Source organism: Comamonas sp. Y33R10-2, assembly GCF_019355935.1.
Classification (GTDB): Bacteria; Pseudomonadota; Gammaproteobacteria; order Burkholderiales; family Burkholderiaceae_C; genus Comamonas.
In genome coordinates this window covers 2,070,820-2,988,994 of record NZ_CP079925.1, presented here as the reverse complement: position 1 = coordinate 2,988,994, position 918,175 = coordinate 2,070,820, and the positions used below count along the sequence as shown (strand labels likewise).

Sequence of the window (918,175 nt, the reverse complement as noted above, 5' to 3'; positions counted from 1 at the left end):
GCACCCGCAAAGCCTTGGCTGACCGTCAGGCTAGACAGGCGCAAAGCCGCATCGCCCAGTGAATTAATCTTGGCCGACACGGGGTTGGCTGCCGCCAAATCTCCGCCCGTATGCACCAGCGACTCAATATCATGCGCAGCCGATGCCACCGGTTTAAACAACACAGTCTGGCCGGCCAGGCCTTCGACTTTGAGATCGAACTCCAAGCCATCAATACTCTGGCCTTGAAGCTGGGCCAAATTATCGAACGGCGTGACTTTTCCATCCGACATGCGAACCACCTGCCCCTTGGGTGCATCGGCTGCAAAAATGATTTTGTAATCAGACGCCTTCAGCTGACTGGAGTCCGTCACCGTCACGGTTGGCGTATCCGGCTGAATCCACTGGGCGCCAGTGGTGGAGCCGAACGTCTGCATCGGCACCTTGAACAAGTCACGACCGGCCTGACCGGACAAGGTTAAGCCCAGTTTGTTTTGCGTATTGAGCTGATCGCCAATGGCAATGGCCATGCGGCCCAGCAGGTTGCGACCCTCGGCCAGATCGCTGTTTTGAAACTGCAGCAAACCCGCAATTTCACCACCGCCAGCCATGGATGCAGACAACTCAATGGGCTTGCCGCCTTGCTGTTGAAAGTACAGACTCATCTTGCCGCTGCCGGGGTATTCGGTTGACTCCTGCAAGCTGAGCTTGCCGGCATCCACACCCAAAACCAGCGCTTGGCTACCCCCCACAAACAGGCTCACAGAGCCGTCGTCTGCAGCAACCTGTGAGGTCTGCACGTATTTATTGATGTCGCGCACCACCTGATCGCGCTGGTCGAGCAAGTCGTTGGGTGAATGCCCCGTGGCCAGAGCGCGACTGATCTGACCGTTCAGTGCGGCGACCTGCTCAGACAGGCTGTTGACCACCTTCACGTCATTCATCATCTGCTGGCGCGTGCTGTAGTCCATCTCGTCGAGCTGAGCCGAGGCCGAGCGAAAACGCGCAGCCAACTCGCTCATGCGGGTGAGCACGACCTGACGCGCCGATGAGTCGGTGGGAGCGCTGCTCACATCCGCAAACGCATTCATCATGTCGCTCACAGCAGCGCCCAAGCCGTTGCTGCCGCCCGAGAAAACTTCTTGCAACTGGTTAAGCGACTGCGAGCGCGCAGTATCCGCAGCACCCGCAGCCTTGGCGGCGGTGGCTTGGCGGTTCAGTAACTCGCTAAAGTTGCGCGTCACGGTGGCGATATCAGCACCATTGCCGATATAGCCATTGCCCATGTTTTGCCCCCCCGATGACTGAAATGCCACCGTCTGGCGCGAATAACCCGCCGTGTTGACGTTGGCAATGTTGTGCCCTGTGGTCTGCAGGGCAAGCTGGTTGGCCATCAGGGCGCGTGCGCCCACGTTCAAAAGACTCATGACTGGTTCTCGTTGTTCTTGTTGATCTGAGCAGCGCGATGAGCGCTGATGCCGCTTGCACTGCTTGCTCCACCTGTACTCCGACTGGCAAGCTGGCCTGCGCTGTTGGCATTGCTATTGCCTGCCGCAACCTGGAGCTGCTGCACGCTTTGAATCGCACGGCTGAGCTTTTGCGCATAGGCCGGGTCCGTGGCATAGCCTGCTTTTTGCAACTCACTGGCATAGTCCTGCGCAGAGCCTGTCTTGGCCATGGCTTTTTCGTAGCGCGGGTTGCTGCCAATCAGGCGCGCATAGTCACGAAATGACTCTTCAAACGAGTCATAGGCGCGGAATTTGGCGGTGATCTTTTTGGGCGCACCGTTGATGTATTCGGTGGTGGTCACTTCCGCCACCTTGCCCTTCCAGCTACCTCCGGCTTTGATGCCAAACAGGTTAAAAGAGTTGCTGCCGTCCTTGTTGCGGATTTCGCTCTTGCCCCAACCGGTTTCATGCCCGGCCTGACCCACCATGTAGTGAGCAGGAATACCGCTTTCACTGGCAATGCGCTGCGCGGCGCTGGTGTGCGCCGCCACAAAGTTGTCGCGCCCCTTGGGGGCTGGGGCGTAGGCATTGACGGATTGAGCCGCCTGCGCGGGACTGCCACTCCATGCGCCATGACTGCCCACATTGCGCCATGCACTGCGGCTCATGCTCAGGGTGGAAGGCACGGCAATTTCTGCATCATCTGCGGCCTCAACACCCATGGTGCGCGCCAGTTGTTTGTTGATGGCATCCGTCAGGCCGCCGGGCTGGCCGGCCATGGCGACAGACAGCTGCTGATCGAGCAAATCGGTGCTTAAGTTGCCCTGCGCGCTATCGAGCAGGCCGGACTTCATGGTCGCCTCGCGCATGCTCTTAATCATCTCGCGCATAAACAGCGATTCGAGCTGTTTGGCCGTCTCTCGAATGGCCTGCGGGCTGTTCTCGCCTGCTGCAGTTTTAAGAGCGCTGAGTGACTTGGTATCAACGGCCAGCGCGTTGTTTGTCACCAATGTTGAAGATTGCGATAAAGACATGCTCATATCACCTCCAGCTCTGCATCCATAGCGCCTGCCGCCTTGATGGCCTGCAAAATCGCCAGCAAATCCTGGGGCGTCGCGCCCAGAGAATTCAGCGCCCGCACCACGTCCGTCAGCTGGGGCGAGTTGGGCATGTTGATGACCTTGCCAGCCTCTTGTTTGACCTGAATATCAGATTTCTGCGCCACCACGGTTTGGCCTTGAGAGAACGGTGCTGGCTGGCTGATGACCGGCGTAGTGCTGATGGTGATGGACAGATTGCCGTGCGCAATCGCGCAAGGCCCCAAGGTCACCGCCTGATTGAGCACGATGGAACCCGTGCGCGCATTGATGACCACCTTGGCCGCGGGCTTGGAGGTCTCAATCGGCATCTCTTGAATCTCGGCAATCATGCGCACGCGCGAGCCGGGGTCTGCCGGGGCATTGACCTGCACAGTGCGTCCATCCAACGCCATCGCTGTGCCAGCGCCCATGCGCTGGTTGATGGCGCGAACCACTTTGTCGGCCGTCTGAAAATCAGTTTGATTGAGCCCCAGCGTGATGCTGTTGCCTTCATTGATGGGGCTGGGCACTGCGCGCTCGACCTGCGCACCTCTTGGCACGCGCCCTGCGCTCAGGTGATTGACCTGAACCTTGGAGCCACCTGCTGCCGCCCCTGCACCGGCAATCACCACATTGCCTTGGGCCAGTGCGTAAATTTCGCCATCTGCACCTCGCAGCGGTGTGGCAACCAGGGTGCCACCCTTGAGCGACTTGGCGTTGCCCATGGACGAGACATTGATGTCAATCGACTGCCCCGGCTGTGCAAACGCGGGCAGCTCGCCGGTGATGATGACCGCAGCAACGTTCTTGAGCTGCAACTGCGCCGCGTTACCTGTGGCGGGCAGCGAGATGCCCATTTGTTCGAGATAGTTCGCCAGCGCCTGCTTGGTATAGGGCATTTGCGTGGTCTGATCGCCCGTGCCATCCAGCCCTACGACAAGGCCATAGCCCGTTAACTGGTTGCTGCGCACCCCTTGAATGGCCGCAACTTCCTTGATGCGTGTGGCATTTGCAGGCAGCGTGAGCCCGCAGGCGCCAAAGGCTGCGACCACCATCAAGGTGGCACGTGCCGAGCGCAGTGACAGAAGCGTGGACAGTACTTTCATACCGTCCATTCTCGGAAGAATCAGAACGGCATAACGTTCAAAAAGAACCGTGACAACCAGCCAATTGACTGGGCTTCACCCGCTTGACCCAGGCTGCGCGATTCAACGCGCAAATTAGCCACCTGCGTGGACGCGATGGTGCTGCCCGGGCGCAGTGAACGCGGATCCACGGTGCCCGTAAAGCGAAGCACATCGACGTTGTGATTGACGCCGATTTGCTTTTCACCCGCAATCACCAAATGGCCGTTGGGCAGCACATCGACCACCGTGGTCGCAATCGAGCCCGTAAAGAAGTTGCTGCTCGTCGTTGCGCCAGAGCCTTTGAAGTCGTTCTTATTTTCGACCCCCATGCTCAAGCTATCCGTCAGCGCCTTGCCAAGACTGCCCTTGATCAAAGGAAAGTTGCTGATGCCTGCATTCATGTCGTTAGATCGGCCCACTTTGGAGTCTGAGCTTTGACCGGCGGAAACTCGCTCGACGATATTTACCGTGACCGAGTCGCCCACCATGCGCGCGCGCTGGTCTTCAAACATGGGGCGGTAGCGACCAGAATTGAACAAGCTGCCCGTGGCAGGAGCCTGCTGCGCCGTAGGTCGAGGCTGCAAAACAGGGGGCGCGGTGGAGGGCATATCCACGGGCGGTGGCGGATTGAGCGACACGCAGCCTGTCACCAGCAGCGCTGCGGCAAGCGTACAGACTGAGGAGCTGTGGGAAACAATGGCTTTGAACATGGCTGCATTCCTTTGCAGGCATTGCTGTAAGCGAGCTGCCTGCGACGCGCCGCAAGGCACGCTATCTAAAACAGAGCTTGTAGTCTTTGTTTTTCTTTGATTTCAACAATATTTAATATTGAAACCATTGAATTACCGAGACTTATAGCTCGTCATTTCATAGTAAAAAATCAGAGCTGCGCCAGCTTGGCCAGCATCTGGTCAGAAGTCTGAATGGCCTTGGAATTCATCTCGTAGGCACGCTGTGTCTGGATCATGGTCACCAGCTCCTGCACCACGTTCACATTCGATGCTTCCAGATAGCCCTGCTGAATCGTGCCCAAACCGTTGGTGCCGGGCGTGCCCTGCTGGGGCTGGCCCGAGGCAGCGGTTTCCACATACAGGTTCTGGCCACGCGGCTCCAAACCGGCAGCGTTAATGAACTGACTCATCGCAATATTGCCCACTTGCTGGGGCGCGGCCTGACCCGCCATCGTGGCGCTGACCACACCATCATGGCTGATGGAAATCTTGGTTGCGCCTTGCGGAATCGTGATGCCATTGGCCACTGGCAAGCCGCTAGAGGTCACCAGTTGACCCTGTGCATCGACCTGAAACGAGCCGTCGCGGGTATAGGCAATGGTGCCGTCGGGCATATTCACTTCAAAGAAGCCATTGCCGTTAATGGCCACATCCAGAGCATTGCTGGACTGCTGCAAGCTGCCTTGCAAGAAGTTGCGCGAGGTAGCCACGGTGCGCACACCCAAACCCAGATGCAAGCCCGTGGGCAGCTGGTTTTGCTCCGTCGTTTGCGAGCCGACTTGGCGCAGGTTTTGATAAATCAAATCCTCAAAAACCGCGTTAGCGCGCTTGTAGCCCGTGGTCGAGACGTTGGCCAAGTTGTGCGAGATCACGTCCAGCTGGGTTTGCTGGGCTTCCATGCCGGTCTTGGCAATGAACAGCGAATTAATCATTTTTTCGTTCCTTTCAGTGAACCCGAACTCAGCGGGCAACTCACACACCACAAGCCAGTGACACCGAGCAAGAGCCGCCTCGCGGCGAAGGTGTCGTCCCCTTGGGGAAGGCGCGCAGCGACTCAGGGGTTATCCGTTTCAGCCGTTCAGGCTGAGAAGTTGGCTTGCTGATTTGTCGTTGGTTTCAGCGGTTTGCAGCAACTTCATCTGCTGCTCGAACTGACGCGAGGCGGCGATCATGCCGACCATGGTTTCGACGGTGTTCACGTTCGATCCCTCAATCGAGCCCGACAGCAAACGCGCCGTTGCATCGCTGGGCAAAGCATCGCCCTGCGCTGCGCGAAAAAAGCCATCATCACCGCGCACCAGAGGCTCATCCACAGGCGGCGTAACCAGCTTGAGGCGCGCTACCGCCACCGGCATTTGGCTGCCACTTTTGGCCGTCAGCGTGCCGTCTGAACCCAGCGAAATCGAGGACTCTGGCGGAATATCAATCGGAGCACCACCATCGGACAACACAGCCTGACCATTGCTGTTGACCAACTGGCCCTGCGGCGAGACTTCAAAGATGCCGTTGCGGGTATAGGCTTCTTGGCCATCCATACCCTGCACCGCAAACCAAGCGCGGCCCATGGCCATGGCATCCATGGCGCGACCGGTGCGCTGGGCGGGGCCGGGCGTGTCTTGGTAACCCGACGTAGCCTCCAGCGCAAACACCCGCGTGCTTGCGCCACTGCCTTGCACCGGAACCGAGCGAAAGGTGGACATCTCGGCACGGAAACCATTGGTGCTGGCATTGGCCAAGTTGTGCGCGAGCACGGCTTGACGCTGCGCTGCCGCATTGGCCCCCGTCATCGAGGTGTAAATGATTTTGTCCATGCTGATTTCTCCCCCTGAGTCGCTTCGCGCCTTCCCCCTCTCTCGCTTCGCGGGAGGGGAACGACATCCTCGCTGCGGGGCGGCCCTTGCTTGATGTCTCTCGCTTGGACCACGCCCCTATTTCAGTGCAGTTGATTCGTTAAAGTTAAGCGCCTTAATCAGCGCAGATTGACTAAGGTCGAGAACACCTGATCCTGCGTCTTGATGGTCTGTGCGTTGGCCTGATAAGAGCGCTGAGCCGTCATCATGTTGACCAGCTCTGCAGTCAAATCGACGTTGGACTCTTCCAGAGAACCAGCCTGCAAAGAGCCAAAGGTCCCGGTCTGAGCAGAGCCATTGAGTGCAGGGCCGGAATCGGCGGTCTGCACCCATTTGTTATTACCAATCGAGCCAAGACCCTGTGTATTGGTAAAGGCGGCCAGAGCAATCTGTCCTTCGGTTCGCGTGACACCGTTGGAGTAAGCAGCAACGATAGAGCCATCGCGCCCCACATTGATGCCCGTCAGCGCGCCGGAGGTGTAGCCATCTTGCTTAAGACTGCTGACTGCAAACTTGGTGCCGAACTGGGTCAGGCCACCGAAGTCAAATGCCACATTAAACGGCGGCAAGCCATTAGGATTGGCTGTGCCGCCGTTAACGCTCAGATTCAGCGAAGTGCCGGCTCCAGGCGTGACACCCGTGAGTTTTCCGCTGGCATCGAACGTCGCCTGACCGATGGAGACTGCAGCCGTATCCAGCGAGTTGAAGATGTTCCAAGTATTACCCGTAGCATCTTTTTCAAAGTACAGATTCACGGGGATGGCAGTTCCCTGTGTGTCATATACATTGAGCGAAGTGCCGTAAGTGGCACGCGGCGTGGCTGCAATAGGCGGCGTCGCAGTCGCATCGCCTGCAGCCAGCGCCGCGCGTGAATCCAGATTCAGCTCCAAGCCCACGGTCAATGTCTGCTTGGCAGGAATAGGCTGACCCGTTGGAAAACTCAGTGACACGGGAGTGGCACCTGACTGAATTTTTCCGGTCTGTGGATCGACCATATAACCCATGACATTGTCGTTATCGACAGTCTTGAGGTTGCCCTCTTTGTCGAGGCCAAAGTTGCCCGCGCGGGTGTATGCCGTGCTGCCATCCGCCTGCTTGACCACAAAAAAGCCGTTGCCGTTGATGCCAATATCAAGGCTGTTGCCAGTGGAGGTCAGAGAGCCCTGACGGAACTGCTGGGACACCGCCGCCACATTCACGCCAATGCCGCTGCTCTGGCCGCTGGCCGAACCGATGGCGCTGGCCACCATTTCGGCAAAATCCGCACGCGAGGATTTAAAACCTGTGGTGTTGGAGTTGGCAATATTGTGGCCAATCACATCCAGGTTTTTGCTGGCTGCGTTCAGACCTGAGAGGCCTTGTTGGAAACCCATGGTTATTCTCCTGCGGGGCGGTTAATCAGTAAAAGATGGGGACGTCGACTTAGTAGACGGCCTTGACGCCCGTGTAGGCGATGGCTTTGCCGTTATCGAGCTCAAGCATCAAGCTGCCGCTGCCCGCGCTGGCTGCAATCACGGCATGTGGCGCCAGCGCTGTAGACGCCACGGCGGCAGCGCCATTGGCGGCCTGCACCGAATAGCGCAGCTGAGATTTGTCGCCGCTGTATTTAGCGGCACCATCCCAAGTGAAATAGTTGCGACCTGCAGTGCCAGAGGCGAGGTCGATGGTGTCCACCAGCTCGCCAGTGGCGGTGGTGATCTGAACCTTGACATTGGCGGCAGGGCCTTCCAGATCAAAGGCAGCGGTTTGCTTGCCATCCACAGCCGTACCCAAGGTATTGCCCTCGGTCAGCACGGTGCGGCCGATCATGGAGGTGCCCTGCAGCATCTGCATGGAGGTGAACTGGCCAGACATGGACTGCATGGTCTGGTTCAGTTGCTGAATCCCTGTCACCGTGTTGATCTGCGCCATTTGCGAGGTCATCTGAGCGTTGTCCATGGGATTCATGGGATCTTGGTTGTTGAGTTGCGCAACCAAGAGCTTGAGAAAGCGGTCCTGCGACTCATTGGCGTCCGTGACCGAGCTTTTGACGCTGCTCGCGGCGGATGCGGTGCTGCTGCCATCGACACTGTTTGTTCCGTAGATCATGGGTGCGTTCCTAGGCTTACTGGCCCATTTGCAAAGTCTTGAGCAGCAGCGACTTGGCCGTGTTCATGACTTCTACGTTGTTCTGATAAGAGCGCGAGGCCGAGATCATGTTGACCATCTCGTCTACAGCGCTCACGTTGGAATGGGTGACATAGCCTTCGCCATCCGCTAACGGGTGACTAGGGTCATGAATGCGGCGGCCTGGCGTGCTGTCTTCGCTAATCGCGTTGACCTTGACGCCCGCACTCGCATCGCCGCCCATGGGCACAGTCTGAAACACGACTTGGCGTGCTTTGTAGACGCTGCCATCAGGGCCGGCCACTGCATCGACGTTGGCCAGATTCGAGGCGACCACGTTCAGGCGCTGCGACTGGGCGCTGACGGCGCTGCCCGAGATATTGAAGATGGAAAACATCGACATGGTGAAGCTCCTGGTCTTACTGGCCTTGAATGGCGCTGAGCATGGTTTTTGACTGGCCATTGATGAAGCGCAGGGTCGCTTCGTAACGCACAGAGTTGTCCACAAAACTGGCACGCTCGCGGTCCAGATCTACGGTGTTGTTGTCTAAGCTGGACTGAGAGTTGACCGAGTAGCCCAGCTGTGCCTTGAGCGCGTCATCCGACGTCTTTGCCTGCAAAGGAATATGCCCAGCCGCCGCCTTAGTGGCCATAGTGGTCGTACTGGCCTGCATCGCAGCCTTGCCTGTGCCAGTGGCGGCCATCAAGGCTTCCCGGAAATTGAAGTCGCGCGCCACATAGCCGGGGGTGTCGGCATTGGCGATGTTGCTGGCAATGGCACGCTGGCGCTCAGCGCGCAGCAGCAGCGCCTCGCTCTGGAAGTCCAGTCGTTCCGTCATTTTGTTCAGCATTGCGGCCTCGCTTTCAGAAATTCAATGCACCAGTGCCCACAGACTGCGGCATGCGTGGATTATGAAAATCACCCAGCAAAACTAAAGCGCGAAGAAAGCGGTATTGCGCTTCTACTTCAGCCCATTGCCGAAGCGCTGCTGCACCTATATTTGCAGCCAAGGTCTGCTGCTCTTATTTCTGCAGGCCTCACTCAAGGATTGATAGATGCTTGCTCGCCCCGCTTACCGCTCTACGCTGCGCCTCATGCAGGGCATGGCTGCGGCATGGGCGATCTTCTGTTTCAGCGCTTTGCTGCTGGCCAAAGCCGCTCAAGCGGATGATGGCTCTGCGCAGCTCAGCCAAATCGGGCAGCGATTTATTGACTCGGCTCTTCACCAGCCTGCTGCTGATGCACCGCCAACTAGCAACGGCATGCCCTTGCGCATGGAAGTACAGATGGGTCAACTCGACTCACGCCTGCGCTTGGCAGCTTGTGCACGGGTAGAGCCTTATCTGCCTGCTGGCAGCCGCCTTTGGGGTCGAACCCGGCTGGGCCTGCGCTGCGTGCAAGGCAGCGTGCCGTGGAACGTGTTTTTGCCCATCACCGTGCGCGCCTACGGGCCGGCTTGGGTGGCACAGGGCCACATTCCCGCAGGCAAGATCCTAAGCGCCGAAGACGCAGCCCTTTCCGAAGTGGATTGGGCTGAAGACAGCGCCCCTGTTTTTGCCAATGCGCAGGACTTTATTGGCATGGTGAGCGCTCGCCAACTGGCGTCTGGTCAGGCCTTGCGCCAGAACATGGTGCGCCCACCCTCGCTCTTTAGCGCCGGCTCACCCGTGCAAGTCATGGTCAACGGCGGCGCATTCAGCGTTTCGTCCTCAGGCAAGGCCATGTCTGCCGGCGGCGAGGGGCAGCAAGTTCGGGTTCGCATGGATAATGGCCGTCTTGTGACAGGAACGGTCAATGCCAGTGGCGTGGTTTATGTTCAGTAAATCAAGAGCAACGACTCACTTTTCTGAATCCATGTCAAAAATTCCTCAAGTTTCACGCGCCCTTGCCGAAAGCAAGGCTACAGCGCCCTACGCCGATACAGGGCGATTGGAGAACCAGCATGAAGATAGGTAACAAGCCGGATCTGCCGCAAGCCCCCGCGGCGACCAAGCAGGCTGCGAAATCTGCAACGACAATTGCTGCCGAAGAATCGACCAAGGGTCTTCCTGATCGAGCCGCCGGTGTTCCTGTGTCTTTCTCTTCCTCGGCTCGCGCCTTGGATAGCCAAAGCCGTACCAATACCGACTTTGATGCCGACCGCGTCAAGGCGATGCGTGAAGCCATTGCCAATGGCAGCTTTCGCGTCAACGCCGAAGCCATCGCAGACAAGCTGCTGGATAACGCAGAAGAATTTTTGGTTCACGCTCGCCACTGAGTGTGTTTGAGCGTTTGAACAGAGGCTGACACTATGACTTTGCAGGAAATGCTCGACTCGCTGGATGCGGTGATTCAGACCGTCTCGGCATCACTGCAATCATCTGATGCCGCTGTGCTGGAGCAGTCCAGCACCCGCCTGCGCGATGCCATGGTGGCATTCTCTCAACTCGTTAAACGTTTCTCCAGCGATGACTGGACGCCCGCCTTGCGCGAGCGTGCTCAAAAGCTCGATAGCAACATCTCTTTGGTGCGCGACCAACTCGCACGCCTTAGCGTGCTGAACCAGCGCCGCGCACAGGCGCTGATTCCTACTGCAGAGGACAGCACGTACGCAACCAGCCTACGGGGCGCCTCTCAATCAGGCCGGGCACGCATTTATCGCGCAACTAGCTGATCAATTTTGATGATCATAAAAAAAAGGCGGACCTTCGAGTCCGCCTTTTTTGTTTTACTGCTCACCCTCGCTGATCTTCACAGGCCGCCAAGACCAGCGCCCGTAAGCTTGAACGGCTCCAGGCGGCAGCGGATCTGCCCCCTCAAACACTTCAATGATTCGAGCGTTGGGCAGCTCTTCTTTATGAATCCAAGGGCTGTACTGCAAGTTACGGTCCACAAACACGCGGGGGCGCTCTGGCATCGCTAAAGAGATACGACCCGCCAGAGCCTGCGGGCCAATGATGATGTCCACCGGGCCACCCAAGGCCTTATGCGCGGCAGGAGCGATGCCCTCCACAATTTTGGCCATCGGTATATGGTTTTGATGACTGCTTTTGTAGCCTGATATGCCCATGGGTGAGCCCAGCCAAAACTGCAGCAATATCAAAGCTTGCAAAGCCGCAAACGTCACCCAAGCCGCTCGTATGTCTGCGGCACTGCCCCAGCGCTGAGGTGATCTGCGCAGCTCCATCACCGCGGGCACACACAAAAACATAAAAGCCGTGCCCCACTGCAGTTGCAAAGCAGAGCCCATTAACAAGCCTAGCGCCAGGATAAACAGCAGCGGAGCGATGCCCCAAAGCAGCCAAAACTCACGCAGCATCTTGTCTTCGGGCGTTCGCACTTGCACACGCTCTGCATTTGCTTCGGACTTGTCGCCACTGCGGCGCCCCCACCAAAGCGCCACAGCAAGCACAATCCATGCGGGCAGCCCGCGGTTGAAGAACCAATCCAGCGCAAACAAGCCAGATTTCTTCATGCGAGCCAGGCTATCGAGCTGCAGACCCAAAGAGGTCTGATCCGCATAGCGCATAGGCATCCAGTCATGCATTGCTAGCCAGTACAGATGAGGCGCTATTGTCAGCAAACCCGCCACCGTCGCCAGCAAGACTCCCTTGAGATGCACGGGGTTGCGCCACGCACCGATGCGCAGCCACCACAAGCCAATCACCCCCAGCGCCAGCACATACTGATATTTACTCAGCATCCCCAGCCCCGAAACCACGCCCAGTAGCGCCCAAACGGCAAGCGACGGCTTCAGCGTCAAATGCCAAGTCAAAGCGACTGCGATGGAGATCCACAACATCATCACCACGTTGTGGTTGTAGTAGTACAGGCGCCCGCAATAAAAAGTGATGCACAGACTCGCCAGCAGAGCAACCGTCGCATACCGTTTGCCGCGCATGCTGCACAGCAAACGCCAAAAAACAAGCAACCCTGCGAGCGTAACGATGCAGCCCAGCACATAGGTCAACTCAATCGAGGAGCCGGCCATCGCTGCAGCTGCCGCAACAATCCAAGTGGGCAAGGGTGGGTGCTTGTAGTAGCCCCACTCCAGCGAACGAATCCAGACCAATTGTTCAACGTTATCCATGGGAGCAGCCAGCGATGTCACCCAATGGATGCCAAGCCAGATCACGCCAAAGATCAATAAGAATACGGCCAGAGTACGGCCAGACAGAACGAGTGGTTCGTGTTGCGCAGCGGGCATCAGACAGTCATAAAAGAGGAAATTGCACAAGCAAAATTGCAGTTAACCTGAGCGGCCCATTGAGTATAGCGACGGGTGTTTTCTGCAACACAAAACGTTACAAGCAGAATAGGCCAGCGAAGAATAGCGAGAATCAGAACATGACCGACTTCCATGCCGAATACGCACCCGCAGCCCCGCCCGCCCAGTTGCCGCGTCAGCCGTTGCGGCTGAGCTGCGTGGTGCCGGCTTATAACGAGCAAGCCAATATCGAGAGCTTTTTGCTCGCTTTGGCCAATTCGGTGCAAGCACTGACACCGGATTTTGAAATCGTCGTGGTCAACGACGGCAGCCACGACAGCACGCACGAGATGGTCATGCGCTTGGCACAAAAGCTGCCACTGCGTTATCTGGCTCTATCACGCAACTTTGGCAAGGAAGCAGCTTTGTCTGCCGGCATTGATCACACACGGGGCAATGCGGTTTTGTTGATTGATGCCGATTTTCAGCACCCGCTTGAGATGCTCAGCGAGATGCACGCGCTGTGGCAGTCTGGCTACGAGATGGTTTATGGCGTGATTGCCGACCGCGGTGCAGAAAGCGGTGCCAAGCGCATGGGCACCAACCTGTTCTACAGCGTGATGAACTCGGGCAGCGCGGTCAAGCTGCCGCCCAATGCAGGCGACTTCCGCTGGATGGATCGCAAGGTAGTCGATGCCCTCAAAGCTTTGCCTGAAAACAATCGTTTCATGAAGGGCCTGTACGCCTGGGTCGGCTTCAAAAGCGTGGCCCTACCCTTTGTCCCCAAAAACCGCGCCGCGGGTAGCTCCAGCTTTAACCTGCGCCGCTTGGGCTCACTGGCCTTGCTGGGGCTCACCTCATTTACGACCATGCCCCTGCGTATCTGGAGCATGGTCGGTGCAGGTATTTCGCTACTAGCGCTGACTTATGGACTGTGGATTGCAGTGAAAACGCTGTTCTTCGGCAACCCTTTAGATGGCTGGCCCACGCTGGCTGCCAGCATCATGCTTTTCTCAGGCGTGCAGCTGCTGTCCATCGGCATTCTGGGCGAATACATTGGGCGAATCTATGAAGAAGTGAAACGCCGCCCCATTTATCTAGTCGCACACGACGAAGACCGCAGCCCGTTGCGCGATAAGTCGTAATGAATGTTTTGCTCCAGAGGCTGCGCAGTCTGCCGCAGCTGATTCAGTTTGTATTGGTCGGTGGCGCAGCGGCTGCCACCCATTTGGCCGTGGTCGGCTTGCTGGTTACGTTCGCAGGATTAGCGCCGCTACACGCCAATGTATTTGCCTTTTTAGTGGCCTTCATCGTCAGCTACAACGGCCACGCCCTGCTCACATTTTCAAGAGCGCAAGTACACGGCTGGGCGGTGATTGGCAAGTACTTCGCCGTGGCCTGCCTGTCTTTTATCACCAATGAGCTGCTCTACTACCTTGCCCTGCACTGGCTGCATTGGCATTACTTCTGGAGTTTGGCTGGCGTGCTGGTCATCGTCGCTATGGGCACTTTTGTGATGAGTAAATTTTGGGCCTTCCGGGCACGCAGCAGTACATGAGCTACACCGCTTCCACCTCTCGCTCCATCATGCTGTGCGCTGATGATTACGCCCTGCACCCGCTGGTCGATGACGCCGTGCAGCAACTGGCCCGCGCAGGCCGCCTGTCTGCCACCAGTTGCATGAGCACCTCGCCGCACTGGCTGCAAGCTGCGCCTGCACTCAAACCACTGCGCCCCTTGCTCAGCGTGGGTCTACACTTCAACCTGACCGAAGGCCATGGCGGCCAGCACGCGGCGCAGGCGCTGGGGCAGGTCATCCGTCAGGCCTATAGCCATCAAATCTCGGCAGCGCAAATGCGCACAGCCTGGCGCGAACAGCTAGACGCCTTTGAGCAAGCCATGGGCACGCCGCCAGACTTTATCGATGGCCACCAGCATGTGCACCAGTTGCCCGGCCTGCGCACTGCAATGCTTAAAGAAATGCAGTCCCGCTACAGCGCGCATGAAAGGCCTTGGGTACGCTCCACAGCGCCCGCAGCCGGTCTGTGGCGCAGCCCCAAAGCCGCCATCATTGCGCTGCTGGGCGGCTGGGCGGCGACCCGGCAGTTGCGCAAGGCAGCCATCCCCATGAACAAGGGCTTTGGCGGCGTTTACGGTTTTGACGCCCCTGACGCCGCGACCTACGGCGCGCAAATGGCCGGCTGGTTACCGCATATGGCCAATGGCGGCTTGCTGATGTGCCACCCGGCCAGTGGAATCGTCAAAGGCGATGCGATTGCCCAGCAACGCCCTGTGGAGTTTGAATACCTGATGTCTGACGCCTTTGGCGCGTTGCTTGAGCGCAATCACTGCCGCATTCACCAAGGCCCCGTGAAGAACTTTTAAGATGGCTCGCGCATTTTTGCCACGACTCTCTCAAACACCCGCCAGAAGGCCGCGTCCTGGGTGGTCGCAAAGTTAATGCGCATGCAGGCACTCGATCCTCTGCTGGCGTGGAACATAGCACCCGGCGCAATCATGTAGCCCTCATCTAGCAGCAACTGGGTCAGCGCCTCGGTATCCACACCCGTATCTACCCAGCCAAACATGCCTGCAGGCTCGGCCACAAAGCGGCAGCCTGCTGCTTGCGCCAACGCCACGCTGCGGGTGCGGGCCTTGGCCAGATGCTGGCGCAGCCGCTCAGCATGGCGGCGCAACTGGCCTTGCTCCATGCACAGGGCCAGCGCCTGCTCCATGGGGGTCGGGGTTGAAAGGGTTGAGAGGAGCTTGGTGTCCAGCAGCCTTTCCACCAATTCAGGCGGTGCAGCCATATAGCCCAAGCGCCAGTTGGGTACCAGCACTTTGGCAAAGCCGCTGATGTAGATGCTGCGCTGCAGGCGGTCCAGCACCGTCACGCGCGGGGCGTGGTCGGGGGCGATGTGGCAGTAGCTATCGTCTTCCACCACATAAAAACCGTTGCGCTGGGACATCTGCAGCACCTCGTGCGCGCTGGCTGCGCTCAGGCTGTAACCCGTGGGGTTGTGCAGCACGCTGACGCTGACATAAAGCTTAGGGGCCATGGTTTCGCAGTAGCGCTGCATCACCGCCATGTCTGGGCCCTCCGGCCCACGCGGCACGGGTAGCACGCGCATGCCCATGGCAGCCAGCCGCGCATATTCCACTGCCCAGCCGGGTTCCTCCACCATCACCGGGTCGCCCGGCTGCAGCAGGGCGCGGCTGACGATATCTAGCGCCTGCGTTGCGCCCATGGTGGTGATGATCTGGCTGGGCGCCGCTGCAATGCCTATGCGCTGCATGCGCAGTGACAGGGCTTCACGCAAGCGGCTGTCGCCCATGGGCTCGCCATAGCGCACCAGCGATTCACGCAGCGCCGGCCCACTGGTGACTTTGCGCATGGCGGCCACGAGAAAGCTCGCATCCAGCCACTCGGCAGGAAGCACGCCTGCGCCGGGTTGGGGCTTGCCAGCCACACTCTCCACAAACATGCCGCGAATCAGCATGGAGGCATTGATGCGGGATCCGGGTGGCAGTCCTAGCGGCGTCTCGCTCGCTACATTTTTAATAGCGTCACGTGCTTTAACTTCTTGGACCTGAAGCGGATTTTGCACAAAATCTCGCACAAAAAAGCCGCGCTGCGGTCTGGCCTCAACCAAGCCCTGCGCCTGCAGCAAGTCATAAGCGGCCACCACCGTATAAGCACTCACCCCTTGCTGACGCGCACATTCACGCACCGAAGGCAGGCGCGCGCCGGCGGGCAACAAACGCATACGGATTCGCTCAGCCAGACGATCTGCCAGTTGCTCGGTCAAAGTCAAAGCGGCTTGGCGCGAAAGTGAAATAGACATAGCCGTGAGTTAACAGTGAATTGGCAGTGAAAGTAGCGAAATAAGGCAGCGAGCTGTATTGAACCCAAGACCAATACAGAAGAAATAATTGTAAGACTGTCTGTATTGGCACTGTAATGGTCTGACGCGTATATTGAAGCCATCAAACTCGCTTGGCCGCCCTCTACACAGGGACTTGGCAACGCTTTGCTAGCGCTTTGGTCGTGGCCAGCAGCCCCACATGCTGCAAACCATCCCATCGCAAGCTCGTCGCAGTTAGAAGCAATTGCCCGCCAACCCGCACAGGCAAGCTGGCCGCGACAAAATAAACCTTTATGCTGGAGCTCTGTCCCTGCGCTAGTTAACGCTTAGCGAACGCTAGCCAGTGCTGCTGCAGCACAGCATGAGACCCCATTCAGCCAGCCCATTTGCGGGCAGGCATCGTAGAGATCGAGATTTGTTTATGACGACAACATGGACACTGGCAGCACGCACTGCCAAGATGAATTCCTCCGCTATCCGCGAGATCCTGAAGCTGACTGACCGCCCCGGCATCATCAGCATGGCTGGCGGTCTGCCCTCACCCAAGGCCTTCCCGCTGGACGTTTTCACGCAGGCCTGCCAGACCGTGATGCAGCGTGACGGCGCGGCCGCCCTGCAGTACTCCACAACCGAAGGCTTTGCCCCGCTGCGTCAGGCGATTGCTGACTTCCTGCCTTGGAATGTGGACCCCGAGCAAATTCTGATCACCACCGGCAGCCAGCAGGCGCTGGACTTGATCGGCAAGGTCTTCCTCGACAAGGGCAGCCGCGTGCTGGTGGAAAAGCCCACCTATCTCGGTGCACTGCAGGCATTCGCCCCCACAGAGCCAGTGGCCGAAGGCGTGGACAGCGATGACGAAGGCATGGTGATTGCCGACTTTGCCGCCAAGGTAGGCTCCGGCGCTGACAAGGCTCGCATGGCCTATGTGCTGCCCAACTTCCAAAACCCCACCGGCCGCACCATGAGCGATGCACGCCGTCAGGCACTGGTGGAAAAGGCCAAGGAGTTGAACATTCCTCTGGTCGAAGACAACCCCTACGGCGACCTCTGGTACGAGCAGGAACCCCCTTTGCCGCTGGCTGCACGCAACCCCGAAGGCGTGATCTACATGGGCTCGTTCTCCAAGGTGCTGGCCCCCGGCCTGCGCATTGGTTTCATCGTGGCGCCCAAGTCCGTGTACGGCAAGCTGACTCAGGCCAAGCAAGCCGCTGACCTACACACCCCCAGCTTTAACCAGCGCGTGGTGGCCGAGGTGATCAAGGACGGTTTCCTCGACCGCCATGTGCCCACCATCCGCGCCATGTACAAGGTGCAGCGCGACGTGATGCTGATGGCGCTAGAGCGCGAAATGGCAGGCTTGGGCGTGACATGGACTCGCCCCGTCGGCGGCATGTTCCTGTGGCTGACGCTGCCCGCAGGCATGGACGCACAAGCCCTGCTGGCCAAGGCCGTGGAGCGCAATATGGCCTTTGTGCCCGGCGCTCCTTTCTACGCAGGCGATGCGCAGACCAATACTCTGCGCCTGTCTTATGTGACGGTCTCTACAGAGCAGATCAACCAGGGCGTAGCCGCCTTGGCTGACGCCATTAAAGCTTACGCATAAGCCCTGAGGCGCTCCGCGCCTTCCAAACCGGCACTTCACGAACCTCCGTGCAGCGCCGGTTTTTCTTTTTGCCGACAATCCCTGCCCATGTCTGCCCCAGCTCCTACCCTTGCTCACGCCAGCCCTATCGCCCGTCCTTACATGACCGTGGACGTGTTCACGCAAACCGCCCTGCTCGGCAACCCCGTGGCGGTCGTGTTGCAGGCCGATGGTTTGAGCGACGCGCAGATGCAGGCTTTTGCACGCTGGACCAATCTTTCGGAAACCACCTTTGTGATGCAGCCCAGCGCTGAGGGCAAAGCTGCGGGGGCGGACTACCTGCTGCGCATCTTCACCCCAGCGGGTGAGCTTGCCTTTGCCGGCCACCCTACGCTGGGCAGCTGCCACGCATGGCTGGCTCAGGGCGGCCAGCCACGCAAGGCAGATCAAGTGCTGCAAGAATGCAAAAAAGGGCTTGTGCCCATTACCGCAAGCCCACAAGGCGCTCTGTTTTTTGAAGCGCCATCGCTAGACTCGCAAGAAGTCTCAGAAGCAGAACTGGCCCCCATACTCAAGGCGCTAGGTCTTGAGCGCGATCAGTTGCTGATGGCGCGCAGCCTTAATAACGGCTCTCCTTGGCTGGGTCTGCTGCTGGACCATACGGATACCGTTTTGGGCGTGGAGCCAGACTTTGCCGCCCTGCAAGAGCTGGGTGCCAAAGCCGGGCTGGTCGCGCTGTATGAGGCTGAAGACGATGCACCGTTGATCGGCCGATCCAGCCGCGAAGCGCGCGCTTTTGCCAAGCAGGCGGCTGAGGCTGGGCAGGAAAAAACCTCCAGCGAGCAGCCCCGCATGGAAGTGCGTGCGCTGATTGGCGAAACAACCAGCGAAGACCCCGTCACCGGCAGCTTGAATGCCGCTCTAGCTCAGTGGCTAACGGGCGAGGGCTTGCTGCAAGCGCCTTACATCGCCGCCCAAGGCGTGTGTGTGGGGCGTGATGGCCAAGTCCATGTGCAGACCAGCGCTGACGGCAAGCTCAAAGTCGGCGGTCATACCGTGACCGTCACCAGCGGAACAGTCCTGCTTTAAACCACCGGCGTCATCACGCAAATCTGGTCAGCCATCACCTCAGCCTCTTGCGCGTTGTGTGTGACCAAGATGGCGGTCTGGCCTGCGGCACGCAGAATGTCGCGCACCTCCAGCGTCAGGCGCTCGCGGGTGGCGGCATCCAAGTTGGAAAACGGCTCATCGAGCAGCAGCAAGGCAGGCGATGGGGCCAAGGCCCGCGCCAGTGCAATGCGCTGCTGCTGACCGCCGGACAACTCGTGCGGGAACTTGGCTCCCGCATCACCCAAGCCCACCACAGCGAGCAATTCATTGACTCGCTGATCGCGCTCGGCTTTGCTGCTGCGGCGCAGGCCAAATCCCACGTTCTGCGCGGCGCTGAGGTGTGGGAACAGGCCGTATTCTTGAAACATCATGCCCACATGGCGCTGCTCGGGCGGCAGATGGGTTCTGGGGCCAGACAACAGCCGCTCGCCCAGATGAATGCTGCCCGCACGAACGGGCTCAAACCCAGCAATGGCGCGCAGCACCGAGGTCTTGCCGCAGCCCGAAGGCCCGAGCAAGCTGGCGATGTGGCCGGCAGGCAGCTGCAGATCAAAGCCCTGCAGCACGGTGTGCAGACCCTTGGGCGTTTCATAGCCCAGATGCAGCTGTGCAATGTGGAGTGAGGCGGTCATTCTTTTAATTCAATTTTTACTTCGATTTCAATAGCTGTACGTCCAATAAATATAAGGACTTAAAGCTTGTTTGACGCCTATTCATTGCCTAGCCGCCGAAAGCTGAGTGCGCGCCAGCAGCACGACGGGGATCAGCCCTGCCAACACAATGAAAAGCGCAGCAATCGCGCCTTCTTCATAGGTGCCGCGTGCCGCCTCGGCATACAGCCAAGTCGCCAGCGTATCGAAGTCAGCCGGGCGCAGCAGCAGCGTAGCGGGCAGCTCTTTCATAGCATCCACAAACACCAGCATGGCGCTGGTCGCCATGGCAGGGCGCAGCAGCGGCAGATGCACGCGGCGCAGTGTGGCAAGGCGCCCCTCTCCCAGCAGGCGCGAGGCCTGCTCCAGCGTAGGGGGTATGCGGGCCAGCCCAGCCTCAATGCCGCCTACCGGCATGACCAAAAAGCGAATCACGCAGGCCGCTACCAGCACCACGCCCAAGCCCATCAGCGGCAGGCCTTTGGCACCAAACAGGCTGGCAAGTCCCGCGTCCAAAGCCAGAGCAGGGGTTAGCAAACCAATGGCGAGCACCGTGCCCGGCACGGCATAGCCCAATGCCGCTACCTGCGCCGGCCAGCGCGATGGCGCGCGGGTGCTGATGCCTGCACGGGTGGACCATGCCACTACCAGTCCAGCGGCCACGGCAATCACCGTCACGCCCAGCGCCAGCCCCAAGGTATTCAGCAAGCTGGACACCAGACCCGCAGAAATGCCTGTGCCCTGCGCAAAGCGCTTGACGCTCTCCCAAGCCAGATAGGCGGCTGGGGCCACAAAGCCAATCACGACAGGCACGCTGCACGCCAGCGTGGCCAACCATGCGCTGTGGCCGGGCAGGCGATGCGGCTCAATGCCGCGCATGCGCTGGGCTGAGCCAAAACGCTGGCGGCTGCGGCCTCGCCTTTCTAACCAAACCAGCGCCACCACGGCCAGCAGCATGGAGCAGGCGATTTGCGCAGCGCCCGCCAGATCAGAGCGCGTGACCCAAGTGGTGTAAATCGATACGGTGAGCGTGTGTACGCCCAAAAATTCAGAGACGCCAATGTCGTTGAGCGTCTCCAGCAGCGCCAAACTCAAGCCTACGACTAATGCGGGCCGCGCCATGGGCAAAGCGACGCGCCAAAAAGCGCCCCAGCGCGTTTCGCCCAGCGAGCGCGCGGCTTCCATCAAATGCGCAGGCTGGGTCATAAACATGGCCCGCGCCGTCATGTACACATAAGGGTAGAGCGTGAAGCCCAGCACAAAAATCGCGCCACCCATGGAGCGCAAATCGGGCAGCCGCCACTGGCGCGGGCTGTCATAGCCCAGCACCCAGCGCAAAGCGCCTTGCACCGGGCCAATGGGGTGCAGCAAATCCAGATAAGAAAACGCGACGATATAGGCCGGCATGGCCAGCGGCAGCAGCAGCGACCAATGCAACCAGCGCCTGCCCGGAAATTCATAGGCCGTCACCAACCAAGCGCAACCCGTGCCCACCACCAGCACCAGCAAGCCCACGCCCGTCAGCAGCAAGGCGGTGTTGATAGCGGCATCTGGCAACACATAGCGCAACAAATTTTGCCAATGCGCCAAGTCTGCGCCCAGCGCCAGCCACGCCAGCGAAGCGATAGGCGCAAGCACCCCCAGCGCAATCAACCCGCTTGCGCCCTGCCACACCAGCCCGACGGGCCGCAGCCCTGAACGAAGAAAAGAAAACATCAAAGCAAAAAGATCACGCCAAGACCAACGACCCAAAAACAGACATGCCCCAACAAAGGGGCTAAAGCAGAAGCGCAATGCTAAAACAAGCATGCCCAAAACAAGAGACAGCAAGCAAGGGCCGCCCCGCAGCGATGCTGTCGTTCCCCTCCCCTAACGCGAAGCGCGTAGAGAGAGGGGGAAGGCGCAAGGCGCCTCAGGGGGTGTTACTTATTTATCAAACCCAACCTTGTCGACCAGCAAGCTAGCGGCCTTGCGGTGCTTGGCAATGTCGGCCAGCGGCAGCGGATCGACCTTGACCTCGCCAATGCTCTTAGCCACGACGGGGTCCAGCGCCACACCCTTGCGCACAGGGTGCTCGTAGTTGGCTTGTGCGTACAGATTCTGTGCAGGCTCAGACACCAAGAACTCCAGCAGCTTCACGGCATTGGCACGGTTAGGCGCGTGCTTGGCTACCGATGCACCGCTAATGTTGATGTGCGTGCCGCTCTTGGGGTCGTTGAAGGTCGGCTTGATGACCTTGATGGAGTCGCCCCACTTGCGCGCGTCCGTGCCTTCCTTGGCTGCCTTCATGTGGCCCACGTAATAGCTGTTGGCCAGACCCACGTCGCAGATGCCGCCCAGAATGTCGCGCGCTACATCACGGTCGCCGCCTGTGGCCTTGCGTGCCAAGTTGGCCTTCACGCCTTTGAGCCATTGCTCGGTCTTGGCTTCGCCGTCATGGGCGATCATGGCCGCAATCAAGGCGGTGTTGTAAGGGTGCTGACCGGCGCGGCTGCAGACCTTGCCCTTGAACTGGGGCTTGGCCAAGTCTTCGTATCGAAAGCTCGCTAGCTTCATGTCCTTTTCAGCGTACAGCACGCGGGCGCGCATCGACAGCGCAAACCACTGGTTATCCGCCGCGCGCAGCTGAGCTGGGATAGCGCTTTCCAGCACCGAGGACTTCACCGGCTGAGTTACGCCGCCATCGACCAAATCCAGCAAATTGCCAATGTCCACAGTCATCAGCACATCGGCAGGAGAGCGCTCGCCTTCCGCCTTGACGCGCTCTAGCAAACCGTCTTTCACAAACACCGTCTTCACACCCACCTTGGTCTGGGCCGTAAAAGCCGCCAGCAGTGGCTGAATCAGCGCAGGCTCGCGTGTGGTGTAGAGCGTGATGTCCTCAGCATGAGCGGACAGCGCAGGGGCGCACAGGCTGGCAACGGCGGCCAGTGTAAACAGGGGGCGTCGAAACATGGAAGGCTCCAGAAGATAAGGGCAGCAGACACACCACCAAGCGCTTGGGCAGTCAGCCATCTTCGCCCGCATTAAAAGGCTTAAGCAGCAAAACCGAATGCAAAGTATGTGGTGATGTTTTTGAGAATCACTCGCATCAATCTTAACTGAGCGGGTGCTTCTGCTCAGCTGACCTCATCCCGAGAAGCTGTGCGGACATAGATGCTCCCTGCTGTCGCCCAAGTGCCAGCAGGTCGCAGGCATGACAGCGCCGCCGCTTGGCAAGTCTCAACATTGCGCCTATGGGAACCCTCCACCTTGTGCGCCACGGCCAGGCCTCGTTTGGCGCGGATGATTACGACCAGCTCAGCGAGCGCGGCAATGCACAAGCCCTGCGTTTGGGCGAATACTGGCGCGAGCGAGGTGTGACGTTTGATGCCGTCTATGCCGGCACGCTCAAGCGCCACCAGCAGACGCTGGCCGCCATTGTGCAAGGACTAGGAGGCGCAACCCCTGAGCCCCAAAACCGGCCCGGCCTCAATGAATACGACAGTGCTGCGCTGCTGCGCGCCATTCACCCCGCGCCGCTACCCAAACCCGATACGCCCGAGCTGTATCGCCACCACTTTCGCCTGCTGTGCGATGCATTGGCCCAGTGGATGGGCGGCACCATCAGCCCGCAAGGCATGCCTGACTGGAATGGTTTTGCAGATGGCGTGCATCAGGTGCTCGAAGAAATACGCCAGCAGCACAGTGGCCAGAACGTGCTGCTGGTGAGCAGCGGCGGCCCCATCTCGGCCGCTGTAGGTCTGGTGCTGGGCACAGCGCCCGAGGTGACGATTGCCCTGAATATGAGGCTGCGCAATATTGCGGTGACTCAGTTCAGCATCAGCCACAAGCGACTGATGCTGCAGACCTTCAACACCCTCAATCACCTTGACACAGCGGAGCATCGCGGCTCGATTACGAGCGCTTGAACTGAGCCTCAAACAAGTTTGAGCCAGCTCAACCATTCCATTGCGGCATAACTGACAGAACAACTTGTCTCTAGTGGTTAGTGACTTTCAGCCGCACACTCTGTGCACTAAAGTTTCAGACAGAAGGACAAGCATGAAACGCCGCAGTTTTACCCAATCCATCATCAGCGCTGCAGCCGGGGCTGCATTGCTGACCGGATTTGCCAGCACCGCACAGGCCCAAGGCCTGTCTAACCGCCCCATTCGCATCGTCGTGCCTTTTGGCGCAGGCGGCGTGGCCGATGTGACGGCCCGCGTGGTTGCACAGCAACTGTCTACCCAGCTGGGCCAGCCCGTGGTGATTGACAACAAGCCCAGTGCAGGCGGCATTCTGGCAGCAGATGCCGTGGCCAAATCAGCGCCAGACGGCCACACCCTGTTTCTCATGTCCAACGGCAGCGCTGTGACCGTGAACCTGTTTAACAGCCTGCCATTCGACATGGTCAAAGATCTGACACCCATCTCCACGCTGGGCTATTTTGACATTGGCGTGGTGACGGACGCCAAGTCACCCTTCAAGAACTTGGCTGAGTTGGTGAGCTATGCCAAAGCCAACCCCGGCAAGTTGAACCTGGGCAGCATCAATGTAGGCAGCACCCAGCACTTGGCAGCCGAGTTGTTCAAGACCACCGCAGGGATTGATGCCCAAATCGTGCCCTTCAACGGCACCCCTGCCGTGGTAACCGCCTTGCGCGGCAAGCAGATCGATGCAGCGGTGGAAATTCTCACGCCCATCATGGGCCAGATCAATTCCAAAGCCGTGAATCTGCTGGCCGTGACGGGCGAAAAGCGCTCGCCCTTGCTGCCGGCCGTGCCTACGGCCCAAGAATCTGGCGTGAAAGGCTTTGTGGCATCGTCTTGGAATGCACTGGCTGCACCTTCCAAAACACCGGCTGCTGTGATTGCCCGCCTGAACAAAGAAATCAACGCAGCTGTGAACAACCCTGAGGTTGCCAAGAAGCTGCGCGAGCTGAATGTGCAAGCGCAGGCCAGCACATCCGAGCAAACCACCAAGCTCCTGCAGTCGGAAATCAAGCGCTGGGGCGATGTGATTGTTGCCGCCAAAATCCCCAAACAATAACTATGCTTTCAGGAGCAGCTAGTTCCTGAAAATATTCGTTTTGAATACAAAACAGCCTGCAAATGCAGGCTGTTTGCGTACATGACGCTCATTTCTTTAAATCGGCTGCGGCTTGTTTTCCACCGTGCTCAAGGGCAGATCGTGAATCTCCCCCAGCAGCTTGGCCAGCCCTTGAGCCGCTGACTGCACCATCACCGCGCCGCGCTCTGCTGTGGCTGCGGCAGAGTTGCCTGCCGCACCTGCGGGGTTGTAATCCTCCATCGCCCAGCCTAATTTTGCGCTGCGGCCATTGCCGATGAAGTGATATTTGCCAGCGCGCACTTCAGAGGTGGAGGCAAAGTTCTGCGCCCTCTGCATATGCACAGTCTCAGGGGCCAAGTGCAGCATCATCGATGTCTCCACCTCGCCGCCGTGCACGCCAAAGCGGTGCTCGTGCGCGCAAAACTGCTGATTGGCGGCATCGTCCACCAAGCCAAACCAGCTGGCGCTGTAGACCAGCAAGCCATGTTTGATACGCAGCTCCCGCGCCACCACATCCATCACGCTGACTTGACCGCCGTGGCCGTTGAGCAGCAGCAGCTTTTTGACCCCGGCACGTGCCACGCAGGCACCCAGCTCCGACCACAGCGCAATCAGCGTGGCAGGCTGCAAGGTCAAAGTACCAGCGTAATTGCTGTGCTCGACCGAGAAGCCAATGTTTTGCGGCGGCAAAAACAGCACCGGCAAGTCTGCGGGCAGCAGTGGCAGGGCATTGTCAATCACGCCGTCAATCAAGCGGGCATCTACCGACAGCGGCAAATGCGGGCCATGCTGCTCCACCGCGCCCACGGGCAGCACTGCGACAGTCTCAGCGACCAACCCATTGGTCTGCGCTTGGGCAAAGTCATAGGCAGAGGCTTGCGCCCAAAAGTGTGAGGGCCAGCGCCTTCTTTCAGCAGTTGTAGTGCCGAACTCAACTAACGAGATATCGTTCATACCCGCATGGTAGTAGACGATGCACGCACTTACCAAAAAAACCTCGACTCGCCAATTAACGACACGGCACTGGTGATAACTACCCTCTTTACGAGCGGCTCACACAACCCAGAAAACCGAAGGTTTGCGCTTGAGATGAGGCCAAGAAACGACGCATCAAGGGTTGTTTTAGCCGCTCAAATAAAACTACTCCAAAGGTATCGACTTCAGGACAGTCTTTCCGGCTTGCTGCTGTATCTCTACCACGGATACTGAACATGCGCGACCATTTGCAAAAGAGATCACTTCATAATCTTTACCCGCTTGAGGAGTAAATTTCACCAAATTACTGGAGCAACTACCTTCTTTATATATAAACGAACTTCCAGGAGCGTGGTTCGCCATACCTATATAAGAGCTTCTAACCTGAACCGATTTACCAGCAGGAATTAAGAATTCTCGATAAAACGCTTTCGATAGAATTCCATTTTTATCTTTTATATTTTTACTATTTTCTGTTTCTGCAATCCCAATACTCTCACTTTTAACCCCACCCACCAAAGACCCGAATGCATCACCCAAACCACCGCCAACATTAACTTCGACAGTTTTATTGTCTGCATCTGATTCTTTCTGAAGAATCATAATAGTTGGCTTGCCATTTTGGCCATAGAGTCGAATTCTTGCCGAATCATCTGGATGATTTTTTTGATATGAAGCAGGTACTTGGGTATTTGCACACCCTGCAGCAACGACAACCAAAGGCAGAAATACAGATAGCAATTTATACATATTCAAATTTATTTCAGTCATTGAGATAAAAAATCGTACCATTTCAAACTTATCGCCACACTTTAATTTGAAGGCTGTCGCCATACAGACACAGTTACGAGGTCTTTGTCCTTCAAACACTCTTACAAACTGTCTGCAAAATTCCCTCATGTCTGACACCAAAAGTACTGAGACGGCAGTTTCTGCCTCCACACTACTCACCTCTCCAGCCAAGCCAAAAACCCGTGACCTAACCCAAGGGCCCATCGCCAGCACTTTGCTGATCTTTGCCCTGCCCATACTCGCGGGCAATGTGCTGCAGTCGCTCAATGGCTCGGTCAATGCCGTCTGGGTGGGCGGCCATCTTGGCGAAGCAGCGCTGACGGCCACCGCCAATGCCAACAATGTGATGTTTGCGCTGATTGGTGCGGTGTTTGGCATCAGCATGGCGACCAATATCCTGATCGCTCAGTCCATTGGGGCGCACAACATGGCTCAAGCCAAGCGTGTGCTTGGAAGTAGTGCTACGTTTTTTGGAGTTATCTCGATTCTGATTGCCCTGCTAGGCTGGCCGCTGTCGCGCCATTTGATGCAGCTCATGAGCACGCCCGAGGCCGCGCTGCCGCTGGCCGAGGCTTATTTGCAGGTCATCTTTTTGGCGATTCCCCTGCTGTTCATGTTCAGCTTTGTGACGGCGGCCTTGCGCGGCGCGGGAGATACCAAAACACCGTTTTGGTTTTTGCTGCTCGTCGTGGTGCTGGATATGGCGCTCAACCCTTTACTCATTTTTGGCTGGGGGCCGGTGCCGCGCATGGGCATTCAGGGCTCAGCCATGGCGACGCTGGTTGCCAATGGAGTGAGCTTTATCGCCTTGCTGGGCTGGCTGCGCCTGCACCGCCACCCGCTGTGGATTGGCCGCCGCCAGCTAGGCCTGTTCAAACCTGACTTGGCGATTGTGCGCAGCCTCATTGTCAAAGGCCTGCCCATGGGCGTGCAGTTGGTGATGATCTCGCTGGCCATGATTGCCATGATTTCTATGGTCAACGAGCAAGGTGTGCAGACCGCTTCGGCCTATAGTGCCGCGCTGCAGCTGTGGACCTATGTGCAAATGCCAGCCATGGCCATTGGCGCTGCCTGCTCATCCATGGCGGCGCAAAACGTGGGCGCAAAGCTGTGGAGCCGGGTCGATGACACGGCGCGCGCTGGCATGCTCATCAACATTGTGATGACCGGTGGGTTGATCGCCCTGATCTTGCTGCTTGACCAGTACGTGCTGAGCTGGTTTTTGCCCAAGGGCAGCGCATCGCTAGAAGTAGCGCGCCACCTCAACCACATTGCCATTGGCTCCTTTTTGTTCTTTGGCGTGACCTTTGTGCTGTCTGGTGTGGTGCGCGCTACGGGCGCTGTGCTCATGCCCATGCTGATTTTGGGTATCGCCATGTGGGGCATTCGCGTGCCTGCCGCCCGCTTTTTGCAGCCCGTGCTGGGTGTGGATGCACTGTGGTGGAGCTTTCCCATCAGTTCGGCGGCATCAGTCGTCATGATTTTGGCTTACTACCGCTGGGGCAACTGGCGCAAATCTCAGATGCTGCCATCAGCGGCTCCCGCTGCTCCTGCTCGTGCTTCTTTAGCGACCACTCCTGCAGCGACCCAGCCAGAAGATGCGGCCTCTGTCGACTGCGACAAGCTGCTGGAGCAATCACCCAGTTGCAGCCGTATTGCCATTCCTGCAGAGGTGGCGGGCATGCCCCCGGGTCCTGTGGCCAATCAAGTCAAAGGCGTGGACTCTTGAGCGTTTGATTCCCCGCCCCTCCCGGCAGCGCATACTGGCTGACAGGAAAACAGGAACCAAATCGCGCTTTCCAGCCCTAATACCGCTCATGTCGTCTCTCTCAAGCCTTCGCCGCCCTCGCCTTCGCACGCTTTCGCTGTGGTTTTTTGCATTGATTTTGATAGCTACCAGTGCATTACCTCTAAGCACTAGAGCGCAAATTCACCTCAATTTATCCAGCAACAAAGCCAGCGCATCAGCTGCCGTGGTGCAAACACCGCGTGTGCGCGCCGAGCTAGTGGCACAGGTGCCCAACGGCATTGCCGCTGGGCAAACCTTTTGGCTGGGTTTAAAGCTGGCGCACGAGCCCGACTGGCACACCTACTGGAAGAACGCCGGCGACTCTGGCCTGCCCACCGAGCTGAACTGGCAGTTGCCCGCAGGCCTGAGCGCAGGTGCAATTGACTGGCCCACGCCCCACGCCCTGCGCGTAGGCCCGCTGGTCAATTACGGCTATGAAAACACGGTGCTGCTGCCCATCCCCGTCAAGGTTGGAAGTGATTTCAAAGCGCCTGAGTCCGGTATGGTCGATGTGCGCCTGTCTGCAAACTGGCTGATCTGCCGCGTGGAGTGCATTCCCGAAAGCGGCGAGTTTGCGCTGCAAATTCCCGTGGGCGGCACCACCGCAGCCAACAGCGAAGACTTCTTTAAGGCGCAGGCCCAGCAACCTGTAGCGCTGGGTGATCACAGCAAGGCCAGCATTCAGCCTGATACACAGACGCAGACACAGGCCGGCGACAACAAGGTGCTGGATGACCGCATCACTCTGCGCGTCACCGGCCTGCCCGCCAGCACTCAAGGCAAAGCGCTGGAGTTCTACCCCGAAAACGCCGAAACATTCAGGCACGCCGCCGAGTCTGGCAAAGACTGGCAGCAGCGCTGGGATGGCAATGTGTGGGTGGCAGAGGGCATCCATTTATCCGACATGCGCGGTGACACGCCTAAGCAACTGAGCATCGTCGTGGCACTCAGCGGCAAGGATCGCACCGAAGCTTTGAACAAGGCCGAGCCCATTGCTTGGCGCAGCACGCTCAACGTTGAAGGGCAATGGACGCCAGCCACGCTGGCCAGCGTCTCCCCCGCTTTGGCCGCAGCACTTGAGGCGAACAAAAATGCGGCAGTAGCACCTGCAACGCCAGCCCCTATCAGCAGCGCCAGCAACACCGGAATTTGGGCCGCACTGCTGGGCGGCTTGATTGGCGGGCTGATTCTGAACCTCATGCCCTGCGTGTTCCCGGTGCTGGCCATCAAGATACTGGGCTTTGCCGGCCACGGTCAAAACTGCCGGGCACAAAAAATAGGCGGCTTGGCCTATACCGCTGGCGTAGTGCTGTCGTTTATCGCGCTGGGCGCGCTGCTGCTGGGTCTGCGCGCTGCGGGCCAGCAACTGGGCTGGGGCTTTCAGCTACAGTCGCCCATCGTCGTGTCGCTGCTGGCTGCGCTTTTCACTGTGCTGGCGCTCAATCTGGCCGGGCTGTTTGAGTTCGGCAGCATGCTGCCCAGCCGCCTTGCCAGCGCACAGGCGCGCAGCCCCGTGGTGGACTCTTTTCTCTCTGGCGTGCTGGCCGTAGCTATTGCATCACCTTGCACTGCTCCGTTCATGGGCGCCTCTTTGGGTTTTGCCATTGACATGCCTGCTGCGCAAGCGCTGACGGTGTTCGCTGCCCTCGGCGTTGGCATGGCGCTGCCCTATTTACTGGCCAGTTTTGTGCCTGCCATGGTTGGCTGGCTGCCCCGCCCCGGCGCGTGGATGGAAACCTTCCGCCGCGCTATGGCCTTCCCCATGTTTGCCACCGTGGTCTGGCTGGTCTGGGTACTGGGCCACCAAAGCGGCATGGATGCAGCCGCTGCCCTGCTAACCCTGCTGCTGGTGCTAGCCGCGCTAATCTGGGCACTGGGCTTGAATGGCAAAAGCCGTCTGGCACTCAGCGCCATCGCCCTGCTACTGATCGCTGGCGTGGGCTATTACGCCGCCCCACTCATCACTGCGCCGCAGCCCGAGCCTGCACACGCACAGAGCGGCGTAGGCGAGCTGTGGCAGCCTTGGTCAGCTGACAAAGTTCAGTCTCTGCAAGCCGCCAACCAGCCAGTGTTTGTGGACTTCACCGCCGCATGGTGCGTGACCTGCCAAGTCAACAAGCGCACCACGCTTAGCAATGCCGACGTGCTAGCTGCTTTTGCACAGCGCAAAGTTGCCTTGCTGCGCGCCGACTGGACGCGGCAAGACCCCGCCATTACTGAGGCTCTGCATGCGCTGGGGCGCAGTGGCGTGCCGGTCTATGTGCTGTATGTACCGGGCAAAGCCCCGCTAGTGCTCAGCGAGCTACTTTCTAAAAGTGAAATGCTTGAGGCCCTGAAAACCCTGTGACTAGGCCCTATGGTACTGAGCAGCTAAACGGCCTAGACTGAAGCTGCACACAAACTGGGTGCAGCCGCAGCTTCACGTTTTTGCCGGCCTTGTAAAGGCTTAATCACTGCGGCCCACCTGAACTCCACAGGAGGTGAGCCATGCATGACAGTCCACTTCGTTCGTCGCCTCATAAGCGCCAATGCCTGCTGCGCGCTCTGGCACTGGCTAGTCTGGCCATTGCAGGCATCACTTTGTCGCTTGCTTGGGACTTTTTAGCCAGCATAGACAGCATGCCCAAGATGCTCTGGCTGCAACAAATGCTTGCGCAAGTACCTGCTGCCAGTTGGCTGTTGATGTTTGTTTGGGGCTTCGCCATTCCGCTGGTCTTACTACTTAGCCTGCAGCAGACGCCTATTCGCAAGCTGCGCACCACCGCACTCATGCTGGCGCTGATGTGGGTTGCCATCACTTGGTATGTGCACATGCCCGCCAGCAGTCAGTGCGACGCGCTGTACAGCTCATGGGGCTGGGCCTGCTCGGTTTTGCAGTGGGGCTTTAGCATGAGTTTGCTTTTGGCCATTGCCGCCTATGCATTTTTGATGCTGGGCCTGATCATCAGTGCGCTAGGCCAGCTGGCTGAGGGCATGGAAAGCGACCCAAACCACGCTGCCTGAAGCCCCGGTAATCAAAAAAGCCTGCGGTGATTAGCGCAGGCTTTTTTTGCGTCAACACTCTATTCAGATTCAGCCTTTAATTTAGCTCTTAATTCGGCCAAACAGTCGCTTGTAACGCGGTGGCAAATCCTGCATGCGCATCATGATGGGCAGGTCTGCCGTGTTGAAGTCGCTGTCCCAGGCCGGGGCGCCCAGTACCTTCGCGCCAGCACGCAGATAACCTTGTATGAGGGCGGGAGCCTCCACCTTTAAAGCCTCTGGTGAAATACTGCTAATGCGCGCCAGCTCTTCAGGCAGGGCCACGCGGGGGCGCACTTGTAATTCAGGCTCGGCCAAATGGCTCTGGCGCAGTTGCTGCCAAATGCGCGCCGGGCCTTCGCCATGAGCCAGGCCGGGGTACTGCATGGGAATGCTGGCGCAGCCCACCATGGCTTCAAGCTGATTGCGCTGCATGAACTCAGCCAACGCGCCCCACAGCGCCAATATCACGCCGCCTTGCCTGTGCTCTGCATGCACGCAGCTGCGGCCCAGTTCTACCATCTGAGCACGCCAGGTGTTGATAGGAGTTAGATCGAATTCCTGATCGCTGTACAGACCACCGGCACGGCGAGCCTGCGCGGGAGTCAGCAGCCGGTAGGTGCCAATCACCTTGTTCTGCACTTCGTCGCAGACCATCAGGTGCTCGCAGAAGTCGTCAAAGGCGTCTATATCGTGGCCGGGTACGGGCGTCTGCAGCACAGCGCCCATTTCTTCGGCGAAGACCTGGTAGCGCAGGCGCTGGGCCTGACGCACTTCATCCAGGTGCCTAGCCCAGCGCACCTGCAGCCGCAAAACGGGCGCTGCAGCTTGTGCAGGGTTGTGGAGGCAAGCAAGCGGCGATCTCGATCTCAAAGCCGATACCGATACCGATACCGATTCTGGGGATGCTGTGATCGCCTCAAGTATCTCGGGGTGCCTCATGCCTGCTTTCCTCTCAGTGTTGGACGCAGTTGGCGGCCTGCCTGTGCCACACGGTATGTCTGCGTGCTTTGATTGTGAAAAATGCAGATGAAAGCAGCATGGCAGTTCGGTGACGTTTGCGTGACATCAAAAGAAAATGCTTGAACACTTAGAGGCGCAGACAACGGTGCGGGAATGTCTCCCAGCCCAAAGCCGGAGTGGGCGACAATGAGCGCATGAGCTTCGCCCCCCTCACCAATGACACCTTCCTGCGCGCATGCCGTCGCCAGGCTACTGACTACACGCCCCTGTGGCTGATGCGCCAGGCGGGCCGTTACCTGCCCGAGTACAAGGCCACCCGCGCCAAGGCTGGCAGCTTCATGGGCTTGGCCACCAATGTGGACTACGCCACCGAAGTGACGCTACAGCCGCTGGAGCGCTTCCCGCTTGACGCCGCCATTCTGTTCAGCGACATCCTCACGGTGCCAGACGCCATGGGCCTGGGCCTGACCTTTGCCGAAGGCGAAGGCCCCCGCTTTGCCAAAGTGGTGCGTGACGAGGCCGCAGTGGCCGCGCTGGCCGTGCCTGATATGGACAAGCTGCGCTATGTGTTCGATGCCGTAACCAGCATCCGCAAGGCGCTCAATGGCCGCGTGCCGCTGATCGGTTTCTCAGGCAGCCCTTGGACACTGGCTTGCTACATGACCGAAGGCAAGGGCAGCGACGACTACCGCACCGTCAAGTCCATGATGTACACGCGCCCCGACCTGATGCACCGCATTCTGGAAATCAACGCCGACAGCGTGGCCCAGTACCTGAATGCCCAGATCGACGCTGGCGCGCAGGCCGTGATGATTTTTGACAGCTGGGGCGGCGTGCTGGCCGATGGCGCTTTCCAAGAATTCAGCCTGAGCTACACCAAGCGCGTGCTGGCCCAGCTAAAGCGCACCGGCGTGGACGGTACTGATGTCCCTCGTCTGGTCTTCACCAAGGGCGGGGGCATTTGGCTCGATGAAATGAAGGACTTGGACTGCGAAGTTCTGGGTCTGGACTGGACCGCCAACTTGGGCAAGGCCCGCGCCATCGTGGGCGGCCAAGTCGGCGGCCCCGGCAAGGCGGTGCAAGGCAATATCGACCCCAATGTGCTGTTTGCAGCCCCCGAGCAAGTCGCAGCACAGGCCCGCGCTGTGCTCAACAGCTTTGGCAAGCCCCATACCGACAAAACCACGACCGGCCCTACCCATATCTTCAACTTGGGTCACGGCATCAGCCAGTTCACGCCACCTGAGCATGTGGCCGCGCTGGTTGAAGCAGTGCATAGCCACTCCCGCTTGCTGCGTACTCAGGGCTAAAAACAAAGTGCAGCAAGTGCCAATGCAAATCGCAAAATGGCACTTCCTGCACGCTTTTTAAGCACTTACTGCCCGTTTTTCAAGACAATCGCCTTAGTCATTCAAAAGGTTATTGCCTGACAATCGCTGGCTTCAAATGCAATACATCAGCTACAAATATTTGATTTAAAAGAATTAAATTCAAGAACCCGTGAAATGAAGCGCCAACGACATTTGGCGCTTTTTTATTTTTTACAACCACCCCCATCCGATAGTAAAAAGTTATCCACATACAGGGTAGAAAAAGCAATGCGCGCACGTGCAAGCTCTTGGATTAGTGCTATTTATTAAGGAGTTACAGAATTTGAGCTAGTGTTTACACGCATTTGGCTTAAGGGCTCATCTCAGTTGACAGCGACTCGAAGTCTGATTTATGCACAGATCAGGCAAAGCAGACTTCTTGCAAAAAATTTATATCCAGAGCCCTCTGAAAGCATTAAAAACAAATACAAGTAGTTGTTTTTAATAGATTTTTAATTTTCTCAAAACAAGTGATGATTGACTAAAACCTGACTTGCGATTGACACATAGTCGCTTTGGCGTATTTTTCCTCACAAAGTTATCCACAGGCCGCAAAGCCTTTGCAGGCCTCAAAATCTGCTATAGCTCTGAGAACATCGATCAGATCTGTGACCTTCTTCATCATTTCCGTCCATGCCCCACATCGTTCACGTTGCCGTTCAGACTCCTGCCCACAGCTCCGTTGGCGACCTGCTCAGTTACAGCAGCGATGAGGAACTGACACCCGGCACGCTGGTGCGCGTGCCGCTGGGTAAGCGAGAAATGCTGGGCGTGGTCTGGGATCAGCCCGCAAATGCCGAGCCCATGCCTGAAGGCATAGAGCTGCGCAGCGTTGCAGGCGTACTCGAAGGCATTGCTCCGCTGAGCCCTGAATGGCGGCGACTGGTGGCCTTTGCCGCCCATTACTACCAGCGCAGCCTGGGTGAGATTGCCGTATCGGCCCTGCCTCCCCATCTGCGCGACATGACGCCTGAGCAGCTGGCGCGGCGGCTGGCGCCACCCAAGGCGGCAAAACCCAAGAGCAAAAAGGCACAGACGGCAGCAGAGAAACAGGCCATAGAGACGCAAGAGGCCGTCGCCGAAGTTGGTACTGCACAAATCGTCATATCGCCTGCTATTCCTTTGGTAGCACTCAGTGCAGAGCAAGCCTTGGTCTTTGCGCAATTTGAGCAAAATCCCGGCCCATTCTTGCTCTACGGCAGCACCGGCAGCGGCAAGACCGAGGTCTATCTGCGCGCTGTGCAGGCAGTGATGGATGCCAACCCCGAAGCGCAGGCACTGGTGATGGTGCCCGAGATCAACCTGACCCCCCAGCTGGAGGAGCGTTTTGTGGCCCGCTTTACGCCGCAATACGGCCAAGAGGCGGTGGTCAGCATGCACAGCGGCATGACCAACCCGCAGCGCCTCAAAAGCTGGCTAGCCGCCCACACCGGCCGTGCACGCATTGTGCTGGGCACGCGCATGGCGATCTTTGCCAGCGTGCCGCAACTGGCACTGATCGTGGTGGATGAAGAGCATGACGCCAGCTACAAGCAGCAAGAAGGTGCTCGCTACTCCGCCCGCGACTTGGCGCTGTGGCGCGGGCGAGCCACCCACTCGAAAGTCATTTTGGGCAGCGCCACGCCATCGCTTGAAAGCTGGCACGCCAGCACACCCGCCGATCACGGTGGCTCTGGGCGCTACCTGCGGCTGAACATGCCCAGCCGCATTGGCTCGGCCAGCCTGCCCAAGGTGCGCTTGGTGGATATGACCCAGCAGCCGCGCAAGGCCGTGTTTTCGCCGCCGCTGCTGGACGCGATTACCGAGCGCGTCAAGCGCGGCGAGCAAAGCCTGATTTTGCTCAACCGCCGTGGCTTTGCGCCCGTACTGTTTTGCGCTGATTGCAGCTGGAAGAGCGACTGCCCGCATTGCAGCGCCCACCAGGTCTTTCACAAGGCCGACCGCACGCTGCGCTGCCACCACTGCGGCTTTACCCAGCGCGTGCCCTTTGCCTGCCCCACCTGCGGCAACCCGGACATCATGCCGCTGGGCAAGGGCACAGAACAACTACAAGAAGAGCTAGAACGCCTGCTGCGCAATGTGCAGCGCCCTGACGGCAACCCCACCCGTGTGGGCCGCATTGATGCAGACACCACCAAGGCCAAGGGCAGTCTGGAAGAGCAACTCGCCGAGGTACATGCCGGCGATGTGGATGTGCTGGTGGGCACGCAAATGGTGGCCAAGGGCCATGACTTTAGGCGCATCACGCTAGTCGCCGCCGTGCAGCCCGACAGCGCCCTTTACTCCAGTGACTACCGCGCGCCAGAGCGGCTGTTTTGCTTGCTCATGCAAGCCGCAGGCCGCGCCGGGCGCGATGCGCAATATGTGAAGGCGCAAGACAGCCAGCCGGAGATGTGGATTCAAAGCCACGACGCACAAAACGCCGTTTACGCTGCGCTGCGCAAACATGACTACCCGGCTTTTGCCCAGCAGCAACTCAAAGAGCGGCTAGACGCCGGAATGCCGCCCTTTGCCTTTCAAGCCATAGTCCGCGCTGATGCCCGCACGCAGAAAGCCGCGCAGGCCTTTTTGCTGGCCGCCACGCAGGTCGCACGCGATGCCAAGCTGCCCTATCTGGACGAGGTTTTCATCTACCCCCCCATCCCCATGGCGGTGCAGCGCGTGGCCAATGTAGAGCGCGCCCAGATGTTGCTAGAAGCCACCAACCGCAGCGCCTTGCTACGATTTTTGAATGCATGGCAGCAGTATCTGCACTGGCTGCGCGGCCTGCCAGAGCACAGGCCGCTAGTGCGCTGGCTGGTGGATGTGGACCCGCTCAGCATCTAGGCACTTTTCAAGGCATTTCGGCCTTGACCCAGCGACTGATATACGCAGGCAGCTATCAAATTCAAAGTAAGCACTGACGCCTCACGAAATCCATCAGGATTTGCGCGAATGGGCAGCGCGGCATGACTATTGCATGGTGTAGGGCTCGGCTCCACAAGAGGCCGATTCTTCAATCACGGAGCACTACTTCATGCAGAAAAACGTTTTCCGCCAGACGCTGCTGGCCGCCTCTATTGCTGTTCTCGGCGTTCTGTCCGCCCCTGGGGCAGCGCTAGCGCAAGACGCCTCGCCCGCCACAGCGCAAGCGGCTAAAGCCCAGAGCGCCAAACCCAATGTGGTGGTTCTGGCCACCGGCGGCACGATTGCCGGTGCAGGCGCCTCCAGCGTCAACAGCGCCACCTACGCCGCCGCCAAGGTGCCTGTGGACAAGTTGCTGGCCGGCCTGCCCGAGTTAGCGCAGCTAGCCAATGTACGCGGCGAGCAGGTGTTCCAGATCGCCTCTGAAAGCTTTACCAATGACAACCTGCTGACACTGGCCAAGCGCGTCTCGCAACTCTCCAAGCAAGCCGATGTAGACGGCATCGTCATCACCCACGGCACAGACACGCTGGTCGAGACCGCCTACTTCCTGAGCCTGACCGTCCACACCGACAAGCCCATCGCCGTGGTCGGCTCCATGCGCCCCGGCACCGCCTTATCGGCGGATGGCGCGCTGAACCTGCTCAATGCCGTCAGCGTGGCTGGCTCCAAAGATGCCAAGGGCAAAGGCGTCTTCGTCACCATGAATGACGAAATCAACACCGCCCGCGATGTGAACAAAGACATCAACATCCAGACCGGCGCCTTCAAGAGCCAGTGGGGCCCGCTGGGCATGGTGGTCGAGGGCAAAAACTACTGGTTCCGCGCCCCCGTCAAGCGCCACACCAATAACTCCGAGTTCAACATCGACAGCATCGACAAACTGCCCCAGGTCGACATCGTCTACGCCTACGGTTCAGTGCAGCCCACCGCTGTGAATGCACTGGTGGATGCGGGCGCCAAGGCGATTGTTCACGCTGGCACCGGCAATGGCTCGGTGGCTGACCGCATGGTCAAACCCCTGCAAGATGCACGCGCCAAGGGCACGCTGATCGTGCGCTCCTCACGCGTGCCTTACGGCTTTGTGCTGCGCAATGCCGAGCAGCCCGATGACAAGTACGACTGGGTGGTCGCCCACGATATGCGCCCCGAAAAGGCTCGCTTGCTGACGATGCTAGCACTGACCAAGGGTGCCAGTACGGCAGAGCTGCAGCGCATGTTCTGGGAGTATTGAGGATCACCCCCTGAGGCGCTAACGCGCCTTCCCCCTCTCTCGCTTCGCGGGAGGGGGACGACAGCATCGCTACGGGGCGGCCCTTGCTTGCTGTCCCTTTGTGGGTGTGTGCTTGGTTTTAGATTAGTTATCAAAACAGCGGCTTGTGCAGGTGGTGCTTGCACAAGCCGCTGTTTTTTTGCTATGTCATCAACGCCACGGCGGCGGAGAAGGTTAGGAAGGCAAGGCTAGTTGATACGAGGATGATTCTGGCAATGCGCCCGCTATGCGCGCCGTAGCGCTCGGTTAGCAGCGATACGTTGCTGGCCGATGGCAGTGCGGCCAGCAGCACGAGCACAACCAGTGTTTCGTGGCTCAGCGACAAGCCCATGCTTATCGCGCTCATACCCACCGCCCAGACTAGCATTGGGTGAATGATGAGTTTGGCCAGTGCAACCGGCACATGGTCGTGTGCAGCCACGCGTTCGTGGCTATTCATTTGAGAGCGGGCCAGCACCGCGCCAATGGTGAACAGGGCGACAGGCGATGCGGCACCCGCCAACATATCCACGGTTTTATCGATGGGGCCGGGCAGAACCCAACCCATGGCCGATGCCAGCCCACCCAGCAAGATGGACCAGGGCATGGGATTGGCAGCCATCCCTTTGAACGAATTGCGCACAGCAGTCCAGACACCTTGCCCTCCCGCCAGATCAAGCCGCGACAGCGCGATGCAGGCGGATGTGGTGATGACCATGTCGATCGCCATGCTCAGAATCACCGGCCCTGCGCTTTGCGCACCCAGCAAAGCCGCCAGCATGGGCACACCCATAAAGCCTGTGTTGGGGAAGGCAGCAACCAAAGCACCAAAAGCAGCATCGTTCCAGCCCATGCGCCTGCGCGTCAGCAGCACCGTGGTGCCCACCATGATGGCAGCGCATAGCAAGTAAACCAAGATGACGTTAAGGTCTAGCAGTTGCTCAACGGGCGTCTGCGCACCAAAGCGGTACAGCATGCAAGGCAGCGCAAAGAACAGAACAAAGGTGTTCAACCCGGCAATTGCCGCCTGCGGCAAGACGCCGCGCCATGTGGCGACGAAGCCGCAGGCTACCAGAGCGAAAAAAGGGAAGGTGATAAGGAGAACGGACAGCACGCGTAAATTGTGACAGCTGTAATTTTTGCCAAGAAGAATTGTCAGCACCGACCATCCCCCACAACAAAGCCTGCACAAGGCAGGCTTTGTTGTGGGGGATGGCAAGCGCCAGCGTCAGAGCTTGAGTTCTTTTTCCACTTCCGCCACCTTACGGCGGGCCAGCGCCAAGTTGGAGCGACTCTTGTCAAGCACAAGGTAGAAGAACACGCCGTCGTTAGCCGGTACAGGGCGAATGATGTGGTACTGCTTGCCTAGCGTAATCAGGATGTCATCAATCTGATCATCCAAGCTCAACATACGCATGGTTTTGAGCTTGGCACGCACCACTTCGGTGTTACCAGCGGCGGCCAGTTCCATATCCACGCCACTGCCAGCGCTGCCCATCAGCATGCCGCTGCTACTGTCCACCAGCGCACCACAAATGGCGCCGTCTGCGGTCATCAAAGCATTCAGAGAATCTTGAATAGAGGCCATAAATCCACCTTATAAAAAGCAAGACAAAGAACCCACGCAAAAACTGCGCACACCTTCAAACACAGAACTCCGGCGCACCTGCTATCAGGCCATAAACCCGGTTGAAACCTCGCCCGCCGCCCAAAGTGCGCGGCCTAGCAAGGCGTTCTGATCGACAACCAGACAAAGAACGGCGGGGAATGAGCCGTTCACTGCCTGAAAAACCACCGTACCCGACTCCGTCTCGAAGGTCAGGCGCCTGCAATCCTTTTGGCCAATTTCATTGGCCACGGCCTTTGCCATAGCCATAAGCGAGCCAGCCATTGCCGACAGTCGCTCCGTGGGCAAATCGCTGCTGATGCGCAGCGCCGTAATCTCAAACCCATCCGGGGTGCAAAGCAGCGCAATGTGTACGCCCGCCACCGGGGCGACTACGCGTTTCAAAATTTCTTGACCAGCCTCAATGACTTGGGCAGGAATGACAAAAGGAGTATGGGTCTTCATAGGGCTTGACTTTGCAGAGACAACAACGATGCCAGCACGCCGAGGGCATCCAACATCTGCTGACGATCACGGGGGTCAGCCTCGACAACGGGCACAACGTCATGCCCTTTGGCCATCAAGGCCGCACTAAAAGCTTCCAGCTGCGCACCCGTCGCGCTGCGGCAGCTCAAGAGAATCATCAAAGGCGCGGTATCCATCTGGGCCACACCGGTCAACATTTCAGAGGCGTAGTCGACGGAATCCGCATCGTTGACATCCACCATCAGCAGTGCGCCTAAGGATGCTGAAAGGACCCAGCGGCGCACAAAGTCAAAACGATCTTGGCCAGGGCTGCCGACCAGCTGCAAGCGCTCGCCAGAGCCCAGATCAATCTCACCAAACTCAGCGCCTACGGTGGTGAATTCTTTGGCGTGAGCCGCTTTATCCAGATTAGGCACATCGCTGCCTGCCATGAGCTTGCCGCAAAGGCTTTGCAAGGCCGTGGTTTTGCCAATGCCCATAGGGCCCAAAAGGCTCACCCGCATCAAGCCCTGACCGGGCTGGGGCATAAAAGCTGTCATGAACGTCCTCCGCGCGTAATCCAGCCCGTCAACTTGCTCACCCATTGGCGTGTAGCCGACGTCGCTGGCTGCGTTTTTGTTAATTTGGGCGCTGCAGCTGCCACTTGAGGGCTGCCGATGCTGCAGCGCAATACCGTCTGCACCTGAGGCAGGGACAACAGCGCCAATAATTGCGACAAGTCCATACCCGAATGATCACTCATGGACTTGGCATCAATGGGCCCGCGCGACAGCAGCGCCAGCACCCGCATATTCGCCGCCGTGTTAGCACTACCGTGCAGTGCCACCCACGAGCGCAATTGAAAGCGATGCACGCAGTCAAAGCCCTGCTGCTTCAACTCGTCTAAAGCACGCGACAGCGTCAATATCACGCTGGGCTTATGGCGCGCTCTCCAGTCCATTAAAAAGACCGCTGATCTATCGAGTATGTCGATCAGGTCGGACAGCGTGAAGTCCACATCCAAATGCGCCGCCCAGCCTTGCGAAGAACGGCCCAGCGGTTGCCTAGACGCATCTCCCCCCACGTACACAACACAAGGAGCCGTAATCTCGTCCTGGGCGACCAAAGGCTTAGAGCCATCAAGTACCAGCACTTCAGCTGACTGCTTGGGAACGAGGCGCCAGCCAGACAGTGACTTGCGTGAAGCCACTGCAAACAAAGAATCAAACCGCTGCTGAACTTCAACCGTCCAAAGCTCTGCAGCCAAGCTCACTTCACCAATGGTTCTCGCCATGCAGAGGACCCTAACTGTTAGAGAAAAACAAATAGACCATATCAAACATAGCAAGGTCGTTTGAGCTTCAACCTACTCAGATAAACGTCACGCAATTTCTCAGGCTACAAAATAAACACCTTATTACAACTAATTATTAAAGCTAAAAGGGAGTACCCGTGTAGGCGAAACACTCACTGTTCCCCTCTTTTTTATCAGTTGTGAGGACTGCGATCAGGTCTATTCGCAGTGAAGCGGTATGCTCCCAGTCCTTGTTTTTGATGATGGGTTTGTCAGCATCATGTCCGTTGGTCTCAATCTCGCTCAGCTTCAGGCCGTGCATTACACCGAAGGGCCTTGCCTTGTTCTGGCCGGCGCCGGCTCGGGCAAAACACGTGTAATTACGCACAAAATCGGCCGCTTGATCGAGACCGGCTTGGCGCCCCGCCGCATTGCCGCCATCACCTTCACCAACAAAGCCGCCGCTGAAATGCGCGAGCGCGCTGCGGGGCTGATTGGCAGGCAGGCCAAAGAGGTGCTGATCTGCACCTTTCACTCCTTAGGTGTGCGCATGGTGCGCGAAGATGGCCATATCCTCGGCCTTAAACCCAAATTCAGTATTCTGGACACCGATGATGTGACCGGCATCCTGAAAGACTGCGCCGGTGCAGGCACTGATGTGGCCACAGCCCGCCAATGGCAGTGGACCATCAGCAGCTGGAAGAACAACGGCTGGGACAGCCGCAAGGCGCTGGCCATGGCGCAAGACGATAACGAGCGCAGCACCGCTCTCATCATGCAGCGCTATGAAGAGCGCTTGACGGCCTACCAAAGTGTGGACTTTGACGACCTGATCGGCATGCCCATGCGCCTGCTAAAAAATCACATCGAAGTGCGCGAGAAATGGCAGCGCCTGCTGGGCCATGTGCTGGTCGATGAATACCAGGACACCAATGCCACGCAATATGATTTGCTCAAGATGCTGGTGGGCGAACGCGGGCACTTCACTGCTGTGGGTGACGATGACCAGTCCATCTACGGCTGGCGCGGAGCCACGCTGGACAATTTGAAGAAGCTGCCGGTTGATTTTCCGCAACTCAAAATCATCAAGTTGGAGCAAAACTACCGCTCCACCAGCGCCATTTTGCGGGCGGCCAACAATGTGATTGGCCCCAACCCCAAGCTGTTTCCCAAGACGCTGTTCTCCGAGCTGGGTGAAGGCGAGCCGGTGCGCATTGTTGATTGCGACACCGAAGAACACGAAGCCGAGCGCGCCGTGGCCCGCATTCAAAGCCTGCGCGCCAGCATGAATCCGCAGCCTGCGTGGAAGGATTTCGCTATCCTCTACCGCGCCAATCACCAAGCCAAACCGTTTGAAAAAGCTCTGCGCAAGGTCAGTATTCCGTACAAGGTCTCGGGCGGCACCAGCTTCTTTGATCGCGCAGAAATCAAGGACCTGTGCGCCTGGTTTCGCTTGTGGATTAACAACGATGATGACCCGGCGTTTTTGCGCTCCATCGGCACACCTAAGCGGGGCATTGGTCACACCACCTTGGGCAAGCTGGGCGAATTCTCAGGCGCACACAAGCTCAGCATGTTTGGCGCATTGTTCAATGCCATGCTGGAAGACGCCCTGCCCAAAAAAGCTTTTGAGAGCCTGCTGGAGTTTGGCCGCTACATCAACGACTTGGAATACCGCGCCCGCCATACGCTGGGAGTCGATGCTTCTCGCGCCTTCTTGCTGGACTGGCTCAAAGAAATTGGCTACGAGCAGTATCTGTATGACAGTGAAGACAGCGAGTCCGTAGCCGCTGCACGCTGGAGCAATGTGCTGGAGTTTTGCGACTGGATGGCCCAGCGCGCAGGCGGCAAGATTGAAGATGCAGCAGGCACGACCACAGAGACGGAGGTCAAGAGCCTGCTCGAAGTTTCACAGAACATTGCCTTACTCTCCACCATCAGCGAGCGCGAGAAAGAGCAAGACATGGTCGTGCTCTCCACCTTGCACGCCTCCAAAGGTCTGGAGTGGCCGCATGTCATGCAAGTGGGCGTGACCGAAGGCATGCTGCCCTTCAAGCTCGACGACGACAACGGCAAACAGCTCAAAGTCAGCGATGAAACCACAGCCCGCCTGCAGGAAGAGCGCCGCCTGATGTATGTGGGCATCACCCGCGCCCAGCGCTCACTGGCCGTGAGCTGGACCAAGCGCCGCAAAAAAGGCCGCGAAATGGTGGCTTGTATGCCCAGCCGCTTCATTAAAGAAATGGGGCTGGACGCTGCCACCGCCAAAGAAGACCCGCGTGAAAAGCTACGCAAGCTGCGCGAAGAATTTGCCGCACGCAAAGCCCCGCCAGCGCCGGGTGCGGCGAACTAAGACCGACCATGAATCTGAAAACTCTTCTTTTCATAGCAGCCAGTGCTTGTGCTACATGCACTTGGGCACAGATTGACCTTAAATCTGCCACCATTTGCCCACAAGACTGGCAGATGAGCGACAAGCAATTGCAAGGTGAATGGTTAGCATCCATCGCAGGCAGCAACGACACGATTCGTATCGTTTTAGGCCCGCACCCTGAGTGGAGAGGTAATGTCAAAGGCAGCATCAGCCGCCCTGCCAGCACCCACCCCATGGTGGGCGATGTGAATCAAAACTCCGTCACACTGGAAGAAAGCGCTGATGGCTCTCGCATCACCGGCACTTGGCTAGGTGAAGTACAAACTGGCAGCTGCGGCACAGAAATTCACGGTGATTACCTGGCAGGCGAAGATGCACCACCTCAGACCTTCATCCTGCGCAAGGCTAAGCCTTGAGCAGCGATCTGTTAGGGTCTGCTGAGAATTGATCGAAGATCGCGTTGCGGCGGCAAGGGGTTGAATGCAAGGCGCACACCTGCAGCAAGGCTCGTGCCTTGCAAAGGTGAGCAACGCCGCAGACACCCCTTGCCGCCGCAACCCAAAGGGAAGGAGGCAGGCCGGCCGCCACTTTTCGTTGCACTCCTTGTGCGGTATAACACCCGCACTGCGTCACACCCCCTGGATTGGCAGCCGGCCTGCCCCCTTCGCGACTCCGAGCAAATCTCAACAGACCCTAGCCCTTGGCAATCCACCTGTAAATCCTTTGACACTATGAGCCAACGCATACTCACACCGCACCCACTAACCCTGAGCGTTAGCCTTGCGCTGATGAGCGCCTTTATGCCAGCCGCGGCCAGCAGTGCAGAAACCAGCGGCCCACAAAGCTGGCAGCAATGCGCCGCCACCACAAGTAACACCGACCGACTGGCCTGCTTTGATGCTTGGGCACAGCAAAAAAATCCGGTAGCAGCGCCACCGGCCACCGGCTGGAGTGCCCCGCTGGTGGAGTCATCGCCTGCATCACAACCCGCATTGGCCAGCAATACAGATAACGCCACTGCTACCAGCCAAGCCAGCGCCGACGCAGGCCAAGGCTTGACCCCAACCAACGGCGGCTGCCGCGACCCGCGTTACAGCGAAATGTCACGCTACTTCGAGCTGGAGCCCGGCTCTGACTGCGGCACCTTCAACTTCCGTGGTTACCGACCCATGTCGGTGTCTGTGGTCATGGGGGACGAAATCAATCGTGAACCCAGCTCACCGAGCCGAGGCTCAGCGCCCAGCCAGCCCTATCAGCACCATGAGATGCGGTTGCAACTATCCGCGCGCACCAAGATTGCCTCTGGCCTGCTGACCGGCCCCACCTCCTCGGGCAAAGACTCGCTGTGGTTTGGCTACTCTCAGCAGTCGTACTGGCAGTTGTTTAACAGCGAAATTTCGCGCCCCTTTCGCACCACAGATCATGAGCCGGAAGTCTTCTACGTCTACCCCACAGACGCCAAGCTGCCCTTTGGCTGGCGCTGGCGCTACTCTGGTATCGGATTGGTGCACCAATCCAACGGCCAGAGCAATCCACTCTCGCGCAGCTGGAACCGTTGGTATCTAATGACCGGCGCCGAGCTTGGCAACCGCTGGCAAGTCAACGCCAAGGTCTGGCAGCGCATGAAAGAAAGCGCACTAGAAGACGACAACCCCAATATTCAAGACTACATCGGCCGCGGTGAAGTCAAACTGGGCTGGAACGTCAACGCGCAAAACACTTTGAGCCTGAGCGCACGCGGCTCCATAGGCCAAGGCAAAGGGTCAGGGCGCGTCGAATGGCTGCGCACGCTGGGTGAAGGCTGGAACGGCGGCAAGAGCAATCTGCGCTTGCATGTTCAGCTGTTCAGCGGCTACGGCGACAGCCTGATCGACTACAACAAAAAGCGTACGGTCTTGAGCGTGGGCCTGAGCCTGCTGGACTTTTAAGAGTCGCTCAACATCTCAGCCAGCAGCAAACGCTGCTGGCTGCGAAACCACGCATCAAGCCAGAAACCCCGAGGCTTTGGCCTGCGCCGCCAAAAGCTCGGTAAACCGCGCATAGCCTTGGGCGTTGGCATGCACCTGATCGGCGCGCAGCGCTTTATCGCTCAAGACATCGCTCCATGCATCCGCTAGCAGCGCCACCTTGTAGTCTTGTGCCAGCGTTTTATAAATGGGGTGATCTTTCATACGCCCGGTTAGCGCTGCACTCATGCTTAGCTCTGGCACGGCAACTAGCAGCACCGGAATAGCCTTGCTTTTGCACAGCTGCAGCATGCGACTGATTTCGTCCTGCGTGCCTTGCGCGCTATTGCGTTGAAGCCAGTCATTACCACCGGCGCACAAAATCACCAAAGCAGGCTGATGCTCGTCGAGCAAACCAGGCAGGCGCGAGCCAATTTGGCTGCTGGTCTCGCCTGAAATGCCTGCATTGACCACCTTCCAGCCAGTACGTTCAGCCAGCACACGGGGGTAGGCTGTATCAGCACTAGCGCCCACGCCTTGGGTCAGAGAGTCCCCCAGCGCCAACACAGTTGAGCCCGCGGGAATGGCAGCAGCCTTGGCCGATTTTTTGCCGCAAGCTGCCAATAAAGCGCTGCCGCCAGTCAACACCGCAGCCGTGCGCAGCATTTGAAGCGCGTCGCGCCTGCTTGGATCAAATATCAGCTTCATTAAATCTCTCAAAATATGCAGATGAAAAATGGCGCCAGTCCCGCCTTCAAGGTCATCGCCCGACTGTAAACGGCCACATGCCAAGTAGCTGCACAAATGCAGGCCAAAAGTCTCTCAGATCACGCCTTGCGACTATCTTTTCTTGTTCAAACTAGCGTCACCATTGAGCGCAATCTTCGATCAACGCTCAACAGCCGCTAAGCGCGATTTTCTAAAAACCCTTCTTTTGGCCGATTTCGTAGAGAATCCCTGCACGCAGTCTTGCGCGCCACAGACTTGAGGACATGATTCATGGACTTACTGCATCTGAAGTATCAGCTCAGATCCGGGCACTACTATCTCTACGACATGCGTGATGCGCCCAACGTCATCACGGGTGAACGCCCTTACCGCCTCAAAACAGAGATGGTGGCTATTGCTTTTGACCGCATCACAGGGCTCGTGCACAAGCATGGCCAGCCCACCCGCATCAACTCTTGGGCCATGGGCACGCAGCGCCGTCTGCGCATCGCCGGCGACTGGGATGAGGCAGACCGATTGGTCGTGGTGTCTGGCCCGCTGCCCGAAGACGAAATCAACAAATGCCTGCGCGTGAAAGGCTACTGCCGCTGGCTACTCAACCGCCTTGCGAACATGCCGCATGGCAAGTTTTCGGCCTACCAAAACGCAAAGCGGCGCAACTGGCAAAGACATGAAGCCAGCCAGCAACGCCAAGCGGCTTGATTGAGCACCAAATAGTCAGAAAGTCCTTATCGCATAAAGACGTTCAGCTATCAAATCAGGACTTCAATCTCCCCCTGCGTCGTTCTCTTCATCCGCAGCTTCATTTTCTTCTGGCATTTTCACAATCGTTACCGGCAAGCGGCTGTGACGCGCCACTTCGCGTGAAACCGAGCCAATCAAAATGCTCCTCAACCCACCGCTGCCCGTTGCGCCAATGATGATTTGATCGCACTCGGTGCTTTCAGCAATATCAATCAATGTGTTCGCTTCTTCACCCAGACTGATTTCCACTTCATACGAAGCACCTGCGGCTTTGAGCAATTCCTGAGCAGACGCTACCAAGTCCATACCAGCCTCAATGCTGGCATTGGCAATCAAGTCTGAATCTGTCGTTGCCAGCTCCAAAAGCGTGGCCTCTTTTTGCACATGAGCTATGACAAAGTGAGCATTCAGCCCACTGTGTAAAAGCTTGATGCCGTAGCGAACGGCCTCAATCGAGACATCAGACCCATCCACTGCAATCATGATCTTGAGCATGGTTTTCTCCTGTTCGACGTGAGCTTCAGTGTAGGCGCAGGTCACAAAGCCGGGTTGTAAATCTGGGGCAAGCAGCGGCTATTGCAGCAGGGCTCTCGGGCATCTGGGAAAATAGCCGACTATGTTGCAGTTTGACCTTCTCAAAAACGACCCGAGCAGCCATGCGCGCCGCGGCACCCTCACTCTGAACCACGGCAAGGTACAGACCCCCATCTTCATGCCCGTGGGCACGTATGGCACCGTCAAAGGTGTGATGCCCCGCAGCCTGGAGGAAATGGGCGCTCAGATCATTCTGGGCAACACCTTCCATCTGTGGATGCGCCCCGGCCAAGACATCATGAAGAGCTTTGGCGGCCTGCACGGCTTTGAGAAGTGGAACAAGCCTATCTTGACCGACTCGGGCGGCTTTCAGGTCTGGTCGCTGGGATCCATGCGCAAGATCACGGAAGAAGGTGTGCACTTTCAAAGCCCCGTCAACGGCGACAAGCTGTTCATGTCGCCCGAAGTGAGCATGCAGATTCAGACGACGTTGAACTCAGACATCGTCATGCAGCTCGACGAATGCACGCCGTATGAAACCAACGGCAAGAAGACGACTGAAGCCGAAGCGCGCAAATCCATGGAGATGAGCCGCCGCTGGGCCAAGCGCTCACAAGAAGAATTTGAGCGCTTGGAAAATCCCAACGCCCTGTTCGGCATCGTGCAAGGCGGCATGTTCTTGAACCTGCGCGAAGAGTCGCTGCAAGGCTTGCTGGAACTCGACTTCCCCGGCTACGCCGTCGGTGGCGTCTCTGTGGGTGAGCCCAAGGACGAGATGCTGGAGATCATGGCGCATACGCCGCACCTGCTACCTGCGAACAAGCCCCGCTACCTGATGGGTGTGGGCACGCCAGAAGATCTGGTGCAAGGCGTGGCCGATGGCGTGGACATGTTTGACTGCGTGATGCCCACCCGCAACGCACGCAACGGCACCATCTTCACGCGTTATGGCGACCTGAAACTGCGCAATGCCCGCCATAAGACCGACCACCAGCCCATCGACACCACCTGCACCTGCCACGCTTGCGCCGGCACCAGCGGCGTGAGCTGGGACGATGGCGGTCGCGAAGGCTTTAGCCGCGCCTATCTGCACCACCTTGACCGCTGCGGTGAGATGCTTGGCCCTATGCTGACCACCATCCACAACCTGCATTACTACCTGAACCTGATGCAAGAAGTGCGTAACGCGCTGGATGCGGGCACGTTTGCCCAGTTCCGCGTCCAGTTCAAGTCAGACCGCGCACGCGGGGTTTAAGAGCTGCTCTAAGCCCATCAAACCGGCTGCAACAAGCCACAAAAAAGCCAGAGCAAGTCTCTGGCTTTTTTCATATCAAACGCTTGATATGGGTTTGCTGTCAGCGCCTTCTTGAGGTTCAACGGCGGCTGGCTTATCCAAACCCGTAAACAGCTTGCTCGCTGATGTGCCGCAGCTATGGCAAAAACGGGCAAAAGCATTTTTGCGAGTCTGGCAATTGCCGCAGTGGTCAAACAAGCCAATACCGCAGTGGGGGCAGAAGTCAATTTCGGTATTCTTCAAGTCCACGGGGCGCTCACAGCCTGGGCATACGCTCTTGGCCAGTCTTTCCAGCGCCACGTCATAGCTCAGCTCTTCACGCCGCTGCACCTCAGGCAAGGCCTCTTGCAGCTTTTGCTTTTCCAAATAGCGGTTCAGCGCCACGATGGCAGAGCGGCCCAGCAGCACCGTGACCAAAATGCCCACTATGTAGCGCACATAGCCGCCGTAGTCGGGCAGATAAGGCACCAATTCGACGAAGAAGGCAAACAGCGCAAAGAAGATAAAGCCCCAGACAAACGGCCACCATGTGCTCTTGCGTTTTTTGGCAAACAACCAGCCCGCAATCACCAGCAATGGCAAGGTGATGGCCAGACGCAGCAAGAAGACACGCAGCTCACTGGCGCGAGCGGCAGTTTGATACTCGGGGTAAGCCTGATCGCGCAGATTGCTCATTTCAGACTCTGCGCTTGAGAGCGACTGCGAAGCATCTAAGCTCTTCATCGTCTCCTGCTCAAGCGCCTGCCTAGCCTTGCCCTCGCTTTGCTTGAGGTCATCCAACACCTTGCTGCGGGCAATCAGCTCGGCATCTTGCTCGGGGCGCTCTGTGGCGCGACGCGTCGCAATCCAGTTGTCAAACGTATCGCGTGCAGATTGATAGCGCGAGCGCTCTGCATCGTATTTGAGCTGAGCCTTGTCCTGCGCTCTGGATGCTGCATTTGACAGTTTCTGCGCCTTGTCGATCTCGCCCTGCACCCGCTGGGCATCGGCTGCTGGAATAAAAGACTCCACCTCCAGCGAATGGTTGGGTTGGGGCAGATTACCAACCACCAAACCACCCAAACCAATCAGAAAAAAGGCAAAGGCCAGCGCCACCAGCCACAGGCCGCGGCGAAACCATTTTTCAGGCAAGCGCAGAGATTTACTCACGAGTGTTTACTCCTAAAGTAATAGCTATCAGTCAAATAACTATGCTGACCAGCAAACTTTTTTATTCAATTTACTGCACCGTGCGTACGGCTTGCGCCATCTGCGTGCGCAGCAGCCATTGGGTGACCGAGTCAACAGTCACTGTCTCAATGCGGCTGGCGTAGCGCTTGTCATTGGGGTGATCGTCAAAAGCAATATTGGCGGCGGTCATGCGTCCACCCAAGCGCGAGAAAGCGCGAACAATCAGTGCGCCGGGCTCGTAACCCTTGGCCTGCAGCCAAGCCTGCGCCTGTGCGCGGTTTTGAATAGCAGCGGGGTCCATCGCAGCGGCCAGCGTCTCTGTCGCCCACTGGTTGGACTGCTGATACTTGCTGCCCCATGCATAGCTCACCATGCTGTAAGGCTCGCTTTGCAAACGCAGCACCGAAGGCGCTGTCAAAAATTGCAGCAGCGCTTGCTGCACCGCAGGCGTGGGCACCTGAATGGCTGCCTCATAGCGCCACAAATCGTCTAGAAAGAATTCACCCAGCCCTTGCCGGTACACATGGCCGCCGGCCGTGCCACATTCGTTGAGCTTGTGGGCCACACGCCATGGGCCTGTGGGCGTTTTATAGGCCCAGCCATAGTGCGAATATTTGAGGTCGTACTTACTCAGATCCTGCCCCTCGCGTGCCAGCAGAACAACCTGTGTGCCATTTTTTTGAAACTCGGCATCCAGCACCTTGTATGTGCGCGCTGCCAGGTTCAGCCCCTTGGCCATCACTTCAGGCGTCAGCGGCTTGTTTTCACAACTGCGCCCCGCTTGTGCCGACCCCGCCCAAGCGATGAGCGCCGCGCCCAGTGCCAATATCAGCGGGTTGGGGATATGCGAGCTGGTGCTCTGCACGGGGGGCATTGCGTGCACAACATTGGTGGTTTCGCTGGTGTTTTTGTCTGGCATACGCGTCTCCGATTGAATGATTTTTTACAGGCGCTCGTTATGCATCAGCGACTTGCCAATTTCATTCGGGATAAAGGCCAGCACCTTGCCAGCTGTGGACAAGATCACGCCTGCGGCCGTAGCGCTGGTCTGCACCACAGCCCCCACGCCCACCGACGCAGCACCAGCTGCTTTGCCAGAAACTTTGACGACTGCGGATGCACCATCAGCCACGTTTTTGAGCACATAGGTCACACCTTCGGCGCTGCTCTCCACAGCCTCAACCACCAAAGAGGCGCCAACCGCTGAAAGTATGAGGGGGATAGCCACAATGTCCTCCGATCCTGCGCCAGATGCAGCGGCCACAACGGACGCTACAGGCAGCGTCGACAGCACCAACGATGCCTCACTCTGCGCGTGAGCCACGCCGCCGCCCAGCAGTGCAAAGGCAGCGCCCAAAGCACACAGGTTGCGGCGAAGAGGACGAATAAAGGTCATGGCGTTGATCACAGAAAGCTCCCGGTATTTATTGAAATTTGCCACTGCTTTTGCGCGGCGACGAACGAATCATCAGCGCTGGCAAGCTATAGACGCGCTGTTTTGTCAAAATCAGCGTGATGCAAGTCTGGCGGTATCGAAAATCGATACCGACTCTAGACTCAGGGTCATTTAAGCAGAACCTGTATCTTGCCTTGTTCACATCCAATTGCAGCGCCCTAAATTTTCAAAATTCATCAAGGCAACTCATGCGGACTTACACCCAGACTTTCGCCACGCACAAACCTTTGCACCGCCAGCCTTGGCTGCTGGCCACGCTTTGCAGTGCAGCCCTTGCCCTCTCAAGCTTGGCGCAGGCCGAGGGGCGCAGCAGTGCGCAGGCCTTCTCGCAAATGCCTAGCGGCCCTTTGGCAGACTCTTGGTACTTCGCCACCTTGCCCAAAAAAAAACCCACAGAGTTCACCGTGATGGATCTGGCTGGCGAGCGTGTGCTGCGCGTAAGCGCGCAAGATGCCTACGGCAATATGGTCCTGCCTTTGCACATCGCGCCGAGTGCCAATCTGCAGCTGCAGTGGCGCTGGCGGGTCGATCAACTGGTTAATAAAGCCGACATCAAAACCAGAGCCGGTGACGACAGCCCCATCAAGCTATGCGTGTCGTTTGACTTTGATAAATCGCAGCTGAGTTTTGGCGAACGCACCAAGCTGAGGCTAGGCAAAATCAGCACCGGCGAAGACATTCCGGCCGAGACGCTTTGCTATGTCTGGGACAACAAGCTGCCCACAGGCACCGCGCTGCACAACGCTTTTACCCACCGTATGCGCTACATCGTTTTGCAAAGCGGCAGTGCCAGCAAAGGCCAGTGGGTCAAAGAGCAGCGCAATGTGGCGGCAGACTACCAGCAGGCCTTTGGCGATGAATCTCAGGCCATGCCTATGGTGATTGGCCTGACCATTTCAGCAGATTCAGACAGCACCCATGGCGAGGGTCTCGCGTACATGGGTGATATCCACTTATCTCCCTGATTGAGAGCCGCTAACGCAACCCTTGATACGTCGTTGCTTTGCCTTGTCGTACGCATGTACTGCCTGCGGCTTCGCGCCTTGTCTCAAACGCAAACCTTCGGTTTGCTGGGTTTCGTTAACCGCTCTAAAGTACTGATCAGCCTCGCTGGAGCAAATCGGCCACGCGCTGCTGCAGCAGGCCGGGGGTCACCTCGCCAGCAGGTAAAGGCTCGCCCACTTCCAGCCCTACGCGGTTGAAAAGTCCACGGCGCATGGGTTTGACCATAGCCACGTTCTTGCCGCCGCGCAGCTCAACACGGCTGAAGTAAGAGCCCCAGAGATTGGTCAGCGCCATGGGGACGATGGGCACATCCAGACCCTCCGCCTTGGCGTGATCGAGAATCTTCATGATGCCGCCCTTAAAGGGCTGCAGCTCACCATTGAAGGTGATGCCACCTTCGGGGAAGATGGCCAGCAAATCACCCTCTCGCAGCACCTCGGCAGCGCGGGCAAAAGCGGCTTCATAGGTAGCGGGATCGTCTTTGTGCGATGCAATCGGAATGGCCTTGGCCAGCTTGAACAGCCAGCCCAACACGGGCGTTTGGAAGATGCGGTGATCCATCACAAAGTGAATGGGGCGCGGGCTGGCTGCCATGAGCAAAATGGCATCAACAAAGCTCACATGGTTGCAGACCAGCAGGGCAGCGCCTTCGCGCGGAATGTTCTGCTCACCACGCACCTTGAAGCGATAAACAAAGTGCGTGATGACCCAGGCCACAAAGCGCAGCAGATATTCAGGCACAAGCAAGAAGACATAGAGCGCCACGATGGCGTTGGCAATGCCTGTGAACAAGAACACCTGCGGAATGGTGGCACCAGCCGCCAGCAACCCACCTGCCAGCACGGCAGAGGCGATCATGAACAGCGCGTTCAAGATGTTGTTGGCCGCAATGATTCGCGCACGGTGCGTGGGCTGGCTGCGCATCTGAATCAGCGCATACATGGGCACGCTGTAAATGCCCGCAGACAGCGCCAGCATGCCCAGATCAAACATCACGCGCCAATTTTTGTGCTGGGCAAAAAAGGCACTCACACCCATTAGCTCGGATGGCGGAAGTGCGCGGGTGGCAAAGTACAAATCAATGGCAAACACGCTCATGCCAATCGCGCCCAACGGCACCAAGCCGATCTCCACTTGGCGGCGGCTAAAAACCTCGCACAGCAGCGAGCCAATGCCAATACCTACCGAGAAGATCACCAGCAGCAGCGATGCCACATGCTCATCGCCATGCAGCACTTCTTTGGCAAAACTGGGAAACTGCGACAGAAAGACTGCGCCGAAGAACCACATCCAACTAATACCCAGCAGCGAGCGAAACACCACCACGTTGCCATGCGCGAGCTTGAGGTTGCGCCATGTCTCGGTAAAGGGATTCCAGTTGATGACAAGGTGGGGGTCTGTGGCGGGTGCATGGGGAATGAACTGCGCACAAATGCGGCCCACCACAGCCAAGGCGATGCAGGCAATCGCCACTTGCATATGGCCCACTTCAGGCACGGCGATCAACAAACCGCCAGCGACTTGGCCCAGCAAAATGGCGACGAAAGTGCCCATCTCCACCATGCCATTGCCGCCCGTCAGCTCACGGTCGTTCAGCACCTGCGGCAGGTAGGCAAACTTGACGGGGCCGAACAGCGTGGAATGCAGTCCCATCAAGAACACGCACAAAAGCAATAGCGGCACATTAGCCTGCACAAAGCCCCAAGCGGCGATGAGCATGATGGCGATCTCTAGGTTTTTGACGAGCCTGAACATGCGCGTCTTGTCCCACTTGTCGGTAAGCTGACCCGAGGTGGCCGAGAACAGCAAATACGGCAACGTAAACAGCGCCCCAATCACCAGCCCCGCCATAGAAGGCGGCAGCCATGAGACGCTGAGCTGGTAGGTCACCATGACGGTGAAGGCGAACTTGAACAGATTGTCATTGCCCGCACCGGCAAACTGCGTCCAGAAAAACGGCGCAAAGCGGCGCTGGCCCAGCAAGGCAAACTGATTGGGGTGGGCCTGTGGATCTGTGTGCTGATCTGTTTGCTGATCCGAGGCTGCGGCCTGCTCACTTTTCGACGTCGAATTCATAAGTCTCTCTCCATGCTCTCTCTTTTGCGCTTCAGGCATTGTGCCTATTTACTCAAATTTCTTTGTAGGTTTTATGCCGTAAGCGCTTGATGAACAAGCACTAGCAGCTATGAAAATCATTGCTTTAGCGAGCAGCGCCACTGCGTCAAAGCACTCAGCACCGGCCAAGCCGCCACTGCAGCAACCCAATGCTTGAGGCTGTGGCCTGACACCGCGTAACCCGTCCACTCAAACACAACGCTATCCGACATCTCTAGCAGCTTGGCCACGGCATACAGGCCAATGACCCAGCCCAGCGCCACCGGCAGCGCATTGCGGCGCGGCGCCATCAAGGCCAGCGCAAAAATAATGAGCATGCCGCCCGCCTGCGCCAGCACCCATGGCAAGAGATTGCCAGTCTGCGCCCAGACCAGCGCGCTGATGGGAGCGGCCAGCAGCATCAGCGCCGCGGCTACGCGGGCGCTGCTGTCGTCCATCCGGGTCTGCACCGCCAAACCTAGCAGGCCGGCAAAGGCCACGCTCATGCCAAGTCGGTCCCAGAGCAGCGATGCATTCTGCGGTGCCCAGTGATAAAAGGCCGAGCCAGCGCCTGAGCACAGCAGCCCCGCAAAAAACAAAGCGCACAGGGCGCGGGCGGTGCCGCTCAGGCTGTGCGCACCAGCACGCCACAGCGCTGCAAAACCGGCCAATCCGGCCACTACAAAGCCCAGATTACTCAGCACATCGCCCGCACAATGCAGGCCCATCCAGCTGCGTTGATCGGCAAAGGCGTGATAGTGATCGGGTTGAACCATGCTGGGCAAAAGCAAGGCCAGTGCGAACAAAAGCGCCATGCTGCCAAACAGTGCAAGGCGCAGCTCGGGTCGGCCTGCGGTATCAGAGGCATGGACACTGAGTACGGTGGAGTCAGAGAAGTCAGTGAGGGGTTGGGACATGTCGCGGCGCCTGTTGGGGATGGATTGCCGCGAAGTATGAAAAGCGCCTACCGCTGATGGGATCAATCTTCTACACTTGATCTACATCGCTGCACTGCCAGTACTACCTATCGATACCACGAGCACACTATGAGCACGACTGCCGACCTCGTTACCGCCATCAAAAAAGAGCTGAAAGCGGCTCAGATGACTTATGCCGACTTGGCCCAAGCCATCAACATGGCGGAATCCAGCGTCAAGCGCATGCTGGCCAAAGGCGATATGCCGCTGTCGCGCATCGATGAAATCTGCCGCGCCCTGCATCTGGACTTTGCCGACCTGGCTCGCAACGTGGCCGACAGCCGCCCGCTGCTGCAGCAAATCACTCGCGAGCAAGAAGTCGCCGTGGTGGCCGACCGCAAGCTGCTGCTCACCGCTATTTGCGTACTCAGCCAATGGACGCTAGAGCAAATCACCGCCACCTACCGCATCAGCGAGCCCGAAGGCATTGGCTATCTGGCGCAGCTGGACCGCATCGGCATCATCGAGTTGCGCCCCGGTAACCGCTACAAGCTGCGATTGGCCAAAACCTTTCGCTGGCAGACCAATGGCCCAGTGATGGATTTCTTTCGCGAGAACGCCGTACTGGACTACTTTGGCGGCACGTTTGCCGGCGAGGACGAGACCATGCTGCTGGTGCATGGCTCCATCAACGCAGGCAACGCGCCCGCTTTTGTGGAGCGCATTCAACGCATTGGTCAGGACTTTTCCCAGCAACATCTGCAAGACCAGCGCTTGGGGCCGAACAAGGTAGACGGCTACACCTTGGTGCTAGGCATGCGCAAGTGGGAGCTGCCGGTTTTCGCCGCGCTACGCCGCTGACCGAGCACGCAAAAACTACTGAATTTATAGCTACAAATGCAGGAATCCATTGGACTGCTGGCCAATTTTGCCTAAAACTCAATCCCAACTTCACGTAATCGATACACAAGATTGCAAGGCTTCACACAGCAGCAACCGGCGCTTGACGCTGGCCCTCCATCATTGAGCCCAAGGGATGCCTCTACCGGCAGCCCAACCACTCATGAAGGAGGCCAAGCATGCTGCCAATCCGCTCCACTGTTCAAACCATCATCGGCGCTGGTGCACTCGCCCTGCTTGGCTTTGCAGGCACTGCCCAAGCGCAAAGCATTCACTGGGCAGGTGCCAGCCAAGGCGCTTATGTCAACGTGCAGTTCAACGCCCCTCCGCCTGCACGCTATGAAGCCATGCCCGCACCCCGCCGTGGCCATGTTTGGGCACCCGGTTACTGGGAGCCACGCGGCCAGCGCCATGTATGGCGCGCAGGTCACTGGGAAAAAGCCCGCCCCGGCCATGTGTACCGCCAGCCCGCTTGGAGTCACAACGGCAACCGCCGGAATTACCAAGACAGCCGCTGGGATAGAGATGGCGACGGCGTGCCCAACCGCCATGACCGCAGCCCCAACAACCCGCAGCGCCGTTAATTTTTTGATCTTCCCTTACGCTGAGGCCGATATTTGAGTCATCTGGCACCAGCGAATTTCAGGCCTGTGCCCTATGGAGCGCAGGCCTTTTTTCATTAACCCTACGACTCTTATACGAAATAAGCATATAAAAGCAAATCATTAAGGGGCATACACAATATGAGCATTCCTTCGTTCCTCAGGACATCGCTCATCATGCGTCTGCTGCCCTTCTCCTTTATTGGTTCCCGCGCTTTGACGACGGCAGCAGTCGCTGCTCTCATCCCCATGGCCGCTCATGCGGCAGACCACAGCGCAGCCCACTACCCTCAGCAGCCCATCACCATGGTCATGGGCTTTAACGCAGGCTCAGGGGTCGACATGGTGGGGCGCTTGGTGCAAGAGCCTTTGGGCAAACGCTTGGGTCAGCCCATCGTCATTGACTACAAGGCAGGCGCTGCAGGCAATATCGGCAGCGAGTTCGTCGCCCGCGCCAAGCCCGATGGCTACACCGTCTACTTCGGCACCGCAGCCACCCACGGCAGCAATGCAGCGCTCTACAAAAAACTGCCTTTTGATGTGGAAGCCGATTTTGTCCCCGTCGCACCGCTGATCGATGTGGCCAATGTGCTGACCATCAATCCCAACGTCATCAACGTCAAAAATCTCAAAGAGTTTGTGGACGAGGTCAAGGCCAACCCGGGCAAGTACAACTTTGCCTCCACCGGCAACGGCGCTGGTACGCACATGGCTTTTGCTGAGTTCAACTCCCGTTTGGGCCTGAACATGGTGCATGTGCCCTACAAGGGCGGCCCCGAAGCCATTGGCTCTGTGGTGCGCGGCGAAACCTGCTGCATCATGAATCAGGTGCAAAGCGTGCTGCCCCACTACAAGGCCGACAAGGTGCGCCTGCTGGGCGTGACGACCGCCAAGCCTGTGGAAGCCGTCAAAGAAGTACCCACCATTGCCTCTAGCGGCCTGCCCGGCACCAAGGGTTTTGACAGCTCGATTTGGTTTGGCATCTTCGCGCCTAAGGGCACAGACCCCGTCATCGTGAAAAAGCTCAACAGCGCCCTCAAGGAAGTCCTTGAGTTGCCCGAGGTGCGCGAGCGCTTTGTCTCGCAAGGCAACACCTTGCGTATCGAGACACCTGAGCAGTTCAAAAAGACGGTGCATGACGACCGCATCAAGTGGGCCAAGGTCGTTAAAGACGCCAAAATCACTATCGATTAATCTCCTCCTAAGCGGCTTTGCCGCTTCCCCCTCTCACTTCGGGAGGGGGACGACACCCTCGGTGTGGGGCGCCCCTTCCTCGGTGTCTCATTGTTGGATCGCACCAGTCGGAAGCATCAAGCACTACGCTTCGGTGTTAAGTTATGTGAGTTTGTTGATGCGTCTGCCGCCATAAGCGTGCAGGCGCTTTTTAGGTTTTGCTATGTCACTTTCTCCTTCTACAGCGCCCTGCGCTTTGGGGCTTGCAGCGCTGGAAGAACGCCTGCGCGATGATCTGCTCACGCTGGGCTGGCCTGCCAAGGCCTGGATTTCTCCTTCCACCCGCAATGACCGCCCCGTGCATGACGTGATCGTCATTGGCGCCGGGCAAGCTGGCCTTGCGCTGAGCATGGCTCTGCAGCAAGTCGGCATCAAGACGGTGCTGCTGGATAAATCCCCGCAGGATTTTGAAGGCCCGTGGGCCACCACGGCACGCATGGAGACGCTGCGCTCGCCCAAGGAACTGACCGGCCCCGCCATGGGCATTGCTGCGCTGTCCTTTCGTGCGTGGTTCATCGCCCAGTTCGGTATGAATGCATGGACGGAACTAGACAAGATTCCTCGCCTGCAGTGGATGGACTACCTGCGCTGGTACCGGCGCGTGACGAATGCCGATGTACGCAACGGCCATGAAGTCATCGCCGTGCGCCCGCAGGCTGACGGGGTGGTGGAAGTCGATGTCAAAGCCAACAACGTCATCGCCACTTGGCAGACCCGCCGCTTGGTGCTGGCCACCGGCCGCGACGGTTTGGGCGGTGCCACCATCCCCGCCTTTATGCAGGGTGTGGATAAAAAACGATGGGCGCATTCATCCGATGAGATGGACTACGCCACACTGGCAGGCAAACATGTGGGCGTGGTGGGCGCGGGTGCATCGGCTATGGACAGTGCTGCGACTGCCTTAGAGAGCGGCGCAGCCAGCGTGGACATGCTGATTCGCCGCCCGCAGCTGCCGCAAATCAACAAGTCCAAAGGCTCAGGCGTGCCCGGCCTGACCCACGGCCAGTACCTGCTGCCCGACGAATGGAAGTGGCGCATTCGCCACTACATCAACGCCCAGCAAGTGCCGCCGCCCCACGGCAGCACGCTGCGCGTATCGCGCCACAGCAATGCCTTTTTCAACCTGGGCTGCGCCGTGCAGGCAGTGAGCCAAGTGGGCAGCAAGCTGCACGTGCATACGAGCAGCGGTGTGTTTGCGCTGGACTTTCTCATCATCTCCACCGGCTTTGCCATTGACTGGCGCTTGCGCCCAGAGTTTGCCGACATCGCGCCACATGTGAAGCTGTGGAATAGCCGCTTTACGCCCGAGGCGGGTGATGAAGATGCAGAGCTGTCCGCATCGCCGGATCTGGGCGCGCTGTTTGAGTTTCAGGGCGACTTGCCAGGCCTCGATCACATTCACTGCTTTTGCTACCCCGCAGCGCTCTCGCACGGCACAGTGTCGGGCGATATTCCCGCCATCAGCGACGGCGCGCGCAAGCTGGCGCAGGGTCTGGCCTCCATTTTTTACCGCGAAGATATTGAGCAGCACTTTGCCAAGCTGCAAGCCTATGCCGAGCCCGAACTAGACGGCACGGAATGGACAGCCGCCGACAGCGCCGCGCGCATTCGCCAACTTCAACAATAAAAGACCGCACCATGACCGATACGATTGACCGTCTGGCTGGATTGAGCAGCGACAGCCCCACCTTCACCACCCGCCACGAACGCGAAAAAGTGGCTCTGGCCACGCAGGCCTGCGAAGACCTGTTGCTGGGTAACACGCTGGACAGCTCACTGACCCAAGCCGAGCGCTTGGTGCTGGCCGCTGAGCAAGCCCGCGTCAGCGGCGTGAGCTTGCTGCAAGCCGACTATCGCGCCCGCGCCGAGGCCTTGAGCAGCGCCATCACGCCTGAGTTGCGCACCATCCTCGACCAAGCGGGCGCTCAAACCGGCAACGCCCGCATGGACGCCATGCTGCACTTTGTGCGCACACTGGCGCTAAACCCTGCCCAAAGCGATCAAGCGGCGCTGCTGGCCATTCCAGCCGCAGGCTTGTCGCTCAACGACACCGTTCTGCTGGCCCAGCTAATTGGCTTTGTGGCCTATCAGGCCCGCCTGCTGGTCGGCGTCAAAGCCATGAGCGATATGGGTGGCGTGGCCGATACCCCAGCAGCCGAACCCGTGGCCGCAGCGCCCTTTGTACACCCTGCCAATCTGCCCGCTCCCGGCGAGCCGCTGCGCCGCAATGGCTACACCAGCGAGACGCTGGGCTGGCAATCTTGGCTAGAGGTGCTGAACCCAGAAACGGCTACCGCCGAGCAGCAACATGTGCTGGAAGTCAGCCACCCCAAGGCCAAGACCATGGACTTTTACTTGGTGCTGGCCCGCCAGCCCCAGGTGCTGCTGGAGCGCTCTCAGGCCTTCAACGCCATCATGTACGCACCGGGCGGCCTCTCGCGCCCAGAGCGTGAAGTGGCTGCGACTGCCGTGTCTCGCTCCAACGGCTGCGTGTACTGCGCATCGGTTCACGCCCAGCGCTTTGAGCAACTGGCCAAGCGCAACGATGTGATGGCCCAGATGTTTGATGACCCCGATACCGCAGGCACCAATGCCCGTGAACGTGCCATCATTCAATCATCGCTCGCTTTGACCCGCACCCCCGGCAGCTTTGGCGTGCAAAACCTGCAGCCGCTGCGCGATGCGGGCCTGAGTGATCTAGAGATTTTGGACATGCTGCATTCGGCTGCGCTGTTTGGCTGGGCCAACCGCTTGATGCTGAACATTGGCGTGGAGCTTTACGTCTCCCCCTGAGCGGCTTTGCCGCTTTGTTAGGCCACGCCCGTTTGAAGGTGTGGCCTTTATTTTTAATAGCGTTCAGTCTCGGTATCTCAATGATTTCAGGCTCAGTAGTGCTTGAGACCATTAAAAACCGTGGCATGCAGCTATCAAGTTTCATCTATCTACCCGTAAACACCGTCAGCACACCGGCCAGTTGATGCACATGGGCATCCATCAGCTGAGCCTCTGCCACCAAGCCTATTAAGGGCACGGGGCCTAGGGCATGGCGCAGCAGTTTCAGCTCCGCGTCATCATCGCCAAACAGCTCGCTACCCCGGCCTTTGCTACTCATGTAAATCGCGCCGCGTATGTGCAGCTGGTCGGTGAGTTCCGCAAAGTTTTGTGGTTCCAAATCCGCAAAATCAGGTTGCAGCGCATCTTTTAACGCGGCGCCCATTTGCAGCAGTTCGTGGCGGGCTGCGTGGCCTTGTCGCTGGCAAAAAATCACGGTGTTATCCACCTCCACCGCTGCCGACAGGGCAATGCCTTGGCGCACCGGGTCAAGCCCTACGATGTGCAGCACCTGCGCCTCATCAGTCAGCGCGCCGCGCTCCAGACCCCGGCCCAGCGGGGCAATGGCAGCTTGCGTTTTGCGCAGCTCAGACAATGCGGCCTGCCAGCCGCCGCCAGCGCTGGGGCTGGCCTCCACGTCCAGCAATTGCAGCAAACGCGGCAGGGCCGGCTCGCCGTCTAGCTCCAGCACCACAGGGCCTTTGGCTTGGGTAATTTCGATGCCCGCACCCAGCGGTGCACAGCCCTGTGCCACGCGCGAGAAACAGCCCACCTCGCGATCAAAAGCTACGCCCGAAAAGCCTGCATGAAAGACGCCCACAGCTGCGTCTGCGCGCAGGCGCTGCAAGTCTTCAGCGCGGCAGGCAAACTGCACGCCGTCATCACCACTCAAGGCGCCAAACAAGTTGCCCGAGGTGGTGCGCTCAGACAACTCCAGCAGCAGCTCCGCCAAATCAGTCTGGTCGATACTGGAATGCACCAGCGCCGAATGCGCCTCAAACCCTGCTTCGGCCCCCAGCGTCGTCAGCGGCGCAACACCTGAGTACACGCGGTAATGCGCAGCAGGTACATCGAGCAGCATGACGGCAAGTGATGAGTCCTCGGTGTATTCATGCTCCATGGCCAGCACCGCATGACCGGAACTTCCGGCCCAATCCGTCACCTGCGGCAGCTCGCGCGCCAACAGCGCCAGCAAATGCTGGGCGTGCGGCGCAAGGCTCTGCGACACATAGACCAGCCCTAGGCGATGCGGCTGCTTTTGCTGAGGCGACAAACGCAGCAACTGGCTGCGTAACTGCTGCACAACCTGCTCAGCAGCACTGCGCCAGTTCGGGTCACTGGCATGAGCGACGGGAAACAATGTCATCACCCCTCCTAGCCTTGCTGGCGTAGATGCAAGCACGCCAATGGCGTTGACCCAGCATGACGCGAAACTACTCAAGTTTTACGCACTGATGCAGATGTTTTAGATGCCGGTTTTTTAGCGGCTACGCTTTTAGGCGCGTCTGCCTTGCTGGGTTTTTTTGCGGCAGTCGTTACTGTCTTTTTTGCCGCCGCTGTTTTACGCGGTGCAGCTTTGGGTGCCGGTTTTTTCAATTCATCCGCTGAAGGTTTAGCCGCTTTACCGACTGCAACGCCAGCACCCAATTGGCTGGCCTGCTGCATCACCTTTTCCATGGCGGATTTGACAGTCTCGCCTGCTTGCTGGGCGGCAGCCATAGCCTGCGGCGCCACAGGCTCGGCCATCGCCTTGGCGGCGATCTGCTGGAACTGTTGGGTCAACGCCCCCCACCATTGCATGGCTTGGCCCAGCGCAGCCTGAGAAGCTTGTTCAGTCTGGCCGCTGGCAGGCTGATCAGCGCTGTGCACTTTGTTTTCGGCCTGCGGTTCTGGCTCAGGCTCAGGCTCAGGCTCAGGCTCCACCTTGGCGGCGGGTTGAGGGGCTGGTTCTTGCACAGGTTCTGACTCTGCCTTCGCAGCCGCGCCCCACATGGGCCAGCCGCCGTGGCTAGCAGCACTTGCCGCTTTGTGCGTTTCAGCAACTGCGGCGGCACCGGGAAATGGGAAAGACTTGGCCAGCTCACTCATGCTGACGTTCATGTCTTTGAGAGTCGAGAGCGTCATGCGCTGCACTTCCAGCGCCTGAATCGTGGCGTTGAGCGCGCGGCCGTTTTGCTCTAGCCAAAACTGCACGGCTTTGAGCTCGGCAATGCGCTTATCGATCTCTTCCACGCTCACCGTGGGCGCCACCCACTTTGGCACGCTGCCCATGGGGTTAGTCGCAGTGCCCGCGCTTTGCGCTAGCCCCTGCAGAAAGTCAAAACCAGGAATGAACTTGCCAAAACCAAATGCCGATGCATCGCCGCTCATAGTGCTCTCCACTGCAGGATAGGGACCAGTCTCCGTATTCACGAACGCTGAATACTGAACTAGCTTACTGCACTTGCACTGTTTGCTGCAAACAAAGGAGCAGCCTCACGCCCATGCTTCAAGCCTTAGTGCTGATGACCACCATGGCCTTGATGCGAGTGCCCATCAGCCTTTCCCGCACTGGCAGGAGCCGACATTTGCACCGGGACTTGCAAGTTCAGGCGAGACTCAACCCCCTTAGCATCTTTAAAAATCAGCGTGATGGGAACTTGCGTATCTTTGAGCAGCGGCGCCTTCAACTGCTGCAGCATTAGGTGATAACCGCCCGGTTTCAAATCCACGGCCACGCCCTTGGGCAAATCCAACGCCTCAATAGCGCGCATGCGCATCACATCGCCATCCATCTTCATCTCGTGCACCTCAGCGACTGCAGCGGCAGAGCTTTCAATCCCCACCAACTTCAGCGGTTCAGCCGCCGTCAAGCGCATGAACGCACCCGAGGCCTGCTGCCCCTGCACGCTAGCCCTCGCCCATGCGTTTTCAGCCTTGACATGTGCGCTATCGGCATGCGCCAAAGCCGCGCCAGAAATCATCAACGAGCCCACTAGGGAGCTCAGGCTCAGCAGGGTAAAACGACGCATATTCATGAAACTCTCTCCATTCGCATTCAAGATCAAATCAGGCTAAAGCCATTGTAGAAGGCGAGTCGCTATCGAGTTGGTGACGCAATAAAGCGCCCCTTAGCGCTACGATGAGAGCGCAATCACAACCCTCATAAGGCGAAAAAATGCTGACTCTCTGCGGCTTCTCTGGCAGTAACTATTACAACAAGGTCAAGCTGGCCTTGATGGAAAAGCAAATTCCTTTCGCCGAAGAACTTGTCTGGCTGGGTAAAACAAACCCCGCCGAATCACCGCTAGGCAAGGTTCCTTATCTGCGCACCCAGCATGGCGCTATCAGCGAATCTGACGCCATGATGGAATATGTGGAAACGCTTTCATCCACCGTGCCCTTGCTGCCCGCAGACCCCTTCGCCGCAGCCAAGGTGCGCGAGCTGTGCGTGTACCTGAACCTGCATCTGGAGCTGGTTGCCCGCAACCTCTACCCACAGGCTTTCTTCGGCGGCAAGATCAGTGATGCAGCACGTGACAAAACGCTGGAACAGTTGAGCAAAAACATTGCCGCTTTTGCAAAACTAGCCCACTTTGACGCGCCGTTTATAGCAGGCGACACATTCACCTTGGCCGACTGCAGCGCGATCGTTCACCTTCCGCTCATCAGCAACGCCAGCAAGATCATGGGCGGCACCGATCTGCTGGGCGAGCTGCCCGTACGCGACTATCTGACCCGCATGGCCGAGCGCCCCACAGTGCAGAAAGTCAACGCGGATCGCAAGGCGAATATGGTGGAGTTGATGGCGCGCATGCAAGCCAAAGCAGCGACCTGAGTGCTCGAAATCAAGCGCGTACAGCTATTAAGGGGGTAAAGAAACTATCTGGTTTCTTTACCCTTTTACGCGTGCCTGCACGCATATCAGGCACGCAACGCAAACACAATCAAACCTCTACTCACCGCCCTCCAAAAACCCCAACAACCCACTGCTGCGCTGCGTAGGGCTGCCCATCGCCGATCCGAGCAAACCCGGCACCTCCGACCATAAAGAAAACGCCTTGCGTGCCCGCGTGATGCCGGTGTACACCAGCTCGCGGCTGAGCACGCTGCCGCCTTGTTTGGACAGCACCAGCGCCGTGTGCTCAAACTCCGAGCCTTGACTCTTATGCACCGTCAGCGCAAAAGCGGTTTCAACATGCGCCAAGCGTGCTGTGCTGACGTGGTGCAAGGTGTCGCCTTGCAAAAAGTACACGCGCAGCCGAGCCGGTTCGGCGAAGCTGGGCAGGGCCATGCCGATGTCGCCGTTGAATACGCCCAGTTGCGCATCGTTTCGCGTAACCATCACAGGGCGGCCCATGTACCACTCGCCATCTTTGCGAATGGCGCCGCTTTGGTGCAGCGCAGCCTCTACGGCACGGTTCAAGCCAGCCACGCCCCATTCGCCTTCGCGCACGGCGCACAGCAGGCGGTAGCGGTCAAAGGCGGTAAGCACTGCTTTGACCCAATCCTTGTGCGCGCCCTCATCTGCAAAGCGCTGACCTCGGCCTTGCGCCAATTCTTGGGCATACAGTGCATAGCTTGCGGCGTTGCCACGGCCTTGCACGGCGCTGCGCACCACGGCGTCGACTGTTCCACCTTCACGCGCCCAAAGTTCAGCGTTCAGGCCAGACGCGGTATGCACATGCAGCAGCGCCGCTGCTTCTGGTGCATCGCCCGCATTCACCGCCAACGCCAAACGGCCGATGGGGCCGCTAAAGCGCCGACTCTCACGCAGCATGACGGTGCTTTGCGCCAGCGGCAAGGCACGGCCCTGCGCCATGAAGTGGGCAGGCAATGCCTGCCCTGTCACGCGCTCTATATACGCCGAAGTCTCGCTCGTGTATTGGCCTTGCTGCGCATCGCGGCACAGGTCGCCCAGCACGGCACCGGCTTCGACAGAGGCAAGCTGGTCTTTATCGCCCAGCAAAATCAATCGCGCTGTGGACGGCAATGCCTGCAGCAGCGCGGACATCATCTCCAGGTGGATCATGGATGCCTCATCGACGATGAGCACGTCCACATCCAGCGGGTTACCCGCATGGTGGGCAAAGCGCCGGGTATCGGGCCGCGCGCCCAGCAGCGAGTGCAGCGTGCGCGCCGCGCCCATGCGCTTGACCAGCGCTTGCAAATCCAAGTCGCTGCCCACCGCTGGCGTTAACTCCAGCAGCGAGGTATCGATAGATTGCTTGAGCCGCGCCGCCGCCTTGCCTGTGGGCGCGGCCAGCGCCACGCGCAGCTGCGCTGCATCAGGCGCGGTAGCAAACAGCAGCGCCAGCAAACGCGCAGCGGTATAGGTTTTACCGGTCCCCGGCCCACCAGTGATGACGGACAGGCGGCCTCGCAGCGCCAGCGCACAGGCCAGTTTTTGCCAGTCCAGCGCTGCTGCTGGCGAGGTAAACAAGCGCGCCAACCAGTCGCGCACTTTAGGCTCATCAAGCGCTGCAGAATCAGCTGCGGTGCGCTGTGCAATGTGCGCGGCAACGTTTCGTTCATAGTCCCAATAGCGGCGCAAGTAGAGCAAAGGCGCAGGGCCGTCGAGCAGCACCAGCGGCTGCCCTTGATCTACAAACTCCGCTCCATGCGCAACCACCCTCACCACTGGGCTGCGGCGCAAAGCCTGCAGCCAATCGCTCAATTGGCGCGGCAACTGCTCCCACAGTGATAGCTGCAAATTGTTGGCTTCTTTGGGCCACGCAAGGATTTCATTCGGGCTCTTCGCCAGCACAGTTAATGGCAAGCAGCTGTGGCCGCGCCCTTCCATCTGGGCCAGCACAGCGGTCGCAACCAACAGCGCTGGCTCGGCATCTGTATCTTGCTCGGCCACAAAGGCGGCCAAAGCGCTGTCCAGTCGGCGCAGCAGGCCTGCATCGGCCAAGCGCTCCAACGCGGCGAGCAAATTGGGGCTGCTGAGGGTGGTGACATCTTCAGTCGTCGCCGAAGCTTGTGCCGTGGCAAACAAGTCCAGCGTTTGCAGATCGGCTTTGCGGCGGCCCTTCATGGCAGCACCTCCTCAGTGTGTAACGCCTCTTCGCTGAGCAAAGCATTCAAGCCATCGAGAAGGGCCAGCGGCGGCGCCAGCACATGCATGCCCGCGGCTTCGCCATCCAGCCCGCGCATGAAAAAGTAGAGCGCCCCACCCAGATGCTGGGCGGGCTCATAGCCATCACCCAGTCGGCTTTGCAGCAAGCGGTGCAGCGCCAGCAGGTACAGCGCAGCTTGCACGTCGTAGCGGTGCTCCAGCATGGCGACTTCTAGCGCTTGCGGTGTGTAGGCCGCAGCGTCATTGCCCAGATAGTTGGTTTTGTAATCCAGCACCCAGTAGCGCCCGCCGTGGCTAAAGACCAAATCGGCAAAGCCCATCAACATGCCGTGCAGCTCACGCTCAGGTATGGTGGGACGCGGCTGGCCGGGCAAGATGTGCTGGCGGCACAGGGCGTCAATGCGCTGGGCGGACAGGCGCTGCGCGGGCAGCCAAAACTCCATCTCGGGCAGCAGCGCATCGCCTTGGCCTTCACTCTTTCCCATCTGCGCCAGTGATACGCCCATGGGCGCCAGCGGCTGGTGCACCGCAGCGCGCAGCCACTGCAAGGTATCTGCGGCTTGATCTTTGCGACCGGCACGTTCACAGCGGCGCTGCAAGCGGGCAGCTAGCGGCTCGCTCACCTCGGGGTCATCCACAGCTTGCAGCGCAAAGCCTTCAGCTGCCAACCACTCCATTTGGTCGTGCAGAAAATTGCCCACCACGGGGCCGCGCATAAAGCGGTGCCACACCGCGGCATCGCTGCGGGTGCCTGCCGCGCTGATGGTTAAAGGCATGGCGGTCATGACATCGTGAATCGCGCTCAAATCCAGACTGCCATCGCCCACGTTAGCAACCTGAAAAGCGCGCTCATCGGCAGCCGGGTTTTGCGCAGCCACGGCCAACACCGGCAAGCTGGGCGCAGCCATGGCGCGGGTTAGCGACGAGAAGCTGCCAATGCCCCAACGGCGGTCAAACTGCGCGTTGTACACGGGAGCGGCCACCAAAGCGGGCAGCTCTTGCGCCGGCACATAGCGCGTGGGCACGGGCAGGTCGGCCGGCAAATCGACCACGGCAATCGACGTGCCACTTTCGCTCAATTGCTGCACACTGGCACGCCAGCCTGCTACAGAGTGCGAAGCATCTCCTGCAAGCAGATAGCCCGCTGCGCCCTGTTCGTTCACACAATTTTTGCTGCTGCCGCGCTTCATGGGGGCGAGCCCCATCCACAGCGCATGGCGCGCTCGGGTCAGCGCCACGTACAGCAAGCGCAGATCTTCGCGCAGGCGCTCTTTATCGGCCTGCGCCAGCTGCGTTTTGCCGTACTCCAGTACCAGTTCACGCGCTGGCTCGCCATCCAGCAGCACGGGCAGCGACAGGTACGCCGCCTTGCCATCCACCGGCCGGAAGCTGCCGCCAAATGGCAGGCAGACCATGGGATATTCCAGCCCCTTGCTCTTGTGCACGGTGACGACTTTGACCAGATCGGCATCCGACTCCAAACGCACGATCTGTGCATCGCCTGTCGCACCCGGCGTCTCGATTTGCGTGGCCAGCCAGCGGATCAAAGCCTGCTCGCCTTCGAGCTGAGCGCTGGCGCTTTGCAGCAGCTCGGCCAGGTGCAGGTAGTTGGTCAAGCGCCGCTCGCCGCCCATGTCTTGCAGCCAGCGCGCGGGCAGCTCAAAGCGGTACAAGGTCTGGCGCAGCATGGCCAGCACACCCAGCCGCAACCAAATGCTGTGCAGCTCTTTCAATTGCTCACTGCGCACGTCAAAAGCCTCATCATCGCTGGCCAGCCAAGCCAGCTCATCAAACGACAAACCCATCATCTGCGTGGCAACACCGGCGCGGGCTGCCAGACCATCCAGCGGCGTGGCCACGGCGCGCAGCCACAGCAATAGGTCTTGTGCCTCAGAGCTAGAAAATACCGAATCTTGGTCAGACAAATAAACCGACGCCACATTGCGCTTGGCAAGCGCACGGCGCACCGCCGCAGCTTCTTTGCCGGTGCGTACCAGCACGGCAATATCGGCAGGGCGCATGCGCTGCAGCGGCGTACCTTCTTGGGCAAAACCTGTGCGCTCATCCATCAGCCACTGCACGATTTGGCTGGCGCAAAACTCTGCGCCCCGGCGGCGAATGTAGTCGTTGCTCAGCGGCTCTTTAGGTTCTTGTTCTTGCGCGCCTTCATCCCATGTAATGGTCAACGCGGCCATGGGCTGGCTGCCTTGCACCAGCTGCTCACGACGACCATTGGCTTTGACGGCATCAAACGGCAGCGGGTTCTCATCGCCTGCGCGAAAGCGAAAAGCGCCTTCCCCATCCCGTGCTTCGGCATGCACAAACCACTGATTCACAGCATCAACCAGCGCCTGTGTGGAGCGGAAGTTGGTATCCAGCACATAGTGCCGCCCCTCGGTAGCTTGGCGCGCTTGCAGGTAGCTGTAAATGTCCGCGCCGCGAAAGCCGTAGATGGATTGCTTGGGGTCGCCAATCAGCAGCAGTGCGCTGTCCGCACTATTGGCCTGCGTGTCATAAATCTGGTCAAACAAGCGGTATTGCAGCGGCGATGTGTCTTGAAACTCATCAATCAGCGCCACCGGGTACTGGGCCAAGATGGTGGCGCGCAGGGCGGGGCCGTTGTCGCCTGCCAGTGCCGCATCCAGCCGCTGCAGCATGTCCGCAAAACCAAAGGTGCCAGCTTGGCGCTTAATCCACAACAGGCGCTGCTGCACATGCACAGCGGCGTGCAATCGCAGTGCCGTGCTGGGCGATGGCAGCGCATCCAGTGCCAGCAACAATTGCTCTAGCTCAGCAAATTCAGTGGGCAGCAGCAAGTCCATGGTCGAGCCCTTGAAGGCTTCAGCCATGCCTTCCGGGCACAGGCGTTTGCGGGCGGAATCGGTCAACGCCAACGCGGTATTAAGAGGGTCTTGCGCCCACGCACCAATGCTGGCAAACCACGCCGTGTAGTAGCGCGCTTGCAGCTTGCGTTTGTCCCACAGTGCACCGCGCCCATCTAGCTCAGCCTCAACCCAGTGCAGCAGGCGCTCGGCTTTGCTTACCCAACCTGCCGCTAAATCTTGCAGCGTTTGCGAGCGCTGGGCTTGCGTCTGCGCAATGCAGTCGGCCAGCGTGCCCACGCCCGCCCCAGCAGCAACGTTTTCGCGCAGCAGTGCCTGCATGTCTTTAACCAGCGCATGCACATCGGGCCAGACGTTCAGCGCAGCCTCTAACACCTCGCCCGACAGCGGGTAGCACTGCTGGCGCCAATAGTCTTGCGCAGCCTCGGTTTGGCGCTGGCTTTCGTCAGCTTCAAGCACTTCATTAAACAGATTCCCGCTGTCAAACGCATGTTCACGCAACATGCGCTGGCACCACGCGTCGATGGTGTGAATGGCGGCATCGTCCATGCACTGCGCAGCCATGTCGAGGCGCCATGCAGCAGTGTCGCGCTCTTTGCCTTCAGGGTAGGCATCGCGCAAGTCACGCAAAAAGCTGTCGTGCGCCGCCGGTTCAGCCTCGCCGCGAAAGCACTGCACCGCTTCAATCAAGCGGGCGCGAATGCGGTCAGACAACTCACGCGTGGCAGCACGGGTGAAAGTCATCACCAAAATATCGGACGGCATCAGTGGCTTGTTAAAACCGTCTGCATTACCGTGGCCCAGCACCAGCCGCAGGTAGATCGCGGCAATCGTCCATGTCTTGCCAGTCCCCGCACTGGCTTCAATCAGGCGCGAGCCCCAGAGCGGAAAATGAAGTGGCTGCAGTACATGGCCGCTGGCCGCTGGCTGCATCTCGACGGACACGACGGACGCGCTCATGCCTGCTCTCCTTCTTGTTCAGTCGTATCAGCGGGCAGCAATGCCTCCATCTGTACGTGGTTCTTCAACCATTCATGCAGCGGGCCATAAGTGGATTTGGCCAGCCCATGAAAACGCAAATCTGCCGTCAACTCTTGCCAGCCCGGGTAGCAGCGCGCCCAGCTGGGGTCTTGGCATTCGCCGGTCATCATGTAACCACCTTCATAGGCTTGTGTGGCTGCCAGCAATTCGTCCTTGCCCGCCTCCATAGCGCTTTTTAAGGGCAGCGGCAGCGGCTCGTTCTGGCCTTGCAGCCACAAGTTCATCAATGCCAACAAACGATTGCGCGCCTCATCCACTTCCAGCGGCTGCGCCCAGACGATGACATCGCGAGCAACAACACACATCAAGGTGTCATGGCCAGAGGCTGATAGCGCCAGGCTACGCACATACACGGGCAGCAGCTTGGCGGCCTGCAGTTCGCCTTTTTTGTTTAACAGCGTGCGCGGCTCCAGCGCCAGCCAGCAGCGGGCGTACATTTCACTATCGGCACTGGCCACGTCTGCTTGGCGCTCTTGCAGGCCATCCATCCAGTCATCGAGCACCAGAACGCCTTGCTCCAGCCTCAAACGTTCTCGCGGCGCGGCCTTTGGCCACTGCTGCATTTTTTGCTGCCAAGCCAGCAGCGATGGCGTGGTTTGGGCTTGCAAGGCATCCGCCTCACGCTGACCCAGCCCCGCCAACGGCAGCACGCCAGCTCGGCCCAAGCGCTGCACTTGCCGGCGTACTTGCGCAGTGACATCAAGCGCCGTACTTTGGCTCAGCTGCGTGCGCACACCCTGCTGCAGTTGCGCAATCAAACTGTAAGCCGTCAGACCATCGACACTGAACAGCTCATCGTCTTCCACCACCTCGTCCTCTTGCTCAAAGCGCACCAGCAAGCGATTGCGCAAAAAGCTGCGGGCAGGGTTGCGCAAAAAATCCGTGAGCCGCGCCAGTGTCAGCGGCACTTCGGGGTCGGGCTCGAACGCAGCCACAGCAGGCACGGCCCGCGCCGCGCTGTGCGCATGGGCGCCATGCCATTCGCGGGCGAAGGTGGAGAGGCCCGAAGCTTGCTCAAAATAGCGCCGACTAAAAGGCTGCAGCGGGTGCTGCTGGGTGCGCTGTGCGAGCAAATCACCACCGCCTTCACCCTGCCAACCCTGCGCCAGATAGTCGCGCAGCTGCGAGACCAGCACCGAAGGCGGCTGCTCGCTGTTGTCACGCACATGGCGACCTGCCCAGCTGATGTAGAGCCGACGGCGGGCGGACAGCAGCGCATCAAGCATCAGCTGACGATCATCATCACGGCGGGCGCGATCGCCGGGGCGCTGCTGGCCGGGTTGCGCCATCAGGTCAAAGTCCACTCGCATGGCGCGGCGCGGGTAGTCACCGTCGTTCATGCCCAGCAGGCAAACCACTTCGAACGGAATGGCGCGCATGGGCATCAGCGTGCAAAACGTCACCCCGCCAGCGCGAAAACGCTGGTTGAGTGCGGGCTCTGACAATGCCTGTAACCACGCTTCTTGCGCTACTTCCAGCGGAATGGCTGCATCAAACTCGGCTTGCTCGCAGGCCGTTTGCCAGCTGACCAAGGCCGTATCCAGCGCGGCCACCAGCGCTTCATCCTCATCGGTCTGCGCGACAAAGAAATCATCGAGCAGCGCACGAAAGCGCTGCGCCCACACATCCGGCGCTGCGGCATCGCCTGCCACTTGCCACCACTGCAGCATGCGCGCCAGCAAGCTTGCTAACGAACCCGCTAATTCAGCGCTCAGGCCGCCCACTTCGTCATACGGTTCCATACCTGCAAAGGTCTGCACGCCGGCTTCACCATCCATACCAAGCGCTGGGCCGCTGGCGTAACCCAACAGCATGCGACGCAGGCCAAACCAAGCGCTGTTGGGGTCACCGCAAGCCGCCAGACCCAGCTGTGCGCGCTGCGCGTGATTAAGCCCCCAGCGAATGCCCGCACCCGCCATCCAGTGCGTGAGCTGAGGCAGGTCGTCAGCCGCCAAGCCCACGCGGGCAGCCACGGCGGGCACGTCCAGCAAGTCGCACAGCTCACTCAAGCGGCAGCGCTGCTGGGGCAGCTTCAGCAGCCATTGCAGCGCTGTCACCAGCGGGCTGCTGGCGCGTGCGCCCACGTCGGCAATGTCAAACGGAATATGGCGCGCATCGTGGCGACCGTACTGGCCAAACACGGCGCGAATAGCGGGTGCGGCCTCTTCAATCGAGGGCAGCATGACCACCACATCGCGCGGTACCAGCGCGGACTGCCCCGGCGCGGCGGGCTGGGCCAGCCAGTGCAGCAATTGGTCGTGCAGCACTTCCAGCTCGCGCACCAGACCGTGGGTCTGGTGAAAGACGATGGACTGGTCGGCCTGTGCAATGTGCAGCGGCGGGTGCTCGGCTATCGGCACCAGATCGCGGATGCGCTGCTGGACCTGTACCAGCAGCGGTGCATCGGCCAGATCATTCGCATCGGCCTCGTCATACACATCCACGCGCGACCAGTTCCATTGCGCGGCGGTGTCGCTGGTGGTGTCAAAGGCATCCAGCTGGCGCACATAGTCGCGGCTTTGGCGACCCCATGCGGCCAGCAGCGGGTGGGCGTGGGCGTGCATGGCTTCGAGCGAAATTTGCGCCAAGTCTTGCCCACCCTTATTGGCATGGCGGCGGCGCTGCTGGCGCAGCAGCTCGCGTCCGTCAATCGCATCGGCCCAGTGAAAACGGCAGGGGTTGGGCACGGCAATCAGCACCTGACTGTGCTGGGCAATGCCGCTCAAAAATTGCATCAGCGACAGCGGCATCTGGCTCATGCCAAACACCACCACCCGGCGCGCCAGCGGCGTGACCGGCGGCTGGCCGCTTTGCAGTGCCTCCAAAATCCGCGCCAGCAAAGCCGGGCGGGTGGCGGCGCGCTCGCCCTCATCGAGCTCGGCCAGCACCTTGCGCCACAGCAGGGGCTGCCACATCTGGCCTTCTGGCACAAGTACATCGGGGCGGCCGGGGGTGCGCAGCACGTTGTCGCCCTGCTCCCAGGCGGCCAGCCAGTCGGCGCGGTAAATCTGGTACTGGTCAAACAGGTCGGCCAGTTTTTCGGCCAGTTGCAGCAGGCGCTGCGGCTCGCCGGGGCGCAGAAAATTGGCGATTGGAGCGAACTCAAGCTCTTCCAAACACAGTGGCAGCAGGCGCATCAGCCGCCAGATCATGGGCGTTTTGTCCAGCGGCGATTCGCGGGGTACTTCGTGCTTACCCAAAATCTGCCGATAACTACGCCACATAAAGCGTGCGGGCAACTCCACCTGCGCAGCAGCGCACACGCCCTGCTCTTGGGCCATGCGCATCTTGAACCACTCGGCCATGCCGTTGCTTTGCACCAGCACGATTTCAGGCTCCAGCGCCTGCAGCGGGTGGGCGGCCAGCCAGGCCAGCACGGTATCGGCCAATGCCTCAGTTTGGTTGCCATGCAGGGCGATCAAACCCGGTTTCCAGTGATTTGCCGATTGCTGCTGTGCTGCCACGCCAACTCCTGTAAAAAGAGCTAGCTTAACGGCTCACAGCTAAGCGCAGCGCATCCCTAGACAGCCAAAAATTCAAAACAGAAATAAGAAAAGCCCTAGATCATTGCTGATCTAGGGCTTTGTATTTGGTGGCCCGGGACGGAATCGAACCGCCGACACACTCCGCAATGCCGTAGCCCTTTGATTTAGCTTACGTTTTAAGAAATTCAATCTGCTTGAGTGTACCACTGCGATGTACCTTCTAGGACTCCTTACACAACGCAGCGGGAGTCAAATTTAATCTGTAAATTTATGACCCTCCACCTCCTATCCAAGTCTTGCTTGGAGCCCCCGTACCCGGGGCGTTAGTTGCACAGAATCCCGAGGTGGCAGGATATCGGCTCCGCCTATGCCAGCCCTTCTAAGCCCGCATATCGCACGACTCAGGAAGGCTCTGGAATGGCCCGGGTTCGCTCTCAGGTTGTAAGGCTAAAGGCTTTCTCGGCTAGCGTCCGGGTTCGTCGCGCTAGGAAGGCTCCAAGCTGGATGGAACACCGCCCAGCAATGGAATAAAGGAAGACCCAGGAAGGCCACTCAGAGGGTCTGCAGCGCGTTTTTTTTGGGAAATATATAGCAATACCAAGTGATGAGCGGAAAGAGCGCAGAACGGCGCTGAGGCGATCCAGTGCAACGCCCTCACAGATTCATAGGAAGCAATCCAAAGCGGCAAGGAGCGCACGCAGGGAGGCTTACCCCTTTTAGTTCACACTTCACTCCTACGTACACACAAGCTTCCTAGTGATACCCCACACACTCCCGGCAAAAATCCCGGTCAAGACTCCACACTTATGCTTAGGGAGTTACTACGAGGCATCCTAGGATGCACCCAGAACTATGCTTAAGTAATAGCTTAGGGATACGCTTTGGCAGATGCTTAGGTTAGTTCTTAGGTACATAGCTTAGGGTTCTCTTAGGTATGTACTTAGGGAACTCTTCTATAGTCTTCTATAGGTATATATCTAGTAACTCTCCTAGAATATGTATATAGGTACTTTTCTAGTAATACTCCTAGGAACACTCCTAGAATACTCTTCACGCATAGCAAAGACAGCAGGTTATAAGACTTACAACTTTTAGTTATATAGAGCGTCGTGCGAAACCATCATCAGCAGATGACTCCTAGCTTTCGACTCGTTCATAAATCAAAAAGATTAGATCTGCCAGTGCCGAATTGACTCCTCCTTGCACCCCCAGACTCAATGCTTGGCGATAAGCATCTATCATGCTCAGCGTCTGTAGTGCTTGAAATAAAGCATCAGCTAATGGCTTCTTGGAAGGTTGCTTGTCATAAAAGATAACACCATTCGCCAATGCAGCGCCAGCAAGAAGCCATGTATTAGGCATATCTTTAAAATCAGCAACCCTTTGCCCCCCTACAACCGCAATCACTAACTTCTCTGCTGTAGCTTTCGGATTCCCCCCGAAAATAGGCTCACCCTCTATTACCTTCAGCACACATTGCGTTGCCATACTCATTCTGCTGGCAAGCCGAAAGTTCGATAAGAACCCCATAGTCTCCTCCTTTTATTAATTATCGAGTATAGATATTAATATCGTCTATAACAAACACCTATCCTCTTTCTAGGATGTCATCAATAGCAGGAAACTTATGCAACTCTTTTGCCATACGCTCTAATGGCATCGTTCCGTAATCTCTAGCCACTGAGTTACCACCTGCATGGCCTGTAATTGCATCATGCACATCCTCAGCAATTTCAGCCTCTCGGCATAACGTCTTAAAGGTATGGCGGAACCCATGCGAAGGGCTGGCGCTGCTCTTCAACGCAACTACCTTTCGCAAGTACTCGGCCCATCGTTTGCCAAAGTTAGCCCCATAGAAGCCCGCAGCATCTCGCTCAAGTAGTGGGAAGAGTTGTCCATTCTTGGACATGCTGAGCGCGTACTCAAGAAAGCCACGCTTAACTAAATCGGGATGGATGGGTATCACCCGCCGACTTCCTGCTGTCTTAACACTCCTGCCTGCATCGTCCTCTGGTGATGAAAGAATGTTCAAACAAGGCAGCTCGCCATGCATCAATACATCTTTCGCCGCAAGCTGCGCCAGCTCCTCACGCCGCGCTCCGGTGTAGTACATCAGCAGGGGCATCCAAGACCAAGCTCCGCCAAAATTCGCACGCGGAGGCTCCCATCCGCTTGTGAAGATTGGGCTGCTAAAAATCCGCCTCAGTTCTTCTTGTGAATAGTGTTTTACCTGCGAGGTGCTAGATCGACTTTCAGCCCTCTTTGCCGCTGCACGCCCCGTGCCGCCAGCGATTACAGGGTTCTCTGTAATCCTTCCCGCAAGGACTCCATGGCTCAGCACCGCCGACAATGCACGCAACTTATTGCGCACAGTAGCAGCAGAAATCCGGGGCAAGTCTTTGCTGTCGGCCAACTCAATTTGCCGCAATGCAGACAGCCCTCGGATACCATTTCCCTTAACGGGAAGCTGCACCAGCAATGCTCTGTACTCTTTGATCTTAGCCCTATCAATCTGCTCCAGAGTCAGATCACCGCACAACTCAATGAACTGCTTAGAAGCAGCCTTGAATGTTGTCAACGTCTTGCGAACACCTGGCGTGTCACCATCATTGAGAAGCTTCTCTTCACTGTACGTTGTGAACAAGTCGAGTAAACGCGGCTTCTGCTCCAAGGGCTTACGGCTCTGCTCTATGGACAAAGGTTCATGTTCTAAAACCTGAGTCTGAGCCAGCCAGTCTCCTTCATATCGACGCTCAGCGAAGTCAGACAGACGAATCCAATGCTCACGAAAGGCTGTCCTCAAACGCTCTTTGACTTCCGGCGTCCCTAGTCCCCGAATGTGATGCTCTTTGAGTGCTTCGCTAACGCTTGAGTCGGCTATGCGATCTAGGTCGACTTCGTCTAAATAGCCGTCATCTAGGGCTGTTTGAATGGTTACACGTTCGAGATGGGCTTCACTATGCTCACCCACTCCCCATCCTACCGTCTGACTGGGTACAAGCATGGTATCAAACGCCCCACTCGCTTCCAGCCTTGCTTGCTCACCCCTAAACCACCGTGCTGCTAATTGTTGTATATCCCGGGCGTTAAGCACCTCTGCACCCTGCACTTGGGCACGCGCCAAAGCAAACGCTCTTTCTGAGTTGCCCCACTCCTCAGCAAATCTCTCCTTTGCCTCGCTTGGATCACGGGTGTTCAAGGTCTTCTTGTACTCCCGCCCCAACACAACCACTAGCTCTTTTGGAACTTTGCGACGTAGTTGATAGATACCACTTGAGGTCTTGACGGGCTGCGCCATGAAGGATCGCCTTCGGGGAAGTGAACGACCTTCGATTCTATGAAGCATAGATGCCATGGTGTACCTGTCTGGTGTACCAAATCAGGCATACAACATGCAGATAGGAATGAAAGAAGCCCCTGATTCATTTAAGAATCAAGGGCTTAGTCATCTTGGTGGCCCGGGACGGAATCGAACCGCCGACACAAGGATTTTCAATCCTCTGCTCTACCGACTGAGCTACCAGGCCTTTTTGATTTCAGCAGATGAACTCTGCTAAGCCTGCAATTATAGGCATATTTTCAGCCTCAAATTTACTTATCCAGACTCTGACTCGTCAGACAGTTCAGTGGATTGAACACCAGAGAGGACAAAACAGAAAACCCCTAGATTATTTCTAATCTAGGGGTTTAAATTTGGTGGCCCGGGACGGAATCGAACCGCCGACACAAGGATTTTCAATCCTCTGCTCTACCGACTGAGCTACCAGGCCTTTTCAGAAATCGCGAGTACCGAAGCTGCAATTATATGCACAGTTTTCGACCTCAAAATGAAATTGGCGAATTTTCTGAAAATTATCCGCGGCGGTTACGCCCTAGGTCTACGCCCAGCTGTCTCAGCTTGCGATAAAGGTGGGTGCGCTCAAGACCCGTCTTCTCGGCCACTCGAGTCATAGAGCCGCCCTCGCGCGCCAAGTGAAATTCAAAGTACGCTTTTTCAAAACCATCACGTGCTTCGCGCAGCGGGCGGTCTAGATCAAAGCCTTGGTGAGAGTTCGGCAAATTATCTTCGGCGGCCTTGGCAGTAATGCTGACTGCTGCCGAAGCAGCCACCCCGTTGCTGGCTGCAGACGCAGCCTCTGCATTTTGGTTTGCCGTGCTGCGCGCCAAGCCCTGCTCCACTGCTTTGAGCAGCTTTTGCATGGTGATGGGCTTTTCGAGGAAGGAGAGTGCGCCGATGCGCGTTGCTTCAACGGCTGTTTCGATGGTGGCGTGGCCACTCATCATGATGACGGGCATCGTGAGCTGGCCTGCGCCCGCCCACTCTTTCAACAAGGTGACGCCGTCCGTGTCGGGCATCCAGATATCAAGCAAAACCAGATCGTAGTTATTGCTTGCTCTAGCAATGCGTGCCTGCGTGGCGTTTTCTGCCACGTCCACACTATGACCTTCGTCGTTGAGGATTTCCGACAACAAATCCCGGATCCCCAGTTCGTCGTCGACCACCAGTATGTTTGCCATGTGTCTAAAGCCTATTGCTGTGCATTGTTAGGAGGGGCAATCAAGCTGCCGCCTCCATACGATCGTTGGGTACAAATGATAGCGACACTCGCGCGCCTTGCACTACCCCGTCTTCTTCACGGTTACCCAGGTCTACTCTTGCGCCGTGCTCATCTGCAATTTTCTTGACGACGGCCAAGCCAAGACCCGTTCCCCGAGCTTTGGTAGTGACATAGGGCTCAAATGCTTTTTTCAAAATATTAGGAGCAAAACCTGTGCCACTGTCGCTGATGCTCAAGCGCACGCGTTGAGCGCTCTCGTTCCAGCGCGTCTCAATTGTGACTGAGCCGGGAGTCTGCCCTGTTTCTTGGGCTCTCTGTGCCGTCGCGTCTTGTGCATTTTGCAAAAGATTGTGGATGACTTGGCGCAATTGCTGGCTGTCGCCTTGAATTAATGGGCAAGTCTCGTCCAAAAAGACGTCTACGCGCACGGCGGCATTCTCTTCGCCATAAAGCTGCAAGACATCTGTCACCAACGCATTCAAATCGAGGGCTTGAAGATTGGCGGCGGGCAAACGTGCATAGTCGCGAAATTCATCGACGAGGCGCTTCATGGCAGCGACCTGATCGACGATGGTTTTGACCGACTTGGTCAGCAAGGCCTGCTCTGTGGGCTGGAGCTTGTCTGTGAGCTTCATGGCCATGCGCTCTGCAGACAGCTGAATAGGAGTCAACGGGTTCTTGATTTCATGGGCCACACGGCGAGCCACTTCACCCCAAGCCTGCGCACGCTGGGCGGAGACAATCTCAGAAATATCGTCAAACACCAGCAGGCGCTGGTTTTCAGGCAGCTCTGCTCCGCGCATGACCAGACTGGTGCTGTTTTGCTCTACATCACCATGACCGCTACCGCCATCAAGCTCATAGACCTGCTGCCAGCGATCGCGGCCTTGCTCTCCAGAAGCATCACCCAAAAAGATATCAAACTGCACCTGCACCACGCGGGCAAAGTCTTGCAGCCCAGAGACGTCGCCTAAGCGCTTGCCCTGAAACACAGCCATAGGTGCGCGCAAAATTCGCGTGGCGCCGGGGTTGCTCAGCACGATGTGCCAGTTTTTATCGAGCACGATGACGCCCGACGTGAGGTTGTCCAAAATGGTCTGCAGATTGCTTCGTGCGGCTTCAAGCTGAAAAAGATTACGATTGGCATCAGAGCGCGCATCCGACAGTTGCTGCGTCATGGCGGCAAAAGAGCGCGTCAGGCCGCCAATCTCATCGTGAGTTTGAAGCGCGGGTTTAGGGCGCAAATCACCACGCGCCACATCGCGCATACCTTGGGCCAGTAGCAGCAAAGGCTTGGCCAACTGATTACCCAGCACCACGGCCAGCACCACGGCCCCAAATACGGCAAGGAACAGCGCCAGCGTGAGTGTGCCGATATACATGCGCTGCAAACCCACGCGAGCAAGCGCTCGCTCTTGATACTCACGATTCGCCGCTTGAACGGCCAAAGCATTCACAACCAATGCCTCAGGCAAGGGTATCAAAGCCTGCAAATAGCGCGTTTCATCCAGAAGATTGACTGTGGAGCGGGGCACCAAGACCAGCGTACGGACTTGAGCGCTGATTTGCGCTTTATCTGCTGGCACATCTGCAGCATCGTCCAAGCCTTCAATGCTAGCAACTGCACGCTGGCCGCTTTGCTCACGCAGGCTGCGCAATTGCTGTGGACTTGGGCGCTCGGGTGCCAAGCTAAATTGCGACTGCCCAGCACTGGCAATGGCTTTGCCTGATGCATTCCAGAGCACCACATCTGTCGCACCAATTTGGTCACGAATGCGCTCCAGCATTAAGGCTGCGCCGGCATCTGAGGTTTGGGAAAGCTGCATACCCGCGGTGCGGGTGTTATTAGCCATGTCATTGGCTACCGTATCCAATGTGGAACTGGCAAGACTCACGCCCGCAGACAACGCACCTTCAACTTTGACGTCAAACCAGCTCTCGATGGAGCGGGAGACGAACTGATACGACACCACATAAATCAGCAAGCCCGGCAGCAAACCCACCAGCATGAAAATACCCGCCAACTTAAGCAGCAGCCTGCTGCCAAAGCGCCCACGCTTAAGCCGCAGTACCAGTCGCAGGCCACCCCAAAGTAGCACCAGCACCAGCAACCCGGCCACCACCACATTGGCAGCAAACAACCAGTTGTAATTGCGCTCGTAAGCCAAGCGATTGTTGGTTGCCATGGTCAGCAAGAACAGCAGCAAGATGCCGACAACGGCCATCAAAACCCCGCCCAGCACCACAGCCCAGCGTGTTGTGCGTGACCAGCGCCCCATCGATGCGGCGCTGCTGCCTTCGACGTCCAAATGCTGAAACTCAACCATCAGGGCGCAGCCTCCAATATCTGCGTGCGCGAGAGCTGCAAGTTCCAGCCTGATCGGCCTAAGGCACCAATCTGCAAAGGCCTTGGCAAAGAAGAAATATCAACACGAAAGCGCAGTTGCACCGAAGCGCCCGAGCTAGCACTCAGTTGTGCAGGCTCCAAAATCTTCCACCGGTAAATGCGCTGAATGGCAGCCACAGCGTCTTCTAATTGTTCATAGGTCTGGCCCAGCGCCAATCCCGAACCCGAACTGGTAAATGAGGTGCTTGAAATATGCAAGCGCCAGCGGCGCGTGAGCGGCTGATGCGTGATGCGGAAATACCTTGTGGCCGCGCCCAGTTGCTCATCAGACCAATACCAGCGCTCACGCTGCACCACGGCATCAGCGACAAAATACATGGGTATGCCTTGGCGCAGGGCATCTTCGACTTGGCCGGGTAACTCAAACTGCAAGTTGGCAGAGACAAAGACGCCTTCATCCGTGCGGAAAACCTGCATCGAGCTGATATCTGGGGGCGCCGTATCGGCATGCGCCTGATTTAGGTTAGCGCATAGCAGCATCGCTGCTATGGCGACTCCAAAAAAGGCACGCACCATACGCCATACGGCTCCCGCCGCAGCGTTAGCGCGATTTTTCCAGCAGTGCGTAAAAGAAGCCGTCGTGGTCACCCAAGGGATTGTCAGACACAGGGGCAACTTTTGCCGCACTACCAGGTAATAAATGTCCCGCAGCAGGCAAGCTGGTCACGGTAGTGTTGCGCGTAAGAAACGCTTGCACCTGTACATCGCCTTCGGACTTGAATACCGAGCAAGTGCAATAGACCATACGGCCGCCTGGCTGCAGCAGCGGCCACAGCGTATCAAGCAACTTGGACTGAATGGTGGCGAGCTGGGCCACATCGCTTTCGCGGCGCAACCAGCGCACATCGGGCTGGCGGCGAACAATGCCCGAGGCCGTGCAGGGAGCATCCAGCAAAATGGCATCAAAAGGCAGGCCACCGCATTGCGACTCAAACCAGTCTTGAGGTTTGGAGGCATCGGCCACCACCACCTTTGCCTGCAGACCCAAACGGGCCAGTGTTTCGCCAATGCGGCGGGCGCGCTCGGGGTCAATTTCCAGCGCTGTCACTTCAATGCTGCCGGGAGCGGCGTGCTCCAGCAAATGCGCAGTCTTGCCACCGGGGGCTGCACAAGCATCCAGCACGCGAAGGGGGCGGCCTTGGGGCAGCGCCATTCCGTTCAACAGCAAAGGCGCGGCAGCCTGAGCGGCACCGTCTTGAACCGAGGCCCAGCCTTCCTCAAAGTGCGGCAGCTCTTGCACAGGCGCAGCATGCTCCAGCTGAAGGCCGGCATCAGCCACTAGCTGCGCTTTCAAATTCATAGCTGCTAGTGCAGACTGATATTGGACTGGCGTGCATTTTTGCTTGTTAACGCGCAGCGTCATGGGCGGCTGATCGTTATTGGCCGCAAGAATCGCCTGCCAATCTTGAGGGTGGTCTTTCTTAAGGCGAGCAATCCACCAAGCAGGGTGGTTCCAGACTGCAACCGGATCGCCATCAGTCGCGGCGACCAGTTCATCGCGCTCGCGCAAAAAACGACGCAGACAGCCGTTAATAAAGCCCGACTGCGCACGCGCGCTGCCATTTTTGGCAGCTTCCACCGCTTGGTTCACCAGCGTGAATGGAGGATAAGGCGCATGGTCTTCATCCCATGCCAAAGCCAAAGCCGTGCTGAGCAAAGCACTGACCTTGGGAGCCGGAGCACGCGACACCAGTTGTTTTTGCAGTGCCTGAGCACGGCCCAGATTGCGCAGCACCTGAAACAGCAACGCCTGCACACCCGGACGCAAACGCGGCGGCACCTGTGCCAGCACGGTCTTGCTGGACTGGCCACCCAAAATGCCGTGCAAGGCCTTGGCCACGGCATCCAGCTGTTGCCATAGGGCAGGCGCATTGGGTGTGGCAGCGCCTTGGCTGGCGTTCTTGGGTTTGGACGGCGTGGAAGTCATGAAATGCAGACCTGAGAAATAGGAAATCAATGAAAAACGCTCCCGTCTGCACATGGCAGAGCGGGAGCGCGGTGCATCAGCAGTGATCCAAAGCCGTTGCCAGCTTCAGATCAGGGCTTTGCTTACTCAGCCGATGCGTTGCCCGCAGGAGCAACTTCAGCGTCGTCGGCCAGAACACCGGCCAGCTCAGCTTCTTCAGCCTCGGCGATGGAGCGGCGCTCGGCGTCGTCCATTTCGTCCTTGGCCTTGCGAGCTTGGTGATATGCCAAACCGGTACCGGCAGGAATCAAACGACCCACAATCACGTTTTCCTTCAGACCACGCAGTTCGTCGCGCTTGCCCATGATGGCAGCTTCGGTCAGAACACGGGTGGTTTCCTGGAAGGAAGCCGCAGAGATGAACGAGTCGGTCGACAGCGACGCCTTGGTAATACCCAGCAGCACGTTGGAGTACGTAGCGGGGATCTTGCCATCACGTTGCATAGCTTCGTTGGTGTTGAGCACCTCGGAACGCTCGACCTGTTCACCCTGGATGTAGGTGGTATCGCCAGAGTTCTCGATGATCACGCGACGCAGCATCTGGCGAACGATCACCTCGATGTGCTTGTCGTTAATCTTCACACCCTGCAAGCGGTACACGTCCTGCACTTCGTCAACGATGTAACGAGCCAGCTCTTCGATACCCAGCAAACGCAGGATGTCTTGTGGGTCGGCTGGGCCGTCCACAATCGATTCGCCCTTGTTCACCACCTGGCCTTCGTGGACCAGAATGTTGCGCTCCTTAGGCACCAGCTCTTCAGAGACCTTGCCTTCCAGATCAGTGATCTGCAGGCGGATCTTGCCCTTGGTTTCCTTACCGAACGACACGGTACCGGTCATTTCGGCCAGAGTGCCCTTGTCCTTAGGTGTACGCGCTTCGAACAGCTCGGCCACACGTGGCAGACCACCGGTAATGTCTCGGGTCTTCTGACCTTCAACAGGGATACGCGCCAGCACTTCGCCTGGGCCCACTTCTTGGCCGTCACGCACTTGAATCAGCGCGCCCACCTGGAAGCCAATCGTTACCGAGTGATCGGTACCGGGGATCTTGACTTCTTGGTTGTTGGCATCAATCAGCTTGACCTGAGGACGAATCACCTTGGCGGAGCCGCGGCGCTTAGGATCGATCACCACCAGAGTGGACAGACCAGTCACTTCGTCGACCTGCTTGGCAACCGTCAGACCTTCTTCCACATTTTCGAAATTCACGCGACCGGCGTATTCCGTAATGATGGGTCGAGTCAGAGGATCCCAGTTAGCCAAGATCTTGCCGGCCTTGATGACTTCATCAGGCTTGATCGTCAAGATGGCACCGTAAGGCACTTTGTGACGCTCACGCTCACGGCCGTTTTCGCTGATCACGATTTCGCCGGAACGGGAAATCACTACCAGCTCGCCCTTGGTGTTGGACACATAGCGCATCGTGCTGTTAAAGCCGATGGAACCATTGGACTTGGCTTCCACGCTCGACGCGATAGCTGCACGCGAAGCTGCACCACCAATGTGGAACGTACGCATGGTCAGCTGTGTACCAGGCTCACCGATGGACTGAGCGGCGATCACACCCACGGCTTCGCCGAGGTTGATCATGCCGCCACGACCCAAGTCGCGACCATAGCAAGTTGCGCACAGACCAAAGCGGGTTTCGCAGGTCAGTGCAGTACGGACCTTGATTTCGTCCACGCCGTAGACTTCCAGCTCTTCGAGCAGGTCTTCGTCCAGCAAGGTACCAGCAGGCAGCAGCACAGAGCGGTTCTCTGGGTGCAGCACGTCTTCAGCGGTCGAACGACCCAGCACGCGGTCGCGCAGGGATTCGATCACTTCACCGCCTTCGACGATGGCGCGCATCATGTAGCCGTTGGAGGTGCCGCAGTCTTGTTCGTTCACGACCAAGTCTTGCGTCACATCCACCAGACGACGAGTCAGGTAACCCGAGTTCGCTGTCTTCAACGCCGTATCCGCCAGACCCTTACGAGCACCGTGGGTGGAGATGAAGTACTGCAACACATTGAGGCCTTCGCGGAAGTTCGCGGTAATAGGCGTCTCAATAATCGAGCCATCAGGCTTGGCCATCAGACCACGCATACCGGCCAGCTGACGAATCTGAGCTGCGGAGCCTCGGGCGCCGGAGTCAGCCATCATGTAAATGGCGTTGAAGGACTCTTGGTCCACCACGTTGCCGTGACGGTCAGTGGTCTTTTCAACCTTCAGCTGGTCCATCATCACCTTGGACACGTCGTCGCCGGCCTTGCCCCAGATGTCCACAACCTTGTTGTAGCGCTCACCGGAGGTCACCAGACCCGATACGTACTGCTGCTCGATTTCCTTCACTTCGCTTTCAGCGCGTGCCAGGATGTCGGCCTTTTGTGGAGGCACCAGCATGTCATCGATGGAGATCGAGATACCAGCGTGTGTGGACAGACGGAAACCGTTTTGCAGCAGCTTGTCCGCAAACACCACCGTTGCCTTCAGACCGCACTTGCGGAAGGAGGCATTGATCAGCTTGGAGATTTCCTTCTTCTTCAGCGCCTTGTTCATGTTGCTGAAAGCCAGGCCCTTAGGCAGGATTTCAGACATCAAACCACGACCCACAGTGGTTTCCACGAGCGAGGTCACGGGCTCAAATTCGCCAGTTTCCTTGTTCTTGTTCCACTCAGTCAGGCGCACGCTGATCTTGGCGTGCAGTTCGGTCTCACCGGCATCCAGAGCGCGTTGCAGCTCCATCAGGTCGGCAAACACCATGCCTTCGCCCTTGCCGTTGATCTTTTCACGCGTGGCGTGATACAGACCCAGCACCACGTCCTGAGAAGGAACGATGGAGGGTTCACCCGAAGCGGGGAACAGCACGTTGTTGGAGGCCAGCATCAACACGCGAGCTTCCATCTGTGCTTCCACAGACAAAGGCACGTGAACAGCCATCTGGTCACCGTCAAAGTCGGCATTGAACGCAGCGCAAACCAGCGGGTGCAGCTGAATCGCCTTGCCTTCGATCAGGATAGGTTCGAACGCCTGGATACCCAAACGGTGCAGCGTAGGCGCACGGTTGAGCATGATCGGGTGTTCTTTGATGACCTCTTCCAAGATGTCCCACACGACTGGCGTGCCGGCTTCCACTTCCTTCTTGGCAGCCTTGATGGTCGTGGCGATGCCACGCTGCTCGAGCTGCGCAAAGATGAAAGGCTTGAACAGCTCCAGAGCCATCAGCTTAGGCAGACCACACTGGTGCAGCTTGAGGTAAGGACCCACGGTAATCACGGAACGACCGGAGTAGTCGACGCGCTTACCCAGCAAGTTCTGACGGAAACGACCGCTCTTACCCTTGATCATGTCGGCCAAGGACTTGAGAGCACGCTTGTTAGCGCCTGTCATTGCCTTACCGCGACGACCGTTATCCAGCAGCGAGTCAACCGCTTCTTGCAGCATGCGCTTTTCATTGCGAGCAATGATTTCAGGAGCCTTCAGCTCCAGCAGGCGGCGCAGACGCGAGTTACGGTTAATAACGCGGCGGTACAGATCGTTCAGGTCGGAAGTGGCGAAACGGCCACCGTCCAGAGGCACCAGAGGACGCAGATCGGGAGGCAGCACGGGCAGCACTTCCATCACCATCCAGCCGGGCTTGATACCAGACTTCTTGAATGCTTCGAGCAGCTTCAAACGCTTGGCATTCTTCTTGACCTTAACTTCAGAGCCGGTCAAGTCGTTGCGCAGGCGTTCGGTTTCGATGTCGATATCGATGCCTTCGAGCAGGTCCTTGATACCTTCAGCGCCCATCTTGGCGGTGAATTCGTCGTAGCCGTACTCGATTTGCTTAGCGTCGTAGTCGTCCTCGGTCATGATGCTGAACTTCTTCAGCGGAGTCATGCCGGGGTCAGTCACCACGTAGGCTTCAAAGTACAAAACGCGTTCGATGTCACGCAGCGTCATGTCCAGCACCAGGCCCAAGCGCGAAGGCAAGGACTTCAGGAACCAGATGTGGGCGCAAGGAGCGGCCAGGTCGATGTGACCCATACGCTCACGGCGAACCTTAGTCTGCGTCACTTCAACGCCGCACTTCTCGCAGATTACACCGCGGTGCTTGAGGCGCTTGTACTTACCGCACAGGCATTCGTAGTCCTTGATTGGGCCAAAAATCTTGGCGCAAAACAGACCATCACGCTCAGGCTTGAAGGTACGGTAGTTAATTGTTTCAGGCTTCTTTACTTCACCAAAAGACCACGAACGGATCTTTTCGGGCGAAGCCAAGCCAATCTTGATGGCATCAAAATGCTCATCAGGCGTAAATTGCTTGAACAGGTCGAGTAGCGATTTCATGTAACTCTTTCCCTTTTCGTCAAAAATCATTGCAGCCACCGCTGGATTTGCCTTGGTTTGAGGAAAGAACCAAGCGCAAATCCTTTTTTTCAAGCGGTTGCAGCTCTCTGTTTAGTAGGCGTTAAGAACGCTCGAGCTCGATATCCAAGCCCAGAGAGCGGATTTCCTTGACCAACACGTTGAACGACTCGGGCATGCCCGCTTCGATCGAGTGCTCGCCCTTGACGATGGACTCGTACACCTTGGTACGACCCACCACGTCATCGGACTTCACAGTCAACATTTCCTGCAGCACGTAAGCGGCGCCATAAGCTTCCAGCGCCCACACTTCCATTTCACCGAAACGCTGACCACCGAACTGAGCTTTACCGCCCAGAGGTTGCTGCGTAACCAGCGAGTAAGGACCTGTGGAGCGGGCGTGCATCTTGTCGTCGACCAAGTGGTGCAGCTTCAGGTAATGCATGTAGCCGATGGTGGTCGGACGCTCAAAGCGCTCGCCAGTACGGCCGTCATACAGGTAGGCCTGTGTACGAGGCTCGGTCAGGCCCTTGGCCTTTGCGATGTCGTCAGGGTAGGCCAGTTGCAGCATGTCCTTGATTTCGGCTTCAGAAGCACCATCAAACACAGGAGTTGCGAAAGGCACGCCAGTGGTCAATTCCTTGGCCATGGACATGACTTCGCTGTCGTCGAGGTTCGACAGCTCTTCCTTGCGACCGCTGCGGTTGTAGATCTCTTCCAAGAAGGCGCGCACTTCAGCAGCACGGGCTTCCTTTTGCAGCATGTCACCGATGCGCTGGCCCAGACCCTTACCGGCCCAGCCCAGGTGAACTTCCAGCACCTGACCGATATTCATACGCGAAGGCACGCCCAGCGGGTTCAGCACGATGTCAGCGGTGGAGCCATCAGCCAGGAAAGGCATGTCTTCCACAGGAGTGATCTTGGAGACCACACCCTTGTTACCGTGACGACCGGCCATCTTGTCACCAGGCTGCAGACGACGCTTAACAGCCAGGTAAACCTTGACCATCTTCAGCACGCCAGCTGGCAACTCATCGCCTTGCGTGAGCTTCTTGCGCTTTTCTTCGAACGCCAGATCAAACATGTGGCGTTGCTGTTCGATGGAGTTCTTGATGGACTCCAGCTGAGCGGCCACATCGTCTTCAGCAGGACGAATATCGAACCAGTGGAACTTCTCCACTCCGTCCAGATACGCCTTGTCGATCTTGGCACCCTTGGACAGTTTCTGAGGACCACCGTTGGCAACACGGCCAGTCAGCAGCTTCTCGATACGGTCAAAAGCGTCAGCTTCCACAATACGCAACTGGTCGTTCAGGTCCAGACGGAAGCGCTTGAGCTCATCATCAATAATTTGCTGAGCACGCTTGTCGCGCTGGATGCCTTCACGCGTGAACACTTGCACGTCGATCACGGTGCCCGAAGAGCCCTGGCTCACACGCAGCGATGTGTCCTTCACGTCGGAAGCCTTCTCGCCGAAGATGGCGCGCAGCAGCTTCTCTTCAGGAGTCAGCGTAGTTTCACCCTTAGGTGTGACCTTGCCCACCAGCACATCGCCGGGTTGCACTTCTGCACCCACGTAGATGATGCCCGACTCGTCCATGCGGTTCAGTTGCTGCTCGGACAGGTTGGGAATGTCGCGTGTGATTTCTTCGGCACCCAGCTTGGTGTCGCGAGCCATCACAACGAGTTCTTCGATGTGGATCGAGGTGTAGCGATCGTCAGCCACGATGCGCTCGTTGATCATCACCGAGTCTTCGTAGTTGTAGCCATTCCAAGGCATAAACGCGATCAGCATGTTCTGGCCGATAGCGATTTCACCCAGATCGGTCGATGCGCCGTCAGCCAGCACATCACCCTTGGCCAGCAGGTCACCGCGGCTAACGATGGGGCGCTGATGGATGTTGGTGTTCTGGTTGGAACGCTGATACTTGATCAGGTTGTAAATGTCCACGCCAACTTCGCCAGCAACGGCTTCGTCGTCGTTCACACGAATCACGATACGGGTCGCGTCAACATAGTCAACGATACCGCCACGCTTAGCCGTCACCACAGTGCCGGAGTCAACCGCAGCAACGCGCTCGATACCAGTACCGACCATGGGCTTTTCAGGACGCAGCACAGGCACAGCCTGACGCGACATATTGGCACCCATCAAGGCACGGTTCGCATCATCGTGTTCCAGGAATGGAATCAGCGAAGCAGCAACCGACACGATCTGCGCAGGCGACACGTCCATGTACTGAACGCGCTCGGCCAACAGCAGTGTGGAGTCACCCTTTTCACGGGCCGACACCAAGTCACCCACCAGATTGCCTTCGGCATCCAGCTCGGCGTTAGCCTGAGCGATTACGTACTTGCCTTCTTCGATGGCCGACAGGTAGTCAATTTCCATCGTGACCTTGCCATCCACCACTCGGCGGTACGGGGTTTCAATGAAACCGTACTCGTTCAAGCGGGCGTACAGAGCCAGCGAGTTGATCAGGCCAATGTTTGGACCTTCAGGCGTTTCGATAGGGCAAACGCGACCGTAGTGGGTCACGTGCACGTCACGCACTTCAAAGCCTGCACGTTCGCGAGTCAGACCGCCTGGGCCCAGAGCGGAAACACGACGCTTGTGCGTGATTTCTGCCAGAGGGTTGGTCTGGTCCATGAACTGCGACAGCTGCGACGCACCGAAGAATTCCTTCAGAGCAGCCGAGATGGGCTTGGAGTTGATCAGGTCGTGAGGCATCAGGGGCTCTTGCTCAGCCTGACCCAGACGTTCCTTCACAGCCTTTTCGATACGTGCCAGACCGGTACGGTACTGGTTTTCGGCCAATTCGCCCACGCAACGCACGCGGCGGTTGCCCAGGTGGTCGATGTCATCGACTTCGCCGCGGCCATTGCGCAGGTCCACCAAAATCTTGACCACAGCCAAGATGTCTTCGTTGGACAGCACCATGGGACCGGTCGCGCCTTCGCGGCCGATCTTGGCATTGAACTTCATGCGGCCCACGCGCGACAGATCGTACGTATCCGGGTTGTAGAACAGGCGCTGGAACAGGGCCTGAACTGCATCTTCGGTTGGCGGCTCGCCGGGGCGCATCATGCGATAGATGGCAACGCGGGCAGCAAACTCGTCCACGGTTTCATCAGTACGCAGAGTCTGCGAGATGTAAGAGCCTTGGTCCAGTTCGTTGGTGTAGATGCATTGAACATCTTGCACACCAGCGCTGCGCAGCTTCTTGAGTAGTGCTTCCGTCAGTTCTTCGTTGGCCTTGGCGACGATTTCGCCGGTGTCTGGATCAACAATGTTCTTGGCCAGCACGCGGCCCAACAGGAAGTCTTCAGGCACGCTGACGAACTTGGTGCCAGATTGCTCCAGTTCGCGAGTGTGACGCGCAGTGATGCGCTTGTCCTTAGCGACGACAACCTTGCCAGCCTTGTCGGTGATGTCGAAACGAGCGACTTCGCCCTTCAGACGATCAGCCACAAATTCCATCTGCGCACCGCTGTCCATCAGGCGGAAATTGTCGTTCACGAAGAACGTCGCCAAGATGGTTTCAGGCGTCAGGCCAATAGCCTTGAGCAAAATGGAGACAGGCATCTTGCGACGACGGTCAACGCGGAAGTACAGCAGGTCCTTGGGATCGAACTCGAAGTCCAGCCAAGAGCCGCGGTAAGGGATGATACGTGCCGAGAACAGCAGCTTGCCCGAGCTATGGGTCTTGCCCTTGTCATGTTCAAAGAACACGCCAGGCGAGCGGTGCAGCTGAGACACGATCACGCGCTCGGTACCGTTGATGATGAAGGAGCCTTTTTCGGTCATCAGGGGCACTTCGCCCATGTAGACTTCTTGCTCTTTCACTTCCTTGACCACCTTGGACTGTGATGTCGAAGACTCACGGTCATAAATGATCAACTGGACCTTAGCGCGCACAGCGGAAGCAAAGGTCAGACCACGGGTCTGACATTCACGAACGTCGAAAGCGGGTTTGGCGAGGTTGTACTCGACAAACTTCATCTCCACAAAACCATTGTGAGAGACGATAGGGAAAGCAGAATTGAAGGCCGCTTGCAGGCCATCAATAGTGCGTTTTTTGGGGGCTACATCTGCCTGCAAGAATGCTGTATAGGCATCTTTTTGCATCTGCAGCAGATAAGGCACTTCGAGCACGCTATCGCGGCTGCCGAAACTCTTGCGGATTCGCTTGCGTTCGGTATAAGAATAGGCCATGAGATCTCCGGGCAAAGACATGAGTCCTGGGTCTGCGACGACTGCCCCACAAGGGACTACCTTGCGGGCTTGGCGGTTGGCCACTACCAACCATGGCTGACGGTGATGCGTTGCACACCACCCGAACCAAGGCATCTTCTGCTGTCGGATTGTCAGAAGACACTAAAAAGCAGACTCCCGAAGAAACCTGCTTTCTGGTGTGTTCTTTCAGCGCGTTTCACAAGCGCCAAAGGCTGGAGACCCTTTTAAGAGTCTCCAGCCCTTGATTTTACTGAATTACTTCAGTTCAGCCTTAGCACCGGCTTCGATCAGCTTCTTCACAGCAGCTTCAGCGTCAGCCTTGGCAACTGCTTCCTTGACAGCCTTAGGAGCGCCGTCAACCAGATCCTTAGCTTCCTTCAGACCCAGGCCAGTGATTTCACGCACAGCCTTAATCACGGAAACCTTGTTCGCGCCAGCTTCCAGCAGCATGACGTTGAACTCAGTCTTTTCTTCAGCAGCAGCAGCACCGCCGCCAGCAGCAGCAGGAGCAGCCATAGCAGCAGCGGACACGCCAAACTTCTCTTCAATTGCCTTGACCAGGTCGTTCAGTTCCAGAACAGTCATGCTGTCCAGGGCGGTCAAGAATGCGTCTTTATCGAATGCCATTTTGATTTCCTAAAATTTGTTGGTTTTGCCGAGCGCTTAGGCTTCGGCTGTTTCGGCTGCCACTTCGGCAGAGCCTTCGCTCTTCTTTGCCGCCAGAGCGCCCAGCACAACGGCTGTACGCGACATGGGGGACATAAGCAAGCCGCACACTTGTGCCAGCAACACTTCCTTGGAAGGAATGTTAGCCAGTTGCTTCACACCGTTCACGTCCAGGGCTTTGCCACCGAAAACGCCTGCGCGAATCACCAACTTATCGTTGGTCTTCGCGAAGTCAGCAACCACCTTAGCGGCAGCCACTGCGTCTTCAGAGAAGCCATAGATCAGAGGACCAGTCATCTGGTCAGCCACCACGTCAAACGCGCTACCGGCGACAGCACGGCGGGCCAAGGTGTTTTTCAACACGCTCAGGCTCACACCCTTGCTGCGAGCATCAGCACGCAGTTTGGTCATGTCGGCGACCGTGATGCCACGGTATTCCGCGATCACAAGCGTTTGAGCTTTAGCGGCGAGGCTGGTCACTTCGTTGATGACCGCTTCTTTCTCACTGCGATTAAGACTCAAGGTCTACTCCTTAAATGCACACTCGGGACAGGTCCCTCATGCGCGCTCTTGTTGCAGCGACCAACTGTTTAGGAAAAACTCCATCTGCAGCGGGATCGCCATCTGCGTTGGCCTTCGCGATTAAGTGATCTCATCACACCAACGGTCTTGGATGGCCTGCAGAAGCAACAACTCCTGCAGCCCACCACACCAGATGAGCCAGGCTCATCTGACGATTTCTAGCAATTACGCCGAGATGGACTGTGTATCGACGCGAACGCCCACACCCATAGTCGACGACACCGCCACCTTGCGCAGGTACTGACCCTTGCTGGTAGCAGGCTTAGCCTTGTTCAGGGCGTCAATCAGAGCAGCCAGGTTACCCTGCAGCTTATCGGAGTCGAACGAGCGACGGCCGATAGTGCCGTGAATGATACCGGCCTTGTCCACGCGGAACTGCACTTGACCAGCCTTGGCGTTCTTCACAGCCGTAGCGACGTCAGGAGTCACAGTGCCAACCTTGGGGTTAGGCATCAGACCACGTGGGCCCAGGATTTGACCCAACTGACCCACAACGCGCATAGCGTCAGGAGCAGCGATCACCACGTCGAAGGGCATGTCACCGGCCTTGACCATAGCGGCCAGGTCGTCCATACCGACCACGTCAGCGCCGGCAGCCTTAGCTTCTTCAGCCTTAGCACCTTGTGCGAACACAGCCACGCGAGCAGTCTTACCAGTACCGTGAGGCAGCACAACAGCGCCGCGCACCACTTGGTCCGACTTCTTAGCATCTACGCCCAGTTGCACGGCCACATCGATGGATTCATCGAACTTGGCAGTTGCAGCTTCCTTCACCAGCGCCACAGCGTCAGCGAAAGCGTACAGCTTGTTGGAGTCAACCTTGCCCTGGAGAGCTTTTTGCTTCTTAGTCAACTTGGACATTTACACGCCCTCCACAATCACGCCCATGGAACGGGCAGAGCCAGCCAGCGTACGCACAGCAGCGTCGACGTCAGCGGCGTTCATGTCCTTCAGCTTGGTGTTAGCAATTTCTTCCAGCTGAGCACGTGTGATCTTGCCGACCTTGTTCTTCAGAGGGTTCGAAGAACCCTTGTCCAGCTTGATAGCCTTCTTGATCAGAACAGTTGCGGGAGGGGTCTTGATGATGAACGTGAAGCTCTTATCAGCAAAAGCCGTGATCACCACAGGCAAAGGCAGACCTGGCTCGACACCTTGGGTCTGGGCGTTAAACGCCTTGCAGAATTCCATGATGTTGAGGCCACGCTGACCCAGCGCAGGACCGATGGGAGGGGAAGGGTTGGCCTTACCAGCTGGCACTTGCAGCTTGATGAAGCCGACGATTTTTTTCGCCATGTTAAGCTCCTTACGGGTATAGCGCTACGTGCAAACTATGCAAGCAGCTCCCCGAGGTGTTTGACTCTATAAAAAAGCTTCGCATTGAGTCAAAAAATGCGAAGCCCTCGATTGTATTGCGAATCTCAGGTTTTCTCAACTTGAGAGAATTCCAATTCCACAGGAGTTGCTCGGCCAAAGATCGTGACCGATACACGCAAACGATTCTTGTCGTAGTTGACTTCTTCAACAGAGCCGTTGAAGTCCGCAAACGGACCCTCATTGACACGAATCAACTCACCCACCATGAACTCGACCTTGTGACGCGGCTTCTCGGTACCTTCCTGCATCTGATCGACGATCTTACGGATCTCGGCTTCAGAAATAGGTGCAGGGCGATTTTTTGCACCGCCCACGAAGCCAGTCACCTTGCTGGTGTGCTTGACCAAGTGCCAAGTATCATCTTCCATGACCATCTCAACAAAGACATAGCCAGGGAACAAACGGCGATCTGTAGTGCGGCGCACGCCATTGCGTATCTCCACCACTTCTTCAGAAGGCACCAAAATGCGGCCAAACTTGGACTGCATGCCCGAGCGCGCAATGCGCTCGGTAATATTACGTTCGACAGCCTTCTCCATACCTGAATAGGCATGGACGATATACCAGCGAAGATCGGGATTGGCGGATGCCGCTGCCCCACCGTTCACATCTGTTTCGACAGTATCAGCCATTACTTCCTCCAGCCCAAAATCAGGTCGTACAAGACCCACTCAAGCGTCTTATCGGTGAACCACAAGAACAAAGCCATGACCACAACAAAGGCAAAGACATACAACGTCATTTGCGTCGTCTCTTTGCGGGTTGGCCAGACGACCTTCTTCACTTCACGCCAAGCATCACGGGCAAAACCAATGAAGCGCTTACCTGGCTCAGAGATCAGAAAAACGAATGCAGATAACACCAAGCCAACGATCAAAGCAGACCATTGCACCAGTGCACCTTGCTTGCTCAGCAGATAAAAGCCAGCAATAGAAGCAACAACTAAAGCCGCAACTGCGGCAATTTTTGCTTTGTCAGCCATAGAGCTGACTGTTTCAACCTGAGTAGTGGACATAATTCGTTTCAAATGCACAAAATTTGCGCAATTTTAAGACACAAAAGCCCGCCAAAGGCGGGCTCTTGCTGATTCCACCATTAAGAGGTGGCAGGGGCAGTAGGAATCGAACCTACAACCTTCGGTTTTGGAGACCGACGCTCTGCCAATTGAGCTATACCCCTACAAATCTATTAGGCAATAATCTTGGCAACCACACCGGCGCCGACAGTACGACCACCTTCGCGGATAGCGAAGCGCAGACCTTCTTCCATAGCGATGGGGTTGATCAGCTTCACAGTGATCGACACGTTATCGCCAGGCATAACCATTTCCTTGCCTTCTGGCAGTTCGATGGAGCCGGTCACGTCAGTTGTACGGAAGTAGAACTGAGGGCGGTAGTTGTTGAAGAAAGGAGTGTGGCGACCGCCTTCGTCCTTGGACAACACATACACTTCGGAAGTGAACTGTGTGTGTGGCTTGATCGAGCCTGGCTTAGCCAGAACTTGACCGCGCTGGACGTCTTCACGCTTAGTGCCGCGCAGCAGCAGGCCAACGTTGTCGCCAGCTTGACCTTGGTCCAGCAGCTTGCGGAACATTTCCACGCCGGTGCAAATGGTCTTGACGGTATCAGTGATACCGACGATTTCGATTTCTTCGCCGACCTTGATGATACCGCGCTCGATACGGCCAGTCACCACAGTGCCGCGACCGGAGATCGAGAACACGTCTTCCACAGGCATCGTGAACGCGCCGTCGATAGCACGTTCAGGAGTGGGGATGTATGTATCCAGAGCTTCAGCCAGACGCAGGATAGCGGGTTCACCAATTTCAGATTGGTCGCCTTCCAGAGCCAGCTTGGCGGAACCACGGATGATAGGAGTGTCATCACCGGGGAAGTCGTACTTGGACAGCAGCTCGCGCACTTCCATTTCGACCAGTTCCAGCAGTTCTTCGTCGTCCACCATGTCGGCCTTGTTCAGGAACACGATGATGTAAGGAACGCCAACTTGACGCGACAGCAGGATGTGCTCGCGAGTCTGGGGCATAGGGCCGTCAGCAGCGGAGCAAACCAGCACAGCGCCGTCCATCTGAGCAGCACCAGTGATCATGTTCTTCACATAGTCAGCGTGGCCTGGGCAGTCAACGTGAGCGTAGTGGCGGTTAGCCGTTTCGTACTCAACGTGAGCGGTATTGATAGTAATACCACGTGCCTTTTCTTCAGGAGCAGCATCGATCTGGTCGTAGGCCTTGGCTTCGCCGCCAAACTTCTTCGACAGAACGGTAGCGATAGCAGCCGTCAGAGTTGTCTTGCCGTGGTCAACGTGACCAATGGTGCCAACGTTAACGTGGGGCTTATTGCGCTCGAATTTTTCTTTTGCCATTTTTTCCGACTCCGAAAAAACTAATTGACTACAAGATGATTTCGGCGCTACCCAGTTAAGTGATCGCACCAGAAAATGGTGCCCATGGCGGGAATCGGACCCGCGACCTCTCCCTTACCAAGGGAGTGCTCTGCCACTGAGCCACATGGGCAATGAAGCTGCAAGGCAACTTCAAAGAATTTTTGCTCACATACTGGAGCGGGAGACGGGAATCGAACCCGCGTCATTAGCTTGGAAGGCTAGGGTTCTACCATTGAACTACTCCCGCACAGATTTACTGCTGCGCGTGATTGCTTCTCAGCAATCTTTTTCTTCTTCACCAAAATGGTGGAGGGGACAGGATTCGAACCTGTGTACGCGTTAGCGGGCAGATTTACAGTCTGCTGCCTTTAACCACTCGGCCACCCCTCCGAAGAGATTTGAATTGTAGCACCGTTTTTGGCTTAAAAAGAAATCTGATATTTCTTTTTGCTTTGCCAATCTCGGCATTGGTGCGGCTGGCGGGGATCGAACCCACGACCCTTGGCTTCGGAGGCCAATACTCTATCCACTGAGCTACAGCCGCGAACCCGTTAGATCGCTTGCACAACCAACAACAATTCAACAGGCGCAATTATGCACGGGTTTACGTACCGAAATTACAAATCCAACCGAAAACCTAATCCAGATAAATAGACATCCACCGACACCGAGCCCACCTGAAGCAATGAGAAACTGCCTTCTGTAAGCGTCCAGCCATGGATGAGCCCCACAAAAAGAGAGTGCAAACCTAATGCGGCCTCTTCTGCTGACACTTGCAGCTGAACCGATTGCTCTGCCGCTGCGGCTCGCAAATCTCGTGCAAATTTATCGCGAGCCTCAAATGAACTCTCAACATGCTGCAAGCGCACGCCAGCCAGCTCGCCGACATACTCCATCTTAAAGAGCGCCGTCTCAAAAACCTTACGCCTGCGCTCCCCTTGATCCAGGCTCTCGAACACATACCGAATAGATTGACGAACACTCTCTAAAGGTGGCAATTCAGCATAGCGATCGTCACAAATTTCATCGAAAGGCAAACATACGCGCCCCAGCATGGAGACAAAGACATCCATCTTGTCTTTGAAATGCCAGTACACCGCGCCTCTTGTGGCACCGGCACGTAAAGCAATATCTCCAAGCGATGTTTTAGATACGCCTTTTTCAAAAAACACTTCTTCCGCAGCATCAAGCAGCTTGGTACGCGTCTCATCTGCTTCAGCTTTGGTTCTTCGCGCCATAACTCACCTTTAAATCAAACGTTTCCATGCAGCGCACAATGAAATCAGCTCTTTTAAACATGTGCTCATGTAGATCTTTCAATTATACATTTACGGATGTATGTATAATTTCTTCAACACTGATATATAAATTTCCTTCAAGGGAAACCCTTAGATGAGCACTCCGTTCTGGACGGTGCTCTATTCTCGTTTTCACCATGCCAACCGGAAGGACGTTCATGCACCCGATGTATGAAGAACACAAGGCTCTGAACAGTCAGCCCAAATTTTCAACCTCCTGCACCCGCTCCATGGCTATCAGCCTGAGCTTGCTTGCGGCCTTGGGCCTTACTGCCTGCGGTGACAAAAAAGAAGAGGCACAAAAATCACAAGCGGCAGCGCAGCAGCAACTCCCCGAAGTCGGTGTGATCACCGTTTCGTTGCAAAACGTGCCCTTGGTTTCCGATCTTCCCGGTCGCCTCGAAGCCTCTCGCATTGCACAGGTTCGCGCCCGCGCAGCAGGCATTGTCCAAAAGCGTCTCTTCCAAGAAGGCTCTGACGTCAAAGCCGGTCAAGCTCTCTACCAAATTGACAACGCCCCCTACAAAGCCAACTTGCAAAGCGCACAAGCCACGCTGGCTCAAGCTGAAGCCAGCTTGGCGCAAGCCTCTGCGACAGCCCGCCGCTACAAACCGCTGGTAGAAGCCAACGCGATTAGCAAGCAGGAATATGACACTGCCATCGCTAACGAGAAGGCCGCGCAAGCTCAAGTGGCTGCCGGCAAAGCCGCAGTGACCAATGCCAATGTCAGCCTAGGCTATGCCAGCGTAACAGCACCTATTTCCGGCCGCATCGGCCGCGCACTTGTCACGGAAGGCGCCTTGGTTGGTCAAGGTGAGGCCACTCCGCTGGCGACTATTCAGCAAGTCAATCCGCTGTACGTCAATCTGACACAGTCATCCTCTGAAATCATGCGCATGCGTGAAGCATTGACTTCTGGCAAGTTAGCAAAAATAGGTGATAACGCCGCTCGCGTCCACGTCTATTTGGACGATGGCAAAGAGTACGCACACACCGGCAAGCTGCTGTTTACCGATCTCTCAGTAGACCCCACAACTGGCCAAGTTAGCGTGCGCGCAGAACTGCCTAACCCCGATGGCATGCTGCTGCCCGGCACCTATGTGCGTGTGCGCTTGGAGCAAGCTCAGATGGAAAACGCTGTGCTGATTCCTCAGCAAGCCGTGACACGCAATGAGAAGGGCAACTTTGTCATGATCGTTGCCGAGGACGGCTCTGTCGCCCCCCGCCCAGTGCAAATCAGCCAATCGAGCGGAAGTAACTGGGTTGTGACCTCCGGCTTGAAGACCGGCGAGAAGGTGATGGTCGATGGCTTGATCAAAGTTGGCATGGGCGCCAAGAAGGTAAAGCCCGTGGAATTTAACGCCACCCCAGCCGCGCCAACTCAGCCAGCCCCGGCTGCTGCACCCGAAGCACCAGCGCAAGACAAGCCCGCAGCCGCTGAAGGCGCAGGCGATGCGCCAGCAGCTAAGTAACAGGCATACGATCCATGTCTAAGTTCTTTATCCATAGACCGATTTTTGCCTGGGTAATCTCGATTTTCGTGATTCTCGCAGGCGTTATCGCCATCACAAAACTGCCCGTATCGCAGTTCCCGACGGTTGCGCCGCCCACCATCACGGTGACGGCAACTTACCCTGGTGCAACAGCGCAGACCATGACGGACTCGGTGCTTCAACTCATTGAACGTGAGATGAATGGCGCCACCGGCATGTTGTACATGAGCACCAGCGCCTCGGCCACTGGCCAAGGCACGCTGACCGTAACTTTCGAGCCCGGCACGAATCAGGATTTGGCACAAGTAGACGTGCAAAACCGCTTGGCCCGCGTTCAGTCTCGCCTGCCGCAGATTGTTCAGGCTCTGGGTGTGCGCGTTGAAAAGTCGATGAGCAACTTCCTGATGATTCTGGCCTTCCAGTCAGAAAACGGGGAAACACCCAACGATGATGTCGCCGATTACGTAAACCGCAACGTCCTGCCTGAAATTCAGCGTCTGGATGGCGTAGGTACAGCCCAGCTGTTTGCATCTGGGCGCGCTATGCGTATCTGGGTAGATCCTGCCAAGCTGCAGGGCTACAACATGTCGATCGCGCAAATCAACGCATCCATCGCCTCACAAAATCTGCAGATTTCTGGCGGCTCTCTGGGCAACACGCCCAGCCTGCCCGGCACGGGCATGAACGCGACCATCGTGGTTCCCGGTCAGCTGTCAACGCCTGAAGAGTTTGCCGAAGTGGTGCTGCGCTCGAATGCTGATGGCTCAACTGTTCGCATCAAGGACATTGGTCGCGTTGAACTGGGCACAGAAAGCTACGGCTTTCAGTCTCGCCTGAACGGCAAACCCGCCGTGGCCATGGCCGTACAGCTGACTGCCACTGCCAACGCCATGGCTACGGCTAAGTTGGTGTACGCGAAGATGGGTGATCTGGCTCCCTTCCTGCCGCCCGGCGTGAAGTGGTCATCGCCTTACGACACCTCCAAGTTCGTGAAAATCTCCATCGAAAAGGTGGTCTCTACGCTGCTTGAAGCCATCGTACTGGTCTTCATCGTGATGCTGATCTTCTTGCAGAACATCCGCTACACGCTGATTCCCACCATCGTGGTGCCAATCGCCTTGCTAGGAACCTTTGCGGTCATGCTGGTGGCCGGTCTGTCCATCAACATTCTGGCCATGTTCGCCATGGTGCTGGTGATTGGTATCGTGGTGGACGATGCGATTGTGGTGGTGGAAAACGTCGAGCGCATCATGGCCGAAGAGGGTCTGCCCCCCAAGGAAGCCACGCTTAAAGCCATGGGTCAGATTCAAGGCGCCGTGGTCGGTATTACCGTGATTTTGGTGACCGTTTTCCTGCCTCTGGCGCTGTTTGGCGGTGCGACAGGTGCGATCTACCGCCAGTTCTCGCTGGTGATGGCGATCTCCATCTTCTTCTCAGGCTTCTTTGCTCTGACGCTGACGCCCGCCCTGTGCGCTACCATGCTCAAGCCCATTCCTAAGGGCCATGCGCATGACAAGAAGACCGGCTTGCTTGGTCCCTTCTTCAACTGGTTCAACCGCAAGTTTGAAGCCGGAACCAACCGCTACTCCCGCGCTGTCGCAACTGTGGTCAAGCGCTCAACACAGTCCCTACTCGTCTACGTGCTGGTGATTGCAGGTGCGGCCTTTATCTTCTTGAAGCTGCCCACCTCCTTCTTGCCCGTGGAAGATCAGGGTTATGTGATTTCGCTGACCCAGCTGCCTCCGGGTGCCACGCTGGAGCGCACCAGCAAGACCATGGGCGAGCTGGAAAAGTTTGCACTCAGCCAGCCCGAAGTTGCTGACATCGTGAGCATTATTGGCTTCAGCTTTGCTGGTCAGGGCCAGAACGTGGGCTTGTCATTCACTACGCTCAAGGACTGGTCTGAGCGCAAAGCCAAGGGCTCAGATGCGACCTCTTATGCGGGCCGCACCATGGGCGCGATGTCGACACTGCGTGATGGATTTATCTTCACGCTGGTGCCGCCATCCATTCCTGAGCTGGGCAACAGTGACGGCTTTACCTTCCGCCTGCAAGACCGCTCTGCCAAGGGCCACGCCGCACTGCTTGCAGCACGCAATGAGCTGATCCAAAAAGCCAATGCCAGCCCCATCTTGGCGGGCGTACGCTTTGACGGTGTGGAAGACGCACCTCAGTGGAAGATCGACATCAACCGCGATGCCGTTTATGCCCAGAAGGTGAATATGGCGGACATCGCGACCACGCTGTCAGCAGCGCTGGGCTCGACCAACTCCACCGACTTCCCCAACAAGGGTTATATGCAGCGCGTCACGATTCAGGCAGATGCGTCACGCCGCATGCAGCCCGAAGATGTGCTCAGACTGACTGTCCCCAACTCCGAAGGCAAGCTGGTGGAATTGTCCACGCTCGCCACAAGCAAGTGGGTCAGCGGTCCTATGCAGATGACTCGCTACAACGGCTACGCCTCTATGAGCATTACCGGTCAAGCCAAGCCCGGCTACACCAGCGGGGATGCCATGAAGGAGATGGAAAAGCTGGCGGCCGAGTTGCCTCAAGGCTTTGGCTACGAGTGGACAGGCCAGTCTCTGGACGAAAAGAAGGCTGGCTCCTCCGCCATGCTGCTGTACGCGTTCTCGCTGCTGGCTGTGTTCCTGTGCTTGGCTGCTTTGTATGAAAGCTGGAGCATTCCTCTGTCCGTGATGCTGGTCGTGCCTTTGGGCGTGTTCGGTGCCGTGGCCGGTGTGCTGATGCGCGGTATGCCTAACGACATCTACTTCCAAGTGGCGCTGATTACCGTGATCGGTTTGTCAGCCAAGAACGCCATTTTGATTGTGGAGTTCGCCAAGGATTTGCATGCACAGGGCAAGAGTGTTCTGGACTCGGCACTGGAAGCCGCTCACCTGCGTTTCCGCCCCATTTTGATGACCTCTTTGGCCTTCATTTTGGGTGTCGTGCCGCTGTACATCGCTTCTGGCGCCAGCGCTGCCAGCCAAAAGGCGATTGGTACCGGTGTGTTCTGGGGCATGGTGATTGGTACGCCGTTGTCGGTGTTCCTGGTTCCCGTGTTCTTTGTCGTCGTGTTCAAGCTGTTCGGCAAAAAATCCAAACAAGACGACCCAAGTGCCCCCATTGCCCCCACCCCGACGGCACAGGGAGGCTCGCATCATGAATAAGACCTTGCTACCTGTAGCATTGGCCAGCGCACTGCTGGCCAGCGGCTGCTCTTTCATCCCTCAACTGGAGCGTCAGCCACAGCCCGTGGCTGAGCAATACTCCACGACCGCTGCGCAGACGGCAGGCGCTGTGGCTGCAGCGGACATTCCGTGGCAGCAGTTCTTTACGGACCCTCGCTTGCAGCAAGTGATCCAGCTCGCGCTGGACAACAACCGCGACCTGCGCGTGGCGATGCTCAACATCGAAAAGGCACGGGCCCAGTACCAAATTCAGCGTGCTGGCCAGTTCCCTGAAATCGGTGCTGCCGCCAGCGCCAGCCGCCAGCCGAATGCAGCAACCGGCCAGTACGGCAACTCGTACATGGCGGGCTTGTCTATGCCTAGCTGGGAGATCGACTTCTGGGGCCGCATCAGCAGCCTCAAGCAGCAAGCTTTAGCCCAATACTTGGCGACAGAAGAAGGCCGCAAGGCCGCGCAAATCAGCCTGATTGCGAATGTCGCCAACACTTGGCTCAACTTGCATGCGGATGAAGAACTGCTGGCCATTTCACGCCGCACGCTGAGCACGCGCGAAGAGTCCATCAAGCTCACCAAGCTGCGTCTGGATGCAGGGGTGACTTCTGAGCTGGACTTCCGCCAAGCGCAGTCGCTGACCGAAAGCGCCCGCTCCACACTGGCCCAACAAACAGGCCAGCGTGAACGCGATGTCAATACACTCACCTTGCTTGTGGGCCAAACTTTGCCTGCTGAGTTGCTCAGCAGCATGCAAGGCCAAAAGTTGCGTGAGTTGCCTGCGCTGGCCGATGTGCCTGCAGGCCTGCCTTCTGAGCTGCTGCTGCGCCGCCCTGATATTCGTCAGGCCGAGCAAAGCATGATTGCCGCCAATGCCAGCATTGGTGCAGCGCGCGCAATGTTCTTCCCGAACATCTCGCTGACTGCATCGGCGGGTTTTGTGAACTCTAAAGTCTCTGATCTATTCAGCTCAGACTCTGCGGCCTTCACCATCGCGCCTTCTCTGTATCTGCCTATCTTCAACGCTGGCCGCACCCGCGCCAATTTGAAGGTTGCGCAGGCCAACGAGAAAATTGCCGTGGCGCAGTACGAAGGAGCCATCCAATCGGCCTTCCGCGAAGTGTCTGACACGCTGGTAAACCGCCGCGCCTTTAAGGAGCAGCTCGACGCACAGTCGCGCCAGCTGGAGGCCGAGCAAATCCGCTACAAGCTGTCTGACCTGCGCTACACCAACGGCGTGGCCAGCTATCTGGACTTGCTGGATGCGCAGCGCTCGCTGTTTGCACTGGAGCAATCCGTGGTGCAAGTGCGCCTTTCGCAGCTGCAAACCCAAGTTAACCTCTACAAGGTTTTGGGCGGTGGATGGACTGAGGCTGCGGCGAACGCCACGGCTTCAGCCCCAGCAACAAGTGCTCCATAAACTCCAAATTGGCAGCAAGCTACAAAGGCGTCTTCGGACGCCTTTTTTCATGCCCCATCAAAAATTGCGCAAGCTTGATCCAACGCAACTCCTTTATCCAGCGCGCGTCAACCCGTATCGTCGTGCACTGGCATTCTTAACCCTCACTTCTATAATGATTTGATAACTCCTATCACACGATCTCAGAGGACTTCATGAGCGAGCAACACCACGAAGAAGCCCATACCGGCCCCATCAAAAAACCTAAGCAGCTGTTGCTGGCTGTCCTCTTCGCATTTGTGGTCCCCATTCTGGTCATCATCGGTTTGGTCAAATTCGTGACCTCCTCCGAGACGACGGGTCCCGGCGCTGGCAACCCAGAGATGGCCAAAGCGGTGCGCTTGCAAAAAGTCGGCACGATTGAGATCCGCGACGCCAACCGCCCTTTGCGCGGTGGTGAAGAGGTCTACAAATCCCAGTGCGCGGCTTGCCACGCAACAGGTGCTGCTGGCGCTCCCAAGTTCCAAGACGCGGCAGCTTGGGGCCCTCGCCTCAAGCTGGGTCTGGAAACGCTGGTGCATTCATCGCTGGCTGGCAAGGGGGCTATGGCACCCCAAGGCGGCGGCGAATTCAATGACACCGAAATCGCCCGGGGCGTGGTCTACATGGCCAATGCCGCAGGCGGCAGCTTCCCTGAACCCAAGCCCCCTGCCACTGCCGCTGATGCAGCGGGCGCAGCCAGTGCCGATGCTGCTCCAGCTGCGGCAACTCCAGCAGCTACCACTGTGCCGGCTCCTGTAGCTGCGGCCACACCCGCCAACCCCTCAGTTCCTGCAGCAGCTGAAGCAGCTGCTGCACCTGCCGCCGCATCCAATGTGGGCAAAGGCATTTACGACACGACTTGCGTGGTCTGCCACAGCAGCGGCGTTGCTGGCGCACCCAAGTTTGGCGACAAAGCGGCTTGGGCTCCATTCATTGCCCAAGGCATGGACCAGATCGTCGCCAAAGCCACCAAAGGCGTTGGTGCCATGCCGCCCAAGGGTGGATCGACTGCCTCTGACGCGGACTTTAAAGCCGCCATCCAATACATGGTGGACGCCGCTAAATAAGCAAAGCAGCGCAAAAACTCATGCTTCAAACCTAAAACCGGCCTTGAGTCGGTTTTATTGTTTTCGCCCTCTAGTCCTTTATTTAATTGGACTAATAGCTATCAATTTTGCATAGCCTCAGGGCTCAACGCATAGCCAAACTGGACAGGCAGCAAAGCGCTCTGCATCTCTTGCACCTCGGGCAGATCACCTCGCTCCAGAGCGTTGGCTGCATCCAGCATGTCGAGGCTGTGCACCATGCCCAAGCCTTGCGGCAGGGCCAAGAACAGTCTTCCCAGCTCATCCATCACTACCTGCTGCACCAGCGATAGCTGCAACTCTTGGCCCGTGTGGCTATGCAGATGCACGCCTTGCTCTGTGCAGCGCACGCGCCAAATCCACGGGGCCGATTCCAGCTCCACATATACGCGCTGGGGACCGTTTTGAAAGTACCAGCGGCCATCGGGCTGCGCCAAGTAATTACGGGCAATGAAATCCGCTAGTTTTTCATGGCGCAGTTCGCTGCCCTTGGCTCCGGGCTTGCCGCTGGTAAAGGCGCCACAAGCCTGAGCCGGATCGTCGCGCAACCACCATTGCCCCCGCGCATCCAGCCCCAACCAGCCACTGCAGGCGGGCACATTGGGCCACTTGGCCATGGCCTGCTTCACGATGTCATCCATTGGCTATCTCTCCTTATTTTTCTGATGAAATTCAGGCAAGTATTGCGCCAGCCACTGCGTTACCGCCTGCGGCATGGCCTGCACATGGGCCGGCCATGTTCCACTTGAAAAGCCAGCATGTCCGCCATGTGCGGGCTGCCAAAGCTGTACTGATGCGCTCACATCACTTTGCGCAGGCAGGCTGTTCGCGGGCACAAACGGGTCGTTTAGCGCATTGAGCAGCAGCAGCGGCACAGCCACCTGTTTGAGCAAAGGCTTGGCCGATGCCTGAGTCCAGTAATCATCGGCGTTTTTAAAGCCGTGCACAGGCCCGGTAAACACATCATCAAATGCCTGCAAGGTGCGTGCGCTCTGCAGCGCTGCTTTGTCAAACAAGCCCGGCGACTGCTGCCATTTGGCCAGCGCCTTGGGCACCAGCGTACGCAGAAACATGGGCGTGTAAATCCAGCGGTTAAGTCCACGCCCCAAGTTCAGCCCGCCAGACACCAAATCAAGCGGCGCAGACACCACGGCAGCGCCTTTGATGACCTGCAACGCGGCCTGCTGCTGCACACCGGCCCAGCGCGCCAGTGCATTGCCGCCCAGCGATATACCCATGGCCAGCAAGTCGCCGCCAGCGCCTTGTTGTACTCGCTTCAAAATCCAATCCACCTCGTCCACATCGCCTGAGTGATAAGCACGCAGCAGGCGATTAGGCTCGCCACTGCAACCCCGAAAATGAGGGACAGCCAAGCGCCAGCCGCGCTGCGCACACACCAGCGCCGTGGCTTTGGCGTAATGACTATTCGATGAGCCTTCCAGCCCATGAAACAGCACCAGCGTGGGCGCATTGCCAGCTAACGGGTGGCTGGAAAAATCGACATCAATAAAGTCACCATCCGGCGTATCCCAGCGCTCACGCAGCCAAGGCAAGGGCTCAATACCTTTGGTTTTATAACGGGCGTAAAGCGCTGACCAGATGGTTTGCACATGACCACCGGGCTGCCACCAAGGGGCGCGAAATTGCTCAAAACTCATAGGGGGCAAAGCATAGGCATGGGTTATGGTTGCAATGCTAGCGCCATGCGATGACGGACAAACACACAAGCCCTGTACGCACGTACGCAAGTCAAACGCCTATGCTATGGTTTCAGCATCTATTTAGCGACTGGAAACACCCATGAAACGCTGGCTTGTAATGATTGCGACTGCTGCCTCCATGCTCTCCCTCACGGGTTGCGGCTACAACGACTTTCAGCGTCTGGACGAAAAGTCCAAGGCCGCATGGGGCGAGGTGCTGAACCAATACCAGCGCCGCTCTGACCTGATTCCTAACATCGTTGCCACCGTCAAGGGCGAAGCCAATTTTGAACAAGACACCTTGACCAAAGTGATTGAGGCGCGCTCCAAAGCCACGTCCATTCAGGCCACTCCTGAGCTGATTAACAACCCCGAAGCCTTCAACAAATTCCAGCAAGCACAGGGCGAACTTTCAGGTGCACTGTCCCGCCTGATGGTGGTGGCTGAGAAATATCCAGACCTCAAGGCCAATCAAGCATTCCGCGATTTGCGCCTGACGCTGGAGGGCACAGAAAATCGCATCACCGTGGCCCGTAACGAGTACATCGGTACCGTGCAGGCCTACAACGTGCTGGCGCGCAGCTTCCCCACCAATCTCACAGCCAAGGTCTTTAGCTACAACGTGAAGCCCACCTTCACCGTGCAAAACGAGGCCCAGATTTCGCAGCCCCCCGCTGTGGATTTCTCCAAGCCTGCGGCTCCGGCCGCCGCTAAATAAGCCTCACCCGCTTTGAAGGATTACATGCAAAACAAGGCTCTACCCCTTATCAATCAAGCGCTTGCAGCTCTTGTTTTTGCATGGCTCACGCTTTTTTCTGCTCTGCCCGCACTGGCTCAAACAACGTCCGGCGCAGCAGGAACGCAGCTCAAACCCGTGCCTGAACTCTCAGGCCGGGTTATTGACCAAACCAGCACCCTTAGCGGCAGCGATGTACAGGCGCTGAACGAAAAACTCAAAACACTGGAAGACGAAACAGGTGCGCAAGTCGTCATCCTCATGGTCGGCAGCACCGCGCCCGAAGACATTGCCGCCTATTCCTGGCGCGTGGCCAGCAGCTGGAAGCTGGGGCGCAAAGACATTGGCGACGGCAGCCTCATCGTCGTGGCAAAAGACGACAGACGCATGCGCATCGAGGTAGCGCGCAAGCTGGAAGGGGCGATTCCCGACATTCAGGCGGGTCGCATCATTGATGGCGCCATGAAGCCACGCTTTCGCGTCGATGACTATGCGGGCGGACTCTCTGCGGCCATCGATCAGATGAGTCTGTTGATTCGTGGAGAGCAGCTGCCAGCCCCGGCAAAGCAGCAAAGCCAGAGCAGCTCCTCGTCGCTGAACCTGGACTTTCTACTGCCCCTGCTGTTATTGGGCTTCCCCATCGGTATTGCCATCGCCCGCTCTATCTTTGGCCGGGGACTAGGCTCACTGGTTATGGGTGGCATCACTGGTGCAGCAGCCTATTTCATTACCACCAGTATGCTGGCTGCAGGTGTTGCTGCATTCATAGCGCTGATATTTACGCTGTTGTCCAACCTCTCAAGAGGTGGCGGGGGCCCTTACATCAGTTCTGGCGGCGGAGGCAGCTGGGGTGGTGGCAGTAGTGGGGGTGGGGGTGGTTTCAGTTCCGGGGGCGGCTTCAGCTCCGGTGGTGGTGGGAGCTTTGGCGGCGGCGGCGCCTCGGGAGATTGGTGAGATGAGCAGTATTTTTCATCGCTTGGCACGCTTGGTACGTCACCGCTGGGCCGAGCAGCATCTACGCAAGCACCTGCCCGCAGCCACGCTGCGTGAGCTTGAGCAGTTGGTGGCTAAGAGCGAGCTAAGCCACAGCGGGCAAGTGCGCATCTGCATAGAAGCAGGCATGCCCTGGAGCTATATCTGGCGCGATGCCACGCCACGCCAGCGGGCGCTGTCGCAGTTTGCCAAGCTCCATGTTTGGGATACCGAACACAACAACGGCGCACTTATCTATGTGCTACTGGCCGATCACGCCATCGAAATCGTGGCCGACCGTGCGCTGGATCGAACCATGAACGCCGAGCAGTGGCAGACGCTGATCAGCGATATGCAATCAGCCTTTAAGGGTGGGCATTTCAGCGTAGGGCTGGTCTCGGCGCTGGAGCGCGTCAGTCGCCATTTGCAAACCCACTTTCCGCGTCAGTCCAAACACAATGCAGAATCTCGTAACCTGCCCGATACGCCGGTGGTGGAGCGACACCTTCCGCACCGCCGCAGCTAATCAAAATTCATAGCTGCTGGTGATGATGAATCATTGGCCAGAGGCCAAAAAGTCTTGAAGTGATTTTCAGCCCAGTACATGGCGCCCATAAGGTGAACACAGCCACAGCACCGCAGCCACATTGATCAGCACCATGAGCCAAAACTCTTGCTGAAAGCTGGTCTTGCTACTTTTGTGGCGCAGCCACTGCTGGGCGAGCACAGCGCCCGGCCACCCGCCCACTAGCGCCATCAGCTGCAGCGTTTTTTCTGGCGTGCGCCACTGCCCCTTTTGGGCCGCCCATTTGTCTTGCCAATAAGCCATGAAGGTCAGCACGCTTAGGCCCGCATATGCCAGCCAGATAAGACGCGGCACGCCCCAAAGGATGGCTGCGGCCACCATCACAATCAGCCATGTCAGCAGTGCCCCATAACCAAAGCCGCTGAATGTCTGCTTGCCCTGAGGCTGCCGCGCTTCTCTACCACCGACTCTTTGCGCTGATTGGCTGCTGCCATTACGGGCATTACTGCCGTTATTCCAGCTGTTGCTAGGCGGCGCAGCTTGAGATCTGGGCCCGGCATAAGAGGCAGAGCGCCAATTTACCTTCAGCGCCCTCTTCTTGCCCTTATCCATACCTACGGCAAACTCCACGCGCAGTCCGGGCTTGGGGCGCTGCTCTGCACTAGGGCGCGGCTCAAAGGCGCTGATATGCACAAACAGGCGCTCGCCGCCGCCGTCGGCATCAATCCAGCCAAAGCCTCTTTCGTCATTCCACTGACTCAACGCGCCGCTATAACGCGTGGCTGAACTCTGCTGAATATCTCGCTGGTCTCGCATTTTTATCTTGTCTCTTTCTTTGTTGTTTTAGTGTGCGAGATACCGCAGCATCACCACAAATTTGTCTTGTCCTGCACAAAAGCAAAGATACAACACTGTGGCTGTGTTAATTTTGGAGCAGACATCTCTTTCAAGAAAGCACCCAAACATGAAGAAATCTCTGTTCTCACTGGCCATCATCGGCTCGGCTCTCGCCCTTAGCGCCTGCTCTACCATCAGCCCCAAAGGCGCAGAAGCCCCTGTCGAATACGACTATGCGCTGAGCTGCAAGATCAAGGTCGATGACCCCAAAAAGTGTGAAGCCCAGATTCGCGCACTGTGCGAAGACCCCAGCAAGGCCGTGGTGCGCAAGTCACGCCACGTGGACCCGGTAGACAAATCCGTGATCTACGGCTACCAAGTCGCCTGCAGTGGCTAAAAAAGGCTGACGCCTTGAAATTCGAGTCTTTTGGGCCTCTAGTCTAGATACTGCAAGGACTCAATGCTCTTGCTTTAAGAGCAAATCCCATAAAAAAAGCCACCGCATGCGGTGGCTTTTTTTATGTCGATACTCATGCCCTAAGGCAGAGCTATCAACGCTTCTGGCGGAACTTGCGCAGAGCGGCCACTTGGGCAGCCAGCACGGTCAGCTCGGACTGGGCCTTGGCCAAATCCAGCTCGCTCTTGGCGTTCTTCAGAGCTTCTTCTGCAGAGGCCTTGGCCGCGTTGGCCTTTTCCTCGTCCAGATCCTTGCCGCGAATCGCGGTGTCGGACAGCACAGTCACGCAGTTGGGTTGCACTTCCAAAATGCCACCGGCCACGAAGACAAATTCTTCGCTGCCATCAGGCATTTCGATGCGCACCGAACCCGGCTTGATGCGGGTGATCAGCGGTGTGTGGCGGGGAAAAATGCCCAATTCGCCCGATTCACCGGGCAAAGCGACAAAACGCGCTTCACCGGAGAAGATGGACTCTTCGGCACTGACCACATCAACGTGGATGGTGTTCATCTTTGCTCCTTGGAAAAGGTTAAAAACTGGTCCTAAAACTGACACACCCCAAGCAAGTGACGCCTAGCAAGGGCCGCCCCGCAGCGAGGGCGTCGTCCCCCTCCCGAAGAGAGAGGGGGGAAGCGGCGTTAGCCGCTCAGGGGGTGAAAGCTAGTTAGGCTGCCAGCTTCTTGGCCTTCTCAAAGGCTTCGTCGATGGTACCAACCATGTAGAAAGCCTGTTCGGGCAGGTGATCGGCTTCGCCAGCCACAATCATCTTGAAACCACGGATGGTTTCAGCCAGCGACACGTACTTACCGGGGGCGCCAGTAAACACTTCAGCCACGTGGAAAGGCTGCGACAGGAAACGCTGAATCTTACGAGCGCGGGACACGACCAGCTTGTCTTCAGGAGCCAGCTCGTCCATACCCAGAATCGCAATAATGTCGCGCAGTTCCTTGTAGCGCTGCAGCGTACCTTGCACTTGGCGAGCCACCTTGTAGTGCTCTTCACCAACCACTTGGGGGTCCAGCTGACGGCTTGTGGAATCCAGAGGATCCACCGCAGGGTAGATACCCAGCGAAGCGATGTCACGGGACAACACAACAGTGGAGTCCAAGTGAGCAAAAGTCGTAGCAGGCGAAGGATCGGTCAAGTCATCCGCTGGCACGTAAACGGCCTGGATGGAAGTGATCGAGCCCACCTTGGTGGAGGTAATACGCTCTTGCAGCTTACCCATTTCTTCAGCCAGAGTAGGCTGGTAGCCCACGGCGGAAGGCATACGGCCCAGCAAAGCGGACACTTCGGTACCGGCCAATGTGTAGCGGTAGATGTTGTCCACGAAGAACAGCACGTCCTTACCTTCGTCACGGAAGGCTTCGGCCATGGTCAAACCTGTCAACGCAACGCGCAAACGGTTGCCTGGTGGCTCGTTCATCTGGCCGTAAACCATGGCCACTTTGGACTCGTTCAGGTTCTCTTGGTTCACGACGCCGGCGTCCGACATTTCGTGATAGAAGTCATTACCTTCACGGGTACGCTCGCCCACACCAGCAAACACCGACAGACCGCCGTGGCCCTTTGCGATGTTGTTGATGAGTTCCATCATGTTCACGGTCTTGCCCACACCCGCGCCACCGAACAGACCGACCTTACCGCCCTTGGCGAAAGGAGAGATCAAGTCGATCACCTTGATGCCGGTTTCCAGCAGTTCTTGCGATGGCGACAGTTCGTCGTACGCAGGAGCCTTGCGGTGGATAGGGGCAGTCAGGGTCTGGTCCACATCGCCACGTTCGTCGATGGGGTTACCCAGCACGTCCATGATGCGGCCCAGAGTCGCCTTGCCCACGGGCACGGTGATAGCCTTGCCAGTGTTGGTGACCATCAGGCCACGCTTCAGGCCGTCGGAAGAACCCAGGGCAATGGTACGAACCACGCCGTCGCCCAGCTGTTGCTGAACTTCCAGGGTCAGGGCTGTACCTTCCAGCTTCAAGGCGTCATACACCTTGGGCACCTGGCCGTGGGCAAATTCCACGTCCACCACGGCGCCGATACATTGAACAATCTTGCCTTGTACTTGAGCCATTTTTTGCTCCAATCTGTTTGTTCGTTAAAGCCGTTTACACAGCGGCTGCGCCTGCCACGATTTCCGACAACTCGGTCGTAATCGCTGCTTGACGCGTCTTGTTGTAGATCAGCTTCAACTCGCCAATGACACTACCTGCGTTGTCGGTTGCGGCCTTCATGGCCACCATGCGCGCCGATTGCTCGGACGCCATGTTTTCCGCAACAGCCTGGTACACGAGGGACTCTACGTAACGAACCAGCAGTTCGTCGATGACGGTTTGAGCGTCAGGTTCGTAGATGTATTCCCACGATGGACCGGTCTTATCGGCTTGCATATTGTCGGACGACAGGGGGAGCAGTTGCTCCACCACCGACTCTTGCTTCATGGTGTTGATGAACTTGGTGTACGAGAGGTACACCGCGCTCAACTTGCCTTCAGCGTATTGGTCCAGCAACACCTTGACAGGCCCGATGAGCTTGTCGAGGTGAGGCGTGTCGCCCAGGCCAGTAGCGTGGGAGACCACCTTGGCGCCGACGCGGGTCAGGAAACCCATCCCCTTGCCGCCAATGGCCACTGCCTCTGTCGCAATGCCCGCATCTTGCATTTCGCGCAACTTGTTGGTGACGATACGCAACACGTTTGTGTTCATACCGCCGCACAAACCCTTGTCGGTCGTCACTACGATGACGCCGACTTTCTTGGCATCGTTCACTTGCATGAACGGATGCACATATTCAGGGTTGGCTTCGCCAAGATGGGCTGCAATGTTGCGGATTTTTTCGCTGTATGGACGTGCTGCCAGCATCCGTTCCTGCGCCTTGCGCATTTTGGATGCAGCAACCATTTCCATGGCTTTGGTGATCTTCTTGGTGTTTTCCACCGATTTGATCTTGCCGCGTATTTCCTTACCTGCTGCCATGATGACTCCTCGCCAGTATTAAGCGAAGGACTTCTTGAATGCAGTGATTGCTGCAGTCAGTTCAGCTTCGTCCTTGCCTTCCTTGTCGAAAGCACGCTTTTCGTTCAGACGGTCGAGCAAGGCGCTGTAGCTAGTCTTCAGCAGCTGATGCATACCAGCTTCAAAAGGCAGAACTTGCTTGACTTCGATGTCGTCCATGAAGCCCTTGTTCACTGCGAACAGCGAAGAGGCCATCAAAGCGGTAGACAGGGGCGAGTACTGAGCTTGCTTGAGCAGTTCAGTCACACGAGCGCCACGGTCCAGCTGTTGACGAGTTGCTGTGTCCAGATCGGAAGCGAACTGCGCGAAAGCAGCCAGTTCACGGTACTGTGCCAAGTCGGTACGGATACCGCCGGACAGGCCCTTAACAACCTTAGTCTGAGCAGCACCACCAACGCGGGACACGGAGATACCGGCGTTAATAGCGGGGCGCACACCTGCGTTGAACAGGCTGGTTTCCAAGAAGATCTGGCCGTCAGTAATCGAAATCACGTTCGTAGGAACGAAAGCGGACACGTCGCCAGCTTGTGTTTCGATGATAGGCAGAGCTGTCAGGGAACCGGTCTTGCCCTTGACTTCACCCTTGGTGAAGGCTTCGACGTAGTCGGCGTTGACGCGAGCGGCACGCTCCAGCAGACGGCTGTGGAGATAGAACACATCGCCGGGGAACGCTTCACGGCCTGGTGGGCGGCGCAGCAGCAGCGATACCTGACGGTAAGCCACAGCTTGCTTGGACAGATCGTCATAAACGATCAGTGCATCTTCACCACGGTCACGGAAGTATTCGCCCATCGTGCAGCCAGAGTAGGCAGACACGTACTGCATTGCTGCAGATTCAGAAGCGGTTGCAGCCACGACGATGGTGTAATCCATCGCGCCAGCTTGTTCCAGAGCGCGTACGACGTTCTTGACAGAAGAAGCCTTCTGACCAATCGCCACGTACACGCAGGTAACGCCTTGACCCTTTTGGTTGATGATCGCGTCGATAGCCACGGCAGTCTTGCCGGTCTGACGGTCACCAATGATCAGCTCGCGCTGACCACGGCCCACGGGAACCATGGAGTCGATGGACTTGATACCGGTTTGCAGAGGCTGATCCACGGATTGACGTGCGATCACGCCAGGAGCAACCTTTTCGATCACGTCCGTCATCTTGGCGTTGATAGGACCCTTGCCGTCGATAGGCTGGCCCAGTGCGTTCACCACGCGACCGATCAGTTCAGGACCGACTGGAACTTCCAGAATACGGCCGGTGCACTTAACGGTGTTGCCTTCAGCGATGTGCTCGTAAGCACCCAGAATCACGGCGCCGACAGAGTCGCGTTCCAGATTCAGAGCCAGGCCATAAGTAGGCTGACCATCGGGAGCCACTGGGAATTCCAGCATTTCACCAGCCATCACGTCCGACAGGCCGTGCACGCGCACGATACCGTCAGTAACCGACACCACGGTGCCTTGGTTACGAACGTCAGTGCTAGCAGCCAGACCTTCGATGCGGCTCTTGATCAGTTCAGAAATTTCTGCGGGATTGAGTTGCATGACTCTTTCCTTCTTTCTTGTGTGTTAGCCGAGACCTCAAGCGCATTACGCGGTGAGGGCCGCTTTCATTTGTTCCAGACGGGCCTTGACGGAGGTGTCCAGCACCTCGTCGCCCACCACGACGCGAACGCCACCGATCAGCGATTCTTCCAGCTTCACGGTGAGATTCAGCTTGCGGCCGAAGCGCTTATTCAGCGTGGCGCCAAGCTCGGCCAGCGCTGCATCCTCAATGGGGAAAGCGCTGTACACCACGGCATCCGAGGAGCCGCTTTTGCTGTTCACGAGGCTACGGAACTGAGCTGCCACTTCAGGCAGCACGTCCAGACGGCCGTTATCGAGGACAACACGCAAAAAATTGCGTGCAGTCTCAGGCAATGCAGTTTTGGCCACGCCCGAGATGAGATCAAACACTTGCGTGCCGCTCACATTCGGGTTACCGGCCAATTGGCGCAATTGCGGATTAGCGGCAATCGCCGCCAATTCCTCCACCCAAGCGACAGTGCTGTTCAAATCCGCGCCTTGATCGGCGCAGGTTTTGAACAATGCTTCAGCATAAGGGCGGGCAATGGTGGCGAGTTCTGCCATTTTTGCTTGTTCCTTACAGCTCTGTCTTGAGGCGGTTCAGCAGATCAGCATGGACACCGGCATTGACTTCCTTTTGCAGGATCTGCTCGGCACCCTTCACAGCCAGCACAGCCACTTGCTCACGCAGGGCTTCACGGGCGGCGACGGTTTGCTGTTCGGCTTCGGCGCGAGCAGCAGCAACAATCTTGTTGCCTTCTGCAGTCGCACGGGCCTTGGCTTCGTCGATGATGGCTTGGCCACGGCTTTCAGCGTCCGCAAGACGCGACGCCGTTTCATTGCGCGTTTGGGCCAGTTCCTGCTCGACACGCTTGTTAACAGCGGTCAATTCAGTCTTGGCTTTGTCGGCAGCAGCGAGGCCATCGGCGATTTTCTGGGCTCGCTCATCCAAAGCTTTCGCAATCGGTGGCCACACGAATTTCATCGTGAAGATCACCAAGATCAGGAAAACAATGCACTGAACGAACAGGGTCGCGTTAATACTCACGGCAACACCTTTCTATTGAGTGTTGAACGGCGAGCGATTAAGCGACGAAGGGGTTGGCGAAAGCGAACAGCAGAGCGATAGCCACGCCGATCAGGAACGCAGCATCGATCAGACCGGCCAAGATGAACATCTTGGTTTGCAGTTCGTTGATCAGCTCAGGCTGGCGAGCCGAAGATTCCAGGAACTTACCGCCCATGATAGCGATACCGATGGAAGCACCAATGGCGCCCAGACCGACGATAAAAGCACAAGCCAGAGCGACCAAGCCGTTAATGTTTTCCATGATGTTTCCTTAAATAATGGGTAAAGGTTGAAGTGAAAAAGGTAACCCAGAGGGTTTAGTGAGACTCATGTGCTTGGCCGAGATAAATCAGCGTCAGCATCATGAAGATGAAAGCCTGCAAGGTGATCACCAGGATGTGGAAAATCGCCCAGAGGGAGCCCGCAATGATGTGACCAACTGGCAGCAACACTCCGGACAGCGACATGGCGGCAGCACCACCCATGAGCGCAATCAGCATGAACACGAGTTCACCCGCGTACATATTGCCAAACAGTCGCATACCGTGCGAAACCGTCTTGGCCAAATATTCAATCATCTGCATGGAGAAATTCACCACGCCCATGATCACCGCAAAAATGGGGTTCTTAGGCATGCCGAACGGTGCAGAAACCAGTTCGTGAGCCCAGCCGCCAGCGCCCTTGATCTTCACCGAGTACCAGAAGCAAAGCAGCAGCACAGCCAAAGCCAAGCCCAATGTGGTGGACAAGTCAGCAGTAGGCACTACACGCAGGTAAGCATGGGAGTCACCTTGCGACACTTGCCACAACACGGGCAGCAAGTCCACGGGCAGCATGTCCATGGCGTTCATCAAGAAAATCCAGACAAAAACCGTCAGAGCCAAAGGCGCGATGAATTTGCGCGACTCAGCATTCTTGATATTTGCCTTGGCTTGTGTATCAACCATTTCCACCAGCATTTCAACCGCCGCTTGGAAGCGACCGGGAACGCCAGCCGTGGCCTTGCGAGCGCCAAGCCACAAGACAAACAGGCCAATAGCACCGCAAAGAGCAGCGACTACGATGGAGTCGTAGTTGATGACAGAGAAGTCAACAATTGCTGTCTGCTTGATGTTCTGCAGGTGTTGCAAGTGGTGAACGATGTATTCACTTGCAGTTGGGGCGTGCGCATCAGCGGCCATCGTCAACTCTCTTCTTAGGCTTTAATTTTTCGGACACTGGATCGCACCAAAAATGCAATCCAATACGTTTTCATTACCACTACCAAGCCGACTAGCAATGCTAGCCAGCTGAGGTTTGGAACCAGTTTCGGTGCAGCTACCAGCATCGCAATGCAGAGCACCAGCTTCACCAGCTCCCAACCAAAAATTCTTGCCATCGCAGCGCCGGAGCTGTCCGACTGCTGCTTAGCCAAAGCTCTTGCAAACATCGCTGTCGGCAGCAAGATCGACAAAGCTCCGTAGCCGGCCGACCAACCTACCGCTGCGCGCCCTGTCAGCAACCAGGCCAACAAAGTCACAACAACCGCCGCTATCGCTTGGCCCTGAACAATGCGCCAAACAGAAACCTGTGGAAAGCGCGAGCGCCAAACCGAAGCTTCTTGGGCCGTCAAAGGCTTGAAATCGTCAACTTCGTCCTCATCATCGAAATCAGTGGGCTTGTTCGTCATGTTTTCTTTCACACCGCCGACCAACCAAGACTCAGACAGAAGACTTTTTACACAGCCAATGATTATAAGTAAAAACCCCGCTACCGCGTAAGGGTTGATACCGTCATGTGCACAAGGTCTTTTTCAAAATAGATGGTTTGTCGTTATCAAACAACATCTTGCAACACGACTTGTGTCGCGGCGCGAGTGTGCCTGAGTCGTAATACCTGATTGACCTGAATTGTCGGCTGCTAGCTGGGGACTTTACGTTTCTATGACATTCAGCGCCCCAGCCATTGCATGCCGCTATTAGGCCCACTTACGCCAAGCTGTTAGGGCTGGCGCACAATCTTTCGTATTAATTGGCCGTGTTGAACGGCTTTTCTCATCCCAGCCCAAGGATTGCTCATGAGCGACACCCCAAACACCTCTGCCGCCAACGAGAACGGCCATCAAGAAGACCCGCGCAAGGATTCGCTGATTGAGTACCCAAGCCTGTTCCCCATCAAGGTCATGGGCGTGAAAAACGAGCATCTGGTGCATGAAATTACCGAGATCGCCAAGCAGTTCGACCCCGACTTTGATGCCTCCACCATCGAGCTGCGTCCCAGCTCTGGCGGCAACTATCTGGGTGTCACCGTCACCATCACGGCCACCAGCCGCGAGCAGCTGGACAACACCTACCTCGCACTGACCAAGCACCCGCTGGTGAAATTCGTTCTGTGAGCGAAAGCCAAACCGTTTCTGCATTGCTGCCGCCCGAGCCCATGGACCTGCGCCTTCTGGGCCGCACCGGTTATGAGGCCTGCGTTATGGCCATGCAGGAGTTCACGCGGACTCGCAATGCGGATACGCGCGATGAGCTATGGATTTGTGAGCACTCACCTCAATTTACACAAGGACTTGCAGGCAAAGCTGAGCATGTTTTGCTTGCCGGTGATATCCCCGTTGTCGCCACCAATCGCGGTGGGCAGGTAACGTATCACGGCCCCGGACAAGTGGTCGCCTACCCGCTGCTGGATTTGCAGCGCATGGGCTACTTCGTCAAAGAATATGTGTACCGGCTTGAAGACGCCGTGATCCGCACGCTGGATCACTTTGGCGTGACCGGTCACCGCGTTGCCGGAGCGCCGGGCATTTATGTGCGCCTTGCAGACCCACGCAGCCACGCCATGCTGGAGCAACGCCCGCAGCACCGCGAGCCGGGCAGTCCGGCGCCTGAGCCGCATTTCGACGGCTTGGGCAAAATTGCGGCTTTAGGCATCAAAGTCAGCCGCCACAGCACGTATCACGGTCTCGCACTGAACGTGAACATGGACTTAGAGCCCTACGAACGCATCAACCCTTGCGGATATGCGGGTCTGAAGACCGTAGACCTTTCTACAATCGGCGTACAGACAACTTGGGACGAGGCCGCATCCGTACTGGGCCGCCAGCTAAAGGCGCGTCTTACTCCCTGAAGGCAAGATCATGAGCACCAATGAAGTCGTGCGCGAAGCGCAATCTCAAGCGGATTACAACCCGCTGGCCAAGCAAAAAGCAGCCGCCAAGCTCTCGCGCATCCCCGTGAAGGTTGAGCACGCTGAAGTGCTCAAAAAGCCCGAGTGGATTCGCGTCAAGGCAGGCAGCCCCACCACGCGCTTTTACGAAATCAAGGACATTCTGCGCAAGAACAACTTGCACACCGTCTGCGAAGAAGCCAGCTGCCCCAATATCGGCGAATGCTTTGGCAAGGGCACGGCCACCTTCATGATCATGGGTGACAAGTGCACGCGCCGCTGCCCTTTTTGCGATGTGGGCCATGGACGCCCCGACCCGCTGGATGTGGACGAGCCGCTGAACTTGGCCAAAACCATTGCCCAGCTTCGCCTGAAATACGTCGTTATCACCAGCGTAGATCGCGATGACCTACGCGACGGTGGCTCTGGCCATTTTGTGGAATGCATCAAGAACATTCGTGAGTTGTCGCCCGAGACTCAGATCGAAATTCTGGTGCCCGACTTCCGCGGCCGCGCTGACCGTGCTCTAGAGATCCTCAAATCGGCCCCGCCCGATGTGATGAACCACAACCTTGAAACCGCGCCGCGCCTGTACAAGGAAGCGCGCCCCGGCTCCGACTATCAGTTCTCGCTGAACCTGCTCAAGAAGTTCAAGGAACTGCACCCAAATGTGCCGACCAAGAGCGGCATCATGGTCGGCTTGGGCGAGACGGATGAGGAAATCCTGCAAGTGATGCGCGATATGCGTGCGCACAACATCGATATGCTGACCATTGGCCAGTACCTCGCCCCCACCAGCAGCCACCTGCCCGTGCGCCGCTATGTACACCCCGACACTTTCAAGATGTTTGAAGAAGAAGCCTACAAAATGGGCTTCACCCACGCCGCCGTGGGCGCCATGGTGCGATCGAGCTATCACGCCGATCAGCAGGCGCATGCCGCTGGCGTGTAAACGCGAAACGCCCCACAAAAGCAGCTTCGGCTGCTTTTTTCATGCTCGCGACAGACTGCATATTCAACGAACAGGCAAAAATAAAGCTCCTAAAAAAGGAGCTTAGAGTCAGCTTAGATGCCAGATATCAGAGCCAATTAATTCTTAAAACAATGAATTGATTGGACCATTAGCTACGTTTTTCGCAGCATTTCATCAGATTTCATCGAAAAAAATGCCTGGCTAACCGGCAAACCGCTGGCTGGCAAAAACGACTGTGGGCTGAACAAGCCCGACAAGTCGCCCCACGATGAAACTGAGCTATGTAGCGCGCGAGCCCCACCAGAGTTCTGCGCTACAAGCTGGAATGAATATTAACATCAAATGAGAATCAATCTCAAGTAATTTGCAAAAAAGCGCAGATTTCTTTGCGCCCTAGACAGGGCTCGCTATTAGTGGCATTGCAGCACCATCCTGGCTCGCTCAAAGCGGCGCTCGCGCAGATCGTCACGTCGTATCCACAAGTAAAACTGGCCGTCATCACCCCAGTTGAGGCCACCTTTTTCATCGCTGCCGATTTGCAGCAGCAGCAACCAGTCCGTGGCCGTATCCCGCACGCTCTGCAAGGCAGGGTCGCTGTAAGTCTGTGCATTACCGCAGTAATGGCCTGCGGCCACCAGCGCACATTGCGTCTGCATATCACTTTGCACAGGCGTGGGCCAGCCCCCTACACGGTGGCAGCCGGCGTCCTCGCCATCCGTGCTGGCTCCGTTTTCAGCCTCGTCCAGCCACCAGTCGACAAAGGCGTCATTCTGCGCATCCGACAGGTCTAGGTTCAAAGACTCCCACTGCGCAGACTCCATGGGCAAGGGGGTGCAACAGGCGTGCAGCTCGCAAGCCAGTGCGGGCGTCTGCCATTGCTCAGGCAGACCTTGCAATATCGGGGGCAGGTCACGCCGCTCCAGCATTGCTGCATCCTCATGGAACAGCACCGCCACTGCACAGGCATCGGCCGGGTCGTAGCCCCAGGGCTGCTCCACCAGATCAAAAAAGACACTGAGCACCCCCTCTTGCGGGAAGTCCTCATCCACCGGGCCTGCCGCACGCAGCTGTGCGAAATTGATCTGCGCCAAGAAGTTCAGAGGAAATGGATTTTCCAGTCGCTCAATATGCTGTAAAGCTTCTTCTCGAATGGCCTGCGCCTGCTCTGGCTTGGCCCAGCGCCACCGGCTATCAGGCGCCGCACTGTCTTCTTTGTGTGACTTCACACGCTGGTGATGATCTGGGTAGCGCACCCGCTGTGGCCATGCCAGCGCAGCCGGCAAATCTGGGCGACCGCCCAGCTTGGTGAGGCCCAGTGCAATGCTCGCCTCGTCATCGACCTGATGTGTCTGCAGCCATACTGCGGGACGTGCCTGTGCTGCCAGTTGCTGCGCTATCTCGGCGTCCTCTAAGACTTCATCAATGGCCTGCGCGATTTCTTGCTTTTGGGAGTAGTTCACTACGGTGTGTCCTTAGCTGCCTTGAGAAGCCCACAGCATAAAGTGCTGCCGTGGCTTGCGCATGCTCTGCCAAGTAACACCGCCGTAACCATCGAGCCCGGCCCCATAAGCACAGGCCCAAGTCTTCACGCAGCAAGATATCTGCGGTCACCCATACCGTCTGGGGAATTCCCACCGATGCGACAACTCGCCCCGCGAAGACCTCAATGCTCCAGCATCGATGCCGGAGACTCGCTGTCCATCACATCCTGCGCCCAAGGGGCCAACTTGCAGGCATCAGCCCGCAGCACTTCTTGCTTGACCGCCAGAATCTGCGCGGGGTGCATGGAAAAGCTGCGCAGACCCAAGCCCAGCAGCAGCCGGGTCATGCTCAGGTCACCAGCCATTTCACCGCATACACACACCTCTTTGCCTGCAACGTTGGCAGCCGCGATCACCTCGGCCACCAGCCGTAGCACGGCAGGGTGCATGGGGTCGTAGAGATGGGCGACGGCTTCATCAGCACGGTCAATTGCCAGCGTGTACTGGATCAAGTCATTGGTCCCGATGGACAGGAAGTCGAAATACTTTAAGAAGCTGCGCACCATCAGCGCAGCAGCCGGTATCTCAATCATGGCGCCCAGCTTGACTTGCCCCCATTGGACACCCCGCGCATCTAGCTCGCTTTGGGCTTGGCGCAACTGGGCCAAGGTTTGCTCAATCTCGCTTTTATGCGCCAACATGGGAAAGAGCAACTTCACCGGGCCATGTACTGCAGCGCGCAAAATGGCACGCAACTGGGTGCGGAACATGACTGGGTCGGCAAGGCTCCAGCGAATGGCGCGCAGCCCCAACGCGGGGTTCAAGTAATAGTCCTTGGGCTGGGCCTTATCCAGCGGCTTGTCGGCCCCCACATCCAGCGTGCGAATGGTGATGGGCATGCCTTGCATGCTGCTAATTACCTCGCAATAGGCGCGATATTGCTCGTCTTCGCCGGGCAGGTTGCCGCTGCGACCCATGAACAGAAATTCGGTACGAAACAGCCCCACGCCCACCGCCCCAGCACGCACAGCCGCCGCACCATCGCTGGGCTGCTCAATATTGGCCAGCAGCTCTACACGCTGCCCATCCATAGTGAGTGCTGGCGTGTAGCGTAGTCTTGCCAAGCGCTCACGCTCGAGCTCATTTTGACGCTGGCGAAAGCTGTACTCCTCCAAAATGATGGGCGTGGGGTCCACGATGACCACACCCTCATTGCCATCGATGATGACCCAGTCGTCTTGGCGAATCAGCTGACTGGCCGCACGCGCACCGACCACAGCAGGAATATCCATGCTGCGCGCCACAATCGCGGTGTGGCTGGTCTTACCGCCCACAGCGGTAATGAAGCCTACAAACACCTTCCTCTTGAACTGCAGCATGTCTGCTGGCGACAGGTCTTGCGCCACCAGCACCAGCGGGGTTTCCACTGCGGCATCCAGCGGCAACTGCTGCCCACTTTGCGGGGCAATCAGCTGCGGTATGGGGCTTGCCGCGCCCTTCATGTGACGCAGAATTCGCTCGACTACCTGCTCCAGATCGGCCTTGCGCTCGCGCAGATACTCGTCGTCCATTTCATCGAACTGGCGCGAGATGATTTCAAGCTGCGTGGTCAGCGCCCATTCGGCGTTGTAGAGGCGGTCCGTGATCCAGTGGCGAATGGCCTCGGCCAGCGCATGGTCCTGCAGCAGCATTAAATGCACTTCCAGCAGCGCATCTAACTCGCCCGGAGCATCTTTCGGTATTTCTTCCTGCAAGCGGCGCAGTTCATCAATCACCGCATCGCGTGCTACGCGGGCACGCAGGATTTCCGCCTCCACCTGATCGGGACGAATGAAGTAGTGCACCACGTCCATACGACTGGAGGCCACAACGACCGCGCGCCCAATGGCAATACCTCGGGAAACAGCCAAACCGTGGATGGAAAATGTCATAGCGAATGCCCTTTCGCGAATTTTGCGATTGCTTTTGCTGACTTTTTGCTCTTATTTCTGCAGCGTATAGCGGCCGATTTTGTTGCAATACAGCACGAAAACAGCCTAAATATCAAGCGTACACGTCACCGTCCGCTATCAAAATATCTTAACGCCGAGCCGCCAGCACTGCTCGCGTCAGCGTTTACTGACCTTCGCCAAATTTGTCGTTAATCAAGGCAATCAGCGCATCCATCGCCTCTTGCTCTTGCTCGCCGTCGGTTTCCATCTCTACCTCGGAGCCAATGCCGGCAGCCAACATCATCACGCCCATGATGCTTTTGGCATTGATGCGGCGCTCCCCCTTGGTCAGCCAAACCTCGCAGGGGTAGCTGCCTGCGAGCTTGGTGAGCTTGGCCGATGCGCGGGCATGCAGGCCTAATTTATTGCTGATGGTTATTTTGGTCTTGATCATTTGAAGTTCGTGCGCTTTGATTTTGTCTTGAACTACTGGCGACTTGCATCACCCCTTGACTACCGCCCACCATGGCGCGGGCAACCAAAGCGTCCAGTGGTTCATGCCGATAGCTGATGGAGCGCAAAAGCATGGGCAAGTTCACCCCCGCCACCAGCCTTGCCTGCAACAGTCCCGTCAGGCGCTGGGCAACGTTGCAGGGCGTGGCCCCAAACAAGTCGGTTAGCACCAGTGTGGGCGCCTCCAGCCCGCCGTGGGCTACCAGCATGGCCAGAGCGCGCTCCAGCGTGGCTTCGGGCGCCTCTGTCGCCGGCACATCCAGAGCCAGCAAGTCGTGCGCGCTATCGGCAAACACATGCAAAGCGCATTCGCGCAATGCCGCAGCCAGTGGGGCGTGGGTGAGCAAGAGGATGCGCGCAGTCATGTAATTACAGTTCTTAAGAGTAAATTATGGCGCGTTGGCATCGCAATCCAAGCTAATGAGGCCGCTGAAGCACAAAGTCATGATTGGAGTACACCTTTATTGCAACAGCAAGCCTGAAAAAAACATTTCAGCCGCCACAGGCTGGGCCTTATCGCCATAAATCACAGCGTGGTAAACGCGTGCACTGGCGCCTTCAAGTCGCGCAAACCATACGCTATGGGCTACGATTTTCTGGTCCTTGGGACTAACGCCCTCAAACGTTACGCGTACAGACTGCGGAAGATTCAACGCACCTTTAGGCACCCAAAGCCCATCATCCTTAGCATTGAGCTTTTTGGCTGTACCGGTTTCATTGCCTGCACCCTCGTTAGACCTAAGCTGTGCAAGCACCACCTTCTGCCAATTCGCTAATGTCTGCGCCGCGGCAGCTGGCTCAGCAACCGAAAAATTCGAAACGGCATAGGTCGCGCCTTGTGCCTCGCAACCCAAAACGGACATCTGTACCTGACCCATGCCCAAATCCACCGGGCGACTGGCCGCCTGTGGATCACAAGGCAGCATCACCTGTAGCGGAGCATCTTTCAATTGCACCGTGCGCCAGTTCAGCGCAGGACTACAGGCAGGCAGCAGCAGCCCACACATGGCAAGCGCTGCAGCAACGTTGAGTCCTGTTTTCTTCATGGCTCATTATCAGCAGCCGTTACGTGCTGACTTATCACGCATGGATAGGGAAGACCCGTGGATTCAGGCCCAAACCTGAACTTTTGCGGCACTTAAAGCTCCAATAACCAGATCAGCAAGCTGCTGATGTTTTGTGCACAATCAATCACTATGGCAAGCAAACATTGGATCGCAGGCGTTGTGGTCGCCACCGTTATTGGCGTCGGTGCTTTGATTTATTCAAACACTGGGCAAACAACAGCCCCTCAATCAACCTTTGTGTTGCTAGACGGCAGTCAAAAAACCACAAATGACTTTAAAGGCAAGGTAACGCTGGTTAACTTCTGGGCGACCAGCTGCACGAGTTGCGTCGCTGAGATGCCAGAACTCATCAGCACCCACCAAAAGTACCAAGCCAAGGGTTTTGACACAATGGCCGTCGCCATGAGCTACGACCCGCCCAGCTATGTGGTGAACTTTGCTCAATCGCGCAAGCTACCCTTTAGCGTCGCTTTGGATAACACCGGTAGCGTGGCAAAGGCTTGGGGCGATGTGAAGCTGACCCCGTCGACCTTCATCGTCAACAAGCGCGGCGAGATTGTGAAGAGCTATATCGGTGCACCGAATTTTGTGGAGCTGCACAAGCTGATTGAAAAGCTACTGGCCGAGCCTGCCAGCGTCTGAGTCTCGACTTCCAAAAACATAGCTACTTGTGCTTATACCTTTTTGATCTCAGAGTGAAATTGCTCTGAAATCTCATCTATATACAAACACAAGAAGCTCACAAAAAAACCGGCAATGCCGGTTTTTTTGACTGTTCAATATAAGGACAGCAATTACTTGTTGCGGAAGCTGTCGTGGCAGCTTTTGCAGCTATTCGCTGCCGGGCCAAAGGCAGTCTTGAGGTTATCCAGATTACCGGTTTTGGCTGCGGCGTTGAGCTTGGCGACTTCGGCCTCCATCTTGCCGCTCAAATCGTGAAATTTGGCCTGCTCTTTCCACACTTCAGGCTTAGCCTTGCCGCCTTCAGTACCCGCAGCAAAGCCCGCCCACGGTAGCTTGGACATAAAGGCCACCACTTCAGCACTTTCCTGCGCACTCTTGGCATCAAAAGGGGCTCTGCCATTGGCCATGGCACCCAATCGGCTGAAGTGTGTGCCTAATACGCTCAACGCGCTTTGGCGGTACTTGATGGCGTCTTCGGATTTGGCAAATTGCGCCGAGGCAGGTAAGGCCGCGCTGGCAAGCACCACCGCCAGAACCAGGGTAGAGAAAGCTTTCATCGGGGTTTCCTTTCTTGGATCAACAACATGCCGCAGAAGGCGGCCTGAGCAGTATGGCAGACGAGGATAGAAATGCACCTTGCGTCATAGGTTGGGTTTGCAGCCCGCCAATGCACAATGCTTGTAACCGCCCGCTAGGAGTAATGCCATGACACAAGCCGCGACACCTGCCCCAGCCACCCGCTTTAAAGTTCGCATCTGGGACCTGCCTACCCGACTTTTTCACTGGCTTCTCGCTGTATGCATTGTGGCGCTCGTGGTCACCGCCAAGCTAGGCGGTAATGCGATGAACTGGCATTTGATCTTGGGGCAGGTCGTGCTGGCCTTGCTGATCTTTCGACTTCTCTGGGGCTTGGTCGGCGGATACTGGTCGCGCTTTGGCAGTTTTATTCCATCGCCAGTGGCATTGAAACGCTATGTGCGCGGCGAATCCACTACCCAAGACCGAGCCGGACACAACCCGCTTGGAGCACTTTCCGTCATTGCCATGCTCATGGTTTTGATAGCACAGATCGCAAGCGGACTAATGAGTGATGATGAAATTGCCTTCAGTGGGCCTTTAACCCGCTTTGTCTCTGGCGAGCTTATCTCTCAAGCCACCAACTACCACGCCCACTGGGGGCAATATCTGATTTATGGCTTGATCGCCCTGCACTTGCTGGCCGTCATTGGCTACAGTTTCAAGGGACACAAATTAGTGCCCGCCATGGTGACAGGAGACAAGCTGTTAAATGAGCCCGCCACGCCTGCACACGACAGTGCTGGTACCAGACTGCTGGCTGCCGTGTTGGCAGTCATCGCCAGCGGCGCATCTTGGTGGATTTATCAATTGGGGCATAGCGCGGCTTTCTGAGGGCTTACACAACCACTCCCACTTAAGCCATGCTGCGCGCTTACCGCTACACTGATTCTTCCTTCATTACTGCTAAGTGGCCGTGGACAAGACTGTCGTGGACTTGCTGATTCCCACAAAGGAAGACATGCACCTCGTGCGTGAAATCTTCCAAGAATATGCGGACAGCCTGAGCATTGATCTGCAAACTCAAGAGTTTGAAGCCGAACTCGCCGGGCTTCCCGGCGTATATGCCCAGCCTCGTGGACAGATTTTGCTAACCCAGGTGGACGGAGTTATTACTGGCTGCTGCGCCTTACGCCCCTTCGACAATTGGGATGATTGTGACTACCCCAACGCAGCTGAAATGAAGCGTTTGTATGTGCGCAAAGCTTTTCGCGGCCTTGGACTGGGTCGCCAGCTCGTAGAGGCCGCGCTCGATACCGCCCGCCAAGCCGGCTACGACCATGTGCTGCTCGACACACTGGATGATATGGAAGCGGCCCGATCTCTTTATGAAGACTTGGGTTTTGAATCTATCCCGCCCTACTACCACAGCCCGTTTTCAGGGACTCATTACCTCAAAGCATCTTTGCTGTAACCGTTCTCGCAAACAGACGCTTGAACAAAAAAGGCATCCGAATTTGCATTCGGATGCCTTGTATAGGCTCAGCCCTTGTGAAGACTGTGCTTAAGCCGCTGGGCCAGCCTGGTTAGGCTGCAGATACTGCAAGCCTTGCAGCTCCATCCTCGCCCCTTTCGTTCCATTGACGGCATAGGAAAGTGCATGGGTCAAGCTATCGGCAAAGCTACCTTTGTAGAGTTTAGAGCCTTGATGCGAGAGATTAGAGTTGGCGTCGACATAGATGTGCTCCCCCATGCCGCTCCAAAGACGACAAAAACCATAGTCCTCAGAAAGATAGCGGCGCGTTACCGGGTCCACCATCACATCAAAGAAACGGTAGTGCAGGCCCTTGTCCTCAACACCAACGCTGTCTGGCATGTACTGCAACTCAGGGTAGTGCTTGATCATTCGTTCAAACACATTGCGTTTGATGACCATAAAGCCTGTTGGCGCTTCCTCTAGCTTCAAAAAGCCATCAGGCAACACATCCATGTTGATACAACCATCGTCATTCGCACTGGTGTTGACCGTGTAATGCGCATGTCGCACCAAAATTTCTTCGGCACTCAGCCCCTCAGTGGCAGCACCCATCTCAGCCGGCCAACGATCGCGTTTGAGCGGATACACACCAGCAGCTACGTCGTAGTTACTCAAAAGCAAGCGCAATGCAGCCTGCGCAGAAAAACCAATATCAGAGTCAATCCAGAAAAGGTGTGTCCAATTCGGATTAGCCAGAAAATCGGCCACGCAGTTGTTTCGAGCTCGGGTGATTAGACTCTCACCACGATGCAGATAAACATCCAGCGGCATTCCACACTCTCGCGCGGCGCTGGAAATGTTCATCAAGGAAATCACATAGTTATGGAAATACTTGCCGTCGTGACTGGGTGTCACCACGACGGGATGCATATCCTTAAGGGCTGAGATATCCAGCATAGGCGCTTATCAGGCCTTGGCTTGAGCCAGCATCGTGCCAGCGTCGCTGACTTCAAACTTGCCGGGGCCTTCCACATTCAGCGTGGCGACCTTGCCATCCTTGACCAGCATGGAGAAGCGGTTAGCACGCAAACCCAGGCCCTTGCCGTTGAGGTCCAGAGTCAGGCCTGTCGCCTTGGCAAAAGCAGCATCGCCGTCGGCGATCATGCGTACCTTGTCACCAGCCTTCTGATCACGTCCCCAAGCGCCCATGACAAAAGCGTCATTGACAGACAAACACCAGATTTCATCAACGCCTGCAGCCTTGAACTCTTGTGCTTGGGCGATATAGCCAGGCAGGTGCTTTTCGGAGCATGTGGGCGTAAAAGCGCCGGGCACAGCGAATAGAGCAATCGTTTTCCCGGCCAGTGCTTCAGGCAGCTTTACGGGATTGGGGCCAAGGCTGCAACCATTGCCTTCGACTTCCACGTATTCCATCAAGGTCACTGCGGGCAGGGCATCACCAACTTTAATCATGACTATCTCCTTAGTTGCAAAGCATGGCCGCACATACAGCGGCCCAAATAAAAAAACGACCCACTATTGTGGGTCGTTTTTAAGGGCTATGCAGCCGGGAAAGCCAGTTAAAGCTTAAACCAGACCAGCCTTTTGAACCAAACGGGTAGCAACCCAGTTCTTGGTCTTGGAGAGAGGACGGCTCTCGGTGATTTCAACCACGTCACCCGTCTTGTACTCACCTTGCTCGTCATGAGCGTGGTACTTGCTCGACTTGATCATGATCTTGTCGTAGATAGGGTGCTTGACGCGGCGTTCAACCAGAACGGTCACAGTCTTAGTGCGCTTGTCGCTAACGACCTTGCCAATCAAGGTGCGCTTGAGGGATGTTTTAGCTTCCGTCATGTCGGCTCCTTACTTGGCGGCTTGCTTTTCAGCAAGAATGGTCTTGGCACGAGCGATATCGCGGCGAGTAGCCTTGATAGTCGACGTATTGCCCAGTTGTTGCGTGGCTTTTTGCATGCGCAAACCGAAATGAGCCTTTTGCAAGGACTTCACTTCAGCTTCCAGACCAGCCACGTCTTTTTGGCGGAGTTCAGCAGATTTAGTCATGTTGATCTCCTTAAGCACCAATGTGACGGGACACGAAGGTCGTGCGCAGTGGCAGCTTTGCAGCAGCCAAGCGGAACGCTTCACGGGCCAGCTCTTCAGGCACGCCTACGATTTCGTAGATCACCTTACCGGGCTGAATTTCGGCCACGTAATACTCGGGGTTGCCCTTACCGTTACCCATACGCACTTCTGCGGGCTTGGTAGAGATTGGCTTGTCCGGGAACACGCGGATCCAGATACGACCACCACGCTTAACGTGACGGGAAATCGCACGACGTGCGGCTTCGATCTGGCGGGCCGTCAGGCGGCCACGGTCAGTAGACTTCAGGCCGAAGTCACCGAAAGCAACGGCGTTACCGCGCGTTGCAATACCGGTGTTGCGACCCTTTTGCTCCTTGCGATATTTGCGGCGAGCAGGTTGCAGCATCTTTATTCTCCTTTACCGTCCGCTGCAGCTGCAGCGGGCGCGTCAGTCTTACGAACGCGCTTAACGGAATCAGCACCAGCGCCTGCAGGCTTGTCGCTACCGTCAGCGGGAGCGGCATTGGTGCCAGCGGGGCGACGGCCACCACGGCCTGCGCCATCACGGCTATCACGGCGACCATCGCGGCGAGGGCCACGTGGACGACGCTCGTCGTCAGGACGAGGAGTCTCAACGGCGGGCAGGTCGTTACGGCCCAAGGTATCACCCTTGTAGACCCAGACCTTCACACCGATGATGCCGTATGTCGTCTTGGCTTCAGAGAAACCATAGTCGATGTCAGCACGCAGTGTATGCAATGGCACGCGGCCTTCACGGTACCACTCGGTACGAGCAATTTCGATACCGTTCAGACGACCGGAAGACATGATCTTGATGCCTTGAGCACCCAGACGCATGGCGTTCTGCATAGCACGCTTCATGGCGCGGCGGAACATGATGCGCTTTTCCAACTGCTGGCAGATGGAATCAGCGATCAGCTTCGCATCGATTTCAGGCTTGCGCACTTCTTCGATGTTCACAGCAACTGGCACGCCCAGACGAGCAGTGAGTTCCTTCTTCAAGGCCTCAATGTCTTCGCCCTTCTTACCGATCACAACACCAGGACGAGCCGAGAAGATCGTGATACGGGCGCTCTTTGCAGGACGCTCGATCACAACGCGTGCAACAGCAGCGTTCTTCAGCTTAGCCTTCAGGTACTCACGCACCTTGATGTCTTCAGCCAGCATGCCCGCGAAGTCACGGTTGCTTGCGTACCAACGGCTTGCCCAGTTACGGCTGACCGCCAGACGGAAGCCGGTAGGATGGATTTTCTGTCCCATATTCTTCCTTAAGGCCTCAGTTACCGACTGTCACGTAGATGTGGCAGGTAGGCTTGCTGATGCGGTTGCCGCGGCCCTTGGCGCGAGCGGTAAAACGCTTGAGCGTGGTGCCTTGCTCGACGTAGATGGTCGTAACCTTCAGATCGTCGATGTCAGCGCCGTCATTGTGCTCAGCGTTAGCGATAGCGGATTCCAGAACCTTCTTCAGGATCACAGCAGCTTTTTTCTGTGTGAACTGGAGAATGTTCAAGGCTTGATCCACCTTCTTGCCGCGGATTAGATCCGCGACCAGGCGACCCTTGTCAACAGACAGGCGGACGCCACGGAGAACAGCACGTGTTTCAGACATGTTCTATTCCTTATTTCTTGGCTTTTTTGTCCGCTGGGTGACCCTTGAAGGTACGAGTCAGCGCGAATTCACCCAGCTTGTGGCCGACCATTTGGTCTGTCACATAGACTGGCACGTGTTGCTTGCCGTTGTGCACAGCAATGGTCAGGCCGATGAAATCGGGCAGAACCATCGAGCGACGCGACCAAGTCTTCACTGGCTTCTTATCCTTGGTAGCAACGGCCTTTTCGACCTTAGCCATCAAGTGATGGTCAACAAATGGGCCCTTTTTGAGAGAACGTGTCATTTGCTACCCCTTACTTTTTACGACGCGAGACAATCATTGTCTGTGTGCGCTTGTTGTTACGGGTACGGTAGCCCTTCGTCAAGTTGCCCCATGGGTCAACTGGGTGACGGCCTTCACCGGTCTTACCTTCACCACCACCGTGCGGGTGATCGACAGGATTCATGACCGTACCGCGGACGGTAGGACGAATACCCATCCAACGCTTCACACCGGCCTTGCCCAAACGGCGCAGGCTGTGTTCTTCGTTGGCGACTTCACCGATAGTGGCGCGGCACTCAATGTGCACCTTGCGAACTTCACCCGAACGCATACGCACTTGAGCGTAGATGCCTTCGCGAGCCAGCAGAGTGGCAGAGGTACCAGCCGAGCGAGCGATCTGAGCACCGGCACCGATTTTCAATTCGATGCAGTGGATAGTCGAGCCCACGGGGATGTTACGGATTGGCAGTGTGTTACCAACGCGGATAGGCGCGTCGGAGCCGCTGACAATCGTAGCGCCCACTTCCAGGTTGCGAGGAGCAATGACGTAGCGACGCTCGCCGTCTGCGTAGCACACCAAAGCGATGTGAGCAGTACGGTTTGGATCGTATTCAATGCGCTCGACCTTGGCGGGGATACCGTCCTTAGTGCGCTTGAAGTCAACCACGCGGTAGTGGTGCTTGTGACCACCGCCCTTATGGCGAACTGTAATGTGACCGTTGTTATTACGACCAGCCTTCTGGAACTGAGGCTCCAGCAGAGGGGCAAAGCCCTCACCCTTGTGCAGGTGGTCGCGAGAAATCTTGACCGCGCCGCGTTGGCCGGGGGTTGTAGGTTTGAGCTTAATAACAGCCATGATTACGCAGCCTCCCCAGACAGGTTCAGCTCTTGACCGGGCTTCAACATCACGTAAGCCTTGCGAACATTGTCGCGACGGCCAACGGTCTTGCCAAAACGCTTGGTCTTGCCCTTGGTGTTCACCACGGAGACGCCAGCCACTTCAACCTTGAACATCAATTCCACAGCGGCCTTGATTTCAAACTTGGTAGCGCTCTGCAGCACCTTGAACGTCACAGCATTGGACTGTTCAGCAACCATGGTGGCCTTTTCGGACACGATGGGAGCGACCAGCACTTGCATCAGACGGCCTTCGTCAAACTTGGTAGTGTTCATGCGAACATCTCCTTGAGTTTGTCGATCGCACCCTTGGTGATGAGCACTTTCTTGTAGTGCACCAGCGACACGGGGTCAGCATAGCGCGGCTCAACCACGAACACGTTCTTCAGATTGCGGGATGCCAGGTACAGGTTTTCGTCGATTTCTTCGGCGATCACCATTACCGACGTAGACAGGTTCATAGCTTTGAACTTGTCGGCCAGAACCTTGGTCTTGGGGGTATCCAGCGTCAGCGAATCCACAACTGCCAGACGACCTTCGCGGGCCAGCTGAGACAGGATGGAAGTCATACCAGCGCGGTACATCTTCTTGTTGATCTTCTGCGCGAAGTTTTCTTCAGGCAGATTTGGGAAGATGCGACCACCGCCACGCCACAGAGGCGAGGAGGTCATACCGGCACGTGCGCGGCCAGTACCCTTTTGTTTAAAAGGCTTGGCTGTGGAGTGACGAACTTGTTCACGATCCTTCTGGGCGCGAGTACCTTGACGTGCGTTGGCACGGTAGGCAGTCACCAGCTGGTGGACCAGATCTTCGTTGAATTCACGACCGAACACAGTTTCGGGAGCATCGAACTTCGATGCAGCCTGGCCTTGTTCATTCAGGAGTTCGAGCTGCATTAGTTCGCTCCTTTGGAAGCTTTAGCCTTGATCGCTGGACGCACGGAGACAAAGCCACCCTTAGCGCCGGGAATTGCACCCTTGATCAACAGCAGTTGACGTGCTTCGTCGATACGAACCACATCGAGGTTTTGAGTAGTGATGGTTTCATCACCCATGTGACCAGTCATCTTCTTACCGGGGAACACGCGACCTGGGTCTTGTGCCATACCGATCGAACCAGGCACATTGTGCGAACGGCTGTTACCGTGCGATGCGCGCTGCGACGAGAAGTTGTGACGCTTGATCGTGCCAGCGAAACCCTTACCGATGGAAGTGCCTTGCACGTCCACCTTCTGGCCAACGCTGAACAGTTCGGCCACAGGCAGAACGGCACCAGCGGCGTACTTGCCAGCGGTTTCATCAGTAACACGGAATTCGCGGGTCAGTTCACCGGCTTCAACGCCCGCCTTAGCGAGGTGGCCAGCAGCTGGCTTGGTCACGCGAGAAGCCTTGCGTGCACCGAACGTAACCTGCAGGGCCACGTAGCCATCGTTCTCTTGGGTTTTGATCTGGGTAACGCGGTTGTTAGAAACGTCCACTACTGTGACAGGCACTGAGTCCCCATCATCAGTAAACAGACGCATCATGCCAACCTTGCGACCCAGCAACCCCAGGGAGTTGCTCAGACTCATTTGTTTGCTCCAAAACTTTTGCCGCTGAAACTGCAATTGGCTCAGCGTTGCACGTCTACCTAGAAGGCTTAGCACACAAAAGAAGGTTAATAAAACTTCGCATCAAAGGCGAAGCCCCAAATTTTAACGCGAACTGCTTTTGCAAGCAAGTTCGCGTTAAAGAAAGACCTTAAAAGCCTCTTTCGAGGCTTTCAAAACTCTTATTGCAGCTTGATTTCGACGTCTACACCTGCGGGCAGGTCCAGCTTCATCAAAGCGTCAACAGTCTTGTCCGTAGGATCAACGATATCCATCAGACGCTGGTGCGTACGGATTTCGAACTGATCACGGCTGGTCTTGTTGACGTGAGGCGAACGCAGAATGTCGAAACGCTTCATGCGTGTTGGCAGGGGCACGGGACCCTTGACAATCGCACCAGTGCGCTTGGCAGTGTCAACGATTTCGGCAGCGGACTGGTCGATCAACTTGTAATCGAAAGCCTTCAGGCGGATGCGGATTTTTTGCTTGGACATTGATAATTCCTAGTTTGCTAAGAATTAAGCAATGATCTTGGCAACCACACCGGCGCCAACAGTACGACCACCTTCGCGGATAGCGAAGCGCAGACCTTCTTCCATAGCGATGGGGTTGATCAGCTTCACAGTGATCGACACGTTATCGCCAGGCATAACCATTTCCTTGCCTTCTGGCAGTTCGATGGAGCCGGTCACGTCAGTTGTACGGAAGTAGAACTGAGGGCGGTAGTTGTTGAAGAAAGGAGTGTGGCGACCGCCTTCGTCCTTGGACAACACATACACTTCGGAAGTGAACTGTGTGTGTGGCTTGATCGAGCCTGGCTTAGCCAGAACTTGACCGCGCTGGACGTCTTCACGCTTAGTGCCGCGCAGCAGCAGGCCAACGTTGTCGCCAGCTTGACCTTGGTCCAGCAGCTTGCGGAACATTTCCACGCCGGTGCAAATGGTCTTGACGGTATCAGTGATACCGACGATTTCGATTTCTTCGCCGACCTTGATGATACCGCGCTCGATACGGCCAGTCACCACAGTGCCGCGACCGGAGATCGAGAACACGTCTTCCACAGGCATCGTGAACGCGCCGTCGATAGCACGTTCAGGAGTGGGGATGTATGTGTCCAGAGCTTCAGCCAGACGCAGGATAGCGGGTTCACCAATTTCAGATTGGTCGCCTTCCAGAGCCAGCTTGGCGGAGCCACGGATGATAGGAGTGTCATCACCGGGGAAGTCGTACTTGGACAGCAGCTCGCGCACTTCCATTTCGACCAGTTCCAGCAGTTCTTCGTCGTCCACCATGTCGGCCTTGTTCAGGAACACGATGATGTAAGGAACGCCAACTTGACGCGACAGCAGGATGTGCTCGCGAGTCTGGGGCATAGGGCCGTCAGCAGCGGAGCAAACCAGCACAGCGCCGTCCATCTGAGCAGCACCAGTGATCATGTTCTTCACATAGTCAGCGTGGCCTGGGCAGTCAACGTGAGCGTAGTGGCGGTTAGCCGTTTCGTACTCAACGTGAGCGGTATTGATGGTAATACCACGTGCCTTTTCTTCAGGAGCAGCATCGATCTGGTCGTAGGCCTTGGCTTCGCCGCCAAACTTCTTCGACAGAACGGTAGCGATAGCAGCCGTCAGAGTGGTCTTGCCGTGGTCAACGTGACCGATGGTGCCAACGTTAACGTGGGGCTTTGTGCGTTCGAATTTTTCTTTTGCCATGATTTCTCCAAAGAGCAAAAACCTGTGTGATGTTTAAGGTCTGCACCCCATTGCTGATTCGCTCTGCACAGGAGACAGAGCGGCATGAGATCGCAGACCGGCAAAATCGCGACAACCCACAAGGAGTTGTCGCGATCAGAACCCGAGATTATGACGGATTCGTCAAACCTGCGTCAATTACTTGGCGCGGGCAGAAACAATGGCTTCAGCCACATTGCGAGGAGCTTCAGCGTAGTGCTTGAACTCCATGGTGTAGCTGGCACGACCTTGAGTCATGGAACGCAGCGACGTGGCGTAGCCGAACATTTCCGACAAAGGCACTTCGGCCTTGATGGCCTTGCCGCCACCAACCATGTCGTCCATGCCCTGCACCAGACCACGACGGGAAGACAAGTCACCCATCACAGTACCGGCGTAGTCTTCTGGTGTTTCCACTTCCACAGCCATCATTGGCTCGAGGATGACGGGAGATGCCTTGCGAGCAGCTTCCTTGAAACCGAAGATAGCGGCCATCTTGAACGCCATTTCGTTCGAGTCCACATCGTGGTACGAACCGAAAGTCAGAGTGACCTTCACGTCCACAACGGGGTAGCCAGCCAGCACGCCGGAAGTCAGGGCTTCGATCACACCCTTCTCAACCGCAGGGATGTATTCGCGAGGAACCACACCGCCCTTGATAGCGTCCACAAACTCAAAGCCCTTACCGGGTTCTTGAGGTTCAACAGTGAACACCACGTGGCCGTACTGACCCTTACCGCCGGACTGACGAACGAACTTGCCGTCGATGTCCACAACCTTTTGGCGAATTGTTTCGCGGTAGGCCACTTGGGGCTTGCCCACGTTGGCTTCCACGTTGAATTCGCGCTTCATGCGGTCAACGATAATTTCCAGGTGCAGCTCGCCCATACCGGCGATGATGGTCTGACCCGATTCTTCGTCAGTACGCACGCGGAACGATGGATCTTCAGCAGCCAAACGCGACAGGGCGATACCCATCTTTTCCTGGTCAGTCTTGGTCTTAGGTTCCACAGCCTGTGCAATCACAGGCTCGGGGAAGACCATGCGTTCCAGAATGATGGGAGCGTCCAGAGCACACAGTGTTTCACCGGTGGTCACGTCCTTCAAACCCACGCAAGCAGCGATGTCGCCGGCGCGAATTTCTTCCACTTCAACGCGGTCGTTCGCCATCATTTGCACGATACGGCCGATACGCTCTTTCTTACCCTTGACAGAGTTCAGAACGGTTTCGCCCTTGGACAAAACGCCGGAGTACACGCGCACGAAGGTCAGCTGACCCACGAACGGATCGGTCATCAGCTTGAAAGCCAGAGCCGAGAACTTCTCAGCATCGTCAGCCTTACGCGACAGCTTCTTTTCTTCGTCATCGGGGTCAAGACCGGTAACGTCGTCGATATCCACAGGTGCTGGCAGATAGTCGATCACGGCGTCCAGCATGCGCTGAACACCCTTGTTCTTGAACGCAGTACCGCACAGCATTGGCTGGATTTCAACAGCCAGCGTACGGGCGCGGATACCGGCCTTGATTTCTTCTTCAGTCAAAGTACCTTCTTCCAGGTACTTGTTCATCAGTTCTTCATTGGCTTCAGCAGCAGCTTCGACCAGGTTTTCACGCCACTTGTTAGCGGTTTCAACCAAGTCAGCAGGAATGTCTGCGTAGTCAAACTTCATGCCCTGGGAAGCTTCGTCCCAGATGATGGCCTTCATTTTGACCAAGTCAACCACGCCTTCGAACTTGTCTTCAGCGCCGATTGGGATCACCACGGGCACAGGGTTCGCGTTCAGGCGAGCCTTCATGCCGTCATAGACCTTGAAGAAGTTGGCGCCAGTACGGTCCATCTTGTTCACGAAGGCCAGACGAGGCACTTTGTACTTGTTAGCTTGACGCCACACAGTTTCGGACTGGGGCTGCACGCCACCCACAGCGCAGTAAACCATGCAAGCACCGTCGAGCACGCGCATGGAACGCTCAACTTCAATAGTGAAGTCAACGTGGCCGGGGGTGTCAATGATGTTGAAGCGGTGTTCTGGGTACGACAGATCCATACCCTTCCAGAAGCAGGTCACTGCAGCGGAAGTAATGGTGATGCCACGCTCTTGCTCTTGCTCCATCCAGTCGGTGGTAGCAGCGCCGTCGTGCACTTCGCCCAGCTTGTGGGTCACGCCTGTGTAAAACAGGATACGTTCTGTCGTGGTGGTCTTGCCAGCGTCAATGTGGGCCGAGATACCGATGTTACGGTAGCGCTCAATGGGGGTCTTGCGAGCCATGATGGATCCTTGCTTGATCTTGTGAGAGTGCCGCCTTGCCCGGCCTTGTACGCTGGGAGCAGCAGTTCTATATGGGGACGCTCAAAATCGACACAAGGCCGCAGCAATTTTTTTGCATGCGGCCCTGTATCTCGAGCGAGATTCCGTTTAGAAGCGGAAGTGGCTGAAAGCCTTGTTGGCTTCGGCCATGCGGTGAACTTCATCACGCTTCTTCATGGCGCCGCCACGGCCTTCGGTTGCTTCGAGCAACTCGTTAGCCAGACGCTGAGCCATGGACTTCTCGCCACGCTTGCGGGAAGCTTCCTTGATCCAGCGCATGGCCAAAGCCAGACGACGGACGGGACGAACTTCAACAGGCACTTGGTAGTTAGCACCACCAACGCGGCGGGACTTCACTTCGACCATAGGCTTGACGTTGTTGATAGCAACCACGAAGGCTTCCAGAGGATCCTTACCGGGGTGCTTCTTCTCGATCAGTTCCAGAGCGCCATAAATGATGCGCTCAGCAACTGCCTTCTTGCCGCCTTCCATGATCACGTTCATGAATTTGGACAGCTCTACGTTGCCGAACTTTGGATCCGGCAGAATTTCACGTTTGGGGACTTCGCGACGACGTGGCATTTTTTACCTCTATCTTTGCTTCAGTTGGCATCTTTTCAGATACCGCGAGAGCTATTCAAAACTCTCACTTACTCGACCCACACAAAAATTGTGCTTGGGGCCACTACGTTTGATCGCGCCAGTCAGGCGAATCAAACACCATATGTCTTCAAGAAACCAGGACTAATTACTTAGCCTTAGGCTTCTTCGCGCCGTACTTGGAGCGAGACTGCTTACGATCCTTGACGCCTTGCAGGTCAAGCGAACCGCGCACGATGTGGTAACGCACACCTGGCAAGTCCTTTACACGACCACCACGCACCAGAACAACGCTGTGCTCTTGCAGGTTGTGGCCTTCACCGCCGATGTACGAAATAACTTCGAAACCGTTGGTCAAACGAACCTTAGCCACCTTACGCAAAGCCGAGTTAGGCTTCTTTGGCGTGGTGGTGTACACGCGAGTGCACACGCCACGGCGTTGGGGGCAGTTTTCCATAGCAGGGCTCTTGGATTTAACAACTTCTACCGTGCGGCCCTGGCGCACGAGTTGGTTAATGGTTGGCATTAATAAACGTCCCTAAACGTGAATTTGCTTCGTGAAAAGCGAAAACGTGAATCCCTTCGGAAATTCCGAAAAGCCCTAGAATGTAGCAGTTTGAAAATCATTGCGCAACCGATGGGCGCCAATAGCCCCGCTAAGCCGACACTTATTTCAACCGCGTACGTCAAACACCTGCCACCGGCGACAAGGCAGTGAAGGACTGCCTGCGCCAGCGAGCAGACTTACTTGATCCAGAGGCGAATGGTGTCCCACAGGCGGCCAAAGAAGCCGGCCTGCTCAACCGCCTCCAAGGCGACCAAGGGCACTTCAGCCACAACATCAGCACCCGACTTGACCTTGAGCACGCCCATGACCTGGCCCTTGGCAATGGGGGCGATCAGCGGATCTTGGCGCACGACTTCAGTCGTCAGCTTGCCGCCAGTGCCCGAGGGCACGGTCACCACCACGGCGCCATCGGCCTTGCCGATCTTGACTACGTTCGCTGCGCCCTTCCACAGCGCGGGGGTTGCCACAGGCTGATCTGCATCAAACAGCTTGACTGCATCAAAGGCGGTGTAGCCCCAGTTCAGCAGCTTCTGGCTTTCGTTGGCACGGGCCTTTTCGCTGCTCGTGCCCAGCACGATGGAAAGCAGGCGGCGCTGGCCTACATTAGGCAGGTCACGCTTGGCTGTGGCCACTAAGCAGTAGCCTGCGGCATTGGTGTGACCGGTCTTGAGGCCATCCACCGTAGGATCGCGGAACAGCAAAGCATTGCGGTTGCTGCCGTTGGAAGCTGGCGTGCCGGGATAGCTGTATTGCTTGGTGGAGTAGTAGTGCATGTACTCGGGGAAGTCATGCAGCAGGCGTTGAGCCAAGATGGCCAGATCACTCGCTGTCGTCAAATGCCCCGGCTCGGTCAAGCCTTCGGGGTTTTTGTATGTGGTGTTCTTCATGCCCAAGACCTTGGCCTGATCATTCATCATCTTGACGAAGTTCTCAGCCGTGCCGCCAACGGCCTCGGCCAGCGCCATCGTCGCGTCGTTGCCGGACTGCACAATCATGCCGCTGAGCAGGTCGTTCACAGGCACCTGCATCTTGGGGTCGATGAACATGCGCGAGCCGGGCATCTTCCACGCGCGCTCGCTCACTGGCATACGCTGCTCTAGCGCGATCTTTTTGGCGCGCAGGGCCTCAAACACCACATACGCAGACATCAGCTTGGTCAGCGATGCTTGCTCAATCAGGGCATCCACATCCTTGGCACCCAGTACCTGACCCGCGGTGACGTCCACCAGCAGGTAATTGCGGGCTGCAATTTCGGGTGGAACGGGGGCGACCACCTGAGCCATGGCAAAAACAGGGGCGATTGCCGCAGCAACAGCCAGAACACGCAGCGTGGAATAAATAGGCTTCATTAAGAGAGTTCTCGCTAAATCAAAGACAGGGCAAAGACAAGCGCGGTGATTTACCGCCAAAAACGGCCCAAGCCAAGGATATACCTTGGCTTGGTGCTATGAAATATGGACAAACCAAGACCAAGGTGTCAGGGCTCATAAAGGGGCTTGCTTACTGCGACTTTAGGTGGCGCACCACCAAATTTTTCAGCAAAGGCAATTCTCCGTGAAAGAAATGTCCCACCTGTGGAATCACCGTAACAGGCAGTATCTGCGGGCGAGCCCAGTCCATCACGGAAGCGAGGGTCACCGTATCGTCCGCCTCCCCATGAATGACTAGCGTGCTGTCATGCGCAGCAAGCGGCACGGGCGCTACATCAAAACGACTGGCTGCCGTGCCCACCAGCACGGCCTTGGCCACGCGGCCTTCATCCCACAGCGCAGCCAACGCATGGCTGGTAACAAAAGCGCCAAAAGAAAAGCCAGCCAGTGCAATCGCCCCCTCGGGGGCCACTTGGCGCACCACGCCAAGCAAGTCCTGCAGCTCGCCCTTGCCGGCATCGTATTCACCGGCACTGGCACCTACGCCGCGAAAGTTAAAACGCACCGCCGTGTAGCCGCACTGCACAAAGGCACGGGCCAGCGTCTGCACGACCTTGTTATCCATGGTGCCGGCAAATAGCGGGTGGGGGTGGGCGATGATGGCCACGCCCTTGGGGCTTTGCCCCTCAGCCAACTGCGGTGCATCGCGCAGGGCTTCAATTACGCCGGCTGCGCCGGTCAAGCTTAGTCGTTCAGTCTGAGAATTCACTATTCGCTGTCCTAAATTTTTGCCCCTGAGTGGCCTTGCCGCGTCTCCCACGAGGGACGGAGGCTTCGCTGCGGGGCTACTTCGCTTGGCACCTCTGTACTGGAGACACGCCAGCCTTTAAACCTCGCCTGCGAAAGAGGTACCCCGCATGTTTGAGGTGCGCTGGAGGTCAGCGCCCGACGTTGTCGGCCAGCACCAGGCGCTCAACCACTTTGCCGTTTTTAAGGTGAGATTCGACGATCTCGTCGATATCGCTGTCGTCCACAAAGGTGTACCAGACGGCTTCTGGGTAAACCACCGCTACCGGGCCACCCGCGCAGCGGTCAAGGCAGCCGGCCTTGTTCACGCGCACCTGTCCTTTGCCAGCCAGCCCCTCTTCTTTGACGCGGCGCTTGCAATGGTCAAAACCTGCCTTGGCGCCATGCAAGGCGCAGCAGTCTTCGCCGTTAAGGCGCTCGTTTAGGCAGAAAAAAATATGGCGCTGGTAGTAGCCATCGACCTTGTCTTGGTTCTGGGTGTCACTCATAGTGCGATCATTCTAGGCAGGCTGCTGACGCTTGGAAACGCGAACGATGACATAAGCCAGCGTCACGTAAGGCCAGAGCCAGCCCAGCCATTGACCAAGTCCATAAAAGCGAATGAAGCGTCCTTGCTCCCAAGCTTGTAGCGTCTGAGCGAAGTACACATTGGTAGGTGCTTGATTCAGTATGCTCAGATGCAGCACCAGCACCAGCAGCAACAGCACGGCACAGATACGGCGCGAGGCGGGCAAGGCAATCACCGCCAAGCCCAAAGCACCCCAAATGCCAAGGCGCACTGGCAAATCCACCCACTCCCAAGCATGGGTAGGCCCCCAGCTCAAAGCGGCAGACAAAGCCGTCACGCTGACCCCTGCAGCCAACAGCATGATTGCCGCGACGGCCCGCCGCCCCATGTGGCTCACAGCGCAATAGGCCAGCAAACACGGAATCCACAGGCCTAGCGTGACGCAAAACAGCTCCGTCACCATAGACAGCGGTGTCAGCGCAAAGTTACTGAGCGGCAACCAATCCTCAAACGGCGTGTTCAGCAACCAATCCTGCAAGGTCTCGTCCAAGCGCTCCAGCACCTGACCCAAGCCGAAGGGGACGGCCGCAGGAAACAGCAGCGCAAACGGCCACAGCGCCAGTAACACCAGCACGCCCGCCCCGCCCTCGCCCAGCCACTGAGTGCGAAAAGCGCTCCAACGCGATAGCACACCCAGCTTTTCCAGCAGCGCCGCCAGTAATGCCCCCATCAGCGTGCCGCCAGCGTTGAGCGCCCAATCCAAATTAGACGGCACGCGGCGTGGCAGGTAGATTTGCAAAAACTCCATGCTCAGCGACAGCAGTGTGCCCGCCAGAAAAGCCAGCGGCACCGCCAGCCGTGGCTGGCCCGAGCGCATCAGCGCCAGCGCCAGAAAAAAGCCCAGCGGCGCATAACCCACGATATTGGTGTTGACGTCAAACCACGTCCAGTAAGGCGGCGGAATTTGGGCGAACAAAAAGACGCGAGGATCAATCCCCTGCGCGCGCCAGCCATCAAAGGGGAACAGGCTGGCAAACACGATGAGCACGGCATACACCAGCGCCAGCGGCCAAGCCGAGGTCTGGCGCATGGAGATCACCGGCATCCCGCCAACCTGACTCACCGCAGATTCAGACACAAAAGCTCCCTGTTCCCATCAAGCCTAGAAAGGCTTGACCACAACCAAAATAACGGCAGCAATCAACAGCAGCACCGGCACTTCGTTGTAATAACGAAACCAGCGATGGCTTTTGCGGCAGGTGTTGTCAGCTAGCTTGCGCAGCAGCACGGCACAGCTGTGGTGGTAGCCGATGACCAGCAGCACCACGGCCAGTTTGGCATGCAGCCAGCCACCCCTGAAGCCCCAGCCCAGCCAAAGCCACACACCCAGCCCCAGCGCAGGCAGCGCCAAAAGAGTCGTAAAGCGCAGCAGCTTGCGCGCCATCAACACCAAGCGCTCGCGCTCAGCCACCGAGCCAGGGCTCACCATGGCTAAGTTGACAAAAATGCGCGGCAAATAGAACAGGCCAGCAAACCAGCTGGCCACGAAAACAATATGAAAAGCTTTAACCCATAGCATGAGACCCAGTGTAAGGGCACGCTGGCGCGCATCGCCAGCTGCATGGGGGCTCATTGGCGCTCATTTGCACTCTTTACCTTGCAATCGAGCCGCCGCCATGGATTAGTTGGCTATTAGTTGCGGGCTTGCCAGCCAAACCATGGCGAATGGGGCACAATTTTCCTCATGCATTTGTCCAGCCCCACTCCTTTCCCCCAGAGCCGTCCCCGCCGCCTGCGCCGCGATGCTTTCACCCGCAATCTGGTTCGCGAGAACGTGCTGACGTCCCACGACTTCATCTACCCCGTGTTTGTGCACGAAGGCAGCAATCTCCGTGAAGCCGTGCCCTCCATGCCCGGCGTGGATAGGCTGAGTCTGGACCTGCTGCTGCCCGTGGCCGAAGAGTGCGTGAAGCTGGAAATTCCTTACCTGGCTCTGTTCCCTGCCATTGACGCCTCGCTCAAAACTCCCGACGGCAAAGAAGCGCTGAACCCCGACGGCCTCATCCCACGCGTGGTGCGCGCCCTGAAAAAAGAATTCCCTCAGCTGGGCGTGATGACCGATGTGGCGCTGGACCCGTATACCAGCCACGGCCAAGACGGCATCTTGGATGAGAGCGGTTACATCATCAACGACGACACCGTGGAAATGCTGGTCGGCCAAGCCTTGGCCCATGCAGAAGCCGGCGTGGACATGCTCGCCCCTAGCGACATGATGGACGGGCGCATTGGCGCCATTCGCGAAGCGCTGGAGCTGCAAGGCCATATTCACACCCGAATCATGGCCTACAGCGCCAAGTACGCCAGCGCCTTCTACGGACCCTTCCGCGATGCCGTGGGCACGCGCGGCGCACTGGGTAAAGCCGACAAAAATGTCTACCAGATGGACCCCGCCAACACCGACGAAGCCCTGCGCGAAGTGGCGCTAGACATCGCCGAAGGCGCGGACATGGTCATGGTCAAACCCGGCATGCCGTACCTGGATGTGGTGCGCCGCGTCAAAGACGAATTCAAGGTGCCCACCTTCGCCTACCAAGTCTCGGGCGAGTACGCCATGATCAAAGCCGCAGCTGCCAATGGCTGGCTGGATCACGACCAAGTCATGATGGAAGCCCTGCTGGCGTTCAAGCGCGCCGGTGCTGATGGCATCCTGACCTACTTCGCCATTGACGCCGCCAAAAAGCTGCGAGGCTTGTAAGTTGAAGATGATGAATTTGATAGCTACAGGTGCTTAACTGACTTGCACCTGAGTCTGATTCAGGCATGATTTCCCGGCTCGGCAGCGACTTCCGAGCCGTTTTTGTATTCGCCTCGATATGCACGCACATGTCTGCACACATGCTTGCCTGCATCTCCACACAGTTATCAGCTACCCAAGGTGTCGTTGCCCATGCGCGTTCTGCACATCACCCCGCTTTCAGCCCAGCCTGTGGAAGACCTGCCCTCACAGCCGCCTACCACCGGCTTTTATTGGGTTTCCTGCACGCGCGCTGAGTTTGAGGCGCAACTGCCAGCCATCCAGTCACTGCTAATCCATGTGGGCGGCGCACCGCTGGTGGACTTGCATGTCTCCGACTTGCTCAACCCCGCCTTGCCCTCGAACTACGACTACACGTCGCGCTACGACATTTTGGTGTTTCGCAGGCTGGCCAACGCCCACCTGCCTCCACTGACCGGCAGCCACATTGCAACCACGCCCGCCGCCCCCGCCTCGTTAGCAGCGCCTTTGCCTGCCGCTGCATCGCCCACGACTTCAGCACCAGCCTCTCATCAGCCGGCACACAGCCAGCGCGATGCCCCGGTGCTGCAGCGCGTGGAAACCCAGCCCGTAGGCTTTGCGCTGTTTGACCAAATCCTGCTGTCCATCCACCCCGAAGACAACTGCTTTGTGCAAGACAACTTCTGGCAGCGCCTGATCTCCGGCCCCGTCAAGGTAGAAGGTCGCCAATCCAGCGGCAAGCTGCCGGTAGAGCCTGCCGACCTGATGCTGCGCATGGTCAACGGCATGGTCGACGGTTACTTGGATCTGCGCCGCACGCTGACGCGGCAGATTGATCACTGGCAGATCGCCCTGCTCAAGCCCCACAAGCGTTTTAGTAACTGGGCTAGCGTGCTGGATGTGCGACTGGCTTTGCACCAGCTCGACGAAATCTGCGAAGACCAGCGCGCCGCCATGCAGGACTGGACAGAGGCGCTGGAAGGCTGGCCGTCCGAGCACACCCCCGCCCGCCAGCATGAGCGCGAACTGCTGCGCGTGCGCTCACGTGACGTGCTGGAGCACATAGAGCGCGTGACCCACCACATTCACCGCATGGAGCAAAGCGCCGAGACCGCAGTGCAAATGCACTTCTCCGCCCAAAGCAACCGCGCCAACGACATCATGCGCACGCTGACTACGGTCACCGCCATCTTTTTACCGCTGAACCTGATTGCCGGCATCTTTGGCATGAACTTCGAGTTCATCCCCTTTGTGCACAACCAAAAAGGCTTTCTCTGGGCGCTATTGGCTATGGCCCTGATTACCGTGCTGCTGGTGGCCTACTTCTGGCGCAGGCGGTATCTAGAGAGCGAAGAGAAGGAGTGAGAGCCCCCTGAGCCGCTTTGCGGCTTCCCCTCTCTCTTCGGGAGGGGGATGACATCCTCGCTGCGCGGCGGCGCTTGCTTAATGTCTCTGGCCTAGGGTGCGCCCTGTAGCCGCGTTCCGCAACGCGTTTTGTTGGACCTGCGGAAGGTAGTCAAAGACTTATAACGGCCAGAAGCTGTTTTAAAGCAACCCCGTAAGCGGATGCTCAATCCGCCTAGTTTTGAAGTACTTATTAAATCTGCCCCCAAGGGAAATACAACGATGCCGATGGTTTGATTGCTCGGAACTTCTCACGAACTTTGTTAAGTTCCAGCTCCAAAGAGGCAGTGTTAAGTCGTCCACACGTAGAGTCATTAATTGCCGAGATGACTGTCTTGTGTCCATAGCTCGACACTTCAGCCGCCTGGCGATGACCAAAGTGAGCAAAATCGCTGGCGACATATATGAGCTGCGAGCTTGTGCCGGGTACAACCCGAACACCGTCCTCCTCCTGCATGTACTCAATGCTGTTTATATGACGCAGTAGATCAACTCGCAGAGAGTCAAATCGATTTCTCCTCGAAATAATAAGACCTGAATAAAGGCCAGTGACCAGGCCAGAAGCCAAGCCAGTACCGAGTCCAATCAAAATATTTTCGTAAAGAGGCGGCATCAGAAGACAGTTGATCCATAGAAAATCTTGCTTCAAAGACGTTCTTGAATTGTTTGAAGATGCTTCCATGCTATCCGCAGAATAGACCTCATAGGGTCGGCCTCCGCCATTCAAGTCACAGCAACGTTGACCATTGACGCTAATAGATCAGCTGCACCCACCGCAGCGGTTTAAGTCCATAAAAAAGCTGCTTGCGCTTACCTATCAAGCGCAAGCAGCTATGGTTTTTATGTCAGGCCAGATGTTCGCCGAAGAAGGCCAGAGTGCGCTCAATGGCCTTGGCCGCTGCGCCAGCGTTGTATGAGCCGCGCTGGCCGCAGTTGAAGCCGTGGTCGGCCTCATAGACATAGACCTGCGCCTTGGGCTGAGCCAGCTTGAAGGCTTCTACCGACTCCAGTGAGATGTAGTGGTCTTGGCTACCAAAGTGAGCTAGCACCGGGCACAGGGCTTGGCGGCTGGCTTCTTGCTCACCTGTCATGCCGCCGCCGTAGTAGCAAACGGCGGCAGACACGCTGGGCAACGTGCAGGCTGCGCGCCAAGTCATCAAGCCGCCCCAGCAGTAACCCACCACACCCACTTTGCCGCCGGGCACTAGCGTTGCAGCATGGGCCACGGCTGCCTCCACATCGCGCAGGGCCCCGGGTGAAGGTAAAGCTTCTACGGCAGCCTTGAGTGCCATGCCTGCCTTCATGTCCTCTTCAGCATAGCCAAGCTCTACGTTGTGTTTGACGCGGTTAAACATGGCGGGGGCCACGGCAACATAGCCTTGGGAGGCATAGCGATCAGCGACGGAGCGGATATGCGAGTTCACGCCAAAAATTTCTTGCAACACCACCACAGCACCGCGCGGCTTGCCTTCAGGCAGGGCCACGTAGGCGGGGGTTTTGGCGCCATCAACGGCGGTCAAGTCAACAAAGCTACCCATAAATGCTCCTAAATTTGTGGCACTCAACGTATGCCCGAAAAGCATTGGCAAAGGATTTCATTATGTTTGGCTAATGAATGCTGTAATGCCTGAGTTAACCCGCGAACCGCGCATTTTCATTCGCTGGCGAACGCGCAACCCATCAACATACTGCAAGCCATTGTCCACGCGTTTCTCACTCAAAGCACCGAAAACTGCATACTTGTAAGCAAGCAGCTGCCTTAGACCCTGCCGCTATGCACTGACGAATCGACCACGCCACGGGAACCCCATCTGCCATGGATTTGAAGCCGCTTATCACCTTGCTTGCCATCGTCAACCCGCTGGCCATCATTCCGTTTTTCATTCACTACACGGCGGGCTTCAATGCCGAGCAACGCTGGCAAACCATTCGCACCGCCGCCTTTGCCGCGTTTTGTGTGATTGCCGTGTGCGCCCTACTGGGTCTGGAAATTTTGCAGTTCTTCAATATCTCGCTGCAAAGCTTTCAGGTCGGCGGCGGCTTGCTGCTGCTGCTCAGCGCCATGAATATGCTGAACTCGCGCCCGGCAGAAGATCGGCCAAACAACGCCACGTTAGAGGCAGGAGTCGAGAAAGCCGCCGAGGGCAACAGCATTGCCGTGGTGCCCCTGACTATTCCGCTGCTGACAGGCCCCGCCGCCATGTCTACTGTGGTGATTTACGCCGACCAAGCCCGCACCATTTGGCAGCATGTAGCGCTGGTGGGCTATGGCGTGGTGGTGGCCGCCGCCATCATGCTGTGCTTTTCGCTAGCCAGCCCCATTGCCCGCGTGCTGGGCAAGACCGGCATCAACGTAATGACCCGGTTGATGGGGTTGATTTTGGCCGCGCTGGCGATTGAAGTGATGGCGGGGGGACTGGTCAAAATCTTCCCAATCCTTGCCTCTCCTGCGATATATCCGTAGCCTGCGTCGCTTTGCGCCGCTGGCTTAGAGAGAGTCCGTTTTACAGCCTAGCTTCTGCCGTTTTGTCAGAGGTGCCGCAAGCACCGCCGCAGCCGGTAATGGGCTCTTGCGGCAACGCCTCGGGCATCAGCACCGCACCGGTCAGCGGGTCAAAACCGGCGCTGCGCATGTGCAGGGCCAAAGATGCATCCATGTTTTGCGCATGGTGGCTAAACCAAGGGCCTAGCTCGCTGGCCATATGGCGAATCGTGCTCAGGTCGCCCTGCTCAGCCTTGACGGCACCCTCACGCATGACAGCCAGCACCACTTTGTGCTGCTGACTGTGGCAGTTACCCGGCGCAAATCCGGTGGCCTGCATCCAGCGGTCTTCTTGGTCAAAGTGGTGCTGGGTGTGGGCAATCAACACATCCCACAGTGCGCGCAGCTGCTCGTCGCCAGCCGCTTCAACCTGCGCCAGCAAGGCGACGAACTCTTCATGCACCTCGTCCATCACAGGGAAATCGACGATGAGGGAGGCATTCCATTCGAGGCTGGCCATGGCAGTTCCTTGGGGTGGGGTTGAAGACTTAGCAGCTTAAAAAGAAGGCGGCCCATCCTCTTTGACCCACATCAGCAAAGCCAGCTCCAAGCAATGTTTAAAACTTGCCCAAAATCAACAAAGCCCTGCATCGCAGGGCTTTGGATGTGCATGAGTGCTAACTTTAGCGGCCGTACCTCTGCAACCAATTGCTCAGCTGCGTGGCCACATCGTTGACGCTGGCAGACATGGCCCGTGCGCCGCCTGCAGCATCAGCCGTGGTCGCCGGAGCCTGCGCACTAAAGAGCTGCTGGCCCAGCAGCACATTGCCGCCACGGCTGTCTTGCGCAATCAGGCTGGCGCGCAGCCGCACCACCGCTTGGCTGCTTTGAGCGCTCTCGAAAACTTGATTGAACTCCACCACTTCCAGTCGCAGCATGCCCAGCGGGCGCTGATCGCTGGCATTGGGGCTGACGTTGTCTTTGTCCGTCAGCACCGGGCGCTCTAGTGCCAGACGGGTGCGCAGGCGCTGCTCAAGCATCTGAGCGGGCGGCAGGCTCCAGCGGGCACCTTGGTAAGCGCGCTGCTCTTGCTGGTTGGCATAAGCCAAGCGGTAAAGCATGGCTGTGGAGTTATCTGCACCTGCAGGTGTTTGCACTTCTGCCAGCACCAAGGGCGGCGGGGCCACGCTGGGGGCCGCCGCATTGGCCTGCGGCGCAGCCGTATCCGTCATTCCTAGGTCATAGCGCACAGGCTGAATGGGCGGTGTGGGCAGTGCCGAGCAAGCGGCCAGCACCAGCGCCGCAGCAGACAGGGTAGCAGCACGCAGCAAAGCAAACGAAAAATGGAGAGGTTTTGCCATATAGCTTCCTGTGACGCTTTCTTCAGGTGTTCGTCAAATCAATGCGCTGACGCAGGGGCCGCAAAGCCCGCTTCGCCCGGACCGGGCTGGCCCACGCCAGCGCCATACAGCACGGACTGTGGGTTGTCGCCAATGCGGCTTGCCATATTGCTCAGGCTACGCGATGCGCGCGAGAAATCATCGGCGGCGCGGTTGACGCGCGGCAAGGTGTTGCGCCCCATCGCGTCAGCCGCCTGAGACAGTGCCTGCGTGCCATCCGCAATCTGCTTGAGCGGGCCATCAGGCGCATTAATTCTGCGCACCGTGTCTTGCAAACCATTGGCCACGCCCGTGGCGGCGTCCCCCGCTTTGCTCAGCGACTGCAAGGTCTTTTGCGCATCTGTTGTCACCTGCGGCAAGCCTGCAGCCGCCTTATTCATGGTGCCCGCCAACTCGTTGACGCTACCAGCAGCGGAAGCAATGTTTTGCAGCGCAGCAGTCATGCTCTTTTGATTTTCTTCGCCCAGCATGGAGTTCAGGCGGCGCGAGATTTCATCGACCCGCTCCAGCAATACCGGGCCTTGATCGGCCAGCATGTTCAGAGGCGAAGACTTCATGCGCAAGCGCGGCAGGCCGCTGGGGCCGGGTTTGATCTCCTGCGGTGATTTGGCGTCATCGTCGAGCTGAATATGAGCCATGCCCGTCACACCTTGGTAGCCCAGCTGTGCATAAGTGGCGGGGGTCACCGGCGTGTTCTCGCCCACCGCTACGCGAATGAGCACATTACCGGGAATCTGCGGGTCAAAATCAATACGCACCACCTTGCCCACAGGCACGCCCTTGTAACGCACCGTGGCTTGAGGCTGCAGGCCGCTGACGCCATCTTTAGTAGACATTTCATAGAGCTGGTACTCGCGGTTATCTCGGGTGAGCCAGACAGCCAGCCCTGCCAGCAGGGCGGTTACCACCAGCACAAAAATGCCGGCAGCCATGGCATGGGACTTGTTTTCCATCAGCGTTCCTCTGCGGCAGGGCCGCCTTGCACCGGGGCCATGGCGCGGCGGCCACGCTCTCCCTGGAAGAAGTGTTCAATAAACGGGTGCGAGACCTGTGCCACATCGCGCGGCGCGCCGGTGAACAGCACTTTTTTCTCAGCCAGCACGGCCACGCGTGTTGACAGCGCAAACAAAGTATCCAGATCGTGGGTGACCATGATGACGGTCAGGCCCAACTCCGCATGAATGTCGCGCAGCAGTTCGCAAAAATCATCCGAGCCCTGCGGGTCCAAACCGGCTGTGGGCTCATCGAGCAGCAGCAGCGGCGGGTCCATCATCAGCGAGCGGGCCAGCGCCACGCGCTTAATCATGCCGCCGGAAAGGTCTGCAGGCATACGCGTGGCGTGCTCGGGCTTAAGGCCCACCATCTGCAACTTGACCATGGCCGCGTCGCGCACCACGGCATCAGACAGCGTGCCCTGCTCACGCAGCGCAAAAGCAATGTTGTCCAGCACGTTGAAGGCGGAATACAGCGCTCCCGCCTGAAACAGCATGCCCACTTCGCTGGCCGCCAACTCACCGCTGATAACTTCACGCGAGGGGCGCCCGCTCACGGTGACCGTGCCACGCGAAGGCGAGAGCAAACCCAGAATTTGGCGCAGCAACACTGTTTTACCCGTACCCGAGCCTCCCACCAGCGTGAGGATTTCGCCCGGATAAACATCGAAATTCAAGTCCTGATGCACGGCAAAGCGCGACTCGCCCTCACCAAACTCAGTCCACAAGTCAATGGCCTGCACCAGCGGCGGCACATCCTGCGGAGGCTCATAGCCGCCGATGGCACCTTCAATCCGACGGTTTTGCATCAGCTCAGTCATTTACGAGCCTCTCGATCTAAGAGACTGGCACGACATAACCCAGAGACGCGAAGCAAGGGCCGCCCCGCAGCGAGGGTGTCGTCCCCCTTGGGGGAAGCGGCGAAGCGGCACAGGGGGTAGTTCATCCTAAAAGCCTACATTTCGGAAAAGGATGGCAAAAATCGCATCCACGATGATGACCATGGTGATGGACGACACCACCGATGCCGTTGTGCCGCGCCCCAAGCTCTGGGTATTGGGCTCCACCTGCAAACCCCAGTGGCAGCCAATCAGTGCAATCAGCACACCAAAGACCATAGACTTGGCCATGGCCAGGCCCAAATTACCGACCTGCACAGCAGCAGGTAGGCTTTGCAAGAAATAGGAAGGCGTAATGTTGAGCGCCAGGTCAGCAGCCGCCATGCCACCTGCCAGCGCGGCCAACGTGGTCCACAGTGCCACCAACGGCATAGAGATTGCCAGCGCCAGCGCACGGGGCAGCACCAGCCTGTAGCCCTGAGAGATGCCCATGACCTGCATGGCATCCAGCTCCTCATTCACGCGCATCACACCTATCTGCGCTGTGATTGCCGAGCCACTGCGCCCCGCCACCAAGATCGCGGCCAACAAAGGGCCCAACTCACGAACCAAAGAGATGCCCAAAATATTGACGATGAACGACTCGGCACCAAACTGGCGCAGTTGCAGCGCCATCAAATAAGCCAGCACCACGCCAATCAAAAAACCGACTAGCGCCGTGATGGGCAAGGCCGTAGTCCCCGTCGCATAAAGATGCCCAGAAATATCGCGCCAAGGGCCGCGCGCCGGGTTGCGCACCAAGCGCATGCAGTCCAGCAGCAACTGACCAATCAAACGAATCAAGCTGGCGAAGTGATTACACGCTCCAATCACCAACTGACCGAGCTTATTAATCTCACACATCAGGCCCGAAGGCTCTGGCTTAGGCTCTGGGAAGTCGCTGAACTTAGCGATGCGCTCCAGCATTGAGCGCTGGGTCTTGGTGATCTCTAGCTTCTCAGGCCAAGTCTTGCCCCATTGCTGCCACAGCAGTTGCGCGCCGATGTGGTCCAGCGCAGTCAAGGCTTGCAAGTCCCAAGCCACGCCCTTGGGCACCGCCTTGATTTGCGGCGCCAGTTGACGCCAGATATGCCGGTCGCCCAGCTGCGCAGCACTCCAGCGGCCCACAGGCACAGCCCATTGCTGACCATCGCGGCTTTGCAGTGAGCATTGAGGTAATTGATCTGTGCTGGACAAAGAGAGGCTTCCTAAGGCAAGGGGACTGGCTGACTTGAGGGACTGTTTATCCGAGAAGGGCAGCATAACGCGCCAGCCGGCATCCATACACAAAGCATGCCAAGCACAGCATGTAAGCCGCAGCCGCAAGCGCCATGATAACGCTGCAATTTTTAGCAAAAACCTATGAAAGTCATCACCGGTATTGCGTGAGCAGCTTCCAAAAGATGAGTATTCACGCGCTTTCCCTATCGACACCGACGACGCCATCGCCGTTAATGAATCAGCTTTTTCTCCTATGAATCCTGAAGGTTTGGCCTGAGCGCAAACCTGTACTCGGCCTCAATCTGGCCTTTGATCTGCCCCATGAGTGACACCCAGTTCGACTACATCGTTATCGGCGGCGGCACAGCCGGCTCGCTGCTGTGCAACCGCCTTACCCGCAACAGAAATCATCGCGTTTTGCTGATAGAAGCCGGCGGCAAAGATGATTACCACTGGATTCACATCCCCGTGGGCTATCTCTACTGCATAGGCAACCCGCGCACCGATTGGCTTTATCAAACCGAGCCCAGCGAAGGCTTGAACGGGCGTAGCCTGCGCTATCCGCGTGGCAAGACTTTAGGCGGCAGCTCCAGCATCAACGGCATGATTTATATGCGCGGCCAAGCCCGAGACTATGAGCAGTGGGCGCAGATGACAGGCGATGACACTTGGCGCTGGGATCAGGTACTGCCCGCCTTTCGCCAGCATGAAGATCACTGGCGGCTGGATGCGCAAAAGGACGCTGGAAAAAACGTCACTAACGGCGTCACCAACAACATTGCGAACAACGTGCATGCCAGCGATGCCTTCCAACAATGGCATGGCAGCAAAAGCACAGGCGGCAGCGGCGAGTGGCGGGTGGAAAAGCAGCGCCTGCGCTGGGACATCCTCGACGCCTTCTCGCAGGCTGCGCAGCAGGCAGGCATTCCCGCCACAGAGGACTTCAACCGGGGCTGCAATGAAGGCGTGGGCTATTTTGAAGTGAATCAAAAAGCCGGTCTACGCTGGAACACGGCCAAGGCGTTTTTGCGCCCCACCTGCTATGGCCGCCCCAACTTTGAGATGTGGACCAGGGCCCAAGTGCGCCGCCTGATTTTGGAGGACCTGCCCGATGGCAGCCAGCGCTGTACGGGCGCCGAGGTCTGGGCAGGCGATGAAATGGTGACCGTACAGGCCACACGCGAGGTACTGCTGTGCGCCGGTGCCGTGAACTCACCGCATATCCTGCAGCTCTCAGGCATAGGCCCCGGTGACTTGCTGCAGCAGCGCGGCGTGGCCGTGCGGCGCGACCTGCCCGGTGTGGGCGCCAATTTGCAAGACCATTTGCAGATTCGATCCGTCTACAAAGTGCAAAACGCCAAAACGCTCAACACCATGGCTCACAGCTTATGGGGCAAGGCCGCCATTGGCCTTGAATACGCGCTCAAGCGCAGTGGGCCCATGAGCATGGCACCGTCCCAGCTGGGAGCGTTTACGCGCAGCAACCCGACTCTGGCCCACCCTAATCTTGAGTATCACGTGCAGCCTCTGTCACTCGAGGCTTTTGGTGAGCCGCTGCACGACTTTTCTGCCTTCACCGCCAGCGTCTGCAACCTCAACCCCACCAGCCGGGGCACGGTGCAACTGCAAAGCGCAGACTTTCGCCAAGCGCCGAAGATTGCGCCCAATTACCTGTCCACGCCCGAAGACCGCCAAGTCGCAGCCGACAGCCTGCGCGTGACGCGGCGCATCGTCAGCCAACCGGCGCTAGAGCGATTCAAGCCCGAGGAATGGAAGCCCGGCGCGCAGCATCAAAGCGATGAGGACTTGGCCCGACTGGCTGGCGACATTGCCACAACCATCTTCCACCCCGTAGGCACCACCAAAATGGGGCGAGATGACGACCCTATGGCAGTGCTGGACAGCCGCTTCAAAGTGCGCGGCGTGCAAGGCCTGCGCGTGATTGATGCCGGCGCCATGCCCAGCATTACCAGTGGCAACACCAACAGCCCCACCTTGATGATGGCCGAGAAAGCTGCCACCTGGATTCGGGAAACAGCGAGTTTGTAGGACGATTTTTACAAATCCAAGGGAATCTCCCAATGCACCTTGAGAGTGCAACCCTTACATTCCCTTCACTCTCGCTGCACGAAAAGGCAGCAAGGAGGGCCGAGGAGACAACTCGACACAAGAACACAAACCATATAAAAGCATCAAAGATGCATTGAAAAGCGCCCTTCACCGGGCGCTTTTTTTATGTCTTTTTATGAGCGCGATGTTGCGGTGCGACAATGCCAGCCGCCGTCTTCCAGAGGCCTCAGCCCTCTCGCTCGACACCCGCAGCACCCTGCGATGTCTAACGCGAACCTCTGCGTCGCTCACGGCATGCACCAATTGCAGGCAAGACCCCATGGAATGGATTCTGATTTCCCTCGCCTCGGCTCTGGCCGGGTTTGTTGATGCCATCGTGGGCGGAGGGGGGCTGATTTTGGTGCCGGCCATGTTTGCCGCCTTCCCCACCACCACGCCAGCGACCTTGTTTGGCACTAACAAAAGCGCGGCAGTCTGGGGCACGGCCATTTCTGCCTGGCAGTACAGCAAGCGCGTTCACATCACTTGGGCCACGCTGCTGCCGGCCATTGGCGCCACGCTGATTGGTGCGTTTCTCGGTGCTTGGGCTGTTACCGAGATTTCGCCCGACTTTCTGCGCAAGCTGCTGCCCATTATTTTGCTGGGCGTGCTTTGCTACACCTTGGCTAAAAAAGAGCTGGGACGTGACCATGAGCCACGACTAGCGGGCCGCGCCGAGATGCTGACGGCCAGCGCCATCGGCCTGCTTATTGGTTTTTACGATGGCTTTTTTGGCCCCGGCACAGGCAGCTTCTTTGTGTTTTTGTTCGTACGCCTGCTGGGCTACGACTTTCTCAATGCCTCGGCCAATGCCAAGCTGCTGAACTTGGCATCCAACGCAGCGGCGCTGGTGCTGTTCTCGCTCAAAGGCCATGTGTGGTGGCACTTTGCTGTGCCGCTTGCTGTAGCCAATGTGCTGGGCAGCATGCTGGGCACGTGGATGGCCCTGCGCCACGGCACGGGCTTTGTGCGCATGATTTTTATCGGCGTGGTCAGCCTGCTGATTTTGAAGACAGGTTATGACGCTTTTCTGCGTTAAGTCCTTATTCCATAAGGACTAGCCGCTATCAATTTCAAGGTGTTATCTCATCATCAGCCAGCACCGAGATATCTTCCACCCGGCGAGGTGTGCCAATGGGCGCACCTGCCTTGCCAAGGCGCATGGCGGCCATATCAGCCTCGCTGGGGTAGTTGCCAACCAGCCAGTAGTCCAGAATGCGGCGCGCAATAGGGGCGGCGGCGGCGGCGCCAAAGCCGGCGTTTTCCACAATCACAGCCACCGCCACCTTGGGGTTCTCAGCCGGGCCGTAGGCGATGTAGAGCGAATGATCGCGCTGGTACTCAGTCAGGCGGGCAGCGTTGTACTTTTCTTTCTGGCCCACAGACACGGCCTGCGCTGTACCCGTCTTGCCACCTGATAAATAGCTGGCACTGCCAAACACGCCGCGGCCCGTACCGCCGGTGACCACGCCCACCATGCCGCGCTTGACGGCATCCACATTGGCCTGTTTGTAGCCAAGGCTGACGGGGTCTGGCTGAACAATGGCGGAACGCGCGCCCGAGACCGGATCAATCAGCTCTTTGCCCACATGCGGCGTATAGCTGGTGCCGTTATTGACCAGCGTGGCCAAAGCATGCGAAAGCTGCAGGATGGTGAAGTTGTTATAGCCCTGGCCAATGCCCAGAGAAATCGTCTCACCACCAAACCACTGCTGCTGGGCGGCGCGCTTGTAAGTCTTGCGCTTCCACTCCTTGCTGGGCAGCACGCCGCGCACTTCGCCGGGCAGGTCAACGCCGGTAATCTGGCCAAAGCCCAGCGGCTTCATGAAGTCGTGAATCGCATCAACCCCCATCTCATTGGCCAGCGTATAAAAGTACACATTGCTGGAGTGCTGAATGGCACGTACCAGATCGACCGGACCCAGCGCATGGCCTGAGCGGAAGGTGTGACCGCCATACGACCACGAGCCACCGTCTTGAATCACCGTCGCTGCCGTGCGCTTGCCTGTCTCAATGCCCGCCAGCGCCATAAATGGCTTGTAGGTCGACCCCACTGGGTAGGTGCCGCGCATAGATCGGTTTAGCAAAGGGCGGTCTAACGACTCGTTCAGGAACTTCCAGCTTTCCTGATCGATACCATCGACAAACAAATTGGGGTCGTAAGTAGGCTTGCTGACCATGGCCAGCAGCTCACCATTGCGCGGGTCAATGGCAATGGCCACGCCGCGGCGGCTGCCGTAGAGGTCTTCCACCATCTTTTGCAGCTTGATGTCGATAGACAGCTGCAGGCTGTGGCCCGGCGTGGCGGGGCGGCTGCCCAAGCGACGCACGGCATGGCCACCGGCCGAGGTTTCCATTTCCTCCCAGCCCGTCTGGCCGTGCAGCTGCCGCTCATAACTTTTTTCAGCGCCCAGCTTGCCAATGACTTCGGTGCCGCGGTAGTTGGCCGCATCTTCAGAGTCTTCGATGTCTTCTTTTTCACGCAGATTGATACGGCCGATGTAGCCTGTCAGGTGAGCACCCACTTCTTTCAATGGATAACTGCGAAAAAGGCGAGCCTTGATATCCACACCCGCAAAGCGATAGCGCTGGGCCGTGAACTTGGCCACTTCCTCATCCGTCAGGCGCAAGCGAATCGGGACAGACTCAAAGCTCTTAGAGTCATCGAGCAAACGCTTGAACTTGCGCCGATCACGCGCACTGATGTCGATAATTTCGGCTAACTCGTCGATGGTGTCTTCCAAGCCATCCACCTTGGAGCGTGTGATCTCCAGCGTGTAAGCCGAGTAATTGGTGGCCAGCACCACACCGTTGCGGTCCAGAATCTGGCCGCGATTGGGCACGATGGGCACTACCGCCGTGCGATTGCTTTCAGCGCGTTCGGCAAACTCTTCATGGCGCACCACCTGCAGCACCAGCAATCGCCAGACCAGCAAGCTAAACGCCAAAAACACCACAATGCCCATGACGACTGCGCGCATGCGAAAGCGCTGCAAATCCGCTTCGGTGTTGCGAATTTCCATTACGCGCAGACTCCCGTGCTCAATGAGCGAGCACTAGACAAGGGGCTACAAGTCGGAGCTGCCCCGCAGCGAGGCAGTCGTTGCCCCCCGCGATGCGAGAGGAGTAAAAGCGCGAAACGACTCAAAGGGGCTTTCATCTACAAGGGCCGATTTTCATCACTATCGGGCGCACGGCGCTGCGGAGCCAGCAAAAGCACGCTCACCAAGGGCCACAGCAAGGCCTCAAACATCGGCGCAAGCAAAAACTCCAGCCCCGGGAAAATGCCGCCCGTCGCCACACGCAGCAGCACCTGCAGGCCATGCACCAACATGAATAGCGGCAGCAAATGCAGAGCTTGCACAGGGGCAGAGAACCACAGCAGGCGGCGACTCATCCAACCGGCGACATACACCAGCAGCGTATAAGCCAGCGCGTGCTGACCCAGCAAAGCGCCGCGGTCCACATCCATGATGAGACCCAGTGCAAAAGCAATGCCCAGACCTATGCGCTGGGGCTGGTTCAGACTCCAAAAGGCCAGCAGCACCATCAGCAAATCAGGCAACCAAACAATGCGCCCCAGCGGCAGCATATTGATAGCCAGCCCAATCAGCATGGAAAGGGCAATAAACAGAGGATTGACCGGCAGCAGCAGCTGCTGGCCACGCGGCATGATCATGCGGGGTCCTTTGCGGGATTTGCAGGATTGGCAGAATTTGCGGGCTTGTCAGGCGTCTCGGCTTTTTCAGCTTTCTCGGCCTTGGCCTCAGCGGCCTTCTTTTCAGCAGCCGCTTTATCTGCAGCTGCTTTCTCATTTTTGCCGCGTGCCTTGGCGGCACGGTCTGCCTTTTCGGCATCCACTTGCACCTGCATATTCGCGGCTTCGGGGTGCTCGGTGCGGCCCTTGGGTTTGAGCACCATCACATGGCGCACACCTTGCACGCGGCCCACAGGTTCGCAGTAAATGCGGCTAAAGGCCGAATCAGCGCGGCGCTCCACCGTCATAACTTTGGCCACCGGCAGGCCAGCGGGGTACAGACCATCAATTCCGCTGGTAGTGAGCAAATCGCCCACCTGCACATCGGCATTGCTGGGCATAAAGCGCAGCTCCATCCCGCCAGAGCGCGTCGTTGAAGCATCGCCATAGGCCACGCTACGCGCACCGGTGCGGGGGTTGAAAACGGGAATCGCCTGATCGCGGTCAATCAGCAGCGCCACTTCAGCGCGGGTCGGGTAGACACGGGTGACTTGGCCAATCACGCCTTGCTCATCCAGCACGGGCGAGCCCAAAGCGATGTTGTCCACTTGTCCCTTATCAATCACCACGCGGCGGGTGTAAGGATCGGGGCTGTCGTAAACCACCTCAGCCACCTGCCCCGGTGTGAGGTTGCGCCCCTTCAGCTCCAGCAGGGCGCGCAGGTGTTCGTTTTCCTGCATCAGCTCATCGGCCAGCTCTGCGCGCTGAGCCATGATGACCAACTCCTTGCGGGCCGCATCTTCACTGGCCACAGCCTGCTGCTGCACCTCCAGATAACGGCTGGCGTTTTGGTAGGCCAGCACAGGCTGGGCCACGACCCACTGCACGGGGGCCAGCACCGCCGACACCACCGAGCGCACGGGCTTGGTGATCTTAAAGCGCGCATCTGCCACCATCAAAAACAGCGCCAAGGCGCTGTAGAGGGCAAGCTGAGAAGTGCGCGAGGCCTGTTGCTTGAACAGTGAGGGAGCGCGGTGATCTAGCGTATCCAAGCTCATGCGCGCCTCTTAGCCATTTGGGCAGTTTTGCCAATAGCCGTGCATACACGGCCTCCTAGATCAGGAGGAATGCAAAAAGAGAGCGCGGTATGCAGGCGTATCACGGACTCAAGCCCTGTTTATAGGTTGGTGGGTGCAGTACGCCCACTATGCCGCGTACTGCAAAACACCACATTGCGCAGCGATTAATCGCTAGTAAAGATGCTGCCTTGGCGATCCATGGTCTCCAGCGCCATGCCACAACCACGCACCACACAGGTCAACGGCTCTTCAGCCACCAGCACAGGCAGGCCGGTTTCTTCGGCCAGCAGGCGATCCAGATCACGCAGCAGCGCACCGCCGCCGGTCAGCATCATGCCGCGCTCAGCAATATCAGCACCCAGCTCAGGAGGCGTTTGCTCCAGCGCGTTCTTCACGGCGGAGACGATCTGGTTCAGAGGATCGGTCAGCGCTTCCAGCACTTCGTTCGAAGAGATGGTGAAGCTGCGTGGCACGCCTTCAGACAGGTTACGACCCTTGACTTCGATTTCCTTGACTTCAGAGCCGGGGAAGGCCGAGCCAATTTTCTTCTTGATCATTTCAGCCGTAGGCTCGCCAATCAGCATGCCGTAGTTGCGGCGGATGTAGCTGATGATTGACTCATCAAACTTATCGCCACCCACGCGCACAGATCCCTTGTAGACCATGCCGCCCAGCGAGATCACGCCCACTTCGGTCGTGCCGCCGCCAATGTCCACCACCATGGAGCCAGAGGCTTCAGACACAGGCAAGCCTGCGCCGATACCGGCTGCCATGGGCTCTTCAATCAGGTACACCGCAGTCGCGCCAGCAGCTTCGGCCGCGTCTTTGATAGCGCGGCGCTCCACTTGGGTCGAGCCGCAAGGCACGCAAATGATGATGCGCGGGCTAGGCGTCAAAATGGAGCGGGGGTGCACCATCTTGATAAACTGCTTGATCATCTGTTCGGTGATCACAAAGTCCGCAATCACGCCGTCCTTCATGGGGCGGATGGCTTCGATGTTGCCGGGAACCTTGCCCAGCATGGCTTTGGCTTCACGGCCAACGGCCTGAATCACCTTCTTGCCGTGGGGGCCGCCTTCATGGCGAATCGCCACAACGGAGGGTTCGTCAAGGACAATGCCCTTATCACGGGCGAAAATGAGAGTATTTGCAGTGCCAAGGTCAATGGCAAGGTCGGTGGAGAAGTACCGACGGAAAGCTCCGAACATTCAAGGTCCTCTCAGGCACGGCAAGCGCATCGGCGAGCCGTCGCCGGGTATAGGTAAGGGTGTCTGGGTAAGAAGGCTTTTTTGCACAATGACCAACTCAATGAGGGTATTGCGGCAAAGCCGAGATAATACCGTATCCCCTGTGAATAACTTCTACTGTTCTGGTCAGAAACACTGCTTTACACGTGGCTGGCCTCTTAAAAGATTTCTATGGCATTGAACGAACAAGATATTGCGCGTATCGCCAACTTGGCTCGACTCGAGTTATCTCAAGGCGAAAGTGAGCGCATGCTCGCGCAACTAAACAACTTTTTCGGCATCGTCGAAAAAATGCAGGCTGTGGATACCTCAGGCGTCAGCCCTTTGTCACATCCCGTTGGCGCGATTCAAGACATTGCCTTGCGCTTGCGTGACGATGCGGTCAGCGAGACCAATAACCGCGACGCCAACATGCACAACGCTCCCGCTTCTGAAAAAGGCTACTTCCTGGTGCCCCGGGTCATCGAGTAAACGCGCAAAGCAAAGAACAATGAGCCAAACCGAACTCCACCAATTGAGCGTGGCCGAGCTGGCCGCGCAACTGCGCACCAAGCAGGTCTCCTCCGTCGAAGCCGCCCAGCACTTTCTGGCCCGCGCCAAGCAGCACCAGAACCTGGGCGCTTTTGTCTCCATCAACGAAGACGCCACCTTGGCCCAAGCCAAAGCCGCTGACGCCCTGATTGCCCAAGGCAAGGGCGGCCGTCTGGCTGGCGTGCCTATTGCGCACAAAGACATCTTCGTCACCAAAGACTTCCCCACCACCGCCGCCAGCAAGATGCTGGAGGGCTACCAGTCGCCGTTTGACGCCACCGTGGTGCGCAAACTGGCCGACGCAGGTGTTGTGACGCTGGGCAAGCTCAACTGTGACGAGTTCGCCATGGGCGGCGCCAACGAAAACTCCGCCGTGGCCCCCGTCGGCTTTGACTCGGCCCAGCCCGTGCGCAACCCGTGGGATATGAATCGCGTACCCGGTGGCTCGTCCGGCGGCTCCGCTGCGGCAGTCGCAGCCCGTCTGGCCCCGGCCGTGACAGGTACCGACACCGGCGGCTCCATTCGCCAGCCCGCATCGTTTTGCGGCATTACCGGCATCAAGCCCACCTACGGCCGCGCCAGCCGCTACGGCATGATCGCCTTTGCCTCGTCGCTCGACCAAGCCGGCCCCATGGGCCGCAGCGCCGAAGACTGCGCCTTGCTGCTGTCTGAAATGTGCGGCCCCGATCTGGACCGTGACTCCACCAGCCTGGACTACCCTGCCGAAGACTTCGCTGCCCGCCTGAACGACAGCATCGAAGGCCTGCGCATTGGCGTGCCCACCGAGTTCTTTGGTGAAGGCCTGTCTGCCGACGTGCGTACCGCCGTCGATGCCGCGCTCAAGGAATACGAAAAGCTGGGCGCCAAATTAGTGCCCGTGGCCCTGCCGCGTACCGAGCTGTCCGTGCCCGTGTACTACATCCTCGCGCCCGCAGAAGCCTCGTCCAACCTCTCGCGTTTTGATGGCGTGAAGTTCGGTCACCGTGCTGCCCAGTACGAAGACCTCAACGACATGTACAAAAAGACCCGCGCCGAAGGCTTTGGCGACGAGGTCAAGCGCCGCATCATGATGGGCGCCTATGTCTTGAGCGAAGGCTACTACGACGCTTACTACCTGCAGGCGCAAAAGATCCGCCGCATGATTGCCGACGACTTCCAGGCCGCCTTCAAGGACTGCGACGTCATCGCCGGTGCTGCCGCGCCCACCACGGCTTGGGCCATTGGTGCCAAGGCCGACCCGGTGAGCAACTATCTGGCCGACATCTTCACCCTGCCCGCATCGCTGGCTGGCCTGCCCGGCCTGTCCTTGCCTGCCGGCTTTGGTGACGGCGGCATGCCAGTGGGTCTGCAGCTGATCGGCAACTACTTCTCAGAAGCCAAGCTGCTCAACGCCGCCCACCGCTTCCAGCAAGCCACCGACTTCCACCTGCGCAACCCCGCCGGTATTTAAATCAATGAACCGCCCCCTGAGTCGCTTCGCGCCTTCCCCCTCTCTTTTTGGGAGGGGGACGACCGCCTCGCTGCGGGGCGGCCCTTGCTCGCTGTCCTTGAGTTAGGCCGCGCCAGTTTCAGGCGCCCTGCCTTGGATACAGCCCACTTTTTGAAGCAAGAACATGACTGTGAAACTCATCAATGGCTACGAAGTCGTCATCGGCTTCGAAACCCACACCCAGCTGGCCACGAACAGCAAAATCTTCAGCCGCTCCAGCACCGCTTTTGGCGCTGAGCCCAACACGCAATCCAGCCCCGTCGATCTGGCTCTGCCCGGCACCCTGCCGGTCATGAACAAAAAGGCGGTGGAATGCGCTATCAAATTGGGACTGTCGCTCGGCTCCACCATTGCGCCGCGCAGCATTTTTGCCCGTAAAAATTACTTCTACCCTGACCTGCCCAAGGGCTACCAGATCTCGCAGTTCGAGATTCCGGTCGTTCAAGGCGGTGAAGTCAGCTTCTATCTGGAAGAAGGCAAGCAAAACGTCTTGAAAACCGTGCGCTTGGTTCGCGCCCACTTGGAAGAAGACGCCGGCAAGTCCGTGCACGATGAGTTCATCGGCCAGTCCGGCATCGATTTGAACCGCGCCGGCACGCCGCTGCTGGAAATCGTGACCGAGCCCGACATCCGCAGCACCGCTGAAGCCGTGGCCTACGCCAAAGAACTGCACAAGATCGTCACCTGGATCGGCATTTGCGACGGCAATATGCAAGAAGGCTCGTTCCGCTGCGATGCCAACGTGTCCGTGCGCAAGCCCGGCCAGCCACTGGGCACCCGCCGCGAGATCAAGAACCTGAACTCGTTCAGGAACATGCAGATCGCAATTGATTACGAAATCCTCTGGCAGATCGAGCAAATTGAAGATGGCCACAAGATTCAGCAGGCCACCGTGCTGTTCAACCCCGACACGGGCGAGACCCGCGCCATGCGCACCAAGGAAGACGCGGCCGACTACCGCTACTTCCCCGACCCCGACCTGCCCCCGCTGGTCGTGGCGGACAGCTGGGTGCAAGAAGTCAAGGCCACCATGCCCGAGCTGCCCCGCGCCATGGCCGCCCGCTTTGTGGAGAGCTACGGCCTGCCCGAGTACGACGCCGCCATCCTGACCCAAAGCCAGGCCGTTGCCGCCTACTTTGAAGAAGCTGCCAAGCTCTGCGGCCAGCCCAAGCTGGCTTCCAACTGGGTGATGGGCGAAATCTCCCGCCGCCTGAACATGGAAGAAATCGGCATGGAAGCCGTCAAGGTCTCCGCCGCACAGCTGGGTACCTTGATCGCCCGCATCCACAGCAACGTCATCAGCAACAACTCGGCCAAGCAAGTGTTTGAAGCACTGTGGTCGGGTGACGGCAGCGACGTGGACGCCATCATCGAAGCCAAGGACCTCAAGCAATCCAACGACACCGGTGCGCTCGAAGCCATTGTTGACGAAGTCATCGCCGCCAACCCCGGCAACGTCGAGCAATACCGCGCAGGCAAAGACAAGGCCTTCAACGCCTTGGTCGGTCAGGTCATGAAAGCCTCCAAGGGCAAGGCCAACCCCGCCCAAGTCAACGAAGTGCTGAAGGCCAAGCTGGCCTAAAGCCGGCTCATTCTGTTACAGGCACGTCCTTCAAGACATGCCTGTGTCCCCAGATAATGGCAACAAGGTCTAAGGGCCGCAGGTAGCACCTACCTGCGGCCTTGTTTCTTTCCGGTCATCCCCCGTCGTCGGCTCCCATGCCCTGCGCAGCCAGCTCAGAAAAATTTCAGTGATCTTCTCGAACGCCTCCCTCATCGAATCCGAAAAAGAGCGCAACCTCTGCACCAAGTTCTTTGCTGGCTACTTTTTCAACGAATTCACGGCCGGCTATGCCAAGCGCATCGTCCACTTCAACCGCTACATCCAGGAAGTCACCGGGCGCGAAGACTTGGCGCTGCAAAGCCCCAACGTCTCGTTCGACACCCACGCCTACCTGTGCCACGAGCGCCTGCGCAGCAAGCTCTCCGATGTGCTGATCTCTGACCCTGCGCGGCAGACCTTTTTGTTCATCGAAACCAAATACCTCACCAACTGGACTTACGCCGCCGATGTGGCCAAGGGTCTTGAGCGACTGGACAAGGTGTTTGACGCCGAGAAAAAACCCCACCTTGCCAACGCCAAGCAGCATTACTTTTTGCTGACCTCGCGCCGCAAGGAAGAAGTGGCCGAGCGGCCTGTGCGCAGCTACCCGCCCGTGCATTTGCCTATTTATGTGCCTACGCCGGTGGCTGCTGCTGATGCTTCTGAGGTGGAAGCTGAGGCTGGGAAGAACTCATTTACCAGCTTGCTGTATTGGGAAGATTTGGCGCAGATGTGTGATCGCTCTGAGGTGCGGCAGTACATGGAGGCGAGGCTGAAGCTTTGCGTTAGCAGTTCGCGGAATCAGCATAAGGCGGGGTATTTTTTGCCGGGGGCGTGAATTTCAAAAAATGCCGGCCCCTTCAAAATAAAAGTGTGCAAGTAATTGCACACTTTTAGGTTTATCTAATAAAAAGCCTTTGTCAAAAGCTTTTTATTGAGAATCAAACATGCGAAATATTTTTATAGCGACTCTTCTTTCCAGCATTGCATTTATTGCAAACTCACAAACCAAAATCAATAATATTGACATCCTCGGAAAATGGGATTGCACTGCGAACGTAGGAGGGATTATGGTTCAAACGGATACCATTACCTACTATAGAAACAACCGTTTCTCAAGCTCTGGCACATTTATGACCGCCATCAATTTTACGAATTTTAAGCCAGAGGCATCTGCTTACTCCACCACAGGAAATGGAACTTGGTCAATCAAAGATGGTTATTTTTTAGGTGTAGTTGAAGAATTTTCCGCAAGCAATACAAACACAAAAATCAAAATGATAAGTTTATTGATGAGATTTTGAAATCCGTCAAAAAGGGGGATACCACATCTGTAAAAACAAAGTTTATTGATAATGAAATTTGGGTATCCGAGGAAGAAAATGAGAAAATAATAACTACCTGCATCAAAGTAAAGTCAAGCTAAATTACATTACAAACCAATCTAAAAAACATTTCGAAGTTGCCAGCGACAGAGGCCGGGTCTCGCCCCGGCTGGCGACCTTCTTTTCTTGCTCGTGCAAGCAAAGAAGGCAAAAGAACACGCCCCCGACTGTCCGCGTCCCTACGCTACGTTTCACTACGCTACGGGCAAACCTGCGTCACGCGATTCAGTCTGCGGTGCCGCCCAACTCGCTGCGCGGCTTTGCCGCTTCGCTCAGACAAACGGCGGCAAGTCAGATGACGAAGCAACGCTGTCCTGCGGCAGCGCTGCCCGCAGCCTGAACCGCGTGCCGCAGGCGCAGACACAAGGGGTGGGCAACAGGGAACGGACGGCCTGCCTGATTTGTGACGAAATCGGCTTCTAGTCAAGGTGCGTCAAGGACTAACCGCTATCAGTTTGATAAAGAAGCTATCCCGCATTCGGTTCCCCCGCCCTTTTGCCCGCGCCTGCGACGGCGGCCGCTTGTTTGAGCGAAGTGCTGCAAGCACGCAGTGAGTTGGGCCGCACCGCAACAAGAGGTTGTCGGCGCAGATTTGCCCGCAGGCGAAGCCGGAGGGACGCGGGCAGCAGGGTCAGGCTCTTTGGCTACTTTCTGGCCTCAGAAAGTAGCTTGCCCGCCGGGGCGAAACCCGGCTCCTGTCAGTCAACCAGGCATAAGGCCATGAATATCAGCAAAATCAACCTCTAGTTATTGTGTTAATTAGACATACAGCTATCAAATTAGCGGCATATCGTCGCCAGCGACAGAGGCCGGGTCTCGCCCCGGCTGGCGAGTTACCTTTCTTGCTCGCACAAGAAACGTAACCCAAAGAATGCGCCCCTGCTGTCTGCGTCCCTACGCTACGTTTCACTGCGCTACGGGCAAACCTGCGTCACGCAATTCAGTCTGCGGTGCCGCCCAACTCGCTGCGCGCTTGCAGCGCTTCGCTCAGACAAACGGCGGCAAGTCAGATGACGAAGCAACGCTGTCCTACGGCAGCGTTACCCGCAGCCTGAACCGCGTGCCGCAGGCGCTGACAAAAGGGGGTTGGGAGCAGATACGGACAACCGGCCTGCTTTGTGACGAAATTGGCTTCTAGTCCTTATTGCACTTTGGGTAGCTGCTCTCTATTTTGCTAAAAAATCTATCCCGTATTCAGTATCTCGCCCCTTGTGCCCACGCCTGCGACGGCAAGTTCTTGGGGCTGGAAGTTGCACTGCAGAGTGCAACTGCATCGTCATCTGACTTGCGGCCGTTTGTCTGAACGAAGTGCTGCAAGCACGCAGTGAGTTGGGCCGCACAGCCCCAAGAGCTTGACGGCGCAGGTTGCCCCGTAGCGCAGCGAAGGGGTCGTGGGCAGTAGGGGTGCGGCTCTTTGCCTACTTTCTGGCAGCAGAAAGTAGGTTGCCCGCCGGGGCGAAACCCGGCTCCTGTCCGCAAATCAGGCATGAGGCCAAATCAGCCTCTAGTGCTTATGCATCTTGCACTAGTAGCTATCAAAATTAACTTCATTGCGTCGCCAGCGACAGAGGCCGGGTCTCGCCCCGGCTGGCGAGTTACCTTTCTTGCTCGCACAAGAAACGTAACCCAAAGAATGCGCCCCTGCTGTCTGCGTCCCTACGCTACGTTTCACTGCGCTACGGGCAAACCTGCGTCACGCAATTCAGTCTGCGGTGCCGCCCAACTCGCTGCGCGCTTGCAGCGCTTCGCTCAAACAAACGGCGGCAAGTCAGAGCACGAAGCAACGCTGTCCTGCGGCAGCGTTGCCCGCAGCCCGAACCGCGTGCCGCAGGCGCAGACACAAGGGGTGGGCGCGGATACGGGCGGCCTGCCTGATTTGTGACGGAATTGTCTTCTAGTCCTTATTGCACCGTGGGTAGCAGCTATCAAAACGATAAAGAAGCTATCTGGCTGCCCGCATTCGGTATCGCCCCTTGTGCCCACGCCTGCGACGGCAAGTTCTTGGGGCTGGCAGTTGCACCGCAGAGTGCAACTGCATCGTCATCTGACTTGCGGCCGTTTGTTTGAACGCAGTGCCGTAGGCACGCAGTGAGTTGGGCCGCACAGCCCCAAGAGCTTGACGGCGCAGGTTGCCCCGTAGCGCAGCGAAGGGGTCGTGGGCAGTAGGGGTGCAGCTCTTTGCCTACTTTCTGGCAGCAGAAAGTAGGTTGCCCGCCGGGGCAAAACCCGGCTCCTGCTCGTCAATCAAGCATGAGGCAGAAATATCAGCTCAATCAGCTTCTAGCCAAGGTATTGATTGGATATGCAGCTATCACATTCACGGACAGCTTTTTACATAAAGCCAAGGTAAAGCGCACACCAAAGTCACATAAATCTGCGCACAATTTGGCGCAAGCCCCACACCTTTCGCCCCATGCTCACCAAGCTCCTCAAACCCCTGCTCTGGCTGCTGGCCCTATGCCTAGCAATCTATGTCTGCATCTGCAGCTATATGTTTGCGCACCAGCGCCAGCTCATTTTCAATGGCAACGAAACGCGGTTGCCGGCCAACAGCACCAACTTTTCTTTGCAGCGCGCCGATGTGCTGCTGCGCGGCTGGCAGCTTCATCCGGCAGACGGCAAGGCGCAGGGCAGCGTGATTTACTTTGGCGGCAATGCAGAAAACATTGCCCGCAGGCAAGAGCAGCTGGCACATAGCCTGCCGCACAGCGATATTTACATGCTGGCCTACCGGGGCTACGGAGCCAGCGAGGGCGAGCCCACGCAGGACTTGCTGGAAAGAGATGCCACCGCCTTGTTCGATGAGGTCAAGCGCCTGCACCCGCAGCAGCCTATTACTGTGATTGGTCGCAGCTTGGGCACAGGGGTCGCTTCTGCTGTGGCCGATCTGCGCCAGCCTGACAAGCTGGTGCTGGTCACGCCGTTTGACAGTATTTTGAATACGGTGCGCGGCATGTACGCTTGGTTGCCGGTGGAGTTTTTGCTGCGCGACCCGTTTGACTCTGCCGAGCATCTGCGCAACTACCACGGCCCGATCTTGGTGCTGCGCGCCGGACTCGATCAAGTGGTGCTGCCCGAGCGTACCGATGCCTTGCTGCAAAGCCTCAATGGCAAGGCCGTGCAGGTGCAGGCGTTTGCGCAGGCCAATCATTCAAGCATCTTCCGCGCTGCGGGCTTCTGGTCGGCCATAGAGAAGTTTGTGGACAAACATAAAAAAGAGGCCTGAAAGGCCTCTGGTTCTTATTCAGCAAGCGCTGCCAGCTATCAATTTCAAACAGCCGTTAAATCCTTGACGCTAGCGCTGGGCCCGTTTTTCTTGACGGATTCAATGCCTGCATCACGCGAGGCGGCCGAGGCGTAGGGCTGGCTGGAGCCAATGACCTGATGGTTGGCGGCCTTGAGGTTGAAGTGCTCCTTGCCATTGCTGGCGGTCTTTTTCTCGTAGCGCTCGTCCTGCGGGCTATTGGTCTGTACCGAGGCGATGCCGTTTTGCGCCGCTGTGCGGGTTGTGTACAGCTCGCTGGTGAGAATGATCTCGCCATTGCCCGCTTTCAGTACAAAGCGAAACTGTCCATCACTGCTCTTGCTCAACTCAAAAACACCGGCCATGGGTCTCTCCTTCAGTTGCAAAAAGCGGCATGCACGTCGCGGGGATGTCTTCACACTATAAGTCGATCAATCCAGACAGCCAGTTGCCTATTTGGCGCAGCCAGCCACTGCCGGCCTCGACCCCTGTGCCTTTGACAAAGTCGTACTGCACCGCGCCTTTGTTGTCGATGAGCAGCAGGGGCAGAGCCGGGCCGCCGCGCAGGTAAAAGCCGCTGCGGATGCCTTCGGCCTGCAGGTCTTGCCCAGCCGCCGCCAGTTGCGTGATGCGGGCGAGGGGCTGGCTCCAGATGGCAGCCAAACTGGCGGTATCCACAATCTCCAGTATCTGCCCCTCATCACCGCCAATGGTTTGCGGCGTGTACAAAATCAGCGCGGCGCTGGCGTTGCTGGCCAGCAGCCGTGCGTTGACGCGCGGCAGCATGGGGGCGGCGACGCTGGCCGAGATCAGCCCCGGCATGGCTACATCGCTGGTGCGCAGGGCAAAGCCATTGCCTATGGGCTGGTAGCCATTGAGCATATCGATACCCGTCCAGCGGTACAGGGGGATTTGCGGCTGGTACTGCATCTGGCCCAGCCCGCCTTTGAGCCGGTAGCTGACGAGATAGCTCAGCGATGCACCGGGCGCGGCCTTCTCCCCTGCTGCCGGGGCCAGCCCAAAGCTTTGCCAGCTGCTGGTGTAGTGGACTGACTCCTGCGCAAATTTTGGCAGCGCCTGCGACTGGGGCATGAGCTGGGCAGCTTGCTGGTTGTAGTAATAGCTTTGCCCATCTTGCCCCTGCAAGCGCAGGGCGCCGGGCCATTGCCGCCCCTGTGGAGCCATGCTGCGCAGGCCTGTGGGCAGCAGGGCTTTGATGGAGTCGGTTTGCTCGAAGAACTGAGCCGGCTGCGCATCGAGACAAGCAAAGCGCTGGCTTTGCAGCACGGCGCAGAGGTGGCCGCTGGCGTAGTGCATGAACTCCACAACCGGGCCCGGCTCTTGGGCATCCACAGCAAAGTCTTGCGGGTTACCCAAGCGCGCACCGTTTTCCAGAGAGTCGATCACCGTCTGCAGCACCCGGCCCTGCTGTGTATCGCGCTGGAAGACGCGCACCAGCGCGGGCTGGCCGCTCATATCGCTCATGGTGCTGGCCACCAAGGTCTGGGTTTGCGCTGGCGACTGATTGCTGACGGCACCTAGCCAGCCGCTCAGCGTGGGCCACAGCAACCAGAGCAGCGCACCACATGCAACAAGGACGCGTGCCCAATTGGAGCGGGCAATACGAATAATCAAGCTCATGTCATTGATACAGTGTTTTTAGCCTCTAGTCCAATACCATCAAGCACTAGATGCTCCCATATTCAGAGCATTAATCTCTGCGCGGGCTGAAGTCATGCAGCAGCCGCCCGTCATTGCTGATGAGCAGCGAGGGTGTCATATCGTCAGAGCGCAGATAAAAGCCCGAAGGCAGAGCATCGGCCGAGAGGTAGCTGCCGCTGCGGGTGATCTGGGGCAACTGGTCCAGCGTGCGGCTCCAGACCGGCTTGCCGCTGGCCTGATCCAGCAACTGCAGCACGCGGCCTTGGTCGGTCACCGGGGTAGTGTTGAAGACGATGAGCACGCGCTGGGCGTTATGCGCCAGCACGCTGCCGCGAAAGCGTTTTTGCACTGGGGGCACCAGTTCCAGCTGAGAGATGCCCGATTGCCGCAGCGGCTCAAGCTCTGTCACCCAGCCGTCGGCCACGGGCACATAGGTCCCACTTGCGGCGATCTTTACCAGCTCTTCCTGATCTGATTGCAGGCGCAGCGAGGGCAGGCTTTGGTACTGGCCGGGTTTGACTTGTTGTGCATAGCGGATCAGCAACCCCGGCGCGCTGGCTGCGTTGACCATTTCGTTCAATCCATCCAGCTCGGCAAATGCATAGTGCTGGCGCATGTCTGTGTAGCTGTTGAAGGGGCGCTGTGCAAAGTCTTTGTGCTGCACGGCCTGAGGAACGATTTCGCCGGTCAGCCAGAAGACGAAATAGTTCTCGCCCGAGTTGCTGGTGACGAGCAGGCCGTCCGGCTTATCGCTATTGGCCCATTCGAGTTTTGACACGCCCACACCCAGCTGCGCGGCATGGCGGTTGACGAGTTCGTTGTCCAAACTCACGAACTGGGAGCTGCCGGGGTCCAGCCGCAGGAGCTTTTGCCCGTTCATTATGAGGAAGATGCTGCCATCAGAGAAATGCGCAAACTGCGGCGACTGCGAGAGCGTGGTGCGCTGAAAACTGAACTGCTGCGGCTCACCCAGCTTGTCGCCGCTATCCAGACTGTTGATGAGCAGCTGGTAGTGGTCTATGCGATCGGCGTTGTTCTCCAGCACACGCACAACATTGAACTGACCGCCAGCCGTTTCATAGACGGTTGAGGCTTTGAGCTGAGCGGATTGCACCGGCTTGGGAATCGAGCTGCCAATCAGTCCCCAGATCATGGGGGCCAGCACAATCAGCGCCAGCACGGCGATCAGGCCCGGCCACATGTATTTGAGCTTTTGCAAGCTGCCGAACTGGGCTTCATCCAGACTGTGGATGACGCGCATTTCCTTGGGCGCGTTGTTGTCGCTGAGTACAAATTCCGTTGCGCAGGCGCTGCATGCGTAGAGGTTGGGCGTGCCTTGCACTTTGCTGCAACGGCCAGAGCCACACTGGGGGCAGACAAGGGTTTTGATCTGTACGGCCATGGCGTGCGTCTGTCTTTTTGCGGATTTAGCGAGTGCGGGGCGGCGAGGCAAAGTCCTTCACCAGACCGCCGTTGTTATCCATCAGGTGACCGGGCTCCATGCTAGTAGATTGCATTAAAAAGCCCGATGGAATGCCCTGCGCCTTCAAATACCGCTCGCCCCGGTTCTGGGCCAGCTGCGGTATCTGGGCCATGGTGCGGCTCCAGACAATCTGGCCGCTGTGACGGTCCAGTAGCTGCAGCACGCGGCCTTGCGCCTCATCGGGGGTCGGGCTGTAGCTCAGCAGCAGCCGTGTTGCATTATGGGCGAGCACATCAGCGTTAAAACGCGGCGTGGCAGGCTCCAGCACTTGCAGCTTGGTCAGCCCTTCGCTGATCACATAGCTACGTACGGCATAGCCGCTACCCACCTCACGCATGTAGCTCGAGCCGCGGCGAAAGCTCTCGCTGCCCACCGGCGCCATCTCAAAGTAGGGGCTGTACTGCGGCTGGCCACTCTGCGACTTTCTCCAGGTCTTGACCAGCAGGAAATTCCTGTTGAGACTGTTGCCCTCCATCAGCGGCACAAACTGATAATCCTCAGTCAGCTCAGTGTAGGAGGCAATTTTCTGCGCACTCTCACGGGCTTGTTCTTCCGTCTGAATCTGACCAATCAGCCAGTACACCAAGTATTTTTTCCCGTCATTGGCCAGCACTTCAAAGCAGTCCGGGCGGTATTTGTAGGCAAACGTGATTTTGGCAATGCCGCTGCCCAGCTCACGGGGGAACTGAGCGGAGAGCTGGGGCGTGATGTCCACAAACTGCTGAGCACCGGGGTCCAGCCGCAGCATGATTTTTTCCTTGAGCTGCAAGTACAGGTTGCCGTCTGAGAGATTGCGAAAATCCTCGCCATGGAGCATCCACGGCAGACGGTAGACCTGAGGCTCTGACAGGTGGGCACCGCTTTGCATGTCACTGACCACCACGGTGTATTCGTCCTGACTTTGCTCATTGCGACGCTGAAAAATCTCGATGCGACTGATCTTGCCGCCCGCTTCATGCAGTGCCGATTCCTGCGCGCGGCCCCAGTTCACACGAGACTCCACAGAAGGACTGCCGCTGCGACCAAGACTAATCCAGAGCGGCACCGCAAAAGCAGCCGCCGCAGCCAGCACCAGCGCACCCGACACCCACCAGCCCCAGTGGCCTGCGGATGGCAGAGAAAAGTGAACAGCATCAGGGGCAGCCGCTGCAGCCTGACTGACCGAAAACTCTGTGCCACAGCTCTCGCAGCGGCGGGTCTGAGCCGAAGCTCTGTTCAGGTGCTTGCCGCTCGTGCCGCATTGGGGGCAAAAGTACAGGTTCTTGCGCAGTGTCATCGTGGTATGGGCTCAATCCTCAGCCTCGGGCGCAAGCGCTTCGGCCATGTTTTCGGTATAGCCCAGCATCAGTGTGCGCCGCTCTGGCAGCAGAGCCGCCAGCGCCTGCCAGCCGGGGTGGCTGAGCACTTCATCATTGCCCTTGCCATAGAGTTCGCGCAGCGCATCTACCCAACACTGAGCCTGCTCTGCACTGGGCGGCGTGGCGCGCACAAAGCCCATCCAGCTCGCGCCCATGGCAAAGAAGCGGTAGCCCCACTCAGCACTCAGGTGGCGAATGATGGCGTGGTTCTGAAACGTGTCCCAGTCGGCACTGAAGTAGCCATTGGGTTGGGCCGCGATCTTGAGATCATCTGCCGCCACCGGAACACGCTGCACATACACAATCTCATCGAGCAGCGCTTCTGGCGCCTGATTCGCACGCAGCATCGCCTGCACATCGCTGCCAGAGGTAGCAAGGCTGCCGCAGACCTGCTGCCAGCTGTGCATCAGCTCGGGATTGATCAATTGCTGCACCCGGTATTGCAAAGACGCGCGCTCATGCTCGGCTTCACGGGCGTCTTCTTCTTCTTCATCATCCTCGCCCGCATCGTCATCGGACTCTTCCAAGTACAAGCGGTCATCCTGACCCGCATGGCCGCAGGTGTAGCTGCACTGGCTGATGTCATCCAGCGTGCTCAGATAACGGTGGGCGGGATCAGCAGCGCTCAGCGCATCCAGATGTGCAATCAGCTCATCCATGCCAGTCAGCTCTTGCAGCCACTGATAGGCGCAGCTGAAATTGCCACGGCGAAACGGCACATCAGTGCTCTCAAACAAACCTTGCTTCATCGACGTACTACCTGCCTGTAAAAAATCGCACACAGCCCCAGCTCAGCTCGCGCAGCACCCCGGCAGCGGCCACGCCTTCGCGGTAGGGCAGATCGGACGGCACCACCATCACACGGCGCAGTGGCACGGTGAACTCTCTCGCGGGGGTTGGTAATTGCATTGTGGATGGTGGTCTTACAACAAGCCCAGCGTAACAGCGAGCGAGTGGCGTTTTCCATCAGCAAAGCGAAGCTGCTTGTAGGTGGACACCTACTATTTGGCGATCTTTTACAAAGTTTCTCTTTGTATCAAACATGTCTGACTTTCTACAAAACCGGACAAGACTAAGCTCCCCCCATAAAAGATCAAAGCGGCTGCGCCCCGCACTAAGGAGTTCCCATGGGTTACCCATCCCGCCGACGCTCGGCAGAAGGTTTTGCTGTCCTTGGCAATACTGGCCTGCCATCTATTGGCTTGGGTAACGCTGCGCCTGTCCAGCGCAATCCCGTCTTTGAAGCGCTGGATGCACTGCCCCAGCTGATCTGGGTGAGCGACCCGCGCGGAAATGCGCTGTTTCACAATCAGGCTTGGGCCCGCTATACCGTTGCAGCCGATGCCAGCGATGCCGATGCCAGCTGGCTGCAATGCCTGCATCCGGACGATGAATTCCACGCCAGCCAACTTTGGCAGCAGGCGTTGGGCACGGGTGCCAGCTTTCAGGGCGAATACCGCCTGCGTCACCACAGTGGCACCTGGCGCTGGGCATTGCTAGCGGCCCAATGCCATCAGGATGCTCGCAACGGAACGACGCACTGGCATATCTGCGGCATGGACATTCATGACCGTGTCATGGCGCAGCAAGATCTCTACCGCAGCTTGGGTATGCAAAAAGACATGCTCAACGTCAGCGTCGACTGCATCAAAATTCTCAATCTGGATGGCACGCTGGCCCACATGAACCGATCGGGCTGCGAAGCCCTCGGCGTGGGGCCGGAAACCGGCTTTGGCCAGCGCTGGCTGCGCCTGCTGCCAGACACCATTCGGGCCAAAGGTCAGCGCGCGCTCAACTCCGCCCTCAAGGGTCGCACTGCCCGCTTTAACGGCATGAGCGTCATCCCCGGTCAAGTCCCGCAGCACTGGGACAACATCCTGACGCCAGTGACCGATGCTCAGGGCAATATCTCCAGTATTTTGTGCGTTTCCCGCGACATCACCGCCCAGCGCAATGCCGAGCTGCGCCTGCGCCGAGCCAGTGAGCACGATGAACTGACCGGCCTGCCCAATCGCCGCAGCTTCAACCAGCACCTCAAACATGCGCTGTCTGCGGCAGAGTCCGCACGGCGCCTCATGGGCCTGCTACTGCTGGATCTCGACCACTTCAAGCACATCAATGACACCCTAGGTCACCCCGCCGGCGACCATTTGCTGCGCGTTCTCTCGCGCCGCCTGCAAACCGCCCTGCCCGCCAATGCCATGGTGGCGCGTCTGGGGGGCGATGAATTCGCCGTCATTGTGCAAAACATCGAAAGCGCCGAAGAACTCACCGAACTGGGCGCCCTGGTGCGTGCGCAAATTGAGGCACCCATCACCTATGTGGGCAAGCACATCAACGGCGGCATGAGCATTGGCTGCGCGCTCTACCCCGCAAACGCGGCCGATGCGCAAGCACTGATGCGATGCGCGGACACGGCACTCAACGACCTCAAGGCCGGCGGACGCGGCGGTGTGCGCATGTTTAATGCTGCGATGCTCAAGGCTGCCGAAACCGCAGCCACGCAGCTCGAATGTGCGCGGCAGATTCTGCGCAGGGACGCTATCACCCCCTACTTTCAGCCCAAAGTCTCCATGACCGATGGGCGTGTGGTCAGCTTTGAAGCCCTGCTGCGCTGGCAGGACAGCGATGGTCAATTGCACGCGCCCGCCACTGTTTGGGCCGCCTTTAACGACTATGAACTGGCATCCCGCATGGGTGAGGTCATGCGCACCAAGGTGCTTTGCCACCTGCGCAAATGGCGCCACATGGGTCTGCCCGTGGTGCCGGTCTCTCTCAATGCCGCACCGGTGGAATTCATGCGCGACGACTATGCCGAGCGCCTGCTGGACCACCTGGAACACATGAACCTGCCCACTAATTTGGTGGAGGTCGAAATCACCGAGCACATGCTGGGCGAACGCGGCTCTGAGTATGTAATTCGTGCGCTCAAGCTGCTCAAGAGCGAAGGCGTGCGCATTGCGCTGGACGACTTTGGTACCGGCCAATCCTCGCTGGCGCACCTGCGCGACTATCCGGTGGACTGCGTGAAGATCGACCGAGATTTTGTGCAGCGCATCGAGCAAGACCCCACCATTCGCGCAATTGTTCAGGCCGTCGGCCATTTGGGCCCCAGCCTGAAGCTGGATTTGGTCGCTGAAGGGGTAGAAACCGAAGCCCAGCGCCAGATTCTGCAAGATTGCGGCTACCAGATCGGGCAGGGCTACCTGTTCGGCCAGGCCTGGAACCCGCAAGAAGTTCAGGAGCACCTGAGCGCCTTGTAAAAGAAGGCGGTTCGTGCGCGGCGGGAAAATCGCGCCCGTATCATGCGCGCATGGCTGAACTGACCTATACCTTGACCGAAAAGCAATTCTGTGACGCCCAGCGTCTGCACTTCTCGTTCAAGCCGCGCTGGCTCAATTGGATTTTTACGCTGTGCGGCATTCTGGGTCTGCCCCTGCTCGGCGTAGGCCTGTACGCCCATAACTACATTCTGGCCACTGCCGGTTTCGTTTACAGCTGCCTGCTGCTGCTGCACATCAAGCCCATCGCCGAACTGGCGCTGCACGGGTCTCAATATCTGCTACGCCCCCGGCTGCTGCGCGTCTTTCGCAACTCTCCGTCGCTGCACCAGCAAAGCCATGTGGAGATGCGCGATGGCCTGATGCATCTGCAGTCCGAAAACGGCAGCGGAGTGCTACCCTGGAAACACATTATTCGCTGGGCCGAAGACAAAGACAGCGTGCTGCTGTATCTGCAGCCACAGCTGTTCATCATTGTCCCCAAGGAGATTGATCCGCAGTCGGCATTCATCATGCCTTTGCGTGAGCAGCTGCAGGCCCATGTAGGCCCGGCCAGAAAATAAAGATACTTTCAAGCCTGAAGTCTTTATCAATCAAGCGTTTTCAGCTATCAAAAAAGGAGACTTTGGTCTCCTTTTTTGTTGTCGCTCAGAACAGCACACGGCAGCGAATCGTGCCTGCAATCTGCGCCAGCTTTTCCAGCGCCAGCGCGGACGATTCGGCATCAATGTCGATCACCACATATCCCACCTTTTCATCGGTGCGCAGGTACTGACCGGCGATATTGATACCGTTGTCGGCAAACACCTGATTGATGGCCGAGAGAATGCCGGGGCGGTTCTCGTGCACATGCAGAATGCGGTTGTGGCCGGGGTGCTCGGGCAGCGCCACTTCGGGGAAGTTGACGGCCGAGGTGGTTGTGCCGTTGTCGCTGTACTTGACCAGCTTTTCCGCCACTTCCAGACCGATATTGGCCTGCGCCTCCATGGTGGAGCCGCCAATGTGAGGCGTGAGGATCACGTTGTCCATGCCGCGCAGCGCAGACAAAAATTCGTCCTTGTTGCTCTTGGGCTCGACCGGGAAGACGTCAATCGCCGCGCCTAACAGCTTGCCGGACTTCAGCGCTTCAGCCAGCGCATCAATATCCACTACCGTGCCGCGCGATGCGTTGATGAGGATGCTGCCGGGCTTCATGGCAGCAATCTGCGCTGCGCCCATCATGCCGTTGGTGGAGGCCAGCTCGGGCACATGCAGGGTGACGATGTCGGACTTGGAGAGCAAGTCACTCAGTCCGATCGACTGCTGTGCATTGCCCAGTGGCAGCTTGGTCACCACGTCGTGGAAGATGACCTTCATGCCCAGACCTTCGGCCAGCACGGAAAGTTGGGTACCGATGGAGCCGTAGCCCACAATGCCCAGCGTCTTGCCGCGAATTTCGAAGGAGTTATCGGCGCTCTTCTTCCAGCCACCGCGGTGGGCCACTGCATTTTTCTCGGGAATACCGCGCAGCAGCAAGATGGCCTCAGCCAGCACCAACTCAGCAACCGAGCGAGTATTGGAGTACGGAGCGTTAAAGACCACCACACCGCGCTCTCGCGCCGCACCCAGATCGACTTGGTTGGTGCCAATGCAAAAGCAACCTACTGCGACCAGCTTTTGCGCCGCGGCAAACACATCGGCCGTGAGCTGGGTACGTGAACGAATACCGACGAAGTGCGCATCGGCAATCTTGCGCTTGAGCTCATCGCCCTCTAACGCGCCAGTCAGTGCTTCGACATTGGTGTAACCCGCGTCGTGCAGCACTTTGAGCGCAGAGGGGTGGATACCTTCGAGCAGCAAAAATTTGATTTTTGATTTATCCAGCGATGTCTTGCCCATAGTGTGGCCTCCAGTCCTTCAAACCCCTATTACAGCGGTTTCAGAATTTCGTTACAGCCGCTAGGTGCATCGTCTTGCAGTAGTTGACTCTTGCCAGCCCTTTTTACACTGCTGTCTGCGGCACCATAGCTGGCTGCATTCCCAAGGCAGTAACAAATCACTACCTTTAGATTCACTTCGTAGAATTCCAAACATTCAACGCTTCCAATTTCATAGTTGCAAGCGCTTATGCCACAAGCTTTTGAAAAGGATTTATTGCTCATGCTGTCACTCTTGCGCCGTGCTGAGGACTTGTTGATACAAGTTCTGCGCCTTGTGCTTCTGGCTTTTTCTATCTTCCTCATCATCGGCATGGGGCGCTGGATTTGGGATCACTACCAGTCCAAAAAGCCCGATGTTGCCGTGGCCACGCCCACAGCGCTGAACTGGCAGCAAGCGCCCTACGACCTCAAATACATGGAGGAAGAAACCAGCCGCGACCTCAATGGCATGAGTCATTCCACCCCCATGGAAAAGCGCTTGGCAGACCCGGCACTGCGCCCTGAGTTTTTGAAGGCAGATGGCCTGCTGCGCGGCTATATCTACAAAGATGTTGCGGCTCGCAAACGCATCGAAAAAGATAACAGCGGCCAGGGACTGGAGCCGATTCACCCTTTGCTCAAGGGCGATTCCCTGCCTTCTGCGGATGAGGTAAATCGCCAGATCAAGATGCGCGAAGCGCGTGAGAATTCTTGCTGCGACAAAGAAGCCGCTGACGCAGCAGCTGCAGAGGTTGACGCCGCATGGACAGCCCGCCGTATCACCTTCAACAGCGAAGACCGCATTGCCCGGGCCGCCACGCAAGCCGCTGCCGAAGCCGCAGCTTCTGCTGCAGCTGATGCAGCGGCACAAGCAAGTGGCGACGAGATGCTGACGGATGCCGTCAACCTTGCCTCTGAAATCAACGACCGCGCACAAGCCGCTGAGATGGAGCATGGCGAAGGCGCTTATGCCGCCTACCTCAAGGGCCTGCCTGCGGCACTGCAAGCCGTGCTAGGCAACGAGAAGCTGGCAAGCAAACTGCAGCAACAATCGGCATCGCAAATTGTCACCACGTTGATGACCAACTACACGCTGTCGTTTGACCGCACGGCCATGAAGATTCGCGGCGATAACCCCGATGCTGAGAAGTGGGAATTTCTGGGCATTGACACCGCATTTGCCACCATGCTGATCTCCTGCTTGGTCATGGTGATGATGGCGCTGGTGATGATCCGCATCGAGCGCCACATGCGCAGCTCCATTGCGGGAGCTGATCACAAGCGCTGATCAAACCAACCCGGCAAGTAAGAACTTGCGCTATCGTTTCAGGCTTACTCGTCAAAAGAGTGAGCCTGTTTCTTTTTACGGACTTATATGAGCATCACACGTACCAGCACCGTTCCCGTTCATCCCCAGTTTCTGGAGCGCATGTCGCCGCGCGCCTTTGTGCCCGAAGCTCTGAGCACCGCTCAAGTGGAGCAACTGGTAGAAGCCGCGCATTGGGCCCCTTCGGCCAGCAACAAGCAGCCTTGGCACTTTGCCTACGCCCTGCGCGGTGATGCGAGCTGGGAGGCTTTCTCTCGCATTCCAAATGAAGCCAACCGCCGCTGGTGTCTGAATGCGGGCGCGCTGATTGTTCTGCTGTCGGACAAGCAAGCCTCGGGCAAGCACAGCTTTGATGCAGGCTGCGCCTGGGGCTATCTGGCGCTGCAAGCCCATGCGATGGGTCTGGCTACGCACGCCATGGGTGGTTTTTCTGCCGATGAAGCCGGTAGCGTGCTGGGTCTGCCCGAGCATCTGAGCGCCGAATGCGTGATTGCCGTGGGCCGCCGCGGCGACGCATCTACTCTGCCCGACGACCTGCGCGAGCGCGAAGTACCCTCGCTGCGCAAGCCTCTGGCCCAAGTACTGAGCGCGGGAGCCGTGCCCGCATCCATCACTGCCTGACGCCGACGCCTCAGCCTCAAATAAAAGCTCCACAGTTCACCCTATGGAGCTTTTTTTGCAAAATTGCCGTATTACCCAATACAACATTGGGCAGATAGCTATAAATTTTGATAGCTCACTGCACAAAACCTATGTCCGTTATTCAAACACTGTGGCAACGTCTGGGCCCTGCGGCGTCCCGCACATCGTTGAAGGATTTGATTCGCTCCTGCCTAGGCGCGGGTCTGGGGCTGGCTCTGGCCGGAATGCTGGTCGGCATGGTCGATCACTTCCTGCCCCATGCCCTCTTTCTTTTCGCGCCGCTGGGTGCGACTGCGGTGCTGGTGTTTGCCATGCCCAGCAGCCCACTGGCACAGCCATGGAACTGCGTGGTCGGCAACACCGTGCCTGCACTCTATTCTTTGCTGCTGCTCTGGGCATTTCCCACACTCTCGCTGACTTCAATGGCAGCGCTGGCCGTGGCGGGTGCCATTGCCATCATGCTGGCCCTGCGTGCTCTGCACCCGCCGGGCGGCGCTGTAGCCTTGCTCACGGTGCTTTCTGCCGAGCAATTGCTGCCGCTGGGCTGGCATCTGCTGGTGCCCATGGCCGCGCTTTCGGCGGTGCTGGTCGCGGTGGGCGTGCTCTACCACCGAGCTTGCGGCCGCCCTTACCTGCACCAGCCGCCCCAGGTCGCCAAGGCCCGGCGCCCTGCCACGCAACTGGCGCTGAGCGAGCAGGATCTGGAGCAACTGCTGCAGCGATTTGACCAGAGTAACAACCTCTCGCCCGAAGATTTGGGCGTGATGCTGGCAGCGGCCGAAGAAGACGCCATCAAGCGCCGCATGAGTGCCGTGAGCTGTGGCGAGGTCATGTCTGCCAAGCTGCTCACGGTGAGCCCGCAAACCCCGCTGGAAGAAATTGCCGAGCTGTTTCACCGCCACCTCGTCAAGTGCCTGCCCGTGGTCGATACCCAGGGCGAGCTGATTGGCCGCGTTCTGCGTGCCGACCTGTTTGACTGGCTGTGGCAAGGCCACCGTGCGCGGCAGCAGCAAAACCTGTGGCAACGCCTGCGTGCCAAGCCATCGAAAGAGCAATCCGTAGCGCAGGATTTGATGCGCGGCCCCGAGATGAGCGTGCAAGAAGCCACGCCCATGGGTGATTTGCTGCAAGAGCTGGCATCGCACACCGTGCAGTTTATTGCGGTGCAGCGGGGCAAGACGCTGGTGGGCGTCATCACCCGCTCTGACGTCATTCGCACCCTGCTCTCGGTGAATCATTAGCCCTCTGCGCAGAGTTCCTCTTGCCCTGCACGACGTGCTGGCTAAACTGTGGAGAGTAGAGCTTTGATTGCCGACAAAGGAGTTGCTGCCATGGATGCTGTGTTCACCCCCAACCTCGACAAGCTGCGCAATATCGTGCAAAGCTTTGGAGCCCATTCCTTTACGGCAACGCAAGTCGCCACCGACTATGAAGGCAGAGCGGCCAGCAGCGAATCCGCCAAGACGTTTGAAGAACAGCTGGCGCGCCATGCCGCCGTGCTGGGCATTCAACCAGTGCCGGGCAAGCATGCCGCCTGGCTTGCGACTTAAAGCCTGTAAAGCCTTAAAAGGGCTTTCTGCATACCCACCTCTGGTGGGTATTTTTATTTCTGGCCCGCCATTGCTGGATCAACTGGGCTAAAGTGCCCCGCCATGTCACTGATTCCTCTTTCTCTGTGGTTGCCGCTGTCTTTATGCGTCTGCGTGCTGCTGGTACTCGCCGCCATAGGCTGGCTGTGGCGCTGCGCCTTGCGCGTACCAGCAAGCAGCCGTGACGGTCGCAATGTTCGCACCATGGCATCTATAGCCACGGCCGGCTTGCTGGTTTGGCTGGGCTACAGCCTATTCACCAGTTACAGGGCGTTATGGCAGGCTGATGCATTGATGCTGATGGCACAAGCTTCGCTCTTGGTGCAAGCGCCATTGATCGTCGGGGGTATATCGTGGATTGCAGCTTTGCTGCTGGGCCGTGTCATGGCAATGCACAAGCTTGGCAGCGAGGACTGAGGCAGCTATAGCAGCCCAAATGTCCCATAACGCACTAGACCGCGCTAATCAGCTACCAAGCTAAGCAGCATCAATCGATCAATGAGGCCGTGCAGCCGCTGCAGGCTTGGGCTCACCCCATAGCTTGCGCAACTGCAGCAGCTCAACATCAAAGCGTTGGTTGATGCGCTGCTTTTCTTCATCTTGCTGCTTGATAAAGCGCTGCTGTTCAAGCTGAGTTTCGCTGTTGTCTTCCAACTGGCGGCGTAAATTGGCAGGAGCCTTCTTGGGATCGTTCTGATAGAACTCCAACTCGGTGTTGAGCTTGCGGCGGCGCTCTTTAAGCTCAATTTGGCGCTGCTGGGCCACGCCAATCACATCGTCAACTTGCGCCAAAGCCTCGGCTCTGGCGGCATCGTGCACGTTTTGGTTGGGGTAACGGGCCAAAATAGCCCGCTCACGCATGCGATCCTCGCGCACACGCAACTGCTCTGCGCGTTCTGCGCGGCGCTTGGCTTCTTCTGCATTGCGCTCCGGCTCCGTCAGATTCGGCCCCAGCCGGCGCATTTCAACGCCGGTGTTGCTAAGCACGCGTTGTTCGCGGTCAACGCAGGATGCAATGGGGCGGTCAGCGGTAATACGCCGACCATTCGCGTCTGTGCAAGCGTAAATGCCTCCGCCAGTATTGGCCGGAGCCTGAGCGTACGCAGGCATAGCGCTTCCCCAGAGGGTCGCTACAACATACAAACTCAGTTTTGCATGTAACGCCTGCTTCATTTGCTTATTTATTCCTTGTCGTTGACACCGTAACGCTGACGATAAGCCAGCACGCGTTCGTGATGCTCACCACCAGCGCCGCTGCCTTGTTGCTCAAGATAAAGCAACAAATCGGCCAACTTGGCAATCGCACAAACCTGCATACCCAATTGGTTGCGCACATATTGCACAGCACTGTGGGCCACGTCCTGGCCATTCTCGGTCGCCATTTCCTGACGATCCAGAGCAATCGCCACGGCATGGGGCTCAGCGCCAGCGGCCTTGATGATAGCAATGGACTCTCGCGCAGCGGTGCCAGCGGACATCACATCATCAATGATGAGCACACGGCCTTTGAGAGGCGCGCCCACCAAAGTACCGCCTTCACCGTGATCCTTAGCTTCCTTGCGGTTATAGGCGAAAGGCACATTTTTGCCCTGACGCGCCAGCTCCACAGCCACCGTGGCGGCCAGAGGAATGCCCTTGTACGCAGGGCCAAAGACCATATCAAACTCCATGCCGCTGGCCAAAATGGCTTTTGCATAGAATTCAGACAAGCGGGCCATCTTGGCTCCATCGTCAAACAGGCCAGCATTGAAGAAGTACGGGCTCAAACGCCCGGCCTTGGTCTTGAACTCACCAAAACGCAGCACGCCCGAATCAACGGCAAACTGCACAAAGTCCTGCGCCAGACGGTCTGCACCGTCCATTGGCTGCTTATCTACCACCATGGATTCATCCTTGTTCAAATTAACCAGCCTCAACCTCAACGGTATCCGCTCCGCAACCACCAAAGGCGTACAAGCCTGGATAGAAGCCACTGCGCCGGATTGTATTTGCGTCCAAGAAATCAAGGCCCAAGCCCCAGATATGGCTGGGCGTTTTGAGGAATTGGCGGGCATGAAAGGCTACTTTCATTTTGCCGAGAAAAAAGGCTACTCCGGTGTGGGCGTTTACACACGCCATGAGCCTAGCGATGTCATCGTTGGCTTTGATGCCGAAGAGTTTGATGCCGAAGGTCGCTATGTAGAAACTCGCTTTGACACGCCTAGCCGCAAGCTCTCCATCATCAGCTCTTACTTTCCAAGCGGCAGCTCGGGCGAGTTACGTCAAGAAGCAAAATTCCGTTTTTTGGCCAAGATGCATACCAACCTCATGACACTCAAGGCCGAGCGCGAGTTCATTTTGTGCGGCGATATCAATATCGCCCACCAACAAGCCGATCTGAAAAACTGGCGTGGCAACCAGAAAAACAGCGGCTTTACGCCCGAAGAACGGGCGTGGATGACAAGTTTGTTACACAAGAGTGACAATATGGGCGGAATAGTTGACGTTTATCGTCACCTACAACCCGATACCACGGACGCTTGCTACACATGGTGGAGCAACCGCGGTCAAGCCTATGCCAACAACGTGGGATGGCGTCTGGACTACCACTTGGCCACACCCGCCACCGCCGCGCTAGCGCGTACCGAGTCCATCTACAAAGGTGAGAAATTCTCGGACCATGCGCCCATCACCATTGGCTACGACTTCAAGCTGTGAACTGACACAAGGCGTCGGCATTGATGCGGTGGCGTGCGCCTTGTGTGATTGGCTACCATCCTTGGTGTGAATGTGGTGCTGTGAAACACAGGGTATGCCAATGTCTATTTTTCGATACTTCCTCGCTTCCACGCTGGTGTGTGCCGCCGCCATGCTTCCCACTGCTCAGGCTCGTGATGCTTCCAACTACAGCACGCAGGAGTTGATCGAGGCCCTGACCCAGCGCTTTGCAAAGGTGCTGCGCGCAGGCCCTACACGCGACGCATCGGGCAACGATGCCGCCATTGTGCTGCTGGAGGGCAAGGCGTTGAACCTGAGCACAAAGCTGCAGTCTGTTCCCGGCATGCGTGTGCTCAGCAAAGAGCAACTGGTGGCAGAGCAACGCGCTAACTTCATCATCGTCTCACAACTGGGTATGCAGGGGCCGGACATCCTCATCGATTACGAGACACCCAATAACGCCTCTTTCGGTACGCTGCGAGTCAAAGAGCAAGACGGCAAGCTGGTCTTTAAGGCAGAAGACAGCTACCGCTCAAGCAGTGGCGCGCGGGCCACTTATGCACGCCTGTATGGCGGCCTGCCCTGCCGCGATGGGTCTGAGATGGCATACCGCTTTGACTACAACGGCTCATCAAGCCGCGGAAAATGCCCTGTGCCCATTTTTTCGCGCAGTGATTCGCCGATGGATTGGTAATTAAAAACAATAGCAGTAGGTGCTTAATGAATAAAGGCGCCGGGCTTGTTTCTTAAGATTTTTCAGCCCCGCCGCCGCACGCTGGCAAATACGCTGTTGGTGCGTTATCGATGCATCAACAAAAAGCAGCCACAAAAAAAAGCGCCTGTGACACAAATCACAGGCGCTTTGGCTTGGAATGCCGTGTTTAGCTCTTCAAAGCCACCAGCACTTCATCAAGCATCTTCTTGGCATCGCCAAACAGCATGCGGTTGTTTTCTTTGTAGAACAGCGGATTGTCCACGCCGGCGTAGCCCGAGGCCATGGAGCGCTTCATCACGATGGACTGCTTGGCCTTCCACACTTCCAGCACTGGCATGCCGGCGATAGGGCTGGTGGGGTCGTCCTGCGCAGCGGGGTTCACGATGTCGTTGGCGCCGATGACGATGGCGACATCGGTCTCTGGGAAGTCATCGTTGATCTCATCCATTTCCATCACGATGTCATAAGGCACCTTGGCTTCGGCCAGCAACACGTTCATGTGGCCGGGCATACGACCCGCCACGGGGTGAATGGCAAAACGCACATTCACGCCTTGGCCGCGCAGGGTCTTGGTGATTTCATTCACCGTGTGCTGGGCCTGAGCCACCGCCATGCCGTAGCCGGGGATGATGACGACGCTCTTGGCATCGCGCAGCATCTCAGCTGTTTCGCCGGCGCTGATGGGGGTTACTTCACCTTGTGGCTCAGCCGCAGCAGCGTCACCCTTTTTGGCAGGTGCGCCGGAGCCAAAGCCACCAGCAATCACGCTGATGAAGTTGCGGTTCATGGCCTGACACATGATGTAACTCAGGATGGCACCCGAAGAGCCCACCAGTGCGCCAGTCACGATCAGCAAGTCATTACCCAGCATGAAGCCGGTGGCCGCTGCCGCCCAGCCCGAATAGCTGTTGAGCATGGACACCACCACGGGCATATCTGCACCGCCAATGGCCATCACCATGTGCACGCCAAACAGAAGAGCGATGGCGGTCATCACGATCAGGGGCAACATGCCGTCGGCAATGGTTTCAGCGCGCACAAACTCGCGGCCAAACCAGATCACCACCAGCAGCGCCAGCAGATTCATCCAGTGGCGAGCGGGCAGCAGCAGGGGTTTGCCGCCAATCTTGCCGTTGAGCTTGCCAAAGGCAATCAGCGAGCCAGAGAAGGTGACCGCACCAATCAAAATGCCGACGTAAATTTCCACTTCATGAATGGCCTTTTCTGCGCCGCTCAGAACAATGGATGTGTCGACATAGCTGGCAAAACCAACAAGACAAGCGGCCAGACCCACCAAGCTGTGCATCAGCGCGACCAGCTCGGGCATCTGGGTCATCTTGACGACCTTGGCTGCGTACAGACCAATGCCGCCGCCGACAACCAGCGCGCCCACAATCCACGCCATACCATTAGGACCAACGCGTGGGCCAAAGATGGTGGCCAGCACTGCAAGGCCCATGCCGATCATGCCGAACAGATTGCCACGGCGTGAGGTTTCAGGGTTGGACAAGCCACCCAGACTGAGAATGAACAAAATAGCGGCGCCCAAATAGGCTACCGTTGCGAGACTTTGGGACATGGTGTTTCTCTCTCGTTCTTCTTATTTTTGGAACATGGCCAGCATGCGGCGCGTCACGGCAAAGCCGCCAAACATATTGATAGCAGTGAGCACAACTGCAGCAAAGGCCAGCCAGCGAATCAGCTCATCGGGGCGACCTGTGCCCACAGTATCGGGCGGCGCAATCTGCACCAGCGCACCAATGGCGATGATGCTGGAGATGGCGTTGGTCACGCTCATCAACGGCGTGTGCAGCGCAGGCGTCACGTTCCACACCACCATGTAGCCGATGAAGCAAGCCAGCACGAAGACGGTGAAGTGGCCGAGGAAGGCTGCTGGCGCGTAAGCACCAATAAACCAGAAAATCACCGCAGCCGCTGCAAAAATAATGGCCAGGTTTTTGGCCGGCAGCGGGCCGGTTGCGCCATGGCCGTGGCCGCTTTTTTTCTGCACTACAGGCGCTTCAGCAGGCTTGGCGGCGGGCTTGGGTGCTTGCGCCAGCGGGGGCGCAGGCCAGGTGATTTCACCGCTCTTCACCACGGTCAGGCCGCGAATGGCGTCGTCTTCCATGTTGACCACGGCAACACCGTCCTTGGCCTTGCACAGCTCTTCCGTCAGGCGCAGCAGGTTGTTGGCGTACAGGGTGGACGACTGCTTGGCCAAGCGCGATGCGAGGTCGGTATAGCCAATGATGGTCACGCCATGGCGCACCACGGCCTCGTTGGGCACGGTCAGCTCGCAGTTGCCGCCTTGCTCGGCGGCCATGTCCACGATCACGCTGCCGGGCTTCATGCTCTGCACCATCTCAGCCGTAATCAGCTTGGGCGCGGGCTTGCCTGGGATCAGGGCCGTGGTGATGATGATGTCTACATCTTTGGCCTGCTGCGCATACATGGCGCGCTGCGCGGCCTGAAAGCCTTCGCTCATGACCTTGGCGTAACCGCCGCCGCCAGCGCCGTCTTCTTCGTAATCGACCTTGACGAATTCCCCGCCCAGCGATGTGACCTGATCGGCCACCTCAGCGCGCGTATCGTTGGCGCGCACGATGGCGCCCAGATTCGCTGCCGTGCCAATCGCCGATAAACCAGCCACGCCAGCACCAGCGATGAACACCTTAGCCGGAGGCACCTTGCCTGCAGCCGTAATCTGGCCGTTGAAGTAGCGGCCAAAAGCGTTGGCGGCTTCAATCACGGCGCGGTAGCCCGAAACGCCAGCCATTGACGTCAGCGCGTCCATCTTCTGCGCGCGGCTTAGCGTGCGGGGCAGCGAATCAATCGCCAGCACCGTGACTTTTTTGGCAGCCAGTTGCTGCATCAAATCGGGATTTTGGGCTGGCCAGATGAAGTCGATCAAGATCTGACCTTCGCGCATCAGCGCGACTTCTTCTGTAGTAGGTGGGCGCACTTTGAAGACGATGTCTGCAGCCGCCCAGACGGCAGCAGCATTGGGCAACACCTCCGCGCCAGCTGCACGGTAAGCATCATCGCTGCAGTTAGCTGCATCGCCTGCGCCGGATTCAATCGATACGCTAAAACCCAGTTTGATGAGTTTTTCAACCACTTCGGGCACGGTGGCCACGCGCTTTTCTAGCGGGAAGTTTTCCCGTGGGATGCCGATGCGCTGGGCGCTGGTCGGCTGGGTAGGGGGAGTAGACATCGAAGTCTCCTGGAGTTTAGAAACGGGTTCTATCCAGGCCGCCCGTCCCCCGCCCTCATCCTGCTAAAGAATGAATGCATTTCACGGGCGTTGGCGCGGCCTGAACGATCTTGAAACTGTGTCGGGCCGCTTCTCATGAGGCGAATCCCACTGCCTTGCAGCACAAATACGTTGTAGCAGCCCGCACCAAAATGGGGCACTGCCGTCTATGCTAGCTCAAATGAGGGATGACTCAGGAATCTACGCGGACATTTTTGGTGCTGCGGCCTTGCCATGTCATGCTTGCGGGGTTCGCTCATTGCGAGACTACGCAATCGACTCAAAATTACAAGCCCCATGCTGCAATACCACACCGTACCCGTCACCGCCTTCCAGCAAAACTGCTCCATTGTCTGGTGCGATCAGACCATGGACGCCGCCGTTATTGACCCCGGTGGCGACATCGAGCAAATCGAGTGGGAGATTGACCGCCTAGGCGTGAGCCTCAAGGCGCTGTGGATAACCCACGCCCACATCGACCATGCTGGCGGCACCAGCGAGCTGGCCGCAAAGTACGATTTGCCCATCATCGGCCCGCATGAGGGCGACCAATTCTGGATTGATGGTCTGCCCCAGCAAGGCGCGATGTTTGGCTTTCCACATTCAGACCCCTTTGTGCCCACACGCTGGCTGCATGACGGCGATACCGTCACCATCGGCAATGAAACGCTAAACGTGCGCCACTGCCCCGGTCACACGCCCGGTCATGTCGTCTTTCACTCAGCGCAAATAGACCGCGCCTTTGTGGGCGATGTGATTTTTGCCGGCAGCATTGGACGCACGGATTTTCCGCAGGGCAATCACCAGCAGCTGATCGACTCCATCGTGCAGCGCCTGTGGCCCATGGGCGACCAGACGGTCTTCATCCCAGGCCATGGCCCCGAAAGCAGCTTTGGCCGCGAGCGCAAGATGAACCCCTACGTCAGCGGCACCTGAGAAAACTTAAAACCCCCTGAAAGCCAGCAGCTGCACAGAATTTGACACTTGCCCTCTTGCAGACGTAAAGCGGCGGGCGCAGCATGTGCCGGTCACTAGCCTGGTGACTTCGTTCCAACTCTGGGAGTTCTCACATGCACACTACGTTGAAAGTCTGGCTGGCCTCGGCCTTGGTCTGCGGCTCATTTGCAAGCTTTGCTCAAACACCTGCTGCTGCAGCTGCGCCGGCCGCTGCACCTGCCGCAGCGGTCATGCAGAACTTTGTGTGTAAAGACGGCACCAGTGTCAGCGCGGCCAGCGCCAAAGGCACTTGTGCAGGTCATAAAGGCATAGACAAAGATGCCACTGCCAAGGCAAGCGCAGGCACTGCACCAGCAGCTCCTGCAGCGAAGGCTGCGCCAGCGCCAGCAGCTGGGGCCCCTGCAGCCGCTTCCAAGCCCGCCCCGGCGACAACCGCAGCGGTTGGCGGCGGCCCCGGCCAAGTTTGGGTGAATGAAGGCACCAAGGTGTACCACTGCCAAGGCGATCGTTTCTACGGTAAGACCAAGGCCGGCAAGTACATGAGCGAAGCCGATGCCAAGGCTGGAGGCGCTCACGCAGCGAACAAAAAAACCTGCTCCTGAACGACAGGTTCAGATTTTTACCCCGAAAGCGCCTGCAAAAGCAGGCGCTTTTTTATGATCAGTTAAAACACTCTCCTGCGCTTATGTATCGAGCGTTGATTGCTATCTATTGCATAGAAGGGACGATGAATGAATTGGGTGGCCGGAATTGGCATGGTGCTGTTGGCACTGCTCTTGATGTGGGCGTTTTCAGCACTGTTTATCAGCTTGGCTGCCGGGCTCATCTTCTGCGCGATTGCCTGGCAACCAGTGCGCTACTGGCGGCGCAAGCAGCTTTTGCACAAGCTGGAGCAAAACCCGGCACTGGACTGGCAGCAGGCGACCCAGCAACACCCTGCGATATACCACCTGCTGGCCCTGATAGTCATCTGGACGGGCTGCGCAGTGGGCATGCTCGTCTTTATGCTCCTGCCCCGTGGTCTGTACTCGCCCGACATGCTGACGCTGGCTTCAGGCATTGCAAGTGCGATTGCGCTAGGCGCCTTGATCAAGACTGCAGGCAATGTGCTGAGCACTCGCAAGCCAGCGCAGCAGGCCGCAGAAACACGCGAGACATGGGGGCTGGCAGCCAACTTTGCGGGCATGATTTCCATGCCTTTGATGATGTTTGCGTCACCCAACGCGGCAGGCTGGATAGTTTTGCGCGAAGAGCTGCTTGGCTATGACAGCACGAGACTTCATATTGCGCTGAAGGTCAATGATGCAGAACACCGCCAAGCCGTGCTGACGCTGGTGCAGCCCCTGCTGGAGCAGGGCAGCCGGGTCTTCAGTCACCGCTCCAGCTCACGCAGCGGCGGCAGCTACACCCTGCGTGCGGCCTTGCCGGCACGATACCGCTTTGAGGACGCAGTGCTGGAGCTGCGACTAGGTGGACTGATGAATGAATCGCAGCTGCAGCGCCATCTGCTGGCACTGAAGGCGGTTGTCGACAGCGAGCATATTGACGCACTGCAACTGGCCTATGTTCAGTGCCAGCCTTCAATGCAGGGACTGGCCCGGCAACGCTTTTTGGGTCAGGGCTCGCAGATGATGCAGGCCGTGCAGCATTGCGTACACAGCCGCCAGATTGCACTCAGCGCTGCGCTGCCTTTACTCAAGGGTAATCTGCAGCAGGTCGAATTTGGCAGGGATGTGTTTCACCCTTGGCTAAGCTGGCCACGCTGGCAGGCAGTAGATTTACCTGAGGATGAAGACGCACTGCTTAAGCTCGATACCCTGCGCTAAGTCTCGTCAGACTGGCTGCGCATCCACCCATTGGCCCGGTTCAAGCCCTTCAATCGAATAAGGCCCCACCGCCATGCGAACGAGTCGCAAAGTAGGGTGCCCAATGGCTGCCGTCATGCGGCGCACTTGGCGGTTTTTGCCTTCGCGAATGATGAGTTCGATCCAGCAATCTGGAATATTCTGACGCACGCGAATCGGTGGATTGCGCGGCCACATTTGCGGCTGCGGCTCAATCAGGCGGGCCTTGGCTGGCAGGGTTTTGCCATCGTTCAACTCCACCCCATCACGCAGGCGCTGCAGCGCGGCTTCGTCGGGCGTGCCCTCGACCTGCACCCAGTAGGTCTTATCCATCTTGTGGCGCGGATCGGCAATGCGGGCTTGCAACTGGCCATCATTGGTCAGCAGCAGCAAACCTTCACTGTCGGCATCCAGCCGCCCCGCCACGTACACGCCGGGCACATCTATCCAATCTTTGAGTCCCTGCCATTTTCCCTCAGGCGTGAACTGGCTGAGCACCCCATAAGGCTTGTGAAAGCACAGCAGACGAGGCACCTCAGGTCGTGGCGCAGGCTGGCGCACCACAGTGCTGCGGCGCACAGTCGTTGGGCGAGTCGTTTGGCGATTCGTGCTGGGGCGATTAGATGAAAACGGGCGAGACATATAGGCCGCAAGCTTAGCGCCAGAGGCAAGAGCCTGCGATTCAAGCCAAAAATCCTTGTAGTCCTTATTGGATATGGACTAGCAGCTATTCATTTTGAAACCCTCAACCGTGGCACGCGATCGCCGTAGCAGCTGCGGCGATCTTCTTCAAAAACGATAGCAACAAGTCAAGATGGATGAAAGACGTGAGCCTTTATCCATCAAAAAACGCTATCAGGCCTTCATAGAACCCGTCTGTAAATAGCGCTGATGCCATGCATAGGCCTCGCCCAGCAAATGCGGCGTGTGCTTGCCGGGTGCATCGCGCAGGCTGCGCTCCAGATAGTCGGTCATCGCCTCTTTGTAATCCGGGTGCACGCACTTTTCGATGATGAGGCGCGCACGCTGCACAGGGGCCAGACCGCGCAGGTCTGCCAGACCTTGCTCGGTCACGATGATCTGCACATCGTGCTCGGTGTGATCGACGTGGGACACCATGGGCACGATGCAGCTGATCTTGCCGCCCTTGGCGGTAGAAGGCGTCATGAAAATGGACAGGTAAGCATTGCGCGCAAAGTCGCCGCTACCGCCAATGCCGTTCATGATGGATGAACCCATGACATGCGTGCTGTTGACGTTGCCGTACATGTCTGCCTCAATCAACGCGTTCATGGAGATCAAACCCATGCGGCGAATCAGCTCTGGGTGGTTTGAGATCTCTTGCGGGCGCAGCATGATGCGCTGGCGGTAGAACTCGATATTGGCCAAGAAGCGCTCCATGGCCTCGGGGCTGAGCGCCAAAGAGGTGGTGGATGCCGTATCGAGCTTGCCTGACTCCAGCATGTCCAGCATGCCGTCTTGCAGCACTTCCGTATAAGCGTTTAAGTGGTCGAACGGGCCATCATTGAGCCCCGCCAGCACGGCGTTGGCGATGTTGCCCACGCCAGACTGCAGCGGCAGGAGCTCGGGCGGCAGGCGACCTACTTTGACCTCTTGCTGCAGAAATTCGATGATGTTTTGTGCAATGCGCTGCGAGTCCACATCGGCCGGCGTGAACGCAGGCAACTTGTCGCGCTGGGCTGTGGGCACCACGGCAATCACTTTGCTCAAGTCGCAATGCAGATACGGCTCGCCGATGCGGTCAAACGGGTGCTCCATAGGAATGGGCTTGCGCTTGGGCGGCAAGGCCGCGCCGTAGTAGATGTCATGCATGCCTTCCAGCTCGGCGGGCTGGGCGCTGTTGACTTCCAAAATGATCTTGTCGGCCTGCTCCAGCCAAGTCTTGTTATTGCCCACCGAGGTAGATGGAATCAAGCGCCCATCGGGCAAGATACCAGCGACTTCAATCACCGCCACATCCAAGTGACCCAAGAAGCCAAACCACACATGCTGCGCCACGTGGGACAGGTGAATGTCTACGTACTGCATGCGCCCTTCATTGATCTCTTTGCGCACCGTCGGGTCGGACTGGTAAGGCAAGCGGCGCTCAATACCGTGCACCTTGGCCAGAGCGCCATCTAGCTCAGGCGAGGTGGATGCTCCCGTCCACAGGCTGATGCGAAAGTTGCCGCCATTGGCGTTTTGCGCCTCGATGCGGCGCGCTAGCGCTTGGGGAACGGACTTGGGAGCGCCAGCGGGCGTGAAGCCGCTCATGCCCAGCGTCATGCCGGATTCAATCAAGCTGGCCGCTTCATCGGCCGTCATGATGCGTTCACGCAACGCAGGGCAAAGCACTCGGTCCGCAGGAGAGGCTTGGGTGAATGTGGTGTGCATGGAAGTATGTCTCGTACCTTCGAGCGTTGCTGAAGGTTTTTTGTTTCTACAAGGTTTCACTTTGATCGACGCAGACTGGATTGAACTACGTCACACCGAGATATACCAGCCGTAGTTGACTAGCGCAAACCCTGATGCGCTATTGAAAAAACACGGGATGTGATCTTTCAAAATTCAAAAATATGAGCACTACATCTAGGCAGGTAAAGAGCTACATCGTCAATGTGCGAAAAACAAAATTCACTTATACAAAGACTCATGCATCAGGCCATTTTGTAAAAAATGTCGTCCATTGCTCGCCAGCAGATATAGGCTGACACCGCCGTATACGCTCAGACGCCAAAATCCATCTCATGACCTTTGAAATTTCGGGCTGGAAACACAAGCTGCAACGCTTGACTCAAGCGCTGCAGCCGCTGATCGATTCCGTACAGCTCTGGCTGCAAGCCGATGGTCTGCGCATGAGTGCTGCCATGTCGTTTTACGGAATGCTCAGTCTGGCGCCGTTGCTACTGGCCGTGGTGGGCCTGCTGGGCTGGTGGATGGACCGCAGCTATGTAGAAAGCACGTTGATCAGTCAGGTGCAGAGCATCGTGGGCGAGCGCGCGGCTCAGGTCATCCAAGGCGCGCTCTCCAGTGCCCAGAATTCCAGTCAAGGCTCACTGGCCTCCATCCTCGGGCTGGTGATGATGCTCTCAGGCGCCACCGGCGTATTTGTGGAACTGCAAGCCTCGCTGGACAAGCTCTGGTCCATGGGCGAGGAACCCCGCCCGCAAGATAACAAGCCATGGTGGGGCATGGCCATCTCGCGCCTGTGGGGGCTGAGCTATGTAGTTGGGCTGGGCTTTTTGCTGCTGGTGTCCATGGTGCTGTCCACAGCCATTCAGATGATTACCACCTGGGCCAACGATGCCCTGCAACTTGTGCCACTGGGCCCGTTGATGGGAGTCATCAACGAGAGCCTTTCCTTTGGCATTGCCGTGTTGCTGTTCTGGGGGCTGATGCGTATGGGCACGGGCATCAAGCCTGTCACCAAGTATCTGCTACTGGGCTCGTTCATGGGCGCGGCCCTCTTCACCGTCACCAAGCAGGCGCTGGCCTGGTATCTCTCCACCGCCGCCGTGGTTTCAGCCTATGGCGCGGCGGGCTCCTTGGTCGTGGTGCTGATGTGGTTTTACGTCACCTCCGCCATCTTGCTTTTCTCCGCCGCCACGGCAAAGGCCTGCAGCAAGGCCAACGTCAAAATCCGTGTGCCATTCGCCCCGCGCCCTAAGTCTGGACAGGCTCAGCTTATGGATCTGAGCAAGCTACCGATTAACGCGGGAGAAAATATCTAAATTGGCCTCCAGTGCTTAAGTTGATTGGATATATTGCTATCAATTTATATAAGTCACTCGATACCAATAGCGCCCACAAATAAGGCCTGCACGAGGCAGAATGCCGTTCACTTAAGGAATTTCTGAGCGTTTTGCAGCACTAAAGTGCTTAATTTTTGAGCATAAACTCACTAAAAATCCCTGTTTTGATTCCATTGGATGGTTCAAAACAGGGATTTTTTGCTTAAGTGAACGGCAGTACCTCAATGGGGCGCTTTTTACTTCTTTTTTTGCCGCTGGCTTTGCGGTGGATTACCGGACTAGGGCGTGTCATCAAATGAATACCACGCTACGTTATATGTAGCGTGACTCGTAGATATGCCTTAACCGATAGCCAGTGGAACCACATCAAAGACCTCCTTCCTGGGAGGTCAGGTCATGTAGGTGTCACTGCCAAGAACAACCGTTTGTTTGTTAATGCCGTGCTGTACCGGTATCGCGCAGGCATTGCATGGCGCGATCTTCCCGAGCGTTTTGGTAATTTCCGGGTGGTGCATCTGCGCCACATGCGCTGGAGTCGATCGGGCATTTGGCAAAAAGTGTTTGATAGCCTGAGTGCGCAGGCCGATAACGAGTACGCCATGATTGATTCAACCATCGTGCGAGCGCACCAGCACAGCGCAGGCGCAAAAGGGGGCATCAAATTAATGCCATTGGTCGCAGCCGAGGTGGTTTAAGCACCAAGATTCATGCTGTCGTCGATGCATTGGGCAACCCTACAAAGTTCTATCTCACAGGAGGGCAGGCATCGGATATGGAAGGCGCTGATGCACTGCTGCCAAACGTTGACGCCGCCGCAGTCATTGCCGACAAGGGCTACGACGCTCAAGAGCGGGTCGTGGAGCCGCTCTTGAGGCAAGGCAAACAAGTCGTTATTCCAAGCCGAAAAAACTGCAAGGAAAAACGCAATTACGACTGGCTCCCATACAAAGCCAGGCACCTAGTTGAGAACTTCTTTGCTCGGCTAAAGCAGTACCGCTGCATCGCAACCCGCTACGACAAGACGGCGTGTGCGTTTTTAGGTGCCATTCACTTGGCTGCTGCAGTCGTTTGGCTCAATTGATGACGGGCCCTAGTAATGGAATCAGCGTCTTACCATCGAATTTCAAGTAATCCAAAATTTGAGCTTCCAGACCACATACGTTCGCCCTTCGCCTTTCGCCTTTCGCCTTTCGCCTTTCGCCTTTCGCCTTTCGGAGCATGCGTGTTAATGATGGCTTACCAGTGCTCCGATTCAGATGTCGGCCTCAAAGCGTGCGGATAGGCAATCTTGGTGAAATGCTTGATGGGATATTTAGGCAATTCCTACAAGGTAGACTTGCAAATCTCCCTGTTACCTATCAACAGACACTCGGCCCGTAGTGGCCATGAAAATTCAACACCGAGAATATACGAATGAAAGTCCATTTCATTGCCCAACCCCAGGAGCAACTCGGAACTTTGCTCAATGTAGCGCTCAATTCGGCGGAGCGGCCAGCTCGCGTTGTGCTGGTTTCCGCATTTGCATCCCTTCAAGCCGTGCTACGGCTGAAGGCGAAACTAATAGAACTGCACGAAGCAGGTACGACGGTTCGGGTAGTGGTTGGTGTGGACATGGGTGGCACAAGCAAGGAAGTGCTCAAAGAGTTAGCGACTTGGCCGGTCGAGGTGTTCATTTTCAAAAACAGAAAGGGCGGCGTCACTTTTCATCCGAAACTCTATGTCGTGGAGTTCGCGAAGACTGCTGAAGTTTTCTTAGGTTCAAACAACCTTACTGACGGCGGGCTCTACGGCAACTACGAGGGCGCCGTCCAAGTGACGTATGCGTTGCCCGGCGACGCGGCTGAGCTTGCCCGTGCCAAAACTGAACTCGGCAAGTTTATTGACCCTGCAGCACCGGTCGGACGCAAGCTTGATGCCGCGTATTTGGCTCTCCTGAAGATGCGCAAGGACATCCCTGACGAGATGGAAGCCCGACTACGCAGGAAGGTTGCACGCGGCAACACACTGATAGAAGGCCCCGCGGTTGACGTATTCGGCTTCGAAGACACGCCAAGACCGCCAGCGCTCCCCCTCGCGGTGAAAAATGTCGTCATCGCCGCGATTCAGCATCAGATGGCTGAGCAAGATAAGAAGAAGGCCGCAGTGCGAGCTTCCGCAAAGAAGGCAGCCAAAGCGGCTGCAGCTGCCAAGAAGCCTGCACCCGCTGCGGTGCCAGAAGACGACATTCGAGATTTCGTTCCTTTAGCGCAAATCACACCAGTCGCGTTCTACCTTGAGCTCACAACGACCAATGGCGCTGCTGGAAATATTCCCGGGGAGCAGCGCATTCCCCTTGAAGCCCTTCATGCTGCGCATGACTTCTGGGGATGGCCGGACGAGTACACAGAAAGCGTGAATCCTCGAAAAGGCCCCAACGCGGATGGCAAGCGGCGTGTGTATTTGGAGCGGAAGCCCCGCTGGCGAGTCTATGTTGTCGGCGACCCAACCAAGGACATCATCATCGGAGTGCGCATGTATTACGTCGCAGCCAACTCTGATTTTCGCTTCCACTCCGGCAACCTCGCAAAGTGGGCAACAGCTGGCGACTTGGTGAAAATTACCGCTGTCGAGGGCAAGGACTACTTGTACGAATGCGCTTTGGCCGTAAAGGGCTCGCCACAGCATCAGGCGTGGCAGGCACTGTGCAGCCCCACCAGTGGAAAGTCTCCTCGAATGTTTGGTTACTCTTGACGCATTTCACTTCCTGAAGCGCAAGATGACGTTCTCCGTGATGGCGTTCTTGATGTGAACCAAGTTCTCGGTGGTGACAGCGATGTCGATTCGTTCAACGGAAGTAAATCCACGGGCCTTGCCAATGACTTCCACCAAGTCTGTGGAGGGAATGCGAATGTCTTTGCCATCAATGGTCATCTTGCTATCCCCTATGACGACCATCACTTCAGCCCCCTTCTTACAGACACGATAGAGCTGCCGGAACACCTCGTTCATGTCTTTCAGGAACCGATGCGTCAACGCGGGCATATTCTGTTTGCGAAAACCCGAGTCCGGCGAGCTTTCAAGTGCCTTGTGAATTGACCTCACGAACTTCAGGCATTCGACGGGTAGCCCTTCGTCACGCGAAAATTCGGCCTCAAGTTCGCGCTTATTTGTCGCGGTGACCTCTCGGCTGCCAATAAGTGCTTGTTCTATAGGGCGCCTGTCACTGCCAGCCAAGCCAAACAAGGTAAGCAGCGACAGCCTGTCCGTGTCGATGTAAGGCAAGGCCATCGCATACGGTGGGCTTGTCAGAACTAGGTCAATTGACTCATCGGCGATGCCTAACGCATCGTATGTAGATGCGGCTCGATTGTCGCCATTGACAACCGTTGAGCCGAAGAATGGGTTCGGCGCGTAGCCCCGAATCTTCCAGAACTTTTCGATGCGTTCGAACTGAAGCTTGAGCTGCTCTTTGAACAGACTGAAGACTTCTGCATCGGTCAGGAACTCTTTCCGGTAGCGGATACGAAGGTCTGTAGGCTCTTGCTGTGAAACGTCTCGAATGATGCTGCTGAGCACGACTTCCAAGAAGTCGCGCGCCGGTCCGTTACTGCCAGCACGAATTACGCGCAGGAGCCAGTTCAACTTGCGCGCAACGGGCTCCGCGAACCACCGGCCAATTTCTTCAAGGCTGTCTTGCTTGAATTGGTCGAGCGCTGCGGGGAGCTCTTGAGGAGCTGAGTCAATCGTCGCCACCACTGATGCCACCACTTCCGTCAGCACGTCGGGGTCAACATCCAGCACGGCAGTCTTCGCCCGAGCAATTTGCGCAGCAAGTGGGTGCAGGTCGCATCCAAACGTCGTGTAGCCGTTCAGGTAGCCTTCAAGCAAGGTAGTGCCACTGCCACAGAAGGGGTCCAAGATGCAGGCACCGTGAGGCAGCTCCAGTTGATTAATAAGCCCCTTCGCTAGCTGCGGGTAGAACTTCCCCTTATAAGGGTGAATGCCGTGGGTGACGTATTTCGGGTCTTTGCGCGCGCTGGGATTGGCCGCCATTCCATTCTCAAGAATGGCCTGCCACGTAGGCTCTCTGTATCCGCCCGGATACCCAATCTGATGGGTGAAAACAAGTGAACGACAGCGTATCAAGTCATGAACGCTCGCATTCTTCTGCACAGAATGTCCGTCTGACGCTGCTGACCCTAGCTTAATTTCACCAGTTTCCCGTTTGCGAAGCTCTTGCTCGTATGACCAGGGCTTATAAGGCGGACCCTCAAGAGTAATCAGCACCCTTCGCTCAGCTTTGCGAAGCACCAACAGGCTCTCGGTTGCCGCACGTCGACCGGCTGGGGTAAATGAGCGCTTTGTCTTGTGAACAGGGCGCTCAATGACCTGCGCTGTGTCGAATCCATGCTCGGCCGCCTTTTCTGCCAGTAGATCAGCCGTGGCGTAGTTCTCGCCCTTGTAGACCGAGTCGCCAATCACAAGCACTGCGAATCTCCCAGGCTTGAGCACACGTCCCATTCCGTCAAGAACTCGACGCATGTCGGTGAAGTAGCTTTCGAAACCACTAGCCTCGCGCTGATGCTTCAGATGCGAGCCGATTTCTACCTTTCCGAGTGCAATAGGGTCATGTCCGAGCCAGAGCAGGCGAAATCGATGGTAAAGATGGTAATCAGTCGCGTTGCCGTAAGGTGGAGAACTGACTATCAGGTCAACTGAATTGTCTTGAATATCGTCAGGCGAGAGACTTCGGACGTCGCCAGTTAAAAACCGTGACACTCCATATCGCGTGGCTGCTGCGTTGCGAGCCACTGACTTCATCACCGATTCGAACTCCCTCACGTAGCGCTTGGTAGTTTCTCCAACAGGAACATGGCGAGGAACACTCTTATAGCGCGTCTCAGAATCTTGGAACGAGGCGGAGAGTACTGTCCGCGACAAGGCCAAGGTGGCTATCTTGCGAGCGGTGTCGTCATTGAGCTTGCTAATTCGAAACTTAATATGGGCAAGTTCTCCGAAGGCAGAATCTGCGAACCACTTCTCCCGATTTGCAATCTTGGGTGCAAATCCCCCATACATGACGACAAGTTCAGCCACGTCTTTCGGCAATGACTCCAGTAACGCCCTCAGCGCACCGTGAAGTAGGTGCAGCTCCGATGTTGCTTCTGCCGATACTCGGGCTGTCTTGACCTGTCCAATAAGTGCTGCAACTGGGTTTGCATCAACGCTAACCGCGCGACGGCCAAGACGAATTGCCTCAAGGGCAGTGGTACCGCTACCCCCGAATGGGTCAAAGACCAGCTCGCCCTTCGAGCTCAATAGCGAGATGATCGTTCCCGGGAGTTGAGGAATGAATTTGGCGGGATAGGGATGTAAGTCATGTCCAAGAAATCGGGTGTCATCATCTGTAAATCCCCAATCCTGAGATTTCAGGCGAGCAATTGCCACATCTACTTGCTCTAGATGAAGTGGATGCTCACAGTAAGCAGCTCCCTGTGGTGTGTCGGCAGTGGTGGCGAAGGCAAATAACTGTGATTGAGTTTGCGGCTTGTATATAGACATTTAGACTCCTTCTGGGATTTTATCAAAAACCCAGAAGTTTTCTGAAAAAAATCGGCCTATCGACCTGTCATAAAGCGCAAAAACATCCTCTAAACCGCCTTAAAAGCTCAAAAAATAGCCTGTAACTGGATGGCAATTCCTCCAAAAAACAGCGCCTAATGAGTAATGTCGTTCACTTAAGCCAGTGAACGGCATTTTTGTTTGTTCAAGAGGCACACTCACGGTGTCTTCATTGGTACCTGCTTTTTCGTGATCTCCAAGTCTTCTCCTCATCCCAACTTCACAACTCTGTCCGAGCACATTGATCCTCAATGGATCAGTGCAGTCCTTGCTAGCACCGGCAAAGCCAGTGTGCGTAAACGCAAACTTCCCGCAGAGCAAGTGGTGTGGCTGGTGATTGCATTGGCCCTGTACCGCCACCAATCAATAGCTCAGGTCGTCGCCGACCTAGACTTGGTACTCCCCGATGAAGTCAATCCCTACATCGCCAACAGCGCACTGACCCAAGCTCGACAAAAGCTCGGAGGTGAGCCTTTAGAGCAGTTGTTTGGCATGTGCGCCAGTTGCTGGGACGATCGCCATCAACAAGGCCACAGCTGGCGAGGCTTGGCTTGCTACGCTATCGATGGCAGCACACTGCGCACACCTGACACCCAGAACAACCGAGCGCACTTTGGCTGTCAGGAGTACAGCAGCGGTGTGCTCAGCAGCTATCCGCAGTTGCGCTTGCTGACGCTGACATCGTTGTCCACGCATCTGCTGCGAGCGGCTGTCTTTGGGGAATACAACAAAAATGAAATGCGCTAAGCCAAAAAGCTCATTGACGCCATCCCCGCACATTCTCTGACGGTGCTCGATAAAGGCTTTGTCAGCGCCAAGTTGCTGCTTGGCATCCAGAGTCAGGCGCAGCGTCACTGGCTGACCGCAGCCAAAAGCAACACTCAATGGACTCGGCTGGACGAACACCCCAGCGACTACCTCGTGCAAATGCGCGTCTCACCTCAAGCGCGCAAGGCCAGCCCAGAGCTGCCCGAGTCTTGGCAAGCCCGGGCCATCGAGACGGTTTCCAAACAAGGCAAGCGCCGCATCTTGCTGACTTCCTTAATGGACAAGAAGGCTTGGCCTGCCAAAGAAATTGCCCAGCAATACGACAGGCGCTGGCATGTCGAGTCAGTTACAGAGAGATCAAACAGGAGATGCTGGGCAGCGAAAGAACACTGCGCAGCGGCCACCCACAAACCATAGAGCAAGAGGTCTGGGGCTTTGCTGGCCTACAACCTCGTGCGGCTGGAGATGGCGCAGGTGGCCAAAGAAAACCAGGTGCAACCGACAGAGCTGAGCTTTGTAGTGGCCTTGAACTATCTGCAGTATGAGTGGAGAACGCTGGCTAGCAGCAGTCCGGGGACGCTGCCCAAGCATTTGCAGAGATTGCGCCAAAGGCTGGGTGACTTGCTGCTGCCGCAACAAAGACGGGAGCGATCATGCCCCCGTATTGTGAAATCAGTACCTGCTCGGTATCCGGTCAAGAAGGTGAGAAAACCTTAAGTGAACGGCATTAATGCAGATGCAGGCCTTTTACAGTGGATAGCTTGGAAAAAGCAGTATTTACTTTTCCACAAACGCACGCTCAACGACGAAGTCGCCGGGCGTCGTGGTGTTACCTTCTTTGAAGCCGCGGTGCTCCAACAGCTCTTTGAGTTCGGCCAGCATGGCGGGGCTGCCGCAGAGCATAACGCGATCGGTCTCCGGGTTCAAATCTGGCAGGCCCAGGTTTTGCGGGAAGGTGCCGTCGTTGATCTGCGTAGAGATACGACCCTGATTGCGGAAAGGCTCACGCGTCACAGTTGGGTAGTAGTGCAGCTTGCCTTTAACGATCTCGCCCAAGAACTCATGCTCCGGCAGTTCTTTTTCCAGCAGTTCCTGGTAGGCCAGCTCTTCCACTTGGCGCACGCCATGCACCACGACCACGTTGTCAAAACGCTCGTAAGTTTCAGGGTCACGCGCCACAGACAGCCAAGGCGCCAGACCGGTGCCGGTACCAATCAGGTACAGGTTCTTGCCGGGCAGCAGATAGTCGATGAGCAGCGTGCCTGTAGGCTTCTTGCCCACAATGATGGTGTCACCCACCTTGATGTCCTGCAGCTTCGAAGTCAAAGGGCCTTCAGGGACCTTGATCGACAAGAACTCCAGATGCTCTTCGTAGTTAGGGCTGGCGATGGAGTACGCGCGCAGCAAATTCTTGCCATCCACCTTCAGGCCAATCATGGTGAAGTGGCCGTTGGAGAAGCGCAGCGATGTGTCGCGTGTCGTGGTGAAGGAGAAAAGACGGTCGGTCCAGTGGTGGACGGACAGCACGCGTTCTTCAAGAAAAGCACTCATGATTCGTCTGAAATAAAAAAACTCTAAGCAGTAAAACCTGCGCGGCAAATGCTGGGCGGTGGCGGGGCACTGCAGCGGTGAGCTGCAAGCGCGTTGGCTGCCGGTTGCCTAGCGGGACAAGATGCGTATTGTCCGGCAATTGATTCAAAACAGGTGCGTTGCAAGCCAATGTCTTGAGATTGAATAGTGATATGCAAAATGACGATGCCTGCCGCCTTGCCGCGCAAGGGCTGGATCGCCACTCATTTCACGCTATACAAAGAGCATCAATACGGCCTGAAGCTATGCTTTTTGAGGCGTTTTTTGAAGCGCTTCCTGCAGCTCCTGCGCCAAGGTCTGCATCAGTTCAGCCGCAGGCAAGGCCCGCGCCAGCGGTGCACCTTGGCCTGCCCAGTGGGCGGCATAGTCGCTGCACCCTTGGGCGCTAGCGGCTTGATGCAAAGCCTTGCCCGCGTCATAGACCATGGGGTAGGACGGCAAGGACAGGCTGTAATCACGCCCCAGTTGATGCAATCGATTAAACATGCCGCGCGCGGGTCGCCCTGAGACAGCCGCTGTAATTGCCGTGTGGTGCGCATCCGGGCTTTGCAGCTGCGAGCGATAAGCGGGGCTGGCGGCTGATTCAGGGCAAAGGATAAAAGCCGTGCCCATTTGCACCGCACAAGCCCCCAGCGCCAGCGCCGCCGCAATGCCTGAGCCGTTCATAACGCCGCCCGCCGCAATCACCGGCAGGCTGCATTCACGCGCCAGAATTTGTGTCAATGCAAAAGTGCCCATCAAGCGGTCTTGCTCAGGCACAAAGCTGCCGCGATGGCCGCCGGCCTCCATGCCTTGGGCCACGATGACATCCACACCCGCTTGCTCAATCTGGCGGCCTTCATCGAGGCTGGTAGCGCAGGCCAAGGTGACGATGCCTGCTGCGCGCAGTGCGTCAATAAAAGTCTGCTCGGGCAAGCCAAAGTGAAAACTGACCACGGCAGGTTTTTGTGCCAGCAGCATGGCTTGCAGCGGTGCATTACCTACGGCTGATTCGTAAATGCGGCGCAAGCTTGCTGGCTGCGGCGCACCCCAGCGGGCAAATTCTGGCGCCAGATAGTCAAGCCATGCGGCTTCGCTCTGTGGATTAGCAGCAGCGGTTTGGTAGCAAAACAAATTGACGTTGAAGGGCCTGCCGGTCAGCGCCTGTGTCTGCGCAATATGCTGCTGCGCCTGTGCCGCGCCATAAGCGCCAATCCCCACAGAACCCAAACCTCCCGCATTGCTAACGGCAGCCGCCAGCTCAGGGGTCGATGTCCCCGCCATAGGGGCTTGAATAATGGGATGCAGCAGAGCAAGGCGGCTCATCCATGAAGCATTATTTTTCATTACATTGCTCATCAAAATTTAGTCCGATTAACTACTTGCACTGCGGCCTGCATTACTGCCTGGATTGCTGCGTACAAAACGAATGCAAACCACCAAGGCCGACCCCAGCGCTAGCGCCGTAAAGCCCAAAACAAACAAACTGCGATAGCTGCCAGTCTGTGCATAGATAAACGCCATCAGATAACCAGCGCTGGCCTGCAACAGCGCAAAAGCGGCCGTGGCATAGCCCCACATTTTTTTATGCTGTGCAGGACCAATCAGTTGCATTAGATAGCCCGAAATAATCGCCGCCATACCTGGCGAAAGCGCACCCACAACAAAGCCTGAAATGGCATGACCCGCAAAACCTCCCCAGACGAGTGGCAGGCCAATGGCAACAGCCTTGATAGCGTAAGCGCCCGTGGTCGCCCCCCTCCAACCCCAGCGAGCAGCACAGTAGGCGGCACATAAAGGGCCCAATGTGGCACCTAAACCGAAAAATGCCCACTGCATCGAGGCGTAGCTCGCACCCAGAAGCAATTCGCGATCCAGATAATCTACCCAGAAAACCGTGTGCGGCACAAAGCCGAAGGCGTCGCAGGTATAGGCAAAAAAGAGAAGAATGACCGCCGCACTCCAAAGGGGTCGATGTGGCTCAGCAGGTGCTGCAGAGTTATTTGCTTTAGCTGTATGAGGAACAATTTGGCGCGCAGCGCGCCAGCCAAACCACAGGGCCAACGCGCACAGCCCTGTAAGCGCCCACCACACTGCACTCAGGCTGGCGTGGGCAAACATGGGCACCAGCGTGGCGGCGAGCAAAGCACCCGCGCCAATACCGCAAAACATGAGCGGCCCCAGTGCTGCACGTCGCTGCGGTGCTGTAGCTGACATCGCAACAGACGGCCCCAACACCATGAGCGCAGCCCCTGCAATGCCAGCCATCACCCGCCAAACAAAAAACAACTCCATGGGCTGGGGCAGGCTGCAGGCCGCAAAGCTGAGCATGACCACAACCCAGCACATAACCAGCATGCGCACAGAGCCCAAACGTTCTGCCAGCGGCGCCGCGGCCAGTGCACCGATGAGGTAGCCCAGCAGATTGGCAGCGCCCAAATAGGCAACCTGCTCTCCGTTAAACCAGCCAGCATGCACCATCTGCGGCATCAACGCCGTATAGGCAAAGCGGGCCAGCCCCACACCGCTTAGCGTGGCCATAAAGCCAGTGAGTAAAAGGGGAATCTCTTGTCGCTGAATCACTCGCTCAATCCGGTTATCAATAGAAAGCCTAAACGCAGCCGAACAATCAGCTCTTATAGGAAATAGTAAAAACGCTTTTATTGCTGCATCAGTGCGCGGCGGTACTGCAAGGCTTCAGCCACATGCGTGTGACTGATAGCGTCTGAGTTTGCCAAATCAGCAATAGTGCGCGCCACTTTCAAAGCACGATGCGTGCCGCGTGCAGACCAGCCGAGTTTTTCAGCCGCCTTGTGGGCAAACGCCAAGGCTTGCGGCTCCAGCTGCAAATGCGCATCTAGCTGCGCGCCGTGCAATTGGTGATTGGGCGTGCCTTGGCGTTGCATGGCCTTGTCACGCGCAGCGCTCACGCGTTGCTGAACGGCAGCGCTGCTCTCGGCTTCAGGCGCAGCCAGCAGCTCCTGCGGCGGCAAAGCGGCCACTTCTACATGCAAGTCAATGCGATCAAGCAGCGGCCCACTGATACGCGCCTGATAGCGCGAGACTTGATCAGGCGTGCAACGGCAAGTCCTGACCCTTGAGCCCCAATAGCCGCAGGGGCAAGGGTTCATCGCGGCAATGAGTTGAAAGCGTGCAGGAAACTCTGCCCGCTGCGCTGCCCGCACCACGGTGATGTGACCAGTCTCCAGTGGCTCGCGCAAAGCCTCAAGCGCGCTGCGGGCGAACTCCGGCAGCTCATCTAAAAACAGCGCCCCGCAATGGGCGTAAGAGATTTCACCCGGCTTGGGTGGTGAGCCACCACCGACGAGCGCAACTGAACTAGCAGTGTGATGGGGCGAGGCAAAGGGGCGCTGGCGCCATAGCTCTGGCGCAAAGCGACCGCTAAGGCTGGCAATGGCTGCGGCCTCTAGCGCTTCTTCATCAGTCATGCTCGGAAGCAAGGCGGAAAAGCGCTGAGCCAACATCGATTTTCCAGAGCCCGGTGGCCCGATCATCAGCACCCCATGGGAACCTGCTGCTGCAATTTCAAGAGCACGCTTGGCCTGCATCTGGCCGCGTACTTCACGCAGGTCTAGCACTGACGTCTTCACTACAACAGGCCTTGGCATGACCTGTTGCCAGCCTTGGGATGTGTCATCCGCATCAAGCGGCAGTGCATCGCAAGCCATGAATTGCTTGGCCACATCGAGCAAGTGCTGTGCACTAAAAACTTCGATGGAAGGAACAAAAGCAGCTTCTTGCGCACTTTCAAGCGGCAGCACTAGGCGCACGTTTTGCTGCAGGCGTTGCAATGCCAGCGCCGTGGCCAGCGCACCGCGTACCGGGCGCAGAGCGCCCGTTAAGGACAGCTCACCGGCGAACTCGTAGTCGGCCAATTTGCTCGCTTCAATTTGCCCGCTGGCTGCCAGAATGCCCAGCGCAATCGGCAGATCAAAGCGGCCTGAATCTTTGGGTAAATCTGCGGGGGCGAGGTTGACGGTGATTCTTTTGTTGTTGGGAAATTCCAGCCCCGCATTGACGATGGCGGCGCGCACGCGCTCGCGTGCTTCTTTGACTTCGATATCCGCCAAACCCACGAGCGTGAAAGAAGGCAAACCATTGGCCAGATGGACTTCCACGGTAACGCTGGGGGCAGCCAACCCCAGCAAAGCACGACTTTGAACCAGCGCTAGACCCATAAGCCCCCCACTGCGCCACCTGACGCAGCCTTGAGAGTATGCGTGCAGCCCCAGCAAGGCAATAGGCAATCAATAACGCAGCGCCTATGTCCCGCCCTCTTCCAAAGCGTCGTTGCTCATGGTGAGGTACATCAAAACGAGCAGCATCATGATGCAAAAACGAAATGCGCTCTGAATGCCATTCCACTGCGTGGACATCCACATGCCAAACCACTCACCACCGACGGACATGAAGACCACTTGCCACGTCAAAAAGCCCAAGCTCAAGCCACCGATGGCCCACGCTTTGGCGGCCCTGAATTCTGCAGGCACGGCGCTGCGCGCTTTGAGCAGCTTGAAGCCGCCTATCCAGCACAGCACTGCCGTCGCTATCTCCAGTGCAATGATCAAGACGTAGCCCGCGTGATGCACCCACTCTTGCTCAATGGAGCGGTACATGATCCCGTTGCCTGGGAAGGTCGTGTCCATGAGAAAAACATGGCGCACAAAGGCAAAATTCGTGGCGTAGTCGGTGACGTTGCCAAAGGCGACCAGCGTGGCGAAAAAAGCCATGGCCAGCACCATGCAGACCTTGGATAAGCGAATGATCATTCAAAACTCCGAGCAAAAAAAGGTGGCGGCGCGCACGCGCTCTCTGGCTTCTTTGACTTCGATATCAGCCAAACCCACCCATGTGAAAGATGGCAACCGATTCACCCAATGGACTCCAACCGTAACATTTGGTGCTTGCAAACCCAGCAAGGCACGACTTTGAACCAGAGCCAGCCGCATAAGCACCTCGTTAGTAGAGCGTGAGGCATCAGTAGCGCCAAGCTACGACAAGACTGCCAGAGTTTGTGGCTCTGTCCTGCAAAGCAGGCTCTTTTAAAATTGCACCAAAAAAGTGCGCAAAAGCAGGCTTACGTTAGGAAACATTGGTGCGTGAAATTTGAGCATCCCTAGTTTGGTGCATGAGATTTGCAAGTCTTTTGCAAGCATTAGCCACTTGAAATTAATAGCTAAAAGTGCTTGTCTGTATTGCATAAACGTCACAAATCAAGCAGCTCTTAAACCTGTATTTGAGACTTGGCACGCTCCATGCTTTGAAGGATTGTCTAAAAAAATTTCAAACCGGAGGAAACCTAAATGTCCAGTCTCATTGCTCGCCGTTTCAAGACTTTCGCCAAGACTGCCACCCTGGCTTGCGCCGTGATCGCTCCTATGTGGGCACACGCTCAGCTCACCGCCAACGTATCGTTGACCAGTAACTACAAGTTCCGTGGTCAAGATCAGGATACCGGTCGCAACCAGGCTTTCAAGCCTGCGCTGCAAGGTGGTTTTGACTACGCATTTGGCGACAGCGGCTTTTACGTGGGCAACTGGAACTCCTCCGTGAACTGGCTGCCCGGCAACTCGCTGGAAACTGACTTCTACGGCGGCTACAAATTCAAGGCTGCGGATGTGGATTGGGATGTGGGTGTGCTGACCTATATCTACTCTGGCGCCACACAGGCCAACACCACAGAACTCTATGGTTCCGGTACTTACGGCCCCTTCACAGCCAAGTATTCGCACACCGTGTCTAAGGATTACTTCAGCTGGGCGGGCGCCAAGGGTGGTTCGGGTCTGAAAGGCACCAACACCGGTTATCTGCAGTTCGCCTATAGCCAAGAAGTGATGCCTAAGGTGACACTGAAGGCTTCCGTGGGTTACACGCATTTTTCCAGCGACATCAAGGACATGGGCGTGCCTAACTACATGGATTACAGCGTGGGCGGTGCCTATGACATGGGTGACGGTTTCACTGCAGCAGCAGCTGTCGTTGGCGCTAACAAGAAAAACGCCTTTGGCGATGTGAACAAGGCGCGTCTGATCTTGACGCTCTCTAAAGCTTTTTAATTTTTTCAGGAGTCCATCATGAAAATGGTGACAGCCATCATCAAGCCCTTCAAGCTCGACGAAGTTCGTGAAGCCCTTTCTCAAATCGGTGTGCAAGGCATCACCGTGACCGAAGTCAAAGGCTTTGGTCGCCAGAAAGGCCACACCGAGCTGTATCGCGGCGCCGAATATGTGGTCGATTTTCTGCCCAAGCTGAAGATTGAAGCCGCGATTGCAGACGACCTGGTGGACTCCGCAATCGAAGCCATTGAAGGTGCAGCACGCACCGGCAAAATCGGCGACGGCAAGATTTTTGTTCAAGCGCTGGAGCAGTCGATCCGTATCCGCACAGGAGAAACCGGCGACTCGGCACTGTAAGTGCCTCAGCCCCTCTGGAACCCGCTTTAGAAAGATTGCCATGACCAACAAACTATTAAGTGCAGGCCTTGGATTAGGACTGCTAGCTGCCAGTGCGGCAGGTTTTGCACAGGAAGGTGCTGCAGTGGCAGCCGCTGTTGCCCCGGTAGCACAAGCGGCTGCCGAAGTTGTGCCGACATTGAGCGCCGGTGATACGGCCTGGATGCTGACATCCACCATGCTGGTGATTTTGATGATCATCCCCGGCCTCGCCCTGTTCTACGGCGGCCTGGTGCGCAGCAAGAACATGCTGTCCGTGCTGGCGCAAGTCTTCGTCATCTTCTCGCTGATCACCGTGCTGTGGGCTGTTTACGGCTACTCGCTGGCCTTTGGCGGCGAAGGCAAGTTCTTCGGCAACTTCGACAAGATCTTCCTCAAGGGGATCACACCGGACACGCTGTCGCACATGCTGGCGACGATCCCTGAGTATGTGTTTGTGGCCTTCCAGTCCACCTTCGCTGCCATCACCGTGGCGCTGATCGTGGGTGCTTTTGCCGAGCGCATCAAGTTCGCTGCCGTGATCATCTTCTCCGTGCTGTGGTTCACCTTCAGCTACATCCCCATGGCACACATGGTGTGGGGCGGTGGTCTGCTGGCTGCTGATGGCGCACTGGACTTCGCTGGCGGCACTGTGGTTCACATCAACGCCGCTGTAGCTGGCCTGGTGGGTGCCTACATGCTGGGCAAGCGTCTGGGCTTTGGTAAAGAAGCCCTGCCTCCTCACAGCCTGACACTGACCATGGTCGGCGCATCGCTGCTGTGGGTGGGTTGGTTCGGCTTCAACGCTGGCTCTGCTGGCGCCGCCAACGGCACTGCGGGTCTGGCCTTCATCAACACCATTTTGGCAACTGGCGCTGCTGCTCTGGCCTGGATTACTGCTGAAGCGCTGCACCGCGGCAAGGCTTCCATGCTGGGCGCTGCATCCGGTGCAGTTGCCGGTCTGGTGACTATCACTCCCGCCGCTGGTTTTGTCGGCCCCATGGGCTCCATCGTGATGGGTTTGATTGCTGGCCCTCTGTGCCTGTGGGGTGTCTCTGGCCTCAAGCGCATGCTCAAGGTTGACGACGTTTGCGACGTCTTCGGTGTCCACGGCGTGGGCGGTATTCTGGGCGCCATCCTGACCGGCGTGTTCTGCGCCACAGGTCTGGGCGGTATGCAGCCAGAAGGCTTCAACATGGGCCACCAAGTGTGGGTGCAACTCGTGAGCGTGCTGGTGACCATTGCTTGGTCGGGCGTTGTCTCTTACATCGCTTTCAAGATTGCAGATTTGACAGTGGGCCTGCGCGTCTCTGAAGAGTCTGAGCGACAAGGTCTGGACATCACCTCCCACGGAGAAGTTGCCTATACCCGTTAAGCAGCAGTCACTTCGTTAGTTCAGTTTCATTACGTTGCCCCGCAGTGCAAGCTGCGGGGCTTTTTTTATTCACGCTTTTATTCACGCTCACTGTGCAAAAAAATCAAAACTGATGCCTGTCCGGCTGACAGGTCTGCCAGCTACCATGCAAGTCATGGACTCAGCCAATCGCCCCATCAAAGACATTAGCGAGCGCATTCGCGCCGCTGCCGGTGACAAGACGCCACTGCGCATTTGCGGCGGCGGCAGCAAAGACTTCTATGGCCTACGTCTTCAGGGTGAGCCCTTATCCACACTTGCTCTCAAAGGAATCGTCAGCTATGAACCCAGCGAGCTGGTGATAACAGCGCTTGCAGGCACGCCGCTGCTTGAGCTGCAGGCGCTGCTGGCCAGTCAAGGCCAGTGCCTGGCCTTTGAGCCACCGCACTTTGGCGCAGCCAGCACCGTGGGCGGCATGGTGGCAGCAGGTCTGTCCGGCCCCTCACGCGCCAATGTGGGTGCCGTGCGAGACTTTGTGCTGGGCCTAGAGATGATCAACGGCCAAGGCGAGCTTTTGCGCTACGGCGGACAAGTCATGAAAAACGTGGCGGGCTATGACGTCTCGCGCCTCATGGCTGGCAGCTGGGGCACGCTGGGGGTCATCACCGAGGTCAGCCTCAAGGTGCTGCCCGTGGCACCCGCTGAGGCCACCCTGCGCTTTGACAGTTGCAGCCAGCATCAGGCGCTGGACTGGCTCAACCACTGGGGCGGCCAGCCTTTGCCGCTGAACGCCAGCAACTGGCTGGAAGAAGACGGCAAAGGCACGCTGTACCTGCGCCTGCGCGGTGCGCGTGCTGCAGTGCAAGCTGCCGCGTTGAGACTGGGCGGCGAACGGCTGGATAGCGATACGAATCTTGATGCTCTGGCCGCAGACTGGAGCGCCAGCCGCGACCTGCGCCTACCTTGGTTTGAGCAGCGCGCGCCCGACCACTGCCTGTGGCGCTTGTTCATTCCCGCCGCCACCGCACCGCTGCCATTGCCACCCGAGGCCAGAGGCCCATTCATCGACTGGCATGGCGCGCAGCGCTGGGTGCAAGCCCCGCGCTCGTCGGCAGCCGCCTTGCAGAAACTGGCCCATGAAGCCGGCGGATCCGCTTCTCTTTTCAGAGCTGAAAGTCCATATCAGATAAGCGCTACAAGCGATTTTGATATTTATGCACAAAGCAGCGCAGCAGGCCGTACATCGGCCTTGCTGCATGCCCGGCTCAAACAAGCGTTTGACCCGGCGGGCATTCTCAACGTGGGCCGACTGTCGGCGAAATGGTAAGAACAGGTGTCAATCCATGCAAACCAATCTCGCCCCTGAATACCGCGCCACTCCTGAAGGGCTGGAAGCCGAAGCCATTTTGCGTAAATGCGTGCACTGCGGCTTTTGCACCGCCACCTGTCCCACGTACCAAACACTGGGTGACGAGTTGGATGGCCCGCGTGGCCGCATCTACCTCATCAAGCAAGTGCTAGAAGGGCACACGCCCACGCGATCCACCCAACAGCACTTGGACCGCTGCCTGACCTGCCGCAACTGCGAGTCCACCTGCCCCAGCGGCGTGCAGTACGGCCACTTGGTTGATATTGGCCGCAAGATTGTGGATGAGCAGGTGCCGCGCCCCACGGGCGAAAAACTGCAGCGCTGGTTGCTCAAAGAAGGCATGACATCGCCGCTGTTCGCACCTGCGCTCAAAGCTGGCCGGGCTTTAAAAGGCCTGCTACCTGCATCACTGGCCGACAAGATTCCTGCGGCGCAGGATGCCGGTGTGTGGCCCACGCGCGAACATGCCCGCAAGGTATTGTTGCTGGCGGGCTGTGTACAGCCCGCGATGATGCCGCGCATCAACTACGCCACAGCCCGCGTGCTGGATGCGGCAGGCGTGCAGACCGTGATTGCAGGCAACGCCGGCTGCTGCGGCGCGGTGAAGTTTCACTTGAACGACCAAGAAGGCGGCAAGGCGCAGATGCGCGCCAATATCGATGCATGGTGGCCGCTGGTTGAAAGTGGCTCGGTCGAGGCGATTGTGATGAACGCATCAGGCTGCGGTGCCACCGTCAAGGAATACGGCCACCTGCTCAGTCACGACGCCCAGTACGCCGACAAGGCTGCGCGCATCAGTGCACTAACCCGCGACCTCAGCGAGCTGCTGCCGCAAATGTTGCCCGAGCTGGTAGACAAGTTAAAAGGCCAGATCAGCACACCCAAGGCTGCCGTGGCTTACCACCCGCCCTGCACGCTGCAACACGGCCAAAAACTGCGCGGCGGAGTGGAAGGCGCTTTGCGCGAGCTGGGTTTTGACGTGCGCATAGCGCGCACCGAGTCACACCTGTGCTGCGGCTCAGCCGGTACCTATTCGGTGTTGCAACCCGAAATCTCGCAGCAGCTGCGCGAGCGCAAAATTGCCGCCCTAGATGAGCCTTTTGCGCCCGCCAAGCCTGCCGCCATTTTGTCTGCCAACATGGGCTGCATCATGCACCTGCAAAACGGCACCGAGGTACCGGTGATGCACTGGGTGGAGCTGCTTGACCAGTCTTTGAGCGCTGCTTGAAGGCGGTTTGACACCCCCGTTTGGCACTGCAGTTTGCAATGCTGGCATGATTAGTGGTTTTTCTCCTTTAAGCCCACGGGCTTTGCCATGACTGAAATCGTGTCTGAACCACAAGCCCCACAGGCAACCCCCCAAAATTCTCAGCAGGACCAGCAAGCTGGTTCGCGCTCGCGCCGCGGTGGCCAAAGCCGTCAGCCTCAACAGGCTGGCCAGCAAGCCCCACGCCCGCTCAACCCTTTGCTAGAGCAATTAGCCCAGTGGCACCCAGCCCTGTTTGGCGAGCAGCTCGTGCCCTTCAAGCGCGGCATTTTTGAAGACCTTCAAGCCGCTCACCCCGAGCTGGAAAAAGAAGCGCTCAAGACCGCCCTGCAGCAGCACACCCGCTCCGGGCGCTATTTGGCAGCCATGGCTAGCGGCCAGCAGCGCCATGACCTAGACGGCCAACCTGTGGAAGCGACTTTGCCCGAGCATGTGCACCACGCGCTGATCGAAGTCTTTCGCCGCCGCCAACAGCGCACGCCTGAAGACCTGACACCGAAGCTGCGCAACCGCATCGTCATCGCCTATGAAGCCTCTGGCCTCACCCGCGAAGAATATGCCGAGCGCGTGCAAAGCCGTGACGAAAAGACCAATGCTCTGGTTGCCGAGGCACTGGCGGAAGCCGATGCCCGCGCCGCCAAGGATGAAGCGCTGCTGCGCTCCTTCGAGCTCAGCGGTCAGTCGTCGGAGCAGGAATTTGCCGAGATGTACGGCATGAACCCCCGCTACGTCGCTCAGCAGCTCGAACGCGCCCGCCGCCGCCAGCCCGCCGCGTAAACAGCCTTCGGCTCATCGCAAAAGCGACCTTGCCCTGTTATGGGCCAGGTCGCTTTATTTTTGGCGAGCCCGGCCCAGCGCCGCAAGCAAGGCTGCAGCCATGATGAGTGCGCCGCCAGCTAACGTGCGCATGGATAGTGCTTCATGGGCAATGAGCACCGCAGAAACGCTGGCAAAGACCACCTCGCTCAACATCACGATGGAGGTAATGCTCGAAGGCAGATGCGCCGCGCCAAACTGCAGCGCCCAGTTACCCAGCACCAGCAATACCGCCATGCCTAGCGCCACCATCAGCCAATTGGCGTCAAAGGCCGGAAAGTTCGGCACTCCCCCCATGCAACTGGTCACAAGTGCCACCGCCAAGCCCATACTCATGCAACCCGCAAACATGGCCAGCATGCGAGCCTGCGTTGGAATGCTTTGAAAGCGGCGCAGCAGCACATTGGTCAGCGCAAACATAAAGCCGCCAAACACGGCCAGCGCATCAGCCAAGGACAGACCGGCAAACAAGCCGGTCAATGATGCATCAGCCGGCAACAGCACCAGTATCACGCCGCCAAATGCCAGCAACAGGCGCAGCAAGGCCGTAGATGTGGGGCGCTCGCCCAGCAGCTTCCAAGCCAGTAGCACCGCCCACGCAGGCATGAGATAAAACAGCAAGATGACGCGCACCACGTCGCCCACGGTAACGGCCCAGTTGAAGGCCACGTTGTTCATGCCAGAGCTGGCGGCCAGCAAGATCAGCACAGGGTATTGCCAAGCCATCTTGAGCGCTTGAGGGCGCAGCGCAACAAGGCCTATCAACACCAGCGCATACATAAAGGCAGTAGCCCACAGCGGGTGCAGACCCGCGTCGTGCATTAGCCGAAACGGCCACCATGACAGCCCCCAAATGAAAGCATTGATCAGCAAGGCAAAGATGGGAAGTGGACTATGCATAAAAAATGCTTCTAGTGCTTATCAATCAAGCACTAGAAGCTATCAATTTTGAACTTAGGCAGCCACAGTGCTGCGAATTTCAGTGGTGATCGTTGCGGGCAATTCCCAGCAATTTTTCCACTTCGGCAGGGTGCTTTTTGCAGTTACTCCAGTGCCAATAACCGATCAGCATCATGGTGCCCGCCACAATCAGGCCAAACACCGTAATGGCGCCAAAAGCCGACATGCCCATCTTGGTCGACAAGCTGTAAAGCCCACCCATGGCCAAAATAGCCAGTTGCTCATTGAAGTTTTGCACCGCAATCGAGCGACCCGAACCCATGAGGTTGTGTCCGCGGTGCTGCAGCAGTGCGTTCATGGGCACCACCAAAAAGCCGCCCAGTCCACCCAGCAAGATTAGGAAAGGCACCGCTACCCAGAGGTGGTCGATAAAGATCATGCCCACCACGAGTACGCCCATGAGCACCCCCATGGGGATCACGCGTGTGGCGTTATCTAAGCGCATGCGCATCGATGCGAGCACCGCACCCACGGCCGTACCAATAGCCACCACACCCACCAGCGCTGAGGCTTGGGTGGTGCTGTAACCCAAGGCCACACCGCCCCACGCCAACACGATGTAACGCAAATTGCCTGAAGCACCCCAGAACAGCGTGGTTGTGGAAAGCGAAATCTGGCCCAGCTTATCGCTCCACAGACGCTTGTTGCAGCGCCAGAAGTCTGGCAACAGGCTTAGCAAGTTGCCAAACAGGCTTTTGCTCGGGTCTTCACGCAGCGGGCGCAGCGCTGTGCCTGTCAGCGGAATATGCAGATTGAACCAAGCGGCAATCACATAAAACACGATCAGCACCGCAATTGCCGCTTCGGCAGGGGTGTCCACACCGGTGTCGAAATACGGGAAATCCAGCGCCAGCAGATGTTGAGAGATGAAAGGCCCAACCAACTGGCCGCCCACAAGCACGCCCAAGATGATGGAGGTGATAGTCAGCCCCTCAATCCAGCCATTGGCCTTGACCAACTGGGACGAGGGCAGCAGCTCCGTCAAGATGCCGTACTTGGCCGGCGAATAAGCCGCCGCACCCAACCCGATTACCGCATAAGCAATCAAAGGGTGATGGCCAAAGAGCATCATCAAACAGCCAACAACCTTGATGCCGTTGCTGATGAGCATGACCCGGCCCTTGGGCATGGCGTCGGCGAATGCGCCCACAAAAGGTGCCAGAACCACATAGAACAGAGCGAACATAGGCACCAAGGCAGCACGCTGCCATTCAGGGGCACCATTGGCGCGCAACAGCTCAACAGCGGTCACAAACAAGGCGTTGTCTGCCAGCGAGCTGAAAAACTGCGCTGACATGATGGTGTAGAAACCGCGCTTCATGAATTAGCTGTAAATGGCATCGGCTGAGCCGACGTCAATTAAATAAGACCCAGTGGCAAGTGACTGGCGGTTATATCACGCAGGCTTAGGCTAGCAGTGCCAGAATCCCAAAGATCTGATTGAGAAAAGCCATGCCCCGTCCCATTATTGCCACCATTCACCCTGAAGCCGTTCGCCACAATCTGGCAAAAGTGCAGCAAGCCGTACCCGATGCCAAGTTGTGGGCCGTGATCAAAGCCAACGCTTATGGTCACGGTATTGAAAACGTATTTGAGGGCCTGAGAGCGACAGACGGCTTTGCCATGCTGGACCTTGATGAAGCCCAGCGCGTGCGCAATCTGGGCTGGCGAGGCCCTATTTTGCTACTTGAAGGCGTCTTCGAGCTGCGTGATCTGGAAATTTGCTCGCGCCTTGGTCTGTGGCACGCAGTTCACTGCGACGAGCAAATCGACTGGCTGGCCGCGCACAAAACGCAAATTGGCCACCGCGTATTCCTCAAAATGAACAGCGGTATGAACCGGCTGGGCTTTACGCCCGAGCGTTTTCGTGCGGCCTATGCCCGCCTCAATGCGCTCACACAGGTTGAAGAAATTTCCTTCATGACCCACTTCAGTGATGCGGATGTAGCGCATGGCATAGACCACCAGCTCAAAACGTTCCATGAAGTCACGCTGGACCTGCCTGGCGAGCGCAGCATCAGCAACAGCGCCGCAACCTTGCTGCACGGCGCTGAAAGCGATGTGCGCTGCGACTGGGTGCGCCCCGGCATCGTTCTGTACGGCAGCTCGCCCGACTTCCCTGCCCACGATGCAGCGCACTGGGGGCTGGAGCCCACCATGACGCTGTCCTCAAAAATCATAGCTACGCAAGATCTGGCTGTGGGCGACACCGTGGGCTACGGCTCAAACTTTGAATGCAAAGAGCCGCTGCGCTTGGGCGTCGTGGCCTGCGGTTATGCAGATGGCTACCCGCGCGTGTGCCCCACAGGAACGCCCGTGCTGGTCGAGGGTGTGCGCACCCGCACGCTGGGCCGCGTCAGCATGGACATGATGGCCGTAGACCTGACGCCCATCCCCCAAGCCAAGGTTGGCAGTGAAGTCACGCTATGGGGCCGAGCCCGCAATGGCGCAGTGCTGCCCATTGATGAGGTGGCTGCCGCCGCAGGCACGCTGAGCTATGAGCTGATGTGCGCTGTAGCCCCCCGCGTGCCCAAGGTGGTGGAAGGCGCGGGCAAATAAGCCCTTAGGCGTGCTTAGATATGCGCTTCAAGCTGCATTCAGAACCACTCTTAGATCGGCCGTTAACGAGAGTTGCGGCCCTTTAGAGCGGCTAACACAACTCAGCAAATCGAAGATTTGCGATTGAGACGAGGCGCGAAGCCGCAGGCAGTACAAGCGTACGACAAGGCGAAGCAACGACGTATCAAGGGTTGTGTTAGCGGCTCTTAGCCTAGCGCCACCACGCGCAGCACCTCGTAGCCATAAGCATCCAGCTTTTTGGTGCCCATGCCGCTCACCCCTTGTAGCGCCTGCAGCGACTGGGGGTTGAGCTCGGCAATGGCTGCCAGCGTGGCATCGTGGAAGATCACATAAGCGGGCAGATTGTGCGACTTGGCAACCTCGGCGCGCCATGCTTTGAGGTTGATGAAGCGCACTTGCGCATCCGGCCCCAAATTGATGGCTGCGGCATTTGCGGCGGACTTCTTGCTCGGCTTTTTACTGCGCGATGCGGCAACGGCTTCGCGCAGCTGTACCTGCACTTCGCCCTTGAGTACGGCACGCGAGCCGGGGGCCAGGCACAGCGTGTCAAACACATGGCCGCTGTTCTCGCTCACCACCTTGTGCAGACCCAACGCACCTGTGGCGAGCAGCTGACGCATCACGGCGCGCAACTGGGGTTCTGTGTAGTCTTTGCCAATACCAAAGGTAGAGATTTTCTCGTGGCCAAGCTGCGCCACTTTGTCCGTTTCTTTGCCACGCAGCACATCCATGATGTGGCCTGCGCCATACGTCAGGTTGCTGGCCTCATGCACGCGAAAGATGGTGGACAGCAGCTTGCGCGCCGCGTCCGTGCCATCCCAAAGGGCTGGCGGCTCCAAGCAGTTGTCGCAGTTGCCGCAGTGGGTGCGGCCCACGGACTGCAGCGGCTTGCCATCCAGATTAGGTTCTTGCCCATAGTCCTCGCCAAAATAGGCCAGCAGGCGTATACGGCGGCAGTCAGTGGCCTCGGCCAGGCCCAGCAGCGCATCGAGCTTGCCGCGCATGACTTGCTTGAACTGCTCTTCAGCGGGGCTCTCGTCAATCATGCGGCGCTGGTTGACGACGTCGGAGAGGCCATAGGCCATCCATGCATCTGCTGGCAAGCCGTCGCGGCCTGCGCGGCCGGTTTCTTGGTAGTAGCCTTCGATGTTCTTGGGCATGTCCACATGGGCCACAAAGCGCACATCGGGCTTGTTGATGCCCATGCCAAAGGCGATGGTGGCACACATCACCACGCCTTCTTCCCGCAAAAAGCGATCTTGATTGTTTTGCCGCGTTTCTTGCGGCAGACCTGCGTGATAGGGCAGCGCGTTGATGCCACTTTGTGCCAGCGTCTGCGCCAGCTCTTCTACGCGCTTGCGCGACTGGCAATAGACCACGCCTGCCTCGCCCTCGTGCTCGCGCTCGATAAAGCGCAGCAGTTGGTTGGTAACGTCTTTTTTCTCGGCAATCTTGTAGCGAATATTGGGGCGGTCAAAGCTGCTGATGAAGTGCTGCGCCTCTTCCAGCTGCAAGCGCTCAATGATGTCGGCACGCGTTAACGCATCCGCCGTGGCTGTCAGCGCAATGCGCGGCACGCTGGCAAAGCGCTGGTGCAGTACCGTCAGAGCCCGATATTCGGGGCGGAAGTCGTGGCCCCACTGGCTTACGCAATGCGCCTCATCAATCGCAAAAAGCGACAGCTTGCCCTGCGCCAGCAGGTCGTCCAGCAAGCCCAAAAAGCGCGGCGTATTCAAACGCTCGGGCGCTACGTAAAGCAAAGTGATGTCGCCGCTTTGCAGGCGCAGTTCAACCTCTTGCGTTTCGTCGTAGCTGAGGGTTGAGTTCAAAAAGGCGGCGCTGATGCCTGCCTCGTGCAGCGCACCGACTTGATCGTGCATTAGCGCAATCAGCGGCGACACCACAATCGTCACCCCATGGCCCAACTCTTGGCGCGCAATGGCGGGAACCTGATAGCACAGCGACTTGCCGCCGCCCGTGGGCATGAGCACCAGTGCATCGCCGCCGTTGATGACATGCGAGACGATGGCCTGCTGCGGGCCACGGAATTGCTCGTAGCCAAAAACGGCTTGCAGAATGGAATGTGCGGAAGACACCGATTACTCTTGAATTTATAGCTATAAGTGCTTGTAGAACATGGACTATCAGCCCATTTACTTCATAAAACAAGCAGCAAAAATATGCGCTTTTGCGCCCCGCTATTGTGCGCCCCGCGCCTGTGAGCCGCACAAACCGGGTTATGAGCTATCCAGTGAAGGCAGGAGGAACCCGCTGCGAAGCAGTTTCGGCACGCGTCTACCGCGCACAATCAAGGGATCTCTCCGTGTGGATCATGAGCTGCCGAAAAAAGGCACAGCACGGGGGCGCAAAAGGTTGCTGATGTCTCAAGAACAATTTCTCAATGAACTGATTTCCACTCTGGGCGCTGATGTGGTGCTGCGCGGCGCCGATGCGCCCGAGCGCTACCACACGGATTGGAGCGGCACGCCGCCCCAATTGCCACTGGCCTTGATTCGCCCCCGCACGACCGAGGAAGTCAGCGCGGCACTACGCCTGTGTTCAGCCCACAAAGTGGGCGTGGTGCCGCTAGGCGGCATGACCGGGCTGGCTGGCGCTGCCACGCCCACACAGGGCGCGGTGGCGCTGTCGCTTGACCGCATGAACAGCATTGAAGACATCAACACCCAGACGGGGCTGATGCAGGTGCAGGCTGGGGTGACACTGCAGGCCGTGCAAGAAGCGGCTGTGGCGCAAGGCATGGTGTTTGGCGTGGATTTGGGTGCGCGCGGCAGCTGCCAAATTGGCGGCAATGTATCGACCAACGCCGGCGGCAACGGTGTGCTGCAGCACGGCATGATGCGCGAGCAGGTGCTGGGGCTGGAGGTGGTGCTGGCCGATGGCTCGGTGCTGCCCATGCTGCGCCCCATGATCAAGAACAACACGGGCTACGACCTCAAGCAGCTCTTCATCGGCGCTGAAGGCACGCTTGGCGTGATCACCCGCGTGCTGCTGCGTCTGCGCCCCACTCCAAAAGCCACGGCAACTACCTTGGTCGCCATGCCTGATTTTGATTCGGCTTTGGCCGTTCTCAAACGCATGCAAGCGCACTTTGGCAACAACGTCGCCGCGTATGAGCTGATGTGGGACAGCTTTGTGCAGGCATCGCTCTCTTGGCTCAAGCTGTCGGCCCCGTTTGCCGAACGCCACCCCATGCTGGCGCTGATCAATGTGGATGGCAAAAACGAAGCGCAGCTGCAGACTGAAATTGAGCAAGTGCTGGAAGAAGCCATGGAGGCGGGCGAGGTGCTGGACGCCATCGTCGCCCAGTCTGTGGCGCAGGCCCAGCAGCTGTGGAAGCTGCGCGAAGCCCCGGCCGAGCTCAACAACAATATGCACCCGGCCATCAACTTTGATGTGAGCCTGCCGCAGGCCGACATTGGCCGTTTTGCGGATGCCTGCGAAGCCGCTTTCACCGCGCGCTGGCCGCAAAAGCATTCGCTGTACTTCGGCCATGTGGGTGACGGCAATCTGCATGTCTCTGTCGATGGCGCCACCGTGAACGGCGAATGCGATGCCGTAGAAGCCGAGCTGTACTGCCTGGTGGGCGAGTTCAAGGGCAGTGTCTCTGCCGAGCATGGCATTGGCCTGCACAAAAAACCGTACCTGAACAACAGCCGCAGCCCTGCCGAAATGGCCGCCATGCGCGCCATCAAACTGGCGCTGGACCCGCTGGGATTGATGAACCCGGGCAAGGTGTTTGAGCTGTGATGAGTGAATCCATGCCACCTTTCATCTTTCATCAAGGTCATGCGCCGCTGCTAATTTCCATGCCGCATACCGGCACCCATGTGCCGGGCGACATAGCCGCCAAGCTCACGCCAGAGGGGCGCGAAGTGCATGACACAGACTGGCATATGCCAGCGCTCTATGACTTTGCCAAGGCGCTGGGTGCCTCCATCCTCATCGCCACGCATTCGCGCTATGTGATCGACCTGAACCGCCCGCCAGATGGTGCCAGTCTCTATCCGGGTCAGAGCGTGACGGGGCTATGCCCTGTTGATGGTTTTGATAGCAAGCCTCTGTATGTGAGCAAGGACTTCGAGCCTGATGAGGCAGAAATCGCTCGCCGCCGCGCGCTGTACTGGCAGCCCTACCACGCGCAGCTACGCGCTGAGCTGGACCGTATCAAGCACCAGCATGGCGTGGCCATGCTATGGGATGCGCACAGCATCCGCTCGGTACTGCCGCGTTTTTTTGAAGGCAAGTTGCCTGATATGAACTTGGGCACGGCTGACGGCAAGAGCTGCGATCCTGCTCTGGCCCAGCAACTGCAGGACATTGCGCAGCAAGCACCCAGCCACACCAGCGTTCTCAACGGACGCTTCAAAGGTGGCTACATCACGCGCAACTACGGCCAGCCTGAGCAGTGCTTTCACGCGGTGCAGCTGGAGATGACGCAGTCGAGCTATATGCAAGAGCAGATGCCGTTTGACTACCTGCCAGAGACTGCGGCGCGCATTCAGCCCACCATGCAGCACCTGCTGCAGGCCGTGTTGGCGTTTGCACAGAGCCAGCGCTGCCCTACTAGCTGATCAGCGATGATGGCGCCATGAGCCTGCCGCAGTTCGAGCCCGAAGCCCAGCCGCCCGAAATCATTGACGAGGGCGCTGTGCTGCTGCGCGGCTTTGCAGCGGCGTCAGAGCTGCGCTGGATTGAGGCGGTTCAAGCCTTGCAGGCGCAGGCATCGTTCAGGGTCATGCAGGTTCCCGGTGGCAAGTCCATGTCGGTAGCGATCACCAATGCAGGTGACTGGGGCTGGGTGTCTGATCTGCAGGGCTACCGTTACAGCGCCGTCGATCCTCTGACTGGCAAAGCCTGGCCTGCCATCCCTGCCTTTTTGCATGAACAGGCGGTGGCAGCTGCCGCTGCGGCCGGTTGTTCGGACTTTGCGCCGGATGCTTGCCTGATCAACCGCTACCAGAGCGGTGCCCGAATGGGCCTGCACCGCGATCAGGATGAGGCCGACTTTTCTGCGCCCATCGTTTCCGTCTCACTCGGTTTGCCCTGCACCTTTCTCTGGGGCGGGTTGGCGCGTCAGAACCCCATCAAGCGTTTTGTGCTGACCCATGGCGATGTGGTGGTCTGGGGCGGGCCTTCGCGGCTGGTGTTTCATGGCGTCAGCCCGCTCAAGGATGGCTTGCATCACCTGCTGGGCAGCGAGCGCTGGAACCTGACGTTTCGCATGGCCAAGCGCAGGCTCTGAGCTTCGCTACCCGGCAAGCCTGCCATCTGCATGGGCGCGGACACGCGGGCAATGCCCGGCTGGCCTGCAGACCCCGCCAGCTTTCCTACAATGGCGGTCTATGAGCCAGCTGCACACCACCCCCGCCTACACCCGAGCCCAGGACCTGCCTGCCACGCTTGCCAAGCGCCTTGTCATTCTGGACGGTGCCATGGGCACCATGATTCAGCGTTTCAAGCTGGGCGAGGCCCAGTACCGCGGCCAAGGCTATGCCGGTGCCGATGGTGCGGGCGACCGCTTCACGGACTTCGCCTACGACGTCAAGGGCAACAATGAGCTGTTGTCGATCACTCGCCCCGATGTGATCAGCGACATCCATGAAAAATATTTGGCCGCTGGTGCCGATCTGATCGAGACCAACACCTTTGGTGCGACCACGATTGCGCAGGATGACTATCACATGGCCGATCTGGCCTATGAGATGAACCTGAAAAGCGCCCAGCTGGCCCGCGCGGCTTGCGACAAGTACAGCACGCCCGATCACAAGCGCTATGTGGCCGGCGCTCTGGGCCCCACGCCCAAGACTGCCTCCATCAGCCCCGATGTGAACGACCCTGCGGCGCGAAACGTCACGTTTGAATCGCTGCGCAAAGCCTATCTGGAGCAGACGCTGGCGCTGATCGAAGGCGGCTCGGATGTGATTTTGGTCGAGACGATTTTCGACACCTTGAACGCCAAGGCCGCTTTGTTTGCGGTCGATGAAGCGTTTGAGCAAACCGGCGAGCGCCTGCCCATCATGATCAGCGGCACGGTGACCGATGCTTCGGGCCGTATCCTGAGCGGCCAGACCGTGACCGCCTTCTGGCACAGCGTGCGCCATGCCAATCCGCTGTCCATTGGCCTGAACTGCGCGCTGGGTGCCACGCTGATGCGCCCCTATGTGCAAGAGCTAGCCAAGGCTGCGCCTGATACCTTCATCAGCTGCTACCCCAATGCTGGCCTGCCCAACCCCATGAGCGATACCGGCTTTGACGAAACGCCCGAGATCACCAGCCGCTTGGTGCATGAGTTCGCGGCAGAAGGCTTGGTCAACATCGTGGGCGGCTGCTGCGGCACCACGCCTGACCATATTGGCGCCATTGCCAAGGCCATGGAATCGACTCCAACGCGTCGCCTGTTCTACCCTGCTGAAGCCTGATTTCAGACATCAAACAAGGCTTTCTCGCTTTGTTTGCATAAACGAGCAGCTCATTTTTCAGTAGCAATCATCAGTCGTGTGAACCGCTTGGGCACAATGGCAAGCATCCATCGCGAACGGCTCGGCTTTTGATTGCCTTCATGACTGCGCCCCTCCTACCTCTTGCGGCTAACACCGCTCCAGCCATAACAGCCCCCACAGCGGTCACTCCTGTAGCGGGGCCGACAGCCATCGCCTCTGGGTTTGCTGCAGCGGTACAAGCCGCACCCGCCGCCAATGCAGCTAGCCCCGCTAATTCCGCCAGTACTTCAGGACCTGTCGCAGCCACACCCAGCGTCACCACAGCCCAGTGGTCACCGCAGGCGCTGCAAAATCTGCGATTGCAGGCGTTTGAGCAGCTCATTGCTCAACTGGCCTTGCAAGTGCAAGCCAGGCCCAGCGCAAATCCTGCCAACTGGCCGGCACACGGTTTGCCTGCGGCCACCATGCAATGGCTGCAGCAACTCCTGAGCAACTTGCAGGTTCAAGTTCCGGGCGCTTTACCCACCCTGCAACCTTTGCAATTGCTGGCCGCACAGCCGGGCTCGCCCGCCCTGATGCAAGCATTGGTGAATGCGGCCAATGGCGCATCCACCGGCTCGGGCCTTTCCTCGGCCATGCAAACAGCCGCAGCGCTGTCATCGACTACGGCAGCGGCTTTGCAAACGAGCAACGCTACAGGGCAAATGGCTACGCCCGGTATAGCCGATGAGCGCGCCAGTGCGGGCAAACTGCCAGTACTGCAAAACTGGTGGGTTCAACAAGGCAGCCTTCTCACGCCGCAAGGCGAGCGCGGTTTTTCGATCACGCTACAAGTGCCAAGCCATTGGGCACAGACCATGGGGGCAGCCGTGATCGGCAGCGCCAGCGCTGCACAAAGCACACCGCAAAGTGGCTTTGCCCCCACGTCAACAGGCCTGCGCATGCCGTGGCCTGAAGGCAGCATGCCCCCACCGTCGGGGCCCTTAGCCTTGGTGCTACAGGCACAGGGCGCCCCTGCCAGCCAGCGCACCAGTGCTTTGCTTTGGCTAGATTTGCAAACAGCCCCCCATGCACCCGCCAGCAGCGCCGCACTGCCTGTGACATCGCCGGCACCGGCGCTTGCACAAGAGATGCAGCAAGTGCTGCAAAACAAGGCCGACCCATGGCTGCTCATGTCCGCTGCTCAAGCGGCCAATGCGTTTGCTCTGACGCGTCCACCGCTAGGCGAGCACCGCTCTCATCTATGCACCACCGAGGGCTGCCAATACCAAGGGCGCGCGCCTTGCGCACAGCCGTTTTGCACGGAGATGAATCGCATCTGGGCTAGCACGCGCATGGAGCCGATCTGACTTAAACCGGCAAAGCATGGTGCGCAGGACATTGAATGGCCCGCCCCCAGCCCGGCTGTGGTGAGTTCCACCCCATTGGAGCGCGATATTCGATGGGTCTTGGCGAGTTCTAAAAGCTTGCCCCACCGCTGCCCCCAGTTCGCGCCTTCAACACGCACTTCCCATGTAGTAAGTCTTTCAGCCCAAATGACCGAAAACTCTAACAATGGCTACTGGAAAACCCTTTCCCTAGGTAGTCATGGCAAACCGTCGTTTTGAAAGTAGGAATGATCTGACTCAATATTGAGCAATATCGCCGAGTAAAAAAGGTTTCCGTCAATACACAAGCGTTTGATTCACGCGCATAGAAACAATTTGAATCATCTCTTTCTATGACTTTCCAAAAATAAAATAAAAGTCAATACGTAAAAGCGTATGCATTTTTAGAATTCCGTTTTAGCAATGGAAATGTAAATGCAGCGTTTAAATGCAACAGGCATCGCCATCTTGGGCGCCGCTGTTTTGGTATTGAGTGGTTGCGAAGGTGAACCTTTAGAAAAAGCATCCACAGGTTCGAACAGCAATGGCCCTAGTTTGGTCGCAGCGCCCACGCCCCCAGCGCCTGCATTGGAGGATCCGACAACGCCACCCGATCCGGTAGAAGAAAAAGAACTCGCCCTTCCCGGCAACAGTGCTGGCCCGGATCTACCCGTCACTGGCAGCCCCTCAACCGGTAGCCCTTCGACTACACCCCCTTCCACCGGTAGCCCTTCGACGACCCTGCCCTCCACCGGCAGCCCTTCCACTACCCTCCCCTCCACCGGTAGCCCCTCCATTACCCTTCCCTCTACCGGCAGCCCCGGCTTAGGTAATGTTGTGCTGCCCCCGCCAACTCTGGGCTCCGGCAACGGTAATTCGGGCAGCAAGCCCACCTATCCAGAGTTGACCGACGCCAAATATTCAGCGCCGAATGCCTTGGGCTTTTACGACAAAGATAAGACGGGCCAAGTGCGCGCGGTGCGCAACGATCTGGGCGGCAGCTTGCCCGGCATGGTGCAGTTCGCCCAAAGCCACACGATGGATCCGTCTGGCAATTCCGCCAAGAACATGCCAACGCTCACCACAGAGCGCGAAGCATTGCTGCTGATTACGCCCGATCCTACGCTGCCAGATGTGGAAGCGATGACGGTGTCGGTCTCGGTTAACGGCGTGAGCATGGGAAATCTACCCATGCGCCACCCCAACGAGATTTTCCGCTCCGACTACAACAACAATGACGGTCGCCCCGACTATGTGTACTCGCGCCGCGCATGGTCTGCCGTGCTGCCGTGGAACTGGGTTAAGCCGGGCATGGAGTTGCGCGTAAGCGATTCCAAAAGTCGCTCTGGCACGTTGGCTGCCAAAGCCATTGAGTTCGCAGCTCCTGGTGAATTGGTGGTGCACAGCATTCAATTAGGCATGCTGACCGATCCGCCCAAAAATGACAATGACCACTGGCTGCTGAGCCAGCCGGCCAAAGGTGCAACGGATTACTTCCAAACCATTCCCGCCGCGAAGCTGACTGTGGCCTCATACGAGCCCGTCAAGCTGCCCAAGGTCATGGTGTCCAACGGCACCATTTATGACACCAGCAGCGCAACCGAGGGCAATGTGTATGGCGGTGACATGCGCGGGGACACCGCCAAGTCCACTTTCAGCATCGGCATCAACATGGCCAACTGGGGCGTGACCAGCTCGGACATGCAGTCCCAGCATCAACCTCAGGTCACCCAAAGTGCGGTGGCTCACCACGCAGCGGGCATGTACACCAATGGCCGCCAAAGCCATGGCTTGAGCGGCGGCGGTGCCATCTTGACGCTCTACGCCACCAAGGGCAACGAGTTCAGCCATGAGATCGGCCACCATTACGGACTGGGTCACTTCCCCGGTCAGAGCGGTGACAACTACTTCTGGGCCGGTCACCACCATGACAGTGGTTGGGGCTTCATCGGCTACCGCAAGCGCATGCGAGCCAATCTGCACTGGAGCCGAGTCAAGACAGGGGGCATGGGAGGCATGCCCGTGTTTGAGGACACCTACAGCTTTGGCACCGATGCCATGGCGGGCGGTCACTACTCCAGCTCGCTGTCCAACTACACCCACTACACCGGCTACAGCACGAAAAACAAGATTCAGCCCAGTCTGGACAAGCCGGTGCCTAGCGCTACCTCCCCTTCGGGTTACCTGAAGTGGAATGCCACAACACAAGTGATGGAGCCGTTCACGCCCACGATCCCCAACCAAAACTTGGTTTGGTACAACAGCCCTAACGGCAAGTTCTTGGCTCCGCGCTTGCATGGTGTGCCCGTCATCACTTTGCTGGGGGGCTACGACCCGCAAACGAACAAGGCCATCTTGTACCCGGCCGCACGTAGCAACTGGGGCAACGTCTTTACGCTACCCACTACGGCGGCCAACACCACTGAGCCGCGCCAATGCTGGTTGGATGTGAGCTTTGCCAACCAGCCCGTGCAACGCATTGCAGTGGCGGGCAAGCGAATGGGCGGCACACGCCCAAACAAGCTGCACGTGAATTTGGCGCAAAGCGAGAACCCCACACAGGCCACACTCAGCTGCCAAACCGCCGCAGCAGCGCCCGAGGTGCTGTATACGCTGGATATCCCCCAGAACCTGCCCCCTATGGCACCAGCCGTGGTGGTAGGCAAGGAGGCTGGCTACAGCGCCATTCGCAAGGTAGAGTTGCCTGAGCTGCAAACCGCTTTGTTGTCACTGGCCAGCAAAAGCGTGCTGACACTCAGCCCCAACCAGCAACTGCTGCTCGATAGTCACTCAGACCATGCCGCAGATCTGAGCTCAGCAGCGCGCACACAGTTGAGCCGCTACACCACGCAGCAAAGCAGCGTACAGCGCTTGAACAACTGGATCGGCACCTACGCCACCCAGCTAGAGCAGAACACTGAAGGTGCGCAAGCAGCTTTGCTGACTTTGATTCAGAAGGTGGGGATGGAAACCAAGCCTCTGATTCCGGCCGCTCAGTCTTTGAAGATGTCTAACGGCAATTGCTTGCAAAAGACCGAAACGGGTATCCGTGTAGCAGCCAAAAGCCTATGTACTGGCGCTATCAACGAGCAATGGATTCTGGACAGCCGCGGCAGTATCCGTAGCCGTGCGGACTTGAGCCAGTGCCTGACGGATCAAGGTGGCTCCAACGACATCAAGCTCTCCAGCTGCAACATCCGCAGTGACGCCCAAGTCTGGGACACCAGCGACAACAAGAGCATCAAGCGCGGTGGTCGTTGCATGGACTTGCACAGTGGTTACCTGACCAACAATGTGGGGCGTTTGATCACTTATAACTGCACCAATGGTGCCAATCAGCAATGGTCTGGCCTGGTTCAGGGCAGCAGCATGGTGATGACACTGCTGGACAGCAGCAAGGTACGTTATCTGGAGCCTTTGCTGAAGTTGCAAACCAGCACCGGCGTACAGACCCAAACCCACTAAGGCACGAAGGCCACGCATCATTGCGTGGCTGCCGTAACCGCAAAGCCGCAGCACCTCAGGGTGGCTGCGGCTTTTTTGTGTGTGGGTGACTTTGCTAGCCGTCACCAAGGCCTGTTGAGGTTGACTCGCACTCGCGAAGAATGCGGCCCTAGAAACATCAGATTTGATAGCTATTAATGCTTATGGATAGGTGGCCTGAAGTCGGAATTGCATTAACCGTGACGAAAATCTCTCAAAAAAACCGCTCACCACACCTGCGACTGGCATAGAACCTGCTTGCTCCCTTAGCAAAACAAACACACAGGGAGAAAATGCATGGAATTGGTGCCATTAACTGCCATAGACAAGGCAGATACCGCGTGGGTGATGATGTCAGCAGCGCTGGTGCTACTGATGAGCTTGCCGGGGGTTGCGCTGTTTTATGCAGGAATGGTGCGGCGCAAGAATGTGGTGAACACGCTGGCCGCCGTCTTTGCCGTGGCTTGCATTGTCACGCTGACCTGGTTTGGCATCGGCTACTCATTGGCCTTTACGGCCGACTCTCCTTGGCTGGGTAATCTCAGCCGCGCTTGGTTTGCCTCTTTGCATATTGACGTTAAACGCAATGTGCTCTCCGTCAGTCACCTCGCCCCACACTTGCCTGAGGCCGCTTATGCCTTGTTTCAAGCGGCGTTCGCCATCATCACCACATCAGTGATTGTGGGTGCCGTGGTGGAGCGCATGAGCTTTGCGGCCCTGCTGCTATTTGCTGCGCTGTGGAGCGTGCTGGTCTATGCACCCATTGCTCACTGGGTATGGGAAAGCGGTGGCTGGTTGAACCAATTGGGTGCACTGGACTTTGCAGGTGGCGCTGTGGTGCATGTGAATGCCGGCGTGGCAGCGCTGGTCTGCGCTTTTATGCTGGGGCGCAGGCGCGGCTATGGCCAAGAGGCATTTGAGCCCAATAGCTTGGGCTGGACAGCCATGGGCACAGCCCTGTTGCTGTTTGGTTGGTTTGGCTTCAATGCAGGCTCGGCCTTGTCGGCAGATGGGCGTGCGGCACTGGCTTTTGTCGTTACGTTAGTGGCAGCCGCTGCAGGCGGGCTGTCATGGTTGTTAGTCGAGTGGTTGATGCGCGGTGCGCCCACCTTGCTGGGCATGCTCTCCGGCATGGTGGGGGGTTTGGTAGCAATTACTCCGGCAGCCGGGTTTGTGCAGGTGGGCAGTGCGGGGTGGATTGGTTTGATTGCCGGCGCTGTCTGCTTTTGGGGTGCAACCTGGCTTAAGCGCCGTTTGGGTGCCGATGACTCACTGGACGTATTTGGCGTTCATGGCGTAGGCGGCATCGTGGGTTCGATCTTGACGGCTATTTTTGCGGACCCTCTGATTGCAGGCACTGGAGCCACCGTTCTCAATCAACTGATTGCCGTGCTGGCTATTGCGGCTTACAGCGCTGCAGGCACAGCCTTGATCTTGCTACTGATTGGTGTGTTGATGCCGCTGCGGGTGGAAAAAGCGCAGGAAATGGAAGGACTGGACATCAGCTTGCACATGGAGCGTCAGCACTAAGAACTGCTCTAAATTGGACCGAGGTTTAACCGAGGGAGGTTGTATGGAGGAAAGCGAAAGATTAGCCATTGCCGCGCACCTACATGTGGTGATGCGCCGAAAAATGGGCCGGGTCACGGATACCGAGTGGATGGCAGGCAATCAGGCTTACGCCATGGCGATGGTGGCTTTGGCGCTGGCTCATGCAAATGAGAAGGCTGACGAAGAAATGGCACGCTTGGCGCATCGGCTTGAGCAAAGCTGGACAGGAGAAAACCCAGGCTCAAAAACGCTCTCAACAGAAGCTGTCACATCGACAAGTGAAAGCTTTGTCACCAGCCGTGCAGCGGAGATGCTGCGCACTTCTGCACGGTATATCGGCGGCCTGCGCTAAGAGCGGCGAACACAACCCAGCAAACCGACGGTTTGCGTTAGCGGCTCTAAGGCGCTGCAAAAGCACAAAGCTGGCCCATGGCCAGCTTTGTGCAGGTTTACAGACCCAGTATTTTGGCCACGTAATCCGCATCCTTGTCGCCACGGCCAGACAGGTTGACGAGGATATGCTGATCCTTGCCCAGCTTGGGCGCTTCACGCATGGCCCAAGCCACTGCGTGGGCGCTTTCCAGCGCAGGAATAATGCCTTCCACGCGCGACAGTGTCATGAAGGCGTTGAGGCACTCCTTGTCGTCCGCAGATTGGTAATCCACGCGGCCAATGTCTTTTAAATAGCTGTGCTGTGGGCCCACGCCGGGGTAGTCCAAACCCGAGGCAATGCTGTGCACCGCTGCCGGTTCGCCCTCTGCGTTTTCCAGCACATAGCACTGCATGCCGTGAATGGCGCCGGGCTTGCCCATGGTGAGGGTGGCCGCGTGGCGACCTGGCTTGTCAACGCCTTCACCAGCAGGCTCTACGCCCACCAGATGCACGGACTCATCGTTCAAAAATGCCGTGAAGATACCCATGGCATTGCTGCCGCCGCCCACACAGGCTGCAACATGGTCGGGCAGCTTGCCGTGCTTGTGCTGAAACTGCTCACGCGCCTCACGGCCCACAATGGATTGGAAGTCGCGCACCATCATGGGGAAGGGATGGGGGCCCACAACGGAGCCAATGGCATAGATGGTGTTGACAGGGTCTTGCAGATACACCTCAAAGGCGCTGTCCACCGCCTCTTTGAGCGTTGCCGCACCGCGGGTGACAGGCACTAGCGTGCAGCCCAGAATGCGCATCTTGGTGACATTAGGGTGCTCTTTTTCAATGTCTACCTGCCCCATGTGAATTTCGCAGGGAATGCCCACCAGCGCACAGGCCGTCGCCAGCGCCACACCGTGTTGACCGGCGCCAGTTTCAGCGATGACTTTTTTCTTGCCCATAAACTTGGCCAGCAGTGCCTCGCCCAAGCAATGGTTGATCTTGTGCGCGCCGGTGTGGTTCAGGTCTTCACGCTTGAGATGGATCTGCGCGCCGCCCAACTGATCCGACAAACGCTTGGCGTGAAAGATCGGGCTGGGGCGACCCACATAGTCGGCAAACAGCGAGGCCAGCTCATCTTGAAAATCTTGGCGTTTGACGATCTCTTCGTAGGCGACAGATATTTCATCCATGCATTTTTTCAGCTCGGGCGGAACCAGCTGGCCGCCATAGGGGCCGAAGAAACCATTGGCATCAGGCATGACCTGTGGGTTAAGTGTCATGACGCATGTCTCCTTTTATGTTTTGCAGCAAAGCTGACTTCATATCACAGAGCGGTTGGCAAGCATTTGCAGGAAAGCCCAGATGAAATATGAAGAAAAAATGGATGTAGTCCTTTATTGAAAAGGACTTACAGCTATTGTTTTGATATTACTAGCAAGGACGTCATGAGCTGAAACACAATATCGGCATGAAAGCCAGCTCCGCCCGCGACATTGTTTTTGTCCACGCCATGGAAACCGCAGCACCTCATGAGGCGCTGCCCACGCCTGAGCGCTGCACTGCCATCACGCAAGAGTGCCTGCACGCTCAGGGCGCGGCCAAAGGGGGTGCTCGCACCGCCTTTGAAAATTTTTTACAAGAGCGTGCCAAACGCATCCTTTCAGCGGCGCAACTGCCCGCGGATATTCGCGCCTTGGCGCTGCAAAGTGCAGGTGTTTCGCGCTGGATGATGCTGGCTGTTTTACTGGGCGGCTTTGCGCTGGGTTTTGCGGGGCATGCTATTACCGACCCGCACCGCGTGGACCTACTCTCACCCTCGTTGATTGGCATTGTTGTGTGGAATGTACTGGTCTATGCGCTGCTGCTGGTGAGCTGGCTGCGAAGACTTATTAAGCGCAAAAACATCGTGATTTCAGCGCTGGAGCCGGCACAGGAAAAAAGCAATCCAGCACCGCAAGTTGCGACAGACCCCAGCGGCTGGATGCAAAAGCTACAGGCCAAAAAATGGAATGTTTCGCGCGGCACGGGGCTGCGAAAAATGGCGCTGAATTTTGAGCGCAACTGGTGGCAAATCAACCAGCGACCTCGCCGTGCGCAGTGGGCTGTAGCCATCCACCTTGGCGCTGCCATGCTGGCGCTGGGTGCGCTGGCATCGTTATGGGTCACGGGGCTGACCAAGGCCTATCAGGTGGGTTGGGAAAGCACGTTTCTGTCTCCCTCTGCGGTTCAGACTTGTTTGAATATTTTGTTTGCCCCCGTGCAAAATATTCTGGGTATGGCGCCTTGGTCCTTGGGTGAAATCACAGCGCTGCAAGGCTGGTCAGCCAGCAATGCGGCGATTGATACCGCTGATGTGGGTCAGCGCTGGGTGCAGCTCTACAGCATGCTCTTAGCCGTGGTGGTGATTGCTCCGCGTCTGGTCTTGGCTTTGTGGCAAGGCATCAAAGTTTGGTGGTTCAACCAGCATCTGGCGCTGCCACTGCAGCAAGCCTATTTTCAAAAATTGCATCGTGACTGGGCAGGTCGATCGACTGCTTTGCAGGTGCAGCCCTATAGCCTCGATATCGCGCCTGAGCGAGAGGCTGCTTTGCGCAGCCATGTCGCGCAAAACTATGGCGCAGGAGCGCTGCTCACATTGCTGCCCACGCTGACGTATGGTTCCCCTTTGCCCGATATGTTGTCTCGTGATGCACAGCCCATTTTGTTGCTCAACTTAGCCGCTACGCCTGAGGCAGAAATTCATGGCGCGCTGCTCGCGCAGGTTCTCCATCTGTGGGGCACGCAGGCGGATGTCTGGCTTTTGGCAGCGGACTTCCATGCGCGCAACACAGGAGCGCCGGCGCGCATACAAGAGCGTGAGCAGTTGTGGAAGGGCTTTGTGCGCAGCGCAGGTCTGAATGCCACCATCGTGCCCGCAGCAGGAGTTTGATGATGAATGACAACAACGATCAGCTGCTTAGCGACAACAGCATTCAGTGGTGCCTGCTTTCGCACACCAATATTGGCAAGACCACGCTGACGCGAACCCTGATGGCCGACGATGTGGGAGAGATTGCCGATGCTGCCCATGTGACCAGTCAATCCAAGCGCTATTTGCTACAACAAACGCAGCAAAGTGATGAGCTGTGGCTTTGGGATACGCCAGGTTTTGGTGACTCTGTCAGGTTGTACGAGCGCCTGCGCCAACAGGGCAATCCGCTGGGCTGGTTTCTCAGCAATGTCTGGGACCGTTGGCGCGACAAGCCCTTCTATCTCAGCCAGCGCGCGCTGCTGGCGGCGCGCGATCATGCAGATGTCATGCTGTACCTCGTCAACGCGGCAGAAGACCCGGCAGATGCGGGCTACTGGAGCGCAGAGATGAACATCTTGGCTTGGCTCAACAAGCCCGTCATCGTGCTGCTCAACCAAGTAGGAAGTGACACCACACAAGCGCAAACACAGCAGGATTTACAGCGCTGGAAGCAGGCCACGCAAAGCTTTCAAAGCGTGGTGCGCGATGTGCTGGTACTAGATGCCTTTACGCGCAGCTGGTGGCATGAACGCAAGATGATGCAAAGCATTGCACCGCTGCTACCGCAAGCGAAGCAGCCAGCGTATCAGCGCTTGTTAGACCAGCGAATGCAGCAGCAGAAGCAGCGCGAGCTAGCTAGCCTTGAAGTCATGACTGCGCAACTGCTGACAGTCGCAGGGTTGCATGAAAAGCTAGAGCCAGAGCAAGGCAAGATGCTGGCCCGCGCTTGGCACAGCCTTAGTCAAATCACCAAGCTCTCTAGCAAGCTGGGCAAGCCAGTGGCAGATGACGATGGGCTCAGCCCATCCGCCAAGGCTGCTGTGCAGCGCTTGATGCAGGCGCTGCGCCAAGCAGATGTACAGGCTACGCAGCGACTGCTGGAGATTCATCAGCTCGATGGCCAAGCCGCAAGCCAGATACAAGAGCAGTTAAGCCAGCAGTTGCAGATCAACACCCCCGTGGATGCGCAAGCAGCCAGTCTGTGGGGCGCACTCACCGCTGGCGCGGCAACAGGGTTAGGCGCTGATCTAATGGCTGGTGGCTTTACGTTAGGCGCGGGTGCTTTGCTAGGCGCACTGGTGGGCGCGATGACTTTTGGTGGCGCGGCTTGGGGTGCGAACAAAATCTTTGATCAAGAAAAGCAAAGCTTTCAGCTATCGATCGACTACTTAAGCGCCATGGTCAGTCAGGTAATGCTCAAGTACTTGCTGATCTCGCACTTCGGGCGTGGCCGTGGTCGCTATACCAGCCCAGCAGCACCGCAGCAGTGGAGCGATTTGACGCAGGCTGTAGTGCAGTCACAGGCTCCGCAATGGATAGCGATCTGGGCGCTGGCGCGTGATGAATCAGTGACTCAATCCACGACTGAGGTGCAGCGTGCCACGCATGAACTTATGCAGCAAAGCCTGCAGCAGATCATGAGCCAGCTTTACCCATGTTGAGCGATTAAGCGTCACTCAGAGGCGAGGAAAGCGCACCGTAAAACGAGCGCCACCCCTATCGGATGTGTCTGCGCTGACACGGCCACCTTGCGAAGTAACTAATGCTTTGACGATGGAAAGGCCTAGCCCTGAGCCTTCTTTGCGACGCGTTCCCGGCACCTGCGCAAAACGCTGAAAGGGGTGAGATTGAAGGTCTGCATCAAGGCCAGGCCCCGCATCGCTAACGCTGAGAGTGACCCAGCGCAGGCCTTGGGGATCGGGTTCAGACTGCACCTGAATGCCCAGCCAGTGACCATTGCCGGCATGACGCAATACATTGCTAATGAGGTTGCTAATGATCTGCCTTAACCTGTCCGCATCAGCGCCTATATCTGTACTTCCATTGCCTTCCTGCATGGGCAAGTCCAGCGACAAAGCCATGTCATTTTTTTGTAGTTGAGGGCGCAACTCTTCAACCACTTCACCAACCAATGTCGCCAAGTCAATGCGTTCTTTACGCAGTGAGAGCTGCCCTGCATCAGCCATGGAAAGAGTATGAAGGTCTCCCACCAATCTGCCTAGGTGCTCGACCTGAGCCAGCAGCATCTTCATTTCAGACTGACTAGTGTCGATCACACCATCGCAAATAGCGTGCAGCCTTGCTTGTAAGACAGTCAACGGAGTGCGAAGCTCGTGAGAGATAGACGCGGCTGTGGCCAAGCGCTCCGCCTCGAACGACTCCAAAGAACTCACCATGCCATTGAAGGCGTCGATCATCTCGGCCATCTCACCATGGGCATTGCCTTTGACTGCGCGGTAGCTCAGCTCGCCACGCTCCACATGGGTGGCGACTTCGACCATAGAGGCGATTGGACTGGTAATGCGGCGCGAAATCCAAAATCCCATGGCCATGCCAAAGGGCAGGCTCACAGCGAGACCAATGACCAAAGACCACTTTTCGCCAAACAGGCGATCGCCTTCCCAGTAATCTGAGTAAATTTGCAAGGCTCTAGGACTGTCCTCCAGATTACGGGACTTAAGAGTCTGCAACTCGATCTTGATGGGGCTTGGCAGATCGCGATAGAACTGCCTATATTGAAGCTCCGAAAACACCAGCACGCCGGCAGCCAGTGAGGCGATGGCGAGCAAGACTGCAGCCGTAATCCACAGCCCAAAACGAACCCAAATACGGTTCAGTCCCAGGGCCATAAACGGTATCCAATGCCACGCACGGTTTCGATCAGGCCATCTTGACCAGCCAGTTGCAGCTTGCGCCTGAGCTTGGAGAGGTGAGAGTCGATAACTCGCTCTAGCGCATCACTTTCAGGCAGGCAGTTTTCAATCAAATAAGAGCGCGAAAAACAACGACGTGGCTGGGCTGCAAGACAGGCCAGTAGGCGAAATTCCGTGAGAGTGAGGGATAAGCCAACAGCGTTGCCTTGATCATCGTAAACGGCAGCGCTGTGGGCTTCGACATCAATTTCTATGGGGCCTACACGGATGGGGGCTGCAACCACAGCGGGCTTGACTTGCGAGCGGCGTAACACGGCACGCACGCGAGCGACAACCTCTGGAGGGTTGAAGGGCTTGACCACATAGTCGTCCGCACCCATACGCAAAGCGAGCAGTTTGTCCACATCGCCAGCCAGCGCCGTCACCATGATGACGGGCACATCACTTTCATTGCGAATCATCTTCAGTACATCTACGCCATCAACCTTAGGCAGATGGATGTCTAGCAGCACCAAATCCGGTCGCAACTGACGAAAGATTTGCAAAGCCTCTTGGCCGTCATACGCCATACGAATGCGCAAGCCATCACGCTCTAGATAAGCACTGAGTACGCCAGCGATCTGAGGCTCATCTTCTACAACGAGCACCATGGGCATCGAAGCTTGCTGAGACAGGTTTGTCATGGTTTTATGCGCAGAAAAGTCATGCATCCAGCGGACCTCCTGAAACTTGTTATCCAAGCATTATGGGCGAGAGCCTGCGATCAACGATTACAGATTCATCTCCATGATTCCTCCATAAACCCTTCAATCTGGCGAAAACTTCTTACCGTTCAATGACGTTATGGATAGTTGTTTCTGCACTCCACGGGTTTTCCAGAAGAAAGCCCATAGCTGACCTAACCTCCTTGTGATAAGTCCCCTCCAATCCTCACGTCTTCGTATTGGCAGTCTTTGCTTGTGCGCCATGTCATTGCTGGCAGGGTGCTCCGCGCCTATTGAAGTTCGAGTGGACTCCACCCTTCCAGATCAGTGGCTACAAGCAGCCGCTCTAAAAAAAGGGAACTCCGATCTGGCCCTTTGGTGGCGCAGCTGGAATGATCCATCCCTGAATGCGCTTGTGGACGAAGCACTGGCCCAGAATCTTGATGTGGCTCAGGCTGTTTTGAGGCTACGTCAACAGCGACTACTTGCGAACACAGCAGGCTCGGCCTTCCTTCCTGTCGTTGGCGCAAGTGCTCGCACACTGCAGGATATTGCCGCAGTCGACTCCTACTTTCATGCCAGCATTGATGTGAGCTGGGACTTGGGCCTGTTTGGTGATGCTGAAGCAGCACGCCGCTCCGGCTCGGCAGGAGTGCTGGATGCTGCTGCCAAGCTGCACGCTGCACGCGTGGCCTTGGTGGCGGATGTGGTTCACCGCTATCTCGATATCAGGCTGGCTCAAATTCAGCGCAATCTGGCGCAAAAGCAGCTGCTCCAATCTCAAAGACATTTGCAGCTATTGCAGATTCGCCGTGATCAGCGCCTGACAAATACTCAGGAGTTAGAGCTGCAGCAATTGCAGCTGCGCACGCAAGAGGCGCAACTGGCGCTCTTGAACGAAAGCCAGATGCGCGCAGCCCATGCATTGGCAGCCCTGCTGGGGCGTGATCGCCCTGAGCCGCTGTGGTTGCAAGCCAACGCAGATGCTTCATTCCCTGTCATGTCAGCCATTGCAGTTATGCCAGCCGAGTTGCTGCGCAAACGCCCCGACATTCAAAGCGCAGAAGCCGCTGTAGAACAAGCTGCGGCAGAGGTTGGAGTGGCGCGTTCTGCACTCTATCCACGTCTGGCTCTGGGTGGCTCCCTGCTGTTTTCCTACAACCTCACGCAAAACTATCGAACAACGTCAGATGCCATGCCCATGTTCGGGCCGCAAATTGATATTCCGCTGTTCGACTGGGGTCGCCGCCGGGCGGTGGCCGATGGCAAAGAGCTTGCATTGCAGGCCAGTATCAAGGCTTATCGACAGGCTGTACTCAATGGAGTTGCCGAAGCCGAAGGCGCACTGGCAGCAGTGGCGGCCCAGCAGCAGCGCCAGCAATCATTGCTCGCTGCCCAGCAAATTCACCAGTCGCGTGATAAAGCGCAGGCGGTTCGTCAGCAACTCGGCTTGTCCAACGAACTGGCAGGTGCTGGAAACGCACACGCCAGCTTGCAGCTGCAAAGCGAGCTGGCAACGGCCAAGGCTGCCGAGGCACTGGCTTATGTCGCACTCTACAAAGCCGTCGGTGCTGCGCCACTGGATCCTGTCATCACTCAAACAGCTGGGGGGAATCCTTGATTGCTCTGGCGCGCAAGACGCTGATTCATGAATGGCGGCGCTTTGTTCCATCGGTGTTTGCCGTGGGATTTTCAGGCGTTCTGCTGGCCATGCAGGCAGCGCTGGTGCTGGGTATTTTTGGGTCTTCAGCCATTTATGTGACAGCCTCTTCCGCTGACCTGTGGGTCGGCTACCCGGGTACGCAAAGCGTTAATTTTGGCCGCAACATTGCTAGTGATGTCGAAATGCGCCTGCGCATGGATCCTGAGATCGCAGCAGTAGAACCTTATGTCTGGGTCGACGGCGATTGGCGAGCCCACACCCATACCAACCATCTCCAAAGCACAGCAGGCGGTGGTGTTTCCGTCTATCTGTCCGGCATCAGCGTAGTGGATCAAGCCATGATGTTTACCAAGGTGCTCACAGCTTGGCAGCGTCAGCTGCTGCTTGAGCCGGGTGCTGTGATTGTGGATCGCGCTGATCTGGGCACTCTGGGTGCGCAGGAGGGTGGCATTGCCTGGATCAACAACCATGCTGTGAAGATCGTTGCCGTGGTTGATGGCCTGCGCGGGCTGGGCGGCGTCAACGTGCTGGCCTCGCTCAGCACGGCCCGCGAGATTGCAGAAACGACTGCAACTCACGGCAGCACTTATTTTGTGGCTCGCCTTAAGCCGGGTGCAAAACCGCAGGAGACTCAAGTGCGCTTGAGTGAACCCGGCAGCAGCTTTGGCCCCTATGAGGTGTGGACTGCCGATGCCTTTGCCCGGCGCTCCCAGCGCTACTGGATGCTCGATACCGGCGCTGGCGCTGGCGTACTCTTTATGGCAGTCATCGTGTGTCTGGTGGGTGCCATTGTGACCAGCCAGTCGCTGAAGGCCGTGGTTGCCGGTTCAGCGCGTGAATATGCAGTGCTCAATGCGCTGGGCGTCAGCCGTGCATCGCTGGGGCGCGTAGTGGTAGAACAGGCCTGCTGGATTGGTGGTCTGGGCTTTGTGCTCGCGGCCTTGACCAGCGCTGTGCTGCTAAGCATTGCTGCAAGCTATCGCGTGCCGGTGGCTCTCAATATGGCTGCGGTGCTTGCTTGCGCCATTTTGATCGCGGTGTTGTCCCTGCTATCCGGTTTGGGTGCCATGCGCAGCTTGCTGCGCGCCGACCCCGCTACCTTGCTGCGTTGAGGAGCCAAGCATGCAAGCCATGACGAGCGAACGCCCCGACACTCTTTCTACTGCAAATGTGGTCGCCCCCAGTCTTGAGGCTGTGCGCCTTGAAAAATCCTTTGTCTCCGGCATCGTGCAGGTGCATGTCCTGCAAGGGCTCTCCGTCAGCCTTCAGCCGGGCGAGCTGAGCCTGATTTCAGGTCCATCGGGTTGCGGAAAGAGCACTTTGCTGTCGCTCATGTCCGGCCTGCAAAAGCCCGATGGGGGCCGTGCCATGGCGCTGGGGCAGGACTTGGCAAAGATGAGTATTGGCGCACTGGAGAAATTTCGCCTGCGCCATACCGGCTTTGTCTTTCAGGGCTTCAACCTTTTCCCGGCGCTGACGGCGCTGGAGCAGGTACAGCTGCCTCTGGGCTATATGGGGCTCAAGAGCAGCGAAACATTGCGCCGCGCCAAAGATGCGCTGGATGAAGTGGGTTTGTCACACCGCAGTCATATGCGCCCGGCGCAGCTCTCTGGCGGTGAAAAGCAGCGCGTTGCGATTGCTAGAGCCATTGCCAAGCAGCCCCAGCTTTTGTTTGCCGATGAGCCAACCAGCGCACTGGATGCGGAAAGCGGCCAGCGCGTCATTGATCTGTTGCACCGCGCAGCCCGCAGCCATGGCACGACGGTTCTGTGCGTCAGCCACGACCCACGGCTGGTACGCCACGCCGATCGCGTGCTGGGCATGGAAGACGGCGCCATTCGCAGCGACTGGCGCCAGAACAGCCCCATCAAGGAATAATTCATGAACCGTAGCCCATTGTTTCTCAGCCTCAGTTCGGGTGTGCCGCTGCTTGCGGCAGCTCTGCTGTCGCTGGGTGGGTGCTCGCCAGCGCAGGATTCTGCATCACTCGTTTCTGTCGCTGCGGCGCAGACCAAGCCGCAAAATCAGGTTGCCGTTGCCCGCGGCAAGATTGATGTGGAGGGCGGTTTGCTTGACCTCGCATCACCAGCGCCTGGTGTGGTTCAGCAGTTGCTGATCAAGGAAGGCCAGAGTGTGCAAAAGGGTCAGCTCTTGCTGCGCTTGGCCGATGACGCGGCCCGCGCCGATCTGGGCGTGGCCGAATCGGAGCAGCAATTGGCGCAAACCAAGCTCAAAGCCAAACAAGAGCGTTTGCCTGCACTCAAAACAACGCTCGCGCGCTGGCAGGCTGCCGCCAAGCAAGGCGCAGCCGATTTGCAGAATGTGGATGAAGCCAGTCAGTCTGTGCGCGATGCGCAGGCTGAAGTGGATATTGCCGCCGTCGAAGCATCCGTGGCCAAGCGCAAGGTCGAACAACTGCGCGCCTTGCAGCAACGCCACGAATTGCGTGCGCCAGAGGCCGCCACCGTCATCCGCCTGACGGCCCACACGGGCAGCATGCTGCAAAGCGGCAGCCCTGTAGCGGTGCTACTGCCCCAGCGCCCGTTGATCGTGCGCGCTGAAGTTAACGAGAGCTTTGTGGCTGCCATCCGTGAGGGCATGAAAGCTCATGTTGTGGTGGATGGTGACGGCGGCGCAGCCCGGCTTGAATTTCCATCGGCCACGGTGCAGCGAGTCAGCCCCGTCTACGGCCCGGCGCGCCTGCAGGATGACACCCAGCGCGGCCCGGTACGAGTGGTCGAATCTGTACTGGTGTTTGACAAGCCGCCGGCCAATGCCAAAGTGGGCCAGAACGTGAGGGTCAGTTTCCATGAATAAGCGAATTCAAATTTTCCCATCGTCCACGGCTACAGCTTCGACGGGCTGGATGGTGCAAAGCGATTTCGACGGCACCATCAGCCTGCTGGATGTGACCGACACTTTGCTCAACCGTTTTGGCAAGCCGGGCTGGCAGGAGCTGGAAGATGCATGGGAGCGCGGGGACATCGGCTCACGCGAATGCATGCAGGGTCAGGTTGCCTTGCTGGACATGAGCGAAGCCGAGCTGCAGAACCATCTCGACACCATCGAAATTGACGAGCATTTCATTCGCTTTGTGCAAGAAGCCAAAGCGCTGGGCATCAAGGTTCAGGTTGTCAGCGACGGCATCGACTACGCCATTCGTCATGTGCTGGCGGGCAATGGTCTGGGTGACTTGGAAGTCATCGCCAATCATCTGGTGCAGACGGGTGAGCACAGCTGGCGTCTTGACTCCCCATGGGCCAGCAATCACTGCGCACGTGCCAGCGGTAACTGCAAATGCGAGCGTCTCGCAGAGCAGCAAGCCGTGCATGGTCGCGTGCTTTATATCGGCGACAGCACCTCAGATTTTTGCGTCTCAGGCAAGGCCGACTTTGTGCTGGCCAAGTACAAGCTCATCGCTTATTGCGAGAGCAATGGCATTGCCCATGTGCGCTTTGAAAACTTTGATCAGGCGACGCAATTGCTTGAGCAAATCATCCTCGGCGTGGAGCAGCCCGCATGAGTGCCGCTGATGGGTTGGTTCAGATGCAACAAAGCTCTTTGCAGGAAGTCTGCCTGACACCCCATGAATTCATCATGCCCGGCGAAGGCCTGAACGCACGCATAGGTGTGCTGCTGATTCACGGCTTGACGGGCACGCCTGCCGAGATGCGCTTGCTGGGCAAAGGCTTGAACAAGCAAGGTTTCACCATCTACGGCGTGCAACTGACGGGCCACTGCGCCGCGATGGAAGATCTTGTTGCATCGCGCTGGACGGACTGGCTGAGCAGTGTGGAGTCTGGCCTGCAGCGCTTTGGCAGGCATGTGGATCATGTGGTGGTAGCAGGCCTTTCTATGGGCTCGCTGCTGTCGCTGGCAGTCGCGCAAAAGCATCCGGACAAAGTGGCCGGTGTGGGTGCGTTGTCAACCACTTTCCGCTATGACGGCTGGAGCATTCCTTCATACACACGACTTGCATTCTTGCTCCCGCTGTTTCGCCTGCTGGGCATTGGCCGCAACAGCGTGTTCATGGAAGCACCGCCTTACGGCATCAAGGATGAAGCCCTGCGCGCGCGCATCGTCGAGCAGATGAACAACGGTGATAGTTCTGCGGCAGGTCTGCCCGGCAACCCATGGTGGAGCGTGATTGAGCTGCGTGCGCTTTCTGCCTATGTGATGAAAAATCTGCCGCAGCTGCGTTCGCCCTGTTTGGTACTGCACGCTAAAGAAGACGATATTTCATCAGTCAGCAATGCCCAAGACATTGAGCGAATTGCCGTGAATGCGCATGTGGAACTGGTGCTGCTGGATAACTGTTATCACATGATCACCATAGACCGTGAGCGTCGCACCGTGATCGCCAAGTTGAACGAATTCATAGCGCGCATCGCCCATGCAGCGGTGCCTGCCAGGGGTGTGAATGGGTAGTGATCTCTCGCCACTGGTGGTGACGCTGTGGGTGCTCAATGTGTTGGTGGACAGTGGTGGTCAACTCGCCTTCAAGGCTGCGGCCAGTGAGCCGGGCGATCGTGATGGCATGGAGCGCTGGCGCTTCATGCTGGCTCGCCCTTGGCTATGGGTCGGCATTACCTGCTATGTGGCTGAGTTTGTCGTCTGGCTGGCATTTTTGTCGCTGGTGCCCCTGTCCGATGGTGTTTTGCTGGGCTCCATCAACATCGTTGCGATCATGATTTTGGGACGTGTACTGTTTCGCGAAAAACTAGCTCCCATGCGGGTCGCAGGCATTGTGCTGATTTCCATTGGCGTCGCGGTGGTGGGATTGCATTGAAATGAAGCGTTTTTACATCATCGGCTTTCTGGTGCTCATGGCTTTTGACACGCTGGCGCAGCTGAGTTTCAAGATGGCCGGAGAGTCTGCCTTGCCGCTGGAATTCTCTCCCGCTTGGCTGACTCGCGTGTTTGGACAGCCCTGGATTTATGGTGCATTCGTTGGCTACATCGGAGCTTTTTTCACATGGATGAGCTTGCTTAAACATGCCCCCATCGGGCCTGCCTTTGCGGCTTCGCATTTAGAGATTATTTCGGTGATGGCGATCTCGTACTGGCTGTTTAAAGAGTCCATCGGCTGGCCGCAAATTATCGGCTGTCTGTTCATCGTGGTGGGCATCATGTGCCTTGCCGTGAGCGAGGCCCCTGAGGCGGTAGAACAGACGAGCTGAGATGCGCGAAATAACGGTTCCCCCTACGGCAGGCTTGCCGCTGCAATGGGCTGATCTGCTGCCCTGGGGGGCGGGTGATTTTGCAGAGCAACTTGCCGCATGGCTGGGCGTGCATAGCGTGCAGCTTGAGTGCTCTGGCACCTCGGCGCTGATGGTGGCTTTGCGTAGCCTCAAGCAACTCAGGCCCGAGCGCAGCGAAGTCATTGTCCCCGCCTACACCTGCCCATTGGTGGCACTGGCCATTGCGCAATGTGGGCTACAGATGCGGCTGTGCGATCTGCGGGTGGATGCACTGGATATGGATGCAGATTGCCTGCACCTGCTGTGCAGCGACAAGACGCTGGCTGTGCTGCCCACGCATCTTTGTGGACGGGTGGCCGACGTGGATGCCGCTGTGCAATGCGCACGCGCCGTGGGTGCTTATGTGATTGAAGATGCGGCGCAAGCGCTGGGTGCAAGCTGCGAAGGCCAGTCTGTGGGGCTCAAGGGCGATGTGGGCTTTTTCAGTCTGGCCGTGGGCAAAGGTCTAAGCACTTATGAAGGCGGCGTACTCATCACGCGTGATGCCGTGCTGCGCGATGTGCTGCATGCCACGGGTGCCAAGACTAAATTTAATCTCTGGTGGGAGCTGCGCCGCAGCGTTGAGCTGCTGGGCTACGCCGCGCTCTATCATCCGGCAGGTCTGCGCATGGCTTATGGCAAGCCGCTGGAGCAAGCGTTGTCTCGCGGCAACTGGGTGCAGGCTGCGAGCGATGATTTTGATGACTTCATCCCGCAGCACAGCTTAGGCGCCTGGCGTCAGGCAGTCGGCTCCAAAGCTTTGCGGCGGCTGAGCGTTTTTCAGCAGCAGATCGCCGATCAAACCAGAACGCGCTTGGCCCAGCTGCGCGCTTGCGGGCTAGAGGTGGTGGACGATATCGCTGCAGATTCTCAAGGCGTGTGGCCGGTGATCTTGCTGCGCCTGCCCAGCCAGCAAGCCAGAGATGCCGTGCTGCAAGCCCATTGGGGCGATGGCAGCGGGCTGTCTTTGCCCTTTGTCCATGTGCTGCCCGACTATGGCTGCTACGACCATGTGCTGGGCGCAGCGCGCAATGAAGATGTGCCGCAAGCGCGGGACTGGGCGAAGCGCCTGCTGGCCATCAGCAACAGCCCGTGGCTCGATGATGCGAGGTTTGCGCGTGTGCTGGCGAATATTCAGGCGGCCACGCAGCGCTGAAATCTATCAAGAACAATAGCTGCTAGTGCTTGATAGGTCTTGATTGCAGCCGAATAACGCCTTGAAATTGAGCCATTTCAGGCAGTATTCACTTTGATTTTTGCAGCGCCTGCCATGTGTGGGGCCACCATGCCCTGCGCTGCTTCCAGACTCTTGAGGTCATCTTCACGCTGGTGGATGTAATCGCGCGTCAGTGGCACTGCCTCTTGCCTGCGACTCAGTTGCACCTGAAAAATGGCAATGTCCTGATAGCGGAACGCCGCTTCAGACATGGACAAATAGAACTCCCACATGCGGCAAAAACGCTCGTCATACAGCGCGGCAGCTTGCGCTCTCTGTACCAGGAAGCGCTCGCGCCACAGGCGCAGAGTTTGGGCATAGTGCAGGCGCGGAACCTCTATGTCGCAGATCACCAGACCTGATCGTTCGATAGCGGGTGTGAACTCCGACATGGATGGAATATGGCCGCCCGGAAAGATGTAGCGCTCAATCCATGGATTATTGAAGTCTGGCACATCGCTGTTGCCAATAAAGTGCAGCAGCATGACCCCGTCGTCACTGAGCAGCTCGTGACATTTGCGGAAAAAGGCATCGTAAAAACCGGTTCCTACATGCTCGAACATGCCGACTGAAACAATGCGGTCGAACGAGCCATGCTCTTCACGATTCATGTCGCGGTAATCCACCAGTTGGTAATCCAACTTCTCCGCGTGGGTGGATTGAGAGGCTTTGTGTTGGGCGCCCGCAAGCTGCTCGGTGGACAGCGTGATACCCGTGACATGCGCCGCCCCCGCTACCTCGGCCAGATAGCGAGAGAGGCCGCCCCAGCCGCAGCCTATGTCTAGAACGCGCTGTCCTGGCTCAATCAGCAGCTTGGCGGCGATATGCCGTTTCTTGGCGAGCTGGGCCGTTTCAAGATCCTCATCACCCTGCTCAAAATAGGCGCAGGAATACTGACGCTCGCTATCCAGAAACAGCTGATACAGACGGTCATCCAGATCATAGTGATGGGCCACATTGGCGCGAGCTTTGCCGCGCAGATTGTTTTGTAGCAAAGGGCGCAGCATCATGCGCCAGGCGTCCAGCATGCGCACGGTGGCGCTGATGGGCGCATTTTTTGAATGGCACAGAGCCAGCTCCAGCACGTCATACACGCTGCCTTTTTCGATGAGCAGGCGCTCTTGCATGAACATCTCGCCAAAGTTCAAATCGGGGTCGCGCAGCAGTGCAAAGATTGCGCGTTTGTCGGTAAAACGTATCCTTGCCTGAGGCTGGCCACCGTCGCCAAAGAGCAGTGTCTTTCCAGATGGGAGGGTGACTTCAAGCCGTCCCGTTTTGACCAAGGGTTCAAACGCATGTCGCAGCAATTTTTCGGTCAACCGGTCCAGCATGTCAGCTCCTTGAAGCGAGGTGTTGAAAGGTATCGGTGAAGCGCTTTAACTCGCGTTGCTGGCCGCTATGCGCTTCACCAGCCGTTGATTCAATCCATGTTGCCCAGCCTGCCAAGCAGCTAGCGTTTGAGCATCAATCTGCGTGTCCTGCCCGTCGCTTGCGCTCATCAGGCGCTTCCACCAAGTGCCATAGTGCCATGACGACACGTCGCCGGTAATGTCACTTCCGATGATCTGCCCGCGCAGGGCATCGATCAGGCCCATGGCCTGCTTTTCCAGCATCTGGCCTTGATCCCAGTTGGTGCGCACAACCTCGGGGGCGAACACATCTTTGTCTATGCTCAGATAGGTGTCCTGCGGCCATTCACTGAGATGACGAGACAGCGCCTGCACCAACTCTGCGATGGTAGAAAAGCTGCGAAACGCCTTGCCGGCCCCAATGCGTTGGGCCCAGCGCGTATCCACACCGCAGCTCCAATAGGTGAGCTTGCCAGCGCGCAGCGGGCGCAGATAGTTTTCCCAGGCGTGGCCCGAGCCAATGTCCTGAGATGTGATGCCCGCTACATGCACTTGCGATACGGCAGGGTGCATGGCCACGCGCCGCACCCATGAGCCGCAATGCACGCCCCATGGGAAGCGCATATTGTCCGGGTGGTTGTCCAGCACCACCACGCGCAGCGGGTTGGTAGGCGTGTAGCCGTTATGGCCGATGCTGCGCTCAATCAGCGGCCAGCTCAGATGATGAAAATCGCCGCTGCCCATGAGCGCGGTGCCGTGCAGCGGGGGCAGATGGGTGTGGATGGCATCGGTAAATCGTTTAAAGCTGCGCAGGCCGCAGCCAAAGCGCACCAGCTCTTGCCATTCCAAAAGCGGCAGACGCAGCTCGTTGTTGAGTGGGCCTACGGAGCCATCGACATCCAGCACAACGGGTTGCAGCTGCATCATCATGTCTTGTCACCCCACTGGCTATCGCCCTCAAACAGACTGGAAAAGCGCCGCCCCAATGCGCGCAGCACGGGGTTGCGGATGAAGACTGCGTGCTGCGTCATGGTGAAGCTGGCGCCCAGCTGGGCCTTGACTTCAGGGTCGGTCCAGCCCGCCACATAGTGGCTGAGCCCGCGCTCCAGTGCGTATTCAAGATTGACCATCCAGCTCACAAAATAGAGGTTGGCTTCACGCGCTGCCGGGTAAGACAGGCCGATGTATTTGTCTATCAGTTTGCCACCATGCTCAAAGCACAGGTTCCAGCCTAGCAGAGCCTTGCTTTGCAGGTCGCGGTATTCAAACACGATGCCGCCATTGCCTGCATCGCGCAGCAGGTCGGCAAAGAAGGCGCGAGTGAGTTTGTCGAAGTGAATTTCGCTTTGCGCGTAAACGGCATCAAACAGCGCGTAGTAGGCATCTACACATGCATCATCCGCGAATGCCGCACCGGTTGGAATGCGTTCTATGCTCAGCTGCTCGCGGCTTTTGAGCTTGCGTTTGAGGCTGCTTCTGCGGTTTTTTGACAGGCCCGCCAGATAGGCGTCAAGACTGCTAAAGGTAATGGGGACATAGGCCAGCGCCTGCCCTTCCAAAGCAATAAAACCTTGCTCTGAAAGCGCTTGAGTGACTTCTCTGGAGAAGCGGTTTTCATCTTCAGAAAGCAGTGGCGATGCCTGCGGCAAATCCTTGACGATGGTCAGCAGGGTGCGACCCGCCATGGCCCGCAATTGCTGCGCCAGTGTGCTTGCAGCAATGCCTTGAGGCAGCAGCGCATATTCGCTGACGGTGGCGCCCACAAAGTCGGTTTGCAGGGTGAGTTTTGAACTCAACCATTGGCCACCCGGTAACGACAAAAGACGCGCCTTGAGCGCGTCATCTGCAGTGGTCAGCAAGTCAAACGGTGCCGTGAAGGCGGGGGCAGGCCAGTCCTTCAGCAAGGCAAAGCCTTCTGGCGGGTGATCGGCAAACTGCCTCAAAAGACCGCTGGGTTCGAGCTGGTTGCGGAGTTTTTCCGTCGCCATTCCTTGATTCGTATTCGATTTTGAAACTGCCGCGACCCAAACCAGAAACGCCAAGCAAGGGCCGCCCCGCAGCGAAGGCGTTGCCCCCCTCCCGAAGAGAGAGGGGGAAGGCGCAAAGCGCCTCAAGGGGTGTTATGCGCTTTTCGCTTTGGTCAGCAACTGATCCAGCAGCACCATGGCTTCGTCAATTTCAGGGCGTGAAATCATCAGCGAAGGCGCAAAGGTGATCACGTTCTTGTAGTAGCCGCCCACGTCCAGCACCAGGCCACGCTTCTGGCCTTGGTATTCCAGACCACCTTCAAGGCCGATGTCCACCATCTTGTCCAGCAGCGCCTTGTTGGGCGTAAAGCCGTCTTCGGTGCAAATTTCGGCGCGCAGTGCCAAGCCCATGCCGTCCACATCACCGATTTCCTTGTGGCGCTTTTGCAGATCCTTGAGGCCTTCGAGGAAGTAGGCGCCCGATTCGCACACTTGACGACCGAAGTCCATCTCGTGCGTCATGCGCATCACTTCCAGACCCAGCGCCGTGCCCAGAGGATTCGCAGCAAAGGTGGAGTGGGTGGAGCCAGGTGGAAACACCGTGGGGTTAATCAACTCTTCGCGCGCCCACAGGCCGCTCAACGCGTTCAGGCCGTTGGTCAGTGCCTTGGCAAACACCAGTACATCGGGCTTGATGCCGAAGTTTTCGACCGACCACAGCTTGCCGGTGCGCCAAAAACCCATCTGGATTTCATCGACCACCAGCAGCACGCCGTGGTCGTCCAGCACCTTCTTCAAACCGGTGAAGAAGTTGGCAGGGGGAATGACGTAGCCACCGGTGCCTTGAATTGGCTCAATGTAGAAAGCCGCGTATTCGCACTGGTTGGTCTTGGGGTCCCAGACTGCGTGGTATTCGTTCTCGAACTTGCGGCGAAACTCTGCCACGATGGAGTCGGCGTACTCCTCTGCCGTCATGCCCTTGGGGCGACGGAAGGGGTAGGGGAAGGGGATGAACTGAGCGCGGTCGCTGAAGTGGCCGAAGCGGCGACGATAGCGGTAGCTGGAGGTAATGGAAGAAGCACCGAGCGTGCGGCCGTGGTAGCCGCCTTCAAAAGCGAACATCAAGCTCTTGCCGCCGCTGGCATTGCGCACCACTTTCAGCGAGTCTTCAATGGCTTGCGCGCCGCCCACGTTGAAGTGCACGCGGCCGTCATTGCCCCATTTGCTCTTGGCGTCTTCCGCGATGAACTTGGCAAGCTCGATCTTGGTGGGGTGCAGGTACTGACTTGCCACCTGGGGCAGCTCTTGGAGCTGCTCGATCATCTTTTGCTCAAGACGCTTGTTCTTGTAGCCAAAGTTGACGGCCGAGTACCACATCTGCAAATCGAGGTAGGCGGTGCCTGAGTCGTCGTACATATAGCTGCCATCGCAGCCTGTGAAAATCTTGGGGGGATTGACGTAGTGGACGGTGTCACCAAACGAGCAGTATTTGGCTTCGTCAGCCAGCAATTGGGCAGTATTAATCACAGAAAGAAATCGCTCCGCAAAAAGAATTTTTCAACGCTATGCGTCAGCAGTTTGCGGTTGCAATATTTCCGACCTGTCGAGCCATTGTGTGGGAAATGTGGAGATGCCTTCACGGGCCTTCGTAGCGGCCTTTAGCAACGCCCTTTAGTCGCCTCATTGAGCACATAAAACATCATTGGTTGCTCGACAAGGTTTAGTGGTGCTTGAGTTGGAAGGTGGGTTTCATAGCCGCTAATTCAGCAGGTCTCATCACTCGAGTGCATCCGCTGGCCATTGAATCCATAAACATCGTGCAACGCCAGCTCCTTGCACGAGTTTCTCTACCCATTGAGATCCTTGCTGTTTATGCGAAAACGCGCTTAAGCGCTTTCCATATAAGGACTAGCCGCTGTGAAAACAAAGGTTTGCAGTGTGAGTCATTGCTCTGTTTTTCATCCCTATTTAAGCTGCCGCTAAAACGAGGGAAGAGAAGGCATGCAAGCTACATACACCGCACTCAAAGTGCGTCACCGGAGCATTCGTGATGACATGCCTGATGCATTAACTCTGCGCATTCACCGTGCACTTAGCTGGTTGCAACGAGCCAGCCAGTGCGATGACCCCGATGGTCGCTTTATCTTTCTCTGGATTGCGTTCAATGCCGCCTATGCGCATGAAATTCCGCAAGGTCAGCGCCTTTCAGAGCAAGACGCTTTTCGCGCTTTTCTCAAAAAGATCAATGGTCTGGATACAGACAAGCAACTGGAAGCCTTGATCTGGAAAGAGTTCAGCGGCCCTATACGCGTGCTGCTAGACAACCCCTATGTCTTTGAATCCTTCTGGGACTTTCACCGCGGCGATCTGAGTCAAGAACAATGGCAAGAACGCTTCACCAAAGGCAAACAACGCGCAAACCGGCTACTTGAAAAAGGCGACACGCCAGAGTTGCTAGCCCTGGTCTTTCAGCGTATCTACACTCTGCGCAACCAACTGGTGCATGGCGGCGCAACATGGAACAGCCAGATCAATCGCCCCCAAGTACAGGACTGCGCCAACATCATGGGCAAGCTGGTACCAGTGGTGATTGATTTGATGATGTCCAACCCAGACACGATTTGGGGTGAGGCTTGTTATCCGGTGATTAGTTCATAGCCATGAAAACAAAAAAGATTCCCGTAGGCCAGCTTCTCTGCGATGGTCTTGGAGACTCCGACAATGCAATTGAAAATATTGAAAATTTAATGCCCTTGATTGGCGATATCGTCGTTTGGTTCAATGCGCTAGAGAATGATCTCAACCATGCGTTGTGCGATTTCATTTCAGATCGCTCCGTGCAAAAAGGTATCCTCGTCGTTAGCAACATGATGTACAGCACAAAGCTAGAGCTGTTCGAAAAATTTGCATCAGATTGGATGGGAGTATTTCAAAATGAACCCGTTTGGTTTCAAGATCTCATCGCAGACTTAAAAACTTGCTCTAGCTTGCGTAATAAAGTTGTTCACGCCAACTGGCTAGAAACGGACGACGCCGGATACACACAAGTACGGATCAGGGTCGCACGATCAGGTTTAGCCGAGCATGAACTCACTCTATTCACTGCAGAATCCTTAACTCTCATACTCAAGAAAATCATAGCGACTAGAAATAGGCTAGGTGAATTGATTTCTGAGCACTTAATCTGCTAATAAAAAAGGCCGCTTATGCGGCCTTTTTCACGTCTGGGAATATCACCCCAAATTTGGCGCCAAAAAGCGGCGCAACTCGTCCACCGGCATACCGCGACGCGCAGCCATGTCGGCCAGTTGATCTTCACCAATCTGACCCACATTGAAGTACACAGCTTCGGGGTTGCCGATGTAGAAGCCGCTGACGCTCGATGCGGGGTTCATGGCCAAGCTCTCCGTCAGCGTCATGCCGATTTCTTCGGCTTGCAGCGTCTTGAACAGTTCGATCTTGGCTGTGTGATCTGGGCAGGCAGGGTAGCCCGGCGCGGGGCGAATGCCTTGGTAGGCTTCTTTGATGAGATCCTCATTGCTGAGGTTTTCATCCGCCGCGTAGCCCCACAAATCGGTGCGCACGCGCTTGTGCAGGCATTCTGCAAAGGCTTCGGCCAAGCGGTCGGCCAGAGCCTTGAACATGATGCCGCTGTAGTCGTCTAGCGCGGCTTCAAATTCCTTGTCTTTCTTCTCTGCGCCGATGCCCGCAGTCACGGCGAACAGACCTGCGTAGTCCTCGATGCCAGACTCTTTGGTAGCCACAAAATCGCTCAGGCAGCGGCTGGGGCGCATCACACCTTCAATCGCCTGCTTTTCGGTTTGCTGGCGCATGCCGTACCAAGTCGTCAGCACTTGGCTGCGTGATTCGTCGGTATAGAACTCGATGTCGTCGCCCACGCGGTTGGCGGGGAACAGGCCCATCACACCGTTGGCTTGCAACCAGCGGCCGTCGATGATTTTTTGCAGCATGGCCTTGGCGTCCGCTTGCACATTGCGCGCTTGCTCGCCCACGATTTCATCGTCGAGGATGGCGGGGTAAGAGCCCGCCAAATCCCAAGTCTGAAAGAACGGACCCCAGTCGATGTACTGGGCAATTTCTGCCAAATCAAAGTTCTTGAAAACACGGCGGCCAAGGGTGCGCGGAACAACAGGCGCATGTTGGACCACAGCGGCATTGGCGCGAATTTGGGCCAAGCTCCACAGCGGTGTCTTCTTTTTATTGGCGTGCTGGGTGCGCACCTTGTCGTAATCGGTCTGCACTTCAGCCAGATAGGCTTCTTTGTTCTCACCCAGCAGGCTTTGCGCCACGCTCACCGAGCGCGAGGCATCGGGCACGTACAGCACCGGGCCTTCGTACTTGGGCGCAATCTTGACGGCCGTGTGCACGCGCGAGCAGGTGGCGCCACCGATCAAGAGCGGAATCTTCTTGATGCGGAAGTAGTCATCTTTGTGCATCTCGCCCGCCACGTACTGCATCTCTTCCAAGCTGGGGGTGATCAGGCCCGAAAGACCAATGATGTCGGCACCCTCGGCCTTGGCACGCGCCAGAATTTCGTGGCAGGGCACCATCACGCCCATGTTGATAACTTCAAAGTTATTGCACTGCAGCACCACGGTGACAATGTTCTTGCCGATGTCGTGCACATCGCCCTTAACAGTAGCGATCACAATCTTGCCGCGGCTGCTCACATCCAGACCCGCCGCTTCTTGCTGGCGCTTTTCTTCTTCGATGTAGGGAACCAAATGCGCCACGGCCTGCTTCATCACGCGGGCGGATTTAACCACCTGCGGCAAGAACATCTTGCCGGCGCCAAACAGGTCGCCGACCACGTTCATGCCATCCATCAACGGGCCTTCAATCACGTGCAGCGGGCGGCCACCCTTGTTCACCACGATCTCTTGGTAAGCCTCTTCGGTGTCTTCGGTGATGAAGTCGGTAATGCCATGCACCAGCGCGTGCGACAGGCGCTCGCCCACGGTCTTGGGGGCATCTGGTGTGCCGCGCCATTCCAGTCGCTTGCTCTCATCCTTCGCGCCGCTCTTGGCGCTGTCAGCCACTTCCACCAAACGCTCGCCCGCATCGGGGCGGCGGTTGAGCACCACGTCTTCCACGCGCTCGCGCAGCACGGGCTCGAGGTCGTCGTACACGCCGACCATGCCGGCGTTGACGATGCCCATGTCCATGCCCGCAGCAATCGCGTGGTACAGGAACACGGTGTGGATCGCCTCGCGCACGGGGTCGTTGCCACGAAAGGAGAAGGACACGTTGGACACGCCACCGCTGACCTTGGCGCCGGGCAGGTTCAGCTTGATCCAGCGCGTGGCTTCGATGAAATCAACGCCGTAATTGTTGTGCTCTTCAATGCCGGTGGCTACGGCAAAGATGTTGGGATCGAAGATGATGTCTTCGGGGGCAAAACCGACTTCGTCTACCAGGATGCGGTAGGCGCGCTCGCAAATTTCAATCTTGCGCTCAAAGGTGTCGGCTTGGCCTTTTTCATCAAACGCCATCACCACAGCGGCTGCGCCGTAGCGCTTGACTAATTTTGCGTGCTTCTTGAACTCGTCAACACCTTCCTTCATGGAGATGGAGTTGACGATGCCCTTGCCTTGCAGGCAACGCAAACCGGCTTCAATAACCTCCCACTTGGAGCTATCGACCATCACTGGCACGCGGGCAATGTCGGGCTCAGAGGCCATCAGGTTCAGGAACTTCACCATGGCGGCCTTGCTGTCGAGCATGGCCTCGTCCATGTTCACGTCGATGACCTGGGCACCGTTTTCCACCTGCTGGCGGGCCACGGCCAAGGCCTCTTCGTACTGCTCGTTCAGGATAAGGCGCGCAAAGGCTTTGGAGCCTGTGACGTTGGTGCGCTCGCCCACGTTGACGAACAGCGTGTCCTCACCAATAAAGACGGGCTCCAGGCCCGACAGGCGCATGGGGGGCACGGAAGAAACAGCAGTAGCGGGGACAGCAGCAGACATCAGCTCACCTGTGAGAAAACCAGAAACAGAATCGAAAACAGGTGAGCGCCGTTGTGAATACGGGCAGATCGAATGCAGGATCTGCGACCCCGAGCCTGACAGGTCATGCATGAAGATGACCAGCTGCAGCGCTCCTCGGGGCGAAGCACGTCATTCTAAGGCGAGGTGCTTAATCATGACTTCAAAGCAGATTGCTTCACCTTGTCTTGTCACGTTCTGGAATCGCAGTTGAGAGCATTTGCCATCAAAAAATCCGTAGCGTGCAAGGCAATTTCGTCAACCACGAATGCAGACATCTCATTACCAGTGCAGCACATCGCACAACGCCTTCATTTTCATGCCGCTGGTCGGCGCGTTCTTCATCGACATCATTAACGCCTTGCTGCTGCAGGAAATGCTCAGCCTTCTGCGTTGATAGCTCGGGCTTCACCCACAAAAAAGCGTGTTCTCGCTGACCGGGAACACGCTTTTTTCATAGCTGCCTGTGCTTGATAGACAAGCGCTAGCAGCTGATTTAACACTAAATTACTGAGCCATTGCCTGCGCCGATGCGGGCAGACCAAACAGGCGGTCAAACACCCAGTTGAAGGCAAAGGTGTAGACCATGAAGAACACCAGCAGGCCTGCTTCCATCACCGCGGCTTCCCACAGTGTGATGTTGAACCACCAGGCCATCAGCGGGATGAGCATGGCGGCGATACCGCCCTCAAAACCAATGGCATGCACCACGCGGCGCAAGATGGAGCGGCCCTTTACGGTCTGGCTAGACTCCCATTTTTCAAACAGGTAGTTAAAAAGCAAATTCCAGCAAATGGCAATCACTGAAGCGACGACCGCCATAACGCCGGAGTCGCTCGCGTTTTGGCCAATCGCCATAAAGATTGCGCTGGAGACTGCAATCGCTATGGCTTCGTACAGGCCGACATACACAATTCGGCGCTTGGCGCCTTGCAGGCCGGTGGGCTGGAAAGAAATCGGTGCAGTTTGTTTAGCAGCCGATGAAGACAAAGAAGAGGCAAGTGAATCGGCAGAAGAAGAAGCGGGTGCCATCGCTGAGGCTTGTTGAGACATGGGACGCAGTGTATGTTCTGAAAACTGAAGAGAAAAGTCAGTTCCTTTCAATTTTTCTGATAGATAAGCCGATATGCCCTTCACCGCAGATCAAATACCGCTGTTTCTCGCTGTGCTGGATGCCGGCTCTTTCTCCGCCGCGGCACGCAAGCTAGGGCGTGTGCCCTCGGCCATCAGCATGGCCATTGCCCAATTGGAGGCCGAGCTAGACCTGCAACTATTTGACCGCCGTGGCCGCGAGCCTGTGCCCACCGCTGCTGCACGCGCTTTAGAGCCACAAGCGCGCCTGCTGGCCGAGCAATTGCAGCTATTAAATTGGCAAGCACAAGCACTGCACGCGGGGCTTGAAGAGCGACTGACGCTAGCCATTACCCCTGAGTTACTAGCCACGCACTGGAGCGAGCCGCTGAACCGGCTTGTGCAAGAGTTTCCGGCTCTGCCCATTGAGGTGCTGGCCGCCCCGCAGACCGATGCGCTAGAGCTGCTGCACGCAGGTCGCGCCCATCTAGCGCTGGTATTTGAGCGCCCGGCGATGGACGGGCGCGAGGGCTTTCAAGAAATGGGGCAAGAGACGCTGGTGGCGGTCATGTCCCCCCAGTTCGCACCCTGGCTGCAGGCCTTGGCTGATCATGGTGCACAGACCCAAATGACCGTTGAGCAACTGGCCGCCACACGCCAAGTACTGGTCGCCAGCCGCGACCCGCAGCAGACCGATCCACGCTTTGTGTTTGCACGTCAGCTGTGGCGCACAGACAGCCACCAAGCAGCGCTGTCACTCATTGGTGCAGGCTTGGCTTGGGGCTGGCTGCCCAAGGGGCTGATCGAAGCGCAGATCAGTGCCGGTGCCTTGATGGAAATACCGGTGCAGAACCTCAGCAACGGAACGACTTTGTTTGTGGACTGGGTATGGTCTAAAGAGCGCGCGCAAGGCCTTGCTGCGCGGCGCTTTGTGCAGCTGCTGCGCGAACGCGAAGCCGGGAAAAACTGACACCCGTAAGCTGTAGTTCCAGGCAAAAATGCCTTCAAGCGCTGAATATTGAATCGCTAGGCGCTATTTACTTCATAGCAAACCCATTTGCACTGCAAAGGAGCTTTTCGTATGCCCCGTCAGCCCGCCAAGCCCAGCCTCCCCTTTCCTACCAGTGATTCTGTAGAAGCTGCCAAGACTGCCCCTGCTGCAACGCCAGCTGTCAAAAAACCAGCCATGAAGTCAACCCGAAAAGCGCCGCCCAAGCCAGCCGTCGCTGCAGCAGCACCAACAGCGAAGACGAATAAAGAGACAAAGACAGAGACGAAGCGGGAGAAGGAGTCGCAGATGCAGACGCCAGCGCAGACTCAAAGCGTCTACCCCTTCGAGATTCAAAACAAGGCGCTACGCAAACTCTGGGAGCAGTGGCAACCAGGTCAGCCCTTAGATAGTCGCATCGACTCAGCGCCTTCATCGACACAGGTCGATTTGAAAAAATTTGACCCGTCAGCCAAGCCTTTTTCATCCGATAAAGGCAAACAACACGACAAAGACCGCGTGCTGCAACTCGCCACCGAGCTCGATAGTTTGCAGAACATTTTTTATGCCGACCGCAGCTTCAAGCTACTGGTGATCTTGCAAGGCATGGACGCTGCAGGCAAAGACGGCACGCTGCGCGGCGTGTTCGGTCAGATGACGCCGCTGGGCGTGCGCACCGTGGGCTGGAAGGCTCCGACCGAGGTGGAAAAGGCGCACGACTATCTATGGCGCATTCACCAGCAGGTGCCCAATGCAGGCGAGGTCGTGGTCTTCAACCGCAGCCAGTACGAGGATGTGCTGGTGCCCGTGGTCAATGGGTTCATCAGCCCCGAGCAGCAAACGCAGCGCTACGCCCAGATCAATGACTTCGAGCGCATGCTCAGCGAGACGGGGACTGTCATCCTCAAGTTCATGCTGCACATCAGCAAAGACGAGCAGCGCGAGCGCCTGCAAGAGCGGCTAGATGACCCGTGCAAGCACTGGAAGTTTGATGAAAACGACCTGAAGGTGCGCGCCCAGTGGGATGACTACCAGCAAGCCTATGCGCAACTGCTGGCGGCCACGCATACACCTTGGGCACCGTGGACCATCGTGCCTGCCGATTCAAAGACGCACCGCAACCTGATGATCGCCACCATGGTGCGCGAGGTACTGAGCAATCTGGATTTGAAGTACCCGCCCGGTGCACCTGCGCTTGAAAAAATCAAGGTGAAGTAGGCCCGCCGCGACCGCGGTTCATGTCCGTCAGGACTGGCCCTGAGTCAGACTGGCGGACTGATACACGTCGTAGTGCTCGGTCGTCACGCCGCTGACGGCTTTTTCCAGCCGATGCTTCATCAACCAGCGGCCCTGCACACGCTGATAGCGCACATCGTAATAACCCAGCACCGTGCGCTGGCCAAAATATTGTGCCGACGCGTTGAATAGGCCATGCCACTGGAAATGCACGCGCGCTTGCGCCGTGCCGCCATCAATCTGCAGACGCGGCAGGTGCATGAAGTGCAGGCCTTTGTAGAACGCGTCCACCTGCGTGCAAAAGGCATGTAGTTCCTCTCGGCCCGAGTGAACCAGCCGCGGCCCCTGACCCACCGCTGCCAGGTCAAACACGCCGTCTTCCGTAAAGACTGCCGCCCAGCCCGCGGCATCGCCCGCATCCCAGGCTCTGGCGTACTCCGCCTCCAGATCCATGATTTCCAAGCGCGCCTCGGCCAGATCCAGTCTTTGCTGCAATGCAGCGATTGCGGTTTCGCTCACTCTTTGAACTCCCTCTTGACGATCAAGCGCTCAATTGGAGAGTTCTTTGGCTGATTCACATCTCCGGAATTACCTGCTTTTCAAAAAGGAGCTGCTGTCACAGTATGGCTGCCGTTTTTTAATCAAAACAGGTTCACCTCAAGTAAATGCAAGCGCTTGCCGCTATGAAATCAGAAGTTCTCAAAAAGCATTCAGCGCTGCTTTGTTTAAAACTGCCAGCCCAGCTGACCCAAGCCTTCAAACTTCATCTCAAAGCGGTCACCGGCATTCAGTGGCATGCAGCCGCACCAAGTGCCCGTGGTGACCACCGTGCCTGCGGGCACGCTGCCGTATTCCCGTGCCACGTGTTGCAGCCAATCCACCAGCAGCCAGACCGGATCGCCCAAGCTATGCGTGCCGGTAAAACGCTGCGGCTCGCCGCCATTCACGCTCACAGTGCATAGCTGCTTGGCCCAGTTGCGCCCAGCGATGATGGATGCAGGCAGCCATTCGCCCAGCGCCAAGCCGCCGTGACACTGACCGTCCGCCAGCAAAGCCAGCGCTGGCGCTTTGAGGCCATCGCGCCAGCGCACGTCCACCCATTCCACGGCCACAGTCACGCCATCGACCAGTGCTAGCGCGCTGTCGTAATCCAACGCGGCAGCTTGTTCAGCGCTGACGTCTTGACCAAGGCGCAGGGCGATTTCTGCCTCTGCACCGCGCAGGTTAAAGACGGCTTCAGGCACAGGTGCTAGTGCCACGCCTTGGTGAATACCGTTCTCGGGCAGGGGCACATGCAGCAAGGCTGCGTCGCGGCTAGGGCCGCCGGACTTCCAGTAGCGCGGCGCGCGGTCTGCCGGCCACCAATCCCAAGTGCGGGCCAGTGCGCTTTGCACGGCGCGGGCATCCGCTTCGCTGGCGATCAGCGGCGCCACATCCGCGCCCAGCGCTTGCGGCTCGCCCAGCTTGCGCGACCACCACAGCGCATCGGCTGAGGCGTAGCAATCTTCAGGCAGAGCGGGCCACAGCAGCTTCCAGTCAGGCAGCACTTCTTCTTGGTCTTGCAATTCGGGGGCAAGGCCTATGGGCGGGGTGTTGGCAAATAGTGCCGGGCCGTTCAAGCCGCTATTGCTATCTTTGTTTTCAGACATGGTGGGCATGATGTCAAATTTCGTATTTCCATGTCGCAAATCCAGAACTCTGAGAGGCTAGCTCCGGATTTATTGGTGCTATGCAAAAAACGCATAAGGCATTTCGCATCAAGCCTTGGACAGGAAAACCCGCTGCGCGCACACTGCAAAGTCCAGATAGAAAGAGCTCACAAAGCGCTTTCTCACCTTCAGTCAACGAGGCCTTCACCATGCAAGCCAAAGACTCCTCCGCGTCCCCCTCGGGACATGTGCTGCCCTCTTACCTCAATGCCGATCACGTCGGTCCTTGGGGCAACTACCTCCAGCAGGTAGATCGGGTCACTCCGTACCTCGGTTCGCTGGCCCGCTGGGTTGAGACGCTCAAGCGCCCCAAGCGCATCTTGATCGTGGACGTTCCCATCGAGCTGGACAACGGCACAATCGCCCACTTTGAAGGCTACCGCGTGCAGCACAACTTGAGCCGCGGCCCCGGCAAGGGCGGTGTGCGCTTTCACCAAGATGTGACGCTATCGGAAGTGATGGCACTGTCGGCTTGGATGAGCATCAAGAACGCTGCAGTAAACGTGCCTTATGGCGGTGCCAAAGGCGGTATTCGCGTGGACCCGCGCAAGCTATCCAAAGGTGAGTTAGAGCGCCTGACGCGCCGCTACACCAGCGAAATCGGCTTACTGATTGGCCCCACCAAGGACATCCCCGCGCCGGACGTGAACACCAACGGCCAGATCATGGCTTGGATGATGGACACCTATTCCATGAACACCGGCGCTACGGCGACCGGCGTGGTGACAGGCAAGCCAGTGGACTTGGGCGGCTCACTGGGTCGCGTTGAGGCCACAGGCCGCGGCGTGTTTACCGTCGGTATTGAAGCAGCCAAGCTTAGCGGCCTGACCATTCAGGGCGCACGCGTGGCGGTACAAGGCTTTGGCAATGTGGGTGGCACCGCAGGCAAGCTGTTTTCCGAGGCTGGCGCCAAGGTGGTGGCTGTGCAAGATCACACCGGCAGCATCTACAACGCAGCAGGCTTTGATGTGAATGCACTGCTAGAGCATGTGCAAAAGAACGGCGGCGTGGGCGGCTTTAGCGGTGGCGAAAGCATGGACAACCAAGCTTTTTGGGGCGTGGATTGCGAAATCCTGATCCCTGCGGCACTGGAAAGCCAAATCACCAAAGACAACGCAGACCAGATCAAAGCCAAGCTGGTCATCGAAGGCGCCAACGGCCCCACCACGCCGGAGGCCGACGACATCCTGACTGCCAAGGGTGTGTTGGTGTTACCCGACGTGATTGCCAACGCCGGCGGCGTAACGGTGAGTTACTTTGAGTGGGTGCAAGATTTCTCCAGCTTCTTCTGGAGCGAGGACGAGATCAACGCCCGTTTGGTGCGCATCATGCAAGAGGCCTTTGCCGGCGTCTGGGCTGTGGCGCAGGAAAACAAGGTGTCGCTGCGCACTGCCACCTTCATCGTGGCCTGCAAGCGCATCTTGCATGCGCGTGAAATGCGCGGACTTTACCCATAAGCTCCCCCTGAGGCGCTTTGCGCCTTCCCCCTCTCTGGAGCTTTGCTCCGGAGGGGGACGACACCCTCGGTGCGCGGCGGCGCTTCCTCGGTGTCCCTGGATTTGGTTGTGGCGGTTTTTGCCGCCACAACGAAAAAAGCCTTCTGTTTCCAGAAGGCTTTTTTGATGGTTGCGAGGGCCGGATTTGAACCAACGACCTTTGGGTTATGAGCCCAACGAGCTACCAGACTGCTCCACCTCGCGTTAATCTTTTCAACACAGTGTCTGTGTCGATGGATGAATTGTAGCGCACTTATTTGCCTCATGCGAAGAAGTTATAAAAAACTTCCGTATTAATGGTTATTCGCTCTAATATTTGTCGTCGGCTTACAGGTAAGCGCTGGCAATTGGGGGCTAAGGCTGTCGGTATAGTTGCCGACCATGGCCAAAGAGAAAACCACCTTCACCTGCAATGCTTGCGGCGGCACCAGCCCGCGCTGGTTGGGTAAATGCCCTAGCTGCGCAGCTTGGAACACGCTGATTGAAACCGTGGCCGAGTCCGCATCGGGCGGCAAGAACCGCCTGAGCCAGCCTCAGGGTTACGCAGGTCTGGCCAATGCCCAGCCGGTCACACCTCTATCAGCCATTGAGGCGCAAGACGTTGCCCGCACCCCCAGCGGTATTGAGGAGCTGGACCGTGTGCTGGGCGGCGGCGTGGTGGAGGGCGGCGTGGTGCTGATTGGTGGCGATCCGGGAATTGGTAAGTCCACACTTCTTTTACAGGCCTTGGATGCTTTACACCGCATTGGCCTGCCCACGCTGTATGTGACGGGCGAGGAAAGCGGCGCACAAGTAGCGCTGCGCTCACGCCGGCTGGGGCTGGATAACAGCCAGGTCAATGTGCTGGCTGAGATTCAGCTGGAAAAAATTCTGGCTACCTTGGAAGCAACTCAGCCTTCAGTGGTGGTCATTGACTCGATTCAAACCGTTTATTCCGATCAGCTTTCGTCTGCACCCGGCTCTGTGGCCCAGGTGCGTGAATGCGCGGCCCACCTGACGCGAGCGGCTAAAACCACGGGCATCACCATTATTTTGGTAGGCCACGTGACCAAGGATGGCGCGCTGGCAGGCCCCCGCGTGCTGGAGCACATGGTGGACACGGTGCTGTACTTTGAGGGCGATACACATAGCAACTTCCGTCTGGTGCGCGCCATCAAGAACCGTTTTGGGGCGGTGAACGAGATTGGCGTTTTTGCCATGACGGAAAAAGGCCTCAAAGGCGTAACCAACCCCAGCGCCATCTTTTTAAGCCAGCACAGCGAACCCGTGCCAGGCAGCTGCGTGATGGTGACGCTGGAAGGCACACGCCCATTGCTGGTAGAGATTCAAGCGCTGGTAGACCAAGGCGGCCCGCAGGCGCGCAGGCTGTCTGTGGGTTTAGACAAGGATCGCCTTGCCATGCTGCTGGCCGTGCTCAACCGCCATGCGGGCGTGGCCTGCGCTGATCAAGATGTGTTCGTCAACGCTGTGGGCGGTGTACGCATCAATGAACCGGCGGCTGACTTGGCAGTGATGTTGGCGATCACTTCCAGTTTGCGCGGCAAATCGCTGCCTAAAGGATTTATCGCATTTGGCGAGGTCGGGTTGGCAGGCGAAGTGCGCCCCGCACCCCGCGGACAAGAACGTTTGAAGGAAGCAGCCAAGCTAGGATTCACCGTCGCCGTTGTCCCCAAAGCCAATGCACCTAAGAAGCCTATCCCCGGCCTGACCATCCATGCCGTGGAACGCGTCGATGAAGCGATGAACATCGTTCGAGGTATTACTTGATATTGTTTTGATAGCTGCTTGTGAGCGGATTTCATACGATATCCCATAAAAACGAGTCAAAGTCATTGATTTCAAAGCAGTAGCGCTATTGTTTTTGATATTTCTTAAAACTCTTCTGGCTTCACAGGCATACGCACTCCCCGCAAGCGCCGAGCCACCCCCACGTAAGACAATAAACCCATGAATTTGCGCAATATTTTGGTTCCCGTTGGCTTGATCGTGCTGATGATCGCGGCCTTTAACTCTGCCGGCTGGCCCGGTGTTGCGGCTGTGGCAGGCGGCATTCTGATGTGGGGGTTGCTGCACTTCACACGCTTGATGTCCATCATGAAAAAGGCCGCAGACCGCCCTATCGGCTACGTGGGCAGCGCGGTGATGCTCAGCGTCAAGCTCAAAGCAAAGGTGCCGCTGGTGCATGTGGTGGCCATGACTCGCTCGCTAGGCCAGCGTCTGTCAGAAGAAAATGCGTCTCCTGAAATCTATCGCTGGACCGACGGCACCAACTCCCATGTGACCTGCGAATTTGTGAATGGCCGCCTGATGAAGTGGGAGCTGAAACGCCCTGAGCAAACGGATGATGCTGCCCTGAGCGCACCTGATACAAGCACCCAGACGCCGACTTAAACCACCCTCTAGAATGGTTGCTTCAGGAGACAAGCGCCACCGCTTTAATCACGCTGGCGACCGCTGACAACCCACTAGAGGATGGTGATATGAGCCCTGTGATTCCCTCAATGTCCGACCGCGACGGCAAGATCTGGATGGATGGCCAACTGGTGGACTGGCGCGACGCCAAAATCCATGTGTTGAGCCATACGCTGCACTACGGCTGCGGCGCCTTTGAAGGCGTGCGCGCCTATGAGACGGAGCAAGGCACGGCCATCTTCCGCCTAGAAGATCACACCAAACGCCTGTTCAACAGCGCCAAGATTCTGCGCATGCAGATCCCGTTCACCCATGAGCAGGTGAATCAGGCGCAGGTCGATGTGGTCAAGGCCAACGCCCTCAAGTCCTGCTATCTGCGCCCGCTGACCTGGATTGGCGACCGCAAGCTGGGCGTTTCGCCCAAGGGCAACACCATCCACTTGATGGTGGCGGCCTGGGCCTGGGGCGCCTATCTGGGCGAAGAAGGCATGCAGCGCGGCATTCGCACCAAGATATCCAGCTTCACCCGCCACCATGTGAACATCACCATGAGTCAGGCCAAGGCGGTGAGCAACTACACCAACTCCATTTTGGCCAACACCGAGGCGCTGGACGACGGCTACGACGAAGCGATCCTGCTGGATGCCTCAGGCTTTGTGTCCGAAGGCTCGGGCGAGAACATCTTTGTCATCAAAGACGGCGTGGTCTATACCCCCGACCTCTCAGCCGGCGCACTCAACGGCATCACCCGCAACACCGTGCTGCATATCTGTAAGGACTTGGGTCTGGAAGTGGTGCAAAAGCGCATCACGCGCGATGAGCTGTATATCTCGGACGAACTGTTCTTCACCGGCACTGCCGCCGAAGTCACGCCCATCCGCGAGGTGGACCGCATCCAGATCGGCGCCGGCCAGCGCGGCCCGATCACCGAAAAGATTCAAACGGCCTACTTTGACATCGTCAACGGCCGCAACCCAAAGTACGCACACTGGCTCACCAAGGTGTGACAATTGCACTCTCTGAGCGGCCTAGCCATCGTCAGAGCAGAGACATCATTGAAAATCACGAGAAAGATACGAGAAATGACCACGAACGCCGCCGTCGAACTGGCCGCCAAAGACTTGAACGCCCAAGGAGGCGTGTTCTGCCCCAGCCCCAAGGCCGATATGAAGCTGTGGAACAGCCACCCCAAGGTCTACCTCGACGTTGCCAAAACCGGTGCCGCCAAGTGCCCCTATTGCGGGACTGTTTACCGTTTGAAGGCGGGCGAGGTGTTTGCTGGCGGGCATTGAGCTTTGAAATTCTGAACACCTGGTAGTTCTGTAAGCTGCCAGGTGTTTTTCATTCCTGGAATCAAAATCGTATCCATGCGCATCCTACATTTCGTCACCGGCGGTTTTTCCGGCGCTACCCAAGTTGCCATAGACCTCTGCATGGCCGCATTGAAAGAGCCGGGGTACGAGGTTTTGCTGGTCTTAAGGCGCAAGCCCAGCACCGATGAGGCGAAGATCGATGCCTTACGCCAGCAAGGCCTTCAGGTGCGCGTTGTGTCAAACTGGATTCATGCCGTCACGGTCTGGGAACTGCGAAAAGTCATTCGCGGCTTTAAACCAGATGCTGTGTTCGCACATGGATTCAGCGACCATATTTGGGGCCGTAGAGCTGCCGTCGCGGAAGGCGTGCGCCGCATCCTCCATGTCGAGCACAACACCCGCGAGCGCTATACCGCGCGTCGCCTAAAGCAAGCTCAGGCTTTGATGCCCTATACAGAGGCTTGTATTGGTGTTTCTGAAGGCGTTCGAACCAGTCTCATTGAACGAGGTTTTGATCCAGCCAAATGCATTGCCATTCCGAATGGCATTGACTTGGAACGCTTTCCTGACTCCATTATCAAACCATGGGATGAGCGTGAGCCTGCAATCATCATGGCATCGCGGTTTGCCAGGCAAAAGGATCATTCGACATTGATTCAGGCCCTTGCGCTGCTAAAAAACCAAGGCATGAAGCCGACGCTCTACCTCGCAGGTGGCGGCAAGAGCAGTCTGCAAAGAAAAGCACACGCTTTGGTTACCCAACTAGGCTTGCAGGAGCAGGTTCAATTTTTAGGTAATGTCTCAGACCTCCCCCAACGTCTAGGTGCCATGCAGATTTTCGTGCTTTCCACACATTGGGAAGGGATGCCTTTGGCTCTGGTTGAAGGTATGGCCGCCGGATGCGCTTGCGTGGTGTCGGATGTAATTGGAGCGCGCGAGGTTGTCGAGCCTGATGTCAATGGTCTAAGGGTTGCGCAAAGTGATGCCTCCGCAATGGCAACAGCCATACATAGCCTGCTGACCAAGCCAGCCTTTGCCAGCAATCTGGGGCTGCTAGCTCGTCAGCATGCGATTTCCACCTATAGCCGTGCACACATGTGGGCTGCTTATCGAACCTTGATTTCGGCCTAATACACAAATTCTGATGCCTGCATTGCATCAAAAATTGTCTCTCTATGCACCCTAAGAATTTCGCCGAACACCTCACATCGCTCGCTGCTTTTTTGCTGCCTGGGCTCGCACTCTGGATTCGCTCCGGCCCTTCTTATGGAGCAGCCTTGCTACTGATCGGCACGCTGGTATTCATACCGCGCTGGATCAAGGTTAGGCCGGCTCCCGGTACTTGGGCATTAGCTGCAGTCTTGCTATGCATGGCCATACTTTGGTATGAACTAACAACGCAGCAGGATATCCAAAGGCTGGATCGCCCAGTTAAATGGGCGCTGGGTGCGTTGTGCCTGTTCTATGCGGCAGCGAATCCCCCACGTGCCTCCTCATTTTTTTGGGGCCTGCCGATTGGCTGCATTGGCATGGGATTTCTAGCTTTATGGCAGATTTATGGTCAAGGCATGTGGCGCGCTACAGGGTATACCAACGCCATTCCGTGGGGTGACACGGCCTTGCTGTTGGCCTGCTTCACAGGCGTTCATACTGTCATTTTCTGGCGAGAACGCCTCTTGCCCTGGCGACTTTTACATGTTGTCGCTATTGTGGCCGGTCTCAGTGCTTCAATGCTTTCTCAGTCTCGCGGTGGTTGGCTTGCTCTAGTCTTGGCAATACCTTTGCTCGTACTCGTTGCATGGCGCTTACATGCAGATTTTCTGCCAAAGCTTCTTATGCTGCTTGGCGGCGTGGTACTGGTCTTCGCGCTGACCATTTTCAGCGTTCCGCATTTACGAGCCCATGCCAATAAAGCGGTGCATGAAATCACCCAGTACTTCCAAAGTAATGAAGTCAACACCTCATTAGGTATTCGATTAGAGCAATACCGTATGGCCTTTGACCTGATTCCCGAGAAACCCTTGCTAGGTTGGTCACGGCAAGGTTTTGAGCAAGAAACGGAGCGCCGCGTTGCAACGGGTCTGTATCACCCCGCTCTACTCGGGTACAGGGATTACATCCACAACGAATTATTGGATAGCTGGGTCAAAACTGGAGTACTTGGAGCGATGGTGCAGCTCGCACTCTATTTCGTTCCACTATGGCTCTTTTGGCCATCCTCTCGTCGCATGTCATCTGTACTACCGATCGAAAAATGGCGACAAGTTCTCTCTTTGCGCCTGATGGGATGCTTGATGAGTGTGATGCATCTGGGCTTTGGTATGACCATGCCGTACTTCGCCCACAACAGTGGAACGGTTTTCTTTATTTTTTGCATGGTCTGCCTGTGGGCTGCATTGCAGGGGCTAGAAAAAGCGAATCACGATGAGGTACGTGCATGACATGGCTCAGCATACTGGTGCCGGTTTACAACGTTGAGCCATATCTAGAAGAGTGCCTTGAATCGATCATGAGCCAAGCCGGGCAAGACGTGGAGGTCATTGTTCTCGATGATTGCTCCACCGATAACTCTTGGCTTGCGATGCAAAAGTTGGGGCAACGTTGGCCCGGGCGTTTAAAGCTACTTCAGCACAGCAGCAACGCAGGCCTTAGTGCGGCCCGCAACACCATGCTTGAAGCCGCACAAGGGCAGTACCTTTGGTTTATCGATTCAGATGACAAGCTGCTACCTGGCTGCGTGAGTGCCTTGAAAAATATTGTTCATACGCATGCACCCGACGTAGTTCTGTGCGATTTTTCCGTCTGGCGAGAAAAGTCCAGATTGAAACACCGCATGCGAGGAGAGCTTCACCGCCGCACCTTCCGAGGAGCAGCGCAACATCTTCAAACCGACAATTCAGGGCTCCTTGCTGGTCTGCTTGCAACGGGTCAGATGCATGCATGGTCAAAAATATCTAAGCGATCTCTATGGGGTAGCTCGTTGCGCTTTCCCCCAGGTCGTTATTTCGAGGACTTGATGACCATGCCTTTGCTGACTCTTCGTTGTCAAAGCTATTACTACTGTGCCACGCCATGGGTTGCCTACCGCCAGCATTCCACCAGCATTCTTTCAACGATGAACTTACGCAAAGCAAGCGACCAGTCCGCTTCATTGATCGGTTTTTCGCAGTCTTTGGGCATCACGCCCTTGTCGCAAAACTCAGCTTTAAAAATGGCCTGGGCTCAACAATGCGCACGCAACTTCATCGGAGCCATGCGCTTTCTGGCTCGTCGTGAGAATCAATTATCAGACGCTGAAAGAGCAGCAGCGGCTCAGCAATTCAGAGCGGATTTTGAGCAATCATCGCCCTACTCTTTGCTTGAGCTGCAGCAACAATATTTTTATAAAGGCTGGTGGTTGCGAGCCCTTAAGCTTCGCGGCTGGACCAACTGGAAAAAATAGCACGATGGATTCTCTGACGCCGAAAACTCACGGTGAACTATGGTTAGCTCGGTGGATCACCCGCTTTTACAAACTCAAACCACGCAAGCTGGAAGAAAGTCCGATCCAGCAATTCACTCGTTACGACATTGGCGGCTCTACAGCGGCGCATACAGGCTCGATCCCCCGCATCATCTGGGCTTACTGGAATGCAGCGGAACTCCCTGCGCTTGTGCAGCGCTGTGTAGACAGCTGGGCTTTTTTTAATCCCGGCTTCAGCATTCGTGTGCTCAATCAAGCCCAGCTTGGTGAATATATTTCAGAGCTTCCGGCGCTTTTTCACGAATTACCGGTGCCCAAGCAATCGGATTGGATTCGATTGGAGTTATTGCGTCTTCATGGGGGAATTTGGCTGGACGCAAGCACGATTCTTACGCAGTCGCTCAACTGGGTGCTCGAAGAACAGCAAAGAACACAGGCCGAATTTATTGGCTATTTTTTAGGAAAGTTCACCACGCAACCTGACTGCCCCGTCGTTGAAAATTGGTTTATGGCGGCGCCGCCAGCCAGTGCCTTCATCACGGATTTGCATAAGGAATTTTCAGAGCAAGTCATCACGAGGACTAATTCAGACTACATCTCCTATCTGCAAGATCGCAAGGTGTATGAAAAAGTTCTTCAAAATATCGACGACCCCCACTACCTTAGCCAGCACCTCGCCATTCAGCATGTTCTACACAGCGAAAAGTCTTACCGGCTTTGCCTTGCGAGAGCCGAAGACGGGCCTTTCTTCCTTCATGTGCATGGGGACTGGCGACGCACTCCGTTCAAGCTTCGATTGCTGTTTTCACGCTTGCAAGGCTCGCCCGTTCCATTAATCAAGTTTCGAGGCCCTGACCGTAAACGCATCAATCTATATCTGGAGCGCAAGCTTTATGTGAAAGATAGCGTTGCGCAGCGCTATTTGGTCGACCTTCACGCTCAAAAATAAAACGTGCCTCAGAACTGAGGCACGTTTTCACTCACGGCTCTACCCAGACGATCAGCCCAGCGGCAGCTCAATCACAAAGCTGGCGCCCGTTTGTCCATCGGAGCGGTCTTCACAGCGAACCGTACCGCCATGTCGCTCGGCAATCGATCGCACCAGCGACAGGCCCAGGCCTACGCCGCCAGAGCGTTCGCTGGCACCGGGCAGGCGGTAGAACTTCTCGAAGATGCGTTCGCGCTGTGCTTCGGGTACGCCCGGGCCGTGATCTTCGACTCGAATCAGCGCCATATTGCCGCGCTTGGCAAGCGACAACGTGATCTCACCTTCGCTGTAACGGCGGGCATTCTCAAGCAGATTACGCACGGCTCGGCGCAGCAGTTTGGCGATGCCTTGGACCTCTAAAGATCCATCCGTGTGCATATCTAGATCTGCTTCAATACGCGCACATTCTTCGGCAGATAGGCCGATCAAATCGACAGATTCCACGGTGCCTACATCGGCCTCGCTAGAATCCAAGCGGCTCGCCAGCAAGATTTCATCTACCAGCTGATCGAGCTCGGTGATATTGCGCTGAATCTCGACCTTGGCACGTGCGCTAGCTGGATCATTGCCCATGAACTCCAAACCCATCCGGATGCGCGTCAGCGGAGAGCGCAGCTCGTGAGAAGCATTGGCGAGCAAGGATTTGTGCGATGTCATCAAGGTCTCGATACGCTCAGCGGCTGCATTGAACTGGTGAGCCAGATCAGCCACTTCATCGTGGCCATGCTCGGGCACACGTACCGATAGATCACCTTCACCAAAACGCTTTACGCCGCGCTGCAGGGTTTCAAGGCGCTTGAGCAAGCGGCGAATGATGGGGAAGACTCCCACAATCACGGCCACGCCGACTAAACCCAGCATCCACAAAAAGCCAAAGGGTGGACGCAGCCAAAAAGCGACAGCGCCATCGCGCGGCGGTGGGCGGCCTTCGCGCCATTCGCGCGGGGCCATCCACAGCTCATACGTTTTTCCGTCCTTGGCGGCAATTTCAAAGCGCACACCGTCTACCGGCGAGCCAGAAATACGGTTGCCGCGCCCTTCGACCAGAACATCACCATCGGGCCCGTGCAGCACCATCTCACGCGATGGCGGTGTGGCAGCGCTTTGCACACGCTGCTCTTCGGCCATATTCCATGCCCAAGCTACGCACAGCGTCAACACGGCCACGCCAATCACCACGGCTAGCCAGATACGCAGGTAAAGGCGCTGAGAGAAGATGTGCAGCAACTTCATCAGTCTTGTTGCTTGGCAAAAACATAGCCCACACCACGCACCGTCAAAATGCGCTTGGGAGCTTTGGGGTCGGCCTCAATCGCGGCGCGGATGCGGCCCATGTGGACGTCAATGGAGCGGTCAAAGGCCTCTAACTCGCGGCCTCGCACCGCCTCCATGATCTGGTCGCGGGTTAGCACACGGCCTGCTCGCTCTGCCAAGGCCACCAGCAAGTCAAACTGGTAAGACGTCAGATCTGCCACCTGATCGCCCACGGCGACAGTGCGCGCGTCGCGGTCAATTTCTAGGCCGCCAAAACGCATAACAGCAGTGGCAGGCGCAGCCTGACTTTCACTACCCTTGCGGCGCAAGATAGCGCGGATGCGGGCCAGCAGCTCGCGCGGCTCAAAGGGTTTTGGCAGGTAGTCGTCAGCGCCCAGCTCTAGCCCGATGATGCGGTCCATGGGGTCGCCCTTGGCGGTCAGCATCAGCACGGGTACTTGACCGGCAGCACCGGGGATGGCGCGAATTCGGCGGCAAACTTCAAGGCCGTCCATATCGGGCAGCATCAAGTCCAAAATCACCAGATCAGGCTGCTCTGGCGAGCTGCCATCTGCCGGCTGCAATTGGTCTAGACCGCTTTTGCCGTCCGCCTTATGGATCACGTCCAGGCCGTTATTGCCCAAATAGTCGCTCACCATTTGCGCTAGGCGAACGTCATCCTCAATCATCAAAAGTTGGTGCGTGCTCATAGGGGGCAGTGTAGTCATGCTCGCGCCTTCATATTTCATCAAGGCTTCATGCTGGGGCACGCAGATGACCTGCTCTTGTCTGGCACGTAAAGTTGGGTAAACCGAGAAACTATAAAAACGATAGCTAAAAGTCAATATATTTCAATGGCTAGATCCCATTTTCACCCTTGAAGCTAAAGCAATCAGCAGCAGGACGGGGAAGCCCATGAGAGCCGTGGTTTGGAAAAATGCCTCGTAGCCATAGGCATCGACAAACATGCCTGAGTAGCCGCCCAACCATTTGGGCGCGAGCAGCATCATGGAGCTAAACAGCGCGTATTGCGTGGCTGAGTACTGCACATTGGTCAGACCCGAGAGGTAGGCGATGAAGGCGGCTGAAGCAATGCCGCCCGCCAAATTGTCAGCACTGACCACCCAGATTAAGGCCGATACATCGTGGCCACGCGTGGCCAGCCAAGCAAACAGCAAGTTGGTGCCGGCCGACAAAATGGCGCCCAGCATCAACACACGCATCACGCCCCAGCGCACGGCCATGACGCCGCCGACAAAGCCGCCTAGTAGCGTCATGATGACGCCAAACATTTTGGTGACCGCCGCCACCTCTTCCTTGGTGTAGCCCATGTCTACATAGAAGGGGTTGGCCATATTGCCCATAACCACATCACTTACGCGATACAGGCCAATCAGCGCCAGCAGCAGCAGCGCCTGCCAACGGTAACGTTTGATGAAGTCTGCAAACGGGGAGATCAACGCGCCTTGAATCCACTCAGCTGCGTTGCGCGCTGCCGGCATGGGGCGGGCCTCAGGCTCGGGCGAGAACAGCACCGTAATCATGCCCACCAACATGCTGGCCGCCATCACGGTATAGGCCACATGCCAAGCCTGCACCACATAGCCCTGCGCTTCTCCTTGCACCTTGGCTGCCACCCACAGCACGCCTGCGCCAGCCCAAATCATGGCCAAGCGATAACCGGTCTGATAGGTCGCGGCCAGCGCGGCTTGGTCATCCACCTTGGCCGATTCGATGCGGTAGGCATCGAGGGCAATATCTTGCGTGGCCGAGCCAAACGCCACCAGCACCGCGCAGATCACCAGCGGTTGCAAGGCTTGCTGGGGGTCCATAAAAGACATTGCCAGCAACCCAGCCGCAACCAGCAACTGCGAAAACAACAACCAACTGCGGCGGCGACCCAGCAGTCTGGTGGCGATCGGTAAAGGCAAGCGATCGACCAAGGGCGACCAGACCCATTTGAAGGCGTAAGCCAGCCCCACCCAGCTCAAAAATCCGATCGTGCTGCGGTCAATACCCGCCTCGCGCAGCCAAAAGCTCAAAGTGCCAATTACCAGCAGCAGGGGCAAGCCCGCTGAGAAGCCCAAAGCCAGCATACGCAAGCTAGCGGGTTGGGCGTAGACCTTAATGGCCTGAGCCCAACTGCGCTTGGACTTGATGACGACATCTGCGGAGGAGGAGCTGCTGTTGGTTTGGGTCGACTCGGTCATGGTCTGATTCTTTAAGGCAATCGGCATTATCGGTTGCCCGTGCGTTGGGGGTCGCGCTACCATCGACTGACGCGCCCTCAGCCCTCAATTGTTGACCCATGATTTGCCACACCGCACACACGCATGCAGCGCTTGACGAGGCACAAACCTCGGTGCGCAGCTACAGCGGTGAGCATCAAGCCCATGCTCACGGCTATGCGCAGATTTTGTTTGCGCTGCAGGGCCGTATGGAGCTGGAAGTGGGCGGCAGGCCCAGCTTTGTAGATGGTGCCTGCGGCATGGTCATCCCTGCCGGCACAGACCACGGTTATCTGGCCCCGCCGCAAACGCAAGTACTGGTGATTGATGTCCCCATGGCGCCGGGGCTGGACAAGCTGCGCCGCTTTGCCGTGCCGCCGCCGCTGCGCTACCCCCAATCGAGCTTGTCAGCAGCTGCGCAAATGGCCTTGGTGCTGCAAGCCCCAACCCTGCTGCAACGCCGGGGGCTGGATATGCAATGGCTGCAGCATCGGGTGCAAGCTGCGCTGCATGAAAGCTGGCCCACAGCACGGCTAGCAACGTTGATGCATTTGAGCGTGGCACAATTCCATACACGCTTTGTAGAACTGGTGGGCACCACCCCGCAAGACTGGTTGCGCAGCCTGCGCCTTGATGCTGCCGTGCAGCAACTCAAGCAAGGCACAGCGTTGGAGGCTACGGCCCTGCGCTGCGGTTATGCATCAGCCAGCGCACTGGCCTATGCGCTGCGGCGCGATAGAGGTGTGACATCGCGCCAGTTGCGTGAGCAGCGCTGATCTAGCCACCGCATTCACCACAAGCGTTTTTCGATAGTTGCTGCAGTTGCGCCAGCGCATGATGGTGCTCTCATGTCATCTCAAGCCACACTCTCTTCTCCCGCCACCAGCGCCTCATTCGCCCCCATAGGTCTGGTGCTGGCGGCAGCCATGCTCTGGGGCACCACGGGCACGGCCCAGCACTTTGCACCGGCGCAGCTCTCACCTTACTGGGTGGGCGGCCTACGCATGGTCATGGCAGCGTTGTTCTTTGTCGCACTTGCGATGGTGATGGACAAAGGCCACCGCTCATCCCCGCTGCGCTGGGGTCGCGTGCTGTTTTGCGGGCTGTGCATGGCCGTCTACAACCTCAGCTTTTTCGCAGGCATCAAAGCCTGTGGCGTCGCGCTAGGCACGGCGTTGGCGATTGGCAGCGGCCCTATCTGGGCAGGGCTGATGCAGGCGATAGTGCAAAACCGCATGCCCAGCCCGCAGTGGTGGCTGGGCACTTGCATCGGCGTGGGTGGCGGCATTGTCATGGCGCTGGCTGCAACCGACCCGCAAAACCTGCCTTGGGGCGGTATGGCGCTGTGCCTGCTGGCGGGGCTGTCCTATGCCGCCTATGCGCTGGTGAACCAAGCGCTGGTGATGCAAGCCCGTGTGGCCACAGTCAATGCCTGGGTGTTTGGCTGCGCCGCGCTAATGTCGCTACCCTTTGCCGCTTGGCTAGGCGGCCCATTACAGACCAGCGCCAGCGGCTGGGTTGTGGTTATCTATCTGGGCATGGTCACCACAGGTTTCGCCTATTTGCTGTTCTCCATAGGCTTGCGCAGCATGTCCGCAGCCACGGGAGTGGCACTGAGCAAGGCAGAGCCGATTACTGCCTTTGCCCTGTCTTTGCTGATCGTGGGTGAACGCCCGCAATGGTGGTCGGTGCTGGGTCTTTTGGGCGTGATTGGCGGCCTGTGGCTGGTGGTGCAAGCCGAGAGAAAATCTACGGAAAATATCTGACTTTTAGTGAGGTTCGGCTCGCATAAACTTGGGCGTATGCAAGCCATCCCCTCCTTCCTGCGCCACTCCGTTACTCGCAACTACCTGCTGCTAACACTTGCCTGCACTGCGCTAATACACACGCCAGCACAAGCTCAAGTGGATGTGGGAAAGTCATCCATGATGCGCCAACTGGTGCCCGCTGAAACGCTTGAAAATTCAGCCACCCAGCAGTACCAAGAATTGCTGCAGCAAGCCAAGGCCAAAGGGGCGCTCGCCGACAGCAACAATGCCCAACTGCAACGCCTGCGCAGCATTGCGCAACGCCTCATTCCACATGCTGTGCAGTGGAATCCGCGTGCCAGCCAGTGGCGATGGGAGGTCAACCTCATTGGCAGCAAGCAGATCAACGCTTTTTGCATGCCCGGGGGCAAGATTGCTTTTTACACCGGCATCATCGACCAGCTCAAGCTGACGGATGATGAAATCGCCATGATCATGGGGCATGAGATGGCACACGCATTGCGCGAGCATTCACGCGAGCAACTGGCCAAAAATCAGGCCACCAGCCTAGGCATATCGCTGGGCGCGCAACTGTTGGGACTTGGCGATATTGGCAGCACAGCAGCGCGCTTGGGCGGGCAGTTGCTGAGCCTTAAATTCAGCCGCAGCGATGAAAGCGATGCCGACTTGGTCGGCCTGGAGCTAGCCGCCCGCGCCGGCTACAACCCGCAGGCCTCCGTAAGCCTGTGGCGCAAGATGGGTGAAGCTACCGGCCAAAGCGGCGTGAGCTTTCTCTCTACCCACCCCACAGGTCCCAACCGCATACGCGAGCTTGAAGACAATGTGCCCCGCGTCACGGGCCTGTTCGAGCAAGCACGTAAGCGTTGAAGCGCTAGGCGACCCCGCCCAGAGACGCCACATCAAGGCGAGTATTTTTCGCAGCTTCAGGCGGCAAGATAGCCATGGTCAGACTGCAGTTGCAGGTCATTTTTCCGTCTTCATCGCGCAGTTCAATGCCCCACACATGGGTGGTTCGACCCAAGTGCACCGGTCGGGCAGTGGCCGTAATCCAGCTACCCTTGCGGCCTGCGCGCACATGATTGGCAGTCACGCTCAGGCCCACGCAGCGGTAGCCATCAGGAATGCTGCAGGCCGCAGCCATAGAACCCAATGTTTCGGCCAGCACCACGCTGACGCCGCCGTGCAAGATTCCATAGGGCTGGCAAGTGCGCTCATCCACATGAATGCGGGCGCAAACATACTCGTCACCGTATTCGGTGAACTCAATACCCAGGTGTGAAATTGCCGTGTTGGCACTGCCTGCGTTCAGTGCTTTCAAATCAAGCTCTCGGGTCCAGATCGCCATACCAGTCCTTGTTGTGCATGAAAAAAGGGCACTCCTTGCAGAGTGCCCTTTGATGCTATGGACTTGGCGGCGCAAAAGCTAGCACCAAGCGGACTATGTGCCCGGTCAGGCTCGCATGTCGCCCTTGTCCATGAAGCGCTGGTGCCAGCTCAGTGCCTCTGTCAGGATGTGCGGCGTGTGCTGCGCACCCTTGGCGCGTGCGCGGTCGAAGTAGTCTTGCAACTGGTCGCGGTAGTCGGGGTGGGCGCACTTGTCGATGATGACCTTGGCACGCTGCTTGGGCGACAGGCCGCGCAGATCAGCCAGACCTTGCTCGGTAACGATGATCTGGGTGTCATGCTCTGTGTGGTCCACATGCGAGCACATGGGCACGATGCAGCTGATCTTGCCTTCCTTGGCCACGGAAGGTGTGACGAAGAAGGACAGGTAGCCGTTGCGCGCAAAGTCACCCGAGCCGCCGATGCCGTTCATCATGCCTGTGCCCATGACGTGGGTGGAGTTGATGTTGCCGTAGATGTCGGCTTCGATCATCGAGTTCATGGCGATGATGCCCAAGCGGCGCACCAGCTCCGGGTGGTTCGAGATTTCTTGCGGGCGCAAGATGATGCGCTCGCGGTAAAAGTCGATGTTGTCTTCGAAGTCCTTGAAGGCCTTTCCAGACAAAGAAATAGAAGTTGCCGATGCCTTGCTCATCTTGCCCGAGCGCAGCAGGTCCAGCATGCCGTCTTGCAGTACTTCGGTAAAGCCCAGCAGGTTCTCAAACGGGCCCGTCAGCAGGCCTGCCAGCACGGCGTTGGCCACGTTGCCCACGCCAGACTGGATAGGCAACATTTCCTTGGGCAAACGGCCCATCTTCATCTCGTGTGCGAGGAAGTCGATGATGGACGCAGCAATGGTGTTGGACTGTGCATCGGGCGCAGCAAACACGTTGTCGCGGTCGCCCTTGCCGGTTTCCACCACGGCGATGACCTTGGAAGGGTCCACCTTCAGGTACTGCTCACCAATGCGCTGGTCAGCATGCGTCATGTTGATAGGCATGCGGCGTGGCGGGATGGCGGTGCCGTAGTAAATGTCGTGCATGCCTTCGAGCTTGGCGGACATCTTGGTGTTGACTTCGAGGATGACCTTGTCGGCAATCTCTAACCAAGTCTTGTTGTTCCCCACCGCGGTGGAAGGAATCAACAAACCATCAGCCGTAACGCCCACCACTTCGATCACGGCGATGTTCATCTGGCCCAAGAAGCCAAACCATGCGTGCTGCGCCACATGGGACAGGTGCATGTCGATGAAGTCGATATCACCGGTGTTGATGGCTTTACGGGCAGTCGGGTCGGTGTTGAAGGGCAGGCGCTGACCCAGCGCACCCGCTTCAGCCATCACGCCGTCGCATTCGGCGGCGGTGGATGCACCCGTCCACACATTAATCTTGTAAGGCTTGCCTTGAGCATGCTCGGCCTTGGCGCGCGCTGCGATGGCTGCGGGCAAGGCCTTGGGGTAGCCGGCTCCGGTAAAGCCGCTCATACCGACGTTAACGCCATGAGGAATCATGGCTGCGGCATCTTCGGCCGTCATGACGCGTGAGAGGAAATCCGGGAAACGTACGCGATCTGCGATGGTCATTGTCTGCTCCAAACTCAGAGAGCCCTTCCTCACACACAAGCCCAGCCCGCTCCAACAATGCTGTTTTCGTGGCTCATGCTAGATGCTTGGTCGGCAACTCTAAAAAAAACCGCCCGGGTAGGGCGGAGTGTCTCTAGAGATAAATGTTACCAGCGCGGTACATAATCATCGAGCAATTCCTCAATGGCCCCGCGCTGGTGTCAGGGGAATGTCCCCCGGTTACATGTTTGCACTCACTTAGCTTGTACCTGAGTTTCAGATTTGCGACCACCCAGGCTCAGCAAAGCGTACATGATGATGGCACCAAAGGTAGCCGTCCCGATGCCGCCCAGTGCGAACTCACCAAACTTCAGGGTGAATTCTCCTGTGCCCAAAATCAGAGTGATAGCGGCCACGATCAGGTTCTTGATGTCAGAGAAGTCCACCTTGTTGTCCACCCAGATCTTGGCGCCAGCAATGGCGATCAGACCGAAGACCACAATGGAGACGCCGCCCATCACAGGCAAAGGGATCGCCTGAATCAGCGCGCCAAACTTGGGGCTAAAGCCCAGCAGTACAGCCAATAAAGCCGCCACCAAGAACACGGCGGTGGAATAGATGCGGGTCGCTGCCATCACGCCAATGTTTTCAGCATAAGTGGTCACGCCGGTGCCGCCAGCAGCGCCGGAGACCATGGTCGCCACGCCGTCACCAATAAAGGCACGGCCCATGTACTGGTCTAGGTTCTTGCCAGTCATAGCTGTCACGGCCTTGATGTGGCCCAAGTTCTCGGCCACCAAAATAATGACGACAGGAACGATGAGCAGCATGGCATTGGTGCTGAACACAGGAGCATGCAAGCTAGGCAGACCAAACCATGCAGCGTTAGCCACACCGCTCAGGTCCACAGGCTTGCCCCAGCCCAAGACATTGGTGAACACGGCGTAGAGCACGCTCGCTGCCAGCAGACCGATCAAGATCAGCAAACGCTGCAGCATGCCGCGGGTGAACACTGCCACCAAGGCCACAGACATAAAGGTCAGCGCCTGCATCCACGACTCAAAGTTGTTGGATGCCATGTTCTTGACCGGAATGTGCGCCAAGTTCAAGCCAATCACGGCCACCACCGCACCGGTCACCACCGGGGGCATAAAGCGTTCAATCCAGCCGGTACCAATTACCTGCACCAACACGCCCACCAGCATGTAGACCAAGCCGCAGGCAATGATGCCGCCCAGCGCCACGCCGATATTGGCGTTGGCAGGGCCTTGGCTGGCCACGTAGCCGGTAGCAACGTTCACCACGCCAATAAAGGCGAAGGATGAGCCCAAGTAACTGGGCACCTTGCCGCCAGTGATCAAAAAGAAGATCAGCGTGCCGATACCGCTCATCAGCACCGCTAAGTTGGGGTCAAAGCCCATCAGGATGGGAGCCAGCACGGTGGAGCCAAACATGGCGATCACGTGCTGAATACCCATCAGGCCGGTCTGCCCCCAGGGCAGGCGCTCATCGGGGCCGATAACACCGCCGTTTTGTAATACATCGGACGACTTTTGCGTCCATTCAAACATTCCCATCCCATCTCTCCTTGGATATAAAACGGTGCAGATTATGGCAAGCAGTGCTTGCTTATGTCGCTACATAAGTGGCTGCGTAAGCACTTATGCCTATGTGCAGTGAATACCCCAGCACAGCAGCAAGTGGCGTGCCACAACCATTAACTAATAAATTCATAGCTACTAGTCAATTCAAATCAATGATTTCCGGCACAAATCATCGGTAAATCATTGATAAATATGGACTAAGCGCTATGAATTAAAAACTTCTACGACTGGCGCAAGGCGCGCTCAATGCGATCGCGCTTGACCGTTGTCTTGGGTACCTTGAACGGGAACCACATGCGCACATCCTCTTCAAGCCCAATACCGTGCATGAAGTTGTAGATGGCCTTTTTCAGTGCATCGCCCAAGGCATCGTGATCGACTCCCGTGGGGTCGATAAACGGGCGGTCGTTTTTGGCAAAGTCACCGGGCGGTAGCGGCGGCAGCTCAATGCCGTATTCCGCGGGATTGAGACCCACAGGAGAGTGCACGGTGCAGGTAAAGCGGTGGAAAAAGCCGCTTTGAATACAGCCGTTGAGAAACAACTGGCGCACATACTCCAGCGCGTCCACCGTGTCTTGCACGGTTTGCGTGGGAAAGCCGTACATCAAATAGGCGTGGACCAAAATGCCCGCATCAGCAAACGCCTTGGTGACGCGCGCCACTTGATCGACGGTGACGCCTTTTTTCATCAGCTCCAGCAGGCGGTCTGACGCGACTTCCAGACCGCCAGAGATGGCGATGCAGCCGCTATCGGCCATCAGCTCGGCTAGCTCGGGGGAGAAGGTTTTCTCAAACCGCACATTGCCCCACCAGCTAATGCCGGCGTTGCGTGCAATCAGCTCTTGCGACAGCGCCTTGAGTGCCTTGGGCGGCGCGGCTTCATCGACAAAGTGAAAACCGGTCTGGCCGGTTTCGGCCACGATGGCTTGAATGCGATCAGCCAGCACCTCGGCGCTAGCGCCTTCATAGCGGCCGATGTAGTCAAGGCTTACGTCGCAAAAGCTGCACTTCTTCCAGTAGCAGCCGTGGGCCACGGTGAGCTTGTTCCAGCGCCCGTCGCTCCACAGGCGGTGCATGGGGTTGAGCATGTCCAGCAGCGACAGGTATTTATCGAGCGGCAGGCCATCCCAAGTGGGGGTGCCGACTTCGGCGAAGGCAATGTCTGCCTCCATCATGTTGACGTACTGCACCTTGCCATCATCGCCGCGCACAAAGGTGCGCACCAAGCGCGACTTGCCGCGCTCGCCCTGCAAGTGCTCTAACAGCGCCAGCAAGGGGCGCTCACCCGCGTCTAGCGTCACAAAATCAAAGTAGTCGAAGACGCGTGACTCGCCCAGCTCGCGCAGCTCGGTGTTCACATAGCCGCCGCCCAGCACGGTGGTGATGTGCGGGTGCTGGGCTTTAATGGTTTGCGCAATGCGAAACGCAGCATAGACCGAGCCCGGGAAGGGCACGGACAGCAGCACCACGGTGGGCTGGTGGCGCTCAATGGCAGCCAGCGTCAGCGCGCTCAGCATGTCGTCCACCAAATTGGGGGCGGCGGCCAAGGCGTTGGCCAGTGGCTCAAACGTGGGCTGGCTGCCGGCCAGCGACTCGGCGTAGCGCACAAACTCAAAGCGCTCGTCCACCGCATCGCGCAGCACATCGGCCAGATCGTTCAGGTATAGCGTGGCCAGGTGCTTGGCTTTGTCCGTCAGGCCCAAAGCGCCAAAGGCCCAGCCCAGCGGGTCGCCGCCCTCTTCGTCCTCATACACATCCAGCGTGGCAAAACGCGGGCCTTCAGGCAGGTAGTGACGACCGGCAATGCGGTGCGCCAAGGTGCTGTCGCGCCCCTGCAAAAAGGCGATGACGGGGCCAATGGTGGCGAGGTAGCGCTCTTGCTGCTCTACAAACGACTGCACGGCAGGCGTGTGCTTTTTGGCAGGCAAGGCCTTGATGCGATCAGCCACGGCGCGCAGGCCCGTGGGTGACAGCAGTTGCAGCACCAGCGCCAGCGCCAGATCTTCTTGCACAGCGGCAATCCCACGCGAGCGCAAAAAGCCCGTGAGATAGGCGGTGGAGGGGTAAGGGGTGTTGAGCTGCGTCATCGGCGGGATGACGGCCAGCACGCGGGTGGGCAAAGCGGACATGAGGTGCAGGTCGTCGGCAAGCGCCGTTGACGGTGAAGACAGACCTCGATTATCGGTATGCCCGCGCATCTGTGCTGCGCAGGTGACATCTGAGAGGGCGACCACCAATGACTTGCGCCCGCTGCAGCGCTAGTCTGGCCCTTATGTCCTGCGCACCTCAACACCCTGCCCCCTATGTGCCGCAAATGCGGCTGTACCAGAACTGGCTGCGTGAAACGCTCGGCCTGAGCTTTGCCGACTATGACGCGCTATGGCGCTGGTCCACCACCGATCTAGACGCTTTCTGGCAAAGCATCTGGGATTACTTTGAGCTGCAGTCACCCACGCCGCACAGCGCCGTGCTGGCCAAGAACGTTTTGCCCGGCGCGCAGTGGTTCCCTGGCGCGCAGGTCAATTACGTGCAGCAGGTGATGCGCCATGTACAACCCGCCCATGAGGCAGGCATGCCCGCCATCATCAGCCGCAACGAGCAAGGCCTGCACCGCGAGCTAAGCTGGCCCCAGCTGCGCAGCCAAGTCGCCGCACTGGCTCTGCACTTGCGCGCACAAGGCGTGGCCAAGGGCGACCGTGTGGCAGCCTATCTGCCCAATATTCCAGAAGCCATCGTCGCCTTTTTAGCCTGCGCCAGCCTAGGCGCAGTGTGGAGTATTTGCGCCCCTGACATGGGCACAAATGCGGTGCTGGACCGCTTCAAGCAAATTGAGCCCAAGGTATTGATTGCCGTAGATGGCGTGCACTACGCAGGCAAGGCCATAGACCGCCAAGATGTGCTGCAAGAGCTGCGCGCTGGCCTGCCCAGCGTGGGGCATGTGGTGTTGGTGAGCAATTTCAACACTTCAAAAACAATAGCAAACACTGCAGATTACATAAAGACCACAAGCCGAAATGATGCAGAAACTGCAGCCTTCGAGCCCGAATGGCTGGCGTTTGACCACCCCCTGTGGATTGTTTACTCCAGCGGCACCACCGGCCTGCCCAAGCCCATTGTTCACGGCCACGGCGGCATGGTGCTGGTGGCCTTGCAACTCAAGGCTTTGCACAACGACATTGGCTGCAGCTACGAACCCAATAGCTGGGGCGAGCGCTACCACTGGTACAGCTCCACGGGCTGGGTGATGTGGAATGCTCAGGTCAGCGGCCTGCTGGGCGGCACCACCTGCGTAATTTTTGACGGCAGCCCCGGCGGCAGCAAGGAAAAGCCCGATTGGAGCGTGCTGTGGCGCTTTGCCGCCGCGACGGGAGTGACCAGTTTTGGCTCAGGCGCAGCTTTTTATGCCAATTGCATGAAGTCAGGCGTTGATCTGGCGGCCTGCGGTGATCTTTCTCGCATACGCAGTTTGGGCAGCACAGGCTCGCCGCTGTCGGCCGAGGTGCAGCAATGGGGGACGGAGCAATTTGCCAAGCTGGGCACGCCCGATATCTGGTGGAACAACCTGTCTGGCGGCACCGACTTTGCCGGCGCCTTCATCGGCGGCAACCGCGATCTGCCGCTAGTGCCCGGCGTCATGCAGTGCCGCCAGCTGGGCGCGGCTGTCGAGGCCTGGAACGAGCAAGGCCAGCTTGTGATGGACGAGGTGGGCGAGTTAGTCTGCAGCCAACCCATTCCCTCCATGCCGCTGTTTTTGTGGGGTGATGCGGACGGCAAACGCTATCTGAGCAGCTATTTCGAGATGTATCCCGCAGGTCATGGTCGCCAACCCGGTGGCGGTGACGGTGCGCCCGACATGGGGCCGGTCTGGCGTCATGGCGACTGGATCAAACTACTGAGCGAAGGCGGCTGCATCATCTATGGCCGCAGCGACGCCACCATCAACCGCCACGGCCTGCGCATGGGCACCAGCGAGATTTACAGCGCTGTAGAAGCCCTGCCCGAGGTGCTGGACAGCATGGTGGTGGACCTGGAATATTTGGGCAAAGACAGCTATATGCCGCTTTTTGTGGCGCTGCGCCCCGGCTTGACGCTGGATGACGCCCTGCGCGGGCGCATTAATACGGCCATCCGCCAGGCTCTTTCGCCGCGCTTTGTGCCCGACGATATCTTTGCCGTGGCCGAGGTTCCCCGCACGCTCAGCGGCAAAAAGCAGGAGCTGCCCATCAAAAAGCTGCTGCTGGGCCAGCCGCTGGCCAAGGTGGTCAACAAAGACGCGATGGCCAACCCCGGCTGTCTGGACTGGTACGAGGCCTTTGCAAAACAGCATCTGGCCAAGGCAAACGCAAAAGCAAAAGCAACGGCTTAACAACCCTTGAACTGCGGCTGGCGCTTTTCGCGCCATGCTGCTCCACCTTCATTCAAATCGGCAGATTCAATCGTGGCCTGCACGGCAGCATCGATACTGGCCTTGTCATGCACCCCACGCGCAATAGCATTAAGGTGCTTTTTCATACCCAGCAGCGCCAGCGGAGCCATGCCAGCCAGCGTGGTCTGCAACTGCGTCACGCGCTCTTCAATATCGCAGCCATCCACCAGATCAGTCAGAAAGCCGCAATCCTTCATAGCCTGTGCATTGAGCTTCTCGCAGGTCAAAAACAAACGCTTGGCGGTATCTACGCCCAGTCGAGTGACATAGCGCTCCAGCCCCGAGAGGTAGAAATGCAGGCCCAGTCTTGCGGCAGGCATGAACATCTGGCTATAGGAGCCACCGACCCGAAAGTCGCAGGCCAGCGCCATATCGGTGGCGCCGCCAAACACGCCGCCTTGAATGGCGGCAATGGTGACGGCTCGGCAGCTTTCGATGGTAGCCACCATTTCGCCGAAGGAGCTGCCTTCGTTTTGGCTGTTCACAATCTCGCCAATGTCATAGCCGCTGCAAAAATGCTTGCCCACGCCTTGCAGCGTGAGCACCAGTACCTGCGGGTTGGCATTGACCTCATCGAGCTGGCGGCGCAGCGTAATCAGGTCTTCGGGCATCAATTTGTTGGCAACTTCAGGACGGCGCAAGGTGATGCTGGCACGGGCGCCCTGAATCAAAAGCTCTGGAGACATGGCGGTATTTTCATTCACACAGCGCAACACTTGAAATCTGAGGCACATCACGTGTTGCAGCTCAAACACTTAGCGACCATTTCTTTTGCCGGGACACAGGTACACTTTATCGTCCTCATAGAGCACCTTGTGTGCGCCGATCTCATCCATGTCCGTTGAATCGCCCGGCGCAGCGCGCCCCAGCTTTGACCTCAAGAGTGCACAACTCCCAGTGCTTTCCGTGGTGCTGCGTGGCACTGATATGCAGGCGCTGGAACAAGACCTGCAGCAGCGCCTCGCCGATGACCCCGATTTTTTCGACAACGACCCTGTGCTTATCGACCTCAGTCAGGTCAATACAGCCGAGGAAGAAATCGACTTTACGGCCTTGATCGCAGCCCTGCGTGCCCACCGCACCATGCCCGTGGCCGTGCGCGGCGGCAATGTGGCGCAAATGGCTGCAGCCCATGCGCTAGGCCTGACAGCCGCCCCTGACGCCATGCCCAGCCGCCGCGCTGAGCCGCAAATCCAGGAGGTCATCCGCGAAGTAGAAGTGGTTCACGAGGTGGAAGTACCCGCTCCGCGGGCGGACGCCATGATCGTAGACAAGCCGCTGCGCTCTGGTCAGCGCGTTTATGCCAAGGGAACTGACATTGTGGTTCTGGACATCGTCAGTTATGGTGCTGAGGTGATCGCCGATGGCAACGTCCATATTTACGCACCGCTGCGCGGTCGTGCGGTGGCGGGGGCTAGCGGCAACACCAATGCCAGAATTTTTAGTACTTGCATGGAGCCACAACTGCTTTCCATAGCGGGGATCTATCGCACAATAGAAACCGATCTCCCCAAAGAAATCGCCGGCAAACCTGCCAAGGTGCGTCTGGAGGGAGAAAAAATCATTATTGAGCCGGTGTGAGAGACGCACCGGCCGCCCTATTAACCTGCCTCATAAGTCTTTAAGGAATCGTGCAAACATGGCCAAAATTGTCGTAGTGACTTCTGGCAAAGGCGGTGTCGGCAAGACCACCACCAGCGCCAGCTTCGCATCCGGACTCGCATTGCGCGGCCACAAGACCGCTGTTATTGACTTTGACGTGGGTCTGCGCAACCTCGACCTGATCATGGGCTGTGAACGCCGCGTGGTCTATGACTTGATCAACGTGATTCAGGGCGAAGCCAATCTGCATCAGGCACTGATCAAAGATAAGCAGTGTGACAACCTATTTGTGCTGGCCGCATCGCAAACGCGCGACAAAGACGCTCTGACGCAAGAAGGCGTGAAGAAAGTGCTGGACGATTTGTCCGCCATGGACTTCGACTACATCGTCTGCGACTCACCCGCTGGCATTGAAAGCGGCGCGCTGATGGCCATGCACTACGCTGAAGAAGCGCTGGTCGTCACAAATCCCGAAGTCTCATCCGTGCGTGACTCGGATCGCATTTTGGGCATGCTCGGCTCCAAGACCGACCGCGCCATGAAGGGCGAGACCATTAAAGAGCACCTGCTCATCACCCGCTACAACCCCAACCGGGTGGAAGACGGTCAGATGCTGTCGCTGGAAGACATTCAGGACATTTTGCGCATCGATCTAATTGGTGTGATTCCTGAGTCCGAGACCGTGCTGCAAGCCTCAAACCAAGGTATTCCCGCCGTGCACATGCAAGGCACGGATGTGGCCGAGGCCTATCAGGATGTGGTGTCGCGCTTCTTGGGTGAAGAAAAGCCTATGCGCTTTACGGAAGCGGTTAAACCCGGTTTCTTTAAGCGTATGTTTGGTGGGAGGTAAACCGGATGTCGATGTTGTCGTTTTTGCTCGGTGAAAAGAAAAAGTCTGCATCGGTCGCCAAAGAGCGCCTGCAAATCATTTTGGCGCGTGAGCGTGTGGGTGGCAGTGAAGGCAGTAAGCCAGACTATCTGCCTGCCCTGCAAAGAGAGCTGATGGCCGTGATTTCCAAATATGTGGACATCAATCCTGAGGACATCAAAGTGCACTTGGAGCGCCAAGAAAATCTGGAAGTGCTTGAAGTCAAGATCGAGCTGCCGGACGCAAGAGTCACCTCTTGATGAGCGCTGCGTAAGCAGCTTGATCAGCGTGACTCATGAAACTCATCAATTGATAGCAACAAGTCTTTAATTGATAAGCACTCTGCAAGCGTTTTATAAAAAATGGGCCTTTAAAAGGCCCATTTTTCATTTCCGCTTTATTCCCGAACCGGCTCTCGCATCGTCACCAGTTCCTCGGCCACCGTGGGATGAATGCCAATCGTCGCATCAAACTGCTGCTTGGTTGCGCCGCACTGCAGCGCCACAGCAAAGCCTTGCATCAACTCGCCCGCGCCCTCGCCCACCATATGCACGCCGCGCACACGCTGATCGGCTTTGGATACGATGAGTTTGAGGAAAACGTTCTCAGGCTCGGCCCCCATGCGGTTGGTCAGCGGCCTAAAGCTGCTTTTAAAAATTTGCACCGCACCAAAGCGCTCGCGGGCCACCTTTTCAGATAAGCCCACGGTGCCGATCTGCGGGTGCGAGAACACGGCGGTAGGAATCAACTCGTAATCAGGCGCATGCTTGCCGCCCTTGCCAAAGAGGTGATGCGCGACCACCGTTCCCTCGGCCAGCGCCACAGGGGTTAGCGCCATGCGATCGACCACATCGCCCACGGCATGAATGGATGGAACGTTGGTGGTAAAGCGTGAATCAACCTCCACCGCCCCCTTGTGAGTGCGGTGCACGCCCGCCACGTCAAGGCCCAGCCCTTCGGTATGGGGCACACGGCCGGTGGCGTACATCACGCAATCCACCACCAACTGCTCGCCACTTTTGAGTTGCAAGTGCAGGCCGTCGGCTTGCTTGTCTATGGACTGAATTTCCTCGTTCCAGCGGAAACTCATACCCTGCTGCGCCATCTCTTGCGCCAAGTGCAAGCCTAGGTCGGCATCAAAGCCGCGCAGCAGTTGCTGGCTGCGGTGCAGCAAAGTCGTCTGCGCACCCAGACCGTGAAAGATGGAGGCAAATTCGACGGCGATATAGCCGCCGCCCACCACCACAACGCGCTGCGGCAGTTGCTTGAGGTGGAAAGCTTCGTTGGAACTGATGGCGTGCTCAACACCCGGAATATTCGGCAGGTGAGGTGTTCCGCCCACGGCAATCAAAATATGGCGGGCACTGATGCTTTGGCCATTGACCAGCACGCTATGCGGGCCCGAGAGCGCCGCATGGCCACGAATGACGGTGATGCCTGCGCCCGTCAACATACCCTCATAAATGCCGTTCAAGCGCTCAATTTCGCGGTCCTTGTTGGTGATCAGCGTGGGCCAGTCAAACTGAGGCTGGGCCATTTGCCAGCCATAGCCACGCGCTTCATCAGCGAGCTGGCTGAAATGTGCGGCATGGCTAAGCAGCTTTTTGGGGATGCAGCCGACGTTCACACAGGTTCCGCCTAGCTGGGCAGACTCCACCACTGCGACACGGGCGCCCAGCCCTGCAGCCACGCGGCTAGCGCGCACGCCGCCAGAGCCGCCGCCAATGACAAGAAGGTCGTAATCAAAGTTTTGCTGCTGCATTTTCTGCCTCGCTGGTTTGGATGTTCAACGCAGTTGCGCTCTGCGTTGAACTCTACAAGACAAGATTGCAGCAGGTAGCTAAACCCCTCGTTAAAACGGTTTGTCACCAATAACGGTCGCCCGGTGCATGCGGCGCACCGCAGGAAAGTAGTCCTGAACTGCGTAGTGCTGAGTAGAACGGTTGTCCCACATGGCGATGGTATTAGACTGCCAGCGCAGACGCATCTGGTACTCCAAAATAGCGGGCTGGCGCAGCAGATATTCCATCAGGTCATGCTGCTGGGCGTGAATCTCGTTGGCCGAGCGAAAGCCGCTGAAGTCCGATGTGAAGTTGGCAAAGTGGGTGACGAAGGTTTCGTTCACATACAAAATTTTCTTGCCGCTTTCAGGATGGGTGCGTACCACCGGATGCACCACGGGCGGATATTTGCCACGCGCCAGCGCTTGCTCTTCAGGCGTCATGCGCGCGCCAAAGGAGGGCAGGATGTCATGCACGGCAAAAAGCTTGGCTATCTGCTGCTTACGCGCTTCGGGCAGCTTTTCGTAAGCCAATTCCATATTGACCCACACCGTATCGCCACCTACTTCGGGGCATTCCACGCAGCGCAGCACCGATGCCGTAGTAGGCGTCTCGCGCCAAGACACATCGGTGTGATAAACGTTTTCGGTACCCGGAATCTTGTTGTTGCCGCCCAGCAGCACCAACTCAGGATGCTCGGGGTGCTGAGGCAGCACTGGGTGATGCTCCAGATCACCAAAGCGGCGGGCAAACGCCACATGCTGGGCCGGCGTGATGTTCTGATCGCGAAACACTAGTACCTTGTGCGCAACCAGCGCCTGACGCAACTCCTGCGCCTGCACATCACTCAACGGCTGGCGCAGATCAAGGCCCGACACTTCTACGCCAATGGCGGGGGAAATGCGCTTGAGTTCAATACCCGCATGGCTGGCGACGGTCACCCGGGCTTGTGTATAGCTGATGCTGTCTTCGCACTCGATCATGACGTCTCTCCAAAGCGTTGCCGTTTGTCCTGCGGTCTGCAGGCATACGAGGCAATCTAGAGCGAGCGGGAGGGATCGGTATCGTTCAAGCCGACTAGGTAGCGCTGCCTAGTCAGGCAGAGGCTTACTTCTGAATGCCGTGGCTGTGCATATGACCCGCGTGATAGAGCAGCGGGCTGAGGCCTGCATGGTGCTCACAGCGCTCTACCTCGCCGATGAAGAGCAGGTGGTCGCCCTCTTCATGCTGGCGCAGATTGCGGCATTCAAACACCGCCGCGCAACCTTCTAGCAGCGGCACGCCATGCTCTGAATCATGGTGCGCGGTTTGACTAAAGCGATCTGCGCCCTTGCGTGCGAACAACTCAGCCAGCGATTGCTGCTCGGCAGACAGCACATGAACTGCGTAATGCGTGCAGCCTTGAAACACCGGCAATGAGTTGGCATGCAAACCCAAGCTCCAAAGCACCAGCGCAGGCGCAAGCGACACGGCATTAAAGGAGCTGACGGTGGTGCCCACTGCATGGCCTTGTGTGCTGCGTGCCGTGATGATGGTCACGCCGGTGGCAAATTGCCCCAAAGCATCACGAAGTTCGCGCTGCGAAAAGGGCAAGGCCGGGCGCAAGACAGAGGTAGGCAAAGCAGAATTCACGAAATTAACAGCACAAAACGGCGACCTTGAAGGCGCGCCACAGTTCAATTTCAGCAGGGCAAAAAGCTCCTGCAGGGCGTAGCCAATTATCAACGTGAACCTCAGCGGTCACAAACGGTAAGGGATTGCGAGCGAGACTCTTTAAATTTGATAGCTACAAGTCCTTAATCTATAAAGACTACAGACCTATCTCCTATCAACCCTCTGTTTGCATTGCCAGTAGACCTTGTTCGGCTTGCTCCATCAACCAGCCGTTGGCCTTGGCCTTGGTGCAGCGCTGCAGCTGCATCAGCAGCGCATGTTCAGGCCAAGGCAAGGCGTGGCGGGCGCATAGGTCTTGCTGCATGCGCGCCAGCAGGGCTGCGGCCATTTCGGCATCGGCCAAGGCACGGTGAGCGCGGCCTGTGGTGGGCAGTTGCAGATAGCGCGCCAGGTTGCCAAGGCTATGGCTGGGCGCCTGCTGGTAGATGCGGCGCGACAGCAGCACCGTGCAGGCGAAGGGATGGGGTGCGGGCTCGCCCGCTAGCTCCAATTCAGCCTGCCAGAACTTGCTGTCAAACGCTGCGTTGTGCGCCACCATGGGCGCAGTACCCACAAAGCGGGCCGCGTCGCGCATGACTTGTGCAGCCGGTGGTGCCGTGCGCAGCATCTCGTTGGTGATACCGGTCAGCTCGGTGATGAAAGGGGACACCCAAGCCCCGGTCTGCATCAGGCTCTGAAAGCGATCGACCACGCGGCCTTGCTCCAGCAGCACGATGGCCACCTCGGTGGCACGGTCGCCCTGGCTGGGCGACATGCCCGTGGTTTCAAAGTCGATGACCGCAATTGCAGCACTCATGAAGACATGGCTCCGTAGAAAAAATCAGTCGGGTGCCATCTCATCTTCGCCGGGCAGACCCAGGCGCTGCACCACATGCTCAAGCACGTAGTACAGCTGCTCGATTTCCTTGGTGCCCACCAGACGCTCAATCTCGGCATAGATTTGCTCGGAATGCGGTGCGATCTCGGCCACGATGGCGTGGCCTGCCGGCGTGAGACCAAACTCCGAGCCCCGCAAATCAGCCACATGGCGGCCACGCTTGATCAGTGCACGCTCTTCCAGCGTCTTGAGCAAGCGCGAGAGACTGGGCATGCTGATAAAGGTCGCCTGCGACAGCTCCATGGGGCGCAGCCGATGGTCAGCAGCCGACATGGCACGAATCACACGCCACTGCTGCTCCGTCAGTCCATGCGTGCGCAGCGAGGGGCGAAAGCGCACCATGACCGACTCACGTGCCTTGAGCAAGGCCATCGGCAGGGAACGCGCAAAAGAGCGCATGGGTTCAATGGCGTGAGTGGAGTCGTGCAAAGTCATGGCAAGGGTGAATAGGCGGGCGGGCTCGCTCGATTGTATGTAAGTGGCCCACACGGCGGTTAAGCGAAAGGCCTCTGCTTTCCCGACACATCAATAGGTGCTGCTGGGCAGCACTGGTTGGACGTCTTTGAATTTCTTCGCCAACGCGCTGCTCGCCTGCACCAGCAACCCCGTATCCAGCCCCACAGCGACAAAGCTGCAACCCAGTGCCAGATAGTTGCGAGCCAGCGCTTCATTGGGCGTCAGAATGCCGGCCGCCTTGCCGGCCTTGCGAATCCGTGCAATCGCATCGACAATCGCCGCCTGCACACCGGGATGGCCGGGGTTGCCCACATGGCCCATGGCGGCAGACAGATCCGCCGGGCCGATAAAGACACCGTCCACACCTTCGGTAGCTGCAATCGCATCCAGATTGTTCAGCCCCTGCACAGACTCCACCTGCAGCAGCATGCAGACCTGTGCATTGGCCTCATGGTAGTAGTTGGCACGACGCCCCCAGCCCGAGGCACGTGCACCGGCCATGCCGCGAATCCCGCCCTTGCCGTCGTCTTGCGGATAGCGCGATCCACGCACAAGGCGCGCAGCCTGCTCACCAGTTTCCACCATGGGCACCAGCAGTGTCTGCACACCCATGTCCAGATACTGCTTGATCAGCATCTCGCCCAAATCTCCATGTCCCATGGGAATACGCGCAACCGCATGGGTTTGCGGATAGGCCGCAATCGCCTGCAACTGACTCAGCAACGTCAAAGTGTCGTTGGGCCCATGTTCACCATCAATGAGCAGCCAGTCAAAGCCTGCGCCGGCACATATTTCCGCCGAATAAGGGCTCCCCAGCCCCAGCCAAAGGCCAATCTGCGACTGCCCTGATGCGATCGCGGATTTGAAGGTGTTGGTAGGTGTTTGCATAACAGTTTTCACAAGAACCAAATATTTGAAACTGGCGCGCACTAAGTCAAAGACATCAAGCAAGGGCCGCCCCGCCGCGACGATGTCGTCCCCTGGGGGGAAGCGGCGTAGCCGCTCAGGGGGCAATACAAAGATATTTTGTGCTCACATATTCCTCAATGCCCGCAGCCCCGCCCTCGCGCCCAATGCCTGATTGCTTGACGCCACCAAACGGCGCTACCGCCGTGCTGATGACGCCGCTGTTGATGCCCACCATGCCGTATTCCAGCGCTTCGCCGACGCGCCAGACTCGCCCCACATCGCGGGCATAAAAGTAAGCAGCTAAACCGAACTCCGTGTCGTTGGCCATGCGAACTGCATCTGCCTCGGTCTTGAAGCGAAACACTGGCGCCACCGGCCCAAATACTTCTTCCTTCGCGATACGCATATGGCTTTGCGCATTGCCCAGAATGGTCGGTTCATAGAAGCTTCCGCCCAGCGCACTGCGCTTGCCGCCGGTGATGACATCCGCGCCTTTGCTGACGGCGTCCTGCACCAACTCTTCCACCTTGTCGATGGCTGCGCTATCAATCAGCGGGCCTTGGGTGACACCCGGCTCCAAGCCATTACCCACTTTCAGCGTGAGCACTGCGGCCTTGAGTTTGGCCATGAAGGTGTCATGCACGCTGTCCTGCACCAGCAGGCGATTGGCACACACGCAGGTCTGACCTGTGTTGCGATATTTCGACGCCATGGCGCCCTCTACCGCAGCATCCAAATCGGCATCATCAAACACGATAAAGGGCGCGTTACCGCCCAGCTCCAGCGACATTTTCTTGAGCGATGGAGCACATTGCTGGGCCAGTACCCGCCCCACTTCGGTGGAGCCGGTAAAGGTCAGCTTTCGCACGGCCAGGCTGGCCGTCAGCACGCCGCCAATGGAGCGCGCCGAGCCCGTCAGAACACTGAACACACCCGCTGGCACACCGGCGCGCTGCGCGAGCTCTGCCAGCGCCAGAGCAGACAGCGGTGTCTGCGGTGCGGGCTTGACGATGATGGTGCAACCCGCAGCCAGCGCGGGTGCAACCTTACGCGTGATCATCGCCGCCGGAAAATTCCACGGCGTAATGGCTGCACACACCCCCACGGGCTCCTTGCTCACCACAATGCGCTTGTCACCCCAAGGTGAAGGAACGGTGGAACCATAAATGCGGCGCGCCTCTTCGGCAAACCACTGCACATACGATGCCGCGTAAGCAATCTCGCCGCGCGACTCCGCCAGTGGCTTGCCCTGCTCTACCGTCATGATCAGTGCCAAATCTTCCTGATTCGCCATTAACAGCTCAAACCATTGCTGCAAAACCGCTGCACGCTGCTCCGCCGTTTTCGCCCGCCACTGCGCAAAAGCACGCTCTGCTGCGTCAATCGCAGTTTGCGTTTCAACCTCAGCCATATGGGGAACGAGCGCCAGCAAATCACCTGTGGCCGGATTGTTCACCTCCATGGTTTCACCGCTGTGTGCAGCCAGCCATTGGCCATCTATCAAGCACAGATTCTTCAGCAGGCCAGGGTCCCGTAATTGCAATGCCATCTCATCTCCTCATCGCTGTATTTGTCGCCAAACAGCTCGATCACACAAAGCGAAATTTCAGCTTTCCAAGTGCCCCGTAATCCGCTTCAAACGCATCACCGGCTTTTGCCGCAACAGGCCGCGTAAACGAGCCCGCCAGCACAATCTGGCCGGCTTCAAGCGACTCCCCCCAAGGCGCAAGTTTGTTCGCCAGCCAGGCCACGCCAATGGCAGGGTGGCCCTGCACACCTGCGGCCAGACCCGTCTCCTCCACCACGCCGTTCTGGCGCAAGATGGCACCGCACCAAGGCAAATCCATACCGGCTGGTTCGGCGCGATGCGCACCCACCACAATGCCGGCGTTTGCAGCGTTATCGCTGATGGTGTCGAACACCTTGCGCATGACCTTGGTGTGGCGGTCAAACTGCTCGATACGCGAGTCGATGATTTCGATCGCTGGCGTCACATACTCCGTTGCAGCCAGAACGTCTTCAATCGTCAGGTTCTTCCCTCCTTCCAGACACGGGCCACGCAGTGGGCTCTTGAGTACAAAAGCCAGCTCCACCTCAACGCGGGGTGCGATGAAATGGGATGCCGGTATCTCCAACACTTCACCAGGTGTGGCGGTGTAGAGCATGGAGTCAAGCAAAGTGCCGTAATCGGGCTCGTCAATCTGACTGGCCATCTGCATGGCGCGCGATGTCAGGCCAATCTTGTGACCAATGACCTTGCGGCCCGCCGCAATCTGCATGCCCACCCAGGCCCGAGAGACACGGTAGCCATCCTCAATCGTCATGCCCGGAAAGCGCTTGGAAAAATGCTCCACCTGCTGGCGCGATTTCTCGCTTGCATCCAGTTCCTGAGCCAATTGTGCAATCAGTTCTTGGGTAAACATATCAGTCCCTCGTTACGTTATCGCCGCCAGTGAACCTGGCACACGCCCATCCGGGACACCGAGGAAGGGGCGCCCCGCACCAGAGGTGTCGTCCCCCTTGGGGGAAGGCGCGAAGCGACTCAGGGGCTCTCATTGAAACAGTGGATGCAGATTGCTGTGCTTGCCGTCATAGACCTGACCCGGGGATTCATCCACCTGCACAGTCAAGCCCAGATGCCGCTTTTTGAACACGGGTTGCAGATGGTCTTTTGCGCATTGCAGCAGGGCATCACCAGCCTGCTTTTTCACCTCGACAGAGCGCCCTGTTCCCATGCGCAGATTGAGGTAGACAAAGCCATAGTCACCATCGCCTCCAGCAGCGATTCCAGCAGCACCACCGTCGGCCACCGCATGGTGGGCAGCCGGGTAGGCAAACACACGTGTGCCGCCCGTGGGAAAGACCTGCGAGCCATCTTCAGAGCGCACCGTCAGCATGGTGTCGGCCAGCTTGCGGCACAGCCCACCCACATCAGCATCGGACTCCAGATTGCCGGTGTAGAGAATCACGACATGCGGCATGAGTCAAATCCTTGTCAAAGTCTGGAAGCCATGGCGGCCGATGCGTTAGCGCTGCTGGCCTGCGCCGCAGGCACTGCCCTGCCATCCTGCGCAGTCACAGGGAATATGGCATTGATCTGACCCGTCCCTGATGCGCCGAAGTACGGCGTGATGATCTCTGCCTTGCCGTCATAAGCAGACCAGCCCAGCGCACCCATCAGCATGGCGGTATCGTGCATAAATCCTTCGCCATGGCCCTTGGCCGCGTACTCCGGCAACATGCCGCAGAAGGTCTGCCATTCACCCGCTTTCCACTGGCGAATGACTTCCTGATCGAGCTGCTCCAGAAACGGACTCCAGACCTTGAAGGCCTGCTCAGCCGCTTGGCCGTTTTGCGCAAAGCGATGAGACAAGGAGCCGCTGGCCAAAATGGCCACCGTGCCGTCGAATTGCTCCTCAACGGCACGTCGCACAGCCCAGCCCAGACGAGCACTGTCGTTAAGGTAATGCGCCATGCACATAGCCGAGATGGACACCACTTTGAAGTGCTGGTCCTCGTTCATGTACCGCATGGGCACCAGCGTGCCGTATTCGGGCTCGAGCGTAGTGGCGTCATGCGCCAAAGTCTCGACATTCAGCGCACAGGCCTCGGCCGCCAGCAGCTTTCCCAGCGCGGGATTGCCGGGGAACTCATACGGCATATGGCTGATGAAATGCGGCAACTCATTGCTGGTGTACAGCCCCTGAAAATGCGGCCCGCACAGCACGTGATAGTTGGCATTGACCAGCCAGTGCGTGTCAAACACCACCAGCGTATCCACTCCCAGATCGCGACAGCGCTGACCAATGGTCTTGAGCCCGTCAATCGCATCCTGGCGTGTGCCCTTGCGCGGCCCATCAAGCTCACTCAGATAGAGCGATGGCACATGCGTGATCTTGGCCGCCAGTGCAAGCTTTCCCATGATCTGCCTCCTTGTTTCTCATCCCTTAAGCTATCCATTGAGAAACAATTTTGTTTCTCGTTGCCTTTGCCACGGAGTCTTAAGCGCCCCAGTGGGGGATGTGATGGCTGCCCATGGACACAGCCACGTTCTTCGGCTCGCAAAACACTTCATAGCTCCAGGTGCCGCCTTCGCGGCCCGTGCCTGATGCCTTGGTGCCGCCAAAGGGTTGACGCAGATCGCGCACGTTCTGGCTGTTGACAAAGCACATGCCGGCTTCGACGGCCGCAGCCACGCGGTGGGCCTTGCCAATGTTCTCGGTCCACACATAGCTGGACAGCCCATACTGAATGTCATTGGCTAGGCGGATGGCATCGGCCTCATCGCTGAACGGGATGATGCAGGCTACGGGGCCAAAGATTTCTTCCTGGGCAATGTGCATGCGGTTGTCTACATCGGCAAATACCGTGGGCAGCACATAATTTCCGTTCTTGACGCGATCGGGCACCACGGGCGCATCCAGACCACCGCAGAGCATGTTCGCACCCTCTTTCTGACCTAGCTCGATGTAGTGGCGCACCTTGGCCAGATGGCCCTGGCTGATCATGGGTCCGACAATGGTTTTCTCATCCAGCGGATCGCCCACGGTGATGCGCTTGGCGCGCTCCACAAAGCGCTCGACAAACTTGGCGTAAATGCCTTTTTGCACCAGGATGCGGCTGCCTGCGGTGCAGCGCTCGCCGTTGTTGCTAAAGATCATGAACACGGCGGCGTCCAACGCCCGTTCAAAGTCGGCATCATCAAAGATCACGAAGGGGCTCTTGCCACCCAGCTCCATGCTGAACTTCTTAAGACCTGCCGATTGCACAATGCGGTTGCCGGTGGCGGTCGATCCGGTAAAGGACACCGCACGCACATCACGGTGCGCGACCAGTGGCTCGCCCGCATCTTTGCCGAAGCCATGCACCAAATTCAGAACACCGGGGGGTATGCCTGCCTCCAGTGCCAATTCACCCAAGCGGGCGGCCGTCATGGGCGAGAGCTCGCTCATCTTGAGCACGGCCGTGTTACCAAACGCCAGGCATGGCGCGACTTTCCAGGTCGCTGTCATGAAGGGCACGTTCCACGGCGAGATCAGCGCACACACGCCCACGGGGTGAAACAGCGTGTAGTTCAGGTGCGTGGGCGTGGGGTAGGTGTGGCCGTCTACACGCGTGCACATCTCGGCAAAGTAGTAGAAGTTGTCGGCAGCGCGCGGGATCAGCTGCTTGCCGGTTTGAGCGATGACCTGACCGCAGTCATTCGTCTCGGTCTGGGCAATCTCTGGCACATGCTGGGCGATCAAATCGCCCAGTTTTCGCACCAGCTTGGCACGCTCTGTAGCGGGCATGCCGGCCCACTTTGGAAAGGCTTCTTTGGCAGCAGAGACAGCAGCGTCCACGTCAGCAGCATCGCCGCTGGCCACTTCGGCCAGTACCTCCTGTGTCGCAGGATTGACGGTTTCAAAGTAGTCTTTTCCGGCCACACTTTTGCCATTGATCAGATGGTCGATCCTCATTGCTCTCTCCTGTTCCCTGACGGGCTTCTCGGGCTTCCTGCTACCACTTGGGCGATGGTGGAGCCCATGCGAGGCATGGGCTCTGTTGTACTCAATCCAGCTGAATATTTTTATCTTTAACCAGCACGGACCAGGTCTCGCGCTCGGACTTCACATACCGGGCCATATCCTCTGCATTGCTAGGTCGTGCCTCCCAGCCAGCATCAAACAAGCTCTGGCGCACCGCCGGTTCATGCATGGCTTTTTGCAGCTCTGTGCTCAACTGTTTCTGGATGTCTGCCGGTGTACCTTTGGGCACGACCAAGCCTTGCCAGGTATAGGCCTCCACCTTAGAAAAACCCAATTCACGAGCCGTAGGAACATTCGGCAATTGCGGAATACGTTCACCCGACATGGCCAGCAATGGAATGGCCTTGCCTGCCTTGACGGCGCTGATGCCGCTTGGCAGATCCAGCATCATCAGCGGGATCTGATTTCCCATCAGCTCCTGCAAGGCAGGTGCGCCGCCCTTGTAGGGAATATGTTGCAGAGAAACATTGGCTTCGCGCTGAAACAGCTCCAGAGCCAGATGGTGGGGACTGCCTGTGCCTGCCGTGCCGATGCTGTATTTGCCTGGCTCTTTACGCAGCGCAGCAAGCAAACCCTGTGCATCCTTGATGCCCAGCTGTGGAGAGGCAACGATGACCAATGGCGAGCGTCCCATCATCCCCAGCAAGGCAAAGTCTTTCTGCGGGTCATAGCGCAGCTTTTTGTACAGCAGGCTGTTGTAGACCAGCACACCGTTGTCCGCCGAGAAAATGGTGTAGCCATCTGGTGCAGAACGCGCAACCAGCTCCGACGCAAGGATCGCACTCGCACCGGGACGGTTATCCACCACGGCTTGCTGCCCGATTTGATGTGACAGCTGGGCGCCGACCGTGCGCGCCAAAAAGTCCGTTCCACCACCGGCGGGATAGCCCACCACCCAACGCAAAGGCTTGTGCGGATAGGTTTGTGCCGAGGCAGAAAAACTCATACCCAATAAGCCGCCTACCGCCAGCGCGGCGGCGGCGATACGAAAAGATAAACGCATATCTCAGTCTCCTTAGGTTGGATGGCTGCTGGTGTACGCTCTTCAGATGTCTTGCAACGTGTTGACTAGCGTTCCAATACCGTCAATGGCAGTTTCCACCACGTCCCCAGCGTTGACATTGACTACCCCGTCGGGTGTTCCCGTCAGGATGACATCGCCCGCCTGCAGCGTCATGATGCTGCTGAGGTAGGCAATCAACTCTGGAATGCGGTGAATCATGTGGCTGGTGTTGCCACTCTGGGTTTGCTGGCCGTTGACACGGGTGTGCAGGGCCAGTGCATGGGGATCGGGCACATCACTGGCATCTACCAGCCAGGGCCCGATCACGGTGCTTGCATCGCGGTTCTTGACACGCAAATTGGGGCGGTACCAGTTCTCCAGATAGTCACGTACCGCATAGTCGTTGCAGACGGTGTAGCCAGCCACATATTGCATGGCATCGGCAGCCTGTACGTTTTTGGCGGTACGACCAATGACCACAGCCAGTTCGCACTCGTAGTGCATGAAGCTGGCGTCCGCTGGACGGGGCGTAAAGCCTCGGTGGCCCACCAGAGAGTTCGGTCCTTTGAGGAACACCAGAGGTACATCTTTGGTGCTGACAGTCAACTCGTGCGACAACTCTTTGACATGGTCCGCATAGTTCAGACCCAGCGCAATGATTGTGCCGAATTCCAGTGGAGGAAGCCATTGCACCTGCGTCTCGGCCACCACCTGACCATCGGGCAGTTGCACGCGACCATCGGCACTTTCAGTCACAGCCAGTTCTTGACCGTTCAGGATCACACGTCCGCGCTTCATGCCAGCTCCTCCTCGACCACAGAGTGCGTCAACTCGCCTAGGCCGGGCACCACGATACGAACCTGATCGCCAGCACGCGCCACGGGTGATCCTTCGCCAGGACCCAGCAGCAGAACATCGCCAACGGCCAGCGTCATGAATTCAGTCACATCCACCAGCAACTGAGCGGCCGTACGCACCAGCGTGGCAAAGCTGCGCTCATAGACGCGTTCACCGTTGATACAAATGCTGAGGGTCGCGTGATCGAGGTCAAAACCTGCTTCGTCCTTGAACAACTGGCTCATGGGACAAAAGCCATCTCGATCGCGCTGCTGAATGGCGGGGCGGTAGTAATTTTCGTGCGGCAAAGTCAGGTCGCTGACCACCACAAAACCCGCGACATAGCTGAGCGCCTCATCTACCGAGACACGGCTCGCCGTTTTGCCGATGACCAGACCAATCGTGGCATCGACGCGCACCTCGCCCGGCTCTGCCGGCACCTGCACTTTGGCTCCCTCTGCAGCGAATGTATTGCGCGGCTTGATGTAGAGAACAGGAGCCTTAGGCGCAGCCTTATAGGGCGCGTTCACGAATTGTGGAGACAGTCGCTCCAGCGTGGAACGATCATTGAGCAGCGCGCCGTAAACGGTGCGCAATGGCAGGCTGTCGCTGAAGAAAGAGGGCTGCATCTGCGTGATGAATATTTAGTTAACATGGTAATGTTCGTCTCACCACATCAACCCGTCAATCCGTTTCGCGCAGGGTTTTTACTTAATCTGTTAATTAATTTTGTAACCGTCAGATTCAGGCTGTCGTCGCCATTTGTGCCGGTGCAGGAGAGTGCAACTTCTCACCCCAAAAGCCAAAGTCAAGCGCTGGCTGCTCACCACTCATCAAGGCCGCCATAGCTTTGCCAGAGCCAGCACCATGGGTCCATCCCAACGTGCCGTGGCCCGCATTGACCCATATGCCCTGCGCCTGCGTCGCGCCAATGCAAGGGATGTTGGTGGGTGTAGCCGGGCGCAGGCCACACCAGAACTGCGGCTCACCCCCTTCTTCGGGCAAACGGGTATCACACACGCCGGGCATCAGCTCTTCAACGCGCCTGACCAGCATCTCGCAGCGCGCACGGGCCGTGGGGGTTTCGAGGCGCATATCAAAGCCGCCCAGCTCAATCGTTCCTGCCACGCGCAAATGATTGCCTAGACGCGTCATGGCCACTTTGCGGCTGTCGTCGATGGTGGAGACGATGGGTGCTTTTTCTGGCTGCAGCAGCGCCAGCGTAGCGCTATAGCCCTTGCCGGGGTAGATGGGCACATTCACGCCCAACGGCTTGAGCAGCAGCGGTGTGTATGAGCCGCAAGCGACCACCACAGCATCAGCACTTAGCGTGCGTACTGCGCCGCCCTCATTGGCTTGAATTTTGATGCGAGCCGGCGCATTTTTACACCCTGCCTGCAAGCTCAAAATTTGCTGACCGTAGAGAAACTCAACACCTGATTGATCGCACAAATCCGCCAGTTTTTCGGTGAAGACACGTGCGTCGCCAGACTCATCCGTTTGAGTAAACGTGCCGCCTGCAATCTGCGCAGCATAGGGGGTGAAGGCGGGCTCGATTTTGAGCAGTTCATCACGGCTGACCAAGCGGCGTTGCACGCCGTATTGGCGCATCAATTGCACACCTTCTGCAGCCTCATCAAACGCTTTTTGACTGCTGTAGAAATGCGCAATACCGCGCTCTAGTCGCTCGAAGGTGATGCCGGTTTTTTTAACCATGTCTTTGAGCGCCACATGGCTGTATGCACCCAGCGCCACAATCTGCTGCACATTGCGCGCAAACGCCTTGTCATTGCACTGGGCAAGGAACTGTAAACACCAGCGCCATTGCGCAGGATCTAGCTGCGGCCTGAACAGCAGCGGGGCTTCTTTATCAAACATCCATTTCAGTGCTTTCCAGGGCGCTTGGCGGTTAGCCCATGGCTCGCAATAGCTGACCGAAATTTGGCCACCATTGGCATAGCTCGTCTCCAGCGCCGGGCCGCTTTGGCGGTCCACCACGGTGACTTGATGGCCGCGCTCGCGCAGATGCCAGGCGGTGCTGATGCCGATGATGCCGGCGCCTAGGACGATGATGTTCATGCGGCCAGTGTCTGCACAGTTGCAAAAAATCAAAAGCACCATTAAATTTTCAGCAGTTTCATCAGTTTTGCTAATGGAGTTTCTGCATGAGTTCTTGGGACCCCGCTGCGCTGGAATGTCTGGCCGCCATTGTCGAAGAAGGCGGCTTTGAACGCGCTGCGCAAAAGCTGCATATCACCCAGTCAGCCGTGTCCCAACGTCTGCGTGCGCTGGAGTCGCAAGTGGGCTCGGTGCTGGTCGAGCGCACACGCCCCGTTAAACCCACCAGCGCGGGGCGGCTGCTGCTCAAGCACGCCAAACAGCTGCGCCTGCTGCGCGCCGATCTGACGCATGAGTTACAAGCGCTGGCGCCGCAAACGGGGCAGAGTCTGGCCGGTGAAATAGTCTCTATCGCCATCAATGCCGACAGCATTGCGACATGGGCCATGACGGCGCTGGATGACCTGGTGCGCAGCGGCCTGCCGCTGGAAGTTGTGGTGGACGATCAGGACTTCACGCAAGAGCTGCTGCGGTCCGGTCAGGTCATGGGCTGCGTGACCACGCTGAGCCAAGCGCTGCGCGGCTGCACTGTGCAGCCACTAGGGGCTATGCGCTATGTCGCCGTGGCATCGGCAGACTTTGCGCAAGAGAAGCTGCCGCAGGGGCTGACGCACAAGAACTTTAAGCAGCTTCCCTTTCTATCTTTCAACCGCAAAGACGATATGCAGGCCGAGTTTGTGGCGCGCTTTTTGGGGCTGCGCAACGTGCAGCTGCAGCATCAAATTTTGCTACCCAGTTGCGAGGCACAAGTGCGCGCCGTGCGTGCCGGCTGGGGCGTGGCGGTGCTGCCAGAGCTGCTGGTGCAACCTGCGCTACACAGCGGAGATTTGGTCGATGTAGCGCCCGGGCATGCGCTGGCGATTGCCCTGTACTGGCATTGCTGGAATTTGGAGTCGCGCGTGCTCTCTCGCGTCAGTCAGGCACTGCTTGGTAAGGCGCAGCAGTTGCTGCAAGTCTCATAGAAATCAAACAAGAAAAAAGGCCGTGCTTTGCAGCGCGGCCTTTGAAGAATGTGTGCCTTTAGAGGTGCTTTGGTTTTTGTAGCTTTAAGTCCTCTAGATTCATTGGTATCACACTGATTTACGGCTGAAACGCTTGTATCTCAGTGACTACCAGCTATGAATTTTTAGCGGATCAGCAGCACAGGAATAGTGCAACCCGCCAGCACTTGCGAGCTGACCGAACCCATGACCAAACGACCCAGTGCGCCGTGGCCATGTGTGCCCATAGCTATGAGGTCAAACTTGCCCTCTTGCGCTTCGTGGATGATGGTGTCGGCAATCGGGCCCACTTTGTTGATGCTTTGCGCTGGCACGCCACGAGCCTTCAAGAACTCTTGCACGGGCTGCAAAATCTTGGTGCTCTCTTCGTCGTAATACTCTTGCACCACATCCTTGCCCAGCGCAGCGCGGGCACGGGCTGGCAGCAGCGGCTGCACGGTGATAACGGTGTATTCATGGCCTGCGCCCAGCATCTCTTGATGCGAGGTCAAATAAGCCAGCATTTTTTGGGTGTAAGCACTTCCGTCAACAGCGAGCAAGATCTTCATACCAACGTCTCCTTGTGAATGCCTCAAGACTAATGGCTTGAGGTTGTGTCGATCTTGACTTAGCTCAAGTCAATTGTCGATGCCGGTAAAAAACCCTCTTGCTCGCCTTTGCGTGCATAGCCCAGCGGATTAGCCACCACGCGGCATTGCCAGTCACTGCCATCTGCGTGCTTGCCTTTTGCCACATAGTCGCTGGCGCAATGCAGGTGACCGTGCAGCCACAGTTGGGCATAGGGCAGGTAATCATCCATGACGTTGCAAAACCCCGCCGTACCGGGCACCAGTCCGTAGCGGGGATCTGCGCTGCGCAAACTGGGGGCAAAGTGCGTAACAGCTACCGTCGGCCCATCAAAAGGCTGCTGCAGCGCGGCGCGCAGCCAGTCTTGGCACAGCAAGCTTTCATCGCGCATGGGCTCGGCCAAGAAGGCCTCGCTCTGGCGCGTTCCACCGGTCTTGCGCAAGTAGAAGTTGGCAGCGCGAAACGCCTTATCGCGCAGCTTGTGCAGGCGCGTCATGTCGGTCACGCCTTCGTTCATGGCAATGGCGTCAAAGTCGCTCCACAGCGTGGTGCCGATGAAGCGCACACCGTCCATCACCACGGTTTCGCGGTCCAGCCAGATCAAGCCCAACTGGTCGCAGGTGCGCTGTAGGCGCAGCCTAGCTTCGTCAAAATCCTGCATGTCATATTCGTGATTGCCGGGCACAAACATCACGGGCGTGGGCCAACCTGCGTACTCGGGTAACGGCGAAAAGCGTTCTAAACCAAAGTACTCACCGTTGAGCATGGAGTTGCTCTGGTAGGAGCCAATGTCTCCGGCCAGCACCAGCACATCAGCCCCGGCCGCGGGCTGGGCCACAAATTGAGGGTGGACTTCAAGGTGCAGGTCGGATAGCAGCTGGATCTTCATGGCCATGAGTTTAGAGTCTGTTGAGGCTTGATCGAAGGTCGCGTTGTGTCGACAAGGGGTTGAATGCGTGGCGCACGGCTAGATCGGCAACCGGCCTGCATCTTTCTCGACTTCAAGCAAATCTCAGCAGACCCACCTCACCCGTGCGGCGTGACTTGGGCTAAGCCGTTGGCAAAAGTGATCTCTGCAGCACGCGACAGCGTTTTTAGCAGCCAGTCATAAGCCTGTGGGTGCGGGCCACGGCGGCGCCACAAAGCATCCACATGCACAGGCATGACATCAAACGGCAGCTCGCGCAGCACCAGCTCCTCACTCATACCAGTGACCGGCACAAAGTGGCGCGGCAAGATAGTCAGCAAGTCTGAGTTGATGACCACGCGAGCGGCCGTAAAGAACTGGTTGACCGTGAGCACAACTTCACGCGAGCGCCCCAGCGAGGCCAGCGATTCATCAATAAAGCCAAAAGAGCGACCCGAGAAGCTGACCAGCATGTGGCGGGCAGCGCAATAGTTATCGAGCGTGAGCGGCACATGCTCCAGCGGGTGGCCCTTGCGCATCACGCACAGGTACTCGCCTTCATACAAGCGGCGACTATCAAACGCCACCAGCCCGCCCGCTTGAGCGCGGGCCGTCAAGTCGGCCAGCACGGCGGGGAAGTAGCCCACGGCCATGTCGGCCTCGCCAGCGTCCAACAAAGCCCGCGGGTCACGGGTGATCATGGGCAAAAGCCGTACGCCGACACCCGGCGCTTCGCGCGCAAGCATCGGGTACAGCGGCGGGATCAGCGTAGCAGCCGTGGCATCGGCCATGGCGATGACGAAGGTTGTGTCTGCCGTCTCAGGGTCGAACGCGTCAGGAGCCAGCGCTCCTTCAAGATGCTGCAGCGCCTCGCGAATTACCGGCCACAAGGCCTGAGCCCGCGGAGTGGGCTCCACGCCCTGCCCTTGGCGCACCAGCAACTCGTCACCTAGCACCTCGCGCAGGCGGCGCATGGCGTTGCTGACGGCGGGCTGGGTAATGCTGAGCTTGCGCGCCGCGCGTGTCAGGCTGCGCTCGGACATGACCTCATCAAAAACGCGCAGAAGGTTGAGGTCGAGTGATCGGAAGTTGAGGGACATAGTCTGTTAATTCATCACTAACGTGAATGCTACAGATTCAAAATATAAATTTGAACACGCCTAGGGTAATCCCTATAGTTACACCTACTCCCCGGGCAAGTCGCCAAAAGCGTGGGTCAAAGGGTTAACTGCCATGAGCAATTTCATTTTCAACTCCTACAGCGTCGAACACACCGGTGTGGTGCGCCTTTATCAGGCAAGCGACGAACGCATGGCCGCTTTGGCCGCCGAATACGAAGCCAAGGCTCAGTCCAAAGTCAATTGGACCGTACTGGCCACCGTTCTCGCAGCCTTGGCCATTGTCATCTCTCAAGTCACAGAGACTTGGAGCAACGGTCACATGCTAGCTGCATGGATGGTGCTGTGGGCCATGGCATTCGGCAGCGTGGCGCTATTTTCCACCCCCGCCCGCCGTGCAATCAACCTCGTTCGCTCCGGCTACCGCGCTTGGGTCAAGAGTCGCCAACAAGCCGCAGCCGATGAGCGCGTCTGGAACGCCGCTTTGCAAGACGCCCGCCTGATGGCTGATCTGGCTCGCGCCATGGATCGCCAAAGCCGCTAAGCGCTCAGACACTTTCCGCAAAAAAGCCGCTAGCCCATAAGGCCAGCGGCTTTTTGTATGGAGAGATGGATTTTGAATCAAACAACCCTCTAATCCTTATTCCATATAGGCATACAGCTACAAAAACAGAAGCAAACAAAAGCCCCGCCGGGAAAACCAGCAGGGCTTTTTTAATGGGTGTGGCTCAAAGCAAGATAGTGAGCAAGGGCCGCCCCGCAGCGAGGCTATCGCACACTCCCGCGCAAGCGAGAGAGGGAGAAGGCGCGAAGCGCCTCAGGGGGTATCAAGCGCTCAGGCGCTTTTCCAATTCTGCCTTGGTAGTCAACATGGCCTTAGGCAGGTTGTAGGCCAGCTTGTCGAAATGCTCGCCGTGCAGCTGCATTTCCTCAGCCCATGCAGCCTTGTCGATGTTGGTCACGCTGTCGAACTGAGCGGCGTTGAAGTCCAGACCCGTCCAGTTGATTTCAGCGTATTGAGGTGCAATGCCAAAAGCTGTTTCTTGACCTTGGACTTGGCCTTCCAGCCGGTCAATCATCCACTTGAGCACGCGCATGTTTTCACCGTAGCCGGGCCAGACAAACTTGCCTTCGGCGTTCTTGCGGAACCAGTTGGTGGTGAAAATCTTAGGCAGAGTCGCGCCCTGACCTTCAATCTTGGCACCCAGATCCAGCCAGTGCTGGAAGTAGTCGCTCATGTTGTAGCCAGCGAAAGGCAGCATGGCGAACGGATCGCGGCGCACCACGCCTTGCGCGCCAAAGGCGGCGGCTGTGGTCTCAGAGCCCATGGTGGCAGCCATGTACACGCCTTCAGTCCAATCGCGCGCTTCGGTGACCAAAGGCACCGTGGTGGAGCGGCGGCCGCCAAAGATGATGGCGTCGATCTTCACGCCCTTTTGGTCGTCCCACGCTTCATCGAGTGCAGGGTTGTTGATGGCAGCTACGGTGAAGCGGGCGTTAGGGTGGGCAGCCTTGGCGCCAGTTTCCTTGGCGATTGCAGGTGTCCAGTCATTGCCTTGCCAGTCGATCAGGTGATCGGGCAACTTGCCTTGGTCTTTTTCCAGACCTTCCCACCACACGTCGCCGTCATCAGTCAGCGCTACATTGGTGAAAATCACGTTCTTGTCCAAGCTCAACATGCAGTTCGGGTTTGTGAGCATGTTGGTGCCGGGGGCTACGCCAAAGTAACCAGCTTCGGGGTTGATCGCGCGCAAGCTGCCGTCGGCTTGGGGCTTGATCCAGGCGATGTCGTCGCCAATGGTTGTGACTTTCCAGCCATCGAAGGCCTTAGGTGGCACCAGCATGGAGAAGTTGGTCTTGCCGCAGGCAGAAGGGAAGGCGGCAGCCACGTGGTACTTCTTGCCTTCAGGATTCGTCACGCCCAAGATGAGCATGTGCTCGGCCAACCAACCTTGATCGCGGCCCATGGTGGAAGCGATGCGCAGCGCAAAGCACTTCTTGCCCAACAAAGCGTTGCCGCCGTAGCCCGAGCCGTAAGACCAGATTTCGCGAGTTTCTGGGTAGTGAACGATGTACTTGGTCTTGCTGCAAGGCCATGTGGTTTCGTCCTTTTGGCCAGCAGCCAGAGGCGCTCCAATGGTGTGCACGCAAGGCACGAACTCGCCATCGGTGCCGATCACGTCAAACACGGCCTTGCCCATGCGAGTCATGATCTTCATGTTGACGGCCACATAGGGGCTGTCAGACAACTCGATACCCACGTGGGCGATGTCCGAGCCCAGCGGGCCCATGGAGAAAGGCACCACGTACATGGTGCGGCCAGCCATGCAACCGTCGAACAAGGGGTTCAAGGTAGCGCGCATTTCTGCGGGCTCCATCCAGTTGTTGGTGGGGCCGGCGTCTTCTTTTTTGGTGGAGCAGATGTAGGTACGGTCTTCAACACGGGCCACATCAGAAGGATCGGTCCATGCCAAGAAAGAGCCGGGGCGCTTAGCCAAAGGCTTGAAGGTGCCTGCGTCCACCAGCTGCTGGCAAAGCGCGTCGTATTCGGCTTGCGAGCCATCGCACCAGTGGATGTGGGCGGGCTTGCACAGCGCGGCCATATCAGCCACCCAAGCGATGAGCTTGGGGTTCTTGACGTATTCAGGAGCCTGAATGTTCAGGCTTTGTACAGCGGCGTTCATGGGGAAGTCCTTCAATTAATAAACCAATTTTTCAAAGAAGCAGTCCTAAAGAACTGTTGAGACTGCTTCTTTGAAAAAAGGCTTTTGAAGTTGTCTTGCTGACTTTCCTCGCACTCTCTTCACGCTTTCCAACCCCTGAAATCAGTCAAAACAAGTTGCTAAACAAAGGGAAGGGAGATCGATTTTAGAGATCGGCCCTTCATTTGTCAGCAACTCATATTCAATATTTATGCATTTTAAGCATTGAAATATGCATTTATGTGTTCTCGTACAGTCTTTAAGCGCGTAAAAAAACCCCGCTAAGCGGGGTTCGGTCAAAAGTATTTAGGGCGGCTAAGCCATAGTCACGGCGATAAAAGCCAGCAAAAACATCAGCACAGCACCAGCTGCGGGCAGGACGATGGGCATATAAGGCACGATGGCTTCTGCCGCGTCTACGGGCTCTTCGTTTACGACGGGATCATGTGACATGCGATCAATGCTCCTTCAATAATGGTTGCTTTGCATTGTGGCGCAGAGGCTGAAGCAAGCCGCTAGGGGAAAGCCCGCCAGCCGCATCCGCCCACAAGCTCAAAGCGCATCAACCGATACGCTCGGCCGCCATGCCAGCCCCGCGCAGCGCTTGCAGCACCTGCTCTACATGTGGCTGGTTGCGGGTTTGCAGCACAAACTCAATTTCCACGTTCTGCGCAGCCAGCATGGTGAAGGCGCGCTGATGGTGGACTTCTTCGATATTGGCACCGGCACTGGCCACCGTGGCGGTGATTTGGGCCAGCACACCGGGAATGTCGCGAGCACTGACACGAATGCGCGCCAAGCGGCCCGAGCGCACCATGCCGCGCTCGATGATGGCGGCCAGCAGCAGTGGGTCGATATTGCCGCCCGACAGCACCAAGCCAATTTTCTTGCCCTTGAAACGATCCGGGTAGCGCAGCAAGGCCGCTAAGCCGGCAGCGCCAGCGCCTTCGACCAGCGTTTTTTCAATCTCTAGCAGCATGAGCACGGCCTGCTCAATATCGCCTTCGTCGACCAGCAGCAAATCATCCACACAGCGCTGAACCACCTCTTGCGTGATGATGCCGGGCTGGGTCACAGCAATGCCTTCGGCAATCGTCGAAGTGCCCATGGGCAGATCACTGTGGCGCACCACGTTGTACATGGAGGGAAAGCGCTGCGTCTGCACGCCCACAACTTCCATCTCGGGTTTGATGGCCTTGGCCGCCGTGGCAATGCCAGCAATCAAACCGCCGCCGCCAATGGCGACCACTAGCATGTCCAAGTCGGGCTGCTCATCGAGCATCTCTAACGCCAGCGTGCCTTGGCCTGCGGCGATGGCTTCATCGTCATAGGGGTGGACAAAGGTCAGCTGCTGCGCCTGCGCCAGCTCGTAAGCATGGGCTCTGGCCTCGGCCAGCGTGTCGCCATGCAGCACCACTTCAGCGCCAAAGCCGCGTGTGCGCTCCACCTTCACGCCCGGCGTAAAACGCGGCATGACGATGACGGCGCGCAAGCCCAGTCGCTGCGCGTGATAGGCCACGCCTTGGGCGTGATTGCCCGCGCTCATCGCCACCACGCCATGGGCGCGCTCGGCATCGGTCAGCATGAGCAGCTTGTTGAGCGCACCGCGCTCTTTGAAAGAGGCGGTGAACTGCAGGTTCTCAAACTTGAGATAGACCTGCGCGCCCGTGATCTGCGAGAGCGTGCGCGACTCTACGCAAGGGGTTTGAAGAATGGCGCCGTTTAGGCGCTGTGCGGCGGCTTGGATATCTGCATAGGTCAGCATGGTGAAGCCATTGTGCAAGCAGCGCATCACCCGCGCAGTTGCGGGGTTCACTCATTGAGCCTTTATTGGCCAATTAGCTCCTAAATTAATAGCTTCAAGTCATTTATTTTCATTGGCTTCAAGCAGAAAATGCATTGAAGCCAATGATTCGTAAAGACTAATAGCTGCTCATTAAATAGCAGCTCAGTTATTCAACTTATTCTGACTCTGCTTGGCTCTTGGCCAGTCGCTCACTCTTCCAGTACACGTCATCACCACCGTCCACACGGTTGAGCACACGCGACAAAACGAACAGCAGATCGGAGAGGCGATTCAGATACTGGCGCGGTGCGGCTCGCATGGCTTCTGCCTGCTCCAGCGCCACCACATTGCGCTCGGCGCGGCGGGCCACGGTGCGGCAGATATGGGCTTGCGATGCTGCGCGTGTGCCAGCGGGCAAGATGAACTCAAGCAAACGCGGCAGGTTGGCGTTGTAGTGGGCCAAGGCGTTATCCAGCTGCAGCAGCGCATCGTCTTTGAGCAGCTCGTAGCCGGGCATGGACAACTCTCCGCCCAAGTTAAACAACTGATGCTGCACATCAATCAGCAAGTCGCGCACATCTTGCGGCAGGCTCTCGCACAGCAGCAAGCCGATGTGCGAGTTCAGCTCGTCCACATCACCCATTGCGTGGGGGCGGCCGCTGTTTTTAGATACGCGGGTGTTATCACCCAAACCGGTAGTTCCATCATCGCCAGTACGGGTGGCGATTTGCGAGAGGCGATTGCCCATGATTCATCCTTTTCATCAATGCGGTGCAGGGACCGATTGTGCTTCAGCCTCCAATCACCTAGTACGCACTACGTACCCGAATCGCTCAAGGGCAGTGGTATTCTTTTTCCCCTCTGGAGACCCTGATGAACGCACCCGTAGCCCCCACCTTGCTGCAGCCTCAATTTGTGCAGCGCCCCATTCCCGAAGCATTTTTGCAAGCCCTGTCCACACGCTTTGGCAGCCAGTACTCTTGCGCTTTAGCCGTGCGCGAGCAGCATGGCCGCGATGAAGGATCGATTTCAGCACCGCCGCCTGCGGCCGTGGTTTTTGCCGAGTCCGCCAAGGACGTGCAAGACGCCGTCAAGCTTTGCGACCAGTACAGCGTGCCCGTGATTGCCTATGGCGCTGGCTCGTCGCTAGAAGGACATTTGCTGGCCGTGCAAGGTGGCATCACCATTGATGTGGGCCGCATGAATCAGGTGCTCTCGGTCAACACGGAAGATTTGACGATTACTGTGCAGCCCGGCATCACGCGCAAGGCGCTCAACGAGGCGATTAAGGACACCGGCTTCTTCTTTCCTATCGACCCCGGAGCAGACGCATCGATTGGCGGCATGACCTCGACGCGCGCCAGCGGTACCAACGCCGTGCGTTACGGCACCATGCGCGAGAACGTGTTGGAGCTGGAAGTGGTGACGGCCAATGGTGACATCATCCGCACCGGCAACCGCGCCAAGAAAAGCGCTGCTGGCTACGACTTAACGCGCCTGATGGTGGGCAGCGAAGGCACGCTGGGCATCTTCACCGAGATCACTCTGCGCATCTATCCACTGCCCGAAGCGGTGAGTGCCGCCATCTGTTCCTTCCCCACCATTGAAGCTGCGGTGCGCACCGTCATTCAGACCATTCAAATGGGCATTCCCATCGCCCGGGTGGAGCTGATTGATGTGAATTCTGTGCGCATGGTCAACGCGTACAGCAAGCTCAATTTGCGTGAAGAACCCATGCTGCTCATGGAGTTCCACGGCTCACCCACAGGCGTGAAAGAGCAAGCGGAAATGGTGCAGGACTTGGCCAATGAATTTGGCGGCAATGCCTTTGAATGGGCCGAGCGCCCTGAAGACCGCACCCGCCTCTTTACCGCCCGCCACAACACCTACTTTGCCGCCGTGGCCAGCGTGCCCGGCTGCCGCTGTATTACCACCGATGCCTGCGTGCCCATCAGCCGCTTGGCCGATGCGCTGCTCGACTGCGTGACCGAGGCTGATGCCAGCGGCCTCCCCTACTTTCTGGTGGGCCATGTGGGCGACGGCAACTTCCACTTCGGCTATTTAATCGATCCCAACAACGACGAGCAGCGCCAGCAGGGCGAGCAGTTGAATCACAAACAAGTTGCACGTGCCATTGCTCTGGGCGGCACCTGCACGGGCGAGCATGGCATTGGTGTCCACAAGCAAGACTTTTTGCTGCAAGAAGCGGGTGCGGGCGCTGTGCAGATGATGCGTGCCATCAAGCAGGCGCTGGACCCCAAAAACATCTTGAACCCCGGCAAGATTTTTCAGCTGCAATAAGCATAGCTAACAGTCCAATATTTACTTAGACTTTCAATGAAAAAGGGCCTGATTTCTCAGGCCCTTTTTACGTCAATCATCAAGGATTACTTGCCGACCTTCAACTGGCCGCCACGGCCCAAGCCGCCCTTAACTTCCTGCGCCTTGTAGTTGCGCAGCGAGATCACCATGCTGTTGTAGGCATCCATAAATGCAGCCACGGTAGCCTTGCCTTCAGGAGAGCGCGAGAAGCCGCTCATACCACCACCCACACCGCCGCCAAACGCACCCATGGCAGCACCGAAGTTGGTGGCTGTAGAGTTACCTTCAGAGATGGAGATCTGCACGCCAGAGCGGATGTCAAACATGCTCAGTGTCACCACCGAAGCCTTGCTTTGCATAGCGCCGCCAATCAGCGAGCCCACGTTGCCGAACAGGCCGCCCACGCCAGCAGCCAGTTGGCCGGTAGCGGAGTTATCGATGATGATGGATGGCTCCATGTAGTAGTCAGCGGCCACGCGCTGGCCCTTTTGCTGCTTGGAACCCGCACGGAATTCACCGGAGTTGCGCTGCTTGTCGGTAATGGCGGACATTCGGCTTTCAGTGCGGTTGTTGCCGACGGAAGTGATCACAAAACAGTTGGACTGCTGCACGGCCAAACGGATCAGTGGCTCAATGGTGGTGATCTTGGTCGCAGCGCCAAAGCTGGCATACCACTCCTTGCCGCGGCCATCATCCACAGCCAACGTACCCAGAGGTGCGTCGCAGCGTTCCAGCGATGAATTGGCATTCACGCTGGTAGCCCCACCCGCTGCGCCAGTGGCTGCAGTCGGCGCTGTACCGCTCGAGATGAGGCCGCCGCCAGGAGTCACGCAGCCCCCCAAAGCCAGTGCGGATGCGATGGCTGCAAGGCGCAGCGTTGTCTTCTTGGACATAGTGAAGCTTTCTAATAAAAATGAAAAACCAACCCGCTGACCTGCGATCAGCGCCAGTACCAACCCGACGATCTCCAGGTCATGTAATAAGGCCCGCTCACGTACCAGTTGTTCCAAGACTTGCGCTCGTCTTCTATGGCCTGATAGCGTGCGTGCGCATTCTGTTTTGCGGCCTGTGCCTGAGGCAACAGACGCGTTGCTTCCTTAAAGCCCTTGGCTGACGCGCGCGACAACCAAGCTTCAGCTTCTGCGGGGTCTGACCCCATCTCCTCGAATCCCAACAGGTACAAACGGCCCAAAGCAAACTGTGCATTGCCATTACCTGCATCACCGGCCTTGCGCATCCATTCAATAGCCTGATAGCTGTTGCGCTCGACGCCATCGCCGCGGAGGTAGCGCAGCCCCAAGTCATAGGCAGCGCGAGGATCGGACTCGGCCTTCTGCTCCAGCGCCAGACGGCGACGCTCGGCTTCAGGGTTGACGGGTTCACCACGGAACGTTGCTGTATTGCGAGGCAATTCAGAGCAGTTATTTCCTTCGCACAGACGCACGGTGGACGACGTCGGTGCGAGCTGATCTTGCGGCAACTGCGCAGCGCAACCTGCCAGTGCAAGAGCCGCCAAAGAAAGGCTTGGTAGAACCAGGCGCATGAATATTTCCCCCTTGATTTTTAGCCGGTGAGACTGAAAAAGTATACCGAAGCAATTTACGCAGCTTTTTACGCATTCTTGACAACACTTGCCAAGTTGACAAACCCTTAATCGTTGGGTATTTAAAGAATCAATGGAACCCAGCGATTTTTTTTATTTTTAAATAGTTGATTTACTTCTTATGTCAGATGGTTTCCATGCTTTGGGCTGGTAAATATCAGGTCTATGTCTAAACATTTGCGCTCATTGATTTGGCCTTTGCCCGCCTTGCTGACTTGGCTGCTCTCCTGGATCGTTTTTTTGGGTCTCAGCCATATCATTTTTTGGTGGCTGGCCTTGCTGTTAGCGGGGGCTGTCAGCTCACTGGCCAGTCTCTGGGGCCACAGTTGGTGGCGTAGGCTGATGATTGCAGCTGGGTTTCCGCTGTCCTTTGTGGTGCTCAGTGCCAGCCAGTTGCCCGCGTGGGGCTGGCTGCTGCCACTGGCTTTGCTGCTGCTGATCTACCCCATCAATGCTTGGCGTGATGCCCCCCTCTTTCCTACGCCTGCTCAGGCACTGCAGGGGTTGGCAAAGGTGGTGGAACTGCCTGAGCAAGCCATGGTGCTTGATGCGGGCTGCGGCATGGGGGATGGCCTGCGTGCACTGCGCAGCGAGCTGCCAGATGCGCGCCTGCACGGTCTTGAGTGGAGCTGGCCGTTGACGCTGGCCTGCGCCCTGCGTTGCCCTTGGGCCCGCGTGCGGCGCGGTGATATCTGGCTGGCGGACTGGAGCAGCTACCAGTTGGTCTATCTCTTCCAGCGGCCCGAGAGCATGGGCCGTGCAGCCGTCAAGGCAGCCATTGAGATGCAACCCGGCAGCTGGCTGGTCAGTCTGGACTTCAAACTACCGGGAATGGAGGCTACGGCCTGCCTCGAAGGCAATAGCCGCCACAAGGTGTGGATCTATGCCATGCCGCTGGATGGCGCAGAGCGCGGCTGAACATTCACATCAAGCGCAAGCAGCTATAACTTTTGCGTGTGCATACCAAAGAACTGGGCGGGCGGCATCCCCACCGTGCGGCGCACCATGGCGCTAAAGGCGCTGGGGCTGTAGTCAAGCTCGGCCGCGATACGCTGAATGGGCCAGTTGCGTGCAGCCAGACTCACGGCATGGGCCAGCACCACCTGCTGGCGCCACTGGGTAAAACTGCACTCCAGTTGCTGACGAAACAGCCGCGCCACGGTACGCGGACTGGCACCAGTATCACGTGCCCAATCCTCCAACGTTTCAAAGCGCGTGGGGTCTTCCAGAACGGCCTCGCACAACAGGCGCAGGCGCTTGTCCTGCGGCAGGCTCACACCCAGCTGCACAGCGCTGGCGCAGCGCAGTTCATCGAGCAGTAGCTCGCTCAAATGGTGCTCGCGCGCCATATCCTGAGCGGAAAAATTCAGCGCATCATCGGGCAGCGTTGGCAACTCACGCACCACAGCGCGCAGCAGGTCTGAGGCATTGAGCACGCGGCATTGTCGCCAAGCCGTCTCTTCCTCAGGTCCCACATCCGGGCCGCAGCGCCCATGGGTTTGAAAAAAATACAGGGTTCGCAGATCGGCGCTTTCCACCATGGTCACTGCATGCTCCATGCCCGGCGGCACCCACAACGCCCGCGATGGCGGAACGATGTATGTGCCCTGCGCCACCGTCAAGCGGATAGTGCCCGTCGTAGAGATGGCCAGTTGCCCCCAAGGGTGACGATGCGGCTTGACCTGAGTATCGGCTGCCAGCCAGCGGCACTTAGCACGCACCGGCCGCTCTGCTGTAGGAACATAGAGATGAGGAGTCAGTGTCTCCACATAGGCCGAGGCTTTACCCGCACGAAGCGGCTCGGGCGCTTGAGGACTGGACATGATAGTTGGCTCATTCACGATAGTTTTTGGCAGACTATCGCATACAAGACGCAAGCCTTCTGCCTAAGATGCGACATATGACTAGCCCTGCCTCTACAACATCTCAAAATCAGGCGCCTGCTACGTTGCAAAGCGATGCACGCACCATCGGTCTCATCGGTCTGGCCCATGGTTCATCACACTTTTTCCATCTGCTGCTGCCGCCGCTGTTTCCGTGGCTGATCAAGGATTTTGGCTATAGCTATTCAGAGCTCAGCGTGCTGGTCTCGCTGTTCTTCATTGTCTCTGGCACGGGGCAGGCACTGGCCGGCTTTGCGGTAGACCGCTTTGGCGCACGCCCCATTCTGTTTGCCGCTCTCGGCAGCTTTATCGTGGCGGGCCTGATCGCCAGCAGCGCTCAGGGCTACTCCATGCTGCTGGCCGCATCGTTCTTTGCGGGTCTGGGCAATGCGCCCTTCCACCCTGTGGACTTCACCATTCTGAACAAGCGCGTATCGCAGCAGCGCATAGGCCATGCCTTCTCCGTACACGGCCTGTCGGGCAATATTGGCTGGGCACTGGCACCGCTGTTCATGGCCGGCATCACCACGGCTACGGGCTCATGGCGCATGGCCTGCTTTTGCGGCGCCATCTGCGCGGCAGTAGTGCTGGTCATCATGGTCCTCAACCGCGATGCGCTGGATGACCGGGCCGAGGCCATCAAGGCCGCAGACAAGCCTGCCGCTGCGGCAGCCCCCGTATTGCAAGAGCACCCTATGGCCTTCATGAAGCTGCCTTCGGTATGGCTTTGCTTCTCTTTTTTCTTCTGGAGCACCTGCGCGCTCAGCGCCATTCAGACCTTTGCCAGTCCCGCCATGCAGTCTATGTACGGCCTGCCGCTGTCCGTCACAGCGCTGATCGTCACCGGCTACATGCTGTGCGGTGCAGCCGGCATGGTCGTCGGCGGCTTTCTGGTTGGCCGTGTGAAGCGACTGGAAAGGGTGATCTCGGTCTGCATGCTGGGCTCAGGCCTGCTGCTGTTCATCGTCGGCACCGGCTGGTTGCCCGGTATGGCGGCCGTGGTGGTCGCATCGCTGGCCGGCCTGGGTACCGGCCTTGCCGGCCCATCGCGCGACATGCTGATCAAGCGTGCAGCGCCCCCCGGAGCCACAGGCCGCGTCTATGGCACGGTGTATTCGGGTCTGGATCTGGGCTTCTGCCTGGCCGCCCCTGTGTTTGGTTACATGCTCGATCATCAGATGACAAACGCCGTGTTCTACGGCTCAGCCATTGCGCTGATGTTGTCCGTGGTGTCAGCCCTTATCGTGGGCGACGGTGTGAACAAGAAAAGCACGGCCCCTCTGGCATTCGCGTCCTGATTACCCCCTCAAAGACTCTCTAACTGAAGCCCTGCATGCGAAAGCTGCGGGGCTTTTTTACGCCCGTGGTATCTAGTGTTTCCACCAATACGGGCACTCAAAAAGCGCTCTCATCGGCTGCTAAGCTGATCCGCACTATTGAATTTTTGGAGTCTTTTCATGTCCTCATCTCCTTTGTTGCGCGCCCTGCCTCTGGCGCTTGTTCTGGCCTTTGGAGCGGCCCACGCAGCGCCTCAAGCCGAGCTGCGAGAACAGGCCAAAAAAGAGCAGCAAGCCTATCTGGATACGCTGCGCGACTTGGTGCATATCGAGTCTGGCAGCAAGGATGTGGAAGGTGTGAAAAAGATTGCCGAATACATCGCTGGCAAGCTGCGCGCACAAGGCGCCAAGGCAGAAGTGATTGAGCCCACCGATATCTACCGACTGGATGACACGCCCGAAAAAATCGGCCCCATGGTGCATGCCGAGTTCAAAGGCAAGGGCACAAGCCGCATCATGCTGATTGCGCACATGGACACCGTCTATCTGCCCGGTATGCTCAAAGACCAGCCGTTTCGCGTTGATGGCGACAAGGCTTATGGTCTGGGCATTGCCGACGACAAACAGGGCGTGGCGCTGATTTTGCATATCGCCCCGCTGCTCAAGAAATTGGGCATAGACAACTACGGCACGCTGACCGTGCTGATCAACGGCGATGAAGAAATCAGCTCGCCCGGTGCACGCAGCACCATTGTTCGCTTAGGCGCAGAGCAAGACGCTGTGTTCAGCTTTGAAGGCGGCGGCACTGACGGCAGCCTACGCCTGGCCACCAGCGGCATCGGCTCGGCCTATCTGAAGGTAATCGGCAAGTCATCGCACGCGGGAGCTAAGCCTGAAGATGGCGTGAATTCGCTCTACGAAATTTCGCACCAGATTTTGCAGATGAAAGACCTGTCCAAACCCGAGCAAGGACTCAAGCTGAACTGGACAGTCTCCAAAGCTGGCACCAACCGCAATGTCATCCCCGCAGAATCCACCGCGCAGGCCGATGCCCGTGCACTGCGCGTAGAAGACTTTGGCGCACTGGAAAAAGCCATGCGCGAGAAAATCAACAACAAGCTACTGCCCGCCAGCAAGGTAGAGCTGAAGTTTGAAGTGCGCCGCCCACCGCTGGAGGCCAATGCCGTTGCCATCAAGCTGGCCAAGCATGCTCAAGGCATTTACGACAAGGAACTACAGCTGCCCATGAAGGTGATGGACAAAGCCACAGGTGGCGGCACCGATGCAGCTTTTGCCGCACTCAAGGCCAAGGGCGGCGTGATTGAAGGCTTTGGCCTGTCAGGCTACGGCGCGCACTCCAACGATGCTGAATATGTGCAGATCAACACCATCGCACCGCGCCTGTACTTGGCAGCCCGAATGATTCAGGACCTGTCTCAAGGGCAGATCCAATGATTCATTTTTGATAGCTTTCAGTGCTTGATTTGTATTGATTTCAAGACTGAAATGACTTGAAAGCTATAAGGAGCTTGCACTGCAAGCTCCTTTTTTATATGCAGCCATCTGTCACCTAGCCAACAGACTGTGACGCAGCGAATCTCTACATTCAAAGCATCAGCAATGAAGGAGAGTCGTCGTGACATACACCCCCAGCCTGAACATACCCAGCTTGCAGTATCTGGTTAGCCCCGAGGAATGGCAGCTGCGCGTGGACCTCGCGGCCTGCTACCGGCTGGTGGCGCTGTACGGTTGGAGCGATCTGGTCTTCACCCATATCAGCGCCAGGCTGCCGGGGCCTGAGCACCACTTTCTTATCAATCCTTACGGACTGATGTTTGATGAGATCACGGCCTCATCACTCATCAAGGTAGATCTGGGCTGTAACAAGCTCATGGAATCACCCTTTCCCGTGAACCCTGCCGGCTTCGTCATTCACAGCGCCGTGCATGAAGCACGGGCCGATGCGCAATGCGTGATTCACACCCACACACGTGCTGGCGTAGCGGTGGCAGCGCAGAAGAATGGTTTGCTACCCATTAGTCAGCAAAGCACGTTTGTGCTGGGCTCGCTGGCCTATCACGGCTATGAAGGCGTGGCCTTCCGCGAAGAGGAAAAGCCAAGGCTGGTGGCAGACATGGGCGGCGCCAATTTTCTGATGCTGCGCAACCACGGCTTGCTGACCTGCGGCGCCACGATTGCCGATGCGTTTCTCTCGATGTACGTGTTTGAGTCAGCCTGCCAAATTCAAATTTCGGCACAGTCCGGCGGCGGTGAATTGACGCAGGTTCATCCCCAAATCATTGAAGGCGTAGCCCATGCAATGAAGGTGCAAACTGGTGGACTTGGCGGTCAGTTTGCATGGCCTGCACTGCTGCGCAAACTGGACAAAATCGAACCCGGCTACAACAGTTGAAACGCGGGCGCTGAATGCAAAAGAGCATCCGTGAGGATGCTCTTTTTTTATTTTTCAAGCTTCAATCAGACTTCACCGCGCAGCTTTTCAATGATGCCATTGAGCTCTTCGAGTGAGCCAAACTGAATGGCAATTTCACCCATTTCATGCAGCTTTCCTTGGCGACGCACCGTCTTCTTGATGCGCACTTCCACATCGGCCGTCAGCAGATCGGACAGCTCTTCTTCGATGCGCTTCACATCGCGAGATTTACCGTCTTTCTTGGCCTTCTGACGCGTGAGATTGAACTCAGCGCCAATCTTTTTGACCAGCGCTTCGGCCTCGCGCACCGACATCTTCTTGGCAGCGATCTGATTGCCCGCTGTGATTTGCGTGGCACGGTCTAACGTCAACAGAGCACGAGCGTGGCCCATGTCGATATCACCAGCCATCAACATGGTCTGCACGGGTTCAGCCAGGTTCAACAGGCGCAGCAAATTCGAGGCAGCGCTGCGCGAGCGGCCCACGGCCTGCGCCGTTTGCTCATGGGTCAGGCCAAACTCTTTAACCAAGCGAGCCAAGCCCTGAGCCTCTTCCAGCGGATTCAGGTCTTCGCGCTGAATATTCTCGATCAGCGCCATGGCGGCGGCGGCTTCATCGGGTACTTCGCGAACCAGAACAGGTACTTCTGCTAGACCAGCAATATGCGCGGCGCGAAAGCGCCGCTCACCGGCAATGATTTCGTACTTGCCCGAGTTCTCGCCCTTAGTGAGTTGGCGCACCAAAATCGGCTGCATGATGCCCTGCACCTTGATGCTCTCGGCCAGCTCATACAAAGCGCCTTCATCCATGCGCGTGCGCGGCTGGTATTGGCCTGCCACCATCACACTCAATGCCAACGAACTTGGCAGATTCGCAGGCGTACTGTTCGCAGCGGCTACTTCTTTTTCGCTGACCTTGGGGCCAAGTAATGCCTCCAGACCACGTCCTAGACCCTTGGGTTTCTTTGTCACCATTGCTGAAATCTTTCCTTAAAGGGTCTTGAGCAGCGCAAGGCCGTCATCCCAGAGGCCTAAGCCACTGGTGGTGTTGATATGGCCCACAGCGCCCGCATTCACAAAGCGACTACCCCAGCCCTCGGCCATGGTCTGCGCGCGTGCTAAAGAGCAATATGGGTCGTTCTCGCTAGCCACCAGTATTGATGGGAAGGGAAGCTGTTGCAGCAACACAGGCGCCCAGCTTGGCAGCGCGCCGCGCAGGCTTTCTTGCTCTGTATCAGCGGGAGCGACCAACAAAACACCGCGCACCTTGCTCTTGGCGACCTGCGAATGTGCAGCCCACCATGCCACCAGCACACAAGCTAAGCTATGCGCCACCAGCGTGACGGAGCCAGGAGCATCGAGCACCGTCTCTTGCAAGCGAATACTCCAATCACCGCGCAGCGGGTGAAGCCAGTTGTGCTGCTCCAGCCTTTGAAAGCCAAATTGCTCTTGCCACAGGCTTTGCCAGTGATCTGCATCTGAGTTTTGCCAACCAGGCAGCAGCCAGACATCCTGCGGCTTGATTGCTTCAGAAGTCATAGCTACAAGCGCTTGATTGATATGGAGTTGAGTGCTGTTTCACGTGAAACATTACTTCTTTTTGATGCGACGCACCATTTCTTCAGCAAACTCGATAAACGCCTTGCTGCCCTTGGCTGAGGCATCAAACACCACACCGGGCAAACCGTAGCTCGGTGCCTCGGCCAGACGCACATTGCGTGGAATCACGGTATCGAACACCTTGTCGCCAAAGTGCTCCTTGAGCTGGTCACTGACCTGCTGCTGCAGCGTGGTGCGCGGGTCAAACATCACGCGCAGCAAACCGATGATCTCCAGATCAGGATTCATGTTCGCGTGTACTTGTTTGATGGTGTTCACCAGATCGGTCAAACCTTCCAGTGCAAAGTATTCGCACTGCATGGGCACGATCACGCCGTGAGCGGAGCACAGACCGTTCAAAGTCAACATGGATAGCGAAGGTGGGCAATCGATCAGCACAAAGTCATAGTCGCCGCTCACGCTTTGCAGCGCGGTCTTCAAACGATCATTGCGGCGCTCCAGCGACACCAGTTCAATCTCAGCCCCCGACAACTCGCGGTTCGCACCCAGCACGTCGTAGCCAACCTGCTCGGATTGGATAGCAACTTCCTTGATGCTGGCGTTTTCCAGCAGCACGTCGTAAACCGTCAGCTCCAGAGCACGCTTGTCCACGCCCGAACCCATGGTGGCATTGCCCTGAGGATCCAAATCAATCAGCAGCACACGTTGACCAATTTTGGCCAAGCCTGCGGCGAGGTTGACCGTGGTGGTGGTCTTACCCACCCCACCCTTTTGATTGGCAACGCAGAAAATTTTGGCCATTGAACTTCTCTTTTTAATTGGCGGCCAGCTTGAGGCCCAAACCGATCAGAAACACTCTGGCTGTTTTATCCAGCCACTTAAAGCACGGCAAGGTTTGGTATGAATCGCTACGATAAAGTACCGTCATAAGAGACGCCAAACACACAAACCCTGCGCGATGCAAAACAACAAGTTTATGCGAGGGCTGTGACTAACGCACCTGCATTGCACAGATGTTGCTTGACTGAGTATGTAAAAAACTAATTTCTGGCCTGTGCTGGCCAAAGACACCGAGCAAGGGCCGGCTTGCTGCAAGGGTGTCCCCCCTCACCCCAAAGAGAGTGAGGGGGAGGCGCAAAGCGCCTCAGGGAATCACTTCAGATTCATCCAGATCACGCAGCGCTCAACATCCAAGCCGGGAACTTGTAAAGGTTCCACGTGAAACACTTGCACATCCGCAGGCAGAGCAGCCATCTCTTCTTCAGGGTGCTTGGCCTTCATGGCGAACCAGATACCGCCGTCCGCCAGCGCTTTGCGCGACCAAGTCGTAAAGTCCACCAGCGATGCAAAGGCGCGGCAACTGATGACGGGGTACTGGGCCTTGAGATTTTCCACCCGGTCATGAATACCGTGCAGATTGGGCAGGCGCAGCGATACAGCGACCTGCTGAATAAAGGCCGCCTTCTTGCCCACGGTGTCCACACAGTTCACATCAACTTTCGGGCAGCAGATAGCAAACACCACGCCGGGCAAACCACCGCCAGAGCCCACATCCAGCAAAGGCAGGCGCTTGCCCTCTTCTACCGGCAGCGTATTCACGTGGCGCAACAAAGCGGGTACAGCCGCCAGACTGTCGAGCAGGTGATGCGTCAGCATTTCCTGCGGGTCACGAACCGAGGTCAAGTTGTAGACCTTGTTCCACTTCTGCAGCAAATCCATAAAGGACATGAGCAGATCGACCTGCGCCGGAGACAGCTCCAGCTTCAATGCCTGAGTACCTTGTTCGAGTTGAGTGCGCAATACCTGACTCATGCCGATGCCTCTTCGTTCTTAGCGGCAAAGCCTTTGACGCCGCCTTTTTTCAGATGAACTATTAACAGCGAGATTGCTGCAGGTGTCATACCCGACATGCGGGAAGCCTGACCCAAGGTTTCAGGACGATGCTTTTGCAGGGTCTGGCGAACCTCAAAAGACAGGGCCGCGACCGACATATAGTCAAAGTCCGCTGGCAAACGCAGGCGCTCAAAATGCGCCGCACGCTCGACCTCATCTTTTTGACGGTCGATATAGCCGGAGTACTTGGCAACAATCTCCACCTGCTCGATCACCGCGGCACTCAACTCACCCAGCACTTCGGGTTGAACATCGGCAGATGCATACTTGCCTTCGTTCATGCTGGCCAGCTTGGTGTAATCAACACCGGGGCGGCGCAGCAGATCGAACAGGTTGTATTCACGCTCCATGGCCTTTCCCAGCACGCGCTCGGCCTCTTCGACTGACACCACACGAGGATTCACCCATGTGGATTTGAGGCGCTCTGTTTCACGTGAAACAGCTTCGCGTTTGCGGCTGAAGGACTCCCAGCGGGCATCATCCACCAAGCCCATCTTGCGGCCGACCTCCGTCAGGCGCATATCGGCATTGTCTTCACGCAGTTGCAGTCTGAACTCTGCACGGCTGGTAAACATGCGGTAAGGCTCGTTTACACCCTTGGTAATCAGGTCATCGACCAGCACGCCCAAATAGGCTTCATCGCGTCCAGGGGTCCATGGGCCTTCACCACGGCATTGCAATGCAGCGTTCAGACCAGCAAACAAGCCTTGTGCTGCGGCCTCTTCGTAGCCAGTGGTACCGTTGATCTGGCCAGCAAAGAACAAGCCTTGGATTTGCTTGGTCTCAAACGTACTCTTAAGCGAGCGCGGATCAAAGTAGTCGTACTCGATGGCATAACCGGGGCGCAGGATGTGCGCATTCTCCATGCCCTTCATGCTACGCACCAGATCGTACTGAATGTCGAATGGCAAGCTGGTCGAGATACCGTTGGGGTAGAACTCGTTGGTGGTCAGGCCTTCGGGCTCTAGGAAAATCTGGTGGCTTTCCTTATCGGCAAAGCGATTGATCTTGTCTTCCACGCTGGGGCAGTAACGCGGGCCCACGCCCTCAATCTTGCCAGTGAACATAGGGCTGCGATCAAAGCCGCTGCGAATGATCTCGTGGGTGCGCGCATTGGTGTGCGTAATCCAGCAAGGCATTTGCTTGGGATGCATGGCTCGGTTGCCCATGAAGCTGAACACGGGCACCTCGCCCTCGTTCACGCCGCCGGGCATGCCATCACCGGGCTGCTCATCACACTGGCTAAAGTCGATGGAGCGACCATCAATGCGAGGCGGCGTACCCGTTTTGAGGCGGCCTTGCGGCAGCTTTAGCTCTTTCAAGCGAGCCGACAGCGAGACGGCAGGCGGGTCACCCGCGCGGCCAGCCGCGTAGTTATTCAAGCCCACATGAATCTTGCCGTCGAGGAAAGTACCGGCCGTCAGCACCACGGTGCGGCTGCGGAACTGGATACCGACTTGCGTCACAGCGCCAACCACTCGGTCGCCCTCAACCATTAAATCGTCAACCGCTTGCTGGAACAGCCAAAGGTTAGGCTGGTTCTCCAACATTTCACGGATGGCAGCTTTGTACAAAATACGGTCGGCCTGAGCACGGGTGGCACGCACCGCAGGACCTTTGGAGCTATTCAAGATACGGAACTGAATCCCGCCCTTGTCCGTGGCCAGCGCCATAGCGCCACCCAGCGCGTCAAGCTCTTTGACCAAATGGCCTTTGCCAATACCGCCGATGCTGGGGTTACAGCTCATCTGCCCCAAGGTTTCGATATTGTGGGTCAGCAGCAAAGTTTTGCTGCCCATACGCGCAGCGGCCAGCGCAGCCTCGGTGCCGGCATGGCCGCCACCGACCACGATCACATCAAATTCCTGTGGGTACAACATATTCTTGCTCCGGGCCTCACCCGGCCCTTACCCCTGCACGAAGCAACCATGCCTCGGCTCTCATGGCAGGCAGACATGTGTTTGTCTCATGCCGTGCCCTGCGGGGAACCCGCAATTTTCCCACCATTGGCGCAACACTGCCTTAGCAGGGGTTGAGGTCTGTGTTTCACGTGAAACAAAACGCATGAGACGTGCAGGCAAGACACAACCGGTTTAGCATGGCTGCTTGTCTTTTCATTGCATAGAGAGCCCCTCACCATGAAGCTTTACTACAGTCCCGCCGCCTGCTCAATGTCCCCGCACATCGTGCTGCATGAAACAGGCCTGCCGCATGAGACCGTTTTGGTCAGCACCAAGACCCACAAGCTGCAAGACGGCACGGACTACTACAGCATCAATCCTTTGGGCTATGTGCCCTTTCTGGTGCTAGATAACGGCGACACCTTGCACGAAGGCCCGGCCATCGTTCAATACCTCGCCGATCTGGCCCCTGAAAAGAACCTGGCGCCCGCCAATGGCACCATGGCCCGGTACCACTTGCAGGAGTGGCTGAACTTCATCAGTACTGAAGTACACAAGGGCTTCAGCCCCCTGTTCAACCCAGAAACATCCGAAGAGCACAAAGCAACCGTGCGCGCCAATGTGCTCAAGCGCCTTACTTGGGTCAATGAAGAGTTGTCCAACAAGTCATTCTTGATGGGCGATCAGTTCACCGTGGCCGATGCCTATCTGTTCACGGTGACGGGATGGGCGCAATTTGTGGGTCTGGATATTTCCAGCCTAGAGCATCTTGCTGCCTACCGCGAGAGCATTCTGGCTCGCCCTTCTGTGCAAGCGACCATGAAGGCCGAAGGCCTGATTAAGTAAGTTTTCAGCACCTATTCACCCAAAAAAAGCTCGTTGATCCATCGGGCTTTTTTATTGGGCTTTTTTCATCTGGAGCTATACATGTCCTCTTTGTTTGACCCCATTGAAGCCGGTAGTCTGCGCCTGCCCAATCGCGTTGCCATGGCGCCGCTGACGCGCAACCGGGCGCCACATGCGATACCTACGCCACTGATGCAAACCTATTACGCACAGCGTGCCTCAGCAGGCATGCTCATCAGCGAAGGCACAGCCATTAGTGCGCAGGCTCAGGGTTACTCCGACGTGCCTGGACTGTATGGCCAAGAGCAGTTGCAGGCTTGGAAAAAAGTGACCAATGCCGTGCACGCCAAAGGCGGGCGCATAGTCACCCAGCTGTGGCATGTGGGGCGTATCTCTCACACCTCGCTGCAGCCCGGCAATCAAGCTCCTGTGGCGCCGTCCGCCTTGACCGCACAGTCCAAGACTTATGTGATCGACCCCAAGACCGGAGAAGGCAAATTCCACCCTACTTCCGCACCGCGCGCACTGAAGTCTCAAGAGCTGCCCGGCATCGTTCACAGTTTTACCGTTGCTGCGGTTGAAGCCGTTAAATCGGCCGGTTTTGATGGCGTGGAACTGCATTCCGCCAACGGCTATCTGCTGGACCAGTTCCTCAGAACCAGCAGCAATCACCGCACTGATGATTACGGCGGCAGCATTGAAAACCGCTGCCGTCTGGTACTGGAATGCATGCGCTCTGTGGTCGATGCTATTGGCGGCGGCAAGGTCGGCATTCGCATCTCCCCTGTCACCCCTGCCAACGACATCACGGACGAAAACCCGCAAGCCTTGTTTGAGCATTTGGTGCGCCAACTCGCACCACTGGGTCTGTCTTACATCCATGTCATTGAAGGATCAACAGGCGGCCCACGCGAGCTGGCTGATCGCCCCTTTGACTATCACGCACTCAAGCAAACCTACCGCATCGCTGGCGGCAAGGGCGTATGGATGGTGAACAACGGCTATGACCGCCAGTCAGCAATGCAGGCTGTAGAAAGCGGCTACGCCGATGTAGTGGCCTTTGGCAAAGCCTATATCTCCAACCCCGATCTGGTGCACCGCCTGCAAGCCAACCTGCCACTCAGTGACTGGGACAGCCAGCGTTTTTACGGTGGCGGCGCTGAAGGCTATACCGACTACCCCAATGCACCTCAGTCCTAAGTCTCATTAAAAATGGCCGCTAGTCCTTTAATTCATTGGACTTATAGCTACTAAATTAAAAGTAAAAAGCCCGGTGCATCACTGCAACCGGGCTTTTTTTAGCGCTTGATTGATCGCTTATGCATTCTCAAACTGCTGGGTTCTTTGCGCAGACAAAGTCGGCTTTCTAACGGAAGCCATTGCAGGTGCAAGCCCCGGATAGCCAAAGCCCGCCGGCGTTGATTGCTGAGAACCACCCGCTAAGTGAAACTGGCTGACCAGCTCCGCCAGTCTGGCGGCCTGCTCGCGCAGCGATTGAGCAGCGGCTGCAGACTCTTCCACCAGCGCCGCATTTTGCTGGGTCATACGGTCGATATCGCCCACGGCTTGATTGACTTGGTTGATACCCAAAGACTGCTCGCTAGATGCCGCAGTGATCTCACCAATGATGTCGCCCACACGTTTGACGCTGTCCACCGTGTCTTGCATGGCCTTGCCTGCACTCTCAACTTGGCGAGCTCCCACATCCACCGTCTGCACGCTGGTGTTGATTAGTGTCTTGATCTCATTGGCCGCCTCCGCCGAGCGCTTGGCAAGGCTGCGCACCTCAGACGCCACCACGGCAAAACCACGGCCTTGCTCGCCCGCACGGGCTGCTTCAACCGCAGCATTCAAGGCCAGGATATTGGTCTGGAAGGCGATGGAATCAATCAACCCAATGATGTCGCTGATCTTGCGACTGGAGCCCGAAATTTCCTGCATGCTGTTCACAGCTTGGCCCACGATATGGCCACCTTGCACGGCATTTGATGATGCGGAAGTAGCCAGTTGATTGGCCATTTGTGACGACGATGCGGTCTGCTGCACCGTTGCCGTCAACTGGGCTAAAGAAGCCACTGTTTCTTGCAAATTACTCGCCGTTTGCTCTGTGCGTGCAGACAGGTCTTGGTTGCCCATGGCAATTTCTTGGCTGGCCGTCGCAATGTTGCTGCTAGCGTCGCGCACCTGCGCCACCGTACTGCTCAGCGATTGCTGCATTTCATCGAGCGCTTGCTGCAAGTCTTTCAACTCATCTTTGCCACTGACATGCGTCTTGCGCGAGAGATCACCACCAGCAATCGTCAACGCCATTTGGCGCGCGCTTTCCAGCGGCTGGCAGATGGACTGCATGTTCAGCAAGGTCAGCGGAATCACCACCACCAAAGCCAGCACCACGGCTGCCATAAACAGCCAGCGGGTTTGCGCAGCGACTCTACGCTCTGCCTCAGCCAAGGCATCCGACTGCTGACGCAGCAAACCGTCGAGTTTGAGCAGTAACTTATTGGCCTCTGCGGCTTCAGCCAAAGCCTTGGTGCTTGTGCGGTTCGCTGTCGTTGCCGAGTCATAGCCACCCGCCTCCAACTGGCGGGCCACTGGCTCGAACAGCTTGCGATAGTTGTCTATACGCTCAATGATTTCTTTGGCCAGCTGCGCATCTTCAGTGTTTTGATCGCTCACAAACTTGCCCAAGGTGAGCTTGGCTTGATCAATAAACACGTTCCACTCTTGATAAGCCTTTTGCACTTGATCAGGCTTCTCGTACTGAATAACCATGTCTTTTTCACTAAGGCGCATACCGCCCAGCTCTATGCGCAGCTGCGCCATATGACCCGATTTAGCGAAGGCATTGTCTCGAAAATCCTGGCTTATATCTTGTATGCGCGACATGCCTAAGATGCCGGCCCCGCCTAGCAACCCCAGCAGCACCATCACCACGCCAATAGCGCCCAACATACGTGTGCGGATCGTGAAGCCCCGCATGATTTCCAGCAAATTCATGAATCCCTCTTAATTTTTTAACGCTCAGCTTTTTACACCAGCAGTCGCTCAATTGTTTCAAATTGTCAAAACAATAAGCCTTCAACAAAAAGACGGCCTCATGGCTATCTTCAATATGACTCCTTCTTATCGGCATGCTTTGCGACTAATCAACCCTCTCTGTGCGCATGTTTTGCAAGTCTCTTGACCTTCTCATGATGTTAGGGTCGAGCATTGCGACATAAAGCTCACCCGCCGGGTGGCTTCACTCTCGAAAGGAACGAATCCATGCAACAAGTTTTTGAAGTTCAAGGCATGACCTGCGGCCACTGCGAACGTGCGGTCACCAACGCCATTCAGGGCGTCGATGCCCAGGCCCAAATCAAGATTGATCGCGCCGCCAATCGCGTCGAAGTCAACAGCAGCGCCAGCCGCGATGCACTGCAAGCGGCCATTGCCGAAGAAGGCTACGAAGTCGCCTAAGCCAACTCACCTACTGACGGAACGACTGCACCACAGCGCCAGCGCCTCATGCACATGATCACAAGGCCGCTGGCGCGTTTTTTGAGAGGAAGCCATGCCTAGCCACTCACCAGCAGCCCAAGCCGCTCAAAACGGGCCTGTCGCCATCGGCGAAGCCTCGCGCCGCGCTGGGGTGTCTGCACGCATGGTGCGGCACTACGAATCGCTCGGTTTACTCGCTCCTGTGCACCGCACCGATAGCGGCTATCGCCAGTACTCCGAGGCCGATGTGCACGCGCTGCGCTTCATCCGCCGCGGGCGAGATTTAGGCTTTTCGATGGATGAGATCGCCACCCTCCTGGGCCTGTGGCAAAACCAGAGCCGCGCCAGCAGTCAGGTCAAAACAATTGCGCAAAAACACATTGCTGCACTGGCCGAGCGTATTGCCGCCATGCAGTCCATGCAACGCACGCTGCATACACTGGTGCATTGCTGCCATGGAGATGACAGGCCTGATTGCCCCATCCTCGACGATTTGGCCAGTGCGCAGGCGGATCTGCCTGCTGCGCCTCACGCACCCATCTCACCAACGCACAAGCGCCGAAGCAAAGCATGAGGGAAAGAGAAACAATGCGAAAAAATTCTCTTGTCAAAACCGTTTCCTTTTTTGACTGAGAACGTCAACTATGGGACTGCTGCGCTGCAGCATTTGCTGCAAAATGGGCAGTAGAGTGATGAACTTAGCAAGCATTCACTCAAAAATGATTCACGCATAAATAGCCTTTGCTCTCGCAATGGCGGAGACAAAAACATGAACACACGAGACACCTTTATCGTCAGCGCAGCACGCACAGCCATTGGCACTTTTGGCGGCGGCCTCAAAGACGTTTCTAACGCACAACTAGCCACCACCGTAGTGAAAGCCGCCATTGAGCGCGCTGGCATTGATGCCAGCACCGTGGGCCATGTTGTGATGGGCAACGTCATCCCTACGGACACCAAAGACGCCTACCTCTCGCGCGTCGCCGCGGTGGATGCAGGCTGCTCCATTGAAACCCCGGCCTACAACGTCAACCGCCTTTGCGGCTCAGGTCTGCAAGCCATCGTCTCGGCTGCGCAATCCATTGCTTTAGGTGACTGTGAAGTGGCCATTGGCGCTGGCTCCGAATCCATGAGCCGCGGCCCCTATTTCGACATGTCTGCACGCTGGGGCGCACGCATGGGCGACGCCAAGAGCATCGACTACATGCTGGGCATCTTGCATGACCCATGGCAAAAAATGCACATGGGCATCACCGCTGAAAACGTGGCCGAGCGCTACAACATCAGCCGCAGCATGCAAGACGAACTGGCCGTCCTCAGCCAGCAACGCGCTGCAGCAGCCATTGAAGCCGGTCGCTTCAAGGAACAAATCGTTCCCATCGAAATCGCCACCCGCAAGGGCGTGGTGCTGTTTGATACCGACGAGCATGTGCGAGCAGCCACCACCCTGGAAACGCTGGCTGGCATGAAGCCCGCGTTCAAGAAGGAAGGCGGCACAGTCACCGCAGGCAACGCCTCCGGCATCAACGACGGCGCAGCCGCCGTGCTGATGATGAGTGAGCAAGCTCTCAAGTCTTCGGGTGCCAAACCTCTGGCCCGTTTAGTGGGTTACGCCCACGCAGGCGTGGAGCCTGCATACATGGGCATTGGCCCTGTGCCAGCCACGCAAAAGGTGCTGGCCCGCACCGGCCTGAAGATTCAAGACATGGACGTAATCGAAGCCAATGAAGCCTTCGCCGCCCAGGCCTGCGCCGTGATTCAAGAGCTGGGCATGGACCCTGCCAAGGTCAACCCCAACGGCTCCGGTATCTCGCTGGGTCACCCCGTCGGTGCAACAGGTGCCATCATCACCACCAAGGCAATTTACGAACTGCACCGCACTGGTGGCCGCTACGCACTGGTGACCATGTGCATTGGCGGTGGCCAAGGCATCGCAGCGATTTTTGAGCGCGTGTAAACCACTGCTTCAACAACTTTAGAACGCCCCACAAAAAAGGCCTGCCAGAGTGATCTGGCAGGCCTTTTTAAAATGCATTTTTTGATAGCTGCTTGTCTTGGTTATTTCATCGTTTCAGAATAAAAACATTCACAAAACATTGTTTAGCTAAGACATGCAGCTATCGCTTCAATAGCATTAGTTCAAAAGCATTAAAACGGTGCTTCTTCAGGTGCCGTATCCGCAGGTGCTGCAGCTGGGCCAGTCACCGTGCCTTGGCTACGGCCTTGGGCCAGTCGCACGGGCAATGTTTCAGCAGGCTTAGTGCTCAAAGAAGCAGGTAAACCTTCTCCCAAACCGGTGCGGCCTTCACCGCCCAGGGCCTCGATCAGATCAGGAATCAGGCGCGACAATTCGCCCGTGGCAATCGTCACATCGGTATCAAAACCGCCATCGTCTTGGGACTGGCCATCCATCACCGCATCCAGCAGTGCAATCTTCTTGATCTGCAGGCCTTCGGTCAGCACAAAGCTCACGCGGTCATCCCAGGTCATAGCCAGCTTGGTGGGCATCTTGCCGTGCTCAATATGCTGACGCACCTCGTCAATATCCAGCGGGTGGCGTGCATAGCGCACAACCGCCTTAGATTCGTCAGCGGCCTTTAGCTCACATTCGCGGTCAATGTTGAAGCCTGCGGGAGGCTCCTGCGTCATCAGCCAGTGGGCCATGGCAGCTTGCGGGCTGGTTTGTGTATCCACCAGCGCCAGCGCAAAGCCGGGCAGGCCTTCTACCAACAGCGTCACTATCTCATCGGCACGGCCTTGCGCACTGGTGTCGAGCACCAGCGTGCGCGCCTGCGAGTCAATCCAGACCCACATCGCACCTTGCTTGGTAAAGGCCATAGGCAGCAGGTCCAGCTTGGCCTCGTCCTTCAGGTCTTTTTTCTCTTTCTTGCCGGGCTTGCGGCCTTCGGTCTTTTCAATGTGCTCAGCCTTTTCATTGACCTTGCGGTTGAGCACGCTGGCCGGCAACATTTTCGATTCGCTCATAAAGCGCATCACCCACTGCCCCGCAACGCTTTCAGCCAATGGCCCATGCTGCTCGCCACGCGGCGGCACCCAGCCCACTGAGCGCTCTTGCGTCGCACCGCACTCGGCAAACACCGTCTTTTGCAGTGCATCTTCCAACACCTGCAAGTCGCCCTGCCAGCTTTCGGCAATGCGATAAACAATCATGTTCTTGAACATCAAAAACCTTTGCTAAATCTTCAATCGTCGTGAGCTCCAGCAGCGAAGCTTCACGGAAAAAATCAACTGCCAATGCAGCCCATATCTCTATTGTTGCGCAGTCAGAGCAGCGTAATCTTCTCAATACTTTACAGAGCAGCGGCAAAACCTCACGGGACAGAAACATGAGGGTCCCATACTTCATTCATCCGCTGCCGAATGTCTTGCAAGACGCAGACCTAGCGGCCGACTTCTTCCACTTCTACTGAAAAGGAATATGACATGACCCGCTTTCGCCAAACCATCACCGGCGCCGCTGTTGCCACCGCCCTGCTCGCTTCTTTGAGCCTGCCCAGCTTCGCACAAACGACAGCGCCAGCAGAGCAGCCCACTGCCGCCCAAAAAGCGCCTGAACACCGCAAACATCACCACGGCGAAAAGCGCGGTGGTGATCGCATGGAGCATATGCAAAAACGCATGGCCAAGCTCAAGGCTGACCTCAAACTCACCAGCGCTCAAGAATCGGCGTGGACCACCTACACCAACGCCATCAAGCCTGCTGAACGCCCTGCCCGTGGAGACCGCGAAGCTTTTGCCAAGCTAAGCACTCCAGAGCGCATCGACAAAATGCGTGAAATGCGCGCCAAACGTAATGCACAAATGGATAGCCGTGCAGATGCCACCAAGGCTTTCTATGCCCAGCTCAACGCTGAGCAGCAAAAGACTTTTGACTCTGCCTCGCTACGCATGCACAAACGCCATGGTGATCACCGTGGCCATCATGGCGGCAAGCCTGGCCAAGAGCGCCCTGCTCCAGCACCAACGGCTAAGTAAGCGCGCCTAGGCTCACTTTATCAAAGCCCCCTGTCGTCACTGACAGGGGGCTTTTCTTTGCCTGATTCATCCCCGATTGAGCAGAGCAATAGCAAGTTCTTCAAAGAGCCGTTCACCGCAACTCATCAAAGCAGATCTAAACGCAAACAACGCCACTAAGTCAGCAATAAAGCCAAGCCACCTTCGGGTGGCTTTTTCATATTTGGCATTGAGCAAACATGGCTGTGCATAAACATGGTGATAAAAGAAGCGTATTTTTGATGTTTTCCACAGGATTCTCAACTTTGAAAAAGTTACTCCCAAATCAAAGACACCAAGACTTCATCCTCAACCACAGACTTTCACAAAATCTAAGTCATTGATTTAATTGAAAAAGTAACACTTACCCACAGTTAAGTGGACTGCTTACTATTACTACTAAGTAAAAATATAAGATTAGCAATAACAACTAAAGACAAAGTTTGCACAGGATACCTTCATGACTTGAACAAAAAAAGGGAGGTTTAGATTCTTGAGAAAGCTTTACGGGTACATCACAGGCATAGAACTAGATGTGCTCAACCAAGACTCTTTCGGTTATCCACTATAAAAACCATAGCAATAAGTCCTTATAAATAATGGATATGAGACATTTTTATGGTTTATTTACTATTTATCAATTTCTGTGAATAACTACATATCAACTTGAGTGTTATCCACAGAAATTCTTAAAACATGGAAGTTGTTCATGAATAGAGGACAGCAGCAACCGTAGTCTGTCTCCATGTTTATCAATACCAAAGAAGATTGATTTTTATCAGTTTTTGATAGTTATCCACAGAACAATAGGTTCTTTACTACTACAACTATTTATTTATAAGCTCTATAAAAAACAACTGAAGGTGAAATCAAAAAATGGAAAGCTTTCAAAGTTTTAACTAGCGTCGAACAGGTGCTTCAAAGACGATTGACAGAGGAGAAGTGAAAGAAAAAAGGATTTAGAAGAATTGACGCGCCTGATCTCAAAAAATTGACGTAAGATGCGCAACCTCTGCAATCCAGTTGGGGATAAGCTCTAATCTCCATACCTTCAGATGCATAGTTATCCACAGAATGTTATAAACAACTGGGGGTAACCGGCCCTCTGAGTCAAAATCTGCATTGAAAATAAACATAAAAGTCCGTTCAAAAAAATTCAATGACTCTGTAAGTCGTTGTTTATGCTGAATTTTCTGAATAGATTCTTCAAAAATATTCGATTAACCCTTGCTTTCTAAAATCAGCAAGTGGTTTTGAACTGGCAGATTTGCCTATCGATAAATCGTTCGCCCAGTGGAAAGCAAACAGCAAGAGTTGCGCGGCGCTAAGGTGAGCACGCTTTCGATAACAGTCCTCAGTTGTGCGGACTGGGGCGGGACTGAGCTTGAGCTGAGCAAAGCTAGGCGGCTGTTGCAGCTGAACGTGATCGTCAAGTGTTAGAAAAATTACAAAAGCCTTTAAGCACAAAAAGGCTTGTGTCATCTGATCGCTAGCTAGCCATGAAGTCGACTTGCGCAGCCTTTTGAAAGGCTAAAAATCCAGCAAAAAAACAGAGCGAAGAAGCCTGCAAAAGCTTCTTCGTCAGGTCTTCTTAAACGACTAAAACAGGCCTGCGCTGCAGCGTGAATGGCGGCAGGCTTTTGATGAGCAACTGCCCATAGCTGGTGCCCGTCAGGCGGCGGTCATAGCAGTACACATGGGCTTGGTCTTCTTCGGTTCGAATGGCACGACCTACCCACTGAGCTAGGCGAATCGCCGTAGCAGGCACAACCAGCTCGTTAAAGGGGTTACGGCCACTGCTGCGCAGCCATTCGGCTCTGGCTTCGCCGACAGGGTCATCAGGCGGGGCAAAAGGCAGCTTGGTGATAAACAGCGACTCGCACAACGCACCGGGCAGATCCAAGCCTTCACCAAACGACTGCATGCCAAAGATGATGGATGGCTCGCCCATCTCCACGGCTTCGCGGTGACGTGCCAGCAAGGTCTGGCGGGGCAGGGCGGTTTGCACTAGCACCTGATTGCGCATGCTGGTGGAAAGCGCATCCACCGCCTGCCTCATTTGCTCGCGGGATGTGAACAAGACCAGCGCACCGGCCTGTATGCGGCTCAGATCGTTGAGTAGGGCCTCGACCATCTCCTCGGTAAATCGCGCCGCTTCACGCGGGTCTGCGGCCGTTTCCCGGGCCACTAACGTGCCTTGGCGGGCATAGTCAAAGGGGCTGGGTACTTCCAGGGTGGTGACAGATGGGTCGTTGACCAATCCGGCTTCACGCAAAAAGAAGTCGAAATGTCCGCAGCTGGCCAACGTTGCAGAGGTCAGCACCGCGCCCCTGACCTGCGACCACAGATGCTGGCGCAGCGTGGAACCCGGCTGAATAGGGCTGGCATGGGCTTTAACGGCGATGAATTCACCGTCCATCTCCAGCGTGAACCACTTGGCATTGGGAACTGCCTTGCTTTCGGCATCTGGCTCGCTGTGCTGCAGCAGCAATTGCGTGGTGTTGGAGATGGCTTCCAGCCGCGGAGCCAGTGCCCCGACCTGCGCATAAATGGTGGACAGGCGCTGTGCTTCTTCGGGCTTGTCCTTGATTTCTGCACGCAGGGCTTTGGAAACAGCACGCAGCGCATCCAGAAAGCCATCAGCATGGTGAGCAATAAGCCCCAGAGGCTCTAAAAGCGCCTCAGGCAGCATTCCACGAGCTGCCCGCACCCTGGCAGGCCCATAGCTGTCTTTTTGCGATTTAAGGGCCTCTCCGTAGTGCTCCATGACCAGTCTGGCCAGCTCCTGCATCTGCAGGCGTAGTTGACCTGCGTGCTTGGGCACATCGGCCAGCTCTTCCACTTCCGCGACCTGGTTCACACGCAGCGCACGGCTGGCCAGCTTGTCGATCCAGGTCAGGCGGCTCAGGTCCATCTCACCAGCAAATTGATCGAGCGCGGTGGCGGGCAGGTGGTGCGCTTCATCAAGGATCAGCAGGCAGTTATCCAGATCCGGCAGCAGCTTGGAGCCTAGTGACGAAAGCAGCAAATCATGATTGGCGACAATGACTTGCGCAGCGACTAGATCCTTGCGGCGCTCGTAATAAACGCAGTTGCTGAAAGCAGGGCAGTGCTTGCCCGTACAAGACGATGACTCTGCAGCCACCGGGCTCCACGCCTCAGCTTCTGGTGGCGTCTCTAGCGAATCGCGGTCGCCACTCCATGCCTCAGTTGTCAGTGCATCCGCCATGGATTTGTAGAACTGCATGCGCGCCTGCAGCTCGTGCTGGGGGCGATTGATCTTGGTCTGGGCCTTTTCATCGGCAAACAGATCGTCCATTTCCTCATCCTGCGCTTCGCCCGTGCTCGCAAGCCGCTCCAGCTTGAGTTTGCAGACAAAGCGACCGCGACCCTTGGCCAACGCGAATTTAAAGGGCTGATCGAGCTTTGTTGCCAGCGCCGGCAAATCCTTGTTCACAAGTTGCTCTTGCAGCGCCACCGTTGCGGTGGATATCAGCACACGCGTGCCACGCGACAGCGCCATGCGGATGGCCGGGATGCTGTAGGCCAGCGACTTTCCCACGCCCGTTCCGGCCTGAATGACGGCAATGGCTTTGCGGGGATCTGGGTCGCCCTCATCGACTTTTCCGAGCTGGGCTTCGCTTAGCGTTTTTGCGATTTGAGCCGCCATTTTTCGCTGTCCTTCACGGCTGCGAAATCCTGGCATGGCTCCAACGACGGCATCAAAGGAATTCAGGGCCTCTTCAGCCCACTTTTTTTCGTGCATTTCAGCGCTTTTCAAGACGCAAAGGCGCTGTGCTTTAGCGTTTTATAAGTATTCGTACAGAGATATGTATTAAATAAGATTGATTTTCTTATGCAATACAGCATACAAATCGATGATTTATGTATGTGCTACAGATGTATCTCAGAGGTGTATGAGATACATCTTTTCCACCACTTACGGAGGACTTGTTCATTGTAATTGTGGATTGTCTGAAGTGTAGTTTTCAAGAAACTTATCCACAGAATTTGCATTGACTCAGTCTGTTTATATCTTGGAGATAACCATGTATGAATTGCTGTTGATAAAGTTGTTAAATTTTTATGAATAAATAAGTTTTTCTAGAATTTGAAAATTCTCTTAAAGAGTGAGAAATAGCTAGTTTTCAAGTGTTGTGGGTAAGGTTGTTCAGGATCATTTTGTCTCTACAGACAACAAGAGCATGTAATTTATCCACAGCTATAAAGACCATTTTTTTACGCGCTTTATCACGGCAATTTTTCCTACCTTCGCAACTCAAAACGTGGTTTGTATGCCAGAAATGCCTTTTTTGTTGATTTCTTGAAAAACTAAGGCACAGGCCTTGAATTTATCCACCGAATGGATAAGTCGGTAGCTCTTCTTTTGATAGTAGATATCCAATTCAATACAAGCACTTAATAGCAATTTGATAGAAAACGTGGTTGACCCCGCTATCTACCTGATTTAGATACTTTTAGTACTCATGTATGAAAAATCACATGAGGAAATGGTCTGAATGCCTGTTTTTTAGGCGATTTAGGTGTCTTTGATTTGCTTTGTTAAAAAAACGGCAAATCAGCGTGGCTTGGTGCTCAGGGCAGGCTGAGTTTTAGTCAGAGTGATGTGGTTTGGGTGATCACTCGGCCCGGGCTGCCGTTACAGCTCACCGCCTTACCAAACCGTAATGCGTGCGTCATCCAAGATGCGGGTGGCTGTTCCTAGCATGGCGCTATCACTGGAAGCGAAGCTGTGCCGTAGCTCTTCACTTCCCGGCCATGGAAAAAAGGGTGAACGATGAACAAGAGCCTTGTGGGATTGCCGGCAGCGGCGCATTTACGAACCAAGACATTGGCAAAAATGTCAGTAGCGGCTGTGGCCGTTGCGGTGGCTGGCTTGCTCAGCGGGTGCGATGCCTCGAAAGCGAGAGAGGGCGCGCAAAACACTGCGGCGCCCCTGCCCAAAGGCTTTCTGCAGGTCAAGCCTGAGTCCGTGAAGATGCTGGATATTGCGGCGGTGACAGATCCTCAAGGCTTGCAAATGGCCTGGGCCCCTGCGCATGTGGCGTTTGTGGAAGATCGTGTGGCATCCGCCTCCGTGCCCATCTCGGCTCGCGTGGTCACCGTTAACGCGCATGTGGGCGATATGGTCAAGGCCGGCGACTTGCTGGCCACGCTGGTCAGCCCCGATGCACTGCGTACTCGTTACGATGTGGCGGCGGCCAAGACAGCCCATGATGTGGCGGCGGTTGAAGCCCAGCGTCAGCAAAACATGGTGAACAAGGGTGTGGGCGTAGATGTGGATCTGCGCGCTGCTCAGGCCAAGCTGCGTGAAACATCGCAAGAGCTAGGCCGCGCCCAAGGCACGGCTGCGCTGCTGGGCTCTGGCGGCGGTGATCGCATTGAGCTGCGTGCCCCGCGTGCAGGCATCGTGGCCGAGCGCAAGGCCGTGGTGGGTAATGCCGCTGATCCGGGGGCTGCACTGTTCATGATTGGTGACCCGCAGGCCATGAACGTGGTGGCCGAGGTGTTTGAGTCTGACTTGCCCGGCATTCGTCTGGGGAGTGCTGTTCAAGTGGAGGTGCCGCAACTGGCCAAACCTCTCAAGGGGACGGTGCGGCATCTTGGTGCAACGCTGGATAAAGAATCGCGCCGCGCCGCTGTCGTGGTGGAGTTGAGCGAGCAAAACCCAGTGCTGCGCCCCGGAATGCAGGCCAAGGTGGGCGTGCAGCTTTCCAACCTGCAAGAGATGCTGATCCCCGTGAGCGCCGTGCTCATCAAGGACGAAAGTCTTAGTGTGGTCTATGTGCAGCACGAGAACAACCAGTTCGAGGCGCGTAAGGTGACTTTGGGGCGTCCATCGCGCGGCATGGTTCCCGTGATTACAGGCCTCAAAGTGGGTGAAAAAATTGTGGTGCGTGGTGGTCTGCTGCTTGACGGCGCAGCCAGCCAGCTTCTGTAGTCTTGTCAGGAGCCTGAACCATGCTGCGTTCGTTTATTTCCTTTGTCGTTCACAGGCGACTGGTGGCGCTGAGCGTCACTCTCCTCATTGCCATTTATGGCGTGTACGCATATCTGCAAACAGCCATCGAGGCCTACCCCGATGTGACCAATGTGCAGGTGGGTGTGATTACCCAGGCGCCGGGTCTTGCGCCTGAAGAAGTGGAGCGCCAGATCACCCAGCCGCTTGAGCGAGAACTCAATGGCACGCCGGGGCTGACGGCATTGCGATCGGAGAGCTATTTCGGCCTCTCCATGATCAACCTGGTGTTTGATGACAACGCCAATAGCTTTAACTCGCGGGCCGAGGTTTCTCAGCGCTTGCCACAGGCCAATTTACCCAATGGCGTAACGCCAGAAATGGCGCCTGACTACACGCCGTTGGGCAAGGTTTTTTACTACCGCTTGCAAAGCGATAAACACACGCTGGCGCAGCTTCGCACCGAGCAAGAATGGCATGTGGTGCGCGTGCTCAAGCAAGTGCAGGGTGTGGCCGATGTGGTGAGTATTGGCGGCTTCGTCAAAGAATTTCACGTGGAAGTGGACCCTGAAAAACTCTACGGTCTGGGCCTGTCTTTAGATGACGTGAGCGATGCGCTATCCAAGTCCAACCGCAACGTGGGCGGTGGCCTGATGCGCCGTGGCGAGCAGTCCTTCATCATTCGCGGCATTGGTTTGCTGCGCACTCCGCAAGAGATTCAGGATGTGGTGGTGGCCATGCGTGGCAAGGCCCCTGTGACGATTGGTGATGTTGCGCGCGTGGCGCAGTCGCACACGCCGCGCCAAGGCTCAGTGGGCATGGATGATCAGAACGACGTAGTGCAGGGCATTGTGCTGCTCAAGCGCGGTGCCAACCCATCCATCGTGCTGGATGATATTCACGCTAAGGTGGAAGAGCTCAACAGCGGTGGCCTGCCTGAGGGCATGAAGATGGTCACCAACTATGACCGCTCCGATCTGGTGGGCCATACCCTCAAAACCGTGCAGCACAACCTGCTGTTTGGTGCCACGCTGATCATTGCTGTGTTGTGGCTTTTCTTGCGCAGCCTGCGTGGCTCGTTGATCGTGGCCACGGTGATTCCTTTGTCGCTGCTGGTGGCCTTTATCGGCCTGCATGCGCTGGGCATGCCGGCCAATCTGATCTCCATGGGCGCCATCGACTTCGGCATCATGGTGGACGGTGCGGTGGTGCTGGCAGAAAACATTCTTCGCAATGCACGGATGCGAAAGCCGCAGACGGCGAATGACATGCGCCACATCATTGTGGATTCGGCCGTTGCCGTGGCCAAGCCCACGCTGTTTGCTATGGCGATCGTGATTGCTGCGCTGATCCCTGTTTTCTCGCTGCAAAGCATTGAAGGCCGCATCTTCCGTCCACTGGCCATGACGTACAGCTTTGCGTTGCTGGGTGCGTTGGTGTTTGCCATGGGGCTGGTGCCAGCGCTGTGCGCGCTGCTGCTCAAGCCCAAGCATGTGATGGTGGAAGAGCCCAAGATTTTTGACCGTGCGCACCACGGCTATCAGCACTGGATTGGCCGCATTCTGAGCGCCGCCAAAAGCCGCACCGTAGTGATTGCCGTGTTTGTGAGCGTGCTGGTGGTTGCAGGTGTTTCTGCCAAATGGCTGGGTACTGAATTCTTGCCTGAGTTGGATGAAGGTGATGCTTATGTGCTGGTGCAGATGCCTGCTTCCATCTCGCTGGAAAAAGGCCAGGAAGTGCTGCGCGATGTGCGTCTGCGCCTCAAGGTCTTCCCTGAAGTGCTGACGGTGACCACAGAGCAGGGCCGGCCTGAATCAGGCACCGATAACGAGACACTCAATCTGGCCAAGGTGCTGGTGCGCCTCAAGCCCCATGGCGAATGGCGCAAGGGCTTGAACAAACCCGCGCTAATCGAAGAAATGCGTGCAACTCTGGGTGAAATTCCGGGTGTAGCCTTTAACTTTGCGCAGCCGATTCGTGACAGCGTGGAAGAGTCCACATCCGGTGCCCGTGGTCAGGTCGTTCTCAAGCTGTTTGGCCCTGATATTCCGACGCTGCGCGGCATTCTTCAGCAGACCAAGGCTCTGGTGAAGGGCATTGATGGCGTGGTTGATCTGGACCTGTACCGCGATGCCCCCGCACCGCAGGTGCATGTGGAGTTTGATCGCCAGGCTTTGGCACGCCAAGGCATTGCGATGGAAGACGCCCAAAAGACGCTGGAAGTGGCTTTGGCCGGTAACGTTGCAACCACCCTGTGGGAAGGCGAATACCCAGTGCCTGTGCGCGTGCGTCTGCCTTATGTAGATCGCATGGATGAAGAGCGCATTCGCAACATCGCCATACCGCTGCCCGATGGTGGATCTGTGCCTCTGGGATCGGTTGGAACGGTCAGCATGAAGATCGGTAACTCCTCCATTTTCCGCGAAGGCAATGCGCGTTACATGGCGCTCAAATTCAACGTGGAAGGCCACGATATTGGCTCGGTGGTGAAAGACACGCTGGCCACCTTCAAGCAAAACGTGAAGCTGCCTGAAGGCTATATCGCCCAGTGGGGCGGCGAATGGGAAAACCAGCAGCGCGCTGCTGCACGCCTGAAGGTGGTGATTCCGTTGTCACTGATCGTGGTCTACGCACTGCTGTTTGGTGCGCTGGGCCAAGCCCGCAGTGCCAGCATTATTTTGCTGTGCGCTCCGTTTGTCATGGTCGGCGGTATTGCGGCCCTGCATTTGGGCCATATCGAGCTGTCCATCAGCGCGGCCATTGGCTTTATTGCGCTGCTGGGGCAGGTGGCTCTGGCGGGCTTGCTGGTGGTCTCGGCGGTTGAGGATTTACGCCGTCAGGGCATGCCTTTGATGCAGGCTCTGATTGAAGGCACGGCAGAGCGCATGCGTTCCATTATTTTGGTGGCTTTGCTGGCGCTGCTGGGCTTGCTGCCCATGGCGCTTTCCACTGGCGTGGGTAGCGAAACCCAGCGCCCCTTTGCCTCGGTCATCGTTGGCGGCATGGTTGTGCTGCCACTGGTGGCACTGGTGTTGCTGCCCGTGTTGTATGCCTTGCTGGGCCCCAAGAACATGATGACGCAGGAGGAACGTGATGAAGGCGCTCAAAATGACTAAGTGGCACTCTCTGGCAATGGCCGCAGCCCTGTGCTGCGCCACTCTTAGCGGCACCAGCCATGCCGCTGATGCGGCTGTAACGCGGACCCTGAATACGGGCGCAGAGAGCATCGCCGGGCAGGTGGCGGCCCCTGTGCAGCCGGTCACCTTGCAGGAGTATTTGCGCATCGTGGTACAGAACCAGCCCACGCTTGCAGCAGATCGCATGCAGCTGGATCTGGCCAAGGCCGACAGCAAAACGGCGGCCACTTTCTCTAATCCTGTTGCCCATTACTCCAGCAAGCGCGGCGAAAAGGAATGGGGTGTGGAGCAAGCCATCCCCATCTTCGGCCAGCGCGGTATGCGCATTGAAAATGCGCGACTCGGTGAGCGGGCCGCTGCTGCGAATTCTGACCTTGCCGTTGCCACGACTCTGAGCGACGCAGCGCACGCGTTTAACGAGCTTCTGGTGGCCCAGCAGCGCTATAAAGTCTGGCTAGCAGCCCGTGATGAGCTGGATAAGGCTGGCTTCATCGTCAAAGGCCAGATTGAGGCCGGTACACGCAGCCGCTATGACGGTGCGCGGCTGAACCTGCAGCAAGCCCAGATGAGTATGCAAGTGAGCAAGGCGCAGGCCGCTTTGCGTGATGCGGCAGCGCGTGTGACCAGTATTGCCGCCTTACCGCAATGGAATGCACGCGCTGAAGGCAGTTTGCAAGCCACAGACCTGCGCAAAGCCCCGGCTTTTGAACAGCTGTGGAGCACAGCCCAAACAAACTTACCCAGCTTGCGCGCCAGTCAGGCCGAGCTGGACCGTGCGCGCCAGAAAATCAAGCTAGAGCAGCGCGAGGCATTGCCCACGACATCGTTTGGTTTATCACGCATTCGCAACGGTGTGGATGGCAGCTTTAACCAAGTGGGCGTGAGCGTTGAAATACCGATTTTCGATAGGCACCAAGGCCCTATCGAGCGAGCCAAGGTAGAAGCCGATCAGGCCGAGCTGCGCCGTGATGCTGCGGTACTGGCTGCGCAGTCAGAACTACAACGTGCATTGCAGCAGTTGTCATTGCGCCGCACAGCAGTGCGTGACTATGAAAAAGAAGGTCTGGCCCAAATCGCACCGCTGCATCAAATGGCGCAAGACGCCTACAAACTGGGCAAGGGCACGATTTTGGAGTTGATCGACGCGCTGGGCTCAATCAATGAGCACCGGCTTGAGCACCTTGATCTGGTCAAGGACATGCTGGACGCAGAGTGGGAAGTGCGTCTGGCCAGTGGTGACCTGCCCCAGGTTCAGCCCTGAGAGCGAGCAGGAGATGGCGCCAATCCCTGCCCCGCCTCCTGCGGCTGCTGCGTTGCCTGATGTGTTCTCAGCGGCAGAGGGGGAGCCCACGGCTTATAGTGTTCATCCCCCCACGGCAGACCGAGATCGCATGTACCGTTACCTGATCATCGAAGACGATGCGCTCAACGCGCGTTACATCGCTGAAGGGCTGCGCCAGCAAGGTGCGCAAGTCAGTGTTTGCGGTGATGGTGTGCAAGGTATTGCACAGGCAGTGGGAGAGAGCTGGGACGTCATCATCCTCGACCGCATGCTGCCCAATGGCTTTGACGGATTGCAAATTTTGCAGACGTTACGTTCTATAGGAAAACAGACGCCAGTCCTAGTGCTGAGTGCATTGTCTGCTACAGATGAGAGAGTGCGCGGCCTGCGTGCGGGCTGCGATGATTATCTGACCAAGCCCTTTGCTTTTTCTGAATTGTCTGCCCGGCTTGAAGCACTGGTGCGCCGCGCACAGATCCCTGCACCTACACGCGAGATGTATCTGGCAGACCTGCGTGTCAACCTCATCTCGCGCAGCGCAGAACGGGCAGGGCAGCCGCTTTCGCTGCAACCGCGAGAGTTTCGTCTGCTGGCATTTCTCATGCAGCACGCGCACCAGATCGTCACGCGCACCATGCTACTGGAGTCGGTCTGGGACTACCGGTTTGATCCGCAAACCAATGTGATTGATGTCCACATCAGCCGCCTGCGCAGCAAGGTGGACAAAGGCTTTCCAACACCGCTGATCCACACCGTACGCGGCGTGGGTTACAGCCTCTCGGATCAACCGCAAGATCTGCCTGAGGTGGTTTGATGCAGGGCTCCAGACCATGGAGTTCGCTGGCCTTCAGGCTGGCACTCAGCTACGGCGCTTTGATGGTGCTGACCATGACCATCGTGCTGGCGGTCTTCTATGTGCAGACCGTGGGCGTGGTGCGCGTGCGGCTCGATAAACAGGCCGAAAACCATGTGCGCAGATTGATGGAGCACTCTGCCAAATATGGCCCCGGAGCGCTGGAAAGCGAAATTCTGCAGACCATTCGTGATGGTGTGAACACCGATACGGAAATTCTCATCCTGATGGACCATGATGGCGAGCCCATCGTCAGCAATGCCGAGGTTTTTCCGCACCGAAAACTCACCACCATGGGCGTGCGTGAGTTGACCGTCAAGCGCGGTGGGAGGCTGATCGTCGGGCGTGTTGCCGTGGTCGAAATGCCCAATGGAAACTTGCTGGCCGCCGGCAGCGACATGCAGCTGCAGCGTGATATGGAAGAGCTGTTTGGCCAGGCCAGTTTGCTGGCCGTCATTGCGGCTTGCGTCATGGCCCTGATTGGTGCCATGGTCTTCAGGCGTGTGGTAGATGAGCGCGCTGCCGCCATTCGCAGCACCATGTCTCGCGTGGCGGCCGGTGATTTGCGCCAGCGCATTCCGGTTGATCAGCGCGGCGATGAATTCACGCTGCTTAATCGCGATATCAACGCCATGCTCGACCGGCTCGAGCAGTTGATGGAGGGCATACGCCATGTCTCCAACAGCATTGCGCACAACCTCAGAACACCGCTTACGCGCATTCTTCTACGCCTTCGCAATGCGCAGCAGGCTAGCCCCGAAATGCAGTCCGCAACGCTGGCGCTGGTGGCCGAAGAAGTGGCCGAACTTGGCGTGGTTTTTGAAAAACTTTTGCAGATCGCAGAGGTCGAAAGTGGTGCCAGTCGTAAGCGTTTCGCACCCGTTGATTTACAGGCTTTGCTGGTCGATGTGGTGGACTTTTATGAACCGCTGGTGGAAGACGCAGGCGGTGCGCTGAGGCTGGATGTGCAGGCCGGTGTACAGGCATTGGGCGACGGTGATTTGATCGCCAGCGCCATATCCAATCTTGTCGATAACGCTATCAAATACGGAGCTTCAACCACTGATGCTAACGGCGCTGACGTGCTGTTGACCGCCGGTTCTGCTCAGGAAAATGGCAGCGATGGAGCATGGGGCGTAGAGATCACCGTACGCGACAAAGGCCCAGGTGCAGACGCCCAGACCTTGGAGCAAATGACAACCCGTTTTTACCGCGCTGAATCCGATCGACACGGTTACGGGCTGGGCCTTGCCAGCGTGCTCGCTATCGTTCAGCTGCATGGTGGAAAGCTCAGTTTTCACAACAGCCACCCAGGCATGATGGCGCGCATCTGGCTGCCTTCTTTGACGGATGTGTGAGTGCTTGGTAATCGTTAAAAGTTGGCGCGAAAGTTTTGGGCATCTAGCTGGCAATGGGTATCAATTGCACCCGGAAGATCGAACAACTGAGGTCGATTTCTAAAGTCATAAAGGCGGTAAAGGTGAAAACGCGATGACTCTCGTTGTGACACCTGCAACTCATTGCGGGTGACAAAAAACGGAGTTTCTTTCGCAAAGCTGGTGGTCTTTACTTCAATCAGCTTTTCTTTGCCACAACTGTCGAAGGAGCGCACATCAAAACCCAACCCATCCCCTTGAGATAAAGCAACATGCTCGACCTTATTTACTAGTCTGTGCAGACCCTGCTTTTCAAGCTTCCATTGTTCAAAAGTCATCACAAATTTTTCGCCTGCTAAACCCAGGGAACGGTTTCGTGCTTCTTGGGCGAGATAGTCGCGCTGAGATGTACTGCGCAGTGCGTAATGTGGAGTGGACTCTGCAGCTTTATCGGTGCGTTTAGGTGGCTCTTGTTGTACTGCATCGAAGGCTGGAGTGAGGAACTCAACGGCAGGCTGAGTGACCGCAAACTGCACGACAGCTTCCAGCGTCGTGTATTGCTGAAGCTGCGACTCTACTTCCTGCAGCAACAACGCTTGGAAGTTGGATCGTGGCTGATAGCCTTTGATGTAGGGGTAGCCAAGAAGACGCATAACTGCACTGATATTGCAGTGCTTGAATTCAATCGATGCAAACGAGCGAACACCGTTCAGCTGCTCGAATAAAAGCTGTCGACAGGCCGTCTTGTTGTAGCGCTGTCCGGCCAGCTCTTGTTGCAGCATATTCAAATAACTTTGTATGGTTGCCCGAACTTCTGCTCCGCTCCAAGGCTGGTTTTTTTGTGATGTCTCCATGTCCTGATCTTGCCAGGAATTGAATGCAGCTTTTCTTTATGAAAGCGCCTTGTTGCCATAAGCACAAAAACCCGGCTTGGGGCCTTTTTTAGGGTGCTGGCGGCAGGTTTCGGGTCGCTTTTCATACACGGTGCAGCGACGCGTGTTTTTGTCCAGAAAATTGCAGTCCCCGCCTGCACGGCGGGCCATGGTGAAGATCTCGTGCTTGGGGTTGAAGTGGTCAATCAAGCGCATCTTCATCAGGCGCTTGGCAATCAATTTTGGCTCGATGTTCTCGACCTCAAACGGGTCCACCAGCTCAAGGCGTACCAAGTCAGGCAGGCGCACTTCTAGCGGCATGGTGCAGCAGTTGGCGGCGCAGCTGTCGCACATGCCAGCCTTGTACAGGCTCCAGGTTTCGAGTCGATCTACATCGACGATTCGGATGGAGGATTTCATAAACTTTGTACCAATAAAAAAGCGCCCAACCTTAGTTGGGCGCTTGATAGCGTGCTATTTTTTTAGACGTCGATATTGCCAGCGCGCAGGGCGTTTTCTTCGATGAAATTTCGACGTGGTTCTACTTCGTCACCCATGAGCATGGTGAAGACGCGGTCGGCTTCGATGGCGTCGCCGATCTTGACTTGCAGCAGGCTGCGGACGTTGGGGTCCATGGTGGTTTCCCACAGCTGAGCGGGGTTCATTTCACCCAGACCCTTGTAGCGCTGGCGGCCTGTGGTGCGTTCGGCTTCGCTGATGAGCCACGTCATGGCTTGGCGGAAGTCGCCGACCTTTTCAGTCTTTGCTTTTTCACCTTCACCGCGGTGTACCTTGGCACCATCGCTGAGCAGGCCGTTGAAATGCTGAGCCTCTGCAGACAAAGCGGCGTAGTCGTTGCTGCGCACAAAGTCTTGCGTGAGAATGGAGCTCTTGATATTGCCGTGGTGGTGGCGGCTGATGCGCAAAATTGGATGCTCGCTGTGTGGGTCGATCTCAGCCGTCACATCGGCGGGCACGCCGGTGGTGGTGAGTTCGCGCAGCTTGATTTCCAGAATGGGTGCGCAGATCTGGGCTTCTTCGATAGTGTCGAGCTTGATTTGTACACCATCGGCAATGGCGCGCAGGGCTTCGGCATCCATGAAGTTGGACAGGCGCTCAATCACGGTTTCAGCGGCCAGATGCATGTCGGCCAGTTTGGCCAGCTCTTCGCCTTCGATGGTGCGCGCATTGGCTCCGCCTGTGGCCACGCTGGCGTTGTTCAGCGCGATTTTGAGCAAGTACTTGTTGAGGGCCGGGCCGTCCTTCAAATACAGCTCTTCCTTGCCGTTCTTGACCTTGTACAGCGGTGGCTGAGCAATGTAGATATGGCCACGCTCAACCAGGTCGGGCATCTGGCGGTAGAAGAAGGTCAGCAGCAGAGTACGGATGTGGGCGCCGTCAACGTCCGCATCGGTCATGATGATGATGCGGTGGTAGCGCAGTTTGTCGACGTTGTAGTCGTCGCTACTGCTCTTGCCCGAATCTTCGCTGACTTTGCCGATGCCGGTGCCCAAAGCGGTGATCAGCGTGATGATTTCGGCGCTGGAAAGCAGCTTTTCGTAGCGGGCTTTTTCTACGTTCAAGATCTTGCCGCGCAGGGGCAAGATGGCCTGGAACTTACGGTCGCGACCTTGCTTGGCAGAGCCGCCGGCGGAGTCGCCCTCGACAATGTAGATTTCGCACAGCGACGGGTCTTTTTCCTGGCAATCCGCCAGCTTGCCGGGCAGGCCCATGCCGTCCAGCACGCCCTTGCGGCGCGTCATTTCGCGGGCCTTGCGGGCCGCTTCACGGGCGCGGGCGGCATCCACAATCTTGTTGCAGAGAATCTTGGCGTCGTTGGGCTTTTCTTCGAGGAATTCGGTCAGCAGCTTGCCGACGATATCTTCCACGGGCGCACGCACTTCAGAGCTGACCAGCTTGTCCTTGGTCTGGCTGGAGAACTTGGGCTCAGGCACCTTGACGGACAGCACGCAGCACAGGCCTTCGCGCATGTCGTCGCCGGTGACTTCAACCTTGGCCTTTTTGGCCAGTTCGTGGTCGGAGATGTACTTGCCGATCACGCGGGTCATGGCGGCGCGCAGGCCGGTCAGGTGGGTACCGCCATCACGCTGGGGGATGTTGTTGGTGAAGCAAAGCACTTGCTCGGCGTAGCTGTCGTTCCATTGCATGGCCACTTCCACACCGATTTCGGTGCCGGGAATGCCGCCGTACGTTTCGGCGGGGCGTGTGCCTTCAGCATGGAACGTGGTGGGGTGCAGCACCTTTTTAGTGCTGGTGATGAACTCCACAAAACCTTGCACGCCACCGGCGCCAGAGAAGTCGTCTTCCTTGCCGTCGCGCTCGTCTTTGAGGCGAATGCGCACGCCGTTGTTCAGGAAGGAGAGTTCGCGCAAGCGCTTGGCCAAAATCTCGTAGCGGAACTCGAAGTTCTCTTTAAAGATCTCTTGGTCGGGCAAGAAGTGCACCTTGGTGCCGCGCTTGTCGGATGCGCCGACTGCGCGCATGGGCGAGACTTCAACGCCGTTGACCACCTCGATCAGGCGGTTTTGCACAAAGCCGCGCGAGAAGTCGATTTCGTGGCGCACGCCGTCACGGCTGACGGTGAGTTTGAGCCAGATGGACAGTGCATTCACGCAAGACACGCCCACACCGTGCAGACCGCCCGAGACTTTGTAGCTGTTTTGGTTGAACTTGCCACCAGCGTGCAGTTCGGTCAGCGCAATTTCAGCAGCCGAGCGCTTGGGCTCGTGCTTGTCGTCCATCTTCACGCGGGTGGGAATGCCACGGCCGTTGTCAATGACGGAGAGCGAGCCATCTGCGTGGATGGTGACCAAAATGTCGTCGCAGTGGCCAGCCAGTGCTTCGTCAATGGAGTTGTCCACGACCTCAAAGACCAAGTGGTGCAGACCGGTGCCGTCAGACGTATCACCGATGTACATGCCGGGGCGTTTGCGCACGGCTTCCAGGCCTTCCAGAATCTGGATTGAACCTTCGCCATAGCCGCTTGTATCAGCGGTGGTTGGGGTGTCTGGCTTGTTCTCTTCGGTCATGAAATTACCTTGCTGCTATCAAGTCAGAAGCTACATGTCCCTGACTTGCATAACTTTCAAATGAATACTTGCCTGAAACACATGTTTTATCAGCGCTAGCTGCTCATGTTTTTCAGGCAATGGAAGGGGTAGGCTGCGTTTTGCGCGCCTAGATGCGCATGGGCATCACGACGTACTTGAAGCTTTCGTTCTCAGGGATGGAGACCAGCGCGGAGCTGTTGCCATCTTGCAGATCGATCTTGACCATGTCTTGGCTCATATTGGTGAGCACATCGATCAAATAGGTCACGTTGAAGCCGATTTCAATGGTGTCGCCACCGTAGTCGATATCGAGTTCATCCATCGCCTCTTCTTGCTCGGCATTGTTGGATGCGACGCGCAGCGTGCCGGGCTCAACCGACAGGCGCACGCCCTTGAATTTGTCGCTGGTCATGATGGCCGTGCGCTGCAGGGATGCCAGCAGCGGTGCGCGGCCCAGAGTCACGCTGTTGGTGTGGTTCTTGGGGATCACACGGTTGTAGTCAGGGAACTTGCCTTCGACCAGCTTGGTCACAAACTCCATGCCGCCAAAGGTGAACTTGGCTTGATTGCTGGCAAATTGCATCTCGATGACGGGCTGGTTGTCACCGCTGGCGTCGCTCAGCAGGCGCTGCATTTCCAGCACGGTCTTGCGCGGCAAAATGACTTCTTGCTTGACGGGCACTTCCACATCCAGCGTGGCGCTGGCCCATGCCAAGCGGTGACCGTCAGTGGCAACCAGGCTCAGTGTGTTGCCTTCAGCCACAAACAAAATACCGTTCAGGTAGTAGCGAATGTCTTGCACCGCCATGGAAAAGGACACTTGGCCCAGTAAGTCCTTGAGCACTTTTTGCGGCACGCTGAAAGCGGGGCCAAAGGCGGCAGATTCTTGCACCAGCGGGAAGTCTTCTGCGGGCAGGGTCTGCAGCGTAAAGCGGCTCTTGCCACCCTTCAAAATCATCTTGGCTTGCTGCGTCTCCAGGCTCACGGTTTGGTCGCCGGGCATGGTCTTCAAAATGTCGATCAGCTTGCGGGCACCAATGGTGGTGGTGAAGTCGCCAGCGTCGCCGCCCAGCTCAGCGGTGGTGCGGATCTGGATTTCCAGATCGCTGGTCGTCAGTTGCAGCGCGTTGCCTGTTTTTTTGATCAGCACATTGGCCAAAATAGGCAGCGTGTGGCGGCGTTCGACGATGCCGGCCACTGATTGCAGGACCGCGAGAACTTTGTCTTGTGTGGCTTTCAGGACGATCATGTCAACCTCTGTGAATTAAGTGCGCATTTGTTTGACGCGGCGGCGTCCGCAGGGCGGGGCGGACGCTCCCTCATGCCGCGTGAATTCCCCATTTTGCCGTGTGTGAGTGACATTCATGGGGGAGTTTTCATCAACCCTTGAGCGTTTGCTCCAACACATGCAATTGCTGGTTCAGCTCAGTATTGGTCTGGCGCTCGCCAGATATCTTGCGTACCGCGTGCAGCACCGTTGTGTGGTCGCGCCCGCCAAACAGCTCGCCAATCTCAGGCAAGCTCTTTTGCGTCAGCTCCTTGGCCAAGTACATCGCAATCTGGCGTGGGCGTGCAATGCTGGCCGGGCGCTTCTTGCTGTACATGTCAGCGACCTTGATCTTGTAGTAGTCAGCCACCGTTTTCTGGATGTTTTCCACAGAAATCTGGCGGTTTTGAATACTGAGCAGATCGCGCAGCGCCTCGCGGGCCAGCTGAATCGACACTTCTTTTTGATTGAAGCGCGAATAAGCCAGAATTTTGCGCAGCGCGCCTTCGAGTTCACGCACGTTGGAGCGCACGTTTTTGGCCACGAAGAAGGCGACTTCTTCAGGCATATCGGCGTTCTCAGCGCGGGCCTTGTTGATCAAAATCGCCACGCGCATTTCCAGCTCAGGCGGCTCAATCGCGACCGTGAGGCCGGAGTCGAAGCGAGATACTAGACGCTCGTGAATATTGGCCAGACCCTTGGGGTAGGTGTCCGACGTCATCACGATATGGCTCTTCTTGGTCAGCAGGGCTTCGAAGGCGTTGAAGAATTCTTCTTGCGTGCGGTCTTTGTTGGCAAAGAACTGCACATCGTCGATCAACAAAAGATCGAGCGAGTGATAGCGTTCTTTGAACTCATCAAAGGTGCGGCGCTGATAGGCCTTGACCACATCCGAGACAAATTGCTCTGCGTGGATATAGAGAATCTTGGCGTCCGGCTTGTCCTTGAGCAACTGGTTACCCACAGCGTGCATCAAGTGGGTTTTACCCAAGCCAACACCGCCGTAGATAAACAGCGGGTTGTACAGATGGCCGGGCGAGCCAGCCACATGCATAGCTGCGGAACGAGCCATGCGGTTGGCCGTACCTTCGACCAGCGTCTCGAATGTGAGAGCGGGGTTCAGGCGGGTGCGGAACACCGGGGCGCTAGCTTCTTCAGTTACCGTGGGAACGGACACATTGAGTGTCTGAGGTGCCAACTGCTGCGAAGAAGAAGACGGTGGGCGCACATAAGTACGCACCACGCTTTCGCGCTGAGCAAGTGCTAACTCAAGGGTGACGGGCTGGCCATACAGTGACTCCAGCATGGCCGAGATGCGGCCAGCGTACTGGGCACGAATCCAGTCCAGCTTGAAGCGGTTGGCCACGTAAACGGTGACCTTGGAAAAGTCTTCGGCAACTAGAGCGGTAAGCGGCTTGATCCATGTGTTGAATTGCTGCTCGGGCATTTCTTGGCCCATTTGCTCCACGCAGACCTGCCACAGGGCTTGGCCTGCATCATTGGTTGGTTCCTCTGTCATTGTCAAAAATCTAATTGTGGATAGGAGGAACAGTTGCGGGGCTTGTATTGTAGCTTTTACGGAAGTTATCCACAAAGTATCAGAAGGCTATCCCCGGCCCCGGTGCGTAATAGGCAGCACATACTAATAGATTGACAGTGCGCTGTTTGTAAAGAATCTCTGACAAAGCCTGTTGCCAGGTCCAATGCCTCATAAGTGCATGACAATTTTAAAGGTCATTGCATCAAAGGCTCAACACTGTGATAATCGCAGGTTTCCCTGAATGTGTTCAGGGTGATATGAGCCGGGCGCCAATTTTTGTGCGCGCGCGCCCAGTGGTTTTTGCGCTGCGGCGAGTGCTTTGTTCCGTTTATTGCCTTCAAGCCCGATGACATGCTCGACATGTGAAAAAATGTCGGACTTGACGGTAAGAGTGTGCGGCGCAAAACCTGGATGGTCGGGCGCAAATAAAGCGCCTTGCCGACGCAAATACTGAACCTTCTCAAGGAACCAACATGAAACGTACTTACCAACCTTCCAAGATTCGCCGCGCCCGTACCCACGGTTTTCTGGTTCGCATGAAGACCAAGGGTGGCCGTGCCGTGATCAACGCACGTCGCGCCAAGGGCCGCAAGCGCCTGGCTGTCTAAGGCCAGCGTTGGCTAGCGGTCTGCATCTTCGCTGCGCTAAAGACCTCTGATTGGAGGCTCTCTTATGCAAAAGCTGAAAACGCGTCCGCAATTCCAGGCCACCATGTCCGCGGGCACGATTGCCCGCACTCCTCATTTCGCCTTGCACCGTATGGAGCTGGCTGCTGAGGTGACGGAGATGGTTGCCAACCCCAAGACAGGGCCCGGATCTACCGATCCGCAGGCCCTGTTTGGCGTTGGTGCTGTACGTGGGCAGGCTTGGCTGGGCGCTATGGTGCCCAAGCGCTGGGCGAAACGCTCGGTGACGCGCCACACGATCAAACGCCAAATTTATGCCGTGGCCACGGATTACGAAGCCGCTTTGCTGCGTGCTTCGTATGTGGTGCGCCTGCGTTCGGGGTTTGACCGTCAGCAATTTGTGAGTGCCACTTCGGAGCAGCTCAGTGCAGCTGTTCGCCAGGAGTTGCAGCAGCTTTTTGCATCGGCCGCACGCCGTTTGACGCAACCGCGTCCAGCGACTGAGGCTGATACAGGTTTTAAGAAGAAAAAGCCTGAAGTCCTTGATAATCAAGGACAGAGTGCTACTGATTTAATAGTAAGCCAAGTGGAGCACCAATCATGATGCAGCGATTGCTCATGGGCTTGGTGCGTGGCTACAGGTTGCTGCTCAGCCCTTGGCTGGGTTCAGCTTGTCGCTTTGAGCCGACTTGTTCGGCTTATTCCCTTCAAGCGCTGGAGCAACACGGCGCTGCTGTAGGCTCTTATCTGACGCTGCGCCGTTTGGCGCGTTGTCATCCGTGGTGTGACGGAGGGCATGATCCCGTGCCACAGCAAAAGCCCAAGCTGTTTTCCTTTCTAGGAAACGCTTCGGACTCTTCCGCGACCACCCAACCTTCCTCACCTAAGAAGTCTTCATGAACGATATTCGCCGCACCATACTGTGGGTGATATTTGGCTTTTCCATGGTTTTGCTCTGGGACAAGTGGCAAATCCATAACGGCAAACAGCCCACCTTCTTCCCCACGCCGCAGACCGCGAGCGCACCAGCGGCTGATGACGTCAAGCCCGCTGATGTCAGCGTGCCTCAGGCCGCAGTCACCGGTTCTGCTGGTGATGTGCCCGGCACTGCCACTGGTACTAACGCTCAGCCTGCTGCGTCCGCCGCACCTCGTCAGAGCGTGACGGTAACCAGCGATGTGATGAGCCTGACCTTCGACAGCGAAGGCGGCACCATCAAGCATTCTGAGTTGCTCAAGTACTCCGACACCGTGGATGAGAAAAAGCTCATGCAAGTGTTTGAAGAGAATGCCAAGCGCGTGTACATGGGTCAAACCGGTCTGATTGGTGGCAATTTCCCCACCCACAAGACTGCAATGAATGTGGTGCCCGGCGAGCGTGAACTCAAAGACGGCCAAGACAGCGTGCAAGTGCGCTTTGAGTCTGCCGACATGGGTGGCGTGAAGCTGATCAAGACCTTCACACTCCAGCGCGGCGCTTACGTGGTGGATGTGCAGCACGACGTGGTCAACACCGGCTCTACTGCTGTGAACCCACAGCTGTACATGCAGCTGGTGCGTGATGGCAACAAGCCTGAGCATGAATCCACCTTCTACTCCACCTTCACGGGCCCAGCGGTTTACACCGAAGCCAAGAAGTACCACAAGGTCGAGTTCAAGGAAATCGAGAACAACAAGGCTGAAGTCGATAAGTCTGCTACCACTGGCTATGTAGCTATGGTGCAGCACTATTTCGCCAGCGCTTGGCTGTTGGCTGATGGCAAGCAACGCGACAATTTCGTGCGCAAAGTGGGCGACAACCTCTATGCCGTGGGCATGATCACGCCCGTGGGCATGGTTCAACCCGGCGAGACCAAGAGCGTGAATTCGCGCCTGTTCTCTGGCCCTCAGATCGAGCCTCTGCTGGAAAAGCTGTCGCCCGGTTTAGAGCTGGTCAAGGACTATGGCTGGTTGACAATTTTGGCCAAGCCTTTGTACTGGTTGATGGCTGAGCTGCACAAGTTCATTGGCAACTGGGGTTGGTCTATCGTGGCGCTGGTGGTGCTGCTGAAGATTGCCTTCTACTGGTTGAATGCCAAGGCCTACTCGTCGATGGCCAAGATGAAGGCCATCAACCCCAAGATCATGGAAATGCGTGAGCGCTTGAAGGACAAGCCTCAGCAGATGCAGCAAGAGATGATGCGCATCTACCGTGAAGAGAAGGTCAACCCTATGGGTGGCTGCTTGCCCATCATTATTCAGATGCCTGTGTTCATGGCTCTGTACTGGGTGCTGCAGTCCAGCGTTGAAATTCGCAACGCACCTTGGATTGGCTGGATTCATGACTTGTCGATGCCCGACCCGTTCTTCATCTTGCCACTGCTGATGATGCTGTCTTCGCTGCTGCAGACGGCTCTGAACCCCGCTCCTCCAGATCCAATGCAGGCCAAGATGATGTGGATCATGCCGCTGATGTTCAGCGTGATGTTCTTCTTCTTCCCCTCGGGTCTGGTGCTGTACTGGCTGACGAACAATATCTTGTCCATTGCCCAGCAGTGGATCATCAATACCCGCATGGGTGTGCCGCCTCAGTTCAACCTGCCTAAGTTTGGCAAGGCTGCTGAGACCAAGTAAGCACTGCGCTGAAAAAAAAACGCCACCTCAAAAGGTGGCGTTTTTTTATACCCGCCAGATAAGCGGGGTGCGTTGTAAGTGGCTTACTTGCCGATGCAAAAGCTCGAGAAGATCACTCCCAGCAAATCATCGGAGCTGAATTCGCCCGTAATGGAGTTCAGCGAAGTCTGAGCCAGGCGCAGCTCTTCAGCCAGCAAGTCCAGATGTGCGGCTTGGGCAGCGAGTTGCTCGTCAGCGATTTCTAGATGTGTTTCTACGGCTTGCAGTGCTTCAACATGGCGCGCGCGGGCGAGGTACAGGCCCTCGGGGGCAGACTGCCAGCCAGCGACTTCGAGCAGGCGCTTGCGCAAAGCATCCAGACCATCGCCGGTGCGGGCAGACAAGGCAATCTGGCCTGAATCAGAATCTAGCTGGGCCACGTGGCGGGCCTGAACATCGGCTGCAGCCATATCGGTTTTGTTCCAGACATGGATGACCGGCACTTGGCTTGGCAGCTTTTGCTGCAGGGTGGAGGCAATTTCTGCATCTGCGCCGGCATAGTCGGCTTGCTCTGCACGGGTCAGGTCGTGCAAGAAGAGCACAGCATCGGCAGCCGTAATCTCTTCCCAGGCGCGGGCAATACCAATGCGCTCCACCTCATCTTCACTGTCGCGCAGGCCGGCGGTGTCGATCACGTGCAGGGGCACGCCTTCAATTTGAATGGTCTGCTGCACCTTGTCGCGGGTGGTGCCGGCAATAGGGGTGACGATGGCCAGCTCTGCCCCTGCCAGTGCATTGAGCAGAGAGCTTTTGCCCGCATTGGGCTGGCCTGCAATCACCACCTTAATGCCTTCGCGCAGCAGCGCGCCTTGATGGGCGCGGGCTAAAACTGCTGCAACTTGGGTGCGCAGGCGCTCTAGCTGGCCAAAGGCATCGGCTTTTTGCAAAAAGTCGATTTCTTCTTCGGGGAAGTCCAGCGTGGCTTCCACCAGCATGCGCAAATGCACCAAGGCATCGCGCAGCACATGAATTTCTTGCGAGAAGGCGCCTGACAAAGAGCGGCTGGCGCTGCGCGCAGCCGCTTCGGTGCTGGCGTCAATCAGGTCGGCAATGGCTTCGGCCTGCGCCAAATCGATCTTGTCGTTCAGAAAAGCGCGCTCGGTAAATTCACCGGGCTGGGCTAGGCGCAGGCCGCTCAGCGTTGATTGACCTTCGGCATCAGCGGTTTGTGCCGCTTCAAGGCAACGTGCCAGCAGCAGTTGCAGCACCACAGGGCCTCCGTGGGCTTGCAGCTCCAGCACGTCTTCGCCGGTATAGCTGTGCGGGCCGGGAAAGTAGAGGGCCAGACCATGATCGATGGGCGCACCGGCGGCATCTTTGAAGGGCAGGTACGTCGCCTCACGCGGCTTGAGGTCTTTGCCGCAGAGCAGCTTGACCAGTGGCGCTATACCTTTGCCTGAAACCCGCACAATGCCCACGGCTCCGCGACCCGGGGCAGTGGCAATGGCGGCAATGGGATCGTTGTGGCGGGGCAGCATTGAAGGAGCAGGCTTTCTCTAGAGGGGAATAAGGCTTTTCAGCAGTCGAGAATGATAGCCGTGCCCCTCTTGAATGGGGGGGTGTGGGGCCATGGCTGGGCTGGATTTCATATCGCAAAGTCACAGCTGTTTGACCCGCGGGCTTGTACAACTACGGAGTGTTTTTGATAGCGCTCAGCCTACAATCGAAAACCTGATTCCTTCATCTGCAGTGTGAAAGAGGGCCGGGCCACGCGCCCTGAGAGAGTCCTTACTGCGGGTGCCTCAAATTGCGAGCTGGAGACCGTTGATGTCCGACAAAAACCCAATCACCTCGATCGACAAGCGTGCGCTGCTGCGTCAGGCCGCTTTGGAATATCACGAGTTCCCCAAGCCCGGCAAAGTGGCTATTACCGCCACCAAGCCCATGGCCAATCAGCATGATTTGGCACTGGCTTATTCGCCCGGCGTGGCTGCGCCCTGCGAAGAAATCGTCAAAGACCCGGATGCTGCTTATAAGTACACCAGCCGCGGCAATTTGGTGGGCGTGATCTCCAACGGTACGGCGGTTTTAGGTCTGGGCGACATTGGCGCGCTGGCTTCCAAGCCGGTGATGGAGGGCAAAGGCGTTCTGTTCAAAAAGTTCGCTGGCGTTGATGTGTTTGACATCGAAATCAACGAAAAAGACCCCCAAAAGCTGGTTGAAGTCATTGCAGCGCTGGAGCCTACCTTTGGCGCTATCAACCTCGAAGACATCAAGGCCCCTGAGTGCTTTTATGTAGAGCGCGAGCTGCGCAAGCGCATGAGCATTCCCGTCTTTCACGACGACCAGCATGGCACGGCCATCACCGTTGCGGCGGCCATGGTCAATGCGCTGAAGGTGGCAGGCAAAAACATTGGCGAGATCAAGCTGGTCGCATCGGGCGCTGGCGCTGCCGCACTGGCTTGCTTGAACCTGCTGCTGGAAGTGGGTCTGAAGCGCGAGAACGTGTTCGTGACCGACATTGCTGGCGTGGTCTATGAAGGCCGTACCGAGCTAATGGACCCCGATAAAGAGCTGTTCGCCCAAAAGACCGATTTGCGCACGCTGGGCCAAGTCATTGAAGGCGCTGACGCCTTCCTGGGTCTGTCTGCCGGCAATGTGCTCAAGCAAGACATGGTCAAAAAGATGGCGGCTAAGCCCATCATCTTTGCGCTGGCCAACCCCAACCCCGAAATCACTCCCGAAGATGTGAAGGCGGTGCGCGACGACGCCATCATCGCCACGGGCCGCACGGACTACCCGAATCAGGTCAACAACGTCCTGTGCTTCCCCTACATTTTCCGCGGTGCGCTCGATTGCGGCGCGACCACCATCACTACCTCGATGGAAATTGCTGCTGTGCACGCGATTGCGGATTTGGCGCAGGCCGAGCAGTCCGAAGAAGTGGCTGCCGCCTATGTCGGTGAAGCCCTGACCTTTGGCCCTGAGTACCTGATTCCTAAGCCGTTTGACCCGCGCCTGATGCTGATCGTCGCTCCTGCTGTGGCCAAGGCGGCCGCAGAAGCGGGTGTAGCCAAGCGCCCGATTCAGGACATGGATGCTTATATCGAGCATCTGAAAACCTTTGTCTACGCCTCCGGCACGATGATGAAGCCCATCGTCATGACGGCCAAGAAGGCCGCCAAGAAGCGCGTTGCCTATGCCGAAGGCGAAGAAGAGCGCGTGCTGCGCGCCGCCCAGATCGTTGTGGACGAGCGCATTGCGCGCCCGACTTTGATTGGCCGCCCCACCATCATTGCCCAGCGCATTGAGAAGTTCGGCCTGCGCCTGAAAGAAGGTCAGGACTACGACGTGGTCAACGTCGAAAATGACGAGCGCTACCGCGACTTCTGGAAGACCTACCACCGCATGACCGAGCGCAAGGGCATAACCGAGCCCATTGCCAAGATCGAAATGCGCCGCCGCCTGACGCTGATTGGCTCCATGCTGCTGCACAAGGGCCAAGTTGATGGCCTGATTTGCGGTACCTGGAACAACACCAATGTTCACCTGAACTACATCGATCAAGTGATTGGCAAGCGCAGCGGCGTGACCAACTACGCCTGCATGAACGGCTTGCTGCTGCCAGATCGCCAAGTCTTCTTGGTGGACACCCACGTCAACTACGATCCTAGCGCCGAGCAACTCGCCGAGATCACCGTGATGGCCGCTGAGGAAATGATGCGCTTAGGCATCAAGCCCAAGGCAGCGCTGCTGAGCCATTCCAACTTTGGCTCCAGCAACCAGCCGAGTGCTGTGAAGATGCGCCAGACCTTGGAGCTGCTGCGCGAGCAAGCGCCTTGGCTGGAAGTTGATGGTGAGATGCATGGCGACGTGGCGCTAGACAGCAAGGCCCGCGCCAAGCTGATGCCTAACAGCACGCTGCTGGGTGATGCTAACTTGCTGGTGCTGCCCAATATTGATGCGGCCAACATCAGCTACAACCTGCTCAAGCAGGCCGCTGGCGGTGGTATTGCGATTGGCCCAGTCTTGCTGGGAGCCGCGCAGCCAGTGCATGTGCTAACACCTAGCACCACCGTGCGCCGCATTGTGAATATGACAGCGCTGACCGTGGCTGACGCTAACGTTGGCCGCTAAGTCAAACATCTAGACAGGCTTTACGCCCGTCTAAAAATCTAAAGCCCGCTGCGCGTGATGCACAGCGGGCTTTTTTGCGCCTAACCGTTGAAAGCCGCTAAAGCAGCAGGCTTACCGGGTGTGGCTGATATTGGTATCAATCGTGCCAAACACTTCTACCTTGCTGCCTGAACTGGAAGATGAGTTGGAAGAAGAGGAGGCTGGCATGGTGCCAGAACAAGCTGTCAGCGCCAGTGTGGCTGCTGCGGCGGCGAGTGTGAGCCATTTACGCATGGTGCATTCCTTGCCCGCATTCGTTGCGGTGTATAGAGCTATGGTAACGGCTTACAGGTCGGGTGCTGTAACTGGATTTATCCATTAAATGGCCATCAGGTCTAGTGTTTATATGGACTTGATGCTATTAATTTTGATCAAGCTTCTAAATACAAATCAGCCAGTCGCTCGCGTGCAGCGCTGTCCACTCCGAGCACTTCAGTGAGGTAACGGTCCACGCTGGCGTGCTGGGCTCGCACGGTATCGACCGAGGCCATCAGATACGAGGGCTGCACACGCCACAGCGCATCCAGAGCTTCTTCACTCAAGGTTCCGAAGACATGTGTGGGGCGCTTGAAGTACTGGTTGGTGAGCAGATAGTCTTCCATGATCTGTTCTTCATTGACACCCAGAGCCGTTAGCAGCAGGGCAGCAGCCCAGCCCGTGCGGTCTTTGCCGGCGGTGCAGTGAAAGACCAGCGGCTCATCGCTTCTTTGCAGCAACGTAAAGAACTGTGCAAAGCGGTAACCGTAGACATTCACAAAGCTGCGGTAGGTGTCATGCATCAACTCTTGCGTATCGCCAGCGCTCATATGATGACCTTGCTCCATTAGGGAGTGAGCGCGCTGAATCACGGTGGGCTCAACGACCAGTGCATTACGTGCAATGCGTGGCCAAGCATAGGCGTAGTTATTGCTCTCATCCTCACCACGAAAGTCTGCGCTGCGGTTGATGCCCAGCGTTTGCAGTTGCTGCAGGTCGTCCTGCGTGAGATGTGCCAGATGGGCGGAGCGGTACAGCTTTCCCCATTGCAGGCGGCGGCCGTCAAGGCCCTGATATCCGCCCAAATCGCGGAAGTTGGAGGCTCCCGATAGGGAGACTTGGCGCGCGGGGCGCTCCATCAGCAGGTCATGGTTCAGTTGCATATTGACACTTATAGCGGATTGCAGCGGGCTCAGGTGTCATGGGAATGACCGCGGCATGAAAAAACGCTGCCTGTTTTCACAGGCAGCGTTGGTGCATGGGTTGGTACGTGGTTCAGGCGCAGAGCGTGTAACGGCGCACCTTTCGAATTTATCGCTCGAAGCCCCTGCCCATATAGCCCACAGCATCGTTGTAGTAACCCACCAGGTTGCGATAGCCGTTTTGCGTGGGGTTGCTTTTGAGCGTGCGCCAGGAGCCAACCAAGGTGCTCAGTTTGTCTGATATCAACTTGTAGTTGTAGTGCGGGTCTTTACCGCTCTTGGCTTTTTCATCGGCGATGGCTTTGTTGAAGGCTTCCAGCGTGGTTTCCAATTCCTTGACAATGGCATCGACCTTGGCGACTTCAGCTTTGTTCTGCAGGCTGTCGGTCTTGTCCACACCGTTGACCAGCTTCTTGGCCTGGCTCATGGCTGTGGAGAGGTTGAACATCAGCAGATCACCATCAGCCTTGTACTTGGCTAGGCGCTCCTGCTGCTTTTGGTCTTGCACGCGATCGAGTTCGGTGCCCAGCTTGTCGATGGCAGCGAGCATGCCTTCAAAACCTGCCGTCATGGCGGGGTCGTTTTCCTTGGCCTTGGCCCAATTGTCTTCAAGGAAGCCCTTGCCCTTGAAATAGGGGACCAGAGGCGTCCAGACAGCAATCAGCTTTTCACCTGCGGCCACCACATTGTCGGCAGCTGCATCGAGCTGGGCATCACCAGAGCCCGCAGCGCGCGACTCCTTGATGGGCTTGATTTTGCGCTCGATGTCATCGGGGCCACCGTAGAAGGAGTGGTCGTTGTGGCCCTTGCCATTGATGTTCTGCTTTTGGTAGCTGCGGTAGTAAGCCGCGACCGCACGATTGTCATCAATCATGGCGTTATAGGCTTGGGTGTAGGCGTTGCGCGTCTTGGTTTGCTCTTGCGATGCATCTGCTGCAGGTTTTGCACGGGTTGCAGCAGCCGTGGACGCAGCGCTTGGGTTTGCATCCGGTTTCTTGTCATCACCACATCCCACCAGCGCCATGCTGCCGAGACCGGCGATGGCCATAGAGAGGGCTGTTTTTTTCCATGAACGCATGCGAACTCCTTAAAAATGGGGATGAGGCGTACTTGCCTTGGTGGGACAAATAATAGGTATTGAGTCTATTGATGTGGCGACATCAATAGTCAAAATCTGTTTTATTTCAAGTAATTACAAAAACAATCAGCCTGTTCTTACAAGAATTGGGTAGTGAGAATTTAGGGAGCAGCATGAAGAAAGCCCCCGCCTTCAAAAGAAGACGGAGGCTTTGTACCGATTCAGGCGGTGATCGTGTGGCTTAGCTCACATGCTTGCCCACAATACCGGCCAGCTCAAACATGTTGACCTGGTCCTTGCCAAACACGGGCTTGAGCTTGGCATCGGCATTGATGACGCGCTTGTCCTTGGCATCTTGCAGGCTGTTGGCCTTGATGTAGTCCCACAGCTTTTTGATGACCTCGGGGCGCGAAGTGGCTGCGTCGCCAATCACTGCTGCCAAGTCAGCGCTGGGTTTTAGCGTGGCGCTGACGATGCGGGGCTTTTTGACCGCTGGGGTCTTGGCCGCTGCCGTTTTGGTGGCGGTTTTAGCGGCTGTTTTCGTCGCAGTTTTGGTAGCAGTTTTTTTGGCTGCAGCGCCCGTCTTCTTTGCGGCAGCTGCTGTGGTTTTAGTAGCAGCGCCAGCAGTCTTTCGGGCGGTATACTTGCTTTCGCGCTGCTCAAACTCGAAGTTCACCTTGCCCGCAGCGCCATCCCAGGCCAGGAAGGCCTTGAAGTTGCGGCGTGTGCGGTTGGAGACAAACTTCTCCAGCAGATCGGTCTTGCCGGTCTGCAGCAGCTTGGTCATTTGCTCGCGCTCAATGGGCTGTTGTAAAATGATCTGGCCGCTCTTGAAGTCGCAGCTAGGCGTGGCCTGATCCAGCGTAGGAACGGCCTTGGAGCAGACGTAATTGGCGCCATGCTCAAACACGTTTGAGCCGCACTTGGGGCAGGGGCCAAGGCTTTGCTGGCTGGCAAAGTCCACGATTTCGCCGGTATCTTCCGAGTCCTTGTCGTCGCCGAAGTCGAACTCCAGCTTGTAGTTCTTGGCTTCTTCGTCGTGCACGATGGCCACTTCAGCCGTGAACGGCCAGCCGGCCTTGGAGCGAAAGCCTTCCAGCGGCCCAATGCGGCGATCGCGCAGCAGTTGCTCGGCTTCAGCGGTTTCAAACGTGCGGCCAGCGGGCGACTTGGTGAACGAGAAGCCGCAGCCTTCGCTGGCACCATTGGCGCCTGTGCAGGCGTAGCGACGGTAGTTTTCTTTCACCACACCGCTGCAATTGGGGCAGGGCGTGGCCAGCGTGGCGTAGTCACCGGGGATGGTGTCGCGGTCGTATTCCTTGGCTTTTTTGACCAGCTTTTCGGTCATGGCCTGAATCTGCTGCATGAAGGCTTCACGCGACAGCTCGCCCTTTTCCATCTGCGACAGCTTGTATTCCCACTCGCCCGTCAGGTCGGCGCGGCACAGCTCTTCGACTTCCAGCCCGCGCAGCAGCGTCATCAGCTGAAAGGCCTTGGCCGTGGGCAGCATCTCGCGGCCTTCGCGCAGCATGTACTTTTCAGTAATCAGGCCTTCGATGATGGACGCGCGCGTAGCTGGCGTGCCCAGACCCTTTTCCTGCATGGCGCTGCGCAGCTCTTCGTCGTCGATTTGCTTGCCGGCGCTTTCCATCGCACCCAGCAGCGTCGCTTCAGAGTAGCGCGCGGGCGGCTTGGTCTTGAGCGCCTTCACATCAGCGCGGTCGGTCAGGGGGCGTTCGCCCGGCTGCACGGCCACTAGCGGCTGGCCCTTGTCGCCTTCCTTGGCTTCTTCTACTTCATTGGCAGCTTCTTTGCCGTAGATGGCCAACCAGCCCGGCTTAATCAGCACCTTGCCTTCGGTCTTGAAGGAATGCTGCTCCACCTTGCTGATTCGGGTGGTGACCTGATATTCAGCGCTGGGGAAGAACACGGCCATAAAGCGGCGCACGACCAAGTCGTACAGCTTTTGCTCTGCCTCAGACAGGCCACTAGGCGCTTGCAGCGTCGGGATGATGGCAAAGTGATCGGACACCTTGCTGTTATCAAACACGCGCTTGGTGGGGCGCACGTAGTTGTCTTTGATGGCTTGCTGGGCAAACGGTGCCAGATGGCGCATATCGCTGCTGGCCAGCATGCCAAAGGTTTCCTTGGCCACGGGCAGATAGTCTTCGGGCAGGGCGCGCGAATCGGTACGTGGGTAGGTCAGGGCCTTGTGGCGCTCATACAAGCTTTGGGCCAGTGCCAGCGTGGTCTTGGCGGAGAAACCGAACTTGCCATTGGCCTCGCGCTGCAGGCTGGTCAGGTCAAACAGCAGGGGCGAGGCTTGCGATGTGGGTTTGCTCTCTTCCGTCACCGTGGCGGGCTTGCCCTGCACGGTGGCGGAAATGGCATCGGCCTCTGCCTTGTTCCACAGGCGGTCGGCCTTGGCCTCGGCGTCGTCGCTCTTCTTCCACTGCGGGTTGAACCACTTGCCCAGGTAAGAGCCGGCCTGCGCGTTGAAGCTGCCGTGTACTTCCCAATAATCGCGGCTGATGAACTTGCGGATTTTTTCTTCGCGCTCCACCACCAGCGACAGGGTTGGCGTCTGCACGCGGCCCACGGTGGTGAGGAAGAAGCCGCCATCACGCGAGTTAAAGGCCGTCATGGCTCTGGTGCCATTGATGCCCACCAGCCAGTCGGCTTCAGAGCGGCTGCGCGCGGCGCTTGCCAAGCCCTGCATCTGCGCATCGCTGCGCAGATTGTTAAAGCCGTCACGAATGGCTTGTGGCGTCATCGACTGCAGCCACAGGCGCTGCACGGGCTTGCCCAGACCGTCCTTGGCGCCACCGGCGTATTGCTCGATCAGGCGGAAGATCAACTCACCTTCGCGGCCCGCATCACAGGCGTTGATGAGTTGAGTCACGTCTTTGCGCTTGGCCTGCTTGACCACCGCGTTCAGGCGGGTCTTGGTCTTGTCCACAGGCTTCAAGTCAAAGCGCGGGGGGATGACCGGCAGATTGGCAAAACTCCACTTGCCGCGTTTGACGTCAAATTCTTCAGGCGCCTGAATCTCCACCAAGTGGCCGACCGCACTGGTCACCACATAGTTGTCGGCTTCGAAATAGTCATCGTGCTTTTCAAACTTGCCTGCCACGGGGGTCAGCGCACGGACGATGTCCTGTGCGACAGAAGGCTTTTCTGCAATCACCAGGGTTTTATTCATTGTGTGTTCTCGTCGTCATTAACCACCTGAGTCTGAACAAGTGCTCAGGCTCATACAATTCGCTTCTCACGCGCGCGTACGCGCACATGTGTGCATATTCAAAGTATCAGAGAAACCATGTCCCGCACATCCTTAGCACCATCAACAGGCCGTCGCATACAGGCCAAACGCTCCGGCGTGCACGGTAAAGGTGTTTTCGCCGTGCAGGATATTGCTGAAGGCGAAACCATTATTGAGTATGTGGGAGAGGTGATTGACTGGGAGCAAGCCCAAGACCGTCACCCACATGACCCTAGTCAGCCCAATCACACCTTTTACTTCCAAGTCGATGATGAGCGAGTGATTGACGCCACGCATAAGGGAAATTCCTCGCGGTGGATCAACCACAGCTGCGCGCCCAATTGCTATACCGATGAGGTCGATGGCCGTGTTTACATCGTTGCGCTGCGCAATATTGCAGCGGGCGAAGAGTTGAACTATGACTACGGCCTGATGGTGGAAGAGCGCTACACCGCCAAGCTCAAGGCGGAATACGTTTGCTACTGCGGCGCGCAAAATTGCCGGGGAACCATGCTGGCACCGAAAAGGGGCTGGAAACCTCCGATGCCTAGCAACACCCCCTGAGCGGCTTTGCCGCTTCCCCCTCTCTCTACGCGCTGTGCGCTACGGGACGGGGACGACAGCTTCGCTGCGCGGCGGCGCTTGCTGGCTGTCTCTGGATTCAGAGTGCGCCAGTTTTTGAGTGCGCAGACGGTTTTTAGATTTGGATAGATAGACATGACCCAGCCGATTCACTGGAATGCCGAAGCTTTGTGGGAAACCATTGCACCGCAGTTGCCGGGTTTTACGGTGGAGGTGCTGCCCACTATTGACTCCAGCAACACCGAACTCATGCGCCGTGCGCGTGCGGGGTTGACGGATCCGACACTCCTGATTGCAGAGCAGCAAACCCAAGGCCGTGGCCGACTAGGGCGTAATTGGGTTAGTGGCGTGGGTGATTCGCTGATGTTTTCGCTGGGCTTGCCGCTGGCGCCCAAGGATTGGTCTGGCTTGTCGCTGGCCGTGGGGGTGAGCGTCGCTGAGAGCCTGCAGCCCCGTCTGCCCGCTGCAGGGCGTGGGCCCAAAATTGGCATCAAGTGGCCCAATGATTTATGGCTGGAGGGCGACCGCAAGCTGGCTGGCATTCTGATTGAGACCGCCAGCTTTGTCGGCAGCCAGCAGCACGATATGAGCGCGCCGCGCTATGTGGTGATTGGCATTGGCATCAATATTCGCCCGCGCGCTGGTGATGGCATGCGCACGGCCCCAGCCTGTTTGCAAGAGCTGGATATGGCGTTAGATGCCCCCACCGCGCTGGGCTGCATACTGCCGGCGTTGGTGGCTGAGATTGAGGCCTTTGCACAGCACGGCTTTGAGCCTGTCATGCCTCGCTTTAAGCAGCGTGATTTGTTGATGGGGCGCGAGGTGAACCTGAGCGATGGCACGACAGGCATGGCCGAAGGCGTGGCAGCGGATGGCGGATTTTTGGTACGCACGCCTGCGGGAGTGCAGGCGGTGACCAGCTCAGAAATTAGTGTGCGCCCGGCGAGTAGCCCGCTACCGAATTAAAACGATATTCGAGGAGACTTATGCTGAGAATTATTTTCTTGCTGCTGGTGCTTGGTAACGCAGGTTACTACCTGTGGAGTCAGGGTCATCTGGCCGGCATGGGGCTGACGCCGGAAGTGCAGTCTGAGCCGCAGAGAGTGCATGAGCAGATCAAACCCGACGCGCTGGTGCTCCCCGAAGTTGAGCGGGCCAGAAATAGCGAGCCTGCTGAGGCGGCTCAGCCAGAAGCTGGAGCGACTTCTCATCCTGAATCGGCGCCTGTAGCCGTGCCAGAGCAGGCAGCTAAACCCGAGATCAAGCCCGAGGCCAAACCCGACGTTCCGCCAGCCGTCCAGCCTGATGCCAAGGTTGAAGCCGTCCCTGTCGCTGCGAAGGAAGTGAAAGAAGCCAAGGCAGTGAAGGAGGTCAAGGAAGTTGAGACCTGCTATCAGGCCAGTGGCATTGAAGAAGTTCAGGCTGACAGTATTCGCCGTGCGCTTGCCAGCAAAGCCAAGGGCGATTGGGAGTTGGTGCCTAGCCACCAAAGCGGCCGCTGGATGGTCTATATGGGCAAGTTCCCCGATGCGGAGTTTAGAGATCGCAAGCGCGCTGAACTGCGCCTGATGAATGTGGATTTTGATCGCGTAGGTGGCAACTTTGAGCCCGGTTTGTCGCTGGGCCGTTTCTCGTCAGAAGATGCGGCACAGCGCCAGCTAGCGAGCTTGATGCGTCAGGGCGTGCGCAGTGCACGCGTGGTGCAAGAGCGCGCCGAGGTGACGAGCTATGCGCTGCGCCTGCCCAAGGCGACAGCGAGCTTCAAGAGCGATGTGATGGTGCTGGCAGGCAATAACCTGCTGCCAAAATCGCTCAAGGCTTGTGCCAAGTAGTCATTGGCCTTATTAATTTTGATAGCTACCAGCGTAAAAAAGGCCTGCATCTGCAGGCCTTTTTGCTGTCTAGAGCAGTGATCAAAAACAGTTGCGATAGGCGCAAGCTGCTCTTGGTTTTTTAGTCCATTTGAATATTGGACGTGGCTGCAATTTTTTTCATCTTGGCCACTTCAGAGTTAATTTGCTTGGTGAAGTCAGCGCTTGATGTGCCCGATGGATACAGACCTTGAGCAGCCAAGCGTTGCTTGACGGCCGGGTCATTCAAAGCGGCGACAACCGCCTTTTGCATGCGCTCGACTTGAGCGACGGGTGTGCTCTTGGGTGCGACCAAGCCGAACCACGATGGCTCGTTCAGGTCGAGGTGACCGGCCTGCGCATAGGTTGGCACTTCGGGCAGCACATCAAGGCGCTCACTCCAAGACACCGCCAAAGCGCGCACCTTGCCGGACTTGATGTGAGGCAGCGAAGAGTTCACCTGGTCGAAATACACGGGCACTTGGCCGCCCAGCACATCGTTGATCGCAGGAGCAGAGCCGCGATAGGGGATGTGATGCATTTCGGTGCCCGTGCTCTTGAGGAACTGCGCGCCCCACATGTGACCGATGGTGCCGTTGCCGGGCGTTGCGTAAGACACCTTGCCGGGGTTGGCCTTGAGGTAGGCAACGAATTCGGCAAACGTCTTGACGGGAATCATTTTGGGGTTGATGAGCAGAACGCCGGGAGCCTTGACTATTTCTGTCACGCCCACAAAGTCGTTCACTGCGCCATAAGGCAGCTTCTTGAACACCGCGGGGTTCACGCCGTGGGTGGAGAGAGTTGCCACGCCAAAGGTCACGCCATCAGCGGCACGGGCCACTTCTGCCATACCGATAGAGCCGCCAGCACCGGCCTTGTTTTCAATCACCACGGACTGACCGCCCAGCAGCTTGGGCAGCACGTCTTGCATGTTGCGAGGAACCATATCGGTAGGGCCACCAGGAGGAAATGGCACAACGATGCGGATGGGGCGCGATGTGTCCTGAGCAAAGCTCAGACCAGAGAATGAAGAGGCGATGGCCGCAGCGGTAGCGGTGCAGATAAAGAGGCGACGTTGCATCAAAAGTGTTCCTAGGATCCAATTATTCCAAAACGACTACGTAAAGAGTGCGCGAGCGCTGACTCTCTGTCAGACCATTAGTGCTGTTGATTCTATGGGGAACATTCATTTACGAAATACGCAATTTCCGCTGTTTAGGTCATTAGAGTTTGAGCGCATGAAGAGCCTGCGCTTGACCCGAAGTTGGAGCGGAAGACGCAGTGGGTATGGCCTTAAAGCGCACGGTAAAAAGCGCGCCGGGAGGCGTCTGAGCGGGCTTTGCGTCTTGCAGCAGCACCTGCGCGCCATGCTGGCGGGCAATCTCTAAAACAATGGGCAGGCCCAGACCTGAGCCATCTGCCTCGTTACCCAGCGCCCGGTAAAAGGGCTGAAAAATCAGCTCCCGATCAGACAGCGGCACGCCGGGGCCAGAGTCTTCCACTTGTAGCAGCAGCACCTGACCAAAGTGATCGGCCTGCACGCGCACCGTGATCACGCCGGGGCGCTCGCTGCTCGAAGGCGTGTAGTTGATGGCGTTATCCAGCAAGTTGCGCACCAGCTCGGCCAGCAGCGTGGTGTTGCCGTTGAGCCAAACGCCGGGCGTGCTGGCGCTGGCCCCCTCGTAACCCAAGTCAATATGCTTGGCCATGGCACGCGGCAGGCAGTCTTGAAACACGTCGGTGACGATGTGTACCAAATTGCAGCCCTGCATGGCGGGCACCGCACTCTCGGCCCGCGCCAGCGCGAGGAGTTGATTGACGGTGTGCGTGGCGCGCATGGATGAGCGGCCGATTTGCGCCAAGGAGCGCTTCAAATCCTCGGTATTCGTGCCCTCGCGTTGCGCCAGATCGGCCTGCATGCGCAGACCCGCCAAAGGGGTTTTGAGCTGGTGCGCCGCATCGGCCAAAAAACGTTTTTGCGTGACGATGGAGTCATCGAGGCGCTGCAGCAAATCATTGACGGAATCGACCAGCGGCACCACTTCTAGCGGCACATCTTTGTGATTGATGGGAGAGAGATCTTCGGGCTTGCGGGCGCGAATGCGCTCTTCCAGCCGGTGTAGCGGCTTGATGCCGCGTGCCAGCGCCAGCCAGACCAGCAGCGCGGCCAGTGGCAAGATGACGAACTGCGGCAGCATCACGCCCTTGATAATTTCTGTGGCCAGCACGCTGCGCTTTTCACGCGTCTCTGCCACCTGCACCAGCGCACTGGGCTCACCGGGCAGCGGCATGCGCACCCAGATATAGGCCACACGCAAATCAATGCCCTTGTACTCCACATCGCGCAGCAGCACGGTGCCGGTGGGCGGGTCTTCTTCAGGTGTTGGGGGGCGGGGCAGGTCACGCTCGCCGGTGATGTATTCGCCCTTGGTGCCGTTGACCTGAAAAAACACCGTATCCGACTCATCGGCTCGCAAAATTTCGCTGGTTGATTGCGGCAAGTTGAACTGCACCTTGCCGCGCTGCACCATGACCAGTTGCGCCAGCGCCTGAGCGTTGTACTCCAGTGCGCGGTCAAAGGGTTTGTTGGCCAGCTCTTGCGCCACCAGCCAAGTCAGCGCCAGACTGACTGGCCATAGCAGCAGCATCGGCGTAAGCATCCAGTCCAGAATTTCACCAAAAAGGGAGCGCTGCTCACGCTGAAAGATCTTCAAGGCGATGGCTCGTGAGTTGTAAGCATTTCTAGCCTCTAGTCATTGATAAATAAGGACTAACAGCTATCAATTAATGAGTGAATTTAATGCGGTATCTTTTCTAAACAGTAACCCAGACCTCGCACCGTAGCGATACGAATCGGCCCCTTTTCAATCTTCTTGCGCAGGCGGTGGATATAGACCTCGATGGCGTTGTTGCTCACCTCTTCGCCCCATTCGCACAGGCGCTCCACCAACTGGTCTTTGCTAACCAGACGGCCCGCACGCTGCAGCAGCACTTCCAGCAGCCCCATCTCCCGGGCAGACAGCTCAATCATCTTGCCGTCAATGGTGGCAACGCGCCCGGTCTGGTCATAGACCAATGGGCCATGCTTGATGCTGGAGCTGGCCCCGCCCATGCCGCGCCGGGTCAAGGCGCGCACGCGAGCTTCTAGTTCTGACAGGGCAAACGGTTTGGCCATGTAATCGTCAGCGCCATAGTCCAGACCCTGCACGCGTTCTTCGATGGAATCGGCTGCGGTAAGAATCAGCACCGGCAGCGCATCACCGCGCCCGCGCAGGCGCTTGAGCACTTCTAGCCCATGCACTTTGGGCAGGCCTAAATCGAGAATCAGCAAATCAAATTCGCTGTTGGTCAGCAAGGCGGTATCGGCCTCGCTGCCATTGGCCACATGACTGACCACGGCGCCCGAGCTGCGCAGCGTGCGTAGCAAACCATCGGCCAAGACTTGATCGTCCTCGGCAATCAGAATGCGCATGTTTGTCTCCTGCTGTTGTGTGTGCTGTGAGCACTTTTTCAGACATTGTAGAGACGCACTGGTGTTTTCTCTGTGGGTGTTTGGCCGTAGTCAGAGCGCTTTATAGAGGCTCTTAATAACCGTCTGCATAGGCCTCTAAGCCCAGTGCAACCACGGTGGCCACATCGTCTCCCACGGCTTCACGAAACTCAACTTCCGCTTGCGTCACCGCTGCATGAAAAGCGTTCAGCCAAGCCAGTCCCGCCTCGGTAAAACGCACCCGTTTGGCGCGCGCATCGTGTGGGTCGGCCTCACGCGTGACCAACCCCCACGCCTCGCATTGCAAAACCAAATCGGCCATGGCCTGCTTGGTCATGCCAGCCTTCTGGGCCAAATCGGTTATGCGGTCGCCTGCCAGCGACAGGTGACGCGTGATGTGCACATGCGCTGACCCCACCTTGTCGCGTGCCGCCAGATTGGAAAGCGCCAACGGCACATCCACATCACGGGCCATGAGCTGCAGCACACGGGCATCAAAGCGGCGCATGGCGTGACCTAGCAAGCGACCCAGATGGGTTTGGCGCCAAGCGTCTTGCGCAGGGGTGACGGGTGAAATTTCGCTCATCAATAATAGTAAGGCAAACTGACTAAATATTTCAACAAATGTTTGGCACAAGGCCATAAACTACTGTTCAAGCATCCAGCCTGAATGCAAAAACAGGACTGGCCACAGACAGTCACCCACCCCTCTCGGAGCCTGATATGAACGCCATCGCCAAGACCAACGACGCCAACAGCGAAAAATCCAAAGCGCTGGCTGCTGCCCTCGCCCAAATTGAAAAACAGTTTGGCAAAGGCACCATCATGAAGCTCGGTGAGGGCGAAGTGGTTCAAGACATTCAGGTAGTCTCCACCGGCTCGCTGGGTCTGGACATTGCTCTGGGCGTAGGTGGCCTGCCCCGTGGCCGCGTGATCGAAATCTACGGCCCAGAATCGTCGGGCAAGACCACGTTGACCCTGCAGGTCATTGCCGAGATGCAAAAGCTGGCCGGTACCTGCGCCTTTATTGATGCCGAGCACGCACTCGACACGGGCTACGCCCAAAAGCTGGGTGTGAACCTCAACGAGCTGCTGATCAGCCAGCCCGACACCGGAGAGCAAGCGCTGGAGATTTGCGATAGCTTGGTGCGCTCGGGTGCGGTGGATTTGATCGTGATTGACTCGGTTGCTGCGCTGACCCCCAAGGCTGAAATCGAAGGCGATATGGGCGATTCGCTGCCCGGCCTGCAAGCTCGCCTGATGAGCCAAGCGCTGCGCAAGTTGACTGCCACTATCAAGAAGACCAATTGCATGGTCATCTTCATTAACCAAATTCGTATGAAGATTGGCGTGATGTTTGGTTCGCCCGAAACGACAACTGGCGGTAACGCGCTGAAGTTCTACGCCTCTGTGCGTCTGGACATTCGCCGCACTGGCAGCATCAAAAAGGGTGACGAGGTGATCGGCAACGAAACCAAGGTCAAGGTCGTGAAGAACAAGGTCTCGCCCCCTTTCAAGACCGCCGAGTTCGACATTCTATTTGGCGAAGGTATCAGCCGCGAAGGCGAAATTCTGGATATGGGCGTCACCGCCAAGATTCTGGACAAGAGCGGCGCCTGGTATGCCTACAACGGCGAAAAAATCGGCCAAGGCCGTGATAACTCGCGTGAATTTCTGCGTGAAAACGCTGCGCTGGCCTTTGAAATTGAAAACAAGGTGCGCGATAGCCTGGGCATCAAGCTGCTGCCAAGCGACGGCGTTGACATGCCAGACGCCAAGACTGCCAAGGGCAAGAAGGCCGACAAGGCAGATAAGGCCGAAAAGAACGTCAATGTTGACGAAGACGGCGTGATTGGCTGAATTTAGTAGGCACCCCCAGAGGCGCTTTGCGCCTTCCCCTCTCTTTGCGCGCTGAGCGCCAAGGAGGGGGTGATGCCTTTGCTTGGCCTGTCTGGTTTGGAGTGCGCTAGTTTTAAGAATGACTCACCAATCTCTAGATAAAGGGTGAGTCGTTCAAAAGGTTGCCATCTTTGCGCAGGTGTTCCCTGCGCTTTTTTGTTTTTGGAGATGCATCGTGAGCTTTGCCAGGCTTTCCATCAAAGGCCGCGCCTTGAAGCTGCTAAGCCAGCGCGAGCATTCGCGGCTGGAGCTGCTGCGCAAGTTAGCGCCGTATGTGGAAGAGGGCGATGACTTGCCCGCGACACTGGATGAGCTGGAAAAGCGTGGCTTCATCAGCGAGCAACGGGTGATGGAATCCGTCATTCACAGCAAGGCCAGCCGCTTTGGCACGGCAAGGCTGCTGCATGAGCTGCGCAGCAAAGGGCTGGATGATGAGGTGGTGCGCAATGCCGGCGAGCAGCTGCGCGATACCGAACTGGAGCGCGCCCGCGAGCTGTGGCGCAAGCGCTTTGGCACGCCACCTGCCGACATCAAGGAAAAGGCCAAACAGATGCGTTTTATGGCGTCGCGCGGCTTTTCGTCTGGCGTGGCTTTGCGGGTTTTGCGGGAGGCATCATGCTCAGACTTCGGCGAAAGTGATCAGGCCGATTAACTCAGCCACCCCGTTTGACGCTGTGACGCAAAGGACCCTGCATGCCCGCTGCTGCCTCAAATACAGACTCTCCATCCGCCCTGCGCGTTGGGCTAAGTGCCGGTAAATCCCTGCTGGGCGGCTTGATGCTTGGCCTTGCATTAGCCCTCGTGCTGGGCTGCACCACAACGGCGTTTTACTTTCTGCGGTTGAACGGGCCGGGCATGCCCGCCGCGGCCCATGCGGGCGGCGCGGGGGCCTTTATTGCCCTGCTGTTTTCCCCGTCGCTGGTGGTGGCCTTGCTGCTGGTGTTCATCATTGCTGCCTATGTCTTTGTCGGCCTGCAGATCGGGCGGGCTCGCGCCACGGGCAAGCTGGTGGCGCGTTACGGACAGGGCCTGTCGCAGCGATTGGCCGAGATGCTGGCGCAGCGCGTGGAATCCATGCCCCGCGCCCACAAGGCCATGCACAAAACGGCTGACCTGCTGACCATGAGTGCGGCCATGGAGCACCTGAAACCATGGATTGGCGACGGCCGCGCCGTGCAGTGGGTGGTGCGCACCGTGCTCAACCGTCTGCCGCTTTCTGACTTGATGGACGAATGGGGCCAGACACGTGCCGAGTGGGGCAGCGAGGCCAGCAAGGGTGACCCGGCGCTGCGCGCCTTTCTGGGTGACAAGGTACACGGATTGCTGCAAGACATGGCCGAGCCACCGTGGACACTGCTGTGGATTTTGATGGCGGTACACGCCGTGGTGCTGGGCGTGGGTATCTGGCTGACGTCATGACAGCCCTATTGGAAGCACTCCTGATTCAATAGCTGTTGGTCCAATAATATCAAGCGCTTAGTGCGTTTTTGAGCCTTGGAGATGCTCTTATTGATGGCGCGTCGCCCACCAGCAGATCAGCGACCCCAGCGTCACCAGTGCCACGCCCTGCCAAAAGCTCCAGCCGGGCAGCACTTGCAGCAAAAGGCTGGCGGTAAGTGCCGATAACACGGGCGTGAAATACGAGGCCGCAGCCAACACAGCCAGCTTGCCGTGTTGAATGCCATGCTCCCAGCAGCTGTAACCCAGCGCCGTCAGCGCGCCAGCCATGAAAAGCTGCACGGCAGTGGGCCATGACCATTGCATGTCGGCTGGGGCATCTAACTTGAACCACTGCAGCCAAAGGACGATAGCGGTCGCCGTGACAAACAAACCTACCGCGTTAAAGCCTGCGCCGTAGCGGCGGGCCAGCAGTGAATAAGTGGGCCAGAGCAGGGCTGCGGCAAAGGCCATGCCGTAGGCCAGCGGGTTGCTTTCGACATGGCTCCAGAGCGTAAACATGCTAAAGCTGTCGCCTCCCAAGACACGCGCCAGCCCCCACAGGCAAATCAGCAAGCCGGGCCACAACCACCAGCGTGCCAATTGCTGGCGGCAGAGCACGGCTAAAGCGATGGTGAGGCTGGGCCAGAGGTAGTTGATGAGGCCGATCTCCATGGCTTGCTCGCGGTCGTTAGCGAGGCCTACGGCAACGGAGAGAAAGATTTCATAAATCACAAACAGCGCGCCACAGGCCCAGAGGTAGGCCGGGTGCATTTCGCGCCAACGGGCCACTTCGCGCCAGCCTTTGCGCCCGCGTGCCACGGCAATGCAGATGGCTGCCGTGGTGTAAAGCGCAGCCGCCCCGCCCACAGCGCCCAGCGGCTCGGCCACGGCGCGCATCAGGCCTATGGTGCAACTCCAGCAAAGCACGGCCAGCAGGCCGATAGCGGTGGCTTTTTGGGTGGAGTCATTCATGCCCGGATACTCCTGAAAAAGGAGCAATAAGTGATTGATTGATATGGACTGCGCTGGCTTTTTGCATAAATTTATTGGCTGGGGAGTACTAGGTCTGTTGAGATTTGCTCGGAGTCGCGAAGGAGGCAGGCCGGTTGCCAATCTAGGCGTGCGACGCAGTGCGGGTGCTATCCCGCACAAGGAGAACAACAAAGAGTGGCGGCCGGCCTGCCTCCTTCCCTTCGGGTTGAGGCGGCAAGGGGCTGTCTGCGGCGTTGCCCACCTTTGCAAGGCATGAGCCTTGCTGCAGGCGTGCGCCTTGCATCCAACCCCTTGCCGCCTCAACGCGATCTTCGATCAATTCTCAACAGACCCTACGCCACCTCTGCAAGATGGATGCCAGAGTGTAGAAGCTCGGTTGCTTTTTGAATGCATAAAAAACGGCCCGAAGGGCCGTCGTATGGGTGTGAGCAGCGCTTACAGGCCCAACATGATCTGCAGGTTTTGCACCGCAGCGCCGCTGGCGCCCTTGCCTAGATTGTCTAGGCGGGCGATCAGCACCGCTTGGCGGTGTTCTTCATTGGCGAACACGCGCAGCTCTAGGTTGTTGGTGTTGGCCAAGGTGTCGGCTGCCAGTTTGTTGTCGTCTGTGGGCGGCAGCACGCTGACCCAGTTGGCGCTTGTGTTGGTTGCCGCGTAGTGGCTGGCCAGCGCGTCGTGCAGATCGGAAGCTTTGGGCGTGCCGGGCAGCAGGTCTAGATGCAGGGGCAGTTGCACCAACATGCCTTGGGCAAAGTTGCTGACTGCGGGGATGAACACGGGGCGGCGTGTCATGCCTGTGTAGTGCAGGATCTCGGGGATGTGCTTGTGCGACAGGCCCAAAGCATAGGCTTCGTAAGGGGCGGCAGTGCCCGCTTCATAGGCTTCCATCATGGGGCGGCCGCCGCCGCTGTAGCCCGAGACGGATGGCAGGCTGACAGGGTAGTCAGCAGGCATCAGGCCTGCGGCGACCAGTGGCGCCAGCAGGGCGATAGCGCCCGTGGCGTAGCAGCCGGGGTTGCTCACGCGGGTGGCGTTTTTCACGGCTTCGAGCTGGCCTGCGCGCAGCTCGGGGAAGCCATAGACCCAGTCGGGGGCAACGCGGTGGGCGGTCGATGCATCAATGATCTTGATGGCGCGGCCGGTCTCTGCGGTGATGGCATCCACCATGGCGGTGGTTTCGCGGGCTGCATCGTCGTGCAGGCACAGAATGACCAGATCAACGCCTGCAATCAGGGCGCGTTTGGCGGCAGGGTCTTTGCGCAGTGCGGGATCGATGCTGACCAGCTCAACACCTGCGAAATCAACCAGACGATCACGGATTTGCAGACCTGTGGTTCCTGCTTCACCGTCGATAAAGACTTTTGCCATTGCATTTTCTCCTGCACCGGCGCGCGCATTTTTTGGGTTGATGCCGCTGCCTGCGGCCCCATTGCCGCTTTACTGGCGGTGATTGTCCTTGAAACTGGGGTGGGGTGCGCGTTGCCTGTGTTTTAGGCAAATTTCCCACAAATTTGCCGCAAATCCCTCGCAAATTTTCCAGTTGAGGTAACGGCGGATATGGCTGGTTTTAAGAATTTCTTGTGAGCTACGGCCTAGGGTTTACGCGAGATATGTTTTCTATAAGACATAAGAACGTTGCGCTTGAGAAAATTATCGTGCATGCACTATTTTTTCAATAAATTCAAGGTATTGCAGCAATTCACAGAACGCAAGAAAGTTGCATGAAATTGTGGATTTTGCGCATATGAGGGGGTCGTTTTGCGCGATGCAACATGGTACATTCCCTCTCGCCATGTCATAAGAACCCGATGGCCAGGCTTTTCCAAGCCTGCGACAAGCGGGTATTTCCCCTCAGTTCAGAGAGACAAAGTCATGAAGATTCATGAATACCAAGGCAAGGAAATCTTGCGCCAGTTTGGTGTGCCCGTTCCTCGCGGCATTCCAGCATTCACAGTTCAAGAAGCTGTTGAAGCAGCCCAGAAGCTGGGCGGCCCAGTTTGGGTCGTTAAGGCTCAAATTCACGCGGGTGGCCGCGGTAAGGGCGGCGGCGTAAAGGTTGCCAAGACTGTTGATGATGTGCAAAAGCTGTCCGAGCAAATTCTCGGCATGCAGCTTGTGACGCACCAAACTGGTCCTGAAGGCCAGAAGGTTCGCCGCCTGTACATCGAAGATGGCGCCGACATCAAGAACGAACTGTATGTGTCCCTGGTTACTGACCGCGCCACACAGAAGGTTGCCCTGATCGCTTCTAGCGAAGGTGGCATGGACATCGAAGAAGTGGCTCACTCCACTCCTGAGAAGATCATCACCGAGATGATTGACCCGCTGACCGGCATCACCGAAGCGCAATCGCGCAAAGTGGCTGCTGCCATCGGTCTAGAAGGCAAGTCCATCGACCAAGCCGTAGACATCTTCGCCAAGATCTACAAGTGCTACATGGAAACCGATGCGTCGCTGGTGGAAATCAACCCGCTGAACTGCAACTCCAATGGCGACCTGATGGCGCTGGATGCAAAGTTCAACTTTGACCCCAACGCTCTGTTCCGTCACCCAGAAATCGTGGCTTACCGCGATCTGGACGAAGAAGACGCTGCAGAAGTGGAAGCTTCCAAGTTCGATCTGGCCTACATCTCGCTGGACGGCAACATTGGTTGCTTGGTGAACGGCGCTGGCTTGGCCATGGCCACCATGGACACCATCAAGCTGTATGGCGGCGAGCCAGCCAACTTCTTGGACGTGGGCGGCGGCGCTACTGCTGAGAAGGTCACTGAAGCTTTCAAGATCATGCTGAAGAACCCTGAAGTCAAGGGCATCATGGTCAACATCTTCGGCGGCATCATGAAGTGCGACACCATCGCCAACGGCGTGGTTACCGCTTGCAAGGCCGTGAACCTGAGCGTGCCTCTGGTTGTGCGCATGAAGGGCACCAACGAACAGCTGGGCAAGCAAATTCTGGCTGACTCCGGTCTGCCCATCATTGCTGCTGACAGCATGGCTGAAGCGGCTGAAAAAATCGTCGCTGCCGTTAAGTAATACGCCCCGGAGATACACATATGTCGATCTTTATCAATAAAGACACCAAAGTCATCACCCAGGGTATTACTGGCAAGACTGGTCAATTCCACACTGAAAAGTGCCAGGAATACGCAAACGGCAAGAACTGCTTCGTCGCAGGCGTGAACCCTAAGAAGGCTGGCGAAAAGATTTTCGACATCCCAATTTTTGGCTCCGTCAAAGACGCTGCAAAAGACACTGGCGCTACTGTGTCCGTGATCTATGTGCCACCCGCTGGTGCGGCTGCTGCGATCTGGGAAGCTGTTGAAGCCGATCTGGATCTGGCCATCTGCATTACCGAAGGCATCCCAGTGCGTGACATGCTTGAGCTGCGCAACAAAATGCGCGCCAAGGAAGCTGCTGGCGGCAAGAAGACTCTGCTGCTGGGCCCTAACTGCCCCGGCCTGATCACGCCTGACGAAATCAAGATCGGCATCATGCCCGGCCACATCCACAAGAAGGGTCGTATCGGCGTGGTTTCGCGCTCCGGTACCCTGACTTATGAAGCCGTGGCTCAGCTGACCGAACTGGGCATTGGCCAGTCGTCTGCCGTCGGTATTGGTGGCGACCCCATCAACGGCCTGAAGCACATCGACGTGATGCGCGCTTTCAACGACGATCCCGACACCGATGCCGTGATCATGATCGGTGAAATCGGCGGCCCCGATGAAGCTGAAGCTGCTCTGTGGTGCAAGGCCAATATGAAGAAGCCTGTTGTGGGCTTTATCGCTGGCGTGACTGCTCCTCCCGGCAAGCGCATGGGCCACGCAGGTGCCCTGATCTCCGGCGGTGCTGACACTGCGGATGCCAAGCTGGCCATCATGGAAGAGTGCGGTTTCACCATCACTCGCAACCCATCCGAAATGGGTCGCCTGCTGCAAGGTTTGCTGAAGAAGTAAGCAGCTGTGCAGCGTTCGTAATGCTGCGCTGCATTTACGCAGTATTACGAACTGGCAACAGGGGTTTTATGCTCCTAAACTGCCTCCACTCTTAAAAGAAAGCGCCGCCTTATGCGGCGTTTTCATATTCATAACAGTGGAGTCAACAATGGAAATGCTCAATAGCGCCGAATTTTGGATCGGCTTGGTGAAGATCGTCTGGATCAACATCATTCTCTCTGGCGATAACGCCGTCGTGATTGCGCTCGCCGCACGCTCACTCCCCCCTGAACAGCAGAAAAAAGCCATCATGTTGGGCTCTGGCGCCGCCGTGGTGCTGCGCATTGTGCTCACGGTGGTGGCAGCCAAGTTGCTTGAGCTTTCTTTCCTGCAAGTACTGGGCGGTTGCCTGCTGCTGTGGATTGGTTATCAGCTGCTGACCGGTGAAGAAGACGGCGAGAGCGAATCCAAGGGCAATGGCTCGATGCTGGCGGCCATCCGCACCATCTTGATCGCCGATTTGGTGATGAGTTTGGACAACGTAATCGCAGTGGCTGCGACTGCCCAGGGCAATATGGTGTTGCTGATCTTGGGCTTGGCCATCTCTATCCCGCTGGTGATTTTTGGCTCGACCTTGATGATTAAGTTGATGGATCGCTTCCCCATCATCATCACGCTGGGTGCGGCGCTGATTGGCTGGGTCGGTGGTGAAACCATCGTCAACGACAACTTGCTGCAGGGCGTCGCCATGGCTCACCCTTGGCTACATTACGTGGCGGCTGCTGCAGGTGCCGTGCTGGTAGTGGGTGTGGGTAAATTCATGCAGGCACGCAGTGCCCAGCAAAAGGCGGTTTAAGAGTTCTGCCGCCTTGGGCTGATACAAGCGCACTGTGTTCATCCAGTGCGCTTTTGTTTTGATAGCTACCATTCATTGATTTGATTGGACTTAAGCCGGATATGGCTTGAAAATTTTGATTCGAGACCCGATTCAAGACCCACAGCAGGGCTTGGCATGGGCGAGCCACTAAAATCATCCCTCATGACTTTTCTCGACATGCTGCGCGACGCGTCCACGCGCAATGACTCCATGCTTTGCGTGGGTCTGGACCCTGAACCCAGCCGCTTTCCTGGCGCAATGAAGGGCGATGCGTCCAAGATTTACGACTTCTGCGCAGCCATCGTCGATGCCACCCATGATCTGGTCAACAGCTTCAAGCCTCAGATCGCTTACTTCGCGGCTCACCGCGCGGAAGATCAGCTGGAAAAGCTGATGGAACACATGCGCCGCGTAGCGCCCCATGTGCCCGTGATTTTGGATGCCAAGCGCGGCGACATTGGCTCCACTGCTGAGCAGTACGCCAAAGAAGCGTTTGAGCGCTACGGCGCAGATGCGGTGACGCTCTCGCCCTTTATGGGCTTTGACTCCATCACGCCTTACCTCAAGTACGAAGGCAAGGGCGCTTTCTTGCTGTGCCGCACCTCCAACCCCGGTGGCGACGATCTGCAAGCGCAGCGCTTGGCCGATGTGCCCGGCAACCCCCATATGTTTGAGCATGTGGCCAAGCTGGCGCAAGGCCCGTGGAACACCAATGGCCAGCTGGGCTTGGTGGTGGGCGCAACCCGCCCTAACGAGATCGAGCGCGTGCGCGCTGTGGCACCCACCATGCCTTTGCTGATCCCCGGCGTGGGCGCGCAGGGCGGTGATGCCGTGGCTACGGTGAAGGCTGCCAGCATTGGAGGCGGCCCCATCATCATCAACTCTTCTCGCGCCATTTTGTACGCGGGTCAGGGTGATGACTTTGCCAAGGCTGCGCGCGAAGCCGCTATTGCCACCCGCGCCACGCTGCAAGCTGCAGCTCGCGGCTAAGTTAGGCAGGCTCTGGCCATGCAAAGCAAGTGGCTAGAGGACTTTTTGCTCCTAGCTCAGGAGCGCAGCTTTACCCGTGCGGCAGAGCTGCGCCATGTCACCCACCCCGCCTTTGGTCGCCGCATTCGCGCGTTGGAGGAGTGGGCGGGTACGCCGCTGATTGAGTCGGGCGGCGGACCAGTGCGCCTGACCCCCGCAGGCGAGGCCTTTCGCGACACGGCCGAGCAAATGGTGCGCACACTGGCGCAGTCGCATGACGAGCTGCAGGCCGTGGCGGGGCGTCAAGCCCATATCATCACCCTCGCCACAGGCCGCACGCTGGCGCGCACCATCGTGGCCGATTGGCTCTCGCGCTATGGCGCGGTGCTGAAAGAGGCTGAGCTGCGCATCGTCACCCGCACCTTAGATGAAACCGTGCACATGCTGCAGCGCGGCGAGATCAGCTTTTCTTTGCTCTATCACCACGCCGCGATTGCCGTGCGGCTGGATGGACGCCAGTTCAGCTACCTCACCGTGATGAGCGACAAGCTGGTGCCCGTGGCGCGGGCGGATGTGCAAGGCAGGCCACTGTTTTCGCTGGAGCAAGCGCAGCAGCCGGGAGCCAGTGCCGTGCCGTATCTGGCCTTTTCACACAGCATGGCGCTGGGGCGCTTGGTGGAAGATCACTTGGCCAGCAACCCCTTGCTGCCAAAGCTGCGCCGCTGCATTGACTGTGACTCGGCCGATGCCAATTACGAGTATGTGCTCAAGGGGCTGGGCGTATCGTGGCTGCCTTGGTCCATGGTGCAGCGCGATTGCGACAGCGGCCTGCTGGCGTTGGCAGGCGACAGCAGCTTGAATGTGCATTTCGATGTACGCCTGTACCGACCCAAACGCCGTTTAAGTGCCGCGGCTGAGCAGTTGTGGGCTGATATTACGGATTGATGAATAAGTAATCACTTACAAAATTTATCAATCAGGCGCTAAAAACCTGAAAACAACAGCTTCTTAATGCGAAATAAAGGGCGTTAGACCGCTCAGTACGCTATGAAAACTGCATATGTGCTGAAATGGCACGAAGATGTGCTCTATCGGCACTGAAGGGGTTTTTCTGTATTCGGACAATGCATCTCATACAGATTCGGAATAGCTCCATGCAAAACACCCATACTCTTCGCCGTACCGTCGTGGCCGCAGGCCTGCTGATGGCCGCTGCTGTTGCAGCCCCTGCCTTTGCTGCTGATAACTATCCCAGCAAGGCCATCACCATGGTCATTGGCTACCCCGCAGGCGGCAGCACTGACTTGGTGGGCCGTTTGGTGGCCGATGGTTTGGCCAAGAAGCTGGGCCAGCCTGTGGTGGTGGAGAACTTGGGCGGCGCTGGTGGCGTGATTGGTGCACAAAAGGTGTCCAAGGCCGCTGCAGACGGCTACACCATCATGGTGGGCGCTAATAACGAGCTGGCCATTGCCAAGCTCATCAACAAGGCCGTGAAGTACAGCATTGGTGACTTCACACCCATCGGCATGGTGGGCTCGCAGCCCATGGTGCTGGTCGCATCGCACAAGGCTGGCGTGAAGACCGCTGCCGAGTTTGTGAGCTTGGTGAGCAAGAGCCCTGACCAGTACAGCTACGGCAGCTCCGGCGTGGGCACCGCGCTGCACTTGTCGGGTGAGCTGATTCAAGAGCAGGGCAAGCTGCAGATGACCCACATCCCCTACAAGGGCGTGGCGCCACTGACCACCGACTTGGTGGGTAACAACATCGAATTCGGCATGTTTGTGCTGTCCTCCGCTCTGCCCCAAATCAAGGCTGGCAAGATCGTGGCACTGGGTACCACCGAAGCCAAGCGCTCGTCCATCACGCCTGATATTCCTGCCCTGTCTGAGCTGCCCCAGTTCAAGAACGTGGACCTGAACAGCTGGTTCGCCATGATGGCCCCCAAGGGCCTGCCCGCACCCATCGCGGCGCAGCTGAAGAAGGCGCTTGATGAAGTGATGGCTTCGCCTGAGTTCCGCAAGAAGATGGAAGAAACTGGCAACGTGGTGGCCAACCCCAAGACGGATGCTGGCAAGTACATCAACGCCGAAATCGCGAAGTACACCAAGATTGTTCAGTACGCGAAGATTGAGGACTGATTTGGGCGGGCCCAACTTTGGGCTTTGCTGAATTTTTAAGCGGCTTGTGCCTTGGGTGCAGGCCGCTTTTTTGATAGCTGATAGTCCTTTATTTAATTGGACTTGCGGCTTGTTTGTGCCTCAATTTTATTTGACAGACAGGAGCCGGGCTTCGTCCCGATAGCTAAAGAGCTTGGCCTGCTGCCCGCTGTATTTGAGCTGACCAACGACTGCAGCCGAGCCGGAGTGGAAATCTAAACTACTAACTCGTCGCTTTCTTCTTGTCTCGTAGACTGCGTTGCGTTTCTCGCTGTGTCGGTGACTGGACGTACTGAACCGTTCTAACCGGCGACATATCCCAGTTCTTCGGAACTAATGGAATATTCTTGCAAGTTCGGTGTCCTAGCGGCACGAAACCAAGTTGAAGAAAGGCAAGCTCTCCCAGCGTTGCTGCTGCACTTGCGTGGATTTCATCGATGCTCTTTGCCGTCTTCACACCATCTAACCCATGCGTCAGAAGTAGTGCAACTTGAGACTTCCATTCTTCGTCGCAAATCTTTACGGTCGCCTCAACTGAGACCCTAATCGCACCTAGTAGCTTGCTGTAGTTTTCTCTCCAAGCGGCGAGCGATCCAAAATCTTTTACACGAACAAATGCGTCGCGTCCAAGTACCGTCTCAAAGAGTGCCTTTGATGCGTAGTACTGCGAAAGATTTGAGCGTATTTCGGACATGTAAAACCTAACGAAATCTAGATGACAGGCAAACACGCATGTCGTTCATTGAAGAATGAATCTATCCGTAAGTGATGAAAGTGAGCAATTGCAAGCTTGCTATGAGTAGACAAAGACCAATGATGGAATGACTGCTTCTGGCCGACCTCGGTCTTTGGGCTACGTTTCTTGCGCAAGCGAGAAATATGAGTCACCTGCTGGGCTGAGAGCGGGCATCTGGTCGCTGGCGGTGATATGCATCTAATTTGATAGCTCTATGTCCAATCAATACCTTGATTAGGAGCGGCTTGGACTGATATTTTTGCCGCATGCCTGATTAACGGACAGGAGCCGGGTTTCGCCCCGGCGGGCAACCTACTTTCTGCTGCCAGAAAGTAGGCAAAGAGCTGCACCCCTACTGCCCACGACCCCTTCGCTGCGCTACGGGGCAACCTGCGCCGTCAAGCTCTTGGGGCTGTGCGGCCCAACTCACTGCGTGCCTACGGCACTTCGTTCAAACAAACGGCCGCAAGTCAGATGACGATGCAGTTGCACTCTGCGGTGCAACTGCCAGCCCCAAGAACTTACCGTCACAGGCGTGGGCACAAGGGGTGAGATACCGAATGCGGGATAGCTTCTTTATCAAATTGATAGCGGCAACCCATTTCAGCACCTTGACTAGAGACTGATTTCGTCACAAATCAGGCAGGCTGCCCGTATCCGCTCCCAACCCCCTTGTGTCTGCGCCTGCGGCACGCGGTTCAGGCTGTGGGCAACGCTGCCGCAGGACAGCGTTGCTTCGTGCTCTGACTTGCCGCCGTTTGTCTGAGCGAAGCGGCAAAGCCGCGCAGCGAGTTGGGCGGCACCGCAGACTGAAGCGTGTGACGTAGGTTTGCCCGTAGAGAAGTGAAACGTAGCGTAGGGACGCAGACAGCAGGGGCGCATTCTTTGGGTTACGTTTCTTGTGCGAGCAAGAAAGGTAACTCGCCTGCCGGGGCGAGACCCGGCCTCTGTCGCTGGTACAGCTAAAGATTGCTGGCACAGCAGAAAAACTCAAAATCAATAGCTGCCAACGCTTGATACACAAGCGCAGAAAGCCAAAAATCACCCCCGCTGGCAACGCGCAGGCGAAACCGCCTCCACACTCACCGCCTGAGCAGCCAGCGTCCCATCAAGCACCTCGCCCAATAACAAATTGCGCGCCAACAAGCTATAGCCCGCTGCACTCTGAATGCCATAGCCGCCCTGCGCCGCCACCCAGAAAAATCCCGCCACAGGCGTGGGCGATGCGTCCCAGCCGATCACCAGCTCGCCGTCTTCCACAAACGAGCGCAGCCCAGCCCAGGTGTGCGATGGGCGGCGGATTTGCAGCGTGGTTGCTTCTTCGATGTGATAAATGCCGGTAGCAATGTCCAGCTCCTCGGGCACCACATCGTGGGGCGCTACGGGGTCGGCATTGGCGGGCGAGCCCAGTAGCTGGCCCGCATCGGGCTTTATGTACCAGTTTTCATCGGCGCTGATGATGGCGGGCCAGTGCGCTGCGTCCATGCCTTCGGGGGCGGGGAAGGTGAAGGCGCTGCGGCGTTTGGGGACGATGCCAATGGGGGCGGCACCGGCCATGGCGGCCAGCACGTCCGCCCATGCGCCAGCGGCGTTGATGATAGTTTTGGCCTGAATGCTGCGGCCTTGCGGCAAGGTGATGTGCCAGAGGTCGTTGCTGCGGGTAATGCCTTGCACTTCGGCGTTGCACCACAGCTCGCCGCCGCGCTGGCGCAGGCCGCGGATGTAGCCTTGGTGCAGGCCGTGCACGTCAATGTCGCGTGCGCCGTTGTCCAGAAAACCGTCTACCAGCACGTCGGTGTTGAGCACGGGCACCAGCGCTTTGAGCTGCTCGGCGTTCAGGCGCTGCGCCTCGGGAGAGTGGATGACCGCTTCGGCATAGGCCGCATCGACCAGCTCTTTTTGCTCGCTCATTCCCACGTACAACACGCCGCGTGGCGTGAGGATGGGCGCTTCGGTAAAACCAGTGGGTGGCGCATCGTAGAAGGCGCGGCTGGCGCGGGTCAGGGCTTGAACTTGCGCGGGGCCGTAGTGCTCTTCAAACAGTGCAGCTGAGCGGCCGGTGGTGTGATAGCCGGGCTGGGATTCGCGCTCTAGCACCAGCACAGAAGGGGGAGTGCCGGAGGTCGCATCGTCGCCCGACTGAACCAGTTGCCAGGCGGTAGAGGTGCCGGCCATGCCTGCACCGACGATGACGAAATCCCAGACAGCATGCGGTGTGCGAGCGAGGTTAGCGAGGGGAGAGTGGTTGGCGGTATCCATGGCATGCATGGTACTGTCTGCAAAACACCATGAAAGGCCTGCTTGTGATGACTTGCTCACCATTTCGCCGTCTGAGGCTTGCAGCGCTGACGGGCTGCAGTCTGCTGGCGCTGGCCGCCTGTGCGCAAAGCACTGCTCCCCGGCAGGAGGTGCTGGCGACGGGTATTGCCAATGGCTGGGCCATTGCCCCGCTGCCCGACCAGCGCTTTGTGCTGAGCGAACGTGCAGGCAAGCTCTGGCTGCTGGATGGCAAGGGGCAAAAGCAGTCTGAGTTGAGCGGCGTGCCGACCGTAGACTTTGGCGGGCAGGGCGGTTTGCTGGATGTGGTGGCCGACAGCCAGTTTGCCAGCAACCGTCGCATCTACTTTTGCTATGCCGAGCCCGGCAGCGACAAAACGGGTGACAAGGATATGAACAGCACGGCGCTGGGTACGGCCCGCATTGCTCGTGATGAGCGCAGTCTGGAAGACGTGAAAGTGCTGTTCAGCCAGCGCCCCAAGGTCAAAAGCAGCGCTCACTTTGGTTGCCGCATTGCCCAGGCGCGTGATGGCACGCTGTTCCTGAGTCTGGGCGACCGCTTTTCGCGCCGAAGCGATGCGCAGACGCTGGATAACCACCACGGCAAGCTCATCCGTATTGCCAAGGACGGTACTGTGCCCGCAGACAACCCGTATGCGGATCGCAAAGACGCTTTGCCAGAGATCTACAGCTATGGCCACCGCAACAGCCAAGGCCTGACCATTGCGCCTGATGGCAAGCTGTGGCTGCATGAGCATGGCCCGCAGGGCGGCGATGAGATCAACCTGCCGCAGCCCGGCAAAAACTACGGTTGGCCGGTGATTACCTATGGTGAGGAATACGGCGGCGGCAAGATTGGCGAGGGCACGCAAAAGGCTGGCATGGAGCAGCCGCTGCACTACTGGGTGCCCAGCATTGCGCCGTCTGGCATGGCCTTTGTGAGCGGCGAGCGCTATGGCGCGAGCTGGAAGGGCAATCTGCTGATTGGCGCGCTCAAGGGGCGCCACCTTGCGCGGCTGGAGATCAAGGACGGCAAAGTGCTGGCCGAGCACAAGCTCTACGCCCAGACGGGCGACCGCATTCGGGATGTACGCCAAGGCGCAGATGGGCTGATTTATCTGCTGACGGATGGCCCGGACGGCAAGCTGATTCGTCTGCAGCCTTAAAAACCACTTCGAATTTGATAGCTGCTAGCGCTTGATGTATAAGCGCTAGCAGCTATTTTTATTCAAATCAGCGTTTCTTCAGATAAGGCTTGAGATAGCGCCCCGTCACGCTGGCGGGGTTGGCCGCCACCTCTTCGGGCGTGCCCACTGCCACCACTTGGCCGCCGCCCGAGCCGCCTTCGGGGCCCATGTCGATGAGCCAGTCTGCGGTCTTGATGACGTCAAGGTTGTGCTCGATGACGACGATGGTGTTGCCCGCATCGCGCAGCTGGTGCAGCACTTTCAAAAGCAGAGCAATGTCGGCAAAGTGCAGGCCGGTGGTGGGCTCATCCAAGATGTAAAGCGTGCGGCCGGTGTCGCGCTTGCTCAGCTCTTGTGCCAGCTTCACACGCTGGGCTTCGCCGCCCGACAGCGTGGTCGCGCTTTGGCCAAGGCGGATATAGCTCAGGCCCACATCCAGCAGGGTTTGCAGCTTGCGGGCGATGCTGGGCACGTCTTTGAAGAAGGCGTGAGCGTCTTCCACCGTCATGTCCAGAACCTGCGAGATGTTCTTGCCCTTCCACAGCACTTCCAGCGTTTCGCGGTTGTAGCGCTTGCCGTGGCAGATGTCGCAGGGCACGTACACGTCGGGCAGAAAGTGCATTTCCACCTTCACCACGCCGTCGCCCTGACAGGCTTCGCAGCGCCCGCCAGAGACGTTGAAGGAAAAGCGCCCCGGCCCATAGCCACGCTCTTTGGCGGTGGTGGTTTCGGTCATCAGCTCACGAATGGGCGTGAACAGGCCGGTATAGGTGGCGGGGTTGCTGCGCGGTGTGCGGCCGATGGGGGACTGGTCGACGTTGATGATCTTGTCGAAGTACTCCACGCCGATGATGTCGTCATGCGCTGCAGGCTCGGTGCCTGCGCGGTGCACTTGGCGGGCGACTTCGGCATACAGCGTGTCGTTGACCAAGGTGGATTTACCCGAGCCAGAAACGCCGGTCACGCAGGTGAACAGGCCCACGGGAAAGTCTGCCGACACGCTTTTCAGGTTGTGGCCGCGTGCGCCTTCAATGCGTATAGCTTGCAGGTCGCCGGCCGCTGCATCTTTGCGGGCACGTTTGTGCGCTGCCGTGGTGGGGAACTTCGATGTGCTCTTGGCTTGCTCCTCATCAGCGGCTTTGCTGACCACGGGCAACCAAGGCGTGCGGTGCTTGGGCACAGGAATGCTTTGCGCGCCGCTTAAATAGCGGCCGGTGGGCGAGTCTGGGTTGGCCTTGACCTCGTCATACGTGCCCTGCGCCATGATGCGCCCGCCATGCACACCCGCGCCGGGGCCCATGTCGATGACTTGGTCTGCGGCGCGCATCATGTCTTCATCGTGCTCAACCACGATCACGCTGTTGCCGATGTCGCGCAGATGCTCCAGCGTAGAGATCAGCTTGTCGTTGTCGCGCTGGTGCAGGCCAATCGATGGCTCGTCCAGCACATACATCACGCCCGTCAGGCCCGAGCCGATTTGTGATGCCAAGCGAATGCGCTGGGCTTCGCCGCCCGAGAGCGTGTCTGCGCTGCGGTCAAGGCTCAGATAGGACAGGCCCACATCGTTGAGGAACAGCAGGCGCGAGGCGATCTCGCGCACGATCTTGCTGGCAATCTCGGCCTTGGCGCCGCTCATGTTCAGGTGCTTGAACCATTGCAGGCTATCGGCTAGCGTGGCGTGGCTGACTTCATAGATGGCGCGGGATTGCTCGCCTTCACCCACGCGCACAAAGCGTGCCTCACGGCGCAGGCGCGTGCCTTCGCATTCAGGGCATTTGCGGATGGTGCGCATCTTGGCCAGATCATCGCGCACCACGCTGGATTCGGTTTCGCGAAAGCGGCGTTTGATGTTGGGGATGATGCCTTCAAACGGGTGGCTCTTGATAAAGGCTTCGCCTTTGCGCTCGCCGCTCTCAAAAACATAGTTGAAAGCGATGACCTCGTCGCCTGAGCCCCAGAGGATGACGTTGCGCACGTTCTCAGGCAGCTCATCAAACGGGGTCTCGGTGCTTGCGCCGTAGTGCTTGGCCACGCTTTCGAGCATGGAGAAGTAGTAGTTGTTGCGCTTGTCCCAGCCCTTGATGGCACCGCTGGCCAAACTCAGGGTAGGGAAGGGCACGACGCGGTCTGGGTCAAAGTCTTCGCTGTTGCCCAGACCGTCGCAGGCGGGGCACGCGCCCATGGGCGAGTTGAAGGAGAAGATGCGCGGCTCCAGCTCAGCCAGAGAGTAGTCGCAGGCTGGGCAGGCAAATTTGGCGCTGAACAAATGTTCTTTGCCGCTGTCCATCTCTAGCGCCAGCACCCGGCCACCGGCGTCGTTGCCGCCAGCACGCAGGGCCGCTTCAAAGCTTTCGGCCAGGCGCTGTTTGATGTCTTCGCGCACTTTGACGCGGTCAATCACTACGTCAATGTTGTGGCGCTCGTTTTTTTCTAGCTTGGGCAGGGACTGGCTGTCGTAAATCTGCCCATCGATGCGAAAGCGCACATAGCCTTGGGCTTGCAGCTGCACAAACAGCTCGGCAAACTCGCCTTTTTTCTCGCGCGCCAAGGGGCCGAGGATCATCAGCTTGGTGTCTTCGGGCAGCTGCAGCACGCTGTCCACCATCTGGCTGATGGTTTGGGACTGCAGCGGCAGATTGTGGTCAGGGCAAAACGGCGTGCCGGCGCGGGCAAACAGCAGGCGCAGGTAGTCGTTGATCTCGGTGACCGTGCCCACGGTGGAGCGCGGGTTGTGGCTGGTGGCCTTTTGCTCGATGGAGATGGCGGGCGAGAGGCCTTCAATCAAATCGACATCGGGCTTATCGAGTCGCCCCAAAAACTGGCGTGCATAGGCCGAGAGGCTTTCTACATAGCGACGCTGGCCTTCTGCATACAAGGTGTCAAATGCGAGACTGGATTTGCCCGAGCCTGATAAACCCGTAATCACCACCAACTTGTTGCGGGGGATATCGAGGTCAATATTCTTGAGGTTGTGCGTGCGTGCGCCGCGAATGGCGATGCGTGTCTGCGCCAGCGAGCGGCCCAAATAAAGGCTGTCGTCAGCATCAGCAGTCTTAACAGAGGGCAAATCGGGCTTCACGGACACAGGCGCTCCAGGCGGGGGGAAACTCTCCATGATAGTCAGACGGGCCTGTTCATGACTAGATGATTCAGGTTCACGGACAATCTACAGTTCTATTCTTTCTCTTTGGCTTGGCTGTGACGTTGGCGTGAGCATAAGAATTCGACACTTGGCAAAATTTGAGCGTGAATAAAACGAATACATCTCCTCGTGTGCTTAGCGCGCTTGATGCGCCTAATGCGGACACGCAGGGCACGGACAAATCCTCGACCATCATGACTTCTCTGGAGCGCCGCTCAAGCGGTGCGCTGGCGTTGATCTTTGCGCTGCGCATGCTGGGTCTGTTTCTGGTGCTGCCGGTCTTTATGTTGGAAGCGCGAAAGTACCCCGGTGGTGATGACCCAGCCATGATCGGTTTGGCGATGGGGCTGTATGGGCTGACGCAAGCCGTGTTTCAGTTGCCCATTGGCTTGGCATCGGATCGCTTTGGTCGCAAGCGTGTCATCGTGGCGGGGTTGCTGGTTTTTGCTGCGGGCAGCCTGATTGCCGCCATGGCGGATTCGTTGACCGGCCTGATGGCTGGCCGCGCCATTCAGGGCGCAGGTGCGGTCTCCGCTGCGGTTACCGCACTGCTGGCCGATCAGACCCGTGACGGCGTGCGCACCAAGGCCATGGCCATGGTGGGCGGCAGCATCGGCCTGATGTTTGCGCTGGCGCTGGTGCTGGCACCGCTGCTCAATGCTTGGATGGGTTTGTCAGGCATTTTTGGCCTGACCTGTGCGCTGGCCATGGCCGGCATTGCCGTGGTGCTGTGGGTAGTGCCCCCCGAGCCCGAGAAACAAGCCAATGCGCACAAAGGCAAGTTCAGTGATTTGCTAGGCCATACCGACTTGCTGCGCCTGAGCTTTGGCGTGTTTATTCTGCACACCGTGCAAATGTCGATGTGGGTGGCAGTGCCCGCGATGCTGGTGCAGTCTGGCTTGGTGAAAGAGCAGCACTGGCATGTTTACCTGCCAGCGGTTCTGCTGTCCTTTGTCGCCATGGGCCTGCTCTTTTCTATGGAGCGCAAGGGCCAGCTGCGGACGGCTTTGCTAGGCTCTATCGGGCTGGTACTGCTGGTGCAAATAGGGCTGGGCATGTTGGCCTTTAGCGGCACGATTCCCACCATCTGGTGCATGGCACTGTTGATGTTTTTGTTCTTTTGCGGCTTTAACGCGCTAGAGGCGACCCAGCCCAGCTTGGTCTCGCGTATGGCGCCTGCGCCGCTGCGCGGTGCGGCTTTGGGCGCTTACAACACCTTGCAATCGCTGGGCCTGTTTGCCGGTGGCGCGATGGGCGGTGCCGTCGCTAAATGGGGCGGTGTGCCGGGCTTGTTTGCAGTGACGGCCGTGCTTATGCTGCTGTGGCTGGTGGTCAGCCTGCCGCTGCGCCCAGTGGGTCGCCACGGTTGATGGGGTTTGATCTGTTGGGCATGGCGGGTATAGGGTAATCCCGCGATCGTTGGCCAGCGCTTGGGGCAAAATGCGCACTCCATTGGCTTGGGACGAACCGTTCATTACCCAGGCCACTTTCTGAAAAGGTATCTCTATGGCATCCGTCAATAAAGTCATCATCGTCGGCAATCTGGGCAAGGATCCTGAAATCCGCACCTTCCCCAGCGGCGACCAAGTAGCCAACGTCACTATCGCCACCACAGACCGCTGGCGCGACAAGAACACCGGCGAAAACCGCGAAGCCACAGAATGGCACCGCGTGAATTTCACCGGCCGTTTGGCTGAAATCGCAGGTCAATACCTGCGCAAGGGCAGCCAAGTCTATGTGGAAGGCAGCCTGCGCACCCGCAAGTGGACTGATCAAGCCACTGGCCAAGAGCGCTACGCCACAGAAATCCGCGCTGACACTATGCAAATGCTCAGCAGCCGCCAAGGCGGTGGTCAGCAGCAAGGCCAAGGCGGCTACGGCAATGACGACGGCTATGGCGAAAGCAGCTACGAAGCGCCAGCCCGTCGCCCAGCCCCGGCTCCAGCTTCGGCCCCCATGCAGCAGCAACGCCCCGCACCGGCCCCTATGCAGCAGCGCGCAGCGCCTGCGCCCATGGCTCCACCTCCCCAGCGCGCTGCGTCGGGATTTGACGACATGGACGATGACATCCCGTTTTAAAAAGCACCTTTAGTCGCTTTTATTGATTCAAAGCCCACATCTCGAAAGAGATGTGGGCTTTTTACTTATTTGCATTGGCAGAAATATCCAGCCATGCCTGCGGCAGAAGAACTCTTGCATCAAAAGTGGATTGCTATTAATGCAGCCACATCACAAATCGTGATACCCCCATTCGTTTGAGCCTCTGCACTGGCAAGAAGACGCTCACTACAGTCGCGGTAAACACGATCCTGCCTGCGTTGACTTTTCTGATCACGGCTGATTCAGCGCTGCTGGCAGGACAACATTTCCCACGTTGACCCGCTGACCCGCCACTGGCCCCCGCCTGATGGCAGCCCATCATGAAAACTGAAGCCTTTGACACCGATGTACTCATCATCGGTGGTGGCAACGCCGCCCTGTGCGCCGCGCTCATGGCGCGCGAAGCGGGTGCCCGCGTGCTGCTGCTCGAATCCGCCCCGCGCGAGTGGCGCGGTGGTAACTCCGGCCACACCCGCAATCTGCGCTGCATGCACGATGCCCCGCAGGATGTGCTGACCGACGCTTATCCCGAAGAAGAGTACTGGCAGGATTTGCTGAAAGTCACCGGCGGTATCACCAACGAGCATCTGGCGCGCATGGTGATCCGCGCTTCCAGCACCTGCCGCAACTGGATGCGCAAGCACGGCGTGCACTTTCAGCCGCCGCTGTCGGGCGCACTGCATGTGGCGCGTACCAATGCGTTTTTCATGGGTGGGGGCAAGGCGCTGGTGAATGCCTATTTCCGCAGTGCCGAAAAGCTGGGCGTGGAAGTGCGCTACGAATCGCCGGTGGACAAGCTGGAGATTGAAAACGGCCAGTTCAAGGCAGCGTGGGTAAAAGGTCAGCGCATCACCGCCAAGAGCTGCGTGCTGGCCGCTGGCGGCTTTGAATCCAACCGCGAATGGCTGCGCGAGGCTTGGGGGCAGAACGAGCGCGGTGAGTGGCCTGCGGATAACTTTCTCATCCGCGGCACGGCCTTCAACAAGGGCGTACTTCTCAAGCACATGCTGGACGAGCACAACGTCGATCGCATTGGCGACCCCACGCAGGCGCACATGGTGGCCATTGATGCGCGCGCGCCGTTGTATGACGGTGGCATCTGCACCCGTATCGACTGCGTGTCGCTGGGTGTGGTGGTCAACCGCGATGCCCAGCGCTTCTATGACGAGGGCGAAGACTTCTGGCCCAAGCGCTATGCGATTTGGGGCCGACTGGTGGCGCAGCAGCCCGGCCAGATTGCTTATTCGATCATCGACAGCAAGGCGATTGGCCGCTTTATGCCGCCGGTGTTCCCCGGCGTGAAAGCCGACAGCCTGCCCGAACTGGCGCAAAAGCTGGGTCTGGACGTGGACACGTTCATGCAGACCCTGAACGCCTACAACGCCAACTGCAAGGTGGGCCACTTTGACCACACCGCGCTGGATGATTGCCACACCGAAGGCGTGACCCCTGCCAAGACGCACTGGGCGCGCCCCATCGATACCGGCCCGTTCTACGGCTATGCGCTGCGCCCCGGTGTGACCTTTACCTATCTGGGTCTGAAGGTGGACGACACCTCGGCCGTGCGCTTTAACGATCAACCCAGCCAGAACCTGTTTGTGGCTGGCGAAATGATGGCCGGCAATGTGCTGGGCAAGGGCTACACCGCCGGTGTGGGCATGTCGATTGGAACCGCCTTTGGCCGCATTGCTGGCCGTAACGCCGCGCTGGCTGCGGCTGGCAAGCCTGCCGTACACGGCGCTGTGAAAGATGAGGTCTAAATCATGAGCATCCAATCCCTGCAAGATTTGGGCAAGGAAGCCCAGACGCTGGCCACCGGCAGAGTCATTCCTATCATCCCCGCACCTACGGAAACTGCGGCTGAAGGGGAAGTTGCCCGCCAGCTGCAAATTTGCAATGCCTGCCGCTATTGCGAAGGCTTTTGCGCCGTGTTCCCGGCCATGACGCGCCGTTTGGAATTTGGCAAGGCTGATGTGCATTACCTGGCCAACCTGTGCCACAACTGCGGCGCTTGTTTGCACGCCTGCCAGTACGCACCGCCGCATGAATTTGCCATCAACATCCCTCAGGCCATGGCCGAGGTGCGTGGCCAGACTTATGCCGACTACGCCTGGCCGCCTGCATTGGGCAAGCTGTACCAAAAGAATGGTTTGACATTGTCTTTGGCACTGGTTGCCGGGCTGTCTATCTTTTTGACGCTGGCCGTGGTTGCGCAAGGCGGTGTTGGCCAGTTGTGGAACCACAACTTGGGCAACAACTTCTACAACCTGTTCCCCCACAATCTGCTGGTCAGCATCTTTGCACCTGTATTTCTGTTCGTGGTGTTTGCGCTGTTCATGGGCGTGCGCCGCTTTTGGAAGGACGTGAAGCCTGTCACCAGCAATGTGGATGTCAGCGCCCCAGCGGCCGCTGAAGCCACGCAAGATGTGCTGCGCTTGAAGTACTTAGATGGCGGCCATGGTGATGGTTGCCACAACGAAGACGACGCCTACACCTTGAAGCGCCGACGCTTTCACCACCTGACGTTCTACGGCTTCTTGCTGTGCTTTGCGGCAACGGCTCTGGCCACGGTCTACCACTACGTCTTCAACCTGCCTGCGCCTTATGAGTTGTCCAGCCTGCCCAAGATTTTGGGCGCTGTGGGTGGTGTGAGCATGATGGTCGGTACGGCTGGCCTGTGGCACCTGAACCGTACTCGCCACCCCATGCATGGCGACGCCAAGCAAAAGCCTATGGATCTGGGCTTTATCGCCTTGCTGTTCGTGGTGGCCGCTAGCGGCTTAGCGCTATGGCTGGGCCGCGGCACGCCGGCGCTGGCTTTGCTGCTGTGCTTGCATCTGGGTGCTGTGATGGCTTTTTTCGCCACTTTGCCCTACGGCAAGTTTGCCCACGGGGTGTTTCGCACCGCATCGCTGCTGCGCCACAACGCTGAAAAGCGCGAACCCAGCCCTATCGGTCTGGGTGCCGACTGATCTGCAAAACCAAACCAATAAATCAGCCGGAGCACCGGCATCCATCCTGTTCAAGGAGACATCCCATGTTGAATAAACGCCTTTTCCTGCGGACCACAGTGGTGGCCGCCTCTTTGCTGAGCCTTGGCTCTGCCGCCATGGCAGCGCCTGACTGGCTGCCCAACAAGCCCGTCACCCTCGTCGTGGGCTTTGCTCCTGGCGGCGCAGCAGATGCGGCTGCGCGCACGATTGCCAAGAAGCTGGGCGAGAACATCGGCCAGACCGTGGTGGTGGACAACAAGGGCGGCGCTGGCGGCAATATTGCCCACCAGTTCGTTGCCAAATCGCCTGCAGACGGCACGGTGCTGCTGTTTGGCTCCATCGGCCCGCTGACGATTGCGCCCCACATCATGAAGGTGGGCTACAACCCCTTCACCGACCTGGCCCCCATCTCGGGCGGTGTGAACTTTCCCAACGTATTGGTGGTGCACAAGGGCGCAGGGGTGAAGACCTTGGCCGAGTTTGTCGCCAAGGCCAAAAAGAGCCCCGACAGCGTCGATTACGCGTCTACTGGTGCAGGCTCGGCCTCGCATTTAGCGGGTGAAATGTTCAACCAGCGCGCAGGGGTTGAAATGGTCCACGTGCCCTACAAGGGCGGCGCCCCAGCCCTGCAGGACTTGCTGGGCGAGCGCGTCACCTCCTACTTCGCTGCTCCCCCCACGGCACTGCCGCAGGTTGAGGCAGGAAAGCTGATTCCGCTGGCCACCACCGGCCTAACGCGCCCTGCTTACATGCCCAATATTCCGACGGTGGCTGAAGCAGGATACCCCGGCTTTGAGGCGCTGAACTGGTACGCTTTTGTCGCACCGGGTAAGACCCCCACGGCCGTGCTGGACCGCTGGAATACAGAAATTGTCAAAGTGCTCAATGACGAAAGCGTGAAGAAGTCCTTGAACTCTCACGGCCTGACACCTCAGCCCACAACGCGCCCCGAGTTTGCCGCCTTCATGAAGAAGGAATATGAGCAGTGGGGCAAGGTGGTGAAGGAGCGCAAGATCACTTCGAACTAACCTCATCTCAACCAACTTCTCTTTGAGGACTACTTCGGTAGTCCTTTTTTTATAGCTACTCGTCATTTATTGATAAGGACTAGCAGGATATTTATCCCAATATCTATCCGCTCAAGTTGTCCGGTACGAGCAGGGCGCAGAGCGGATGAGTGCAGCAGCGGCAATAGCATGACGATGAGCGAAGCCACTAAAACCAACTAAAGAAGCAGGCACGCCTCATAAAAAAAAGCCACCTCAAGGGTGGCTAGTGCGGTCAGTGAATTTGCGCCAACACATCATCTAATGTGGCGCCGACATCCTCGGGGAGTGGCTCGTTGGGCTTGGCGCCCTTGTAAACGCTGCTATCCGCATGAACCAAGCCCATGTCATAGCGCTGCCCAGCAAGATAGTCACCAATCGACTCCAGCACGATAGGGCTGCGGTGCAAATGGGCCGTGGCTTTGAGTTCATCGAGGGTGAGCCAGACGGTGCGCACCACGCCGTGATCCAGATGGCGCTGGGCGTGGTGCATGCCCAAATCACCCGTGTAGGCAAAGCGCATATAGGTAATGTCCGAGCCCGTGCGCGTGCGCACAAAGCGGTTCATGTAGATGCCGACCAGCGCCGTGGGTGTGAAAGCGTGGGCGGTCTCTTCCATAACCTCGCGAACGCAGGCATCGACGGGGCTTTCGGAAGGGTCGAGATGACCGGCAGGCGTATTCAGCCGCAGTCCATCTGCCGTTTGTTCTTCCACTAGCAAAAAACGACCATCACGCTCGATGATGGCCGAGACAGTCACATTGGGTTTCCAGCGATTGGGCATGGGCGGCATTATCCTTGCCCAAATCGTAAATCGTGTCAGATTAGTCCTACCATGTAGACCGCTCCCTCTCCATAGCTGGCCAAATGTTGCTGCTGTGCAGCATTTGGCACTTCCTGCACGATAAAGCCTTGACGTTCCCAATAAAGCGCTGAGCCCTGCACCGACACCAGCGTCATCTGCTGCACACCTCGCAGGCGGGCTTGTGCCCGGGCCGCATCCAGCATGCGCCGCGCCAGGCCCTGACCGGCAGCCGCTGCTGACACGGCCATATCGTGCAAATAAAGCACGCTGGCATCTGCGTAGTTGGCAAAGTCACCATTCAGAGGCGTGATAGCGCCGGGGCGTGACCAGTAAGCAGCAAGATAAGCAACCAGCTCATCGCCCGCCACAGCCCCCCAAGAGCAGTGGCCAGTGGCCTCTAAGCGGCGCGCAAACACCTCGCGCGGCTCCACCAAGCCATCGCCATAGCACTGCGCCTGTATGCGCAGCACGGCGTTCACATCTGATGGGACCAAGGCACGCAATTGAATGGGTATCAGCTCTGACATTGAAGACTCATAAATGAATAGCTACTTGTGCTTTTAGATAAAGGACTAGAGGCCTATTTCACTCCTATTTTCATGGATAGCGTATCAAGATTGACCTCGTTCCATGAGGTGCAGAGACTATCGTGATGGTAATGATTCTCAATTGGATTAAAACAGTCTCAATCTCTACCATTGGCATATCGACTCAGGAGAATTCAATGACACGTTTGATGCAGGCTGTGCGCCATAACCGAGACACTCTGAACAAGACCATCAGCTACTACTTTATTCACATCACGGTGGCCGCTTGCGTGGCCTATGCGGTGACAGGAAACCTGCTGGCCTCGCTCACCCTCAGTCTGCTAGAGCCCACTGTTCAGGCGTTTGCCTTTTTCTTCCATGAAAAAGTCTGGGAACGCCGCATGAAAAAACGAGAGCAAGAAGCTGAAACTGAACAAGCCTTAGCGGCATAAAAGGCGGCTATGAGCAACGCCTCTTTTTCGCATTGGTTGCTGCAGTCTCTGGCCACAATGGCCGATTGCAACGGGCAGCTTTGAATCGTTACATTGAATTTTTCGTAAATCGCTAAGTGAAGGACATTTCAGGCCAAATCAATACACATTGACTGACAAGGCTTTGACAAACAAATTCAGTCGCCAACAATGGTGAGAACCATAGGAGTTCTCATGCAGCTTGCCGATACCCAGACGTCGACCTCCGCCACTCCCCACGATGCACAGTGGTTGAGTGCTCATTGGATGCCCTTTACTGGCAACCGCGACTTCAAGGCCAAGCCGCGCATCATTACCGCCGCACAGGGCGCGTACTACATTGATGCCGACGGACGCCGCATTTTTGACGGTCTCTCAGGCCTGTGGTGCAGTGGTCTGGGCCACGGCCGCCGTGAAATTGCCGAGGCCGTGGGCAAAGCAGCGCTGCAACTGGATTACGCGCCTGCGTTTCAGTTTGGCCACCCCGCATCTTTCGAACTGGCCAATCGCATCATCAAACTCATGCCTGCTGGGCTGGAGCATGTGTTCTTCAGCGGTTCAGGCTCTGAGGCTGCAGACACCTCGCTCAAGATGGCGCGTGCCTACTGGCGTGCAAAAGGTCAGGGCACAAAAACCCGTTTGATTGGCCGCGAAAAAGGCTATCACGGGGTGAACTTTGGTGGCATCTCCGTGGGCGGCATGGTGGGCAACCGCAAGACTTTTGGCCAAGGCATAGAGGCCGATCACCTGCCCCACACCCAGCCGCCGCTGGGCTCGTTTTGCCAAGGCCAACCAAAGACGGATGGAAAAGCGCTGGCCGACCGCCTGCTCGACCTGATCGCCCTGCATGACGCCAGCAACATCGCCGCTGTGATTGTGGAGCCCATGTCTGGCTCGGGCGGTGTGGTGATTCCGCCTGCGGGCTATTTGCAGCGTCTGCGCGAGATTTGCACGCAAAACAATATTTTGTTGATTTTTGATGAGGTCATTACCGGCTTTGGCCGTCTAGGGGCTACGACCGCCGCCGAGCTGTTTGGCGTGACGCCCGACATCATGAACATTGCCAAACAAGTCACCAACGGCGCGCAGCCGCTGGGCGCTTGCGTGGTGACGCCTGAGATCTATAACAGCTTTATGGCCGCAGGCGGGCCTGAATACATGCTGGAGTTTGCCCACGGCTACACCTACAGCGCCCACCCTGTGGCCTGCGCCGCAGGCATTGCCGCGCTGGATTTGCTGGAGCAAGAAGACGGCCCCGGCCGCGTAAAGGCGCTGGCGCCATTTTTTGAACAAGCCGTGCACAGCTTGAAGGGCGCCAAACATGTGCTGGATATTCGCAACATCGGCCTGGCTGCGGGCCTGACGATTGAGCCCCTGCCCGGCGAGCCCGCTAAGCGCCCGTATGAGATTGCGATGAAATGCTGGGATGCCGGCTTTTACGTGCGCTACGGAGGCGACACGATTCAGATTGCACCGCCTTTTATCAGCGAAAAAGCGGAAATTGAGCGCCTGATCAACGCCTTGGGCGACGTGCTGCAAGTCACGGCTTAAGCTACTAAATTGATAGCTTCAAGTCCTTGTTTGAAAAGGACTTGAAGCTATTTTTATGCTAAATCAGGAAAGCTGAGCGGCGAGGGCTTCGTATTCAGCCACAGGCACTTCTTCGGCGCGGCGCTGCACATCGAACTCGCCAGAGAAGCCCTTTTCTTCCAGCCATTTGCCCAGCGTGTTGCGCAAGATTTTGCGGCGCTGGCTGAAGGCCACACGCACCAGCTCTTCCAGCAGCTTGGGGTTCAGTTCGGCAGGCTTTTCACGCGGAATCATGCGCACCACAGCGCTGTCGACCTTGGGCGGCGGGTTAAAGCTGCCGGGCGGCACAAACAACACATCTTCCATGGCGTAGCGCCACTGCAGCATGACGGACAGGCGGCCATAAGCCGAGTTGCCGGCATCGGCCACCATGCGATCAATCACCTCTTTTTGCAGCATGAAGTGCTGGTCTTGCACCACATCTACTTGCTCGAGCAGATGGAACAAGATGGGGCTGGAGATGTTGTAGGGCAGGTTGCCCACCACACGCAGCTTGGGCACACCCATGCGCGCGGCCAGCGCACGGAAGTCGACCTTGAGCACGTCAGACTCCACCACATCCAGATCGTCGCGCAGGCGCAGGCGTGCCGCCAAATCACGGTCCAGCTCGATCACAGTGAGCTTGCCCAGACGCTCGACCAGCGGCTGAGACAGCGCCATGAGACCGGGGCCAATCTCGACCATGGGCTCACCCGCTGCGGGATTGATGGCGTCAACAATGCTGTCGATGATGGCGCCGTCCGTCAGAAAGTTCTGGCCAAAGCGCTTGCGTGGAATATGTTTCATGAATGCGAAAGCGGTGCCTGAGCACCGCTTGAAAAACTGTGGGTTTGTAAGTGCCCGATGCGCAATGATGACATCAGCGGGCACTTCCAGTGAATTGCATGGGCTTAAAGCACTGCGAAAAAGCCCTTATTGCGGTGGCTCGCGGTATTCAACGAAGGCCTTGCCGCGCAGCTCTTTGAGCCAAGTGTCGTAGTCCTGCTCAGCCTTGCGCTCGCGCACCACATTGCGCACCATTTCGCGCTGCTCGCGCTCGGTGAGTTTTTCTTGGCGGCGCTCAATGAGCTGAATCAAGTGCACACCAAAGCGCGATACCACGGGAGCGCTGATCTCACCGGGTTGCAAGCTGTTGAGTGTGCGCTCAAATTCAGGCACGAATTGGCCGGGAGAGGACCAACCCAGATCACCGCCACTGCGTGCGCTGCCGTCCTTAGAGAACTCCTGCGCCAGTTGCTCAAAAGTGGCTTGACCCGCCAGTACGCGGCGCTTGTAGTCTTCCAGACGTTTGGCGGCCTGTGCTTCCGTCATGCCATCACCTACGGTCAACAGAATGTGGCGTGCGTGGTTTTGCGTGATGAAAGCGGGGGCTGCGCCAGCTTGCGATTTTTCCAGCACCTTGAGCACGTGAAAGCCCGCATCCGAGCGGAAGGGGCCGACCACGGCGCCCGTAGCTGCGGAGGCCACTTGTTGGGCAAACAGCTCAGGGTAGTCGCTGATAGGGCGCATGCCCATAGCACCGCCACCTTGACCGTTAGGCACGTCCGAGAAATCACGTACAGCGGCAATAAAGTCGGCATTGCTGCGAGCAGCTTCTGCGGCTTTCTTAGCCTTGGCTTCGCGCTCGGCAACCACCGCTGCACTGGCGTTTTCAGGCACGACGATCAAGATGTGACCCAGATTGGTCATCGCGCCATTGCCAGCCGTATCGCCGGGGCGCTTTTGCTCTTTAAGGTAGCGGTCAATATCGGCTTCGGTGACTTTGACCTTGCCATCCACATCGCGCTCGCGCACGCGCTGCATTTGCATCTGACCGCTAATTTCAGCGCGGAATTGGTCTTCTGAAATGCCATCGGCTTTCAGGCTAGCGAGTAAACCGGCCATATCCGTCTTGTTTTGACGCGCCACATTGGCCACGGCTTGATCGACGGTGAGCTTGTCCACGTTAATGCCAGTGTCCCGCGCTTCTTGCAGTTGCACACGCTCGATCACCAAACGCTCCAGCACTTGGCGCGCCAGCTCGCTTTGGGGCGGCAGCTGGCCACCTTGTTCCGTCACGTTCTGCACGACGCGTGCCATGCGTGCGCGCACTTCGTTGTTGGTAATTGGCTCGGAGTTCACCAAGGCCACGATGTAATCCGCCGAGCGAATTCCTGTGGCTGCCGCAGGAGCCTGACGAGCCGAAGGCTTGCCAGTCGCCTCTAGGGCGCGCGAGATGGACGAATCATTGCCAGTCTTGGCTTTGCCCGGAGTCTTCAGGCCCTGGGCTTGCACACCAACCGCCATCACAGCCAAAGCCATGGCCACAGCGCATGCATTGGTTGTCTTAGAGAAAAAACGCATGAAAAAGCCTTGATTAATCGTAATTGGTAAAGCGGCTGGGCGGGGTCGCCGCCTCACGCAGATATTCGTAACGTGGCACGTTGCGCTTGAGGCTGGCGGTAGGATCCGCGCCAAAACTCAGGCGCGAGAAGCCGACAAACTCCACTTGGAACAGCAAGCGCAAATTGGATTGAATCAGCGAGCTTTGCAGACGCTCCAGCACCACACGGCCAATCCAGCAGCAGCCATCGTATTCGAGGCCCACCACGGTATCGACTAACTTTTTGTCTTTGAACGAATAGTTCAAACGTCCCACGGCATATAAGCGGCCACCGCCCTGACCTCGGCCCGCGCCCAAATCCTTGCCTTTGTCGCCCCAAAGATCGTTGATAGGCCACTGCCAGCCCACATCCACGAGCTTGCTGGAGTCTTGTTTGGTGACTGTATCGAGCTGGGTGCGATAGCCAATATTAAAGGTGCGGTAGCTACCAGGACTGTAGCGCGCTGTAGCTGTGGTACGCACGGTGCGACCAATATCCTTGTTGTATTGGGTTGTGCCTTCCAGCGACCATTTATCGGTCCAGTTAAAGGCGGCGCCCAGCAAGACGTCAGACAGCTTGCTGGTCGCGGCGACCTCACCGGGCAGCAGCACACGCTGATCCGACAGACGCAAACGCTGTGCAACCGCAAACTTGAGCTTTTCCGCACCACTTTCCGGGTCGATGAAGCGCGAGGTTGCGCCTAGCGTCATCAAATGGTTGTCCGCGATGCGGTCCTGACCGATGTAATCGTTTTCGGAAAAAATACTCGCAAAATTAAAGTCACTGCGGCCGGTGTCATACAGCGGCAACATGCTTTGGTTGCGATAAGGCGTGTAGGTGTAAAAGGCGCGGGGCTCAAAGGTTTGCAGCAAATTGGTGCCAAACCAAGAGGTGTCGCGCTCAAACACCAAACCACTGTCCAGACTGAATGTGGGCAGCGTACGGGTGGCACTCTTTGTGCCATCGCTCATCAGCTGATCTGTCTGATACATGGAGGTATGCAGCATCAGCTTGGGCGTGATAAATGCGCCCGGCGACAAGAAGGGGCGGCTTAGCTGTGCCTGCACATAGCTGCGCTGACCGTTATTACCGACTTGCCCAGCAATTGGGCGAATCAACTCAAAGCGAGTCGTGTCAGCCACTACCGTAAAGTCCAGCCCGTGGGGCAGGTCTAGTGGCGTGTAGCGGTACTGCAGCTGCGGCACCATGCTGTAAGGCGGCGCAATCGGCGTCGTCAAATCCTGCTGCATCTGATAACGCAGCACGTTGAGGCTCAGCACGCCATCGCCCTTGGCCCAGCTCAGGTTGGCCGTGCTGGGCAACAGGCGCTGACGCAGTGCCACGGGAGCCAGACGAAAATCGCGCCAGTAATCGCCGTCGCTGACGCGGTTCAGGTTCATGTTCAGACCCAGACCACCCACAGGCGTATTAAATGTCGTGCGGTGCTGCCACGAGTAACCCCAGCGATCTCGGTTGCGCAAGTTGTCACCTGGCATATAGCTGGCATAGGTCTCGCCAGAGTAGCTTGGCTCCAAGTAGCGGAACTGCCCGGCCAGATTCACTCCACGCTTAGTCATCAGCGATGGGGTGATGGTCATGTCGCGATTGGGCGCAATGTTCCAGTAGTAAGGCTGCGAATATTCAATACCGCCGAGCTTGTCCATGCCAATCATGGGTGGCAGCAGGCCGGACTTGCGCTTGTCCGAGAGCGGAAAGCTCATGCGCGGCACGGGCAAAACCGTCACGCCCTTGAACTGCAGTCGGGCACCTTCGGCTACGCCCACCTCTTCGGCCATGTCTAGGTGAATGGTCTTGGCTTTGAGCATCCAGCTTGGCTGCCAGCTCTCTTCATCGCCGCGCTGGCAGGTGGTGTAAGTCGCATCGTGAATGATGGAGTTGTCTTGATCGACAAACTCCACTCGCGACGATTCGCCATAGGCACCGTTGGCTAAAAAGCGGTAATTGGCGTTATCAAACTGCCCTTTAAACGCATCCACTTGCAAATCCAGCGCCGTGCCTTCGTAGACATTACCGGCCTGATTAATACGCACCGAGCCCACGGCGTTGACCTTGTCGTCAGGCACGGCATAGTCGAGTTTTTCCGCGCGAATCGAGGTGTCACCGCGGCGCAGTTCAGCATCGCCATGCACCGATGCCTTGATATCTGGCTGGCCCTCTAGGCTGTCGCCCTTGATATAGATCGGCTGCTGGTCACGCACTTCCTGCGGATAGGTTTCCTGAAGCAGGTTGCTGGACTTGAGCTGTAGCGCAGGCAGCGCCTCACCCGCATTCGAGGATAAAGCCTGCGTCTTGGCAGCGGGTTGAGCGTGCACCTGCATACCAGCCCCCGCCCATGCCAAAGCCACAGCCCATGCCAAAGGGCGAATCACCGGCCGAGTGCCTCCCACGCGCGTAGAACGGGCGCGGATGGCAGGTTGAAAGTCTCGTGGATGGGATGGGGATTGCACGATGATCAAAAGCGTCAAAACCACGCGTGCGAAGGCACACGTCAACAGAGAAAACCGACAGCCTAGCACCACTGCCCGCAGACGGGTTGGCATCGGTTTGTAAAATCCGATTATCCATGACCGATCCAAACACCCCCACAGTTAGCGTTGCCTGGGCAGATTCTGCCCGCCACGCTGCCTTCGATGCCTGGCTGATGCCTCTGGCTGCCCGCCTTCAGCTGCGCCCTGAAACCCTGCGCCCCGCCTCGGCCGATGCGAGCTTTCGCCGCTATCTGCGCCTAGATGCCGCCGATGGCAGCAGCTTGATCGTCATGGACGCACCTCCAGATAAAGAAGACTGCGCGCCATTCATCAAGGTACAAGCCCTGATGGCCGAGGCAGGTCTTAGCGTGCCGCAGATTTTGGACTGGGATGCTCCCAACGGCTTTATCTTGCTCAACGACTTGGGCAGCAAGACTGTAATTGAGGCGCTGGATCCTGAAAAACCGCAAGATGCCGAAGCTTGGTACCGCTCAGCCCTTGAAGTGCTTTTGGAGCTGCAACTAGCGTCCAAGAGCGGCAACGTGGGTAATCTGCCCCCGTACAACGAAGCGCTGCTGCGCCGTGAGTTGCAGCTATTTCCCGACTGGTACATCGCCAAACACCGTCAGTTCACATTGAACGACAAGCAGCAGGCCCTGTTTAGCAAGACGTTCGACCAGATCGTCGCCCACAATCTGCAAGCACCAAGTGTCTATGTGCACAGAGATTTCATGATGCGAAACCTCATGCAACCTCTGACCACCGGTGCACCGCTGGGTGTGCTGGACTTTCAGGATGCCGTCTACGGACCCATTACCTATGACATTGCCAGCTTGCTGCGCGATGCCTTTATTAGCTGGGATGAAGACTTCATCATCGACATCACCATCCGCTACTGGGAAAAGGCCCGCAAGGCCGGTCTAGTTGGGGCCAATAGCGCCAGCGGCTGGGGCGATGACTTTGGCGAGTTCTACCGTGGGGTTGAATGGATGGGTCTGCAGCGCCATTTGAAGGTGGCTGGTATCTTTGCCCGCCTTACGCTGCGCGATGGCAAGCCCAAATATCTGGCCGACGCCCCGCGTTTCATCCACTACATTCGCACCACCTGCGACCGCTACCGCGCTCTGGGCCCATTTCTCAAACTGCTCGATGAGATCGAAGGCATTGAGACCCAGGTCGGCTACGCATACGGACGAATGTAGGGGCTACATGAGCGGCTTTGCCGCTTCACCCCTCTCTCTACGCGCTTTGCGCTAAGGGAGGGGGACAACGCCCTCGCTGCGGGGCGGCCCTTGCTTGGCGTTTTTGGCTTGGGCCAGCGCAGCATTTCATTACTGCTATCTATTTCTAAATGCCGCGCTATCACTGCCCACTTCCACTGCACATCGGTACCGAGCTGGACCTGCCCGCGGGCGCAGCTCGCCACGTGCAAGTGCTGCGCCACCAGCCCGGCGATGTCATCACCCTGTTTGAAGGCCAGACCGGCAACGGTTTTACCGGCGGCGAGTTTCAGGCCTCCATCACCCACATGGGCCGCAGCGATGTGGGCGTGCGCGTGGACAGCCACAGCCCTGTAGAGCGCGAAGCGGCCCGAGCCATTCACCTTGTCGTGGGCATGCCTGCCAATGAGCGCATGGACTGGCTGGTGGAAAAAGCCACCGAGCTAGGCGTTGCCAGCATTCAGCCCGTGATGGCTGCGCGCAGCGTGCTTAAGCTCAAGGGCGACCGTGCGGACAAGAAAATCGAGCGCTGGCAGTCCATCGCGGTGTCGGCCTGCGAGCAGTGCGGCCGCAATCAGGTGCCTGTCATCCACCCCCCCAATCACTGGCCGACTGGCTGCGTAGCAAAGATGCGCCGCCAGCCGATGCCACCCGCCTCGTGCTCTCCCTGCGCGAAGGCAACCAGCCCCTGCGACTGGCCGCTGGCGATGCAAACGATGTAAAGGCTGTCTGGGTGCTTCACGGCCCCGAAGGCGGCCTGACCGCGCAAGAGGAAGACTGGGCGCTGGCGCAAGGCTGGACGCCTGCCAGCCTTGGCTCCCGCGTGTTGCGCGCTGAAACGGCCTCTGTCGCTGCCCTTTCCCTGCTGGCCTTGGAGTAAATTAATGAGCAGCTGTCACCTTTCTTTGGCTAAGGCCGAGTTTTATCCCCAGTTCTTTCGCATCGAGGCCCCCGATCCTCTGCCCGAAAAAATCATCACCCCACGTCGTAACGGCACCATCATCGTCAATGCTGCGGCCGACTCGTCTGCCGCCCTGCTGGGGCGTGAGCCTGTCGTGATCGAAGAGGGCGCAGAACCTGCGCCCGCTGTGCCTGCTGCACCTGTTGAGCGCGTTCTCGTGCCCGCGCAGTTTGGTCTGGTGCCGGCATGGGTCAAGTCCGCATCAGACGGGCGCCTGCGCGCTTTGAAGTTGGTCACTGCCAAGATCGATAGCCTGACCACGGGCACCGCGTTTCGCGATGCTTGGCTGGCTGGCCAGCGCTGCATCGTGCCGCTGCAATCGTTTCAGGTCGATGACGTGCGCACCGGAAAACCCGTGCCCACCCGCATTACCCGTATCGACAACAGCCCCATGGGCGCCGCTGGCGTCTGGGCACGCTGGGTGGGTGAAGACGGCGAGGTCATCACCAGCTACGCCATCATCACCATCAACGCCAACGCCCATGCGCTGATGAACCGCTATGGCCATGCCGGTAACGACAAGACCATGCCCGCCATCTTGAACGAAGGCTCATATGACGCCTGGTTCAACGCCAAGGTGAACAAGGCCAAAGAGTTTTTGCGTCCCTACCCCACAGAAAAGCTGCGCGCCAACCCTGTGGAAAAAGGCCGCAAGCAGCCACCGGCGCAGTTCTAAGCGTCATGAAGAGCCGCCTGAGGGTGGCTGCTTCTAAGTGGCTGGAAAGCGCTGATCCAGCCATTGCTCCAGCCGCGCAAACACTGGCGTGGCTAGCTCGGGGCTTTCGTTGAAGATCTCGTGATAGGCCTCGTTAAAGCACTGGGCCTGCAGCACATCAGCCGGTGCATGCTCGGCCAGCAAGGCGCTGCCAGCGGGGTTGACCAGTTTGTCCAGCCCGGCCCAGATCAGCAGCGTGGGCACGCTCCAGTGGCGTGCTTGGGCCTGTACCCGGCCACCACCGCCCCCCATATAACCGGCCAGCCTTGCGCTGATGCGGTTGTGCTGCAGGGCATCGTCGTCATAGGCTTTGACCACGGAGGCATCGTGCGAGAGGTGACGCGACTGCACGCCATTGGCAACGCGCAGATTGGGCAGCAGCCGAGGCAGGTGTTTCATCAAGCTTTTTTGCACCTCAGACAAGTGCAGCGCCAACGCAGGTGACGAGAGCACCAGTGCATCGACATGACGCAGACCCGCTGCTACAAAATCTGCAGCTACCAGCCCGCCAAGGCTGTGGCCTAGCAGCAGCAAAGGCTGTTGATACGGCATGGCCGCACGCGTGGCGTCCATCACCACCGCCAAATCGTCCAGCAAGCGCGTGTCGCTGCTCAGCCCACCGCGCGGCCCGCCGGAGAGGCCGTGGCCATACTGGTCATAAGCCCGCACCTCAAAACCCCATTGATTGAGCTGCCGCGCCAGCGCTTCGTAGCGTCCGCCATGCTCGCCCAGCCCATGGACGATGAGCACCGTGGCCCGCGCCCGGGTGTTGGCTGCTACCGGCCAGTCACGCAGGCAAAGCTGCGTGCCGTCGGGCGCGGCGAGATGGCTGATGTGCATGTTGGCAAGGGCGGCGTTCATGTCCGCAGCATGCAAGCCGCAGGGCGGGGCGTCAATCCGCAAAGACGCAGCCGCCTTTACTTAACCTCAGCTCAAACCCAGCTCAACTTCAGCCTAATCACTCATTAAAAGATAGCATGTAATCCATATATATATATTGGATTTCATCCATTTTTGGTGCTCAATCACGCCTGTTCGGGTGCTGCCTGCTCGCGCGCCATGGCAGCAATCACTTCGGCTACCGAAGCCGTCAGCTTCTTGGCATAAGGCACATGCAAGAACTCGTTGGGCCCGTGCGCATTGCTCTTGGGGCCCAGCACGCCGCAAACCATCATCTGCGCCTTGGGAAAGCCCTTGCTCAGCATATTCATCAGCGGAATCGTGCCGCCTTGGCCGATATAGCCGCAGTCTGCGCCAAAGTGGGCTTGGCTGGCGGCGTTCAGGGCATTTTCAAACCAGTTGCTCATGCCCGGCGCATTCCAGCCGCTGGCGCTGGACATGCCTTCCCAAGTCACCTTGGCTTCATAAGGCGCGTTGTCCTCCAGCAGGGCTTTCATCTCCTGCACACAAGCCGCAGCGTCCACCAGCGGGGGCAAGCGCAGGCTGAGCTTGAAGGCTGTGTACGGGCGCAGCACATTGCCCGCGTTTTGCAGACTGGGCATACCTTCCACGCCCGTCACGCTCAGCGTGGGCTCCCAGGTGCGGCGCACCAAGGCCTCTACCGGGTCAGTCGTCGTTGGCAGAGAAATACGCGCCGAGCCGCCACAGTCGTAATGCGCCCAAGGAAAGCGCGCATAGGCGTCTTCGCCCAAGATATCGGCCGTGGCGCGAATCTGCGTCATGCGGTCGGCGGGCACGTCGCAGTGAAAGCTCTCGGGCAGCACGCGGCCGTTCTTGCTGTCTTCAAGGCGGTCAAGCACCTGACGCATGATGCGGAAGGATGATGGAACCACGCCTGAAGCATCGCCCGAGTGCACGCCTTCACTCAAAATTTGCACCTTCAGCGTGCCGCTGGCCATGCCGCGCAGGCTGGTGGTAAGCCACAGTTGGTCGTAGTTGCCTGCGCCGCTATCCAGGCAAATCACCAGACCCACATCGCCCAAGCGCGGGCGCAAAGCTTCTACATAGGGCAGCAGGTCGGCTGAGCCGCTTTCTTCACAGGTTTCAATGATGCCCACGATGCGCGGGTGGGCCACGTTTTGGCGCTTGAGCTCTTGAATCGCCGCCACGCTGGCATAGACGGCGTAGCCATCGTCTGCACCGCCACGGCCATAGAGCTTGCCGTCTTCGTACTTGGGCGTCCACGGGCCTAAATCACTGCGCCAGCCTTCAAATTCGGGTTGTTTGTCCAGGTGGCCGTACATCAGCACTGTGGGGCTGGTCGATGCTTTTTCGGCTGTGCCTTCAACTTCAAAAAAGATCACCGGCGTGCGGCCGGGCTGCTGAATCACTTCTAGCTTCAAACCCGCCACTTTCTGCGCCTCAACCCATGTGGCAGCATTGCGCATTACTGTGGCGATGTGGCCTTGCTGCTCCCAGTCGGGCGCAAACATGGGCGATTTGGCGGGGATGGTGATGTAGTTCGTCAGCTCTGGGACGATGCTTTGGTCCCACTGCTGGGTGATGTGCTGCAGCGCATCTTGTGGCTGCAACAGTTGGGCGGGAGTGCGTGCGTTCATGGTCGGCTCCTTCAATGAGGGGGCGGCAAGCCACTAGCGGGCCTGCGCCGTAGCCATCATTTTGCGCCAAGCCCATGACCTGTATGGCGGGCAATGGCTTGCACGCAAGGCGATTCAAGTCATTCGTGGAAGATTGAGCATCAAATCGCCTTGTGGTCCTTATTTATTAAGGACATAAAGCTATCATTTTTGATGACTCAAGCGTGCTCTATATGAAACACAGCCGTGGTGGCCAGCAGGTTGGGCAGGCTGCGCACCACTTGGCCGTTTTGCAGCCCGAAGGAGTCCAGAATGCGCAGGCGATTCTTGGTGGCCAGCACCTCAAAATCTTTGTACGTGCCTACGCGAATATTGGGCGTGTCGTACCACTGGTAAGGCAGGCGGCGCGTCACAGGCATGCGCCCGCGCATCACGGACAGGCGGTTTTGCCAGTGCGCAAAGTTGGGGAAGGCCACCACGCCTTGCTTGCCGATGCGGGCAGTCTCGCGCAGCATGGTCTCGGCATTGCGCAAATGCTGCAGCGTGTCGATCTGCAGCACCATATCAAAGCTGTTGTCGCCAAAGATGGCGAGGCCGTCTTCCAAATTGAGCTGCAGCACATTCACGCCGCGCCGGGTACAGGCCAGCACATTGGCGTCGTCCAGCTCCACGCCGTAGCCGGTGCAGCCACGCTCGCGCACCAAATGCTCTAGCAGGGCGCCGTCGCCGCAACCCAAATCCAGCACGCGCGCGCCCTTGGGCACTAGCTCGGCAATGGCTTTCATGATGGTCAGCTCGCTCATGCTGCTTCTCCTTGGATTTTTCCTGCGCGGTTGGCGGTGTTCAGTTCTTTGGCGATGCCCTCAAAATAAGAGCGCATCACGTTCATATAGCGCGGGTCGTCGAGCAAAAACGCATCGTGGCCGTGGGGTGCGTCAATTTCGGCGTAGCTCACGTCGCGGTTGTTTTCCAGCAGTGATTTGACGATTTCGCGGCTGCGCGCCGGGGCAAAGCGCCAGTCGGTCGTAAAGCTCACCAGCAAGAACTTGGCTTGGGCCACGGCCAGCGCCGGCGTCAGCTCACCGCCATGGCTGCGCGCCGGGTCAAAATAATCCAGCGCGCGGGTGATGAGCAAATAGGTGTTGGCATCAAAGTAACCGCTGAACTTCTCGCCCTGATAGCGCAGATAGCTCTCAATCTCGAACTCCACATCCTGCGTGCTGTACTTGAGGTCTAGGCCATCCCTCAGCTGACGGCCAAATTTCTGGTTCATCACATCGTCGCTCAGATAGGTAATGTGACCAATCATTCGCGCAATGCGCAGGCCGCGCGCGGGCACCACGCCATGCTCGTAGAAGTGGCCGCCGTTGAAGTCAGGGTCCGTCACGATGGCGCGGCGCGCTACTTCGTTGAAGGCAATATTTTCGGCGTTCAAATTGGGCGCACTGGCCACCACCACGGCATGGGCCATGCGCTCCGGGTAGCGCAGCGACCATGAAAGCGCTTGCATGCCGCCCAGACTGCCGCCCAGCACGGCGGCCAGCTTGTGAATGCCCAGTCTGTCGAGCAGACGCGCCTGCGCATCCACCCAGTCCTCCACCGTGACCACGGGGAAATCTGCGCCGTAAGGCTTGTCCGTAGCCGGGTTGATATGCATGGGCCCGGTCGAGCCAAAGCAAGAGCCTAGGTTGTTGATACCAATGACAAAAAACTGGTTGGTATCGACGGGCTTGCCCGGGCCGATCATGTTGTCCCACCAGCCCTCGCTCTTGGGTTGGCCTGCGTAGCGACCTGCTACATGGTGGGAGGCGTTGAGCGCATGACAGACAACGATAGCGTTGCTCTTGTCAGCGTTGAGCTGGCCATAGGTCTCGAAAGCGAGGTCGTAATTGGCAATGGAGCCACCACTTTGCAAAGGCAGAGCCTCGTCAAAGTGCATGGATTGCGGTGTGGCGATGAAGGACATACGAAAAACCCGGCATCGCTAAAAACGAGCCGGGTCGGTGTACTTTCACTTCGCGGACGGGTCTTTAGCTGGATTTATAAAGCGCCCGCAAGCTTTGGCAAATCGGCGCGTGAAAAGCCAGTGTACTGTATTCGTATGAGTCTATTTAAAAGATCGGCTTTAAAGTAAGCAAGCCCTTTAGATTCATGCTTTTGTTGCTATTGTTTTTACCATCACACTTTGGTCAAGAGTGCGGCAATACCCAGCACCAGAAAGATCACGGCGCAAACGCGGTGAATGGTCTTGATGGGCAGTCTTTTGGTGATCTTGTCACCAAACCAAACCACCGGCGCATTGGCCAGCATCATGCCCAGCGTGGTGCCAAACACCACCCAGTAGTAAGACAGCGGGTACTTGGCGGCCAAACCTACGGTCGCCAGCTGCGTCTTATCACCCATCTCTGCTATGAAAAACAGCAGCAGTGTGGTGCCAAAAATTCCCCAGCGGCCCGCGTCATTGCCCGCGTCTTCGTCATCAAACTTATCGGGAATCAGCATCCAGCCTGCCATCAAGATGAAGGAGACGCCCAAAATCCAGCGCAGCATATCGGCGCCGAGCACCGTGGTGATCCAGTTACCCACCGCTCCCGCCAGCGCATGGTTGACCACGGTCGCTGCAAAAATGCCCGCAACAATCGGCAAGGGTTTGCGGAACTTGGCCGCCAGCACCAGTGACAAAAGTTGAGTCTTATCCCCCATCTCGGCCAAAGCGACGATAGAGGTAGATACGAGAAAAGCTTCCATGATGTGGGATGGCCGGAGTGGGCTGAAAACGCATTGATCACGCACCGACTCCGGCCTATTTATCCATAGGTTTTTTCGGTACGTAATCAATGGTCTCGGCCAATCACATCCTGAATTGCTCAAGATACCGCATGCGCCATAGATCGCGAAGATCCAAGTCTGTTGACGCATACATCCGGCATGTGGTTGCCGAACGGCCTACTCCCCAAAGACAGTAGAGTGCTATTCTAGCCCTTAAGTTTTGTAAGACAAACACTGACAACAGTATTCAGTTTTTTATCTTTTAGGGTAATTACCTGCCCGTTAATGTTGTTACCAACACGAAATTTCAAGCTTTCAGATTACAGAGGTATGTGCGATGATTCATAATGCTTCAGTCTTTGTTTAGAGATCATCTAAATGGAGGCGAGTGCGTTAGCGTCTCTACCGTTGTCATCACAGGTTGACTCCCTAGGGCTCCATCGCGTTTTCAAGTTTTTTCAGGAGTCCATCATGGGCAACAAGCTTTACGTCGGCAATCTGCCTTATTCTTTCCGTGACCAAGATCTGGAGCAAGCCTTCAGCGAATTCGGTGCTGTGAACAGCGCCAAGGTCATGATGGAGCGCGACACCGGTCGCTCCAAGGGTTTCGGCTTTGTCGAAATGAGCAGCGATGCCGAAGCACAAGCAGCTATCCAAGGCCTGCACGGTCAAAACCACGGTGGCCGTGACCTCGTTGTGAACGAAGCACGTCCTATGGAGCCACGTCCTCCACGTTCCGGCGGCTTCGGCGGCGGCTTCGGCGGCGGTCGTGAAGGCGGCGGCGGCGGTTTCGGTGGCGGCCGTGAAGGCGGTGGCGGCTTCGGCGGTGGCCGTGGCGATGGCGGCGGTTACGGCCGTCGCAATAGCTATTAATTAGCTATCGCTCATCATAAAAAAGGATCTTCGGATCCTTTTTTTGTTGCTAATCGTTAGCATCGCGGTTTTCGAGCATTTATTTCTCCGATTAACTTCCCCATAATTTGAAGCGCTGGGAGTCCCCAGTCACAAGCGTATAGGTATTTAGGATAGAGGGCGCGTGTTCTCGCTGCCAAAGTCCTAAAGAGAATCGCTAAATCAATGCATTGAGGAGCTAGGAGTTATTCATGGGCAATAAGCTGTATGTCGGCAACCTTCCTTATGGTGTGCGCGACAATGATCTGGAGCAGGCATTCGGTCAATTTGGCGCAGTCGCTAGTGCGCGCGTCATGATGGAGCGTGAGACCGGTCGCTCCAAAGGCTTTGGCTTTGTCGAAATGGGAAATGATGCTGAAGCACAAGCAGCCATTCAGGGTATGAATGGCCAGTCACTCGGTGGTCGAGCCATCGTGGTCAATGAAGCTCGTCCCATGGAGCCCCGTCCCCCTCGTACAGGCGGCTATGGCGGTGGATTTCGCAGTGAAGGTGGCTTTGGCGGCGGCAACCGAGAAGGTGGCAATGGCGGCTATGGTGGAGGCCGTAGCGAAGGCGGATACAACCGTGGCGGCAATGAAGGCGGCGGCGGTTACGGTGGCCGCAGCGATGGTGGATTTCGCAGTCCTTACGGCTCAGGCCCTCGTCATGGCGGTCGCGGAGGCTACGGCGGAAGCGATAACCGCGGCGAATAATTCGCAAGTCTGACTGAAGTAAAAAAAGGCACTATTAAGTGCCTTTTTATATGTAGAAATACTTATTAATATATAAGCAAATATTAACAATGTATTAGCTTAAATCTTTGTTGAGATGGCGCGGCTTTCTCGTTTTTCCTTGTGTAACTTTGTCCCAAATCAATGCAGGAAGCAGTCGCATCAATCCTCCAGCAATACCCATTTGCCAAGGAATTACAACGTATCTCGCTTTGCGATCAATTACGCGAACGGCTCGTTTTGCAAAATCATTGGCACTTAGCAAAAAAGGCATGGGATATGGATTATTTTGCGTCAATGGAGTTTCAATATAACCAGGTAGTAAGCTAGTTACTGAAACTCCTGTTTTGTGCAGTTCTACACGTAGGCTTTCGCAATAAGAAATAGCAGCGCACTTACTTGCTGAATATGCGGCATGCCCTGGTAATCCGCGAATACCAGCCACGCTGCATATACCTACCAAACACCCAGAACCACGCTTTACCATTGGTGCAATAAATGGCTGAAAGCTTGCCGCCATCCCCATGACATTGCAAGCAAGTACCTGCTGCATGACTTCCAAATCTTCACGCCGCGAGGTGTCCACGCCCCAACTGATGCCGGCATTGGCAATCACGATGTCCGGCAGACCTTGCCGCTCTAAGCACTCCTGACCCGCTCGGCAGGCGCTGTCGATAACGGATACATCAGCGCCATAAATCACATAGCGGTGCTCATCCATACCCATGGACTGCGCCCACTCTTCAATGACCTGAGTACGCCTGGCAACCAAAGCCAATGAGCAGCCCAGCTCATAGTAGTGCCAAGCCAGTGCCTGACCAATGCCGCTGGAGGCCCCTGTGATGTAGATCAGCCTCGGCTTGGTCATTGTTATTTGGCTTTGCCCGGCTCAATCACACCTTTGACGCGCCCTTGCATTTGCAAGATTTGATCTAGGTGCTGATATTGCATGCTGTCACCCGTAAATTGATCACGGCCCCGGGTCATGACCACGGGCTTGTTGCTGCTGACACGCTCTTCGTTAGGCCAGATTTGCAAAAATTCACTCTCTAACTGCATAGCAGGCAATGCCTTCTGGCTGCCATGCGCAGCCACGGGCTCGCGAGTGATGACGGCCTGACCAAACATCTGAATTTCTGAGCCATCGCCGTTACTCAAAGCGCGATTCGAGCTACCCACAGTTTTGCGGCCATCAGGCATGATGCTAAGCATGCGGGCATCGTCAACTTCAAGCGTGTCGGTATCCGGAAAGTGCTCGCCTGTTGTGCCGTTCAAACGATTTTTCAGACGTCCATCGGCCTCAAAGTTCTTGATGACAAAGTCCTTCAAGAAGTAGTCGGGGTCGTGCTGCAACACCTTCTCAGCGCCCACTGCAATAGGTTTAGGAGCATTGCGCACCAGCCACCAAGTACCAAGCGCCAGCAAGCCCATGATGAGTACGGGCAAGTACATCGATGTCTTGTCGCCCACACGTCGCCACATAGCGCTCATGAGCCATACCTCGCCAGCAGATTTGCATAAGCGCCATCGGCCGTCAGCAGCAAGTCGCAAAACTGCCGCACAGCACCATCACCACCACGCTTGTTGCTGACCCAATCAGCGACATGCAAAGCTTCGTCATGCGCATTCGCAGGGGCGCAGGCGAAACGACTGCGTCGCATCATCGGCAGATCGGGCCAGTCATCGCCCATGGCTGCTGCTTGACTCCAGTCCAAACCCAGCTCGGCAAGAATAGATTCAGCAGCAGGCACCTTGTCTTCGGTGCCAAATCGCGCATGTTCAATGCCCAGCTGCTTTAAGCGCAAGCGTAGCGGTGCGGAGTCACGCCCCGTCACCACTGCCGGAGTAATATCCGCGCTTTGCAGCATTTTTAGGCCATGGCCATCCAGCGTATGAAAGCGCTTGAGCACCTCGCCTTCGCCAGAAAAGTACAAACCGCCATCAGTCAGCACGCCATCGACATCAAAGAAGACCACGCGAACCCCTTGCGCTTTAAGCAGCAGTTCCGGGTCCCATTTTTGGCTGGGTGTCAGAGCAGGTCGGTTCATTAAATTACCTTGGCACGCATCAAATCACGAATATGCACCACGCCTTGTAGCTGTTTGTGCTCATCAGTGACAAGCACTGCAGTCACGCCATGCTCCTCCATCATGCGAGCTGCGGCAACGGCCAACAAATCAGGCTTGATGGTCAGCGGGTTGGCGTGCATGACATCTTGCGCAGTCTGGCTACGCAAATCCACGCCGGCCTCTACACTGCGGCGCAGATCGCCGTCGGTGAAGATTCCAAGCAGCTCACCCGCAGCATTGACCACGGCAGAGCAGCCCAAACCTTTGGCGCTCATTTCACGCATCAATGCCACGGTGCTGACATCTTGCGCCACTTGGGGCAATTCTGCTCCTTTGCGCATCACATCGCGCACATGGGTGAGCAAACGGCGACCCAGCGCACCACCGGGGTGGGAGCGGGCAAAATCTTCGGCACCAAAGCCTCGGGCATCGAGCAGGGCAACAGCCAATGCATCACCCATAGCCAGTTGCGCTGTGGTGCTGGCAGTAGGCGCCAGATTTAACGGACAAGCTTCTTTATCGACATGTGTGTCCAGCACCCAGTCTGCGTGTTTGGCGAGCGTGGATTGCAGGCCGCCAGTGACGGCGACCAGAGGCACGCCCATGCGCTTGATGGCTGGCAAAACACCGGTCAGCTCATCCGTTTCACCGCTATTGGACAAGGCCAGAACCAAGTCGTCGGGTGTGAGCATCCCTAAGTCACCGTGACTGGCCTCTGCAGGGTGTACAAAGAAAGCAGGGGTGCCGGTGGAAGCAAGCGTCGCCGCAATCTTTCGGCCGACATGCCCGCTCTTGCCCATGCCCATGACCACCACACGACCCGGTAGTTGCAGCACACGCTGCACGACCTGCGTAAAAGCGCTGTTGAGGCGAGCGGACATGGCGCGTAAAGCCTCAGCCTCAATATCCAGAGCCTCACGAGCTAAGTTCAAGGCACGTGGTACGTCGATCAATCGCGAATTGGCAGCATCAGAATTCATATTGCGATTTTATCCAACCCGCACTATCGAGCCTGTGGATAACATCCCTTTACCCTGTATTTTGGCTCTAAGCTCATACACTGTCGTCCGTTTTGAATCCCTGAGGCCGCCCTATGCAGACATCCACTAGCGTCAACGACTATTTGCGTGACCATATCCGCACCGTGTCGGACTGGCCCGCGCCGGGCGTGCAATTTCGTGACATCACGCCTTTGTTGCAAGACCCCAAGGTCTTTCGCGTGATGACGGACGCCTTTGTTCAGCGTTATATGGACCCAGCACTGCGCCCCGATGTGGTCGCAGGCCTAGATGCTCGCGGCTTTATTCTCGGAGCCGTGATAGCTCACGAATTGAATGTGGGCTTCATCCCCATCCGTAAAAAAGGCAAACTGCCCTTCACTACGGTGGAAGAAACTTATGAGCTGGAATACGGCAGTGCCACGGTCGAGTTGCACACTGATGCCGTTAAACCCGGCCAGCGCGTGCTGCTGATTGACGACCTGATCGCCACTGGTGGCACCATGATGGCCGGCAAAAGATTGCTGGAAAAACTGGGAGCCATCGTGGTGGAAGGCGCTGCCATTGTTGATTTGCCAGAACTCGGTGGCTCCAAGCATCTCAAAGACAGCGGCCTGTCGTTGTTCACACTGGTCGACTTCGCCGGCCACTAAGAGTTGCTCTAAACCAAAAATCCAGGCTTAGCGCTTTAACGCAGTTCGCCGTACTGGGTTCCGCCCAAAGCGCCTAGGCCAGATACAGCGAACTCGTCGCCTTCCTCGTGCCCTGATCCAGGGCCCAGCAATTGAGCGCGGTGTGATGGGCGCGGCGCACCTGCAGATGCTGCACCAAACTGCGACACCGCCTGTTTAAAAGCATCCATCTCTTGCGAGTCAATCGGCTCGAAGGCGCGGCCGCCAAGCGCTGGTTGTACGCTGGCTGACGCAGCAGTACCAGCAACAAGCCCTCCTTTGGGTTTGACTGAGTCAGGAACTTGTGCGGTCTGAATTTGGCCATTGACGCGCCAATAAACTGCATGCACGCCCGCATCCATGCGGGTTCTGGCCAACTCGGCAATCAAAGATTCAATGCTTCTTTGCTGCGAGGTGTCTGCAGCATAGGCAGGGGCTAAGTCGACCATGACGACAAAGCGCTGGCCGCTGCTGTCCAGCGAAAGCACCTTGAATTTATAGCCAGCCGAAAGAATGCCAACCCGCACCATCGCCTCACGCACGATGACATGCAGTTGCTCACGCCTTGTAGAGCGTTCTCTGCGTTGAGTTTGGCGCGCACTCGACTCATCTTCGCGGCGAGGCGCTTGCGGGCCAGCGCCTTGGCGAGACTCACGAGAAAACCATCGAAACAGCGACATTAGAGTACTCATTCAAACAATGTTTACAACAAGACACATTCTGCCTCTGAGCTTGATCTAAATCTCAGTATTTGCCGAAGTATTGGCTTTTGTCCGACATTGATCAAACACAAACGTTGAGCAAGCCGCTAAATATCAAGCTTCAAGTGCTTGCAACGCGGCGACGGCTGTCACCCGCGCGGCGGGCTAGCACTTGACCAGCCATGGTGACTAAGGCCAGACCTAAAACAGGCTGGCGGTTGGCAAGTTCGGAAAAACGCATAGCAGTCAGGCACCACAAGCGACTGGCCGCTGCCGCCTGAACCGTGGCGCGGCGCGGGCGGTGGGCAAAGAAAGCGCCTTCTCCCACGATAGAGCCGGGCCCTACCAGCGCAAGACGAATTCTTTCCTTCGCATCCTGATAGTGAACGCTCAACGAGCCGTATTCCACCATGTAAAGGTTGCGATCCAGCGCACCTTCGGCAAACAGCACTTCACTCGCCGCCAGCGTAATCGGTTGCAGATACGGCACCAGTAACTCCCACTGAGCCGCAGTGAGCATGCTTTGCGCGGTATCAGTAGCCACTGACGTTGTCATTGCGTCAATCAACGCTGACAAGTCCTTAAATGTTGGAGCAGACATAAGCAATCGTTAGATCGGCAACCGAGACTGCGCTCAGAGTAGGCACTCTTTATTTGCAATACAGGTCGCTCAGGAATAAGGCGAATTCATTCACGTCAGGGAAACCCCATCAACGGAAGGTGAATGCTAAGCGACTCTGGCAATATCGCCAATCACTTACTGTATCAAGTTACCTTTGCCTACTTAATGTGTCATTGCTGTCATCAGAAGCAAAAAAAAAGATCGATAAATCGATCCTTTTTTAATAGCAAGTAGTCCTTTATTTATAAAGACTACAGCCCTATATGACTAAAAATTAGTCAAAATTCAAGCATTTGCGCGCTTTTGCAGAATTTCAAATGCGGGCAGGGTCTTGCCTTCCAGCACTTCAAGGAAAGCGCCGCCGCCGGTGGAGATGTAGCCCACCTTGTCTTCGATGCCGTACTTGGCGATAGCAGCCAGAGTGTCGCCACCGCCAGCAATGCTGAAGGCGGGGGATTCAGCAATCGCTTGGGCAATTACCTTGGTGCCGTTTTCAAACGCAGCAAATTCGAACACGCCCACAGGGCCGTTCCAGACGATGGTGCCAGCCTTCTTCAGTTGCGCAGCCAGCAAGGCGGCAGTTTCTGGGCCGATGTCCAGAATCATGTCGTCGTCTTCCACTTCAGTGGCCTTCTTCACGGTGGCAGGTGCATCTGCTGCAAAAGTTTTGGCCGTCACCACATCAGTAGGCACTGGCACGTTGGCGCCACGGGCCGCCATGGCGTCGATCACGGCCTTGGCATCGGCCACCAGATCGGGCTCGGCCAGGCTCTTGCCGATCTTCAGACCCGCAGCCAACATGAAGGTGTTGGCAATGCCGCCGCCAACAATCAGCTGATCCACCTTGTCGGCCAGTGACTTGAGGATGGTCAGCTTGGTCGATACCTTGGAGCCCGCCACGATGGCGGCCAGAGGGCGTGCGGGCGCAGCCAAAGCCTTGTTCAGCGCATCAATTTCAGCTGACAGCAGAGGGCCAGCGCAGGCAATAGGTGCGTATTCGGCGATGCCGTAGGTGGTGCCTTCAGCGCGGTGAGCGGTGCCAAATGCATCGTTGACGAAGATGTCGCACAGCTTGGCCAGCTTCTGGGCCAGCTCGGGCTTGTTCTTTTTCTCGCCCACGTTCACGCGGCAGTTTTCCAGCAGCACGACTTGGCCTGCGGCTACTTGCACACCGTCCACCCAATTCGCGATCAAAGGCACTTCGCGGCCCAGCAGCTCGGACAGGCGCTTGGCCACGGGAGCCAGCGAGTCTGCAGGCTTGAATTCGCCTTCAGTAGGACGACCCAGGTGGCTGGTCACCATCACAGCGGCTCCGGCCTTGAGTGCCATTTCAATCGCAGGCACCGAGGCACGCACGCGGGTGTCTTCGGTGATTTCACCGGCATCGTTCAAAGGAACGTTCAGGTCGGCACGGATGAAAACGCGTTGACCCTGGACTTTGTCCTGGGCGCACAGATCAGAGAAGCGGATGATGTTCATGCAGCAAAAAAGCGACTCGTAAAGTCGCCCATACAAAGGTTAAAAAACAAAAAATCTGTCGCTATTTTAAGTGTGAAGCCTGGCAACCACATGCATTCACAGATTTACTCAACTCAAAAACAGGAGCATGAGGTGCTTGTAGTAACTGGGTTTCAGAGCTTTTTCTTGTGATGCTAAAGAAAACAGGAGCACGCAGCTCCTGTATATCTAGCGATCAGGCTACCAGCCCAGTCCAATATGCAAAGGCAGATAGATTGCCATTCCTAAAGCGATGGTTCCCAAAATACTGCGCTTGTAAAAAAAGTACAGCACCGCAGCGAGTAACGCGGGCAGGCGCGCATCGGCAAAGCTGCTGATTAACTGGCCGTTGCTCATCAGCATCTCAGGCGCAATCACCGCTGCCAACGCAGCCAGTGGCGCGTACTTTAAGCCGCGTTTGAGCCAGTTGGGCAGCGGCACTTCTTTTTCAGGGATCATGAAAAAAGCACGTGTCACAAAGGTGATGACCGCTAGACCAATGCAGGCGATGACGACCCAAATATCACCCATCATGGCCTGCTCTCCTTGTCGCTGCTTTTATCCGCGACTGCCGGTAGCTGGCTTGCCTGCTTTTGCATTTGCTCAGCCATCAAACCTGCGGCCACCGCCGCTGCAATCGCCACCAAAATATTGAGCTTGAGCGGCAGCGCAAATGCTGCCACCGCCGCTGTGCATGCAACAACAGAAGCGACCAAGGTTGCACGGTCATTGAGCATGGACAGCAGCACGCCGAGCAGTGCCAGCACACCTGCAAAGCCCAAGCCCCAAGACAGCGGAATTTGATCGGCCAGGAAAATGCCTAAAGTGGACGGAATTTGCCACGCCAGCCAGTTCGTTATGGCCGCGCCCCAGAAATAAGGCACTTGCTCGGCCTGAGGCTTGGCCTCAGGGTAGCGGCGCATGAAGTTCACAAAAATCACATCGCCACTAAAGTAGCCTGCCGTCACCCTGTGGCGCAGACTCAAGTGCGAGAAATAACTGCGCCACATGCTCGACAAGATGACAAAGCGCAGGTTGACGCAGATTGCAGTGAACCAAACCACCCACAGCGGCGCGCCCACAGCAATCAAGGGCAAAACGGCCAGCTGGGCGCTACCCGCATAGGCCGTAAAGCCCATGAATAGCGCCAGGGGCACAGACAAGCCACTTTTGACCATGGCCACGCCGGTGACCAAGCCCCAAGCCGCAATACCCAGCGCCGGGCCGCTCATTTCTTTGACGCCCAGCCAGAAGAAAGTATCTTTAACGATCGCTTTCGCACGCTGGCTCAGCGTGAGCGCATGGGCCGTCATACAGCGGTGGAGTTTTCACCCAACACAGAGCCCGCAGGCAGCTCAAAGCCGCGCAGAAAATCGCCTGCGGCCAAGCGCTTACCGCCTGCACGTTGCAGCAGCGTCATATTGAGCACGCCACTGCCGCAGGCCACGCGCACGCCTTGTGCATCTGCCGACAGCACGGTACCTGCAGCGCCTGAACCCTCTTCGGCCACAGCGCCCCAGACCTTGATGGCTTCGCTGCCCAGACTGGTAGAACCACCGGGGAAGGGGTTGAAGGCACGCAGACGGCGAGCGATGACTTCGGCGCTTTCGCTCCAGTCAATCAGGCTCTCGGCTTTTTCAATTTTGTGAGCATAGTTCACACCATCGGCGGGCTGTGGCGTGCTTTTGAGGCCACCGCAGGCGGCCAACTCCAAGGCTTCCACAATCATGCGTCCGCCCAGTTCTGCCAATTTGTCGTGCAGGCTGGCCGTGGTGTCATCAGCGGCGATAGGCAAGCTCTCAATCACGCACATATCGCCGGTATCCAGACCTGCATCCATCTGCATGATGGTGACGCCAGTTTCTGCATCACCTGCCTCAATCGCACGGTGGATAGGTGCAGCGCCGCGCCAGCGTGGCAGCAAGCTGGCGTGAATATTCAGGCAACCCAGACGTGGGGTATCAAGCACCCATTGCGGCAGGATCAGGCCGTAGGCGGCCACCACCATCACATCCGCCTGAGCGGCATCAATCGCGGCCTTGGCGGCAGCGGCTTCTTCGGGATACTTGCCATCAAGGCGCAGGCTCATGGGCTGGGCGACGGCAATGCCATGCTCCAAAGCGCATTGTTTGACGGGTGAGGCCTGCAGCTTCATGCCGCGGCCGGCGGGGCGATCAGGCTGGGTCAAGACCAGCGGCACTTCAAAGCCAGCGGTCAGCAAGCGCTCCAAAGCGACGCGCGCAAATTCGGGCGTGCCCGCAAAAATGACTTTCATGATTTTTCTTTGTCTCTTGTAAAAGCGCTATTGCCCATAGCAGGACACCGAGGAAGCGCCGCCGCGCGTCGAGGGTGTCGTATCCCTGCGCAAAGCAGAAAGGGGGGAGGGCGCAACGCGCCTCAGGGAGCGCCTACCTTCTTGGTTCGCGCAAGTACATGCTCTCGTCGGTGAACATGACTTTTTGGACTACGCCTTGCGGATCTATATGCACATGGGCACGGCGAGCCAAGGTATTGTCCATAAACCGGTAGGTCCAGATGTCGCCTTTGAAGCTGTAGACCTTCTCCACTTTGGCGGGCGGTCCAAACTCGCGGTAGACGGTATCTTGGGTATCTACCCCGTTGCGCAGCGCAAAAAAGTGAGCAGTATCTAGAACCTGCTCAACGCGCATCAGCCGTTTTTGGGCATCAAAGTCCATATGGTAGACCTGCTGCCCTGCGGGTTGCTGGCTATAAACCAAGCGCTGCCCGCCATCTGGCAAGGGCACAACCACCGTGGGTTTGCCCATGCCTTTTTCCACATCAGCCTGCGGCATCCCGGGCTTTTGCCACTGGGGCACCATGCAGCCCGCTAACCCCAAGGCCAGCAAACTGGCAGTCAACCATGTTCTTAAGCGAGGCAGGGGCAGCGGCGGTGACATAGCGACTCCAGTTAGTCTCTGAGGGCTTGCTTTTGGGCTTTGACCAGCTTGGTCTTGATGCGGGTGCGCTTAAGGGGCGACAGGTATTCGACAAAGACCTTGCCAATCAGGTGATCCATCTCATGCTGAATGCAGATGGCCAGCATGCCTTGGGCTTCAATCTCGCGGCTTTTGCCGTTTTCGTCCATAGCTCGCACCTTGACAGAAGTCGAGCGCTCCACGCCGTCATAAATGCCAGGCACGGACAGACAACCCTCTTCACCCTGACGCTTTTCTTCGCTGGCCCATAGGATTTCAGGGTTGATCAGCGTCATCGGTTCATTGCGATCTTCAGACACATCGATCACGACAACGCGCACATGGGCATCAACCTGCGTGGCGGCCAAGCCAATGCCTTGGGCGTCATACATGGTTTCAAGCATGTCTTTCACCAAAGTCTGGATGCGCTCATCCACCTGTGCCACGGGCTGGGCAACCTTGTGAAGACGGGGGTCGGGGTAGCAGAGAATGGGAAGAATGGCCATGGTATCTCGATAAATCTGTCGTTATTGTCCCAACTTTTGACGTGAAACGCTGGGCTCAAGCCCAATAAACATTGATCTATCGAGGCCTTGGGCCGAGAATTTCGACACATTTGTAAGACTTGTAGGGTCGGTTATGCCAAGATCGACCACAGTGCGGCGACACGAGGGGCGCTGCAACACACGAATCCCGGAAGAAAGAATTCATGATCGCATTGACCACTGCACGCGCCTTAAGCATCGGAGCTACGCTGCTTGTCGGCCTGACCACGGTTCACGCTCAAAGCTATCCCGTGACCGCCACTCAGCGCTCCACAGCCCAACAAGTCGCTCAGCAAGGTATTCCCGAGACAGATTTGGCGCCCAATGCACCTGCTCAGTACACCGTCAAGCGCGGCGACACGCTGTGGGGTATTTCGGGCCTGTATCTGCGCCAACCTTGGCGCTGGCCCGAGTTGTGGGGCATGAACCTCTCCAGTATTTCCAATCCTCATCAGATTTTCCCCGGTCAGGTGCTGTATTTGGTGCGTAGCAACGGCTATGCCCGACTGTCCACCACAGGGCCTAACGGTGATTCGGGTGTGGTGCGCCTATCGCCACAAACACGTGAGTCCTCGCTCAAAGACTTGGCGCTGCCCACTCTGCCACCTCACTTGATCGAGCCATTCTTGGCTGAGCCGTTGGTCGTTGGCCTGCGAGAGCTGGACCAAGCCCCTCGCATCATTGCCACCATGGACAAGCGCGTCCTGATGGCGAGTGGAGACCGGGCTTACGTGCGCAACTCCGGCGGAGCCATCATCAGCAGCGACAAGGGCCAGCCCACCAGCTACCGAATCTTCCGTGACGCAACCCCACTGATAGACCCCGTCACCCGCATCGTCTTGGGTTATGAAGCCAAGTATCTGGGCAGTGCAGCCGTTGTTCGTGGTGAAACGATAGTCGACACCATCGAAGGAGAGCCGCAACAGAGCACTCCTGCAACGGTAGACATCACCCGTTCCAAAAATGAAATTCGCGCTGGCGACCGCTTGCTGGCCTCGCCCGAGCAGCAATACCTGAGCTATGTGCCTCATGCCCCCAGCTCGCCCACCACTGCTGCTGTGGTTTCCATTTACGGTGACTCAGTAGGCGCTAATGCAGCCCAAAATCAGATCATCGCCATCAACAAGGGCTCTAAAGATGGCGTTGATGTCGGCACGGTGCTGGAGCTGGTCAGCAAGGGCGATGTGATTGTGGACAAAACAAGCCCCAACCGCAGCAGAGTAAAACTGCCCGACGAGCAAAACGGCTACGCCATGGTCTTCCGAGTGTTTGACCAAGTCTCCTACGCTCTCATCACCACTGCCCAGCGCCCAGTCAATGTGGGTGACGGCCTGCAGTCGCCGCAAAATTAAGCTGGAGAGTGCGCATGGTGCCGTCACTTCAAAACGATACGCACCATGCTCCGCCCGATGCAGAAGCGTTGGCTTGGCTGCGCCTGCTGCTGACACCCGGCGTTGGGCGCACCACGGCGCGCAAGCTACTGGCTAAGGCGGGAAGCGCTGAAGCCATCTGGCGCCTGCCCTTGCTTGCATGGGCAGAGTGCGCCACGCAAGCTCAAGTCAAGGCACTGGCCGAGCTTCCTGCAGATTGGGAAAAGCATTGCAACACCCTGTCTCAATGGCTGGCTGCGCCGGCTGCGGGCACCTTGCACACCTTCATTCATCTGGGTAATTCTCAGTACCCGCAATGTTTGCTAGAGACCGAAGACACGCCCTTGATGCTGTTTGTACAAGGGCCTGCCGCATTGCTTGCCTCTAGCGACCCTTGGTTTCCTTACCCGGCCACACTGGCGATGGTGGGCAGTCGCAACCCTTCCGCGCAAGGCGTTATCAACGCCCGTGACATGGCGCAAGCGCTGGCCGAGCAAGGGCTTTGCATAGTCTCAGGATTAGCTCGCGGCATAGATGCGGCGGCGCACGAAGGTGCGTTGAAAGGCAAAACCGCCAAAACTCCTTGCACGATTGCCGTTGTGGGAACGGGGCTGGATCAGGTGTATCCACGCGCCCACACCGCGCTGGCCCAACAAATTGCGCTGCACGGCCTAGTCATCAGCGAATATCCGCTGGGCAGCGAGCCATTACCCAAGCACTTCCCCCAGCGCAACCGCATCATCTCGGGCCTGTCGCAAGGCACGCTGGTGGTTGAGGCAGCGCTGCAATCTGGCTCACTCATCACAGCCCGCCTGGCCAGCGAGCAGGGGCGTGACGTCTTCGCCATCCCAGGATCGATTCACGCGCCGCAGGCCAAGGGCTGTCATGCATTGCTACGCCAAGGCGCCAAGCTGGTGGAAACAGCGGCTGATATCCTCGATGAACTTCAAGGCATAAATCCACTTCAAGTCCATATAGCAAAAGGACCAGAAGCTATTAAAAATGAAGTATCAAAGCAAGAGCCTGAATTGCTGAGAGCGCTAGGCCATGACCCCATGACGTTAGATACGCTAATGGCCCGCACCGGCTGGGACGCTGCCCACTTGCAGGCGCAGTTGATGGAGCTGGAACTCGATGCCATGGTCGCCCGCCTGCCCGGCGGCTTGTATCAGCGCATTACGCATAGCTAAAAACTGGCATCTACCAATTGCGGGACAGCAAGCAAGCGCCGCCGCGCAGCGAGGCTGTCGTCCCCTTCCGCGAAGCAGAGAGGGGGAAGCGGCGCAGCCGCTCAGGGGGAGTCAGCTCAAGCGCTCCGGGTTCGCCTGAATCTTCTGCAGCGCATCTCGCGTCGCACGCACAGTCAACGCTTCCTCATCATGCACGGACAACAAGCCTGCCTGCAGATAGGTGGCCATGCGCTGAGCCTGCAGCAGATAGCAATGGCTGTCTAACGATGCAAACAGGTGCAGATGCTTGCGGCGGCTGTGCCAGACATATTGCACTTGCACACGGGCACCGTTGTGGTCCATCGTAAACCAGCGGCCAGTTTCCAGCATCTTGGCCCATTCCAGCATGGCGGGCTCGACCGGAGTATCGGTATTTGGAATGACGTGCAATCCTGCTGTATCCACGCCCAGCATCAACTCAATGCTTTCGTTAGACAAAGGCATATCGTCCAGCTTGCCATCTTCGCTGATGTATTTTTCCAGCTCGGACAGGCGCTTGGCCATGGCATCTATGTGTTCCGTAGGAATCGCTGCAGTTTTGGACATAAAAGCCTGAGCCAAGGTATCAGTCAGCGCCTTGATAACGGCAGACTGCGTATCACCCGTCACGCTCACCAACTCCAGCCCTTCACGCAAGGTCTGCAGCAAAGTCGGCAACCCTTGAATGACCCGGGCTCTTTCTTGGCGCGATGGTTTGGCACTTGCAGACCACACCAGCTCGCTCGCGGCCTGCTTAAAGCGCATGGCGCGTGCATCTTTGGCGCCGTAGCGTACCGTCGCCATGGCCAGCACATCAGCCCAAGACTTGAAGAGAAAATTGCGTACCTCTTCGCGCACCGGAATATCGTTGAGCATGTTGCGCAGCTCAATGGTGTACTGCACGGCCAGCGTTTCTTTTTGCTCTACCTGTTGCGCCACAGAGCTGATCTTGGCCGTGGACTTGTTTTGCGTCAGATGCTTGGTGAGGAATTCCTCAAACTCACGCAACACCAGGGCGAAAACCTTTTGTCCCGTTTCAGGATATTGCTCAATGACCTGAACCACGCGGCGAATTTCAAGCTCCAGCGCATTGCCGCTGATGCTGCTGGCATCAAAGCCCATAACGCAAGAACCCATGCGGTCAATCAACTTGCGCGCGGGGTGATTCAAGTCGCTAAAAAACTGAGGCTCAGCAAGGGCCACACGTAATACCGGCACCTGCAGCCGTGCAAACCAAACGCGAATGGAGGGGGGCAGGCGATCTTCCGAAAGAATGCTCTGGAACATCAACGCCACCACCTCAATAGTGGCTTTTTCGCCCTTGGTCTCAGCCTTGTTTTTGAAGTCTGCCGAGCGCTCTCGCACTTGGTTGACCAGTTGCCCAATCGCTGCAGGGCTGTAATCCATGGCGGGCATAGCCATGACCGTGCCTGGCATTACCGGGTATTGGGCTTGGAACTGGGTCAGCATCATGTGCTGCTGCTCTTGCAGCGCTTGCTCCAGTGCTGCCGATGCAGGCGGCATAGGCATTTGAGCCCCACTCTGCGCCAGACCCGAAATACCCAGAGCAGGTTGACTGAGCACCTGCCGCAATTGATTCATCGCATCCATTGCGCGGTGACGCGCCCGCGCCAGCATGCTCAAACCGGCGCTGGCTCCGGGCGGCAATTGCACGCCCATACCGCCCGGCATACCAGCACCCATACCCATGCCAGCCGGCATGTACTGATGACTGGCGGAGTGTCCCCAGTTGTTGGGCTCAGACGCACTGCCGTGGCTACTATGAGCGCCGCCACTTAGTTTCATTGCACTAGTCGATGCCCCGCTTTCCGTGCGCCTCACACGCAAAGGCGCATCCGCAGCCTTGCTCACGCCTTTGGCATCTAGCAGCTTATGTAGAGTGCTGTACTCAGACTCCAGCAGCGGTGCCAATGCTGTTTGAAATGGCTCTAAAACCTGCAGCAGATGCTTGCGCTCCAGCCCACAGGCCAGCCATTGCTCAACCAAATGCAGGCAGATGCGATCAACGCGGAACATGTCTTGCACAGCAAGCTCTTGTCCCTCCAGTGCCTGAATGCGCAAGCGCATGGAGTCAAAACCGGGCTGGAGTGTCTCCCCCATGGTCAGTGCCATACGGGATGCCAGAATTTTGTTATCAACGACATCGTCGCTGAGCAATTCAAACGTCAGCGGCGCTGACGTTGATATAACGCTTTCGCCACTCGGCAACCTCGGCTTGCGCGCCGCCTGCTGCAGGGCGTTCACGCTTGCCGAAACCCATGCATCTTTTTGGGCTTGAAAGTTCTGCCAAACATCACGCCATGCCTGCGCATCTATTTGCGCAGAAGCAGAGCTGCTCTGATTAGAGAGAAACTCATCGAGTTGCTGAGCGACTTTGGGCAAACCTTGGCAAATGCCATGAACCCAACGCAAACGCGCCTGCCAGCCCAGTTGTTGCTGGGCCGCAGACGCGTTGTTAGAGGGCTGCGAAAGAGTCATGGTCTAAGTGTAAGGGCGGCGCAGGCACTTGCGTGCGCCCGGTCATCCTTTTAAAACCGTCAGACCACCGCTCCAGAGTTGGGATCGCTAGGATCTTGCGCAGAAGTCTTGGCTGCAGGAGCCTTGATCAAATCTTCGCGTTTGACGCCCAGCCACATGGCAATAGCTGCAGCCACAAATACTGAAGAGTAGATGCCGAACAAAATGCCGATCGTCAGGGCCAGCGCAAAGTAGTGAAGGCTAGGACCACCGAAGAAGAACATCGACAGCACCATAGCTTCGGTAGAGGCGTGGGTGATGATGGTGCGACTCATGGTCGAGGTAATCGCGTGATCAATCACCTCGTGCGTATTGAGCTTGCGGAACTTGCGGAAGGCTTCGCGGATACGGTCAAAAATAACCACTGACTCATTGACCGAGTAGCCCAGCACCGCCAGCACGCCTGCCAGCACCGAGAGCGAGAACTCCCACTGGAAGAAAGCGAAGAAGCCCAAAATGATGACCACATCATGCAAGTTGGCGATGATGGCCGCCACACCGAACTTCCACTCAAAGCGGAAGGCCAGATAAATGATGATGCCCAAAATCACCATGCCCAGCGCCATCAGGCCGCTGTGCATCAGCTCATCGCCCACCTGAGGGCCGACAAATTCGGTGCGGCGCAGCGTTACTTCAGCGTCTTGCGCCTTAAGTGCTGTGAGCACTTGCTCGCTTTGCTGTGCAGTAGTCACGCCCTTTTGCACGGGCAGGCGGATCATCACATCCTTGGACGTACCAAAATTCTGCACGATCACATCCTGGTAGCCCAGCTTGGAGATGGTGTCACGAACTTTGCCGATTTCGGCAGGCTGGCTGTAAGCCACTTCCATGACCGTACCGCCCGTGAACTCCACCGACAGGTGCAGTCCGCGAGAGAACAGGAAAAAGACGGCCAGCGCGAATGTGATGAAGGAAACAGCGTTGAGCCACAACGCGTACTTCATGAACGGGATATCTTTTTTGATGCGGAAGAATTCCATGATCTTCCTCCTTAGTTGTTGCTGCTACGGCTGGCTACGGAGCGGTGACCATCACCCTCAGCAGGCTTCCAGACCTGACCAATGGAGATGCTCTTGAGCTTTTTCTTGCCGCCGTACCAGAGGTTCACCAGACCGCGCGAGAAGAACACAGCCGAGAACATGCTGGTCAAAATACCAATGCAGTGCACCACCGCAAAGCCGCGCACCACGCCTGAGCCAAAGGCCAGAAGGGCAAGACCAGCGATCAGCGTGGTCACGTTCGAGTCCAAGATGGTGTGCCAAGCGTTCTCGTAACCTGCATGGATAGCCGCCTGTGGCGACGCACCGGCTCGCAGTTCTTCACGAATACGCTCGTTAATCAACACGTTAGAGTCAATGGCTACGCCTAGCGCCAGTGCCATAGCGGCGATGCCAGGCAGGGTCAGCGTGGCTTGCAACATGGACAAGATGGCCAGCAGCAGCAGCACGTTCACCGACAGAGCTACTGTGGAGAACACGCCAAACAGCATGTAGTACACGCACATAAAGGCTGCAATCGCCACCATACCCCAGACCACAGAGTGAATACCGCGGTTGATATTGTCCGCACCCAAGCTTGGGCCGATGGTGTATTCCTCAATGATTTCCATAGGCGCTGCCAGCGAGCCAGCGCGCAGTAGCAGCGAGGTGTCGTTAGCTTCCTGAGTCGTCATACGACCGGAAATTTGCACGCGACCACCACCGATTTCGCCACGGATCACAGGCGCTGTCACCACTTCGCCCTTGCCCTTTTCGAACAAGATGATGGCCATGCGCTTGCCGATGTTCTCGCGGGTCACGTCCTTGAAGGTACGGGCGCCCTTGGCGTCCAGCGTCAGATTCACCGTAGCCTCTTGGGTCTGGCCGTCAAAGCCAGGCTGGGCATCGGTCAGGTTCTCGCCAGTCAGCGTCACCTGCTTGTGCACGATAACGGCCTGACCATTGCGATCCAGATACTTTTCAGAGCCAAAAGGTACGGGGCCAGAACCCATTTCGGCGCCGCGCGCTTCGGTGGACTCATCGACCATGCGCACTTCCAAGGTCGCGGTACGGCCCAGAATGTCCTTGGCCTTGGCGGTGTCCTGCACACCAGGCAGTTGCACCACAATGCGGTCTAGGCCCTGTTGCTGAATCACCGGCTCGGCCACGCCCAACTCGTTGATACGGTTGTGCAGCGTCACCATATTTTGCTTAAGCGCTTGCTCTTGCACCTTGCGCAAAGCTTCTGGCTTGATCGATGCCAACAGCTTGAATCCGGTGCCGTCAGGTGTGGATGTTGCGGTGAGGTCAGGAAACTGATCCTTGATGAGGTTACTCACAGCAGTTTGCGTCGCAGCGTCGCGCATGCGGACGGTGATGCTGTTGCCATCACGGCTCACACCTCCGTGGCGAATGTTCTTATCGCGCATGAAAGTACGCAGGTCGCCCGCATAGCTCTCGGCCTTCTTGGTCAGAGCTGCAGCCATGTCGACTTGCAGCATGAAATGCACGCCGCCGCGCAAGTCCAGACCCAGATACATGGGCTTAGCACCGATGGAGGTCAGCCAGTCAGGCGAGCGCGAGACCAGGTTCAGCGCCACGATGTAGACGGGATCTGTGGGATCCGCAATCAATGCCTTCTGGATAACGTCCTTGGCCTTGAGCTGCTCATCGGGCGTATCAAAGCGTGCACGCACCGAAGTGCCTTCCAGCGACAGTGAGGTTGGCTTAACGTTAGCTGCGCTCAAGGCAGATTCCACCTTTTGCAGCACCGCGTTGTCCACTTTTACAGTGGCTTTGGCCGAAGAAACCTGTACAGCAGGCGCTTCACCAAAGAAATTGGGCAGGGTGTAGATCACCCCCACCAGCAGCGCGACCACGAGGATCGCGTACTTCCAGACCGGGTAACGGTTCATGATCGCGCTCTTTGTTTTACAGCAACGCACAACGGGTACGCGCACTCTGAACGAGCGCCGTACCCTTGAGGAGAAACACCGGATCCGCCACGCAAATCAATGATCTGCATTCGAGACGATGTGCAAGGCAGCAACGTCAATGGCGGTCTCGGCAGGTCTTGAGCAGACCGATTACTTGGCCGAGCCCTTGGGCAGGACTTGCGTCACAGCAGAGCGCTGGATCTGGATTTCCACGCCGGAAGCGATTTCGATGTGAACGAACTGCTCAGCCATGCGGGTCACGGTGCCGATGATGCCACCAGCAGTTGCCACATCATCACCCTTGGCCAGCGCGTCAATCATGGCGCGGTGTTCCTTTTGGCGCTTCATCTGAGGACGAATCATTACGAAGTACAGCACCACGAACATCAGCACCAAAGGCAGCATGCCAGTGAGCGAACCCATTAAGCCGCCTTCAGCAGCGGCGGCAGGAGCGGTCTGGGCGAAAGCAGAAGAAATGAACAAGGGAAAGCTCCGAAAGAGTGAATTTGTCAGTAACAGGTCCAGGCAGGCGCACAGGTGCACGATCTGGCCGGGTCAACGAGACATTGTATTCGGCTCGCTTGTTGTCGATATTGGCATGGGCGGACAGATGGCATAGGCATTCCCTGATGTCACCGCCCACAGCGCTTAAGCAGCCATCAAGCCAGATAAATGTATAGCGCCAAGTCCATGATCTACATTGTTTTTCTGTTGTTTTAGTTCTCAATGTCAATCAGTACCAGCACAAGCAGCTATCTATATTAGAGAGGCATGCCCAATACAAAGGCCGGATTACCCCGGCCTTTGTATGGAGACATCTTGACGCAATTAGTTCACTGCATCGAGCTTCTCAGTCTCAATAGCTGCAATCGGCGCTTGGCTCCAGCGCGTCATCAGAGCCGCCCATTTGCTTCGCGCTGCCGCCAAATTGCGCTCCTTGACATGGCCGTAGCCACGAATCTCTTCAGGAATTGACGCGATCTCTACGGCCAGAGACAGCTTGTCGGCTTTTAGGCCGGTCAGCAGCGTTTCAATGCACGCACGATATTCCACGATCAAGGCCCGTTCGGTGCGGCGCTCCTCAGTGCGCCCAAATAGATCGAACGCCGTGCCTCGCAAACCTTTCATGCCCGCTAGCAGGCCCATGGCCTTGTGCATCCAAGCGCCGTAAGACTTTTTCAGCAAGTGCCCCTGTGCGTCTTTTTTGGCCAATCCGGGAGGGGCCAGGTGATGCACCACCTTGTAGTCACCCTCGAACATGTCGCTAATCTTTTGGTTAAACGATGCATCCGTGTGCAAACGTGCCACTTCGTACTCATCTTTGTATGCCATCAGCTTGAACAGATAACGCGCCACGGCCTGCGACAGGCGCGGGACATCCTTGTCGCGGCCTAGCTTTTCTTCGCTGGCTCGCACCTTGGCCACAAAGTCTGAATATTGCAGGGCATAAGCGTCATTTTGGTAAGCGCGAAGGAACTCCACGCGCTTGGCCAACATTTCTTCAAGCGAAGGTTTTTTGACGAACTCAATCACTTGCGTGGCCTGATAGAGCGCACGCACAGCATTCAAATCATGGGCGCAGCGGCGGCCCCACTCAAAAGCCTCTTGGTTTTTAGCCACTTGAACGCCGTTGAGCTCCATGGCGCGCATCAGCGCTACATGGCTCAGCGGCACTTTGCCCTTTTGCCAGGCGTAACCCAGCAGCATGGGGTTGGCGTAGATGCTGTCGCCCAGTAAAGCCGAAGACGCTTTTTCCGCATCAAAGCTACCCAAAGCGTCAAAGCCCACCGCATTTGCCAACGCTGTCGCACAACGTGCCGCAGGCGATTGCCAGTTAGGGTCGCCGATAAAAGTAGCAGAGGGCGCTGCATGACTGTTAAGCGCCACATAGGTGCGCCCCGGCTGCATCACAGACAAAGTCGTTGGCGTGGCCGCCACGATGGGGTCGCAACCGATCACCAAATCAGCCTTGGCCATATCCACCTTGGTGGTGTAGATGGCATCAGAGCGGTTCGCAATTTGGATATGGCTCCAAGTGGAGCCGCCCTTTTGAGCCAGCCCCGCCGCATCTTGGGTGACCACGCCTTTGCCTTCCAAGTGCGCAGCCATGCCCAGCAGCGATCCGATGGTGATAACGCCCGTGCCGCCCACGCCGGCCACCACAATGCCCCAAGCCTGCTCGGCCACAGGCAGCACTGGCTCAGGAATGTTTGGCAAAGCGTCAAGACTGCCTTTTTTCTCTTGCTTGGGCTTTTTCAAAGCGCCGCCCTCCACGGTCACAAAGCTGGGGCAAAAGCCTTTGACGCAGGAGTAATCTTTGTTGCAGCTGTTTTGGTTGATGCGGCGCTTGCGGCCAAACTCGGTTTCCACCGGTTCAACCGACAGGCAGTTGGACTGCACCGAGCAATCACCGCAGCCCTCGCACACCAACTCGTTAATGATCACCGTCTTATCGGGCGTCTTCATGGTGCCGCGTTTGCGGCGGCGGCGTTTTTCGGTGGCGCAGGTCTGGTCGTAAATGATGACGGTGCAGCCTTTGATCTCGCGAAACTGCTTTTGAATCGCATCTAGCTCATCGCGGTGGTGCACGGTCACGCCATCGCCTAGCTTCACGCCGTCGTACTTTTGCGGCTCGTCCGTCACGATGAGCAGCTTTTGCACTCCCTCAGACAGCAGACTGTTCATGATCTGCAGCACCGTATGGCCCTCAGCTCGCTCGCCCACGCGCTGACCACCCGTCATTGCCACGGCATCGTTGTAGAGCACCTTGTAGGTAATGTTGGTGCCAGCTGCAATGCTTTGGCGAACGGCCAGCAGCCCACTATGAAAGTAAGTGCCATCGCCTAAATTGGCAAACACATGTGGCTCGGTGGTAAACGGAGCCTGCCCCACCCAAGTCACGCCTTCGCCGCCCATTTGTGTGAAGGTGCTGGTATTGCGGTCAGGCATCCACGTCGTCATGTAGTGGCAGCCAATACCCGCCACGGCGCGCGAGCCTTCGGGCACGCGGGTGCTGGTGTTGTGTGGGCAGCCGCTGCAAAACCAGGGCGTGCGGTCGCCTGTCGATGCCTCTTTGGCAAGCTGCAGCGCGGCTTCGCGGGAATCGAGCACGGCAAGGCGTTGCTGCATGCGTGCCTCGATATGCTCGGGTACGCCCAGCTTTTTCAAGCGTGCAGCAATCGCTCTGGCAATCAAGGCGGGCGTCAGATCGGCATTCGGGCGCAGCAGCCAGTCGCTGCTGGGGTTGGGTAGCGACCATTCACCGCCGTGGTCGTCGCTGAACTTGCCCACCACATTGGGCCGTACGTCATCGCGCCAGTTGTAGAGCTCTTCCTTGATTTGATATTCGATGACTTGGCGCTTTTCTTCAACCACCAAAATCTCTTGCAAGCCGCGTGCAAAGTCTCGGGTGATGGTGGCTTCTAGCGGCCAAACCACGTTAACCTTGTGTAAGCGAATGCCTAACTGGCGGCAATTGTCGTCATCCAAGCCTAAATCGGCCAACGCTTGGCGCGTGTCGTTATAGGCCTTGCCGCTGGCGATAATGCCAAAACGATCATTCGCGCTCGCAATCACGTTGTGGTTGAGCTTATTTGCCCGCACATAGGCTAGCGCCGCATACCACTTGTAGTTCATCAGCCGTGCTTCCTGCTCCAGCGGTGGGTCAGGCCAGCGGATATGCAAGCCACCGGGCGGCATCTGAAAGTCTTCAGGCAGGATGATATTGACACGGTCAGGATCTACTTCAATGGACGCCGACGACTCGACCACTTCCTGAATCGTCTTCATGCCCGACCAAAGGCCTGAAAAGCGGCTCATGGCAAAGGCATGCAGGCCCATGTCCAGAATGTCCTGCACATTGCTGGGAAAGAACACCGGCGTGCCGCAGGCTTTAAAGATATGGTCGCTCTGGTGCGCAGCGGTGGAGGATTTGCTGATGTGGTCATCCCCCGCAATCGCAATCACACCGCCATGCTTTGAGGTGCCGGCCATATTGGCGTGCTTGAACACATCAGAGCAGCGGTCAACACCCGGCCCCTTGCCGTACCAAATACCCAAAACACCATCAAATTTTTTGGTATCGGGGTAGAGATCCAGCTGCTGTGAGCCCCAAACCGCCGTAGCGCCCAGCTCTTCGTTCACGCCCGGCTGAAAGACGATATGGTTCGCCTCCATGTGCTTTTTGGCAGCCCACAGTGATTGGTCATAGCTGCCCAGCGGCGAGCCGCGATAGCCGCTGATGAAACCCGCCGTATTGAGCCCTGCCTGCGCATCACGCAGCCGCTGCAGCATGGGTAGCCTGACCAGTGCCTGCACGCCACTCATAAAGGCGCGACCGCGGTCTAGGGAATACTTGTCGTCCAGAGTCACGGACTCTAGAGCACGACGGACTTCATCAGGCAAAGGGGCATTCATGGCGGATCTCTCCATGTGGGTTGCCGACTCTGGCGCGGGTAGCTGCCAGGGCGACATCTTGCTTAAAGCACTTCTGCAATCTATGCAGAAAACACTAGCTGTTTTGCCAAAGTTTAAGGAAGATCACCTGAATAGAGCTTTCTTTTTATTGCCGGGATTAACCTAGTTTTTAAAAGAATCTTGCTATAAATTACTAAAAATGAATCAACTAGATCGTTTTGACTGGGCCATCTTGAATGAGCTGCAAATGGACGGCCGTCTCACCAACGCCGAACTGGCCCAGCGCGTAGGCCTGTCTGCCGCCCCCTGCTGGCGGCGCGTGCGGGCGCTGGAGGAAGCCGGCTACATCACCGGCTATCACGCTACGCTAGACCGCCATAAACTGGGCTTAGGCGTACTGGCCTTTGTGCGCGTGGATGCGGCGCAGAACACGGCAGACATCACCGAGCGCATGGAAGAAGCCATTCGCCTGCTGCCCGAGGTGACCAGTTGCCACTACATCAGCGGCGCGGGCACATTTGAGCTGCAGGTTGTGGCGCGTGATTTAGAGAGCTTTTCAGGCTTTGTACGCAACGTGCTGCTGCGCCTGCCCAACGTGAAGGATGTGCACACGATTTTTTCGCTGGGTGAGGTGAAGGCCAGCAGCTCTTTGCCACTGCCCAGCACGCTCACCAACACCTAAAACGCACCAACTGCAGCGCAGCCAGCCAAGGGCTGAGGCACTAAGTATTTGTCACATCAACTTTCATCCGACAAAATTGAGCACATGGCCCAAGACGACTCTGCCGCACCCTCTCCTCAATCGCTGAATTCAGAATCAAAGTTGCTGGAAGACCCATCGGCCGCGCATTCCCACGCTCATGCGCCGCCTGCCGCAGCACCCGGCGTCTGGGCACCCTTAAGCGCACCCACTTTCCGCATGCTGTGGTTGATCTGGATGACGGCCAACATCTGCATGTGGATGAACGATGTAGCAGCGGCTTGGCTGATGACGTCGCTGACCACCTCGCCCGTGATGGTGGCCTTGGTGCAATCGGCATCGACCTTGCCGGTATTCTTTTTGGCGCTACCCAGCGGGGCGTTGGCCGATATTTTGGACAGGCGCCGCTACTTCATCGTCACCCAGTTTTGGGTCGCAGGTGTGGCGCTGCTGTTGTGTGTGGTCGTTCTTTCCGGCAAGCTCACGCCTAACTTGCTGCTTGCACTGGTGTTTGCCAACGGTATCGGTCTGGCCATGCGCTGGCCAGTTTTCTCGGCGTTGATTCCTGAGCTGGTCCCCAGAAACCATTTGCCACTGGCCATGGCGCTCAATGGCATCGCCATGAATGCCTCGCGCATCATCGGTCCACTGGTGGCGGGCGCCATCATTGCCAGCTTGGGTAGCGCCTGGGTGTTTGTGCTCAATGCGGCTTTGTCCATCATTTCAGGCTTTGTGCTGCTGCGCTGGAAGCGCCAGCAACCCGACAATCCGCTCGGGCGCGAGCGGCTCGGTTCTGCCATGCGTGTGGGCCTGCAATTCATCAAAGAATCGCCCCGCATGCATGCGGTGCTGCTGCGCACCATCTGCTACTTTTTGCAAGCCACGGCCGTCATGGCCTTGCTGCCACTGACTGCGCAACGTCTCAATAACAACCACAGCAGTGCCAGCACATTCACATGGCTGTTGGCTGCTATGGGCACTGGCGCCATTCTGGGAGCCTTGGTGCTGCCGCGCATCCGCGCTGCACTCTCGAATGAGCGCACCGTTCTCATCGGCGTGGGCGCGCAGGGTTTGGCCACACTGATCGTGGCTTTCGCTCCGCATATCACCGTCGCTGTGCCGGCCATGATGCTTTCTGGCCTTGCCTTGCTAGCCACTGCCAATACGCTGGGCGTTGCCGCGCAAATGGCGCTGCCCAATTGGGTGCGGGCACGCGGCATGTCGATTTATCTGATGTCCATCATGGGCAGCACGGCCATTGGCGCGGCTGTATGGGGCAAGCTCGCCAGCCTCACTTCGGTGCAAACCAGCATGGCGATTGCTGCGGTGAGTGGCTTAAGCGCCATGCTGCTGGTGCAGCACTTCAACCCCAGCCGCAACATCGAAGAAGATTTGAGCCCTTCCAAAGCACTCGCCCCACCGACTGCCGATACACCGTACGAAGCTGGCCGCGTCGTCGTCACTATTGAGTATTTGGTGGAGCCCAGCCGCGCCGCTGCCTTTAAGAAGCTGATGGAGCACAGCCGCCGCAGCCGCCTGCGCCAAGGTGCGCTGTCGTGGAGCTTGCTGCACAGCATGAGCCACCCTGAGCGATTTATTGAGCAAATCACCGATGAATCATGGACGGAGCACCTGCGCCGCTTTGAGCGTGTGACGGCCGACGATGTCGCCTTGCGCGACCGCAAGCTCAGCTTCCATAAAGGCAAAGAGCCGCCAGTCGTAAAGCGTTATTTCACGGATTCGTTCTGATTTTTCAAGCAAAAAGAGCCTCTAGTCTTGATTCATAAGAACTAGAAGCTCTTTTTTTAATAGCATTTACTTCAAATGCGGTGCAGAGTTGACCAGGCTCTTGGGCCAGAAGGCCCATAGCTTGAGCGGCTGTTTGACGCGGCCCGCCACATCGCCCGCCTCGGGGCCCCAACCCATAAAGTAATCCGCTCGCACGGCGCCGACAATGGCACTGCCCGTATCTTGCGCAAACACCAGGCGGTTGAGCGACACCGTAGGGCCGGGTGTAGAAAGCCATACTGGCGTGCCGTAAGGGATGCTGTTGCGATCCACCGCAATCGAACGACCGGGCGTCAGCGCCACACCTTGTGCGCCCTTGGGGCCGAACTGGGCGTCAAAGTCGTTCAACGCTTCTTCGCGAAAGAAAACATAGCGCGGGTTGCTCCACAGCATTTCGTTCACACGCGAGGGGTTGGCGACAATCCAAGCACTGATGCCGGGCCACGTCGCATCGCGGACCAAGTTTTGATCGAGCAACCAACGGCCCACGCTCTTGTAAGGCTGGTCATTGGTGCCTGCATAGGCCACGCGAATCATGCGCTGGCGGCCATCGGTCTCTGTCAGCATCAGACGACCCGAGCCTTGAATGTGCAGTATCAGCATATCCACCGGGTCACGCATCCACGCAATCACACGGCCTGCCAGCGCAGCCTGCGCCTCAGCGCTGGTATCGATTTGCTGGCGCGTGAACCACGGCTTGCGCTTGCCAAAGCCTTGCGGCGTTTGGTACAGCGGCACATTAAAGCCATTGCCCTGCACACGGCGCGCCTCAAACACGGGCTCGTAATAGGCGGTCAACATGCCGTCGGGGCTGCCCGTGCTGGCTTCAATGCGGAAGGGCTGCAGAGTGCTCATCATCCAGCTGCGCTGCTCGTCCTCTGAAGCAATGCTCAGGCGGCGCACATCGCTGCACAAGCTTGCAAACACGGTACTGGGACGCTCGCAATTTTTGATCCAAGCATTCCACGCTTCATTGAGCGAGTCTTGCGGGACACCCGGCAAATCCCCCCAATCGACTGACACCCAACGGCTTTTAGTCGGTACATTGGCAGTAAACGGTGGCTTGGGTGTAGTGGCAGCACCTCCGTGCGGAGCCATTTCTGGCACCGGCATCGGATCGCTTTGCTGCTTGGTGGTGGTACATGCCACCAGGCTTCCTACAATCAGCGCCAGTAAAGCATGGCGCAGGAGATGAACATTCATGGGTCTAATTTTGCTTGAAGCACTGCTAGCGTTGGTGATTCTGGCCGCTATTGTGTGGTGGACGATGTTCTCGGGTCGAAAAAAGGGCGAGTTACCTACTTCAGACGCTGTAACAACATCGACAAAAGCCCATAAGAATGCGGTACATGACAAGGCGTCTCCAGATTAGCGCAGGGCGCGGCAGATAAAAAGCCAAGCCCAGCGGCAGGCTCCGACTGTGACAATTTTTTGCATCCGAATCATGCGCTAGCACGCGTCCTACGTTTTTCGCGGCTTCTTAGCAGTACGCTAGCGCCGTTGCCTCATTCCAGCAACGCTGGTTTTTGCAAGACCATTGAGGTCATTTATTCCACTAAGGAGTTTTTTATGCGCAAGCAAATGGCTGTATCGGCCGCTCTGGCCTCTGCATTGTTGATCACCGGCTGCGCCGCTCCCAGCGGCATGTCGGACACCACACGCCGCACCGCCACAGGCGCAGGCGTGGGCGCACTGGGTGGTGCAGCCATCGGTGCCATCGCTGGTGGCCACGCAGGCTCTGGCGCGCTGATTGGTGCGGGCGTGGGCGCTCTGGGATCCTACATCTGGTCCAAGAATCTGGAAAAGCAAAAAGCTGAAATGGAAGCCGCGACCCAAGGCACTGGCGTGGGCGTGACGCAAACTGCTGACAACCAGCTTAAGCTGGACATTCCTAGCGACATTTCTTTTGACACCGGTCGCTCCGACGTCAAGGGCAACTTCGCCCCGATCTTGGATCGCTTTGCCGAGGGTCTGCGCAACAACCCCAACGCGGAAGTGCGCATCATCGGTCACACCGACAGCACAGGCTCTGACTCCATCAACGACCCCCTGTCGCTGCAACGCGCTGAAAGCACCCGCCACTACCTGACGTCCCGCGGCGTCAACGGTGCCCGCGTTCAGGTGCAAGGCATGGGCTCGCGTCAGCCCGTGGCCTCGAACGCAACCAATGAAGGTCGCTCGCGCAACCGCCGTGTTGAGATCTTCGTGGGTGAGCGCGCTCAATAACCAAGGCTTAGGCCCATCAAAAAAGCCCCGAAATTCGGGGCTTTTTTATTTCTAAAGCTTGTACCTCAAGCGTGGCGTAGCAAGTTGGCCAGCTCTACGGCTGATTTGACTTGCATCTTGTCAAAGACACGTGCTCGGTGCACTTCTACGGTGCGCACGCTGATGTCGAGCTTATCGGCGATCAGCTTGTTCGGTACGCCGTCGACCACCAGCGTCATCACGTCTTTTTCGCGCTCAGTTAACTCGCCCAAACGCTTGCGCACCATTTCGCGCTCTTGCAAAGCGGCAAGGTGCTTTGCAGACAATGCCAATGCCTGCTCAATACGGTCCACCAGTGCGTTATCCGAGAAAGGCTTTTCGCAAAAGTCGAAGGCACCGCGCTTGACCGTATCTACCGCCGTGGGCACATCAGCGTGTCCGGTCAAGAAAATCACGGGCATGGCCTCGACTTGCTTGCGCTCGAGCATGCGATTGAACAATGACAAGCCACTCATGCCCGTCATGCGCATATCGAGCAGCAGACAAGAGGGGCGGCGCCTCACAGGTTCATTGTCCAGAATGGCTTTCTCAAACTCTTCGGCATTGCGATAGCACTCGCTGAGCAATCTGCGTGAACGCAGCAGCCATGCCAATGCCTCTCGGACATCAGCGTCATCGTCTACGACATAGACGGTAGCGTCGGTTACAGGTTCCATGAAGCCTAGTTTTCTGTGAGTTCGCTGTCGGCCGGAAGGGTAAAAAAGAATTCCGTGCCTTGCGGGAGATGCGGGCGGTAATCAAGATGACCGCCATGTTGCTCGACCACCGTGCGGCACAGGCTCAGGCCTAGACCCATGCCTTCCGAGCGAGTAGTGAAGAAGGGGGTGAACAGCAGCTCGGCGACCTCTTGAGAAATCCCAGATCCACAGTCCAGTACTGAAAATTCTACCCAACGCCCGTTATCCCCCTCAGAACTGCGCCTGACTCTTAGCGTCAGCACGCGATTTTTAAGGTCAGGCACATCCATAGCCTGCATGCCGTTGCGCGCCAGATTAAGCAGCACCTGCTCGACCATGGTGGCGTCGCACAGCACACCGGGCAGCGCGGGCTCTAACTCCAGCTGCACGCTCACATTGAGTTTGTGCGCCTGCAAATTGACCAGCGGCATGACTGCGTCAATCAACTCGATCGCTTGAACAGCCTCTCTGGATTTATCACGTCGGCGCACAAAGTCGCGCACGCTTTTGATGACCTTTCCTGCTCGGTCAGCCTGCAAGCTGATGCGTTTCATGGCCATGTGCAAGTCCTTGAAGCGCTCGTCTTCAGGGCTTATCTCCTGATGGCCCAGCATATTGAGCGAGCCAGTGGCGTAGCTTGAGATAGCGGCCAAGGGCTGGGTCAACTCATGGCTGAGCATGGATGCCATCTCGCCCACCGTCGCCAAGCGGGCCGTGGCCTGTAATCGCTCATGCGAAGCACGCGACACATCTTCCATGCGGCGCTGTTCGCTAATGTCGACAAAAGCGCTCATCCAGCCAGTATGTAGACCCTGTGCGGTAATCAATGGGGCCTCAAAAATAAGCACTGGAAAGCGCGAGCCATCTTTGCGCATGAAGACGCTCTCGTGGCCTTGTCGAGGGGTAGGCAGCAAGCCTGCCAAACGCTGATCGCGGCGATTGACATACTCTTGCGCTAACTCGGGCGGCCAGTAGGGCGCCACATCCAGCCCCAACAGCTCTGTGGCCGAAAAGCCCACCATGTTGCAAAACGCCGGGTTCACATAGGTGATGCGCCCCTGTAAATCGCGCGCTCGCATGCCAGTGACCAGCGAATCCTCCATCGCTTTGCGAAACGCCAGTGCGTCACCCAGATCACGCTCAGCGCGCAAGCGGCGGCGGTTGTCGCGCACGAGCACCACCACCACGGACACCAGTGCAATCGACATGGCCGTGACCAGCGCCGTCATCACATTGGGGAACACGCTAGGTGCGTGATGCCAGCTGTCCATGCGCAGCACCAGCGTGTTGCCGGGCAAGTCCAGCAGTTGCTGGGCCGTAAACATGCGCGAGCCACGCCATGCCGCCCCCACCATCGCCAAGCGAGTGCCATCAGGCTCGGTAAATGACACCTCCTGCGTTCGCGGCAGCGCTTTGGCGACCTGCGCCATCAAAATGCCCTGCAAGCTATATGTGCCCAGCACATAGCCGATGAAATGGCCGTTTTCCGTCAACGGCATGCAGACTTGCATGGTCTCCGTACCCAGCCCTTCGCCCAACAACTGAAACCGGCTTGGCGAGTAAAAAGGCCCGTTAAAACGCCGAGCCTGTGAGCACAACAGCGATTCGCTGGAATGCAAATCCATCGCCTGCGTTTCATCGTCTAGCAGCAAGGTTCGATAAGGTGTTTCGGCATGGGCAATCATGCGCATGTTCTTGTTGCGCCATTCAATGCGCATCAAGTCCCGACGCATTTGCAGCAGTTCCGCCGCATGCGCATGCCACGCTTCATGGTTATCGCTGTAGACATTGAGCGCCAGCAAGTCCTGCAAATTGCGGCCCAGCGCTGTGCGCACGTCGCCCACCGCATTGGCCGTGTCGCGTTCGAGCTTTTCTTGTACCTGGGATGCTTCGTAGCGGCCAGCCAACCACACCATGGTGACGAGCATGCTGACCACTAGCGCCACTAGCAAAGTCCATAGTGACCAACGCTTCCAGGCCATGCGCCAGCGCCGCCACGGCCAGTGTGTGGGGTGGTCTTCGGGCAGTTCGCCTTTGGGGGTCAATGATTCGGTCACAGCACGCGATGGGTCAAAGCCGGTAATTGTTGCCTCAATTGCTGCAAGCGATCGCGACGGATCTCACCGAGCACCACGCCAGAGCCACTGGCCTGCAGTACCTGCACCTCGCCCCAGGGGTCAATGAGCAGGCTGTGGCCCCAAGTGCGGCGGCCGTTTTCATGCACACCGCCTTGGCCCGGCGCCAGCACATAGGCCAAATTTTCAATCGCTCGGGCGCGCAGCAGCACCTCCCAGTGCGCTTGGCCTGTGGTGTAGGTAAAGGCACTGGGCACCAGCAATAAATCAGCGCCTTGTGCGCTTAGCGCCCGGTACAGCTCGGGAAAGCGAAGGTCATAGCAAACACTCAAGCCCAGACGCCAAGTTTCGCCATTTTTGGCCTGTATATCGCAGACCACAGGCTGCGTTCCAGCCTGCACCGCAGCCGCCTCTGTGTAATGCTCGCGGCCGTTATCAAACTGGAACAGATGAATCTTGTCGTAGCGCGCTACGCACTCGCCGCTGGGCGCATAAACCAAGCTGGTGTTGAGCACATGCTGATCGTCATCCGCCTGCAGCGGCAAAGTGCCGGCCACCACCCATAACTGCAGCTCTTTGGCTGCCTGCGCCATAAAGTCTTGAATGGGCCCCGCGCCAAACGCTTCGCGGTAGGCCAGTTTGTCGGTGTCTTTGGCGCCCATGGCGCAAAAATATTCGGGCAAAACCACCAACTCAGCACCCAGCCCTGCGGCCTGCTGCATCAGGCTACGGGCTTGCGCCAAGTTGGCAGGCACATTCAAGCCAGAAACCATTTGCAAGGCGGCAATCTTCATGGTGTTTCCTAGGGGTTAGCGGGGGCGGGTTTTTTGATGGCTTCACCGCCAGCAGGCTCAGAGGCCGCGCCGGGCTTGGCGCCGCTGCGGCGCGGCAGCTCTGTGACCTGCGGGTCTTCCCAGCTGCCGTGAACGTGAAACTCCTTGGTGGCCGCAGCAATCAACGGCCCACGCAAAATCATCTGCGCCAAAAAGCTGCTCAGCCCCACGACAGGGTTGATTGCGGTGGCGACTAGCGATGCAGACAAGGCATTGATCTCTGGCACGACCACCACATGCAAGTCCTGCGTTTCCTTGTCGATATCGGCTGAGCCTTCCATCAACACCGCAGCGTTCACGCCCTTCATTTGCATATTATTGGTCTTGGCAATGCCGCGCTGAATGGTGACGTCGCCACGCATAAAGTCAAACGAGAAACCATCGCGAAACACATCGCGAAAATCCAGCGTCAAGCGCCTAGGCAGGGCTTGCAGGCTCAGCACCCCCAGCAGCTTGGCCAGCCCCGGTTCTGCCTTCAAAAACTGTCCCTTTTGTACCTCTAGGTGCAAAGCGCCAGACATGGTCTTGAATAGTGGCGTCACGGGTGATCCCGTCCAGCTCACATCGCCCTTCAAATCACCCTGTCCGTTGGCCACCACGCCCGGCATGTCAAAGCGATTGAGCAGCTTGCCTACATCGCGCAGATTGAGCTGAAACTGCATCTGCGTCTGACCGGGGTGCTTTTTATCGCTGCTGCGCATGCTCCACGAGCCTTGTGCCGTGAGCACAGCCTCTGGCGTGGTGATGTTAAAGCGGGACAGCTGCCACTCACGCAAGCCCGGCGCTGCAGCGATTAAGTGGTTGCGCGCCACCACATCCAGACTGCCCAGCGAGCGCTTGCCCAGCTGAAAATCCTCTACGCTGATCTGTAAAGAAGGCAATTCACGCACGACACTTTGCTGCGTGACTGGCGCATCTGGCTCTTCATCAGGGCCATCAGGAATCGTCATGCGCGAGAGCTTGGCGATGATCGTGCCACCCGGCTCCTGCGCGGACGGCTCGCGGTACTCCACGCGACCCGCCAACTCACGCGCCTGAATCTGATTGATCCAGACCTTGTTGACCTGACTGAGCTGCAGCGATACATCGTGCAGCGACCGGCCATGGTGCTTGACCTCTTGCGCCTTGAGCGTCAGCTGCTGCGGCAAAAACTGGCGCCAAACCTCTTCAGTCGTATTCGCTGCTGCGCCCACTGCAGGCTCCTTATCCTCAGGCAGCAAGTGGCCCCACGCATCCAAATCAAGTACCGGCAGCTGCACATTGGCGCGTATGCCAGAGGGTGGCAGCCGTACCTCCGCTTTGCCAGACTCCTGCACTTCCAAGCTGCCTCGCGTGATGCGGCGCTGCTCGCCACTGATATCGCGCTCTAGCAAGGCCGCTGCAGAGTTGCCCCACTGCACGCTGAGCTGATCGGTCAGCGGCTTGGCCACTGGCGCCACGGTGCGGCTCACACGCAAGGGCAGGGCACTTTCAGCCGATTTACCCAAGGGCGCAGGCAGTTGCACGGCCATACCCTGCAAATCAGACTGCACGCTGATCTCAGGCTCGCTGTGTAGCACTTTGATTTGCACTCCATACCGCGCTTGGCCCTGCAGGTGCTGGGCTAAAGCCGATAGCTCGCTCATTTCCTTGGCATCGCGCAGGCCCTGCGCTGTGGCCACGCCTTCCACGCGCATCTGCACTGCAGGCGTATTGGCGTCAGCTACAGGTTTCATGCCGCCATCAATGCGCACATCACCGCCCAAAGCCTTGGCCTGCACGCCTTGGAGCTGAAAACCGGTCTCTGAAAACATCACATTGCCACGCGCCTGCGTCAGCAGCGGTACATCGGGCATCAATTGCAGTGAATTGCCCGCCAGCGTGACATCGCCGCGCACCATGCTGCGCTCCAAATGCATGATGGGCAAATGCAGTTTCAGGTTGAGCTTGGCATTACCTGTGGCGCGGCTGCTATCTAAAACATGAGCAGTGAGTGGAGATAGCGCCGAGGCTTGCACCACATTGAGCATATCGGCCAGCGCCCCATGGGCCTTGGCATTGACCTCGACTTCGGTCTTGTGCCAATCGGCCACACCGGCCTGTGCCTCGTCCACCACGACAGGGGTATGACCCAAAAAGCCTTTGGCCTTGCGCACCTGCATGGAGTTGCGATCAAACACCAGCTCGCCCGAGAGCTTGGTGAGCGGCGGCCACGGTTTCTCACCGGGGTTTAGTAGGTAGTCGGGCACGAAGTGGTAATTCACATCATGCACTTGGGCGTTGATGTGGAAGTCGCCTTCGGGCGCTTTGTCAAACGGGAACTGCTCGAGCTCACCCTTTACGCGGAAAGTCACCGCGTTGGTCTGCCCCGAAGCCACTGCCTCACGCACATAGCGCAGCGCATCGCTGCCCAGCTCTTTGGGCAAATAGCGATAGACACGCTCGCCCTTGCCGCGGCTCAGCTCCCCCTTCAAATCCAGCAAGCCCGGAAAACGCGGCTGCTCCTTGGTGCCAGCGCCGGTCTGCCAAGTTGCCTGTGCCTGGCCTGCAGCATCCTCATTGGCAAAACGCAGCTTGAGCACTTGCACCTTGATCGACGGGCCTTGAGCCTTGTCGTTTTCCTTGCCATTGGGCTTGCTATTGCGCTTGACCTCCCAGCGCACCGTGCTTTCAAGCTGGTTAAATGGCACATCGGGGTCTTCAAACACACCGGGAAAACTCATCATGGCTTGGCCAGAGTCTGGCGCTTTAGCCAAGGTGGCCTCGCCTTGGTCTTGGTCGAGCGTGAATTTGCCGCTCAGCCCCTTGAAGCCGGGAGCGCCTAAATGATCAGGCCCTTGTGGCGACTGCTGAGAGTGCAAAGCCAGTTGTTCGAAGCGAGCAGAAGCCTTGTACTGAGATGGCTGCTGTAAAGCACCGCGCCATGAGAGTTTGAGATCACTCAGCTGCCCTGCTGGCTCTAGTGCCTTAATCTGAGCTTGCAGCCCTTCTGGCAGCGGCAAGCGCTGCAACATTTGCGCAGCAATGGCCAAGTCAATGCCATCGGCTTTGACATCGCCATGCTCACCCAAAATGCCTTGCTCTGGCGCCCCGGCAGGCGTATAGCGCAGGCTGAAGTCGCCCTTGGGCCAGTGCAAACCATCATCTGCCGTGAACTTCAGGCCCTGAACTGAAAACTCATAGCCGTTCTGATCTTTAGCGCGCAGCCGCCCTTGCAAAGCCTGCAGCGCAAGAGGCTCGGGCTTGTCTTTCCACTGCAGTTGCAGCTGCTGCACCGCAACATCGGCCACCGCGCCCACAGGCTGGCCATGGCTTAAATCGACCCATGCGCGCACCGAGCCTTTGCCCTGTTGCAGCTTCCAGTCTTGCGCCTCTAAATACTGGCTCAGCTGCGACAAATCGACCTGCGGAAAGTCCAGATAAGCCTGACCGCTCCAGCGCTCGAGTCGACCTTCATGCACCGACAGCAGCGGCTCTTTAAAGTTGCCCATGGCGGTAAAGCGCTGGCCCCAAGCCTCAGGCGGCGTTGCATCAAGGCGCAGCGAATGGCTCCAGCCTTTGTTGCGCAGCACCAAGTCCACATCCTGCAGTTGTAATGGCGGCGCATCGCGCATTTCATCGATCCACTGCAGCTTGCCGTGGCGAATCGCAATTTCAGGTTGGGAAAAAATCCAGTCAGAGTTCGTGCCCTTGCTGGGGCCTGAGGCAATGGCAATGCCCGCCACAAAAATCTGCCCATCCGCAGCCCGGCGCACCGTGAGATCCGGGCTATCCACATAAATCTGCTCAACGCCAAGGGTCATTAGTGAGTGGGCTGTTACTGCCACGACCACCTTGCGCAAATGCAAGGCCTCACTATCACCCACAGGATCACGCAGCGCCACATCATGCAGCTCAAAAGAGGGAATCAAGCCAGAGCGATAAGCGGACAAAGAGCCGATAGAAACCGGTATTCCAAGCGTGCGAGAGGCCAGGGATTCAAGCTCGGGACGCCACTCGCCGATTCGCGGCACAATCCAGAAATGAAGCCCTCCCCACACGGCGGCTAGTAGGAGCCATAGGCTCAGGACCAGCCCTAAAGCCCACCGTGCCATGCTGGCCAGCCTATGGATTTGGCGAGGTGGGAGTGGTTTCGGTTCGATCATCGGTGGCTTAGGAATGGCAGGAATTATGACCGGCGCTCTTGCGCGCGTGACGGTAACCACATGTTGCCTAGTTGATTACCTCCCAGCCTGACCCCATTTTTACGGTCCGCATGCAGTCCTCAGAGCAAACCATGGCAGATAACGCCCTCAATGTTTCTTCTCCGGCCCAGTACTCGCGCTTTGTCCAGCGCTTGCACCGCCGTTACGAAAACTGGTTTGATGCCTTACCGCCAGGAGCCCCCGACCGAGCACTGATGGAGCAAGCGCTGACCACACTGCAGTCGCGCGGGCTCGATCTTTCCGCCGCCCTGCGCGTGCTGCGCCAGTTGGTGATGGATCGCATCATCGCTTTGGATTGCGAGCAAAGCGCTCCTCTTTCTATAGTGACGCGTGCAGTCACTGAGCTCGCTGAGATCGCTTTAGACCGTGCATGCACACAGGTGCGCGCTGATTTAGATACCCGCTATGGCGCACCGCAAGGTCCTGCAGGTCAGCCCGTGCAGTTCTGGATCATCGGCATGGGCAAGCTGGGCGCTCGCGAGCTCAATGTCTCCAGCGACATCGACCTGATCTATGTCTACGAGCATGACGGCGAAACCGCAGGCCAGATCGATGGCCGGGGCGTGATCTCCAACCACGAGTATTTTGGCCGCGCCGTCAAAGGCATCTACGCCTTGGTGGGTGATACCACCGAGCATGGCTTTGTCTTCCGTGTCGACCTAGCCCTGAGGCCCAACGGCAACTCGGGCGCGCCCGCTGTTTCGCTGGCCTCGCTAGAGGAATACCTGCAAATTCATGGCCGCGAATGGGAGCGCTTTGCTTGGCTCAAAAGCCGCGTTGTTGCACCGCTTTGCGACACCAAAACGCCCAATGTGCAGGCTCTGCGCAACGTGGTTTTGCCCTTTGTCTTTCGCCGCTATCTGGACTACGCAGTGTTTGATTCGCTGCGCATTTTGCACCGCCAAATTCGTGACCACGCGACCAAACGCAGTGCTGGCCACCCTGAGCGCGCCAACGACGTCAAGCTGTCACGCGGCGGCATCCGTGAGATTGAATTCATCGTGCAACTGCTGCAAGTTGTGCGCGGAGGCCAGTTCCCCGAGCTACGCTGCCGCCCCACGCTAGAAGCCTTGCAGCGCTTGGTGCGCGCCAACTTGATGAGCGCTGATATTGCCGATGCTTTAAGCCGTGCCTACACTTTTTTGCGCCAAGTAGAGCACCGCATTCAGTACTTGGATGATCAGCAAACCCATGTGCTGCCCACCCGCGACGACGATCTAGGCTGGATTGCCAGCACTTTGGGCTTTGCCGATGTATCTCGATTTTTGCACCAACTAGACGAGTACCGCGAGCTGGTTGCCCAAGAGTTCGACACCTTGCTCGGCGGTGACGCCCAGCAGTGCAACACGGGTAACTGCAATACGTCCAAAACAGCTGCCAGCGGCACTACGCCCCGAGACCTTGAGGAGCTGATTGAGCTTTTGCCACCGGCGCTGGCCGGACAAGTTACCGACTGGCGCAACAACACCCGCATCAACGGCCTGCGCGACGAAGCCCGGGCACGTCTGTTCAGACTGGTAGAGCGCACAGCGCAGTGGGTGGAAAGCGGCCAAGCCAGCGTAGAAGCCGGCAAGCGCTTTTTGCAATGGCTGGAGCCTTTGCTGCGCCGCGAAAGCTACCTCGCTTTATTGCTGGAACGCCCGGCAGTCCACGACAGGTTGCTACACCTTTTGGGGGCGGCACGCTGGCCTGCGCGATACCTCCAGCAGCACCCCGGCGTCATTGATGAGCTGGCCAGCGATGCCATTTTGAAAGAGCGCTTTGTTGCAGCCGACTTTGAGCGTGAGCTGGGCATGCGCCTTGCCGCGCTGCACTCCACAGGCGAAGACGATGACGAAACCCTGCTCAACTTGCTGCGCCGCGCCCACCATGCCGAAGTCTTTCGCACCTTGGCGCGCGATATTGAAGGCCGCATTACCGTAGAGCAAGTCGCTGACGACATGAGCGCCTTGGCTGACAGCGTGCTGCGCATCACCGCTCAGTGGTGCTGGGCACGCCTCAAAAACCGCCACCGCGATACGCCACGTTTTGGCATCGTCGGCTACGGCAAACTGGGCGGCAAAGAACTAGGCTACGGCAGCGATCTGGACATCGTCTTTGTGTTCGACGATGACGATGACCGCGCCGCCGAGGTCTATGCCGCCTATGTGCGCAAGCTCATCAACTGGCTGACTGTGAAAACAGGCGAGGGCGACCTATTTGAGATTGACACGGCCTTGCGCCCCAACGGCAACTCGGGCCTGCTGGTCAGCAGCTTCGAGTCCTATGCCAACTACCAGCAGCAGCGCGGCAGCAATACGGCGTGGACTTGGGAGCATCAGGCCATGACCCGCGCCCGCTTTGTGCTGGGCAGCCGAGATTTTCCCTCTTCCGCAGGCGAGTCCGTTACCGATCTGCACCTGCACCAGCGCTTTGACGATGTGCGTCAGGCGGTCATCACTGCGCCACGTGATGCAGCGGCCCTGCGCAGCGAAATTGAAACCATGCGCGAACGCGTGCGCAGCGCCCACACGGTGCGCGGCGGCCTGTTTGACGTTAAGCACAGCCCCGGCGGCATGGTCGATGCAGAGTTTGCTGTGCAGTACTTGGTGCTGTCCCAGTCTGGCGCTCACCCTGAGTTGATTGCCAACGTTGGCAACATCGCCCTGCTGCAACGCGCGGAAGACGCGGGTCTGCTGCCCAAAGGCGTGGGTTATGAAGCTGCCAAAGCCTATCGCGAGCTGCGCCGCCTGCAGCATGTGGCGAGGCTCGATGAGCAATCTGGCCAATTGGAGCCTGAGCAGGTCAAGGTCCAGCGCGAAGCGGTGCTCAAGCTTTGGAATTTCGTCTTTCACAGCTCTGCGAAGGCGCAAGTTATGTAGAAAAACAAAGCATCTGGAAGTGCGTGAATGCTGTTTTCTGCCCGCTGGCAGATTTCATCAAGAAAAACCTACAGTCGCCACCAAACTGTTACATAAACAATGCTCATCAGATCTGGAACTTCTGCAACAGTGTCCCATCTGATAGACAGGTGCGATGAACTTACGAGGTCTGCATTCACCCATTTCCAGTTGCGAAGCCCTTGGGTCCGCCCATTGAAAACCCCCGGAGCGCTTCTCCTCCCTCCCTCTCTTAATTCGTTTCGGGATGCTTCGCAACTTTTTTATTCCGCAGCAAAAAGGCCGCTGACAAGTGGCCTTTTTCTTTGCTTGGGCTCAACGCTTAATGCGGCACCGTATTCACAAAGCTGGGGCGCGCTGCCAGCTTGGTCAGCAAAGTGTTCAGATTCGGATGATCGGCACGCCAGTCCAGCTCGGGAAAGCGGAAATCCAGCCAGGCCAGAGCACAGCAGACGCTGACATCGGCCAGCGTCAGGTGAATGCCGCCGCAGCAAAACGGCTTTTCTGCCAAGCCATGCGACATCACCTTCAGCGCGGCATTGACCTTGCCCATTTGGCGATCCATCCATGCTTGGCTGCGCTGCTCTTGTGTTCGACCGCTCCAAGTCGCTTCTAAGCGCACAGAAATGGCTGCATCCAACAAACCATCAGCCAGCGCTTCCCAAGTTTTGACTTCGGCACGCTCACGGCCTGTGCCGGGGATGAGTTTGCCCACGGGCGAGAGTGTGTCCAGATATTCGACGATGACGCGGGAGTCGAACATCGCCTCCGTGCCCTCCATCACCAAGCGCGGCACTTTGCCCAGAGGGTTGCCGGTACCGGGTGAGAGATCCGCCTCCCACGGGTTCTCTTCAATAAATTGATAGTCCAGCTTCTTTTCAGCCAGCACCACGCGAACTTTGCGCACATAGGGGCTGGTGGTGGAGCCTATTAGTTTCATAACAGCTGTTCCATGGCACATAAGATTTCGGCCACTGGGCCGGGCGATGAGATTGATTCTATGCGCTGCCCACGCGCAGTTGTCATGCTGCCAACCTCTATTGAGAGGCGCCAACACAAGCCTTGATACGTCGTTGCTTGGCTGTGTTCCCCGCTTTAGCAACACTCAGCCATAGCAGGTGAGCAACCCAGTTGAGCGTGTGAGTGATTTGACGCACCTACAATTGCGCCACCATGAACCTGTCCTCCCTCACCGCCATTTCTCCGCTGGACGGCCGCTACGCCGCCAAGCTGTCTGCCCTGCGTCCCATCATGAGCGAATACGGCTATATGCACCGCCGTGTTCAGGTGGAGGTGACTTGGTTCATCGCCCTGTCGGATGCCGGCTTTGCCGAATTTCCCGCCCTGTCCGCGCAATCGCGCGACTATCTGCACGCTTTGGTTGCCAACTTCTCCGAAGCGGATGCCGACGCCATCAAGGCCATCGAAAAGACAACCAACCACGACGTGAAGGCCGTGGAGTACTGGATCAAGGCCCAGTTTGACGGCCATGCAGAACTGCAAAAATCCGCCGAGTTTGTGCACTTTGCCTGCACCAGCGAAGACATCAACAACACCAGCCACGCCCTGCAAATTCGCGTCGGTCGCGACACCGTGCTGCTGCCCGCCGTAGAAGGCATCATCGCCAAGCTGCGCGATATGGCTCACTTGTACGCTGAAGTGCCTATGCTCAGCCGCACCCACGGCCAGACCGCCTCCCCCACCACCGTGGGCAAGGAACTGGCCAACGTGGTCGTGCGTCTGCAAAAGGCTGCCGCCAACATCGCTGGCGTGAAGATTTTGGGCAAGATGAACGGCGCCGTGGGTAACTACAATGCCCACCTGTCGGCCTGGCCCGAGTTTGACTGGGAAACCTTCAGCCAAAACGTGGTGGAAGCCGCTGAGCCCAAGGGCCTGGGCATCAACTTCCAGCCTTACTCCATCCAGATCGAGCCGCACGACTACATGGCCGAGCTGTTTGACGCTATGGCCCGCACCAACACCATCTTGATCGACCTGTCGCGCGACATCTGGGGCTATGTGTCTTTGGGCTTCTTCAAGCAGCGCCTGAAGGCTGGCGAAATCGGCTCGTCCACCATGCCGCACAAGGTCAACCCTATCGACTTTGAGAACTGCGAAGGCAATCTGGGTATGGCCAACGCCATGCTCAAGCATCTGGCAGAAAAGCTGCCCGTCTCGCGCTGGCAGCGTGACTTGACCGACTCCACCGTGCTGCGCAACATCGGCGTGGCCTTTGGTTACACCACGCTGGCCTACGCCTCGCTGATGACCGGCTTGAACAAGCTGGAGCTCAATGAAGAGCGTTTGCAAGACGACCTGAACAACGCTTGGGAAGTGCTGGCCGAGCCTATCCAGACCGTGATGCGCCGCTATGGCGTGCAAGGTGCTTACGAAAAGCTCAAGGAAGTGACCCGCGGCAAGACGGTGTTGGCCGAAGACCTGCACGGTCTGATCAATGGTCTGGAAATTCCTCAGGCTGACAAAGACCGCCTGCTGGCGATGACGCCTGCTTCGTACATCGGCAAGGCTGCCGAACTCGCCAAGCGCGTTTAAAAAGGATAGCTGCTAGTCCTTGATATTCAAGTGCTTCAGCATCAAAGAGCTGCCAAACCTAAAATTTATTAGGGCTGGCAGCTCTTGTTTTTGATAGTTTTAAAAGGGCTGCCTGCGGGCAGAACGACAACGGAACCCCGCCATGGCCATCAAGTCCACCATTTTCAAAGTCAATCTGTCGATTGCCGACATTGACCACGGCTACTACGCAGACCACAACATGACGCTGGCCCGCCACCCCAGCGAGACCGACGACCGCATGATGGTCCGTCTGGTCGCTCTGGCGCTCAACGCTTGGAAGCTGCAAGACCTGTGCAACGGCGACGGCACGCTGGGCTTTGGCATTGGCCTGTCTGACCCGGACGATCCGGATGTGCACATCACCGACTACACCGGCCAAAAACGCCTGTGGATCGAAGTCGGCCAGCCCGACGAAAAGCCCATCACCAAGGCCTGCAACAAGTCTGACCACATGCTGGTCTATCCGTTTAACCACGCCGCTCACATTTGGTGGAAAGGCTTGGAAGGCAAACTGGCCCGCCAGAGCAAGCTCGAGATTCACTACATCGACTCCGAAATCGCCCAGCAACTGGGCTCTCTGGCCGAGCGCAGCATGCAGCTGCAAGCCACGATTCAGGAAGGCCAGCTAACGCTGTCGAGCAATCTGGGCACGGTGTTCGTCGAGCCTACGCGCTGGAAATAACGCCAATTAGCACTGAAATTAACCAATTTCAGTGATTCCCCAGTCCTTCGTCTCTGGTTACAGTTTCCAGCTGTAACTGCGGGTCGTTGATACGACCCGCTCTGGCAAGGTATCGCGAGGGATAGGGATGATGGCGTTTTCGTTTCAAAAATACTGGCTTGCGCCATTGATCGGCCTGTTGCTGCAGGCTTGCGGCGGCGGGGATAGCGCAGATGCCTGGAGCCCCGGCACCGATAGCAGACCGGCCGCAGGCACTGTAATGACACAGTTACCAGGCGCATCACAGCTGAACCTGCTGACCGTGCAGGCGGTGGATTTCCCGGATCGTGACCTTCCTGAAGCACCGATTACTGGTGCAGTCGCTACCCTCCAGCTCCCGGGTGACTTGGCCGACCAGTTGCTGACCGTGCGCGTTGGCAGAGTCAATGAAGAAGCCCGGTTGGCCGCCCAGCAAGAAGGCACTTCCATCGACACTTCGCAGGGCACTCCTGCCACGAATTACGGTCATTTGCTGCTAACAGGCAGGCAATTGCAGCAGTCTGGAGTCATCCTCAACCCTTTGAGTGATTACATCAGCCGGCGCACCGATGACTATGTCGAGCTGCAGACTCATGAGCGCATTCGCTACTATCAGGATGCCATGGCCACGGAGTTCATCCGCTCGGACCTGACCGGCGACGGCCTGGTCAACTTTGACGATGTGTTGGCCTTTAACCCCCAGTTGCCGCCCCATCTGCAGCGCATCACGTTTGATTACCTCAGCGCCATGCGCAGCCCTTTGTCCAGCGGCTTGACGCTGGAGCAGACCTATGCCCAAGCCCCTGAGCAGTTGGATGCAGCCTTGCTGGAGGCTTTTGACCCGCATGAAAGCGTCACCCCGCCCAGCCGAAGCAGTGCGACCTTAGGCAGTCTGCATATTGACGTGGACACTGGCGGCATCATCACTGTTGCAGAGTTGCCCCAAGTCAGACTCAATGACAGCAATCCGCGCATGATCTATCGCTACGACCGCAGCGCCCCGGCTGCGACGCTGACTTTGTATGCAACGCCTGACGAAGGCTGGAAGTTCGTGCGCTGGGCAGGTTGCCCTGAAGCGCTGACTGACGGTGGCTGCCGCATCGTCGCAAACGAGGACGCTCATGTGTCGGCCCAGTTCGGCCTGACCGAAAACACGCTGCTGGACGATGTACCTAGCCTCATCGAGCTGGACAGCCAAGGTGCCAGCTACGTGGCGCAGTACACCGGCGATGTGGTGGAGTTCAGCCAGGTCAGCGATCCGGCGCTGGTGCAAGCATTGACCCAGGCCAGCGTGGACACCGTGCTGGCCCGCTCCAGTGCTGAACATCCCTTGCAGCGCATCACAGAGATCCTGCCCGCCAACGTGGCCAACAACTGGCGCTTCAGACTCGAGGATGTGGATCCCGGCGAGGTATACAGCGCAGTTTCGGCCTTCGACTCAGGCGAAGTTGCCGTATTTGACGAAGTCGCTCAGGTGAAGATCACCCTCGACGGGCAAGAAGATCCGCAGTTGCAGCAACTGCAACAGCAGGCGCAGAAATTGCAAAGCCGCAGCCTAAGCAGCCCGAGCAGCCAGCTCAATGCCGCGCGCGATCTGGCAGTGTGGATTCCAGGCCATGGCCGCGCGATTCCGGCCGGTCATGGTTATTACCTGGTTGACGGCGGCAACGGCGGCTTTCAACTGCTTCGCAGTGAATCCGGCGTTCAGCTCAGCAGCGGCCAAGCTGCCGTGCGCAGCGTCGCAAGCGCCTGCGCGGCGAACCCCCTCGCACCAGACTGCACCTTGCTGAGCGTCAGCGCCAGCAGAAAGGCCAGAACACTGGCTGCAAGTGCTGCCAACTCTGCGAGCCCGGCCAAGTGCACCATGCTGCTCGATTTGCTGCCTGACCAGAAGCTGGGCTGCAATGTCAGTCTGCTGGAGATCAAGTTCCAGCAGGGCATCTTGGTTGGCAAGTTCAAGCTTGAAGGCAACCTCGCTGTTACGCCCTACGGCAGCATGTCGCTGCGCTGGATGCCGCTGCCAGTCTTTCCCTTCGCTGCAGTGGACTTCTCGGCCAATGGCCGTGGCGTGATTGATCTGACGGTCGGGGCCGAAGCTCTGGCAGGCGTGGGTTACAGCGGTCAGGCCTTCGGAGCGGTGGGTGTGAAGGATGACAAAGGCACCACGCAGTGGAACCCTCTGAGCTTCCCTGCTAACCAGAGTGCCGACAGCATGAGCGCCATGGCCAGTGGCGCGGGCGGCACTGCGCCGAGCACTGGCGTGGATCAGGCTGCAGCCCAGATGCCTGCGGGCAAGACCTCGGCCCCCGCTGAGCTCAAGCGCGTAAAGTCTGTCAGCGACACGAAGACACTGCTGGGCATTGAATTGCTGCTCAACCGTGCCAGCCCTGCGGGTGTTGTGTTTCCAGTCAAGCTTAAGGCTGGCATCACTGCCACGACCGAAGGGGCCATCGGGCTGCAAGTCAAGATGGCTAAACAGGTGCGCATGTTCTATGACATGGACGTCGACATCGGTGCACGCTGCAAGAAGGTGCTGAAAGTCACGCTGTGCTACGGCATCAAGATCCCGCAACGCGCCAGCGGCAATTTCAAGGTCAAGACTTATTCGAAGTTGAGCATGGGCGTTGTGGCCAACGGTGAGTTCTCGCCCGGCGTGCAGCTGGCCGTCACCGCTGGCCCACGCGGCGTGGCCGAAAGTCTGCTGGAAGGCAGTGCCGGAGCGTCCCTGCCTCTGGCGCTGGTGGGGCAGATCGGCGGCATGCAAGCGAGCAACTTTCCGCAGGACACCATCAAGCAACTGCCGCCAACATGCGGCATCACCGGCAAATCACTGGCCTTTGGCATGGATCTGAAACTGGCCGCCGCAGCCAAGCTCAAGCCTGGCATCGACGTAAAGCTGGGCAAAAAGCAAGTCAAGATCACCTTGCTGCCAGAAATCAAAATCTTTACCTTGGAGCACCGCATTCCACTCATTGCCACGACGCTGTACAGCTTCCCGGCGACGCCGGGCGGCTCAGGCTCTGAGCAGTGCCTGCCCGTCGAGCAGCGCTCCGCGTACTTGATGCCTAATGAGGTCTCATGGAATGCGGGCGGTCTTGACTGGGATCAGCTCAATCAGGTCGTGACTAAAACGCACCAACTCATCCGCGAAGATAACGGCAACCTTGTGCTGTACGCACTCAAGCGCGCCGGAGGCAGCGGTGGTGTGACGGGTAAATCAAAGGTCTGGGAAAGCGGTTTTACCGATCACCCGGGAGGGCGCATTGCCTTTGACCGCCACGCCGGTCGCCTGATCGCTTATGACCTGCGCGAGAAAGTGCTCAAGAAGTGGCCTGACGACAAGGCGGCCAAAAATCAGGTCGGCAGCAAGCTGGTGCTGACTAGCTCGGGCAAGCTGGAAATCCGCAACGCAAGCAACGTGCGGATGTGGTCCATCAACTAAATCAAGGAAATGGGTTGGTGGCTCTTTGCAGGGCTACCGCCAACCCCGTATTCTTGCCGCCGCTACCGCTGTCAGCGGCGGGTTGGAGCGGAAAACACCGCTCCGCCTTGTGTCTCACGGGCGCGCTCGGCATAGCGGTTAAAGCGCCATGAATCAGCCTCCAAGGTGATTCGTCGCCACACCACCCGCTTTTGGGCAGGCTCCATCGCCGGCCACAGTTGCACTTCTTCAAAGCTGCGCCCACAGCCCTTGCATTTTTCATCGCCTTGGCTGGTAGAACAAATGGCAATGCAAGGCGTATCGGGCATGGTGTCAAACCAAACCAACCAAGCCGCCATGGCATAGGTCGGGAAGCCTTCTACCGCCACCTCATGCTCACGCGCATAAATCATCAGCGCATAGACGTCAGCCAGCGCACGCACTTCGGGTGCCAGCAGCACACCATCGGGTGATGGGGTGCGACCTCTCCAGTAGTTGATGGCAGCTTCAATGTCGGTGATGTGGATGGCAGTCATGGAAGAGTAAGGCTTGAACGCAGGAATCATAAGCCGCTGCCTGATCGTTTGCGCTGACAAGGTTGCTCTTGTTCCAATAGCAAGAAGTCAGCCTGCAGCAATGACTTCAAAAGCCTTTGGCTTTATAAAACCTGTGGCAAAGCTGGGTTTTGTGACTTGCCTTCAACGGCGCACTGTGTTGAAATCCCTGCCTTCGAAGGGGAGTAGCTCGGCCAGAATCGCGATATGCTGGCAGCGGACTGGTCGTCAATACGAAGCTTCACGCTTCCGGCCATTCGGATTGCAGCCATGCTGCATTTGAGCAAGACCTTTGATAGGCCTACGATGGTCGATCAAAGCGATTCCCCGAGCCTGGTTTTTCCTCGCCCGGATAGCTTTTGACTGACGTCGCAAAGGTCAATTGACAGCGGTAGCTAGTGAAGCGTTTGCGCCACACTAGCTCGGCAACATTGGATAACGAGGAAAACAACACATGGACTTCGACTTTCTAACCCACACGCCCTTTTGGATTGCGTTGGGGCAGATCATCATCATCGACATCTTGCTAGGTGGCGATAACGCCGTCGTGATCGCGCTGGCTTGCCGCAAGCTGCCCGCTGAGCAACGTCGCAAGGGCATCATCTATGGTACCGCTGGCGCCATCGTGCTGCGAATCATCCTGATTGCCTTCGCAATGGTGCTGCTGGCACTGCCATTCCTCAAGGTCGTTGGTGCCATCTTGCTGATCTGGATTGGCGTCAAGCTGCTTGCTCCTGATGACGAAGGTCACGACAACATCCAAGGCAGCGACAAGCTGTTTGCCGCCATCAAGACCATCATCATTGCTGACTTGGTGATGTCTGTGGACAACGTGATCGCCATTGCCGGCGCCGCACAAAGCTCTGGCGAACACCAAATGCTGCTGATTGTTCTGGGTCTGCTGATCTCGGTGCCAATCATCGTTTGGGGCTCGCAGCTGGTTATCACGCTGATGGAACGTTTCCCCATGATCATCGTGGCTGGCGGCATGCTGCTGGGCTGGATCGCTGGTGGCATGTTCGTAACCGACCCCGTTTTCGTCAACACCGAAAAGTGGCTGTGGATGCCTAAGCTGGGCACAACCGACGCGCAAGGCTTGGCTGATATCTCCAGAACCCTGTACTGGTCCGCTCACATCGGTGGCGCACTGCTGGTGCTGGCACTGGGCAAGTACATCGTCAGCCGCCGCCCCGCTGCGCCTGCTGCTCACTAATTCAGCATCTGCCTGAAAATTCGTGAAGTTTGCGGAACTGTCCGCAACTTCACGAATCACATTGCATTCAAGTCGGCATATCGCATTCCGGTATGCCGCACCCTTCAACCTTCGTTCCAGTTAGGACGCACTTTGAACCCCATCATTGTTTACGTGGATGACGCCACATACGCCCAGCCAATGCTCGAAGCACTTGCGGGATCTAGCCAAGCGGCTTCTTCTCACTGGTTGCTCGTTGCCTGCGCTCCGCGCATGACTCATCGAGTGAGCAAGTGGGTGAGCCACCGCGCCCGCGAAAATTGGCGCGGTAAATGGGCAGACAAGCTGTTTACAGCCGTGATGCCTGTGATGACGGCAAACGGCGGCAAAGTCACGCCAGTTCTTGCCAAGGGCCCCCTGACCGAGTTGGTCGCCGAGTTGCAACAAGAATATGGCGCCGCCCAAATTATTGATGCACGCCGCCCCAAGCAAGAGGTCGCGCAGGCAGTTCCTGCCAAACAAGGCCAAGCAACGACCAAGGGAAGTCGCTGGAACTTGCCAGGCACCATGGCTGGTATTGCCGCCATGATGGGCTTTGTGATTGACGATTCACTCTCAATTTAAGAGCTGAACTCGCCCTGTAATAAGCCTTGTGCGGCAAAAGCCTCGCAAGGCTTTTTTCATGCTCTTTTAAACATGCTTGGGCCAGGCAAGCGACCTGCTGCTATGCTGGACAGCATGAAAATCATCGTCAAATGGCTTCTTTGTGCCGCAGCGTTGCTGGCGGTTACTTACATCTATAGCGGTGTGCAGGTGCAGAGCTTTGGCTCGGCCATGATTGCCGCCTTGGTGATCGGCCTACTCAACACCATTGTTCGCCCCGTTTTGGTCATCCTGACCCTGCCTGTGACCATCATCACCGTGGGCCTGTTCCTTCTGGTGGTCAATGGGTTGATGTTCTGGATGGCATCGGGACTGCTGGGCGGCTTTCACGTCGCCAGCTTCTGGGCGGCCATGCTGGGCGCGCTGATTTACTCAGTGCTCGGCCTACTTATTGATCGACTTGTCGCTCAACTGTTCTCTGAGTAACTCATTCACGGCACGCAAGCGCGTGTCGATGATGGAGGCCTCGAAGTAATCCGCCTTGGCCCCCGCCTTGCGGGACAAGTCTTGAGCTGCCTTAAAACGGTCTACCGCTGCTGCATAGTCATAGCGGGCCACCTGCGCCTCCGCCTCAGCGCGCAGCGCCCGCAACTCCTGCCCCTGACTACGCCATACAAGGGCCAGCGCCTGCCATGCACCAGCGTCACGCGGGTGGTCTGTCACCCATGACTGTAGTGGGCTGCTCATCGTGCCCGCCTGATTGAGCTCGAGCTGAATATCGGTCTTCAGCAGCAGCTCGGGCCTGCGCGGGGCAACTTGCTCCACTACATTGATGGTTGCCAAACTCGGCCCCGCTGCATTGCCACTGGCTACCGTCTTGGGCGCCGCTTGTGGTGGATTGCTGGACTGCAATGGCAAGGCTGCCAACGCAGCTTGCGCATTGCCTGCCTTGAGTTCCATCTCAGCATTCAACCATTTGGCTTGGATATTCGCCTGGGCATTACTCGCTGTCGCAGAGAGCAAACGCTGCACCATCTCGCGTGCAATAGCCCAATCGCTCAGATACATGGCGCTGAGCGTGGCTGCATACAACTGCGCAACTTGCTCGGTCTGCGCAAGGGCAGAGAAGCTGCTAGAACGCGGCAACATTGCCCATTCACGACGAACCTCTGCCGCTGGGTTTGAAATCACCCGAGCGCGAGCAGCCATCATCACATGCTCCAGTGTCGGTTTCGGATCGGCAGCACGTTTGCCGGGGGAATGCGTGCATCCATATCCGCAATACGCTGTGTGGTCAGCGGGTGGCTGCGCAAATAAGGCCAGCTGCCGTTGTCATTCAAACGGCTCGCCTGCTGCAGCTTGCCAAACATGCTCACAAAACCTTGAGGCGCAAAGCCAGCGGGAGCCATGAGGCTGTAGCCCATGCGGTCAGCCTCACTTTCCATAGCGCGCGAGAAATTGAGCTGGTTTTGCATCATGGCGGCCGGCCCACCCATCATGATGGCCATCGCCGCATCAGGGCTGCGCGTCGCTGCCAAAGCGCCCAGAAGCATGGACGCGAGCATTAACGGTGTCTGCTTGCCCTGCTGCGCCATCATGCGAGCAATGTGCCGCTGGGTGATGTGACTGGTTTCATGGGCGATCACCGATGCCAGCTCATCGCCACTGCTGACGACGCTAATCAGTCCCAAATACACACCCATGTACCCACCGGGCAAGGCAAACGCATTGACCTGGCGGTCTTTGCCCAGAACCAGCGTCCAGGCAAAGCGCTCTTGCAGTTCAGGCGACAGCTCACCATTTTTGCGCGCTGCATCTTGCAAATGCAGCCACATCGCTTCGACATACTCCTGCAGTACCGGGTCATCCAGATAGTCCGGGTCCCGGTAAAGCTGCTTGGCAATAGAGTCACCCAGCCGGCGCTCATCGCCGGTAGTCAGCGAAGATGCGCCATCGCCCAAGGTCGGCAAACCCACCGCATGCGCAGAAGACATCAATGGAGATAAGAACTGGGCTGCTATTAAAAAAGAAGCTGTCAGTGCTTTTAGCGTATGGACTTTAGGCAGTTTTTGCATCAAAAATGGCATGGCAATCACGGCATGGCCAGCATTCAGCCCCCTGAGCTGCTAGCAGTTCAACACCCCACTATGATGCCCTGATTGATGTCAGCGGCGGCATTTCAGCCTGTTACACACAGGTAAAGCTGCCAGCGGCCCTCTCCAGCCCTCTACTAATCAGCCGAGTCTGCACACAGGCGAGGCTGAAGGAAAGCACAGACCATGTCCTCTCTCACCCACTTCGACGCCCAAGGCCAAGCCCATATGGTGGACGTTGGCGACAAGCCAACCACCCACCGCATCGCAGTCGCAGAAGGCCGCATCACCATGAAGCCCGAAACGCTGGCCATTGTGCAGGCCGGTACCGCTAAAAAAGGCGACGTACTTGGCGTCGCCCGCATCGCCGCCATCATGGCCGCCAAAAAGACCAGCGACCTTATTCCCTTGTGCCACCCTCTGGCCCTGACCCGCGTGGCTGTGGAGTTTGAACTGCTGCCCGAATCCAACTCCGTACTCTGCACTGCCACCGTCGAATTAAAAGGCCAGACCGGTGTGGAAATGGAAGCCTTGACTGCCGTGCAAGTCGGTTTATTGACTATTTACGATATGTGCAAGGCTGTGGATAAGGGGATGGTGATGGAGGGGGTGCGGGTGCTGGAGAAAAAGGGAGGCAGGTCGAGCAGTTGGACGGCTTAAAAGGGGATTGTGTAAGCCCTATTAGATAAAGCTTGTAACGAAAACAAGCTTTTCTTGCGAGAGCAACTGTAAGGGATTGTCTGCATAAAGTGTAGAAGCTCCGATCTGATCTGACAGCTGCTCCCAGTTTCGACTGGGCGGGTTGTCAGATTAATTCTGGAGCTGTTGCACAAATCCAGTTTGAGGCGAGTTATCCCAAACCCTAGCCGTGGCTATGCCACACCTACCGTCTGAGGATGGCCCAGTTCAGTGAATCGATTCAATATGGCCGCCCGAATATGCAGTTCATTGACTTGGCCCTCAAAGGTACAGTACATCACGCGTTCACCCAATCGCTTGATGCAGTTTATTTTGGTTTCCACCAAACTTCGCCGGAGTTAGCCACTCCAGCGTTTCCAAATATTTTGCCCTAACCGTCTGCATGCAGCGATTGCAGCATGCAGACGGTTAGGGCAGTTCCTTTGTGTATTTGGGCATTTTCACGAGGCTGAATAATTGGGGTAGCTCCTCAGCGCATCACAGCGTCATAGGCTGGCTGTGTGTCATAAGCGCCATCGCCCCTTAGAAATCTCTAGCACTTCATTCTCAGGCAACTGCATAAGCAAATTAGGTACCACTGCGGAATCACTCACGTTATTGGAGGTCGCGACTGATAGTTGAAATTTTCAAGGTTAAGGTGCCCTAAACCATTCTTTTTAGTTTTTTGCTATAGAAGGGTAATTAGGTAAATGGTCATACTTCAACCTTAAATTATTCCAATTATTTTCTGAATCGCTGCAATTAAAAGAGCTAGATGTTTTGCATATTCTAATTAAGGAATTAGTTGCATCTTGCGGTCTATTATTTAGCCCCGCAGCAAGTGCATAGCGAAATAAAGCTGGTGCATGTCCATATCTTTCAGAAATTTTCCTCATCCATTCCAATTGTTCTTCAGACATATTCTCTTTGGCTGTCGTTCTTGCAAATAATATGTAGTTTTTCTGTTGGTCAAATAATTTGATATTATTCACATTTTTGTCATTCGCATCAATAACCAAACCACGATCTTCAAGTCGAAGATTTTGCACATTGCTTTCAACATTTAAATAGTCGTAACCAACCCATATTAAACAGCTTAATAAAATGCTCGGAGCAATTAACTTTCTGACAAATACGTTGTTGATCTTAAAATATTTTGCATCACTCTTTTTTTTCTCTATTGATCCAAGAAGAAAGCTAAATGGCATTAAAAAATAGGCATACTCAAGTGGAAATTCCAGCATTGAATGCACGAGAAAGCAACTAAGAAATAGAACCACAAACTTATCAAATATATCTGTTTTAAAAAAAACAAATTTACAAAGCCATTTTATAATAATGGCAAATAATAATAACGAAATCGGTATTCCATTCCATATTATGACATCAAGAATTAAATTATGAGTGTGTTCAATAAATTCGTGTGTTGAAGGGTAATTGGTTACAGTTTTTGCCAATGCAACTGAAACTTGATTCCATCCATAACCAAACCACGGCGCCATAAAAATAGCACTGATCGCTGTTTGCCAGTGAATATAGCGAGTGCCTATTGATGCTTTATCTTTTCTTAACTCGGAAAATTCAAGAAAATCACTTGTAATTGGTAGAAAAATATACCATATTGCAAGAAATATAATTAGCGATGCAATAAAAAAATATATAAGCCTTTTATTATTGTTGTAAAAAACAAGACCTAATATAAAAAAAACTATCAATTCTAAAAAACCAGCCCTAGATTGCGCAAGTGCTAACCCCCATGCAAAAAAAATCAACAATACTACTGTTATAGATGTTCCTATATCGCGTTTATAGTAAAGATAAAATATTCCACAAAAATTCAACATTATAAAAGTAGCAAATTGATTTGGCTGTGCAAAATTTGCATATACACGTCCATTAAATGGCACATGAACTGAAAATAGTCCCAAAGAATCGACGGAGAGCCACTGTCCTAGGGCCACCCACATAGATATCAATCCCGCGATCAGTACGAAAACTGCAAAATATTTATATACTTCATCCTTTCCTCCCAAAAAATTAAAACCTATACATGCAGCCAAAGCTGCTAAAAAAATATATAAAAAAACTACTATGGCATCTCCTTTAAAATAAATTAATCCAAAATAATATTGAAAAATAGGAATAATTGAAACAGCAAGAAAAATTATTGAAATAAAAGGGACTTCAACTTGGCCTCTATTTAATAAAATTACAAAAGAAATTACTACTGCTGCGCAGGCAACCCAATCTGAATGGAATGCCAACCATGGGAAATAGTGATTTGAAACAAGCCAAGAAATCGCGAGCAACGCATAAAATGCGTATATATTTAAATTTTTTCTCATAGCATTCTCAAAAAAAAAGAGCGTCATAGACGCTCTTTTTTTCTTTATATAGCCCTACTTAGAGAGCCATAAAAATTATCCGCGGCAAGATGCTGGCAAATATTTCGTCAGGGTAGTTGCATCAGCAGCCAAAGGACCACATTTCCAAGAAGCAATGGGATCGCCCACTGCCGCCACAGCAGTACCGCTTGCCAGCAGTGGGGTCATCACGATCGACTTGCCAGCAGCGGCTTTCAACGAAGCATCATTAGTAGCCAAAATAGTGATAACGCCAGCTGCACTAGTTGTCACAGATTGCACATACTTTGTTGCTCCAGTACCAGTTGCACTACCAACTTCACAACCCCATGCATTGGCTGCAGGCAATGAAGAAGAAGTTTGATATACCTCAGTCACAGCAGTACGGCAAGTGGAGCCAGCCAGAATTGCTTCTGACAGCTTTGCCCGCACTGTGTAATCCTGATAAGCAGGCAGAGCCACGGCAGCCAGAATACCGATAATCGCCACAACGATCATCAGTTCGATCAGGGTAAAACCCTTTTGGATAGAACGCTTCATAAAAGACTCCTAGGTTGGTTAAGTATTTCTATATTAGCAATCAACGTGCCAACTTTTGAGCTAACGGCAGGCTTGCAAAGATGACATGTTTTGCTACATCTGCTGACAGTGGGAGAACATTTTTGGCGCATCTGTCAGAAAAGATGACAAATTTGTCAGCTCAAATGTCAGAGATTCTTATTCCACTACAAAGCGCATGGAGCTGCCTGCTAAGTCCACCGTATCGCCATTGAGCAGCGGTACAGACAGCGGGCCGACCACCTGGCCATTGAGTTTCAGGTCTTCACTCGCACCTTCAAGCTGAGTCAGCACAAAGCCGTGTGGCTTTTGGGTGATGGAGGCGATGGCTACACCTGGCTTGCCCAAGGTGGTAACTACCTTAAACAGTGGAACTTCCTTGCCTTGCAGGCTACCGCTGAGCATGCGAATGACGGCATGGCGTTCTGGGAGCGCAGAAAGGGAGCCCTGAATGGTGGAGGCAAAGCTGGAAATCTCGCCAAATCCTGAAGGCGTGGCCAGTTTGGCGTAGTCACTGTCGGCTTCTTCAGAAATATGAGCCAGCACCTTATTAATGGCAGCTACGGCCGGTGTGTCTGCACCCTCAGCGGTGCTATCTAGAAAGCGAATTTTGTAGCGGCCGATGTCCAGTAAGTCGCCATTGAGCAATTGTTGCTTCTGAATAGCGCGACCGTTCACGTAGGTGCCATTGGTGCTGCGCAGGTCTTCGATGCTGACTTTGCCGCCAGAGAGAACGATCACCGCATGCTCGCCGCTGACGGCCAGATTTTCGATCACGATGTCGTTGTAAGGACGACGGCCTAGAGTCGTACGCTCCTTGGTGAGCTTCGCTTCTTTGATAACAGCACCATCGATTGAGATGACCAAGGTTGGCATGCACGAAGCTCCTGAGGAAACGCCAAGTTCAACTTGGCTCTACTAACTGTATTGTTCACACTGTACGTGCGATTGGACGCAAAGTCACCAATCGTAACGACTGTGATTCTCTACCGCATGTCGCATCTTATGGCACGAAATACATGGGATGGCGACTTCTGATTGAATTTATCAACAGTGCATTTGCAAGCAGGATACATGCCGACTTTTGCATCAAAAGTAGACGGCTTGCTCAACTCCGATAAGTACGCGATGGACTGACCCTTGCCGCGCAGCATTACAGCAGCGTAGCGCCTACCCAATCACCCGAAGTCACCAACTGTCGCGCGCAGTCCATTAGCACCACGCGGGCGGCCAGAGCTGCTGGGGATAGTTCGTCGTCCGACAGGCTACATAACGCGGCTTTGCGGCGTACGGAATCGTCGGCGATTTGCGACCACTGAAAGTGCTCGGCGGCGTCGCGGTACATGCCGACAGCTGACCAAGGCTGGACGGTGGCACCCATGCCAGCGTCTACGGCTTCCATCAGTAGGGTGAGCGAGTCGATTTCCATGGCCATCTGCGACTGAAAACCCGCGCTGGTGAACGAGGCCATGATGGAGCTGCGCAGGCCGTGGCTGCCTGACGGCAGGATGAGCGGCACTTGCTGCAACTGCTGCAGGCTGATGGGCACTTCGTGCTCGATTTGCGGCGCCACTGGTTGCTGGCGAGATTGGATGAGAAAGAGTCGTTCTTCTAGCAGCTGCATCACGCTCCAGCGGCGGGCGGATTGCGTATCAAAAAGAATAGCTAGATCCAGTTGTCTGGCATTGAGTAGACTCGTTAAATGACCTGAAAGTGCGGACACCATGTGTAGGCGCACATCGGGGTAGCGCTCGCGCATGGCGCGCATCAGCGGCAGGCCCAGCACATTGGCGATGGTTGGCGACAGTCCCATGCTGACAGCGCCCGACAGCCTTGCCTTCTGAGCGGCGTGAATAGCCTGTGCGGCATGGCGCAGCGTAAGCTGGGCTTCATGAAAAAAGGCCAGCCCGGCCTCGGTGGGGGTGACTCCGCGCGGTGTGCGCTGCAGCAGCCGGGTGCAGAGTTCAGACTCCAAGCGGCTGATTTGCTGGCTGAGTGCTGACTGCACCAAGTCCAAATCCAGCGCTGCGCGGCTCATAGAGCCGAGTTCAACAATCCGTACAAAGTAGCGCAACTGGCGCAATTCCATGGCAAATCCTCACACTCGCAGCAGTTGGCGGTCGCTGGGATAATCGCATACCTATGAGCAATAAGCAGCGTGTTGTGGTTGGTTTGTCGGGTGGTGTGGATTCCGCCGTGACTGCCTATCTTTTGAAAAAGCAGGGCCATGAGGTGGTCGGCATCTTCATGAAGAACTGGGAAGATGACGACGACAGCGAGTACTGCTCGTCCAACATCGACTTTGTGGATGCCGCTGCCGTGGCCGATGTGATCGGCATCGAGATTGAGCATGTCAATTTCGCCGCTGACTACAAGGACCGCGTGTTCGCCGAGTTCCTGCGCGAATACCAGGCAGGCCGCACGCCCAACCCCGACGTGCTGTGCAATGCTGAGATCAAGTTCAAAGCCTTCCTAGACCACGCCCTGCGACTGGGCGCAGAGAAGATTGCCACCGGCCACTATGCGCGCGTGCGCCAGAACCCCTATACGCAGTTGTTTGAGCTGCTCAAAGGGCTGGATAACAGCAAGGACCAGAGCTACTTTCTGCACCGCCTGAATCAGGCGCAGCTGTCAAAAGCCATGTTCCCTGTGGGCGAGCTGGAAAAGACCGAGGTGCGCCGCATTGCTGAAGAGATTGGCCTGCCCAATGCCAAGAAGAAGGATTCCACCGGTATCTGCTTTATCGGTGAGCGCCCATTTCGTGACTTCCTGAACCGCTACATCAGCAAAGAGCCCGGTCCGATTCTTGACGACCGCAACCGCAAGCTGGGTAAGCATGTGGGCCTGTCGTTCTATACGCTGGGTCAGCGCTCGGGTCTGGGAATTGGCGGTGTGAAGGAAAAGGGCGCTGAGCGCGGCGCGGGCGACCATGCGCCGTGGTTCGTCGCTCGCAAGGATATGGACAAGAACATTTTGCGTGTGGTGCAGGGGCACGACCATCCGCTGCTGCTGTCCCATGCTTTGGTGGCTGACCAAATTAGTTGGGTGGCAGGCCATGCACCGGCTGAGGGTGTGCAATACGGCTCCAAGACCCGTTACCGCCAGCCTGATTCGCCAGCGCTGATTTCTCAGGCGACGGCTGATGGCTTCCGTCTGGACTTTCCAGAAGCGCAATGGGCGGTGACTCCCGGTCAATCGGCGGTGCTGTATGACGGTGATGTCTGCTTGGGCGGCGGCATCATCGCGCAGGTCGATCCTAAAGCAGCTTCGTAATTGAAGGACGTGCACTTGATGGCCTACTAGCGAACAGAGGCAGAGGAGCACATTCTCTGAGAGATAGGTGCTTTAGTGCAGCAAACCGCGTGCTCTTGCTTCGCTGACAGCCTTGGTGCGTGATGGCACGGCCAGCTTGCGGTAGATGTTCTTCACATGACACTCCACCGTATAGCGCGAGAGAAAAAGTGATTCGGCAATTTCTCGGTTAGTCATGCCGTCGGCCACCAGCTTGAGAATTTGAATTTCCCGGGTACTCAGCACTGCTTCAGGGGGCACGTCTTTTTGCGCCTCGGCAGAGGTGGGGGCTTGCAACTCGGTGATGATGCGCCGTGCAATAAACGGATCAATCGGCGCGCCACCGCGCAGCACGCTGCGAATGGAGAGCATGACCTCCAAGTCGTCGCGCTCTTTAAGTACGTAACCATTGGCTCCAGCGCGCAGGGCCGAGAGAATGGCGTCCTCAGTACTCCAAGCCGAGATGACCAGAATGCCCATGCCGGGGTCGGATGCCCGCAATTGGCGAATCAGGTCAATGCCGTTGCCATCTGGCAGGCCTAAGTCGACGAGTGCCATGGCAACCGGGTTCTCTTCCACCTGGGCACGAGCCTGCGCCAGACTGGCCGTAAAAATGAGAGCGTCATCTTCATAGCCCAAGCTGCGCAAAATGCTTTCTAGACGATTGCGAATCAACGGTTCGTCTTCCACCACGATCAAGGGACTGGGGAGAGTGGATTCAACGGGGATGGGGAAGCGGCCGGGCATGAAGAAATCAATCTTTATATTTACGTATCCAACTGTTACCGAATTCCGGTGCACTGGGAATCACTGAAAACTGGTAATTTCAAAAACGTTTCAGGGTGACAAAAAAGTCTTTACGGGCGCTAACCGCGCGGCTGAAACAAAAACGCCCGCAATGAGAGCGGGCATTCTTCATTGGTAGACCGAGGACGGGTTTACAGGAATGAGTAAAAGCAGCGGAAATTAATTTTTCGCTCGCCCCAGAACTCTGCCGTGTCACGGAACACATCGAGCAATTGCTCGCGCACTTCTTTGTCGAACTTGGCCGTGGTGGGGATTTGGTCAAGCACGACGACAAAGCCGGGCTGTGGACCGGATTTGTGTATGGGATCGGTCATGCAGTCATACAGCGCATCCCAATTCTTGCCAAAGTGCGCTGGCAGGAAAAATTGGGTGGCCAGCAACTCAAAAATATCCGCCTTGGTCTGCGCGTGTGCCAAGTTGGCATAGAGAAAATGCGCTCCTAAAGTCTCTGCGGCGGCTTGTAAGTCAGTGGTGCGATAGGCGCGGATGGACTGCACAATGTTTGTGCGAACATTGCGCAGGGGTGTATCCGACGGCTTACGAAGTGGCGTGTCCATCTCCGTGATTCTTTCTAAAAACATCAAAACTGTTGACAGCAGCACAGCGGGCAGATCTGTAGGCGATCTGCGCAAACCTTGGCTGCGGACTTCAAAAGGGCTAAAGCCGGTGGATAAAAGGCTCGCAGGCCGTCTTCAAAGTTCATGGGACGATCTGCTGAAAACTGTTGTAGTGGTCGCCGGTGTAAAAACAGGCATCGGGCAGTTGCGGCTCTCGTCCCCCGCAAACAATACGCCGCGCACCGCGGTTTCTGGCTACAGGGGTGCGTACCGTGTATTCGCGGTAATAGCCTCGTGACTGGCGGGGCAGTATGCGTTCGCGGTTGCCGAAGACTGAGCCATCTTTGTCGCTGCTGAAGGGGCCACCCTTCAGGATGCGGCCATAGGTGGTGCGGCCATCGCGCGGCAAGTCATCCAGCGCAATCGCTTCAAAACCGGGGACGGTGAGTTGGGCCTCAGGCGCTTTGAACGCCAACGCCGCTGGCGAGGTAAGCGCAAAAGCGGCACCCAGCATCAACGCTAAACCCGTTTGGTACACCTTGGCTGCAGCGGCCTTGAGCATTCACTAAACCTTTCCGAATCTCAGATAAGGCCTGAAATTTCGACCCGTAAGTGTGACGGATAGGCATCAAAATTGCAAGGTGTGCCTGTTTTTTGTGCAGCGCGATGCGGGTTGTGAATAGTCGGTGAATGGGTTTTTCACAGCGGCTTAAAACCAAGCCCTGCAGGCATAGGGCGTGCAGGGCTTGGGTGGGTGAAGGTTTTATTCGCCGTGGGCGGCAATTTCGGCGTCCACATCTTTGTGGGTTGTCGTAATGGTGGCCGATGGTGCTTTGTCCAAAAGGCTGAACACTACGATTGCGATAGCAGACAGTACAAAGCCTGGAACGATCTCATAGAGTTTGAACCACTGGAAATGCTGCCAGACCAGCACGGTGACGGCGCCCACAATCATGCCGGCCAGTGCACCGTTGCGTGTCATACGGCCCCACAGCAGCGAGATCAGCACCAGCGGGCCAAAGGCCGCGCCAAAGCCGGCCCAGGCGTTGCTGACCATGCTCAGCACCTTGGCGTTGGGGTTTTGGGCAATGATGATGGCGATCACAGCAATGGCAAACACCATGGCGCGGCCAAACCAGACCAGTTGCTTTTGGCTGGCGTTCTTGTTCAGGAAGGTCTTGTAGATATCCTGCGTCAGTGCGCTGGAGCACACCAGCAACTGGCATGACAGGGTGCTCATCACGGCAGCCAGCACGGCGGCCAGCAGCACGCCGGCAATCCAAGGGTTGAACAGCAGTTTGGCGACTTCTAGGAAGACGTTTTCGCTGTTGGCGTTCACGCCAGCGGCCAAATCAGGGCGGCTGGCAAAGAAGGCGATGCCGAAGAAGCCCACGGCCACAGCGCCGCCCAAGCACAGCATCATCCACGCCATGCCAATGCGGCGGGCGCTAGGAATGGTTTTGACCGATTCTGCCGCCATAAAGCGAACCAGGATATGTGGCTGGCCGAAGTAGCCCAAGCCCCATGCCAACAGCGAGATGATGGCAATGGCGCCATGGCCCTTGAACATGTCGAAGGCCCCGCTGCGGGCGCTTTCGATGATGGCGGTGCTGGCTCCCACGCCACCATCGGCGTAAATCACCATCAGCGGGGCCAAAATCAGGGCGGTAATCATCAGTGCTGCTTGAATGGTGTCGGTCCAGCTCACGGCCAAAAAGCCGCCGATGAACACATACGCCATGGTGGCGATGGCGCCTACCCACAAAGCGGTGTGGTAATCCATGCCGAACATGGACTCAAACAGACGGGCACCGGCCACCACGCCAGAGGCGCAGTAAATGGTGAAGAACACCAAAATCACCAGCGCGGTGACGATGCGCAGCAGGCTGCTTTTGTCTTCAAAGCGGTTGGTAAAGTAGTCGGGCAGAGTCAGTGCATTGCCCACCTTCTCGGTATAGACGCGCAGGCGCGCCGCTACAAAGCGCCAGTTCAGCCACGCGCCAATGCACAGACCAATGGCAATCCAAGAGGCAGACAGCCCTTGGGTAAACACCGCGCCGGGCAGGCCCATGAGCAGCCAGCCGCTCATATCCGATGCGCCAGCTGACAGGGCTGTGACCACGGGGCCCAGACTGCGCCCGCCCAAAATATAGTCAGACAGGCTGGATGTGGCTTTGTAGCCAGCCCAGCCGATGAGCATCATGCTCAGCAAATAGATGGCAAAGGTGACGATAGTTGGCGTATTGGCGGTCATGTCGGCTCCGGGTCTTGACATTGCGCTATCAACATGTGAGTGTCATGTTGAGCGATGAATGCGCAAAAACAAATCCGCCAAGAGGCCTCCTGGTGAGAGGTAGCCCGGCGGATGTTAGGCCTCAATTGGACCAGCTATTCGACAGCCCAGTAGCGTATGTGGCTGAAAGAGGATGCTTACTTGGCTTCAGGCGCTGCGTTCAGCGGAGCATTGGGTGGCGTACTCAGAGGCACATTAAGAGGAGCAGCGGGCGGCAGGCTCGTGCCTATATCGCTCCAACTCGAAGGCGTTGGCGTTTGATTTGGTGCTTGTATCGGTGTTTTGGCAGGGCTGGTTGCTGCATCGTTAGGAGCTAAGCCGGGGCTGCTCTCCAAGTCGGATGGTGATGCGGTGCCCGGCGCAGCTTGTACCCCGCTGTCCGGTGGTGACGAGGGCGTGCTTTCCACCACGTCGGCATCGCCGCTCTTGCTTGGCGGCGTTGTGGCGGCTGGCGCAACCTGTTCAGGCTTGTCACTGTCCTTTTCGTCGCTGCTGCCCCATTGATTGACCTTGTCGCGCAGGCCTTCTACCAAGCTGCTCCACCAGTGCGTGGTGTTGGGCTGCGTAAAGTGGGCCTTGGCGTTCAGCATGGGGCTGCGTAGTGCGCGGGACATGAAGTCGCCCACCATGGGCAGGGCGCTGCGCGAGCCTTGGCCCCACTGGTCGCTTTTGAGGGTGATGCGCGAGTCGTTAAAGCCCGCCCACGCGCCGGTCACGATTTGGGGGTGCATGAGCAGGAACCAGCCATCGGCATTGCCCTGCGTGGTGCCGGTTTTGCCCGCTACATCCGCGCGAATACCGTATTGCTTGCGAATAGCGCGGCCTGTGCCCTTGTCGATCACGGCGCGCATCATCTCGATCAGGCCGTAGTTTTCCTCTTCATCCCAAACCACATCGGGCTTGGGCGGGGTGAACTCAGCCAGCAACTCTCCATCCGCGTTCTCAATACGAGTCACCAGCTGCGGGGGAATGAATCGGCCTGAATTGGCAATGCTGCCGTAGGCGTTGACCATCTCCAGCAGCGTGACCGGGCTTGAGCCCAAAGCCAGCGAGGGCACAGCCTCTAGCGGGCTTTGGCGCACGCCCAAGGCGCGAGCCAGTTTGATGACGCGGTCCATCCCCACTTCTTGGCCCAGCTTGGCAGTGATGGTGTTTTTGGAATAAGCCAGTGCATCGCTGAGCTTCATCGCTACGCCCGTGGGCTCTGTGGCGTCGCTGGGGCTCCAGACCTCGCCGCCCGGTAGCTGAATTTCAATCGCTTCATCCTTGCGCGTATCGTCGGGCTTGGCGCCTTGTTGCAGCGCTGCGCCATACACAAAGGGCTTGAAGGTGGAGCCGGGCTGGCGGCGGGCCTGCGCCACATGGTCAAACGCATCTTGCGCATAGTCGCGGCTGCCGACCCAGGCCAGCACGGCGGATGTGCGCGGGTCCATGGCCAAAAAGCCGGCCTGAACGCGGGTCTTGTCCTCGCGCAGCTTCTTCATGAAGGCCTTGTCGGACAGCAGCTTCTTGATGGCTTCTTCTTCGTTGATCGCGTCGGCTTTGCCCGTGCGGGTGAGCTTGCGGAACTCATTGCTCTCGCGCACCAACTGCTGGACCAGTGCGCTGTCGGCATTCCAGCCGTCACGGCGGCTCCAGTTGGTGTTGGCAATGCCTTGCAGCGTATTCATTTGGCGGCTCACCGCCTGCTGCGCCCAGTTTTGCAGGCGCGAGTCGAGCGTGGTGCGCACCACCAAACCATCGGTGTAGATGTTGTAGTCGTTCTTGTCCGCCCATGCGATAAGCCATTTGCGCAGTTGCTGCGAAAAGTGCGGCGCCATGCCCGTGGGCTCTTCCTGGCGCTCAAAGTCCAGACGCATGGGGCGTTTTTTCAGGCGCTCGAACTCGTCGTCCTTCAACTCGCCGCGCTTGACCATTTGGCTGAGCACCGTGTTGCGCCGGGCAAGGGCGCGGTCGGGGTTGATGACGGGGTTGTAGTAGGCATTGCCCTTGAGCATGCCCACTAGCGTGGCGCTTTCCAGCACCGTTAGCTTGGCCGCTGATTTATCGAAATAAGTGCGCGCCGCCATCTCAATGCCAAAGGCGTTGTAGAGAAAAGGCACGGTGTTCAGATAGGTTTCGAGAATCTCTTGCTTGCTGTAGAGCGCCTCAATCTTGAACGCCGTAATCGCCTCCTTGAGCTTACGGTTCACATTGCGTGCGCGGCCAATTTCTGTGGGGTACAGGTTGCGGGCCAGCTGCTGCGTGATGGTGGAGCCGCCTTGCGGATTGCCATTGAGGGTGTGAATGACCGAGCCCACGGTGCGCGTGAAGTCCATGCCATGGTGGTCATAAAAGCGGTGATCTTCGGTGGCGACCAGCGCTTTGATGACGGCGGGGGAGATTTGCGCGAGCGGCACCCACTGGCGGTTGCTGCGCTTGAATTCACCAATCAGCTTGCCGTCCGCGCTCAAAATTTGCGTGGGTTGATCGAGCTTGGCTTTGCGAATGTCGCTGATGCTGGGCGTGAGCGGAATCAGCAGTAGCACATAGACGATAAACAGCGCCGGCAGCGCTGCTGCAAACCACAGCCATTCACGCCGCGTGGGCCAACGCCGCCACCAAGGCAGGGCTGCGATGCGCTGCCCCAGAGCCGAGGCCTGAGTACGTGCCCACAGCAGCTTCGCTTGGGCTAAGCATTTTTCTTTTAATTCGTTCAATGACACACGCACGGTACAAGGCAGGCCCGCCAAGGGCAGCAAGAAGGCAAGACTGCGAAGAATGCCCAATAAACAGGCGCTCTGCTTGCGATGATCGGTGTTTCTATGGTCGCAGCCCCGGTATTGTCGGCGGTGGCTGCATGCTTAGGGTAGTTTCTGGCTGTGAGATAAATGACAAGCTGTCTTAAGCTTGTCTCTTCACACATCTCTACACCTCTTTACTTCAGCGCGAGGATCGTATGGCCAACAGTATTTATGACTTTGAAGCAACCGATATTCAGGGCCGCAGCGTCCCGCTGTCCCAGTACCGGGGCAAAGTGCTGCTGATTGTGAATACGGCCAGCGCCTGCGGCTTCACGCCCCAGTACAAGGGCTTGCAGGCCTTGCATGAGCAATATGAAAAGCAAGGTTTGGTGGTGCTGGGCTTTCCCTGCAACCAGTTTGGCGCGCAGGAAAAAGGCTCGGACGATGAAATCGCCAGCTTTTGCGAGCTGAACTTCGGCGTCAGCTTTCCTCTCATGCACAAGATTGATGTCAATGGCGATGGCGCGCATCCGCTCTACCAATGGCTCAAGGATCAAGCTCCCGGCGTCTTGGGCACCCAATCCATTAAATGGAACTTCACCAAGTTCTTAGTGGGCAAAGAGGGACAAGTGATTCGCCGCTACGCCCCACAAGACAAGCCAGAAAAATTGGCGGCTGATATTAAGGCTGCACTGGCCTGATTCATCAAAATTAATAGCAGCTACTGCTTATTGCTTAAGCAGTACAGCCTATTTTTGCTATTTTTAAGGCGGTGTTGTCTGCAGGCAATGCCTTTGCCTCCTTGGGTGTGAAGCCTTCGCTGAGCATTGGAGGCCGCTTCACCCTTCAATATCTTGACGTTCATCAAGTCACTGTTCTACAGGTAGAACTCTGAGTGTGAATATTGTTGACTTTTCGCGTGTTTGTTCCGAATTTATACTTTTAAGCATGTTCAATAGACCGCTGAAGTCTCGTTGCTTTCGGTCTTTCAAAGCGTTTGACATGGTTTGCGCCGATGTGCGCTGCGCTCTCTCGCTTTAAGGAAATTGCCGTGCTGAAGAAAATTTTGGGTGTGTATGAGGCTCCTCGTCCTCACTGGGTAGGCAACGGCTTTCATGTCAGCTCCCTGTTCAGCTATAGCGACCATGGCCGTGCTCTGAGCCCTTTTTTGCTGCTCGACCACGCGGCTCCTGAGAGCTTCTCTCCCACCACCGAGCGTCGTGGTGTGGGCACCCATCCCCATCGCGGTTTTGAAACCGTGACCATTGTCTATGACGGTGAAGTGGCTCATCGCGACTCCACAGGCGCGGGCGGCACCATCGGCCCCGGCGATGTGCAGTGGATGACGGCTGGCGCTGGCATCCTGCACGAAGAATTTCACTCCGAAGCCTTTGCCAAGACTGGCGGCCCTATGGAGATGGTGCAGCTTTGGGTCAACTTGCCCGCCAAAGACAAGATGTCTGCCCCCGGCTACCAGACCCTGCTGAATGCAGATATTCCGAAGGTCGAGCTGCCCGATGGCGCAGGCTCGCTGCGTGTGATTGCCGGTGATTACGCTGCTATCAATGCTGTTGATAAAGCTCTTGCCCATGGCCCTGCGATGACATTTACGCCCATCAATGTATGGGATGTGCGCCTGAACGCTGGCGCCAAGGCGGAATTTAAGGCCCAGCCCGGCCACACGCTGGCACTGGTGGTGCAGCGCGGCACGGTGCTCATCAACGGCAAGGAAGTGGCGCGCGCCGGCCAACTGGTGCACCTCGATCGCGCTGGCGATACCGTGCAGTTTGAAGCGAACAACGACGTCATGCTGCTGTGGTTGTCGGGCGAGCCGATTGACGAGCCTGTGGTTGGCTATGGCCCGTTTGTGATGAACAGTGACGATGAAATCGCCCAAGCGATGGATGACTTCCGCAATGGCCGTTTCGGTCGCATTCCAGCTGCCGAGCGCACCAGCGCTGCCACCAATCATTAATAGCCCAGTGCAGGCCTGCTGGGTAGCCTGTTATTTTTTGACAGGCCGCGGCCCTTTTTGTTTTTTTACTCTTCCCCATTTAGGAGATCTCCATGAGCAACAAGCCTTACGTTCGCCTTGACAAGAATGATGCCGCCGTCCTGCTGGTGGACCACCAAACTGGCCTGCTGTCTTTGGTGCGCGACATCGATCCGGACAAGTTCAAGAACAACGTGTTGGCCCTGTCGGACATGGCTGAGTACTTCAAGCTGCCCACCATTTTGACTACCAGCTTTGAAACCGGCCCCAACGGTCCTCTGGTGCCTGAGCTGAAGGAAAAGCACCCCACCGCTCCCTACATCGCCCGCCCCGGCCAGATCAACGCTTGGGACAACGAAGACTTCGTCAAGGCGGTGAAGGCCACCGGCAAGAAGCAATTGATTGTTGCTGGCGTGGTGACTGAAGTTTGTGTGTCCTTCCCCGTGCTGTCCGCACTGGCTGAAGGCTACGATGTGTTCGTGATTACCGACGCATCCGGCACCTTCAATGAAATGACGCAAAAGGCCGCTTGGAGCCGTATGGAACAAGCCGGCGCCCAACTGATGACATGGTTTGGCGCAGCGTGCGAGTTGCACCGCGATTGGCGCAATGACATCGAAGGTCTGGGTGCTTTGTTTAGCAACCACATCCCCGACTACCGCAATCTGATCAACAGCTACACCATGCTCACAGCTGGTAAGTAAGCTGGGTTGGTTGCAATAAAAGCCCGCAGGCTCTTGCAGCTTGCGGGCTTTTTTGCGGATGCTTGATTGGGGTTGCGAGCGTCTTTACTCGCGGCACGCTTGAAGGATTGCCACAGAGGGCGCGCCTTTCTTGTCAACGATGACAACGTCTACGCAATCATCAAAAATGATAGCTATCAGTCCAATAAAATCAATGACTGAAGCGTTGAACAAGCATTAATCCCCAGCTGCCAGCACCAGCTTGGCCGTCAAAGCGGTTCGCCCCGGCGACGAATCAATCTCCAACAAACCACCCACGCGCGCCACGCGCACGGCCATGGAGCGCATACCTATGCCCAGGCCGGAAGCGTCTACGGCCTGCACATCAAAGCCCACGCCATTGTCTTCAATGTGAAGCAGCAAAGAGTTTGCCTCGGGTTGGGTCAGAGACAGGCGCACTTGGACTGCCTTGCTGTGTTTGATGACGTTGGTCAGCGCCTCTTCGATGAGTCGTGTCAGCGCCAAGTATTGCAGTGCGTTGGGCGGGGTTTGCCAGCTTTGCGGAAATTGCCATTGGCAGCCGATCTCCAGCGCGTCGAACAGGTCGTTAAAGCGACGGCGCAAGGGGGCCAGCCATTCTTGAGGGGAGGCGGGCACGCGCACTTGGGCCGATGAGTTGTTGTCAATGCTCTGGCGCAGGTCATTGCGAATCAGCTTGAGCATGGACAGCACTTGCGGCTGAGTCAGGGTATCGCTGCCTTGCTCCACCGAGGCGATCATGTGGACCAGCGCAGAGCCGAGGCCGTCATGCAGATCATGGGTGAGGCGCAGCCGCTCTTGCAGCCGGGCATTGGCGAGCTTTTCAGCTTCAAGCTCGGCGCGCAGATGCTCGGCTTTTTTCTGATCGCGAATGTCAAAGGTGAAGCCGATTAAGGCCGTGGGCTGGCCTTGTTGGTCGCACAGCACATGCACGACTTCTTTGACCCAGACAAAACGGTTGTCGGGAGTCAGGGCGCGGTATTCGGCTTCGTGGTCTACGCCGGCCAAACACAGCTCTACGCAGCGCGAGACGGTTTGATCACGCTCGTCGGGGTGGATGCGGGCAGCCCAGTCGTTGACGGTGTCCCAGCTCTCGGGCGTCCAGCCCAGCAGGTCTTCGATCTGCGGGCCGATATAGGTATATTTTTTGCTCTCCCAGTCGATCTTGAAGGGGATCGCCAAGGTTGATTCCAGCAGTGTTTGATACAGACCGTTGTCTGTCTCGGGCTCAAGGGTGCGCTGGCGCACAGGGGTATCAAGCATGGGGAGCCTTTGTGAGTGAGGACAGAGGGAGCTGGGGGTGAACCGTTGGCAGCTCGTTCCATAGCCAGTGGAAGTGGCCGCCTTCGGTTTGCAGCAAGGTTTTGGTCTTGACACTGGCTTGCTTGAGTCCTGAGTCATGCCAGCAAGCGAGAGCCACATTGCGGTCGCCGTGCAACGCCAGGCAGGTTTCATCCGATTGGCTCAAGGGTGGCGGCTCAGGCTGTGGCGGCAGGTACAAGGCGTGGCCGCGCGCAAGCCAAAGGTCTGCAAGGCAAATTTTCTTCTGATGCGGCCAGTACTTGGCGACGGTAATAACGCGCGGTAAATGCGCGTCTACAGAGGCGAAGACATGGGGGAAGTTGTGATACTCCAAATCGGTGCAGACCTTGCCTAGCATCCGAAAACCAGTGCCCTCGTAAGGAGAGCGGTGGCCGGCAAACATGCCGTATTCATAGTCAATTTGCTTGAGTACAGGGTGCGGGCTGGAGATGCGGACACCTTGGCCGGGCTTCACCAGCGTCATGCCAAAGGCCGCAGCCACTTCGCGACTGGCGCGCAGGGCGGTGTATTCGACTTGGGTGCCTTGAAACACGAGCCGGGTTCGGTCGCCATATTGGGGGTCGGGCGACGTCGTGGGGTCTGGGCGAACCTTGTAAGCGTTGCCAAGCTCAATCTCGGGGTCAAGCGCTGCGGCTTCAAGCAGCTTGAGGCCGGCTGGCGGCTGAGCGTAATAGTGAGGCAGTCCACTCACGTTGCACAAGAACGGGGTCTGCTCAAGATCGACAGTGGTCTCGTTGCCTGAGACGATGAACATGACGGGATCGAGCTCGGTTGGAACCATGGTGTAGCACTTTGCGTAAGGAAGCGGAGAGATGCTCGCAGCATGCCGGTTGCCGCATGTGTAGCGCGCCGCTCTGACAGTCGTGAGCCTGTTTGCGTGTAAGCCAATCGCTTCAGTCTAAAACAAGCAAGCATGATGCCTGCTGCGGCGCATTGGCGCAAAGCTTTTTAAAGCTTCTCTTTTGATAGCTATTGCTGCTTGTTTTAAAAGGACCTGAGCCCTGTTTCAGTCTTGCGCGAACAAGACAACCTGCCTGCATAAAGCTCGCTACGATGGCACTCTTTGCGACCACTCTTAATGACCAAGATCGCCCCCAAAAGGGCTTACCAAGGAGATAACAATGTTTAGTCACATCATGCTGGGCGTGAATGATCTGGAAGTTGGCAAGCGCTTTTACGACGCGCTGCTGGGCCCGCTGGGCATTGCGCCCGGCGTTGCTAATAAAAACCGTTTTTTCTACCGCAGCCCCACCGGTGTTTTTGCCATCAGCACGCCGATTAATGGTGAACCCGCGACTGCGGGAAATGGCGCGACCACGGGGTTTCTGGCCCAGTCCATCGAGCAGGTCAATACCGCCCATGCAGCAGGTGTGGCGGCCGGCGGCCAATCGATTGAAGACGCACCGGGCTGGCGCAGCGACAGCATGTATCTGGCTTATGTACGTGACCCTGATGGCAACAAAATTTGCCTGATGCACCGCAAGCCTGCTGCGTAACCCTGCTGAGGAAACCAGCGGTGCGCTGTTGGTGCTTCACAGCGCAGCCAACGGTGAGTGCGCGCCATTGAAAGGCCCAGCAGGGTGCGGTGATGCTGCTTTAGCGCCGGTGAAAAACCGGGGCAAGCGGCACAATGGCTGCTTTGCAGCGCGGGCATGTGTCCGGGCCTTGCTCCACATTCCAGTAGCTTTTTTCATGACTAACACCACCAATCCTGCCGAAGACCATCTGTGCGATAGCTGCGCCGGCATTCAGCGCAACTGGCGCAAAGCCCCCGGCCATGCCGAGTTGATGCAGCGCGGCAACCGCAAAGAAGAGCGTGGCTCTAACTCGTCCACAGTGACGCGTTATGTCTGCGAGCGTTGCGGCACCGTGTGGGATTACGAAAACGACAAGCAAGATCAGCGCAAGGGCTGGTCTGTGATCGGGCGAATTTAATCCCCCCTGAGGCGCTTTGCGCCTTCCCCCTAGGGGGACGACGCCATCGCTGCGAGGCGGCTCTTGCTTGGCGTCTCTGAGTTGGAGTGCGCCAATTGCCAAGTCTGCGGCGCCAAAATAGCCAAACTGTGCGGCGCCTTTGGGCGCCGTTTGTTTTGATCAGAAGGAGGCTGCGTGCAATCTGCAAGCAACGAGTGGTTTGACGAGGCGTATTACCAGCGCTTTTACTTCGATAAAAAGACCAGCGTGATCGACCCCGAGCACGCCCGTCGGCTGGGTGCGTTTGTCTGCTCGTATCTTGCGTATCTGCGCGTGCCGGTGCGGCGGGTGCTGGATGTGGGCTGCGGCATTGGTCTGTGGCGCGACACGGTGGAGCAGCATTTCCCTGGCGTGAGCTATCAGGGCGTGGAATTTAGCCCCTATCTGTGCGAGCGCTATGGCTGGCAGCAGGGCTCGGTCGTGGATTGGCAGCCTCAAGACGGCAAGCCCTTCGATTTGGTGATTTGCCAAGGCGTGCTGCCGTACTTAAGCCCGCCGGATTTGAAGAAGGCATTGACCAATTTAGGGCGCCTGTCGTGCGGCGGTCTCTACATCGAAGCGGTAGCCAAAGAAGACTACGAGCGCGACATCATTGATGAAGTCTTGACCGACTCACGCCTGTACCGCCACCGCGCCGATCTGTATCGCCGTGGTCTGCAGCCCCACTTTAAAGAGTTGGGCGGCGGCGTGTGGCTGAGCCGCAAGGCCGATATGCCGCTGTTTGAGCTTGAAGCCGTGGGTGGGTAAAGCGAAAGCTTTGGCTTCGTTAATAGTAGTTGGATCCAACTCATTCACTGCTACCCGTGTTCATGGAAAGTTCATCGGATCAATACTCATGCAAAAACCTTTTGGTAATGGAGGTAAACCGGCGGTTTTTATGAGTTTTCGATCCTCAGACGAGGATGCACGAAGTACATCGAACTTTTTTCCAGGAGCTCGTGCATTTGATGCATCTGGTCTCATACGTCTCGTCCAGTCGCGGTGCTGAGAGACTGCTTCTACTAATGTTTCAGGAATTTTCTGGTTAAGTAACGCTACAAATAGCCTGTTGAGTCTAGTTTGCGCTCCAACATGAGGGTCCGTTATGTCGCGACGAAGCTGAAGCGGGAGGCCTGCCATAAAACCAATAATTGAGCTCTTAGCGACTTGGTCTTTGACCAGCCAGCGGACCCGGCTCATTCCAATTGGATTTAGACCAGATTTTGCATCCCGGTTTTTACCGGGATTCAGTTCGTTCTCCCGCACTCTTACGAGTCCAACGGAAACGGCATGATTAATTTCTTTAAAACGGGCAACAAGACAAATTTCGTCATGGGCCTCAGGAGGGATAGTCCAATTCGAGCGCACCGTGAACTTGATGTCAACATTTTCTCCTGCAATCTTCACATCGAGCACTGGCGAACGCTCGAGTTCTAGCTCCATCCGTAGTACGTTTTCGACTCGGATGCCAAAAACAGTTTTTTCTGGCTTATCCAATTCCGCGATTGTCCACCGAGCGCTGCGTACAGGGTCAATCACTTCGTCAATGGCGCGAGCGACCCCATCAACAAGCTTTTGTTCCAAATCGGGGATAGCTCGTAAAAATTTTTCAACGCTGTCGAGCGTTGAATCCGATGGATGTATTTGAGGCTTGGTAGTCATAGATCAACTCTAGCCGGCCTCCTCTCAAAGCCATGAGGCTTACATCACAAAATATTTCCCAATGTTGCCGATGCTTCAAATTGCGCATCAAGGACAAAAGATACTCATCTACTCATATGAGCCTTTTTTGAGTCTGGTATACTGTTTTTATATACAGTTAATATATGCAATCCAAATCACTTCAAGTCACTCCAATTCCAACTCCTCGAAAAAATGTCGAAGACGAACTGGTAAGAGTCAATTTATTGGTGCCAGTTTCACTGCGTAAAGAGTGGAAGGCTTTGGCTCTCGAATCGGATAAGACATTGACTCAAGTCATCATTGAAGCCATGACGCGTCAAGTTAGTCGCAACACTCAAAACGAGAACTCTAAAAAATGAATTCAATTGAAATTTGCGCAGGTGGAGGTGGCCAAGCATTGGGACTTGAGCAAGCCGGATTTGGGCATATGGACCTTGTTGAGTTTGAGGCTCCTGCTTGCGCGACGCTGCGATTGAATAGACCGGAATGGCGGGTCATTGAAGGCGATGTTCGTGAATACACGTCAGCACACCTAAAGGGGATTGAATTAATTGCAGGCGGCGTACCATGCCCGCCTTTTTCGCATGCTGGCAAGCAATTAGGAGCAGATGATGAGCGAGATATGTTCCCCGAAGCGCTGCGTCTCGTTGAAGAAGCGTCGCCACTAGCGGTAATGCTAGAAAACGTGCGAGGACTGCTTGATCCTAGGTTTGCTGACTATCGTGCGAATGTAATTAATACGCTTCATAAGCTCGGATACCACGCGGAGTGGCGTCTATTACAAGCTAGCGATTTTGGTGTACCGCAATTGCGTCCACGCTCAATTTTGGTTGGCCTCAAACGAGAAATAGCGCCATATTTCAGTTGGCCGGAACCGGGGCGCATCAAGCCTTTAACTGTTGGCGATGCACTCTATGATCTCATGGCTGCTGACGGCTGGACGGGCGCTCAGCAGTGGCGCGATGATGCACAAGCGATTGCTCCCACTCTTGTCGGAGGCTCTAAAAAGCATGGAGGCCCGGATCTTGGTCCGACTCGCGCGCGCCATGCTTGGGCAGCTATCGGCGTGGACGGGCGTGGTCTCGCTGACGCACCTCCCGCAATCGCGTTTGAAGGAATGCCTCGATTGACCGTGCGGATGGCTGCAAGAATTCAAGGATTCCCCGACAGTTGGCAAATTTTTGGTAAAAAAACTGCCGCCTATCGACAAGTTGGAAATGCCTTTCCACCACCGGTTGCTAAAGCTGTCGGTGATCAAATTGTGGCAGCTATCAATGCTAGGGCTCTCAAAAAACTCTCGAGAACTACTGCATCAGCGGATGCATGAACCTCTTTAAACTTCATAAGAGCTGTTTACCCAGTCAAGTCTTTGCTGATTTTTGTGTGCATCTCTCTCGCATCTGTCATTGAAGTCTTATCTTCTTAGAAGACAGGAACAACTTATCGAATGTGAGTTGTTCTAAATTTTTTGACAATAGTCCTGTGTCTTCCATCCTCGTCTCAACTCCATCGCCTGTTCAACCCCACGCCGTATCGCGCCTGCGCACGGCGCGGCTGGCGCGCAGCACGCGGCCTTTTTTGGCGCGTGGCGGCCCCAAGGGTGAGCGCTGTGAGGGCTGCCGTTTGCGCCCTTCGCACTGCATGTGCGCGCTGCGCCCTGAGCTGAACACCCGCGCCGCGTTTTGTGTGCTGATGCACGACTCAGAGCCGCTCAAGCCGAGCAACACCGGCTGGCTAATTGCCGACGTGGTGCGCGAAACCTATGCCTTTGGCTGGTCACGCACCGAGGTCGATCCGCAGATCGAAGCCTTGCTGGCTGACCCCCAGTGGCAGCCCTATGTCGTCTTCCCCGGTGAATACGCCCAGTCGCCGCAGCGTGTGGTGCAAGCGCTGGATGGTGAAGATGCGCGTGCGCTTGAACCCGGCAAACGGCCACTCTTCATCTTGCTGGATGCGACATGGTCTGAGGCGCGCAAGATGTTTCGCAAAAGCCCGTATTTGGATGGCTTTCCGGTGCTGAGCCTGCACCCTGACTTGCTATCGCGCTATCAATTGCGTAGGTCTAAGCGCGACGATCACTTCTGCACCAGTGAGGTCGCCGCCCTGTGCCTTGAACTGGTGGGTGATACCGCCGATGTACATGCCGGCCAGGTACTGGAGAGTTATTTGGGCGTGTTTACCGAGCGCTATTTGCAGGCCAAGCACCAGCAACGCGCCGATGCGGGCAGCGAGGCTCATCAGCGTTTGCAGGGCTTACTCGACGTTGTGCCCGCCAATCCATAACAGTCATATAACTGCCGCATAACGAACGAATAAAAAGTGCCACTGCATTATCAAATTTGATAGCTGATAGTCCTTGCAAATGTTGGACTACAGATTGTTTTTGTACTTAATTGTTAAGACTGCTTTGAATATCTGGGCCTTTGCCGGTAAGTGAGGGCTTTGGGTTTGGGATATTCCAAAAAATCTGTTCAAATCGCCCGCGACTGTTTACTTGTGAACAAAAATGAGTCATTTGGCTATGGGCTCGCGCGAATTTTGCTGCCTCACTGCGTGGGCAGCGAAGGGTGCCGAGGCTTGCCCAAGCCCGCTGTATGGAGTGTGCTGCGCACGCTCTGCGACCCCGAGTCGCTGCAAAGAGCTGTTACTGCCTCTTTGCGAAAACTCTAAATACTGCATCAGCTGTGCATGAGCGCGGCGGTGTTTTGTGAATCGCAAGCTCAGCCTAAGCCTGAGCGAAGGGAGAGGTGTCCGGTTTTGGTGGAGTCAGCTTTGAAGCTGCGCTACAACCCTGCGCTTGATGGGTTGAGAGGCATTGCCATTGTGCTGGTGCTGCTCTCGCACGCCCATGCGCCGTTGTTTGATGGTGCGTTTTTCGGTGTCGATCTGTTCTTTGTGCTCAGCGGCTTTTTGATCACCTCGCTGCTGCTGATGGAGTATCAGCAGCATGGCAAGCTCGATTACTGGCGCTTTTACCGTCGCCGGTTTTTCAGACTGATGCCGGCAATGGCGCTGTTTTTGGGCGCGTACTGCGTGATCGCTCCCTTTCTCTGGCCGGATCTGACGGACATCTATTCAGACGCACTGGTCTCCATCCTTTACCTGGCTGACTACGGCATCGCTTTCTTTGACAGCCCAGACACGCTGCTGCATATGTGGTCGCTGTCGGTGGAGGAGCATTTCTATCTAATCTGGCCACCGTTCTTGGTCTTGCTGCTGCGCAAGGCTACGCCGGGTCGGGTGTGGGCGCCGCTGCTGGCGCTGTGGGTACTGAGCACGCTGTGGCGCATCTTTTGGGTGGCGCAGGAGCAGCAGTTCTACGAAATTTTCTTTCGCTTTGATACCCGTGCTTCGGGCTTGCTGGCCGGTGCGCTGCTGGCCGCCTTGATGCTGGAGCGGCCGCAGTGGATTGAGCGCTTGCAGTCTCTGCGCGCCTACACCATGTGGCTGGTGCTGGCCGTGCCGCTAATCATGGAGCTGAAGTGGGACGATCAACACGCCATGATTTGGGGCATTACGGTGGTGGAATGCGCGGCGCTGGTGGTGCTTTTGAGCGTGCAAAAACCGGTGGGTGTGGTCTATGAAATGCTAACTGCGCCGCTGTTCATCAAGCTGGGCCAGTTGTCTTACGGCATCTACCTGTGGCATTACCCGGTGGTGCGCTATTTGCGGGCGGATTACTCTTGGCCGGTTACGGTGCTGCTGGGCCTGCTGATTTCGACGGCGCTATCCGCCCTCTCGTTTTACACGGTGGAGCGCTGGGCCATGCGCTACCGCGATGTGGGCAGCAAGCCTGAGCGCAAGCCGCAGCCGCAATCCCCGTCACGTAAGGAGCCCGCGCTGCGTTAGGCGACGCGCGGCTCGTAAGCGGGTTAAAAGCCGGAGCCGGGCTGGGCCAGATACGCAGCTTCTTGCGCCGTGCTGGTCCGGCCCAAAATCGCGTTGCGGTGCGGAAAGCGGCAGAACTGCTCGATCACCACCTGATGGCGCTTGGCGTAATCCAGCGACCCGGCCAGATACTCGCGCAAATCAGCATCCGTGGCAGTTTGGTGCATGGCATCAAACACCGCCACACAGCGCTGCTGCATGGCGGGGTCTTCAGCATGCTCCAGCGGCAGGTACATGAAGACGCGCATCACCTCGGGCAACTGCTGGTCAGCACCAGACTCCATGGCTTGCAAGGCCAGCGTCAGCGCCTGCGGGTCGCCCGCAAAGCTTTTGGGCGTGTTGCGAAAGATGTTGCGCGTGAACTGATCGAGCAAAACCACCAGTGCCAGATGCTGCCAAGGCCCTTGCGCAGACCAATGCTGCAGGGCGCCGCCCAAAGCCGCTTCAACCGCAACGCCAAAGCGCGAGCGCAGTTCTTTATCAAACTCCGGGGACTTGGTGAACCAGCGCGCTTTATGTTCCAAAGCCTGTGCGTTGCTGGGCCTGGCGCTGCCAAACCACTGGGTCAGAACCAGGTCGGGCAGAGCGGTATCTGCGGCGGCTGCCGTCAGGGCTTCATGGGTGGGGGTCGGGTGAGCAGTCATGCCAATCATTGTGCACGGAGTGTTTTGCGGCTCATGCGTCAACCTTCGCGCTGCTGGCGCGTTGAATAACAAGCGTTTGCCTGCATCCTGCAGATGTCGCTTAATGGGGCGCTTTAAACACCCATTAAAACTCTGTGGAATATCAAGCAGAGCGACAATGATTTATTCAAAAACCATAGCGTAAAGTCTTGGTTTTTCAGGCGCTTCAATCAATTTTGAATCAGGTTTTACGGAGTTCGTTAGTCGTGAAGAATCGGCGCGCATGGTTAATGGCAGCAATGGGCCTGAGTATGGTCGCTGCAGGTTGCTCGGGAAAATCAGTGCCCAGCAGCGTAAGTGTGAGTCAGCAAAAGCTGCAGGAAATGCTGGCCAAGCGTTTCCCTAAGCAGTACCCGGTAGCGGGTCTGCTGCATCTCGATCTGAAGCTGCCGCAGCTGAACATGCGGCCTGAGAGCAATATGCTCAATGCTGTGATTCCTGTAGAGCTGAGTGGCAAGGTGCTCAAGCAGAGCTTTAGCGGCGTGCTGGATGTGAACTTTGCTCTGCGCTACGAGGCCGCAGACCGCACGCTGCGCGCTTACCAAATCAAGGTCAATCAACTGAGCATGGATGGCCTGTCGCCCGCGTTGAGCGACATGCTGGGCACTTACATTTCTTCTTTGGCTGAGCAGGCGCTGGGGCAAGTGGAGCTTTATCAGCTGCAAGAGCAAGACTTGGCGCTGGTGGATACGCTGGGCATGGAACCCGGCGCCATCACCGTCACCGCGCAGGGCCTGACGGTGGCGCTGGTGAAAAAAGCACCACAAGGCGTCAAGCGCTGAGTCTTTAAAACTAGCGCATGAACAAATAAGCCCGCATGGCCTGCCTGCGGGCTTTGTCTTTAATGGGGTGGATTAGCGCGGGGCTTGGCAATGGCTCCAAACCTGTGTCGCGATGCAGAAGTTCTGGCAGCTGCTGCGTTGAGTGCGCCCTGCCGTTACGATGCGGCAAAGCATTTATCAGGAGACCGCCGCATGACCCGCAACCTCGCCGACTTTTCCATCACCCGCAAATGGCCAGCTCAGCATCCCGAGCGCATTCAGCTGTACTCGTTGCCCACGCCCAACGGCGTGAAAGTGTCGATCGCGCTGGAGGAAATGCAGCTGCCTTACGAGGCCCATCTGGTCAGCTTTCAGACCAATGACCAGCTCTCGCCCGAGTTTGTGGGCAGCTTCCCCAATAACAAGATTCCCGCCATCATTGATCCGCAAGGCCCCGGCGGTCAGCCGCTGGCGCTGTTTGAGTCGGCTGCCATCCTCATCTATCTGGCCGAAAAGACCGGCAGCCCGCTGCTGCCTGCAGACCCTGCTGCGCGCTATGAAACCCTGCAGTGGCTGATGTTCCAGATGGGCGGTGTTGGCCCCATGTTTGGCCAGGTGGGCTTCTTCCATAAGTTCGCTGGCAAGGACTTTGAGGACAAGCGCCCTCGCGACCGCTATGTGAACGAATCCAAGCGCCTGCTGGGTGTGCTGGAGCAGCGCATGCAGGGCCGCGAGTGGATCATGGGTGAGCAGATCACGCTGGCGGACATTGCCATCTGGCCCTGGGTGCGCAACATGGTGGTGGAAACGGGCTACAACGCAGCCGAGCTTCTGGGCTGGAGCAGCTTCCCCGAGCTGCAGCGCGTGCTGGCGGCTTTTGTGGCACGACCGGCCGTGCAAAAAGGCTTGAACATGCCGCCTCGTGACTAAACATTGCAGCGCGGGCATTGTTGCTGTTGCAAAACCTGAAAACATTGTCCCGCCGGTGATGTCTTTCAATCAGGTGGCTAGGCCTTATCTTTGAGACTCAGGCTCTGCAGATGGCAGCGGCCCTCAAGAGGAGAACTCCATGACCACGACTCGCAAAACTATTCTCGAAAGCACTCCACTGGGCCCACGCTGGCCTTGTCTGGATCCTTTCCTGTTCTGCGCTCACCACGATGACACCTACCCTGCCAGCGACGGCAAGATGGGCGTGCAGGCTGTGGAGTTTGAGGGCCGCGAGATGGGCAGCGACTTCAGCGCCAAAGATGGTTTTTCCATGTACCACGGTGATGGCGTTCCGGGCTTTCCCGGCCACCCGCACCGCGGCTTTGAGACTGTGACGCTGGTGCGCAAGGGCCGTATCGACCATGCGGATTCGCTAGGTGCGGCTGCCCGCTTTGGCGGTGGTGATGTGCAGTGGCTGACCGCCGGTAAAGGCATTCAGCACTCAGAGATGTTTCCGCTGCTCAACAGTGACCAACCCAACCCGCTGGAGCTGTTCCAGATCTGGCTGAACCTGCCTGCCAGGAACAAGATGGTGGAGCCCCACTTCACCATGTTCTGGAACGAGCAGATTCCGCGTGTCAGCTTTACCGACGCAGCCGGGAAAAAGACGGCGGTAACCGTGATTGCGGGTGCGGTGCAAGGTGCGGATAAAGCCCTGCCACCGCCCCCAGAGTCATGGGCTTCGCAGGTGGGTAGCGATGTGGCTATCTGGACTTTGGAGTTGGAGCCCGGCGCGCGCTGGACCATGCCCAAGGCCACAGGCTCTGAAACCCATCGCATGCTCTACTTCTTTATGGGCAAGAGCATGTCTGTGGGCGGCGAAGCCGTGAAGCAGCACCTGGCCATGCACATTGATGCGCAAAACGATGTGGAGCTGGTCAACACCGGCGATGAGACCGTGGAGTTGGTGCTGCTGCAGGGCAAGCCCATTGGCGAGACCGTGTCGCAGTACGGCCCCTTTGTGATGAACACGCAGCAAGAGATCATGCAGGCCATTCAGGACTACCGCCGCACCCAGTTCGGCGGCTGGCCCTGGAAGGACAACGATCCGGTGCATGGCGCTGAGAATCGTCGTTTTGCCCGCTACCCCGGTGCGACCGTGGACGATTTGCCGCCTGTAGCGACAGCTGCCTGAAAACGCGCACCCTGTGGCGGTTGTTTAAACGCTGCCACAATGTGTGTTTAGAACGTCAACACGTTCACTTCCGCCACGACCTTAGGGAGCCGTGGCGGCTTTGTTTTGACCATACGCCAAGCCATGAACATTACTAAAGACACTGCTGTCACCATCAATTACAAGATTCACGAGCTGCTCGCGGGCGGCGTGGCCGTCAAGCTGCTGGACAAGGGCGATGTTGCCTTCTTGCACGGCGGCTATGACAACATCTTTGCCAAGGTCGAAGCTGCCTTGGACGGCAAGCAAAAGGGCGATACCGTGACTGTGGATCTTCCCGTGGAAGACGCTTTTGGCGCCCGCGACGAGAGCTTGCTGCGTACCATCCCCAAGGGCGAGTTCCCTGCGGGTGTGAAGGTGGGGGGCCAACTGCGCGGTGCCAATGAACAGGGCGAGCCCCAAATTTTCAATGTCGTGAAGATCAAGGGCCCCGTGGTGCATTTGGATGGCAACCATCCTCTGGCAGGTCTGGCTCTGCGCTTTAGCGCTGTGGTCAATGAAGTGCGTGCGGCTACTGAAGAAGAAATTGCCCACAAGCATGTGCACGGCGGCCACGGCCACCACCATTGATTCACCCGCCACAGCGGCGCTGCCACTGTCTGCACGGCTGCGCCTAGTCTCAACGCCGCTGTGACAGGCTTTCAGAATAGCTGTTGATTTTGAGTGTTTTGGGCCTCTAGCACAGATACAGCAAGCACTGGCAGCTATCAAAAAAGAATGGCCCCCGGACAAAAATCCGGGGGCCATTCTTTGTTTAGCGTTTGATTGCTTAGGCAGCAGTCAAGCGTTCCAGCGCTTCGCGGTACTTAGCGGCGGTCTTGTCGGTCACTTCCTTAGGCAGACGGGGCGACGGGGCTGTCTTGTCCCACAGCTTGCCGTTCACCTTGGCTTGCTCCAGCCAATCGCGCACAAACTGCTTGTCGTAGCTGGGAGGGTTTTCGCCAGCGGCCAGTGCTTCGGCATAGCCTTCCACAGGCCAGTAGCGCGAGCTGTCGGGGGTCAGCACTTCGTCCATCAGAACCAGTTGGCCGTCTGTGGTCAGGCCGAACTCGAACTTGGTGTCAGCAATGATCATTCCCTTGGTCAGCGCAATTTCAGACGCTTCCTTGTACAGACGAATAGCAGTGTCGCGAATTTGGACTGCCAACGGCTCGCCCACCATTTCCACGGTGCGCTCGTAAGTAATGTTTTCGTCGTGGTCACCCATCTCGGCCTTGGCGGCTGGGGTATAGATAGGTTCTGGCAGCTTGGCTGCGTTGGTCAGGCCAGCGGGCAGCTTCACGCCGCACACGGCTTGCGAGGTCTTGTACTCTTGCCAGCCGCTGCCGGCCAAATAACCGCGCACCACGGCCTCAATCATGATGGGCTTGAGGCGCTTGACCAGCATGGAGCGGCCTTCGACTTGCTTGACTTCTTCAGGCTTGACTACGGACTCAGGGGCTTCGCCCGTCAGGTGGTTAGGGCAGATATGGCTGAGCTTGTCGAACCAAAACAAGGCCATCTGTGTCAGCAGCACGCCCTTGCCGGGGATGGGCTCGCCCATGATCACGTCAAAGGCAGACAGACGGTCAGACGCAACCATCAGGATGCGGTCATCGCCCACGGCGTAGTTGTCGCGGACCTTGCCACGTGCGAGCAAAGGCAGCGAGGCGATGTTGGAAGTGTGCAGGGCAGAAGGCAAGGTGGTCATGGTCGAGTTTGAAGGCTGTCAGGCAATTCAGGCGAGCAAGTCGATCAGCAGGCGCCTGAGAGCCACAAGGGCTACCCAGCGTCGCAGGCTCGATAAGCGGCTGCGTAAAAAATGCGATTTTACGGGCGTAGGCAAGCATTTCGAGGTTCATGGCCTTCGCCTGCGCTCGTCTGCCGCGATACAAGCTTTGGCGCATGAAGGGGGCTGCCTCGTATGCGGTGCAAAGCCATCTATTGTGTAGCCAAAACAGAGTGTCATCAAACTGACGCACAAGGCCCCAAGTGCGACTGCGCTATCTGTACTTTTTCTTGGTCTTTGCACCAGCTAAGAGCATAGTGAATTCACACGCAAAGACGAATGCGCATTCAGAACTGCAAGGCTGCGGCACAGCCACCAAGGGCTGTAAAACCGCGGAGATTTCACTGAGAGCTAAGGAGTGTTTTGTTATGAATTTGACGATTAGCGGCCATCACCTAGAGGTCACTCCCTCGCTGCGTAGTTATGTCATGGCCAAACTTGAGCGCATTCTTCGGCACTTCGATCAAGTGGTTGATGTCAAGGTTCTTCTTTCTGTGGGTAAGCAAAAGGAAAAAGACCAGAGACAGCGTGCCGGCTGCACCGTGCGAGTGAAGGGGCAAGATTTGTTTGTCGAGACTCAGCACTCTGATCTTTATGCCGCAGTGGATGTTCTGGCGGATAAGCTTGACCGCGTTGTCTTGCGCTACAAGACGCGTCAGCAAGGTCCACGAGCGACTGCCAAACGCTTGGAATCGATTGATGTGGTGCAGCCATAGTTGTCAGTTTGATGAAAGCGAGGCGCAAACTCAGCGTTTGCGCCTATTTGGTGCAAGGCTGTAGCCTTGTTACAACGTTAATTACGCCTCTTTATGGGGCGGTTTTTGATAGTGATCAGGGTTTCCCCACGGTTTTCAGCGCTGCGGTGCATAATTGTTGATCACACCATGAATCGCCTAGCTTCTATCCTCCCACCCGCTCAAGTGCTTGTGAGCGTTGATGTCACCAGCAAGAAACGCGCTTTTGAAGAAGCGGGTTTACTCTTTGAGAGCTTGCATGGTCTGTCTCGTGCCTTGATCACTGATAGCCTGTTCGCCCGCGAACGTCTGGGCTCCACGGGTCTTGGGCACGGAGTTGCCATTCCTCACGGTCGCATCAAGGGCCTCACCGCCCCTATGGCTGCCGTGTTTCAACTGGCTAACCCCATTGGCTTTGATGCACCTGATGAACAGCCTGTTGGCCTGTTGATCTTTCTGCTGGTGCCTGAAGCTGCGACGCAAAAGCATCTAGAAATTCTCTCGGAGATTGCCGAGCTGCTCAGCGACAGCCAGCTGCGCGAGCGCTTGAAGTCTTCCACGGATGCGCAGCAACTGCACGACATGATCGACAGCTGGCAGTCTTCTGTCGTCTCTCAGGCCTAAGCCTTCCCCCTTCTTTTGACTGACAGGGCCTTGCCATGAGACCCAGCGCCATCAGTGCGGACGTATTGTTCGAGGCATTTCGCAACTCCAGCCTGCGCTGGCAATGGGTGGCGGGGCTTGGTGCCTCTGAACGCCGCTTTGACGAGATGGCCGTGCGTTCGGCCCGCTCAGGCGCAGACTTGGTAGGGTATCTCAACTACATCCACCCTTATCGGCTGCAGGTGCTGGGCGAGCGTGAAATTGCTTACCTGACCAATGCGACTTCTCAGGATTGCTTACGCCGTATTGCGCGCATCGTGACGCTGGAGCCGCCGGTGTTGGTGCTAGCCGATGGCCAAGAAGCGCCGGACGAACTGCTGGCCATGTGCGAGCGATCGCATATCCCGCTGTTCTCGACCAAGGAGCAATCTGCCTTCGTCATCGACGTGCTGCGCGCTTACCTGTCCAAGCACTTTGCCGACCGCATCACCATGCACGGTGTGTTCATGGACATTCTGGGCATGGGCGTGTTGATTACCGGCGAATCAGGTCTTGGCAAGAGTGAGCTGGGGCTGGAGCTGGTCACGCGGGGCAACGGTTTGGTGGCGGATGATGCCGTGGACCTGTACCGCATCAACCAGACCACGATTGAAGGCAAGTGCCCTGAACTGTTGCAGAACCTGCTGGAGGTACGCGGGATTGGCTTGCTGGATATTCGCTCCATCTTTGGCGAAACAGCGGTGCGCCGCAAGATGCGCCTCAAGCTCATTGTGCATTTGGTGCGCAGAGAAACCATGGAGCGCGAGTACGAGCGCCTGCCGGCTGAACCTCTAATTCAGGATGTGCTGGGTGTTCCCGTGCGCAAGGTGGTGATTCAGGTGGTGGCTGGCCGAAATATCGCTGTACTGGTGGAAGCCGCTGTGCGCAACGCTATCTTGCAGTTGCGCGGTATTGATACCTACCAAGAGTTTGTACTGCGCCACCGCCGGGCCATGGAAAAGGGCGAGTCGTTTTAGACCTGCAGCAGCCTTGATGCAGGGGATGCTGGCCCCCTGAAATAGTGCTATTTCGTTGACCTCAATTTGCTCACCGATTACCTGCCCCTAGCTTGATCAGCGAGTCCAGCACTGAGAAACCAATAGGCCGTTCCATGAACTTGATCCGCGCCTTTGTTAAGCAGTCAAGCTGAATATTGGCGCTACATCAAAGTCACAGAACAAAGAGATGTGTCCCAAACGTAAAAAGGGCAAGGCATTTGCATGCCCTGCCCTTTTTAAGAAGGTGTGAAAGTTACTTTTTGGCGCGGGTAGCGCATGCGGCGCACTGGCCGTAGAGGGCCATGGAGTGATCCTGAATCACCCAGCCCTTTTCTTGGGCGATCATGTTCTGGCGCTTTTCGATTTCAGCGTCGTAGAACTCTTCCACCTTGCCGCAGCTGGTGCAAACGAAGTGGTCATGGTGTTGACCTTCGTCGAGTTCGTAGATGGCTTTGCCGCTTTCAAAATTGCTGCGGATCAAAATGCCAGCTTGCTCAAACTGGGTCAGCACGCGGTAGACGGTGGCCAAGCCAATGTCCGAGCGCTCATCCAGCAGCACGCGAAACACGTCTTCTGCGGTCATGTGGCGCTGTGCGCCCGTCTGAAAGATTTCTAGAATTTTCAGGCGCGGCAGGGTTGCTTTGAGGCCCGTGCTTTTGAGTTCATCAATATTTTTCATGCGTCTTTCTCTTGGTGGACTACGGGCACATAGAAGGCTGGAAGCACGCTTTTGTAGAGAAGCTTTACACGTAGATAAAGGGAATCCTGAAGTGCATCCGGACCTACCGCTACAATGAACCTGATCATATCCATATGCCATTACCCATGCATCTTCAAGCCCGTAGCCGCGCAGCTCTGACTCTGACGCTGGCAATCGCAGCGGCACTGGCCGGTTGCAACAGTATTGATGGCGCTGCCCATCGTGTCGCCAATGTCATCACGCCGTACAAAATGGATGTGGTTCAGGGCAACTTTGTGTCTAAAGAACAGGTTCAGGCACTGCAGCCCGGCATGAGTCGTCAGCAGATTCGTGACATCTTGGGCACACCTTTGATGACCAGCGTATTCCACGGCGATCGCTGGGAATATGTATTCACAATCAAGCGCCCGGGCGTGGAGCCGCAGACTCGAAAGCTCACCGTCTACTTTAATGGCGACAGTTTTGCGCGCGCCGAAGGCGATGAGATGCCTTCCGAAGCTGAGTTTGTGGCCAGCCTCAAGGGCATGAAGGGCACTCCCAAGATTCCTCCGCTGGAAGCGACCGAGTCGCAGTTGGCCAAGTTCCCAGCACGCAACAATACGCAAGCGGAGCAGGCTGCTAACTTGCCAGCTGCTGCTGCCAGCTACCCTGCGCTGGATGCGCGTTAAGCGCTTGAGCGCCTGAGCGTTTAAGTACTAAAACATACTGATCCCCGCTTGGATCAAGCGGCGGATGCTCTCTTTTTTATGGCGGCATGGATTTAAACCCTGCCGTCTGTTTATTTGACAGAGTTAAAGCGTCATGACTGCAGCCACCTCCAACATCTCCACCCGTCAGCGCGTTGCCGTGGCGGGCGCATCTGGCCGCATGGGCCAGATGCTGATTGAAGCCATTCTGAACAGTAGCGACTGCGTGCTGGCTGCTGCGCTGGACCGCGCTGAGAGCCCCTCCATCGGCAATGATCCTTGCGCTTTTCTGGGCAAGCCCAGCGACTTGAAGATCGAAAGCGACGTGCGCGCTGCGCTGGCGAAGGCGGATTGCTTGATCGACTTCACGCGTCCTGAAGGCACGATGGAGCATTTGGCTGTGGCGGCTGATTTAGGCGTGGGCGTGGTGATTGGCACGACCGGTTTTTCTGACGAGCAAAAGCTGCAAATTGCCGAGTTTGCGAAGAAGACCGCTATCGTCTTGTCGGCCAATATGAGTGCTGGTGTAAATGTGACCTTCAAGCTGTTGGAAATGGCTGCCAAGGCGCTCAAGGAAGGTGGCTACGACATCGAAATCGTCGAAGCTCACCACAAGCACAAGGTCGATGCTCCCTCGGGCACGGCGCTGAAGATGGGTGAGGTGATTGCTGAAGCCCAAGGCACTAATCTGGCTGACCGTGCTGTGTACGAACGCTATGGCCACACCGGTGAGCGCAAGGCCGACAGCATCGGCTTTGCCACCGTGCGCGGCGGCGATATTGTGGGCGACCATACTGTGCTGTTTGCCGGCATTGGCGAGCGCATTGAAATCTCGCACAAGTCCAGCAGCCGCGCGGGCTACGCTAATGGCAGCTTGCGCGCCGTGGCCTATTTGGCCGATAAGAAGTCCGGCCAGTACGATATGTACGATGTGCTGAAACTGCGCTAATCGCGCGGACTGCAAAGGGCCATGATGGCCCTTTTTTGTTTTCGGGAGCGAGGTGACTGATGACAACAGGAATGTGGCAATGGCTGGCCGAAGGCGATGCAGTCACTTGGGGCACCGTCGCGGTGATGCTGTTGATGTCCGTGCTCAGCTGGGTGGTCATCCTCTACAAGCTGTGGTTTATGGCGGCTGCGCGCCGCAACCTGCCCAAAGCGGTAGATGCATTCTGGCAAATGCCTGATCTGACACAGGCGCAAGCTGCAGTCCAAAAAATTGACAGCCAAGGGCTGGTACAGCCAATGGCTGATGCGGTGGCGCAGGTTGCAGACTCAAGCCGTGATGGCTCTTTGGCCCAGCGTGCTGCGCAAGGTCAGCGGCTGATGCGCAGTCTGCGTGCCAGACTGGGCAGCGCTGCGAGCCAACTGCAATGGGGGCAGACCTTGCTTGCAACCATAGGTGCGACGGCCCCTTTCGTGGGGCTGCTGGGCACGGTCTGGGGCATTCACCATGCGCTGGGGACTTTGGCTGGCAGCGGCCAGGTGGATATTGCCCAGCTAGCCGGCCCGGTGGGTGAGGCGCTGGTGATGACTGCAGCAGGCTTGGCTGTGGCTTTGCCCGCTGTGCTGGCCTACAACCTGCTGGGGCGCTCAGCGAGTCAGTTAGAGGCCTTGCTTGAAGGCTTTGCTCATGATCTGCATGCCCAGTTTGGGGCGGATGCTCCGCAACGTTCTTTGTAAAGGGTAGCGCCATGGCATTCGGTCGTATGAGTGCGCGCCAAGGTGCGGACAGTCCCATCAGCGCTATCAACGTCACGCCGTTGGTCGATGTGATGCTGGTGTTGGTGGTGATCTTTATTCTGGCCGCCCCCATGCTGGCCGCCAGCTTGCGCGTGCAACTGCCCAAGGCGCAGGCAGCCCAGCAGCAGGTTCCTGCGGGCAAGGGCGACGCGATGATGATTGAAGTCAGCCCACAAGGTGAAATCTGGATCCAAGGCGCCGCAGTGGATGATGCTGCGGTGCAGCAGCAGTTGAAGCAACTGGCGCAGAGCAATCCGCAAGCAGAGGTGCAGTTGCGCGCCGATACCAGCGTGCCTTATGGCCGCGTGGTGCAACTGATGGGGTGGGCCCATGCGGCAGGGCTGTCGCGTATCGGCTTTGTGACGGATCCCCAGTCAAAGGCTGGCAGTAACTGACGACCAGGCCTGTAAAAACCTTTACTTTTTGCAAGCTGCAGCCCCTTAATTCTTGCTCTGGCGCAAGGCAAGTGCTCATGGGCTCTGCCTTTGTTGCTATCTCTTTCAATCTTGCCTTGGCCTGCGATCACAATGAATAAGCCCCTGACCGTCGCTGGCGTAACAAGCCCTGATGGGCAGAACAAGGTTCTGGCGTTAGGATAGTTTTGCTTGCCTTTAGGGCGCCCCCAACATATTTCGCCGCAATGGTTGCGGCATTTGGTGACTAGGAGGATTTGCATGCAAGTACAGGTTCATGCCGACGATTCCATTCAAGGTGGAGAGTCTCTGGCTCAATGGGTTCAAGAGGAAATCAACACCAAACTGGCCCGCCTGAAAGAGTATGTGGTGCGTGTGGAGGTTTTCCTCACGGGCGTTGATGCTATTAAAGCCACAGGTGGCCCCGGCAAGCGCTGCGTGCTTGAAACCCGGGCCACAGGTCGCCCGCCCATTGCGGTAAATGCTGAAGCTGAAAAGATGAAAGATGCTTTCAGCGCCGCCATTGAAAAGCTAAAGCGAGCGGTGGAGGCAGATCTGCACAAGGTCAAGGAAAAGAACCTGCGTGAAAGCGTGCGCGGTGTGGATGACCTCAGCGACGAAAAGACAGAATTGGCATAAATTTGAATGTTTTTTGGCTGTAGTCTTTTAATTTAAAGGACTTTTAGCTACCAAAAAAATAGCTAATTGAAAAGGGCATGTTCATTAAGAACATGCCCTTTTGTTTGGCGAATGATTGGGCTGAGCTTGTTGCCCGCTAGTGCCGCTTTACTTCGAAGCGCGCAGGCTCACGCCTTCAAGTGAGGGCGAGTGCAAAGATCTCAGGACAGAGGCCACAGGCTTGCCAAAACGGCGAGGCTGGCCGTTGATTGTGTCTTCGGTGCTGGCGGCTTCGGCCTCCCACTGCTTTTGGGCTTGCTGCATTTCTTCGGTCGTGCGGGCCACAAAGTTCCACCACAGCAAGATGGCTTCATCCATAGGCTCGCCGCCGATGATGATGAGGCGGCTGCCGGGCGAGCACTCCAAGTTCACCTCGGTCGTGCCGACGGGCAGGTAAATCACATCTTCTGAAGGCAGGAGCTCGCCTTCGACCCGCACTTCGCCGGACATGCTCATCACCGCATGTTCAAAATCAGCGCGCAGCGGCATCACCGCGCGAGCGGGGCTGGCAGAGTCAGACGCCAGCAAATCGACGCCCATCAATGGGGTGTGCACTTCGGCGGGGGCGGTCAGGCCTAGCGCTTCGCCAGCCAGCACCGTCACGGCAAAGTCGCCAATCTGCGTTTTGGGCAGGTCGGGGTAATGTTGAAAGCGAGGAGGAATATTGCGGTGGCTGTCAGGCAGGGCAATCCACAACTGGGCTGCATGGACTCCCAAGGTCTGGCTTTCCTCTGAGTGAGCGATGCCGTAGCCAGCCGTCATCAGGTTGACCTGACCGTGGCGGATGATTTTTTCGGTGCCCAAGCTATCGCGGTGCAGCACTTCACCCTCAATCATCCATGTAAAAGTTTGCAAACCGATATGGGGGTGCGGGCCGACTTGCATGCCCGGTGGGGGAGGAGTGGCTGGGCCTGCATGATCAAGAAAACACCATGCGCCCACCTTGCGCAGAGCAGCTTGGGGAATGGCGCGGTGGATGGGGATGCCGCCAACATCGGCAATACGGGTGGGGAGGCGTTGTAAGTTCTTTGATTCACTCATGACAGATCCTGACGGCAAAGGGTTTCGAGTTTCATACAAACGCGATTGCAGTGCAATCTGGCGGCAAAATGCACCAACGCCTTCTACGCAGTTACCACACTGCGGACCTTCAGCCCATCGGCTGACATCGACTCCAGCTCGAGTCGATTACTTTGAAGGCGTAGGCCGCTAGCAGTGGCCTTCATGTGGCGCCATCTGCGCGCAGTGACCTATCAACGGCAGGAGGAATAGACCATGAGCGAACAACAGACCCCGGGCAATCAAATCTCTGCGATTGAAGCTCAGCAGTATCCAGCCCACTTTGCGGCGCGTGTGACGGGCAAGGTTGAGCACCGGGTGGGAGATGGCGCAACTGAGCTGATCCCCCAAGGTATTGAGATGAAAGTCGATACCGCGATTGCCAGCTATGTACTGTCTTGGGTAGATCCCGAGGACCAACAGCCTGAAATCGTGTACCTCGCTAAACGAGAGTTTGAGCACTATGTGGAAGTGGGCGCGCTGCAAGTGACCGTGTAATCACGGCTCGCCCATTCGTTGCCAAGGCCCTGCAAGTGATTGCAGGGCTTTTTTTATGCACCTGTAGCGTGTGTGGCGTCCGTCAGCGCGGTAGGGATGGAGACCTTACCTTCCAGCAACTTGTGCACGGGGCATGAGGTGGCAATTTGCAGCAGGCGCTGGCGCTGCTCGTCGTCCAAATTGCCGTGTAGCGTGATGCTGCGGGTAATTTGGTTACCGTCGGCAGGCTTGCCTTCGGGGTTGAGTTGCAGGTTCACGTTGATCTGCGTCAGCGGCCACTGTTTACGCCCGGCATACATCTGCAGCGTGATGGCCGTGCAGGCACCCAGAGCGGAAAGTGCCAATTGCAAGGGGTTGGGGCCTGCGTCTGTGCCGCCGAGGGCGACGGGCTCATCGGCATACCAGGTGTGGCCTTGAGCATCGGTCAACGAGACGCGGTAAGGGATGCTGCCGCTTTGGGCGTGAGCGCTGTGAATCATGGGTGTTATCTCCTGATGCGCAGCGTACTTGAAAGTGACGGTATGGGCTGTCTTAGAAAAACATCCGGTATGGGTATTGGATGGAATCTATCGGGTTTTGATGCATGGACATGGCCCATCCGCATTCAAAATAGCAAAACAGCCATGCAAATTGACTTTGCACGGTAAGGCATCCATCAAAAAATACCGGGAGACAGGGCCTTGAATTCAATCAGCACAGACCGCCATTCAGAGGTGGCTTCGGAGTGGAAAATTCCGCCGTTCTGGCAAAAGCTCAATAGTTTTTTTCTGTTTCCGCTACAAATGGAGCCGCTGCTCTACGCCTTACTGCTGTCTGTATGCAGTTATGGCCTGATGTTTGGTGTCATCGGAATTTGTGCGGTGGGTTTGGGCTTGATGCTGGCCGTCAGCCGCTATGCCTTCAAGGTGTCTGCACTGGCGTCGCGCGGACTGACCAATAGCGCTGATTTCCGCTCCAGCCTTATGGAGGAAGAATGGAAATGGCTGCCCTGGAAGTTTTTCGGCGTGCTGTTTGTCTTTGGACTGTTCGTGGGTTTTCTGGCCAGTCGCAGCATGACGCTGGGCATTATTGCCAATCTGGTGGTGGCGTTTCTCATTCCCGCCACCTGGATGGTGCTGATCAATACCAACCGACTCAGTTCCGCCATCAACCCGTTTGAACTGCTGGCCACCATTTTCGGGATTGGCAAGTCCTATCTGCTGCTGTGCTTTTTCCTGTTCCTGCTGCAGCAGGGCTCACCCATGGTCATGGTGGCGTTGCTCAAGATCGCCAAGCCTGCGCTGGTGCTGCCTTTGATGAGCTTTGTGATGATTTACTTCACCTGGGTTATGGCAGCCATGATTGGCTATGTCATGTACCAGCACCATGCTGCGCTGGATATTGACCCCGTGCAAGCGCCGGAAGGCGTGGCCTCCATTCAGATTGACCCGAAGGAGGCTGAAGCCAAGCACCGTGATGCGGTGGTCGCGCGACTGGTACAGGACAACAAGATGGACGAGGCTGTCCATCAGGCCCGTGAATGGCAGCGGGGGGATTACGAAAGCCTGCCCGATCACCGCCGCTATTTCCGCGTGCTTAAGTTGACTGAACAGGCAGATTCGCTAGCGGACTTGGGACAGCGCTTCATCCCCATGCTGATGGCCCAGCAGCGTACCAGTGAGGCACTGGAAGCCTGGGTTAGCTGCGTCAAGCGCCAGCCGGATTTCTTGCTTGCCTCCGCCCAGGCCAGCTATGACCTGGCCCAACAGGCCTGGCGTGCTGGCAAGCCCAAATACGTGCTGATGCTGGCCAAGGGCTTTGAAAACCGCTTTGCAGGCAGTGCGCTGATTCCGTCCATGCTGGAGTTGGTTGTGCGTGCGTACAAGCAGGGGCTGGACCAGCCCATGCAGGGCGTTCACGTCTATATGCGCATGAAGCAGCTGTTTCCCGACCATGCCAGCACCAAAGAAGTGGAGTGGGTGCTGCGCGGTGAACTGGAAAAACTCAGCAGCAAGCCTGATTGAGTGCCTTCAGGCTTGCTGGGCCAGCCACAGAGTGAGGGGCTCCTGTGGCGCTGCCTGCTGCAGGGCCGGTAACCAGGCTTTGGTCTCCTGCAAACGGCCGCTTTGCTTCATGCCGTTGACCAGTTGTAGCAGCGTGCTTTGCCATTGCGGGTGGTCCGCTTCCTTGCTCAGCGTCTGGCAGAGCTTTTCGGCCTCTGGCAGTGCGCCTATCCGGACAAAGCTGCGCACCAGCCCATGCATGGTGTCCGTGCTCATGCGCATGCCGGGTTTGGCCCGCTGGCGGTAGGTCAGGTAGCTGCTCAGTTGCAGCTGACGCTCGGCCTCGGTCAATGCCGGGAGTTTGAAAATGCGCCGCGCTGCGGCATGAAAGTCTTCGCTGCCAGGGTGGTGGCGTGAGCTCTCAAACCAGGCTTTCAGAATGGCTGGGTCCGTGGGTGCCAACCGTGCGGCATCACGCCAGGCTGGGGTTGCACGACCAAACTCCAGGGCATCGGTATAGCGCTGGGCGAGGGCTACGGCATCGGCCAGTGGCTTGGCGTCTGTTAAGGCTTGGTCTGCGGGGTTGATAGGGGCTTCCACGGTCTGCAGGCGCATGTATATCCACATCAGCAAAGCGCCGGTCAGCAGCCCGCCAAAGTGCGCCATATAGGCCACCTGTTTGCCTCCGACCAGATGTTGCAGCAATTCCACCCCCATCCATACGGGCAGCATGACCAGTGCAGGCCAGGTGGCGTAGTTGAAGTAGAACAGCAGCATGTAGAAAAAGCGGATGCGCCGCATGCGGTACATCACTGCATACATGGCCATGAGCGCCGAGATCGCCCCCGATGCACCCAGGCCATAACCACCCATGCCTGCATAAAACAGCAGCGCAAACAGCGAGGCCCCCGCACCGCCGATCACATAAAAAGCGAGGTAGGTGAAGGAGCCCAGCGCCAGCTCCAACGTGAAGCCGAACAGGAACAGAAACACCATATTGCCCAGCAGATGGCCGACGCTGCCATGCAAAAAGATGGACGTAAAAGCTTGCAGCGGCTGCCAGCCGGCGCCGCTGTCGTAATTTATGGACCAGCGCTCGGTAAAACCGATACCGGGTTCTGTGGGGGTAAAGAGGCTTCTCGCCTCACGCCACTGTGCGTAGCGTGCATTTTTTGCCGTGATGACTTGCTCATCCAGCAGGCGCTGGCGGAACTTCTTTTCCTGCCACATCAGCGCATAGAGCTGGGCATAGGCCTTGTGCTGGTACAAGCTCTCTGCGGCTTTCACAGTCTCGCGCTCGAAACGGGTCTTGGGCTGCGCGGTTTGCTCCTGGAGATAGCTCAGAAAGGCTGGCAGCTCCAGGGCGGGCAGGGCCGTCTGCGCGTAGCGCTGTCCAGCGCTTTGCACCACTTTTTCCTCCGGGGCCTGCCAACCCCAGAAGATGATGCAGTTGATAACGATGATGAGCACCGTCATCCACGGCGGGGAGTGCCATGAGGGCTTGTTCTCAAGAGGAATGGCAAGAAACATGGGGGGATGAAATTTCGAGCACGCGATGGACTGGCGCTGACTGTAGCGCACCGTCCTGAAAATGCCATGGGCGCAGGCCACAAAAAAGCCAGCATGGCGTCCCATACTGGCTTTTTTGATAGCTGCTAGTCCTTATCGAATAAGGACTAGAGGCATGTTTGGCTTGTAATCGGTGAAGATTACTTGGCCACCACGCGCACCATTTCCAGGCACTTGTTGGAGTAGCCCCACTCGTTGTCGTACCAGGACACGACCTTCACGAAAGTCTTGTCCAGAGCGATACCGGCTTCGGCGTCGAACACGGAGGTGCAGGTTTCACCGCGGAAGTCGGTCGCAACGACCTTGTCTTCGGTGTAACCCAGCACGCCCTTCAGGGCACCTTGGGACTGGGCCTTCATTTCGGCGCAGATTTCTTCGTAAGTGGCTTCGCTGTTCAGTTCCACGGTCAGGTCAACCACGGACACGTCAGACGTAGGCACGCGGAAGGACATGCCGGTCAGCTTCTTGTTCAGCTCAGGAATCACCACGCCCACGGCCTTGGCAGCGCCAGTGCTGGAAGGGATGATGTTTTCCAGAATGCCGCGGCCGCCGCGCCAGTCTTTGTTGGAAGGACCGTCGACGGTCTTTTGCGTAGCAGTAGCAGCGTGCACGGTGGTCATCAGGCCGCGCTTGATGCCCCACTTGTCGTTCAGCACCTTGGCCACAGGAGCCAGGCAGTTGGTGGTGCACGATGCGTTGGAGATGATGGCTTCACCCTTGTAGATAGCGTGGTTCACGCCGTACACAAACATGGGAGTGTCGTCCTTGGAAGGAGCCGACAAAATCACCTTCTTGGCGCCAGCATCGATGTGCTTTTGGCCAGTTTCCTTGGTCAGGAACAAACCAGTGGATTCGATCACCACGTCTGCGCCAACTTCGTTCCACTTCAGGTTCGAAGGATCGCGCTCTTGAGTCAGGCGAATCTTCTTGCCGTTGACGACCAGGGTGTTGCCTTCAACCGAAACTTCGCCATCAAAACGGCCGTGCACGCTGTCGTACTTGAGCATGTAAGCCAGATAGTCGGGCTCCAGCAGGTCGTTGATGCCGACGATTTCGATGTCGGAGAAGTTTTGCACTGCAGAGCGCAGCACGTTACGGCCGATGCGACCAAAACCGTTGATGCCTACCTTAATCGTCATAGTTGCCTCTAGATGGTTGGATAGTGAAAACAAAAAACTGGGGCGGATTGTGCCCGCACTGGCGGGCCTGCAGCCTCGTCCAGATGGCTGAGGCGAACAAAACTGCCCACTTCAGCCAGAAAAAAGAGGCACGAGGCCTCTTTTTGCTTACTTGGCAGCGTTTTGCAGAGCGACCTGCACGGTATCAGCCACGTTCTTAGGTGTGAAGCCGAAGTGCTCGAACAGCACGGGTGCAGGAGCGGATTCGCCGTAGGTGTCGATACCGACCACCGCAGCGCAGCCGTACTTCCACCAGAAGTCGGTCACGCCCATTTCGACGGCGATGCGGGGCAGGCCGGCGGGCAGCACAGACTTCTTGTACTTCACGTCTTGCTTGTCGAACGTTGTCGTGCTTGGCATGGAGACCACGCGCACGGCGATCTTGCGTTCGGCCAGCAGCTTTTGCGCGGCCAAAGCCAGTTGCACTTCAGAGCCGGTGGCGATGATGACGGCCTGGGCCTTCTTCTTAAAGCCAATGTCCTTGGGCTCAGACAGCACGTAGGCACCGCAAGCGATGTTGTCCAGTGCGTCTTCGCTCTTGGGTGCGTAGGCCAGGTTTTGGCGGCTCAGCAGCAGGGCTGTGGGCTTGTTCTTCTGGCTCAGGGCCACAGTCCAAGCCACGGCAGTTTCGGTGGTGTCAGCGGGGCGCCACACGTCCAGACCAGGGATCAGGCGCAGGCTGGCTGCGTGCTCGATGGACTGGTGGGTAGGGCCGTCTTCGCCCAGACCGATGGAGTCATGGGTGAACACGTGGATGATGCGTTGCTTCATCAGCGCAGCCATGCGGATAGCGTTGCGGCTGTAATCGGCAAAGGTCAGGAAGGTGCCGCCGTAAGGGATGTAGCCGCCGTGCAGCGCCACGCCGTTCATGATGGCAGCCATACCGAACTCGCGCACACCGTAGTTGATGTGGCGGCCGATTTTGCCGTCTTCAGTCTTGACCACAGCACCCTTGTCGTCCACGCGGAAAGCGGGAGTCGACTTGGTGTTGGTGAGGTTCGAGCCTGTCAGGTCGGCAGAACCGCCCAGCAGTTCTGGCAGAGCAGCTGTCAGGCCTTCCAGAGCCAGCTGGCTGGCCTTGCGGCTGGCCACAGTGGCGCCGGCGTCATGCGCGTCAGAGGCAATCTTGGCTGCGATTTCACCGAAGTTTTCGGGCAGGTTGCCGGCCATGCGGCGTGTGAAGTTGGCAGCTTGCTCAGGGAAGGCTGCGGCGTAAGCGGCGAACTTCTTGTCCCATGCAGCTTCAACCTTGGCGCCTTGGTCCTTGGCGTTCCAGTCCGAGTACACCTCAGCAGGAATTTCGAAGGGTGCAGCAGTCCAGCCCAGTGCAGCGCGGGTCAGAGCGATTTCTTCAGCACCCAGAGGCTCGCCGTGGGCCTTGGAGGTGTCTTGACGGTTGGGCGAGCCCTTGCCGATCGAAGTCTTGCAGCAGATCAGCGTAGGCTTGTCTGCGCTCTTCTTGGCAGCAGCAATAGCGGCGTCCACAGCGTCCACGTTGTGACCGTCGACATCACGGATCACGTTCCAGCCATAGGCTTCAAAACGGGCAGGTGTGTTGTCGCCGAACCAAGGAGTGACCTTGCCGTCGATGGAGATACCGTTGTCGTCCCACAGGGCGATCAGCTTGTTGAGCTTCCAGGCGCCTGCCAGAGCAGCCGCTTCGTGCGAGATGCCTTCCATCAGGCAGCCGTCGCCCATGAACACAAAGGTGTGGTGATCCACGATCTCGTGCTTGGGCTGGTTGAACTCGGCAGCCAGCAGCTTTTCAGCCAGTGCAAAGCCCACGGCATTGGTGATGCCCTGACCCAGAGGGCCCGTGGTGGTTTCCACGCCGGGAGTCACGCCCACTTCGGGGTGACCAGCGGTCTTGCTGTGCAGCTTGCGGAAGTTCTTGAGCTCGTCGATCGACAGGTCGTAGCCGCTCAGGTGCAGCAGACCGTAGATCAGCATGGAGCCGTGACCGTTGGACAGGATGAAGCGGTCGCGGTTAGCCCAGTGAGGGTTCACGGGGTTGTGCTGCAAGTGGCGGCTCCACAGCGCAACGGCCATATCGGCCATGCCCATAGGGGCGCCGGGGTGGCCGGAGTTGGCTTGTTGAACGGCATCCATTGCGAGTGCGCGGATCGCATTCGCCATTTGTTGAGTGTTGGCCATCTGGGCGCTCCAAAAGGAGGGTTTAATTCTGCTAAGCCCGCCATTTTAAGGGAGGCCGAGTTTTCGCAGGCGGTGTACGGGTCAATGCTCTACAGTGTTAGGCAGAAAAAGGGCAGCAGCCCTGTTCCAAAGACCGCCTGAAAATTGATGCGCATGCCTGCTCAAATGACTGCCCAAGCCACCGTCCAAACCATCGCCTCGCCCTTTGTACAACCCCCAGTAATGCTCTTAGCCGCCGGCCGTGGCGAGCGCATGCGGCCGCTGACCGATGTCACTCCAAAGCCCTTGCTCAAAGTGCAGGGCGTGCCGCTGCTACAGCACCACATGCAGTCGCTGGTAGCTGCAGGCGTGCCGCGAGCTGTGATTAATACGGGTTGGCTGGGAGCGCAAATCCCCGCGCACTTTGGCAATGAATTTGCCATGAAGTCAGCGCAAGATAAGCATGAGAAGCTATCGCTTTCATACTCTGCAGAGCCCGAAAAAGCCTATGAAACCGCAGGTGGCATCAGCCGAGCACTGCCTCAGCTAGGCGACGTTTTCTGGCTGGCTGCAGGCGATGTGTATGCACCAGACTTCACCTTTGCTGCCAATGCCGCGCAGGCTTTTGCACAAAGCAACGAACTGGCACACCTGTGGCTGGTGCCCAACCCCACGCACAACCTGCGCGGTGACTTTGGTTTGAGTGAAGACGGCAAGGCACTCGACTTGCCCGCAGATGACGCCAGCCCGCGCTACACCTACAGCACCATCGCGCTACTGAAGGCCGAGCTGTTTGCCCAGCCGTGGTTTGACATTCCCGCTGGCAACCCCGAAGGTCTGCGCGCGCCGTTAGCCCCCTTGCTGCGTGCGGCCATGCGCGAAGCCCGCGTGGGTGCATCCTTGTACACGGGGCGCTGGGTCGATGTGGGCACGCCCGAACGACTCGCGCAGCTCAACCAGGACTGAACAAGGCTGAATAAGGCCAAACAAGGTTGGGTGGTGTCGATTTTTAAGCCGCGACTTTTTCCGCTTCCGCGTCTGCCGCTTTGAGTTGAGTGACCAGCGCCACATAGTCCGCCATCGCGGCATCTCGCGGCGTGCCTTGGCGGGCCATCCACGCATCAAACTTGGCGCGGCCCACCACATCCAGCACGCCGGGGCGGGCGCCGCTGCAGTCGCCAATGCTGCCCTGCTTGTACAGAGAGTAAAGGGCCAGAAGGGCCTCGTTGTCAGGCGCTTCCTGTAGCGTTTTGGAGGTGACCGAGGCTTGCTCGAAGGCTTTCTCGGCGGGGGAGGGGCCATCGCTGACCGGCTCACCGCCAAAGTGCTGGTCTTCGGCCTCCACCTCGTCGGGGAACCAGCGTGCTTCCAGCAACTTGCCCTTGCGCATGGACAGGGCCAGCAAGCCCGGCGATTGGAACGCGCCGTGGCGCAGAACGGCTGGCGTGACCACCATGCCGCTATTGAAGCTGGCGTTGCCAAAGGCGGTGAATTGCACCGCCGCACCCGTAGCGCCAGCCGCACCAGGGGTTGCCCATTGCTGCAGGCGCGCCAAGCCCTTGCCGCCGACATGGCAACCGGTGCTGCGGTTGTGCCCCGGCTGGAACCAGGCGAAGTCTGGGATGCCGCGCGCATACAGGGACGCAAAATCGCCGCCTTCCAGATCTTGGCAGGCCTGGGCAGAAAGCGCCTGCATCTGCTCGGGCGTCATGCCGGCATCGGCCGTGGGGATGCCCAGCGAGCCTGCGGCGCTGGCACCGATGAACTCCAGCACATTCTTGGCAACGATTTCCTTGTCGTTGTCCACGCAGATCATGTGATAGCTGTCTTCCAGCACCACCACACGGGCCTTGCCTGCGCGTTTTTTGCCGTTGATTTTTTCGATCAAATAGTCGGCAGAGCGCAGGCTGGTCAGCTCATCTTCGCGGGCGTGGATGACAAGCGTTTGCGCTTCAATTTTGTGCAGGTCCTTCATCACAAAGCCGCGCAGCCTGTCTACCTGCTTCACGCAGGCCAGTGGCACCCACCCGTAGTGAAAGTTCTCACCCCGTGCAAACTTGGCTTTGACGATGGCGCGCAGCTGCTCGTTTTTGATGCCGAAGGGGTCTTCTTCCACGATCTTCATGCTCGCGGCCACGCCGGGCACATAGTAGAGCGCATGGCGCGCAAACGCATACCAGGCCGTGGCCCAGCCGTCGAGGTAAATAGGGGGAGCCAGAGCAATCAATTTGCCCCGGGTATGGCCTTCGCGCTTGACGATTTCAATGGCCAGCAGTGAGCCCATGCACATGCCCATGACATGCACTTCTTCGTGCAGCGCCATGACTTCGCGGTATTTCACGCGCACGGCTTCTAACCAGTCTTCGGCGGTAATGCCGACCAGGTCTTCAGGTGTGGTGCCGTGGCCGGGCAGGGTCAGAGAATGGGTCACAAAACCGGCGTTTTTGAGCCGTTTGTGCATAGAGCCCAGGTCGTACTGCGTACCGCCCAAGCCGTGAATGAGAAAGACTGCGGGTTCTGCCATGGTCAAGCCTGAGCAGGTTGGGGCTTGAGCACGCGCACTAGCGCTGCGATTTGCTCCACTGCGCCGTCTGGTCCGAGTACCGGAGCCAGCGATACTTCTGCTGCATAGTTGCTGCCGCCCAACTGCACGTCATAGCTATAGCGCGCAACTGGGTGACCATTGCGGGCGCACTCCCAAGCGGCTTTTGCAAGTGGCTGGTTTGCTGCATCTACATGGCGAAGCCAATCGTCAATGTTTTGCAGCTGCGCCAGATGGCCTCCCAATATCTGGTCAGCGCCCGGACTCCAGGTGGCGGCACCAGACAGGGGGTCGAATTCGGCGCTGATAACGCCTGAGGCTTGCAAAGTGCGTTCATAGCGCAGCCGCCACTCATGGGTGGTTTGCAGCGCGCTGCGGCGCTCATTTTCAAGGCCTCGGCCAAAGAGCAGCAAGATGGCCCAGATGGCGACAAAGGCTTGGGCTTCAATCACGGCCTCGCCCGCAAAGGCGTCTTGCACCGCAAATGGACCGACCCCTGTGGCGCTGCGGGCAACGATGAGCAGACCGCCAACCAGCATGGCAAGCGAGCCACCACGTGGCCCCCAGAGCATGGAAGCGGCCAACAAAAATGGCATGGGCAGATAGGCCAGTGTGGCGGCGGAGGTGCCCCAGTTTTGAACGCCTGCCGAAAATACGCTCAGAGCCAAAGCGATAAAGATGGCAAAGGCAATCAGACCTGCCAAAAACTGCTTGCGTGTCATGCCCCCCGAGCGGCGCGGTTGAAAGCCTTGATAAGCCAGAACCACGGGCAGCAGCAGCAAAATTCCCAGCAAGGTAGATGAGGCCCAAGTGCGCCACTCCAGCCACCAACTGGTGCTGCTATTGAGGCTGACCCAGAACTGTGCAGCCAGTGCGGCGCCCAAAACAGCCGTCAGCACAGCACCTCCCATCAGCCGCGATGTGGTGGAAAGTGATAGGAGACCACTCTTTAAACGATAGCTGAAAGTCTTGGCTCCAAGCCAAGCGCAGGCCGTTTCAATCAGGCCAAAGACGATGGCCGCGAGCGGTCCCAGGTCATGCGCAAGACCGCCCCAAATGGCGCTGGCCAGCCAGCCCGCTGCAAATAGCCAAGCTTGACCATGGTTGCGAATGAAAAAGGCAAATAGCACGGCCGCACCCAGCCATACTGGGACGGACTGAGTTTGACCGTGCGCCAGCAAAGTAGAGCCATAGCCCACTAGCAGGTACAGAACAAAGACAGAGGCGGCGCTGCGCCATGCAGGGCGATCAGTTTCAAAAGACATGCCAGAGAGCTCCTAAGCTGATGTAGCACTTCGGATGCGTTAGCAGTCAAAGGCGCGGCAGCGGCGTGAAAACAGTGCTGGGCGAGGGCCCAGCTTGAGCAAATATAGAGAAGCTGCTCACGACTTTTATTTCAAAAGCGAACAGCTCTTGTCATGACCCAGACGCTTTGATGCTCTGCCGCCGCTTGGCAACGAGTGAGATGAGGTGTGAAATGCTCTCCTTGCTGCCCGTAAGCTGATGTACAGCGGTACGATATGCCCATGACTTCTGTTTATGCTCAACGCCGCGCACGCTTGGCCGCCCAGTTGGGCGCTGGCGGTGTCGCCATCATTCCCACGGCTCCAGAGCTGCACCGTAACCGCGACACCGAGTATCTGTATCGCCACGACAGCTACTTTTACTACCTCACAGGCTTTAGCGAGCCCAATGCCTGCTTGGTGCTGACCAGCGACGGCAAAAGTGCGCTGTTTTGCCAGCCCAAGGACATTGATCGCGAGGTCTGGACAGGCATTCGCCTAGGCCCCGATGCGGCGGTGAGTCAGCTGGGCATGGACAAGGCCTACTCCAGCGATGAAATCAATGCTCGCCTGCCAAAGCTGCTAGAAAACCGCGAGCGTGTCTGGTTTCCCTTCGCCACTCACAGCGGTTTGGCTGAGCAGGTCGAAGGCTGGCTGGCTCAGGTGCGTGGCCGCTCGCGTTTTGGCGTACTCTGCCCCACCCAGCAAGGCGATGCCTGCGCGCTGCTCGATGAGATGCGTCTGGTTAAAGATGCGCACGAGCAGGACATCATGCGCCGCGCCAGCGAGATTAGCGCCCGCGCCCATATCCGTGCCATGCAGCGCTCGGCTCGCATGATTCGCAATGGCGAGGAGGTGCGTGAATACCACCTAGACGCTGAATTGCTGCACGAATTTCGCCAGCATGGCTCGCAATACGTGGCCTACGGCTCCATCGTCGCCGCCGGTGCCAACGCCTGCGTGCTGCACTATCAAGCTGACAAAGCTCCCGTGCGCCCCGGTGAGCTGGTGCTGATTGATGCAGGCTGTGAGCTAGACGGTTACGCCAGCGACATTACACGCACTTTCCCGGCTGATGGTAAGTTCACCGGCCCACAGCGCGCTTTGTATGACTTAGTGCTGGCCAGCCAAGAGGCGGCGGTGGCGGTAACCAAGGCGGGCAATCGTTTTAACGACCCGCACGACGCAACCGTGGCCGTACTGGCGCAAGGCATGTTGGACTTGGGTTTGCTGGACAAGCGCAAATACGGCACGGCGCAAGACGTGATTGATTCGCGTGCCTACTTCCAGTTTTATATGCACCGCACCGGTCACTGGCTGGGCATGGATGTGCATGACTGCGGCAGCTACGTGGAGCCCACGGAGTTGGACGTCGTAAGCGAGCGCAAAGATCCGATTTCAGGTGAAACCATTGTCAACCGCCCAAGTCGCATCTTGCGAGCCGGCATGGTCACCACCATTGAGCCAGGCATCTATGTGCGCCCCAGCGCTGGCGTGCCTGAGCAGTTCCACAACATCGGCATTCGCATTGAAGACGATGCCATCGTGACCGAAACCGGCTGCGAGCTCATCACGCGTGGCGTACCGGTCAAGGCTGATGAAATTGAAGCTTTGATGCGTGGCTGAATTGACGACTTAGTGCTCTGACTCGCCATGCCTTTGACATCCCACCGATTCGTTCACTTAGCTGAAAATCAGCCTTTGCCGGTTGTGCGCATGAGCTTGGTTTTGTGGTTGCTGGGTATGCCCGGCGCCGTGGCTTTGGCTTGGAGCAAGCCTGCGCTTTGGTGGCCTGTTTTTGCGCCAGATACGTCAGTGCAGAGCGCGGCTTGGATGGTGGTATTAGGACTGGGCGTTTTGCTGGCGCTGGCTATTGGTATTGGCCTGAAACTGGGCTCGCAGGTGGGGTTGAGCTCGCCTTTGGTTCACGCTGCCGTGCAAGGCCGCACACCTTGGCGCGGCATGCGTGTGCTGAGCTTGCCGGGCTTGGCTGGAGGGGTAGCAGGGGCGGCGTGGATGGTGACGCTAACCATGGTCTGGCCAGAGAGCATGGCTTTTGTGGCCCCTGTTTATGACCTGCCGCTGCTGCCAAAAATCTTGTACGGCGGCTTTACTGAAGAGTTGTTGTTGCGCTTTGGATTGCTGTCACTGGTGATGTGGCTGCTGTGGAGGGCGCTGGGCAGCCCTGAGCAGCGGCCAAGCTGGCAGCTAGGCTGGTTGGCCATCTTCATAGCAGCTGTGCTGTCGGGCGGCATCTTGGTGTATTTGGGATGGACTGCGGTCGCAGCCATGACAGCCACGGCATTGCTGCAGTTGCTGGCCTGCGAAGTGGTTTACGGGCTGCTCTCAGGCATTTTGTTTTGGCGCTATGGCTTGGAGTCAGCCATGCTGGCCCATGTGGTGACTTATTTACTTTCTCATGGGCTCGTTTAGTGCGGGTAGCGCGATTCTTGATTTGGAAAAGACTATCGGTAAATTAGGTGTTACAGAGGCGATGTGACGCATTCCTGTAACCGCATTCATGCAAGAATTGAAACCCGATTACATCCCATCGCGAGAGAAAATTCCATGCAATTAAGCCGTGCCACCAAGATCGTCGCCACTTTAGGCCCCGCCTCCAGCGATCCGCAACTGCTTGAACAAATGGTGCGCGAAGGCGTGAACGTGGTGCGCCTGAATTTCAGCCACGGCAAGGCGCAAGATCATATTGATCGCGCCATCATGGTGCGCGAAGCTGCTGCTCGCGCTGGCCGTGAAGTGGCCATCATGGCCGACTTGCAAGGCCCCAAAATTCGCGTCGGCAAGTTCGCCGAAGGCAAGGTCATGCTGGAGCCCGGCATGCGTTTTGTACTGGATGCATCGCGCACCGAACTGGGCGACATCGGCGGTGTGGGCCTCGACTACAAAGAGCTGCCGCGTGATGTGAAGGCTGGCGATGTGCTGTTGCTGAACGACGGCCTGATCGTGATGACCGTGGAAGCGGTGCGTGGCGATGCCGTGCACACCATCGTTAAGCTCGGCGGTGAGCTGTCCAACAACAAGGGCATTAACAAGCAAGGCGGCGGCTTGACCGCTCCTGCGCTCACGGCCAAGGACATGGAAGACATTAAGACAGCCATGTCCTTCCAAGCCGACTATGTGGCGGTGAGCTTCCCCAAGAATGCGACTGACATGGAAATGGCGCGCCAGCTGTGCAACGTGGCAGCTGCTCAATATAGCCACAAGCCCGGTTTGATTGCCAAGATCGAACGTGCTGAAGCCATTCCGCGTCTGGAAGAAATCCTGCGCGTCTCCGACGGCATCATGGTCGCCCGTGGCGACTTGGCAGTGGAAGTGGGCAACGCTGCTGTGCCTGCTTTGCAAAAAAAGATGATCAAGATGGCCCGCGAGATGGACAAGGTGGCGATCACTGCGACCCAGATGATGGAGTCCATGATCACTAACCCCGTGCCGACGCGCGCTGAAGTGAGCGATGTGGCCAACGCCGTGCTGGACGGCACCGATGCCGTGATGCTGAGCGCTGAAACTGCGGCCGGTAAGTACCCGCTGGAAACCATCAAGGAAATGGCCGCTATCTGCGCGGCTGCTGAAGCGGCGGAAGATCCAATCAAGGATGCAGATTTCGGCAACGTGCACTTTAAGCGCACCGATCAAGCCATCGCCATTGGCGCACTGTTCACTGCCCATCATCTGGGTGCGAAGGCGCTTGTCGCCATGACGGATTCGGGCTCCACTGCTTTGTGGATGAGCCGCCACCGTATTCACATTCCTATCTATGCCTTGACACCACGTCTGGCAACTCAACGCAAGATGGCGCTGTACCGCAATGTGCGCCCTTTGCTGATGGACACCAGCGCAGACCGCGACACGGCGCTAGATCAAGCCAAGACTCACCTGCTGATGCGCAACATCGTGCAGTCGGGCGACGTATACGCCATCACCTGCGGCGAGCCTATGGGTCAGCCTGGTGGCACGAACATGCTCAAGATTTGCAGAGTGGAGTAACTGAAGTCACCCCCTGAGGCGCTTTGCGCCTTCCCCCTCTCTCTTCGGGAGGGGGACGACGCCATCGCCGCGAGGCGGCTCTTGCTCGGCGTCACTCGCGTGGATAGCGCGATTTTTAAGTAAAAAAAGCTGCCAGTGCTTATGAATAAAGCACTGGCAGCTTTTGTTTTGATAGCGTCTGATTCTTCAGTCGGCAGGGTAGGCGGCGTGGGGTGCAGCGCCTGCGTTGCGCGTCTGGCGTGCGAGGTAACGCGTCACTGCCAGATCGCAGACCCAGCAGCTTGTCCAGCACAGCCATGCAGTCCACAACGTATGGCTCATGAAGTGGGCGCCGCGCATTTGCTGGGCTAGGCCCAGCGCAAAACCTGCCACCACAGAAGCGCCAAGCCATAGGCGCGCAACTCGCGGCAGGTTGTGGCGTAGGGCAAAGTAGCCGCTGATAAAGGCAAAACCTGCGGAGGCATGACCGGCAGGAAAGCAGTGTCCGCCACCGCCATCAGTGATCCCCCATGCCCAGTGCGAAACATAGTGGCCTAGGCCTCCAAATTCACTCAAGTCCCAAGGGCAACTCGTTGCGCTGATGCGCTTCATAACGGCCATGATGGCCAGAGACACCAAAGAAGCTATTACCAGCTGTATGCGACGCGGATAAGGCAGTTGCCTAAGGATTCCCCGTGGCCACCAAATCATCAGACTGAGCCCCAGCACAATGGCCCATGCCAGCTTGCGCGCGCCTTCATGGGCGATATTGACCATAAACCAGTCGTTTTGCAGCGCAAAGCCGTGACTAGTGCCAAACCAGCGTGCCATGGCCAAATCTAGCCCGCTTATGTCCCAAATAATGACGCAGGCTAAGGCGATGAGAGTCCAGCTCAGCAGCTGTGTGGTGGATGCCGCTTGAGGTGTTTGGCGAAGGTGTGAGGCTGAGGGCATATGCATGCCCTGACGATAAAAACCGCTGCTTAACCCATCCTTAAGACCAGCTGCATAGGCTTTATTGAGTTCGCAGGCGAAGGCGCAATTTTTTAATGTGCGGCACTGCACGCAGATAGCGCCTGCGGCGCAGCCAGAAGGTCGCATTCCAGACGATCACAGCGCCAATGCTGCCGACCAAGGCCCCTGCAATGACATCCGAGGGGAAGTGCACGCCAAGGTGGACACGGCTCCAGCAGATACCAATGGCTGCTGCAAAACCCAGTACCACCAGTGCTTTGCGGTGGCGCGTAACGCCCAAGGCCAGCGCCATGGCCAAAGCAAATGCACCGCTGGCGTGCTGGCTTGGAAAGCTAGCGCGCCCGCCATGCTGAACCCATAGCGTGCCCATCTCGAGTTGAAACGGGCGTGGCGCAGGAAAGCCCCAGCGAATCAGTCTTGTGATCGCCCAAGCCGTTGCCATGGACAGCAGCAGCATCAGCATGGTGCGGCGCACGGCTGGCGATCCAAACAGCAGGGCAAGGAGCACGAGGGCGGCGCTGATATTCGGTGTCCAGGCTGAGAGCACGCGGGCGAGCTGGATGCTGAACAAGGGTGTCTGAGCGTCAGCGTTAATGAGTGCGAACAGAAAAAGATCGAAGAAGAACATAAAAGCGCTGCAGCGGGCTGTGGCAATAACAAGTGCAAGGATGGTAAGGCGAAATGTCCCAAAGGCGATTCCCCATTTTTGAGCACTGAGAGCGTGGGAGTTATTTGTAGTTCTTGGGGCGTCTGAAAATCTGGCAGATATGCGCCAGCCCCGCCACAATACGCAGATGCGAATTTTGGTGGTTGAAGACAATGAAGGCATTGCCGCAGGCTTGCGCAGCAATTTGATGCAGCGCGGCTATGCGGTGGATGTGTGTGCAACGGTGGCACAGGCGTGGGGGGCGCTGACGGCAGAGCGTTTTGATGCCGTGCTGCTGGACTTGGGCCTGCCCGATGGTGATGGCAGTGAGGTGGTGCGCCGCCTGCGCGCGCAGATTGCACGGCCCGGCTTGTCGCCATTGTCGCAATTGAAGCCACTACCAGATCCCTCTACGCCGGTGCTGATTTTGACCGCGCGCGATCAGGTGCAAGACCGGGTAGCGGGGCTCAATTTGGGAGCCGATGACTATCTTGTCAAACCCTTTGACATGGATGAGCTTGAAGCGCGTTTGCGCGCCATGATGCGACGCGCTGCGGGGCAGGCGTCGCCCGTGATTCGTTATGCCGATTTGGAGGTTGACCCGGCGGCACACATCATCCGAAAAGCCGGGCAGAAGGTAGAGATTTCACCGCGTGAATTTGCCGTACTCTGGGCCTTGCTTTTAGCGCGAGGTCGCGTGCTTTCGCGTCCACAAATTGAGGAGCACCTCTACAGCTGGGGCGATCAAGTAGAGAGCAATGCGGTTGAGGTTTATGTCCACCACCTGCGCAAAAAACTGGGCCAGAAAATCATTGTGACCATGCGCGGCGTGGGCTACTTCATGCCGCAGGAGCAAGAGTGAGCACCGCAGAGCAGGGCGGCAAACGCCGCAGCTCTTTGCAGCTGACGCTGCTGGCTTGGGTGCTGGCGGCGCTGGCGCTGGTTTGGGGCAGCTTTGTGGTTTGGGGTTATCAGACCGGGGTGACGGAGGCTGATGAGCTGACAGACGGGCACTTGGCCAGTGTGGCATCGCTGACGTTGAATTGGCATGTGCAGGGCGATGTACCCGTGGGCGAGACCACCGCCGTGCAGCCCCTGCCAGGCCTGCATGCTCACGATTATCAAGAGTCGCTGAGCGTGGTGCTCTGGAACGACAAGGGCGTGTTGATCTCGCGTACCGGTAAAGCGCCGTTGCCAGCGTTTGATCTGGAGCAGGGCTTTGCCACCATTGACACTGACTCTCAGCATTCTTGGCGCAGCTTTACCCAGTGGAGCCAAGATAAAAAGGCCAAAGTCACAGTCATGATTTCGCTGGCCGAGCGCGATAGTCTGGCCGACGATATCGCCGTGCAGATGATTGAGCCGGGCTTTTGGCTGCTGCCCATCATCGTGATTGCGCTAGGCGTGGCCGTGCGCCGGGGTATGCGACCCTTGAACCAAGTCACGCAGCGTGTTCAGGCGCTGGATTTGAGCCGCGCTCAGCGCGTCTCAGATGCCAACGTGCCGCAGGAACTCTCGCCCATGGTCAGCGCCATCAATACCTTGCTAGATCGCCAGCAAGAGGCGCTGGAGCGCGAGCGTAATCTGGCCAATGAAGTGGCGCATGAGCTGCGCACGCCGCTGGCCTCCATCGCGCTGCAGGCGCAGGCTCTTAAGTCTGACTCGCAGGCCGGTACATCGATGGATCACGCCGCCATGCAAGCCGCTTTGCAGCGCATTGGGCAAGATGCCTTGCATGCCGGTCATGTGCTCGACCAGCTACTCACCTTGGCCAGAGCCGGGCGCGGCATGTTGGATGCGCCTTTGCAGAGCGTGAACTGGGCTGATACAGCTCGTAATGTCGCCGCCGCGCAAGCCCAGATTGCTTGGCAGCGCGAAGACTCGTTGGCGGTCGATGCGCCGGCTTGCGTCACGGTGCGGGGCAACCCGCTGCTGCTGGATAGCGCTTTGCGTAATTTGGTGGAAAACGCCGTGCGCCATACGCCAACGGGCACGCAAATTGAGGTGCAGGTCGGCTGTGATGAGTTTTTGGGTTTGGCATGGGTACAGGTCTGCGATGACGGGCGGCGTGATGTGGCTTTAGCCCATGTGCCGCCTGTAGACAGCTTGCACTTGGGCCATGAAATCGTCAGCCGTGTCATGCAAGCCCATGGTGGGCGGTTTATGCAGACAGATGCTCCTCAAGGCTTCACAACCTGCTACCGGATGGAAATCCCGTCTGCCGGTTAAAATGCCGGGTTACCAAGTGGTTACCAAGCGTGGCCGCTGGTCTTTTCTCAGGCCGCAGGCTGTTGTGCAGAGCGCTACAGCCACTCCCTCGCCGGGGCGTTGCCTCTCAAACATTTGAACGGAACCCACCATGTCTTTGATCTCGATGCGCGAAATGTTGGACCATGCTGCTGAAAACGGCTATGGCATCCCCGCCTTCAACGTGAACAACCTGGAACAAGTCCAGGCCGTGATGTCGGCGGCTGACGAAGTCGGCGCGCCCGTGATCTTGCAAGCCAGCGCTGGTGCCCGCAAGTACGCCGGTGAGCCCTTCATCAAGCACCTGATTCAAGCCGCTGCTGAGATGTACCCCCACATCCCCTTGGTCATGCACCAAGATCACGGCACCACCCCTGACATCTGCCAAGGCGCGCTGAACCTGGGCTTTGGCTCGGTGATGATGGACGGCTCCTTGATGGGTGACGGCAAGACTCCTTCGTCCTTCGAATACAACGTTGACGTGACCAAGCAAGTGGTAGCCATGGCCCACGCTATTGGCGCCACGGTCGAAGGTGAGCTGGGTTGCCTGGGCAATCTGGAAACTGGCGAAGCCGGTGAAGAAGACGGCGTGGGCGCTGTCGGCAAGCTCGACCACAGCCAGATGCTGACGGACCCTGAAGAAGCAGCCGTGTTTGTGCGCGAAACCCAACTGGACGCTTTGGCCATCGCCATCGGTACCAGCCACGGTGCGTACAAGTTCAGCCGCCCCCCTACAGGCGACATTCTGTCCATTCAGCGCGTCAAGGAAATCCACGCCCGCATCCCCAACACACACTTGGTAATGCACGGATCTTCCTCCGTGCCCCAAGAGCTGCTGGCCATCATCAACCAGTACGGCGGCAGCATGAAGGAAACTTACGGCGTGCCCGTGTCGGAAATCCAAGAAGCCATCAAGTACGGCGTGCGCAAGGTCAATATCGACACTGACATCCGCTTGGCCATGACGGCTGCTGTGCGCAAGTTCTTGTTCGAAAACCCCGACAAGTTTGACGCCCGCGAATGGCTCAAGCCTGCCCGCGAAGCCGCCAAGCAAATCTGCAAGGCTCGCTACATCGAGTTCGGTTGCGAAGGTCAGGGCGCCAAGATCAAGGGCTACACCCTGGAGCAAATGGCCAAGAAGTACGCGGCTGGTGATCTGGCTCAGTTGGTGAAGTAAAAACCTTATTTGATAGCTGATAGTCCTTGATTCATAAGGACTAGAGGCCAAAAACATTGAAAGCCTGCAGGATTGCTTCTGCGGGCTTTTTTGTTTTTCTACGACATGGGTGCGAGCCCTTAAGGGCTTACGAGGCTATCGAACGACCGTGCTTTTTATCAAAATAGTCTGATTAGACGATAAGACACGGAGGCAGATGAATGAGTGACCGTCCTTGGCTGAGTGCATATCCGCAGGGTGTTCCTGCAGACATTGATCCGTCCCAATACCCATCGCTGGTTGCCTTGATGGAGGAGGCATTTAGCAAGCACTCCAGCAAAGTCGCTTACTCCTTTATGGGCAAAGAGCTGAGCTTTGCCGAGGTCGATGCGCAGAGCAAGGCCTTTGCCGCCTATCTGCAAAGTTTGGGCCTTCAGCGCGGCGATCGCGTGGCGCTGATGATGCCCAATATTCCCCAGTACCCGGTCGCCGTGGCCGCCGTGCTGCGCGCCGGTTTTGTCGTGGTGAACGTCAACCCGCTCTATACCCCGCGTGAGCTGGAGCACCAGCTCAAAGACTCGGGTGCCAAAGCCATCGTCATCATTGAAAATTTTGCCAAAACGCTGCAAGACGGCATGCATGGCAGCGTCATTGAACACATTGTTTTGTGCGCCATGGGCGATGAGCTGAGCTTTCTCAAAGGCATGCTGGTCAACTACGTGGTGCGCTCCGTCAAAAAGTTGGTGCCCGCCTTTAGCTTGCCCGGTGCTGTGCGCTTTAACGATGCGCTAGCCAAGGGGCGCAGTGCGAGCTTTTCTGCGCCGGTGCTCAAGGCCGATGATATTGCCCTGCTGCAGTACACAGGCGGCACCACGGGCGTGAGCAAGGGCGCGGTGCTGCTGCACAAAAACATCATCGCCAACGTGCTGCAGTCTGAGGCGTGGAATCAACCCGCAATGAAGAAGGTGCCAGCAGGTGAGCAGCCCACCAGCATCTGCGCGTTGCCGCTGTATCACATCTTCGCGTTTACGGTGAACATGATGCTGGGCATGCGCACGGGCGGAAAAACCGTACTCATCCCTAACCCGCGTGACCTCAAAGCTACGCTCAAAGAGCTGTCGCAGCACCGCTTTCATAGCTTTCCCGCTGTGAACACCTTGTTCAACGGGCTGGCCAATCATCCTGACTTCAGCACGGTGGACTGGAGTCATCTCAAGGTCTCGGTAGGCGGCGGTATGGCCATGCAAAGCGCAGTAGCCGAGCTGTGGTTGAAGAAGACGGGTTGCCCTATCTGCGAAGGTTATGGACTTTCGGAAACCAGCCCATCAGTCACTTGCAACCCAGTAACGGCGACGACCTACTCGGGCTCGATTGGCGTGCCCTTGCCAAGCACTTACGTCAAGCTAGTGGGTGCGGATGGGCAAGACGTGACGCAGCTGGGTCAGCCCGGTGAAGTTGCAGTGCTGGGCCCGCAAGTCATGGCCGGTTACTGGCTGCGCCCTGATGAAACTGCCAAGAGCATGACGGCCGATGGCTACTTTTTGACCGGAGACATCGGCACCATGGACGAGCGTGGCTTTGTGAAGATCGTGGACCGCAAAAAGGACATGGTCATCGTCAGTGGCTTTAATGTCTACCCCAACGAGGTGGAGGATGTCGTCTCCAACTGCCCCGGCGTGCTGGAGTGCGCTGTGGTGGGCGTGCCCGATGAGCACACCGGTGAAGCGGTGAAGCTGGTCATCGTCAAAAAAGACCCGAATTTGACTGAGCAGACCGTGCGCGATTATTGCCATGAGAACCTGACTGGCTACAAGCGCCCGCGTCACATTATTTTCCGCACTGAGCTGCCCAAGACACCCGTAGGCAAAATCTTGCGCCGCGAACTGCGCGATGCCTGATTGATTTCATCTTGACCCTCCAAGGCAAGTTCACAGGAGCGCAATGCGCTCCTTTTTTATGCGCTCAAACAGAGGTGCATCAGTGCTCGCATAAGTGTTCACATCTGTCGCGACAATATGCGACTTGATTTGAACCCGAGAAGAGTTTCCCCATGCCGATAGCCATACTCAGCGCGCTTGCCGAAGAACAGAACGGTCTCGTTCACCTGCTAGAAAACGCGCAACAAATCCGGCACGCGGGTCGCAACTTCTGCCGCGGCAAGCTGCATGGCCAAGAGGTGATCTGCGCGCTGTCTGGCATTGGCAAAGTGGCAGCAGCCACCACGGCTGCGGCATTGATCGAGCGCTTTGGCGCCAAAGCCATTGTCTTTACCGGCGTAGCAGGTGGCTTGGGCGACGCCGTACATGTGGGCCATGTGGTGGTGGCCCGTCAGTATGTGCAGCACGATATGGATGCATCGCCGCTGTTCCCCCGCTTTGAGGTGCCCGGCTATGGCCGCGTTGTATTTGACTGCGATACAGCGCTGACTAACGCCTTGCTGCAGGCCGTACAGGCGTGCGTGCAGCAGCAGGCAGGTAGATGGACTGCAGAGCTAGGCTTGGGTGCGCCGCAGGTGCATGAGGGCTTGATCGTCAGCGGTGACCGCTTCGTCTCTGGCAGCGAGGAAGTGGCGCAGCTGTGCCAAGGCTTGCAGCGAGCTGGTTTGCAGCCTTTGGCAGTTGAGATGGAAGGCGCTGCCATTGCCCAAGTCTGCGCAGATTACGGCTTGCCATTCGCTGCCATGCGCAGCATCTCGGACAAGGCCGATGACGCGGCGCATGTGGACTTTCCACTGTTCGTGCAAAGCATCGCCAGCCGCTATGCGCAGGCCGTGATTGAAGAGCTGTGCAAGCGCCTTTAAACCGTTAAACGAGCTAAGAGCGGCTAACACAACTCAGCAAATCGAAGATTTGCGATTGAGACGAGGCGCGAAGCCGCAGGCAGTACAAGCGTACGACAAGGCGAAGCAACGACGTATCAAGGGTTTTGTTAGCGGCTCTAAGCCAGAGACGGCAAGCAAGGGCCGCCCCGCAGCGATGCTGTCGTCTCCCTCCCGCGCAGCGAGAGAGGGGGGGGAAGCCGCGTAGCGCCTCAGGGGGTGCTTTCTTGTTCAAGCCAACCAGCCGCGCTTGCGAAAGTACAGCATAGGCACGACGGCGCTGAGAACCATCAAGCCGAGCACATAGGGGTAGCCATAGGCCCAGTCCAGCTCGGGCATAAATTTGAAGTTCATGCCGTACACGCTCGCGACCAAGGTAGGTGGCAACAGGGCCACGCTAGCCACCGAAAACAGCTTGATGATCTTGTTTTGGTTAATGTTCAAGAAACCGACCGTGGCGTCCATCAAGAAGTTGATCTTGTCGAACAAAAAGGCGGTGTGGCTGTCTAGCGATTCAATGTCGCGCAGGATTTGGCGAGCGTCCTCAAACTGGTCAGAGTTGAGCATCTTGGAGCGCATCATGAAGCTCACCGCGCGGCGCGTGTCCAGCATGTTGCGGCGAATACGGCCGTTTAAATCTTCTTGGTGGGCAATGTCAGACAGCACTTCTTGCGCGCGCACGTCGGTCATGTCGCCGGCCAGCACTTGGGCGCTGACTTTTTTCAGGTCGTCGTAAATGCCTTCGAGCGTATCGGCGCTGTATTCTGCATCCGCGTCGAACAACTTGAGCAGCACGTCTTTGGCGTTCTCGATCAGGCCGGGAGCGCGGCGTGCGCGAAGGCGCAGTAGGCGAAAGACTGGAATGTCTTCGTCATGAATGGAAAACAGCACACCATAGGACTTCAGCTCGGTGTTGTGCTGGTTCAGGATGTAGGCCACGCGCACGCTACGGGGGTCTTCATCGTCATCGAGCAAGAAGTCGCTGCGAATGTGCAGGTCGCCGTTGTCTTCTTCGTAAAAGCGTGCGGACTCTTCGATGTCGTCATCGGTCGCATCTTCGGGAATGGACAAGCCGTAGTGCTGCTTGATCCAGCGCTTTTCTTCGACGGTGGGTGATTCCAGATCGACCCAGATTGGGCGAAAGCGTTCGAGGTCGGCCAAGGACTCGATTTCTTCTTGAACGAGTCGACCATGGGCTAGCGTAAAGATGTTGAGCATGAGCTCACTCCCGGTTGTTTTTGAGGTTCTGCAGGGATGGGGCGCTTTCAACCCCGCAGTTCAAACCGGGAGCTGAAAGCTACCAACTAGGGGAGCTTTCCACGGATGTCTTTCAATTAAGCTAAGCCAATGATTATGCAACGTTGCACTGCAGCATGTCGCCTGCAACGTGCATGGGGGAGTGGGTAAGCAGGGCTTGTCTTTGGGAGGTCACACCGGCTTTGTAAAAGCGCTGGCCTGCACCAAATCAGCCCAAGCGCCGGCTTTGGCCTGCGGTGCCCTCAGCAGGTAATTGGGGTCGTAGGTGACGATAGTGGGCACGCCCGCAATGCGGTGCGGCTCAGAGCGCAAGCGGCCCAGCGCATCGTGGCGGCCCAGCACGGCGCGGGCGCTGGCAAGGCCTAGCACCAGCACGCACTCAGGGCGCAGCTCGCGCAGCAGGGTTTCAAGCGCGGGTTGCAGTGGCTGGGCGTGGCTCAGATCGGCATCGGGCGGTGCACGGTGCAGGGCGGCGCTGAAGACGCGCGGCTTTTCCTGCAGTTTGAGGGCCCGCAGCATGTTGTCCAGCAGGCGGGCCGCATCGCCTTGCAGCGCGGTCTGGGCGCTATCGGCCGTGGGCTTTTGCGCCGGGCTGATTAGGGGCGGGTTGGCCGCAGGCTCGAGCAAAATCAACCAGCCGCCTTGCTCGCTGGCCTGCACATGCTGCGGTGCGTGCGGGTAGACCAGTTGCGCGGGGCTGATGGTCCAGCCTAAACCGGGCTCGCCAGCCGGGCCTGCGGCGGGCTGCTGCACAAAGCGATGCGGCTCGCGGGGGTGGCTGGAGAGGATGGGGGCTGGTGGCCTTGCAGGCGTGGGCGTCGCAGAAGGGGCGCGGGCCGGGGCAGGCTCGGCAACAGGCGCTGGCGTTGCTGATTGCGGCGCAGGTGCAACCGACGCAGGGGCAGGCATGGGCACGGCGGCAGGCGCAGCAACAGGTGTAGCAATAGTTGCTCGCATCACAGGCGCAGGCTCTGCCGCCCGCAGCTCGGTGCCCGCAATGGCCGCACTGGTCTGCAGCGCCACAGCGGTTTCTACAGCTTCGGGCAGCCAGACGGTGATGCCCATCGCTTCGAGCATGGCCCGCTGGCGGGTGTCTAGGTTCAGGGCCATAGTTTCAGACTCATGAGCACAGCGTTTTCACGCGGGCCGTTGGGGTTGGGATAGTAGTTTTTGCGCAGGCCCACTTCAGTAAAGCCGTGCTTGACATAGACCTCGCGGGCGCGTTCATTGCTTTCGCGCACTTCCAGCCAGATCCACTGCGCATTTTTTTGCCGCGCCCACAGGGCCAGCGCATCCAGCAGCACGCGCGCCCAGCCTTGGCGCTGATAGGCCGGGTTGACGGTGATGTTGAGCAAATGCACCTCATCGAGCACGGACATAGCGGCAAAGTAGCCCAGCAGCTGGTGCTTGTGATCGACCAGCAGCTGAATCTCATTGCCGGCCACCATGGCATCTTGAAAGTTGCCGCGCGACCAAGGGTGGGGATAGGCTTGCTCCTCAATCGGGAGCAATATGTCTAACCACAGTGCCGACAGCGGCTCGAAATGCACCAAAGATGCTGCTTCATCCATGCCGGAGCCGGTTTGGGGCGATATGGAGCTGCTGGGGGATGTCATGCAAGAGTCGTTGTTACGCTTGAGCGGCGTTGTCGGTGGGGGTGGCTACTAATGCCGCAGCTGTCTCGGCGGCGGCAATGGCGGCTTTTTCTGCCTCGCGCTCTGCCGTGGTTTTTGCCACTTTATCGCGGATGTAGCGGGGCAGTGCTTCGTGGGCGGGCACGGCGCAGCCTTTTGCCAACAGCGCCGGGGCCAGTCGCAGCATGGCGGTGGCGGTGGGCATGGCGCGCACATGGCGGGCAGCGGGTGCCAGCAGCTCGGGATAAATGAGCTGGGCGTTGCCTGCCACGGTCATGTCGGCTGCTACCGCCAGCGCCTCGGGCGCGCTGAGGCCAAAGTCTTCGGGCTCAATCCACTGACCATCGACATAACGAAACGATGCGTGATAAACCTCGTTCATGCGCGCATCCAGCACGGCCTCAACCTCGGTGCAGCCATGCAGGTGGCGGGCTTCTTCGGCCACGGTCAGCAGCGAATCAATGGGCAACACCGGCACCTTGGCAGCAAAGGCCAGACCTTGGGTGATGGCGCAGGCGGTGCGCAGACCCGTGAAGGAGCCGGGGCCACGGCCAAAGGCGATGGCGTCGAGCTGCTTGAAGCTGAGGTTCGCATCCTTGAGCAACTGACGAATAGCAGGCAGCAACTGAGCCGATGACTGCTGCGCACCCGGCCCGCTGTGCTGCCAGATGGCATCACCATGCTGGACGGCAACAAACAAGGTATCGGTACTGGTGTCGATGGCGAGAAGATTCATGTTCGGCGGGGCGGCCAGCCGCATGGGGTTGGCGCGCTATTCGTGCTGCACGGGCTGGCAAAGGGAGGCTGACATTATCGACCGCCCGCCGCTATCTTGCCGCTGCCATTGTCAAAGCCCGGCGTAGACTTGCGCGATGCTGCTGACCCCCACCTTTCTTCGCAAGACCCTCGCTGCGCTGGGCGCTCCTTTGCTGGCGCTGCTGGCTCAGACCTCTTACGGCCAAGCACAGCCTACTGATACGCGCATTCCCGCAGCGGTTGAAGCTGCTTTGCAGCGCGCCAAAATTCCGCGCGAAGCCGTGTCTTTGCTGGTCATGAATGTGGATGGCAAAACCGCGCCCAGCTTGGCCTGGCGCACGCAGCAGCCCATGAACCCGGCATCCGTCATGAAGCTGGTGACCACCTATGCGGCGCTTGACCAGCTTGGCCCCGCCTATGTGTGGCGCACGCCCGTATATTTGGGCGGGCCGGTGGTCGATGGCGCGTTGCGCGGCAATCTCTACATTCAGGGGCAGGGGGACCCCAAACTGGTGGTGGAGCGCCTGTGGCTGATGCTGCGCCGCCTGCAAGGCATGGGCATCAAAGTCATCGTGGGCGATATCGTGCTGGACCGCAGTGCCTTCCAGCTCCCTGCGCACGATGCGGCCGGTTTTGACAATGAGCCTTGGCGCCCCTACAACGCATCGCCCGATGCGCTGCTGATTAATTACAAAGCGGTGGCCGTGAATATTGCTCCTGATGTAGGAGCTGGCGTTGCCCGTATTCAATACGATCCACCCATGTTTGGCATGGATAACCAGCAAACACTTGGACTTGCTGCTCCTAATGCTGATTGCGGCGACTGGCGCAGCAAGATGCAGCTGGACATGGCCAAGCCGCAGCGCATCGCCTTCAATGGCAGCTACCCGGCTAGTTGCGGCGACAAGAGTTGGTCTATCGCCCCGGCGCAGCCCGAGCGTTTTGCGGCCAAAGCGATGGAAGGCATGTGGCGCGAGCTGGGCGGCAAGCTCACCGGCAGCGTGCGTGATGGCAGCGTGCCGCAAGGCCTGCAAAGCGCGTTGCAGCTGGAGTCGCCCGCGCTGTCAGAAGTGGTGCGCGACGTCAACAAATACAGCAACAACATCATGGCCCAGCATGTGTTGCTCACTTTAGGCATGCAGCGCACCGGGGCGACTAATTTTGATTTAGCCCGCCAGTCGCTGGCGCAATGGTGGACGGCACGGCTTGGCAATGTTGAGCAGCCTGTGGTGGACAACGGGGCCGGCCTGAGCCGCAACGCCAGCATTACCGCCAACGGTTTGGGCCGCATGTTGCAAAGCGCATGGGCGTCCCCGGTGATGCCGGAGTTTGTGTCCTCCATGCCCATCGTCGGCGTGGATGGAACCCTGCGCCGCAGCCGCAGCAAATTTGCGGGCGCGGCGCACTTGAAGACAGGCTCTTTGCGTGATTCGACCGCTTTGGCGGGCTATGTCGATGGCGTCAGCGGCCAGCGCTATGTGCTGGTGGCAATGGCCAATCACGCCAATGCCGCAGCCGCCCGCGCCGCATGGGATGCGCTGGTGGACTGGACTGCAGCGCAGTAATGTTTGAGCATTCGTCGATCGCTTGCTGAAACTGCAATATTGAGAGCGGCGGTGCCTTGGATAATTCTGCTCATCAAGAAATAGGCCGTGAACTTGGAGGCGAGAGATGACCAGCAAATTCAAACTTTTGGCAATGATGTTGGCCGCAGCAGGTCTGATGTCCGCTTGTGGCGGCGGATCTGATGAGCCTCCAGCACCTACCCCTGCACCTGCTTTAGCCATCAAGTCTGTGAAAGTCGTGGGCGACAGCCTCTCAGACAGCGGCACGCTGGGCTTTAAATTCACGGTGCAAGGCAATGATGCCGATGGCAAGCCCTACAAGGTCTGGGCTGAGCGCATTGCTGCCCAGTACAAGATCGATCTGTGCCCGCATTACCGCAGTGGCTCTGCAGCCATGACGGGTTATACCGAAGATGCGGCTTGTACCAACTACGCCATTGGCGGCGCGAAGATTAATCCGGTAGATGACAAAAGCGGCAATGTGATTGCCACGCCCACATCCATCATCAAGCAGCTCAAGGATGCAGCCGCGGCGGGCGTCACGGCTGATGATTTACTGCTGGTAGCCGGTGGCTCCAACGATGCAGCCACACTGGTGGAATACTTTGTGCTCAGGGGCAGCAACGCTCAGCCCTTTAAGTTGCTTTTGGCCTCGGCCATCGATGCACCGACCTTGGATGCCCTGTTCGCGCAAGGCGAAAAAGGCCAGATTGAGGCGGGCGCACTGTATATGCAAAACGTGGCCAAGCTGCTGGCAGCATCGCTCAAGGCTCAATGGCTGGACAAGGGTGCCAAGCGCGTGGCGATATTGAACGTGCCAGCCATCACGATGACCCCGCAATTTAAAGCGGTCTTAAAGCAGATTGAAACCAATGCAGGGCCAGAAATGGCCGCCACGCTCGCTCAGGTGTTTAATGGCTGGGTGCAGGCCTTTAACACCGCGCTGGCTGAGGCCGTCAAGGGCGAAACCAGTGTGGAGTTGGTGAACTTCTACGATTCCTTTAAGGATCAGGTCAGCAACCCTGGTAAATATGGCTATGCCAATACAACGCTGCCTGTGTGCTCGGTGCTGGGCGTGGGCGCAGACATCTACAACTGTGCTGCCAGCCAGCTTGCGACGAATGCTCCTGCTGGTGCAACCGGTGCCGACTGGTGGAAGAGCTATATGTTCTCCAACGCCTTCCACCCCACGCCATACGGCCATGAGCAAATGAGCGTCATCATGAAAGCTGCACTGCAAAAAAAGGGTTGGCTGCCTTGAGGCGCGTTCGTGCTGCGGTATGAAGATCGGGCCTTGGCCCGGTTTTTTTGCCACTTCAGTTGGAGTCACCTCAGTTGTAATTGTGCGCTGAAGGCTCTTCCCCATGCACGGCCCAGCGGCCTAGCGTTTGCAACTTGTAGTCCAACGGGTCGTGCAGAGTATGGGTGCGCACATTGCGCCAGAAGCGGTCAAAGCCGAGGTCTGCATGTGTTCCACGCGAGCCAACAACGTCGAACATTTCTTGCGTCGCAAACAGCGTGCAGCGGTGCGCCATGACCTTGGCTTCAAAGACTGCGACGGCCACTTCTGCGCGGCCTGCTGCGGTCAAGCTTTCGCCCTGCTGCCAAGCGTTTTGCAGCAGGCTGGCGGCATGGTCTGCCATCAGCGCTGCGCCTGAAATTTGGGCCTGCATCTCGCCCATGCGGCGCAGCAGATAGGGGTCATCGGTCGCATTTTCAATTCCAGAGCCCTGCCATGGTTTGACATGGGCGATTGCATAGTCGCGGGCCTGATTGCGGGCACCTTGAGCCACGCCCACAAACAGGTTCACCAGCACCAGTTGCGCCAAGCAATTGCGCAGCGTGTGAAAGGCCGTGGTTTCGGCATGCTCGCTGCGCATCACAGCGCTTAAAGGCAGTTTGACCTGGGTGAACTGCACCGATCCGCTATCGGTTTGGCGCTGGCCCATGGGGTTCCAATCGTCTTTGACGGAAATGCCCGGCGCGGCGGTTTCGAGCAAGCCGAGAACGGGCTGTACATGGTTATTGACTCGTGCGGAAACGGTCAGGTAATGCGAGCCACGCGTGCCAGAGCAAAATCCTTTGGGACCATTCAAAACATAGCCGTCTTGGCTTAGTTGTGAGGGTGAAGGCGTGGCTTGTAGCCGAGCATCACGAGGGTTGAGCGCATTGCCCCACCAGCCGCTTTCGTCCACCGTGCGGCGCAGCCAAGTGCATTGCTGCTGGGACGTGCCATAGATCAGCACCGTGGCAACTTGGAGCTGGTGAAACGCCAGCACATGGGCCAGTGCGCTATCCACATTAGCCAAGGCGCGCACATGGCGGTAGATATCGGGCCAGCTGCGCTCATCGCCGCCATGCTTGGCGGGAATGGCCAAGCGCAGCAGGCCTGCATCACGCAGCAAGGCTTTTTCTTTGGCGGCATGACCGCCTTGGCGGTCACGTTGGGCAGCAGTTTTTGCTAGAGCGCTGAGGGCGTCGTTGAAATGACTTGAGAACATAAAAATGAATGTGTGGAGTGGGTGCTGGCGGAGTGCTTGCGGGGCAGTGCATTAATGGCAAATAGCGCCGTCTTCCAGCAGCGAAGCCTCTAGAGCAATCGTGCTGACGCGGCTGTCTTGTGCCCGCTGTTGTAGGCCACTGCGCTGCCATTGCTTCACTGCGCGCTCTAACCATTGGGCCGATTGCGCATCGCTTTGCTTGAGGCGAATAAGCGCAGGCTCTGGCAGGCTAAAGCTTTTGCCCAAAGGGGCGTAAAAGCGCCAACTGCCTTGCTGTAAAAGGCGGTTGATGACCTTGGGTGATTCCGCCAGTAAATGGCATTTACCAGCCAAAAAATCGCTGATGGCGTGAACGCTGGAAGCCGCTGGCATGGGTTGCAGGCCGTGGGCTTGCAAAGAACTCAGCGAGGCCTGACCGATGCCAATGCAAACCGTGGGTTGTGGATGGTTGGTGAGCTGGTTGCTAGGCGCGAGTGCTTTGAGCCAAGAACGCCAGGGCCATTGAGCAGGGGCAATGTGGACCCACTGGGGCGTTTGTTGCTTTAAGGTGAGCAGTTGCAAGTCTTCAGGCAGATAGCTCGCCGCGCTGGATGGCAGCTCTTGTTCGGCAATGCCTTCCAGCACCAGATCTGCCTTTTCGGCGGACGCGATTTCTATCGGTACGTTGAGCAATTGCCCCAGCCAATTGGCCAGAGCTTCGTCATAGCTGTCGGGCTCAGGTGGCAGTGGATCGCTGGGCAACGAGGGGCGGGAGTATCTTCGCATAGCTACTCTGAGCACACCCGCTGCTTGGGCTTGCAGCAGCACGTGGCCAGGGGCTGCATTGCTGGGGTGAGCTGGCAGCGACGGCCAGAGAAAAGCCAAGCCTCCAACTGCTGCCAGTAGGCCTAGCAGACTGGTTTCCCATAGCGACTTGGCGGGCTGCTTACTCATGGAACTCCAGCCCACTGCGCCAGCGCGTTAGTCGCTTTTCTAGCAAGGCCAGTACATAGTTCAGAGCCAGCCCTAAAAGCGCCAGCAAAACAATGCCTGCGTACATGCTGGGGATTTGGAAGATCTCTTGCGAGTTCAGTGTCAGAAAGCCCAAGCCCGCGTGTGATCCAATCATCTCAGCAGCCACCAAAGCGGTGATGGAATAGGCCCCAGCCAAACGTATGCCTGTAAAGATGGAGGGCGCTGCTGCAGGCAAGATGACTTTGAAAAAAATGAAGCGCTGAGAGGCTCCCATAGACAGGGCCGAGTGAATCAACAGTTTCTCAACCTGCTTGACACCGCTGATGGTGTTGAGCAGCACAGGCCAGAAAGCGGCCCAGAAAATGATGGCGATTTTGGAGGTCTCACCAATGCCGAAAAACAGCAGAAACACCGGGAACAAGGCCAGCGCCGAGACCTGTCGAAAGAGCTGAAGCAAGGGGTCGAGAAACGCCTCGAATCGCCGCACCACGCCCATTAAAAGCCCAAGTCCTACGCCCACCACAATCGCCAGCAACAAGCCTGATAGCGAGCGCTGCAAGCTGGCTGCGATGTGCTTGTTGAGCTGGCCGCTTTGAATCAAATCGGCAATGGCGATGACGACATCTGTGGGTGGGCTGAGAAAGGCTGAGTTGACGATGCCCGCCCGTGGCAAGAACTCCCAAATCGCAAAAAATAGGAGCACGCAAGCCGTGCGCTCTAACCATAGGAGGCTGAAAACCCAAAACTTTTGCTTGGGTTGGCTCACGGTGGAGCTTGATGTCTGGGGGGAGGCCAATTGGCTCATATGGCAAATCCTCGCAAGGCCAAATTGAAGTCGGGTGCGGTGGGTAGCAGCGGTGCCAGCGGTTGCTGGTGGTGGCCGCTGGCAAAAGCCACCTCGTCGCGCAGTACCTCCCACGTTTTTTCGCGCAATTGCACAAAGGCGGCGGAATGGCGCACCTCGGCAGGGCGCGGGCGCGCAAGCGGTATGTCTAGGGTGGCTTTGATGCGACCGGGGCGGTGCGTCATCACGGCAATGCGGTCAGACAGGAAGATTGCCTCGTCCAAGCTGTGGGTGATGAAGACGATGGTGGTCTTTTGCTGCTCCCAAATGCGCAGCAATTCGGACTGCAAAATCTCGCGCGTTTGCGCATCTAGTGCGGCAAAAGGCTCGTCCATCAGCAGCAGGCTGGGCGAATATGCGAGTGAGCGGGCAATAGCCACGCGCTGGCGCATGCCGCCTGACAGCTCATGCGGGTAGCGGTGGCCGAAGCCGTCCAGCCCCACCAGATTGACAAAATGCTCGGCCGTTTCTCGGCGTTCGCGTTTGGCGACTTTGCGAATCTCTAAACCGACTTCGATGTTCTCTAGCACCGTGCGCCAAGGAAAGAGCGCATAGCCTTGGAAGACAACTCCTTGCTCGCGGTTGATGCCGCTGGCTTCTTGCCCGTCAATGTGGATGCTGCCGCTGGTCTTGCGCGCCAGCCCGGCCAGCACATTGAGAAAGGTCGATTTTCCGCAGCCCGAGGGACCCAAAATGGTGAAAAACTCGCCATTCCGAATGTCGAGGTTGAAGTCTTGCAGCGCTGAGATTTGCTGCTTGCGACCGCGCTCGTCGGCAATGGCGAAATCCATGCCCACATTCCGCGCTTGAATCTTGATGGCGTTCTTGATCGTGGGCTGGCTCATGCGACAGAACCTTTGGCGAAGATGTTGTACTCGTTGGTGTACACATCTTTGACGGCGACTTTGCCGGGCTTTAGCTTGCCTTCGCGCTCCAGAATGTCGATGTAGTACTGAATGGGTGGTTCGGTGATGATTTGGTCGTCCACATAGGCGTAGCGCTCGACATGCTTGAGATCCATGCCCAGCCGTTCAGCTGTGTACTGGCGAGCTTCATCGGTGTGGGTGTTGACCCAGTTGCCCGCTTTGGCAATGGCGGTAACCACGTCGCGCACGACTTGCGGGTTCTCGCGTGCAAATTTACCGTTCACGCTATACGGAGACATACCGCCCAGACCGCGATCGAGGTCGTAGTCGCTCCACAGGCGCAGCAACTCAGGGTTGGCCTCTGCACCGCCAGAATGGGGCGGGTGGATGATGGCTAAATCGACATTGCGGCCCAGCACCGCCTGCTCGTTTTGGTTGTCGGGTACGACCAAGAAGTTGATCTTGGTGACGTCAGCCCCATGTTCGCGGAAATAGGTTTTGGAGACAAACTCAGCGCAAGCGCCAAAGCTGTTGAAACCGATGGTCTTGCCTTCCAAGTCTTTGGGGGTGCGGATGCCAGAGTCCTTGCGCACAAAATACTTCATGTGCGGGGCTTCTTGCAGTGTCTTGCTGCCAGCGGCAATAACCTTCATGTCAGCACCTGCGGCAATGGCGGAGATGACCAGCGGCACCATACGTGCGCCAAAGTGAATGTCGCCTGTGCCTACCAGTGGAATAATTTGCGGCGCAGCCACTTTGCCCACGTAGTTGGGACGGGTGGAGCTGCCTTCAAAGTAGCCCAGTCGGTCGGCCAGATAAATCAGGTCGAATGACGGGTTGTCCGGGTAGTTGAAGGGGACGACCTTGGTGTTTTTTGCGGTGGTGCTCGACTCGCTGCTGGCTTGCTGATCGGAGCGGGAGCAAGCGGCCAAGCCTAAAGATGCAGCACTGATGGAGAGAAGCTTGCCAAGCGCGTCGCGACGGGTTGCCATGATCTAACCTTAGAGATTGCTTTGAAGCAGCCAAGGTTAGAGAGGATGGCTAATAAAGAAAACGAATAAAAACTTGTATCTTTATTGGGAAATTAGCTAAGACGGTTCTCAGCCAGCGGCCGCTGCGCGTTGCAAGCGGTCGCGCACGCCTTCCCAGTCTGCGGTGTCGGGCGGGGTTTCAATCCAGATCAGTTGGGCGCCGATTTCGTCAAAGTCGCGCAGCGTGCCAAACAGCTCGCGGGCAGTGCCAAGCGCCTGCTGGGGCATGGCGCGCAGATGAATGGCGGGGGATGCCGACTTCAACGCGCTGCGGTGGTAAACGGCAATGTTCTTGCCATCTTTGCCCAAAATATCGAGCGCGGATTGCAGCTGCTTGGCGTCCATCAAACGCACCTTGGCATTGGGTGCGTAATGTGCCAAAAGCGTTCCAGATGCACGTGGTGTATTGACTGAAAGCTCTTCTTTTGAGAGCGGCTTCATGCCGCAGGCGCGTTCAATATCGTCACGTGTGATGGAGCCGGGGCGCAGCAGCACGGGCACGCCGCGCGTGCAGTCGATGATGGTTGATTCAATGCCGACTTCGCAAGCGCCGCCGTCCAGCACCAGCAGGTCGTCACCAAACTCGGTGGCCACATGCTCTGCCGTGGTGGGGCTGACGCGGCCAAACTTGTTGGCGCTGGGGGCCGATACGCCCCACACCGGCGGCGTCAACTGCTGGCAGGCCAGCAGCACGGCATGCGCCACCGGGTGCGAGGGGCAGCGCAGGCCCACGCTGTTCTGGCCGCCGGTGGAGGCCTTGGCGGCATGGGGCAGGCGTGGCAGGATCAGGGTCAGCGGGCCGGGCCAGAAAGCGTCGATCAATTGCTGGGCAAAGACCGGTACTTGCTTGGCATAGCGGGTGATGGCGTCAGCGTCTGCCACATGCACGATGAGTGGATGGTTGGCCGGGCGGCCTTTGGCGGTAAAGATCTGCGCCACGGCAGCGTCGTTGTCGCTATCTGCGGCCAGACCGTAAACCGTCTCGGTGGGCAGGCCCAGCAGTTGGCCTTGTTGCAAGGCCGCAGCAGCAGCTTGTACCGAGGCGTCCAGCGTTCCATCCAAAATCACAATGCTTCCTTAGAAGGGCGCGATGCCCAGAATTTCAGCGGCCTTCAAAGCGGTTTCACGCGCTTTTTCGGGCGTGGCAGCAGTGATGTTCAAGTGGCCCATCTTGCGGGCGCGCTTGGCATCGACCTTGCCGTACAGGTGCAGATGGGCGCCGGGCAGAGCCAGAATTTGGTCCCACGCCGGAGCCGCAGCTGCATTGCCATTCTTGAACCACAGGTCGCCCAGCAGGTTCAGCATGATGGTGGCGCTGTGCTGGCGCGGTTGCACCAGCGGCAGATTGGTCATGCAGCGCACTTGCAGGTCGAACTGCGACACATCCAGCGCGTTTTGGCTGTAGTGGCCGCTGTTGTGCGGGCGCGGTGCAATCTCGTTGACCACGAGCTGGCCGTTTTCCAGCACAAAGAACTCTACGCATAGCACGCCTACGTAGTTCAGGCCTTGCGCTACAGATTTTGCAGCGGCTATGGCTTGTTCTACTTGGACTGCAGGCAGATTTCCTTCGTAAACCTCGGTCACGGCCAAAATACCGTCGCGGTGCAGATTGCGCTGCACGGGCAGGTTGACGATGCTGCCGTCACGACCACGCGCCACGATGACCGAGCATTCGTGTGCCAGCGGTAGCATTTTTTCTAGCACGCAGGCCACGTTGCCCAGCTCAGCCCAGCCTTTAACCAGCTCTTCGCGGGTTTTGACGCGGATCTGGCCCTTGCCGTCGTAGCCCATGCGGGCCGTCTTCAAGATGCCGGGCAGCAGCGCGTCATTGACGGCGGCCAGTTGCGCAGGCGTTTCGATCACGGCGTAAGGCGCGCAGGGCACGCCGCACTTCACAAAGTGGGCCTTCTCTGCAGGACGATCTTGGGCAATCGCCACCGCAGAGCCGGCGGGCGATACGGGCAGGCTCTCAGCGAGCTTGTTCAGGCTGCCGGCGGGCACGTTCTCAAACTCAGTGGTCACAGCGGCGCACAGCTGGGCCAGTTCTGCCAAGCCTTGCGCATCTTCGTAACCGGTGCGGATGTGGTGGTGGCTGACCAAACCGGCGGGGCTGGTTTCGTCTTTGTCCAGCACGGCGGTGAAGTAGCCCATGGCCTGCGCGGAGTGCGCAAACATGCGGCCTAGCTGGCCGCCGCCGAGCACGCCGAGAGTGGCTCCCGGCAGGATTACGGCGTTGTTGTTGGCGGTGCTCATTCGTTCACCGGCAGCGTCATATTACGGGCGGCTTCGGTCTGCTCCACGCGGAAGGCATCGAGCTTGGCGCGCAGGGCTGGGTCTTCATTGGCCAGCAGGGCCACGGCAAACAGCGCCGCGTTGGCCGCGCCGGCTGTGCCGATAGCGAATGTGGCCACAGGAATGCCCTTGGGCATTTGCACGATGGAGTGCAGCGAATCCACACCTTGCAGGTGGCGGCTGGCCACGGGCACACCCAGCACGGGCACGGTGGTCTTGGCGGCAATCATGCCGGGCAGGTGGGCAGCGCCGCCAGCGCCAGCGATGATGGCTTTGATGCCGCGATCGGCTGCGCCTTCGGCAAAGCGGAACATGTCGTCGGGCATGCGGTGGGCCGATACGACCTTGGCCTCAAAAGAGATACCGAACTGCTCGAGGATGGCAACTGCGTGTTGCATGGTGTCCCAGTCACTGCTGGAACCCATGACTACGCCAACTTGGATGGGGTTCATGTTCTTCAGGGCTCTGCTGCCCGGCCTAGTGGAACCCCTGATTTTACGGTGTTGCTGCCGGGCCGGGCGGCGGTAGGTCATCACCGCCCGTGCAAAGTCACTTTGGCACCCAAATTCGCACTCGGGTAAGGCCCGCAATTAGCGCCTGAGTAAGCGCTTAGCTGGTGGCCGCCGCGTTGTCGCGTGCAAAGCCCAGCACGCGGTCTTTGAAGACGTGAACGACCCAGCCCAGAGCGACCAAAGCCTGCAGGCTCAAAGACACCCAAGGCACATAGCTCATCCAGCCTTTAGCGTTGTCAGCGCTGCTGCCTACGTCTGCCCATAGGGCGATGACGGGCTGCACCCACATGGCGCCGACGCTGCCGCCCACGCCATAAGCGAGCAGCGGCGCGGCCAAGTTCAGGATCAACCAAGCAATCACAAACGAGGCCAAAGGCGATTTGAGCTTGCCTGCCAGAAGGGCAAAGCCCGTCAGCATCAGGCAGTCGCGCAGCAGTTGCAGGCACAGGTAGAAGGTAAAGGAGCTGAGTGCGCCGGCAATTTCAATCTCAAAGTGGCCGGGGGTGAGTCGCAGCAAGGCGGCAGCCACAAAAGCCAGCAGCAGGCTGACGGGCCACAGCGGCAGCGCCTCAAGCGCTTCGCGCCAGCGTTGGCGGCTGGCGGACCATTGCACTTGCCTCCAGGCGCGCAGATGCTGGTCCATGTGCTGAAGCGCCACATAGGCGGTGCCAATCAAGGCAATCCAAGCAGTGCTGCTGAAAAAGGCGGCAGTGCCCATGTTCAGCGAGCCAGCAGAGAAAAAGCCCGTCAGCGCCAGACCCAGCGGCCAAGCCCAAGGCAGGGTGCGCACATCGAGTCGCGTACACAGCTGGCGCCACAGGCCCAGCAGGCCCAAGCTCAGCACCAAAGCAGCGGCCAAATAGGCCAGGCCCAGCCCGCCCACATCCATGCCCCACCACAGCACGGGATCGGTGCTGTTGTCGACCAAGCTCTTGTAAACATGGCTAATGAAGGGCCCGGGTATGAAAAACAAGAGCAGCAAAGGCAGCAGGGCAGAGCGCCTGCGGTTGACGGGGCGGTCTTGCTGGCCCCAGCTCATCAGCACCGAGTTCATGGCCCATGCCTGCAAACCCAGTCCCCAAAGCACTGCCAAAGCGATGGTGTGATGAATTTTGACGGGCAGCGCCCACACCGCGCCAATGGCGACTGAGGCAATGGCAAACCACATCACATACAGCCAAGCGGGCAGGGCTGCGCCCAGCAGCTTGCCCCAAGCCATTTGCCAAGGTGACAGGGCAGACAGGCGCTGCCAGTCCCAGGTGTTTTGGCTGGCTTCTTCGGCCAGACTGCGTCCGGCCAGTACGCAGCCGTAGACAACGGCGGCGATCCACACGCCGGCGATGGCCGTCATGCTTAAGGAGCCGGGCAAGTCTTTGGCGGAGGACAGGGCCAGCGGCATGGCCAAAATCAGCAGGCTCAGGCCCAGACTCCATGCCAGCAGGGAGGGGCGCCAGTTCAGCCACAGCTGGCGCTGAAATTCGGGGTTGCGGGCGGCGCTCATGCTTGCTCCTTGTTGTCGCCAGCTTGGGGCGCTTCTGTTCTGGCCTGCACGGTGCGGGCATAGCGGTCTTGCAGCCGCTCGCGCACGGGGGTGAGAGAGGCAACGGGAATGCCGGCCTGTACCAGTCGGCTCAACCAAGCTGCACGCTCTGGTGGCGAGGCGGGTAGCCATAGCTGAATGGGGCGGCTGCCGGTGATATCAAAGTCCTGCATCGTGATGTTTTGCAGGGCTTGCTGCAAGCGCGCTTCAAAGTCGGCGCCGGGCGACATCACAACCTCTAGGGCATAAAGCTGGGTTTGTGCTTCTTGGGCGGCAGGCTGGTTGGCGCTGCTGACGTTGCTCGCATTGTTCGCGTTATTCGTGTTGTGCAGTGCCTCATGGCTTTCAATGCGCCCGTTGCGAATGCTCAGGATATGGGTGCAGTACTCGTCGAGTTCGCTCAGGATGTGGCTGGAGACGATGAGCGTCATGCCCTGCGCCTGCAGCTGGCGAAACAGCTGCGACAAGCTGCTGCGTGCATCGGGGTCTAGCCCGCTGGCCGGTTCATCTAGTAGCAGCACGCTGGGCTGGTGAACAATCGCCTGCCCAATCGCTACGCGCTGGCGCTGGCCGCGAGACAGCTCGGTGGGGTGGCGGTGCAGCAAATCCGTCAGCCCTAGTTGGGCGGCCACTTCTTGCACCCGCGTCGCGGCAGCGCTGGCCTCCACACCCATAGACAGGGCCGCGTACTGCAAGCAGCGCATTACGCTCAGGCGGTCGTACAGGCCGTAAAAATCAGACAGATAGCCAAGGTGTTTGTGCACCTCACGCGGCTGCTCTTCGACGGATAGGCCTTTGACACGGATTTGGCCCGCCAGCGGCTGATCCAGCCCTGCGATGCAGCGCATTAGCGTGGATTTGCCTGCGCCATTGGGCCCGACGAGTGCGGTGACGCTGCCTGCGCCAATCGAGACACTCACGCCGTCGAGTGCGCGGTGGCCGGGGTATTCAAACACCAGTTGTGAAACTTCAATCAAGTCTGCGCTCCTTGGGTTGTGAGCAATATAGCTGAGGCGGCAGCCAGTGCCCCATCGCGGCGGATGAAGCACTTAGTCTTAAAACAAGAGCGACAAGTCCTAGTGGCATATTGATTCTTGGCTTAAACCTGCTGCTAATGCACTGATGGCAAAGCCTAACTGCTCCTACTTATGCAGCAAAGACCTGAGCCTCAGCGGCCTATAGTTTGCCGGTGCATATTTGCATGGAGAATCGCTGCATAGCGCCGCAGCCCTGCGGCAGCGCACTCAGAGCGCACCAGAAGCGCACCAAGAGCATTAGGAATCACATGATTGACATCACCATCGAGAATTTTGAAGCCGAAGTCATAGCCGCATCCATGCAGGTGCCGGTGCTGGTGGACTTCTGGGCACCTTGGTGCGGCCCCTGCAAGACGCTGGGCCCGATTCTGGAAAAGCTAGAAACAGCTTATGAAGGTCGCTTCAAGCTGGCCAAGATCGACTCCGACCAAGAGCAGCAACTGGCCAGCATGTTTGGCATTCGCTCCATTCCCACCTGCGTGCTGATGGTGGAAGGCAAGCCTGTCGATGGCTTCACAGGCGCTCAGACCGAAGGCAAGCTGCGCGAGTTCCTCGACAAGCACCTGCCCTCTGAAGGAGAAATGGCCTCTGAAGCGAATGCGGATGAAGCCCAAGCTCTGCTGGAGTCTGGCGACACTCCCGCCGCGCTGCAAAAAATGGCTGATGCACTGGCCGCTGACCCGAGCAACGATGATGCCCGCTTTGACTATGTGCGCCTGCTGATCGCCACGGGCGGCTTTGAAGAAGCCAAGGCCTTGCTGGCCGAGCCCATCAAGCGCATTCCCCAGCCGCTGCGCTTTGAAGCGCTGAGCCAGTGGCTCAAAGCGCTGGAATTTGCCATGGCGGATGGCAATTCCGATATTGCCCAATACGACGCGGCCATTGCGGCCAACAAGCGCGACTTTGATGCGCGCTTTGGCCGTGCCCGCGCTTTGCTGGTCCACAGCCAGTGGACAGATGCCATGGATGAGCTGCTAGAAATCATCATGCGCGACAAGACTTGGAACGAGCAGGCGGCGCGCAAGCTGATTGTTGCCGTGCTGGAGCTGCTGACCCCTCCCAAGCCCAAAAAGCAAGACGCTGTGCCCGGCCAGACCGCTGGCGGCATTGAGCTGCTGGGCAAGAACACTGCCGAGCAAGACGAGGCGACAGCGATGGTCAACAGCTATCGCCGCCGTTTGAGCATGGCGTTGAACTGAAGGCTCCCCCTGAGCGGCTGTGCCGCTTCCCCCCTCTCTCTTCGGGAGGGGGACGACAGCCTCGCTGCGCGGCGGCGCTTGCTTGCTGTCCCTTCTTGGGTAAGTGACGGTTTTTGGCTTTAGGGGCGGTATGAATCAGATTTTTGCGACGGCCTTTCAAGGCCTGTTTTTGTATCTAGTGCTGGCGCTGCTGGTGGCTGTGCTGCTGGGCGTGTTGCGCTCGCCGCGCTTCAAGGGCTGGCGTGGTGAGCGGGCGGTACAAAACACCATTCGCAGGCAGCTCAATCCGCTGGTTTATGTCGATCTGCACAACGTCACCCTGCCCACGCGCGATGGCAGTACGCAAATTGATCATCTGATCTTTTCGCCCTATGGCCTGTTTGTGCTGGAGACCAAGAACTATCAAGGCTGGATTTTTGGCAGCGAGCGCCAAGCGCAGTGGACGCAGCAAATCTTTAAAAAGCGCAGCCGTTTTCAAAACCCGCTGCGCCAGAACTACAAGCACACCAAGGCAGTTCAAGAGTTGCTGGGCGTTGCGCCCGAGCAGGTGCATTCCGTCATCGCCTTTGTGGGCGAGTGCGAGTTCAAGACCGAGATGCCGCCCAACGTTACGCGGGGCGATGGTTTTGTGAGCTTCATCCAGAGCTTTACACAGCAGGTGTGGGGCCCTGAGCAGATGCAGGATTTGCTGGATAAGTTGGAAGAAGTACGCCTGCAACCGGGCCGTGCTACGAACAAGCAGCATGTGGCGCATGTGAAGGAGCTGCAGGCCGCCAAGTCGCAAGCTAAACCAAAGTCGCGACCCACGCCTGAACCCGTGGCCCAGCCAGTCAGGCCGCCACCGCCCGATGCTGTTGATATCTTGCTGGAGCCGGTGACATCTGCAGCTGCTGAAGTGGCGGTGCTGGCAGAGGCGCCTTCTGCGGCTCCCGTGGCTGTGAAGTTGGCGAATGAGGTGCGCGAATGCCCGCAGTGCACTTGGCCGCTACGCAAGCTGGTGATGCAGCGGGGGCCACTGGCCGGGCAGGGCATCTGGCGCTGCACCAATACGGCAGCTTGCAGCTTTGTACGAGAAGATTCCTCACAAAGCTGATTTGTCAAAGTCCGCGCTTGCCATGCATGATGGACTGATTGAACAGAAAGCATGTGATGGACCCCAATCTGTATCAGGCCTCCCAGCCACTGGTGGCCGACCAAGTGCGAGTGAAAGAGCGCGTGGCGCAGCTCTATCAACTGGCTGTGTCGCCAAGCCAGCCGCAAACCATGCAAGCGCGTGTGCGCACCGGCCTGCTCTTGGTGGCAGCCCTGCTGCTGGGCTGCGGTCTGATTTTCTGGATTGCGGCCAACTGGCAAGAGCAGTCCCGTCTTTTCAAACTGAGCCTGATTGAAGGCGCACTGGCGGCATCCGTGCTGGCCGCCTGCCTGTGGCCGCGCATGCGGGTGGCGGCACTGTTTTGTGCCACGCTGGTGCTAGGCGGCTTGCTGGCGTTTGTGGGGCAAACCTATCAGACCGGGGCCGATGCCTGGCAGTTGTTTGCCGTGTGGGCCGCGCTGTCGCTGATCTGGGTGGGCATGCTGCGCAGCGACTGGCTGTGGCTGCTATGGGTGCTGATAGTGGCGCTGGGCATTGTCATGTGGACGGGGCGGCTGGACTGGTGGAATGTGCTGTTCCTTGGCAATGGCTGGCAGTTGAGCAGCTGGCTGAACATCGGCCTGTGGCTGGCGCTGCTTTGCGTGCCTACCCTGGTTTCGCTGCTGCCCTGGTTGCGTGTGCAGGGCGGCATGGGCTGGTGGTCGCACCGCGCGGCATTGACCTGTGCGCTGGCGGTGTGGAGCAGCATGTTTGTAGCGCAAATTTTTGATTTTGAGGAGCGTGGCACAGGGGCTGTGCTGGTCTGCACGCTGGCACTGGTGGCCGCCAGTCTGGTGCTGTCGCTGCACGGGCGCTTTCAGGACTATGTCTCGCTGTGCCTGGCTACGCTGGCGGCGAATGTGCTGCTGCTGTCGGCTGCGGCGCGGGCTTTGGTGAGTGCGGATGTTGGGGGGCTGCTGATTTTTGGTCTGCTGGGGCTGGGTTGTCTGGGCGGATCGGTGCGCTGGCTGATGAGCGTGCAGCAGCGTATGCGGGAGGAGCAGGTATGAAGCGTTTTTCATCACAGCCTCACTGGTGGCCTGCCGCTCAGCAGCAAGGGCTGGTGCAGGGCAATGCTGCGCCTGCTGATGTACACGAGCCCTCAGTGCTGGTCATTGCCATGGCCATGCTGGGCGTACTGGTCTGCATGGTTCCGCTGATCGCGTTTGTGTTCCTGGGGCTGGGCGACGAGGTGTTTTTAGGCGCTGGCGGCATGGTGCTGGGCTTGCTGGCGCTGGCCGGTGGTGGGTTTTTGCTGCGCAGCGGGCCGCAGGCTTTTGCGGGCTGTGCAGGGCTGGTGCTGTGGTTGATGGGGCAGGCGTTGCTGCTGATCAATTTTGGTATTGATCACCTCGAGTCTCGCCCCAATTTGTTGATGGCTTGTGTGTTGACGGCTGCCATGCAGATGCTGGGCGCATGGCTGTCCCCGGCGTGCTGGATTCAGACCATCATGGGCGTGGGCTGGGCGGTGGCTGCCTTTGTTTTCTTCATGGTGCTGCAAAGCTGGTTGCCGTGGCTGTTGCCGCTGCAGCTCGATAGTCTGCTGCTGCTGGCTCTGTGGTGCCTGTGGCTATGGGGCGAGCCCGCCCGGCTGGCCCAGCCCCGGCGAGGGTTGGCACATGCACGCTGGGCGGTGTTTGCCGATGCCGCGATCGTCGGGGTGCTGCTGCTCATCGCCAAGGGCAGCTACGGCAATGCCTGGCTGGATGTGCAGGGGCCGATGGGCTGGAACTCAGATGGCAATGAAGGTTGGCAACAAAGCTGGAGCTGGGTTTTGATCGCCGCACGCTGGCTGTCTGCGGCAGAGGTCTTGCTGGCTACGGCGCTGCTAGTGCGCATCTGGCGCGACCGTGGTTTGTTGCATGCCCGCATGTCGGCATTGTTAATGCTGACGGGTATTTTGCTGGCTGTGTGCGCATGGTTTCGCGTGGATCTGGGAGCGATCGCTTTGATTGCCGCGGCCGCACTGCTGGCTGGGCGCTGGCGCATTGCTTTGCTGTGTGGGTTGCTAGGCCTGGTGGTGCTGGGTCAGTTTTATTACGAGTTGCACTGGCCGCTGGCCATCAAAGGTGTTGGGGTAGCTGTACTGGGCGCTGTGCTGCTGGCAGGCCTGTGGGTGCTGCGCCAGCGCACTGCTGCAGATGCTGTGCCGCAAGCCGCGCAGCCACAAACGCGTAGCAACAAGGCTCAGCTAGGCTGGATGCTGGCGGGCGCGGCGCTGGTGTTTGGCGCGGTCAACTGGGACGTGCGCGGCAAAGAGCAAGTCATTGCCCACGGCCAGCGCATTCTGGTGCCGCTGGTGCCCGTGGACCCGAGGTCGCTGATGCAGGGTGACTATATGGCGCTGCGCTTTGATCTGCCGCCCGCCGTTAGTGAAGGGCTAGAACATATTAGCGCCCCCACGGCTTATGTGCGTGCTGTTGTCGATGGGCAAGGCATTGCCACGGTGCAGGCGCTGGTGGCTGACCGCAAGCAAGCTGGCGAGGGCGAGGTGGTTTTGCCGCTCAAGCGGCTCAAAGGAAAGTGGGTGCTGGTGACCGATGCCTATTTCTTCCCAGAAGGGCAGGGCACACATTTTGAAAGCGGCAGATATGGCGACTTTCGCGTGCTGCCCGACGGTCGCGCTCTGCTGGTGGGGCTGGCCGATGCCGGGGGCAAGCTCATGCAGCCTTTGCCCGGCGGCCCTCTCTGGAGCAGGAAATCTGTGGCTGATGGCATCAACCCCAGCGAGCGCGCCGCTGAGGCACAGGCCGAGGCGGCTGTAGAGGGTGTGGAGACAGTGGAGGGTGCGCAAGAGCAAGCACAGCAGGCTGCGGGCAATGCCCTTGAGTCGCAGAAACCGCGCCCATAGCGGCATCTACATTGCCCCGCCCCTGCTGACTTAGAGGTAGCCACCAATGATCAAAAAGCCTCTCACGAGGCTTTTTGATCATGAAGTAGCTGAACTAGCGGCTGTCACGCTCTTGCATGGTGGACGCAGAAATCGTGATGGATGGTGGCATGACTGCAGGTCATGACTATGTGGAAATGCCCGGCACACCGGGTATGACGCACTCCTGAAAAATGAGCTGCATAGCGCCTATGCTCTAATCTTTAGCAGCATTTTTTCCATTCATTCATTCCTTCCTTCATGCTATGCGTGCCACATCTCATTTCAGAGGCTTTTTTCGCCCAGCGCTGGGCGCACTGTGCATGCTGTGGGCACTGACGGGCTGCACGGCCGAGGGGAATCCGCTCAAAGGCATGAGTGAAGCCCAAGCCATGGCGGCAGAGCCTGCGCCGCTGCTCAATACTTACTGGAAGTTGGTGCAGATGGGGGACGGATCGCATGTCAGCGCTTACGACAACCAGCCTGAGCCGCATCTGGTGCTGGAGAGCGGCACCGGCCGCTTTCACGGCGCGGGGGGGTGCAACCGGCTGCGGGGCAGCTATAGCTTGGATGGGCGCTGGCTGCGTTTGCCCGTGACGACGACGACCCGCATGGCTTGTGTGCAGGGGAGGCGCAGGGAGCAGTTGTTCATCAGCACGCTGGCGCAGGTCAGCAGCTTTGCCGTGCAAGGCCAAAAGTTGACGCTGACCGATGCCGATGCGCAGGTGCTGCTGCGCTTTGAAGCGGTGTATTTGCGTTGAGCTTTTGCGTGAAAGCCCAGCGCAGGCTCGCTGCCCAAGAGCCCAAGAGCCCAAGAGCCCAAGAGCCCAAGAGCCCAAGAGCCCAAGAGCCCAAGAGCCTCAAAGCGATTACTGCATTGCTGCCGATGTAGCGGTGGCTGGTCCGGGAATGGGGTAATGCATTCCATAGTCCGACGAGCGCTGATACAGCTTGAGGCCAAAGCGCGGCAGCATGCCCATCAGGTGGTCAAAAATTTCACCCTGAATGGCTTCGTACTCCACCCAGATGGTGGTTTTTGTATAGCAGTACAGCTGCAACGGCACGCCCTGAGGCGATGGCTCTAGCGTGCGGGCCAGCAAAAACATGCCCGGGCCTTGGTGAATGCGAGGGTGGGCCAGCAAGTAGGCGTAGGCATAGGCCTTGAAGGCGGCCAGATTGCTGACTTGATCGGGTGCAATCATGTGGCCGCTGGTGGCGGTAATGGTGCCGGGCTGGGCGTCATCTACAGCGCGTAGGCCCGTCTTTTCATTCCAATAATCACGCAGCAGTCCAATATCTGAAAGGGCATGTTGCTCATCTTTAGATAGCAGGTGAATGCTGTGTGCATCCATGTGCAACGAGCGCAAAATGCGGCGCCCGCCAGACTCGAACATGCCGCGCCAGTTCTTGAAGCTGTCGCTCATCAAGCGCCAAGTGGGGATGGTGGTGATGGTTTTGTCGAAGTTCTGCACCTTGACGGTGTTCAGCGCGATGTCGATCACAAAACCGTCGGCGCCGACTTGGGGCATTTCAATCCAATCGCCCACGCGCAGCATGTCGTTGCTGCCCAGCTGCACACCGGCGACAAAGGACAAGATGGTGTCCTTGAACACCAGCATCAACACGGCCGACATGGCGCCAAGGCCCGACAGCAGCAGCAGCGGCGAGCGGTTGAGCAGCGTGGCCACGATAAGCACGGCGGCAAAGCTGCACAGCAGCAGCTTACCCAGCTGCACATAGCTTTTGATGGAGTGTTGCTGGGCGGCAGCTTTGCGTTCCTCGTCCTTTTCATGCTCCTCGTTGAGGGCGTTAAGCAGGTCACACAGCGCGCGCGTCAGGTGGTAGACGGTGAAGGCAATTGCCACATTGGTGATTAGCGTGGCCCAGCGCGGCTCTAGGTGCGGCACGCTGACAACGCCAAACTGGATGATGAGCGAGGGCACGACTTTGGCCATGCGGCGCAGCACCTTGTCATGCATGAGCACCAGTGCCCAGCGGGCCTTAAGCGTATCGCGCATATGGCGAAACACCTTAAGCCCCACCAAGCGAGCCAGCCAGCCGGCCAGCATGGCGATAAAAGCCAGCGCGCACAGGGCCGCCAGCGTTTGCATGGAAGGGTTCCACTCAGAAGCAAAAGACCATAGGGAAAGCAACTAACAGCTCCTTAGCAAGTAAATTCTTAAGGGTGAGGTGCGAAGCCGGGGCTTTCTGGCGGGCTCTGCTTGGGTTGAGCAAAGGGCAGGCGGCGGCTGGGCAGAGAGTGTGAGACAGTGGGCGCAGGCCAAAGTTCAGTCCAAAGCTTACGCATAGCTGCATTTCCGTGCATTGCACGCGGGATGCCGACAGGGTAGAAGGCGCAGTGCAGTCTGCGGTCATGCCCTCTGAAACCGGCACAAGCGGTTGGGCAGCCTAAAATCCCTGCTGATTTCAGATTACTACCTTGCCGTGACCCAAGGGGGCTGGCGGCCAATGCACTGCACCATGCAAGAAAAATTCAACCACATCGACGTCGAGCGCGCCGCTCAAGATCATTGGCAAGCCAAGGACGCTTATCGCGTCACCGAAGACAGCAGCAAGCCCAAGTACTACGCTTGCTCCATGTTGCCTTACCCCAGCGGCAAACTGCACATGGGCCATGTGCGCAACTACACCATCAACGACATGCTCACGCGCCAGCTGCGCATGAAGGGCTTTAACGTCCTCATGCCCATGGGCTGGGATGCGTTTGGTCTGCCCGCTGAAAACGCGGCGCTGAAAAACAAGGTGCCGCCTGCCAAGTGGACGTACGAAAACATCGCGTACATGAAAAAGCAGATGCAGGCCATGGGCTTGGCCATCGACTGGTCGCGTGAAATCGCAACCTGCGACCCTGACTATTACAAGTGGAACCAGTGGCTGTTCCTCAAAATGCTGGACAAAGGCATTGCCTACCGCAAGACCCAAGTGGTGAACTGGGACCCGGTGGACCAGACCGTGCTGGCTAACGAGCAAGTGATTGACGGCCGCGGCTGGCGCACGGGCGCGCTGGTGGAAAAGCGCGAGATCCCCGGCTACTACCTGGCCATCACCCAGTACGCGCAAGAGCTGCTGGACCATGTGCAAATGGGCAATGAGAAGGCCACGCTGACCGGCTGGCCCGACAAAGTGCGCCTGATGCAGGAAAACTGGATTGGCAAGAGCGCCGGTGTGCGCTTTGCGTTCACGCACGACATCAAGGGCGCTGACGGCAACCTGATTCAAGACGGCAAGATGTACGTCTTCACCACCCGTGCCGACACCGTCATGGGCGTGACCTTCTGCGCTGTGGCGCCTGAGCACCCGCTGGCCACGCACGCTGCGGCGGGCAAGCCAGACCTCGCTGCCTTCATCGAAGAATGCAAAAAGGGCGGCACCACGGAAGCGGAACTGGCCGTGCGTGAAAAAGAAGGCAAGCCCACCGGCCTGTTTGTCACCCACCCCATCACCGGCGCGCAAGTCGAGGTGTGGATTGGCAACTACGTGCTGATGAGCTACGGCGACGGCGCTGTGATGGGCGTGCCAGCTCATGACGAACGCGACTTCCTGTTTGCCAACAAGTACAACCTGCCTATCAAGCAAGTGGTGGCGGTTGAAGGTCAAGCCGCTTACGACGACAAGCTGTGGAGCGACTGGTACGGCGACAAGGAGCGCGGCGTATTGATCAACTCTGGCGAACTGAATGGCCTGAACCATAAGGATGCCGTGCAAGCCGTGGCCAAGATTGTGGGCGACAAGGGTTTGGGCGAGCTCAAAACCACATGGCGCCTGCGTGACTGGGGCGTGAGCCGCCAGCGCTACTGGGGCACACCTATCCCCATCATCCACTGCGAAGATTGCGGTGCCCAGCCTGTACCTGAGAAGGACTTGCCGGTTGTGCTGCCGGAAGGTCTGGTTCCGGACGGTTCGGGCAACCCGCTGATCAAGAGTGAAGAGTTCCACGCCGGTGTGGTTTGCCCTTGCTGCGGCAAACCTGCCCGCCGCGAAACCGACACCATGGACACCTTCGTGGACAGCTCGTGGTACTTCATGCGCTATTGCGACGCCAAGAACAGCGAGCAGATGGTGGGCGCTGGCGCTGATTACTGGATGCGCGATCAAAACTCAGCCACTGGTGGCAGCGGCATGGACCAGTACATCGGTGGTGTGGAACACGCCATCCTGCACTTGCTGTACGCACGCTTTTGGACCAAGGTCATGCGCGATCTGGGCCTGCTCAAGATCGACGAGCCCTTCACCAAGCTGCTCACGCAGGGCATGGTGCTGCGCGGTGCGTACTCACAAAAACTGCCCAGCGGTGCCAAAGAGTACTACTGGGAAAAGGACGTGGACGTTGCGACCTGCACGCTCAAGGCCGACGGCTCCAAGCTCGACTACGAGATGACGACCATGTCCAAGTCCAAGAACAATGGCGTGGACCCGCAAGAGCTGATCGAAAAATACGGCGCCGACACCGCGCGTCTGTACACCATGTTCACCTCGCCGCCTGAGCTGACACTGGAGTGGAATGAGTCCGCCGTCGAAGGCAGCTACCGCTTCCTGCGCCGCGTCTACAACTTCGGCGTCAAGCTGGCGGGTATGGACATGGCTTCGGCTGTGGCCGGCGTGGCCGGTGCCAAGTCGCTGGACGATGTGGAATTTAGCAAGGCTGCCAAGGCCCTGCGTCTGGAAATCCACAACGTGCTCAAGCAAGTTGAGTACGACTACTCGCGCATGCAGTACAACACCGTGGTCTCTGGCGCGATGAAGATGATTAACGCGCTGGAAGACTTCAAGGCGCTGGATGAGGCGGGTGCCAAGGTCGCATTGATCGAAGGCTTTGGCATTTTGCTGCGCGTGCTGTACCCGGCAACGCCTCACGTCGCCCATGTGCTGTGGAGCGATCTGGGCTACGCCAGCCACATGGGTGATCTGCTGGATGCCGCATGGCCCCAGGTCGACCCCAAGGCGCTGGTGCAGGACGAGATTACGCTCATGCTGCAGGTCAACGGCAAGCTGCGCGGCTCCATTGTGGTGGCTGCCGGTGCGGACAAGGCCACCATCGAAGCAGCGGCTCTGGCCCATGAGGAGTACCAGAAGTTCGCCGAAGGCAAGGAGCCCAAGAAAATCATTGTGGTGCCTGGTCGTCTGGTGAACGTGGTCATTTAAGACTCCCACTGAGGCGCTTTGCGCCTTCCCCCTCTCTTGCTTTGCTTCGCAATGCTGGAGGGGGACAATACCTTTGCTGCGGGGCGGCCCTTGCTCGGTATTGCTGGCGCAAGGGGCGATGCCCGCCGTGATGGTTTCTGCCGCCTCTTTGGGAGCGGCAGGATTTTGTAGATAAAAGGACCGTTGATGCAAAAACGTACGCTGCTGGCCGCTATGGCCTTGACGCCTTTGTTGGGGGCCTGTGGATTCCGTTTGCGCGGTGCTCCGAATTTTGTGTTTCGCTCCATCTACGTGCAAGCCGGGCGTGGTGCGCCTGTGGGCACGCTGCTGCGCCGCAATCTGGAGTCGTCTAGCGACAGGCTCGTGGTCATCAAAGACCCAGCGTCACCCGATACGGCCGATGTGATCTGCCAGATCGTCGGCGAGCAAGCCCAGCGCATCATCATCGGCTCGAATGTGGCCGGTCAGGTGCGTGAAATTGAGCTGCGACTGCTGGTGACTTTTTCGCTGCGCACGCCAGGTGGCGATATGGTGATTGAGCCCACGACGATTCGCCAGATTCGCAACGTGACTTATAACGAAACCAATGCCTTGTCCAAGGCGGCAGAAGAAGAAATGCTCAACAAGGACATGCGTAACGATATCGTGCAGCAGATCATTCGCCGTTTAGGCGCGGTGAAGAGTCTGGAAACTTCTTAAATTGATAGCTGCTAGTCCTTATAGATAAAAGACTAGCGGTTGATTTGATACATAAAACCTCATGCAGCTTGCGCTGAACCAGCTTTCCTCCCATCTGGCCAAGGGCTTGCGCTCGCTCTATGTGCTGCATGGCGATGAGCCGCTGCAGCTGCAAGAAGCGGCAGACGCCATTCGCGCTTTGGCGCGCACCCAGGGCTATACCGAGCGCAGCAGCTTCACCGTGATGGGAGCGCACTTTGACTGGAGCAGCGTGCTGGCGGCGGGCGGCTCATTGAGCCTGTTTGCCGATAAGCAGATTCTGGAAGTGCGCATTCCCAGCGGCAAGCCCGGCAAAGAAGGCGGCGCAGCGCTGCAGCAACTGGCCAGCAGCGCGCAGGGCAACGACAGCACGCTGACCCTCATCAGCCTGCCGCGCCTGGACAAGGCCACGCGCACGGGTGCATGGTTTTCGGCGCTGGATGCGCAGGGCGTCACCATTCAGGTTGAGCCCATAGAGCGCGGCGCGCTGCCGCACTGGATTGCCCAGCGGCTGGCGTTGCAAAACCAGCGCGTGGCTGCGGGCGAAGAAGGCCAGCGCACACTGCAATTTTTTGCCGACAGGGTAGAAGGCAACTTGCTTGCTGCGCATCAGGAAATTCAAAAGCTGGCGCTGCTGCACTCCGAGGGTGAGCTGAGCTTTGCGCAGGTCGAGCAGGCCGTGCTCAATGTGGCGCGCTATGACGTGTTCAAGCTGTCTGAAGCCGTGCTCTCTGGTCAGCTGGCGCGCACCATGCGCATGCTCGATGGCCTGCAGGCCGAAGGCGAGGCTGAGGTGCTGGTGCATTGGGCGCTGGCCGAAGATATTCGCAACATCAAACGCGTGAAAGATGCGATGGCGGGCGGCAAACCTCTGCCCATGGCGCTGCGTGAAAACCGCATCTGGGGCCCGAAAGAACGATTGATGGAGCGTTTAGTGCCGCGTGTCAGTGATGACAAGGCTGCGCAGCTGCTGCAATCGGCCCACGCGGTGGACGGTATTGTCAAAGGCCTGCCCAGTGAGGGCTGGCCCCGTAACAGCTGGCAGGCTTTGCGCCAGCTGGCCATGCAGTTGGCACAGTCGGGTCGATAAAACAAAAAAGGATGCCGTGAGCATCCTTTTTTGTGAGCAGCAGAAGGCTTATTGAGAGTTATCTGCTGCAGGCTGGCTCGACTGCTGATGCTCATCAATTTTCTCTTCAATGATTTTCTCGCCTTCAAAGCCGGCAACAGCTGCCATGCCCTTTTTAAAGAAACCCGCATTGGGGTCAACTTTGTCCAAGGCTTCTTCTGCAACCACAGCACCCACGATTTCGTTGAGCAGTCCCATGAACATCTCCAAGCAAGTTAAGAGGTTCCCAAGGTAGCCAGGCGTGCAGTGCAGCACCAGCGGTGTTACGGCCTTTTACGCGCAGACAAAAAACTTTATGTTGGCCGCATTTGTTTGCAAATTTCGAGATCGCGAAAGCCTGTTTTTCAGCAAAATTTAAGAAACAAGCTGTCTCTGCGCCTTGTCCGCCCACAGTTGCAGGTTATCCAGCAGGCCTTTTTGGCTGAAAGAGCAGCTTTCCTCAGTAAACAGCGCGCTCGACTCGAGCCGGTCCAGCAGATTGAGCAAGACCTCTTCATAACGTGGCGGCAGTGACTGGAACAAGGCGGTGGCGGCGCGCGCTTGCTGACCGAGGGCCGCAGCCGTGATTTGCGTTTGCGCCAATAGCTCAAAACCGCTGCGCAGTTGCTTGAGCTGCTGCGCAGCTTCTTCAAGAGCCGGTGAGTTGCTTGCTGTCATAGGTTCCCTTGCGATTTTGATGCGGGCTCAGGTGATCAGTGTAGGTGGGTGGTGACCATAAACCTGCTCTTGGCTAAGCTTGTCTGCGCACATGGCATATCTCGGCGAAAATACACCATGAACGCGCTCAACACCGTCGAATACATGCATGCCCTTGGCGCACAGGCAAAATCTGCCTCTGCCCTTATGGCTCGTGCATCTGCAGCTACTAAAAACAAAGCACTTAAGGCGCTAGCCCGTCTGCTGCGCGAGCAAATCGAGCCGCTGCAGATCGATAACGCCAAGGATTTGGAGCGTGCCGTGGCCAACGGCTTGGCCGCCCCCATGGTCGATAGACTGCGCTTGACCCCCAAGGTTTTGGAGACCTGCGCCGAAGGCTGCGAGCAGTTGGCGGCCATGCCTGATGCGATTGGTGAGATTAGTGGCCTCAAGCAAATGGTCAGCGGTATTCGCGTCGGTCAGATGCGTGTGCCCATTGGCGTGTTTGGCATGATTTACGAAAGCCGCCCCAATGTGACGATTGAAGCGGCCAGCCTGTCCATTAAGAGCGGCAATGCTTGCATCTTGCGTGGCGGCTCTGAAGCGATTGAGTCGAACAAGGCGCTAGCCAAGCTGGTTGCTCAGGCGCTGGCTGAAGCCGGCCTGCCAGAAAACGGCGTGCAATTGGTGGCTACGACCGACCGCGATGCGGTGGGTCAGTTGATCGCCATGCCTGACTACGTGGATGTCATCATCCCCAGGGGCGGCAAAGGCCTGATCGAGCGCATCAGCCGCGAGGCCAAGGTGCCCGTCATCAAGCATCTGGATGGCAACTGCCACACCTATGTTGATGATCCTTGCGACATCGCCATAGCGGTAAAGGTGGCCGACAACGCCAAGACCAGCAAATACAGCCCTTGCAATGCCAGCGAAAGCTTGTTGGTGGCGCGAGCTGTGGCAGCCGAATTCTTGCCCCAGATTGGCGCCGTTTTTGCCGCCAAGGGTGTGGAAATGCGTTGCGACCGCGAAGCACTGGCCATTTTGCAAAGCGTTAAAGATGCCAAGCTGGCTGAGGCACAAGAGCAAGATTGGTACGAAGAGTATTTGGCGCCCATCATCAGCGTGAAGCTGGTGGACGGCGTGGATGAGGCCATCGCCCACATCAACAAATACTCCAGCCACCATACTGAGTCCATCTTGACAACCAATCACCAGCACGCTCAGAAGTTCCTGCGCGAGGTGGATTCGTCCAGCGTCATGGTCAACACCAGCACCCGCTTCGCGGATGGTTTTGAATACGGCTTGGGCGCAGAGATCGGCATCAGCACCGACAAGTTCCATGCGCGTGGTCCGGTGGGCATAGAAGGTCTGACATCGCTTAAATATGTAGTCTTGGGCGACGGCGAAGTTCGCTGCTAAAGATTGCTAGCCGGGGAAGCCGTTAGTGGCTTTTTCCGGCGCTGAATTGATACCGCTTGGGTTTCCCTCTCCATAACACCATGAAAATCATCATTCTGGGTGCCGGGCGTGTAGGTCAAAGTGTGGCCGAAAGTCTGGTTTCCGAGCAAAACGCAATCACTGTGATCGACACCGATGCTCGCGCCGTGCGTGACTTGGAGTCGCGCTTTGACCTGCGCGGCGTAGTCGGCAACGGAATTGATCCGCAGGTGTTGGCCGAGGCGGGGGCCAAAGATACGGACTTGCTCATCGCCTGCGCGTCCATGGACGAAACCAATTTGGTTTGCTGCAAGATTGCACAGGCCATGTTCGAGATTCCCACCCGTATTGCGCGGGTGCGCTCTTCGAGCTTTGTGGTGGATGACCCCATGCTGGGCAAAGACGGCTTTGCGGTGGATCGCATCATCTGCCCCGAAGAATCTGTCACCAACTACATCACCAAGCTCATCGAGTACCCTGAAGCCATGCAGGTGCGCGCCTTTGCGGGCGGCCGTGCGGCGCTGGCTTCTGTGCGTGCCCGTGCGGGTGCGCCTGCGGTGGGCTTGCAAATTGGGCAGGTGCGTGAGCGAATGCCTGAGCTGGCCATGCGCATCGTGGCGATTTATCGCCGCTTCATGGATGAGCCTGACCGCTTTGTGCGCTGCGATGGCGGCACGCGCATCGAGCCCGGCGATGAAGTCTTTATGCTGGCCGCAACCGAGCATGTGCCCGAGGCGCTGAGAGTTATTAACTTGCCTGAAGGCCGCCCTAGCCGTCCTGTGTACCGAATCATGATTGCCGGTGGGGGTCAGGTGAGCCTGCGCCTGGCCAAGCGACTGGCGCAGACGCCGGGGCGCTTTCACGTCAAGATCATTGAGCACAATGCGCAGCAATGTCTAAACCTCGCGTCCGTACTGCCGGCCGAAGTGCTGGTGTTGGAGGGCGAGGCGACGGATGAAGATTTGCTAGAGGAAGAGGGCATTGAAGATGTGGACCTGTTCCTGTCGTTGACGGACGACGATGAGGACAACATCATGTCCAGCCTGTTGGCCAAACGCATGGGCGCGCGCCGCGTGCTCTCGCTTATCAACCGCCGCGCCTATGCGGACTTGATGCACGGCACGCAGATTGATATTGCGCTGTCGCCCGCGCAGGCCATGCTGGGAGAGTTTTTGGCCTATGTACGCCGCGGCGATGTGCAAGCCGTACACAGCTTGCGCCGTGGTGTGGCCGAGGCGCTGGAGATTGTGGCGCGCGGTGACCGTAAAAGCTCGCGCGTGGTGGGCCGCAAGGTGGAAGAGCTGCGCCTGCCTGAAGATGTGCATATCGGCTTGATAGTTCGCGGCATACCCGAAGGCAAGACCTGCGAAGAAGTGAGCGATTTGCTGCTCACCACGGAGGTCATCATTCCGCGCAGCAATACGGTGATCGAGTCAGGTGACCATGTAGTGTTCTTCCTGCCCAACAAGCGGCTGGTGCGCAACGTGGAAAACCTGTTCCGCGTCAGCGCTACTTTTTTCTAAGCTTCATCCATGAAAGACCTGCTACCTGTCCTGCGCGTGCTGGGCATGTTGATGATCATGTTTGCCGCTTCCATGCTGCTGCCTTTTGGCGTTTCGTGGTTTATGCAAGATGGTATCTGGCGCATCTACCCTTGGGCAATGGGCTTGACCGTGGGCGTGGGCTTGCTGCTATGGGGCGGTCTGCATCGCCACAAACAAGACTTACAGCCGCGCCACGGCGTGATTTTGGTGACCTTGGTTTGGGTGGTCTTGCCGCTGTGCGCTACGCTGCCGCTGATACTCGGCTTGAACCGGGTCGGTATCTCGATTAGCTTTACCCATGCCTATTTTGAAGCGGTGTCTGGTTTGACGACCGCTGGCGCGACGGTTCTCAGCGGGCTAGACCAGCTTCCGGTGTCCATTAATGTATGGCGCACCTTCATGCAGTGGATCGGCGGTATGGGGATTTTGATTTTGGCCGTGGCCATCTTGCCGCTGCTAGGTGTTGGTGGCGCACAACTGTTTCGCGCAGAGGCTGCTGGCCCAGTCAAAGACACCAAACTGACCCCGCGCATTACAGAGACCGCCAAGGGCTTATGGGGTGTGTACGCTCTATTTTCCACAGGTTGCTTTCTGGCGTTTTGGGCTTTTGGCATGCAGCCGCTTGATGCGCTGATGCACATGTTCGCTACGGTGAGCTTGGGCGGTCTGTCATCGCACGACGCCAGCTTTGGCTATTTCAACTCGCCTTTGCTAGAGGCTGCGGCGCTGCTCTTTATGCTGCTGGCCAGCTGTAACTTTGCGCTGTATTTTGTGGCCATGCGCAAAGGGCGGCTAGACAGCTTTATGCGCGACCCGGAAATGCGCGCCACCATCGGTGTGCTGGTTGGTGCCGGTCTGCTGGTGGCTCTGCTACTGTGGGTTAAGGGTGTTTACGGTCCGCTAGATGCGCTGCGCTTTGGCATGTTTCATACCGTCTCTGTGGCAAGCACCACGGGCTTTACCACCACGGACTACCTGGCTTGGCCGGTTTTTATTCCGGTTCTGCTGCTGCTATTGTCTGGCGTGGCCACCAGCGCCGGCTCGACCGGCGGCGGCATCAAGATGGTACGTATGCTGATCTTGGTAAAGCAAGCCAGGCGCGAGATGACGCGCTTGGTACACCCGCGCGCCGTGCAGCCCGTGCGCCTAGGCGATGCAGTGGTGGATAACCCGATGATTTTTTCGGTGCTTGCCTACATGCTTGTGTATGGCGCAACGGTCATTGTGTTGAGCATGGTGTTGTTGCTCACAGACCTTGATCCTTTAACTGCTTTTTCTGCGGTTCTGGCCAGCGTGCATTGCATGGGGCCGGGACTCGGGGCGATTGGCCCAGCATCGAATTACACGGTGTTGACTGATTTCCAGATATGGGTGTGTACTCTTGCTATGTTGTTAGGACGGCTTGAGATACTGAGTTTTATGGCTTTGCTGACGCCGGCTTTCTGGCGTCGCTGAGATATAAAACTAGGGAAAACACCTATCTCATGCTCCAATCTCTACAATCGCACCCCACCACCGTCTCCTGAGGGTATTTATGGTTCCACATCTTGTCACGGCTTTGACCGGCCCCATTAACGAACTTGAGCAGCGCGTTCTCGATTCAATGCCTGCTATCGAGCGTTGGTTCCGTCTGGAGTGGATGGAGCACACGCCTCCGTTTTACTGCTCGGTGGACATTCGTAATGCGGGTTTCAAGCTGGCACCGGTGGACACTAATTTGTTTCCGGGTGGCTGGAATAATCTGACCGATGAAATGCTGCCGCTTGCCGTACAGGCTGCGATGGCTGCTATCGAAAAGATATGTCCTGAAGCGCGCAATCTGCTGATCATTCCTGAGAACCACACGCGCAACACGCACTACCTGTCTAGCGTGCTGCAGCTCAAGCGTATCTTCTCCATGGCGGGTCTCAATGTGCGCATTGGCTCCATCAGCCCAGAAATTAAGAAGACGCTGACCATCACATTACCTTTGGGTGATGAGATTCAGCTCGAGCCGGTGATTCGCGGCAAGCGCCGCCTGGGCCTCAAGGATTTCGATCCTTGTACCATCTTGCTGAACAACGATTTGTCCACAGGTGTGCCCGGCATCATTGAAGAGCTGTACGAGCAGCATCTGCTGCCGCCTTTGCATGCAGGCTGGAATGTGCGCCGCAAGAGCCGTCACTTCCAAAGCTACGAAGAAGTCGGTAAGCGTTTTGGCAAGCTGCTGGGGATTGATCCATGGCTGATCAACCCGCTATTTGGCCAAGTCGAAAACATTGACTTTGCCGAAGGTACGGGCATGGACGCACTGGCCGATCAGGTCGATGTGATCCTCTCCAAAGTGCGTCGCAAGTACAAAGAGTACGGCATCAAGGAAAAACCGTTTGCTGTTGTGAAGGCTGATAACGGCACTTACGGCATGGGCGTGATGACAGTGCGAGATGCCAAAGAGTTGGCCGCGCTGCCGCGCAAGAGCCGCAACAAGATGGGTCTCATCAAAGACGGCCAAACTGTCCATGACGTCATCGTGCAAGAAGGCGTTTTGACCTATGAGCGCATGCACAATGCCGTGGCCGAGCCGGTGGTCTACATGATGGATCGCTATGTGGTGGGTGGCTTCTACCGTATGCACCCCGAGCGCGGCGAGGACGAAAACCTGAATACTCCCGGTGCCGGTTATGTGCCGCTTGCCTTCCAGCAAAGCAATCACCTGCCGCAGGCAGGTATGCGCCCCGGAGCCAGCGCACCCAATCGTTTCTATATGTACGGCGTGGTAGCACGTTTGGCCATGTTGGCGGCGAGCTATGAGCTGGAAGCCACTAACCCTGACGCAGAAATTTACGATTGATTAACAAACGGCATTGGGCGGAGCACAATGCCGGCAATCTTCTAATTTGGTGACCGCCTTACGAGCCGCGTCCTGATCTGTGCAAAATTCAAAATCCTCGCTTGGCGCCCTTACTCTGGGTGCGATCGGTGTCGTCTATGGAGACATAGGCACCAGTGTTTTGTACTCGGTCAAGGAGGTTTTTGGCTCAGGCCATGTGCCTTTTACGCCGGCCAATGTCTACGGCGTGCTCTCGCTGCTGTTTTGGACGCTCACGGTCATCGTCTCCCTTAAGTACGTGGTTTTAGTACTGCGAGCCGACAACAATGGCGAGGGTGGCTTGGTGGCCATGCTGGCTTTGGCTTCACAGACAGTCAAAGACAAGCCGCGCCTGTCCAAAACGCTGTTTTTGGTGGGCATGTTCGGCACCTCGCTGTTTTATGGCGATGGGGTGATCACCCCGGCCATCTCGGTGCTCTCGGCTGTTGAGGGTCTGGAGGTCATCTCGCCGCACTTTAAGCAAGCGGTAATTCCGCTAACCCTGGTGATTTTGTTTCTGCTGTTCTTTGTGCAAAAGCGCGGCACAGCAGGTATTGGCAAGTTTTTTGGCCCCATCACAGTGGCTTGGTTTGCCTGCATCGCCTTGCTGGGCGTGTACCAAATCATGGGGCACCCGGAAATTTTGGCGGGCATCAGCCCCCATTACGCTGTGATGTTCATCTGGAACAGTCCCGGCACCAGCTTCATTATTTTGGGTGCGGTGGTGCTCTGCGTTACAGGCGCGGAAGCGCTGTACGCTGACTTGGGTCACTTTGGTAAAAAGCCGATTCGTCTGGCTTGGTTCACCATCGCTATGCCAGCGCTGACGCTGAACTACTTTGGCCAAGGCGCGCTGCTGCTGGCTAACCCCGATGCCGTAAAAAACCCGTTTTTCATGATGGCGCCTGGCTGGGCGCTGCTGCCGCTGGTCATCATGGCCACCATGGCCACGGTCATTGCCTCGCAGGCACTGATCACCGGTGCTTTCAGTGTGACCCGTCAGGTCATACAACTGGGCTACTTCCCTCGCTTTGAGGTGCGCCATACCAGTGTGAAGGAGGCGGGGCAGATCTATATGCCGCTGGTCAACTGGAGCCTGTTTGTCGCGATTGTGCTGGCGGTGTTGCTGTTTAGAAGCAGTGGCAATCTGGCGGCTGCTTACGGTATCGCGGTGACGTTGGACATGTTGATCACCACCATGCTGACTTTCTTCGTCATTCGCTATCGCTGGAACTACCCGTTGGCCCTGTGCCTGCTGGCGACGGGTTTCTTCTTTGCAGTGGACTTGGCCTTCTTCGCCTCCAATCTGCTCAAGCTGTTTGAGGGCGGCTGGTTCCCTCTGCTGATTGGCGGCACGGTCTTTACGTTGATGATGACTTGGCGCCGTGGCCGCGAGTTGCTGCATAAGAAATTGCAGGCCGATGCATTGAACTTGCGCGAATTCTTGGAGGCTACTTGGCGCCACCCTCCCACCCGCGTGCGGGGTACGGCAGTATTTTTATCCGGTGAGCCGGGTGTCGTGCCCCATGCTTTGCTGCACAACCTCAAGCACAACAAAGTGCTGCATGAGCGCAACCTCTTTGTGACGGTACGCAATCATGAAGTGCCGTGGGTAGGCTTGGAAAAGCGAATTGAGTCTGAGTCTCTAGGTGGTGAATGCTGGGAGGTGATGATTCACTATGGCTTCAAGAACGAGCCCGATGTGCCAGCCGCGCTGGCGCAGTTGCGCGCGCAGGGCTGCATGCTGGACCCCATGTCCACTAGCTACTTCCTATCGCGAGATGTGATCATTCCGCGCATGAACAACTCCATGGCCCATTGGCGCGAGAAGCTATTTGCCCAAATGCACCGCAACGCCAGCCGTGTTTCAGACTTTCTGCACCTGCCCAGCAACTCGGTGGTGGAGCTCGGCTCTAAGATTGAGTTGTAATTTTTTGGCTAAAAAAGCTCCTTAGTCCAATATCGATAATGGCTTGTAGCTATTTATTCAATAGCAAATCGTGTCTGCGCTGTCTTTGCTCGCCAAAGTGCGTATCAACATTGGTAAGCCTGATGCCAGAATGAGCAGATGCGCTTTTTCAAAGATTTGAGTCCTGCCGCCGTGGCCGCAGGCTTTGTGGCGGTTTTGGTGGGCTTTACCAGCTCGGTGGCTCTGGTATTTCAGGCGGCGCAGGCCTTTCAAGCCACGCCTGAGCAAATCACCTCTTGGATCTGGGCTCTGGGGCTGGGCATGGGGCTTTGCTCACTGGTGCCTTCGCTTATCTTGCGCATGCCTGTGATGGTGGCTTGGTCTACGCCGGGGGCGGCGGTGCTGGCTACGGCGGGTTTGGCGGGTGGCTTTTCCATGAGTGAGGCCATTGGTGCCTTCATCGTCAGCGCGGTGCTCATCATTTTGGTGGGGGTGACGGGTTGGTTTGAGCGCATCATGAACCGCATCCCCGTGGAGATTGCCTCGGCTTTGCTGGCTGGCGTGCTGGCCAAGTTCGGTATGCAGGCCTTCTCTGCGGCGCAGAGCAATCTGTCCCTGGTGCTCGTCATGCTGCTGGCCTATTTGCTCTCGCGCCGCATGGCCGCTCGCTACGCCGTCATCATCACCTTGCTGGCGGGCACGCTCTGGGCAGCGTTGAACGGACAAATGCAGTGGTCGGCTGTCCATGCGGGGCTGGCTATTCCGGTCTATACGGCTCCTGTGTTCTCACTGCCCGCACTCATTAGCCTGGCGTTGCCCCTGTTTGTAGTGACTATGGCATCACAAAATTTGCCGGGTGTAGCGGTGATTCGTGCCACAGGCTATCCGATACCTGTATCCAAGATCATCAGTGCCACGGGTGTTGCGACTTTGTTGCTGGCTCCGTTTGGCGGCTATGCCCTGAACCTCAGCGCCATTACCGCTGCTATATGTATGGGCGATGAGGCGCATGAAGATAAAAGCAAGCGCTATACGGCAGCGGCTGTGTGCGGCCTGCTATATATATTGATAGGTATCTTTGGTGCCGTAGTCACAGGGCTGCTCACAGCCTTCCCTAAAGAGCTGGTTGCCTGCATTGCCGGTCTGGCCTTGCTTGGCTCCATCGGCGGCGGCATGGCCACAGCCTTCAAAGATGAAAAGCACCGAGAGGCTGCACTCATCACCTTCCTCGTTACGCTCAGCGGCGTCGTCATTGGCGGCGTGGGCTCAGCCTTCTGGGGTGTGGTTGCTGGTAGTCTGGCCTTATGCGTTCAGAGCTACCGAGCCCGGGCCGCCTGAGCATCAGCCGCCTCTTTGTGGTGTTATGCCTGTCTGGGCATGATGCCCATATCTAGCTATAGAGTTATCACCATGCAAATACTGTTTGTCGCCGATCCGTTGGAATCCTTTGTCATTTACAAAGACTCCACCTTTGCCATGATGCGCGAAGCCCAGCGCCGTGGACATCAGATCGTGGCTTGCGAGCCCAAACACATCTCTTGGCAAAGTGGCGGCAAGGTTAAGGCGCAGGTGCGCTACATCTCCTTGACAGGTAACAAGGATGCTTGGTTTGATGAAACTGCCAACAAAGCAGTGAATCTGGCTGACTTTGACGCCATCGTCATGCGCAAAGACCCGCCTTTTGACTCGGAGTTCTTCTACGCCACGCACATGCTCAGTCAAGCCGAGCGAGAAGGCGCCAAGGTCTTCAACAAGCCAAGTGCCCTGCGTGAGCACCCTGAAAAGCTCGCCATCATGGAGTTTGCGCAGTTCATCTCGCCCACCTTGGTCACTCGCAGCGCTCAGGAGATCAAGGCTTTTCACGCAGAGCACAAAGACATCATCCTTAAGCCACTCGACGGCATGGGTGGGGCAGGCATCTTCCGTGTGGGGGATGATGGCCGCAATCTGGGCAGCATCATTGAAACGCTCAATCAAGGCGGCGCTGCCAGCGTCATGGTGCAAAAGTTCCTGCCCGACATCGTTCATGGCGATAAGCGAGTCCTCATCATTGGCGGCAAGCCGGTTCCCTTTTGCTTGGCGCGTATTCCGCAAGGCAATGAAGTGCGCGGCAACTTGGCGGCTGGCGGTAAAGGCGTTGCCCAGCCTTTGACAGAGCAAGACAAAGCTACAGCCGAATTTATTGGTGAGCGCCTTGTTCAGCGAGGCCTGTTGCTGATTGGGCTGGATGTCATTGGCCACAACGTCACAGAAATCAATGTGACCAGCCCCACCTGCTTCCAAGAAATTTTTGACCAGACGGGTTGCGATGTTGCAGCGCTGTTTGTGGATGCGTTGGAGTTAGCGGCTCAGTCCTGATGAATGCAAGAAGCCAGACAGGCGAAAGCCTGTCTGGCTTCTTTTTCAATTGTCTTGATGTGGTTTGCAAAGTGCTCAAAAATCGGTATACAATGCAAGGCTGCGCTGAACGAGATGATCTAATTTTCTCGAAGCAAATCAAGAAATTGAGATGCTGAAAACAGTGCTACAATCTAAGGCTTCGCTGATCACAGCAAGCAACGAAATTCAAGTGGTTTTAAAGCTGTTTGAGTTCTCAGATCCTTAAAAAAATACAGCCGATAAGTGTGGGCGTTTGATGGCAAGCAGCCAGTTCTTCGGAACAAAACTCTTCGGAGTATCAAGCGCTCACGAAAACAGTAATTATGGAAGAATTTATTCTTCTTAATTCCGTCAAGTGAGTGAGCAGTCGAAAGACTTTAAATTCAAGATCGAACTATAGAGTTTGATCCTGGCTCAGATTGAACGCTGGCGGCATGCTTTACACATGCAAGTCGAACGGTAACAGGTCTTCGGATGCTGACGAGTGGCGAACGGGTGAGTAATACATCGGAACGTGCCTAGTAGTGGGGGATAACTACTCGAAAGAGTAGCTAATACCGCATGAGATCTACGGATGAAAGCAGGGGACCTTCGGGCCTTGTGCTACTAGAGCGGCTGATGGCAGATTAGGTAGTTGGTGGGGTAAAGGCTCACCAAGCCTGCGATCTGTAGCTGGTCTGAGAGGACGACCAGCCACACTGGAACTGAGACACGGTCCAGACTCCTACGGGAGGCAGCAGTGGGGAATTTTGGACAATGGGCGAAAGCCTGATCCAGCAATGCCGCGTGCAGGATGAAGGCCTTCGGGTTGTAAACTGCTTTTGTACGGAACGAAAAGCTCTGGGCTAATACCCCGGAGTCATGACGGTACCGTAAGAATAAGCACCGGCTAACTACGTGCCAGCAGCCGCGGTAATACGTAGGGTGCAAGCGTTAATCGGAATTACTGGGCGTAAAGCGTGCGCAGGCGGTTTTGTAAGACAGTGGTGAAATCCCCGGGCTCAACCTGGGAACTGCCATTGTGACTGCAAAGCTAGAGTACGGTAGAGGGGGATGGAATTCCGCGTGTAGCAGTGAAATGCGTAGATATGCGGAGGAACACCGATGGCGAAGGCAATCCCCTGGACCTGTACTGACGCTCATGCACGAAAGCGTGGGGAGCAAACAGGATTAGATACCCTGGTAGTCCACGCCCTAAACGATGTCAACTGGTTGTTGGGTCTTAACTGACTCAGTAACGAAGCTAACGCGTGAAGTTGACCGCCTGGGGAGTACGGCCGCAAGGTTGAAACTCAAAGGAATTGACGGGGACCCGCACAAGCGGTGGATGATGTGGTTTAATTCGATGCAACGCGAAAAACCTTACCCACCTTTGACATGTACGGAAGTTACCAGAGATGGTTTCGTGCTCGAAAGAGAACCGTAACACAGGTGCTGCATGGCTGTCGTCAGCTCGTGTCGTGAGATGTTGGGTTAAGTCCCGCAACGAGCGCAACCCTTGCCATTAGTTGCTACATTTAGTTGAGCACTCTAATGGGACTGCCGGTGACAAACCGGAGGAAGGTGGGGATGACGTCAAGTCCTCATGGCCCTTATAGGTGGGGCTACACACGTCATACAATGGCTGGTACAAAGAGTTGCCAACCCGCGAGGGGGAGCTAATCTCATAAAGCCAGTCGTAGTCCGGATCGCAGTCTGCAACTCGACTGCGTGAAGTCGGAATCGCTAGTAATCGTGGATCAGAATGTCACGGTGAATACGTTCCCGGGTCTTGTACACACCGCCCGTCACACCATGGGAGCGGGTCTCGCCAGAAGTAGGTAGCCTAACCGCAAGGAGGGCGCTTACCACGGCGGGGTTCGTGACTGGGGTGAAGTCGTAACAAGGTAGCCGTATCGGAAGGTGCGGCTGGATCACCTCCTTTCTGGAAAAATGCTGCTTTAAGTTGAACGTCCACACTTATCGGTTGTTGGAACAAGCCAAAACGGGTTTGTATTGAGAAATCGATGCGAGCAAGAAATTGGAATGGGTCTGTAGCTCAGCTGGTTAGAGCACTGTGTTGATAACGCAGGGGTCGTTGGTTCGAGCCCAACTAGACCCACCAGTACTTCGGTACTGAATCCAACATCTGGATTGACAATCCCGGGGGATTAGCTCAGCTGGGAGAGCACCTGCTTTGCAAGCAGGGGGTCGTCGGTTCGATCCCGTCATCCTCCACCAGGTTAAAAATGATAGCGTCCAGTGATGCTATAATCGTGGGCTCAGCAAGTGCTACAAAGCATGGGTTGAGAAGGCGAAAACAGAAATTCAATATAAAAGCAGTCTGAAGCAGACTGCTTTTATATTGATCTTTGATCAATAGGCTGTTCTTTAAAAATTCATAGAGTCGAAATCAGCGTTGCTGGTGGAAAGCATTAACCAAGGTTAATGCACCGTGCCATCAGCAACTTTTTGATTGCGTCAAAACAAATATTTTGCGAAAGCAAAGATATTTAGTAATGACGAATATTCTCAAAGCTGTGTCGAAAGATACAGCCAAAGATATTCACATTACGGCATAACGCGTGAGGTGTAAGACCTCACCAGTCTTTGAAGTTCTAGAGCTTTGTGTTTCGCAAGAGACGTCAAAGTTATAGGGTCAAGTGACTAAGAGCATATGGTGGATGCCTTGGCGATGATAGGCGACGAAAGACGTGATAGCCTGCGATAAGCTTCGGGGAGCTGGCAAATAAGCTTTGATCCGGAGATTTCTGAATGGGGGAACCCACCTAGCAATAGGTATCGCATACTGAATTCATAGGTATGCGAAGCGAACCTGGAGAACTGAAACATCTAAGTACCCAGAGGAAAAGACATCAACCGAGATTCCGATAGTAGTGGCGAGCGAATTCGGAAGAGCCTTGCAGTGATAGTCGACCGGTTAACAAAATGGCATGGAAAGGCCAACCATAGTGGGTGATAGTCCCGTATGTGAAAACCGATCGGTGGTACTAGGCTGCAGACAAGTAGGGCGGGGCACGAGAAACCCTGTCTGAATATAGGGGGACCATCCTCTAAGGCTAAATACTCATCATCGACCGATAGTGAACCAGTACCGTGAGGGAAAGGCGAAAAGAACCCCGGGAGGGGAGTGAAATAGATCCTGAAACCGTATGCTTACAAAAAGTAGGAGCCTCGTAAGGGGTGACTGCGTACCTTTTGTATAATGGGTCAGCGACTTACATTCAGTGGCAAGCTTAACCGAATAGGGGAGGCGCAGAGAAATCGAGTCCGAATAGGGCGAACAGTCGCTGGGTGTAGACCCGAAACCAAGTGATCTATCCATGGCCAGGATGAAGGTGCCGTAACAGGTACTGGAGGTCCGAACCCACTAATGTTGCAAAATTAGGGGATGAGCTGTGGATAGGGGTGAAAGGCTAAACAAACTTGGAAATAGCTGGTTCTCTCCGAAAACTATTTAGGTAGTGCCTCAAGTATTACCGTCGGGGGTAGAGCACTGTTTAGGCTAGGGGGTCATGGCGACTTACCAAACCTATGCAAACTCCGAATACCGACGAGTACAGCTTGGGAGACAGAGCACCGGGTGCTAACGTCCGGACTCAAGAGGGAAACAACCCAGACCGCCAGCTAAGGTCCCTAAAATTGGCTAAGTGGGAAACGAAGTGGGAAGGCTAAAACAGTCAGGATGTTGGCTTAGAAGCAGCCATCATTTAAAGAAAGCGTAATAGCTCACTGATCGAGTCGTCCTGCGCGGAAGATGTAACGGGGCTAAGCCAGTTACCGAAGCTGCGGATGTGCAATTTATTGCACGTGGTAGGAGAGCGTTCTGTAAGCCTGTGAAGGTGTCTGGAGACGGATGCTGGAGGTATCAGAAGTGCGAATGCTGACATGAGTAGCGTTAAAGGGGGTGAAAAGCCCCCTCGCCGTAAGCGCAAGGTTTCCTACGCAACGTTCATCGGCGTAGGGTGAGTCGGCCCCTAAGGCGAGGCAGAGATGCGTAGCTGATGGGAAACAGGTCAATATTCCTGTACCGATCAATAGTGCGATGTGGGGACGGAGAAGGTTAGCTCAGCCAACTGTTGGATATGTTGGTTCAAGCGTGTAGTCGTGCTCTTTAGGCAAATCCGGAGAGCTAAGATGAGGCGTGATAACGAGTGTGCTTGCACACGAAGTGAGTGATACCCTGCTTCCAGGAAAAGCCACTAAGCTTCAGCTATTGACGACCGTACCGCAAACCGACACTGGTGCGCGAGATGAGTATTCTAAGGCGCTTGAGAGAACTCAGGAGAAGGAACTCGGCAAATTAACACCGTAACTTCGGGAGAAGGTGTGCCCTAAGTCAGTGAAGTTGAACAAACGGAGCTAAAAAGGGCTGCAAAAAATTGGTGGCTGCGACTGTTTAATAAAAACACAGCACTCTGCAAACACGAAAGTGGACGTATAGGGTGTGACGCCTGCCCGGTGCTGGAAGATTAAATGATGGGGTGCAAGCTCTTGATTGAAGTCCCAGTAAACGGCGGCCGTAACTATAACGGTCCTAAGGTAGCGAAATTCCTTGTCGGGTAAGTTCCGACCTGCACGAATGGCGTAACGATGGCCACACTGTCTCCTCCTGAGACTCAGCGAAGTTGAAATGTTTGTGATGATGCAATCTCCCCGCGGAAAGACGGAAAGACCCCATGAACCTTTACTGTAGCTTTGTATTGGACTTTGAACGGATCTGTGTAGGATAGGTGGGAGGCTTTGAAGTGTGGTCGCTAGATCACATGGAGCCAACGTTGAAATACCACCCTGGTGCGTTTGAGGTTCTAACCTTGGTCCATTATCTGGATCGGGGACAGTGCATGGTAGGCAGTTTGACTGGGGCGGTCTCCTCCCAAAGCGTAACGGAGGAGTTCGAAGGTACGCTAGTTACGGTCGGACATCGTGACGATAGTGCAATGGCATAAGCGTGCTTAACTGCGAGACTGACAAGTCGAGCAGATGCGAAAGCAGGACATAGTGATCCGGTGGTTCTGTATGGAAGGGCCATCGCTCAACGGATAAAAGGTACTCTGGGGATAACAGGCTGATACCGCCCAAGAGTTCATATCGACGGCGGTGTTTGGCACCTCGATGTCGGCTCATCTCATCCTGGGGCTGTAGTCGGTCCCAAGGGTATGGCTGTTCGCCATTTAAAGAGGTACGTGAGCTGGGTTTAAAACGTCGTGAGACAGTTTGGTCCCTATCTTCCGTGGGCGCTGCAGATTTGAGGAAGCCTGCTCCTAGTACGAGAGGACCGGAGTGGACACACCTCTGGTGTACCTGTTGTCACGCCAGTGGCATCGCAGGGTAGCTAAGTGTGGAAGAGATAACCGCTGAAAGCATCTAAGCGGGAAACTCGTTTCAAGATGAGATCTGCCGGGGCCTTGAGCCCCCTGAAGGGTCGTTGTAGACCACGACGTTGATAGGCTGGGTGTGGAAGCGCAGTAATGCGTTAAGCTAACCAGTACTAATTGCCCGAGAGGCTTGACCCTATAACTTTGGGTTTAGCTCAGAAAATAAAAGACAGAATGAATTGTGAAAACGATCATTCAAGTTATGCCAAATAGGCGCAATCGAATAAGCTGATTAAGACTCTATGAATTCGTTGGATTGAAAGCAATCGATTAAGAAGTTAATCGAGAAAATAAGCGATCGATCTGACAAAAAGTTTATGCCTGATGACCATAGCAAGTTGGTACCACTCCTTCCCATCCCGAACAGGACCGTGAAACGACTTAGCGCCGATGATAGTGCGGGTTCCCGTGTGAAAGTAGGTCATCGTCAGGCTCTTACGCCAAAACGCCTGGCTCACGCCAGGCGTTTTCTTCTCTCTCTTCGCAAGAGGGGTGAGAAGAAAACGCAAAAACGTTTTAAAAGTACTGTGAAAACAGTGCTACAATCTAAGGCTTCGCTGATCACAGTAAGCAACGAAATTCAAGTGGTTTTAAAGCTGTTTGAGTTCTCAGATCCTTAAAAAAATACAGCCGATAAGTGTGGGCGTTTGATGGCAAGCAGCCAGTTCTTCGGAACAAAACTCTTCGGAGTATCAAGCGCTCACGAAAACAGTAATTATGGAAGAATTTATTCTTCTTAATTCCGTCAAGTGAGTGAGCAGTCGAAAGACTTTAAATTCAAGATCGAACTATAGAGTTTGATCCTGGCTCAGATTGAACGCTGGCGGCATGCTTTACACATGCAAGTCGAACGGTAACAGGTCTTCGGATGCTGACGAGTGGCGAACGGGTGAGTAATACATCGGAACGTGCCTAGTAGTGGGGGATAACTACTCGAAAGAGTAGCTAATACCGCATGAGATCTACGGATGAAAGCAGGGGACCTTCGGGCCTTGTGCTACTAGAGCGGCTGATGGCAGATTAGGTAGTTGGTGGGGTAAAGGCTCACCAAGCCTGCGATCTGTAGCTGGTCTGAGAGGACGACCAGCCACACTGGAACTGAGACACGGTCCAGACTCCTACGGGAGGCAGCAGTGGGGAATTTTGGACAATGGGCGAAAGCCTGATCCAGCAATGCCGCGTGCAGGATGAAGGCCTTCGGGTTGTAAACTGCTTTTGTACGGAACGAAAAGCTCTGGGCTAATACCCCGGAGTCATGACGGTACCGTAAGAATAAGCACCGGCTAACTACGTGCCAGCAGCCGCGGTAATACGTAGGGTGCAAGCGTTAATCGGAATTACTGGGCGTAAAGCGTGCGCAGGCGGTTTTGTAAGACAGTGGTGAAATCCCCGGGCTCAACCTGGGAACTGCCATTGTGACTGCAAAGCTAGAGTACGGTAGAGGGGGATGGAATTCCGCGTGTAGCAGTGAAATGCGTAGATATGCGGAGGAACACCGATGGCGAAGGCAATCCCCTGGACCTGTACTGACGCTCATGCACGAAAGCGTGGGGAGCAAACAGGATTAGATACCCTGGTAGTCCACGCCCTAAACGATGTCAACTGGTTGTTGGGTCTTAACTGACTCAGTAACGAAGCTAACGCGTGAAGTTGACCGCCTGGGGAGTACGGCCGCAAGGTTGAAACTCAAAGGAATTGACGGGGACCCGCACAAGCGGTGGATGATGTGGTTTAATTCGATGCAACGCGAAAAACCTTACCCACCTTTGACATGTACGGAAGTTACCAGAGATGGTTTCGTGCTCGAAAGAGAACCGTAACACAGGTGCTGCATGGCTGTCGTCAGCTCGTGTCGTGAGATGTTGGGTTAAGTCCCGCAACGAGCGCAACCCTTGCCATTAGTTGCTACATTTAGTTGAGCACTCTAATGGGACTGCCGGTGACAAACCGGAGGAAGGTGGGGATGACGTCAAGTCCTCATGGCCCTTATAGGTGGGGCTACACACGTCATACAATGGCTGGTACAAAGAGTTGCCAACCCGCGAGGGGGAGCTAATCTCATAAAGCCAGTCGTAGTCCGGATCGCAGTCTGCAACTCGACTGCGTGAAGTCGGAATCGCTAGTAATCGTGGATCAGAATGTCACGGTGAATACGTTCCCGGGTCTTGTACACACCGCCCGTCACACCATGGGAGCGGGTCTCGCCAGAAGTAGGTAGCCTAACCGCAAGGAGGGCGCTTACCACGGCGGGGTTCGTGACTGGGGTGAAGTCGTAACAAGGTAGCCGTATCGGAAGGTGCGGCTGGATCACCTCCTTTCTGGAAAAATGCTGCTTTAAGTTGAACGTCCACACTTATCGGTTGTTGGAACAAGCCAAAACGGGTTTGTATTGAGAAATCGATGCGAGCAAGAAATTGGAATGGGTCTGTAGCTCAGCTGGTTAGAGCACTGTGTTGATAACGCAGGGGTCGTTGGTTCGAGCCCAACTAGACCCACCAGTACTTCGGTACTGAATCCAACATCTGGATTGACAATCCCGGGGGATTAGCTCAGCTGGGAGAGCACCTGCTTTGCAAGCAGGGGGTCGTCGGTTCGATCCCGTCATCCTCCACCAGGTTAAAAATGATAGCGTCCAGTGATGCTATAATCGTGGGCTCAGCAAGTGCTACAAAGCATGGGTTGAGAAGGCGAAAACAGAAATTCAATATAAAAGCAGTCTGAAGCAGACTGCTTTTATATTGATCTTTGATCAATAGGCTGTTCTTTAAAAATTCATAGAGTCGAAATCAGCGTTGCTGGTGGAAAGCATTAACCAAGGTTAATGCACCGTGCCATCAGCAACTTTTTGATTGCGTCAAAACAAATATTTTGCGAAAGCAAAGATATTTAGTAATGACGAATATTCTCAAAGCTGTGTCGAAAGATACAGCCAAAGATATTCACATTACGGCATAACGCGTGAGGTGTAAGACCTCACCAGTCTTTGAAGTTCTAGAGCTTTGTGTTTCGCAAGAGACGTCAAAGTTATAGGGTCAAGTGACTAAGAGCATATGGTGGATGCCTTGGCGATGATAGGCGACGAAAGACGTGATAGCCTGCGATAAGCTTCGGGGAGCTGGCAAATAAGCTTTGATCCGGAGATTTCTGAATGGGGGAACCCACCTAGCAATAGGTATCGCATACTGAATTCATAGGTATGCGAAGCGAACCTGGAGAACTGAAACATCTAAGTACCCAGAGGAAAAGACATCAACCGAGATTCCGATAGTAGTGGCGAGCGAATTCGGAAGAGCCTTGCAGTGATAGTCGACCGGTTAACAAAATGGCATGGAAAGGCCAACCATAGTGGGTGATAGTCCCGTATGTGAAAACCGATCGGTGGTACTAGGCTGCAGACAAGTAGGGCGGGGCACGAGAAACCCTGTCTGAATATAGGGGGACCATCCTCTAAGGCTAAATACTCATCATCGACCGATAGTGAACCAGTACCGTGAGGGAAAGGCGAAAAGAACCCCGGGAGGGGAGTGAAATAGATCCTGAAACCGTATGCTTACAAAAAGTAGGAGCCTCGTAAGGGGTGACTGCGTACCTTTTGTATAATGGGTCAGCGACTTACATTCAGTGGCAAGCTTAACCGAATAGGGGAGGCGCAGAGAAATCGAGTCCGAATAGGGCGAACAGTCGCTGGGTGTAGACCCGAAACCAAGTGATCTATCCATGGCCAGGATGAAGGTGCCGTAACAGGTACTGGAGGTCCGAACCCACTAATGTTGCAAAATTAGGGGATGAGCTGTGGATAGGGGTGAAAGGCTAAACAAACTTGGAAATAGCTGGTTCTCTCCGAAAACTATTTAGGTAGTGCCTCAAGTATTACCGTCGGGGGTAGAGCACTGTTTAGGCTAGGGGGTCATGGCGACTTACCAAACCTATGCAAACTCCGAATACCGACGAGTACAGCTTGGGAGACAGAGCACCGGGTGCTAACGTCCGGACTCAAGAGGGAAACAACCCAGACCGCCAGCTAAGGTCCCTAAAATTGGCTAAGTGGGAAACGAAGTGGGAAGGCTAAAACAGTCAGGATGTTGGCTTAGAAGCAGCCATCATTTAAAGAAAGCGTAATAGCTCACTGATCGAGTCGTCCTGCGCGGAAGATGTAACGGGGCTAAGCCAGTTACCGAAGCTGCGGATGTGCAATTTATTGCACGTGGTAGGAGAGCGTTCTGTAAGCCTGTGAAGGTGTCTGGAGACGGATGCTGGAGGTATCAGAAGTGCGAATGCTGACATGAGTAGCGTTAAAGGGGGTGAAAAGCCCCCTCGCCGTAAGCGCAAGGTTTCCTACGCAACGTTCATCGGCGTAGGGTGAGTCGGCCCCTAAGGCGAGGCAGAGATGCGTAGCTGATGGGAAACAGGTCAATATTCCTGTACCGATCAATAGTGCGATGTGGGGACGGAGAAGGTTAGCTCAGCCAACTGTTGGATATGTTGGTTCAAGCGTGTAGTCGTGCTCTTTAGGCAAATCCGGAGAGCTAAGATGAGGCGTGATAACGAGTGTGCTTGCACACGAAGTGAGTGATACCCTGCTTCCAGGAAAAGCCACTAAGCTTCAGCTATTGACGACCGTACCGCAAACCGACACTGGTGCGCGAGATGAGTATTCTAAGGCGCTTGAGAGAACTCAGGAGAAGGAACTCGGCAAATTAACACCGTAACTTCGGGAGAAGGTGTGCCCTAAGTCAGTGAAGTTGAACAAACGGAGCTAAAAAGGGCTGCAAAAAATTGGTGGCTGCGACTGTTTAATAAAAACACAGCACTCTGCAAACACGAAAGTGGACGTATAGGGTGTGACGCCTGCCCGGTGCTGGAAGATTAAATGATGGGGTGCAAGCTCTTGATTGAAGTCCCAGTAAACGGCGGCCGTAACTATAACGGTCCTAAGGTAGCGAAATTCCTTGTCGGGTAAGTTCCGACCTGCACGAATGGCGTAACGATGGCCACACTGTCTCCTCCTGAGACTCAGCGAAGTTGAAATGTTTGTGATGATGCAATCTCCCCGCGGAAAGACGGAAAGACCCCATGAACCTTTACTGTAGCTTTGTATTGGACTTTGAACGGATCTGTGTAGGATAGGTGGGAGGCTTTGAAGTGTGGTCGCTAGATCACATGGAGCCAACGTTGAAATACCACCCTGGTGCGTTTGAGGTTCTAACCTTGGTCCATTATCTGGATCGGGGACAGTGCATGGTAGGCAGTTTGACTGGGGCGGTCTCCTCCCAAAGCGTAACGGAGGAGTTCGAAGGTACGCTAGTTACGGTCGGACATCGTGACGATAGTGCAATGGCATAAGCGTGCTTAACTGCGAGACTGACAAGTCGAGCAGATGCGAAAGCAGGACATAGTGATCCGGTGGTTCTGTATGGAAGGGCCATCGCTCAACGGATAAAAGGTACTCTGGGGATAACAGGCTGATACCGCCCAAGAGTTCATATCGACGGCGGTGTTTGGCACCTCGATGTCGGCTCATCTCATCCTGGGGCTGTAGTCGGTCCCAAGGGTATGGCTGTTCGCCATTTAAAGAGGTACGTGAGCTGGGTTTAAAACGTCGTGAGACAGTTTGGTCCCTATCTTCCGTGGGCGCTGCAGATTTGAGGAAGCCTGCTCCTAGTACGAGAGGACCGGAGTGGACACACCTCTGGTGTACCTGTTGTCACGCCAGTGGCATCGCAGGGTAGCTAAGTGTGGAAGAGATAACCGCTGAAAGCATCTAAGCGGGAAACTCGTTTCAAGATGAGATCTGCCGGGGCCTTGAGCCCCCTGAAGGGTCGTTGTAGACCACGACGTTGATAGGCTGGGTGTGGAAGCGCAGTAATGCGTTAAGCTAACCAGTACTAATTGCCCGAGAGGCTTGACCCTATAACTTTGGGTTTAGCTCAGAAAATAAAAGACAGAATGAATTGTGAAAACGATCATTCAAGTTATGCCAAATAGGCGCAATCGAATAAGCTGATTAAGACTCTATGAATTCGTTGGATTGAAAGCAATCGATTAAGAAGTTAATCGAGAAAATAAGCGATCGATCTGACAAAAAGTTTATGCCTGATGACCATAGCAAGTTGGTACCACTCCTTCCCATCCCGAACAGGACCGTGAAACGACTTAGCGCCGATGATAGTGCGGGTTCCCGTGTGAAAGTAGGTCATCGTCAGGCTCTTACGCCAAAACGCCTGGCTCACGCCAGGCGTTTTCTTCTCTCTCTTCGCAAGAGGGGTGAGAAGAAAACGCAAAAACGTTTTAAAAGTACTGTGAAAACAGTGCTACAATCTAAGGCTTCGCTGATCACAGCAAGCAACGAAATTCAAGTGGTTTTAAAGCTGTTTGAGTTCTCAGATCCTTAAAAAAATACAGCCGATAAGTGTGGGCGTTTGATGGCAAGCAGCCAGTTCTTCGGAACAAAACTCTTCGGAGTATCAAGCGCTCACGAAAACAGTAATTATGGAAGAATTTATTCTTCTTAATTCCGTCAAGTGAGTGAGCAGTCGAAAGACTTTAAATTCAAGATCGAACTATAGAGTTTGATCCTGGCTCAGATTGAACGCTGGCGGCATGCTTTACACATGCAAGTCGAACGGTAACAGGTCTTCGGATGCTGACGAGTGGCGAACGGGTGAGTAATACATCGGAACGTGCCTAGTAGTGGGGGATAACTACTCGAAAGAGTAGCTAATACCGCATGAGATCTACGGATGAAAGCAGGGGACCTTCGGGCCTTGTGCTACTAGAGCGGCTGATGGCAGATTAGGTAGTTGGTGGGGTAAAGGCTCACCAAGCCTGCGATCTGTAGCTGGTCTGAGAGGACGACCAGCCACACTGGAACTGAGACACGGTCCAGACTCCTACGGGAGGCAGCAGTGGGGAATTTTGGACAATGGGCGAAAGCCTGATCCAGCAATGCCGCGTGCAGGATGAAGGCCTTCGGGTTGTAAACTGCTTTTGTACGGAACGAAAAGCTCTGGGCTAATACCCCGGAGTCATGACGGTACCGTAAGAATAAGCACCGGCTAACTACGTGCCAGCAGCCGCGGTAATACGTAGGGTGCAAGCGTTAATCGGAATTACTGGGCGTAAAGCGTGCGCAGGCGGTTTTGTAAGACAGTGGTGAAATCCCCGGGCTCAACCTGGGAACTGCCATTGTGACTGCAAAGCTAGAGTACGGTAGAGGGGGATGGAATTCCGCGTGTAGCAGTGAAATGCGTAGATATGCGGAGGAACACCGATGGCGAAGGCAATCCCCTGGACCTGTACTGACGCTCATGCACGAAAGCGTGGGGAGCAAACAGGATTAGATACCCTGGTAGTCCACGCCCTAAACGATGTCAACTGGTTGTTGGGTCTTAACTGACTCAGTAACGAAGCTAACGCGTGAAGTTGACCGCCTGGGGAGTACGGCCGCAAGGTTGAAACTCAAAGGAATTGACGGGGACCCGCACAAGCGGTGGATGATGTGGTTTAATTCGATGCAACGCGAAAAACCTTACCCACCTTTGACATGTACGGAAGTTACCAGAGATGGTTTCGTGCTCGAAAGAGAACCGTAACACAGGTGCTGCATGGCTGTCGTCAGCTCGTGTCGTGAGATGTTGGGTTAAGTCCCGCAACGAGCGCAACCCTTGCCATTAGTTGCTACATTTAGTTGAGCACTCTAATGGGACTGCCGGTGACAAACCGGAGGAAGGTGGGGATGACGTCAAGTCCTCATGGCCCTTATAGGTGGGGCTACACACGTCATACAATGGCTGGTACAAAGAGTTGCCAACCCGCGAGGGGGAGCTAATCTCATAAAGCCAGTCGTAGTCCGGATCGCAGTCTGCAACTCGACTGCGTGAAGTCGGAATCGCTAGTAATCGTGGATCAGAATGTCACGGTGAATACGTTCCCGGGTCTTGTACACACCGCCCGTCACACCATGGGAGCGGGTCTCGCCAGAAGTAGGTAGCCTAACCGCAAGGAGGGCGCTTACCACGGCGGGGTTCGTGACTGGGGTGAAGTCGTAACAAGGTAGCCGTATCGGAAGGTGCGGCTGGATCACCTCCTTTCTGGAAAAATGCTGCTTTAAGTTGAACGTCCACACTTATCGGTTGTTGGAACAAGCCAAAACGGGTTTGTATTGAGAAATCGATGCGAGCAAGAAATTGGAATGGGTCTGTAGCTCAGCTGGTTAGAGCACTGTGTTGATAACGCAGGGGTCGTTGGTTCGAGCCCAACTAGACCCACCAGTACTTCGGTACTGAATCCAACATCTGGATTGACAATCCCGGGGGATTAGCTCAGCTGGGAGAGCACCTGCTTTGCAAGCAGGGGGTCGTCGGTTCGATCCCGTCATCCTCCACCAGGTTAAAAATGATAGCGTCCAGTGATGCTATAATCGTGGGCTCAGCAAGTGCTACAAAGCATGGGTTGAGAAGGCGAAAACAGAAATTCAATATAAAAGCAGTCTGAAGCAGACTGCTTTTATATTGATCTTTGATCAATAGGCTGTTCTTTAAAAATTCATAGAGTCGAAATCAGCGTTGCTGGTGGAAAGCATTAACCAAGGTTAATGCACCGTGCCATCAGCAACTTTTTGATTGCGTCAAAACAAATATTTTGCGAAAGCAAAGATATTTAGTAATGACGAATATTCTCAAAGCTGTGTCGAAAGATACAGCCAAAGATATTCACATTACGGCATAACGCGTGAGGTGTAAGACCTCACCAGTCTTTGAAGTTCTAGAGCTTTGTGTTTCGCAAGAGACGTCAAAGTTATAGGGTCAAGTGACTAAGAGCATATGGTGGATGCCTTGGCGATGATAGGCGACGAAAGACGTGATAGCCTGCGATAAGCTTCGGGGAGCTGGCAAATAAGCTTTGATCCGGAGATTTCTGAATGGGGGAACCCACCTAGCAATAGGTATCGCATACTGAATTCATAGGTATGCGAAGCGAACCTGGAGAACTGAAACATCTAAGTACCCAGAGGAAAAGACATCAACCGAGATTCCGATAGTAGTGGCGAGCGAATTCGGAAGAGCCTTGCAGTGATAGTCGACCGGTTAACAAAATGGCATGGAAAGGCCAACCATAGTGGGTGATAGTCCCGTATGTGAAAACCGATCGGTGGTACTAGGCTGCAGACAAGTAGGGCGGGGCACGAGAAACCCTGTCTGAATATAGGGGGACCATCCTCTAAGGCTAAATACTCATCATCGACCGATAGTGAACCAGTACCGTGAGGGAAAGGCGAAAAGAACCCCGGGAGGGGAGTGAAATAGATCCTGAAACCGTATGCTTACAAAAAGTAGGAGCCTCGTAAGGGGTGACTGCGTACCTTTTGTATAATGGGTCAGCGACTTACATTCAGTGGCAAGCTTAACCGAATAGGGGAGGCGCAGAGAAATCGAGTCCGAATAGGGCGAACAGTCGCTGGGTGTAGACCCGAAACCAAGTGATCTATCCATGGCCAGGATGAAGGTGCCGTAACAGGTACTGGAGGTCCGAACCCACTAATGTTGCAAAATTAGGGGATGAGCTGTGGATAGGGGTGAAAGGCTAAACAAACTTGGAAATAGCTGGTTCTCTCCGAAAACTATTTAGGTAGTGCCTCAAGTATTACCGTCGGGGGTAGAGCACTGTTTAGGCTAGGGGGTCATGGCGACTTACCAAACCTATGCAAACTCCGAATACCGACGAGTACAGCTTGGGAGACAGAGCACCGGGTGCTAACGTCCGGACTCAAGAGGGAAACAACCCAGACCGCCAGCTAAGGTCCCTAAAATTGGCTAAGTGGGAAACGAAGTGGGAAGGCTAAAACAGTCAGGATGTTGGCTTAGAAGCAGCCATCATTTAAAGAAAGCGTAATAGCTCACTGATCGAGTCGTCCTGCGCGGAAGATGTAACGGGGCTAAGCCAGTTACCGAAGCTGCGGATGTGCAATTTATTGCACGTGGTAGGAGAGCGTTCTGTAAGCCTGTGAAGGTGTCTGGAGACGGATGCTGGAGGTATCAGAAGTGCGAATGCTGACATGAGTAGCGTTAAAGGGGGTGAAAAGCCCCCTCGCCGTAAGCGCAAGGTTTCCTACGCAACGTTCATCGGCGTAGGGTGAGTCGGCCCCTAAGGCGAGGCAGAGATGCGTAGCTGATGGGAAACAGGTCAATATTCCTGTACCGATCAATAGTGCGATGTGGGGACGGAGAAGGTTAGCTCAGCCAACTGTTGGATATGTTGGTTCAAGCGTGTAGTCGTGCTCTTTAGGCAAATCCGGAGAGCTAAGATGAGGCGTGATAACGAGTGTGCTTGCACACGAAGTGAGTGATACCCTGCTTCCAGGAAAAGCCACTAAGCTTCAGCTATTGACGACCGTACCGCAAACCGACACTGGTGCGCGAGATGAGTATTCTAAGGCGCTTGAGAGAACTCAGGAGAAGGAACTCGGCAAATTAACACCGTAACTTCGGGAGAAGGTGTGCCCTAAGTCAGTGAAGTTGAACAAACGGAGCTAAAAAGGGCTGCAAAAAATTGGTGGCTGCGACTGTTTAATAAAAACACAGCACTCTGCAAACACGAAAGTGGACGTATAGGGTGTGACGCCTGCCCGGTGCTGGAAGATTAAATGATGGGGTGCAAGCTCTTGATTGAAGTCCCAGTAAACGGCGGCCGTAACTATAACGGTCCTAAGGTAGCGAAATTCCTTGTCGGGTAAGTTCCGACCTGCACGAATGGCGTAACGATGGCCACACTGTCTCCTCCTGAGACTCAGCGAAGTTGAAATGTTTGTGATGATGCAATCTCCCCGCGGAAAGACGGAAAGACCCCATGAACCTTTACTGTAGCTTTGTATTGGACTTTGAACGGATCTGTGTAGGATAGGTGGGAGGCTTTGAAGTGTGGTCGCTAGATCACATGGAGCCAACGTTGAAATACCACCCTGGTGCGTTTGAGGTTCTAACCTTGGTCCATTATCTGGATCGGGGACAGTGCATGGTAGGCAGTTTGACTGGGGCGGTCTCCTCCCAAAGCGTAACGGAGGAGTTCGAAGGTACGCTAGTTACGGTCGGACATCGTGACGATAGTGCAATGGCATAAGCGTGCTTAACTGCGAGACTGACAAGTCGAGCAGATGCGAAAGCAGGACATAGTGATCCGGTGGTTCTGTATGGAAGGGCCATCGCTCAACGGATAAAAGGTACTCTGGGGATAACAGGCTGATACCGCCCAAGAGTTCATATCGACGGCGGTGTTTGGCACCTCGATGTCGGCTCATCTCATCCTGGGGCTGTAGTCGGTCCCAAGGGTATGGCTGTTCGCCATTTAAAGAGGTACGTGAGCTGGGTTTAAAACGTCGTGAGACAGTTTGGTCCCTATCTTCCGTGGGCGCTGCAGATTTGAGGAAGCCTGCTCCTAGTACGAGAGGACCGGAGTGGACACACCTCTGGTGTACCTGTTGTCACGCCAGTGGCATCGCAGGGTAGCTAAGTGTGGAAGAGATAACCGCTGAAAGCATCTAAGCGGGAAACTCGTTTCAAGATGAGATCTGCCGGGGCCTTGAGCCCCCTGAAGGGTCGTTGTAGACCACGACGTTGATAGGCTGGGTGTGGAAGCGCAGTAATGCGTTAAGCTAACCAGTACTAATTGCCCGAGAGGCTTGACCCTATAACTTTGGGTTTAGCTCAGAAAATAAAAGACAGAATGAATTGTGAAAACGATCATTCAAGTTATGCCAAATAGGCGCAATCGAATAAGCTGATTAAGACTCTATGAATTCGTTGGATTGAAAGCAATCGATTAAGAAGTTAATCGAGAAAATAAGCGATCGATCTGACAAAAAGTTTATGCCTGATGACCATAGCAAGTTGGTACCACTCCTTCCCATCCCGAACAGGACCGTGAAACGACTTAGCGCCGATGATAGTGCGGGTTCCCGTGTGAAAGTAGGTCATCGTCAGGCTCTTACAGAGAAAAACCCCGTAATCGAAAGATTACGGGGTTTTTTATTTGATAAATCAGTATTCTTGATATTGCTTAAGCAGTAGGGAACAAAGAGAAGGAATCAGGCATGCAGCTACAGGATATGTTGTATTCACAGGGCTTTGGCATTCGTCGTGTGTGCTCCGGTTTGGTGCAACAAGGCTGGGTGGAGCTGTGGAACACCGAGACGCAGTCTTGGGGTGTTGTGCTTGACTCTACTTTAGACATTGATTCCGAGGGGATGAGCTTTAAGGTGCAAGGCGTTGAGTGGGAGTATCACGCCTTGGGTTATGTGCTGTTGAACAAGCCTGCTGGCACAGAGTGCTCGCAAAAACCTTCAGCCCACCCTAGCATCTACAGCTTGCTGCCATCACCTTTGCGTCTGCGTCCCAACAAGGGAGCAGTTCAAGGTGTGCAGGCGGTGGGGCGCCTAGACCAAGACACGACAGGTTTGTTGCTTCTTAGTGATGATGGGCAGTTCATTCATCGCATGTCTTCGCCGAAAAAGCATGTCTCTAAAGTTTATCGCGTAACGTGCAAGCACCCGGTAGATGCCAAGCAGGTGCAAAACTTGTTGGATGGCGTTGTACTGGATGATGATCCCAAGCCTGTGAAGGCTGCAGCATGTGAGCTAATTGATACACATGTGCTGGATTTGACGCTGACAGAAGGCAAATACCACCAAGTCAAGCGTATGTTGGCGGCAGTCGGCAATCGGGTGGAAGGTTTGCACCGCTGGCGCATTGGTGGACTGGTGTTGCCAGCCGATCTGAAGCCGGGTGAATGGCGCTGGCTAACTGCGGATGAGCTGGAGTTGCTCAAACCCGGTAACTAAATACCGAATGCAAATAAAAAAGCCTGCTGGCAATGCCAGCAGGCTTTTTTATTTGCAGTGCAGATTTAGTGTTGCAAAACCGATGCCGGCGCAGAAACTTGTTGGATCTTGCCCGAGCTGCGCAGTGCTGTACCGGGTAAAAATTCAATGCCTGTGCGGCGTACCAATTCTTCGTAGCTGATAGGTTGGGTTACGCGGGCTGCATCATCGTTGGCCTGCCAGTGCGCCCAAGCGCGTTGGTTTTGGGCGTCGTAGACAAGTTTGTAGAGAAAGCTGGGCACGCGTACTTGGTTATTTCCCACCGTTTCTGTATCGGCTGCAAACACGGGGCCGGTGATGATATAGACGTCACCGCTAGCTCGTTTGGCGTAACTGCGCGTGTCTTTTTCAATGCGAGCCCAAGGGCCGCCGTTTTGTTTGATGGATTGCGGCACCATGTTGGCTAGGGAAAAGCTTTGGGCCATGGCTTGAGCCGTAGGCATGTCGCCAGCCGGAGCCATGTGACCGCGGGAGTAGCCGGAGCGCTTGTAGTCGTCAAGTTCGGCTCGTTCGCTTTTGGGAAGGCGGGCATCGCTGAAGAACTTGTTGGTGCGCTTTTCGTCTGCGTCTTCCACTAGCGCTTTATTAAGGCGCTGTGCCACAAAGAGGGGCGTCTTGCTCTGGCCACTGTGGAGTACAGCAAAGGCGTCATAGCAGAGTGCACGCAGCTTGGGTTGATCGTTCAGGACGGGAGGCTTGCCAGCCGCAAAGAACTGGGGGCACTGGCTAAAGCCTTGAGTGCTGTGCGTGGGGTTGCTGACTTGCAACTGCCCAGTAGAGGCAGCGGGCAATGCTGGCAGCGGCATCTTGGCCGTGCAGGCCATAGTGCTAAATGACAGCAAAGCTGCTGCTGCGTAGCGAGCAAGGCGTTGGGCTGAGGTTTGAGAGAAGGCGGAAGCAGTGGGAGTGGCGTGAGTAGGCCGAGGAAAAGCGAGTGACATTCGAGAAAAAAGACCAGAGATGGCCGATAACTGGCCGGAAAAGCGTAAAGCAGAGGGAAGATGCGCTACTTAAAAAATAGCTGCATACCTATTCATAGAGCCAATTTGAGGTCTAAAGTTCCATCAAAGGCTTGTATGAAAGGGACGAGGTGCTCTTATTTTATGGGCCTAAAAAGACGTGAGTATCTTTTGGCTCATAAATTCGCAGCGGCTAGTCTTTAATTTGCTGGCGTGACACCGGGATCCATACCGCGCTTTCTTATATGGAAAATCCCAATGCCTGTTTATGAAACGTAGCAAGAGTTTCGTTATGACCGGGCAAGCCTAATTTCACTCGTCAATTGAGGCACTCCAGCGATCGCCCCAACCGCTGCGAGGGTGATCTTTGCTGACTCGGTCAATTTCGCGGCGGTCGCGCTTGGTGGGGCGGCCTGCGTGCAGGGCGGCTAGCGCGTCTGCGGGCTCTGGTGCTAAGCGTCGTTGCTCGGCCAATTGTTCGCGCTGGGCCATGCTCTGCGGCGTTTCTTCATACAGCTGCTGCGCAATGGGAGCAGGGCCACGCATATTGCTCAGGCTGCGCACGATGACTTCCTTGGGAATGCTGCCTTGGCGCAAATCAATGGTGTCGCCGGGGCGTATTTCACGCGAGGCTTTGGCGTTTGATTTGTTGACGGTGACTCGGCCCTTGCCAATTTCCTCAACGGCCAAGCTGCGGGTTTTGTAGAAGCGCGCACACCACAGCCATTTGTCCAGACGCATGGATTCAATTTCGTTCATGCAGATATTTTGCGTTGACTCTGGGGTGCGATTCAAGTTATCGGCGTATCAATGCTTTGCGCCTCTTCAGCTTGCAGCGGGAATTTGACGAGGGCGCGTAGGCCGCTGATCTGCTGATGCGCATTGCGCAAATTGCTCAGCTCAATTTGCCCACCCAAGGTTTGCACAATCTCCTGGCAGATGGCTAAACCCAGACCTGAGCCACTGCGGGTATTACCCGCCGAGAAGGGTAGAAAAAGGCGCTGAGCCAGCTCGTCGTCAATGCCGCTGCCACTGTCTTCAATGCAGAGGATGGCCATGCCTGCTTGCTGGCGCACATCGACTTGCAGGCGGCCCCCGTGCGGGGTGTGGCGCAGCGCGTTGTGCAGCAGGTTGCGGCTTAGCTCACGCAGCATCCATTCATGGGCCGGCACGCTGCAGGGCTGGGTTTCAATACCAAAGTCCATGTCTTGGTCGGCAATGATGGGTGATAGCTCAAGCGCAACATCCCGCACGATCTCGTCGAGCAGCGCAAACGAGCCATTGGCTTGACTGCTATCTTCTTGGCGCAACTGCTCGACTTTGGCCAGTGCCAGCATTTGATTGGCGACGCGGGTGGCGCGGTCCACCGTATCGTCGATTTCTGCAAAAGCTTGTGCGGGCGCAATATCGCCGCGCTTGGCTGATTGCACTTGCACCTTGAGCACGGCCAGCGGTGTGCGCAACTGGTGTGACGCATCGCGCAGAAAGCGTTTTTGGTTGCTGAGCAGGCGCTGAAGGCGTCGCATGGTTTGGTTGGTGGCCTCCAGCAGCGGTTGCACTTCACGCGGTGCCTCTGGGGCGTTGAGCGGGCTGAGATCGCCTTGGGTGCGCTCCTGTAAATTTTGGCTGAGTTGGCGAATAGGCTGAGTCGCACGCTGCACAACGATGACGACAATAAGGCCCACAACCAGCACCAGCAAAGCTTGGCGGATCAAAGTATCACGCAAGATCTGCAGGGCCAGAGACTGGCGCAGCTCAAGCGTTTCTGCGACCTGAATGACGGCCATGCCGCGGCCGTTTGCGCTGGATACAGGTTGCAGCAGCACGGCCACGCGAACAGGTTGGCCGCGAAATTCATCGTCGTAAAAATCGACCAAGGCTGCATAGGGAGGGCGTTGAGGAATTTTTCCTACCCACATGGGTAATTCGCTAAATCCAGAGATCAGCTTTCCATCCAGAGCCGAGACCCGGTAGAACATGCGGCTTTGGTTGTCGGCCTCAAAAATCTCGAGCGCAGAGTAAGGCACCATGGCGCGCAGATGGGCTGCATCGTCGTAGCCCACCACGCCAATTTGTTCGCTAATACTCTTGGCGGATGCCAGCAGTGTTCTGTCATAGGCCGTGTGCAGAGAAGACAGGGTTTGCTGATACAGGCTCCACGCGTTCAGAGCGATCAGCAACAGCACGGGTAGCAAAATTCCGGTGAGCAGTAATCGCCGCAGTGACCAAGGTGCCCTGCGTTGCACGCGGCCTGCGCCTTTGCTGGCGGTCACGCACTGACCTCGGCTTTGATGAGATAGCCCAGACCCCGCAACGTGACCAATTGCACGCCTGTGCCGCTGAGCTTTTTGCGCAGGCGGTAAGCGACGACCTCGACTGCTTCGTATTGCACATCCACCTCGCCGGGGAAGACGAGACTGAACAGGCGCTCCTTGGTCACTGCGTGCCCGGGGCGGCCCAGAAGGGCGTGCATCATGGAGAGTTCGCGCGGCGTCAGCTCCAAAACTGCATCGTTCAAGTAGATTGCGCCGCTTTCTTTTTCATAGACTAGAGCTCCCATTGTGATGGTCTCTGGGGCAGATTTTGGTGTGAAACTATCTTGGCTGCGGCGCAGCAATGCGCGCAGTCGGGCTTCCAATTCATCCAGATCAAAAGGCTTGGCCAGATAGTCATCAGCACCGGCATTCAGACCCATCACACGGTCACCGACAGTGCCGCGTGCTGTGAGTATCAACACAGGGGTGCGCAGGCCTTGAGCGCGGGCACGTTCAAGCACCTGCAGGCCGTCGAGGCCGGGTAGGCTGAGGTCCAGCACCACGGCATCGGGTTCGCGATTTAACCAGTGGGCTAAGGCGCTGGGGCCATCAGCTGCCACATCGACATGCAGGCCCCGGCGCATCAAGGTGCGCTGTAGCGTGGTGCGCATGGCCGAGTCATCTTCAACAAGCAGTAATTGCATGGTGTGAACATAGCACTACGCTGCGGTGCGACTGGTGACTGGTGACTGGTGACTGGTGACTGGTGAAGTTACCGATGTCGATCTAGGGAATGTCCTAGGCAATTGGACAGCTGTTTGACAGGCAGGCTCTTCATGATCCATTCACCAACCACATAAGGAGTTCGCCATGCGTCGTGATACGTTTCTGAAGTCTCTGGCAGCCTTGGCTGCAGCCGGTGCTTTGCCTCTGTCGGCGCAAGCTGCGACAGCTATCAAGATGATGCTGCCTGCCAACCCCGGTGGCGGCTGGGACACGACAGGCCGCGCCTTGGGCAAGGCTTTGCAAGACGCAGGCGTGGCTTCTTCCGTCACGTATGACAACAAGGGCGGCGCTGCGGGCGCGATTGGTCTGGCCCAGTTTGTCAACGGCAGCAAGGGCGATCCCAATGCCATGATGGTGATGGGCGCCGTAATGCTGGGCGGCATCATCACGGGCAAGCCGCCGGTGAATCTGAGCCAAGCGACGCCTTTGGCTCGCCTGACCAGCGAATACAACGTGTTCGTGCTGCCTGCCAACTCGCCTTACAAAAACATGGCCGAAGTGGTGGCCCAGCTCAAGAAGGACCCCGGCTCGATCAAGTGGGGCGGTGGTTCACGTGGTTCGACCGAGCACATTGCGGCAGCCATGATTGCGCGTGAAGTGGGTGTGGACCCCGCCAAAATTAACTATGTAGCTTTCCGTGGCGGCGGCGAGGCCATCTCCGCCATTTTGGGCGGCAACGTGACGGTGGGCGGCAGTGGCTTTAGCGAGTTTGCGGAGTACATCGCCACTGGCAAGATGAAGCCTATTGGCGTGACAGCCGGCCAGCGCTTGAAGGGCGCAGCATCGAGCATCCCCACGCTTAAAGAGCAGGGTATTAACGTGGAAATTGGCAACTGGCGCGGCGTGTATGGCGCGCCCGGTATTTCCAAGGCGCAGCGCGACGAACTGGTGGCTCAGTTGGAGAAAACGACCAAGAGTAAGGCTTGGGCCGAAGCGCTGCAAAAGAACGACTGGACACCCGCTTGGCTGGCAGGCGATGCCTTTGCCAAGTTTGTGGACGATGAGTTCGCTAGCCTGCGCGCCACCATGGCCAAGTCCGGAATGATTTGATGATGGCGGGGCAGCTTTGTCATGCACAGAGCTGCCACGTCTTTTTCCATAGGGTGCGAACACAGCCTTTCCTGCTGACTTTTTTCTCTCTTCGCAGCCCTAGGTTCTCTTTTGCAAATGTTCGGCCGTCTTGCTGCAAGTGCAAGGCAGGTGCATTTGCACCCCGGTGATCGGCGCTCTAATGCTGCCTTAAGGATCAAATCCTCAATCAGCTTCTGCGGCGAATGATCAAGCCCTTGAACATCAAGCCTTCAACATCATGTCTGACTCCTACCAAGATCTAGCCAAGGCCGCAGAGGCTGCGCAGGTTTCGGCCTACGCAGATCCTAATGAGCCGCAGAGCGTCAATGTCCCCTCCAAGATGGCGCAAACCATCGTCGGCGGTGGCGTGCTTTTGGTTGCCATTGCCCTGGCCATTGGCGCGCTGCAAATTCCTGGTGATGCAGGCTACGGCGGCGTGGGACCCAATTTTCTGCCTTGGGTGTGCGCAGCAGTGCTGGGCCTTTGCGGCGCAATGCTGATCTGGGAAGCGCAGACCGATGGCTTTCGCCATGCCGCTGATCCCGGTGGCGAAGCCAAGGCTAACATCGGCGCTTTTGTCTGGGTCTCCGCTGGCTTGCTTATCAATGCTGCGCTGATCGGCACGATTGGCTTTATCTTCAGCTGCACCCTGTGCTATGTGCTGGCTGTGCAAGGCCTGCGCCGTGCAGCCCATGAAACCAATGTCTCTGCACCCAGCATCTTGATAAAGGATGCGATCACCGGCCTGCTGATTTCTGCGCCTGTGTTCTGGATGTTTACCCAATTCCTGGCGATCAATCTGCCTGGCTTGACTCAGACGGGGTGGCTGTAATGGATATTTTTAACGCATTAATGGCCGGCTTTGCCACGGCCATCACTCCTGTCAATTTACTGTGGGCGTTGGTTGGTTGTGCTTTAGGCACGGCTGTGGGCGTGCTGCCCGGCATCGGTCCTGCGGTGGCGGTTGCCATGCTGCTGCCCATCACCTCCAAGGTGGATGTGACGGCTTCGATGATTTTCTTCTCCGGCATTTATTACGGCGCGATGTACGGTGGCTCGACCACCTCCATCTTGCTGAACACGCCCGGTGAAACTGCCTCCATGGTCACGGCCATGGAGGGCAACAAAATGGCCAAAAGCGGGCGAGCAGGTGCAGCGCTAGCGACGGCAGCGATTGGCTCCTTTTTTGCGGGTACTTTTGCCACGATTGTTGTGACGCTGTTTGCCCCATTTGTGGCTGACTTTGCCGTCAAGCTGGGCCCGCCTGAATACTTTATGCTGATGGTTTTGGCCTTCACCACCGTGAGCGCGGTGCTGGGTCAAAGCTCGCTGCGCGGTATGACGGCGCTGTTTGTCGGTCTAGCTGCTGGCCTGATCGGCATGGATCAGATTTCTGGCGCTGCCCGCTACACCGGTGGTCAGATGGAATTACTGGACGGCATCGACATCGTGCTGGTAGCTGTGGGCCTGTTTGCTGTAGCTGAAGTGCTTTATGCCGCCATCTATGAAGGCAAGGTTGAAGAATCGCAGAACAAACTGACCCGCGTGCACATGACCAAGCGCGACTGGAGGCGCTCGGTTCCCGCCTGGATTCGCGGCACTGTCATTGGTACACCGTTTGGCTGTATTCCTGCCGGTGGTACCGAGATCCCGACCTTCCTGAGCTACGCGACTGAAAAGAAGCTGGCGAAGGGCGAAGACAAGGCCGAGTTTGGTAAGCAAGGCGCTATTGAAGGTGTGGCAGGCCCCGAAGCCGCTAACAACGCCACGGTGACGGCTGCGCTGATTCCTCTGCTGACACTGGGCATTCCTACCAGCAACACTACCGCTGTGCTGCTGGGCGCATTCCAGAACTACGGCATCAACCCCGGCCCCCAACTGTTCACGACCTCGGCCGCTCTGGTCTGGGCGCTGATTGCATCTCTGTACATCGGCAACGTGATGCTGCTGGTGCTGAACCTGCCTATGGTGGGCCTGTGGGTCAAGCTGCTGAAGATTCCACGTCCTCAGCTGTACGCCGGTATTTTGATTTTCGCAACGGTGGGTGCTTACGGCATGCGCCAGAGCGCATTTGATCTGTTCCTGCTCTACGGCATTGGCGTGCTGGGCGTGATCATGCGTCGCTTTGACTTCCCCACTGCCCCTGTGGTGGTGGGCATGATTTTGGGCCCCTTGGCTGAAGCGCAAATGCGTAACGCGGTGTCGATTGGCGAAGGCAGCTGGTGGATATTCTTGCAGCGCCCCATGTCGCTGACGCTGATCATCATCGTGCTGTCGGTGTTGATCGTTCCCCGTGTTCTGAAGCGCATGTCGGACGCTAAACAGGCGCGGCAGGCAACAGCGGCCTGATCGACTTCTCTAAGCTGCTGCGGGTGCTTCACGCATGGAGCCCGTTGCATTCACATCCCCTGTTCAGTTGTCTGCACAGGGGATTTTTTCTGTACGAATGACAGATTGGTGTAATTGCTTTGAAAGCTAGGGATAGCCCTCGGTAAAGCTAGTTCTGTTTGTTTTTATAGTTATGAGAAATATCTAATTGAGGCCTAAGCAGGCTGAATTCATGAATCATCAAGACCTGATCGCCATCGATTTTCATACGCACGCCGAAGTCAGTTGCCGCAACCCCTTCGACAACTATGGCGAGGAATTTGATCGCGCGGCAGACAAGTACTTTGGCAGCTCGCTGCGCCCCACGATTGCAGAGACCATTGCCTACTACCGCGAGCGCAAGATTGGTTTGGTGATGTTCACGGTGGATAGCGAATCACAGACGGGCCGCCGCCGTATCCCCAACGAAGAGATCGCTGACGCTGCCCGCGAGAACAGCGACATGATGGTGGCTTTTGCCAGCATTGACCCCCACAAAGGCAAGATGGGCGCGCGCGAGGCAGAGCGTTTGATTACCGAGTGCGGCGTGAAAGGCTTTAAGTTTCACCCTACGGTACAGGGCTTCAATCCCTACGACCGCATGGCTTGGCCGATTTACGAAGTCATCAATCACTATAAGTTGCCTGCTATTTTTCACACCGGTCATAGCGGCATTGGCAGCGGTATGAAGTGCGGCGGCGGCCTGCGCTTGGCCTACAGCAACCCCATGCTGCTCGATGATGTGGCGGTGGACTTTGGCGATATGCAAATCGTTATGGCCCATCCCAGCTTTCCCTGGCAGGACGAGGCGATTTCAGTGGCACTGCACAAGCCCAATGTCTGGATTGATCTTTCGGGCTGGAGCCCCAAGTACTTTCCCAAGCAACTAGTGCAGTACGCCAACACCTTGCTCAAAGACCGCGTGCTGTTTGGCAGCGACTTCCCGCTGATCACGCCAGACCGTTGGATGAAGGATTTTGAAGTTGCAGGCTTTAAACCTGAAGTCATGCCCGGAATTTTGAAGGGCAACGCCGTGCGATTGTTGGAGTTCGATAAAAAGCGCGATGCACTATGAACAGTAAAAAGGATCACCTTGGTGATCCTTTTTTTATAGCTACTAGTGCATGATTTGATTAGGCTTGAGTAGGTTTTTCATCCCAATTTTGATTGCTTGCTACTCTGGCAACAAACTGCCGAGCCAGCAACTGAGTCGTGGCGCGCTGCTGCGCCAGCCATTGTTTTTCTTCTTCGGATTGAAGCTCGCGCGGTGCTTGCAAGTCGCCCATGGCTTGCACCAGCATCTCTTCAAAGCCTTTCCAGCGCTGCTGCCCATCGGGCATCTTGCGCAGCAAGTTGGTGTAGAGGTTTTCCAGCAAAGCCTCATGCAAAGCGAGGCGGCTGGCGATTTCAAGACCAAAGGTGTCAGGAAGATTCATTGCAGAGTTTCGCGAATTCAAAAGAGAAATTGGCCACGAGGGGCACTCCCAGTGTGCATGGCTCTCTGTGCTCTGGCAAGTCTGCGCGAGTTGCAAAGTTGCGGCGGCACCAACCTTCAAGCCCCGAGGATGTTTGAGGCCCGCTAGCATCGGCGCACAAATTCTTAGCAGCGTTGAGCAGGCTTGAGGAGGTTGGGTTATGGAGTGGATGGTTGATTTAATTCGGGAATACGGCTTTGGCATCGTCTTTCTCAATGTGCTGATTGAGCAGCTGGGTGCGCCCATTCCGGCTTACCCGGTGCTGGTGGTGACGGGCGCACTTGAAGGAGGCAGCCTTGCGCGCTTAGGCTGGCTCACTGTGGTCGCCGTGGTGGCTGCGCTGATTGCCGATGTGCTTTGGTACCGTGCAGGCAAGGCCTATGGGCATAGGGTGCTGGGGCGAATCTGCCGTATTTCGCTCTCGCCCGATGCTTGCATTCGCCAGACTGAATCCGTTTATGGCCGCTGGGGAGCCAAGTCTTTGCTGGTGGCCAAATTCGTGCCCGGTTTTGCCTCTATTGCCAGCGCGTTGGCGGGTGTGGTGGGCACACCATTTCGCACTTTTTTGCTGTTTGATACTTTAGGCGCGTTGATTTGGGTGGGCTCGGCCGTGTTTCTGGGCTCGCTGTTCAGCACCACAGTGCAGGACTTGCTTGATGTGCTGACTGCCTTAGGTAAATGGGGGCTGCTGCTTTTGACGGTTGCTTTTGCCGTGTTTTTGATGCGCAAATGGCTGCTGCGCCAACGCATGGTGCGTGCGCTGAAGATGCCGCGCATCTCGGTCAATGAACTGGCTGATTTGCACGCTCAAGGCGTGAGCCCCACGCTGATTGATGTGCGCGAGCCTGTGCTGTTTGAAGTGAGCCATATCCCCGGTGCTCATGCTTGGCTGGCAGGCGCTAAAAAGGGCAAGGCCGCTTATGCAGCTTTGTTGCCTGCCGAGCGGCATAGTCACGGCTTAGTGGTGTATTGCGACTGTCCCAACGAAGTCTCTGCCGCCACCGTTGCCAAACTCTTGCAGCGCGCCGGCTTTCAATATGTGCGTCCGCTCGAAGGCGGCTTGTCTGCTTGGGAAGCGGCTGGGCAACAGCTTGAAGGTGTCCCAGCAGCAGTTACGAAGCCCTGAGTGAATACATCTGAAGGCGCAAAAAAGCCCAGTCGTATATGACTGGGCTTTTTTGATGGCGGTGCTTACTTGCCTGAAGGCATGGAGCAGTGTCCGCCCTGTGCTGCTTGGCCTGAGCCTGCTGCAATCAGCGGTGCTTCAAATCGGAGGTCGATGGCTGGAGAGGTGTGAAAATCCCACGCTAGAAAAATGACCAGTACCGCCCAAAAGACAGCGCGCAAGGTGTTTTGTGAAGTCATAACAGTGTCCTTGCTTAAAAGCCGAAATGGCGGCGGATGCGCAGGCCGAAGATGGTGCCCACAAAGGCAAGCGGCACCCAAATCCATGCATGGATGGAGCCGGTGGAGATGCCCGAGAGCATGGCCCCCACGTTGCAGCCAAAGGCCAGGCGCGAGCTGTAACCCAGCACCAGACCTGCTACCAGCGCAACCACCCATTGCGTGCCTGTCAGTGGTTTAGCGGCAGAGGGTGTGCCTGCGGCAATCCACAGTGCGCCGCCCAAAATGCCGATGTTGGTAATGCTGGTCACATCCAGCAGCACGGTTTCATGCAGTCGCGCAGCGTTGCCGGGCTGGCTCCAAAACCAGTTGCTGGCCAGATCAACCGCTCCCGTGGCATTGGCCACCTTGGCAGCCCACAGGCCAAAGCCATAGACCACGCCCCAAGGCTGGCCCGCGATGATGAGGTTGAGTGTGGCCAAAATGGCCAGCAGCACAGCGCCCACCAGCCACTTGCGCGAGAGCAAAGCTTTGGCAGGGCGATTGAGCTTGGCATTGGCTTTTTTGACATAGAGAGCGACGCCTGCGGCAATCACAGCTAAAGCGGCCAAGGTAGCGATCAGCGCTGGTACCCAGCCCCATTGCGTGACCAAACCGATAGGCGCGGTATTGCCCAAATCAAGCCACCAGCCCAGATGCAGGCTGCCCATAAAACTGCCAATGGCAAACAAAGGCAAGATGGCCGCATTCATGGGAATACCCAAGCCTGCTTTGTATAAGGTACCGCTGCCGCAGCCGTCGGCAATTTGCATGCATAGACCAAACACAAAAGCGCCGACCAGCAAGCTGATGCTGGGCGGGCCAAGCGCGGCGGTCAGTTCCGGAAAGTGCCCCAGCAAAGGCATGGCCAGCGCTGCGGCCAGCGCCAGCAGCAAGAGCTGGCCAAAGATGCCGCTGCCGTCTTTTTCCTCAACCAGCATGCGCCAGCCGGTGGTAAAGCCAAAGCGCTTGCCAGCCAGCACGGCGCCAAGGCCAATGCCCACGGCAAACAGCGCAGCTTGGCGCACTGAAACTGACCATAGCAGCCAGCCAAAAAAGACGACCAGCAAGGCCGTGATAGGAAGTCGTTTCATTATTGATATTGATTTGATAGCTGCCAGCGCTTGATACATCAGGGCTGTAGCTTGTTTTTATTTAAAAGTCTTTTCCCACCACTTTTTCGCGTCATACGACAGCGCTTCAGCACGGCTGGGTTGATTGCTCATGCGCGGTGCATCGGCCGATTGCGTCCAGTCCGCCATAGAGCCTGCGTACAGCTTCACATTCGGCAAGCCTGCGATTTCAGACAGGCCAAACCAGTCCGTCGCTGCCCAGTGGCCGGTGTTGCAAAAAGCGACCATGTCTTGGCCTGACTGGCGCTGGATTTGGCTGGCAATGGTCTTGGCTTTAGCCGTATCCACAAACAAGGTGCTGCCGGGCACAAACCACTGGTTGAAGTCCAGCTGCTGCGCGCCGGGCAAAGTGCCAGAGACCTTGGCCGTAGGCGCGCGGGTTTTGCCGAGATAAAAAGCGTCGGGGCGCGAGTCCACCAGTGCTGCGTTGGACAAGTCAAGGTGCTTGCCAATATCTTGCCGCGTGGCCAGCCAGTTGGCGTCAAACGTGGGCGCATAGCTGCTAGGCGTGATGGACACCTTGGCCTTGCCCACGGGCTTGCCAGCGGCTTGCCAGGCCTTCATGCCGCCGTTGACGATGGAAAGCTCAGTTAGGCCCAGGCTTTTCAGCGTCCAGTAGACGCGGGCCATGGCACCAAAGTCGGTGTTGTCGGCGCCGCTAGAAATCACCACAGCATGGGTGCTGGCGGTAAGGCCCAGAGACTGCACTAGCTCGACCAGCTTGGCTTGATCGGGCAGCTCGCCGGGGTTGGTGGCTGGGCCGCGCCATTTGCCATAGGGGGCATTGGCGGCTTGGGCGATATGGCCCGCCTCAAAAGACTTGGGGTCGCGAATGTCGATCAAGCGCACATGGGCTTGATCGAGCAAGGGTTGCAACTGCTCGGGCGTGAGCAGGGGGGGGGCGGCAATGGCCCAGCCGCTGGTGCCCAGGCTCAAACCCAGACCCAGCGCGTAAGCAGCAAGATTTTTTGTCATGGCATTCATCGGCCTGGGCCGAGTTGTCTGCGGGCACGGCTGTGCCCAAGACCTCTATTGTCCCGTTTTGCGCAGCTCGCCATGGCAATGAAGCGAGTGCTTGTGGGTTGCTAAGAGGGCAAGCCGCGAAGCCGCCTACACCTTCAATCTTATTTTTATAGTCAAACAAGCATGGCGTGCCTGATTGATAAAGACATGTAGCTATGAAATTAGGAGTTGTGAACTGAGGCGTTTTGAGGCGGGATAAGCGAATCCACGGCACGCTTGATACCACCATAGCCCGTACAGAGGCAAAGGTTTACGCACATCAGCGCTTAGGCCTCTTGAGCGCTGGGGCGGGCAGCTGTTGGTGTAGCCCGCTCATGCATATCACCATGCACTGCCGTGCAATAGCCGCATTGCACTTCGCCGCAGCTGGCCAGCGTGGTTTCAGTGGCTGTTTGTGCGGCTCGGTGTCTTGGTTGGTATGACCAGCGTGCTGGATTCAAGCAGCAATGACGCTGGCCGTAACCATCGGCCATGCGTGATACGTGATGTGGTTAGCGCTGTGCCCAGAAGGCTTGTTGTTGCGCCGCGATTTCGGCCTCCATCTCGGGCACAGGGCCGATCAGCTCCACGGCCTTTTGGCAGTGATCGAAGACATAGCGCGAGGGCACGCTCATGGTGGGGTTCTCGCCATGGCTGCCTGTGCATTCGAGCAGGCGGTGCTCAGTCATGCCAAATACGACGCGTCCAATATTGGCCCAGTAGGCGGTGCCTGCGCACATGCAGCAGGGCTCTACATTGGTGTAGAGCGTGCAGCTCCACAAGAACTCGGGCGTGTAATTGGTGGCAGCCATGCGCGCCAGCGTGGACTCGGCATGGTTGACGGTGTCGATGTTGCACTGCTCCATCAACACAGTCTCTTGATCGGGGCCCACCAGCACCGCACCAAATGGGTGGTGACCCATTTGCGTGGCGCGCTCGGCCACGGCCTGCGCGTGGCGCAGGTTGCGCTGAATTTGCTCGGCGGTGGGTGTCAGTCCTTGAGGAGGGTAGGTCTTATCGGTCATGAAAAATCCTTGGAGTATTTGATGTTGGGAGCGATGTTTGAGCGAGCAGGTAGCAGGTAGAGCAGGTAGCGGGTCAGCAGATGACGTGCATGGGCTGCTCCAAAGTCGCTTAAGGAGTGTTGGCCGTTTCACTCCAGGGGAAAAAATGTTTGTGTACCTGCTGCACGGCGCCATAGAGCACCAAGCTGCAAACCACCAGCAAGCCTAGTGCTGCAAAAGCCACGGGCACTTTGAAGGAAGAGGTGGCAAACAAAATCAAATAACCCAAGCCTTTTTCAGCGGCCACAAACTCGGCCACCACAGCACCCACAATCGCCAAGGTGATGGAGACCTTGAGGGCGGAGAACACATAGGGCACGGCAAACGGCATGCGAATTTGCCAGTACTGGCGGCTGGTAGTGGCGCGCAGCGAGCGTGACAGCTCCACCAGCTCAGCCGGCACCGAGGCCAAGCCCAAAGCGGTAGAGACGACCAGCGGGAAAAAAGCAATCAGCGTGGTGATGACCACGCGTGGCAGCAGGCCTGCGCCGAGTGTAACGACGATGATGGGAGCCACCGCTACGATGGGCGTCGACTGGATGACCACCAGCCAAGGCATGATGATTTTTGAAAGCAGCTTGGAGCGCGTAATGGCAATCGCCAAAGGAATGGCCAAAGCAATCGCCAGCGCATAGCCGATGAGGGCAACTTCCAAGGTGGCCGCCGTGTGCTCAAGCCAGCGCTGCAGGCCAAGGTTGGCAGCGGCACTCCAGATGGCGCTGGGCGCGGGGAAGATGTATTCCGGAATATGCAAAAAGCGGCAAGCGCATTCCCACAGCACCAGAACAACAATGAAGAAAAGCAGCGAGGCGTGACGTAGTAAGAAGGCTGGCATAGGGTGGCCTTTATGGGCTGCAGAGGTGGGGCTTTAAGCGGGTTCGGGGTGTTTGCTAAAGACCTTGAGTCGTATCTCATTGGCCATTGCGTTGAACACCGGGTCGGCCAGCGTGGCCATGCTGCGCGGGCGCGGCAGGGGCACATCAATGATGTCGGCCACACGGCCGGGGCGGGCGCTCATGACGACGATGCGGTCTGACAGCAGCAAGGCTTCTTGAATCGAGTGGGTCACAAAGACCACGGTCTTGGGGCGCTCGTTCCAGATGCGCAGCAGCTCAAAACTCATCTCGTCGCGGGTGAGTGCGTCAAGAGCTGAGAAAGGCTCATCCATCAGCAAAATGTCGGGGTCGTGTAGCAAGGAGCGTGCAATGGCCACGCGCTGCTGCATGCCGCCCGATAGCTCGTGCGGGCGTTTATGGCCAAATTCTTTGAGGCCCACCATTTTCAGCAACTGCTGGGCGCGGGCCTCTTCCTTCATCTCTACATGGCCGTATTTGTGGCGCATGGGGAAGGTGATGTTTTGCAGCACAGTGAGCCAAGGCAGCAGCGTGGGTTTTTGGAACACCATACCGATCTCATCGCGCGGCTCTGTCACGGGGAGATCGAAGATGCGAACCTCGCCGCTGGTGGGGCGAATCAGGCCAGCGAGCAGCCGCAAAATAGTGGATTTTCCGCAGCCAGAGGGGCCAATGAGCGAGACAAATTCATTGCGGCGCAAATGCAGGTCCACGCCTTGCAAGGCCGTGACGGGACTGCCGTCGCTGGAGACAAAAGTCTGGGTGACCGCGTTCAGATCGATTACGTGTTGCATGGCTGGCGATCAAAAAAACAAAAGCACGGGAACAAAAGCACAGAAACAAAAGCACAAGAGCGGCAGCGGCGCAGAGCCGCTGCCTTGGGGTCTTACTTGATCAAAAAGTTGCGATCAACCAGTGTCTCGGGGTCCAGTTTTTTCAGGTCATAGTTCATAGACTGCGCAACCCAGCCCCAAGTGTTGGCCAGCAGCTTGGGCTCAAACTTGCCCAGACCATCGCGTTGGCTGATCTCGTTTTTGAGCAGCGGGATGGAGGCTTCAAACTCAGCCTTGATCACGACTGCGTCGGCTTCAGGCACCATGGCTGTCAGCGATTCAGCCGCTTTTTGCGGGTTCTGAATAGAGAACTCCAGCGACTTGGTCAGCGCACGCACATAGCGCTTGAGCACTTCGGGGCGCTCTTTAATGATCTTGTCGCTGGCCATGACTGACCAGCCGTAGCCATCCAAGCCAAACTGCGTCCAAGGCAGTACCGCCAAATTTTTTTGGGTCTGCTTGAGCACGGTGCTGAAGGCAGGTGCCACGGTTACCCAGTTGATTGTGGCGTCCACACGGCCTTGGGCCAGCATGGGGGCGAGTGTGGCGGGGTCAGATTTGACGACCTTGATCTTGCTGGCATCCACGCCATTTTTTTGCAGCATGATGGGCCACAGCGCGTTCGATGAAGAGAAGGTGGGCATGGCCACGGTCTTGCCTTCCATGTCCTTGAGGCTCTTGATTTTGCTGTCGGCGCGAGTGAAGAGCGCGTCGGGTTGCTTGGAGTACAGCGACATCACGGCCTTGACGGGAATCTTGCCTTCGGCAGCGGCCATCATGAGCGCCGAGATGCCGCCAAAGCCCACATCGGCAGAGCCCGATGCCACCTTGGTCACCGCATCCGCCGAACCGCGACCGGGAGCAATTTTTACCTCCAGCCCTTCCTCTTTAAAAAAGCCTTGCTGCACGCCAGCGTAGACAAAGGACTTGTCGCCACCGGGCAGCCAGTCAAGTTGCACGGTGAGCTTGTCTGCAGCATGCGCGGCGCTGCCGCAGGCGATGAGCATGGCGGCGATGGCAGAGAACTTGAAAGATGGCTTGAAAGAAGAGGTGTGGCGGGTCATCAAAAACTCCTGAACAGGGCGAGGCGAAGTGCGAAAGAAAGTGTGAAAGCGAAAGAGTTTTTTGCTATTAATTGATGAGCTGCTAGTCAATGTCAATCAAAGGCTGGAAGGTGATTTCATTCAAAACGGGCAGCAAAGCATCAGTGAGTGCCTGCGGGCAGGCCAGTTGGGGCACATGGCCGCAATCAAGGCGGATACGTTGCACTCCCGGCGAGAGATGCTGCATGCGCTGCTGCAGTGCCAGCGTCACGGATCTGTCTTGTGTGCATTCCACATAGACCCGTGGCACCAGGCCAAAGCGCTCTGAAGTGAGCTGGTTGCGCATGCTGCGGCCCGTTTCTGGCTGGGGGCATAAACGGCTTGCGGCCTTGAGGGCGGCTGTTGGATGACAGTCATGCAAAAAAAGTGCCAAAGCTGCATCAAGCGGTACGCTGCTGGCGCTGCGCTCCTCATTCCAGAGCAAATGTGGTCCTATGCCTTCGTAGCTGAAGTGGGGGTCAGCGGCATGACATTGGGCAATCACATCGCCAAAACTCATGCCGCTGGGCAGCATCATTCCTGCCAGATAAACCACGGCGCTGACGCGCTCAGGCGCAGCTTGCGCAACTTGGGATGCTGTCATGCCGCCGCCACTGTGGCCGACGATGACGGCCGGGCCATCAAGAGACTCCAGAACGCCCAGCACATGGGCGGTGTAGCCTTCCAAGTTGGCCTGACTTTCATCCTGGGTCGATGCATCGTTGCCCGGTAAGTTGACGGCGGTAACTTGCCAGCCTGCGGACTGCAGCCAAGGAATCCACGCTGCAAAAGCCCAGCTGCCTTGCCATGCGCCGTGGATCAGCACCATGTGTTTTGTGTGACTCATAGGGGCCTGCCTTAACCGTAGGTACGGCGATAGCACTCTATTTGGTGCTGCTCTACCGTGGTGGCTGGGTATTTGGGCTGTTCGCCTTCGTTCAGGCAGGTGGGAATGCACTCCACCTTGTGCAGGGGGTTGCCGGTGAAGAAAAATGGCACGGAGTAACGCTCGCGCCCCGAGACATTGATGACGCGGTGCAGGGTGGAGACATAGCGGTCATTCGTCCAGCGTGCAAACAAGTCGCCGATGTTGACGGTGAAGGCTCCGGGCACGGGCGGCGCATCAATCCAGCTGCGGCTGACTTTGTCCCAAACCTGCAGGCCACCGGCATCGTCTTGCAGCAGCAAGGTGACGCCGCCAAAGTCGGTGTGCTCGCCGCAGCCTTTTTCGCCGGCCTCGGGGTTGGCGGGCTGGGGCGGGTAGTGCAGCAGGCGCAGGGTGGCTGCTGCCTCTTTGAGGTAGCCGTCAAAGTGGCTGATCGGCACGCTGAGCGACAGCGCTAAGCCGCGCACCAAGGTGGCTCCCAAGTCATAAGCGGCTTGGTAATAGCTTTGCATGACGCCGCGAAAGTCACCCATGTTTTCGGGCCACTGGTTGGGGCCAGTGTTAAAGCGTTTGGCCAGCACGCGCGGGTCATTGGCGGCGACTTCTGTGCCGACGTAAAAGCTTTCTTTGAGGTCGGGCGGTGCGCCGACTTCCAGTGTCTGAGCCTTGAGCGGTTCGTAGCCGCGATTGCAGACGGAGTGTTTTTTGTCTACGGCCAGCTTTTCGATCATGGGCAGATCAAAAAAAAGCTGGCTGGCAGAAAACACACTTTGGATGAGGGCCGGGTCTATGCCGTGACCGGTGATGTAGAAAAAGCCGCGCTGCTCACAGGCTTGGCGCAGTTGCTCGGCGACCAAGTGCTGATCCACGGGATCAGGGCTGCGCAGGCCGCTGATATCGATGATGGGGAGTGTGGATGAGTTCACGCAACGCTTTCAAAAAACTGATTAACTGCTCTCAGTTTAGAAAGCGTTACAGGTGCTGAATAGCGCAGCTTTTGGCTCGGGGTGATCTAAAAAAGTGAGCAGCTAGTCTTTATGGAAAAAGGGCTGCACGCCATTGGTGCATTGATTTTTGTCAATTTGCACAATGCCGGTGCAGCGGGGTTGTGGTGCAGTGCAGTGAGACTGCGGTGATTGTCTTTAAGCCTTCGCAAGAAGCGATTCGGTCAGCGTTTTTTGCGGCGCTGCAATTTCCGCGCGCAAGGCGAGGCTTTCATCGTCTTCGCGGGTTTCGATGGCATCGGCCATGATGTGGTTGAAGGCATCGAGTGCCGAGGGGAGCGTGCGGCCCGCGCGCACATAAACGCCCAGCTCGGAGTACAGCGGCGTTGGCGTATCAAGCGGCACATGAACGAGGCGGCCTTCACGCAGTTCACGCTCCAATCCCAAACGGCTTTGAAAGAAAATCCCCACGCCGCGCTCGACCAGACTTTTGGCCAGCTCTATGGACGAAGTCTCCAGCAGCACCTGCAATGCACGTTTGTGGTGCGAGACCAGTGGCTGCAATAGGCTGTGCATGGAGAGTTCAGGCGTCGGCAAAATCAATGGATAGGCTGCGCATTGAGAAAAATTCACCCGTTCTAGTTGGGCAATAGGGTGCTTGGGCGGCACGATGGCCCCCAGCGCAAAGCGGCCCATGGTGCATTGGCGCAGGTGCTCGTGGCGTTTGACGGAAAAGCCAATGCCCACATCGGCATCCCCTTGAATCACGGCTTGCGCTGCCTGATCAGAGCCGCAGGTGCGCACATGAATTTGGATCATCGGGTAGCGCCTGTGCATTTGCGTCAGTACGGCAGGCATCAAATCGGCGTTCAGGCCCTCCACAGCGGCCACGCTGACGGAGCCTTTGCGCACGCCGCGCAGCAACTCTAGCTCGGTGGCCAGGCGATGCTCATCTTGCAGCACCGTGATGACGTGGCGTGTGAATGCTTCCCCTGCCGCAGTCAGTCTTAGTCCAGAGCTAAGGCGCTCGAATAATGGGCTGCCGATTTCATCCTCAAGCTGCAGCAGTTGGCGGTTAACGGCCGATGAGGCCACATGCAGGTGGCGTGCAGCCTCTCGAATCGAGGCGCAGCGGCGAATCATGTCGAAGTAGCGAATGGAGCGAGCGTGAATATGCATGCCGGCTTAGGCAGCATTTGCTGTGCCAGTTCGTGAGTGCGTGCGTCTATTCGGATAGTTTGTATGAGCCAAACTGGGTGTCGATCGTCACTTCGATCACCTTGTCGCACAGAACGCGAATCTTTTTGGACTGTCCAAACTTCAGCTCAAAGGGCATGTCCACTGGAACCATCACTTTGTGAGGATCCGAGTGCTGGCAATTGCCTCGGTTGATCTCAAAACTGTTCACAGTCAGCAGATCGGCCCGTGAGCGAATGATCATGATGTAGTCCTGCACACCGTAGGCGTAGGGGCGCTTTAGCGTGATGGTGACCGGGTTGCCATCTTCCAGCCAAGGCTGTTCGCTCTCGGCATGGGGATCTTGCACCTCTGCTGCTTCGGCGTACCCTGAAGCCTGCGATACGGACGTATCCGGGCTGATGGAGTCAGGCTGCGGTGTTTCTTCGTAGTCTGGCGGCCTTGGAGATGGCGTGCTGGGGGATTCTTCGGCGACGGACTGCGTCACAGGCAGCGTCGGCGTGGTCTGTGGGGACGACTTGGGCTCTTGCGGCAGACATCCGGTAAGCGTCGCGGCCAGAGCCGCAGCAGTAAAAAGAGAGCGCATGAGTTGCTGAAGTGATGGGAGTGACTGCGCAGGGCGGCTTGCTGAGGCGGGCTTGCCTGACTCGGTAAGCCTCTAAATGCCGCAACGAATTACTGCTGAGCGCCCGTTGCTTTGGCGCGTTGCGCCCTACGTTGGAGCTCAGCCTCATCTTCGCGCTGGGTGGGCCAGCCTTGCATATGGCGCTGGGCAATATCGCTAAGAGCCGTCATCCACGGTGCGCTGTCGTTTAAGCAGTCGATGTATTCAAACTGTTTGCCGCCCGCATGCAAAAAGGCTTCGCGTGCCTCTTGCTTGATTTCTTCCAGCGTCTCAAGGCAGTCGCCGGTAAAGCCGGGGCAGACCACATCGACGCGCTGGGTGCCGGCCTTGGCCATGGCAATCAGCGAAGGCTCGGTATAGGGCTCAAGCCACTTGGCCTTGCCAAAGCGCGACTGGAAGGTGACCAGGTATTGATCGGCGTTGAGCTGCAGCCGATCAGCCAGCAGGCGTGCTGTTTTGTGTGATTCGCAGTGGTACGGGTCGCCTAAGTGCAGCGTGCGCTCGGGCACGCCGTGAAAGCTCATCACCAGTTTTTCGCCCCGGCCGTGGCCGCGCCAGTGGTGCTCGATCCGCTGGGCCAGTGCTTCGATGTAGCCGGCATCGTCGTGATAGCGGTTCACAAAACGCAGCTCTGGAATATGGCGCTGGGTTTTGGCCCAGTCATACACCGCATCAAACACGCTGGCCGTGGTCGTGCCCGAGTATTGCGGGTACAGCGGCAAAATCAGAATGCGCGTGCAGCCTTCTTTCTTCAGGGCATCCAATTGCGCAGGGATGGAGGGCTTGCCATAGCGCATAGCTGGCAGCACATGCAGGTTGTGGCCGCGCTCGCCCAGCCAGCCGCGCAGCAGCGTGGCTTGGCGCGTGGTCCAGTGCAGCAAGGGGGAGCCGTCTTTTTCATGCCAGACCGTGGCGTACTTGGCGGCCGACTTGGCCGGGCGCGTGCGCAAGATGATGCCGTGCAAAATCGGCCACCAGGCGAGTTTTGGGATCTCGACCACGCGGTCATCGCTGAGGAACTGCGCCAGATACGGCCGCACTGCTGCTGCGGTGGGCGCATCGGGCGTGCCCAGGTTGCACAGCAAAATGCCGGTGCGGGCGGATTGATCGTGGCGGAAGCTGGGTTCGGGCGCAAAGCGTGAAGGCATGGCGCAATTGTGTCAGCTAAGAAGAGGTACGGCAGCTTTGCGCCTTTGAACTTTGCCTTTGAACTCCCCCATTGAACTGCCGCTATCCTTGCTGCATGCATGCCAAAGACACTATTCACCCAGCCATAGCGACGTTGCAGCAACTGCGCGCCAGCGGCAAAATTCGCGCCATCAGTCTTGATCTGGATGACACGCTATGGCCTATTTGGCCCACGATTGCCAAAGCTGAAGGCGTTTTGTTGAACTGGTTGAGTCAACATGCGCCCAGCACCGCTCAAAAACTGGGCGATACCGCGACGGTGCGCGCTCTGCGCCTTGAGGTGGAGTGCCTGCGCCCAGACTTAAAAGGCGACTTGAGTGGCCTGCGCCGCGAATCGATTCGGCTGGCGCTGACGCGCGCGGGTGATGACCCAGCCCTTGCTGAGCCTGCGTTTGCTGAATTCTTCACCGCACGCCAGCGCGTGGATTTGTTTGACGATGCGCTCCCCGCGCTGGAATTTTTCTCGCAGCGCTGGCCGGTGGTGGCTTTGAGTAACGGCAATGCCGATGTGAATGTGGTGGGCATTGGTCAGCACTTCAAAGCATCGTTATCAGCCAGCGGCGCGGGTATGGCCAAGCCTGATGTGCGTTTTTTCCAAGTAGCAGCTGATGCCGTGGGTGTGGCGCCAGAGCATGTGCTGCACATTGGTGACGATGCGCAGCTGGATGTGCAAGGGGCTATGGCTGCGGGTATGCACGCGGTATGGCTCAATCGCGAGCAGCTAGCATGGCCCCATGCAGGGGCTGAACCCCATGTCACCGTAGCCAGCCTGCGGCAGTTGTGCCAAGGGCTGGCAGATTGTTGACCTGACGCACAAAAATGAGCGCAGGTCGGCGAATAGGAATTGCCCATGCCTAGCTGCCAAAGTGCCTGTCTTTTCACCACGCCACCTTTGGCACCGGTGCACACCATTGCTTGGAGCCAGCCATTGGTGTGGCTTTCCAAAGCGTTCAGTGACATCAAGCAAGCGCCGTTATTGAGCTTGATGCATGGCCTTTTCTTGATCTTGATCGGGTTTGCCATCTTGAGCGTGGGGCACAATCGTTTTTGGTTGATGGCAGGGGCCTTGTCTGGCTTCTTGGTTGTGGGTCCCTTGGTGGCAACCAGCCTCTATGCCATGAGCCGAGCCATTGAGCGCGGTGAAGCCGCGAACCGGAGCCTGATTCGCCGCACTTGGACGCAATGGCAAAGCGGGCGTTTTTCGGCTCAGGGCGGGTACTGGTGCATGGTGCGGTTTGGTGCACTGCTGGCGCTGGCTGCTACGGGTTGGGTGCTGATATCAGCATCGCTGATAACGGTGATGTCGCCCGTGCCCGTCGCCACACTGCAAGACTTTATTGCGCATGTGGTGCTGGCAAAAGACGGGCAGCTGTTTATGCAGTGGCTCGCTTTGGGTAGCTTTTTAGCGGCGCCTATTTTTGCCTCCAGCATCGTTGCCATGCCGCTGATGCTGGACAGGCGAGTGACCGTGCGCCAAGCCGTGTTGACCAGCTGGTCCGTGGTTTTGGCAAACTCCGGCCCTATGGCTTTGTGGGCCGCGCTGATTGTGTTGTTGACTTTGCTAGGCCTTGGCAGCTATTTGCTGGGGTTGTTGTTTGTGATGCCCTTGCTAGGACATGCCAGCTGGCATGCCTACCGGGACTTGGTGGATGCATCGGCATTTGCGGCCAGAGATGACGTTATAGCGCCCGCCGCTTGAGCGCCGTAGGCTGGGTTTTTAGCAAGGCTGTAAGGATTGAGTTGTCGTGATATTTGGATATACGGAAGAGCAGGTCGCCCAGTTTTTTCTGACTTGGGGCGTGGGTGCTTTCATCTTGTTCATGCTGTTCATCATCTTGCAACTGGCGCGCCAGTCCAAGGCAGGTAAGTTCGGCACTTTTGTGATTTTTCTCGGACTGGGCGTGGGCTTTGTGGGCTACTTGGCCAAGATGGTCATTCAGTGGTGGATAGAGGGGCGTTGAGCTTCGCAGGGACGTTGCCATAGCGCACTTCAAGTGAGTGCCGATAAAAAATTCTGCCAGCAGAAGCTACAAAATAGTTGGCTGACGAGTGGCCAATTTTGTAGGTGTATATGCGCGAATTCACCCTACAGGTCTGCGCAGAAACCGCTGAGATTTACCGCGCTGAATCAGGCACAACTCAAGCACAACTCAAGCACAACAGCAAGTTTCAGTGCGCCTGTACATCAAAAAATTGACTTGAAAGTGCCTCCCATTTATGGGCTTTTTGGCTTACGTTCGCACGGCATAGATAGGCGGTGTGAAGGTTAAGTTTTCTTACAGCCCATGCGTTGAAAAAAGCAAAAGATGAATTTTCCAACCATAAATGGAAGTTTCATCATGGTCACTAGTACATATCTTGCTGAAGAACGTGTTGCTCCCTCTTCGGGAGCAGCTTATGCGAGCGGTGTTTCTTGGGCAGCGATATTTGCGGGAGCACTTGCCGCAGCCGTGTTGTCACTGCTACTTTTTATTTTAGGAATTGGCTTGGGGCTTTCTTCCGTCTCAGTGTGGTCGAGTAAAGGCGCTGATGGAGAAGCTGTGGGTTGGACTGCCATCGCGTGGATCGTATTTACGCAACTCGCTTCAGCCGGTATGGGTGGCTATATTGCTGGACGCTTGCGCACGAGATGGCAAGGCATTCACACCGATGAAGTGTATTTTCGAGATACGGCTCACGGCTTTTTGTCATGGGGACTTGCAACGCTATTAATGTTTGCCTTGATGGGTTCGGTCGCTGGCAGTGCCATTACCGGTACAGCTAAAGCTGCGGGTGCCGTCGTATCAGGAGCCTCAAGTGTTGTGGGCGGTGCAGCTAGTGCTTTGGGTGGTGCAGCCGGCTCAGTTGTTTCGGCAGTTGCCTCGGGTGCGGCAGGTGCAGCTGGTGCGAATGCAGGCAAAGGAGATCACTCATCGACAGACAGTTTGAGCTATTTAATGAGCAGCCTGTTTCGTAATGGTGGCTTGACTGATGCGCAAAAGGATCAAGTTAAGGGCGATGTCAATCAGGCCGCTCAAAAGGCTAGTTCTGCTGCGGATGCAACCAAAGAAGTGACTGGAATTTTCGTCCATTCGATGCAGGCAGGAAAGATGTCTGACGAAGACTCTCAATATCTGGCTGAACTGATTTCACAGCGGACCAACTTGACAACGGCTCAAGCTCAGGAAAAGGTGCAAAAAACTTTTGCGCAGCTTCAGCAGCAGCTGGAGCAAGCAAAGCAGAAAGCCAAAGAAGTTGAAGAGCAAGCAAAACAAACAGCTGAGGCTGCACGAAAGGCTGCTGCATATTCAATGATTTGGCTTTTCGTGACTCTGTTGATTGGCGCTTTTGTCGGCAGCTTGAGCGCCACTTGGGGTGGTAAACGCCGCGATGCGTAAATGCGTTTAGCTTGCCGAATTCTTTAGCTCAACACGAAAGGATCTGATATGCGCTCCCTCCTTCTTTTTTTCCTTGGTATCCCCATTCCAATCATTATTTTGATTGCATTGTTTGTTCACTAGGCCGATAGGTCCGTTGAGTGTTGGGAGGTGCTGGAGCTGCAGTTTTTACTCACTCCTGAACACCCTCACTCAAGGCTGTAAGCCGTTTTTGAGCACTTAAAGAAAACCCAGCGAAGCGCATTCGCTGGGCTTTTTCATTCAAGCAGCCGCCGCATTAAGAGATCCTCCTCGCTAACGGTGCTGTGCCGTGTGCTTGGGTCAGTTCGGCTTCACTTGCGCGCGCTTCAAGACTTTTTGCCAGCGGTTTTGCTCGGTCGCAATGAACTGGGCGAATTGCTCTGGCGTGCTGCCAATGGGTTCTGCTGCATCGCCTTGCAGGCGCTTGAGGGCATCGGGGGCTTTGACGGCCTTGGCACACTCTGCTGCGAGTTTGTCCACATGGGCGCGGGGCAGGGTGGATGGGGCCAGCATGCCGTACCACTGCGTCATCTCAAAGCCGGGGAAGCCTTGCTCGGCGACCGTCGGCACATCGGGCAATTGCGGCAGGCGTTTGGCCGAGCCGGTGGCAATACACCGCACCTTGCCAGCCTTGATAAACGGCAGCAGCGCAGCAGCGCCTACAGCGGCTGCATCAAGGCGGCCCGAGAGCAGGTCGGTCATCATGGGCCCAGTGCCGCGATAGGGGACGTGCAGCATAAAGATGTCGGCCGTCATCTTCAGATATTCAAATGCCAAATGGCCTGCACTGCCATTGCCGGCTGAGCCGTAGCTGAGCTTGCCGGGATTCTTTTTGGCATAGGCCACTAGCTCGGCTATGTTCTTGACGGGCAGGTCGGGGTGCACCACATACAGGCTGGGCACCTTGGCCAGCAGGCTGACGGGAACAAAGTCCTTTTTTGGGTCCCAGGACAGCTTGTCAAAAATGTACGGATTAACGGCCAATGTGCCGATATGGCCGAGGATGACGGTACTTTGGTCGTCAGCGCGTGCCACTTCTTGCATGGCGATATTGCCTGCGGCGCCGGGCTTGTTGTCCACAAACACGTTTTGGCCTAGCGTTTTTGAAAGCTCTGCAGCGGTGGAGCGAGCCACAATCTCAGAGCTGCCGCCGGGCGCGAAGGGCACGACAAAACGAATGGGGCGGCTGGGCCACTGCTCGCCCGATGCATGAGCAATGCTGGGTAGCCAGCTGCTGCAAACCAACGCGCCTGCGCCCGAGAGTAGGTGGCGGCGTGAGATGGCCAGAACTTCACTAGTGGATTGGTTGAACGTTGATGCCATGTTGTCTCCGTTGCTTGGGTGTGATGTGGCTTGGGAATAAGCTCTCACTTAATGCTTGCAACTATGGCTGTCAAACGCCTGTCAAACGTGGTGCAGCAGGACTATTTAGGCATCAGGAATACCCTGATCGCAGGGGGAAGGTCGTGAACTAGCGAGCGTCCTGGAGCCTTAGCTCTGGTCTGCTTTGACTAGTTCATCCGCCGCCGCTATGCCGCTGCGCACGGCGCCTTCCAGTGTGGCGGGGTAGGCGCCAGCAATGTAGTCGCCGCAGGCCCACAGACCGTGACCTAGTTTCATATCAGGGCGCTTCACATCAGGCCTGCAGGCAAAGGTGGCGCGTTTTTCCACGACGGTTTGCACGGCTTCAATGTCTTGCCAGCCCAGTTGTTGGCGGGCTTGCTCGAGCACTTGATGCTGCAGTGCTTCACGGTCGGTATCGTGGCCTGTACTGCAGTCGCTGATGACAAAGGCCATCAGCCCTTGTTGTGCGGCATCTTGGGTGTGCAGATGGCCGCGATCGAACACGAACTGCGCGGGCATTTGTTGGCCGTGGTGATTGTTGTTCTGCAGGGCCAGCCAAGGCAGATTTTCACAAAGGCGGTGGCTGGTGCGGGCGTACACCGTAGCAATCGCCGTGTGCTCTAGAGCTTGCGCGGTTTGTGCCCAGTTTTGATAGTGCACGCCGTCAATGGCGGGCAGGCGTTCATCTTCCGCGGCCAGAAGTGCCAAGCGTGCCGCCTCGTGCGGTGGGCAGGCCATCAGTACGGCATCAAAGCGCGTTTGCTCTAGCTCGCTCGCAATGGCTTGGTTGCTTGTGCGCAGCAGCCATTGCTGGCCTTGAGCAGTCAGTTCTTGAATGCGGCTGGCCGTATGCACGGCGTGGCCCCGGCTTTGCAGCCATTGCGCGGCGGGCACAGGGAATAAATCGCCCAAACCGCAGCGCGGCACTAGAAAGTGAGAGCCGCCGGTGCCGGCAAAGAGCGAGTCATGCAGCACACGTAAAAATATGCTGCCGCTGGCCTGAGCGGCGGATAGGTTCAAGGCTGAGACGCACAGCGGCTCAATGAACTCATTCAGCAAACGCTTGGGCAGGCCGTTGCAAATATCGGCCACGGTAGCTTGATCTGCGCAGCGAAAGCCCTGCAAGCGCCAGCGCACAGCGCGGGTCAATAAGGCAGCGCGTTCGCCCAGTGACCAGCCGCTGGCGCTGGCAATGCCGACCAAAGCATCCAGCGGAGCGGGTAACTTGGGAAAGCGGATGCCGCTGCCGTTGGCATAGCGTATGGCCAGTGGTTTGCGCAGCAGGGCTGCTTCAGGCTCAACGCCTACCACCTTCATCAGGCGCAGGCATTCGGCGTAAGCGCCAATCAGAATGTGCTGGCCGTTGTCGACTGTGACAGTGGCGTTGATCCCGCCGGGCAAATCCAGATTGCGGCCGCGGCCGCCGAGTTGGCGGCTGGCTTCAAAAACCGTGGGCTGGTGGCCGCTCAGCGATAGCTGTACTGCGGCGGCCATGCCGGCCCAGCCGCCACCGACGATGGCAACTTTCATGGCCATGCTTTACATGCGGCCCAGTGCTTGCATCTTCCAAACCAGCCATAGCTTGCGCAGGGGCGTGAGGCTGATGCGCTGGTGCAGCACTTGAAAGTTCTCGGACTCAATCTCGCGCAGCAAGGTGCGGTAGATGCTGGCCATCATCAAGCCGGGCTTTTGGGCGCGGCGGTCAGCGTCGGGCAGTAGCGCAAAAGCCTTGTCATACAGACCGTGGGCACGCTCGGCCTGAAAGCGCATCAGCGCGGTAAAACGGTCTGAGTACTCGCGTTTGGTGATCTCGTGCGCCTTCACGTCAAACTGCTGCAAATCGCTGATGGGCAGGTAGATGCGCCCGCGCATGGCGTCTTCGCCCACATCACGCAGGATGTTGGTCAGCTGCAGCGCTTGGCCCAGCGTGTGGGCGTATTCGGTGGTGCGTTCGTCGGTCTGGCCAAAGATGCGCGCGGCGACTTCGCCGACCACGCCAGCGACCAAGTGGCAGTAGCGCTGCAGGCCAGGATAGTCCAGATAACGGGTCTGGTCCAGATCCATCTGGCAGCCTTCAATCACGCCTTGCAGATGACGCTCTTCAATGCCGTAGGTGGTGGCGTGGGGCATTAGTGCCTGCATCACGGGGTGGCTGGACTGGCCGCTAAAGCCTTTGTGAACTTCACTTTTCCACCATGCCAGCTTGGTGGCGGCGACGCCGGGGTCGGTGATCTCATCGACCACGTCATCGACTTCGCGGCAGAAGGCATAAAAAGCCGTGATAGCGGCGCGGCGCTCTTTGGGCAAAAAGAGGAAGGCGTAGTAAAAGCTGCTGCCCGAGGACGCTGCTTTGTCTTGGACGTACTGATCCGGATTCATAGGGTGAGCATTGTCACACGCTGTAGGTGTTTGGCGAGTGCAAGCGTGCAATGCACTGCTTGCGCCGGGTCAAAACGCTTGATGGTTTTTTAAATTGATAGCTACTCATCAAGGTAAATCAATGACTAGAGGCTGTTTTGGCATGAATTTTATTCGTGCATGAGGACGGCTTGCCAGAGCATAGCGGGCAAATCTTTTTTGCCCAGTTTGATGCGCTGGTAAAGGTTGCGCCCTTGCATGGCGTCTAGCTTGCTCAAAATGCGCAGGCCGCCTTGCACGACCAGTCGCAGCTCCCAGCCTGCGCGCCCGGGAAGCTGGTGTACAAGAGGTGCGCCATGCTCCATAAGGCTGCGGGCTTGTCGGTTGAGCTCGCCCAGCAAAGTTTGCAGCTCTGGCGTTAGGGCACTTTCAACGGGTTGGATGGCGCTGCGTGCAATGCCGTGGCGCTCTAAGTCCGCATCGGGCAGGTAATGGCGCTGGCGGGGCAAGTCTTGGCTCAAGTCTTGCCAAAAGTTGATGAGTTGCAGGGCAGTGCAAACGGCATCGCTTTGGTGCAGCGCCTTGGCGTGGTTTACGCCATACAGATGCAGCAGCAGCCGACCAATGGGGTTGGCCGAGCGGCGGCAATAGTCCAGCAACTGGGCCATGTCGGTGTAACGGGTCTGAGCGCCGGTCATGCGCACGTCTTGCTCAAAGGCGCTCAGCAGGTCGGCCAGCAAAGGCTTGGGCAACTGATGGGCCTGCACTTGCGCGGCCAGTGGGCCAAACACTTGGGGCCAAGTGGTGCTTGCCAGCATGGATGCCTGGTCTGCTGTGCCTATGGCTTGCAAATCGCTGCCGTACTGCTGCAGGGCCTGCAGGCGCTGCTCGGTGCTGATGTCACCTTCGTCGGCCAGATCATCGGCAGTGCGCGCAAAGTGATAAATGGCGGCGATGGGCGGGCGCAGCTGGGGCGGGCACAGCCACGATGCCACGGGAAAATTTTCGTAATGCGTAATGCTGCCCGGCTCTTGAGGCGCGGGACTTGCGGAGGGCTTATGGTTCACAGCTCGTATTGTGGCCTGCGCTGCAATAGCGCTTGCGACTGGTCGTTAATTAGGGGCTAAAAAATTGGTCGCTAAAAAGACGGCGCAAAAACGCACGAGCATGCACAATCTGCGCTGACTTTGGTGCGGTGACCTGCAAGGTGGCTGCACTTTTCCCCTACTTTTACCTGTCTCGAACACCATGGCTGTATCGCCCTATCGTCGCCCTGCAGTGCTGTCTTCATTGCGCAAGTCTGCAGCGCCTTTGCTGACTTTGTCCGTTGTTGCGGCTGCCGCCATGTTATCGGCTTGCTCTAAGAAAGAGCCGCTGCCTGAGCCGGTGCGTGCCGTTAAATTGGTGGCGGTGGGCGAGGCCGTGATTGAGTCCGCCCAAGAATATTCGGGCGATGTGCGCGCCAAGGTGGAGTCTCGACTAGGCTTTCGCGTGGCAGGCAAGATCACCCAGCGCCAGGTGGAGCTGGGCCAGCATGTCAAGGCCGGTCAAGTGCTGGCAAGGCTTGATGCGCGTGACTACCAACTGGGCGCAGATGCCGCGCGGGCACAACTCTCGGCAGCCACCACGCAGCGTGATTTGGCCGAGGCCAATGCCAAACGCTTTCGCACCCTGCGCGCGCAAAACTTCATCAGCTCTGCAGAGATGGAGCGCTACGAGGCCAATCTGAAGGCCGCGCAGGCATCGCTTGACCAAGCCAAGGCCCAGCTGTCTAGCCAGTCCAATCAAGAAAACTACACCCAGCTAGTGGCCGATGCCGATGGCGTGGTCACCAGCGTGGATGCCGAGCCCGGGCAGGTGGTTGCAGCGGGCACGCCTGTGGTGCGCATTGCCTTGGATGGTGCGCGCGACGCTGTGTTTAACGTGCCCGAGGACCGCCGCAGCGCCATCAAGCCCGGCCAAGTGGTGAAGGTTCGCCCTTGGTCAGATGAGTCTCGCGTGATCGACGCGCGGGTGCGAGAAGTGGCCGCCAGTGCCGACCCTGCAACGCGTACTTATTTGGTCAAGGCAGCTTTGCAGGGCGCGGACTTGCCTGCGCTGGGCTCGACCGTGGAGGTCATGCCTGAAGGCATGGGGGTGGGCAAGAGTGATGTGGGCGCCCAAGTTATCAAGCTGCCCACCACGGCCTTGTACCAAGACGGTGGCAAGGGTCAGGGCACAGCGGTATGGCTGTATGACGCGGCCACTGGCTCCGTCAAGCTGCAGCCGGTGCAGGTGGGGTCGGCAGATGGCAATGAGGCGGTGATTACCTCGGGTCTGCAATCGGGTATGCAGGTGGTGGCCACGGGCGTGCATGTGCTGACGGCGGGGCAAAAGGTTACGGTGTATCGCGATAGGTATGCCAAGCCTACGGAAGATTTAGAGAAAAAACAGCCTCAAGTCAAGGTGGATGGTGGACTTGTAGCTCCTAAAGTAGAAGCAAATCAAGAAGTGAAGACAACTCCTGCCGCAGCGGAGGCAGGAAAATGAGTGGCTCAGAAAAGAAGAAATCAGGCGGCGCGCATTTCAATTTATCCCGTTGGGCGCTCGATCATGTGGCGCTGACGCGTTACTTCATGGTCGTGCTCATGCTGCTGGGCTTTGCGGCCTTTTTCCAGCTGGGGCAGGATGAGGATCCGCCGTTTACCTTCCGCGCCATGGTCATTCGCACCTACTGGCCCGGTGCTACGGCTGAGCAGGTCGCCCAGCAGGTGACAGACAAGATAGAGCGCACGCTGCAAGAGGTGCCTTACGCCGACAAGATCAGCAGCTACTCCAAGCCGGGTGAGTCGCAGGTCATTTTTCAGGTCAAAGATTACTCACCGCCTAAAGAGGTGCCCCAGCTTTGGTACGCGGTGCGCAAAAAAATAGGCGATATGCGCTACACCTTGCCGCAGGGCGTGCAAGGGCCGTTTTTTAATGATGATTTTGGCGATGTTTATGGTGTGATCTACGCACTGCAAGCCAAAGGTTTTAGCTATGCAGAACTGAAGACGCTGGCCGACGATGTGCGCCAGCAATTGCTGCAAGTGCACGATGTGGCCAAAGTTGAGCAGTTTGGTGTGCAGGATGAAAAGGTCTATGTAGAACTCTCGCCGCGTGCCACGCAAATGGGGCTGAATTTGAAGCTGGTGCTAGACCAGCTCAACCAGCAAAACGCCGTGGCATCTGCCGGTACGCTGCAAACGCCAGCCGAGACGATTGTGCTGCGCGTGCAGGGGCAGTTCAGCGACCTCGACCAAGTGCGCGCTATGCCGATTGCTGGCCCTAGCGGAGCCCAGTTCAGGTTGGGTGATATTGCCGAGGTGCACCGCGGCTATGCCGATCCGGCGGGCACCATGGTGCGCTTTCAAGGCGAGCCTACGATTGCTTTGGGCGTCTCCATGGTCAAGGGTGGCGACATCATTGCCTTGGGCAAGGCGTTGACCAAGGCCACCGATCAAATTGCCAAGAACCTACCTGTGGGTGTGTTCTTGAACAATATGCAAAACCAGCCTAAGGCGGTGGCTAATTCAGTGAGCGAGTTTTTGCAGGTGCTGGTTGAAGCGATTGTGGTGGTGCTGGCCGTGAGCTTTTTGAGCCTGGGGTTGCACAAGCGCGAAGGTCATCACCCGCTGTGGAAGCGCTGGTATATCGACCCGCGCCCCGGCTTGGTTGTGGGCATCACCATTCCGCTGGTGCTGGCTGCGACCTTCTTGGCCATGTGGTACTGGAATATCGGCTTGCACAAGATATCGCTGGGCTCGCTCATCATTGCGCTGGGCTTGCTGGTGGATGACGCCATCATTTCGGTAGAGATGATGGTGCGCAAGATGGAAGAGGGCTACGACAAGTACCGCGCCGCCACTTTCGCCTATGAAATTACGGCCAAGCCCATGTTGACCGGTACGCTGATTACGGCGGCGGGCTTTTTGCCTATCGGCATGGCCAAGTCCATGACGGGTGAATACACCTTCGCCATCTTCGCAGTCACAGTGATTGCGCTGGTGCTCAGTTGGGTCGCTTCGGTGTACTTTGTGCCTTATTTGGGCTTGCTGTTGCTCAAAAAACCACCTCATGCGGCCACGCTGCCGCCTGAAGTTGCGTCTGGCGAGATCTCGGCTGAAGAGGCCGGCATCAACACCAATGCCAGCGAGCATGAGTTGTTCAATACCCCGTTTTACAACGGCTTTCGCCGCATGGTGAACTGGTGCGTGCTGCACCGCTGGTTGACGATTGGCGTCACGGTACTGGTCTTTGTGCTGGGCTTGGTGGGCATGGGCAAGGTGCAGCAGCAGTTCTTCCCCGACTCCAGCCGCCCCGAGGTATTGGTGGACCTTTGGTTCCCCGAAGGCACGGCCCTGCACGCCAACAAGGAAGTTACGCTGCGCGTGGAAAAGCGCTTTTTAGAGCTGGAAGGCGTGGAGTCCGTGAGCGAATGGATTGGCTCCGGCGCGCCGCGCTTTTATCTGCCGCTGGATCAGGTCTTTCCGCAGAACAACGTCTCTCAGTTCATCTTGGTGGCCAAAAACTTGAAGGCGCGCGAAGAAATTCGCAAAAAGCTGCCAGCGCTGATGGCCGAGGAATTTCCGGAGGTGCGGGCTCGCTCTAAGCTGCTGCCCAACGGGCCACCTGTGCCATACCCTGTGCAGTTTCGGGTGCTGGGCACTGACTCCACCAAGCTGCGCGCTTATGCGGATGACGTCAAGCAGCGCATGCGTGCCAATGAAAATATGCGTGGCGTGAATGACAACTGGAATGAGTCCATCAAGGTCATTAGCCTGCAGGTAGATCAAGACAAAGCCCGCGCTTTGGGCGTGACCAGTCAGTCGATTGCGGAGGCCACTGGCATGAATTTCAGTGGCGTCACCGTGGGCCAGTTCCGCGAGGGCGACAAGCTCATCGATATCGTGATGCGCCAGCCCAAGCAAGAGCGGGACGCCATTGCGGACATCGCCAACGTTTATGTGACGACAAATGCTGGCAAATCCATTCCGCTCACCCAGATCGCCAAGCCTGTCATGACTTGGGAGCCGGGCGTGATGTGGCGCGAAAAGCGCAACTTTGCCATCACTGTCCAAGGCGATGTGCGCGAAGGCCTGCAAGGCGCAACCGTGACCAGCGAACTGCTGCCAGAGCTGCGCAAGCTGGAAGAGACTTGGCATGCCGCAGGCGACACCGCTTACCGCATTGAAGTTGCGGGCGCGGTAGAGGAAAGCTCCAAAGGCTCAGGCTCTATTGCTGCGGGCATCCCGGTGCTACTGTTTTTGACGTTCACACTGCTCATGCTGCAACTGCGCAGCGTCAGCCGCTCGCTGCTGGTATTCATCACCGGCCCGCTGGGTGTGCCCGGAGTGGCGGCGGCTTTGCTGCTGCTGGACCGCCCGTTTGGCTTTGTGGCGCTGTTGGGCGTGGTGGCCTTGATGGGCATGATTCAGCGCAACTCTGTCATCTTGATTGACCAAATCGAGACTGGCCGGGCCCAAGGCGTGCCTGCTTGGGATGCCATCGTGGAAGCGGCAGTGCACCGCCTGCGCCCCATTGTGCTGACGGCTGCTGCTGCGGTGCTTGCCATGATTCCGCTGTCGCGCAGCGTGTTTTGGGGGCCCATGGCGGTTGCCATTATGGGCGGCTTGATTGTGGCGACGGTTCTGACACTGCTGGCGCTGCCTGCGATGTATGCAGCGGCATTCCGCATCAAAAAGGAAACCGTTTAAGAGTGCGCGAGCACGAATCTTGATGCGTCGCTGCGCCGCCTCGTATCAAGTGGTGTTCGCTGCTCTATGCAAAATTTGTGCTGCAGGTCGCAAATTTGCAGCTAGAATCTGCGGCTTGACCTCGGTGGTGTGTAAATTAACGCATCACCAACCGCGCGGGTGGCGAAATTGGTAGACGCACCAGGTTTAGGTCCTGACGGTGGCAACACCGTGCCGGTTCGAGTCCGGCCTCGCGCACCAGATACTGGCAGCCAGGCTGCCAAGAGCCCGCACCTCAAACAAGGTGCGGGCTTTTTCTTTGCTGCGCTGCGCTTCATGTCGCTTGCCCCGCTTTTTCAGGCAAACCCCTTAGGCCCGATGGTCGAGCCCACGCAGCGGCTCGCTATAATGGTCGGCTTCGCCTGTTCCTGATTTGTACAAATGCCCCGCGCCAGACGCTGGGCTCATTACCGGGACAGGCTTCGGAAAATTTGTGGTGCCGCATGACGAAAGATGTGCGCGCACTGTGACTTTGCGCAATACGGTGCGGGTTGCTTGGCAATCTGCACGGTCCTCATCCCTCTTAGGAAAAATCATGGCCGTTAACGTTGAAACTCTTGAAAAGCTCGAGCGCAAGATCACGCTGAGCGTGCCCCTGTCTTCTATCCAGTCTGAAGTGGATGCACGTCTGAAGAACGTTGCGCGCACTGTGAAGATGGACGGTTTCCGTCCTGGTAAGGTGCCCATGAGCGTTGTGGCCCAGCGCCACGGCTACGCTGTTCAGTACGAAGTGCTGAACGACAAGGTGAGCGAGGCTTTTGCCGCCGCCGTGAACGAAGCCGGTCTGCGCGTTGCTGGCCAGCCTTCGATTTCTGAAAAAGAAGGCGCTGCTGAAGGCCAAGCTCAATTCGAAGCCGTCTTCGAAGTGATGCCTGAAGTCAAGATCGGTGATCTGACTGCTGCTGAAGTGGAAAAGCTGTCCACAACAGTGGACGACGCTGCTATCGACAAGACCGTAGACATTCTGCGCAAGCAGCGCCGCACTTTCGTGGACCGCGCTGCGACTGAAGCCGCTGTGGACGGCGACCGCGTGACTGTGGACTTCGAAGGCAAGATCGACGGCGAGACTTTCTCCGGCGGCAAGGCTGAAGCTTTCCAATTCCTGGTTGGCGAAGGCCAAATGCTCAAGGAATTCGAAGACGCAACCCGCGGCATGAAGGCTGGCGAGTCCAAGACTTTCCCCCTAGCTTTCCCCGCTGACTACCACGGTGAAGACGTGGCCGGCAAGACTGCCGACTTCCTGGTGACAGTCAAGAAGGTGGAAGCCGCTAACCTGCCAGAAGTGAACGCCGAGTTTGTGAAGACTCTGGGTGTGGACGGTGGCTCGGTCGACGCTCTGCGCGAAGACATCAAGAAGAACCTGGAGCGCGAAGTGAAGTTCCGCGTTCAAGGCCGTAACAAGCAAGCCGTGATGGACGCTCTGGTGTCCGTGGCTGAACTGGATCTGCCTAAGGCTTCCGTGCAAGCTGAAGTGGGCCGTCTGCTGGAAGGCGCTCGCGCCGAGCTGCAGCAGCGCGGTATCAAGGATGCAGCTAAGGCTGAAATCCCTGAAGACATCTTCTTGCCCCAAGCCGAGCGCCGCGTGCGTTTGGGCCTGGTGGTGGCTGAGCTGGTCAAGACCAACGAACTGCAAGCGACCACTGAGCAAATCAAGGCTCACGTGGAAGAGCTGGCTTCTAGCTACGAAAAGCCTGAAGACGTGGTGCGCTGGTACTTCGGCGACCGCAACCGTCTGGCCGAAGTGGAAGCCGTTGTGATCGAAAACAACGTGACCGAGTTCGTGCTGGCCAAGGCCAAGATCACTGACAAGGCTGTGTCCTTCGACGAACTGATGGGTCAGGCTTAATCGCTGTTGACCTATTGTTGGTACTTGCCCTAGGCGGGTGCCGATAAGTTGAAAAGCGGGGCTTGTGCTTTTACGCGCAAGCCCCATTTTCATTTCAGAATGCGGCTACAGTAGGCGCATAGCACTGGAGAAAACATGAGCGCATTGGATACACTGGGTTTGGGCATGGTTCCCATGGTCGTAGAACAGTCGGGTCGCGGTGAGCGCTCTTACGACATCTACTCGCGTCTGCTCAAAGAGCGCGTGATTTTTCTGGTCGGTGAGGTCAATGATCAGAGTGCAAATTTGATCGTTGCGCAGTTGCTGTTCCTTGAGAGCGAAAATCCTGACAAGGATATTTCCTTCTACATCAACTCCCCAGGCGGTAGCGTCTCGGCAGGCATGGCGATTTTTGACACCATGAATTTCATCAAACCGGATGTCTCCACGCTGTGTACAGGCATGGCCGCGAGCATGGGCGCGTTCCTGTTGTCCGCAGGTGCCAAGGGCAAGCGTTTTGCGCTGCCCAATGCTCAGGTCATGATTCACCAGCCTCTGGGCGGTACACGGGGTCAGGCCACTGAAATTGAAATTCATGCCCGCGAAATCCTCAAGACTCGCGAGCGCTTGAACAAGATTTTGGCGGAGCAGACAGGTCAACCGCTGGAGCGCATCCAGCGTGACACAGAACGCGACTATTACCTTGCAGCTGATGAGGCCAAGGAATACGGTCTGGTTGATCAAGTGATCAGCAAGCGTTCTTAAAAAATGCTAGCAACAAGTCTAGTCATCGATTGGACTACAAGGCATTTTTAATCAAAATTCTGACAGCAGCTTGAAAAGCTGTCAGAGCTTGCTCGGCGGCGTTTGTCCCTGAAGGCATGCGCCGCCTTGTCTTTGGTTATCATTAATTTTTCGTTTTTTCGTAACGAGGCATAGCCCCCATGGCCGATAAAAAAGGCTCTTCCACCGAAAAGAATTTGTTTTGCACCTTCTGCGGCAAAAGTCAGCACGAGGTCAAAAAGTTGATCGCTGGCCCGTCTGTGTTCATCTGCGATGAGTGCATCGACTTGTGCAATGAGATCATTCGCGACGAACAGCCTGCTGTTGATGCCAAGGAAGGTCGTGGCGATCTGCCTACGCCTGCAGATATCAAGAAAAATCTTGATAACTATGTGATCGGACAAGAGCAGGCCAAGCGTACGCTGGCCGTAGCGGTGTACAACCACTACAAGCGCCTTAATCACAAAGACAAAGCGGGCAAGGATGATGTGGAGCTGACCAAGAGCAATATTTTGCTGATTGGCCCCACAGGTTCGGGTAAGACGCTGCTGGCTCAAACGCTGGCGCGTCAGCTCAATGTGCCTTTTGTGATGGCCGATGCCACCACGCTGACCGAAGCCGGTTATGTGGGTGAAGACGTCGAAAACATCATCCAAAAGCTGCTGCAAACTTGCGAATATGATGTTGAGCGCGCCCAGCGCGGCATTATCTATATTGACGAAATTGACAAGATTTCGCGCAAATCTGAAAACCCCAGCATCACGCGTGATGTCTCGGGTGAGGGCGTGCAGCAGGCTTTGCTCAAGCTGATTGAAGGCACGATGGCCAGCATCCCCCCGCAAGGTGGTCGCAAGCATCCCAATCAGGACTTTTTGCAGATCGATACTACCAACATCCTGTTTATTTGCAGCGGCGCGTTTGCCGGTCTGGAAAAAGTCATCGAGAACCGTACCGAAGCTTCGGGCATTGGCTTTGGCGCTGTCGTCAAAAGCAAGAAGCAGCGTTCTGTCTCGGACATCTTCATGGAGATCGAGCCTGAAGATCTGATCAAGTTCGGCATCATCCCCGAGCTGGTTGGCCGTATGCCTGTGGTGACGGCCTTGGCTGAGTTGAGCGAAGAAGCTCTGGTGCAAATCTTGACTGAGCCCAAGAACGCTCTGGTCAAGCAATACAGCAAGTTGCTGGCGATGGAAGGCGTGGAGCTGGAAATCCGCCCTGCAGCCCTCAAAGCCATTGCCCGCAAGGCGCTGGCACGCAAGACGGGTGCTCGTGGCCTGCGCTCCATTGTTGAGCAATCGCTGATCAGCACCATGTTCGAGCTGCCAACCGCAGAGAACGTGGAAAAAGTCGTGGTGGAAGAGGCCACGATTGAAGACGGTAAAGAGCCATTGCTGGTTTACCGCGAAGCCGCCAAAAAGGCTTAATACTATAGCTGGCAGGTAAAGCGCGCGATGAAAAGTCGCCGCTTTGCTGCCGCAGGCTGAAAGGTAATGCCCTTAGCGAAGCAAAAACAATTTGCCGCTAGGGGTTGAAATACACCGGTGGGCGAACCATCTTTCGCTGAGAAACCGAGGATATCTATGTCTGCAAAAAAACCTTTGCCTTCTACTGAGCTGAACCTGCCACTGCTGCCTTTGCGCGATGTGGTTGTGTTCCCTCATATGGTGATCCCCCTGTTCGTGGGGCGTGCCAAGAGCATTAAGGCTCTGGAGCTGGCCATGGAAGGCGACCGCCGCATTATGCTGGTGGCGCAAAAAACGGCCTCCAAAGATGAGCCCGTTGCTGAAGACATGTTTGCTGTGGGCTGCGTGTCCACCATCTTGCAGATGCTCAAGCTGCCCGATGGCACGGTAAAAGTGCTGGTCGAAGGTCAGCAGCGTGCCATGGTCAAGCTGATCAATGACGAAGAAACGCATTTCACGGCCTCTGTCACGCCTGTTGAGCCAGCTGGCGAAGAAGCACATCCGCAAAGCGAAATCGAAGCGCTGCGCCGTGCAGTGACTCAGCAGTTTGATCAGTACGTCAAACTCAACAAAAAAATTCCTCAGGAAATCCTGACCTCCATCGCCAGCATTGACGATGCCGGTCGTTTGGTGGACACCATTGCTGCGCACTTGCCTCTGAAGCTTGAGAGCAAGCAGGCCGTGCTGGATTTGGTGGATATCAAGGAGCGCCTGGAAAACCTGTTCGAGCAGCTCGAGCGTGAGGTAGACATCCTCAACGTTGATAAGCGTATCCGTGGCCGCGTCAAGCGCCAGATGGAAAAGAACCAGCGCGACTTCTATCTGAATGAGCAAGTCAAGGCTATTCAAAAGGAGTTGGGCGAGGGCGAAGACGGCGCTGACATCGAAGAGATTGAGAAAAAGATCAAGCTCGCCAAGATGCCTGCTGAGGCGCGCAAAAAGGCTGAAGCGGAGATCAAAAAGCTCAAGCTGATGTCGCCCATGTCGGCAGAAGCGTCAGTGGTGCGTAACTACATTGAAGTGCTGACGGGTCTACCTTGGTCCAAAAAGACCAAGATCAAGCATGACCTGGCCAATGCCGAAGAAGTGCTCAACGAAGATCACTTTGGCCTTGATAAGGTTAAAGACCGCATTCTTGAATATCTTGCAGTGCAGCAGCGCGTGGACAAGGTCAAGGCGCCCATCCTGTGCTTGGTAGGTCCTCCTGGTGTGGGTAAGACCTCGCTGGGCCAGTCCATTGCCAAGGCCACGGGTCGCAAGTACGTTCGTATGGCGCTGGGCGGCATGCGTGACGAAGCCGAAATTCGTGGCCACCGCCGCACCTATATCGGTGCTATGCCGGGCAAGGTGCTGCAGAGCCTCGAAAAAGTGGGTACGCGCAATCCTTTGTTCTTGCTTGACGAGATCGACAAGCTAGGCATGGACTTCCGTGGCGATCCATCGAGCGCTTTGCTGGAAGTGCTGGATCCCGAGCAGAACAACAAGTTTGGCGACCACTATGTGGAAGTCGACTTCGATTTGTCAGACGTGATGTTTGTGGCGACTTCCAACTCCATGAACATCCCTTCGGCGCTGCTCGATCGTATGGAGGTCATTCGTCTGTCGGGCTACACCGAAGACGAAAAGACAAACATCGCCATGCGCTATCTGCTGCCCAAGCAGATCACCAACAACGGTGTCAAGGATGATGAGCTAGAGGTCACTGAGTCCGCCGTTCGCGACATCGTGCGCTACTACACCCGTGAAGCAGGCGTGCGTTCGTTAGAGCGTGAACTGTCCAAAATTTGCCGCAAGGTGGTCAAAGGTTTGCAGCTCAAAAAGCTCGAACCCAAGGTCGTTGTGACGGCTGACAACCTGCCCGACTATTTGGGTGTGCGCAAGTACAGCTATGGCCGTGCTGAGCTCAACAACCAAGTTGGCCAAGTGGTAGGTCTGGCGTGGACTGAAGTGGGCGGCGATTTGCTGACCATTGAAGCGGTAACTATGCCTGGCAAGGGTGTCATTACACGTACCGGCTCGCTGGGCGATGTGATGAAGGAATCCGTGGAAGCGGCCCGCACCGTGGTTCGCAGCCGCGCCCGTTTGCTGGGTATCAAGGATGAAGCCTTTGAGAAAAAGGACATCCACGTACACGTGCCTGATGGCGCAACGCCCAAGGATGGCCCAAGCGCAGGTGCAGCCATGACTACGGCTTTTGTCTCTGCGCTCACAGGCATTCCTGTTCGCGCTGATGTAGCCATGACCGGTGAAATTACTCTGCGTGGTGAAGTCACGGCTATTGGTGGCCTCAAGGAAAAGCTGCTGGCGGCTCTGCGCGGTGGTATCAAGACGGTTCTGATTCCTGAAGAGAATGCCAAAGACTTGCAGGACATTCCAGATAACGTGAAGAGCGGTTTGGAGATCATTCCCGTGAAATGGATTGATCAAGTTCTCAAGGTGGCTTTGGAGCGCTTGCCCGAGCCTTTGCTTGAGGAAGCAGTGCCCGCAGTTCCTGCTGCGGATGCCAAGCCTACAGAGGCAGCCATCAAGCACTAAGCTTGTTTTTGTGAAAATTGTGGCGTTTTTTCTGAGGGTCCTCAGAACTGCGCTACAATTCATCCATCGCAGCAAACAACGTTGTAGAATGTTGGGCTTCGGTAGATTTGCGGGAATAGCTCAGTTGGTAGAGCGATACCTTGCCAAGGTATAGGTCGACGGTTCGAACCCGTTTTCCCGCTCCAGATTTTTGAATCTGTAGCAATGCAGATTCGCATCAAAAGGTGAAAGCCTTTTTGAATGCGGGAATAGCTCAGTTGGTAGAGCGATACCTTGCCAAGGTATAGGTCGACGGTTCGAACCCGTTTTCCCGCTCCAGATTTTTAGAATCTGTAGCAATACAGATTCGCATCAAAAGGTGAAAGTTTTTTGAATTGCGGGAATAGCTCAGTTGGTAGAGCGATACCTTGCCAAGGTATAGGTCGACGGTTCGAACCCGTTTTCCCGCTCCAGATTTTTAGAATCTGTAGCAATACAGATTCGCATCAAAAAGCGAAAGTTTTTTGAATTGCGGGAATAGCTCAGTTGGTAGAGCGATACCTTGCCAAGGTATAGGTCGACGGTTCGAACCCGTTTTCCCGCTCCAGATTTTTGTGATAACGGCGCGATAGCAAAGCGGTTATGCCCCGGATTGCAAATCCGGTTAGACCAGTTCGACTCTGGTTCGCGCCTCCAGATAAGCCAGAATTCTTAGGAATTCTGGCTTTTTTCGTTATTAACGCTCAAAAGTACGAGATCTCTTTGAGCTAATTGCACTGTTTGCTACTCATTTTGCAGCAACGCTGATTTGCTTAGTCTTGTTGGACGATGGTCTGACGCCCATTTTTTCTTACGCTGTCTCTACGTTTTGATTTCAGATCAACAAGGAGACAACAATGCGTTTAGCTGGAAAAGTGGCGGTAGTCACAGGTGCTGGTCAGGGTATGGGTCGTGCGATTGCACAACGTTTCGCCGATGAAGGCGCAACCGTGGTGGCCGTGGACCTGAATGTAGAGTCCGCCAAGCAAACTCTGGAAGGCAAAACGGGCAAGCATGTGGCCCGTTCGGTCAATGTGGCTGACAGTGCTGCTGTCGATCAGTTTTTCGCAGAGATCAAAAATGAATTGGGTGGTGTGGATGTGCTGGTGAACAACGCTGGCACCGGCGCTGTCGATCAGTTTGCCGACATCACCGATGAAACTTGGGCGCGCGTGATTGGCGTGAACCTGAATGGTGCTTTCTACTGCGCGCGCGCTGCGGTCAAGCAGATGCAAGAAGGCAAGGGCGGCACCATCGTCAATATCTCCAGCACCTCAGCTGTGAGTGGTGATGGCCCCGCGCATTACTGCGCTTCCAAGGCCGCCATGATGGGCTTGACCCGCGGCATGGCCAAAGAACTGGCACCCAAGGGCATTCGTGTGAACACCCTGGTTCCCGGCCCTACCAACACCCCCATGATGCAAGGCATTCCCAAGGAATGGGCTGATGCCATCATCGCCGGCGTGCCCATGGGCCGCATGGCCGAGCCTGATGACATCGCCAAGGTGGCCGTGTTCCTGGCCAGCGATGACAGCGGTTTTGTGACCGGTCAGAACGTGGCAGTCAACGGCGGCAGCGCCTTCCTGTAAGGAGTATGAATATGAGCAAGCGTCTTGAAGGCAAAGTGGCATTCGTTACTGGTGGTAGCTCCGGCATTGGTGCTTCCACAGCAGAGCGTTTCGCCCAAGAGGGTGCAACAGTGGTGATTTGCGGTCGCCGCAAGGAAGCACTGGATGAAGTGGTGGCCAAGATCAAGGCTGCGGGTGGCAAGGCTGAAGCGGTTGTGGCCGATGTGGGCGTTGAAGCTCAGATCGTTGGCGCACTGGAGCAAACGGCCAAGGCACACGGCAAGCTGGACATTCTGGTCAACAACGCCATGGCCTATACCTGGGGCGGCATTGAAGCCATGTCGACCCAAGACTGGCAAGCCAACTTTGGCACATCGGTTGACGGTACTTTCTGGGGTACGCGCACGGCATTGAAGCTGATGAAAAATGGCGGCGGCTCCATCATCAACCTCAGCTCCATCTGCGGCACGCTGGGTACGCCATATATGGCGGGTTACTCGGCAGCCAAGGCTGCGGTGATTAACTTCTCGCGCGCAGCAGCCGCTGAAGGCGCTGCTGCGGGTGTGCGCGTCAACGTGATCATTCCTGCTGTCATCGAAACGCCAGCTACTGCCGGCATGTTGGCAGATGACGCCTCGCGCCAGACCACGGAAAAGCTGATCCCTATGGGTCGTGTGGGTCAGTCGGTAGAGGTGGCGAATGCCATTTTGTTCTTGGCCAGCGATGAAGCCAGCTATGTGACCGGTGCTTCGCTGCCTGTGGATGGCGGTCGTTCTGCCGTGCTGGTGACAGCGTTGTAAAAGAGAGTTGAAGATGAGTGAACCCGTGAATCAGTGGCCACAAACGCTGGAAGATCGTATCGACCGACTGGAGTCGCTGGATGCGATTCGTCAGCTGGCTGGCAAGTACTCTTTGTCGCTGGACATGCGTGACATGGATGCCCACGTCAACCTATTTGCTCCCGATATCAAGGTTGGCAAGGAGAAGATTGGGCGTGATCATTTCATGGCTTGGCAAGACAGTACGCTGCGTGACCAGTTCACGGGCACTTCTCACCACCTTGGGCAGCACATCATTGAGTTTGTGGACAAGGATCACGCCACTGGCGTGGTCTATTCTAAAAACGAGCATGAGTGCGGTGCCGAGTGGGTCATCATGCAGATGCTGTATTGGGATGACTACGAGCGCATTGACGGTCAGTGGTTCTTCCGCCGCCGTCTGCCCTGCTACTGGTATGCCACCGATCTGAACAAGCCGCCAATTGGCGACATGAAGATGCGCTGGCCCGGTCGTGAGCCCTATCACGGTGCTTTCCACGACCTGTTCCCGAGCTGGAAAGAATTCTGGGCCAACCGCCCCGGCAAGGATGAGCTGCCGCAAGTGGCTGCGCCCGCGCCACTGGAGCAATTCCTCAAAACCATGCGCCGCGGCACGCCCGCACCGCGCATGCGTGTGCGCTAAGGATTGGGTATGAATCAAATGCTTTTTACACCTACCCAGTTTGGCAAGATTGCGCTGCAAAACCGCGTAGTCATGGCCCCCATGACGCGCAACCGCGCTGATGTCGATGGCATGCCTACGGACATCATGGCTGAGCACTATGGTCAGCGCGGCGATGCCGGCTTGATCGTGGCTGAAGGCGCATGGCCTGAAGTGACGGGTCAAGCCTATTGCCGCCAGCCCGGTATTGAAACCGCCGAGCATGTGCGCGGCTGGCGCAAGGTGACAGATGCTGTGCATGCACGCGGTGGCTCCATCGTGCTGCAGATCATGCATTCAGGCCGTATTGGTAGTAGCCAGATCAAGCCAGCGGGCGTGCGCTCGGTATCGCCCTCAGCCATTCAGGCGCAGGGCAAGATCTGGACCGATGCTGCAGGCATGCAGGACTTCGACGTGCCCCATGCTTTGAGTACTGAAGAGGTTCGCAAAGCCATTGCCGAGCATGCCGCCGCGGCCAAGCGCGCTGTGGATGCTGGCTTTGACGGTGTGGAGTTGCACGGCACCAGTGGTTATTTAAGCCTGCAGTTTTTGCACTCCAGTACCAACCAGCGCACTGATGAGTACGGCGGCAACGCTGCCAGCCGCGCGCGCTTTGCAGCGGAGTGTTTGGGTGCTATGGGGGATGTGATTGGCATTGATCGCGTGGGCCTGCGTCTGAACCCCGGCAATACCTTTAACGACACATCCGATGAAAACTCAGCAGCCACCCATGCAGAGCTGATGCGCCAAGCCGCCAAGCTGGGCATTGCTTACCTGCACGTGATGCGTGCGCTGTTTGAGCCCTCCATTGATGCCTTCAAGCTGGCGCGTGAGAACTTTGGCGCCAACCTGATTCTGAACGACGGCTTTAATGGGGAAAGCGCAGAAGCGGCGCTGCAGGCAGGTGAGGGGCAGGCCGTGTCATTTGCGCGGCATTTCATTGCCAACCCAGACTTGGTGCAGCGCATGCGCCTGGGCTTGCCTTTGAGTAAATTTGACCGCAACACGCTGTACACCGCTGGTGCCAAGGGCTACAACGACTATGCGCAGGCTGATGAGGTTCAGGCTGCCTGATTAAGAGATTGCTGATCAGCCCTCGGGTTGATCCCTACAAGGTTCATCGTGTTGGCCGCATTTCCATTGTGAAGTGCGGCCTTTTTTTATGAGGGTTGATACCCAGAGTCGTACTACCTCAAATGGGTGAAAGGGTTTAGTCCTATTGCCCTGAAGTGCTCTTATTTATTAGAGGTTGCGCTATTAAATTTGCAGCAAAAAATGGCAAATCGTTAGTCTCAATGGACGATGTTGCTAAGCCTTGTCAGAACCAGAATCTTCTCCATCACTACACAAGATTTGGGTTGGAGGCCCCGCCATCATGATGGAAATACGTGGACTGGCTTACGTTGTCGCCGAGAGCTCTGATTTGAATCGCTGGGTTACCTATGCACGCGATGTGCTTGGAATGATGCCCAGCACCACTGCTGATGGCGATCTGCTGATCAAGATGGACGAGCGTCAGTTCCGCTTTCAGGTCCAGCCTGGCAGCCAAGACAAGTACGCAGCATCGGGCTGGGAAGTGGCTAACAAGGAAGCCTTTGAGCAAGCGCTTAAGGCCCTGGAAGCTGCAGATGTGCCCTATGAAATGGGCAGCCCCGCTTTGTGTGCCAAGCGTCAGGTGCAGCAATTGGTCATCGTGATGGATCCCTCGGGCAACCGCCACGAAATCGTTTGGGGCTTCAAGTCCGACTTCACGCATTTCGCATCGCCCCAAGGCGTATCGCGCTTCATCACGGGTGACTATGGCCTGGGCCACACCGTGCTGCCCGCCCCTGACTTTGATAAGACCGTGGCCTTTGTGCGCAATGTGCTGGGCTTTGGCCTCTCGGATATTTACAACTTCAAGCCTGCTGGCGATGCAGGCCCGACCGTTCGCATTCACTTCTTCCACTGCGCCAACGGGCGTCACCACAGCCTGGCGCTGGCTGAGTTCCCTTCTCCATCGGGCTGCGTGCACGTGATGGTTGAGGTGGACAACATGCCCGAAGTGGGCCGCGCCATGGACCGCATGCAAAAGAGCCAGACCAAGCTCTCGGCCACGCTGGGTCAGCACACCAACGACAAGATGATTTCCTTTTACATGAAGACGCCCTCGAACTTCGATCTGGAGTTTGGCTACGGCGGCGCCATCATCGATTGGGATCACCACATCACGCACGAGTTCACGACCGTCAGCCTCTGGGGTCACGATTTCTCCGTCGGTCGCCCCCCCGAAAACAACTAATAGGAGGCTTGAAACATGGCCAATAAAGTAATGACAGCGAAGGACGTTGTGGCATCCATCAAGGATGGCATGACGATTGGTATTGGTGGCTGGGGCCCGCGCCGTAAGCCCATGGCTTTGGTGCGCGAGCTGCTGCGCAGCGACGTCAAAGATTTGACCGTGGTGGCTTATGGCGGTGCCGATGTGGGCATGCTGTGCGCCGCTGGCAAGGTCAAGAAGTTGATCTTCGCTTTTGTCTCGCTGGACTTCATTCCGCTGGAGCCTTACTTTCGCAAGGCTCGCCAAAGCGGCGCCATCGAAGTGATGGAAATCGATGAAGGCCACATGGTGCTGGGTTTGAAGGCTGCCGGTATGCGCATCCCTTACATCCCCACCCGCGTGGGTCTGGGTACCGATGTGCTCAAGCAAAACAAGAGCATCAAGCTGATTGATTCTCCGTATGACGGCAAGCAATGGCTGGCCATGCCCGCCATCAAGCTCGATGTAGCGTTGCTGCATGTGGACCGCGCTGACTCGCGTGGCGTTTGCCAGATCGCAGGCCCCGATATTTATATGGACGACTTGTTCGCCCGCGCTGCAACTAACACCTATGTCAGCTGCGATGAGCTGGTGGAGTCCAGCACTTTCGAGTCGGCTGATGCGGCTCGCCTGGTGTTCTGGGAGCGCTCAGAAACCACGGGCGTGGTTCACCTGCCCGGCGGTGCTCACCCTACATCTTGCGCACCTGCGTATGGCTTTGATGCCAAGCATTTCAAGGAATACGTGGCAAGCAGCAAGGAAGAGGGCGGCTGGGACGCATACCAGCAAAAGTACGTGCAGTGCACGGAGCAGGAATATCTAGAAAAAGTCGGTGGTATGGACGCAATTAAGCGCCTGCCCCTTCCCGTGTTCTAAGGAGGCAAAGATGAGTGAAATTGCATTGGTTGATCGCGTCATCTGCGCCGCGGCACGCGCTTGGGAAAATGATGGCGAAGTTCTGGCCACCGGCATCGGCTTGGTGCCGCGTCTGGCTGCTTCGCTGTGCATGAAGTCTATCAACACGGATTTGATGATGACGGACTCCGAAGCCTGGGTGGTGAGCGAGCCGGTTCCTGTCGGTCCCCGTGGTGAGTACCAAATCAAGCGTGAAAGCTGGATGGGTTTTTCTCGCATTTTCGATAACGTCTGGGGTGGCAAGCGCCACGCCATGGTGGGCCCCGTTCAGGTGGATCGCTTTGGTCAAGGCAACATCTCCATGGTGGGCGGTGACTATGCACGTCCCAAATCGATGATGCTGGGTGTGCGCGGTTTTCCGGGTAACTCCATCAACCACGCCAACTCTTTCTTTGTGCCTAACCACAGCATCAAAGTGTTTGTCGATGGCGAGGTGGATTACGTGGGCTCGGTGGGTTACAACCCTGCACGTTTGGCCAAGGGCTGGACGCTGGAAGAAACCACCGACATCCGCTTCATCTTTACCAACCTGTGCGTGATGGACTTTGGTGGTCCTGACCATCAAGTGCGCTTGCTGTCGCTGCACCCCGGTGTGACGTTGGAACAAGTCAAAGAGGCGACGGGTTTCCCTATCCACATTCCAGCCAACGTCGGCGTAACTGCGGACCCCACACCCGAGCAGCTGGCTTTGCTGGCGCAACTCGATCCGCACAATCTGCGCGCTACGGCCATGGGAGCCTGATATGGAAAACGCAGCTTCCAGCGAATTTGTGACACGCGAGGACAAGGCCGTCTACGAAACTGATGAGCCCGTGCTCTACAGCGTGGACAACGGCATTGCCACGGTCACCATGAACCGACCCACGTTTAACAACGTGCAAAACTCGCAGATGACCTATGCGCTGGATGCTGCCTTCCGCAAGGCGACTGATGACGATAGCGTCAAGGTCATCGTGCTGCGCGGTGCGGGCAAGCACTTTAGCGCGGGCCACGATATTGGCACGCCCGGTCGAGACATCAACAAGCCTTTTGAGCGTGCGCACCTGTGGTGGGATCACACCAACAAGCCCGGTGGCGAGCAATTGTTCGCCCGCGAGCAAGAGGTTTATTTGGGCATGTGCCGCCGCTGGCGCGACATTCCCAAACCCATGATCGCCATGGTGCAGGGCGCCTGCGTGGCGGGCGGTTTGATGCTGGCTTGGGTCTGCGACTTAATCGTGGCCAGCGATGATGCATTCTTTCAAGATCCCGTGGTGCGCATGGGCATCCCCGGTGTGGAGTACTTTGCCCACGCCAATGAACTGCACCCCCGCATCGCCAAAGAATTTTTGCTGCTGGGCGACCGCATGCCCGCAGACCGAGCCTACCAATTGGGCATGGTCAACCGCGTAGTGCCGCGCGCAGAGCTGCAAGAGCAAGTCGATGCCATCGCCCTGCGACTGACAGCCCAGCCCCGCTTGGGTATGGCGCTCACAAAGATGGTGGTCAACAAGGCCGAGGACCTGCAGGGCCTGCGCGCCACGATGGACATGGCTTTTGGCTATCACCACTTTGCACACGCGCATAGCCAAACTATGGGCATGGGGCAACTCGGTGGTCAAGACGCCAAGTCCATGGTCAAAGCCAACAAAGAAGAGTCAAAGGCATGAGCAATATGAACGACATGGCAAGCCTGCGCACCCCTATCTGTGACTTGCTAGGGTGCCGTTACCCCATCATCCAGACCGCTATGGGCTATGTAGCCGGTGCTGATCTGGTGATCGGTACGACAAACGCCGGTGGCTTTGGCTTTCTGGCCGGTGCCACGATTCACGCCGACAAGATTGAGGCCGAAATTTTGCGCGTCAAGCGCGAAACAGATGATCAGCCTTTTGGCCTGAACTTTCACATGTTCCAGCCTAATGCTGATCAGCTGCTGGATCTGGCTGTGAAGTACCGCCTGCGCGCCGTGAGCTATGGCCGCGGCCCGGACAAAAAGGTGATTGGCCGCCTGCGTGATGCCGACATCGTTTGCATGCCCACCGTGGGTGCTTTAAAGCATGCGCAAAAAGCCATTGAGATGGGCGCGAATGTCATCACCGTACAAGGCGGTGAAGGTGGCGGCCACACGGGCAGCGTGCCCACGACGGTGCTGCTGCCGCAGGTGGTGGATGCGGTCAGCGTGCCCGTGATTGCTGCTGGCGGCTTTTACGACGGTCGTGGTTTGTTGGCTGCACTGGCCTTTGGCGCATCGGGCATTGCCATGGGCACCCGCTTTTTGATGACCAGCGACTCCAAGGTTCCTGAAGCCACGCTGCAGCGCTACCTAGCCGCCAAAGACGCCGAAAAGATTGCCGTCTCGCATCTGGTCGACGGCATGCCCCAGCGCATGATTCCTAACGAATACCTGTCCGTGCTGGAAAAAGCCAGCCCCATGAAGCGCTTGCGCATTGCGCTGAATCTGGCGCTGAAGTGGAAGGCAGAAACTGGCATGACCACAAGTCAAGCCATAAGCATCTTCATGAAGGCCATGCGTGAGGATTCCTCCTCTGTGGCCCAGACCGTGATGGCGGCCAACGCCCCCATGCTGCTGCAGCGCTCCATGGTGGATGGCAATCCGGCTGATGGCGTGATGTCCTCCGGTCAAGTGGCCGCGCTGATTGGCAAGCTCGATAGCTGCGAAGACGTGATTGGCGGAATTGTTCGCCAAGCCATGGAACGCCGCGATGCATTGAACGCATTAAGTGCAGTGACCCCTGCGTAACAACCAACGAACAACAAGTCAACGAGACCTATGTCGATTCAACAATTTCACTCCCAAATTCACGACAACGGTGTGGCTGAGCTGGTGATTGACCGTGCTCCCGTGAACGCATTGAATGCTGCTGGCTGGTATGGGCTGGCCAAAGAGATCCAGAAGCTGGGCGACAGCCCTGATGTGCGCGTGATCGTGATCCGTGCTGAAAACCGTGGCTTTTGCGCTGGTGTGGACATCAAAGAGCTGGCCACTAACGACAAGCTCATCATTGATGTGAACGCAGGCAATTACGCCACGTTCAAGGCCGTGCACCTGAACAAAGTGCCGGTGATTGCTGCCGTGCACGGCTTTGTGCTGGGTGGCGGTATTGGTATCTGCGGCGCATCCGACATCGTGATTGCGGCTGAAGACGCCACTTTCGGCCTGCCCGAAGTGGACCGCGGTGCCATGGGCGGCGCGGCACATTTGCAGCGCATGTTTGGTGTGCAAAAAACCCGCTTCCTGTTCTTTACCGGCGAGATGATTGGCGCGCAAGAAGCCTACCGCTTGGGTGCGGTTGAGCGTGTCGTGCCCCGTGAGCAACTGCGTGATACCGCCATGGAAATCGCCAACAAGATTGCCGCCAAGAGCCCTGCCATGATCCGCATCGCCAAAGAGGCGCTGACCGGTATCGAAGACGGCAACTTGGAAGACAAATACCGCTGGGAGCAAGGCTTCACTTTGCAGGCCTATATGAGCCCCGACTCTGCCGAGACGCGCAGCGCCTTCGTGGAAAAGCGCGACGCCAAATTTTGATTCGCCAAGCGCAACGAGGAGACAACAAGATGGATTTGACCTACACCCCTGCGCAAAAGGCTTTTCGCACCAAGGTGCGCGCCTGGCTCAAGGACAATGTACCCAAAGAGCGGCTCAAAAGCTACGACACGCGCGAAGGCTTTGAGCAGCACCGTGCATGGGAAGCCCTGCTGGCAGGCGCCGGTTACAGCGCCGTCATGTGGCCCAAAGATTTGGGCGGTAGCGGCTGCGATCTGACCGAGTGGCTGATCTTTGAAGAAGAATACTGGGCCGCCGATGCACCTGCACGCGTCAATCAGAACGGTATTTTGTTGCTGGGCTCCACCATCATGGAGTTTGGTACGCCTGAGCAAAAAGCCCGCTTTCTGCCCCGCATGGCCCGTTGTGATGACATGTGGGCGCAAGGCTGGTCCGAGCCCAATGCAGGCTCTGACATGGCGGCCATCAGCAGCCGTGCCACGCGTCAGGGTGACAAGTTCATCTTGAACGGCCAGAAAATCTGGTCCACCCGCGCCATCTTTGCAGACTGGGTTTTTGGCCTGTTCCGTAGCGACCCCACCTCCAGCCGTCACCACGGCCTGAGCTACATTCTGGTGCCTCTGAACACGCCCGGTATCACCGTGCGCCCCATCCGCGCCATCAATGGCCGCGAGCATTTCGCTGAAATCTTCTTCGATGACGTGGAAGTCTCTGCCGAGAACTTGATTGGTGCCGAAGGCAAGGGCTGGCATGTGGCCATGGCAACTGCTGGTTTTGAACGTGGTCTGCTGCTGCGCTCTCCTGCACGCTATCAGCGCAGTGCTCAAAAGCTGGTGGACTTGTACTTGCGCAATCAGGCCGATGCTGACCGTGACCACTCCATCCGTGATGCCGTGCTGCGCGCATGGCAGGGGGCTGAGGCTTACACCTTGTCTTCGTACCACACCGTGGGTCGCCTGAACAAGGGCGCGCAAATCGGTGCTGAAGCGAGCACGAACAAGATTGTCTGGTCCGAGCTGGACATCTTGATCAACGAAACCGCCATGCGCATTTTGGGTCAGCGTGCAGAGCTGATCGATGACGAAGAAGCCAATGACTGGCTTGAAGGTTTCCTGTTTGCTCAAGCGGGCCCCATATACGCGGGCAGCAACGAGATTCAACGCAACATCATTGCCCAGCGCATGCTGGGTCTGCCCAAATCCTGATCGGCAGGGAGAACACCATGGACTTCACCTTTACCGAAGATCAAATCGCATTCCGTGACTCAGTCAGTCGTTTTCTGATGACCGAAGCCGCCCCTGAGCTGCTGCGCGACATCTGGGAAACTGAGAGCGGTCGCTCGCCAGAGCTGTGGGCCAAGATTGCTGAGCAGGGCCTGATGGGTCTGTCCGTGCCTGAAGCCGATGACGGCATGGGCATGGCCGATATTGACTGGGCTTTGCTGCTGCAGGAAATTGGTTACTACGCTTTGCCTGATGCGGTGACCGACACCGCTTACGTGGCAGTGGGCATGCTGTCAGCTTTGCCGCAGGGCCACGCTGCCCGCGCTTATCTGTCCCAGATCGCCAGCGGCAGCTGCCGCGTGGCCGTGGGTCACCCAACTAATGGCACTGTTGCTGATGCGGCAAACACCGATGTGTTGCTGATGGCTCAAGCCACAGCAACGGGTCTGGAGCTGCACCTGCTGACTCCTGATCAGTGCGAAATTACAGCACTCAAGAGCATTGACTCTTCGCGTCGCCTCTCCAAGGTTAGCTGGACCGCAACAGAGGCAACCCGCGTGCTTGATGGCGCTCAGGGTCAGAAGGTCTGGGATACCGCTGGTGAGCGTGGCGCTCTGGCTGCTGCCGCCCAGATGGTGGGTCTGGCCCAGCGCATGCTGGACCTGTCGGTGGACTATGTCGCTCAGCGCAAGCAATTCGATAAGGTCATCGGTAGCTTTCAGGCGGTGCAGCACCATCTGGCAGACATGGTTACCAAGATTGAATTTGCCAAGCCTGTTCTGTACCGCGCTTTTTATGCGCTGCAGCACAACGAGGCTGATCTGGCCGTGCGCATCTCTCACGCCAAGCTGCAGTGCAGCGAAGCGAGCTGGTTTGCATCGCGCAACAGCCTGCAGGTACATGGCGCCATGGGCTACACCTGGGAAGTCGATTTGCAGATGTTCATGAAGCGCGCTTGGGTGCTGGATGCTGCATGGGGCGATAAGGCCTATCACTCGGCTCGCCTGACTCAAGGTTTGCTGCGCAGCCCCAATGCGCCCGTAGGCCCCGGAGCCACTTTTGACAGAGAAAGCGCTTGTGCCCGCGAATTCTCTGGACAAGCTGCTATCAAAAACATTGCTGAAGAGGTGGCTGCATGAGCGCCCAAGCCTATATCGTTGACGCACTGCGCTCGCCTACTGGCAAGCGCAAGGGTTCCTTGGCCGCTGTGCATGGTGCCGATCTAGGTGCTCATGTCATCAAAGCGCTGGTGGAGCGCAATGACATCCCTGCCGCTGATTACGACGACGTGATCTTTGGCTGCGTGGACACCATCGGCGCTCTGGCCGGTGACATTGCCCGCACTTCATGGCTGGCCGCAGGCATGCCCCTGAACGTGCCCGGCACCACGATTGACCGCCAGTGCGGCTCGTCCCAGCAGGCTATTCATTTCGCGGCGCAAGCCGTGATGAGCGGCACGCAGGATGTGGTGCTGGCCGGTGGCGTACAGACCATGAGCGCGATTCCAATCTCCTCGGCCATGCTGGCTGGACAGCCTTTGGGCTTCACCACGCCGTTTGCCGAGAGCAAGGGCTGGCAGGCCCGCTTTGGCAACGCTCCCGTCAACCAGTTCTACGCAGCGCAGCGCATTGCCGACCACTGGGGCGCAAGTCGTGCCGATATGGAAGTGTTTGCCAAGGAAAGCCATGACCGCGCTTTGCGTGCGATTGCCGAAGGTCGCTTTGACCGTGAAATCGTGCCGTTTGACGACTTCAAGATGGACGAAACCGCCCGTCTGAGCACGCTGGAGAAGATGGCCACACTGGAGCCGGTCGACCCTACCTACCCCTCCATCACTGCAGCAGTTTCTAGCTCTACTTGTGATGCGGCCGCGGCCGTGCTGGTGGTTTCTGAGGCAGCGCTCAAACGCTACAACCTCAAGCCTCGCGCCCGCATTCACCATATCAGCGTGCGCGCAGATGACCCCATCTGGCACCTGACTGCGCCCATCGCTGCGACTGAGTTCGCGCTTAAGAAGGCCGGCATGACCATGGCTGACATTGACCTGGTCGAGATCAACGAAGCCTTCGCTTCTGTGGTCATGGCTTGGCTCAAGGAAACCGGCTACGACCACGCCAAGACCAACGTCAACGGCGGCGCGATTGCACTGGGTCACCCGCTGGGTGCATCGGGTGCCAAGCTCATGACCACGCTGCTGCACGAGCTGGAGCGCACAGGTGGTCGCTACGGTCTGCAGACCATGTGCGAAGGCGGTGGTCAGGCCAATGTGACCATCATCGAGCGACTTTGATGATAGGCATGCGGGCACCTGTGGGTGCCTGCATTGCGTGGAGTCGAAGGCAAGAGACAAAGGTTAGCGGTTAAGCAAGTCATCCAAAAAAATATCAACGGAGACAAAGACATGCAAGACAACGCAGCAGATGCAGAGCGCAGAAAATTTCTCATGGGTGCAGCAGCCACAGCTGCTACAGCCGTGGCAGTGACCTTGCCAGCGGCTCAAGCCAGCGCCAAGACTACGGTGCAGCCCAGCGCACAGGCCGATGTCATCACAATGGCTGCGCAAATTCGCAAAGGCGACGTGACGCCTCTGGAGGCGCTTGACGCAGCCATTGCCCGTGTTGAAGCCTTGCCCCGGCTCAATGCCGTGGTCATCAAGGACTATGAACAAGCCCGCGAGCACGCCAAGAAGATCTCGGCCATGGGCCGCGATGCGCGCAAGCAGGCGACGGACTCAGCGCCGCTGTGGGGACTGCCTTTTGTGCTCAAGGATCTGGGCATGAGCATGGCAGGCACCGTGACCAGCAATGGCTGCGCCTTCTTCAAAGATGCTGTTGCCACGCAGGACTCCACCTTGGTGGCGCGCTACAAGGCAGCCGGTCTCAACATCTTTGGCAAGACGGCCTCGCCTGAGTTCGGTATGACCACCACCACAGAGTCCAAGCTCTATGGCGCTACGCTCAATCCGTGGAATATCAAGCACACCACAGGCGGCTCGTCTGGCGGCACGGCCGCCGTGATCGCTGCGGGCATTCTGCCCGTGGGCCACGCCAGCGATGGTGGCGGCTCCATCCGCATTCCGGCTGCGCATTGTGGCCTTTTTGGCCTCAAGCCCAGCCGTGGTCGCGTGCCCGCTGGGCCAGGTTCGCTTGATGGTGCAACCGGTCTGTCGGTCAACCACGTCATCAGCCGCAGCGTGCGCGATAGCGCCTTGCTACTGGACTTGAGCGCAGGTCCTGAGTTTGGGTCGCGTGTGCGCCCACCTTCGGATGCACCGCGCGGCTATCTCGAGGCGATGCAAAAGCCAGAACGTAAGCTGCGCATTGCCATTTGGCGCAAGAATTACTTCGGTATTCCCGTTCATGCCGATTGTCTGGCTGCTGTTGACAACGCAGCCAAGGCCTGCGAAGCCATGGGTCACATTCTCGAAGAGGCCATGCCCGATCTGCCCGTGGAAGAAATCTTTGCCGGCATGGGGCCGGCCATGTCTGCAGGCCTGCTCAGCGGCATTGAATACCGTGAAAAGCAGCTGGGCCGTGCGGTGCGTGAAGACGAGATGGAGCCGCTCAACTGGGCTGCATTGCAGGCCGCCAAAAAGGCGACAGCGCTAGAGTTGTACCGCGGCCGCGCAGGTTTTGACAAGGCGGGGCAGCTGATTGATGCCTTTCTGTCCAAGTACGACTTGATTTTGACACCCACTACAGCTGTGCCTGCTCAGATGCTCGGCGCGCTGCGACTCGATCAGCCTTACCAGAGCTATGCCGCTGAAGCCATGAATTCCTCGGCCTTTACCTCGCTGTTCAATATCAGTGGTCACCCGGCCATGTCCGTGCCACTGCATTGGACTGCCGACAACATCCCTGTCGGCTCTCACTTTGTTGCGCCTTTTGGTGGCGAAGGGCGCTTGCTGAGTCTGGCGGCTCAGCTGGAGCAGGCTTTGCCGTGGGCGCATAGCATGCCTGATCTGTCTGCACTCAAGGCTTGAATGTCTAGCGTCAAGAGGAGCGAGAGCATGGAGACAGTGAATCAGGGTATGGATAGGCGCAGCTTTATTCAAGGAGCTGCTGCTGTGATGGGTGCAGCGGCAGTGCCGGCAATACCTGCAATGGCCAAGGGAAAAAAGGAATTACAGATGCTTGATGGATATGCATGGGCTGAGCAGATTCGCCGTGGTGATGTCACTGCTCTGGAGGCACTGGATGCTGCCATCGCACGCACAGAAGCCTTGCCTAAGCTCAATGCCGTAGTCATCAAAGACTATGAATTGGCTCGTGACCTGGCCAAGCAAATGTCTGCACTGGGTGCAGCTGCCCGCGCAGCGGCGGCGGAAAAAGCGCCCATGTGGGGCACACCCTTCCTGATCAAGGACTTGAACCAGTACATGAAGGGCACGGTGACCACCAATGGCTGCCGTTTCTACAAAGGTGCTGTGGCCGAGTACGACAGCACGCTGGTGGCGCGCTACAAGGCTGCGGGTCTGAATATCTTTGGCAAGACGGCATCGCCAGAGTTTGGTCAGACAGCTACGACGGAATCTCTGCTGTACGGAAACACCTGCAATCCCTGGAATGCAAAGCACAGCGCCGGTGGCTCATCCGGCGGCGCGGCAGCTGTGGTTGCTGCGGGTATCTTGCCCGTGGCCCACGCCAGCGACGGTGGTGGCTCCATTCGCATTCCGGCGTCCGCTTGCGGCGTATTTGGTCTCAAGCCCAGCCGTGGCCGCTTGCCTGCAGGCCCGGTCAATATGGAAGGATGGATGGGCTTATCCATGAACCATGTGGTTAGCCGCACGGTACGTGACAGCGCCCATCTGCTGGACCTGACTGCAGGGCCAGAAGACGGATCGCGCGTCATTCCATCGCGAGATGTGGAAGGCAGTTATCTGCAGGCTTTGAGCCGGCCAGAGAAAAAGCTGCGCATTGCAGTCTGGCGGAAAAACTACTTTGGCGTACCCGTGCATCCGGACTGCCAGCTCGCACTGGACAAGGCCGTAAAGGCTTGCCAGGACCTGGGCCATGAGGTGTATGAGGCCATGCCAGAGCTGCCTGTGGCCGAGATGTTTACAGGCATGGGTGTGATGACGGCCGTGGGAATGATGGTCACCATCAGCCAGCGCGAAAAGCTGCTGGGCCGTTCAGTGCGTGAAGATGAGGTGGAGCCGCTGGACTGGATTTCTCTGCAAAAAGCCAAGACTTACACCGCCGAGCAAATGTATCTGGCGCGTGCCAGCTTCGACACAGGTGGCCGGCTGCTGGATCAGTTCTTCAATCAATACGATCTGATTCTGACTCCGACCACCGCAGCACCCACACCGCTGCTGGGCAAGTTATCTCTCAATCAGCCGTTTGAGACTTTCATGCCCGAGGCGATGAACTCCTCGCCTTATACAGCGCTATTCAATATGAGCGGCCAGCCGGCCATGTCTGTGCCAGTGCACTGGACCGCCGACAACATTCCGGTAGGCGCGCACTTTGCTGCGCGTTTTGGGCAGGAGGGGCGTCTTTTGCGACTGGCAGCTCAGCTGGAGCAAAGCATTCCATGGGCAGGTCGTCAACCTGATCTGTCCGTTTTCAAAGCGTAATTTCAAGAGCGCAGGCGGGCCGCTTGGCCCAGTCTGCATAGCAAGCAAAAGGGGAAAGAAATGGGTATTTGCAACCAGAGAACCGTCGTCATCACCGGTGCAGGCGGTGGCTTGGGCCGCGCTTATGCGCTGGCCTTCGCGCAAGAAGGTGCAAATGTGGTGATCAACGACATTCGCGCCGAAGCAGCTCAGGCTGTGGCCGATGAAGTCAAGGCCGCAGGCGGCCAGGCCATTGCCAACACCGGTGACATCACCACCGTGGCTGGCGTGCAGTCGATTCTGGATGCCACGCTGGCAGCCTTTGGCGATGTGAACGTCATCGTCAACAACGCCGGTGTGCTGCGTGACCGCATGTTCTTGTCCCTGTCCGAAGAAGACTGGGACATGGTGATGCGCGTGCACCTGCGTGGCCACTTCTGCATGGCCAAGGTGTTTGGCGGCTACTGGCGTGACCAGAAGAAGGCTGGCAAGGATGTGGATGCCCGCATCATCAACACCAGCTCCGGCGCGGGCCTGCAAGGCTCCATCGGCCAGAGCAACTACGCCGCTGCCAAGGCCGGTATCGCTGGCCTGACACTGGTGCAAGCGGCCGAGCTGGCCCGCTACGGCATCACCGTCAACTGCCTGGCACCGGCAGCGCGCACTTCCATGACTGAAGGCGCCATGCCCGATATGGTCAAGAAGCCTGAGTCTGGCTTTGACGTGTGGGACCCCATGAACGTGGCCTCCATCGTCGTGTGGCTGGGCAGCAACCTGTCCAAGCATGTGACGGGCCGTTGCTTTGAATCCAAGGGCGGCGAGCTGTCTGTGGCGGATGGCTGGTTCACCGGCACCATTAACGACAAGCAAGGTCGTTGGGAACCTTCCGAGCTGACTGCTGTGGTTGATCAGTTGATTGCGCAAGGTAAGGCCCCGCAAAAGGTCTACGGAACCTGATTGCAGGACCGGTAAGAGAGCAGCCGGGTCACGGTGCCCGGCTCTGGTTATTCAATAAAAACGCAGGACGCGAGCCATCATGGATTTAAGTCTGAACGAAGAACAAAAAATGATCGCCGAAAGCGCGGCGGTGTTTTTGCAGGAAAAAAGCACCACGGCGCAGGTGCGCAAAGTCTCTGAAACAGAAGGCGGCTTAGACCGCGCTCTGTGGCAAGAGGTGGTGGACATGGGGTGGTGCAGCGTAGCGCTGCCCGAAGCCGCAGGCGGCATGGGCCTTGGCTGGCGCGAGCTGGTGCTGCTGCAAGAGCAGATGGGCTACCACCTGGCCTGCGTGCCGTTTTTTGATGCGGTCATTGCCGTGACTCCGCTGTGGAAGGCACTGAGCCAGACTGAGCAAGGCTTGCCAGTTGTGGAGCGTCTGGCCGCATCGGGCCAGATCTGCGTGCTGGGCATGACGGTGCGTGGCGAGCTGCCTGCTGGCGCGACAGTGAAGGTTGAAGGTGACCAACTGCTGCTCAACGGTCAGTGGAGCCAAGTCGGCTCGGGCTCGCACGCTGATGTGTTTTTGTTGCCCGCCACGCTGCCCTGCGGATCGCTGGGCTTGCTGGAAGTGTCCGCCAAGGCCCAAGGCCTGAGCGTGCAGGCACTGACAACGGTGGATGCCACACGCAGCAGCGCCAATGTGAGCGCAGTGAATGTGAGCCTGACTGGCGCTGCCGTGCTGATGCATGGCGATGCGCTCAAAAAGCTGTGGGTGCAGACCCGCAATCTGGCAGCTATCGGTTTGGCTGCTGAGCAGGTCGGCGTGGCTGACCGCGCGCTGAATCTGGCTGTGGACTACACCAAAGAGCGCCAGCAGTTTGGCAAGGCCGTGAGCAGCTTTCAGGGCGTCAAGCACCGCGCAGCGCAGATTCTGGTGAAGGTGGAGACAGCGCGCTCTGCAGTCTATGCTGCAGCTTTCATAGCTGATACCGCTGGTGATGCAACGGATCTGACCTATTTTGCAGCGCAAGCCCGCACAGATGCTGCAGAAGCCGCTCTCTTTTCTACGCGTGAAAGCATTCAGCTGCATGGCGGTGTGGGATTTACCTGGGAGTTTGATCCCCATCTGTTCTTCCGCCGTGCGCAGGCTGCCAGCCAGCGTCTGGGGACCGTGGAGCAGTGGCGCGAGCAAGTAGCAGCGCGTTTGTTGGACGAGAGCGTGACGGAGGCAGCATGAACATGCAGGAATCAGAAATCAATGAAGCCTTTCGCGCTGAAGTGCGTGAATGGATGGCCCAGCACCTGACGGGCAAGTTCGCACCTCTCAAGCACGCCAGTGGTCTGGGTGCCGAGGGCTATGACGCACAGCTTGCCAAGGAGTGGGAGCAGGAGCTGGCCAAGGGCGGCTGGACGGGGCTGGGCTGGGACGTGCATTACGGCGGTCGCAATGCACCGTTGTCGCAGCAAGTCATCTTTCACGAAGAATATGTGCGCAGTGGCGGCCCCGGCCGTATCGGTCACATTGGCGAGACACTGCTGGCCCCCACGCTGATGGCGTTTGGCACGGCAGAGCAAAAGGCGCGTTTTTTGCCCGGCATTTTGGCGGGCACCGACTACTGGGCTCAGGGCTACTCCGAGCCCGGCGCGGGTTCAGACTTGGCGGCCATTCGCACCAAGGCCAACCGCGATCCGGCCACGGGCGAGTGGGTGATTCATGGCCAAAAGGTCTGGACATCGTGGGCACACGAGTCTGAATGGGTCTTTGTGCTGGCCCGCACCGAAGAAGCCAGCGTGCCTGTGGCCAGCGCCCGCCATGCCGGCATGGTGCTGCTGCTGGTGCCTATCAAGCAAGCGGGTGTGGAAGTGCGGCCGATTCGCCAGATCACCGGCACATCCGAGTTCAACGAAGTCTTCTTCGACGGTGCCCGCACCGATGGCGCTTTGCATCTGGGCCCCGTGGGCGATGGCTGGAAGGTGGCCATGTACTTGCTGGGCTGCGAGCGCGGAGCATCCACGCTGGGCCAGCAGGCGCATTTCCGCTATGAGCTGGATTTGATTATTGATCTGGCCAAGCGCAATGGCACGGCCCGCGATCCGCTGATTCGCCAGCGCATTGCCAAGGCAGATATGGGTCTGCAGACTCTGCGCGCCCATGCTCTGCGCTCGAGCAGTGAGGACACACCCTTCCGCGTGGCCTCGGTCTCCAAGTACGCATGGTCCAACTGGCACCGCGATCTGGGTGAGCTGGCCATGGATGTGCTGGGCGAGCAAGGTGAGCTGGAACTCAAGGAGCCAACCCTTGCTGCATTGCAGCAGCTGTGGCTGGTCAGCCGCGCGGACACGATCTACGCCGGCACCAATGAGATTCAGATGAACCTCATGGCTGAGCGCGCCCTAGGCATGCCCCGCTGATTTTTGTGGGCCGCGCTGCCGCCTTTCGGAGTAGGTAGATACGCTGATAGGTGATCTTGAAAATGCTGCGAACCTCGGGTTAACCAGAGAGTTTTTGCAGCTTTTCTACCTCTGAAATGTCCGTAGGACGACACTAGGGAATAGCCTATCGTCCAAAGTGACGATGTTGCAGTGCAGCGTGAGCCTGAAGATGAACTTAACTTCCCTTAGATGACACATGAATAGCGCTCCTTCTTACGTTGCTCCCCACGACTTGCTCAAGGGCAAGACTGTGCTCGTTACCGCTGCTGCCGGTGCTGGTATCGGTTTTTCTGCTGCAAAACGTGCAGCAGAGGAAGGCTGCAAAGCCTTGGTGATTTCTGACGTTCACGAGCGTCGCTTGGCTGAGGCGGTGGAGCAGATCAAGAAAGATACGGGCTTGACTCAGGTCTTCGGCAAGCTCTGCGACGTGAGCAAGGAAGAGCAGGTGCAGGCACTGATCTCCGAAGCCGATAGCCTCATGGGCGGCATCGACGTGCTGATCAATAACGCAGGCATGGGCACCAGTTGCAAGGTTGTCGACATGAGCGACGACGAGTGGGCCAAGGTCATCGACATCACGCTGACCGGCACATTCCGCATGACACGCGCAGCGCTCAAGGTGATGCAGCCACGCGGCAAGGGCGTGATCGTGAACAACGCATCGGTGCTGGGCTGGCGAGCTCAGACCGAGCAGGCGCATTACGCAGCGGCCAAGGCCGGTGTGATGGCGTTCACTCGCTGCTCGGCGCTGGAAGCGGCAGAGTTTGGTATCCGCATCAACGCGGTGGCTCCTTCCATTGCCATCCACGCTTTCCTCAAGAAATCGGCTTCTGAAGAGCTGCTGGCCAAGCTGTCTGAAAAAGAAGCTTTTGGCCGAGGTGCCGAGCCTTGGGAAGTGGCAAACGTCATGATTTTCTTGGCCAGCGACTACTCCTCGTACATGACGGGCGAAGTGGTGTCCGTCAGCTCGCAAAGGGCTTGATCTATGAACGCTGTTGCTGAAAAAGTGGTGTTTGGCTCTGCTGCTGCGGTGCTCGATTCGGTCGGCCGCCAGTTGGGCGAGACCGAGTGGGTGCAGATCACGCAAGAGCGTATCAACCAGTTTGCCGATGCCACGGGTGACCACCAGTGGATTCACGTAGACCCCGAGCAGGCCAAGAGCGGCCCGTTTGGTGCCTGCGTGGCGCACGGCTACCTGACGCTGTCTTTGGCCAACTTGTTTTTGCCCCAACTCGTGGTTTATGAAAACCTGAAGATGGGCGTGAACTATGGCTGCGAGAAGGTGCGCTTCCCGTCTCCCGTGCTGGTGGACTCTTGGGTGCGCGGTAGTGGTGAAGTCGTCGGTGCAAACCCTAGTGGTGAAGATGGCGTTCAAGTGACCGTGCGCATAACAGTGCAAGTTAAAGGTCAGGACAAACCCGGCTGCGTGGTCGAAACGATCAGCAGACTGTTTTTTATCCGGGAAAATTGAGTGAATGCAAACAGCTGTCCCGGCAGCGTTTGCATTTTTTGTAAAGAGGGATGAGCCGCCGACAGAGTGGCCGACCTCGATCAGGGCAGCGCAAGCTGCTCAGGGCGCGACGAACAGTTAGTTAGGAGACAGAGATATGAAAGACGCAGTCATCGTTTCGACGGCACGTACCCCCATTGGCAAGGCTTACCGCGGTGCATTCAATGACACCGAGGCTCCGGTGCTGGGTGGTCACGTCATTCGTGCGGCACTGAACAAGGTAGGTGTGGCCGGTGAGGATGTAGGTGATGTCATTTTGGGTATCGCTGCCCAGCAAGGCACACAGGGCTACAACCTGGGGCGTCTGTGCGGCTACACCGCGGGTCTGCCAGAGTCCGTGGGCGGCATGGTCATTGACCGCATGTGCGCATCGGGCCTGATGAGCATTGCCACGGCCTCCAAGAGCATCATGACCGGCGAGCTGGACATTGCCGTGGCTGGTGGCCTGGAGTCCATCTCTTTGGTGCAAAACAAGTACAAAAATTCGCACCGTGCACAGTCCAAGGCCGTGCTGGCTGCAGATCCCACTGCCTACATTCAGATGATTGAAACGGCTGAGCTGGTCAGCCAGCGCTACGGCATCAGCCGCGAAGTGCAGGATGAATACTCGCTGCGCAGCCAGCAGCGCGTGGCCGCCGCTCAGGCCAAGGGCCTGTTCGACGACGAAATCGTGCCTTTGACCACCGTCAAGCAGCTGTTTGATAAAGAAGGCAACGTCACCGGCACTGAAGAAGTGACGCTGACCCGTGACGAAGGCAACCGCGCTGACACCACGCTGGAAAGCCTGGCCAAACTCAAGCCTGTGTGGAAAAACGGCCAGTGGGTACCAGAAGGTCAGTTCATCACAGCTGGCAATGCATCGCAGCTGTCTGATGGTGCTAGTGCCTGTGTGGTGATGAGCGCTGATGAAGCCCGCGCCCGTGGTTTGGCTCCTCTGGGTACTTACCGCGGCGTGGCCGTGGCAGGCTGCCGTACCGATGAAATGGGTATCGGTCCTGTGCACGCTATCCCTAAGCTGCTTAAGCAGCATGGCCTCACGGTGGGTGATATTGGTCTGTGGGAAATCAACGAAGCATTTGCCTGCCAAGTGATCTACAGCCGCGATCAGCTGGGTATTCCAGATGACCGCCTGAATGTCAACGGCGGCGCAATCTCTATCGGTCACCCCTTTGGTATGTCGGGCGCGCGTTTGGTAGGCCACGCCCTGCTGGAAGGTCGTCGCCGTGGTGTTCGTTTTGTTGTAGTGAGCATGTGTATTGGCGGCGGCATGGGTGCTGCTGGTTTGTTTGAGCTGAATTGAACTGCCCTGAAAACAATCTTCAATTAAGGAGATGAGAATGATGGACAGTGCTTTCGCCAAGATGAGTTTCTCCGCTTACTCGCCAAGCTCTATGGCTTGCGTGATGAAGGATGTGCCTATCTTCGATAAACCGGCTCCTGTGCGAGTGGCTGCTGAAGCTCCGCTGGTAACGACTGAGCAATTCAGCGCACTGATTAGCCTGCTATACGAGGCTGCAATGGATCCTGAAGGCTGGAAGGCTTTTCTGGAAACCTTGCGCCTGCTGTTAGGCGGCAATTACGCGTCTTTGATTGTGCGTCCAGGATCTGCGGACGATGTTGGGCTGATTGTTTCTGTGGCGGGTGACCGCCGCGATCTGGTTCCCAACAGTCCCAAGATCAGCATGAGCCCGTTTCGCAACATGCCTACCGATCGCATTGTGACGGTCGGTGATGTGATGCCCGAGTCAGAGTGGCGTGCCTCGTCGTACTACAACGACTGGTGCAAGCAGATGCAGGTCTTTCACGTGATGGCCGCAGACATCGTGACCAAGGACAGTTGTGTCTACGGTTTGCGTATTACGCGTCCTGAAGGATCTCCCGCTTTCACCAAGCAAGAGCGCGCCTTTGGCACCATGCTGCTGCCGCACATCAAGCGTGCGCTGAATCTGCACTTGTCGGTCAATCAAGATCGTCAAGTCATCTCGCTGTACAGCAAGGCCACGGCTCAGCTAATGGTGGGCGTGGTCATTCTCGACCAAAACGGTTTGGTGCTGGAGTGCAATCCTGCAGCAGCGAGCATTCTGGACATGCAGGACGGCCTGAAGATCACCGGCGGCGTGCTGGAAGCCAATTACGCCAACGACAACCGCAAGATGCAGCGCCTCATCAAAGATGCGCTCATGCATACCCAAGTCTCGCGTTTGTCGATGACGGAAGGCATGTCGGTCAGCCGCCAGTCCGGTCAGCTCAATTGGGGTGTGGTGGTGCAGAGCATCTCGCCCGATGAATGGACAGAAGGCAAGCAGCGCCCCAGCGTTGCCGTCTTTGTGCGTGACACCGGCGGCAAGGCTGATCCACCTTTGAAGCTCGCTCAGCAGTTGTTTCAGCTGACACCGGCTGAGACTTCGCTGGCGATTCAATTGGCCAATGGCCTGTCGCTGGAAGAAGCGGCAGAAGCACTGAACATTCGCCGCAACACGGCTCGTGCTCATCTGCGCTCTATCTTTTCCAAGACGGGCGTGCGTCGCCAGACAGAACTGGTGCGCATCTTCCTCAACAGCGTTGCTTGGCTGGGAAATAAGTAAAACGCTTTTAGAAGTGAATTTTCAGAAACGGGCCTAGGCCCGTTTTTTGATGGCTAGATTCATGGCTAGATTTTCTAAATTTCCTGCGCCCGGTTGCTCTTGCGCTGAGGTTTATTTAGTCTTTTGTGTCGCTTGTATGAGCCTGTGGCGCTGCAGGCTTCAAGAGCTTCACCCAGTAACTCAAGCTGCTTGGGGCCGCTGACATGAATGGCGCAGTGGCCATCAGGCTCATTCATGAAAAAATTGACGCGAAGATAGTCATATTTGGATGCTACGTCGGCATAGAGCCCCAGCTGCGCCGCATACTTTTGCATGTCTTGTGCCCATTGCTTGAGTTGCAGCAAGTCAGCCTTTGGCAGCTTCCCTTGGCGGCCGCGAATCAGCATGGTGCTAAGGGATGCCGGTAAATCCGGCAGCCGATTCAGAACAACGTTTCCACAAACATTTTTGACCCTGTCTCTGTTGCTGATCTTGCGTCCCATCACATCTCCTGAGCTGTGTTGACCGTCGCTGAACTGCCAAGAATACCCCGGCTTGAGGGCTAGTTTTTGATGAGCGTGAGCTTAGGTTTCAGCAAGCCGGTTTTCCATTGAAATGCTTGCAGCCTGTTGCAAGTTTGGCTGCATATAAAGTCAATCTAAGTGAGTGCTGGCTCATAGGCGTAGCCGCCGACAACACAAAAAACATAGCTGCCAGTGCTTGTTATTCATAGATTTCAGAAGGAAAGCATCCGAAACGCATTGAAATCATGCACAGGCAGCTTTTGTTTTGATAGCGGCTATCTCATCGAGTTATCTCTTCCCGTAGCTCTCAAGCGCAGGCCTTACTCTCCCGCAGCGCCGCAATATCTTCTGCGGCATAACCCATTGATGACAGTACCGCATCGGTGTCTTGACCAATTTTGGTGCCGGGCACCGGCTGGCGCGCAGGGGTGCGCGATAAGCGCGGGGCGGGTGCGGGTTGGCGCTGGGTTTTTCCGTCTACCGGTAAATCTATGAATAAATTGCGCTCGGCGTTATGCGGGTGGCTGGGCGCGCCGGCCAGAGTCAGCACGGGAGCAAAGCAGACGTCGCTGCCTTCCAGCTCCGCGCACCACTGCGCCTGCGTCTTGCTGCGCACGATGTCGGCCACGCGGGCTTTGACTTCTGGCCAGTCGGTGGTTTGGTACTGGCGCTTGGGGTCCACATCGCTCAGGCCCAGCTTTTGCAGTTGCAAGGCGTAGAACTGGGGCTCAATGGCACCCAAGGTGATGTGCTTACCGTCTGCGCATTCAAACACTTCATAGAAAGGTGAGGTGTTGAGGAAGTGGTTTTGCGCGGGGTCATCCTTCCAGTAGCCCATGGCGCTGCGCATCTGGTGCATGAGGCCACTCATGGCGGCGACGCCGTCGATCATGGCGGCATCCACAACTTGGCCTTTGCCGGATTTTTGGGCCTCAAACATGGCGCACTGAATGCCAAACAGCAAAAACATGGCGCCGCCCGCCATGTCGCCCACTATTGTGGGCGGCAGCACAGGGGCTTGGCCCGGGCGCATGGACGTGGACATGACACCCGTGAGCGCCACGTAGTTAATGTCATGCCCGGCCGCTTGCGCCAGCGGCCCGGTCTGGCCCCAGCCGGTGACGCGGCCAAAGACCAAGCTGGGGGCGCGTTTTGCGACTTCTTCGGGGCTGAAGCCCAGTCGCTCCATCACGCCGGGCCTGAAGCCTTCAATCAGTGCATCAGCCGATTCAATCAGCTTCCAAGCCGCTTCGCGGCCGGCTTCTGATTTGAGGTCGAGCGCGACGGACTTTTTGCCCCGGTTTTGCGCCATGCGCGGGTAGTGCGAGGCCATTGCAAAGTCGGCGCTGCGCTCGATGAGTATGACCTCGGCGCCCATGTCGGCCAGCATCATCCCGGCGAAAGGGGCGGGCCCTATGGCGGCAAATTCAATGACGCGCATTCCGGCCAGCGGGCCTGGCGAATGAGCGGCGGTCTCCGGGTTCATAGTTGATTCCTTTTTTGCTTGTAGTTTTCTATCTTGCTGAGACTGGCTGGTTTGAACCCGTCCGTTTGAGCTAGGGCGTGCCGGCAGGCGAGCGTCAACGCGGTACGCCTTACAAGGAAAAGAGGCCAGAGACCTGTTTTGACGGCAAGGGTTTTCATATGCGCAGAGATGGAAAAAATCTTGCCGCTCAGATGTCTGACCACGGCGCGCAGCGAATCATTGGTAAGAAGTGAGACTTTTTGCTTTTGATAGCGCATAGCGTAGCTGCTGAGCGGACTACCGGCTGTTTTGGGTTGATCTACTCATAGTCTGGCCCTAGTCTGAATCAAGTAGGTTTGCCCGCAAGGCGTATGGCAACCTGAATAAGGATTCAGACAACAACTCGGTGATGTGAGGAAAGCAGATGGATGCTTTGATCTTTGACCATGTCCGCACCCCTCGGGGCAAGGGCAAGCCTGACGGTGCTTTGCACGAGGTGACTCCGGTCTGGCTGGCAGCGCAGCCACTGCTGGCTTTGCGAGAGCGCAATCAGCTCGAGACCTCGTTGGTGGACGATGTGCTCATGGGCTGTGTGGTGCCGGTGGGCGAGCAGGGCGGCAACATTGCCCGTATGGCGGTGCTGCAGGCCGACTACGCCCAGACCGTGGCTGGCGTGCAGCTCAACCGCTATTGCGGATCGGGCCTGGAGGCAGTGAGCTTTGCCGCCGCCAAAGTGATGGCCGGTCAAGCCGATATGACCATTGGCGCGGGTGTGGAGATGATGTCCCGCGTGCCCATGGGCTCTGACGGCGGCGCCTGGGCGCAAGACCCGCAGGTCGCCAACAAGACCTATTTTGTGATGCAGGGCATCTCTGCCGATTTGCTGGCATCGCTGCGCGGCCACAGTCGCCGTGATCTGGATGCTTACTCGGCAGAAAGCCACCGCCGCGCGGCGCAGGCATGGGCGCAGGGGCGCTTTGACAAGTCTGTCGTTCCCGTCAAAGACTTTCTGGGCATGACGCTGCTGGAGCGCGATGAAACCATTCGCCCTGAAACCTCGGTCGAGTCGCTGAGCGCGCTCAAGCCGGCGTTCACCGAGATGGGCCAAAAATACGGCTACGACAGCGTGGCGCTGCAGCGCTATCCGCAGGTCGAACAGATTCAGCACCATCACCATGCAGGCAACAGCTCTGGCATTGTTGATGGCGCGGCTGCGGTGCTGATTGGTACGGCCGAAGCAGGGGCCAGGCAAGGCATGAAACCCCGCGCCCGCATTCGCGCTTTTGCCAGCATTGGCTCTGAGCCGACTTTGATGCTTGATGGCCCCAGCCACGCAGCCCGCAAGGCGCTGGCGCGTGCGCAGATGCAGCCATCGGATATTGATCTGTGGGAGCTCAATGAAGCGTTTGCCACCGTGGTGTTGACCATGATGGAAGAGCTAAATATTCCCCATGACCGCATGAACGTCAACGGCGGCGCGATTGCCATGGGTCACCCACTAGGGGCTACGGGTGCCATGATTTTAGGCACGGTGCTCGATGAGCTGGAGCGGACCGGAAAGCGCACGGCGCTGATCAGCCTGTGCGTGGCTGCGGGCATGGGCTCGGCAATGATTATCGAACGCGTGTGAGAGAGGCAAAAGTCATCATGACAACAGACATCATTCGCTATGCCGTCGATGCCGATGGCATTGCAACGCTCACGCTGGACTACCCCGGCAAGACCATGAACGTGATCGATCAGGCTTTCATGGACAGCATGGAGGACTGCATCGCCCGAATCAAGAGCGACGACAAGGTGCGCGGCGGCATCATTACATCGGGCAAGGATAGCTTTGTGGCCGGTGCGGACTTGCTGACCATGGAAGCCAATATGGATGCCATGGCCGAGTTGCCTGTCGAGGAGTTATTCGCATCCTGCGCATCGCTGTCCAAGCTGCTGCGCAAGCTTGAAACCTTGGGCAAGCCGATGGTGGCTGCCATCAATGGCATGGCACTGGGCGGCGGCTATGAGATTTGCATGTCCTGTCATTACCGGATTGCTGCAGATGCGCCGACTGTGATGGTGGGGCTGCCCGAAGCGCAAGTAGGTCTATTGCCCGCAGCTGGCGGCACGCAGCGCCTCCCGCGCATGATCGGCATTCTGGCGGCCATGCCACTGCTGATGGAAGGCAAGCAACTGCAGGCTGCCAAGGCCAAAGAGCTGGGTCTGGTCAATGAAGTGGTACCCGCTGAGCAACTGCTGCTGGCGGCACGCGACTGGCTGCTGGCCAATCCTGTGGCCGTGCAGCCTTGGGATGTGAAAGGTTTTCGCATTCCCGGCGGCGGCCCGCTGGATCCGCGCGTGGCACCTGCCTTTGTGGTGGGCAACACTATGCTGCAAGCTAAGACTTATCACAACATGCCTGCGCCGCTGGCTATTCAAAGCTGTCTTTACGAAGGCTGCCAGTTGCCCATAGACAAGGGCCTGCGCATTGAGAGTAAGTACATGGCCCAGCTGTCGCGCAGCCCGGTAGCGCGCGGCATGATTCGCACGCTGTTTGTTAATAAGACCAAGGCTGAAAAAGGCATGCACCGGCCCGCAGGTTTTGAGCCATTCAAATGCCGCAAGCTGGGCATGATTGGCGCGGGAATGATGGGCGCGGGCATTGCACTGGTAGCGGCACAGCGGGGCATTGATGTGGTGCTGATAGACCGCGAGCAGACGGCTGCCGACAAGGGCAAACAGTACGCTGAAAAAGCGCTGGCCAAGTTGGTGGACAAGGGCCGCCAGAGCCGCGAAAAAGCCGACGCCATTTTGGCGCGCATCACCCCCAGCACCGACTACGAATTGCTGCGCGATGCCGACATGGTGGTTGAAGCCGTGTTTGAAGACCGCGCCATTAAAGCCGAGGTCACGAAGAAACTGGATGCTGTGCTGCCCGCGACTTGCGTGCTGGCAAGCAACACCTCGGCCCTGCCCATCAGCTTGCTGGCGCAGGCCAGCGAGCGCCCTGATCGCTTTATCGGCCTGCATTTTTTCTCGCCCGCCGACAAGATGCCGCTGGTTGAAGTCATTCGCGGCAAGCAGACCTCTGACGCCACGCTGGCGCAGGCGCTGGACTTTGTGGCCCAGCTCAAAAAGACGCCCATCGTCGTCAACGACAAGCGCGGTTTTTTTACCAGCCGCTTTATTGGCGCCTTTGTGGATGACTCCATTGGCATGGTGGCCGAGGGCATTGCCCCCGCGCTGATCGAGAACTGTGCCAAACATGCGGGCATGCCCGTGGGGCCGCTGGGCATTACGGATGAGCTGTCGATCGATCTGGCCAAGCATGCGGGCGAGTCGCAGGCCAAGGAGTTCCCTGAGCAATACCAGCAGGGCCGCTCGGTTCCCATCATCAACCAACTGTTTGAGCTGGGGCGTCTGGGGCGCAAGGTGGGCAAAGGCTTTTATGACTATGACGAAAACGGCGGCAAGCGCATCTGGCCGGGTCTTGTAGAGCATTACCCGCTGAAAAGCCAGCAGCCAAGCGCGCATGACCTCAAGCAGCGCATTCTGTATGTGCAAGCCGTTGAGGGCGCGCGCGCCATGGAAGAGGGTGTGCTGCTGGCCCCGGCCGATGGAGATATTGGCTCGATTCTGGGTGTGGGTTTTCCGGCCTATACCGGCGGCCCATTCTGCTTTATCGATGGAATAGGTCTGCCCCAGTTTGTCGCGGAAGCCGACCGCCTGGCCGACCTGTTTGGCGAGCAACTGCGCCCTCCGCAGCTGCTGCGCGAGATGGCCGCCAAGGGCCTGACTTTCTACGGCAAGACGGCCAGAGCTTTTTTGAATGTTTGAAGGGTGGGCTGTGGCTCGCCCTTTTTCAGTCTGCGGGTCAATGCATTTAATAACTAAATCAATGGAGACAAGCCGTGGAAGAAAATTTTGACTACATCGTCATAGGCGCAGGCTCGGCGGGCGGAACACTGGCTGCGCGCTTGAGCGAATGCGGCAAGTACAAGGTCTTGCTGCTGGAAGGCGGGGCAAGCCACAAGGATCTTCTGGTCAACATGCCTTCAGGATGGGGTCAGATGATCAACAGCCCCAAGTACTCCTGGGGCCATGAAACGGAGCCTGAGCAATATGCAGCAGGCCGCCGCATCAGTTTGCCACGTGGCAAGCGTCTGGGCGGTTCATCGTCGATCAACGGCATGATTTATGTGCGCGGTGACAAGGCTGATTTCGACAGCTGGGCGGCATCAGGCGCCAAGGGCTGGAGCTATGCCGAATTGCAGCCGTATTTTGCCCGCACGGAAGACCAGCAAAGCGATGAGCAGGCCTTTGCCCAGCCCATGCATGGTCGGGGTGGGCCGCTGACAGCTAGCAATCTGCACCAACCGCACCCGGTATCTTTGGCCATGGTGAATGCCGCCATTCAGGCTGGCATGCCAGCCTGCAAGGACTTCAACAATGGCCACCCTGATGGTGCAGGCCTGTTTCAGGTCAACCTCAAGAAGGGTCAGCGCTCGTCGGTGGCCAAGAATGCCATTGAGCCTGCGATGCAGCGCAAGAATCTGGACGTGCGCATGCAGGTGCTGGTCACGCGTATCGGGCTGGAAGGCCAGCGTGCTACCACGGTGCACTGGAAAGACAAGGCCGGCGGCAGCCACAGTGCCAGAGCGCGACAGGAAATTGTGCTGTGCGCGGGCGCGCTGCAGTCGCCGCAACTGCTCATGCTCTCGGGTATTGGCCCGGCTGCACACTTGCGCGAGATGGGCATTGAGGTCAAGGTCGATCTGCCTGGCGTGGGCGCCAATTTGCAGGACCACGCAATCGTGCCCATGTCCTGGCGCATGAAGGCCGATACGCCCAGTCTGAACAAATCGCTGCGTGGCATGGGCATTGGGACTTCGCTGCTTAAATACCTGCTGACCAAGCAGGGTGCGATGGCCATGCCTGCATCCGAATTTGCGGCCTGGTTTAGCAGCGACCCAAGCCTACCCTACAACGATATCCAAATTCACGGCCTGCCCGTGACCGGCGATATCGAGGGCTATATGCAAAACGCCAAGAACTACCGCACCGAAGCCTTCCCCGGCATGACTATGGCGCCCTACCAGGTGCGCCCGTATTCGCGCGGCGAGCTTAAGCTCAAGAGCAACCAACCCGAGCAGTTGGGCAGCATTCGAATGAATTATCTGCAGGATGAACGCGACCGCAAAGCCCTGATTTACGGCGTGCGCATGTCCATGAAAATTGCCCAGCAACCCGCGCTGGCGATGCTGGTGGAGGCGCAGACCCGACCGGCACCGAAACTGCAAAGCGATGACGAGCTGCTGGACTGGATTTCCATGTACATGGGCTCGGGCCACCATGCCAGTGGCAGTTGCCGCATGGGCGACGCGTCGGATGCCATGACAGTGGTGACGCCGGATCTTAAGGTGCGTGGCGTGCAAGGCCTGCGTGTGGCAGATGCATCGGTCATGCCGCATCTGGTGTCCGGCAACACGAATGCGGCATCGGTGGTGATTGGTGACAAGGCGGCTGACATGGTTCTGGGTCTTGCACCCTTGCCCGCCTTTGCATCGGGCAGGCCTGTTGCATCGGCCATATCTGAAGCGCTGCAGTCGCCGCGTGTGGAGCAGGTTGCAGCCGTATGACAGGTACTGACTGCTATGACTATGTGATTGTGGGTGCAGGCTCAGCTGGCGGTACCTTGGCCGCCAGACTGACGGAGGACGGCCGGCACAGCGTATTGCTGCTGGAGGCTGGCGACAGTGCGCACCGTTCCATGTTCGTCACCATGCCTGCGGGCTGGGCGGCAACCACGTACAACCCGCGCTATTCTTGGATGCACGAGACCGAGCCTGAAATCTACGCGGGCGGGCGCCGGCTGATGATGCCGCGCGGCAAATTGGTGGGCGGCTCTTCGTCGATCAACGGCATGATTTACATCCGTGGTCATCGTCAGGATTACGACGACTGGGCCGCAGCGGGTGCCACGGGCTGGTCATGGAAGGAGATGCTGCCGTATTTTGTCGCGACCGAGGACCAGCAGCATCTGGGGGGAGAGCTGCATGGCAAGGGCGGCGTTCTGCCGGCCTACGATCTGCCACAGCCGCATCCCACCACGCTGGCGTTGATGGACGCTGCAGTGCAGTCAGGTCTGGCGCGTGTGAACGACTTCAACGACGGCAGGGCCGAAGGCGTGGGCCTGTTTCAGTTCAATATTCGCAATGGTCAGCGCTCCTCGGTGGCGCACAACGCCATTGAGCCTGCACTTTCACGCAAGAACTTTAGCTTGCAGCCGCGTTGCGCGGTGCAGCGCATCGTGTTCGAAGGGCTGCGCGCCATCGGTGTGGAGTATCGCGATCACAGCGGGGGTCTCCATCAGGTACGTGCCAACAAGGAGGTGCTGCTGTGCGCCGGCGCCATACAGTCGCCGCAGTTGCTCATGGTCTCAGGCATAGGGCCGGCATCGCATCTGCAGCAGATGGGCATACCGGTGCTCAGCCATGTGCCCGGGGTGGGCGAGAACCTCCAGGATCACTGCACTGCGCCCCTGTCGTGGAAGCTGCGCAGCGCCAGCCACAGCATGAACCAGTCGTTTGTCGGTATGCGCATGCTGAGCTCGCTGCTGCGCTATGGCTTGGCTCGCAAAGGGCCGCTGACCACGCCACCGGCTGAGTTCGGCATGTATCTGAAGACCGATCCAGCACTGCCTTATCAAGATGTGCAGGTCTTTGGCTTGCCCATGAGTGCGGACCCGGCCAGTCGCCAGCACTCCAGTCAAGCCATGAAGCCCGATGCCTTTGGTGGCATGACGATGGCACCCTACCAGGTGCGCCCGTATTCGCGCGGCAGCATTCGCCTCAAGTCGCCCAAGGTGGCCGATCACCCGGCGATCCAGATGAACTATCTGCACGATGAGCGTGATCGCCAGACCTTGATTCATGCGCTGCGCTTGCTGCGTGATATGTGCCAACAGCCCAGCCTGGCTGCACTGATTGAGGCGCAAGTGCAACCGGGCAAAGACGTGCAGACGGATGCGCAGTGGCTGGACTGGATTGCCCCGAATCTGGCCACGGGTTATCACCCTGTGGGCACGTGCCGCATGGGGGCAGAGGGCGACGAGATGGCGGTTTGCTCGCCTGACTTGAAGGTCAAGGGTGTGCAAGGTCTGCGAGTGATTGATGCATCCCTCATGCCCAATCTGGTATGTGGTAACACCAATGCAGCAGCGGTTGCGATAGGCGCCAAAGGGGCTGACTTGGTCATGGGCCGCAAAGCCCTGTCTGAGGTGACTGAGTAATGGCGTGTATGAGATTTGGAACGGAGAGTGGCGACCATGAATTTTGATTTCAGCGATGACCAGAATGTCTTGCGTACGGAGATTCGCAAATTTCTGACAAAGGAATCCCCACTGACGCAGGCGCGTGCACTGCTAGAAGGTGAAGGCAGTTACGCGCAAGGCGTGTGGAGCGGTATGGCGCAGCTGGGTGTGACGGCGCTCATGCTGCCCGAAGACTGCGGCGGCATTGGTCTGGGTGCCATGGAGATGTGCGTGGTGGCCGAAGAAGTGGGCCGCCAGCTCAGCCCCGTGCCACTGGCGTCCACCATGTATCTGGCTGTGCAGGCTTTTTTGCTATCGACGCAAGAGCAGTCACCGCAACGTCAGAAATGGCTGCAGCCTGTTTCGGGTGGAAGCATTGGCTGTCTGGCCGCGCCCACCGATGGTCAAAAACCACTGGCCGATTTGCCGGTGTTTGATGGCAGGGCGCTCAAGGGCGAATGCCCGTTGGTGGCAGACGGCATGGCCGCGCAATGGGGTGTGGCACTGGCGCGCAATGCCGCTGGCGCTGATGTACTGGTGGCCTTCAATTTTGATGCCTCTGTGCAGCGCAAGGCGCTGAAAACGCTAGACCCCTCCAAGCCTTATGCATCGCTGAGTTTTGACTGCACCGCTGCCGAGCAGCTCGATGGTGCAGCCAGCGCCGCACAGGTGCTGGAGCGCGTGCGTAATCGCGCAGCCGTGATGCTTGCGTTTGAACAATTGGGGGCTGCTGATGCCGCGCTGGAGATGGCCAGCGCTTACGCCAAGGAGCGCAAGGCGTTTGGCCGCCCCATTGGTGTCTATCAGGGTATCAAGCACAAGCTGGCTAACCTCTACACCAACAACCAGCTGGCACGTGCCCACTGCTACTACGGCGCATGGGCGCTGACGGCAGATATGGCGCAGACCGCTGGTTCACCAGATCTGCCCGCCGCCGCTGCTGCAGCTCGCGTGAGTGCGACGCAGGCATTTTCGGATGCGGCGCAGGAGAATCTGCACACCCACGGCGGCATGGGCTACACATGGGAGCTGGACTGTCATCTGTTCTACCGCCGTGCGCGCCAGCAGTCGGTTGAACTTGGCAATGTGCACGCATGGCGTGAGCAGGTCGCAGTTGAGCTGCAAAAGCGTGTGGATGCGCCACAAGAAATTGTTGCAGCGACAAGTGCAGTGCAAAGCACGGGACAGGACAGCCAGTCCATGGACTTTGAGGACACGCCCGAGGAAGCCGCCTTTCGCGCCGAGTGCCGTGCATGGCTGCAGGCCCATGCTGACCCCAAAGCCAGTGCCGATGATTATTTTGGCCGGGGCATGAGCGCCGAGCAGCGCATGGATGCGGCCCGTGCATGGCAGGGCAAGCGGGCTGCAGGCGGCTTTGGCGCCATCACCTGGCCCAAGGCGCTGGGCGGCCGTGGCGGCACGCCCATGCAAGAGCTGATCTGGCGTCAAGAAGAGGGCAAGGTCAAAGTACCTACCGGCATGTTCAACGTGAGTTTGGGCATGGTGTTGCCTTCGGTCATGGCCCACGCCAGCCCTGAAGTATTGGCTAAGCATGTGGCGCCTGCGCTGGGCGGCAAAAACCTCTGGTGCCAGCTGCTCAGTGAGCCCGGTGCGGGCTCTGACCTGGGCATGGTGCGCACCCGCGCTGAGCACGCCACCGATGGCCGCGAGGGTTGGCTCATCAACGGCCAGAAAGTTTGGACATCGCTTGCGCAGTTTGCCCAGTGGGGGCTGGTGCTGACGCGTACCAACCCGCAGGTGTCCAAGTTTGAAGGGCTGACGACTTTCTTTCTCGATATGAAGTCGCCCGGCATCACCGTTCGCCCTATCCGTCAGGCCGGGGGCGAGTCGGAATTCAACGAAGTCTTCTTCGAAAACGTATTTGTGCCCGACAGCCAGATGGTGGGTAAATTGGGCGCTGGCTGGAAGGTCACGCTGACGGGACTGATGGCCGAGCGTCTGGCGATTGGCGGTGTCATGCCGGCTGATTTGTGGCGCACCACAGCGGGTCTGCTTGCGGACTACGGGTTTGAAGGCAAGCCTGCGCTGCAGGATGGCCGTATGCGTGAACGCTGGGCCGATCTGTACCTGAAAGAGCAGGCACTGTGGTTGCTGCAATGCCGCGCGCTGACCGCCTTGAGCAAAGGTCGCCAGCCTGGCCCCGAAATGAGCGGCGCCAAAAACGTGGCTGCGGCTGCGCTGCAGGCTTTCAGCTACTTCGTCATCGACTTGCTGGGCCAGCGCGGCGTGCTGGCGGCCAGTGAGCTGGGCGAGCGCTTTGCCATGGTCGAGCGCCTGTGGTTCGGCTCTGCGGGTATGCGCATCGCGGGCGGTACTGATGAGGTGGTGCTCAACAGCATTGGTGAACGCGTGCTGGGTCTGCCCCCTGAGACTCGCGCCGACAAGGATGTGCCTTTTAGCGAACTGGTGGCGTAGAGACGGCTGCTTTGTAGCGCGTACGAATTTTCATCGATGAGCCGCAACGGAGATTGCGGATTTTCAGGAGACAGGAAATGAGTGCATCTGCTGCGGCCACTGTGCCGCTAAACGTGGCGCCAAACGTGCCGCAAAACGAGGCGACGAAGGTTGCCCCTGTTAGCAACGTGACGGGCTGGCGCCGTCATTACTTGTTGTTTGTGCTGCTGCTCGTCTATGGCATGAGCATGATTGACCGCCAGATCATGGGTGTGTTGATTGAGCCTATCAAGAAAGAGATGGGCGTCTCGGACAGTGCTATGGGCTTGCTCACCGGCTTGGCCTTTGCGCTTTTTTATAGCATTTTGGCCGTACCCTTTGGCCGCTATGCCGACCGCACCAACCGTCGCAACCTGATTGCGTGGTGCTGCGGCGGCTGGAGCATTGCCACGGGCCTGTGCGGCATGGCCGTGGGCTTTTGGAGTCTGACAGCCGCCCGCGTAGGCGTAGCGGTGGGAGAGGCAGGCAGCACGGCAGCATCAACCACCATGATTGCCGACGTGTACCCGCCAGAGCAGCGCAGCCGCGCCATGAGCGTGTTCAGTCTGGGCCCGCATCTGGGCTCGCTGATCGGGCTCGGTGTAGGTGCGTGGATTGCCCAGCACTACGGCTGGCGTGCCGCATTTTTGTGGCTGGCCTTGCCCGGTGTGCTGATCGCGCTGGTGCTGCGCCTGACTTGCCGTGAGCCCCTGCGCGGCGCCCAGGAGGCATTGGACAAGCGGGTTGCAAGCCATGCCGCAGCCGAGAAATTCTCGGATGTGATGAGCGCATTGCGCCGTAACAAAGCCTTTGTGGGAATTGGCCTTGCAGGCATGGTGATGGCGTTTTCAGGTTATGCCATTGGTATGTGGACCACCGCATTTCTGGTGCGCTCTCACGGCCTGCAGCTCAAGGATGCCGGGGCCATCATGGGTTTTATTGGAGGGCCGGGCGCGATCTTTGGTGCCTTGCTCAGTGGTTGGTTGACCGATGTGATGGCTAAGCGCGATGTGCGCTGGCAGATTGGCATTCCGTTGCTGGCAACACTGATCTCGATTCCGCTGGGGCTGGCGTTCTACCTGAATGATTCCCCCGAGAAGTGGGTGGTAGCGGGTCTGCAGATTCCGCATGCGGTTTTCTGGTACGGCCTGTTTGCGGTGTTTGCCAGCTTCTGGGCGGCTCCTGCTTTTGCGGCGCTGGCCAATGTGATTGCATCGTCGAGTCTGGCCACATCGCTGTCCATCTACAACTTGCTGCTGACAGCGGTGGGAGGCGGTTTGGGCCCGCTGACTGTGGGTCTGCTCAGCGATGCTTTTATGACTCGCGCTGGCAATGAATCGCTGCGCTGGGCTCTGGTATCCATGCTGGCTTTTTATGTGCTGGGGGCACTGGCCTATGCCTGGAGCATCAAACCTTACGCGCACCAGATGGCTGCAAAAAAGATAGCTTCTAGCCCATATTGATAAAGCACTTGAGCGTTATTTGACGCATGAAGGTGCGGCTTGCAACCAAGGAAAGATTCTGCAGGGCAACACTCGCTTATCGGCCAATATCAGCGCCCGCAAGTTTGGGTTTTTGCTCTCAGGGTCTGTCCTCAGTTCAAGTGGACGATGAATACAGTCGGTGCCCGCTAGACGATGGCGCAGTCGCCGGGCATGCCGCTACACATCGGATTTGAAACAATAAGAAAGACGGAGACAAAGACATGAAACGGACTTTCAATCTGGCAGATATTTTTGAGCTGGTGGTGCAGGCCGTGCCTGAGCGCATTGCCTTTGGATGTGGCGATCACAAGCTCACATTCAGGCAGCTCAACGATCGGGCGAACAAGCTGGGCAACGCTCTGCGTGCGCGCGGTATTGGCCGTGGCGATAACGTTGGCATTCAGCTCTACAACTGTGCGCAATACCTGGAGGCATTTTTTGCTTGCAGCAAAATTGGTGCGATTGCCGTGAACGTGAATTACCGCTATGTGACCGATGAGCTGCAAAGTCTTTTCAACAGCCTTGACCTGCGCGCTTTGGTCTATGGCGCAGACTTTGATGCGATGGTGCTAGAAGTAATTCCACAGGTGCCCACAATGCGGCTGGCGCTGCGGGTGGGCGAGGCTCGTGATGGCTTGCCAAAATTGGTGAAAAGCTATGAGCAAGTGCTGGCTGAAGGCGATGCAGAACTGAGCGACACGGACCGCAGCGATGAAGATATCTTCATGCTTTGCACGGGTGGAACAACGGGTCTACCCAAGGGAGTGATGTGGCCGCACAAGGCGCTGTTCATGGGGGCGCTGGGCGGTGGTGGTTATTACTTCCGTCGCCCGCCCATTGATGCACCAGAAGATTTGTTGCAACTGGTGCCCAATAGCCCGGCTCTTGCTTACTTGGCCGCGGCGCCGCTGATGCATGGTGCGGCCATGTGGTCCACGTTGATCAGCTTGTTCTCAGGCCATCCTGTGTATGTGAATGACCGCAAGAGTTTTGATCCGGCTCATATGCTGGATTTGATCGAGCGTCACAACATCAACGTGATGGCCGTGGTGGGCGATGCGATGGCGCAGCCCATTGTCCAGACGCTGGAGAGCAACCCCGGCAGATGGCCGCTGAAGTCGCTGATGATTTTTGGCAATGGCGGTGCGGTGTTCTCGCGCCATCTGCAGGAGCGTTTGCTGGTGCAGGTGCCGCATCTGATGCTCAACAACGGCATGGCCAGTTCTGAGTCTGGCGTGCTGGGTGGCGGTGAGAAAACACCCGAGGGCGAAGGCTTGATGCGCATCGTCCCACGTCCGGATTTGAGTGTGATTTCTGAAGACCTGCGGATTCTCACTCAGCCTGGAGACGAAGGCATTCTTGCGCGCCGTGGCCACACGCCACTGGGCTACTACGGCGACCCCAAAAAGACCGCTGAGACTTTTGTGTCCATCGACGGCAGCCGCTGGGTGCTGACGGGAGACCGTGCACGCATCGATGCAGCGGGGGACTATGTCGTGCTCGGCCGTGGTTCGCAGTGCATCAACACGGGTGGGGAAAAAGTCTACCCAGAAGAGGTCGAGGAAGCTGCTCGCCGCTGCAAGGCTGTGCAGGACGTGATGGTGGTGGGCATACCTGATGAGCGCTGGGGCAGCAAGGTGGCTGCGGTGGTGCAAGTGCAACCTGGTCAAGAATTTGATCTTCAGGAGTTTGAGCAGGTGTGCCGCGCCAATTTGTCGGGCTACAAAGTACCGCGTGCCGTCTATGTGGCCGCTGAGGTCAAACGCAGCCCTGCAGGGAAGGCAGATTACCGCTGGGCCAAGGCTTATGCGGCAGAGCATGAGCCGCTGAGCGCCGTAGTGGTCTGAGCCCGCAAGAAGAACCGTTCCAAACAGTAGAGAGATACCCTGTTCGTCGCGCCTGACGACGGGATTTAAAGGAGGCTCCGGCCTCCTTCTTTTTTAATGGGGTGCTTTGCATAGCACGCCATGCTCTTGCCATTGCCGCGGGACGGCGTGCCACAGCAACCAGTCCGCAGCCAGCAGGCCTGAAGCTAGATAAGGGGCATACGTGAGTGAATGTGAAAATCGTGGCTGTGAATTTTCCCAGGCCACTTAATTGCTGACCGCTGACCGCTGACCGCTGACCGCTGAGTATGAAAAAACGGCCCACTCGGGGCCGTTGTTCAAAACATGGCCTTCTAGACGGTCAGATCGCTGCGGCGTACCAGTTTGCCAGGCAAGGCATGGGTTGCCACACCGTCCCGATATGTAATTTCGCCGGACTTGAGGGTAAAACGATAGCCTTCGGCACCTTGCAGAAAGCGCTTGCCACCGGCAGGCAGGTCTCTGACGATTTGAGGTGGCAGGATTTTGAGTGCCTGCAGATCAATGATGTTGATATCTGCCAGCTTGCCAAGCTCCAGCGTGCCCCGGTCGGCAAAGCCGTAGAGCGCGGCAGGGCGCTGGGTGAGCAGCTGAATAGCTTCCTCGATTTTGAACAGACCGCGATTGCGAACCCATTCCGTCAGCAAAAAGGTGGTGGCGCTACCGTCGCAGATGGTGCCCACATGGGCGCCACCATCGCCGAGTGCCGGAACCGTATGGGGGTGCTTGAGCAACTCATGCAGTGCCCCGCAATCGTTGCCGATGTAGTTGGCCATGGGCAGGTACACCAACGCTTGTCCATGCTGGCCGAGCATGAAGTCGTACATCCATTCGAGGGGCGAAACATTAGCAGCATCCGCCAGGGCCTGCACCGATGATTCTGGTCCGGGCAGATAGTTGGGCTCTGACTCGCGCCAAGGGTACATGCCGGCGTAGTTGTGGCCAAAGTACTCCATGAACAGGTGAGGGTTGCGATCGGGCTCGGTGAGGATGGCGTGCCGGGTGGCTGGTTCTGCCAGCGTTTTGATGCGTTCTGTGGGTGGCAAGGTGGCCAGAGCCTCATAGCTGGGCTTGCAGGAGAAGGGGTTGAGGCTGCACTCAAAGCCCATGAGCACACCCACGGGCCGGTTCAGCACCTGGCCGGTGATGCGTTGCCCATCCGCATTAGCCTTGGCAATGTGCTGCAACAAGGTTCGGTGAAGCTGGGGTTTGTGGGGGTACTGAATGACGCTGAGGGTGCTGGCACATCCCGTAGCCTGGCTGACGCGGGTCAGGATGCTGAATTCTTCTTCGGTATTGTCGAAGTCCGAAATCATCTGAAACACGCTGTTGGGATGATCCTTGAGCGAGAGGCCCAGTTGCAGCAATTCCTCGCTGGCGGCCTGGTACATGGGTGTGAAATCACCCGATTTGGAGCGGTGCGCCATGGTGCGTGAGGTGGAAAGCCCCACCGCTCCAGCGGCCAGGCCCTGCCGCACCAGTTGTTGCATGGCTTGCAGGTCCGCGGCCGTCGCCTGTTCACGGCGCACGGCGCGTTTCCCCATGGCATAGACACGCAAGGGGCCGTGGGGCAGCAGGGCCGCAATATCGATGTCATAGCAGCGCTGATCCAGCGCTTGCAGGTATTGCGGAAAACTTTCCCATGTCCACGGCAGCCCTTCATGCAAGGCTGTGTCGGGAATGTCCTCCACTCCTTCCATCAGTGCAATCAATGTGTTGCGGTCTTCGGGGCGGCAGGGGGCAAAGCCCACGCCGCAATTACCCATGACTGCCGTAGTTACGCCTTGCTGAGAGGTGGGCCACAGGCGCTCATCCCAGGTGGCTTGCCCATCAAAGTGCGTGTGCACATCCACAAACCCGGGGGTTACAAGCAGGCCTGTGGCGTCAATTTCAGTGCTTGCCGTGCCTGTCAGGTGGCTGCCTATGGCTGCGATGCGGCCATTGTTGATGGCAATGTCTGCGCAGTAGGGCGCTTGGCCGGTTCCATCGACCACGCTGCCATGGCGTATGAGTACTTCAAAGTGCGGCATGTTCTGTCTCCTCATGTTTTTCGGGGGCTGCTGGTGCAGTCTTGTGACATTAGGAAGGGGTGAGGCACTTGGGCATATAGGGTCAGTGAGTCGTCCATTAAGACGATGTGGTGCAAGGGGCAGGCAACCACGATGCGTAAGGCTGCTTCATTGATGGAGACAAGGAGGTGGCCACACTCTCACCCTGCGGTACAAGCCTGCTTTGACAGGTACAGGGCTTCATCCAGACGTCATTGAAAAGGACGACGGCGTGTCTATGAGAAATGCTTCAACTACAGAGAAAAAACCGTGCGTGGCCATCGTGGGGGCCGGTACCAGCGGGGTGGTCTGCGCCAAGGTGCTGAGCCAGCAAGGGCTTGATGTCGTGGTGTTCGAAAAAGGCAGTCAGTTGGGAGGACTCTGGCGCTTTGGCAACGACAACGGCATGAGTTCCATCTACCGCTCATTGCATATCAACACCAGCAAACGGATGATGCAGCTGTCGGACTTCCCGATGCCTGCACATATTGCCGAGTACCCGAGCCACACAGAGATCATTGAATACTTTGAGTCCTATGCAGAGGCATTCAATGTGCGTGCGCTGATTCGCTTCAACACTGAAGTGCTTCACATCAGCAAGGTATCTCAGGGGCAGTGGCTGATGAAGATCTGCCAGCCGGACGGGCAGGTTGAGGTGCAGGAGTTTGAGCATGTGGTGATTGCTAATGGCCACCACTGGAATCCTCGCATGGTGAAGTTTCCGGGGCATTTCAATGGCCAGCAATTCCACGCCCATCACTATGTGGATATCAAGTCGCCCGTGAATATGGCCGGCAAGCGCGTGGTGGTGATCGGCGCAGGCAACTCTGCCATGGACATTGCCAGTGAGCTGGGTCAGGCGCTGCGCATGGATATGTCCACGCCAGCCGACCAGGTGACGGGTCCGGTCAAAGTCATTTTGTCGCAGCGCTCCGGTGTCTGGATTGCGCCCAAGGTGCTGGGCAATATTGCACAAGACAGCAAAGTCCGTCACCCCATGACGCGCCCCGGGTTGATGGAGAAATTGCGCCGGCGCTATGTGCCGCGTGCCTTGCGCACCAAGGCATACAACCTGATTGCCGAGCATTTGATTCGCAGCGTGGCAGGAGATCCTTCACGCGTTGGGCTCAAGCAACCGGTAGAGCCGTACTCCTATCGCCATGGCACGATTTCTCAGGACATTCACTCGCGTCTGATTCATGGCGATATTGTTCCCAAAGGCAATATCACCGAGTTGCGCGGCGACACGGTGGTCTTTGAGGATGGCAGTCAAGAGCGTGTCGATGTGCTGGTGCACTGCAGTGGCTATCGCATCACGTTTCCGTTTTTCGATGCGAATTTCATCAGTGCCCCGAACAACGATATAGCGCTGTGGCAGCGCATGGTGTTGCCACAGCATCAGGGGCTTTACTTCGTGGGCTTGGTGCAACCCAAGTGCTCCATGATGCCTGTGGCTGAGCTGCAGTCCAGCTTTTTAGCCGACGCCATTTTGGGGCGAATTGCGTTGCCGAATCCTGAGACCATGGAACGCGAAATGCACCAGGCCTATGAAGCGGCGAAGTCCGGCTTTACACGTTCGGAAAGTCACACCATCCAGATCGATTGTGAAGAGTACAGCCACGATCTTTTTGCGCAGTGGGAGCAGTGCCTGCGACTTCAGAAAAAAGCGGCTTAGCGAAATCTGCTCAGGCGTTGAGCAATGCACAAGCAAGAAAACAATGACAGAAAAAAATCATCAAAACAAATCGAGAGTGTATGTGCTGGCATTGCTGACGGCCCTGTCTGCCATGACGTTCATGGACCGGCAGATTCTGGCGGTGCTGTTGCAGCCTATCAAACAGGAGTTTGGCTTTTCAGATCTGCAGATTGGCCTGATTACCGGCCTTGGCTTTGCGCTGACCTTTGGCGCGCTGGGCATTCCTCTGGGGCGCCTAGCTGACCGACGCGAGCGTCGTGGCCTGATTGCCTGGTGCCGAGGCATTGGCGGCTGTATTGCAGCCTTGGGAGCGCTGGCGACTGGGGCAGGGGGCTTGGCGGCTTCTCGTGCAGGCGCTGCGCTGGGCGATGCGGGAGGTGGGGCGGCATCCATGTCTATTCTTGCCGATCTGTATGCGCCGACGGAGCGCTCGCGCGCCATGAGTGTGTTTGGCGTTGGCGGAGCTGTCGGGGCATTGCTGGCGCTGCTGCTGGGGCCGCTGTTTGCGCAGTGGTGGGGCTGGCGGGTGACGATGGTCATCATCGGTGTGGCGATTGTGCTGCTGTCGCTGATCTTGCGCTTGACGGTGCAAGAACCTGTGCGAGCACTGACTCAGGCCGCTATGACTCAGGCGGTTGCCAGCCATGCGAGCGCAGTTGCCAAACCAGCGCAATCTGCCGTGAAATTAATATGGAATGAGCCTGTAACGCGCTTTCTGATTATGGGTGCTGCTTGCGCTTTGATAGCAGGCTTGTCGATAGGTTCGTGGAATGTGGCGCTGCTGGCGCGGCGCTTTGACTTGAGTCTCAAGCAGGCGGGTGGTATCTCTGCTGTGGCTGCATTTTTGTCGGTGGCGGGCAGTCTTTTTTCGGGCTGGCTGACGGACAGATTGGCCCGAGGCGATGTGCGCTGGCAGATTCGCATTCCCGTCATCGGCGTGGGCTTGGCTGCGCTTTTTGGGCTGGCTTACCTGCTGGTGAGCGATGAATTGTTTTCGCTCTCTTTAGCCTGCATGTTGATTTACTCATTTTTTACGGCTTGGTGGGCACCTGCAACCTATGCCGCGCTGAGCTTGGTGGTGCCTGCACAGCGCCGTGCCACGGCCAGTGCCATGGTGCTGATGGCGGGTGCTTTGCTGGGCAATGGTGTGGGGCCGATTGCTGCGGGCTGGCTCAGCGATGTGCTCAATACGGTCTGGCAAGGTCAGGGCTTGCGCTATGCAATGGTGGTGATGATGTGCATGCTGTTGCCGGGGCTGTGGGCTTTTGCGCAGGCGCTGGCGCACTACCCCAAGGCTTATCGTCAGGCGCATTCTTCAGCGGCTGTACCTGCCTGAAATGGTTGAAAAAATGATGCAAGAAGAAAACCAACCCACGGTGTGGAAGATGATTTATCTGGCCCGGCGCAACCCGGCGCTGGCGGCCGCAGACTTCCCGCAGGCTTGGCGCGAGCATTCAGCGCTGGGTCGGCAATGCAAGAGCGTGGGCCAGCGCGTCAAGGCGGTGGCTCAGTGCTCGCGCCAGTTGCAAGCGAATGCATTGGCACTCAGTAGCGACTATGACGGCGTCAATCTGATGGTGCTGGCAGAGAGAGAGGCCGGTGCCGCTATCTGGGACGACCCGGAAACGCTGGCCATCATGCGCCCCGACGAGCCGCGTGTGTTTGCTGACTATGTGCGCAACTTCTCGGTGCTGTGCCGCCAGCAGGTGCTGTATGACAGTTTGGCTGCTGGTGCATCGGCTGCTGCGCTGCCGCAAAAAGAGCAAGTCATGTTGATTGGTTTTTTACAGCGCAGCGATGAGTGGCAAGGCGCTCCAATGAGTTTTGAGCAGTGCCCGCCGAAGTGGAAAAGTGGTGGGCTCAATCAGGCCAGCCGGATTGTCTGCAACACGCTTGATGAGAAAGCGCCAGCCGGCTATGGCTACCGCTATATCGTCGAGTGGTGGTTTGACTCGGTGGAGTTGGCTCTTAGTGCAGCGCATAACCTTGATGTTTCAGCGGCTGCGCAGTCTGGTGAGTTTGGTTGGGGCGTGCATCAGTTCATATTGACAGAAGTGACACACGCCAGACCCTGAGGTCTTCTCTTAGTCATTGAGGAAAAAAGGCCCATGCAATTTGCATGGGCCTTTTAAATGGGCTTTTTACCTTGGAATGACTCTGCGATCAGGCAGCGGCTTCTTCAGTGTCTGGAGTGTAGGCAACCATACCGCGAGGGATGTACTTGCCTTCGCACTGGTCCAGATACTCTGCAGCCTTGGCGCGCGGGTTGTAGAACTGCTTGTACCAGATACGGGCCTTGAGGAAGGCGCCGTCGCTAGGGATGAACAGCGGGTTCAGGCAAGGTGCTTTTTGCGACCAGACTTCAAAGTCTTGTGCAAAGGCCATACGGCTGGCTTCTTGGAACTGCTTGGCAGCAACCACGTCCGCTTTACCAGGCAGGCCGCCATGCATGGTCTTGACCAGCAGGTTGTGCCAGACCTTGATCTTGCCGTCCTCGATGGGGGTGTGCATGATCATCATGAACGAATTGAACATGCCGCTGACCTTGGAGACCAAAATGGCTGGGCCGTGGTACCAAGTGTCGGTGTGCAGCATGTCGCTGGCGCCGCCTTCGCCCACCAGTGTGCGGTGGCCGCCACACTGGCGCTGAATGGCGTTGTGGCCCTTGAATTCGTTTTCAAAGCGTTCCACGGTAGAGCCGTGAATGGGGCTCAGGTGACCGTAGTCGGCAATGTTGTCCACGACTTCCATAGGGTGCTGGTTCAGCTCGCCCAGATAGTCCCAGTCGCCGTTGGTATAGGTTTCATCGAACCAGTCACCAAACACGGGCAGGTCGTAATCGGGGGCGCCACCTTCGGGGTCAAACCAAGCCCAGATCGCGCCGTATTGTTCGACCACGGTCCAGCTCTTGACGGCCGCAGCCGCTGGGATGGCACCGTCGTGATAGGGGATGTCGTTGCACTTGCCGTCCGCGCCAAAGCGCCAGCCGTGGTAAGGGCAGCGAATGCCATCATCTTCAACGTTGCTGCCACCGCCATCGATCACCACGTAGCTTGTGGTGTTGGGCGCAGCCAGATGGGTCTTCATGTGGGGGCAGTAGGCATCCAGAAGAATGACCTTGCCGCTTTCGCGACCGCGGTACAGCGCGAAATCTTGGCCAAAAAAGCGCACAGCCACAGGTTTGTGGGTGTTGAGCGCCTTGGCATCAGAAATCATGAACCAGCCACGTGGGTAGGTAAATTCACCGAGGCGGTAGTCCTTCGTGGTTGCCATTGCAGAAGTCTCCATATTTTGTTTTGGACACTTCATCTTCGTGCGGCAGGCGGCTGCGCGCATACTCTGTTTGGACGAGTGTATGCGCGACCTTGATCTGGCGCAAACCGCTCAGGGTTTGCGCTAGGGTCGATGTTTGCGCTTGCTTTCGATAAACCTAAGCGGCTACGGCCACGCGCTCTTTGTACAGCGGCTGCAAGTCAATTAGGGTGTAGGCCTTGGCAAGGGGCAACGCGTCTTCTTCTGTGCCCAGCCAGAACAAAGCAGCGGCAATCTCTTGTGGGGTGGATGCTCCATAGCGCTGGGCTAGCACACCATCGTCACCCAGAGTTGCCTTGACGGCTTCGGTGGTCACCACACCGGGGTTGACGCTGAAGGCGCGTACGCCCTGCGTTTTGTATTCAGTGTTGATGCAACCAGCTAGGCGCGCAATCGCAGCTTTGGATGCGCCATAGGCAAAGCCCCAGCCGCCTTTGTCTGCCGGCACAGGCGGGTTGAACTGGCCTGCAGCCGAGCTGACGTTGATGATGCGACCACCGCCTTGCGCCACCATGCTGGGCAGCAGGCGCTGCGCCAGCTGGAAGGGAGCAATCACATTGCCCAGCATTGAGCGCTCAAGCGATGCGCTGCTGATGTCGGGGATCAGGTCGTTGACTTCACGGTTTTGATAGACGGCGTTGTTGATCAGCAAATCCACGCGGCCAAAGCGCGCCAGCACAGCATCGGCGGCCTTGTCGAGGCTGCCCAGATCCATCAGATCCATGACATGGGAGAACACCTCGCCGCCAGCGGCTTCAATCGCCGCGGCGGTGGATTGCAGGCTGCCTGAAAGCAGTTGACCATTGGGCAGGCGCAGCTGATTTTCTAGTTGCGCACCTTCGGCAAGCGTACGAGCAGTGATGGCGACGCGCCAGCCCTTGCTGGCAAAGAATACGGCAGTGGCTGCACCAATGCCGCGGCTAGCACCGGTGATGAGGACGACGGGTTGAGTCATAAAAAAGTCTCCGAATTCTTGTTATGTAGCTGCTGACTGAAGTTGCTGCAGGCGTTGCTTGTAAGGGTTGATCGCCAAAGCAAAGAACAGCACGGTAAGGATGAGGATAGATACCACACTCATCAATGCCCAGCGCAGGCCTTCTGCGCCATGAGACTGAGAAAAGTAATCTGACAGCATTCCGGTGACCAATGGGCCTAGGCCCACCCCCAGCAATGTCATAAACAAATTGAGCAGGGCGGCAGCTACGCTGCGCTCTTTAGCCGTCACCATCTGACTGATGGCGCTGTATGAAAGCGTGGCAAACCAGCTGGCAAAAAATCCAAACACCAGTGCAAAGGCCATGGCGTAAGGCACTTTGATACCAGCGACTGTCCAGAAGTCGGATACAGGCCAGAAAAACACGGCGATACCCGCAGGCACGGCGCAGAAAGTGCCAATGGCGGCCAGGCGCAGCTGCCAGCGAGCATCGCGCTGAGTCAGTTTGTCGGAGAGCCAGCCGCAGAACATAGCGCCAAAGACCGCGCCCAAGCCGCTGGCCAGGCCAAACACCAAACCCGCATGAGAAATGCTCATGCCGTGAATGCGCATGAAAAAGCTGGGAGCCCAAACACCATAGCCATAACCGGCAATCCCGGCTGCACCGCAAGCCAAGCAGATATTGCGCAGCGGCGCCATGCTCAGCAGGCGTTTGACTTGCCGCATCATGGATTCGCGTGGCTCTGTGCTTTTTTCAGCTGTTTTGGCAGCTTGCGCTTCATAAGCACCGCGCACAGGTTCTTTGACGAAAAAATACACCAGCAGCGCAAGAATGACACCCGGAATGCCAAAGGCCAAAAATACCGAGCGCCAGCCGTAGTACTGCGCCACCATGCCGCCAATCACCAAGCCCAGCAGCGTGCCCAAGTTAGGGCCCATCATGAACAAGCTGATGGCAAACGAGCGCATCTTGGGTGGATACAGATCGGAGACGATGGAGATGGACGGCGCCATGCCGCCAGCCTCACCCACAGCCACGCTCATGCGTGCCACCAGCATGTGCCAGTATTGGGTAGCAAAGCCGCAGGCCGCGGTTGCAAGACTCCAAACACCGCAGCACACAGCCACGATGTTGCGGCGATTTTTTGTATCAGCTATGCGCCCTACAGGAACGCCCAGCACCGCATAAATCAGGCCAAAGGCCAAACCTGTAAGCAGGCCCATTTCCGTATCTGAAGCACCAAACTCCTGCTTGATGGGCTCCAGCAAAATAGAGAGCACCTGGCGGTCAATGAAAGAGAAAATATAGACCAAAGCCAGTAACGCAAGACTCATGTGAGTGCGCCAAGTGACGGGGGGGGCGTGGTTTGAGGGGTGTGCATGCGCTGCATCGTGCGGGCGGCTCGGCGTTGTGCCATCGTCTTTTCGGACGACGACCGGGAAATCCTGAGGTCTGAGCATGTAAGCCTTGAAGCAGGGCTTTAAGAGAAATATCAAGGAGACAAAATGACCCAAACGAATTCGTCCATTGGCGTTCGCCAACTGCTGGACATGCAAAACCAAGCTTTTATTGCAGAGGGCGCAGTTAGCGCCGAGGTGCGAGTGCAGCGCATTCAGCAAGTGATTGACCTGCTAGTCGAGTCCAAAGATGCGCTGTGCCAAGCCATGGGCGAAGACTTTGGTGGTCGCCCAGCAGTGTTTTCCCTAGCCAATGACATTCTTGGCTCACTGTCTTCGCTCAAGCATGCTCGTGATCATCTGACCGAGTGGCTGGGCGATTCAGTGCGCCCCAGCGTTAAGCCTTTTGACATGTTTGGCGCATCGGCCTGGGTCAAATACCAGCCCAAGGGCGTGATCGGCATCATCGGCACGTGGAATGCACCGCTTTTCACACTGCTGTCGCCACTGGCCTGCGCTTTTGCAGCAGGCAATCGTGCCGTGCTCAAGCCTTCTGAAATTGCACCTCGCACCGCGCAGGTTCTGGCTGATGCGGTGGCCAAGCGTTTTGATCCCCAAGTGCTGGCTGTGGTGCAAGGAGGTCCTGAAGTGGCAGCTGAGTTCTCTGAGCAGCCCTGGAACCATCTGGTCTTCACCGGTTCGACCAGCGTGGGCAAGCTCATCATGGCGGCTGCGGCCAAAAACTTGGTACCCGTCACGCTCGAGCTGGGCGGCAAGTCGCCCGTGCTGGTGGGTGATTCGGCCGATCTTGCTAGCGTGGCTGAACGTATCGCCGTGGGCAAGTCGCTGAACTCGGGTCAGCTTTGCGTGTCGCCCGATGTGGTGTGGGTGCACGAGTCGCGGCTGCAGGCATTGGCGGACGGTATCGTGGCTCAATACCAGTCGCTGTACCCATCCGTCACCGCGAATGCGGATATGACACCTGTGGTCAACGAGCGTCATCACGCCCGCGTTCACGGCTATGTGCAAGATGCCAAGGCCCGTGGCGTGCAAGTGCTGGAAGCTGGCGCTGCTCAAACCGGCGTGGACCGCCGCCTGCCTTTGGCGGTGGTGATCAACCCCCCTCACGATGCTGAAATTTCTCAGCATGAAATCTTCGGCCCCGCCGTAGTGCTGCGCAGTTTCCAAAACATTGCTGATGCGGTGGCCGCCATTAATCAAGGTGACCGCCCGCTGGCGCTGTATTACTTTGGCAGTGATGAGACTGAGCAAAACTGGGTGCTGGATAACACCTTGTCTGGCGGAGTCTCGATTAACGATGTGGTCATGCACCCCGCGCTAGAAGACGCTCCGTTTGGAGGCGTGGGCGCTTCAGGCATGGGTCACTACCATGGCCGCGAAGGCTTTATGGAGTTCAGCCATGCACGCTCGGTGTACAAGGCAGGTAACCACGACCCGCGCCGCGAGTGGGGGATGTTGCCACCTTATTACGAGCAGTTTGCGCAGATGTTGAATGCGGCGGTAACGCCCTGAGGTTGCTAGCGGTGCTGTACTTGTACTGCGCTGTTTTGACGCCCTGCCTTGGCAGGGCGTTCTGCTTTTTGGCTTGGGGGTGGGGCGCTCATCGTTCTGACTCAATGGCCTATGTTTGACCATGAGGGCTTGTCCCATGGTTCGTTTGGCTGATGTTCTAAAAGCCTGTTTTGCAGAGCATGAGCAGCTCGCAATGCAATCAAAGGACGGGTCATGAACGAGATTTTTCAGCAGTTTTCGCTGCAAGGGCAGGTCGCTGTGGTGACCGGCGCAGGCAAAGGTATTGGCCGGGCTTGCGCCATCACCCTCGCCAAAGTAGGTGCGGATGTAGCGCTGTTTGCTCGTACCGAAGCCGATCTGCTGGCCGTCAAAGCAGACATCGAAGCACTAGGTCGCCGCGCCATCATGGTGCCCGGTGATGTGAACAACCCAGAAGACTTAGACCAGCTGATCGCCCGCACGGTGGCAGAGTTGGGCAAGCTCACCGTGCTGATCAACAACGTGGGCGGCGGCGGCCCCAACGATCCGCGCAAGGTCAGCGGCAAAGCCGTGGGCGATATGCTGGCGTTTAATGTGGTGCCTGCATACACGCTGATCCAGAAAGCGGCAGAGGCCATGGCGGCGGCGGGCGGTGGCGCGGTGGTCAACATCTCATCGACGGCAGCGCGTTACTCGCAAAAATACTTCAGCGCCTATGGCGCAGCCAAGGCCGCACTCAACCAGATGACGCGCTGCTTGGCGCAAGACTTTGGTCCCAAGGTGCGCATCAACGCCATTGAGCCGGGCACCATCATGACCGATGCGCTGGCCCCTTTTCTCACGCCGGAGCGCAAGGAACGCATGGAGCGCACCACGCCCATGGCGCGGCTTGGCCAGCCTGAGGACATTGCAGCGGCAGCGCTGTTCTTGGTCAGCCCTGCATCAAGCTGGGTGACTGGCAAAGTGCTGGGTGTGGATGGCGGCGTAGAAGCGCCTAATTTCTGAGGTATTCAAAACAAGGGACTGTCCCTCTCCAAAAGCAAAGGGGCCGCGAGGCCCCTTTTGGATTGAATCTGAAGAAAATACCGCTGCAGTCCAATCACTGCCTTCGGTATTAGCTATCAAATTAGATGGTACGACCTGCGGCGTGGCCTGAGTGCATGGCGCCCTCGATATAGCCCAGGTCGTTGCAGTCACCAATGCGGCGCACAAGGATTGGTGTGATGGACTGCAGCTGATCGGCCACGGTGGAGTCGGGCTCGGCGCCCATGGCGATGACTACAGAGTCTGCGGCGGTGCGGTTTTCTTCGCCCTTCTTGTCCGTCCAGACCACTTCCTTGCGCTCGATTTGGGTCACGGTGGACTGCATCAGCAGCTTGCCGTGGGCCTTCACCGCGTCATATACGCGCCAGCGGCGCACGATGGGCAGCTCAGAGCCGGGGTGGGTGCCAGGGTCCAGCACCGTGACCTCACGGCCGCGCTCGATCAAAAATTCAGCCAGCTCTAAACCGACCAAGCCTGCACCGATGATGGTCACGCGCTTGCCCAGCGGCATCCACAGCTTGGACAGGCTTTGAATCGCTGCCGTGCTGTCCGTCACCTTGAGCATGCCGCCGGCCTTGAACATGGCGCGCTCGGCCAAGTTCAGCTTGGCCTTGGCAACTTCGTCAGCGCGGTCGCCCGTCATCAGGCGGCGCAGCTCGTCACCGCTCCACACGTGGTCTTGATCAGCGCCGGTGATGGGGGGGGCAGCGCGCTTGGCACCGGTACCCACCAGAATTTCGTCGGGCTTGAGCTGATCCAGCAGCTTGGCATCCACCGTGGTGTTCAGGCGTACGTCGATTTGCGGGTGCTTCATCTGCTTGACCAGATAGTCCAGCAGGCGGCCGTTTTCAGGGTAAGCCAGTGCAGCAAAGAACAGCGTGCCGCCCAGGCGGTCGCTGCGCTCGGCCAGCGTTACGCGGTGACCGCGCAGGGCTGCGACTCGGGCGGCTTCCATGCCGGAAGGGCCGCCGCCGACGATCAGTACATGCTTGGGCTTTTCAGCAAAAGTAATGGTCTTGGTAGTCTCGTGACCTGTCTGCGCATTGACGGCGCACTTGATACCCTTGTTGATAAAAATCTCGCTGACGCAGGCATAGCAATAGATGCAGGGGCGAATATCTTGCGCGGCATTGGCCTGCAATTTGTTGGCTAGCTCGGGCTCAGCCAGCAACTTGCGGCCCATGGCAACAAAGTCGATTTCCCCTTTGGTGATGGCTACAGCTGCATCATCGATCTCCCAGCGGCCTGCCGAGATGATGGGGATCGTCACAGCCTTTTTGATGTCGCGGGCGAATTCGCGATAGGCATTGGCCTTTTGCGGAATGGGCGCGTCGGTAAACGCCGAGCCTGTGGGCAGGCGCGCATAGGCTGAAACGCTGATGGCATCCACGCCCAACTCTTCACAGAGCTTGGCGGTTTTAAGCGCTTCCTCCATGACGATGCCGCCGGGTGTGTGCATCTCTTCTGCATCGATACGCACCCAGACAGGAAAATCTGCGCCCACACGCTTGCGCACTTCGGTCAGCACTTCGCGCAGCAGGCGGCTGCGGTTTTCGTAGCTGCCGCCGTATTCGTCGGTGCGGCTGTTGAAGAAGGGCGACAGGAAGTTGGCAATCATGTAGTTGTGCGCGCAATGCACTTCTACCGCGTCAAAGTTGGCCTGCTTGGCGCGCAGCGCGGCGGCGGCAAACCATTCAATCATTTGCGCAATGTCTGCCTTGTCCATCACGCGGTAGCGGTCTGGGTAGGGGCCGACACCGACAAAGGTGGAGAACTCCTTGGGAGTGACGGTGCGCATGGCTTCAGCCACGGGACCATCGGGAGGAATGGATGACACCCACATTTCACGCCCATGCGTGCGATCGTTGGCCGCGACCTTGCCACTGTGGTTGATCTGAATCGCCACCTTGCCGCCGTGGGAGTGCACGCGGCGTGTCACTTCGGCGAGGCCGGGGATAAAGGTGTCTTCAGAAATACCCAGTTGATGCGGCTCGCTGGTGCCGCTGGGCCATGAGATGGCCGCTGTCCCCATGATGATGAGGCCGGTGCCGCCCCTGGCACGCTCTTCATAATAGGCTTGGGCGCGTTCGCCGCAGATACCGTCCGTGCCGCCATAGTTCTCGCCCATAGGGGCCATAAAGATGCGGTTCTTCAGCTCCATGGAGCCAATGCGTCCAGTTTGGAGAAGGGATGCGTGGGGATTACTCATTTTGTTTCTTGTCTCCTATAGTTTTCGGCCAAGTTCTGCGCCTTCGTTGATAGCTCTTGCGGCATCAATTTTGTGAGCATCTCGTGCCCCGCCAATCACGGTATGCGCAATATCTTGTGCTTGCAGTCGTGCCGACCAAGGGTTGTGAGACTCCTGCCCGGCGCAAATCACAATGTGGTCCACGCTCAAGCAGCGCAGCTCGCCAGCTATGCGCAGGTGCAGGCCGTTGTCGTCGATGTGGATGTACTTCACATCGTTGAACATGCGGGCACTTTTTTTCTTGAGTCGGGTGCGGCGAATCCAGCCCGTGGTGGTGGGCAGTGTTTTACCCATGGGAAACTTGCTGCGCTGAAGCAACCAAAGTTGGCGCGGAGAAGCGATTGTTTCGATCGGCTTGATGCCGCCGCGCAGCTCGCGTGTCTGATCAATACCCCATTCGCGTTCAAAAGCGGCAACGCTTCCGTCTTCGGCCCTGCTGTGGCTCAGCAACTCAGCCACATCAAAGCCTAGAGAGCCTGCACCCACAATGGCGATGCGTTCGCCCAGAAAGCGCGGGTTGCGAAGCGCCTCCATATAGTCAAGTACCTTAGCGTTGTTCTCGCCCGCAATGCCGCTGCGCCGTGGCACCACACCAGTGGCAATCACCACATGGTCAAAGTCTGCGAGTGCGCTCACATCGGGCGTATGGTTCAGGCGCAGCTCAATACCAAGGCGTTGAATTTCATTTTCAAAATAACGCAGCGTCTCGCCGAGTTCTTGCTTGCCCGGTATCTTCTGCGCCAAAAAAAGCTGGCCGCCAATGCGAATGCTGGGCTCGAACAAAGTCACGCGGTGGCCCCGCTCAGCCGCTTCACGGGCGCAGGCCAAACCTGCGGGGCCGGCGCCCAATACGGCAATTTTGATTAATTTTTCTGCTTTTTTGATGGGCCATTCCCACTCACGGCCAGCGCGGGGGTTGACGAGGCAGCTGACAGGTTGGCGTGAAAAGATGCGATCCAGACAGGCTTGGTTGCAGGCAATGCAGGTGTTGATGGCGTTGCTCTGACCGGCTTGCGATTTGCGCACAAAGGCCGGGTCGGCTAAAAACGGGCGCGCCATGGCCACCATGTCGGCATGACCTTGGGCGATGAGGTCGTCCGCTATCTCAGGGGTGTTGATGCGGTTGCTGGCTACCACGGGCACAGATACAGCCTGTTTGAGCTGCTGAGCAGCCCAGCTAAAGGCGGCGCGCGGCACGACCATAGCCACGGTGGGAATACGCGCCTCGTGCCAGCCCACGCTGGTGTTGAACAGGTCTACGCCTGCTGCTTCCAGCTGGCGGGCTAGGTCAAGTACCTCCATCCAGTGGCTGCCATGCTCGACCAGATCCATCAGCGACAAGCGAAAGCTGATGACAAAGTTCTCAGGCAATGCCGCGCGAATACCCTGCACGATGCGCAGCGCAAAGCGGCTGCGGCCTTTGGCATCGCCGCCCCAGCCATCCTCACGAAAGTTGGTGAGAGGGGCCAGAAACTGGTTAATCAGATAGCCCTCGCCACCCATGATTTCCACGCCGTCGTAGCCAGCATCTTTGGCCAGTAACGCGCAGCGCACATGGTCGGCAATGATTTGCTCGATCTGCTCGTGGCTCAGCTCCAGTGAGCTGCGGTTGCTGAGTTTGGAGATCACGCTGCTGGGTGATACGCCGCCACTGCCGTGGTCGTAGCGCCCCACATGCAGCAGTTGCATGAGGATGTGGCAGCCCTGTGCGTGCACGGCCTGCGTGATGACGTGGTGGCGCTGGGCCTGCTCTGGGGTGCAGAGGGTGGAGAACTCGGCATTTTCTGGCATGCCCAAGGCATGGGGGTTGACGCCAAAACCACCTGTCACAATCAGCTGCAACCCCTCTCGAGCACGTTCGGCATAGAAGACAGCCAGCTTTTCCAGACCTTGAGCTTGATCCTCTAAGCCGGTATGCATGGAGCCCATCAGAATGCGATTCTTCAGCCTGAGGTGACCTACGCGAATGGGTTGGAACAAAGAGGGGTACATGAGGTGCTCAGCAGACAATGGCGATGCCAGTGCGGAAGCAGCACAGTAATTTTTCCAAAGGGTAATCACATCGTCCGTTTGCATGTGGTGCAGGCCACAGGCTTGGGCTTTGATGTGGCATCAATAACCAAACAGACAAGGAAGAGACATGCCAACTATCGTGATGAGCGGCTGCGCAACCGGCATTGGCGCAGCCACTCGCAAAGTGCTGGAAGCTGCTGGTAACAAAATCATCGGTATTGATATTCGTGATGCGGAAGTGATTGCTGACCTCTCCACCGCTGAAGGCCGCAAGCAGGCGATTGCTGATGTGCTGGCAAAGTGCAGCAGTGGTATGGACGGTATTGTTCTGTGCGCCGGTCTGGGCCCACAGACCAAGGTGCTTGGTAACGTCGTCTCTGTTAACTACTTTGGCGCGATTGAGTTGATGGACGCTTTTCTTCCTGGGCTGAAGAAAGGCAAGCAGCCTGCAGCCGTCGTTATCTCGTCAGTGGCATCGGCCCAGCTGCCGTTTGATAAGAATCCGCTGGCTGCACCGCTTGAGGCGGGTGAAGAGGCCAAGGCTCGCGCCATTGTGGAAGGTGCTGGCGAGCAGGGCGGCAATCTCGCCTATGCAGGCACCAAGAATGCGCTGACGGTAGCTGTGCGCAAGCGCGCCGCAGCATGGGGCCAGGCCGGTGTGCGCCTGAACACCATCGCCCCCGGTGCAACAGACACCCCCTTGCTACAAGCCGGTCTGGAAGACCCACGTTTTGGCGAATCCATCGCCAAGTTCGTGCCCCCTCTGGGCCGCCGTGCAGAGCCCTCGGAAATGGCCTCTGTCATCGCCTTTTTGATGAGCCCCGCTGCCAGCTATGTGCACGGCACGCAAATCGTCATTGATGGCGGCATTGATGCGGTGATGCGCCCAACAGCCTTCTAAGCTCTGTTTTTGGGCGGCTTTATGGCGATATTCATAGCTGCTGAATATTGATGACAATTTTTTGTCACCCAGCACGCGTACTATGTGGATTGTTTTTTCAGGAGAAATCGACATGACCGCATCTTTGACCGACGAATTGATGGGCCAGCTGCAGGGGGCACCTATGCAGGGCCTGGCTCAGCAACTGGGCTTGGATTCTGTGCAGACAGAGCAAGCCGTAGGCGTGGCGTTGCCCATGCTTTTTGGTGCACTGGGCCAGAATGCGGCCCAGCCTCAAGGCGCGTCAGATTTGCTGGGTGCCCTGACCCGTGATCACAGCAGCGCCAATGGTGCGATGGATCTGGGTGGCCTGCTGGGCGGTTTGCTCGGTGGTGCTGGCGGAGGAGCTGGTGCAGCGGGTGGTGCCGGGGTGGATTAGGCGGGCTGTTGGGCGGTTTGCTTGGTGGCGGTTCGCAATCTAATGCCGGCGGGATTCTTGGCAATATCTTTGGCGGCCAGCAGCAGCAGGCCGAGTCCAAGCTAGGCCAAGCCACAGGTTTGGGCGGCAACTCCGGTCAATTGCTGGCGATGCTGGCGCCGCTGGTCATGTCCTTCTTGGCCAATCGCGTGCAGTCCCAAGGCATGGGCGCTAACGATTTGGGCAGTGTTTTGGGGCAAGAACGCAGCCAAATTCAAGCACAAGGCGGCGCGGCAGGCGGCATTTTGGGTAGCCTGCTCGACCAAAATGGCGACGGTAAGCTAGATGTGGGCGATTTGTTCAAGCTTGGCGGCAGCCTACTGGGCGGTCGTCGCTAAGAGCTGCTCAACGTCATCAATCATTTATCGTTGAGCGCTCAGTACGCTTGACAACAAAAGGCAGCTTCGGCTGCCTTTGCTTTTTATGCGGGCATCGCCCGATTGCCGCAATGCAGCAATGCCTTCACACTGGAGTTGATCTCATGCATTGCCCATGACGACCTATTGCTAAAGGAGAACCAGATGACGACCGTAGCCGACATTCTGCGTGCCAAGGGCACAAGTAGCATTTACAGCGTCTCTCCCTCCGACACCATGCTGGCTGCGCTGCAGCTCATGGCGGATAAAAGCATTGGCGCGCTGCTGGTGCTTGAAGGTGAGAAGATCGCAGGCATTGTGACGGAGCGTGATTACGCCCGCAAAATCGCCCTGCAGGGCCGCAGCTCTGCCAGCACCCGAGTTGATGAAGTGATGACACGCAAAGTGCATTGCGTGCTGCCGCAACAGACCAGCGAGGAGTGCATGGCGCTGATGACCAGCAACCGCATGCGCCACTTACCCGTGATTAACGAGAGTCAGCAGCTGCTGGGCATGATCTCTATTGGTGACCTTGTCAAAGAAATCATCTCGGCGCAGCAGTTCACCATTAGCCAGATGGAGCACTATATTTCAGGCTCGCCGCACGTCAGATAATGGGATGTTGCTATCGTTTGAATAGTGAAGGCGGGCAGGGCTAATGTCCGCCTTTCCTGCGTCTAGAGGGCGCAAGTTCTACACTTGCGGCCATGAGTTTGCTGATCCTCGGAATCGAATCTTCTTGCGATGAAACTGGCGTGGCCTTGGTGCGCACGCCGGATGACCAAGCCGTGCCCACCTTGCTAAGCCACGCGCTGCACAGCCAAATTGAAATGCATCGCGCTTATGGCGGTGTGGTGCCAGAGCTGGCCAGCCGCGACCATATTCGCCGTGTGCTGCCACTGACCGAAAAAGTGCTGGCCGATGCTGGCGTAACGCTGGATGACGTTGATGTCGTCGCCTTTACCCGCGGCCCCGGCTTGGCCGGCGCTTTGCTAGTGGGCTCTGGCGCAGCCTGCGCCATGGCTGCGGCGCTGGATAAGCCGGTGCTGGGCGTGCATCACCTTGAAGGGCATTTACTCTCGCCTTTTTTGAGCGAAGACCCGCCAGAGTTCCCCTTCATTGCCTTGCTGGTCTCGGGCGGCCACACCCAAATCATGCGTGTGGATAGCGTGGGCGAATATGAAATTCTGGGCGAGACCATTGATGACGCAGCCGGCGAGGCGTTTGACAAGTCTGCCAAGCTCATGGGCTTGCCATACCCCGGTGGCCCGGTGCTCTCTAAATTAGCCCAAAACGGTGACCCCACAGCCTTCAAGCTGCCGCGCCCCTTGCTGCACTCGGGTGATCTGGACTTTTCATTCGCAGGTCTCAAGACCGCAGTTCTGACCCAAGCCAAAAAGCTGGGCGATGAATTAGAGGCACGCAAAGCCGATCTGGCGGCCAGCACCGAAGCTGCGATTGTGGAGGTGCTGGTCAAGAAGACGCTGGCCGCGCTCAAGCAAACGAACATGAAGCGTGTGGTGGTCGCTGGTGGCGTGGGCGCCAACAGGCATTTGCGTGAGCAACTCAATGAAGCATGCGCCAAGCTCAAAATTCGCGTGCACTACCCTGAGCTGCATCTGTGTACCGACAACGGCGCCATGATTGCGATGGCTGCTGCCATGCGCATACAGGCTGGACGTGAGCAGGCTCAGCATGAATACGCGTTTGATGTGAAGCCGCGCTGGCCGCTTGATTCGCTGAAGTGATTTGTTGTTGAAAAACAGTTTTCAGAAACTATTCGACGGATGCGCGCTAAGCCCAAGGGGCAGCTAAAGCTTCCGCAAAAAAGCCCGCAATGCCAAAACATTGCGGGCTTTTCCATTTCTGGCCTGCCAGCCAAGAGGAGATGGAAGAAAGGAATAAGCAAGGCAGACCAGTTAAATCAATGGCGTTATTCGATGCTCAGATTAACGGCCTTGCTTTGGGGCACCAGCTTGGCCAGTGTCAAGGTCAGCACGCCATGCTCAAGTTTGGCTTTGCTGTTAGCAGCGTCAATTTCATGATCCAGCTCCCAGCCGCGTTTGACTTGGCGGGAGGCGCCTTCCACGCTTTCGAGCTTGATGACTGCGCCTTCAATGGAGAGCGTGAGTTGCTCGCGGGACAGGCCGGGCACGTCCAGTGTCAGGGTGGTGAACTTTTCATCGCGGCTGACCTGAACTTGTTGCTGGCTGGAGTTTCTGGGCTTGGCAGCGTCCACAGTGCCTTGCAAAAAACGTTGCAGTGCGAGGTCGGCAGCGCGAGGGGAAACAAAGGCATTGCGGCTCATTACGGGGGCGAAGATCATGCTACTAACTCCTATAAATTGCGCGGCGTGCATTGTTGCCGCTTGGTTCATAGGTAGGTCGCTGCAAGCGCATTTCAAGAGATTTTTTGCAAAGAATAAATTGCGTTGCGATGTCTTGAAATGCATGCAATTGCCACTATTTCACGCTCCGTTGCTCGACGTTACAGTGTTTGAGGGCGAACTTTTTTACTATCAAATAAATAGCTTCCAGTCCTTCAGTCGTAAGGAATTTTGGTCTAATTCGCTTTATTTTTTGCGCTTTGGCTGCTCAAGTAAGCTTCATGCACTTCGCGGCCCAACTCGATCACGGAAAGCGCATAAAACGCTGACCAGTTGTAGCGGGTGATGGCGTAGAAATTCTCGGTGCCCGCAATGTACTGGGTGGGGCCTGAACTGCCATTTTTCAGCTCAATCAAGGCGAGTGGTCGCTCGTAATTTTCGGCACCCAGCACGCGCACACCGAGATCAGCCATTTGCGCTGCGGTAAAGGTGGGGTTGATGTCGGGTGCCAGCAGGGTTGCCAGATTTTCGCCTTGAGCGCGCATGTCTACCGTGAAGGCTGTGGTCAGGCCCGGCTTCCAGCCGTGGCCGATAAAGTAATTGGCCACGGAGCCAATCGCGTCGCTTGCGCTGTTGAACAGGTCGATGCGGCCATCGCCATCAAAATCGATGGCGTATTTGTCCCAGCTTGTGGGCATGAACTGGCCTAGGCCCATGGCTCCGGCATAACTGCCTCGCAGTTCGAATGGGTCGGAGCCATTGCGGTTGGCGGTGACGAGAACCTGCTCCAACTCACCCCTGAAGTAGTCAGTGCGTGCTTGCGCGCGGGGGTGGGATTGCGGGAAGTCCAGCGCCAGTGTGGTCAGCGCATCCATCACGCGGAAGTTGCCCATGTTGCGGCCGTAAATGGTTTCTACGCCAATGATGCCGGCAATGATTTCGGCGGGAACGCCAAACTGCTGCTCGGCACGTTCGAGCGCACGGCGGTTGGCCTGCCAGAACTGCACGCCAGCGCGAATGCGGATGGGGTCGATAAAGCGGCTGCGGTATACCGTCCAGTTCTTCACAAAGGTCTTGCCAGCGGGCGTCATCAAGCGGGTGACGACGGGCAGGTTACGCGCCTCGCTCAGTTGTGCGCGCACCCAGTCAGGCGGCAGATCACGGCGGCTTGCAATGTCGGCGGCCAGTTGCAGTGCGTCATCACGGCTGGCATAGGCCACGGCAGCAGTGGCAGCCGTTGCAGTTGCTGCAGCCACCACAGCAGGGGCCGCTTTTTTGACACTCTTTTTCGCGGGGGCAGCGATGGCGCTGGCGCTGAGCAAAGTCAGGCTGAGAGTGAGGCAGGTGGTGAGGCAGGTGGTGAAGACGGTATTGAGACAGGTATTGAGGCCGGTGTTGAGCACTTTTGTCTTGAGGTGCTTGTGATTCATGGATGGAGTGCTCATGTTTTTAGTTTTTTGAGGGGGTTGGCCAGCTTTGGCGTTTGATGGCTTGCCAGCGTTGGCGCAATGTTTTGAGGGCTGAAGTATCTAGTTTGGACGGCGCTGCATAGCGTAGCCGTTCCATGTCCAGCAGCCAGTCAGATAAGGTCGCAGTCAGTGCAGAATTTGCGCTCCACTGGTTTTGTACGCTGCGCGCGAGACTGCGAGCAGAGTCGCTGACGTGGCTTTCAATGCCTGCGCGTTGCAGTCTTTGCTGGGCGCTGTGCATGAGCTGGCTCCAGCCGTCGCGCTGCGGGCGCGTAAAGCGTGCCCAGACTAGCCACAGCAGCGCAAGGCTGCTCAAGCAGCCCGCCAGCAAGCGCAGCAGATCTGTCCAGCTAGGCGATTCAAAGCCAAGGTTTTGCAGTAAGTTGAGTTGGCGGCTTTGCGTGTAGTTGATCACCCACTGGTTCCAGCGGCCGTTGACGGCTTCCCAGACGGCGCGCAGCTTTTCTAGCGTGCCGGTATTCACAAAATTGCCCATGGCGCTGGCAAAGGCGCCGGGGGGAGCGCTCAGGCGCTGGAACATGCCTACGCGATTGGGGGAGACAGCGCCCGTGGGGTCCACTCGCGTCCAGCCTTGGCCGGCAATCCAGACTTCGGTCCATGCATGGGCGTCGCTGTTACGCACGGTCCAGTAACCGTCCACGCTGTTGCGGTCGCCGCCTTGGTAGCCGGTCACAATCCGCGCAGGCACACCCATGCCGCGCATGAGTACGGCAAAAGCGGAGGCAATGTGCTCGCAAAAGCCCTGCTTGCTGTCAAACCAGAAGTCGTCGGCGGTGTGAATGTTGTCCACCACGCCGGGCTCCAGCGTGTAGGTGTAGCCACCCACCTTCAGGCGCTGCAGCGCTGCGGCAATCAATGCACCGGTATCTGCATCAGCGCCAAGCTGGGTGCGCAGTTGCTGGCCCAGCGCCTGTGTGCGCGGGTTGCTGCCGGGCGGCAGTTGCAAATAGCGTTTGAGATCTGGCGTGTCTTGCAGCGGGCCGTGGCTGAAGCTGAGATAGCTTTGCGCATCGACGCGCAGCACATCGGTGATGGGGCGCCAAGTCATCCACTGCAGGCTAGGCGTCATGCGCGTGCGGCCTATGGATGCACCGGGCGGCGTTTGCGGCTCGGTTTTGACGGCGTCCAGCAGCGTCAGCCAGCGGCGCTTGCTGGGCTCGATCAGCATTTGGTAGCGAATCGGCTCACCGCTCACTCGCAGCTGGGGCGCCGACATGGCCTCGCTGATCGTGTCAACTTGCCAGTTGCGGCCATCAAACTGGCCAAGCACCGGGCCGCGAAAGTACAGGGCGCTAGCTGGCGGCTCTTGACCACCCGGCGTATCAAAGCGAATGCGCAGGGCTACGCTGTCATCCATGGCCAGCGATGCAACCTCGCCTACGCGCATGTTCTCAGATAAGCCTGAGCGGCCCGCCATATCGTCTGAAGGCACACCCCACAGCGGCGCCATGCGAGGGAAAAACAAAAATAGGGCCACCATGATGGGAGCGCCCCAAAGCGCCAGCCAGCCTGCGGTGCGCAGGGCTTGCATGAGCGGCGGTTTACCCGCCGTCATATGTGCGTTGACGAGCGCCGTAAGCAGCCCCATCAAGCCCAACACCATGGCAACTGCAATGGGCAGCGACTGGGAGTAAAAGAAGTTGCTGAGCAACACAAAAAAGCCCAGAAAAAACACCACCATGGCGTCGCGCCGCGCGCGCAACTCTAGTGTTTTGAGGGCAAGCAGCATGACGACCAGCGTCACGCCCGCATCGCGGCCCACAATGGTTTGGTGTGTGGCCCAAGTGGCTGCAATAGCAATGGCTAGTGCGCCTGCCAGCACCCAGCGACTGGGCAGTGCCGCACCAGTGAAGGCCAAGCGCGCGCGCCAAAGAAGCAGTGCAGCGGCAAAGGCACAGGTCCACCAAGGCATTTGCTGCACCTGCGGCAGTAAAATCCAAGCGATGACGGCCAGCAGAAAGAGCGTGTCTCGCGCATCGCGCGGCAGGGCGCTCAAACGCGGGAGCCACTGAGTCTGGTTGTTCAAAGGGGCGGTCCTGTTCATGATGCCGCTAATGCTTCAAGGCAACGCGTCACGTGCTGCGCGCCGCTGCCGGGGGAAATTTCTTTGCTGCCAGACAATCGCATGCCCCATGTGCGGCCTTGCTGATCGGCCATGAGTACCCAGGCCGTCAGGCGAGATAAGCGCGCTTCGTGCTCAGCTAGGCCGGTCTGGCGAATGTCGAGCCACAGTCTGTGGTGGTGGGCAAAAGGCCGGTCGCGGCTTATCAGTTGGTGGCCGCCGGCGGCAAAAGACTGGGCGGCTTTTTTCCACACTACCAGTTTGAGCGGGTCGCCCGTTTGATAGGCGCGCACGCCGTCAAATTCTTCGCCACTGCGCACCTGCGCGCTGCTGCGGCCACCGGCTTCGGGGCTGGCGGGCGGCAGGGGTGGGGCGCTGGCCTCTGGGGTGGGGTAGACCCAGACCTGAGTTTTTGGTCGCCACAATGCCCAGACGCGAAAAGCACCCAGCGGGTAGCGTGTGAGTATGGAAACAGGGGGCAAGTCATGCAGGCCGCGTTGCTCTGGCACAAAGCTCAGTTGCACGGCGGTGCTGCCCATCTCGGGCACATCAACCCAGCTCCATGAGTCTGAATGATCAGCGCTTTGGCGCGCTTGGTGCAGCGCCAAGCCTATGCCCCAGCGGCGGCTGCGGCGGCTGTTGTGCAGTTGGATATGCATGGGGCAGGGTGCATGGGCAAAGCAGCCCCCTTTGCTGCCGCTTTGACTCAGGCTCAGTTGCAGGCCGCACAAATTACCGTGGCCCACCACCATGCTGGCGGCGGCGCTGCCGGCTAGCAAAAAGGTGAGCAGATAGCCAAGGCTAAGTTGGTAGTTGATGGCGGCAATCAGCAGCACGATCAGCGTGGCCAGCATGGCCCAGCCCGCTTTAGAAGGCAGGATGTAGACATTGCCCTGAGTCAGGGTGAGCTGGTCGGCACGCGGCAGGCGCGCAAACATCCAAGCGCGAAATTGGGCGCTGGGGGATAGTCGTTGGAAAATATTCAGTGTTTTTGGCTTCTCACCATTGAATATATTGGACTTCATGCTATGAAATTCATTGTGAAGTTCATCGTCATCAAGACAGCGCTACGGTCTGCATCATGGCGCGCACCTGCTCCACCGCGCCCCTGCCGGCATGGCCTACGGGCACAAGGCGGTGGGCAATTACTTGCGGCAAGATGGCTTGCACATCATCTGGCGCCACATAGTCGCGCCCTTCCATCAGAGCAATAGTTTTGGCGGCGCGCAGCAGTGCAATGCCTGCTCGGGGGGACAAGCCTTGGGCAAACCACTGGCCGTTGCGTGTGGCGGCAATCAGGTCTTGCACATAGTTCAGCAGCGCATCGCTGACATGCACTGCCAGCGCGGCGGCTTGCAGTTGCAGCAGCAGTTCTTGATTGATGACGGGCTGCAGTGCATCGGCGGCAGAGCGGCGTCCGTTGCCAGTCAGCAGCCTGCGCTCTGCATCGCGCGAAGGGTAGCCCAAGCTGATGCGCATTAGGAAGCGGTCGAGCTGGCTTTCAGGCAGGGGGAAGGTGCCCAATTGATCGAGCGGGTTTTGCGTGGCGATCACAAAGAAAGGCAAGGGAAGGCTGTGTGTTTTGCCCTCGGCGGTGACTTGGCGCTCTTCCATTGCTTCGAGCAGCGCGCTTTGGGTTTTGGGGCTGGCTCGGTTGATTTCGTCGGCCAGCAGCAGTTGCGCAAAGACGGGGCCGCGGTGAAAGATAAAGGCTTCTTGGCCCCGGTCGTAGATGGAGACGCCCGTTAAGTCGCTGGGCATCAAGTCAGCGGTGAATTGCACGCGAGAGAACTGCAGGCCAAAACTGTGTGCCAGAGCGTGGGCCAGCGTGGTTTTGCCCACGCCGGGAACATCCTCAATCAGCAAGTGACCGCCTGCCAACAGGCAAGCGACGCCGTCTCGGACCTGGTCCGGCTTGCCCTCCATCACCGTGTTAAGCTGGTTTAAAAGCGCATTAATTGTGTTCTGTGCATGCATGGCAGAAACATATCCTAAATAAGCGATAGCGGAGACATGACTGTGGGCAAGACAGGTTATTTCACCCATAAGGATTGCTGGCTGCATGAGATGAGCCCAAGCCATCCTGAAAGCCCTGAGCGGCTGGATGCGATTGAGGACCGGCTGCTCATCAGCGGTGTGGGCGATGCTCTGGAGCGTTGTGATGTGCCTTTGGCCTCTTTGGACCAAGTAGAGCTGGCGCACGATGCGATGCACATCGCCGCCCTGCAGGGCTTAACCGACCGGCTTGAGCAAGAGCTGCTCGCCGGTGGGCCGCAGTATCGCCAAATTGACACCGATACATCGATCAACCGCCACACCTTCAAGGCCGCCCTGCGTGCTGCAGGAGCGACGCTCGCTGCGACCGATGCAGTCATCGCTGGGAAGCTAGAAAACGCTTTTTGCGCGGTGCGCCCGCCTGGGCACCATGCCACGCGCAATCAGGCCATGGGGTTTTGCTTTTTCAACAATGTGGCCGTAGGCGTGAAGTACGCACTGGAGCGGCACCACCTCAAACGCGTGGCGGTGATTGACTTTGATGTACACCACGGCAACGGCACGGAAGACATTCTGGCCGGCGATGCGCGGGTGCTGATGTGCGGTATTTTTCAACACCCGTTTTACCCCTTCAGTGGCGACAAAGAGCCCGCGGCCAATATGCTCAATGTGCCCGTTGCGGCTTATACCAAGGGCATGGATATCCGAGAGATCGTGGAGATGACTTGGATTCCGCGTCTTGAAGCTTTTAAACCTGAAATGATCTTTATCAGCGCCGGTTTTGATGCCCACCGTGACGATGACATGGGCCAGCTAGGCATGACGGAAAACGACTTCACTTGGATCACCATGCGTATCAAGGAGATTGCGCGGCGCTTTTCTAAGGGTCGTATCGTCTCTTGCCTTGAAGGCGGCTATGTGATGGATCCCTTAGCGCGCAGCGTGGAGGCGCATCTGCGAGTGCTGGCTGATATCTAGTCTGAAAGCAGGGTGACTATGACGAGTGAGGCATGGCATGCGCTTGCCTTGCTAAATCACGTAGCCCGTCCGTTTGAACGACGAGCACAGGCTTTGCGAGTGGTACCTTGTGGGCTTGCTAGGTGCTGCCACGAGGCTCATGGCTTGATTTGACCTAGGTTTTACCCTTGGTTGATTCGTCTGAGACCCTTCATTCCACACTGTGCATGCATAAAATTGAACGGTCGTTCTTTTTTGCGCGTGCCGCCCAGCGACTTTGAAGCATATATCTCCGTCAGATTGGCAGGAAACTTATGTAGAGAGTGTTGCAGTGCCGCATAAAATGATTTGAGTTTACGTAAACGTCACAGCAGTAATTATTAAGGAGCCGCAGCAATGAAGGTATTGGTCCCTGTCAAACGCGTGGTGGACTACAACGTGAAGGTCCGCGTCAAATCGGACGGCACGGGTGTAGACATCGCCAACGTCAAGATGAGCATGAACCCCTTTGACGAAATCGCCGTCGAAGAAGCCGTTCGTCTCAAAGAAAAAGGCGTAGTCACTGAAGTGATCGTCGTCTCCTGCGGTGTGACTCAGTGCCAGGAAACCCTGCGCACGGCCATGGCCATCGGTGCAGACCGCGGCATTTTGGTTGAGACCGATGTGGACCTGCAGCCCTTGGCCATCGCCAAGCTGCTCAAGGCTTTGGTTGACAAAGAGCAGCCCGGCCTGGTGATTTTGGGTAAGCAAGCCATTGATGGCGACAACAACCAGACTGGCCAGATGCTGGCTGCGCTGACAGATCTGCCCCAAGCGACTTTCGCTTCCAAGGTGGAAGTTGCTGGCGACAAGGTTGCCGTGAGCCGTGAAGTCGACGGTGGTCTGGAGACGCTGTCTCTGTCCATCCCCGCCATCATCACCACCGACCTGCGCCTGAACGAGCCCCGCTACGTCACCTTGCCCAACATCATGAAGGCCAAGAAAAAGCAGCTCGATACCTTCAAGCCTGAAGACTTGGGTGTGGACGTTGCTCCCCGCCTCAAGACCCTGAAGGTTGCCGAGCCCGCCAAGCGCGGCGCTGGTGTCAAGGTGGCTGATGTGGCCGCACTGGTCGACAAGCTCAAGAACGAAGCCAAAGTGATCTAAAGGAAGAACGACAAATGACATCCCTCGTTATTGCTGAACACGACAACGCTTCGATCAAGGCTGCGACCCTGAACACCGTGACTGCTGCCGCTGCTTGCGGCGGTGATGTGCACGTGCTCGTCGCTGGTGAAGGCGCTGCTGCTGCTGCTGCTGCTGCTGCCCAGATCGCTGGCGTCTCTAAGGTCATCCACGCTGACGGCGCAAGCCTCAAAGACGGTCTGGCTGAGAATGTTGCGGCTCAAGTGCTGGCTATTGCTAGCAACTACAGCCACATCCTGTTCCCTTCGACTGCCGCTGGCAAGAACGTGGCCCCCCGCGTTGCTGCCAAGCTGGACGTGGCCCAGATCAGCGACATCACCAAGGTCGATTCCGCTGACACCTTCGAGCGTCCCATCTACGCTGGTAACGCCATCGCCACCGTGCAGTCCGCTGATGCCATCAAGGTCATCACCGTGCGCACGACGGGCTTTGACGCAGCAGCTGCCACTGGTGGCTCCGCCGCTGTGGAAGCTGTGGCTGCCGTGGCAGATTCCGGCAAGAGCGCCTTTGTGGGCCGTGAAGTGACCAAGAGCGAGCGTCCTGAGCTGACGGCTGCCAAGATCATCGTCTCCGGTGGTCGCGCACTGGGCTCGGCTGAGAAGTTCACCGAAGTCATGTCACCTCTGGCTGACAAGCTGGGCGCTGCCATCGGCGCAAGCCGCGCTGCTGTTGATGCAGGCTACGCTCCTAACGATTTGCAAGTCGGTCAGACCGGCAAGATTGTTGCGCCTAATCTTTATATCGCCTGCGGTATCTCGGGCGCGATTCAGCATTTGGCCGGTATGAAGGACTCCAAGGTGATCGTTGCGATCAACAAGGATGCTGAGGCACCGATCTTCTCGGTGGCTGATTACGGTCTGGAAGCTGATCTGTTCACGGCAGTGCCGGAACTGGTCAAGGCGCTTTAATTTAGCGTATATCAAAAGAGGGGCCGATGGCCCCTCTTTTTCCATGTGCGTTCGCTGTATCGCGCTGGGCTTATTCATAATAATTCTGCAGCAGTTGGGACTACTTTTCCCGCTGACATGCAGAACTGAAGAGGGAGACATCTGAATGAATCGCAAGCATTGGGGTTTGGTTCGTGGCGCGGTGGTTGCACTGTGTGCAGGGGCCACTTTGGTCGCGCAGGCTTGGACCGTGGGGCAGGTTGCTCCTATGTCAGGCTCAGAGGCCAGTCAAGGCCGCGCCTATGCGCAGGGCATGCGCCTGTACTTTGATCAGGTCAACAAGGCTGGCGGCGTGCAAGGCCAGCCGGTTGAGCTGGAGGTGCTCGATGACATAGGCCATCCAGATGAGACCGTAGCCAAGACCCGTAAATTGCTCAGCGAGTCCAAGCCTGTGGTGCTAGCGGGCTATTTTGGCAATCGCAACTTGTCGGCTTTGTTGGAGAGCAAGGCGCTGGATGGAACGTCGATTCCGCTCGTGGGCTATCAAAGTACGGACACACGTGTGCTGGCCTCGGCCCAATTGTTCTCCACGCGTGCTGGGCTGTTCGAGCAGATGGCAAAAATCTCTACGCATTTAGCGACAGTGGGTATTACTCGCTTGGCTTTGGTGTTTGAGGAGCGCCCCGATGCGAAGGATTTGACGGACCTGATTACCAAGGCTGTGGCGCCAAGTGGTGCCAAGTTGGTCGCTACCGCCATGGTCAAGAAAAATGGCTCTGACAAAGCGGTGCAAGAGCTAGAGGCGACGAAGTCGTCTGCTCAGGCTATCTTGCTGGTGGCGTCGAGCACGGCTGCGGCGGCGTTTATCGAAGCTTACCGTATGGATGGCGGCAAGGCGCAGGTCTATGCCACGGCTGAAGCGGATATTGAGCAATTGGCTAAACGCCTGCCTGTGTCGTACATGAGCGGTTTGTCGATTGCTCAGGTGGTGCCTAGCCCTTATAAGGTCTCAGGCAAGCTCAACAAGGATTTCCGTGATGCGACCATCGCTGCTGGCAAAACGCTGCAAGTGCCGGTGAGCTTTGCCATGATGGAAGGTTTTGTGAATGCCAAAGTCATCGTGGAGGCTATGCGCCGCAGTCAGCCTGTGACGCCTGAAAGAGTAAGCGCCGCGTTGAAAGGGATAGAGGCCCTGGATTTAGGCGGCTATTGGGTGAATTTCAAGCCCGGGCAGGTGGGCTCCAAGTATGTGGACTTGTCCATCGTCAACACCTCAGGGCGTGTGACGCAGTAAAAAAAGGCCTGTGAGCGCAATGCCACAGGCCTTTTTTGTATCTGATTGATGTGTTGAATCAACGCTGTTGCCAACGGGACAGGACGCTACCTTGAGAGCGGCGAAACTGACGTCCATGGGCTGCTGCAATGCTTCTGAATTAAGAGCTACTAGTGCAATCTATATAAGCACTACAGCTCTTTTTTTTGTATAAAAACGGATAAAAGGAAACAAACACATGTCCAAACTGCCGGCCGCGCTTCAAAAACTGGCTTTGCCTGTTATCGGCTCACCACTTTTCATCATTAGCAATCCCAAGCTTGTTATTGAGCAATGCAAGGCGGGCATTGTGGGCTCCATGCCTTCGCTCAATGCACGCCCGGCCGAGCTGCTCGATGACTGGCTCGCTGAGATCACGGAAACTCTGGCAGCTTGGGATAAGGCCCATCCAGAGCAGCCGTCCGCTCCATTTGCCATCAACCAGATCGTGCACAAAAGCAATGACCGCTTAGAGCACGATATGCAGGTCTGCGCCAAGTACAAGGTGCCCATCGTCATCACCAGCCTGGGCGCACGCGAGGATGTGAATCAAGCCGTGCACAGCTGGGGTGGTGTGGTGCTGCACGACATCATTAACAACAAGTTTGCCCGCAAAGCCATTGAAAAAGGCGCAGATGGCCTGATTGCCGTAGCTGCCGGTGCAGGTGGTCACGCGGGCGTGAAAAGCCCGTTTGCACTGGTGCAGGAAATTCGCCAGTGGTTTGACGGCCCTTTGGCCTTGTCAGGCTCTATCGCGACCGGCGGGGCGGTGCTGGCAGCGCAGGCCATGGGCGCAGACTTTGCCTATATCGGCTCGGCCTTTATTGCCACTGATGAAGCCCGTGCCACGGATGCTTATAAGCAAGCCATTGTGGATGGCACATCCGATGATGTGATCTACAGCAATCTGTTTACTGGCGTTCACGGCAACTACTTGGCACCTTCTATTCGCGCAGCGGGTCTGGACCCTGAGAACCTGCCCGAATCCGACCCCAGTACGATGAACTTTGGCGGCGGTGCGCAAAAAGCCTGGAAGGACATTTGGGGTTGCGGCCAGGGCATTGGCGTTGTTGATAAGGTGCAACCCACGGCTGAATTGGTGCAGCGCCTCAAACGTGAGTACGCTCAAGCTAAGGCGAATTTGCTGTCAGCCTGATGAAGTAAACGCCATAAACAACGGCACCCAAGGGTGCCGTTTTTGTGCGCTGATGTGTGCTGCTGTTTATTTGGGAAGCGTAGGCTCAGACTTGCTGCGCCCAGTAATTTTGTCTTTCAGATCCAGCAGTCGAGTTACAGCAGAGCCCATACCCATCAACTGCATAGCGGTCTCAGGCGCAAGGCGCTGCACATCGTCAAACCAGTTCATCAGCTTGTCGATGAGCTCGTGCATATCGCGCATGCGTTGCTGGGCATAGCGATCCTCGTCGGAGCTGGCTTCTTCCAGCATGGCCGAGCGCAGCATGGACTGCGTGGGCTCTATCTCACGGCGGCGCCTCTCTTCGGCAAGGCGCTTGAAAATTTCCCAAACATCCTCGGGTGCCTGAAAGTATTCACGGCGGTCGCCGGGGTGATGACGTAATTGAACCAGTCGCCAAGCTTGTAGTTCCTTGAGTCCCATGCTCACGTTGGAGCGAGAAAACTCCAGCGTCTCGGCAATCTGGTCGGCGTTCAGCGGCTCGGGAGAGATAAACAGCAGGGCGTAGATTTGCCCCACGGTGCGGTTAATGCCCCAGCGGCTGCCCATTTCACCAAAGTGCGAAACAAATTGTCGGCTCAACTCCGACTGTGGTTTGGCTTGCGTCATGGCCTGCATTGTGCCTTTGCATGAGTGGCTCAGTTGCCAGTAGGGAAGGCCGCTCCATTCAGACTGCCAATACGCCACTCTGAGCTCACTAATTTAAGGGGCTTCGATGTTGATACGGTTGGTAAAGCTTACAAACTTGTCAGCAAGCCGCAGTGAATCGGCGCAGAATTGCGGATTATTTTTTGTTGGCTTTTAGATCTTGGGCGGCCTTGGATCAAAAGCTCACTTTGTTGTCTGCGTCTTGATGGCGCAGGTAGCCGTGATGAGATGCCCCAAATTACAGTTCCCTCTTCTTCTGCAGCTTCTCATTCCCGTAGCGCATTGCTCGATTGCACCAAAGGGCTGGCCTGCGTCGCCATCGTTTGGCATCACCTGGCTTTCTACGGCCCTATGTCCGAGGTAGCTCACCCCGCTATACCGGGGCTGCTGGATTGGCTGTATGAGTACGCCCGCATGGCGGTGCAGATTTTTTTGGTGATCGGCGGTTTTTTGGCCGCAGCGAGCTTGGCGCCGCAAGGGCTTGCGCGCTTTGATTCGCCGTGGGCCAAGATTGGCAAGCGTTTTGTGCGTTTGCTCGTTCCCTATGCCGTGGCGCTGGTAGTGACGATTGTGGTTTCAGCGGCCATTCGGCCTTGGTTTGATCACGAGTCGGTATCTGCTGACCCTGACTTTTGGCAGCTCATTGCCCATGCTCTGCTGCTGCAAGGCATTGTGGGCGAGGAGTCCTTGTCTGCTGGCGTTTGGTATGTGTCCATCGACTTTCAGTTGTTTGCTGGCACTGTGCTGCTGTTGGCCGGCGTGCGCTGGGTGCAGCGCTGGGCTTTTGCCCGCTGGGATGCGGCGGCAGTCGCCCGTTACTGGCCGTGGGCGGTGACGGGTGCACAGTCTCTGGTTGTGCTGGGTGCAGCAGCATCGCTGCTGGTCTTTAATCTGGATGCTGATTTGGATGTCTGGGCTATCTACTTCATGGGTGCGTATGGCCTAGGCATGATGGCTTTTTGGGCGGTAGCTGCCGATCAGCGCACCACCGCATGGGCTTGGGCCCTGCTGATTGCAGCGTTGGTGTTTGCGGCACTGGCTTACGAATGGCGCGACCGCATCTTTTTGGCAGGCGCGGCGGCCATGCTGCTGATTGTGTGCATGCGCACCGATGCCATTGCGCGCTGGAAGGGTTTGGAGCCGCTGCGCCGTTTGGGTGAGATTTCCTACTCGGTGTTCCTGATCCACTTTTCGATTTGCCTGTTGGTCAACGCGGTGGTTAACCACTTTTGGCATGACTCGGTCACCGCTGCCGTGGTGGGCATTCCCTTTGCCTTTGTTTTGTCGCTGACAGCCGGCTACGCGCTGTATCAATTGGTCGAGCGCCATGTTGTGTCGTGGAAGCTGGCCGTGCGCTGGCAGGTTGGCCTGATTGGGGCAGGTTTGTTGACTACCTTGCTTGCGGGTTTGCGCTGAAAGAATTTGCAAAAAAAGCAGCCGGATAAGGCTGCTTTTTCATGGTGGGCTTGAATATCAGCGGTGCAGCTCGCCTGAGCTTTCTGGCTGAAATTCAATGGCATCGACGCGCACCGTGACTTGATGGCTAGTGGTACTGGGCATCTTCAATTCATCGCCAATGGATAGGCCCAACAAGGCAATGCCTACAGGGGCAAGGATGGAGACTTTGTCGGTGCTGGCGTCCATGTCCTTGGGGTAGACCAGTGTCAGCGTGCTTGTCTTGTTGAGCTCAAGCATGGTGAAGCGAACTGTCGAATTCATGGTCACGACATTGGAAGGCATTTCTTTAGGTTCGAGCACCTCAGCTCGGTCTAGCTCAGCTTGCAGCGCATCGCGGCCAGCGAACGGACGGCTGTCCTTGTCTAGTAGCGCTTGAAGACGCTCTAGATCCAAGGACGATAAAGTGATGTTGGGCTTGCGCTCCATGATGTGACTCCCTTGCGAGATGCAGTAATTGGCGCTTGTGCGTTGCGCAAACGTACAAAAGCCCGGGCAACGTTGTTGTCCGGGCCAAAGTACTGATGTTGGCACCAAGTTGGTGCAATCGACCTATTGTCAATGAAGCTTGAGAAAGCGCCAAGTTATCTCGCACTGGCTTAGTGCGAGATTGCCTTTCCCCTTGTTGAAGTCGCCTGTTGCGTCCTTGGTCTTTAAGGGTGGAAGGGCTTGTCTGGGCTTAAATCGCACCGAAGTGCCTGACTTCAACTGCTGGAGGTTGCTGTAGATACAGTCGCTTGGCCAGACTGTTCGTGGTGCTCGATCACCTTGCGCATCAATTGTGCAAATGTTTCTCGTTCTTCTTCGCTCAGCGGCTCAAGCATACGGTGCTGGGCCTGCAGCACCGCAGGGCCTGCACTGATGAGCAAAGCCTCTCCTTCGGGAGTCAGTGAGATCAAGCGCACTCTGCGGTCTTTTTCTGTTTGTTGGCGCTGCAGCAGACCGCGTGCTTCCAGTCGATCAATAACGCCGCCAATCGTCGCTTTATCAAAGCCCACTTCCACGCTCAGTGTGCGCTGGTCGATACCGGGTAGATGCACGAGCTTTTGTAGCACGGCGAACTGAAGGGGGGTGATTGCCCAAGCATCGGTTGCTTTGGTGAACATGGCCACTGCGACTTGTTGCAGGCGACGAATCCCGTGCCCGGGAAAAGTCTCTACCTCTAGGCGCGGAAAGGTGGTGTTGTCGAGGTCACTGCCTGAGGGTGTCTCCAGAAGATGCGCTTGATTCATGGTTAACCCTTATTTTGTTCGTCTTTTGATGTTCGCATAATACGATGCATACAACTGGTATGTATACATCCTATATGTATGCAGCCTGAACGTGTTTTCACCGAAGAGTGCGAGCGTTGATCGCCAAAGCTTTTCGGACAAGATTCACTGAGACGCTCTAGAGGCTTTTATGCAATTTCATCTGAATGGTTTTCGTCCTGGCAATCCACTGGTTCTTGAAGCGTCGCCTCTGGCGCGTGCTCACACTGAAGCAGTGCCTGAAAAGGTCGATGTCCTGATTGTGGGAAGCGGCCCTGCCGGCCTGACGCTGGCTGCGCAGCTGGCTGCATTTGCAGACATTCATACCTGCCTCGTAGAGCAAAAAGAAGGCCCGATGGAGCTGGGTCAGGCCGATGGCATTGCCTGCCGCACCATGGAAATGTTTGAAGCCTTTGATTTTGCCGATCAGGTGGTCAAAGAAGCTTGCTGGATTAACGACGTTACCTTCTGGAAGCCTGACGACAAAGAGCCTAGCAACATCGCCCGCCATGGCCGCGTGCAGGATACGGAAGATGGTCTGTCCGAGTTCCCCCACGTCATCTTGAACCAAGCACGTGTGCACGACCATTATCTGGAGCGTATGCGCAATTCGCCCAGCAAGATGGAGCCCCATTACGCTCGCCGCGTGCTGGATGTGAAGGTGGATAGCAGCGACGCTGACTACCCCGTGACCGTGACGCTCGAGCGTACAGACGCTGCACATGCCGGCCAGATCGAAACCGTGCAAGCGCGCTACGTGGTGGGCTGCGATGGTGCGCGCAGCAATGTGCGCCGTGCCATGGGTCGCCAGTTGGTGGGCGACTCTGCCAACCACGCTTGGGGTGTGATGGACATCTTGGCCGTTACCGACTTCCCTGACATTCGCTACAAGGCTGCGATTCAGTCCGAGCATGGCAATGTGCTGATCATTCCGCGTGAAGGCGGCCACTTGGTGCGCTTTTATGTAGAGATGGATAAGCTGGGTGCCGACGAGCGCGTGGCCAGCCGCAACATCACGGTGGAGCAATTGATTGAAACCGCCCAGCGTGTGATTCACCCCTACAAGCTGGATGTGAAGAATGTGCCTTGGTGGTCGGTGTACGAAATTGGTCAGCGCATCTGCGCCAAGTACGATGATGTGACGGATGCCGTGGCCACCGAAAATTCGCCGCTGCCCCATGTCTTTATCGCGGGTGATGCTTGCCACACCCACAGCCCCAAGGCTGGTCAGGGCATGAATTTTTCCATGCAAGACACGTTCAATCTGGGCTGGAAGCTCGCTGCTGTGCTGCGCAAGCAATGCGTGCCAGAACTGCTGCATACCTACTCTTCAGAGCGCCAAGTCGTTGCCCAGCAACTGATTGACTTTGACCGCGAATGGGCTCAGATGTTCAGCGACCGCGCCAAGGAAGGCGGCGAGGGCGGTGTGGACCCTAAGGAGTTCCAGAAATATTTTGAGCAGCATGGCCGCTTTACTGCAGGTGTTGGCACGCATTACGCGCCCTCTGTGCTGACGGGAGAAGCCGCGCATCAAGATTTGGCGACCGGCTTTACTGTGGGTATGCGCTTTCACTCGGCACCCGTGGTGCGCGTGTCTGATGCCAAGCCTGTGCATTTGGGTCACTGCGGCAAGGCCGATGGTCGCTGGCGCCTGTATGCGTTTGCTGGGCAAGAGGATCTCAAACAGCCTGAAGCTGGTTTGCTGGCGCTGTGCAACTATTTGCAAAACGATGCGGCATCGCCCGTGCGCCGCTTCACCCCTGCTAGCCAAGCGCTGGACGGCATGTTCGATGTACGCGCTATCTTCCCTCAGGCTTATACAGAAGTGGCTTTGGAGAAGCTGCCAGCGCTGCTGCTGCCGCCCAAGGGCAAGCTGGGCATGCTGGACTACGAAAAAGTCTTCAGCCCTGATTTGAAGAACGCAGGTCAGAACATTTACGACATGCGCGGTGTGAGCCGCCAACAAGGTGCGCTGGTTGTCGTGCGCCCTGACCAGTACATTGCGCAAGTTCTGCCTTTGAATGCCCACGCCGCACTGAGCGCTTACTTTGAGGCATTTATGCTGGCTTAATCGATTCAGTCGCTTAGATTGATCTGATCCCCTGGAAGGGAATTGAGGAGGGCTAAGCCCTCCTTTTTTTGTTCTGACGCTTGATACGATGTGAGTAACGGATATTTTTCTGCCAGCTTGCTTTTTGGAGGTGAGTCATGCTGCTGATAGTGGGAACTGTACGTCTACCTCCCGAGAACCTTGAACGAGCCAGGCCTGTGATGCAGGCCATGGTCGAGGCCTCTCGTGCGGAAGATGGCTGTCTTGAGTACGGCTACGCCGAGGACATCTTTGCGCCTGGGCTTATCCATGTCAAAGAGCGCTGGACAGATCAGGCGGTACTCGATGCTCACTTTGCCTCGCCGCATATCAAGGTCTGGCGTGAGACTTGGTCCGCGCTGGGGATTGGGGAGCGTGATCTGGTGGTTTATGAGGTGGGGCTGGCGCGCATAACGTGAATGCTTGGGCACATTGCTTTACCTCTGTGAAAGAGCGCTCTCAGGTTTTTGCGAATCCTCGACAATGCGCGCATGACTTCCCAAGAACAACCGCACAACCCGCTGCATGGCCTGACGCTGGAGCGCATCGTCTCCGATCTCGCGGATTACTACGGCTGGAATGAGCTGGGCCGCCGCGTGCAAATACGCTGCTTCAATCAAGACCCGAGCGTCGCATCGAGCTTGAAATTTTTGCGCAAAACCCCTTGGGCGCGCGAGCAAGTAGAGCAGCTCTATGTACAGACGCAGCGCTCGTATGAACGTGAGCAGCAACGCAGCAAGCGCAATGATCGCTACGAGGACTGAAAGGCGGCTTAACGGGTGCCTGCCTCTTAACCCAGCTCCAACAAAAAACCGCTTGTAAGGCGGTTTTTTGTTGCTAAATTTTGTTATTAATGCCGGTTGTTCTCAGAACTGATGGCGTATCCCTGCGCCCATTGTGCGGAAGTTGCTGTTCGATGCGGCGCCCCATAGGCTGGCAAAGCTCTGCATATGCGGCGTGCCGTCAAGGTGGCCGTAGAACCCGTAAACCTTGGTGCGGCGGCTTAGGTTGTAGTGGTAAGCCACCATCCACTGGTTGGCGCTGGATTTGCTTTGTGTGCTGGCAGGAAGGCTGCCGTCTAATGCATGGGTGGTGTAAGAGATGGTTCTGCGGCCTATGCTGGCGTGGAACTCGGATGCACCCAAGACATATTTACCAGCAAGGCGCAGCACATTCCGGTGGATATGAGTGCTCTCTAGGCCTGGCCAGTGATTCTTGTCTTCCTGTCGCTGGTAATAGGCACCCAAAGCCCAGTCACCTGTGTCGTAGCTCGCGCGCAGCGTATAGGCTTCGTCTTTGAGGCTGTCGCCATAGACAGAGCCTTTGAGCTTGCTGCTTGTATACCCTAGACCCATGCCCCAAGGGCCGCGCTCATAGCGCAGACCCAGGTCCATGGCATCACGGTAGGTGATGTCACCACTCCAGACAGTTTTTTCTCCAAACCTATATTGCAGCTCTGCCGTCGCTCCAGCCCAGTTGGGTGTGCGATAGGCCAGCACATTGCTGTGTGGGGTGATTGAATGAAAATAGATATCTGATGTAGAGCCCATATCGTCGTTGTGCCAGTTGATGGCTGCGGCTGTGGCTTCATACGAGGCACGCTTGAATGCACCCATGCGAACCATGCCGAAGTCACCGGACAAATTCACTTCGCTGCGGCGCTGAAAGTTGAACTGGCTATCCCACCCCCATACGTCTGCGCCTTTGCCGCTGTCTGTATTGAGGTTGGCCTCTAACACCATGCCCGCTTTGATGCCACTGCCGAGGTCTTCTTGCGCGCGCAAACCCAGAAATGAGTTTTTGCTCGTCATTCCAGAGACTTTCATACCTGCATAAGTTTGTTGTTCGACAGCTGTGTCGAGACGCCCGTACAACGAGACGCTGCTTTGCGCCAATGCTGTACCTGTGCCTGCTGTGGCAAGCAGCGCCAGCAGGGTGGCAGAGATTGATTTCATGAGATACCTAAGGTCTGTGAGAATTGATAAAAAATTGACCTGAGATCGCGTTGTGACGACAAGCGATTTGGATCCAAGGCGCAAGCCTTGCAAAGGTTGGTAACGCCGCAGGCCGGCCGCCACTCGTCGTTGTGCTTCCTTGTGCTGGATTAGAGCGGCTCTTAGCACTTGCACTGCGTCGCAGGCCTAGATTGGCAATGGGTCTGCCCACTTCGCGACGCCGAGCAAATTTCAAGTCTTATGGGGTTACGTTCAAGGTGAGTGTTTAAGAGCCGTTAACACCACCCTTGATATGTCTGTTTCGCCTTGTCGTATGCATGTGCTGCCTGCGGCTTCGCGCCTAGATTCCAACGCAAGCCTTCGGTTTGCTCGGTTGTGTTATCTGCTCTAACAGCGAATTGTATAAATTAGCCATTTTTGTAACATTCACCTGAGTGCGCTGAGGAGTGCGCGGAGATTAAGTAGCAGGATTAATAGTGGTAACTGACATTTAAGAATGTATATCTGCTTGTATGATTTGTAAAAAAATAATGCGAATAGGGCTTGTCGGGCCCATTTAATTGCCCTAATGCCTTACACCGCGCTTTTTTCAGCCAGTCAGTACGCCGCCATCTTTGATAGTTTGCCCGACCCGGTTTTTGTTTTGACAGAAACTGGCCGCTATGCAGCGGTGCTGGGCGGCAAAGATCAGCGCTACTATCACGATGGAACGTCACTGGTGGGTAAGACCTTGGCTGAGGTTCTCTCACCGGCAAAAGCGCAATGGTTTGTGTTGAAAATCAAAGATGCACTGACCAGCCAGAAGATGCAAATTTTGGAGTACGAGCTAAGCGTGCACGACGTTCTTGGCCTGCCCAAAGATGGACCCGTGGAACCCATCTGGTTTGAAAGCCGTGTGAGTGCTTTGAGTGAGCGGTTTGATGGTGAAAGAGCAGTGCTTTGGGTCGCTAGCAACATCACGGATAACAAGCGAATGCAACTACGGCTGCAGCAGCAGGCCTTGCATGACGATTTGACCGGGCTGACTAACCGCCGTGGTTTTATGCGCGCGATGGCGCAGGCTTATGCGGCTTATATGAACCATGGCAAGCAAGCCTGCCTCATTAGCTTTGATGTGGATTATTTCAAAGCGATTAATGATGGCTTGGGCCATCCGGCAGGCGATCAGGCCTTGCGAGATTTGAGTGTTGCTGTACGCACGTTGCTCGCGCCTGATGAGGTGTTTTGCCGCTTGGGCGGTGATGAGTTTGTGATTCTCAGTCAGCGCTGCTCTATTGCTGCCATTACCGCCTTGGGGCGGCAAGTCCTCAACGCTGGCCAGAATGCTTTGCAGTTCTATGCCACAGAGGGATCTATACCTGCACTAAGTCTGGGCATCACCTCTTTTATGCCCATGGACACGAGCCTTGAAGACATCATGCGTCGTGCTGACGAAGCCCTTTACACGTCCAAGGTGCAGGGTGGGCATCAGATGTTCATGGCAGCACAAAGTCTGCCTGATCCGGCATGAGGAGAGTTGAACTTCAGCGCAGATAAGCGCTGAAGCTTGGGCTCTTCGTTATGCGCTCAATGGCGCTGTGATTACGCTGTCAATTGCGCTGCGTGGTGGCGCAGGTGGTCGTCAATAAAGCTCTGGATAAAGTAGTAACCGTGGTCATAGCCGGACTGGCGGCGCAGGCTCAAAGGCTGGCCGGCCTTGGTGCAGGCTTCTTCAAAGGCTTCTGGCAGCAGCTGCTTTTCGAGCAAGAACTTATCGGCCAAACCTTGGTCGATGAGAATGCCCCCGGGGTAGGGCGCTGCGGTTTGCGCGCTCATCAGCTCGCTGGCATCGTGCTTGACCCACTCGGTTTTGTCTTCACCCAAATAGCCGGTAAAGGCTTTCTGACCCCAGGGGCAGTTGATGGGGTTGGCAATGGGCGCAAAGGCCGACAGCGACTTGAATTTGCCAGGGTGGCGCAGCGCCAGAGTCAGCGCGCCGTGGCCGCCCATGCTGTGGCCAAAGATGCCAAGGCGTTCCATATCCACCGGCAGCTTATTGCCAACCAGCGGCAGCAAGTCATTCAGGATGTAGCTTTCCATGCGCCAGTGCAGGCCCCAAGGCTTGGTGGTGGCATCCAGATAAAAGCCGGCGCCCACACCGAAATCCCAACTGGCAGACTCGCCCGTCAAACTTGCTCCGCGTGGGCTGGTGTCGGGGCAGATCAAGGCAATGTTCAGCTCGGCCGCCAGGCGCTGGGCGCCGGCCTTGGCCATAAAGGTTTCTTCCGTGCAGGTCAGGCCGGCCAAGTAAATGAGCGCAGGCACCTTCTCTCCCATCACCGCTTTGGGCGGTAGAAAGACGGAGAACTTCATGTTCAAACCAGTCTCGCTGGAGAAATGTTCGTAATAGCGCTGAGCGCCACCAAAGCAGGCGTGGGCGGTTTTGAGTTCAAAAATAGGGGGCATGAAGTGCTCCTGAATAGAAAGCTGCCAGTCCAAGTAAAACAAGGGTTTCAAGCCTGTTGATGCCTGAAACCCTTGTCTTTAAAGGACTAGTAGCAAGTGTTTTTTAATCGGCGAAGTTTACGACGGAGCGGATGGACTTGCCTTCGTGCATCAGGTCGAACGCTTCGTTGATACCCTTCAGGCCCATGGTGTGGGTGACAAAGGGTTCGAGCTGGATCTTGCCGGCCATGGCGTCTTCCACCATGCCGGGCAGCTCGCTGCGGCCCTTGACGCCGCCAAACGCGGTGCCCAGCCACTTGCGGCCGGTGACCAACTGGAAGGGTCGGGTGGAAATTTCCTGGCCCGCGCCGGCCACGCCGATGATGACCGACTGGCCCCAGCCGCGGTGTGCGCATTCCAGTGCGGCGCGCATCACATTGGTGTTGCCGATGCATTCGAAGCTGTGGTCCACACCCCAGGTGGTCATCTCGACAATGACTTGCTGGATGGGCTTGTCAAAGTCTTTGGGGTTGATGCAGTCGGTCGCGCCAAAGGTCTTGGCCAGATCGAACTTGCCGGGGTTGGTGTCGATAGCGATGATGCGACCGGCCTTGGCCATTTTCGCGCCCTGAATCACGGCCAGGCCGATGCCGCCCAGGCCGAACACGGCCACGGTGTCGCCGGGTTGCACCTTGGCGGTGTTTTTGACGGCGCCCAGACCGGTGGTCACGCCGCAGCCCAGCAGGCAGACCTGCTCGGGGTTGGCGTCGGGGCTGATCTTGGCCAGCGAGACGGCGGCCACCACCGTGTACTCCGAGAAGGTGGAGCAGCCCATGTAGTGGTAAATCGGCTCGCCGTTGTAGCTAAAGCGCGTGGTGCCATCGGGCATCACACCCTTGCCTTGGGTGGCGCGCACTGCTACGCACAAATTGGTCTTGCCGCTCTTGCAGAACAGGCATTCGCCGCATTCGGCTGTGTACAGCGGGATCACGTGGTCGCCGGGCTTCACGCTGGTCACGCCTTCGCCCACTTCGACCACGATGCCTGCGCCTTCATGGCCCAGCACGGCGGGGAAGATGCCTTCGGGGTCATCTCCGCTCAGCGTGAACGCGTCAGTGTGGCAGACGCCAGTGTGGGTGATCTTGACCAGCACTTCACCCTTTTGGGGCGGCGCGACGTCGATCTCGACGATTTGCAGGGGTTCTCCGGCTTTGAAGGCAACGGCGGCGCGTGATTTCATGACTGTCTTTCTGTGGATGTCGGGGCGGGCGAAGCGCTGCGGCATTCGCTTTGCGAAGCTCAGACTGTAGGGCATGGCAGCTGAACAACGGCTGACCATGGCCGCTACTTCAATGGATTTGGCCGAATATGGTGATCTGAAGGGCTTGCGGCCATCTTTAACCCCAGGCTTTTAAAATTTGGCCCTGTTTTTGCTCCCACCTTGTCTGATGGAACATCACCACTCCCACCCACACACACTTCCTCATCGCATTGATCTGATCGTCTACCCCGGCTTCAAGTCGCTGGAGGCGATAGGGCCCATGTCTGTCTTTGACTACGCCAACATTCACCTGCGCGCACGGGGGCAGTGCGATGGGTATGAGGTGTGCATCACATCGGCAGCGCAGGGCTCGGTGCAGTCCGATACTTTGATGGCGCTGCAGGCCACGCAGTCGCTGGGCTCTCTGGCGGAACGCGGCACAGGTTGCACCGTAATCGTGGTGGGCTCGCGCCATATCGAGACCGTGCTGGGAGCATCGACCGAGCTGGTGCAGTGGCTGCAGAACGTGGCCGCACAGGTGCCGCGCCTGATTGCGCTGTGTTCGGGTAGTTTTTTTCTGGCCGAGGCTGGTTTGCTCGATGGCCGCCGCGCGGCCACGCACTGGAGTGTGGCCAAGGTGCTGGCCCAGCGCTACCCGCGTGTGCAGGTGGATGCGGACGCTATTTATGTGCGCGATGACGTCAAAGACAGCCATGGCGAGCGCCAGATCTGGACCTCGGCAGGGGTGACGGCTGGCATTGACTTGGCGCTGGCCGTGGTGGAGCAGGATTTTGGTCATGCGCTGGCGCTGGAGGTGGCGCGGGATCTGGTCATGTATCTCAAACGCCCCGGCGGCCAGTCCCAGTTCAGCGTGCCTTTGGCCGCGCAATCTACCAAGCACAGGGGGGTGCAGGCAGTGCAGCAGTGGGTACTAGCTCAGCTTGATAAGCCTGTAACGCTGGCACAGATGGCAGAGCAAGCGGCGATGAGTGAGCGTCACTTTCGCCGCGTCTTTCAGCAAGAAACCGGGCAGAGCCCATCGGCTTTTGTTGAGACTGCGAGGCTAGAAGCTGCCAAGCAACTGCTGGAGGCGCAAAGCCAGTGGCCGCTAAAAACTGTGGCTGCCCATGTGGGTCTGGGCTCGGAGCAGGCGCTGCGCCACTTGTTTGTGAAGAAGTTGGGTATTACGCCTGTGGCCTACCGTGAGCGCTTTGGAGATTGATTCAGCATAAAACGACCAAAGGTGGCGAGGAACTCTTCTATATGTGACGATGGTTCATGGATAAGTGAGCATGAGCCTTCATGGTCACTTTTGACTTTTATAATCGCACCGCCATTGCTGCAGGTGTTTTCAACCTTCGCAGCGATTCACATGGAGATGCCTGAGGCTCAGAAGTAGCTTCGGTATCCGCTCCCGTCGCAAAAATTGCATGGGCATGTGACCCGAATTTCAGCTATCTAAAGTCATCATGAGCAGTATTGCTATCTCTTCCATTCTGGTGGTCCTGAGTATTCTGGCCATTATTTTCCTTACGGCCAAACTCAAAGTTAACGTCTTTGGTGCGCTGTTTGCCGTGTCGCTTGCACTGGCGATTTTCGGCACCAATCTGCCCTTGCCAAAGGTGATGGATGCGCTCAAAACCGGCTTTGGCAATACCTTGGGCGGCATTTCCTTCATCATCATTTTTGGAGCAGCGATTGCGGTGTGTATGCAAAAAAGCGGCGGCGCTTTGAGCATTGCCAGCCACATCCTGAAGCTGGCTGGCGAGCGCAATGCCAAGCCTGCGGTGGCGTGGACGGGCTTTATTCCCGGCCTGACCATCTTCTGCGACACGGGTTACATCATTTTGAGCGGCATTGCCCGCAGCATCAGCGCTAGCTCTAAGGTGCCTATGCCGCTGATTGCCTCCATCTTGGGGACATCGCTGTATGCCGTGCATTGCTTGGTGCCCACGCACCCCGGCGCACTAGCTGCTGCGACGACGCTGAACGCCAATTTGGGTTTGTTGGTGCTTGCAGGCGTTGCGTTCTCCATCCCCGGTCTGCTGGCTGCTTACTACTGGGCCAACTGGATGTGCAAGGGCAAGGATTACGCACCTGCCGAAATTGAAGCCAGCGAGCAGCAATCGATGGCCAAGCTGCCGTCTTTTGGCTTCTCTTTGCTGCCCGTGGTGCTGCCACTGGTGCTGATTTCCATCTCAACTTTGCTGACCACCTTGGGCCACAAGGAAGGTTTTGCGACTGTCTTGCACTTCTTGGGCAATCCTCCTGTCGCTTTGCTGGTGGGTATGTTGTGCGGCATGTGGCTGCTGGCTTGCAACGGCGGCAAAAAGGGTGACTTCAGCGCAGTGCTGGAAGAGGCGATTGCCAAGTCCGGCCCTATCTTGATCATTACCGCCGCTGGCGGCATGTTTGGCGCCATCATCAAAGAAACCGGTGTGGGCGGTGCTTTGGGCCACGCTCTGGGCAATGCTTCTGTGGGCCTGCTGGTGCCTTTCATCATTGCGGCACTGCTCAAGACGGCTCAGGGTTCTTCTACTGTGGCTGCGCTGACAACTGCTGCCATCATTGCGCCTAGCTTGGCGATCTTCGGTCTTGATTCAGACATGGGCCGCATCTTCGCCGTGCTGGCCATTGGCGCTGGCTCCATCGTGGCATCGCACGCCAACGATTCCTACTTCTGGGTGGTGACCAAGTTGTCCCAAATTGAAATGGAAGACTCGCTGCGCGTGTTCACCACCTCGACCATCGTGATGGGTGTAGTCAGCTTCGCCTGTATCTGGGTGGCTAGCATGTTCATGCTCTGATTAGGTAGCACCACATCATGAAAATTGTCATCGCCCCCGACTCTTACAAGGAAAGCCTGTCTGCGCTGGAAGTTGCCACGCAAATTGAGCTGGGGTTTAAGGAAATTTTCCCGGATGCCGAATACGTCAAAGTGCCCATGGCCGATGGCGGTGAAGGCACGGTGCAGGCCATGGTCGAAGCCACGCAAGGCCGCCTGCTTGAAGTTGAAGTGACTGACCCGCTGGGTCAGCGCATCAGCGGCTTTTACGGCCTGACGGGAGACGGCGGCACCGCCATGATCGAAATGGCTGCGGCCAGCGGTCTGGCCTTGGTGCCGCCCGCCAAGCGTAACCCGAACGTGACGACCAGCTACGGCACCGGTGAGTTGATCACTGCTGCGCTAGACGTCGGTGCCCGCCACCTGATTTTGGGCATTGGCGGCAGCGCCACCAATGATGGCGGCGCAGGCATGTTGCAGGCTTTGGGTGTGCAGCTACTAGACGCAAACGGCGCTGAGCTGGCACGCGGCGGTGCGCCGCTGGCCCAGTTGGCAAGCATCGACATGAGTGGTTTGGACAAGCGTTTGGCTGAATGCCAAATTGAAGTGGCCTGCGACGTGGACAACCCCCTGACGGGCGAGCGCGGTGCATCGGCCATCTTCGGCCCGCAAAAAGGTGCGACGCCTGAGATGGTGCAGTCGCTGGATGCACGGCTTAAGCACTTTGCCGCCATCATTGAGCGCGACTTGGGTGTGGCCGTGGATGCAGTGGCTGGCGCCGGCGCCGCAGGTGGCATGGGCGCGGCCATGATGGCCTTCCTCAAAGGCCAGTTGCGCCCCGGCTGCGAAATTATTGCGGGCGCTGTAGGTCTGGAGGCGGCAGTGCAGGATGCCGACCTGGTCATCACCGGCGAAGGCCGCATTGACCAGCAAACCATCTTTGGCAAAACCCCCTTTGGCGTGGCCACAGTGGCCAAGCAGTTTGGCAAGCCCGTCATTGGCATTGCCGGCGGTCTGGGCAACAATGCCCATGTGGTGCATGACCACGGCATTGAGGCCATTTTCAGCGTGCTGACCCGCATTGGTACTTTGCAAGATGCATTGACGGAGGCAGAGCACAACGTGCGCACTGCCGCCCGCAATGTGGCTGCGGTGCTGGCCATGGGGCAGCGCATGGGCCAGCGTTCGAACTAAAGCGTGAGGCAGCGTTTGATCTAACGCGCTTTTCAGGTGCGCTAAAAACACAACCCCGGTCGCGTAAGCAGGCCGGGGTTTTTTGTTGTCAGTGCTTTAAAGCAAAGGGCTTTTGAAGAAGTCCAGCGCCGCTTTGGCAGCGGCAAAGTTGCGCTCAATTTGCGTTTGTTGCTCAGCGGTTGATTGGCTGCTGATTTGTTTTTGCTGTTTAAAGTCTTTTGGTGCTTTAGCCATTGTGTTTATTGCATTGGAAGCTATTGAAATAGAAGCATTTTGAACTGGAGTTGGGTTCTCTTTGTTTAAGAGTAACTGACTCAAATCCAGCGCCGGGTTGAGCTGCCACAGGCACGAGACATAAGTGGCCATCGCCACCGCCGGGTCGCCACGCTCAATACGCGCCATGGTGGGCTGCGAGATACCCAGCTTGGCGGCCCACTGCGCCTGCGTCTCTCCCCGACTTTTACGCTGGGCCACGATGCTTTGGGCAAGTTGCTCGATCTGAGCAAGGATGGCTGGCGGAAAGGCTGAGGGACTGGTGTTCTGGCGAGGCATATGCCAATGGTAGTGGGCTTGACGGCCCATCCAGCGCGGCAGGGGCGTCTTTGTGGCGGGGAATGGGCGAAATTCTCCACTTCGTCCTACGGAAGAGCCAGTGAGGCGATGCAACCATCGGCAAAACATTACTGGGAAATAGCTATGAAAGTCCTGCACTTCATCTTTGCGGCGCTGCATTCATTGATTGCTCTGCTGTTCATGCTGGCGGCGCTGGCCTTGATCTGGGTGGCTGCCAGCAAGGGCTGGCATGTGCTCGGCTCCGGGTTGGATGACAGCGCCACCTTGCATATCGTGGAGGCGCTGGGCATCTTGGCATCCGGTGTGGTGGCCTTGCAGATTGCGCAGACCGTGATGGAAGAAGAGGTGGTGCGAGAGGCCCATATCAGCGGCCCCACGCGAGTGCGCCGCTTTCTCTCGCGCTTCATGGTGGTGCTGGTGGTGGCTATGGCCATTGAGGCGCTGGTGGCCACATTCAAAGCCCAGGAAGCGCCGGAGAAGCTGATCTACGCTGCCGCCGTGATTGTGGCGGTGGGCATTTTGATGGCGGGATGGGGCATTTTTGTGCACCTCAATCGCTCTGCCGAGGAGCTGGAGCCCGAAGCCATGCAGCAAGCCAAGGGCGAAGACCACAAGGTCAATTAAGGCCTGCGTTGGGTGTTGCCGCAAAAAAGGCCCGGTCACAGTGCCGGGCCTTTTGACGTAGACAGCCGACTCAGGCGGGGAGTCGGTACAAGCTGCCGTTGAACGCCACAGCCTCGCTGGCATGCAAGGCGTCTAGCTGGGTCAGTATCAGTTCACGCACTGGGGCGGTCACGGCGTTCAGGCCCAGCAAGCGGGCCACGGCACCGGGCAACTCGTCGCGCTGGCCGCCCAAGCTGGTTTGCAGCGCCTGCACAATGGCTTGGCGGATCTCTGCGGGTGGCAAGCAGTCCAGGCGGCGCAGATTGGCTGAGCTGACGGCAGAGCGATCACGCACGCGCACCGTGCGCTCTGGCAAGTCCAGAAACTCGGCATCCACGGTGATGGTGCCATCGGCCAGCAGGGTCTGGCGTGCGGCGTCCAGCGCTTCCCGCACACGGCTGCCGGCGCGTTGCAGGCCCCAAAGCGTGCGCATGCGGGTGACCAGCTCATCTATGTGAATAGGGCCTTCCTGCTCCACCACCTGCTGCACCAGTTGCGCCAGCCGCGATGTGGGGACGTTGTGCAGCTCCTGAGTCGGAATGTCGAGGCTGGCCTCGGTATAGGCCAAGGCATTGGCAGGTGCAGCCGATGTTTGCGCCGTTGTGCTCTGCGGCACTCTTTCTATGATTTCGATAGCTGCAGGTGCATATATTGTCTGGACTGCGGGCTGGTTTTGTTCTAAATCCTCTTTAGTAGCCTCTACGGCAGCCAGCACCCGCTCGGTTTGTGCGCGGGGCTGGCGGAACCAGTCAGCGCCCCAGATGCGCAGCAGCTTCCAGCCATGGCCTTCGAGCACCGACTGGCGCAGTCGGTCGCGGTCCCGGGCGGATCGGGTGCTGTGGTAGCTGGCACCATCGCATTCAATGCCCAGCAGATAGCGCCCGGGCTGTTCGGGGTCCACCACGGCCAGGTCGATGAAAAAACCTGCGATGCCGATTTGCGTCTCGACCTTCAGGCCCTGAGCCTTGAGTGCCTCGGTTAGCGCTTCATACACATCTTCTTCCAGCGGCGATTCCAGATCGCGTCCGCTAACGCTGGCCACCGCCAGCTGGCCTGTGGCTGCGTAGTTGAGGAACACCTTGAGCGCGGCCACGCCCTTGCCCTTGCCGCGTTCCAGATCGATATCGTCCGCAGTGATGGACGAGAACACCTCGCAGCGCTGCTTGGCGCGGGAGATCAGAACGTTCAGGCGGCGCTCGCCGCCATCGGCGCTGATGGGGCCAAAGCGCATGGGCAGATAGCCCTGGGCATTGCGCGCATAGGCGACGGAGATAAAGATCACATCGCGCTCGTCACCCTGTACGTTCTCCAGGTTTTTGATGAAGAAGGGCTCGTTGGGGTGGGCGACAAAAAAGGCTTCGGCCTCGGGTTGCTGGCGGCGCAGCAGTTCCAGTTCATCCTGAATGGCCACTTTTTGCTGCAGCGAAAACGCCGCCACGCCCAGGCTAAGCTGCGGCGTTTGTAGCGCGTGCGCCATGATGGCGCGGGCAATGGTCTGGGCCTCAATGCGGTTGACGCGTGTGGCACCGCTGTCAAAGCGGCCATCGGGCAGGTGGTGAAAGCGCAGGCCCATACCGGCGCGGGCCGTGTAGGGGCTGGGTACGATGAACAGGCCGCTGTTGTAGAACTGCTGGTTGGACACCGCAATCAGCGATTGGTGGCGGCTGCGGTAATGCCAGCGCAGCATGAGCTGGGGCATGCCCTTGGCTAGGCACAGGCTCAGAATGCTCTCCACATCGGCAGCGCCGGCGATGAGCTGCTCTTCATCCTCGTCATCAAAGTCTTCTGGCTCACTGGTCATGCGCGAGAAAAAGCGCGTGGGTGGCAGTTGGCGGTCATCACCCACGACGACCAGTTGCTTGCAGCGGGCGACGGAGCCCAGGGCATCGACGGGCTCGATCTGGCTGGCCTCGTCAATGACCAGCAGGTCAAACTCCACGGCACCGGGTTCGAGAAACTGAGCCACGGACAACGGGCTCATCATGAACACGGGCTTGATGGCTTGCACCGCCTCGCCCGCCAGCTTGAAAAGCTTGCGCAGAGGCATATGGCCGCGCTTGCGTGCAATCTCGCCATTAAGCACGCCAAGCGGCCCGATGCCAGATGCTGTGCGGGGAACCTGCTCGTAATGCGATAGCGCAGACTGGGCGCGGGCCAGCTCAATGCGTTCAATATCCAGCGCGCGGAACTGGCGCACCTTCTGGCTGTGCTGGTCGCCGTTGAAGCTCACCAGCTCTGGGTGGCTTTGCGTGGTCTGGCGCAGCAGGGCTTCGTAGTAGGCACGTTCAAAACTGGGTGGAAGATCGCTCAACGCAATGGCCGCAGATTCGATCTGTTCTACCAGCGCAGCTAGGCCCGACGCCCGGGCCTGTGTGCGTGTGGCGTGGTATTGCGTCCAGTCCAGCAAGGCGCTGGGCTGGTCTATCCACTGCAGTAGTCGCTCTTGCAAGGCGGGCAAGGGCAGGGCGGCAAGGTCGGCCGCGCCAAAAGCCTCTTGCGTATCCAGCTGGTAGTGGGTCAGCAGGGTCTGCGCGGCTTGCTCGAACTTTTGCAGCGATGTCTGCGCCGTCTGGGCCCGTTCGGCGCAATGGGCGGGTGAGGGCAGCTGGGCGTAGAGCTGGCGAAACGCCTCGCTGCGGCCTTGACCCTCAGGCCCTGCCATCCAGCGCAGCACGGCCTGCAACTGGCCCCAGTCGCTTTGCTCACCTTGCCAGAGCTGGCCAAAGGCGGCCAGGCCATCGCTGTGCTGCTGCTTCAACGTCTGGCGCAGGCTTTGGGCTTGCATCAACTCATCCAGCCATTGCGTACGTTCGGTCTTGGTTTTGGGCAGTTCGGCTTTGAGGTGGGCCTTAACGCTGGCAATGGCTTGGCGGTAGCTGCTATTGAAGATACGAAACAGGGAGTCGCCATGCGCGGCAATGCTTTGGCGGGTGCTGCTCAAGTCCTGCGCCCAGGCCGATTCGGCAAAGCGGCTGTGCAGGCTTTGGGCTTGCGCGCTGAACTGCACGCCACATTCCACCAGCTTTTGCAGCTGACCTAGACCATGGCTCCAAATCACGCTGGCCACAGCTTGCCGGTCTACCGTGGGGGCAGAAGCCAGTTGCTGCGCCAAAGTGATCTGCGCTTGCAGATTTTGAATGTTTTCGGCCTGGAGTCCATTCAATGATTGGGCTAGCTGCTCACTATCTTGTAGCGTCTGGTTCAGCAGCGTTTGCAGCGCCGGCAGTTGCTGGGCAAAACGATCGGCATCCAGCTTGAGCAGAGCAGGGTGGCACACGCCACGCCAGGGGTGCTGGTGGATGGGTGCGACTTTGCTGGCCGCCTGACCCAGCGCCTGCACGGTTTGCTGGCGGGCATGGAAGTCCGAGGGGCTCCAGCCCGCCGCGCCTTGCAGCAGATCGGGAAGGTGGGCAATCTGCACGGCATCCAGCTGCGCCAGATGGCCAAGGATTTGATAGGGCGTGAGCGCGCAGGGGGCGAGTGCCGTGTGCATCACCTCGCTGTGTGCGTTGAGCTGCTGCTGCACCATGCTCAGCTCATGGATGATCTGGTCGCGGTGCTCCACACGCGGCTTGCCCAGGTCGCGCGTGGCCTTGATCTCTTCCAGCACCTTGCGCTTGTTGGTGTGGTGGCTGTGCAGCTCCAGGCAGGCGGGGCCCAGCCCCACCGATTTGAGGCGGCGGTTGACGACCTCCAGCGCGGCCATTTTTTCGGAGATGAACAGCACTTTTTTGCCGTCGGCAATGGCTGCGGCAATCACGTTGGTAATGGTCTGCGACTTGCCAGTGCCGGGCGGGCCTTGAATGACCAGATTCTCGCCCCGGCGCACAGCCTCAATGGCCAGCGACTGCGAGCTGTCCGCATCCACCACATGGCGCTGGCTGACCACGGGGATGAGCTGGTCCACATCGGCGTTGTCCGGAAAGAGCTGGTCGCGAGCGGCAAAACCGTCTTGCAAGGCCGCCGCGATCAGGGCTTGCTGGTCCAGGCGCTTGTCCGCCGGCCAGGTGCTCGCATCCAGATCGCGGTACATGAGGAACTTGGCAAAGCTGAAAAAGCCCAGCGTCATCGCATGGGGCAGGACTTGCCAGCCAGGCTGGGTCTCGGCCATGGTGCCGACGGAGGCCAGATAGGTGGTGGGGTCAAAGTCGTCACCGGCCTTGAATTCGGGCAACTCCAGACCAAAGTCGGCCTTGAGCTTGGCAGCCAGCGACAGGTTTTCGGCCGCATCATCCTGCAGCCACGTGAGCGTGAACCGGTCAGCGGCGCTTTTGCGCTCTAGCGCCACGGGCAGCAAGATCAGCGGGGCAAAGCGCGGCTTGTCGGGGGCATTGCGGTCAAACCACTGCAGATGACCCAGCGCCAGAAACAGGATGTTGACGCCTTGCTCCTCAATGAACGTGCGGGCGTCGGAGTGCATGTCCAGCAGGCGGCGCTGCAGCTTCTCGCTAGTCAGCCGCGTTTGCAGCTTGAGGTCGCGGTGGCGCTGGGCCACGCCGCGCTCATCCCGCGCATCGCCTGCCTCGTCGTCTGGCTGGGGCAGCGCCGAGACAGCCAGGGGCACAGCACTTTCCGTCAGCGGCTCCTGCTCGGTTTTGCTGGCCACAAAGCTCATGGCCTTGCTGTCCGTCACCAGCAGGCGGTAAACCTCGGGTGTCAGCTCATCGGCAAAGTGCAGCAGTTTGGCCGTAGCCGCCTGCGGCAGGCTCAATAGCCGGTTGCGCGTGGACAAGTCCAGCAGCGTCTGACGGCTTTTGTCGAGTTGGCGGGTGATGGGGGCGGCTGGGACGACAGGCTCGGTGCAGGAAGGCGCTGGCTCGCTTGCGCCGTCAGCGCTGAAATTTTCGTTGGCAGACATGGACTTCCCAGATCAAACAGTTGCTGCTCACTGTACTGGGAAATTTGCCGTACTATCAGTTGGGTTCGGGCTTAGCAGGCAGCAGGCCTGCCGCTCGCAGCTTGTCCTTCTTGCTGGGGCGCTTGCCCTTGATGCCGCCGTTGCTGTCCTGGACGACGGGTGGTGGCACCTCTTCGGTGGGCTCGAAGCCTTCCACTTGCTCCAGCGCAATTTCGAGCTGGTTGCGTTTGCAGATCAGCTCCCAGTGTGCAGTCTCTGGGGGTTGCACAAAAGTGATAGCAGTGCCTGAATGCCCAGCGCGGCCGGTGCGACCAATTCTATGAATATAGTCGGCAGGCGAGCGGGGCAGGTCGTAGTTGATGACCGTAGGCAGCTGGGCAATATCGATGCCGCGTGAGGCCAAGTCTGTGGTGATCAATAGCTGCCAGCGCTTGGACTTGAACTGCTCGAGCACGTCTTTGCGCGCACCTTGGCTCATGTCGCCGTGGAAGGTGGTGGCGAAGACGCCGTTTTTGTACAGCTTGTCCGCCAGCATTTCTGCCGTGTGGCGCTTGGCAACAAAGACCAAGGCACGTTCCCACTCGGGCTGGCCTTCGCCATCTTTGACCAGCTTGCGCAGCAGCTGGGTGCGGCTGGTGCCGTCCACGGCAATAGCGCGCTGGGTGATGTTTTCGGGGCTGGCGGAGTGCTCGGTGCTGCTATCGCCATCGACTTGCACGCGCACGGGATCGTTGAGCAACTCGCTGGCCAGCGCTTCTACGTTCTGCGGGAAGGTGGCCGAGAACAGCAGGGTCTGGCGCTTGGCGGGCAGCAGGGCCAGCACGCGGTTGAGTTCTTCGGCAAAGCCTTGGTCGAGCAGGCGGTCGGCCTCATCCAGCACCAAATGCTCAACGGCATTGAGGCGCACGGCGTTGCTGCTGACCAAATCCAGCAAGCGGCCGGGCGTAGCGACCAAAAAGTCGGCGCTGCCGCGCATCTGCATCATTTGCGGGTTGATGGAGACACCGCCGTAAACGACGCGGCTGCGGGGCTGCTCGTGCAATTTGCGCGTCAGATCGCTCAGGCTTTCATGCACCTGCTGGGCCAGCTCGCGCGTGGGCACCAAGATGAGGGTGGCCAATGGGCGCACAAAGCCGACGTGGCTGCGCTTTTGCGCCATCCAGCCCTGCAGCAGCGGCATCAAATACGCCATGGTCTTGCCCGAGCCCGTGGGCGCACAGGCCCACAGGTCACGCCCGGCCAGAGCTGCGGGGATGGCCTGGGTCTGAATCGGCGTTGCGTTGTGCAGGCCCAAGTCTTGGGCAGCATTCAAAAGCTCGGCGCGCAGGCCTAGAGGGGCAAAAGACATAGGGGCAGGATGAAAAGAATCAATAGCGGAGTGCAGGAGGCGCATTGTGCGGGAATTACCGCGTCGCAGCGGTGCGCAGGGACAAGCTACAGTGATGCTATTCAAAAAACAAGGAGCAAAAAACATGAGTCAGCCCACACACCAAGAGACGCAACAAGCAACACATCAAGGCTCTCATCAAGCGATTTTGATGACCGAATATGGCGCGCCTGAGGTGCTCAAAATTGCAACGGTTGCCTCTGCACCCTTGCAAGCTGGGCAGGTGCGGGTGCAGCACACGCGCATTGGCGTGAATTTTCATGATGTCTATGTGCGCTCAGGCCTGTACAAAACCCTGGCGCTGCCGGGCACGCCCGGTATTGAAGCGGTGGGCGTGGTGGCTGAAGTGGCTGAGGGTGTGAGTCGCTTCAAAGTGGGCGACCGGGTTTGCTATATTTCGGCGGCTTACGGTATTTACGCCGCAGAGCGCGTGATCGCTGCGGATGAGTTGATTGCTGTACCCGATGATTTAAGTGATGCGCTGGTAGCGTCTAGTTTGCTGCGCGGCTTAACGGCTGATGTGCTGCTCAATCGCATAGGCAAGGTGGGGGCGGGCACGAAAATTTTGGTGCAGGCAGCGGGCGGCGGCATGGGGCAGATTCTGAGCCAGTGGGCTACGCGCAAGGGCGCCATGGTGATTGGTACAGCGGGCAGTGATGCCACAGCCAAAAAAGCTGAGCAAGTCGGCTGCGTGGAGGTGATTCGCTATCGCGGCGCGGGCGCCAAAAATGCTCAAGAGGTGGCAGAGCGTGTGCGGGAGCTGACTCAGGGCGAAGGCGTGGATGTGGCTTATGACGCCGTCGGCAAGATTAGTTTTGATACATCGCTGGCCAGCCTGAGTATTGGTGGGCAATTGGTGATGTACGGGCAATCCTCTGGAGCCGTACCGCCGCTGGATATAGCGCGCCTGGCGGCTAAGTCGAATAGTGTGAGCCGGCCCATGGTGTTTCACTTTGTGAAAAAGCCCGCACAGCGTGACGCCATGGCGGCGCGTGTGTTTGAGGCGCTGCGCAAACATGACTTCCGCATGGGCGAGCCGCTGGAGTTTGCCCTGGTCGATGCTGCCGCTGCCCACCGTGAGCTAGAGGCGCGCGGCGCGGTGCAGCCGATTTTGTTAGTGCCTTGAGCCTAATGTACTGATATAAAAATAGGAGCAGTTAGTCCTTTTTGTATCTTGAGTTGATGCTAAAAAGCAGCTGAAATGATTGATTGATCAGGACTACTTGCTTCTCTTTTAATAGACATCTGCAGCCAGATTTGTGACGAAATGCTTAAGAGAAGCGCAAGCAAAAGGCCCATAGAAAAAGCCCGCCAGCTCTTGCAAGCTGCGGGCTTTTTGTTCGTTTTGGCAGGCCCGGATAGTCGGGCCTGAAAACGATTAACGCTTAGCGATAGGCTGAACGTCGCGCTGAGGTGCGCCGGTGTACAGCTGGCGAGGACGGCCAATCTTGTACTCTGGGTCACCCATTTGTTCGTTGAGCTGAGCGATCCAGCCCACGGTGCGTGCCAGAGCGAAGATGCCGGTGAACAGGTTCACTGGAATGCCGATAGCGCGCTGAACGATGCCGGAGTAGAAGTCCACGTTGGGGTACAGCTTGCGGGAAACGAAGTAGTCGTCTTCCAGAGCAATCTTCTCGACTTGCTTGGCCAGTGCGAACAGAGGATCCTTTTCCAGACCCAGTTCTTGCAAAATCTCGTTGCAAGTTTCTTGCATGAGCTTGGCGCGGGGGTCGTAGTTCTTGTAGACGCGGTGGCCAAAGCCCATCAGCTTGACGCCGCTGGTCTTGTCCTTGACTTGTTCCATGAACTCACCAACCTTGGCGATGCCGCCGTTGGCCTGGATGTTTTCCAGCATGTTCAGGCAAGCTTCGTTGGCGCCGCCGTGGGCAGGGCCCCACAGGCAAGCTACGCCAGCGGAGATCGCTGCGAATGGGTTGGTGCCCGACGAGCCGCACAGACGCACTGTGGAAGTCGATGCGTTTTGCTCATGGTCAGCGTGCAGGATGAAGATGCGGTCCAGTGCGCGCTCAACCACTGGGTTCACCACGTAGTCTTCGCAAGGGTTGCCGAACATCATGCGCATGAAGTTGCCTGCGTAGGACAGGTCATTCTTCGGGTACATGTAGGGCTGGCCCACACCGTACTTGTATGCCATGGACACCAGCGTAGGCATCTTGGCGATCAGACGGATCGCGGCGATGTTGCGGTGCTCAGGATTGGTGACATCGGTGCTGTCGTGGTAGAAGGCCGACATGCCGCCCACCAGACCAGTCAGCACAGCCATAGGGTGTGCATCACGGCGGAAGCCACGCAGGAAGAACTGCATCTGCTCGTTGACCATGGTGTGCTGGGTCACGGTTTCTTCGAACTTGGCCTTTTCGGCTTCGTTTGGCAGCTCTCCGTACAGCAGCAGGTAGCAGGTTTCCAGGAAGTTGCAGTTCTTGGCCAGTTGCTCGATGGGGTAGCCGCGGTACAGCAGCTCGCCCTTGTCGCCATCAATGTAGGTGATGGCGGATTGGCAAGAGGCTGTAGAGAGGAAGCCTGGGTCATAAGTGAAACTGCCGGATTGACCGTACAGCTTACGGATGTCGATTACATCAGGGCCGATGTTGCCTTGATAAACCGGCAATTCGACGCTTGGGGCGCCATTGCTAAAAGACAGCGTTGCTTTGTTGTCAGCGAGTTTCATTTCAAACTTCCTTCTCTAAATTGCCTAGCCTATTGGGGTGAGCCGCCGGGGACGCGCTTGCGCAGCATCTCCAGAACTTCCCCAACTTCTTGGGTGTCGAATTGACCTTCAGGTTCCTTGCGACGCAAGAAAAGATCCATCAGGTCGTTGTCTGCCAAATCCATCAAGGCAGACATGCCAGTCGCGTGTCTCTGCGTGAGCTGGCTTCCGTAGGTGGCGAAGAACTGCTCAATGAAGAGATCGTTCTCAACCAGACCGCGGCGGCTGCGCCACTTCAGTAGGTCGCGCTCACGTTCATCGAGCAGAGTATTCGTCATCAGCATTAGACGGTTCTGCGAACCATCAACTCCTTGATCTTGCCAATGGCTGCAGTGGGGTTCAGGTGCTTGGGGCACACGTCCACGCAGTTCATGATGGTGTGGCAGCGGAAGAGTCGGTAAGGATCTTCCAGGTTATCAAGGCGCTCGCCCGTAGCGGTGTCGCGGCTATCCGCAATAAAGCGGTAAGCCTGCAGCAGACCGGCCGGGCCCACGAACTTGTCGGGGTTCCACCAAAACGATGGGCAGCTGGTCGAGCAGCTTGCGCACAGAATGCACTCGTACAGGCCGTTGAGCTCTTCGCGCTCTTCGGGGGACTGCAGGCGTTCCTTGCTAGGCGTTGCGTACACATCGCTTTGCAGGTAAGGCTTGATCGAGTGGTACTGCTTGAAGAACTGTGTCATGTCCACGATCAGATCGCGAACGACGGGCAGGCCGGGCAGGGGCTTCAACACGATGTCACCCTTTAAGGTGTTCATGTTGGTCAGGCAGGCCAGACCGTTTTTGCCGTTGATGTTCATGGCGTCAGAGCCGCAAACACCTTCGCGGCAGGAGCGGCGGAAGGAGATGGAGGGGTCCATTTCCTTGAGCTTGACCAGTGCGTCCAGCAGCATGCGTTCGTGGCCGTCGAGTTCGACTTGCACGGTTTGCATGTAAGGCTTGGCATCCCGATCAGGATCGTAGCGGTAGATTTTGAATGTGCGCTTCATTTTGATCTTCTCTCGTGGGCTGCTGGATTAGAACGTACGAACCTTGGGAGGTACGCTGGCAACGGTCAGGGGCTTGAGGTTCACAGGCTTGTAAGACAGGCCATTGCTGGCGCTATCCCACAGTGTGTGCTTGAGCCATTCCTTGTCGTTGCGGCCCAGTGGGAATTCGGCGTCGTCGGCAGGGCGCTCGTAGTCGTACACAGTGTGTGCGCCACGGCATTCCGTGCGGGCTGCAGCCGATGTCATGGTGGCTTGTGCCACTTCAATCAGGTTGTCCACTTCCAGAGCTTCCATACGTGCGGTATTCCACACCATGGACTTGTCCTTCAAAGTCACGGAGCCAATCTTCTCGCGCAGAGCGTTGATCTTGGTCACGCCTTCGTCCATGCTCTTTTGAGTGCGGAACACGCCAGCGTGTGTCTGCATAGAAGCGCGGATTTCACCAGCCAGGTCTTGGGCGTAAGTGCCTTCGGTGGATTCTTGCAGCTGGTTCAAGCGAGCCAGAGTGCGGTCAGCGCCGTCAGCAGGCACTTCTTTGTGCGGGCCAAAGTTGCCGACGAAATCGACGATGTGCTTACCAGCCGCCTTGCCGAAGACCAGCAAGTCCAGCAGCGAGTTGGTGCCCAGGCGGTTAGCGCCGTGCACGGACACGCAAGAGCATTCGCCCACGGCGTACAGACCGCTCACAACACGGTTTTCCGTGCCGTCGTAAGTCACCACTTGGCCATTGATGTTGGTGGGGATACCGCCCATCTGGTAGTGGATGGTAGGAACCACGGGGATGGGTTCCTTGGTGATGTCCACGTTGGCGAAGTTGTGGCCAATTTCTTCCACGGATGGCAGGCGCTTGCGGATGGTGTCGGCACCCAGGTGGTCCAACTTCATCAGGATGTAGTCCTTATTAGGACCACAGCCGCGACCTTCCTTGATTTCCTGGTCCATAGAGCGCGACACGAAGTCACGTGGAGCCAAGTCCTTCAGGGTAGGAGCGTAGCGCTCCATGAAGCGCTCGCCTTCGCTGTTGAGCAAAATTGCGCCTTCACCGCGGCAGCCTTCGGTCAGCAGCACGCCAGCACCGGCCACGCCAGTGGGGTGGAACTGCCAGAACTCCATGTCTTGCAAAGGAATGCCAGCGCGCGCTGCCATGCCCAAGCCGTCGCCGGTGTTGATGAAAGCGTTGGTCGAAGCTTGGAAAATACGGCCAGCACCGCCGGTTGCCAGCAGCACAGCCTTGGCGTGCAGCTCGTACAGCTCGCCAGTTTCCAACTCCAGTGCGGTCACGCCGACGACGTCGCCGTCTTCGTTGCGGATCAGGTCCAGAGCCATCCATTCCACGAAGAAATTGGTCTTGGACTCAACGTTCTTTTGGTACAGCGTGTGCAGCATGGCGTGACCAGTACGGTCAGCAGCAGCGCAAGCGCGTTGCACAGGCTTTTCGCCGTAGTTGGCGGTGTGGCCGCCGAAAGGGCGCTGGTAGATGGTGCCGTCTGCATTGCGGTCGAAAGGCATGCCGAAGTGCTCGAGTTCGATCACAACGTTCGGCGCTTCACGGCACATGAACTCGATGGCGTCTTGGTCGCCCAGCCAGTCAGAGCCCTTGATGGTGTCGTAGAAGTGGTAGTGCCAGTTGTCGTCGGACATGTTGCCCAGCGAAGCGGACACGCCGCCTTGAGCAGCCACCGTGTGCGAGCGGGTGGGGAAAACTTTGGACAGGGACGCAACCGACAGACCGGCGCGAGACAGTTCCAGCGCGGCGCGCAGGCCGGAGCCGCCGGCACCGACGATCACGACGTCAAACTTGCGCTTGGTGATATTTGCTTTTGAGTAGCTCATTCTTAACCTTCAATCGTGGAGACCGAGTCTCAATCAGAGACGCCACAGAACCTGGATGCCCCAACCGACGCAGCCGAGCAGCCAGACAATGGTGACCACTTGCAGCGACAGGCGCAGGCCGACAGACTTGACGTAGTCCATCCAGATGTCACGCACGCCAATCCAGGCGTGCCAGCCCAGTGCCACAAACAGGCCCAGGGTCAAAAATTTCATCCATTGGGGGGCAAAAATGCCAGCCCACTGCTCGTAGCCCACGGGGCCACCAACTGTCAAAAAGCGCACCAGCAGCACGACGGTGTACAGCGCCATCAAGACAGCTGTAGAGCGTTGAGCCAAAAAGTCGCGGGTGCCATAGTGCGCGCCGACGACGGTGCGTTTGGAGCCGTAATTCACGGACATGCTTTTTCCTTAGCGTGAGGTTTTATGGACTGCGGCTGATCAGTACAGGCCGAACAGCTTGGCGCCCAGCACCAGAGTCAGTGCGACGCTGATCACCAGCACGCCCACAGCAGTGGACTTGCCGCTTTGCTTGCTCACAGCGTGGTGGTTGACATCCATCACCAGGTGACGAACGCCAGCACAGAAATGGTGCAGGTAAGCCCAAATCAGAGCCAGGCAGACCAGCTTGGCGAACCAGCCGAATTGACCGGCGAACACCGAGGTGAAAGAGTCAAACGAAATTTCCGAGGAGATCGACTTGTCAAACATCCAGATGATGAATGGCAGCAAGATGGCCATCAGCAGGCCGCTGACGCGGTGCAAGATGGACACGATACCTGCCAGGGGCAGGCGATAGCTCGGAAGGTCCGTAAAGAAGTTGATGTTGCGGAACTCTGGCCGCTGTTTTGGTTTTTGCTCTGTCATGGCAGGGTACTTTCGTGGATGTAACTGCGTTGTAATCGCTGCTCCGAAGCGACACAAAATTCTATTGCAATGCAGCAGAATCCGTTAGCCAAATTTACATAGCGTTGATTAGAAGTGGGCGCAATCAACGCTTTTACGGAGGGATTCAGTTCAAGGCATTGCGGTAATGGTGGGTGTCCGTGAGGTACAAACCACGTCGTAACTCCATGGGAACATCGTTGTAGGTGTATGCCGTGCGCTCGACGCTCAGCAAGGGCGTGGCACTGGCAATACTTAGCAATTGCGCCTGCTGCGCATCAGGGAGTACGGCCCTGATTTTTTCATCAGCACGCACCATGCGCACGCCATAGTCCAGCTCGAACATGGCGTAAGTAGGCCCTTGGTAGTTGCTCATTTGCTCTGCCGTCAGGCCCTTGAAGGCGTTGCCGGGCAGCCAAATGTCTTCCAAAATAGTCGGGATTGCTGCAAAAGACAGGACGCGGCGCACGTGCATGACGGCATCTCCTGTGCGCAGCGCTAAAGAGCGAGCCACTTCAGCAGGCGCGCGCAGGCGGCGGCATTCAAGGATGCTGCGCTCTGCACGGCCTTCGCCTTGCAGGTCGCCCGCATCAGGGCGTAAATTCAGAAAGCGGTATTGCACATGCTGTGCGGCGTGAGTGGCTACAAACGTGCCCTTGCCTTGACGGCGCATGACAAGGTTGTCTGCAGCCAGTTCATCAATCGCCTTACGCACCGTGCCTTGGCTGACCTTGAAGCGGGCAGCCAGTTCCATTTCACTGGGGATCAGCTCTCCGGGGCGCCATTCGCCAGCTTCCAAGCTTTGGAGGATCAAGCCCTTGATCTGTTGATACAGAGGGCTGAAGGCTGGGGTAGAGACGCCGGTGCCAGTATTGCTACTGGTGTTGTTGTCCGGAGCTGTGTTGTGAAGGGTGGCCATAGTAGTTTTAAAGGTATCGCCTCCGCGATGCAATATGCAAAAACAAGCAGGTTACAAGCAGGTTTGTGATGGCCGCTAGGTGAGGATCATATCTTATATAAGACATAAGACAAATTGACCAGGCTTTGAAATCAGCAGTACACTTAGCGCATGTTTGCGCAGCTCGTGCTACTGGTGGTTACGCCAGAGTTACCGAGCGACCCTAACATCTCAATTTTTTCCAATATTGGAGTTTCACCATGAGCAAGAAGCCCGTCCGTGTCGCCGTTACTGGCGCAGCTGGCCAAATCGGTTACGCCCTGTTGTTCCGTATCGCATCCGGCGAAATGCTGGGTAAAGATCAGCCCGTTATTTTGCAGCTGCTGGAAGTACCCGTTGAAGGCCCTCAGAAAGCCCTCAAAGGCGTGATGATGGAACTGGACGATTGCGCATTCCCTTTGCTGGTGGAAATGACCGCTCACAGCGATCCTATGACAGCGTTCAAGGATGCTGACTACGCTTTGCTGGTCGGCTCGCGTCCTCGCGGCCCAGGTATGGAACGTGCTGAGCTGCTGGCTGTCAACGGCGCTATCTTCACTGCTCAAGGCCAAGCCCTGAACGCAGTGGCTAGTCGTGATGTGAAGGTGCTGGTTGTGGGTAACCCCGCCAACACTAACGCTTACATCGCTATGAAGTCTGCACCTGATCTGCCGCGCAAGAACTTCACCGCCATGCTGCGTCTGGACCACAACCGCGCTGCTTCGCAGATCGCTGCCAAGACTGGCAAGGCCGTTGCTGACATCGAAAAGCTGACCGTGTGGGGCAATCACTCGCCCACCATGTACGCCGATTACCGCTTCGCCACCATCAATGGCGAAAGCGTTGCCACCATGATCAACGACCAAGAATGGAACGCCAACGTGTTCTTGCCTACCGTTGGCAAGCGCGGCGCCGCCATCATTGAAGCCCGTGGCCTGTCTTCGGCCGCTTCGGCAGCTAACGCAGCCATTGACCACATGCGCGACTGGGCCCTGGGCACCAACGGCAAGTGGGTCACCATGGGTATTCCTTCGGACGGCCAGTACGGCATTCCTAAGGACACCATGTTCGGCTTCCCCGTGACCTGCGAAAACGGCGAATACAAGATCGTCGAAGGTCTGGAAATTGATGCTTTCTCGCAAGAGCGCATCAACAAGACGCTGGAAGAGCTGCAAGGCGAGCAAGACGGCGTTAAGCACCTGCTGTAATAGGCAAGCACCATGCAAGACTGGAACCCCGCGCTGTACCTGCGCTTTGCCAACGAGCGCACGCGCCCGGCGGCAGAGTTGCTGGCTCGGGTTCCTCTAGTTGAGCAACCGGCTAGCAGCCTCCACATCGTGGATTTGGGCTGCGGGCCGGGTAACTCCACCGAGTTGCTGGCCGCACGCTTTGTGAATTCTTATGAAAACGCGAGCTTGCTCGGTATCGACAACTCTCAGGCCATGCTGGAGGCTGCTTGCAAGCAGTTGCCCCAAGTCCGCTTCGAAGCTGGCGATATCGCCACCTGGGAGCCGCAAGCCGAAGAGGCTGCACCTGACTTGATTTATGCCAATGCCGCCTTGCAGTGGGTGGGTGAGCATGAAACCCTGATTCCTCGTCTGTTTTCGCTGTTGGCGCCTGCTGGTGTGCTGGCGATTCAGATGCCTGACAACCGTCAGCAACCCTCGCACCGGCTGATGCGTGAAGTCGCGCAACTGCCGCAGTTTGCCCCGTACATCGGCGATGCAGACAAAGTGCGAACGGAGATTTTGCCCTTAGGGGCTTATTACGATTTACTGGCCGCGCCTGAGTGCGGGGCTGCAAGCGTGGATGTGTGGCACACCATCTACCAGCATCCCATGAATTCGGCGGCGGCCATTGTGCAGTGGCTCAGCAGCACCGGCCTCAAGCCTTTTGTAGAAGGCCTGCCTGCTCAGCTGCAAGCACAGTATTTGGCTGAATACGAGAGTCGCATTGATGCGGCCTACCCGTTGCGCGCGGACGGTCGCCGTCTGCTCGCCTTTCCTCGACTGTTCATAGTGGCGCAGCGCAAGTCATGACGAAAGAATTGGTTCACCCCGCTCAGGTTTTGCTGGATGCACAAGGCGGCGCCCAGCGTTTGCCCGTTTGTGATCATTACAGCGGCGTGGAAGTGCGCATGCGCAAAAGCCTGCAGTTGCAGGCCGAGATGATGCAAGAGTTCGGCACCTGCGTGTTTGACGTCACGCTGGACTGCGAGGACGGCGCCCCGGTGGGCCAAGAAGCGCAGCACGCCAAGTTGGTGGCTGAGCTGGCCAACGGCGCAGCCCATGGCGCGCGCGTGGCGGCCCGGGTTCATGCGGTGGATCATGAGCACTTTCAGCAGGATATGGACATCATTGCTGGCAACGCCGCAGAGCGCCTGTGCCACATCATGATTCCCAAGGTTGAAAGTCTGAAAGACGTAATTGAGGCTGAAAAAGCCTTGCAGCGGGCTACTGGTAAGGACGTGCCGCTACATGTTTTGATTGAATCGCCGGCTGCAGTGCAGCAGGCTTTTGAGATCGCGTCTCACCCGGCGGTGCAAAGTATTGCGTTTGGGTTGATGGATTTTGTCTCGGCCCATGGCGGCGCGATACCTGCATCGGCCATGACGGCGCAGGGCCAGTTCGAGCACCCCATGGTGGTGCGGGCCAAGCTAGAGATCGCGGCGGCCTGCCATGCCTATGGCAAGGTGCCATCGCACTGTGTGGTGACAGAGTTCAAGAATCCACAGGCTTTGGAGGCTTGTGCGCAAAAAGCGTCGCGTGAGCTGGGGTACACCCGTATGTGGAGCATCCATCCGGATCAAATTCGTCCCATCCTACGTGCTTTTTCGCCTGCGCAGGACGAAGTAAAGCAAGCGGCGCAGATTCTGATCGCGGCGGCAGTGCAAAATTGGGCACCCATCAATTTTGGTGGTGTACTCCACGATCGCGCCAGCTACCGCTATTTTTGGCAGTTGCTGGAACGCGCTCACCAGACGGGGCAAGCCTTACCGGTTGAAGTTCAACCTTGGTTTGCTTCGCACTGACCCGAAATAAACTCATAACAAGTCTGCAGGAGATATTCCTATGAAGACCCTGATCGCTACTTTGATGATTGCAGCGCCTTTGCTCGCAATCAGTCACTCTGCTGTGGCCGAAACCGCAACCAAGGCTAAGGCCAAGGCTGCGGCTGCCAAGAAGGCCCCTGCTGCTAAAAAGGCGCCTGTCGCCAAAAAGGGTAAAGCCGCTGCAGCTACGGCTGCCGCTGCTGGCGGCGCAGCTGCGGTTGCCGCTGGCCCCGCTTCTGCGGGCCTGAGCACAGAAGACTTGGCTATGGCTGAGCGCGTGCACAAAGGTCGTATTGCCTGCGAACTGGGTGCTTATGTCAACGTGAACGCTGATACTGCCAACCCCGGTTACTTCATCGTGGACGGCCGTGGTTTCAAATACCACATGGTCCCCGTGAAGACATCGACAGGCACTGTGCGCCTGGAAGACAAGGCCGCTGGCGCGGTCTGGCTGCAGATCGCCAACAAGTCGATGCTGATGAACCAGAAGGCGGGTCAACGACTGGCCGATGAATGCATGAGCACCGAGCAGCAGCAAGTGGCTGAAGCCATTCGCAAGAACCCACCTCCTAGCCTGCTGGACAGCAAATAAGTCCGGCAAGGCTGAGGGCTGACGTATCGCACATATGTATCTCACATATATCGCAAATATGTCAGCCCTGTAATTCGCGCTAACCGCGCAGCCTTTTTCAAAAACCATTGGAGAGACCCCCATGTTGAAAGCCTACCGTGACCATGTGGCAGAACGCGCCGCACTGGGCATCCCCCCGTTGCCTCTGGATGCCAAGCAGGTTGCTGACCTGATCGAGCTGATCAAGAACCCACCCGCTGGCGAAGACGCAGTCCTGATGGATCTGCTGACGCACCGTGTGCCGCCCGGTGTGGACGATGCTGCCAAGGTCAAGGCTTCCTTTCTGGCTGCCGTCGCTCACGGCGACCTGAAGGTGGGTCTCATCTCCAAGTCCAAAGCCACCGAGCTGCTGGGCACCATGGTGGGTGGCTACAACGTTCACCCCCTGATCGAGCTGCTGGACGACGCTGAAGTCGCCGGCGTGGCTGCTGATGCGCTGAAGAAGACATTGCTGATGTTTGACTTCTTCAACGACGTCGCAGTCAAGGCCAAGGCGGGTAACGCCAAGGCCAAGGAAGTGATGCAAAGCTGGGCGGATGCCGAGTGGTTTACATCGCGTCCCAAGGTTGAAGAAAAAATCACTGTCACCGTTTTCAAGGTGCCCGGTGAAACCAATACGGACGATCTGTCGCCCGCTCCTGACGCCTGGAGCCGTCCCGACATTCCTCTGCACTACTTGGCCATGCTCAAGAACACGCGTCCTGACGCGGCGTTCAAGCCCGAAGAAGACGGCAAGCGCGGCCCCATGCAGTTCATCGAAGATCTGAAGAAAAAGGGCAACCTCGTCTCCTACGTGGGCGACGTGGTCGGTACTGGTTCTTCGCGCAAGTCCGCTACCAACTCCATCATCTGGGCGACCGGTGTGGATATTCCTTTCGTCCCCAACAAGCGCTTCGGTGGCGTGACTCTGGGTGGCAAGATCGCTCCTATCTTCTTCAATACGCAAGAAGACTCTGGCGCCCTGCCTATCGAAGTGGACGTTTCCAAGCTAGAGATGGGCGACGTCATCGACGTGCTGCCCTACGAAGGCAAGATCTTGAAGGACGGCGCCACCGTTGCTGAGTTCCAACTCAAGAGCGATGTCCTGCTGGACGAAGTGCAAGCCGGCGGCCGTATTAACCTGATCATCGGCCGCTCGCTGACTGCTAAGGCTCGTGAAACTCTGGGTCTGCCCGCATCTACCGCCTTCCGCCTGCCTACAGCACCTGCTGAAACCAAGGCTGGCTTCACACTGGCCCAAAAGATGGTTGGCCGCGCTTGCGGTTTGCCAGAAGGCCAAGGCGTGCGCCCGGGTACTTACTGCGAACCCCGCATGACCACCGTTGGCTCGCAAGACACCACAGGTCCTATGACCCGTGACGAGCTCAAGGATCTGGCTTGCCTGGGCTTCTCCGCCGACATGGTGATGCAGTCCTTCTGCCACACAGCCGCTTACCCCAAGTCTGTGGACGTGAAGACGCACCGCGAACTGCCTTCGTTCATCTCCAACCGCGGCGGCGTGGCCCTGCGTCCTGGTGACGGCGTGATCCACAGCTGGCTCAACCGCCTGCTGCTGCCTGATACCGTCGGTACCGGTGGCGATTCGCACACCCGTTTCCCTATCGGTATCTCCTTCCCCGCCGGCTCCGGTCTGGTGGCCTTCGGTGCCGCCACTGGTGTGATGCCTCTGGATATGCCCGAGTCGATCTTGGTTCGCTTCAAGGGCGAAATGCAGCCCGGCGTGACCCTGCGCGACTTGGTGCACGCAATTCCTCTGTACGGTATCAAGCAAGGTCTGCTGACTGTTGCCAAGGCCGGCAAGATCAATGAATTCTCGGGTCGTATCCTGGAAATCGAAGGCCTGCCAGACCTGAAGGTTGAGCAAGCGTTTGAGCTGTCTGACGCGTCTGCCGAGCGCTCTGCCGCTGGTTGCACCATCAAGCTGAACCCAGAGCCTGTGAAGGAATACCTGACTTCGAACATCGTTCTGATGAAGAACATGATCGCCGACGGTTACGCCGACGCCAAGACTTTGCAGCGCCGTATCGAGAAAGTGGAAGCTTGGTTGGCCCAGCCAGACCTGCTGGACGCTGATAAGGATGCTGAGTACGCCCACGTGATCGAAATTGATCTGGCCGACATCAAAGAACCTATCGTCTGCTGCCCTAACGATCCAGACGACGCCAAGTTCCTGTCTGACGTGTCCGGCGTCAAGATCGATGAAGCCTTCATTGGTTCCTGCATGACCAACATCGGTCACTTCCGCGCTGCAGCCAAGCTGCTGGGCGGCCAGCGCGACATCCCCGTCAAGCTGTGGGTGGCTCCTCCCACCAAGATGGACCAAACCGAGCTGATCAAAGAAGGCCATTACGCCGCCTTTGGTACTGCCGGTGCGCGTACTGAAATGCCCGGCTGCTCGCTGTGCATGGGCAACCAAGCCCAAGTGCGTGAAGGCGCGACCGTCATCTCGACTTCTACCCGTAACTTCCCCAACCGTCTGGGCAAGAACACTAATGTGTACTTGGGCTCGGCCGAGCTGGCAGCCATCGCGTCGCGTCTGGGCTACCTGCCTTCCAAGGAAGAGTATTTGAAGGAAATGGGCGTGATCGATGCTGACAAGGCATCTGTCTACCGCTACATGAACTTCAACGAAATCGCCGAGTACGCTGAAGTGGCCGCCAAGATCTAAGCGCCCACAATGAGTTAGCCGGGTGTTTCGCCCGGCCTCTCATGCAAAAAGCCCGTGCAATTGCTGCGCGGGCTTTTTATGGCCTCAATTTTGATAGCAGCTAGTCCTTGCGTTTCTTTGGCTTTAAGGGGGAAATACCTTAAAAGCAATGTTTAACGGGGACTTGTTGCTATTAAATTCTGGAGAAGCTGTGTGTAATGCTCCGTCATCTCCGCGTTGCCCGGCAAATATCGCGCAATCAAGGCGCGCTGCTGGCTGCGGTATGTCTCGGCATTTTCGTCATGCTCACGAATAGCGCGGCCCAGCTGCGCAGCCCCGTCGCTTACATCATTGTCTTTGTAGTAGTAGCCCAAGTCTGGGCATAAATGGGCGTTATGCACCAGTGCATAGCCTTGCCAGCAAGTCTCTAGGTAGATGTAATTCAGCGGGTTTTCCCACTGGTGGGAAATCACCACATCCGTCTGCTCGGCCAGAAACTGCGGTGTGTCAAAACGCCCTAAAAACACCGCCTTGTGCTGGCGCACGATGTCGAGCTGGTTCATGAGCCCAATAAAGTCTTGGTTGTTCTGCGCTATTTGCATGGCATTCGTCACCTGCAGCAGCTCAATCGACTGTGGGTTGGCGCGATAAGCTTCTTCCGCTATCAAAATGGGGTAAAGGCAGAACTTCACCACATTGATATTGGGCTCCAGTACGCTCAGCCGCTTGGCCTTGCCAGTGCTGCTTGAGGGGCGCGGCTGGTACACGCCGCCAGCGGGCAGGGCGTCGCTGCGCTGTTCAATAAACACAGGGCTCCACACAAAAGGCACGGGCTTTGCGCTTTGGCGGCGAAGCACCTCAAAGTACGAGCGGCTGATATGGTCCACCTGCGGGACCATCCAGATATCGTCATAGCGCTGGTTGATGAAAAGGTTTGTTCCCGGCCCGGGGCGGTTGAACATGATGGCTTCCATCATGTGCACATACTCAAACCCGCAGCAGTAAGAAATCAGCCACGCACCGCGCCGCTTCAGGTAATCCGTCTGGTCTGCGCTAATCTGCCCGCCCAACTCAATCATTACGTCGATGGAATCCTTGGCCTGCTCATAGCTGCAGGTCGGCCAGCGCTTCAGATCCCAAGGTAGGGCGTCACTGATCTCTATGCCTGTGGTGTTGACCAAAGTGACCGTCGCCACATTGGGGCAAAGCCGTAACGCATCTGACAGGAACACGGCATTCTGCTTGATGCCGTTGTTCCATAAAGTCTCTGCAGTGTGATGCAGGCCAATTGTGATGCCAATGCGCAAGGCGGAAGAGTGATTCATCTAGAAATATCGCTAAGGTCTTTAATGTTCAATGATATGCAGCTATCAAATTAATAGCGTAGTGCATTATTTAATTCAAGAGTCATATCTCTGAATCGCGTCCGAATCTGCCATAGATGCCATTCAGAAATGGCAAGGAATGAACTGCGTTGCGAGAAAGACCTGCTTCAGTCTTATTGGACGTCTCTCGGTACATAGCCAACCACTCTCCATCCATCAGGTTCAAAGCGCATCGTCACCTTCTCAAAAATGACTTGGCCATTAGCCAGTGTGCTGGAGAAGTCTGCATTGGCGTACAGCCCTTCAGGTGGTGAGACAGAGCCCTGAGGGTACTGGATACGCATCACACCTGCCCAGGTGCGTTTGGTGATGCTTCCATAGCGGCTGCGCGAACTGCTAATGCCACTCACAAAAGTGTCTTTAGGCATTTGAGTCTTGACGAAGGCAGATGTGTTGTCCCACAAGGATTCTGTCTCTCCGGTATCAATCTTGCGCAACGCATTGAGCCCAATTGAGACGATCTCGTCCGCCGATTCGGATGTCTGAGCAAACCCCGCTATAGGTGAAACAAACAGTGCAAATGCAAAAAATCTGTAAGGTAAATTCTTCATTTTTCCTCCCTTTTGAAGAAATGTAACAAATCGGAAAAAAAAATCCAGTTAGAAATGTAAGTAGAGCTTTAAATAATAATGAAATATTCAAATGAAAATGAGTTTTTCTTTGAGAGTTCTTGGTGATCTTTATCCTACACTGCTTCACATTTAACATAAACTTTTTGAAGCATATCTTACAAATAATGTAGTCTTTATCCTATTTAATCACTTGAGTTTCAATTTTTAACGAGATTTAAAAAATCTCATAAAAAAATAAGCTGTTGATTTTATTAATTTTTTATTTAAATTCATGATGATTTTAAATAATCTGTAGGAATTTTCTTATTAATTTGAAAGGTTTTTTCTATTCTAAAGAAATGGAGTGAATCGCACTAAATGATGGGATTGCGTCTTACAAAATCCATGAAGCAAAAAATGCCGCCTGAGATATAAACAGCACAAGTAATAAAAGCTCAGCTTTTGCATTTTTTTGTTAATAAGGTTGCAGCGCAGTTTGAGTTGATCAAATTGCCAACCACAAGCAGCCACATCTTGTACAGAAGAGGGTCCCATGAATCGTTCTTACCGCACTATTTGGAATGAGTCCCTGGGTGCCTGGGTGGCCGCTTCTGAAATCAGCAAGGCCAGAGGCAAACGCAGTGCCTCAGCAGTTTCCTTGGCTGTGGTGAGTTTGCTTTTGATGTATTCGCCGGCCACCTTTGCTACTTATACGGCAGGGGGGGGACGTCCACATCAACAACGGGCATTGCTATTGGCTCTTATGTTTTAGGTACTGGTGGATATACGGCATCGGCGAATGGAGCGAATGCTGTAGCCATTGGATCGGGTGCAGTCGCTTCAGCGACGCAATCCATTGCGCTGGGGCAATCCGCAACAGCTGCTGGGAACTATTCATTGGCTGCAGGTTTGAATGCTGCAACAGGTGGGACTGCTGATATCGCTTTGGGCAACGGTGCGAAAACCAACGCATTTAGCAATGGGTTCAATATTGCAATTGGCAATAACTCTTCAGCTTCTGGTGGTGTTGGATTTGGTGGTGTCGGTGGTGGCAGCGCAACTGCGATTGGATCGGGTGCTAGAGCTACGGGAGCTGGTGCCTATGCATTAGGCAATGATGCGAATGCTGCGGGGATTTCTTCTGTTGCAATAGGTGGGGGGGATGGCTCTGGTGGCAATGGATCTCTTGCTGCATCAGATCGTTCAATTGCAGTGGGTCGTAATGCGCAGGCCCGTAATACTGGTGCAATGGCCATGGGTGCTAACTCCTATGCCTTTGGGACTTCCTCCATTGCTTCAGGTGAGGCAGCTAATGCATTAGGTGCATCAGCAATTGCTACTGGTAAATCTGCAAATGCCGCAGGGGCCTCAGCAATTGCTACAGGTGAAAATGCCAATGCCTCAGGGGTATCAGCTATTGCTTTGGGCAAGGGTGCACAGTCGCTTAGCACTGAATCTGTAGCAATTGGTAACTCAGCATTGGTGTCAAATGTTGGTTTAAGAGCAACTGCCATCGGCAATAGCAGCTTGGCAAGTGGTAACGGTGCTACTTCGATTGGTTCAAGTGCAAACGCGATTGGCAATAATGCGATGGCAATTGGTGTTAATTCCCAGTCTGGGTTGGCGAATAACACGACAACTCATACAACAGCATTGGGTGCAGATGCGAGTGCAATAGCCTCGCGAGCAACCGCTATTGGTACAGGTGCAATGGCCAATGGTGCATACGGTACGGCTATCGGCGCGGGGGAAGGCTATGGATCGTGTTCGACTGGCTATGCATCATCAGTGCAAGCCACGGGCAAAAATTCTGTGGCGATTGGTGGCGCTGCGGCTGCTGATGGAGGTGGCGCTAAGTCTTTAGGTGATAGCAGTATTGCCATTGGTCCGTCTTCAAATGCATCGCAGGCAAATGCGACCGCATTTGGTAATAAAGCCAATGCATCTGGCGTCAACTCGATGGCATTTGGTGCAGGAGCTCTTGCACAGAGCGCCAATGCATCGGCATTCGGATTTCAAGCGATAGCCAATACTACAAATGGTGGCACTGCGATTGCGCTGGGTAATCAGGCGAACTCCTCCAGTAATGGTGGCAATACGATTGCGATTGGCACAGGCGCCTTGGCAACATCTGTTGCCGCTGGTGGTGGTGGGCAAAGTAATACTGCAATTGCTATCGGCTCGAATAGCGTTGCAGCCACCTCTGGTGTTGCTGTGGGCAGTGGAGCCAATGCCGCTGGTGGTGCAGTTGCTATCGGCTATAGCGCAAACACGGCAACCACAGGTTCGGGCGTTGCAATTGGTGATCGCGCCAATGCATTTGGTCTTAATGCCATATCCATTGGTGGCAATGCGGGAGCGACTGGAACCGTTTCCAATGGTTCTGGTGCAGTGGCAATAGGTTCTGGCTCCAATGCCACTGGCAAAGGTGCATTAGCCATGGGTGGTTTGGGAACCCCTGGCGCAGGATCGGTTGCCACCAGTGACTTTGCAGTGGCCATTGGTGCTGCTTCGCAGGCGACAGGAGTCGGGGCGGTTGCAATTGGTGGCACAGACGCCGCGACAGCTAAGGCAGCGGGAAGTAATTCGGTATCTATTGGCACGGGCGCAACAGTCGGTGCAGCTGCGGGTAATAGTGTGTCCGTTGGCTTTGGTGCTACCGTAAGCGCAGCAAACAGTGTGGCTATTGGCTCGGGGTCTGCAGCCTCATTAGGGGCTCAAGCGAGCTACGCTGCTTACGGGCTTGCAGCCAGTGCAACATCTTCGGGTGAAGTGAATGTCGGCGGGCGCACAGTCTCGGGGGTTGCACCTGGCGCATTGGCCACGGATGCAGTTAACGTGACTCAGTTATCGACGGTCGCTTCATCGTTGTCGACCGGGCTGAGCACGACTAAAAGCAATCTAACTAGCTTGTCCACCTCGACCTCTACAGGTTTGAGCACAACCAATAGCAACTTGACCAGCTTGTCGACTTCAACTTCTACGGGCTTGAGCACGACAAACAGCAATTTGGGTAGTTTGTCTACGGGTGTCAGCACCACCAATAGCAACTTGACCAGCCTGTCGACCTCGACTTCTACGGGCTTGAGCACGACCAACAGCAACCTCAGCAGCCTGTCGACGTCGACCTCTACTGGGCTGAGCACCACGAACAGCAATTTGGGTAGCCTGTCTACGGGTGTCAGCACCACCAATAGCAACTTGACCAGCTTGTCGACTTCAACTTCTACGGGCTTAAGCACGACAAACAGCAATTTGGGTAGTTTGTCTACGGGTGTCAGCACCGCCAATAGCAACTTGACCAGCTTGTCGACTTCAACTTCTACGGGCTTGAGCACGACAAACAGCAACCTCAGCAGCTTGTCGACATCGACCTCTACTGGGCTGAGCACCACGAATAGCAATTTGGGTAGTCTGTCTACGGGTGTCAGCACCACCAATAGCAACTTGACCAGCTTGTCGACTTCAACTTCTACAGGCTTGAGCACGACAAACAGCAACCTCAGCAGCTTGTCGACATCGACCTCTACTGGGCTGAGCACCACGAATAGCAATTTGGGTAGTCTGTCTACGGGTGTCAGCACCACCAATAGCAACTTGACCAGCTTGTCGACTTCAACTTCTACAGGCTTGAGCACGACAAACAGCAACCTCAGCAGCTTGTCGACGTCGACCTCTACAGGGCTTAGTACAACCAACAGCAATTTGGGTAGCTTGTCCACGGGTGTTAGTACTACCAATAGCAACTTGACCAGCTTGTCGACTTCAACATCTACAGGCTTGAGCACGACCAACAGCAACCTCGGCAGCTTGTCGACGTCGACCTCTACAGGGCTGAGCACAACGAACAGCAATTTGGGTAGTCTGTCCACTGGCGTGAGCACGACCAATAGCAACCTGGGCAGCTTGTCCACGTCGACCTCTACCGGCCTGAGCACGACAAACAGCAACCTCAGTAGCTTGTCGACTTCGACCTCTACAGGGCTGAGCACCACGAACAGCAATTTGGGTAGCTTGTCCACGGGCGTTAGCACCACCAATAGCAACTTGACCAGCTTGTCGACTTCAACATCTACAGGCTTGAGCACGACAAACAGCAACCTCAGCAGCTTGTCGACTTCAACATCTACAGGGCTGAGCACAACCAACAGCAATTTGGGTAGTCTGTCCACGGGTGTTAGCACCACCAATAGCAACTTGACCAGCTTGTCGACTTCAACTTCTACAGGCTTGAGCACGACCAACACCAATCTGTCTTCACTCAGCACTACGGTCGGTAATATCTACGATAAAGGTACCAAGTACTTCCACGCCAACAGCACAGGGACTGATAGCAGTGCAACAGGCGCCGACAGTGTTGCAATTGGCACGGCTGCAGTTTCTGGTGGTGATAACAGCGTAGCCATCGGTAATGGTGCGCAAACGAGCTTTGCAAATAGCGTGGCATTGGGCTCTGGTTCAAACGCAAGCGTTGGAGCTCGCTCTAATTACGCGGGCTATGGCATAACAGCACCTCAAAACTCGACTGGTGAAGTCAATGTTGGTAATCGCCAGATCACAGGCGTTGCTGCTGGCTCGCAGGACTCGGATGCTGTCAACGTTTCGCAGCTTTCGACAGTTGCAGGCTCGCTGTCTTCGAGCGTGGGAGGTATTTCAACAAGTATTAGCTCGTTGTCCACCGGCCTGAGCACGACCAATAGCAACCTGGGTAGCTTGTCGACCTCGACGTCTACCGGCCTGAGCAGCCTGTCCACGGGCTTGAGCACCACGGACAGCAATCTGACCAGCCTGTCGACCTCGACCTCTACGGGTCTGAGCACGACCAATAGCAACCTGGGCAGCTTGTCCACTTCCACATCGACGGGTCTGAGCAGCCTGTCCACGGGCCTGAGCACCACGGACAGCAATCTGACCAGCCTGTCGACCTCGACCTCCACGGGTCTGAGCACGACCAATAGCAACCTGAGCAGTTTGTCCACGTCGACTTCTACCGGTCTGAGCAGCCTGTCCACGGGCCTGAGCACCACGGACAGCAACCTGACCAGCTTGTCGACCTCGACCTCCACGGGGCTGAGCACGACCAATAGCAATCTGGGCAGCTTGTCCACGTCGACTTCTACCGGTCTGAGCAGCCTGTCCACGGGCCTGAGCACCACGGACAGCAATCTGACCAGCTTGTCGACCTCGACCTCCACGGGGCTGAGCACGACTAATAGCAACCTGGGCAGCTTGTCCACGTCGACCTCCACCGGCCTGGGCAGCCTGTCCACGGGCTTGAGCACCACGGACAGCAATCTGACCAGCCTGTCGACCTCGACCTCCACGGGTCTGAGCACGACCAATAGCAACCTGGGCAGTTTGTCCACGTCGACTTCTACCGGTCTGAGCAGCCTGTCCACGGGCCTGAGCACCACGGACAGCAACCTGACCAGCTTGTCGACCTCGACCTCCACGGGGCTGAGCACGACCAATAGCAATCTGGGCAGCTTGTCGACCTCGACTTCTACCGGTCTGAGCAGCCTGTCCACGGGCCTGAGCACCACGGACAGCAATCTGACCAGCCTGTCGACTTCGACCTCCACCGGCCTGAGCACGACCAATAGCAACCTGGGCAGCTTGTCGACTTCCACATCGACCGGCCTGAGCAGCCTGTCCACGGGCTTGAGCACCACGGACAGCAATCTGACCAGCCTGTCAACTTCGACCTCCACGGGTCTGAGCACGACCAATAGCAACCTGGGCAGCTTGTCCACCTCGACGTCGACCGGTCTGAGCAGCCTGTCCACGGGCTTGAGCACCACGGACAGCAATCTGACCAGCCTGTCAACTTCGACCTCCACGGGTCTGAGCACGACCAATAGCAACCTGGGCAGCTTGTCCACCTCGACGTCGACCGGTCTGAGCAGCCTGTCCACGGGCTTGAGCACCACGGACAGCAATCTGACCAGTCTGTCGACTTCGACCTCCACCGGTCTGAGCACGACTAATAGCAACCTGGGCAGCTTGTCCACGTCGACCTCCACCGGCCTGGGCAGCCTGTCCACGGGCTTGAGCACCACGGACAGCAATCTGACCAGCCTGTCGACCTCGACCTCCACGGGTCTGAGCACGACCAATAGCAACCTGGGCAGTTTGTCCACGTCGACTTCTACCGGTCTGAGCAGCCTGTCCACGGGCCTGAGCACCACGGACAGCAATCTGACCAGCCTGTCGACTTCGACCTCCACGGGTCTGAGCACGACCAATAGCAACCTGGGGAGCTTGTCGACTTCCACATCGACCGGCCTGAGCAGCCTGTCCACGGGCTTGAGCACCACGGACAGCAATCTGACCAGCCTGTCGACTTCGACCTCCACGGGTCTGAGCACGACCAATAGCAACTTGGGTAGCTTGTCGACCTCGACTTCTACCGGCCTGAGCAGCCTGTCCACGGGCCTGAGCACCACGGACAGCAATCTGACCAGCCTGTCGACCTCGACCTCCACCGGTCTGAGCACGACCAATAGCAACCTGGGTAGCTTGTCCACGTCGACTTCTACCGGTCTGAGCAGCCTGTCCACGGGCCTGAGCACCACGGACAGCAATCTGACCAGCCTGTCGACTTCGACCTCCACGGGTCTGAGCACGACCAATAGCAATTTGGGCAGCTTGTCGACCTCGACTTCTACCGGTCTGAGCAGCCTGTCCACGGGTCTGAGCACCACGGACAGCAATCTGACCAGCTTGTCGACTTCGACCTCCACGGGGCTGAGCACGACCAATAGCAGCTTGGGCAGCTTGTCCACGTCGACTTCCACTGGCATCAGTAGCTTGTCGACGTCCGCTTCGACTGGCATCAGCAGCCTATCCACAGGGATGGACAGCTTGTCGACGTCGACTTCGACTGGTATCAGCAGTCTGTCCACGGGCTTGAGCAGCACGAATAGCAACCTGAGCAGCTTGTCTACGTCGACTTCGACTGGCATCAGCAGCCTCTCCACAGGGATGGACAGCTTGTCGACATCCGCTTCGACAGGCATCACCAGCTTGTCCACGGGCTTGAGCAGCACGAACAGCAATCTGAGCAGCTTGTCTACGGGCTTGAACACAATTAGTAGCAGCGTTGGTAGCCTGTCTACAGGTCTGGAAAGCTTGTCGACTTCTACGTCCACGGGCATCGGCAGCTTGTCTACAGGTCTGAACAGCACCAACAGCAACCTGAGCAGTTTGTCGACGTCGACTTCGACCGGTATCGGCAGCCTTTCCACAGGGATGGATAGCTTGTCGACTTCTGCGTCCACGGGAATCGGTAGCTTGTCTACAGGTTTGAGCAGCACAAATAGCAACTTGCAAAGCTTGTCGACATCGACATCCACCGGCATCAGCAGCCTGTCTACAGGTTTGAGCACGTCGGATAGCCGCTTGACTAATGCGGGGCAGGGTGCCGCAAATGCTTTGGGCGGTGGTGCTAGCTATAACCCGCAAACAGGCAATATTTCAGCGCCTACCTTTACGACGACGAAGGCTGATGGCTCGACAGTGAGTGCCAATAATGTGGGTGATGCACTGACGAATTTGTATGCCAATGGCACCAAGTACTTCCATGCAAACTCGACCGAAGCGGACTCTTTGGCGACTGGCAGTAACTCGGTGGCGGTGGGGCCTGCAGCCGTGGCGAGTGGCGCTTCTGCAGTAGCGATGGGATATGGCGCTCAGGCGACAGGCAGCAATGCCATTGCGATTGGTACAGGCGCATTGGCGACTGGCTCCCAGGCCATTGGTGCACAAGCAAAGGCTGGTGGTGGTGGTGTTGCGATTGGTGATGGTGCCGATGCGGGTGGTACGCCTTTGAGTGCGAGTGCCAGCATTTCCAAGGGCACTGCGATTGGCTTTGGCGCTGTGGTGCAGCAGTCCGGTGGTGTGGCAATTGGTACAGGGTCTGTGGCCAGCACTGGGGCGGGTGTTGCAGGATATATACCCGTAGGTGCTACTGAGCCGCAAGCTGCTGCTATTGCCGCCACAACAAGTACTCAGGCAGCTGTTTCTGTAGGTGATGCGTCAAGCAATCAGTATCGTCAGGTCACGGGGGTTGCCGCTGGTACGGCTAACAGCGATGCTGTGAACGTGAGCCAGCTCAAAGCCATGGAAAGTCAGCAGGCTGTGCAAATGGGCAAGCTGCAAAATCAAATTGGCGATGTGGCACGGACTGCTTACTCTGGTGTTGCGATGGCATTCGCGATGTCTGGCACCTATATGCCGACGCTGTACCCCGGTGAAAAATCTCTGGGTGTCGGTATCGGTGGATACAAGGGTTATGGCGCTGTCGCTGTGAACTTTAAGGCTCTGTCGAAGGAAGGTAATATGTCTTGGGGCGCTGGCATATCCTCCACAGGACGGGAGTGGGGCTTTAATGCCGGCGTGGGCTGGAAGTGGAAGTAATGGCTCAATCGCCTGAAGAAGGCGAGTGAGATCAAGAGCACAAGAAAAGGCCCTCACATTGTTGAGGGCCTATTTTTATAAGAAGAGCTTCTATGCGTATTGGTATTTCTGTACTAACTCGAGCGACCCAGAATATTTGGGAAAACGGAGCGGGACAAAACGTTTTTTTTCTTGCGCAGGCACTGCAAAAAATACCGTTTGTGAAAGAGGTCTTGCTGCTAAATGCAGGCGATCAAAGTGAGATGCCGCAAAGTGTCAATCTTGAGGAATTGAAGCTTCAATTACTCAGACCCGAGGATGCAGCCGATCGTGTGGATGTCATCATTGAATTGACGGGGGCTCTGGACCCCGCATGGCTGGCATTACAGCGAGCGAGAGGCAAGAAGGTCGTTTTTTACTGTGTCGGGCATCCATTTGGCTCCGTTGTAGAGGCTGCGGTGTTTGATCGACCAGGTGGCTTTTTCAAAACAGACCGTTGCGATGAAGTTTGGATGATTCCGGAATACTCCGCGTTTGTGCCATTTCAGCGCGTAATTCATCGCTGTCCAGTTCGCATCGCACCATATTTGTGGAACCCCCATTTTTTGAAACTACGTATTGCTGATGTAGAGCAGCACGGGCATATTTTTGGCTGGCAAGCCCTGCCAAAAAATGGAGCTGAACTGGCTGCGCCTGGCTTAAGAGTCGCCATGTTCGAGCCCAATCTTTCGGTGGTGAAAACATCGAGCATTTCGATGCTTGCGTGTGATGAGGCTTACCGGGCCAATCCTTCAAGCATTGCGATGATGCATGTGCTCAATAGCATGCACATGAAGGATCATCCGACCATGCTTTATATGGCGAACTCGCTGGATTTGGTCAAGCAACATAAAGCGTGTTTTCACGGGCGCCACGACGTTGTGGGTTTTATGGCCCAGCATGCGAATGCAGTGATTTCGCACCAATGGACTAATGACCAAAACTACAGCTATATGGATGCGCTCTATGGTGATTACCCATTGATTCATAACTCGGATTGGTTGCGCAGCTTTGGCGCTGGCTATTACTACCCCGGTTTTGAAGCTGCAGAGGGCGGCAGGCAATTGCTAGATGCTTACCTAAATCACGATGAAAAACTTCCCGATCAGCAGCGTGCAACGCGCCAGTTGTTTGCTGATTTAGAGCCAACGGCTGAGGCGAACGTGCGTGAATATGCTGATTTGCTCAAGCAGCTTTGCCATGATACGCCTGCGTTGATGGAGGCTGTGTGATGGCTGTACAACCCCAAAAGCTTCGCGTCGGTATTTCTTTATTTGTACGCAAGGGCAATCAATCTTTATGGGAAAACGGAATTTTTCAGAACTGCCTGTTTCTCGCGCAGCTTTTGCAAAAGTCTGCGTTAGTGTCTGAAGTTTTTCTCGTCGCCGGTGGTGGCGGTGGCGACGCACAAGATGCACTGGCTTTTTTGAAAGAGTCACCGGTCCCCGTCATTGATATGAATGCGGCGATGTCGCAGCTGGACTTGATGATTGAGATGAGCGCGCAACTGGGCAAAGAGTGGATGATTGAATTCCGCTCGACTGGGCGCAAAGTGGTGTCGATGCGGGTGGGCAATGACTACGTGATCGATAGTGAGCGCATGTTGTTTAACAAGCCGCATGGCTTATTGATCACCGGTGCGCCGTATGACGAAGTTTGGACGTTACCGGAGTACATCAACACCTGCGCCCCGTATTTCGCTAGCACCTTTAGGGCTCCTGTAAAGATTGTTCCCCACCTCTGGAGCCCTGAGCTGCTGGATCGAGCCATTCAAGAGTCAAGAGGCGGCCTGCTGTTTGGCTACCAGCCCGGTCGTGGCCGCTGGCGCATGGGTATGTTTGAGCCCAATGTATGCATGGTCAAGACCAGTCACATTCCCTTGCTGGTGTGCGAGGTGGCCCATCGCGCGCAGCCGAACATGACTGAGCGGGTTTGGGCATACAACACCTTTCACTTAAAAGACAACCCGATCTTCAATGGTTTTGCGCACAACCTAGATATCGTCCGCCATGGTCTAACTTCGTTTGAAGGGCGGTTCCCTATCTGGCAGGTACTGTCCCAGAATTGCGATGCGGTGATCAGTCATCATTGGGAGAACGCGCAGAACTACGTTTATTACGAGGCCTTGTACGGCGGCTATCCGTTGATACACAACTCGCATTTGATTGGTGACTGTGGCTATCGCTATCACGACTTTGACTGCGAAGAGGGTGGGCGTGCTCTGTGTCAAGCCTTTGCTGAGCATGATGAAGACCTGAATTCTTATCGAAAAAAATCGCGGCGTTTTCTGGCGACACTAGACCCATTGGCTGATGAAAATGTACGAATCTATTCGCAGGTGATTGAGCAGCTTTATGCAAACTAAGGTCGTGATGGGTCAGCGTAAATCAGCATGGCTGTTAATCAGTACATTGCTCGCGGTGCAGTTGGGTGCGGGCGTAGCTCTTGCCCAGCCTGTCGCTAATACAACGGCACCGGCACCAGACAAGCTAACGCAGGCTGCTTCTAGCGTAGGGGTCAAAAAATGCCTACCAGCCATCAACCGTTTGGCAGGGCTAGCCGTGCAAGGTAGTCGCAGCCACGATGTGTTGCTGGACTGGGACCGAAAGCAACCCGATGCGGGAGCCGTGTTCTCGCTGATCGCACTGGAGTTTCCCAATGCAGGCATGGCTGCATCGATCACGGCCGTGCCAGATGCTGGCGCAGGCACTTGCACGATTGCTGCAGAACGAATGACCGTTGCCCCCTTCACCTGTGCCAGCATCGCGCAGGCGGAGCTTCCCGGCTACCAAATGGTGCGTTTGCTGCCCATTTATGCGGTGTATACCGACCCGAAGGAGCCGGGGTCTTCCGTCTCTTTAATTGATTCGCCGCCCGGTTGCTTGGTCATACGCCGTTTTGTGGAGTATCACTGGCAAAACCCGAACGCGGCTGCTGCGCCGAATGGGGATGCAAGCAAGGCGGGCAAGCCACCTGCCAAGCGTTGATTGAGATTGAGTAATTTTGCTATAGAAAAAATAGCTGGAAGTCATTGTTATTAAATGACGTCAAAGCAATATCGATAAGATTTTCTGAGTATTACTAATGCTTGGAGTGCATCGTCCCACAACGTTGAATGGCGGGTTGTGTGCACAATGAAGGCACAAGTGCTTCCCCCTGTGTCTCATTGATGGAGAGTCTCGCGATGTCTCATACTTTTGCCAAAACGCTGAAGTCTTTTGAAACCGAGAGTGGCAAGAAAGGCAAGTACTACTCCTTGCCCGCACTCGCTAAGCAGTTTCCTGAAATCAAGCGATTGCCTGTGTCTATCCGCATCGTTTTGGAGTCGGTGCTGCGAAACTGCGACGGCCAAAAAATCACCAAAGCGCATGTCGAACAACTAGCGCGCTGGCAGGCCAAGCCAAAGGCTGAGCGGGTGGATGAAATTCCGTTCGTTGTCTCGCGAGTGGTACTGCAAGACTTTACGGGCGTGCCACTTTTGGCGGACTTGGCTGCCATGCGCAGCACGGCTGCCAAGTTGGGTAAAAACCCCAAATCGATCGAGCCGCTGGTGCCCGTGGATTTGGTGGTCGATCACTCCATCATGGTCGATTATTTCGGCACCAAAAAGGCGCTGGATTTGAACATGAAGCTGGAGTTTCAGCGCAACCAAGAGCGCTACCAGTTTATGAAATGGGGCATGCAGGCCTTTGACACTTTTGGCGTTGTGCCGCCCGGCTTTGGCATCGTCCATCAGGTTAATTTGGAATATTTGGCGCGCGGCGTGCACAAGAGCAAAGACGCGGTTTACTACCCCGACACCCTCGTAGGCACTGACAGCCACACGACTATGATTAACGGCATTGGCGTGGTTGCATGGGGCGTGGGGGGCATCGAAGCCGAAGCGGCCATGCTGGGCCAGCCTGTGTACTTTCTGACCCCCGATGTGGTGGGCTTTGAGCTGACAGGCGCGCTGCGCGAGGGCGTGACGGCCACCGATTTGGTACTCACCGTCACAGAAATCTTGCGCAAAGAAAAAGTGGTGGGCAAGTTTGTTGAATTCTTTGGTGAAGGTACGCGCAGCCTCTCGCTACCTGACCGCGCCACCATTGGCAATATGGCGCCTGAGTACGGTGCCACCATGGGCTTTTTCCCCGTCGATGAAAAGACCATTGAGTACTTCAAAGGCACGGGCCGCACCAAGACTGAGATTCAGGCCTTCGAGGCTTACTTCAAGGCGCAGAACCTGTTTGGCGTGCCCAAGGCCGGTGATATCGACTACTCGCATGTAGTCAAACTCGATCTTGGCAAGGTCGCGCCTAGTCTGGCTGGCCCTAAGCGGCCGCAGGACCGTATCGAGATTGGCAATGTGGCTGGCCAGTTCGATGAACTGTTCAGCGCACCGGTTGCGCAAAATGGCTTCAACTTAGCTGCCGACCAACTGGCTCGCCGCCATCTTGTGCATCCCGGTGGGCCAGAGGCCTTGCAGCCAGAGAGCAAGCCCGTGCCTGCCAATGCAGAGCGCAACACAGTCGAGATGGTGAGCAACAAGCCCAGGACCAACAAGGCCGAGGCCAGCGCTATTGCCGTTGATGCAAGCAGTGCGATTGCAACACCCTACAAGAGCTTTGATATTGGCAGCGGCGATGTACTGATTGCGGCTATCACTAGCTGCACCAACACCTCCAACCCCAGTGTGATGCTGGCAGCCGGTTTGTTGGCCAAGAAAGCGGTAGAGGCCGGGCTGAAAGTCAAGCCGCACATCAAGACTTCGCTGGCCCCGGGCTCTCGCTTGGTGACGCGTTATTTGACTGAGGCGGGCCTGTTGCCCTATCTGGAAAAGCTGGGTTTTGCCTTGGCGGGCTACGGCTGCACCACTTGCATTGGCAATGCGGGTGATCTCACCCCTGAGATCAATGCATCCATCCTGCAAAACAATCTCGTTTGCGCAGCGGTGCTCTCGGGTAACCGCAACTTTGAGGCACGCATTCACCCCAATATCAAAGCTAACTTTCTGGCCAGCCCACCCTTGGTCGTGGCTTACGCGATTGCAGGCACCATGCGCAAGGACTTGATGACTGAGCCCGTGGGTAAAGGCAAGGGCGGCAAGGATGTGTACCTGGGTGACATCTGGCCCAGCAGCGAGGAGATCCAAGAACTGCTCAAGTACGCCATGAACGGCAAGGCTTTCCGCAGCAACTACGAACAAGTGGCCAGCGAGCCGGGCAAACTCTGGGAAAAAATCAAGGGCGTGACGGGTGCTACCTACACTTGGCCTGAGAGTACCTATATCGCCGAGCCTCCATTCTTTGCCGATTTTGCTATTGATTTGAAAGCGCCTGCTCTAAGTAAATCAAGCACTGCAGATCAAAAATGCTCAAACCCCAATGCCGTGCATGGCGCGCGTGTGATGGCTTTGTTTGGCGACTCCATCACCACTGACCACATCTCACCCGCAGGCTCCATCAAGGAGACTTCACCAGCCGGCAAGTGGCTGCTAGCGCATGGCGTACAAAAGGCCGACTTCAACAGCTACGGCTCGCGTCGCGGCAATCACGAGGTGATGATGCGCGGCACTTTTGCCAATGTACGCATCAAAAATTTGATGATCGCAGCGGCGGCTGATGGCTCGCGTGAAGAGGGCGGCATCACGGTCTACCGCGATGATCACGGCAAGACTGAAAAAATGCCCATCTACGATGCCGCCATGAAGTACCAAGCTGCAGGCCGCGCTACGGTGGTGTTGGCCGGTGAGGAGTACGGCACAGGCTCCAGCCGTGACTGGGCCGCTAAAGGGACCCAGCTATTGGGCATCAAGGCCGTCGTGGCACGTAGCTTTGAGCGCATTCACCGCTCCAATCTGGTCGGTATGGGAGTTTTGCCGCTGCAGTTCAAAGGCAATGACAGCTGGCAAAGTCTGGGGCTGACGGGCGAGGAGTTCATTGATGTGATTCCCGCTGCTGATTTGGCCCCGCAAAGCAATGCGCAATTGGTGATCACGCGCGCCGATGGCAGTAAGAAGACAGTTGTCGTGAAGCTGCGCATAGACACCCCGATTGAGGTGGATTACTACCGTCATGGCGGCATCTTGCCCTATGTGCTCAGGCAGTTGCTAGCGTAAAGCCAAGGCCGCATCAACTGTCACTCTCAAGCTGCCAAGGCACCTCTGCCTTGGCAGCTTTTGTCACTCTTTTGATGCGTGTTTTTAAACTAGCCCCCGCATAATTGAAACAGCCCATAAAGCCAAGATTCAAGGAGACTTTGACAATGAACAGCCCCCAGACCGCACATGCCCCTGAAGTGATTGCCGAAGTTCGTGGCAAGCTGGGCATGATTACGCTTAACCGGCCTAAGGCGCTCAATGCGCTGTCTCTGGGGATGGTGCGCGATTTGCTTGCCACGTTGATGGCATGGCAAAAGGATGATTCGATTTTGGGCGTTGCCATTCGCGGCAGCAATAAAGACGGGGTGTTTGGCGCTTTTTGCGCTGGCGGCGATATTCGCTTTTTGCATGGCGCTGGCAGCAGCGGCAACCCTGAGTTAGAAGATTTTTTCACCGAGGAATATGCCCTCAACCACCTGATTCACACACTGGGTAAGCCTTACATCGCCTTTATGGATGGCATCGTCATGGGCGGCGGTATGGGTATCAGCCAAGGCGGCTCGCTGCGCATCGTGACCGAGCGCACCAAGATGGCGATGCCTGAGACGGCGATTGGTCTGTTCCCCGATGTGGGCGGTGGCTACTTTCTTTCTCGCTGCCCCGGTGCGGTGGGGGAGTGGCTGGCGCTGAGTGGAGAGACCATTGCTGCCGGTGATGCCGAGGCTTTTGGTTTGGCGCACGGTTGTGTCCCTTCGGATCAGCAGGCGGATTTGTGGGAAACCTTGGCGAGCACAGAGTTTGCCAGTGCCGAGGCTTTGAATGCGGTGGTGCGCTCTCGTTTTGTGAGCGTCGGGTCTAAGCATCAAGAGCACCGCGAGGAAATTGATGCCTGCTTTTCTTTGCCCACGGTCGCCGCGATTGAGCAAGCCTTGCTGGCCGGCAGTGACTGGGCCAAGGCGCAAGCTGAAACTTTGCGCAAGCGCTCGCCCTTGATGCTGCATGTGGTACTGGAGCAAATTCGCCGCGCACGCAAGATGAGCTTGGCGCAAGACCTGCGCATGGAGCGTGACATGGTGCGCCACTGCTTTTATTTACGCCCCGGGCAAAGCGAAACCTTGGAAGGCATTCGTGCGCTGGCCGTGGACAAAGATCACAAGCCGCGCTGGAACCCTGAGCGGATTGAAGAGGTGAGCGATGCGCAGTGGCAAGCATTTTTTGTCAGCCCATGGCCAGTGCATTCACATCCTTTGGCAGCGCTACAAGACTGATTTCTCTGCCAAGAACCGCGAAATTCTCCCCCTGATACGCCGCTGCTTTGCCTTGTCGTACGTATGTACTGCCATGGCTTCGCGGCTTGCCTTCGGCGGGTGTGATCAACCCAAAAACAAAGCCCACCAGTCTTGAATTGGCGGGCTTTTTTTGATAGCTACAAGTCTTTATTCAATAAGCACTAGAGCTTGTTTGAGTCATGATATTTTTGGGTTTGATTTGCTACAGCCTCGGCCAGCAGCGCAATAGACCTTGGCGCACAACCTTCAGCATCGTTGCTGATGGTGACAAACGCATTCTGGCCTGCGCCGGTGATGCCTGCAATCGTGCGGGCCAGCAGCTCTCGCGTGTGCATGTCTTCGCTGCGTATCTCGTTGAACGGCTCATGCTTTTTCTGCGCATCGGCATAGCCATAAGCGCCAAAGATGCGGTTCAGATTCCAGCGGCAGACCAAAGGGCCGGGCCACAAGGCGCGAAGAATGGGCAGTTGCGCCTCGATGGGCGGCATTTTGCCGTGCAAGCCCAGGCAGTAAGTCGCGCCATGCTCTTTGAGTGTTTGCGCAAAGGATGGACTGAGTAGTTCAGGGTCGCGCACTTCCACCGCCACAATGACTTGTGGATGATTGACGAGCGCTTGGCGCACGTGCGCCAGCAGCAGGCCCAGTTTGTCCAGCACCCGAGTGGGCTGGCTGAGCAAGCCCCAAGGCAGTGGGCTGAGTTGAAAGACCAGCACGCCCAGTTTGTTGCCCAGCCCTTCAAGGGTTGGCTGCACAAAATGCTCAACGGCTAAGCGTGGGTCTAAAAAGGCCGGGTTGAGTTCACGCGGCATGCCTTCTTCGCTGCGCACTTGGGCATCGGTAATACCGGCCGGGCATTTGACGACAAAGCGAAAGTCAGCATCGACCTGCGCTGCAAAAACGGCGTATTGACTGGCCGTGAGAGGTCGCCAGAAGGTGCGGTCGACGCAAACGGTGCGCAGCAGCGGGTGCTGGTGATAGGCCGTCAGGCCTTTTTTGGCCAACAGGCTTTTATCATAACCGCCATCCCATACCAGACCCTCCCAGCCCGGATAGGACCAGGTGGATACGCCCATGCGCAACTGGGGCGGCAACTGCGCTGCCAGCGGTGCATGCTGGGCGGCTTGGGGTGTCAGCGTTACTTCGCTGCGCTGGGGGCTGCGCGCGGTGCCTGTCGCCTCGCCAAGCGGCTTTGTTTCTTTAGAGCGCGCTTTACCTGCGCCTGAGTTGGGCGGCGGTAAGTCATCGGCAAAAAAGTCGTCTTGATGCGTATCTGGCATAGCGCAAAGAATTTTAATGAAATTGCGTTTTAGTCCTTATTTGTAAAGGACTTACAGCTATGAAAAGCATAGTTTTTGCGCTTTGCTTGCAATTGCCTGCAATTGCTTTGGGCATTGAGTCTGGAGAGACGTTTTGCCTATGGCAAACTCTTTCGCTTCCTCTGTCAGACGCCGTGGGGCGAGTATCGAATGCAAAAAATCATTGGTCAGATTGCTCAAGAACTCAACGTTAAGACGCAGCAGGTCAGCGCTGCGGTGGAGTTGCTCGATGGTGGTGCCACGGTGCCCTTTGTCGCCCGTTATCGCAAAGAGGCCACAGGTGGCTTGGACGATACACAGCTGCGTACGCTCGATGAGCGCCTGAGCTACCTGCGCGAGCTCGATGACCGCCGCGGGACAGTGCTCAAAGCCATTGATGAGCAAGGCAAGTTGACCGATGCGTTGCGCCTTGCCATTGCTAATGCTCCTACCAAGCAAGAGCTGGAAGACATTTACCTGCCTTTCAAGCAAAAACGCCGCACCAAGGGCCAAATTGCGAAAGAGTTTGGCATTGAGCCTCTGGCCGACAAGTTGTTTGCTGACCCCAGCCTTGATCCGCACAAAGAAGCTGAAGCTTTTTGCAAGCCAGCCACGGTGCTCGATGATGGCAAGCCCGGCCCGGATTTCTCCAACACCTTTGCCGTGCTCGACGGCGTGCGCGACATTTTGTCTGAGCGTTGGGCGGAAGACCCGGCACTGGTGCAAAAGCTGCGTGAATGGCTGTGGGATGAGGGTCTGCTGAAGTCGAAAAAAGTTGAAGCCAAGAACGAGAACGACCCGGAAGTTGCGAAGTTCCGTGATTACTTTGAGTATGACGAGCCGATTGGCCGCGTGCCATCGCACCGCGCACTAGCCGTATTCCGCGGCCGCGCTTTAGAAATTCTTGAAGCCAAGCTGGTGCAGCCCATCGAGCCAGAACCCGGCCAACCTAGTTTGGCCGAAGGCAAGATTGCCCTGTATCTGGGCTGGAGTCACGCCAAGCGAGCGTCTGACGATTTGCTGCGCAAGTGTGTCGCATGGACTTGGCGTGTGAAGCTGAGCCTGTCGACTGAGCGTGACCTGTTTAGCCGCCTGCGTGAAGATGCCGAAAAAGTAGCGATCAAGGTGTTTGGCGACAATCTGCGTGATTTGCTGTTGGCAGCACCTGCGGGGCCACGCACCGTGATTGGTCTGGACCCCGGCATTCGTACCGGCGTGAAGGTAGCCGTGGTGGATCACAATGGCAAGCTGCTGGAAACATCAACCATCTACCCACACGAGCCGCGCCGTGACTGGGACGGATCGTTAGCCACACTGGCCAAACTGGTGGAAAAGCATGGCGTGAACCTGATTGCGATTGGCAATGGCACAGCCAGCCGCGAGACGGACAAGTTGGCTGCGGATCTGATCAAAATCGCCGAAAAAGCGGACAAGAAAATTGAAAAGGTCGTGGTGAGTGAGGCCGGTGCTTCGGTGTATTCCGCCAGCGAATTTGCAGCGCTGGAGATGCCTGATGTGGACGTGAGCCTGCGCGGCGCCGCATCCATTGCCCGCCGCTTGCAAGACCCGTTGGCTGAGCTGGTGAAGATTGATCCCAAGAGCATTGGCGTGGGCCAGTACCAGCACGATGTGAACCAAAGCGAGCTGGCCCGTCAGCTCGATGCGGTGGTGGAAGATTGTGTGAACTCAGTGGGTGTGGACCTGAACACAGCATCGGCTCCGTTGCTGACGCGTGTGTCGGGTCTGAGTGGCTCAGTGGCCAAGTCGGTTGTGCGCTGGCGCGATGCCAATGGATCGTTCAAGAGCCGTAAGCAGTTGATGGAAGTGTCGGGCTTGGGCGCTAAAACTTTCGAGCAAGCGGCAGGTTTCTTGCGCATTCGTGGTGGCGACAATCCACTCGATATGACGGGTGTTCACCCTGAAACCTATCCCGTAGTCGAGCAGATCATTGTCTCGACCGGCAAGCCTGTAGACCAGATCATGGGTCGCTCGGAAGTGCTCAAAAGCCTCAAACCTGAATTGTTTGTCAGCGAGAAGTTTGGCGCCATCACTATCAAAGACATCTTGGGTGAGTTGGAAAAACCCGGTCGTGACCCACGCCCTGACTTTGTCGTCGCCCGTTTTAACGATGGCGTGGAAGACATCAAGGATTTGAAGGAAGGCATGACGCTGGAAGGCACCGTGAGCAACGTGGCCCAGTTTGGCGCATTCGTGGACTTGGGGGTACACCAAGATGGCTTGGTGCATGTGAGCCAGATGAGCCACAAGTTCATCGAAGATGCACGCGAAGTGGTCAAGACCGGGCAGATCGTCAAGGTCAAGGTGCTGGAGGTGGATGCTGCACGCAAGCGCATCAGCCTGACCATGAAACTGGACGCCGCCCCTGCTAGGCGCGATGGCCCGCGTGACAACCGCTTTGAAAGTGCAGGCCGCGGTGGTGCAGGTGCTGGCAATCGTGGTGGCCGTGATGCTTATACCCAGCCGCAGCGTGGTAGCCAGCCAACAGAGCAAAACGCCATGGCATCAGCCTTTGCCAAGTTGCAGGGCTTGAAGAAATAATCTCTCACTGGGCCGCCACTCAATACATATTACAGGCGGCCCTTAAATGGGAGTGAGAGAGAAATGAGCTATGAAAAGGGCAGGGTGTTGCCCGTTTTGGGCGTGGTGGTGTTGGTGGTTTTTATCGGCATCAAGATGACATCTCGGGGCTGGGTTTCGCTGGACAAAGCCAAATCTAAAGCCGAACAGAAGGCTCAGGCTGAGCAACCGGTCGCTATAGTCTGGCCGCCCGCGCTGGCGCCGCAAAGCGACAGCTTTTGCCACACCATCAAGCTCAATATTGCTCAGGTCGATAAGGCTATGGAAGAGGGCATTTCGATTGATCAGCAGCGCCGTTGCATTACCCGCGCAGCGATGACTGAGTATGAAGATGCCAAGGTGCGCAATGCGGCTCTTAAAACGCAGCGAGCGGCGCAACAGGCAGAGCAAAAGCAGATTGAGCAAGTGGTAGAGCAGCAAATTTCCTCAGGCGCCATCACCTTGCAAAACCTGATACAGGCACGTGCTGGCAAGGCGACGATGATCTCTACGGCATTGCTGCCGTCTGCGCATAAGCAGATTAAGGCCATGCCGACCCCTCCAGCTCAATTGTTCGTGCCCATGAGTTATCAAAGTGGCAATCTAAGCCTCAAGGCTTTTGTCACCCCCAACCCCGGCGATAGCAAAAAGGTGCCACTGATCGTGTGGTTGACGGGCGGCGATAGCAATAGCTTGGATGACTTCTGGACGGAGGGTGCTGAGTCCAACGATCAAAGCGCAGCTGCCTTTCGTAAGGCGGGCATGGCCATGTTGTTCCCCACGCTACGCGGCGGTAATGACAACCCGGGGCAGCGCGAATATTTTTGGGGCGAGGTGCAAGATGTGGCTGCTGCGATTTTGCAGGCCGCGCAACTGCCTTATATAGATGCGTCGCGCATCTATTTGGGTGGGCACAGCACAGGTGCGACGCTGGCGCTGCTAACGGCCGCGGCGGGTTTGCCGGTTCAAGGTGTTTTTGCTTTTGGCCCGGTCGATGAAATCAGTGGTTATGACTGGCCGCTGAAGTGGTCGCTTGTCTCTGCGGATGAAAGGCGCATGCGCTCGCCCATGTATTGGATGCATGCGATCAAAAGTCCCACTTGGATTATTGAAGGTAGCAAGCGGCCCAGCAATATCAACAGCCTAGACAACCTGTGCGCGGCTCGAAAATCAGAGCAGGTGCACTGTGTTTCGGTTCAGGGTGGCGATCACTTTTCCGTGTTACAACCTATAACACGTAAGATTGCAAGTCAGCTGGTCATGGGTCAGCCAGTGCAACTGCAAAGAGATGAAAAGCTGTAACTGTTAAGTCTGTCTGTATTAAGAGCGACTAACACAACCCAGCAAGCCGAAGTTTTGCGTTTGAGACAAGGCAAAACAACGTCGAAGTAAGGGTGGTGTTACAGGCTTTTAGGCCGAAAGGTGTTTTAGCCCCGATTGCAGATGATCTACACCATGAGCCGCGCCAACTCCTTGAATCTTTCAACACTGTTTGAGCAGCATCCCTTGCTGCCTAGCCAGCCTCGCGCAGTTGCGTTGCTGTCGAGTGCGCTGCGCCAGCAAGATCCCTGTATGCGCAGTTTGGTGCAATTGTTTTCAACCGACCCAGTATTGACTGCGCGTGTGTTGGCCTTGGCTAATGAGCCTGCGCATCAATTAGGCCAGCGTGTGCACAGCATTCCTGAGGCTCTGGTCGTATTGGCGCCAGTCCAGCTGCGTCAACTGCTGAAAAAATCTGCCCCCTCAGGAGCGACCCATGCGTTGGCGGGCTGGAGCTTGGCCAGCTTTTGGCGCTACAGCCTTGATACCGCACGCATCGCACGTGCTTTGGCTATGTCGGTGCAGGCCAATGCCTCGGCTGCTTATACGTTGGGATTGCTGCATGGTTTGGGTCAGTTGCTTTTGCATACGGCTGATCCAGAGACCTTTGTGCGATTGGCTGAAATGCTGGAGCCTATGCACCCTAAACGCCCAAGAGTAGAGATGAAGCTGATGGGGTGCTGCAGCGGGCAGATTACGGCCCATCTAGCAAGGCAGTGGAACTATCCGCTAGTCATGAGTGATGCATTTGAGTTCTTGCATGCACCGCTTAAGCAGCCTGTGTTTGAGCCCTTGACGGGAGTGCTGCACCTCGCAGTTTGGCTGGCCTCGACCCGTGCTTTGAAATGGAGCGAACGCCAACTGGCTGTTTCCTACCCCGCAGAGGTGGGGCTGGCGCTGGGCATGGATATCGACATGGTGCTGCGCCAAGCCTCAATCAATTGGCATGCTGCTAGCTCTTTGGATGTGGAGTTTTAGCTTTTTTGACGCACGTCAGATGATTTTGCTTACCTAAATTGCATTTTTTCCTACGCTGAAGTTCGTGAGTTATTGTTAAAAGCTATTCATCGGAAAATTGAATAGTTTTTATCTGCGTTGATTCTGTCGCCACATTGCAGTGCAGCATTCAACTCATTTTGGCAAGGATAAATGATGGACTCGAAAGACGCACTCTTCACCAATGACACGCTGGCCGTGCGAGCGGAGCAGCAGGGGAGTCCTTCCATGTGGCCAGATTACATGGTGGGCCAACCTGAAAACCCAGCCAGGGTGCTGCTTGTGGATGATGATGCTCATCTACGAATGGTGATTGCTCAGGAAATTATGAGTGATCGGCGCACCATGGTGGTGGCGCAGGCCAGTAATTTGAAGGACGCAAAGAAAGCGATTCGCCAAAATGACTTCGATGTCATGTTGCTCGATCCCCATTTGGGTGATGGCGATGGCCTAGAGCTGATTGATGTGATGAAAACTCAGCAGCCAAAGGCTGAGGTCATTGTGGTGTCGGTGATAGAAGCCGAAGAGCAGGTGCTGCGGGCTTTTGAATTGGGTGCCAGTGGTTACCTGATCAAAAATTCATGGTTTGGCAGCTACCCGCAGGCAGTGCTTCAAGTCGTGAATGGCGGTGCCTCCATTACACCGAGTGTGGCAAGGCAGTTGCTGCAGCGATACGGCAAAAGCCCGGTGTCAGAGCATCAGCTCGCTGTCAGCACTCCAGACATGCTCTCAAGCCGTGAAAATGAAGTGCTGCGCATGGTGGCCAGTGGCAATACCAGCTCCGAGATCGGTGTGCATTTACAAATCAGCGCCATGACGGTCAACACGCATATCAAGAATATTTATCGCAAGTTGCAAGTGCGAACACGGGCTCAGGCCGTACGTTTTGCATCGCTGCGCGGCTGGTTTTAGCCTCTTGTTAGTGAAGAAGCCATTGTCTGCGGCAAGAGCCGATGGCGGATCTAAATTTCGAATGCCTTTGTTCATGCACAGCTCAGCATTGAAGACAAGGGTAAAGACCTGGATGAGGTCGCTGTGCAAGGCAGCAGTCGTGGGTTCGCCGCGGGCTCGATACGGGCTATTAAGCGCATGCTGTAGGCGAAACGCTTTGCTTTCAATTTCGTATTTGCGGTGGATTGAAAATCTCCATCAATTGCTTGATGCTCAAGGGTCACCTCCCTAAATCCGAGCTCTTTTGAACTCTCACGAGTTTTCCTGAGTTCTTCCGAGTGCCACCTGATGCCAATAAAAATAAGCAAGACCGCATATGAATGAACTTCCCAAGGATTCCCCACAGCCTGCCGACTCATCTTTGGATGTGCCTGTCAATTTTGGGGCTGTTGCACCAAACGAGCCCTACGCGAGGGCGCCGGTTGAGCTTGAGGCGAACTTGTCAGTGGCGCAAAGTGCCGGGGGAGAGTTGGGTGCGCGCAGTGATTCAGCCTCTTGGTACGGGGCAGACAGACGCAGCCGATCCAATCTGCGACCCGGTGTGATGCAGCTTGCTGATCTTGTCCCGGCCTTGCGATTGTTGATCGGGCTGCTGATTGCCTCGATCTTGATCTTGGCGCTGTTTTATGGCCGCGACATGCTCATCCCGCTGGCACTCGCCATGCTGTTTGGGTTTTTGCTCGATCCTGCTGTCTCTCGCCTCAAGCGTTGGGGCTTGCCGCGCATGGCTTCTGCCATTGTGGTTGTGATGTTTGCACTGGCCGCCTTGGGCGGTTTGGGGATGTATCTGGGCAGCCAGATTCAGCAACTCAGCGCTGACTTGCCCACTTATCAGTCCACGATTCGCGACAAGCTGCGGGGTTTGCGCCAGAGCGCCAATATGCCTAGTGCATGGGATGGTGTTTTTAAGACTTACAACACGGTAGAAAAAGAAATTTCCAGCGCTGATAGTGCCAAGCCGCGTGTCCAAAAAGTAGAGGTGCAGACTCCAGAATCAAAACCTACCACGCAGTTGCTTCAGTGGCTTGGCCGTATTGCTGAGCCGCTGACTACGGCGGGTATTGTGTTGTTGTTCGTGATTCTAATTTTGCTCGATAGAGACGATCTGCGCGACAGACTGCTCAGGCTGGTGGGGGGCAATTTTCATGTGGCAACGGATGCGCTGGATGAGGCGTCTGAGCGCATTGGAAATTACCTGCGCATGCAGTTCATCGTCAATATTTGCTATGGAATCCCACTGGCGACTGGTTTGTGGTTTATTGGGGTACCAGGGGCAATTCTCTGGGGCGTGCTGGGTGCCATCATGCGTTTCGTGCCCTATGTCGGGCCGCTGATGTCAGCGGTGTTTCCGCTGGCACTGGCTTTCGCGGTTGATCCTAGTTGGAATATGTTTTTGCTGGCGCTGGGCTTGATCTTGTTGCTGGAGTTAATTAGCAATAACGTGATTGAGCCCTGGCTTTATGGCAGCAGCACAGGACTTTCGACGTTAGCCATTATTGTTGCAGCCACCTTTTGGACCGCGCTTTGGGGCCCGATAGGTCTGATTCTTTCCACGCCTTTAACGGTGTGCTTGCTGGTTTTGGGGCGATACATTCCTGCGCTCAAATTTATGGAAGTCTTGCTGGGTAGCGAGCCTGTGCTGGGTCCGCAGCAGCGGCTGTATCAGCGTTTGCTAGCCGACGATGCGGAGGACGCTATCAGCATGGCTGTTGATTCTGTTGAGGAGCGATTGCCGTCCAAGCCCAGTGCTGAAGATAGAGCCTATGCCGTCAGTGACTTTTACGATGAGGTGGCTATCCCTGCCCTGCGCCTTGCCTCACAGCAGCACACCGAGTCGGCCACGGCGGAGCACCGCCTTAGGCTGTCTAGTGGCATGAGCGCTTTGCTTGAAGAGTTACGTGAGCACTATTCACCAAAGAATGCTCGTCACGCTGAGGCAGCCCCCAGCACTGAGCGACGCCGTTTGCGAATTCATTGCGCAGGTGCTCGTTGGGAAGTTGATGCCCTAGGGGCAGCCATGGTCGCGCATGCCGAAGGTTTACATGGGCACGAGGTGACTTGCTCTGAATCGGCTTTGAGCAGTGATGCGCAAGCTTTGTCGCCAGAAGGAAACGCCTCAAGCGGCTTGAGCGGTGATGGAGAGTGGCTCAAGCTCGTGCAGCGCTCAGATTTGTTGGTGCTTTCAATCTTTAGTAATCAGCCCCAAAGCATGGTGCGGCGCATGGTTAGGCGTATTCGTCGCCACAGGCCTCAGGTGCGGGTGGTTCTGTGTCTATGGAATGCCCCGGCAGTGGCCGCAGACCCTGATTTTGCGGTGCAGTGTGGGGCGCAAGCTTGCGTAACCAGCTTGCATGAGCTGCACCTGTGGGTGGAGGCTATGCAGGTCGATGATGGAGGGGAGAGAGGAACTGCAGCCCCTGTCCCCGAGGGCGATGAGCTGCGTGTCAAGGCGTTGCATGAAAGTGGCGTGCTGACTGAATCGCTTAAACCGCTTTATTACGAGGTGGCTAAGCAAGCGGTTAATGCGTTCAACACGAAATGGGCACAGGTCTCTTGGGTCGACGCGGACCGTGTTTATATGCCTGAAAGCGTGTTGCCCTCGCCAGAAGACGGAGCTGCACTGCGCAGCTTGCCGCGCGGGAAGACGGTGTCTTCTTATGTGGTGTATGAGGAGGAAGCCATTGTGGTGGGCGACTTGGCTAGAGACCCCCGATTTGCATCAGACGCGACCGTGCAGAGTTTGAAGCTACGTTTTTATGCGGGCGTGCCCTTGCGCGACAAAAAAGGCCATGTTTTGGGCTGCTTCTCAATACTGGATGATGAGCCTAGAAACTTGTCAGATGACGAGTTGGCGTTGCTCACGAGCATGGCTCAGCAGCTCATGGAGCAGGTGCGCGAGGCGCTCAAACAAGGACCTGCCGCTGAAGCTTAACTCCATCAGCTGATGCATACGGCCTTGCGCATGGTGGTGCGCAAGGCCGTTTTACATTGATGAGTATTGAGATGATTTATAGCGATGTGCTCAGCATCTGCTCATAGTCCAGCACTGAGGCTAAGCGTGGGTTGGTGGCATGGCAGTGATCTTTCAATGCGCCGCTGATGATGGAGTCAAACTGCGCGCTTTCCACGCCCATAGCGGCAAGACCCGAAGGCAAGCCAAGGCGGGCATTCATCTCGCGAATCGCCCCTGGAATATCGCTGCCGTTTTTCAGACCCATGGCATGGGCCATGCGGTTCAGGCGGTCTTCGCGTTGCACGTTTTCGGCGCTGGCATTGAAGCGCACAACGGCGGGTAAAAACATGGCGTTGAGTGTTCCGTGGTGCAGTCGCGGGTTCACCCCACCAAGGCTGTGGCTCAGGCTATGCACGCAGCCCAGCCCTTTTTGAAAGGCCATGGCTCCTTGCATGCTGGCGCTCATGAGCTGGCGGCGGGCCTCGGCATCTTGTCCATTGCTTGTGGCCCGCTCAATGTGCGCCCAGCCGCGTGTTAAGCCATCGAGTGCAATGCCGTCTGCGGGCGGGTTGAAGGCGGCAGCCATAAAGGTTTCCATGCAGTGAGCGATCGCATCCATGCCGGTCGCTGCCGTCAACATGGGCGGTAAGCCAAAGGTCAATTCAGGATCACAAATCGCCGCTTTGGGCACCAGATGCCAGCTATGAAAGCCGAGCTTGCGGTGGTCATCCACGATGAGAATGGCGCCGCGTGCCACTTCGCTTCCCGTGCCGCTGGTGGTGGGCACGGCAATGAGTGGTGCGACTTGCTCGGTGATACGAGGTGAGCCGCCTTCAATGGTCGCGTAGTGCGACAGCGGCCCTTGATGTGTGGCAGCAATGGCTACGCCCTTGGCGCAATCAATGGCGCTGCCGCCGCCCACGGCAATCAGTCCATCGCATTGCTGCGCTTGGTAGATGGCAGCCGCAGCGCGCACGGCCGCTTCTGTGGGGTTGGATGGTGTCTGGTCAAACACAGCGTGGGGTAAGCCAGCCAGCGCATCGAGCGCCTTTTGCAAAATGCCTGCGGCCTTAACGCCATGGTCGGTCACGAGCAGTGGTTTGCTGATGCCCACGCGCTCACACTCTGCGCGCAGCAGTTGGATGGCGCCAAAGTCGAATTGAATCTGGGTGACGTAATTGATAAAAGCCATGGCCTGTGCATTTGCTCAAAACAGAGATCAGTTCAATCTAGAAGCTGCCCGCAGCAGGGCCAAGAACGCAAACCCTGAGAGGCAGCCTTTAATCGTCGCACCGGGGACAGGATTGCTTGCGCTTGTTGGTGCTTGCATGCTGATTGCCGATAAATGTCACAGCAGCCCTCACAATGCTTGCCTGTGTCTTGCCAAAATTTTTCATGTTCATGCCTGATTCTTCCGTGGCTTTGCCTGCCAGCTTGACAGTTTCTATGCGCGATGTGCTGCGCCGTATGGCACGAGCCGCGCGAACTCCCATGCATCAATTGGGAGCCGATGGAGCCAGAGCCGCCTATGAGGCTGGCGCTGGGGTGCTTGAAATCCCCAAGCAAGCCTTGCCACGCGTGGAGGATTTGCAGATACCTGCCCGTGATGATGCGCAGCTGCTCGCCCGCCTGTATGCGCCTGTGACGAGAGAGGAAGCTCCTGCGGTTGGCTTGCCTGTGCTGCTGTATCTGCATGGCGGCGGTTTTACCGTGGGCAGTGTGGCCACCCATGATCAGCTTTGCCGTCAGTTAGCGCATTTGGCTGGATGCATGGTGGTATCGCTGGACTACCGGCTGGCGCCTCAATTTCAGTTCCCCACAGCACATAACGATGCTTGGGATGCTTTGCAGTGGTTGGCCGTTAATGCTGCGACTTTAGGTGCTGACCCCAGCCGCATCGCGATAGGCGGCGATAGTGCTGGCGGTACGCTGTCTGCAGCTTGCGCCATTGAGGCGCGCAATGCTGGCCTCAAACTTGCGCTGCAATTGCTGATCTACCCCGGCACTACAGCGCACCAAGACACCGATTCGCACCGCAGGTTTGCCCATGGTTTGGTGCTAGAAGAAGAGTCTATTCGCTGGTTTTTTGCACAATACATTGCTGATCCAAAGGACAGAGAGGACTGGCGCTTTGCGCCGCTGCTCGCCCCTGATGTGGACGATGTGGTGCCCGCATGGATAGGCTTGGCTGAGCTAGACCCATTGGTGGATGAGGGGGTTGACTACGCTGACAAGCTGCGCATGGCAGGCGTGCCAGTAGAGCTTGAAATTTACAAGGGCGTGACGCATGAATTTATCAAAATGGGGCGCGTGATTGCCGAGGCACGGCAGGCCCATCAAGATATGGCGCAGGCCTTGCGCCGCGCATTTGAATTGAACTGAAAGCAAGAACCATGAACCGACAAGACTTTCGCAGGTTTAGCCGCATTGAGGTGCGCTGGGCCGAGGTGGACGCACAGAAAATCGTCTTCAACGCCCATTACCTCATGTACGCCGATGTGGCCATGAGCAACTACTGGCGCCAGTTAGCGATTCCTTACGATGCCGGTTTCGCGGCTTTGGGCGGCGAGATGTTTGTGAAGAAGGCAGGCACCGTTTATCACGGCTCGGCCACCTTGGGGGATGTGCTGGAGGTAGGGATTCGCTGCGTCAAGCAGGGCAATACCTCGCTGCAGTTTGATGTTGGCATTTTTCGCGGTATGGAGCTGCTCAATAGCGTCGAGCTGGTTTATGTGTTTGCCGACCCCGCAACGCAAACCCCCAAGTCTGTACCGCAGCAGTTGCGTGATGTGCTGACCGCTTATGAAGCGGGGCAAGATGTGGTGACGCTGCATTCCGGCAGCTGGAATGATTTGGGCCGTGAGGCAGAGCGCCTGCGCATGGCGGTGTTTGTGCGCGAGCAGGGCGTGCCCCGTGAAATTGAGATTGATGAGTTTGATCCCATTGCCCGCCATGTGGTGTTGCTCAATGGTCTGAATCAGCCCGTGGCTACCGGCCGTTTGGTAAGCGATGCACCGGGCGTGGCTCGCATTGGCCGCATGGCGGTGGAGCGCAGCGTGCGCGGCGGGCGCTGGGGTCGCATGGTGCTCGATAGCCTGGTCGCCGCTGCGCGTGACCGGGGTGACAAAGAGGTGGTTTTGCATGCTCAGCGCCATGCAGAGATGTTTTATTTACGCGCAGGCTTTACGCCGGTGGGTGAGCCTTACGAAGAGGCGGGCATTCCCCATATCACCATGCGCCAAACGCTTTGATACTTCTTTTTTGATAGCTACTTGTCCTAGCCGATAAAAGGCTGTAGCCTGTTTTTACTTAAAACTGGAGGTCAACGATGAGCCGAGCAATGACAATTCTGAGTGTAATTGGAGTGGCTGTAGCGGCCTATGTGGCTTATCGTTACGGCGTGTTTTGAGGTCAAGATAAAAAGCGGCTCCATCAGCCATTGATGGAGCCGCTTTTTTGCGGGTTTTGTGGCCCGGCCTCAGTGGGTTCAGGCTGCTTTAGATGTCTGCCAGCAGCTCGTAGGGCAGGGGCAGCACTTGCAGCGCCACGCCTTGGGCGGCATCAGCGCTTTGGCCTTCTGCCAGCGCAGCGTGGGCAAACAGGTCGCCTAAAGTGGATGATGCGATCTGCATAGAGACGATGGCATCCCAGCCGCCTTCAGGGGCCGCAGCGGCTTGCACCACCGTACCGGTCGCTTGCTCTACATCTTCGGCGCTAAATACTTCTTGACCAACGCTCAAGGCCTTATCGGCATGCACCAAATAAGCGCGGCGCTTGAGTGTGCCGCGGAACTGGCTGCGGGCCACAATCTCTTGGCCGGGGTAGCAGCCCTTTTTGAAATTAACGCCGCCTAGCGACTCGTAATTGAGCATCTGGGGCACAAAGGCATCGACTACAGGGGCGGACAGCGTAGCCACTACGCTTTGCACTTCAGACCATTGCCATAGCTGTTCGCTCAGTACTTCACCGGCGGGCGCTTGACCTGCGGGGGCGACCCACAATGCACGCTGGTTGCCAGCGGCGGGGTACAGGGCCAGGGCATGAGATTCGCCTTCGGCTTTGAGAGCCCAAGGTGCAGCATCAGCGCTCAGGTATTGCGCAGCCGCAGTGCCTGTTAGGCCGTAGAGCGCAAAGTCTGCCGTAGCGTCGCTGAGCTTGCACTGGGCGCGCATCACAAACATCGACAGGCGCTTGAGTGTGGGCGCGAGCAAGCTGCGGTCACAAATCAACACAATCTCGTCAGCGCTGCGCTTAAAGCCAATAAAACTGGTCAGCATGCGGCCTTTGGCGGTGCAAAAAGCCGCCAAGCGGGCCTGATCTTGTTTGAGCAGCACAAAATCATTGCTCAACTGACCATGAAGAAAGCTGGCCGCATCAGCGCCAACAGCGCGGATCACACCAAGATGGGTAATGGGGGTAATGCCGTTCAGGGGCAGCGTCTTTGGCTCAGTCATGTCTGAATTATGATCGTCGCTCTGAGACTTTACGGATTGAGCCTGTGCGTGCCCTTATTCGTGCACTGATATTTTTGCTGTTGTTAACCGCCCTGACTGCCGGTGGCGCTTGGTGGTGGCTAAACCAACCCTTGAATTTGAGTGAACCCAGCTTGGAGCTGGAAATTGAACCCGGCACCACGCCGCGTGGTGTGGCGCAAAACGTCGTCAAAGCCGGTGTGCAGACGGATGCCCGCCTGCTGTATGCGTGGTTTCGCCTCTCGGGCAAAGATCGCGCCATCAAAGCGGGTAACTACGAGTTGAGTGCAGGCCTTACACCATATTTGCTGCTGCAAAAACTGGCGCGTGGTGAAGAAAGCCTGCGCGCGATGACGATTGTGGAAGGCTGGAACTGGCGCCAAGTGCGCGCTGCGCTGGCCCGTGAAGAATTCCTTAAACAAGACAGCGCTGGCCTGAACGATGAAGCCGTGATGACGGCGCTGGGCCGCAGCGGTGTGATGCCTGAGGGGCGCTTCTTTCCCGACACTTATACCTACGCCAAGGGCAGCTCTGACATGGCCGTGTTGCGCCGTGCCATGCATTCCATGGATAGACGCTTGGCCGATGTCTGGTCTATGCGCTCAGCCAACACCCCGCTGAAATCTGCGGAAGAAGCCCTGACGCTGGCCAGCATTGTGGAAAAAGAAACCGGCCGCGCTGCAGACCGTGCGCAGATTGCGGGCGTTTTTGTCAACCGTTTGCGCATTGGTATGCGCTTGCAGACGGACCCCACAGTCATCTACGGCGTGGGCGCGAGCTTTGATGGCAATCTGCGCAAGCGCGATTTGCAGACAGATACGCCTTGGAACACCTATACCCGCGCCGGGCTGCCGATTACGCCCATCTCCATGCCTGGTAAGGCCGCGCTGATGGCGACAGTGCAGCCCGATCAGACCAAAGCTTTGTACTTTGTGGCCAAGGGCGATGGCACCAGCCATTTCAGTGCCTCCTTGGATGAGCACAATAGGGCGGTTAACCGTTATCAGCGCGGAGGGCAATAGCCTTCCCCCCTGAGGGGGACGACACCATCGCGGCGGGGCGGCCCTTGCTTGGTGTCTGCTGGATAGGAGCTGCTAGTGGTGCGTGAGCAATAAATGAATGAGTTTGAAATGACAACAGGACTGTTTATCAGTTTCGAGGGCATTGATGGTGCGGGCAAGTCCTCGCACATCGCTGGTTTGGCGCAAGCTTTTCGCGATCAAGGCCGCGTGGTCACTTTGACGCGTGAGCCCGGCGGCACGCCGCTGGCCGAAAAGCTGCGCGCCTTGATGCTGCATGACGCGATGGATCCGCTGACCGAGGCGCTGATTGCCTTTGCAGCGCGCCGTGATCATTTGGTGCAGGTGATTGAGCCTGCGCTGGCGCGTGGCGAAGTGGTGATCAGCGATCGCTTTACCGATGCTACCTTTGCCTATCAAGGCGCAGGTCGTGGCTTTGATTGGGATCAGCTATCAGTTTTAGAGCAACTAGTCCAGACAGGAACTAGACTGCAGGCTGATTTGCCATCGAACTTTATGCGTGAGCCCGATATGACGCTGTGGTTTGACCTGCCTGCTGAAGTCGCCGCGGTGCGCTTGGCTACAGCGCGAGTGCCTGATCGCTTTGAAGCCCAGCCCGGCGAATTTTTTGCCCGCGTGGCCCAAGGCTACGCTCAGCGCGCTCAGGCCGCGCCGCAGCGCTTTGCGCGCGTGGATGCCAATGCCAGCCGGCAAGCCGTGTGGGAGCAAATCGCACAGGCGGTTGTCGCCAAAGGTTGGCTGACGGGCTTGACCGGTTTGACAGAAAGCAAGGCATGAGTAGTGCAGTGAGCGCCGAAGCCCCGTGGATTGCCACGCAGCGAAGCCAGTTGCTGGCGCAGCGTGGTCATGCATGGCTGTTGCAGGGGCCTTCGGGCTTAGGGCAGTACGCGCTAGGCCTGTCACTGGTGCGGGCTTGGTTGTGCGAGCAGCCTTCGCCGCAAGGCGCTTGTGGCCATTGCGCCAGCTGCCACGCCATTGATGTGCGCGCCCATGCCGACTTGTGTGTGCTCATGCCTGAGGTGCAGATGATGGAGCTGGGCTGGCCCCTGTCTGAAAAGGCGCAAGCGGATATTGACGATAAAAAGCGCAAGCCCAGCAAAGAAATTCGCGTCGATGCCATGCGGGACGCGGTGGAGTTTTGTCAGCGCACCAGCGCGCGTGGCCGCGGCAAGGCCGTGCTGGTCTACCCGGCAGAACAGATGAACGCAATCACGGCCAATGCCTTGCTCAAAACGCTGGAAGAGCCGCCGGGTGATGCCAAGTTTGTTTTGGCCAGCGAGGCATCGCACCTGCTCTTGCCCACTATTCGCAGTCGTTGCCTGGCTCACACCATGACTTGGCCAGCCGCACCAGAGGCGGCCCAATGGCTGCAGTTGCAAGGTGTCAATGAGGCCGACGCTGCAACGGCACTGCAAGCCACTGGCGGTCGTCCCGGTGATGCGCTGCGTATGGCTGGGGACGCTGGCCGTGCAGCCGCTTGGGCGCAGTTGCCGCGTCAACTAGCTAAGGGCGATGTGGCCGCGTTGGCCGCATTTGGCCCAGTGGCTGGGGTAGAGGCGCTGCAAAAAATCTGTCACGACTTAATGGCCATGGCGGGCGGCGCGAGCCCGCGCTACTTTTCGCCTGCCGATTTGCCGGGCAAGCCTTTGGCGATGGCGCTGCTGGCCGATTGGTCGCGCGAGCTTGTGCAAGCGGCGCGTACGGCAGATCATCCTTTTAATGCCGGGCTGATGATGGAGGCTCTGGCCTCTCGTGCGCGCAGCGTATTGATTTCAGGTAAGGCCAGCAAAGCCATACGTTAGGTCATAACTTGCGGGTTTTACGAATGTTTTGTGGGGTGTTAATCTACAAAGCGCCGCCAGCCGACCGTCTCAAAAATTATGTGATCCCACTATGAACGCATCTACCTCTCCCCGTCCCAGCGTCATGCAACTGGCGATTAAGGAAAAGGCCGCTTTGTATGCCGCCTACATTCCGTTATTCGCCGAGGGGGGAATCTTTGTACCCACACAGCGTGACTATCGCTTGGGCGATGATGTCTATGTGCTGCTCACGCTGCCAGACGATCCCCAGCGCTACCCTGTAGCAGGGCGTGTGGCTTGGGTCACCCCCGAGCGAGCTTCTGGCAATCGCACTCAGGGCATAGGTTTGCAGTTCCCTAAAGATGCCAAGTCTGCCGAACTCAAAGCCAAGATTGAACAGATTTTGGGCGCGACCTTGGGCTCTGAAAAGCCCACTCAAACACTTTAACTACCTCGCGTAGCCTTCAAACTGACGCTGCCCAAGCCAGGGTAGCCAAGCAAAAGCCCTCTTGCGGCGATGCTGCATCTTCCTCCCGCCAAGCAAGCGAGGGGCACGCGGCGCAGCCGCTCAGGGGGTGAAATTTTCTATGTTTACCGATTCGCATTGCCACCTCAACTATCCTGATCTGAGCGCCAATCTCGCTCAAATTCGCGAGGCTATGGCCGCAGCCAAGGTCACGCGTGCACTGTGCATTTGCACCACGATGGAAGAGTTCCCGGATGTGCACCAGCTTGCGCTGGACTATGACAACTTCTGGGCTACGGTGGGCGTGCATCCCGATACCGAAGACATGACCGAGCCCAGCGTGCAGGATTTGGTCGATCGCGCAGCGCTGCCGCGTGTGGTGGCGATTGGTGAGACCGGTCTTGATTACTACGGCATGGAAGATCGCAAGGGCGGCCGAACGATTGCCGATCTGGAGTGGCAGCGTGAGCGTTTTCGTACTCATATCCGCGCTGCGCAGATTACGCAAAAGCCGCTGGTTATTCATACCCGCAGCAGCTCAGATGACACCTTGGGCATTTTGCGCGAGTGCGGCGAGGCCGACAGCGCCACGCAGGCGGGCGGTGTTTTTCACTGCTTTACCGAGACCGCTGAAGTGGCACGTGCCGGGCTGGATATAGGTTACTACATCTCCCTGTCGGGCATCGTTACTTTCAAGAATGCACAGCATCTGCGCGATGTTGCAGCGTTTGTACCGCTCGATCGCTTGCTAATCGAGACGGACAGCCCTTATCTCGCGCCCATGCCTTACCGCGGTAAGACGAATAATCCTTCCTATGTACCGTTTGTCGCCAAGCAAATTGCTGAGGTGCGAGGTATTTCTGTGGAAGAGGTGGCTGAAGCTACCAGCGCCAACTTTGATCGCCTGTTCAAGGGCGTAACCCAGTCGTGACCTCGCCTTGAATCAAACGTGAGCCATCCGTGAACTCTGGAGCCAATGCATGAGTCTTTTCGCTGCCCCCATCACCACATTGACATCGTCATTGAATCGTCGCCAAAGCCTGCGTTGCTTGGGGGTTGCGGTGGTCGGGGCGGCAGGTCTGCCAAGCATGGGCTGGGCCAATGACTTTGATGATTTCTCAAGAGCCTTGGTTAGCGATAACGCCAGTGCCATGGTGAATCTGATCTTTCGCGGTTTTGATGCCAATACGCTGGATTCGCGTGGGCGTCCCGGTTTGGTGTCGGCCTTGCACCAAGATTCGCTCAAGGTGTTTGAGGTGCTGCTCAAAGCGCCCAAGATTGATGTGAATTTGGCCTCGCGCCAGAACGAGACACCGCTGATGATGGCCTGTCTCAAAGGCCATATCAAGCTGGTCAAAGAGCTGATCAAGCGCGGCGCGGACGTTAATCGTGAAGGCTGGGCGCCGCTGCATTACGCCGCATCGGCAGACACGCCTCAGACGCTGGACATCATCAAGCTGCTACTGGAAGAAAGCGCTTATATCGATGCCGCATCGCCCAACGGCAGCACGCCGTTGATGATGGCGGCGCAGTACAGCAGCGAGTCTGTGGTCAAACTGCTGCTGCAAGAGGGCGCAGATCTGAATTTGCGTAACCAGCTCAAACTCAATGCGGCTGACTTTGCGGCGCGGGTGGACCGCCAGTACATGGTGGAGCTGCTGAACAAGGCCCTCAAGCAAGAGCGGCGCATGCAACCGTCAAAAGGTACTTGGTAGTCTTGGCCTGAAACTGAGTTTTTGTTATTAATTTGATAGCGACTAGTTTTTAATAAAAAAGGACTTCAAGCCAATCTAAGCCTGAAGTCCTTTATTTATGCGGACAAGCCGCTCTTAAATTTGTGCCTCGCCGGGCGTTGCCGTGCTGCGCACCTGTGTGTGCAGGCGTGCGTACAGGCCACCCAGCGCAATCAACTCGGCATGCGTACCTTGCTCGGCGATCTGCCCGCGCTCCATCACCACCACGCGGTTGGCGTGCTCAATGGTGGACAGACGGTGGGCAATGACCAGCGTGGTGCGGCCTTGCATCAGGCGGTTCAGGGCTTCTTGAACCAAGCGCTCGGATTCGTTGTCTAGTGCCGAGGTGGCCTCGTCCAGAATCAGAATCGGTGCATTTTTGTAGAGCGCGCGGGCAATAGCCAGGCGCTGGCGCTGGCCGCCTGAAAGCTGGTTGGCGTTGTGGCCGATCAAGGTATGCAGGCTTTGCGGCAGGCTGCGCACAAAGTCGCCCAAGTTGGCGGCTTCAAGCGCAGACCAGACACGGGTCTCATCGACCTCAGCGCCCAGAGCCACATTGGCGGCCACGCTGTCGTTGAGCATGACGACATCTTGGCTGACCATGGCGAACTGCTGGCGCAGGGTGTTCAAGTCCCATTCAGTCAGTGGCACGCCATCGAGCGTGATCTGGCCACTGGTGGGCGAGAAAAAGCGTGGCAGCAGGTTGACCAGCGTAGTCTTGCCCGCACCCGATGGGCCGACCAGCGCAACCACTTCGCCCGCTTTCACGTTCAGGTTGAGTTGGGCAAGAGCAGGGGCTTTGTCCGGGCCAAACTGTACAATCACGTTGCTCAGTTGCAGCGTGCCGATGACAGGGCCTGCGGGCTTGAAAGAGCCGCTTTGCTCATCGCTGGAGCCTTCCAGCAGTGACAGGCCGCGCTCAAGGGCTGCCACGCCGCGAGTGATGGGGTTTGCCACATCGGCCATACGGCGAATGGGGGCGATCAGCATCAACATGGCCGAGATAAAGGCGGCGAAACCACCTACGGTCACATCTTGAACGGTGGTGCCGGTGGTCGCACCCTGACGGCTTTGCCACAGTGCAATACAAAGAATCACGGACAGCGCAATGGAGGCTAGCACCTGCGTGAGCGGCGTCATGGCAGCAGAGGCGATCGTGGCCTTGGTGTTGAGGCCGCGCAGTTGGTTGCTCAAGGCGCCAAAGCGTGATTGCTGCGAGGCCTGCGCGCCATGCAGGCGCACCATGCGGTGGGCCAGCACGTTTTCTTCCACTACATAGGCTAGCTCGTCAGTGGCGGTTTGGCTGGATTTGGTGATGCGGTACAGACGGCGCGAGAGCGTTTTCATCACCCAAGCTACGCAGGGCACCATAAAGGTCACGATGAGCGTGAGTTGCCAGTTCAAATAAATCAGATAACCAAGCAGGGCGACCAGCGTAAAGCCGTCGCGCGAGATGCTCATCATGGCCTGCACTAATTGCTGGGCGCCGGTTTGCACCTCATAGACAATGGTGTTTGATAGAGCCGATGCCGATTGACGCGAGAACAAGCTCATATCAGCGGCGAGCAAACGCTCGAACAATTTTTTGCGCAGGGCTAACATGCCGTCGTTGGTGATACGCGCCAGCGCGTACTGACCGGCAAACTGGGCCAGACCGCGAATCACAAACAGGCCAATCAGAAAGACTGGCACCATCCACAAATCAAGCGAGCCTTGGGTGAAGCCACTGTCGAGCAAGGGCTTGAGCAAGGCAGGCATGGCGGGCTCGGTGGCCGCACCTACTAGGGTTGCCAAAATGGCCAAGCCCCATGCCCAGCGCTGGCCTGAGAAGTAAGGGGTCAGTCGTTTCAGGCGCTGCATGAGTGGCAGATCGGCCGGGTTGAAAGGGGCTGATTGCGCGGGCGTCGGCGTCTGAGCGGCTGAGGAGGCTTGGCTTGGCGGTGTGGGCGGTGTGGCTTGCATAAGCGCGTAATTTTAGGGCTTGCGCATTTAGCGTAGGCGCTTACCGTTGATAGACCGGTTTTGAGATGAAGTTGTAACCAACTATGCCTATTTGGATATAAAGGCAAAGCCTGCGGCAAAATTGCTCAAGGTAATGCAAGCGCTTATCCGTAGGCGCTGACATGCTCTCGATTTAATTATTTTGTGGCACTTGCGTTTGATCACCCTACTGAGTACGTTCTTACATCAGGAATCCGTCAGTGTGTGTAACATCCGAGCTTGTGTTTGTACTGAACACCTCCAAAAAATTTAGATGGCTGCCAATGACTATTGACCGACTTCCATCCCTTAAAACTTGGGCAGTAAGCCCGCGCGCTTCTCGTAGAACCATGTTGGCAGCGTTAGCTGCCTCGCCGGCCATTCCCGCGTTGGCCCAGTTTAGGGTAGAGGTAACAGGCGTGGGCCTGACACAGTTGCCCATTGCGATTGCCCCATTCAAGGGCGAGGGCTCGGCCCCGCAGAAGATATCCGCCATCATTCAGGCGGATCTGGAGCGCAGCGGCCAGTTCCGCGGTGTGGATGCCTCGGGTGTGGCTCTTGATGAGTCATCGCGCCCCGACGTGGCGCAGTGGCGCCAAAAGGGAGCTGATTCTCTTGCGAACGGCAGCGTTACCCGTACGTCTGATGGCCGCTGGGATGTTCGCTTTCGCCTGTGGGATGTTGTCAAGGGTGCTGACTTGGGTGGCCAAGGCTTTGCTGTTACGACAGGTGACTTGCGCCTGGTTGCACACCGCATTGCAGACTATATCTACGAAAAGCTAACGGGCGAAAAAGGCATTTTCTCCACCCGCATCGCTTACGTCACCAAGTCTGGCGCGCATTACCGTTTGTGGATTGCGGATGCGGACGGTGAGAACTCTCAGTCTGCGCTGTCTAGCCCGGAACCTATCATCTCGCCCGCATGGGCGCCCAACGGCACGCAACTGGCTTATGTGTCGTTTGAAGCGCGCAAGCCCGTGGTCTATGTGCATGACGTGGCCAGCGGCCATCGCCGTTTGCTGGCCAACTTCCGCGGCTCCAATAGTGCGCCAGCGTGGTCGCCAGACGGCAGCCGCTTGGCGGTAACGCTCAGCCGTGATGGTGGCTCCCAGTTGTATCTGCTCAGCGCTCAGGGCGGCGAGCCTCGCCGTTTGATGCAAAGCAGCGGTATTGATACCGAGCCATGCTTTTCAAGTGATGGCCGAACCATTTACTTCGTCAGTGATCGTGGTGGCGCGCCGCAGGTTTACAAGGTTTCAGCTTCTGGCGGTAGCGCTGAACGCGTCACTTTTACAGGCACCTACAACATCTCGCCAGCCATCAGCCCTGATGGCAAATGGCTGGCTTACGTCTCTCGTGTCGGCGGCGGCTTCAAGCTGCAAGTCATGGACTTGGCAACGGGTACTGCAAACTCCATCACGGACACCAATGCCGACGAAAGCCCAAGCTTTGCCCCTAATAGTCGCTTGATTGTTTACGCCACCATTCAAGCTGGACGCGAGGCACTCATGACGACGACGTTAGACGGCAAGATCAAAGCGCGTCTGGCCGGATCGGGTGGAGACATTCGTGAGCCCGATTGGGGCCCGTTCCAAAAGCAATAAATCTAAGTTTTCGTTCCCTTTTATTAGTGATGTAGTCCTATTTGGACTGTTCGGAGAAATCTCATGTTGACTATCAAACGTCTTTCTTTGGCTTTGGCTGTTACTGCTCTGGTTGCTGGCTGCAGCTCCGGTGTCAAGCTCGATGACAAGCCTGTCGATGGCTCGCTGACTAGCCAAGGTGCTGGCGCGAATGGCAGCGGCCAAAGCGGTGTGTCCGGTGTGGACCTGACCGGTTCTGCTGCTTCCAAGGCCGGCCCTCAAGGCGTGAGCCGTATCGTGTACTTCGATTTTGATAGCTACTCCGTTAAGGCGGATGCTCAGCCCCAGATCGAAGCTCACGCTAAGTTCATCAAGGCCAACCCCGCAGCCAAGGTGCAACTGGAAGGTCACACCGATGACCGCGGCGGCCGTGAATACAACTTGGCTCTGGGTCAAAAGCGCGCTGAAGCTGTGCGCCGCTCTTTGGGTTTGCTGGGTGTGAATGACGCTCAAGTTGAAGCAGTGAGCTACGGCAAGGAAAAGCCCGCAGTCGAAGGCAACAACGAAAGCGCCTTTGCCCAAAACCGCCGCGTTGAAGTGAACTACCGTTAATGATGAAGCAGGCTTTGTTGACTCTTCGTCACACAACGCTGTCGCAACTGGTGGTGGCTGGCCTGTTGGCCAGCTCTGCTATTAGTGCGCAGGCTGCTTTATTTGGTGATGACGAGGCGCGCCGCGCCATTATTGAATTGCGCCAGCGCGCTGATAGCTTGCAGCAGTCGCAGGAGCAGACTCGCCGCAGCCTGCTTGATCTGCAGTCGCAAATCGAAGCGCTTAAGGCCGACCAAGCCAAGCTGCGTGGTCAGAACGAGCAATTGATACGAGATTCATCTGAGCTGCAACGTGGTCAAAAAGATTTGGCCAAGGGCTTTGATGAGCGTTTGCGCCAGTTCGAGCCTGTCAGTGTGAATGTCGATGGCATGGAGTTCACTGCAGACCGCAGCGAAAAGCAAGACTTTGACCAAGCCTTGGGATTGTTCCGCTCGGGCAAGTTTCCTGAAGCCGCTCAGGCGTTTGCAGGCATCTTGCGCCAGTGGCCCAAGAGTGGCTACACGCCTTCTGTGCGCTTTTGGTTAGGTAATTCGCAGTACGCCACGCGCGACTATAAGAATGCCATTGCCAACTTCCGCTCGGTATTGACCAATGCACCCATGCATATGCGTGCACCGGAGGCGGCTTTGTCCATTGCTAACTGCCAAGTTGAGTTGAAAGAAACCAAGGCAGCGCGCAAGACGCTTGAAGATCTGTTGCAGGCTTATCCGAACTCGGAAGCCGCAGGGATTGCCAAGCCAAAACTGGCGACGCTTAAGTGATGGTTGACCATTCACAGCAGCAAGCGGAAACAGCGCCCCAATCCGGCGCTGTTTTTTTGACAGACGAGGCTGATTTGCAGCGTCGCTTCGGTGGGCTAGAGCGTCTGTATGGCGTGCAAGGCGCTGCTCAAATTCGTGCAGCCCACGTAGTAGTTGTCGGTATTGGCGGTGTGGGCTCGTGGACGGCAGAGGCTTTGGCGCGCAGCGGTGTGAGCCGCTTGACCTTGATCGACATGGATCATGTGGCCGAATCCAATATCAACCGCCAGATTCATGCGCTGACGAACACCGTGGGGCAGGCCAAGATTGAAGCCATGCGCGATCGCATTGCCTTGATCAATCCTGCTTGCCAAGTCAACTGTATTGATGACTTCGTTGATCCTGAGAACTGGCTGCAGTTGCTCCCCGCAGATGCGGATGCTGTGATTGATGCCTGTGATCAGGTGAAGTCAAAAGCAGAGATGGCAGCTCATGCCCGCAAGACCAAGCAATGCTTTATTGCGGTAGGTGCCGCAGGTGGCAAACGCCTTGCGCATTTGGTGGACATTGCAGATCTGAGCACCACTACGCATGACCCGTTACTGTCTCAGCTACGTTATCGCCTGCGCAAGCAGCATGGTGCACCCAAGGATGGCAAGCGCATGGGAGTGACCTGTGTGTTCAGTCGCGAAGCAGTTGCCCCGCCAGATGCCTCTTGCGCTATCGAGGGTGACGGCAGCCTGAACTGCAGTGGCTATGGCTCAGTGGTTGCGGTGACCGCGACCTTTGGGCAGTGTGCTGCAGGCTGGGTTTTGGACCAACTGGCACGCTAGTTTGAGCACAAATTGAATTAATTGAATCGTTTTCCTGAGAGGCAGGAAAAATAGATTACAATAACGTCATTCCACTGATTAAGCAAACATTGTTTTTTAAGTGTGGCAGGGCCTTTAGCTCAGTCGGTAGAGCAGCGGACTTTTAATCCGTTGGTCGCGAGTTCGAATCTCGCAGGGCCCACCAGAATGCAGGCGCTACAGCTACAAAAGCTGTAGCGCCTTTTTCGTTTATCTATCCATTGACTGTCGGCCTGCATGTCGAGTCGTGCAATGGTATTGCGTCTGCCAAAAAATGCGATTAGCTTAAAATTGCTCTTTTCGCGTACAGGCTGCGCCGCTGGAAAAATCAAATGAAATCAACTGATTCTGATCGCACGATGCTAACGAGCATCCCTAAAGTTGGCTTTGTCTCGTTAGGCTGCCCTAAAGCGCTGACTGATAGCGAACTCATTCTCACGCAACTCAGTGCTGAGGGTTACCAGACATCTAAGACCTTTGAAGGTGCGGATCTGGTGATCGTGAACACCTGCGGCTTCATTGACGACGCTGTTAAAGAGAGCTTGGACACTATTGGTGAAGCACTGGCTGCGAATGGCAAGGTAATCGTCACTGGTTGTTTGGGTGCCAAGGCCGGTAAAGAGGGCGGCAGCTCCATGGTGGCTGAGATTCACCCCAGCGTGCTGGCGGTAACTGGTCCCCACGCCACGCAAGAAGTGATGGATGCAGTGCATGCCCACTTGCCCAAGCCCCACGATCCGTTTGTAGATCTGGTGCCCGGAAGCTTTGGCGAGGCAGGTATTAAGCTCACGCCCAAGCACTATGCGTACTTGAAGATTTCCGAGGGCTGCAACCACCGCTGCACTTTCTGCATCATTCCATCTATGCGCGGTGATTTGGTCTCGCGTCCGATTGGCGATGTGCTTAAAGAAGCTAAGGCACTTTTTGAAGGTGGCGTTAAAGAACTGCTAGTCATCAGCCAAGACACCTCTGCCTATGGTGTGGATGTGAAGTACGTTACGGGCTTCTGGGATGGCAAGCCGGTTAAGACTCGCATGCTGGAGCTGGCCGAGGAGTTGGGCAAACTGGCCAAACAATATGGCGCTTGGGTGCGTTTGCATTATGTGTACCCATACCCTACGGTTGATGCGGTGCTGCCATTGATGGCTGAAGGCAAGATATTGCCTTATCTGGATGTGCCGCTGCAGCACAGCCACCCCGATGTATTGAAGCGCATGAAGCGCCCAGCTTCGGGCGAAAAGAATCTGGACCGCATCCGCGAATGGCGCAAGATTTGCCCTGAGTTGGTGATTCGTTCCACCTTCATCGCAGGCTTTCCTGGTGAGACAGAAGAAGAGTTTGAGCACCTGCTCGACTTCATCCGCGAAGCTGAAATCGACCGCGCTGGTTGCTTTGCCTATAGCCCTGTTGAAGGCGCTACAGCAAATGAGCTTCCCGGCATGTTGCCTGAAGAAGTGCGCGAAGCACGCCGCGCTCGCTTTATGGAAGTGGCGGAGGAAGTTTCCACTCAGCGCCTGCAGCGCCGCGTGGGTCAGGTCATGAAGGTGCTGGTCGATAAGGCCATTAGCCTGGGCAAAAAGGGCGGCATCGGTCGTACCTATGCCGATGCTCCTGAAATCGATGGTGTGGTGCACATCCAGCCGCCTGAAAAGGCCAGCAAGACCTATAAGGTCGGTGATTTGATTAGCGTGCGCATTGTGGGTACGCAAGGTCACGACTTGGTCGGCGTACCTGTTTAACTAACGTTTGCCGCACTGGCGTGTGGCATCGTCAATGATGCGAATGCCGTTCACTTAGCTTAAGTGAACGGCATTTTGCTTTGTTGAAGCCTTCAGCGCTGATGCCGTACTTGGCAAGTGCCGCGTAGCCTAGTTTTTTACTCCATTTCTTCCTCAAATATGACCGAGGGTGCTGCGACCACTCGGCCTATATCAGCAGGCGATGTGATCAAGCTCTTGCTGAGGTAGCTAAATGGGGTATCTGGCTCTAATGCGGCGGTGACCAAGTGGGCTTTGGCTTGGTTGAGCGTGATGTAGTAGCTGCCGGTTGGGGTGTCGATGGAGCCGCGTGTCAGCACAGGTGTGTTGCTGTCGCTGCGGGGAGGGTTGTAGCTGTCAGCTAGCATTTGACCGGGCTCTGCAATTTGCATGACTTGCACACCTTGCAGGCGCAGGCGATCGACTGTGCGCCCTGAGCTTGCGGATAGCCAGTAACCGCACGGGCGTGGGCGTGTCTGTTCAGCTTTGATGTTGAGGGACGAATTCCAGTCCACACGTGCTTCAATTTCTTGGCCCGAGTCGGCTTGCAGCATGCGAATAGTGTGTTGCTCTGGCGTCAGGGCAGCCCGCACGGTCAGCGTGTTTCGGCAGGCAAGCGCCGCAACATCGCGTGACACAAATGATTCGACCTGCTTTAGGTTTTTGGATTTTTCTGCGGTGGCTCTTAGCGCTGCGGTGGCTGCAATGACAAGACTATGCACACGCCTTTGAATATGCATACGGCCTAAGTCAGAGCCGCGGCTGGCGATCATGAGGGATGCAGCATTTTTGAGGCTGTTGGCGTTAATTAACGTGTCTGCGTCAAGGCTAGCCATGGAGATAGCTTTATCACCCTGATGATTGCTGGGCTTGAAGAACCATTCGTTGCTGAGCTCTGCTTGTTTGAGAGCACTGCGCATGGGCTGGCTAAGCCATTCGCGAGATGCCTTATTGATGAATTCGTGCGTATTGGCCGTGGCGGCGGGCTGTAGCAGCACGTCATAGAACTGTACGGCCTGAAATTTCTGCAAAAAAGCTCCGCCAGCGGCAAATTCTTGAAGGTCGATAACGGCTGCCGGGCGGTAGTTACGCGTCAAGCGAGCGAGTGCTTGAGCTTCCGGGGTGCTTAAAAGCAGATGGTCGTGTGTGAGGTCAGTGCCATCTGCAGTCAAAGGACTTGCAGTGTCTGCTGCATCGGGGTTTGCGCGCGGCACGATGATGATGTTGATTTGCTGCAGCATGGGCGCTAGCAGGCCGCTTTGGCCTAGTTCGCTGGCGAGAACTAGCAAGGCTTCGGTGCTGGCGGGTTCATCTCCGCGCTGGCCGCCGACAAGCAACACCGTAGGCTTGCCATTATTGTTGATCGCCTTGGCTTGCGTGCTTTCGCTTTGGGTGGCGATCAGCGCTTGAATAGGGAGCCCGCGTTGCGAGGTGCCGATGGATGTCGCGGTTATTTGATAGCCGCTGCTAGCTTTGCTGCTCAATGATTGCAGCGAAGCGGTGATTTCTGCCTGTGTGCTGAACAGCTGCCGATTTGCGCCCAAACCCGGTGTAGCGTAAAGCGTTGTGGGGTCTGGGAAATGTGACTCGATGGCTGGGTTGTATGGAAGTGCCGCAAGTTGCGAGGAAGGTGCAATAGGCTGGCTAATGGCCGCAGGAGCCGATGGTGTTGGAGCAATGTGCGTGTTTGGCGTATTTGCTTTGACCTGTGACTGACTTGGCATGCCAGCCCATGGCGGAAGTTGCACATTTGCGCAGGCTGTCAACAACACTGCAGAACCCACGGTCGTCAGCTTGAGCATACTTTGAGCCCAAAAAGGCTGGCAACGCTTTGCATGAGAGAAAACGGGCTTGGGTAGGAATGTCATAAGTTCAACGCAAATAAAAAGAACACGCCAAGCGCGAAACCAAAAGCTTCGCACATTCAAGGCCGATGTTAGGCGGGGTAGCTTGCGATCTGCTGTCAGCGAAGAACGTCGCTGAGTACAAAAAATACAAAAGGGCCGCAATATTTTCTATTGCAGCCCTTAATGTGAGAGTGAGTTGCTTTGGAAGCGTATTCACGCCCTTAGCTGAGTAGCTGGCTTAACGACCGTAGCCGCCACCAAAGCCGCCGCGATTGCCGCCGCCGCCATTACCACCGCGGTTGCCACCGCCACCATTGCCACCGCCGAAGCCGCCACGGTTACCACCGCCAAAGCCACCACGGCGACCGCGGTCTGCCATGCTGTCTACGCTGGTGCGCATCGGGTCAGGCTGGCCGCCGTTGCCGCCGCGCGAGCTGTTGTTGCGGGCATGACCTTGTTGGGTGCCCAGATGGGCGTCAGCGCGAGGAGGCTGGTCGTCATAGCGGCCACCGCGTTCGCGGTCACCAAACTGGCGCGAGTCATTGCGACTAGGGGCGCGTTGCTGGTCGTTGTTGTAAGGGCGTGGTGCGCGCTCGCCTTGGCCAAATTGTGGTTGGCCACGATCGCCGCCGCGCTCAGCACCTCGTTCAGCGCCGCGCTCGGAATGACGGTCAAAGCCGCGATCCGCGTTGCGACCGTTGCCGCTACGTTCTTGCTGGCCATTGCCCTGACCTTGAGGGCGTGGATTGCCGAAGCGGCCATTGCCGCGTGGGCTATTTTGACGGGGTGGGCGTTGCTGGGCTTCGCCAGCTGCTTCACCTTGGCCACCGCCTGCTGCTGGGCGACGTGCGCCGCCGCGACCACCGCCGCCGCCAGGGGCCTTGGTGGTGCGAATGCGTTCCATCATTTCCTGACGGGCAGCCTTAGCAGCTGCTTGCATGACGTCGCGGCTCGGAGGCTTGCCTGCGCCGCCCCACAGAGTTTGGCGACCCATGGCGATGGGCTCAGCCACTTCGCCATCTTCAGGGCCAAAGCCTTCGATGAGGTTCACTGGAATCTCTTGCTTGGTAAAGCGCTCGATATCCATCATGAAGCCTTCTTCGTCCATGCAGACGAGGCTTACGGCATTGCCTTCGCGACCGGCGCGGCCAGTGCGGCCAATGCGGTGCACATAGTCTTCCGAGATATTAGGAATCTCGTAGTTGACCACGTTAGGCAATTCGTCGATGTCGATACCACGTGCTGCAATATCAGTAGCAACCAGTGCACGCAATTCGCCGGTCTTAAAGCCTTCCAAGGCTTGAGTACGGGCGCTTTGGCTCTTGTTTCCGTGCAACGCCATGGCGCTGACACCGTTCTTGCTCAGGAACTCGGCAACATTGTTAGCGCCAAATTTTGTACGGGTGAACACCAGTACTTGGCTCCAGTTGTTTTCCTGAATGATGTGCAGCAGAACTTGCTTTTTCTTGCCGCGACCCACGGGGTGGATCACCTGCTTGATACGTTGCACCGTCGTGTTGCTGGGCGTGACCTGAATGGACTGAGGGTTTTTGAGCAGTCCATTAGCCAAATCGCGAATTTCATCGCTGAAAGTCGCTGAGAACAGCAAGCTTTGCTTGTTCTTAGGCACCAATGCCAGCACCTTCTTGACATCATGGATGAAGCCCATGTCTAGCATGCGGTCGGCTTCGTCCAAGATCAGCATCTCGACGGTAGACAAGTCCATGAAGCCTTGGCCCACCAGATCCAGCAGGCGGCCGGGGGTTGCGACCAGAACGTCCACGCCTTTTTCAATGCGAGCGATCTGTGGCTTCATGCCAACACCACCGAAGATCACGGTGGAGGTGATGTCCATATATTTGGCGTAGCAGCGCAGGTTTTCTTCAACCTGGGCAGCCAACTCGCGGGTGGGGGTCAGCACCAAAGTGCGAATGCCCTTGCCACCAAAGCGGTTCTTAGGCGCAGTGCCCATGGACAAGCGCTGCAGCATGGGCAGCGTAAATGCTGCCGTCTTGCCGGTTCCGGTCTGGGCGCCTGCAAGCAGGTCGTGGCCTGCAAGAACCAGAGGAATGGCTTGCGCCTGAATGGGGGTTGGGTTTGCGTAACCCTGCTCTTGTACGGCCTTAAGAATGGCCGGATCCAAGTTTAGTTCTTCAAATGTCATTGTGATCAGTTGCGCTAATCCGTAGCGCGGGGTATCAGCCTGTCATGGCAGCCTGTTAGGCTGCCTGGCCAGTTGTAGGCAGATAAAGTTGCATGTTGGGAGCTTGGAAACGCTTCCGTTGTCCCCAGCTGAAGTGCTGCTGCAGCAGGCAACTGGACGCCTATTGCGAGGGGTATTGTCGCATGCGCGGATAATCATGGTTTGTTTGTCGCGAAAAGCGGCACACTTTTTTGCATAAATTCAAGCAACTCAAAGCAATTCGAACATGGCTCAATACGTTTTTTCAATGAATCAGCTGACCAAGACGGTGCCGCCAAAGCGCCAAATCTTGAAAGGCATTTCGCTGAGTTTCTTTCCCGGTGCCAAGATCGGCGTGTTGGGCCTGAATGGTTCGGGTAAGTCCTCGCTGCTGAAGATCATGGCTGGCGTGGATAAGGAATACGAAGGCGAAGCGATTCCAATGGCGGGCTTGTCCATTGGTTACCTGCCTCAAGAGCCTCAACTCAACCCTGAGCACACCGTGCGTCAGGCTGTTGAAGAAGCCATGGCTGAGGTGAACAACGCCAAGGCGCGTCTGGAAGAAGTCTACGCAGCCTACGCTGAAGAAGACGCTGACTTTGATGCACTGGCTGCCGAGCAAGGCGAGCTGGAAGCCATCATCGCTGCCGCTGGTACCGACTCCGAGCACCAACTGGAAATCGCTGCTGACGCGCTGCGCCTGCCCGCATGGGATGCCAAGGTTGGCCTGTTGTCCGGTGGTGAAAAGCGCCGCGTTGCTCTGTGCAAGCTGCTGCTGTCTAAGCCCGACATGCTGCTGCTGGACGAGCCAACCAATCACTTGGACGCCGAGTCTGTGGATTGGCTGGAGCAATTCCTGCACCGCTTTACCGGCACTGTGGTGGCGATTACCCACGATCGTTACTTCTTGGATAACGCTGCCGAGTGGATTTTGGAGCTGGACCGTGGCCACGGCATTCCTTACAAGGGTAACTACTCTGACTGGCTGCTGCAAAAGGGCAACCGTCTGGAAGCCGAACAAAAGGGTGAAGAAGCGCGTGCCAAGGCTCTGAAGAAGGAGCTGGAGTGGGTGCGTCAGAACGCCAAGGGTCGTCAGGCCAAGTCTAAGGCGCGTATTGCACGCTTCGAGGAATTGAGCGACTTCGAATACCAACAGCGCAACGAAACACAGGAAATCTTTATTCCTGTGGCCGAACGTCTGGGCTCCAAGGTTATCGAGTTCAACAATGTCTCCAAGTCCTTTGGCGACCGCATGTTGATCGACAACCTGTCGATGAACATTCCTGCAGGCGCGATCGTCGGCATCATCGGCCCTAACGGCGCCGGTAAGTCGACCCTGTTTAAGCTGGTTGCCGGTATTGAGCAGCCTGATTCCGGTACCGTGGACATTGGTCAAACCGTGAAGATGGCCTTTGTGGACCAGCACCGCGATGCGCTGGCCAATGAAAAGACCGTGTGGGAAGACATCTCCGGCGGTCTGGACATCATCACCGTGGGCAAGTTCCAGATGGCTTCGCGTGCTTACGCTGGTCGCTTCAACTTCAACGGTCAAGACCAGCAAAAGAAGGTCGGCAACCTCTCCGGTGGTGAGCGCGGTCGTCTGCACTTGGCCAAGACCCTGATTCAGGGCGGCAACGTGCTGATGCTCGATGAGCCATCGAATGACTTGGACGTCGAAACCCTGCGCGCGCTGGAAGATGCGCTGCTGGAATACGCCGGTACCGTGATGGTGATCTCTCACGATCGTTGGTTCCTGGACCGTATTGCGACGCACATTTTGGCTGCTGAAGGCGATTCGCAGTGGGTCTTCTTTGACGGCAACTACCAAGAGTACGAAGCCGATAAAAAGAAACGTTTGGGCGTTGAAGGTGCTGCGCCTAAGCGTATGCGTTACAAAGCGTTGAAGTAAGCGACAAAATGCTTTCAGCCTCGGCTGAAGCGGGTATTCTTAGGGCATGAGCCTCGCCCATGCATCTGTCTCCGTGCTGCGTACATGCCTTGTTAAGGCAGTACGTGGCGCTGATGCATTTGCGCTGCGTTTATTGCAGCGCACCGAATACGCCTTGGAGCAGACCCTGTCATCGGGTTTTTCGTCTTCAAGGCAGGATGTACTGAGTGCTGCGCTGCACAACTTGCAGCTGCATCGCTCCTCAATCATCAACAGCTTTCCGCAGAACTTGCTGGAAGCACTGATCCTATCTGCGCGCCAACCCTTTTCTTTCAGTGCCCAGACGCTAGATGCTGGCAGTGGACGGTATTTGCCCCTGACTGCGATGGCGGAGTCAGCAAGTCGCCAGATCAAGGCTGAGCACAATTTAGTGCAACTGGTCTCCCCGCAGGTCGAACTGGCACTGGCAGACCTAGACGCACTGATGAGTGGTGCGCAGGGCTTGGAGTTCGCCCAGCCGGAGTGCAACCCGCTGCGCCTGGAAAACTATGTGCGCGCTCTGAGTCAGTCTTTGACTGCTTTGCAGCCTGCCATGGAGGTGGCAGATTGCTGGCGTGAATTCATGGCCCAGCAGCTAGGTGGACTGCTCGCGAGTGAATATGCCCGCACAGCCAGCTTGCTGCGTCAGCAAGGGGTTCAGCCTGCGCGTTATGGGGTCAGTCTTGATTCCCCACCTCAGTGCTTGCTGACCTTACGCGTGTTGCAAGAGATGGCGTCGGACTTGCGCTGGATTGATAACCAGCACTTTACGATTCCGCAAGCATTGACGGACTCCATGTTGGCCGGCTGGCCTATGAGTGAGCCAGCAGCAGCACCCGCATCTGTACATGCCTCGGAATCTGCTTTTTTGCCTACATCAGTCGCGATGCAAGGGGCCGACCAAGGCCTGAAGCCGGGCTGGACGTCTTACTCAGCATCTGCGCTACAAACTACGCGCCAGCCTTGGGTTTCCAGCGCTATGGGTGGACTTAGAGCGGTACAAGCCACTCAGGCACCTATCGCGCTGATTCATTCGCGCACCTTGCAGCGCATGATGAGCCACATGACCAGTGATGGCCGTTTGCTGCCGGCAGTGCAACAAGTGCTGCACCAACTAGAGCCTGCACTGCATCAACTGGTGAGGAGCGACAGTGCTTTCTTTGAAGACCGCATGCACCCAGCGCGGCAATTGCTCGATGAGTTGACGGCGCGTAGCCTCTGGTTTTCTAGCGAATCGGCCTTGGGCTTTGCGCACTTTATTGCCGTGGCAGACGCTGCGACAAAGCAGCTGGCCAGTCTGGTTCAGGTCAACGCAGCGATGTTTGCACAGGCGCTTCAATATGTGCGCGAGCAATGGCCGCCAGAAGGCCGCATGAGCGGCATCGCAGCTTTAGGCATACAAGCAGATCACGAAGACTCTACTCAGCAAGGACTGATGCACTCAGTCTTGGGATTGGTGGATCGCCAGATGGTGAGCGCGGCGATTGAGAAGACGCCGCCTAATGCCGTCCAACTGGGCAAGATGATTCGCAGCCTGCCCAGTGCCAAGGGCGTACCTGAAGATATTTTGGATTTTGTGACTGGCCCATGGGCAGAAGTCATTTCTCAGGCGCAGCAGCAAGCGCAGCCTAGTCAAGAGCGTGATCCTGGTGGCTACTTGGCATTGGTGCCTAGTTTGCTGTGGAGTGTGTCGCCGCAGGCCTCTTTGGATGTATCGCGTCTGGTCGCCATCGCCCCTAGATTGCAGCGCCGCCTCGCAAGAGGCTTGCGCAGTGTGGGTCGCTCTGATGTTGAAATTGCTGCTTTGGCCGCTCGTTTAGGCAGCTTACAGCAGCGTGTGCTTGATACTGCGCAGGTGCTAAGCCGTAGCCCAGAGGCGCACAGCGATACCAGCACTGATTTGTTCGATGAACTGCCAAGCATGTTTGGCGGGCTTGATGAGGATGCGGAATCTGCGCATGCAGCGTTTGAAGCATCCTTGCCTGTGTTGACGGAAATGATGGATGTGGTGTTTGAGTTTGCACCAGAGCCTGAAGTCAAACCCGTAACTAGGCATGTCGCCAAGTCGGTTCCTGAGCCGGTATACAAGCCTGAGCTTCAAGTACAGCCCCAGCCTGACTTTAGCCCTGCACCCATGATGCTGGAAGCTGTTGAGTTGCTGGAGTCCGCCGTAGCTGCTGCCCCGGCGCCTGTCCTTTCTGCTAGCGTGCAATCGCAGCATCACCATCAGGTGTCAAATCAGGAACCAGTTCAGGCACCAGTTCAGGCAAGCACTTCAGAGTGGACGTTGGGCACTTGGGTAGAGCTGCGCAATGAGCGCCAGCAACTGCGCACCAAGCTCACCTGGGTCAGCCCGCAGCAAAGCCTGTTCTTGTTTACCGCAGAAGATGGCAGCACCCAGTCCATGACACGCCGTATGCGCGACAAGCTGCTGGAGCAGGGGCAGCTGCGCCGCCTTGAGGCCATTGTTTAGAGCACACCCTTGATGCGTCGTTGCATCGCCTTGTCGTACGCATGTACTGCCTGCGGTTTCGCGCCTCGTCTCAAACGCAAACCTGTGGTTTGCTGGGTGGTGTTTGCGTCTCTTAGCCTTGAGTCTTGAAATTTTGATAGCAGGGTAGTTTTGCCTGCCCTGCGATCTGCACGGATTGCGCCAACAAAATTGCCCGTGCTGTTGCCACGGCAACGGCCTCAGCGGCCAGCGTGCTCAGCGTCATCATTCCCAAACTTTTGCCACTTTTGCCTGTGCCCAGTGCAAACAGGCTGTCGCCGTCACTCATGGTGTGCACAGGGTTGATGGCGCGGGCCAATCCGTCGTGGGCCACCACGGCCAAGCGGTGGGCCTGAGCTTTGGTGATGATGGCATCGGTGGCGATCACGCCAATCGTGGTGTTGCTGGCCGCCAAGATAGGGCAATGCTCCTCTCCTGCCAGCAAGGCATCGCGCGTGCCGCGTAAATACTGGCCATCTGCCGTGCGGGCTCCTGCCAATAGTTCGCCATTAAAGGGGTTGAGCACATCGCCTAGCGCATTGCAGGCAATGATGGCGCCCACGGTTACGCCATCTACGGTAAAACTGGCCGTGCCAATGCCGCCCTTCATGGCACGCTCAAGCCCAAAGACTTTGCCAACTACCGCGCCGGCACCTGCGCCCACGCTGCCTTCGGCTGGTCGATCGTTGAGGTCGGCATTGCCGATGTTGGCGTTTTGGCAAGCCGCGTAGCCTGCCGCTGCATCCGGGCGTATGCGCATATCGCCCAGCATCACATCAAACAAAACAGCGGCAGGCACCAGCGGAATGCGGCCCACGCCAATGTTCAGGCCAGCGCCTTGCTCTTCCAGCCAGCGCACGGCGCCAGTGGCGGCGTCCAGCCCCCAAGCGCTGCCGCCGGCCAGCATGATGCCGTGTACCTCTTGCACCAGATTGCTGGGGTGCAGCAAATCCGTCTCGCGCGTCCCGGGCGCTGCGCCGCGCACATCAACGCCGCCTACTGCGCCATCTGGGCAGAGCACGGCGGTGCAGCCGGTAGGGCGGCGCGAGTGTGTGAAGTGCCCCACGCGAATGCCTTGCACGCGAGCTATATGGCCGTCATGTGCAAGTAGCTGGGCGATGGATTGAGGAGATGTCACCATGGGTTTTCTAGTCTCTTATATTGTTTTAAAGATAAACAGATGGATTTTTATTCTTTAGAAGCGAGGTCTGCAAGGCTCATACTTGCTTACATTGTTGCGGCGCGGTAAATAAATGAGAACTGTGCTGCGAAAGCTCAACAAATTCAAGGAGTCATTCATGTCCGAACGTTTTTCTTTTGCCGCTAGCCGCCGCTCTGTTTTGGCCACTGCGGCTTTGGCTTTTGCCGTCACTCTGGGCGCTCCTGCGATGGCGCAAGATGCGGCCAAGAAGAACCTGCTGATCGGCGCGACTGCAGGCTCCAACTATGACCTGCTGCAAAAAGGCATCCTGCCCCAGTTGCAGAAAAAGGGCTACCAAATCAAGCTGATCGAGTTCAACGACTACGTGCAGCCCAACCTGGCCCTGTCGGATGGCTCGCTGGATGCAAACTTCTTCCAGCACCGCGCTTACTTTGACCAGTTCACCGCCGACCGCAAGCTGGCACTGAGCGCGATTGCGCAAGGCCCGGTCGCGCCCATGGGTGTGTACAGCAAAAAGCACAAGTCGCTGGCTGACGTCAAGAGCGGCGCCAAGGTGGCTTTGCCTAACGACCCCAGCAATCTGGCCCGCGCACTGCTGGTGCTGCAGCAAGCGGGTTTGGTGAAGGTCAAGGAAGGTGTGAACCCAGCGCGTATTTCTGAGCTGGACTTGGCTGCCAACCCGCACAAGCTGAAGTTTGTGGCGCTGGATGCGGCGCAACTGCCCCGCGTACTGGAAGACACCGACTTTGTGGTGGTGAATGGCAATTTCGCCATCTCATCTGGCCTGAAGCTGACAGAAGCCGTAGTCTTGGAAAAAACGCCTGATTTGTACCTGAACGTGGTGGCCGTGAAGACCGGCAACGAAAACAGCCAGTGGGCTAAGGACTTGGCTGCGGCTTACCGCTCGCCAGAGTTCAAGGCCGTGGTGGACACCCAGTTCCCCGGCTACTCTAAGCCTGCTTTTCTGAAGTAAATAGTGGATTCAAGCAAGGTTCAGACTGTCCGGGTCTGAATCTCTTGATGCAAGTGGCGCAATGCTCGCAGTTCAATCTGCTGCAGCTGCGCCACTTGTGCTTTGGGCAGAGCCTCGGTCATGGCGGCGGCCCCAAAGTCGCTGAGCATGGCGTCGCCCGTCGCTGCGTTCCACAGAATGTTGTGGGCATAAAAATCGCCATGCAGCACGCCGCGCACGTGCAGTTGGGTGAGGGCGCTTTGCATGGCTTGCAGCAGGCGCTGCGCAGCGAAAGGTGAAAATTTCTGCTCAGCCCCATAAACATCGCGGGTGCAGCTGTCAAAACTGGGTGGCCCCGCCAGTGGCTGCATTGATGCGTCTAGCAAGGGCAGGGCGGTGGCCAGTTGCCCGTCGGGTGCGCCAAGCACTTGGGCGAGCGGTGTGAGTAGTTGCGGATGCTGGCCAATCGCAAGACCTGCTGCCAGTTCGGACTGCGGCGTGCCATCACTGGTGTGAGCGGCTTTGAACAGTTTGAGCGCCAGTGACTGATTGCCGTGGCTTGCGCGGTAAATATGGCCGCTGGCGCCTTGGCCCAGCAGCTCATGAATTTGCAGATTTTGATAAAAAATAAGCTCAAGTGCTGGTGATTCAAGCACTTGTAGCTCACTTTTTTGAGTCATTGGGTTGCCCGCCATGGCAAGCCATGCCAGTGCGGGTAGCTCAAAAATCACCTCGGGCAGTTGTTCAAACTGGTTGCTGGCAATGCGCAGCAGCTCAAGTTTTTGGCATTGCGCCAGACTGCTGGGCAGGCTGCGCAGCTGGTTGCAAGACAGCATCAGCTTTTGCAAGCGCGGGCACTGGCCTAGGGTGTCCGGCAGGGTTTGCAGGCGGTTGTCCGTCAAGATCAGCCAGCGCAGGCGTGGCGGCAGGCTATTAGCTGGCACATGCTCGATGCGGCAGGCTTTAAAGCCAACCATCTCCAGCGCAGGCATTTGGCCCAGCACCGCTGGCAGCTCGGTAAATGGGTTGCCCGAGGCAAACAAAATGCGCAGCTTTTTAAAGCGCGTAAGGTCGCCCGGCAGCTGGGTGAGCTGGTTGCCCGATAGATCCAAAACTTCCAGTGAATCGGCCAGCGCATACAGGGCTTGCGGAAACTCCGTCAGCGAATCGCTGAGCTGGATATGGCGGGCGCTGGCCAGTGTGCCGTCAGCGAGTTGGGAGTGAAATTGCTTGAGCGTCAACATGAAGGCCGCAGTCTAAGCGCTGTGCCGCACTGCGGCGGCCTTTGCCATCCTCAAACCACTTTAAACCGCTAGCTGAATGTGCGTGATGAGCAAGACTCCCTCTTTTTCCTCGGCGTGGAACAGCACCTTGTCACCCTTTTTGAAATCGGCTGGCTTGGCTGAGTCGGTCAACACAAACACCATAGTCATGGCGGGCATGTCCAGGTTTTTGATCTCTTCATGACGGATGGTGAGTTGGCCGCTGCGGGTGTCGATGCGGGTGATTTCACCGGCAGTCATGACTTGTTGTGCGCTGCTTTGCGTGGCGCTGTGAGTGGAATGATCAGAATGGTTCTGGGCAAACGCCGGGCAAGTCAGGGCAGCGCTCAGGCCGATGATGGGCAGAAGTTTTTTCATGGTTTTTTAGATTCGGGTGCCGGTTTGGTCGGCTCAGCCGTGTTTTTTAGGCGTGTTTTTTAGCTGCGGTAGCTGGTGAAGACGCGGGTGGTGACGCCGTTGCCCATGAAGTTTTTGGTGACCAGCAATACATCAAACGGGTCTTTGCGGCCGCCGTAGTCGGGGCCATCCATGCCGGGGCTGCCAACAGGCATGCCGGGCACGGTGATGCCTAGCGCCTTGGGCTTCTCTTTGAGCAGCTTATGCACATCGGCGGCGGGCACATGGCCTTCGACGACATAGCCGCCCACCAGTGCGGTGTGGCAAGAGCCCAGGTTTTGCGGCAGGCCCAGCTTGGCGCGCACGGCGGCGTTGCCTACGTCGTGCACTTTGATGTCGAAGCCCGCTTTTTCTATGATGGCGATCCAGTCCTTGCAGCAGCCGCAGTTCGGGTCTTTCCAGACTTCCATCGCTGTTTTGATGGGCGAAGCGGCAAGCGCTGAACTCACGGGCAAGGCGCTGATGCTGGCGGCGGCGGCGGCGGCGGCGGCAAGTAGGCGTAGTGCGTGGCGACGGGTAGCCGTGGCGGCCGTGGTGGTTGTTGCAGCAGTGGCGGCTGTATGGGTGTGTTGCATGGTGTGGCTGGCTTTCATCAACAAGCGTGAAATTGAAGAGTCGGATTTGAGTGAAATTTGCCTGTAGCCCTTTTCAATAAAGGACTAGTAGCTATGATTTTTGATGAATCAGTGGTGATCATGGGCTGACTTTGAGCCGGGCTTGTGCGCGGTGGCTGCACCGGGTGCGGTGCCGGGCAAGTCTTTGCGCGGGGCGTTGGCATCTAGCGGCGCACCCTTCCATTCATAGGCTTGCGTGCCCTTGGGCTGGGTGTACCAGCCGGGGTCACGGTAGTCATTTGCGCCCAGACCTTGGCGCACCTTCAAGCTGGTGAACATGCCGCCCATCTCAATGGCGCCGTACGGCCCCTTGCCCGTCATCATGGGGAAGGTGTTGTCGGGTAGCGGCATTTGCATGCTGCCCATATCGCCCATGCCGCGCTCGCCCATCAGCATGTAGTCAGGCACGATTTTCTGGATCTTGCTCACCAGACCTTTGTGATCCACGCCAATCATGGTGGGCACATCGTGCCCCATGGCGCCCATGGTGTGGTGGCTTTTGTGGCAATGAAAAGCCCAGTCGCCGGGCTCGTCGGCAATAAACTCAAGCTGCCGCATTTGCCCAACAGCCACATCGGTGGTCACCTCAGGCCAGCGTGCAGTTTTGGGCACGGGGCCGCCATCGGTGCCGGTCACTTCAAACTCGTGGCCGTGAATGTGGATGGGGTGGTTGGTCATCGTCAAATTGCCAACGCGTATGCGCACCCTGTCACCTTGCTTTGCCACCATCGGCGTGATGGCCGGAAAGGCGCGGCTGTTGAAGGTCCAGATGTTGAAGTCCGTCATCTCGTTGATGCGCGGCGTCATGGTGCCGGGCTCTACCGCATAGGCGCTCAGCAGCAAGGCGTAGTCGCGCTGCACGGTGTCGATCAGTGGGTGCGAGCCCTTGGGGTGGGTGATCCACAAACCCATCATGCCCATGGCCATTTGCACCATTTCGTCCGAATGTGGGTGGTACATAAAGGTGCCGGGGCGGCGCGCTTCGAACTCATAGACAAAGGTTTTGCCGGGCGGGATATGCGGCTGGTTGAGCCCGCCCACGCCATCCATGCCATTGGGCAGGCGCTGGCCATGCCAGTGCACGGTGGTGTTTTCCGGCAAGCGGTTGGTCACGAAGATACGCACCTTGTCGCCTTGCACCACCTCGATGGTCGGGCCGGGAGACTGGCCGTTGTAGCCCCACATGTTGACGAAAAATCCGGGCGCGACTTCGCGCACCACGGGCTCGGCGACCAAATGAAATTCTTTGATGCCCGCGTTCATGCGCCAAGGCGTGCTCCAGCCGTTGAGCGTGACGATGGGCTGGTAGGGGCGACCGTTGGGCGGCGTCAAAGGCGCAGCGGTATCGGCACTGCTTTGCATGACGGGCTCGGGCAAAGCAGCCATGGCGACGCGGCTGACGGACGATGCGGCGACTGCAGCGGCTGCGCTGGTGAAGAAAGATCGGCGTTGCATATCAGTGGCCTGCATTGGGTGTAGTGCTGGGGGCTGTAGAGGGCGCTGTGATGGGCGCTATAGATTGCGATGTCCCCGGCGATGTCCCATAGAGCGCCAACTGCAAATCAGTCTCTGCCAGCCAAAAGTCGCGCTGCGCCTCAGTCGTGGTAACCACGGCCTGCGTGGTGCTGCGGGCCTGCGCCAGCAACTGCCACACACTCATGAACATGCCGTTGTAGCGGTACACGGTTTCTTCTTGCATCAGCTGAGCCAGAGGCAGCACCTCGAATTGCTGCTGCTGGGCCAGATCAAAAGCCGTGCGGTAGGCCAGCCAATGGCTGCGGGCCTCGCTGCGGGCGCGAATGGCGTTTTCGCGCAGCAAGGCAGCGCTGCGCAGCACTTGATTGCGCGCCATGCCGCGTGCGGCAAAGCCCCAGTCAAACAGAGGCAGGGGCACGTCAAACTCCCAGCCCTGTGTTTTATCGCTGTGGCCCGTCGCTCTTTCGGTGCGGGTGTTGTTGCTGTAGCTCGCTCCCACATTGCCAAAATGCTGCCAATCGTGGCCCAGCCTTGGCGCCCTGCGCTCACATCCAAATCACGGCGCAACGCACCTAAATCGAGTCGCTCTTGCAAAGCGGTGGCTTCGGCGTCATCACCACTGCGCAGCGCTGCCGCTTTGGGCAGGGCTGGCAGTTGATGAGGCAGTTTGAACGCCAGTTGCTGCCCCCACAGGCCCATGCGCCGCGCCAGCTGCTCGCGCTCTAGCTGGGCATTGAGGCGGGCGCGGGCCAGTTGGGCTGCGGCTTGTTGCTGCTGGGTTAGCTCCTTGGCTTGGTCCATCTTGCTGAAGTTGCCTACCTGTGCCATGCGCCGGGCTAATTCACCGCCCAGTGCGGCCGCGTCGTGCATGCGCTCGTTGGCAGCCAGGGCTTGCTCGGCGGCCACGGCGCGCAGCCAAGCGCGGCGCGTGTCTGCGGCCAGCAGCAGCACTTGCTGGGCAGCGCTTAGCGTGGCTTGCTCCATCTGCCAGCCTTGCCAGCGGCTGCGCCAAGGCAAGGTGATGAGGTTGATGAGCCCAAAGCTGAGCTGGCGCTCAATTTCGCGTTCATCGCCATTGCGAAAACGGCCAAAGGTAAAGCTGGGGTTGGGCAGGGTCAGCGCCTGCACGCGCTGTGCGTCTTGTATGCCCAACTGCGCCAGCTGGGCTTGCAGCCCGGGGTTGTTGAGCAAGGCAATGCGTACGGCGGTATCGGCATCGACATCAGCCTTGAGCCAGTCGGCAATCTGCACTTGCACGTTTTGAGCCCCTTGCTGGGCTTGGGCGTCGTTGGGTGAAGGTAGTTGTGCGCCAGCTGGCAGGCGAGCTGCGGTGTGCTCGCTCACCTTGCTGCGCAAGCCGTCTGGCGAGATGCTGGCGCAGCCGGCCAGCACCCAAGCTGCCAGCAAGGGCGTGACTTTGAGAGCGCAGCGCTTCATGGCTTATCCCTCTGCGGGTGTGGATGCGCTGATGGGGTCTTGCCGTTGGCTGCGCTCTGGGCTTTTTCCCACTCGATCACATCGGCATGGCCGCGTGCAAAGGCAGCCACTGCTGAATTAGCGGCTTTCCAGTCGCCAGCTTGCTCGACGATGGCACCACTGCTGGCCAGCGGCTGGTGCTGCAGTGGCAGCGTGGGTGCTGCGGGGTTGAAAACACTGTGCTCTGCGGCAGTTGGCACAGCGGGTTTTGGGGCTTGGGCCAAGGCCAGCGAGCTAGCCGTGGCGATGAGCAGCGCCGCGGCTTTGAAAGAAAAAGGATGCGCTTGGCGCATAGAAAATTCCTGTCGTCTAAAACCAAGAGAAGCTCCGCAGGATTGAGCGATTCATATGAATAAAGGGCTCAAGTCCAGATAAAACAAAGAGGTAGTGCTATCAAAAATGCGGACGCACCTAGGGCGTCAGAGGGCAGAAATCGGTGGTTTGATCAGCTCAAAAGTGCCAGCGCTGGCAAAGCGCGCTGCGCCGTGAATAAGCGGCAGCGCTGGCTCAGTGCTGACTTGCTGTTGCAGTAGCTCTGGCGTTGCCAGTGTGGAGTGGCAGATGCCGCAGGCCGTGCAATGACTTTCATGCTGGTGGCAGTCATTGTTGGGATTGCTGGCGCTGTTGGGGGTGTCGGTATTACAAGCGGAGACTGAAGCGGCGACTGAAATGGCGGCTGAAGTGATGGCTGTATTAAGCGCCGCCTCATGGTGTGAGCCCATGTCGTGATGCAGGTGTTGCGCCATGGCCGCCATCTCGTCCACCGTTTGAGCATGACTGTGGCTTGGCTTGTGGCTCTGCACACCGCTCTGCTCTTGCGTCATGTGATGGGCCGGTGCGCTGCTTTGCTCCATGGCCATGGCGTCGCCTGCCAAGCCACGCAGGGCTAGCAGCAAAACCATGAACAGGGAGAGAAAACGACGCATGGCTTGAATGATAACGATGGGCGGGTTTTAGTTCCCCAGCTAGGTTAAGAGCCGCTCTCAATTGGCTTTAAAAATGATAGCTACTCATCCTTGTTAATCTAACGCCAGCGGCTTGTTTTGTTATTAGTGGCTGCTTAAGCCACGCCTTTCTTCCAGTGGCGCAGTCGCAAGCCATTGGCCACGACCAGCAGGCTCACGCCCATGTCGGCCAGCACGGCCAGCCACATGCTGGCGTTGCCGCTGATGGCCAGAATAAAAAAGGCCAGCTTGATACCCAAGGCCAAGCCGATGTTCTGCCACAGCACGTTGTGCGCGCGTTGCGAAAGATCGACCACCTCCGGGATGCGGCGCAGGTCGTCATTCATCAGCACCACATCTGCCGTTTCCATGGCCATGTCCGTGGCGTGCATGCCGCCCATGGCAAAGCCGATATCGGCTTGAGCGAGAGCCGGGGCGTCGTTGATGCCGTCTCCCGTCATGGCTGTTGGGCCTATGCTGCGCTGCAACTCGCTGAGAGTTTTGAGTTTGTCCTCGGGCAGCATATTGCCGCGTGCATCGTCAATGCCGGCTTCGGCGGCCATGGTGCGCACGGTGGCGCTGTTGTCGCCGCTCAGCACAATGGGCGTTACGCCCAGCGCCTTCAATTGCTGTACCGCCTCTTTGGCTTGAGCGCGCAGCGGGTCGGCCACGGCAAACAGGGCTTGCACGCCTTGTGTATTGGCCAGCAGGGTGACGGTACGGCCTTGCTGCTCGTGTTTTTCTAGTGCGGCTTGCAGCTCGGGGCTGTTCCAGCCTTGCTCGCCTACCCAGCGCAGATTGGCCAGCGTCCAGGTTTGACCGTCTATCTGGGCTTGCACGCCGCGCCCGGGTAGGGCTTGGAGTTGCTGGGCTTGTGAAAAGCGTTTGCTTATTTGTGCTTCTAAACCCTGAGCTAAACCTTGAGAGATAGCACGGGAGACAGGATGGTCTGAGCGCGATGCCAGCGCATAGGCGTGCTCGGCGATGGGCTCGTCCGCATTCAAGCCCCACGTCTGCCAATGAACTAACTTGGGCGAGCCCGTCGTGAGCGTGCCGGTCTTGTCCAGTGCAATGGCCTTGAGCTTGCGGGCGGACTCTAGCGCGCTGCCGCCCTTGATCAAAATGCCGCGCTTGGCCGCAGCGGTGAGGGCGCTGACCACGGTGACGGGCGTTGACAGCACCAGCGCGCAAGGGCAGGCGATGACTAGCAGGGCCAGCGCTTGGTAGGCGGCTTGCTGCCAAGTCCAGTCCAGCAGCCAAGGGGCGAGAAAGCCCAGTGCAATGGCCAGCACCAGCACGATGGGGGTGTAGATTTCGGCAAACCTATCCACAAAGCGCTGGGTGGGGGCCTTACTCGACTGGGCCTGCTCTACGGCATGAACAATGCGGGCAATCAGGCTGTCAGAAGCCGGGGCGGTCACGCGCACTTGCAGCTCTCCATCTTGGTTGATGGAGCCTGCGTACACGCTGTCGCCCGGGCCTTTGTGGGCCAAAGCGCTCTCGCCGGTAATAGGGGCTTGATTGACCGAGCTTTCACCGGCGCTGACTTCACCATCTAAGGGCAGGCGTGCGCCGGGCGCCACACGCAGCACTGCGCCCAGCGGCACATCTTTGGCAGCCATGCGCTGCACGCCGCCGCCGGCTTGCAGCACGTCGGCGGTCTCGGGCGCCAGCTGCAACAGGCTGCGAATAGCGGCTCTGGCCTTGTCCATGGTTTGGTCTTCAATGCGCTCGGCGGCGGCGTACAAAGCCATGACCATGGCCGCTTCGGGCCACTGGCCAATGATGAAAGCGCCAGTCACTGCCACGGCCATCAGGGCATGAATGCCGAGTTTGAGGCGCAGCAGATCTTTGATGCCGGCCTTGTACACGCCCAGACCTGCCAGTGCGATGGCGGCCACCGCCAAGCCCATGCCCAGATATTGCAGCGCGCTGGAGCTGTCATTGCCGCCGCCAAACCAGTGACAGGCTTCTGCCGCCAAGGCCGCTGCTAGTGCCGCGTAAATGCGTGGCCAGCCGGGCAGTACGCCGTGATCATGACCGTCATGCTGATCACCGTGATCGTGGCCATCGTGGCCATCGTGGCCATCGTGGCCATCGTGGCCATCGTGGCCATCGTGCACATGACTTTTGCCCGGCTCGCTGATCGAAAACGGGGCGCAGCAGCCGGTGCCGCAGGCTGAGTCTTGAGTGGATGCTATTGATTTGGAAGCGGCATGTTCATGATTGTGACCGTGGTCATGCTCGTCATGGTGGTGGGTGGGCAGGCTTTGAGGCTTCATGGCACTATTAAAAACAATGAAGTCACTTCAAGGTCAAGCAGCATGATCAATTCTTGCGACATTCCGCGCTGGCGTATTGGTGAGGCGGCCAAGCGCTCGGGCATAGCGGCGGCCAATATTCGTTATTACGAAAAAGAGCTGTTGCTGTCGCCCGGAGTGCGTGAAGACAACCAGTACCGCCTATATACCGATGGCGATGTGCACCGCCTGCGCTTCATCCGCCTGTGCCGGGCAATGGATATGTCGCTGGGTGAAGTGCGTACTCTGCTGGCGCTGGATGGTGCGCGCAAGGACGATTGCGTCGCGGCGCGGGAGACGCTCAATACCCATCTCAGCCATGTGCGTGAGCGACTGGCTGAGTTGCAAGCGCTGGAGCGCGAGCTAGAACGCCTGCGCGGCCAGTGCGATGGCTCGGACAGCTATTGCCACATCATCGTGGCCTTGCACGCTCAGGCCGATGAGCCTTTGCCGACGGGGTTGCAGGGTGGCAGTGGGGTTAAGCGTCATGTCTGACACGTTGGCGTTGTGCTTGATGGGGCTTGCGCGAGATGCGGGAGCTATCATTCCTGCATGAGCTGGAGTGAAACCACCATCAAGCTACCCGGGCGCCTAGGCGCCGCTTTGGGTGCGGCTTTAGCCGCGCAAGCCTTGGCTTGGTGGCGCAGCATTTATTTGACGGCTATTTTGCTGGTGCTGATCGCGTCGCCATCTAGCTATCAAAAGCGTGGCCGCGCCATGCTGGCCCAGCAAATCTATGCGCAGACGGCGCCGGTGCTCTTGGGCTTTACCGCGCTGGCCGCCTTGCTGTGCGCGGTGATTGCGCGCATTGTCATCGTCACCGCCCAAAGTTACGGCCTGTCTCGCTATGCGCAGGATTTGGTGGTGCGCGTGATGGTCATTGAGCTGATCCCGCTGACGGCGGCGCTGTTTGTGGCCATGCGCTGCACCATCCCTGCAGGCGTGCAAGTGGTGCAGATGCGCACGCAAGGTTTGCTGGGGCAGTGGGCGGCGCGCGGCATAGACCCCATTCGCGCCGCTTTGGTGCCGCGTGCGGCGGCAGGCGTATTTGCGGCCATTACGCTGGCTGCTCTGAGCTGCATCGTGGCGCTGGTCACGGTTTATCTGAGTGTTTATGGTTTTAGTGTGGCCGGGTTTGCGACCTACACCCGTATTTTTGGACAGATTTTTACGCCGTCTTTGACTCTGGTTTTTGTGCTCAAGACCTGGTTTTTTAGCCTGACGGTGGCTGTGATGCCATTGGCATCTGCCATGTACACGCCGATTGCGCTGCACCAGCGAGGTGGCTCAGAGCTTGGTGGCTTTGCGCGCATGTTTGCCGTGCTGCTTTTGATCGAGGTCATCTCTCTTATGGGTAACTATTACTAAAAACATGACTCAAAGGATTGCGCAATGAGCGAAACCCGCATGGTCGAGGAGCAGCCGATCGATGAAGAACTGCACAACCTCAAACCCGTAGCGTACTTGCGCGTCAAAGCGGCGGCCCTGCTGGTGCTGACTTTGGCGCTGGTTTTGAGCTCAGTGGGCTATCTGCTGTACGCCCGCGGCGTGTTTGAGAGCACACAGCGGCTGGTGTTGACGGCGGATGACTCTGAGGGCGTGGTCGTGGGCATGGATATGACGTTCTCGGGCTTTCCCATCGGGCGTGTGCGCAAGATTGAGCTGGCCGCGGATGGAACGGTGCGCATTTTGATTGATGTGCCTGAAAAAGACGCCCACTGGCTGCGCCAGTCCAGCGTGTTTACGCTGGTCAAAGGCATTGTGGGCGGCACCACCATCAAGGCTTATAGCGGCATGCTCAGTGATGAAGTGCTGCCGCCTGATTCGGTACGCCCTGTGCTCAGCGGCGATGCCACGGCGGAGCTGCCGCAGATCATTAACTCCGCCAAAGAAGTGCTGGCCAATGTGGCCGCGATGACGGCCACGGACTCTGCCTTGGGCGGCTCTTTGGCCGAGGTACGTAAGTTGGCTGAGCGCATGCAAGGCCAAGGCGGTGTTTTGGGCGCAGTGCTGGGCAGCGACGAAGAAGCCAAAAAAGTCACCCAACTGCTAGAGCGCGCTAACTCCGTGCTGGGCCGGATGGATCGCATGGTGGCGCGTGCCGACAGTCAAGTCTTTGATACCAACGGCGTAATGCCGCAGGTCAAATCCACGGTAGAGCAACTCAACGGCTTGCTGGCCGATACGCGCAAAAGCATGAGTAAGGTGGATGCGGTACTAGCGGATATGCAGGTCGTGGGCAGCAATGCCCGCGAGGCATCGACCGATCTAGGTGCTTTGCGCGCTGAGGTAGAGAACAATTTGCTGCGGCTGGAGTCTGTGCTCAATGATTTGCAACGCAAATGGCCGTTTGCCAATAAGCCGGAGCTGAAGCTGCCATGAGCCAAAAATTGAAGCCAAATAAGGTGCTAGTCCATATATTTAAAGGACTAGCTGCTATCTCTGTCATAGCACTTAGCGCCTGCGGCAACCAGCCGCGCGTGCCTGACTGGGCTTTGAATGCTGAAGCTGCTGCGCAAAAAGCCACCCAAGCCTATTTGCAGGGGCAGCAGCGCGTAGAAACTTTGCAGTGGCAAAAAGCCCGCGATGCCGTGGCCAGCACCGGCCAGCCTGCACTGGCGGCCAAGGTGGAGCTAATGCGTTGCGCGGCGCAAGTCGCCAGCCTCGATTGGAATAACTGCTCAGCTTATGAAGCGCTGGCGCAGGATGCCGATCAGTCAGAGCGCGCCTATGCGCAGTATTTGAAAGGGGAGTTGCATCCGAGTGATGTGGGTCAATTGCCTCAGGCGCAGAGGGCGGCAGTGGGTGCTATTGCTGCATCTGGTCTTTCTGGTCTCGCCAAAGTCCAAGATCCGCTCTCGCGTTTGGTTGCTGCGGGCGTCATGCTGCGCGCAGGTAGTGCCTCTGCCGAACTTTTGCAACTGGGCGTGGATACCGCATCAGAGCAAGGCTGGCGCAGGGCGCTCATGGCATGGCTACTCTTGCAGCAGCAGGCGGCTGAAAGGGCGGGTGATATGGGCACAAGTGGGCAAATACAGCGCCGCCTGAAGTTGCTGCAGATGCCTGGCGCAAAGTAGTGAAGTCGCTGCCGATATGAAAAAAGCGAGGCCGAAGCCTCGCTTTTTGTTCCTAAACAGGTCTTAGTGAGTTCTTAAACCTGTTCGCTTCTAGCGCTTAGAAGCGGTGACGGATACCCACAGCCACGCTGGTGCCGGACATGGATTGTGTGAACTTGACGCGGTCATACATCACAGCGCCGTAAACGTCAGTGCGCTTGGACATGAAGTGGTTGTAGCCCAGAGTGAAGGTTGTGCGCTTGCCGCCGATAGAGCCGTTAGCAGGCTCAGCCTTGGTTTGGGCGGCAGCAGCCTTGAAAGTGCCAGCAGCATTGACTGGCACATCCAGACCCAGAGAGTAGGTCTTGTTCTTGCCCGGTGTCCAGCCTGCAGCCATCACGTCAGCTTTGGACTTGGATTGGCCGTAGGTGGCGTAGAGCTTTACAACGCTGAAGTCGTAGTTACCGCCAACCATCCAGTTGCTGGTTGTGGGGATGACAGACGAGCCTGCGGGGTTGTTGACCTGAGCACGCTCATAAAAAGCGACCAAGTTCAGAGGGCCGTTGCCATACATCACGTTCAGGCCGACATTCTTTTTGCCGCGCTGACCGGCTGCGGTCTGCTCACCAAACTGGTAATGCAGATTGGCCTTCAGGCCGCCCATGTCGGGAGTGGAGTAAACAATCTGATTGCTCCAGCCAGTGTCTGCAGGAGTTGTTGTGTTGTACCAGTTGGCAGAGCTCACGCCCATGTTGGCATGCAGCACCAGTGGCGAGATCACGAAAGAGTCGCCAAATGGGTTGCTGAACACGGTGGGCAAGAAGTTTGGAGCCAAACCGCGACCCAGACCCACGCGACCAAAGCTGCCGCTCAGGCCCACGTTGGCATCACGAGAGAAGAATGTCTCGCCAAAAGCCAAGTCATAGCGGCCGGGGGTGCCAGTGTCTGGGCGGAAGAAGGCGGTGAGGTTGAAGTCAGCCTTCAAGCCTCCGCCCAAATCTTCAGTGCCCTTGATGCCCCACCAAGAAGTGGTCATACCACCTGAGCCGAGAGAGGCGGTGCGCTCGCCACCAGGGGCTTTGAGGGAGCCTGCGTACATATCGACCAGACCCGTCAATTGCACATTGCTTTGAGCGTATGCAGCGCCGGAGCAGGCCAAGGCAGCCGCCATGGCGATAAAAACATTTTTCATGGGTGTTTTCTCAGCTGGTTATTAAATTTACGCTTTGAAATATAGCGGCGGTTTGAGGGCTGCTGAAGCGCTCACTTCAAGGAAGCTGATGAAATCATTATTTCAAAGGCGTGGTAGTGGTTTTTTTGCGTCATTTGACAACGCTGTGATGTGTACGCACCGTGCTGATAGCTAATTGGAATTTGCTAACTGAGGGCTTGGTCGAAAGTGAGTGCTTGTGAAATGAAGCTGTGAGACGAATCGCTTTTTCGTTATCCAAAGGCTTGCTTGATTTTTACGACAGCATTCGGTGACCATAGCGCCCGCTAGGGATGCTGGTGCGTGCGTAGTCAGACGATGCAGAAAGCACTTTCAGCAAGCTGCAGCTTACTTTTTTGAAAAAAGTGAGAGTTTTGCCCAAACAAGCTTTTATTGCCCCCTATAATTCGAAGCATCACGGAATGTAGCGCAGCCTGGTAGCGCACTTGCATGGGGTGCAAGGGGTCGCGAGTTCGAATCCCGCCATTCCGACCAATCTAGATAAGGACTCCTAGCTATAAAGTTAGGAGTCCTTTTTCTATTGTAGCGAAATTGCCTCAAAAGGGGGTAACTCAGGGGGTAACGGTAAAGAAAAACGGTGCCTGAATGTGGGCGTTTGCGGTTCAGGCATTGCCATGCAAAAGGCTGGCCTGCGACTGCCATGGACTTATCAATTCCAGTGCCTTTTGTTGCCATGTGACTGATTGCTTCGTCACAAGAATGTATGTCCCACACGATTCTTTATCTTGACTATGACGGGGTCTTGCATCCAGAGCCCGTCTACAGGCACCCTCGGGGCGGAATGTATTTCAGTGTCGATCACACTGGCCATACCTTGTTCGAGCACGCAAAAATCCTCGTTGACGTACTGGTGCCGTATCCTGACGTACGAATCGTTTTGTCGACATCATGGGTTCGCATTCTGGGGTTCTCTCAAGCTAAGGCCTATCTTCCAGAAGCATTACGGTCACGAGTGATTGGCTCCACTTTTCACAGTGCGATGAACAAATTTGAGTTCGATGCAATGACTCGTGGCGCACAAGTCTTAGCTGATGCAACACGGCGATCGGTCACTCGTTGGGTGGTGCTCGATGATGATGACGAAGGATGGATAGGTGCTGCATCCAAGCATCTTGTGCTGACCCGTGGGCGCAATGGAATAGCAGATCAAGAGACAGTTGCCAAGCTTTCGGAAAAGCTGCAAGAGTATTGCAAGTTGCGATAACTTATATGTAGAAGTTCCGATCTGAGCCTTACGGTTTAGCCTGTTTACAGAAAATTCTGCACACCCTCACTTGTGGAGCTGCTTCAGGCTGGTTGCTGACGGTTAGGGTATTGGCACGAATGCCTGAGAATTAGTCGAAAGCTGCTATTCGATCGTCGATCGAATGGATGGTCACAAGTCTGCGGCTCGCCAAACAGTGACGCCCGGGTCGCTTAATTGCGGCTGATCACGTTGGCGTGCCGCGTGGTGTGAAGTACATTTCGACTATTCTGTTACAGTTTGGCTCGATAGCCCAAACAGGGCCCCTTCGTATACCAAGCTGAGGAGTAGTTGTGGCACGTCCTCTTCGTAAGCGGAAGCTCGATGGCACCCCTTACTTCAGGCGAGAAAAGGTCGAGAGCGAGATTCAAGCCCTTGCAGGAATCAGCGCCGCAGAACTGGAGCGCCGTGCTGACCTATGGCAGGTCGGCGATCCCGGATACGTTTCCCCCGAAGCCTTGCTGTACTTTGTGCGCAACGCGGCCTCCGGCGCTCACCGCGAGAAATTGACCGAGAAGCTTCTACTCCGGGTGGCCCGTCGAGTTCCTTCAGTCACTAACGCCGACGGCAAAACGGTCTCGATGACTAGGATGAACATCCGCGAGGCCGTCGGCGACCACTTCGTTGACCTGCTACTTAGCGACCGGAGCCACTACGACGACCGCCTCGACTACTACGAGGTCAACTTCAACAGCGCGGTCGCGGCGGATCGTCGGGACGCGAACGACCGCCACTGGAAGCAGGAGAACCGGACTACTGAAATTGAGACCGAAGATGGAGAGATCTCCGCCCAGGTCGAATCAGCCATCGGAGACTACAACCCATTCGACGCCGAAGAACTTGACAAAAAAGATTACCGGCTCTTCCTTGATGAGGCGATTGACAGCCTACCTGAGTTCCAAAGGAGGATCGTCGTGATGTGGCGCCAAGACATTCCCATAGAGTCCAATGACCCCTCCGTCAAGTCCATCAGCAAAGTCCTGGGGAAATCGGAGAAGACCGTCCGCACGCATCGCGACAAGGCCTTTGCGTCATTGAAGCTGCGCCTTGAGCGCAAGGGGAAGAAGTAATGGGTATGCAGCCACAAATCACCGCAGACGATGTCCTGAGAGCGTTCGCTATGGACTTTGAGCAAGAACACGGTGTGCTGCAGCGATATCTCGCTCAGTACCCAGAGCATTCCTCAGCCCTAATAGACCTCTCCGCGGAGCTGACTCGCGAGTTTGACGACGATGTTCCTCCTAGTGCTGCCGAATTCGACCTCGTCGCGGCAGGCATGGTGCGTCTTCGGGAGAACACGGCAACGCTTAAGTCTCTGCAAGTTGCCCCTGCAAAGGCGTTTGCCGATGCAATCAAAGTGCTGTCCTTACCTATGCAGGTCGGCCTTGCCTTCCGAGAGCGTCGGATAGAGGTCGCAACCTTGCCCCGGCGCGTTCTGACGAAAATGGCTGAAGCGCTGCAGACATCAAACGAGACACTGCTCTCGTACCTCGCTCTTCCTCCTGAGGCTCCCCTGGCTCGTGCAAGGAAGTCAGCCGTCAAGCCAATAGCCCCTGAGAAAGTGCCGTTCGAGAGAGTTTTGCAAGACGCTGGCGTCGACGAACAGAGCATTTCGAACCTCCTCGACGGAGAGTAGTCATGGACCCGATAGAGCTTGCACGGCAGCATGCTCGGCGACTGCACGATGAGGCTGTCCAGCGTGGGCGCAACCCTTGGTCCCCGTACGACTTCGCTGTTGGCATCGCTAACGACCTCGGGATCACCGTTGAGACCTGCGCTCCAGGCGCCGCGATGCTCGATGGTGGCCGAGCCTCCTTTGATCCGGACCTTCCCCTCATTCTCCATGAGAACGAAGGATCACCCTTCGACCAAGCATTCTTGGTTGCGCATGAGCTTGGGCACGCCGAACTGGGTGATGGTGAAGAAGCTCCAGAGCCATCTGCGCACATTGATCCAGCCCGCACCTCGGAAGCAGCTCCTGTCGGGATGGATCGGGTCGTCGACTACAGCCGCCGACAGCGTCGAGAAGTTCAAATGGACCTTTTCGCTAGGGAGCTTCTGCTACCGAGGTCTAGCATCGTTGACTTGCATCTTGTTCAGGGCCAAACCTGTTCTGACATTGCAGGACGTCTAGGTGCTCCCTTCGAAGTCGTAGCTCAGCAGATGCTCGATGCGCTGCTCCTGCCCCCCATTCCGGTCGTCGCTGAAGCCGACCCCGTTGAAATTCCCCTCAACGAAAAGCAACGTGACGCGGCTCGGCATCGTGGCGCTGCATTCCTGCTTCAGGCCGGGCCGGGAACTGGGAAGACCCGCACGCTCGTTGCACGTGTCGAAAGCTTGCTGGACGAAGGTGTTGACCCACGGCGCATCCTTCTCCTGACCTTCTCGAACAAGGCCGCAGGAGAAATGACCGAGCGGATCGCCTTGAAGCGTCCCAAGGATGCTACGGCACTCTGCATCGGAACCTTCCATAGCTTCGGCCTGGACATCCTGCGGCGATTCAACGACCGGTGCAGCCTCCCGGCCGATCCCCGCCTGATGGATCGAACCGAGGCTGTTGAGCTTCTTGAGAATGAGTTCCCGCGACTCGGCCTGACCCATTACCGCAACCTCTACGATCCATCGCAGACGGCGGCTGACATCTTGACCGCGGTGTCACGCGCAAAGGATGAAGTTGTTGATGCCGCTGGCTATCAGGTGCTGGCCACAGCAATGCGTGCGGCGGCGACCGACCCGGGCGCGGTGGAAGCCGCCGAGAAGGCAGCAGAGGTCGCCAAGGTCTATGCGCGCTACGAGGAACTGAAGACAGTCTCCCAGTGCGTGGATTTCGGTGACTTGGTCATGCGGCCGGTGCTGCTGCTGGAAAGCGATGCCGCAGTTCGAGCTCAGCTTCAAAGCGACTATGACCACATCCTGGTCGACGAGTACCAGGACGTGAACCGCAGCAGCGTGCGGCTCCTGGCGGCGCTGAAGCCAACGGGCGTCAACCTATGGGTGGTAGGAGACGCCAAGCAATCCATCTACCGGTTCCGCGGTGCCTCATCGTTCAACATGTCCCGCTTCGGACGTGAGGATTTCCCTGGCGCGGTACGCGACAGCCTGGAGGTCAACTACCGCTCCACCTCGGAAGTCGTCCATGCCTTTTCGACGTTTGCGGCGGGTATGTCTGCAGCCGATGGCGAGCAGGCGCTCGAAGCGGATCGAGGCCCTGGTGGCAAGCTACCCGAGGTCATCACGGTGGTTAGCACACCCTTGCTGACAGCGGCTATCGCTGATGGCATTGAAGAGCTCCGCGAAGAGGGATACCGGTATCGCGACCAGGCCGTCCTGTGCCGCGGGAACGACCGACTGTCTGATGTCGGAAGGGAACTCGAGCGCGCAGGCATTCCGGTGCTTTTCTTGGGTAGCCTTTTTGAGCGGCCGGAAGTGAAGGACCTTGTCGCGATGCTGACGCTCCTTGTCGACCGGCGCGCGATGGGGCTGATCCGGACCGCTTGCTGGCCGGAGTTCACGATGGGCCTGGAAGACGCAGTCCGCGTCTTTGAGCATCTCCGGGGAACCAACGCGGAGCCAGGCGCATGGCGGCTTGGTGCCCCAACCGAGGTAACGCCATCGGGGCAAGAGGCGCTATCAGCCCTCCATGCGGCCCTTGCCGGCTTCGACGCAACGTCGCAGCCTTGGATCGTGCTGGCGACCCTTCTGTTGGATCGAACCAGGCAGGCAGCACGCATTGCAGCCTCGAGCAGCGTACCGGAGCAAGCCCAAGGCATCGCGATCTGGCAGTTCATGAACTTCGTTCGGGTGCAACCGAATGCCCAGGGACTCCCGATTCAGCGGCTGTCCGACCGTGTGCGAAGGCTGCTGCGCCTCAGAGACGACAGGGACCTGAGGCAACTGCCAGCGGCAGCCCAGGGTATCGACGCGGTCCGCCTGATGACGATCCACGGCTCGAAGGGGCTTGAGTTCCCCGCAGTCCACATTGCCGGCGTCAACAAGGACTCGATCCCGGGGTCGCTTCGGACGTCGAAATGCCCTCCACCAGTTGGCCTGGTCGCGGGCGGACAAGGAAGTGCCGAGGAGGTTGCACGGGCAGCCCATAACGAAGAGCAGGAGTGTCTGTTCTTCGTCGCCATGTCCCGTGCAAGGAATCGCCTGGCGTTCTACGGGGCCACCGCAACGGCGTCGGGACGGGCCAGAGCGCTATCACCGTTCCTTGAGCGGATTGGGCCCGTCAATTCGCGGCCGGTGACGCCGACCACCGTCATGCCTCCTGCTCCCGATGAGGCGATAATTCCTGTCGTCTTCTCCGGTACACCGCGCTTCAGTTCCGATGCAGTCGGGCTCTACGAGTCTTGCGCCAGACGGTTTCTGTACACACACCTACTGCATGTGGGCGGTCGCCGCCGGACGAGCTCGTTCATGCAGATGCACGAGGCGATCCGCGAGGTCTACCGCACTGTCGTGGCGCAAGGGGGCGTACCGACAGGAAAGCTCGATGAGCTGCTCTCAAAAGCATTTGTCACCCACGGTCTGCATGAGCACGGCTACGTCGAGGACTACCGGGCGATGGCGACGACGATGCTCCGATACTTCCTGGAATCCAGAGCGGGAGCGGTTGTGGAAGCACCGACCGCGCTTCGTGTCTCGTTCGGCGACCACGAGGTAGAGGTCACCCCAGACGAAGTTCTGGTGCGAAACGGCGTCAGGACCTTGCGTCGGGTGAAGACAGGCCACGCGTCCAGCGGTGACGGCAAGGACGTTGGGGCCGCAGCCTTCGTGCTAGCCGGCAGGGCCGCATTCCCCGACGCCAGCATTGAGCTCGTCTACTTGGCAGACGCTGAATCCAAGCCGTTGACCCTCTCCCCCAAGGAGCTGAGCAACCGCCAGGACAAACTGGGTGACATCTTCCGTGGCATCCGGGCCGGCCAGTTCAAGACTGAGGCATCGGACGCAATCTGCCCCAACTGCCCGGCCTTCTTCGTATGCGGTGCGGTACCGCCAGGCACGCTCTCAAAAAACTTCTGAAGAAAGTTTACCGGCGACGTCTAGTGGGTCCGATTGGAGGGTTGTAGGCGGGAAAACCTCGCTACAGCAACCATAAGGACCCTATGAAACATCCTGATTTTGACGACGTTGGCGATGCGATCCGTGAGGACCGTCCTCTGCGGGAGGCTACCGCCTACCGTATCCGCTTTGGCTTGGAAGGCCTGACCTTCCGCCACATCGACGTGCCGGACCCGGTACCCACCGGCCGGCAAATCTTGTCCAACGCGGGCCTGGACCACCGCGCTGACTACATCCTGTTCGCTTACCTGGACACGGGTGACTTCGAGGACGTCCGCCTCGACGAGACCTTCGACCTGCGCGGCAAGGGCGCTGAACGCTTCATCGCGTTCAAGTCCGACCGCGACTTCAAGTTCTCGCTGAACGACCGCCAACTGGCCTGGGGCCGCGCCGACATGCTGGGCAGCGTCCTGTACGACCTCGCCGACACGTCGCCGGATGAGGCCGTGTTCCTGGAGGTTCGCGGCGGTGAAGACCGCCTGATCGACCCGGACGAGCGCATCAACCTCGACGCGCCTGGTATCGAGCGTTTTATTACCGCGTACGTCATCTTGGTCAACTCTGAAGAGAAGACTGTGCCGGATAAGCACGTCACCTTCGAGCAGGTGGTCAAGCTGTACTACCCGAACGCGGCCGGCGAGACCAATGTGAAGTTCTCGATGACCTACCGCAATGCGGCCTCGCTCCCCCACGCCGGCGAGTTCGGCGAGGGCGGCTCCGTCGAAGTTAAGAAGAAAGGAACCATCTTCAATGTCACGCGCACTGTTCAGTCTTAATCCCGACCTGGCCCGCCTTCGTTCGGAGGGTTACTTCATGCGCATCCAGGGGAGCCTCCTGGTGATGCTGGAGGTGCCCTACGTCGACGCGCAGCGCCAGGTGCGCTTCGGCACGCTATCGTCGGCTCTTGACCTGGCCGGCGACCGCACCCGCAAGCCCGAAACGCATGTCATGAACTGGGATGGAGACTTCCCATGCAATGCCGACGGGGTGCCTCTGCAGGGCATCTCGCATGCCGAACCGAACACTGACCTCGGCCACGGGCTCAAAGCTCGGTTCACGTTCTCTAGCAAGCCAAGCGAGCAGGGCTACCCGGACTACTACGCCAAGATGTCGACTTACGCAACCATCGTGTCCGGACCAGCTGCGGTGCTGAAGCCGGGCCTTAGCCCGCGCGTGTTTCGCGGTAGCGACGAGGAAGATGAGGCCAGCGCCTTCAACTACCTCGACACGGCCTCTAGCCGCGTCGGGATTGGCGCGCTGGCCGCTAAGCTTGAGAAGGAGGTCGTGGCCATCATCGGTCTTGGCGGTACGGGCGGCTACATCCTCGACTTTGTGGCGAAAACGCCTGTGAAGCAGATTCGCCTGTTCGACCCCGACGTCTTCCTGTCGCACAACGCCTTCCGTGCACCTGGTGCGCCGACCCTCGAGGACCTGCGGGATGCCCCGATGAAGGTGCATTACCTGAAGGGCATCTATGGACGCATGCACCGCTTCATCGAGGCGCACCCGGTGAAAATGAAGGCAGACACGCTTGGCTTGCTGGACGGCATCAGCTTCGCGTTCCTCAGCATGGACGCCGGCGAGGAGAAGCACGCCGTCGTGACCAAGCTCGAGGCGCTAGGTGTTCCCTTCATAGACGTCGGGATGGGTCTGGAACTCACGAACGGCACCCTTGGAGGTATCCTGCGCGTCACCACCAGCACGCCTGAGAAACGCGAACACGTTCACCAGGGCCGCGTCTCCTTCGCTGGAGGCGGTGACCAGGACCTGTACGCGTCCAACATCCAGGTGGCCGACCTGAATGCTCTGAACGCGTGCTTAGCAGTGGTGAAGTGGAAGAAGCTGCGCGGCTTCTACCGGGACCTGGAGCAGGAGCACCACTGCACTTACACCACGGACGGCGGCATGTTGCTGAACGGAGACCAATCGTGATGCGGCACCACACCCTGGAGCACCGGTTCGTCCGGAACGTGCCACGCGAACTGGAGCCTGGAGTGCTGTACATCTCAATGGAGTACGCAACAGCGGTGCACTCATGCTGCTGTGGTTGTGGTGAGCGCGTGGTGACGCCGTTCACTCCAACCGACTGGCATATGACCTTCAACGGCGAATCCGTCTCGCTTCACCCTTCTGTGGGCAACTGGAACCAGAAGTGCCGGTCGCATTATGTGATCCGGCAGGGACGCGTGGTGGAGGTTGGCCCCTGGTCTAACGCGCAAGTTGAAGCGGAGCGCCGCCGAGACAAGAAAGCAAAAGCCGCGCATTACGGTGGCAGCGACGAAATGCGCTCGACGGTTCAACAGCCGACCATACTCGCATCTGAACCCGAAGTAGCCTATCAAGAAAGGGGGGCGCGCTCCCAAAGTTTGTGGTCTCGGTTAAAGAATTGGCTTGGCCATTGACTCCAATCCGTTGTGCGGTCAGTGACTGCCTCCTGGCAAAACCGGAACATCGACTTGGAAGTATGACTGTCCGCAACCGCTGCACACCAGTTATCTTTAGTCAAAGTTCGAGTGACAGCAATAGGGCGATTTTGGGCTGCCGCGAACGACTGCTGAACGGCCCCAAATTTCTGGGCCGTCGGTGCTCCAGATCCTGCAACAGATGAACGACGGTTCCAAGCATCATTCTGCTGTAGCTAGGCCGGCGGCTTCGCAGCGAACCTACCAAGAGTGGCCCAATGGGGCCTACTCGTTGTGAGAACGGGTTACTGTCGGCTGGCGAGAAAATGGCAACAGCGAACGAATTGAATCATTTGCATTCAAGCGATGACTAGGGAGGGAAACGAATTCAACCGAATGAAATACGTCTAATGATGAAAGTAGCGTAGTCAGATAATTAACCAGTCGAAAGCAACTTCGTGCCATCTCGTCTCAATAGAGTCCTACTGATCAACACGCGCACCAGCGGCAAGATTCCGTCTGGAGCGATCAATGAACTAAACCCCCAGGGTGGGGCGGCCGTCACTGGCGAGAACTCCGTTGGCAAGACCACCACCCAGCAGATCTTCGCCCTGTTCCTTGGCAGCAAGCCCAGCCATATTGTTGAAGCAGGCAGCGGCAACCTGCCGCAGCTCCAGTTTGTCCTTCCGACACCCCAGAGCGCCATCGTCTTCGAGTACCAACGCGGCGAAGGTGAGGACAGCACGCGATGCGTCGCGATCCGGCGCGAGCCCAACGGCGATGCCGCTGACTATCGATTCTTCAAGGGCTCATTCCGGGAAGAGCTCTTCCTTAGCGAGACTTTAGATGGAAAGCGCGTCTTCGTGGATGACGCTGGATTCATGGAGCAGGCGCGCAAGCACGGCGTATCGCCGGAGCGCATCCTGTCCACATCGGAATACTGCTCGGTCATTCTTGGCGCCCCTACCAATACCAAGCGGGGAGTAGCACTCCGGGCAATGAGTACGGAATACTCTTACGGGAAAAAGCGCCTCCAGCATCTGGATCGCCTGGTCGCGGCGATGGTCAAGGAGAGGATCGACTTCCGCGACTTCATCAACGTGGCCCTTTCCATCGTTGAGGAGTCCATCGGCCGGAAAGCAGAAGGACAGGTTCGCAAGCTGCCGCAGGGTAAGAAGCAGATCTCCTTGTGGCTTGAGAACGTGGACGCCTGCAAGAACGCCATCAAGCAAGATGGCGAGGTCGAAAAGCTTCGTGTTCAGGCCAACACCTACGGGCAGCACGAAACTCAATTGCGCTCTTACCGTGCTGACGTTCAGCACCTCACTGCAGAAAACGAGAAATGCACCAAGAAGGCCAATACCGAGCTGGGCGCACTGAAGACAGCGCGCGACAACGCTGTCGCCGGAGAAAACAAGACGCTAGGCGAGAAGGAGTCGGCCGCAAACACGGCACTCAACGATCGCCGAGCGGCGGAAGCACTCTTCGAGGCCGAGAATGCGGCGCACAAATCGTTCATCAATCTCCCAATTGAAACGGTGATTGAGAACGTCGACAGCCTGCCCAGCTTGCGCTCCGAGTTGGCCACACTCAAAAGCCGCATAGATACCGCAAGTGGAGAGTTGACGGGCATTGATGCCCAATACGATGCGCAGATCGGTCAGGCCAGATCCGATTGCCAAACAGAAATAGTCACCCTCAACGGGTCGTTTCCGCAGATTCTGGCTACCTTCAACAGTGAGACTGCGGCCATCCAGGGCGACAAGAATAAAGCGCTGGAAGACCACGACGAAAGTGCGGCTGCTATTGAATTTCAACTGGAGGAGGCAGAAGGCACGGCTCGTGACTCCTTCACCACGGCCAAGCTGCTTGCCGAACACGAACAGCCCAGCGAAAAGGCGAAGGCCGCCCTCAAGCAGGCCAACGAAATGCTGAGTGCACATCGCCAGAAGGAACTCAAAGATCAACAGGATCTAACCAGTTCAGCATCATTTGCGAGTGAGGCATTGGCTGAGTTCAACAAGACTGATGTCGCAGTTCGCTCGGCAGTTGCAGCAAGCGAAGTTGCGATTCAATTGCTACATGAAGCCCAAAAGAATCTGGCTCCAGACGATGGATCCTTACTTGCAGCCCTGCGAGCCGACCGCGGCCAAGAATGGAAGTCTGATCTTGCACGCGTAATTGATCCGGCCCTTCTGCATCGAAATGATCTTTCTCCAATGCATGTTGGCGTTGGCCATGAGGCGTACGGGTGGAGTCTTGTCACGGACAACATTGACTCGCCTATCTGGACGGATGATGAGACCCTGCGCGCCGCCGTCCGCCGGTGCGATGACGAAGTCAAGTCTGCCAACGCGAAGGTTCAAGAGGCTCGCAACAAACTGAAAATTTCAAGCGCCGCAGTTGAGCGCGCCAATACAGATAAAAGCCTGATCGAATCGAAGGTCAACGTCAACAAGACAACTGGCTCTCAGCTTGGCGAAGCGGTTGAACTCGCAAACGGGCGTCTCGAAAAAGAGGTGGCAGATCAAAAGGCTAAGAACGCAGCGCAACTTGAAATCGCTGAGAAAGCTTTCGAGGATGCCAGTTCAGCGAAGAACTCCACCAAGCGCAACTCCAGCATTGGCAGAAAGGCGATCGAGTCAGACTTTGACGGCCAATGGCGCGCCTGCACAACCCGCCGCGAAACCGCCGAAAGGCTGGTTTCGGATCGAATTGCTGAAAGAGAGAGAGCCCTACAGATCGCCATCAATACGATCAACGACCAACGGATGGAGCATCTCAAAAATCAGGGCATCGATGCCGAGCTGGTTTCCGGCCTTGGGGAAGCGAAGACGAAACTAGAAGGAAAGATCCGCGCTTACGAAGATAAACAGTCAACGGTTGATCGCTGGAACGCATGGAAAGAGCGGGTTGGGCCTGTTGGCCTGGACCGCCTGAGCCGTGCCGCCCAAAACGCTGCTGAAACGCACACGGGCAAGCAAAAAGAGCTGGATGACCACAGGCAAGAAATGGGGCGCACGCACGCAGCGTACGAGAACAGCACTGCGTACCTGAACGCAGTGATCGAGCACCTTGGACAAGACGCCGTGACGCTCCACGGCCTTGATGATCGCCTTTCGCTGTACCACGCCACTGGATCATCTCTCATAGATTCTGAGACGAAGCCAGGCGACCTGAAGGCCAAGATCGTCGCACTGATGGAGGCCGTCGATTCCCTGGAGGGCCAGATATCCAAGATGACCAGAAACATTCGCGAGGCCTTGACCGGAAGAACCAACTCCATCCAGCAGCAGATTCAGCACGAGATGGATGAATCTGGTGACTCATCCATTGTCAAGCGAGCCCTTGATCTCTGCCAAGCCCATACTCGGTCACTCAGAGACACCATTGCTGCCGTCCAGTCAGAGACCCATACCATTCTTGGCGGGATCATGCAGTACCAAAAGGAAATCTCGCTCTTCAAATCAGAGGTGGCTTCGTTTGACAAAAGGCTAAGCGAAGGTCTGGAAAAGGTGAGCGCATTCAAGCGCGTCAGAGATTTGCAAATTCACTTTGCCGCAGACTTCGATAGCCTCGACTTCATCAAGAAGCTCGATACCATCGAGGGGGTCTCCAAGGTCCAGATGCAGGAATCCGTCACATGGGGATCTCGCGATCTGCCAAACAAGAACACCGTGGACGCGCTTCGAGACTTCATGAGCCTTCTTTCGACCGAAGGAACACTCGAGGTTGACTACGCCAAACAGATCATCATTCGCGGCAGTGCTGAGATCAACGGTGAGGTTAAACACTTTAAGCGAGAGTCCGAGCTGGCAAAAATCTCCTCCAACGGCCTGACCGCGATCATCTTCATCACCCTGCTATCTGGAATGGCGAACATGATTCGCGGGGACGGGCAGATCTATATCCCGTGGGTGACCGATGAAATCGGAAAGTTTGACCCTGGCAACTTCCACAGCCTCATGCAGATGCTTCGCGACAACCACATCGACGTTGTGACTGCATCTCCTGCACTCACGATTGCCGAGTTCCGACACTTTGCGCGCTGTTATCGCTTCGGCGAGCGAGGCAGCATCTCACGCTACAAAGGGGGTGACAAATGAGTTCCCGCATCCGCACATTGCTTTTGAGCGGCGAATACATCTGCCCCATCGCCTACGCAGTTGAATATGACCAGCTTCAGAGTGAGCCACTGAGACAGTCCATCAACGAATGGCTGGGAGAGATCGACAGGCGGCTGGCCCGCATTGGCGACGACGGCGCATTCTTCATGGCCCCGTCTCAGTTGGGCGTCTCGGAAAACCAGAAAGTGCGCGAGATGCTCACACGATTCCGCGACGTGTACGAGCCGGCAATCAAGATGCTCCTCATGATTCTCCAGGCCAAGGAGGGCTTCACAGCCAGCCCAGGGGACTACGTCCAGCTTGCCGAGCTGGAGCAGGCAGTGAACGAAACGTCTACGCTTGAGCTGGAGTTGCGGCGACTGCATGGCGTCATCAGTGGGGTATCTCAAAAGCACACCAATCGTGAGTTCCTGAAGAAGATGCTGGAGCACTTGCGCGGCGAGGGACTTCTGATCATCTCCAACCAGCAAAGCGAAGTCTATCAAGTGACCGGCAAGATCGATCACTTGCACTCCATTCTCGGATTCATTGAGGAGAATACGCTGCGCCCTGAGGATCCCGATTCGCCAAGCGGTCAGGAGCCCGACATGATTGACTCGCTAGGCTAACCATGCGCACACCAGCAGATCGACGCGGGCAGGTTGAGCAGATCCTTGCGACGCTTGCCACGCATGGGCTCCTCGTTGCAGAAGGGCTGGATGGTTCTGTCATTCCCGGTGACAGGCCAAGGAATAAGGCGATTGACGCCCTGGCCGCAATCAAGGCCCTCACGCCCTACGAGGAGGGCGAATACCGCCTGAACCCGCGACTCAGAGACTTTATCTCCGATCACCTTCAGAGCTACAACGCCTTTCAGGCTTTCACGCGCCTGAGCGGCAATATCCGCCAAGCCCGTCAGGAGTGGCGGGAGATGTACGACCTCAAGGCCGACGGTGAGGTCGCGAAGGCCGAGCGTATGCAGTGGGCGCTGGACGACACGATTTCGGAAGTCGTGTACGTCATGGACAGAAACCTGAATGTTCTCAACTCGCAACTCTCCACAGACTATGGGAACGTGGAGTCGCGAAGGATCAAGTCTCGCCAGAATCAGTTCTACGACCGGGAAATCAACGTCTGCCGGGCAGAACTCAATCAACTTGACGAGCTGATCAAGGAGATCGCCGAGGGTGCTATGGCCATTGGCTTCCACCACGTTCGCTCTCTGATCAACGTCAGGCTAATGAATCGGATGCTGAGTTGGAGAAGCCGCCTGAACGATTGTCAGGCGTCTATCAGCAAACAGCTGGGCAAGGCCCTGAAGGTGGAGACCAAGATCAAGAATCTTGGCCGCGTAGCGCTCTGGCTTGCTCAAAACAAGACCTCAGACGGATTCCAAGACATCGAGCTAGACGAGCGAGCCGTGGCTCTGCTGCTCACGCCGGAGTCGCTGAAGTTCAAGTGGAACCTAGATGCCTCTGATACCGATCCGATTGTCTTTGAGTGCATGACCAATGCCGTGGCAGCCATGCCGCCCCCCCGGTCCAAAAGACTGAGGTCGATGAGGTCGCGCCGGCTCAAGAGGTTCTCTACACTCAGCAGGAAGAGATCGAGGAAGAGCACGACCCGGTTGACCTGTCCATCGAGCGGGCGGCCACTGTCCTGACGACCACTTCTGCCGGCGCGCTCTCGCTGGCCGGGTGGTACACGGAGCATAGGGGCGACTTGGGTGAAATTTCGGAAGAGGAGTGGCTCCTCTACGCTTCCAGGCAACTGGGTGTTCTTGGCTTCAAGGTCGAATTCAGCCTTATAGAGCGCATCCGCGGCGTGCACAACGACCTTTTTAGTGACGTGCGCGTAAGCCTGAAATGATCCTCAGCAGCACGCAGATCACCTTCCTGCAACGCCTGGCCATTGAAAAACCAGCTGAGCGTGGCCATAGCGCGGTTGCCGAGTTCTTTCTTGTTCACTGTGGCATCGGCTCGCGCAAAGGCCGGGGATTCGTCTATACCGAGAAAAGCCACCAAGAGGCAATCTCGCTCCTGATTGCCAACGGTCTTCCGCTGACGCCTCTGCCGGCTGGATCCAGCCGCTCAGACGCGATCGGCCTGCCAAGCGAGAAGACCGGGACGAAGGCGCCGCATGATGACTCCGTGGCCATCAAGGTCGCGTCTGGAGCTTGTTTGCTTGGCGGTCACCCACTACCTCGCCCGGAGCAGGGCATCTACTCTGTCCTGACTGTTGCCCAAGCCACGACCGTCACCGCCGATCGGCTTCTACTCGTTGAGAACGTCGAGACATTCAGGACTCTGGAGAAGTACCGGTGGCTCGATTACCAAGGCCTCAATGTGGTGGCCATCCTTCTTGGCGACAACCTCTTTAAGGCTGATCGCGTGGATGCCGTCATACGTACGAGGGCCGAGCCGGTATGGGCCTTTTTCGACTTCGATCCCAATGGACTTGGCCGCGCTTGCAGCCTGCCCCGACTGGATCGAATTATCCTTCCAGCCTCAGGGTGGTTGGACGCAACAATCAAGAGAGTGAAGCGATCAGATCTCTTTGCCGATCAAATCAACCAATGGAGAAGCACCATTGAGAGATCCAACAATGCGGAAATATCGGCCGCTTGGCGCCTATTGTCCCGGCTGGAGAAAGGCCTCCCTCAAGAATGGATGATCGACGCCCCTTGACGGCTATCGAATACCTTGCATTCGGAATTTAAAAACACACCTGGCATTCAGCAGGAATGATGCAGCGCTGGCCACGCTTCCAAGGGGCTTTGTCGCTGCCCTTGCGTTGTTGGTGCTGTAGGACAGCTTGGCTTCCTTAGCAAACCAGGGAATCAAGGCCCATTGCCCAATAGCCAAATCACGCACGTACCGGTTTCATGGCGGGCCCGGCGGATAGCCGAGCACAAGTAGTCAAGTTTCCGTTTGAGGCTGTCTGCCGCCAGTGAATCGACCAGCTTTTCTTAGATAGCTGCCAGCCTCACGGAATTACGTCTCTCAAACTCTATTGGAGACAGACCATCAGCAGACGAATGTCTGCGAATGGGGTTGTAGAACATTTCGATGTAGCTGAAGACATCGCTGTGCGCCTCTTGCCTCGTAGGATAGGTTTTTCTGCGGATGCGCTCCCGCTTAAGCAACTGAAAGAAGCTTTCAGCAACTGCGTTGTCGTGACAGTTTCCTCGCCTGCTCATACTCGATTGCAGGTTGTGGCTAGCAAGGAAGCGCTGCCATTCATGGCTTGTAAATTGGCAGCCTTGGTCAGAGTGCACGGTCACGGTATTGCATGGTCTTCTACGCCAGAGCGCCATATGCAATGCATCCAAGGGCAGCTGGGTATCAATGCGGCTACCTGTTGCCCAGCCAACAACTTGGCGTGAGAACAGGTCAATTACCGTTGCCAGGTACAGCCACCCCTCATGAGTGCTGATATAGGTTATATCAGTCACCCAGACTTTGTTCGGAGCATGCACGGTGAACTGCTGCGATAGTAAGTTGGGAGCCACGACTGCTGGAGCACCTCCTCGCACACGAGGGCGTCGTCCGTAGCCTCGCTGAGCCTTTAACCCCTCACAGCGCAGCTGTCTTGCTACCCGGTGCCTGCTGCAGGTCTCGCCTAAGTCACGCATGTCCAATGTCAACTTGCGATAGCCATATACGCCACCGCTTTCTAGCCATGCCTGCTTTAGAAGGCCCAATAGACGCTGGTCATCGGCCGCACGTTGACTGAGCGGCCGAACCCTCCAAGCGTAGTAACCACTGGGGTGCAATTGCAGCACCCGGCACATGCGCACAACGCTGTAAATCAACTGGTGCTTGGCAATGAAGGCGTACTTCAGTCGCACTGGCGAGCGAAGTACGCCGCCGCTTTTTTTAGGATGTCACGCTCCTCGGTGACCCTTTTGAGTTCTGATTTGATACGGCGTAATTCTTCGCTTTGACTGACTTGCTCCTGCCGCTGAGCTGCGGGGATTTGCTGCAGTCGAATCCACTTATACAGACTATGCGTGCTCACGCCTAAACGGCGTGAGACGTCGGCTGCGCTGTGGCCGTGTTCCAAGATTTGCTTGACGGCCTCAATCCTGAATTCTTCTGGGTAGCGTTGTGCGTTCATATGGACTCCTATTTGAACGGAAATAGGAGGCTGTGAACTATCTACAAAAAACTGGTCGATTCAGAGGCGGAAAAAAGATCAAGCCGGATGTGGCAGTGATCAAAGACAGCATTCAGACTGCACGCCCTGTCAAACCTGTGGACACGCAAGAACTGCAAAAGCTTAAAAACCGCAAACCTGCGCAACCTGATTGAACCAGCATTTGCTTCGCCTGTGTCAAGGCTCTTCGCAAAAGGAGTGAGCAGTAGAAGTTCCGAGATGATCGAAACTTCTACACGTGATCCTTTTGTGAAGAAGGCTGAGCAATCACACTGCGCGTGGCTCGCAGGCGCTGCTTGCCGCTGCGTTTGGCTATATCCATCGGACTGATGCGCACAGCAGGACGAAAGCTTACCAGCCACTCTTCTTTGCCAAGCGCTTTCATCACTCGAATGAACGAATTCAGGCGCCCACCGGCGCCGTTCTCCAACGAACGAATTGTTTGCTCTGAAATTCCAGCTCTCAGAGCGACATCGTGCATGGTCAGGTTTAGACGAAGACGCTCGGCGCGAAGCTGTTCACCCAGCTCCACCTCAAGTTCATCAGGTGTTTTGAAAAACTGCATAAGCTATGAAAATTTGTAGTTTATTGATCAAAATTTAAGATAACCAATGAAATTGCATAGATTGTGAGCTGCTTTAAATATTGCAGAAATTGACAAGCAAAAGTTACCGAGACGCATGAAGCCGTGCCAAATACATCTGACGCACACACAGCAGTCGTTTCCAATCGGCAAACTGGCCGGGATGAGTTTTATGGAGGTGAGCGAGCGCAGCGGCGGGGCACTTGACGCGCACCGCCTAAAGCGACGTTGGCTCTGAAAATGGTGCTGTGTTGCATCTCCATTTGTGGGTCATAGATATTTCCTCGTTCGGCCTGTTAGCAGTCCATTTTTAGGGGAGAAACCTCGCTTAGCTATTTGTTCAAAAAATGAAGCTACTTCTTGCAAAATGCCGCTGCATGTGCACCAACACCGGACATTTTCCCCAGTTGAATGCCCTGATTTAGGGAAAGATATCCCCTTTTGAGTGCATAGCTGCAAACACTGCCATGCATGTTCTAAATGTATTTTGCAGATGCACTTTGCCTGCGTAAATTGATGCAAACAGCGCCGCAACGGATGAGCTTTTTATCTGGAAGCGGAGCTACTGAATCAACGAACTTACGCGACAGCTATGCAAGAAACTCATGAAATTCGATTCCAACCTCAGGTAGCCGGATTCATCCAGCAAGAAGGTTTAAAGACTCTTGCGAAGCTGCGCGAGTCATGCAAGCTACCTTTTGAGGAGGCTCGTTCCATGCCGCCGGAGGTCTATACGTCCAGCGGATTTCTCCAACTAGAACAGCAAGATGTTTTTGGTCGTGAGTGGCAGTGCCTTGGACGCGCCAGCACTTTCGCAAAAACCGGTGACTACGTTACAGCTGACATCAACGGACAGCCAGTCGTCGTGGTCCGTAAGGCTGATGGCAGCTTGAGTGCAATGTCAAACGTCTGTTTGCACCGAATGGCTGTTCTTCTTGAAGGGCGAGGTAATACAAAAACCATCGTGTGCCCTTATCACGCTTGGTCTTATACGCTAGACGGAGATTTACGAGCCGCGCCAATGATGGCGGAGCAGCCACATTTTTGCAAAGAGTCCTACAACCTGCCACAGGTACGTTGTGAAGTATGGCAAGGCTGGGTGTACGTCAGCCTCGACACGAATGCATCCCCGGTAGCTGAACGCCTGGCAGAGTTGGACAAGCTCGTTGCATCTTACGAAATGTCCAACTACGTTGAAACCTTCTACGAAGAGCATGTTTGGAATACCAACTGGAAGATCCTCGCGGAAAACTTCATGGAGAGCTACCACCTCCCAATGCTCCACCGAGCAACAGTTGGCCCTCACTCCAAACTGGAGGAAATGGAGTGCCCGCCTGGTCTGGAGGCGTTCAACTATCACTGGATTACCAAAGAAGCATCACTGCCGATTGGAATTGCACACCCCGATAACCAACGGCTGCAAGGTCACTGGCGCAAAACAACAGCGCTGCTGGCCGTCTATCCCTCGCACCTCATCACACTGACCCCAGGCTATTTCTGGTACCTGTCACTGCAACCACGTGGCGTAGACAAGGTACACATTCGCTTTGGTGGTGGTCTTGCTCCCGAGTTCGTTGCGGATCCCAAAGCGCATGAGTACATGGCACAACTCAAGAAGCTGCTTGACGAGGTCAATGCAGAAGACCGTCTGGGGGTCGAATCTGTGTTCCGCGGAGTTCAAGCACCGCTGGCAACACCTGGACAGTTGAACCGACTGGAGCGTCCGAACTACGACTTTGCGTGCTACTTGGCAAAGCGATTGGCTGCCTCACAAGCATCCGCGACCTAAGGAGGAGGCGGTATGTTTGAAGTCTCCAGTCCCTTTATTTCTTTTCGTCAAATTGACAAGACTTACGACGGTGAGCACTACGTCGTTCAAGGCTTGAATCTGGATGTTGCGCGCGGAGAATTCATCTCGCTGTTAGGCCCTTCCGGCTCTGGAAAGACGACTACGCTGATGATGTTGGCAGGCTTTGAATCACCAACGCTTGGCAGCATCCTGATCGACGGCCAACGCCTTGATGACAAGCCTCCGCACCAACGCGATATCGGGATGGTGTTTCAGAACTATGCACTGTTCCCGCACCTGAGCATCGCCCAAAACATAGCCTTCCCACTGTCGGTGAGAAATACCCCCAAGGGTGAGCAACAGGCGCGCGTCAAACGAGCACTGGAGATGGTGGAGCTCGGCCATTTGGCAAATCGCCGGCCAGCGCAACTCTCAGGTGGCCAGCAGCAGCGAGTTGCACTGGCACGAGCATTGGTTTTCGAACCCAAGGTCGTGCTGATGGACGAGCCTTTGGGCGCACTTGACAAGCAACTGCGCGAAACCATGCAGTACGAAATCATGCGGCTGCACCGCGAGTTGGGCCTGACCATTGTGTACGTGACCCACGACCAAGGTGAAGCATTGACCATGTCTGATCGTGTGGCTGTGTTCTCGGAAGGCTATATCCAGCAGCTTGCCCCGCCCACAGAGCTCTACGAAAACCCTCGCAACGCTTTCGTGGCGAACTTTGTGGGTGAGAACAATGGTCTGCATGGACAGGTGGCTGACCTGTCAGACCACTGGGCCACGATCGTACTTGCTGACGGTACACATGTGCGTGGCAGACGCAGTGATGGCCTGCGACCAAGCGGAACGGGTGTACTGGCTTTGCGGCCCGAGCGAACTCACTTAGGTCATGAGTACACCCCGGACTGCAACGTCCTGACGGCCAAAGTCCACAAGCTGATCTATTGCGGAGACCACTACCGCGTGGAGTTGGGCTTGCCCGACGGACAACAGATCGTCGCAAAGCTGCCAAACGACCAGCACGCCACACGACCGGTAATTGGCGACAGCGTCATCGCCCACTGGCGACCCGAAGACTGCAAGGTCTTGCACCAGCCCTTCGAAACGACTCCGTAAACCAGCGTTACGCCTTCATTTCCCTTTTCCACAAACCGAGGAATTTCCTATGTCGATTCGCTTTCCCTCTATGCGGGCTATTGCCTTGACGATTGCGGCTTTTGCGGGCCTTAGCGCTTCTGCGCAAGCAGAAACCTTGGCCGTTGTGACTTTCGGAGGAGCCTACGAGGCAGCCGTCAAGCAAGCTTATTTCACACCGTTTACCGAGAAGACCAAGCATGACTTCACCTTCCAGTCGTACAGCGGTGGTCTAGCCAAGTTGCAAGCCATGGTGCAAGCCAAGAATGTCACCTGGGATTTGGTGGATCTGGAAGCCAACGATGCAATGCGCGCTTGCGAGGAAGGACTGCTTCAGAAATTCCCTGTGAAACTTCTCGGGGATACCAAGGACTTTCTGCCCGGAGCTATCAGTGATTGCGCGGTTGTCAGCATGGTTTGGTCAACCGTCTATGCCTATGACTCCACCAAAGTAACTGGAACCCCCAACTCGATCAGCGATTTCTTTGATCTGCAAAAATTCCCTGGAAAGCGCGGTATGCGCAAATCAGCCAAGGGAACCTTGGAATGGGCGCTGATGGCCGATGGAGTGCCCAAGGAACAAGTCTATAAGCTGCTCTCTACTCAACAAGGTATAGATCGCGCATTCAAGAAACTGGACTCCATCAAGAGCAGCATTGTCTGGTGGGAGTCCGGAGCACAAGCACCTCAATTGCTCGCAGATGGTGCGGTATCCATGGTTACCGCCTACAACGGGCGCATCTCTGATGCTGTTAAGCAAGATGGCAAGCCTTTCAAGATCGTATGGGATGCGCAGCTGTATGACTATGAGTGGTGGGGCGTACCGGCTGGCGCCAAAAATGCAAAGCTTGCTGCGGAATTTATTGCTTTTGCCTCGCAGCCTCAGCGCTACGCTGACCTCACAAAGTACATCCCCTACGCGCCTCCCCGTACAAGCGCCATCCCACTGATTGACCCAACTCGCTTAAAGGAGCTACCTACTGCGCCTGGCAATTTCCAGAACGCATTGAAGATTGATGTGAGTTTTTGGGTTGATAAGAGTGACTCGATCGGTAAACAGTTCCAGAACTGGCTAACACGCTAAGAGATGTGGCACTGAAAACCGCCTGACAGCCTATGACACCCGAACTATCCACTCCCAACAGTGCTGCAGCATCTGCAATGACTGCTGTTAGCCCTGTTGACTTGTATCGCCAGGCACGACGACGTGCAGCGCGCGAGGCGTTTTTGCTCGTGCTGCCGTTGCTGCTCTTTTTGCTGCTAACTTTTATCGCGCCAATTGCCATGCTGTTGGCACGAAGTGTGCAGAACCCAGAGATGCCTGAGTCAATGCCACAACTCACGCAGGTTCTCCAAGTGTGGGATGGTCAGGGTGTTCCGGATGAAATGGCGTTTGTGGCACTAAGCACTGATTTGGCTGCTGCCTCTAAAGCGGGAGAGTTGGGCACCGTCTCCCGCCGCCTGAACTTCTACCAGTCGGACATGCGCAGCCTGTTGATGCGTTCGGCGCGAAGTCTCCCCGAGCAAGCGCCTGCTGCATGGAAGCCTGCGCTCATTGAGTTGGATGCCCGGTGGGGTGAGCATGAGACATGGCGCCTGATGCAGCGGGCAACCCGGACTCCAACGGCTGACTACCTGCTAGAAGCGGTCGATGCCAAAGTGGATGCCAGTGGCTCAGTCGTTGCAGGCGATGAGCAAGGCAGCGTCTATTTACAGTCTTTCGGAAGAACCGTATGGATCAGCACCGTGGTGACGCTGCTGTGTTTGGTGCTTGCCTATCCAGTGGCGTGGCGCCTGGCAACGCTGCCGCCAGAGCGCAGTGCCAAGCTTTTGCTGTTAGTGATTATTCCGTTCTGGACATCGCTGCTGGTGCGCGTGACTGCGTGGTACGTCATGCTGCAGCCGAGTGGCATCGTCAATAGCGTACTGCAAAGCCTAAGCATGATCAGTGAACCCATGCCCTTAATTTTCAACCGCATTGGCGTGCTGGTGGGGATGACTCACGTGCTGCTGCCTTACATGATTTTGGCGATTTATTCGGTGATGAAGAACGTTCCTCCCACGTACATGCGGGCAGCACAGTCACTGGGCGCTCACCCTGTGCTCGCCTTTATCCGGGTGTATATGCCGCAGACTTTGCCAGGGGTAGGGGCAGGGTGCTTCCTCGTATTTGTGATTGCTTTGGGTTACTACATCACGCCAGCTCTGCTCGGCGGTGCAGGTGACGAGATGATCAGTCAGCTGATCGCGCAACAGACCAATGAGATGCTTAACTGGGGACTCGCCGGCGCACTGTCTGCCTATTTGCTGGTGTTTACCGTAGCGTTTTACTTGATCTTCAACCGACTTGTCGGCATTGATCGCCTGCGTCTGGGCTGATGGAGGTATCTGATGGCCATTCTTAATCGCATTGATAACCGTCCGTTGTCATCAAAACTCTCGCTGGCCTGGGCCAATTGGCAAACTGGGTTGGTGTTGTTTTTTTTGATTGCACCACTGCTCGCAATCATTCCACTGTCCTTCAATTCCAGTGCGTACTTCTCGTACCCCATGACAGGCTTCTCGTTGCGCTGGTACGAGAAGGCATTGTTCAGTCCCGCGTGGCAGCAAGCACTGATCAATAGTGTCGGTATCGGTGTTGTTTCCACACTGATCGCGACAGTCATGGGGACGCTGGCTGCCTTGGGTTTGTCGCGACCGAATTTCCCCTTCCGCTCGCTGATCATGCCGCTGCTGATCTCGCCAATGATCATTCCCGTGGTGGTTGTGGCTGTGGGCTTTTATTTGGTATTTGCTCCCTTGGGACTCAACGATACCTACACCGGTGTCGTGCTATCCCATGCCGCGTTGGGAACGCCTTTTGTGGTCATAACAGTCAATGCATCTTTGCTGTCTTTTGACCATAACCTCGTTCGTGCAGCGACGAGCTTGGGGGCCACGCCTTGGACTGCTTTTCGGCGTGTCACGCTGCCGTTGATTTCACCGGCTGTCACGGCTGGCGCCATCTTTGCGTTTGCAACTTCGTTCGATGAGGTCATTGTGATCTTGTTCATCGGGGGGCCTGATCAGAACACGATCCCACGTGAGATGTGGAGCGGGATGCGGGATTCGATTGATCCTACGATTCTCGCCGTCGCCAGCATGCTGACCGTTTTTGCCATCGCGCTGTTCGGCGCAATTCACTGGTTACGTGGCCGTACAGCTGGCCATGGCAACTCTATAACCTGATCCATGAGCGACAGCAGCATGTCTTATTTCCCATCCGAAGATATTTCTAACGCAGATCAGCAGCTACTGGAGAAGCTGCAAGAGCTTGCACGCCCGGGAGTACGAGCGACCCATGCAATGCCAGGGGAGTTCTATACATCGCCAGCGTTTGCCGAAATCGAACGAACAAAAGTGTTTAGACGCAACTGGGTGTGTGTCGGACATACAGGGGAGATCCCCACCAAGGGTGACTACTACACGACCGACGTCGCTGGCGAGCCTTTGATCGTGCAGCGGGACGGTTCAGGGGAAGTAAGGGTGATGGCCAATGTGTGCCGCCATCGAGGCAACCTCGTCGCCACCGGACGAGGAAATAAAAAACTACATGTTTGTGCTTACCACGCATGGACTTTTGAGCTTGACGGGAAGCTCAAGCGAGCACCGTTGATGCAGGACAGCCCTTTTCTGGACACTGCACGCTGCGCCTTGCCAACGATTGCAACGACGGTCTGGCAAAACTTCATCTTTGTCAATCTGGATGGCAATGCACCACCTTTGGCGCAGTCCTTAGCGCCACTCGAGACTCATATCCGTAACTACCATCATGAAGAACGTGAGCTTTATCACAGCACTGAGGAGGTCTGGCAAACCAACTGGAAGTGCCTCGCAGAGAACTTCATGGAAGGCTACCACTTGAACGCAACGCACCCTCGCACGTTGCGCCCGGTAACGCCCACAGAGCTGTGTGAGTACGTGGAGGGCAATGGTCATTTTTCAGCCTATCGGGCGCACTACACACCTGATTCTTCCCAGCGTGCGCCACACCATCCTGAGCTGAGCGCCGATGAGCGCAGGTTTAGTTTTCTATTCAGCGTATTTCCGAATCTTGTCGTTACTTACATGCCGCATCAAACTGTCTACCTGTGTCTGCGGCCAAAGACAGTCGACAGTGTGGCAGTTCGCTGGGGGATCGCTGGCCATGAGCAAGCACCTGATGAGGCGAGTGTGGCCAGCTATGTCGCATTTGCTGATGCCTTCAATGCTGAAGATCGCACCAAACTCGAGACGTTGCAGACCGGGCTTCACTCTTCGTTCTATAACCCGGGGCCTCTGGCTTGCGACAACCTTGAGGGCACGCTTCGAGATTTTTACGCCTACATAGGAAAACAAGTCATCGAGTAAATGGCATTCATTTAATCATTTGGTTTGATTAAATCAAGTCGAAGTAAAAATGGCGGTGCCACCGTATATTGCGGTGGCACCGCCATTTTTTAATTAATCTGCATAGGATTTATATATTAATCATCAATGAAAACTGTATGCAGAATATCCATCTGCATTGAATAGCATAACTGTCGGTCGAAAATTTTTTATCGACCGGGTATGGGGAATTTCAAAATCTCATTTTGAAAAATTTTGCATTTAATAAAATAAATTCCATATTTTTACATTGCGAGATTTATGAAAATTCCTGCCGGGAAATTCAACCCAGTGAGATATAAATATGGCAAAAATGATACGTGCTGCATGCTTCATGGCCATGATGGCAGGAGCTTCAGCATCACAGGCTCAATCCAATGTAACAATTTCGGGCTTCCTCGATGTTGGCGTCTATCGAGACTATGACAAAGCGGGGAAGGTCGGACCGATACAGCCAAGCAACATTACTTTTCGGGGTTCAGAGGACCTCGGGTCCGGGCTGGCAACCACTTTCGCATTGAGTCATCGGCTTGATACGAGCACTGGTGCTATTGAAAGTGCGAACAAGCCGTTTTGGTCTGGGGAGGCCACCGTGGGTTTGAAGGGCAGCTTCGGCTCAGTTCAAATTGGCCGACGCTTGGATGCCATCTACAGTAATGACTATGACTTCGACCCATGGTATTACTTCAACCGTGTTGCATCTCCTGCCTGGGATTTGTGGCACTACAACTTCCCGTCCGACCCTAAAGGAAACGCCGGAACTGCAGAGTATGGACGCCTCAATAATGGTGTTTTCTATGATTCGCCCAAATTTGCGGGTGGATTTTCGGTGCACTTGAGCGCTTCACCCGAGAAATCGCCTGCTGACAATAACAAGCCTATTGCAGCGACTGTTAAATACAGCAATAAGCAATTCGCTGCTATGTATGCGTATGGCAAGAACAGTGCAGGTAATACCGACAACTTCTTCGCGCTCAAGGGGCATTTTGGCAATTTTGCCCTGATGGGTGCTTACGACGTCAGCAAAGCCAGTTTGTCCAAAGCCAAGTCGTTGACCTTGGGCGGAACCTACACCATGGGTAATACCGTGTTGAGGGCTGGCTGGGGTCAAGTGGATGTCGATGGCGTGAAAGCCCAAAAGGCCATGGGCATAGGCGTGCTGTACAGCCTGTCGAAGCGCACCAGTGTCTATGCCGACGTGGGTCGCAAGGTCTATCCATCCAGGTCAGCCAATGCTTTCGGTGCTGGCCTGACATACACATTCTGAACGCCGAAATGAAAATTGCCGTCCGGTACCTGCCCATTGAGGGCGGTACCGGACGGCTTCACTAAGAGCCGCTAACGCAACCCTTCGGTTTGCTGAGTGGTGTTAACCGCTCTAAGGGGTGAGGAAATTAAGGAATCAACTTACCTTCGCCATTCCGGGCGGCCAGCGATTCCATAAAGTCCAAGCACTGAGAGAGTTGCGCCAACGTAACGTACTCATCTGCCTTGTGCGCTTGTACGATGCTACCCGGCCCACACACGACGGTTGGCACGCCGATCTCCTGGAAGAGTCCCCCTTCCGTGCCAAACGAAACGGTTCGCGTCGTAGGACTATTGGCTGCAGCGCACGCAAGCTCCTTGAGCCAAGCGGATGCAGGGTCATCTGATAGCGCGGGGTAGTCGACTAACTGCTCCCATTTGATTGAACTACCCGCATGAACCTGGCGCATCTCAGGAACCAAGGTTTGATCGGCGAAGATGCGAACGGTGTCCACCACGGCATCCGGGTCATCATCTGGAAGATTGCGAATTTCGAACTCCAGCTCTGCGTGATCAGGAATGACGTTCAAGGCAATGCCTCCAGACAGTCTGCCTGTGTGGATCGTCGAGTACGGGGGTACAAATGCAGCGTTACGCGCACCACGCTCGCGTAACTCGTTGCTTGTCCGGCGCAGGTAACTCGTCAGCTCAGCCGCAAAGTCCACTGCATTGACACCGAGGTTTGTGAGAGACGAATGCCCTGCAAGGCCTTGTACGCAGCAACGATAGGCCCGCTTGCCTTTGTGTGCTACGGCCACCTGCATGCTTGTGGGCTCCCCAATGATGCAAGCCAGCGGTTTGACGGGAGCTGCCACAAGATGCGTGAGCAAGCCGCGAACCCCAAGGCAGCCGACCTCTTCGTCGTAGCTGAGCGCGATGTGGATGGGACACGCGTGCGCAGTCTCGATAAAGCGGGGCACCATGACAAGTACAGCAGCAATGAAGCCTTTCATATCTGCAGTTCCTCGACCGATGACGCGGTCCGCGGAGCGCGTCATCTGGAACGCGGGAACAGTCCATGGCTGCCCTGAAGCTGGGACCACGTCTGTGTGCCCCGACAGACACAGGCCCGCACGATTGCTAGGTCCGATGGTCGCATAAAGGTTCGCCTTGTTGCCATCAGCGTTGGGAATCAGTGTCGACTCGACGCCATAGCTGGCGAGGTAACTTCGAACATACTCGATCAGCGGCAGGTTGGATTCGCTGCTGCGAGTATCAAAACCGATGAGCTTCTCGAGGATGTCGAGCATCGGTGCAAGCATTGCATGGGCCATGTGTTCAGACTCCTGAGTGTTAAGGATCTCCGGGGACTCCGTAGGATGGGGCGTCCTTGGGATTGCGGGCACGGGTTACGTAGTCCCTCATCTGCGGTTGGTACCTTTGCCACAGCCCTTGCAGGTCGTCGAAGACAGAGGAATCAGACCAATCGATACGCAGGTCTACGCAGGGCCAGAGGTCGCTGTCATGCACAGTTAAACCTGCTGAGTGAACAGGGCCCGCCTCACCGCCCGCTGCCAAGCCTGACTTAAGCGCATTGAGTAGACGCTCAGCGATATATGCATAGGGGTCGCTTTCAAACCCGCGCACCATTGCTTCAAGCACAGCTTCGTTGGCCAGCATATTGCCCGCAGCCACACAGTCTTGTCCGATTGCAGTGGCTGCGATGCCCAAGCCTTGACTGCCCGTGAAGGTCTGCGCTTGTCCACTACTGTCAAGAGCTGCCAGTTGTCGCCAGTCGATGTGAGGTCGGGCGCAAGTAAGTTGGGAGATGACGCCTGATGCTCCATAGCCCTGCTCAAGCAGCTTGATCCCTAGAATGCCGAGTACAGGGTCGGTGACGTTTTGAGTCATCACGACACCTTGAGAGCTGACCCATAGGCAGCGACTTGCTACGGCAGGGCTTGAGCTGCTGATGATGCCGCCCATGGCGCCAGTGCGTGCGCAGCGGCCTGCAAGAGAAATTGTCATAACTCTTGCGTCTTAGCGTTGATCTGGGATCACAGCCGTCGCATCAATCTCAACCAACCACTCGGGGCGGGCCAAGGCGGAGACGATGATGCCGGTTGAAACCGGAAACACACCCTTGAGCCAGTGCCCAACAACGTTGTATACCGCTTCGCGGTAACGCACATCAACCATATAAATCGTGATCTTGCAGATGTGGCTGAGCTCGCTTCCGGACTCTTCCAAAAGCATCTTGATGTTGGCCATTGCTTTTTCTGTCTGCGCTGCAACGTCGCCGATGCCAACCGACTCACGAGAATCAAGGTCCTGACCAATTTGGCCGCGCAAAAACACGATGTTATTGGCAACCACTGCTTGGCATAAGTCGTTGTCGAGTTTTTGCTCGGGGTAAGTTTCGCGAGTGTTGAAAGGGCGGATGCGGGTATGGGTTGTCATGGTGAACTCCGAAAAAATGACTCAAACTTGCGTTGAAAGTTGCGGTGTATTGGGTTGGTAGGTCATGTAGTCGTTTTGTTTGGTGATGTGATCAGCGACGTACTTGGCGTCGTACCAGACCCCCCAAATAAAGGACGAGCCACGGCGCGTCTGCCAGGGCAATCCCAAGAAGTAAATGCCAGGCGCTCCACCAACACCGCGCTGGTGATTGGGTCGACCATCGGTGCCCACGGCATCCGCAGGCAACCAGCTGTAGTCCGACACGTAGCCGGTCGCCCACAGGATGGTGGAAATACCGGCTTTGCCGAGATCCAAAGTCTTCAGCGGTTGCAATACACACTCGGGCAACGGCAGGAACTCGCGCGCTTGCGGTTCCAGTGGCAGATCGATTCCGCTGCGCTGCACGTAGGCGTCAGCTTCGTCGAGAACTGACAGGTAATTCTTATCTCCACGCTCGATATTGGTGCGCAGGTCATCGGCAAAATGCAGCTTGCCGTTGGCATAGGAGTCGGAGCGACCCAAGAGCGTGATGCCCTCTGCAGCCAAGCGTCTAAAGTCCACCGTATGGCCTCCACGCGCACCGCTGACGGCAATGGTGGTGTGCTCTACGCCTAGTGTGGCCTCGGCATCCCATTTGTTGAGCACTCCCAGCCACCATACGAAGTCACGGCCACGGTAACTACGGGGGGGGCGATCATGAGGGCCGACCGATAGGTACACTTTTCGACCCGAGCGCGCCAGCTCGTCAGCAATCTGCACCCCGGATGATCCGGCTCCAACTACAAGAACTGCACCTTCTGGTAATTGCTCTGGATTGCGATAGTGCGCAGAGTGAAATTGCGTGACGCCAGCATCCTTTGGCACGATGGATGGGATCACAGGCGTCTGGAAGGCACCGGTTGCTGCGACCACGTATTGCGCTTCAAATGGGCCGCTATTGGTCTCTACCAAGAAACCGGAACGGCCGGCAAGACGAGTCACTTTCTGAACCTCTACCCCACAGCGTACTGGGGAGTTCAGATGCTTTACGTAAGAAACAAAATAGTCCGCTACTTGCTCCTTGGGAACAAAGGCATCTGGACCACCTGGAAGCTCCAGGCCTGGGAAGCGGTCATGCCACGCTGGACCATTGGCCACCAGAGAATCCCAGCGCCCCGTTCGCCAACGTTCGGCAATACGTGCTCTTTCAAGTACCAGATGAGGAATTCCGGCTTTAAGAAGATGTTCGCTCATCGCAACGCCGGCCTGGCCTGCGCCAACGATGATGACTTCGGTAGTTTGGATAGACATGTTGAAAATCGTCCTTGTCTGTGCTGTCGATGTGCACTCTAGGACGCGTCGCTGCATCTTCAAAAGACTTTCTAAAGATGCATTGCATGGCTTTAACCTATGTCTTGAGATCAGAGCATTTTGGGAACCGATGTCACGCAAAACTCTGAAAAGCGCTGGACGACTTGTCTCGGTTGAACGCAGGCCAATCGGGCAATTCCCAGTTGTAGAGGTCGCACAGGTTCAGTGAATGGCCGAATTGCGAATTCAGCACCATCAACGGTCTGCATCGAGCGCAGCGGAAAGTTAAGGATGCTGTAGCCAAGTCCGTTGGCAACCATGCCTCGAACGACTTCCGGTTGTGACGAGTGAAATGCGGGCTTGGGCAAGCGCCCCAAAGGCTCGAAAAGTGACGAGAAATATTCTCGACTGTGGGGTAGATCAAGCAGAACGTAAGGCTCTTCGATCAAGCTTTCCAAGGATACGGTCGGTTGGCGAGCAAGCCTGTGTAGCTTGGGCAGGATCGCGTAGGGCTGCAATTCGCTCAATGGCGTGAACTCAATGTCCTCGACCAGTGCCAAGTCATAGGTCAGCGCCAAATCCAGGCTTCCATCGCGCAGGCAGCGCAACAGATCTTCCTGTCCGACTTCAAAAGTATCGAACTCGACGTTCGGCAACTCCAGATTGAACTTGGACAGGAGCTTGGGCAGCATGGCTGGCGCCAGTGAAACCATGCAACCCAACGCAATGGTTCCGCTTAGTCCTGCGTTGATTTCGCGGGCTGTGCTATGTAGGTCTTCAGCATTTTTGAGAAGGTTGCGAGCCATGCCCAGCAAATCTCGGCCAGCTTGTGTCAGGGATAGGCCGGCAGCATGATGCCGCACGAAAAGCTGAACGCCAAAAGTGGATTCAAGCTCAGCCAGTGAAGTGGAAATCGATGGCTGCGAAATATGCAGCACCTTTGATGCCGCCGTGAAGGACAAAACCTCCGCTGTCACAACAAAGTAGCGGAGTTGGCGAAGCGTGTAGCGTAATTGTGGATAAGTCATATGACACCACATAGGCAAAAACGATGCCATGAATTCTTGAAATGTATTTTCCAGATGCGCCGGCTATGTCTAGAGTGAACGCACCACAACTCAATAGCAGCCTAAATCTGACCATGCCACTGATTCATGTCATCTCTCGAGCGGGAATTGAGAAAACCGTGCAAGCCGATCCAGGGCGTTCGGTCATGGAAGCGCTGCGCGACAGCGGCCTAGACGAAATTCAGGCTATTTGCGGAGGCTGCTGCTCATGCGCGACATGTCACGTTTACGTAGACAGCGCATTTCTTGACAGATTGCCTGCGCCAAACAAAGACGAAAACGAACTTCTTGACACCTCGGAACACCGCAAGGATTGCTCACGACTGTCATGCCAGATCCCTGTCTCAGCCTCGCTGGATGGCTTGCGCTTGACCGTTGCTCCTGAGGATTGAGCATGACAGTTGATACCGATATTCTGATTGTTGGAGCCGGGCATTCTGGGGCGCAAGCTGCAATTGGGCTGCGCAATGCTCACTATGATGGCCGCATCACGGTGCTGGGGGATGAGGACCAGCTGCCATACGAGCGACCTCCACTGTCCAAGGACTACCTGGCGGGTGAAAAGTCCTTTGAACGCTTGCTAATCCGGCAGCAAGCCTTTTGGCTTGAACGAAAAATTGACATCGTCACCAAGTGCAAGGTCACTGCCGTAGATCCTCAGGCCCACACTGTTTTTTCTGAGGATGGATCAGCCTACCGCTACCAGCACTTGATCTGGGCTGCGGGTGGGCGTGCAAGAACGCTCGACTGCTCTGGTGCAAAAGCCAAAGGTGTTTTCACTGTTCGCACGCGTGACGATGCAGATCATCTGGCTGCAGCGCTGCCGACAGCGTCAAGTGTCGTCATCGTGGGCGGCGGCTATGTCGGGCTGGAAACTGCAGCGGTTTTGCGCAAGCTTGGAAAGCGCGTGACACTGCTGGAGTCAGGGTCTCGAGTGCTCAGCCGAGTGGCTGGGGAAGCATTGTCAATGTTCTATGAGGATCAACACCGGCAGCAAGGCGTTGATGTGAGACTCAATGTTCAGATTGAAGCGCTTGAACTTGACAGCAGCAATGTTGTTGAGGGGGTTCGACTTTGCAGTGGTGAAGTAATCCCAGCGGAGGTCGTGGTTGTCGGCATCGGCATTATTCCGAACGCTGAACCGCTGCTTGCAGCTGGAGCTGCTGGTGGTAATGGTGTGTGGGTTGATGAGTACTGTCGCACCAGTCTTTCAGACATCTATGCCATAGGGGATGCAGCTTTGCACGCCAGCATTTGGTGCGATGGTGCACCAACTCGGATTGAATCTGTCCAAAATGCTGCAGACATGGCGACAACAGTCGCGCGATCCTTGACGGGTACTTTCGAGCCTTATGGTGCGATTCCGTGGTTCTGGTCTCAGCAATACGACCTCAAGCTGCAGACCGTAGGGCTTTCGAAGGGGTATGACGAAGCAGTTATGCGTGGAGACCCTGTGGAGCGAAGTTTTTCGGTGATCTACCTCAAACAAGGAAAAGTAATTGCAATGGACTGTGTGAATGCAATGAAAGACTTTGTTCAGGGCAAAGGGCTGGTTCAAGCTGGCGCGCTGATCCCCGCGTCAAAGCTGAGCGACATAGGAATTTCGTTGAAAAGCATGGTGTAATGATCTACATCTTGAGTTTATCCTGAGTCATAATGAACCAGAGTTTCTGTACCTAACTCACGAGGGTATCCATTAATTCGGTGAAATTATGCCTAATCAATGCTTTTTTCATCACTCAATATTCATCGCTTAATAATAATGTGGGTTTCAGAGGACTGAAATCCACATTTAAAATTGATTGACTGATCGGGCACTCCGAAGTGCTATCAGTTCTTGGGAATATGCCGTTTGATTGGTACCTTGGCGCGTAATTTTGAAGAGGTTACATTAGCAAGCAGTTCAAGTCTGCGTTCCTCCAGTTTCTCCAAATGCTGCGATTTATGTGCTGAAATTGAATGCAGAGTTGATTTCGAATACAGAGTTGATTTCGAATGCTCTGGTGTGCCGCTGGCACAACAAACAGCCTTCGAATCATTAGCAGCCAAGGGATTGGGAATAAACGGCTTAGATTGTCGAACAACAGCCATGACATCAGTCAGGCGCCAGCGAATCATCCTCTTGCTGAATCGCATGGGTTCAGGGAACACTCCATTTTTCATACCCTTATACAAGCTCGTGCGTTTGACGGACAAAATGCGCATGACTTCGTCAATACCAATGAGTTGATCGAAGCTCTGCAATCCGGAATTCAGTGCCTCATTGGACGCAGGAGTGAGCAAAGAAGTGCTCAGAAGGAACTCGATTTTTTGCATTTTCATGACTCTTAATACAGCACATGAAAAGATGTTAATGCAAATAAAAATTGGCGTTAAAAAACGCCACTTAGCGAATGCCTGAAACACTCAATTCAGTGCATCATTTTATAAAATGATGACAAATATAGGGTTTTTACTATATTTTGTGTTGTTTTTATGCGTTTTTTGAATCAGATGTTGATTCAATATTTTGAAGGTAGGAGCCAATAAGATTCCAAGCTTCTTTCATTTCATTTTTGTTTGCGGCCAGAATGTAGGTTCGCCGGTTTGAATCAACTTCGAGGTGATTGAGGCATTTATCAGCGATATCTGTCGCTATCCCTTTTTCTACCATAGTGGTCGACATGGTTCTGCGCAGATCATGCGGACGCCATTTGCCCAGTGGTAATTCCAGCCCATTCTTGTGAGCCTGAGTTCGCCCCTTGAGCGCGGGCTCGGCTCCGCGTTGGCGGTCCGCCACTTTTTTGGTGAGATCTTTGATGTTGATGTGCGTACCGCTGTTGCGCTGGCTTGGAAAGATCCATTCGGAGTGACCAGAAATTGTGTGCAGCGCTTTGAATTTTTCTTCAGCGTAGTCGGAGAGGTGGATTTGATGGTTCACACCATTCTTGGGATCCTGCACCTGAAAGATGCGGGCCTTGAAGTCCACTTGTTTCCAGCGGGCGCTGAGAAGTTCGTCGGCGACCCGGACACCGGTGGCCAGTGTGATCAGTAGCGCCAATTGGTAGCTCTGAGAAAGGTCGCAGCATGGCAGCTTTTGCATGAAATCCGCAATCTCGTGCTGGCTGAGCACGCGATCGCCCATTTTGTCTTTGCCCAAGCTTTTTTTAGAAATTTTCTGGCTGGGATCACCGGGGATGAGGTCATTCTTAAACGCGTAATCGAAGCTTTGGCGCAGGTCGGAGAGCACTTTTTTCTTGGTTCGGACCATGTTCAGCGATTTAGTAGCTCGCTGACCGATGGTGTCTAGGATTAGCGTCAAATGCTCTTTGCGGACGTCTTCCAATGCCACATCTCCAATAATCGGAAATACGTCTTTCTCAAACGATCGCATGACTTCCTCGCCACCGTCGGCACGCCCGAGCCTTAGGGTGTTGGGGAAGAAGTCCTGCTCAAAGAATTGGCGATAGGTCTGGCGCTCACGGCGTTTTTGCACAGCAAGGAGTTTGTTGCTTGCTTGCTCTTGTTGTTGTATACGCTCGACGAGTTGAAGTTCGTTCTCAATCTGTTGATCGATGCTGCGAAGCTCTTGCTGCCGAGCAATCTCGGCTTTGGGATCAATTCCTTGGACGAGCAGGCCGCGATACAAGTCTCTTTGTGCGCGGATGTCGCTCAATGTGTTGGCAGGCCATGCACCCAGATAAATCTTCCGCGGCTTGGAGGCAAAGCGGTAGATGAGCTTGAAGTGGACGCTGATAAGCGGACGATTGGCTGAGCTGTCGGGGCTGTCCTTAAGGAGCCGAACTTCGCCCTGTACGGACTGGCCATCGGAAATATAGTGACCGATATCCTTCTTGGTCAGAGCACACAAATCCTTCAGCTGCAGCTTGCTTATCAATACTCCTTGAAGTTTTGCTCATCATAATTTGTAACTTCATGAGGGGGCAACAAGGGGGTAACAATCTAGGCGATGAAGTTGGCACATTGGCAAACAACTGCAAACATTGGTGCACGTCTTGATAAATAAAAAAGCTTTTTATAAACAATAAGATAAACTATTTTTTGAGCCATTAAAGCCAAAATTTTCATATGCAACCCTTAAGATGGGGTGCAAGGGGTCGCGAGTTCGAATCCCGCCATTCCGACCAAACTAGATAAGGACTCCTAGCTATAAAGCTAGGAGTCCTTTTTCTATTGTGCCGAGATTGCCTCAAAAAGGGGTTAACTCAGCGGGTAACGGTCGATAAAAATACCGTGCCTGACTGAAGGGGCGCAGCTACTACCGTAGAAGTTTGGTAAAAAACCAAGGCGAGCAGAATCAAATGACTGGGCGAGCTTGTGATGCCCTGCACCTTCGAGCGCCAAGTCAACGAGTTACACATCGTGCTGCCATATTGAAACGATTGACTAAGTTTGGCCGTCCTCAGGCGGCAGCCGTGGCACGTGAACGGCTGGGCTCACCTCAAACAAGATTTGTGCAACAACGCCCATATTCAGAGCGCGTGCACTCTAAAGCGCTATGCAAACGTATACGCAGTTTTCACGGCTGTAAAAAACTCCTGCGCGTAGCGCCCTTGCTCGCGTGCACCGTAACTTGACGCTTTACGTCCACCAAAAGGAACATGGAAGTCCACGCCAGCTGTTGCGAGGTTGACCATCACCATGCCTGCTTGACTATGGCGTTTGAAATGGCTGGCGTACTTCAGACTGGTGGTTGCAATGCCTGCTGAAAGACCGAAAGCAGTTGCATTCGCCGTCGCAAGGGCCTCTTCATAATTGCGTACACGCAAGATGCTGGCGACAGGGCCAAACACTTCTTCCTGATTGATTTGCATGTCAGTTGTGGTGTCGGTAAAGAGCGTCGGTTGTAAATAGAAGCCTCGCGCACCGCTTGCAGAATGACACTGTGTCAATGCGCCGCCGCTAGCTACGATGGCGCCTTGTGAAATTGCTGCTTGAATGAAGCACATATCGGTATCCAGTTGCCCCTGACTGACCACTGGGCCGATGTCGGTGCCGCTTATTCTTGCATCGCCTACTTTCAATTGGCCCATGCGAACTTGCATGGCTTGCAAAAATGCGGGGTAGATGCCATCGGTCACGATGAGTCGGCTTGCGGCCGTGCAACGCTGGCCTGTTGAGAAGAATGCACTTTGCACGGATAGTTCCACAGCCAGTTCTAGCTCCGCATCATCCAGAATGATTTGCGGGTTGTGTCCTCCCATTTCCAGTTGAAGCTTTTTTCCCAATGGAGCGCATGCTGCCGCAATCGCGCGCCCTACACCGGTGGAGCCTGTAAAACTGATTGCGACTACGTCGGGGTTGTGGGTGAGGGCTTCGCCGATGTCTTTGCCTTCGCCCATGACCAAATTAAATACACCAGCGGGCAGACCGCTGCGGTGAATGATGTCGGCCAGTGCCCAAGCACATCCCGGTGTGAGTTCTGAGGGTTTGAAAACAACGCTATTGCCGTAAGCCAAGGCTGGGGCAATTTTCCAGGCCGGAATGGCGATGGGAAAATTCCAAGGAGTGATGAGACCAATAACACCGATCGGTTCTCGTGTGACATCAACTTGAATGTTTGCGCGAACTGATGGAAGGCACTCCCCACTCAAACGCAAGCATTCGCCTGCAAAGAATTGGAAGATTTGGCTGGCGCGTACCACTTCGCCGATGGCTTCCGGCAAGGTTTTTCCTTCTTCACGGGCTAACTGATTGCCGAGTTCTTGTTTACGGGCTAATAACTCCGTAGCGATTTTTTGCAGGCAATCATGTCGCTGCAGAATGGGGCTGTGACTCCATGTGGTGAATGCTTCCTTGGCCGCCATGACTGCCAAGTCAACATCATGGGGCCGAGACTGTGCATACCTGCCAACAACATCGGTAATGTCGCTGGGGTTGATGTTGGGAACGTAGTCGTGGGCTGCAACCCATCGGCCATTCATCAGATTGTCAAAATGCTGCATGGTGTGACATTGCGATCAAATCGGAGTGGAGCAAGGGCTTGCCGGCACTTTTGTAGGCCGGCAAGCATGCGGGTAGTGTTTATTGGGCAACCACCGGCACTTGCGTGGCCGGTGGTGTGTTGCGGCTGCGGTGTGCACGGATGAGACCGTCGATCATCACCATGCCGATGCCTGGGATATCGCCACATTGCACGCTTTCGAGCAAAGTTTTGCCGGCCGTGTGCTGTGCTCGATCCATGAACACAAAGTCAGCAGCACGACCGACTTCAATCAATCCGCAATTGAGGTTGCGCATCTTGGCGGTGTTGCCAGTCGCAAAACAGAACACAAGTTCCGCTGGGATGTTGGCTAAGGCGGACAGCATGGAGATCATGCGCAATATGCCCAAAGGTTGAACGCCGGAGCCTGCAGGGCCATCGGTACCCAAAATGACGCGGTGGGGGCATTTGAGTTCCATGGCCATTTTGGCTGCGGCAATGGCCGTTTTTTCATTGCCGTTGTGCACAATTTCAATGCCGCGACTGCTTTTTTCACACAGCTCGCAGACATGTGCTTCAGGCAAGGAGGTGTGGCCGCCGTTGATGTGACCGATGATGTCGGCATCAGCCTCCAAGATGGTGTCTTTGTCGATATAGCCCGATCCTGGTACCGATGGGCCACCAGTGTGAATAGTGCTTTGAATGCCGTATTTACGTGCCCATGCCACCATCTCCTGGGCTTCGTAGCCGGCTTTGACGGTACCCAAGCCTACTTCGCCCAGTAGTCTGACACCTGCATCAGCTAGGTCCTTGAAGTCACTTTCGACCATGCCTTTTTCGATGATGGGCGCACCAGCCAGCACCTTGACGCCTCCAGGACGGTAGTTGTCAAAAGCACGCTGTGCTGTGATGGCCAACGCTTTGAGGCCCACGATATCTTTGGGGCGACCGGGCAGGTGTACCTCTCCGGCAGAAATCATGGTGGTCACACCGCCATGCATCATGGAATCGATCCAGCCTAGCTGACTTTGACGTGGCGTCCAGTCACCAAAAACAGGGTGTACGTGGCTATCAATCAGACCCGGAGCGATAGCTGTTTGCTGGCAGTCAATGACGGTTTGGGCATGGTCGGTGTCGCAATCTTTGTATTTGCCAACAGCTGTGATGATGCCGTCCTCGAGCACGATGGTGTCGGCCGAGAGAACGGGGTTGTCAATGTTGCCCGAGAGCAAGAGTCCGATGTTGTGGATCACAACTTTTCCGGACTTGCCTGTAGTGATTTCTGCTGCCATGGATGTTTTCCTTTCTAGAGGGACGTTGTTTACTGAAATATTGAAGTAGGTGCTTCATGCACTCTTTTGGTTTGCTGTGCTCTCAAATGGACTGCTGATCCGCTCAATGTTGGTGCGTAGATCTCATTTCTTGGGTGTAGGTAGTTATGAACTTTTCTAGGCATAAACCTTGCTAACTGTTTGTTTTGTTGATGGAAGTATTTATTTACTTGTTGATCAATAAAACAAGGCATGGGATGTTCTAAGCAAGAAGCTTTCCAGCTTGATCGAAGGAGCGTCAGAAGTTGCTTGATGACGCTGTTTTCAGTGGTTTCGAACGAAAGGGTTACGCAATGACAAGTTGGATTGCCACGTGGTGGCACGAACAACGAAAAGCTTTCGGTAATGCATCGGTGGAGTGTGTTGTGGACTCATCGAAGCAACAAACGCACGGCGCAGGTCAGCACTTGATCACATTGGAAGGTGCGGGGCTGTTCATGGCAGTTGCCTGTAGTGCGGCGGTGTGTGGCGGCTAAGTCAGAACTAATGAACAACTGCCACAGGCTGAAAACTTTGAAGAAGGAAGACGTAAATGGAAGCAGAACTGATCAGTATTCGCCGCGTGTTTACGCAGGTTGAGCATATCTTTCACGAGTTTGGGCCAGCCCCTGAGCAACCGCTGCTACGTGGTGCGATTGGTGTGGTGATGACCAATCCCTATGCCGGAGGCTATGTTCAGGACATCTTGCCGATGATGTCGCAGCTCGAGCAAGTTGGCATCGATATGGCGCGCCGCCTTATGCAAACGATGGCCGTTCCAGTGGAGCAGATCGCAACCTATGGCAAGGGATCGATTGTTGGAGAGGCGGGGGAGTTAGAGCATGGCGCTTTGTGGCATGTGCCGGGTGGCTACGCCATGCGCGAGTTGTTAGGTTGGAAGGGGGATCGTGTGGCCTACCGTAATGGCGATGCCGATAAATCCAAAGGCCAACCTGGTAATGCTTTGTCAATCGTACCTTCGACGAAAAAGGTCGGCGGGCCAGGCGTGACCTTGGATGTCCCTCTGACCAATATCAATGCCAGTTACGTTCGTGGCCAGTTTGACGCTATCGAAGTGCGGGTACCTGGTGCACCTCAGGCGGATGAACTGGTCTTTGTTCTGGCAATGAGCACGGGCTATCGCATCCATGACCGGGTGGGTGGTTTGCGTGCCGAGAACATCAGTGTTTGGGATGGATTGCGCTAATTCGCGCCCACATCCTTTATTCAAGTACCCCGTATTTCACAAATTCAAGGAGTTAGATATGAGTGCCAAGATTCGCAAAATAGTAGTTCAGATCGACGAAACGCTGCAAGAGATGGGCAGGCCTGTGAGTCCATCTACGCGCCGTGCGGTGGCAATGGCGGTGATTGAGAACCCATATGCTGGGCAGTACAGCGAAAACCTGGATGAGTTGATTGCTATTGGCGAAGAACTTGGTGCCTTGTTGGGGGAAAAGGCTGTGAAGGCCTTGGGCATTGAACCTGGCCAAGCGCAAAGCTACGGTAAGGCCGCCATCGTTGGTGAGTCTGGTGAGCTGGAGCACGCTGCAGCCATCTTGCATCCGAAGTTGGGGGCTCCGTTGCGCACGGCAGTAGAAAAGGGGGCCGCCTTGGTGCCTTCAGCCAAGAAACGTGGCTCGCTGGGAACGGCGATTGATGTGCCACTGGGGCACAAAGATGCGGCTTTTGTGCGTAGCCATTTTGATGCGGTGGAGGCGCGCGTGAGTGATGCACCACGTAAGGGAGAAATTTTGGTAGCGGTGGCAGTTACCGATAGCGGTAGGCCTCTGCCGCGTATTGGGGGTTTGCAAGCCTCTGAGATCGTGGGCGTAGACGGCTTACGTTAACTACTTACCAATAGATGGCTATTTAGTGCGCACTGAAAGGTGCGCCTTTTGGCCGCTGTACATAAAGAAAGATGGAGTGAAGAGGTCGTGATAAAAGCATTGGTAGCAGTCAAACGCGTGGTGGACTACAACGTGAAAGTCCGCGTCAAATCGGACGGCACGGGTGTAGACATCGCCAACGTCAAGATGAGCATGAACCCCTTTGACGAAATCGCCGTCGAAGAAGCCGTTCGCCTTAAAGAAAAAGGCGTAGTCACTGAAGTGATCGTCGTCTCCTGCGGTGTGACTCAGTTCCAGGAAACCCTGCGCACAGCCATGGCCATCGGTGCAGACCGCGGCATTTTGGTTGAGACCGATGTGGACCTGCAGCCCTTGGCCATCGCCAAGCTGCTCAAGGCTTTGGTTGACAAAGAGCAGCCCGGCCTCGTGATTCTGGGCAAGCAAGCCATTGATGGCGACAACAACCAAACCGGCCAGATGCTGGCTGCGCTGACAGACCTGCCCCAAGCGACTTTCGCTTCCAAGGTGGAAGTTGCTGGCGACAAGGTTGCCGTGAGCCGTGAAGTCGACGGTGGTCTGGAGACGCTGTCTCTGTCCATCCCCGCCATCATCACCACCGATCTGCGCCTGAACGAGCCCCGCTACGTCACCTTGCCCAACATCATGAAGGCTAAGAAAAAGCAGCTCGATACCTTCAAGCCTGAAGATTTTGGTGTGGACGTTGCTCCCCGCCTCAAGACCCTGAAGGTTGCCGAGCCCGCCAAGCGCGGCGCTGGTGTCAAGGTGGCTGATGTCGCCGCACTGGTCGACAAGCTCAAGAACGAAGCCAAAGTGATCTAAAGGAAGAACGACAAATGACATCCCTCGTTATTGCTGAACACGACAATGCTTCGATCAAGGCCGCGACCCTGAACACCGTGACTGCTGCCGCTGCTTGCGGCGGTGATGTGCACGTGCTCGTCGCTGGCGAAGGCGCTGCTGCTGCAGCCGCTGCTGCCGCTCAAATCGCGGGCGTGACCAAGGTCATCCACGCTAACGGCGCAAGCCTCAAAGACGGTCTGGCTGAGAACGTGGCGGCTCAAGTGCTGGCTATTGCTAGCAACTACAGCCACATCCTGTTCCCTTCGACTGCCGCTGGCAAGAACGTGGCTCCCCGCGTCGCTGCCAAGCTGGACGTGGCCCAGATTAGCGACATCACCAAGGTCGATTCCGCTGACACCTTCGAGCGCCCCATTTACGCTGGCAACGCCATCGCCACTGTGCAGTCCGCTGATGCCATTAAGGTTATCACCGTGCGCACCACTGGCTTTGACGCTGCTGCTGCCACTGGTGGCTCCGCCGCTGTGGAGGCTGTGGCTGCCGTGGCAGATTCCGGCAAGAGCGCCTTTGTAGGCCGCGAAGTGACCAAGAGCGAGCGTCCTGAGCTGACTGCCGCCAAGATCATCGTCTCCGGTGGTCGCGCGCTGGGCTCAGCTGAGAAGTTCACCGAAGTCATGTCGCCTCTGGCTGACAAGCTGGGCGCTGCCATCGGTGCTTCGCGCGCTGCTGTCGATGCAGGCTACGCTCCTAACGATTTGCAAGTCGGTCAGACCGGCAAGATTGTTGCGCCTAATCTTTATATCGCCTGCGGAATCTCGGGCGCCATCCAGCACTTGGCCGGTATGAAGGACTCCAAGGTGATCGTTGCGATCAACAAGGATGCAGAGGCCCCGATCTTCTCGGTGGCTGATTACGGTCTGGAAGCTGATCTGTTCAAGGCAGTTCCAGCAGTGGCAAGTCTCCTGTAAAAAAGAATTTACTCACGCTTGTTGGTGCTGGTGCTGGAAATGAAGAGGAAGAGAGCTGAAGCCATTACATAGAGCACAGAATTTTCTATCAAAAAAGGGCCGTAAGGCCCTTTTTTGATGACTGTTGCTGTGTATGGGCGTTGCACTGTTGAAGCGAGTTCTAGGTGGTGACGTGGCAATCACTGCTGCGTGCTTTTGGTGCTCGTGACCCGAGATCTGCATTGCTTGCACCAGTGCGGTGAAATGAAGAGCCATTAATCTCTTGAAATGGTGCACGAGATGCATGCATAAAAGTTTTTATTGAAGGAAACACTTCAAACATAAATCGGCACGAATGTTGCTCTATTCCTCTTGTGTGGAAAACGGATATCGCGCATGCCATAGACATTAGGAGTCTATGAGTGCGGGGTATCAGGTGCGCAGAGGCACTTCACAGAGTTGCTTCTGCGAAGTGCTTTTACTTCATTGCAACAGTGCTGCAGTTTGATTGGTGACGGGGATGCAGATGCGTGCTCTGTCACTGCAAGAGCTTGTGGCCTGGGTGTAGGAAAAGGGGATGTATGAGTTTTTCTGGACTGCTTTTTCAGCTGCTCAACGGGCTGGCTTCGGCGTCGTCACTATTTTTGGTGGCTGCAGGCTTGTCGTTGATCTTTGGTGTGACCCGTATCGTGAACTTCACGCACGGGTCATTTTTTATGGTCGGCATTTATTTGGCCTATTCCATTGCGGAAGCACTAGGCCCTATGGGATTTTGGGTGGCCGTACCGATAGCGGCATTGATCGTAGGTGTTTTGGGTGCGCTCATTGAAATTGTGCTTTTGCGTCGAATCTACCGAGCACCGGAGTTGTTTCAATTGCTTGCCACCTTTGCCTTGGTGTTGATCATCAAAGATGCGGCTTTGTGGTTGTGGGGACCGGAGGAACTGTTAGGCCCTCGGGCGCCTGGCCTGGATGGCTCAGTCAGCATATTGGGGCGCCAGATGCCTACCTATGATCTGTTCTTGATCTTGGTAGGTCCTCTTGTGCTGTTGGGTATGTGGCTGTTGCTCAGTCGTACCCGCTTTGGCACCTTGATCCGTGCAGCCACACAGGACCGAGAGATGGTCAGTGCGCTGGGTGTGAATCAAGCCTGGCTGTTCACAGCGGTGTTCGCTCTGGGGGCGATGCTGGCAGGCCTAGGCGGTGCGTTGCAGCTGCCGCGTGAGCCAGCCACGTTAGAGATGGATATGCACACCATCGGCGCCGCCTTCGTGGTAGTAGTTGTGGGGGGGATGGGCTCATTGCCTGGTGCGTATTTGGCCGCGTTGTTGGTGGCGCAGCTGAAAGCGCTGTGTATTTGGCTGGGTGTGGTGGAGGTGATGGGGGTCACGATCTCATTTTCCAAGCTCACCTTGGTGGTGGATTTCTTGGTGATGGCTGCCGTGCTGGTCTGGCGTCCATGGGGCCTGATGGGGCGCCCGCAAGCTGCCAGCCGTCACATGGGTGAAGCAGAGGCGCCACTGCGCAAAGCCTCACCCAACTTCATTGCTGCGGTAGGTGTCTTTACCGTAGCGTTGGTGTTAGCTCCGTTCTTTACGGCGGACTCTCCGTACACCACGGTTTTGCTGATTGATTTATTGATTGCAGCACTGTTTGCCGCCAGCTTGCACTTCATCATGGGCCCTGCTGGACTGCATTCCTTCGGTCATGCTGCGTATTTCGGTATCGGTGCTTATGCAGCGGCTTTGTTGGTGCGTAACAGCGGCATGCCGATGGAGCTGGCCATGATTGCTGCGCCTGTGTTTGCCGGTATCGGTGCGCTGGTGTTTGGCTGGTTTGCGGTGCGCTTGTCTGGCACTTACCTGGCCATGCTTACTCTGGCTTTCGCACAGATCACTTGGGCGGTTACTTTTCAGTGGGATGACTTTACGGGCGGCAGCAACGGACTCACAGGTATCTGGCCTTCCGAGTTGTTCAGTGACAAGCGCGCCTACTACTGGTTGACATTGGCTTTGGCAGGTGCCGGTGTCTGGTGGCTGCGACGTGTGCTGTTCTCGCCGTTTGGTTACGCCTTGCGTGCAGCGCGTGATTCAGCTTTGCGTGCGGATGCGATTGGTATCGATGTCAAGCGCATGCAGTGGGCAGCTTTTACGTTGGCCGGTGCAGTGGCGGGTTTGGCTGGCGCATTGTTTGTCTTCTCGAAGGGCAGTATTTCTCCTGAGTCGATGGCAACAGCCAAGTCCGTCGATGGCATGGTGATGGTGCTGCTGGGTGGCTTGCAAACTTTGACGGGCCCTATTGTCGGTGCATTTAGCTTCACATGGTTGTATGACTCGGTAGCGCGTAACACCGAGTATTGGCGTGCCATGCTGGGCGGCATTATTTTGCTGCTGGTGTTGGTCTTTCCTCAGGGGATTTCTGGATTTTCTCACCAAATGTGGATGAGTGTTCGGGTGAATGCCAAGCGTGCGAACACATTGAGTCGTGCGTAAGCCCGAGACACAAGGAGAAATTGCGATGCAAACTGAATCCAAAAAAGCGCTGCTACAAGTGCGTGATTTGGGGAAATCTTTTGGTGGTGTGAAGGCTGTGGATGGAATCAGCTTTGACTTGTATCCCGGAGAACTATTGGCACTAATTGGGCCCAATGGCGCAGGCAAGTCCACTACCTTCAATATGGTGAATGGGCAACTCAAGGCCAACCAAGGCTCTATCAAGCTGGCGGGCGTGGAACTAGTGGGTAAAAGCCCACGTGAAATTTGGCGCCAGGGTGTTGGTCGAACCTTCCAAATTGCAGAAACCTTTGCCTCGTTGACCGTGGTGGAGAACGTGCAAATGGCACTGCTTTCACAAGACGGGAAATTGTTTTCCACATGGCGTGCAGCAGCGGATCATCGCCGTGACAAGGCATTGACGCTGCTGGAGCAGGTTGGAATGAAAGCGGCAGCCGATCGTGCATGCAGCGAGTTGTCGTATGGCGACGTTAAACGCGTGGAGCTGGCCGTTGCCATGGCCAATGCCCCACGTCTGTTGCTGATGGACGAGCCTACCGCGGGTATGGCACCTAAAGAGCGCAACAACCTCATGGCGCTGACCAAGGATTTGGTGATCCACAACGACATGGCAGTGCTGTTTACCGAGCACAGCATGGATGTGGTTTTTGCGTACTCCGATCGAGCTATTGTGCTGGCCCGCGGTCGCTTGATCGCTGAAGGTAAGCCTGAGGCAATGCGAGACCACCCCAAAGTGCAAGAAGTATATTTTGGCAGTGGAAAAACGTTTGAAAAGCAAGCTGCGAATGCGGGCCAAGTGCAACTGAAGCAAGGAGCGACTGTATGAATGAAAAGCCGATGACATTGCTGAGTGCGGACGATTTATGCGCTTGGTATGGCGCTGCACAAATTCTGTATGACGTGGACCTAGAGGTGCGCCGTGGTGAGGTGGTGGCTTTGATGGGGCGCAATGGTGCGGGCAAGTCCACTACGCTCAAAGCTTTGATGGGAATGCTGGCCAAGCGCAGCGGTGATATCTACTTTTTTGGGCATAACATTTCGACCTCGGAGCCTCACCATGCATCCAAGCTGGGTTTGGGCTTTGTGCCGGAAGATCGTCGCGTGTTTACCGATTTGAGTGTGATGGAGAACTTGGAAGTGGGTACTCAGCCACCCCGCAACTGGCCGGATGGAAGCCCGGCCCCTTTGTGGTCGCCGGAGCGATTGTTCAAGCTTTTTCCCAATTTGGGAGAGATGCCTCAACGTCCAGGCGGGCGCATGAGTGGTGGTGAGCAGCAGATGCTGACGGTGGCACGTACGTTGATGGGGAACCCCTACCTGGTTTTGCTGGATGAGCCTTCGGAGGGAGTCGCACCGGTGATTGTCGAGCAGATGGCCAATATGATTTTGGAACTCAAGGCGCAAGGTGTATCGATTTTGCTATCGGAGCAAAACATGCATTTTGCAGAGCTCGTCAGTGATCGTGCCTATGTACTGGAGAAGGGGCAAATTCGTTTTTCCGGAACGATGGATGAGTTGGCTGCTAATGAAGAAGTGCGCCGTGCGTACTTAAGTATGTAAGGAGAGCGTGATGAGTACAGCGCTTTTACAAGCTCGGGTGCACAACATGCGTTATGAAGCGCCTGGTGTGTTGAGTGTGGAGTTGCAGGCAGCTGAAACCGGTAATGTATTTCCAGGTTTTGAGGCGGGAAGTCACATTGATCTGCACCTGGGGGCTGATTACGTACGCAGTTACTCGCTGTGTAATGCTGCACCTGGCCATGGACGCTATGTAGTCGGGGTGCTGCACGATGCGAAAAGCCGTGGTGGTTCACGCTATGTACACGAGCAGTTGCGAGTGGGGCAGGTGCTATCTATCTCAGTGCCGCGCAATAATTTTGCGCTAGATGTTGCTGCTCCCTTGAGTGTTTTGATGGCAGGCGGGATTGGTGTTACGCCTATCCTGGCCATGGCGCAAGCATTGTCTTTAGAGAAGCGTGATTTTCACGTGGTGTATTGCGCCAGAAGCAAGTTTGAAGCTGCTTTTGTGGCGCAACTGCAGGCTTTGTGCGGCGCAGAAGGTTTGACCGTGCATTGGGATGCGGATGCTGGCAGTCCTCCTGATTTGAAAGCGCTGCTTGCACCGTTTGATGCGCAGGCGCATTTTTACTGCTGTGGCCCCACGCCTATGCTGAATGCGTTCGAGGAAACTTGTCAAAGCTTGGGTTACCCGCATGTGCATGTGGAGCGTTTTGCAGGTGTTGATGTTGCAGGGCTGGACCAATCCAATGGCTTTGAGGTTGTGTGCCAAAAAAGCCAGCGTGTTGTGCAAGTACCTGCTGGGAAGAGCATTTTGGAGGTGCTGTTGGAGGCAGGGATAGCTCCTGATCACAGTTGTCTTGAGGGCGTATGCGGAGCCTGCGAGACGCCCGTGCTGGAAGCGGAGGGCGGCATAGATCACCACGATGCTATTTTGTCGGACAAGGAGCGCGAAGCAGCCAAGAGCATGATGATCTGTGTCTCTCGATGCAAAGGCAAACGCTTGGTCTTGTCGGTGTAATGGATCGAGGGCTGGATTGTTTGGAAAAAGGGAGCTACGTAGCTCCCTTTTTTATTGGAGTTGAGTGTGTGTAGTGGGTGTCTTCCATACATGCGTTTCATGGCATCCGCGGTAGCGACCTGATCGGGTCGCTAACGGTGCATCACGATATAAATTTTGATTCTTTTGCACCAGTAGCAAGCACACTTGCACTGAAGTAATTCATGCAATCAATGTAATGAAGGTTTTACTTACATTGATATCTGGCACAAGTTCTGCTTTATAGGGATGGAACCCTTTATTTGATGTGCATGAAAAGGATATGGCAGATGAAAGCAGCTTACGCTTACAACGCTTGGTACCCATTGGCATGGTCTAGTGACATTGGCCGTAACCTCAATGCTCGCCGTGTTCTGGAGCAGGACATCGTGCTCTATCGCACGGAAGGCGGCGAAATTGTGGCGCTAGAAGATGCCTGCCCACATCGCTTGGCACCGCTTTCTTTGGGGAAGCTCAAAGGCGACTCCGTAGAGTGTGGCTACCACGGCATGGCATTTGATTGCAGCGGGAAGTGTATTTCCGCCCCGGGTATGGCGCGCCCGCCAGCTGGCTCGGAAATTCGCAAATTCCCCACTGCCGAGAGCATGGGCATGGTGTGGGTGTGGATGGGGGATGCGGACAAGGCGGACTTGAGCCTGGTGTTCAACATGCCTGAATACGACAACCCAGAATTCAGTGTGGTGCAAGGTGATGCATTGCTAGTGCATACGAACTATCTGAATTTGGCAGATAACCTGTGCGATCCAACCCATGTGGTCTATGTGCATCAATCGACTTTGGCGAGTTCGGGTCGTGAGGAAACGCGAGTGATGCACGAGCGCGATGGCAACAAAGTGGTGACATGGCGCTGGGTGATTGATGGACCGCTGATACCGGTGTTTGAAGGCCTCAAGGATTTTGGTGGCAATGTGGACCGCTGGCATTACTACCATTACCACGCACCTTCCGTTGCGGTGATCGATTTTGGCTCTGCCAAGACTGGCACAGGAGCACCCGAAGGTAATCGGGAAGACTGCATACAGATGTATGCCTGCCACTTCATCACGCCAGTGGATCAAAGCACTAGCGTCCAGCATTGGCTGTGCATCAAAAACATGCCATCAGATACGGAGGTGGATACACGCCTGGTGGACGGTTTGCGCTTGGCCTTTAACGAGGACAAGGTGGTGTTGGAAGGAATCCAGCAGCGCGAAGACCAAAACCGGGAATGGAAGCGCGTGAACCTGTCTTTAGATGCTTCCAACATCAAGATGCGTCGCATCATCGAAGAGATGGCTGCATCCAATTAATCGTTTTAACTCAACTTGTTAGGGGGATCTATGGTGGTAAAAGGATTGCAAGTGACACTGATCGCATTGGGTGTGACGACTTGGTGCATGTCCGCTGCTGCTGCGCAGGGAGTCATCAAGATTGGCGAAATCAATAGCTACAAGGCACTGCCGCAGACCACAGGGCCCTATAAGCATGGTTGGTTGTTGGCCCAAGAAGAGATCAACAAGAGCGGTGGCATTTTGGGCCAGAAGATGGAAACCATCTTCCGCGATGACAATGCTAATCCCGGGGACGCGGTACGAGTCGCAGAGGAGTTGCTAACGCGTGAGAAAGTGGATGTGCTCAGTGGTGTCACGCTGTCACACATTGGCGTGGCATTGGCAGACTTTGCCGTGCAACGCAAAACCTTTTTCTTTGCCACAGGGCCGATGAGCGACAAGGTAGTTTGGGAGCACGGCAATCGCTACACCTATAGATTGCGCCCAGGAACTTATGCTTCTGTGGCTGCAGTTGTACCTGCGGCTGCCAAACTCAATAAAAAGCGTTGGGCATTGATTTACCCCAATTACGAGTATGGCCAGGCTGCGGCAGCCGCGTTCAAACAGGAACTCAAGAAGCTGCAGCCAGATGTAGAGTTTGTGGCCGAGCAAGCGCCACCTATGGGGAAGCTGGAAGCCGGCGCCTTGGTGCAATCGATTGCAGATGCCAAGCCTGATGCTATTTTCAACGCGCTGTTTGGTAGCGACTTGATCAAGTTGGCGCGTGAAGGCCGCAACCGGGGTTTGTTTGAGGGGCGTGAAGTGGTGAGCTTGCTGACAGGTGAGCCAGAGTATTTGGATCCGTTGCGTTCGGATGCGCCAGCGTCATGGGTAACTACGGGCTACCCATTTGCCAGCATCGCAAACCCTGAGCACCAGGCCTTTGTGCAAACCTACCAGGCTAAGTACAAGGAGCACCCGCGCATGAACTCCTTGGTGGGCTATTTATCCGCAAAAGTGTTGGCTGCAGGTATTGAAAAAGCCGGTGCAACAGACACTGAAAAGCTGATTACCTCGTTCAAATCACTGAACTACAAATCTCCCATTGGAGATATCTCTTTCCGCAAGCAAGACAACCAATCCACGATGGGGGTGTTTGTTGGGAAAACGGTGGTCAATGGCGGTAAGGGTGGTATGAGCCTGGAGGGCTACATCGATGGCAACAAGCTGAGCCCCGCCGATGATGTTGTGCAAAAACTGCGTGCGAAAGGGCACTAAGAATGTCACAAGCGATCATGAATGTGTTGCCACCGATTGGTTGTAATGGACGTGGCGTGCAGGACTCCTCGATGGAGCGACCGATTGCCATCGAAGAACCTTCGATTGAAGAGCAGTTTCGTTTGGTGAAGGCTGCTGGTGTATTTGATGGTCTGGATCGACTGCCCATGGGGCATGAGGTTGAGCTTTTCCACCGCTGCAGTTCCCAATACGAATTGCCCATCTATACCGCAAGTTGGTTTTATGCCCTGGGCGAAGATGAGTCTATATTGCGAGAGAAGTTGACGCTTGCCGCGAAAGTCGGGGCTAAGCAGCACAACATCATGCTGTACTGGCACGATGTGAATGGGCGTGAGATCACCGATCAGGAAGTGGCGGATTTCTACGTTCGGGCTTATGAAATTGGCATGCCTATGGATGTCGAGCCCACCATGGAGTTGCACGTTAATATGTGGAGCGAAGACCCGCGCCGCGTAGCCACTGTCGCACAGTTGGTGCGTGACCAGGGCGTACCATTTAACTTTACGCTGGACTACAGTCACATTCTGTTCAAGATCGGCAACGAGCAAGAGTTGCGCATCTGTGGAATCTATGAAGATGTGCAATCAGGCCGTTTGGAGCTGGATCCACGCAAGTCAGATAACTTAGTTCAGCGGTGGTTGGACATGGGAATTGTGCGTTGGCTGCAAGTGCGTGCAGCAGCACCCAATGGGCCGCGCAATACATGGTCCACCATCAACCTGTCGCGTGAAGTGGCGGCGATCCCAAAATATTCCATCTTTCCTTATGAAGATGGAATTCCGGGTCGGGGGATCATCTATCCGTTTACGGAGCCGGCACCGGGTGAGTGGCATTCGGTTTGGGAGGAATCTCAACTCGATTGCATCAAGCAAGTTGTACGTATGGTGTTGCGACACCATGCCTTCGATCAGCAATCGCGCTTGCGTGCCATCACTACGGAGATGATTACGTTGCCAGACTATGCGCACAATGCCAAATTTTCGTTAATCGGTCAGAACGCTGCGGTTTCGAGGTTTGTTCGTGAGACATGGCAAGCTTTGCTGGATGAAGCAAGTGCGGCCTGTGCGCACGAGCTTGAAGCCGAGTCTGTCTAAGCGTTCCGGTAGCCCCTGAAGAAAGCCCATGCACGTGTGCATGGGCTTTTCTGATGGTGAAGGCTTGGCCGTTTCGTTGAGACCTTCTTGAAAGATCAAGGCTGAGGACGATTTGTTGAAGCTGCGTGAGAGCAAGCATCCATATAACTTTGGATGCGGGGGATAAAAACTTCAGGGATGCTGGCGGATTTCATCGTATGCGGGTTGATGAAAACGCCTTTCCACAGACCCTGAAAGCTTTCGATACCATCGGGTCGGGTGCCTGTGATGCAGAACTGCAAGGAAGATCGTCCCATGGCAGTAACCACGATTTCAATACTGATTTCTTCGCTTGGACGAAGGGGGGCTTTGAAATCCAGCCCAGCTTGGACCAATGGGAAGCACACACCGTAATGCACATTCAGGGAAAACCAGTCGTGCTCTAAAACGGTTCTGAACCAGTCGTCCAAAGCGTCCATAGCGTAATGGAAGAAATTGACGGTGTAGACAATTTGGGCTGCATCGGTGTCCCCAAAGCGGACGGTGCGTTTATGCACAAATGGCGCAGGAAGGTCGATATCGCTCAGCTTGAGTGTTGTTGCTTGCATGGAATCCTTTCAGAACAGCGAACAAATCAAGGTAAGCAATTTTTGCGCCTATTGAAGGAATTACTTCATTCATTGAAATGGTGCATTTGATGGTTCGGTTGCACGCTAACAGTGCAACAAAAACACTGATATGAAGCATTAAATGATTGAAGTATTTACTGCATAAATGCATTGAACTGGCATAACTATTGCGTCAGTTGATCACATGCACTTATCGGTGCAGACGGCGGGACTAAGGAATTTGGTGTCTCGTTGGGCAATGCAAGGGCAACCGTCTATGGGTTGTCTTGATCTCAAGTTTTGGTAGGAGTCTTGAATGCACACGGAAGATGAAAACGCTTTGGTTGAGGCAATTCGCCGTTATGTCAGCAAGGAAATTAAGCCTAGAGTTCCTGCTTTAGAGGCTTCTGACGAGTATCCACACGATGTCATCGCTCAGATGGCAGAACTAGGTTTGTTTGGCATCGTGATCCCAGAGGAATATGGCGGCTTGGGTTTGAGTGTGCCGGTGTATACGCGGATCATGGAGGAGTTGTCGTTTGGCTGGGCCAGTCTGCCCAGCTTTATCAATAGTCATTGCTCGGTGTCTAGCATCCTGAATCGATACGGCACTGAAGAGCAAAAACAGAAATACCTGCCGCGCATGGCGCAGGGTGAGATTCGCGGTGCGATTGCGCTGACCGAGCCGAGCGCAGGCTCTGACTTGCAAAGCATTTCGACCACAGCAACGCCCAATGCCGAGGGAGGCTGGACCCTCAAAGGGAGCAAAATTTTCATCACCAATGGTGAGCAGGCATCCATCTACATCGCGTTGGTTAAAACCAACCCTGCGGCCAAGCCTATTAAAGATGGCATCAGTCTTTGCATTCTGGAGCGGGGTACTCCAGGCTTTACTGTCCCCAGCCTCTACCACAAGATGGGTTTCAAACATGTTGATACGGCAGAGTTGGTCTTTGACAACGTGCAACTTTCGGCGGATGCCATTGTGGGCGGAACCCCCGGTAAAGGCTTGTCGCAATTGCTTGATGTGATTGAGACCGGCCGTATTGCGATTGCAGCAACTGCAGTTGGGTTGGGGCGTTCTGCTTTAGAGGCAGCGCTAACGTACGCACAGCAACGTGAGACGTTTGGCACCCCTATTGCAAATCACCAAGCAGTTCAGGGTTTGCTGGCAGATATGGCTGCCAAAGTGATGGCTGCACGCGCGCTGACGATGGAAGCTGCGCGCGTCAAACATAGTGGTCAGCGCTGCGACATGCTGGCGGGGATGGCCAAGATGGTAGCTAGTGAAATGGGGGCTGAAGTGTGTCTGTCTGCGGTGCGTGTGCACGGTGGGTATGGTTACGTTTCTGAATTCCCGGTAGAGCGTTACTACCGTGAAGCGCCGATTTACATCGTCACAGAAGGCACTAACGAAATTCAAAAAATGGTAATTGCTAAACGTTTGCTGGCTGGTGATGGCGCAGCACTGGGCTTGTTGTAAAGACGAAGGAGTATCGGAATGAACGACTACAACACCATCGTGGGCCGCATCGACCATTTTGCAGTGTCGACCCCTGACAAGGCCGCCATCATCTTTGGTGAACAAACCATCACCTACGCAGAGTTGGCGAAAGCATCTTTGCAGATGGCTTTCCTACTCAAAGCCAAGGGAATTGGCGAGGGTGATCGAGTATGTTTGCTATCTGGTAACTGCCCAGAATATTTGGTTCTCTATCACGCGGTAATGCGCTGTGGTGCAGCATTGTTCCCTATCAATTCTGACTTGGCTGCGACAGAGATTGCTTATATCTTGGGCCATGCAGAACCTGCGTTGGTCGTGAGTGATGCATCTAGCAGTAGCAAGATACATGCAGCGCAAGCGCTATCGAACGTCCATGTTGAGCATTTGGAGTTGGAGCAACTGGTCATTCAAAGTGTGCAGGTACAAGGTGACGCAGTAGCACTTCATGCGCGCAAGCCAGCAGACTTGGCATTGGTCATCTACACATCTGGGACGACTTCTGCCCCGAAGGGTGTGCCGGCAACCGATGCCATTGAAATGGCCGGTGCTGAAACATTTGCGCAAATTTGGAATGTGACTGCGAAAGATCGTTGCTTGTGCGCTCTGCCTTTATCCTTTTTGTTTGGCTTGCACACCGCTACTCTGGTTGCATTCATGCAGGGCGCGTCTGTAGTGTTGTTCCCGCGCTTCCATCCTGTTCGCGTGTTGGAGGGGGTGGTTGCTCAGCGTGTGACCATGGTCTTGGGTGTGCCAACCATGTACGCGATGATGCTGGAGCATGTGACACAAACCAGCATCCGTTATGACTTGAGCTCGGTGCGCATAGCCGTGTCGTCGGGTGCACCGCTGGCCGTCACGACGCGTGATGCGATTGAGTCCAGTCTGGGAATGCGGATTCAAGACTATTACGCCTTGTCCGAGTGCCGGCCGATCTTTAGCTTCCGTGCAGATGATGCGCAAGCGGTACCGGTGGGCTCGGTTGGTTCAACTGCTCCTGGTGTGGAGGTCCGCTTGCTCAATGACGAAGGGCAAGCAGTGGCGCAAGGTGCGACGGGCGCTATTTTGGTCCGTTCAAGCAATACCTTAATGTCCGGCTACTTCAGGGACCCGGAGCGGACCGCTGCGGCTTTTGATAATGGCTGGTTTATTACCGGTGACTTAGCGTATCAAGATGCCCGGGGTCATTACTACATTGCGGGTCGAACACGGGATCAAGTGATCTCGGGGGGGCAAAAAATCTCTGCTATTGAGGTGGAGAATGTCTTGCTGCAGCATCCTTCGGTTGCGCAAGCTGCTGCTGTGGGTATCCCTGATGCCAAGTTTGGAGAGTTGCTCAAAGTTGTGCTGGTATTGCGCCCTGGCGCAGTTCAGGACAAAGATGCGTTGATGGAGCATTGCAAAGAAAAATTGGCAGCATATAAATTGCCTCGTCTTTTTAGCTTCCGTGATGTATTGCCGATCAGCCCTGCAGGGAAAGTGCTAAAAAGAGAGTTGATCGAAGAATAGGCGCGAACACCTAGACTCGATAGCACACACATGGCCATCCACCCAAAAGGTTGGATGGCCTATTAATGTTGGAACGAGAGTTATGGATCAGATAGAACCTGCAAAAAAGCGCGTTGCGAGGGATAGCGAAAAGACACGCGCAGTCATTTTGAAAGCAGCGATCAACGAGTTTTCAAAAAATGGCTATGGCGGCGCTACCGTAGAAAAAATCGTCCAACGGGCCAAGCGCAATGAGCGTAGCTTGTACTACCACTTTGGAAATAAGGAGGGTCTGTACATTGCTTCTCTAGAGTCGTTGTATGAAAAGCAAATGTTGGCGGAACAAGCGTTGAGGCTTGAGGACGTACCGCCCGAAGAGGCGATTCGGAAGCTGGTACGTTTTACGTGGTCGTACTATAGAGAAAACCCAGAATATTTAAGCCTGCTCAATACGGAGAATTTGTACAAAGCGGCACACCTGAAGAAATCATCCGCTCGCATGCAGGGGATTTTTTCTCCGAAGATGAAATTACTCGAGCAGATTCTTGAGCGCGGTGCTCGTGAAGGAGTTTTCAAGAATAAGGTAGCGGTGGACTACGTGTTCTTGTTAATCGCCTCGCTGTGTTATTTGTATGTGTCCAACCGCTACACAATTTCCAATTATCTAGGCCGTAATCTTGAAGCGCCGGAGGCTTGCGAAGGCTGGCTTAACTATATTGAAACATTGGTGGTTGAGCACCTCTCTCGTGGTGGCTCGAGCGCTGATTGAGTCATGTCGGATTTCGTGGTGGACTGCCCCCACTGCAATAGAAAAATCCCAGCCTCACATCCGGGCAGCTATCTTGAATCGATTCGCTGAACAGGGATGTCCTCAGACGGTGGCCGTGGTGTAGCCACGTCTGGGGTTTTGGGTGGTTCAACTGAAGCTGTAGTTATCCAACAGCGCCTTCAAACATGCGCGAGGCACACTTTGAATGCTGTGCTGGACTTAAGCCCAGCTGTCAGTGGTCATTGCCCGGCCGTTTATCAAAGCAAGGCTGACTCTACTGTTAAGCGTTTTCAGCCTTGTTCGGCCAGTAACTCTTGCAGAGTTTTGACCTGCATGCGCAAGCGCTCGTTTTCGGCTTGCAGCTCGGTTACGCGCTCTTGCAGCTCTTCGACGCTGGCGGCGGGTGCTGCATCTGCCGATTCATCGACCTCGGGCTTGGCGGCCTTAGGCTTTTTCTTGGCATCGCGCACGCGCTTGGCGGCTTGTTTCAGGGCGTCAGCACCTTCAGCGGCAACGGCTTGCTGCTCAGCTTCAGGCAGTGTGGCCACCACGGCGGCGGCGTTGAGCGACAACTCACCGGCCTTCACGGCGGCGACCAATTCAGGTACGGCCTTTTCCTGAATGGTCTCAATCATTTTGACTTGACCGGCCGACAGGCGGGCGGCGCGGGCCAGTGCTTCGCGGGTGTCCAGCGCCTCATCGGGCACCTTGGCTACGCTTGCCAGCGCTTGGGCAATAGCGGGGTCTGTATCGCCTTCCCATGGCGCTTCTTCGGATGGGGGCTGGGCGGACTTGGCGGCATTTACGGCGGCGGCTGCAGCAGCACGGCGCTCGGCGATGATTTCGCGTTTGCGCAGGGCCAGCACACCTCGCTGAAAGTCAGACACCGAGCGGCGACCCAGATGCTGGTCAATCATCCACAGATGCACATCGTCCATGTTCTTGAACTGTGTGGCCTGAATGGTGTTGAAGGGCAGGCCGTGTTTTTGGCAGATGCCGTATCGGTTGTGACCGTCGATCAGCAGATCACCCCAAACCACCAGCGCATCGCGGCAGCCTTCGGCGAGGATGCTGCGCTCTAGCGATTCATGCTCGTCGGCTGTGAGTGGGTCAATATAGGCCTTGAGGCCTTCGTCAATGCGCAGATCCATGTGTATTTATCCGTGAGTGCAAGGCTTGTGGCAGGCGGCAAAATGCCGAATTCCACTATCAATAAATGAGCTGATCGTCTAAGTTCTTCATTGACTTCGAGGCATATTCGCTTGAAATATGAATTAGAACGCAGACAGGAAGCTACTGAAAAAAGAGCAACGCCCCAGCGTATGGGGCGTTGGAAAAGCAAAGCCGGTTGAGCTTACAGCAGGCGTGAAATCAGCGCACCTTCTGCCGGGCCTTCCAGCGGAATGCGCACACGGATGGGGTTACCTTGGGCGACTTCCACGGGCTTGCCTTCTAGGTCAAACATTTTTTCCAGCTTGACTTGGCGGTTACCGGTAGGGTGAATGATTTCCAGCGTATCGCCCACCGAGAAACGGTTCTTGGTCTCGATCTCGGCCATGCCATCGGCATAGCTACGCACCTCGCCCACAAAGTGGCTGCGCTGCAGCACGCTGTGGCCAGTTTCGTAATTTTGATAATCGTTGGCGGGGCGGCGCTCCATCAGACCACCGGTATAACCACGGTTGGCCAGGCCTTCCAGCTCGGTAATCAACTCGGGGTTGAAGGGACGACCGGCCACGGCGTCATCAATGGCGCGGCGGTAGGTTTGTGCGGTGCGGGCCACGTAGTACAGGCTCTTGGTACGGCCTTCGATCTTGAGCGAATCCACGCCAATCTTGGTTAGGCGCTCCACATGCTCCACGGCGCGCAGGTCTTTGGAGTTCATGATGTAGGTGCCGTGCTCATCTTCCATGATGGGCATCATCTCGCCGGGACGGCCTTTTTCTTCCAGCAGGTAGATGGCGTCGGCCTTAGGGTGGCGTTGCTGGTCACCGCAGGTGCTGGTGAACTGGTTGTCCAGATCGTTTTTGGCGTCTTCAAAATTGAAGCCGTTTTCCATGGTCTGGCCCAGCGCTTCGCCGGTGTTGGCATCTACAGCCGCATCATGCGTCTTGTAATCCCAGCGGCAGGCATTGGTGCATGTGCCTTGGTTGGGGTCGCGGCGGTTGAAGTAGCCGGACAAGAGGCAGCGGCCGGAGTAAGCAATGCACAGCGCGCCGTGCACAAAGACTTCAATCTCCATGTCAGGGCATTCTTGGCGGATCTTTTCGATTTCGTCCAAGCTCAGTTCACGCGACAAAATGATGCGCGAGACGCCCATCTTTTGCCAGAATTTCACGGTGGCGTAGTTGGTCGTGTTGGCCTGCACGGAAAGGTGAATTTCCTGCTCGGGCCACTTTTCTTTGACCATCATGATCAGGCCGGGGTCGGCCATGATCATGGCGTCGGGCTTCATCGCAATGATGGGCTCAATGTCGCGGATGTAAGTGCGCACCTTGTCATTGTGCGCAATCAAATTACTGGTCAGAAAGAACTTTTTGCCGCGTGCATGTGCTTCGGCAATGCCCTGGCCGATCTGCTCCAGGCGGAATTCATTATTGCGCGCACGCAAGCTGTAGCGCGGTTGGCCGGCGTACACGGCGTCGGCACCAAAGTCATAGGCAGCACGCATCTTGTCGAGCGAGCCGGCAGGCAGCAGCAGTTCGGGGGCTTTGAGGGTCATGATGCCTCTATTGTCCTGCATTGCGCTTTTCACGGTGGCTTGCTAAGGCTACGTGAATAGGGTGGTCGCTTTGCATTGCTCAGGCATTTGTGCCTGTCGGCGGGTTCAAAAACAAATCTTGTAGCTCTGTACCGAGATTTTGTTCACCGCTAAGAACGCCCCTTTTCTAAGGGGCGAGGTCTGTCGGAAAGCCTATTTTCGCTTTTCTACAATCGCTGAAGAAACCACCATGTCCAGCACATAGGCATAGCTCGATGCATCTGCAGGCATGTTCTGGCGCTTGAAACGGTTAATGCGCAGCACATTGCTTACACCGGCTTCGTGCTTGTAGCCATCAATTTCGCTGTAGAAATTTTCCCACTGGCCGGTATGGGTTTTGACGCCGTTTTCAGCGTACCGAATCTCGCGAACTTGCAGGCACTGGTAGTCTTTGATGACGCCGTGGCTGCAGGCTTTGCGCTGCGGGGCTACTTCCAGAAAAATGCGTTCAGGAGCGCTGCCGTACTGGGTTTGCGCAGTTGGCTTGCCGCTGAACTGAAAGCGTGTTCCGTCGATGAACTGAACGGTGAGTCGGGGTTGCTCTTGCGCGGTTTCACCAAATTGCACATTCCACTGTTTGGTCGTGGGTAGGATCCGGGCGACTTTTTGTTCCAGCATCATGAGCTGGTTGTCATTGCACGCGCGCAGTGTGCTCATTGCGCGTTGTACGTTCAGGCGCTGGCCTTCAACGCTGTAGGGTGCAGACATGACGTTGCACAAATTCTTGACCACAACGCGTTGCTCAATAAAGTCCAGCTCGATCGGTGTTTGATTGGCGCTCAGAAACCACGTTTGATCTGCAGTGCCTGCGGGCGTGAAGGCTTGTTGTAGCTTCCAGTGATAGGCCGTCAGAGATGCGGCATCGCCTGCAGGGCCATTGGGGCCAGTCTTGCTGGTGCCGCCACCGCTTGTTGTGCCGCAAGCGGCTAGCGTCATCGAGGCAACAAGGGGAAGGCACCAGTTCCAGCGAAATTTCATGAGAGTTCCTTGAAGGTGAAATAGGGGCGAGATGGCTGCTCGCTGTGTTTAAGGCATCTGAGTCATGCTGACCTTATCAGTTCCCCTGTGATGCGATGCCCTTCATTCGATGCTGCTCGCGTATTGTCAGCAAATAAACGGTGCGTGCGAAAGGGGAGCTCAAGGCGAGTCTGCAGTTGATGCGCGTGAAGGCCCTGTAAAGATAGCAATAATTCGTAGGGCTTGCACTGGCTTGCTCAGCAAGGAGTCGCCAAACTGCTACTCTTGAAAATGAGGTGCGTACAGTGCAACCTCTGTCTCGAGAAAATTTTGTGCGCTTTGGTGGAGTTGCTTTGTCTGTAAAGAATTTTTTGAATCTGGGTCTTGCTAGCCTGTTGGTGGGGCTGCTGAGTGGCTGCGCTATTACCAAAACCGCGCATGAACCGCTGGATGAGACTTTTGACTCTAGTTCTACTTTTTCTCGAGGCTTTGATGCAACCCCTGCGCAGACTTGCGAGGCGGCGCGCCGGGCTTTGCTCAGTCAGGGCTATATCGCGACAGCGAGGACGCAGGAGCTGGTCGAAGGGCGCAAAAACTTTCAGCCCAATGTGGATACGAATCTAGAAATCAACTTCCGTGTGGTCTGTGTGCCGCAGACCAGTGATGGGCAGGTGAGCTTAGGTTTTGCAACGGCGCTGCAAGATCGCTATACGCTGAAAAAAAGTGCGACCTCTGCGAGCGTGGGCGTCAGCGCTTTGGGCTCGCTGTCTTTGCCGTTTTCTTCGACCTCTGACTCGTTGGTCAAGATTGGTAGCGAGACCATTGCCAAACGTAGCTTCTATGACAGCTTTTTTGAGCTGTTAGAAAGCTATCTCAAGCAAGATAAAGAAACGCCTTGAAGAAACGCCTGTCTTAAAGTGAAATCACTCTGTAGCCATTGATGAGCTTGTGGGGTGTGTTCTCATTTAGATAGCAAAAAGCGGCTGTTGAGCCGCTTTTTTGTTGGGGTGACTTTGATTTAAAGAAACAAAGCCGGATCGACCATGGCGCGATTAAGCATCACGCCCCAATGCAAGTGGGGGCCTGTGACGCGACCTGTGGCGCCGACCTTGCAAAAGACGTCGCCTGTTTTCAGCATGTCTCCTACTTTGCAGCCCATTTGGCTGAGGTGGCAGTACATGCTGAGCAGGCCGCCGCCATGGTCTAGCCAGACGGTTCCGCCGTTGAAAAAATAGTCGCCTACATCAATGACTTTCCCGGGCAACGGCGCCCTGATGGGTGTACCTGTTGCTGCGGCAATGTCCATGCCGCTGTGCGGATTGCGCGGCTGGCCGTTGAAGATGCGGCGCAGTCCAAAGCTGCTGGAGCGTCGGCCGGGCACAGGCACCTGCATTTGCAGGTTGGTTGCGATAGGGAACGGTTGACTCAGGCTAGCCATCACGGTCTTAAGGTGAGCCGCCTCACGTTCATAGCGGGCGTTGTCTTCGGGGGATAGGTCTACGGTCTTAGGAGAGACCGTGAGGCGTTGCTCCACATACTTTTTGTTTTGCACCGTCAGTTGCTTGTTGCGCAGCTGACCATCCATTTCGACAGGCAGGGTGTACTCGCCCGGAGTCGTCGATAAGGGGATGCCGATCAGCGCCGTCCATTCAATCATGTCTCCAAGTACCAATGCAGGCGCATCGTTATAGCTCAATTGGGGGCGAGTCGCTGCAGGGCCGAGCGAGAGGCGGGCAATCCCACCGGGCACGCGGCTGTCCTGGGGTCTGATGGAACTGACGCCTTGTGCGGCATTGACTGCCCAGGCAGGGGCGCTGGCCATGCCTGCCGTCAAGCTCATCCATTGCAGAAGGCGGCGACGTTCAAGAGCGGTACTGATGTTCATTTTTGATCTTAAAAGGGCTCAGGCCCATATATACCAAAGACTATCTGATATAGAAACGATAGCGCTAGGTCAATGCGCAAGCGTGAGTCGTGTAAAGAGCAACTCTAAAGACTGAGCAGAGAAGTTGCTCTTGAATCCATGGTGATGGAAGCAAAAGCTACGCCCGCTTGAAGGGCGGGCGTAGCGGGGCGAAATGACTCAGCTGTTTAGCGCATGATGAGAAAGACGATGATCGCAACCACCGCCACAACGGCGAGCAAAGTAATCATGCTTATGCCTTGGTTGATGTCTTGAGTTTTGCCATTTACTCTATGGCCTCGGTCATCAGCATGGCGGTGCCTTCTGGGCTCAGCGGTTTGCCGTTGGCCTGAATTTCACCGTTGGCAAAAACAATGTCGGTGCGAATCTTGCCGTCCTTGTCTTCAAAGATGCCTTCTTTCGTCAGCAACTCTAGGCTGCCCTGAGTTTGGAATTTGGCAGCGGAGTCAATTTCTTCTGACTTGTAATCGTTTTCATCATCCAGATGAGCGATCAGGCTGGCGCGCTTGCGCGATTGCATCAGGCTTTCCATCAGGGGCTTTGGCATATCGGCCTTGACGCTCACCTTCAGGTCCTTGAGCAGATTGCCCATTTTTTTTCCGTCACCGACATACTGAACGGCTGCCGAAAACTCGCTCACCCCTTCAGGAGTGCGCATAGATAAGCGCTTGATTTCAACGGATGGCTTGCGTGCCAGCGCCTGTATCAGGTTTTTGAGCATGGCATCGCGCAAGTCGCCGTTGGACATTTCGTCCTCGTCGCTACCCGCTTGCTCGCCTTGCGCTGCCTCGGAGCGCTGCGATTTCATGCGCTTGCTCAAATCCATTACGTGGTTAATCCAGCCGGTATCTACATTGTTGATGGCTAAATCCAGCAAGATGTCGTCGGCTTGCTTGTCTTCGAGCTTGGCACTTTTAACACCTGTCTTGAGCGTCATTTCCACCACGTCACCCAAAAGTCGGGTGTCCGAATCCATGCTGATGCCTTCAACCTGGCTGGCTGAGGTTTTGCCATCTTCGGTCTTGCTGGCGGTAAATTTGGCAATGTTCAAAACAAACGGGCCGGTCCAGAACTTCTGGCCTTCGGGTTGCTTGTTGTCAAAGCGTATGTCGGCCTTGCCCATGGCAACGCTACCTTCAGCATCTTTGAACTCCAGCCCTTCAAAACTACCCGTGCCCTTGGCGCCCTTCAGATCGGCAGGCATGTCCCATGCGATCTTCATGCCGCCCCAGTTCATGTCGCTCTCGTTGACTCGGGTGACTACAGCGGGTGAAGTCATCACGTTAGAGCTGCTGCGGCCCCAGCCAACCTTGGTGGCAATCTCCAGTGGCGAGCGGCCATTGAGCGCGGTCTTGATCGCGGGCTCAGCATCATCGGGCAGGTTAAAGCGGGTATGAATTTCGGCTGCATGGCCTAAAGGCAAGGGGCCGTGGTTGATTTTGTGCTCGGCCGTGAACTGGGTGGGTTCGTCACTGTCATCCAGCGTCCAGACCGTCTTGGCGGTGGAGGAGAAAGCTCCGCGTTCATAGCTGGTGATCTGAATTTTGATGCCGTAATCGTTGCCCTTGGCAATGCCTTCGGTAAAGCTTTGCTGCAGCTTGCCGCCCATGTAATAGCTAGTGCCCAGAGCGCCTGCTGTGACCACGGCCACTGCTGCTGCAATAGCTATGCCTGCTTTCTTGTTCATTGTTTTCCTTGGATACTTTTTCGAAATAAAAAACTATCAATAAATTAATTCGATAGTCTGACTGCTCGATTCTAAGAAGAAAAGAGCGAACGCACGAGTTTCACAAAGTTTGGTTTGATTGTTTTTCAATGAGTGTATTCAACGTAAGGGCAATAAAAAAGGCTGTCAAAAATCTTTGACAGCCTTAATCAACGCTTAGATGGGATAAATTTTATTTACCCCAGCTGTCCTTGAGCCCTGTGATCTTGTTGAACACGGGCTTGTCGGTGCTGTGGTCCTTGCGGTCCGCCACAAAGTAACCAAAGCGCTCGAACTGGAACTTGTCGTCCGGCTTCGCAGCCTTCAGCGATGGCTCCACATAGGCCGTGACCACCTTCAGGCTGCCGGGGTTCAGCAGCGTGAGGAAGTCCTTGCCGCCTGCATCAGGCTGGGCGTCGGTGAACAGGCGGTCGTACAGGCGCACTTCAGCTTGCAGGCCGTCGCTCACGCCTACCCAGGTGATGGCGGCCTTGACCTTGACGGTGTCGGCACCGGGTGTACCGCTCTTGGTGTCGGGCACCACGGTGGCCAGCACCTTGGTGATGTGGCCGTCGGCATCTTTTTCGCAGCCGGTGCACTCGATCACATAGCCGCCCTTCAGGCGTACCTTGTTGCCGGGGAACAGGCGCTTGTAGCCTTTGGGTGGCTCTTCGACAAAGTCTTCGCGCTCAATCCATACCTCACGGCCAATGCTGAAGTGGCGTTCGGCCACAGGCTCGCCGTCCACAGGGTGGGGCAGGGCAGGCAGGTTGCAAGGCTCCAGATAATCGGCGCTGCCAAACACTTCAGCCCAGTTAGTGAGTTCGAGCTTGACCGGGTCCAGCACCACCATGGCGCGGTGAGCTTGGTTTTCCAGATCTTCGCGCAAGCAGCCGTCCAGCGTGCCGTAGTCGATCCAGGCGTAATCCTTGGTCACGCCAATGCGGTCGCAGAAGTTGCGGATGGAGGCGGGCGTGTAGCCGCGGCGGCGCAGGCCGACCACGGTGGGCATACGGGGATCGTCCCAGCCGGTGACAAGGTTGTTGTCCACCAGATGCTTGAGCTTGCGCTTGCTGGTGATGACGTAAGTCAGGTTCAGGCGAGAGAACTCGTACTGGCGAGGCTGTGGCGAGTCAATCAAGCCGCCTTCGCGCAGGTGGTCGAGCAACCAGTTGTAGAACGGGCGCTGATCCTCAAACTCCAGCGTGCAGATGGAGTGGGTGATGTGCTCCAGCGCATCCTCAATGGGGTGCGCAAAGGTGTACATGGGGTAGATGCACCATTGGTTGCCAGTGTTGTGGTGCTCTGCATGGCGCACGCGGTAAATGGCGGGGTCACGCAGGTTGATATTGGGCGCAGCCATGTCAATCTTGGCGCGCAGCACGGCGGAGCCATCAGCCAGCTTGCCATCTTTCATGTCGGCAAAGCGCTGCAGGTTTTCTGCCACGCTACGGTCGCGGAAGGGGCTGTTCACGCCGGCGCGGGTGAAATCGCCGCGGTTGGCCTTCATATCGTCGGCGGACTGCTCGTCCACGTAAGCCACGCCTTGCTCGATCAGGTGGACCGCGCAGCGGTGCATGAAGTCGAAATAGTTGCTGGCAAAGTACAGGTTGTCGCTGCCGTTGGCATCTTTCCAGTCAAAGCCCAGCCATTTGACAGAATCAATGATGCTGTCAACGTATTCCTGCTCTTCTTTTTCAGGGTTGGTATCGTCAAAGCGCAGGTGGCAGACACCATCAAAGTCGCGCGCCAGACCAAAGTTCAGGCAGATGGACTTGGCGTGACCAATGTGCAGGTAGCCATTGGGCTCTGGCGGAAAGCGCGTGCGGATCTTGGCCTGATCGACCTGACCGCTTTGGTGGTGCTGGGCATCACCGGGCGTACCGCCCCAATGGCGGGTGGCATAGGTGCCCTTGTCCAGATCGGATTCAATGATCTGGCGCAGGAAGTTGGTGGGCTTGACCGCCTCAGGGGCGGCATTGTTGGATTTGGAGGCGTCAGCAGAGCTCATTGCAGCATTTTAGGCTGCTGACATGACCTCGTGTTGGCCTGCGGACACTGATGCTGCGCAGTTGTGCATTTAGTCACAATATCTTGATGGAACCTGCCAACCAAATTGGAGTCGTAAGCGTTATATCTACAGGGCTGAAGTCTCAGCTTAGAACTGCAAGTTCTGCCCTCGATGACTCATAAACAGAGGAGAGATTTTGATGTTTAAAAACACTTCCAAGCGAGTTGCCAAGTGGCTGGCGGCAGGTTCTATGGCGATTGCAGGCTTGATGGCGGTGGGCGCCGCTCAAGCGCATGGCGGCGTTAGCTGGTCAGTGGGTGTTGGCGTGCCCGGCGTTGCTGTGGGCGTAGGTGCCCCGGTTTATATGCCGCCACGCCCCGTGTATTACGCACCGCCTCCTGCGGTGTACTACGCACCTCCTCCTGCGTATTACGCGCCACCTCGCCCTATGTACCGCCCTGCGCCTGTTTATTACCAAGGTGGCCCGCGCTGGAGTGGGCATGGGTATCGCGATCATCGTCCTCATGGCCATCGCCATCACGGTCACCGCGGTCACGGTCATGGCCATCGTCGTTAATGGTTGAGGTAACTTGATCTCTCGCGGCTGCTTAGGCAGCCGTTTTTATGTCTGCAGCGAAGGTGAGGCGCTCGCATAATCGCAGGCAGTCATAAAACAAGGAGAGAGCTTTCGTGAAAACCGTTTACGTCCTCAATGGCCCCAATCTCAATTTGCTAGGTATGCGCGAGCCCGCTATCTACGGCTCGTCCACGCTCGCTGATGTGCAAATGCTTTGCGAAGCTGCTTGCCAGCGTCACGCTTTGGCTCTGGAGTTTCGTCAAAGCAATCACGAAGGCGAGTTGGTGGATTGGGTGCATGAGGCCGGACGTTTGCAGGCCAAGGGCGAGCTGGCCGCGGTCATCATGAATGCCGGTGCTTACACCCACACCAGCGTGGCGATTTTGGATGCTATCAAGGGTACGGGCGTGCCGCTGGTGGAGCTGCATATCAGCAATGTGCATGCGCGTGAGAGCTTTCGCCATCACTCCTATCTGTCTGCCGCCGCTCGCGCCGTGATATGCGGCTTTGGCGTGGCCGGCTATGGCTTGGCCATTGATGCGGTGGCGCAGTGGTGAGTGAGAAAGTGATGCAAGAGGTTGCTGAATCAGTGGGTGAGAGCACTTACTCTTTAGACCAGAACTCGCAAGAGCTGGGGCTGGCTTTGTCTGCCTTGATGGCCCAGTTGCAAGATCGTGCTCGGCGGGTGTTTACGCCCATTAGCGCAGATGAAGGCAGCGGCCAGATGGTTTGGCATGGCTGGCAACCCCCAGATGGTGTGACCCGGCGTGAACGGCCTTTGGTAATGCTGCATGGCGGTAGCGGCAGCTGGACCCATTGGCTGCGCGTGATTGAGCCTTTGACTGCTGCGGGCTATAGCCTGTGGCTGCCTGATTTACCCGGTTTTGGCGGCTCTGATCGTGTGCCCGGCGGCACAGATGCGGACACTATGCTGCAGCCACTGGCCTATGGCATTGAGCAAATCCTGGGCGGCGCAAGCAGTGAGCCTGTCTGCGATTTGGTGGGCTTTTCTTTTGGCGGCATGACGGCCGGCATGTTGGCTGCCGCCCACCCTGAGCTTGCACAGCGCTTGCTGCTGGTGGGTGCGCCGGGTATGGGCATGACCGAGGGACGCACTGTGCGCCTTAAAGGCTGGCGTCATCTGCCAGGGCTTGAGGCGCAGATGCAGGCGCATCACCACAATATTGCGCAATTGATGCTGCATGACGCGGCGCTGATTGATGATGAAACCCTGACGCTGCATGCGCTTAACGTAGCGCGCGACCGTCTAGGGCGCAGGCGCTTGTCGCGCACCAATGTGCTGGCGCAGGCGCTGAGCCGTTTAAACATTCCTGTCGCTGCTATTTATGGGCGGTATGACCCGCTGTATGTCGGCCACCTGCCAGCGTTGCATGAATTGATGCAGCGCCAATGCGCGAAGCCGCTGCATTGGCAGGTCATGGAGGACGCTGGGCACTGGGCGCAGCATGAAAACCCTGCGCAGTTTTGCGCTGCCCTGCAGCGAGCCTTACCGTGACGACCTCTTCCACCTTTGTGCTGACCGAGGCCGATGTGCAGTGGACGGCGATTCGCTCCCAAGGCCCGGGCGGCCAAAACGTCAACAAGGTGGCCAGCGCCGTGCACCTGCGCTTTGACATTCGCGCCTCGCGCCTGCCTGAAGATGTGCAGCAGCGCCTGCTGGCGCTGGGTGATTCGCGCATCACCACCGAAGGCGTCTTGGTCATCAAGGCGCAAAAGTACCGCACGCAAGAGCACAACCTGTGGGATGGCTTGGAGCGCCTGAACGCACTGGTGGCAACGGTGGCCAAGCCGCCACGCCCGCGCAAGGCCACCAAGCCGACTTGGGGCTCGCAGCAAAGACGGCTGCAGGGTAAGAACTTGCGCTCTGGCGTCAAGGCACTGCGTGGGAAGGTTCAGGATTGAGGTATTTTATGGCTCTAGTCCTTGATTTGTAAGGACTGGTTGCTATCAAAATAGATTTTCTAATCCGCCGTAGCGATGACTTCTGTAGCGCATGGGCTTGCGGGTCTGCGCTATATTTTTTTGATAGCTGCAGCCGCAGAATACAAAAGCACTACAGGCGGATTTCACTTTGTTAATTGGCCTCTTCGGAGGATTTTTCATGAATACACTGCCTTTGACCTATCTGGAACGTCCCGCTCAAGCTGCTCAAGGACAGCCGGTGTGGCTGTTGGTGCTCATGCATGGCGTAGGCAGCAATGAGCAGGACTTGTTCGGTCTGGCCCCCTATGTGCCGCCTCAGTTTCACGTCATCAGCCTGCGTGCGCCTTTTGCCATGGGCATGGGCGCTTATGCGTGGTTTCAGTTCACGGTCGATGCTGATGGCACGCGCCACATCAACGTGCCGCAAGAGCAGCAGGCGCGCACGCTGGTGCAGCAAACGGTAGAGCAGGCTGCGGCACAGCTCAATATTCCGCCCGAGCGCGTAGTGGTGGGAGGCTTTAGCCAAGGCGGCATCATGAGCCTGAGCCAGCTGCTGACCCAGCCGCAAACGCTGCGCGCCGCACTCATCTGGCACAGCCGCTTGCTGCCTGAAATTGCAGCGCAACACGCACCGGCAGCTGCGTTTGCGGGCAAGTCAGCTTGGGTGAGTCACGGCACTTATGACAATGTGATTCCGCTGACCAGCGCTCACGCTATTCGCGACAAGCTGGGCGCATTGCCTTTGCAACTGAACTATCACGAGTACCCCGGTGCGCATGAAATTCGCCCCGAGGAACTCAAGGCCAGCATGCAGTGGCTGCAGGATTTATCGCAGCTTGTGCAGGACTACGACGCTGATCAATGACCGACTGTTTTTGAGAACAGATTGATCACCAGCACGCCGCCCACAATCATGGCCATGCCGGCTAGAGCGGGGGCGTCGAGCTTCTGGCCTTGCCAGAAATAAGCCACGGCGGAGACCAGCACAATGCCCACGCCTGACCAAATGGCATAGGCAATCCCCGTGGGCACCACGCGCAGAGTGAGCGCCAGCAGGTAAAACGAGATGCCGTAGCCGACCAGTGCCACAGCTGTGGGCAGCAGCTTGGTAAAGCCATCAGACTTGGCCAAAAACGAGGTGGCAATCACCTCGCAGACGATGGCCAGGCCCAGATACAGGTAGTTTTGCATGGCAGGCACGTTGCCTTAAATGGCGGGGTAGCTGCCTGTGCCTTCTGGCCAAGCTGTCAGCAAATCAAAGCCGGTGTCAGTCACCACCACCATGTGCTCCCATTGGGCAGACAGCGATTTGTCATTGGTGATAACGGTCCAGCCGTCTGCCAGCTCGCGCGTCGCGGCCTTGCCAGCGTTAAGCATGGGCTCAATCGTGAAGATCATGCCGGGTTCAAGCACCAAGCCTTGGCCGGGCGTGCCAAAGTGCAGCACCTGCGGTTCGTCGTGGTAGACCTTGCCGATGCCGTGACCGCAGTACTCGCGCACGATGGAAAAGCGTTCGCGCTGTGCCACGGTTTGAATGGCGTGGCCGACATCACCGAGCGTAGCGCCGGGCTTGACGGCGTGAATGCCTGCGACCAGCGCTTCATAAGTGGTGTTGACCAAACGCTTGGCCAAGTTGCTGGGCTGGCCTACGTAGTACATGCGGCTGGTGTCGCCAATCCAGCCTTCAGGCGTGGTTACGGCCACATCCACGTTGACAATGTCGCCTTCCTTGAGGATTTGCTTGGCGTCCGGGATGCCGTGGCAAATCACATGGTTGACGGAGGTGCACACGGTCTTGGGAAAGCCGTGGTAACCGATATTGGTGGGGGTGCACTTGAGCTCATCGACGATGTAGTCGTGGCAGATTTTGTCCAAATCATCGGTGCTGACACCGGGCTGCACATGGGGCGTGAGCATGGCCAGCACCTGCGCGGCTAGGCCACCGGCCTTGCGCGAGAGAAAAATATCCGATGCATCGTGAATGGGCACCATTTTTTGTTTGCCGCGCTTCATTGCATATCTCCTGCCAGCGGCTGCAGTTGCAGCGTGCGTTTAGCTTGCTGCATCAGTAGGGCGCAAATACCTTCGTAATTGAGCTGAGGGTGATGCTCGGCCAGCTGGCCTACGCGCAGCCAGTGTTCGGCTTGGGCATTGATGGAGCGGCCAAGAGCCGCGCTGGAGACACGAATCTGGTCGTGCAATTGGTCTGAAATTTTAACGATTCCCATGGGCACGCATCATACTGCGAGTATACGTTTCGTATATTGGCCAGCGCAAATTGCATGCTTGCCCGGGCGGATTTTCCAGCGGTGGCTTGATTACAGCAAGCCTTCGATCGGCAGCCAGCTCAGCACCCGTACCATGGCGCGCTTGAACCAGCTGGTGCCGGGGTCGTGGCTGAAGGTTTGCGGCTGACCTGCTTCACTGGTCCATTGCAACTTACCACTGGCATTCAGCTGCACCTTGTAGGCCATCATGGGCAGGTACTGATCGAGTGTCTGGCTGACCTCTTGCGCCAGCTTTGGGTGCAGTATGACCAGCCCCTGCTCGGTATTGAGCAATGCCGAGCGTGGGTCGAAGTTGAAGGAGCCGACAAACAGTCGCTGTCCATCAATGGCAAAGGTTTTTGCGTGCAGGCTGGCACCTGAGCTGCCCGTCGCTCCACCTTTGCTGCCGCTGAAGGCGGCGGGCGACGGCGGTTCTCCATAGATTTTGGGTGCATTGTGCGGCTGCAGATTGATCTGGCGGCGCATTTCGTACAGCTCGACCCCAAGCTTGAGCAGTGGCTCGCGGTATTGCTCATAGCCAGCGTGCACGGCGGCTACGTCGGTGGCTTCAAGGCTGTTAGTCAGAATGCGTACCTTGATCCCTTGTGCGCGCATCTTGGCAAAAGCGTTAATGCCCGCCTGCGTGGGCACAAAGTACGGCGAGATCAGGTCCAACGACTGGGCTGCTATACCAATAGCAGGTTGCAGCTGGGCCAGCATCAAGTCTTCTTTGCCTGCCTGACTCAAGACCTTGGTGGGGTCGTCGCTGACCAGTGTGGTGGCAGCCCATTGCAGAGGCAGATTGCCTGCGAGCAAGTCCTGACTAAAGCGGCTTTGCTGCACGGCCTGAATATAGGCTTGGGATTCAGACCGCAGGGTGTCGGTCTGCAGGCCGCTGTAGACCTGCTGCACAGCTTGCTCTGGCATAGGCGGCAGCAGGCTGGCGCTGGGGTAGGCGGACTGGCTGCTCCAGTAGCGATCAAAGTCGTGGCCAATATAGGGCACCACGGTGCCGACGGCGACCACATCGAGATCGGCAAACAGCACGCCATCCGTGGCGGCAAAGTATTCATCGCCAATATTGCGGCCCCCGACGATGGAGGCTTGGTTATCCGCCGTAAAGCCTTTGTTGTGCATGCGCCGCTGGGTGCGCGAGAAGTCTGTGACATAGCCCAGCGCTTTGGGCGTGCGCACGACAAAGGGGTTGAACAGGCGCACTTCAATGTTCGGGTGTTGGTCGAGGGCAGCCAGCGTGGCATCCATGCCGGCGGTGCCTCCGTCGTCTAGCAGCAGGCGCACGCGCACGCCGCGGTTGGCGGCCTTCAGGAGCTCATTGAGCAGCAGGTGACCCGTGGTGTCGTTGCGCCAGATGTAGTACTGCACATCCAGCGTGCGCTCGGCGGCGCGGGCCAGCAGCGCACGCGCGGCAAAGGCGTCATGGGCGTCGCTCAATGGGTGAATGCCGCTTAGATTGGGGTGCGCTTGCTGCAGTGGTGCCAGTGCCTGACCCAGCCGGGTCTGTTGAGACTCCTGGGCACTGATGGCATGAGTGTCGGTGCGCGGCGGCATGGGTGGCAGACCGCAGCCGGATAGGATGCTGGCCAGAAGAACGGCAGAGGCGGCAGTCCGCCACAGAGGGAACGCGCGACGTACAGCCCATGTGTATTGCATGGGCGCAAGTATGCCGCAGTGCTGGGCTTTGGCCTTGCCGCAGGCGCAGTGCTTTGGCGAGTCGATGGCGCTTTTATCCGTGGATCTTCACAGGTCCAGGTTTGCGGTCTTCCACCGCAAATCGGGCCAGCGAATAGACACTGCTGCTGGCTTGTAGCGGGTTGGTGACTGCGCGCAATTCTGTGCTCATGGTCTGGGGCGTGATTTCCACCAGGCTGTAGCCGCGCTCCTCGCAGCGGGCGTACAGCACTTGCGGGTTGCTGGCGATGATGGCATCGACCTTGGCTTGTGTGGTGCCGCTGTGCGAGCTGATGGAGGTTCCGCAAAACTCGCTGGCGATCACGGGGTTGGCTTTATCGGGTGCTTGATCGGCTTGTCTGCCAATGGCGCAGACATAGTTCTGGTGGATATCTCCGCCCAGCACAACGCTGTTTCGGGGCTGGCTCTGACGTATCTGGTTGACCAGACGCTGGCGCGCTTCGGGGTAGCCATCCCAGCTGTCGGTGGATGGTTTGCCGTTGGGATGCTTGCGGGCAGAAAACAGCGTGGTCTGCACCAGCAGGCTCCATCGGGTGGCCTCGGTATTGTTTTGGCTGTCGGCCTTCAGTTGCTGGTCCAGCCAGCGTTCCTGATCCCAGCCCAGAAAGCTGCGCGCCGGGTCGTGCAGGGCGGTGCAGGCTTGCGGGTCCACAGTGCCGGTGCTGGCTTTGCCTTCGGGTCGACAGGCTTGCAGGTCGCGGTACTGGCGGCCATCCAGCATGTGCATGCGCGCCAGCCGGCCCCAGTTCAGGGTCCGGTACAGAGCCAGTTGTTGGTTACGCTGCAACGCACTGGGGCGCAGCGGCATGTTTTCGTAAAACGCCTGCCATGCGGCCATGCGCCTGGCTAAAAAGAGAGCAGACTCCCCACGTCCATACTGGGCTACATAGTCATTTTCCACTTCATGGTCGTCCCAGATGACGGACCAGTTGCATACCGCATGGGCGGCTTGCAGGTGGGCATCGCTTTTGTGCAGCGCATAGCGGTTGCGGTAGTCCTGCAGCGTGCGGGCGGTGGGCAGTGGCTGGGGGCGGGCCAGGCCTTCGGTTTTTTCAGGCTGGGCGTATTCATAGATGTAGTCGCCCAGAAACAGCACCATGTCTGGCGCAGCCTGTGCGGCATCGGCCCAGGCGGTGTAGAAACCATGTTCCCAGCGCTGGCAGGAGGCCACGGCCAATCGCAGCTTTCGCACATCGGCATGGGGCAGCGGAGCGGTGCGGCAGCGGCCCGTGGTGCTGACTGCGCTGCCCAGCATGAAGCGGTAGAAGTACCAGCGGTCTGGCGCAAGCCCTTTGACCTCTAAGCGAACGCTGTGCCCCCATTCGGGCTGGGCCAGTGTGTCCCCGCTGGCAACGATCTGGCGAAAGTTGTCGTCATGGGCCACTTCCCAGCGTAGCTTGAACGCGGGCTGTGCGGTGTTTGCTTCATCGGGGCTGCTGGGCGGCACGGCGACACGGGTCCAGATCAGGATATTGTCGCTCTGGACATCTCCGCTGGCCACGCCCAGCCCGAAGGGGTTGAAGCCCGGCTCGTTGCTGGAACGCGCCCAGGCGGGCAGGCTGCCTGCAGCGGTAGCGAAGGAGGACGCAATCAGAAATCGGCGCCGCTGCAGCGTGGGCAGTTGGTTCAGCAAGGACATGGGGTGGCCGTGAAAATGTCAGCCAGAGTATGCCGTCTGCGGCTGACTTTTGGCACGCGAGATCCCCGCTTTACACGTTGACCATGACCAGCTTGCCTTGCACCTGGCGCGAGCCCATGCGTGCATAGGCGGCAAACAGCTCGCTCATGGGCATGGTGCGGTCAATCACCGGCTTGATCTTGCCTTGGGCATACCACTGGGCCAGCTCCTGCATCATGGCAGCGTTGTTCTTCGGCTCGCGCTTGGCAAAGTCGCCCCAGAAGACGCCGACCAGCGATGCACCCTTGAGCAGCGCTAGATTGAGCGGCAGCGAAGGAATAGGGCCCGAGGCAAAACCGACGATGAGATAGCGCCCCCGCCAGGCAATGGAGCGAAACGCGGGCTCGGCAAAGTCACCACCTACGGGGTCGTAAATGATGTCGGGGCCTTTGCCGTCGGTAGCGGCCTTGATGGCTTCGCGCAGATCGCCCTGGCTGTAATTGATTGTCGCGTCGGCCCCCTGAGCCTTGCACAGCGCGCATTTTTCGTCGGTGGATGCTGCGGCAATTACGCGGGCACCGGCGGCTTTGGCAATCTGGATGGCGGCAGTGCCCACACCGCCCGCTGCGCCCAGCACCAGTACGGTCTCATCTGCCTTGAGTTGAGCGCGATCTATCAGCGCATGGTGGCTGGTGGCATAGGTCATGATGAATGCGGCGGCGTCTACAAAGGGAAATTCGGCGGGAATCGGCATGCATAAAGCAGCAGGCGCTAGCGTATGTGTAGCGAAACCGCCGGTGCCAGACAGGCAGGCCACATGTTGACCCACCTTCAGGTGCTTGACGCCGTCGCCCACGGCCTGCACCACGCCCGCGTACTCTGACCCGGGCACAAAGGGCAGCGGGGGCTTGATCTGGTATTTGTTCTGCACAATCAGCAGGTCCGGAAAATTCAGGCTGGCCGCCTTGACTTCCAGCAGCACCTGACCGGGGCCGGGCTGGGGTGTTGGCTGCTCGGTCCACTGCAAAGTCTCAACGCCGGTGGGGGTGGTGCAAAGCCAAGCGTGCATGGGAATGTCTCCTGATCTTTAGAGTCGGTCTTCTGGGGGTAAAAGGCGCTCTGATGATAGAAGTGTGGTGCGGATGCAGCGTGTCTCTGCCGTGACCTTGGAGCGCCCTACAATCCGTGCCATCCATGAAGATTCTTATTTGCAATGACGACGGCTTTCAGGCCCCCGGTATCGTGGCTTTGCACGATGCCCTGCGCACCGTGGCAGACGTTGAAGTGGTGGCGCCTGAGCACAACAACAGCGCCAAGTCCAACGCCCTGACGCTGAACGCGCCGCTTTATGTACACAAGGCCTATAACGGCTTTCGCTATGTGAATGGCACGCCTGCCGATTGCGTGCATATCGCGCTGACGGGCTTGTTGGGCTACCGACCTGACTTGGTGGTCTCCGGCATCAACAACGGCGCCAATATGGGGGACGACACCATTTACTCAGGCACTGTGGGCGCGGCCATGGAAGGTTTTTTGTTCGGCATTCCCTCCATCGCCTTCTCGCAGGTTGATAAGGGGTGGGGGGAAATTGAAGCCGCTGCCGCCAAGGCCCGCCAGATGGTGCTGGACATGCAGTCGCAGCAGCTCATAGGCACGTCACCTTGGCTGCTGAACGTGAACATTCCCAATATGCCGCTGGATGCGATCAAGAGCGTCAAATTGTGCAGATTAGGCCGTCGCCACTCGGCAGAGCAAGCTATTGTTCAGCAAAGCCCGCGTGGCGAGACCATGTACTGGATTGGCAGTGCAGGCGCTGCCAAGGATGATTCAGAAGGCACGGACTTTCACGCCACGGCTCATGGCCATGTGGCGATGACGCCGCTGAAAGTGGATTTAACGGATCACGATAGTTTGGGTTATTGGGCGCAGACGGCTAGCAAACTGACAGGTGCGGCTTCGTGACTGAACGCCGTTCGCCCCAAGTTCCGGGCTGGATTGCCCGCTCCGTGCAGACCTCGGTGCAAACAGGCTCTAGCGCTGCGCGCTCGCCTGCTCCTAAGTCTATCTACCCCTTGGGTGTATCAGCCTCGCCAGTGGGTGTGGGGCTTGACTCATCAGCGGTGCGTGCGCGAATGGTCCAGCGCATCGCTGCTGCAGGCGTTAGCAACCCTGCGGTGTTGCACGCCATGGCCACCGTGGAGCGCCACCGGTTTGTGGATAGTGCCTTGGTCAATCAGGCCTATGAAGACACCAGCTTGCCGATTGGTCTGGCTCAGACCATCTCCAAGCCCAGTGTTGTGGCGCGGATGATTGAGCTATTGTTGGACTCTGATGCCGCCAGAAGTGGGCAGGGCCGGGTGCTGGAAGTTGGCACAGGCTGTGGCTATCAGGCCGCTGTGCTGGCTATGGTGACCAAAGAGGTTTATTCGATAGAGCGTTTGCGCGGCCTGCACGAGAAAGCGCGCAGTAATTTGCGCCCCATGCGTTTATCGAATGTTCACTTGATTTTGGGTGATGGAATGGTGGGTTTTGCCAGCGGGGCGCCTTATGCCGGCATTATCTGTGCGGCTGGCGGAGAAGCTGTGCCACAAGCTTGGTGTGAACAATTGGCTGTAGGCGGGCGCCTTGTTGCCCCCGTCGTCGTAGGCTCGGGTAAGCAAGCGCTGCTGGTGATTGACAAGAGTTCACACGGGTTTACACAAACAGTTCTGGAAGCAGTTAACTTTGTCCCTCTAAAATCGGGGATAGCCTAAAAGGGAATAGCTTATGTTGGTATCGCGAAGTCTTGGTGCATTGGGATCGGCAGTGCTGGCAGGTGTCATCCTCGCCGGTTGCTCTACTCAGGCAAACAGGGCTCCTGTGGAAGATCGCGGACAGTCGTCTTCCGCCTCTTCGACTGTGGACGTCAAATCTCTGCCCGGTGCAGAAAATGCGGGCAAGCCTGGTTACTACACCATCAAGCCCGGTGACACGCTGATTCGCGTGGGCTTGGAGCATGGTCAGAGCTGGAAAGACATTGCCCGCTGGAGCAATCTGGACAACCCCAATGCAATCGAAGTCGGTCAAGTCGTGCGCGTAGTGCCGCCTGGGCGCGATGCGTCAGTGGCATCAACCTCGACTGGCTCGGGTCGCACCGTGGCTCCTGTGGTGGTTGGTGGTGGCGCTGCAACGACACCAACAGCACCAGCCGCAACAGCAACGCCTGTGCCCTCGGCGCCCCCAAGCAGCGCACCAGCAGCCTCGGGTGCTGATGCTGTCAACTTCATCTGGCCTGCCAGTGGTTCGCTGATTGCTGGCTTTGATGAGCAGCGCAACAAGGGTTATGACATCAGCGGTAAAGCGGGTGACCCTGTGATCGCTGCTGCTGACGGCCGTGTGGTGTATGCCGGCGCTGGCTTGCGTGGTTACGGCAACCTGATCATCTTGAAGCACAACAACACCTATCTGACGGCCTATGCCCACAACCAGTCTTTGCTGGTTAAGGAAGATCAGTCCGTGAAGAAGGGTCAGAAAATTGCCGAAATGGGCAGCACCGATGCGGATCGCGTCAAGCTGCACTTTGAAGTGCGTCGCCAGGGCAAACCTGTCGATCCTTCGCGTTACCTGCCCTCTCGTTAAGCGATGGCATCGCAACGCAAACAAACTGCGCAAGCTGCAACTATCGAACAAGCCCCTGCCCCGCAGGGGCTTGTTCCTTCTGATGCCCCAGAGCAAAGCTGGGACGAAGCCGCCGAAGACCTGATCTCCGGTGCAGAAGTTGAGCACCGAGAGTTGACTGCCACCACCGAGCACCATGGCCAGCGTGCCGATAAGGTACTGGCGCTGGGCGTGTCTGAGTTTTCGCGCAGCTATCTGCAGCAACTGCTGGCCGATGGCGCAGTCACGCTTAACGGCAAGGTTTTGAGCAAGCCCTCGGCCAAAGTCAGCTTTGGCGATCAGCTGCGTGTGGAAATGCGGCCCACCCAGCAGAGCATGGCTTTCCAGCCTGAAGCAATGGATTTGCAGGTGGTCTATGAAGACGACGATCTGCTGGTCATCAACAAGCCTGCCGGTTTGGTCGTACACCCGGCGCCTGGCAACTGGACGGGGACGCTTCTTAATGGCTTGCTGGCCCGCGATGAAAAAGCGCGCCATGTGCCGCGTGCGGGCATTGTTCATCGGCTCGATAAAGACACCAGTGGCCTGATGGTGGTGGCGCGCAACCGCAGCACCATGGATGCGCTCATCAAAATGATTGCAGCCCGTGATGTGAGCCGCCAGTATTTGGCGATTGCACACAAAGATTGGGGCAGTCGCAAGCACCGCGAAGTGAGTGCGCCTATTGGTCGTGATCCGCGTAACCGCTTGCGTATGGCCGTGGTCGATATGAGCTTGCACGCCGGCAAGCTGGCCCGTACGGACTTTGACTTGATCGATGGTGATGCGCTGCATTGTTTGGTGCGTTGCACCTTGCACACGGGGCGCACACACCAGATTCGGGTGCATATGGCGTCGCTGGGTCACTCCTTGGTCGCGGATACGCTGTATGGCGGCCACCCCGAAGGAGGGTTGGAGCGTCAGGCTTTGCATGCATTCAGATTGGCTTTTGAGCACCCTGTGAGCCAAAAACCACTGGTGCTGCACGCGCCGCTGCCACAAGACATGGCTAGCGCACTGGATTTATGGGCTCTGCGTTACAATGCTGGGGAAAGCCTCTGACCATCACTCGCATGGCACCAATGGGGCGCTTCCTCTCTTCTTAGAAACAGGCCACCCACCGCTCTTGGTGCGGCAGCCGCTCCCGAAACGCTGCGCCCATGAATACGGTTGATGCCAAGCGGGTTCTTGAAACAGCATTGATTTGTGCCTCGCAGCCCGTAACGCTGCGGGATATGCGCTCACTTTTTGATGATGTGCTGGGCTCGGACACGGTTAAGGATTTGCTGCTGGACTTGCAAAAGGACTGGGCCCTCAAAGGCGTAGAACTGGTGCAGGTGGCTTCAGGCTGGCGTTTCCAAAGTCGCCCTGAGATGCGGGTGTATCTGGATAAGTTACACCCCGAAAAGCCGCCCAAGTACACGCGTGCAACGCTGGAGACACTGGCCATCATTGCCTACCGTCAGCCGGTCACTCGTGGCGATATTGAAGACATTCGCGGCGTCACGGTCAACAGCTTGCTGATTAAGCAACTGGAAGACCGTGGCTGGATTGAAGTCATTGGTCACCGGGAAACCGTGGGCCGGCCTGCGCTGTTTGCGACGACGCGCCAGTTTTTGGATGACTTGGGCTTGCAGTCGCTCGATCAGCTGCCGATGCTCGAGGAAACTCAAGCTCAGCAAAGCCTGTTCAAGGCCTTGGATGGCGAAGCGGGTGAAAAAGAGGGTGGGCAAGAGGGGGAGAGCGCAGAAGTAGCTGCTGAAGCTGAAGCGAATGAGCAAGCTTCTACGGGTGCAGATGTGGATGCGGCTGCAGGTGTGGATGCAGATGCAGATGCAGATGCAGATGCAGATGCAGATGCGGACGCATTGACTGAGCTTGTGGCGGTTGGTGAGTCTGGCGATGTCTTTGATGTCATCGTCGATGCGCCAGCTGCATTGCAAGAGGCTGAGCAAGCTCAAGAGCTGCCAGAGCTAGATGCGCTGGAGTCTGAGTCAAATCAGCCTCAAGCCTTAGAGGATCATGCGCAGGCAGCTATAAAAACGATAGAGAGTGAAGAGTCTGAACCGGTGAAAGCCCGCCAGACTAAGCCGGTCAAACCTGCAAGGCCCGTCAAAGTGGCGACGCCTGAGGAAAAGCCGGTTGCCAAAAAGTCTGGCCGACCTGAGTGGGTGGGGCTGAAGGCATTTCTCGATGATGACTACGGCGCTGAAGAAGAGTCTCTTGAAGACAGGGCCGTAGAAGACAAGAACACTGTGCTGGCCAACGCTGCGATGCAAGCCGAGTCAGCAAATGAGCGAATTGTGGAGGGTGACGATGAAGTTACCCCCGAAGGAAAACCGGAATGAACAACGAGACATCGAACCCGATGCCTGAAGCCACAGACGCTTCGCCCGAAATTGAACAGGTCAAGAAGGCCCGCAAGCCCCGCGCGCCCAAGCCTGTTGCTGAAGTGCCTAAGCCCGGCGCAACCCGTAAGCAGGGTGTGAAGAAAACGGCTGCTGCTGAAGCCAAGCTGGCGCGCAAGCGCGCAGAAGCACGCGCTGCAGCATTTGAGGCCGCTGAAGCCTTGGAAGCACCCGAAGAGTCGTTGGACGGCGCTACAAATGCTGTAGCTGTCGACGAAGGCGCTGAGGGCGCTGAAGTGCAAAATTCCTCCAAAAGCCAGAACATCGATTTTTCTGATGTGATCTCGGGCGACTTTGACGACGAAGAAGAAAACGGTGTTGAAGCGCTCATCAAGCGCGTGCTGGCTCCGCAAGTCGATTCGCCCAAGCTGCACAAGGTGCTGGCGCAGGCCGGCATGGGCTCGCGCCTGGAGATGGAAAAGCTCATTTTGGAAGGCCGTATTTCGGTCAACGGTGAGCCAGCCCACGTGGGTCAACGCGTTCAGTTTGGCGATATCGTCAAAGTCAATGGCGAGCCTATTCGCTTTCGCATTGATCCACCACCGGCTCGCGTGATTGCTTATCACAAGCCCGTGGGCGAAGTGGTGACGCATGATGATCCGCAAAACCGCCCCACCGTGTTCCGCAAGCTCCCCAGGTTGCAGCACGGCAAGTGGCAATCGGTCGGCCGTCTGGACTTGAACACCGAAGGCCTGCTGCTGTTCACTAGCTCGGGTGAGCTGGCTAACAATTTGATGCATCCCCGCTTCGGTCTGGAGCGTGAATACGCAGCCCGCGTGTTGGGAGCGCTGGACAAAGAAGAAAAGAAGCGCCTGATTGATGGCGTGCAGCTCGATGACGGCGAAGCGAGCTTCGGCGCCATTGAAGACGGCGGCGGCGAAGGTGCCAACTGCTGGTACCGCGTCACCATCTCTGAAGGCCGCAACCGCGAAGTGCGCCGCATGTTTGAAGCGGTGGGCCACGCTGTCAGCCGCCTGATTCGTATTCGCTACGGCGCAATGATGCTGCCCCGTGGTTTGAAGCGCGGCGCATGGGTTGAGCTCGATCAGGCCGATATCAAGGCGCTGATGTCGGCTGCCGGCATGAAGGAACGCGCACCTGTTGAGCGTGTCAACCCCGTCGCTCGTGGTGCAAATAACCGAGGCGGTCGCGGCCCAGCTGCGAATGCCGATCGCGCGCCACAAGGTCGCCGCGAAGGCGGCGGTCAGCGCCGTGGTGAATGGGATGGCAACCGCCCCGCACCTATGGGTATTTTTGGCGATGGCCGTGAAGCTCCGCGTGGCAACAAAAGTGTGCCCCGTCCGGGTTCAAGCGCTGCTATGGGCCGTGGGCAGCAAGGTGCTGGCAATAACCAGAATCAGCCCGATCCTTTGCGCACCGCAGTGAGCTATATCGGCAGCGATAGCCTCTCGCGTGCCCGTCAAACCGCCAAGCGTCGCCCTAGTGGCGGCGGCGGTGGTCGCCGCGGCGGTCGTTAATTCGGCTGCGGCAAGTATTTCAGTGGTGCCCGGGCTCAAAGGTCTATGGAGGCACCGCTAAAATCAAGTGTTTTGCTTTTTTGCAAATACTCAAAGTAACCCTGATTAGGAAAATCATCATGGCAATCGAACGCACTCTCTCCATCATCAAGCCCGACGCAGTTGCAAAGAACGTGATCGGTCAAATCTACGCTCGCTTTGAAGGCGCTGGCCTGAAGGTTGTGGCCTCCAAGATGGCTCACCTGTCGCGTGGCGAAGCTGAACAGTTCTACGCTGTGCACGCTGCTCGTCCTTTCTTCAAGGACCTGGTGGACTTCATGATCTCCGGCCCCGTGATGATCCAAGCTCTGGAAGGCGAAAACGCTATCCTGACTAACCGCGAACTGATGGGCGCTACCGATCCTAAGAAGGCTGAGAAGGGCACTATCCGCGCCGACTTCGCTGATAGCATCGACGCTAACGCCGTGCACGGCTCCGACGCTGCTGAAACTGCTGCTGTGGAAATCGCTTTCTTCTTCCCCGGCATGAACGTTTACTCGCGTTAATTCCACGCTAGCTTTACAGCATGCTTGCGCTGACGCCAGTGCTTTGCGCTTTTGCAAAGCCGGTGTCAGCCTTAAAGCTGCTGGCCACGGCGTGGCACATTTCGTTCACAAGACGCCTCGCCACATGCCGATATGAATACCAATTTACTTGATTTTGACCTCGAAGGACTGACCGCTTATTGCGAGCAGCTCGGGGAGAAGCGTTTCCGTGCAACGCAGCTGTTTCGCTGGATTCACCAGCGTGGCGCATCCGATTTTGACCAGATGACTGATCTGGCCAAGTCTCTGCGCGAAAAGCTCAAAGGCCGGGCCCATGTGACCGCTTTGCCCGTGGTGTCTGAGCATGTCTCGACCGACGGCACCGTGAAGTGGTTGTTTGATGTGGGTGACGGCAATGCCGTTGAAACTGTTTTTATTCCTGAAGACGACCGCGGCACGCTGTGTGTCTCATCTCAGGCAGGTTGCGCCGTAGGTTGCCGCTTTTGCTCGACCGGGCATCAGGGCTTCAGCCGCAATCTGACCACGGGCGAAATTCTCGCTCAGCTGTGGTTTGCCGAGCATGCGCTGCGCAAGCGCTTGGGCAAGGATGAACGCATCATCTCCAACGTGGTGATGATGGGCATGGGTGAGCCGCTGCAGAACTACAGCGCCCTAGTGCCTGCGCTGCGCGTGATGCTGGACGACCATGCTTATGGCATGTCGCGCCGCCGCGTGACGGTGTCTACCTCAGGCGTGGTCCCAATGGTGGACCGCCTGTCGCAGGACTGCGCCGTGGCGCTGGCCGTGTCGCTGCATGCGCCCAACGATCCGCTGCGTGACAACTTGGTGCCACTGAACAAGAAGTACCCGATTGCAGAGTTGCTCGATTCTTGCGTGCGCTATCTGGAATTCGCACCGCGCGACTTCCTGACTTTTGAATATTGCATGCTCGACGGCGTTAACGATCAGCCTGAGCATGCGCGTCAACTGATAGAGTTGGTGCGCGCACGTGGCAACGGCAAGAATTGGTGCAAGTTCAACTTGATTCCGTTCAATCCGTTTCCCGCTTCAGGCTTGTTGCGCTCGCCTTCGGCGCGAGTCACGGAATTTGCAGCCATCCTCAGCAATGCAGGCATTGTGACAACGGTGCGCAAGACACGTGGCGACGACATTGATGCCGCCTGTGGCCAGCTCGCAGGCGATGTGAAAGACAGAACCCGCGCTGCTGAACGTATGGCGAAGCAGCGCATCATCCCGCTCAAGCAGGTGTCTTGACGGGGTTTTGAATAAAGGACGAGTACATGCAGGCAGTGGCACAGCGATCGGTTTGGCAACATTGGGGCTTGTTAGCCCGGTGGGGGGCACCGGTTGCGGTTGCAGCACTGATGGGCTGTACCACGACAACGACGACAACCACGTCTTCAACCTCCGTACCTCAGTCTTCGGTGGTCGGCTCCGTTAGCCCCAAGCTTGCAGATGCGCACCGCCGTGCGCAGATTCGGCTGGAGCTGGCTGCCAGCTACTTTCAGGCAGGTCGTTTGGATGTAGCGCAGGATGAAGTGGGCCAAGCGCTAGCGGCAAAGCCGGATTACGCTGATGCCTATGGTCTGCTGGGTCTCATCCTGATGCAGAACAAAGACTGGACGAATGCTGAGATCGCCTTGCGCAAGGCGGTTGATCTCAATCCACGCGATGGCAATCAGCTGCATAACTATGGCTGGATGCAGTGCCAGCAAAAGCACTTTGACGCAGCGCATCAGTGGTTTGACAAGGCTTTGCAGGCTCCGGGCTATCGCGAGCAGCCTAGGACCTTATTGGCCAAGGGCATGTGTTACCAGCAGGCGGGTCAGCTTGAGCAGGCTTACCAAAACATGTTTCGCGCCTATGAAATGGATGTGAGCAACTCCGCTGCCGGTTACAACTTGGCCAATGTGCTTTGGCTTAAGGGTGATCTGAAAAGAGCTCAGTTTTATATTCGCCGCTTAAATAACGATAGCAACCAAGCTACTGCAGAAAGCCTGTGGCTGGGAATTAAGATTGATAAAGCATTGCAAGAAGGCGTCGGTGCGCGTCAGCAGGCAGATCAGCTGCGCCAGCGCTTCCCGCAATCGCGTGAGTTGTTAGCCTATGAGCGCGGAGCCTTTAATGAGTGACTCTGTGGTGGAAGAAATATCGATGCAAAGCGAAGAGCAGCTCCAAACACAGACTGCGGCCACAGCGGGTACTTTGTTGCGCCAAGCGCGAGAGGCTGCCCGTGTACAGCTGTCAGCCATGGCAGCCACACTGAAAGTGCCGGTGCACAAGCTACAAGCGCTGGAGGCCGATGACTATGAATCCTTCCCCGATCATGTCTTCATGCGTGCCTTGGCCATGGGGGTGTGCCGAACTCTGCAAGTGGATGCAGAACCTGTGCTGGCCTTGTTGCCGCAGCGAACGCTAAAGAGCTTGGTCAACTCGGGCTCCGGTATCAACGAAGCGGTGAAGGTGCGTAGCAACTTCAAGTCTTCAGGCTCGTCGCTGGACTCCGGCAATGGCAGCTCGCGCAAAATTGTGGCGGGCGTGTTGATTTTGTTAGCTGCAGCTGCTGCTATTTATTTTGCGCCCTTCCAGCAGCCAGTCAGTGATGCTCAGGGCGATGACACGGCCCAATCGGCGGCTACGGTTCAGACTGAGCTTGTCAGTCATTCTGGTGCTGAGAATTCAGCAGCAGTTGCGCTGGGTCAGGCCTCAGGCTCTTTGAGCAGTAGCGAAGCAGATGCGCTGGTGACTGAACCACCGGTAGAGCCGGCTGCTGGCGTTGCTGCATCTACGGTAAATACCGCAACTACAGCGCTCGCCACCACGGCGCCCGCTGCTGAAGTGGCTCCTGCTCCTGCGCCTGTTCAAACTCCGGCAGCAAGCTCTGGCGCGTTGCTGGCTTTGAAAGTGAATACCGGTCAGTCCTGGGTCAGGGTCAAAGATGCGACGGGCAAGGTCGTGCTGGAAAAAACATTGGCCAAAGATGAGTCTGCGACTGCCGAAGGTCAGTTGCCCCTGTCTGTGACGGTGGGCAATGCCAAGGGCACGCAAGTAACAGTTCGTGGTGAACCTCTCGATATTTCGACCACGCGTGACAACGTGGCTCGCTTCGAGGTGAAGTAAGCGTTCGAGGTAAACAAGAGTGCAAGAATTTCAAAATTTGCAGCAGCTGGCTGAGCAAGGTATTGCCATTGCCAGTCCGCTGCCGCGCAAATCGCGTCAAGCCAAAGTGGTGTGGCACAACAACGTGGTGACTGTGGGTGGTGATGCGCCTGTGCGCGTGCAGTCCATGACCAATACCGACACCGTGGATGCGGTGGAGACGGCTATTCAGGTGCGTCAGTTGGCGCAAGCGGGCTCGGAGATGGTGCGCATCACCGTCAATACGCCTGAGGCGGCGGCGGCTGTGCCCTATATCCGTGAGCAGCTCGACCGCATGGGCGAGTATGTGCCGCTGGTGGGCGACTTTCACTACAACGGCCACCGCCTGCTGACTGACTACCCTGAGTGCGCGCAAGCGCTGTCAAAGTACCGCATTAACCCCGGCAACGTTGGCAAGGGCGATAAAAAAGACAAGCAGTTCGGTCAGATGATCGAGATTGCTGCCAAGTACGACAAGGCCGTGCGTATTGGCGTGAACTGGGGCTCGCTGGACCAGGAAATCATGGCCGATCTGATGGATCAGAATTCGCGCCGTGCCAAGCCCTGGGAAACGCGCCAAGTCATGTATGAGGCGCTGATTACCTCGGCCATTACGTCGGCTGAGCTGGCCAAGAGCATGGGTCTGAACCCTGACAACATCATCTTGTCCTGCAAGGTCAGTGGTGTGCAGGATTTGATCTCGGTTTACCGTGAACTGGCTCGTCGCTGTGACTACGCATTGCATCTGGGCTTGACAGAAGCCGGTATGGCCACCAAAGGCACGGTGGCATCGACCGCTGCGCTAGCGGTGCTGCTGCAAGAAGGCATTGGCGACACCATTCGCGTATCGCTCACGCCGCTGCCGGGCGAAGCGCGCACGCAAGAGGTGGTGGTTGCTTCCGAAATTTTGCAGTCCTTGGGTCTGCGTGTGTTTGTGCCCAGCGTCACGGCTTGCCCGGGCTGCGGCCGCACAACGAGCACCACATTCCAAGAGTTGGCCAAGAAGATCGACGATTTTCTGCGCGGCGAAATGCCGGTGTGGCGCACTCAGTTCCCCGGTGTGGAGGCGATGAAGGTGGCCGTCATGGGCTGTATCGTCAACGGCCCCGGCGAGAGCAAGCATGCTGACATTGGCATCAGCCTGCCCGGTAATGGTGAAGCGCCTGCGGCTCCAGTATTCATCGATGGTGAAAAGGCTCTAACTTTGCGCGGCGACAATATTGCCCAAGAGTTTCAGAACTTGGTGCTGGAATATGTGCAGCGCCGTTATGGTCAGAAAGCTTGATCTGCCCAAAACGCCAAGAGCCATTGAGCATTGCTGGCACAATGCCTGCGAGTAAAGATTTGGAATTGATAGCGGCTTGTCCGCTATCTGTATGGATTTGAATAAGGTTTCTAGTTAAAAAATAAGATTCAAGCAGACCACCTGCTCTTGTTTTGCTAGTAACCCCAATGTGAGATTTCACGTGGCTAAGAACGAAAAACTGACTGCTGTCAAAGGCATGAACGACATCCTCCCACCCGATTCGGCGCGTTGGGAATGGTTTGAGTCCAAGGTGCGCGACCTGATGGGTCGTTTTGCCTATCGCAATATTCGCACGCCTATCGTTGAGCCAACTGCGCTGTTTGTGCGTGGCTTGGGTGAAGTGACCGATATCGTGGAAAAGGAGATGTACTCCTTTGAAGACAGGCTCAACGGCGAGCAACTGACCCTGCGCCCCGAAGGCACGGCCGGTGTGGTGCGTGCTGTGGTTGAAAACAATCTGCTGTATGAAGGCGGCAAGCGTCTGTTTTACATCGGCCAGATGTTCCGCCACGAGCGCCCGCAGCGTGGCCGCTACCGCCAGTTCCACCAAGTGGGTGTGGAAGCCATGGGCTTTGCTGGCCCCGAGCTGGATGCAGAAGTGATTTTGTTGGCTGCGCAACTCTGGAAAGAACTGGGCATCAGCGATGTGCGCTTGGAACTCAATAGCTTGGGTCAGCCCGATGAGCGCAAGGCGCACCGTGAGGCGCTGATTGCTTACTTCGAGCAGCACACTGAAGTGATGGATGAAGAAGGCAAGCGCCGCATGCACAGTAACCCGCTGCGTGTGCTGGATACCAAGAACCCTGCGATGCAGGACATGGTCAACGCCGCGCCCAAACTGATGGATTATTTGGGTGATGCCTCTAAGGCGCACTTGAAGGCCGTGCAAGATATTTTGGATGCCAATGATGTGGCGTGGACGCTGAACCCGCGTCTGGTGCGCGGCATGGACTATTACAACCTGACGGTGTTCGAGTTCATTACCGATAAGCTGGGCTCGCAAGGCACCATCTGCGGCGGCGGTCGTTACGACTATCTGATTGAAGAAATCGGCGGCAAGCCGGCTCCGGCTGTTGGCTGGGGCATGGGTATTGAGCGCGTTTTGGAAGTACTCAAAGAGATTGGCGCAGAGATTCCTGCGCCTGCAGCCGATGTCTATGCCATCATTCCCGATGCCTCTTCGCTGCCCCAAGTTTTCAAGACCGTGCAGCAGTTGCGCACTGCTGGCGTGGCCGTGCAAATGCACGCTGCTGCGGGCGGCTCGGCTGAAGGCATGGGCTCTATGAAGTCTCAGTTCAAAAAAGCCGATGGATCGGGCGCGCGCTTTGCGCTGATTTTCGGCAGCGATGAGCTGGCCCAGGGCAAGGTGACTGTAAAGTCTTTGCGTGATGGAGAAGGCCAGCAATCTCTGCAATCGTTGGCGGATGTGGCCCAGTGGGCGGGCAGCCTAAAATCAGCGATTTGATTCTCCGCTTCTCTTTTTTCGACCAGCGTTCCATTCAACCAAAGTAGTCATGGCAAACCATCTAGACCTTGAAGAACAAGAGCAAATTGAGCAGCTCAAGCATTTTTGGAGCTCCTGGGGAACTCTGATCACCGCCATTTTGGTGCTGGTCTTTGCCGCTTTGGCTAGCTGGAACGGCTGGCAGTACTGGCAAAAGCGCCAGGCTGTTCAGGCTTCGTCGCTGGAGTTTGCGGTTTCCGAGGCCTTGGTCGCCAAAGACGCAGCACGTGCAAATCAGGCGTTTGCTGATTTGAAGGAAAAATTCCCCGGCACGACTCAGGCAGCTCAGACAGCACTGCAAATGGCCAAGGCCTCGGTTGAGGCAGGTAAGCTCGATGATGCCAAGGCTCAGCTGAGCTGGGTGGCAGAAAAGGGCAGCGAGGGCTCTAAGGCTCTGGCGCGCCTGCGTCTGTCGGCCGTGCTGGAAGAGCAAAAGAGCTATGACGAAGGTCTGAAGGTTCTTGAAGCTGCTATGCCTGAGTCTTTCGCAGGTCTGCAGGCCGATCGCCGTGGTGATCTGTATGCTGCTCTGGGCAAGACGACTGAGGCTGTGGCTCAGTATCAGGCAGCTTATAAGGCGATGGACAAGGAACTGGACTACCGCCATCTGGTGGAGTTCAAGCTCAATGCGCTGGGTGCAGCTCCTGATGCTGCAGTTCTGGTCAAGACAACGTCGACGGAGAAATAATCTTGAAGACTTCTGCCCATCCAATGAAATCGGTTGCTCCTGCAGCGAAATCTGCAGCCCGCGTTCTCGTATTGACGGTTATGGCTGCTTCGCTAGCCGCTTGCTCCATGTTTGGCAGCAAAGACAAGCCCAAGCCTCAAGATCTGGGGGCTAACCCCGGCAAGATTGCGGTGAATCAGGCTTGGTCGGTCAAGCTCGGTAGCGAAGTGCCGTTGGCTATGCCTGCTTTGGTGCAGGGTAACAACGTAACCGTGGTGACCAAGGATGGCAGCGTGACAACGCTGGATGGCAGCACAGGTCGTCAAGTGAGCAAGTTCAGCCCCGGCGAAGCGCTGACGACTGGCGCCGGCAGTGATGGCCAGCGTACTGCTGTCGTTACCCGCAGCAACCAGTTGATGGTGTTTGCCGAAGGCAAGCAGGTTTGGAAGCAGTCGCTGAATGCTGCGGTCTATACGCCGCCTCTGGTGGCTGGTGGGCGAGTGTTCGTGATGGCAGCGGATCGTTCGCTGGCTGCATTTGATGGCAATACCGGTCGCGAGCTGTGGGCGGTTGAAGGCCCCAGCAATGAGCCGCTTATTTTGCGACAGCCCGGTGTTTTGCAGGCGGTTGGTAATAATCTGGTTGTAGGGGTCTCTGGCCGTTTGGCTGGAGTGGATCCGGATACGGGTGCTGTGCGCTGGATGTCACCTTTGGCTGCACCTCGCGGCACCAATGATGTGGAGCGACTGGTTGATTTGGTCGGCCCCATTAGCCGTGTGGATAACAGTGTTTGTGCTCGCGCATTCCAAGCATCGATTGGTTGTGTGGATGTCAGTAATGCCAATGTGCGCTGGACTCAAGTGTCCAAGGGTAGCGATGGTGTTTCTGGCGATGCGCAAGCCGTGTTTGGCGCTGAAAGCAATGGCACGGTGCAAGCATGGAATCGTAATGATGGCCAGCGCCTGTGGTCCATCGATAAGTTGCAGTACCGCAAGCTGACCGCACCTTTGGTGCTGGGACGCTCCGTGGTGCTGGCGGATGATTTTGGGACAGTGCATATGCTCTCGCGTGAAGATGGCTCTGCATTGGCCCGTTTGGAAACTGACAAGGCGGGAGCTGCCACGTCGCCGGTTGTGGCTGCCAATACTTTGGTAGTCGTCAGCCGTAGCGGTACGGTGTATGGCTTCAAGCCTGATTGATAGATTGTTTTTGGAATGAAGCCAGTTATTGCCCTGGTAGGGCGCCCCAATGTGGGCAAGTCGACGCTGTTCAATCGACTCACTAAGTCGAGAGATGCCATCGTCGCTGACTTTGCAGGGTTGACGCGTGACCGCCACTACGGTCAAGGCCGTCAGGGCAAGCACGAGTACATCGTCATCGATACCGGTGGTTTCGAGCCTGACGCATCGCGCGGCATCTTCAAAGAGATGGCCAAGCAGACGCAACAAGCCGTTGCTGAAGCGGATGTCGTGGTGTTTGTGCTCGACGCCCGTGCTGGCCTTTCTGGTCAAGACCATGAAATTGGCAAGTACCTGCGTCGCTTGGGCAAGCCCACGCTGCTGGTGGCCAACAAGGCTGAAGGCATGAAGGATGGCCTGCAATTGACCGAGTTCTATGAGCTAGGTTTGGGCGAGGTTCAAGCCGTCTCTGCCGCTCATGGTCAAGGTGTGCGCGATTTGGTTGATCTGGCTTTGGGCATGCTCAATCTGCCAGAGGCTGTAGAAGAGGTCCTTGGTGATGAAGACCAGCGCCCTGTGCGCTTGGCAGTTGCCGGCCGCCCCAATGCTGGCAAGTCCACGCTGATCAACACCTGGCTGGGTGAAGAGCGTCTGGTGGCCTTTGACATGCCGGGAACGACGCGCGATGCGATCACTGTGCCTTTTGAGCGCAATGGTCAAAAGTTCGAGCTGATCGATACCGCAGGTTTGCGCCGCAAGGGCAAGGTGTTTGAGGCCATTGAGAAGTTCTCCGTGGTCAAGACGCTGCAAGCCATTGAAGGCGCTAATGTGGTGCTGCTGCTGATTGATGCGACAGCGGGCGTGACCGATCAGGATGCGCACATTGCGGGCTTTATCTTGGAAAGCGGTCGCTCAGTGGTTCTGGCGATCAACAAGTGGGATGCCGTGGACGATTACCAGCGCCAGATGCTGGAGCGCTCCATTGAGACGCGACTGTCTTTCCTGAAATTTGCGCCCATGCATTACATCTCGGCGATCAAGCGCCAAGGGATTGAGCCGCTATGGAAGTCGATTATTCAGGCCCACCGTGCAGCTACCTGCAAGATGCCTACTCCTGTGTTGACGCGCATTTTGCTGGAGTCCACTCAGTTCCAGACGCCTAAGAAGGTCGGTGCTTACCGTCCTAAGCTGCGTTACGCTCACCAAGGCGGCATGAATCCACCCATCATCGTGGTGCATGGAAATTCTCTGGAGCATGTCACCGATGCCTACAAGCGCTTCCTTGAAGGTCGTTTCCGCAAGGAATTCAACCTTGTGGGAACCCCGTTGCGCATTGACTTGAAAACTTCCCATAATCCTTACGCTGACAAGGATTAAGGGTTGTCATAAGCCTAGGGGAAAACCCTTTTTGAATTGGTTTTCCCAAGGGCTGTGTTAACGTGTCGGTTTACAACAACACTCCTCGAACACGGAGAATATCGTGAGCAACAAAGGCCAACTCCTCCAAGATCCGTTCCTGAACGCACTGCGTCGTGAACATGTGCCCGTTTCCATCTACTTGGTCAACGGTATCAAGTTGCAAGGCCAGATTGAGTCTTTTGACCAATACGTTGTGCTGCTGCGCAACACTGTGACCCAGATGGTTTACAAGCACGCAATCTCCACCATCGTTCCCGGCCGCGCCGTGAACTTCTCGGCCGCTACACCGGCTGATAACGACGCTGAAGCAGCTGCTTCTTAATCTTTTTGCGTCAACGCCCGCCGGCTTGCCCGGCGTGGCTTACCCTACGGGACAGGTATTTGAGTTCTGAATCCTTTGAGCGTTCCGCGTCTGCGCCAGTCTTGCTGGTTGGCGTGGATTTTGGCGTTCCCCATTTTGACGATGAGCTGGAAGAGTTGGGCCTGCTGGCTCAGACTGCTGGCTTGCAACCCGTGGCGCGCTTGACTTGCAAGCGTAAAGCCCCTGATCCATCTCTGTTTGTGGGTAGCGGCAAGGCGGATGAAATCCGCATGCTGGCCCAAATGCATGGCGCCAAGGAAGTCTGGTTTGACCAGTCCTTGAGCCCTGCGCAGCAGCGCAATCTTGAGCGTCATATCCAGATGCCGGTCAACGACCGAACCATGCTGATCCTGGAAATTTTTGCCCAGCGTGCGCGTAGCCACGAAGGTAAATTGCAGGTTGAGCTGGCTAGACTTCAATACATCAGCACCCGCCTTGTGCGCCGCTGGAGTCACTTGGAGCGTCAGGCTGGCGGTATCGGTGGTCGTGGTGGCCCCGGTGAAAAGCAAATTGAGCTGGATCGCCGCATGATTGACGAATCTATCAAGCGCACCAAAGAGCGTTTGAAGAAGGTCAAAAAGCAGCGCACCACGCAACGTCGTCAGCGCTCGCGCCGCGATGTTTTTAATATTTCTCTGGTTGGCTACACCAACGCCGGCAAGTCCACGCTGTTTAACTCCATGGTCAAGGCTCGCGCCTACGCTGCGGATCAGCTGTTTGCCACGCTGGATACGACAACCCGACAGATGTATCTGGTCGAGGCTGAGGAATCAGTGTCTTTGTCAGATACGGTTGGTTTTATTCGCGATTTGCCGCATGGTTTGGTGGATGCTTTTCAGGCCACTTTGCAGGAGGCGATTGACGCCGACCTGCTGCTGCATATCGTGGATGCATCTAATCCCGGCTTCCCAGAACAAATACAACAAGTTCAAAAAGTTCTGGCTGAAATTGGGGCTGATGATGTGCCGCAGATTCTGGTCTTCAACAAACTGGATGCGATTGAGCCCGAACTGATGCCTGCCGAGTTGCAGGATATGTACGAGCTCGATGGCGTACTAGTGCCGCGTGTGTTTGTCAGTGCTCGTACTGGGCAAGGGCTGGTGCAAGTGAGGCAAATGTTGACGGACCGGGTTTTAAAGGTACGTGAAGAGGCAGCAAGCGAAGAAGTGGCGGCCCGGGGCGATATGTCCTGGATGTCCTCTGACGACGACGCATAACACTAGGGGCTTAGGCCCCTATTGGGCACAATGCTAGCCATGGTCCATCTCTTTTTGAAAATACAGAGACGTCTCGCATGAATTTTTCACAACGCGTCCATCGCCTGGCGGTGCTGCCGCAACGCCTTCGCGGGATGTTCAATTTGAACGACCCTCGTTGGGGTCGTGGCGATAATCAAAACGAAGATAGCTCCAAGCCCGATAACTCGGCACCTGAGGGGGAGCGTCCTTCGCCACCTCCTGCTCCGGAGCAGCGTCCTCGGCCACCTTCTCAGCAAGGCGGTCAGCCGCCTGATTTGGAAGAAGTCTGGCGTGATCTCAATCGCAAGCTCTCGGGTCTGTTCGGTGGTGGCTCCGGCAATGGCCGTGGCGCACCTCCTTCGCGCAGTGGCGGTCAGCCGACAGAACCTTTCAATCCCGGCAAAGGCGTGTTCCTGATTGCGGGTGTTGCGCTGCTGATTTGGCTGGGTACCGGCTTTTTCATCGTGCAAGAAGGTCAGCAGGCTGTCATCACCCAATTTGGCAAGTACAAGAGTACGGTGAGCGCAGGCTTTAACTGGCGATTGCCTTACCCTTTGCAAAAGCATGAGTTGGTCTATGTCTCGCAGATTCGCTCTGCGGATGTGGGTAGCGATAACATCGTGCGTAGCACCGGCTTGCGTGAATCGGCGATGCTGACTGAAGACGAGAACATCGTTGAAATCAAGTTCGCTGTGCAATATCGCCTGGGTGATGCACGCGCTTGGCTGTTCGAAAGCCGCAGCCCTTCGGAAGCCGTGATTCAGGTTGCTGAATCAGCCGTGCGTGAGGTGGTGGGCAAGATGAAGATGGACACGGCCTTGGCTGAAGAGCGTGACCAGATTGCCCCCCGCGTACGTGACCTGATGCAGTCCATTTTGGATCGCTACAAGGTGGGCGTTGAAGTGGTTGGCATCAATATGCAGCAAGGCGGCGTTCGCCCGCCCGAGCAGGTGCAGGCCTCTTTTGACGATGTGCTCAAGGCTGGTCAAGAGCGTGAGCGTGCCAAAAATGAAGCTCAGGCTTATGCCAACGACGTGGTGCCTCGTGCAACAGGTACTGCTTCCCGTTTGAGTGAAGAGTCTCAGGCTTACAAGGCCAAGATCGTCGCTCAGGCCCAAGGTGATGCAGGTCGCTTTAGCTCGATTTACACCGAGTACCAGAAAGCACCTCAAGTCACACGTGATCGTCTGTACCTTGATGCGATGCAGCAGGTGTACAGCAACGTGACCAAGGTGATGGTCGAGTCGCGCCAAGGCTCGAACTTGCTGTACTTGCCGCTGGACAAGATCATGCAGGGTGTGGGAGGTGCGACTGCACCTGCCGCTTCGGGTGATGCAGCCGCTGGGGCCGCTTCGACGACTCCTGCCGCTGTTCGTGTAGTACCCAATCCCGCAGGCGACGCTCGCACCCGCGATGCCCGTAGCCGCGATCGTGACGCACGCTAGGAGTCAATGCAGTGAATCGAATTGGATTTTTTGTCACCAGCATTCTCGTGTTGCTGGGTTTGTTGAGCTCCACCCTGTTTGTGGTGGATCAGCGCCAGTTTGGCGTGGTTTATGCGCTCGGTCAGATCAAGGAAGTGATCACCGAGCCTGGTCTGAATTGGAAGATGCCTCCTCCATTTCAGAACGTGCGTTACATCGACAAGCGTTTGTTGACGCTGGACAGCACGGATACAGAACCCATGCTGACGGCTGAAAAGCAGCGCGTGGTGATTGACTGGTATGTGCGCTGGCGCATCTCTGAGCCTTCGGAGTACATCCGTAACGTGGGCTTGGATGAGTCGGCAGGGGCCATGCAGCTCAACCGCGTCGTGCGCAATGCTTTCCAGGAAGAAATCAACCGCCGCACTGTGCGTGAGTTGCTATCTTCCAAGCGCGAAACGCTGATGTCTGACGTCAAGCGCGAAGTGCTGGAGACCGTGCGCGGTGCCAAGCCTTGGGGTGTGGACATTGTGGACGTGCGTATTACCCGCGTGGATTACGCCGAAACCATTACCGAGTCTGTCTATCGCCGTATGGAAGCTGAGCGCAAGCGTGTAGCGAACGAGCTGCGCTCTACCGGTGCTGCCGAAGGCGAAAAGATTCGCGCTGAGGCTGATCGTCAGCGTGACATCACCGTTGCCAATGCTTACCGCGATGCCCAGAAGATCAAGGGTGAGGGCGATGCTGAAGCGGCTCGTGTTTATGCCGAATCTTTTGGCAAAGACCCGCAGTTCGCGCAGTTCTATCGCAGCCTTGATGCTTACAAGGAAAGCTTCTCCAAGAAGAGCGATGTGCTGGTGCTCGATCCATCGCAAAGCGAATTCTTTAAGGCTTATCGCAGCGGCGGTTCAGGCAATAAATAAGCATCTTTGATGCAAATTGAAACAATGGCCCTTTGAGGGCCATTGTTTATTTTGGGAGTGCGTAAATGGATTGGTGGGCGTCTTTAGGAATGGCGATGGGCATGGTCTTGGTGCTTGAGGGGCTCTTGCCTTTGCTGGCCCCCAAGCAATGGCGGCAGATGTTTATGCAGCTAATGCAGCTAAAAGACGGGCAGCTACGTTTTTATGGATTGCTATGTATCGCAGCAGGCTTCATCACGCTGGCCTTGCTATAAATACTGCCGAGATTGGCTAGGCCTTATGACCCAAATTTGGGAGGGCTGGCAAAGCCGGTAGAATCACGTTTTTAACAGCCTCCCCATTCTCCATGTCTGCTTGGGTCCTGCCGGATCACATTGCCGATGTTTTGCCTTCCGAGGCACGGCACATCGAAGAATTGCGTCGAGGATTACTCGATACTGCACGCAGTTATGGCTATGAACTCGTCATGCCTCCCATGCTCGAGTATCTGGAATCCTTGCTGACGGGTACAGGCGAAGCTCTTGCCCTTCAAACCTCCAAACTGATTGACCAGATTTCTGGTCGCACCATGGGCTTGCGTGCCGATATGACGCAGCAGGTGGCGCGTATTGATGCTCACTTGCTCAATCGCAAAGGCGTGACTCGCCTGTGCTATTGCGGCCCCGTGGTGCATGCGCTGCCTGATCGCCCGCGAGCGACAAGAGAGCCTTTCCAGTTTGGCGCTGAAATCTACGGCCACCAAGGTCTTGAGGCCGATCTGGAAGCGCTGCTTCTGGCGCTCGACTGCCTCAAGGGTGCAGGGGTTAAAGACATCATTGTTGACTTGGCCGACGTGCGCATTGTGCGCAGTTTGCTCGCTGGCGTGATGGCAGATGAGCAGGTGCTGCGTGGTGTGCATGCAGCGCTGGCCTCTAAGGATGCGACCGAGCTGGCTGCTTTGACAGTCGACTTCCCTGAAGCTTCGCGTGAAGGCCTGATGGCTTTGCTGCAGCTGTACGGTGGAATGGAAGTTCTGGATAAGGCCGAAGTTGCGCTCCAGCGCGTTGCTGGTGTGCATGATGTGCTGCAGCATTTGCGTTGGCTGGTGCAGCGTCTGGATGGGGTCAAGGTCAGTTTTGATCTGGCTGATCTGCGGGGCTACTCTTACTACAGCGGCACGCGCTTTGCGATTTATGTGCCAGGCGGCAGCGATGCCCTGGTGCGCGGTGGCCGTTATGACGAAGTCGGTGCAGTGTTTGGGCGTAATCGCCCGGCTGCTGGCTTTAGTCTGGATATCAAACAATTGGTGGCTGTCGTGCCTGAGCGTCCGCTCAAGGCAGCCATTCGCGCTCCCTGGGGTGATGACGTGCAAGTGGCTGCTGCCATTTGCGCATTGCGCCAACAGGGCGAGACGGTGGTCTGCGTACTGCCAGGGCATGAAAGCGAAGTGGACGAGTTTCACTGCGACCGTGAGCTTGCCAATATTGGCGGGCAATGGGTTGTGCAAGCTATTTAAGTCTTTTGACTAATTTTTCGATTTATCGGGTTGGAACATGAATACATCCAAAGGTCGCAACGTTGTCGTAGTCGGTACCCAGTGGGGGGACGAAGGCAAGGGCAAGCTAGTTGATTGGCTCACCGAAAGCGCTAACGGCGTGGTGCGCTTTCAAGGCGGTCACAACGCTGGCCACACTCTGGTTATCAATGGCGTCAAGACTGCGCTGCACCTGATTCCTAGCGGCATCATGCGCCCCGGCGTGAAGTGCTACATCGGCAACGGTGTGGTGCTTTCCGTGGGTAAGCTGTTTGAAGAAATCGAAGGCCTGGAAAAGGCTGGCGTGCAAGTGCGTGACCGTCTGCGTGTCTCCGAAGCTTGCCCGCTGATCCTGCCTTTCCACGTGGCTCTCGACATTGGCCGCGAAGCAGCCCGTGAAAAGGGCGGCGTGCAAAAGATCGGTACCACCGGCAAGGGCATTGGTCCTTCCTACGAAGACAAGATCGCTCGCCGTGCCCTGCGCGTGCAAGATCTGAAGCACCCAGAGCGCTTCGCAACCAAGCTGCGCGAGCTGCTGAACCTGCACAACCACATTCTGGTGAACGTGCTGGGCTCCAAGAACTTCGACTTCGGCGCCGGTCTGGCTCCTTACATGAAGGATGGCGAGATTCAATTCGAAGCCGTGTACGAAGAAGCTATGCGTCACGCAGAGCTGCTCAAGCCCATGATCGCCGACGTGTCGAGCGAGCTGAACGCTGCGCACGCTGCAGGCGGCAATTTGCTGTTTGAAGGCGCTCAAGGCACGCTGCTGGACGTGGACCACGGCACCTACCCCTATGTGACTTCTTCGAACTGCGTGGCTGGCAATGCCTCCGCCGGTGCAGGCGTTGGTCCTGGCATGCTGCACTACATCTTGGGCATCACCAAGGCGTACTGCACTCGCGTGGGTGGCGGTCCTTTCCCCACCGAGCTGGAATGGGAAAAAGAAGGCACTCCAGGCTGGGTAATGTCCACCGTGGGTGCTGAGAAGGGTGTGACGACTGGTCGTTCGCGTCGTTGCGGCTGGTTTGATGCTGCGCTGCTCAAGCGCTCGGCTCAAATCAACGGCTTGACCGGTCTGTGCATTACCAAGCTGGACGTGCTGGACGGCATCGAAGAGCTGAAGCTGTGCGTGGGCTATGAGCTCGATGGTGAAACTATCGACCTGCTGCCGCTGGGCGCTGACGATATCGAGCGTTGCAAGCCTATTTACGAATCTATCCCCGGTTGGACAGACTCCACCGTGGGCGTGACTGATTACGACAAGCTGCCTGTGAATGCGCGTCGTTACCTGGACCGTATCCAGGAAGTCACCGGTGTGCCGATTGCCATGGTTTCCACAAGCCCTGACCGCGATCACACCATCCTGATGCATAACCCGTACAGCGCCGCTTAAGCGGACTCGGGTTTCACTGAAATTTCAAAGGAACTGTGCCCATGTTGACTGAAGACGGTAAGCACCTGTATGTGAGCTACGACGAGTACCACGGTCTCATCGAAAAGCTCGCTGTGAAGATTCACCAGTCCGGCTGGGAGTTTGACACCATCCTGTGCTTGGCACGTGGTGGTCTGCGCCCAGGCGATATCTTGAGCCGCATTTTTGATAAGCCTTTGGCCATCATGTCCACCAGCTCCTACCGCGCTGAAGCCGGTACGGTGCAAGGCCATCTGGATATTGGTCGCTTTATCGCGACCCCCAAGGGTGAAATTGCTGGCCGCGTGTTGCTGGTGGATGATCTGGCTGACTCGGGCGCTACGCTCAAGGCGGTGATCTCCATGCTCAAGACCAACTACGCTCCGATCACGGAGCTGCGCAGCGCCGTGATCTGGACCAAGGGTGTGTCGACTTTCGAGCCTGAGTACTCGGTGGACTATCTGGGTACCAACCCATGGATTCACCAGCCGTTCGAGGGCTACGACTCTTTGAGCCCTGAAAAGCTTGCTGAGAAGTGGAAGGACTGAGCTTCTTGCTCTGCCTTGCAAAAAGGAGCCTTCGGGCTCCTTTTTTTATAAAATTATGATGCTCGATATTTAGTGAGCAATATGTCCTTTTACTTCATAGCACTCAAGTCTCTTTTGTATTGAGTAAGTTGAAGCGTATGGACTAATTGCTCCTATTTTTGCAGCTATTGAAGAGAGCTAACCCATCCCGAAAAAGACATGATCTGGTGGGTAGGGTAGCTAGTTCTGTAAACAGTTGACATGTGGTGGCGGTGGCTGCTCTGGCGCGGATACACTGCTGAGATTCTAAGAAGGTGGTGGTTGTGGGACGTCTTTCTATTGGGCGCACTGGCGCTGCTGTGGCATTGGTGGTTGGTGTGGGCGCGCTGGCCTGGCTGGGTTTTTCCTCCATGCCCGGGTTTAAATCGGAGACAGCTGCTTCGGCCGCGGCGTCATCTGCAGCCAAGTCAGAAAAGCCTGAAAAGCTTGCAATGGCTAGTGCTGCGCCAACTGGACTGGCCTCTGATACGCCGGCACGTGCGGCCGTCGTCATGCCCGCACAGGCATCGCGTGCCGTACAAGGCCCAACGCCGATTTTTGTGCTGAATTCTCTTGATGCATCGATCAGCGTGGTGGACCCGCTGACGTGGAAAGAGCAGTCACGCATTCCCACCGGCAAAGAGCCGCATCACCTGTACCTGACGCCAGATGAAAAATCGCTGGTCGTGGCCAATGCGCTGGGTGATTCGCTGTCGCTGATCGATCCGCGCACCGGCGCTGTGCAGCGCGTGATTCGCGATATTGTGGACCCGTACCACCTACGCTTTTCGCCTGATATGAAGTGGTTCATCACGGCGGCTAATCGCTTAAATCACATCGATTTTTACCGCTGGGATGCGGCCACGCATACGCCAACTTTGCTCAAGCGTGTGTCCACCGGCAAAACGCCTAGCCACTTGTTTATCGATGCGCAAAGCAAGACGCTGTACTCGACCATGCAAGACAGCGATGCCTTGGTGGCTATCGATATCGCCACGCAGACCATCAAATCTCGCGTACCCACAGGTGCTATGCCGGCTGACCTTTATGGCAGCCCGGATGGCAAGAAGCTGTTTATCGGCCTGACGGGTGGCGATGGTGTGGAGGAGTTTGACCTCACAGGCCCCGAGCCGCGTAGCGTGGGGCAGATCAAGACAGCTGCCGGCGCACATGCCTTTCGCGCTGCGGGAGATGGCCGCCACCTGTACGTGAGCAACCGCGTAGCCAACACCATTAGCAAGATTGATATGGTGACCAGCAAGGTGGTTGATAACTATCCAGCGCCGGGTGGCCCTGACTGCATGGATGTGTCTGCCGACGGCCGCTACATTTATGTGGCTTCGCGCTGGGCGCGAAAACTCTCGGTGATTGATACGGTAGAAAAGAAGGTTGTCAATCAGGTCAATGTAGGCAAGTCGCCCCACGGGGTCTGGACTTTGTCACACGCAGAACGCTGAGCTGGGCGCTGTTTGCTGCGCTTTGCACAGCGAAGAGCGCTTGCGCGGCGCGCTGACCACCTATCACCGATCACTTCACAACAAGGAGGGTGAATGCAAAGACGTCAATTCATGCTCGTATCCGCGGCGGCTGGTCTGCCCGGATTGTCTGTGGCTTCTTCCGCTTCTTCTTCAAAAAAGATAGCTACTAGTTCATGTAGTAAGCCGGTTTACCTGACTTTTGATACCGGACATATGGGTATCGCCCATTTTGTGGCTCAGGTGCTGCAAAAGTACAAAGTGCCCGTGACCTTCTTCGCTGCCAATGAGCGTACGAAAGAGGGCGACAGCAGCCTCAGCGACTTTTGGGCATCTTGGTGGAAGGCGCGTGCGGAAGAGGGCCACCAGTTCGCATCGCACACCTTTGATCACCTGTATTGGCTGGCCGATATTCGTGACAAGGCCACCAATCAGGTTACGCACTTCAAGGTGAAACCATCGGCAGGGCCTAAGGCGGGGCAGAGCTTTGTGGTGTCGGTGGCTGAATATCAGCAAGAAATTGCCCGCGCATCTCAGCGGCTGACGCAGATGACCGGGCGCAAGCCCTTGCCTCTGTACCGCGCACCCGGTGGCAAGACATCGCCCGCGTTGATCGCTGCGGCACAGCAGGGGGTTATCAGCATATTGGTTGGGCACCAGCCGGCTTTTTGGGCGATGAGTTGCCCAGCGATAAATACCCCAATGAACGCTTGCTAACGCAGGCGCTCAAAAACATACGCAGCGGCGATATCTTGCTGGCCCATTTGGGCATTTGGTCGCGTCAAGACCCGTGGGCACCAGCAGTGCTGGAGCCCTTGATTGTCGGGCTGCTGGAGCAAGGCTTTTGCTTTCGTACACTGGCTGAGCACCCTGCGTATCAGGGCTGGATTGCACAGCACCGCTAAGTATGTCGGTATGCGCGCTAGGAGTGATTTGTGGATGGGTTGATTCAGATTTTTGGGGATGTGCAGCAACGCCTGTTTGAAGGTGTGGTGCAGCCGTTCCTGTTTCACTTTGGCATGGCCAACCTGCTAGAAGATGGCTACGACGCCACGGGCTGGCTGCTGGTGGGCCTGCTGCAAATCGCCATCATGATTGCTGTGATCTTGCCCCTGCAGCGCTGGAAGCCGGCGGAGCCCGTGGTGGACCGTCAAGCGATTCGGGTGGACATCATCTATACGCTGGTGCATCGATTGGGCTTGTTTCGTATTGCGCTTTTTTTTAGCATCGATCCGCTGTGGGATGCGCTCATGGGCACGCTCCATGTATGGGGTCTTCCTGCCTTTCATTTAGACAATATCGTGCCTGGCGTGACTGATAACGCTTGGGTCAGCCTGCTGCTGTATTTGGTGGTCTTTGATCTGGTCGAGTACTGGATTCACCGCGGTCAGCATGGCATTGGCTGGTGGTGGAAGCTGCATGCGCTGCACCACTCGCAGCGCCAGATGACGATGTGGAGCGATAACCGTAATCACTTGCTCGACGATGTCATTCATGGCTCCATCATTGTGCTGGTAGCTCAGTTCATCGGCGTGGCACCGGGGCAGTTTGTGGCGATTGTGGCACTGACCCAGCTTAGCGAGAGCTTTCAGCATGCCAATGTACGCATCTGGTTTGGTCAGTGGGGGGAGCGCCTGTGGGTCAGCCCGCGTTTTCACCGTCGCCACCACACCATTGGTATTGGCCATGAGCAAAAAGCCCCGGTGCGCAACCCTAAAGCGCACGGCAATAACTTCGGCGTGCTGCTGCCTTGGTGGGATATGTTGTTTGGAACGGCCAACTTTGAGTTGCGTTATGACGCGACGGGAGTTCGCGACCAAGTTCAGCCCAATGCCAAAGGGCAGCTGCGTGACTATGGCCGTGGTTTTTGGTCACAACAATGGCAAGGAATCCTGCGTTTAATGGGTCGCGCATAAATCAATCCTTGGGTATGCTTGCCAGCATGAACTTGCTGCTCGACTCTTTCTGGCGTGCCTTGGCGTACTGCTTGCATAAGCGGGTGATCGTTTGGTCGCTGCTGCCTTTGCTCACCATGTGCTTGCTGACCTGGGTACTGGGCTACTTTTTTTGGGCCGATGCCGTTCAAAAAGTACAAAACCTGCTTGATGGAGCGGGCTGGCTCAACTCAATCTGGGTTTGGCTGCAAGCGCGCGGCATGAGCTATGCGTCTGAGTTGCTTGCTTCTATTTTGGTAGTGCTTGGTGCCATGCCTGTGCTGGTGGTCTTGGTGTTGCTCTTGGTGGGGCTGTTTATGGCTCCTGTGCTCACCCACTTGGTTGCTGAAAAGCGCTTTGCTCAGCTCGAAAAAAAGCACGGTGCATCTTTTATTGCCAGTGCAGTCTGGTCGGTGGGCGCAGCATTGATGGCCTTGCTTGCGCTGGTGGTAACTCTGCCTTTGTGGGTGTTTCCGCCGCTCATGCTGGTGGTGGGGCCGCTGATTTGGGGCTGGCTTACTTATCGCGTAATGGCTTTTGATGCCTTATCTGAGCACGCCAGCAAGGATGAGCGCCGTAGCCTTTTTGTGCGCCACCGCATGTCACTGATTTTGATGGGCGTGATCTGCGGCTATCTGGGCGCTGCACCGGGCATTGTCTGGGTCTCAGGCTTGATCTTTTTGGCTGCGTTCTGGGTCCTGATTCCGATTGCTATCTGGATTTACGCGCTGGTGATCGCTTTTTCTGCATTGTGGTTTGCACATTTTTGTTTGGCCGCGCTGGAGCAGATGCGCGCCGAGGCTGCACCAAGTTCGACGGAGCCTCAAGTGCCTTTTGCCCGTAATAGGGTGGATGGAGGCGATGCAGTGGCGATTACGCACTGAAATGGGAGGTTGCTACTTTGGCTTTCTCCGTGCCCTGCAGTGCCGATGCACCAAAACCTGACAAATTGCTTAATTGCACCAACTTGATGCATAAGTCTCACCAATTTGGTGCAGTTTAAAAGGCATTAAAGCAGTGCAACAATACAGGCTTGTTTGCTGCCGTTTGAGAAGCTCAAGACTAATGCACGCTTATGCGACTTATGTATATGCTTATTCGAGAGCGGACGCCACTTTCTAGTGAGCGGTGTCCGGATGGTCTACAGATTGGCACGTAAACTGCTTAATAATATTTATTCTTTATTTGATCAGCCAAGTCGGCAGGAGAGATCTAATGGCGAAGACCGTAGCAGATGTGATGCAAATGGTGCAGGATAACGAGGTCAAGTTCGTAGACCTGCGCTTTACCGATACTCGTGGCAAGGAACAGCACGTTACCGTGCCCGTGTCGCACTTTGACGAAGACAAGTTTGTCTCCGGCCACGCTTTTGACGGCTCCTCCGTCGCAGGCTGGAAGGGCATTGAAGCTTCGGACATGCAGCTGATGCCTGATCCAAGCACAGCCAATATCGATCCTTTCTTTGAAGAAACCACCCTGATTCTTCAGTGTGACGTGATCGAGCCCGGTGATGGCAAGGCCTATGACCGCGATCCACGCTCCATCGCCAAGCGCGCTGAAGCCTACCTGAAGGCTTCCGGCTTGGGCGATACCGCTTACTTCGGACCTGAGCCAGAATTCTTCATCTTCGACGGCGTGCGCTGGGGTACAGAGCCTCACAACCCCTTCTTCGAAATCGAAGAATACGAAGCACCTTGGTCTTCGGGCACTAAGTTTGAAAACGGCAACCGTGGCCACCGTCCGCGCACCAAGGGCGGCTACTTCCCCGTGCCACCTGTTGACAGCACGCAAGACATGCGCGCTGAAATGTCGCTGATCTTGGAGTCGGTTGGCATTCCTGTTGAAGTGTTCCACCACGAAGTGGCTGGCGCTGGCCAAAATGAAATTGGTACACGCTTTTCCACTCTGGTTGAGCGCGCTGACTGGACACAGCTGCAAAAGTACGTGATCTGGAACGTAGCGAACACCTACGGTAAGACCGCTACTTTCATGCCTAAGCCTTACGCTGGCGACAACGGCTCCGGTATGCATGTGCACCAGTCCGTGTGGAAAGATGGCAAGAACCTGTTCGCCGGCGACGGCTATGCCGGTCTGTCTGACTTCGCTCTGTACTACATCGGCGGCATCATCAAGCACGCTCGTGCACTGAACGCCATCACCAACCCCGGCACCAACAGCTACAAGCGTCTGGTTCCTGGCTTTGAAGCACCGGTGAAGCTGGCTTACTCGGCCAAGAATCGCTCGGCCTCCATCCGTATTCCATACGTGAGCAACCCCAAGGGCCGCCGCGTGGAAGCCCGCTTCCCAGATCCACTGATGAACCCTTACCTGGGCTTCGCAGCGCTGCTGATGGCGGGTCTGGACGGCGTGGAAAACAAGATCCATCCCGGCGAAGCCGCGACCAAGGATCTGTACCACCTGCCTCCAGAAGAAGACAAGTTGGTGCCTACCGTTTGCCATAGCCTGGATCAGGCTCTGGAAGCGTTGGACGCTGACCGTGCCTTCCTGACCAAGGGCGGTGTGTTTACCGACAGCATGATCGATGCCTACATCGAGCTGAAGATGACTGAAGTGACCCGCTACCGCCAGTCTGTCCACCCCGTGGAATACGATATGTACTTCTCGCTGTAAAGCGAGCAGGAAAAAAGGCGGCGCAAGCCGCCTTTTTTATTGGGCGGAAATGCAGATACCGTGACGCATAAGGAACCAAACAGGACGGCAGCAATCAAGTAGTGATTAAAACTGCAAGCTTGCAGCGATACTCAAGGTGTCGCGGACTTGCTGTCGCTGTCTGCCTGAGAGGGAACGAATGAAGAAGCTTTATGTGTTGTCGTTGTTGTTTGCTGTGTCGGGCGCTGCTGTTGCGCAAGACACGATTTACCGCTGCGGCAATGAATACACCAACAATGTTGCGCAGGCCAAGGCCAAAGGCTGCAAACCTGTTGATAGCAGTGGCGTAACCGTCATTCATGGCACGCGTGCCTCAGGTGGCAGCAGCGCTGGGTCTGCAGTTGCTCCGGCCAAACCCAAGCCTGCAAGCGGCACTGCACCCAGCAGCCCAGCGCCGGTTCGAAGCGACAATGCAGCGCAAAAAGCGCGTGATTCTGATGCTCGTGCGATTTTGCAAAGCGAGATGAACAAAGCTCAGGCTCGTTTGAGCGAACTGAAGGCCGAATACAACGACGGCAACCCTGTGCGCACGGCACTGGAGTTGCGCAACCCACAAGGCTACCCAGAGCGGGTTGCCAAGATTAAAGCCGACCTTGCTCGCCAAGAGAGTGATGTTGCCGGTATCAAGCGCGAACTCGATCGCTTGCCCGGAGGCAATTAATTCAGCCCCAGGGGCTGGTTACATCTGATTGATTGAATGAGCTCAACCGCTGACTTAGCCCCCGCTGGTCTCGCCAACCTAGAGTTGGATGAAATTGACCGCAAAAATTACCAATCGTTAGACGGGCTTTGCACCTTGATTGCCGTGCTCGATGAGCAAGGTATGGTGCGCTTTGCCAATGCGGCGCTAGAGAACGCACTGGGGCAATCGCGCCGCATGATGGTGGCCTGCGAATTCGCGGGCTACGTTGCAGAGCCTGCCTTGTTGGACAAAGCCTTGAGTGGGGCACGCTCCAACGATTTTTCAGCGTTGCGCTTTGAGGCCAACTTGCTGCGTTTGGGGCTGGAGCCTTTGCCCATTCACGCGGCCGTCTCTCCTGCAGAGCAAGTAGGCCAGGTAATGGTGGAGATGTGGCCACTTGAGCAGCAGACCCGTCAAGACCGCGAAGAGCGCATCCTTGAGCAAGCTCAGGCGAACAAGGAGCTGATTCGCAATCTTGCGCATGAGATTAAAAACCCGCTGGGTGGGATTCGCGGCGCAGCGCAATTGCTGCAAATGGATCTGGTCATGCCAGAGCTGCTGGAGTACACCACCGTCATCATTCACGAGGCAGATCGATTACAGGCCTTGGTTGATCGATTGCTCGCGCCGCACCGTCATCCACATGATGTGGCTGACGTGAATATTCACGAGGTCTGTGAGCGTGTTCGCTCACTGGTGCTGATCGAGTATCCGCATGGCCTCAAAATCAGGCGTGACTACGACATCTCGATTCCTGAGTTCCGTGGTGATCGCGCGCAGCTCATTCAGGCTCTGCTGAACATTGTGCAAAACGCTGCACAGGCCTTGGGTGGGCGCATTGCTGATGGGGATGCGGAGATTATTCTCAAGACGCGCGTGGCAAGACAGGCCACTTTGGGGCGGGAGCGCCACAGACTGGCACTGGAATTGCATGTCATTGATAACGGTTCAGGCGTGCCCGATGCCATTAAGGAGCGAATTTTCTACCCCTTGGTATCTGGCAGAGATGGCGGCTCAGGCCTTGGCTTGACACTCGCTCAGACCTTTGTTCAGCGCCATCATGGCTTGATCGAATGCGATAGTCAGCCCGGGAAGACGGATTTCCGAATTCTGATCCCACTGCCATAAAGCCTGATAAGACTAATATTCTGAACAAGTAAAGGGTGTTGCACGAATGAAGCCGATCTGGATTGTGGACGACGACCCTTCCATCCGCTTTGTGCTTGAGAAAGCATTGGGGCGTGAAGGCTGGCCTATTCGCAGTTTTACCCAAGCGCGCGATGTTCTGAAAGCCTTGGCCGATGTGGACGGCAGTGACCCTGAACGCCAAGCCCCGCAAGTACTAGTGAGCGATATCCGCATGCCCGGTGGCTCGGGCCTTGAGCTGCTCGAGCAGGTCAGGGGGCAGCAGCCCGGTCTGCCCATCATCATCATGACGGCTTACTCCGATTTGGATAGCGCTGTCTCAGCATTCCAGCGCGGAGCTTTTGAGTATTTGCCCAAGCCTTTTGATGTGCCCAAGGCGGTGGAGCTGATTCGCCGTGCGGTTGAAGAAAGCCAGCGCGAAGAAGTCGCTGACGTGCAAATGCCGGTGCAGGCGGAGATGCTGGGCCAAGCGCCGGCCATGCAAGACGTATTTCGCGCTATTGGCCGTTTGAGCCAGAGCCAAGTCACCGTCATGATCACGGGTGAATCAGGTTCCGGCAAAGAGCTGGTGGCCAGAGCACTGCACAAGCACTCCCCCGTTTCTGGTGGCCCATTTGTTGCTATCAATACTGCAGCCATTCCAAAAGATCTGTTGGAGTCTGAGCTGTTTGGCCATGAGCGCGGTGCCTTTACTGGCGCTCAAACTCAGCGCCGTGGCCGCTTTGAGCAGGCCGAAGGCGGCACACTGTTCCTGGATGAAATTGGCGATATGCCGTTCGAGCTGCAAACGCGCCTGCTGCGTGTGCTCTCAGACGGGCAGTTTTACCGCGTCGGCGGCCATCAAGCCGTCAAAGCCCATGTGCGTGTGATTGCGGCCACTCATCAAGACTTGGAGTTGCGCGTCAAAGACGGGGTCTTCCGTGAGGATTTGTTCCACCGCCTGAACGTTATTCGCCTGCGTTTGCCCGCTTTGCGTGAGCGCAAGGAAGACGTGCCCATGCTGACCCAGCACTTTTTGCAGCAAAGTGCACGTCAGCTGGGGGTTGAACCCAAGCGCATGAGCAGCGTGGCCATGACCCGGCTGCAGGCCTTTGCCTTCCCAGGTAATGTGCGCCAGCTGGAAAACATCTGTCACTGGCTCACCGTGATGGCGCCTGCGCAGCAAATTGCCTTGAAGGATTTGCCGCCTGAAGTGCTTGCACCCAATTCGACATTGGAGTCGCCTGCACTCTCAGGCGCTGCGCAGCTGGCTGAGAAGGTGGAGTTGGCGCCTAATTTGGCAGCGAGCACTAGCTTGGGTGTTGGCGAGAGTGCTGAGACCGCTCAACTCTCAAGCGAATTGCCTGCGACTGCCGAATCTTGGCTACAAGGGCTGGGCAAGCAGGCGCAAGAGTTGTTGGCAGAGGGTCATCACGATGTGTGGGATCAACTCTCACACAAGTTTGAAGCGCAACTGCTGCGCACAGCGCTGGCAGCGACGCACGGCCGGCGCGTTGAAGCCGCCAGTCGTTTGGGCATTGGCCGCAATACCATCACCCGCAAGCTGCAGGAATTAGGCTTAGAGAACGAGCACTTTGACTAATTGAGCTAATTTTTCTAAGAGCCGTTTTATGTGGCTCTCGTTCTCTAACTAGTACTTCAACCCAGCGTTACCACCACAGGGGTGTGATCGCTGGGTTGTTTGTTTTTGCGAGGGGTGCGGTCCACGATGCAGCTCGCCACACTACTTTTCAGTGCATCGCTGACCAAAATATGGTCAATGCGCATGCCTCGGTTTTTTTGAAAACCCAGCATGCGGTAATCCCACCACGAGAAGCTTTTCTCAGGCTGCTCAAACATGCGAAATGAATCGCTCAGGCCCAGTTTCAGCAAGTCCTGAAAATGCCCGCGTTCTTCTACTGTGTGGTGAATGGTGTCTTTGAGCCCGACGGGGTCATACGAGTCACGATCTTCAGGGGTGACATTGAAGTCACCGACCAGCACCAGACGCGGATGCAAAGCCATTTCCGCCTTGACCCAGTCGTGCAGAGCTTGCAGCCAGCGCATTTTGTAGGCGAATTTTTCAGAGCCCGGCTCTTGGCCGTTGACGAAGTAACCGTTGATCAGGCGAATCTCACCTGACGCAGAGTCAACCGTTGTGGCAATGATGCGGGCTTGCTCATCGTCAAAGCCGGGAATATTGCGCACCACATCACGACCTGTGTCGCGCGTGATCCATGCCACACCGTTATAGGTTTTTTGTCCGTGGCTGATGGCTTTGTAGCCCGCTTCTTCAAAAGCCATGTGGGGGAATTTGTCGTCAGTGAGTTTGAGCTCTTGCAAACCCAGTGCATCGACAGGGTTGGCTTGTAGCCATTCCAGCACTTGCGGCAGACGCACTGTCAGAGAATTCACGTTCCAGGTGGCAATTTTCATGAGTAGAAATTATTCATATTTATCAACGGTCTGGGTTGAATTTTATGCCTTTAATTCTTTCTGGCTACCAGCCTAGCTACCAGTAATTCAAGGCCTTGGATAAAGCGTTCTAGTCGCCATTTTGAAGGCGCTTGCCATTGATGTGGTTTTCGAGGCTTTCGACCGTGATTGCGCTGGCGCGCTTACTACTTTGAATAGTACTAAATTTTGTCTTGCACAAGGCGACACGTCGCCGCGCAAGACATGTCAAGCAGCTTGTAAATGCAGTTGATAGATGCCGCCACGGTGGCCGGTGGGAAAGTGTTGGCGGCCATAGTGCGTTCATAAGTTAAGCCCCTTAGGTCTTTTTGTAGTTCTAGGAGAGTGATGTTTGCGCGGCCTGCTTCGGTTGGCTGGTGATCAACTCCGGCAAGCATCCCGGTGCGGTGGAGCGCCTGCAGGGAGTTCAGGTCAGATAGCTCGAGCACTGATTGAACAACCCAAGTCGTTTACCGAAGGGTTAAACCAAACAATTATTTGAGCATCAAACAAAACTGGATTGCTGCATCTGTGAACTTTGGCTGCGTCCAGTGTGTGCTGCGATGACGTTTTTGGGGGCAGGCTGACGCATGTGTCGAGCCTACCTCGTATGAGTACTTTTGTGATGCAACAACTCTCTCGTTGGGTGTTCACGCTGGATGGCTTACTAAAAATTTGCTTGGGGCATCACTGTGTGCCAGCTAACGTCTACAAGAAATAAGAACATAAAAAAGCCATCCCAAGATGGCTTTAATCACAGATATTCTTCTTATTCATTTTTCCAGAGGTTCTGAAATTGGATCCTTGGGGTTCAGTGGGTCTTGACTAGGTGCTAATGGTTGGTCAATACCCGGACTCAAAGGCTTTTGGTTTGGATAAGGCTCACCAACAGGATCCATTTCTTCATCCTCAGGATATGAATGCGGGGTTTCTCCGGTATTAATCATGAATTTGACCTTAAATAAAAGACGTTATTATTTTGTACTCTTAGGGGTTGCAGAAGTCTTATCGTTCTTAATCGTCGTTGGTCCTTGACTAGGTTTTCGATGTTGCTCTGAAATTATGGTTGGCTCGGAAGCCTTACCTTCTCCGGGTGGAGGATTTACGACCGTCTGCTGAGTATTTTTTGTGGAATGTGATTCGGTAGATTTCATAACAGTTCCTTGATTTATGGCTTTAATAAGTAAGGCGGATGAAAGATCAATTACGGCTGCTTTTTTTGCGGCTGATCTTGATCTGGCTACTGGCGATTTGGATTTTGTTGTTGCTGCTGTTCAGACTGTTTTTGTCCAGGTTGTTGTTGACCGGGTTGTTGCTGATTGGGATTTTTCTGTTGTTGTTGGCTGGTATTTTGCTGATTATTTTGTTGAGACATAGCATTTTCTCCATCATTTGAAATGACAAGCCGAGATGACCTGCCTGTTTATTAGGGTGGGCGCCAAGACTCGAAAACCATGTAGTCAAATACGGACAAAAACTGGTTTTATTGTAAGCATATGAGATCAAGCCACCACAGCTAGCTATAGGCGAAGGTGGTTTCATTTGATTACCATGGCCACTCTTGGAAATGACGTGTTTCTAGTTTCTTACGCCACACTGAATGCTCTAATTCTGAAATATAAAAATAAAAATGCACAACACTAATTTTTTATAGATATAACGATAAGGAGGAGCTATGGAGACTTTCGAGCTACGCATCAGCACATTAATCAAACAATTGAAAAGTTCTAAGCCTTGCGCCGATTGGAAGGAGGCTCACGAGTTAGTGAAAAGCAAGTGGATAGAGGTGTGTTCTGAGGTGGGAATGCCTCAAGGTTATTTAGAGCTTATTTCTCAGACCCCATTGGTGCCGGAGCCTGATTTAGATACGTCGCCTGCTGGCAACTTTCAGCTCAATGGAGTTGATGAGCCACTTGTATGCACCTACATCCAAGCGGATGGAGGGATTGTGATTCAGCGGCTGGAGGGAGCAAGTGCGATGGAAATTCTGATGAATCTGCCACCTGATCTGAGCCCAACGACTCATCTGCAAATTTGATGCATTTTGATCACCAACCTTTGCACATGAGCTGCTGCGATTGAAGCGCAAATTGCAGTGCACTGAGTCACGGCACTTTGCTTTCTGCCCTGATCCTGTGGCACTAACGCTGCCCGTGGCAGTTGCAGAGTCGGGTCAACCGGCCTATTCATCTCGCATGTGCTCTCCTTTGCAATAGCTTGGCTGTTTAGCGGCTGGCCATGGCCGCATAGCCCTTCTTTTAGGGGCTACGGGTTTTGGGAGGTTCACCGGCGCGTATATCTCTGAGGCGTGTCGTCCCAGCGCTAACTCTAGCGACCTCAATAACGGCTGGTCAATTCAGTATTTGGGTAACATCGTGGGCACATTACATTTTGAATCTACGTAAGTTTTTGATACTTATAGACTCAACGAATGAAGAAACTACTTGGAGTGTCTGCACTCGTTTTGCTTTTGTCTGGCTGTTATGCCACCGGGCATGGTTACGGCTATCACGAAAGACATGTTTATCAGCCCCACGGCGGTGTGTTTTATTCGTCTGGCCACAGACCTGCATACAGGCCTCATATGCATAGACCGCCCGTTCACCGCCCGCATCATGGCGCGCACGGCGGGGCTCATCGCCCCAACCATGGTGGCCAACGGCCTCACGGTGGGCATCGTCCGGGTGGACACGGTCACGGCCGTCGCTAACCTGGCGTTACGTCAAAATTTGAGGACCAAGTCCTTGAACATAAAGCCCATTCTTCTCACCGCACCTGTTGCGCGATGAGGGAATGAGGTTTCATAACCTGAAAGGACAACTATGCGTTTATCAAGAAGCTCCCTGATTCGTATGACGGCTTTGACTGCAGCGACGGTGGGCGTTGCTGCATTGGTGTCTGGTTGCGCGGTTTCGGTGCCTAGTGGCATCAAGCCGGTGACTGCTTTTGATGCCAAACGCTATATGGGTACTTGGTATGAACTGGCCCGCATTGACCACCGTTTTGAAAAGGGCCTGACTCAGGTGTCGGCCAACTACAGCCTCAATGAAGATGGTTCAGTAGTGGTGGCTAACCGGGGCTATAACGCAGAGAAAAAAGAGTGGCGCCAAGCCGATGGCAAGGCACGCTTCTTGGGCGCGACGGATGTGGCGGCCCTTAAGGTTTCATTCTTTGGCCCGTTTTACGCAGGCTACAACGTGGTGAGTCTGGATGATGACTACCAGACCTCGCTGGTGATTGGCGATAGCCTTGACTATTTCTGGCTGCTCTCGCGCAGCAAGACGATTCCTGAGGCGAAGTTCAAGCAGTTGCTTGAAAAGGCTCAGGGCTTTGGCGTTGATTTGAGCCGTGTGATCGTAGTGGCTCAATAAGAGCCTCTAAGTCGGCTTAGACGTTCTTAGTCCCGCAAGCCCACCGGAGCCTCAAAGTTCTCCGATGTGGCTTGCAAGCCGTCATCAAAGACCAGGACCCGCTCAGGCCAGCGCATGGCGGCCAGTTTGCTGCGCTGGGCTGGGTCATTGCCGCGCAGGCGATCCAGCCAGCGTGCGCCGACGGAGTAATCCACACAAAAGACGTTGTTGCGGGCACCATGCCATGACACAGGGCTGGTACCGCCGAAAAGGTTTTCGAACTGCGAGCCGTGTGCCGGTGCATCGGCAGGGTGCATACGGCGCCAGTAGTGCCCCACGATGACAGCTGGCGCTTCGTTGTATTCATTCCACCAGCCTACACGCTCTACAAAGCGCCATTTGCCGCCTGCGTAAAACGGGTTGCGGCATTCGCGTTCTACGCCTGCTGTCAGCACCTTGAGGGGGTTGACCATGGCCTTGCCCAGCTCGCTTTCGCTATGTGCGGGCAAAAAAGGCGGCTCGTAGCGGTGGTCTTCTAGGCTGTGGGGCCAGCTCAGCGCTTCTTGCCGCATGCGCTGCGCTATGCAGTGTGTGAGCGCCTGCGCATTCGCTAGCTTTTCAAAATGATCGTAAGAGGCGCGAGCACTGCCGGTGGGCAGCTCGCGAATCATGGCAATTTGCTCGGGCCGCCATGCCGCGTGCACGATGCGCAGGTCTTCTCGCTCCAGCGCTATCGGTAATTGGCTCAATTGCTGAAGTATGGCGGGTGCATCCGCCGCAGACATGCGTGCAAAAGGAGCGTATTTAGGCTGGTCCGACTCCACGCGGCTGTCGAAAAACCAGCCGGAGCCATCTTTGGCGTCTTCACGCAGCAAATTAATCTCGTGGTTGCCTAGCACGGCATGGGCCTTGCCCGCTGCCAGCATGGCCGCAACCAGCGCCAGCACCGAAGGGCTATCCGGCCCACGATCGCAAAAGTCGCCCACAAAAACCAGCCGCCTGCCGTTTGGGTGGTTGCCTTGCAGGTCATAGCCCAGATGAGTCATCAACTGCACCAGCGCGGAGTATTCGCCGTGGATATCGCCAACAATGTCGAGGGCGCCAAGGGCAAGGGGCTGGACTAGGCTCATGGTGAGGGCTTTAGGCTTGTGCGGTGGCGTGCAAGCGAGGGGTTGCTGATGATGAGCTTGCCATTGTCATACGGCAAGAGGCTGCTAAACGAGCAATTGTTGTAATGCTGATTCTCCTATTCTTGGCGCTCGAAACGTACAAAGCTGTAAGGCAGGCCGTTGACGGTGGTGTGCTCGCTGCGGCTCGCTTCTTTCCAGTCACAACCTAGTTCGGGTGCGTAAGCATCGCCTTCGTAATCGCGGCCAATTTCGGTCACTTCTACGGCAGCGGCTAGGGGCAGGGCTTGGGCATAGATTTGCGCGCCGCCCATGACCCAAACGTCTTGCGACAGGGTTTGGCCCAGCTCCAGCGCTGCTTCAAGGCTGGCCACACGCACAACTTTGTCAGATGCGGGTTCGGGTTGCCAGTCGCTTTGGCGGGTGACGACGATATTGGTGCGCCCGGGCAGGGGGCGAAAGCGCGGGGGCAGCGAGTCCCAAGTCTTGCGACCCATGATGACGGCGCAGCCGTGGGTCAGCGCTTTGAAGTGGGCCAGATCTTCGGGCAGATGCCAAGGCATGGTGCCGTCTTTGCCGATGACACCGTTAGCTGCGCGGGCGTAAATGAGTTGGATGGCCATAGCTATCAATAAAGTAGCTGCTAGTCCATACGATTCATAGATGTCAGAGATAAATACTCTTGAAACCTATTGAAATAAAAGACAAGCAGCTTTGATTTTTATAGTGAACAGAGTGCAGCTTAGACTGCCACAGGGGCCTTGATTGCCGTATGGTGCTGATAGTCCAGCACTTCAAAGTCTTCAAACTCGTAGTCGAAGATGGAGTCAGGCTTGCGCTTGATATTCAGCGTCGGGTAGGCAAAGGGCTGGCGCTGCAGCTGGGTCTGAACCTGCTCAAAGTGGTTGTTGTAGATGTGGCAATCGCCACCGGTCCAGATGAAGTCGCCTACTTCCAGATCGCATTGCTGGGCCAGCATGTGGGTCAGCAGCGCATAGCTAGCAATGTTGAACGGCACGCCGAGGAAAATATCGGCGCTGCGCTGGTACAACTGGCAACTGAGCTTGCCATCGGCCACGTAGAACTGGAAAAAAGCGTGGCAGGGCATCAGCGCCATCTGGTCCAGATCGGCCACGTTCCAGGCGCTGACGATGATGCGGCGGCTGTCTGGGTTGCTCTTGAGGGTTTTGACGACTTCTGCAATTTGGTCGATATGGGTGCCATCGGCCTTGGGCCAGCTGCGCCACTGCACGCCGTACACGGGGCCGAGGTCGCCGGTTTCCTTGTCAGCCCATTCGTCCCAGATGGTGCAGCCGCGCTCTTGCAACCACTTAACGTTGCTATCACCACGCAGAAACCACAGCAGCTCGTTGATGATGGACTTCAGGTGCACCTTTTTAGAGGTGACGAGAGGGAAACCTTCGCTCAAATCGAAGCGCATTTGATGGCCGAACACGCTGCGCGTGCCCGTGCCTGTGCGGTCGCCCTTGGAGACGCCATGCTCAAAGACATGGCGCATAAAGGATTCGTACTGGTTGCGCACTGGGCGCAGGGGGATAGTGGCGTTCATGGTGCTATTGATGGACGGGACAGCTCAGCGTACAGGACGCGGGCTGACTCTTGAATGAGGGCTGGCACCCACATCAAAGCTCTTGGCGGGTGCAATGGTTTGAGTTTGCCACGTGTAGCTCGATTGGCTGTGAAGGTTAGCTCAAAGAGCCTATGTGCTGCGGCGTTAAGTGGGCTGGTGCGTTGCTGCATCTGCACAATGGGGTGATTACATAAGGAGTGCTTGGATGTCGAGAATTTTGATGACTGCTGCTGCCAGTGCACTGGCCTGCGCGGCCTTGCTGGCGGGCTGTGACCAGAGCAAGGCCCCCGCAGCATCAGCCCCGGTTGGTGCGTCTGTACCTGCACCAACCCCTGTACGAGCCGCAGCCACTGCTACGCCTGAGCAAGCTCCTGAGGCGACCGTCCAGCTCGTGCCCAATCCCGCGATTGAGCAAGTGCGCGTGTTGCATGTGGCCAAGGATGGCGAAGAAGCTCTGGCCAGTCTGAAAAGCATGGAAGGCAAATATCGCTGGGATGGCGTGGATTATCTGAAAACCGGCGTGCTGGCTGAGCGCCTGAAGGCGCTGACGGGCAAGCACTATGAAACCCTGCTCCGCAATCTGGAGACCGTGGGCCCGCTGGAGACGCAGGACAATATGCTGACCGTGTTTGGCAACCGCCAGCGCATGGGCGGCGAAGAGGCGGCAGGCGTGGTGATTGACCCGGCTCGCAACGGCTTGCGCATCTGGCTGCTGACGGACGGCAAACAGATCGTGTTTACCGATGTGGATGGCGCAGACATTCAATGGCCCAAGGATATGCAGGCCTTGATTGCCAATCAGTTGCCTGAGGGCTGAGCGAGCAAACGCCAAGTTCAGCAGAATGCAGGCATTCGGCGGTTATCAACTGCTGATGACCTGCAGATCACTTGCTTACTAACGGCGCTCCCGCGCTGTCTGTTGCATGGCCTTTTTTATCTGCTCAAACCGGCTTCCTTCGGGTAGCAGTGCGGCTGCGGTTTCGCCCTTGTGACCCTTGGTATTGGGGTTGGCACCCTCAGCCAAAAGGGTGTAAATCGCGTCGGGGCCGGTGGTTTCATCTTGGGCGTGATTCATCAGCGGCGTCCAGCCTTTGTTGTCACGCGCTTCGATGTCCGCTCCTGCAGCGAGTAAAAGGCGAATCGCTGTGGGGTCTGCAATCAGGTGCAGCAATGTCTCACCAGCGGCATTGCGTGTATTGGGGGCGGCTCCGTTGGCCAGCAGCAGCGCCAAAATTTCGGGTGAAAAAATCACGGCTTGTTGCAAGAAAGTCGGCCAGCCGTCAGCGGTGCGCGATGCCGCCAAACGGGGCTCCTGTTTGAGAAGCTGGCGTACTTTTTCAACTTCACCATTCATCACCGCAGCGGAGAAAGTTTCGGCTTGGGGCAATACCTGCGCGAGAGTAGGAGTGGTGGAAAGCATCAGGACAACTGCGGCAATGGCTTGGAGTTGGTGGCTGAACATCGTATGGAGGCGTGCTTTCGTGAAAAAGCCCGACAGACCTGTATCTGCAGGGCTTTTCATTGGGCGGCTATTCCAATCAGCTGCGCGCCAGCACCACGCCGGGGTTCATGATGCCTTGCGGATCCAGTGCATTTTTGATAGCGCGCATCATTTGCAGGGCCACGGGGGACTGGTATTTTTCCAGCTTATCGGTCTTGAGTGCGCCCACGCCATGCTCGGCGGAGAAGGAGCCGCCAAAGGCATCGACTGCTTCATAAACCAAGTGGTTCACCAGCGCTTCTTTCTCGCGCAGAAACTGCTTGCCGTCCAAACCTTCGGGCACTTGCACGTTGTAGTGCAGATTGCCGTCGCCCAGATGGCCGAAGTTAACCAGACGCACGCCAGCAATTTCGCGCTTGAGCACTTCATCGGCATGGGCCACAAAGGCCGGAATGCGCGATGCGGCAATCGAGATGTCGTGCTTGATGTTCAGGCCTTCTTCGGCCTGCGCCAGCGGAATGCTCTCGCGGATATGCCACAGGTCGTGGGCTTGGGCCAGGCTCTCGGCCACGACGGCGTTGACTACGCAGCCATCTTCAAAAGCGAGTTCAAGCAGGTGCTCAAAGCGCAGGCGGGCATGTTGCTCGGACTCGCTGTCGCTGTTTTCCAGCAGCACGCAATAAGGCGCTTCGTCGCCCATGTCGGTAAACGGAACGCGCAGTTGCGGCATGTGCTTCACGACCAGGCTCAGCGCAAACTGGCCCATGACTTCAAAACCCGTCAGGCCTGCTCCCAAGTGTTGATGCGCCAGCCCCAGCAGGCGAACTGCGGCTTCCATGCTGGGCACGGCGGCGAAAGCGGTGAGCTGGGCGGCTGGCTGGGGGAACAGCTTCATAGTGGCGGCGGTGATGATGCCCAGCGTGCCTTCGCTGCCGATAAACAGGTCGCGCAGGTCATAGCCGGTGTTGTCTTTGCGCAGGCCCTTGAGGCCGTCCCAGACCTCACCCTGCGGTGTGACGACTTCCAGACCCAAACACAAATCACGCGTATTTCCATAGCGCACTACCTGCGTGCCGCCTGCGTTGGAGCCTAAATTGCCACCAATGGTGCAACTGCCTTCAGCAGCTAGCGACAAGGGAAAGAGCAGTCCTTGCTTATCGGCCAGTTCTTGCAGGTTTTGCAAAATGCAGCCCGCTTCAACGGTGAAGGTCAGGTTGTCTTTGTCGATGGAGCGAATTTGGTTCAGGCGCGTGAGGTTCAGCACCACCTGCTGGCCGCTGTTATCTGGCGTGGAGCCCACTGACAGGCCGGTGTTGCCGCCTTGCGGCACGATTTGCACGCCTGCGGCAGCGCAGGCCTTGACCACCGCCGCCACTTCAGCGGTGTTGCCGGGGCGCACCACGGCTAGCGACTTGCCGTGCACGCGCTTGCGCCAGTCTTGCTCGTAGGCGGACAGATCGCCCTCGGTCAGCACATGGGCGGCGCCGATGGTTTGGCGCAGGGAATCAAGCAAGGCAGTGGTAGTCATGGCAGGCGTAAGAGAAATCAGGGAAACAAGACGAATCCTAAGCCTGTAAGCCTAGGGCATGGCAGACTTGGCAACAATCGAAATAAATTACTTGGTTATGTCAGTTTTTCCGAATAATGTAAGTCTGCGCCAGCTGCGCGCCTTTGATGAGGTGGCGCGGCAAGGGGCGTTTGCCCCGGCGGCGCGGGAGTTGTGTTTAACGCAGTCGGCCTTGTCTGAGTCCATTCGCCAGCTTGAAGAGGCGCTAGGTATGCGCTTGTTTGACCGCACCACGCGCACCGTGGGCTTAACCAGCGCAGGGCAGGCCTTTTTGGTGGATGTACGCCAGGCGTTTGACACGCTGGAGCAAGGCTTTCAAAACCTGGGCGACTTGGTGGCCCTGCGCCGGGGCAAGGTGCGCATTGCGGCGGCGCCATCGGTGCTGGCTGTGCTACTGCTGCCGGTGTTGCCGGCTTTGCGGGCGCAGCACCCAGGCATTGAGATTGACCTGATTGAAGACAGTGCGGAAGGCATTGCCCAGCGCGTGCAAGCCGGGCTGGTGGATTTTGGAGTGGGCGCGGCCCATCCGGCGGGCGGTGATTTGCTGACGCAGCCGCTGGTAAGTGATGCGATGGGTTTGGTGGCCCGGGCTGATGAGCCTTTGCTGCATGCCAAGCGGCTGGTGGCGGCTGATCTGGCTCACCTGCCTTTTGTGGGGCTGACCACCGATACCGCCATTAGCCAGTTGCTGGCTGCAGCACCCGGTATGCCGCAAAACGTGCTGCAACCGGCGCTGCGCTTGTCTAACCCGCAACTGCTCTTTGAAGCGGTGAGCTTGGGGCTGGGCGTGACGATTGTTCCGGCGCTGACGGCGCGGCATCCAGCCTTAGGGCATTTGGGTTTTCGTCTAATCGATGAGCCGCATATTGTGCGCCGCACGCTGCTGATTCAGCGCCCGCGCCGGGCTTTGTCACCTGCAGCACAACTGCTGTTTGATGCGCTGGCTGCACAGCTCAAGACACTTGCGCGTTACGACGGCATTGCGCCGGATTAAGCAGCAGCGTTTGTGGTTGCTGCATTCGTGGAGTTGGCAGCGTGTGCAGCTATCGCAGCTTTAGCCGCTTTCTGGCGCAGGCGCACATGGGCCGCGCAGGCAATAAACAGCAGCACGCACAGCGCCACCTCAATCAGTGCAAGCCAGCGGCTGGGGGCCGGGTCGCTCCAAGCGCGCACCACGCCTTCGGTGAAGTACATCCACACCAGCAGGCTCATCCAGCGATAGGTGTACATGCGGCGCTTGAGCAAACCAATCACCGCAAAAGCCAGCGGCGCGGCTTTAAGAAACAGCAATGTGCCGCCCGGGCGGATAGGGGCTAACCACAGCTCCCACGCCACACACAGCGCCATGAGCGCAAGCAAGCTGCCCACAGCCAGCCAGCGCGTGGCAGCCACATCGGCGGCGGGCTGATTGATTGGTGAGCAAGTGTTTGAAGAGGCGTGGGAGGAGGGGGCGTCGGTCATAGCAATGGCATCATATCGACCATGGCCGCTTCCTTTGAATTCAGATTTTTTCTTTTGGCGCTTGCGTTTGATTTTTCGCAGGCCCGTGACTTCTTTTTCCCCTTTTTTGGCGCGAAAGGAGTGCGTTCATGAAGAAGAATGACCGGACTGGTTTTTGGTCGGCGCTAGAAGGCAAGGCTGCAGACGCTGCACCCGCTCAAGGGAACGCGCCGCATCAATCTTCGTGGGCACCTACTGCTGAGCCGCCTTGGCGCCAAGAGCCCAGTCTGAATGAGCCCAGCGTTCAAGAACCACGCTTTCAAGTACCACGTTTTCAAGAGCCACAGCTTGATGCGGTACAGCTCGAATCCGCCAAGCCTGCGCCATTAAATTCCGCTGCGCCATTGACTCCACCTGCGCCGCCGATGGCATCGTTTGGCCAAGCTGCGCAACGCTGGACGCGTTACGCCCCTCATTCAATGCCAAACAGCTCTGAAAGGCCTGAAGTCAAGGTCAATCAAGGAGGAGCTGCTTCTGTTTCAGGAGTGGCAACTGCGCCAGTCTATAAATTGGGTAAGGCCAAGCAGCTGTTTGCGGCTTGCAAAGATGTGGCTGGACGCATTCCCAAACCTCACATGCCCAGCAAGCAAGAGGTCAAAGACGAATTTCACCGCAAAAGCCGCCGTGTGCAGCAACGCCTGCGCACCTTTCCGTGGCACAACACGGCGCAGGTTTTGCGCGCCCGTTTTAAGGAAGACCGCTTGGGCGTAACAGCCAGCAGTCTCA

General features: G+C 57.0%; 787 protein-coding genes, 22 tRNA genes, 9 rRNA genes, 10 pseudogenes and 1 riboswitch (2 of these 829 running past the window's edge). Of the genes and pseudogenes, 443 read left to right on the top strand and 385 right to left on the bottom strand.

From position 1 onward, the window contains the following. From flgK to flgB, 10 genes are all read right to left on the bottom strand, one after another. Positions 1-1,406 carry the 5' portion of a flagellar hook-associated protein FlgK gene (gene flgK / locus KUF54_RS13355; protein ID WP_219343284.1) on the bottom strand. The gene continues 547 nt to the left of window position 1, outside the view, so 1,406 of the gene's 1,953 nt are visible here — the first part of the coding sequence; the start codon lies at positions 1,404-1,406; its stop codon lies beyond the left edge, outside the window. Beyond that, on the bottom strand, positions 1,403-2,467 hold the full coding sequence (gene flgJ, locus KUF54_RS13350; RefSeq protein WP_219343283.1) for a flagellar assembly peptidoglycan hydrolase FlgJ: 1,065 nt from the start codon (positions 2,465-2,467) through the stop codon (positions 1,403-1,405). Before flgJ ends, flgK begins: the two co-directional genes overlap by 4 nt. Then, entirely contained in the window at positions 2,464-3,612 is a 1,149-nt protein-coding gene (locus tag KUF54_RS13345; RefSeq protein WP_304518280.1) for a flagellar basal body P-ring protein FlgI, read from the bottom strand. Before KUF54_RS13345 ends, flgJ begins: the two co-directional genes overlap by 4 nt. Positions 3,613-3,632: 20 nt before the next feature. Then, positions 3,633-4,343 (bottom strand): flagellar basal body L-ring protein FlgH, encoded by a 711-nt coding sequence (locus KUF54_RS13340; RefSeq protein WP_219343282.1) that lies wholly within the window; start codon positions 4,341-4,343, stop codon positions 3,633-3,635. Between the two features lie 170 nt (positions 4,344-4,513). Then, entirely contained in the window at positions 4,514-5,296 is a 783-nt protein-coding gene (gene flgG, locus KUF54_RS13335; protein ID WP_219343281.1) for a flagellar basal-body rod protein FlgG, read from the bottom strand. Between the two features lie 138 nt (positions 5,297-5,434). Beyond that, positions 5,435-6,175 carry a flagellar basal body rod protein FlgF gene (locus tag KUF54_RS13330; protein WP_219343280.1) on the bottom strand — a complete coding sequence of 247 codons (741 nt, stop codon included), beginning with the start codon at positions 6,173-6,175 and terminating at the stop codon, positions 5,435-5,437. A gap of 158 nt (positions 6,176-6,333) precedes the next feature. Next, positions 6,334-7,587, bottom strand: a complete 1,254-nt coding sequence (gene flgE / locus KUF54_RS13325) for a flagellar hook protein FlgE (RefSeq protein ID WP_219343279.1) — start codon at positions 7,585-7,587, stop codon at positions 6,334-6,336. Positions 7,588-7,636: 49 nt separating this feature from the next. After that, entirely contained in the window at positions 7,637-8,302 is a 666-nt protein-coding gene (locus tag KUF54_RS13320) for a flagellar hook assembly protein FlgD (protein ID WP_219343278.1), read from the bottom strand. Between the two features lie 16 nt (positions 8,303-8,318). Next, the gene (gene flgC / locus KUF54_RS13315) at positions 8,319-8,723 is read right to left on the bottom strand and encodes a flagellar basal body rod protein FlgC (protein ID WP_219343277.1); all 405 of its coding nucleotides are present in this window, start codon (positions 8,721-8,723) and stop codon (positions 8,319-8,321) included. 16 nt (positions 8,724-8,739) lie between these two features. After that, positions 8,740-9,171, bottom strand: a complete 432-nt coding sequence (flgB, locus tag KUF54_RS13310) for a flagellar basal body rod protein FlgB (protein WP_219343276.1) — start codon at positions 9,169-9,171, stop codon at positions 8,740-8,742. A gap of 205 nt (positions 9,172-9,376) precedes the next feature. On the opposite strand from flgB, the gene flgA reads away from it, so the two are divergent. The 3 genes from flgA to KUF54_RS13295 all read left to right on the top strand — a co-directional run bounded on the left by flgA (position 9,377) and on the right by KUF54_RS13295 (position 10,974). Next, positions 9,377-10,144 carry a flagellar basal body P-ring formation chaperone FlgA gene (flgA, locus tag KUF54_RS13305; protein ID WP_219343275.1) on the top strand — a complete coding sequence of 256 codons (768 nt, stop codon included), beginning with the start codon at positions 9,377-9,379 and terminating at the stop codon, positions 10,142-10,144. Between the two features lie 119 nt (positions 10,145-10,263). After that, positions 10,264-10,578: a flagellar biosynthesis anti-sigma factor FlgM gene (gene flgM, locus KUF54_RS13300; RefSeq protein ID WP_219343274.1), complete on the top strand. Its 315-nt coding sequence runs from the start codon at positions 10,264-10,266 to the stop codon at positions 10,576-10,578. Positions 10,579-10,611: 33 nt separating this feature from the next. Next, entirely contained in the window at positions 10,612-10,974 is a 363-nt protein-coding gene (locus KUF54_RS13295; RefSeq protein WP_219343273.1) for a hypothetical protein, read from the top strand. 54 nt (positions 10,975-11,028) lie between these two features. On the opposite strand, the gene KUF54_RS13290 is transcribed toward KUF54_RS13295, so the two are convergent. Further along, positions 11,029-12,507 carry a glycosyltransferase family 39 protein gene (locus tag KUF54_RS13290; protein ID WP_219343272.1) on the bottom strand — a complete coding sequence of 493 codons (1,479 nt, stop codon included), beginning with the start codon at positions 12,505-12,507 and terminating at the stop codon, positions 11,029-11,031. A gap of 140 nt (positions 12,508-12,647) precedes the next feature. Here KUF54_RS13290 and KUF54_RS13285 point away from each other — a divergent pair, with 140 nt between their 5' ends. From KUF54_RS13285 to KUF54_RS13275, 3 genes are read left to right on the top strand one after another with little or no spacing between them, the layout of a single operon-like run. Then, the gene (locus KUF54_RS13285) at positions 12,648-13,652 is read left to right on the top strand and encodes a glycosyltransferase family 2 protein (protein ID WP_219343271.1); all 1,005 of its coding nucleotides are present in this window, start codon (positions 12,648-12,650) and stop codon (positions 13,650-13,652) included. Beyond that, complete coding sequence (locus tag KUF54_RS13280; RefSeq protein ID WP_219343270.1) at positions 13,652-14,065, top strand: GtrA family protein; 414 nt, start codon at positions 13,652-13,654, stop codon at positions 14,063-14,065. The genes KUF54_RS13285 and KUF54_RS13280 overlap by 1 nt, the downstream gene beginning before the upstream one ends. After that, on the top strand, positions 14,062-14,892 hold the full coding sequence (locus KUF54_RS13275; protein WP_219343269.1) for a ChbG/HpnK family deacetylase: 831 nt from the start codon (positions 14,062-14,064) through the stop codon (positions 14,890-14,892). The genes KUF54_RS13280 and KUF54_RS13275 overlap by 4 nt, the downstream gene beginning before the upstream one ends. Here the strand turns inward: KUF54_RS13275 and KUF54_RS13270 are convergent. Then, on the bottom strand, positions 14,889-16,352 hold the full coding sequence (locus KUF54_RS13270; RefSeq protein ID WP_219343268.1) for a PLP-dependent aminotransferase family protein: 1,464 nt from the start codon (positions 16,350-16,352) through the stop codon (positions 14,889-14,891). The two genes, KUF54_RS13275 and KUF54_RS13270, sit on opposite strands and share 4 nt — an antisense overlap. Positions 16,353-16,794: 442 nt before the next feature. Here KUF54_RS13270 and KUF54_RS13265 point away from each other — a divergent pair, with 442 nt between their 5' ends. Both KUF54_RS13265 and KUF54_RS13260 read left to right on the top strand, forming a co-directional pair. Beyond that, positions 16,795-17,976 (top strand): PLP-dependent aminotransferase family protein, encoded by a 1,182-nt coding sequence (locus KUF54_RS13265; protein WP_219343267.1) that lies wholly within the window; start codon positions 16,795-16,797, stop codon positions 17,974-17,976. A 141-nt stretch (positions 17,977-18,117) separates the two neighbouring features. Next, positions 18,118-19,044, top strand: coding sequence for a PhzF family phenazine biosynthesis protein (locus tag KUF54_RS13260; RefSeq protein ID WP_219346404.1), 927 nt, complete (start codon positions 18,118-18,120; stop codon positions 19,042-19,044). Here KUF54_RS13260 and KUF54_RS13255 read toward each other — a convergent pair. From KUF54_RS13255 to KUF54_RS13245, 3 genes are all read right to left on the bottom strand, one after another. Continuing rightward, complete coding sequence (locus tag KUF54_RS13255; protein WP_219343266.1) at positions 19,041-19,697, bottom strand: ABC transporter ATP-binding protein; 657 nt, start codon at positions 19,695-19,697, stop codon at positions 19,041-19,043. The genes KUF54_RS13260 and KUF54_RS13255 overlap by 4 nt on opposite strands. 81 nt (positions 19,698-19,778) lie before the next feature. Beyond that, the gene (locus tag KUF54_RS13250) at positions 19,779-21,431 is read right to left on the bottom strand and encodes an iron ABC transporter permease (RefSeq protein ID WP_219343265.1); all 1,653 of its coding nucleotides are present in this window, start codon (positions 21,429-21,431) and stop codon (positions 19,779-19,781) included. 210 nt (positions 21,432-21,641) lie between these two features. After that, positions 21,642-22,670 (bottom strand): Fe(3+) ABC transporter substrate-binding protein, encoded by a 1,029-nt coding sequence (locus tag KUF54_RS13245; RefSeq protein ID WP_219343264.1) that lies wholly within the window; start codon positions 22,668-22,670, stop codon positions 21,642-21,644. A gap of 281 nt (positions 22,671-22,951) precedes the next feature. Between KUF54_RS13245 and KUF54_RS13240 the strand changes: the two genes are divergently transcribed. Together KUF54_RS13240 and KUF54_RS13235 are read left to right on the top strand one after the other, a co-directional pair. Further along, complete coding sequence (locus KUF54_RS13240) at positions 22,952-23,626, top strand: histidine phosphatase family protein (RefSeq protein WP_219343263.1); 675 nt, start codon at positions 22,952-22,954, stop codon at positions 23,624-23,626. A gap of 133 nt (positions 23,627-23,759) precedes the next feature. Next, the gene (locus tag KUF54_RS13235; RefSeq protein ID WP_219343262.1) at positions 23,760-24,746 is read left to right on the top strand and encodes a tripartite tricarboxylate transporter substrate binding protein; all 987 of its coding nucleotides are present in this window, start codon (positions 23,760-23,762) and stop codon (positions 24,744-24,746) included. A 96-nt stretch (positions 24,747-24,842) separates the two neighbouring features. Here the strand turns inward: KUF54_RS13235 and KUF54_RS13230 are convergent, their stop codons facing one another. Next, on the bottom strand, positions 24,843-25,721 hold the full coding sequence (locus KUF54_RS13230; RefSeq protein ID WP_219343261.1) for a creatininase family protein: 879 nt from the start codon (positions 25,719-25,721) through the stop codon (positions 24,843-24,845). 186 nt (positions 25,722-25,907) lie between these two features. Then, positions 25,908-26,576 carry a hypothetical protein gene (locus KUF54_RS13225; protein ID WP_219343260.1) on the bottom strand — a complete coding sequence of 223 codons (669 nt, stop codon included), beginning with the start codon at positions 26,574-26,576 and terminating at the stop codon, positions 25,908-25,910. A 64-nt stretch (positions 26,577-26,640) separates the two neighbouring features. Between KUF54_RS13225 and KUF54_RS13220 the strand changes: the two genes are divergently transcribed. The 3 genes from KUF54_RS13220 (at position 26,641) to KUF54_RS13210 (ending at position 31,326) form a co-directional block, all read left to right on the top strand. Then, positions 26,641-28,263 carry an MATE family efflux transporter gene (locus tag KUF54_RS13220; RefSeq protein ID WP_219343259.1) on the top strand — a complete coding sequence of 541 codons (1,623 nt, stop codon included), beginning with the start codon at positions 26,641-26,643 and terminating at the stop codon, positions 28,261-28,263. Between the two features lie 88 nt (positions 28,264-28,351). Next, a complete protein-coding gene (locus KUF54_RS13215) occupies positions 28,352-30,670 on the top strand; it encodes a protein-disulfide reductase DsbD (protein WP_219343258.1) in 2,319 nt (772 codons plus the stop codon). 140 nt (positions 30,671-30,810) lie between these two features. Then, complete coding sequence (locus tag KUF54_RS13210; protein WP_219343257.1) at positions 30,811-31,326, top strand: hypothetical protein; 516 nt, start codon at positions 30,811-30,813, stop codon at positions 31,324-31,326. Positions 31,327-31,407: 81 nt separating this feature from the next. On the opposite strand, the gene KUF54_RS13205 is transcribed toward KUF54_RS13210, so the two are convergent. Next, positions 31,408-32,286 carry a GNAT family N-acetyltransferase gene (locus KUF54_RS13205; protein ID WP_219343256.1) on the bottom strand — a complete coding sequence of 293 codons (879 nt, stop codon included), beginning with the start codon at positions 32,284-32,286 and terminating at the stop codon, positions 31,408-31,410. Between the two features lie 215 nt (positions 32,287-32,501). Here KUF54_RS13205 and hemE point away from each other — a divergent pair, with 215 nt between their 5' ends. The 3 genes from hemE (at position 32,502) to KUF54_RS13190 (ending at position 37,815) form a co-directional block, all read left to right on the top strand. Continuing rightward, complete coding sequence (hemE, locus tag KUF54_RS13200; protein WP_219343255.1) at positions 32,502-33,617, top strand: uroporphyrinogen decarboxylase; 1,116 nt, start codon at positions 32,502-32,504, stop codon at positions 33,615-33,617. 693 nt (positions 33,618-34,310) lie between these two features. Next, complete coding sequence (priA, locus tag KUF54_RS13195; protein WP_219343254.1) at positions 34,311-36,503, top strand: primosomal protein N'; 2,193 nt, start codon at positions 34,311-34,313, stop codon at positions 36,501-36,503. Between the two features lie 190 nt (positions 36,504-36,693). Next, entirely contained in the window at positions 36,694-37,815 is a 1,122-nt protein-coding gene (locus tag KUF54_RS13190) for a type II asparaginase (protein ID WP_219343253.1), read from the top strand. 181 nt (positions 37,816-37,996) lie between these two features. Here the strand turns inward: KUF54_RS13190 and KUF54_RS13185 are convergent, their stop codons facing one another. The 5 genes from KUF54_RS13185 to KUF54_RS13165 form a co-directional block, all read right to left on the bottom strand. Further along, positions 37,997-38,947 (bottom strand): AEC family transporter, encoded by a 951-nt coding sequence (locus KUF54_RS13185; protein ID WP_219343252.1) that lies wholly within the window; start codon positions 38,945-38,947, stop codon positions 37,997-37,999. Between the two features lie 114 nt (positions 38,948-39,061). After that, positions 39,062-39,421 (bottom strand): hypothetical protein, encoded by a 360-nt coding sequence (locus KUF54_RS13180; protein ID WP_219343251.1) that lies wholly within the window; start codon positions 39,419-39,421, stop codon positions 39,062-39,064. 84 nt (positions 39,422-39,505) lie between these two features. Beyond that, positions 39,506-39,904 carry a roadblock/LC7 domain-containing protein gene (locus KUF54_RS13175; RefSeq protein ID WP_219343250.1) on the bottom strand — a complete coding sequence of 133 codons (399 nt, stop codon included), beginning with the start codon at positions 39,902-39,904 and terminating at the stop codon, positions 39,506-39,508. Continuing rightward, on the bottom strand, positions 39,901-40,464 hold the full coding sequence (locus KUF54_RS13170) for an ATP/GTP-binding protein (protein ID WP_219343249.1): 564 nt from the start codon (positions 40,462-40,464) through the stop codon (positions 39,901-39,903). The genes KUF54_RS13175 and KUF54_RS13170 overlap by 4 nt, the downstream gene beginning before the upstream one ends. Next, a complete protein-coding gene (locus KUF54_RS13165) occupies positions 40,461-41,198 on the bottom strand; it encodes a hypothetical protein (protein ID WP_219343248.1) in 738 nt (245 codons plus the stop codon). The genes KUF54_RS13170 and KUF54_RS13165 overlap by 4 nt, the downstream gene beginning before the upstream one ends. 280 nt (positions 41,199-41,478) lie before the next feature. On the opposite strand from KUF54_RS13165, the gene KUF54_RS13160 reads away from it, so the two are divergent. The 3 genes from KUF54_RS13160 to KUF54_RS13150 all read left to right on the top strand — a co-directional run bounded on the left by KUF54_RS13160 (position 41,479) and on the right by KUF54_RS13150 (position 45,500). Then, positions 41,479-43,551: an ATP-dependent helicase gene (locus tag KUF54_RS13160; RefSeq protein ID WP_219343247.1), complete on the top strand. Its 2,073-nt coding sequence runs from the start codon at positions 41,479-41,481 to the stop codon at positions 43,549-43,551. 8 nt (positions 43,552-43,559) lie between these two features. Further along, a complete protein-coding gene (locus KUF54_RS13155; RefSeq protein WP_219343246.1) occupies positions 43,560-43,988 on the top strand; it encodes a hypothetical protein in 429 nt (142 codons plus the stop codon). Between the two features lie 315 nt (positions 43,989-44,303). Further along, complete coding sequence (locus KUF54_RS13150) at positions 44,304-45,500, top strand: phospholipase A (RefSeq protein ID WP_219343245.1); 1,197 nt, start codon at positions 44,304-44,306, stop codon at positions 45,498-45,500. Positions 45,501-45,554: 54 nt separating this feature from the next. Here KUF54_RS13150 and KUF54_RS13145 read toward each other — a convergent pair whose 3' ends face one another. After that, entirely contained in the window at positions 45,555-46,226 is a 672-nt protein-coding gene (locus KUF54_RS13145; protein ID WP_219343244.1) for a GDSL-type esterase/lipase family protein, read from the bottom strand. Between the two features lie 300 nt (positions 46,227-46,526). Between KUF54_RS13145 and KUF54_RS13140 the strand changes: the two genes are divergently transcribed. Continuing rightward, entirely contained in the window at positions 46,527-46,949 is a 423-nt protein-coding gene (locus KUF54_RS13140; protein ID WP_255576449.1) for a hypothetical protein, read from the top strand. A 63-nt stretch (positions 46,950-47,012) separates the two neighbouring features. Here the strand turns inward: KUF54_RS13140 and KUF54_RS13135 are convergent, their stop codons facing one another. Then, the gene (locus tag KUF54_RS13135) at positions 47,013-47,486 is read right to left on the bottom strand and encodes a universal stress protein (protein ID WP_219343242.1); all 474 of its coding nucleotides are present in this window, start codon (positions 47,484-47,486) and stop codon (positions 47,013-47,015) included. Between the two features lie 121 nt (positions 47,487-47,607). On the opposite strand from KUF54_RS13135, the gene tgt reads away from it, so the two are divergent. Beyond that, positions 47,608-48,780 carry a tRNA guanosine(34) transglycosylase Tgt gene (gene tgt, locus KUF54_RS13130; RefSeq protein WP_219343241.1) on the top strand — a complete coding sequence of 391 codons (1,173 nt, stop codon included), beginning with the start codon at positions 47,608-47,610 and terminating at the stop codon, positions 48,778-48,780. 75 nt (positions 48,781-48,855) lie between these two features. Here the strand turns inward: tgt and KUF54_RS13125 are convergent, their stop codons facing one another. From KUF54_RS13125 to KUF54_RS13115, 3 genes are all read right to left on the bottom strand, one after another. Beyond that, complete coding sequence (locus tag KUF54_RS13125) at positions 48,856-49,968, bottom strand: serine endopeptidase (protein ID WP_255576099.1); 1,113 nt, start codon at positions 49,966-49,968, stop codon at positions 48,856-48,858. Between the two features lie 70 nt (positions 49,969-50,038). After that, positions 50,039-50,863, bottom strand: coding sequence for a DUF2145 domain-containing protein (locus tag KUF54_RS13120; RefSeq protein WP_219346403.1), 825 nt, complete (start codon positions 50,861-50,863; stop codon positions 50,039-50,041). A gap of 69 nt (positions 50,864-50,932) precedes the next feature. Beyond that, positions 50,933-51,385, bottom strand: a complete 453-nt coding sequence (locus tag KUF54_RS13115; RefSeq protein ID WP_219346402.1) for a hypothetical protein — start codon at positions 51,383-51,385, stop codon at positions 50,933-50,935. A gap of 248 nt (positions 51,386-51,633) precedes the next feature. On the opposite strand from KUF54_RS13115, the gene KUF54_RS13110 reads away from it, so the two are divergent. Further along, positions 51,634-52,410, top strand: coding sequence for a DUF3047 domain-containing protein (locus KUF54_RS13110; protein ID WP_219343240.1), 777 nt, complete (start codon positions 51,634-51,636; stop codon positions 52,408-52,410). A gap of 136 nt (positions 52,411-52,546) precedes the next feature. On the opposite strand, the gene KUF54_RS13105 is transcribed toward KUF54_RS13110, so the two are convergent. Both KUF54_RS13105 and KUF54_RS13100 read right to left on the bottom strand, forming a co-directional pair. Next, positions 52,547-54,526 carry an MFS transporter gene (locus KUF54_RS13105; RefSeq protein ID WP_255576097.1) on the bottom strand — a complete coding sequence of 660 codons (1,980 nt, stop codon included), beginning with the start codon at positions 54,524-54,526 and terminating at the stop codon, positions 52,547-52,549. A gap of 116 nt (positions 54,527-54,642) precedes the next feature. Continuing rightward, positions 54,643-55,461 carry a hypothetical protein gene (locus KUF54_RS13100; RefSeq protein WP_219343239.1) on the bottom strand — a complete coding sequence of 273 codons (819 nt, stop codon included), beginning with the start codon at positions 55,459-55,461 and terminating at the stop codon, positions 54,643-54,645. Between the two features lie 129 nt (positions 55,462-55,590). Between KUF54_RS13100 and KUF54_RS13095 the strand changes: the two genes are divergently transcribed. From KUF54_RS13095 to KUF54_RS13075, 5 genes are all read left to right on the top strand, one after another. Next, on the top strand, positions 55,591-56,322 hold the full coding sequence (locus tag KUF54_RS13095) for a helix-turn-helix transcriptional regulator (RefSeq protein ID WP_219343238.1): 732 nt from the start codon (positions 55,591-55,593) through the stop codon (positions 56,320-56,322). 218 nt (positions 56,323-56,540) lie between these two features. Beyond that, positions 56,541-56,945, top strand: coding sequence for a YXWGXW repeat-containing protein (locus KUF54_RS13090; protein ID WP_219343237.1), 405 nt, complete (start codon positions 56,541-56,543; stop codon positions 56,943-56,945). Between the two features lie 195 nt (positions 56,946-57,140). Further along, entirely contained in the window at positions 57,141-58,157 is a 1,017-nt protein-coding gene (locus KUF54_RS13085; protein WP_219346401.1) for a tripartite tricarboxylate transporter substrate binding protein, read from the top strand. A gap of 202 nt (positions 58,158-58,359) precedes the next feature. Further along, positions 58,360-59,823: a SidA/IucD/PvdA family monooxygenase gene (locus KUF54_RS13080; protein WP_219343236.1), complete on the top strand. Its 1,464-nt coding sequence runs from the start codon at positions 58,360-58,362 to the stop codon at positions 59,821-59,823. Positions 59,824-59,834: 11 nt separating this feature from the next. Further along, positions 59,835-60,989: a peroxidase-related enzyme gene (locus KUF54_RS13075; protein ID WP_219343235.1), complete on the top strand. Its 1,155-nt coding sequence runs from the start codon at positions 59,835-59,837 to the stop codon at positions 60,987-60,989. A 145-nt stretch (positions 60,990-61,134) separates the two neighbouring features. On the opposite strand, the gene KUF54_RS13070 is transcribed toward KUF54_RS13075, so the two are convergent. From KUF54_RS13070 to KUF54_RS13060, 3 genes are all read right to left on the bottom strand, one after another. Continuing rightward, positions 61,135-62,394 carry an FIST N-terminal domain-containing protein gene (locus tag KUF54_RS13070; RefSeq protein ID WP_219343234.1) on the bottom strand — a complete coding sequence of 420 codons (1,260 nt, stop codon included), beginning with the start codon at positions 62,392-62,394 and terminating at the stop codon, positions 61,135-61,137. A gap of 71 nt (positions 62,395-62,465) precedes the next feature. Beyond that, entirely contained in the window at positions 62,466-63,398 is a 933-nt protein-coding gene (locus KUF54_RS13065; RefSeq protein ID WP_219343233.1) for a PhaM family polyhydroxyalkanoate granule multifunctional regulatory protein, read from the bottom strand. 125 nt (positions 63,399-63,523) lie between these two features. Next, entirely contained in the window at positions 63,524-64,045 is a 522-nt protein-coding gene (locus KUF54_RS13060; RefSeq protein WP_219343232.1) for a copper chaperone PCu(A)C, read from the bottom strand. A gap of 140 nt (positions 64,046-64,185) precedes the next feature. Between KUF54_RS13060 and KUF54_RS13055 the strand changes: the two genes are divergently transcribed. Continuing rightward, positions 64,186-64,845: a glutathione S-transferase family protein gene (locus tag KUF54_RS13055; protein ID WP_219343231.1), complete on the top strand. Its 660-nt coding sequence runs from the start codon at positions 64,186-64,188 to the stop codon at positions 64,843-64,845. Positions 64,846-64,962: 117 nt separating this feature from the next. Here the strand turns inward: KUF54_RS13055 and recD are convergent, their stop codons facing one another. The 26 genes from recD to KUF54_RS12925 form a co-directional block, all read right to left on the bottom strand. Continuing rightward, a complete protein-coding gene (recD, locus tag KUF54_RS13050; RefSeq protein WP_219343230.1) occupies positions 64,963-67,047 on the bottom strand; it encodes an exodeoxyribonuclease V subunit alpha in 2,085 nt (694 codons plus the stop codon). Further along, positions 67,044-70,892 (bottom strand): exodeoxyribonuclease V subunit beta, encoded by a 3,849-nt coding sequence (gene recB / locus KUF54_RS13045; RefSeq protein WP_219343229.1) that lies wholly within the window; start codon positions 70,890-70,892, stop codon positions 67,044-67,046. Before recB ends, recD begins: the two co-directional genes overlap by 4 nt. After that, positions 70,889-74,437 (bottom strand): exodeoxyribonuclease V subunit gamma, encoded by a 3,549-nt coding sequence (gene recC, locus KUF54_RS13040; protein ID WP_219343228.1) that lies wholly within the window; start codon positions 74,435-74,437, stop codon positions 70,889-70,891. Before recC ends, recB begins: the two co-directional genes overlap by 4 nt. Positions 74,438-75,595: 1,158 nt before the next feature. After that, the gene (locus tag KUF54_RS13035; RefSeq protein ID WP_219343227.1) at positions 75,596-75,988 is read right to left on the bottom strand and encodes a hypothetical protein; all 393 of its coding nucleotides are present in this window, start codon (positions 75,986-75,988) and stop codon (positions 75,596-75,598) included. 58 nt (positions 75,989-76,046) lie between these two features. Further along, on the bottom strand, positions 76,047-77,756 hold the full coding sequence (locus KUF54_RS13030) for a site-specific integrase (RefSeq protein WP_219343226.1): 1,710 nt from the start codon (positions 77,754-77,756) through the stop codon (positions 76,047-76,049). Between the two features lie 153 nt (positions 77,757-77,909). Continuing rightward, positions 77,910-77,985 (bottom strand) — tRNA-Phe (locus KUF54_RS13025). Between the two features lie 167 nt (positions 77,986-78,152). Beyond that, positions 78,153-78,228: transfer RNA gene (locus KUF54_RS13020), tRNA-Phe, on the bottom strand. Positions 78,229-78,310: 82 nt separating this feature from the next. Then, positions 78,311-78,976, bottom strand: a complete 666-nt coding sequence (locus KUF54_RS13015; protein WP_219343225.1) for a response regulator — start codon at positions 78,974-78,976, stop codon at positions 78,311-78,313. A 40-nt stretch (positions 78,977-79,016) separates the two neighbouring features. Beyond that, positions 79,017-81,344, bottom strand: a complete 2,328-nt coding sequence (locus KUF54_RS13010) for an ATP-binding protein (RefSeq protein WP_219343224.1) — start codon at positions 81,342-81,344, stop codon at positions 79,017-79,019. Continuing rightward, positions 81,344-81,904 (bottom strand): DUF4390 domain-containing protein, encoded by a 561-nt coding sequence (locus tag KUF54_RS13005; RefSeq protein WP_255576448.1) that lies wholly within the window; start codon positions 81,902-81,904, stop codon positions 81,344-81,346. Before KUF54_RS13005 ends, KUF54_RS13010 begins: the two co-directional genes overlap by 1 nt. A 61-nt stretch (positions 81,905-81,965) precedes the next feature. Next, positions 81,966-83,351 carry a 16S rRNA (cytosine(967)-C(5))-methyltransferase RsmB gene (rsmB, locus tag KUF54_RS13000; RefSeq protein WP_219343222.1) on the bottom strand — a complete coding sequence of 462 codons (1,386 nt, stop codon included), beginning with the start codon at positions 83,349-83,351 and terminating at the stop codon, positions 81,966-81,968. Positions 83,352-83,473: 122 nt separating this feature from the next. Next, complete coding sequence (rpoC, locus tag KUF54_RS12995; RefSeq protein WP_219343221.1) at positions 83,474-87,700, bottom strand: DNA-directed RNA polymerase subunit beta'; 4,227 nt, start codon at positions 87,698-87,700, stop codon at positions 83,474-83,476. 121 nt (positions 87,701-87,821) lie between these two features. Continuing rightward, positions 87,822-91,934, bottom strand: a complete 4,113-nt coding sequence (rpoB, locus tag KUF54_RS12990) for a DNA-directed RNA polymerase subunit beta (protein ID WP_219343220.1) — start codon at positions 91,932-91,934, stop codon at positions 87,822-87,824. A gap of 276 nt (positions 91,935-92,210) precedes the next feature. Further along, positions 92,211-92,582 carry a 50S ribosomal protein L7/L12 gene (gene rplL, locus KUF54_RS12985; protein ID WP_219343219.1) on the bottom strand — a complete coding sequence of 124 codons (372 nt, stop codon included), beginning with the start codon at positions 92,580-92,582 and terminating at the stop codon, positions 92,211-92,213. A gap of 36 nt (positions 92,583-92,618) precedes the next feature. Continuing rightward, positions 92,619-93,143, bottom strand: coding sequence for a 50S ribosomal protein L10 (gene rplJ, locus KUF54_RS12980; protein WP_219343218.1), 525 nt, complete (start codon positions 93,141-93,143; stop codon positions 92,619-92,621). A gap of 225 nt (positions 93,144-93,368) precedes the next feature. After that, positions 93,369-94,064 (bottom strand): 50S ribosomal protein L1, encoded by a 696-nt coding sequence (gene rplA / locus KUF54_RS12975; protein WP_219343217.1) that lies wholly within the window; start codon positions 94,062-94,064, stop codon positions 93,369-93,371. Beyond that, complete coding sequence (gene rplK / locus KUF54_RS12970; RefSeq protein ID WP_012202438.1) at positions 94,065-94,496, bottom strand: 50S ribosomal protein L11; 432 nt, start codon at positions 94,494-94,496, stop codon at positions 94,065-94,067. It abuts the gene before it with no gap. Between the two features lie 125 nt (positions 94,497-94,621). After that, on the bottom strand, positions 94,622-95,209 hold the full coding sequence (gene nusG, locus KUF54_RS12965) for a transcription termination/antitermination protein NusG (RefSeq protein WP_219343216.1): 588 nt from the start codon (positions 95,207-95,209) through the stop codon (positions 94,622-94,624). Beyond that, on the bottom strand, positions 95,209-95,592 hold the full coding sequence (gene secE, locus KUF54_RS12960; protein ID WP_219343215.1) for a preprotein translocase subunit SecE: 384 nt from the start codon (positions 95,590-95,592) through the stop codon (positions 95,209-95,211). Before secE ends, nusG begins: the two co-directional genes overlap by 1 nt. 88 nt (positions 95,593-95,680) lie before the next feature. Beyond that, positions 95,681-95,756 (bottom strand) — tRNA-Trp (locus KUF54_RS12955). A gap of 9 nt (positions 95,757-95,765) precedes the next feature. Then, complete coding sequence (gene tuf / locus KUF54_RS12950) at positions 95,766-96,956, bottom strand: elongation factor Tu (protein WP_219343214.1); 1,191 nt, start codon at positions 96,954-96,956, stop codon at positions 95,766-95,768. Between the two features lie 76 nt (positions 96,957-97,032). Beyond that, a tRNA-Thr gene (locus tag KUF54_RS12945) sits at positions 97,033-97,107 on the bottom strand. A 43-nt stretch (positions 97,108-97,150) separates the two neighbouring features. Continuing rightward, a tRNA-Gly gene (locus KUF54_RS12940) sits at positions 97,151-97,224 on the bottom strand. Positions 97,225-97,281: 57 nt separating this feature from the next. Beyond that, positions 97,282-97,367, bottom strand: a tRNA-Tyr gene (locus tag KUF54_RS12935). A 78-nt stretch (positions 97,368-97,445) separates the two neighbouring features. After that, a tRNA-Arg gene (locus KUF54_RS12930) sits at positions 97,446-97,521 on the bottom strand. Between the two features lie 73 nt (positions 97,522-97,594). Beyond that, positions 97,595-98,215, bottom strand: coding sequence for a TetR family transcriptional regulator (locus KUF54_RS12925; protein ID WP_219343213.1), 621 nt, complete (start codon positions 98,213-98,215; stop codon positions 97,595-97,597). A gap of 218 nt (positions 98,216-98,433) precedes the next feature. Here KUF54_RS12925 and KUF54_RS12920 point away from each other — a divergent pair, with 218 nt between their 5' ends. The 4 genes from KUF54_RS12920 (at position 98,434) to KUF54_RS12905 (ending at position 105,461) form a co-directional block, all read left to right on the top strand. Then, positions 98,434-99,747 carry an efflux RND transporter periplasmic adaptor subunit gene (locus KUF54_RS12920; RefSeq protein ID WP_219343212.1) on the top strand — a complete coding sequence of 438 codons (1,314 nt, stop codon included), beginning with the start codon at positions 98,434-98,436 and terminating at the stop codon, positions 99,745-99,747. Between the two features lie 14 nt (positions 99,748-99,761). Further along, entirely contained in the window at positions 99,762-102,941 is a 3,180-nt protein-coding gene (locus tag KUF54_RS12915; RefSeq protein ID WP_219343211.1) for an efflux RND transporter permease subunit, read from the top strand. Then, positions 102,934-104,373 (top strand): efflux transporter outer membrane subunit, encoded by a 1,440-nt coding sequence (locus KUF54_RS12910; RefSeq protein WP_219343210.1) that lies wholly within the window; start codon positions 102,934-102,936, stop codon positions 104,371-104,373. The genes KUF54_RS12915 and KUF54_RS12910 overlap by 8 nt, the downstream gene beginning before the upstream one ends. 194 nt (positions 104,374-104,567) lie before the next feature. Continuing rightward, positions 104,568-105,461, top strand: coding sequence for a cytochrome c5 family protein (locus KUF54_RS12905; protein WP_219343209.1), 894 nt, complete (start codon positions 104,568-104,570; stop codon positions 105,459-105,461). Positions 105,462-105,562: 101 nt separating this feature from the next. On the opposite strand, the gene KUF54_RS12900 is transcribed toward KUF54_RS12905, so the two are convergent. Continuing rightward, a complete protein-coding gene (locus KUF54_RS12900) occupies positions 105,563-106,120 on the bottom strand; it encodes a DUF2946 family protein (protein WP_219343208.1) in 558 nt (185 codons plus the stop codon). Positions 106,121-106,123: 3 nt separating this feature from the next. After that, on the bottom strand, positions 106,124-107,137 hold the full coding sequence (locus tag KUF54_RS12895; protein WP_219343207.1) for a YheT family hydrolase: 1,014 nt from the start codon (positions 107,135-107,137) through the stop codon (positions 106,124-106,126). A gap of 142 nt (positions 107,138-107,279) precedes the next feature. Between KUF54_RS12895 and KUF54_RS12890 the strand changes: the two genes are divergently transcribed. The 3 genes from KUF54_RS12890 to KUF54_RS12880 are packed head-to-tail and all read left to right on the top strand — an operon-like array spanning position 107,280 to position 109,413. Next, positions 107,280-107,897, top strand: a complete 618-nt coding sequence (locus KUF54_RS12890; protein ID WP_219343206.1) for a LemA family protein — start codon at positions 107,280-107,282, stop codon at positions 107,895-107,897. A gap of 24 nt (positions 107,898-107,921) precedes the next feature. Beyond that, positions 107,922-108,869: a YgcG family protein gene (locus KUF54_RS12885; RefSeq protein WP_219343205.1), complete on the top strand. Its 948-nt coding sequence runs from the start codon at positions 107,922-107,924 to the stop codon at positions 108,867-108,869. 1 nt (position 108,870) lies between these two features. Beyond that, complete coding sequence (locus KUF54_RS12880) at positions 108,871-109,413, top strand: TPM domain-containing protein (protein ID WP_219343204.1); 543 nt, start codon at positions 108,871-108,873, stop codon at positions 109,411-109,413. Positions 109,414-109,479: 66 nt separating this feature from the next. Here the strand turns inward: KUF54_RS12880 and KUF54_RS12875 are convergent, their stop codons facing one another. Continuing rightward, a complete protein-coding gene (locus KUF54_RS12875; RefSeq protein WP_219343203.1) occupies positions 109,480-110,229 on the bottom strand; it encodes a cold shock and DUF1294 domain-containing protein in 750 nt (249 codons plus the stop codon). A 148-nt stretch (positions 110,230-110,377) separates the two neighbouring features. On the opposite strand from KUF54_RS12875, the gene KUF54_RS12870 reads away from it, so the two are divergent. Beyond that, positions 110,378-110,647, top strand: coding sequence for a hypothetical protein (locus tag KUF54_RS12870; protein ID WP_219343202.1), 270 nt, complete (start codon positions 110,378-110,380; stop codon positions 110,645-110,647). Positions 110,648-110,801: 154 nt separating this feature from the next. Here the strand turns inward: KUF54_RS12870 and KUF54_RS12865 are convergent, their stop codons facing one another. From KUF54_RS12865 to KUF54_RS12825, 9 genes are all read right to left on the bottom strand, one after another. Beyond that, positions 110,802-111,218, bottom strand: coding sequence for a F0F1 ATP synthase subunit epsilon (locus KUF54_RS12865; RefSeq protein WP_219343201.1), 417 nt, complete (start codon positions 111,216-111,218; stop codon positions 110,802-110,804). A gap of 154 nt (positions 111,219-111,372) precedes the next feature. Beyond that, positions 111,373-112,782 (bottom strand): F0F1 ATP synthase subunit beta, encoded by a 1,410-nt coding sequence (atpD, locus tag KUF54_RS12860; protein WP_219343200.1) that lies wholly within the window; start codon positions 112,780-112,782, stop codon positions 111,373-111,375. Positions 112,783-112,816: 34 nt separating this feature from the next. After that, entirely contained in the window at positions 112,817-113,683 is an 867-nt protein-coding gene (gene atpG, locus KUF54_RS12855) for a F0F1 ATP synthase subunit gamma (RefSeq protein ID WP_219343199.1), read from the bottom strand. 18 nt (positions 113,684-113,701) lie between these two features. Further along, positions 113,702-115,261: a F0F1 ATP synthase subunit alpha gene (atpA, locus tag KUF54_RS12850; RefSeq protein WP_219343198.1), complete on the bottom strand. Its 1,560-nt coding sequence runs from the start codon at positions 115,259-115,261 to the stop codon at positions 113,702-113,704. 45 nt (positions 115,262-115,306) lie between these two features. Then, entirely contained in the window at positions 115,307-115,846 is a 540-nt protein-coding gene (locus KUF54_RS12845; RefSeq protein WP_219343197.1) for a F0F1 ATP synthase subunit delta, read from the bottom strand. Between the two features lie 13 nt (positions 115,847-115,859). Further along, a complete protein-coding gene (locus tag KUF54_RS12840) occupies positions 115,860-116,330 on the bottom strand; it encodes a F0F1 ATP synthase subunit B (RefSeq protein ID WP_219343196.1) in 471 nt (156 codons plus the stop codon). Between the two features lie 37 nt (positions 116,331-116,367). Then, the gene (atpE, locus tag KUF54_RS12835) at positions 116,368-116,613 is read right to left on the bottom strand and encodes a F0F1 ATP synthase subunit C (protein WP_219343195.1); all 246 of its coding nucleotides are present in this window, start codon (positions 116,611-116,613) and stop codon (positions 116,368-116,370) included. A gap of 55 nt (positions 116,614-116,668) precedes the next feature. Beyond that, complete coding sequence (atpB, locus tag KUF54_RS12830; RefSeq protein WP_219343194.1) at positions 116,669-117,532, bottom strand: F0F1 ATP synthase subunit A; 864 nt, start codon at positions 117,530-117,532, stop codon at positions 116,669-116,671. Positions 117,533-117,546: 14 nt separating this feature from the next. Next, a complete protein-coding gene (locus tag KUF54_RS12825) occupies positions 117,547-118,020 on the bottom strand; it encodes an ATP synthase subunit I (RefSeq protein WP_219346400.1) in 474 nt (157 codons plus the stop codon). 387 nt (positions 118,021-118,407) lie between these two features. On the opposite strand from KUF54_RS12825, the gene KUF54_RS12820 reads away from it, so the two are divergent. From KUF54_RS12820 to lipA, 3 genes are read left to right on the top strand one after another with little or no spacing between them, the layout of a single operon-like run. Further along, the gene (locus KUF54_RS12820; RefSeq protein ID WP_219343193.1) at positions 118,408-118,725 is read left to right on the top strand and encodes a YbeD family protein; all 318 of its coding nucleotides are present in this window, start codon (positions 118,408-118,410) and stop codon (positions 118,723-118,725) included. Between the two features lie 41 nt (positions 118,726-118,766). Continuing rightward, positions 118,767-119,459 (top strand): lipoyl(octanoyl) transferase LipB, encoded by a 693-nt coding sequence (lipB, locus tag KUF54_RS12815; protein ID WP_219346399.1) that lies wholly within the window; start codon positions 118,767-118,769, stop codon positions 119,457-119,459. Between the two features lie 10 nt (positions 119,460-119,469). After that, positions 119,470-120,450, top strand: coding sequence for a lipoyl synthase (gene lipA / locus KUF54_RS12810; RefSeq protein ID WP_219343192.1), 981 nt, complete (start codon positions 119,470-119,472; stop codon positions 120,448-120,450). Between the two features lie 431 nt (positions 120,451-120,881). Here lipA and KUF54_RS12805 read toward each other — a convergent pair whose 3' ends face one another. From KUF54_RS12805 to KUF54_RS12785, 5 genes are all read right to left on the bottom strand, one after another. Continuing rightward, complete coding sequence (locus KUF54_RS12805; protein WP_219343191.1) at positions 120,882-121,931, bottom strand: YwqG family protein; 1,050 nt, start codon at positions 121,929-121,931, stop codon at positions 120,882-120,884. Between the two features lie 203 nt (positions 121,932-122,134). Then, positions 122,135-123,883, bottom strand: a complete 1,749-nt coding sequence (ptsP, locus tag KUF54_RS12800) for a phosphoenolpyruvate--protein phosphotransferase (protein WP_219343190.1) — start codon at positions 123,881-123,883, stop codon at positions 122,135-122,137. A gap of 184 nt (positions 123,884-124,067) precedes the next feature. Then, positions 124,068-124,337 carry an HPr family phosphocarrier protein gene (locus KUF54_RS12795; RefSeq protein ID WP_219343189.1) on the bottom strand — a complete coding sequence of 90 codons (270 nt, stop codon included), beginning with the start codon at positions 124,335-124,337 and terminating at the stop codon, positions 124,068-124,070. Then, a complete protein-coding gene (locus KUF54_RS12790) occupies positions 124,306-124,761 on the bottom strand; it encodes a PTS sugar transporter subunit IIA (RefSeq protein ID WP_219343188.1) in 456 nt (151 codons plus the stop codon). The genes KUF54_RS12795 and KUF54_RS12790 overlap by 32 nt, the downstream gene beginning before the upstream one ends. A gap of 96 nt (positions 124,762-124,857) precedes the next feature. Beyond that, complete coding sequence (locus tag KUF54_RS12785; RefSeq protein ID WP_219343187.1) at positions 124,858-125,442, bottom strand: hypothetical protein; 585 nt, start codon at positions 125,440-125,442, stop codon at positions 124,858-124,860. A gap of 150 nt (positions 125,443-125,592) precedes the next feature. Between KUF54_RS12785 and KUF54_RS12780 the strand changes: the two genes are divergently transcribed. Then, positions 125,593-126,105: a TlpA disulfide reductase family protein gene (locus KUF54_RS12780; protein WP_219343186.1), complete on the top strand. Its 513-nt coding sequence runs from the start codon at positions 125,593-125,595 to the stop codon at positions 126,103-126,105. 152 nt (positions 126,106-126,257) lie between these two features. On the opposite strand, the gene KUF54_RS12775 is transcribed toward KUF54_RS12780, so the two are convergent. Further along, entirely contained in the window at positions 126,258-126,704 is a 447-nt protein-coding gene (locus tag KUF54_RS12775; protein WP_219343185.1) for a cytochrome c, read from the bottom strand. A gap of 148 nt (positions 126,705-126,852) precedes the next feature. Here KUF54_RS12775 and KUF54_RS12770 point away from each other — a divergent pair, with 148 nt between their 5' ends. After that, positions 126,853-127,557, top strand: coding sequence for a cytochrome b/b6 domain-containing protein (locus KUF54_RS12770; RefSeq protein ID WP_219343184.1), 705 nt, complete (start codon positions 126,853-126,855; stop codon positions 127,555-127,557). A gap of 82 nt (positions 127,558-127,639) precedes the next feature. Next, positions 127,640-128,137 carry a GNAT family N-acetyltransferase gene (locus KUF54_RS12765; RefSeq protein WP_219343183.1) on the top strand — a complete coding sequence of 166 codons (498 nt, stop codon included), beginning with the start codon at positions 127,640-127,642 and terminating at the stop codon, positions 128,135-128,137. A 90-nt stretch (positions 128,138-128,227) separates the two neighbouring features. Here the strand turns inward: KUF54_RS12765 and KUF54_RS12760 are convergent, their stop codons facing one another. The 22 genes from KUF54_RS12760 to KUF54_RS12655 form a co-directional block, all read right to left on the bottom strand. Continuing rightward, positions 128,228-129,097: a hypothetical protein gene (locus KUF54_RS12760; RefSeq protein ID WP_219343182.1), complete on the bottom strand. Its 870-nt coding sequence runs from the start codon at positions 129,095-129,097 to the stop codon at positions 128,228-128,230. A gap of 9 nt (positions 129,098-129,106) precedes the next feature. Next, positions 129,107-129,613 (bottom strand): peroxiredoxin, encoded by a 507-nt coding sequence (locus KUF54_RS12755; protein WP_219343181.1) that lies wholly within the window; start codon positions 129,611-129,613, stop codon positions 129,107-129,109. Between the two features lie 114 nt (positions 129,614-129,727). Beyond that, on the bottom strand, positions 129,728-129,997 hold the full coding sequence (gene rpsQ / locus KUF54_RS12750; RefSeq protein ID WP_219343180.1) for a 30S ribosomal protein S17: 270 nt from the start codon (positions 129,995-129,997) through the stop codon (positions 129,728-129,730). Positions 129,998-130,006: 9 nt separating this feature from the next. Then, positions 130,007-130,204, bottom strand: coding sequence for a 50S ribosomal protein L29 (gene rpmC / locus KUF54_RS12745; RefSeq protein ID WP_219343179.1), 198 nt, complete (start codon positions 130,202-130,204; stop codon positions 130,007-130,009). Positions 130,205-130,214: 10 nt separating this feature from the next. Next, entirely contained in the window at positions 130,215-130,631 is a 417-nt protein-coding gene (gene rplP, locus KUF54_RS12740; protein ID WP_219343178.1) for a 50S ribosomal protein L16, read from the bottom strand. Positions 130,632-130,633: 2 nt separating this feature from the next. Beyond that, positions 130,634-131,506, bottom strand: a complete 873-nt coding sequence (gene rpsC / locus KUF54_RS12735) for a 30S ribosomal protein S3 (RefSeq protein WP_099739884.1) — start codon at positions 131,504-131,506, stop codon at positions 130,634-130,636. A 16-nt stretch (positions 131,507-131,522) separates the two neighbouring features. Continuing rightward, on the bottom strand, positions 131,523-131,855 hold the full coding sequence (gene rplV / locus KUF54_RS12730) for a 50S ribosomal protein L22 (protein WP_099739883.1): 333 nt from the start codon (positions 131,853-131,855) through the stop codon (positions 131,523-131,525). Positions 131,856-131,865: 10 nt separating this feature from the next. After that, positions 131,866-132,141 carry a 30S ribosomal protein S19 gene (rpsS, locus tag KUF54_RS12725; RefSeq protein WP_219343177.1) on the bottom strand — a complete coding sequence of 92 codons (276 nt, stop codon included), beginning with the start codon at positions 132,139-132,141 and terminating at the stop codon, positions 131,866-131,868. 10 nt (positions 132,142-132,151) lie between these two features. Then, the gene (gene rplB / locus KUF54_RS12720) at positions 132,152-132,976 is read right to left on the bottom strand and encodes a 50S ribosomal protein L2 (RefSeq protein ID WP_219343176.1); all 825 of its coding nucleotides are present in this window, start codon (positions 132,974-132,976) and stop codon (positions 132,152-132,154) included. A 2-nt stretch (positions 132,977-132,978) separates the two neighbouring features. Beyond that, positions 132,979-133,293 carry a 50S ribosomal protein L23 gene (gene rplW / locus KUF54_RS12715; RefSeq protein ID WP_219343175.1) on the bottom strand — a complete coding sequence of 105 codons (315 nt, stop codon included), beginning with the start codon at positions 133,291-133,293 and terminating at the stop codon, positions 132,979-132,981. Beyond that, positions 133,290-133,913: a 50S ribosomal protein L4 gene (gene rplD / locus KUF54_RS12710; protein WP_219343174.1), complete on the bottom strand. Its 624-nt coding sequence runs from the start codon at positions 133,911-133,913 to the stop codon at positions 133,290-133,292. Before rplD ends, rplW begins: the two co-directional genes overlap by 4 nt. Then, positions 133,913-134,587 (bottom strand): 50S ribosomal protein L3, encoded by a 675-nt coding sequence (gene rplC, locus KUF54_RS12705; protein WP_219343173.1) that lies wholly within the window; start codon positions 134,585-134,587, stop codon positions 133,913-133,915. The genes rplD and rplC overlap by 1 nt, the downstream gene beginning before the upstream one ends. Before the next feature lie 200 nt (positions 134,588-134,787). Continuing rightward, on the bottom strand, positions 134,788-135,099 hold the full coding sequence (gene rpsJ / locus KUF54_RS12700) for a 30S ribosomal protein S10 (protein ID WP_003059431.1): 312 nt from the start codon (positions 135,097-135,099) through the stop codon (positions 134,788-134,790). Between the two features lie 24 nt (positions 135,100-135,123). Further along, the gene (tuf, locus tag KUF54_RS12695; protein ID WP_219343172.1) at positions 135,124-136,314 is read right to left on the bottom strand and encodes an elongation factor Tu; all 1,191 of its coding nucleotides are present in this window, start codon (positions 136,312-136,314) and stop codon (positions 135,124-135,126) included. Positions 136,315-136,491: 177 nt separating this feature from the next. Continuing rightward, a complete protein-coding gene (fusA, locus tag KUF54_RS12690; protein WP_219343171.1) occupies positions 136,492-138,600 on the bottom strand; it encodes an elongation factor G in 2,109 nt (702 codons plus the stop codon). Between the two features lie 147 nt (positions 138,601-138,747). After that, positions 138,748-139,221, bottom strand: coding sequence for a 30S ribosomal protein S7 (gene rpsG / locus KUF54_RS12685; RefSeq protein ID WP_219343170.1), 474 nt, complete (start codon positions 139,219-139,221; stop codon positions 138,748-138,750). Between the two features lie 166 nt (positions 139,222-139,387). Next, positions 139,388-139,765, bottom strand: coding sequence for a 30S ribosomal protein S12 (gene rpsL, locus KUF54_RS12680; protein WP_012202325.1), 378 nt, complete (start codon positions 139,763-139,765; stop codon positions 139,388-139,390). A 218-nt stretch (positions 139,766-139,983) separates the two neighbouring features. Continuing rightward, entirely contained in the window at positions 139,984-141,156 is a 1,173-nt protein-coding gene (locus tag KUF54_RS12675) for a D-alanyl-D-alanine carboxypeptidase family protein (RefSeq protein WP_219343169.1), read from the bottom strand. Between the two features lie 151 nt (positions 141,157-141,307). Next, a complete protein-coding gene (locus tag KUF54_RS12670) occupies positions 141,308-141,946 on the bottom strand; it encodes an alpha/beta hydrolase (RefSeq protein WP_219343168.1) in 639 nt (212 codons plus the stop codon). A gap of 169 nt (positions 141,947-142,115) precedes the next feature. Further along, positions 142,116-142,472 (bottom strand): ferredoxin, encoded by a 357-nt coding sequence (locus KUF54_RS12665; RefSeq protein WP_219343167.1) that lies wholly within the window; start codon positions 142,470-142,472, stop codon positions 142,116-142,118. A gap of 12 nt (positions 142,473-142,484) precedes the next feature. Beyond that, positions 142,485-143,582, bottom strand: coding sequence for a VanZ family protein (locus KUF54_RS12660; protein WP_219346398.1), 1,098 nt, complete (start codon positions 143,580-143,582; stop codon positions 142,485-142,487). A 72-nt stretch (positions 143,583-143,654) separates the two neighbouring features. Beyond that, positions 143,655-144,071: a CopD family protein gene (locus tag KUF54_RS12655; RefSeq protein ID WP_219346397.1), complete on the bottom strand. Its 417-nt coding sequence runs from the start codon at positions 144,069-144,071 to the stop codon at positions 143,655-143,657. 165 nt (positions 144,072-144,236) lie between these two features. Between KUF54_RS12655 and hemB the strand changes: the two genes are divergently transcribed. Together hemB and KUF54_RS12645 are read left to right on the top strand one after the other, a co-directional pair. Then, on the top strand, positions 144,237-145,247 hold the full coding sequence (gene hemB, locus KUF54_RS12650; RefSeq protein ID WP_219343166.1) for a porphobilinogen synthase: 1,011 nt from the start codon (positions 144,237-144,239) through the stop codon (positions 145,245-145,247). A 192-nt stretch (positions 145,248-145,439) separates the two neighbouring features. Continuing rightward, positions 145,440-146,633, top strand: a complete 1,194-nt coding sequence (locus tag KUF54_RS12645; protein ID WP_219343165.1) for a magnesium transporter CorA family protein — start codon at positions 145,440-145,442, stop codon at positions 146,631-146,633. A 232-nt stretch (positions 146,634-146,865) separates the two neighbouring features. On the opposite strand, the gene KUF54_RS12640 is transcribed toward KUF54_RS12645, so the two are convergent. Together KUF54_RS12640 and KUF54_RS12635 are read right to left on the bottom strand one after the other, a co-directional pair. Further along, positions 146,866-147,354, bottom strand: a complete 489-nt coding sequence (locus KUF54_RS12640) for a hypothetical protein (protein WP_219343164.1) — start codon at positions 147,352-147,354, stop codon at positions 146,866-146,868. Between the two features lie 163 nt (positions 147,355-147,517). Further along, entirely contained in the window at positions 147,518-148,210 is a 693-nt protein-coding gene (locus tag KUF54_RS12635) for a dienelactone hydrolase family protein (RefSeq protein WP_219343163.1), read from the bottom strand. Between the two features lie 278 nt (positions 148,211-148,488). Between KUF54_RS12635 and KUF54_RS12630 the strand changes: the two genes are divergently transcribed. After that, positions 148,489-149,136 (top strand): MarC family protein, encoded by a 648-nt coding sequence (locus KUF54_RS12630; RefSeq protein ID WP_219343162.1) that lies wholly within the window; start codon positions 148,489-148,491, stop codon positions 149,134-149,136. 40 nt (positions 149,137-149,176) lie between these two features. On the opposite strand, the gene KUF54_RS12625 is transcribed toward KUF54_RS12630, so the two are convergent. The 5 genes from KUF54_RS12625 to KUF54_RS12605 form a co-directional block, all read right to left on the bottom strand. Continuing rightward, complete coding sequence (locus tag KUF54_RS12625; RefSeq protein ID WP_219343161.1) at positions 149,177-149,674, bottom strand: hemerythrin domain-containing protein; 498 nt, start codon at positions 149,672-149,674, stop codon at positions 149,177-149,179. Between the two features lie 163 nt (positions 149,675-149,837). Then, a complete protein-coding gene (locus tag KUF54_RS12620; RefSeq protein ID WP_219343160.1) occupies positions 149,838-150,515 on the bottom strand; it encodes an ABC-type transport auxiliary lipoprotein family protein in 678 nt (225 codons plus the stop codon). Positions 150,516-150,553: 38 nt separating this feature from the next. Next, the gene (locus tag KUF54_RS12615) at positions 150,554-151,507 is read right to left on the bottom strand and encodes an MlaD family protein (protein ID WP_219343159.1); all 954 of its coding nucleotides are present in this window, start codon (positions 151,505-151,507) and stop codon (positions 150,554-150,556) included. Continuing rightward, entirely contained in the window at positions 151,507-152,367 is an 861-nt protein-coding gene (locus tag KUF54_RS12610; protein WP_370627529.1) for an ABC transporter ATP-binding protein, read from the bottom strand. The genes KUF54_RS12615 and KUF54_RS12610 overlap by 1 nt, the downstream gene beginning before the upstream one ends. 126 nt (positions 152,368-152,493) lie before the next feature. After that, entirely contained in the window at positions 152,494-153,621 is a 1,128-nt protein-coding gene (locus KUF54_RS12605; RefSeq protein WP_219343158.1) for an ABC transporter permease, read from the bottom strand. A 345-nt stretch (positions 153,622-153,966) separates the two neighbouring features. On the opposite strand from KUF54_RS12605, the gene KUF54_RS12600 reads away from it, so the two are divergent. Next, positions 153,967-155,694, top strand: coding sequence for a GMC family oxidoreductase (locus KUF54_RS12600; protein WP_219343157.1), 1,728 nt, complete (start codon positions 153,967-153,969; stop codon positions 155,692-155,694). 340 nt (positions 155,695-156,034) lie between these two features. After that, positions 156,035-156,793 carry a TSUP family transporter gene (locus tag KUF54_RS12595; RefSeq protein ID WP_219343156.1) on the top strand — a complete coding sequence of 253 codons (759 nt, stop codon included), beginning with the start codon at positions 156,035-156,037 and terminating at the stop codon, positions 156,791-156,793. A gap of 34 nt (positions 156,794-156,827) precedes the next feature. Here KUF54_RS12595 and mrdA read toward each other — a convergent pair whose 3' ends face one another. The 4 genes from mrdA to KUF54_RS12575 form a co-directional block, all read right to left on the bottom strand. After that, positions 156,828-158,777 (bottom strand): penicillin-binding protein 2, encoded by a 1,950-nt coding sequence (mrdA, locus tag KUF54_RS12590; protein ID WP_219343155.1) that lies wholly within the window; start codon positions 158,775-158,777, stop codon positions 156,828-156,830. A gap of 137 nt (positions 158,778-158,914) precedes the next feature. Continuing rightward, on the bottom strand, positions 158,915-159,433 hold the full coding sequence (gene mreD / locus KUF54_RS12585; RefSeq protein ID WP_219343154.1) for a rod shape-determining protein MreD: 519 nt from the start codon (positions 159,431-159,433) through the stop codon (positions 158,915-158,917). Then, on the bottom strand, positions 159,430-160,509 hold the full coding sequence (gene mreC / locus KUF54_RS12580; RefSeq protein ID WP_219343153.1) for a rod shape-determining protein MreC: 1,080 nt from the start codon (positions 160,507-160,509) through the stop codon (positions 159,430-159,432). Before mreC ends, mreD begins: the two co-directional genes overlap by 4 nt. Positions 160,510-160,694: 185 nt before the next feature. Continuing rightward, entirely contained in the window at positions 160,695-161,738 is a 1,044-nt protein-coding gene (locus KUF54_RS12575; RefSeq protein ID WP_219343152.1) for a rod shape-determining protein, read from the bottom strand. A gap of 210 nt (positions 161,739-161,948) precedes the next feature. On the opposite strand from KUF54_RS12575, the gene gatC reads away from it, so the two are divergent. The 7 genes from gatC to KUF54_RS12540 all read left to right on the top strand — a co-directional run bounded on the left by gatC (position 161,949) and on the right by KUF54_RS12540 (position 170,011). After that, complete coding sequence (gene gatC, locus KUF54_RS12570; protein ID WP_219343151.1) at positions 161,949-162,248, top strand: Asp-tRNA(Asn)/Glu-tRNA(Gln) amidotransferase subunit GatC; 300 nt, start codon at positions 161,949-161,951, stop codon at positions 162,246-162,248. 19 nt (positions 162,249-162,267) lie between these two features. After that, entirely contained in the window at positions 162,268-163,758 is a 1,491-nt protein-coding gene (gatA, locus tag KUF54_RS12565) for an Asp-tRNA(Asn)/Glu-tRNA(Gln) amidotransferase subunit GatA (protein ID WP_219343150.1), read from the top strand. A 163-nt stretch (positions 163,759-163,921) separates the two neighbouring features. Next, the gene (gatB, locus tag KUF54_RS12560) at positions 163,922-165,379 is read left to right on the top strand and encodes an Asp-tRNA(Asn)/Glu-tRNA(Gln) amidotransferase subunit GatB (protein ID WP_219343149.1); all 1,458 of its coding nucleotides are present in this window, start codon (positions 163,922-163,924) and stop codon (positions 165,377-165,379) included. 169 nt (positions 165,380-165,548) lie between these two features. After that, the gene (locus KUF54_RS12555; protein ID WP_219343148.1) at positions 165,549-166,238 is read left to right on the top strand and encodes an excinuclease ABC subunit A; all 690 of its coding nucleotides are present in this window, start codon (positions 165,549-165,551) and stop codon (positions 166,236-166,238) included. Positions 166,239-166,347: 109 nt separating this feature from the next. Beyond that, entirely contained in the window at positions 166,348-166,704 is a 357-nt protein-coding gene (locus KUF54_RS12550; RefSeq protein ID WP_219343147.1) for a hypothetical protein, read from the top strand. A gap of 1,816 nt (positions 166,705-168,520) precedes the next feature. Further along, complete coding sequence (locus KUF54_RS12545) at positions 168,521-168,667, top strand: hypothetical protein (RefSeq protein WP_219343146.1); 147 nt, start codon at positions 168,521-168,523, stop codon at positions 168,665-168,667. A gap of 531 nt (positions 168,668-169,198) precedes the next feature. Continuing rightward, entirely contained in the window at positions 169,199-170,011 is an 813-nt protein-coding gene (locus KUF54_RS12540) for an alpha/beta hydrolase (RefSeq protein WP_219343145.1), read from the top strand. A gap of 44 nt (positions 170,012-170,055) precedes the next feature. Here the strand turns inward: KUF54_RS12540 and KUF54_RS12535 are convergent, their stop codons facing one another. From KUF54_RS12535 to KUF54_RS12510, 6 genes are all read right to left on the bottom strand, one after another. Beyond that, positions 170,056-170,394, bottom strand: a complete 339-nt coding sequence (locus KUF54_RS12535; protein WP_219343144.1) for a YegP family protein — start codon at positions 170,392-170,394, stop codon at positions 170,056-170,058. Positions 170,395-170,449: 55 nt separating this feature from the next. Beyond that, positions 170,450-171,670 carry a hypothetical protein gene (locus KUF54_RS12530; protein ID WP_219343143.1) on the bottom strand — a complete coding sequence of 407 codons (1,221 nt, stop codon included), beginning with the start codon at positions 171,668-171,670 and terminating at the stop codon, positions 170,450-170,452. Positions 171,671-171,740: 70 nt separating this feature from the next. Continuing rightward, a complete protein-coding gene (locus KUF54_RS12525; RefSeq protein WP_219343142.1) occupies positions 171,741-173,093 on the bottom strand; it encodes a hypothetical protein in 1,353 nt (450 codons plus the stop codon). 25 nt (positions 173,094-173,118) lie between these two features. Further along, the gene (locus tag KUF54_RS12520; protein WP_219343141.1) at positions 173,119-174,450 is read right to left on the bottom strand and encodes a hypothetical protein; all 1,332 of its coding nucleotides are present in this window, start codon (positions 174,448-174,450) and stop codon (positions 173,119-173,121) included. A 12-nt stretch (positions 174,451-174,462) separates the two neighbouring features. Continuing rightward, on the bottom strand, positions 174,463-175,281 hold the full coding sequence (locus tag KUF54_RS12515; RefSeq protein WP_219343140.1) for a hypothetical protein: 819 nt from the start codon (positions 175,279-175,281) through the stop codon (positions 174,463-174,465). A gap of 7 nt (positions 175,282-175,288) precedes the next feature. Then, a complete protein-coding gene (locus KUF54_RS12510; RefSeq protein WP_219343139.1) occupies positions 175,289-175,441 on the bottom strand; it encodes a hypothetical protein in 153 nt (50 codons plus the stop codon). A 218-nt stretch (positions 175,442-175,659) separates the two neighbouring features. Here KUF54_RS12510 and KUF54_RS12505 point away from each other — a divergent pair, with 218 nt between their 5' ends. Then, positions 175,660-177,795, top strand: coding sequence for a bifunctional diguanylate cyclase/phosphodiesterase (locus KUF54_RS12505; protein ID WP_219343138.1), 2,136 nt, complete (start codon positions 175,660-175,662; stop codon positions 177,793-177,795). Positions 177,796-177,845: 50 nt separating this feature from the next. After that, complete coding sequence (locus tag KUF54_RS12500; protein WP_219343137.1) at positions 177,846-178,376, top strand: YcxB family protein; 531 nt, start codon at positions 177,846-177,848, stop codon at positions 178,374-178,376. A gap of 85 nt (positions 178,377-178,461) precedes the next feature. Here KUF54_RS12500 and serA read toward each other — a convergent pair whose 3' ends face one another. Further along, positions 178,462-179,691, bottom strand: a complete 1,230-nt coding sequence (serA, locus tag KUF54_RS12495) for a phosphoglycerate dehydrogenase (protein WP_219343136.1) — start codon at positions 179,689-179,691, stop codon at positions 178,462-178,464. 29 nt (positions 179,692-179,720) lie between these two features. Further along, on the bottom strand, positions 179,721-179,954 hold the full coding sequence (locus KUF54_RS12490; protein WP_219343135.1) for a hypothetical protein: 234 nt from the start codon (positions 179,952-179,954) through the stop codon (positions 179,721-179,723). On the opposite strand from KUF54_RS12490, the gene KUF54_RS12485 reads away from it, so the two are divergent. The 5 genes from KUF54_RS12485 (at position 179,953) to KUF54_RS12465 (ending at position 183,686) form a co-directional block, all read left to right on the top strand. Beyond that, positions 179,953-180,999 carry a hypothetical protein gene (locus tag KUF54_RS12485; RefSeq protein WP_219343134.1) on the top strand — a complete coding sequence of 349 codons (1,047 nt, stop codon included), beginning with the start codon at positions 179,953-179,955 and terminating at the stop codon, positions 180,997-180,999. The two genes, KUF54_RS12490 and KUF54_RS12485, sit on opposite strands and share 2 nt — an antisense overlap. A gap of 87 nt (positions 181,000-181,086) precedes the next feature. Further along, positions 181,087-181,659: a nitroreductase family protein gene (locus KUF54_RS12480; protein WP_255576088.1), complete on the top strand. Its 573-nt coding sequence runs from the start codon at positions 181,087-181,089 to the stop codon at positions 181,657-181,659. Between the two features lie 131 nt (positions 181,660-181,790). Then, entirely contained in the window at positions 181,791-182,921 is a 1,131-nt protein-coding gene (locus tag KUF54_RS12475; protein WP_255576087.1) for an HPP family protein, read from the top strand. 90 nt (positions 182,922-183,011) lie between these two features. Beyond that, complete coding sequence (locus KUF54_RS12470; RefSeq protein ID WP_219343133.1) at positions 183,012-183,230, top strand: hypothetical protein; 219 nt, start codon at positions 183,012-183,014, stop codon at positions 183,228-183,230. A 102-nt stretch (positions 183,231-183,332) separates the two neighbouring features. Next, the gene (locus KUF54_RS12465) at positions 183,333-183,686 is read left to right on the top strand and encodes a hypothetical protein (protein ID WP_219343132.1); all 354 of its coding nucleotides are present in this window, start codon (positions 183,333-183,335) and stop codon (positions 183,684-183,686) included. A gap of 78 nt (positions 183,687-183,764) precedes the next feature. Here KUF54_RS12465 and KUF54_RS12460 read toward each other — a convergent pair whose 3' ends face one another. Together KUF54_RS12460 and pyrE are read right to left on the bottom strand one after the other, a co-directional pair. Next, entirely contained in the window at positions 183,765-184,442 is a 678-nt protein-coding gene (locus KUF54_RS12460) for a DUF4124 domain-containing protein (protein WP_219343131.1), read from the bottom strand. An 8-nt stretch (positions 184,443-184,450) separates the two neighbouring features. Beyond that, positions 184,451-185,152 (bottom strand): orotate phosphoribosyltransferase, encoded by a 702-nt coding sequence (gene pyrE / locus KUF54_RS12455; protein WP_219343130.1) that lies wholly within the window; start codon positions 185,150-185,152, stop codon positions 184,451-184,453. Positions 185,153-185,162: 10 nt separating this feature from the next. Here pyrE and KUF54_RS12450 point away from each other — a divergent pair, with 10 nt between their 5' ends. Both KUF54_RS12450 and KUF54_RS12445 read left to right on the top strand, forming a co-directional pair. Then, positions 185,163-185,966, top strand: a complete 804-nt coding sequence (locus KUF54_RS12450) for an exodeoxyribonuclease III (RefSeq protein ID WP_219343129.1) — start codon at positions 185,163-185,165, stop codon at positions 185,964-185,966. A gap of 100 nt (positions 185,967-186,066) precedes the next feature. Beyond that, positions 186,067-186,660: a hypothetical protein gene (locus tag KUF54_RS12445; protein ID WP_219343128.1), complete on the top strand. Its 594-nt coding sequence runs from the start codon at positions 186,067-186,069 to the stop codon at positions 186,658-186,660. Positions 186,661-186,847: 187 nt separating this feature from the next. Here the strand turns inward: KUF54_RS12445 and pntB are convergent, their stop codons facing one another. Beyond that, a complete protein-coding gene (gene pntB, locus KUF54_RS12440; protein ID WP_219343127.1) occupies positions 186,848-188,260 on the bottom strand; it encodes a Re/Si-specific NAD(P)(+) transhydrogenase subunit beta in 1,413 nt (470 codons plus the stop codon). Between the two features lie 21 nt (positions 188,261-188,281). Continuing rightward, complete coding sequence (locus KUF54_RS12435) at positions 188,282-189,895, bottom strand: Re/Si-specific NAD(P)(+) transhydrogenase subunit alpha (RefSeq protein WP_219343126.1); 1,614 nt, start codon at positions 189,893-189,895, stop codon at positions 188,282-188,284. A 336-nt stretch (positions 189,896-190,231) separates the two neighbouring features. Between KUF54_RS12435 and KUF54_RS12430 the strand changes: the two genes are divergently transcribed. The 3 genes from KUF54_RS12430 to KUF54_RS12420 all read left to right on the top strand — a co-directional run bounded on the left by KUF54_RS12430 (position 190,232) and on the right by KUF54_RS12420 (position 192,717). Beyond that, positions 190,232-190,870 (top strand): MBL fold metallo-hydrolase, encoded by a 639-nt coding sequence (locus KUF54_RS12430; RefSeq protein ID WP_219343125.1) that lies wholly within the window; start codon positions 190,232-190,234, stop codon positions 190,868-190,870. 134 nt (positions 190,871-191,004) lie between these two features. Next, positions 191,005-191,493 (top strand): hypothetical protein, encoded by a 489-nt coding sequence (locus KUF54_RS12425; RefSeq protein WP_219343124.1) that lies wholly within the window; start codon positions 191,005-191,007, stop codon positions 191,491-191,493. 129 nt (positions 191,494-191,622) lie between these two features. Further along, positions 191,623-192,717 carry a hypothetical protein gene (locus KUF54_RS12420; protein ID WP_219343123.1) on the top strand — a complete coding sequence of 365 codons (1,095 nt, stop codon included), beginning with the start codon at positions 191,623-191,625 and terminating at the stop codon, positions 192,715-192,717. A gap of 6 nt (positions 192,718-192,723) precedes the next feature. Here the strand turns inward: KUF54_RS12420 and KUF54_RS12415 are convergent, their stop codons facing one another. After that, positions 192,724-193,377 carry a pseudouridine synthase gene (locus tag KUF54_RS12415; RefSeq protein WP_219343122.1) on the bottom strand — a complete coding sequence of 218 codons (654 nt, stop codon included), beginning with the start codon at positions 193,375-193,377 and terminating at the stop codon, positions 192,724-192,726. A 213-nt stretch (positions 193,378-193,590) separates the two neighbouring features. Further along, entirely contained in the window at positions 193,591-195,129 is a 1,539-nt protein-coding gene (locus KUF54_RS12410) for an acetyl-CoA hydrolase/transferase family protein (RefSeq protein WP_219343121.1), read from the bottom strand. Positions 195,130-195,482: 353 nt separating this feature from the next. Here KUF54_RS12410 and KUF54_RS12405 point away from each other — a divergent pair, with 353 nt between their 5' ends. The 3 genes from KUF54_RS12405 (at position 195,483) to KUF54_RS12395 (ending at position 199,217) form a co-directional block, all read left to right on the top strand. After that, positions 195,483-196,466 carry a YihY/virulence factor BrkB family protein gene (locus tag KUF54_RS12405; RefSeq protein ID WP_219343120.1) on the top strand — a complete coding sequence of 328 codons (984 nt, stop codon included), beginning with the start codon at positions 195,483-195,485 and terminating at the stop codon, positions 196,464-196,466. A 344-nt stretch (positions 196,467-196,810) separates the two neighbouring features. Further along, positions 196,811-197,568 (top strand): IS5 family transposase gene (locus KUF54_RS12400; RefSeq protein WP_255576085.1). Its coding sequence is split into 2 segments (ribosomal slippage): positions 196,811-197,150 and positions 197,150-197,568, totalling 759 coding nucleotides; the frame shifts between segments, so codons are not numbered across the junction. 332 nt (positions 197,569-197,900) lie between these two features. After that, positions 197,901-199,217, top strand: coding sequence for a phospholipase D-like domain-containing protein (locus KUF54_RS12395; RefSeq protein ID WP_219343119.1), 1,317 nt, complete (start codon positions 197,901-197,903; stop codon positions 199,215-199,217). 6 nt (positions 199,218-199,223) lie between these two features. Here the strand turns inward: KUF54_RS12395 and KUF54_RS12390 are convergent, their stop codons facing one another. Further along, on the bottom strand, positions 199,224-202,028 hold the full coding sequence (locus KUF54_RS12390; protein WP_219343118.1) for a DNA methyltransferase: 2,805 nt from the start codon (positions 202,026-202,028) through the stop codon (positions 199,224-199,226). A 249-nt stretch (positions 202,029-202,277) separates the two neighbouring features. On the opposite strand from KUF54_RS12390, the gene KUF54_RS17445 reads away from it, so the two are divergent. From KUF54_RS17445 to KUF54_RS17435, 3 genes are read left to right on the top strand one after another with little or no spacing between them, the layout of a single operon-like run. Then, positions 202,278-202,835, top strand: a complete 558-nt coding sequence (locus KUF54_RS17445; protein WP_255576083.1) for a transposase domain-containing protein — start codon at positions 202,278-202,280, stop codon at positions 202,833-202,835. A 12-nt stretch (positions 202,836-202,847) separates the two neighbouring features. After that, positions 202,848-203,273, top strand: a complete 426-nt coding sequence (locus tag KUF54_RS17440) for a transposase (RefSeq protein WP_255576446.1) — start codon at positions 202,848-202,850, stop codon at positions 203,271-203,273. A gap of 18 nt (positions 203,274-203,291) precedes the next feature. After that, entirely contained in the window at positions 203,292-203,573 is a 282-nt protein-coding gene (locus KUF54_RS17435) for a hypothetical protein (protein ID WP_255576082.1), read from the top strand. 60 nt (positions 203,574-203,633) lie between these two features. On the opposite strand, the gene KUF54_RS12380 is transcribed toward KUF54_RS17435, so the two are convergent. The 6 genes and pseudogenes from KUF54_RS12380 to KUF54_RS17430 form a co-directional block, all read right to left on the bottom strand. Then, positions 203,634-204,407, bottom strand: coding sequence for a ferredoxin--NADP reductase (locus KUF54_RS12380; RefSeq protein WP_219343117.1), 774 nt, complete (start codon positions 204,405-204,407; stop codon positions 203,634-203,636). A 282-nt stretch (positions 204,408-204,689) separates the two neighbouring features. Further along, entirely contained in the window at positions 204,690-205,772 is a 1,083-nt protein-coding gene (locus KUF54_RS12375; protein WP_255576081.1) for a nitronate monooxygenase family protein, read from the bottom strand. 27 nt (positions 205,773-205,799) lie between these two features. Next, positions 205,800-207,008 carry a YbfB/YjiJ family MFS transporter gene (locus KUF54_RS12370; protein WP_219343116.1) on the bottom strand — a complete coding sequence of 403 codons (1,209 nt, stop codon included), beginning with the start codon at positions 207,006-207,008 and terminating at the stop codon, positions 205,800-205,802. A 77-nt stretch (positions 207,009-207,085) separates the two neighbouring features. After that, positions 207,086-208,624, bottom strand: a complete 1,539-nt coding sequence (locus KUF54_RS12365) for a YifB family Mg chelatase-like AAA ATPase (protein ID WP_219343115.1) — start codon at positions 208,622-208,624, stop codon at positions 207,086-207,088. An 84-nt stretch (positions 208,625-208,708) separates the two neighbouring features. Continuing rightward, positions 208,709-209,215: a DUF2165 family protein gene (locus KUF54_RS12360; protein WP_219343114.1), complete on the bottom strand. Its 507-nt coding sequence runs from the start codon at positions 209,213-209,215 to the stop codon at positions 208,709-208,711. A gap of 24 nt (positions 209,216-209,239) precedes the next feature. After that, positions 209,240-209,395 (bottom strand): annotated as a pseudogene (locus KUF54_RS17430) (ATP-dependent protease); the annotation flags it as partial. A 354-nt stretch (positions 209,396-209,749) separates the two neighbouring features. Here KUF54_RS17430 and KUF54_RS12355 point away from each other — a divergent pair. From KUF54_RS12355 to KUF54_RS12330, 6 genes are all read left to right on the top strand, one after another. Next, positions 209,750-210,502, top strand: coding sequence for a TorF family putative porin (locus KUF54_RS12355; protein WP_219343113.1), 753 nt, complete (start codon positions 209,750-209,752; stop codon positions 210,500-210,502). Positions 210,503-210,520: 18 nt separating this feature from the next. Beyond that, on the top strand, positions 210,521-210,859 hold the full coding sequence (gene glnK, locus KUF54_RS12350) for a P-II family nitrogen regulator (RefSeq protein ID WP_219343112.1): 339 nt from the start codon (positions 210,521-210,523) through the stop codon (positions 210,857-210,859). A 40-nt stretch (positions 210,860-210,899) separates the two neighbouring features. Further along, positions 210,900-212,252, top strand: coding sequence for an ammonium transporter (gene amt / locus KUF54_RS12345; RefSeq protein ID WP_219343111.1), 1,353 nt, complete (start codon positions 210,900-210,902; stop codon positions 212,250-212,252). A 145-nt stretch (positions 212,253-212,397) separates the two neighbouring features. Beyond that, the gene (gene glcE / locus KUF54_RS12340; RefSeq protein ID WP_219346392.1) at positions 212,398-213,558 is read left to right on the top strand and encodes a glycolate oxidase subunit GlcE; all 1,161 of its coding nucleotides are present in this window, start codon (positions 212,398-212,400) and stop codon (positions 213,556-213,558) included. Positions 213,559-213,574: 16 nt separating this feature from the next. Beyond that, positions 213,575-214,828, top strand: coding sequence for a glycolate oxidase subunit GlcF (gene glcF / locus KUF54_RS12335; protein WP_219343110.1), 1,254 nt, complete (start codon positions 213,575-213,577; stop codon positions 214,826-214,828). Positions 214,829-214,915: 87 nt separating this feature from the next. Beyond that, a complete protein-coding gene (locus tag KUF54_RS12330) occupies positions 214,916-215,644 on the top strand; it encodes a ProQ/FinO family protein (protein ID WP_219343109.1) in 729 nt (242 codons plus the stop codon). A 54-nt stretch (positions 215,645-215,698) separates the two neighbouring features. On the opposite strand, the gene KUF54_RS12325 is transcribed toward KUF54_RS12330, so the two are convergent. Together KUF54_RS12325 and lplT are read right to left on the bottom strand one after the other, a co-directional pair. Next, a complete protein-coding gene (locus KUF54_RS12325) occupies positions 215,699-216,583 on the bottom strand; it encodes a DMT family transporter (protein WP_219343108.1) in 885 nt (294 codons plus the stop codon). Between the two features lie 79 nt (positions 216,584-216,662). Continuing rightward, positions 216,663-217,964: a lysophospholipid transporter LplT gene (gene lplT / locus KUF54_RS12320; RefSeq protein ID WP_219343107.1), complete on the bottom strand. Its 1,302-nt coding sequence runs from the start codon at positions 217,962-217,964 to the stop codon at positions 216,663-216,665. Between the two features lie 131 nt (positions 217,965-218,095). Between lplT and alr the strand changes: the two genes are divergently transcribed. Then, complete coding sequence (gene alr, locus KUF54_RS12315; RefSeq protein WP_219343106.1) at positions 218,096-219,202, top strand: alanine racemase; 1,107 nt, start codon at positions 218,096-218,098, stop codon at positions 219,200-219,202. Positions 219,203-219,408: 206 nt separating this feature from the next. On the opposite strand, the gene recQ is transcribed toward alr, so the two are convergent. Continuing rightward, positions 219,409-221,319, bottom strand: a complete 1,911-nt coding sequence (gene recQ, locus KUF54_RS12310; RefSeq protein WP_219343105.1) for a DNA helicase RecQ — start codon at positions 221,317-221,319, stop codon at positions 219,409-219,411. Between the two features lie 283 nt (positions 221,320-221,602). On the opposite strand from recQ, the gene KUF54_RS12305 reads away from it, so the two are divergent. The 8 genes from KUF54_RS12305 (at position 221,603) to KUF54_RS12270 (ending at position 232,437) form a co-directional block, all read left to right on the top strand. Next, positions 221,603-222,991 (top strand): FAD-binding oxidoreductase, encoded by a 1,389-nt coding sequence (locus KUF54_RS12305; RefSeq protein WP_219343104.1) that lies wholly within the window; start codon positions 221,603-221,605, stop codon positions 222,989-222,991. Continuing rightward, on the top strand, positions 222,991-223,815 hold the full coding sequence (hutG, locus tag KUF54_RS12300; protein ID WP_219343103.1) for an N-formylglutamate deformylase: 825 nt from the start codon (positions 222,991-222,993) through the stop codon (positions 223,813-223,815). Before KUF54_RS12305 ends, hutG begins: the two co-directional genes overlap by 1 nt. Before the next feature lie 17 nt (positions 223,816-223,832). Continuing rightward, complete coding sequence (gene alkB / locus KUF54_RS12295; RefSeq protein WP_219343102.1) at positions 223,833-224,486, top strand: DNA oxidative demethylase AlkB; 654 nt, start codon at positions 223,833-223,835, stop codon at positions 224,484-224,486. A 100-nt stretch (positions 224,487-224,586) separates the two neighbouring features. Then, a complete protein-coding gene (locus KUF54_RS12290) occupies positions 224,587-225,663 on the top strand; it encodes a homocysteine S-methyltransferase family protein (RefSeq protein ID WP_219343101.1) in 1,077 nt (358 codons plus the stop codon). Positions 225,664-225,803: 140 nt separating this feature from the next. Next, complete coding sequence (locus KUF54_RS12285) at positions 225,804-227,033, top strand: Fe-S oxidoreductase (RefSeq protein ID WP_255576078.1); 1,230 nt, start codon at positions 225,804-225,806, stop codon at positions 227,031-227,033. Positions 227,034-227,486: 453 nt separating this feature from the next. After that, positions 227,487-230,516 carry a M66 family metalloprotease gene (locus tag KUF54_RS12280; RefSeq protein ID WP_219343100.1) on the top strand — a complete coding sequence of 1,010 codons (3,030 nt, stop codon included), beginning with the start codon at positions 227,487-227,489 and terminating at the stop codon, positions 230,514-230,516. A 315-nt stretch (positions 230,517-230,831) separates the two neighbouring features. Beyond that, complete coding sequence (locus KUF54_RS12275; RefSeq protein WP_219343099.1) at positions 230,832-232,064, top strand: ammonium transporter; 1,233 nt, start codon at positions 230,832-230,834, stop codon at positions 232,062-232,064. Positions 232,065-232,107: 43 nt separating this feature from the next. Next, positions 232,108-232,437: a hypothetical protein gene (locus KUF54_RS12270; protein ID WP_219343098.1), complete on the top strand. Its 330-nt coding sequence runs from the start codon at positions 232,108-232,110 to the stop codon at positions 232,435-232,437. Between the two features lie 97 nt (positions 232,438-232,534). Here the strand turns inward: KUF54_RS12270 and trpB are convergent, their stop codons facing one another. Further along, positions 232,535-233,737: a tryptophan synthase subunit beta gene (gene trpB, locus KUF54_RS12265; RefSeq protein ID WP_219343097.1), complete on the bottom strand. Its 1,203-nt coding sequence runs from the start codon at positions 233,735-233,737 to the stop codon at positions 232,535-232,537. Between the two features lie 188 nt (positions 233,738-233,925). On the opposite strand from trpB, the gene KUF54_RS12260 reads away from it, so the two are divergent. Together KUF54_RS12260 and KUF54_RS12255 are read left to right on the top strand one after the other, a co-directional pair. Continuing rightward, positions 233,926-235,386 carry a DUF2868 domain-containing protein gene (locus KUF54_RS12260; protein WP_219343096.1) on the top strand — a complete coding sequence of 487 codons (1,461 nt, stop codon included), beginning with the start codon at positions 233,926-233,928 and terminating at the stop codon, positions 235,384-235,386. A gap of 2 nt (positions 235,387-235,388) precedes the next feature. Next, positions 235,389-236,909 (top strand): DUF3482 domain-containing protein, encoded by a 1,521-nt coding sequence (locus tag KUF54_RS12255; RefSeq protein WP_255576077.1) that lies wholly within the window; start codon positions 235,389-235,391, stop codon positions 236,907-236,909. Between the two features lie 15 nt (positions 236,910-236,924). Here KUF54_RS12255 and KUF54_RS12250 read toward each other — a convergent pair whose 3' ends face one another. Both KUF54_RS12250 and KUF54_RS12245 read right to left on the bottom strand, forming a co-directional pair. Next, positions 236,925-238,097, bottom strand: coding sequence for a cell wall metabolism sensor histidine kinase WalK (locus tag KUF54_RS12250; RefSeq protein ID WP_219343094.1), 1,173 nt, complete (start codon positions 238,095-238,097; stop codon positions 236,925-236,927). Next, complete coding sequence (locus KUF54_RS12245; protein ID WP_219343093.1) at positions 238,082-238,831, bottom strand: response regulator; 750 nt, start codon at positions 238,829-238,831, stop codon at positions 238,082-238,084. The genes KUF54_RS12250 and KUF54_RS12245 overlap by 16 nt, the downstream gene beginning before the upstream one ends. Before the next feature lie 256 nt (positions 238,832-239,087). Here KUF54_RS12245 and KUF54_RS12240 point away from each other — a divergent pair, with 256 nt between their 5' ends. Genes KUF54_RS12240 through KUF54_RS12200 form a run of 9 tightly spaced genes read left to right on the top strand, consistent with a single transcriptional unit; the run spans position 239,088 to position 246,884 of the window. Beyond that, complete coding sequence (locus KUF54_RS12240; RefSeq protein ID WP_219343092.1) at positions 239,088-240,446, top strand: TolC family protein; 1,359 nt, start codon at positions 239,088-239,090, stop codon at positions 240,444-240,446. Continuing rightward, complete coding sequence (locus KUF54_RS12235; RefSeq protein ID WP_219343091.1) at positions 240,443-241,600, top strand: ABC transporter permease; 1,158 nt, start codon at positions 240,443-240,445, stop codon at positions 241,598-241,600. Before KUF54_RS12240 ends, KUF54_RS12235 begins: the two co-directional genes overlap by 4 nt. 10 nt (positions 241,601-241,610) lie before the next feature. Continuing rightward, positions 241,611-242,366, top strand: a complete 756-nt coding sequence (locus KUF54_RS12230; protein ID WP_255576074.1) for an ABC transporter ATP-binding protein — start codon at positions 241,611-241,613, stop codon at positions 242,364-242,366. Between the two features lie 3 nt (positions 242,367-242,369). Next, positions 242,370-243,305: an HlyD family secretion protein gene (locus tag KUF54_RS12225; RefSeq protein WP_219343090.1), complete on the top strand. Its 936-nt coding sequence runs from the start codon at positions 242,370-242,372 to the stop codon at positions 243,303-243,305. Continuing rightward, complete coding sequence (locus KUF54_RS12220; RefSeq protein WP_219343089.1) at positions 243,298-244,011, top strand: MtnX-like HAD-IB family phosphatase; 714 nt, start codon at positions 243,298-243,300, stop codon at positions 244,009-244,011. The genes KUF54_RS12225 and KUF54_RS12220 overlap by 8 nt, the downstream gene beginning before the upstream one ends. Then, positions 244,008-244,916: a carboxylesterase gene (locus KUF54_RS12215; protein ID WP_219343088.1), complete on the top strand. Its 909-nt coding sequence runs from the start codon at positions 244,008-244,010 to the stop codon at positions 244,914-244,916. Before KUF54_RS12220 ends, KUF54_RS12215 begins: the two co-directional genes overlap by 4 nt. Then, positions 244,909-245,277 (top strand): EamA family transporter, encoded by a 369-nt coding sequence (locus KUF54_RS12210; RefSeq protein ID WP_219343087.1) that lies wholly within the window; start codon positions 244,909-244,911, stop codon positions 245,275-245,277. The genes KUF54_RS12215 and KUF54_RS12210 overlap by 8 nt, the downstream gene beginning before the upstream one ends. Before the next feature lies 1 nt (position 245,278). Beyond that, positions 245,279-245,668 (top strand): multidrug efflux SMR transporter, encoded by a 390-nt coding sequence (locus tag KUF54_RS12205; RefSeq protein ID WP_219343086.1) that lies wholly within the window; start codon positions 245,279-245,281, stop codon positions 245,666-245,668. Between the two features lies 1 nt (position 245,669). Then, entirely contained in the window at positions 245,670-246,884 is a 1,215-nt protein-coding gene (locus KUF54_RS12200) for a DegT/DnrJ/EryC1/StrS family aminotransferase (protein WP_219343085.1), read from the top strand. A 77-nt stretch (positions 246,885-246,961) separates the two neighbouring features. Here the strand turns inward: KUF54_RS12200 and KUF54_RS12195 are convergent, their stop codons facing one another. From KUF54_RS12195 to KUF54_RS12180, 4 genes are all read right to left on the bottom strand, one after another. Next, positions 246,962-248,275: a cyclopropane-fatty-acyl-phospholipid synthase family protein gene (locus KUF54_RS12195; RefSeq protein ID WP_219343084.1), complete on the bottom strand. Its 1,314-nt coding sequence runs from the start codon at positions 248,273-248,275 to the stop codon at positions 246,962-246,964. A 45-nt stretch (positions 248,276-248,320) separates the two neighbouring features. Continuing rightward, the gene (locus KUF54_RS12190) at positions 248,321-249,220 is read right to left on the bottom strand and encodes a hypothetical protein (RefSeq protein WP_219346389.1); all 900 of its coding nucleotides are present in this window, start codon (positions 249,218-249,220) and stop codon (positions 248,321-248,323) included. After that, the gene (locus tag KUF54_RS12185) at positions 249,220-250,281 is read right to left on the bottom strand and encodes a GNAT family N-acetyltransferase (RefSeq protein ID WP_219343083.1); all 1,062 of its coding nucleotides are present in this window, start codon (positions 250,279-250,281) and stop codon (positions 249,220-249,222) included. Before KUF54_RS12185 ends, KUF54_RS12190 begins: the two co-directional genes overlap by 1 nt. A 132-nt stretch (positions 250,282-250,413) precedes the next feature. Then, entirely contained in the window at positions 250,414-251,787 is a 1,374-nt protein-coding gene (locus KUF54_RS12180) for an aspartate aminotransferase family protein (protein WP_219343082.1), read from the bottom strand. 474 nt (positions 251,788-252,261) lie between these two features. Here KUF54_RS12180 and KUF54_RS12175 point away from each other — a divergent pair, with 474 nt between their 5' ends. Both KUF54_RS12175 and KUF54_RS12170 read left to right on the top strand, forming a co-directional pair. Next, a complete protein-coding gene (locus KUF54_RS12175; RefSeq protein ID WP_219343081.1) occupies positions 252,262-252,918 on the top strand; it encodes a HEPN domain-containing protein in 657 nt (218 codons plus the stop codon). 2 nt (positions 252,919-252,920) lie between these two features. Continuing rightward, positions 252,921-253,451 carry a hypothetical protein gene (locus KUF54_RS12170; RefSeq protein WP_219343080.1) on the top strand — a complete coding sequence of 177 codons (531 nt, stop codon included), beginning with the start codon at positions 252,921-252,923 and terminating at the stop codon, positions 253,449-253,451. A 42-nt stretch (positions 253,452-253,493) separates the two neighbouring features. On the opposite strand, the gene metH is transcribed toward KUF54_RS12170, so the two are convergent. After that, complete coding sequence (gene metH, locus KUF54_RS12165; protein ID WP_219343079.1) at positions 253,494-256,247, bottom strand: methionine synthase; 2,754 nt, start codon at positions 256,245-256,247, stop codon at positions 253,494-253,496. A 36-nt stretch (positions 256,248-256,283) separates the two neighbouring features. Then, positions 256,284-256,390, bottom strand: a riboswitch (S-adenosyl-L-homocysteine riboswitch). A 143-nt stretch (positions 256,391-256,533) separates the two neighbouring features. Here metH and KUF54_RS17425 point away from each other — a divergent pair. After that, positions 256,534-256,662 (top strand): hypothetical protein, encoded by a 129-nt coding sequence (locus KUF54_RS17425; protein ID WP_255576070.1) that lies wholly within the window; start codon positions 256,534-256,536, stop codon positions 256,660-256,662. Positions 256,663-256,772: 110 nt separating this feature from the next. Here the strand turns inward: KUF54_RS17425 and KUF54_RS12160 are convergent, their stop codons facing one another. Beyond that, the gene (locus tag KUF54_RS12160) at positions 256,773-257,318 is read right to left on the bottom strand and encodes a PACE efflux transporter (protein WP_255576069.1); all 546 of its coding nucleotides are present in this window, start codon (positions 257,316-257,318) and stop codon (positions 256,773-256,775) included. 73 nt (positions 257,319-257,391) lie between these two features. Between KUF54_RS12160 and KUF54_RS12155 the strand changes: the two genes are divergently transcribed. Further along, positions 257,392-258,306, top strand: coding sequence for a LysR family transcriptional regulator (locus KUF54_RS12155; RefSeq protein WP_219343078.1), 915 nt, complete (start codon positions 257,392-257,394; stop codon positions 258,304-258,306). 327 nt (positions 258,307-258,633) lie between these two features. Continuing rightward, the gene (locus tag KUF54_RS12150; protein ID WP_255576445.1) at positions 258,634-259,542 is read left to right on the top strand and encodes a PPK2 family polyphosphate kinase; all 909 of its coding nucleotides are present in this window, start codon (positions 258,634-258,636) and stop codon (positions 259,540-259,542) included. A 27-nt stretch (positions 259,543-259,569) separates the two neighbouring features. Here the strand turns inward: KUF54_RS12150 and KUF54_RS12145 are convergent, their stop codons facing one another. Both KUF54_RS12145 and KUF54_RS12140 read right to left on the bottom strand, forming a co-directional pair. Continuing rightward, the gene (locus KUF54_RS12145) at positions 259,570-260,079 is read right to left on the bottom strand and encodes a nuclear transport factor 2 family protein (RefSeq protein ID WP_255576068.1); all 510 of its coding nucleotides are present in this window, start codon (positions 260,077-260,079) and stop codon (positions 259,570-259,572) included. 206 nt (positions 260,080-260,285) lie between these two features. Next, positions 260,286-261,209, bottom strand: coding sequence for a fumarylacetoacetate hydrolase family protein (locus KUF54_RS12140; RefSeq protein WP_219343077.1), 924 nt, complete (start codon positions 261,207-261,209; stop codon positions 260,286-260,288). 209 nt (positions 261,210-261,418) lie between these two features. On the opposite strand from KUF54_RS12140, the gene KUF54_RS12135 reads away from it, so the two are divergent. Then, positions 261,419-262,726, top strand: coding sequence for a Glu/Leu/Phe/Val dehydrogenase (locus KUF54_RS12135; RefSeq protein ID WP_219343076.1), 1,308 nt, complete (start codon positions 261,419-261,421; stop codon positions 262,724-262,726). A gap of 166 nt (positions 262,727-262,892) precedes the next feature. Here KUF54_RS12135 and KUF54_RS12130 read toward each other — a convergent pair. Then, positions 262,893-262,969, bottom strand: a tRNA-Met gene (locus tag KUF54_RS12130). A gap of 177 nt (positions 262,970-263,146) precedes the next feature. Here KUF54_RS12130 and radA point away from each other — a divergent pair. The 8 genes from radA to KUF54_RS12090 all read left to right on the top strand — a co-directional run bounded on the left by radA (position 263,147) and on the right by KUF54_RS12090 (position 270,902). Next, a complete protein-coding gene (radA, locus tag KUF54_RS12125) occupies positions 263,147-264,532 on the top strand; it encodes a DNA repair protein RadA (RefSeq protein ID WP_219343075.1) in 1,386 nt (461 codons plus the stop codon). Positions 264,533-264,712: 180 nt separating this feature from the next. After that, positions 264,713-265,156 carry a glycerate kinase gene (locus KUF54_RS12120; RefSeq protein WP_219343074.1) on the top strand — a complete coding sequence of 148 codons (444 nt, stop codon included), beginning with the start codon at positions 264,713-264,715 and terminating at the stop codon, positions 265,154-265,156. A gap of 89 nt (positions 265,157-265,245) precedes the next feature. After that, positions 265,246-266,184 carry a branched-chain amino acid transaminase gene (locus KUF54_RS12115; RefSeq protein ID WP_219343073.1) on the top strand — a complete coding sequence of 313 codons (939 nt, stop codon included), beginning with the start codon at positions 265,246-265,248 and terminating at the stop codon, positions 266,182-266,184. A gap of 75 nt (positions 266,185-266,259) precedes the next feature. Next, on the top strand, positions 266,260-266,469 hold the full coding sequence (locus KUF54_RS12110; RefSeq protein WP_219343072.1) for a zinc-finger domain-containing protein: 210 nt from the start codon (positions 266,260-266,262) through the stop codon (positions 266,467-266,469). Positions 266,470-266,544: 75 nt separating this feature from the next. Further along, positions 266,545-267,621 carry a glycosyltransferase gene (locus tag KUF54_RS12105; protein ID WP_219343071.1) on the top strand — a complete coding sequence of 359 codons (1,077 nt, stop codon included), beginning with the start codon at positions 266,545-266,547 and terminating at the stop codon, positions 267,619-267,621. A gap of 44 nt (positions 267,622-267,665) precedes the next feature. Further along, complete coding sequence (locus tag KUF54_RS12100) at positions 267,666-268,931, top strand: O-antigen ligase (RefSeq protein ID WP_219343070.1); 1,266 nt, start codon at positions 267,666-267,668, stop codon at positions 268,929-268,931. Next, the gene (locus KUF54_RS12095; RefSeq protein WP_219343069.1) at positions 268,928-269,932 is read left to right on the top strand and encodes a glycosyltransferase family 2 protein; all 1,005 of its coding nucleotides are present in this window, start codon (positions 268,928-268,930) and stop codon (positions 269,930-269,932) included. The genes KUF54_RS12100 and KUF54_RS12095 overlap by 4 nt, the downstream gene beginning before the upstream one ends. A gap of 4 nt (positions 269,933-269,936) precedes the next feature. Beyond that, complete coding sequence (locus KUF54_RS12090; protein ID WP_219343068.1) at positions 269,937-270,902, top strand: glycosyltransferase family 32 protein; 966 nt, start codon at positions 269,937-269,939, stop codon at positions 270,900-270,902. 51 nt (positions 270,903-270,953) lie between these two features. Here KUF54_RS12090 and KUF54_RS12085 read toward each other — a convergent pair whose 3' ends face one another. From KUF54_RS12085 to KUF54_RS12075, 3 genes are all read right to left on the bottom strand, one after another. Further along, positions 270,954-272,174, bottom strand: coding sequence for an ATP-binding protein (locus tag KUF54_RS12085; RefSeq protein ID WP_219343067.1), 1,221 nt, complete (start codon positions 272,172-272,174; stop codon positions 270,954-270,956). Then, entirely contained in the window at positions 272,174-272,923 is a 750-nt protein-coding gene (locus KUF54_RS12080; protein WP_219343066.1) for a response regulator, read from the bottom strand. Before KUF54_RS12080 ends, KUF54_RS12085 begins: the two co-directional genes overlap by 1 nt. A 123-nt stretch (positions 272,924-273,046) precedes the next feature. Beyond that, entirely contained in the window at positions 273,047-274,432 is a 1,386-nt protein-coding gene (locus tag KUF54_RS12075; protein ID WP_219343065.1) for an MFS transporter, read from the bottom strand. Between the two features lie 71 nt (positions 274,433-274,503). Between KUF54_RS12075 and KUF54_RS12070 the strand changes: the two genes are divergently transcribed. The 3 genes from KUF54_RS12070 to KUF54_RS12060 all read left to right on the top strand — a co-directional run bounded on the left by KUF54_RS12070 (position 274,504) and on the right by KUF54_RS12060 (position 277,059). Beyond that, entirely contained in the window at positions 274,504-275,199 is a 696-nt protein-coding gene (locus KUF54_RS12070) for an AraC family transcriptional regulator (RefSeq protein WP_219343064.1), read from the top strand. A 72-nt stretch (positions 275,200-275,271) separates the two neighbouring features. Then, positions 275,272-276,189, top strand: a complete 918-nt coding sequence (locus tag KUF54_RS12065) for a DMT family transporter (RefSeq protein ID WP_219343063.1) — start codon at positions 275,272-275,274, stop codon at positions 276,187-276,189. 36 nt (positions 276,190-276,225) lie between these two features. Continuing rightward, the gene (locus KUF54_RS12060) at positions 276,226-277,059 is read left to right on the top strand and encodes a M48 family metallopeptidase (protein WP_219343062.1); all 834 of its coding nucleotides are present in this window, start codon (positions 276,226-276,228) and stop codon (positions 277,057-277,059) included. A 4-nt stretch (positions 277,060-277,063) separates the two neighbouring features. Here KUF54_RS12060 and KUF54_RS12055 read toward each other — a convergent pair whose 3' ends face one another. The 4 genes from KUF54_RS12055 to KUF54_RS12040 form a co-directional block, all read right to left on the bottom strand. Next, a complete protein-coding gene (locus KUF54_RS12055) occupies positions 277,064-277,537 on the bottom strand; it encodes a PaaI family thioesterase (protein ID WP_219343061.1) in 474 nt (157 codons plus the stop codon). Between the two features lie 105 nt (positions 277,538-277,642). Next, on the bottom strand, positions 277,643-279,157 hold the full coding sequence (locus KUF54_RS12050) for an acetyl-CoA hydrolase/transferase family protein (protein WP_219343060.1): 1,515 nt from the start codon (positions 279,155-279,157) through the stop codon (positions 277,643-277,645). A gap of 233 nt (positions 279,158-279,390) precedes the next feature. Next, positions 279,391-280,713 carry a solute carrier family 23 protein gene (locus KUF54_RS12045; protein ID WP_219343059.1) on the bottom strand — a complete coding sequence of 441 codons (1,323 nt, stop codon included), beginning with the start codon at positions 280,711-280,713 and terminating at the stop codon, positions 279,391-279,393. Between the two features lie 248 nt (positions 280,714-280,961). Then, complete coding sequence (locus KUF54_RS12040; protein WP_219343058.1) at positions 280,962-282,869, bottom strand: radical SAM protein; 1,908 nt, start codon at positions 282,867-282,869, stop codon at positions 280,962-280,964. 143 nt (positions 282,870-283,012) lie between these two features. Between KUF54_RS12040 and KUF54_RS12035 the strand changes: the two genes are divergently transcribed. Beyond that, positions 283,013-285,106, top strand: a complete 2,094-nt coding sequence (locus tag KUF54_RS12035; protein WP_219343057.1) for an acetoacetate--CoA ligase — start codon at positions 283,013-283,015, stop codon at positions 285,104-285,106. Here the strand turns inward: KUF54_RS12035 and KUF54_RS12030 are convergent. Further along, positions 285,103-285,852 carry an enoyl-CoA hydratase/isomerase family protein gene (locus tag KUF54_RS12030; RefSeq protein ID WP_219343056.1) on the bottom strand — a complete coding sequence of 250 codons (750 nt, stop codon included), beginning with the start codon at positions 285,850-285,852 and terminating at the stop codon, positions 285,103-285,105. The genes KUF54_RS12035 and KUF54_RS12030 overlap by 4 nt on opposite strands. A gap of 148 nt (positions 285,853-286,000) precedes the next feature. Here KUF54_RS12030 and minC point away from each other — a divergent pair, with 148 nt between their 5' ends. From minC to minE, 3 genes are read left to right on the top strand one after another with little or no spacing between them, the layout of a single operon-like run. Further along, the gene (gene minC / locus KUF54_RS12025; protein ID WP_219343055.1) at positions 286,001-286,747 is read left to right on the top strand and encodes a septum site-determining protein MinC; all 747 of its coding nucleotides are present in this window, start codon (positions 286,001-286,003) and stop codon (positions 286,745-286,747) included. Positions 286,748-286,805: 58 nt separating this feature from the next. Beyond that, positions 286,806-287,618, top strand: a complete 813-nt coding sequence (gene minD, locus KUF54_RS12020) for a septum site-determining protein MinD (protein ID WP_219343054.1) — start codon at positions 286,806-286,808, stop codon at positions 287,616-287,618. A 5-nt stretch (positions 287,619-287,623) separates the two neighbouring features. Then, positions 287,624-287,896 carry a cell division topological specificity factor MinE gene (gene minE, locus KUF54_RS12015; protein WP_219343053.1) on the top strand — a complete coding sequence of 91 codons (273 nt, stop codon included), beginning with the start codon at positions 287,624-287,626 and terminating at the stop codon, positions 287,894-287,896. 137 nt (positions 287,897-288,033) lie between these two features. Here the strand turns inward: minE and gorA are convergent, their stop codons facing one another. The 15 genes from gorA to KUF54_RS11940 form a co-directional block, all read right to left on the bottom strand. Further along, positions 288,034-289,398 (bottom strand): glutathione-disulfide reductase, encoded by a 1,365-nt coding sequence (gene gorA, locus KUF54_RS12010; RefSeq protein WP_219343052.1) that lies wholly within the window; start codon positions 289,396-289,398, stop codon positions 288,034-288,036. A 90-nt stretch (positions 289,399-289,488) separates the two neighbouring features. Continuing rightward, the gene (locus KUF54_RS12005; RefSeq protein ID WP_219343051.1) at positions 289,489-290,400 is read right to left on the bottom strand and encodes a TauD/TfdA family dioxygenase; all 912 of its coding nucleotides are present in this window, start codon (positions 290,398-290,400) and stop codon (positions 289,489-289,491) included. A 124-nt stretch (positions 290,401-290,524) separates the two neighbouring features. After that, entirely contained in the window at positions 290,525-291,049 is a 525-nt protein-coding gene (locus tag KUF54_RS12000) for a flavin reductase family protein (protein ID WP_219343050.1), read from the bottom strand. Positions 291,050-291,245: 196 nt separating this feature from the next. Next, the gene (locus KUF54_RS11995; protein ID WP_219343049.1) at positions 291,246-291,887 is read right to left on the bottom strand and encodes a PolC-type DNA polymerase III; all 642 of its coding nucleotides are present in this window, start codon (positions 291,885-291,887) and stop codon (positions 291,246-291,248) included. Between the two features lie 24 nt (positions 291,888-291,911). Continuing rightward, positions 291,912-292,403, bottom strand: coding sequence for a homoprotocatechuate degradation operon regulator HpaR (gene hpaR, locus KUF54_RS11990; RefSeq protein ID WP_219343048.1), 492 nt, complete (start codon positions 292,401-292,403; stop codon positions 291,912-291,914). Positions 292,404-292,493: 90 nt separating this feature from the next. Beyond that, on the bottom strand, positions 292,494-293,312 hold the full coding sequence (locus tag KUF54_RS11985; RefSeq protein ID WP_219343047.1) for an aldolase/citrate lyase family protein: 819 nt from the start codon (positions 293,310-293,312) through the stop codon (positions 292,494-292,496). 115 nt (positions 293,313-293,427) lie between these two features. After that, entirely contained in the window at positions 293,428-294,882 is a 1,455-nt protein-coding gene (locus KUF54_RS11980; protein WP_219343046.1) for an NAD-dependent succinate-semialdehyde dehydrogenase, read from the bottom strand. Between the two features lie 40 nt (positions 294,883-294,922). Continuing rightward, positions 294,923-295,756, bottom strand: coding sequence for a 2-oxo-hept-4-ene-1,7-dioate hydratase (gene hpaH / locus KUF54_RS11975; RefSeq protein ID WP_219343045.1), 834 nt, complete (start codon positions 295,754-295,756; stop codon positions 294,923-294,925). A 129-nt stretch (positions 295,757-295,885) separates the two neighbouring features. Then, positions 295,886-296,314: a 5-carboxymethyl-2-hydroxymuconate Delta-isomerase gene (locus KUF54_RS11970; RefSeq protein ID WP_219343044.1), complete on the bottom strand. Its 429-nt coding sequence runs from the start codon at positions 296,312-296,314 to the stop codon at positions 295,886-295,888. Between the two features lie 14 nt (positions 296,315-296,328). After that, entirely contained in the window at positions 296,329-297,255 is a 927-nt protein-coding gene (gene hpaD / locus KUF54_RS11965) for a 3,4-dihydroxyphenylacetate 2,3-dioxygenase (RefSeq protein WP_219343043.1), read from the bottom strand. A gap of 79 nt (positions 297,256-297,334) precedes the next feature. Continuing rightward, positions 297,335-298,792, bottom strand: coding sequence for a 5-carboxymethyl-2-hydroxymuconate semialdehyde dehydrogenase (gene hpaE, locus KUF54_RS11960; protein WP_219343042.1), 1,458 nt, complete (start codon positions 298,790-298,792; stop codon positions 297,335-297,337). 91 nt (positions 298,793-298,883) lie between these two features. Next, positions 298,884-299,864 carry a tripartite tricarboxylate transporter substrate binding protein gene (locus KUF54_RS11955; RefSeq protein ID WP_219343041.1) on the bottom strand — a complete coding sequence of 327 codons (981 nt, stop codon included), beginning with the start codon at positions 299,862-299,864 and terminating at the stop codon, positions 298,884-298,886. A 42-nt stretch (positions 299,865-299,906) separates the two neighbouring features. Then, a complete protein-coding gene (locus KUF54_RS11950) occupies positions 299,907-300,662 on the bottom strand; it encodes a fumarylacetoacetate hydrolase family protein (RefSeq protein ID WP_219343040.1) in 756 nt (251 codons plus the stop codon). After that, positions 300,659-301,330: a fumarylacetoacetate hydrolase family protein gene (locus KUF54_RS11945; RefSeq protein ID WP_219343039.1), complete on the bottom strand. Its 672-nt coding sequence runs from the start codon at positions 301,328-301,330 to the stop codon at positions 300,659-300,661. The genes KUF54_RS11950 and KUF54_RS11945 overlap by 4 nt, the downstream gene beginning before the upstream one ends. Before the next feature lie 115 nt (positions 301,331-301,445). Further along, positions 301,446-302,822: a D-amino acid dehydrogenase gene (locus KUF54_RS11940; RefSeq protein WP_219343038.1), complete on the bottom strand. Its 1,377-nt coding sequence runs from the start codon at positions 302,820-302,822 to the stop codon at positions 301,446-301,448. 44 nt (positions 302,823-302,866) lie between these two features. Between KUF54_RS11940 and KUF54_RS11935 the strand changes: the two genes are divergently transcribed. Then, entirely contained in the window at positions 302,867-303,781 is a 915-nt protein-coding gene (locus tag KUF54_RS11935) for a LysR family transcriptional regulator ArgP (RefSeq protein WP_219343037.1), read from the top strand. Positions 303,782-303,945: 164 nt separating this feature from the next. Here the strand turns inward: KUF54_RS11935 and KUF54_RS11930 are convergent, their stop codons facing one another. The 3 genes from KUF54_RS11930 to KUF54_RS11920 all read right to left on the bottom strand — a co-directional run bounded on the left by KUF54_RS11930 (position 303,946) and on the right by KUF54_RS11920 (position 306,394). After that, positions 303,946-304,368: a universal stress protein gene (locus tag KUF54_RS11930; protein WP_219343036.1), complete on the bottom strand. Its 423-nt coding sequence runs from the start codon at positions 304,366-304,368 to the stop codon at positions 303,946-303,948. A 59-nt stretch (positions 304,369-304,427) separates the two neighbouring features. Further along, positions 304,428-305,276 carry a metallophosphoesterase gene (locus KUF54_RS11925; RefSeq protein ID WP_219346385.1) on the bottom strand — a complete coding sequence of 283 codons (849 nt, stop codon included), beginning with the start codon at positions 305,274-305,276 and terminating at the stop codon, positions 304,428-304,430. 137 nt (positions 305,277-305,413) lie between these two features. Continuing rightward, a complete protein-coding gene (locus KUF54_RS11920; protein ID WP_219343035.1) occupies positions 305,414-306,394 on the bottom strand; it encodes a LysR family transcriptional regulator in 981 nt (326 codons plus the stop codon). A gap of 133 nt (positions 306,395-306,527) precedes the next feature. On the opposite strand from KUF54_RS11920, the gene KUF54_RS11915 reads away from it, so the two are divergent. Continuing rightward, positions 306,528-306,956, top strand: a complete 429-nt coding sequence (locus tag KUF54_RS11915; RefSeq protein ID WP_219343034.1) for a hypothetical protein — start codon at positions 306,528-306,530, stop codon at positions 306,954-306,956. Between the two features lie 283 nt (positions 306,957-307,239). On the opposite strand, the gene KUF54_RS11910 is transcribed toward KUF54_RS11915, so the two are convergent. From KUF54_RS11910 to KUF54_RS11895, 4 genes are all read right to left on the bottom strand, one after another. After that, complete coding sequence (locus tag KUF54_RS11910; RefSeq protein WP_219343033.1) at positions 307,240-309,096, bottom strand: phosphoenolpyruvate carboxykinase (GTP); 1,857 nt, start codon at positions 309,094-309,096, stop codon at positions 307,240-307,242. A gap of 333 nt (positions 309,097-309,429) precedes the next feature. Beyond that, positions 309,430-309,567: a hypothetical protein gene (locus KUF54_RS11905; RefSeq protein ID WP_219343032.1), complete on the bottom strand. Its 138-nt coding sequence runs from the start codon at positions 309,565-309,567 to the stop codon at positions 309,430-309,432. Between the two features lie 109 nt (positions 309,568-309,676). After that, complete coding sequence (locus tag KUF54_RS11900; RefSeq protein ID WP_219346384.1) at positions 309,677-310,879, bottom strand: threonine ammonia-lyase; 1,203 nt, start codon at positions 310,877-310,879, stop codon at positions 309,677-309,679. Between the two features lie 196 nt (positions 310,880-311,075). Continuing rightward, entirely contained in the window at positions 311,076-311,648 is a 573-nt protein-coding gene (locus KUF54_RS11895) for a cob(I)yrinic acid a,c-diamide adenosyltransferase (protein WP_219343031.1), read from the bottom strand. Between the two features lie 125 nt (positions 311,649-311,773). Between KUF54_RS11895 and KUF54_RS11890 the strand changes: the two genes are divergently transcribed. Further along, on the top strand, positions 311,774-313,201 hold the full coding sequence (locus KUF54_RS11890; RefSeq protein WP_219343030.1) for an FAD-binding oxidoreductase: 1,428 nt from the start codon (positions 311,774-311,776) through the stop codon (positions 313,199-313,201). An 86-nt stretch (positions 313,202-313,287) separates the two neighbouring features. Here the strand turns inward: KUF54_RS11890 and KUF54_RS11885 are convergent, their stop codons facing one another. Next, on the bottom strand, positions 313,288-314,115 hold the full coding sequence (locus tag KUF54_RS11885) for a penicillin-binding protein activator LpoB (RefSeq protein ID WP_219343029.1): 828 nt from the start codon (positions 314,113-314,115) through the stop codon (positions 313,288-313,290). 47 nt (positions 314,116-314,162) lie between these two features. Beyond that, positions 314,163-314,765 carry a tetratricopeptide repeat protein gene (locus KUF54_RS11880; protein ID WP_219343028.1) on the bottom strand — a complete coding sequence of 201 codons (603 nt, stop codon included), beginning with the start codon at positions 314,763-314,765 and terminating at the stop codon, positions 314,163-314,165. A 225-nt stretch (positions 314,766-314,990) separates the two neighbouring features. Between KUF54_RS11880 and KUF54_RS11875 the strand changes: the two genes are divergently transcribed. Further along, complete coding sequence (locus KUF54_RS11875) at positions 314,991-315,743, top strand: class I SAM-dependent methyltransferase (RefSeq protein WP_219343027.1); 753 nt, start codon at positions 314,991-314,993, stop codon at positions 315,741-315,743. A 23-nt stretch (positions 315,744-315,766) separates the two neighbouring features. Here the strand turns inward: KUF54_RS11875 and KUF54_RS11870 are convergent, their stop codons facing one another. Then, complete coding sequence (locus KUF54_RS11870; protein WP_219343026.1) at positions 315,767-316,648, bottom strand: helix-turn-helix domain-containing protein; 882 nt, start codon at positions 316,646-316,648, stop codon at positions 315,767-315,769. A gap of 77 nt (positions 316,649-316,725) precedes the next feature. On the opposite strand from KUF54_RS11870, the gene KUF54_RS11865 reads away from it, so the two are divergent. The 3 genes from KUF54_RS11865 to KUF54_RS11855 all read left to right on the top strand — a co-directional run bounded on the left by KUF54_RS11865 (position 316,726) and on the right by KUF54_RS11855 (position 320,398). Next, positions 316,726-318,006 (top strand): MFS transporter, encoded by a 1,281-nt coding sequence (locus tag KUF54_RS11865; RefSeq protein ID WP_219343025.1) that lies wholly within the window; start codon positions 316,726-316,728, stop codon positions 318,004-318,006. Positions 318,007-318,165: 159 nt separating this feature from the next. Further along, on the top strand, positions 318,166-319,440 hold the full coding sequence (locus KUF54_RS11860; RefSeq protein WP_219343024.1) for a M20/M25/M40 family metallo-hydrolase: 1,275 nt from the start codon (positions 318,166-318,168) through the stop codon (positions 319,438-319,440). A gap of 181 nt (positions 319,441-319,621) precedes the next feature. After that, positions 319,622-320,398 (top strand): class II aldolase/adducin family protein, encoded by a 777-nt coding sequence (locus KUF54_RS11855; RefSeq protein WP_219343023.1) that lies wholly within the window; start codon positions 319,622-319,624, stop codon positions 320,396-320,398. A 65-nt stretch (positions 320,399-320,463) separates the two neighbouring features. Here KUF54_RS11855 and KUF54_RS11850 read toward each other — a convergent pair whose 3' ends face one another. The 5 genes from KUF54_RS11850 to mnmG form a co-directional block, all read right to left on the bottom strand. Then, positions 320,464-321,393, bottom strand: coding sequence for a ParB/RepB/Spo0J family partition protein (locus tag KUF54_RS11850; RefSeq protein ID WP_219343022.1), 930 nt, complete (start codon positions 321,391-321,393; stop codon positions 320,464-320,466). Positions 321,394-321,408: 15 nt separating this feature from the next. After that, complete coding sequence (locus tag KUF54_RS11845; RefSeq protein WP_219343021.1) at positions 321,409-321,957, bottom strand: alpha/beta hydrolase; 549 nt, start codon at positions 321,955-321,957, stop codon at positions 321,409-321,411. A gap of 51 nt (positions 321,958-322,008) precedes the next feature. Further along, the gene (locus KUF54_RS11840) at positions 322,009-322,779 is read right to left on the bottom strand and encodes a ParA family protein (RefSeq protein ID WP_219343020.1); all 771 of its coding nucleotides are present in this window, start codon (positions 322,777-322,779) and stop codon (positions 322,009-322,011) included. Between the two features lie 351 nt (positions 322,780-323,130). Further along, positions 323,131-323,790: a 16S rRNA (guanine(527)-N(7))-methyltransferase RsmG gene (gene rsmG, locus KUF54_RS11835; protein WP_219343019.1), complete on the bottom strand. Its 660-nt coding sequence runs from the start codon at positions 323,788-323,790 to the stop codon at positions 323,131-323,133. After that, entirely contained in the window at positions 323,787-325,751 is a 1,965-nt protein-coding gene (gene mnmG / locus KUF54_RS11830) for a tRNA uridine-5-carboxymethylaminomethyl(34) synthesis enzyme MnmG (protein WP_219343018.1), read from the bottom strand. The genes rsmG and mnmG overlap by 4 nt, the downstream gene beginning before the upstream one ends. 258 nt (positions 325,752-326,009) lie before the next feature. Here mnmG and gstA point away from each other — a divergent pair, with 258 nt between their 5' ends. Beyond that, positions 326,010-326,618, top strand: coding sequence for a glutathione transferase GstA (gene gstA / locus KUF54_RS11825; RefSeq protein WP_219343017.1), 609 nt, complete (start codon positions 326,010-326,012; stop codon positions 326,616-326,618). Positions 326,619-326,699: 81 nt separating this feature from the next. After that, positions 326,700-327,818: an alkene reductase gene (locus KUF54_RS11820; protein ID WP_219343016.1), complete on the top strand. Its 1,119-nt coding sequence runs from the start codon at positions 326,700-326,702 to the stop codon at positions 327,816-327,818. 117 nt (positions 327,819-327,935) lie between these two features. On the opposite strand, the gene KUF54_RS11815 is transcribed toward KUF54_RS11820, so the two are convergent. Next, complete coding sequence (locus KUF54_RS11815) at positions 327,936-329,615, bottom strand: methyl-accepting chemotaxis protein (RefSeq protein ID WP_219343015.1); 1,680 nt, start codon at positions 329,613-329,615, stop codon at positions 327,936-327,938. 267 nt (positions 329,616-329,882) lie between these two features. Between KUF54_RS11815 and KUF54_RS11810 the strand changes: the two genes are divergently transcribed. From KUF54_RS11810 to KUF54_RS11800, 3 genes are all read left to right on the top strand, one after another. After that, a complete protein-coding gene (locus tag KUF54_RS11810) occupies positions 329,883-330,077 on the top strand; it encodes a heavy-metal-associated domain-containing protein (protein ID WP_219343014.1) in 195 nt (64 codons plus the stop codon). 94 nt (positions 330,078-330,171) lie between these two features. Then, a complete protein-coding gene (gene cueR / locus KUF54_RS11805; protein WP_219343013.1) occupies positions 330,172-330,672 on the top strand; it encodes a Cu(I)-responsive transcriptional regulator in 501 nt (166 codons plus the stop codon). 195 nt (positions 330,673-330,867) lie between these two features. After that, positions 330,868-332,055: an acetyl-CoA C-acyltransferase family protein gene (locus KUF54_RS11800; protein WP_219343012.1), complete on the top strand. Its 1,188-nt coding sequence runs from the start codon at positions 330,868-330,870 to the stop codon at positions 332,053-332,055. A 191-nt stretch (positions 332,056-332,246) separates the two neighbouring features. Here the strand turns inward: KUF54_RS11800 and KUF54_RS11795 are convergent, their stop codons facing one another. After that, positions 332,247-333,281, bottom strand: a complete 1,035-nt coding sequence (locus KUF54_RS11795) for a recombination-associated protein RdgC (protein ID WP_219343011.1) — start codon at positions 333,279-333,281, stop codon at positions 332,247-332,249. Positions 333,282-333,542: 261 nt separating this feature from the next. Between KUF54_RS11795 and KUF54_RS11790 the strand changes: the two genes are divergently transcribed. After that, the gene (locus KUF54_RS11790) at positions 333,543-334,094 is read left to right on the top strand and encodes a Spy/CpxP family protein refolding chaperone (protein ID WP_219343010.1); all 552 of its coding nucleotides are present in this window, start codon (positions 333,543-333,545) and stop codon (positions 334,092-334,094) included. Between the two features lie 1,609 nt (positions 334,095-335,703). Here the strand turns inward: KUF54_RS11790 and dinG are convergent. Continuing rightward, positions 335,704-337,878 carry an ATP-dependent DNA helicase DinG gene (gene dinG / locus KUF54_RS11785; protein ID WP_219343009.1) on the bottom strand — a complete coding sequence of 725 codons (2,175 nt, stop codon included), beginning with the start codon at positions 337,876-337,878 and terminating at the stop codon, positions 335,704-335,706. Between the two features lie 1,032 nt (positions 337,879-338,910). On the opposite strand from dinG, the gene KUF54_RS11780 reads away from it, so the two are divergent. The 5 genes from KUF54_RS11780 to KUF54_RS11760 all read left to right on the top strand — a co-directional run bounded on the left by KUF54_RS11780 (position 338,911) and on the right by KUF54_RS11760 (position 346,722). Continuing rightward, a complete protein-coding gene (locus KUF54_RS11780) occupies positions 338,911-340,074 on the top strand; it encodes an efflux RND transporter periplasmic adaptor subunit (RefSeq protein ID WP_219343008.1) in 1,164 nt (387 codons plus the stop codon). 20 nt (positions 340,075-340,094) lie between these two features. Beyond that, positions 340,095-343,208, top strand: a complete 3,114-nt coding sequence (locus tag KUF54_RS11775; protein ID WP_219343007.1) for an efflux RND transporter permease subunit — start codon at positions 340,095-340,097, stop codon at positions 343,206-343,208. Next, positions 343,186-344,490: a TolC family protein gene (locus KUF54_RS11770; RefSeq protein ID WP_219343006.1), complete on the top strand. Its 1,305-nt coding sequence runs from the start codon at positions 343,186-343,188 to the stop codon at positions 344,488-344,490. The genes KUF54_RS11775 and KUF54_RS11770 overlap by 23 nt, the downstream gene beginning before the upstream one ends. 130 nt (positions 344,491-344,620) lie before the next feature. After that, the gene (locus KUF54_RS11765) at positions 344,621-345,325 is read left to right on the top strand and encodes a response regulator transcription factor (protein WP_219346383.1); all 705 of its coding nucleotides are present in this window, start codon (positions 344,621-344,623) and stop codon (positions 345,323-345,325) included. Continuing rightward, the gene (locus KUF54_RS11760; protein ID WP_219343005.1) at positions 345,325-346,722 is read left to right on the top strand and encodes a HAMP domain-containing sensor histidine kinase; all 1,398 of its coding nucleotides are present in this window, start codon (positions 345,325-345,327) and stop codon (positions 346,720-346,722) included. Before KUF54_RS11765 ends, KUF54_RS11760 begins: the two co-directional genes overlap by 1 nt. A 14-nt stretch (positions 346,723-346,736) precedes the next feature. Here the strand turns inward: KUF54_RS11760 and KUF54_RS11755 are convergent, their stop codons facing one another. The 5 genes from KUF54_RS11755 to dnaA form a co-directional block, all read right to left on the bottom strand. Further along, the gene (locus KUF54_RS11755; protein ID WP_255576057.1) at positions 346,737-347,594 is read right to left on the bottom strand and encodes a DUF3883 domain-containing protein; all 858 of its coding nucleotides are present in this window, start codon (positions 347,592-347,594) and stop codon (positions 346,737-346,739) included. 36 nt (positions 347,595-347,630) lie between these two features. Continuing rightward, entirely contained in the window at positions 347,631-348,032 is a 402-nt protein-coding gene (locus KUF54_RS11750) for a YkgJ family cysteine cluster protein (RefSeq protein ID WP_219343004.1), read from the bottom strand. Between the two features lie 62 nt (positions 348,033-348,094). Next, positions 348,095-350,662, bottom strand: coding sequence for a DNA topoisomerase (ATP-hydrolyzing) subunit B (gene gyrB / locus KUF54_RS11745; RefSeq protein WP_219343003.1), 2,568 nt, complete (start codon positions 350,660-350,662; stop codon positions 348,095-348,097). Positions 350,663-350,810: 148 nt separating this feature from the next. Continuing rightward, on the bottom strand, positions 350,811-351,932 hold the full coding sequence (gene dnaN, locus KUF54_RS11740; RefSeq protein ID WP_219343002.1) for a DNA polymerase III subunit beta: 1,122 nt from the start codon (positions 351,930-351,932) through the stop codon (positions 350,811-350,813). A gap of 130 nt (positions 351,933-352,062) precedes the next feature. Next, positions 352,063-353,469, bottom strand: coding sequence for a chromosomal replication initiator protein DnaA (gene dnaA, locus KUF54_RS11735; RefSeq protein WP_219343001.1), 1,407 nt, complete (start codon positions 353,467-353,469; stop codon positions 352,063-352,065). A 494-nt stretch (positions 353,470-353,963) separates the two neighbouring features. Here dnaA and rpmH point away from each other — a divergent pair, with 494 nt between their 5' ends. From rpmH to yidC, 4 genes are all read left to right on the top strand, one after another. Further along, on the top strand, positions 353,964-354,098 hold the full coding sequence (gene rpmH / locus KUF54_RS11730; RefSeq protein WP_003060014.1) for a 50S ribosomal protein L34: 135 nt from the start codon (positions 353,964-353,966) through the stop codon (positions 354,096-354,098). A 64-nt stretch (positions 354,099-354,162) separates the two neighbouring features. Continuing rightward, on the top strand, positions 354,163-354,720 hold the full coding sequence (locus KUF54_RS11725) for a ribonuclease P protein component (protein WP_219343000.1): 558 nt from the start codon (positions 354,163-354,165) through the stop codon (positions 354,718-354,720). After that, positions 354,717-355,016, top strand: coding sequence for a membrane protein insertion efficiency factor YidD (yidD, locus tag KUF54_RS11720; RefSeq protein ID WP_219342999.1), 300 nt, complete (start codon positions 354,717-354,719; stop codon positions 355,014-355,016). Before KUF54_RS11725 ends, yidD begins: the two co-directional genes overlap by 4 nt. Further along, on the top strand, positions 355,013-356,728 hold the full coding sequence (yidC, locus tag KUF54_RS11715) for a membrane protein insertase YidC (RefSeq protein WP_219342998.1): 1,716 nt from the start codon (positions 355,013-355,015) through the stop codon (positions 356,726-356,728). Before yidD ends, yidC begins: the two co-directional genes overlap by 4 nt. 83 nt (positions 356,729-356,811) lie before the next feature. Here the strand turns inward: yidC and mnmE are convergent, their stop codons facing one another. Continuing rightward, positions 356,812-358,245, bottom strand: a complete 1,434-nt coding sequence (gene mnmE / locus KUF54_RS11710; RefSeq protein WP_219342997.1) for a tRNA uridine-5-carboxymethylaminomethyl(34) synthesis GTPase MnmE — start codon at positions 358,243-358,245, stop codon at positions 356,812-356,814. 289 nt (positions 358,246-358,534) lie between these two features. Here mnmE and KUF54_RS11705 point away from each other — a divergent pair, with 289 nt between their 5' ends. After that, positions 358,535-360,844, top strand: coding sequence for an NADP-dependent malic enzyme (locus KUF54_RS11705; RefSeq protein WP_219342996.1), 2,310 nt, complete (start codon positions 358,535-358,537; stop codon positions 360,842-360,844). Positions 360,845-360,955: 111 nt separating this feature from the next. On the opposite strand, the gene KUF54_RS11700 is transcribed toward KUF54_RS11705, so the two are convergent. From KUF54_RS11700 to KUF54_RS11685, 4 genes are all read right to left on the bottom strand, one after another. Beyond that, complete coding sequence (locus tag KUF54_RS11700; protein WP_219342995.1) at positions 360,956-361,117, bottom strand: hypothetical protein; 162 nt, start codon at positions 361,115-361,117, stop codon at positions 360,956-360,958. Positions 361,118-361,254: 137 nt separating this feature from the next. Further along, on the bottom strand, positions 361,255-362,022 hold the full coding sequence (locus KUF54_RS11695; RefSeq protein ID WP_219342994.1) for a tyrosine-protein phosphatase: 768 nt from the start codon (positions 362,020-362,022) through the stop codon (positions 361,255-361,257). Between the two features lie 148 nt (positions 362,023-362,170). Continuing rightward, entirely contained in the window at positions 362,171-363,139 is a 969-nt protein-coding gene (locus tag KUF54_RS11690) for a DUF3829 domain-containing protein (RefSeq protein WP_219342993.1), read from the bottom strand. A gap of 241 nt (positions 363,140-363,380) precedes the next feature. Beyond that, the gene (locus KUF54_RS11685; protein ID WP_219342992.1) at positions 363,381-366,341 is read right to left on the bottom strand and encodes a DNA topoisomerase III; all 2,961 of its coding nucleotides are present in this window, start codon (positions 366,339-366,341) and stop codon (positions 363,381-363,383) included. A 117-nt stretch (positions 366,342-366,458) separates the two neighbouring features. On the opposite strand from KUF54_RS11685, the gene KUF54_RS11680 reads away from it, so the two are divergent. From KUF54_RS11680 to KUF54_RS11670, 3 genes are all read left to right on the top strand, one after another. After that, positions 366,459-366,965, top strand: coding sequence for an SET domain-containing protein (locus KUF54_RS11680; protein ID WP_219342991.1), 507 nt, complete (start codon positions 366,459-366,461; stop codon positions 366,963-366,965). Positions 366,966-367,118: 153 nt separating this feature from the next. Beyond that, a complete protein-coding gene (locus tag KUF54_RS11675) occupies positions 367,119-367,949 on the top strand; it encodes a biotin--[acetyl-CoA-carboxylase] ligase (protein WP_219342990.1) in 831 nt (276 codons plus the stop codon). Between the two features lie 20 nt (positions 367,950-367,969). Beyond that, positions 367,970-368,815, top strand: coding sequence for an SPOR domain-containing protein (locus tag KUF54_RS11670; RefSeq protein WP_219342989.1), 846 nt, complete (start codon positions 367,970-367,972; stop codon positions 368,813-368,815). Between the two features lie 121 nt (positions 368,816-368,936). Here the strand turns inward: KUF54_RS11670 and KUF54_RS11665 are convergent, their stop codons facing one another. From KUF54_RS11665 to KUF54_RS11650, 4 genes are all read right to left on the bottom strand, one after another. After that, entirely contained in the window at positions 368,937-369,914 is a 978-nt protein-coding gene (locus tag KUF54_RS11665) for a tripartite tricarboxylate transporter substrate binding protein (protein WP_219342988.1), read from the bottom strand. Positions 369,915-370,056: 142 nt separating this feature from the next. After that, positions 370,057-371,547, bottom strand: a complete 1,491-nt coding sequence (locus KUF54_RS11660) for a sensor histidine kinase (protein ID WP_219342987.1) — start codon at positions 371,545-371,547, stop codon at positions 370,057-370,059. A gap of 83 nt (positions 371,548-371,630) precedes the next feature. After that, on the bottom strand, positions 371,631-372,305 hold the full coding sequence (locus tag KUF54_RS11655) for a response regulator transcription factor (protein ID WP_219342986.1): 675 nt from the start codon (positions 372,303-372,305) through the stop codon (positions 371,631-371,633). A gap of 112 nt (positions 372,306-372,417) precedes the next feature. Next, the gene (locus KUF54_RS11650) at positions 372,418-372,909 is read right to left on the bottom strand and encodes a MarR family winged helix-turn-helix transcriptional regulator (RefSeq protein WP_219342985.1); all 492 of its coding nucleotides are present in this window, start codon (positions 372,907-372,909) and stop codon (positions 372,418-372,420) included. Positions 372,910-373,046: 137 nt separating this feature from the next. Here KUF54_RS11650 and recA point away from each other — a divergent pair, with 137 nt between their 5' ends. The 3 genes from recA (at position 373,047) to KUF54_RS11635 (ending at position 375,641) form a co-directional block, all read left to right on the top strand. Beyond that, complete coding sequence (gene recA / locus KUF54_RS11645; RefSeq protein WP_219342984.1) at positions 373,047-374,183, top strand: recombinase RecA; 1,137 nt, start codon at positions 373,047-373,049, stop codon at positions 374,181-374,183. 214 nt (positions 374,184-374,397) lie between these two features. Next, positions 374,398-374,874 (top strand): recombination regulator RecX, encoded by a 477-nt coding sequence (gene recX / locus KUF54_RS11640; RefSeq protein ID WP_219342983.1) that lies wholly within the window; start codon positions 374,398-374,400, stop codon positions 374,872-374,874. A gap of 41 nt (positions 374,875-374,915) precedes the next feature. Beyond that, positions 374,916-375,641 (top strand): hypothetical protein, encoded by a 726-nt coding sequence (locus tag KUF54_RS11635; RefSeq protein ID WP_219342982.1) that lies wholly within the window; start codon positions 374,916-374,918, stop codon positions 375,639-375,641. A gap of 87 nt (positions 375,642-375,728) precedes the next feature. On the opposite strand, the gene yddG is transcribed toward KUF54_RS11635, so the two are convergent. Beyond that, positions 375,729-376,634: an aromatic amino acid DMT transporter YddG gene (yddG, locus tag KUF54_RS11630; protein ID WP_219342981.1), complete on the bottom strand. Its 906-nt coding sequence runs from the start codon at positions 376,632-376,634 to the stop codon at positions 375,729-375,731. A gap of 456 nt (positions 376,635-377,090) precedes the next feature. After that, a complete protein-coding gene (gene argC / locus KUF54_RS11625; RefSeq protein WP_219342980.1) occupies positions 377,091-378,023 on the bottom strand; it encodes an N-acetyl-gamma-glutamyl-phosphate reductase in 933 nt (310 codons plus the stop codon). Positions 378,024-378,527: 504 nt separating this feature from the next. Between argC and sucC the strand changes: the two genes are divergently transcribed. The 6 genes from sucC to KUF54_RS11595 all read left to right on the top strand — a co-directional run bounded on the left by sucC (position 378,528) and on the right by KUF54_RS11595 (position 384,571). Then, positions 378,528-379,688, top strand: coding sequence for an ADP-forming succinate--CoA ligase subunit beta (sucC, locus tag KUF54_RS11620; RefSeq protein WP_219342979.1), 1,161 nt, complete (start codon positions 378,528-378,530; stop codon positions 379,686-379,688). 20 nt (positions 379,689-379,708) lie between these two features. Beyond that, positions 379,709-380,608: a succinate--CoA ligase subunit alpha gene (gene sucD, locus KUF54_RS11615; protein WP_219342978.1), complete on the top strand. Its 900-nt coding sequence runs from the start codon at positions 379,709-379,711 to the stop codon at positions 380,606-380,608. 148 nt (positions 380,609-380,756) lie between these two features. Then, complete coding sequence (locus tag KUF54_RS11610) at positions 380,757-381,443, top strand: TerC family protein (protein WP_219342977.1); 687 nt, start codon at positions 380,757-380,759, stop codon at positions 381,441-381,443. A gap of 183 nt (positions 381,444-381,626) precedes the next feature. After that, complete coding sequence (pyrF, locus tag KUF54_RS11605; RefSeq protein ID WP_219342976.1) at positions 381,627-382,454, top strand: orotidine-5'-phosphate decarboxylase; 828 nt, start codon at positions 381,627-381,629, stop codon at positions 382,452-382,454. 18 nt (positions 382,455-382,472) lie between these two features. After that, a complete protein-coding gene (locus KUF54_RS11600) occupies positions 382,473-383,378 on the top strand; it encodes a LysR family transcriptional regulator (protein WP_219342975.1) in 906 nt (301 codons plus the stop codon). A 209-nt stretch (positions 383,379-383,587) separates the two neighbouring features. Next, a complete protein-coding gene (locus KUF54_RS11595) occupies positions 383,588-384,571 on the top strand; it encodes a tripartite tricarboxylate transporter substrate binding protein (RefSeq protein ID WP_219342974.1) in 984 nt (327 codons plus the stop codon). Between the two features lie 241 nt (positions 384,572-384,812). Here the strand turns inward: KUF54_RS11595 and KUF54_RS11590 are convergent, their stop codons facing one another. After that, positions 384,813-385,283 (bottom strand): hypothetical protein, encoded by a 471-nt coding sequence (locus tag KUF54_RS11590; protein WP_219342973.1) that lies wholly within the window; start codon positions 385,281-385,283, stop codon positions 384,813-384,815. Between the two features lie 1,083 nt (positions 385,284-386,366). After that, positions 386,367-387,584 carry an FAD-binding oxidoreductase gene (locus KUF54_RS11585; RefSeq protein WP_219346381.1) on the bottom strand — a complete coding sequence of 406 codons (1,218 nt, stop codon included), beginning with the start codon at positions 387,582-387,584 and terminating at the stop codon, positions 386,367-386,369. Between the two features lie 29 nt (positions 387,585-387,613). Between KUF54_RS11585 and KUF54_RS11580 the strand changes: the two genes are divergently transcribed. Beyond that, on the top strand, positions 387,614-388,768 hold the full coding sequence (locus KUF54_RS11580; RefSeq protein WP_255576055.1) for a PQQ-dependent sugar dehydrogenase: 1,155 nt from the start codon (positions 387,614-387,616) through the stop codon (positions 388,766-388,768). 67 nt (positions 388,769-388,835) lie between these two features. Here the strand turns inward: KUF54_RS11580 and uvrA are convergent, their stop codons facing one another. Next, entirely contained in the window at positions 388,836-391,874 is a 3,039-nt protein-coding gene (uvrA, locus tag KUF54_RS11575) for an excinuclease ABC subunit UvrA (RefSeq protein ID WP_219342972.1), read from the bottom strand. Between the two features lie 251 nt (positions 391,875-392,125). Between uvrA and KUF54_RS11570 the strand changes: the two genes are divergently transcribed. The 5 genes from KUF54_RS11570 (at position 392,126) to KUF54_RS11550 (ending at position 398,052) form a co-directional block, all read left to right on the top strand. Continuing rightward, positions 392,126-393,301: an MFS transporter gene (locus KUF54_RS11570; RefSeq protein ID WP_219346379.1), complete on the top strand. Its 1,176-nt coding sequence runs from the start codon at positions 392,126-392,128 to the stop codon at positions 393,299-393,301. A gap of 136 nt (positions 393,302-393,437) precedes the next feature. After that, positions 393,438-394,010: a single-stranded DNA-binding protein gene (gene ssb / locus KUF54_RS11565; RefSeq protein ID WP_219342971.1), complete on the top strand. Its 573-nt coding sequence runs from the start codon at positions 393,438-393,440 to the stop codon at positions 394,008-394,010. A 341-nt stretch (positions 394,011-394,351) separates the two neighbouring features. Continuing rightward, positions 394,352-395,791, top strand: coding sequence for an FAD-dependent tricarballylate dehydrogenase TcuA (gene tcuA / locus KUF54_RS11560; RefSeq protein WP_219342970.1), 1,440 nt, complete (start codon positions 394,352-394,354; stop codon positions 395,789-395,791). A 3-nt stretch (positions 395,792-395,794) separates the two neighbouring features. Next, on the top strand, positions 395,795-397,003 hold the full coding sequence (gene tcuB / locus KUF54_RS11555; protein ID WP_219342969.1) for a tricarballylate utilization 4Fe-4S protein TcuB: 1,209 nt from the start codon (positions 395,795-395,797) through the stop codon (positions 397,001-397,003). 65 nt (positions 397,004-397,068) lie between these two features. Then, the gene (locus KUF54_RS11550; RefSeq protein ID WP_219342968.1) at positions 397,069-398,052 is read left to right on the top strand and encodes a tripartite tricarboxylate transporter substrate binding protein; all 984 of its coding nucleotides are present in this window, start codon (positions 397,069-397,071) and stop codon (positions 398,050-398,052) included. Between the two features lie 253 nt (positions 398,053-398,305). Here the strand turns inward: KUF54_RS11550 and KUF54_RS11545 are convergent, their stop codons facing one another. After that, positions 398,306-398,863, bottom strand: coding sequence for an NUDIX hydrolase (locus tag KUF54_RS11545; RefSeq protein WP_219342967.1), 558 nt, complete (start codon positions 398,861-398,863; stop codon positions 398,306-398,308). A 26-nt stretch (positions 398,864-398,889) separates the two neighbouring features. Beyond that, positions 398,890-399,402 carry a GNAT family N-acetyltransferase gene (locus tag KUF54_RS11540; protein WP_219342966.1) on the bottom strand — a complete coding sequence of 171 codons (513 nt, stop codon included), beginning with the start codon at positions 399,400-399,402 and terminating at the stop codon, positions 398,890-398,892. Positions 399,403-399,599: 197 nt separating this feature from the next. Between KUF54_RS11540 and KUF54_RS11535 the strand changes: the two genes are divergently transcribed. Next, positions 399,600-399,854: a DUF2061 domain-containing protein gene (locus KUF54_RS11535; RefSeq protein WP_219342965.1), complete on the top strand. Its 255-nt coding sequence runs from the start codon at positions 399,600-399,602 to the stop codon at positions 399,852-399,854. Positions 399,855-400,067: 213 nt separating this feature from the next. After that, positions 400,068-401,423: an aspartate aminotransferase family protein gene (locus KUF54_RS11530; RefSeq protein WP_219342964.1), complete on the top strand. Its 1,356-nt coding sequence runs from the start codon at positions 400,068-400,070 to the stop codon at positions 401,421-401,423. A gap of 63 nt (positions 401,424-401,486) precedes the next feature. Here the strand turns inward: KUF54_RS11530 and rsmA are convergent, their stop codons facing one another. From rsmA to KUF54_RS11515, 3 genes are all read right to left on the bottom strand, one after another. Next, positions 401,487-402,248: a 16S rRNA (adenine(1518)-N(6)/adenine(1519)-N(6))-dimethyltransferase RsmA gene (rsmA, locus tag KUF54_RS11525; RefSeq protein WP_219342963.1), complete on the bottom strand. Its 762-nt coding sequence runs from the start codon at positions 402,246-402,248 to the stop codon at positions 401,487-401,489. Between the two features lie 126 nt (positions 402,249-402,374). After that, positions 402,375-403,805, bottom strand: a complete 1,431-nt coding sequence (locus KUF54_RS11520; RefSeq protein WP_219342962.1) for a peptidylprolyl isomerase — start codon at positions 403,803-403,805, stop codon at positions 402,375-402,377. 13 nt (positions 403,806-403,818) lie between these two features. Continuing rightward, a complete protein-coding gene (locus KUF54_RS11515; protein WP_255576444.1) occupies positions 403,819-406,164 on the bottom strand; it encodes an LPS-assembly protein LptD in 2,346 nt (781 codons plus the stop codon). A 245-nt stretch (positions 406,165-406,409) separates the two neighbouring features. On the opposite strand from KUF54_RS11515, the gene KUF54_RS11510 reads away from it, so the two are divergent. The 3 genes and pseudogenes from KUF54_RS11510 to KUF54_RS11500 all read left to right on the top strand — a co-directional run bounded on the left by KUF54_RS11510 (position 406,410) and on the right by KUF54_RS11500 (position 409,171). Next, positions 406,410-407,516, top strand: coding sequence for an aminoglycoside phosphotransferase family protein (locus KUF54_RS11510; RefSeq protein ID WP_219342961.1), 1,107 nt, complete (start codon positions 406,410-406,412; stop codon positions 407,514-407,516). Positions 407,517-407,665: 149 nt separating this feature from the next. Continuing rightward, positions 407,666-408,414: pseudogene (locus KUF54_RS11505) on the top strand (16S rRNA (uracil(1498)-N(3))-methyltransferase). Between the two features lie 4 nt (positions 408,415-408,418). Further along, a complete protein-coding gene (locus KUF54_RS11500) occupies positions 408,419-409,171 on the top strand; it encodes an SOS response-associated peptidase (RefSeq protein ID WP_219342960.1) in 753 nt (250 codons plus the stop codon). Positions 409,172-409,204: 33 nt separating this feature from the next. Here KUF54_RS11500 and KUF54_RS11495 read toward each other — a convergent pair whose 3' ends face one another. The 5 genes from KUF54_RS11495 to KUF54_RS11475 all read right to left on the bottom strand — a co-directional run bounded on the left by KUF54_RS11495 (position 409,205) and on the right by KUF54_RS11475 (position 414,456). After that, on the bottom strand, positions 409,205-410,071 hold the full coding sequence (locus tag KUF54_RS11495) for an alpha/beta hydrolase (protein WP_219342959.1): 867 nt from the start codon (positions 410,069-410,071) through the stop codon (positions 409,205-409,207). A 164-nt stretch (positions 410,072-410,235) separates the two neighbouring features. Next, positions 410,236-411,729 (bottom strand): M20 family metallopeptidase, encoded by a 1,494-nt coding sequence (locus KUF54_RS11490; RefSeq protein WP_219342958.1) that lies wholly within the window; start codon positions 411,727-411,729, stop codon positions 410,236-410,238. A gap of 197 nt (positions 411,730-411,926) precedes the next feature. Then, entirely contained in the window at positions 411,927-412,511 is a 585-nt protein-coding gene (gene metW, locus KUF54_RS11485; RefSeq protein ID WP_219342957.1) for a methionine biosynthesis protein MetW, read from the bottom strand. Then, positions 412,508-413,674, bottom strand: a complete 1,167-nt coding sequence (locus KUF54_RS11480) for a homoserine O-acetyltransferase (RefSeq protein ID WP_219342956.1) — start codon at positions 413,672-413,674, stop codon at positions 412,508-412,510. The genes metW and KUF54_RS11480 overlap by 4 nt, the downstream gene beginning before the upstream one ends. A gap of 212 nt (positions 413,675-413,886) precedes the next feature. After that, a complete protein-coding gene (locus tag KUF54_RS11475) occupies positions 413,887-414,456 on the bottom strand; it encodes a TMEM165/GDT1 family protein (RefSeq protein WP_219342955.1) in 570 nt (189 codons plus the stop codon). A 492-nt stretch (positions 414,457-414,948) separates the two neighbouring features. Between KUF54_RS11475 and KUF54_RS11470 the strand changes: the two genes are divergently transcribed. After that, a complete protein-coding gene (locus KUF54_RS11470; protein ID WP_219342954.1) occupies positions 414,949-415,350 on the top strand; it encodes an RNA-binding protein in 402 nt (133 codons plus the stop codon). 230 nt (positions 415,351-415,580) lie between these two features. Further along, positions 415,581-416,081, top strand: a complete 501-nt coding sequence (locus KUF54_RS11465) for an RNA-binding protein (protein ID WP_219342953.1) — start codon at positions 415,581-415,583, stop codon at positions 416,079-416,081. Positions 416,082-416,175: 94 nt separating this feature from the next. Here KUF54_RS11465 and KUF54_RS11460 read toward each other — a convergent pair whose 3' ends face one another. From KUF54_RS11460 to KUF54_RS11445, 4 genes are read right to left on the bottom strand one after another with little or no spacing between them, the layout of a single operon-like run. After that, positions 416,176-416,967, bottom strand: a complete 792-nt coding sequence (locus KUF54_RS11460) for an SDR family oxidoreductase (RefSeq protein ID WP_219342952.1) — start codon at positions 416,965-416,967, stop codon at positions 416,176-416,178. Positions 416,968-416,969: 2 nt separating this feature from the next. Then, a complete protein-coding gene (lptC, locus tag KUF54_RS11455) occupies positions 416,970-417,590 on the bottom strand; it encodes an LPS export ABC transporter periplasmic protein LptC (protein ID WP_219342951.1) in 621 nt (206 codons plus the stop codon). After that, a complete protein-coding gene (locus KUF54_RS11450; RefSeq protein ID WP_219342950.1) occupies positions 417,587-418,147 on the bottom strand; it encodes an HAD family hydrolase in 561 nt (186 codons plus the stop codon). Before KUF54_RS11450 ends, lptC begins: the two co-directional genes overlap by 4 nt. After that, positions 418,147-419,148 (bottom strand): SIS domain-containing protein, encoded by a 1,002-nt coding sequence (locus KUF54_RS11445; protein WP_219342949.1) that lies wholly within the window; start codon positions 419,146-419,148, stop codon positions 418,147-418,149. The genes KUF54_RS11450 and KUF54_RS11445 overlap by 1 nt, the downstream gene beginning before the upstream one ends. 113 nt (positions 419,149-419,261) lie before the next feature. Here KUF54_RS11445 and KUF54_RS11440 point away from each other — a divergent pair, with 113 nt between their 5' ends. Then, positions 419,262-419,819, top strand: coding sequence for an adenine phosphoribosyltransferase (locus KUF54_RS11440; protein WP_219342948.1), 558 nt, complete (start codon positions 419,262-419,264; stop codon positions 419,817-419,819). A gap of 35 nt (positions 419,820-419,854) precedes the next feature. Here KUF54_RS11440 and KUF54_RS11435 read toward each other — a convergent pair whose 3' ends face one another. From KUF54_RS11435 to def, 8 genes are all read right to left on the bottom strand, one after another. After that, positions 419,855-420,517: a hypothetical protein gene (locus KUF54_RS11435; protein ID WP_219342947.1), complete on the bottom strand. Its 663-nt coding sequence runs from the start codon at positions 420,515-420,517 to the stop codon at positions 419,855-419,857. Positions 420,518-420,659: 142 nt separating this feature from the next. Beyond that, positions 420,660-421,139 carry a Crp/Fnr family transcriptional regulator gene (locus KUF54_RS11430; protein WP_219342946.1) on the bottom strand — a complete coding sequence of 160 codons (480 nt, stop codon included), beginning with the start codon at positions 421,137-421,139 and terminating at the stop codon, positions 420,660-420,662. 306 nt (positions 421,140-421,445) lie between these two features. After that, positions 421,446-422,639 carry a phosphoglycerate kinase gene (locus KUF54_RS11425; RefSeq protein ID WP_219342945.1) on the bottom strand — a complete coding sequence of 398 codons (1,194 nt, stop codon included), beginning with the start codon at positions 422,637-422,639 and terminating at the stop codon, positions 421,446-421,448. A gap of 219 nt (positions 422,640-422,858) precedes the next feature. Next, positions 422,859-423,191 carry an AzlD domain-containing protein gene (locus KUF54_RS11420; RefSeq protein ID WP_219342944.1) on the bottom strand — a complete coding sequence of 111 codons (333 nt, stop codon included), beginning with the start codon at positions 423,189-423,191 and terminating at the stop codon, positions 422,859-422,861. Further along, positions 423,188-423,970 carry an AzlC family ABC transporter permease gene (locus tag KUF54_RS11415; protein WP_219342943.1) on the bottom strand — a complete coding sequence of 261 codons (783 nt, stop codon included), beginning with the start codon at positions 423,968-423,970 and terminating at the stop codon, positions 423,188-423,190. Before KUF54_RS11415 ends, KUF54_RS11420 begins: the two co-directional genes overlap by 4 nt. Further along, a complete protein-coding gene (gene fmt / locus KUF54_RS11410; protein WP_219342942.1) occupies positions 423,967-424,932 on the bottom strand; it encodes a methionyl-tRNA formyltransferase in 966 nt (321 codons plus the stop codon). Before fmt ends, KUF54_RS11415 begins: the two co-directional genes overlap by 4 nt. Before the next feature lie 133 nt (positions 424,933-425,065). Further along, entirely contained in the window at positions 425,066-425,563 is a 498-nt protein-coding gene (locus KUF54_RS11405; protein WP_219346377.1) for a hypothetical protein, read from the bottom strand. Positions 425,564-425,586: 23 nt separating this feature from the next. Next, positions 425,587-426,099: a peptide deformylase gene (def, locus tag KUF54_RS11400; protein WP_219342941.1), complete on the bottom strand. Its 513-nt coding sequence runs from the start codon at positions 426,097-426,099 to the stop codon at positions 425,587-425,589. 203 nt (positions 426,100-426,302) lie between these two features. On the opposite strand from def, the gene KUF54_RS11395 reads away from it, so the two are divergent. Both KUF54_RS11395 and dprA read left to right on the top strand, forming a co-directional pair. Next, positions 426,303-427,490, top strand: coding sequence for a LysM domain-containing protein (locus KUF54_RS11395; protein WP_219342940.1), 1,188 nt, complete (start codon positions 426,303-426,305; stop codon positions 427,488-427,490). Positions 427,491-427,504: 14 nt separating this feature from the next. Beyond that, positions 427,505-428,698, top strand: coding sequence for a DNA-processing protein DprA (gene dprA, locus KUF54_RS11390; protein ID WP_219342939.1), 1,194 nt, complete (start codon positions 427,505-427,507; stop codon positions 428,696-428,698). A gap of 111 nt (positions 428,699-428,809) precedes the next feature. Here the strand turns inward: dprA and KUF54_RS11385 are convergent, their stop codons facing one another. From KUF54_RS11385 to KUF54_RS11365, 5 genes are all read right to left on the bottom strand, one after another. Further along, a complete protein-coding gene (locus tag KUF54_RS11385; RefSeq protein ID WP_219342938.1) occupies positions 428,810-431,215 on the bottom strand; it encodes a DUF1631 domain-containing protein in 2,406 nt (801 codons plus the stop codon). A 59-nt stretch (positions 431,216-431,274) separates the two neighbouring features. Continuing rightward, positions 431,275-432,234 (bottom strand): protein translocase subunit SecF, encoded by a 960-nt coding sequence (gene secF, locus KUF54_RS11380; RefSeq protein WP_219342937.1) that lies wholly within the window; start codon positions 432,232-432,234, stop codon positions 431,275-431,277. Positions 432,235-432,245: 11 nt separating this feature from the next. After that, positions 432,246-434,147, bottom strand: a complete 1,902-nt coding sequence (gene secD / locus KUF54_RS11375) for a protein translocase subunit SecD (protein WP_219342936.1) — start codon at positions 434,145-434,147, stop codon at positions 432,246-432,248. A 171-nt stretch (positions 434,148-434,318) separates the two neighbouring features. Further along, positions 434,319-434,651 carry a preprotein translocase subunit YajC gene (yajC, locus tag KUF54_RS11370; protein WP_219342935.1) on the bottom strand — a complete coding sequence of 111 codons (333 nt, stop codon included), beginning with the start codon at positions 434,649-434,651 and terminating at the stop codon, positions 434,319-434,321. Positions 434,652-434,996: 345 nt separating this feature from the next. Beyond that, positions 434,997-438,584, bottom strand: coding sequence for an indolepyruvate ferredoxin oxidoreductase family protein (locus tag KUF54_RS11365; RefSeq protein WP_219342934.1), 3,588 nt, complete (start codon positions 438,582-438,584; stop codon positions 434,997-434,999). Here KUF54_RS11365 and KUF54_RS11360 point away from each other — a divergent pair. The 3 genes from KUF54_RS11360 to KUF54_RS11350 all read left to right on the top strand — a co-directional run bounded on the left by KUF54_RS11360 (position 438,583) and on the right by KUF54_RS11350 (position 441,033). Continuing rightward, positions 438,583-438,750 carry a hypothetical protein gene (locus KUF54_RS11360; protein ID WP_219342933.1) on the top strand — a complete coding sequence of 56 codons (168 nt, stop codon included), beginning with the start codon at positions 438,583-438,585 and terminating at the stop codon, positions 438,748-438,750. The genes KUF54_RS11365 and KUF54_RS11360 overlap by 2 nt on opposite strands. A gap of 33 nt (positions 438,751-438,783) precedes the next feature. After that, positions 438,784-439,266 (top strand): Lrp/AsnC family transcriptional regulator, encoded by a 483-nt coding sequence (locus tag KUF54_RS11355; protein ID WP_219342932.1) that lies wholly within the window; start codon positions 438,784-438,786, stop codon positions 439,264-439,266. Between the two features lie 84 nt (positions 439,267-439,350). Then, on the top strand, positions 439,351-441,033 hold the full coding sequence (locus KUF54_RS11350) for an MFS transporter (protein ID WP_219342931.1): 1,683 nt from the start codon (positions 439,351-439,353) through the stop codon (positions 441,031-441,033). 66 nt (positions 441,034-441,099) lie between these two features. On the opposite strand, the gene KUF54_RS11345 is transcribed toward KUF54_RS11350, so the two are convergent. After that, positions 441,100-442,275, bottom strand: a complete 1,176-nt coding sequence (locus KUF54_RS11345) for a murein transglycosylase A (protein WP_219342930.1) — start codon at positions 442,273-442,275, stop codon at positions 441,100-441,102. 366 nt (positions 442,276-442,641) lie between these two features. On the opposite strand from KUF54_RS11345, the gene KUF54_RS11340 reads away from it, so the two are divergent. Beyond that, a complete protein-coding gene (locus KUF54_RS11340; protein WP_219342929.1) occupies positions 442,642-443,298 on the top strand; it encodes an OmpA family protein in 657 nt (218 codons plus the stop codon). Between the two features lie 65 nt (positions 443,299-443,363). Here the strand turns inward: KUF54_RS11340 and KUF54_RS11335 are convergent, their stop codons facing one another. The 4 genes from KUF54_RS11335 to KUF54_RS11320 form a co-directional block, all read right to left on the bottom strand. Further along, positions 443,364-443,993, bottom strand: coding sequence for a response regulator transcription factor (locus KUF54_RS11335; protein ID WP_219342928.1), 630 nt, complete (start codon positions 443,991-443,993; stop codon positions 443,364-443,366). A 5-nt stretch (positions 443,994-443,998) separates the two neighbouring features. Continuing rightward, positions 443,999-445,996: a nitrogen regulation protein NR(II) gene (locus KUF54_RS11330; RefSeq protein WP_370627609.1), complete on the bottom strand. Its 1,998-nt coding sequence runs from the start codon at positions 445,994-445,996 to the stop codon at positions 443,999-444,001. Positions 445,997-446,067: 71 nt separating this feature from the next. After that, positions 446,068-446,883 (bottom strand): carbon-nitrogen hydrolase family protein, encoded by an 816-nt coding sequence (locus KUF54_RS11325; protein ID WP_219342926.1) that lies wholly within the window; start codon positions 446,881-446,883, stop codon positions 446,068-446,070. Positions 446,884-446,891: 8 nt separating this feature from the next. Next, the gene (locus tag KUF54_RS11320; RefSeq protein WP_219342925.1) at positions 446,892-450,995 is read right to left on the bottom strand and encodes a YhdP family protein; all 4,104 of its coding nucleotides are present in this window, start codon (positions 450,993-450,995) and stop codon (positions 446,892-446,894) included. A 182-nt stretch (positions 450,996-451,177) separates the two neighbouring features. On the opposite strand from KUF54_RS11320, the gene glnE reads away from it, so the two are divergent. After that, the gene (glnE, locus tag KUF54_RS11315; protein WP_219342924.1) at positions 451,178-453,967 is read left to right on the top strand and encodes a bifunctional [glutamate--ammonia ligase]-adenylyl-L-tyrosine phosphorylase/[glutamate--ammonia-ligase] adenylyltransferase; all 2,790 of its coding nucleotides are present in this window, start codon (positions 451,178-451,180) and stop codon (positions 453,965-453,967) included. 340 nt (positions 453,968-454,307) lie between these two features. Here the strand turns inward: glnE and KUF54_RS11310 are convergent, their stop codons facing one another. Further along, complete coding sequence (locus KUF54_RS11310; protein ID WP_219342923.1) at positions 454,308-454,925, bottom strand: glutathione S-transferase C-terminal domain-containing protein; 618 nt, start codon at positions 454,923-454,925, stop codon at positions 454,308-454,310. Between the two features lie 233 nt (positions 454,926-455,158). On the opposite strand from KUF54_RS11310, the gene purB reads away from it, so the two are divergent. The 3 genes from purB (at position 455,159) to KUF54_RS11295 (ending at position 460,701) form a co-directional block, all read left to right on the top strand. Continuing rightward, positions 455,159-456,538, top strand: a complete 1,380-nt coding sequence (gene purB, locus KUF54_RS11305; protein ID WP_219342922.1) for an adenylosuccinate lyase — start codon at positions 455,159-455,161, stop codon at positions 456,536-456,538. A gap of 142 nt (positions 456,539-456,680) precedes the next feature. Continuing rightward, positions 456,681-457,241 (top strand): YaeQ family protein, encoded by a 561-nt coding sequence (locus KUF54_RS11300; RefSeq protein WP_169106667.1) that lies wholly within the window; start codon positions 456,681-456,683, stop codon positions 457,239-457,241. 130 nt (positions 457,242-457,371) lie between these two features. Further along, complete coding sequence (locus KUF54_RS11295) at positions 457,372-460,701, top strand: hypothetical protein (RefSeq protein WP_219342921.1); 3,330 nt, start codon at positions 457,372-457,374, stop codon at positions 460,699-460,701. A gap of 71 nt (positions 460,702-460,772) precedes the next feature. Here the strand turns inward: KUF54_RS11295 and KUF54_RS11290 are convergent, their stop codons facing one another. After that, a complete protein-coding gene (locus KUF54_RS11290; RefSeq protein ID WP_219346376.1) occupies positions 460,773-461,216 on the bottom strand; it encodes a DUF3717 domain-containing protein in 444 nt (147 codons plus the stop codon). Between the two features lie 472 nt (positions 461,217-461,688). On the opposite strand from KUF54_RS11290, the gene KUF54_RS11285 reads away from it, so the two are divergent. The 3 genes from KUF54_RS11285 to KUF54_RS11275 all read left to right on the top strand — a co-directional run bounded on the left by KUF54_RS11285 (position 461,689) and on the right by KUF54_RS11275 (position 463,515). Next, positions 461,689-462,447, top strand: coding sequence for a TerC family protein (locus KUF54_RS11285; protein ID WP_219342920.1), 759 nt, complete (start codon positions 461,689-461,691; stop codon positions 462,445-462,447). A gap of 132 nt (positions 462,448-462,579) precedes the next feature. Continuing rightward, positions 462,580-463,050: a hypothetical protein gene (locus KUF54_RS11280; protein WP_219342919.1), complete on the top strand. Its 471-nt coding sequence runs from the start codon at positions 462,580-462,582 to the stop codon at positions 463,048-463,050. Between the two features lie 102 nt (positions 463,051-463,152). After that, positions 463,153-463,515: a phage holin family protein gene (locus KUF54_RS11275; RefSeq protein ID WP_370627521.1), complete on the top strand. Its 363-nt coding sequence runs from the start codon at positions 463,153-463,155 to the stop codon at positions 463,513-463,515. Here KUF54_RS11275 and KUF54_RS11270 read toward each other — a convergent pair. Continuing rightward, positions 463,474-465,104 (bottom strand): annotated as a pseudogene (locus KUF54_RS11270) (M48 family metalloprotease). The gene KUF54_RS11275 and the pseudogene KUF54_RS11270 sit on opposite strands and share 42 nt — an antisense overlap. A gap of 204 nt (positions 465,105-465,308) precedes the next feature. Between KUF54_RS11270 and moaC the strand changes: the two are divergent. Then, complete coding sequence (gene moaC / locus KUF54_RS11265) at positions 465,309-465,782, top strand: cyclic pyranopterin monophosphate synthase MoaC (RefSeq protein ID WP_219342918.1); 474 nt, start codon at positions 465,309-465,311, stop codon at positions 465,780-465,782. 212 nt (positions 465,783-465,994) lie between these two features. Here moaC and KUF54_RS17420 read toward each other — a convergent pair. The 5 genes and pseudogenes from KUF54_RS17420 to KUF54_RS11245 form a co-directional block, all read right to left on the bottom strand. Further along, a pseudogene (locus KUF54_RS17420) lies at positions 465,995-466,426 on the bottom strand (transposase); the annotation flags it as partial. Positions 466,427-466,477: 51 nt separating this feature from the next. Continuing rightward, positions 466,478-468,172: a PglL family O-oligosaccharyltransferase gene (locus tag KUF54_RS11260; protein WP_219342917.1), complete on the bottom strand. Its 1,695-nt coding sequence runs from the start codon at positions 468,170-468,172 to the stop codon at positions 466,478-466,480. A 48-nt stretch (positions 468,173-468,220) separates the two neighbouring features. Further along, positions 468,221-468,703, bottom strand: coding sequence for a pilin (locus KUF54_RS11255; protein ID WP_219342916.1), 483 nt, complete (start codon positions 468,701-468,703; stop codon positions 468,221-468,223). Between the two features lie 177 nt (positions 468,704-468,880). Further along, positions 468,881-469,597 (bottom strand): FHA domain-containing protein, encoded by a 717-nt coding sequence (locus KUF54_RS11250; RefSeq protein WP_219342915.1) that lies wholly within the window; start codon positions 469,595-469,597, stop codon positions 468,881-468,883. Between the two features lie 277 nt (positions 469,598-469,874). Then, positions 469,875-470,810, bottom strand: coding sequence for a LysR family transcriptional regulator (locus KUF54_RS11245; RefSeq protein ID WP_219342914.1), 936 nt, complete (start codon positions 470,808-470,810; stop codon positions 469,875-469,877). A 53-nt stretch (positions 470,811-470,863) separates the two neighbouring features. Between KUF54_RS11245 and mnmA the strand changes: the two genes are divergently transcribed. Further along, positions 470,864-471,994: a tRNA 2-thiouridine(34) synthase MnmA gene (gene mnmA, locus KUF54_RS11240; protein WP_219342913.1), complete on the top strand. Its 1,131-nt coding sequence runs from the start codon at positions 470,864-470,866 to the stop codon at positions 471,992-471,994. Positions 471,995-472,066: 72 nt separating this feature from the next. On the opposite strand, the gene KUF54_RS11235 is transcribed toward mnmA, so the two are convergent. From KUF54_RS11235 to KUF54_RS11215, 5 genes are all read right to left on the bottom strand, one after another. Beyond that, a complete protein-coding gene (locus KUF54_RS11235) occupies positions 472,067-472,759 on the bottom strand; it encodes a response regulator transcription factor (RefSeq protein ID WP_219342912.1) in 693 nt (230 codons plus the stop codon). Positions 472,760-472,950: 191 nt separating this feature from the next. Then, positions 472,951-473,376 carry a barstar family protein gene (locus KUF54_RS11230; RefSeq protein WP_219342911.1) on the bottom strand — a complete coding sequence of 142 codons (426 nt, stop codon included), beginning with the start codon at positions 473,374-473,376 and terminating at the stop codon, positions 472,951-472,953. A gap of 142 nt (positions 473,377-473,518) precedes the next feature. After that, positions 473,519-473,938 carry a ribonuclease domain-containing protein gene (locus KUF54_RS11225; protein ID WP_219342910.1) on the bottom strand — a complete coding sequence of 140 codons (420 nt, stop codon included), beginning with the start codon at positions 473,936-473,938 and terminating at the stop codon, positions 473,519-473,521. A 201-nt stretch (positions 473,939-474,139) separates the two neighbouring features. Further along, positions 474,140-475,630 carry a sodium/proline symporter PutP gene (putP, locus tag KUF54_RS11220; RefSeq protein ID WP_219342909.1) on the bottom strand — a complete coding sequence of 497 codons (1,491 nt, stop codon included), beginning with the start codon at positions 475,628-475,630 and terminating at the stop codon, positions 474,140-474,142. A gap of 176 nt (positions 475,631-475,806) precedes the next feature. Continuing rightward, on the bottom strand, positions 475,807-478,380 hold the full coding sequence (locus KUF54_RS11215) for a transglycosylase domain-containing protein (RefSeq protein WP_370627608.1): 2,574 nt from the start codon (positions 478,378-478,380) through the stop codon (positions 475,807-475,809). 227 nt (positions 478,381-478,607) lie between these two features. On the opposite strand from KUF54_RS11215, the gene KUF54_RS11210 reads away from it, so the two are divergent. The 3 genes from KUF54_RS11210 (at position 478,608) to ycaC (ending at position 481,089) form a co-directional block, all read left to right on the top strand. Next, positions 478,608-479,093, top strand: coding sequence for a glutathione peroxidase (locus tag KUF54_RS11210; protein ID WP_219342908.1), 486 nt, complete (start codon positions 478,608-478,610; stop codon positions 479,091-479,093). Positions 479,094-479,446: 353 nt separating this feature from the next. Beyond that, positions 479,447-480,367, top strand: coding sequence for a pirin family protein (locus tag KUF54_RS11205; protein WP_219346373.1), 921 nt, complete (start codon positions 479,447-479,449; stop codon positions 480,365-480,367). 92 nt (positions 480,368-480,459) lie between these two features. Beyond that, positions 480,460-481,089, top strand: coding sequence for an isochorismate family cysteine hydrolase YcaC (ycaC, locus tag KUF54_RS11200; RefSeq protein ID WP_219342907.1), 630 nt, complete (start codon positions 480,460-480,462; stop codon positions 481,087-481,089). 216 nt (positions 481,090-481,305) lie between these two features. Here ycaC and KUF54_RS11195 read toward each other — a convergent pair whose 3' ends face one another. Next, positions 481,306-482,370 (bottom strand): PAS domain-containing protein, encoded by a 1,065-nt coding sequence (locus tag KUF54_RS11195; protein ID WP_219342906.1) that lies wholly within the window; start codon positions 482,368-482,370, stop codon positions 481,306-481,308. Further along, complete coding sequence (locus tag KUF54_RS11190; RefSeq protein WP_219342905.1) at positions 482,363-483,211, bottom strand: hypothetical protein; 849 nt, start codon at positions 483,209-483,211, stop codon at positions 482,363-482,365. Before KUF54_RS11190 ends, KUF54_RS11195 begins: the two co-directional genes overlap by 8 nt. Positions 483,212-483,551: 340 nt before the next feature. Between KUF54_RS11190 and KUF54_RS11185 the strand changes: the two genes are divergently transcribed. The 3 genes from KUF54_RS11185 (at position 483,552) to KUF54_RS11175 (ending at position 485,151) form a co-directional block, all read left to right on the top strand. Beyond that, complete coding sequence (locus tag KUF54_RS11185) at positions 483,552-483,926, top strand: VOC family protein (RefSeq protein WP_219342904.1); 375 nt, start codon at positions 483,552-483,554, stop codon at positions 483,924-483,926. 196 nt (positions 483,927-484,122) lie between these two features. Continuing rightward, positions 484,123-484,365, top strand: a complete 243-nt coding sequence (locus KUF54_RS11180; RefSeq protein WP_219342903.1) for a hypothetical protein — start codon at positions 484,123-484,125, stop codon at positions 484,363-484,365. Positions 484,366-484,539: 174 nt separating this feature from the next. After that, positions 484,540-485,151 carry a class I SAM-dependent methyltransferase gene (locus KUF54_RS11175; protein ID WP_219342902.1) on the top strand — a complete coding sequence of 204 codons (612 nt, stop codon included), beginning with the start codon at positions 484,540-484,542 and terminating at the stop codon, positions 485,149-485,151. A 60-nt stretch (positions 485,152-485,211) separates the two neighbouring features. On the opposite strand, the gene KUF54_RS11170 is transcribed toward KUF54_RS11175, so the two are convergent. After that, positions 485,212-486,045 carry a NaeI family type II restriction endonuclease gene (locus tag KUF54_RS11170; protein WP_219342901.1) on the bottom strand — a complete coding sequence of 278 codons (834 nt, stop codon included), beginning with the start codon at positions 486,043-486,045 and terminating at the stop codon, positions 485,212-485,214. Positions 486,046-486,209: 164 nt separating this feature from the next. Here KUF54_RS11170 and KUF54_RS11165 point away from each other — a divergent pair, with 164 nt between their 5' ends. From KUF54_RS11165 to KUF54_RS11150, 4 genes are all read left to right on the top strand, one after another. Beyond that, positions 486,210-486,425 carry a hypothetical protein gene (locus KUF54_RS11165; protein WP_219342900.1) on the top strand — a complete coding sequence of 72 codons (216 nt, stop codon included), beginning with the start codon at positions 486,210-486,212 and terminating at the stop codon, positions 486,423-486,425. Further along, positions 486,422-487,393 carry a DNA cytosine methyltransferase gene (locus tag KUF54_RS11160; protein ID WP_219342899.1) on the top strand — a complete coding sequence of 324 codons (972 nt, stop codon included), beginning with the start codon at positions 486,422-486,424 and terminating at the stop codon, positions 487,391-487,393. Before KUF54_RS11165 ends, KUF54_RS11160 begins: the two co-directional genes overlap by 4 nt. 155 nt (positions 487,394-487,548) lie before the next feature. Continuing rightward, positions 487,549-488,349, top strand: a complete 801-nt coding sequence (locus KUF54_RS11155) for a tRNA-uridine aminocarboxypropyltransferase (protein ID WP_219342898.1) — start codon at positions 487,549-487,551, stop codon at positions 488,347-488,349. 474 nt (positions 488,350-488,823) lie between these two features. After that, a complete protein-coding gene (locus KUF54_RS11150; RefSeq protein ID WP_219342897.1) occupies positions 488,824-489,915 on the top strand; it encodes an acyltransferase in 1,092 nt (363 codons plus the stop codon). Between the two features lie 23 nt (positions 489,916-489,938). Here KUF54_RS11150 and KUF54_RS11145 read toward each other — a convergent pair whose 3' ends face one another. Further along, positions 489,939-490,598 carry a DUF924 family protein gene (locus KUF54_RS11145; RefSeq protein WP_219342896.1) on the bottom strand — a complete coding sequence of 220 codons (660 nt, stop codon included), beginning with the start codon at positions 490,596-490,598 and terminating at the stop codon, positions 489,939-489,941. A 290-nt stretch (positions 490,599-490,888) separates the two neighbouring features. On the opposite strand from KUF54_RS11145, the gene KUF54_RS11140 reads away from it, so the two are divergent. From KUF54_RS11140 to KUF54_RS11125, 4 genes are all read left to right on the top strand, one after another. After that, complete coding sequence (locus KUF54_RS11140; protein ID WP_219346372.1) at positions 490,889-491,419, top strand: DUF1439 domain-containing protein; 531 nt, start codon at positions 490,889-490,891, stop codon at positions 491,417-491,419. Between the two features lie 192 nt (positions 491,420-491,611). Then, positions 491,612-492,328, top strand: a complete 717-nt coding sequence (locus KUF54_RS11135) for a glutathione binding-like protein (protein WP_219342895.1) — start codon at positions 491,612-491,614, stop codon at positions 492,326-492,328. A gap of 139 nt (positions 492,329-492,467) precedes the next feature. Continuing rightward, positions 492,468-493,523: a pirin family protein gene (locus KUF54_RS11130; RefSeq protein WP_219342894.1), complete on the top strand. Its 1,056-nt coding sequence runs from the start codon at positions 492,468-492,470 to the stop codon at positions 493,521-493,523. A 123-nt stretch (positions 493,524-493,646) separates the two neighbouring features. After that, entirely contained in the window at positions 493,647-494,132 is a 486-nt protein-coding gene (locus tag KUF54_RS11125; RefSeq protein ID WP_219342893.1) for a peptidylprolyl isomerase, read from the top strand. Positions 494,133-494,331: 199 nt separating this feature from the next. On the opposite strand, the gene KUF54_RS11120 is transcribed toward KUF54_RS11125, so the two are convergent. Next, a complete protein-coding gene (locus KUF54_RS11120; RefSeq protein WP_219342892.1) occupies positions 494,332-495,252 on the bottom strand; it encodes a phosphoribosylaminoimidazolesuccinocarboxamide synthase in 921 nt (306 codons plus the stop codon). Positions 495,253-495,698: 446 nt separating this feature from the next. Between KUF54_RS11120 and hpf the strand changes: the two genes are divergently transcribed. The 3 genes from hpf (at position 495,699) to hprK (ending at position 497,683) form a co-directional block, all read left to right on the top strand. Beyond that, positions 495,699-496,046 (top strand): ribosome hibernation-promoting factor, HPF/YfiA family, encoded by a 348-nt coding sequence (gene hpf / locus KUF54_RS11115; protein ID WP_219342891.1) that lies wholly within the window; start codon positions 495,699-495,701, stop codon positions 496,044-496,046. A 168-nt stretch (positions 496,047-496,214) separates the two neighbouring features. Next, positions 496,215-496,688, top strand: a complete 474-nt coding sequence (locus KUF54_RS11110; protein ID WP_219342890.1) for a PTS sugar transporter subunit IIA — start codon at positions 496,215-496,217, stop codon at positions 496,686-496,688. 35 nt (positions 496,689-496,723) lie between these two features. Then, a complete protein-coding gene (gene hprK / locus KUF54_RS11105; protein WP_219342889.1) occupies positions 496,724-497,683 on the top strand; it encodes an HPr(Ser) kinase/phosphatase in 960 nt (319 codons plus the stop codon). Between the two features lie 274 nt (positions 497,684-497,957). On the opposite strand, the gene fur is transcribed toward hprK, so the two are convergent. Beyond that, positions 497,958-498,383, bottom strand: a complete 426-nt coding sequence (gene fur, locus KUF54_RS11100) for a ferric iron uptake transcriptional regulator (RefSeq protein WP_219342888.1) — start codon at positions 498,381-498,383, stop codon at positions 497,958-497,960. Between the two features lie 146 nt (positions 498,384-498,529). On the opposite strand from fur, the gene KUF54_RS11095 reads away from it, so the two are divergent. The 5 genes from KUF54_RS11095 (at position 498,530) to KUF54_RS11075 (ending at position 501,885) form a co-directional block, all read left to right on the top strand. Next, entirely contained in the window at positions 498,530-499,072 is a 543-nt protein-coding gene (locus tag KUF54_RS11095; protein WP_219346371.1) for an outer membrane protein assembly factor BamE, read from the top strand. A 133-nt stretch (positions 499,073-499,205) separates the two neighbouring features. Further along, positions 499,206-500,039 (top strand): 4-hydroxy-tetrahydrodipicolinate reductase, encoded by an 834-nt coding sequence (gene dapB, locus KUF54_RS11090; protein WP_219342887.1) that lies wholly within the window; start codon positions 499,206-499,208, stop codon positions 500,037-500,039. Positions 500,040-500,098: 59 nt separating this feature from the next. Then, positions 500,099-500,773 (top strand): MotA/TolQ/ExbB proton channel family protein, encoded by a 675-nt coding sequence (locus KUF54_RS11085; protein WP_219342886.1) that lies wholly within the window; start codon positions 500,099-500,101, stop codon positions 500,771-500,773. 11 nt (positions 500,774-500,784) lie between these two features. Continuing rightward, positions 500,785-501,228 (top strand): biopolymer transporter ExbD, encoded by a 444-nt coding sequence (locus tag KUF54_RS11080; protein ID WP_219342885.1) that lies wholly within the window; start codon positions 500,785-500,787, stop codon positions 501,226-501,228. A 279-nt stretch (positions 501,229-501,507) separates the two neighbouring features. Further along, positions 501,508-501,885: an HPF/RaiA family ribosome-associated protein gene (locus tag KUF54_RS11075; protein ID WP_219342884.1), complete on the top strand. Its 378-nt coding sequence runs from the start codon at positions 501,508-501,510 to the stop codon at positions 501,883-501,885. Positions 501,886-502,032: 147 nt separating this feature from the next. Here the strand turns inward: KUF54_RS11075 and KUF54_RS11070 are convergent, their stop codons facing one another. Continuing rightward, positions 502,033-502,965, bottom strand: a complete 933-nt coding sequence (locus KUF54_RS11070) for a pirin family protein (protein ID WP_219342883.1) — start codon at positions 502,963-502,965, stop codon at positions 502,033-502,035. 234 nt (positions 502,966-503,199) lie between these two features. Between KUF54_RS11070 and KUF54_RS11065 the strand changes: the two genes are divergently transcribed. Next, positions 503,200-503,481, top strand: a complete 282-nt coding sequence (locus tag KUF54_RS11065; protein WP_219342882.1) for a hypothetical protein — start codon at positions 503,200-503,202, stop codon at positions 503,479-503,481. Between the two features lie 53 nt (positions 503,482-503,534). On the opposite strand, the gene KUF54_RS11060 is transcribed toward KUF54_RS11065, so the two are convergent. After that, positions 503,535-503,960, bottom strand: coding sequence for an OsmC family protein (locus tag KUF54_RS11060; protein ID WP_219342881.1), 426 nt, complete (start codon positions 503,958-503,960; stop codon positions 503,535-503,537). A gap of 201 nt (positions 503,961-504,161) precedes the next feature. Here KUF54_RS11060 and KUF54_RS11055 point away from each other — a divergent pair, with 201 nt between their 5' ends. Beyond that, entirely contained in the window at positions 504,162-505,484 is a 1,323-nt protein-coding gene (locus tag KUF54_RS11055; protein WP_219342880.1) for a hypothetical protein, read from the top strand. A 6-nt stretch (positions 505,485-505,490) separates the two neighbouring features. On the opposite strand, the gene KUF54_RS11050 is transcribed toward KUF54_RS11055, so the two are convergent. The 3 genes from KUF54_RS11050 to tkt form a co-directional block, all read right to left on the bottom strand. Beyond that, positions 505,491-507,098 (bottom strand): rhomboid family intramembrane serine protease, encoded by a 1,608-nt coding sequence (locus KUF54_RS11050; RefSeq protein WP_255576043.1) that lies wholly within the window; start codon positions 507,096-507,098, stop codon positions 505,491-505,493. 74 nt (positions 507,099-507,172) lie between these two features. Beyond that, on the bottom strand, positions 507,173-508,171 hold the full coding sequence (gene gap, locus KUF54_RS11045) for a type I glyceraldehyde-3-phosphate dehydrogenase (protein ID WP_219342879.1): 999 nt from the start codon (positions 508,169-508,171) through the stop codon (positions 507,173-507,175). A 147-nt stretch (positions 508,172-508,318) separates the two neighbouring features. Next, positions 508,319-510,364 (bottom strand): transketolase, encoded by a 2,046-nt coding sequence (gene tkt, locus KUF54_RS11040; RefSeq protein ID WP_219342878.1) that lies wholly within the window; start codon positions 510,362-510,364, stop codon positions 508,319-508,321. Between the two features lie 153 nt (positions 510,365-510,517). On the opposite strand from tkt, the gene KUF54_RS11035 reads away from it, so the two are divergent. Further along, positions 510,518-511,309: a nucleotidyltransferase family protein gene (locus tag KUF54_RS11035; RefSeq protein WP_255576042.1), complete on the top strand. Its 792-nt coding sequence runs from the start codon at positions 510,518-510,520 to the stop codon at positions 511,307-511,309. Positions 511,310-511,352: 43 nt separating this feature from the next. On the opposite strand, the gene KUF54_RS11030 is transcribed toward KUF54_RS11035, so the two are convergent. Both KUF54_RS11030 and KUF54_RS11025 read right to left on the bottom strand, forming a co-directional pair. Beyond that, entirely contained in the window at positions 511,353-512,867 is a 1,515-nt protein-coding gene (locus tag KUF54_RS11030; protein ID WP_219342877.1) for an acyl-CoA-binding protein, read from the bottom strand. A gap of 2 nt (positions 512,868-512,869) precedes the next feature. Further along, positions 512,870-514,150 (bottom strand): MASE1 domain-containing protein, encoded by a 1,281-nt coding sequence (locus KUF54_RS11025; RefSeq protein WP_219342876.1) that lies wholly within the window; start codon positions 514,148-514,150, stop codon positions 512,870-512,872. A 261-nt stretch (positions 514,151-514,411) separates the two neighbouring features. Between KUF54_RS11025 and KUF54_RS11020 the strand changes: the two genes are divergently transcribed. The 3 genes from KUF54_RS11020 (at position 514,412) to pyk (ending at position 518,173) form a co-directional block, all read left to right on the top strand. Continuing rightward, positions 514,412-515,794: an aminopeptidase P N-terminal domain-containing protein gene (locus KUF54_RS11020; RefSeq protein ID WP_219342875.1), complete on the top strand. Its 1,383-nt coding sequence runs from the start codon at positions 514,412-514,414 to the stop codon at positions 515,792-515,794. Positions 515,795-515,884: 90 nt separating this feature from the next. Next, positions 515,885-516,601, top strand: a complete 717-nt coding sequence (locus tag KUF54_RS11015; RefSeq protein ID WP_255576041.1) for an abortive infection protein — start codon at positions 515,885-515,887, stop codon at positions 516,599-516,601. 135 nt (positions 516,602-516,736) lie between these two features. Further along, on the top strand, positions 516,737-518,173 hold the full coding sequence (gene pyk / locus KUF54_RS11010; protein ID WP_219342873.1) for a pyruvate kinase: 1,437 nt from the start codon (positions 516,737-516,739) through the stop codon (positions 518,171-518,173). A gap of 186 nt (positions 518,174-518,359) precedes the next feature. On the opposite strand, the gene KUF54_RS11005 is transcribed toward pyk, so the two are convergent. Further along, on the bottom strand, positions 518,360-519,112 hold the full coding sequence (locus tag KUF54_RS11005) for a phosphatase PAP2 family protein (RefSeq protein WP_219342872.1): 753 nt from the start codon (positions 519,110-519,112) through the stop codon (positions 518,360-518,362). A gap of 55 nt (positions 519,113-519,167) precedes the next feature. Continuing rightward, positions 519,168-519,755, bottom strand: a complete 588-nt coding sequence (locus tag KUF54_RS11000) for a phosphatase PAP2 family protein (protein WP_219342871.1) — start codon at positions 519,753-519,755, stop codon at positions 519,168-519,170. Positions 519,756-519,921: 166 nt separating this feature from the next. Between KUF54_RS11000 and KUF54_RS10995 the strand changes: the two genes are divergently transcribed. The 5 genes from KUF54_RS10995 (at position 519,922) to KUF54_RS10975 (ending at position 525,976) form a co-directional block, all read left to right on the top strand. Continuing rightward, positions 519,922-520,635, top strand: coding sequence for a response regulator transcription factor (locus KUF54_RS10995; RefSeq protein WP_219346368.1), 714 nt, complete (start codon positions 519,922-519,924; stop codon positions 520,633-520,635). Continuing rightward, positions 520,632-522,002 carry a histidine kinase dimerization/phospho-acceptor domain-containing protein gene (locus KUF54_RS10990; protein WP_219342870.1) on the top strand — a complete coding sequence of 457 codons (1,371 nt, stop codon included), beginning with the start codon at positions 520,632-520,634 and terminating at the stop codon, positions 522,000-522,002. The genes KUF54_RS10995 and KUF54_RS10990 overlap by 4 nt, the downstream gene beginning before the upstream one ends. A gap of 130 nt (positions 522,003-522,132) precedes the next feature. Then, on the top strand, positions 522,133-523,197 hold the full coding sequence (gene fba / locus KUF54_RS10985; RefSeq protein ID WP_219342869.1) for a class II fructose-bisphosphate aldolase: 1,065 nt from the start codon (positions 522,133-522,135) through the stop codon (positions 523,195-523,197). 200 nt (positions 523,198-523,397) lie between these two features. Then, entirely contained in the window at positions 523,398-525,074 is a 1,677-nt protein-coding gene (locus tag KUF54_RS10980; protein WP_219342868.1) for a long-chain-fatty-acid--CoA ligase, read from the top strand. Positions 525,075-525,226: 152 nt separating this feature from the next. Beyond that, complete coding sequence (locus KUF54_RS10975) at positions 525,227-525,976, top strand: 5'-methylthioadenosine/adenosylhomocysteine nucleosidase (protein WP_219342867.1); 750 nt, start codon at positions 525,227-525,229, stop codon at positions 525,974-525,976. Between the two features lie 249 nt (positions 525,977-526,225). Here the strand turns inward: KUF54_RS10975 and corA are convergent, their stop codons facing one another. From corA to tsaB, 4 genes are all read right to left on the bottom strand, one after another. Next, positions 526,226-527,212 carry a magnesium/cobalt transporter CorA gene (gene corA / locus KUF54_RS10970; protein ID WP_219342866.1) on the bottom strand — a complete coding sequence of 329 codons (987 nt, stop codon included), beginning with the start codon at positions 527,210-527,212 and terminating at the stop codon, positions 526,226-526,228. Between the two features lie 210 nt (positions 527,213-527,422). Then, positions 527,423-528,361 carry a uracil-DNA glycosylase family protein gene (locus KUF54_RS10965; RefSeq protein WP_219342865.1) on the bottom strand — a complete coding sequence of 313 codons (939 nt, stop codon included), beginning with the start codon at positions 528,359-528,361 and terminating at the stop codon, positions 527,423-527,425. After that, positions 528,352-528,867: a ribosomal protein S18-alanine N-acetyltransferase gene (gene rimI / locus KUF54_RS10960; protein WP_219342864.1), complete on the bottom strand. Its 516-nt coding sequence runs from the start codon at positions 528,865-528,867 to the stop codon at positions 528,352-528,354. The genes KUF54_RS10965 and rimI overlap by 10 nt, the downstream gene beginning before the upstream one ends. Before the next feature lie 13 nt (positions 528,868-528,880). Continuing rightward, on the bottom strand, positions 528,881-529,621 hold the full coding sequence (gene tsaB, locus KUF54_RS10955; RefSeq protein ID WP_219342863.1) for a tRNA (adenosine(37)-N6)-threonylcarbamoyltransferase complex dimerization subunit type 1 TsaB: 741 nt from the start codon (positions 529,619-529,621) through the stop codon (positions 528,881-528,883). A 136-nt stretch (positions 529,622-529,757) separates the two neighbouring features. Between tsaB and dacB the strand changes: the two genes are divergently transcribed. Both dacB and KUF54_RS10945 read left to right on the top strand, forming a co-directional pair. Beyond that, a complete protein-coding gene (gene dacB, locus KUF54_RS10950; RefSeq protein ID WP_219342862.1) occupies positions 529,758-531,206 on the top strand; it encodes a D-alanyl-D-alanine carboxypeptidase/D-alanyl-D-alanine-endopeptidase in 1,449 nt (482 codons plus the stop codon). A 106-nt stretch (positions 531,207-531,312) separates the two neighbouring features. Next, positions 531,313-532,467 carry an SGNH/GDSL hydrolase family protein gene (locus KUF54_RS10945; RefSeq protein WP_219342861.1) on the top strand — a complete coding sequence of 385 codons (1,155 nt, stop codon included), beginning with the start codon at positions 531,313-531,315 and terminating at the stop codon, positions 532,465-532,467. A gap of 70 nt (positions 532,468-532,537) precedes the next feature. Here KUF54_RS10945 and KUF54_RS10940 read toward each other — a convergent pair whose 3' ends face one another. From KUF54_RS10940 to KUF54_RS10895, 10 genes are all read right to left on the bottom strand, one after another. Further along, the gene (locus KUF54_RS10940; RefSeq protein WP_219342860.1) at positions 532,538-533,707 is read right to left on the bottom strand and encodes an acyl-CoA dehydrogenase family protein; all 1,170 of its coding nucleotides are present in this window, start codon (positions 533,705-533,707) and stop codon (positions 532,538-532,540) included. A 51-nt stretch (positions 533,708-533,758) separates the two neighbouring features. Then, positions 533,759-534,640: a hypothetical protein gene (locus KUF54_RS10935; protein ID WP_255576040.1), complete on the bottom strand. Its 882-nt coding sequence runs from the start codon at positions 534,638-534,640 to the stop codon at positions 533,759-533,761. Next, entirely contained in the window at positions 534,633-535,466 is an 834-nt protein-coding gene (locus KUF54_RS10930) for an ABC transporter permease (protein ID WP_255576038.1), read from the bottom strand. The genes KUF54_RS10935 and KUF54_RS10930 overlap by 8 nt, the downstream gene beginning before the upstream one ends. Further along, positions 535,463-536,350 (bottom strand): ABC transporter ATP-binding protein, encoded by an 888-nt coding sequence (locus KUF54_RS10925; protein ID WP_219342859.1) that lies wholly within the window; start codon positions 536,348-536,350, stop codon positions 535,463-535,465. The genes KUF54_RS10930 and KUF54_RS10925 overlap by 4 nt, the downstream gene beginning before the upstream one ends. Then, positions 536,347-537,363, bottom strand: coding sequence for an ABC transporter substrate-binding protein (locus tag KUF54_RS10920; protein ID WP_219342858.1), 1,017 nt, complete (start codon positions 537,361-537,363; stop codon positions 536,347-536,349). Before KUF54_RS10920 ends, KUF54_RS10925 begins: the two co-directional genes overlap by 4 nt. Positions 537,364-537,471: 108 nt before the next feature. Then, a complete protein-coding gene (locus KUF54_RS10915; RefSeq protein ID WP_219342857.1) occupies positions 537,472-538,470 on the bottom strand; it encodes an L-threonylcarbamoyladenylate synthase in 999 nt (332 codons plus the stop codon). A 9-nt stretch (positions 538,471-538,479) separates the two neighbouring features. Continuing rightward, positions 538,480-539,655: a 5-(carboxyamino)imidazole ribonucleotide synthase gene (locus KUF54_RS10910; RefSeq protein ID WP_219342856.1), complete on the bottom strand. Its 1,176-nt coding sequence runs from the start codon at positions 539,653-539,655 to the stop codon at positions 538,480-538,482. Continuing rightward, positions 539,652-540,146 (bottom strand): 5-(carboxyamino)imidazole ribonucleotide mutase, encoded by a 495-nt coding sequence (gene purE / locus KUF54_RS10905; protein ID WP_219342855.1) that lies wholly within the window; start codon positions 540,144-540,146, stop codon positions 539,652-539,654. Before purE ends, KUF54_RS10910 begins: the two co-directional genes overlap by 4 nt. A 157-nt stretch (positions 540,147-540,303) precedes the next feature. Further along, on the bottom strand, positions 540,304-541,707 hold the full coding sequence (locus KUF54_RS10900) for a hypothetical protein (RefSeq protein WP_219342854.1): 1,404 nt from the start codon (positions 541,705-541,707) through the stop codon (positions 540,304-540,306). Continuing rightward, positions 541,704-542,723: an ABC transporter ATP-binding protein gene (locus tag KUF54_RS10895; RefSeq protein WP_219342853.1), complete on the bottom strand. Its 1,020-nt coding sequence runs from the start codon at positions 542,721-542,723 to the stop codon at positions 541,704-541,706. The genes KUF54_RS10900 and KUF54_RS10895 overlap by 4 nt, the downstream gene beginning before the upstream one ends. 308 nt (positions 542,724-543,031) lie before the next feature. Between KUF54_RS10895 and trxA the strand changes: the two genes are divergently transcribed. The 5 genes from trxA to KUF54_RS10870 all read left to right on the top strand — a co-directional run bounded on the left by trxA (position 543,032) and on the right by KUF54_RS10870 (position 548,744). Next, complete coding sequence (gene trxA, locus KUF54_RS10890) at positions 543,032-543,982, top strand: thioredoxin (protein ID WP_219342852.1); 951 nt, start codon at positions 543,032-543,034, stop codon at positions 543,980-543,982. 130 nt (positions 543,983-544,112) lie between these two features. Next, on the top strand, positions 544,113-545,075 hold the full coding sequence (locus KUF54_RS10885) for a nuclease-related domain-containing protein (protein WP_219342851.1): 963 nt from the start codon (positions 544,113-544,115) through the stop codon (positions 545,073-545,075). 56 nt (positions 545,076-545,131) lie between these two features. Beyond that, the gene (locus KUF54_RS10880; RefSeq protein WP_219342850.1) at positions 545,132-546,124 is read left to right on the top strand and encodes a DUF2157 domain-containing protein; all 993 of its coding nucleotides are present in this window, start codon (positions 545,132-545,134) and stop codon (positions 546,122-546,124) included. Beyond that, entirely contained in the window at positions 546,121-547,965 is a 1,845-nt protein-coding gene (locus KUF54_RS10875; RefSeq protein ID WP_219342849.1) for a GDYXXLXY domain-containing protein, read from the top strand. Before KUF54_RS10880 ends, KUF54_RS10875 begins: the two co-directional genes overlap by 4 nt. A 284-nt stretch (positions 547,966-548,249) precedes the next feature. Then, positions 548,250-548,744: an META domain-containing protein gene (locus KUF54_RS10870; RefSeq protein WP_219342848.1), complete on the top strand. Its 495-nt coding sequence runs from the start codon at positions 548,250-548,252 to the stop codon at positions 548,742-548,744. Between the two features lie 108 nt (positions 548,745-548,852). On the opposite strand, the gene KUF54_RS10865 is transcribed toward KUF54_RS10870, so the two are convergent. Then, positions 548,853-550,094, bottom strand: coding sequence for a mechanosensitive ion channel family protein (locus KUF54_RS10865; RefSeq protein WP_219342847.1), 1,242 nt, complete (start codon positions 550,092-550,094; stop codon positions 548,853-548,855). 370 nt (positions 550,095-550,464) lie between these two features. On the opposite strand from KUF54_RS10865, the gene leuS reads away from it, so the two are divergent. The 3 genes from leuS to holA all read left to right on the top strand — a co-directional run bounded on the left by leuS (position 550,465) and on the right by holA (position 554,953). Continuing rightward, positions 550,465-553,146 (top strand): leucine--tRNA ligase, encoded by a 2,682-nt coding sequence (leuS, locus tag KUF54_RS10860; RefSeq protein ID WP_219342846.1) that lies wholly within the window; start codon positions 550,465-550,467, stop codon positions 553,144-553,146. 186 nt (positions 553,147-553,332) lie between these two features. After that, the gene (lptE, locus tag KUF54_RS10855; protein WP_219342845.1) at positions 553,333-553,845 is read left to right on the top strand and encodes an LPS assembly lipoprotein LptE; all 513 of its coding nucleotides are present in this window, start codon (positions 553,333-553,335) and stop codon (positions 553,843-553,845) included. Positions 553,846-553,906: 61 nt separating this feature from the next. After that, entirely contained in the window at positions 553,907-554,953 is a 1,047-nt protein-coding gene (holA, locus tag KUF54_RS10850; protein WP_219342844.1) for a DNA polymerase III subunit delta, read from the top strand. A gap of 48 nt (positions 554,954-555,001) precedes the next feature. On the opposite strand, the gene KUF54_RS10845 is transcribed toward holA, so the two are convergent. Both KUF54_RS10845 and KUF54_RS10840 read right to left on the bottom strand, forming a co-directional pair. Further along, the gene (locus KUF54_RS10845) at positions 555,002-555,190 is read right to left on the bottom strand and encodes a hypothetical protein (RefSeq protein WP_255576034.1); all 189 of its coding nucleotides are present in this window, start codon (positions 555,188-555,190) and stop codon (positions 555,002-555,004) included. 156 nt (positions 555,191-555,346) lie between these two features. After that, the gene (locus KUF54_RS10840; protein ID WP_219342842.1) at positions 555,347-555,649 is read right to left on the bottom strand and encodes a hypothetical protein; all 303 of its coding nucleotides are present in this window, start codon (positions 555,647-555,649) and stop codon (positions 555,347-555,349) included. Between the two features lie 117 nt (positions 555,650-555,766). Between KUF54_RS10840 and KUF54_RS10835 the strand changes: the two genes are divergently transcribed. The 23 genes from KUF54_RS10835 (at position 555,767) to KUF54_RS10725 (ending at position 583,955) form a co-directional block, all read left to right on the top strand. After that, complete coding sequence (locus KUF54_RS10835; protein ID WP_219342841.1) at positions 555,767-557,047, top strand: glutamate-5-semialdehyde dehydrogenase; 1,281 nt, start codon at positions 555,767-555,769, stop codon at positions 557,045-557,047. Between the two features lie 80 nt (positions 557,048-557,127). Then, on the top strand, positions 557,128-558,588 hold the full coding sequence (trkA, locus tag KUF54_RS10830; protein WP_219342840.1) for a Trk system potassium transporter TrkA: 1,461 nt from the start codon (positions 557,128-557,130) through the stop codon (positions 558,586-558,588). 9 nt (positions 558,589-558,597) lie between these two features. Further along, a complete protein-coding gene (locus KUF54_RS10825) occupies positions 558,598-560,064 on the top strand; it encodes a TrkH family potassium uptake protein (RefSeq protein WP_219342839.1) in 1,467 nt (488 codons plus the stop codon). A 79-nt stretch (positions 560,065-560,143) separates the two neighbouring features. Beyond that, positions 560,144-561,439, top strand: a complete 1,296-nt coding sequence (gene gshA, locus KUF54_RS10820; protein WP_219342838.1) for a glutamate--cysteine ligase — start codon at positions 560,144-560,146, stop codon at positions 561,437-561,439. Positions 561,440-561,518: 79 nt separating this feature from the next. After that, on the top strand, positions 561,519-563,387 hold the full coding sequence (locus tag KUF54_RS10815) for a potassium transporter Kup (RefSeq protein WP_219342837.1): 1,869 nt from the start codon (positions 561,519-561,521) through the stop codon (positions 563,385-563,387). Positions 563,388-563,525: 138 nt separating this feature from the next. Beyond that, entirely contained in the window at positions 563,526-564,704 is a 1,179-nt protein-coding gene (locus tag KUF54_RS10810; protein WP_219342836.1) for a benzoate/H(+) symporter BenE family transporter, read from the top strand. A gap of 72 nt (positions 564,705-564,776) precedes the next feature. Further along, complete coding sequence (gene gshB / locus KUF54_RS10805; RefSeq protein WP_219342835.1) at positions 564,777-565,724, top strand: glutathione synthase; 948 nt, start codon at positions 564,777-564,779, stop codon at positions 565,722-565,724. Between the two features lie 412 nt (positions 565,725-566,136). After that, positions 566,137-567,669: ribosomal RNA gene (locus tag KUF54_RS10800) — 16S ribosomal RNA — on the top strand. Positions 567,670-567,772: 103 nt separating this feature from the next. Next, a tRNA-Ile gene (locus KUF54_RS10795) sits at positions 567,773-567,849 on the top strand. A 40-nt stretch (positions 567,850-567,889) separates the two neighbouring features. After that, a tRNA-Ala gene (locus KUF54_RS10790) sits at positions 567,890-567,965 on the top strand. A 416-nt stretch (positions 567,966-568,381) separates the two neighbouring features. After that, a 23S ribosomal RNA gene (locus KUF54_RS10785) occupies positions 568,382-571,261 on the top strand. Between the two features lie 182 nt (positions 571,262-571,443). Beyond that, positions 571,444-571,556: ribosomal RNA gene (rrf, locus tag KUF54_RS10780) — 5S ribosomal RNA — on the top strand. Between the two features lie 352 nt (positions 571,557-571,908). Beyond that, positions 571,909-573,441, top strand: a 16S ribosomal RNA gene (locus tag KUF54_RS10775). Between the two features lie 103 nt (positions 573,442-573,544). After that, positions 573,545-573,621, top strand: a tRNA-Ile gene (locus KUF54_RS10770). Between the two features lie 40 nt (positions 573,622-573,661). Further along, positions 573,662-573,737, top strand: a tRNA-Ala gene (locus tag KUF54_RS10765). 416 nt (positions 573,738-574,153) lie between these two features. Continuing rightward, positions 574,154-577,033: ribosomal RNA gene (locus tag KUF54_RS10760) — 23S ribosomal RNA — on the top strand. 182 nt (positions 577,034-577,215) lie between these two features. Then, positions 577,216-577,328, top strand: a 5S ribosomal RNA gene (gene rrf / locus KUF54_RS10755). A 352-nt stretch (positions 577,329-577,680) separates the two neighbouring features. After that, a 16S ribosomal RNA gene (locus tag KUF54_RS10750) occupies positions 577,681-579,213 on the top strand. A gap of 103 nt (positions 579,214-579,316) precedes the next feature. Further along, positions 579,317-579,393, top strand: a tRNA-Ile gene (locus KUF54_RS10745). A gap of 40 nt (positions 579,394-579,433) precedes the next feature. Next, positions 579,434-579,509, top strand: a tRNA-Ala gene (locus KUF54_RS10740). Positions 579,510-579,925: 416 nt separating this feature from the next. Further along, positions 579,926-582,805: ribosomal RNA gene (locus KUF54_RS10735) — 23S ribosomal RNA — on the top strand. A gap of 182 nt (positions 582,806-582,987) precedes the next feature. After that, positions 582,988-583,100: ribosomal RNA gene (rrf, locus tag KUF54_RS10730) — 5S ribosomal RNA — on the top strand. Together the 16S, 23S and 5S rRNA genes with 6 tRNA genes alongside form the textbook arrangement of a ribosomal RNA operon. Positions 583,101-583,208: 108 nt before the next feature. Next, positions 583,209-583,955 carry a 16S rRNA pseudouridine(516) synthase gene (locus tag KUF54_RS10725; RefSeq protein ID WP_219342834.1) on the top strand — a complete coding sequence of 249 codons (747 nt, stop codon included), beginning with the start codon at positions 583,209-583,211 and terminating at the stop codon, positions 583,953-583,955. Between the two features lie 65 nt (positions 583,956-584,020). Here the strand turns inward: KUF54_RS10725 and KUF54_RS10720 are convergent, their stop codons facing one another. From KUF54_RS10720 to KUF54_RS10705, 4 genes are all read right to left on the bottom strand, one after another. Further along, positions 584,021-584,818, bottom strand: coding sequence for a DNA/RNA non-specific endonuclease (locus KUF54_RS10720; protein WP_370627607.1), 798 nt, complete (start codon positions 584,816-584,818; stop codon positions 584,021-584,023). Positions 584,819-585,265: 447 nt separating this feature from the next. Continuing rightward, complete coding sequence (locus tag KUF54_RS10715; RefSeq protein ID WP_219342833.1) at positions 585,266-585,712, bottom strand: RNA-binding S4 domain-containing protein; 447 nt, start codon at positions 585,710-585,712, stop codon at positions 585,266-585,268. A gap of 32 nt (positions 585,713-585,744) precedes the next feature. After that, positions 585,745-587,226, bottom strand: coding sequence for a sensor histidine kinase (locus KUF54_RS10710; protein WP_255576033.1), 1,482 nt, complete (start codon positions 587,224-587,226; stop codon positions 585,745-585,747). Then, positions 587,223-587,912 (bottom strand): response regulator, encoded by a 690-nt coding sequence (locus tag KUF54_RS10705; RefSeq protein WP_219342832.1) that lies wholly within the window; start codon positions 587,910-587,912, stop codon positions 587,223-587,225. The genes KUF54_RS10710 and KUF54_RS10705 overlap by 4 nt, the downstream gene beginning before the upstream one ends. A 166-nt stretch (positions 587,913-588,078) precedes the next feature. Between KUF54_RS10705 and KUF54_RS10700 the strand changes: the two genes are divergently transcribed. The 4 genes from KUF54_RS10700 (at position 588,079) to KUF54_RS10685 (ending at position 592,507) form a co-directional block, all read left to right on the top strand. Continuing rightward, a complete protein-coding gene (locus KUF54_RS10700) occupies positions 588,079-589,044 on the top strand; it encodes a tripartite tricarboxylate transporter substrate binding protein (RefSeq protein WP_219342831.1) in 966 nt (321 codons plus the stop codon). A 259-nt stretch (positions 589,045-589,303) separates the two neighbouring features. Further along, positions 589,304-589,897 carry a tripartite tricarboxylate transporter TctB family protein gene (locus KUF54_RS10695; protein ID WP_219342830.1) on the top strand — a complete coding sequence of 198 codons (594 nt, stop codon included), beginning with the start codon at positions 589,304-589,306 and terminating at the stop codon, positions 589,895-589,897. Further along, on the top strand, positions 589,897-591,414 hold the full coding sequence (locus KUF54_RS10690; protein ID WP_219342829.1) for a tripartite tricarboxylate transporter permease: 1,518 nt from the start codon (positions 589,897-589,899) through the stop codon (positions 591,412-591,414). Before KUF54_RS10695 ends, KUF54_RS10690 begins: the two co-directional genes overlap by 1 nt. Before the next feature lie 211 nt (positions 591,415-591,625). Next, positions 591,626-592,507, top strand: coding sequence for an amidohydrolase family protein (locus KUF54_RS10685; protein ID WP_219342828.1), 882 nt, complete (start codon positions 591,626-591,628; stop codon positions 592,505-592,507). Between the two features lie 58 nt (positions 592,508-592,565). Here KUF54_RS10685 and KUF54_RS10680 read toward each other — a convergent pair whose 3' ends face one another. Next, complete coding sequence (locus KUF54_RS10680) at positions 592,566-592,868, bottom strand: hypothetical protein (RefSeq protein WP_219342827.1); 303 nt, start codon at positions 592,866-592,868, stop codon at positions 592,566-592,568. A 199-nt stretch (positions 592,869-593,067) separates the two neighbouring features. Here KUF54_RS10680 and KUF54_RS10675 point away from each other — a divergent pair, with 199 nt between their 5' ends. Then, complete coding sequence (locus tag KUF54_RS10675) at positions 593,068-594,033, top strand: VTT domain-containing protein (RefSeq protein ID WP_219342826.1); 966 nt, start codon at positions 593,068-593,070, stop codon at positions 594,031-594,033. Between the two features lie 65 nt (positions 594,034-594,098). Here the strand turns inward: KUF54_RS10675 and KUF54_RS10670 are convergent, their stop codons facing one another. From KUF54_RS10670 to hemH, 12 genes are all read right to left on the bottom strand, one after another. After that, complete coding sequence (locus KUF54_RS10670; protein ID WP_219342825.1) at positions 594,099-594,272, bottom strand: hypothetical protein; 174 nt, start codon at positions 594,270-594,272, stop codon at positions 594,099-594,101. Between the two features lie 14 nt (positions 594,273-594,286). Continuing rightward, on the bottom strand, positions 594,287-595,384 hold the full coding sequence (locus KUF54_RS10665; RefSeq protein WP_219342824.1) for a YeeE/YedE thiosulfate transporter family protein: 1,098 nt from the start codon (positions 595,382-595,384) through the stop codon (positions 594,287-594,289). 57 nt (positions 595,385-595,441) lie between these two features. Beyond that, the gene (locus KUF54_RS10660; protein ID WP_219342823.1) at positions 595,442-596,398 is read right to left on the bottom strand and encodes a sulfurtransferase; all 957 of its coding nucleotides are present in this window, start codon (positions 596,396-596,398) and stop codon (positions 595,442-595,444) included. 539 nt (positions 596,399-596,937) lie between these two features. Continuing rightward, entirely contained in the window at positions 596,938-597,450 is a 513-nt protein-coding gene (locus KUF54_RS10655; RefSeq protein ID WP_219342822.1) for a nucleoside deaminase, read from the bottom strand. A 109-nt stretch (positions 597,451-597,559) separates the two neighbouring features. Next, complete coding sequence (locus KUF54_RS10650; RefSeq protein WP_219342821.1) at positions 597,560-598,324, bottom strand: ABC transporter permease; 765 nt, start codon at positions 598,322-598,324, stop codon at positions 597,560-597,562. A gap of 33 nt (positions 598,325-598,357) precedes the next feature. After that, positions 598,358-599,137: an ABC transporter ATP-binding protein gene (locus tag KUF54_RS10645; RefSeq protein ID WP_219342820.1), complete on the bottom strand. Its 780-nt coding sequence runs from the start codon at positions 599,135-599,137 to the stop codon at positions 598,358-598,360. A 92-nt stretch (positions 599,138-599,229) separates the two neighbouring features. Continuing rightward, a complete protein-coding gene (locus KUF54_RS10640; RefSeq protein WP_219342819.1) occupies positions 599,230-600,240 on the bottom strand; it encodes an ABC transporter substrate-binding protein in 1,011 nt (336 codons plus the stop codon). An 82-nt stretch (positions 600,241-600,322) separates the two neighbouring features. After that, the gene (locus tag KUF54_RS10635; RefSeq protein WP_219342818.1) at positions 600,323-601,105 is read right to left on the bottom strand and encodes an alpha/beta fold hydrolase; all 783 of its coding nucleotides are present in this window, start codon (positions 601,103-601,105) and stop codon (positions 600,323-600,325) included. Positions 601,106-601,116: 11 nt separating this feature from the next. Then, positions 601,117-602,070: an isopenicillin N synthase family oxygenase gene (locus KUF54_RS10630; RefSeq protein WP_219342817.1), complete on the bottom strand. Its 954-nt coding sequence runs from the start codon at positions 602,068-602,070 to the stop codon at positions 601,117-601,119. A gap of 216 nt (positions 602,071-602,286) precedes the next feature. Then, the gene (locus tag KUF54_RS10625) at positions 602,287-603,267 is read right to left on the bottom strand and encodes a LysR family transcriptional regulator (protein ID WP_219342816.1); all 981 of its coding nucleotides are present in this window, start codon (positions 603,265-603,267) and stop codon (positions 602,287-602,289) included. A gap of 46 nt (positions 603,268-603,313) precedes the next feature. Beyond that, the gene (locus KUF54_RS10620; protein ID WP_219342815.1) at positions 603,314-603,871 is read right to left on the bottom strand and encodes a hypothetical protein; all 558 of its coding nucleotides are present in this window, start codon (positions 603,869-603,871) and stop codon (positions 603,314-603,316) included. 89 nt (positions 603,872-603,960) lie between these two features. Next, complete coding sequence (hemH, locus tag KUF54_RS10615; protein ID WP_219342814.1) at positions 603,961-605,058, bottom strand: ferrochelatase; 1,098 nt, start codon at positions 605,056-605,058, stop codon at positions 603,961-603,963. A gap of 95 nt (positions 605,059-605,153) precedes the next feature. On the opposite strand from hemH, the gene KUF54_RS10610 reads away from it, so the two are divergent. The 4 genes from KUF54_RS10610 to KUF54_RS10595 all read left to right on the top strand — a co-directional run bounded on the left by KUF54_RS10610 (position 605,154) and on the right by KUF54_RS10595 (position 608,475). Next, positions 605,154-605,903 (top strand): HAD family hydrolase, encoded by a 750-nt coding sequence (locus KUF54_RS10610; protein ID WP_219342813.1) that lies wholly within the window; start codon positions 605,154-605,156, stop codon positions 605,901-605,903. A gap of 45 nt (positions 605,904-605,948) precedes the next feature. Next, positions 605,949-606,797, top strand: a complete 849-nt coding sequence (locus KUF54_RS10605) for a DUF2189 domain-containing protein (RefSeq protein ID WP_219342812.1) — start codon at positions 605,949-605,951, stop codon at positions 606,795-606,797. Positions 606,798-606,843: 46 nt separating this feature from the next. Then, a complete protein-coding gene (locus tag KUF54_RS10600; protein ID WP_219342811.1) occupies positions 606,844-607,059 on the top strand; it encodes a DUF2788 domain-containing protein in 216 nt (71 codons plus the stop codon). 345 nt (positions 607,060-607,404) lie between these two features. Then, a complete protein-coding gene (locus KUF54_RS10595) occupies positions 607,405-608,475 on the top strand; it encodes a hypothetical protein (RefSeq protein ID WP_219342810.1) in 1,071 nt (356 codons plus the stop codon). A gap of 321 nt (positions 608,476-608,796) precedes the next feature. Here KUF54_RS10595 and KUF54_RS10590 read toward each other — a convergent pair whose 3' ends face one another. The 4 genes from KUF54_RS10590 to hpnC form a co-directional block, all read right to left on the bottom strand. Continuing rightward, the gene (locus KUF54_RS10590) at positions 608,797-609,819 is read right to left on the bottom strand and encodes a tripartite tricarboxylate transporter substrate binding protein (protein ID WP_219342809.1); all 1,023 of its coding nucleotides are present in this window, start codon (positions 609,817-609,819) and stop codon (positions 608,797-608,799) included. Between the two features lie 168 nt (positions 609,820-609,987). Next, positions 609,988-611,370 carry a hydroxysqualene dehydroxylase HpnE gene (hpnE, locus tag KUF54_RS10585; protein WP_219346363.1) on the bottom strand — a complete coding sequence of 461 codons (1,383 nt, stop codon included), beginning with the start codon at positions 611,368-611,370 and terminating at the stop codon, positions 609,988-609,990. Between the two features lie 9 nt (positions 611,371-611,379). After that, a complete protein-coding gene (gene hpnD, locus KUF54_RS10580; protein ID WP_219342808.1) occupies positions 611,380-612,219 on the bottom strand; it encodes a presqualene diphosphate synthase HpnD in 840 nt (279 codons plus the stop codon). A gap of 149 nt (positions 612,220-612,368) precedes the next feature. Continuing rightward, positions 612,369-613,265 carry a squalene synthase HpnC gene (hpnC, locus tag KUF54_RS10575; RefSeq protein WP_219342807.1) on the bottom strand — a complete coding sequence of 299 codons (897 nt, stop codon included), beginning with the start codon at positions 613,263-613,265 and terminating at the stop codon, positions 612,369-612,371. A 277-nt stretch (positions 613,266-613,542) separates the two neighbouring features. On the opposite strand from hpnC, the gene KUF54_RS10570 reads away from it, so the two are divergent. The 34 genes from KUF54_RS10570 to KUF54_RS10405 all read left to right on the top strand — a co-directional run bounded on the left by KUF54_RS10570 (position 613,543) and on the right by KUF54_RS10405 (position 648,615). Beyond that, the gene (locus KUF54_RS10570) at positions 613,543-614,727 is read left to right on the top strand and encodes an efflux RND transporter periplasmic adaptor subunit (protein WP_255576441.1); all 1,185 of its coding nucleotides are present in this window, start codon (positions 613,543-613,545) and stop codon (positions 614,725-614,727) included. Beyond that, positions 614,724-617,933 carry an efflux RND transporter permease subunit gene (locus tag KUF54_RS10565; protein ID WP_219342805.1) on the top strand — a complete coding sequence of 1,070 codons (3,210 nt, stop codon included), beginning with the start codon at positions 614,724-614,726 and terminating at the stop codon, positions 617,931-617,933. Before KUF54_RS10570 ends, KUF54_RS10565 begins: the two co-directional genes overlap by 4 nt. A gap of 153 nt (positions 617,934-618,086) precedes the next feature. Continuing rightward, positions 618,087-618,173, top strand: a tRNA-Leu gene (locus KUF54_RS10560). 334 nt (positions 618,174-618,507) lie between these two features. Continuing rightward, complete coding sequence (tig, locus tag KUF54_RS10555; RefSeq protein ID WP_219342804.1) at positions 618,508-619,818, top strand: trigger factor; 1,311 nt, start codon at positions 618,508-618,510, stop codon at positions 619,816-619,818. A 135-nt stretch (positions 619,819-619,953) separates the two neighbouring features. Then, a complete protein-coding gene (clpP, locus tag KUF54_RS10550; RefSeq protein ID WP_304518279.1) occupies positions 619,954-620,562 on the top strand; it encodes an ATP-dependent Clp endopeptidase proteolytic subunit ClpP in 609 nt (202 codons plus the stop codon). A 179-nt stretch (positions 620,563-620,741) separates the two neighbouring features. Beyond that, positions 620,742-622,004: an ATP-dependent Clp protease ATP-binding subunit ClpX gene (clpX, locus tag KUF54_RS10545; RefSeq protein ID WP_219342803.1), complete on the top strand. Its 1,263-nt coding sequence runs from the start codon at positions 620,742-620,744 to the stop codon at positions 622,002-622,004. 156 nt (positions 622,005-622,160) lie between these two features. After that, positions 622,161-624,578, top strand: coding sequence for an endopeptidase La (gene lon, locus KUF54_RS10540; RefSeq protein ID WP_219342802.1), 2,418 nt, complete (start codon positions 622,161-622,163; stop codon positions 624,576-624,578). Positions 624,579-624,687: 109 nt separating this feature from the next. After that, positions 624,688-624,763: transfer RNA gene (locus KUF54_RS10535), tRNA-Gly, on the top strand. A 57-nt stretch (positions 624,764-624,820) separates the two neighbouring features. After that, positions 624,821-624,896 (top strand) — tRNA-Gly (locus tag KUF54_RS10530). A 58-nt stretch (positions 624,897-624,954) separates the two neighbouring features. Further along, a tRNA-Gly gene (locus KUF54_RS10525) sits at positions 624,955-625,030 on the top strand. Positions 625,031-625,088: 58 nt separating this feature from the next. Further along, a tRNA-Gly gene (locus KUF54_RS10520) sits at positions 625,089-625,164 on the top strand. Between the two features lie 15 nt (positions 625,165-625,179). Continuing rightward, positions 625,180-625,253, top strand: a tRNA-Cys gene (locus KUF54_RS10515). Between the two features lie 200 nt (positions 625,254-625,453). Continuing rightward, positions 625,454-626,185, top strand: coding sequence for an SDR family NAD(P)-dependent oxidoreductase (locus KUF54_RS10510; RefSeq protein ID WP_219342801.1), 732 nt, complete (start codon positions 625,454-625,456; stop codon positions 626,183-626,185). Between the two features lie 11 nt (positions 626,186-626,196). Continuing rightward, a complete protein-coding gene (locus KUF54_RS10505; RefSeq protein ID WP_219342800.1) occupies positions 626,197-626,964 on the top strand; it encodes an SDR family NAD(P)-dependent oxidoreductase in 768 nt (255 codons plus the stop codon). A gap of 13 nt (positions 626,965-626,977) precedes the next feature. Then, positions 626,978-627,625, top strand: coding sequence for a nuclear transport factor 2 family protein (locus KUF54_RS10500; protein ID WP_219342799.1), 648 nt, complete (start codon positions 626,978-626,980; stop codon positions 627,623-627,625). 9 nt (positions 627,626-627,634) lie between these two features. Beyond that, on the top strand, positions 627,635-628,717 hold the full coding sequence (locus KUF54_RS10495; RefSeq protein ID WP_219342798.1) for an alkene reductase: 1,083 nt from the start codon (positions 627,635-627,637) through the stop codon (positions 628,715-628,717). A 301-nt stretch (positions 628,718-629,018) separates the two neighbouring features. Next, complete coding sequence (locus tag KUF54_RS10490) at positions 629,019-629,924, top strand: VOC family protein (protein ID WP_219342793.1); 906 nt, start codon at positions 629,019-629,021, stop codon at positions 629,922-629,924. A 15-nt stretch (positions 629,925-629,939) separates the two neighbouring features. Continuing rightward, positions 629,940-630,818, top strand: coding sequence for a CoA transferase subunit A (locus KUF54_RS10485; RefSeq protein ID WP_219342791.1), 879 nt, complete (start codon positions 629,940-629,942; stop codon positions 630,816-630,818). A 10-nt stretch (positions 630,819-630,828) separates the two neighbouring features. Then, entirely contained in the window at positions 630,829-631,599 is a 771-nt protein-coding gene (locus tag KUF54_RS10480; RefSeq protein WP_219342785.1) for a CoA-transferase subunit beta, read from the top strand. Between the two features lies 1 nt (position 631,600). Then, entirely contained in the window at positions 631,601-632,506 is a 906-nt protein-coding gene (locus KUF54_RS10475; RefSeq protein WP_219342782.1) for an enoyl-CoA hydratase, read from the top strand. Further along, entirely contained in the window at positions 632,503-633,600 is a 1,098-nt protein-coding gene (locus tag KUF54_RS10470; protein WP_219342780.1) for a nitronate monooxygenase family protein, read from the top strand. Before KUF54_RS10475 ends, KUF54_RS10470 begins: the two co-directional genes overlap by 4 nt. 30 nt (positions 633,601-633,630) lie before the next feature. Further along, entirely contained in the window at positions 633,631-634,389 is a 759-nt protein-coding gene (locus KUF54_RS10465; RefSeq protein ID WP_219342778.1) for an enoyl-CoA hydratase family protein, read from the top strand. Positions 634,390-634,418: 29 nt separating this feature from the next. Then, positions 634,419-635,573 (top strand): acyl-CoA dehydrogenase family protein, encoded by a 1,155-nt coding sequence (locus KUF54_RS10460; RefSeq protein ID WP_219342771.1) that lies wholly within the window; start codon positions 634,419-634,421, stop codon positions 635,571-635,573. Positions 635,574-635,590: 17 nt separating this feature from the next. Beyond that, a complete protein-coding gene (locus KUF54_RS10455; RefSeq protein WP_219342767.1) occupies positions 635,591-636,730 on the top strand; it encodes an acyl-CoA dehydrogenase family protein in 1,140 nt (379 codons plus the stop codon). Then, positions 636,727-637,881: an acetyl-CoA C-acetyltransferase gene (locus KUF54_RS10450; RefSeq protein ID WP_219342765.1), complete on the top strand. Its 1,155-nt coding sequence runs from the start codon at positions 636,727-636,729 to the stop codon at positions 637,879-637,881. The genes KUF54_RS10455 and KUF54_RS10450 overlap by 4 nt, the downstream gene beginning before the upstream one ends. A 111-nt stretch (positions 637,882-637,992) precedes the next feature. Further along, the gene (locus KUF54_RS10445) at positions 637,993-639,573 is read left to right on the top strand and encodes an amidase (RefSeq protein WP_219342762.1); all 1,581 of its coding nucleotides are present in this window, start codon (positions 637,993-637,995) and stop codon (positions 639,571-639,573) included. Then, on the top strand, positions 639,574-641,169 hold the full coding sequence (locus KUF54_RS10440) for an amidase (protein ID WP_219342760.1): 1,596 nt from the start codon (positions 639,574-639,576) through the stop codon (positions 641,167-641,169). Between the two features lie 60 nt (positions 641,170-641,229). Further along, positions 641,230-642,105 (top strand): SDR family oxidoreductase, encoded by an 876-nt coding sequence (locus KUF54_RS10435; protein WP_219342755.1) that lies wholly within the window; start codon positions 641,230-641,232, stop codon positions 642,103-642,105. Positions 642,106-642,184: 79 nt separating this feature from the next. Next, positions 642,185-643,324 (top strand): acyl-CoA dehydrogenase family protein, encoded by a 1,140-nt coding sequence (locus tag KUF54_RS10430; RefSeq protein ID WP_255576026.1) that lies wholly within the window; start codon positions 642,185-642,187, stop codon positions 643,322-643,324. Next, positions 643,321-644,499: an acyl-CoA dehydrogenase family protein gene (locus tag KUF54_RS10425; RefSeq protein ID WP_219342752.1), complete on the top strand. Its 1,179-nt coding sequence runs from the start codon at positions 643,321-643,323 to the stop codon at positions 644,497-644,499. Before KUF54_RS10430 ends, KUF54_RS10425 begins: the two co-directional genes overlap by 4 nt. Positions 644,500-644,716: 217 nt before the next feature. Beyond that, entirely contained in the window at positions 644,717-645,502 is a 786-nt protein-coding gene (locus KUF54_RS10420; RefSeq protein ID WP_219342748.1) for an SDR family oxidoreductase, read from the top strand. A 3-nt stretch (positions 645,503-645,505) separates the two neighbouring features. Beyond that, positions 645,506-645,991, top strand: coding sequence for a MaoC family dehydratase (locus KUF54_RS10415; RefSeq protein ID WP_219342745.1), 486 nt, complete (start codon positions 645,506-645,508; stop codon positions 645,989-645,991). A gap of 136 nt (positions 645,992-646,127) precedes the next feature. After that, entirely contained in the window at positions 646,128-647,330 is a 1,203-nt protein-coding gene (locus KUF54_RS10410; RefSeq protein WP_219342743.1) for an acetyl-CoA C-acyltransferase, read from the top strand. 37 nt (positions 647,331-647,367) lie between these two features. Next, entirely contained in the window at positions 647,368-648,615 is a 1,248-nt protein-coding gene (locus KUF54_RS10405; RefSeq protein ID WP_219342742.1) for a helix-turn-helix transcriptional regulator, read from the top strand. Between the two features lie 74 nt (positions 648,616-648,689). Here KUF54_RS10405 and KUF54_RS10400 read toward each other — a convergent pair whose 3' ends face one another. The 3 genes from KUF54_RS10400 to KUF54_RS10390 all read right to left on the bottom strand — a co-directional run bounded on the left by KUF54_RS10400 (position 648,690) and on the right by KUF54_RS10390 (position 650,861). Further along, the gene (locus tag KUF54_RS10400) at positions 648,690-649,001 is read right to left on the bottom strand and encodes a hypothetical protein (protein ID WP_219342740.1); all 312 of its coding nucleotides are present in this window, start codon (positions 648,999-649,001) and stop codon (positions 648,690-648,692) included. 424 nt (positions 649,002-649,425) lie between these two features. Beyond that, positions 649,426-650,559, bottom strand: a complete 1,134-nt coding sequence (locus KUF54_RS10395; protein WP_219346360.1) for a CaiB/BaiF CoA-transferase family protein — start codon at positions 650,557-650,559, stop codon at positions 649,426-649,428. Positions 650,560-650,600: 41 nt separating this feature from the next. Next, entirely contained in the window at positions 650,601-650,861 is a 261-nt protein-coding gene (locus tag KUF54_RS10390; protein WP_219342737.1) for a hypothetical protein, read from the bottom strand. Between the two features lie 146 nt (positions 650,862-651,007). Between KUF54_RS10390 and KUF54_RS10385 the strand changes: the two genes are divergently transcribed. The 7 genes from KUF54_RS10385 (at position 651,008) to KUF54_RS10355 (ending at position 663,665) form a co-directional block, all read left to right on the top strand. Further along, positions 651,008-652,213: an acetyl-CoA C-acetyltransferase gene (locus KUF54_RS10385; RefSeq protein ID WP_219342735.1), complete on the top strand. Its 1,206-nt coding sequence runs from the start codon at positions 651,008-651,010 to the stop codon at positions 652,211-652,213. 17 nt (positions 652,214-652,230) lie between these two features. Beyond that, positions 652,231-654,405, top strand: coding sequence for a 3-hydroxyacyl-CoA dehydrogenase NAD-binding domain-containing protein (locus KUF54_RS10380; RefSeq protein WP_219342733.1), 2,175 nt, complete (start codon positions 652,231-652,233; stop codon positions 654,403-654,405). Between the two features lie 74 nt (positions 654,406-654,479). Continuing rightward, positions 654,480-656,207: a GMC family oxidoreductase gene (locus KUF54_RS10375; RefSeq protein ID WP_219342731.1), complete on the top strand. Its 1,728-nt coding sequence runs from the start codon at positions 654,480-654,482 to the stop codon at positions 656,205-656,207. Then, positions 656,204-657,859 (top strand): GMC family oxidoreductase, encoded by a 1,656-nt coding sequence (locus tag KUF54_RS10370; RefSeq protein WP_219342729.1) that lies wholly within the window; start codon positions 656,204-656,206, stop codon positions 657,857-657,859. Before KUF54_RS10375 ends, KUF54_RS10370 begins: the two co-directional genes overlap by 4 nt. Positions 657,860-657,895: 36 nt before the next feature. Beyond that, on the top strand, positions 657,896-660,316 hold the full coding sequence (locus tag KUF54_RS10365) for an acyl-CoA dehydrogenase (RefSeq protein ID WP_219342727.1): 2,421 nt from the start codon (positions 657,896-657,898) through the stop codon (positions 660,314-660,316). Between the two features lie 77 nt (positions 660,317-660,393). Beyond that, complete coding sequence (locus tag KUF54_RS10360; RefSeq protein WP_219342725.1) at positions 660,394-661,797, top strand: MFS transporter; 1,404 nt, start codon at positions 660,394-660,396, stop codon at positions 661,795-661,797. 242 nt (positions 661,798-662,039) lie between these two features. Continuing rightward, complete coding sequence (locus KUF54_RS10355; RefSeq protein WP_219342723.1) at positions 662,040-663,665, top strand: AMP-binding protein; 1,626 nt, start codon at positions 662,040-662,042, stop codon at positions 663,663-663,665. A 332-nt stretch (positions 663,666-663,997) separates the two neighbouring features. Here KUF54_RS10355 and KUF54_RS10350 read toward each other — a convergent pair whose 3' ends face one another. Continuing rightward, a complete protein-coding gene (locus KUF54_RS10350; RefSeq protein ID WP_219342722.1) occupies positions 663,998-665,713 on the bottom strand; it encodes an amidohydrolase family protein in 1,716 nt (571 codons plus the stop codon). Between the two features lie 256 nt (positions 665,714-665,969). On the opposite strand from KUF54_RS10350, the gene KUF54_RS10345 reads away from it, so the two are divergent. From KUF54_RS10345 to KUF54_RS10335, 3 genes are read left to right on the top strand one after another with little or no spacing between them, the layout of a single operon-like run. Next, entirely contained in the window at positions 665,970-667,406 is a 1,437-nt protein-coding gene (locus KUF54_RS10345; RefSeq protein WP_255576440.1) for an NAD(P)/FAD-dependent oxidoreductase, read from the top strand. A 43-nt stretch (positions 667,407-667,449) separates the two neighbouring features. Next, entirely contained in the window at positions 667,450-668,763 is a 1,314-nt protein-coding gene (locus KUF54_RS10340; protein ID WP_255576025.1) for an MFS transporter, read from the top strand. 13 nt (positions 668,764-668,776) lie between these two features. Further along, a complete protein-coding gene (locus KUF54_RS10335) occupies positions 668,777-669,502 on the top strand; it encodes an EthD domain-containing protein (protein ID WP_255576024.1) in 726 nt (241 codons plus the stop codon). 88 nt (positions 669,503-669,590) lie between these two features. On the opposite strand, the gene KUF54_RS10330 is transcribed toward KUF54_RS10335, so the two are convergent. The 3 genes from KUF54_RS10330 to KUF54_RS10320 form a co-directional block, all read right to left on the bottom strand. Then, a complete protein-coding gene (locus KUF54_RS10330; protein ID WP_219342715.1) occupies positions 669,591-670,700 on the bottom strand; it encodes a Rieske 2Fe-2S domain-containing protein in 1,110 nt (369 codons plus the stop codon). Positions 670,701-670,857: 157 nt separating this feature from the next. After that, entirely contained in the window at positions 670,858-671,694 is an 837-nt protein-coding gene (locus KUF54_RS10325; RefSeq protein ID WP_219342713.1) for an SDR family NAD(P)-dependent oxidoreductase, read from the bottom strand. Positions 671,695-671,715: 21 nt separating this feature from the next. Next, a complete protein-coding gene (locus tag KUF54_RS10320; protein ID WP_219342711.1) occupies positions 671,716-673,008 on the bottom strand; it encodes an MFS transporter in 1,293 nt (430 codons plus the stop codon). A 171-nt stretch (positions 673,009-673,179) separates the two neighbouring features. Between KUF54_RS10320 and KUF54_RS10315 the strand changes: the two genes are divergently transcribed. Together KUF54_RS10315 and KUF54_RS10310 are read left to right on the top strand one after the other, a co-directional pair. Then, positions 673,180-674,604 (top strand): coniferyl aldehyde dehydrogenase, encoded by a 1,425-nt coding sequence (locus KUF54_RS10315; RefSeq protein ID WP_219342709.1) that lies wholly within the window; start codon positions 673,180-673,182, stop codon positions 674,602-674,604. Positions 674,605-674,817: 213 nt separating this feature from the next. Beyond that, positions 674,818-675,588, top strand: coding sequence for a glucose 1-dehydrogenase (locus KUF54_RS10310; protein WP_219342707.1), 771 nt, complete (start codon positions 674,818-674,820; stop codon positions 675,586-675,588). A gap of 121 nt (positions 675,589-675,709) precedes the next feature. Here KUF54_RS10310 and KUF54_RS10305 read toward each other — a convergent pair whose 3' ends face one another. Together KUF54_RS10305 and KUF54_RS10300 are read right to left on the bottom strand one after the other, a co-directional pair. Then, complete coding sequence (locus tag KUF54_RS10305; RefSeq protein ID WP_219342705.1) at positions 675,710-677,836, bottom strand: FAD-dependent oxidoreductase; 2,127 nt, start codon at positions 677,834-677,836, stop codon at positions 675,710-675,712. Positions 677,837-677,851: 15 nt separating this feature from the next. Continuing rightward, on the bottom strand, positions 677,852-679,867 hold the full coding sequence (locus tag KUF54_RS10300; RefSeq protein WP_219346358.1) for an NADPH-dependent 2,4-dienoyl-CoA reductase: 2,016 nt from the start codon (positions 679,865-679,867) through the stop codon (positions 677,852-677,854). Positions 679,868-680,015: 148 nt separating this feature from the next. Between KUF54_RS10300 and KUF54_RS10295 the strand changes: the two genes are divergently transcribed. From KUF54_RS10295 to tsaD, 4 genes and pseudogenes are all read left to right on the top strand, one after another. After that, entirely contained in the window at positions 680,016-680,789 is a 774-nt protein-coding gene (locus KUF54_RS10295; RefSeq protein ID WP_219342703.1) for a 3-alpha-hydroxysteroid 3-dehydrogenase, read from the top strand. A gap of 106 nt (positions 680,790-680,895) precedes the next feature. Further along, positions 680,896-681,584: pseudogene (locus tag KUF54_RS10290) on the top strand (DUF937 domain-containing protein). A 183-nt stretch (positions 681,585-681,767) separates the two neighbouring features. After that, positions 681,768-682,217 carry a CBS domain-containing protein gene (locus tag KUF54_RS10285; protein WP_219342700.1) on the top strand — a complete coding sequence of 150 codons (450 nt, stop codon included), beginning with the start codon at positions 681,768-681,770 and terminating at the stop codon, positions 682,215-682,217. Between the two features lie 92 nt (positions 682,218-682,309). Beyond that, the gene (gene tsaD, locus KUF54_RS10280) at positions 682,310-683,350 is read left to right on the top strand and encodes a tRNA (adenosine(37)-N6)-threonylcarbamoyltransferase complex transferase subunit TsaD (protein WP_219342698.1); all 1,041 of its coding nucleotides are present in this window, start codon (positions 682,310-682,312) and stop codon (positions 683,348-683,350) included. 185 nt (positions 683,351-683,535) lie between these two features. On the opposite strand, the gene KUF54_RS10275 is transcribed toward tsaD, so the two are convergent. The 5 genes from KUF54_RS10275 to KUF54_RS10255 form a co-directional block, all read right to left on the bottom strand. Further along, a complete protein-coding gene (locus KUF54_RS10275) occupies positions 683,536-683,928 on the bottom strand; it encodes an Hsp20/alpha crystallin family protein (RefSeq protein WP_219342696.1) in 393 nt (130 codons plus the stop codon). Positions 683,929-684,164: 236 nt separating this feature from the next. Further along, positions 684,165-685,358, bottom strand: a complete 1,194-nt coding sequence (gene mltB / locus KUF54_RS10270) for a lytic murein transglycosylase B (RefSeq protein WP_370627511.1) — start codon at positions 685,356-685,358, stop codon at positions 684,165-684,167. Between the two features lie 19 nt (positions 685,359-685,377). Then, positions 685,378-687,462 (bottom strand): DUF3488 and transglutaminase-like domain-containing protein, encoded by a 2,085-nt coding sequence (locus tag KUF54_RS10265; protein WP_219342692.1) that lies wholly within the window; start codon positions 687,460-687,462, stop codon positions 685,378-685,380. Beyond that, positions 687,459-688,505, bottom strand: a complete 1,047-nt coding sequence (locus KUF54_RS10260) for a DUF58 domain-containing protein (protein WP_219342690.1) — start codon at positions 688,503-688,505, stop codon at positions 687,459-687,461. The genes KUF54_RS10265 and KUF54_RS10260 overlap by 4 nt, the downstream gene beginning before the upstream one ends. A 31-nt stretch (positions 688,506-688,536) precedes the next feature. After that, on the bottom strand, positions 688,537-689,457 hold the full coding sequence (locus KUF54_RS10255; RefSeq protein ID WP_219342688.1) for a MoxR family ATPase: 921 nt from the start codon (positions 689,455-689,457) through the stop codon (positions 688,537-688,539). Between the two features lie 36 nt (positions 689,458-689,493). Here KUF54_RS10255 and KUF54_RS10250 point away from each other — a divergent pair, with 36 nt between their 5' ends. From KUF54_RS10250 to KUF54_RS10230, 5 genes are all read left to right on the top strand, one after another. Next, positions 689,494-690,453: a histone deacetylase family protein gene (locus KUF54_RS10250; protein ID WP_219342686.1), complete on the top strand. Its 960-nt coding sequence runs from the start codon at positions 689,494-689,496 to the stop codon at positions 690,451-690,453. 375 nt (positions 690,454-690,828) lie between these two features. Continuing rightward, positions 690,829-691,578 (top strand): electron transfer flavoprotein subunit beta/FixA family protein, encoded by a 750-nt coding sequence (locus tag KUF54_RS10245; RefSeq protein ID WP_219342685.1) that lies wholly within the window; start codon positions 690,829-690,831, stop codon positions 691,576-691,578. A gap of 14 nt (positions 691,579-691,592) precedes the next feature. After that, positions 691,593-692,525: an electron transfer flavoprotein subunit alpha/FixB family protein gene (locus KUF54_RS10240; RefSeq protein WP_219342684.1), complete on the top strand. Its 933-nt coding sequence runs from the start codon at positions 691,593-691,595 to the stop codon at positions 692,523-692,525. Positions 692,526-692,670: 145 nt separating this feature from the next. Continuing rightward, positions 692,671-693,798: an ABC transporter substrate-binding protein gene (locus KUF54_RS10235; protein WP_219342683.1), complete on the top strand. Its 1,128-nt coding sequence runs from the start codon at positions 692,671-692,673 to the stop codon at positions 693,796-693,798. Between the two features lie 217 nt (positions 693,799-694,015). Next, the gene (locus tag KUF54_RS10230) at positions 694,016-694,972 is read left to right on the top strand and encodes a nitronate monooxygenase family protein (protein WP_219342681.1); all 957 of its coding nucleotides are present in this window, start codon (positions 694,016-694,018) and stop codon (positions 694,970-694,972) included. A gap of 66 nt (positions 694,973-695,038) precedes the next feature. Here the strand turns inward: KUF54_RS10230 and KUF54_RS10225 are convergent, their stop codons facing one another. Next, positions 695,039-695,629: a GbsR/MarR family transcriptional regulator gene (locus KUF54_RS10225; RefSeq protein WP_219342680.1), complete on the bottom strand. Its 591-nt coding sequence runs from the start codon at positions 695,627-695,629 to the stop codon at positions 695,039-695,041. Between the two features lie 258 nt (positions 695,630-695,887). Between KUF54_RS10225 and KUF54_RS10220 the strand changes: the two genes are divergently transcribed. Then, complete coding sequence (locus tag KUF54_RS10220) at positions 695,888-697,075, top strand: acyltransferase (RefSeq protein ID WP_219342678.1); 1,188 nt, start codon at positions 695,888-695,890, stop codon at positions 697,073-697,075. A gap of 57 nt (positions 697,076-697,132) precedes the next feature. On the opposite strand, the gene rnk is transcribed toward KUF54_RS10220, so the two are convergent. Further along, on the bottom strand, positions 697,133-697,543 hold the full coding sequence (gene rnk, locus KUF54_RS10215) for a nucleoside diphosphate kinase regulator (RefSeq protein ID WP_219342676.1): 411 nt from the start codon (positions 697,541-697,543) through the stop codon (positions 697,133-697,135). Positions 697,544-697,818: 275 nt separating this feature from the next. Further along, a complete protein-coding gene (locus KUF54_RS10210; RefSeq protein ID WP_219342675.1) occupies positions 697,819-698,346 on the bottom strand; it encodes a MarR family winged helix-turn-helix transcriptional regulator in 528 nt (175 codons plus the stop codon). Between the two features lie 169 nt (positions 698,347-698,515). On the opposite strand from KUF54_RS10210, the gene KUF54_RS10205 reads away from it, so the two are divergent. From KUF54_RS10205 to KUF54_RS10195, 3 genes are all read left to right on the top strand, one after another. Beyond that, entirely contained in the window at positions 698,516-700,435 is a 1,920-nt protein-coding gene (locus KUF54_RS10205) for an FAD-binding monooxygenase (RefSeq protein ID WP_219342673.1), read from the top strand. A gap of 137 nt (positions 700,436-700,572) precedes the next feature. Next, entirely contained in the window at positions 700,573-700,872 is a 300-nt protein-coding gene (locus KUF54_RS10200) for a putative quinol monooxygenase (RefSeq protein WP_219342671.1), read from the top strand. A gap of 72 nt (positions 700,873-700,944) precedes the next feature. Further along, complete coding sequence (locus KUF54_RS10195; RefSeq protein ID WP_219342667.1) at positions 700,945-701,217, top strand: VF530 family DNA-binding protein; 273 nt, start codon at positions 700,945-700,947, stop codon at positions 701,215-701,217. A gap of 102 nt (positions 701,218-701,319) precedes the next feature. On the opposite strand, the gene KUF54_RS10190 is transcribed toward KUF54_RS10195, so the two are convergent. Further along, positions 701,320-702,408 (bottom strand): porin, encoded by a 1,089-nt coding sequence (locus tag KUF54_RS10190; RefSeq protein WP_219342665.1) that lies wholly within the window; start codon positions 702,406-702,408, stop codon positions 701,320-701,322. 568 nt (positions 702,409-702,976) lie between these two features. Between KUF54_RS10190 and KUF54_RS10185 the strand changes: the two genes are divergently transcribed. Beyond that, complete coding sequence (locus tag KUF54_RS10185; RefSeq protein ID WP_219342663.1) at positions 702,977-703,918, top strand: sensor domain-containing diguanylate cyclase; 942 nt, start codon at positions 702,977-702,979, stop codon at positions 703,916-703,918. Positions 703,919-703,989: 71 nt separating this feature from the next. On the opposite strand, the gene fghA is transcribed toward KUF54_RS10185, so the two are convergent. Together fghA and KUF54_RS10175 are read right to left on the bottom strand one after the other, a co-directional pair. Then, positions 703,990-704,853, bottom strand: a complete 864-nt coding sequence (fghA, locus tag KUF54_RS10180; protein ID WP_219342661.1) for an S-formylglutathione hydrolase — start codon at positions 704,851-704,853, stop codon at positions 703,990-703,992. 103 nt (positions 704,854-704,956) lie between these two features. Continuing rightward, on the bottom strand, positions 704,957-706,072 hold the full coding sequence (locus KUF54_RS10175; protein ID WP_219342659.1) for an S-(hydroxymethyl)glutathione dehydrogenase/class III alcohol dehydrogenase: 1,116 nt from the start codon (positions 706,070-706,072) through the stop codon (positions 704,957-704,959). Between the two features lie 208 nt (positions 706,073-706,280). On the opposite strand from KUF54_RS10175, the gene KUF54_RS10170 reads away from it, so the two are divergent. From KUF54_RS10170 to KUF54_RS10160, 3 genes are all read left to right on the top strand, one after another. Then, positions 706,281-707,315: a GlxA family transcriptional regulator gene (locus KUF54_RS10170; RefSeq protein ID WP_219342657.1), complete on the top strand. Its 1,035-nt coding sequence runs from the start codon at positions 706,281-706,283 to the stop codon at positions 707,313-707,315. Between the two features lie 247 nt (positions 707,316-707,562). Then, positions 707,563-708,900 (top strand): GntP family permease, encoded by a 1,338-nt coding sequence (locus KUF54_RS10165; protein WP_219342655.1) that lies wholly within the window; start codon positions 707,563-707,565, stop codon positions 708,898-708,900. Positions 708,901-708,917: 17 nt separating this feature from the next. Then, the gene (locus tag KUF54_RS10160) at positions 708,918-710,072 is read left to right on the top strand and encodes a glycerate kinase (RefSeq protein WP_219342653.1); all 1,155 of its coding nucleotides are present in this window, start codon (positions 708,918-708,920) and stop codon (positions 710,070-710,072) included. Positions 710,073-710,168: 96 nt separating this feature from the next. Here the strand turns inward: KUF54_RS10160 and KUF54_RS10155 are convergent, their stop codons facing one another. After that, positions 710,169-710,624: a helix-turn-helix domain-containing protein gene (locus KUF54_RS10155; RefSeq protein ID WP_219342651.1), complete on the bottom strand. Its 456-nt coding sequence runs from the start codon at positions 710,622-710,624 to the stop codon at positions 710,169-710,171. A gap of 144 nt (positions 710,625-710,768) precedes the next feature. On the opposite strand from KUF54_RS10155, the gene KUF54_RS10150 reads away from it, so the two are divergent. Then, positions 710,769-711,269: a hypothetical protein gene (locus KUF54_RS10150; protein WP_219342649.1), complete on the top strand. Its 501-nt coding sequence runs from the start codon at positions 710,769-710,771 to the stop codon at positions 711,267-711,269. 70 nt (positions 711,270-711,339) lie between these two features. On the opposite strand, the gene KUF54_RS10145 is transcribed toward KUF54_RS10150, so the two are convergent. Together KUF54_RS10145 and KUF54_RS10140 are read right to left on the bottom strand one after the other, a co-directional pair. Further along, positions 711,340-716,166 carry a DUF3320 domain-containing protein gene (locus KUF54_RS10145; RefSeq protein WP_219342647.1) on the bottom strand — a complete coding sequence of 1,609 codons (4,827 nt, stop codon included), beginning with the start codon at positions 716,164-716,166 and terminating at the stop codon, positions 711,340-711,342. A gap of 55 nt (positions 716,167-716,221) precedes the next feature. Continuing rightward, positions 716,222-717,514: a DEAD/DEAH box helicase gene (locus tag KUF54_RS10140; protein WP_219342646.1), complete on the bottom strand. Its 1,293-nt coding sequence runs from the start codon at positions 717,512-717,514 to the stop codon at positions 716,222-716,224. A gap of 124 nt (positions 717,515-717,638) precedes the next feature. Here KUF54_RS10140 and KUF54_RS10135 point away from each other — a divergent pair, with 124 nt between their 5' ends. Further along, positions 717,639-718,679, top strand: a complete 1,041-nt coding sequence (locus KUF54_RS10135) for a quinone oxidoreductase (RefSeq protein WP_219342645.1) — start codon at positions 717,639-717,641, stop codon at positions 718,677-718,679. A gap of 252 nt (positions 718,680-718,931) precedes the next feature. On the opposite strand, the gene KUF54_RS10130 is transcribed toward KUF54_RS10135, so the two are convergent. From KUF54_RS10130 to KUF54_RS10100, 7 genes are all read right to left on the bottom strand, one after another. After that, positions 718,932-720,242 (bottom strand): citrate synthase, encoded by a 1,311-nt coding sequence (locus KUF54_RS10130; RefSeq protein WP_219342644.1) that lies wholly within the window; start codon positions 720,240-720,242, stop codon positions 718,932-718,934. Positions 720,243-720,271: 29 nt separating this feature from the next. Further along, complete coding sequence (locus tag KUF54_RS10125; RefSeq protein ID WP_219342643.1) at positions 720,272-720,565, bottom strand: succinate dehydrogenase assembly factor 2; 294 nt, start codon at positions 720,563-720,565, stop codon at positions 720,272-720,274. Beyond that, the gene (locus KUF54_RS10120; RefSeq protein ID WP_099736234.1) at positions 720,565-721,269 is read right to left on the bottom strand and encodes a succinate dehydrogenase iron-sulfur subunit; all 705 of its coding nucleotides are present in this window, start codon (positions 721,267-721,269) and stop codon (positions 720,565-720,567) included. The genes KUF54_RS10125 and KUF54_RS10120 overlap by 1 nt, the downstream gene beginning before the upstream one ends. A gap of 27 nt (positions 721,270-721,296) precedes the next feature. Continuing rightward, entirely contained in the window at positions 721,297-723,102 is a 1,806-nt protein-coding gene (gene sdhA / locus KUF54_RS10115) for a succinate dehydrogenase flavoprotein subunit (RefSeq protein WP_219342642.1), read from the bottom strand. A gap of 33 nt (positions 723,103-723,135) precedes the next feature. Next, positions 723,136-723,501 (bottom strand): succinate dehydrogenase, hydrophobic membrane anchor protein, encoded by a 366-nt coding sequence (gene sdhD, locus KUF54_RS10110; protein ID WP_219342641.1) that lies wholly within the window; start codon positions 723,499-723,501, stop codon positions 723,136-723,138. A gap of 39 nt (positions 723,502-723,540) precedes the next feature. Continuing rightward, on the bottom strand, positions 723,541-723,966 hold the full coding sequence (gene sdhC / locus KUF54_RS10105; protein WP_219342640.1) for a succinate dehydrogenase, cytochrome b556 subunit: 426 nt from the start codon (positions 723,964-723,966) through the stop codon (positions 723,541-723,543). Between the two features lie 145 nt (positions 723,967-724,111). Continuing rightward, positions 724,112-724,903: a GntR family transcriptional regulator gene (locus KUF54_RS10100; protein ID WP_219342639.1), complete on the bottom strand. Its 792-nt coding sequence runs from the start codon at positions 724,901-724,903 to the stop codon at positions 724,112-724,114. A gap of 239 nt (positions 724,904-725,142) precedes the next feature. Between KUF54_RS10100 and KUF54_RS10095 the strand changes: the two genes are divergently transcribed. The 5 genes from KUF54_RS10095 (at position 725,143) to acnB (ending at position 731,272) form a co-directional block, all read left to right on the top strand. Then, positions 725,143-726,129, top strand: coding sequence for a malate dehydrogenase (locus KUF54_RS10095; protein WP_219342638.1), 987 nt, complete (start codon positions 725,143-725,145; stop codon positions 726,127-726,129). A 12-nt stretch (positions 726,130-726,141) separates the two neighbouring features. Continuing rightward, the gene (gene tam, locus KUF54_RS10090; RefSeq protein ID WP_219342637.1) at positions 726,142-726,960 is read left to right on the top strand and encodes a trans-aconitate 2-methyltransferase; all 819 of its coding nucleotides are present in this window, start codon (positions 726,142-726,144) and stop codon (positions 726,958-726,960) included. After that, on the top strand, positions 726,957-727,952 hold the full coding sequence (locus KUF54_RS10085) for a CoA ester lyase (RefSeq protein WP_219342636.1): 996 nt from the start codon (positions 726,957-726,959) through the stop codon (positions 727,950-727,952). The genes tam and KUF54_RS10085 overlap by 4 nt, the downstream gene beginning before the upstream one ends. A gap of 40 nt (positions 727,953-727,992) precedes the next feature. Beyond that, positions 727,993-728,565: a hypothetical protein gene (locus KUF54_RS10080; protein WP_219342635.1), complete on the top strand. Its 573-nt coding sequence runs from the start codon at positions 727,993-727,995 to the stop codon at positions 728,563-728,565. A gap of 121 nt (positions 728,566-728,686) precedes the next feature. Next, entirely contained in the window at positions 728,687-731,272 is a 2,586-nt protein-coding gene (gene acnB / locus KUF54_RS10075; RefSeq protein ID WP_219342634.1) for a bifunctional aconitate hydratase 2/2-methylisocitrate dehydratase, read from the top strand. Positions 731,273-731,424: 152 nt separating this feature from the next. Here acnB and KUF54_RS10070 read toward each other — a convergent pair whose 3' ends face one another. Together KUF54_RS10070 and KUF54_RS10065 are read right to left on the bottom strand one after the other, a co-directional pair. Continuing rightward, a complete protein-coding gene (locus KUF54_RS10070; protein ID WP_219342633.1) occupies positions 731,425-732,576 on the bottom strand; it encodes a DUF2827 domain-containing protein in 1,152 nt (383 codons plus the stop codon). A 173-nt stretch (positions 732,577-732,749) separates the two neighbouring features. Beyond that, the gene (locus KUF54_RS10065) at positions 732,750-733,187 is read right to left on the bottom strand and encodes a DUF4019 domain-containing protein (protein WP_219342632.1); all 438 of its coding nucleotides are present in this window, start codon (positions 733,185-733,187) and stop codon (positions 732,750-732,752) included. 553 nt (positions 733,188-733,740) lie between these two features. On the opposite strand from KUF54_RS10065, the gene KUF54_RS10060 reads away from it, so the two are divergent. Next, a complete protein-coding gene (locus KUF54_RS10060) occupies positions 733,741-733,959 on the top strand; it encodes an ESPR domain-containing protein (RefSeq protein ID WP_219342631.1) in 219 nt (72 codons plus the stop codon). Beyond that, positions 733,935-734,447 (top strand): annotated as a pseudogene (locus KUF54_RS17545) (hypothetical protein); the annotation flags it as partial. The gene KUF54_RS10060 and the pseudogene KUF54_RS17545, both read left to right, overlap by 25 nt. Before the next feature lie 8 nt (positions 734,448-734,455). On the opposite strand, the gene KUF54_RS10055 reads toward KUF54_RS17545, so the two are convergent. Then, positions 734,456-734,821, bottom strand: coding sequence for a hypothetical protein (locus KUF54_RS10055; protein WP_219342630.1), 366 nt, complete (start codon positions 734,819-734,821; stop codon positions 734,456-734,458). On the opposite strand from KUF54_RS10055, the pseudogene KUF54_RS17540 reads away from it, so the two are divergent. From KUF54_RS17540 to KUF54_RS10025, 7 genes and pseudogenes are all read left to right on the top strand, one after another. Continuing rightward, a pseudogene (locus KUF54_RS17540) lies at positions 734,778-735,197 on the top strand (hypothetical protein); the annotation flags it as partial. The gene KUF54_RS10055 and the pseudogene KUF54_RS17540 overlap by 44 nt on opposite strands. A gap of 204 nt (positions 735,198-735,401) precedes the next feature. Next, a pseudogene (locus KUF54_RS10050) lies at positions 735,402-741,326 on the top strand (beta strand repeat-containing protein); the annotation flags it as partial. Positions 741,327-741,697: 371 nt separating this feature from the next. Continuing rightward, entirely contained in the window at positions 741,698-742,855 is a 1,158-nt protein-coding gene (locus KUF54_RS10045) for a DUF2827 domain-containing protein (RefSeq protein WP_219342629.1), read from the top strand. Continuing rightward, entirely contained in the window at positions 742,855-743,988 is a 1,134-nt protein-coding gene (locus KUF54_RS10040; RefSeq protein ID WP_219342628.1) for a DUF2827 domain-containing protein, read from the top strand. Before KUF54_RS10045 ends, KUF54_RS10040 begins: the two co-directional genes overlap by 1 nt. Beyond that, positions 743,978-744,610, top strand: coding sequence for a hypothetical protein (locus KUF54_RS10035; protein WP_255576013.1), 633 nt, complete (start codon positions 743,978-743,980; stop codon positions 744,608-744,610). Before KUF54_RS10040 ends, KUF54_RS10035 begins: the two co-directional genes overlap by 11 nt. A gap of 197 nt (positions 744,611-744,807) precedes the next feature. Next, the gene (locus KUF54_RS10030) at positions 744,808-747,723 is read left to right on the top strand and encodes an aconitate hydratase (protein ID WP_219342627.1); all 2,916 of its coding nucleotides are present in this window, start codon (positions 744,808-744,810) and stop codon (positions 747,721-747,723) included. A 146-nt stretch (positions 747,724-747,869) separates the two neighbouring features. After that, positions 747,870-748,973 (top strand): enoyl-CoA hydratase/isomerase family protein, encoded by a 1,104-nt coding sequence (locus tag KUF54_RS10025; protein WP_219342626.1) that lies wholly within the window; start codon positions 747,870-747,872, stop codon positions 748,971-748,973. Positions 748,974-749,155: 182 nt separating this feature from the next. Here the strand turns inward: KUF54_RS10025 and KUF54_RS10020 are convergent, their stop codons facing one another. Further along, positions 749,156-750,271, bottom strand: a complete 1,116-nt coding sequence (locus tag KUF54_RS10020; RefSeq protein ID WP_219342625.1) for a DUF72 domain-containing protein — start codon at positions 750,269-750,271, stop codon at positions 749,156-749,158. Positions 750,272-750,460: 189 nt separating this feature from the next. On the opposite strand from KUF54_RS10020, the gene KUF54_RS10015 reads away from it, so the two are divergent. The 5 genes from KUF54_RS10015 to KUF54_RS09995 all read left to right on the top strand — a co-directional run bounded on the left by KUF54_RS10015 (position 750,461) and on the right by KUF54_RS09995 (position 759,065). Beyond that, the gene (locus tag KUF54_RS10015; protein WP_219342624.1) at positions 750,461-752,848 is read left to right on the top strand and encodes a Tex family protein; all 2,388 of its coding nucleotides are present in this window, start codon (positions 750,461-750,463) and stop codon (positions 752,846-752,848) included. Between the two features lie 63 nt (positions 752,849-752,911). After that, complete coding sequence (locus tag KUF54_RS10010) at positions 752,912-754,168, top strand: S9 family peptidase (RefSeq protein ID WP_255576011.1); 1,257 nt, start codon at positions 752,912-752,914, stop codon at positions 754,166-754,168. Between the two features lie 153 nt (positions 754,169-754,321). Further along, positions 754,322-755,164 carry an HDOD domain-containing protein gene (locus KUF54_RS10005; protein WP_219342623.1) on the top strand — a complete coding sequence of 281 codons (843 nt, stop codon included), beginning with the start codon at positions 754,322-754,324 and terminating at the stop codon, positions 755,162-755,164. 174 nt (positions 755,165-755,338) lie between these two features. Further along, positions 755,339-756,094 (top strand): response regulator transcription factor, encoded by a 756-nt coding sequence (locus KUF54_RS10000; protein WP_255576010.1) that lies wholly within the window; start codon positions 755,339-755,341, stop codon positions 756,092-756,094. Between the two features lie 583 nt (positions 756,095-756,677). Continuing rightward, complete coding sequence (locus KUF54_RS09995; RefSeq protein WP_219346354.1) at positions 756,678-759,065, top strand: AI-2E family transporter; 2,388 nt, start codon at positions 756,678-756,680, stop codon at positions 759,063-759,065. A gap of 76 nt (positions 759,066-759,141) precedes the next feature. On the opposite strand, the gene KUF54_RS09990 is transcribed toward KUF54_RS09995, so the two are convergent. After that, positions 759,142-760,278 carry an iron-containing alcohol dehydrogenase gene (locus KUF54_RS09990; RefSeq protein ID WP_219342621.1) on the bottom strand — a complete coding sequence of 379 codons (1,137 nt, stop codon included), beginning with the start codon at positions 760,276-760,278 and terminating at the stop codon, positions 759,142-759,144. A 209-nt stretch (positions 760,279-760,487) separates the two neighbouring features. On the opposite strand from KUF54_RS09990, the gene KUF54_RS09985 reads away from it, so the two are divergent. Together KUF54_RS09985 and KUF54_RS09980 are read left to right on the top strand one after the other, a co-directional pair. Further along, positions 760,488-761,468, top strand: a complete 981-nt coding sequence (locus KUF54_RS09985; RefSeq protein ID WP_370627508.1) for an alpha/beta hydrolase — start codon at positions 760,488-760,490, stop codon at positions 761,466-761,468. Between the two features lie 11 nt (positions 761,469-761,479). Then, positions 761,480-762,337 (top strand): GNAT family N-acetyltransferase, encoded by an 858-nt coding sequence (locus KUF54_RS09980; protein ID WP_219342619.1) that lies wholly within the window; start codon positions 761,480-761,482, stop codon positions 762,335-762,337. A 246-nt stretch (positions 762,338-762,583) separates the two neighbouring features. Here the strand turns inward: KUF54_RS09980 and KUF54_RS09975 are convergent, their stop codons facing one another. After that, on the bottom strand, positions 762,584-763,540 hold the full coding sequence (locus KUF54_RS09975) for a folate-binding protein YgfZ (protein ID WP_219342618.1): 957 nt from the start codon (positions 763,538-763,540) through the stop codon (positions 762,584-762,586). Between the two features lie 44 nt (positions 763,541-763,584). Between KUF54_RS09975 and mltG the strand changes: the two genes are divergently transcribed. The 6 genes from mltG (at position 763,585) to KUF54_RS09945 (ending at position 768,581) form a co-directional block, all read left to right on the top strand. Beyond that, positions 763,585-764,580, top strand: coding sequence for an endolytic transglycosylase MltG (gene mltG / locus KUF54_RS09970; protein ID WP_219342617.1), 996 nt, complete (start codon positions 763,585-763,587; stop codon positions 764,578-764,580). A gap of 108 nt (positions 764,581-764,688) precedes the next feature. After that, complete coding sequence (tmk, locus tag KUF54_RS09965) at positions 764,689-765,375, top strand: dTMP kinase (RefSeq protein ID WP_219342616.1); 687 nt, start codon at positions 764,689-764,691, stop codon at positions 765,373-765,375. Continuing rightward, positions 765,372-766,400 (top strand): DNA polymerase III subunit delta', encoded by a 1,029-nt coding sequence (locus tag KUF54_RS09960; RefSeq protein WP_219342615.1) that lies wholly within the window; start codon positions 765,372-765,374, stop codon positions 766,398-766,400. Before tmk ends, KUF54_RS09960 begins: the two co-directional genes overlap by 4 nt. Positions 766,401-766,491: 91 nt before the next feature. Beyond that, the gene (locus tag KUF54_RS09955) at positions 766,492-766,848 is read left to right on the top strand and encodes a PilZ domain-containing protein (protein ID WP_219342614.1); all 357 of its coding nucleotides are present in this window, start codon (positions 766,492-766,494) and stop codon (positions 766,846-766,848) included. A gap of 139 nt (positions 766,849-766,987) precedes the next feature. Beyond that, complete coding sequence (locus KUF54_RS09950; RefSeq protein WP_219342613.1) at positions 766,988-767,797, top strand: TatD family hydrolase; 810 nt, start codon at positions 766,988-766,990, stop codon at positions 767,795-767,797. 49 nt (positions 767,798-767,846) lie between these two features. Continuing rightward, on the top strand, positions 767,847-768,581 hold the full coding sequence (locus KUF54_RS09945) for an ankyrin repeat domain-containing protein (protein WP_219342612.1): 735 nt from the start codon (positions 767,847-767,849) through the stop codon (positions 768,579-768,581). A 114-nt stretch (positions 768,582-768,695) separates the two neighbouring features. Here the strand turns inward: KUF54_RS09945 and msbA are convergent, their stop codons facing one another. Continuing rightward, on the bottom strand, positions 768,696-770,561 hold the full coding sequence (gene msbA / locus KUF54_RS09940; protein WP_219342611.1) for a lipid A export permease/ATP-binding protein MsbA: 1,866 nt from the start codon (positions 770,559-770,561) through the stop codon (positions 768,696-768,698). 302 nt (positions 770,562-770,863) lie between these two features. On the opposite strand from msbA, the gene tolB reads away from it, so the two are divergent. The 6 genes from tolB to rimO all read left to right on the top strand — a co-directional run bounded on the left by tolB (position 770,864) and on the right by rimO (position 776,104). Next, complete coding sequence (gene tolB / locus KUF54_RS09935) at positions 770,864-772,183, top strand: Tol-Pal system beta propeller repeat protein TolB (RefSeq protein ID WP_219342610.1); 1,320 nt, start codon at positions 770,864-770,866, stop codon at positions 772,181-772,183. 63 nt (positions 772,184-772,246) lie between these two features. Continuing rightward, positions 772,247-772,774 (top strand): peptidoglycan-associated lipoprotein Pal, encoded by a 528-nt coding sequence (gene pal / locus KUF54_RS09930; RefSeq protein ID WP_219342609.1) that lies wholly within the window; start codon positions 772,247-772,249, stop codon positions 772,772-772,774. Further along, positions 772,774-773,535, top strand: a complete 762-nt coding sequence (gene ybgF, locus KUF54_RS09925; RefSeq protein WP_219342608.1) for a tol-pal system protein YbgF — start codon at positions 772,774-772,776, stop codon at positions 773,533-773,535. Before pal ends, ybgF begins: the two co-directional genes overlap by 1 nt. Then, the gene (locus KUF54_RS09920; RefSeq protein WP_219342607.1) at positions 773,535-774,347 is read left to right on the top strand and encodes a ThiF family adenylyltransferase; all 813 of its coding nucleotides are present in this window, start codon (positions 773,535-773,537) and stop codon (positions 774,345-774,347) included. The genes ybgF and KUF54_RS09920 overlap by 1 nt, the downstream gene beginning before the upstream one ends. Before the next feature lie 108 nt (positions 774,348-774,455). Next, positions 774,456-774,531, top strand: a tRNA-Lys gene (locus KUF54_RS09915). 166 nt (positions 774,532-774,697) lie between these two features. Next, positions 774,698-776,104: a 30S ribosomal protein S12 methylthiotransferase RimO gene (gene rimO / locus KUF54_RS09910; RefSeq protein ID WP_219342606.1), complete on the top strand. Its 1,407-nt coding sequence runs from the start codon at positions 774,698-774,700 to the stop codon at positions 776,102-776,104. Between the two features lie 137 nt (positions 776,105-776,241). Here the strand turns inward: rimO and KUF54_RS09905 are convergent, their stop codons facing one another. Then, complete coding sequence (locus tag KUF54_RS09905; RefSeq protein ID WP_255576009.1) at positions 776,242-777,924, bottom strand: M14 family zinc carboxypeptidase; 1,683 nt, start codon at positions 777,922-777,924, stop codon at positions 776,242-776,244. Positions 777,925-778,207: 283 nt separating this feature from the next. After that, entirely contained in the window at positions 778,208-780,133 is a 1,926-nt protein-coding gene (locus KUF54_RS09900; RefSeq protein WP_219342604.1) for a DEAD/DEAH box helicase, read from the bottom strand. 265 nt (positions 780,134-780,398) lie between these two features. Between KUF54_RS09900 and ettA the strand changes: the two genes are divergently transcribed. Continuing rightward, entirely contained in the window at positions 780,399-782,060 is a 1,662-nt protein-coding gene (gene ettA / locus KUF54_RS09895; protein ID WP_219342603.1) for an energy-dependent translational throttle protein EttA, read from the top strand. 46 nt (positions 782,061-782,106) lie between these two features. Continuing rightward, positions 782,107-784,551 (top strand): DUF1631 family protein, encoded by a 2,445-nt coding sequence (locus KUF54_RS09890; protein ID WP_219342602.1) that lies wholly within the window; start codon positions 782,107-782,109, stop codon positions 784,549-784,551. A gap of 112 nt (positions 784,552-784,663) precedes the next feature. Here the strand turns inward: KUF54_RS09890 and KUF54_RS09885 are convergent, their stop codons facing one another. Then, positions 784,664-785,710: a P1 family peptidase gene (locus KUF54_RS09885; protein ID WP_219342601.1), complete on the bottom strand. Its 1,047-nt coding sequence runs from the start codon at positions 785,708-785,710 to the stop codon at positions 784,664-784,666. 157 nt (positions 785,711-785,867) lie between these two features. Between KUF54_RS09885 and KUF54_RS09880 the strand changes: the two genes are divergently transcribed. Then, complete coding sequence (locus tag KUF54_RS09880; protein ID WP_219342600.1) at positions 785,868-786,704, top strand: MetQ/NlpA family ABC transporter substrate-binding protein; 837 nt, start codon at positions 785,868-785,870, stop codon at positions 786,702-786,704. A gap of 20 nt (positions 786,705-786,724) precedes the next feature. On the opposite strand, the gene KUF54_RS09875 is transcribed toward KUF54_RS09880, so the two are convergent. The 8 genes and pseudogenes from KUF54_RS09875 to KUF54_RS09840 all read right to left on the bottom strand — a co-directional run bounded on the left by KUF54_RS09875 (position 786,725) and on the right by KUF54_RS09840 (position 795,154). Continuing rightward, entirely contained in the window at positions 786,725-787,927 is a 1,203-nt protein-coding gene (locus KUF54_RS09875) for a leucine-rich repeat domain-containing protein (RefSeq protein ID WP_219342599.1), read from the bottom strand. 60 nt (positions 787,928-787,987) lie between these two features. Then, a complete protein-coding gene (locus tag KUF54_RS09870) occupies positions 787,988-788,323 on the bottom strand; it encodes a copper-binding protein (protein ID WP_219342598.1) in 336 nt (111 codons plus the stop codon). 59 nt (positions 788,324-788,382) lie between these two features. Continuing rightward, entirely contained in the window at positions 788,383-788,937 is a 555-nt protein-coding gene (locus KUF54_RS09865; protein WP_219342597.1) for a DUF411 domain-containing protein, read from the bottom strand. 108 nt (positions 788,938-789,045) lie between these two features. Then, positions 789,046-790,431: a multicopper oxidase family protein gene (locus KUF54_RS09860; protein ID WP_219342596.1), complete on the bottom strand. Its 1,386-nt coding sequence runs from the start codon at positions 790,429-790,431 to the stop codon at positions 789,046-789,048. Between the two features lies 1 nt (position 790,432). Then, positions 790,433-791,889, bottom strand: a pseudogene (locus KUF54_RS09855) (TolC family protein). After that, the gene (locus tag KUF54_RS09850) at positions 791,886-792,221 is read right to left on the bottom strand and encodes a hypothetical protein (protein ID WP_219342595.1); all 336 of its coding nucleotides are present in this window, start codon (positions 792,219-792,221) and stop codon (positions 791,886-791,888) included. The pseudogene KUF54_RS09855 and the gene KUF54_RS09850 overlap by 4 nt, the downstream one beginning before the upstream one ends. A gap of 126 nt (positions 792,222-792,347) precedes the next feature. Continuing rightward, positions 792,348-792,854 (bottom strand): hypothetical protein, encoded by a 507-nt coding sequence (locus KUF54_RS09845; protein WP_219342594.1) that lies wholly within the window; start codon positions 792,852-792,854, stop codon positions 792,348-792,350. Positions 792,855-792,988: 134 nt separating this feature from the next. Further along, positions 792,989-795,154 (bottom strand): cation-translocating P-type ATPase, encoded by a 2,166-nt coding sequence (locus tag KUF54_RS09840; protein ID WP_219342593.1) that lies wholly within the window; start codon positions 795,152-795,154, stop codon positions 792,989-792,991. A gap of 42 nt (positions 795,155-795,196) precedes the next feature. On the opposite strand from KUF54_RS09840, the gene KUF54_RS09835 reads away from it, so the two are divergent. The 4 genes from KUF54_RS09835 to KUF54_RS09820 are packed head-to-tail and all read left to right on the top strand — an operon-like array spanning position 795,197 to position 798,249. Next, positions 795,197-795,667: a MerR family transcriptional regulator gene (locus KUF54_RS09835; RefSeq protein ID WP_255576008.1), complete on the top strand. Its 471-nt coding sequence runs from the start codon at positions 795,197-795,199 to the stop codon at positions 795,665-795,667. 57 nt (positions 795,668-795,724) lie between these two features. Further along, a complete protein-coding gene (locus tag KUF54_RS09830) occupies positions 795,725-796,540 on the top strand; it encodes an ABC transporter permease (protein ID WP_219342592.1) in 816 nt (271 codons plus the stop codon). Between the two features lie 24 nt (positions 796,541-796,564). Then, a complete protein-coding gene (locus tag KUF54_RS09825) occupies positions 796,565-797,554 on the top strand; it encodes an MlaD family protein (protein WP_219342591.1) in 990 nt (329 codons plus the stop codon). Then, positions 797,551-798,249 (top strand): hypothetical protein, encoded by a 699-nt coding sequence (locus tag KUF54_RS09820; protein WP_219342590.1) that lies wholly within the window; start codon positions 797,551-797,553, stop codon positions 798,247-798,249. The genes KUF54_RS09825 and KUF54_RS09820 overlap by 4 nt, the downstream gene beginning before the upstream one ends. A gap of 97 nt (positions 798,250-798,346) precedes the next feature. Here KUF54_RS09820 and KUF54_RS09815 read toward each other — a convergent pair whose 3' ends face one another. Beyond that, positions 798,347-799,420, bottom strand: coding sequence for a porin (locus KUF54_RS09815; RefSeq protein WP_219342589.1), 1,074 nt, complete (start codon positions 799,418-799,420; stop codon positions 798,347-798,349). A gap of 436 nt (positions 799,421-799,856) precedes the next feature. Between KUF54_RS09815 and KUF54_RS09810 the strand changes: the two genes are divergently transcribed. The 13 genes from KUF54_RS09810 (at position 799,857) to KUF54_RS09750 (ending at position 814,961) form a co-directional block, all read left to right on the top strand. Next, positions 799,857-799,933, top strand: a tRNA-Pro gene (locus KUF54_RS09810). A 229-nt stretch (positions 799,934-800,162) separates the two neighbouring features. Beyond that, complete coding sequence (locus KUF54_RS09805) at positions 800,163-800,663, top strand: HAD domain-containing protein (protein ID WP_219342588.1); 501 nt, start codon at positions 800,163-800,165, stop codon at positions 800,661-800,663. A 332-nt stretch (positions 800,664-800,995) separates the two neighbouring features. Continuing rightward, on the top strand, positions 800,996-801,772 hold the full coding sequence (locus KUF54_RS09800; RefSeq protein WP_219342587.1) for an RNA polymerase sigma factor: 777 nt from the start codon (positions 800,996-800,998) through the stop codon (positions 801,770-801,772). Beyond that, positions 801,772-802,338, top strand: coding sequence for a hypothetical protein (locus KUF54_RS09795; protein WP_219342586.1), 567 nt, complete (start codon positions 801,772-801,774; stop codon positions 802,336-802,338). Before KUF54_RS09800 ends, KUF54_RS09795 begins: the two co-directional genes overlap by 1 nt. 2 nt (positions 802,339-802,340) lie before the next feature. Then, a complete protein-coding gene (locus tag KUF54_RS09790) occupies positions 802,341-805,727 on the top strand; it encodes a UvrD-helicase domain-containing protein (RefSeq protein WP_219342585.1) in 3,387 nt (1,128 codons plus the stop codon). An 83-nt stretch (positions 805,728-805,810) separates the two neighbouring features. Then, a complete protein-coding gene (locus KUF54_RS09785) occupies positions 805,811-806,542 on the top strand; it encodes a multiubiquitin domain-containing protein (protein ID WP_219342584.1) in 732 nt (243 codons plus the stop codon). Next, a complete protein-coding gene (locus KUF54_RS09780) occupies positions 806,517-807,698 on the top strand; it encodes a ThiF family adenylyltransferase (protein ID WP_219342583.1) in 1,182 nt (393 codons plus the stop codon). The genes KUF54_RS09785 and KUF54_RS09780 overlap by 26 nt, the downstream gene beginning before the upstream one ends. 62 nt (positions 807,699-807,760) lie before the next feature. Beyond that, positions 807,761-808,168, top strand: coding sequence for a DUF6527 family protein (locus tag KUF54_RS09775; protein WP_255576007.1), 408 nt, complete (start codon positions 807,761-807,763; stop codon positions 808,166-808,168). Between the two features lie 458 nt (positions 808,169-808,626). After that, entirely contained in the window at positions 808,627-812,274 is a 3,648-nt protein-coding gene (locus KUF54_RS09770; protein ID WP_219342581.1) for an ATP-binding protein, read from the top strand. Further along, positions 812,271-812,903, top strand: coding sequence for a hypothetical protein (locus tag KUF54_RS09765; RefSeq protein WP_219342580.1), 633 nt, complete (start codon positions 812,271-812,273; stop codon positions 812,901-812,903). Before KUF54_RS09770 ends, KUF54_RS09765 begins: the two co-directional genes overlap by 4 nt. Positions 812,904-812,905: 2 nt before the next feature. After that, on the top strand, positions 812,906-813,937 hold the full coding sequence (locus tag KUF54_RS09760) for a hypothetical protein (RefSeq protein ID WP_219342579.1): 1,032 nt from the start codon (positions 812,906-812,908) through the stop codon (positions 813,935-813,937). A 59-nt stretch (positions 813,938-813,996) separates the two neighbouring features. After that, the gene (locus KUF54_RS09755; RefSeq protein ID WP_219342578.1) at positions 813,997-814,143 is read left to right on the top strand and encodes a hypothetical protein; all 147 of its coding nucleotides are present in this window, start codon (positions 813,997-813,999) and stop codon (positions 814,141-814,143) included. Then, on the top strand, positions 814,140-814,961 hold the full coding sequence (locus KUF54_RS09750; protein WP_219342577.1) for a hypothetical protein: 822 nt from the start codon (positions 814,140-814,142) through the stop codon (positions 814,959-814,961). Before KUF54_RS09755 ends, KUF54_RS09750 begins: the two co-directional genes overlap by 4 nt. A gap of 281 nt (positions 814,962-815,242) precedes the next feature. Here the strand turns inward: KUF54_RS09750 and KUF54_RS09745 are convergent. Both KUF54_RS09745 and KUF54_RS09740 read right to left on the bottom strand, forming a co-directional pair. Beyond that, positions 815,243-816,393 (bottom strand): IS3 family transposase gene (locus KUF54_RS09745; protein ID WP_219342576.1). Its coding sequence is split into 2 segments (ribosomal slippage): positions 815,243-816,144 and positions 816,144-816,393, totalling 1,152 coding nucleotides; the frame shifts between segments, so codons are not numbered across the junction. Between the two features lie 271 nt (positions 816,394-816,664). Further along, on the bottom strand, positions 816,665-816,997 hold the full coding sequence (locus tag KUF54_RS09740; protein WP_219342575.1) for a helix-turn-helix domain-containing protein: 333 nt from the start codon (positions 816,995-816,997) through the stop codon (positions 816,665-816,667). Positions 816,998-817,607: 610 nt separating this feature from the next. On the opposite strand from KUF54_RS09740, the gene KUF54_RS09735 reads away from it, so the two are divergent. The 7 genes from KUF54_RS09735 to KUF54_RS09705 all read left to right on the top strand — a co-directional run bounded on the left by KUF54_RS09735 (position 817,608) and on the right by KUF54_RS09705 (position 825,618). Further along, a complete protein-coding gene (locus tag KUF54_RS09735; protein ID WP_219342574.1) occupies positions 817,608-818,804 on the top strand; it encodes an aromatic ring-hydroxylating dioxygenase subunit alpha in 1,197 nt (398 codons plus the stop codon). A 12-nt stretch (positions 818,805-818,816) separates the two neighbouring features. Beyond that, on the top strand, positions 818,817-819,926 hold the full coding sequence (locus KUF54_RS09730; protein WP_219342573.1) for an ABC transporter ATP-binding protein: 1,110 nt from the start codon (positions 818,817-818,819) through the stop codon (positions 819,924-819,926). Positions 819,927-819,975: 49 nt separating this feature from the next. Continuing rightward, on the top strand, positions 819,976-821,028 hold the full coding sequence (locus tag KUF54_RS09725; RefSeq protein WP_370627504.1) for an ABC transporter substrate-binding protein: 1,053 nt from the start codon (positions 819,976-819,978) through the stop codon (positions 821,026-821,028). Between the two features lie 77 nt (positions 821,029-821,105). After that, positions 821,106-822,323: an ABC transporter permease gene (locus tag KUF54_RS09720; RefSeq protein ID WP_255576438.1), complete on the top strand. Its 1,218-nt coding sequence runs from the start codon at positions 821,106-821,108 to the stop codon at positions 822,321-822,323. Positions 822,324-822,335: 12 nt separating this feature from the next. Continuing rightward, complete coding sequence (locus KUF54_RS09715) at positions 822,336-823,172, top strand: ABC transporter permease (RefSeq protein WP_219342571.1); 837 nt, start codon at positions 822,336-822,338, stop codon at positions 823,170-823,172. A 3-nt stretch (positions 823,173-823,175) separates the two neighbouring features. Next, complete coding sequence (locus KUF54_RS09710; RefSeq protein ID WP_219342570.1) at positions 823,176-824,333, top strand: aromatic ring-hydroxylating dioxygenase subunit alpha; 1,158 nt, start codon at positions 823,176-823,178, stop codon at positions 824,331-824,333. 352 nt (positions 824,334-824,685) lie between these two features. Then, the gene (locus KUF54_RS09705) at positions 824,686-825,618 is read left to right on the top strand and encodes a porin (RefSeq protein WP_255576006.1); all 933 of its coding nucleotides are present in this window, start codon (positions 824,686-824,688) and stop codon (positions 825,616-825,618) included. A gap of 127 nt (positions 825,619-825,745) precedes the next feature. Here the strand turns inward: KUF54_RS09705 and argE are convergent, their stop codons facing one another. The 5 genes from argE to KUF54_RS09680 all read right to left on the bottom strand — a co-directional run bounded on the left by argE (position 825,746) and on the right by KUF54_RS09680 (position 830,374). Further along, on the bottom strand, positions 825,746-826,930 hold the full coding sequence (gene argE / locus KUF54_RS09700) for an acetylornithine deacetylase (RefSeq protein WP_255576005.1): 1,185 nt from the start codon (positions 826,928-826,930) through the stop codon (positions 825,746-825,748). Positions 826,931-826,949: 19 nt separating this feature from the next. After that, positions 826,950-827,624: a DUF1028 domain-containing protein gene (locus tag KUF54_RS09695; RefSeq protein WP_219342568.1), complete on the bottom strand. Its 675-nt coding sequence runs from the start codon at positions 827,622-827,624 to the stop codon at positions 826,950-826,952. A gap of 12 nt (positions 827,625-827,636) precedes the next feature. Further along, entirely contained in the window at positions 827,637-828,056 is a 420-nt protein-coding gene (locus tag KUF54_RS09690; protein WP_219342567.1) for a RidA family protein, read from the bottom strand. 21 nt (positions 828,057-828,077) lie between these two features. Continuing rightward, positions 828,078-829,346: an NAD(P)/FAD-dependent oxidoreductase gene (locus tag KUF54_RS09685; RefSeq protein ID WP_219342566.1), complete on the bottom strand. Its 1,269-nt coding sequence runs from the start codon at positions 829,344-829,346 to the stop codon at positions 828,078-828,080. 110 nt (positions 829,347-829,456) lie between these two features. Further along, positions 829,457-830,374 (bottom strand): LysR family transcriptional regulator, encoded by a 918-nt coding sequence (locus KUF54_RS09680; protein ID WP_219342565.1) that lies wholly within the window; start codon positions 830,372-830,374, stop codon positions 829,457-829,459. A 41-nt stretch (positions 830,375-830,415) separates the two neighbouring features. Between KUF54_RS09680 and KUF54_RS09675 the strand changes: the two genes are divergently transcribed. Beyond that, positions 830,416-830,805: a 2Fe-2S iron-sulfur cluster-binding protein gene (locus KUF54_RS09675; protein ID WP_370627503.1), complete on the top strand. Its 390-nt coding sequence runs from the start codon at positions 830,416-830,418 to the stop codon at positions 830,803-830,805. A 2-nt stretch (positions 830,806-830,807) separates the two neighbouring features. Continuing rightward, a complete protein-coding gene (locus KUF54_RS09670; protein ID WP_219342564.1) occupies positions 830,808-832,037 on the top strand; it encodes an NAD(P)/FAD-dependent oxidoreductase in 1,230 nt (409 codons plus the stop codon). 206 nt (positions 832,038-832,243) lie between these two features. On the opposite strand, the gene KUF54_RS09665 is transcribed toward KUF54_RS09670, so the two are convergent. From KUF54_RS09665 to KUF54_RS09650, 4 genes are all read right to left on the bottom strand, one after another. Continuing rightward, positions 832,244-832,729: an AlpA family transcriptional regulator gene (locus KUF54_RS09665; protein WP_219342563.1), complete on the bottom strand. Its 486-nt coding sequence runs from the start codon at positions 832,727-832,729 to the stop codon at positions 832,244-832,246. Positions 832,730-832,886: 157 nt separating this feature from the next. Continuing rightward, entirely contained in the window at positions 832,887-834,290 is a 1,404-nt protein-coding gene (locus KUF54_RS09660) for a site-specific integrase (RefSeq protein WP_219342562.1), read from the bottom strand. Between the two features lie 619 nt (positions 834,291-834,909). After that, complete coding sequence (locus KUF54_RS09655; RefSeq protein ID WP_219342561.1) at positions 834,910-836,358, bottom strand: aldehyde dehydrogenase family protein; 1,449 nt, start codon at positions 836,356-836,358, stop codon at positions 834,910-834,912. 79 nt (positions 836,359-836,437) lie between these two features. Then, entirely contained in the window at positions 836,438-837,628 is a 1,191-nt protein-coding gene (locus KUF54_RS09650) for an amidohydrolase family protein (protein WP_219342560.1), read from the bottom strand. Between the two features lie 583 nt (positions 837,629-838,211). Here KUF54_RS09650 and KUF54_RS09645 point away from each other — a divergent pair. The 11 genes from KUF54_RS09645 to KUF54_RS09595 all read left to right on the top strand — a co-directional run bounded on the left by KUF54_RS09645 (position 838,212) and on the right by KUF54_RS09595 (position 849,996). After that, the gene (locus tag KUF54_RS09645) at positions 838,212-838,853 is read left to right on the top strand and encodes an amino acid synthesis family protein (protein WP_219346349.1); all 642 of its coding nucleotides are present in this window, start codon (positions 838,212-838,214) and stop codon (positions 838,851-838,853) included. Between the two features lie 58 nt (positions 838,854-838,911). Beyond that, entirely contained in the window at positions 838,912-839,496 is a 585-nt protein-coding gene (locus tag KUF54_RS09640) for an amino acid synthesis family protein (RefSeq protein ID WP_219342559.1), read from the top strand. A gap of 90 nt (positions 839,497-839,586) precedes the next feature. Further along, positions 839,587-840,336 carry an electron transfer flavoprotein subunit beta/FixA family protein gene (locus tag KUF54_RS09635; RefSeq protein ID WP_219346348.1) on the top strand — a complete coding sequence of 250 codons (750 nt, stop codon included), beginning with the start codon at positions 839,587-839,589 and terminating at the stop codon, positions 840,334-840,336. Between the two features lie 14 nt (positions 840,337-840,350). Then, entirely contained in the window at positions 840,351-841,283 is a 933-nt protein-coding gene (locus tag KUF54_RS09630) for an electron transfer flavoprotein subunit alpha/FixB family protein (RefSeq protein ID WP_219342558.1), read from the top strand. Positions 841,284-841,843: 560 nt separating this feature from the next. Beyond that, complete coding sequence (locus KUF54_RS09625) at positions 841,844-843,754, top strand: ABC transporter permease (RefSeq protein WP_219342557.1); 1,911 nt, start codon at positions 841,844-841,846, stop codon at positions 843,752-843,754. A gap of 25 nt (positions 843,755-843,779) precedes the next feature. Beyond that, complete coding sequence (locus KUF54_RS09620; protein ID WP_219342556.1) at positions 843,780-844,601, top strand: ABC transporter ATP-binding protein; 822 nt, start codon at positions 843,780-843,782, stop codon at positions 844,599-844,601. Beyond that, the gene (locus KUF54_RS09615; RefSeq protein ID WP_255576004.1) at positions 844,598-845,335 is read left to right on the top strand and encodes an ABC transporter ATP-binding protein; all 738 of its coding nucleotides are present in this window, start codon (positions 844,598-844,600) and stop codon (positions 845,333-845,335) included. Before KUF54_RS09620 ends, KUF54_RS09615 begins: the two co-directional genes overlap by 4 nt. A 10-nt stretch (positions 845,336-845,345) precedes the next feature. Continuing rightward, complete coding sequence (locus tag KUF54_RS09610; RefSeq protein ID WP_219342555.1) at positions 845,346-846,314, top strand: PDR/VanB family oxidoreductase; 969 nt, start codon at positions 845,346-845,348, stop codon at positions 846,312-846,314. Positions 846,315-846,622: 308 nt separating this feature from the next. Beyond that, positions 846,623-847,642 carry an aromatic ring-hydroxylating dioxygenase subunit alpha gene (locus tag KUF54_RS09605; RefSeq protein WP_219342554.1) on the top strand — a complete coding sequence of 340 codons (1,020 nt, stop codon included), beginning with the start codon at positions 846,623-846,625 and terminating at the stop codon, positions 847,640-847,642. Between the two features lie 87 nt (positions 847,643-847,729). Further along, on the top strand, positions 847,730-848,881 hold the full coding sequence (locus KUF54_RS09600) for an ABC transporter substrate-binding protein (RefSeq protein ID WP_255576435.1): 1,152 nt from the start codon (positions 847,730-847,732) through the stop codon (positions 848,879-848,881). Positions 848,882-848,883: 2 nt separating this feature from the next. Continuing rightward, positions 848,884-849,996 carry a xylose isomerase gene (locus tag KUF54_RS09595; RefSeq protein ID WP_219342552.1) on the top strand — a complete coding sequence of 371 codons (1,113 nt, stop codon included), beginning with the start codon at positions 848,884-848,886 and terminating at the stop codon, positions 849,994-849,996. 95 nt (positions 849,997-850,091) lie between these two features. Here KUF54_RS09595 and KUF54_RS09590 read toward each other — a convergent pair whose 3' ends face one another. Beyond that, positions 850,092-850,583, bottom strand: a complete 492-nt coding sequence (locus tag KUF54_RS09590) for a thioesterase family protein (RefSeq protein ID WP_219342551.1) — start codon at positions 850,581-850,583, stop codon at positions 850,092-850,094. A 316-nt stretch (positions 850,584-850,899) separates the two neighbouring features. On the opposite strand from KUF54_RS09590, the gene KUF54_RS09585 reads away from it, so the two are divergent. The 3 genes from KUF54_RS09585 (at position 850,900) to KUF54_RS09575 (ending at position 854,341) form a co-directional block, all read left to right on the top strand. Then, a complete protein-coding gene (locus tag KUF54_RS09585) occupies positions 850,900-852,066 on the top strand; it encodes an acyl-CoA dehydrogenase family protein (RefSeq protein WP_219342550.1) in 1,167 nt (388 codons plus the stop codon). Positions 852,067-852,084: 18 nt separating this feature from the next. Next, positions 852,085-853,593, top strand: coding sequence for a class I adenylate-forming enzyme family protein (locus KUF54_RS09580; protein WP_219342549.1), 1,509 nt, complete (start codon positions 852,085-852,087; stop codon positions 853,591-853,593). Positions 853,594-853,675: 82 nt separating this feature from the next. Then, positions 853,676-854,341 carry a TetR family transcriptional regulator gene (locus KUF54_RS09575; protein WP_219342548.1) on the top strand — a complete coding sequence of 222 codons (666 nt, stop codon included), beginning with the start codon at positions 853,676-853,678 and terminating at the stop codon, positions 854,339-854,341. 290 nt (positions 854,342-854,631) lie between these two features. On the opposite strand, the gene KUF54_RS09570 is transcribed toward KUF54_RS09575, so the two are convergent. The 3 genes from KUF54_RS09570 to KUF54_RS09560 all read right to left on the bottom strand — a co-directional run bounded on the left by KUF54_RS09570 (position 854,632) and on the right by KUF54_RS09560 (position 858,080). Then, complete coding sequence (locus tag KUF54_RS09570; RefSeq protein WP_219342547.1) at positions 854,632-855,492, bottom strand: plasmid replication/partition related protein; 861 nt, start codon at positions 855,490-855,492, stop codon at positions 854,632-854,634. A gap of 203 nt (positions 855,493-855,695) precedes the next feature. Further along, on the bottom strand, positions 855,696-857,084 hold the full coding sequence (yegQ, locus tag KUF54_RS09565) for a tRNA 5-hydroxyuridine modification protein YegQ (protein ID WP_219342546.1): 1,389 nt from the start codon (positions 857,082-857,084) through the stop codon (positions 855,696-855,698). A gap of 171 nt (positions 857,085-857,255) precedes the next feature. Continuing rightward, a complete protein-coding gene (locus tag KUF54_RS09560) occupies positions 857,256-858,080 on the bottom strand; it encodes an META and DUF4377 domain-containing protein (protein WP_219342545.1) in 825 nt (274 codons plus the stop codon). Positions 858,081-858,391: 311 nt separating this feature from the next. On the opposite strand from KUF54_RS09560, the gene KUF54_RS09555 reads away from it, so the two are divergent. After that, positions 858,392-858,958: a DUF2242 domain-containing protein gene (locus tag KUF54_RS09555; protein ID WP_219346346.1), complete on the top strand. Its 567-nt coding sequence runs from the start codon at positions 858,392-858,394 to the stop codon at positions 858,956-858,958. 119 nt (positions 858,959-859,077) lie between these two features. On the opposite strand, the gene KUF54_RS09550 is transcribed toward KUF54_RS09555, so the two are convergent. The 3 genes from KUF54_RS09550 to KUF54_RS09540 all read right to left on the bottom strand — a co-directional run bounded on the left by KUF54_RS09550 (position 859,078) and on the right by KUF54_RS09540 (position 863,699). Next, positions 859,078-859,944 (bottom strand): peptidoglycan DD-metalloendopeptidase family protein, encoded by an 867-nt coding sequence (locus tag KUF54_RS09550; RefSeq protein ID WP_255576003.1) that lies wholly within the window; start codon positions 859,942-859,944, stop codon positions 859,078-859,080. Between the two features lie 304 nt (positions 859,945-860,248). After that, positions 860,249-861,670, bottom strand: a complete 1,422-nt coding sequence (locus tag KUF54_RS09545) for a YdgA family protein (RefSeq protein WP_219342544.1) — start codon at positions 861,668-861,670, stop codon at positions 860,249-860,251. Between the two features lie 211 nt (positions 861,671-861,881). Then, a complete protein-coding gene (locus tag KUF54_RS09540; RefSeq protein ID WP_219342543.1) occupies positions 861,882-863,699 on the bottom strand; it encodes a glutamine--tRNA ligase/YqeY domain fusion protein in 1,818 nt (605 codons plus the stop codon). A 199-nt stretch (positions 863,700-863,898) separates the two neighbouring features. Here KUF54_RS09540 and KUF54_RS09535 point away from each other — a divergent pair, with 199 nt between their 5' ends. The 5 genes from KUF54_RS09535 (at position 863,899) to KUF54_RS09515 (ending at position 867,085) form a co-directional block, all read left to right on the top strand. Then, positions 863,899-864,276 (top strand): hypothetical protein, encoded by a 378-nt coding sequence (locus KUF54_RS09535; RefSeq protein WP_219342542.1) that lies wholly within the window; start codon positions 863,899-863,901, stop codon positions 864,274-864,276. Between the two features lie 113 nt (positions 864,277-864,389). After that, entirely contained in the window at positions 864,390-864,833 is a 444-nt protein-coding gene (gene aroQ, locus KUF54_RS09530; protein ID WP_219342541.1) for a type II 3-dehydroquinate dehydratase, read from the top strand. A gap of 11 nt (positions 864,834-864,844) precedes the next feature. Then, the gene (locus KUF54_RS09525; protein WP_219342540.1) at positions 864,845-865,792 is read left to right on the top strand and encodes an alpha/beta fold hydrolase; all 948 of its coding nucleotides are present in this window, start codon (positions 864,845-864,847) and stop codon (positions 865,790-865,792) included. Continuing rightward, positions 865,789-866,199, top strand: a complete 411-nt coding sequence (gene arfB / locus KUF54_RS09520; RefSeq protein WP_219342539.1) for an alternative ribosome rescue aminoacyl-tRNA hydrolase ArfB — start codon at positions 865,789-865,791, stop codon at positions 866,197-866,199. The genes KUF54_RS09525 and arfB overlap by 4 nt, the downstream gene beginning before the upstream one ends. Before the next feature lie 199 nt (positions 866,200-866,398). Beyond that, entirely contained in the window at positions 866,399-867,085 is a 687-nt protein-coding gene (locus KUF54_RS09515; RefSeq protein ID WP_219342538.1) for an alpha/beta hydrolase, read from the top strand. Here the strand turns inward: KUF54_RS09515 and KUF54_RS09510 are convergent. The 6 genes from KUF54_RS09510 to KUF54_RS09485 all read right to left on the bottom strand — a co-directional run bounded on the left by KUF54_RS09510 (position 867,079) and on the right by KUF54_RS09485 (position 872,884). After that, positions 867,079-867,411 carry a multidrug efflux SMR transporter gene (locus KUF54_RS09510; protein ID WP_219342537.1) on the bottom strand — a complete coding sequence of 111 codons (333 nt, stop codon included), beginning with the start codon at positions 867,409-867,411 and terminating at the stop codon, positions 867,079-867,081. The genes KUF54_RS09515 and KUF54_RS09510 overlap by 7 nt on opposite strands. 15 nt (positions 867,412-867,426) lie before the next feature. Then, on the bottom strand, positions 867,427-868,233 hold the full coding sequence (map, locus tag KUF54_RS09505) for a type I methionyl aminopeptidase (RefSeq protein ID WP_219342536.1): 807 nt from the start codon (positions 868,231-868,233) through the stop codon (positions 867,427-867,429). Further along, the gene (locus KUF54_RS09500; RefSeq protein WP_219342535.1) at positions 868,230-868,448 is read right to left on the bottom strand and encodes a ParD-like family protein; all 219 of its coding nucleotides are present in this window, start codon (positions 868,446-868,448) and stop codon (positions 868,230-868,232) included. Before KUF54_RS09500 ends, map begins: the two co-directional genes overlap by 4 nt. 90 nt (positions 868,449-868,538) lie before the next feature. Continuing rightward, a complete protein-coding gene (locus KUF54_RS09495; protein WP_219342534.1) occupies positions 868,539-870,158 on the bottom strand; it encodes a phospholipase D family protein in 1,620 nt (539 codons plus the stop codon). A gap of 73 nt (positions 870,159-870,231) precedes the next feature. Further along, positions 870,232-871,836, bottom strand: a complete 1,605-nt coding sequence (locus KUF54_RS09490; protein WP_219342533.1) for an alkaline phosphatase — start codon at positions 871,834-871,836, stop codon at positions 870,232-870,234. Positions 871,837-871,906: 70 nt separating this feature from the next. Then, positions 871,907-872,884: an NADPH:quinone oxidoreductase family protein gene (locus tag KUF54_RS09485; protein ID WP_219342532.1), complete on the bottom strand. Its 978-nt coding sequence runs from the start codon at positions 872,882-872,884 to the stop codon at positions 871,907-871,909. A gap of 125 nt (positions 872,885-873,009) precedes the next feature. Between KUF54_RS09485 and surE the strand changes: the two genes are divergently transcribed. The 31 genes and pseudogenes from surE (at position 873,010) to ntrC (ending at position 906,022) form a co-directional block, all read left to right on the top strand. Next, positions 873,010-873,777 (top strand): 5'/3'-nucleotidase SurE, encoded by a 768-nt coding sequence (surE, locus tag KUF54_RS09480; protein WP_219342531.1) that lies wholly within the window; start codon positions 873,010-873,012, stop codon positions 873,775-873,777. Continuing rightward, complete coding sequence (locus KUF54_RS09475) at positions 873,774-874,568, top strand: protein-L-isoaspartate(D-aspartate) O-methyltransferase (protein ID WP_219342530.1); 795 nt, start codon at positions 873,774-873,776, stop codon at positions 874,566-874,568. The genes surE and KUF54_RS09475 overlap by 4 nt, the downstream gene beginning before the upstream one ends. Before the next feature lie 13 nt (positions 874,569-874,581). Next, on the top strand, positions 874,582-875,433 hold the full coding sequence (locus KUF54_RS09470) for a peptidoglycan DD-metalloendopeptidase family protein (RefSeq protein ID WP_219342529.1): 852 nt from the start codon (positions 874,582-874,584) through the stop codon (positions 875,431-875,433). A gap of 3 nt (positions 875,434-875,436) precedes the next feature. Further along, on the top strand, positions 875,437-876,513 hold the full coding sequence (locus KUF54_RS09465; protein WP_219342528.1) for an RluA family pseudouridine synthase: 1,077 nt from the start codon (positions 875,437-875,439) through the stop codon (positions 876,511-876,513). Between the two features lie 98 nt (positions 876,514-876,611). After that, entirely contained in the window at positions 876,612-877,799 is a 1,188-nt protein-coding gene (scpB, locus tag KUF54_RS09460; RefSeq protein WP_219342527.1) for an SMC-Scp complex subunit ScpB, read from the top strand. Beyond that, positions 877,796-879,337 carry a pseudouridine synthase gene (locus KUF54_RS09455; RefSeq protein ID WP_219342526.1) on the top strand — a complete coding sequence of 514 codons (1,542 nt, stop codon included), beginning with the start codon at positions 877,796-877,798 and terminating at the stop codon, positions 879,335-879,337. The genes scpB and KUF54_RS09455 overlap by 4 nt, the downstream gene beginning before the upstream one ends. Positions 879,338-879,456: 119 nt before the next feature. Next, positions 879,457-879,882 carry a nucleoside-diphosphate kinase gene (ndk, locus tag KUF54_RS09450; protein ID WP_219342525.1) on the top strand — a complete coding sequence of 142 codons (426 nt, stop codon included), beginning with the start codon at positions 879,457-879,459 and terminating at the stop codon, positions 879,880-879,882. Positions 879,883-880,014: 132 nt separating this feature from the next. Continuing rightward, positions 880,015-881,136: a 23S rRNA (adenine(2503)-C(2))-methyltransferase RlmN gene (rlmN, locus tag KUF54_RS09445; protein ID WP_219342524.1), complete on the top strand. Its 1,122-nt coding sequence runs from the start codon at positions 880,015-880,017 to the stop codon at positions 881,134-881,136. Positions 881,137-881,162: 26 nt separating this feature from the next. Beyond that, positions 881,163-882,014, top strand: coding sequence for a type IV pilus biogenesis/stability protein PilW (gene pilW / locus KUF54_RS09440; RefSeq protein ID WP_219342523.1), 852 nt, complete (start codon positions 881,163-881,165; stop codon positions 882,012-882,014). After that, positions 882,007-883,002, top strand: a complete 996-nt coding sequence (locus tag KUF54_RS09435) for a helix-turn-helix domain-containing protein (protein ID WP_219342522.1) — start codon at positions 882,007-882,009, stop codon at positions 883,000-883,002. Before pilW ends, KUF54_RS09435 begins: the two co-directional genes overlap by 8 nt. A 19-nt stretch (positions 883,003-883,021) precedes the next feature. Then, on the top strand, positions 883,022-884,305 hold the full coding sequence (gene ispG, locus KUF54_RS09430) for a flavodoxin-dependent (E)-4-hydroxy-3-methylbut-2-enyl-diphosphate synthase (protein ID WP_219342521.1): 1,284 nt from the start codon (positions 883,022-883,024) through the stop codon (positions 884,303-884,305). A gap of 217 nt (positions 884,306-884,522) precedes the next feature. Continuing rightward, on the top strand, positions 884,523-885,791 hold the full coding sequence (gene hisS, locus KUF54_RS09425; RefSeq protein WP_219342520.1) for a histidine--tRNA ligase: 1,269 nt from the start codon (positions 884,523-884,525) through the stop codon (positions 885,789-885,791). A gap of 49 nt (positions 885,792-885,840) precedes the next feature. After that, on the top strand, positions 885,841-886,518 hold the full coding sequence (locus tag KUF54_RS09420) for a tetratricopeptide repeat protein (protein WP_219342519.1): 678 nt from the start codon (positions 885,841-885,843) through the stop codon (positions 886,516-886,518). A 2-nt stretch (positions 886,519-886,520) separates the two neighbouring features. After that, positions 886,521-887,696: an outer membrane protein assembly factor BamB gene (bamB, locus tag KUF54_RS09415; RefSeq protein WP_219342518.1), complete on the top strand. Its 1,176-nt coding sequence runs from the start codon at positions 886,521-886,523 to the stop codon at positions 887,694-887,696. Positions 887,697-887,711: 15 nt separating this feature from the next. Continuing rightward, positions 887,712-889,052: a ribosome biogenesis GTPase Der gene (gene der / locus KUF54_RS09410; RefSeq protein WP_219342517.1), complete on the top strand. Its 1,341-nt coding sequence runs from the start codon at positions 887,712-887,714 to the stop codon at positions 889,050-889,052. Positions 889,053-889,155: 103 nt separating this feature from the next. Continuing rightward, complete coding sequence (gene hfq, locus KUF54_RS09405) at positions 889,156-889,416, top strand: RNA chaperone Hfq (protein WP_219342516.1); 261 nt, start codon at positions 889,156-889,158, stop codon at positions 889,414-889,416. A gap of 59 nt (positions 889,417-889,475) precedes the next feature. Further along, positions 889,476-890,672: a GTPase HflX gene (hflX, locus tag KUF54_RS09400; protein ID WP_219342515.1), complete on the top strand. Its 1,197-nt coding sequence runs from the start codon at positions 889,476-889,478 to the stop codon at positions 890,670-890,672. A 77-nt stretch (positions 890,673-890,749) separates the two neighbouring features. After that, positions 890,750-892,138: an FtsH protease activity modulator HflK gene (gene hflK, locus KUF54_RS09395; protein WP_219342514.1), complete on the top strand. Its 1,389-nt coding sequence runs from the start codon at positions 890,750-890,752 to the stop codon at positions 892,136-892,138. Positions 892,139-892,149: 11 nt separating this feature from the next. Beyond that, positions 892,150-893,040, top strand: coding sequence for a protease modulator HflC (hflC, locus tag KUF54_RS09390; protein ID WP_219342513.1), 891 nt, complete (start codon positions 892,150-892,152; stop codon positions 893,038-893,040). Between the two features lie 65 nt (positions 893,041-893,105). After that, positions 893,106-893,294, top strand: coding sequence for a DUF2065 family protein (locus KUF54_RS09385; protein ID WP_219342512.1), 189 nt, complete (start codon positions 893,106-893,108; stop codon positions 893,292-893,294). A gap of 92 nt (positions 893,295-893,386) precedes the next feature. Beyond that, entirely contained in the window at positions 893,387-894,535 is a 1,149-nt protein-coding gene (locus KUF54_RS09380; protein ID WP_219342511.1) for an ATP phosphoribosyltransferase regulatory subunit, read from the top strand. 37 nt (positions 894,536-894,572) lie between these two features. After that, entirely contained in the window at positions 894,573-895,949 is a 1,377-nt protein-coding gene (locus KUF54_RS09375) for an adenylosuccinate synthase (protein WP_219342510.1), read from the top strand. A gap of 41 nt (positions 895,950-895,990) precedes the next feature. Next, positions 895,991-896,515, top strand: a complete 525-nt coding sequence (locus tag KUF54_RS09370; RefSeq protein WP_219342509.1) for a phosphoribosyltransferase — start codon at positions 895,991-895,993, stop codon at positions 896,513-896,515. 530 nt (positions 896,516-897,045) lie between these two features. Further along, positions 897,046-897,990, top strand: a complete 945-nt coding sequence (locus tag KUF54_RS09365; protein WP_255576433.1) for a YncE family protein — start codon at positions 897,046-897,048, stop codon at positions 897,988-897,990. A 93-nt stretch (positions 897,991-898,083) separates the two neighbouring features. After that, positions 898,084-898,913, top strand: a pseudogene (locus KUF54_RS09360) (polysaccharide deacetylase family protein). 30 nt (positions 898,914-898,943) lie between these two features. After that, the gene (locus KUF54_RS09355) at positions 898,944-899,924 is read left to right on the top strand and encodes a sterol desaturase family protein (RefSeq protein ID WP_219342508.1); all 981 of its coding nucleotides are present in this window, start codon (positions 898,944-898,946) and stop codon (positions 899,922-899,924) included. A 14-nt stretch (positions 899,925-899,938) separates the two neighbouring features. Beyond that, complete coding sequence (locus KUF54_RS09350; RefSeq protein WP_219342507.1) at positions 899,939-900,826, top strand: EI24 domain-containing protein; 888 nt, start codon at positions 899,939-899,941, stop codon at positions 900,824-900,826. Positions 900,827-901,157: 331 nt separating this feature from the next. Then, positions 901,158-902,573 carry a type I glutamate--ammonia ligase gene (gene glnA / locus KUF54_RS09345; protein ID WP_219342506.1) on the top strand — a complete coding sequence of 472 codons (1,416 nt, stop codon included), beginning with the start codon at positions 901,158-901,160 and terminating at the stop codon, positions 902,571-902,573. A 178-nt stretch (positions 902,574-902,751) separates the two neighbouring features. Then, the gene (locus KUF54_RS09340; protein ID WP_219342505.1) at positions 902,752-903,273 is read left to right on the top strand and encodes a hypothetical protein; all 522 of its coding nucleotides are present in this window, start codon (positions 902,752-902,754) and stop codon (positions 903,271-903,273) included. 36 nt (positions 903,274-903,309) lie between these two features. Next, complete coding sequence (glnL, locus tag KUF54_RS09335; protein WP_219342504.1) at positions 903,310-904,422, top strand: nitrogen regulation protein NR(II); 1,113 nt, start codon at positions 903,310-903,312, stop codon at positions 904,420-904,422. A gap of 46 nt (positions 904,423-904,468) precedes the next feature. Then, positions 904,469-906,022, top strand: a complete 1,554-nt coding sequence (gene ntrC, locus KUF54_RS09330; RefSeq protein WP_219342503.1) for a nitrogen regulation protein NR(I) — start codon at positions 904,469-904,471, stop codon at positions 906,020-906,022. Between the two features lie 56 nt (positions 906,023-906,078). Here ntrC and xth read toward each other — a convergent pair whose 3' ends face one another. Further along, positions 906,079-906,855 (bottom strand): exodeoxyribonuclease III, encoded by a 777-nt coding sequence (gene xth / locus KUF54_RS09325; protein ID WP_219342502.1) that lies wholly within the window; start codon positions 906,853-906,855, stop codon positions 906,079-906,081. A 791-nt stretch (positions 906,856-907,646) separates the two neighbouring features. Then, entirely contained in the window at positions 907,647-907,820 is a 174-nt protein-coding gene (locus tag KUF54_RS09320; RefSeq protein WP_219342501.1) for a hypothetical protein, read from the bottom strand. A 223-nt stretch (positions 907,821-908,043) separates the two neighbouring features. Between KUF54_RS09320 and KUF54_RS09315 the strand changes: the two genes are divergently transcribed. From KUF54_RS09315 to KUF54_RS09300, 4 genes are all read left to right on the top strand, one after another. Next, a complete protein-coding gene (locus KUF54_RS09315; protein ID WP_219342500.1) occupies positions 908,044-908,250 on the top strand; it encodes a hypothetical protein in 207 nt (68 codons plus the stop codon). 298 nt (positions 908,251-908,548) lie between these two features. Continuing rightward, positions 908,549-908,911, top strand: a complete 363-nt coding sequence (locus tag KUF54_RS09310; protein WP_219342499.1) for a hypothetical protein — start codon at positions 908,549-908,551, stop codon at positions 908,909-908,911. 481 nt (positions 908,912-909,392) lie between these two features. Further along, positions 909,393-909,662, top strand: a complete 270-nt coding sequence (locus tag KUF54_RS09305; RefSeq protein WP_219342498.1) for a hypothetical protein — start codon at positions 909,393-909,395, stop codon at positions 909,660-909,662. 138 nt (positions 909,663-909,800) lie between these two features. Then, positions 909,801-910,244 carry a lipocalin family protein gene (locus tag KUF54_RS09300; protein WP_304518286.1) on the top strand — a complete coding sequence of 148 codons (444 nt, stop codon included), beginning with the start codon at positions 909,801-909,803 and terminating at the stop codon, positions 910,242-910,244. 26 nt (positions 910,245-910,270) lie between these two features. Here the strand turns inward: KUF54_RS09300 and KUF54_RS09295 are convergent, their stop codons facing one another. The 3 genes from KUF54_RS09295 to KUF54_RS09285 all read right to left on the bottom strand — a co-directional run bounded on the left by KUF54_RS09295 (position 910,271) and on the right by KUF54_RS09285 (position 912,908). Beyond that, positions 910,271-911,353: a metallophosphoesterase gene (locus KUF54_RS09295; RefSeq protein WP_219342496.1), complete on the bottom strand. Its 1,083-nt coding sequence runs from the start codon at positions 911,351-911,353 to the stop codon at positions 910,271-910,273. 116 nt (positions 911,354-911,469) lie between these two features. Next, positions 911,470-911,973, bottom strand: coding sequence for a dihydrofolate reductase (locus KUF54_RS09290; protein WP_219342495.1), 504 nt, complete (start codon positions 911,971-911,973; stop codon positions 911,470-911,472). 119 nt (positions 911,974-912,092) lie between these two features. Then, positions 912,093-912,908 (bottom strand): thymidylate synthase, encoded by an 816-nt coding sequence (locus tag KUF54_RS09285; RefSeq protein WP_219346343.1) that lies wholly within the window; start codon positions 912,906-912,908, stop codon positions 912,093-912,095. A gap of 238 nt (positions 912,909-913,146) precedes the next feature. Between KUF54_RS09285 and KUF54_RS09280 the strand changes: the two genes are divergently transcribed. Next, a complete protein-coding gene (locus KUF54_RS09280) occupies positions 913,147-913,758 on the top strand; it encodes a hypothetical protein (protein WP_219342494.1) in 612 nt (203 codons plus the stop codon). 78 nt (positions 913,759-913,836) lie between these two features. Here the strand turns inward: KUF54_RS09280 and KUF54_RS09275 are convergent, their stop codons facing one another. Further along, positions 913,837-914,463 carry an ankyrin repeat domain-containing protein gene (locus KUF54_RS09275; RefSeq protein WP_219342493.1) on the bottom strand — a complete coding sequence of 209 codons (627 nt, stop codon included), beginning with the start codon at positions 914,461-914,463 and terminating at the stop codon, positions 913,837-913,839. 16 nt (positions 914,464-914,479) lie between these two features. Continuing rightward, positions 914,480-915,910 (bottom strand): FAD-binding oxidoreductase, encoded by a 1,431-nt coding sequence (locus KUF54_RS09270; RefSeq protein WP_219342492.1) that lies wholly within the window; start codon positions 915,908-915,910, stop codon positions 914,480-914,482. 97 nt (positions 915,911-916,007) lie between these two features. On the opposite strand from KUF54_RS09270, the gene KUF54_RS09265 reads away from it, so the two are divergent. Beyond that, the gene (locus tag KUF54_RS09265) at positions 916,008-916,943 is read left to right on the top strand and encodes a LysR family transcriptional regulator (RefSeq protein WP_219342491.1); all 936 of its coding nucleotides are present in this window, start codon (positions 916,008-916,010) and stop codon (positions 916,941-916,943) included. Here KUF54_RS09265 and KUF54_RS09260 read toward each other — a convergent pair. After that, positions 916,940-917,410 (bottom strand): DUF2069 domain-containing protein, encoded by a 471-nt coding sequence (locus KUF54_RS09260; RefSeq protein WP_219342490.1) that lies wholly within the window; start codon positions 917,408-917,410, stop codon positions 916,940-916,942. The genes KUF54_RS09265 and KUF54_RS09260 overlap by 4 nt on opposite strands. A 614-nt stretch (positions 917,411-918,024) precedes the next feature. Here KUF54_RS09260 and KUF54_RS09255 point away from each other — a divergent pair. Next, positions 918,025-918,175: the 5' portion of a YhjD/YihY/BrkB family envelope integrity protein gene (locus KUF54_RS09255; RefSeq protein ID WP_370627606.1), read on the top strand. Its footprint extends 1,142 nt past the window's final position; the window shows 151 of its 1,293 coding nt (coding positions 1-151); its start codon is at positions 918,025-918,027; its stop codon lies beyond the right edge, outside the window.

What these genes read in the sequence shown, in the direction of transcription:
- pyrE (WP_219343130.1), bottom strand. Translation starts at nt 185,152, where the DNA reads ATGGTGGTAGATAAGCAGCCAATGGACGGTGCAGACCGTCTGGCGCAG.
- KUF54_RS12405 (WP_219343120.1), top strand. Translation starts at nt 195,483, where the DNA reads ATGACCTTTGAAATTTCGGGCTGGAAACACAAGCTGCAACGCTTGACT.
- KUF54_RS12245 (WP_219343093.1), bottom strand. Translation starts at nt 238,831, where the DNA reads ATGCATGACTTTTCTGCGCATAAAACCATGACAAACCTGTCTCAGCAA.
- KUF54_RS11075 (WP_219342884.1), top strand. Translation starts at nt 501,508, where the DNA reads ATGCAAGTACAGGTTCATGCCGACGATTCCATTCAAGGTGGAGAGTCT.
- KUF54_RS11680 (WP_219342991.1), top strand. Translation starts at nt 366,459, where the DNA reads ATGTCCCGCACATCCTTAGCACCATCAACAGGCCGTCGCATACAGGCC.
- rplC (WP_219343173.1), bottom strand. Translation starts at nt 134,587, where the DNA reads ATGAGTCTGAGCAACTCCCTGGGGTTGCTGGGTCGCAAGGTTGGCATG.
- KUF54_RS09695 (WP_219342568.1), bottom strand. Translation starts at nt 827,624, where the DNA reads ATGACAATTTCTCTTGCAGGCCGCTGCGCACGCACTGGCGCCATGGGC.
- ybgF (WP_219342608.1), top strand. Translation starts at nt 772,774, where the DNA reads ATGATGAAGCAGGCTTTGTTGACTCTTCGTCACACAACGCTGTCGCAA.
- fusA (WP_219343171.1), bottom strand. Translation starts at nt 138,600, where the DNA reads ATGGCTCGCAAGACCCCCATTGAGCGCTACCGTAACATCGGTATCTCG.
- ntrC (WP_219342503.1), top strand. Translation starts at nt 904,469, where the DNA reads ATGAAGCCGATCTGGATTGTGGACGACGACCCTTCCATCCGCTTTGTG.
- KUF54_RS10435 (WP_219342755.1), top strand. Translation starts at nt 641,230, where the DNA reads ATGGGTATTTGCAACCAGAGAACCGTCGTCATCACCGGTGCAGGCGGT.
- KUF54_RS09665 (WP_219342563.1), bottom strand. Translation starts at nt 832,729, where the DNA reads ATGCAAAAAATCGAGTTCCTTCTGAGCACTTCTTTGCTCACTCCTGCG.
- KUF54_RS10980 (WP_219342868.1), top strand. Translation starts at nt 523,398, where the DNA reads ATGAGTGACCGTCCTTGGCTGAGTGCATATCCGCAGGGTGTTCCTGCA.
- ycaC (WP_219342907.1), top strand. Translation starts at nt 480,460, where the DNA reads ATGAGCAACAAGCCTTACGTTCGCCTTGACAAGAATGATGCCGCCGTC.
- KUF54_RS09815 (WP_219342589.1), bottom strand. Translation starts at nt 799,420, where the DNA reads ATGAAAAATGTTTTTATCGCCATGGCGGCTGCCTTGGCCTGCTCCGGC.
- KUF54_RS10065 (WP_219342632.1), bottom strand. Translation starts at nt 733,187, where the DNA reads ATGAAGAATTTACCTTACAGATTTTTTGCATTTGCACTGTTTGTTTCA.
- rsmG (WP_219343019.1), bottom strand. Translation starts at nt 323,790, where the DNA reads ATGAGTCAGGTATTGCGCACTCAACTCGAACAAGGTACTCAGGCATTG.
- KUF54_RS10475 (WP_219342782.1), top strand. Translation starts at nt 631,601, where the DNA reads ATGGAAAACGCAGCTTCCAGCGAATTTGTGACACGCGAGGACAAGGCC.
- minD (WP_219343054.1), top strand. Translation starts at nt 286,806, where the DNA reads ATGGCCAAAATTGTCGTAGTGACTTCTGGCAAAGGCGGTGTCGGCAAG.
- argC (WP_219342980.1), bottom strand. Translation starts at nt 378,023, where the DNA reads ATGGCAAAAGTCTTTATCGACGGTGAAGCAGGAACCACAGGTCTGCAA.
- KUF54_RS09535 (WP_219342542.1), top strand. Translation starts at nt 863,899, where the DNA reads ATGTTTAAAAACACTTCCAAGCGAGTTGCCAAGTGGCTGGCGGCAGGT.
- KUF54_RS10080 (WP_219342635.1), top strand. Translation starts at nt 727,993, where the DNA reads ATGAAGACCCTGATCGCTACTTTGATGATTGCAGCGCCTTTGCTCGCA.
- KUF54_RS12210 (WP_219343087.1), top strand. Translation starts at nt 244,909, where the DNA reads ATGGGTAGTGATCTCTCGCCACTGGTGGTGACGCTGTGGGTGCTCAAT.
- hemB (WP_219343166.1), top strand. Translation starts at nt 144,237, where the DNA reads ATGCATTTGTCCAGCCCCACTCCTTTCCCCCAGAGCCGTCCCCGCCGC.
- KUF54_RS11865 (WP_219343025.1), top strand. Translation starts at nt 316,726, where the DNA reads ATGACTAGCCCTGCCTCTACAACATCTCAAAATCAGGCGCCTGCTACG.
- KUF54_RS12885 (WP_219343205.1), top strand. Translation starts at nt 107,922, where the DNA reads ATGCAAAACAAGGCTCTACCCCTTATCAATCAAGCGCTTGCAGCTCTT.
- KUF54_RS09545 (WP_219342544.1), bottom strand. Translation starts at nt 861,670, where the DNA reads ATGAACAAGAAAGCAGGCATAGCTATTGCAGCAGCAGTGGCCGTGGTC.
- leuS (WP_219342846.1), top strand. Translation starts at nt 550,465, where the DNA reads ATGCAAGAAAAATTCAACCACATCGACGTCGAGCGCGCCGCTCAAGAT.
- KUF54_RS11870 (WP_219343026.1), bottom strand. Translation starts at nt 316,648, where the DNA reads ATGTCCAGTCCTCAAGCGCCCGAGCCGCTTCGTGCGGGTAAAGCCTCG.
- KUF54_RS11235 (WP_219342912.1), bottom strand. Translation starts at nt 472,759, where the DNA reads ATGCCCGGCCGCTTCCCCATCCCCGTTGAATCCACTCTCCCCAGTCCC.
- glnL (WP_219342504.1), top strand. Translation starts at nt 903,310, where the DNA reads ATGAGCTCAACCGCTGACTTAGCCCCCGCTGGTCTCGCCAACCTAGAG.
- KUF54_RS12470 (WP_219343133.1), top strand. Translation starts at nt 183,012, where the DNA reads ATGGATGCTGTGTTCACCCCCAACCTCGACAAGCTGCGCAATATCGTG.
- KUF54_RS10235 (WP_219342683.1), top strand. Translation starts at nt 692,671, where the DNA reads ATGAATCGCAAGCATTGGGGTTTGGTTCGTGGCGCGGTGGTTGCACTG.
- KUF54_RS09585 (WP_219342550.1), top strand. Translation starts at nt 850,900, where the DNA reads ATGCACACGGAAGATGAAAACGCTTTGGTTGAGGCAATTCGCCGTTAT.
- rplD (WP_219343174.1), bottom strand. Translation starts at nt 133,913, where the DNA reads ATGCAGCTCGAACTCCTGAATGAACAAGGCCAGGCTGCATCGAAGTTC.
- hflK (WP_219342514.1), top strand. Translation starts at nt 890,750, where the DNA reads ATGAATTTTTCACAACGCGTCCATCGCCTGGCGGTGCTGCCGCAACGC.
- KUF54_RS10675 (WP_219342826.1), top strand. Translation starts at nt 593,068, where the DNA reads ATGGAGTGGATGGTTGATTTAATTCGGGAATACGGCTTTGGCATCGTC.
- rpsS (WP_219343177.1), bottom strand. Translation starts at nt 132,141, where the DNA reads ATGACACGTTCTCTCAAAAAGGGCCCATTTGTTGACCATCACTTGATG.
- KUF54_RS13205 (WP_219343256.1), bottom strand. Translation starts at nt 32,286, where the DNA reads ATGAGGCACCCCGAGATACTTGAGGCGATCACAGCATCCCCAGAATCG.
- dinG (WP_219343009.1), bottom strand. Translation starts at nt 337,878, where the DNA reads ATGCACGAAAAAAAGTGGGCTGAAGAGGCCCTGAATTCCTTTGATGCC.
- rplV (WP_099739883.1), bottom strand. Translation starts at nt 131,855, where the DNA reads ATGTCTGAAACACGTGCTGTTCTCCGTGGCGTCCGCCTGTCTGTTGAC.
- KUF54_RS12200 (WP_219343085.1), top strand. Translation starts at nt 245,670, where the DNA reads ATGCGCGAAATAACGGTTCCCCCTACGGCAGGCTTGCCGCTGCAATGG.
- KUF54_RS11635 (WP_219342982.1), top strand. Translation starts at nt 374,916, where the DNA reads ATGCCCGCTGCTGCCTCAAATACAGACTCTCCATCCGCCCTGCGCGTT.
- KUF54_RS10705 (WP_219342832.1), bottom strand. Translation starts at nt 587,912, where the DNA reads ATGCAATTACTGCTTGTTGAAGATGACTCGGCCATGCGCACCACGCTA.
- KUF54_RS09835 (WP_255576008.1), top strand. Translation starts at nt 795,197, where the DNA reads ATGATCAATTCTTGCGACATTCCGCGCTGGCGTATTGGTGAGGCGGCC.
- KUF54_RS10635 (WP_219342818.1), bottom strand. Translation starts at nt 601,105, where the DNA reads ATGAGTCACACAAAACACATGGTGCTGATCCACGGCGCATGGCAAGGC.
- KUF54_RS11435 (WP_219342947.1), bottom strand. Translation starts at nt 420,517, where the DNA reads ATGTCGCTGTTTCGATGGTTTTCTCGTGAGTCTCGCCAAGGCGCTGGC.
- KUF54_RS09985 (WP_370627508.1), top strand. Translation starts at nt 760,488, where the DNA reads ATGCCTGATTCTTCCGTGGCTTTGCCTGCCAGCTTGACAGTTTCTATG.
- atpB (WP_219343194.1), bottom strand. Translation starts at nt 117,532, where the DNA reads ATGGCCGCTGATGCGCACGCCCCAACTGCAAGTGAATACATCGTTCAC.
- KUF54_RS13320 (WP_219343278.1), bottom strand. Translation starts at nt 8,302, where the DNA reads ATGATCTACGGAACAAACAGTGTCGATGGCAGCAGCACCGCATCCGCC.
- KUF54_RS11030 (WP_219342877.1), bottom strand. Translation starts at nt 512,867, where the DNA reads ATGGCAGAACCCGCAGTCTTTCTCATTCACGGCTTGGGCGGTACGCAG.
- KUF54_RS10695 (WP_219342830.1), top strand. Translation starts at nt 589,304, where the DNA reads ATGTCTGACTCCTACCAAGATCTAGCCAAGGCCGCAGAGGCTGCGCAG.
- KUF54_RS13135 (WP_219343242.1), bottom strand. Translation starts at nt 47,486, where the DNA reads ATGCTCAAGATCATGATTGCAGTGGATGGGTCTGATGTCTCGATTGAG.
- KUF54_RS10395 (WP_219346360.1), bottom strand. Translation starts at nt 650,559, where the DNA reads ATGCGCGTCATTGAATTTGCCGCCATAGGGCCCGCCCCTTTCGCCGGG.
- gshB (WP_219342835.1), top strand. Translation starts at nt 564,777, where the DNA reads ATGCAAATACTGTTTGTCGCCGATCCGTTGGAATCCTTTGTCATTTAC.
- KUF54_RS10045 (WP_219342629.1), top strand. Translation starts at nt 741,698, where the DNA reads ATGCGTATTGGTATTTCTGTACTAACTCGAGCGACCCAGAATATTTGG.
- KUF54_RS10170 (WP_219342657.1), top strand. Translation starts at nt 706,281, where the DNA reads ATGGAACATCACCACTCCCACCCACACACACTTCCTCATCGCATTGAT.
- KUF54_RS11165 (WP_219342900.1), top strand. Translation starts at nt 486,210, where the DNA reads ATGCAATCCAAATCACTTCAAGTCACTCCAATTCCAACTCCTCGAAAA.
- KUF54_RS09790 (WP_219342585.1), top strand. Translation starts at nt 802,341, where the DNA reads ATGGACCCGATAGAGCTTGCACGGCAGCATGCTCGGCGACTGCACGAT.
- KUF54_RS10455 (WP_219342767.1), top strand. Translation starts at nt 635,591, where the DNA reads ATGGACTTCACCTTTACCGAAGATCAAATCGCATTCCGTGACTCAGTC.
- KUF54_RS11665 (WP_219342988.1), bottom strand. Translation starts at nt 369,914, where the DNA reads ATGCAACGTCGCCTCTTTATCTGCACCGCTACCGCTGCGGCCATCGCC.
- KUF54_RS11365 (WP_219342934.1), bottom strand. Translation starts at nt 438,584, where the DNA reads ATGAATGCCCCTTTGCCTGATGAAGTCCGTCGTGCTCTAGAGTCCGTG.
- KUF54_RS09470 (WP_219342529.1), top strand. Translation starts at nt 874,582, where the DNA reads ATGTTGGTATCGCGAAGTCTTGGTGCATTGGGATCGGCAGTGCTGGCA.
- KUF54_RS13080 (WP_219343236.1), top strand. Translation starts at nt 58,360, where the DNA reads ATGTCACTTTCTCCTTCTACAGCGCCCTGCGCTTTGGGGCTTGCAGCG.
- KUF54_RS11070 (WP_219342883.1), bottom strand. Translation starts at nt 502,965, where the DNA reads ATGAGTGAATCAAAGAACTTACAACGCCTCCCCACCCGTATTGCCGAT.
- KUF54_RS10070 (WP_219342633.1), bottom strand. Translation starts at nt 732,576, where the DNA reads ATGAATCACTCTTCCGCCTTGCGCATTGGCATCACAATTGGCCTGCAT.
- KUF54_RS11880 (WP_219343028.1), bottom strand. Translation starts at nt 314,765, where the DNA reads ATGCGCCTGGTTCTACCAAGCCTTTCTTTGGCGGCTCTTGCACTGGCA.
- KUF54_RS10340 (WP_255576025.1), top strand. Translation starts at nt 667,450, where the DNA reads ATGACAGAAAAAAATCATCAAAACAAATCGAGAGTGTATGTGCTGGCA.
- gatA (WP_219343150.1), top strand. Translation starts at nt 162,268, where the DNA reads ATGAGCCAAACCGAACTCCACCAATTGAGCGTGGCCGAGCTGGCCGCG.
- KUF54_RS10060 (WP_219342631.1), top strand. Translation starts at nt 733,741, where the DNA reads ATGAATCGTTCTTACCGCACTATTTGGAATGAGTCCCTGGGTGCCTGG.
- KUF54_RS11795 (WP_219343011.1), bottom strand. Translation starts at nt 333,281, where the DNA reads ATGTTCAAGAACATGATTGTTTATCGCATTGCCGAAAGCTGGCAGGGC.
- KUF54_RS10240 (WP_219342684.1), top strand. Translation starts at nt 691,593, where the DNA reads ATGACATCCCTCGTTATTGCTGAACACGACAACGCTTCGATCAAGGCT.
- KUF54_RS10330 (WP_219342715.1), bottom strand. Translation starts at nt 670,700, where the DNA reads ATGGCAACCACGAAGGACTACCGCCTCGGTGAATTTACCTACCCACGT.
- KUF54_RS11790 (WP_219343010.1), top strand. Translation starts at nt 333,543, where the DNA reads ATGACCCGCTTTCGCCAAACCATCACCGGCGCCGCTGTTGCCACCGCC.
- KUF54_RS12510 (WP_219343139.1), bottom strand. Translation starts at nt 175,441, where the DNA reads ATGCAATTACCAACCCCCGCGAGAGAGTTCACCGTGCCACTGCGCCGT.
- KUF54_RS09995 (WP_219346354.1), top strand. Translation starts at nt 756,678, where the DNA reads ATGCAGCTTGCTGATCTTGTCCCGGCCTTGCGATTGTTGATCGGGCTG.
- KUF54_RS11890 (WP_219343030.1), top strand. Translation starts at nt 311,774, where the DNA reads ATGAACGCACCCGTAGCCCCCACCTTGCTGCAGCCTCAATTTGTGCAG.
- KUF54_RS11695 (WP_219342994.1), bottom strand. Translation starts at nt 362,022, where the DNA reads ATGCAACTGAACCATGACCTGCTGATGGAGCGCCCCGCGCGCCAAGTC.
- KUF54_RS09515 (WP_219342538.1), top strand. Translation starts at nt 866,399, where the DNA reads ATGAATACACTGCCTTTGACCTATCTGGAACGTCCCGCTCAAGCTGCT.
- KUF54_RS10620 (WP_219342815.1), bottom strand. Translation starts at nt 603,871, where the DNA reads ATGCGCTCTCTTTTTACTGCTGCGGCTCTGGCCGCGACGCTTACCGGA.
- ssb (WP_219342971.1), top strand. Translation starts at nt 393,438, where the DNA reads ATGGCATCCGTCAATAAAGTCATCATCGTCGGCAATCTGGGCAAGGAT.
- KUF54_RS11325 (WP_219342926.1), bottom strand. Translation starts at nt 446,883, where the DNA reads ATGAAGATTGCCGCCTTGCAAATGGTTTCTGGCTTGAATGTGCCTGCC.
- KUF54_RS11955 (WP_219343041.1), bottom strand. Translation starts at nt 299,864, where the DNA reads ATGCGTTTATCTTTTCGTATCGCCGCCGCCGCGCTGGCGGTAGGCGGC.
- KUF54_RS12160 (WP_255576069.1), bottom strand. Translation starts at nt 257,318, where the DNA reads ATGTCTCAACAAGCCTCAGCGATGGCACCCGCTTCTTCTTCTGCCGAT.
- KUF54_RS12615 (WP_219343159.1), bottom strand. Translation starts at nt 151,507, where the DNA reads ATGGAAAACAAGTCCCATGCCATGGCTGCCGGCATTTTTGTGCTGGTG.
- KUF54_RS12530 (WP_219343143.1), bottom strand. Translation starts at nt 171,670, where the DNA reads ATGAGCTTGATTATTCGTATTGCCCGCTCCAATTGGGCACGCGTCCTT.
- yidC (WP_219342998.1), top strand. Translation starts at nt 355,013, where the DNA reads ATGAACGATATTCGCCGCACCATACTGTGGGTGATATTTGGCTTTTCC.
- def (WP_219342941.1), bottom strand. Translation starts at nt 426,099, where the DNA reads ATGGCCATTCTTCCCATTCTCTGCTACCCCGACCCCCGTCTTCACAAG.
- KUF54_RS13075 (WP_219343235.1), top strand. Translation starts at nt 59,835, where the DNA reads ATGACCGATACGATTGACCGTCTGGCTGGATTGAGCAGCGACAGCCCC.
- trpB (WP_219343097.1), bottom strand. Translation starts at nt 233,737, where the DNA reads ATGACACTTAACCCACAGGTCATGCCTGATGCCAATGGTTTCTTCGGC.
- KUF54_RS11510 (WP_219342961.1), top strand. Translation starts at nt 406,410, where the DNA reads ATGACCGATCCAAACACCCCCACAGTTAGCGTTGCCTGGGCAGATTCT.
- KUF54_RS12195 (WP_219343084.1), bottom strand. Translation starts at nt 248,275, where the DNA reads ATGCTGGACCGGTTGACCGAAAAATTGCTGCGACATGCGTTTGAACCC.
- yegQ (WP_219342546.1), bottom strand. Translation starts at nt 857,084, where the DNA reads ATGCAGGACAATAGAGGCATCATGACCCTCAAAGCCCCCGAACTGCTG.
- KUF54_RS10165 (WP_219342655.1), top strand. Translation starts at nt 707,563, where the DNA reads ATGAGCAGTATTGCTATCTCTTCCATTCTGGTGGTCCTGAGTATTCTG.
- KUF54_RS09905 (WP_255576009.1), bottom strand. Translation starts at nt 777,924, where the DNA reads ATGCTCAAGCTGACGACCGTGGGTTCTGCAGTGTTGTTGACAGCCTGC.
- KUF54_RS09765 (WP_219342580.1), top strand. Translation starts at nt 812,271, where the DNA reads ATGAGTTCCCGCATCCGCACATTGCTTTTGAGCGGCGAATACATCTGC.
- minE (WP_219343053.1), top strand. Translation starts at nt 287,624, where the DNA reads ATGTCGATGTTGTCGTTTTTGCTCGGTGAAAAGAAAAAGTCTGCATCG.
- KUF54_RS10930 (WP_255576038.1), bottom strand. Translation starts at nt 535,466, where the DNA reads ATGAGCCAATTGGCCTCCCCCCAGACATCAAGCTCCACCGTGAGCCAA.
- tuf (WP_219343214.1), bottom strand. Translation starts at nt 96,956, where the DNA reads ATGGCAAAAGAAAAATTCGAGCGCAATAAGCCCCACGTTAACGTTGGC.
- pilW (WP_219342523.1), top strand. Translation starts at nt 881,163, where the DNA reads ATGCAGGCAGTGGCACAGCGATCGGTTTGGCAACATTGGGGCTTGTTA.
- KUF54_RS09845 (WP_219342594.1), bottom strand. Translation starts at nt 792,854, where the DNA reads ATGCGTCGTTTTCTCTCCCTGTTCATGGTTTTGCTGCTAGCCCTGCGT.
- KUF54_RS12645 (WP_219343165.1), top strand. Translation starts at nt 145,440, where the DNA reads ATGCGCGTTCTGCACATCACCCCGCTTTCAGCCCAGCCTGTGGAAGAC.
- KUF54_RS12270 (WP_219343098.1), top strand. Translation starts at nt 232,108, where the DNA reads ATGGAGGAAAGCGAAAGATTAGCCATTGCCGCGCACCTACATGTGGTG.
- KUF54_RS10510 (WP_219342801.1), top strand. Translation starts at nt 625,454, where the DNA reads ATGCGTTTAGCTGGAAAAGTGGCGGTAGTCACAGGTGCTGGTCAGGGT.
- secE (WP_219343215.1), bottom strand. Translation starts at nt 95,592, where the DNA reads ATGTCCACTACTCAGGTTGAAACAGTCAGCTCTATGGCTGACAAAGCA.
- hemE (WP_219343255.1), top strand. Translation starts at nt 32,502, where the DNA reads ATGAGCTTCGCCCCCCTCACCAATGACACCTTCCTGCGCGCATGCCGT.
- KUF54_RS12910 (WP_219343210.1), top strand. Translation starts at nt 102,934, where the DNA reads ATGAATAAGACCTTGCTACCTGTAGCATTGGCCAGCGCACTGCTGGCC.
- KUF54_RS11015 (WP_255576041.1), top strand. Translation starts at nt 515,885, where the DNA reads ATGAGCTTGGTTTTGTGGTTGCTGGGTATGCCCGGCGCCGTGGCTTTG.
- KUF54_RS09550 (WP_255576003.1), bottom strand. Translation starts at nt 859,944, where the DNA reads ATGAACATCAGTACCGCTCTTGAACGTCGCCGCCTTCTGCAATGGATG.
- KUF54_RS09785 (WP_219342584.1), top strand. Translation starts at nt 805,811, where the DNA reads ATGAAACATCCTGATTTTGACGACGTTGGCGATGCGATCCGTGAGGAC.
- KUF54_RS13190 (WP_219343253.1), top strand. Translation starts at nt 36,694, where the DNA reads ATGCAGAAAAACGTTTTCCGCCAGACGCTGCTGGCCGCCTCTATTGCT.
- KUF54_RS11610 (WP_219342977.1), top strand. Translation starts at nt 380,757, where the DNA reads ATGGAAATGCTCAATAGCGCCGAATTTTGGATCGGCTTGGTGAAGATC.
- hpaR (WP_219343048.1), bottom strand. Translation starts at nt 292,403, where the DNA reads ATGACTTTGCACGACTCCACTCACGCCATTGAACCCATGCGCTCTTTT.
- KUF54_RS11000 (WP_219342871.1), bottom strand. Translation starts at nt 519,755, where the DNA reads ATGTTCTTCTTCGATCTTTTTCTGTTCGCACTCATTAACGCTGACGCT.
- KUF54_RS12550 (WP_219343147.1), top strand. Translation starts at nt 166,348, where the DNA reads ATGCGAAATATTTTTATAGCGACTCTTCTTTCCAGCATTGCATTTATT.
- KUF54_RS12075 (WP_219343065.1), bottom strand. Translation starts at nt 274,432, where the DNA reads ATGCCGATTGCCTTAAAGAATCAGACCATGACCGAGTCGACCCAAACC.
- KUF54_RS17425 (WP_255576070.1), top strand. Translation starts at nt 256,534, where the DNA reads ATGCAGACATCTCATTACCAGTGCAGCACATCGCACAACGCCTTCATT.
- KUF54_RS11260 (WP_219342917.1), bottom strand. Translation starts at nt 468,172, where the DNA reads ATGACGCTCTTTTTTTTTGAGAATGCTATGAGAAAAAATTTAAATATA.
- KUF54_RS09485 (WP_219342532.1), bottom strand. Translation starts at nt 872,884, where the DNA reads ATGCACGCTTGGCTTTGCACCACCCCCACCGGCGTTGAGACTTTGCAG.
- KUF54_RS10385 (WP_219342735.1), top strand. Translation starts at nt 651,008, where the DNA reads ATGGATGCTTTGATCTTTGACCATGTCCGCACCCCTCGGGGCAAGGGC.
- KUF54_RS09465 (WP_219342528.1), top strand. Translation starts at nt 875,437, where the DNA reads ATGGCATCGCAACGCAAACAAACTGCGCAAGCTGCAACTATCGAACAA.
- clpX (WP_219342803.1), top strand. Translation starts at nt 620,742, where the DNA reads ATGGCCGATAAAAAAGGCTCTTCCACCGAAAAGAATTTGTTTTGCACC.
- KUF54_RS11425 (WP_219342945.1), bottom strand. Translation starts at nt 422,639, where the DNA reads ATGAACATCATCCGCTTCTCTGATCTGTGCGCCCAGGACAAAGTCCAG.
- KUF54_RS09295 (WP_219342496.1), bottom strand. Translation starts at nt 911,353, where the DNA reads ATGAGCCTAGTCCAGCCCCTTGCCCTTGGCGCCCTCGACATTGTTGGC.
- KUF54_RS10640 (WP_219342819.1), bottom strand. Translation starts at nt 600,240, where the DNA reads ATGACCCGCCACACCTCTTCTTTCAAGCCATCTTTCAAGTTCTCTGCC.
- KUF54_RS11180 (WP_219342903.1), top strand. Translation starts at nt 484,123, where the DNA reads ATGACTAACACCACCAATCCTGCCGAAGACCATCTGTGCGATAGCTGC.
- ptsP (WP_219343190.1), bottom strand. Translation starts at nt 123,883, where the DNA reads ATGACATTTTCCATCCACGGTTTGGCTGTTTCCCGAGGTATTGCCATT.
- KUF54_RS09320 (WP_219342501.1), bottom strand. Translation starts at nt 907,820, where the DNA reads ATGATTAATACCGGAGAAACCCCGCATTCATATCCTGAGGATGAAGAA.
- tsaD (WP_219342698.1), top strand. Translation starts at nt 682,310, where the DNA reads ATGAGTTTGCTGATCCTCGGAATCGAATCTTCTTGCGATGAAACTGGC.
- lptE (WP_219342845.1), top strand. Translation starts at nt 553,333, where the DNA reads ATGCAAAAACGTACGCTGCTGGCCGCTATGGCCTTGACGCCTTTGTTG.
- dacB (WP_219342862.1), top strand. Translation starts at nt 529,758, where the DNA reads ATGCTGCTGACCCCCACCTTTCTTCGCAAGACCCTCGCTGCGCTGGGC.
- gyrB (WP_219343003.1), bottom strand. Translation starts at nt 350,662, where the DNA reads ATGACCGAAGAGAACAAGCCAGACACCCCAACCACCGCTGATACAAGC.
- KUF54_RS09850 (WP_219342595.1), bottom strand. Translation starts at nt 792,221, where the DNA reads ATGCGCCAAGCGCATCCTTTTTCTTTCAAAGCCGCGGCGCTGCTCATC.
- KUF54_RS12630 (WP_219343162.1), top strand. Translation starts at nt 148,489, where the DNA reads ATGGATTTGAAGCCGCTTATCACCTTGCTTGCCATCGTCAACCCGCTG.
- KUF54_RS10245 (WP_219342685.1), top strand. Translation starts at nt 690,829, where the DNA reads ATGAAGGTATTGGTCCCTGTCAAACGCGTGGTGGACTACAACGTGAAG.
- KUF54_RS10005 (WP_219342623.1), top strand. Translation starts at nt 754,322, where the DNA reads ATGAGCCGCGCCAACTCCTTGAATCTTTCAACACTGTTTGAGCAGCAT.
- KUF54_RS10390 (WP_219342737.1), bottom strand. Translation starts at nt 650,861, where the DNA reads ATGCGCTATCAAAAGCAAAAAGTCTCACTTCTTACCAATGATTCGCTG.
- KUF54_RS12205 (WP_219343086.1), top strand. Translation starts at nt 245,279, where the DNA reads ATGAAGCGTTTTTACATCATCGGCTTTCTGGTGCTCATGGCTTTTGAC.
- KUF54_RS09720 (WP_255576438.1), top strand. Translation starts at nt 821,106, where the DNA reads ATGACTGCTGTTAGCCCTGTTGACTTGTATCGCCAGGCACGACGACGT.
- dapB (WP_219342887.1), top strand. Translation starts at nt 499,206, where the DNA reads ATGACTGCAGCCACCTCCAACATCTCCACCCGTCAGCGCGTTGCCGTG.
- trkA (WP_219342840.1), top strand. Translation starts at nt 557,128, where the DNA reads ATGAAAATCATCATTCTGGGTGCCGGGCGTGTAGGTCAAAGTGTGGCC.
- KUF54_RS13150 (WP_219343245.1), top strand. Translation starts at nt 44,304, where the DNA reads ATGAGCCAACGCATACTCACACCGCACCCACTAACCCTGAGCGTTAGC.
- yidD (WP_219342999.1), top strand. Translation starts at nt 354,717, where the DNA reads ATGATGCAGCGATTGCTCATGGGCTTGGTGCGTGGCTACAGGTTGCTG.
- KUF54_RS09420 (WP_219342519.1), top strand. Translation starts at nt 885,841, where the DNA reads ATGGCAAACCATCTAGACCTTGAAGAACAAGAGCAAATTGAGCAGCTC.
- KUF54_RS10465 (WP_219342778.1), top strand. Translation starts at nt 633,631, where the DNA reads ATGTCGATTCAACAATTTCACTCCCAAATTCACGACAACGGTGTGGCT.
- KUF54_RS09955 (WP_219342614.1), top strand. Translation starts at nt 766,492, where the DNA reads ATGAACGCATCTACCTCTCCCCGTCCCAGCGTCATGCAACTGGCGATT.
- KUF54_RS12355 (WP_219343113.1), top strand. Translation starts at nt 209,750, where the DNA reads ATGTCCAGTCTCATTGCTCGCCGTTTCAAGACTTTCGCCAAGACTGCC.
- xth (WP_219342502.1), bottom strand. Translation starts at nt 906,855, where the DNA reads ATGAAAATTGCCACCTGGAACGTGAATTCTCTGACAGTGCGTCTGCCG.
- KUF54_RS10135 (WP_219342645.1), top strand. Translation starts at nt 717,639, where the DNA reads ATGAGTCAGCCCACACACCAAGAGACGCAACAAGCAACACATCAAGGC.
- rpmC (WP_219343179.1), bottom strand. Translation starts at nt 130,204, where the DNA reads ATGACTAAATCTGCTGAACTCCGCCAAAAAGACGTGGCTGGTCTGGAA.
- KUF54_RS12280 (WP_219343100.1), top strand. Translation starts at nt 227,487, where the DNA reads ATGCAGCGTTTAAATGCAACAGGCATCGCCATCTTGGGCGCCGCTGTT.
- KUF54_RS11545 (WP_219342967.1), bottom strand. Translation starts at nt 398,863, where the DNA reads ATGCCGCCCATGCCCAATCGCTGGAAACCCAATGTGACTGTCTCGGCC.
- KUF54_RS12905 (WP_219343209.1), top strand. Translation starts at nt 104,568, where the DNA reads ATGAGCGAGCAACACCACGAAGAAGCCCATACCGGCCCCATCAAAAAA.
- KUF54_RS10400 (WP_219342740.1), bottom strand. Translation starts at nt 649,001, where the DNA reads ATGCTGATTCGCGGCCGCCAAGGGAAGCTGCCAAAGGCTGACTTGCTG.
- KUF54_RS13155 (WP_219343246.1), top strand. Translation starts at nt 43,560, where the DNA reads ATGAATCTGAAAACTCTTCTTTTCATAGCAGCCAGTGCTTGTGCTACA.
- KUF54_RS12415 (WP_219343122.1), bottom strand. Translation starts at nt 193,377, where the DNA reads ATGTCTCGCCCGTTTTCATCTAATCGCCCCAGCACGAATCGCCAAACG.
- KUF54_RS10365 (WP_219342727.1), top strand. Translation starts at nt 657,896, where the DNA reads ATGAATTTTGATTTCAGCGATGACCAGAATGTCTTGCGTACGGAGATT.
- KUF54_RS11595 (WP_219342974.1), top strand. Translation starts at nt 383,588, where the DNA reads ATGCAAAACACCCATACTCTTCGCCGTACCGTCGTGGCCGCAGGCCTG.
- hemH (WP_219342814.1), bottom strand. Translation starts at nt 605,058, where the DNA reads ATGCCTTCACGCTTTGCGCCCGAACCCAGCTTCCGCCACGATCAATCC.
- KUF54_RS10565 (WP_219342805.1), top strand. Translation starts at nt 614,724, where the DNA reads ATGAGTGGCTCAGAAAAGAAGAAATCAGGCGGCGCGCATTTCAATTTA.
- KUF54_RS09730 (WP_219342573.1), top strand. Translation starts at nt 818,817, where the DNA reads ATGTTTGAAGTCTCCAGTCCCTTTATTTCTTTTCGTCAAATTGACAAG.
- KUF54_RS11930 (WP_219343036.1), bottom strand. Translation starts at nt 304,368, where the DNA reads ATGAAGATCTTGCTCGCTGTTGACGGAAGTGCTTACACCCAAAAAATG.
- KUF54_RS10880 (WP_219342850.1), top strand. Translation starts at nt 545,132, where the DNA reads ATGGACCCCAATCTGTATCAGGCCTCCCAGCCACTGGTGGCCGACCAA.
- alr (WP_219343106.1), top strand. Translation starts at nt 218,096, where the DNA reads ATGCCCCGTCCCATTATTGCCACCATTCACCCTGAAGCCGTTCGCCAC.
- KUF54_RS12420 (WP_219343123.1), top strand. Translation starts at nt 191,623, where the DNA reads ATGAATTGGGTGGCCGGAATTGGCATGGTGCTGTTGGCACTGCTCTTG.
- KUF54_RS13035 (WP_219343227.1), bottom strand. Translation starts at nt 75,988, where the DNA reads ATGGGGTTCTTATCGAACTTTCGGCTTGCCAGCAGAATGAGTATGGCA.
- KUF54_RS10680 (WP_219342827.1), bottom strand. Translation starts at nt 592,868, where the DNA reads ATGAATCTTCCTGACACCTTTGGTCTTGAAATCGCCAGCCGCCTCGCT.
- KUF54_RS10995 (WP_219346368.1), top strand. Translation starts at nt 519,922, where the DNA reads ATGCGAATTTTGGTGGTTGAAGACAATGAAGGCATTGCCGCAGGCTTG.
- KUF54_RS10225 (WP_219342680.1), bottom strand. Translation starts at nt 695,629, where the DNA reads ATGCAGGCCATGACGCAAGCCAAACCACAGTCGGAGTTGAGCCGACAA.
- KUF54_RS12870 (WP_219343202.1), top strand. Translation starts at nt 110,378, where the DNA reads ATGAAGAAATCTCTGTTCTCACTGGCCATCATCGGCTCGGCTCTCGCC.
- KUF54_RS10145 (WP_219342647.1), bottom strand. Translation starts at nt 716,166, where the DNA reads ATGTCTGCCAACGAAAATTTCAGCGCTGACGGCGCAAGCGAGCCAGCG.
- rpoC (WP_219343221.1), bottom strand. Translation starts at nt 87,700, where the DNA reads ATGAAATCGCTACTCGACCTGTTCAAGCAATTTACGCCTGATGAGCAT.
- atpD (WP_219343200.1), bottom strand. Translation starts at nt 112,782, where the DNA reads ATGGCTCAAGTACAAGGCAAGATTGTTCAATGTATCGGCGCCGTGGTG.
- holA (WP_219342844.1), top strand. Translation starts at nt 553,907, where the DNA reads ATGCAGCTTGCGCTGAACCAGCTTTCCTCCCATCTGGCCAAGGGCTTG.
- KUF54_RS12430 (WP_219343125.1), top strand. Translation starts at nt 190,232, where the DNA reads ATGCTGCAATACCACACCGTACCCGTCACCGCCTTCCAGCAAAACTGC.
- KUF54_RS12795 (WP_219343189.1), bottom strand. Translation starts at nt 124,337, where the DNA reads ATGATCAAGACCAAAATAACCATCAGCAATAAATTAGGCCTGCATGCC.
- KUF54_RS12635 (WP_219343163.1), bottom strand. Translation starts at nt 148,210, where the DNA reads ATGGGTAGCTTTGTTGACTTGACCGCCGTTGATGGCGCCAAAACCCCC.
- KUF54_RS12540 (WP_219343145.1), top strand. Translation starts at nt 169,199, where the DNA reads ATGCTCACCAAGCTCCTCAAACCCCTGCTCTGGCTGCTGGCCCTATGC.
- KUF54_RS10700 (WP_219342831.1), top strand. Translation starts at nt 588,079, where the DNA reads ATGCGTCGTGATACGTTTCTGAAGTCTCTGGCAGCCTTGGCTGCAGCC.
- KUF54_RS12505 (WP_219343138.1), top strand. Translation starts at nt 175,660, where the DNA reads ATGGGTTACCCATCCCGCCGACGCTCGGCAGAAGGTTTTGCTGTCCTT.
- KUF54_RS12525 (WP_219343142.1), bottom strand. Translation starts at nt 173,093, where the DNA reads ATGGCCGTACAGATCAAAACCCTTGTCTGCCCCCAGTGTGGCTCTGGC.
- KUF54_RS13240 (WP_219343263.1), top strand. Translation starts at nt 22,952, where the DNA reads ATGGGAACCCTCCACCTTGTGCGCCACGGCCAGGCCTCGTTTGGCGCG.
- KUF54_RS12065 (WP_219343063.1), top strand. Translation starts at nt 275,272, where the DNA reads ATGTCATCTCAAGCCACACTCTCTTCTCCCGCCACCAGCGCCTCATTC.
- recD (WP_219343230.1), bottom strand. Translation starts at nt 67,047, where the DNA reads ATGAAGGGCCGCCGCAAAGCCGATCTGCAAACGCTGGACTTGTTTGCC.
- KUF54_RS09860 (WP_219342596.1), bottom strand. Translation starts at nt 790,431, where the DNA reads ATGCAACGCCGATCTTTCTTCACCAGCGCAGCCGCTGCAGTCGCCGCA.
- KUF54_RS12360 (WP_219343114.1), bottom strand. Translation starts at nt 209,215, where the DNA reads ATGATCATTCGCTTATCCAAGGTCTGCATGGTGCTGGCCATGGCTTTT.
- KUF54_RS09650 (WP_219342560.1), bottom strand. Translation starts at nt 837,628, where the DNA reads ATGGCAGCAGAAATCACTACAGGCAAGTCCGGAAAAGTTGTGATCCAC.
- KUF54_RS10035 (WP_255576013.1), top strand. Translation starts at nt 743,978, where the DNA reads ATGCAAACTAAGGTCGTGATGGGTCAGCGTAAATCAGCATGGCTGTTA.
- KUF54_RS09315 (WP_219342500.1), top strand. Translation starts at nt 908,044, where the DNA reads ATGGCTTTAATAAGTAAGGCGGATGAAAGATCAATTACGGCTGCTTTT.
- KUF54_RS12365 (WP_219343115.1), bottom strand. Translation starts at nt 208,624, where the DNA reads ATGGGTCTAGCGCTGGTTCAAAGTCGTGCTTTGCTGGGGTTGGCTGCC.
- KUF54_RS11120 (WP_219342892.1), bottom strand. Translation starts at nt 495,252, where the DNA reads ATGACCACCTTGCCTTCTGCCCTGCACACTTCCAACATCGCCTCGCTG.
- KUF54_RS12085 (WP_219343067.1), bottom strand. Translation starts at nt 272,174, where the DNA reads ATGAAGTTGCTGCACATCTTCTCTCAGCGCCTTTACCTGCGTATCTGG.
- KUF54_RS11475 (WP_219342955.1), bottom strand. Translation starts at nt 414,456, where the DNA reads ATGGAAGCTTTTCTCGTATCTACCTCTATCGTCGCTTTGGCCGAGATG.
- KUF54_RS10255 (WP_219342688.1), bottom strand. Translation starts at nt 689,457, where the DNA reads ATGCATGCACAGAACACAATTAATGCGCTTTTAAACCAGCTTAACACG.
- KUF54_RS09270 (WP_219342492.1), bottom strand. Translation starts at nt 915,910, where the DNA reads ATGACTACCACTGCCTTGCTTGATTCCCTGCGCCAAACCATCGGCGCC.
- KUF54_RS09945 (WP_219342612.1), top strand. Translation starts at nt 767,847, where the DNA reads ATGAGTCTTTTCGCTGCCCCCATCACCACATTGACATCGTCATTGAAT.
- hpaE (WP_219343042.1), bottom strand. Translation starts at nt 298,792, where the DNA reads ATGAGGATCGACCATCTGATCAATGGCAAAAGTGTGGCCGGAAAAGAC.
- KUF54_RS12865 (WP_219343201.1), bottom strand. Translation starts at nt 111,218, where the DNA reads ATGAACACCATCCACGTTGATGTGGTCAGTGCCGAAGAGTCCATCTTC.
- KUF54_RS12305 (WP_219343104.1), top strand. Translation starts at nt 221,603, where the DNA reads ATGTCTCAAGAACAATTTCTCAATGAACTGATTTCCACTCTGGGCGCT.
- KUF54_RS12395 (WP_219343119.1), top strand. Translation starts at nt 197,901, where the DNA reads ATGAAAGTCCATTTCATTGCCCAACCCCAGGAGCAACTCGGAACTTTG.
- KUF54_RS09490 (WP_219342533.1), bottom strand. Translation starts at nt 871,836, where the DNA reads ATGTCCTTGCTGAACCAACTGCCCACGCTGCAGCGGCGCCGATTTCTG.
- KUF54_RS12090 (WP_219343068.1), top strand. Translation starts at nt 269,937, where the DNA reads ATGGATTCTCTGACGCCGAAAACTCACGGTGAACTATGGTTAGCTCGG.
- lipA (WP_219343192.1), top strand. Translation starts at nt 119,470, where the DNA reads ATGAGCACCAATGAAGTCGTGCGCGAAGCGCAATCTCAAGCGGATTAC.
- hisS (WP_219342520.1), top strand. Translation starts at nt 884,523, where the DNA reads ATGAACGACATCCTCCCACCCGATTCGGCGCGTTGGGAATGGTTTGAG.
- KUF54_RS10605 (WP_219342812.1), top strand. Translation starts at nt 605,949, where the DNA reads ATGCCTAGCTGCCAAAGTGCCTGTCTTTTCACCACGCCACCTTTGGCA.
- KUF54_RS10260 (WP_219342690.1), bottom strand. Translation starts at nt 688,505, where the DNA reads ATGAAGTCCAATATATTCAATGGTGAGAAGCCAAAAACACTGAATATT.
- KUF54_RS11690 (WP_219342993.1), bottom strand. Translation starts at nt 363,139, where the DNA reads ATGCGTTCATGGAAAAAAACAGCCCTCTCTATGGCCATCGCCGGTCTC.
- KUF54_RS12215 (WP_219343088.1), top strand. Translation starts at nt 244,008, where the DNA reads ATGAGTGCCGCTGATGGGTTGGTTCAGATGCAACAAAGCTCTTTGCAG.
- clpP (WP_304518279.1), top strand. Translation starts at nt 619,954, where the DNA reads ATGAGCGCATTGGATACACTGGGTTTGGGCATGGTTCCCATGGTCGTA.
- KUF54_RS10300 (WP_219346358.1), bottom strand. Translation starts at nt 679,867, where the DNA reads ATGTACCCCTCTTTGTTCCAACCCATTCGCGTAGGTCACCTCAGGCTG.
- KUF54_RS11085 (WP_219342886.1), top strand. Translation starts at nt 500,099, where the DNA reads ATGACAACAGGAATGTGGCAATGGCTGGCCGAAGGCGATGCAGTCACT.
- KUF54_RS11775 (WP_219343007.1), top strand. Translation starts at nt 340,095, where the DNA reads ATGCTGCGTTCGTTTATTTCCTTTGTCGTTCACAGGCGACTGGTGGCG.
- KUF54_RS12890 (WP_219343206.1), top strand. Translation starts at nt 107,280, where the DNA reads ATGAAACGCTGGCTTGTAATGATTGCGACTGCTGCCTCCATGCTCTCC.
- KUF54_RS09375 (WP_219342510.1), top strand. Translation starts at nt 894,573, where the DNA reads ATGAATACATCCAAAGGTCGCAACGTTGTCGTAGTCGGTACCCAGTGG.
- KUF54_RS11760 (WP_219343005.1), top strand. Translation starts at nt 345,325, where the DNA reads ATGCAGGGCTCCAGACCATGGAGTTCGCTGGCCTTCAGGCTGGCACTC.
- pntB (WP_219343127.1), bottom strand. Translation starts at nt 188,260, where the DNA reads ATGTCCCAAAGTCTCGCAACGGTAGCCTATTTGGGCGCCGCTATTTTG.
- KUF54_RS10485 (WP_219342791.1), top strand. Translation starts at nt 629,940, where the DNA reads ATGGCCAATAAAGTAATGACAGCGAAGGACGTTGTGGCATCCATCAAG.
- KUF54_RS09875 (WP_219342599.1), bottom strand. Translation starts at nt 787,927, where the DNA reads ATGTTGACGCTCAAGCAATTTCACTCCCAACTCGCTGACGGCACACTG.
- KUF54_RS10480 (WP_219342785.1), top strand. Translation starts at nt 630,829, where the DNA reads ATGAGTGAAATTGCATTGGTTGATCGCGTCATCTGCGCCGCGGCACGC.
- KUF54_RS11080 (WP_219342885.1), top strand. Translation starts at nt 500,785, where the DNA reads ATGGCATTCGGTCGTATGAGTGCGCGCCAAGGTGCGGACAGTCCCATC.
- KUF54_RS13280 (WP_219343270.1), top strand. Translation starts at nt 13,652, where the DNA reads ATGAATGTTTTGCTCCAGAGGCTGCGCAGTCTGCCGCAGCTGATTCAG.
- rplB (WP_219343176.1), bottom strand. Translation starts at nt 132,976, where the DNA reads ATGGCTGTTATTAAGCTCAAACCTACAACCCCCGGCCAACGCGGCGCG.
- KUF54_RS12435 (WP_219343126.1), bottom strand. Translation starts at nt 189,895, where the DNA reads ATGTCTACTCCCCCTACCCAGCCGACCAGCGCCCAGCGCATCGGCATC.
- KUF54_RS09370 (WP_219342509.1), top strand. Translation starts at nt 895,991, where the DNA reads ATGTTGACTGAAGACGGTAAGCACCTGTATGTGAGCTACGACGAGTAC.
- KUF54_RS12140 (WP_219343077.1), bottom strand. Translation starts at nt 261,209, where the DNA reads ATGTCTGAAAACAAAGATAGCAATAGCGGCTTGAACGGCCCGGCACTA.
- KUF54_RS11900 (WP_219346384.1), bottom strand. Translation starts at nt 310,879, where the DNA reads ATGCTGACCTATGCAGATATCCAAGCCGCCGCACAGCGCCTAAACGGC.
- KUF54_RS11810 (WP_219343014.1), top strand. Translation starts at nt 329,883, where the DNA reads ATGCAACAAGTTTTTGAAGTTCAAGGCATGACCTGCGGCCACTGCGAA.
- KUF54_RS10120 (WP_099736234.1), bottom strand. Translation starts at nt 721,269, where the DNA reads ATGAAGCGCACATTCAAAATCTACCGCTACGATCCTGATCGGGATGCC.
- KUF54_RS10445 (WP_219342762.1), top strand. Translation starts at nt 637,993, where the DNA reads ATGCAAGACAACGCAGCAGATGCAGAGCGCAGAAAATTTCTCATGGGT.
- glnE (WP_219342924.1), top strand. Translation starts at nt 451,178, where the DNA reads ATGGCAGATAACGCCCTCAATGTTTCTTCTCCGGCCCAGTACTCGCGC.
- KUF54_RS10345 (WP_255576440.1), top strand. Translation starts at nt 665,970, where the DNA reads ATGAGAAATGCTTCAACTACAGAGAAAAAACCGTGCGTGGCCATCGTG.
- KUF54_RS11895 (WP_219343031.1), bottom strand. Translation starts at nt 311,648, where the DNA reads ATGGGCAATCGCCTCTCGCAAATCGCCACCCGTACTGGCGATGATGGA.
- KUF54_RS11360 (WP_219342933.1), top strand. Translation starts at nt 438,583, where the DNA reads ATGGCGGATCTCTCCATGTGGGTTGCCGACTCTGGCGCGGGTAGCTGC.
- KUF54_RS09340 (WP_219342505.1), top strand. Translation starts at nt 902,752, where the DNA reads ATGAAGAAGCTTTATGTGTTGTCGTTGTTGTTTGCTGTGTCGGGCGCT.
- KUF54_RS10450 (WP_219342765.1), top strand. Translation starts at nt 636,727, where the DNA reads ATGAGCGCCCAAGCCTATATCGTTGACGCACTGCGCTCGCCTACTGGC.
- KUF54_RS10685 (WP_219342828.1), top strand. Translation starts at nt 591,626, where the DNA reads ATGAATCATCAAGACCTGATCGCCATCGATTTTCATACGCACGCCGAA.
- KUF54_RS10205 (WP_219342673.1), top strand. Translation starts at nt 698,516, where the DNA reads ATGCAATTTCATCTGAATGGTTTTCGTCCTGGCAATCCACTGGTTCTT.
- rpsL (WP_012202325.1), bottom strand. Translation starts at nt 139,765, where the DNA reads ATGCCAACCATTAACCAACTCGTGCGCCAGGGCCGCACGGTAGAAGTT.
- KUF54_RS10690 (WP_219342829.1), top strand. Translation starts at nt 589,897, where the DNA reads ATGGATATTTTTAACGCATTAATGGCCGGCTTTGCCACGGCCATCACT.
- KUF54_RS10325 (WP_219342713.1), bottom strand. Translation starts at nt 671,694, where the DNA reads ATGACTCAACCCGTCGTCCTCATCACCGGTGCTAGCCGCGGCATTGGT.
- KUF54_RS11495 (WP_219342959.1), bottom strand. Translation starts at nt 410,071, where the DNA reads ATGAACGCCGCCCTTGCCAACATGCACATCAGCCATCTCGCCGCGCCC.
- KUF54_RS11765 (WP_219346383.1), top strand. Translation starts at nt 344,621, where the DNA reads ATGTACCGTTACCTGATCATCGAAGACGATGCGCTCAACGCGCGTTAC.
- KUF54_RS12390 (WP_219343118.1), bottom strand. Translation starts at nt 202,028, where the DNA reads ATGTCTATATACAAGCCGCAAACTCAATCACAGTTATTTGCCTTCGCC.
- KUF54_RS10125 (WP_219342643.1), bottom strand. Translation starts at nt 720,565, where the DNA reads ATGCTGATGACGAATACTCTGCTCGATGAACGTGAGCGCGACCTACTG.
- KUF54_RS13340 (WP_219343282.1), bottom strand. Translation starts at nt 4,343, where the DNA reads ATGTTCAAAGCCATTGTTTCCCACAGCTCCTCAGTCTGTACGCTTGCC.
- KUF54_RS11020 (WP_219342875.1), top strand. Translation starts at nt 514,412, where the DNA reads ATGACTTCTGTTTATGCTCAACGCCGCGCACGCTTGGCCGCCCAGTTG.
- KUF54_RS10660 (WP_219342823.1), bottom strand. Translation starts at nt 596,398, where the DNA reads ATGACAAAAAATCTTGCTGCTTACGCGCTGGGTCTGGGTTTGAGCCTG.
- KUF54_RS11230 (WP_219342911.1), bottom strand. Translation starts at nt 473,376, where the DNA reads ATGGACACGCCACTTCGTAAGCCGTCGGATACACCCCTGCGCAATGTT.
- tmk (WP_219342616.1), top strand. Translation starts at nt 764,689, where the DNA reads ATGACAACAGGACTGTTTATCAGTTTCGAGGGCATTGATGGTGCGGGC.
- KUF54_RS12460 (WP_219343131.1), bottom strand. Translation starts at nt 184,442, where the DNA reads ATGAAGCAGGCGTTACATGCAAAACTGAGTTTGTATGTTGTAGCGACC.
- rpmH (WP_003060014.1), top strand. Translation starts at nt 353,964, where the DNA reads ATGAAACGTACTTACCAACCTTCCAAGATTCGCCGCGCCCGTACCCAC.
- metH (WP_219343079.1), bottom strand. Translation starts at nt 256,247, where the DNA reads ATGTCTGCTGCTGTCCCCGCTACTGCTGTTTCTTCCGTGCCCCCCATG.
- KUF54_RS12755 (WP_219343181.1), bottom strand. Translation starts at nt 129,613, where the DNA reads ATGATTAAAGTTGGTGATGCCCTGCCCGCAGTGACCTTGATGGAATAC.
- KUF54_RS11420 (WP_219342944.1), bottom strand. Translation starts at nt 423,191, where the DNA reads ATGATGGGTGATATTTGGGTCGTCATCGCCTGCATTGGTCTAGCGGTC.
- KUF54_RS11320 (WP_219342925.1), bottom strand. Translation starts at nt 450,995, where the DNA reads ATGGCACGGTGGGCTTTAGGGCTGGTCCTGAGCCTATGGCTCCTACTA.
- KUF54_RS12520 (WP_219343141.1), bottom strand. Translation starts at nt 174,450, where the DNA reads ATGACACTGCGCAAGAACCTGTACTTTTGCCCCCAATGCGGCACGAGC.
- KUF54_RS12285 (WP_255576078.1), top strand. Translation starts at nt 225,804, where the DNA reads ATGACTGCGCCCCTCCTACCTCTTGCGGCTAACACCGCTCCAGCCATA.
- KUF54_RS13235 (WP_219343262.1), top strand. Translation starts at nt 23,760, where the DNA reads ATGAAACGCCGCAGTTTTACCCAATCCATCATCAGCGCTGCAGCCGGG.
- KUF54_RS10490 (WP_219342793.1), top strand. Translation starts at nt 629,019, where the DNA reads ATGATGGAAATACGTGGACTGGCTTACGTTGTCGCCGAGAGCTCTGAT.
- KUF54_RS11700 (WP_219342995.1), bottom strand. Translation starts at nt 361,117, where the DNA reads ATGCGTAAATGGCTCACACTCGCCGCCGCAGCAGCCACACTGGCGCTG.
- KUF54_RS10845 (WP_255576034.1), bottom strand. Translation starts at nt 555,190, where the DNA reads ATGGGACTGCTCAACGAAATCGTGGGTGCTGTGGTTGCAGAAGAAGCC.
- KUF54_RS10570 (WP_255576441.1), top strand. Translation starts at nt 613,543, where the DNA reads ATGTTATCGGCTTGCTCTAAGAAAGAGCCGCTGCCTGAGCCGGTGCGT.
- KUF54_RS11590 (WP_219342973.1), bottom strand. Translation starts at nt 385,283, where the DNA reads ATGTCCGAAATACGCTCAAATCTTTCGCAGTACTACGCATCAAAGGCA.
- KUF54_RS11935 (WP_219343037.1), top strand. Translation starts at nt 302,867, where the DNA reads ATGAGTTCTTGGGACCCCGCTGCGCTGGAATGTCTGGCCGCCATTGTC.
- KUF54_RS11920 (WP_219343035.1), bottom strand. Translation starts at nt 306,394, where the DNA reads ATGTCCCTCAACTTCCGATCACTCGACCTCAACCTTCTGCGCGTTTTT.
- KUF54_RS10100 (WP_219342639.1), bottom strand. Translation starts at nt 724,903, where the DNA reads ATGGCCACCCTTCACAACACAGCTCCGGACAACAACACCAGTAGCAAT.
- KUF54_RS11350 (WP_219342931.1), top strand. Translation starts at nt 439,351, where the DNA reads ATGGCCCAAGACGACTCTGCCGCACCCTCTCCTCAATCGCTGAATTCA.
- ndk (WP_219342525.1), top strand. Translation starts at nt 879,457, where the DNA reads ATGGCAATCGAACGCACTCTCTCCATCATCAAGCCCGACGCAGTTGCA.
- KUF54_RS12260 (WP_219343096.1), top strand. Translation starts at nt 233,926, where the DNA reads ATGAAAGCCAGCTCCGCCCGCGACATTGTTTTTGTCCACGCCATGGAA.
- KUF54_RS11050 (WP_255576043.1), bottom strand. Translation starts at nt 507,098, where the DNA reads ATGGGACGCCATGCTGGCTTTTTTGTGGCCTGCGCCCATGGCATTTTC.
- mnmE (WP_219342997.1), bottom strand. Translation starts at nt 358,245, where the DNA reads ATGCTGCCCCGCCACAACGATCCCATTGCCGCCATTGCCACTGCCCCG.
- KUF54_RS09715 (WP_219342571.1), top strand. Translation starts at nt 822,336, where the DNA reads ATGGCCATTCTTAATCGCATTGATAACCGTCCGTTGTCATCAAAACTC.
- glnA (WP_219342506.1), top strand. Translation starts at nt 901,158, where the DNA reads ATGGCGAAGACCGTAGCAGATGTGATGCAAATGGTGCAGGATAACGAG.
- KUF54_RS11005 (WP_219342872.1), bottom strand. Translation starts at nt 519,112, where the DNA reads ATGCATATGCCCTCAGCCTCACACCTTCGCCAAACACCTCAAGCGGCA.
- KUF54_RS11385 (WP_219342938.1), bottom strand. Translation starts at nt 431,215, where the DNA reads ATGACTCTTTCGCAGCCCTCTAACAACGCGTCTGCGGCCCAGCAACAA.
- KUF54_RS12465 (WP_219343132.1), top strand. Translation starts at nt 183,333, where the DNA reads ATGTCACTGATTCCTCTTTCTCTGTGGTTGCCGCTGTCTTTATGCGTC.
- minC (WP_219343055.1), top strand. Translation starts at nt 286,001, where the DNA reads ATGTCCGTTGAATCGCCCGGCGCAGCGCGCCCCAGCTTTGACCTCAAG.
- KUF54_RS09865 (WP_219342597.1), bottom strand. Translation starts at nt 788,937, where the DNA reads ATGCAACACACCCATACAGCCGCCACTGCTGCAACAACCACCACGGCC.
- priA (WP_219343254.1), top strand. Translation starts at nt 34,311, where the DNA reads ATGCCCCACATCGTTCACGTTGCCGTTCAGACTCCTGCCCACAGCTCC.
- KUF54_RS12425 (WP_219343124.1), top strand. Translation starts at nt 191,005, where the DNA reads ATGCACACTACGTTGAAAGTCTGGCTGGCCTCGGCCTTGGTCTGCGGC.
- KUF54_RS10130 (WP_219342644.1), bottom strand. Translation starts at nt 720,242, where the DNA reads ATGAAACTCGCTGACAACAAAGCAACGCTGTCTTTTAGCAATGGCGCC.
- dprA (WP_219342939.1), top strand. Translation starts at nt 427,505, where the DNA reads ATGGTGCCGTCACTTCAAAACGATACGCACCATGCTCCGCCCGATGCA.
- KUF54_RS10875 (WP_219342849.1), top strand. Translation starts at nt 546,121, where the DNA reads ATGAAGCGTTTTTCATCACAGCCTCACTGGTGGCCTGCCGCTCAGCAG.
- KUF54_RS11925 (WP_219346385.1), bottom strand. Translation starts at nt 305,276, where the DNA reads ATGAAGATCCAGCTGCTATCCGACCTGCACCTTGAAGTCCACCCTCAA.
- KUF54_RS13270 (WP_219343268.1), bottom strand. Translation starts at nt 16,352, where the DNA reads ATGTCTATTTCACTTTCGCGCCAAGCCGCTTTGACTTTGACCGAGCAA.
- KUF54_RS11140 (WP_219346372.1), top strand. Translation starts at nt 490,889, where the DNA reads ATGGTCGCTGCAGGTTGCTCGGGAAAATCAGTGCCCAGCAGCGTAAGT.
- KUF54_RS12290 (WP_219343101.1), top strand. Translation starts at nt 224,587, where the DNA reads ATGAGCCAGCTGCACACCACCCCCGCCTACACCCGAGCCCAGGACCTG.
- KUF54_RS13220 (WP_219343259.1), top strand. Translation starts at nt 26,641, where the DNA reads ATGTCTGACACCAAAAGTACTGAGACGGCAGTTTCTGCCTCCACACTA.
- map (WP_219342536.1), bottom strand. Translation starts at nt 868,233, where the DNA reads ATGAAGCGCGGCAAACAAAAAATGGTGCCCATTCACGATGCATCGGAT.
- KUF54_RS12490 (WP_219343135.1), bottom strand. Translation starts at nt 179,954, where the DNA reads ATGAGCAATAAATCCTTTTCAAAAGCTTGTGGCATAAGCGCTTGCAAC.
- KUF54_RS09560 (WP_219342545.1), bottom strand. Translation starts at nt 858,080, where the DNA reads ATGAAATTTCGCTGGAACTGGTGCCTTCCCCTTGTTGCCTCGATGACG.
- KUF54_RS09510 (WP_219342537.1), bottom strand. Translation starts at nt 867,411, where the DNA reads ATGCAAAACTACCTGTATCTGGGCCTGGCCATCGTCTGCGAGGTGATT.
- KUF54_RS11430 (WP_219342946.1), bottom strand. Translation starts at nt 421,139, where the DNA reads ATGTCTGCTCCAACATTTAAGGACTTGTCAGCGTTGATTGACGCAATG.
- KUF54_RS10430 (WP_255576026.1), top strand. Translation starts at nt 642,185, where the DNA reads ATGGATTTAAGTCTGAACGAAGAACAAAAAATGATCGCCGAAAGCGCG.
- gshA (WP_219342838.1), top strand. Translation starts at nt 560,144, where the DNA reads ATGGTTCCACATCTTGTCACGGCTTTGACCGGCCCCATTAACGAACTT.
- KUF54_RS13265 (WP_219343267.1), top strand. Translation starts at nt 16,795, where the DNA reads ATGACGACAACATGGACACTGGCAGCACGCACTGCCAAGATGAATTCC.
- tkt (WP_219342878.1), bottom strand. Translation starts at nt 510,364, where the DNA reads ATGGCCAACACTCAACAAATGGCGAATGCGATCCGCGCACTCGCAATG.
- KUF54_RS11540 (WP_219342966.1), bottom strand. Translation starts at nt 399,402, where the DNA reads ATGTCAGAGCTGATACCCATTCAATTGCGTGCCTTGGTCCCATCAGAT.
- KUF54_RS09795 (WP_219342586.1), top strand. Translation starts at nt 801,772, where the DNA reads ATGGGTATGCAGCCACAAATCACCGCAGACGATGTCCTGAGAGCGTTC.
- KUF54_RS10030 (WP_219342627.1), top strand. Translation starts at nt 744,808, where the DNA reads ATGTCTCATACTTTTGCCAAAACGCTGAAGTCTTTTGAAACCGAGAGT.
- KUF54_RS09840 (WP_219342593.1), bottom strand. Translation starts at nt 795,154, where the DNA reads ATGAAGCCTCAAAGCCTGCCCACCCACCACCATGACGAGCATGACCAC.
- KUF54_RS10945 (WP_219342861.1), top strand. Translation starts at nt 531,313, where the DNA reads ATGACCAGCAAATTCAAACTTTTGGCAATGATGTTGGCCGCAGCAGGT.
- hpnE (WP_219346363.1), bottom strand. Translation starts at nt 611,370, where the DNA reads ATGAAAGTTGCCATCGTCGGTGGCGGCTGGGCCGGCATGGCCGCCGCA.
- KUF54_RS09580 (WP_219342549.1), top strand. Translation starts at nt 852,085, where the DNA reads ATGAACGACTACAACACCATCGTGGGCCGCATCGACCATTTTGCAGTG.
- KUF54_RS12515 (WP_219343140.1), bottom strand. Translation starts at nt 175,281, where the DNA reads ATGAAGCAAGGTTTGTTTGAGAGCACTGATGTGCCGTTTCGCCGTGGC.
- KUF54_RS12250 (WP_219343094.1), bottom strand. Translation starts at nt 238,097, where the DNA reads ATGGCCCTGGGACTGAACCGTATTTGGGTTCGTTTTGGGCTGTGGATT.
- KUF54_RS10665 (WP_219342824.1), bottom strand. Translation starts at nt 595,384, where the DNA reads ATGAAACGACTTCCTATCACGGCCTTGCTGGTCGTCTTTTTTGGCTGG.
- KUF54_RS11570 (WP_219346379.1), top strand. Translation starts at nt 392,126, where the DNA reads ATGACTTCTCTGGAGCGCCGCTCAAGCGGTGCGCTGGCGTTGATCTTT.
- KUF54_RS10865 (WP_219342847.1), bottom strand. Translation starts at nt 550,094, where the DNA reads ATGCAAACGCTGGCGGCCCTGTGCGCGCTGGCTTTTATCGCCATGCTG.
- KUF54_RS12915 (WP_219343211.1), top strand. Translation starts at nt 99,762, where the DNA reads ATGTCTAAGTTCTTTATCCATAGACCGATTTTTGCCTGGGTAATCTCG.
- KUF54_RS13260 (WP_219346404.1), top strand. Translation starts at nt 18,118, where the DNA reads ATGACCGTGGACGTGTTCACGCAAACCGCCCTGCTCGGCAACCCCGTG.
- KUF54_RS10175 (WP_219342659.1), bottom strand. Translation starts at nt 706,072, where the DNA reads ATGAAATCACGCGCCGCCGTTGCCTTCAAAGCCGGAGAACCCCTGCAA.
- secD (WP_219342936.1), bottom strand. Translation starts at nt 434,147, where the DNA reads ATGAACCGTTACCCGGTCTGGAAGTACGCGATCCTCGTGGTCGCGCTG.
- KUF54_RS12185 (WP_219343083.1), bottom strand. Translation starts at nt 250,281, where the DNA reads ATGGCGACGGAAAAACTCCGCAACCAGCTCGAACCCAGCGGTCTTTTG.
- putP (WP_219342909.1), bottom strand. Translation starts at nt 475,630, where the DNA reads ATGACCGCCAATACGCCAACTATCGTCACCTTTGCCATCTATTTGCTG.
- KUF54_RS09885 (WP_219342601.1), bottom strand. Translation starts at nt 785,710, where the DNA reads ATGGTGACATCTCCTCAATCCATCGCCCAGCTACTTGCACATGACGGC.
- KUF54_RS12445 (WP_219343128.1), top strand. Translation starts at nt 186,067, where the DNA reads ATGTCTATTTTTCGATACTTCCTCGCTTCCACGCTGGTGTGTGCCGCC.
- cueR (WP_219343013.1), top strand. Translation starts at nt 330,172, where the DNA reads ATGCCTAGCCACTCACCAGCAGCCCAAGCCGCTCAAAACGGGCCTGTC.
- KUF54_RS09780 (WP_219342583.1), top strand. Translation starts at nt 806,517, where the DNA reads ATGTCACGCGCACTGTTCAGTCTTAATCCCGACCTGGCCCGCCTTCGT.
- KUF54_RS12055 (WP_219343061.1), bottom strand. Translation starts at nt 277,537, where the DNA reads ATGGCGATCTGGACCCGAGAGCTTGATTTGAAAGCACTGAACGCAGGC.
- rplW (WP_219343175.1), bottom strand. Translation starts at nt 133,293, where the DNA reads ATGAACACTACCAAGTTTGACGAAGGCCGTCTGATGCAAGTGCTGGTC.
- KUF54_RS10335 (WP_255576024.1), top strand. Translation starts at nt 668,777, where the DNA reads ATGATGCAAGAAGAAAACCAACCCACGGTGTGGAAGATGATTTATCTG.
- KUF54_RS09570 (WP_219342547.1), bottom strand. Translation starts at nt 855,492, where the DNA reads ATGGATCTGCGCATTGACGAAGGCCTCAAGGCCTATATTGACCCACTC.
- KUF54_RS09830 (WP_219342592.1), top strand. Translation starts at nt 795,725, where the DNA reads ATGAGCTGGAGTGAAACCACCATCAAGCTACCCGGGCGCCTAGGCGCC.
- KUF54_RS11490 (WP_219342958.1), bottom strand. Translation starts at nt 411,729, where the DNA reads ATGAACGCACGCACTCCCGCCCAACTGTTGCAGCCACAAGATGCGCTG.
- KUF54_RS11980 (WP_219343046.1), bottom strand. Translation starts at nt 294,882, where the DNA reads ATGGCATTGCAATTACGGGACCCTGGCCTGCTGAAGAATCTGTGCTTG.
- rsmA (WP_219342963.1), bottom strand. Translation starts at nt 402,248, where the DNA reads ATGAAACATATTCCACGCAAGCGCTTTGGCCAGAACTTTCTGACGGAC.
- KUF54_RS12325 (WP_219343108.1), bottom strand. Translation starts at nt 216,583, where the DNA reads ATGCATAGTCCACTTCCCATCTTTGCCTTGCTGATCAATGCTTTCATT.
- KUF54_RS11060 (WP_219342881.1), bottom strand. Translation starts at nt 503,960, where the DNA reads ATGATTCACAGCGCTCACGCCCAAAGCGGCAGCATCCCTTACCGCGTC.
- KUF54_RS09610 (WP_219342555.1), top strand. Translation starts at nt 845,346, where the DNA reads ATGAGTACAGCGCTTTTACAAGCTCGGGTGCACAACATGCGTTATGAA.
- pyrF (WP_219342976.1), top strand. Translation starts at nt 381,627, where the DNA reads ATGACTTTTCTCGACATGCTGCGCGACGCGTCCACGCGCAATGACTCC.
- KUF54_RS12625 (WP_219343161.1), bottom strand. Translation starts at nt 149,674, where the DNA reads ATGGCCAGCCTCGAATGGAATGCCTCCCTCATCGTCGATTTCCCTGTG.
- KUF54_RS09540 (WP_219342543.1), bottom strand. Translation starts at nt 863,699, where the DNA reads ATGAGCTCTGCTGACGCCTCCAAATCCAACAATGCCGCCCCTGAGGCG.
- KUF54_RS11295 (WP_219342921.1), top strand. Translation starts at nt 457,372, where the DNA reads ATGGCGTTTTCGTTTCAAAAATACTGGCTTGCGCCATTGATCGGCCTG.
- mreD (WP_219343154.1), bottom strand. Translation starts at nt 159,433, where the DNA reads ATGATCATGCCGCGTGGCCAGCAGCTGCTGCTGCCGGTCAATCCTCTG.
- KUF54_RS11195 (WP_219342906.1), bottom strand. Translation starts at nt 482,370, where the DNA reads ATGCTTGATACCCCTGTGCGCCAGCGCACCCTTGAGCCCGAGACAGAC.
- KUF54_RS13210 (WP_219343257.1), top strand. Translation starts at nt 30,811, where the DNA reads ATGCATGACAGTCCACTTCGTTCGTCGCCTCATAAGCGCCAATGCCTG.
- KUF54_RS11470 (WP_219342954.1), top strand. Translation starts at nt 414,949, where the DNA reads ATGGGCAACAAGCTTTACGTCGGCAATCTGCCTTATTCTTTCCGTGAC.
- KUF54_RS12820 (WP_219343193.1), top strand. Translation starts at nt 118,408, where the DNA reads ATGAGCGACACCCCAAACACCTCTGCCGCCAACGAGAACGGCCATCAA.
- KUF54_RS12115 (WP_219343073.1), top strand. Translation starts at nt 265,246, where the DNA reads ATGAGCCCTGTGATTCCCTCAATGTCCGACCGCGACGGCAAGATCTGG.
- sdhD (WP_219342641.1), bottom strand. Translation starts at nt 723,501, where the DNA reads ATGTCCGTGAATTACGGCTCCAAACGCACCGTCGTCGGCGCGCACTAT.
- dnaA (WP_219343001.1), bottom strand. Translation starts at nt 353,469, where the DNA reads ATGACAGAGGAACCAACCAATGATGCAGGCCAAGCCCTGTGGCAGGTC.
- KUF54_RS10420 (WP_219342748.1), top strand. Translation starts at nt 644,717, where the DNA reads ATGAATAGCGCTCCTTCTTACGTTGCTCCCCACGACTTGCTCAAGGGC.
- KUF54_RS09455 (WP_219342526.1), top strand. Translation starts at nt 877,796, where the DNA reads ATGAACAACGAGACATCGAACCCGATGCCTGAAGCCACAGACGCTTCG.
- KUF54_RS10095 (WP_219342638.1), top strand. Translation starts at nt 725,143, where the DNA reads ATGAGCAAGAAGCCCGTCCGTGTCGCCGTTACTGGCGCAGCTGGCCAA.
- KUF54_RS10720 (WP_370627607.1), bottom strand. Translation starts at nt 584,818, where the DNA reads ATGGCCTGCACGGCCAAGATGCCGCTGCCAGCATTGCCCGCTGCCTCT.
- flgA (WP_219343275.1), top strand. Translation starts at nt 9,377, where the DNA reads ATGCTTGCTCGCCCCGCTTACCGCTCTACGCTGCGCCTCATGCAGGGC.
- KUF54_RS10885 (WP_219342851.1), top strand. Translation starts at nt 544,113, where the DNA reads ATGAATCAGATTTTTGCGACGGCCTTTCAAGGCCTGTTTTTGTATCTA.
- KUF54_RS09350 (WP_219342507.1), top strand. Translation starts at nt 899,939, where the DNA reads ATGCTTGCCAGCATGAACTTGCTGCTCGACTCTTTCTGGCGTGCCTTG.
- KUF54_RS11600 (WP_219342975.1), top strand. Translation starts at nt 382,473, where the DNA reads ATGCAAAGCAAGTGGCTAGAGGACTTTTTGCTCCTAGCTCAGGAGCGC.
- KUF54_RS10285 (WP_219342700.1), top strand. Translation starts at nt 681,768, where the DNA reads ATGACGACCGTAGCCGACATTCTGCGTGCCAAGGGCACAAGTAGCATT.
- KUF54_RS10415 (WP_219342745.1), top strand. Translation starts at nt 645,506, where the DNA reads ATGAACGCTGTTGCTGAAAAAGTGGTGTTTGGCTCTGCTGCTGCGGTG.
- flgM (WP_219343274.1), top strand. Translation starts at nt 10,264, where the DNA reads ATGAAGATAGGTAACAAGCCGGATCTGCCGCAAGCCCCCGCGGCGACC.
- KUF54_RS09380 (WP_219342511.1), top strand. Translation starts at nt 893,387, where the DNA reads ATGTCTGCTTGGGTCCTGCCGGATCACATTGCCGATGTTTTGCCTTCC.
- KUF54_RS10265 (WP_219342692.1), bottom strand. Translation starts at nt 687,462, where the DNA reads ATGAACAGGACCGCCCCTTTGAACAACCAGACTCAGTGGCTCCCGCGT.
- KUF54_RS13275 (WP_219343269.1), top strand. Translation starts at nt 14,062, where the DNA reads ATGAGCTACACCGCTTCCACCTCTCGCTCCATCATGCTGTGCGCTGAT.
- KUF54_RS11985 (WP_219343047.1), bottom strand. Translation starts at nt 293,312, where the DNA reads ATGCAAACACCTACCAACACCTTCAAATCCGCGATCGCATCAGGGCAG.
- KUF54_RS13060 (WP_219343232.1), bottom strand. Translation starts at nt 64,045, where the DNA reads ATGAATATGCGTCGTTTTACCCTGCTGAGCCTGAGCTCCCTAGTGGGC.
- KUF54_RS11755 (WP_255576057.1), bottom strand. Translation starts at nt 347,594, where the DNA reads ATGGAGACATCACAAAAAAACCAGCCTTGGAGCGGAGCAGAAGTTCGG.
- KUF54_RS09280 (WP_219342494.1), top strand. Translation starts at nt 913,147, where the DNA reads ATGTCGAGAATTTTGATGACTGCTGCTGCCAGTGCACTGGCCTGCGCG.
- KUF54_RS11815 (WP_219343015.1), bottom strand. Translation starts at nt 329,615, where the DNA reads ATGAATTTGCTGGAAATCATGCGGGGCTTCACGATCCGCACACGTATG.
- KUF54_RS12135 (WP_219343076.1), top strand. Translation starts at nt 261,419, where the DNA reads ATGCAAGCCAAAGACTCCTCCGCGTCCCCCTCGGGACATGTGCTGCCC.
- KUF54_RS11190 (WP_219342905.1), bottom strand. Translation starts at nt 483,211, where the DNA reads ATGGTTCCAACCGAGCTCGATCCCGTCATGTTCATCGTCTCAGGCAAC.
- KUF54_RS11650 (WP_219342985.1), bottom strand. Translation starts at nt 372,909, where the DNA reads ATGAGCGAAATTTCACCCGTCACCCCTGCGCAAGACGCTTGGCGCCAA.
- KUF54_RS09600 (WP_255576435.1), top strand. Translation starts at nt 847,730, where the DNA reads ATGTCCGCTGCTGCTGCGCAGGGAGTCATCAAGATTGGCGAAATCAAT.
- KUF54_RS12875 (WP_219343203.1), bottom strand. Translation starts at nt 110,229, where the DNA reads ATGCGAGACCAGCGAGATATTCAGCAGAGTTCAGCCACGCGTTATAGC.
- rimI (WP_219342864.1), bottom strand. Translation starts at nt 528,867, where the DNA reads ATGACATCCCCCAGCAGCTCCATATCGCCCCAAACCGGCTCCGGCATG.
- KUF54_RS13345 (WP_304518280.1), bottom strand. Translation starts at nt 3,612, where the DNA reads ATGAAAGTACTGTCCACGCTTCTGTCACTGCGCTCGGCACGTGCCACC.
- KUF54_RS09705 (WP_255576006.1), top strand. Translation starts at nt 824,686, where the DNA reads ATGGCCATGATGGCAGGAGCTTCAGCATCACAGGCTCAATCCAATGTA.
- KUF54_RS10965 (WP_219342865.1), bottom strand. Translation starts at nt 528,361, where the DNA reads ATGGCCCTGAACCTAGACACCCGCCAGCGGGCCATGCTCGAAGCGATG.
- KUF54_RS10835 (WP_219342841.1), top strand. Translation starts at nt 555,767, where the DNA reads ATGAACGCGCTCAACACCGTCGAATACATGCATGCCCTTGGCGCACAG.
- mnmA (WP_219342913.1), top strand. Translation starts at nt 470,864, where the DNA reads ATGAGCAATAAGCAGCGTGTTGTGGTTGGTTTGTCGGGTGGTGTGGAT.
- KUF54_RS11530 (WP_219342964.1), top strand. Translation starts at nt 400,068, where the DNA reads ATGCAGCTTGCCGATACCCAGACGTCGACCTCCGCCACTCCCCACGAT.
- KUF54_RS12040 (WP_219343058.1), bottom strand. Translation starts at nt 282,869, where the DNA reads ATGTCCGCTTTGCCCACCCGCGTGCTGGCCGTCATCCCGCCGATGACG.
- KUF54_RS10185 (WP_219342663.1), top strand. Translation starts at nt 702,977, where the DNA reads ATGCCTTACACCGCGCTTTTTTCAGCCAGTCAGTACGCCGCCATCTTT.
- KUF54_RS13010 (WP_219343224.1), bottom strand. Translation starts at nt 81,344, where the DNA reads ATGGTTGAGTTTCAGCATTTGGACGTCGAAGGCAGCAGCGCCGCATCG.
- KUF54_RS09500 (WP_219342535.1), bottom strand. Translation starts at nt 868,448, where the DNA reads ATGGGAATCGTTAAAATTTCAGACCAATTGCACGACCAGATTCGTGTC.
- KUF54_RS12225 (WP_219343090.1), top strand. Translation starts at nt 242,370, where the DNA reads ATGAACCGTAGCCCATTGTTTCTCAGCCTCAGTTCGGGTGTGCCGCTG.
- KUF54_RS11905 (WP_219343032.1), bottom strand. Translation starts at nt 309,567, where the DNA reads ATGTCACATGATCCCGTCGTAAACGAAGAGCCCGTAGACGCGGCAGAA.
- KUF54_RS11725 (WP_219343000.1), top strand. Translation starts at nt 354,163, where the DNA reads ATGCAAAAGCTGAAAACGCGTCCGCAATTCCAGGCCACCATGTCCGCG.
- tgt (WP_219343241.1), top strand. Translation starts at nt 47,608, where the DNA reads ATGTTGCAGTTTGACCTTCTCAAAAACGACCCGAGCAGCCATGCGCGC.
- KUF54_RS09605 (WP_219342554.1), top strand. Translation starts at nt 846,623, where the DNA reads ATGAAAGCAGCTTACGCTTACAACGCTTGGTACCCATTGGCATGGTCT.
- KUF54_RS10020 (WP_219342625.1), bottom strand. Translation starts at nt 750,271, where the DNA reads ATGCCAGATACGCATCAAGACGACTTTTTTGCCGATGACTTACCGCCG.
- rlmN (WP_219342524.1), top strand. Translation starts at nt 880,015, where the DNA reads ATGAATACCAATTTACTTGATTTTGACCTCGAAGGACTGACCGCTTAT.
- KUF54_RS12030 (WP_219343056.1), bottom strand. Translation starts at nt 285,852, where the DNA reads ATGTCTCCAGAGCTTTTGATTCAGGGCGCCCGTGCCAGCATCACCTTG.
- gatC (WP_219343151.1), top strand. Translation starts at nt 161,949, where the DNA reads ATGGCATTGAACGAACAAGATATTGCGCGTATCGCCAACTTGGCTCGA.
- KUF54_RS10505 (WP_219342800.1), top strand. Translation starts at nt 626,197, where the DNA reads ATGAGCAAGCGTCTTGAAGGCAAAGTGGCATTCGTTACTGGTGGTAGC.
- KUF54_RS09950 (WP_219342613.1), top strand. Translation starts at nt 766,988, where the DNA reads ATGTTTACCGATTCGCATTGCCACCTCAACTATCCTGATCTGAGCGCC.
- KUF54_RS12255 (WP_255576077.1), top strand. Translation starts at nt 235,389, where the DNA reads ATGAATGACAACAACGATCAGCTGCTTAGCGACAACAGCATTCAGTGG.
- KUF54_RS09525 (WP_219342540.1), top strand. Translation starts at nt 864,845, where the DNA reads ATGCAAGAGGTTGCTGAATCAGTGGGTGAGAGCACTTACTCTTTAGAC.
- KUF54_RS11185 (WP_219342904.1), top strand. Translation starts at nt 483,552, where the DNA reads ATGTTTAGTCACATCATGCTGGGCGTGAATGATCTGGAAGTTGGCAAG.
- glcE (WP_219346392.1), top strand. Translation starts at nt 212,398, where the DNA reads ATGCAAGTCATGGACTCAGCCAATCGCCCCATCAAAGACATTAGCGAG.
- tam (WP_219342637.1), top strand. Translation starts at nt 726,142, where the DNA reads ATGCAAGACTGGAACCCCGCGCTGTACCTGCGCTTTGCCAACGAGCGC.
- KUF54_RS09590 (WP_219342551.1), bottom strand. Translation starts at nt 850,583, where the DNA reads ATGCAAGCAACAACACTCAAGCTGAGCGATATCGACCTTCCTGCGCCA.
- KUF54_RS12900 (WP_219343208.1), bottom strand. Translation starts at nt 106,120, where the DNA reads ATGGATGACATCGTGAAGCAGGCCATGGCCAAGTGGCCCAATGTGCCC.
- KUF54_RS10590 (WP_219342809.1), bottom strand. Translation starts at nt 609,819, where the DNA reads ATGGCATCAACGTTCAACCAATCCACTAGTGAAGTTCTGGCCATCTCA.
- KUF54_RS12095 (WP_219343069.1), top strand. Translation starts at nt 268,928, where the DNA reads ATGACATGGCTCAGCATACTGGTGCCGGTTTACAACGTTGAGCCATAT.
- KUF54_RS11415 (WP_219342943.1), bottom strand. Translation starts at nt 423,970, where the DNA reads ATGACGGCCCATGCGCTCACGCTGAGCCAGCGTGCGAAAGCGATCGTT.
- KUF54_RS12880 (WP_219343204.1), top strand. Translation starts at nt 108,871, where the DNA reads ATGAGCAGTATTTTTCATCGCTTGGCACGCTTGGTACGTCACCGCTGG.
- hpaH (WP_219343045.1), bottom strand. Translation starts at nt 295,756, where the DNA reads ATGTTTACCCAAGAACTGATTGCACAATTGGCTCAGGAACTGGATGCA.
- dnaN (WP_219343002.1), bottom strand. Translation starts at nt 351,932, where the DNA reads ATGATCGTCCTGAAAGCCACACAAGACAAAGTTCTCGCGGTCCTGCAA.
- KUF54_RS11970 (WP_219343044.1), bottom strand. Translation starts at nt 296,314, where the DNA reads ATGCCGCATGTCGTGATTCTCTACACCGGCAATCTGGAGTCCGATGCT.
- gatB (WP_219343149.1), top strand. Translation starts at nt 163,922, where the DNA reads ATGACTGTGAAACTCATCAATGGCTACGAAGTCGTCATCGGCTTCGAA.
- KUF54_RS11170 (WP_219342901.1), bottom strand. Translation starts at nt 486,045, where the DNA reads ATGACTACCAAGCCTCAAATACATCCATCGGATTCAACGCTCGACAGC.
- KUF54_RS10355 (WP_219342723.1), top strand. Translation starts at nt 662,040, where the DNA reads ATGAAACGGACTTTCAATCTGGCAGATATTTTTGAGCTGGTGGTGCAG.
- glnK (WP_219343112.1), top strand. Translation starts at nt 210,521, where the DNA reads ATGAAAATGGTGACAGCCATCATCAAGCCCTTCAAGCTCGACGAAGTT.
- KUF54_RS12500 (WP_219343137.1), top strand. Translation starts at nt 177,846, where the DNA reads ATGGCTGAACTGACCTATACCTTGACCGAAAAGCAATTCTGTGACGCC.
- KUF54_RS09595 (WP_219342552.1), top strand. Translation starts at nt 848,884, where the DNA reads ATGTCACAAGCGATCATGAATGTGTTGCCACCGATTGGTTGTAATGGA.
- KUF54_RS10900 (WP_219342854.1), bottom strand. Translation starts at nt 541,707, where the DNA reads ATGAGCGCCGCCCGCAACCCCGAATTTCAGCGCCAGCTGTGGCTGAAC.
- KUF54_RS09825 (WP_219342591.1), top strand. Translation starts at nt 796,565, where the DNA reads ATGAGCGAAACCCGCATGGTCGAGGAGCAGCCGATCGATGAAGAACTG.
- KUF54_RS12170 (WP_219343080.1), top strand. Translation starts at nt 252,921, where the DNA reads ATGAAAACAAAAAAGATTCCCGTAGGCCAGCTTCTCTGCGATGGTCTT.
- mreC (WP_219343153.1), bottom strand. Translation starts at nt 160,509, where the DNA reads ATGAGCTTGGATACGCTAGATCACCGCGCTCCCTCACTGTTCAAGCAA.
- tsaB (WP_219342863.1), bottom strand. Translation starts at nt 529,621, where the DNA reads ATGAATCTTCTCGCCATCGACACCAGTACCGATACCTTGTTTGTTGCC.
- KUF54_RS11950 (WP_219343040.1), bottom strand. Translation starts at nt 300,662, where the DNA reads ATGAAGCGCGGACGTGTGATCCTGAACGGTCAAGAACTGGCTGTGACT.
- atpE (WP_219343195.1), bottom strand. Translation starts at nt 116,613, where the DNA reads ATGGAAAACATTAACGGCTTGGTCGCTCTGGCTTGTGCTTTTATCGTC.
- KUF54_RS13065 (WP_219343233.1), bottom strand. Translation starts at nt 63,398, where the DNA reads ATGAGCGGCGATGCATCGGCATTTGGTTTTGGCAAGTTCATTCCTGGT.
- KUF54_RS10920 (WP_219342858.1), bottom strand. Translation starts at nt 537,363, where the DNA reads ATGGCAACCCGTCGCGACGCGCTTGGCAAGCTTCTCTCCATCAGTGCT.
- KUF54_RS12330 (WP_219343109.1), top strand. Translation starts at nt 214,916, where the DNA reads ATGACTGAAATCGTGTCTGAACCACAAGCCCCACAGGCAACCCCCCAA.
- KUF54_RS11800 (WP_219343012.1), top strand. Translation starts at nt 330,868, where the DNA reads ATGAACACACGAGACACCTTTATCGTCAGCGCAGCACGCACAGCCATT.
- KUF54_RS11850 (WP_219343022.1), bottom strand. Translation starts at nt 321,393, where the DNA reads ATGGTGACAAAGAAACCCAAGGGTCTAGGACGTGGTCTGGAGGCATTA.
- lptC (WP_219342951.1), bottom strand. Translation starts at nt 417,590, where the DNA reads ATGAGCGCTATGTGGCGACGTGTGGGCGACAAGACATCGATGTACTTG.
- rplP (WP_219343178.1), bottom strand. Translation starts at nt 130,631, where the DNA reads ATGCTGCAACCTGCTCGCCGCAAATATCGCAAGGAGCAAAAGGGTCGC.
- hpnD (WP_219342808.1), bottom strand. Translation starts at nt 612,219, where the DNA reads ATGAATCCGGATCAGTACGTCCAAGACAAAGCAGCGTCCTCGGGCAGC.
- fghA (WP_219342661.1), bottom strand. Translation starts at nt 704,853, where the DNA reads ATGCCCCCTATTTTTGAACTCAAAACCGCCCACGCCTGCTTTGGTGGC.
- KUF54_RS10460 (WP_219342771.1), top strand. Translation starts at nt 634,419, where the DNA reads ATGGATTTGACCTACACCCCTGCGCAAAAGGCTTTTCGCACCAAGGTG.
- purE (WP_219342855.1), bottom strand. Translation starts at nt 540,146, where the DNA reads ATGAACCCCATCCAAGTTGGCGTAGTCATGGGTTCCAGCAGTGACTGG.
- KUF54_RS11255 (WP_219342916.1), bottom strand. Translation starts at nt 468,703, where the DNA reads ATGAAGCGTTCTATCCAAAAGGGTTTTACCCTGATCGAACTGATGATC.
- KUF54_RS11875 (WP_219343027.1), top strand. Translation starts at nt 314,991, where the DNA reads ATGTCTAAACATTTGCGCTCATTGATTTGGCCTTTGCCCGCCTTGCTG.
- KUF54_RS11885 (WP_219343029.1), bottom strand. Translation starts at nt 314,115, where the DNA reads ATGTCCAAGAAGACAACGCTGCGCCTTGCAGCCATCGCATCCGCACTG.
- mltB (WP_370627511.1), bottom strand. Translation starts at nt 685,358, where the DNA reads ATGAATCACAAGCACCTCAAGACAAAAGTGCTCAACACCGGCCTCAAT.
- scpB (WP_219342527.1), top strand. Translation starts at nt 876,612, where the DNA reads ATGAATACGGTTGATGCCAAGCGGGTTCTTGAAACAGCATTGATTTGT.
- KUF54_RS13165 (WP_219343248.1), bottom strand. Translation starts at nt 41,198, where the DNA reads ATGGCGAGAACCATTGGTGAAGTGAGCTTGGCTGCAGAGCTTTGGACG.
- KUF54_RS09880 (WP_219342600.1), top strand. Translation starts at nt 785,868, where the DNA reads ATGTCCGAACGTTTTTCTTTTGCCGCTAGCCGCCGCTCTGTTTTGGCC.
- KUF54_RS13225 (WP_219343260.1), bottom strand. Translation starts at nt 26,576, where the DNA reads ATGGCGACAGCCTTCAAATTAAAGTGTGGCGATAAGTTTGAAATGGTA.
- trxA (WP_219342852.1), top strand. Translation starts at nt 543,032, where the DNA reads ATGATTGACATCACCATCGAGAATTTTGAAGCCGAAGTCATAGCCGCA.
- KUF54_RS12535 (WP_219343144.1), bottom strand. Translation starts at nt 170,394, where the DNA reads ATGGCCGGTGTTTTTGAGTTGAGCAAGAGCAGTGATGGACAGTTTCGC.
- KUF54_RS11225 (WP_219342910.1), bottom strand. Translation starts at nt 473,938, where the DNA reads ATGCTCAAGGCCGCTGCAGCCAAGGTGTACCAAACGGGTTTAGCGTTG.
- KUF54_RS09685 (WP_219342566.1), bottom strand. Translation starts at nt 829,346, where the DNA reads ATGTCTATCCAAACTACCGAAGTCATCATCGTTGGCGCAGGCCAGGCC.
- sdhA (WP_219342642.1), bottom strand. Translation starts at nt 723,102, where the DNA reads ATGAGCTACTCAAAAGCAAATATCACCAAGCGCAAGTTTGACGTCGTG.
- gap (WP_219342879.1), bottom strand. Translation starts at nt 508,171, where the DNA reads ATGACGATTAAGGTAGGCATCAACGGTTTTGGTCGCATCGGCCGTAAC.
- hprK (WP_219342889.1), top strand. Translation starts at nt 496,724, where the DNA reads ATGAGACCCAGCGCCATCAGTGCGGACGTATTGTTCGAGGCATTTCGC.
- KUF54_RS11335 (WP_219342928.1), bottom strand. Translation starts at nt 443,993, where the DNA reads ATGGAACCTGTAACCGACGCTACCGTCTATGTCGTAGACGATGACGCT.
- KUF54_RS13105 (WP_255576097.1), bottom strand. Translation starts at nt 54,526, where the DNA reads ATGAATTCGACGTCGAAAAGTGAGCAGGCCGCAGCCTCGGATCAGCAA.
- KUF54_RS09365 (WP_255576433.1), top strand. Translation starts at nt 897,046, where the DNA reads ATGCCCGCACAGGCATCGCGTGCCGTACAAGGCCCAACGCCGATTTTT.
- KUF54_RS11945 (WP_219343039.1), bottom strand. Translation starts at nt 301,330, where the DNA reads ATGCAGCCCTCTTTCTTCAGCGACAGCCTGCCATTGCGCACCGTTTAC.
- KUF54_RS09980 (WP_219342619.1), top strand. Translation starts at nt 761,480, where the DNA reads ATGAACCGACAAGACTTTCGCAGGTTTAGCCGCATTGAGGTGCGCTGG.
- KUF54_RS12230 (WP_255576074.1), top strand. Translation starts at nt 241,611, where the DNA reads ATGCAAGCCATGACGAGCGAACGCCCCGACACTCTTTCTACTGCAAAT.
- KUF54_RS10910 (WP_219342856.1), bottom strand. Translation starts at nt 539,655, where the DNA reads ATGAGCACCGCCAACAACAACGCCGTAATCCTGCCGGGAGCCACTCTC.
- KUF54_RS12675 (WP_219343169.1), bottom strand. Translation starts at nt 141,156, where the DNA reads ATGAAGCCTATTTATTCCACGCTGCGTGTTCTGGCTGTTGCTGCGGCA.
- KUF54_RS12475 (WP_255576087.1), top strand. Translation starts at nt 181,791, where the DNA reads ATGTCCGTTATTCAAACACTGTGGCAACGTCTGGGCCCTGCGGCGTCC.
- rpoB (WP_219343220.1), bottom strand. Translation starts at nt 91,934, where the DNA reads ATGGCCTATTCTTATACCGAACGCAAGCGAATCCGCAAGAGTTTCGGC.
- KUF54_RS10495 (WP_219342798.1), top strand. Translation starts at nt 627,635, where the DNA reads ATGAATCAAATGCTTTTTACACCTACCCAGTTTGGCAAGATTGCGCTG.
- KUF54_RS12775 (WP_219343185.1), bottom strand. Translation starts at nt 126,704, where the DNA reads ATGAAAGCTTTCTCTACCCTGGTTCTGGCGGTGGTGCTTGCCAGCGCG.
- KUF54_RS12485 (WP_219343134.1), top strand. Translation starts at nt 179,953, where the DNA reads ATGCTGTCACTCTTGCGCCGTGCTGAGGACTTGTTGATACAAGTTCTG.
- KUF54_RS10940 (WP_219342860.1), bottom strand. Translation starts at nt 533,707, where the DNA reads ATGTTCTCAAGTCATTTCAACGACGCCCTCAGCGCTCTAGCAAAAACT.
- KUF54_RS11160 (WP_219342899.1), top strand. Translation starts at nt 486,422, where the DNA reads ATGAATTCAATTGAAATTTGCGCAGGTGGAGGTGGCCAAGCATTGGGA.
- lplT (WP_219343107.1), bottom strand. Translation starts at nt 217,964, where the DNA reads ATGAAGCGCGGTTTCTACACCATCATGTCAGCGCAGTTTTTCAGCTCG.
- tcuA (WP_219342970.1), top strand. Translation starts at nt 394,352, where the DNA reads ATGAAAACTGAAGCCTTTGACACCGATGTACTCATCATCGGTGGTGGC.
- gorA (WP_219343052.1), bottom strand. Translation starts at nt 289,398, where the DNA reads ATGCAGCAGCAAAACTTTGATTACGACCTTCTTGTCATTGGCGGCGGC.
- rimO (WP_219342606.1), top strand. Translation starts at nt 774,698, where the DNA reads ATGAAATCAACTGATTCTGATCGCACGATGCTAACGAGCATCCCTAAA.
- KUF54_RS09975 (WP_219342618.1), bottom strand. Translation starts at nt 763,540, where the DNA reads ATGACTGAGCCAAAGACGCTGCCCCTGAACGGCATTACCCCCATTACC.
- KUF54_RS12895 (WP_219343207.1), bottom strand. Translation starts at nt 107,137, where the DNA reads ATGAGTTTTGAGCAATTTCGCGCCCCTTGGTGGCAGCCCGGTGGTCAT.
- KUF54_RS11330 (WP_370627609.1), bottom strand. Translation starts at nt 445,996, where the DNA reads ATGGCCTGGAAGCGTTGGTCACTATGGACTTTGCTAGTGGCGCTAGTG.
- KUF54_RS13245 (WP_219343264.1), bottom strand. Translation starts at nt 22,670, where the DNA reads ATGTTTCGACGCCCCCTGTTTACACTGGCCGCCGTTGCCAGCCTGTGC.
- KUF54_RS09670 (WP_219342564.1), top strand. Translation starts at nt 830,808, where the DNA reads ATGACAGTTGATACCGATATTCTGATTGTTGGAGCCGGGCATTCTGGG.
- KUF54_RS12155 (WP_219343078.1), top strand. Translation starts at nt 257,392, where the DNA reads ATGCCCTTCACCGCAGATCAAATACCGCTGTTTCTCGCTGTGCTGGAT.
- KUF54_RS09640 (WP_219342559.1), top strand. Translation starts at nt 838,912, where the DNA reads ATGAGTGCCAAGATTCGCAAAATAGTAGTTCAGATCGACGAAACGCTG.
- KUF54_RS11395 (WP_219342940.1), top strand. Translation starts at nt 426,303, where the DNA reads ATGATCGCATTGACCACTGCACGCGCCTTAAGCATCGGAGCTACGCTG.
- fba (WP_219342869.1), top strand. Translation starts at nt 522,133, where the DNA reads ATGTCTTTGATCTCGATGCGCGAAATGTTGGACCATGCTGCTGAAAAC.
- KUF54_RS11125 (WP_219342893.1), top strand. Translation starts at nt 493,647, where the DNA reads ATGAACATTACTAAAGACACTGCTGTCACCATCAATTACAAGATTCAC.
- rpsG (WP_219343170.1), bottom strand. Translation starts at nt 139,221, where the DNA reads ATGCCACGTCGTCGCGAAGTCCCCAAACGTGAAATTCTGCCGGATCCA.
- KUF54_RS11705 (WP_219342996.1), top strand. Translation starts at nt 358,535, where the DNA reads ATGTCCGACAAAAACCCAATCACCTCGATCGACAAGCGTGCGCTGCTG.
- KUF54_RS11465 (WP_219342953.1), top strand. Translation starts at nt 415,581, where the DNA reads ATGGGCAATAAGCTGTATGTCGGCAACCTTCCTTATGGTGTGCGCGAC.
- metW (WP_219342957.1), bottom strand. Translation starts at nt 412,511, where the DNA reads ATGAGCGAGCTGACCATCATGAAAGCCATTGCCGAGCTAGTGCCCAAG.
- KUF54_RS11670 (WP_219342989.1), top strand. Translation starts at nt 367,970, where the DNA reads ATGCTGAGAATTATTTTCTTGCTGCTGGTGCTTGGTAACGCAGGTTAC.
- KUF54_RS12920 (WP_219343212.1), top strand. Translation starts at nt 98,434, where the DNA reads ATGCACCCGATGTATGAAGAACACAAGGCTCTGAACAGTCAGCCCAAA.
- KUF54_RS11065 (WP_219342882.1), top strand. Translation starts at nt 503,200, where the DNA reads ATGAGCGAACAACAGACCCCGGGCAATCAAATCTCTGCGATTGAAGCT.
- KUF54_RS10320 (WP_219342711.1), bottom strand. Translation starts at nt 673,008, where the DNA reads ATGAGTCTTGCGTTACTGGCTTTGGTCTATATTTTCTCTTTCATTGAC.
- flgJ (WP_219343283.1), bottom strand. Translation starts at nt 2,467, where the DNA reads ATGAGCATGTCTTTATCGCAATCTTCAACATTGGTGACAAACAACGCG.
- mnmG (WP_219343018.1), bottom strand. Translation starts at nt 325,751, where the DNA reads ATGTTGTACCCACAGGAATTTGATGTGATCGTGGTCGGTGGCGGCCAT.
- KUF54_RS10595 (WP_219342810.1), top strand. Translation starts at nt 607,405, where the DNA reads ATGAATTTTCCAACCATAAATGGAAGTTTCATCATGGTCACTAGTACA.
- KUF54_RS13215 (WP_219343258.1), top strand. Translation starts at nt 28,352, where the DNA reads ATGTCGTCTCTCTCAAGCCTTCGCCGCCCTCGCCTTCGCACGCTTTCG.
- KUF54_RS11355 (WP_219342932.1), top strand. Translation starts at nt 438,784, where the DNA reads ATGAATCAACTAGATCGTTTTGACTGGGCCATCTTGAATGAGCTGCAA.
- KUF54_RS12375 (WP_255576081.1), bottom strand. Translation starts at nt 205,772, where the DNA reads ATGAAAAATAATGCTTCATGGATGAGCCGCCTTGCTCTGCTGCATCCC.
- KUF54_RS12080 (WP_219343066.1), bottom strand. Translation starts at nt 272,923, where the DNA reads ATGACTACACTGCCCCCTATGAGCACGCACCAACTTTTGATGATTGAG.
- KUF54_RS12780 (WP_219343186.1), top strand. Translation starts at nt 125,593, where the DNA reads ATGGCAAGCAAACATTGGATCGCAGGCGTTGTGGTCGCCACCGTTATT.
- KUF54_RS10200 (WP_219342671.1), top strand. Translation starts at nt 700,573, where the DNA reads ATGCTGCTGATAGTGGGAACTGTACGTCTACCTCCCGAGAACCTTGAA.
- sucD (WP_219342978.1), top strand. Translation starts at nt 379,709, where the DNA reads ATGTCGATCTTTATCAATAAAGACACCAAAGTCATCACCCAGGGTATT.
- recA (WP_219342984.1), top strand. Translation starts at nt 373,047, where the DNA reads ATGAACGCCATCGCCAAGACCAACGACGCCAACAGCGAAAAATCCAAA.
- secF (WP_219342937.1), bottom strand. Translation starts at nt 432,234, where the DNA reads ATGGAATTCTTCCGCATCAAAAAAGATATCCCGTTCATGAAGTACGCG.
- pal (WP_219342609.1), top strand. Translation starts at nt 772,247, where the DNA reads ATGTTGACTATCAAACGTCTTTCTTTGGCTTTGGCTGTTACTGCTCTG.
- KUF54_RS10195 (WP_219342667.1), top strand. Translation starts at nt 700,945, where the DNA reads ATGACTTCCCAAGAACAACCGCACAACCCGCTGCATGGCCTGACGCTG.
- KUF54_RS09690 (WP_219342567.1), bottom strand. Translation starts at nt 828,056, where the DNA reads ATGACAACCCATACCCGCATCCGCCCTTTCAACACTCGCGAAACTTAC.
- KUF54_RS10655 (WP_219342822.1), bottom strand. Translation starts at nt 597,450, where the DNA reads ATGACCGATAAGACCTACCCTCCTCAAGGACTGACACCCACCGCCGAG.
- KUF54_RS12825 (WP_219346400.1), bottom strand. Translation starts at nt 118,020, where the DNA reads ATGACGAACAAGCCCACTGATTTCGATGATGAGGACGAAGTTGACGAT.
- KUF54_RS11145 (WP_219342896.1), bottom strand. Translation starts at nt 490,598, where the DNA reads ATGACTGCTCACCCGACCCCCACCCATGAAGCCCTGACGGCAGCCGCC.
- KUF54_RS12240 (WP_219343092.1), top strand. Translation starts at nt 239,088, where the DNA reads ATGTCATTGCTGGCAGGGTGCTCCGCGCCTATTGAAGTTCGAGTGGAC.
- KUF54_RS10715 (WP_219342833.1), bottom strand. Translation starts at nt 585,712, where the DNA reads ATGAACGAAATTGAATCCATGCGTCTGGACAAATGGCTGTGGTGTGCG.
- KUF54_RS10470 (WP_219342780.1), top strand. Translation starts at nt 632,503, where the DNA reads ATGAGCAATATGAACGACATGGCAAGCCTGCGCACCCCTATCTGTGAC.
- KUF54_RS10935 (WP_255576040.1), bottom strand. Translation starts at nt 534,640, where the DNA reads ATGAGTAAGCAGCCCGCCAAGTCGCTATGGGAAACCAGTCTGCTAGGC.
- KUF54_RS12045 (WP_219343059.1), bottom strand. Translation starts at nt 280,713, where the DNA reads ATGGGAATGTTTGAATGGACGCAAAAGTCGTCCGATGTATTACAAAAC.
- KUF54_RS09385 (WP_219342512.1), top strand. Translation starts at nt 893,106, where the DNA reads ATGGATTGGTGGGCGTCTTTAGGAATGGCGATGGGCATGGTCTTGGTG.
- KUF54_RS11300 (WP_169106667.1), top strand. Translation starts at nt 456,681, where the DNA reads ATGGCCATCAAGTCCACCATTTTCAAAGTCAATCTGTCGATTGCCGAC.
- flgB (WP_219343276.1), bottom strand. Translation starts at nt 9,171, where the DNA reads ATGCTGAACAAAATGACGGAACGACTGGACTTCCAGAGCGAGGCGCTG.
- acnB (WP_219342634.1), top strand. Translation starts at nt 728,687, where the DNA reads ATGTTGAAAGCCTACCGTGACCATGTGGCAGAACGCGCCGCACTGGGC.
- KUF54_RS13175 (WP_219343250.1), bottom strand. Translation starts at nt 39,904, where the DNA reads ATGAAGACCCATACTCCTTTTGTCATTCCTGCCCAAGTCATTGAGGCT.
- KUF54_RS11940 (WP_219343038.1), bottom strand. Translation starts at nt 302,822, where the DNA reads ATGGTGCTTTTGATTTTTTGCAACTGTGCAGACACTGGCCGCATGAAC.
- rsmB (WP_219343222.1), bottom strand. Translation starts at nt 83,351, where the DNA reads ATGACTTCCACGCCGTCCAAACCCAAGAACGCCAGCCAAGGCGCTGCC.
- KUF54_RS11860 (WP_219343024.1), top strand. Translation starts at nt 318,166, where the DNA reads ATGTCCTCATCTCCTTTGTTGCGCGCCCTGCCTCTGGCGCTTGTTCTG.
- KUF54_RS10015 (WP_219342624.1), top strand. Translation starts at nt 750,461, where the DNA reads ATGCAAAAAATCATTGGTCAGATTGCTCAAGAACTCAACGTTAAGACG.
- KUF54_RS12785 (WP_219343187.1), bottom strand. Translation starts at nt 125,442, where the DNA reads ATGAAGAAAACAGGACTCAACGTTGCTGCAGCGCTTGCCATGTGTGGG.
- KUF54_RS13070 (WP_219343234.1), bottom strand. Translation starts at nt 62,394, where the DNA reads ATGACATTGTTTCCCGTCGCTCATGCCAGTGACCCGAACTGGCGCAGT.
- KUF54_RS09615 (WP_255576004.1), top strand. Translation starts at nt 844,598, where the DNA reads ATGAATGAAAAGCCGATGACATTGCTGAGTGCGGACGATTTATGCGCT.
- KUF54_RS13030 (WP_219343226.1), bottom strand. Translation starts at nt 77,756, where the DNA reads ATGGCGCAGCCCGTCAAGACCTCAAGTGGTATCTATCAACTACGTCGC.
- KUF54_RS10210 (WP_219342675.1), bottom strand. Translation starts at nt 698,346, where the DNA reads ATGAATCAAGCGCATCTTCTGGAGACACCCTCAGGCAGTGACCTCGAC.
- KUF54_RS10925 (WP_219342859.1), bottom strand. Translation starts at nt 536,350, where the DNA reads ATGAGCCAGCCCACGATCAAGAACGCCATCAAGATTCAAGCGCGGAAT.
- KUF54_RS12845 (WP_219343197.1), bottom strand. Translation starts at nt 115,846, where the DNA reads ATGGCAGAACTCGCCACCATTGCCCGCCCTTATGCTGAAGCATTGTTC.
- KUF54_RS09290 (WP_219342495.1), bottom strand. Translation starts at nt 911,973, where the DNA reads ATGGCCATCCAACTCATTTACGCCCGCGCAGCTAACGGTGTCATCGGC.
- hpf (WP_219342891.1), top strand. Translation starts at nt 495,699, where the DNA reads ATGAATTTGACGATTAGCGGCCATCACCTAGAGGTCACTCCCTCGCTG.
- lipB (WP_219346399.1), top strand. Translation starts at nt 118,767, where the DNA reads ATGGACCTGCGCCTTCTGGGCCGCACCGGTTATGAGGCCTGCGTTATG.
- KUF54_RS10360 (WP_219342725.1), top strand. Translation starts at nt 660,394, where the DNA reads ATGAGTGCATCTGCTGCGGCCACTGTGCCGCTAAACGTGGCGCCAAAC.
- rplL (WP_219343219.1), bottom strand. Translation starts at nt 92,582, where the DNA reads ATGGCATTCGATAAAGACGCATTCTTGACCGCCCTGGACAGCATGACT.
- KUF54_RS13285 (WP_219343271.1), top strand. Translation starts at nt 12,648, where the DNA reads ATGACCGACTTCCATGCCGAATACGCACCCGCAGCCCCGCCCGCCCAG.
- KUF54_RS11095 (WP_219346371.1), top strand. Translation starts at nt 498,530, where the DNA reads ATGCATCTTCAAGCCCGTAGCCGCGCAGCTCTGACTCTGACGCTGGCA.
- KUF54_RS10250 (WP_219342686.1), top strand. Translation starts at nt 689,494, where the DNA reads ATGACTGTGGGCAAGACAGGTTATTTCACCCATAAGGATTGCTGGCTG.
- msbA (WP_219342611.1), bottom strand. Translation starts at nt 770,561, where the DNA reads ATGCAAGCCACACCGCCCACACCGCCAAGCCAAGCCTCCTCAGCCGCT.
- KUF54_RS09805 (WP_219342588.1), top strand. Translation starts at nt 800,163, where the DNA reads ATGTCCCACACGATTCTTTATCTTGACTATGACGGGGTCTTGCATCCA.
- KUF54_RS11750 (WP_219343004.1), bottom strand. Translation starts at nt 348,032, where the DNA reads ATGAAATCCTCCATCCGAATCGTCGATGTAGATCGACTCGAAACCTGG.
- KUF54_RS10645 (WP_219342820.1), bottom strand. Translation starts at nt 599,137, where the DNA reads ATGCAACACGTAATCGATCTGAACGCGGTCACCCAGACTTTTGTCTCC.
- KUF54_RS11500 (WP_219342960.1), top strand. Translation starts at nt 408,419, where the DNA reads ATGAGCAGCTGTCACCTTTCTTTGGCTAAGGCCGAGTTTTATCCCCAG.
- KUF54_RS10810 (WP_219342836.1), top strand. Translation starts at nt 563,526, where the DNA reads ATGCGCTTTTTCAAAGATTTGAGTCCTGCCGCCGTGGCCGCAGGCTTT.
- KUF54_RS10440 (WP_219342760.1), top strand. Translation starts at nt 639,574, where the DNA reads ATGTCTAGCGTCAAGAGGAGCGAGAGCATGGAGACAGTGAATCAGGGT.
- serA (WP_219343136.1), bottom strand. Translation starts at nt 179,691, where the DNA reads ATGGGCAAGACATCGCTGGATAAATCAAAAATCAAATTTTTGCTGCTC.
- KUF54_RS09920 (WP_219342607.1), top strand. Translation starts at nt 773,535, where the DNA reads ATGGTTGACCATTCACAGCAGCAAGCGGAAACAGCGCCCCAATCCGGC.
- gstA (WP_219343017.1), top strand. Translation starts at nt 326,010, where the DNA reads ATGAAGCTTTACTACAGTCCCGCCGCCTGCTCAATGTCCCCGCACATC.
- tig (WP_219342804.1), top strand. Translation starts at nt 618,508, where the DNA reads ATGGCCGTTAACGTTGAAACTCTTGAAAAGCTCGAGCGCAAGATCACG.
- KUF54_RS10315 (WP_219342709.1), top strand. Translation starts at nt 673,180, where the DNA reads ATGACCCAAACGAATTCGTCCATTGGCGTTCGCCAACTGCTGGACATG.
- recB (WP_219343229.1), bottom strand. Translation starts at nt 70,892, where the DNA reads ATGAGCGCGTCCGTCGTGTCCGTCGAGATGCAGCCAGCGGCCAGCGGC.
- KUF54_RS10410 (WP_219342743.1), top strand. Translation starts at nt 646,128, where the DNA reads ATGAAAGACGCAGTCATCGTTTCGACGGCACGTACCCCCATTGGCAAG.
- fur (WP_219342888.1), bottom strand. Translation starts at nt 498,383, where the DNA reads ATGAAAAATATTGATGAACTCAAAAGCACGGGCCTCAAAGCAACCCTG.
- KUF54_RS12925 (WP_219343213.1), bottom strand. Translation starts at nt 98,215, where the DNA reads ATGGCGCGAAGAACCAAAGCTGAAGCAGATGAGACGCGTACCAAGCTG.
- KUF54_RS11345 (WP_219342930.1), bottom strand. Translation starts at nt 442,275, where the DNA reads ATGAATGTTCATCTCCTGCGCCATGCTTTACTGGCGCTGATTGTAGGA.
- KUF54_RS10190 (WP_219342665.1), bottom strand. Translation starts at nt 702,408, where the DNA reads ATGAAATCAATCTCTGCCACCCTGCTGGCGCTGCTTGCCACAGCAGGC.
- KUF54_RS12110 (WP_219343072.1), top strand. Translation starts at nt 266,260, where the DNA reads ATGACCACGAACGCCGCCGTCGAACTGGCCGCCAAAGACTTGAACGCC.
- KUF54_RS12035 (WP_219343057.1), top strand. Translation starts at nt 283,013, where the DNA reads ATGTCCTGCGCACCTCAACACCCTGCCCCCTATGTGCCGCAAATGCGG.
- amt (WP_219343111.1), top strand. Translation starts at nt 210,900, where the DNA reads ATGACCAACAAACTATTAAGTGCAGGCCTTGGATTAGGACTGCTAGCT.
- KUF54_RS11445 (WP_219342949.1), bottom strand. Translation starts at nt 419,148, where the DNA reads ATGAATTCTGATGCTGCCAATTCGCGATTGATCGACGTACCACGTGCC.
- KUF54_RS11440 (WP_219342948.1), top strand. Translation starts at nt 419,262, where the DNA reads ATGCAGACATCCACTAGCGTCAACGACTATTTGCGTGACCATATCCGC.
- KUF54_RS11915 (WP_219343034.1), top strand. Translation starts at nt 306,528, where the DNA reads ATGAGCAATTTCATTTTCAACTCCTACAGCGTCGAACACACCGGTGTG.
- atpA (WP_219343198.1), bottom strand. Translation starts at nt 115,261, where the DNA reads ATGCAACTCAATCCCGCAGAAATTTCTGAACTGATCAAGAGCCGCATC.
- KUF54_RS11290 (WP_219346376.1), bottom strand. Translation starts at nt 461,216, where the DNA reads ATGACTGCCATCCACATCACCGACATTGAAGCTGCCATCAACTACTGG.
- KUF54_RS10380 (WP_219342733.1), top strand. Translation starts at nt 652,231, where the DNA reads ATGACAACAGACATCATTCGCTATGCCGTCGATGCCGATGGCATTGCA.
- nusG (WP_219343216.1), bottom strand. Translation starts at nt 95,209, where the DNA reads ATGGCTGATACTGTCGAAACAGATGTGAACGGTGGGGCAGCGGCATCC.
- KUF54_RS11820 (WP_219343016.1), top strand. Translation starts at nt 326,700, where the DNA reads ATGTCCTCTTTGTTTGACCCCATTGAAGCCGGTAGTCTGCGCCTGCCC.
- KUF54_RS11520 (WP_219342962.1), bottom strand. Translation starts at nt 403,805, where the DNA reads ATGCGTTTTTTCTCTAAGACAACCAATGCATGCGCTGTGGCCATGGCT.
- KUF54_RS12600 (WP_219343157.1), top strand. Translation starts at nt 153,967, where the DNA reads ATGAGTGACACCCAGTTCGACTACATCGTTATCGGCGGCGGCACAGCC.
- KUF54_RS13100 (WP_219343239.1), bottom strand. Translation starts at nt 55,461, where the DNA reads ATGTCCCAACCCCTCACTGACTTCTCTGACTCCACCGTACTCAGTGTC.
- KUF54_RS12380 (WP_219343117.1), bottom strand. Translation starts at nt 204,407, where the DNA reads ATGAGTGCTTTTCTTGAAGAACGCGTGCTGTCCGTCCACCACTGGACC.
- rpsC (WP_099739884.1), bottom strand. Translation starts at nt 131,506, where the DNA reads ATGGGACAGAAAATCCATCCTACCGGCTTCCGTCTGGCGGTCAGCCGT.
- sdhC (WP_219342640.1), bottom strand. Translation starts at nt 723,966, where the DNA reads ATGACAGAGCAAAAACCAAAACAGCGGCCAGAGTTCCGCAACATCAAC.
- KUF54_RS12770 (WP_219343184.1), top strand. Translation starts at nt 126,853, where the DNA reads ATGACACAAGCCGCGACACCTGCCCCAGCCACCCGCTTTAAAGTTCGC.
- KUF54_RS13005 (WP_255576448.1), bottom strand. Translation starts at nt 81,904, where the DNA reads ATGCTGCTATGCGCTAACCTAAATCAGGCGCATGCCGATACGGCGCCC.
- KUF54_RS11130 (WP_219342894.1), top strand. Translation starts at nt 492,468, where the DNA reads ATGACCACGACTCGCAAAACTATTCTCGAAAGCACTCCACTGGGCCCA.
- KUF54_RS10310 (WP_219342707.1), top strand. Translation starts at nt 674,818, where the DNA reads ATGAACGAGATTTTTCAGCAGTTTTCGCTGCAAGGGCAGGTCGCTGTG.
- tuf (WP_219343172.1), bottom strand. Translation starts at nt 136,314, where the DNA reads ATGGCAAAAGAAAAATTCGAACGCACAAAGCCCCACGTTAACGTTGGC.
- KUF54_RS11210 (WP_219342908.1), top strand. Translation starts at nt 478,608, where the DNA reads ATGGCCAACAGTATTTATGACTTTGAAGCAACCGATATTCAGGGCCGC.
- KUF54_RS13290 (WP_219343272.1), bottom strand. Translation starts at nt 12,507, where the DNA reads ATGCCCGCTGCGCAACACGAACCACTCGTTCTGTCTGGCCGTACTCTG.
- KUF54_RS11250 (WP_219342915.1), bottom strand. Translation starts at nt 469,597, where the DNA reads ATGCCAACCTTGGTCATCTCAATCGATGGTGCTGTTATCAAAGAAGCG.
- KUF54_RS12100 (WP_219343070.1), top strand. Translation starts at nt 267,666, where the DNA reads ATGCACCCTAAGAATTTCGCCGAACACCTCACATCGCTCGCTGCTTTT.
- KUF54_RS13015 (WP_219343225.1), bottom strand. Translation starts at nt 78,976, where the DNA reads ATGGCAAACATACTGGTGGTCGACGACGAACTGGGGATCCGGGATTTG.
- KUF54_RS13180 (WP_219343251.1), bottom strand. Translation starts at nt 39,421, where the DNA reads ATGGCCTCTATTCAAGATTCTCTGAATGCTTTGATGACCGCAGACGGC.
- KUF54_RS09630 (WP_219342558.1), top strand. Translation starts at nt 840,351, where the DNA reads ATGACATCCCTCGTTATTGCTGAACACGACAATGCTTCGATCAAGGCC.
- KUF54_RS12050 (WP_219343060.1), bottom strand. Translation starts at nt 279,157, where the DNA reads ATGACCATCGCAGATCGCGTACGTTTCCCGGATTTCCTCTCACGCGTC.
- KUF54_RS12275 (WP_219343099.1), top strand. Translation starts at nt 230,832, where the DNA reads ATGGAATTGGTGCCATTAACTGCCATAGACAAGGCAGATACCGCGTGG.
- KUF54_RS12660 (WP_219346398.1), bottom strand. Translation starts at nt 143,582, where the DNA reads ATGCGCCAGACCTCGGCTTGGCCGCTGGCGCTGGTGTATGCCGTGCTC.
- KUF54_RS10025 (WP_219342626.1), top strand. Translation starts at nt 747,870, where the DNA reads ATGAACAGCCCCCAGACCGCACATGCCCCTGAAGTGATTGCCGAAGTT.
- KUF54_RS09870 (WP_219342598.1), bottom strand. Translation starts at nt 788,323, where the DNA reads ATGAAAAAACTTCTGCCCATCATCGGCCTGAGCGCTGCCCTGACTTGC.
- rplA (WP_219343217.1), bottom strand. Translation starts at nt 94,064, where the DNA reads ATGTCCAAGTTGACTAAGAAGCAAAAAGCTCTCCAGGGCAAGGTTGAC.
- KUF54_RS09725 (WP_370627504.1), top strand. Translation starts at nt 819,976, where the DNA reads ATGTCGATTCGCTTTCCCTCTATGCGGGCTATTGCCTTGACGATTGCG.
- KUF54_RS13115 (WP_219346402.1), bottom strand. Translation starts at nt 51,385, where the DNA reads ATGACCTTTATTCGTCCTCTTCGCCGCAACCTGTGTGCTTTGGGCGCT.
- KUF54_RS11535 (WP_219342965.1), top strand. Translation starts at nt 399,600, where the DNA reads ATGACACGTTTGATGCAGGCTGTGCGCCATAACCGAGACACTCTGAAC.
- KUF54_RS12410 (WP_219343121.1), bottom strand. Translation starts at nt 195,129, where the DNA reads ATGCACACCACATTCACCCAAGCCTCTCCTGCGGACCGAGTGCTTTGC.
- KUF54_RS10085 (WP_219342636.1), top strand. Translation starts at nt 726,957, where the DNA reads ATGACGAAAGAATTGGTTCACCCCGCTCAGGTTTTGCTGGATGCACAA.
- KUF54_RS11025 (WP_219342876.1), bottom strand. Translation starts at nt 514,150, where the DNA reads ATGTCTTTTGAAACTGATCGCCCTGCATGGCGCAGCGCCGCCTCTGTC.
- KUF54_RS09740 (WP_219342575.1), bottom strand. Translation starts at nt 816,997, where the DNA reads ATGCAGTTTTTCAAAACACCTGATGAACTTGAGGTGGAGCTGGGTGAA.
- KUF54_RS09900 (WP_219342604.1), bottom strand. Translation starts at nt 780,133, where the DNA reads ATGACATTTGAAGAACTAAACTTGGATCCGGCCATTCTTAAGGCCGTA.
- KUF54_RS11340 (WP_219342929.1), top strand. Translation starts at nt 442,642, where the DNA reads ATGCGCAAGCAAATGGCTGTATCGGCCGCTCTGGCCTCTGCATTGTTG.
- KUF54_RS09760 (WP_219342579.1), top strand. Translation starts at nt 812,906, where the DNA reads ATGCGCACACCAGCAGATCGACGCGGGCAGGTTGAGCAGATCCTTGCG.
- hpaD (WP_219343043.1), bottom strand. Translation starts at nt 297,255, where the DNA reads ATGGGAAAGCTTGCACTGGCGGCCAAGATCACGCATGTGCCATCGCTC.
- KUF54_RS12665 (WP_219343167.1), bottom strand. Translation starts at nt 142,472, where the DNA reads ATGAGTGACACCCAGAACCAAGACAAGGTCGATGGCTACTACCAGCGC.
- rpsQ (WP_219343180.1), bottom strand. Translation starts at nt 129,997, where the DNA reads ATGACGGAAGCTAAAACATCCCTCAAGCGCACCTTGATTGGCAAGGTC.
- lon (WP_219342802.1), top strand. Translation starts at nt 622,161, where the DNA reads ATGTCTGCAAAAAAACCTTTGCCTTCTACTGAGCTGAACCTGCCACTG.
- KUF54_RS11460 (WP_219342952.1), bottom strand. Translation starts at nt 416,967, where the DNA reads ATGACCAAGCCGAGGCTGATCTACATCACAGGGGCCTCCAGCGGCATT.
- KUF54_RS11515 (WP_255576444.1), bottom strand. Translation starts at nt 406,164, where the DNA reads ATGCAGGTGCACGCTCAACCCGCTGCCAAGACGCAGGCTTTATCCTCG.
- KUF54_RS13145 (WP_219343244.1), bottom strand. Translation starts at nt 46,226, where the DNA reads ATGAAGCTGATATTTGATCCAAGCAGGCGCGACGCGCTTCAAATGCTG.
- KUF54_RS13230 (WP_219343261.1), bottom strand. Translation starts at nt 25,721, where the DNA reads ATGAACGATATCTCGTTAGTTGAGTTCGGCACTACAACTGCTGAAAGA.
- KUF54_RS11285 (WP_219342920.1), top strand. Translation starts at nt 461,689, where the DNA reads ATGGACTTCGACTTTCTAACCCACACGCCCTTTTGGATTGCGTTGGGG.
- KUF54_RS13160 (WP_219343247.1), top strand. Translation starts at nt 41,479, where the DNA reads ATGTCCGTTGGTCTCAATCTCGCTCAGCTTCAGGCCGTGCATTACACC.
- tcuB (WP_219342969.1), top strand. Translation starts at nt 395,795, where the DNA reads ATGAGCATCCAATCCCTGCAAGATTTGGGCAAGGAAGCCCAGACGCTG.
- KUF54_RS09735 (WP_219342574.1), top strand. Translation starts at nt 817,608, where the DNA reads ATGCAAGAAACTCATGAAATTCGATTCCAACCTCAGGTAGCCGGATTC.
- KUF54_RS09495 (WP_219342534.1), bottom strand. Translation starts at nt 870,158, where the DNA reads ATGCAATACACATGGGCTGTACGTCGCGCGTTCCCTCTGTGGCGGACT.
- radA (WP_219343075.1), top strand. Translation starts at nt 263,147, where the DNA reads ATGGCCAAAGAGAAAACCACCTTCACCTGCAATGCTTGCGGCGGCACC.
- KUF54_RS09305 (WP_219342498.1), top strand. Translation starts at nt 909,393, where the DNA reads ATGTTTATCAGCCCCACGGCGGTGTGTTTTATTCGTCTGGCCACAGAC.
- hutG (WP_219343103.1), top strand. Translation starts at nt 222,991, where the DNA reads ATGAGTGAATCCATGCCACCTTTCATCTTTCATCAAGGTCATGCGCCG.
- KUF54_RS10500 (WP_219342799.1), top strand. Translation starts at nt 626,978, where the DNA reads ATGAGTGAACCCGTGAATCAGTGGCCACAAACGCTGGAAGATCGTATC.
- KUF54_RS09750 (WP_219342577.1), top strand. Translation starts at nt 814,140, where the DNA reads ATGATCCTCAGCAGCACGCAGATCACCTTCCTGCAACGCCTGGCCATT.
- mrdA (WP_219343155.1), bottom strand. Translation starts at nt 158,777, where the DNA reads ATGGAAATTCGCAACACCGAAGCGGATTTGCAGCGCTTTCGCATGCGC.
- KUF54_RS13055 (WP_219343231.1), top strand. Translation starts at nt 64,186, where the DNA reads ATGCTGACTCTCTGCGGCTTCTCTGGCAGTAACTATTACAACAAGGTC.
- rnk (WP_219342676.1), bottom strand. Translation starts at nt 697,543, where the DNA reads ATGGAGCGCAAGCCCAACATCACTTTATCGTCCTTGGATCTAGAGCGT.
- KUF54_RS12005 (WP_219343051.1), bottom strand. Translation starts at nt 290,400, where the DNA reads ATGATCGAGTGCGAAGACAGCATCAGCTATACACAAGCCCGGGTGACC.
- KUF54_RS10305 (WP_219342705.1), bottom strand. Translation starts at nt 677,836, where the DNA reads ATGAGTAATCCCCACGCATCCCTTCTCCAAACTGGACGCATTGGCTCC.
- KUF54_RS10975 (WP_219342867.1), top strand. Translation starts at nt 525,227, where the DNA reads ATGCCGATAGCCATACTCAGCGCGCTTGCCGAAGAACAGAACGGTCTC.
- KUF54_RS09310 (WP_219342499.1), top strand. Translation starts at nt 908,549, where the DNA reads ATGGAGACTTTCGAGCTACGCATCAGCACATTAATCAAACAATTGAAA.
- KUF54_RS12120 (WP_219343074.1), top strand. Translation starts at nt 264,713, where the DNA reads ATGAATTTGCGCAATATTTTGGTTCCCGTTGGCTTGATCGTGCTGATG.
- KUF54_RS12620 (WP_219343160.1), bottom strand. Translation starts at nt 150,515, where the DNA reads ATGGCAAAACCTCTCCATTTTTCGTTTGCTTTGCTGCGTGCTGCTACC.
- KUF54_RS10010 (WP_255576011.1), top strand. Translation starts at nt 752,912, where the DNA reads ATGAGCTATGAAAAGGGCAGGGTGTTGCCCGTTTTGGGCGTGGTGGTG.
- KUF54_RS12640 (WP_219343164.1), bottom strand. Translation starts at nt 147,354, where the DNA reads ATGGAAGCATCTTCAAACAATTCAAGAACGTCTTTGAAGCAAGATTTT.
- rpsJ (WP_003059431.1), bottom strand. Translation starts at nt 135,099, where the DNA reads ATGTCCAAGCAAAAAATCCGCATCCGCCTGAAGGCTTTCGATTACAAG.
- argE (WP_255576005.1), bottom strand. Translation starts at nt 826,930, where the DNA reads ATGGCCCATGCAATGCTTGCACCGATGCTCGACATCCTCGAGAAGCTC.
- KUF54_RS10650 (WP_219342821.1), bottom strand. Translation starts at nt 598,324, where the DNA reads ATGCCAGCCTTCTTACTACGTCACGCCTCGCTGCTTTTCTTCATTGTT.
- glcF (WP_219343110.1), top strand. Translation starts at nt 213,575, where the DNA reads ATGCAAACCAATCTCGCCCCTGAATACCGCGCCACTCCTGAAGGGCTG.
- KUF54_RS13085 (WP_219346401.1), top strand. Translation starts at nt 57,141, where the DNA reads ATGCGTCTGCTGCCCTTCTCCTTTATTGGTTCCCGCGCTTTGACGACG.
- KUF54_RS10295 (WP_219342703.1), top strand. Translation starts at nt 680,016, where the DNA reads ATGCCAACTATCGTGATGAGCGGCTGCGCAACCGGCATTGGCGCAGCC.
- moaC (WP_219342918.1), top strand. Translation starts at nt 465,309, where the DNA reads ATGTCCTCTCTCACCCACTTCGACGCCCAAGGCCAAGCCCATATGGTG.
- KUF54_RS09675 (WP_370627503.1), top strand. Translation starts at nt 830,416, where the DNA reads ATGTATTTTCCAGATGCGCCGGCTATGTCTAGAGTGAACGCACCACAA.
- KUF54_RS11245 (WP_219342914.1), bottom strand. Translation starts at nt 470,810, where the DNA reads ATGGAATTGCGCCAGTTGCGCTACTTTGTACGGATTGTTGAACTCGGC.
- KUF54_RS13090 (WP_219343237.1), top strand. Translation starts at nt 56,541, where the DNA reads ATGCTGCCAATCCGCTCCACTGTTCAAACCATCATCGGCGCTGGTGCA.
- KUF54_RS10150 (WP_219342649.1), top strand. Translation starts at nt 710,769, where the DNA reads ATGAAAGTCCTGCACTTCATCTTTGCGGCGCTGCATTCATTGATTGCT.
- KUF54_RS13295 (WP_219343273.1), top strand. Translation starts at nt 10,612, where the DNA reads ATGACTTTGCAGGAAATGCTCGACTCGCTGGATGCGGTGATTCAGACC.
- fmt (WP_219342942.1), bottom strand. Translation starts at nt 424,932, where the DNA reads ATGAAAGTCATTTTTGCGGGCACGCCCGAATTTGCGCGCGTCGCTTTG.
- KUF54_RS12150 (WP_255576445.1), top strand. Translation starts at nt 258,634, where the DNA reads ATGCAGACGCCAGCGCAGACTCAAAGCGTCTACCCCTTCGAGATTCAA.
- KUF54_RS09655 (WP_219342561.1), bottom strand. Translation starts at nt 836,358, where the DNA reads ATGCAGCATTTTGACAATCTGATGAATGGCCGATGGGTTGCAGCCCAC.
- der (WP_219342517.1), top strand. Translation starts at nt 887,712, where the DNA reads ATGAAGCCAGTTATTGCCCTGGTAGGGCGCCCCAATGTGGGCAAGTCG.
- KUF54_RS09275 (WP_219342493.1), bottom strand. Translation starts at nt 914,463, where the DNA reads ATGAAAAGCCCTGCAGATACAGGTCTGTCGGGCTTTTTCACGAAAGCA.
- KUF54_RS10230 (WP_219342681.1), top strand. Translation starts at nt 694,016, where the DNA reads ATGTCCAAACTGCCGGCCGCGCTTCAAAAACTGGCTTTGCCTGTTATC.
- KUF54_RS09710 (WP_219342570.1), top strand. Translation starts at nt 823,176, where the DNA reads ATGAGCGACAGCAGCATGTCTTATTTCCCATCCGAAGATATTTCTAAC.
- KUF54_RS11845 (WP_219343021.1), bottom strand. Translation starts at nt 321,957, where the DNA reads ATGACTTCTGAAGCAATCAAGCCGCAGGATGTCTGGCTGCTGCCTGGT.
- KUF54_RS10610 (WP_219342813.1), top strand. Translation starts at nt 605,154, where the DNA reads ATGCATGCCAAAGACACTATTCACCCAGCCATAGCGACGTTGCAGCAA.
- KUF54_RS11135 (WP_219342895.1), top strand. Translation starts at nt 491,612, where the DNA reads ATGACCCGCAACCTCGCCGACTTTTCCATCACCCGCAAATGGCCAGCT.
- KUF54_RS11995 (WP_219343049.1), bottom strand. Translation starts at nt 291,887, where the DNA reads ATGAGTGCTGCAATTGCGGTCATCGACTTTGAAACCACGGGCATGTCG.
- KUF54_RS11585 (WP_219346381.1), bottom strand. Translation starts at nt 387,584, where the DNA reads ATGGATACCGCCAACCACTCTCCCCTCGCTAACCTCGCTCGCACACCG.
- KUF54_RS11675 (WP_219342990.1), top strand. Translation starts at nt 367,119, where the DNA reads ATGACCCAGCCGATTCACTGGAATGCCGAAGCTTTGTGGGAAACCATT.
- KUF54_RS11780 (WP_219343008.1), top strand. Translation starts at nt 338,911, where the DNA reads ATGAACAAGAGCCTTGTGGGATTGCCGGCAGCGGCGCATTTACGAACC.
- KUF54_RS10425 (WP_219342752.1), top strand. Translation starts at nt 643,321, where the DNA reads ATGAACATGCAGGAATCAGAAATCAATGAAGCCTTTCGCGCTGAAGTG.
- KUF54_RS09575 (WP_219342548.1), top strand. Translation starts at nt 853,676, where the DNA reads ATGGATCAGATAGAACCTGCAAAAAAGCGCGTTGCGAGGGATAGCGAA.
- KUF54_RS11655 (WP_219342986.1), bottom strand. Translation starts at nt 372,305, where the DNA reads ATGCGCATTCTGATTGCCGAGGACGATCAAGTCTTGGCCGATGGTTTG.
- KUF54_RS10670 (WP_219342825.1), bottom strand. Translation starts at nt 594,272, where the DNA reads ATGACTTCACAAAACACCTTGCGCGCTGTCTTTTGGGCGGTACTGGTC.
- KUF54_RS13095 (WP_219343238.1), top strand. Translation starts at nt 55,591, where the DNA reads ATGAGCACGACTGCCGACCTCGTTACCGCCATCAAAAAAGAGCTGAAA.
- KUF54_RS10370 (WP_219342729.1), top strand. Translation starts at nt 656,204, where the DNA reads ATGACAGGTACTGACTGCTATGACTATGTGATTGTGGGTGCAGGCTCA.
- KUF54_RS13110 (WP_219343240.1), top strand. Translation starts at nt 51,634, where the DNA reads ATGCGGACTTACACCCAGACTTTCGCCACGCACAAACCTTTGCACCGC.
- KUF54_RS12760 (WP_219343182.1), bottom strand. Translation starts at nt 129,097, where the DNA reads ATGCTGGATATCTCAGCCCTTAAGGATATGCATCCCGTCGTGGTGACA.
- KUF54_RS11310 (WP_219342923.1), bottom strand. Translation starts at nt 454,925, where the DNA reads ATGAAACTAATAGGCTCCACCACCAGCCCCTATGTGCGCAAAGTTCGC.
- KUF54_RS09820 (WP_219342590.1), top strand. Translation starts at nt 797,551, where the DNA reads ATGAGCCAAAAATTGAAGCCAAATAAGGTGCTAGTCCATATATTTAAA.
- KUF54_RS09625 (WP_219342557.1), top strand. Translation starts at nt 841,844, where the DNA reads ATGAGTTTTTCTGGACTGCTTTTTCAGCTGCTCAACGGGCTGGCTTCG.
- KUF54_RS11580 (WP_255576055.1), top strand. Translation starts at nt 387,614, where the DNA reads ATGAAAGGCCTGCTTGTGATGACTTGCTCACCATTTCGCCGTCTGAGG.
- KUF54_RS11450 (WP_219342950.1), bottom strand. Translation starts at nt 418,147, where the DNA reads ATGAACCGACCTGCTCTGACACCCAGCCAAAAATGGGACCCGGAACTG.
- KUF54_RS09620 (WP_219342556.1), top strand. Translation starts at nt 843,780, where the DNA reads ATGCAAACTGAATCCAAAAAAGCGCTGCTACAAGTGCGTGATTTGGGG.
- flgE (WP_219343279.1), bottom strand. Translation starts at nt 7,587, where the DNA reads ATGGGTTTCCAACAAGGCCTCTCAGGTCTGAACGCAGCCAGCAAAAAC.
- KUF54_RS12175 (WP_219343081.1), top strand. Translation starts at nt 252,262, where the DNA reads ATGCAAGCTACATACACCGCACTCAAAGTGCGTCACCGGAGCATTCGT.
- KUF54_RS13120 (WP_219346403.1), bottom strand. Translation starts at nt 50,863, where the DNA reads ATGCCCCCCGTGCAGAGCACCAGCTCGCATATCCCCAACCCGCTGATA.
- KUF54_RS09890 (WP_219342602.1), top strand. Translation starts at nt 782,107, where the DNA reads ATGAGCCTCGCCCATGCATCTGTCTCCGTGCTGCGTACATGCCTTGTT.
- KUF54_RS10160 (WP_219342653.1), top strand. Translation starts at nt 708,918, where the DNA reads ATGAAAATTGTCATCGCCCCCGACTCTTACAAGGAAAGCCTGTCTGCG.
- atpG (WP_219343199.1), bottom strand. Translation starts at nt 113,683, where the DNA reads ATGGCAGCAGGTAAGGAAATACGCGGCAAGATCAAATCGGTGGAAAAC.
- KUF54_RS09990 (WP_219342621.1), bottom strand. Translation starts at nt 760,278, where the DNA reads ATGGCTTTTATCAATTACGTCACCCAGATTCAATTCGACTTTGGCGCC.
- alkB (WP_219343102.1), top strand. Translation starts at nt 223,833, where the DNA reads ATGAGCCTGCCGCAGTTCGAGCCCGAAGCCCAGCCGCCCGAAATCATT.
- KUF54_RS09960 (WP_219342615.1), top strand. Translation starts at nt 765,372, where the DNA reads ATGAGTAGTGCAGTGAGCGCCGAAGCCCCGTGGATTGCCACGCAGCGA.
- KUF54_RS11480 (WP_219342956.1), bottom strand. Translation starts at nt 413,674, where the DNA reads ATGTCCTTCATCGCCACACCGCAATCCATGCACTTTGACGAGGCTCTG.
- flgG (WP_219343281.1), bottom strand. Translation starts at nt 5,296, where the DNA reads ATGATTAATTCGCTGTTCATTGCCAAGACCGGCATGGAAGCCCAGCAA.
- KUF54_RS13255 (WP_219343266.1), bottom strand. Translation starts at nt 19,697, where the DNA reads ATGACCGCCTCACTCCACATTGCACAGCTGCATCTGGGCTATGAAACG.
- KUF54_RS11910 (WP_219343033.1), bottom strand. Translation starts at nt 309,096, where the DNA reads ATGAACGCCGCTGTACAAAGCCTGAACATTCAGGCTCCTGAATACGTC.
- KUF54_RS11275 (WP_370627521.1), top strand. Translation starts at nt 463,153, where the DNA reads ATGCTGGACAGCATGAAAATCATCGTCAAATGGCTTCTTTGTGCCGCA.
- corA (WP_219342866.1), bottom strand. Translation starts at nt 527,212, where the DNA reads ATGCTCAACATCTTTACGCTAGCCCATGGTCGACTCGTTCAAGAAGAA.
- KUF54_RS12575 (WP_219343152.1), bottom strand. Translation starts at nt 161,738, where the DNA reads ATGTTCGGAGCTTTCCGTCGGTACTTCTCCACCGACCTTGCCATTGAC.
- KUF54_RS11110 (WP_219342890.1), top strand. Translation starts at nt 496,215, where the DNA reads ATGAATCGCCTAGCTTCTATCCTCCCACCCGCTCAAGTGCTTGTGAGC.
- KUF54_RS12220 (WP_219343089.1), top strand. Translation starts at nt 243,298, where the DNA reads ATGAATAAGCGAATTCAAATTTTCCCATCGTCCACGGCTACAGCTTCG.
- yddG (WP_219342981.1), bottom strand. Translation starts at nt 376,634, where the DNA reads ATGAATGACTCCACCCAAAAAGCCACCGCTATCGGCCTGCTGGCCGTG.
- KUF54_RS10350 (WP_219342722.1), bottom strand. Translation starts at nt 665,713, where the DNA reads ATGCCGCACTTTGAAGTACTCATACGCCATGGCAGCGTGGTCGATGGA.
- KUF54_RS12105 (WP_219343071.1), top strand. Translation starts at nt 266,545, where the DNA reads ATGCGCATCCTACATTTCGTCACCGGCGGTTTTTCCGGCGCTACCCAA.
- KUF54_RS13330 (WP_219343280.1), bottom strand. Translation starts at nt 6,175, where the DNA reads ATGGACAAAATCATTTACACCTCGATGACGGGGGCCAATGCGGCAGCG.
- pyk (WP_219342873.1), top strand. Translation starts at nt 516,737, where the DNA reads ATGCAATTAAGCCGTGCCACCAAGATCGTCGCCACTTTAGGCCCCGCC.
- KUF54_RS10405 (WP_219342742.1), top strand. Translation starts at nt 647,368, where the DNA reads ATGATGGACAGTGCTTTCGCCAAGATGAGTTTCTCCGCTTACTCGCCA.
- KUF54_RS12595 (WP_219343156.1), top strand. Translation starts at nt 156,035, where the DNA reads ATGGAATGGATTCTGATTTCCCTCGCCTCGGCTCTGGCCGGGTTTGTT.
- KUF54_RS09260 (WP_219342490.1), bottom strand. Translation starts at nt 917,410, where the DNA reads ATGACCGACGCCCCCTCCTCCCACGCCTCTTCAAACACTTGCTCACCA.
- KUF54_RS11035 (WP_255576042.1), top strand. Translation starts at nt 510,518, where the DNA reads ATGCCTGCTCAAATGACTGCCCAAGCCACCGTCCAAACCATCGCCTCG.
- surE (WP_219342531.1), top strand. Translation starts at nt 873,010, where the DNA reads ATGAAGATTCTTATTTGCAATGACGACGGCTTTCAGGCCCCCGGTATC.
- tolB (WP_219342610.1), top strand. Translation starts at nt 770,864, where the DNA reads ATGACTATTGACCGACTTCCATCCCTTAAAACTTGGGCAGTAAGCCCG.
- ettA (WP_219342603.1), top strand. Translation starts at nt 780,399, where the DNA reads ATGGCTCAATACGTTTTTTCAATGAATCAGCTGACCAAGACGGTGCCG.
- KUF54_RS11550 (WP_219342968.1), top strand. Translation starts at nt 397,069, where the DNA reads ATGTTGAATAAACGCCTTTTCCTGCGGACCACAGTGGTGGCCGCCTCT.
- KUF54_RS10275 (WP_219342696.1), bottom strand. Translation starts at nt 683,928, where the DNA reads ATGATCTTCGCCCCCGTAATGAGCCGCAATGCCTTTGTTTCCCCTCGC.
- KUF54_RS10220 (WP_219342678.1), top strand. Translation starts at nt 695,888, where the DNA reads ATGCCCCAAATTACAGTTCCCTCTTCTTCTGCAGCTTCTCATTCCCGT.
- flgC (WP_219343277.1), bottom strand. Translation starts at nt 8,723, where the DNA reads ATGTCGATGTTTTCCATCTTCAATATCTCGGGCAGCGCCGTCAGCGCC.
- KUF54_RS10725 (WP_219342834.1), top strand. Translation starts at nt 583,209, where the DNA reads ATGCAGCTACAGGATATGTTGTATTCACAGGGCTTTGGCATTCGTCGT.
- KUF54_RS13250 (WP_219343265.1), bottom strand. Translation starts at nt 21,431, where the DNA reads ATGTTTTCTTTTCTTCGTTCAGGGCTGCGGCCCGTCGGGCTGGTGTGG.
- KUF54_RS09265 (WP_219342491.1), top strand. Translation starts at nt 916,008, where the DNA reads ATGTCAGTTTTTCCGAATAATGTAAGTCTGCGCCAGCTGCGCGCCTTT.
- KUF54_RS09435 (WP_219342522.1), top strand. Translation starts at nt 882,007, where the DNA reads ATGAGTGACTCTGTGGTGGAAGAAATATCGATGCAAAGCGAAGAGCAG.
- KUF54_RS10870 (WP_219342848.1), top strand. Translation starts at nt 548,250, where the DNA reads ATGCGTGCCACATCTCATTTCAGAGGCTTTTTTCGCCCAGCGCTGGGC.
- KUF54_RS12190 (WP_219346389.1), bottom strand. Translation starts at nt 249,220, where the DNA reads ATGATGCAGCTGCAACCCGTTGTGCTGGATGTCGATGGCTCCGTAGGC.
- rplK (WP_012202438.1), bottom strand. Translation starts at nt 94,496, where the DNA reads ATGGCGAAAAAAATCGTCGGCTTCATCAAGCTGCAAGTGCCAGCTGGT.
- KUF54_RS11770 (WP_219343006.1), top strand. Translation starts at nt 343,186, where the DNA reads ATGAAGGCGCTCAAAATGACTAAGTGGCACTCTCTGGCAATGGCCGCA.
- KUF54_RS12060 (WP_219343062.1), top strand. Translation starts at nt 276,226, where the DNA reads ATGCAAGCCATCCCCTCCTTCCTGCGCCACTCCGTTACTCGCAACTAC.
- KUF54_RS12610 (WP_370627529.1), bottom strand. Translation starts at nt 152,367, where the DNA reads ATGACTGAGCTGATGCAAAACCGTCGGATTGAAGGTGCCATCGGCGGC.
- KUF54_RS11840 (WP_219343020.1), bottom strand. Translation starts at nt 322,779, where the DNA reads ATGGCCAAAATTTTCTGCGTTGCCAATCAAAAGGGTGGGGTGGGTAAG.
- KUF54_RS10625 (WP_219342816.1), bottom strand. Translation starts at nt 603,267, where the DNA reads ATGCATATTCACGCTCGCTCCATTCGCTACTTCGACATGATTCGCCGC.
- KUF54_RS10840 (WP_219342842.1), bottom strand. Translation starts at nt 555,649, where the DNA reads ATGACAGCAAGCAACTCACCGGCTCTTGAAGAAGCTGCGCAGCAGCTC.
- KUF54_RS10155 (WP_219342651.1), bottom strand. Translation starts at nt 710,624, where the DNA reads ATGCCTCGCCAGAACACCAGTCCCTCAGCCTTTCCGCCAGCCATCCTT.
- KUF54_RS10825 (WP_219342839.1), top strand. Translation starts at nt 558,598, where the DNA reads ATGAAAGACCTGCTACCTGTCCTGCGCGTGCTGGGCATGTTGATGATC.
- KUF54_RS13170 (WP_219343249.1), bottom strand. Translation starts at nt 40,464, where the DNA reads ATGACAGCTTTTATGCCCCAGCCCGGTCAGGGCTTGATGCGGGTGAGC.
- KUF54_RS12070 (WP_219343064.1), top strand. Translation starts at nt 274,504, where the DNA reads ATGATTTGCCACACCGCACACACGCATGCAGCGCTTGACGAGGCACAA.
- KUF54_RS10000 (WP_255576010.1), top strand. Translation starts at nt 755,339, where the DNA reads ATGGACTCGAAAGACGCACTCTTCACCAATGACACGCTGGCCGTGCGA.
- KUF54_RS12655 (WP_219346397.1), bottom strand. Translation starts at nt 144,071, where the DNA reads ATGCTATGGGTTAAAGCTTTTCATATTGTTTTCGTGGCCAGCTGGTTT.
- KUF54_RS10040 (WP_219342628.1), top strand. Translation starts at nt 742,855, where the DNA reads ATGGCTGTACAACCCCAAAAGCTTCGCGTCGGTATTTCTTTATTTGTA.
- sucC (WP_219342979.1), top strand. Translation starts at nt 378,528, where the DNA reads ATGAAGATTCATGAATACCAAGGCAAGGAAATCTTGCGCCAGTTTGGT.
- purB (WP_219342922.1), top strand. Translation starts at nt 455,159, where the DNA reads ATGAACCTGTCCTCCCTCACCGCCATTTCTCCGCTGGACGGCCGCTAC.
- KUF54_RS09680 (WP_219342565.1), bottom strand. Translation starts at nt 830,374, where the DNA reads ATGACTTATCCACAATTACGCTACACGCTTCGCCAACTCCGCTACTTT.
- KUF54_RS10140 (WP_219342646.1), bottom strand. Translation starts at nt 717,514, where the DNA reads ATGTCTTTTGCCCCTCTAGGCCTGCGCGCCGAGCTTTTGAATGCTGCC.
- KUF54_RS12790 (WP_219343188.1), bottom strand. Translation starts at nt 124,761, where the DNA reads ATGACTGCGCGCATCCTCTTGCTCACCCACGCCCCACTGGCTGCGGCA.
- KUF54_RS12480 (WP_255576088.1), top strand. Translation starts at nt 181,087, where the DNA reads ATGAGCATCACACGTACCAGCACCGTTCCCGTTCATCCCCAGTTTCTG.
- KUF54_RS11685 (WP_219342992.1), bottom strand. Translation starts at nt 366,341, where the DNA reads ATGAATAAAACCCTGGTGATTGCAGAAAAGCCTTCTGTCGCACAGGAC.